The sequence below is a fragment of the Rhizobium sp. SG570 genome (genome assembly GCF_012275345.1).
Lineage (GTDB): Bacteria > Pseudomonadota > Alphaproteobacteria > Rhizobiales > Rhizobiaceae > Rhizobium > Rhizobium lusitanum.
In genome coordinates this window covers 1-764,643 of record NZ_JAAZQI010000001.1, presented here as the reverse complement: position 1 = coordinate 764,643, position 764,643 = coordinate 1, and the positions used below count along the sequence as shown (strand labels likewise).

Sequence of the window (764,643 nt, the reverse complement as noted above, 5' to 3'; positions counted from 1 at the left end):
GATCCGCTCGAACGATAACGCTGCGACCACTTCACTGCCGAAGATACCGCAATACCGAACCGTGACGCCACCGACCGGCAGCTCTCGCCGGCCGCGATCGCATCAACAACACGCTTACGAAGATCATTTGAAAGAGGTCGAGTCATCAGATGCTGGCCTCCACTCCAGCCAACATCTTGAATCACAAATCAACCAAAAACGGAATCCCTTCCGATTCAGCTAAAAGCAGAAACGCTCTAGCGGCTGAGATCGATATGATAACGTTCGATGAAGTCGATCATCGAACGATCTTCCACCATATCTTCCTCGATGCTTTTGACGATGGACAGGACCTTGTCCCGGTATTTCGTCGCGCTGCTGTCATAGGCCCATCCCCGCGCAAGCTTCTCCATCAGCTCTTGTCGGGATTTCGTATAATAATGATTGAGCTGCAGGAACCGGTTCGAATAGAACTCGGGCGACTTCCGCGCCCGCCGCGTGAAGCGCTGGCCGGCATCGTTGGCCGTCAGATCCCCGTAAGCTCGCGTCTGGAACTGGTGAACGCTGACCTCTGTCACTTCACACGGATCGACGATGCATTTGAAATTGCTGACATTTTCCTTACGTGTCATCGGATCGGCGCCGCGCTGCGTGTAGTTCAGCGTCAAGGGCCCGTCAGGAGGCGCCTCATGGCCGCTGGTGGCGAACATGTGCCATGGCAGCGAAACATTCGGAAAATCGCCGACGGCCTCCAACGCCTGTTCGACCGTGCGCGCCTGTTTCGGCAACAGGAACTCATCGACATCGATGAAAGCCATCCAGCGGTAATAACAGCCGAAATTGAGGATGGCGTGCGCGAAGACGATGACCTGGCCGTTCAGAATCGTTGATGTCGCCGTATCGCGCATCCGCCCGGCCCAGGGGATAACCGTCAGCGTGTCCTCATTCAGGAGGCTGCGAAGGAGCGCGCAGGTGTCGTCCGTGGAGCCGTTGTCATAGATGTAGAAGTGGCGAATGCCGACGGCCCGATGGAAGCGCACCCATTCCTCGATATAGCCAGCCTCGTTCTTGACGCATGCGGCAATCGCAACACCATGGCGCCCTGCCCGTGGCTCGGGCGGATCGATGGTCAGTTTCTTGGCATCGGAGCCCTTGGGTTTCAGCCAGCGCATCAGCCTCTTTCTCTGCAACGGAACGATGCGTTGCTAGCAATCAACGGCTTGCATTGGCAAGCCCCGAGCCGAACAGTCCTGGCGGAACGACCAAAGGGATTTCAGCGTCTCAAGGCAGATTCAGGTATTCGGCCTTGCAGCAAACCTGTCGTCATAACCGAAATCATACTTCAGCAGCGCCGAAACGGGCGAATAGTTGATGAACGCGATGCCGCGTTCCCCAGCGATTTGCCGGGCGAATACGAGATGCTCGACAATACGATCTTCGGCCCGTGCTATACCTGAGAAAGCAGTGTCGCGGCCGGTCTCATAAAAGCGAGGTTCGCTCGCATTGGAAATATCGATACCCAGAAAGCCGATCGTCTTTGGCGTGCAATACAAGGCAAATTGCAGCGCCGACACCGCGACCGAGCCGCCAAGGAAAACGCCGCGATCCGGTGAGAGCGAGAAACCGGCTGAACCGGTTGCATCCAGACGCACATATTGGAGCTGCCTGATGTCGTCGAGGGTGCGGCGCCGTGTGCCATAGGGTTTGTAAATGTTATCGATCAGAATGATCGTCTTGTCCGCCAGCCAGCCTTTGTCGCTCTCGCAAAGCGCACGCAGGACGGCAATGGAGAACAAGCAAAGCGAGCCGGGCGCGATCTTCTTCCGCATCATTTCGATATGCCGCCAGACGAAGCGCTCGTCCTCGATCGCTATGGCAAGCGGCTCGGCGATCCGGTCACCGATGAGCCCGATGGCGCCGTTCAGCAGAATGGCGCTACCGGATTCCAGTCCGCTTAGATCACAATCGCGAATCGATGGCCCCGAGCCGATAATATAGATCTGCTCGCCAGAGCGCTCACGCAGCTGATCCGGACCGGCGAGGCCGGCGACCCTGGAGCCACGATAGAGCACTTCACTCACATTTTGGCTGCGAACGATGCTAAGCCCGGGAAACCAATCCTGCACATGAGCCAGCGAGCCGCCCAGCACGAGGCGCACGCCGGACTTGATGAGCGATCGGTGCCACGGGCGATCCGCCATCCGTCCTAAAGCTCCACCAACCCGAGCTTCTTGACCTGCCGAATGGTCAGCATCGTACGCACTGTATCGACGTGCTCATTCGCCGTCAGAACCTCGATAACGAAATCCTGGAACCGGGTGAGGTTTTCCGCGACGCAATGCAGCAGGAAATCGCTGTCGCCGGAAACCATCCACGCCTGCCGCACCAGCGGCCATTCCGCGGTAGCGCCGGCAAAGGCCTTGAGATTGGCTTCCGATTGATGCTTGAGACCGACCATGCAGAAGGCAACGAGATCGAAGCCGAGCTTCGGGCTGTTCAGCATGGCATGATAGCCTTCGATGATGCCGGCTTCCTCCAGCTTGCGCACCCGGCGCAGACAGGGCGGCGCGGAAATGCCGACTCGATCGGCCAGCTCGACATTCGTCATCCGCCCGTCCCGCTGAAGCTCCCGCAGGATCTTGATATCGATGGCATCGAGTTCAGCGCGAAGCACTTTATGGCCTTTCTTTAATTCCCCTTCGCCAGCTTCTATATAAGGCAGGAAAATTCGCAAGAAAGTTTCTCTGGCGTAACCGATTCTTACACAAAGCAGATTTGCTCTGTTAGTAATGCAAGGCTGCCCTTGAATAAATGCATGCGGCAATCATAAATGGACCGGCGGATCGTGAAATCGCCTGCTTTTCCCGTTTGAAGCCGCGGTTTCCCAAGCGCTGAAATTGAAAGGACTGACTATGCCTGCCCGCCACACGAAGGTGCTCATTATCGGCTCCGGCCCAGCCGGCTATACCGCCGCTGTCTATGCTGCGCGCGCAATGCTGCAGCCGGTCCTGATTGCCGGCCTGGAACAGGGCGGCCAGCTGATGATCACGACCGATGTCGAAAACTATCCGGGCTTTGCCGACCCGATCCAGGGACCCTGGCTGATGGAGCAGATGCTGCAGCAGGCCCAGCATGTCGGCGCCGAGATCGTCAATGACCTCGTGACCGAGGTCGACACCAATCAGCGTCCTTTCCTTGCCCGCACCGACAGCGGCCAGGTCTGGACCGCCGACACACTCATCATCGCGACCGGCGCCAAGGCGAAGTGGCTCGGCATCGAGAGCGAACAGCACTTCCAGGGCTTCGGCGTTTCCGCCTGCGCCACCTGCGACGGCTTCTTCTATCGCAACAAGGACGTGATCGTGGTCGGCGGCGGCAACAGCGCCGTCGAGGAAGCGCTCTATCTTTCCAACATCACCAAGTCGGTGACCTTGGTACACCGCCGCGATTCCTTCCGCGCCGAAAAGATCCTGCAGGAACGCCTGTTCGCCAAGCCGAACGTGAAGGTTCTCTGGAACACCGAAGTCGCTGAAATCACGGGCACGCCGGCCAAGCCGCCGATGCCGCCGTCGGTTTCAGGCGCACGCCTGCGCGATACGCGCACCGGTGCCGTCACCGATGTGGCGATCGACGGCATTTTCGTCGCCATCGGCCATGCGCCGGCGACCGAGCTTTTCAAGGGCAAATTGAAGCTCAAGGACAATGGCTACCTCTGGACCGCACCGGATTCGACGGCGACCAGCCTCGAAGGCATCTATGCCGCCGGCGACGTGACCGACGATACGTTCCGACAGGCGATCACCGCAGCGGGGATGGGCTGCATGGCCGCGCTTGAGGCGGAACGTTACTTGACTGGGCATATGCCCGTCGCCGTGGCTGCGGAGTGAGGCAGCCGATGAGGGGAAGCGGCATGCCATTGGACTGGGACAAGCTGCGTATTTTTCACGCGGCTGCCGAAGCGGGATCGTTCACGCATGCGGCGGATAAACTGCATCTGTCCCAATCCGCCATCAGTCGGCAGGTCAGCGCGCTGGAGCAGGATGTCGGCATCAAGCTCTTCCATCGCCATGCGCGCGGCCTCATTCTGACCGAACAGGGAGAGTTGCTCTACCGCACCGCACATGATGTTCTGCTGAAGCTCGAGACGGTCAAGATGCAACTGACCGAAACGACCGACAAGCCGAGCGGCAAGCTGCGCGTGACGACGACGGTCGGCCTTGGCCAGGGCTGGCTAACCGACAAGATCCAGGAATTCCTGCAGCTCTATCCGGATATGCAGATCCAGCTCATCCTCGACAACGAGGAGCTGGACGTGAACATGCGCCATGCGGATTGCGCCATCCGCCTGCGGCAGCCGCAGCAGTCCGACCTGATCCAGCGCAAGCTCTTCACCGTGCATATGCACGTCTATGCGGCCCCCTCCTACATCAATCGCCACGGCGAGCCGCAATCGGTTGAGGATCTGGACGAGCATCGCATCATCAGCTTCGGCGAGCCGGCACCGAATTACCTGCTAGACGTCAACTGGCTGGAGATCGCCGGACGCTCTTCCGACAACAAGCGCATACCGCATCTGCAGATCAACAGCCAGACCTCGATCAAGCGCGCCTGCCTGCTCGGCATCGGCATCGCCGTGCTGCCCGACTACATCGTCGGCCGGGATCCAGGCCTGATTCAACTTGCGATCAATGCGGACGTTCCGTCCTTCGATACGTATTTCTGCTATCCTGACGAGATGAAAAATGCGGCTAAGCTCAAGGTTTTCCGAGATTTTATCGTCGCCAAGGCCCGGAACTGGAATTTCTAGATAAGGGTAAACTACTGATAACAAACTCTTTTTGAGACTAATATATCAGCCGCGCGTATGATGCATAGCTGATATGCACAAAATAGAGTTGAAGCCTGCCCATTTAACTACCATATCGCACATAGCTGATGCATACGGTGGCTTTTCCTCCCAGTTCCACCGCATTGGCTGTTCCCCTCTGGAGGTTTTTGACCTTCATACCTATAGGGCCCTGGTTTACTCCGGTGGCCCTTTTTTTTGCCTTTTTGGCGCTGACCCTGCAAACGCATAACTGCCATGCACAAAAAAGCATTGCGCACTGCACAAATTAGCATCATAACGCACACAGCTGATGCACACGGTGGCTTTTCCTCCCAGTTCCACCGCATTGGCTGTTCCCCTCTGGAGGTTTTTGACCTTCATACCTATAGGGCCCTGGTTTACTCCGGTGGCCCTCTTTTTTTGCCCATTTTCTGAGCAGTCACCCTCGTTGCCATGCGGAAAATAATATCCCGCGTCGGTCTTGATATATCGAAAACCATCGATACATATATCGTCATTATTCGATATTCACGCGGTGAACACCATGGACAAAAGCGAGATACTCAAGGCTTTGGCCCATCCGGCCAGGCTTGAAATCCTCAACCACCTCAAGGATCCGCATACTCATTTCCCGACGCAGGAGCATCCGCTGGAACTGGGTGTCTGCGCCAGCCAGTTCGAGCGCTGCGGCCTGTCGCAATCCACCGTGTCGGCCCATCTGAGCACGCTGCACCGCGCCGGCCTGGTGACCACGCGACGGCTGGGCCAGTGGATTTTCTACAAGCGTAACGAGGAAACCATCGCCGAATTCCTCGACTCCCTGCAGAAGGAACTTTGAACATGCCGCTTGCGCTCCTCGTTCTCGCGCTCAGCTCCTTCGCCATTGGCACGACCGAGTTTGTCATCATGGGGCTGTTGCCCGAAGTGGCCTCGGACCTGTCCGTCACAATTCCGCAAGCCGGTTGGCTCGTCACCGGCTATGCGCTGGCAGTCGCCATCGGCGCGCCGATCATGGCGGTCTCGACCGCCCATCTGCGGCGGCGGTCGGCCCTGATCATGCTGATGGGCTTCTTCATTCTCGGCAATCTCCTTTGCGCCATAGCCCCGGGCTATTGGGTGCTGATGATCGCCCGGGTCGTTACCGCGCTTTGCCACGGTGCCTTCTTCGGCATCGGCTCGGTGGTCGCGGCAAGCCTGGTTGCGGATGATCGCAAGGCTCGCGCCGTCGCGCTGATGTTCACCGGCCTGACGCTTGCCAACGTGCTCGGCGTCCCCCTCGGCACGGCTTTCGGCCAGGCCTTTGGCTGGCGTGCGCCGTTCTGGATCGTCTCTCTTCTTGGCGTCGCCTCGATCATCGGCCTCATCGCCGTACTGCCGAAGGGCGAAGAAGTACGTCAGGGCAACCTCGCACGCGAGATCTCGGCACTGCGCGGCACCGGCCTCTGGCTGTCATTGCTGACGACCGTGTTCTTCTCGGCAGCCATGTTCGCGCTCTTCACCTATATCGCCCCGATGCTGCGCGACGTCACCGGCGTCTCGCCGAACACCGTCACCTGGACGCTGTTGTCGATCGGCGTCGGCCTGACGATCGGCAATTTGATCGGCGGCAAGCTCGCCGACTGGCGCCTCGGCACGACGCTTGCCGGCGTCTTCATCGCGATCGCGGTGACATCGGCGATCTTCAGCATCACCATTCATTCCTTCATCGGCGCTGAGATCACGCTGTTCCTGTGGGCGGCGGCGGCCTTTGCCGCCGTGCCTGCGCTGCAGATCAGCGTCGTCTCCTTCGGAAAGGACGCGCCGAACCTTGTTTCGACCATCAATATCGGCGCCTTCAACACCGGCAACGCGCTCGGCGCCTGGGTCGGCGGCGTGGTCATCGACCAAGGCTTTTCGCTCTCGCAGGTGCCGCTCGCCGGCTCGGCCATGGCGGTCCTCGGCCTCATCACCGTCTTGTTGACCTTCGCAGCCGCCCGACCCAAGGGCGAGGCCCTCGCCTCGTCCTGACAACTCCCCCTCTCCCGCCCCCCTCATAAGAAAGGACGACCATGACCAAATTGTTCGAACCGACGAAGCTTGGCGATATCTCCCTTGCCAACCGCATCGTCATGGCACCTCTCACGCGCAATCGTTCCCCGAATGCCGTGCCGAACGAGCTCAACGTCAAGTACTATGCTCAGCGCGCCTCCGCCGGGTTGATCATCACTGAAGCCACCGCAATCACCCATCAGGGTCAAGGCTACGCCAATGTACCGGGCCTCTACACCAAGGAAGCGCTCGACGGTTGGAAGAAGGTGACGGACGCAGTGCATGCCAATGGCGGCAAGATCGTCGTGCAGATGTGGCATGTCGGCCGCATCTCCCACACAACCCTTCAGCCGAACGGCGCCAAGCCGGTCTCCTCCACCTCCAAGCGCGCTGAAACCTCGAAGACCTATCTGGTCAACAGCGACGGCACCGGCAGCTTTGCCGATGTCTCCGAGCCGCGTGCGCTCGAAACCTCGGAAATATCAGGCATTGTCGAGGATTATCGCAAGGCTGCCCGCGCCGCCATCGATGCCGGTTTCGATGGCGTCGAGATCCACGCCGCGAACGGCTATCTGATCGACCAGTTCCTGCGCGGCAATGTCAACGATCGCACCGATCAGTATGGCGGCTCGATCGAAAATCGCGGCCGCTTCCTCTTCGAAGTCGTCGATGCCATTACCAGGGAAATCGGTGCCGGCCGCACGGCGATCCGCATCTCGCCGGTAACCGCGTCCGGTGATGCGAGCGATCCCGCTCCGCAGCAGCTGTTCACCTATGTGGTCGAGGGCCTGGCAAAGTATGGCCTCGCCTACATCCATGTCGTCGAAGGCCAGACCGGCGGCAAGCGCGACTTCCTGTCCTTCGACTACGACGCCCTGCATGCAGCCTATAAGGCCGCAGGCGGCAAGGCTGGCTGGATGGTCAACAATGCCTATACCCGCGAGATGGCGATCGAGGCCGTCGACAACGGCAAGGCCGATGTCGTCGCTTTCGGCAAGCCGTTCATCTCCAATCCAGATCTTGTCCACCGCCTGAAGGAAGATGCTGCGCTGACACCGTGGGACCAGGCGACGCTCTATGGCGGCGGTGCAAAGGGCTATGCCGACTATCCGACGCTCGATGAGGCAGCCTGAGCCGCAAGCGGCGCTTTCACGCGCAAGCACGCATCTCGGATTTAATTTGATGCCAACAAAGCACCCTCGCGACGAAACGTTGCGAGGGTTTTTCCATTTCAAAGCTTGAAAACAGGCACGGCACAACCGAGCTAAACAGGCATACACGCTTCAAAAGCATAATCCGCAGGTATAGCAAAGCCGATACATGTTTGATCCCTATATCGACCATTGGTCGCTGACGCCGGACGGCGATCCCATCATTACCCATTCGAGCCATCTGTTGCCGGTCCTCTGGCGGGACAAGCCCGCCATGCTCAAGATCGCGCTGGATGTCGACGAGAAGTTCGGCAATCGCGTGCTGCGCTGGTGGGACGGTGACGGCACGGCCTTCGTCTACGAGTATGATGACAGTGCTGCGCTTATGGAGCGGGCGATCGGGCCAGGCTCGCTGCTCACCATGGCGATACAGGGCGAAGACCACGAGGCGAGCCGGATCATGTGTCGCACGGCGGCAAGACTGCACGCGCCGAGGGCAAAGCCGCTTCCGTCGGATCTCGTACCTCTGGATCGCTGGTTCCGGGAGCTCGAACCGGCAGCGCGCATTCATGGCGGCATGCTCACCGCCTGCGCCGAGGTGGCCGCACGCCTTCTGGCGGATCAACGCGACCAGACCATATTGCACGGCGATATCCACCACGAGAATATTCTGGATTTCGGTTCCCGTGGCTGGCTCGCCATCGATCCCAAGCGGGTCTACGGCGAGCGCGGTTTCGACTTCGCCAATATCTTCTGCAATCCGGAGCTGCCGACCGTCACCAAACCGGGCCGCTTGCAACGGCAGTTGCCGATCGTTTGCGCCGAGGCAGGCCTCGAGCCGAAACGGCAGCTGCGATGGATCATCGCCTATGCGGGACTTTCGGCCGCCTGGTTCTTGAGTGACGGCGACACGAAGAACGCGGATTCGGATTTCACGGTCGCCGGTATTGCCTTTGCCGAGCTCAACGCCTGACGGCCGGCTTCATGCCGCCGGCAAGCAACCGATTGCTGCAAGGCTCGTCTTCACGGCCTCATCGATCGGCGTGTGCGGCTCTTCGCCGAGCGCGGTCAGCAGCTTGTCATTTCTCATCTGCAACGGCACGTCCCACAGATAGCTCATTTCACGCAGCTCCCGCATGAACGGCAGGAAGGGAGCAGCCAGCGGCACCAGCCACCAGGGAAACGCCTTGACCTTCACCGGATGCCCGAGCACGCGCCCCACGGCATCGACCGTCTGCCTGCCATCGCCATCCCAATGGCCGCGCATGTGATAGACAGCAAAGACAGGCAGCTCGTCGCCCTTCTCGATCAGGCGGATCATCGTCTCGGCGACATCGGGCAGGTAAGCCCATTGATGCCCGATACCGGACTTGCCTGGATAGGTTACGGAACGGATCGGTTTGCCGGGCGTCACCATCGCCTGTGAAAACCAGCTGTTGGCTCGGGTTCCGCCAAAGAAATCTCCCGCACGAACAATGATGACCGGCGTACCGCCCTCCTCCGCAGCCGCCCTCAGGCGCCGCTCCATCTGCACGCGGATGGCGCCCTTGCGGGTTTTCGGGCGCTGCGCACTATCCTCGGTGACATTGGGAAAGACATCCGGGCCGAAATTATAGACCGTGCCCGGCAGCACGATCCGCGCGCCGACAGCCTTTGCGGCCGCGATGGTGTTATCAAGCATCGGTAATACGAGCTGTCCCCAGTTGCGATAGCCGGGTGGGTTGACGGCATGCACGATGACATCGGCTCCCGCCGCAGCCTTCAAGACATCCTCAGCTCGCATGGCGTCACCCTGGATCCAGTCGAAGCGCGGCTGACGGCGAGCCGCCTCTGGCGCGTCGCGGTTCAGCGCGCGGATGCGCCAGCCGCGCGCGGCGAGCCCCTCGGCAACGGCGCCGCCGATGCCGCCGGTAGCGCCGAGTATCAAAGCGGTTTTCGTATTGTCTGTTTGGTTGCTCATTGTCATCTCCACTGGTTCGATGAGCCGATTATGCTGCGCGCGCCAAATAAACAAAATTGCCAAAAAATCTGCAGATGTTATACATAAATGTATGATGACACCTGAACCAAGTTGGGATTTTTATCGCACCTTCCTTGCCGTGCTGCAGCATGGTTCGCTGTCTGCCGCCGCGCGCGATCTCGGATTGACCCAGCCGACCGTCGGTCGGCATATCGACGCGCTGGAAGATGCCGTTGGCGCCGAACTCTTCACGCGCTCGCAACAAGGCCTCATTCCGACCGATGCCGCCCTCGCCCTGAGGCCATACGCCGAGACGCTGGCCAGCACCACCGCCGCCTTGTTGCGCACGGCTTCGGGCTCGCGCGACAAGGTGAGCGGGACGGTGCGCATCAGCGCCAGCGAAGTCATCGGCGCGGAGGTGTTGCCACCGATCCTTGCTGGGCTGCAGGCCAGCTGCCCCGAGCTGATCGTGGAGCTTTCCGCCTCCGATGCGGTGGAGGACCTTCTGCAGCGCGAGGCGGATATCGCCGTTCGCATGGTCAAACCGGCGCAGGAAGCTCTGCTCTCCCGCCATATCGGTGTCATCCCGCTCGGCTTCTTCGCCCATCACACTTATATCGAACGACACGGCAAACCCGAGAGCCTCGAAGACCTGCGTCGACACAAGCTGATCGGCTTCGATCGCCAGACGGCCTATATCAGGATGATGCTGAAGCGCTATCCCGTGTTCGACGGCGTCCCCTTCGTCTTTCGGTCCGACCATAGCATTGCGCAGCATAACGCCCTGCGCGCAGGCATCGGAATCAGCTTCCTCCAGATACCTCTGGCAAGGCGCGAGAGAGACCTCGTGCGCCTGCTGCCCGAGATCGAATTGCCGCTCGACACCTGGGTCGTCATGCATGAAAACCTGAAGACATCGCCGCGCTGCCGCGTGACGTTCGATGCGCTGGTCACCGGCCTGCTGAACTATATCAAGGGTAACACCGCTGGAGAGCGAGCGTGACAATGAGTATTGCCGTGGAACTGGTGCCCTATGATCCGGACTGGCCGGCAGCCTTCCAGCGTATTCGCGACAAGCTCGAGCGATTGTTGACACCCTATGTCGTGGCGATCGAGCACATCGGCAGCACATCCATTCCCGGCCTGGCAGCAAAACCGCTTGTCGATATCGACATCATTCTTCGCAGCTCCGATGACGTGCCACTAGCAACACAGCTTCTCCTGGATCAAGATTACGAGCCACGTGGCAATCGCTACGATGACGATGTCTGGGCGTTCATGCTTCGCGATGGCAAGCCGCCGGAACGCATCTATCTCTGCCCGCCGAACAACCAGACGCATCAAAGAAGGGTCATTTTTCGCGATCATCTGAGATCGCACCCCGACGACATGGCCGCGTATGCCAGGCTGAAATTGGATCTGGCGGAAAAGCACCGACGCGATGGTGATCGCTATACCGCCGAGAAACGGCATTTCGTCGATGCGATCATCGACAAGGCATCAGGTACGCCGTAATTCTAGGCTCCGGGAGCCGTATCCACCGGCGGGAAATGCATCTGGCCATCGATAACTTCCGTTTCCGGCCGGTCGCCGCCATCGGCATATTCCTCATGCCACTTGCCGCTTTCGTCCTGCCAGCTGATTTCGGCCGAGTCACCCCCGACCTGCTGTTCGGCCGCGACAATCCTGGCTGCTTCCACCGCCTCGGAATGTGTCGGAAATGCTTCCGAATAAACATCGCGGAAACGATATGCCCATCCACCATCATGCGGCACGATTTCGTATACGACCTTGACCATTCAGATCCTCCTGCTGATCTGCCAAGACCTCAGGACCGGACATAGCCGGCGGGTCGCATGCATCTCAGACAAGTTTCGAGGATGCCGCGACATTTTTAGTTGGGCAGACCTATCCAACCAGTATTCCATTAAACGGCTTCGACTGCAAATTTCACCTTCGCATACGCGCTTGATGTGGGAAATCATTGATTTAGAGTGCAACCGTGAATCGGCGCAAAGGTTGGAAACGTGATCATAGCAAAGTGGCTTAGACAGGAAAAAGCCCTCCTGTTGGCATTGGCAATCGCCGTCATCGCCTATGTCGGCGAGCATGCCGTGCTGGAAATGGGGCAAGCCGTGTCGGTGATCGCGGCCGTTGCATTGATCGCGACGATTGTGCTGGCCTCCATGCGCGTTGCGCATCATGCCGAAACCCTTGCCGTAAAAGTTGGCGACCCCTATGGCACGATGATCCTGACGCTGGCAGCCGTCGCCGTCGAAGTCATCATCCTCGCCATCATGATGAGCGGGGAAAGCTCGCCGACGCTGGTGCGTGACACCATCTACTCCGCCGTTATGCTCGACATCAACGGCATCCTCGGTCTCGCCGCCCTCCTCGGCGGACTGAAACATGGCGAGCAGCCCTACAACGACGACTCCAGCCGGACCTACGGCGTGATGATCCTGACGGCCATGGGCATTTCGATGATCGTGCCGGAATTCATTCCCGATGTGAAATGGCACTACTATTCCGCGTTCACCATCGCCGCGATGATCGCGCTCTATACGCTGTTCCTGCGTATGCAGGTCGGCAAGCACAGCTATTTCTTCAGCTACAGCTATCCGCGCACCGAGAAGAAGCTCGCCGCGGCCGAAGCGCATCACGAGGACGAGTCCACCACCACATCGATCGTGACGATCCTGATCGGCGTCGTGCTGATCGGGGCCCTTGCGGAATTTATGTCTGCCTTCATGAATGTCGGTCTCAAGGGCACGGGCGCGCCGCCGGCCATCGCCGCGATCGTCGTCGCAGCGATTTCGGCAGCCCCGGAAATCCTGACTGCCTTGCGCGCGGCACTGCGCAACCGCATGCAGGCAACGGTCAACATCGCCATGGGTGCCTCGCTTTCGACCGTCATCCTGACGGTGCCTGTCATGGAGGCGATCGCGCTCTATACCGGCCAGCCCTTCATCATGGCGATGTCGCCGGCACAGACCGTCATGGTCATGATCACGCTCATCGTTGCCGCCATCAACCTCAACGACGGCGAAACCAACGCCATCGAAGGCATGACCCATTTCATCCTCTTCGCCACCTTCATCATGCTGACGGCGCTTGGACTTTGACTTTGATTTCAAAGGCTTGAGGCAGCAGGCGGATTCAAATCGCGAGGCGCTTGAATCAGTTGATGAGCCGATATCGAAGCCGGAAAAGCAAAAAAGCCCGCCATCTCCGGCGGGCTTTTCATTCGACTTGTCTTCGATTGCTTACTTGCAAGCGCCGCAGAAGCGCTGGATGCGGCGGCAAGCCTCTTCGAGCAGTTCTTCCGACGTCGCATAGGAAATGCGGAAGTTCGGGCCGAGGCCGAAAGCCGAACCGTGCACGACAGCTACGCCTTCCGATTCCAGCAGTTCGGATACGAAGTCCTCATCGGTTTCAATGACCTTGCCGGTCGGAGCCGTCTTGCCGATCAGGCCGGCGCAGGACGGATAGACGTAGAAGGCGCCTTCCGGAACCGGGCAGGAAAGGCCCTTCGCCTGGTTCAGCATCGACACGACGAGATCACGACGGCCTTCGAAGATCTTCTTGTTGCGCGGGATGAAGTCCTGCGGTCCGTTCAGCGCTTCGACGGCAGCCCATTGGGCGATCGAAGTCGCGCCCGAGGTCTGCTGGCCCTGGATCATGTCCATTGCCTTGATGAGCTGCAGCGGGCCGGCAGCATAGCCGATACGCCAACCGGTCATCGCATAGGCTTTCGAAACGCCGTTCATCGTCAGCGTGCGGTCGTAGAGGCTCGGCTCGACTTCGACCGGCGTGGCGAATTTGAAATCGCCATAGGTCAGATGCTCGTACATGTCGTCGGTCAGGATCCAGACATGCGGATGCTTGACAAGCACGTCCGTCAACGCCTTCAGTTCGGCATGCGAATAGGCCGCGCCCGACGGGTTGGACGGCGAGTTGAACATGAACCACTTGGTCTTCGGCGTGATCGCCTTTTCCAGGTCGGCAGGTTGGAGCTTGAAGTTGTTGGCCTGCGTCGTTGCGACGAAAACCGGCGTGCCGCCGCACAGCGATACCATTTCCGGGTAGGAAACCCAGTAAGGCGTCGGGATGATGACTTCATCGCCCGGGTTCAGCGTCGCCATGAAGGCGTTGAACAGGATCTGCTTGCCGCCCGTGCCAACGATGGTCTGCTCGGGAGCATATTCCAGATTGTTCTCGCGCTTGAACTTTGCGGCGATCGCCTTGCGCAGTTCCGGGATGCCGGCAACCGGCGTGTACTTCGTCTCGCCGCGATTGATCGCGTCGATGGCAGCCTGCTTGATATTGTCAGGCGTATCGAAATCAGGCTCGCCCGCGCCGAGGCCGATCACGTCACGTCCTTTTGCTTTCAACTCGCGCGCTTTCTGGGAAACGGCGATGGTGGCAGAAGGCTTTACACGGGAAAGAGCGTCGGCAAGAAAGGCCATGATGATCGGTCCTATTCGGTTGAAATGGGCAGAAAGCCTGTGGACCAGATTTCTGCGCTAAGCTCTATGTCGAATATGGGCCGCCGTTTCAAGCAGAAAGGCGTCACTGTGACGTTATTTCATGGCTTTTGAGCGGTGTCTTCCTTGTCATCTTCGGGCGATCTCGAGGTGACGGCGCAAGGCAGCGCCTGGCATCCGGATCGTCATCGCCGCCCAAGCCTCGACATCATCATCCCCGAAGTTGAATCGATTTGCGAAGCACCTGATTCAGTTTCTGAGGACAGTTGAAATTTCCCATATGAAACAAAGGGTTTCCCATGCCCTTCGTTTCTCGCAAACCCGCAACGATTACGTCCCGACAACCCTGTCGGAGCCCTCGCCCGCAGAATAAGCCGACGGATCGGCGGATGAGCGCGCGACAACACAAAGACGTTATCGACCCGATACCCGACCTTGAACGGCAGATTGGCCGCCCCACGTTGCGAAAGCGGCGATATTGGGGGAGTCGGGAAGATGCAATTTGGCAAAACAGGATTTTCGATCGCCCTGGTGGCTTCTGCCTTGCTGTCGGCAAGCATGGCGTTTGCCGAACCTGCGCGAACCTTCCAGACGCAGAAAGTACCGGTCAAAATCGAGACGATCGCCACCGGCCTTGAGCATCCGTGGGCTGTCGCGGTCTTGCCTGATGGAACCTATCTCGTCACCGAACGGCCCGGCCGTATGCGGACTATCCGCGATGGCAAGGTAGGAGCCCCCATCTCCGGCGTGCCGGAGGTCTATGCCCGCGGACAGGGCGGCTTGCTCGATGTGGAACTCGATCCGAAATTCACCAGCAATCGCACCCTCTACTTCACCGCCTCCGTGGCCGCCGGCGGCGGGAGCGGCACGGCGGTTTTTCGCGCGCGATTGTCGTCCGATGAAAAACAGCTGACCGATGTGAAGCGCATCTTCCTGATGAACAAGTTGTCGCGCGGCAATATCCAGTATGGCGCGGGCATCGCCATCGCCAGGGACGGCAGTCTCTTCGTCAGCCTCGGCGATCGCGGCCAGCAGGACCGCGCGCAGGATTTCCATGACGACGCCGGCTCCATCATCCATATCGAGGCCGATGGGAGCATCCCCGCCAACAATCCGTTCAAGGACGGCAAGGGTGCCCTGCCGGAAATCTGGTCGAAGGGCCATCGCAATCCGCAGGGCATCACCTTCGACACAGCGACGAACAAGCTCTATACCGCCGAACACGGCGCCAGGGGCGGCGACGAGATCAACACGCCGGAGGCCGGCAAGAACTATGGCTGGCCAGTCATCTCCTACGGGGTCAATTATTCCGGTACGAAGATTGGCATCGGCACGGCAAAGGCAGGCATGGAGCAACCCCTCTTCTATTGGGACCCATCGATCGCGCCCGGTGCCATCGCCATCTATCGTGGCAAGATGTTTCCCGAATGGAACGGCGACCTGCTGGTCACCGCGCTGAAATTCCAGTTGCTTTCGCGCTTGAGCCGTGACGGCAGCGGCAAAATCACCGAGCGGGAACGTATGTTCGAAGGCGAATTCGGCCGTATGCGCGACATCACCGTCGCTCCCGATGGCGCGCTGCTGATAACGACCGACGAGGACGATGGTGCATTGCTGAGAGTTTCAAGAACAACGAGTTAGGCGAAGCTGTCGCCCAATTTGGCGCCTTTCGCCCTTGTCCGGCATAAGAGCAACTGCTAACGGTCGCCCAACTCGTTTTTCCCTTCCCGCAGGATGCAGATGTCTCGCATACAGGCGAATTTGTTGTTGTTGCTTGCCGCCGCGATCTGGGGCGGCGGCTTCGTCGCACAATCGACGGCAATGAAGTCGATCGGACCGTTCTGGTTCATCGGCCTGCGCTTCGCCGTCGCCACCATGGTCGTGCTGCCCTTCGTGTGGATGGAAAACAGAAAGGCGACGCAGCCGCTGACGCACCGCAACTGGCTCTCCTTCCTGCTGATCGGCATCGCGCTCTTCGGCGGAGCCGCGACGCAGCAGCTCGGGCTTTTGACCACCACCGTCACCAACTCCAGCTTCATCACCGGCCTTTACGTGGTTTTCGTGCCCTTGATCGCCGTCATCTTTCTGCGCCGCACGCCGCATTGGGTCATCTGGCCGGCGGCTCTGATGGCGCTCGGCGGCATATACCTCCTGTCCGGCGGATCCCTCTCGCATCTGACGATCGGTGATTTTCTGACCGTCGTCTGCGCGCTCTTCTGGGCCGCGCAGATCACGCTTGCCGGCTCCGCCGTCAATGAGACCGGCCGGCCGCTCGGTATTTCCGCCACGCAATTCGCAGTCACGGCGGTGCTTGCTCTTGCCGTCGCAATTGCCGTCGAGCCGATCAGTATTGCCGATATCCGCGCCGCACTCGGCGAAATCCTCTATGTCGGCGTCTTTTCATCCGGCCTTGCCTTCGCGCTGCAGATAATCGGTCAGCGCTATACGACGGCGCCGCAGGCGGCGATTTTCCTGTCCGCCGAGGCGTTGTTTGGAGCCTCGCTCGGCGCATTGCTGCTGGGCGAAACCATGGGTCCGCTCGGCTATGCCGGCTGTGCCTTGATGTTCGCCGCAATGCTGGCCGTGGAACTGGTGCCGGAATTTGCCCGTAGGCGCCGCGCCCCAGCGTGAAATCGGCCTCAAATTGCTCGCTATGGCTGTCCCCATAAGCATTTTTTGAATTTTTTTCAAACAACCTGAAACACGCGTTTACCGTCAGCCATTTGGGAAAATAACGCCAAAACTATATCGCAAACGATGCAAAAACCTTAGAAATTTGTTTCAAAGCGGAAAAATTTGCGAATCGCGTTATCACACTCGCATTACGGTACTGTGCGCCCCCAATGCGTTAAAAAACTTTTGCTTGCCAATTCCCAATAAACACAGCACTCTCAACGCTGTTCGGGCATTTTTAGAGCATGGGAAGTCCTAATAAAATTGCGCGCCGGGAACGCTAAATATTCCGGTCAGCTTGGTCGAGAAGCGGGTGGCAAACATCGCATCAAGATCATGCCGAGGTATAGGGGACCTTTTCCTTCAATTTGCGAGAATTGCCTGTAAGCGCCCGCAAGGGCAAGACAGTAGTGCTGCCCGTGTGGATGGCGGGCAGGGAGAAAAGGACCTTAGGCATGGCCGAGACTGGCACTGTAAAGTTTTTCAATACCGATAAGGGCTTCGGTTTCATCAAACCGGACAAAGGTGGGGCAGACATCTTTGTGCACATTTCTGCAGTTCAGGCTTCTGGTCTGGCAGGATTGTCGGAAAACCAGAAAGTAAGCTTCGACACGGAACCGGATCGCCGCGGCAAGGGACCGAAGGCCGTCAATCTCCAGATTGCCGGCTGATACGTCTTACGGCTATCATTCGAGTTGAGGCCCGGCAGCGATGCCGGGTTTTGTCATTCAGTCTGCATTCAGTTTGTTGCGTATAGTCTACCTGGCATGAAAGAGCGGGAATTGCAGTCGTCCCGTTCCCCTGAGAGGACAGACTAATGACCATACTCGGCAAATCGCTCGTACTGTCCGCAATGGCCGCAGCATTGACACTGACGTCTATAAGTGCTGCTTCGGCGGACGAATATTGGCGTCATCGCGACCGCGATGGTTGGGCGATCGGCGCTGCCGGCCTCGCCACCGGCCTGATCGTCGGCTCGGCTATCGCCAGCCAGCCGCGCTATGTTGAGCCCGGCCCGATCTATGCCGAGCCCGACTATGGCGCACCGCCCCCGCCCTATTACTACCGCGCCCCGCCGCGCCGGGTCTATGTCGAACGGGATGTCAGCTACTACGCGCCTCCCAGCGCAGCAGGCCTGCGCCCCTGGTCCTCGTCATGGATGCGTTATTGCTACGATCGCTATAGAAGCTTCGACGGCCGCAGCGGCACCTATGTCGGCTATGACGGCATGCGCCACTTCTGCACGGCTGACTGATCCCGAGCAGTTACTCATATCACCGGAAAAAAGCGCCGCCGTCGAGCGGCGCTTTTTTGATTCACAGTCCCCGCAAGAAAGGATTGGTGCGGCGCTCGTCGCCGATCCGGCTGCCTGGGCCGTGACCGCAGATGAAGCCCACTTCGTCGCCGAGCGGAAAGACCTTGTCGCGGATCGACTCCAGCAGTTGCTGGTGATTGCCGCCGGGCAAATCCGTGCGACCGATCGAGCCGCTGAACAGCACGTCGCCGAGATGGGCGAATCCCTGCTTTCGATTGAAATAGATGACGTGGCCGGGCGCATGCCCCGGGCAATGAAAAACGTCGAACTCATGCTCGCCGAAGGAGACCTTGTCACCATCCTTCAGAAAGCGATCCGGCACCACGTTGCGCACGCCCTCGATATTAAACATCTTGCCCTTGGCTTCGATGTCCTCAAGCAGGAACCGATCATCCTCGTGCGGACCGATGACCTCGATGCCGAGCGCTTCGCGTACTTCGTCAGCGCCTCCGGCATGATCGATGTGGCCATGCGTCAACCAGACGGCCTTCAAGGCGATGCCATTCTCGCGCACCATCTGCAGGATGATATCGACATCGCCGCCCGGATCGACCACCACCCCCTCCTTGGTCTCAGGATCGAACAGGATGGTGCAATTCTGTTCAAAAGGGGTCACCGGAATGATGCCGGCCTGGAGCATGCCCATGAGCGCCTCGTCTGTTTGATGGTCGTGCTGCCGGTATAGCGGCAAACAATCGGCAAAGCAGCCCCTGGCGATTTCAAAGTCGGGAGGGCCGCCCATCCCGGCGAGATTTAGCCGACGGGCAACCGACGTGGCCAACGCTCGGAACACTGAAGCGCCCGACGCGTTGAGCATAGTCTTTTGAGGCAGAAGGAGAAAACCAATGTCCTTGAGGAGAAATCTGCTGCTGGCCGGCTTCGTTCTCGTCGGCAGCGCCGGTCTGGCACAGGCCGACATGTCCGCAACCACTGCCACCGATATTGAGGTGCGCTCGGGTCCTGGCTCGGAATTTCCGACGGTAGGCGTCGCGACGCGCGGCTCCGAGGCAACACTGGATGGCTGCATCGAAGGCAGCCGCTGGTGTCGGGTCGACGTCAACGGCATGCGAGGCTGGGTCTACGCCCAATATCTCAGCGTCGAGCAAAATGGCGCTTCGATGGTCGTCCAGGACCACCGTGACGACCTGGGTGTTCCGACCATCACTTACGAGCGAACCGATTCCGTCAAGACCGGCAGCGTGCAGCCCGGCCCGGATGATGAACTGCTCGGCAGCGTCGATCAGAACGACGGTAATGTCGTTGCAATCACACCGCCGGGCGAGATTCGAACCTATATCGACGAAAATCCGGTCGATACCGTCCAGTTGGATGACGATGTCGCCGTCGGTGCAACTCTCCCAGAGAGCGTCGAGGTCCACCGCATCCCCAACTATCAATATAGCTACGTCGAAGTGAACCGTCAGCCGGTCCTGGTCGATCCGGGCACGCGGCGTATCGTCTACGTCTACCGCTGATTCGGCCTTCAATCGGAACAGGATGGCGAAATTCGCATTCGGCCGGCCGGCCGCATGCCTTCAAGGCCGATTTCTCCTGCAATTATTGCGGAATTCTCCCGTTTGAGTTGCCTTTCTATTTCCACCGATCGGTGCATGATGTAGTTCTAATATCATTGAGGATTATCGCCGCTCCCTGGCATCGATCCGGGGCGCGCCGAGAGGGCATCCGGAAGCGTCTTCCGGAACAATGGGAGAAGGGCAATCATGGAAAGTCTAGGGCCTATCATCACTCAACTGATAGCCGGCGCGATCGGCGGCAACGCCGCAAGCGCTGTGTTGAAGCAGGACGGTATCAATCTCGTCGCCAGAACGATTGCGGGTGCGGTCGGCGGTCTTGGCGGTGGCTTGATCCTCAATCTGATCGGCAGCGAAGCCCTGACCGGCCTCATCGCACAGGGCATATCCTCGCTGATCGCCGGCGGCGTGCTCTCGGCAATCGTCGGCGCGGTCCTGGGCCGCAAGTCGTAGAGATCGGAAACTGCGAAAGCCGGGCAGGACGACACGCCCGGCTTCTGCAGACCTATGCGAAATCTTGCTCGATGGCGCGGAAAGGTCCGGAATGGACATGTCTCCGCCACAGTACCGCGATAATCGGCCTCGTCATCTCCACATGGCGCCGATTTCAGCCACCCGTTTGCAAAATGTGCAGATCATCTAGAGATCGGCGGCGCTGGACGCATATCATGGCGTGGTCTTGATATCGCGGGCGGTATCCGGCGACATCGAAGCAGATGCCGTCATTTGAAAAAGGCTGCGCGCCGCCGGATCGCAATCACCACGTTGATAGCATTGCGCTCGACGGAGATACCTCTCCTCTCGCCATCGCGCCCGCAGGAGCCCCACATTGTCTCCTGACGCCGCTATACCATGGCAATTGATTGTTGCCTCAGCTAGGCTCCAGCCACGAGGCGCCAAAGGGAAATGCAAGAAATATTTGGAGTTTTGCGAGGCCGGGCTTAATTTTCAGATGGGGTATACCGTCCGGGCCATGCAAGATTGCGCGGGAGCGACCAGCGACGTAAAAATGCGTCAATAAAGCTGACATATTTTTGCGTAAGTTTCCCGAATGCTCCAAAATAGGAAAGGAAATGCCAGGGTGCCACGACAGACGAGCCAGAATGCGGCAAAGACGGAGCCGCTGGCAACTCCGATGCGGAATGCGGGAATCATCGATTTCGAGATCATCGAGCTGCTTTTCTTCGCCTATCGCGACTTCGTGTCGGATCCGGACCAGATCCTGGACAAGAGCGGATTCGGGCGTGCCCATCATCGCGTGGTTCATTTCGTTAACCGCGAACCCGGCATGACGGTTGCAGACCTTCTGGAAACCTTGAAGATCACGAAACAGAGTTTGGCGCGGGTTCTCAAACAATTGATCGATTCGGGGTATATTCGTCAGGTCGCCGGCCCGGAAGACCGTCGGCAGCGTAAGCTTTATCCGACGCAGGCGGGCAGAGATCTGGCGCTGGCGCTGGCTGAGCCGCAATCGCGCCGTATTGAACGAGCATTCGAAGGCGCATCGGAAGCGACGCGCGAAAGCGTGAAACGGTTCCTGAGGGGAATGCAGACCGAGAAGTGACGGCGAGTTCCGACCCCGGGGCCGGTTCGGAATGGATCATCTCAATCACTGGGTAGGACAAGATCGAGACGGATGGAATGACGACGAAAACAGCTATTTCGGACGACGCGGCGCACCTTCTGATCGTCGATGACGATACGCGTATCCGCGCCCTTCTCAACCGCTATCTGATGGAGAAGGGATTCCGCGTGACGGCCGCTGCCGACGGAGCCGAGGCGCGCCGCAAGCTGGAAGGACTCGATTTTGATCTCATCATCATGGACGTGATGATGCCCGGCGAATCCGGTATCGCGCTGACATCGAGCCTGCGTGCCATCAAGAACATCCCGATCATCATGCTGACGGCGCTTGCCGAAGCCGATTCCCGCATAGCGGGCCTCGAAGCAGGTGCAGATGACTATTTGCCGAAGCCGTTCGATCCGCGCGAACTGGTGCTGCGCGTCAACAATATCCTTCGGCGCAACACGCCGGCCGATTCCCCGAAAATCGAGCTCGTCATGTTCGGGCCCTATACGTTTTCGCTGACCCGCAAGGAGCTCAAGAAGTCTGCCGAGCTAATCCGCCTGACCGATCGGGAGCAGGAGATCATGCTGCTCTTCGCCAAGCGCGCCGGCGAGACGATCCCCCGCCACGAACTCATCGGTGGCGACGCCGAAGTTGGCGAGCGGACCATCGACGTACAAATCAACCGGCTGCGCCGCAAGATCGAAGACGACCCGGCCAACCCCATTTGGCTGCAGACGGTGCGTGGCATCGGCTACCGCCTTAGCATAGACTGAGAAGATCGGCTCTCCAGGATCAGCGGCGATGGTGACATTCGATTCGATCAGGCGCGACCAGGACCACGCGCCGTCCAACGGCCTGCGGTGGCTTGCGCGCTGGCTGCGCCGGAATGTGCTGCCGACGGGCCTTTATGCGCGCTCGCTGCTGATCTTCATTCTTCCGATGATCATCCTGCAAGCGGTCGTGACTGTCGTCTTCATGGAGCGTCACTGGCAGATGGTGACGCAGAGATTGTCCATGGCGACCACGCGTGACATCGCCGCCATCATAACAGTCATCGAGACCTATCCACAGGACGCCGACTATTCGGCCATTACGCAGATCGCACGGCAGAAGCTCGACCTCGCCATCTCGATCGAACCGGGCGGCGAGTTGCCTGCCCCGCGCGAAAAGCCCTTCTTCTCCATACTGGACGGCATTCTGAGCGATGAAATCCGCGATCAGATCAACCTGCCCTTCTGGATCGATACGGTCGGAAACTCCAGCCTGGTCGAGATCCGGGTCAAGCTGCCCGATAAGGTGCTGCGGGTCTTCGCCAAGCGCAGCCAGACATATGCCTCCAACACCCATATCTTCATTCTCTGGATGGTCGGCACCTCCCTGGTGTTGATCGGCATCGCGGTCCTGTTCCTCAGGGGGCAGATCCGACCGATTCAGGCGCTGGCCCAGGCGGCGGAAAGCTTCGGCAAAGGCCAGCGGCTGGAAAACTATTCACCACGCGGCGCCGACGAGATCCGTCGAGCCGGCCTCGCCTTCATCCTGATGCGGGAACGCATCGAACGTCAGATCGAGCAGCGCACCGCAATGCTTTCCGGCGTCAGTCACGACCTCCGTACGGTACTCACCCGCTTCAAGCTGCAGCTCGCCCTCGTCGGCGACAATCCGGATCTCTTGGGTCTCAATGAGGATGTCGAGGACATGCAGAGCATGCTCGAGGGCTATATGGCTTTCGCGCGCGGCGAAGCGGAAGAAGATGTCGGCCAGTTCAAGCTCAGCGACATTCTCGAGAAGATCCAGCAGGACTTTTCCTTGCATGGCAAGTCCATGGATTTCTCGATCGAAGGAGACAACCAGATTTCGGTTCGTCCGAATGCCTTTAACCGCCTAGTAACGAATCTTGCCACCAATGCGCGCCGTTACGCCAAGAGCCTGCGCGTCGAGGCCAAGCACAGCGCCAAGTGGCTGACGATCATCTTCGATGATGATGGCCCCGGCATTCCAGCCGGTGCCCGCGAGGATGTCTTCAAACCCTTCTTCCGGCTGGACGAGGCACGCAATCTCGACAAATCCGGCACCGGCCTCGGCCTTGCCATCGCCCGCGATATTGCCCGCAGTCACGGCGGCAACGTCACGCTTGGCGATAGTCCGCTCGGCGGCCTGCGCGCCACCATCCGCATTCCAGCCTGAGGGAGGCATCGCATGCCGATCGACATCGACAACATGCACTGGCTGAATGCGCCGCCCATGTGGGAAGTGAACCAGGGGCGGCTGTTCGTACGCTCAGGAAACAAGACCGACTTCTGGCAGGAAACCTATTATGGCTTCCATCGCGACGACGGCCACTTTCTCGGCGCATCCCGCCGTGGCGACTTCACCGCCGAAGTGACCTTCGTCGGACACTACCGCGAACTTTACGATCAGGCAGGCCTGATGATCCGCCATGACGCCAGACACTGGATGAAATGCGGAATCGAATATACCGACGGCGCCAAGCATTTCAGCGTCGTCGTCACCAATGGCAACTCCGACTGGTCCGCCTTTCGGCTGGACCACGAATTCGATGCCATGTCTGCGCGGGTGACGCGCAACGGCGACGCTCTCTTCACCCAGTATCGCACCGACCGGATGAACGAATGGCGCATGGCAAGACTTGCCTGGTTCGATCCGACGCTGGAGGAGGTATCGATCGGCCCCGCCTTCTGCTCGCCGCAGCGCGAAGGCTTCGAGGCAGAGTTCCTCGATTTCAGCCTGAATGATCCGCTATCAAGGGATATTCACTGAACCATCTCTTCTCTGCACGAAGAAGAAACCTGGCTCACATCATCTTTTTGCCGTTCGGCACCGCGTGAGTCACCGCCGCAAGAACGATCGCACCGGACTCATCCTCGAACCCGAGCGTCAGAACCTCCGAGCGCACCGGGCCGATCTGGCGCGGCGGAAAATTGACGACGGCAAGCACCTGCCGGCCGATTAGGGTTTCCGGCGTGTAGTGCACCGTGATCTGCGCGGAGGAGCGCTTGATGCCGATCTCCGGCCCGAAGTCGATCCGCAGCTTGTATGCCGGCTTGCGCGCTTCCGGAAAGGTCTCCGCCTCGATGATCGTCCCGACGCGGATATCCACCCGCTCGAAATCGCCATAGGTGATCTCTTCCGTCATGCCTCTGCCCTTTTCATCGAAAATTTAACCGGCCAGCTCCTGCGCCCGCTTGCGTGCCGCTTCCAGCGCCGCATCGAACAAGGGCTGCATGCCGTCCTCCGCCATCAAAACACCCAGCGCCGCGGCGGTCGTCCCGCCCGGAGATGTCACGTTCTGCCGCAGACGCGAAGCGTCGTCGGGGGACTGATGCAATAGCTCACCAGCCCCCGCGACAGTTTCCCGTGCAAGCCGCATGGCGAGGTCCGCCTGCAGACCGAGTTTCCGGCCCGCTTCCGCCATGCATTCGACGAGATAGAAAACATAGGCAGGCCCGCTGCCCGAGACCGCAGTCACCGAATCGATATCGGCTTCGCCCGGCACCCACTCGACCGGACCGGATACTTTCAGGAGATTCTGAACCAGCTGCCTTTGCCGTTCGCCTACCCTGGCATTCGCGAAGGCGCCGGTCACTCCACGCCCGACCATGGCAGGCGTGTTGGGCATGGCCCGCACCATCGCCGCCTCGCCCAGATGCTTCTCGAGCGAGGCAAGCGTCTTGCCGGCCGCGATCGACACGACGACCGTATCTGTTCCCACCGCCGCCTTCAGCGGCGGCAGCACAGCATCCATGACCTGAGGTTTGACGGCAACGAACAGCACGCCCGCAGTCACACCGGCGGGAATGCCGATGACATGGCTGGCTCCCGCATCCGCAATCATCTTCCGCATCGGCTCGGATGGATTGGGATCGACGACGATCACCGAAGATCCCGGCACGCCATTCTTCAGCCATCCCGTCAACAGCGCGCCGCCCATATTGCCGGCCCCGATCAACACGATCGGCCCTGTGGATGCAAAAGCACTGGCGGACTGTTGACCTGTCATATCACGCTTCGCCTACCGTTTCGAAAAGCACAGCTTCCATGGCGCGGTTGGCTTCAAGACCGGACCACACCACGAACTGGAAAGCCTGATAGTATGCCTCGCAAGTGTCAAGCGCGTTGGAAAGCAGCACTTCCACTTGTCGGTTCGTGGGCTCCGCACCGCCGGACAGCAAGAGCGACTGGCGGAAAATTACGATATCTTCCTGGCGCCAGAGGTCGAAGTGCCCCATCAACACCTGCCCGTTGATGCAGGAAAGCAGCTTGATCACCTCGTTGACGCGCGGCTCCGAAACCTTGACGTCGAAAGCACAGGCGATATGCAGCGCCTCGAATTCCTCCATCCAGGAGAAGGAGACGTGGTAATCGGTCCATTTCCCTTCGACGGTCATAGCGAGTTCGTCCTCGCCGGACCGTTCGAACGACCAATCGTTGTTGGCGGCCACGAACTCGATCATATCGACCGGATTCGACTGTCGTTCGACTTCCATTTCCATAAGGCTCATGCAGCACCTTCTTGACCGGAACGAATGCAGTTTTTTCGTGTTCGAACACCAAAAGAACGCAAACAGTTTTACTCCGGAGACATCCTCGGGATGATGTTGAACGGCTACGAGACTAACGCATCCATCCTGCCCGGAGCTTACCAAGTCCGTTTCGAATCATCATTTAAAATCAGTGTATAGCGGCATGCCCGGCAAGCCAGCCCCTGAGGATCGATTTTGGAAACGGCACTGTGGACAGCTCTTCCGGCGTCTATTCAGAAGGGAGTCATAACCGACTCTGACGATTGGCTTTTTTGCCTATGTCCACAGGTGGAAAAACAGCTGAATATTTTCAGAGAAAAAAGCGCGGCAAACGGGTGCCGCGCCGGTCAACAGCGAAAGGGTGTGCTTATTTGCTCTTGGAGGCCAGCTTTGCCTCGAGCGCTTCGATTCTCGCAAGCAACGCTTCGTTTTCGTCGCGCGCCTTGATCGCCATCTCGCGAACGGCCTCGAATTCCTCGCGCTTGACGATGTCCAGGCTATTCAGCCAACGCTCGGCATGCGCATTGAAAGCAGTCTCGATCTCCCGGCGCACGCCCTGGGCAGCACCGGCGGCATCGGTCATCAGCTTGGCGAATTCATCCAAGATACGGTTCGGTCCAGTGCTCATAACAATCTCCTTGCGGCCGTCGGCCCCGAAAACGGACAGGCATCGATAAGGGGCCAAGTAGTGTTGAGGTAGGATTTCCAAGGGTCCGATGCAAGCAAATTGAGATAGAACGGGACAACCGGACCTGCGATAAAGGACACAGCAATAATCGACTTGACCGTTTCGATAGCGAGCGCCATGTTCCGCGCACATTTGGATTTAGCATGCTCTTGTCCCGAAATGGCGCAATGCCTTTTGGGAATCATGCGACAACGGGCCTGACGATCTTGCTGACATCCGCCAATCTCGCCGCCATCCTGCCGTTTCCGGATATCGATCCGGTCGCCGTTTCTTTAGGCCCGCTGTCGATTCACTGGTACGGCCTGGCCTATGTGGCGGGCATCCTGCTCGGCTGGTTCTATGCAAGGCGCCTGGTCGACAACGGCAAGCTCTGGCTGAACGACACCGCGCCGATGACGCGCCAGCATCTGGATGATTTCATCCTCTGGGTGGCGTTCGGCATCGTTCTCGGCGGCCGCATCGGCTATATCCTGTTCTACGATCTCGATCCGGTGCTCGCCAATCCGATCCGCGCGATTGAAGTCTGGAATGGCGGCATGTCTTTCCATGGTGGATTGATCGGCACGACCATCGCCATGATTTTGTTCGCAAAACGCAACAAGGTCCCGGTATGGAGCCTGTTCGATATCGTTGCCGCCGTCGCGCCTCTCGGCCTCTTCTTTGGTCGCATCGCCAATTTCATCAATGGCGAGCTCTGGGGCCGGGCCGCGGACGTCCCCTGGGCGATGGTATTCTGCAGCCCGCACGTGATCGCCGCACACAATGGCATCTGCCCCGCAGGTCCCGATCCGCGCCATCCGAGCCAGCTTTACGAGGCGGGTATCGAAGGCATCATACTCTTTCTCGTTCTCTTCATTCTCACGCGTTGGGCTCTGGCGCTGAAGAAACCCGGTACGGTCAGCGGTATTTTTGTGATCGGCTACGCTTTATCGCGTATTTTTGTCGAATTCTTCCGTCAGCCTGATGAGCAGCTCGGCTATCTTCTCGGCACGAACTGGTTGACGATGGGCATGGTACTGTCTCTGCCGATGGTTGCTATCGGTCTGTGGGCAGTTGTCCGCGCCCGGCAGGCAGCAACCAGGCAGACGGCCTGAGCTGAAGATTAATATCGCATGACCCTTTCAAAAGCCCCCGCTTTTCAAGGCAGTACACTAGCGAAAGCAGAGAATGACGACGGCGCTCGGTGAAAAGATCAAAGCCATTATCCGCACGAATGGGCCACTGAGCATCACGGACTATTTTTCGCTGTGTCTCGCCGATCCGACGCATGGCTATTACAAAACGCGCGAACCCTTCGGCCAATCCGGCGACTTCGTCACCGCACCTGAGATCAGCCAGCTCTTCGGCGAGATGATCGGCGTCTTCATGGTGCATGCGTGGCAGCGCCACGGAACGCCGGCCGATGTGCGTCTCGTCGAAATCGGCCCTGGCCGCGGCACGATGATGTCAGACATGCTGCGTGTCATCAGCAAGCTGGCGCCGCCGCTCTATGACGTCGTGACGGTCCATCTGGTCGAGACCAGCGAGCGTTTGCAGGGATTTCAGCAACAGACCCTGGAGCCTTATGGCTCAAAAGTCTCGTGGCATACGGATTTCGGCGAAGTGCCTGATGGTTTTACCCTGCTTGCCGCCAACGAACTCTTCGATGCCATCCCCATCCGTCAGTTCGTTCGCACCGCCAGCGGTTTTCGCGAGCGCGCGGTGGGCCTCGATGTCGACGACGAACTGACCTTCACCACCGGCGTCGCCACCCTTGATCCGGCGCTTCTTCCGGAGGGCGGACTTCCGCCGATCGGTACGATTTTCGAGCTCGCGCCAGCCCGCCAGGCCGTCATGACGACAATCTGCGACAGGCTGGCCACCCATGGCGGCACGGCTCTCGCTATCGATTACGGCCACATGACGACGGGTTTTGGCGACACGCTGCAGGCCGTGCGCATGCATGAATACGATCCACCGCTGGAACATCCCGGCGAAGCCGACCTTACCAGCCATGTCGATTTTCAGCATCTGGCGCAGACGGCGCTCGCCTCCGGCATGCACATCAACGGATGTTGCCACCAGGGCGATTTCTTGATCGGGCTCGGATTGATGGAACGAGCAGCGGCTCTCGGACGCGATCGCGATGTCGCAACTCAGGAGAGTATCCGCGTCGCCGTGGAGAGGCTGGCCGGAGCCGGAGAAGGCAGGATGGGAGAGCTTTTCAAGGTGCTTGCGGTTTCCAGTCCGGCGATCGACCTCCTGCCCTTTCGTCCTGTCACCTGAACCGTGACCGTCGATCCTGCGGATTGACAGCCCGCGCCGCGCTGGGTCAACATCCCGGCCAGATCGAACTGCTTCGCCGCGGCTGCGTTACTCATCGCACGACAAGCCAAACCGAATATCAAGGAACGCTGTGTTGCCGACACCAATTGCAAGCACGCTGCTGAGTGCCGCCGAGGCTGCCGGCATCCGCCATGGCTATTTCACCCGCGCCGGCGGCATTTCAGAAGGCCTCTATCGCGGCTTGAACGTCGGCCTCGGCTCGAACGACAATCGTGAGCATGTGCAGGAAAACCGCCGCCGCGTCGCCCATTGGTTCGGTCTTTCGCTTGAGCGGCTCGCCACCGTGCACCAGATTCATTCCCCCGATGTCGTCACCATCGACGGGCGTTATGACGGCAGTCGGCCTGAAGCTGACGCGATGGTGACGGCAACACCAGGCATCGTGCTTGGCGTTCTTGCCGCCGATTGTGGCCCCATCCTCTTCGCCGATCCCGAAAATCGGATCATCGGCGCCGCCCATGCAGGCTGGAAGGGAGCGCTGACCGGCGTGCTGGAAAACACCATCGACGCGATGGTGGCGCTCGGCGCAAGGCGTGAGGCGATCATTGCCTGCCTCGGCCCCTCCATCAGCCAGGCAAGCTACGAGGTCGGCCCGGAATTCGTCGATCGGTTCCTGGCCCACGACCCGGGCTACGCCAGATATTTCACGTCGTCTGAACGGGCCGGCCACGCGATGTTCGACCTGCCGGCCCTGACTGTCGATCGCCTGCGAAAGGCAGGCGTGACAGCTGAAAGCCTGAATCTCTGCACCTATCCGGATCCAGACCGCTTTTTCTCCTATCGCCGCACCACACATGCGAAGGAGCCGGATTACGGCCGGCAGATTTCCGCCATCGCCATCGGGGAGGCAGCTTGATATGGCCTTGCATTTCGAACGCAGCGAATTTGGTGCACGCTTGGCTCGACTGCTCGCCAAGATGCAGGAGGAAAAGCTCGACGCCATGCTGCTCTTCGCGCAGGAGAGCATGTATTGGCTGACGGGCTACGATACCTTCGGCTATTGCTTCTTTCAGACCCTGGTGGTCAAGGCGGACGGATCGATGACGCTCCTGACGCGCTCCGCCGACCTTCGTCAGGCGCAACTCACTTCGGTCATTTCCGATATCCGTATCTGGGTCGATCGCGTCAATGCCGATCCGACGCTCGATCTCAAGGAATTGCTTGTTGATCTCGACCTTCTCGGTGCCCGCATCGGCATCGAATACGATACGCATGGCATGACCGGCCGCATCGCCCGCCTGCTTGACCAACAGCTTGCCAGTTTTGGCCAGATCGTTGATGCCTCCTATCTCGTCAGCCGATTGCGCCTGATCAAGAGCCCGGCGGAGATCGGCCATGTCGAGCGCGCCGCCGCTCTCGCCGACGATGCCCTGGACGCCGCCCTGGCGCTGATCAAGCCCGGTGCGGATGAGGCCGATATCCTCGCCGCCATGCAGGGCGCCGTCTTTTCCGGCGGAGGCGACTATCCAGCCAACGAATTCATTATCGGCTCCGGCGCCGAGGCCCTGCTCTGCCGCTACAAGGCCGGCCGTCGCAAGCTCGACGCAGACGACCAACTGACTCTCGAATGGGCCGGCGTCGACGCTCACTACCATGCCGCCATGATGCGTACCGTCGTCATCGGCAATCCCAGTCATCGCCACCGAGAGCTCTATAGCGCCTGCCTGGAGACACTGCAGGCGATCGAAACCATCCTGACGCCTGGCCACAGCTTCGGCGATGTTTTCGACATGCACGCCAAGATCATGGACGAACGCGGGCTTTCGCGCCACCGGCTGAATGCCTGCGGTTATTCGCTCGGCGCCCGCTTTTCTCCGTCCTGGATGGAGCACGAGATGTTCCACATCGGCAATCCGCAGGAGATCGAGGAGAATATGTCGCTCTTCGTGCATATGATCATCATGGACTCCGACAGCGGTACCGCCATGACCCTCGGACAGACATATCTGACGACGTCGCAAGCCCCGAAAGCCCTATCCCGTCACCCGCTCGAATTTCTTAACCGTTAGCGGCGTAAGATAGCGATCCTGAACGGAGAGACCGTCGAGGAAAGGATCGCGCAATGGGACTGGTCAGGACAATGTTGACTGTCGCCGGCTTCTGCCTCGCGCTCTCCGCCTGCAACACCACGGACGCCCTGACGCCACCCGAGGCGATCGGCGATGTCGGCTCCAACCCGGTCACCCAGCGGGATGTCGAGCGGATGGCCACAGCACCCCAGCGTCGCCAAAGCTATCCGGGAACACAAGAGAGCTACGGCTACCAGCAGCAGACTTCTCAGCAAGCATATCAGCCGCAAAGCTATGGCGGCGGTTCGCTTGACGACCAGGCATCGGCGCTGCGGTCGAACGGCACCAATCCCTATGCCTCGCGCCCGCTTGATGACGGCCGCACCGCTTCCATCGCCCCGGCCGATACGCAGACCTCGCAAACCGACGAGCAGAGCGAGGCCGACCGGCGCCTTTCGGAAGATCCGCAACAGCAACCGAAACGGCAGCGGCAAGCCGCCGACGATCAACAGCCGGAACAACAGCAACAGGCGTCGCTGCCGCCCGCTGCCGCCCCCGGCGGCAACAGCATTCGCTTTCTGCCGATCATCGGCGCGCCCGTCGACGCCGTCACCCCGCTATCGCGTCAACTCGGTGCGGATGCCCGCTCGCTCGGCCTGACGATCAAGAGTTCCAGCGACGCCAGCGCCAGCTATGTTTTGAAGGGCTACCTCTCCGCCTTCGAGGACGGCCCGCAAATTTCCGTGACCTATGTCTGGGATGTGCTGGATAACAACGGCAACCGCCTGCACCGAATCCAGGGCGCGGAAAGCGCGCCGCTGAAGCGCGGCGACCCGTGGACGGCCGTTCCGCCGGCCGTCATGCAGAAAATCGCCTCCAAAACCATGTCGGAATTCAATTCCTGGCGCAATTCCAGCGGTGGATAGCCACAAGCTTTTCAGAAATATGAAAGGTATCGCGCGTCTCCCCCTTGCATTCGAGTGCAAGGCGGTTAAAAGCGCGGCTATCAGGTTGGTAACAGGCGGGCCAAGATGAAGGTTTTCGCAGGCAATTCGAACAGGCACCTTGCCGAAGCGATCTGCAATTATCTCAATGTTCCCTTGGGAAGGGCTAGCGTCCGCCGGTTCGCCGACCAAGAGATTTTCGTAGAGATCCAGGAAAACGTGCGCGGCGAGGATGTCTTCCTCGTACAGCCGACGTCGTTTCCGACCAACGATCACCTGATGGAACTGCTGATCATGATCGATGCGATGCGCCGTTCGTCGGCGCGGCGCATAACCGCAGTCATCCCGTATTTCGGCTATGCCCGCCAGGATCGCCGCGCCTCTGGGCGCACGCCGATCTCGGCCAAGCTGGTGGCCAATCTGATCACCGAGGCTGGCGCCGACCGTGTTCTCACGCTCGACCTGCACGCGGGCCAGATTCAGGGATTCTTCGATATCCCGACCGACAATCTCTATGCGATTCCGGTGCTGACCCGCGACATCAAGGCCAATTACGACATCAGCAACGTCATGGTTGTCTCGCCCGACGTCGGCGGCGTCGTGCGCGCCCGCGCTCTTGCCAAACGTCTCGACTGTCTGCTGGCGATCGTGGATAAGCGCCGCGACCGCCCGGGCGAATCCGAAGTGATGAACATCATCGGCGAAGTGGAAGGAAAAGACTGCCTGCTGATTGACGATATCGTCGATTCCGGCGGCACGCTCTGCAACGCGGCCGATGCCCTACTCGCACAAGGCGCGGCAAGCGTCACTGCCTACATCACGCATGGCGTCCTCTCGGGCGGTGCCGTGACCCGTGTTGTAAACTCGAAGCTGAAGGAACTGGTGATCACCGATTCCATTCAGCCGACGACAGCAGTGCAATCGGCGCCCAATATCCGCGTCATCAGCACGGCCAGCCTCATCGGCGAAGCCATCAACCGCACCAGCCAGGAAGAATCGGTCTCGAGCCTGTTCGACTGAGGCCGACAAGCATTCTCAGGCGGTCTTCGCTGCGGACGGGTGTGTCTGCCTCCATGCCAGCAAGCCGATCCCGACAAGACCCGAGGCGAACACAGCCGCCCCCGCACCCATGATCGAAGGCCCGATGCCAAACCAGGCAAACAGGCTCGGCGACATGAGGTAAGCCACAAACAAGCCCGTGAAAATAGCGCACATCAGCAGACGATAGACCTGTGCCAGGCGATGCGGTTCACTGCGCGTCTGCATCAGGTACAGCATGGCGAGGTTTTCAAAAGGACCATTGATTGCCGCGAAGCACGCGACGATCATCAGCCACATCCTGTCATGCATTAGCGGCAGCAGGAATACCCCTGCCCCGAAAATGAGCTTTGCCACGATAATCCAGACAACAGGCCGGCGGGGCTTGATGCTGCTGAGAATGAGATTGGTCGTCAGGTTACCGACACCGTAAGCCGTCATCATCAAGCCGTAATCCGTCAGAGGATCGGCGCTGGTTTCGCGCAGATGCAAGATCATCCCGAGCAGAATTCCCATTGCCCAGGCGATGTTCCCCATCAGGTTGGTGAATAAGCCATAGAGGATCGCCGCATGACCCCGGGCCACCCGCCATCCGCCAAGGACACCATCTATCACGGCAGCCGTTCCCGAAAAATCGCGACGCCTCGGCGCAGCCGGGAATTTCGCGACCGCGAGCCAGACGGCGAGCGCCGACAGCAAGAAGGTAGCTGCAGTGACAGTGAAAAACTGCGACTTCGGCAGGAAGCCGTTCACGAGCGCGATCAAGCTCGGACCGAGAATGCGCGCCATGCGCCGTGTGGCATCGAACAGGCCATTGGTTGCATGCCGAACATCAGGATCGACGGCAATCGTCGGCAGGGTCGCCTGCAGCGACGGGTCGAATGTCGAGGTCAGCAATGCAATGCATCCGGCAAGTACCATCAGCAGCGGCAGGCTCATCAGATGCAGAAGGCCGGCAAGCGACAAAGTCAGCAACAGAGCTGCACGCACGAGATCGGCTGCGATCATCGTGGTGCTGTGACGCCAACGATCCGTGACAATGCCGCCGAAGAGACTGCCGACCAGAAGCGCGCCGGACTGCAACGCGGAAACGTATCCCGCATTCCTGCCGATGAAGTCCGCCGCGATCCAGACGACTGCGACCATGTAGAATTCCGAACCTGTGGCCGCCAGCACCTGACCGGCCCACAGGAGAGAGATCGAACGCTGGCCGAGCGGCCTTAGAACAAACATGATCGCATTCTGACTTCAGATTGATTTACTTGATAACCTGGCCGTTGACCTTCACACCGCCGTCGTCGGAAAGATCGATCTCCCAGCGCGAACGCCCGTCCGCATCCGTCTTGGCGAAGCCCTTGGCCATCATCAGGCCGAAGGAAAGCTGAGCGAGATCGGTCTTCGTCTTGGCGGCCTCCTGGACCGCGGCGATCGTCTTGTCGAGATCGCGGGCGAGCACCGTCATCTTCATGGACACGCGGTCCTTCTCGTTCAGCCAGCCGCGCATGCTGCCGGAGGCCTCGACATCGTAAAGACCCGAGACGGCGCTGATTTTCGGAAAGTTGATGGTCATCGTCCCATCCGGGAACATGGCTTGCTGCAGCTTGACGTCCATGGCCGTATTGTTATCCGGAACCTTGAAATCGGTCTGCTGCAAGACGTCCATCAGAGCGGAGAAGTTCAGGTTCGGCACCTGCAACTGGATATCGGCGGCATCGGGAATGAAGGCGACATAGTCTTCAGGCATCAGACCCGAGGCAAGGGTGAGCTTTTCGGCACTCATCCCGAAATCTGCGTTCATCGCATTGGTCGGCCCCGCCACCTTGAAGAAATAGCCGAGCTTCTGCAGTCCGCCATCACCGAGTGGCGTCGTGACGGCAATGTCCTTGATGGCGACCGACTCGTCGAACGAACCGACGATCGGCATCGCGTCCATCAGCAGGGCCTTCAGCGCCAGGCTGTCGGTGTCTGAGAGGGTCTTCTGGTCCTTGTGTTCCGAGACGAAATGCAGCACGGAATTCACCGCCTTCAACGGCAGCTTGGTCGCGCTGGCATTGAAATCGATTGCCGCGACCTTGATTTCGCCAAGCGCCGTGCTGTCGGACGAGATCTTGTTGTAGAGCGACTGCAGGCCGCCGCTCATCTTGATATCGAGTCTGCCAGGCTCGCCACTGTCCGACGAGGACAGGGTATAGCCGATACTGTCGATCGTGGCGTCGTTCTTCTGGACGCCATTGTCGCTGGTCTTGGTGGCGAAGGTGATGCCGCTGCCCTTCATATCCATCGAGCGCAGATAGTGAAGCGCAGGATCGAACACACCCTTGAAATTCGAGGAGGCCAGCGCATAACGAAATTCGGTGTCGGGACCGGTGCCCGGCTTCGAGCGCGCCGTCACGTCAAAGGCGTTGTTGCCTTCAATGTTCCAGAGGCCGCTATCCAGCGGCGTCGCAAGCAGCGCCAACGGCTTCAAGCCGCTGATATCGAAACCGGTCACGTTCAGCTTGTCGAAAAGCTTCTGCAGGTCATAGGTGACCTCATAATGAGCACTGACCGGCTTCACCGAGATGCCGCCGCTCCCGGCGATATCATCGGGCAGGAAATAGGTCAGATTGCCGAGTAGATCCTTGGCACCCTGCTCGCTGACATCTGCCGCCTGGACAATGCCGGCCACGCCGGCGGCGAGAACAGCCGCCGCGGCAACCGCTTTAAAACGCATAATTCACCCCCAAATATGATGGAAAAACAATATGAAAGTCCGAAAATGCCCAAGAAGCTTGGTTCGCCCCGTGCCTCAGGGCTTCTTCATCACCTGTCCGTTGACCGTAACTGTCCGATCTTCATCCATCGTGACGTCCCAGCGTAGGCGACCGTCCGGATCGGTTTTTGCAAACCCCTTGGCGGCGAGCAGGCTGAAGGAGACATTGTTCAGCCGAGGCTCCGTCTTGGCGGCCTCCTGAATGGCTGTAACAGTCTTGTCGAAATCGCGCGCCAGGATCGTTGCCTGCAACGAATAGTCGGAATGGGCCTTGGTCGAGGCCTTCACCGCGCCGGAAACCTCGACGTCGTAGACACTGGAGGTAGCGCTTATCTTCGGAAATTCGAGCGTACCGTATCCGCTCGGGAACATCGTGCGCTTCAGCGCTTCACCGGAAACCGGCGTCGCCCGCGTGGCGACCGCCCCTAGAGCCGTGTCGATGAGGCCGGCGAAGTTGATGTTGGGCACACCGAGCTGAACGTCCAATGTCTCGGGCAGGAAAGGCGAATAAGCCGCCGGGATGAGGTCCGCATCAGGCGTGAAATGCTCTGCCCGCAGCTCGAAATTGACATTGGACGCCTTTGTCAGGCCATCCATCTTGAAATTATAGTCGACACGCTTGACGCCGACCTTGCCCTTATCCGTCGCCACCAGGACATTGTTCAACGTCACAGTCTTGTTGAACGAACCGAAAACCGGCAGGGCGCGGCGCACCAGCTGCTCGAACTTCTCGCTGCCGCTTTCCGAGAGCTGCTTCGCCTTGACGTGTTGAACGAAGAAGCGAATGAGTGCACGCAGCTCCTTCACTGGCAAGCTGGTCGCGGTAACGTTCGTATTGACGCTCTCGACACTGAAGTTGACGGGTGAACCATGCGGCCGCCCCGTGAACTGTTCGCTGAATCGCTGCAGCGTGCCCTGCAATTGCAGATCGACCTTGCCTGCCTCGGTGCTGTCTGTCACCGTATGCGCGAAAGAGGCGCTATCGATGGTGGCGTCGATCTTGCGCCCGCTCCTTGGCCCGCTGCCGACACTGGAGAATTTCACGCCGCTGCTCTTGATGCCCATCGACCGCATCATCTCGATCGTAGGATCGAAAATGCCGTCGAAAGAGGTGGAGGCAACGGAATAAGCGATGTCGGACACCGGCGAATGCAGGGAAATATCGAGGCTGTTATCGCCCTTCAAATGCCATTTGCCCTGATCGACCGGCTGCGCGAACAAAGAAAGCGGCTTGAAACCCGTGACGGAAAACGCGCTGGAATTGATTTTGTCGAAGAACTTTGCAAGGTCATAGGTAATCTCATACTGATCACCCGCTGGCTTCACCGAGACGAAATCGCTTCGGGCAAGATCGTTTGAAAGAGAATGCGCCAGTATGTTGCGAAGGTCCTTGGCGCCTTGCTCGTTGATGTCGGCCGCCTGTGATGCGCCGGCAAGACCCATGGAAATAACCGCAGCGGCGATAGCCCTGGAGCGCATGCCCGACCTCTCCTTTTGACCCTGATCGATTGAGTTCGACTGTTGAAGGGGCTGAGGGTATATGTCAAGTCGTTGATAGAAATGGCGTCGCAGCCTCGTGCGCAAGAGTTGCAATGTCATCACAGACCTTCGCATTCCGGAGGTGCTTGCGCCTTCGGCCACTTTGTATTATACGCCACGCGTCCGCGTAGACACCCTTGGAGGCAACGCGGATGAGGCAGGGCATGCCCTCCTCCAGTTCAACCGATACGGCGATGACCGACCGGATGAACTCTCCAAATAACCTCGAAAGGAATAGCCATGAGCCACGAAAGCTACGAGCTCAAGGCCGAGGCGCGCGAACGGGTTGGTAAGGGGTCCGCCCGTGAACTTCGCCGCAACGGTTTGATTCCCGCTGTCATCTATGGTGACAAGCAGGCCCCCATTTCTATCGCTCTCAACACCAATGAGGTGACGAAGCGCATCCACGCCGGCGGTTTTCTCACGACGATCGCAACGATCGACGTCGGCGGCAAGAAGATCAAGGTTCTGCCGAAGGACTACCAGCTCGATCCGGTCCGTGACTTCACGGTTCACGTCGATTTCCTGCGCGTTTCCGGCAACACCGAAGTCACCGTTGAAATCCCGGTTCACTTCGTCAACCACGAAAAGTCCCCGGGCCTCAAGGCTGGCGGCGTTCTCAACATCGTTCGTCACGAAGTTGAAGTTCATTGCCCGGCCGACGCGATCCCGGAATTCTTCACCGTTGACCTCAGCGGCCTGAAGAGCGGCGACAGCATCCACATCTCGAATGTGACGCTGCCGAAGAAGGTCACCCCGGTGATCAGCGACCGCGACTTCACGATCGCAACGATCGTTGCCCCGGCAGCCGGTCTTGCGGAAGAGGAAGAAGGCGGCGAGGAAACCACCGCCTGATTTTGGCGTCTTCATTGCCAAGCATCCAGACCCGCCTCCCTTATGGGGATGGCGGGTTTTTCATATGCAATCACTAATATTAGAACAAGTAAAAATAAAGATTTCTTGAATCTATACTTTGATTGATATTCTTTAACCCCGGAATTTCAACAACATTTAACACATTCATGGAACCTTACGCGAAAGAGTTGTAGGGAACGGTATCCCAAGATTCGCCGGCCTATGACTGGGGAGCTATCGGGACTATGAGCCATTCGGTCGAAAACAGGTTTTTCGCGATCGTCTGCGGAGCGCTGCTGATTTTCGTAGCGCCGCTCTTTATTCTATTCCTTTTCCTGTCGTCAGAGCGCGCCGAAAAGGAAATCAAGGATCATATAACCGTACTGCTCGTTGCCAATGCCCAGGCCCTGGCCAAACCTCTGTGGGATCTCGACGAAGACAGCGTCACCCAGATCAGTGCGACGACGGTCGCCGAAGGCGCCATCGTCAGGGTCAATGTCCGCGACCTCTCTGGCCAGCTCGACGTCACGCAATCGACAATCCCTAAATCCTACAAGGGCAATCTGGAGTCGGTTTCCCGTTCGATCGTCTATAACGGCGTCGATGGCGCAAAGAAGCTTGGCACCATCACGGTCTACTATCCTCAGCTTGGGCTCTTCGATGGTTTGAAGAACGAGGAGATCGTCTTCATCTCCATCTTCATCTTCGCCGTGCTTACGGTCTTCGGCGCGGCGCTGATCGGCAACCGCATCTTCGTCATCCAGCCATTGATGCGGCTGACGCACGCCGTCGAGGCGACGCGGCGGCTCGGCTCGCGCCATCATGTCGATTGGCAATCGAATGACGAAATGGGACGGCTCGCCAGCAGTTTCAACGACATGCAGAGCAAGCTTCAGCGCGAGGAAACCGAGCTGAAGCACGCTCATCGCCGCGCCACCGACACTTATAATCTGACGCCCGCCATGCTCTTCTCCCTCGACAAGGACGATTGCATCGCCGCCGTCAGCGATTACTGGCTCGCTGCGACAGGCTATAATCGTGCCGAGGTGTTGGGGCGGGAATTCGCCAGTCTGGTACTGCCAGATTCGCGCTCGCAATATGTCGACCGCAAACGCAGCCATCCCGATAGCGCCGCCCGCCTTGCCGTCACGGTAAAATTCCTTTGCCAGGACGGGCGCAAAATGGACGTCTTGATCCTCGAGACGACGGCAGTCCAGGACGGCCTCTCACTGTCCGTCATGACCGACGTCACCGAACTCAAGCAATCCGAAGACCGGAACTTGCGCCAGGCGATCACCGACCATCTGACCGGCCTCTTGAACCGTCAAGGCTTCGAGACCGCACTCGACGCCAAGATCAATGAGGCGGACCTGCGCCATCGCGAGCTTGCCTGCCTCTTCATCGACCTCGACCGTTTCAAGTGGATCAACGACAATATGGGCCACGCCGCCGGCGATGCGGCACTGCGCGAACTCGTATCGCGCCTGCAGGCCCGACTGACGCCCGGCGATGTCGCAGCTCGCCTCGGCGGCGACGAATTTGCGATCCTGCTGCTGGCGGAAGATGCGGAAGCAAGAGCCATGGACATGGCCGCTCGCATCGCCGAAGTCTTCGACGCGCCATTCTGTGGCGACGCCCGCCTCAGCGCCAGCATCGGCATCGCCATCTATCCGCGCCAGGCCGCCAACGCGGCCGAACTGCTGCTGAAATCCGATATCGCCATGTATGCCAAGAAGCGCGACGGCAAGAACGGCGCGCAGATCTTCGACAACGGCATGCTCGATGACTCCCGCCGCCGCGCTGAATTGGAGAGCTACATCGAAAGCGGTCTCAGCGAAGACTGGTTCGAAGCCTATCTGCAACCGGTCGTCAATATCGATGATCGCTCGATTGTCGGCTTCGAGGCGCTGATGCGATTGCATCATCCGCAGAAGGGCATCCTGCCTCCGGGCCGCATCATCGAGGTTGCGGAAGAAACAGGCTCCATCATACGCATAGGCAATCGCATCATGGAAAAAGCGATCGCCCATTTCGCACGGCTGTCGCGGCTCGACGGCATGCAGGACAGCTACATCGCGATCAATTTCTCACCCTTGCAGTTCGAGCCGGATCTGCCCGTGCGCATCGCAGCCTTGCTTTCGCGCTACGATATTTCCCCGCGACGCATCGTCATCGAAATCACAGAGGCCGTGCTCATGGACGACAATCCGGAAACACGCATGGTCATCAACGAGATCTGCAACTACGGCTGCCGCATCGCGCTCGACGATTTCGGCACGGGTTATTCCTCGCTGAGCTATATCAATCGGTTCCCCGTCGACATCATCAAGATCGATCAATCCTTCATCCGCGCCATCAACGATACCGCTTCGGACGTCAGCGCCAGGAGCCGCATGCTTGTGGAAAGCATTACGACGCTCTCGCACAAGATGAGCTGCACGGTCATTGCCGAGGGTGTGGAAACCGAAGAGGAATGCGCGACCCTGCGCACCATGGGCATCGATTATGGGCAAGGCTATCTCTTCCATCGACCGCAACATCCGGACAATCTGATGAAAACGCTGTCCGGCCCGCAATTCGACCAGCTCTCCCCCGTAGCGCAGGCGTCATAGCGATGAGGAACCGTATGCGAAAACTGCTGCTAACGGTCGCCATCAGCCTGTCTTCGCTATCCGTCCTTTCTCCTGCTCGTGCTGAAACCATCCATTTCACGACCGAAGAATATCCGCCCTTCAATTATCGCGACGGCAAGACCCCCATTGGAGCAACCGTCGAACAGGTACAGAAGGTCATGACCGACATCGGCGTCGATTACACGATCGATATCATGCCCTGGGCCCGGGCCTACAACCAGGCGCTGACGGAGCCTCTGACCTGCGTATTCGCCACGGCGCACAACGACGAGCGCGACAAGCTCTTCAAATGGGTGCAGCCGTTGCTGATCGATCGCAACATCCTGATCAAGCACAGCGGCTCGACGGTTACAGCCGCCACGATCGACGAAGCCAAGACGTACCTCGTCGGCACCTGGCGCCAGGACTATACGGAGAGTGTACTGCGCCGGAACAATTTTCCGCGTATCGATGTGGGCAGCGACTTCAGGGCGACGCTGAAGAAACTGATGAGCGACCGCGTCGACCTGATGCCGATCTCGGAATTCTATTTCGATAAGCTGAAGAAGGACGGCAATGCCGTGGAGAAGGTGACGATCCTCTCCCAGCAACCCATGGGTATCGCCTGCCAGAAGGATTTCCCCGACGATCTCCAGAGCAGAATGCAAACTGCGCTCGATGCGCTGATCGCCGACGGCACGCAGACGCGGATTTTCCTGAAGTACGGCCTGCGCCTCGGCGACTGACCGCATCCCGCCTTGACTTTGCCGTCAATTCCCTGTCGTGAAGGGCATCTGCATTTTCCAAGGGGTGAAGCGCATGCTTCTCATCGCGGGCCTCGGCAATCCCGGCGCCAAATATCAGGGCAACCGCCACAACATCGGCTTCATGGCCGTGGACGCGATCCATCGCCGCCACAGCTTTTCGCCGTGGTCGAAGAAATTCAAGGCGGAGATTGCCGAAGGCGAGCTTGGTGGCCAGAAAGTGCTGCTCATCAAGCCGCAGACCTTCATGAACTTGTCAGGCGAATCCGTCGGCGAGGCCATGCGCTTTTATAAGCTCGAGCCGTCCGACCTGGTGGTGATCTACGACGAACTCGACCTGCCGGCCGGCAAGGCACGCCTGAAGACCGGTGGCGGCCATGGCGGCCACAACGGCATCAAGTCGATCGATGCCCATTCCGGCCGCGAATATCGGCGCCTCCGTCTCGGCATCGGTCATCCCGGCGCCAAGGAACTCGTGCAAAATCACGTTCTCGGCGATTTCGCCAAGGTGGACCGGGACTGGCTGGAACCTTTGTTCGATACGCTTGCCGACAATGCCGACATGCTGGTGCGCGGCGAGGATTCGCAGCTGATGAACAAGATCGCGCTCGCCCTGGGCGGCAAGGCCGAGGAAGAGGCGCCAAAGCCGGAAAAGAAAGTCACGGCCAAATCGCATATCCATCAAGCACGCAACCACAACCAGCCGAGGATACCGGAAACCGGCCCGATGGCGGAGATGCTGAAAAGGATGTTCGGCAAGAAGGGCGATTGAAATGCCGGAAGCAGCAGCCGAAAACGCCGACAGTATCGTCATCCGGCCGGCAGCAGCCAGGGATCTCCGAACCCTGCTGGCACTCTATCGGCACCTCAACTCCGATCCAGAGCTGGAACTTCATCTGGCGGAGAGCCGCTTCGCCGAAATCCTGACCCATCCCGGCATGACGATCTTCGCGGCCTTCGCCGGCGACGAAGCAATTTCCTCAGTGACACTGGTGATAATTCCAAACCTGACACGCGGCGCCTCCTCCTATGCCTTGATCGAGAATGTCGTAACCCATGCCGATTATCGCCAACACGGCCTTGCCGGAGCGCTCATTGAAAGGGCCATAGGGGCAGCCTGGGAAAAGAACTGCTACAAGATCATGCTGCTGACCGGCTCAAAAGACCCGGCGACACTGCGTTTCTACGCCAATTGTGGTTTCGCGCAGGACAAGACCGGCTTCCAGATCCGCCGCCCCGTTGCAGTCTGACGCTCCGAGGGAGCCTTATTCTTCCGGCTCGGTGGTGAACATCAGCGGGAAATCGGCACTTTTTGCCAGATCGATCGCCTCCTGGGCTTTCGTCTCGGCGATATCCCGCGCGCAAACCATCACCACGCAGCTGCCGAGCTTATGCGCCGTCATCATGACGCGATAGCCGGCCTCCTCGCTCATGCGGAAGACGGCCTTCAGCACCATGATGACGAACTCGCGCGGCGTGTAGTCGTCATTGACGAGAATGATCTTGTAAAGCTTCGGCCTCTCGACCTTCAGCTTGGTTTTGGTCTTTGGTTTAAGGACAACATCATTGTCACTCATCGGCATCACCGTTGACGACAGAGAAAAAGGCTTTGAGCTAATAGCGCCATTATAGTGCAGCGCACCACGCCATTCAAGGCGGACGGTGTCTCGGAGACAATGTGGCGCCGCAGCTTTTGAAGGCTTCAACCCGTCTTGCGGCAGAAAATCGGCTCGCTTTCCCCACAAGACTTGACCCGCAACGGCCCTTCCCCCATACGCACTGCAAAGATTTTCTAGATATGGACAAGGTGCCATGGGTTTCAAATGCGGTATCGTCGGGCTGCCGAATGTCGGCAAGTCCACTCTGTTCAACGCGCTGACCAAGACGGCGGCGGCGCAGGCGGCGAATTATCCCTTCTGCACGATCGAGCCGAACACCGGTGAAGTCGCGGTTCCCGATCCGCGCATGCGCAAGCTTGCCGACATCGCCAAGTCGAAGGAGCTGATCCCGACGCGCATCTCCTTCGTCGATATCGCCGGTCTCGTGCGCGGCGCCTCGAAGGGCGAAGGCCTCGGCAACCAGTTCCTCGCCAACATCCGCGAAGTCGATGCCATCGTGCATGTGTTGCGCTGCTTCGAGGATAGCGACATCACCCATGTCGAAGGCCGCATCAATCCGGTCGCCGACGCCGAGACGATCGAGACCGAGCTGATGCTCTCCGATCTCGAGAGCCTGGAGCGCCGCACAGAACAGATGCGAAAGCGCGCCACCAGCAAGGACAAGGATTCCATGGCGATGCTGCCGATCATGGAAGCCTCGCTCAGCCTGCTGAACGAAGGCAAGCCGGTCCGCACGCTGCTATCGAAGCTCGACGCGGAGGAGCTCCGCATCCTCAAGAGCCTGAACCTTCTGACCTCGCATCCGGTGCTCTATGTTTGCAACGTCGCCGAGGCGGATGCCGTGACCGGCAACGAGCACACCGCTGCAGTCGAAGCCATGGCGAAGGAACAGAATTCCGAGGTGGTGATCATCTCCGCCGCTATCGAAGCGGAAGTAGCCCAGCTGCCTGAAGAGGAAGCGACGGAATTCCTCTCCGCTCTCGGCCTCGATGAAGCCGGCCTCGACCGGCTGATCCGCGCCGGCTACAAGCTGTTGCACCTCATTACCTATTTCACAGTCGGCCCGAAGGAAACGCGCGCCTGGACGATCGAGCGCGGCACAAAGGCCCCGCAGGCCGCCGGCGTCATCCATTCAGACTTCGAACGCGGCTTCATCCGCGCCAGCACCATCGCCTATGACGACTACGTCGCCTACAACGGCGAAGTCGGCGCCAAGGAAGCAGGCAAGATGCGCTCCGAAGGCAAGGAATATGTCGTCCAGGACGGCGATGTCCTCAACTTCCTCTTTAACGCCTAAAGAATGAAGGGATTGCCGGCGCTTACCTGAGCGCCGGCAATCTTTCTTGTATAGATGCCGGCAGCAGCCGGACCGTGGCGCGGCGCAGATGCGGCCAGCCGACGCCGATCACCAGTACGATGAGCCCGACGATCATCAGCACGATGAAGCTCACCTTGTCGAGCCCGGCATTGTTCTGCCGCAAAATAGTGCCGATCGCCACGCCGAGCGAAAGCAAACCAGCTGTGACGAAAGCACGCCTGTCGATGATCAGGCCGATCAGCATCATGATCGCCACGATGACGACGATGGTCGCCGCCTGCGTGTAACCGCCAGTGTCAATGTTGGGGAAAATGTCGCCGTCCTTGCCGAACTCAAGCATGAATGCCAGCAGGTTCGCCGTGTAGAGCAGCGCAGGCGCGGTCGCGAGATGCAGCCAGAAGGCAACGTCCGAGCGGCGTGTTACGCGCTGGGGATCGCGGAGATCGAAATACATCGCAACCGCGAATGTCCCGAGTGCCGCCGCAAACATGATGCAAATCGACAGCAGCGGGTAGGCAAGCACCACGTTCGGCGCGCCCGTCACCAGCCCCATGATGTAGAAGACTGCCGCCAGCAACAGCGCAAACAGCGAAAAAAGCAGCATTGCCAGCGACAACGGCACGCGGTAGCGCCAATAAAACAAGGCAAAGAGCGGCGGCAACGGAAGCGTCATCACCATCCAGTCCACCATGATAGATCGGCCATCGTCGGCCGGACCGAGATAGACCACCGAGACGGTGATTATCCATTGCGCCAGCGCGATGGTCAGCGCAACTGCCGGAAGCGCCAGCCGCTGGCGGCGCACCAGGATTTCGGCAAGGATGATAATCGCCGGCAGCGGCCCGAGGAAGCTCGTAAGCCCCCATAGCCCGGCAAGCAGCACGATGATGCCGATGGTAATCAGGACATCATGAAAGCCTCGAATGAAGCGCGGCGCTTCACTGTCCTCCAGCGGGTTCGTCAGATCATTGTCGCGCGGCTGCGAAAGACCGTTCCGAACGGTGGGGGCGCCGATATTGCGCTCGGCCAGATAGGGCAAAAGCCGCATGGCCTGGTCCGGGGAAATTATCCCCTCGCCGGCGGCGCCTTCCAGCGCGGTCTTGAGATCGCTCATGTCTGTCCTTACTGCGTGACGATGTTATGCAGCCTCATCACATCGCCGACACACAATCAAGGGCTGCGGGGCACCGGCATGCGTTCACAGCACTCTGTTATCCGCTGCTATTACGAAAATACTTGCGCGCTTCCTGCCCGGCATGCGATTGCGCACGGACGGAATGAGGAGGCTCGTGACGAATATGGCGAAACTGGCATATGAGGATTTTCAGCCGGGGCAGGAATTTCCGCTCGGCCCAAAACATGTGACGGCGGTGGAAATTATCGAATTCGCCAGGGAATTCGACCCGCAACCGATGCACCTGGATGAGGAAGCGGGCCGCACCAGCATCCTTGGCGGCCTTGCAGCCTCAGGCTGGCATACCGCGGCGATGTTCATGCGCATGATGTGCGACTCCTATCTTCTCGAAGCCGATGCGCAAGGTGCCCCGGGCATCGACTTCATGGATTGGAAGAAGCCGGTTCTGGCTGATGATACCCTGTCCGGCCGGTCCATCGTGCTGGAAGCACGTCCCATGCGCTCGCGCCCCGGCATCGGCATCGTCAAATTCCGCCACGAGGTCGAGAACCAGCGCCGCGAGCTCGTCTGCCTCGGCGAAAACTCGACGATGATCCGTATGCGCGCAGGCGCGGAGGTGTCGGCATGAAGATGAGCGAGCTCTATACCATCGGTGAACGGGTCGAGATCGGCACCCATACCTTCACGCCCGAAAGCATTGTCCGCTTCGCATCGCGCTTCGATCCGCAGATCTTCCACATGGATGCCGAAGCGGCCAAAGGGACGCTGTTCGGCGGCCTTTGCGCCTCCGGCTGGCACAGTTGCTCGATGTGGATGCGCACCTTCGTCGATTTCTGGAAGGGCGAGACCATCAGGCTGATTGCGGAGGGGAACACTCCCCCCAAACTCGGGCCCTCGCCCGGCTTCAAGACGCTGCAATGGCTGCGCCCGGTCTTTGCCGGCGACACCATCACCTATGGCGTCACCCTGCTCGCCAGCCGCCCTTTGGCCTCGCGCCCCGGCTGGACGCTCTACACGCTCGCCTGTGACGGCTCGAACCAGCATGGCATGCCGGCCTTGCGCTTCGAAAGCACTGTGCTGGCATTTGAATAAGGAATAGCGGGGCTGCCGGCAATTCTGCCCGGCGTGCCCAACAAGCCCGGCTCAGTGACCGGCGAATTCCACCAGCGTATGAACGGGCACATCAAGCGCTTCGAGCTTCTTGCGGCCGCCGAGATCCGGCAGGTCGATGACGAAGCAGGCAGCGACGACTTCGGCGCCGATCTGGCGCAGCAACTGCGTGGCGCCGACAGCCGTGCCGCCGGTCGCGATCAGGTCGTCGACAAGGATCACTCTCTCGCCGGGATTGACGGCGTCCCGGTGCATCTCCATCTCGTCGACGCCATATTCCAGGCTGTAGGCGATGCGGACGATATCGTGCGGCAGCTTGCCCTTCTTGCGGATCGGCACGAAGCCGGCCGACAACTGATGCGCTACCGCTCCCCCAAGGATAAAGCCGCGCGCTTCCATTCCAGCGATCTTGTCGATCTTCGTGCCGGCATAGGGCTGCACGAGCGCATCGACCGCGCGGCGAAACGCCTTGGCATCGCCGAGCATCGTCGTGATGTCGCGAAAGATGATGCCGGGCTTGGGATAATCCGGAATGGAGCGGATGCTGGCAGCGAGCTCCGAAGCGATAGTGTTCATGAAATATGTACTCTCAGGCTGAGATAGGGCCGGCCGCACCCTAGCAATACCCAGGCGTTATACCAATAAAAAAGGCGGCCCCGACAGGCCGCCTTTTCGTTGATTCACCGCAATACTCAGTGAGCGCCGGCCTTGGCATAGACGGACCGTTTGGTGAGATAGATCAACACGGAGAAGATCAGCAGGAACACGATGACCATGAAGCCGAGGTGCTTGCGATCCTCCAGATGCGGTTCGGATGTCCACATCAGGAAGGCAGCGACGTCGCGCGCATACTGGTCCACCGTCTGCGGCGAGCCGTCGTCATAGGTCACCTGCCCGTCCGAAAGCGGCTTCGGCATCGCAAAGGTCGCGGCCGCATCGAAATACGGATTGTAGTGCGAGTTCTGCGGTACCTTGAAACCGGCCGGCGCATCTTCATAGCCGGTCAGCAGCGAGTAGATGTAGTCCGGGCCGCCTTCCTGATACTGCGTGAAGATATCGAAAATGAACTGCGGGAAGCCGCGTTCGATTTCGCGCGCCTTGGCAAGCAGCGACATGTCAGGCGGAACGGCCCCGTTGTTGGAGGCAGCAGCAGCCTCGTCGTTCGGGAACGGCGAGTTGAAATGATCTGATGGAACCGCCTTGCGGGTAAACATCTCACCCTGAGGGTTCGGCCCGTCCTGCACTTCGTAGTTGGCAGCGAAGGTTTTCACCTGCGCCTCAGAATAACCGAGGTCTCCCAGCGTGCGGTAGGCCACCAGCTTCATCGAGTGGCAGGCGGAACAGACTTCCGTGTAGACCTTGAGGCCACGTTGCAGCTGCGCCTTGTCGTAATAGCCGAACGGGCCGGAGAAGGACCAATGCTGTTCGCGCGGCTCCTTCAGCGGATAATGCGGCGTCTCGCTTTCTGCGGCAGGCTTCGTTTCCGCGGCAAAGGCAGCAACGCTCGCCGGACCGCCCATGAGCGTGAGCGACAGAAGGCCGACAATAAGTTTTTTCATCGTTTTCTTCCTCTATCGCCGGTCAAGCTTGAACCGGGGTGGCAACTTTACCGCCCTGTTTTTCAAGAACCGCTTCCGTAATCGAATTGGGAACGCGCCTCGGTGTCTCGACTATGCCGAGCACCGGCATGGCGACGAGGAAGAAGAGGAAGTAGAACAATGTCGCGAACTGCGCAGCCGTGGTGTAGATCCCTTCCGCCGGCTGCGAGCCCAGCCAACCGAGCAGGATGGCATCGGCGACGAACAGCCAGAAGAACAGCTTGTACCACGGACGATAGACGGCCGAACGAACCTTCGACGTATCGAGCCACGGCAGGAAGAACAGCACGATGATCGCGCCGAACATCGTCAAGACGCCGCCGAGCTTGGAATCGATCGGCCCGATGTTGAAGGTGATCGACCGCAGCATTGCGTAGAACGGCAGGAAGTACCATTCCGGAACGATGTGAGCCGGCGTCTTCAGCGGATTGGCCGGGATATAGTTATCGGCGTGACCGAGGAAATTCGGCAGGTAGAAGACGAAATAGGCGAACACCAGCAGGAAGATCGAAACGCCAAGCGCGTCCTTGAGCGTGGCGTAGGGTGTGAAGGCCACGGTATCGGTCTTCAGCTTGACCTCGACGCCGGTCGGGTTCGTCTGGCCGGTCACATGCAGAGCCCAGATGTGCAGGATGACAACGCCGGCGATCATGAACGGCAGCAGATAGTGCAGCGAGAAGAAGCGGTTGAGCGTCGGATCGTCAACGGCGAAGCCGCCGAGCAGGAAGGTCTGGATCCAGTCGCCGACCCAAGGGAAGGCCGAGAAAAAGCCGGTGATAACAGTGGCACCCCAGAAGGACATCTGGCCCCAGGGCAGCACATAGCCCATGAAGGCGGTCGCCATCATCAGCAGATAGATGATCACGCCGAGGATCCAGAGGATTTCGCGCGGCGCCTTGTAGGAGCCGTAATAGAGGCCGCGCGCGATGTGGAGATAAACAGCGACAAAGAAGAAGGACGCGCCGTTGGCATGCATGTAGCGCAGCAGCCAGCCGTGGTTGACGTCGCGGACGATCTTTTCGACCGAATTGAAGGCGACGGTCGTATCCGCCGCATAATGCATGGCAAGGACGACACCCGTCAGGATCTGCAGAACGAGCATGACGGCCAGCATCGCGCCGAACGTATAGGCATAGTTCAGGTTGCGCGGAACCGGATAGGCAATGAAACTGTCATAGACCATACGCGGCAGCGGCAACCGCGCATCGACCCATTTTTCGAGCCCTGTGGATGGCTCGTAAGACGAATGAGTACTCATGATTCAGCTCCCCCTCAACCGACCTTGATCTTTTTTTCTGCGGTGAACGCATATAGCGGAATGGCGAGGTTCTGCGGCGCCGGCCCATGGCGGATGCGACCGGCGGTATCATAGACCGAACCGTGGCAGGGACAGAACCAGCCGCCATATTCCCCAGCCTGACCGAGCGGGATGCAACCGAGATGCGTGCAGACGCCGATCATGACAAGCCAGTTTTCCTTCCCATTACCGGCCGAACGCGCGGCATCGGTCGCTTGCGCATCCGACGGCAGATTGGCATTGCGGGCGACGGGATCCTTCAGATCGGAAATCTGCGTGCCCTTGGCATCGTCGATTTCCTTTTGCGTGCGGTTGCGGATGAAGACAGGCTTGCCGCGCCATTTCACCGTCAGAGACATGCCAGGCTCCAGGCTCGACACGTCGACTTCGATGGAAGCAAGAGCGAGTGTGGACGCATCCGGCCGCATCTGATCGATAAACGGCCAGGCGACGGCAACCGCGCCCACTGCGCCCGCCATTCCTGTCGTCAAATAAAGGAAATCGCGGCGAGTTGGCTCGCCGATGGTTTCACTTGTCGTACTATGCTCGCTCAAGGCTGGACATCCTCTTCCGCAAAACCGCGGCAGAGCCGCGGTACCCCCTCACTAACGGCGAATCAACGCGACCATAATTCCGCCATAGATTCCTCCGTAACCCGCTGCGTTCTAAGCTTGATCGCAAATTATGTCCAGTCTTGGCAAGGGAAGAGGGCACAATGTCGCGGCAAAACTGCGCTATTCGTTCGCAAGGCCGGAGCTTAAAATCGCAAGCTGCAGTCACGCGGCCCTAAGCACATGAAAAAACGAGCGATTCAGATAATATATTTTTATGATGCAAGGCAAAATAAACAGTGATTTCAATGCTGCATTGCGGCATAAGCGGTAGCGGTACAGCGTCCGGTATATAGTGAGCTTGCCTTTCTACCTCTTAAAACTGAATGGATTTAGCGCGCGATTTATGAACGATTGAGGCCGTTGCTGCGCCTCGTCAAAGCGCCGAAAACGAAGCACGAGAACCTCTCATGAGACATACGGTTTATTGCGTTCTATGTGTCCTCGCCACTCTGGCGCTCGGCATACTCGCGGCGCGCTACGTGGCCGATTCGTGGATACTGGCCTTTTTTGATAGCCTGCAGACCCACATCAGCCTGGTCGCGATCGTGCTCGCCCTGATCGCGCTTGTTTTCAAACGGCACTGGTATGCGACATTCCTGGTGTTGGTCGGCGCCGCGCTGCTGGTGCATTCCGTTATCATGCTCCAGGAATATGCCGTCCCCTCCTTCATTGCGCCGGCGGAAGCATCGGTCGGAAGCTTCAGGCTCCTCTCCTTCAACATAGAGGACAGCAACTTCGAGAACGGCGGACGTATCGCCGATCTCATCATCGGCTCGAAGGCCGATATCGTCGAAATCTTCGAGGCAGGCCCGATCTTTTCGCAGATGGATCGCATCACACAGGTCTATCCCTACCGCATCGGCTGTGGCGTGATGACGTCCGATTGCGACTCGCTGATGCTGTCGAAGCGGCCGTTCCAGACGCAGCTCATGCGCAGCCTCGGCAGCCTTTGGGACAATCGTTTCATTCTCGCCACCATCGACATGGAGGGACAGCCCGTCAATTTCGCATCGGTCCATCTGAGCAAGCCCTATTTCGACGCCTTCCATCAGATCGAACTCGATCTTCTCGGCTCGATCCTTGGCGATGTGAAAGGGCCGTTGATCCTGGCCGGCGATTTCAACGCGTCGGTCATCGTGCCCGATATGCGGGACTTCCTGGCGGCAACCGGCCTGCGCCACGCCTTCCCGGAACCGGCCACATGGCCGATCGAGGCCGGCGCCTACGGCATCACGATCGACCATGTGTTCGCGCGCGCTCCGCTGCGGCTGGTATCGGTAAAGCAGATACCCGACGCCATGGGCTCGAACCATTTCGGCGTGATGACGGAGTTCGGCATTTCCAAATAGTGGCTTGATATCGCAGGTTCTTGGCGGAGATGCGCGCGGAGGAGAGGCTATTCGGCGTCGGTCGCGATGAAGCCACCGGATTGACGTGCCCAGAGCTCGGAATAGAGGCCGCGGCGGGCGATCAGCTCGTCATGGGTCCCCTCCTCGATGATCTTGCCCTTGTCGACCACGATCAGCCGGTCGAGCTTGGCAATGGTCGATAGCCGATGGGCGATCGCCAACACGGTCTTGCCCTTCATCAGCGTGTCGAGATTGGATTGCAACGCGGCCTCGGCCTCAGAATCCAGCGCCGACGTCGCTTCATCGAGCACCAGGATCGGCGCGTCCTTCAGCATGACGCGCGCGATCGCGATACGCTGGCGCTGGCCGCCCGAAAGCTTGACGCCGCGCTCGCCGACATGGGCCGCATAGGCGGCGCGCCCCTTTTGATCTTCGAGATCGATGATGAACCTGTCCGCCTCCGCCTGGCGTGCCGCCTCCACCATCCGCTCGTCGCCGGCATCCGGACGACCGAAAAGAATGTTGTCGCGAATGGAGCGGTTCAGAAGGGCGGTATCCTGAGTCACCATACCGATCGCACCGCGCAGCGACTCCTGTCGCACGCGGGCTATGTCCTGGCCGTCGATCAGGATGCGGCCGCCTTCAAGGTCATAGAAGCGCAGCAGCAGATTGACGAGCGTCGTCTTGCCCGCCCCCGAGCGGCCGACAATGCCGACCTTCTCGCCCGCGCGCACGCAGAGGGAGAAATTGTCGATGATGCCGCCGCCGCGCCCGTAGTGGAAGGTCACGTTCTCGAAGCGGATTTCGGGGCCGCTGATCGTCAGGTCCTTGGCGCCTGCCTGGTCGACCAGGCCGATCGGCTCGGAGATCATCTCGGCCGAATTCTGGATCGTACCGAGATTGCGCATGATGGCGTTGAACTGCGCCATCATGCGGCCGAAGAGCATGTTCAGCCGCAGCACCATGCTGAGCGTGAAAGCAACGCCGCCGGTCGAGATCGCGCCGGACAACCAGAGATGCACGGCAAGCGCGCCGATGGTGGTGATCATCACGCCCGACAGCAGGGCGAGCGAGGAACGTACACCCGTCAACAGCCGCGTGAAAGGCATGACGGCGGCCTGGAAACGATCGAAGCCGTTGCGGATATAATCGTCGTTCTGCTCCTCACGTCCGAAGAGCTTTAGCGTCTGGATATTGGCATAGGCGTCGACCATGCGGCCGTTCAGCATCGAGGATGCCTCCGCCGCGTTGCGGGCGTGCCGCCGGATGCGCGGCACGAAGTGGCGGGCCAGCAGCGAGAAGATGCCGATCCACACCGTAATCACCAGCGCCAGCCGCCAGTCGAGCCTGCCGACCAGCGCAATGGTGGAAGCGGCATAGATGATGATGAACCAGACCACTTGCAGCAGCGACACGACAAGATCGCCTGTCGCCTGGCCCGCCGACCAGACCTTGGTGACGACACGCCCGGAAAAATCGTTCTGGAAGAATTCGACCGATTGCCTGGCCACGTGCCGATAGGCCTGCCAGCGCACGAGATTGAGAAAGCCGGGCACGACGACCTGCTCCTCCACAAGCGCACCAAGGCTGACGACCACGAAGCGGACCACCAGAACGACGAAGACCATGCCGAGGAGCACTCCCCCATGGCCGGCGAGCAGTCCGCTCCATCCTTCGCCCGGGTTCACCCTGTCGAGAATGTCGACCAGATGGCCGACGAACCAGAACAGCGCCGCCTCGAGCATCGCCACGGCACCGCCGAGCGCCGCCATCGCCAGGAACGGGCCTTTCGCCTGGCTGACATAGTACCAGATGAACGCCCCGAGCGACCGCGGCGGACGAAGATCGCCGCTGCGGTAGTAGGGATCAATCCACGTCTCGAACAGACGGTACACGGAACGGATGAGCATGCGAGCGATATAGGGAATTTCTGAGAGCTCGCAAAGTAAAGGGGGCCATAGCGAAGGTTACATTTTTGTTAGGATTGGATGCGGCGGGCTCACCACGAATGAGGCGCCAACAGAAAGGGCGGCCGAAGCCGCCCTTTCCTCATGCTTACTCCGCTGCCGCCTCGGCCTCTTCGTGGTCCGCAAGGAAACCACCGGACTGGCGGCTCCAGAGCTCGGCATAGATGCCGCCGTTCTGGACCAGCTCCTGATGTGTGCCCATCTCGATGATCCGACCCTTGTCGAGGACGATGAGACGGTCCATCTCGGTCAGCGTCGACAGGCGATGCGCAATGGCGATCACCGTCTTGCCATGCATCAGCGCGAAGAGGTTTTCCTGGATCGCCGCTTCCACTTCGGAATCGAGCGCCGAGGTCGCCTCGTCAAGCACCAGGATCGGCGCGTCCTTCAGGAAGACGCGGGCGATCGCGATGCGCTGCCGCTGGCCGCCGGAGAGCTTGACGCCGCGCTCGCCGACCTGCGCATCCAGCCCTTTGCGGCCCTGCATGTCGACCAGACCTTCGATGAACTCCCAGGCATTGGCGCGTTTTGCCGCCTGGGTCACCTCTTCGTCGGTCGCATCCGGGCGGCTGTAGGCGATGTTGTCGCGGATCGAGCGGTGCAACAACGACGTATCCTGCGTCACTACGCCGATCATCGAACGAAGGCTGTCCTGCGTCACCCCGGCTATGTCGTGGCCGTCGATGGTGATGCGACCGCTCTCCAGATCGTAGAAGCGGAGCAGCAAGTTCATCAGCGTCGTCTTGCCGGCGCCTGAGCGACCGACGAGCCCGATCTTTTCGCCGGCCCGAATGTCCAGGGTCAGATCCTCGATGACACCCTTCGCTTTGCCATAGTGGAAGCGAATGTGGTCGAAGCGGATTGCGCCCTGCTTGGCTGAGATCGGCGAAGCCGTCGGCTGATCGACGATGTCATGCGGCTTCGTCATCATCTCCATGCCGTCATAGACCGTGCCGATATTCTCGAAGAGCGCCGAAACTTCCCACATCACCCACTGCGACATGCCGTTGACGCGCATGGCAAGGCCGATAGCAATGGCGATCGAGCCGACCGAGATCGAACCGCTGAGCCAGAACCAGATCGACAGCGCCGAAACGATGAACAGCGCCACGCAGTTGTTGATGTAGACGGCGGCATGGAACATCGTCACCTTGCGCATCTGCTGGTGCACGGTGCCCAGGAATTCCTCCATGCCAGCCCTGGCGTACTTCTCCTCCCGACCCGCGTGCGAAAACAGCTTCACCGTCGCGATGTTGGTATAGCTGTCGACGACACGACCCGTCATAGTCGAGCGCGCATCGGCCTGCTGTGCGGCGATCTTGCGCAGCACCGGTACGAAATAGGCGACAATGGCGACATAGACGCCGAGCCAAAGCAGGATCGGGAACATCAGCCGCCAATCCGCCATCGCGATCACGAGGATCATCGACAGGAAGTACGTGACCACATAGACGAAGACGTCGAGGATCTTCATCACCGTTTCGCGCACGGCAAGCGAGGTCTGCATCACCTTGGTGGCGACTCGGCCTGCGAACTCGTTGGCGAAAAAAGTCATGCTGTGGCGCAGCAGGAAGCGATGCATCTGCCAGCGCGCGATCATCGGATAGTTGCCGAGCAGGACCTGGTGCATGATGAAGCTGTCGAGCACCGCCGCAAACGGCAGGCCGATCAGCACCATCGCCCCCATCCAGAAAAGCTTGTGCCATTCCGTTTGCAGGAAGGTCGTCCTATCGGCCTTGGTCAGCCAATCGACGATATCGCCGAGAAACTGGAACAGCGCCACCTCCCCGATCGCGATCAGCATCGTGAGGATGCTCATGGCGATCAACCAGGGTGCTGCCGGCTTGGTATAGTGCCAGCAAAAGGCAAAGAGACCGCGCGGCGGAGCGTCCGGCACCTCGCTCGGAAAGGGGTTTAGTCGCTGTTCGAACCAGCCAAACATTGAAATGCTCCAAAGACTCGACCTTTTGACCATCCGCTGCGCCTAAAGGTGCAGACTGATATGGTGACCGGACGATGAAAGAACGAGGCCATATCGGCCGCGCAACGAAACGAAAAGGGGGACCTGCGAAAGTGCGCCTTGAAGCGCCCTAATCAGAACCGTGGGTTCACGGCACGGAGGCGCATCATTACAAAGGTGATATCCATCTGTGCCTCCTATCTCGCTGGTTGTAGAGCGAGTATCTTTTAGCGCGCATTTCCTGTTTTGAAAAGTGAAATATGCCTGAAAAATGGGCTGAAACCTTCAATTGTGCTGATGGAAGGCATCACAAAAATCGAGGTATTGCGGAAAATCGAAGACAAATCCGCGTGATTTCGCTAGTTGCGGGCCATGACCACGCTTCGCATCGCCCTCTACCAGCCCGACATTCCCGGCAATACCGGCACGATCCTGCGTCTGGCCGCTTGCCTTGGCCTTAGCGTCGACATCATCGAACCGGCGGGCTTCGACATTTCGGACCGCAACCTGAAGCGCGCCGGCATGGATTACCTGGCAGCCGTGACCCTGACCAGGCACGTGAACTGGGACCGCTTCGAGGCGTGGCGTTTGGAAAGCGGGCGGCGGCTGGTGCTCGCCTCCACCAAAGCGGCCGAACGATATACCGACTTCGCCTTCCGCAGCGACGATATTCTCCTCTTCGGCCGTGAGAGCGCCGGCGTGCCCGAGCATGTGCACGACAAGGCCGATGGCCGCATTTTGATCCCGATGGTCGAAGGCCAGCGCTCCATCAATGTCGCCATGTCGGCGGCCATGATAGCAGGCGAAGCGCTGCGGCAGACACAATGGACGCCGATCCCGCGCTAGGTCTGAATGCCGTGCCCGAATAGGCGTTGGCACGTCGGATAAAGTGTGAGAAGCTTTGCCCTGGAATGCTCTAACTCAGGCAACCTTGGCGAGGTGACCCATGTTCCAGACGGCATTCACACTCTCCCTCATCCAGTTCGCGCGCATCTTGAGCTTCCCCGAGCGGCTCCAGCGCTCACCCCTTCGCAATCTCGCTCTCGAGGGCCTTCGCCAGCGGAATGTCGCGCTCGACGCCCTGTTTTACGACATCAAGGTGATCACGCCGGAAGAAGCCTTCTACATCAGCGACTCGCTCGCCGCCCAGGGTGCGATCATGATCGTCCCGCCAAGCGATGGTGCGCCGATTATCCTTTGCGAGACGGTGGACGAATTCGTCCTGCGCGGCGGCGATAAGGTGTGGGCACTCGCCGTCGCCGGCATCGGCGGCTCCGCGTTGGGTGCGGCCGCCTTCGCCCGAAACGTGGCCGACGCAATCGGGGGGCCGGTCGCCGTTGTCGTCTCCGGCTACGGCATCGCCGATGTCATCACCGAGGCTTTCGGCGGACTTTTTTTCTTCGGACATCTGAGGAGCCTGCGACCGATGCTGGAAACGTTGGACGACCTTGCCGGACGTCCCAAAGTCGGAGCATATGGCGACGGAGCGGCCGCCCGCACCAGCCTCGATACCAGAACCGTACAGGCGCTTCTTGCTGATCCCCGCCTCTCCTTCCGCCTGCTGGTCGGCCACTCCAAGGGCAATCTCGTGCTTTCCGCCGCCCTGCATGATCTTTGCAAAGAGGATGAGATACGGGTCGCCGACCTGGCCGAAACTATGAAGATCGTGACGATAGGCGCACGCATCGCCATGCCGCCGACCTTCACCGACGTCGTCGATGTCATGGGCGAATGGGACTGGTTCGGCGAAATCAATTCGCGGCCGTTCATCGACGCCGATCGACACATTCCCCATTCCTGGCATCATACGAATACGGATTTGGGCGGCCATTTGCCTGTGACATCAACGCTCCAGGAAATCCTGGCGATCTCGCCGATGGCAGCGGATGCGCGGGCCGAGGAAAGCAGCGCGGAAGCATCGCCGTTGGCGAACGAGACAATCGTTGCCTTGTCCTCTGCTCGTCCCGGACCGCGACCCGCAACAATCGAAAAGGTCAAAAAGGCCTTCTCGGTAAGCACATTGCCAAGCACGCCGCACAGTGAACCCGGCTCTTCCGAAGATTTGCAACCGCCCAAGCCACATTGAAGCGGACGCTGCGCAAATACTGACCCCATATGTCGCAAGTGATGATGGACTAAGGTCTCCGCAAGCGTATAATGCTTAGCCGGCGATTAAAATTGCCTCTTCTCATCCGATACGCCTGCATGCTGAAATACATGCCTTTTCAGTATGTTATTATGCTTTCGGATTTATCTAGCAAATGGCGGCATGAGGAAGAATAAGAAGAAAATTGGAATCTACCATTGTCATGATCAATCTGTTCGGGGCCGTTGCTCTCCTGCTCTTCGGCCTTGCACAGGTGAAGGATGGCGTGTCACGCGCCTTCGGCGCCAAGCTCAGAACAGGCCTTGCCAAGGGCACGCGCAGCGGCGGACGTTCATTCCTATCCGGCTTCCTGGCGACAATTGCTCTGCAGAGCTCCACAGCGACGGCGCTGATGATTGCCTCCTTCGTCGAGCGCGATCTCGTCCTGCCGAGCATGGCGCAGATCGTCCTGCTTGGCGCCAATGTCGGCACGGCGGTCACGGCATGGATCGTCGCGACCGGCATCGAATGGCTGTCCCCTCTTATCCTTCTCATAGGCATCGTACTCTATCGCCGCTCGTCGACCTCCAAGCAGGGCGCTGGAGCGGCGCTCATCGGTATCGGGCTGATGTTGCTTTCGTTGCAATTGCTGAGCCTTGCTACCGCGCCGATGCGGCAATCGCCGGCGCTTGGCGCCTTCATCGGCCTGCTTGACGGCGCGCTGCCAGTGGCGCTCATCTTCTCGGCTGTCCTGGCCTTTGTGTCCTCGTCCAGCCTTGCCGTCGTCGTGCTGATCCTGTCGCTTGCGTCAGCAGGCATATTGTCCCCAGCATTGACGGTGGTGCTCGTGCTCGGTGCCAATCTCGGCGGCGCGATCCCGCCGGTCATGGCGACATTGTCAGGCCCGGCGACCGCGCGGCGCGTCACCCTCGGCAACCTGATCGTGCGCGCGATCGGCTGCCTCATCGCGCTGCCGCTCGCAGGCTATATCGGCGACTGGATGCAAAACCTCCATTTCTCGCCGGCCAAACTGCCCGTGGATGTGCATCTGCTTTTCAATATCGCCCTTGCAGTCTGCGCCTGGCCCTTCTCGCGCCTGCTGTCAAAGGTGATGCTCCGGCTTGTGCCGGATGATCCGCGGGCCGACGACGGGCCGAATTTTCTCGATCAGCAGGCCCTCACCACGCCTGTCGTCGCACTCGCAAGCGCCACGCGCGAGGTGCTCGGCGTCGGGGATCTCGTCGAACGCATGCTGATCCGCACGGAAAATGCCTTCAACGACAACGACCTGTCGCCGTTGAAGGAAGTCCCGATTCTGGAGAAGCGCGTCGATCGGATCCAGCAGGAGGTGAAGATCTACCTGTCGAAGCTCGGCCGCGACGGGCTGGATGCCGAGAACGGCAGGCGCTCCATCGTCATCATCGACTATGCCATCAATCTCGAGCATATAGGCGACATCATCGAGAAGGGCCTTGCCGAGCAGGTGGCGAAGAAGATCGGCAAGGGGCTGACCTTCTCCGAGGACGGGTACCGCGAGCTGCGAAGCCTCTTCAGCCTGACAATCGACAACCTGCGCATCGCCCAGACCATCCTCGTGACCCGCGACTCCAATCTCGCCAGGCAACTGATGGAGGTGAAGGTCGACGTCCGCCGGCTGGAGAAACAGTCCTCCGAGCGCCACCTCGAAAGACTGCGCGACGGCCGCGTCGACAGCCTGCAGACCAGCTCGCTGCATCTCGACATGCTGCGCGATCTGAAGCGCATCAATGCTCACATCGTTTCGGTGGCACATCCGATCCTGGACGAGAGCGGGTTGCTGATCGAAAGCCGGTTGCGGAGTACACAATAAGACCGCGCAGGCTCATTGCCTGCCATCGCAAGCCGCAATTTCGTCCGACTCAATCCGCCGACGGCAAACGCCGCATGGTGAATTCGATGCGGTCGCCCTCGATTTGACGCCAGCTTTCAACTTCGGTCCAATAGGCGGCTTTGGGGAATTCATCGAACCATTCGCGCGCCTTGGCGCGTGCGTCAGGGCGACTGAGACAAAAGGTCTCGCGAACGAAATCGCTCTTTCTGCCGGTTGGATGCTCCTGCCGGTGGCGGAATATTCTGTTTCTCAGCCCATCAAGGGGCGGCGGTCCGGGTATCTTCATGATAAAACCTCGCCAATGGGAGGGAACATAGTACCGCATCGGGAAATTTGCGAGTCGATTTTCCTGCGACGCTGCTGCACTGGCTGCGCCGCAGTGTTGCTGTTATTCAAAATCACGATACATACGGTGCGAATCGCGGGCCGCCAGCTGCCTGCGCCGTCGGAGAGCATGCATGGAACGACCCAATCTTCCCAAAGGACTACCCGAAGATATTGAAGCAAAGAAAGAGGCGGCACGAACCTGGTTCGAGAGCCTGCGCGACGCGATCTGCGCCGAGTTCGAGCAGTTGGAGAACGAGCTTGCCGGCCCCCTTTCCGACCAGGAGCCGGGACGCTTCGTCGCCAAGGACTGGCAGCGGGAAAGGGGCCAGGGCGGTGGCGGCCGCATGTCGATGATGGAAGGCCGCGTCTTCGAAAAGGTCGGCGTCCACACCTCGACCGTCCATGGCGAATTTTCTCCCGATTTCCGCAGCCAGATACCGGGCGCCGAGGAAGACCCGCGCTTCTGGGCGTCTGGCCTGTCGCTGATCGCCCACCCGGTCAATCCGAACGTGCCGGCCGTGCATATGAATACCCGTATGGTGGTCACGACCAGTCACTGGTTCGGCGGCGGCGCCGATCTGACGCCGGTGCTCGACCGTCGTCGCACGCAGGAAGACCCCGACAGCGTCCTTTTTCATCGCGCCATGCAGATCGTCTGCGACCGGCATGCCATCGCTGACTATCAGCGTTACAAGAGCTGGTGCGACGAATATTTCTTCCTGAAACACCGCAACGAGGCACGCGGAATCGGCGGCATCTTCTTCGACTGGCTGCATTCCGAGGAAGAAGCGGGCGGCTGGAATGCCGATTTCGCCTTTACCCGCGACGTCGGACGGGCCTTCTCCATGGTCTACCCGCGGATCGTCCGCTCGAATTTCAACGAGACATGGTCCGAGGAGGATCGCGACGAGCAATTAATTCGTCGCGGACGCTATGTGGAGTTCAATTTGCTGTACGATCGGGGTACAATATTCGGGCTGAAAACAGGCGGCAACGTCGAGTCGATTTTATCATCTCTGCCGCCGGTGGTGCGTTGGCCTTAGGGCGTTCAACACAAAATGATCAGACAGAACCCTGAAATTGCCCGAGGGAGTGCCTAGGTGACGTAATGCTCGTTTCAATCGGAGGAGGTTGTAATGGCAGTACTGAATCAAGTCACGGAAGTTTCGAAAGAACAGAAGCTTTCGCGCGCGGTCGATAGTCCGGAATTCGTCATCCGGCTGGCTGAGGATATGCGGATTCGCAGCGGATCCGATTTGCCGCTGTCCTGCTTCATCGAGCAGGTGAGGATGCAGCTCGCACGCAAGTCGCCGAGCGAAATCGCTCGCATGACCGCCGATCGTTCGACCAGACAAGCGCCCATACCGAAATATCAGTCTTCGGACTGCTTCAGATCCTGGGCGATGCCGGATTGAAGTCCACAAGCACGCGTCCGGCAAGCAAAGAGCCTTGCCGGACGCGAGAAACCTTTTCCAGCCCGTTGCGTTTTAACCTTAATGCCCTTCGGCATTGAGGAATGTCCAAGCGTTGAAATATGAGGAGGAAGATATGCGCCTGTTCGAATGTGGTACGCTGGTGCCCGGCTGCACCTGGCACACTCGCGCCAAGGACGATGCCGAGGTGGTTCGCCGCGCCGTCGAGCACATGCGTGACGCGCATGGCGAAACAATCGTCCGGGAAAACATGGTCGATAACATCAAGACACGCATTCGCGACGAGGCGAACGCGGCCTGATCCGCCGGCTTGGGCTGTCAGGCGCTCGCCAAATCCTTGAGCCGGGCGAGAAGTTTGGCCCGGCTCATCGCGAAGTTCCCATCGAGCCATTCCTGCTCGAGCTTGCCGAGAACCTCCCCGATCCGGGGGCCGGCGGCAATGCCTGCGGCAAGCGCATCCGCGCCGCCGAGCGGGAAAGCCGGCCGCTTCCATTTCGTCGTTCGCTCCAGCAATTTTCCGAGTCGCGCAGCGCGCGCCATCTCCTCGAAATCGCCCTCCGCCTTGCCCCGCGCGATAGCAAGCGCAAGCTTCAGTCGCGCGACAACGCCCGATGCATCATGGCGATAGAGCAAGCGATCGAAGGCCGCTTCCGACATGTCGTCCTTGATCGCGGGCATGTTTGCCCAGGCCTGCAGACAGGCCGCCTCGGCCTTAGACATGCGCAGCCGCTCGGCGAGCTTGGCAAGTCTCGCCGCATCCGGCGGCACGATGGCGGCAAGCCGCAACAAGGGATCGGACGGCCAGCCGAGCGCCTGTTCGGTGGTTACGAGCGCCGGAATGGCATCGATCCCCCATTTCTCCGTTTCCGGCAGAACCTCGGTCAATACCCCCACCTGGCGCATCCAGAGCAGCGCCCGGCCCGGATCCTTGGCTGCGAGCAGCTTCTTCATCTCCGACCAGACACGCTCGGCCGACAGCGCGGCGATCTTGGACCGGGCCGCCGCGCAGGCGCGCAGTCCGTCCGCATCCGGCCGGCCGCTGCCGTAGTGCGCGAAGAAACGGAAGAAGCGCAATATGCGCAGATGATCTTCGGCAATCCGCGCCGCGGCATCGCCGATGAAGCGGATATTGCGACGCTCGAGATCGGCAAGCCCGCCCACCAGATCGAGCACCTCGCCATCGACCGAGGCATAGAGAGCGTTGATCGTCAGGTCCCGCCGCTCGGCATCGGCCTGCCAGTCCTCGCTGAAGGCGACGCGGGCGCGGCGTCCATCCGTCTCAACATCTCGCCGCAAGGTCGTGATCTCAAACGGTTTTCCGTCGATGACCAGGGTGACCGTGCCATGAGCGATGCCGGTTGGCACCGCCTTGATGCCCGCCGCAGCCGCTCTTTCGACAACGGCCTCCGGCAGCAATGTCGTGGCGATATCGATATCGGCGACCGGAAGCCCCATGAGGCTGTTGCGCACGGCGCCGCCGACGACGCGGCCCTCGCCGCCATCGGCATTCAGCAGCGATAGCGCCCGCTGCAGCGCCTCATCCCGGAACCAGGCTTCACCGGCAACGGACGTCATGAATAGAGCCTTTCGTAAAGCGTGCGGACGATGCCCGCGGTAATGCCCCAGATCATGCGCTGCCCATAGGGCATGCGATAGAAATGACGCTCGATCCCCTGCCACAGCATGGTATCCGTCGCGTGGTGGCTGGGATCCATCAGGAAAGACAGCGGCACCTCGAAGGCATCCTCGACCTCGGTCGGATTGAGAGCCAGATCGAAGCCGGGCTTCACTACGGCAAGGATAGGCGTGATGCGGAAGCCGGTCGCTGCAAGATAATGCGGAAGCCGCGCGACGGGCTCTATGAAGATATCGGCAAGCCCGATCTCCTCTCCCGCCTCGCGCACGGCGGCCATTTCCGGTGAAGCGTCTTCGGGATCGACCGCACCGCCCGGAAAGGCGATCTGGCCGGAATGCTTGCGCAAGGTCGACGTCCGCAGCGTGAAGATCACCTTGGCGTCGTCGCCGGTGTCGACAACAGGCACGAGCACCGCCGCATCCCGCAGCTTCAGGCCCTCGACCTGCAATATCGTTTCGGGATTGAGGAGATGATCGCCGTGATCGCGCCAGGCAAGCTCAATGGGGCCACCGCTCTGATTGAGGGCACGCCGCCGAAATTCATCCGCGGAATAAAGGGGGAATTCGCTCATCGCGTCAGCGCATCCAATTCGGCAACCGGCATCACGGGAAAGATAGAGCTGCCGGAGCGCACGCAGAAGATCTCCCGGCCGGCGATTTCGACGGGCTCGCCGAGTTCCACGAGATCATACATGACCGCGCGCGTCACCAGGGCTTCCAACCGACCGCGAACATGCAAATAGGATTTCAGTTCGTCGTTCTCGCCGCGGATGACGAAACGGATCGGATGCTCCCTGCCCGCCTCGACGACATCACCGACATTGGTGCGGAAAGTCAGCACGCGTCTGCCATCGCGCTCGTTCACGCTCATCTCGACGGCGACGAACGGCGCGTCGACGACGCGGATCCCGACCTTTTCCACAGGCGTGACGAGGTAGGTCTTCTCGTCCTCGTCCTTGCGCAGCACTGTGGAAAACAGGCGCACCAACGGCGCGCGGCCGATGGGCGTGCCGAGATAATACCAGGTGCCGTCGGCCCTGATTTCCATGTCGATATCGCCGCAAAACGGCGGATCCCAGCGATCGACGGGCGGTAGGCCCTTCTTGCGGCCGCCGCTGTCGCCGGCGGCGCGCGAAATCAGCGCCGCGAGACTCGCCGCATCACCGGTTGCCTTGATTTCCTCGGTTGCCATTCTTCCGTCCCGGTTCGCCGTTAGTCACGAATACGACAGTTTCTCACGAGATAGTCATTCGAAACGTGCTTGTCAGCCGTCTTCGTGGCGATAAGTTGTATTGGTTATGAAGCAAATGTGTAAGGTCTGCGAATCGCGCGCGCCGTTTTTCTGCCATTGGAGATGCAAATGGGCATGATCAAATCGACCGAAACGAGCCTCGACGAGCAGGCGATCATTGCATCGGCCGAGAAGGCGCTGAGCGATATCGCCAACATACGCGAAGAGGTATCGAAGGTCATTTTCGGCCAGGAAAGCGTCGTGGAGAATACGCTGCTTGGCGTGCTCGGGGGCGGTCACGCCCTGCTTGTCGGCGTGCCGGGCCTTGCAAAGACCAAGCTCGTGACCACGCTTGGCGCCGTCCTCGGCCTTGCCTCCAGCCGCGTGCAGTTCACGCCCGACCTGATGCCGTCGGATATTCTCGGCTCCGAAGTCATGGATCAGGACGAAAGCGGTCGCCGCTCCTTCCGTTTCGTGAAAGGCCCGGTCTTCGCGCAGCTGCTGATGGCAGACGAGATCAACCGCGCCTCGCCGCGCACGCAATCGGCGCTGCTGCAATCGATGCAGGAGTATCACATCACCATCGCTGGCCAGCGGTATGACCTGCCCGCGCCCTTCCATGTGCTGGCAACGCAGAATCCGCTGGAACAGGAAGGCACCTATCCGCTTCCGGAAGCCCAGCTCGACCGCTTCCTGCTGCAGGTCGATGTCGACTATCCGGAACTCGCAGATGAGCGCCGCATCCTGCTCGAAACCACCGGCGTCAGCGAAGCGACGCCGCAGGCCGTCATCGATGCCGCGCGCCTGCTGGAGATTCAGCAATTGATCCGTCAGATGCCCGTGAGCGACGGCGTCGTCGACGCGATCCTGTCCCTGGTGCGCTCCGCCCGACCCGGTCAGGGCAACGCCTCGACCGACAAGCACGTCGCCTGGGGCCCCGGCCCTCGCGCCGGCCAGGCGATGATGCTCTGCGCCCGCGCCCGTGCACTTTATGAAGGCCGGCTTGCGCCGTCGATCGACGATGTGCATGCGCTGGCCGAGCCCGTGCTCGAACATCGCATGGCGCTGACCTTTGCCGCCCGCGCCGAGGGCATGTCCGTGCGCGATGTCATCGCAGGGCTGGTAAAGCAGTCGAGAACCTAAGCTGGATGTCGAGGAGAGTATAGCGCGTGGCATCCATCGGACAGATCGTCAGACCGACTTCAGGCAACGATGCCCTCTCCCGTGCCCGCAGTCGCGCCGCCCTCGTGCCGGATTGCCTCGTCGAAGCCAAGCGCATCGCCAACACGGTCATTGCCGGATGGCACGGCCGTCGCAAGCGCGGCATCGGCGAGAATTTCTGGCAGTTCCGCCCCTATAGTGAAGGCGAAAGCCTTTCGCGCATCGACTGGCGCCGCTCGGCGCGCGACGATCACACCTATATACGCGATCACGAATGGGAAGCCGCTCATACGATCTGGCTCTGGGCCGATCTGTCGCCTTCGATGATGTACAAATCGACCTATGGCCATGCTTCCAAGGAAAGCCGCGCGTTGGTGCTGATGCTGGCGCTCGCCGAAATCCTCTCCCGTTCCGGCGAACGCATCGGCTGCCCCGGCATCATGGAACCGGTCTCGACCCGCAATGCCGCCGAGCGGCTGGCAGCGGCCCTGATGCACACGCCGCTCGAAGGCGGCCTGCCGCAGACGGCGATGATCCGTGGCTGGAGTGATATCGTATTGATCGGCGATTTCCTGGATGATGCCGATAGTGTCATGAGCCGGATCGGGCCTCTGGCGCGCCGGGGGTTGCGTGGCCATGTCGTCGAAGTCGCGGATCCCGCCGAGGAAATCTTCCCCTATAGCGGCCGCACCGAATTCAGCGACCCCGAAACGGGCTCGAAGCTGATCGCCGGGCGCGCGGAAAACCTGCGTGACGATTATCAGCGCGCCTACCTCGCGCGCCGCGAAAGTCTCGGCCAGTCGCTGCGCCATCTCGGCTGGACCTTCCTGAGCCATCGCACCGACCGGTTGGCATCGGAAGCGCTTGTCGCCGTGCATATGTATCTTTCCGGCATGCCGGCCAAGGTGGCGTCGGGAGGGCAGCCATGAGCGGTCTTTCCTTCGCCTTCGCCTCGCCTGCCATCCTCGCGGCATTGATCCTGCTTCCCGCGATCTGGTGGCTCCTGCGCCTCACGCCGCCGCAACCGCGCGCGGAAGTCTTCCCGCCGCTGCGCATTCTCGCGACGATTCTCAAGCGCGAGGAAACGCCGGCGCGCAGCCCCTGGTGGCTGACGCTGCTGCGCATGCTGCTGGCCGCCCTCGTCATTCTCGCCATCGCCAACCCGATGTTCAATCCGCGCACCAACACGCTGTCGGGCAGCGGGCCGCTGGTGTTGATGATCGACAATAGCTGGGCAAGCGTCTCGGACTGGGAGCGTCGTGTTCGAACCGCGGACGCGCTGATCGACGATGCCGACGCCAAGGGCATTCCCGTCTCGATCGTCTTCACCGCCGAACAAGGCAATGACGCTACGCCCGGCGCTGCGACAGCGGCCCGCGACAAGCTGCATGCGATGAATCCAAGGCCGCTGGTCCCCGACCGCCAACGTGCCGCTGACGCCGTGAAGGCAGCACTCAACGGCAAACCCGGCACGATCGCCTTCATCTCCGACGGCATCGAGAGCAAGGACAAGGACGATATCGTCAGCCGGCTCGCCGCCTTACAGCCGAGCGAACTACGGCTGATCGAAGGTGACGGCAGCGATATTCTGGCGATCACCGGTGCGGCCAATGCCTCCAAAGACATGACCGTGACAGCGACGCGGCTGAACGGCGCCAACCCGCTGCGCCTGGGGCTCACGGCGCAGGACAGCCAGGGTCGGCCGATCGCCGCCGGTTCGCTGACCTTTGCCGGCGGCCAGACGGTCGCCACCGGCTCCATCGCCGCTCCCTTCGAAATGCGCAACGATTTTGCCCGTATCGGCATCGACCGGAATGCCAGCGCCGGCAGCGTCTATCTGCTCGACGATGGCTTCCGCCGCCGCCGCGTGGCGCTCCTCTCCGGGCAGGCCGCCGATGAATTCCAGCCGATCCTGTCGCCGCTCTACTACATCCAGCGCGCCCTGCAGCCTTATGCCGACCTGATCCAGCCCAATAGCGCCGATCTGGCGAAATCGATCCCCGAATTGCTGGCCGGCAATCCATCGGTGATCATCATGGCCGATGTCGGCCGCCTGCCGCAGGAAAGCTATGCGCCCCTGCAGCGCTGGATTCAGAATGGCGGCACGCTTGTGCGCTTTGCCGGTCCGCGCCTCGCTGCAGCGCCTGCCGATGATCCGCTCGTGCCCGTGACGCTCCGGCAAGGCGAGCGTACTTTCGGCGGCGCACTCTCCTGGGCCGAGCCGCAGCCGCTCGCGGACTTCCCCTCATTCGGCCCCTTCGCCGGCATGCCGAAGACGATCAATGTGTTGGTCAAACGGCAGGTTCTGGCCGAGCCGACGCCGGATCTTGCCGAACGCACCTGGGCGAGTCTTGCAGACGGAACCCCATTGGTCACAGAGAAGCAGATGCAGGCCGGCCGCATCGTACTGTTCCACGTCAGCGCCGAACCGCAATGGTCCGACCTGCCCATCTCGGGCGACTTCGTCGAGATGCTGCGTCGCATCGTCCAGCTGTCGCGCTCCGGCGGCGTCACGTCGACGCAAGGCACCGCCAAGGCAACCGAGGCCATGCCGCCATATCGGCTCCTGACCGCCAAGGGCGTGCTGACCAGCGAGATCGGCAGCGCCCGGCCGCTCGAACCGAACAGCAAGGAAACGGCCATCGCCAATTTCGACAATCCGCCGGGCCTCTACGGCTCCGAGGAGGGCTTTACCGCGCTTAACGTCCTGCCTCGTGGCGCCGAGCTCAAGCCGCTGGACGCGTCGGCTGCCGGTACGATGGCACGGGAAGGCTTGATCGGCGGCGAGGCATGGTCGGCTAAGCCGATCCTCTTCACCCTCGCCTTCCTCGTCCTTTTGGCCGACAGCCTGATCGTGCTCTTCATGAATGGCGCCTTTCCTCGCCTGGGCAGGTCGACGAAGACCATCGCCGGCGGTGCAGCGATGCTGATGCTGGCCGTCTCGGTCGCGACCTTCCTGCATCCGGCGAGTGCCTTGGCCGACGATTCCAAACCCGGCGACGACACCATCTATTCGCGGCTCGACAAGACGCATCTTGCCTATGTCGTCACGGGCGAACCCGACGTAGATCATGTTTCCGAGCGCGGCCTCGCCGGCCTTTCGGACTACCTCACATATCGCACGACATTGGAGCCAGGCCCGCCGGTGGGGCTGGACCCCGCCAAGGATGAGCTCGCCTTCTATCCGCTCATCTACTGGCCGATATCGGCGACGGCGCCGATGCCGTCCAACGACGCTATCAACCGCATCGATGCCTATATGCGCAATGGCGGCACCGTGCTCTTCGACACGCGCGACGCCCTCGACACCATGGGCGACACGTCGACGCCGAGCCCGAACGGCCAGCGGCTGCAGCAGATCCTCGCCAATCTCGACATTCCGCCCCTCGAGCCGGTGCCTGCGGGTCATGTGCTGACCAAGTCCTTCTACCTGCTGTCAAGCTTCCCCGGCCGCTATGCCGACAGCCCGCTCTGGATCGAGGCGCGTCAGGATACGCGCCGGGACGGCAATGCCGTGGCTTCCTCGGATGGCGTGACGCCGATCATGATCACGGGCAACGACTTCGCCGGCGCGTGGGCAGTGGACGACAACGGCGCGCCGCTGTTGCCGACCGTGCCCCCCGACGAGACCCAGCGCGAATATGCCTACCGTACCGGCGTCAACATCATGATGTACATGCTGACCGGAAACTATAAGTCCGATCAGGTGCACATCCCGGATATCCTGCAACGGTTGGGGCAGTAAGATGAATATCGGTTTTGCCCCGTTCCTGCCCTGGCCCGTGCTATCAGCGCTCGCGGTATTGACGCTCGCCATCGCGGCGCTTGCGATCTACCGGCGCCTGCGTGGGAGCTGGATCCGCGCGCTCGCCGCCTTCGCCCTGCTGGCAGCACTCGCCAACCCCGTGCTGATGCAGGAAGACCGCGATCAGCTCACCACCATCGTTCCCGTCGTCGTCGACCGCAGCCTGAGCCAGGACACGCCGGAGCGCGCCAAGATGACCGACGATGCCCTGGCGATGCTCAAGGATCGTCTGGCGCAGTTTCCGCGCATAGAGCCCCGCATCGTCGAGGCGCGCGATCCAGCAGAATCGGATTCGCCATCGACGCGGCTTTTCGCGGCCCTCTCCTCGGCGATCGCGGACGTGCCACCTGCCAGGATCGGCGGCGCGATCTTCCTGACCGACGGTCAGATCCACGACATTCCCGGCGTGAACCAGCAGCTCGGTTTCGATGCGCCCATCCACGGGCTGATCACCGGCAAGCCGAACGAATTCGATCGCCGCATCGAAATCGTGCGCGCGCCCCGCTTCGGCATCGTCAACGACGAACAGCAGCTTGTCCTGCGTGTCGTCGACGATGGCAAAAGCCCGGGCGGCACCGCTGCCGTGACCGCAAAGATGAATGGCGACGAGATCGCGACGCTGCAGGCAACGCCGGGCCAGGATACGCCCTTCAGCTTCAAGGTGCCGCGCGCCGGCAACAATGTCCTCGAATTCTCCGTGGCCGAAGTGCCGGGCGAGGTCACACCCATCAACAACCGCACGGTCCAGCTGATCGAGGGCATTCGCCAGAACATGCGCGTGCTGCTCGTCTCCGGCGAGCCGCATGCCGGTGAACGCGCATGGCGCAACCTGTTGAAATCCGACGCCTCCGTCGATCTCGTGCACTTCACCATTCTTCGCCCGCCGGATAAGCAGGACGGCACGCCGATCAACGAATTGTCGCTGATCGCCTTCCCGACGCGCGAACTCTTCGTCGACAAGATCAGCTCTTTCGACCTGATCATCTTCGACCGTTACCAGGACCGTCAGAACGTCCTGCCGACGATCTATTATGACTACATGGCGCAGTACGTCGAAAACGGCGGTGCGTTGCTCGTCGCAGCCGGCCCCGAACACGCAGCCGGCAATTCGATCGCGCTCACCCCGCTCGCCTCGGTGCTGCCGGCAGAGCCGACCGGCCAGATGATCGAGAAGCCCTTCTATCCGCGCCTTTCGGAGCAGGGTCGCAAGCATCCGGTAACGCGCGGCCTCGACGGATCCGACACCGAGCCGCCGCATTGGGGCCGCTGGTTCCGCAGCGTCGATGTCGAAAAGCCGCAGGGGCAGACCGTAATGGTCGGCGCCGACAACAGCCCGTTGCTGGTGCTCAACCGTGTCGGTCAGGGCCGCGTCGCCATGCTGCTCTCCGATGAGGGCTGGCTCTGGGCACGCGGCTTCGAAGGCGGCGGCCCGCATGTGTCGCTCTACCGACGCATTGCCCACTGGCTGCTGAAGGAGCCGGCGCTGGAAGAAGAAGCACTGACGGCAAACGCCGCCGGCCGTACGCTGGAGGTGACTCGCCAGACCGTCGGCGACGACCCCGGCCCGGCCACGATCAAATCGCCCTCCGGCAAAACGCAGACATTGCAACTGAAGCGGACGCAGCCGGGCCTCTATCAGGCCGAGAAGCACATGGACGAGATCGGGCTTTACCAGATCGCCAATGGCAGTCTCTCGACGCTCGTCCATATCGGCGCGATCGACGCTCCTGAGTTCAAGGCAATGATCTCGACCACCGAGACTCTGAAGCCTTTGGCGCAAAAGACCAAGGGTCTCGTCACCCGTATCGCCGGCGCCAATGGTGGCGTCACGGTTCCACAGGTCCTGCCTGTTCGCGGTGCCGTCCGCGTCGCCGACGGCCAGCGCCTGACCATCCGCATGACCGACGAAACCGTGCTGAAGGGGATCAATTCCCTGCCCCTGTTCGCAGGCTTTGCGGGTCTTGCCGCCCTGCTCTTTGCCTTCTCCGCCACCTGGTGGCGCGAAGGACGGTGAATGCGATGACGCACCTCGATGTGACCGATACCCCCTCCGAAAGCGAACTTGCTGCAATCAGCGAGGGTCTGACCGCCTTTAACGTTGCCGATGTCGGCCCCTCCAAACGCCGCCCGCTCGCCGTGCTGATCCGCGACGAAAGCGGCAAGACTATCGGCGGCATTTCGGGCTACACGGCCTGGGGCTGGTTGTTCACCGCATGGCTGTTCGTGCCGGAAACGCTGCGCGGTCAGGGCATGGCCGGAAAGCTCCTCGAAGCGGCGGAAGCGGAAGCAATGGCCCGCGGCTGCCAAGGCGCTTGGATCGACACCTTCAATCCGCAGGCGCTGCGCGCCTATCAACGGCAGGGCTATGTCATCTTCGGCGAATTGCCGGAATTTCCCACCGGCCGCAGCCGTTTCTTCCTGCAGAAAAAGCTATCGCCCCGCTGATGACAGCGGGGCGACGGTTTTCGCTTCTATTGCAAAACCTTAGACGGCGATCTTGCCGCCGCCGGCCTTGGTGATGGCCACGACAGCCGGACGGACAGGCATGTCCGGCTTGAAGTCCGGCCAGCGCGTCGACAGGTCCTCGTAGTAGGACGGACGGCCGTGACCGGACCAGTCATCGCCACCATCGCCCGGGTGCTGCACGGCAACGAAGGCCGTCTGGTCATCCGGCAGGAAAAGCGGGCCGCAAAGTTCGGCACCGACAGGCACGCGATAGAACAACTTCGAGGTCGCACGCGCAGCGCCTTCCGTATCGACGGCCCAGAGACCATCGGTACGGCCGGTCGCCTTGTTGCTGTTGCCGTCGGTCGCTACCCAGAGACGCCCGGCAGCGTCGATCGAACAGTTGTCCGGCATGCCGAACCAGCCGTTCTTCGTCGTGTCGGTGGAGAAGGATGCGCCGACAGCGGCGACGGAAGGATCGCCGCACTTCAGCAGCACTTCCCATTTGCCTGACGTCGCCGAGAATGCGCCGCCGTCCTCGCTGATTTCGATGATGTGACCAAAGGCGTTGTCGGCGCGTGGGTTGGCGGTATTCACCTGTTCCGCCTTGCGCTTGGTATTGTTGGTCAGCATCACATAGACCTTGCCGTTGACGGCATTGGGTTCGATGTCCTCCGGGCGGTCCATCTTCGTCGCCCCGAGCAGATCACCGGCGCGGCGGGTTTCGATCAGCACGTCAGCCTGGCTCGTAAAGCCGTTTTCCGTCGTCAGCGGACCCTGTCCGAACGTCAGCGGCAGCCATTGCAGCGCGCCGTCGTCGGCGAACTTGGCGACATAGAGCGTGCCGTTGTCGAGCAAGTCGAGGTTGGCGGCGCGGTCAGCCTCGTTATAGGCAGCAGCGGTCACGAACTTGTAGACATAGTCGAAGCGTTCGTCATCGCCGAGATAGAAGACCACGCGGCCATCCTTCGAGATGATGTTGGCAGCGCCCTCGTGCTTGAAGCGTCCGAGCGCCGTGCGCTTCTTCGGTACCGACTGCGGATCAAAGGCGTCGACTTCGACGATCCAGCCAAAGCGGTTGGGCTCGTTCGGTTCCTTGCCGAGGTCGAAGCGGTCGTGGAAGTTCGCCCACTCATATCCGCCTTCCGGCACGCCGTAGCGCTTGTAGTTGGCGGCCTCCTTGTGGCCCTCGGGCAGCTTGCCGGAGAAATAGCCGTGGAAGTTTTCCTCGGCCATGATGTAGGTGCCCCAGGGCGTTACGCCGCCGGCACAGTTGTTGAGCGTGCCGACCACCTTCTTGCCGCTGGCGTCTGCCACCGTCTTCAGCCGCTCGTCGCCCGCTGCCGGGCCGGTGAGCTGCATCTCGGTCATGGTCGTGATGCGACGGTTGTACTTGCCATCAGGCACGACCTGCCATTTGCCGTCGACCTTGCGGATCTCGACAATGGTGCCGCCATGGGCTGCCATTTCGATATCCACCTGCTCCTTGCTCAGCGGTGCCTGCTTGATCTTGCCGTCCGCAACGGTCACCAGGCCCGGAAACATCAGGTGCGGATTGGTGTATTCGTGATTGACGACCAGCAGGCCGTGCTCGGACGAGCCGCCGAGCGGGATATAGCCGACATAGTCGTTGTTGTAGCCGAACTGGCGGCGCTGTGCTTCTGCCGTCTGGTTCTTCGGATCGAAGGCAGGTGAGTCAGCGAAAACCGCATCGCCCCAGCGCAGCAGGACATTCGCATCATAACCTTCCGCGACATGATGATCGGCATCGACACCGGCTTCGATCTCCTTGAAAATGAAGGCGGAACCGCCGGCTGCGCGTGCCTTTTCAGCGCTCATCAAAGCAACGGGCCCCACCGTTGCAGCGATGGCGGAAACGGCGAGCGACCCTTGCAGGAAGCCACGGCGCGAAAAACGACGACTGATGATTTCCCCCATCGTCGGATTGTCGGTGCAGTTGTGTCCCTCCCCGTCGGCTTCTTCGAGCTGACTGGTCGGGAATATGTCTTTCTGTGTGAGATTTCCTGTCATTGCTTTACCCCCAAAGTTTAGCAATCGCCCGGAATAGGGCGAGGAAAACTCTTAGGTTGGCTATATGACAGGTCGATGAAAAATGACCGTGCGTCGGAATGCGAGAGCCACGGGCTTAGGTACAGCTGTGGATGATACGGCCGCTAGACCGCAATTGCGGTCAGCGGCACCATCTCATTCGCATCTTCGTCTTCGGCAACAACGGCCGGAACAGAACCGTCACGCCAGACGATCGAACCATGCAGCCGCTCATGCGTGTCGGCGGCAATCGGCACGACCAGAACGCGGTTGGGATCGACCGGACCCGGAAACGTCAGGGCGTTATAAGCGACCTTTTCGAAGCCGAGCGGGCCGTAATAGGGCGGGTCGCCGACAAGGATGACCGCTTCCGACCCCTTGCGTTTGGCGGCTTCGACAGCAATCCGCACGAGTTCGCGGCCGATACCCTGGTTCTTGTGCGAGGGCCGGACCGCGAGCGGCCCAAGCAGATGCCCCTTGACCGAGCCGGCAAGCACCGGCGTCATGCGCACAGAGGCGATCGTTTCTCCGTCGTCGGCGCAGATGAAGGACAGCGTGCGATCATGCGGCCCCTGCTCGCGAATCCGTGCAGCGGCACGGGTGAACCGGCCGGGACCGAATGCTTCTTCGTTGATGAGTTCGATGACAGCGTCGTGCGACGCATCCTCAGTGAGGTAGACCAGATCGTGCTTGTACATTAGACCAAGGAAACCATATAGACAGACGGAATTGTTCTCGAAGGCGCTCATCGAGCGTTCGGGATCATCGGCGTCGTCGCAGGCTTCTGGTGACTTTCATGACAAGCGGTCCTCAAAGTGTGACAAGCCCGATAGCAGGAAATATCCGGCGCGTCCAATGTAAAATGCGGGCCGCTGCTTGTTGACGCTGATCGTGTCTGCACGATGATGTGACCCAAGTGGAACGCCTCCGATGCCTGCCGATCATGCCAGCAACGCAGTGTTCATCGTTTATCGTCTCGAAATTCGGTCGGCATGCCGTATCTTCGAGGTTAAGTTCGCAGCAGCATTTCCGAAAGGACAGAACAATGGGCATGTTGGTTGACGGCGTCTGGCACGACGTCTGGTACGACACCAAGGAGACAAAGGGCCATTTCAAGCGGGCCGCATCGCAGTTCCGTAACTGGATCACCCCGGACGGCACACCCGGCCCGACTGGAACCGGAGGCTTCAAGGCCGAGGCCGGACGCTACCATCTCTACGTTTCGCTTGCCTGCCCCTGGGCGCACCGCACCCTGATCTTCCGCAGGCTGAAGAAGCTCGAGGATCTGATCCCGGTCTCGATCGTCGATCCGTTGATGCTGGAAAACGGCTGGGAATTCAAAGGGAAAGACGGAGGGACGCTCGATCCCCTTTTCGGCGCCAAGGCGCTTTGGGAAATCTACGTCAAGGCCGATCCGCACTATTCCGGTCGTGTGACGGTCCCCGTTCTCTGGGACAAGCGGACCGGCACGATCGTCAACAATGAGTCAGCCGAAATCATCCGCATGTTCAACAGCGCCTTCGATGCGTTGACCGGATCAAGGGAGGATTTCTATCCCGCAGACCTGCGATCGGACATCGATACGCTGAACGAGATCGTCTACGACACTGTCAACAACGGCGTCTACAAAGCCGGCTTCGCTGCAGCGCAGGAGGCCTACGAGGAAAATGCCCGTCGCCTCTTCGAGACGCTCGATATGCTCGACAAGCGGCTATCGACGAAGCGCTACCTGTTCGGAGATCGGCTGACGGAGGCCGACTGGCGGCTGTTCACCACACTCGTTCGCTTCGACGCCGTCTATGTCGGCCATTTCAAATGCAACATCCGCCGCATTGCCGACTATGCGAACCTCTCGGCATATCTGCGCGATCTTTATCAGGTTGCCGGCGTGGCCGAAACGGTGAACCTCGCCCATATCAAGAACCACTACTATCGCAGCCACAAGACAATTAACCCGACGGGCATCGTGCCCATCGGCCCGGACCTTGATTTCGATCGCCCGCATGGCCGGGAGGGATTGGCAAAGGCTGCCTGAGTTGGAACTGGACAAGCCTCGCCGTGGCCGTCGATGGCGAGGCTGATGTCACCAATAGTTCGAGGGAGGCTCCGCCCCCTCCAGTTCCTTCAGCCGCCTATAGGTCGCCTTGGTCGCGCCCTTGGGAAGCGCGTCGAGAGGAAAGAAGCCGCTTTCGACGATTTCGCGATCCGGCTTGCGTAGCGCGGTCTGCGTTACCTCAACACGGTAGAAGACGACATGGTCGCGTCTGCTGGTGCGGTTGTTGAAATAGACGTGGAAGAGCTGCGGCCTGCCCGATATCACCAGATTGCCTTCCTCCCGCAGCTCCTTCGCAAGCGCCTGCTCCACCGTCTCATGGCGTTCGACACCACCGCCGGGCATGTGCCATCCGGCGATGTAGGAATGCCGCACCAGGAAAATTCGCCCTTCGCCGTCGAAGCAGGCCGCGCGCACGCCGAGCGTCATGCTGCGGGTCAGCGCGAAATAGGTATGCAGCGCAAAGCCGAGCAGCCGCACGCCCAGCCCGCGCTCTTCGTCGCGAGAGATCTCGTCGCTCATGCCTGAACTCCGACGCTTCGTCGATCCGTAATCAGACAGGGGATGTATTTGTTTTGACAAAAGAGTGGGCTATGTCTCATCCCATGTTCAAGCTCGCGCATATTTCCGATATTCACCTAGGTCCCCTGCCACGCCTTTCGATCAGAGAACTCGCCTCCAAACGCATTACCGGATTTGTGAACTGGCATCGGAACCGGCGCAAGCACCTTTTTGGCGGTACGCTCGATCTCCTTCTCGACGACATCAAGGCGAAGCAAGTCGATCATCTTGCCGTGACAGGCGATCTCGTCAACCTCGCGAGCGGCATCGAGATCCAAACGGCGGCGGCATGGCTGAAGACGGTCGGCGACCCGCTCGACACCTCGGTCGTTCCCGGCAATCACGATGCCTATGTGCCAGGGTCATATGAGAAAGCCATGCGCGCCTGGTATCCCTATGTCAGGGGTGATCGCGCGCCGGCAGAATGGCCGGAAGACCAGCATATCTTCCCGTATCTGCGCGTTCGCGATCAGGTTGCGCTGATCGGCTGCTCCACAGCCTTCGCCACGCCTCCCTTCGCCGCCAGCGGCTTTTACTCCGCCCGCCAGGCGCGCGAAACGGTGAACTTGCTTCGCGCCGCCGGCGATGCCGGGCTCTTTCGCGTCGTCATGATCCATCACCCGCCGATCCGCGGCGCGACCAGCTTCTACAAGCGCATGATCGGTATTCGGCGCTTTGCGGCCGCCATCTCGACGGGCGGCGCCGAACTGGTCCTTCACGGCCATACGCACCTCAACACCGTGCATTGGCTGCGCGGACACACCGGCCCGGTGCCGGTCGTCGGCATCGCTTCGGCCTCGCAGGGCGCCGGCGGACTGAAGCCGCGCGCCGCCTACAATCTCTTCACCATTGCCGGTCGCCCCGGCGCCTGGGAACTGAAGGCTGAACGCTACAGCCTCGATGCCAGAGGCGAGGGTGTCGAGGCCGAAGGCGTCGATATTCTGGCGCTATGATCTCGTGTTTTGTGTCCACCGACCGCGTCGTTTCGGTAGCGTTTTTGAAGATACGGAGCTACAATCGAACTATCGGATTCCCGGAGGATAGCATGGGTTTTAAGGTCGCCAAGAAGAGCTCCGCAATGATGGCGCTTACGGCCGGATTTTTGCTCACCGCCAGCCTGCACGCCTTCGCCGCCGGCACGGAAAACGACGAAACAGCGCCACCACCGAAGAGCAAGACCACGACCGAGTGCACAGACGGCAAGGTGTGGGACAAGGACAAGAAGGAATGCGTGAAGCCGAAGGAAAGCGGCTTCAACGATGATCAGTTGTTCCAGGCTGCGCGCGAATTCGCCTATGCCGGCCAGTACGACAACGCCATCACTGTCCTGAAGCTCGCCAAGAATCAGGCCGATCCCCGCATCCTCAATTATCTCGGCTATTCCAACCGCAAGGCCGGTCGTATGGAGCTCGGCATGAGCTACTACCGCAAGGCCCTGCAACGCGACGAAAACTATATTCTTGCGCGTTCTTATATGGGACAAGCCCTCCTCGAGCAGGGCGATGTCCAGGGCGCGCGCGTGCAGCTTGTCGAAATCCGTGACCGTGGCGGTGAAAATACCTGGGCATATCGCTCGCTGCTGCAATCGCTGAAGGGCCAGGTCACCTATTAGGGCATGCGGGGGCGCGGGGCCCTGACGGCACGGCACTCGAACGACGGCAGGCAAGTGCGCGAGCAATTTTTGAAGACTTGCGAAACGGCATAGAAATGGTTCATACCAACACAGGACGATCATTCCGCTCGCATGACCTTTCACAAGGGAAAGGCCGTCATTTGCGGAAAGGCATCGCCAGTGTGACAACCTCCAACACCTCTCTGGAACGACCATGCCCACGCCGGTAGCAGCCATCGACATCAGACGCGATCTGGTCGGCCTTCTCCCGAAGCTTCGCCGCTTCGCGGTGACACTCACCGGCGATTTGACCGATGCGGACGAACTCGTCCAGAGCGTCTGTCAGCGCGGCATCGCTAAATTCCATCTTTGGAACGGCGGTGGCAAATTGGAAAGCTGGCTCTATACGATGGCCCGACACCAATGGGTCGACGAAGCCCGGCGCCACAAGCTGCGCCCCGCCGCCAAAGGCAGTGCCCTGGAACAGGGCGAGCCGGCGGCATCGGCTACGCATACCAATCCGGTGGAAGACGGAGAAGCGCACCGTTTGGTCACATCTTTGCCCGAAGGACTTGCCAGTGTCTTCCTGCTGGTCGAAGTCGAAGGGCATAACTACAAGCAGGCGGCCGATATTCTCGGCATTCCCTTGTCGGCAGTGACATCGCGGCTCTCCAGCGCCCGTCTCTATCTTGCCTCCCAAGGCCACAGCCGCTCGTCTCGAAGGTTTTAAGCATTGCAGGACATGAAGAAAATGCCGCTCGAAGTTCGTTTGTCCGCCTTCATGGATGGCGAGACGAGCCGCGAAGAGAAGGACGAGCTGGAAAAGCTCATTGCTTCCGATCCTGACGCGCGGCGGATTTTCGATGAACTGAAGCACGGCTCCGATGTCGGCCGCAAGGCTTTCGACGAAGTGTTGAAGGAACCGGTGCCGCTGGCACTTGTGCGGTCCATCAAGAGTGCGCAGCCTCCGAAGACGCGCGACCCCTCCCCCCGTCTTGCCCGGCCATCCCTGAAACTTGCCCCTACCGGCAGGCAGTCGCTTGCGGCCGCCCTCATCCTGTTCGCGCTCGGCGGCGGCATCGGCTATTTCTTCGGCATGCAGCCACCGGGCATGCCGGCAGCCGCGCCGCCCACTCCGGCGCAGACATCGACGCGCAACTGGCTGGATGACATTGCCGCCTACCATCGCATCTATTCGCGCCAGCCGCACCATATGGTCGAACTGCAAGCGAGCGAGCTGGATGAGATCGGCAAGTGGCTATCGAGCACGGTGGGCGTCAAGTTCAATTTTCCGGATCTTGCCGCCGACGGCCTCGTGTTCCAGGGCGCACGCATGTTCGTTGCCGGCGGCAAGCCTGTCGGCCAGCTGATCTACAAGAACCTGGATGGTGACGTCGTCGCCATCTGCTTCACCAAGATCGACGGTGCGTCGAATGACGACAATTTCGACGAGACCATCAAGGACGATGTCAGCATCGTATCCTGGCATCGCAATGGCGTGACCTATGCAGTCGTCGGCCCCTCCTCGGATGCGATGCTCGACCAGATTGCCAATAGGGTATCCTCGGAAATCTAAAAAGCATTCTCTCGCTTTGCAGCTTGCGGCTGCCAGCCAGCCGATGGATAATGGGTGGCGGTCAATCGCATTGGATTATATTCTCGCTGGAGTTTCACCATGTCCGACATTCTGCTGACCATCCCGGAAATCGACAGTCGAATTGCGGCAATAAGGGAAAATCTGCGCGAGCTGATCGAGCAAGCCACCGCCTTTTCCGGCGCGGCGGACGAAGAACGGACGTCGGATCGCATCGCCGAACAGGAAGAAGAGCTCGAGCGGTTGACGAAACAGCGCGACGTCCTTGCCCAGCAAAAATCCTGAGCGCGCCACAAGCGCGTGTCGTTACTCGGCATCGGCTTTGACACCTCTGAAATCATGGTCCGTTCTGTGCTGCCGGCGCATTGCCTGGCTGCAGCGCAATTTCTGCTGACATTGGCGCCGATACACGCTATAGAGGCAGCAGCGACCATGAGGAGAGCACTTTGATGAAAACCCACGGCACAGGAAACCACCGCTGAAAAGCAGTGCCGTGAAGGACTGCTTGTTCGGTCCGCCCATCAGATTGCTATTTCCCGCCCTCGGAGGGCACTCATGTTTCGTCGCTTTGAAGAGTTCGTCGATCCGTTCCAGGATTATGGCGAGCTGAAGCCATCGTCGCAGACGTGGCGGTATCTCATCACCAACCTTCGCCCTTTCCGAACTGTCATGGCCATGAGTCTGGCCTTGACCGTCATAGGCGCTGCCATCGAAATCTGGCTCATCGGCTATACCAGCCAGCTTGTGGATAATCTGGCAGCAGCCAGGCGGGATGAACTCTGGGCATCGCAAGGCACCGGGCTGCTGGCCGCCGCCGCGCTGGTGTTGATCGGCCGGCCGCTTGCGGGCTATCTCAGAGAGAGCCTTGACGACATCGCATTCAGGCCGAATGCCGAGACGCTGTTCCGCTGGCGCGCGCATCGTCATGTGCTCAGGCAATCAGTCGGCTGGTTCCGCCAGGATTTCTCCGGGCGCATCGCCAGCCAGGTGCGCGACATCGGTACGTCGGCGACCGGTGCTGCCTATGCCGTGCTGCATACCCTGTCCTTCGTCTCGATCTATGTCGCCGGCTCGTTCTGGCTGATGGCCTCGATCGATCCGCGCCTGATCTGGCCGCTGATCGTATGGCTCTGCTGCTATCTTGGCATGATGGCCTTCGTCATCCCACGGTTGCGCCACGCATCGGAGAACTTCCAGGGAGCCAATGCCGCTCTTGCGGGCATGACGGTCGACACCTACGCCAATATCGACCTCATAAAGCTCTTTGCCGACGCGCAAACGGAGGATCGTGAAGCCCTGCAGCGCTTTGCCACCGCGCGAGAAACCTTCGTTCGCGTGCAGAAACTCGAGGTCACGGTCAATTCGAGCATGCTGTTCCTCGGCAGTTTCCTGATCGTCGCATTGGTCGGCTATGCCGTGATCCTATGGCAGTCGGGCGGCGCGGCGCTCGGCCTGATCGCGGCCTCGCTTGCCCTGAGCTTCCGCATCACCGGCATGGCGGAATGGATGCTGGATGCCGTTTCCTCTCTGTTTGCCCATTTTGGCGCGATGCGGCAATCGCTGCTGACCGTGGCGCAGCCTCTCTCGATCGAGGATGCGCCCGGGGCACACCCGCTTGCTATCGATCGCGGCGAGATCGCCTTCAAGCAAGTCACCCACCATTACGGCAAAGGTGATGGCGGTCTGGACGGCGTTTCCCTGCGGGTTGCGGCGGGCCAGAAGATCGGCCTTGTCGGCCGCTCGGGCACGGGCAAATCCACCCTCGTCAACCTGCTGCTGCGTTTCTTCGACCCGGAGTCCGGCTCCATCGAAATAGACGGCCAGGATATCCGCCGCGTGACGCAGGAAAGCCTGCGCCGGCAGATCGCCATGGTAAGCCAGGAGGCCACTCTTCTCCACCGCTCCATTCGCGACAACATCGCCCACGGCAATGCCGGCGTTTCAGAGGCCGCGATTGTCATGGCCGCCGAAAATGCCGCCGCCGACGGTTTCATCGCCAGCCTGCGGGACCATGAAGGGCGGACCCGCTATGACGCCCATGCCGGCGAGCGCGGCGTCCAGCTTTCAGGCGGCCAAAGGCAGCGCATAGCGATCGCCCGCGCCATTCTGAAGGATGCGCCGATCCTGATCCTGGACGAGGCGACGTCGGCGCTGGATTCGGAAGTAGAAGCCGCCATCCAGGACACGCTCTACGGCATCATGGAGGGCAAGACGGTCATCGCCATCGCCCACCGACTGTCGACCATCGCGCGGATGGACCGCATTGTCGTCCTCGACGGCGGCCGTATCGTCGAGGATGGCACCCACGCACAGTTGCTCGCCCGCAACGGCATCTATGCCGCGCTCTGGGCACACCAATCCGGCGGCTTCATCGAAGCCGACGATCCGGCAGCGAGCTGATACGCAACAACAAATCCCCTCGGCGTGACCGAGGGGATTTTAACAGAAGGGGCTGATGGCCTCAGCCTTTCGCCGTCTTGATATCGAGCACGCGGTTTGCCGCCGAGACGATCGCTTCCAGGGAGGCAGCGACGATGTTGGTGTTTATGCCGGCACCGAAGAGCTTACCGCCCGGATAGGAAATCTCGACATAGGAGATCGCCGAGGCGTTGGAGCCATGCTGCAGCGAATGCTCTGAATAATCTTCGACGGACATCGGAACGCCGAGATAGATCGAGAGCGCGTTGATGAAGCCGTCGATCGGGCCGTTGCCATGCCCTTCGATACGCTTCACCTCGCCATTGTCGGTAATCTCGGCGGCGACGATGCGCTGACCCTTACGCTCGGGATCGGCGAAGGTGTGATGATCGACGAAGCGAAGGCGGGCACCCGGCTGCGTTACGTAGCGCTCGATGAAATGCTCGTAGATGCGCTTGGATGGCAATTCCTTGCCTTCCTCATCGGTGATGCGCTGGATCTCTTCGCGATATTCCACCTGCAGATTGCGCGGCAGGTTCAAACCGTAGTCCTGCTGCATGATATAGGCGATGCCGCCCTTGCCGGATTGCGAGTTGATGCGGATGATCGCCTCATAGGTGCGGCCGACATCCTGCGGGTCGATCGGCAGATAGGGCACTTCCCAGACCGGATGGTTGGCGACCTTGGCAGCTTTCATGCCCTTGTTGATCGCATCCTGGTGCGAGCCGGAAAAGGCGGTGTAGACCAATTCGCCGACGTAAGGGTGACGCTCGCCGATCGCCATTTGGTTGGAATATTCGAAGACTTCCTTCATGCGCTCGATGTTGGAGCAATCCAGCTCTGGATCGACGCCCTGCGTGAACATGTTCAACGCCATGGTGACGACATCGACGTTGCCGGTGCGCTCGCCATTGCCGAACAGAGTGCCTTCGACGCGGTCGGCGCCGGCCATCAAGGCCAGCTCGGCGGCGGCGATGCCTGTGCCGCGGTCATTGTGCGGGTGCAGAGAGATGATCAGGTTTTCGCGATTGTCGAGATTGCGGCACATCCATTCGATCTGGTCGGCGTAGATGTTCGGTGTCGCCATTTCCACAGTCGACGGCAGGTTGATGATCAGCTTGTTATCCGGCGTCGGCTTCATCACGCCGATGACAGCGTTGCAGATCTCCAGCGCCACATCCAGCTCGGTGCCGGTGAAGCTTTCCGGCGAATATTCGAAGCGATAGCCGCCGCCGGCCTTGGCCGCCATGTCGCTGATCATCTTCGCCGCATCGACGGCGATCTGCTTGATGCCCTGCACGTCCTTGGCAAACACCACGCGGCGCTGCAATTCGCTGGTGGAATTGTAGAAATGGACGATCGGCTTGTTAGCGCCTTCGAGAGCCTCGAAAGTGCGGGTGATCAATTCCGGACGGCATTGCACCAGTACCTGCAACGATACATCGTCAGGCACATTGCCCTGCTCGATGCACCAGCGGGCGAAGTCGAAGTCGGTCTGCGAGGCCGAGGGGAAACCGATTTCGATTTCCTTGAAGCCCATGTCCAGCAGCAGCTGGAACATGCGCGCCTTGCGGTCGTGACCCATCGGATCGACCAGCGCCTGATTGCCGTCGCGCAGGTCGACGGAACACCAGATCGGCGCCTTGGTGATGACCTTGGACGGCCATGTCCGGTCGGGAATGTTGATCTGGGGATAGGCGCGGTATTTCACCGTTGCTTCGGGCATGCCTTTGGGGGAATGGCTGTTTGCGTCCATGGTTTCGTCTCTTCCTTTCCCGTCATTTATCCCGCGTCTTAGCCGATCGGATGCGGCTTGGCGATGATAAATGCGGACCCCTCGCGGGTGTACTGTCGATTTTAGGGTAAGTCGCGAGGAGCGATGGCCAGCGGGCTTTTCGGCCGCCGGGCGCTCCTCAAAGGACCCGGCAACCGCGCGTAAGGCCGAGGAGGAGAAGCGATGTCAGGGCGCGCGTATTGTCACGCAGGGCGAAGCGCCCACGTGCAATCTGTTCGGAAATCTTTGCGCCAGTCAACTTCATGGTCGCGCTTATAGCCGCGCGACAACAAAGAAGCAACCCCCTGCTCACTTCTTCAGCAGCTGCACGCCGCGCGACAGCGCCATCATCAATCCGCCGGCAAGCAAGCCCCAGAAGGCGCCGGAAATTCCGCCGAAGGAAACACCCGATGCCGTCACCAGAAATGTAATCGCGGCAGCCTCGCGCGATTCCGCCCGCTGGAAAGCATTGAGAGCTGAGTTCGACAGCGCGCCGACCAGCGCCAAGCCGGCGACCGCCTCGATCAGGATCTGCGGTGCCAGCGCCACGAAAGCGGTGACGGCACTGGCGAGCAATCCCAGGATAATATAGCCGATCCCGGCAACGATCGCAGCCCAGTAACGCCGCTTGGGATCCGCATGCGCATCCTGGCCGGCGCACATGGCGGCCGTGATCGCCGCAAGATTGACCGCATGGCCGCCGAAGGGCACGGCCAACAGCGAAAACACACCGGTGATCGCAAATAGCGGGCCCGGCTTGGGATCGTAGTGATGGACCTTCAGCACCGCGATGCCGGGGATATTCTGCGACGCCATGGTCACGATGAATAGCGGCAGCGCGATGGAGACGAGGCCGGCGATGGTGAAGACCGGTTTCACCAGTTCCACAGTCGGCAACAGCGAATGCTCGAGCGAAGCGAATGCACCATCCGGTATTTTCACGCCGAAAGCCAGCACCAGGGCGAAAGCGGCAAGTGCCGCCGGCACTGCCCACAACCGCTTGAAGGAGCCGACAATGATCCAGGCAAGGATAATCGGCAGGCCAAATGCGGGATTGAAGGCAATCGCCTTCACCGGCGCAAAACACAGGCCAAGCAGCACGCCCGAAAGCATAGCGTTGGCCAGCGGCGCGGGGATGGAAGCCACCGCACGGCCGAACGGCCGGAACAGCCCGGCAATGACGATCAGGACACCGCAGATGAAGAAAGCCCCGACCGCCGCTGGAAAGCCGCCCTCGATCGCACCGGCGCTCGCAAGCAGCGCCGCGCCGGGCGTCGACCAGGCAATGCTGATGGGCAATCTGGTCACTGCGCTCAGCACGATGGCGCAAAGACCCATTGCAACCGAAAGAGCCATCAGGCCGGACGCCGCCTGCGCATCCGTCGCGCCGACAACCTGCAGACCGTGGAAAACGACGGCAAAGGAACTGGCAAAGCCGACAAAGGCCGTGAGGCACCCCATGAACAGGCTTTGGATGGAGAAATCTTTGAGCATGGCGGCGAAGACTCAGGGCGGAAAAGACGATTGAGCCCCCATGGAGCATCACAAGCAGCGGGCGTGCAAGTGCAGTTCCCGGGCAAAGTGGCAACGATGACAGCAAGACCGGCCATCGGCGAACGGTGCCGAAGTGGACAATGCAACTTGCCGGCCATCGACACATGATCATCGCAGATCATCAAACATGCACAAACATGCAGATTGACTCTCTCGTTTCTGCACGTTAATGCAAATTCATGAGCAATTCACTTCCCTTGTCCCGCCGCGACGTCATAGAAGCACGGCTTGCGGACGGACGGCAGATCGTCGCCGCATCGCTTGCGGCCGAGTTCAACGTTTCCGAGGATGCCGTGCGCCGGGATCTGAGGGCGCTTGCCGCCGAGGGCAAATGCCGGCGCGTCTATGGCGGTGCGCTTCCTCTCCTGACGCCCTCGCAGCCCATCTCTGCGCGGATCGGGCAGACATCCGATCGAAAAAGGGCGCTGGCGCGAGCAGCCGCCAGCATGATCGAACCGGGCGAGTTTGTATTTCTCGACAGCGGCAGCACGAACCTTGCGATCGTTGACTTGCTGCCGAAGAACAGCGAACTGACGATTGCCACAAACTCCATCGACATAGCGGCTGCCATCATGAACCGTGGCGACTTCGAGCTCATCCTCATCGGCGGCGTGGTCAATGCCATCGTCGGAGGCAGCGTCGACGCGACGGCGGTCGCAGCCATCGAGAACATGAATATCGATCGCTGCTTCGTGGGTGCCTGCGCGGTTTCGGCGAGAAACGGCATCAGCGTGCATGAACACGCGGACGCCATTTTCAAACGGACGCTCATCAAACGCAGCGCGTCGCGCATCGCCATAGCAACGTCAGAAAAGTTTCACGAGCGTGCGGCGCATCGCATCGGCGGTGCCGCCGATATCGATTGGCTGATTGTCGAAGACGACCTGCCAGCTGGCGACGTGGAAGCCGCGGTCGAAGCTGGTTTCGCTCTCGTGAAGCCGAACGACATCACTTCATCGTCCTGATCTCGAAAGACGGGGAATCATCATGCAATCCGCTGATCGGCCGGAAACTCGGCTGGCAACACGACTGGCTTTTTTGATCGCGGGATTTGGTCTCGCTTGTTGGGCTCCCCTCGTCCCCTTCGCCAAGGCCCGGCTCGGGGTCGATGACGGTGTGCTGGGCATATTGCTGCTTTGCCTAGGCCTCGGCTCGGTCGCCGCGATGCTTGCCACCGGCATGTTGAGCGCACGCTACGGCAGCAAACCCATCATTATTGCGGGCGGATTGGGGCTCGCGCTCACCTTGCCGATCCTCACCATAGCCAGCACGCCATTCACGCTGGGCATCACCCTCGCCGTGTTTGGCGCATCGCTCGGATCACTCGACGTCGCGATGAACATTCACGCTGTCGAGGTGGAAAAAGGCGCAGGCCGGCCTCTGATGTCGGGCTTTCATGCTCTTTTTAGCATTGGTGGCTTTATCGGCTCGTTGCTGGTGACGTTGTTGCTATCCGTTCACGCCGGCCCTCTGGTCGCAACATTGCTATCTTCTGCCCTGATGGTACTCGCCATGGTCGTCGCATGGCCCCGGCTGCTCAGGACCGTTCCGTCGGAGGATGCGCCGCTCTTCGCCATTCCCCGCAGCTTTGTTTTGCTGCTTGCCGTCCTCGCCGCCATTACCTTCCTCGTCGAAGGCGCCATTCTCGATTGGAGCGCCCTGCTGCTCACCACGCAAGGCAGGGTCGAGGCCAGCCATGGCGGCCTCGGCTACATGCTGTTTGCGATTGCCATGACAGCAGGGCGCCTGGCCGGCGATACCATCACGGCGAAGCTCGGCGACAGGGCGATCATGCTATGGGGCGGCCTCGTCGCGGTGGCCGGGTTCGTCGTTCTGCTGCTGAGCCCGATCGCGATCCTTGCCATGAGCGGCTTTCTGCTGATCGGGCTTGGCGCCTCCAACATCGTGCCGGTGCTCTTCCGCAAGGGAGGGACGCAGACGGTCATGCCGGCGGGGCTGGCTGTCGCCGCCATCACCATGTGCGGATATGCGGGCGTGTTGATCGGGCCTGCCAGTGTGGGCTTCGTCGCGAACCATGTCGGCTTGCCCGGCTCCTTCTGGATGCTCGCCATATTGCTGTGCGCCGCACCTCTATGCGCCGGCATCGTTACCCGCCCCCAGGGCCAGGAGGAAGCAAATGCGTATCGCTCATACCGCTCTGTGGACACGTGATATCGACGCCGCAGCGGCGTTCTGGATGAAGTACTTCGGGGCGACCGTCGGCGAGCCCTATCACAGCCAGCGCCGCCCCGGCTTCATTTCCCGCTTCGTGCATCTGCCTGCGGGGCTCGACCAGGTCGAACTGATGACCGGCCCATGGCTTCCAGCCGATACGCATGACGAACGCGTCGGTTGGGACCATATCGCAATATCGCTGGGCGACCGGGCGGCCGTCGATGCGCTGGCCGAGCGATGCAAGACGGATGGCTGCCTGAAATCCGGGCCCCGGACAACGGGCGACGGTTTCTACGAGGCGGTTATTACCATGCCGGACGGAACTCCGATCGAGATCACGACGTAGAAAGCATGCAGGCCGGACGACGCTCGTCATCCGATTTTTTCGAATTCGCCGCCCCCGGAAACGTTGCACCCTCCCAAGCGGCGAACGCTGGCGGCGGCCGATCCCGCCGCCAGTACTTTCTTCTGGTCAAGGACATCCCGGTTGTGAAACCACTTTCACCAACAGTGCATGCCGGCAAATCCTCAGCTCATAACCCTTAATGATGCGCTCTCCGGCTGACCGGCGACTTCAGAGAGTCATAAACTGTTCGAGAATGTCGTCGAGCCGTCGCTTTCGCACGGCGGCCAGTTGGGCGCTCTACGAGATGGCAGTGATCTCAAGCTCTTGATCACCCACGCTGACGACATCTCCGACAGCCTTGCCGATCAGAAGCCTTGCCACCGGGGATACGAAGGAAATCGAACCGGCCTTGGGGTCCGCTTCATCCTCTCCGACGATGCGATAGGTCTGCACGCGCCCATCGTCACGGCTGAAGGTCACCGTGCTCCCGAAGGCGACGGTGTCAATCGAAGTCGGGTCAGGGACAAGCTGAGCCGTGCGAACTCTTGCCGCAAAGTAACGCAGATCGCGCAAGGGGCTTGCTGCCTGCCGGCGACGTTCGTTCACGTCTTCGATTGTGCTCGAAGCATCGTAAGCCTCGCGCGCTTGCTGGAGCTGCAACTCCAGAGCCTTCAACCCCGCTTCCGTCACAAGATTCGGATGCGCCGAAATTGGGCGATCAGGTATCAGGGTTTCCGAAGCGGTTTCGAAACTCTCTTCCTTGGTGAAGGCAACAGCCAATCTTGAACTCCCTTCGGGCGCGGCGCGTTCTTGCAGCACATCGGGACGATTGCCGCTGCACTGTCAGAACCATAAATACACCGACAATGGACGAACCGCCAATCTTGGCCCATCGGTGGCCGATATCGCCCCACGGACTGCGACGTTTCCGGTCGTCCCGGACGACAAGAATAGTTCAGCTTGGAACAAGGCCGGCTTCGGCTGCCGATGCCTGCCCGGTGGAAAGCGCTTCCCTTACTGCCAGCGCGGCCATGGCGAGGGCGGCCTCGCGGGTCGCGGCGGCGGCGATGAAACGGCCATTGTGGCAAAAGCTCGCGCCCTCTACGCCGCAAGCCGCCTCCAGATCACCATTCGTCAGGCCAGCCCAAGCCGCAGGCAGATCGGCCCGCAGCTCAAACCCTTCCTGGGCGCGGCGGATACCGGTCAGGCACCAGTCCTTTTCGCGCGGGTGAACGACAAACAGCAAATGATCCGCGCCCGCCTTCACGATGGCCGGACGGAACGGCATTCCCATCGGGAGTTCCAGAACCCGCCCCTCGCCGGTATCCACGATTGCCTGGTGCACAAGTGCCTCGGCCCGCAATTTTGCAGCACTTTGACCTATCCTTGCCTCAACGAAACTACGTGCGATGGCCAGCGCGGTGTGGAAGCCGCGATCGTCGGCCTCGGGATCGGTCTCGTCGAACACCGGTTTTAAGGTTTCCAGCAGCGCCGGCAGCGTGAGCCCGGCCAGCGGCCCGGCAACGGAGGGGCTGAGCGCGCCATTGTCCACCAGATCGACCGGCAGCACAAAGCTGGCATCGAACGAGGCATGTACGGCATCGATATTTGCTTCAGGAAGACCGAAGGCGGCGAGATAATCACGGCCATAGTGCTTCCAGATCAATCCGAACGAACTGTAGGGTTGGCCATCGTCCCGCAGCGGCGCACCGCGCTGATGGTGATCGTAGATCCGCTCCGCGGCATCATATTTTCCGCCCACATCGTAGATGATGCGGTCGGCGCCGGGTGTGATCCATTCCTGCGCCCTGCTGCGGATCAGGCGAGCCTGCGGGAAGAGCCGGGTCAGGATGACGCTGGACAGCAGCTCGTCGGCATGGAAGCCACCGGAATGGGTGACGAGGAAATCTGGGATCATGCCGGGATGTGCCTTGTTGTTTGCGGAGGATCGTCTTGAGGTTGGCACCAGATAGCCGTTGCTGGACGTCAGCTCAACCCGTCATTCGCTCTTCTGGTGCGTTAGTCGTTCCCTACCTCGAGCGACAATACGGAACGTTTCGAACGGGGTGGATCGGTGTCTGCGTTGGGCAAGGGCAGCCGTGGCAAACAGCTTTCACCGCACAAAAAGCCCTCGCCTGCCTGCCGGCAAACGAGGGCTCTCGATAAGCAAAATCTGCTAGATCAGATTTCCGCCTGCGACGTCACGATGCGCGAGACCAGACCATAGGTCTTGGCTTCTTCGGCGGACAGCCAGTAGTCGCGGTCCGTATCCTTGGCGATCTTTTCGACCGGCTGACCGGTGGCTTCCGAGAAGATCCTGTTCAGGCGCTCGTTCATCTTGATGATCTCGCGCGCCTGGATCTCGATGTCGGAGGCCATGCCGCGCGTGCCGCCGGACGGTTGGTGCAGCAGGAAGCGCGTGTTCGGCAGGCAAACACGGCGCTCCTTGGGAACCGAGACATAGATCAGCGCACCGGCGGAAGCGACCCAACCCGTGCCGATCATCCAGACCTTCGGCTTGATGAACTTGATCATGTCGTGAATGGAATCGCCTGATTCGACGTGGCCGCCGGGCGAATTCACATAGATGCGGATGTCTTCGTCGCTGGCGGCGGCGAGCGCTACGAGCTGCGCGCAGGTCTTCTGCGCCAGTTCCTGCGTGATGCCGCCATAAATGAAGATCGAACGCGACTTGAAAAGATTCGCCTCCGCGTCCTTGCCCAAGGGCAGCTCCGTCTTCTTGTCTTCCTGTTCGTCTTCGTCGTTCATTCAACTCTCCAGCAGATGCGTCGTTCACCGCACATAGTGCGACTCAATCCGTAAAACAATGCCGGAAAAAGACAAGGCGGGAATAGCACCAGGGAACATGGTGTTATGGCTGCGGATTACCGAAATGTAACTTGAAAGGCTTTGAAAAGCCGACATTGGATCCTACGTCAGGTCAGCGCGATGAGGATCGCGTCCCAAATTTGCAGCAACAGATAGCCAAGGAGGCCATCATGTCGCCTGAAGAACGTCAACTGCTCACCTCTCTCTTCGACCGCGTGCGCGCCGCATCCAGCGCTCAACGCGACGCCGATGCGGAGACCTTCATCAACCAGTCGGTTCGCGACCAGCCCTACGCGCCGTATTTCCTGGCGCAGGCCGTTATCATGCAGGAACAGGGCATGAAGGCTGCCGCCGATCGCATCCAGCAGCTCGAAGCGCGCGTGCACGAGCTCGAGCAGCAGGGGGCCGACAGCCATCCGCAGGGTCAGAGCGGCGGTTTCCTCGGCGGGCTCGGTTCCCTCTTCGGCGGTGGCCAGCCGCCGCGCGCGCCGGCGCCTCAGGCCGGATATCCGCAACAGCAGGGTCGTCTCTATGATGATTATGCCCGCAACGCCCAACCGCAGCCAGGCCCATGGGGCGGCCAGCAGCCGCAGCCATCCGGCCCGTGGAGCCAGCAGGCAGCAGCCCCCTCGGCCGGCGGCAGTTTCCTGCGCGGCGCTCTCGGCACGGCAGCCGGCGTCGCCGGCGGCGTGATGCTGGCGGAATCGCTCTCCAGCCTGTTCAGCCCGCATCTGGGCGGCACTGGCGGCGGTCTCTTCGGTGGAAATTCCGGCAGCGGCCTCTTCGGAGGCACGGCGGCCAATGCAGCCGAACAGCCAGTGCAGGAAACGATCATCAACAACAACTATTTCGGCAATGACGATAATAGCGATCAGAATGATCAGAGTGCCGCCGATTACGCCCAGGACGCCGCGCAGGACGCCCAGGACGACGCCAATGACGATTCGTTCGACAATGGCGGCGACGACAGCTCGTTTGCCTGACACCAGGCTATCGTGAGCTCAAAGAAAAAGCCGCCATCAGACGGCGGCTTTTTGTTCAGCCTCGACCACGATAGGGCTGCACGCCCTGATCCGGCAGCCATACGCCTTCCGGCGGCTTGCCGGTCTGCCAGAAGACGTCGATCGGGATGCCGCCGCGCGGATACCAGTAGGCGCCGATGCGCAACCACTTGGGGTCCAGCAGTTCCACCAGACGCTTGGCGATGTAGATCGAGCAATCCTCGTGAAATGCGCCGTGGTTACGGAAGGAATGGAGGAAGAGCTTCAACGACTTCGATTCCACCAGCCATTCGTTCGGCACGTAATCGATGACGATATGGGCGAAATCCGGCTGACCCGTCATCGGGCAAAGCGAGGTGAATTCGGGCGCCGTGAAGCGGACGACATAATCCGTGCCGGCATGGCCGGACGGCACTTTTTCGAGAACGGCCGCTTCTGGGTTCGCTGCCGTTTCTGTCTGGCTGCCGAGCATCGACAGGCCGGAAACATCGGTATTGGGCATATCAGGCCTCCTTGATCACTTTGACGCGGATTCCGTGGGCTTTCTCGCCCTCGGGCTCCACATGAATGGTTATTTCGGCGCCCGCATGGATCACCCGTATGGCGTCTTCAAGGCGGTCGCAGATGCGATGCGCGTCACGCACCGGCATGGCGGCGGGTACTACCATATGGAAATCGACAAAGGTCACGGATCCCGCCCGGCGCGTCTTCAGATCGTGCACGCCAAGCGACCCCTCGGCATTCTTGGCGATCGCATCCTTGATCGCGCTCTCCTCCTCCGGCAACACGGCCTTGTCCATCAGCCCGTCGATGGAACTGGAGATGACCATCCAGCCCTGATAGAGAATGTTGATGGCGACAAGAATGGCAAGCACGGGGTCGAAGATCGGCTGACCGGTGCCAAGCGCCAGCAGCAGGCCGATCAGCACGCCGATCGAGGTATAGACGTCGGACATGATGTGCTGCCCGTCCGCCAATAACGCCGGCGAGCGATGCGCTTTGCCCGCGCGGATCAGCGTCAAGGCCCAGACACTGTTGATGACGCCGGCGACGACGTTGATCGCAAGTCCGAGCGCCGGAGCCTGCATCGGCTGCGGATTGCCCAAATGCCCCACCGCTTCCTGCACGATCATCAGCGCCGCAACGATGATCATCGCCCCCTCGGTGACGGCGGAAAGATATTCCGCCTTGTGATGGCCGAAGGGATGATCGTGGTCGGCCGGCTTCTGCGCGTAACGGATGACAAAGAAGGCAATCAAGGCGGCGACGACGTTGACGAGGGACTCCAGGCCGTCGGACAAAAGCGCCACGGAGCCCGTCAGCCACCAGGCCAGCATCTTCAACCCCATGACGCCAAGCGACAGCGGAATGCCCCACAGGGCGAGCCGCCTGATCGTGTCGTTTCCTTGCCCGCTCATACCCTTCTCCGATATCCGCGCGCCATGCATATGCGAATGAATTGCAAAAAACGCGCCGTTGAAATGCAAAACCGCCCGCGCGAGTTTCGCGCAGGCGGTTCATTGACGGGTTATATGATGCACGACGCCTCATTTGTCAAAGGAGGCGGCACATTTCTCAGCACAATTCCTCCCGAGCGGGCGGTTCAAACGAAGGGCGGAGCATGGGGAGAAATCCACTTGAAACGACGCTTCGCGGCAATTGGAAGCCGATTATATGCTCGCCTGTGAAGAATCGTGCTGGTAGTTTCGCTTGCGATCGCGCACTAAGCTGTGCTTCAGCCCGATATGCGAAGGTGGACGGCATCGACCGACGAACCGCCGCTCCCTCACGAAACCATGGTTGAACATGTCTGCTCTTGACGACCCCACCGACGCCAATCTTGCGCCCTCCATCGCCGATGCTCCGGCAGGCGTATCGGATCATCTGATCGCGGCCGGCGCGTTCTCCGAGGGAGAGCGCAACGCAGTCTATCGCGCCATCGAGACCCGACGCGACGTGCGCGACCAGTTTAGGTCCGACCCGCTGCCGGAGGACCTCGTCAGGCGATTGCTGCAGGCGGCCCATTCCGCCCCCTCGGTCGGCTTCATGCAGCCGTGGAACTTCATTCTGATCCGTCAGCCGGAAACGCGCGAACGCGTCTGGCAGGCGTTCCATCAGGCAAACGAGGAAGCCTGCGCAATGTTCGAGGGCGATCGGCGCGCGCAATATCAGCGGCTGAAGCTGGAGGGCATCCGCAAGGCGCCGCTCAGCATCTGCATCACCTGCGATACCACGCGTGGCGGCCCTGTGGTGCTTGGCCGCACGCATAATCCGGCGACGGATGTCTATTCGACCGTCTGCGCCGTCCAGAATCTCTGGCTCGCCGCGCGCGCCGAAGGTGTCGGCGTCGGCTGGGTCAGCATTTTCCACGAAGAGGCCATCAAGACGATCCTGGGCATACCCGAGCACGTCAAGATCGTCGCCTGGCTGTGCGTCGGTTATGTCGACGAACTCTACGACATGCCGGAACTTTCCGTGAAGGGCTGGCGCGACCGGCTGCCGCTCGCCAGGCTGATCTTCGAGGAATGCTGGCAGGATGGCGAGGAGCCCTAAGCTCCGTCACCATCACCGATAGTCCGAATATCACGATTTGAATGCCACAAACGAGATCACGTTCCCGTCCGGATCGCGCACGTGAAAATCGGTGCCGCCCCACGCCTGCTTCGCAAGCGGCTGCGCAAACTCCACGCCCTTGGCCTTGAATTCCTCGAACAGTCCCTGGACATTGGAGACCTCGATCGAAGCCAGGATCAGCGACTTCTCGCGCGCGGCGGCGGCCGCAAAAAAAGGCTGATGGACGAGCCGCAAATGCAGGCAGATACCGTCACGCGAAACCGCGCCATAGAAAGGCGGTGCGCCGTGTAGGAAATCCACCAGAAAGCCCAGCCTATCCCCAAAGAAGGCCGCGCTCGCGGTCACGTCCCGCACGAAGAGGATCGGAACCACATTCATAATGACAGGCGGCTCCGGCGAAGCGGTCGGCACCTTGGGCGCATCCACTGCCATGGCTTTCAGCTCGGCCCAGCTCTTGTGGCCCGCTTCGATGGCGACGATTTCCTGCGCCAGTGTCAGCGGTAACTTCATCGCCAAGACCTCGCGGTCGGTCAGCGATTTGAAGCGCTCCAGCGTTCTAACTCTTTCTCCGATGGAATAATCGCCGTCACGGTGCCAGCGCAGCAATAGCTTGGCTTGTTTGCGATAGGTATCAAGGGTCGGCATGGGCACATTCCTGCTGAGGGTTGTCAGCGGGCGGGCTTAGCCCTTTCGGCCCCAATGCCGATGTGCCCCACGGGAACGTGAAAAGACTAATTTACAACCATTGGCAAGTCAAACCGGCTCCTACAGCTATTCGGTAGATGAAAGGCTTGCAGCAAAACGATCGCGCGCATTATGCAGGCTGAGCGACAGCCGCAGCATCCACGGCAGCGCAGTCCATAGACCCGAGGTCAATCCCGCCTGCCGCAATCCGGCGGCCGTCCAAGTATTGCATCCCATCAGTGCATTGAAATATCCCCTCGCTTCGAAGAACGCATCGTTCTCGCCGTAATTGCTGCCCGGCAGGGACACCGGTCCGCTATCAGCCTGCGCAAGGCTGTCGAGGACGAATTGCTTCAACCGCTCAAGGCCGCCGTCATCGATGCTGAGCACGGTCACCGCAGGCGCATTTTCTGGGATGGCGCCCGCCAACTCGGCATGGATGACGGACTGATCCAAGGTGAAACTCTTCAGCACCGGTTCCACCTTCAGGTCCGCCCAGGTCGGCGTCTCAGTATAGAAGCTCCGGCCGCCCCAGCCGAAAACGAGGTAGCGCAGGTTCGGATTGTCGAGATCAAGCCCCGCCGCTCGCAGAAAACCGAAGCGGGCCATGAGATCGTCGTCGACGGGGATGGCGATATCCGTATGAATGGGATTGCTGAGCACGAGGATGCGATGGGAACGTTCGGCCAGCGCAGGCTCGTCATGCCAGAGCGGCCGCGGCACGGCGATTCCGAAAGCGGCAATCGCAACAAGCGCCAGCACGGCAAGTAGAACGCGTTTGAATATTTTCGCAATCGACAACCGGAAGCCCTACCCGACATGAGATGTCTTCAAGTGCTTGTTGGCTCTTTCAAGGCAAAAAACATCCCCATGCACTTTTTCCGAGTGCATGGGGATGTTTAAATCCGCAGCCGCCGGGCTTTGCGTCAGGCCGCCTTCGTCTTTGCACGGCGCGCCAAATGCGCCACCACGTTCTCGATCATCCGCATGCCTGCATCGCCGCCGAGCGTCATGATCGATTCCGGATGGAACTGCACGGCCGCGATCGGTTCCTTCACATGCTCGATACCCATGATCGTGCCATCCTCACTTTCGGCCGTGATCATGAAGTCACGCGGCAGCGTCGAAGGATCGGCAAAGATCGAATGGTAGCGGCCGACGGTGACTTCACGGCCGAGGCCGGAGAAGACCAGGCCCGGTTCGAGCACCCGGATGCGCGAGGGCTTACCGTGCATCGGCAGTGCGAGATGGCGCAACTCGCCGCCATAGGCTTCCGCCAGCGCCTGCAGCCCCAGGCAGACGCCGAAGATCGGCAGGTTGCGCGCCCTCGCCTTCTTGATCGTCGCCTTGCAGTCGAAATCCTTCGGATTGCCGGGTCCCGGCGACAGCACGACCAGATCGGGATCCAGCCGGTCGAAAACCTCCTCCGGCACCGGTGTGCGCACGGTCGAAACGGTCGCGCCCGTCTGGCGGAAATAGTTCGCAAGCGTATGGACAAAACTGTCCTCGTGGTCGATCAGCAGGATCTTCACGCCCTTGCCGACGGAGGCAACGTCGCGCTGCTGCTTGCCGGAATTCGCAGCCTTGGCATCACGGATCGCAGACAGCATGGCGGAGGCTTTCAATTCGGTTTCGGCTTCTTCTTCCTCGGGGATCGAGTCGTTGAGCAACGTCGCGCCGGCCCGCACCTCGGCAACGCCGTCCTTGATGCGGACGGTGCGCAGCGTCAGGCCGGTATTCATGTCGCCGTTGAAGCCGACCATGCCGATCGCGCCACCATACCATGCACGCGGGCTCTTTTCATGGCTCTCGATGAAGCGCATGGCCCAGAGCTTCGGGGCACCGGTAACGGTGACGGCCCATGCGTGGCTGAGGAAACCGTCGAAGGCGTCCATGTCGTCGCGCAGGCGACCCTCGATATGATCGACCGTGTGGATGAGGCGCGAATACATCTCGATCTGCCGGCGCCCGATGACCTTGACCGAGCCCGGCTCGCAGACGCGGCTCTTGTCATTGCGGTCGACGTCGGAGCACATGGTCAGCTCGGACTCGTCCTTCTTGGAATTCAACAGCTTCAGGATCTGCTCGCTGTCGGCGATCGGATCGTCGCCGCGCTTGATCGTGCCTGAAATCGGGCAGGTCTCGATGCGGCGGCCGGAGACGCGCACGAACATCTCAGGCGATGCGCCCACAAGATATTCCTGATTGCCGAGATTGATGAAGAAGGAATAGGGGGACGGATTGATCGCCTTCAGCCGCTTGGAAATATCCGAAGGCTTGCTCTCGCAGCGCTCCATGAACTTCTGGCCGGGCACGACTTCGAAGAGATCGCCCTTGCGGAAGCTCTCCTTCGCCTTGACCACCAGCTCGGCATATTCGCCGGGGCGGTGATCGCTCTTCGGCGGGATGGCATCAGTATTGCGGAAGGGCTCGGCGGCGATCTCGCCGGACTTACCCTCGGTCGAAATGCCACCCTTGGCGAAGTCGTAACGGTCGATCCAGGCCTTGGCGGAGTAATTATCGACCACCAGGATCTCGTCCGGCAGGTAGAGCACCATGTCGCGCTGGTCGTCCGGGCGCTTGAGCTTCAGGTTGATGGCATCGAACTGGAAAGCAAGATCGTAGCCGAAGGCGCCGTAGAAGCCGATGCTGGCATCCGCCTGCGAATAGAACAGCTCCGTCACCGCGCGCAGCACGGTAAACACAGTCGGCATCTTCGAGCGTTCTTCCTCGGTAAACACCCGATCCGGCGTCTTGACAGTCAGGTCGAGCCGGCGCGGTGTCGAGGCACCAAGCGTCAGCTCGGAAACGGTCTTCAGCTTCTCGGTGATGAAGCCGAGAATGGCTTCGCCGCGCTCGTTATAGGCTTCGATCCAGACGTCGCGACCAAAGCAGGAAAGACCGAGCGGCGGGTCGACGATGGCGGTATCCCAGCGCGTGTAGCGGCCGGGATATTCGTAGTTCGACGAGAAGACCGCGCCGCGGCGCTCGTCGAGCTTGTCGATATAGGACGAAACAGCATCCGCATAAGGGGTCGGCCGACGCTGGCGGGTAACGGTGATCCCGCCCTTCGTCTCGTAGATTTCCGCACCATCATCCCGAAGGATCGTTACCATTGTTCCTTACTCCGTTATCGGGCCCGGATGACAGGCGGCCTTTATAACAAAAAAGCCGCCTCGAAATCTCGGGCGGCTCACTCGTGGTCTTTGAACACGATTGGTCGAGGCCGCCTCAGCGAGCCCACCACCAAACTGCAATGTTGTTCAAGGACATGTTCATGGCGTGAATTGTTAGCGTGAGATGCGGTGATGCGCAAGCCGCAATCTCAGCGAATGGGCAGAAACGATTTTCCGTCTCTGCCCATCCTTCCGCTACTCTTGCGCGCGGGCCGCCTCGAAGAACTCTTCCGGTCCCTCCACTTCGATCAACCGCTTCCGCTCGATCAGCCAGAAGCGGTTGCCGATGTTGCGGACGAAGCTGCGGTCGTGGGAAACGAGCAGGCAGCTTGCCTCGTTCGCCCTCAGCTCGCCCTCCAATGCCTCCTGGCCGTCGATGTCGAGATGGTTGGTCGGCTCGTCGAGCAGGTAGAAGTTGGGATTGGTCAGCCGCAGCACCAGCATGGCCAGCCTCGCCTTTTGCCCGCCGGAAAGCCTGCCGATGGCGCGGCCCTGCATGTCGATGCCCATGCCAGCGCCGGCAAGCAGTGTGCGTGCCCGTTGCTCGCCGAGTTCGAACAGCCGCGTGATCACGCCAAGCGGCGTATCGTTCTGGCCGAGATTGGAGAGAGACTGATCGCTGTAGCCAAGCACCAGCGACGGTGTCACCTTGACCGCCCCCAACGTAATCTGATCAGCAATGGCCTTGCGGATCATCTCGACAAGCCGGGTCTTGCCGGCACCGTTAGGCCCGAGCAGGACGATGCGGTCCCCCTGGCAGATCCAGCGTTTGCCGGTCTTGAACAAAAGCGTTCCATCCGGCGTCTCGACGGAGGCATCGTCAAGCGTCACCAATATCTTTGCCTGAGTGCCGCGATTGGCGAGCTTGATCGCACCGGCTGAACGCTCCTGATAGCCTGGCCGGGCTGCATCCTCCAACCGCTCGGCTCGCGCCTTCAACTGCTTCGTCTTCGCGGTCAGCAGATCACTGCCGGAATTGACGCCGATATTGTAGAGCTTGGCCGCCTGCTTGCGCAGCTGCTGTGCCGTCTTCATGTCCTTCTGGTAGCGCCGCTCTTCCGAGGCATCGGCCTCCTCCAGCGCCGCACGCGCCCGGCTGTATGGCAGCGCGTAGATCTGCGACTGCTCCTGCCGCAGGAACAGCGTCCGGTTGCTGACGGCATCGAGGAAGGCGCGGTCGTGGCTGGCGATCAGCACGGCCACGTCGCGCGGCAGCGCATTCAGCCAGTCCTCCAGCAACGCGATCTTGGCGAGATCGAGATGGTTGGTCGGTTCGTCCAACAACAAGACGTCCGGCTCGGTCACCCAGACACGCACTAGCATGGCAAGTCTTTGCCAGCCACCGCTGAGCCGAGAAAGCGCCCTCTCCCGCATCGCAGCCGGGACACCAAGCGAATCAAGGGCGACGTCGACGCGCCAGCTTTCGCTCGCGATCTGCTCCTTCGGCAAGGCACGCAGAACAGCATCGTAGAAGGAAACTTCAGCCAGATCCGCGGGCACATTCTGTTCGACATAGCCGACCCGAAGACCGCGGGAGCGGGTGATGTCGCCGGTCGTGGGCTCCAGCCTGCCCGCAAGAGAGTTGAGCAGCGTGGTTTTTCCACGTCCGTTCGCAGCGACGATCCCGATGCGATCACCGGCATCGACGGTAAGATTGAGGTTGGAAAACAAAGGCGCACCCAGGGTAACGCCAAAATTGCGGAGATTGATCAGAGTCATGGTTTCTTCCGGTCCTGATCAAGCATCACGAATGCATCGTCAGCGGCTCTTGCCGCCGTTCCACGCGCACGTCGTCGGCCGTATATCGGCCAATGCTCGAAAACATGTCATGACGCGGCGACACGAGCACGAAGGCGGTGCGCCACGTCTCCCAAAAGGGCAGACCAGAAGAAATGAGTGAGTTATAGCCTCTGATCAGCCCTGCAAACGCATCTGCAGGGCCTGAGTCGGACCGAACTGGCGAATATGCCAGACTATCTTGGTCATACGGTCCTCCTCTCTTTTCTCTCGATAGGTTAAAGACTGCACGCTTCTAATAACACCGAACATTGCGATTTTCAATTACACAACCTCGCGATGCCGCGGCTCAAAGGCAAAAAAGAGGCGATGCCGAAGCATCGCCTGAGTTTGCTGCCTCGATGTGAAAGCTCAGAACCTTTGCGTCAGCGTCAGCTTGAAGGTTCTGCCGGGCTCGGAATAGTAGGCCGAAGGCTGTGTGAGGCCCGTGGACGCCACATTGAGCGAGTCGTAGTAGGTCTTGTTGAAGATGTTGTAGACACCGGCGCGCAGCGACAAGCCCTTCACCTGCTCCGGCTCCCACCAACCCGTCAGATCGAAGATGCCGTAGCCGGGAGTGCGGAAATTATCGCCATCCTTCTTCGGTTCGCTGGTTGCGGTGACGAAGGTAAAGTCCGTACCCCAGACCTCGGTCGCATATCCCACAGTGAAGGCGGCCTTGGCGGGAGCGACGGAATCGATCCATTCGCCGCTGTCGGAGTCCTTACCGTTGACATAGGCAAGAGAGCCCTTGATATGGATGCCATTGTCGAACTTCTTGTGCGCATTGACCTCGACACCGAACATCCGGACATTGGCGCGGTTGAAGTATTCGGTAATGCCAAGAGGATAGGTGCGCGTCGGATCGGCCGATGTTTCCGAGTCGATGAAGTTCTTGTACTTGTTGTAGAAGCCGCCGATATGGCCGCCGAAGTCGTCGTCGCCGAGATTGGTGCCGATTTCGATGCCGTTGCTGGTCTCCGGCTTCAGGTCCGGATTGCCGTAGCTGACATAACCGCCGGGCACGCCGTAATTCACGTAGAGTTCGCTGACATTGGGCGCACGGAAGGCCATCGCCCATTGCGCATAGAGTTCGATATTGTCCTGCGGCTGATAGGATGCGCGCAGCTTCGGCGAGAAGCGGCTGTCGGACTGACCGGATGACAGGCCGCTATAATTGGCACTGTCGCGATAGGCATCCGTGTTCTTCGGCGAGTAGTCGTACCAGTCGAAGCGCAGACCCGGCGTCAACGAGACGTTGCTGGAGCCCAGCTCGATCTTGTCGTCGATGAAAGCACCAACACGCTTGCCGTCGACATCAGGCATATCGGACTGGTTGGTGTGCAGGAAGGCGCAAGAAGCACGCCAACGCGGGTTACTGCAGCTATCCTTGCCGGCTGAGTACTGGTGAACCTTGTCGAAGGCGACATCGAGACCGAAGGTGACCTGATGATGCAGGCTGCCGGTATCGAAAGACTTTGATGCGTTGCCGGCGAAGCCGATACTGCGATCTTCCATTTCATTACGGCGCCAATAGTCGCCGATGACGGATGTATAGCGATAGCCTTCCGCACCACCTTCACGCAGAAGATTCTGCCAGTAGAAAACGGCATTGGCGGTATCAAGCAGCGAATCGGCACTCTCGGCTTCATATTTGTAATCAAGAGAAACGCGATTGCGCTCGACATTGTCTGTCCCATTATAATCGCCGGGCCGGAAGTTTCCGGTCGGGCTCTGCAGGGTCATCAGATCGGTGGTTTTATCCTTGTTGTAGTGCTCGGCCGTGATGCCGAAGGTGCCGACGTCGGTATATTGACGGATCTTGAAGAGACCGCTTCTCTGATTGTAGTCAGCGGGGTTAGCCTCGGTACGCTTGGTCGAATAGCCGCGGATATCGCCATTGTTCTCAAGCTCATGACCATGCGTGTAGCCGCCCTGGAAGAGAACGGCGGTATTGTCGATGCGCTTGGCAACAGCGGCTGAACCGCCGATGCTGCGGTCGTCGCCATTATAGCCGAACTTGAAAACACCGCCCCAGGTGGAACCGGGCGCAATCAGATCTTCCGGCTCCAGCGTACGCAGCACGAAGGCACCGCCGAGAGCGCCCGAACCGGCACGACTGGAATCGGCGCCGCGCACGATATCGATGCTCGAGAGCGCGTTGAAATCAAAGCTGTTGACGCCGCCATTGCCGCCATTATTGGCGCCATTGGCGCTGCCGCGCGAAGCATCGAGAAGGAAAGGAATTTGAATGCCGTCGACCGTCGTCAGCACACGGTCATCACCGAGGCCGCGAATGTTGACACCGCCGGTAGCGCGGTTGAAGCCGACGCCGACCTCGGTGCTGCGGCCAAGGTCCTCGATGCGCGTGATCTGGTTGTCGTCGATCTGCTTTGCCGTCGTCTCTGTGGCGGTCGGGGAATCGGCAAGCACATCCTTTGCCGCCTTGCCCTTGACGACGATCGGCTTCAGGTTGGTGACGCGGTCGCTCTTGACCGCTTCGCCCGTCGCCTCGTCGGTCTGAGTTGCTGTTTGCGCGTAAGATGTCGTCGCCAGCCCTAGAGCCAGAAACGCAGTGCATGCCAAGAGAACCGAGCGGGAGCGCCGGACAACCATAACCGTTCCTTTCGAACTGCTTCACCGGGCTGGCTGGTTGCTGCAACAGAGGCAGACAAGGGGCTGGCTGGGTTAGTTTTGCTAACAAAGCGGAAATATTCCGCCCTCTTTCTGCCGCATAAAAAACATGAGTATTATTGTCAATATATCTAGTGCCCATAATCATGAATAAAATTATCATGTTTAAAGACGAACGGAAAAAGTTGCTGAATTGCAACGAAATGGCCGCATCAAGCGTTCTACCGGCATCATCATTAGTATTGGCTGAATTATTTGATGCTGTTCCGATTCGTTTCCGTAGTCCCTGCCATGATCTTACTGGCAGCCGCCTCTCTTCCGCAGACCGGCCCGATACCGCAACAAAAACCGGACAGCGAACAAGCCCAACCATCCGCTGAACCGCCGATCCCGGCGGAGAAACCCATTGCGCCCTCGGAAAAGCTCGTCACTCCCGTGGAGAAGTCAGCAACCCCGGAGGACGAGCCGACGACCGGCGAGATGCAGGGGCCGCCTCGGCCGCCACTGACCATCGCTTCGGAATCGGACGAAGAACACAAGACATGCCTCTCCGAGCTGAGTGCCATGGGCGCCACTTTCAAGGAGATTCCACGCATTGACGACGGCAATGGCTGCGGCATCGACAAGCCGATCACGCTTTCCTCGGCCTTGCCAGGCATCGAATTCAAACCGGAGGGCAAGATGCGCTGCGAGGCCGCACTGGCGCTTGCCCATTGGGTCAAGGAAAGCGTGATTCCATCGGCTACTGCATTGGACAATGGCAAGATCGTCACCATCAACCAGGCTTCGACCTATGTCTGCCGCCTGCGCAACAATGCCTCCACCGGCAAGATTTCCGAACATGCCCGCGGCAACGCCATCGATATCGCCAGCTTCACCTTCGAGAACGGCAAGACCATCGGCATCGAACCGCGCCGCGAAGATCCGACATTGACGGGCGCATTCCAGCGCGCCACGAGTGCGTCGGCCTGCCTCTATTTCACGACCGTCCTCGACCCGGAAAGCGATGCCGCCCACGAAACGCACTTCCATCTCGATGTGCTCGAAAGAAACGGCGGCTTTCGATACTGCCACTAGAAGGCGGTATGGGCGACAATCCTCAGGTCGTAACCCTACCCTTGGGGCACATCGGCGTTCGAGAACCACAGATCCCTGTAGATCGCGACTGCCGTCTCATCCGGGGAGCGATCCTGCGTCAGCCAGACCGATCGGATAGACCGGGCTCCACCGACGGTTGGGACCTTGCTGCATTGCTCTGGATCCGACGCCCCGATACAGGGAATGAACCAGGCCGGCATCAACGCCCGAGCACTGTATCCATGCTCCGTGCGCGTGATCAAAACGGCGAGACCGATCCTGTCACTGGCTTGCCACGGCACGATGATCCGGCCTTCGGGCCGCAGCGCCTGAAGCCATGAGATGGGTGGCATCACGACGCCCGCATTCACATAAATCAGATCGGCAGCCGGTAGCTCCGCAGAAGTCGCGTCGCCATGGATAACCGAAATGCCCTCGAACGATGCGAGATTTACGCGCGTGCGGTTCGCCAACGTCTCATCGATTTCGACTGCGTGAACATGGCCACCGGGTGTGACAAGCGTCGACAGAAGAGCAGTGTAGTAGCCTGTCCCAGTCCCGATCTGGATGACAGTCTCGCCCGGCTTGGGAGCGACAGCACCGAGAAAAGCGGCGTGGAGAAACGGCTCTCAATTGTTGATACCCTTTGACCTGTCCAGACAGACAAGCACGTTCTGGTACAGAAAGGCGGGATCGTCGCTTGGTGTTTCGAGGTGGCGTCTGTTGACCACGATCTGCCAGGGTCCGGGACCCATGAATGCTTCGCGCCTTACGAGCCTGAAAGCCTGCTCCAGTCTTTCATCCGTCGAGTTGCTGGCCGCCGCCATCATCTTCGCGTGGAAAGCGCGTATATCGTCCAAACTGGCACGGCCACCTGCGGTCATGATCTGCCTCCGCTATCACATAAGATGATGTCGATACGCACCAAGCCATACGCGTAGTTTGAATCAAATTCAGAACTTAAAACAATCCCTCGATGTAGCCCTGATCATTGAGGAAAATCCTCTCCGCCGCCGGCGATTTCGGCAGGCCGGGCATGGTCATGATCTCGCCGGTAATGACGACGACAAAGCCGGCGCCGGCCGAAAGCCGCACCTCGCGAACCTGTACGATATGCCCCTCGGGGGCGCCGCGAACGGTCGGGTCCGTCGAGAAGGAATATTGGGTTTTGGCCATGCAAACAGGCAGGTGGCCGTAGCCCTGGTCTTCCCAGGAACGCAACTGGTCGCGCACGGCCTTGTCAGCCGTGACCTCGCCCGCGTGATAGATCTTCGACGCGACGATCTCGATCTTCTCCAGCAAGGAAAGATTATCGGGATAAAGCGGCTGGAATTTCGCCTGGCCGGATTCGGCAAGTTCCACGACCTTGTGCGCGAGATCCACAATCCCGGCCGAGCCTTCGGCCCAATGGCGGCAGAGGATCGCCTCGGCGCCGAGCCGCGCGACATAATCCTTGAGCGCCTCGACCTCGGCCTCCGTATCCGAGACGAAATGATTGATGGCCACCACGACGGGCACGCCGAACTTTCTGACATTGGCAACGTGCCGGCCAAGATTGGCGCAGCCTTTGACCAGCGCTACGACATTCTCCTTGCCGAGATCGTCCTTCTTGACGCCGCCATTCATCTTCAGCGCCCGGACAGTCGCGACAATGACGGCCGCGTCCGGCAAAAGTCCCGCCTTGCGGCACTTGATGTCGAAGAATTTCTCCGCGCCGAGATCAGCGCCGAAGCCCGCTTCCGTCACTACATAATCGGCAAGTTTCAATGCCGTGCGCGTGGCGATCACCGAATTGCAGCCATGGGCGATATTGGCAAAGGGACCGCCATGCACCAGCGCCGGGTTGTTCTCCAGCGTCTGCACGAGGTTCGGCTGCATGGCGTCCTTCAACAGCACCGCCATGGCGCCATCAGCCTTCAGATCGCGGGCATAGACGGGCGTGCGGTCGCGACGATAGCCGATGATGATGTTGCCGAGCCGCTTTTCGAGATCCTTGAGATCCGAAGCAAGGCAGAGGATCGCCATGACCTCGGAGGCAACGGTAATGTCGAAACCGCCTTCCCGCGGAAAACCGTTTGCAACGCCCCCGAGCGAAGCGACGATGTCGCGCAAGGCCCGGTCGTTCATGTCCATCGCCCGGCGCCAGGTGATGCGGCGGATGTCGATATTCTGCTCGTTGCCCCAATAGATATGGTTGTCGATCAGCGCGGCAAGGAGATTGTGGGCCGAAGTGACGGCATGGAAATCGCCGGTGAAATGCAGGTTGATGTCTTCCATCGGCACGACCTGCGCATAGCCGCCACCCGCCGCCCCGCCCTTGACGCCGAAGCAGGGGCCGAGCGACGCCTCGCGCACACAAACGACTGCCTTCTTGCCGATACGGTTCAAACCGTCGCCAAGGCCGACGGTTGTGGTGGTCTTTCCCTCGCCGGCCGGCGTCGGGTTGATGGCGGTGACGAGGATGAGCTTGCCATCCTTTTTGTCGGCTTGCGCCGCAATGAAACCGGCGCCGATCTTTGCCTTGTCGTAGCCATAGGGCGCGAGATCTTCCGCCGGGATGCCAAGCTTGGCACCAATCTCGATGATCGGCAGTTTCTTCGCAGCGCGCGCGATTTCGATATCGGATGCCACCGTTGCCATAAAACTCGCCCTCGGCCTTAATATGCAGTCATTCCCTTGTCGGGATAGCTCAATAAATATCCACTGTGAATAGCCGCGATTCGCTGTCCCACGCGAAACTAACGAGCCTTGTCGCCGAACCGAGGCGCGCTTATTGTCCGCGCGCAAATGCAGGATAGAAAAGGAAAATATATGAAGTCCCTGGAACTACTGGTCGAGCGCATCATTCTCTCCAGCCGCTGGCTTCTGGTTGTCTTCTATCTTGGGCTCGCAGCCTCACTGGCGGTCTACGCCGTATCGTTCGCCTACAAATTCTACAAGGTCGCCATCAACGTCTTCCAGTATGACGAGGCCGACATGATCCTTGCCATTCTCGGCCTGATCGACGCCGCCCTGGTGGCGAGCCTGATCGTGATGGTGATGATTTCCGGCTACGAGAATTTCGTAAGCCGTTTCGATGAAGCCGAAGACGAAGTTTCCTTCCTCGGCAAGCTCGATTCGGGCAGCCTCAAGATCAAGGTCGCCTCCTCTATCGTCGCGATTTCCTCGATCCACCTGCTGCAGATTTTCCTGAACGCCACGCAGTATGACAACGCCAAACTGATGTGGTTCACGATCATACATCTTGCCTTCGTCGTCTCGGCGCTGCTGCTTGGCTTCCTGGAACAGATCATGTCGAAAGCCAAAAGCAATAAGAACGGCTGAGACCGAACGAAGCGAACGGCTATTTGCCTGCCATCGTCGGCGCGACGGCAACCGGCGGCGGCGGCGATACGGGTGCGGCGCAATCGGCTATCGATTGCTTGTCCTTGCAATCATGCGCCAAGACGAGTTCATCGGCCGCGGCAAGCTCCGTCGTCAGCTTGAGCTTCAGCGCATCCATCTGCGGGATCAGATGGATCCCGTTTGGCTCGGTTCCGAGCATCAGATCGACAAGCGACCTGTCGACGCCCATCTTGTCGAGAAACTTGACCAGCCTCGCCTTCTGGGCCTTGTCGAGCTTGGTCGTGTCGTACTTTCCGACGAACTTGCGCCCGATCTCCCGCTTGGAAATGACCTTTCGCTTGCCGCCTACCATTTCATATTCGGTGCGGTATTGAACGCGCACCTCGCTGTACGTCGTGGTGATCTGATGCACTCCGAGCAGCGCGAAGGGGCTGTAAACGCGCTGGATGCCACCGGCGAAAAATAGTGGACAGGCCGAAAAGCAGATCGCCCCAGCGGAAAACGGCTCGCCCTTGATGGAACCATCCTTTGCCAGGGCAGCCGAGCAAATCGGTTCAGCATAGGGACAAGCGCGCGAGCGCGTGCGGCCTACCGCGACCGAAAGCTTCTGCGTGCGGATGGCATAGGCCATCTCCATCGCCGCCCGCACGTCGCCACCCGGCGAATTGACCACGATCGGCAAACTCTGGCCGCCGAGCCGCTTCAGGAGTTTCTGCAGCTTCTTCGGTGAATCCGGCATGATCTGCCCTTCGGCGGAGATCCAGTCCGGGCAATTGTTCTCGGCGCGGCACTTGGCCATGTCGCCATGAACCAGCAAAAATTCCATCGGCTTGCCGCCGTCAGTGGCTCCGGCGAACGCGGGCGGTGGCACTAGGAGCGATAGAGCTGTCAGGAACCACAGTGCCGTTTGACGACACCACACGGCAAACTGCGGGAAGAAGCGAAAATTCATGAGATACGCGCCTGGAAGCGATTGCTTTGGCAAGACCGATAGCAACCGCTTTTGGCCTTCGCAAGGCGCGCCTGTGTCCACTTGCGACATTTGCGCAAAGGCAGCTTATTTATATGTAACCATGAAGGGCGTCCGCCGGAGACAGGGAGCCTTTGTGATCAGACTAATCGGCATGCAATACAATGCATACTCATCATACCATATAAACACAAAATCGTACTACGATAAGCACCAGAACGGCCCGGATCAAGCCCAGATTGCCTTAGCGATCGCTTGTGGATGACCTGGAAAACAGGGGCAGACACGGCCTGAGACCAAACGACGATTCTCATCAGATCCCATCTCAGGCTCATCAATCGACGCAAGCTGTATATCCGCGGCGCAATACGGGCAGCAGGGAAGAAAATTTCGCTTCCAGAGCCGCTTTTCGTAAAAAGTCATACAAATCCGTAGGTTGGTATATTAAAATATATGAAAATAAACTTATTTATGGTCCTGTGATATTTTTGCGTCTAGCATTCACTCATAAATTCGGTATTTGATAACGATAACACGCTGTGGGCTCCTCAACTCATATGTCCTATATCATCACCGCCGAGAGACAACTGTTGCTTTCCGCCGAGTTGGCTGCAGCCCGGACGCAGGCGGCTTTTGCGCATGCATTGGAGCGAACGAGCGCTGCCTTTGGCTTCAGCCATACGGCCTTCATGAATGCTCCGGCTCCCGAAGATTCGATGATGACGCCGCTGCTGATCGAGGGGTCGGTGCCGCTGCAGTTCATGCGTGAGTTTGATCGGCAGCAGTTGGTGCGACGCTGTCCAATGTTGCGTGTGCGCGATACTGTGATGCCGCGCTCGTGGCACTTGTTGGAAAAAGACAACGATCCGGACATGAGTTTGCCGCGCGAACTGCACGCGCTGCTGATCAACTACAACTGCCCTATGAGCATTGTCATACCCATCAACTCCCCGGACGGGCAGCATCTTGTCTTCTGGTTTATGGGCAATCGCAACAGCCTGAGCCAGAGTGAGCTCAACGAGCTCACCATGATTATGCTGCAAGCGCTTGATTCCTATAATAATCTGAGGCGCAACGACGGCTCGGTGCCGCACGTGCTTTCGGCCCGTGAGCTCGAAGTGGTTCGCTGGACAGCCCAGGGCAAGACCTCGGTGGAAATCGGCCAGATCCTTTCCCTCTCCGACCATACGGTCAACGCCTATATGATGAACGCGATCAAGAAGCTTGATTGCGTCAACCGCACGCAGCTCGTTGCGAAAGCCATCCGGCTCAAGCTCATCAGCTAGCCGCTCCAATTATCCCCCGCAAGCAGATTCAGCCCTTGCCGATCTTCGATCGATGAGGGTCATCTATCCGTTACAAGCTCAGCGAAGTGCCGACGCCATGCTTAGCGGCCGCCAAGAACCGTGCGGATTTCAACCAGGCTCGAACGCACGCGCAGAATATGGAAGCCCATCGTCGCCAGATGGCTCGGCATGAATGAGCTGTCCTCAGGTCCATTGGATATGATGGCGGGCTGGATACGCAACGCTGCTTGCAACTGCGTTATGGTGCCGGTCCAAAGCGTACCGACATTGCGCTCGGCTATGACCTGTTGAAAATCTGCGCCGGCCGCGCTCAGAATGCCGTAAGTGGCGTAAAGCTGACCGTAAGCGAACCAGAAGCGATCGTCCGCACGCGTATCCAACCAGCCGTAGCTGTGATCTGCGGCTCGCTTTGCCAATATGTCCGCCGTGCTGCCAAGGTCGTTCGCGATGTGGTCGACAAACTGCAGGAGATTGTCAGCGCGTCCGTCGAAAAGCGCCTTGCAGGTGCCAAGATCGGCATTGAAGCTGCGCAGGTTGGCAATTGCCGCGCGATAGTAGCTCGGCGTCGGTGTCTTCGGCCCGAACGGATGCAGCCCGAAATACCAACTCGACTCGTCGAACTGCAAGTTGCCGCGTGCCTTCTGCAGGTCGCTGTTGATGCCGGACGTCCCACGCACGCGGCCGATCGTGTCAACCAGTTCCGCCGAAGTACGGCGAACCACAGAGTTTACGCCCCGTTGGAAGGAGGCCTTGTTGTCCAGAAAAGGCGTGTCGTCCCATGACATACCGAAGAGCCCCAGCTTGTAGAGCACCATCGAGGAGATCCAGGCATTCTGGTTGACGTTGAAATCGGTAAGATCTGCAGCAACATCGACGATTGCCGAGGTTTGGCAGGTCTTCGGCGCGCCGGCGGCGGCTTGTTGTCCGCTTGGTGCTGGAAGCTCCTGCCCGGCAGAGAGCTTGCGGTCCGAAAACTTGTAGACGTCGGGATAAGCGGGATTGAAACCTGTCCAGATCTGCGTCTGCCAGATGAAATAGATGTAGAGAAGTGCCAGCAGCGTCACGAAAGCGACGACCGGCAGCTTGATCAGCCAGTTGCGCTGCCGATACCAGCCATGTGCCGCGAGAAGCGGCCAGGTGATCCAGACGAAGACCAATCCCAGCCACCGCGCAATGGCGCCAACCATTCGCCTGAAAAGTGCTGTGATCGAGTCAAGCATGGACACGTCTCCTAAACCACACCGCGCATCCCGCCGACACGCGAAGGACGCACTACACTGAATCCGCGCACCGGCCTTTCCGAAAATCCTTTTCGATTTCCGCACTATAAGGCCTTATCGCCATTCGCGTTCCAGCAAATATGTGTTCCTGGGGAAAACAACAACCGTCTGCACCGATATTTCGACTCCGGACAGCAATCAATCCTGTGGTTGCGCTTCATCGGAAACGTCATTCGCATCCACCGGCACAGGCAGAAGATGAGGCTCCAATCGCCTGGTGAATACGCTGTCCGCGCGCGCCTTGCGCGCCGCCAGATCATGTCCCGCCAGCACGTTCATCTCGAAGGCCTCGATCAGCCGCGCAACCGGCGCCGAGCGCGCAACTGCGGGCAATGGCGAATCGATCTCCGACGCCAGCGCCTTCAACAGGGCGATACGCTGTTCGATATCGACCGAGAGCTTGCCCGCCATGGCGTTCACGGCAGCGATCTCGGCATTCAGAGCGCCCGCCAGCCCCTCATAAACGTCGATGAGGCGCTGGTGCGCTGTTCGACCCGGCTGCAGGACCCTTTCTTTCTCCCGAAGGCTATCCTGCTCGAGGAGCAATTCACGGTAGGTCGCCTCCGGCTCGGATTGCAAATCGCGAACACGCGCTGGAGAAAGATTGCGGCGGTGATCGTTGGTCTTCACCGCCACGGCATCGGCCTGACGCCGTACTTCCTCTATGTCGAAATCAAGCCTCTGCCGCCGCTCGATCACGCCCTCCAGATGCATCTCGCAATCGTGGAAGGATTGCGACAGAGCGGGGCGAGCCCGCTTGAACAAAAGATCAAGCGTGGCCGAGGCATCCAAGACCGCGTCGAGACCGGTGATGATGGTCTCCGGCTTTACCTGACCGTGCCCCAGCCTTCTGCTCAGCAAGCCGGGCTTTTCGAGACCGGCCTTCTCGTCGTACAGCCGCCGATGCTGCAAATCTGCCTGAGCTGTTGTGAGATCCAGCTCCTTCACCAGCGACAGGCCAAGGAATTTCCAGCGGTCCAGCAACTCGACGGTCTCGCGCACCAGCGCTTCTTCTACCGGGAAATTGACGGCTTCCGCACGCCCCCCGCCCTTCGAATGGCCGGCCAGCAGGGTCACGGCTGCGTTCACGCCATTGATGGCATCGCCTAGCGTGATGCGCAGTTTGTCGATTGCGCCCTCGAAGGAATGAGGCCTGACCATGAAAGCGTCTCTCAATTGCCTTTAAGGCGAGACTAACCGCTTCCGTCTGCAAAGAAAATGCCGAACAAACCTATTGGGCCGTAGCGGGATTCTTCAGATAGGCGATCAGATTGTCGAGATCCCTTTCGTTCTTCAGGCCGGGAAACGTCATCCTGGTGCCTTTGACCAGGAACTGCGGGCTCGGCAGGTATTTCCGCAGCAAAGCTTCGTCCCAGACCTTGCCGCCGGCTCCGAACGCTGTCATCGCGGGCGAATATTGATAGTCCGGCACGCTGGCGACCGGACGACCGACAACGCCCATCAGCGACGGTCCGACACGGTTCTCGGGTGCGGTTGCCGTATGGCAGGCTCCGCATTTCCTGAAAACGATAGCGCCCGCAACCGCATCGCCATCCGCACTGGCCGCGGAGGCAAAGGCGAAAACGACGAATGCCAATGTCAGACAGAGCAGTTTCATCCTTCCTCCCGATCCGTCATTCCCGTCAACAGGACGGTGGGCTGCTTCAGAAACGCCTGCCAGATGATGGAGAGGCATGACCACGTCACTCGCCCGATATCGCCTCTTCCCAATGATGGCGGCATAGCGAGACATATTTGTTGCCACCGCCGATCTCGATCTGGGCGCCTTCGCGCACCACTCCCCCAGCCGAATCCAGTCGCACCACCATTGTCGCCTTGCGCCCGCAATGACAAATCGTCCGCACTTCACGCAGCTCATCAGCAATGGTCAGCAACTCCTGCGAACCCGGAAATAATCTCCCGTGAAAATCCGTGCGCAACCCATAGGCCATAACAGGCAGACCCAGGCGATCGACGATATGGGCGAGCTGCCACACTTGCTCACGCGACAGGAATTGCGCTTCGTCAAGGAAGACACAAGCCAACGGTTCGTCGGCATGCATTCCTTCGACCATTGCATAGAGATCGTCCGTAGCCTCGAACGGTATGGCGTCCATCGTCAAGCCGATGCGGGACGCTATCTTGCCACGGCCCGCGCGATCATCCAGCGCCGCGATGAAGGCTGCCGTGCGCATGCCGCGTTCCTGATAGTTGTAGGCAGCCTGCAGCAGCATGGTCGATTTACCGGCATTCATCGTCGAATAATGGAAATAGAGCTTGGCCATGACGTTCTCCTTGAACGCTTCATGAAAGCGCTGACGCAAGAAGGAAAGACGCCTCCGCCGAAAACCACAGGAATTAAGTAGGGATTCACGCAACAGGGCATCGACCTGTTAAACTCGACGGGAAAAATGCATGCGTCGCAATCAGCCCCTCCAAACCGGCGCAAATACACTGTGGTTGCTTGAAAATGTCAGTTATTGGTGATTGCTTGGGAACGTAGACTGGGAGTCACGCAATGATAAAAATGACCTTTACCGCATTTGCCTTCGCTTCAGCTCTCTCGGCACTGACATTCGGCGCTTCAGCCGTCTCCGCCGCCGAGGCGGCCAGCTGTAGCACCGTACATTTCGCCGACGTGGGCTGGACTGATATCACCTCCACCACGGCAACCGCCTCCATACTTCTGAAGGCGCTCGGCTACGACACCGACGTCAAGGTGCTGGCCGTGCCGGTGACCTACCAATCGTTGAAAAACAAGGATATCGACGTCTTCCTCGGCAACTGGATGCCCTCCATGGCCGAGAACATCAAGCCGTTCGCCGCGGACAAATCGGTCGAAACCGTCCGCGCCAACCTGGAAGGCGCCAAATACACGCTGGCGACGAACGAAAAGGGTGCGGCCCTCGGCATCAAGGACTTCAAGGATATCGCTGCTCACAAGGACGAACTTGACGGCAAGATCTATGGCATCGAGCCGGGTAACGACGGCAACCGCCTGGTTATCGACATGGTCGACAAGAACTCCTTCGGCCTAAAGGGCTTCGAGGTGGTCGAATCCTCCGAGCAGGGCATGCTCGCCCAGGTCTCCCGCGCCGACAAGGATGGTAAGCCGATCATCTTCCTCGGCTGGGCGCCGCATCCCATGAACACCACCTATAAGATGACCTATCTCACCGGCGGTGACGACGTCTTCGGACCGAACTTCGGCGGTGCGACCGTCTACACCAACGTTCGGGCCGGCTATCTGCAGCAATGCCCGAACGTCGGCGCCTTCGTCAAAAATCTCGTCTTCTCGCTGCCGATGGAAAACGAAATCATGGGCAAGATCCTGAACGACGGCAAGGATCCGGAAGTCGCTGCAACGGAATGGCTGAAGGCCAATCCGGCCGCAGTCACCCCCTGGCTCGCCGGCGTCACCACCAAGGACGGCGGTGACGGGCTTGCAGCGGTAAAGGCCAAGTTCGGCCTGTAACATCGGGGGGATAAGGGGCGGCTCAACCGCCCCTTTCTCTTCCATGGGACTGCTCCCCTCCTATTGCGCCGCGCATCGGGCAACGCCCCATGTGGCGCCATAGGCCGTTATTCTCCGGCGGCCCTATCCGGAACGACCCAAGACGTCCGGGTTCGCCGCCCCAATAGTGGGCAAAGACGTGAACTGGTTAACCGATTTTCGCATCCCCATTGGTCCATGGGCCAAAGCCGCCGTCGATTGGCTGACGACCAATTTCACATGGTTCTTCGACGGCCTTTCCTTCGTCGTCGCGCATGGGATCAATGCGCTGCTGTTCCTCCTGCAGGCGCCGCATCCGCTGATCGTCGTCGTCTTTTTCGCCGCTGTCGCCTACTGGATGCGCCGAAGCGTTGCAGTCACCGCTCTCACCTTCATCGGCCTGCTCATCACCATCAACCAGGGTTACTGGAAAGAGACGACCGAGACGCTTGCGCTGGTTCTGGCTTCCACTTTCGCCTGCATGCTGGTCGGCGTCCCGCTCGGCATCGCCGCGGCGCGACGTCCCTGGCTCTATGCCATTATGCGGCCGATCCTCGACCTGATGCAGACCATCCCGACCTTCGTCTATCTGGTGCCGGCGATGATCCTGCTCGGCCTCGGCATGGTGCCGGGTCTCGTCGCGACCGTCGTCTTCGCCATTCCCGCCTCGATCCGCATGACACGCCTCGGCATCATCTCGACGCCGCCCTCTCTCGTAGAGGCGGCCGAAGCCTTCGGTGCGACGCCGCAGCAGGTGCTCCGTAAGATCGAACTGCCTTTCGCCGCGCCGCAGATCATGGCCGGCCTGACGCAGACCATCATGCTGTCGCTCTCGATGGTCTCCATCGCAGCTCTTGTCGGCGCCCCTGGCCTCGGCGTGCCGGTTCTTCGCGCGCTGAACAGCGTCAATGTCGGCAAGAGCTTCGATTCCGGCGCCTGCATCGTCATCCTGGCGATCATTCTCGACCGCATGTTCCGTGCCCCCGGCGAAGGAGATCGCTCATGACCGTCGCTGTCGGATTCAACAATGTCAGCATCATCTTCGGCGACCGTCCGGACACGGCGCTGAAACTCGCCGACGAAGGCAAGTCGCGCGATGAGATCGGCAAGGCAACGGGCATGGTACTCGGCGTCGCCAACGCGACGCTCGAGATCGAGGAAGGCGAGATCCTCGTGCTCATGGGCCTCTCTGGCTCGGGAAAATCGACGCTGCTGCGCGCCGTCAACGGCCTTGCGCCGGTCGTGCGCGGCGATGTCGTCGTCAACTCGAAGAGCGGTCCCGTCAACCCTTACACCTGCAGCCCCAAGGCGCTGCGGGACCTGCGCATGCACACCGTCTCCATGGTGTTCCAGCAGTTCGCTCTATTGCCGTGGCGCACGGTTGCCGACAACGTCGGCTTCGGCCTCGAGCTTGCCGGCGTGCCGGAAGCGGAACGCAAGAAGCGTGTCGATGAACAGCTTCAGCTCGTCAATCTCACGCAATGGGCAAGCCGCAAGGTCAACGAACTCTCGGGCGGCATGCAGCAGCGTGTCGGCCTCGCCCGCGCCTTCGCCACGGGCGCGCCGATCCTGCTCATGGACGAGCCGTTCTCGGCGCTCGACCCGCTGATCCGCACCCGCCTGCAGGACGAACTCCTGGAATTCCAGCGCCGCCTCAAGCGCACGATCCTGTTCGTCAGCCACGATCTGGACGAGGCGTTTCGCATCGGCAACCGCATCGCCATCATGGAGAGCGGGCACATAATCCAGTGCGGAACACCGCAGGAAATCGTCAAGAATCCGGCCGATCAGTATGTTGCGGACTTCGTGCAGCACATGAACCCGATCAGCATGCTGACAGCACAGGACGTCATGCAACGGGGCATCGCGCACTCGGCGGCCGGCGGCTCGGTCACCGCGACGGCGAACGCCACCACGCCGCTTGTCGATATCCTCGACGCGCTGACACGCCAGCCGGGCAATATCGGCGTTGTTGACAACGGCACGATTATCGGAACGATCTCGGCGCAAGACGTCGTGGCCGGCCTCACCAGCCACCGGCGAAAGGAGTAGCCGTTCACGGCTGCTCCTCGATCCACGGAGCAGTTCATGAACGACAAGCCATCGGTCACCATGGAAACAGACGAGGATGCGCGCAACCAGGCGCGCACCCTCATGCACAAGGCCGCCCACGCGGCGCTGGCCGTCATCGATCCGGAAACCGGTTTTCCCTCGGTCAGCCGCGTTCTGATCGCCGATGATGCTGATGGCGTGCCGGTCATCCTCGTTTCGGGTCTGGCGACACATACCAGGGCGCTACTGAAAGATGCGCGTGCATCCGCTCTCTTCGGTGAGCCCGGCAAAGGCGATCCCCTTGCCCATCCTCGCCTCACTGTTCGATGCAGTGCCGAGCGCGTCGACCGTCAAAGTGACGCGCACGAGCGCATCCGTGGGCGTTTTCTCGAGCGCCATCCAAAATCGAAACGCTATATCGACTTCCCGGATTTCTGCTTTTTTCGCCTTATTCCACTCGACGCCAGCCTGAACGGCGGCTTTGGAAGGGCCTACATTTTGTCCTCTGAGGACCTTGTGATTCTTTAAGCCGAAAACAAATCGCCGACGCAGTAAGAGCATACAATAGTGCGAGAATTAGTAGCCTGACACCCTGGCGTAGCAGAGACCATTACTGGTAGGTTGCAAAGAAATTCTCACGAAAATCGGCATATTTATGGCCTGGAGTTGTCAAGAATCGACCTATTTTGGGGTAATTGGCGCTTCAGGCAGGGAACAGACAACCCCTCTCCCATGTTGTCGCCATCATATATACATGCCTAAAATAGCATACTCGATACCTTAAATTTAGGTATATACAATCTTCGGCCCATATTGGTATTGTTAGATATCGGGTTGGACCGGTTTAGAAATAGCACAATTTCTGATGTACGCTCCACATTAGGAAGTTTAAAACATGAAGACAAGAAATTTGGCCGAACACTCCAGTGTTGCGGCAGCGTTACTATCAGCAATGGCGAACCCAAAGCGCCTTTTGATCCTTTGCAGTCTTGTTAAGGGCGAAGTTCCTGTTGGCGTTTTGGCCACTCAGGTCGGACTGAGCCAATCTGCACTTTCCCAGCACCTTTCGAAGCTGCGTGCTCAGAAGCTGGTGAAAACACGCCGTGATGCTCAAACCATTTATTACTCCAGCACATCGGAATCGGTTATTCGAGTTCTCGAAACGCTGGAAGATATTTATTGTGAACCTGAAAAAAGTAGATCGGCTGCTTAGGAGTTGTAACCAGCTCCAAGTCTGCCGACGAACGATCCATGGGCGCGATGCTTTCGAACCTTGAAGATCGACTTGCTTTCATCACCACATGTTTAACTTTTTCAGCTGGCAAATCTTTGGATTTGCCAGCTTTTTCGCGCATGTTCGAGCAATGCTCCTTCGGTGGACAGGCGGCCCGACGCTGTCAACTCGACCCACAGACGCGGCCTCTACATAGAATCCCTCCCCTTTCCCGACGCCATCTTTGCCTTGACGCCAAGAGGCCGATTGATAATTTGACCAGGCAGTAAATATCATCACGCAGCGTAACGCCGCGATCGGGAAATGGCCCCCGAATGGCCGTTGGAGAACAGCATGTCGGACCGTTTGAATGCCACCCCTAATGATTTGCGCGCATTCTGGATGCCGTTTACGGCCAACCGTCAGTTCAAGAAGGAACCGCGCCTCTTCGTCAGCGCCAAAGACATGTACTACACCACCCATGATGGCCGACAGGTTCTGGATGGAACCGCGGGGCTATGGTGCGTAAACGCCGGGCACTGCCGCCCGAAGATCACCGAGGCCATTGCCCAGCAGGCCGGCGAGCTCGATTATGCGCCCGCCTTCCAGCTCGGCCACCCCAAGGCATTCGAACTGGCAAACCGGCTGGTGGACCTCGCCCCCGAAGGCATGGACCATGTCCTCTACACAAACTCCGGTTCGGAATCGGTCGAAACAGCCCTGAAGATTGCGCTCGCTTATCACCGCGTGAAGGGCAACGGCTCGCGCTTCCGTCTCATCGGCCGTGAGCGCGGCTATCACGGCGTCAATTTCGGCGGCATCTCCGTCGGCGGCATCGTCACCAACCGCAAGATGTTCGGCACGCTTCTGACTGGTATCGACCATATGCCGCACACGCACGTTCCCGGCAAGAATGCCTTCACGCGTGGCGAGCCCGAGCATGGCGGCGATATTGCCAGCGAGTTGGAGCGTATTGTCACGCTACACGACGCCTCCACCATCGCTGCGGTCATCGTCGAGCCGGTTGCCGGCTCCACCGGCGTGCTGATCCCGCCGAAGGGCTATCTGCAGAAGCTGCGTGAAATCTGCACCAAGCACGGCATCCTGCTGATCTTCGACGAAGTCATCACCGGCTTCGGCCGCCTCGGCACTCCCTTTGCTGCCCAATATTACGATGTCAAACCGGATATCATCACCACGGCCAAGGGCCTGACCAACGGCGTCATTCCGATGGGTGCTGTTTTCGTCACCTCGGAGATCCATGACGCTTTCATGCAGGGCCCCGAGCACATGATCGAATTCTTCCACGGCTACACCTATTCGGGCAACCCGATCGCATCCGCCGCCGCGCTTGCCACGCTCGACACCTACAAGGAAGAAGGCCTGCTGACGCGCGCAGCCGAGCTCTCCGACTACTGGGCCGACGCGCTGCATTCGCTGAAGGACTGCCCGAACGTCATCGATATCAGAAATACCGGCCTGATCGGCGCGATCGAGCTCGACCCGATCGCCGGCGAGCCCACCAAGCGTGCCTTCACAGCTTTCCTCAAGGCCTATGAAAAGGGCCTGCTGATCCGCACCACCGGCGACATCATCGCGCTCTCGCCGCCGCTGATCATCGAAAAGCATCACATCGACGAGCTGTTCGGCAAGCTTCGCGAGATCTTGCAGAATAATATCTGAGGCATAGGCTCAGTCACTTCTGCGCCCCTCACGCCCCTTTTTGCACAAGCAGAATGGTTGGGCATGAGGGGCGATCCATATGCGAGGAATGAACATGACCACCAAACTCGAACGCTATATCGACCAGGGCGTGGGCCGAGAGCCAGCGGATATCGTGCTGAAGGGCGGGCGGTTTTTCGATCTGGTGACGGGAGAGCTTGTTGCCTCTGATATCGCCATTTGCGGCGACCGGATCGTCGGCACCTGCGGCGATTATCAGGGGCGCGAAGAGATCGACATATCGGGCCGCATCGTCGTCCCTGGTTTCATCGATACGCATCTCCATATCGAATCCTCGCTGGTGACCCCGCATGAATTCGATCGCTGCGTCCTGCCTTATGGCGTGACGACGGTCATTTGCGATCCCCATGAAATCGCCAATGTGCTCGGCACCGAGGGCATCCAGTATTTCCTGGACAGTTCGCTTGAAACCATCATGGATATCCGCGTCCAGCTTTCCTCCTGTGTACCGGCTACGCATCTGGAAACCTCCGGCGCCGATCTGCCGATCGAAAAGCTGCTGCCCTTCCGCGACCACCCGAAGGTGATCGGCCTTGCCGAGTTCATGAACTTCCCCGGCGTGATCCACAAGGATCCCATCTGCACGGCAAAGCTTGAGGCCTTCCAGGGCGGCCATATCGACGGCCATGCGCCGTTGCTGCGCGGTAATGATCTCAACGGCTACCTCGCTGCCGGCATCCGCACGGAGCATGAATCGACCACTGCCGAGGAGGCGCTGGAGAAGATCCGCAAGGGCATGCAGGTGCTTGTGCGCGAAGGTTCGGTCTCCAAGGACCTGCATGCGCTGATGCCTATCATCACCGAGCGCCTGTCGCCCCATCTCGCACTCTGCACCGACGATCGCAATCCCCTTGATATCGCCGAGCAAGGCCATCTGGACTACATGATCCGCACCGCGATCGCACATGGCGTCGAGCCGCTGGCCATCTATCGCGCCGCTTCGATTTCGGCGGCGCGTGCTTTCGGCCTGCGGGACCGCGGTCTGGTGGCGCCCGGCTGGCGCGCCGATCTCGTCATCATCGACAGCCTGGAGAGCTGCAAGGCCGAGACCGTCTTCTCCGCCGGCCGCCGCGTCACGGCCGAGCTCTTCGCCAGCCGCAAGCTCATCGCTCCCGTCGGCCTCGACAGCGTCAAGGCCCGCCCGATCAACGCCGCCGACTTCGGTGTGCCGGTCAGCGAGGGCGAAAGCTCCGTCATCGGCGTCACCCCCGGCAAGATCATCACCGAACATCGCCGCTATCGCCTGCCCGCCAAGGGCAACCAGACCGATATCGACCTCGGCAACGATATCATCAAGGTCGCCGTCATCGAACGGCACGGCAAGAATGGCAATCATGCCAACGGCTTCGTTCAGGGCTTCGGGCTGAAGAAGGGCGCGATCGCCTCCACGGTCGGTCATGACAGCCACAATATCTGCGTCGTCGGCGTCGACGAGGATGACATGGCGCTCGCCGCCAATCGCCTCAGCGATATCAACGGCGGCTTCGTGGTCGTCGAGAACGGTGTCGTCACCGGCGAGATCGCCCTGCCCATCGCCGGCCTCATGAGCCTCGAACCCTATGAAAGCGTCCGCGACACGCTCCACCACTTGCGCCAAGCGGCCTACGCTCTCGGCGCGACGCTGGAAGAGCCCTTCCTGCAGCTCGCTTTCCTGCCGCTGCCCGTCATCCCGCACCTGAAGATATCGGATAAAGGTCTGGTCGATGTCGACAAGTTCATGCTGATCAGCTGATCAGGCGAGTTGGCCGCAATAGACGTCGAGAGCAGCGAGTGTCACCGCCGCTCCGGCGTCGCCCGTTCCGAAACCCGGCATGGCAATGGTCTTTGCCAGCTTGATGCCCTCCGGCAGGGCGACCTTCACCGGCTTGCGGGACAGATTGAAGACGAAAAGCAGCGTCTCGCCATCCTTCGAGCGCGTGAAGGCGAGAACATCTTCCTCAGTGTCGAGGAAGGTCATATCGCCGTCGCGCAAGGCGGCATATTCCCTCCGGAAGGCCAGTGTCTGCCGATAGTGATGCAGCACGGAATCCTCGTCCGCCTCCTGCTTGTCCACGGCAAGGGACGCATGCTGGTAAGGCACCGGCAGCCAGGATTTCTCGGCGGTCGTAAACCCGGCATGGGCACGGCTCGCTTCCCAGGGCATCGGCGTGCGGCATCCGTCACGCCCCTTGAAGGCCGGCCAGAAGCGAATGCCATAGGGATCGCGCAGATCCTCGAAGGCAAGCTCCGCCTCCGGCAGACCCAACTCCTCCCCCTGATACAGGCAGATCGAGCCGCGCAGCGTCGAGAGTAGCGAAATCGCAAGCTTGGCGACGCGCGGCTGCTCTTCCTCCGTCAGCGCGAAGCGGCTGACATGGCGTTGCACATCGTGATTGGAAAAGGCCCAGCAGACCCAGCCGTCGACGACGTTATCCTGAAAATCGCCGACGCAACGGCGGAAATGCGCCGGGGTAAAATCCGGCCCCAGCAGGTCGAACGTATAGCACATGTGCAGCTTGTCGCCGCCGCTGGTATAGGCCGCCACCGTCTGCAGCGAACGGGCGCCATCGCCCACCTCGCCGACCGTCGCGCGATCCTCATATTGATCGAGCAGCGCACGGAACCGCTTCAGGAAGCCGATATTCTCCGGCTGGGTCTTGTCATAGAGATGGTTCTGCATGCCGTAGGGATTGCTCTCCGGCGCGTCCAGGCCACCCGTTGCAACGAGCGCCGGCGGATTGTCGCGCAGCTCCTTGTCGCAGAAATAGTAGTTGACCGTATCCAGGCGGAAGCCGTCGACGCCGCGGTCGAGCCAGAATTTCACGGCCGCCAGCACTGCGTCCTGAACTTCGGGATTATGGAAGTTCAGGTCCGGTTGCGAGGTCAGGAAGTTGTGCTGGTAATATTGCCGGCGCACGCCGTCCCATTCCCAGCCTGGCCCGCCGAAGATCGAAAGCCAGTTGTTCGGCGCCGTGCCATCCGGTTTCGGATCGGCCCACACATACCAATCGGCCTTGGGATTGTCGCGGCTTGCCCGGCTCTCCGCGAACCAGGGATGCCGGTCCGACGTATGCGAGATGACCTGATCGATGATGACCTTGAGCCCCAGCGCATGCGCTGCCGCCATCATCTCGTCGAAATCGTCAAGCGTGCCGAAAATCGGATCGACGTCGCAATAGTCGGCGACATCGTAGCCCATATCCGCCATCGGCGAGGTGAAGAACGGTGCCAGCCAGATCGCATCGACCCCGAGTGCGGCAATATGAGGCAGGCGGCGGGTGATCCCCTTGATGTCGCCAAGCCCGTTGGCATCCGTATCCTGAAAAGATCGCGGGTAGACCTGATAGATCACGGCGCCGCGCCACCAGTCGGCTCCCGCCGCCTTCCTTGTCGATTTCATCCAACCGCCTCGATATCGCACACGGACTTTCAATTTGCATACTCGGCCGCAGGCGGCAAGCCGCAATCGGGCGGAGGCGCGAACCCGAGGCCGGAAGCATAAATTCGCAGCATCAATTTTAGCGAATTATCAACATGGATGCCCACACGCAAAGCCTGTGCGTCTTTTTGGGGCTTGAATGCGACGCCGCTTTGGATAACTTCCGACATTGATCTGCACGTACGGGTCACCTGCGGGATCAAAAATATCCTTGTAAAACAAGGACAATAACTCCAGAAAGGTGGGAAAACATATGTCTCATTTGGCCAGAAGATTTATCGCGACGGCGTTCGTCAGCACGATATTGAGCCTCTCCGCTCATGCCGCGACCCTCAATATCCACAACGGCGGCGACCCCACGTCGCTCGATCCGCAAAAAATTTCGGGCGACTGGGAAAACCGTATCGACGGCGATATTTTTGAAGGCTTGGTGACCGAAGATCCCAAGGACAACCCCATTCCCGGCCAGGCCGCGAGCTGGACCATTTCCGCCGACCAGAAGGTCTATACCTTCAAGTTGCGCGACGGCATCAAGTGGTCCGACGGCACGCCTGTCACCGCTCAGGACTTCGTCTTTGCTTTCCAGCGTCTGATGGACCCGAAGACCGCCGCCCAATACGCCTACCTGCAATACACGATCAAGAACGCGGAAAAGATCAACAAGGGCGAGATCAAGGATCTGACCCAGCTCGGCGTCAAGGCGATCGACGACAAGACGCTGGAAATCACGCTCGAAAATCCGACCCCTTACTTCCTCAACGCCTTGATGCACTACACGGCCTATCCGCTGCCGAAGCATGTCGTCGAAGCGAAGGGCGATAGCTGGGTCAAGGTCGAAAACATTGTCACCAACGGCCCTTACAAGCCGGTCGAATGGGTGCCCGGCTCGCATGTCAGCAACGTCAAGAACGACCAGTACTATGACGCCAAGGACGTGAAGATCGACAAGGTGAACTTCTATACGCTGGAAGATCAGTCTGCCGCCCTCAAGCGCTATCGCGCCGGCGAATTCGATATTCTGACCTCGTTCCCCGCCGATCAGTATGAGTGGATCCAGAAGAACCTTCCGGGCCAGGCGCATGTGGTTCCGTTCCTCGGCACCTACTATTACGTCCTGAACGCCACCAAGCCGCCCTTCAACGACAAGCGCGTCCGCCAGGCCCTCTCGATGGCCGTCAACCGCGAGGTCATCGGCCCGAAGATTCTGGGTACCGGCGAACTGCCGATGTATTCCTGGGTACCGCCGGGCACGGCCAATTATGGCGAGCCGGCCTATGTCAGCTGGAAGGATGAGCCTTACAAGCAGAAGGTCGAAGAGGCCAAGAAGCTGTTGAAGGAAGCAGGCTTCGGTCCTGACCATCCGCTGAAGGCGCAGCTGCGCTACAACACCAACGACAACCACAAGCGCATCGCCGTCGCGATCGCCGCCATGTGGAAGCCGCTCGGCGTCGATATCGAGCTCTACAACACCGAAACCAAGGTGCATTACGATGAAATGCAGCGCGGCCAGGTGGAAATCGGCCGTGCGGGCTGGCTCGCCGACTACAACGATCCGATCAACTTCCTGAACCTGCTGTCGACCGGCGTCGAAATGAACTATGGCCGCTGGAGCAATCCGGACTACGACGCTCTGATCAAGCAGGGCAACGAAGAGATCGATCTGAAGAAGCGCGCCGAGATCTATAAGAAGGCCGAGCAGCTCGCCCTCGACGATAGCGCCGCGATCCCGATCTACTACTACGTTTCGCAGAACATCGTCGCCCCGAAGGTGCAGGGCTTCGTCGACAATATTCAGGACATTCACCGCACGCGCTGGCTGTCCGTCAAAGAATAGGTCCCAAAGAATAGATAGGAAAAGGCCCTGCCCGCTCTTGCCGGGCGGGGCCTCAACGCACCCATGTTTCGCTACGCTCTCCGTCGTCTGCTGTCGACAATCCCCGTACTGTGGATTGCCGTGACAGTGTGCTTTTTCATTCTGCGCCTCGCTCCCGGCGGCCCCTTCGATGGCGAACGGCCATTGCCGCCGGAAGTCAAAGCCAACCTCGCGGCCCACTACAATCTGGATAAGCCGCTGGTCGAGCAATACCTGATCTATGTCGGCGATGTCATGAAGGGCGACCTCGGCCCCTCCTTCGCCAATCAGGACTTCACCGTCACCCAGCAGATCATGTCGGGATTTCCCTATACGCTGACGATCGGCGGCTCCGCCTTCGTGCTCGCCACCATCATCGGCGTTTTCATCGGCTGTCTTGGGGCGCTGTATCAGAACCGCAGCGCCGACTACTGGCTGGGCGGAGGTCTGCTTATCGGCTTGGTCATGCCGAGCTTCCTCATTGCCCCGATCCTCCAGCTTGTCTTCGGCAACGAACTCGGCTGGCTGCCCGTCGGCGGCTGGGGCGATGGTTCGGTCCGGTTTCTGGTCCTTCCCATCATCGTTCTGACCCTGCCGCACGCGGCGCGCATCTCCCGCCTGATGCGCGGCTCGATGATCGAGGTGATGAGCCAGAATTTCATCCGCACCGCCAAGGCCAAGGGTATCGGCCCCAGGCTCACCGTGATGCGCCATGCATTGAAACCGGCCATGATGCCCGTCGTCTCCTATCTCGGGCCGGCGGCAAGTTATCTCCTCACCGGTTCGTTGGTCGTGGAAAGCATCTTCGGCCTTCCCGGTGTCGGCCGCTACTTCGTCGGCGCGGCGCTTAATCGTGATTACGGCATGGTCCTCGGCACCGTCATTTTCTACATGGTCCTGATCGTGGTCCTCAATCTGCTGGTCGACATCGCCTATGCCTGGCTCGATCCGAAAGTGAGAATGCGATGATCCTCAATTCAGCCAAGAGAGAACTGTTGGAAGCGGAACTGCTTTCGGCAGAAGGGCTCGCGCCCAAGGGGCGCTCCCTCAGCGGCGATGCGATGCGTCGCCTGCTGCGCAACAAGGCGGCGGCACTGTCGCTGATCGTGCTGGCGCTGCTGGTCCTCATCGCCATTTTCGGCCCGAGCTTCCTTCCCTTCAACTACGAGGATCCGGACTGGACCTCCTTCCGAGGTCCCCCGGATTTCGCCGCCGGCCACTATTTCGGCACGGATGGCAATGGCCGCGACCTGCTGGCGCGCACGCTCTACGGCACGCGCGTTTCGTTGACCGTCGCCCTCGTGGCAACCCTCGTCTCGGTGCTCATCGGCGTGCTTTACGGCGCTGTTTCCGGTTATTTCGGCGGTCGCGTCGATGCCATCATGATGCGTTTCGTCGATATCATGTACGCGCTGCCCTACGTCCTCTTCGTCATCCTGCTGATGGTGATCTTCGGCCGCAACGTCTATCTGCTGTTCGCGGCAATCGGCGCGCTCGAATGGCTGACCATGGCCCGCATCGTGCGCGGACAGACACTATCCATCAAGCAGCGGGAATTCATCGAAGCCGCCCGCGCCTCGGGCCAGCGGTCGTTCAAGATCATCCTCAAGCACATCGTCCCGAACCTCGTCGGTCCGGTCGTCATCTACGCGACGCTCACCATTCCGGAGATCATCGCCACGGAAAGCTTCCTGTCCTATCTCGGCTTCGGCGTGCAGGAACCGCTGACATCGCTCGGCACGCTGATCGCCGAGGGCTCGGCCGGCATGGAAACGACGCCCTGGATACTGTTTTTCCCCGCCGGCTTCCTGGTCGCGCTGCTGATGAGCCTGCTCTTCATCGGCGATGGTTTGCGCGACGCTTTCGATCCGAAGGATCGCTGATATGACAGACACGCTTCTTGAACTCAAAGATTACTCGATCACCTTCCGCACACCGGAAGGCGAGGTCGCCGCCGTCTCGAAACTGAATCTGAAGATCGGCCGCGGCGAACGCGTCGCTGTCGTCGGCGAATCCGGTTCCGGCAAGAGCCAGACCTTCCTCGGCCTGATGGGCCTGCTCGCCAAGAACGGCCGCACCAGCGGTCAGGCGCTGCTCGATGGCAAGGACATCCTGAAACTGAAGCCGCGTGAACTCGATCACGTGCGCGGCAAGGATGTGGCGATGGTCTTCCAGGACCCGATGACGGCCCTCAATCCGTCGTTGCGCATCTCCCGGCAGTTGACTGAGCAGTTGGAAGTCCACGGCGGCTTGTCGGCACGGGCGGCATCGACTACGGCGCTGGACATGCTGAAACGTGTCGGCATTCCCGACCCGACGCGGCGCTTCAACCTTTATCCACACGAGCTTTCGGGCGGCATGCGTCAGCGCATCGTCATCGCCATGGCGCTGCTCACCAAGCCGAAGCTTCTGATCGCCGACGAGCCGACAACCGCGCTCGACGTTACCATCCAGGCGCAGATTCTCGATCTTTTCAATGAGTTGACGGCCGAAATGCACACCGCGCTCGTCATGATTACCCATGACCTCGGCGTCGTGGCCGGCCTCGCCGACCGTGTCGCCGTCATGTATGCCGGCCGCATCGTCGAGGAAGCGCCGGTCGACGAACTGTTCGAAAACCCGGCCCATCCTTACACAGCGGCGCTTCACGCCTCGATCCCGCGGCCTGACCAGGATGTCGACGATCTCGCCGTCATCCCCGGCCGGCCGCCGAACCTGATGCACCTGCCGCGCGGCTGTGCCTTCTCGCCACGTTGCGCCCATGTGGAGGACGACTGTATCGATGCGCCGCCGCCGCTCGATCAATTGGCGCCGCAGCGCTGTGCGGCCTGCTTCCATCCCCTTTCGGCTAATCAGGAACGGAGCTTCGTCCATGGCTGAGCAAGCGCTTCTGAAGGTCGAGCATCTGACCACCGAATTCGAACTGCCGTCGAAAACCTTCTTCAAGCCACCGATGATCCTGACGGCGGTCAACGATGTCAGCTTCGAACTGAAGACTGGGCGCACGCTCGGCATCGTCGGCGAATCGGGCTGCGGCAAGTCGACGCTCGGCCGCTCCATCCTGCGGCTGATCCGGGCGCAGAAGGGCCGCATCATGTGGCAAGGCGGCAATCTTCTCGATCTCACTGACGAGGAGATGCGTGCCGCTCGTCGCGACATGCAGATCATCTTCCAGGACCCGATCGCTTCGCTCGATCCGCGCATGACGGTCGGCGATATCATCGCCGAGCCGCTCACCGTGTTCGAGCCGAAACTGACAAGAGCCCAAAGACAGGATCGCGTCCGCGAGATCATGGCGGCGGTCGGCCTGGTGCCCGAGATGATCAACCGCTATCCGCATGAGTTTTCGGGGGGCCAGGCTCAGCGCATCGGCATTGCCCGCGCCGTCATCACCCGGCCGAAGCTGATCATCTGCGACGAGCCGGTCTCGGCGCTGGACGTTTCGATCCAAGGGCAGGTCATCACGCTCTTGCGCCGTCTGCGCAAGGAGTTCGGCCTGACGCTGATCTTCATCAGCCACGATCTTTCCGTCGTGCGCCTGATCTCGGACGACGTGCTGGTGCTCTATCTCGGAAAGGTGGTGGAAGCCGGCGAAGCCGCGACAGTCTTCGACCATCCGGCCCATCCCTATACACAGGCGCTGTTCTCGGCGGCACCCATCCCGGATCCGAAGCTGGCGCGTCGCCGTGAGCGCATCCGCCTGCAGGGCGATCCGCCCTCACCGCTCAATCCACCGCCGGGTTGCGTCTTCTCGCCACGCTGCTGGAAGGCGACGGACATATGCCGCACGAAGATGCCGCCGACCGAGCAGGTGCGCCCCGGCCAGACGGCCGCCTGCTATCACATGGACCGGCCGTAAGGCCTCAAAGGTAGACGGCGGCAGCCGCCGTCCACCTTGCCCAAGCGGCTGCTTGCGCGTATTCAGCAGCAAGGCAAAAATGCAGGAGGAAGTCTTGGGCGGGCGTTTTCTATCGATCGGCGAATGCATGGTGGAGTTGTCGCAGGCCGACGACGGACACCTGCGCAAGGGTTTCGCCGGCGACACCTTCAACACCGCCTGGTATGCTCGCGCCTGCCTGCCTGCCGATTGGTCCGTCGATTATTTCACCACGCTCGGCGATGACGCCATGTCGGACGAAATGGTCGCCTTCATGCGCGGCGCCGACATCGGCACCGCGGATATCCGCCGCCTGCGCGGCAAGACGCCGGGCCTCTACATGATCAACCTGAAGAATGGCGAACGCTCCTTCAGCTATTGGCGCGACAGTTCGGCAGCCCGCCTTCTCGCGGCAGATGGCGATGCGCTGCGCACCGCGATAGAAGCGTCGGACGTGCTATATTTTTCGGGCATTACGCTGGCGATCCTGCCGCGCGAGGATGCCTATACGCTGCTGGCTGAGCTCCGCCGCGCCAAGGCCGCCGGCAAGCCGGTGGCCTTCGACCCCAACCTGCGCCCGCGCCTGTGGTCCAGCCTGGATGCCATGCACACCATGATCACGGACGGCGCGCGCGCCTCGACCGTCGTGATGCCGAGCTTCGATGACGAAGCCGCGCATTTCGGCGACGACTCGATTGCGGGCACCATCCGTCGATACCGGCAGTACGGAGCCGATATGGTCGTCGTCAAGAACGGCCCCGAAGGCGCCACCGTCGGCACCGACGCCAATGAAACGCTCGTGCCTGCGGTCAAGGTCGACAAGGTCGTCGATACCACCAGCGCCGGCGACAGCTTCAACGGCGCGTTTCTCGCCCATTACTTGCAGCATGACGATCCGCTCGCCGCTGCCGCCTTCGCCGCCGAAATCGCCGCGAAGGTCATTCAGGAATACGGCGCCCTCGTCTCGCCCAAGAAGCTGAAAACCGCCAGATAACCACTGTAATATTTCCATCATGGACACCCCCCACAATAAGGTGGGCGCGGGAATCATGTTTGAAGCACCGCAATCGGCTTGCACCGTCATCATGAGGATGCGGCGCGGATGGGCAGTTTTGGGCATGTTACAGCGATTGTCAGACATCGATCACACCATATGGGACCAAGCAGCGACGCCGGTCGCCGTGCCGGAGCGGCTGCTCATCGTCAGCGATGCCTGGCATCCGCAGGTGAACGGCGTCGTCCGCTCGATCGAGAACACCAATCGCGAACTGGCGCGCATGGGTGTCGAAGTGTCGATGATCACGCCGGACGGCTTTCGCAACATCCCCTGCCCGACCTATCCGGAAATCCGGCTTTCGATTGCCAGCTATCGCAAGATCGCCGGCAGGATCGAAGCGCTCCGGCCCACCTATGTGCATATCGCCACGGAAGGTCCGCTCGGGCTCACTGCACGGCGCTGGTGCCTCAGAAACGGCATGCCGTTTTCGACCAGCTATCACACCCGGTTTCCCGAATATGTCTCGGCGCGCCTGCCGATACCGCAAAGCTGGCTCTATGCCTTCGTCAAATGGTTTCACAATGCCGGTTTCGGCTGCATGGTGGCAACGCCGAGCCTCGCCAACGAGCTCAAGCAGCGCGGTATCCATAATCTGCTGCCCTGGAGCCGCGGCATCGATTCGACGCTCTTTCGGCCGCAACCGCTCGAAGACAATCCCTTCGGCCTGCCCCGCCCGATCTTCATGACCGTCGGTCGCGTCGCTCTCGAAAAGAACCTGCCGGCCTTCCTCGATCTCGATCTGCCGGGATCGAAAGTGGTCATCGGCGATGGACCCGCGCGCGCGGAACTGCAGAAGCTCTATCCGGATGTGCATTTTCTGGGCGCGAAGTTCGGTGAGGAGTTGGCGCATGCCTATTCTCAGGCCGACGTCTTCGTCTTCCCGTCGAAAACCGATACGTTCGGCAATGCCATTCTGGAAGCTTTGGCGAGCGGCGTTCCGGTCGCCGCCTACCCTGTCACTGGCCCGGCCGACATTCTCGGCGGCAACGAGCCGGCTGGCGTGGTGGATACAGATCTGGCGAAAGCCTGCCTTGCCGCGCTGTCCTGCTCACGCGAAGCAGCGCGTACCGTGGCGCTCAACTATTCCTGGGAGGCCGCCACCGCCCAATTCATCGGCAATGTCCGCATTGCCAACCATCGTGGCCGGATGAGGATGGGCAGGGATTGAGCCCGCGCCACGGCCAGGCTCGATATTGAATTCTTCAAACCCATCTCCAGATAATTGGTAGCGGCACGCATATGCGCGGCAGCGGGCATGAGCGTGTCGGGTCCGAATGGCGGCCGAAGTGCTCTAGAGTTTACCTCTCGCGGGTTGGTTTTCCGAAAAGCACAAGAAATCCATAGCCGTCGCGCGCTTTTAGATGTACGATTATTTATCGCACGATTTAGATGCTATTCCCCAGGGAGTATGAGAGATGGCGCACGACCCGTTGAAACTGGACACCTTCATCTGCTTCGCCCTCTATTCGGCGAATCATGCCATGAACCGGCTCTATAAACCCATGCTCGACGCGCTCAATCTCACCTACCCGCAATATCTCGTCATGGTGACGCTGTGGGAAGAGGATGGCCAGACGGTCGGCCGCATCGGCGAAAAGCTGTTCCTCGAATCGAGCACGCTGACGCCACTGTTGAAGCGCCTGGAAGCTGCGGGCTTCATTCAGCGCATCCGCAGTAAGGAAGACGAGCGTCAGGTGCTGATCCATTTGACCAGCGAAGGCGTCGCCCTGGAGAAGAAGGCGGCGAGCATTCCCGCCTGCATTCTCGACGCCTCTGACAAGACGCTGGATGAACTGATGCGATTGAAGGCGGAGATCACCACATTGCGCGAGGCGCTGAACAAGAACGCAGCCTGATCGAACACGCCCTGCTTACATTGCGGCAAGGCAAGGCGTGTCAGAACCGCTTCCTCTTACTTTCGTAAGGATTGTTCTTCTTGTTTTCGAAAGGATTTTCCGACGTGCGGAAATGGATGCGGATCGGCACGCCGGGCATGGCGAAATCCGCGCGCAGACCATTGATCAGATAACGCACATAGGATTCCGGCAGCGCATCCGAGCGCGTGCAGGAAATCATGAAGGCTGGCGGGCGCGCCTTCACCTGCGTCATGTACTTCAGCTTGATGCGCCGTCCGGAAACAGCCGGTGGCGGATGCTGAACCTGCTGTGTCTCCAGCCAGCGATTGAGCTTGGCGGTGGCTATGCGCTTGTTCCAGACCTTGTCTGTATCGACGATTGCCTGCATCAACCGATCCAGGCCGTCGCCCGTCTGACCGGCAATCGGTATGGCGCGGATGCCGCGCGCCTGCGGCAGCAGCCGGTCGGTCTTTTCGCGCAGATCGGCAAGCACGGCCTGGCGATCCTCGATCATGTCCCACTTGTTGAAGGCGATGACTGCGGCTCGGCCTTCGCGAATGACGAGATCGACGATCTGTAGATCCTGCTTCTCGAAGGGGATGGTCGCATCGAAGACGATAACCACGGTCTCGGCAAAGCGAATGGCGCGCAGCGCGTCGGCAACCGAGAGCTTTTCAAGCTTCTCAGTGACCCTGGCTTTGCGACGCATGCCGGCGGTGTCGAACATCTTTACGGTGCGACCGCGCCAGCTCCAGTCGACGGAGATGGAATCGCGGGTAATGCCGGCTTCCGGACCGGTCAGCAGCCGGTCTTCGCCGAGGAAACGATTGATCAGCGTCGACTTGCCGGCATTCGGGCGACCGACGATCGCGATGCGCAGCGGCCGCGTCTCGTCATAGACGGGCTCCTCTTCGATCTCCTCGCCATCCTCGCCGACAGCCGGGCGGGGAATGCTGACATTCGTTTCCGCTTCGTCGTCCGTCTCCGGAAAGGCGCGCTCATGGCCGATCGCGTCGATGATCGCGTCGCGAAGATCCATCATGCCCTGGCCGTGTTCGGCCGAGATTGGGCAAGGCTCGCCAAGGCCGAGCGTGTAGGCATCGTAGAAGCCGCCGTCGGAACCGCGGGCTTCGGATTTGTTGGCGACGAGCACGACAGGCCGGCCGCGCTTGCGCAGCATTTCGGCCAGCGTCTTGTCGACATGCGTCAAGCCCATCTTGGCGTCGACGACGAACAGCGTCAGGTCGGCCTCATCGATCGCCTGCTCGGTCTGGGCGCGCATGCGGCCTTCGAGCGTCTCTTCGTCGGCTTCTTCGAGACCGGCCGTGTCGACGATGCGGAAGCGAAGATCGATCAGCTTGGCATCGCCGGGACGACGGTCACGCGTGACGCCCGGCGTATCGTCGACGAGCGCCAGCTTCTTGCCAACCAGACGGTTGAAAAGTGTGGACTTGCCGACATTCGGGCGACCGACGATCGCGACCGTGAAACTCATTTAGCGATCCGTCCTTCAGCCGTTGGCGACCGGAGCTTTGCCGGTTGCCGTGATGAGATCGAGCAACATTTGCGCGCGGTTGGCAACGTTGCGCGGGCTCTGCGGATCGTCGACGATCGCCTGGAACCACTGCCGGGCCTTGGCGAGATCGCCGGCCTTGTAGGCGGCAAGACCCAGAACGTCACGCGCCGAATGCCGGAAGGCATCGGCCGGCACGGCCAGCTCCTGCGCTTCGGCCGCAACCTGATCGTAGGTGCCGGTGTCGACAAGCAGATAGGCTGCGCGCAGGCGCGCCGCATCGCGGACGACGACCGGAATGTCCGCTTCCTTGCCGATAGCCGAGAAAGCGGCGATTGCGCTTGCCGTGTCACCCTTCTGCGCCTGCAGCGTCGCCGCGCGCAGACGCGCCAGCAACGGATAGGAACCTGGGCCGTTCTTCTCGATGGCCGTCAGCGCGGCAAGGGCTTCGTCCGTCTTGTTCTGGTCGGCCAGGGTCAGCGCCGCTAGGAACTGATCGCCACCGCTGCCGGCCTGATTGCCCGCCCAATAGCGATAGCCGCTATAGGCCGCGGTACCGAGAACGATGAGCACCGCTCCCCCAATGATGAGCCGGCCAAAACGGCGCCATACGAACCGCAATTGGTCCGAGCGCAGTTCCTCGTTCACCTCACGGATGAAGCTGTCGTCATTGAATGCCATTCTCGTCTCCGGCCCAGGCCAAATCATTCCAAAGAGCTTAGGGGTTAGAGCATGATGCCGAAAAGTGCGAGCGGTTTTCGGGCGACATCATGCTCTACTTCCATGATGCTGGAGCGGATTCGGATTTTAGGTCTATTCGACCTAAAAATCATCCGGCTCTAGTGGGGCCTTCTACTCCATTTTGCGGCTGATGTAAGGGGGAATGGCAGAAATCGTCACATAACCAGCGGCGAAACCCCGATAATCCATGCATGAAGCCGCCAAATGATCAATGCCCAGACGATGACGCCGATGATGATCGCATAGAGATCGTATTTCGCCGAGACGAACGGGCGCAGCGTGATTTCCCCGGCGCGCTGACGGCGTTTCAGCGAAATACGCAGGATCACGCCCCAGGCGAGAAAGGCGGCAAACAGCAGGATCGCCGCGCCGTCACCGTTGGAGAGCAGATGCGCCAGCGCCCAGATCTTCACCGAAAGCACCATCGGATGCTTTGTCCTGACCGCGATATGCCCCGCCGGCAGCAGCGAGGCGACCAGACAGATCATCGCAAACAGCATCAGCAGGATGGTGATATGGCTCATCCAGAACGGCGGCGACCAGATGGGCGTCATGTCGCGCGCCTGACCAAACCCATAGATGAGCAGGATCAGTGTCAGGATGCTCGCGACCGAATAGGCGATCTTCCAGCCGGATTCGCCGATGCTCGCGATCATTGACGTTCGCAAGCCCGGAGCAACGACGCGGATCAGATGGACGCCTAGAAAAAGAACAATGCCGAGAATAAGCAATGCCATGAATGAAGCCCCTTCGGTTCGGTAGGCACATCCTTATCGGCTGCTGCAAAAAAATGCCAGCATCACCGCAGCTTCGCCGCATTTGCGCGAAAGGAAGGAACCGACCCCGGAGCATGCCGTCTAAAATCGCCAGATGATCTTTGGCAAGCCATGCTCGATCAAGCAATGTCGGTGCCCATGTTACGCTCAATTTCCTGCCTCTCTCTTGCGCTTTCCCTTGCCCTGCCCGCCGCTGCCCAGGCCGCTGGAAAGCCCAAGCAACTCGTCATGATTTCCTTCGATGGCGCTCATGACGTTGCGCTCTGGACCAAGAGCCGCGAAATCGCTTCGCGCAACGGCGCGCATTTCACCTATTTCCTGTCCTGCACCTTCCTGATGAACAAGGCGCAGGCCAAGGCCTATCAGGGACCGATGCAGCGGCCCGGCAAGTCGAATGTCGGCTTCGCCAAGAGCGAGGACGATGTGCGCACGCGCATCGCCAACATCTGGGGAGCCCATCTGGAAGGCCACGATATTTCCAGCCATGCCTGCGGCCATTTCGACGGCAAGGGATGGAGCGCTGCCGACTGGAAGCAGGAGTTCATGAATGCCCGCGTCGCTCTTCGTGATGCCTGGAAGAATGTCGGCGTCGCCGACAAGGAGCCGCAGGGCTGGGAAGATTTCGCCACGCACGACGTCAAGGGATTTCGCGCGCCCTATCTCTCCACCAGCGACGGCCTGGTGCCGGCCGAGAAAGAGATGGGCTTTCAGTATGATGCCAGCCTCGTCACCAAGGGTCCGGCCCTGCCGCAGGTGGTCGACGGTCTCTATCGCTTCGGGCTGCCGCTGATCCCGGAAGGCCCCGAGCATCGCCTGGTCATCGGCATGGATTACAATCTCTACGTCCGCCATTCCAAGGGCGCCGAGGACAAGGCCAATGCGAAGACCTATGAAGACCGCACCTTCGATGCGTTCGAAGCGGCCTTCAACAAGCAATATGATGGCGAGCGCATTCCGCTGCAGCTCGGCTTCCATTTCGTCGAGATGAATGACGGCGCCTATTGGCGCGCGCTCGACCGTTTCGTCAGCGATGTCTGCCACAAGCAGGATGTCGCCTGCGTCAGCTATTCCGAAGCGATCCCGCTGATCGCGGCCCGAGGCAAGCCTCAGCAGGGGTGAGGAGCGGTTGCAGCAAAGCTGGAGCCAAAGCGAAGGGCCAGTGGCCCGCTACTTCCTTACTTATTCCGGTCATAGAAAAAGGCCCCGTTTCCGGGGCCTTGTTTCGTCAGCCGTCGGCGTGGATTACACCCGCTTCACGGTCGAGATAGGTCTGGTCGATCGATGGCAACGGCTCATCATAAATCGCCGCCTCAAAGGTTTTAAGACGCTTGTGGATCGACAAAAGCTCGATGATCGTCGTCCAGGAATTGACGAGATACTGGAATGAATTGCTAACCTGACCGAAGGCGGTCGAGATCTGCTGATATATACCGTAGGTGATCACACCAGCAACGATGGTTGGAACCAGCATGAACGTTACGAACAAGACGTCAGCCTGAAGGTAGAAATAGCGGGCAACGTTGAAATAAAGATAGTGGAAGTAGATGCGGAAATAATTCCGTCGCACGTTCGCAAAAAGCTCGTTGACGGTTGCCGGCTGCGCACGATCAGCATGATCTTCGCCGTAGACAAGCTCTTTTCGGTAGGCAGCTTCGACACGCTGGTTCTTAAAGTTTAGACCCGGCAGCTTGATACCGGCAACCGCCAGCAACACCGTGCCGAAGATTGACCAAAAGAGCGCCAGCCAGAAGAGCGAATGGGGAATCTTGCCGATAATCGGCAATTCGGTGACATAGGTCGAAAGCGCCAGCAGAATTGGCAGGAATACGATCAGCGTCATCACCGAGTTGATCAGGCTGATACCCAGGCCCTCGAGCACCGTGGAAAAACGCATTGTGTCTTCTTGCACACGCTGGGACGCCCCCTCGATATGGCGCAGCTTCTCCCATTTCGACATGTAGAAATTGTTCATCGCCGTGCGCCACCGGAAAATATAGTGGCTGGTGAAGAAATCCGTCAGGATCGAGACAAACATGCTGAGAAAGACGATCTGCACGAAGGTCAGCATGAGGCCGTAGAAATCCCCTACGGTCACGTTCGCTTGCTTCGCCAAGGCGTTCTGCAGCGTATCCCCAAATGGCCGACGCCAATTGTTGATTACCACCGATATCTGCACACCGAAAAAGGTGACGAAAATGATGAAGGCGGAGCCCCAGATCGACCAGAGCTTCCACGGATTGTCCCAGGCACGGACATGCCACGTCCCGCAGAAGAGAGCGATGCAGAGAAGGAAGAAAGCATAGAACCAGAGATTTCCCCACAACAGGAAATAGCTGAGATCATAGGGCTGTTGCCCTTCCGGCGGCATGACAAAGCCCAGATGCGTTCCGAGATCAGAGACGACAGAATACCAGGCCGCTATACAGATCAGCGTCCAGACCACCATCGTAGTGAAGAACAATTTCGGCTGAGGGAAAAAGGAATGGAACACGTAAGCGAGCTTTCTTGATCGGGTTCGGAGCGAGACCGCAATGACGTCAATTTGAGGCGAACCTAGGACAGTTCGCCAAGAGCGGCAACCTGCAGGCCCACATTCTTACATAGATGTAATCGCTTATCCCATGATCGTGATGCGACTGTTCAGCTGAGATTTTCCCTCTAGCAGGCATACCGCCTCTCCTTCTCCGCCGCCGGCTCAACGAAAAAATCATCGGGCATCTTGTATCGCATTATCTTACGATATATATCTTACGACATGACTAACGATACAAACCCTCACACTTCACAAGGAGAAACGATATGAGAGGTTTTAGAGACCGCATGTGCGGCGATGGCTTTGACATGGTCGAGGCTTATATCCTACGACATGGTCGAGGCCGTGAATCACACGGCGAGCACAGGAGAGACTTCATGAGAGGCTTCAAGGGCGGCATGTTCGGCGGCGGGTTCCGCACCGGGCGGAAGTTCGATGCAGCCGATCTGCAGCTCATCATCCTTGCCCTGCTATCCGAACAGCCGCGCCACGGCTATGAATTGATCAAGACTTTCGAGGAACGCTCCGGCGGCTTCTATGTGCCGAGCCCGGGCGTCATCTACCCTGCCCTGACCTATCTCGAAGAAACCGGCCAGGCCGAAGTCGAAGCCAGCGGCACGAAGAAACTCTACCGCATCACCGAAAGCGGCCAGAAACGCGTCGATGATAATCGTGATCTGGTGGAAGCCACTTTCGCCAAGCTTTCAGCAATCGGCGAAAAAATGGCGCGTGTCCGGCAGGTTTTCGGCGGCGAAGACGACGAAGGGCGCGACAGCCCGTTCGACCGTGACAGTGCCGGCGACGTCCATCGCGCCCGCCATCTTCTGCGCTCTGCGCTGCGGTCGAAATTTCCGTGGAACAAGGCCGAGGGTGCGCGCATAGCGGCAATCCTCGAGCGGGCAGCCGCCGATATCATCCGCGGCGAAACGAAGTCCGATGACTAAAGCATGTCGCGCAAAACTGTGCGGCGGCTTGCGATAACGACCTGCGAAAAGCCAAGGGCCCAAAGCGCAGCAAGCTGATCTGAAAGATCACGACGCGCTTTGGGCGCAGGCGCTCAATTATCCGGCAATGTCAGGATGACCGGCCCGTTGCGGGTGGCGACGATCGTATGTTCGAACTGAACCGTGGGCGCCTGTGGATCGGCATAAAGCGTCCACGCATCGTCGCCGCCCTCCGCCCAGGTGGCGCCGAGCGACAGGAACGGCTCGACGGTGAAAACCAGGCCGTCCTCCATGATCCGCGTCTCGTCGGGGTCTGCCCAGGTCGAAACCTCGGCGGGCTCCTCGTGCAGCGAGCGCCCGATGCCGTGGCTGGCGAGATTGGCCACCAGCGTGTAGCGGTTCTTTTGCGCGAAGGCGCCGACGGCATGGCCGATCCTCGATAGCGGTGCGCCGCTGCGCACTTGGTTGAGGCCGACCCAAAGCGCCCGCTTGCCGTCCCGGCACAGGCGCTCGATCTTCGGCTTCACCGGCGGCACAGCGAAGGACGCGCCGGTATCGGAAAAGAACCCGTCCTTCTCGGCCGAAACATCGAGATTGACCAGATCACCCGCCCGGATCACACGCGGACCGGGAATGCCGTGCGCGACCTCCTCATTGATGCTGATGCAGGTCGCACCGGGAAATTTGTAGACCAGTTCCGGTGCGGACTGCGCGCCGGCATCTTCGAGCACCTTGCGACCGATGGCGTCGAGCTCCAGCGTCGTGATGCCGGGTTCCAGCGCGGCCGCCATGGCCTGCAACGCGTTGGCGCAGATGCGGCCAATTTCTTTCAGCTTGGTCAGTTCGTCGTCGTTCGAAATGATCATCCACGGCTTCCGGCGATATCGCGCTTGCGGCAACGGCTTGGCGAGAGGTGCAAGTCGTCGCTTTCGCCTCTTCGCCCCGTTCAGTCAATGCCTTTCTCGCGCCGGCGCGATTTTCGCTCTCCAAGACTTAATGCCGCAAGCAAATTTGAATCCGGATTCAACGACATCCCCATATCATTTGAATCCTCTGCCGAAGCCCTTATCGTTCTGCTTAAAGACGTGGATCGTCGGCGAGCAATGCCCAGCGCTCGTGATCGCACCAGACCCCGCCGATCTTCAGATATTTGGGGGAGAGGCCTTCCTTGCGAAAGCCGATCCTCTTCACAAGCGCGATCGAGGGATAGTTCGCAGGCTGGATATTGGCTTCCAGTCGATGCAGGCCGACAGTATCGAAGGCATACGCCACGGCCAGCCGCAATGCCTCCGTCATGAAGCCCTGGCCGGCGAAACCCACCATGCCGTGATAGCCGAGAAAGGCGCTGCGGAAGCCGCCCCAAACCATCTGGCTGATGTTGATGACGCCGACGATACCGCCCGAGCCGGCGTCGCGTGCGACCAGCCCTATGTTCGGCCCGGTGACCGTCTGGCCGAACCAGGCATCGAAACCGTCGCGATCCAGAAAGGGATAGGCCCAGGGCGCATGATGGGCGCGGCTGGCGATATTGGCTGCGATCAGCTCGTCTGCATCCGATTGCTTGACCGGTGCGATGATCACTTGCGGCATGGCTCGCTCCACCCTTGTTCGAGGGAGCGAGCCTTAGCAAATCGAATCCGAAATCAAAAGCTTCGGTGAAAGAACGGAATCATTTTCCGAACGGCTTCATTTCGCAGGTAAAGTCCGCCCCAGGCCATTACGCCGAGATAGACACCGAACAGCAGGTGCGAGAATAGCGGGCTGCCGACCCGCAGATGCGTCGCGATCGCCCCGCCGAGAAGGCCGGTGAGGAGAATCGCCCCCAGGACCGAGGTCCTTGGGATGGCATAAAGAATGGCGCAGCCAAGCGTGATGACACCAAGCAGCCGCGCAAGCGCCGGATCGTCGGAATAGCCCAGTCCAGCCATCGTCTCCGTGACCACAGGAAGCGGAATGAGCTTGATCACGCTATCGAACACAAGAAAGGCAACGATCAACCCGCTAAGGGTGACGCCAGCCGCGCGCTGGGCTCGCGTTACCGCGGGCGAAAGTGAATCTGCTGCATAAGACATCGTCATATCCCCCGGAATTGAATCAGAAATTCAGATCTTTACCGCCAGCGCCGCAAGCTGGTCTGCGCACTGGCCCCATCCCGCATGGAAGCCCATCTTCTCATGTGCGTCGCGATCCTCGGCCGACCAATGCAGGACCGTCGCCGTATAGCGGGTCTTGCCGCCGCCGAGATCGTCGAGCTGGATCGTCCCCACCATGAAGGGTTTTGCCGACGGCACCCAGGCGCTGGTGAAGGCATCAGTGAAAACGAGACGTTCGTTGGGAACGACCTCCAGATAGATGCCGCTATTCGGATAATCCTCCCCCTCTGGGCTGCGCATGGTGATGGAGCTCGAGCCGCCTGCGCGAACATCGAGGGCAGCACCAGATGTGGTCCAGGGCAACGGCGCGAACCATTGCTTCAGAAGGTCGACCTCGGTCCAGCAACGGAAGATCTTCTCGCGCGGCGCGTCGATGATGCGGGTCAGCGAAAGCTCGTGGCGTTGGGTTTGCCCGGTCATGCTCCAGTTCCTTTCTTCAGCTTGAAACGGCCCGATCGGCCTATGCGCCAAGGACGTTGACGGTGGCCTCTTGCCGACAGCCGGAAAGCAAATTTTTCGATTATTTTGCGGCAGCCGAGGCGCCCGCGCCCAGGCAGTCGAGCTGATGGCGAATATGAGCCGCCTCGGCCGGCGAGCGGGCGAGCGCAATCGCCCTGTCGAAGGCGACCCGCGCCTCCTGTGGACGGGCGAGCTGCGCCAGCAGACCGCCTCTCAGCCCATGAAAATAGAAATAGCTGTCGAGCTGCCCTTTCAGCGGCATAATCAGCGCCAGCGCCTCCTCGGCCCCCTTCAGCTTGGAGACGGCAACCGCGCGGTTGAGCGTCACTACCGGAGATGGCGTCAGCTTCTCCAGCACCTGGTAGAGCAGGTCGATCTCCGCCCAGTCCGTGTCTGCAGCACGTTTCGCTCGGGAATGCAGGGCGGCGATTGCCGCCTGCACCTGGTAAGGTCCGGGGCGGCGATGACGGATCGCCTTGTCGAGCAGAGCAAGCGCCTCATCGATCGATGTCCGGTCCCAGAGCGAACGGTCCTGCTCCTCCAGCAAAATGATCTGTCCGTCCGCATCGAAGCGCGCCGCCTTTCGCGATTGCTGCAACAGCATCAGCGCCAACAGCGCCATGGTCTCCGGCTCGCCGGGAAAGATGCGAAGCAACAGCCGGCCGAGCCGGATCGCCTCGTCCGCGAAGGCGGCGGCCTCGCGATGCGTTCCGCCGGCGGAGTAACCTTCATTGTAGATCAGATAGATCATGGCGCAGACGAGAGCCAGCCGTTCGCTCCGCTCGACGGCATCAGGCGTTTCGAACGGAACGCCGGCGGCCGCAACCCGCGCCTTGGCGCGGGTAATGCGCTGCTCCATCGCGCTTTCGCTGACTAGAAAGGCCCGGGCGATCTGCGGCACCGAAAGACCTGAGACGATGCGCAAGGCCAGGGCGATCTGCTGGGTCGCCGGCAGGTCCGGATGGCAGCAGATGAACAGCAGCCGGAGAATGTCGTCACGGTAACCCGAGCCATCGAGCCGTTCGGCAAGATCGCTCTCGGCGTCGCCAGTATCCGAAATCGTCTCCTCGTCCGGCAGGCTCTGCAGTCTCGCCTGCTTGCGCACCGTATCGATACCGCTGTTGCGGCCGACGAAAATCAACCAGGCAACGGGGTCGCGCGGCGGCCCCTTGTCGGGCCATGTCTTCAAGGCCCTGAGGCAGGCCTCCTGAAAGGCCTCCTCGGCAATATCGAGATTGCGGAAATAGCGCAGCAGTGCGCCCAGCGCCTGCGGCCGCGCATTAGTGAGCGCGATGTCGATCCAGCCAATATCCGTCATGTCGCAACCGTCCCCGGCCTGAACACGTAAAGCGGGCGGATCTCGTAGGAGCCTGCACCCGGATTAGCTTCGGCCAATTGTTTCGAGAATTCAATCGCTTCGTCGAGCGTTTCGAAGTCGATGACATAGAAGCCCAGCAATTGCTCTTTCGTCTCGGCGAAGGGGCCATCGATGACGATCGGCTCGTTCTTGCCCTTGCGCAGCGTCGTTGCCGCTGTCGTCGGCATCAAACGCGCTACGGGGCCAAGCTTGCCCGCCTCGGCGAGCGGCGTCTGCACGGCAATCAGCCGCGCCATCGTCGCGTCCTCCTGCTCCTTGGACCAGGCGAATACGGTATCTTCGTCGTTGTAGCATAGGATTGCGTAGAGCATAGGGACCTTCCTCTCCATTAAAGACGAAGAAGTATCACCCGTGCCGACAGGTGACGTCAAAAAATTATCGCGGGAAGAAGCTAGGTATCGCTGCGCTTGATCGTCAAAGTACCCGCTTTTGCGTCAAGCTCCGCAACGGCACCGATCAATGCGCTCACCGGGCTATTCCCATGCCCGAGCGGCAGGCCACCGAGGACCGGCACACCAAGCATATCAAGATGTTCGCGCAGGATATCGATGATCGAGAAATTGCGGTCGAACTCGAAACCGGTGAACTGACCGACGGCGACCCCCGACAGGCCATTCAAATGGCCCGCCTTGCGCAGCAGCGTCAACTGCCGGTCAACATGCCCGCGATAAACGTTGACCGCTTCAAGAAGCAGGATGGCACCGCGCAGATCCGGCAATGCCCAGCCGGCCGTCGTAGCGACCATATCGAGATTCCCGCCGATCAATCGCCCGGTAACCGATCCACTCGTCGTAAGATGGGATGTCGGCTCTTCCAGGCGCGAGTTGATGACGATGTCCTGGGTTGTCATCAGCACCCGGCGCAATGAATGGTTCGTTTCCGCACTGACGGTGTCTTCGTTCGGTCCGGCAAAAAACGCTCCGTGAATGCCGATCTGATGACAATGCTTCAAGAAACTGAGGTGCAATGCGGTAATGTCGCTGAAGCCGACAACAAACTTCGGATCGCGCCTGGACGCCGCAAAATCCAATTTATCAGCGATCCGATAGGATCCCTTGCCACCGCGTGTGGTAAAGATCGCCCGAATATCGGGATCACGAAGCGCGGCATTGAAATCCGCCAGCCGCTCTTCATCGGTTCCGGCAAGATAGTCCCGCTTACAAAAAGCATGCTCGCCGAAATCGACGGTGAGACCCCAGTCTTTCAGCATTTCAGCATGTCTCAAAACCATGCCTCTATCGGGCGGGCTGGCGGGGGATACAAAACGTATTCTATCGCCCGGCCTGAGTGGTGGGGGCATCAGCATCTGATTGAAATTTGCGTGATCCAATGATTCCATGCCACGATCTTGGCATGAAACGTTGACATTCGTCAGCCTCCGACGAACGGCCAGCCCGTCAACCCAACAACGGGTTCAGGGTCGCTGCCTTTTTCGATGCCGGCCGCCTGGCCTTCGCGTCAACTTCGGACATCTTTGCAGCTTGCGCCCTGCCCTTCCATAGCGGCAGGCCGACGGATTGCGACACCGCCGGATCAGCCGTGAAGATGGGATAACCACGCTCCAGCAGCCGCTCGAGAATTTCACGATCCTTGCGGACATGCAGCCGAGCGAGATTTTCCTGATTGTAGACATGTCCGCCGGAATCGGGATTGATCCCGGTGATGATCACTTCGGTCGCACCGTTATAGAGCGCGAAGAGCACGGCATTGATGCCATTCGAACATTTGTCGTCGGCGCCCAGCTCGCTGCATTTCACGCCGCCGACCCGGTCCAGAAGCGCCATGCGCTTGTAGCGATCGACGATCTCAAGCCTGTCGTAACGGTAGTTGAACGCCTTCAGCCCCTCTTCCAACCGCTGGAGTTCCTTCCGCCACAGCAGGACGTAAAGCATTTTCGTGCGCTCCCCGTTCAGAACGCGGCGCACCTCGACGGCGTTGGTGTTCGTTCCCTCGATCTGGTTGAACTGGACGAGGGTGACGTCGGGGGTCTCGATCCCCCAGGCCTGCGTCACCACCTGCGAGCCATTGATGGTGATCACCCGGAAGGTCTCGTCGAAATCCGCAGGCTTATTTGACACCGGCGCGGATCCGACCACAAGAACAGGCCCCCGAAACGGTTCCGGCAGGACGGGCGGCTTTGGCCGGGACAGATGATACTTGATCTGCCTGTAGATATGCTTCTTCAGTTCCGTGAATTGAGCAGCCATTGCGCGCCTAGTCGTCTCCCAGAAGGCGTTGGTCCGATGAAGGATCTATTCCTCGAAGGGTGACTCGAAGCACCCACGGCGCAAGTATCGCTGCTCTCCCTTATATAAGCAAAATAAAGAAATCTTACACGGCATAACCTGCGGTGAGGCATAGCCGGCTAAGATGGCCCTACCGCGTGCTCAAGGTACGCGCTACCGCGTTTTTCCATCCTTTCAGTTTGGCATTTCGCGTCCTGTCGTCCATGTCAGGCTCGAATCGCCGGTCGCGCGCCCAAGCCTTGGCGAAGCCGGCACGGTCCGGCCACACGCGGGCGCGGCTGCCCGCGAGCCACGCAGCACCGAGTGCCGTGGTTTCCAGAATGGTGGGACGGTCGACGGGCGCGTTGAGCAGATCGGCGAGCCGTTGCATCGTCCAATCGGAAGCGACCATGCCGCCGTCGACGCGCAGTACCGTGTCCTGGCCGCTGCCGTTGCGCCAATCCTTGTGCATGGCATCCAGCAGGTCGCGCGACTGGTAGCAGACAGCCTCCAGCGCCGCCCGGACGATTTCCTCAGGTCCGGTATTGCGCGTCAGCCCGAAAATGGCGCCGCGAGCATCCGGATCCCAATAGGGCGCGCCGAGGCCGGTGAAGGCCGGCACCAGATAGACCTCCTGCATCGGATCGGCCTTGGCCGCCAGCTCGCCGGATTCCGAAGCGCGTTGGATCGTCTTCAGCCCGTCGCGCAGCCACTGGACGGCAGCACCCGCAATGAAGATCGAGCCTTCCAGCGCATAGGTCGTTTCGCCGTTCAGCCGGTAAGCGATGGTCGTCAGCAGCCGGTTCCTGGAACGAACCATATCCGCGCCGGTGTTGAGCAGCGCGAAGCATCCGGTACCATAGGTGGATTTCATCATGCCGCGCTCGAAGCAGGCCTGTCCTATCGTCGCCGCCTGTTGGTCGCCGGCAACGCCGAGGATCGGGATCGCCGCGCCGAAAAGCGACGGATCGGTGATGCCGAAATCGGCGGCGCAATCCTTCACGTCAGGCAGCATCGCAGCCGGGATGCGCAGGATGTCGAGCAACTGCCTGTCCCACTCGTTGCTGCCGATATTGTACATCAGCGTCCGCGAGGCATTTGTCGCATCGGTGACGAAGCTCTTACCGCCCGTCAGCCGCCAGATCAGGAAGGTATCGATCGTGCCGAAGCACAGGTTGCCCTTGCCGGCGCGCGCACGGGCGCCCTTCACATTGGTGAGCAGCCAAGACAGTTTGGTGCCGGAAAAATAGGGATCGAGCAGCAGGCCGGTGTGGCGGGTGAAGAGCTTTTCAAGATCCTGGCGCTTCAGCTTCTCGCAATAGCTCGCCGTGCGGCGGTCCTGCCAGACGATCGCATTGTGGATCGGCTTGCCCGTCTCGCGATCCCAGACCACAACGGTCTCGCGCTGATTGCTGATACCGAGCGCGGCGATGTCCTTGGCCGTGATGCCGGCGGCCTCGATCGCCTTGCGGACGGTGAAGAGGACGGATGACCAGATCTCTTCGGGATCGTGCTCGACCCAGCCCGGCTTCGGATAATGCTGGGTGAATTCCTTCTGTCCGACGCCCGCAACCTTCATCTTGCCGTCGAAAACGATGGCCCGCGTCGACGTCGTTCCCTGGTCGATCGCCAAGATATAGCCGCTCATGCATTCCTCCCGCCTGTTGCGTCCCAAATCAACAGATACGCGAGCAAAACGAATGTGAAAAGAAAGCAAAACGAAATTTTTATCGAAAAATACGCTCTTCCGTTCACGGCATCGTGGTCCTCGGGGACGCAAAAGAGTCTTGCGACGATGCGATTGCCATATCCGCAGGTTTGGGACTAGGTTCAAACCGCTTTTGCGTTGCAGCAAGAAGCTGCGCTGTCCAAGGAGAAGATCATGGCTAGAACAGTTGTCGTCACCGGTTCCACGAGCGGTATCGGCCTCGCCATCGCGACCGCCTTTGCCGCCAAGGGTGAGAATGTCGTCATCAACGGCTTTGGAAAGCCTGAGGAAATCGACGCGATCAAAAACAAGCTTGAGGCGTCCGGCGGCGGCAAAGTGATCTACCATCCGGCCGACATGACCAAGCCCGCAGAGATCGCCGACCTGATCGCCACAGCCAATTCGACCTTCGGCAGCGTCGGTGTTCTCGTCAACAATGCCGGCATCCAGCATGTCGAGAAAATCGAGGATTTCCCGATCGAGAAGTGGGACCAGATCATCGCCATCAACCTGTCGAGTTCCTTCCATACGATCCGCACGGCGATCCCACTGATGAAGGCCAGGAAATACGGCCGCATCATCAATATCGCGTCCGCCCACGCCCTCGTCGCCTCGCCCTTCAAATCGGCCTATGTCTCGGCAAAACATGGTATAATGGGTCTGACGAAGACGGCGGCGCTTGAGCTTGCCGAGTTTGGCGTGACCGTGAATGCCATCTGCCCCGGCTATGTCCTGACCCCGCTCGTCGAGGCGCAGATCCCCGACACAGCCAAGGCACGCGGGATGACCGAGGAGCAGGTCAAGAACGAGGTCATCCTCAAGGCGCAGCCGACGCATGAATTCGTCAAAGCCGAAGAGATTGCTGCCTTGTCGATCTATCTCGCCAGCGACGAGGCGCGCCAGGTCACTGGAACACACGTCTCGATTGACGGTGGCTGGACCGCGGAATAACGATAGACGGTTAGGGCCGGTTTGGTGCCTGCGCATCCGGCCCCTGCCAACGAAAGATAATTCGGGAACGACATGAACGACAGCATCCGCTTTATCCTCAACGGCGAGGATATCTCGCTCTCAAATCTGCGCCCCACCGAGACGCTGCTTGATTTCCTGCGCCTCAAGCGGCGCCTGACGGGAACGAAGGAAGGATGCGCGGAAGGTGATTGCGGCGCTTGTACCGTGCTGGTCGGCCGCCTGATCGATGGCGGGCTTCACTACGAATCCGTCAATGCCTGCATCCGCTTCGTCGGCTCGCTGCATGCGACCCACGTCGTCACGGTCGAGCATCTGGCGGCCCAGAACGGCACCCTTCATCCGGTGCAGCAAGCCATGGTCGATTGCCACGGCTCCCAATGCGGCTTCTGCACGCCGGGCTTCGTCATGTCGCTCTACGGCCTCTGGCTGACGACGGAAAAACCGGGCCGGGCGCAGATCGAAAAGTCCCTGCAAGGCAATCTCTGTCGCTGCACCGGTTACGAACCGATCGTCAAGGCGGCCGAGCAGGTCAGCGAGAAGCGACCGAGCGCCCTCTTCGATCCCCTGGAAAAGACCAGGGCCGACATCATCGCCCGCCTCTGGGCCATGCAGAGCGCCGACACCATCACCATAGCCGAGGGCGAGGATCGCCTCATCGTGCCGGGTTCCGTTGCTGCCCTGGCACGGGTGCTTGCCGACGAACCGAAGGCGACTGTCGTCGCCGGATCGACCGATGTCGGCCTCTGGGTGACCAAGCAGATGCGCAGCCTCAACCCTGTCGTTTTCATCAATCATTTGAGCGACCTGCAGAAGATCACCGTTGAAGATACGGGCCTGACGATCGGCGCCGGCGTCACCTACAGCCGCGCCTTTACCGCCATTGCCGAAAAAATCCCCGCGCTTGCAGGCCTCATCAACCGCATCGGCGGCGAGCAGGTGCGCAACATGGGCACGATAGGCGGCAACATCGCCAACGGTTCGCCGATCGGCGATTCACCGCCGCCGTTGATCGCCCTTGGCGCCACCGTCAAGCTGCGCTCGGTGGCCGGCACCCGCAGCCTGCCGCTGGAGGATTTCTTCATCGACTACGGCAAGCAGGATCGCAACCCCGGCGAATTCGTCGAAAGCGTCTTCGTGCCGTATCCGGCTGCTTCAGCGCATTTTGCCGTCTACAAGATCACCAAGCGCCGTGACGAGGACATTACAGCCGTGCTGGGCGCCTTCCTGCTGACGCTCGATGATGCCGGCAAGGTCGCCGATATCCGCATCGCCTTCGGCGGCATGGCCGGCACGCCGAAGCGCGCCCGCACCATCGAGGCCGAGTTGATCGGCAAGCCCTGGACGGAAGCGACCGTCACAGCCGTCCGAGCCGCCTTCGACGCCGATTACAAGCCGCTGACCGACTGGCGCGCCACCGCCGAATACCGACAATTGACCGCCAAGAACCTGCTCATCCGCTTCTATCTGGAAACATCAGGTGCATCGCAGGAGCTGAAGCGTTTCGAGGTGCTGGCATGATGAAATGTCTTGCATCCATTCAGCCGCATTTCACACGCTCCGCGCCGATGACGCTATCGGATGGCAGCAGATACCTCTTCGCCTTCCTCCCCGCTGGGGAGAAGGGAAACGGCGGAGGCTTGAACCATGGATAAGTCCACTTTCGAAGAACGCAAGGTCGTCATCAACGGCTCGATGCATGACTCGCTGAAGCATGATTCAGCCCATAAGCATGTGACCGGAACTGCCGATTACATCGACGATATTCCCGAACCCGCGGGCCTGCTGCACGGCGCGCTCGGCCTCTCCGACCGTGCGCACGCCGAGATTGCCGCCATCGATCTTACCGCCGTCAGAGCCTATCCGGGCGTCGTCTGGGTGTTCACCGGCGCCGATGTTCCCGGCGTCAACGACACCAGCTCCAACGGCATGCACGACGAGCCGCTGCTCGCCGAAACCAAGGTCGAGTTCCACGGCCAGCCGATCTTCGCCGTCATTGCGGAAACGCGCGATGCGGCCCGTCGCGCCGCTCGCCTCGCCAAGATCGACTACCGCGACCTGCCCCATTGGAGCGATATCGACGGGGCGCTCGCCAATGGCTCGCCGCTCGTTTACGAGCCGATGACGCTGAAGCGCGGCGAACCGGAAACCGAGATGGCCAATGCCAAGCATCGCATCAAGGCGCAGATGCGCATCGGCGGCCAGGAGCATTTCTATCTCGAAAGCCATATCGCCATGGCAATCCCCGGCGAGGATGATGAAGTCGCCGTCTGGTCGTCCACCCAGCATCCCAGCGAAATCCAGCACATCGTCGGCCATGTCCTGAACATCCCGTCCAATGCCGTCACGGTCAACGTGCGCCGCATGGGCGGCGGCTTCGGCGGCAAGGAAACCCAGGGCAACCAGTTTGCAGCGCTCGCAGCCCTCGCCGCCAAGAAGCTCGGCCGCGCCGTCAAGTTCCGTCCGGACCGGGACGAGGACATGGCTGCCACGGGCAAGCGACACGACTTCCTGCTGGACTACGAGATCGGCTTCGACGAAGACGGTCGCATCCACGCCGTCGATGCCACCTATGCTGCCCGTTGCGGCTTCTCCTCCGACCTCTCCGGCCCGGTCACCGACCGCGCGCTGTTCCATGCGGATTCGAGCTATTTCTATCCGCATGTGCATCTGGTCTCGAAACCGCTGAAGACGCATACCGTTTCCAACACCGCCTTCCGCGGCTTCGGCGGCCCGCAGGGCATGGTCGGCGGCGAGCGCTTCATTGAAGAGATCGCCTATGCGCTTGGCAAGGATCCGCTGGAGATCCGCCGCGCGAACTTCTACGGCCAGCCGGGATCCGGCCGGACGCTCACGCCCTATCATCAGGAAGTCACCGACAACATCATCAACCGCATCGTCGACGAGCTGGAAGAGACGGCCGATTATCAGGCGCGGCGCAACGCCATTATCGAGTTCAACCGCTCCAGCCGCTTCATCCGCAAGGGGATCGCGCTGACGCCGGTGAAATTCGGCATCTCCTTCACCATGACTGCCTTCAACCAGGCAGGCGCGCTGGTGCATATCTATCAGGATGGCTCCATCCACCTGAACCATGGCGGCACCGAGATGGGCCAGGGTCTCTATACCAAGGTGGCGCAGGTCTTGGCAGACAGCTTCCAGGTCGATATCGACAGGGTAAAGATCACCGCTACCACGACAGGCAAGGTCCCGAATACCTCCGCAACCGCCGCGTCCTCCGGCTCGGACCTGAACGGCATGGCCGCCTATGACGCCGCTCGTCAGATCAAGGAACGGCTCGTCGCCTTCGCCGTCGAAAAATGGGGCGTCGGTGCCGGGGAAGTGCAATTCCTGCCGAACCACGTGCGCGTCGGCGATGTGGAAATCCCCTTCCCGGATTTCGTCAAGCAGGCGTACTTCGCCCGCGTGCAGCTTTCCGCCGCCGGCTTCTACAAGACGCCGAAAATCCATTGGGACCGCAAGGCCGGCCGCGGCACGCCGTTCTATTATTTCTCCTATGGCGCCGCCTGCTCGGAAGTGTCGATCGATACGCTGACAGGCGAATACCTGATCGACCGAACCGACATCCTCCACGACGTCGGCCGCTCCCTCAATCCGGCGATCGATATCGGCCAGGTCGAAGGCGCCTTCGTGCAGGGCATGGGCTGGCTGACCACCGAAGAACTCTGGTGGGATGCCAAGGGCCAGCTGCGCACCCATGCGCCCTCCACCTACAAGATCCCGCTCGCCTCCGATCGGCCGAAGATCTTCAACGTCCGTCTTGCCGAATGGTCCGAGAATACCGAGGCTACCATCGGCCGCTCGAAAGCCGTCGGCGAACCGCCATTCATGCTCAGTATTTCGGTGCTCGAAGCACTATCCATGGCCGTCGCCAGCGTCGCCGACTATCGCGTCTGCCCGCGTCTCGACGCGCCGGCAACGCCAGAGCGGGTGCTGATGGCGGTAGAACGGCTGAAGGGGATGTGATGCTTTGGGCGGCAGCCTGTTCTCCCTTCTTCGCAGCAAACTCCATTCTATCCTTCGCTCGTGCTCCGGATGTTTGCCACTGAACTTCTGACGGCCTTTGCGGCCTATCGTAGCCGATTGTCCTCGTAACGCGGCTCGCGTCCGTCAAGGAAACCCAGATCGCGCTTCAGCCGGTCCGGTATCTCTTCGAGATCCAGGCGCGGCGACGGCTCGGCATGTCTGGCGAACATCTGCGCCAAAGATTCCAGAACGCGCGCCAAGCCCGTTGGTCTAGCTACCTCCATCTGTTCCACAGCATAGCAATCCATGACGACACCTCAATTCAATCAATGATGTGAATTGAATAGTGCCGCGAAAAATGCTGGAATTCCAATCGAACTATCATCTGTATACATAAAGAGAACTTATCCATGAAGCTGTCGAAACGCTTCCCGCTGAATGCACTCCGCGTCTTCGAAGCGGCAGCAAGGCTCGGCAGCTTCACCCGTGCCGGCGATGAACTCGGCATGACGCAGACGGCCGTCAGCTACCAGATCAAGCTATTGGAAGAGACCGTCGGCGAGCCGCTGTTCCTGCGCCGCCCGAGGCAGATCGTACTGACCGAGACCGGAGAGCAGCTGGCGCCGAAGGTAGCAGAGGCCTTTGCCATGCTGCAGGACGCCATGGCTTCGATCAGCGGCGACGCCGAAACCACGCTCCTCATCCATTCGACACCAACCTTCGCATCGCAATGGCTCGCTCGCCATCTCGGCTCCTTTCAGCTCAAGCATCCCAAAATTGCCGTTCGACTGTCCACCTCAGGCTCGATCATCGATTTCGCCCGTGAGCCGTCCGATATCGCCGTCCGTGCCGGATTGGGCACATGGCCGGGCCTGCGTGCGCACCTGCTGATGAAGATGACCTTCACGCCAATGCTGAGTCCGGCACTGGCCGAGACGATCGGAGGCGTGCACGAGCCTGCCGATCTGCTGAAGCTACGCATCATCGATGCCGGCGATCCATGGTGGGTTCAATGGTTCCAGGAGGCCGGTGTTCCCGACCCCGGCCTTCAGGGCAGACCGCGAAGCAGGCTGGGTGCGCAATCCTTCGAGGCAAGCGCTGCCCTGGCCGGCCAGGGCGTCGCAATTCTGACTCCGGAATTCTACGCGGAGGAGCTTGCCTCCGGACGGCTGATACAGCCTTTCGATATCCTATCAACCGACGGCGCCGACTACTGGGTCGCCTACCCGGAAAACAGGCGTCATACGCCGCGCATCCGTGCCTTTAGGGACTGGCTCCTCGCCGAATTCGGCCGGCCGCTCGAATAGAGCTCAATAAGCCATATCAGGCGCATAGAAACAGCGCGGCGTGTTTTCGTCCGGAAACAGGCAGAGATGATAGGCGCCGTCGGGTGAGCGCATCGTCTTGCGCTGCGGCAGCGTGAAGATATGTGCGTGCGTCACATAACGATGGTCGCCGGGATTGAGCGTCACTCGATAGCCGCCCGGAATGACGGTGACGGTGCGCGAAGGGATCATCTCGCAATCACCGCTCTCGCCGTCGCCGTTGCAGCAATAGGGATCGTACCTCCAGCCGGAAGGCGCATCATGCGCCAGGGCGGCAGCTGCAAAGAGAAAAAATACGAACGCCAGAACACCACGCATGGGCAATTCTCCGTCGAAATGGACGGCTGCCGCGGACACGGCCCGCTCCAAGCAGCCGAGGGCGTTAAAAACCGCCATATTCTGATCTAATGCGAACCGGACGCTCGACAAGGCCATGGCTTTTGACCGACGCGTCAAACTCTCCCCTTCCATCCGCCCCCAACATTTTGCAAGGTATCGAGTCGAAAGAGAAAAAGGGGAACTGAATGTATGAATACGCCATAGCGTGGGAATGGCTGGCCTTTGCCGCCCGCTGGTTCCACGTCATAACCGCGATTGCCTGGATCGGCTCGTCCTTCTATTTCATCGCGCTCGATCTCGGGCTGGTGAAGCGCCCGCATCTTCCGCCCGGCGCCTATGGCGAGGAGTGGCAGGTGCATGGCGGCGGATTCTATCATATCCAGAAATATCTCGTGGCTCCCGCACAGATGCCGGAGCATCTGACCTGGTTCAAATACGAGAGCTATTTTACCTGGCTTTCCGGCTTCCTGATGATGTGCATCGTCTATTATGGCGGCGCCAATCTCTTTCTCATCGACCGACATGTGCTTGACGTCAGCGTCCCCGTTGCCATCCTGATCTCGCTCGCCTCGCTTGTCGGCGGCTGGATCGTCTACGACCTGCTCTGCAAATCGCCGCTCGGCAACAATACCTGGGGCCTTATGATCGTGCTCTATGCCGTCCTCGTCTTCATGGCCTGGGGCTATACGCACCTCTTCACCGGCCGCGCCGCCTTCCTGCATCTCGGCGCGTTTACCGCGACGATCATGTCCGCCAACGTCTTCATGATCATCATCCCCAATCAGAAGATCGTCGTCGCCGACTTGATCGCCGGCCGCACACCGGACCCGAAATACGGCCGTATCGCCAAGCAGCGCTCACTGCACAACAACTACCTGACGCTGCCCGTCATCTTCTTCATGCTGTCGAACCACTATCCGCTGGCCTTCGGCACGGCCTATAACTGGATCATCGCGGCGCTGGTGTTCCTGATGGGCGTCACCATCCGCCACTGGTTCAACACGACGCATGCCCGCAAGGGCCGCCCGACCTGGACCTGGATCGTCACGCTCGTCCTCTTCATCGTCATCATGTGGCTTTCGACCGTTCCGAAGGTGCTGACCGGCGAAAAGGATGCCAATGCGGTCGCGCCCGCCTTCCAGCAATTCGCCTCGGACGCGCATTTTCCGGCCGTCAAGCAGATGGTCTCGACGCGTTGTTCCATGTGCCATGCGGCCGAGCCCGTCTATGAGGGAGTTGTCCGGCCGCCGAAAGATGTGAGGCTGGAAAATGACGCGGAAATCGCTATGCATGCCCGGGAGATCTATATCCAGGCCGGCCGCAGCCATGCCATGCCTCCCGGCAACGTCACCGAGGTGACGCCGGAGGAGCGCAAATTGCTGGTCGCCTGGTTCGAAAGCTCCGTCGGAGAAAAAAGCCAATGACCACCCTTCTGCGCGGCCGCCTGCTTTCCTTCAAGCGCGCACCGCAAGGCCTTGATGACACGGACAGCTATACTTACGAAAGCGATGGCGGCCTCCTGATCGAAAACGGCATTATCGCCGCGATCGGCCCTTACGCTACCATCAAGGCGCAGGCACCGGGCGACGTAACCGAGGTCGATCACCGGCCACACCTGATCCTGCCCGGTCTCATCGACATGCACCTGCATTTCCCGCAGATGCAGGTGATCGCCTCCTATGCCGCCAACCTGCTCGAATGGCTGAACACCTACACCTTTCCCGAGGAATGCCGCTTCGTCGAAAGCGCCCATGCAGAGCGCATCGCCACGCATTTCTATAACGAACTGATCCGCCACGGCACGACCACGGCCGTTGCCTATTGCTCCGTGCACAAGACCTCAGCCGACGCCTTCTTCTCCGAAGCCATGCGCCGCAACATGCGCATGGTCGGTGGCAAGGTCATGATGGATCGGCATGCGCCGCAGGGGCTGCTCGACACGCCGGAGACGGGCTATGACGAGACTCGCGAAGTGATTGCAGACTGGCATGGCAAGGGCCGCAACCACGTCGCCATCACGCCGCGCTTCGCCATTACCTCCACACCGGCACAGATGGAGGCGACGGCCGCCCTCGCCCGCGAATTCCCGGACCTACACATCCAGACGCACCTTTCCGAGAACCACGACGAGATCAAGTTCACGGGTGAACTCTACCCGGAAGCGATCGACTATACCGATATCTATGCCCGTTACGGACTGCTCGGCCCAAAGAGCCTGTTCGGCCACGCGATCCATCTTTCCGAGCGCGAGGCGGACGCCATGAGCGAGGCCGGCGCGGTCGCCGTGCACTGCCCGACCTCGAACCTCTTCCTCGGCTCCGGTCTCTTCCCGCTGAAGGCACTGGCACGCCGCGAAAAGCCCGTCCGCATCGGCGTCGCTACCGACATCGGCGGCGGCTCCAGCTATTCCATGCTCAGAACCATGGACGAAGCCTACAAGATCCAGCAGCTCCTCGGCGAGCGCTTGAACCCGCTGGAAAGCTATTACTATATGACCCGCGGCAACGCCGAGGCCCTCTCCCTCGTCGACAAGATCGGCACGCTGGACACCGGCACGGAGGCAGACCTCATCATCCTCAACGCCGCCGCCACGCCCGCCATGGCGCTGAAGATGGAAGTGGTGAAGAGCCTCGCCGAAGAACTGTTCCTGGTGCAGACGATGGGCGATGACCGCGCTATCGCCGAAACCTATGTCGCCGGGAAGCCTATGAAGTCAATCCTGCAATAAGGCACTTCGAACCCGCCGCAACACAATCCTCGAGAAGGCAGAGAGCTATGACCGCGCCGCTTACCATTGCCGAACTGAAGAAGCTCGCACAGCGGCGCGTGCCGAAGATGTTCTTCCAATACGCCGATTCCGGTTCTTGGACGGAGTCGACCTATAACGCCAACGAGGCGGACTTCGCCAAGATCAAGCTGCGCCAGCGCGTTCTCGTCGATATGTCCGATCGTTCGCTGGAAACGACCATGGTCGGCCAGAAGGCCGCCATGCCGGTGGCGCTGGCACCGACGGGCCTCACCGGCATGCAGCACGCCGACGGCGAGATGCTGGCGGCGCGCGCGGCAGAGGAATTCGGCATTCCATTCACGCTGTCGACGATGAGCATCTGCTCCATCGAAGACATCGCCTCCGTGACGAAGCAGCCTTTCTGGTTTCAACTCTACGTCATGAAGGATCGCGACTTCGTCCTGAACCTCATCGGTCGTGCCAAGGCGGCAAAATGCTCGGCGCTGGTGCTGACGGCCGACTTGCAGATCCTCGGCCAGCGCCACAACGATATCCGCAACGGCCTCTCCGCGCCCCCGAAATTCACGGCGAAAAACGTCTGGCAGATGGCGACGCGGCCGGCCTGGTGCATGGAGATGCTGAAAACGAAACGTCATTCCTTCGGCAATATCATCGGTCATGCCAAGGACATCTCCGACATGACGACGCTGTCACATTGGACGCATTCGCAGTTCGATCCCAAGCTCTCCTGGAGCGACGTCGCCTGGATCAAGGAGCAATGGGGCGGCCCGCTGATCATCAAGGGCATTCTGGATGTCGAGGATGCGAAGGCAGCCGTGGATACAGGAGCGGACGCTATCATCGTTTCCAACCATGGCGGTCGCCAGCTCGATGGTGCCCCCTCTTCCATCAGCATGCTGCCGAGGATCGTCGATGCCGTCGGCGGCAGGATCGAAGTGCATATGGATGGCGGTATCCGTTCGGGTCAGGACGTGCTCAAAGCCGTCGCCCTCGGCGCCAAGGGCACCTTCATCGGCCGGCCCTTCCTCTACGGCTTGGGCGCCATGGGCAAGGAAGGCGTCTCGCTGGCGCTCGAGATCATCCGCAAGGAGCTGGATATATCCATGGCGCTTTGCGGCAAGCGCGATATCAAGACGGTGGATCGGACTGTTATCGCCGAGGTCTAGCGCAACCAGCCCGTCGCCAAGCCGACCGCCCATTCCTCGCGGCCTCTTTCCGCCGCGAGTTGGGCCATCACCCCGTGATCATAGGCCACCTGCCGGAAGATCGGCAGCCAGGTATCGCCCGTCTTTTCCAGAATGGCGTAGGAGGCAAAGGGATGGCCGGCCTCGACCTTGTGATAATTCGGCAGATCGTCGTCATAGGCCGGGCAGCCGACGCTGCCGGGGTTGACGATCAGGCGCCCATCGAAAAGCCGGACGGCTCGCGGAATGTGGCTGTGACCGCACAGGATCAACGGAAAATCGATGCCGGCAGCCAGCGCTTCGATCTCCTTCAGCGGCTTCAGATAGACGTGACCGTCCGGCGAGACGGATTCCAGCCAATAGACGTTGTCATCGGCGGGGGTGGCATGGCAGAGATAGGCTTCGTTCCGGTAGACCATGCTGAAAGGCAGGTTGCGCAGCCAATCGAGATGATGCTCAGCCAGCTCCGCATGAGCGGCCCGATCCGAAACATGCATCTTTTCCGGCTGCTGTTCGATCAGATACCGATCATGGTTGCCGCGAACCGTCACGGCGCGCAGCTCCAGCAGGATATCGGCCGTCTTTCCCGCCGTCAGTGGCCCGCTGAAGCAATCGCCGAGATTGACGATCTCGGCGATGCCTTGCCTGCGGATATCCTCGAGCACCGCCTCCAGCGCCAGATGATTACCGTGGACATCGGCAATAACAGCAAAACGCAAGTCTTAGCTCCCGCGATAGGTGGAATAGCCGTAAGGCGAGATCAGCAGCGGCACATGATAATGCGCAGTCGTATCGGCAATACCGAAACGGATCGGCACGAGATCGAGGAAAGCCGGATCAGGTAACCTGGCCCCAGTTGCCCGCAAATAGTCCCCAGCCCGGAAAAGTAGTTCGTAAGTCCCGACGACGAAACTATCGCCGATCAGGATAGGCCCGCCGTCCACGCGCCCGTCCGAATTGGTCGTCATCATCTTCAGATGCGTGCGGGTATCCCCCTCGATCCTGAAAAGATCGATGATCAAGCCTTCGGCCGGCTTGCCGAGGGCTGTATCGAGCACATGGGTCGTCAGTCCGATCATAGGGTCGGCGCTCCGATGGTGAAGGGGGTATCGAAAAAGAATTCGACCAGATTGTTTCCCGGCCCATCGCGATCGGCCACTAGAAAATCGCTCTGCTCGCCGAGTGCCATCAGGGGATAATGCCAGGTATTGACCCGATAGTTCACACCTTGATCGCCCCGCGCCAGGAAGACCTGCGGCTTGCCGGGCCTGCCGTCTTCGTCCTGCGCGACGACCACAAGAAATGGCCGGCCGTTGAGCGGCACGAAACATTGGCTGCCGAAAGGATGGCGCTCCATCATCTCGATTGTAAAGGGAAAGGCGCGCGGCTGACCGCGAAACAGGTTCAGGATTACCCGAGCGCCGTCACCAATGGCTTCGGCGGTGGACAGCGCGTGGAAACGCTCCGTCGTACCGCCGTTGATGAAGCGCATGGTCGCCGGATCGGCCTCGATCACGTCGCCGAATGGCGCAAATGCCGCCTTCGTCAGAGGAAGAATGTCCAGATGCTGTGTCATTCTATGATTATTCGCCTTCCGCTCGCCAGTGGCGAATGGAGTCCAGTTGTGAGAGCAATTCCGGAACGGATGTTTGCGCCATATTCCACAAGGCCGTCAGCTCGACATCGAAATAGCCCTGCGCAATTCGATTCCGGAGGTCGCCTAGCGCATGCCAAGGCAGATTCGGATGGTCAACGACAAATTCGGGATATTCCTCCGAAATGCGCGCTGCCGCCTCGCCCAGCAACACGAGATTCATACCGACGGCACGTTGCTTCTCAGCATTCGTGAAAAAGCTGTCTCGACCAATGCCTTGAAGAAACCGGCCTATTTCGGATCCGGCCTGCTGCATGCGATCGAGATGCGTAATCAGCCGATCCAAACTCATGTTACGCAGCTCCCTTGGCCAGATATTAAGCCATCAGCGGAATGGGAAAGATAGCAGCGCTTTCCGCACATCAGCTTTCCGGAAGCATGGATTGCAGGCGCAACAGGGCGATCTTCTCAACCTGCGCCGTTGCCGTCGCAAACTCCGCCTCACGGCTATTGTCGACCCGCGTCTCGAAGGCAGCCAGAATATCGTCCTTGCCGAGGCCCTTGACCGCAATAATGAAGGGAAAGCCGAACTTGGTCACATAGGCGTCGTTGAGTTCCGTGAAGCGGGCATGTTCCGCCGGGCTCAGCCGGTCGAGCCCGGCGCCGGCCTGCTCCTTGCGGCTGTCCTCGGTAAGCTCGCCGGCAATTGCCAGCCGGCCGGCCAGATCAGGGTGAGCGCGCAGGACGCCAAGCCGCTCCTCCGCGCTCGCCGCACGGAAAATCTTGGTCAGAGCACTGTGCACGCCACCCGAGGTCAATGATTCGACAATGAACCCTGCGTCATAGGCGCGCTCGGCGATGAAGGGCGAATGCTCGAAAACACCACCGAAACGGCTCACGAATTCGTCGCGCGATATCATCTCAGCGCTCGCCCCCGGGAAGGTGATGCTGGTACCAGTGATTGGCGATCTCGATACGCCGGGGGATCCAGACCTTATCGTGCTTCAGCACATACTCCATGAACCGCCGCAGCGCCGCAGCGCGGCCCGGACGGCCGACGAGGCGGCAATGCAAACCGACGGACATCATCTTCGGGCTGCCCTGCTTGCCCTCCTCGTAAAGCGTGTCGAAGGCATCCTTGAGGTAGGTGAAGAACTGGTCACCCGAGTTGAAGCCTTGCGGCGTGGCAAAGCGCATGTCGTTGGTTTCGAGCGTGTAGGGAATGATCAGGAGCGGCTTGCCATTCAAGCCATCGACCCAATAGGGCAGATCGTCGGCATAGGAATCCGAGGAATAAAGGAAGCCGCCCTCCTCCATGATAAGCCGCAGCGTATTGTCTGACGGCTTGCCCTGATACATGCCCAAGGGCCGCTCGCCGGTGATCTCGGTGTGCAGCCGCACCGCCTCGAGAATATGCTTGCGCTCCAGATCCTCCGAAAAATCCTTGTATTCCAGCCAGCGGTAGCCGTGGCTGGCAATCTCCCAGCCGGCTTCCTTCATGGCGGCGACCGCTTCGGGATTGCGCGCCATGGCAAGCGTTACGCCATAGACCGTCGCCTGGACCTTGAGTTCGGTGAACATGCGCCACAGCCGCCAAAAGCCGGCGCGCGCGCCATATTCGTAGATCGATTCCATGTTGAGGTTGCGCTGGTTCGGCCAGGCCGCAGCGCCGACAATCTCGGACAACAGGTTTTCCGAAGCCGGATCGCCGTCGAGAATACAGCTCTCTCCGCCCTCTTCGTAATTGATCACGAATTGCACCGCGACGCGAGCATCGCCCGGCCATTTCGGATCCGGCGTGTTGCGGCCGTAGCCGATGAGATTGCGGGAGTAGTTTTCCGACATTGAAGCACCTTCTCGAACAAGCCGAACGGTAGCATCCATGCAGGGAAAGTCGAGACGGAAAGTGCGAAAATCACTTTCCTTTCAATCGCAAGCCGCTAGCAGGTGAACGATGCGCCTTGGAGCCGATACGTCAGTCCAATGCCCGGGCTGCGACAATACCTGGCGTTTCAGGCGATCTTACGGGCGCTGACCTTGCCCATCGGATGCAGGGAATGCACCCGGAAAGGACCGCCGGAACCATCCTCCATCATCAAGGCAATGTTGGATACGGGAAGCGGCGCGGCGAGCGCCGGCTCGAAAAAGTCGCGCAGTACCCGTTCTATGCGTTGGATGTCGCTGGGACTGACGGTGCCGGTCAGCATCATCTGAAAGCGGAACTCATCCATCACATGCGGATGGCCCCAACGGTGCAGGTTGGCAAATTGCGTCGCCGAAAGACCGTCCGGATCGATACGTTCGAACTCGGCTTCGGTCAATGGCGCGCGATAGTGATCGAAAGCCTGAACCAGGGACGCTGCGAGAAAATTCATCTGCTGGCTTGGCGCGGAAGGAACCAGGCCCAGCGCGCCGCCAAGCCGCGCGACCTCGAGCTTCGGGATCTCGAACGGTGCGACCGTGCCGGAAAACCGCATAAGCTCGCGCAGCAACGCCGCTTCGGACATATCGTCCGCCAGGCGGAAAGGCGCCTTCAGGAGACCCATGAAACCATAGCGGCGGGGAACGGCGGTGTAGAAAGCAATCTCGTGGATGCCAAGCCCGCGAATGGCAGGCGGGTCGACCATCTCGCCGGAATAGACGTTACGGCCGAGCCAATTTGCGGCCACGAGCGTCAGCGGATCGCTCGCAGACGGCGTGAAGCAAATGGCGTAGCGCATAAAATCTCCTCCAGGGCGCAATAAACCGGCTGACCGAGCCGGGTGCTAACGGCCAAGGAGATAGGTGATTTGCGTGACAGATTGACGACCTGAAGGGGCGTATATTCACGTTTTGCGTGATACGACGGCAATATGGCTCGCTAACGTGAATGTCTGCGGCAACTTGAAGCAACAGGCCATATCCGCCGCCTCCCGCACCGCCGCCTCGGCCAGCCGGTGTGCCAGTCCGAAGCTGACCTTGAAGCCGCCGGTCAATGCGATCAGGGACGGATGGTCGGGATGCGCGCCCACCATCGGGTCACGATCAACCGCCTTCGGCCGCAGGCCCGCCCAGCGTTCGAGGACCTCCGCATCGGCCAGAATCGGCGCCATGGCGCGGGCCGCGATCAGCAAGTCATCCAATTGGCCGTCCGTCGACAGTGGGTCGTCGAAGCGATTCTCGCTGGTGCTGCCGATCGCCACGAGCCCGCCCTCATGCGGGACGATATAGAGACCGTCGCGAAAGATCACCGGAAGGCTGCCGTCGACATTCGTCTTCAGCAAGGCGGCCTGACCCTTTACTGGCTGGCCCAGAGACGATTGACGGCCATGCGTCAGCAGGTCCAATATAGGGAAGGAATCATGCCCGGCCGAAAGGATGCAGCGTCCGAAGCGGATATCGCCCTCGCTCGTGGTCGCCACACCCCTCTCCGGATCGATGCCATCGATGCGCAAGCCCTCCATCAGCCGCACATGCCTGGCCCCGGCAAGAAAGTTCACCAGGACTTTCAGCAGGGCCCGCGGGGCAACACGGGCTGCGAGCGTATCGAAGACGAAACCGCTTCCGCCAGCCGACGGATCGATCCAGCCCTGAACGGGTGCAGCGCCCAGCACATGCCAGTGAAACTCACGCCCATCCTGATGCCAATGCGTTTCGGCATCCCGCGAATGACCGCGCGCGATCTCCAGCAAATGCGGCTTCGGCAGCGGGATCAGCCGACCGGCCCTTCGGTACCCGGCAGAAAGCCCGGTCGCCGCCTCCAAGGCCGCAATTTCCTTTTCCAGAGATACGAGCGCATCGAATTGAAACTGCTTCTTCACGGACCATTTGTCCGGCATATGCGGCATCAGCGCGCCGAGTAGGCCGCCGCTTGCGCCCTGCCCGAAGCGGCCGGCATCGACGAGCAGTGCCTGCATGCCGAGGCGTTCGGCATGAACAGCCGCCCACAGGCCCATAATGCCGCCGCCGCCGATCAGCAGATCGACGGATGATTGACGGGCTGGTCTTTGGGGATTATCGGCTCTTTCCATGACAGATCCAATTTCCGATCGGACGAAGGCGTCCGAAACCAATGCGGCAAGCCCAGAGCTCGAATGGCGCGACGGCGATATGCCCTATTCGACGGCTTTTGGCGACCATTTTTATTGCCAGACCGATGGCCGGCTGGAATGCGGCCATGTCTTTCTGGCCGGCAACGGCTTGCCGGCCCGCTGGCAGCACGCACGGAACTTCCTCATCGGCGAATTGGGCTTCGGCACCGGCCTGAACTTCTGCGAGACATGGCGTCAATGGCGCCAGCAAGCGACATCGGGCTCTGAACTGCATTTCATGTCCTTCGAGCTTTACCCGATGCGGGCTGAGGAGATCGATCGCGCCCTGTCGCATTGGCCTGAGATCGACAGCGAACGCCAGGCCCTCGTTGCCGCCTGGCCAAGCGATCCACAAGGCATGGTATCGCTGAGGCTCGACGCCCACACGCGCCTGACCGTCGCCTGCGGCCCGGCGCTCGATGGCGTGCGCAACGCGCAACCAGGCTTCGATGCCTGGTATCTCGACGGGTTCGCGCCCTCGCGAAATGCCGACATGTGGTCGCCGGAACTCATGCAGGAGCTCCATGGCAAGACGGCTGCGAACGGCACTTTCGCCACCTACGCGGCCGCCGGTTTCGTACGCCGCAATCTGCAGGCGGCAGGCTTCGTCGTGGAGCGGCGGCAGGGCTTTGCCGGCAAGCGGGAAATGCTCTGCGGGGTCAAGCCGGCTTAACTGCTGGAGCGATCGGCCTGAAGAGCCGCATCGCCAAGCCAACGCTGCATCTTGGCCTCGAGAAGCTCGGGGCTGATCGGTTTCGACAGGCAGTCGTCCATGCCCGCCTCCATGCACATCACGCGATCCACATCCAGCGCATGCGCCGTGACCCCGATGATGGGCACGTGCCAACCCTGTCCGACTTGCGCCTCGACCTGCCGGATCATTCGCGTCGCCTGATGGCCATTCATGACGGGCATGGTGACGTCCATCAGGATCATCGACGGCCGCAACTGGCGCCATGCATCCACAGCCGCCTGACCGTTCTCTACGACGAGGAAGCGCAGGCCCGTCGCCTGCAGAATTTGCGTGAACACGATCTGATTTACCTCATTGTCCTCGGCGACGAGAACGTCGATGGCATTGCCGGGTTTTGGCGAGGCCATCTGTTCGGTGGTCCCGATCGCGGCAGCGGCTTCAGCCTCCAGCGGCGATGATCTGACACCGGCGCCTGTCTGGCCGTTGGTCTTCCGCCGGCGCGATGTGCGCACGACGTCGATAATCGTGCTGCGCAACACATTGGCGCGCACCGGCTTCATCAGATGCACCTGGCCGTTGACGGCCGTGAACTCCTTGTCGTAGCCGACAACACCCATCGATGTGAGAAACATCATGGGCACTGAGTCGAAGCGCGAATCGGCGCGAACGGCACGCGCGACCTGATAGCCGTTCATACCGGGCATACTGTAATCGATGATCAGGGCATCAACAGGCACGCCCATGTCGAAAGCGGCGTCCAGAATGGCGAGCGCGGTCTTGCCGTCCTCGGCCGCGTAGCCGTCGAACCCCCATTGCGCCAATTGCCCGGTCAATATGCGCCGATGGATCTCATTGTCTTCCACGACCAGGATGCCGACGCCCTTGACGTTGGCCGGCAGATCCGGAGATTTGCCGCGCTCGGCAACCAGCGGCATAGGCAGATCGACGGTGAAGACCGATCCCTTGCCCCATTCGCTTTCGATTGAGAGCGAACCGCCGAAAAGATCGACCAGACCGGCCGTGATAGAGAGACCGAGGCCGGAGCCCTCGAGACGGCGCGCGAAGGATGAATCCGCCAGCGAGAACTTCTCGAAAATGGTATCGAGCTTTTCATCGGGAATGCCTATCCCCGTGTCCTCGACGCGCAGCGTCAGCACCGAGTCGCTTCCGGGGGACGACTGGCTATCCAGTTCGACCAATACATGGCCGCGCTCGGTAAATTTGATCGCGTTGCCGACGAGGTTGGTGACGATCTGGCGGAAACGCCCGGCATCCCCAAGCATCGCGGCAGGCACGCCGGGCGCTGTGCGCACCAGCAATTCGATATGCTTCTCCGCCGCGGCAGCCGCCATCAGCGTCGCAACATCCTCGACCGCCTCCACCGGATCGAATGCCACCTTGCGCAGATGCATTTCGCCGGTGTCGATCTTCGAGAAGTCGAGAATATCGTTGATAATGGTCAGAAGGGCGGTACCCGACTTGACGATGATGTCGACAAACGTCTTCTGCCGGGCGTCGAGATCGGTCTTGCCAAGCAATTCCGCCATGCCCAGAACTCCGTTCATCGGCGTGCGGATTTCATGACTCATATTCGTCAGGAATTCGGACTTCGCACGATCCGCCGCATTGCTGCGAGCCAGCAGAAGCTGCAGATCCGCTTCGCGCTCCTTCATTTCGGTGACATCCGTCAGCACGACGATCCAACGGCGATGCTCGCCGACCGCGGCATCGAGCTGCATCCACCGGTCGCCGACGACCTGGAACACGGCAGAGATCGGCTTGCCGGCCGCGATGCTCTCGCCCCAGCACTCGCGCACGGTCTCCGGATCGTCGCCGAAATCGCCCCGTCCGGCGCAATAATCGAACGCGACCGACCAGTTCCTGCCGACCTCCAGGCTTTCCGCCGGCAGCTTCAGCATGTCCTTCAGCGTTTCGTTTGCCAGCACGATCACGCCGTCCTGCACGATCAGGAGCCCTTGACACATGGCCTGCATCGCGTCGGCCATCAACCCCCCAAGGCGCTCCAGCGCCAGGCGGGTCTCGGTGATCTCCTGGGATTTCTGTCGCACGGAAGAAATATCCGTGTAGGACACCAAGGTCCGGCCATTCGAAATACGGCGTGCATCGATGATGACGGACTTGCCGTCGGCAAAATTCACTTCCGTCTGCAGATGCGGCCCTGCCTTGCGCAGGGCGGCCAGGCGCGCCTCATAGATGTCGTCGACGCTACGGTAGTCGGAGCCGAAGCGCTCGAGCTCGAAGTGCTTGGCGATGAGATCGCGATAAGGCCGGCCTTCGAAACGCTCGTCCTTGGAGAACCCCCAAATGTCGTAGCAGGCATCGTTGACGTATTCCACGATGTAGTCGCTGTTGTGGATCAAAACCCCGATCGGCATCGAACGGAGAGTATTGTCGAGATCCTGATGCAGCGCCTCGGCGCGGGCTTGCGCCTCCATCAATTGCGTTTCTCGCTGCCTCAGCGCCGATGTATCGGTTATGGAGCCAACGGCATAGTGGCCGCCATCGGATGTTACGGCGCGGTTGACGCGGATCTTGACAGGATGCTTGATCTGCTGCCGATCCACCATTTCGCTTTCGAATTCGTGCCCACGCCCGTCCTTCAGCGCGACCTCGTTTTCGGCAAAGAAGTCATCCGCGCCGACATCGAACATCTCATGCTCGGTCTTGCCAAGCATTTCCTCGCGGTCGAGCCCGGTGATGGCGGCATGAGCCGCGTTGGCATAGATCAGCCGGTGGTTGGCATCGCGCACGAAGGTCGCAACCGGCAGATCCTCCAGAACTGTGCGGAAAAAACCGACCTCATCGAGGCTCCCACCCTCTTTCCCGTCAGTCGAGATATCGTCGGATGCGGCCGGGGCGTCGACAGACATGCCGAACACATAGACGCGGTCTTCCGAAGGTGAAAAGCTTTCGATCTGCATGCGGGCGCGCTGACGACCCGTGGGATCGAAGCAGAGCGCCGTCTCCTCGGAGCCGAAGACGAGCGCACGCCGCTCCCTGTCTTCCCGGTCGGCGCTTTCGACGGCGTCGAGCACATCGTGGCTGCGGTTGCCGATGAAATCGGAGATATCGCGCTGGAAGAAGCGCGCATAGGCCTCGTTGACGGCGACGTAGCGCAGCTCGCTGTTCTTGATATAGGCCGGCCTATCCAGATTGGCGATCCGGCGGCAGGCCATCTCCAGCAGTTCACCGTCCAGATTCAACGGGATCTCTCTTCTCACCGCACACGATAGTTCATGAAACGACGCTCTATCACAAATCGCTTTAACAACGCGTTAACCATGTTTAACCCGGCATGCAACGTCGCGTTCAGGCCATGCACTATCCTATAACGGTCATGCCTTCGTCGCAAACGACGGCGGCACGGCGCTCTAAACTCTGCCAAGAATCCTCCGGCGGACAATTGGGAGCGAGCACTATGAGCGACGAAGATAGCCTGGCCCTGAACGAATCGGAGACCGCGGCGGCTCCAGTCGAACGGCGAAGACGGACAGGCGGGCGCGGCGGCGAACGCAGCCGCAAGCCGAGCGGCGCGAAGTATCTCAATCTCGTCAACAATCTCGCCCGCACGGAGCTTCTGTCGCCCGAAACCCTGGACGACATTCACGAGGCATCGCTGACCATCCTCGAAGAGATCGGCATGGATATCATCCTGCCGGAAGCGCGCGACCGCATGAAGGCAGCCGGTGCCGACGTCACGCCGGGCAAGGAGCGCGTCCGCTTCGACCGCAACCTGATCCTTGAGCTGATCGCCTCCGCGCCCTCGACCTTTACCCTCCATGCCCGCAATCCCCTTAGAAACGTCGAGATCGGCGGCCGCAACCTCGTCTTCGCCCAGGTCGCCTCGGCTCCCTTCGTCGCCGATCGCGAAGGTGGCAGGAGAGCCGGCAATCAGGAAGACTTCCGCAAGCTGATCAAGCTTGCCCAGTCCTTCGACATCATCCACATGACCGGCGGCTATCCCGTCGAGCCCATCGATATCCATGCATCGGTGCGCCATCTCGACTGCCTGTCCGACATCGTGAAGCTCACCGACAAGGCGTTCCACTGCTATTCGCTCGGCAAGCAGCGCAATCTCGACGCGATCGAGATCGCCCGCATCGGACGCGGCATTAGCATGGAGCAGATGGAGCGCGAGCCGTCGCTTTTCACCATCATCAACTCCTCCTCGCCGCTGCGCCTTGACGGGCCGATGCTGCAGGGCATCATCGAAATGTCGTCGCGCGGACAGGTGGTGGTCGTCACGCCGTTTACCTTGGCGGGTGCGATGGCGCCGGTGACGATTGCCGGCGCGCTGGTGCAGCAGAATGCCGAAGCACTGTGCGGCATCGCCTTCACCCAGATGGTACGCAAAGGCGCGCCGGTCATGTACGGCGGCTTCACCTCGAACGTCGACATGAAGACGGGCGCGCCTGCTTTCGGCACGCCGGAATACATGAAGGCTGTCATCTGCGGCGGCCAGCTCGCCCGCCGCTATGGCATCCCCTACCGAACCTCGAACACCAACGCTTCCAACACGCTCGACGCCCAAGCGGCCTACGAATCGGCGCTTTCTCTCTGGGCCCTGACCCAGGGCGGCGGCAATTTCGTGCTGCATGCCGCCGGGTGGAGCGAAGGTGGCCTGACGGCTTCGTTCGAGAAGTTCATCCTCGATGTCGATATGCTGCAGATGGTCGCCGAATTCCTGACGCCGCTGGATGTCAGCAGCGACGCCCTGGCGCTCGACGCCGTGCGCGACGTCGGCCCCGGCGGACACTATTTCGGCACAGCGCACACGCTTGCCCGCTATGAGACCGCCTTCTATTCCCCGATCCTCTCGGACTGGCGAAATTATGAGACCTGGACCGAAGCCGGGAGGCCGACAACCTACGATCATGCCAACCGCGTCTTCAAGGAAACGCTCGCCCGCTATGAGCGTCCCCCGCTTGATCCGGCAATCGAGGAAGAGCTCGACGCCTTCGTGGCCAGGCGCAAGCAAGAAGGCGGCGTTCCCACAGATTTCTAAAGGGAAATCAATAGGTTTACCTATTCCATCATGAACAAAATTTAATGTCGCGGCCGTCTTTCTAGCCGCGACTTCGCCCCGTTTCCCGCGCACCGTCAAGCTCGGCTTCGGCTTGGAGGCCTCTTTTTGGGAAAGGGATTTCGATGTCTTTGCTTCGCACTTTAACCACGGCCGGCATGATCGCGCTGACGCTCGGCAGCGCTGCCGCCGTAACCGCCACCAATGCCAGCGCCTCCGATCGCGGCGCATTCTTCGGCGGCCTTGCCGCCGGTGTCGTCGGCGGCGCTCTGGCGGCCGAAGCGGTACGACCGGCATACCCGGCCTATCCCGCCTACTATTCTGAATATCCGGCGTATTACGAAGGCCCAGCCTATGAACGGGTCTATGTGCGCCCCTATCCGAGCTGCTATTGGGCATGGCGTCACGATGGCTGGGGCCGTGCCTACCGTGTCGAGGTCTGCCGTTGAGGCTTGAAACGCCACCGCGCCAAGAATGCGCCTATCAGAATTCCAGAGCCGAAGATGCCGCCGGATTTCCGGCGGTATTTGTATGTCCATGAAGGAAAGCTTCCGGCGCCCTCTTGACTTTGGCCGGGAATAAGACCAAATGCGGCTCAGCTTTCACCTTCCGGCCGCCGCGTGAGCGTGCCCTGCGGGACTTAGACGTACGCAAGAGAAGGACAAAAGCGCTTTAGATAACGAGACCGCACCCAAGGCGGTCAGATGCGCTGGAAAGCTTTTTCCAACTTACAAGTTCCCACTTCACGCGGGGTTCTTGACGCCAGAGACAGACCGGACCGCATGGTGCGATCCGGCCTATTTGCTTTGGCGCCCCGAAAGGTACTGAATTGACCGATTTTAACTCGCTTGGTCTCTCCAAGCAGATCGTCGATACGCTGTCGCAGAACAATTTCACGACGCCGACGCCAATCCAGGCTCAGGCTATCCCGCTTGTTCTCCAGGGCCGCGATCTCATCGGCCTCGCCCAGACTGGCACCGGCAAGACTGCCGCCTTCGGCCTGCCGATCATCGAAATGCTGTTGAAGGACGCCAAGCGCCCCGACAACCGCACCGTCCGCACCCTGATCCTCGCCCCCACCCGCGAACTGGTGAACCAGATCGCCGACAACCTGAAGCTCTTCGTCCGCAAGACGGCGCTCAGGATCAACGTCGTCGTCGGTGGCGCCTCCATCAACAAGCAGCAGCTCCAGCTCGAGCGCGGCACCGATATTCTCGTCGCCACCCCCGGCCGCCTGCTCGACCTCATCAGCCGCCGCGCACTGTCGCTCGGCCAGGTCAGCTACCTCGTCCTTGACGAAGCCGACCAGATGCTCGACCTGGGCTTCATTCACGATCTGCGCAAGATCTCAAAGATGGTCCCGGCCAAGCGTCAGACCATGCTGTTCTCGGCCACCATGCCGAAGGCAATCGCCGATCTCGCTTCCGAATACCTGACCAATCCGGTCACGGTCGCAGTCTCGCCTCCCGGCAAGGCCGCCGACAAGGTGGAGCAGTATGTCCACTTCGTTTCCGGTCAGAACCATAAGACCGAGATCCTCAAGGAAACGATTTCCGCCAACCCGGATGGCCGCGCCATGGTCTTCCTGCGCACCAAGCATGGCGCCGAGAAGCTGATGAAGCATCTCGAACATGTCGGCTTTGCCGCCGCCTCCATCCACGGCAACAAGAGCCAGGGTCAGCGCGAGCGTGCCCTCAAGGGCTTCCGTGACGGCGAAGTCCGCGTTCTCGTCGCCACCGACGTCGCTGCCCGCGGCATCGACATCCCCGGCGTCACGCATGTCTACAACTACGATCTGCCGGAAGTGCCTGACGCCTACGTCCACCGCATCGGCCGCACGGCGCGCGCCGGTCGCGACGGCATCGCCATCGCCTTCTGCGCTCCGGATGAAATCCGCCTGCTGCGCGACATCGAACGCCTGATGGCCATCGATATCGCCGTTGCCAGCGGCGAGGCTCCGGCCGATCGCGGCCGCCCGGTTCGCGCCAACAACCGCGCAGGCGGTCGTGGCGGTCAGGCCCCAGGCCAAGGTCGTGGTGGTGCGGGTCAGGGACGTCCCGAAGGCCGTCCCGCACGTCCGGCTCGCCGTCCTCATCGCGAGGGCGAAGCCGGCGAAGCCCGCGCCCATAACGGCGAGCGTCAGGAACGTCGTCCGCAGCGCGAAAACAATCGCAATGCCGACTTCCGCGGCCAACGTCGCGACGAGCGCACGCCGCGCCCGGAAGTGGACAATGATCTCACGTCGACATCCGATTTCCGTCCGGCCAAGAAGCCGCAGCACAATGGCCACGCAAATGCCAATGGTGCTGCCCACGAAGCCGGCGCCCATCGCGGTCCCCGCCACGCGCACGGCCGCCCCACGGGTCGCCACGACGATCGTGGCCAGAACGCTCAGGGCGAACAGCGCAAGGACGGCGGCATGAAGCGCCGCGGCCCGGGCAACGGCGGCCAGCGCCGCGAACGCGCTTGAACGAATACAAAGGGGGTCGATCGGCCCCCTTTTTTATAACCTATGATGCCTATTCCGGCACAACATCCGCTGTACGCCGGTTGGTCAGGTAGACGCCGATCACCACGACGGCCGTACCGATGATGATCGGCAGGGTCAGCGGCTCGCCGAAGGCGATCGCCGCTTCGATGGCGACTGCCGGCGGCATCAGATAGATCAGCGATGCGGCGCGCGAGACCTGGCCTCGGCGGATGAGATAAAGCAGCAGGCCGACCCCGCCCATCGACAGACCGAAGACCGACCAGAGAAGAGACAGGATCGCCGTCTGCGTGCCGTCAAAATGCAGGCCCTCGAATATGAAAGCCAGCGGCACGGTGACGATCAAAGCGCCGACATATTGCAACGTTGCAATGGTGCGAAGATCGCCGGTTTGCAGATAGCGTTTCTGGTAAAGGGTGCCGTAGGTTACCGATGCCATCGCCAGTAGATTGACAGCAAGCGGAACCACGGCCTGCCAGAGATTGGCCGTCTCCGGCGTCAGCAGCTTCGGCGAGATGGCGATCGCAATACCGATAAATCCGAGCAGCAGGCCAAGACGCTGGACAGGCTGCAGGCGCTCGCCGACGAGAAACGGCGCCGCCATGGCCGTCATCAATGGCTGCAGGGCCGCGATGATGCCGGCCATGCCGGCCGGCACACCCTGGGCGATCGCCCACCAGAGGCCGCCGAGATAGATGCCGTGCAGGAAGATACCGGAATAAACAGCCCGAAACACGCTCGACCAATCGCGCGGCCACCGGGCGCCGGTAACCGAACAGAGCAGCACGAAGGCAAGCGCCGACAGGCTGTAGCGGATCATCAGAAAGGTGAACGGACCTGAATGCAGCGAGGCGTATTTGGCAACGATCCAGCCGGTGGACCAGAGAACGACGAAGATCGCCGGCGCGAATTTATCGAGGGACATGGAAGGCTGACCGATGTGCGTTTGATGCGCGGAAGCCGGAATCGGAGTCGAATTCGGAGTGTCGCGCGGGGAGCTAAAGGCTGATAGACGATGGCGGCGGAACCGTCAAAATCCATCTGCTGAAAGCAGCCATCAATTTTTCTTCACCCCGCGCTCACGATCGCCCAGGCTTAGGAAACCTCATCTGCCACCTAGGCGTTCAGTCTTCGAATGAAGCAGATGCTCAAATTTTGATCTGAGTCCTGCGACAAGGTTCGACGAATAACGGCAGCGCCACCCTTAAATGCCCGCAAATCCGGCATTTTTCCGCGCTGCGAAATTTGTATCGGTAACTGCGCATACTTCTTGCATTGTAAAAACCGTTGTATTCAAATGGGTAAAAACACGGGGACCGCACCTTTGGCATTTGATGAAATGATTACTGCGGATGAAAGTCCGCGCGAACCTTACCAAAAATACTTCGAATGGTACTCCGGCCAGGACAGAGGCCATCTCATTGCCAAATCCCGAGATGCGGAAAACATATTCCGAAAGACGGGAATTACCTTCGCAGTCTACGGACACGCAGACTCCTCGGAAAAGCTCATCCCCTTCGATATCATCCCCCGCATCATCTCCGGTCGCGAATGGCGCAAGCTCGCCCAGGGCATCGAACAGCGGGTCATCGCCCTCAACGCTTTCCTCCATGACATCTATCACAAGCAGGAAATCATCCGCGCCGGGCGCATCCCGCGCGAGCTGATTGAGAAGAATGACGCCTTCCTGCCCGAGATGATCGGCTTTCGCCCGCCGGGCGGCGTCTACACGCATATCGTCGGCACGGACATCGTGCGCACGGGCGAAGACCAGTTCTACGTGCTCGAGGACAATGCCCGCACGCCGTCCGGCGTCAGCTACATGCTGGAAAACCGCGAAACGATGATGCAGATGTTCCCCGAGCTGTTTCACCAGAACAAGGTGCAGCGCGTCGAGGACTATCCGCTGCTGCTGCGCCAGAGCCTCGCCTCGCTCGCCCCTCCCGGCTGCAAGGGCAAGCCCCGCGTCGCCGTGCTGACGCCCGGCATCTACAATTCGGCCTACTACGAGCACTCCTTTTTGGCCGACATGATGGGCGTGGAGCTGGTCGAAGGCTCGGATCTGCGCATCATCGACGGCAAGGTGAAGATGCGCACCACGCGAGGCTATGAAGCCATCGACGTGCTCTACCGCCGCGTCGACGACGATTTCCTCGATCCCCTCACCTTCCGTCCGGAATCCGCCCTCGGCATTCCCGGCATCATGGATGTCTATCGCGCCGGAGGCATCACCATCGCCAATGCGCCTGGCACGGGTATTTCCGACGACAAGGCAATCTATTCCTACATGCCGGAGATCGTCGAATTCTACACCGGCCGCAAGCCGATCCTCGAAAACGTGCCGACCTGGCGCTGTTCGGAGCCCGACAGCCTGCAATACGTGCTGGACAATCTGGCCGATCTCGTCGTCAAGGAAGTGCATGGCTCCGGCGGCTACGGCATGCTTGTGGGACCGACCGCCTCGAAGAAGGAGCGGACGGAATTCGCCGAGAAGCTGAAGAGCAGGCCGAACAATTACATCGCCCAGCCGACCCTTTCCCTGTCGACGGTGCCGATCCTGGTCAACAAAGGCATCGCGCCCCGCCATGTGGACCTGCGCCCCTATGTTCTCGTTTCCGACAAGGTGCGGATCATCCCCGGCGGCCTGACCCGCGTGGCGCTGAAGGAAGGCTCGCTGGTGGTCAATTCCAGCCAGGGCGGCGGCACCAAAGATACCTGGGTTCTGGAGGACTGAAACGGACATGCTTGGAAGAACCGCGAATGGCCTCTACTGGATGTTCCGTTACATCGAGCGAGCCGAAAACATAGCCCGCCTCGTCGATGCCGGCCAGCGCATGTCGCTGACGCGCAGCGGCGCAGTGGAAGACGATTGGGACGGCGTCCTGCAAAGCGCCGGCGTGCGCGAAGCCTATGACGAAGTGCACAGCAAACTCACGGGCGCCGACGCGATCGACTATCTGATGCGCGACCGCTCCAATCCGTCGAGCGTCATGTCCTGCATCGAATATGGCCGCAACAATGCCCGCATGGTGCGCACGGCGCTGACCCGCGACACCTGGGAAGCGACCAACGAATGCTGGATCGAGCTTAAGGCCTTGCTCGGCAAGCGGCTGAAAACAGCCGAACTGCCGGAGACGATCGACGTCATCAAGCGCCGTGCCGGATTGATCCGCGGTGCCTTCCACGGTTCGATGCTGCGCAACGAGCTCTATAACTTCGCCCGCATGGGCACCTTCATCGAACGCGCCGACAATACGGCCCGCATCCTCGACGTAAAATATTACGTCCTGCTGCCGTCGGTCTCCCATGTCGGTTCTTCGCTCGATAACGCCCAGTGGGAATCGATCCTGCGATCCGTCTCGGCGCACCGGGCCTACAAATGGGCCTACGATCCCGAATACAAGCCGGCCAACATCGCCGACTTCCTGATCCTGAACGGTCAGATGCCGCGGTCGCTCGCCTATTGTTATGAGAAGATCGTCGGTAACATCAGCTTTCTCAGCGCCGAATACGAGACGAGGCTGCCTGCAAACGATACTGCCGAAGCCATTCGTCAGTTGCTGCAGAACCTCACGATCAAGAACATCATGGATCAGGGGCTGCATGAATTCCTGGAGGATTTCGTCGCGCGCAACAACAAGCTCGGCGCCGAGATTTCCGACGGCTACCGGTTCTATGAGTAAGCGGGCGACATTATGAAACTGACGATCAGCCACATCACGGAATATCGCTACGACGAACCGTCGCAGTTCTCGCTGCAGCGCCTGCGGCTGACGCCGCTGACCGGCATCGGCCAGACGGTCCATGACTGGAAGCTCACGGTGGAAGGCGCGCGTCCGGAAGTCGAATATGATGACCAGTTCGCCAATCGCGTAACGCTCGTCTCGCTCGACGGCGAGCAGGATTCGACCCGGATCGTCGCTACCGGCGAGATAGAAACGCAGGACGTGAACGGTGTTATCGGCCCGCATAGCGGCTTCGGTCCGCTCTGGCTCTTCCTGCGGGACACTCCGCGCACCAAGGCCGGCAAGCTGACGAAGGAGATGCTGCGAGGCATCTCCGGAGACAATGAACTCGGCAAGATGCACGCGCTGATGAGCGCAATTCATCAGACGGTCGAATACAAGCCCGGCACCAGCGACACGGAAACAACAGCCGAGCAGGCGCTGGAAAGCAAGAGCGGCGTCTGCCAGGACCACGCCCATATCTTCATCGCCGCCGCACGCGCATTGCGCATTCCAGCGCGCTACATCTCCGGCTATCTCATGATGGAAGGCAAGAACGAACAAGCCGCCACCCACGCCTGGGCCGAAGCGCATATTCCCGGCCTCGGCTGGGTCGGCTTCGACCCTGCCAACGACGTCTGCCCCGACGAACGCTACGTTCGCATCGCCACCGGCCTCTGCTACCGCGACGCCGCCCCCGTCTCCGGCATGCGCGTGGGCACGCCGGGCGAAAGCCTGACGGTGAAAGTAACGGTCGCGAGCCAGGGGCAGAGCCAAAGCCAGAGCTGATTTGTGGGAATTCAGTCTGCCGAAGATATCTTTGCTGAGCGTTCTGCATACTCAACTTTTGCAGAATGCCAGTTTTAATAGCGTCGTGAGATTCAGTCGCAAAAACCCGGCTTTAAGAGGAGTCTTCACGACAATGCCGTAGCCGGTTGGAAGGTCCCACCTTGGGAAGTCAGACTTGCAACCATGAAATCCACAAAAGCACGAACCTTCGGTGAAAGTTGGCGATTGGATTGCCAGACGAGGGAGAGCGAACCGAAAGGAATCATGAACGACGTAAGAACCGGGATGAGCACGCCGGTCTGGATGTATGGCTCCGCGACATAGGCGGGCAGATGGGAAAGCCCCAGCCCGTCCAAAGTCGCCCGCAATCCTGCGTCAGTATTGTTGAAGATGAGGTTTCTTGGCAGGATAAGCCGGTCGTGGGGAGTCCGGAATGCCCAGAGCGCAATGCGTCCGCTGGATGGATATTTGAAGTGAATGCAGGCATGCCCGGCAAGATCAGCCGGTGTCTGCGGGCGGCCTCGTCGCTGGACATATTCGGGGCTCCCGCAGACAACGAAATGCTGCTGTCCGAGGACGCGGGCGATCAATCCACTATCGGCCAGCTCACCGCTGCGGACAACGACATCCACTCCCTCGGCAACGAGATCCACCACCCGATCCTCGAAATCAATGTCCAGCTCGATCTCCGGGAAGGATTCGACGAAGGATCGCAGGATCGGCATGAAGAGATGATGCCCGACGATATGAGGCATACTGACGCGTAAGCGTCCTGCTGGTCGGTTCCGACTCTGAAGAATGACCGCCTCGGCATCTCCAAGGTCTTCAAGGATACGCTTGCAGCGTTCATAGAACACCACGCCCTCCTCGGTCAGGCTCATGCTACGTGTCGTGCGATTGAAGAGCCGCACCCCGAGGTGTGCTTCGAGACGGCCTACCGCCTTGCTAATGGCGGATGGAGATGCCCCCGTGATGCGTGCAGCTGCCACATAGCTCTGCTGTTCGGCGGCGTGAACAAACGCGGCAATGCCCGTCAAGCTTTCCATGACGTCTCCAATTGAAGAAATTTTGTCCTTTAAGTAGTTCTATTTCCCGTATTTTATCAACATTAAAGATAAAATATCCTTCGACTTCAGCTTTGCAGGCACCGATACTCGATTCCTGCCGCAAGCTCGATCACGCGGGAACACAGATGACCTCAGTATCGGTTGAAACGGAGAAAGCGGGAGCCTGGTCTTCACTGGCCGTTCTTCTGACCGGGAACTTCCTCACCATCCTCGACCTGTTTATCGTTAATATTGCGTTACCCGACATCCAACGCCGGCTTCATGCATCCAATGCGGAATTGCAACTCATCATGGTGGCTTATAGCCTGACGTATGGTGCTTTGCTGCTTAACGGAGCCCGTCTGGGCGATCTCTACGGGCGGCGGAAGCTGTTTCTCGTCGGCATGGCGATCTTTGCGCTTGGGTCGCTATTGTGCGCTCTCGCGTTTTCGTCTTGGAGCCTTATCAGCGCACGCGCGGTCCAGGGTATTGGTGCGGCGCTCCTGATGCCGCAGGTCTATGCTTCGCTACGGGTACTCTTTGAGGGCGAAGGTCGCCGAAAGGCGTTCTCGGTGATGGGTGCGGTCCAAGGTATTGCCGGTGCGGCGTCTCAGGTGGTCGGAGGATATTTGCTTGTGCTCAATATCGGGGATATTGGCTGGCGCCTTGTCTTTCTCGTCAACCTTCCAGTCGCGTGCTATGCGTTGATCGCTGGAAAATGGATGATCGTGGAGACCAGGGCAGTCGCATCAACGACCCTCGATTTATGGGGAGCCGTTTTGGGAACTTCCGCGCTGACCTTGATCCTGTTGCCGGTGATGGTCGGGCAGGACTATCATTGGCCCTGGTGGGCAATTGTCGCCCCCCTGCTATCGCTTCCCGTATTCATGTGCTTCGTCTCCTACGAAGCCCGGCTGGCGCGGCGCGGCGGCATACCCATCATCGATATCTCTCTCTTCAAAAAGAAAAGCTTCGTCCTTGGAGTCTTCGCAGCATTCCTATTTTTCTCGGCGATCGGCTCGTTCTCCTTGTCTTTGACAATCCTATTGCAGGTCGGCCTCGAGCAGACCGCGCTGGAAGCCGGAACTTTTTTTGTTCCATCGACGGTCGCGTTTTTCATTGGCTCGCTTCTCTCGGGGCTGCTCGCAAAGCAGGGGGAGTACTGGACTCTGTTCTTCGGCATGTTCGTCTTTGCAGCGGGATTGCTAACCGCCGTTCTGTCGGAACTTGCCGGTGGCCTTTATATCTTGGCACTGAGCGCTTCGGTTGTTCTTCAGGGATTGGGCCAGGGCATTGTCGTTCCCCTTCTCCTCAACATGATCCTGAGCACCGTCTCCAGTAAGGAGGCTGGGATGGCGTCCGGTGCGTTCAGCACCATGCAGATCGCCGGCTCCGCCTTTGGCGTGACGATCGTTGGAACCATTCTATTCAATGTGCTGGAGCACGTTGACGGGACAACCGTCTCGGCCCATCTTGCAGAAAATGCCTACGGAGAGGCCTTTTCGATTGCAATTATCTACAATCTGGTCGCGGTCATCCTTGGCCTTGCAATATTCATCCGGCTCCGAATGTCGCGGCAACAACATCCATACGACAGCCCACAGTAAAGTGCGTTGTGGCCAGTGTCCCATTCTTCGCAACAAAATCACCACCTTTGAAAGCCCGACATTTCCTGTCGCAAAACTCAAAGTTATGCGAAAGGAAATATTCCACATATCAAAAAGGGACGGAACTTGCGTCCCGCCCCTCCCAAATTCCAAACAGCAATCTCAGTGACTGTCGCGATTGTTCGGGATTTCCGAGCCGCGTGCGCCAACCAGGAAGTCCAGGTCAGCGCCGGTATCGGCCTGCATGACGGTCTTCACATAGAGGCCGCCGTAGCCGCCGGTGAGCGGCTTGACCGGGGAGACCCAGGCAGCGCGGCGCTTGGCCAGTTCCTCGTCGGAAACCTCGAGCTGGATCGTGCGGGCCGGCACGTCGACCGAGATCAAGTCGCCGTTCTGAACCAACGCCAGAGGTCCGCCATCGGCGGCTTCCGGAGCTGTGTGCAGGATGACGGTGCCGTAGGCGGTGCCGGACATGCGCGCATCGGAAATGCGGATCATGTCGGTGATCCCCTTTTTCAGCACCTTCGGCGGCAGGCCCATGTTGCCGACTTCGGCCATCCCCGGGTAACCCTTCGGGCCGCAGTATTTCAGCACCATGATGCAATTCTCGTCGATGTCGAGATCGTCGCGGTTGATGCGGGCGTGGTAGTCCTCGATGCTTTCGAAGACCACGGCGCGGCCCTTGTGCTGCATCAGATGCGGCGAAGCGGCTGATGGCTTCAGCACCGCACCCTTCGGCGCGAGATTGCCGCGCAGAACCGCGATACCGCCCGATTGCGTCAGCGCCTTTTCTCTGGGAACGATGACATCGTCATTGTAGTTGACGACATCTTTGACGCCGGCCCAGATCGTATCGCCGGTGACGGTGATGGCGTCCTTATGCAGCAGGCCCATGTCGCCAACCGCCTTGATGACGACGGGCAGGCCGCCGGCATAGTAGAACTCTTCCATCAGATGCTTGCCCGAGGGCTGCAGGTTGACGATGGTCGGCACTTCGCGGCCCAGACGATCCCAGTCGTCGAGCGACAGGTCGACGCCGATGCGGCCAGCGAGCGCCAGAAGGTGCAGCACCGCATTGGTCGAACCGCCGACGGCACCGTTGACGCGGATGGCGTTCTCGAAGGCTTCCTTGGTCAGGATGTCGGAAGGCTTCAGGTCCTCCTTGACCATGTCGACGATGCGACGGCCCGAAAGCTGCGAAATGACGCGACGGCGGGCATCGACCGCCGGGATGGCGGCATTGCCAGGCAGCGTCATGCCGAGCGCTTCGGCCATCGACGCCATGGTCGAGGCCGTGCCCATGGTCATACAGCTGCCGGCCGAGCGGGCCATACCCTGCTCCGCGTCCATGAATTCCTCCAGCGACATCTCGCCGGACTTGACCATTTCCGAGAACTGCCAGACCGCCGTGCCGGAACCGACATCCTTGCCGCGCCATTTGCCGTTCAGCATCGGCCCGCCGGAAACGAGGATGACCGGGATATCGACGGAAGCCGCACCCATCAAGAGGCTCGGCGTGGTTTTGTCGCAGCCGCCGAGCAGCACGACGCCATCGACCGGATTGCCGCGGATCGCCTCTTCGACGTCCATGGCCGCGAGGTTGCGGAACATCATCGCCGTCGGCCTCAGCGTGCTTTCGCCGACGGAGAAAACCGGAAATTCGACCGGGAAGCCACCGGCTTCATAGACGCCGCGCTTCACGCGCTCGGCAAGATCGCGTAAGTGCGCGTTGCAGGGCGTCAGCTCCGACCAGGTATTACAGATGCCGATGATCGGACGGCCGTCGAAGGTGTCGGCCGGCAGGCCCTGGTTCTTCATCCACGAGCGATGCATGATCGCGTTCTTGCCGGTGCCGCCGAACCAGTCGTAGGAGCGCAGTCGGCGCGGCCATTCAGCTTTTTTCTTCATAGTATTGGTACCTTTTGCGTCGCCCGGGCCACCTCGTTCGCGCCCGGGCTTTGAAGTCGGCGGTCAAGCCAGCGTGTAGGCGGTCTTGACCGTGGTGAAGAACTCGGCGGCATATTTGCCCTGTTCGCGCGGACCGAAGGACGAACCCTTGCGGCCGCCGAACGGCACATGGAAATCGACGCCCGCCGTCGGCAGGTTGACCATCACCATGCCGGCTTCGGCATTGCGCTTGAAATGCGTTGCGTATTTCAGGCTTGTCGTTGCGATGCCGGAAGACAGGCCGAATGGCGTGTCGTTAGCAACGGCAAGCGCTTCCTCGTAATCCTTCACCCGGATAACCGAGGCGACCGGCCCGAAGATCTCTTCGCGGCTGATGCGCATCTGGTTCGTCGCTTCCGTAAATAGCGTTGGCTGCAAGTAGAAGCCGGGCGTGTCGCGGCTGATAAGCTCGCCGCCGAAGGCGAGCTTGGCGCCTTCTTGGCGGCCGATCTCGATATAGTCGGTGTCGGTCTTCAGCTGCTTGGCATCGACGACCGGGCCGATATGCGTGCCGGCCTTGGTGGCGTTGTCGACATTCAGCGTCTTCAGCTTCTCCGTCAGCGCCGCCACGAACTTGTCGTGAATGCCCTCGGTGACGATCAGGCGCGACGAGGCCGTGCAGCGCTGGCCGGTCGAGAAGAAGGCGGAGTTGGCGGCCGCCTCGACGGCAACCGTGAGGTCCGCATCGTCAAGCACGACCATCGGGTTCTTGCCGCCCATTTCGAGCTGGTACTTGCGGCCGTGCTCGACGGAGGCGAGTGCCACGCGCTTGCCCGTGCCGACCGAACCGGTGAAGGTGATGCCGGAGAGAACCGGGCTATCCAGCATCGCCTGGCCGACGACCGAGCCCTTGCCCATGACGAGGTTCAAGACCCCCTTCGGCAAGCCGGCGCGATGAAGGATATCGACGATAGCCCAGGAGCAGCCGGGGACGAGATCGGCCGGCTTGAAGACGATGGTGTTGCCGTAGCAGAGCGCCGGCGCGATCTTCCATGCCGGAATGGCGATCGGGAAATTCCAGGGCGTGATGATGCCGATGACGCCGAGCGGCTCGCGGGTGATCTCGACGCCGATATTCGGGCGAACGGAGGGAAGCACCTCGCCCGCAAGACGCAGCGCCTCGCCGGCAAAGAAATCGAAGATCTGCGCGGCGCGAATCGTCTCGCCGATCGCCTCGGGCAAGGTCTTGCCTTCCTCTCGGGCAAGCAGCGCGCCGAGTTCGTCCTTGCGCGCAAGGATCTCGTCGCTGGTTTTTCTCAGGATGGAGTGGCGCTCGAGAATGCCGGAGCGCGACCAAGCCGGAAACGCTGCCTTCGCGGCGGCGGCGGCGTCGGCGACATCCTGAACGCTGGCGCTTGCATAGAGGCCGACGATCTCGTTGGTGTCTGACGGATTGATGTTTTCGGCGCCGGTCGTGCCGGTCCACTCGCCGGCGATCAGATTCTGATGAATGGTCATGGCTTCATGCCTTCCTGGATCGTGTTAGAGATGCCCGGCCGATCCTTTGCGGCCAGGCTCGACGACTTACAGCTGGCGAACAGCCACATTCTCTTCGGCGGCAACCGCGAGCGGATTGCGCAGCGGCAGGCCAAATTCGGCGACTTCGATTTCGAACACATCGCCCGCCTCCGGCTTGATGCCCTCGGCAAAGGAGAGTGTCGCAGTGCCGAACATGTGCACATGCACATCGCCGGGGGTGCGGAACAGGCCGTACTTGAAGTGATGATATTCGAGATTTGCGAACGTGTGCGACATGTTCGCCTCCCCCGAAAGGAAGGGCTTTTCGAAGATCACCTTGTCGCCGCGCTTGATGCGCGACGTGCCGCGGATATCTTCAGGCGCTGCACCGATGCGGATTTCCGGCCCGAAGCTCGCCGGGCGCAGCTTGGAATGGGCAAGATAGAGATAATTGATCCGCTCGGTAACGTGATCGGAAAATTCGTTCGAGAGCGCAAAGCCGATGCGGAACGGCGTGCCGTCCTTGGCGATGATGTAGATGCCAGCCATTTCAGGCTCTTCGCCGCCGTCAAGCGCGAAGGACGGAGATACGAGTGCAGCGCCCGGCGCAGCGGCACCATAGCCATTGCCCTTGTAGAACCATTCCGGCTGCACGCCCTTCTCGCCGGCTTTCGGCTTGCCGCCCTCGATGCCCATTTTGAACATCTTCATGGAGTCGGTCAGCGTCTCCTCAGCGGCTTCGGTCGTCTTCTTGTGCATGGAGTCGCGGGTGGCGGCCGAGCCGAGATGCGTCAGGCCGGTGCCCGTCAGATGCAGGTGGGCAGCGTCGGGATGGGTGATCGGCGCCAGGAAGCGACCTTCGGCATAGGCTTTTTCCAGATCGATCGTCTCGCCGAAGCCATGTGCTTCAATGACGGAGACAAGCGACTTGCCGCTATCGGCAGCTTCCATTGCCAGTGCGTAGACGCTGCCGGCATTGGCGACAGCCTTGGCAGCATCGCCCGGCCCGTTGCGGACCGCAACGACGATCTCGCCGTTCGAACCCTTGATCTGCGAGATGAGCATATCTTTCATCCTTTCCTATCAGACAGAGAACGGATGCAATTTACCGTTCCGGCTCTCAGCGAGAGCCGGACTCTGTCATGGATTTGGTTTTAAAGTTTCGGCCGGTCGCTTAAGCGATCAGCCCTTGTTCTTGTTGTAGACGTCAATGAACACGGCAGCGAGCAGGACGGCGCCCTTGATCATCTTCTGCGAGTCCGTCTGGTAGCCAAGGATCGACATGCCCTGGTTCAAGACACCCATGATCAATGCACCGATGACGGCACCCGTTACCTTGCCGACGCCGCCGGAAGCCGAGGCACCGCCGATGAAGCAGGCGGCGATCACGTCGAGTTCGAGACCATCACCGCCCTTGGCCGTTGCCGAGTTCAGACGCGTGGCGATGATGATGCCGGCGATGCTGGCAAGAATGCCCATGTTGATGAAGGTGTAGAACGTCAGGCGTCTTGTATCGATGCCGGAAAGCTTCGTCGCCTTCTCATTGCCGCCCATGGCATAGATGCGACGGCCGATCGTGGTGCGCTGCGTGGCGAAGGCGTAGAGTGCGATCAGCAGCAGCATGAGGATCAGAACATTCGGCAATCCTCTGTAGGAGGAAATCTGGTAGCCGATGAAGATGGCCGCAGCGGCAACCACCAGATTCTGGCCGACAAAGAAGCTGAATGGCTCGACATCGATACCGTGCTGCTCATTCACGCTGCGGCGACGCCACGACAGGAAGAACATGACGATCGGGATGGCGACGGTCAGCAAGATCGACGTGGAATGGATGCCGCCGATATCGGCGAAGTCGGGAATAAAGCCGGTTGCGACGATCTGGAATGCCGGCGGAAACGGACCGATGCTGCTGCCGTTGCCGGTCGTATTGATGATGGCGTAGGTCAAGCCGCGGAAAACCAGCATGCCTGACAGTGTCACGATGAACGACGGAATACGGTGATAGGCGATGAAATATCCATGCCAGGCGCCAACTGCGGCACCCATCAGAAGACAAATGACCGTCGCGAGCGCCAGGTTCATGTGCATCTGCACGACCAGCACGCCGGCGACCGCGCCAACGAAGCCGACAACGGAGCCGACAGACAGATCGATATGTCCAGCCACAATCACCAGCAGCATGCCCAGCGCCATGATGACGATGAACGAGTTCTGTAGAACGAGGTTGGTCAGGTTCTGCGGCCTGAACAGCACGCCGCCGGTCAGCCACTGGAACAACAGCATGATCACCACGAGCGCGATCAACATGCCGTATTCGCGAATATTGTTGCGGATATGATCGCCAACGGAGACGACGTGGCTTGTTTCCGTGGCTGGGTTGGCCGAACTCATTGATGCTTCTCCCCTGAGCGCATAATAGCGCGCATGATGCTCTCCTGGCTCGCCTCTGCCTTTGGCAGTTCGGCGACGATGCGACCCTCGTTCATGACGTAGATTCGGTCGCAAGTGCCGAGAAGCTCGGGCATTTCCGATGAAATCATCAGAACGCCCTTTCCGTCGGCGGCAAGCTGGTTGATGATGGAATAGATTTCGTATTTTGCGCCGACGTCGATGCCGCGCGTGGGCTCATCGAGGATGAGCACGTCCGGATCGGAGAACAACCATTTCGACAGCACCACCTTCTGCTGGTTGCCGCCGGACAGGTTGCCCGCCTCCTGGAAAACGCCGGCCGAGCGAATGCGCAGCTTGGAGCGATAGTTAGTCGCCACCTGCAGCTCCCGCACATCGTCGATGACGGTCGCCTTGGACACGCCAAGCAGATTGGCAAGCGTCGTATTGTGGAGAATGCTGTTCGACAGAACCAGACCAAGTTGCTTGCGGTCCTCGGTCACATAGGCAAGACCGGCATCAATCGCCTTCCGCACCGTGCTGGTATCAACCAGCTTGCCTTCGAGGAAGACTTCGCCGCTGACCTTGTGGCCATAGGACCTGCCGAAGACGCTCATGGCGAATTCGGTGCGTCCCGCGCCCATCAGGCCAGCGATGCCGACCACTTCGCCCTTGCGCACATGGACATTGATGTCGTGCAGGATCTGGCGGTCGCGATGCTGTTGATGGAAGGCATTCCAGTTCTTCACTTCGAAGATGGTCTCACCAATCGGAACCGAGCGAGGCGGATAGCGGTCGGCCAGCTCGCGTCCGACCATGTTGCGGATGATGATATCTTCGCTGATCTCTTCTTCGTGACAGTTCAGCGTCTTTACCGTCATGCCGTCGCGCAGCACCGTGATCTCGTCGGCCACCTTGCGCACTTCATTGAGCTTGTGCGTGATGATGATCGAGGTGATGCCCTGATTGCGGAACTCGATCAGGAGATTAAGGAGCGCATCGGAATCGCTTTCGTTTAGCGATGCCGTTGGCTCATCGAGAATGAGCAGCTTGACGCTCTTCGAGAGGGCTTTGGCGATCTCGACGAGCTGCTGCTTGCCGACGCCGATGTCGGTCACGAGCGTGTTCGGAGATTCCTTGAGACCTACCTTGGCAAGGAGCTTTTTGGTGCGGGTGAAGGTTTCCTGCCAATTGATCATGCCATTGGCGACGACTTCATTGCCCAGGAAAATGTTTTCGGCAATCGACAGCAACGGCACGAGCGCGAGCTCTTGATGGATGATGATGATGCCGATCTCTTCGGAGTCCTTGATGGTCTTGAACTGCCGAACCGCGCCGTCATAGTAGATGTCGCCGTCATAGGTCCCGGCCGGGTAGACGCCCGAAAGCACCTTCATCAGGGTGGACTTGCCTGCCCCATTTTCACCGACAAGGGCATGAATTTCGCCCTGGCGGACCTTCAGATTGACATTTTCCAAGGCGTTCACACCGGGGAACGACTTGGTGATTGTCCGCATTTCGAGGATGGTATTGTCCATTGTCTATATCCAACGCCGCGATCCAACATAGCAGACCGGGCGACCGTCTTAAATATCAGAGTCAGGGCTCGCGTTTCCGCAAGCCCTGACCGGTATATCGGAAAATTACTTCAGCTGATCAGCCTTGTAGTAACCGCCCTCGACGAGAACCTTTTCATAGTTGGTCTTGTCGACTGCAACCGGAGTCAGCAGGTAGGACGGAACAACCTTGACACCGTTGTCATAGGTCTTGGTGTCGTTGACTTCAGGCGTCTTGCCTTCCATCAGAGCGTTGACCATGCCGACGGTGACCTTTGCGAGGTCACGGGTGTCCTTGAAGATCGTGGAGTGCTGCTCGCCAGCGATGATGGACTTGACCGAAGGAATTTCGGAGTCCTGGCCGGTAACGATAGGCAGTTTCACGCCACCGGTGCCGTAGCCAACGCCCTTGAGCGAAGACAGGATGCCGATGGAGAGACCGTCATAAGGCGACAGAACGGCGTCTACATGCGAATCGGTGTAGTAAGCCGACAGCAGGTTATCCATACGAGCCTGGGCCGTTGCCGGATCCCAACGCAGCGTGCCGACCTTGTCCATCCCCATCTGACCGGACTTCACGACGAGCTTGCCGCTGTCGATGTAAGGCTTCAGAACCGACATCGCGCCGTCATAGAAGAAGAAGGCGTTGTTGTCGTCTGGCGAACCGCCGAAGAGCTCGATGTTGAACGGGCCCTTGCCGTCCTTGAGGCCGAGGGCGTCGACGATCGAGCCAGCCTGAAGAACGCCGACCTTGAAGTTGTCGAACGTAGCATAGTAGTCGACATTGCCGCTGTTGCGGATCAGGCGGTCATAGGCGATGACCTTGATGCCGGCATCATGAGCCTTCTGCAGAACGTCAGACAGCGTGGTGCCGTCGATCGAAGCAATGACGAGGACCTTGTCGCCCTTCGTAACCATGTTTTCGATCTGCGAGAGCTGGTTCGGAATGTCGTCGTCGCCATACTGCAGGTCGGTGCCGTAGCCGGCAGCCTGGAGCTGCTTGACGATGTTGTTGCCGTCATCGATCCAGCGAGCCGAAGCTTTGGTCGGCATCGCGATGCCGACGGTGCCCTTGTCTGCCGCGAAGGCAGGCGTGACCAGCGTAGCGACGCCGAGCGCAACGCCGGTCATCAATGAGATAATGGATTTCATTACTCTCTCCCTTGTTAATAGTGTGGCGGACGAAAAAACGCCCGCCCGAAACTGCGGCAGGTTCCGTAGAAGGAATGGTTTACTTCTAATTGTGAGAAACGAAGTAGGTCTCCTCCACGCTCTCACGTGTTATGAGCTGCAACCAGCGCACGATCGGCAAACTCGTACGATTTCGTATAACTGTCAAATAGAATAACTGGCAAAACACATATCAAGTTTGGTATAATGTTAAAAAATAGTACTTTTTTGCCGACGAATGGGAAATTTGGCCGCCATGGAGAAAATATATAACGACTATTTGAGCGATGGCATTGAGATTCATTCCGACAATTTTCGCGACGACACGCTGCTGAAAGCCGGTCTGAAGCTCAATCACCTGCGCATGATCGTCACGATCGAGGACCACGGGCAGATTTCCGCCGCCGCTGAGTCTATGAACATGTCACAACCTGCGGCTTCGCGCATGCTGTCCGAAATGGAGTCGATTGTCAAAAGTCCTCTCTATGAGCGCGTCGCCCGCGGCGTCGTGTTGACGCCCTTCGGCCTTGCATTGGCAAAGCGGGCACGCAAGATCCTGCTCGAACTGCGTGAGGCGGGCCGGGAGATCGGCGCATTGCGCACCGGCAAGGGCGGCTCCGTTTTCCTCGGCGCCGTCACGGCCCCGGCGATCAGCCTTGTTGTGCCGGCGATCCAGCGCGTCACGCGCACCTATCCCGGTATCGAGATCAATATCGAGGTGGAAAACAGCAACGTGCTCGCTCGCGAGCTGCTGGCCGCCCGTCACGATTTCATCATCAGCCGTATTCCTGACGATCTCAATCCGCGCCTGTTCACGGCGCATGAGATCGGCATCGAAAAGGCCTGTCTCGTGGTCCGCAACGGGCATCCGTTGCTTGCAAAGGGCGTCGCCAGCCTGGAGGACCTTGCGGCTTATGATTGGGTCTTCCAGCCGCCGGGCACATTGCTCCGCCGCAAGGTGGAGGACATCTTCCTTGCCGCCGGCGTGCCCCTGCCAGAAAACATCATCAACACATCTTCGCTGCTGCTGACCCTTGCCGTGGTCTGCAAGACGGAGGCCATCACCCCCATAGCGCTCGATATGGCGCAATTCATCTGCGGACAATCATCGCAGGCCGGCGAATCCTGCATCCTGCCGATCGATTTCGATATCGATGTGAAGCCTTACAGCCTCATCACCGCCCGCGAGCGCGCCATGCCGCCGAGCGCCAGGCTGCTGCACGATATGATCCTGGAAGAGAGCCGGAACCTCGCGCTGATATAAGGCGCACCTGGAACGCGACCGCTACTTCATAAGCTCCACGCCAACTTCCAGCGTTATGGACGTTGGCGTGGAGGCCACGCATGCTGTTCAAGCAATCATTGTTTCAATCCGTTCTCGATCGCCTCGATTCAGAAGAGGACCTTTCCGAGAATGAAGAGGCCGGGCATCGCATCCGCGGCCTCAATGTGAGCTTTGCCGCAACTGTTCCCGGCGGCGAAACGCCTGAGGCATCCCATCTCGACGAAGCCTATCGCGACAATCTTGGCGAGCCGATCATCCCGCCGGAGCCGGCACCCACACCGAAAGAGCCGGAGCCGCCTGTCATGCCGGAGCATCTGGCGCGGACCTCGCGGGAAGAAGTGGCGGCGGAACTGGCAATCACTTCCGACAGCACCCTCCAGTCCCTGCATGAAAAACGCCGCAGCTTCGCCAAGGCCAACCACCCCGACAGTGTGGCCGCCCTCTTCCGGGAGCAGGCAACGGCCCGCATGACGCTCGCCAATCAGCTGATCGACGAAGCCATACGCCGCCTCACGCGATGATCACTTCTTGTCGTCCGCCGACGTGTCGTCTTCGCCCGTATCGTCCTGCAGCGGTGCTTCGACATTCGCAGCGGGTGGCTGCGGCTTGAAATTCAAGAGCAGCATCCAGGCCGCATAGGCACCAAGCGCGCCGGAAAGGAGGGCCCAGAAAGGCTGCGAACCAAGGGTCTCGACGATTGCCCAGCCAAAACAGACAGCAACGATCAGGATCCGCACCCAAAGCGGCTTGTAGATGGGGTGGCTAGGGTCGATCAGTTGCATGGGTCTCGTTCACCTGTTCAAGGAGACTTGTCTTTAGCGCATCATCGGGAAAACTGTGAAGCGGTTTGAATAAAATAAGCTGGTCTCGGCAAATTCCGGACAAGCCGATATGGCATGATGATTTTCGGAATTGTGAAGGACAGGCGGCTTGACGTCGCCTTCGGAAAATGGAATGAAAATTCCATATAGATCATTGTTCGGTTCATTTGTTCCGAATCCAGGGAGGTAAAAATGACTGTCAGATTTGGCCTGCTCGGCGCAGGACGCATTGGTAAAGTACATGCGAAAGCCGTGAGCGCCGACGCCAATGCCAAGCTCGTGGCTGTCGCGGATGCGTTTCCGGCGGCCGCGGAAGCGATCTCTGCGGCCTATGGCTGCGAAGTGCGCACCATCGAGGCGATCGAAGCCGCTAAGGACATCGACGCTGTCGTGATCTGCACGCCGACCGATACCCACGCCGATCTCATCGAACGCTTCTCCCGCGCCGGCAAGGCGGTCTTCTGCGAAAAGCCGATCGATCTCGACGTTGCCCGGGTCAAGGCCTGCATCAAGGTTGTCGATGAGGTCAAGGGTAAGCTGATGGTCGGCTTCAACCGCCGCTTCGATCCGCATTTCATGGCGGTCAAAAAGGCGATCGACGACGGCCGCATCGGCATTGTGGAGATGGTGACGATCACCTCGCGCGACCCGGGCGCCCCGCCCGTCGACTATATCAAGCGCTCCGGCGGCATTTTCCGCGACATGACCATCCACGATTTCGACATGGCCCGCTTCCTGCTCGGCGAAGAGCCGGTGGCCGTTACCGCAACCGCCGCCGTGCTGGTCGACAAGGCAATCGGCGAAGCCGGCGACTACGACAGCGTTTCCGTCATCCTGCAGACTGCATCGGGCAAGCAGGCCATCATCTCCAACTCCCGACGCGCCACCTATGGCTACGATCAGCGCATCGAGATCCACGGCTCGAAGGGAATGGTCGCCGCCGAAAACCAGCGCCCCTTCTCCATCGAAGTCGCCAACGGTGACGGCTACACCCGCCCGCCGCTGCATGATTTCTTCATGACCCGCTATACCGAAGCCTATGCCAACGAAATCGCCAGCTTCATCGCCGCCGTCGAAAAGGGCGGCGCCATCACGCCTTCGGGCGCCGACGGCCTCGCAGCCCTGACGCTCGCCGACGCCGCGCTGCAATCCGTTAAAGAAGGCCGGCTGGTGAAGATCGGCTGAGCGACGGCTCGGCCTCGATCAAAATATGAATACATTGCAAAAGCCCGTCGCAAATCGTTTGCGGCGGGCTTTTGCAATGAGCCCGCCTGCAGGAGGCCGAACGAATAGTTCTTGCAAATCAGATAAGTGTATGCTTATCTGTCGGCATGATCGAAAATGAGATATTCCGAGCCTTGGCCGACCCGACCCGCCGCGCGATCTTCGAGAAGCTGGCGGCAGGCGGCATGAACGCCAGCGCCTTGCGAGAGGGTATGGAGATCAGCCAGCCGGCAATGTCTCAGCACCTCTCTGTTCTTCGCAGCGCCGGGCTTATCAGAGAAGAACGACAGGGGCGCTTCGTGAATTACGAGGTCGATCCGGAAGGGCTGGCGCTCATCGCGCAATGGCTGGCGAAGTACCGCGCCTATTGGCCCGCTCGCATCGAAGCTCTCAAGGTCTTGCTGAAGGATATGGATCAATGAACGACGTGAAGACCGAAAAGCACGACATTGAGCTCGAATACGACTTCGACGAACCGCCGCAAAAGGTCTGGCGCGCCATCAGCATCCCGGAGTTTCGGGAAAGCTGGCTTCCGAGCGACGCATTGGCCGATCCCGAGGCGACGTCGGTCACACCCGGTCAGGAAGTTCGCTACAGGATGAGGGACAATGCCCCACCATTCCTTGAAAGCACCGTGACGTTCACGGTCACCCCGAACGCATCAGGCGGAACCAGCTTGCGGATCATCCACAAGCTTACCGACGCAAGGTTCGACCGGATAACGGATACAGCCGCAAACAATAACGGCCCGCTTATGCTCGCCGCCTGACGCGGCGAAGCCCCCACACCATAAGTCAACAAGATTGGAGTTCGCCGATGCGCGAAGCGATGCAACTCGTCCCTATGGTCGTTGAGCAGTCAAACAGTGGGGAGCGCTCTTTCGACATCTATTCCCGGCTGCTGCGCGAAAGAATCATCTTTCTCAACGGCGAGGTCAACGATACCGTCTCGGCCCTCGTCTGCGCGCAATTGCTGTTTCTCGAAGCGGAAAGCCCGAAGAAGCCGATCAGTCTCTACATCAATTCGCCGGGCGGTGTCGTGACCAGCGGCCTCGCAATGTATGACACCATGCGCTATATCCGCGCGCCGGTGCATACGCTCTGCATGGGGACTGCCCGCTCGATGGGTTCATTCCTGCTGATGGCTGGCGAGCCTGGCCAGAGGGCCGCCTTACGCAATGCCAGCGTCCACATCCACCAGCCGTTGGGCGGCTTCCAGGGGCAGGCTTCGGACATGTTGATCCATGCCGAGGAAATCAGGCGCACCAAGCATCGCATGACCCGGCTCTATGCCGAGCATTGCGGGCGCTCTTACGAAGAATTCGAGCGCGCCATGGACCGCGATAACTTCATGACCACGGAGCAAGCACTCGAATGGGGATTGATTGATCGAATTCTGGATATTCGCGAGGAAGATCGAGACCTTGGCACACCGGGTTGATCTGAAGGCCTCAGCCCGACAGGATGCCCATTCCGTTTCTGGGCTGCTTTATTCCCTGCTCAACCAGCCTGGCCGCGCAGCTCCACGACGGAAGCTCCCCTCCTCACCACATCGTTGTCGATGATCGAAAGGGCGCGGTTCAAATGCCCTTCGAAGACCAGCGTTTGCTCGTCGGCAATGACGCGCAGCTCCGGCATGCCCTCCATGCGCACGACATGCGACTCCGCCAACCCCTCCTCTATACCTTCGATCAGCAGGTCGTGGTACCGCACCCCCGGGCCGGTGATGACGATCGGCATGTGCTCATGCAGGCTCAGCACCCGCGAAAGGCCGTTGCCGAGTGCCAGCCCTGCCTGGCGAAAGGCCAGTTGGTTGCGGCGCCCGCCGTGTCGTGCGCTGGCCGCGATCTTGTCCAGCTCCGCGATGGGAACGAACTTTGCCGGGATGGTATCGAGCGGCACGTCGAAGGCCGTGCGCAGCATGGCATAAAAACCCGCATAGGCCTCGATGCAGCCGCGCGCGCCACAGCGACAGAGGCCGCCGCCAGGCACATGCATCATATGCCCGAAATTCGGCGCCGATATATGATGACCGCCTTCCTCATCGCGGCGCACGATGCCGAGACCGATGCTGTGGCCCAGCGACAACGCCGCCAATGCCCGGAAATCGGAACCCTTCCGGTTTTCCTCCTGCCGTCCGAGCGCCGAGGCGACGAGCAGGGTCTCGTTGCCGAGGATGATCTTCGCCTGCCATTCATCGCGAAGCATGGCTGCAAAATCGATCTCGTCACGCCCGAAGATCGGCGACCAGCGCAGCACTGGCTCGGAGGCATCGACAAGCCCTTTGCTGCTGATCGAAATCATCAGGACCTTGTCGCGAGACAGCTGTGAACGCGCAACGATTCGGCTCAATGCGTCGCGCAGGCCGGCCACGAACGAACCGACGCCGGAACCCTCCTGCGGCCGGTCCTCGGTGAAACGATCGATCAGCCGTCCGCTATAGTCGACGAGCGAATATTGCACGGCATCCGAGGAGATGACGACGACGATGAGATAGCCGCAATCGCGCCGTTGCGAGAACAGCACGCGCGGCCGTCCACGACCGCTGGCCGCCTGCTGCTCGGCCTTCTCGATGATCTGGGCCCGCTCCAGATCCGCTGTTATGACCGATACGGTCGCAGACGAAAGCTTCGTGAAATCAGAAAGTTCGGTATGGGCGAGCGGGCCGTGCCGGCGCAGCGCCGACAGCACCAAGGCGCTGTTCCTTTGACGGACCAATTCGGTGCTCGATTTGGCCAACATCGTCAAGCCTCCCGCTCATTCCACCCTCCCCTCCGCATCTCCCGATGGCTCTTCCGGATGGCCGATGAAACCTGGCAGTGCGGGTGTTGACAGTTGAAAAAATCTCTGACACTAAATTTCTCGACTGTCGAGAAAAAAATCAAAGCCTTTTCTCGTCAGCGATATCGCGGCGGCCAACGGGAGTTCAGGACACGTGCGGCCGCATTCACTCGGGAGGATAATATGAAAGCTTTTATCAAGCTGGCTGCGGGCGCGGCCATCGTTTTGACCATGCAGACGGCTGCCTTCGCCAAGGATCTCGTCGTTGGCGTTTCCTGGTCCAACTTCCAGGAAGAGCGTTGGAAGACCGACGAAGCCGCCATCAAGAAGGCGCTTGCAGCAGCCGGCGCGAAGTATATCTCCGCTGACGCCCAGTCTTCCGCTTCCAAGCAGCTGACCGACGTTGAATCCCTGATTTCCCAGGGCGCCAACGCTCTCATCATTCTCGCTCAGGACTCCGACGCCATCGGTCCGGCCGTTGAAAAGGCCGCCGACGAAGGCATTCCGGTCGTCGGTTACGACCGCCTGATCGAAAATCCCGCAGCGTTCTACATCACCTTCGACAACAAGGAAGTGGGCCGCATGCAGGCTCGCGAAGTCCTGAAAGCCAAGCCGGAAGGCAACTACGTGTTCATCAAGGGCTCGTCGTCCGACCCGAATGCCGACTTCCTCTTCTCCGGTCAGATCGAAGTGCTGAAGCCAGCTATCGACGCCGGCAAGATCAAGAATGTCGGCGAAGCCTACACGGACGGCTGGCTGCCGCAGAACGCGCAGCGCAACATGGAACAGTTCCTGACCGCCAACAACAACAAGGTTGACGCGGTCGTCGCCTCCAACGACGGCACCGCCGGCGGCGCTGTCGCCGCTCTCGACGCCCAGGGCCTCGCCGGCTCCGTACCGGTTTCCGGCCAGGACGCCGACAAAGCAGCCCTGAACCGCATCGCGCTCGGCACGCAGACGGTTTCCATCTGGAAAGACTCGCGTGAACTCGGCAAGCGCGCTGCTGAAATCGCTCTGTCTCTTGCCGGTGGCAAGACCCAGGACCAGATCGACGGCGTCCAGACCTTCAACGGCGGCCCGAAGCATGTCGCCATGAAGTCCGTCTTCCTGACCCCGGTCGCAATCACCAAGGACAATCTGAACGTCGTCATCGACGCCGGCTGGATCTCCAAGGCTGAAGCTTGCCAGGGCGTCAAGGCCGGCGCCGTCGCGGCCTGCAAGTAAGCCGTCCTTGAACGACTGACCCATCGACATACCGACGCCGCAGCGGCATCCCGTTGCGGCGTCGAATGCGGATTGGAAGCCGACAACTCCCCCTTGCAGTTGGAGACGGAGCTTCCCGCAGCGTGCTGCGCCATCGCACACCTCTTGGCCTGCCGGATGGCGGTCATCGGGTCCGGACGAAGTCCGGCTGGACAGGCGATGATGCATTTTTTTGAGATTGGCGCGGTTGCCAGCGATAGCCCAGCATGCATCGCAGGCCGCGCCCGATAGAGGGAGAACGGCAAAGCGATGGCCGACATGACACAGTCCACCACATCGAGCGGCCCCCGGAGCGCAGATGCCGGCCCAATCACCCGCTTCCTGCGGGCCACGGAAATCGATACCCGCCTGCTCGGTATGATCGGAGCGCTGCTGATCATCTGGATCGGCTTCGATCTTTACCTGCGGATATTCGACGGCCGCGAATTCCTGACCGCCAGAAACCTTTGGAACCTCTCGGTGCAGACCTGCGAAATCGCGGTTCTCGCCACCGGCATGGTACTGGTCATCGTTACACGCAACATCGACCTGTCAGTTGGCTCGGTGCTTGGCTTCGTCGCCATGATCATGGGCGTCATGCAGGCCAAATGGCTGCCGCAATATCTCGGCTTCGACAGTTCATGGACCTGGATCATCACGCTCATCTGTGGCCTGGTGATCGGTACGGCGATCGGCGCCTTCCAGGGCGGGATCATCGCCTTCATGAATGTCCCCTCCTTCATCGTCACGCTCGGCGGACTTCTCGTCTGGCGCGGCCTTGCCTGGTACGTCACCAGCGGCCAGACCGTTGCGCCGATGGACTCCACCTTCGTCATCATGGGCGGCAGCGGTGCCACCGGCTCGATCGGCGCCACCTGGAGCTGGGTCGTCGGTGTGCTTGCCTGCGTGATGATCGTCGCCAGCATCGTCGGCTCGCGCCGCCAGAGGAAGCGCTTCGGCTTTCCGCGCCGCCCGCTCTGGGCGGAATATTTCCTGGGCTGCCTCGGTTCGGTCTTGGTGCTCGGCACCATCTATCTCTTCAACAGCTATAACTGGCCCGTTGGCATCGCCAAGCGCTACGCCACGGAACACAATATTACCTGGCCGGAAGCGGGCCTCGACATTCCCTACGGCATCGCCGTTCCGGTTCTCATCGCCGTGCTCATCGGCATCGTCATGACCTTCATCGCCACGCGCCTGCGCTTCGGCCGCTATGTCTTCGCGATCGGCGGCAATCCGGAAGCGGCCGAGCTTGCCGGCATCAAGACCCGCTGGGTCATCGTCAAGATCTTCGCGCTGATGGGCTTACTCGCCGCCGTCGCCGCCGCGATCTCGACAGCCCGCCTGAATTCGGCTGTCAACTCGCAGGGCACCACCTACGAACTCTTCACCATCGCCGCCGCCGTCATCGGCGGCACATCGCTTGCCGGCGGTAGCGGCACGGTCGCCGGCGCCATGCTCGGCGCGCTGGTCATGCAATCGCTGCAATCGGGCATGGGCCTCGCCAATGTCGATACGCCAATTCAGAACGTCGTCGTCGGCATAGTCCTGGTGGTCGCCGTCTGGCTCGATATCGTCTACCGCTCGCGCGCCAAGTAAAAGGAATTCTGAACCATGACGGATCAAACCACTCCGCTTGTGGAAATGAAGAACATTTCCATCTCCTTCGGCGGCATTCACGCGGTCGACAATGCCTCGGTGGACCTCTACCCCGGCGAAGTCGTAGCACTCCTCGGCCATAACGGCGCCGGCAAGTCGACGCTGATCAAGATTCTCTCCGGCGCCTACAAGCGCGACAGCGGCGATATCCTGATCAACGGCGAACCCGTCGATATCCGCACCCCGCGCGACGCCAAGAAATACGGTATCGAGACGATCTACCAGACGCTGGCTGTCGCCGACAATGTCGACGCCGCCGCCAACCTCTATCTCGGCCGCGAGCTGCAGACCCGCTGGGGCACGCTCGACGACGTTGCCATGGAAGCCAAGGCCCGCGAAGTGATGGGGCGCCTCAACCCGAACTTCAAGCGCTTCAAGGAGCCGGTGAAGGCGCTTTCCGGCGGCCAGCGCCAGTCGGTGGCGATCGCCCGCGCCATCCTCTTCGACGCCCGCATCCTGATCATGGACGAGCCGACCGCGGCACTCGGCCCCCAGGAGACGGCGCAGGTCGGCGAACTGATCAAGCAACTGAAGAAGGAAGGCATCGGCATCTTCCTCATCAGCCACGATATCCACGACGTGTTCGACCTCGCCGACCGCGTCTCGGTCATGAAGAACGGCCAGGTCGTCGGCCACGCCCGCACCGAAGACGTCACCAAGGACGAAGTGCTCGGCATGATCATCCTCGGCAAGGTTCCGCCAAAAGCCATCCCCGGCCCCGGCGCGATGCGCGAATAGGCCGAAACCGCCACCCACAACACAAGGCCGCGGCTCAAAAGCTCGCGGCCTTGTTCATTCAAAACCACCGATATGCGCTTTCCTGAATTTTCCGCATTGAAGCCAAACGCTTCCTAGGCTAAGAACCAGCCATCGGACAGGCGATTCAACCCGCCTCAGGCATGCACCCGTAGCTCAGCTGGATAGAGTGTTGGATTCCGATTCCAAAGGTCACAGGTTCGAATCCTGTCGGGTGCGCCATATTCCGCCGATTCCACGCTATTATACGCGATTGCCACCTGTTATGCACTGGACTGGACATGCAGTGCCAAACTTCCCCGCTCCGCATTTAAAAACGGCGGCATTCGGCGGAGAAAAGTTCGTATTCTCTGGATGGTAAAGATGGCCGACGAACAGGCAGCACCGGCGGAGAGGCCGATGCTGCGCTGTGATTGTCCTTTGATGATCAGGACGCTTTGCGCTTACCGGTGACGGGCCTCGTAGAGCGCGACCGCGTCGGCACCGCCCGGAAACTGAAGGCGACCTGTTGTGTCGTGGGCTGCATCCCATATGGCCGCGGCGACATCCGTTTCCTTCGTCGTCATGGCGGGGTGAGCAAATTCCGCGAAGATCGGCGTCGCGAAGCCGGCATAGGCCGGCGGGATCAGATCCTCGATCCGCACATCCGTATTCTGTGCGAAACGCGTCGTCGGGGCATAGCCAGGCTCGACCAGCCTGGCGCGGACATTGAAATAGCCAAGCTCATGCGCGAGCGAGCCGGTAAAGCCTTCGATCGCCTGCTTGCTGGCGGTGTAGGCCGCCGCCAGCGGCATGGCGGCCAGCGTCACGCTCGAGGTCACGTTGACGATCACGCCGGACCGGCGTTCACGCATCTGCGGAATGACGGCCTGGCACATGGCCATGACGCCGAACGTGTTGGTGGCGAAGACCTTGCGGATGTGCGCCATCGGCGTCGCCTCGAACGCGCCCACAACACCGATGCCGGCATTGTTGACCAGCACGTCGATCGGCCCGGCCGCCGCGACGGCGGCGGCGATACTCTCGTCGCTTGTCACATCAAGCGGCATAACGCGCAGCCGGGCCGAGGCAGGGAAGAGGCTGGCGTCGGGGCGGCGCATCGTGGCGATCACATTCCAGCCCTTGTCGAGGAAATGGCGTGCCGTCTCCAGGCCGTAGCCAGAGGATGTGCCGGTGATCAGGATCGTTTGCATGGGAACCTCCATTCGTTTCGGATGGTTCCTTGATAGCGCCGATCATCTGGACGAAATATAATTCATTATCCATTTATATTGTTCAATCGTCCAGGTCGGCAATAAACTCGCCCGCGCTTGATCTCAGGCGTGGCCGACGCTGCCATTCATCCGGGCAAATCTTCCTGGCGGACACCCAAGCCGCTTGCGGAACGCCGTGCTGAAGGCGCTGGCCGAGTCGTAGCCGATGTCGTCGGCGATCCGGTCGAGGGACTTTGCGCCGCGCAACAAGGCATCCTTGGCCAGCGCCATCCGCCAGCGGACGAGATATTCGATCGGACCGCAGCCGAGCACCGCGCCAAATCGCGCGGCAAAGGCGGAACGCGATTGGCCGGCGATTCGGGCAAGGCCTGCAACTGTCCAGTCTGCGCGCACATCGGCATGCATCGCCGCAAGCACGCGCGCGAGCGCCGGATCGCGCATGCCATGCAGCAGACCAGCGCGGTCTTCGCCCATGGTGGTTCCCTGCGAGCGAAGCGCCTCGATGAGAAGAACTTCAAGCATGCGCTGGAGGATCATATCCTTGCCCGGCTCGTCGCCACGGCACTCCTCGGCGATGAGATCGATCAGCCGTCCGAGCCGAGCCGATCGCTCTTCTGATGGCGGAACATGGATCATGCGCGGCAACAGGGCGAGCAGCAGCGGCGCATTCGCCGCCTCGATACGAAACGTGCCGCCCAGCGCTATGAAATCCGCTTCACCCTCCTGCTCGCCATGGCGCACGGGCACATCCATCGGGTCTGTCGGTGTCCCGCCCAGGCCGGGACGACTGCTCAAGGTAAAGGCGGGGGTCGAGGGCAGGAGCAGAAATGCTCCCGTTTCCAGCTTCAAGGGCTCCTCGCCTTCAAATGCAATCCAGCATTCGCCCTTGAGAATGATCGTAAAGCCGGGGGCGTCATGCGCTGCATAGCGTACGGCCCAGGTGCCCCGGCCAGAAATGGGCTTCGAGATGGCCGTGTTCGGCCGAAGCAGGGCAATCACATCGCTGAGCGGGTCCACGTGGATGATCCATATAATATCGAGACAATTAATTATGGATCGTCCGAAGTGGCAAGTCCAGTGCCTGACGGCGGGCCTGGCTACAGCTTGCGATAGGCAAACATGCTCGTCTCATAAGGGAAGGAAATGTCACCGCCCTTTGAAAGTTCAGGGGTTCGCGCGATCAGCGCCCTTACCTGCTTTTCGACTTCCGCCTGTTTCTGCTGAGGCAAGGCCGCGATGAAGCTGACGGATAATGTCCGTTTGACAATGACCTGTTCTGCCGTTCCAACATGTGCGTTGCGGGCATGGCGCTCATCGATGAACTCAAATCCAGGTGCGGGAAAGACGCGGCGCCATTCCCCCGTCACATAGCGGGGCGTATTTCCCTCCCACTCGTCCGTGATGGCGGACAGTTCAGCGACCCATGGCACGGTCTCGTCCCGCCCATTCCAAATGAGCCCCAGCACGCCGCCCGGCGCGAGAATCCGCCTGATCTCCTGCAAGGCGGCTGCGTTTGCGAACCAGTGGAATGCCTGCGCGCAGACGACGGCATCAACGGATGCGTCTGGCAAAGGGATAGCTTCCGCCGAACCGGCCAGAGCCTGGACCTCCGGAAAGTCGGCCGTAAATTGCTCGCGCATGGCATCGATAGGCTCAACCGCAACGAGGGTTCCTCCGCATTGCCGCAGCAAGGGCATGAACTTTCCTGTGCCGACACCCAATTCCAGAACTTTCCGGCCGGGTCCGACACCCACGATGCCGCGCAACCAGTCCAGCGCCTCGGGCGGATAGCCTGGTCGCCCGCCGACATAGGCCGCAGCACCGGTCTTGTAGCCTTCAGATGATGTATGCATTGCGATGGTCCTTGCTTGGTGGAATTTTGCCTGATCGTCGAGGCGAGTTGCATTTAGGCGGGCTTAGAGAGCTATGGCGTAGACGTAGTTCTCATCATCACCCGGCGCGGTGCGCCAATAATTTCCTAATGCATTGAAAGCTCAAAACAGCTTAGCTGGCGGCGATGTAATGGCATTTGAAATATGGTCATTCAGCCTTTTTCAACTGGGCTTGCGTCCCCACTTTCGAGCTTTGGCTTGCTTTTCCGCAGCAAGCCGCTCTCCAAAGGCATGAATATCTTTGACTACGAGGGATATCGCTGGCTCCTCGTTAAGAATGTAGGCGGGACTTCTGTCTTCGATCCGAGGGACCGGCTTGCCATTCGCCCATGGCTGAGCTTTGCCATCGGAGTCCTTACGTTTCTTCTTCTCAAAGATGTCCCGATAACGGCGTGGGGAGATGCCGATGAACGGTTCGAAAAGAACTTTGGTCTTAGCGTCATCGGCGAGGAACGTAATCGAGTCCTCGTGAAGGTCCTTCGCATGACTCTTGGGATACGGTTCCAGAAAGACGACTTTCCTGATGCCCGATGAAACTACGTGCTTCGCGCACATATGGCAAGGAAAGGTGGTGGTGAAGAGGATGGCATTCTGAAGCGGCTTGCCTTTGCGAGCCGCATCAGTGATGGCCGACATTTCGGCATGGATGATGCGTCCGAATTCGATGATGTCCATCACCTTAGAATCAGCGATCAGCTTCTCGGAGAGCAATTTCTCCACTTGAGCATAGGTGCTGCCTGCAGACTTGAGCTTGTCGGAGAGATAATCGAGCTTGCCCAGACGTTCGACCAGGTCGAAGAGCAAGCGGAGCTTCCTCGCATGGTTACCGTCCTCACCCTCCTCAAAGTCGCGATGAGGGGCAACGTCCGGATCGTCGCACCAGTAGGTACCTCCGAATGCCTTTGGAACCTCGTTGCATCCAAGTGTGATCACCTCACCTTCCGGCGAGAAGATCGCGGCTCCGATCTGACGAGACAAGTCCAATGATCTGAGCGAGGCACCTGCTGCTGCATACATGCCGTACTCACGCTTTGTCGGGGACATGCCGTTATGACCGAAGAAAGCCTTCACAAAGCGATCAATAACGTCTTTGGTGGCGTCGCCTGCCCCGCCGGGTACGAAAACGTCTCCTAAATGAAAAACATCGGAAACTCGCTGGCCGAAATCGTCGTCCTGCTCATTGTTATCGCGCTCTATCAGATCGATTGCAGTTTTTTCTGCATCGGAATCCTCGACAAGGCTAGTGCGATACTGCTTGATCTTCTTCATGAGCTGTTTACGTCGCTCCTCCGCATCGGCAAAAACGGAAATCTGAATGAACTTTCGCCCGTAGACTTCCCGAAGCAGAGAGATCTCCTCGACGCGCTTGAACTGCCGGAGAATGAAAGCTCGTTGAAGGAGCGGTTCATTGCGGGCATCTTTCGAGTCGAGGTCCTTATTGCCAAGTTCCGCGCGTAGGCGTCGGATCTCGCTGATCGCGAGGCAGGCCAGTGCCGCGTTTTGCTTTGACTCCCGGCGAACCCTGTCTGCACTTTCTATCAGCGAATGGTAACGCTCGCCGTAGGTAGCGTTTTTGAAGACGAGGTCAGGAAGAAGGTCACGCATTACCGTTGTTATGTGGATGACGCTCGATTGATACTCTACATCTGCAAGTGCGTTCTGCAGATGGTCGATCACGGCATCCATGTCCACGCCGATAGGGCCAACGAGTCCTATGACGAGTTCTGGATTGTCTACTATGGCGTTTGCGTTCAAGTCACACCTTAAGCGGAACTTAACGACCCTCGGGCGATTATGATTTCGCAAGGCCGTTAATAATTGTATGCTCGAGTCGGGTTTCCTTAGGAGGATAAAGATCATGGATGCGAAAACTGTCAAGGGTGATGCAGTTTCGAGTACAACCAGAGGACAGCAACTCTGGACGATCATGACTGACGCCGCGAAGAACGTACTCGAGCGTCCTGGCAACCAGCGCGGGCCGTATGTGATCAAGGACAACGACTTGAAGATTGGAAAGCAGGCCTCCAGTCGCTAAAAACCAGCCCGCCCATCGGCGGGCTTTATTTTTGTATTCCGTTGGCCATCACAACCGTTCCACGGCCTGCGAAATCATTACAATGTGCCGAGGGGTCGTGATTCATTATCCGGAGCGCTGCGATGCGCCGGTACGCCGTGGTTTTCACTGCAAAATGTTCGGATCGAGATTGAGGATGGTTATGACGTCTTCATCCTGGACAGGAAATGGCCGCCCCGTGGTTCCAAAGGTCGCAGCACCGTATCCGGTGGCGTGCGCGACTTTCCAATTGTGGTCAACAATTCACAGTTCCTTTGGTTTATCGTTGTGACAGTCAGTCCGAACTAAACGATGTTAGCGTTCAGGGCGCAATGCTAGACTACGAGCACCGCGCTTTGCTAAACTCTCCTCCACACCGCCCCCCAAACAAATCATAGGCACCTCCCATGCCGAAGATCGACATTGCAGCCGTGCCGAAACACAAAGGCACCCGCTACCCCGCCCCATTCAACGCCCCCTGTGCCGAGCGCATCCGACAGCGGCTGGGGGATGCCGGCGGCCTTACGGGTTTCGGGGTCAATCTCATGCGGTTGCCGCCCGGCAATTGGTCGAGCCAGCGGCATTGGCATTCGGAGGAAGACGAATTCGTCTATGTGCTGGAGGGCGAGCTGACGCTGGTTGAGGATGGCGGCGAAACGGTGCTGCGCGCCGGCGATTGCGCCGCCTTCCCGAAGGGCTCCGGAAACGGCCATCACATGATCAACAAGTCGGACACGACGGCGGTTTATCTCGAAGCCGGCGCGCGCTCGCCGACCGACCTCATCACCTGCTCCGACATCGACATGATGAGCTCCAGCACCGACGGCCGGTTCGTGCACAAGGATGGCATGCCCTATCCCGACGGCTAGGCCGCGGCGCGCAATGCGGCGACGGCGTGCCCGGATGGGAAATAATGACGACATCCTGGCCGTGAGGTCGATCTATTCGACTATGCCGCTACTCACGCGGGTCGTCCGGCAGGACAAAAGATGCGTCGGCGCGCCATGCAGCATCACTTCCCGCACGAAGTCGAAACCGCATTTTTCGAGCACGCGCCGGGAAGCCGCGTTGACGGGTCGAACGAGGCCGATTACTCGCTCGGCAAGCAAGTCGTCGCGCGAAAAGGCCAGAGCCTCCTTCACCAGTTCCGTGGCATAGCCGCGTCCCCAGCAATCGGGATGCAGGTGATAGGAAAGATTGAGCCCCTCGAACTCCTTCGAGACGGTCACGCCACCGAACCCGATCGGCTGCCCTTCAGCCTCGATCGTCCAGCGTCCAAATCCATGCACACGCCAGTGCGCCCGGTCACGGGAAAGGCGCCGGGCACTCTCCTCAGGTGAATCCGGCGTCGGATTCGGTCGATGGGCAACAAGCTCGGGACGGGCAAAAAGTGACGTGACGAAGGCAAGATCCCGGTCTTCCGGCATACGCAAAGACAGACGTTGAGTGTGCCGCACCATGAAGACCGCCTTCGGGTTACACCGCCTCGGCCAGGGTCGGCGGGTCGTAGCAGCAGGCGGCCGTGGAAACGCCTATGCTGCAGCCGCTCGCCTCCAGCGCTTCAGTTACCACGTCCACGAACAGGCGGCGCAACCAAACCGCCCGGCTGTCGGCCTGATCGACGCGCCGATACAGCATCGTCACCGGGTCGGCCGGCAGTTCGAATGGCGGCACCGAAACCGTCAGATCATGCAGCTGCGCCATGCAGCGGGCGATGGATTCCGGGATGGTCGCAATGGCCGGAATGGCCCGCAATGTCATCGGCAGAGCGGAAAAACGCGGCGCGGTCGCCACGACCTGGCGACGATAACCGAGGCGCGCCAGAGCGGCATCCACGTTTGTGGATATCGCGCCTTCAATGGAGACGGTCACATGCGGCGCACTGGCAAATTGCTTCAGTGTGAGCGGCGCGGGGCATTTGAGATGGCGGGGATCGTAGATGCAGAGCGATGCCTGCTCGAACAACGGCGCGCGAATATGCCAGGAGGCGGGCTCGTCATGCACGGAGATGCTGAAGTCATAGGCGCCCTCGTCCAGCAGGCGCGCAGCATCGCGTTTATCGAACGCCACGCTGACCAGCCGGGCATTCGGCGCCAGCTCACGCAGCCGCGCCACCAGCGGCCCGAAGAAGGACGATTCGAGATTGTCGCACATGCCGACGCGGAACTCGCCCTGCCAGTCCGCCGGATCGAAGGCCGCCGGCGGACGAATGGCGCGCTCGATGCCGGACAGCGCATCCTCGATCGCCGGCGCAATGGAAAGCGCCCGCGGCGTCGGCTGCAAACCGCGCCCGACGCGCACGAACAATTCGTCATCCAGCGTCTCGCGCAGCCGGCGCAACGCGGCGGAAAGGCCCGGCTGACCCAGCAACAGGCGCTCGGCCGCGCGGCTCACATTCCGCTCCTGCATCAGCACGGAAAAGGCGAGCAGCAGATTGAGATCGATTTTTCGAAGCGTTGCATCATTCATCATCGCCAGTAATACCTGACATGGTTACTATCAATTTGCAATAGGGTTTGAACGTGTACATTTTCTCGTTCCCTGCCGTTTGCAACCTCCCAAGAGGCGGCAGCACAGAAAGGAACGATCCCGATGACTTCTTCCCAAACCCGAAGCGGGGCTGGATTGGCGTTGCTGCTGCTTTGCGCCGCCAACTTCCTGGACGCCATGGACGTCTCCACCATTGGCGTGGCCCTGCCCGCAATCCAGAAAGAGCTCGGCATGCAGGCGACATCGCTGCAATGGGCCGTCAGCGCCTATGTGCTCGGCTATGGCGGCTTCCTGCTGCTCGGCGGCCGCGTTGCCGATCTCTTCGGCCACCGCCGCGTGTTTCTCTGGTCGCTCGGCGTCTTTGCTGCCGCGAGCATTGCCGGCGGCTTCGTCGATAGCGCGCCGACCCTGATCGCCGCACGCCTGATCAAGGGCATCGCCGCCGCCTTCACCGCGCCGGCAGCCCTCGCACTGCTGCTCTCCGTCTTCGGAGAAGGCAACGCCCGTGCCAAGGCGCTCGGCGTATTCTCCTCGACAGGCGCCGCCGGTTTCGTGCTCGGCATGGTGCTGGGTGGTGCTGCGACCATCATCAGCTGGCGCGCAACCATCGTCATGGGTGCTCCCGTCGCCATCCTCGCGCTGATTGTCGCGCCCTTCGTCCTGCCTGCCGATCACAAGCGAAGCGGCCCACGCGCCCGCTTCGACTGGGCAGGCGCAATCACCATCACCCCCGGACTGCTGCTCTTCGTCTTCGGCGTCACCAACGCCGCGGCCGACGGCTGGCAGGCATTTTTCACCTGGGGATCGCTGGTGGCGGCACTGGCGCTGATCCTGCTGTTCCTGCTGGTCGAGTCACGCCATGCAGACCCCATGGTGCCGCTTGCCATGTTCCGGCGCGCCAAGCTCAGCCACGCCAATGCCGTCGCTGCGCTGTTCCAGGGTGCCTATGTCGGCTTCCAGTTCATCGCGACGCTTTACTACCAGAATGTCGTCGGCTGGTCGGCCTTCGCCACCGGCTTCGCCTTCGCCCTCGGTGGCGTCTGCGTGATGTTCCTCGCCCCTCTCTTCGCCACGATCGGGCAGGCCCGCGGCACGACTTTGCTAATGACGTTCGGCGTCGGACTACAAGCCATCAGCTATCTCTTCTGGGTGCTCTCGGTCGGCCAGATCGACACGATCGTGCTGGTCGCCATCTCGCAACTCCTGCTCGGCGTCGGCTATGCCATGACCTATCCGTCCATTCAGGTCGCGGCACTGTCCGATATCGAAGAGGATAAGTCCGGCCTGGCTTCGGGCATGCTCTTTGCCTCCTTCCAGATCGGCGGCGGTATTATCCTTGCGGCAGCCTCGGCTGTCTTCGGCGCAGCCCCCAGCTACGGTTGGAACCCCTATATCGCCGGCATCGGCTTCGTGACGATCCTGGCTGTCGCGATCACGCTGCTCGCCGCCGTCGGCCCGCGGACATCTGCGGCAAGAGCGGCAAACTACCAAGCCGCCGAATAGGCCAAAACACCACGACCCGCTCGTCAAAGAGCGGGTTCATTCCTTTCAGGCGGACGCTGCTTCAGCAGCCCGACGCATCAGCAAATCCCGCTCTCTCTCATTTCCGGCAAGCGCCGCAGCCGCCTCGAAGGCGCAACGCGCCTCGTCATACCGGCCAAGCTTATAAAGAAGATCACCGCGAACGCTGGGCAGGAGATGATAGCCTTTCAATGCGGGCTCATGCGCGAGTCGCTCGACGAGCTCCAGCGCCGCCTCGGGGCCGTCGACCATGCCGATGGCGACGGCGCGGTTGAGCTCCACGACCGGAGAGCGCAGGATCGCGGCGAGCTCCGCATAGAGTTCGGCAATCCGTCTCCAATCGGTTTCCCCGGCTGTGTGAGCCCTCGCATGGCAGGCGACAATCGCCGCTTGAAGGGCATAGACGCCACCGGCGCCGCCCAGTTCCCGCACCCGCGCCAGCGCCTGCAAACCGCGATGGATCTGCAACTGATCCCAAAGCGCACGATTTTGATCGAGCAGCAGGATCGGATCACCGGTGGCGTCCGTCCGCGCCGCCGCGCGGGAAGCATTCAATTCCATCAGGGCAAGCAGCGCATGCGCTTCCGGCTCCTGCGGCGCTACCGACGTCAGCACCCGGCCCAATCGCAGCGCCTCGTTGCAGAGCTGCAACCGCAGCCAGTTTTCACCCCGCGCCGCCGTGTAACCTTCATTGAAGATCAGATAGACGACCTCCAGCACCGTGGCCAATCGCCGCGACAGCTCCTCGCCATGCGGCGTTTCGTAAGACAGTCCCGAGTCCGAAAGCGTCCGCTTGGCGCGGACGATGCGCTGGGCGATCGTCGCTTCCGACAGGAGAAACGCTCTGGCGATCTCCTCCGTCGTCAGTCCACAGACCATCCGCAAGGCCAGCGCGACGCGCGCCTCGCGAGACAGCAGCGGATGACAAGCAGTGAAAACCAGCCGCAGCATTTCATCGCCGATATCATCATCCAGGGCGGCATCGAGATCCGGCATGACTTGCTGATCCTCTTCCATGTCCCGAACAATCATGTCGTGCTTGCGATCGAGCATCTGACGACGGCGCAAATGATCAAGCGCCCGGCGTTTGGCCGTCGCCATGAGCCAGGCGCCGGGTCGCTCCGGGATGCCCGCCTCCGGCCAGCGCTCCAGGGCGGCAACCAGAGCCTCCTGCGTCAGATCCTCGGCGAGCGGAACATCGCGCAGCATCCTCGCCAGGCTCGTGATCAGCCTGGGCTGCTCGATCCGCCACACGGCGAGGATCGTCCGATGGGTGCCGACGGCCGTCACGGCCGCCTCTCCCGATTGCAGATCATCAGTGCCCGACGGCCGCATGGGGGAGCGGATCGCATACACCCTCCGCATGTGGTTCGAAGTAGGCGCGCACTTCGCATGTTCCCTCCCAGCCCGGCATGAAATCCTTGTGCAACTGCATGAACTCGACCGCCAGCGCCACGGCCTCTTCCTTGCTCTGCAGCTCGAAGATCGCATAGCCGCCGACGACTTCCTTGGCCTCCACGAAAGGCCCGTCGACAACGCTCAGCTCGCGATCCCGTATGGTGACGCGAGCGCCGGTCGCAAGCGGCATCAAGCCCGCCGTATCGATCATGCGACCGGCTTTGATCTCCCGATCGGCAAGCTTGTTTATGGCATCGAGAAGCTCCGGTGTCGGCTGCATGAAATCGGTAGAAGTGACGATAGACATGAAACGCATGGGACGATTCCTCCAGAAACGAGCCGCCGGCACCATTGCCGCTCAAATGAACCCGCTCATATTGACGACGAAGCGGCCATCGGAAAATCGACAGGCGCTTTTAAAAAATTTGCGATCGCTTCCGAACGACAGAAAATCGAACCTCCAGGCCGGCCAATTTACCAATATCGACAGCATCGAAGCAACTTGCCTGGAACCGGAGAGGCTGGACTGGGCGACATCCTGATCCATCGCATTGCCTTTGTTGACTTCCCACAATCGTTGCAAGATGGTGGGGCCAAATTGGACCTGCGGACTTTGGAATATCCGACGCTTCCCCAGCTGCACGGATTTCCGTAATGCTCCGCAGACAACACGGCGGGAGCTCGTTTCTATGTTCGACCATATCTCGATCGGCGTCAAAGACCTGGCGCGGGCGCAGCAGTTTTACGACGCAACACTTTCGACGCTTGGCTATGAACGCCTGAGCAATTTCGACGGCACCATCGGTTATGGCGCGGAACGGCCCCAGTTCTGGGTCAGCGAAGTGGAGCGGCCGGTGCCCGCCGATCGCGGTTCCGGCCTGCATTTCTGTTTCGTCGCTCCAAGCCGGGAAGCCGTCGACGCCTTCTATGCCGCCGGCCTTGCCAATGGCGGCGAAGACAACGGCAAGCCGGGTATAAGGCCAGATTACAGCCAGTTCTACTATGCAACTTTCGTGATCGATCCCGACGGCTATCGGCTGGAGGCCTATTTCAAGGTCGGCGAATAGACGGCAATCCGCAATAAGCGGCGAAATGCAGCCAATCCGCCGACTCAACCTCGGATTCACTTAGCCAGCTAATGGATTTTTTCAGGCATTTCTATCTTTCAGGTTGCTGTCAGGCTTCTGTTGTAAGGGCCGCCGTGAGGCGGCTATGGCGGTGATTTACAAAAACACTGGTGGGCGCTTGTCTTAGATTTGTTTATGACAGTGGCCGGCCGATGTACGACAGTGACCTTGCATACACAAAACGCACGACGTCGGTAGGCACACCCCTCGCGGCATTTTTGGCGCTATTTGCGCTTTGGTGGCTGCTGCTGCTCGTCTTCAATCGCTTCCCCGGTATCGACCTGTGGGTAGCTCGGAGCGTTTTCACGGCCGCGCCCTGCGCATCATCGAGTGCCGCAGGCAAAATCTGCGGCACCTTTGCTCTTGCGAGAAATCCCCTTATCGAAGCGCTGCGTGATGTGACGTTGGCCCTTCCCTATATTGCCGTCGTTGTCTTGCTGGCTATCCTCGTCATGTTCTGGCGCAAACACGGCGCTCGTCGGCGAACGCTGAAAACGGATCAGTATATCGCCGCCCTGCTGTCATTGGGTATCGGTTGCGGCCTGATCGTCAATACGTTCCTGAAAGGATATGCCGGCAGACCGAGGCCGCGCAGCACGGACCTCTTTGGCGGCGGACTGGATTTCGTCCAGGCAGGTTCGTTCGCTGGCCGGTGCCTGGGAAATTGCTCCTTCGTTTCTGGAGAAGCTTCGTCCGGCGGTTGGCTCCTCTGTCTGGTGCTGCTGCTGCCGCAGCGCTGGCGCCTCCCGATCGGTATCCCACTCGCCATCGTCTCCGTAATCATGCCTATAATGCGCGTGCTCATGGGCGCCCATTACCTGTCGGACGCTGTCCTCGGCTGGCTTCTGTCGTTGGTGGTCTTTGCGGCTGCGATGGCTGTCATGGATTTCACGCGCTCGGGATCATCCACCCAATCTTGAAAACAGCACCGCTCATCCGGCATTGCGCAGACGAATCAGGCGACTGAGCCTAGCTGCCTTGCGGATGCGGGCTGTCATCTCGGCAAGCCCGAAAGGCTTTACGAGATAATCAACAGCCCCGATACCCATCGCCGTCATCTGATCCGACAGCTGATCATAGGCGGACATAACGATCACCGGCGTCGAATCCGCCCGTGCTTCCGCATGCCTTAGCAATGTGAGGCCACTTCCATCGGGCAATCGGAGATCAAGAAGAATGACGTTGTAAGCTCGAGCCGTGACGGCGGCCGTTGCGGACTCCAGAGTCATCGACCAGTCCACCGACCAGCCTTCCGCGCACAGATGATCCTGTATCGCGTTGCCGATAGTGGGATTGTCCTCGACCAATAAGACCCGCACGATTGCTCCCTCATTGCAATCAAGGAGCTATGATGAGGATTTCTGACGGCGACCTGAAATTCAGACGTCGGCGCGGCAAAAAGCAAAGATAATAGGCGGCGGCCACAAAACAGCTGTGTTCAAGCGTCTGTCGTTCAGGTATTTGTCAGGAACGGCCGCCATGGTCGCCGGCTTTAACACGCGAACCTGCGCCTTGCGCCACCGGGTTTTCCGGCCCCGCCGACAGCACATGCCTCGGAGAAAACCATTGAACGAAAAAAATATATCTTCTGGCCGACATTTCGTCAGGCCGGCCATCGGCAGTGTTACGCTATGCCTTATAGTCGCTCTTTATGTACTTCTCGTGACGAACCAGATGTTCTGGACCAAGGCCTACAGCTATTTCACGACCGAACCTGCTGCCTTCATTGCCTTCGTGGCCGGTATCTCTGCAGGCATTTTTGCATTCTTCACGCTGTTCTCCGCGAAATATGTCACGAAACCCGTCCTGATCTTCTTCGTGCTTGTGGCGTCGGTATCCTCCTGGTTCAACGATCAGTTCGGCGTGATCATCGACAAGGAGATGATCCGCAATGCCGCCGTGTCGACGGGCGCTGAAGCCGGACACCTGATCACGGCGCGCTTTGCGATGCATGTGCTGCTGACGGGCATTCTGCCCTCGCTGGTGATCATCTGGGTGCGGATCGTCCATCGCCCCATTTTCAAGAAGCTTGTCCATAACACCGCCGTCATTCTCGCCTGCGTCGCCGTCTTCGTCGCTGCCGGCACCACCTTCTACAAGACTTATGCTGGCGTCGGTCGTGCCCATCGCGACCTCATGGATACCCTTAATCCGGTCATGCCGATCACCAGCGTGGTGCGCTACGCCATTGACACGCAAAGGGATGCAAATGTCGTCGCAGGCCCATTGGGGACGGACGCCCGCAGGGTCGGCGTTGTTGATAACGGCAAGCCGCGCGTCACGATCATCGTGGCGGGCGAAACCGCGCGCGCGCAGAACTTTTCGCTCGGCGGCTATGCCAAGATGACCAATCCGGAGCTGGCGAAGCGCAATGTCGTCTACTTCCCCAATACCAGCAGCTGCGGCACGGCGACTGCAACCTCGATACCTTGCCTGTTCTCCGTCTATACGCGGGCGGAATACAGCCATCGCAAGGGGCTGGAGACGGAAAATCTGCTCGATGTGCTGACCCATGCCAAGGTCGGCGTGACTTGGCTGGACAATGACACCGGCAGCTACAATGTAACCGATCGCGTCCCCTACACCTATCTGCCGCCCTCGAACGATCCCCGCTTCTGCAAGGACGGGGAATGCAAGGACGAAATCCTCGTCGACAAGGTCGATGGCTGGCTGGACAAGGTGAAGGGCGATAGCGTCCTCGTGCTGCACCAACTTGGCAGCCATGGCCCGGCCTACTATCAACGCTACCCCGAGGAGTTCCGCCGCTTCCGTCCGGATTGCCGCGCCAACGACTTCGGCTCCTGCTCGCAAGAAGAAATCACCAACGCCTACGACAATACGATCCTTTACACCGATCATATCGTCTCGATGATCATCGACAAGCTGAAGCAGCGCTCGAACTCGCTGTCCGGAGCTGTCCTTTATTTCTCGGATCACGGCGAGTCGCTCGGTGAGAATGGCATCTATCTGCATGGCGCGCCCTATATCATCGCGCCTGTACAGCAGACGCAGGTGCCGATGCTGGTGTGGATGGCCGACGATCTGGCAAAGGCGGGCGGCTACGACATGGCCTGTCTGTCCAAGCGCGCGCCTGAGGGCACGCACTCGCACGACAACATCTTCCATAGTGTTCTTGGGATGATGGACATATCGACGAAAGTCTACGATCCGAGCCTGGACGTATTTGCCGCCTGCCGCACGCCGTCGAACAAGCTGGCGCAGAAGTGATACGCGGCCCTCAGTAGCCGGCAGCCCCGTTTCGGTGGGGCTGCCAAACAATTGGGATTATTCAAAGTCGCTTAGGCTGGCGGATCGTCCGCTCGTTTTCCACATTGCCCGTATTGAGCGTCGTATTCGGCTCGAAGAGCACGACTTCGCACGTCGGTTCTGCGACCGGGCAATGTTCCACGCCATGCGGCACGATGATATATTCGCCCGGACCGAGGACGATATCGCCGCCGTTTTCCTCCCGCAGCTTCATGCGCAGAGTGCCCCTGACGACCAGGAACAGCTCGTCCTCCGCTTCATGATGATGCCAATGGAAGGCGCCATCCAGCTTGACGAGCTTGACCTGAAAATCGTTGATGTCGCCACCGACGCGCGGGCTCCAAGCCTCGTCGAAGGCTGCAAAAGCCTTGGTAAGATTGACCTTTTTCAGCGTGATCATGCGCTCCTCCTTCTCGCCAAGCAGCTTGATGTCGAAGCTAATATTGGAGGCAGTATCGCCGAACGCAACGCCGACACTGCGGAATGCGGTCGATTGCCATTGCCATATCGAATTCCTCGAAGGTTTCAGCCGAAACTTTCCGGGTAGTTGACGATCCGGAACGGCGCTACATGCCCCCTCAATATTATTTGGACAGACGACGGGAAAAATCATGACGACAAATAATGTCGAATTCGGACTCGATACCTTCGGCGACGTGACCTTTGACGACAACGGCGCGCCGCTGCCGCACGCGCAAGTCATCCGCAACGTCGTCGAGGAAGGCGTCCTTGCCGATCAGCGCGGCATCGATTTCTTCGGCATCGGCGAACATCACCGTGAGGACTTCGCCGTCTCCTCGCCCGAGACCATACTGGCCGCCATCGCCAGCCGCACCTCGCACATTCATCTGGGATCGGCCGTAACTGTTCTGAGCTCGGATGACCCGATCCGCGTCTTCCAACGCTTCTCCAGCCTCAATGCCATCTCGAACGGTCGGGCCGAGGTGATCCTCGGCCGGGGGTCGTTTACGGAATCCTTCCCGCTGTTCGGCTTCGAGCTGTCGCAATACGAACAGCTCTTCGAGGAGAAGCTGGACCTGTTCGCGGCGCTTTTGTCCAACGAGCCGGTGACCTGGCAGGGCAGCATCCGCCCGCCATTGCAAAACCAGCGGGTTTTCCCGACCATCGAGAGCGGCCATCTGAAAACATGGATCGGCGTCGGCGGCAGCCCGGAATCGGTTGTCCGTGCCGCCCAATATGATCTGCCGCTCATGTTGGCGATCATCGGCGGCAGCCCCTATCGCTTCCAGCCCTACGTCGATCTCTATCATCGGGCCTTCGCGCAACTGGGCAAGCCTGTGAGGCCGATCGGCATCCATTCGCCGGGCTATATCGCTGACACCGACGATCAGGCCCGCGAGGAATTGTGGCCCTGCTACAAGGCTATGCGCGACCGGATCGGTCGCGAGCGCGGCTGGCCGCCCATGACCCGAAACGAATTCGAAAACGAGATCGAAAAAGGTTCGCTTTATGTCGGCTCGCCGGAAACGGTCGCCGCCAAGCTCGCCCCGGTCATCAAGACGCTCGGCATCAACCGCTTTCAATTGAAGTACAGCGCCGGTCCGCTCGGCCACGACAAGTTGATGCGCTGCATCGAACTATACGGCCAGAAGGTCATCCCTGCCGTGCGCGCGGCATTGGCGGCATAGTTCAAGACCGACCCAGCCGCCTTCCGTGATCGACTGGAACAGCACATGCTTCGCTACGCGGCGAGGCATGTGCTGAATCCTGTTGTCATCACTAAGTAGTAAATGCTACTAATATTAATAGGAGTAGCATTTACTACGAAACGGAATTGCACGAATGACGGAGAAGACGCAGGAGCGGCAGACCTTCGAAAGCCGGGTTCTCGCAGCGCTCGATGCGCTCGCCCCGGCGGAACAGCGCATCGCCCGTTTCTTCATCGACCAGAAGCAGGCGGTCCTGCTGAATTCCGCCGCCCAGATTGCCGAGCGTGCCGGCGCCAGCGACGCGACCGTCGTGCGCACCGCACGTGCGCTTGGCTTCGAAAGCCTGTCTGCGCTGCGTGCCGCCTTGCTCTCCGAACTGACGGGCATGCCATCACCCGGCGACCGGATGGAGCGGACGCTGGCCGAGACGGGTGGCGATGCGCTTCGCCACGTGATGAGCATCCACGAAAAGGCATTGGAGGCTTTGCGGGATCAGCAGTTCACCGTAAGCTTTGAGCGTTGCATCGATATTCTGGCTGGCGCGGCGCGGCGCCATGTCTTCGGTATCGGCCCCTCGGGCGCCATGGCGGACTATGCCAGCCTGCAATTCAACCGCATCGGCCTGCCGACGAACGCCCTCTCCGTCTCGGGCATTGCCTTGGCGGATCGCCTCCTGTGGGTCGGCAAAGGCGATGCGGTGCTGATGATGGCCTATGCGCCGCTCTATCGCGAAGTCGATATCCTCCTCGATCACGCCGCTCGGCATGACGTGCCGGTCATATTGATCAGCGACGACCTCGGCCCGCTGGTTGCAGGCAAGGTGGCGGAGATCCTTCCCCTGCCGCGTGGCAATGCCGATCATCTCGCCATGCATGGCGGCACGATGGTTCTGATCGAAGCCATGATCGTTGCACTGGCAGCGAGGAACAAGGAAGCAGCCCTCGATAGCCTTGATCAACTCAGCATGCTGCGCGGTTCTATCGATAAGGCCTGGAGCAAACGCGGCACAAGGAAACGGAAGTGAACGTCGAGGCGTCCGGTGCGAGCCAAGGCTCGCATCATGCGGCGGCCATTCGGCCTCGGGCGCAAGTTAACCCAGGGCACGAAGAAAATCTACGGAGAAGACCATGCGAAATCAAAGTCCTCATCGTCATTCGGGAATCGTTTCATGAGCAGCCTCACACCCATTCTCTCCACTGTGACGGCATCCTTCCTTGGTTCTTTCGTCGAGGTCGTGGAAGCCTTCACCATCGTCCTTGCTGTCGGGGTCACGCGTAGCTGGCGCCCGGCGCTGACGGGTGCCGCGCTCGCGCTCGCCGTGCTGGCGGCCCTCGTCCTCATCTTCGGGCCGTTGCTGGCGCTCGTGCCCATCGCAACGCTGCAATTCGTCGTCGGCGTTCTCCTGATCCTGTTCGGGATGCGCTGGCTGCGCAAAGCCATTCTCCGGTCCCTGGGCGTCATCGCCTTGCATGACGAGGAAGCGGCCTTCTCGAAGGAGACCGCATCCTTGAAAGCGCAATCCACGGATCGCCGCGCCGACTACCTTGCCGGCCTCGCCGCCTTCAAGGCGGTGCTGCTTGAGGGCGTCGAGGTGGTCTTCATCGTCATCGCCGTCGGCGGCGCGCATGGCCTGACGCTCTATGCCGGTCTCGGCGCCCTTGCCGCCTTCGTTCTGGTCATGCTGATCGGGCTGCTGGTGCATCGTCCGCTTGCCACCGTGCCGGAAAATACCCTCAAATTCGTCGTCGGCCTGATGCTCACCAGCTTCGGCATTTTCTGGACCGGTGAAGGCATCGGCACTCGCTGGCCGGGCGCGGATCTCGCCTTGATCGCCATCTTTGCGATCGTTTCGCTGGCCTCCTTCGCCATTCTTCGCGGCCTGCGCGGCTCCACCGGCACGCCCACAGCAAAGGCAGCCCAATGACCGTGCTCCGTATCGCCCTGTCCGAGCTCATCGGCATGTTCATCGACGACGGCAGCCTCGCGACCCTCTGCCTGATCCTCATCCTCGTAATTGCGGGCGCGGTTGAATTTCTCGCCATGCCGCCGCTCGCGGGGGCAGTTCTCCTGCTGTTCGGCTGCCTCGCCATTCTGCTCTACAGCGTCCGCCGTGCGGTGAAGCGGTGATATTTCATGTTCCCCTGCGAGCCTCTTCGGGCCTGCAGGGGAATATGACCTCCTCAATCGCGAATTCCGCCAAGCCCACCACTGTCGCGCATGTCGCCGGATCTCGCCCCTCGACAGGACCCTTCGCGGATGCGAAGAATTCGGCATCATCAGCCAATTGGAGAAACGGTCACATGAGCAGCGCCCATCCCGAAGTCTATCTGGTGCGGCACGGGCAGACGGAGTGGAGCCTTTCCGGCAGGCACACGGGCCGAACCGACATTCCTTTGACCGCCGCCGGCGAAGAAGCCGCCCGCAAAGTCGCCGGGCGTCTGCCTGCCATCGATTTCGCCGCTGTCTGGTCGAGCCCGTCGCAACGCGCCCAGAATACCTGCGCGCTGGCGGGTTTCGGCGGTCGGCGCATTGTCAAGGACGATCTGGCGGAATGGGACTACGGCGCCTATGAGGGCATCACCACCAAGGCGATCCTGGCCGAACGCCCCGACTGGCAACTCTTCCGCGACGGCTGCCCGAACGGCGAGACGGCAGCCGATGTCGGTGCGCGCGCCGACCGGATCATCGGCGAACTTCGCGCCATCGACGGCTCCGTCCTGATCTTCTCCAGCGCCCATTTCCTGCGGGTCTTTGCCACCCGTTGGGTCGGCCTGCCCCCGCAAGACGGCGCACGCCTGGTGCTCGACACGACAAGCATCAGCGTGCTCGGCTACGAACACGACCTGACCGAGCCGGTCATCCGTCGCTGGAACCAGGTCTAAAGGACACACCAACTCCGCGTCTCAGTCAGCTGCCGACATCGCAAGCAGCCTGGCAATCCTCTCCGCCGCCGCATTCGCCGCAGCAGCCTCCATGCGGGCGATACCAAACAACATCCCCGGCCGCGATGGCCCGAGATGCAGCGACGACATGGCCCGCAATGCGAAGCCGTGAGAATTGATGGAGCGAACGGCCGCGACGTCATCGACGGCGATGTCCCGGAACCAACTCGCCAGTTGCTGGCCTCCGTTGCCTTCGCCGACATCAAGCCACGCGCCGCAATGACGATTGAGGGCGGAGACAACAGCGGCCATGCGTTCCGCGTAAACGGCATTCATATGCCTGAGATGCGCGCGAAACCGACCTTCGTCGATAAAGTCGGCAAGGGCTGCCTGGATATGAACAGGCACGACCGCCCCTCTCAGCCGTTGCGCTGCCTCGACGGTCGCCACGAGCCTGGAAGGCACAACGGCATAGGCGACGCGCAGACCGGGCGCGAGCGTTTTCGAAAATGTGCCGAGATAGGCGACCACTTCGCCACGATCGATGCCCTGCAACGCGGCGATCGGGCGGGAGGCATACTGAAATTCACTGTCGTAATCGTCTTCCAGCACGATCGCGCCCGTGGCGCGGGCAAATTCGAGTAGCGCAAGGCGGCGTGACAGACTCATGGTCACGCCGGTCGGATATTGATGCGAGGGTGTGACGTAGATCAGCCGCGGCGGCGGTCCGTCCCCACGGGCAATATCGATCCCTTCCTCATCGCAGGGCACAGCCACCAGAGCGGCACCCGCCATCCGGAGCAATGCGTGCGCGGTGGCGTAGCCGGGATCCTCGATCCATGCGAAGCCACCGTTCGGATGATCTGCCCAGAGCAGAACGCTCGCAAGCAGGCTGATCGCCGCGCCGGTCGAAGGCACGATCAACACCTGTTCGGGACGGGCGATCACGCCGCGCGTCGCCGAAATATGGTCGAGGATTGCAGCGCGCAATTCTAGAATGCCGCCATGGGCGCCATAACCGAGATCATGCACCCGAAGTGACCGGCCGCGGGCGCCGAGACATCGCGCCCAGGCGGCATGGGGGAAAGCGGAGACATCTGGCACACCGGGCGCGAACAACCCACCCGTGGCGAACTCTGTGGTCTGGAGCGAGGTGGGCGGTGGCGCTGCGACCTGCCCCTGCAGGGGTGGCGTCGAGAAAGCCGCAACGCGGGTTGCGGCACCTGTCGTCGATTGCAGATAGCCCTCCGCCTTCAGGCGGTCATAGGCGTTGACTACGGTTGAGCGCGCGACACCGAGCGAGATGGCCAGCGCCCGCGTCGAGGGCACGCGTTGCCCCGCTGGCATCTGCCCATGAAGGATACGGTCGCGCATCACGCGATAGACCTGCCCTTCCAGATCACCCGAGGTCCGGTCGAGCGCCGGCCATTGCGCTACAGATGTCATCAAGCTCCAACTGGTCTGTTAAAAATCGAGAAACTGGCTGTTTATAGCCTACCTCTTTGCTGGCAGAGATCAACGATCAATCGATGAGGAAGACATGGCCGATCACTATCCGCCCGCCACAGAAGACTACCCGACCACTGAGCGCAGCCGCGTGCGGCGCAGCCCCCGCCGCGGCAGCCACGCCCGCGCCGAAGTCCACGCCATTCTGGATGCCTCTCCTCTCTGTCACGTCGGCTATGTCATCGATGGTGCGCCGTATGTGACACCGACCTTGCACTGGCGCGAAGGCGAATACGTCTATTGGCATGGCTCGGCCGCCAGTCGCTTCCTGCGTGCGGCGGAAGACATGCCAGTCTGCCTGACCTGCAGCATCATGGACGGCTATGTGCTCGGCCGCTCCGCCTTCAATCATTCGGTCAACTACCGCTCCGCCATGGTCTTCGGCACGGCACGCCTGGTTGATGACGTCGAGGAGAAAGCCGATGCCTTGCGCCGCCTTATCGAAGACCTGTTTCCCGGCCGCTGGGACAGCCTGAGGCCGATGACGGGGCAGGAAGCGAAGGCGACATCGGTACTGCGGATGAAAATCGACGAGGCGACTGCCAAGGTCCGCAACGGCCCGCCGGGCGACATCGACGAAGCGGACTACCCGGTCTGGGCCGGCGTCCTGCCCATAAGAAGCCAGCTGGCCCCGGCGCAAGCCGCGCCCGGCATGCCCGACGGGATCGCGCTACCGCAATCGCTCTCGGACCTGATAGGATCGGGCCGGATTCGCTGAACTGCATTTGATGACCAAAGGACTTTGACATGGATCTTGCCAACTGGAGCGGCGTGCCACGCCCTGAAAGAATCACCCTCGAAGGTCGCTATGTGAGGATCGAACCGCTCGATCCGGCGCGCCACGGCGCGGAGCTGTTTGCCTCGGCACAGGCTCCCGGCGCCGAGGATCGCTTCCGCTATCTGTTCGAGGATGCGCCTGCCGATTATGCTGCCTTTTCTCCCTGGCTCGAAAAATCTGCCTCCAGCACGGATCCCCTGTTCTTTGCGGTGATCGACAAGCGGACAGGCCGTGCCGAAGGTCGCCAGGCCTTGATGCGCATCGATAGCACGCACGGCGTCATCGAGATCGGCAGCATCCTCTGGGGGCCGGCGATCGCCCGCAGCCGCGCGACCACCGAAACCCTCTATCTCTTTGCATCCTACGTCTTCGATACGCTCGGCTACCGCCGTTTCGAATGGAAGTGCAACAATCTCAATGAACCGTCAAAACGTGCCGCCGAACGCTTCGGCTTCACCTTCGAGGGCATTTTCCGTCAGCATATGGTCGCCAAGGGCCTGAACCGCGACACCGCCTGGTTCGCGATGATCGATGCCGATTGGCCGAGACTGAAGGCCGGATATGAGCGCTGGCTTAGCCCCGAGAATTTCGACGAAGTCGGGCAGCAGAAGAGCAAGCTGACGTTCGGCTAACCAGCCAGAGCCCCTCTGGCGTGGTGTTTCGATGCCAAAGGGATTTTCGGCAGCACACGACGCGTTCGGTTTCCTCTATGCAACCAAGAACGCGCTTCGCATCAGCTCGACAACATCCGAAACCATCGGCCCCGTCACCTGCGGTGGATTTGGTGCTTCGCAAAACTCCCGCCAGATGTAAAATGTCAGCTCGGCCCCATCCGTCTCCGGCTCGGCAGCAGGCCTGCCGAAGGAGGCGAGAGCTCGATAGCGCTCATCCTTCCAGAACAGGGTCTCAAGCCAATCATAGACCGGTATGATATGGAAATGGATCGGATGCCCCGGCGAATGACCGTAACGGCCGATATAGACACGCTTGGGACGAAGCAGGGTTTCGACTTCCCGCTGCGCCCTGGCAAGGAGAGGCCCAAGCGATACAAGCGCTCCGGTCGGCAGATCGTACAACGCGTTGGTTCCCGACTTGGAGCCGACCATCAGGTAACCCGGCAGGACCGTGTCAATGCGATGGTTCACGAGCCAATGTTCGGTCTCGTGAATTCTGAACTTGGAAGGAATATCCAATTCCGACACCTTTTCATTGCCGTCAGGGCAGCCTTCCCTAGAACAGTCGTTGGACGAGCCGGATTCCCGACGTGGAGCAACCGAGGATGGCGAACTCGATCGGTGTCAGCAATATAATGAAACAAAAACACTTCTGTTCCACTCAAGATTCCGCTTCCGTGGCCGCAATCATCACGGTACATATCGCCTATATTCGCGCCAACCCACCTGATGACGATCCGAGGATAGTGGCATGACATTTCAGAGCAGTTCGCGTCTCTACGCTGCTGTTTCATCCCTGTTGTGGCCGGCCATCTTTTGCGCCGGACTGACGGGTTCGTATTTCGCGTTCCATTCGCAGATGCATCTGCTGTGGTTCAATGTCGTCTATCTCTCGGTCGTTGCGACAATCGCGCTCTTCGAGCGGCTCATGCCCTATGAGGAGACTTGGCTCGATGCCGATGGCGAGACGTTCAACAACCTCGCGCATACGCTGCTGAGCAAGGGTGCCGTACAGATCGCGGCGGCCATCGGCACGTCATTTCCGATGGCGGTGGCAATCGTTGCGCAACCTTTCCTGAGCCACAAGGCAAATATCTGGCCGGATCAATTGCCGATGGCCTTGCAGGTCGTGCTGGGACTCGTCATCGCCGAATTCGGCCTCTATCTCGCCCATCGCTTGGCCCACGAGCACCTGTCGCTCTGGCGTTTCCATGCCTTGCATCACAGCGTCGAACGCCTATGGGTCATCAATACCGGGCGCTTTCATATCATCGACAGCCTGTTCAAGATCGCGCTCAGCCAGATCCCGCTCTATCTGCTCGGCGCGCCGCTGCCGGTCTTCCTGTGGATCGGCGCCGTCACGGCCTTTATCGGCCTTCTGACCCATTGCAACATCGATGTGCGCACCGGTCCGCTCGACTGGATCCTGTCGACTCCGCGCCTTCACCGTTGGCATCACTCCAAGCTGCTTGCCGAGGGCAACACCAACTACGGCGAGAACCTTGTCATCTGGGACCAGATCCTCGGCACCTATTATAATCCGCCCCGCCCCTCCTCCACCGACATCGGCATCACCGGCAAGGTCGCCGACAGTTTCCTCGCCCAGCTTGTGCAACCCTTTTCCAAGAAGGGCGCCAAGCAGATTATCGGCAAGAAGCCGAAGGAATTGCGGGACAAGGAAGAGCTGGCTGCAAAGGCGGCTGCCGCCCGCGAGCAGGCCAACGAACCGATCCGCAAATCCAGCTAGCCCCCCTCCGGTTCGTTGCACCAATCCGAATTTCCGGGTGGGAAAAATGTCGAACTCGCTCAGCAAAGGGCATCGGCTGCCACGAATCCCGGCCGGGCCAAAGCACGTAAATCCATTTCAATTCGAGTGGATATTGTCATTTAACGTGTATTGAAAAAGGCACCCGGGGGGGTTACCTAGGTCCACACAAATTATTCATGATGAAAGATTAGGAAAATCATTGAGATGGAAGGGAGGTTTACCACAGAATACCTCAAGCAACTCCATAGAATATTCTTTATTTCTAGAGAAATAGATAGGCTTGAGCGAGAATTCATTAAGCAAGGCATAGCACATTTTCATGTCTCCGGCGCCGGGCACGAGTCGACGGCGCTGCTCAACGAATTCCTCCATGACGACGACTGGCTGCATCTGCACTATCGCGACAAGGCCCTGATGCTGGCGCGCGGCATGCCCATTCGTGAGTTCTTCTCGAGCCTGCTCGCCACAGCCAATTCCCATTCCGCCGGCCGGCAGATGAGTGCGCATCTATCCTCACGCGCGCTCAACATCACCTCCATCGTCGGCCCGGTCGGCAACAATGCGCTGCATGCGGTTGGTGTCGCCGCATCGCTGAAATACAAGCCCGGCATGCCGATCGCCATCTGCTGCGTCGGCGACGGTACGACCCAGCAGGGCGAGTTCCTCGAGGCCGTGGCAGAAGCGGTTCGCAGCCAGTATCCGATTGTCTTCATCGTCGAGGACAACAGTTTCTCCATCTCGACACGGACCAGCAAGCAGACCTTCTTCGATCTGCCCGATGGCCCCGCATCCTCCTTCTACGGCATCGACATCATCCGCACTGACGGCGACGATCTGCCGGCCTCGCGAGAGGCCTTCCGCAAGGCCGTTCGCCACAGCCGCAACAACCGTACGCCGAGCATCGTGCTTCTCAATCTCGAGCGCCTGTCCGACCATACCAATGCCGACGACCAGAAGACCTATCGCACCCTATTGGAAATCGAATCGGGCTCTTCTCGCGATCCACTTCCAAACTTGCGGGCGATGCTTCAAAAAGCGGGCGTCAGCGCTGATGCGCTCGAGAAGATCGAACAGGAACTGACAGCCGAAGTGCAGGCGGAAGCCGCACTCGCCCGCAAGGAAGATGCACCCGAGGTCGAGCCGGACGCAAAAGCCCCATACCCTGCCTCCTTCGCCAAAACGGCGGAGTATCGCGGTCTCGAGCGCGAAGCAACGCTGACCATGCGCGAGGCGCTGAACGGCGTGCTCGACAGGCAATTGGCCGCCAATCCCGAAGTCGTGCTGTTCGGCCAGGATATCGAAGATCCCAAGGGCGATGTCTTCGGCGTCACCCGCGGCCTCAGCACCAAATATCCCGAGCGCGTTCGCAACGCAGCACTCACCGAATCCACCATCGTCGGCACCGCCGTCGGCCGGGCGCTCGCCGGGCAACGGCCAGTCGCCTTCCTGCAATTCGCCGATTTCCTGCCGCTCGCCTATAACCAGATCGTCTCGGAAATGGGCAGCATGTACTGGCGCACCAAGGGCGCCTGGGAATCTCCCGTGATCCTGATGGTGAGCTGCGGCGGCTACAAGCCCGGCCTCGGGCCATTCCACGCGCAGAGCTTCGAAAGCATGCTGGCCCATACGCCCGGCATCGATGTCGTCATGCCCTCCAGTGCCGGCGATGCCGCCGGCCTGCTGAATGCCGCGTTCGAATCGAGGCGCCCCACCGTTTTCCTCTATCCGAAAGCGGTGCTCAACAATTCCGACGGCCGCACCTCGACCGATCTCGACAAGCATTTCGTCCGTCCGGGCCTGTCGCGCTACGCTGCCCGCGGCCGCGACCTGACACTGGTCAGCTACGGCAACACGGTGTCTCTCTGTGCCAACGCCGCCAAGGCCTTCGAAGCGCAGGGCTTTTCCGTCGAGGTGATCGACCTCCGCTCCATCTCGCCGTGGGATGAAAGGGAAGTGTTGGCAAGCGCCAAGCGCACGAGACGGCTGATCGTCGTGCATGAAGACAACCGCACTGTCGGCATGGGCGCCGAGATCGTCGCCACCGTCACCGAAAAGGCCGACGTTCCCGTCGTCGTCCGCAGGCTTGCCCGCTCGGACGCGCATGTTCCCTTCAATTTCCGCAACCAGCTCGAAATGCTGCCGTCCTACAGCAAGCTCGTCGACCTGATGGCCGAGGTTCTCGAATGCGAGGTCACCTGGCACGAAGAGGATGATAGCGGCCCGACCGCCGCCATCAAGGCAATCGGCTCCGGTCCCGCCGACGAGAACGTGTTGATCACCGATCTCCTGGTCAAGCCGGGCGACACGATCGAGGTCGGTCAGCTCGTGGCCGTCGTCGAGGCGACGAAGGCCTCGGTGGAAATCTGTGCCAATATCGGCGGAGTCGTGCTCGAGGTCTTCGCAAGGATCGGTGACCAGATCGCCACCGACAGCACGCTTCTGACTGTTGACGCCAACCGGGATACGAGCGAACAGAACTTCGCTCTCGCCTCGGAGACGCAAAACAAATTCGTGCTGCGCCGCCTGAAATCGCACTCCATTCCGGCACTGCGCCGTCATTCCGGCAGTTTCTCGGAAATAGCCGTCAGCGGCATCGGCTTTGCGACCGGCGCCCGCCGGGTCGCCAACGAAGACATCATCCATCATTGGCCGAACCGGCGCGCCGACGAAATCTTTGCACTGACCGGCATCAAGAGCCGGTTCTGGGTCGGTCCGGGAGAAGGCACGTTGAGCCTTGCGACAGCGGCCGTGCGCGATCTGCTGCGCCAGACCCAGATGTCGATCCACGACATCGATCTGGTCATCGCCGCGACGGGCACCCCCGATATCGCCACGCCGTCGCTTGCAAGCCGCGTCGCCGTTGCGGTCGCCGAAGATGGCGTGCGGCCGTCCCTTGCAGCCTACGATATGGGCGCCGCCTGTTCCGGCTATCTCTACGCGCTGCAGCAGGCCTACGATTTCATCGCGCAGCAGAATGACGCGAAGGTGCTGATCGTCACCTCGGAAGTGCTGTCTCCGCTGCTCGACATGAAGGATTTCTCCACCGCCATCCTGTTCGGCGACGCCGCCACCGCCAGCCTCGTGACCACCCGCGACATGGCGCGCAGCCCGCTATTTGCGGCGAGCCGTCCGACCATCAGCGGCCGCCCGGAACCGGGCGATCTTCTCTTCGTCCCTCTGCCGGATGAAGGCGTCATCGCCATGAACGGCCGCGCGGTCTTCACCGAGGCGGTGCACTCCATGTCCCGCTCGATCGAGGACGCTTGTGTCGACGCCGGCATTGAACTCGCCAATCTCGATCTGCTGGTGCCGCATCAGGCCAACCAGCGCATCATCGATACCATCGCCAAGCGCAGCGGCCGCCCGGCACTGAGCGTCATCGAGAACTACGGCAATACCAGCTCTTCGAGCATCCCGCTTGCCATGCTTCACGTCGCCAACGAACGGCCCGAGCCACTCAATCTCGGCCTCGTCGCTTTCGGCGGCGGCATGACATCGGGCGCGGCAATCGTGCGCACGATAAAATAGTCATCGCAGCAGCGGTTGCTGCCATTGCAGCCATCGCCGCCGAACAGGCAATCGCCGAACGCGAAGTCATGGCCAAGCAGGTGCGCGAGTCCGCCAACGTCGGCTCGACCCGTGCTGTCCAGCAGCATGAGACGGAGGCTCGCGCGACAACCGGATCGTCGCGCAGGAAAGCACCATTGCGGTCGCCAGCAAGAGTCGCGAGGAGTCGGAAGCCAGGCGAAAGCCGAAGCCGTACGCGCACTCGCCACCGCCTGCTCAAGGAAGCCGGCTTCGATGGTGACAATGCCATCTCGGCGCCGCCTGGCAATCTGGGCGGTAAAACCGCTACCACGCAGTCAAGCGATGATAATAACGAAGATACCGAAGCGGCGGATAAGCCAGCTTAACGGCTGCGCCTGACCGACCAAAAGCAAAACCCCGGAATCCGCAGTGGATTCCGGGGTTTTTCGTAGAATTCACAAGCCAGGCTGGATTATGCCCTTGGGCGATTTCTCAACGCCTCTGCCTCGGCATAGAACTTTTTTTCCCATTCCTTGTGGTTGTCGAGACCTTCCTTGATGAACGGCGTGAAGATCGCCAGGTTCATCAAGGCCCAGTTGACAAAGCGGGCCGGGAATTTCAGCGGCTTGACGAAATCGACGAAGAGCACCACGCGGGTCTTGTCGGTGTGGTTCCAGGCTTCATGCTCGTAGGCGTCGTCAAAGATCAGCGCCTTGCCTTCCTGCCAATGGCAAATCTGCTTGTCGACGCGAATGGCGAGCTGGTCCTGTGGTTCTGGCACGATGAGGCCGAGATGCAGGCGCAACACGCCGTTATAGGGGCCGCGATGCGCGGGAAGATGCTTGCCGGGCTCGAAGATGGAGAACATGGCGGTCGTCAGCCCAGGGATTTTCTGTACCGCCGCCCAGGTGTTCGGGCATGCCTTGATGTTTTGCTCGGATTTCACGCCGAAACCGAGAAGGAAGAAGGTCTTCCAGCGGGTATCGGTCGAGATGGTCTTCACATCGGTGGAGATGTCCTGGAATGTCGGCAGCTCGCTCTGGCGCAGCAGCACCTTTTCGAGCTCCGCGCGGATCGCCGGATAATCCTTCTCGATCTCGGCCGCCCAGGGGAAGGTCGCGCTGTTGTAGACCGGCGGATTGCCGAGCTTGGCATATTTCAGATTGAGGCCTTCGGCCCAGGCAACGATGCCCATGAAAAAACGTGTCAGGGCGCTCGGGCGGTCCATCGGCGCGATGCCGGTTGTGCCAAAGGTTTGTTCCGGAGCATGAGATTCGGTGGAAGTGGGAGCAGGTGCGCTCAAGGGGCTCTCCGTCATGTCTGTCTTTAGGGCGGTCAGGGAGGAAGGCTGCCTCAGGGGGAATCTGCACGGAAATTCCGGGGGAGCAACAGGTTCGACGCTTTCAATGCTCGCCCGCCCGTTCCTGATTGACGCCGGACTCCTCTGTTATGCGATGATCATAATAAGCGTTTATATGAGTTGATTAGTCGAATTTCGCAAGAGAGTCCGTTCACAACGAGCGGTGATTTGTCGTGGATTGAATCTCCGGTGATTTCTCGAAGAAATTCACCCCAGAATTGGCAAAAATACGGCACGACAGACTTGAGCCATCCGCCTAGATGGTTTGAGCCTGAATTATTAGCCGGACAACGGCAAATCCGGCAATCAGGGCCCCTAGCGACAGAAAAACGGACAGGCCGACATAAGCCACGAAGGGCATCCATTGGCCGCGCTCCCAAAGCACGACGCTCTCCAGCGCAAACGTTGAAAACGTCGTGAACCCGCCCAGAATGCCTGTTGTCAGAAAAAGCCGAAGCTCCTGCGACACTCCGCCACGGAAGGCGAAATATTCCGTCAGCACCCCCATGATGAATGCGCCGACGACATTGATGATAAGCGTACCGAACGGAAATTCGCCCCCGAACAGACGAGCAGCAAGCTCGTTGACGCCGAGACGGAAAGCGCCACCCAATCCGGCGCCAAGAAAAACGACAAGATAGATCACGACAATCTCCCGCTATGGTTAAGCGCCGATATTCACGTCCACGACATTGCCGATCAAAACATCTTGATCATCAGCTTCGCAATGCTCGAGACAATCGCAAAGCGACCTTATTGAATGTCCCGCTCCTGTTGTAGCGGCGGCGGGGCCTGATTGTTTTTGCGATCATCTTCACTGCGTCCATTCATGGCGATGTCGCGAATATGGCGAAGAGGGATACCGGAGGGAATGTGGCCGGAGGCCGCGCTCTTTGCGATGCCGAGACGCTGCGACAAATAGATGCTGGTATGGCCGCTGCAGATGTAGGCAAGAAAACAGGCGACGGCGAGATAGACCGTATGCGTGGCGCCGAAGAGCTCGATGCCCATGATCATGCAGGCGAGCGGCGTGTTGGTGGCCCCGGCAAAGACGGCGACGAAACCCAGACCTGCAAAGAGATCAGCAGGCGCGCCGAGGATCGCCGCAAGCGCATTGCCGAGTGCGGCACCGATAAAGAACAGCGGCGTCACTTCCCCGCCCTTGAAGCCGGCGCTGAGGGTGACGATCGTGAAAACTGCCTTCCAGAACCAGCTCCAGTAATCGACATCAGCCGGATCGAAGAAGCCGAGGATCGTCGCGTCGGCAGGATTGGGCGACCAGACGCCAAGCCCGAGATATTCCCGGGTGCCAAGCAGATAGACGAGACCGATCAGCACCGCGCTGGCGATGACAGGCCGCAGCGGCGCGTAAGCACAGAGCCTCTTGAAGGCCGCAGACGCTATATGCGAGATCTCGCTGAAGCAGCGCGCCATCAGGCCGAAGAGCACGCCGGCGACGCCGACTTTGACAAGCAGCAGCGCATCGAGATGGAACGTGCTCGCCGGAGTGCCTGAGAGATAGCCGATATGGTACTGGATATGCTCGATGCCCCAGGCATGGCAGGTCCAATCGGCTGTTATCGCGGCCGCAAGGCTCGGGATCAGCGCTTCATACTGCATGCGCCCGATCGTCAGCACCTCAAGCGCAAAGACCGCGCCCGCGATCGGCGTCCCGAAGACCGCGCCAAAGCCTGCAGCTATGCCCGCCATGAGGAGTATGCGGATCTCGGCATGACTGAGGCGGAAAACCCTCGCGAAGGCGCTCGCAATGCTGCCGCCGAGCTGCACCGCCGTTCCCTCGCGCCCCGCCGAGCCACCAACCAAATGCGTCAGAACAGTCGACACGAGAATGAAGGGCGCCATGCGCAGCGGCACGCCGCCGCCAGGCTCATGGATCTGATCGACGATCAGGTTGTTGCCGCCTTCCGCGCCGCGGCCGAAGCGCTGATAGACCAACACCATCAGGAAACCGGCAACGGGCATCAGGAAGATCAGCCAGGGATGTTCGAAACGCCCCGCCGTTGCCCTATCCAGGCTCCACAGAAACAGTGCGCAGAGCGAACCGACGGCTACCGCCATCGGCACGACAAGCGCTACCCATTTGAACAGGCCGCGAAATTGCTGAAAACGATATTGAAAGAACAGAGATGCGGACATCATTTCGCCCCTCCCGCAGCACCGAAATTGGCTCTGTCGGGGACAATGGATATGAAATCTGAAAGAGATAACGGCAATAAAAAAGACATGACTCTACTCCCTCGCCTTTCGAGGCGCTTTGAGTAGGAGTCATCAGCTTCCCTGGAAAATTCAAGGCAGCGGTTCGGCCACCATGGCCCGGCAGAAATCCATTACCGTTGGATTTTTCATACAGACAGGAAAGCGCCTCTGTCAATCCGGGCGCCCGCCAACTCTATTTCCATCAATCGGCCTTGGCGATCATTTCGATCGGCGCAATCAGGCCGCTTCCGACCGACATGCCGACATTGCCCACGCGCTCCGCCGCCCTCGGCCCCATCAGTGCGCCGAGGCTCAGCGTCTGACCGCCAACGGCAGCGCTGGCACGCATCTCCTGCGCCATCCGGATCGCCAGAGCGCTGCGGTCCTGCTCGGATTCCACGGTGAAGCCGGCCTCTTTGAGCAGTTGACGATAGGTTTCGGGGCTGCGGACGAAGCTCGTTTCCGGCGTCATCGCCCAGGGCATCGGATAGGGCAGCGCGCCGTCGCGCATCTGCATGACTTCGTAGAGACCAAACCGGCCGCCGGGCTTCAGCACACGCCGCGCCTCGGCAAACAGACGCGCCTTGTCCTCGATGTTCATGCCGACATGGATCAGCGTCGCTCGGTCGAAGCTTTGGTCGGCAAAGGGAAGCGCCAGAGCGCTCGCCTGCCGAAACGACACCTGCGCGGCCATGCCGCAACGCTCGGTCAGGACATTGGCGACCTTGACGAATTCATCGGTCAGATCGACGCCGGTGACCGCGCAGCCATAGGTGCTGGCGATATAGCGCGCCGGCCCGCCAAGCCCTGATCCGATGTCGATGAGCCGCAGGCCATCACTCACGTCGAGGTCCCGAGCAAACTCCCGCGTGGCTTCGCGCCGCCCGAGATGGAATTCATCGATCCCAGCAAGGTCGTCGATGCTGAGATGATCGATATCCTTACCGCCCGCGGTAAGTGCCGCAAGGAGCGTCTCCTCCAGTGATCCATGCGTATAGTGGCTAGCAACCTTTTCTTCGGTGGACATAACACCTCCTCCCACAACCTCGTATCCGGAGCTTTCATGGAGGAATGCTGCGCCTGCCTCCGTATCCCGTCAAGCAATTGCGATAATATGGGTGGACCTTAATGAAGCGGCCGCCCGAAGGCGGCCGTTTGAATGTCGAGATGAAGCCGAGACGGCGTCAAACCTTCAGTTCGCGCCGCTCCGTCTCCGTCACCATGGCGAGATCCAGCACGCGCTGCAAGTTGGCAGCGTGGCGGAAGCTCGGGTCCTGGCTGCTGCCGGTCATAACAGCCTCGGCGAAGCGCTGATAGTTGGTCAACACCGGCGGCACCTCGATGACCCTCCACGTCGCCGTTTCGGTGTCATCGCCAAGGCAGCCGCGCAGTTCGGAACCATTCGGGCTATGAGACACCTCAAGGCCGCCGCGCTCGCCATAGATACGCAGCTTCAGCTCGTTCAGATGTCCTGTCGCCCAACGACTCGCATGCACCACACCGAGCGCACCGTTGGCAAAATCGACCGACATCGAAAAGCTGTCGTTCGCATCCAGCGTATACTCGCCGATGCGCTCGTCCGGCGCCTTGTTGAAGGTCTTCAGCCGGGCGAAGACATGATCGATATCGGTCGCCGCGCCATAGGCGGCGAAATCGAGAATATGGATGCCGATATCGCCAAGAACGCCGTTGGAGCCATGACCGGTGGACAGCCTCCAGAGCCACTTGGATTCGCTGCGCCAATCGCCCCATGCCCTGGAGACGAGCCAGCTCTGCAGATAGGATGCTTCCACATGCTTCACTGTGCCGATCTCGCCCGAGATCACCATCTCGCGCGCCTTCTGCAGTTGCGCGACATTGCGATAGGTCAGGTTGACCATGTTGACGACGCCTGCCCTTTCGGCCGCCTCCGTCATCTCAAGCGCTTTTTCATAGTTCTCCGCGAGCGGCTTCTCGCAAAGAACGTGCTTGCCGGCGGCAAGCAGCGGCAGGGTCGTCGGATGATGGGCCTTGTCGGGCGTGACGTTGGTCACCGCATCGAATTCATTCCAGGCCAGCGCCTCGTCCAGCGACGAGAAGCGGTTCCTGATATCGAACGTATCGCAAAAGGCTGTGAGCCTCGTCGCATCCGTATCGACGGCGCCGACGATCTCGACGCCGGGAATACGGGCGAAATGCTCCACATGGTTCTTCGCCATGCCGCCCGTGCCAACTACTATGAGACGCATATTATACCTCAGCGATAACCGGCTTCGCCGGCTTGGTGCAGTCTTGGGCCACGCTCGACGATCGGCTCCAGCGCCTTTTCGACCGGCACATTCGGCGCATCGTGGATGCTCGCCTGCGTGCCGAGCGGATTATGGGCCCATTTCACGGAGTTGATCAGCACCTTGTGGACGGTGTCGTTGTGATAGGTCGGGTAAGTCTCGTGGCCGGGGCGGAAATAGAAGATATTGCCCGCGCCACGGCGCCAGGTCATGCCGGAACGGAAGACTTCGCCGCCCTGGAACCAGGAGATGAACACCGTTTCCAGCGGCTCGGGAACGGAGAACTGCTCGCCGTACATTTCCTCGTTTTCGAGCTCGAAATGCTCGCCAAGTCCGGCGGCGATCGAGTGACGCGGATTGATGACCCAGAGACGTTCGCGCTCGCCGGCCTCGCGCCACTTCAGCGCGCAGGGCGTGCCCATAAGCCGCTTGAACACTTTCGAGAAATGACCGGAATGCAGGACGATGAGACCCATGCCTTCCCAGACGCGCCTGGCTACGCGCTCGACGATCTCGTCCTTGACGGCGCCGTGGTCCTTGTGGCCCCACCAAAGCAGGACATCGGTATCCTTCAGCCGGGCCTCGCTGAGGCCATGCTCCGGCTCCTGCAACGTTGCAGTAGTCGCCTCGATACCGGCATCGGCATTCAGCGCCTTGGCGATCGTCGTATGCATGCCTTCCGGATAGATCTCGGCGACGACCTTGTTAGTTTGCTCATGGATGTTCTCGCCCCAAACGACGGCACGAATAGTCATTACGGCACTCCTCTTATACCATTGAAATTGAACAGGTTATGCGGTCCAAAGCGCTTTGGAAAAGCGCCGCTTTTCGAGCCTCCAGCAGCCATCCTGCGCAAGACATAATGCGTCCCCGATGATTTGACAAAGGCAAAAACGGCCATGGATAACACCTGCTTTTTCAGTGCGACACGGATTTTGAAAAGAGATTGACGACAAGGACGCCGGCGATGATCAGCACCAGGCCGACGATGGCGGCAAGATCGAGTTTCTGGCGGAAAAACACCAGCCCAACGGCTGAAATCAACACGATGCCGAGCCCACTCCAGATGGCGTAGGCAATGCCCACCGGAATGACCCGCAGCGTTACCGAAAGACAATAGAAGGCGGCGGTGTAGCAGACTACCAGCACGGCCGTCGGGCCGAAGCGGGTGAACTGCTGCGACATCTGCAATGCCGTCGTACCGATCACTTCCAGCACGATCGCAACCAGCAGCATTGCATAGACCGATGCATTCGCCATTCCGTCTTCTCCGATGTTCCTAAAGTTGCGTGAGCTCGATCAGCCGCTCGACCAACCTGTGGCGGGCGCTCTCGTCCATGTCCTGACTGCCGAGCAAGTCCGCCAGCCAGATCCCGTCGGTCGCCAGCCTGACGATTGCCGCATCCACTGAGGAGTCCGTTCCGACATATTCCTCGCTGCGCTCGCGCACCCAGTCATGCCAGCGCTGGCGCAATTGCGGCTCGCTGAGCAGCACCATCGTCACCTGCGCCCAATCTTTCGTTCCCTGCGGCTGGTCGCGCAGCGAAAGGCAGGCGTGGAGATAGCCGCGAGTAAAGCGTCCGTGCGGCAGTGGATCGGCGCGCATCGCCTCCTCTATCGCCGCATCCAGCCGCTCGATCAGGCTGTCGAACAGGGCTTCGAGGAGCATGTTCTTGCTGGGAAAATGATGCAGCAATCCGCCCTTGCTGACACCCGACGCACCGGAAACGGCGTCCAACGTCACCGCCGTCATCCCCTTTTCCGAGGCAAGCCGCGCGGCCACCTCCAGCAATTGCCGGCGGACGAACAGAGGCTGCTTTTTCCTATGGTGCGCAGTGGACATGGCGGCATAACATACCAATTAGACGGTTTCGTCAACGAACTATTCGGCAACCCTAAAATTCATGAATTCCAGACATCATCCGGGCCATTCTCTCCTCAATTCACGCAATGATGCGCGACATCATTCTCATCGAAGATCGACACCTTTGCCGCATCGACGGCAAATGCAATCGGCGAACCGGCAATGACGGTGGTCATGCCCGGATCCGTGCCGATGATCTTCGAACCGTCCTTGAGCCGAACATGAACGAGCGAGCGGTCGCCCAGGCGCTCTACCGTCTCGACGTGACCGGCAATGCTACCTTTTTCCGCTGCCGTGACCACCAGATGCTCCGGGCGGATGCCGAGCGTCAAAGCAGAGCCTCCGATACCGTTGAGCGGCACCGCCGTGTTGATGACCGAGCCATCCGGCAAAGTCGCAGTTGCAAGGCCGCCTGCTTCGCCGACGCTAGCCATGGTAATAAAGTTCATTCCGGGAGAGCCGACGAACTGCGCGACATAGCGGGTTGCCGGGCGCGTATAGATCTCGACAGGCGTGGCCACCTGTTCGATCTTCTTGTTGTTGAGCAGCACGATACGGTCGGCAAGCGTCATCGCCTCCACCTGGTCGTGCGTCACGAACACCATGGTCGCTCCCAGCCGTTCATGCAGCTGCGCCAGCTCGACGCGCGTGCGGGTCCGCAGGCCGGCGTCGAGATTGGACAGCGGCTCGTCAAACAGGAAGACATCGGGCTCGCGCACGATGGCGCGACCGATCGCTACGCGCTGGCGCTGGCCCCCCGACAGCGCCGAAGGCTTGCGATCCAGAAGATGCGGCATCTCTAGAATCTTCGCCGCAGCCTCGATGCGTCGTTCGATCTCGGCCTTCGGCGTTTTGATGTTGCGCAGGCCGAAGGACATATTGTCGCGAACGGTCATATGCGGATAGAGCGCGTAGGATTGGAATACCATCGATACGCCGCGCTCGCCAGGCGGCAGCTGATCGACCCGCCGCCCGCCGATCCAGATCTCACCGCTGGTGATCGACTCCAGGCCCGCGATCATCCGCAGCAACGTCGACTTGCCGCAGCCGGAGCCGCCGAGGAACACGACGAACTCCCCGCGCTCGATCGTCAGATCGATGTCGTTGAGAACCTGCACGGCACCAAAATGCTTGGTGAGGGACTTGATGTTAATTCCTGCCACTTTCTCCTCCTGCGGAAAACTTGAATTTTGCCAGATCTGCCATTCATCCCGTCCCGGCCCTTCGGATTATTGCCGAGGGGACGGGACTTTCCGCATTGGTTTATTTGACCGCACCGACAGCCACGCCCCGTGTGAGCGTACGCTGGAAAATCAGGAAGAAGATCACCGTGGGCGTGATGCCGAGCAAGGAGGCCGCCGCAATCGCTGTTGGTTCCTGCGTATTCGATCCCGACAGCACGCCCATGGCGACGGAGACCGTCTGGTTGTTGTTGGAGACCAGGAACACCAGGGGGATCAGAAACTCGTTCCAGGTCCAGATGAAGAAGAAGGTCGCGAGCACGGCGAGCGTGGGCCGCATCACGGGGACGATCACCAACCAAAGGATTTGCCAGCGGCTCGCATTGTCGATCTGCGCTGCTTCGATGATCTCGCGCGGAAACGTCGCCATGACCGATGAGAGAAGAAAGGTGCCGAAAGCGGTATGCAGGACGCCGAGGATCAGGATCACCGAGAGCATCGAGTCGAACAGCCCAACCTGCTTTGCCATGTAGTAAAGCGGATAAACCAGCGCTTCCTGCGGCGCCATGATGGCGATCAGCAAGAGAACCAGCAAGGCCTGCCCGCCACGCACCCGCCCGATGCCGATGGCATAGGCGTTGAGCAGGCTGAGGACGACAGCCAGTATGGCTGTGCATCCACTGATAAGGATGCTGTTGAAGAGCTTCCGGGGGAAATCGACTGTCGCCCAGAAGTTCTTGAGCGCCGTCAGGTCGAAGCTCTGCGGGAAGGCGAGCGGACCATTGGCGGCATAATCCGAAGGCGTCTTGATGGCGTTGAAAGCCGCCAGGAAGAACGGAAACAACGTTCCGGCCAGGAAGACGAGCAGGATAGCCAGAACGATCCAGCGGCCAACTCCCTTTCCTTGGCGATGATGCACCGAAGCAACCGAGTTAGAGAGCGAAGACGTAGCTGTCATATTAGTGCCCTCCCTCGGACTGTTTCGATTGCATGCGCAGGAACACGATGCCGAGCACGATGGTCACGATTGTCTGTAGCGTCGCGATCGATGCGGCATAACCGACGCGGTTCGTTGTGAAGAAATGATAGTAGGAAAGATAAGACGGAACCGTCGTTGCATTGTCCGGGCCGCCTGATGTCAGGACATAGATTGGCGCAAAAACCTTGAGGGCCGCGATCAGCGTCGTGAGAGCGACCACGAAAATCTCGGGCATGAGCATGGGAATGGTGATAGAGCGGAAGCGACCGAACCAGCTCGCATTGTCGAGCTCGGCGGCTTCGTAAAGCGACGGATCGACGCGCGCCAATCCGGACATGAAGACGACAAGGCAATAGCCGACCTGAACCCAGACGATGACGGCTGAAACCGCCCAAAGGGCATAGTTTGCATCCCCCAGCCAGTTCTTCGCCATGAAATCAAGGCCGATCGCCCTCAGCACCGCGTTGATGATGCCGATGGGATTGAGGATCCATCCCCATAGAATACCAACCGCGGTCAGCGGCAGGATTTGCGGCAGGTAGAAGCCGGCGCGAAAGAAACTCGACCATGTCTCGCTGAACTGTGCACTGATATAGTCGAACAACACTGCCGCCAGCACCAGCCCCAGAAGAATGGGCACGATCGTCATCGAGATGATGAACAGCAGCGTATGCTGGATCGAGCCCCAGAAGGCGGCATCCTGGAGTAGCCTCTGATAGTTCTCAAAACCAACATAGCGAGGCGGGATGACGCCGCCCTTCCATGTCGTGAAGCTGATCGCGAAATTGGCAATAAGCGGAATGAGCACCACTACCGCAAACCCCAGCATGCCGGGGATCATGTAGAAATAGTACCCCGCTTTGCCGGCGCTCCTCGAATTCTCCATCGAATTCCTCCAGTCCGATACGGCGAGGCGGCATGAAAGCCGTCCCGCCGTTGTGATTGTCGCCGATGGTGTTATTGGGCCGCCTGCACGTCGTCATAGGCCTTCTTCAGGCGTACAACGAATTGATCAGGCGTGGTCGAGCCATTGACCAGGCCGGTCGTCGCCTGGATCAGCAGTTCGTAATAGCCAGGCACCGGCCAGTCCGGGTAGAAGCCGAGGCCACCCTTGCCGGAGATCTGGTTGAAGAGTTCGACGTTGCGCTTGCCGACTTCGTCGGTGACCGAGGCCGGATCGGCGGCAATGGCAACGCCACCGAGATTGGCCTGCATGTTCTGGTTTTCCTTGCGCAGGACGAGATCAATGAACTCGTACGAGAGATCCTTGTTCTTGGCGCTCTTGGGCACCATGAACAGGTTGCCGGTCGAACCCACGCTGTACTTCGGGGTCGGGAAGATGAACTGACTCCACTTGAAGTTCTTGATCGAACTCGCGAAGTTGCCGTTGTTCCAGGTGCCGCTGACAAACATCGGAGCTGTGCCCGATGAGAAGAGATTGTCGGCGCCGCCGGTACCCTTCAGGCCGGTCGAATCCTTCGAAATATAACCCTTGCTCACCCAGTCGGCGATCTTCTCAGCGGCAAACAGGAAGGGCTTGGTATCAAGCGGTGCCTTGAGCCCCTGATAGTTCTTGACCCAGGTGTCGTCAGCCTGCGTCAGTGCAAGCGTATAGACCAGATGCTGTGCGTTGGAATCCACCGTACCATAGGCAAGCGGTGTAATGCCCTTCTTCTTGAAAGTGTCCAATGCAGCTTCGAACTCGTCCAGCGTGGTCGGCACTTTCACGCCGTTAGCCTGGAACATGTCGATATTGTAGAAAACCGAAACGAATTCGCCATAAACGGGAATGCCGATAATTGGGCCCGAACCGTAGATTCCGTTCCCATCGTATTTGCTGAGCTGGCTATTGGTTTCGTTGAGGATCTTATCCCAGCCTCGCGACTTGAATTGATCGTCGAGTGGCGTCAGCAGACCTTGCGAGGCGACGAGGCCAGCCGTGGCATTGCCCTTGTTGTACTCCAGAACATCAGGTGCCTGATCCGAGTTGAGGATGAGGCTGCCTGCCTTCTGCAATTGCTCGAAAGTCTTCTGTTCGAAATTGATCGTAACGTCGGGATGCTTTGCTTTCAGTTCTTCCAGCGCCTTGGTCCATGCCTTGGCCTGCGAAGTATCCGGCAGTTCGAACCACCAGACGTTAAATGTCTTGTTCTGCGCTTGCGCCACACCGGCGGCAAGCAGAAGCGACATGCCGGCGGAGATCGCCAGCTTCGAAAAAATATTCATACATTCTCCTCCACCATGCGAACCTTGACGGTATCTGTCCGATGACATGGCCCGCGCTGCCATCGGCGTTTTCCTCTCACCTGCGCCAAGCGCCCGCCTGTCCCATGGGACAAGGTGCGGACGCTCGACAGTTCCTCCGTTGGGTATCCCGTCATGCCCTAAGCGTCGATCACTCAGGGCATTTCATTAACGCACAACTTGCTTCCTAAATCGATGCAGTTTTGCGGATGCATGCATTACTCGATGAAGTCCCCACCCCGGCTTGCCTTGAGATAGTTCAGGCCATGAACCTGGCCAGTCATTTCGAGCGCATCGCGATAGACCGGGTCATGCCAGCCCTCAATGTCGATGGAGCCGGACCAGCCGGCCAAGCGCAGCTCGGAAATGATGTCGGTCCAGTTGCTGTCACCAAAGCCCGGCGTGCGCATGAAGACGAACTGCTCCTTGCCGAAGATGCCGTGCTCCTTGATGACATCCCAGCGGATCGTCGCATCCTTGCCGTGGACGTGGAAAATCTTTTTGGCCCACTTGCGGATCTGCGGCAGCGGCTCGATCAGATAGACCATCTGATGGCACGGCTCCCATTCCAACCCGATATTGTCGTCCGGAGTCTCGTTGAACATCAGTTCCCAGGCATCGGGATTATGCGCGATGTTCCAATCGCCGGTCGCCCAGTTGCCGTCCATGGCGCAGTTCTCGAAGGCAATCCTGATGCCCTTGTCGGCGGCCCGCTTGGCAAGCTCGCTCCACACCTGCTTGTAGCGCGGCAGGCTGTCAGTGAGCGGCTTGTTGCGGATGCGCCCGGTAAAACCGGCAACGCAGGTCGCGCCGAAATGGTGGGCGTTGTCGATGCAGTCCTTCCAGCCCTGCAGCGTCTGCAGGTCCATCTCGCGCTCTTCAAGCGGATTGCCGAACATGCCGAGGGTCGAGATGGTGATGTCGCGGCCGCCGATGGCGTCGAGGCAGCGCTTGCCGAGCTCGCCGAGCTTCTGGCCGTTGGTCGTCTGCCAGAAGAAGGGTTCGAAGCTCTCGAAACCGAGATCGGCGATCTTGGCAATGCCCTGGGCGGCATCCTCGTTCGTCGCCCTGATCATCGTGCCGATGCGGATGGCCTTTGCCGGATTAGTCATGATGTCACTGTCCTTGTGCTGAAATGTCGACGCGCCGGCCCGTCTTGGCGCTCTCGATAGCGCCGAGAACCATGGCGAGGCTGCGGATGTTGTCGCGGCTTTCGGTTTCGGGCGGCTTGCCCGTCTTTATCGCCTCGATGAAGGAGGCGATGACGCTGGCATGACCATGCGTCTCCTCCTCATGCTTCGGGCCGGGAACCTCGATTGGGGTGAAGCCATGCAGCAGCCCCGGCTCATGGCCGGCAATGGTGGCCTCGAAATCCTCCTCGCCATCCCAGGTCAGCATGCCCTTGCTGCCGGTCAGCCGCCACTGGCTTTCCCAGCTCGTGCGCCGTCCCTCAGCGCACCAGGAGCCCCGATAGCTGAAGACGACATCGTCGGAAAAGTCGAAGAGCGCATGAGCCGATGCACCATGCTTGTACCAGGAGCCCACAGGGTTCTTCTCGAGGCAATAGACCGAGACCGGCACTTTGCCGGAAACGAAACGGGCGGCATCGAAGGTATGGATCGCCATGTCGAGCAGCAGTACATTGTCCATCTCCTCGCGGAAGCCGCCGAAATGCGGGCCGAGGAAGAAATCGCAATGAATACCCGTGAGTTCGCCGATTGCTCCCTCTTCCACGAAGCGCCGCAAGCGGCGAATGCCCGAGATGAAACGGCGGTTCTGGATGATGGCATGGACCTTGCCCGCCTTAGCGGCAAGATCGATCAGCGCCGCACCCTCGGCGAGCGACGTCGCCATCGGCTTTTCGCTGAGCACGTGGCAACCGGCCTTCAGCGCCGTCGAAACCACGCCGAAACGCGCGGCCGGAATGACGACGTCGAAAACCAGGTCGGCCTTGGTCGCGGCGATGACCTCGGCCAGATCCGAGCCGATCACAGCATTGTCGAGGGAAAACTCCTTGGCCAGATTCTCCGCGGTCGACCGGTTGAGATCAACCAGGCCCACGATCTGAATGGATTGGGCAAGCGATGGCGTCGAGGCGATGGCTTTAAGCCAGCCCTTGGACATAGCTCCGCACCCGCACAAAATGGCATTAAATTTCACGATATCCTCCAGCGGCCGGTGTCGAACCCCTCATGACACGCGCTCCGTAAACGTTTACGATACTATGCGAAAAGATTTTCCTGTGTCAATAGAGGAGGACAACGGAAAATGGCGCATGGAGGAAAACCGCAGCCGATGAAGGGAATTCGTCAGCTTGCCGACCATCTCGATATCTCGATCGGCACAGTATCACGCGCGTTGAACGGCAAGCCAGATGTCAACGAGGAGACCCGCAAGCGCGTACTCGCCGCCGCCGAACAGCTGGGCTATGTGGCCAACCAATCGGGGCGCAGCCTGCGGCAAGGCACGACAAACGTCATCGGCTTGATGATCCAATCCAGCAGGGAAACGGTTGAAAACAGCGACAACTTCTTTCTGACCGTGACGGGCGGGCTGCAGAGCGTGTTCTCGCGCCACAACCTCGATCTGATCATGCTCCCCTGCCCGAACGATGAAGATCCCTACGAGTATCTTAAGCGCATGGTAGCGAGACGCGTCGTCGATGCGATGATCATTTCGGAGACGCAGCGCATCGACAAGCGCTTTGATCTGCTCGCCAAAGCGAAGATCCCTTTCGCAGCACTTGGCCGCAGCCTCTCGGGCGCGCAGCATCCCTGGGCCGACCTTGATTTTGACGGCGTCGCCAATTGCGCGGTCGACCGGCTCGTCGCGCATGGGCACCGCCGCATTGCCATCAGCACTCCCGCCAGCGACATCAACCTCGGCTTCGTCTTCGTGGAGGGTTATCGTCGCGCGCTGGAGCGGCACGGCATCTCCTACGACCCGGCGCTGGTCATCCGGGCCAAATCGAGCGAACAGGGCGGCTATCAGGTCGCCGACGAACTGCTTCGCCTCGACGACAGGCCGACGGCCGTGATCCTGATCTACGAATTGATGGCCATCGGCCTCTATAGGCGGATGATGGAGACCGGCATCATTCCGGGGCGCGATATTGCCGTCGTGGGCTTTCGCGAGGCGCCGCGCGCCAAGTTCCTGCAACCGCCGCTCACCTGCTTTCGCACATCCCTGCACGATCTCGGTGTCGAACTGGCCGAGATCCTGCTCTCCAGCATGCCCGCCTACAGCCACATCTACCCCAAGACGAGGCGCCAGACGATATGGCCGCTCGAACTCGTTCCCGGGGAAAGCGATGCTTTTCAACGGACGAGCATCAAATAAAGCAGCGCTGAAACGCCGCACCGGCCCTGCCGACGGTTGCGGCACCCTCTGTCAGTTGCCATGTAGGACATCGCAAACAGGGATCATGGCTTGAGCGAAGAAACCATCACACTTTACGAGGCGATCGGCGGCGATCGGACCGTGCGGGCGCTGACGGTGCGCTTCTACGAGCTGATGGACACGCTGCCGGAAGCGGCCAACTGCCGCGCCGTCCATCCGCCGAGCCTCGAAGGCTCTCAGGAAAAATTCTACGAATATCTGACCGGCTATCTTGGCGGGCCGCAGCTCTACATCGAGAAGCGCGGCCATCCGCGCCTGCGCAGCCGGCATTTCGTCGCCGCCATCGGCCCCAGGGAGCGCGACGAGTGGCTGCTGTGCTTCCGCCGCGCCATGGACGAGACCATCGACAACGAGAAGCTGAGAGCGATCATCTGGGAGCCGATCGAGCGGCTGGCTTTCCACATGCAGAACCGGGAATGAGGAAGACATGAGCATTGACGCCATAATCCGTCCAGCTACCCTGTTTGTCGCCGGTATCCTCGGCGGCGGCGGCGTTGCGCTCGCAGCGGCGGCTACCCACGGCGGCGATACGCATTTTCTCGGCGCCGCCTCCACCATGTGCCTCGCCCACGCCCCTGCCCTGCTGGCGCTTTACGCCGGCTATGACCGCATTCGTACGGCACCGCTCGCCGCCCTGCTGCTGGGACTTGGAACGCTGATCTTCGCCGGCGATCTGATCAGCCGCCACTTCGGCGGCAGCTCACTGTTTCCCCTGGCCGCTCCGACGGGAGGATTCGGCATGATTTCGGGCTGGGCGGCGATAGCGCTGGGCGCCTTCTTCAGGATGGGCCGGGCAAAAGCATGAACGGGCAGCGCAAATTACCGCTAGCATGGGCAAGCTAAGCTACGCCCTCTCAAATCCCGGAAACCACAGTGAAGCCTTCGAATTGCGGCGGGCCCCAATAGAGCCTCTTGTTTTCACCCGCGCTGCGGTGTGCCAGACGGAAGTTTTCGGATTTCGTCCAGTTGAGGAAATCCTCTTCGCTGCGCCAGGTGGTGTGCGACGAAAACAGCGTGTAGCCCTCATCCATATTCGTCTTGCCACGCAGGAGACGAAACTCGAGAAAGCCGAGCACTTCGGACAGTTGCGAATCCCGCTCCCGCCACACCGTTTCGAAATCGCTCTCCAAACCGATGACGACTTTGAAGCGGTTCATGGCGATGTACATGGCAACCTCGTTGGACGATCAGACCTTCTTGCGACGGGCGACAGTCTTATTCACGCCCGGTGCAAAGGCAATGACATTCGCGCCGTCCCGGGTTGCTTCGACCAATGGGCGATCCGGCGTCTCGCCCGGAAACCGTGCCTTCCAGGCAGGAAAGGTCGTTACGTTCGGCGCGCGCCGCTGTTCCTCGGCGCGACGCATCAGCAGTTCGTACAGTTCGGGCACCAGCCCGTCGCTGTTCTGCGCGGCCAGCTTGTGCAGGCCGATCAGCATAAAACCCTCGGGGTCACCATCGATCATTGGGAAACGTCTCGTTCTTTCATGGTCTGTAGCGCCCGCTCGAGGCTGGACTTGCTGCCGTTGCGCAAGGGAATGAACGCCTTGCCGAATTTCTTGCAGCCAGTCTTCACCCGCAGGCAGGCATCGTGGCTGATACAATCGATCGGGCAGAAGACGCAATCGACGGAAGGCAACACCGTATCGATGCGCGAGACTGCCTCACGCAAGCCGCCATCATGATGGATCAGCTCAGCTCCGAAGTTGCTGGCGATCTGGCGCAGATGCGCCACCTGGCAATCGCGCCCGCCGACATAGAGGAAACTGCGCCCGTCGAGACTGGATTTCCCCGGAACCTCCGCCGGCGCCTGTGCCTGGCGGCTCTCGCGGCCAAAATCCTTCTTCCCCTTACGCGCCATGCATCACCCGTTTGCTGGTTGCTCTCGAGCACTCGATTCCATCGAGCGCGAGGCGACCATATTAAACATGAGTTTTAGAGTAAAGTATAAAGTTGAGGTTTTTCATCATATTTCAATGCAGCCGATAGGCCGTTCCGCTTTCAGCCGGTCTCTAGGGGCTAGCGCCCTGTAACCTGAACTTCCTGGGTGAAGGACCAACTCGGCTTGCCCCATTCTGGCGGCAATGGCGGGAACGGCGCGGCTCGCCGAATACCGTCGGTAACAGCCTCATCCAACTCAGGAATGCCCGAACTCCGCGCGATCGACAGTGAGGTCAAGTCACCACTCGAACCAATCGTAAGGCGAACGCGCACTGTAATGCCGCCTTCGTATTTCGACGAAAGGCGCACAGCACGACGGATACGCGATTGAACTTTGCCCGGATAGTTGGCAACCGCAGCGCTGCCCGAGCCCGTTCGGCGAGCATTCGATTGTGAATTCGTATCGGATTGCGCCGTCTCGGTACCGTCGACAGACCCTTTCTTCGAATCCTGCTGGCTCTCACCCCTCGATCCCGACTTCGCCTTCACAATCTTTGCGACCGGCTTCTTGATTTCCTTCGGCTTCTCGACAGGCTTCGGCTTTTCAACAGGCGTTACGACTTCCGGTGCCGGCTGGACCGGTTGAGCCTCAACCGCCTCGCTATTGACGGGCTGAACCGGGTCGACCGGCTGCACCACGGTCATCTCGGCCGGCGCCTGTGTCGCCAATATCTGCGGCTGCTCGGAGGTTACTGTCTCGGGCTGGGTCTGCTCGTCCGGCTGGACGGCTTCAGCCGTTTCGACCGGCTGCGTTTCCGCGGTTTGCGGCTGAACGACATCGGGCTGAGGCACAGGGGTCTCTTCAGGCGTAACTTCGGTGGGTTGAACCGCCTGTGGCTGAACAGCCTCTGCCGTCACCTGCTCCGGCTCGGGCTGCTGATTGTCTTCGCCCGCCGCCATCTGATCGGCATCGGAATTGCCGATCATGATAACGCTGACGGTATCGCCCGCTTCCTCCTGCGCATCTTCCGGCGCCGCAATGAAGGTTAGCAGCAATATTACGACAACAACGGCATGAAACAGGCAGGACCCCATGCCGGAGAAAAGAAGGGACGTTGTGCGTGCCGCTATGGTCTTGCTCGGCCTCTCGGGCAGCGCATCCATCGGCAGCGGTTCCGCCGTCTCAGCGGAAGCGGGTTCTGCAGGATGGTTCGGAAAAGAGCCGATCTGCGTAAAGCGGCTATAATGCATCACCGCTTCGCCGGCCGGCGGTCGCGATACGCCCTCGAAGCCGGTCAGTTCGTGCCCTGGAAGCACACTCGGATAATTGTCATTCATGCCACCGCCGGCGCGGCGGCGCTCCATGGAAACCTTGGCCGAGCGCGTCGCCATGGCCTCAGCCTTCGAAAGGAACTGATGTCTGCGAGCGGGTCGTCAACGCGGCCTTGCACTCGCCCGCCGCAGGGCCATCGCACACGGGCGTATCGTTGATGATAATGCGGGAGACGGTCTCGCACTTCACGCCGGGCATATCGAATTGCCGCACCCGCTTCTTGCCGAGCGGCAGGTCGCGGAAGTCAAGCACGGTGACGCGATCGACCGCGTTCTTGTCGTTGAAGAAGGCAAGCTCGAAGGAGATCTTGTTGATCGGCGCCGCCATGTCGTTTTCGGCGACGAAGGTCATCATGCATCCCTTCTGGGACGGCGCCAGCGCATTGAGTTCGACGTTGAGCTTGCGCGCAGCCGTTGCCGGAGCCGGAGCCGCGCCTGCGTCCTGGGCAAAGGCCGGAACGCAAGATGCCGCGGCCAAAAGCCCCGAAGTAACGAGTGCCAAAATCGTTTTCGTCAGCATCGGCCATGTCTCCCGAATATGTCCTGACAAGCACCTGCCCGGGCCTTCCGCCTAAGCGTGCATCGCCGAAATTTTTAAACTTGACTTTATCAGTCTTCTATTGCGTCTTTATGGAACCATGAGTATGTGAGTCAAGTTAAATTTGGCCGCAACGCTGTTCGGCCTCCGATGAATTTTCAGGCAAAACTAAACAGGATGATCGCTGAGAAGACCCCAACGCAGCCGGCGCATTACGCGGCCGCCCAAGATATACGAATTGTCGAGAGCACGGATATTTTCCGGGGCCAGACCGAAATCATGATCAAGCACGAAGGCGTCATCTACCGCATGAAGATCACGCGCCAAGGCAAGCTCATACTCAACAAATAGGCATGACAAATGACTGAGACGACCAGACCGACCCCCGCCGCCATTCGCGCCTTCCGCGCAGAAAACCCGAAGATGCGAGAGCGCGACATCGCCGCCCGCCTCGATATTTCCGAAGCCGCCCTGGTCGCGGCCGAAGTCGGCATCTCGGCCATCCGCATCGATGCCGACGCCAACCGCTTTCTCGAGCGGGTCGCCTCGCTCGGCGAAGTCATGGCCCTGTCGCGCAATGAGAGCGCCGTGCACGAAAAGATCGGTGTCTACGAAAACATCAAGTCCGGCGTGCAGGCCGCGATCGTTCTCGGCGAGAATATCGATCTGCGTATCTTCCCGAAGCGTTGGGCGCATGCCTTCGCCGTCACCAAGATCGATGGCGACCAGAAGAAGCTGAGCCTGCAGTTCTTCGACAAGGCAGGCGACGCGGTTCACAAGGTGCATCTGCGCCCTGATTCGAACGTCGACGCCTATCACACCATCGTTGCCGAACTGCGGGTCGAAGATCAGTCGCAGGAGTTTGCCGAGGATCGCTCCGGCTATGACAATGGCGAAACCGATGGCGACGTAAGCCGCGACGAACTGCGCGATCACTGGAGCCGCATGACGGACACGCACGAATTCTTCGGCATGCTGAAGAAGCTGAAGATCGGCCGTCAGGACGCCATCCGCACCGTCGGCGACGACTATGCCTGGAAGCTGGAAACCGGCGCGGTCGGTGAAATGATGCAGGCTTCGGTGCGCGAAGGCCTGCCGATCATGTGCTTCGTCGCCAACGAAGGCACCGTCCAGATCCACTCTGGTCCGATCTTCAACGTGCAGACCATGGGCCCTTGGATCAACGTCATGGACCCGACCTTCCACCTGCATCTGCGACAGGATCATATTGCCGAGGCCTGGGCCGTGCGCAAGCCGACCAAGGACGGCCACGTCACTTCGCTGGAAGCCTACAACGCCAAGGGTGAGATGATCATCCAGTTCTTCGGCAAGCGGAAGGAAGGCTTCGACGAACGCCGCGATTGGCGCGCGATCATCGAAAATCTGACGAGAGCCGGCGCCAGCGTCGCTGCATGAGAGATGGCTTATGACGATATTTAGGAATTTCAAGCGCATCAGACCGTGGGAAGTCACCCTGACCTTGGTGGTGATGGCCTTGCCTCTCGTGCCGGCAAGCCCGATCGCCGGATTTAGCAGCCTCGTGCGGCACGCCCATGCCACAGAGACGACCAAGAAGCTGGATACCACGCGCCTCGTCTCCATCGGCGGCGACGTCACCGAGATCATCTATGCGCTCGGCGAGGAGAAGCGGCTGATCGCCCGCGATTCCACCAGCCTCTATCCGAAGGAAGCGACCACGCTGCCCGATGTCGGCTACATGCGAGCCCTGTCCCCCGAAGGGATCCTTGCCGTCAACCCGACCGCGATCATTGCCGTCGAAGGCTCCGGCCCACCGGAAGCGCTGGCCGTGCTGCGCAATGCCAGCCTGCCCTTCGAGACCGTGCCGCAGACCTATGATCGCGACGGCATCCTGAAGAAGATCGACGTCGTCGGCTCCCTGCTCGGCGTGCCGGAAAAGACGAAGGCCCTGGCAGACAAGGTCGCCGTCGATCTGGATGCCGCCATTGCCGATTCCGCCAAGCGCCCCGAGGCCGAGCGCAAGCGGGTGCTCTTCGTGCTCAGCAATCAGAACGGCAAGATCCTCGCTTCGGGCACCGATACCGCCGCCGACGGCATCATCAAGCTTGCCGGCGCCGTCAACGCGATCACCGGCTTCACCGGCTACAAATCACTGACGGACGAAGCCATCATCGATGCCAAGCCTGATGTCATCCTCATCATGGATCGCGAGGGCCCGTTGTCGATGACGAATGACGATCTCCTCAAGCAGCCGGCGATTTCCTTGACGCCCGCCGCCAGCCACAAGGCGATCGTGCGCATGGACGGCCTGCATCTGCTCGGGTTCGGACCGCGCACCGCCAGCGCCGTTCGCGAGCTCAACGCAGCCGTCTACGGAGGCTGAGGTGGCATTCAACGATACCGTGACGGGGCTGAAGCAAATGTCGCAACGTACGACATACCGTCGCGATGGGGATCGCACCGCGCTTGCTGTTCTCGTCCTCGTCGGCCTCGTTCTCGTTTCGGCTATTGCTTTTGCCTTCTCGATCACGACAGGCGCATCGAATGCTTCGATCATCGATGTGATCGTCAGCATGGCGACCGGCAGTGCCGACAGCGCGCTGAGCAATCGCGACCGCATCGTCATCTTCGACATACGCCTGCCCCGCGCCATCCTCGGCTTCCTGATCGGCGGCGGGCTGGCGGTCTCGGGTGCGGTCATGCAAGGGCTGTTCCGCAACCCGCTGGCCGACCCCGGCCTGATCGGCGTTTCCGCCGGCTCCAGCCTCGGCGCGGTGGCCATGATCGTGCTCGGTGGCGGTGGCCTTGCCCCGGTCGCCCACCTCTTCGGCATTTTTTCCCTGCCGATCGCCGCCTTCATCGGTGGCCTGGTGACGACGGTGCTGCTCTACAGGGTGGCGACCCGGCATGGCCAGACATCCATAGCCACCCTGCTGTTGGCCGGCATCGCCCTCGGCTCGCTTGCCCTGGCGGCTACGGGAATCCTGATCTACATCGCCGACGACCGGCAATTGCGCGATCTTACCTTCTGGAGCATGGGATCGCTTGCCGGCTCGACCTGGAGCAAGGTGATCGGTGCAGGACCGATCATTATTTTTTCCCTCTTGCCTCTCCCCTTCATGGCACGTGGCCTCAACGCGCTCACGCTCGGCGAAGCAGCGGCGTTCCACATGGGTGTCGCCGTACAGCGGTTGAAAAATGTCGCGATCGTCAGCGTGGCTGCGGCCGTCGGCGCCTCCGTCGCCGTCAGCGGCGGCATCGGCTTCGTCGGCATTGTCGTGCCGCACATACTGCGCATGATAATCGGGCCGGATCATCGCTTCCTGTTGCCGGCCTCCGCCCTGCTCGGCGGCTCGTTGCTGATCGTTGCCGATGTGGTTGCCCGCACCATCGTTTCCCCGGCCGAACTGCCGATCGGCATTCTGACAGCCGGCGTCGGCGGACCATTCTTCCTGTGGATGCTGTTGCGGCAGCGCTCGCGCCTCAGCCTGTGAGCCAGCGATGATCGATGTTTCCAATCTCGTCGTCCGGCTCGGCGGCAAGGCCGTCGTGAAGGAAGTCTCTTTTGCGGCTGAGCCGGGAACGCTGACGGCGATCTGCGGACCGAACGGCTCTGGCAAGACGACGACGATGAAGGCAATTTCAGGCGAGCTGGCCTATCAGGGTTCGGTGCATATGAACGGCTCGGAAATCGGTAGCCTGCAGGCGTGGCAGCTCGCCGAAATGCGAGGCGTGCTGCCGCAGGCAAGCTCCATCTCCTTTCCTTTCACGGTTCGCGAAATCGTCCGCATGGGCCTGACTACCGGCCGCAACAGTCGTCCGGAACAGGCTGACCGCATAGCCGCGGACGCACTGGCCCGCGTCGATCTCATCGGGTCCGAGGGACGCTTCTACCAGGAGCTTTCCGGCGGCGAACAGCAGCGCGTGCAGCTCGCCCGCGTGCTTTGCCAGATTTCCGAGCCCGTCATCGACGGCAAGCCCTGCTGGCTGCTCCTGGACGAGCCGGTTTCCAGCCTGGACATCAGCCACCAGCTGACCATTATGACGCTCGCCCGCCAATTTTGCCGACGCGGCGGCGGCGTTATCGCTGTCATGCACGATCTTAATCTGACCGCCCTCTTCGCCGACCAGATGGTTCTGCTCAAGGAAGGCCAGCTGCGGGCCGCCGGCCCGGTCAGGGAGGTCTTGCAAGACCGGCATCTGCAGGATATCTTCGGCTGCAATCTAAGGGTCAATCGCATTCCCGCCGACGGTGTACCCTTCGTCCTCGCCCACAGCGCCCTCCCCGGCTGAGCTTCCCTTAAGTCACGCGCTTTGGAACTTTTCATTGCATCCACGCGTTGAGGTATAGTGATGGGAATAAATGTTCCGCACGCTCACCCACCTAGTGCGCCGCGCAATATCCGATCATAATGATAGGTGGCGCTCCATCGGCGCCAAGCAACGCAATAAACGACGAAAGGGAGCTCAAACATGGCTTCATCCATTCTCCATTCGACGCGCAAGCGTAACGGCAGCAGCCTGCACGATGTCGAGGCAAGCATCGAAGACCAGATCGAATCCCTGCGCGAGGAAGTTGCAGCCTTTGCCAAACTGATTGGCAATAACGGTGCAAAGCAGGGCAAGAAATTGCGCGCGAGGGCCGAGTCGGGATTCGACGACCTGACGGTTCGCGGCGAGGAATTGCTACGCGACCTGCAAAAGGGTTATACACGGGGCTCTCGCGAAGTCCGCAGGACCGTTCGCCAGCATCCGGTCGCCACGGTCGGCGCGGCTGCGGCATTCGGACTTGCAATCGCTCTGCTTCTGTCACGCCGCTAGGAAGTTGGCATGCTCGCTCCGATTCTCGGCCTGCTCTTGTCCGGCTCTATTAATCGCACCGTTGCGCGAACCAAGCGCAACGGTATTTTCATCGCCATAGCGGTCCTTCTTCTGCTGACGGGCTACGCCTTTGCGCTGATCGCCGCAGCGATATCGCTGGCGACCATCTATGGCGCCGCAGTCGCGGCACTTCTGATCGCGGCAGGCGCACTCTTGCTAGGCTTGATTGTTCTCGTCGTCATGGCGATCGTCAACAAACAGGAGCAACGCCGAGCCCGCGAACGGCGGCTTGCATTGGAGTCTGCAGCAGCAGCGGTACTCGGCCTTGTCAGGAAGCAACCGCTGATGACAGCGGCCATTGCCGCCGCGCTCGTGTTTGGCAATGTATTCGGATCGAGCGACGACGACGATTGACGCCTCACGTGGAAAAAAGCCGACGCAGGCGCCGGCTTTGAGAAAACGCATCAGGTGTAAAACATAATGAAAAATGGGAGGACGCCCGGCCGTATCAAATACTGCCGGGCTTTTTGCTATCAGAAAGCGAAGGCCTTGGAGGTAAGCGGCGCCGACGTCGCATCAGGCCCAAAGTCAGCTTCACCGGAGATGTCGAGCAATTCCTGCAGGCGCTGGCGAGCGCGGTTGACGCGGCTTTTGATCGTACCGATGGCGCAGCCGCAGATCTCCGCAGCCTCTTCATAGGAAAAGCCGGAAGCGCCCACCAGGATGATGGCTTCCCGCTGATCCGGCGGCAATTGATCCAGCGCCTTGCGAAAGTCCTGCAGGTCGAGCGCGCCGTATTGCGAGGGATGTGTCGCCATCGATTCAGTAAAGATGCCGTCGCTGTCTTGTACCTCGCGCCCGCTCTTGCGCATCTGGCTATAAAGTTCGTTGCGCAGGATGGTGAAGAGCCAGGCCTTCATATTCGTGCCCATCTCGAAATGATCCTGCTTGGCCCAAGCCTTCATGATCGTGTCCTGCACAAGATCATCGGCACGGTCATGACGCCCGGTCAGCGAAATGGCGAAAGCACGAAGACTCGGCAGAGCCGCGAGAAGTTCGCGCTTGAAGCTCGATTGCGTTTCCATCACGCCCACCCCTATTCGGACACCTTTACGGAAGCCATGCGCTCTGCCTGATCCAACTTCTCAAGCAGATCAAGAAAGCGATCGGGAATGACTTCGTCCTGCATGGCAGCGTAGAAGGAACGCAGGCGGTTGCCGATCTGATTGTTGGGGTCGAGGATATCCATCACGCGTAGGTCTGATGCCTTGTTGTCCGCTTCCTCATTATTCTGAATTGTCATTTAACCTGCTCGCTTCTCATGTGTCGCGTTCGTGGGTCGGGTATGCTTCCTGCCTCCCGTCCGGAAGACCGGCAAACCTCTCCAGAACTGTTTCCTAACGAATCGTAAAGGATGAAGCCAACCGTTTGTAAGCATTGTAATGCGACTGCCTAAAAAAAGTTCCGACAAAGAGGAACTTTTTTACTCAACTGACGTTTGTTAGTCATTGCGGCCTCCGGGCTGTATTTTAATTAGAATGTGATAAAAGGCGGGAGCCATTGATGACACTTTCCACACGCATTGCGCCGCACCTTCCGTATTTGCGTCGCTACTCACGTGCTTTAACCGGAACGCAGACGTCAGGAGACGCCTATGTTGCTGCGGTTTTGGAAGCTATCATCGCCGATATTTCCATATTCCCGGATACGGACAACGACCGCGTTGCACTCTATAAACTGTTCACAAAGCTGTTCGGTTCCCTGACCCTACAGATTCCTGAACCGAATTCGCCCTACGCATGGGAACAGCGCGCCTCGGTAAACCTGTCCAAGGTCTCTCCGGTTGCGCGTCAGGCGTTTCTGCTTGCCTCCGTTGAAAGTTTCCGTCTCGGCGAGATCGCCGATATTCTCGATGTATCGGAAAGCGACACGATGCATCTGCTTGATGTGGCATCGCAGGAAATTTCGCGGCAGGTAGCGACCGATATCATGATCATCGAGGATGAGCCGCTGATCGCCATGGATATCGAGCAGATGGTGGAAAGCCTTGGGCATCGGGTCACGGGCATCGCTCGCACCCATGCCGAAGCGGTCGCGCTGCATAATGCCACCAAGCCCAGCATGGTGCTTGCCGATATTCAGCTTGCCGACGGCAGCTCGGGTATCGATGCCGTCAACGATATCCTCAAGACTGCAAACATCCCGGTCATCTTCATCACCGCGTTTCCAGAGCGCCTTCTGACCGGCGAGCGACCGGAGCCGACCTTCCTCGTCACCAAGCCATTCAATCCGGACATGGTGAAGGCTCTTATCAGCCAGGCTCTTTTCTTTAACGAAACCACAAAGGTGGCCGCCTGATTCAATTGAAACCTCCGTCGCGGAACAAAGGTGATAGCCGGACGTTTTGGTCCGCGGCGATCGGTTTACCGACTGTTATCCCGCACGATTTTATAGATCGGTCCGAGTTCTTCCGATTGAGAATGTCCCCGTCGGTGGACATCTCGAAATTCGAGTGAAAGGCACGCCGTGAATACGTCTGAACCATTGTCCGGCGCGCCTTTGAGTTTGGAAGGCAAAGCCGCTCTGATGGAGCGGGCGCTTGCTAGCGCCAATGTATCCGTCCTGTTTCAGGACACGACACTCGCAATACGCTATGCCGACAACCTGCCCGAGCACCTCATGCCATCTTTGCTGATCGGCGGCAACGATTACCATTTGTTCGGCGAGAAGGATGGCGAGCATCTTACGCTGCTGAAGCGGGGCGTGCTTGAAAACGGCAGGGCCGTGACCGCCGAAGTGGAAATTGCAAGCGGCGACGGCGTGCGCATCTATGAGCTGAAAATGGAACGCGTTGGTGGCCGCAAGGCGCAAGGCGTGCTGTCCGTCATCTCCGAAGTCACGGAAAGCCGCCACCGCGAAAAAGTTCTGAAGTCGCTGCTGCGCGAACTGTCGCACCGCTCCAAGAATCTCCTGGCGATCATTCAGGGGATTGCGACGCAGACGGCGCGCCACACGCTTTCCCTCGATAATTTCCTGATCAAATTCCGCGGCCGCCTGCAATCCCTGTCGAATTCGCAGGATCTCATTACCGACTCCAGCTGGCGCGGCGCATACTTGTTCGAGCTTGCCGAGAAGCAGTTCGCTCCCTATTGGCCCGATGCCGGCGTCCCCATGCCGATCTACGGCATCAATGCGCATCTGACACCCAATGCCGCCGTGCATCTCGGGCTTGCCCTGCATGAACTGATCGTCAACTCCGCGTCGCACGGCGCCATTTCAGCGGGGGCAACCAGTATCACGCTGAATTGCAAGGAAGCCGAGCTGGACGGGAAGAAAGCCATAGAAGTGGCTTGGCTGGAGCGTTTCCACGCGCCTGCCGACCATGAATTTGAGGATAACAGTTTCAGCCGCACGGTGCTCGAACGAGTCGTGCCGACTTCCATGAACGGGCGTGCCCAGTTCACCATCAGCGACGGCAATATCGGCTATCACCTCACCATTCCCGAGACAGAGTATGAAATACTGAGACGCCGCTGACGGCGTCAAGAAAACAGCCAGTGCGAGGGCGACGCACTGGCTGCTTTACACTCATCGGGAGGGGACCGTGAGTAGAAGTCCGATGATGGCTTTGGGCGCGCATCAGGAGATGCGATCATCATCCGGACGATAGGTAAACGGGGCAGCAGGGCCTTGGTTCCACGCGATCACGAAAAAATCATTTTTTCTTCACATCCATCGCAACCGCGAAATGACGCCGGCTACGTTCCGGCGGCTGTCCCGCGCCATGGCGAAACCGCGCAGCCTTCGAACGCCCTCATCTGAAGATCACAAGAAAACCTGTCAAAACATATAGTTGAACGACCCGACGCAGTCCTCCCGGACGCTTGCCCGCCACGGCCGAAATGTGTGCCCAGGCAATTTCAAGGGTCAAAATTTTACCGTTTGATAAATTTTTTATCCTGAGTTACCGTTCTTGCCACTAGCCGTTTACTATAAGAGGGAACTTCAATGGGACGACTGGAAACTGGGATTCATAAAGGCAGGCTGACGCCCGCCGAATATGATGCAAACTTTTCCGATCTTCACCCGCGCCTGAACAATCACGAGGCGCTGGTCGCAGCCGACCGCTGTTATTTCTGCTACGACGCGCCGTGCATGACGGCCTGTCCCACCTCCATCGACATTCCGATGTTCATCCGCCAGATTTCGACGGGCAATCCGATCGGCTCGGCCAAGACGATCTTCGATCAGAACATCCTCGGCGGCATGTGCGCCCGCGTCTGTCCCACCGAGCAGCTCTGCGAGCAGGCTTGCGTGCGCAACACCGCCGAAGAGCGTCCGGTCGAGATCGGCCGGCTGCAGCGCTATGCGACAGATGCCGCAATGGCCGAAAACAAGCAGTTCTATGCCCGTGCCGCCACGACCGGCAAGAAGATCGCCGTCATCGGCGCCGGTCCGGCCGGCCTTGCCTGCGCCCATCGCCTCGCCGTGAAGGGCCATGAGGTCACTATCTTCGACGCTCGCGAAAAGGCCGGCGGCCTCAACGAATACGGTATCGCCACCTACAAGGCAGTCGACGATTTCGCCCAGAAGGAAGTCGAATACGTGCTCGCCATCGGCGGCATCGAGGTGAAGAACGGCCAGGCGCTCGGCCGCGACTTCAGCCTGTCCGACCTCTCCCAGCAATATGACGCCGTCTTCCTCGGCCTCGGTCTTGCCGGCGTCAACGCATTGCGCGCCGAAGGCGAGGATCTCGACGGCGTCGCCGATGCCGTTGCCTATATCGCCGATCTGCGCCAGGCAAACGACAAGGCCGATATCGCCATCGGCCGCCGCGTCGTCGTTCTCGGCGGCGGCATGACCGCAATCGATGCGGCCGTGCAGGCAAAACTGCTCGGCGCCGAGGAGGTGACCATCTGTTATCGCCGCGGCAAGGAACACATGAACGCCTCGGAATACGAGCAGGATCTCGCCGCATCCAAGGGCGTCATCATCCGCCACTGGCTCGCCCCGAAGCGCATTCTCGACAAGGACGGCAAGGTCGCCGGCATCGAGGTTGAATATACCGAGCTGCGCGACGGCAAGCTCACCGGCACCGGCGATGTCGGCGTCATCGCCGCGGACCAGATCTTCAAGGCGATCGGCCAGACCTTCGAGACCTCCGGCCTCGGCGCCCTGCGCATGGAAGCCGGCCGCATCGCCATCGACGGCGAAGGCCGGACCTCGGTCGAAGGCGTATGGGCCGGCGGTGACTGCGTGCTCGGCGGCGACGACCTGACGGTCTCAGCCGTCGCCCAGGGCCGCGACGCGGCCGAATCCATCAACCATGCGCTCGCTGCCGCCCAGTCGGCCGCTGCAGTCGCCTGAAAGGAGAATCGAAATGGCTGATCTCCGCAATAATTTCATCGGCATCAAGTCTCCGAACCCGTTCTGGCTGGCCTCAGCGCCGCCGACCGATAAGGCCTACAACGTCGAACGCGCCTTCAAGGCCGGCTGGGGCGGTGTCGTCTGGAAAACGCTCGGCGAGGAAGGCCCGCCGGTCGTCAATGTCAACGGCCCGCGCTACGGCGCGATCTGGGGCGCCGACCGCCGCCTGCTCGGCTTGAACAACATCGAGCTGATCACCGACCGCGACCTCCATACCAACCTGCGCGAAATGAAGCAGGTTAAGAAGAACTGGCCTGATCGTGCCTTGATTGCCTCGATCATGGTTCCCTGCGTCGAGGATGCATGGAAGGCAATCCTGCCGTTGGTGGAGGACACCGAAGCAGACGGCATCGAATTGAACTTCGGCTGTCCGCACGGCATGTCGGAGCGCGGCATGGGTGCTGCGGTCGGACAGGTGCCGGAATATATCGAAATGGTCGTGCGCTGGTGCAAGCAATACACCCGCATGCCCGTCATCACCAAGCTGACGCCGAACATCACCGACATCCGCAAGCCCGCCCGCGCCGCCAAGGCCGGCGGCACTGATGCCGTATCGCTGATCAACACGATCAACTCGATCGTATCAGTCGATCTCGACAATTTCGCACCGAACCCGACCGTCGGCGGCAAGGGCAGCCATGGCGGCTATTGCGGCCCGGCGGTCAAGCCGATCGCGCTCAACATGGTGGCCGAGATCGCCCGCGATGCCGAAACCTACGGCCTGCCGATATCAGGCATCGGCGGCATCACCACATGGCGCGATGCGGCCGAATTCCTGGCGCTTGGCGCCGGCAATGTGCAGGTCTGCACGGCGGCGATGACCTATGGCTTCAAGATCGTCGAAGAGATGATCACGGGCCTTTCCGACTGGATGGACGAGAAGGGACATCGCAGCCTGGACGACATCATCGCCCGCGCCGTGCCGAATGTCTCCGACTGGCAGTATCTCAACCTCAATTACATCGCCAAGGCCAAGATCGACCAGGATGCCTGCATCAAGTGCGGCCGTTGCTACATTGCCTGTGAGGATACCTCGCACCAGGCAATCACCAACATGGTTGATGGCGTCAGACATTTCGAGGTGATGGACGAGGAATGCGTCGGCTGCAACCTCTGCGTCAGCGTCTGTCCGGTCGAGAACTGCATCACCATGGAGGAACTGCCGGCCGGCAGCCTCGACAAGCGCACCGGCAAGATCGTCGATCCGAACTACGCCAACTGGACAACCCATCCGAACAATCCGATGGCGCAGCAAGCGGCGGAGTAAGCCTCTCTCCACCAGTCAACATTGCACCCACGTCCAACGACGTGGGTGTAAAAAGCCAGGCCAGTAAAGAGTGGCGGTAATGCCGAATTATGGTTGGCGAATGCCGAGCCCATCGACGAAGAGCTTTTCCAGATAGCGCGCAGCATCCTCGAACCGCCCCTCGCCCGAATGCTCTTGCCCGAGCACCGCGCGCACCTGCACGTCGAAGTCAGCATAATGCTGCGTCGTCGACCAGATGGAGAAGATCAGGTGATAGGGGTCGCATTTGGCGATCTTGCCGGCCTTGGCCCAGGCACGGATGACCTCCGCCTTCTCGTCGACAAGGCTCTTCAGCGGCCCGCGCAGCTCATCCTCGACATGCGGCGCCCCCTGCAGCATCTCATTGGCGAAGAGCCTGCTTTCGCGCGGGAAATCGCGGGCCATTTCGAGCTTGCGGCGGATGTAGGAGCGGATCTCGCTTTCGGGATTGCCGTTGGCATCGAAGGCACGCAGCGGTTCCAGCCAGGTAAACAGCACCCTGTCTATCAGCGCCCGATGCATGGCCTCTTTCGTTCGGAAATAATAGAGCAAATTGGGCTTCGACATGCCGGCCACTTCGGCGATCTGATCGATGGTCGAGCCGCGAAAGCCGCTTACGGAAAATACATCGAGTGCGGCCTCGAGTATGATTTCCTCTTTTTCTTCCTGAATCCGGGTGCGGCGTTGGGTGCGGGCGGCTCTGGGGATGGCCATATCTGCTCTGTTTCTCCTTGAAATCCAAGCCTTTCGGCCAAGCTCTCATTCACCCTGTCAGTGCTTTGAATTTAGGCAATCGCCTGAAATTTTATCGGAATTTTTCGTGCTTTTCGTCTTGAGCCGCGCCACGGAAGTTGTAATGTTTACCAATCGGTCAAATTATCTGTCAGATGTCTCTTAAAGGCAACTGGCGATTTCCCGAGGCGATAAAAACAAGTAGACGCTTCGGATAGACCATCGGGAACAATCGGGCATGCACCTTGCATGCCCCGGGACGAAACAGGTGAGGATTGCATCATGGTGGCAGCGCCAGGCGAGAACATGCGTATCAATGGCGATCGCCTTTGGGACGCATTGATGGACATGGCGAAGATCGGCCCCGGCATTGCCGGCGGCAATAATCGTCAAACGCTGACCGATGCCGACGCCGAAGGACGCAGCCTTTTCAGGACATGGTGCGAAGACGCCGGCATGAAAGTCGGCGTCGACAAGATGGGTACCATGTTTGCGACCCGCGCCGGCACCGATCCAAACGCACTACCGGTCTATGTCGGCTCGCATCTCGATACCCAGCCGACCGGCGGCAAATATGACGGCGTGCTCGGCGTGCTCGGCGCCCTCGAAGTCGTTCGCACCATGAACGATCTCGGCATCCGGACTAAGCATCCGATCGTGGTCACCAACTGGGCCAATGAAGAGGGCGCACGCTTTGCTCCCGCTATGCTCGCCTCGGGCGTCTTTGCCGGCGTACACTCGCTTGACTATGCCTATGGCCGTAAGGATCCGGAGGGCAAGACCTATGGCGAGGAACTGAAGCGCATCGGCTGGCTCGGCGACGAAGAGGTCGGTGCCCGCAAGATGCACGCCTATTTCGAATATCATATCGAACAGGGCCCGATCCTCGAGGCCGAAGAGAAAACCATCGGCGTCGTCACGCACTGTCAGGGCCTGTGGTGGCTGGAATTCACGCTGACCGGCAAGGAAGCCCATACCGGCTCGACGCCGATGAACATGCGCGTCAATGCCGGTCTCGCCATGTCACGGATCATCGAGATGGTGCAGAGCGTGGCGATGGAGAACCAGCCGGGCGCCGTCGGCGGCGTCGGCCAGGTGTTTTTCTCGCCGAACTCGCGCAACGTGCTTCCCGGCAAGGTGGTCTTCACCGTCGACATCCGCACGCCCGACAAGGCGAAGCTCGATCGCATGCGCGCCAAGATCGAGGCCGAGGCGCCTGCCATCTGCGACGCCCTCGGCGTCGGCTGCTCCGTCGAGGCCATCGGCCATTTCGAGCCTGTGACCTTCGACCCAAAGCTCGTAGCCGCGGTGCGTAGCGCCGCCGACAGGCTCGGCTACAGCCATATGAACATCATCTCCGGCGCCGGCCACGATGCCTGCTGGGCCGCCAAGGTGGCGCCGGCCACCATGGTCATGTGCCCCTGCGTCGGCGGCCTGTCGCACAACGAGGCCGAGGAGATTTCCAAGGAATGGGCGACCGCCGGTGCGGATGTGCTGTTCCATGCGGTCGTCGAGACGGCGGAGATCGTGGCTTGATCACGGCTCGCGCCCAGCCATCCCCCTTGTCCGCCCTTCGGGCACCTTCTCCCCGAGGGGAGAAGGGGATTTCCGCCGCAGCGCCATCTTTCTCAAGAAACCGTTGGTACAATCAGAAATTGTTTATCGCCGAAGACTCGCCACGCCTCTCCTTCTCTCCTCGGGGAGAAGATGGCCCGAAGAGTCGGATGAGGTGGCGCCACGGATGCCAGCCTCTTAAGAACAGGGAACAAACGTCATGAGCACAGTCATCAAGGGTGGAACCATCGTCACGGCCGACCTGACCTATAAGGCCGATATCAAGGTCGAAGGCGGGAAGATCGTCGAGATCGGGCAGAACCTGTCGGGCAACGAGGTGCTGGATGCCTCCGGCTGTTATGTCATGCCGGGCGGCATCGATCCGCATACGCATCTCGAAATGCCGTTCATGGGCACCTATTCCTCCGACGATTTCGAGAGCGGCACCCGCGCGGCGCTCGCCGGCGGCACGACGATGGTGGTCGATTTCGCCCTGCCCTCGCCCGGCCAATCGCTGCTCGAAGCGCTGACCATGTGGGACAACAAGTCGACGCGGGCGAATTGCGACTATTCCTTCCACATGGCGATCACCTGGTGGGGAGAACAGGTCTTCAACGAGATGGAGGCCATCGTTCGCGACAAGGGCATCAACACCTTCAAGCACTTCATGGCCTATAAGGGCGCGCTGATGGTGGATGACGACGAGATGTTCTCGTCCTTCCAGCGCTGTGCCGAGCTCGGCGCATTGCCGCTCGTCCATGCCGAAAACGGCGACGTGGTCGCGCAGATGCAGGCAAAGCTGCTGGCCGAAGGCAATAACGGGCCGGAGGCACATGCCTATTCCCGTCCGGCCGAGGTCGAAGGCGAGGCGACGAACCGCGCCATCATGATCGCCGATATGGCCGGCTCGCCCGTCTACATCGTCCACACCTCCTGCGAACAGGCCCACGAAGCCATCCGCCGTGCCCGCCAGAAGGGCATGCGCGTCTATGGCGAGCCACTGGTCCAGCACCTGACGCTCGATGAAAGCGAATATGCCAACCCCGATTGGGATCACGCCGCCCGCCGCGTCATGTCGCCGCCCTTCCGCAGCAAGCAGCATCAGGACAGCCTCTGGGCTGGCCTCGCCTCGGGCTCGCTGCAGGTGGTCGCAACCGACCACTGCGCCTTTACGACAGAGCAGAAGCGCTTCGGCCTCAACGATTTCACCAAGATTCCGAACGGCACCGGCGGCCTCGAGGATCGCCTGCCGATGCTCTGGACCCATGGCGTCAAGACCGGTCGCTTGACCATGAACGAGTTCGTCGCCGTCACCTCCACCAACATCGCCAAGATCCTCAACATCTATCCGAAGAAGGGCGCGATCCTCGTTGGCGCCGATGCCGATATCGTCGTCTGGGATCCGAATCGCTCGAAGACCATCACCGCCAAGACGCAGCAGTCGGCGATCGACTACAACGTCTTCGAGGGCAAGGAAGTGACCGGCCTGCCGCGTTACACGCTGACCCGTGGCGTCGTCGCCATCGAGGAAGGAACGGTAAAGACGCAACAAGGCCACGGCGAGTTCGTCAAGCGCGAGCCGTTCACCGCCGCCAACCGGGCGCTTTCGACCTGGAAGGAAGTCACCGCGCCGCGCAAGGTTCAGCGCAGCGGCATCCCCGCAAGCGGGGTGTGACGCTTGGCCCCAGCCGTTCGGCCCATCGGTTTATCAACGTGGCACATGCCGCTCCAGATCCGGCAGCAGGACGACGCTTTCCTGCTCGTTCGGATCGGTGCGGGCGATGACGGCTGTCGCCGGCCGGTCGCTGAGATTGGCGGGAAGATGCGGGACGCCGGCCGGAATGTAGAACATTTCGCCCTCGCGAACGATAACGTGTTCTTCCAGCTGATCGCCGAACCAGCAATGCGTCTCGCCGGAAAGTGCATAGATCGCCGTCTCGTGCGACGCATGCAGATGCGCCTTGGCGCGGCCACCCGGCGGAATGGTCAGAAGATGCATGCAGATGCCCGTCGAACCGACTGTCTCGGCGGCGATTCCCTCGAAATAGCTGAAGCCCTGTTTTCCGGCATAGGTGCTGCCGGGCCGCACGACACGACAGGTGGGCTTTGATGACAAACTCATGGCATTGCTCCTCTGGATCCGGCAGCCGCGCGGCGCCCTGGTTTTCCAAAGCTACAGCAATGCCAAACTGGATAACAAGCAATCCGCCCCGACTGCGTGGCGAAAATAGGACTGGTAGGTGTTAATGACGTCGTCCGCTTCCTCCGTCGTCTCCGCGCGGAACCTCTGTCTCACCTACGATACGAATGACGGGCCTGTGCATGCGCTGAGCAATGTCGATCTCGATGTTCGAAAGGGCGATTTCGTCTCCTTCATCGGCCCTTCCGGCTGCGGAAAGACTACATTCCTGCGCGTGATCGCCGATCTGGAGCGGAAAACCTCTGGCGATATCACCGTCAATGGCATGACGCCGGACGAAGCGCGCAAGGCCCGTGCCTACGGTTATGTCTTTCAGGCGCCCGCACTCTACCCCTGGCGCACCATCGAAAAGAACATTGCCCTGCCGCTGGAAATCATGGGCTATGCTAGAAACGAACAGGCCCAGCGCATCGCCCAGACGCTCGACCTCGTCAATCTCAGCGGCTTCGAGAAGAAATTCCCCTGGCAGCTTTCGGGCGGCATGCAGCAGCGCGCCTCCATCGCTCGCGCGCTCGCCTTTGACGCCGATCTTCTGCTGATGGACGAGCCCTTCGGCGCGCTCGACGAGATCGTTCGCGACCACCTCAACGAACAGCTGCTGAAGCTCTGGAAGCGAACGAACAAGACCATCTGCTTCGTCACGCATTCCATCCCCGAGGCAGTCTATCTCTCCACCAAGATCGTGGTCATGTCCCCTCGCCCCGGCCGCGTCACGGATGTCATCGAATCCACGCTTCCGCTCGAACGCCCGCTCGGCATTCGCGAAACGCCTGAATTCCTGGAGATCGCCCATCGTGTCCGCGAAGGTTTGCGGGCCGGACACAGCTACGAGGAATAGGATCATCATGAACCCGCAATTCCTCCTCTGGCTCACCGGCGCGATGGCGATCTTCATCAGCGGAGCGACCGCCTCGCGCGCCTATATCGCTAACAACAACATATTGGTCCTGATCCTGGCGCTCATCCTTTATTGCATCGGCAACCTGATGATGGTGCGGCTCATGCGCGAGGGTGGCCTCGGTCTGGCGATATCAGCCTCCTCCATTGCCCAGCTCATCGTCGTCAACATCATCGCCTTCCTCGTCTTCGGCGAACGGCTGAGCCTGCCGCAGCTGGCTGGCGTCGGGCTCGGTATCGTTGCCATGGCGCTGATGCTGCTGCCGGCACAAGGGAGGGCATGACCGTGGAGAAGCAGCAATTCTTCAGACACAAGTTCGTGCCGGTCGCAAGCATCGTGCTCGCGATCGTCGTCCTCTGGTATGTCTTCGCGGTCGTCCTCAACGCACCGTTCCAGCGCGATCTCGATCGCCGCGGCAATGTCACCTCGACGACGATGGAATTCATAGGCAAGACGCTGGCCCAGCCGAAACCGATCCTGCCGGCACCCCATCAAGTGGCGCAGAATGTATTCGAAAACACCTTTCTGCGGGCGCTGACCAGCAACCGCAGCCTGGTCTACAATGCCTGGGTGACCTTGTCCTCGACGGCAGTCGGCTTCGCCTTCGGCACGGTTCTCGGCATCCTGATCGCGGTCGGCATCGTGCATGTGGTGGCTCTTGACCGCAGCCTGATGCCCTGGATCATCGCATCGCAGACCGTACCGATCCTCGCCATCGCGCCGATGGTCGTTGTCGTGTTGGGTTCGATCGGCGTCACCGGCCTTATTCCCAAAGCGCTGGTCTCGACCTACCTCTCCTTCTTCCCCGTCGCCGTTGGCATGGTCAAGGGACTGCGATCGCCGGAAACCATGCATCTCGACCTGATGCGCACCTACAATGCCAGCGCCATGCAGACCTTCTGGAAACTGCGGGTTCCCGCGTCGGTCCCATTCCTCTTCACCTCGATGAAAGTTGCAATCGCAGCGAGCCTGACCGGAACGATCGTTGGCGAACTGCCAACGGGCGCAGTCGCAGGCATCGGCGCCAAGCTCCTCGCCGGCTCCTATCAAAGCCTGACGATCGATATATGGGCGACGCTCGTCGCCGGCTCGATACTCGCCGCCGTGTTGATTGCCATCGTCGGCATCGCGGCGCGTATCGTCGATCGTGCTATGGGAGGTCGGGCGGCATGAAGAATTCTCATCTGTCGTGGCAGGGCACACTCTCTCTTCTTCTCTGCCTTGTGGCGCTCCCGGCGCTGCCGCTGCTCGCAGCGGATGCAGCAACGCCCATCAGCAGCGGAACCACTTTCGTCATTTTCATTCTCATTGCGTCCGCGGCCGCGATTTCCTTCATGAACCTGTCCGCAACCCTCAGCGCGGCGATCCTCTTCTTCGCCGCGCACGCAGCGGCCTGGCTGCTGCTGGCCGGAATATCGGGTAATGAAGGCAACGCGCTTGCGTCGTTTTTTATCCTGCTTGCCGCTGCCTGGCTGCTTGCCTGGCGTTGCGTCTCGATCTTGTCGACCATCCGCGTGCACTCGACCGCCGACAGCTATACGTTACGATTGCTCATTCCCGCGATCTTCGGCGTCTGGATCATCATCATCTGGGAAGCGGTGACGCGCGGGGCCGGCGTCCCTTTCATCCTCCTGCCGCCGCCGAGCGCCATCGGCGCGCGGATTGCCGGCTCCATCTCGATACTATGGACGGATGTCCAGCAGACGATCTTCCGATCGGTCCTGATCGGCTACACCATCGGCTGCGCCAGCGGCTTCATCGTCGCTATCCTCGCCGACCGCTTCACCTTCCTGCGCCGCGGCCTGCTGCCGATCGGCAATCTCGTCTCGGCATTGCCGATCATCGGCGTTGCGCCGATCATGGTCATGTGGTTCGGCTTCGATTGGCAGTCCAAGGCCGCCGTCGTCGTCGTCATGACCTTCTTCCCGATGCTGGTGAACACGGTGGCCGGCCTGGCGGCAGCCGGCAATATCGAGCGCGACCTGATGCGCACCTATGCATCGAACTACTGGCAGACGCTGCTGAAGCTGCGCCTGCCGGCCGCCGCTCCCTTTATTTTCAATGCGCTGAAGATCAACTCGACCTTGGCTCTCATCGGTGCCATCGTAGCGGAGTTCTTCGGCACTCCCATGTCGGGCATGGGCTTTCGCATCTCGACCGAAAACGGCCGGTTGAATCTCGACATGGTCTGGGCTGAGATCGCGGTCGCCGCGGTCGCAGGCTCCGTCTTCTACGGTATCGTCGCCATTATCGAGAGAATGACGACGTTCTGGCATCCGTCTATCCGCAGTGGGCAGACGTAATCCGGGATCTCCTCAAGGGATCAAGGCATAACTTCAGAGGGAAAAGGGTGAAAACATGAAAAAACTGATGTTCGCATTGATGGCAAGCGCTATGACGCTGGCCGCAACCCAGGCCGCGACGGCCGCCGACAAGCTGACGCTGCAGCTGAAATGGGTGGCCCAGGGCCAGTTCGGCGGCTATTTCGTCGCCAAGGACAAGGGCTTCTACAAGGAAGAAGGCCTCGACGTCGACATCAAGCCGGGCGGCCCGGATATCGCCCCGGAACAGGTGATCGCCGGCGGCGGCGCCGACGTCATCGTCGACTGGATGGGTGGCGCGCTGGTTGCCCGCGAAAAGGGCGTACCGCTGATCAACATCGCCCAGCCCTTCGAGAAGTCCGGCCTGGAATTGATCTGCCCGAAGGATGGCCCGGTCAAGACGGAGAAGGATTTCAAGGGACATACGCTCGGCGTCTGGTTCTACGGCAACGAATATCCCTTCTTCGCCTGGATGCACAAGATCGGCCTGAAGACCGATGGCGGCAAAGACGGCGTCACCGTGCTGAAGCAGAGCTTCGATGTGCAGCCGCTCGTCCAGAAGCAGGCCGACTGCATCTCGGTCATGACCTATAATGAATACTGGCAGGCAATCGATGCCGGTTTCAAGCAGGAAGACCTGACCGTCTTCAACTATACCAAGCTCGGCGTCGACCTTCTGGAAGACGGCCTCTATGTCAAGGAAGACAAGCTGAAGGATGCGAAGTTCAAGGCCGATATGGTCAAGTTCGTCCGCGCCTCGATGAAAGGCTGGAAATATGCCGTCGAACATCCGGATGAAGCCGCCGGGATCGTCATGGACAATGGCGGCCAGGACGAAAACCACCAGAAGCGCATGATGGGCGAAGTCGCCAAGCTCATCGGCAGCGGCAAGCTCGACGCGAAGCTCTATGATCGCACCGTCGAGGCGCTGCTTGACCAGAAGATCATCAACAAGAAGCCGACTGGCGCTTATACGCATGAGATCACGGACGCGGCCCTGAAATAGTCTCAGGCATCGCGAACAACCGAAACGCGCGAGGTTTCATGCCTCGCGCGTTTTTTTCATTTTGTAACAGCAGCAACAAAAAGCTGGCCTTATCGCGGCACTTGCACGAAAAGCTCACAACTATCAACTATTCGAATGCCGACATCACAATGCCGTGATTGCTTCGCAGAGTTGCGATGGGTAAAATTACCCGCGAAATCATTTTCTCGTGATCTTGTGAAATTTGGAAACCGCTCCCATGTACAGGAGCGAATTTAGGATGAGGGACCTGCAGGCATGACAGACGGATATTGATCCGCCGGAGTAGCCGGCCCGCACGCATTGATCCCCGTGTTCGCGACGGAAAACAGCGAAATCCTTTTACCGAGATGCCGAACTGGAACCGGACGCATGGCCCTTACGCCGTTTAGATTTCTAAGCACGACCGCAATCATGCTTTCCTTGTTGGCCGCACCCGCCGCGCTGGCGGAGGAGCCTGCCGTCACGACCCCGAAGCAGAACCTGCCGGCGATCGTCATTACCACCGCCACGATGCGCAAGCTGGTCGACAGGGTCGTCGCGACGGGCACGGTGAAGGCCGTCGAAGAAATCTACATCCAGCCGCAGGTCGATGGCCTCTCCATCCGCTCGCTGAATGCCGATGTCGGCGACAAGGTCGAGGCAAACAGCACGCTCGCCACGCTGAACGAAGACGCGCTGATCCTGCAGAAGAGCCAGATGCAGGCCACGCGCGCCAAGGGCGAGGCAAGCCTTGCCCAGCTGCACGCGCAGCTCGCCGAGGCTCACGCCAACGCGGAAGAAGCTGAATTGCAACGCGTCCGCGCGGTCACAATGGGCGCCAAGGGCACGATGTCGACCTCGTCAGTCGAGCAGGCAAACGCGTCGGCCGCAGCCAACAAGGCTCGCGTGGGGTCCGCCGAACAGGCGATCGCGGTTGCGGAAGCCGATCTCAAGGTCACCGACAGCCAGATCGCCGACACCGACCTGAAACTTGCCCGTACCGGCATCAAGACCCCGGTCGCAGGCACGGTTGCCTCGCGCAACGCCCGCGTCGGCGCCATCGCCAACGGCAGCGGCGATCCGCTCTTCACGATCATCCGCGACAGCCAGCTTGAACTGGTGGTCGACGTTTCCGAAAGCGACATCACCAAGATCGCCACCGGGCAGAAGGCTTTGATTTCGCTTTCCGGCAGCCGCGAAAAGCTTGGAGGCACCGTCCGCCTCGTCGCGCCTGTCGTCGATTCCGTTACTCGCCTCGGCGCGGTGCACATCACCATCGACGAGGGCGACAAGGCGCGTGCCGGCATGTACGGCAGCGCCGAGATCGTCATCCGGCAGGAAGAGGGTGTCTCCCTGCCGCTGACCGCCGTCAATAGCGACGAAAACGGCTCTTCCGCCCGCAAGGTCGAGAACGGCGTCGTCAAGTTCGTCAATGTCGAGACCGGCATCCAGGACGGAGCCTATGTCGAGATCCTCAAAGGCCTGACGGCCGGCGAAGATGTCGTCGCCAAGGCCGGCGCCTATGTCCGCGACGGCGACCACATCACGCCCGTGCGCGAAACGCCGCAAGCCTCCAACTGAGCGAGAATGGCAAGATGAACTTCTCCGCCTGGTCCATCCGAAATCCGATAGCCCCGCTCCTCGGCTTTTTCCTGCTGATGGTGGTGGGCGCGCACGCCTTCTTCAATCTGCCCATCACGCGCTTCCCGAACATCGACGTGCCTGTTGTCAACGTCACGGTGACGCAGAGCGGCGCCTCGCCCGCCGAGCTCGAAATGCAGGTGACGAAGGAGGTCGAAGACGCCGTTGCCGGCATCAACGGCATCGACGAGATACAATCGACCGTCACCGACGGCCAATCGCAGACCGTCGTGATCTTCCGCCTGGAAGTGCCGACCCAACAGGCCGTTCAGGATACCAAGGACGCCATCGATCGCATCCGCGGCAATCTGCCGTCCACGATCGATGAGCCCATCGTCTCGAAGGTCGATGTCGAAGGCCAGGCGATCCAGAGCTTCGCCGTCTCCTCGCCGAACATGACCCTTGAGGAAATGTCCTGGTTCGTTGACGACGTTATCAAGCGCGCGCTGCAGGGCCAGGCGGGTATCGGCCGCGTCGATCGCTACGGCGGCGCCGACCGCGAGGTGCGCATCGAGCTCGATCCGAACAAGCTGAATGCCTATGGCATTACGGCGCTTTCGGTCAGCCAGCAGTTGCGCAGCACCAACATCGATCTGGGTTCCGGCCGCGGCCAGGTCGCGGGCAGCGAACAGGCGATCCGCGTGCTTGGCGACGCCCGCGAGGTCGCGCAGCTCGTCGATACCACGATCGCGCTGACCAACGGCCGCTTCGTCAAGCTCTCCGCTCTCGGCGTCATCAAGGACACCTATCAGGAGCCGAAGTCGTTCTCGCGGTTCAACAGCGCCCCCGTCGTCACCTTCGGCGTGTTCCGCGCCAAGGGCGCCAGCGAGGTAACGGTCGCCAAGACGGTTGGCGATACGCTCAACAAGGTGCGCGCCGAAAATCCGAACGTCTCTATCGAGATGATCGACGACTCCGTCTATTACACCTACGGCAATTACGAAGCGGCGATGCACACGCTGCTCGAAGGTGCGCTCCTGGCGGTTCTCGTCGTCTTCCTCTTCCTGCGGAATTGGCGCGCGACGCTGATTTCGGCGGTCGCCCTGCCGCTTTCCGCGATCCCGACATTCTGGATCATGAACCAGATCGGCTTCTCGCTGAATCTTGTCAGCTTCCTGGCGCTGACGCTGGCAACCGGCATTCTGGTGGATGATGCCATCGTCGAGATCGAGAACATCGCCCGCCACATCAAGATGGGCAAGACGCCTTACCGTGCCGCCATCGATGCCGCCGATGAAATCGGACTGGCCGTCATCGCGACGACCTTCACCATCATCGCGGTCTTCGTCCCGGTCTCCTTCATGCCGGGCATTCCGGGCCAGTACTTCATTCAGTTCGGCCTGACAGTCGCCTTCTCGGTGTTCTTCTCACTGCTTGTGGCGCGTCTGATCACACCGATGATGGCGGCCTATCTCATGCGCGCCGAAGATGCGGTCGACGATCACCACGACAAAGACGGCCCCTTCATGCGCGGCTACAGCGCACTGGTGCGGTTGACGACCAAGCGGTGGTATACGCGTTATCCGACGCTGCTGGCCGCCTTCGCCTTCTCCATCGCCTCGGTTTTTGCGCTGATCATGTTCGTCCCCGGCAGCTTCATTCCGCCGGACGATTCATCGCGTATCGTTCTGTCAGCCGAGCTGCCGCCGAATGCACGGCTCGAGGATACGGAACAGGCGACCAACGAGATCTACCGGCGCGTCAAGGGCATCGACGGCGTTGAAAACGTCTTCGTTCTCGGCGGTGCTTCGCCGAAGGGCGATCTGGAGCTTCGCCGCGCGACCGTGACGCTGACACTCGGCAAGCTCGACCAGTCGCTCGTCAAGAAGTTGGTGAACGACGTCCTCGGCTCGCTGCCCGTCATCGGCCCTCACCTGCCGAAGGTCACCGTGCATGGCCGCGAGCGTCCCCAATGGGATGTGGAAAAGGAAGTCTTCGCGAAATTGCGTTCGATACCTGACGTCCGCATCACCAAGCTCAACGACCGTGGCGACCGCGACCTCACCTACAATTTCCTCTCCCGCAACGAGAAGGATCTGAACCAGGCGGTCGGCATTCTCGAAGCCAAGTTGCGAACCGATCCTGCGCTCGCCAACGTCAGCGCCGACGGCGCCCTGCCGCGTCCCGAGCTGCAGATCTATCCGCGCAAGGACGAAGCCGCACGACTCGGCATCACGCCGCAGATGATTTCCGATACGGTTCGTGTGGCCACCATCGGCGATATCGACGCGTCGCTTGCGAAGATCTCGCTCGACGATCGCCAGATACCGATCCGCGTCCAGGCTTCGCTCGGCATGCGCCGCGATCTGGCGGCGATCCGTGCCTTGCGCATCAAGACCGCCTCAGGCACCACCGTGCCGATGTCGAGCGTCGCCGACATCGATTATACCGAGGGCCTGTCTTCGATCAAGCGCAACAACCGCTACCGCGTCGTTTCCATCGGCGCGGACCTGCCGCAGGGCGTGGCGCTGGATACGGCATCGGAGCATTTCCTCGATATCGTCAACAGCGCCAAGATCCCGGCAACCGTGCATCTGGCCGAAAGCGGCGACACCAAGGTCCAGAAGGAAATGCAGCAGAGCTTCGGCAATGCCATGCTGCTTGGCCTACTGCTGGTTCTGACCGTGCTGGTGCTGCTGTTCAAGGACATCATCCAGCCCTTTACCATTCTGCTGTCGCTGCCACTGGCGATCGGCGGCGTGGCGCTGGCACTCATCCTGACGGGCAATGCCCTGTCCATGCCTGTGATGATCGGCATTCTCATGTTGATGGGCATCGTGACCAAGAACGCCATCCTGCTCGTCGATTTCGCCATCGAGATGATGCATCAAGGCATGCCGAGGCTGGAAGCCGTCGTCGAGGCCGGCCGCAAGCGTGCGCGGCCGATCATCATGACCTCGATCGCCATGTCGGCCGGCATGCTGCCGTCCGCGCTCGGTGTCGGCGAAGGCGGCTCCTTCCGCGCGCCGATGGCGATTGCGGTGATCGGCGGCATCATCGTGTCCACCGTCCTCAGCCTGGTGGTCGTGCCGTCCTTCTTCTTGATCATGGACGACCTCTCGCGCCTGCTCGGCTTCCTCTTCGGCAAACTGGTCGGCAAGAAGGACGCGGATGATGAAGTCGTGACCAAGGAAAGCCTGGCGACTGCCGTCAATGAAAACCGACAGTCGCTCGCCGCCTTGGAAGAGCGACTGGAGGTCATCGAGAACAGGGATGTCAGGGGTCGCAAGGCGACCGGTACGAATGTGCTGAAGCTGCCGCCGTTCGCCGCCGAATAGCGGTCGGCTCGACCTGGCGAAACCGATAGGTGACGGGACGGCCTAAAGGCCGCCCTGTTCCTTCAGGAAGCTGACGATCGTACCGACGCCCTCTCCCCGCTTCATGTCGGAAAACACGAAAGGACGAGCCTGGCGCATGCGCGTGGCATCGCGGTCCATCACCTCGAGATCGACCTCGACGAAAGGCGCCAGATCCTTCTTGTTAATAACGAGCAGGTCCGATTTGGTGATGCCGGGGCCGCCCTTGCGCGGAATTTCCTCGCCCTGGCACACAGAAATTACGTAGATGGTGATATCGGCGAGATCGGGCGAGAAGGTCGCGGCCAGATTGTCGCCGCCGGATTCGATGAAGACGACGTCGAGATCCGGAAGCCGCTCGTTGAGGCCGGCGATAGCCTGCAGGTTGATCGTCGCATCCTCGCGAATGGCGGTATGCGGGCAGCCGCCGGTTTCGACGCCGACGATGCGATCCGACGTCAGCGCCTGCATCCGCACCAACGCCTCCGCATCTTCAGTCGTATAGATGTCGTTGGTGACGACGGCGACGGAATAATCGTCGCGCATCGCCTTGCACAGCTTTTCCGTCAGCGCCGTCTTGCCCGAACCGACGGGGCCGCCGATACCGACACGCAAAGGTCCATTTCTCGATTTCATGCTGGAAACTCCAATAAAATAGCAGCATAGCGAAGCGTCGGCCTGCCGCACAGCGGCGAATGACGTAGGGCGTGCCTCGATTGTAGCATTTCCCCAAAGACGCGGATCATGAGCGAAAGAGCCGCGTCTCCTGGGTTTCATGACGCAGGCTTGCAATGTCGGCGTGCACAGTCGCAGCGCCAAGATCATCGAGATCGGATTGCGCTACCCGTTTCGCCACGTCGGCGATGATATCCTCCAAGGCGGCCAGGATCGCAACGCCATCCTTCTGCCCGGTCACGCCGAGCCGGATGCCGGCCGAAAGCATCTGCGACGCAAGGGCATGCAGGAAGGCGGCTAGTGTCTTCTCGATGGATATCTCGTGTGCGGCGGCTACCGCGCCGACTGCGACGGGATATGCAGTCTTTGCCGGCAGCATCGAAAATATCCCGTGCGGCCAGGCGCCGGCGGCCGACAAAAAGGCGTCGCCGAGCAGCATCGTTTCATTGTGGCGCTCTTTCGAGCCCGCCAGCGCTTCTGCAAGTTCCGCTACCGCGGCAAGCCGCAGCGCATCCTCGCCGGCATGATGTGCCTCGGCAAGCAGGACGGCATCATTCCAGACAGGGCCATGCTGGATGAGGGTCGCGATCCAATCACGCAGGCTCTTGCTATCGTGAACCAGCCCGTCATGCACCGCACGCTCGAGCCCACCGGAATAGGCAAAGGACCCCACCGGAAAAGCCGGCGACAGCCAAGCCATCAGCCGCAACAGCGCCTGCAGATTGCGATCGTCCGCTGCCATCCCCTCGCTCATCGGCGTTCAATCGTGCGAATGGTGATCGTGCCCATGATCGTGATGATCGGCATGGTCATGCGAATGGCCGCCATGGGAGTGGTAGGCACCGCGAGCAGGCTGGAAAGGCTCACTGACTTCCGTGACCGTCGCGCCGAGCCCTTCGAGCATGGAACGGATCACATGATCGCGCAAAATCAGGATGCGTTCCTCTTCGATCTGCGCCGGGAGATGGCGATTGCCAAGATGCCAGGCAAGCTCGATCAGATGCCTGCGATCACGCGGCTTGATTTCGAAAAGCTTCTCATTCGCCGCAACGATCTCGATCAACTCGCCGTCCTCGCGCACCAGGAGGTCGCCATTGGCAAACAGGACCGGCTCTTTCAGGTCGAGCATGACCATGTCGCCGTTTTCGAGATGCAGCAGCTTGCGGCGCAGATGCCGCAAATCATGCGGCAGGACGACACGATCGATCGGATTGGAGGACGGGGTGCCGGCCGGCAGATAGGAGGTAACATGTTGCATGGCGGGTCCAATTCAAAGCTTTGTCAGACCATGCAAAATAGTCGCTTCCGGCGCAAGCGCCAATGCCGCTTTCGCAAAGCTCTATATTCGTTGCGCGTAGCGCTTCGGTTCCACATGCTCCGCCGTGGCTTCGCGCTTCTGGTCGGTTGCAGAACGATGCCAGACGTGGTTCAGCCGTTCGTATTCGTGGACCACGCGGTTGCGGCCAAGCGTCTTGGCGAGATAGAGCGCCTTGTCGGCTACCGCATAGACGGCTTCCGACTTGCGGTCCTTGCCTATGTCGGCGATCCCCGCGGAAATGGTGATCTTCACCGAACCACCTTCGACGGCGATGGGATGATTGGCGATCTCAGCCCTGATGCTCTCGACGCGGGCAACGCGTTCAGACGTGTCGCCGCCGTGAACGATGGCGCCGAATTCCTCCCCGCCGAGACGAGCGACCACGTCCTCGCCGGCAAAGACATGCGCAAATATCTGCGATACGGCAACGATGACAGCATCGCCGGATGCATGTCCGAAGCGATCATTGATCGTCTTGAACCGATCGACATCGAAGATGACGAGTGACGCACCTTCGGCGGCCTGATCCAATGCTTCGGTAAAGGCACGACGATTGAGCAAGCCGGACAGCATGTCAGTGCGGCTCAGCCGCTGGAACTCGGCGCGCGAGACGGCAAGCTTGTGAATCGAACAACCTGCCAGCGCCGCCAGCGCGCCGGAAACGGTACCGCCGACGATCCATGCCAAGAGGACACCGAGACGCATCGCCTCCGAAATCGGCACTGGCAAGAGATCGAACCACTGCAGCACGGGCAGCATTACAAGCATGATCAAAAGTGACATGATGACGGCTGCAAAACTCATCTTTAACGCGAAAATATAGATCGCACGCCGCCGCTGAAAATTACCGAGATCGGCTTGCAGCGAAATCCATTGTCTCATGCGATTCACCTTCCTCAGCCACCATTTCAATCATGTGAAATAGGGGTGAAGACGCTTCCAGGTCTTTAATGTAACGATTAAAATGCGTGGTATTTCCCAAGTTGTGAACAATCAGAAATGGCCGCCGACATCATCGCTTTCGCAAGTCGAAAAGCGATGCGCAAAGTTGCCGCCACAAGCCTATGATAACGCAGCATTAAGTACGCGGAGCTGAAAAAGCCCCGGAAACCGGGGCTTTTTCAGCTGCCAATGATCGGCCGTCAGAAAACCTGTCAGAACAGGAAATAACGCTGCGCCATCGGCAGCACCGTCGCCGGCTCACATGTCAAAAGCTCGCCATCGGCGCGAACTTCATAGGTCTCGGGATCCACCTCGATATGCGGCGTCAGGCTATTGTGGATCATCGACGCCTTGGAAATGCCACCGCGCGTGTTCCTGACGGGCAGGAGCGTCTTGGCAATGCCGAGCTTGCCGGCAAGACCTGCATCGAATGCGGCCTGGGAGACGAACGTCACCGAGGAATTCGTGCGATTCTTGCCATAGGCACCGAACATCGGGCGATAGTGCATCGGCTGCGGCGTCGGGATCGAGGCGTTCGGATCGCCCATCGGTGCAGCCGCTATGGAGCCGCCGAGCAGGATCATCTCCGGCTTGACGCCGAAGAAGGCCGGGTTCCAGATCACAAGATCGGCGCGCTTGCCGACCTCGATCGATCCCACCTCGTGGCTGACGCCATGGGCGATGGCCGGGTTGATCGTATATTTGGCGATGTAGCGCTTCACGCGGAAATTGTCGTTGTCGCCGGTCTCCTGGGCCAGGCGGCCGCGCTGACGCTTCATCTTGTCCGCGGTCTGCCATGTCCGGATCGCTACTTCGCCGACGCGGCCCATGGCCTGGCTGTCGGACGAAATGATCGAGAAGGCGCCGATATCGTGCAGGATATCCTCGGCTGCGATCGTCTCCTTGCGGATGCGGCTTTCGGCAAAAGCGATATCCTCCGGGATCGATGGCGACAGGTGATGGCAGACCATCAACATGTCGAGGTGTTCGGCGATGGTATTAACCGTATAGGGGCGCGTCGGATTGGTCGAAGACGGGATGACGTTCGACTGGCCGCAGATCTTGATGATGTCGGGCGCATGCCCGCCGCCCGCGCCTTCCGTGTGGAAGGCATGGATGGTACGACCCTTGATGGCACCGATCGTATCCTCGACGAAGCCGCTTTCGTTCAACGTATCCGTGTGGATCATCACCTGCACGTCATATTCGTCGGCAACGCTCAGGCAGCAGTCGATCGCCGCCGGCGTGGTGCCCCAGTCCTCATGCAGCTTCAATGAGCAGGCACCACCGAGCACCATCTCCTCCAGAGCTGCCGGCAGCGAGGCATTGCCCTTGGCCGAAAGGCCGATATTCATCGGGAAGGCGTCGAAGGCCTCGATCATGCGCGCCAGATGCCAGGGTCCCGGCGTGCAGGTGGTCGCCAGAGTGCCATGCGCCGGCCCGGTGCCGCCGCCGAGCATCGTGGTGATGCCAGACATCAGCGCTTCCTCGATCTGCTGCGGGCAGATGAAATGGATGTGGCTGTCCATGCCGCCGGCGGTGACGATCTTCCCCTCGCCCGCAATCGCCTCGGTGCCCGGCCCGACGATGATGTTGACGCCCGGCTGGGTATCCGGGTTGCCGGCCTTGCCGATCGCGACGATGCGGCCGTCCTTCAAGCCGATATCCGCCTTCACGATCCCCCAATTATCGAGAATCAAAGCATTGGTGATGACGGTGTCGACGGCGCCGTTCGCGCGCGTTACCTGGCTCTGCCCCATGCCGTCGCGAATGACTTTGCCGCCACCGAACTTCACTTCCTCGCCATAGGTGGTGAAATCCTTTTCCACCTCGATGAACAATTCGGTATCGGCCAGCCGCACCTTGTCGCCGACGGTCGGTCCGAACATGCTGGCATAGGCGGCGCGGGAAATCTTATAGGGCATGAATCAGTCTCCTTCGGAGGCAGAGATAAGGTTCGTATCGGCGAGGCGCTTCAGGCGGCCCCGGGACACATAGCCGTCCACCAGCCGCTTCTCGGCAGCAAAGGGATGGCCGTCCCAGCCCGTATGGCTGAAGCCGGTAATGGCGATATCGTCGTCGGGGTGGTGCAAGAGTACGTCCGCGATCACGATCATGCCGCTGCTCGGCGCCACATAGGCGCCGGGCTCGTAGGCCGCCAGCGCCGCATCGACGCTGTCATGGACGGACCGGTCGATCACGACATGACGCTTGCCCGTCGCATGGCAGAAGGCGGTGAATTGATCGGTATAGTCGTCGCAGAAATCATCGAGTTCCGGATGCGACAGCGCCAGCGGCGCACGCAGGGCAGCGAATTTACCGGGATCGCGCACGCTCCAGATTTCGGAGGCGGAGGCGACGGCTGGGCTCTTGCGCCATTCGGCCGAACCCAGCATGGCGCGCGCCGGCCGGCCGGTATTGCAAACCGCGACGACATGGGTCCGGCTGCCGCCGGCACCCATGGAGCGGCAATCGTTGAAGCGGATCACCAGATCGGCGGCGTCGATCTCTTCCGTGACCCCTTCCGCAATCTCGCCGTTGCCGACGATCATGATCGTGCGCTTCGCGCTCACTGCGCGCCCTCCGATCCATCTGCCAGCACCTTCAGCTCCTTGGTCCGCTGCTGCGTCAAAGTCGTCTTGCAACCGGAAACGAGCAGCGGCTCCATCGTTCCGCCCCGGGCTTCGAAACCTTCCGCCTCGCACTGGCTGTCACGGAAATCGATCCAGGCGCGCTGTGCCTTCACCAATGCCTTTTCCGCGCCCTTGATATCGGCGTCGAGGTCGGCATCTATCGCGACCATGGCGGTACGGGTCTTCTTGTATTGCTCGTTCAGCGCCTTGTCGGCCCTCTGAAAATCGAGGGCGGCGCAGGTGTTCATATCCGTCTGCGTCTGGGCATTCTTGCAATCGATTTTCGGTTGATCCGCGTCGCTTTGCGCAAACGCCTGACCGCACATCAAAACCGCCGCAACAAACGGACCGAATGCAACCAATTTCAAAGACATGTCGCTCCCCCGCGAGCCTAGAGCTTGCCCATGACCTGCTGCCGAAAGCCATAGACTTCGCGCTTGCCGGAAAGTGGGATGAGCGTCACCGAGCGCGTCTGGCCCGGCTCGAAACGCACCGCGGTGCCGGCGGGAATATCGAGCCGCATGCCCTTCGCCCTGTCGCGATCGAAGGATAGGCCGCCGTTCGTTTCGGCAAAATGATAGTGGCTGCCGACCTGCACCGGCCTGTCGCCGGTATTGGAAACCTCAAGCGTTACTGTGGGTGCACCGACATTGAGTTCGATATCGCCGCTTGCGGCAATGATTTCGCCTGGGATCATGGTCTTTCTCCTTATGCAGCCCGGACGGGCGCACAGCCTTCCGCTTTCAGAACACGTTTGGTCGACGCAGGGTATTTGGCGAGCAACGCCGCCGGGCGAATGGGACGCTGAACGAGTTCGCCGCCGCAATTCGGGCAGATGCCGCCGAGAACATTACCGACGCAATTAACGCAGAACGTGCACTCGAAGGTGCAGATCATCGCATCAAGGCTTTCCGGCGGCAAATTCCGGTCGCAGCATTCGCAATTGGGTCTGAGTTCCAGCATCGCAACCTCAGCGGATTGGTTCGTGCACGGTCACCAGCTTGGTTCCATCCGGAAACGTCGCCTCGACCTGTACGTCATGGATCATCTCGGCAATGCCCTCCATCACCTGATCGCGGGTGATGACGTGGGCGCCGGCCTCCATCAGCTCGGCAACCGGACGGCCATCCCGCGCGCCCTCGACCACGAAGTCGGTGATCAGCGCGATGGCCTCGGGATGATTGAGCTTGACGCCACGCTCCAGCCGCCGCCGCGCCACCATTGCCGCCATGGAAATCAGCAGCTTGTCTTTTTCTCTCGGAGTGAGGTTCATCGCCTACCTATGTAATTGCTGTTTTCTCGGACTACAGGTTCCAGACTTTCGGCACTGGCGCTCCGTTGCGCAAGGCGGAAATGATCGGGATCAGGATTTTTCTGAGCGCGAAACCATCGGAGGCCGCAAGCCGCACCACGAGCTTCTCTCTCCAGTGGCTGACGCCTCCCATATGGCTTTCGACAAGCGGCCGGACCTGGCGCAGATAGGTTTCCGCCAGCGGTCCGGCATAAAGCAGCGTCGCGAAGGCGACCTGGCCGCTGAGCACGGCATTCTCGGCCGTCAAAGCCGCAATATCGCCACCAAGCCTCAGTTCCTCGGCATGGATCAGGCGCCCGTCGCGGCGGATGCGCCAACGATCACGGAACAGCCCCTGCGCCATCGTCTCGCCCATTGCCTTCCGTCCCAGCAGAATCGCCTCAACGGCAAGAAATTCGGCTGTTTCGTCAAGCTCGACATGCAGCTTGCGAGACAGCGAGGCGCGGTCGAACAGGATGGTTTCCTGCGGCAGCCAATCGACGCGCGCGCCGGCACCGACCCTGATTGATGTCTCCACCACGGCGCTATCGGCCGAAGCCTTGTAGATCTTCTCACAGGCCTGGGTGGTCACGTCAATGCGCGTGCCAGGCCCGGCAACGACGCTCCAATCCATACGGTCACCGCCGGTGAGCCCGCCGGCGGTATTGATGATGACCGCTTCCATGGAACTGTCGAAAGTCTCGGGCAACCGGATCTTCGCCGCTCCTTCCTGGTAAAGCTCGGCAAGACGCGTGCGACCGCCAAGCGACTTGGCCGCCAGATGGCCGCGACCTCGCGCCCTCTGCGGTCTCGTGCTCGCCGCTGCCATTGCCATTCGGTCTCTCCGCTCAACACACCATGCCAATACCCAGGCATTGAAACCCGGCAAGGAATAAAGGCAAGCAATTTCTGTGCCTTATGCAATCGCCTGCAATGGCGCTCTGCAATAGGCGACGCCCGCTGCATTTTTCACCAGACGCTGAAAAGAAAGGCATTCGCCTCAGACGGTCAGATGTCTGCGGGCTTCAGGTGTATCCAGCGACTCCGCCAGGCCCTCATGCACGATCTCGCCGCGATCCATGATGTAGACGTAATCGGCAAGCTCGCGGCAGAAATCGAGATATTGCTCGACCAGCAGGATCGCCATACCGGTGGAATCCCTGAGATAGCGGATCGCCCGGCCGATATCCTTGATGATCGATGGCTGAATGCCCTCCGTCGGTTCGTCCAGCACCAATATTTTCGGCCGCGTCACCATGGCCCGCCCGATCGCCAGTTGCTGCTGCTGCCCGCCGGAAAGATCACCGCCCCGTCGCGACAGCATGGATTTCAGCACCGGAAACAGGCTGTAGATGTCGTCAGGGATATTGCGGTCGCGGCGAGAGAGCGGCGCATAGCCGGTCTCCAGATTTTCCTTCACGGTCAACAGAGGAAAGATCTCGCGGCCCTGCGGCACATAGCCGATGCCCTGCCTGGCGCGGGTAAAGGGCGCCATGCCGTTCAGCGTCACGCCGTTAAAGGCGACCGTGCCAGCCGACAGCGCATGCTGGCCGGTGACGGCGCGCAACAGCGAACTCTTGCCGACGCCGTTGCGCCCAAGGACACAGGTGATCTTGCCCATCTCGGCCTTGATGGAGATGCCGCGCAGCGCCTGTGCCGCGCCATAATGCAGATTTGCGTTTTCAACTGTCAGCATCTCACCGCCCCAGATAATTCTCGATCACCTTCGGATCGCTGCTGACGAAATCGATCGAACCCTCGGCCAGCACCGAGCCTTCCGCCAAACATGTCACCTTGACGCCGAGGTCGCGGATGAAGCCCATGTCGTGCTCGACCACGACGACCGAGCGCGTCTTGGCGATCTCCTTCAGCAAGACCGCTGTCTCCGCCGTCTCCGCATCCGTCATGCCGGCAACGGGCTCGTCCACCAAGAGCAGCTTCGGCTCCTGCGCGAGCAGCATGCCGATCTCCAGCCATTGCTTCTGGCCGTGGGAGAGATTGGCCGCCAGTTCGTCCCGGCGATGCGACAGGCGCACCGTCTCGAGGATTTCGTCGATGCGGTCGCGATCTGCCGGCGTCAGGCGATAGAACAGCGTCGCGAAGACGCCGCGATTGCGGTTGAGCGCCAGTTCGAGATTGTCCCAGACGGTGTGGCTTTCGAAGACGGTCGGCTTCTGGAATTTGCGGCCGATGCCGAGCTGGGCGATATCGGCCTCGTCCTTCTTGGTGAGGTCGACCTGGCCGTTGAAGAACACCTCGCCCTCGTCGGGCCGCGTCTTGCCGGTGATGATATCCATCATCGTGGTCTTGCCGGCGCCGTTCGGGCCGATGATGGCGCGAAGCTCCCCCGGCTCGATGACGATCGACAGCGCATTCAGGGCCTTGAACCCGTCGAACGAGACCGAGACGTTGTTGAGGTAAAGCATGCTGTTGGGCTTGATATCCGGGATCATGGTCTCACTCCGCCGCCTGTACGGGCTTGCTGGCTTCCTCTTCCGCGGCTTTGGGCTGCGAGCTCTCCGGCTTGCGCCCTCTGCCGATGTAGGGAGCGATCGTTCCGACGATGCCCTTGGGCAGGAACAGCGTCACCGCGACGAACAGGCCGCCGAGCGCAAACAGCCAGAAGCTCGGGAACAGGCCGGTGAAAACCGTCTTGCCACCATTGACGAGGATGGCGCCGATGATCGGGCCGATCAGCGTTGCCCGGCCGCCAACCGCCGTCCAGATGACCACTTCGATCGAGTTGGCCGGTGCGAACTCGCCGGGGTTGATGATGCCGATCTGCGGCACATAGAGCGCGCCGGCAATGCCCGCCATCATAGCCGACACCACGAAGACGAAGAGCTTCATGTGCTCGACGCGGTAGCCGAGGAAACGCGTGCGGCTTTCCGCGTCGCGCACGCCGACCAGCACCTTGCCGAACTTCGAGCGCACGATGGCCGAGGACAGCATCAGCGCCAGCGCCAGGATCAGCGCTGTGATGGCGAAGAGCACGGCGCGCGTCCCGTCGGCCTGGATGTTGAAACCGAGGATATCCTTGAAGTCGGTCAGACCGTTGTTGCCGCCAAAGCCCATGTCGTTGCGGAAGAAGGCGAGCAGCAGGGCATAGGTCATCGCCTGCGTGATGATCGACAGATAGACGCCGTTGACGCGTGAGCGGAAGGCGAACCAGCCGAAGATGAAGGCAAGCAGGCCGGGTGCCGCCAGCACCATGATCATGGCGAACCAGAAATGGTCGAAGCCGTACCAGAACCATGGCAGTTCCTTCCAGTTCAGGAAGACCATGAAATCAGGCAGGATCGGGTTGCCATAGGTGCCGCGCGAGCCGATCTGCCGCATCAGATACATGCCCATCGCATAGCCGCCGAGCGCGAAGAAGGCGCCGTGGCCGAGCGAGAGAATGCCGCAATAGCCCCAGACGAGGTCGAGCGCCAAGGCGAGCAGCGCATAGGTCAGATACTTGCCGAGCAACGACATCAGGTAAGTCGGCACATGCAGTGCGCTGGTTTCCGGCAGAGCCAAGTTCGACAGTGGCACGAGGAAGGCGACGGCGATCAATATCGCGATGGCGATGCTGATGCGGCGGTCGAGAGAGCGGAGGATGAAGGCCGTGATCATGCTTCCACCGCCCTTCCCTTGAGCGCGAACAGACCGCGCGGTCGCTTCTGGATGAAGAGGATGATGAGGACGAGCACGAGGATCTTGCCGAGCACCGCCCCCGCATAGGGTTCAAGGAACTTGTTGAGAATGCCGAGCGAGAAGGCGCCGACCAGCGTGCCCCAGAGATTGCCGACCCCGCCGAACACCACGACCATGAAGCTGTCGATGATATAGCTCTGGCCAAGGTTCGGCGAGACGTTGTCGATCTGCGAGAGCGCGACACCCGCCATGCCGGCAATGCCGGAACCCAGAGCAAAGGTGAAGGCATCGACCCAGGGCGTGCGAATGCCCATGGAGGAAGCCATGCGCCTGTTCTGCGTCACCGCCCGCATCTGCAGACCGAAGGCGGAACGCTTCAGCAGCAACAGAAGCGCCACGAAGACACCGAGCGCGAAGACGATGATCCAGAGACGGTTCCAGGTGACGGAGAGATAGCCGAGATCGAAAGAACCGGACATCCAGGAGGGATTGCCGACTTCCTGATTGGTCGGCCCGAAGATAGAGCGTACCGCCTGCTGCAGGATCAGCGAGATGCCCCAGGTGGCAAGCAGCGTCTCCAGCGGCCGGCCGTAGAGAAAGCGGATGACGCCGCGCTCGATGACGAGGCCGACAGCGCCGGTCACGATGAAGGCGACCGGCAAGGCGATCGCCAGCGACCAGTCGAAGAGTTCCGGATAGGATGTGCGGATGACGCTCTGGACCATGAAGGTGGAATAGGCGCCGAGCATCACCATCTCGCCATGCGCCATGTTGATGATGCCCATGACGCCGAAGGTGATGGCAAGGCCGATGGCCGCCAGAAGCAGCACCGAGCCGAGCGACAGGCCGTACCAGACGTTCTGCAACGCATCCCAGAACTTCAACTGTTCCTGGATGCCGGCAATCGCGGCTGCGACGTCCGGCTTGAGACTGTCACCGACGGAAACGGAGGAGAGGATGCCGATGGCATCACGGCCGCCCTCGACCTTGATCGTCTCGATTGCGGCCTTTTTGTCTTCCACAGGGCGATCGGAGCTGAGCACGGCAACAGCTCGTGCCCGTTCAAGAGCGACACGAATTTCTGCGTCCTTCTCGTTCTGCAGCGCCGTCTCGACAGCCTCCAGCGAATCCGCGCTCGGCGATTTCAACACCGATTGCGCCGCCTCCAGGCGGACGCCGCGATCCGGGCTCATCAGCGTCAAACTGCCGAGAGCCGCACGAACGGCGCGGCGGAGACTGTTGTTGATCTTGATCTTGCCGAGATTGTCCTGGGCTTCCTGCCCGGCCGCCTGCCCCGTAAGTGGGTCCACCAGGGCCATCGCATCGCCGGAGGACTTGGCGATGAAGACTTGGTTGTCGGATTTCCTGATATAGAGATCGCCATCGGAGAAGGCCTGCAGTGCCGGCACGACCTTGGGGTCGCCGGTCTTTGCAAGATTCTGGACGATTGCAGCAGCCTGCTGGAAATTGGCCTGACCGAGCGAATTGATGAGGCCGTGAGCATCCTCCTGGGCGCGCAGGCTCGTGGCCGTTAGCGCCAGCACCAGGCAGAAGCAGGCGACGAGCGCCAAGGCCATGCGGTAAACGAATTTGTCGAACATTGCGCTTGTCCCCTCAAGCTGCCACGGGCAGAAAAGCCTGCCCGCGGCGGTCTTGCGTTACGGCGGCGAAAATCAGGAACCCTTGCCGCCGCACTTGCCGGTGGAAACGTTGAAGTTGCCGCAGTTCATCGGCATGCGCCAATCCGAGATCAGATCCTTGCTGTCGGGCAGATAATCGGACCATTCCTTGCCGACCACGGCAGGGGTCTGCAAAACGACGTCAAACTGGCCGTTCTCCTGCACTTCGCCGATCAGAACCGGCTTGGTGATGTAGTGGTTCGGCATCATGGTGGCGTAGCCGCCAGTGAGGTTCGGAACCGAGACGCCGACGAGTGCGTCGATGACCTTATCGGGATCGGTCGTGCCGGCCTTTTCGACGGCCTTCACCCACATATTGAAGCCGATATAGGCGGCTTCCATCGGGTCGTTGGTCACGCGCTTGTCGTTCTTGGTGTAGGCGTGCCATTCCTTGATGAAAGCGGCGTTGGCGGGCGTGTCGACGGACTGGAAGTAGTTCCAGGCGGCCAGATGTCCCACAAGCGGCTTGGTGTCGACGCCGGCCAGTTCCTCTTCGCCGACCGAGAAGGCGACGACCGGGATATCTTCGGCCTTGACGCCCTGGTTGCCCAGTTCCTTGTAGAAGGGCACGTTGGCATCGCCGTTGATGGTCGAGACGACGGCCGTCTTCTTGCCGGCTGCGCCGAAGGCCTTGATCTTCGAGACTTCCGTCTGCCAGTCGGAGAAGCCGAACGGCGTGTAGTTGATGATGATGTCTTCGTCCTTGACGCCCTTGGACTTCAGATAGGCTTCGAGGATCTTGTTGGTCGTGCGCGGATAGACATAGTCGGTGCCTTCAAGCACCCAGCGCTGCACGCCTTCGTTCTTCATCAGGTAATCGACGGCGGGGATCGCCTGCTGGTTGGGAGCAGCACCCGTATAGAAGACGTTGCGCTCGGACTCTTCACCTTCGAACTGAACCGGATAGAACAGGATCGAGTCCAATTCCTTGAAGACGGGCAGAACCGACTTGCGCGACACGGAGGTCCAGCAGCCGAAGACAGCTGAGACCTTGTCCTTCTGGATCAACTCGCGGGCCTTTTCGGCAAAGAGCGGCCAGTCGGAAGCCGGGTCGACGACGACGGGCTCGAGCTTCTTGCCGAGAACGCCGCCCTTCTTGTTCTGCTCGGCGATGAGCATCAGCATCGCGTCCTTGAGCGTCGTTTCCGAAATCGCCATGGTGCCGGAAAGGGAATGAAGGACACCGACCTTGATGGTGTCGTCGGCGGCAAAGGCGCCGTGGAATGCGGTGGTGGACATGATGGCGCCAAGCAGCGCGCCGGAGACGAGAGTCTTCAGTTTCATTTGTGGTTCCCCTCTTTTGTCTGCCGCAACGGCCGGTAACGAAGATTAACCGTTGCCTTCCGCGACTATCCGGCAGCCCCTGGGGAAACCACATACGTAATATGACGTAGGCGCCGGGGCGAAATGTGCAGTCTATGGTGCTCTCATGCCCTTAAGCACGGTATCGATCCATGTTACGACATTTCTGGACTGCCGGGATACGATGGGCAGGACTGCTGAAGGGTAAGCATGGCTGCGCGGCAACGCATTATTCCGGTGAGACGCGAGTATAACCGCTGGGTCGCGAACCAGACGCTGGAAGACTACGCCCTGCGTTTCACCGCCAAGAGCGCCCGGCAATTCTCCTCGCAACGCATCTCGCAGACGGCGATCGGCGCCATCTCGTTCCTGGCACTGGAGGCGATCGGCGGCGCGATCACGCTTTCCTACGGCACGACCAACGCCTTTTACGCCATCGTCGTCGCCAGCATCGTCATGCTGGCCATCGGGCTGCCGATCAGCCGCTATGCCATCCGCCACGGCGTCGACATCGACCTGCTGACGCGCGGCGCAAGCTTCGGCTATATCGGCTCGACCATCACATCGCTGATCTATGCCAGCTTCACCTTCATGCTGTTTGCGATCGAAGCATCGATCATGTCCGGCGCACTGGAGCTGACGCTCGGCATACCCCTGTGGATCGGCTACATCATCAGCGCCGTCATGGTGATCCCGCTGGTGACCTATGGTGTGCGCCTGATCAGCCGGTTCCAGCTGCTGACGCAGCCCTTCTGGATCGTTCTCAACATCCTGCCCTTCGTCTTCATCGCCTTTTCCGACTGGGGGAAATTCGATCTCTGGCGGGCTTTCGCCGGCATTCATCACGCATCGAGCGCGCCGGGAAGTGCCGCACCCTTCGATCTCGTGGAATTCGGCGCCGCCTCCGCCGTCATTCTGGCGCTGATGTCGCAGATCGGCGAGCAGGCCGATTTCCTGCGTTTCCTGCCGCCGGAAGGGCACCGCAAATGGCGCCATCGCCTGGCGATCTTCCTCGCAGGCCCCGGCTGGGTGATCATCGGTGCGCCGAAGCTGCTGGCCGGCTCGTTCCTCGTCGTCTTGACCTTGACCTCAGGCGTGCCAGCCGATCGTGCCGCCGATCCCGCCCAGATGTACCTCACCGCCTTCGGCTACATGATCCCCTGGCACAATGCCGCGCTGCTCCTCATGGCGGCTTTCGTCATGGTCTCCCAGCTGAAGATCAACGTCATGAACGCCTATGCCGGCTCGCTCGCCTGGTCGAACTTCTTTTCGCGACTGACGCACAGCCATCCCGGCCGCGTCATCTGGCTGGTCTTCAACGTCGCCATCGCCCTGCTTTTGATGGAGCTCGGCATCTACCGGCTGCTGGAGGAGACGCTCGGCATCTTCTCGATCATTTCCATGGCCTGGCTCTGCACGATCTCTGCCGATCTCTTCATCAATAAGCCGCTCGGGCTGGCGCCGCCGGGTATCGAATTCAAGCGCGCGCATCTCTATGACATCAATCCGGTCGGCCTCGGCGCCATGGCCTTGTCAGCGACGATCTCGCTGATCGCCCATTTCGGCGCTTTCGGCGCGGTCGCCGCCTCGCTTGCGCCCTACATCACCCTGATCGTCGCGCTCATCGCCTCGCCTCTTCTCGCCTGGGCCACCAAGGGCAAATATTATCTGGCCCGCAAGCCGCGCCAGAGCTGGAAGAATCTCTCGACCATCACCTGCTCGATCTGCGAACATCCCTTCGAGCCGGAAGACATGGCCTGGTGCCCGGCCTATGCCGCGCCGATCTGCTCGCTCTGCTGCTCGCTCGACAGCCGCTGCCACGATATGTGCAAGCCGAAAGCACGGCTCAACACGCAAGTCGGCACCGTCGCCAAGACGCTTCTGCCCGAAAGCATCGTCGCCAAGCTCGCCACGCGTCTCGGCCGCTACGGCATCGCCGTCGCCGTGGCATTGACCGCCGTCGGCGCCATCCTGGCGATGATCGCGCATCAGGTCGGCGCCGCCTCGCCCGAAACGGCTGTCGTGGTCAACCGCACCATCCTCATCGTCTTCTTCGTCTTCGCCGTCATCGCCGGCGTCGTCTGCTGGTTCTACGTGCTTGCCCACGACAGCCGCGTGGTGGCGGAGGAGGAATCCTCGCGCCAGAACACGCTTCTCTTGAAGGAAATCGCCGCGCACAAGAAGACGGACGCCGCCTTGCAGAGCGCCAAGGAAGTGGCGGAAGCAGCAAACCGCGCCAAGAGCCGTTATGTCGTGGGTCTCAGCCACGAATTGCGCACGCCGCTCAATGCCGTGCTCGGCTACGCCCAGATCCTCGAGCGCGACGAGACCATTCCGGCACCCCGCCAATCCTCGCTGAAGGTCATCCGCCGCAGCGCCGAGCATCTGTCCGGCCTGATCGACGGGCTGCTCGACATATCGAAGATCGAGGCCGGCCGCCTGCAGGTCTATTCCAACGAGATCAACATCCACGACTTCCTCGACCAGATCGTCGACATGTTCCATCCGCAGGCGCACGCGAAAGGACTGGCCTTCATCCATGAGCGCTCGGCCGCCCTGCCCGACTATGTTCGCACCGACGAGAAACGCCTGCGGCAGATCCTCGTCAACCTGCTGTCCAATGCCATCAAATTCACCGATGCGGGCAGCGTTCGCTTCGAGGTCGGCTACCGCAACCAGGTCGCCACCTTCACCGTTTCGGATACGGGCCGGGGCATCGCCGAAAAGGATCTCACCCGCATCTACGAGCCTTTCCAGCGCGGCGAGGCCGACAGCGTAAGGCCCATGCCCGGCCTCGGCCTCGGCCTGACCATCACGCAATTGCTGACGAATACGCTCGGCGGCGAGATCTCCGTCGCCAGCGAGAAGGACAAGGGCTCGACATTCCGCGTGCGCCTGATGCTGTCGGCCGTGCTTCGCCCGATGAAACCACCGCCACAGGAGCAGCGCATCGTCGGTTATGAGGGGCCGCGCCGCACCGTCGTCGTCGTCGATGACAATGAAGACCATCGCGAGTTGATGCGCGAAGTGCTGTCACCGCTCGATTTCATCGTGCTGACCGCTGCCGGCGGCCCCGATTGCCTGACGCTGATCGAAGGCATCAAGCCGGACCTTTTCCTGGTCGATATCTCCATGCCCGGCATGAACGGCTGGCAGCTGGTCTCGCGGCTGAGAGAAAGCGGCCAGACGGCGCCGATCCTGATGCTGTCTGCCAATATCGGCGATGCCGCCGCCGCAGCCGATAGCGACGACAGCCACAATGACGCCGTCTCCAAGCCCATCGACATCCGCCAGCTTCGCGACAAGCTCGCCCTGCATCTCGGCCTCAAGTGGGCCTATGCCGACGCATCGGCCCCGGTCGCCCCGAAACCGCCGCCGCCCTTGAAGAGCCCGGGGATGGAGCATGTGCACGAATTGATGCGGCTGGGCGAGATCGGCTATGTCAGAGGCATCGAGGCAAAACTTTCCGACCTCGCCAAGCTGGACGAAAACAAGCCCTTCACCGACGCTTTGCGCACCTATGTCCAGGCCTTCGATCTTGGCGGCTTCCTGGAAGCACTGCGTACCTTCGACAACGAAAAGGTAGAACAGATTGGCTGAGCCCACCCTGCCCCGCGATATAGTCTTGCTGGTGGACGATTCGCCGGAGGCGCTCGGCTTCCTGACCGATGCCCTCGAACAATCCGGCTTCTCGGTGCTGATCGCCACGTCGGGATCGGCGGCGCTGAATATCGTCGAGCGCATCACGCCGGACCTCATCCTGCTCGATGCCGTCATGCCGTCGATGGATGGTTTCGAGACCTGCCGCCGGCTGAAGGCCAATGCGGGCATCGCCCAGATTCCCGTCGTCTTCATGACCGGCCTCACCGAGACCGAGCATGTGGTGCACGCACTGGAATCCGGCGGCGTCGATTATCTCACCAAGCCGATCAATGTCGACGAGCTGCGCGCCCGCATCCGCGTTCACCTGCGCAATGCCCGCTCTGCCCAGAGTGCGCGAGTGGCGCTCGATGCCGCAGGCCGCCATCTCCTGGCGGTCAAAGGCAATGGTTCGATCCATTGGTCGACGCCGCAAGCGACACGCCTCATCAACGCCGCTACCGGCAGCGACGACGGCCTCGATCTCGCGTCGAAACACATCGCTGCCTTCATGCTCGAACGCGAACGGCTCGGCCCGGCGCGCGACAACATCGTTTCGATCAGCAATGGCGGTCAGGCCGCCCTCCAATTCGCCTTCCTCGGCGCCATCGGCCCCGACGAATACCTGTTTCGCCTGACGGCCACCAATCAACGCGCCGACGACGAGATCCTGCGCCAGCACTTCTCGCTGACGCAGCGCGAATCCGAAGTGCTGCTATGGATCGCCAAGGGCAAATCGAACCGCGACATCGGCGAAATCCTCGGGCTTTCAGCCCGCACGGTGAACAAGCATCTGGAGCAGATCTACGTGAAGCTCGGCGTCGAAAACCGGGCGTCCGCCGCCGTCAAAGCCGCTCATGTGCTGCACGAGATCTAGATGCGATCACCCTTCTCCTCGTATTGCGGGGCGAAGGGGCTAGACCACCCGATCTGGCGGCTCGCGCCCCGCAAAGAAGGCGATGATGTTGTCCACCACCTTCATGCCCATTGCCGTGCGCGTCTCTTCGGTGGCGCTGCCGAGATGCGGCAGAAGCACCACGTTGTCCATCGCTCTCAACCGCTCCGGCACGTTGGGTTCCCCCTCGTAAACGTCGAGACCGGCACCGCGGATCGTGCCCAGCTCGAGCGCCGAGATCAGCGCTGCCTCATCGACGACATCACCACGCGCAGTATTGATCAGGAAGGCGCTCCGCTTCATTGCGGCGAAACGGGCGGCATTCATCAGGTGATGGTTTTCCGCACCGCCGGGGCAATGCAGGGAGACGAAGTCGGAAACTGCAAGCACATCCTCCACCGTCGGCAATTGCATAGCGCCATAGCGCGCGGCTTCCATCGGATCGATGGCGGAGCGACTATGGAAGACGACATCCATGCCGAAACCGAAATGGCAGCGCTGCGCGAACGCCCTGCCGATGCGGCCGAAGCCGATGATGCCGACGGTCTTGCCGGTAACCTTGGTGCCGACCAGATGTGTGGGCCGCCAGCCGGTCCACGCGCCGGCGCGCAATTCCCGCTCGCCCTCCCCGCCACGGCGGGCGACGGACAGCAACAGCAGCATGGCGATATCGGCGGTGCAATCCGTCAGCACGCCGGGCGTATTGGTGACAACGATACCCTTCGCCCGGGCGGCGGCGATATCGATGTGATTGAAGCCGACACCGAAATTGCCGAGGATCTTCGTCCTGATCGCATCACCCTCGAAAAGGGCTGCCGGAAGCTTGTCGGAAACGGTCGGCAGAACCGCGTCGTAAGCAAAGAGCGCCTCTTGCAGTTGCCCCGCATCAAGGGCAATGTCATCCTTATTCAGCGTGACGTCGAAGCGCTCTGAAAGGACCGCTTCGACCGTAGCAGGCCAGCGCCGGGTAACGAGAATACGGGGTCTGCTCATGATGCACTTCCTCCTGTCGATATCGGGCAGACTTAAAGCAGGTTCACCGCGAAGAAAATGGCGATCCTCTGCCGGCAGCAATGAAAAAAGCCCGGCCAATGGCCGGGCTCCTCAGATCGAACGGATGCCGGCAAGCCGGCAGCGCGAAGATTACTTCGAGATTTCGTCGTAGCTGTACTTGCCGTCGGAACCCTTGGACCACTTGTACATGACGTAGTCCGGACGGGTGATGTCGCCCTTGGCATTGAAGCCGAGTTCGCCGATGGCAGTCTTGTACGGACCCTTTGCCTTCATCGCGTCGGCAACAGCCATCGGGTCGTTGGAACCGGCAGCCTTGGCAGCGGCGGCAATGACCTGCAGAGCAGAGTAGGAGTACAGCGTGTAGCCTTCCGGCTCGTAGCCGGCAGCGCGGAACTTGGCGACGAGATCGGTGGAAGCCGGGTTCTTGCGCGGATCCGGAGCGAAGGTCATCAGCGTGCCGTTAACGGCGTCGCCGGCGATCGAAGCAAGTTCGTTCGACACGATACCGTCACCGGACATGAAATGAGCCTTGACGCCCTGGTCGGCCATCTGACGCATGATCAGGCCGGCTTCGGTGTGCAGACCGCCGTAGTAGACGAAATCGACGCCGGCTTGCTTCATCTTGGCGATGAGGGCCGAATAGTCCTTGTCGCCGGGGGTGATGCCTTCATAAAGAACTTCCGTCACGCCAGCGGCGTTGAGGTTCTTCTTGGTTTCGTCAGCGAGGCCCTGGCCATAGGGGGTCTTGTCGTGAACGACGGCAACCTTGGCACCCTTGAAATTGTCGGCGATATACTTGCCGGCAACTGCACCCTGCTGGTCGTCACGACCGCAGGTGCGGAAGGTGTTCCAGAGGCCGCGCTCCGTAAATTGCGGGTTGGTGGAAGCCGGGGTAATCTGGAGAATACCGTTTTCGGCGTACACTTCCGAAGCCGGGATGGAAACGCCCGAGTTGAAGTGACCGACAACGAACTTCACGCCGTCAGCGACGAACTTGTTGGCGACCGAAACGCCCTGCTTCGCGTCCGAGACGTCGTCGCCGAGTTCGATCTTGACCTTTTCCCCGTTGATGCCGCCGGCTGCGTTGATATCGGCAGCAGCCTGCTCGGCACCCTTCTGGAGCTGCGCACCAAACGCAGCATTCGGGCCTGTCAAGGGACCACCAACGCCGATGATGATGTCGGCCTTCGCGACGCCGCCGAACGCGATCATTGCCGACAAAGCCACCGCCGACAGAAGATACTTCTTCATATTGTTACTCCCAATTTTTAAGCGGGTTCCGTTTGATTTGCCCTGCGCGATACCCACCAATCATCACGCCGGTAACGCTTGTATTCCGAATACTTAAAGCATGATCCCGTCGGGTGTCATTCGTTTTATAAGACAGGATTACGCCGATGCCGCACGCAGACTGTGCCTAGTTTAGGCACAGTGTCAATTCTTCTTCTTCCATGAAAAGGCTGAGGTCTTTTCATAGAGCCAGTAATAATTATTGACCATTTGGTCGGTGCGCCGATAGCGATATCCGGCCGTCGCGAAGATCAGCAGCAGAACCACGTCGAGAGCATAGTTTCCGAGATCGAAGACTGGCCCGTTGAACAAGGCGTGGTGCAGAAATTGCAGCCCGAGCCCGACCAGGAAGGTGTAGATCACCGCCAACGGATAGGAATCCCAGTTGGAGGCCACAGCCCGGCCCGCGCGCCAGGCCGTCCAGAAGCCGAGGAGGACGATGATCGCGCGGATGACGATGCGGCCGCCGGTATCGCTTTCGAAGAAAATTCCCTGCATATCAAATTCTCCGCAAAACGAGGCTCAATGATGCCCGCCTTCGAGATAGGCGGCGCGCACTTCCGGATTGGCTAGCAATTCCTTGCCCGAACCGCTCATCGTCACCCGTCCGTTGACCATCACATAGCCACGGTCGGAAAGCTTCAGCGCCGCAAAGGCATTCTGCTCGACGAGGAACACCGTGAGCCCCTGGGTCTTGTTCAGAACCTTGATGGCTTCGAAGATGCCCTTGACGATCAACGGCGCAAGGCCGAGCGAAGGCTCATCCAGCAAAAGCAGCTTGGGACGCGCCATCAGCGCGCGACCGATCGACAGCATCTGCTGCTCTCCCCCCGACAGCGTGCCGCCGCGCTGCGACTGACGCTCCTTCAGGCGCGGGAACAGCGTGAAGATCTTCTCGACGTCCTCGTTGAAATATTTGAGCTTGTCGAGGCTCGCGCCCATCTGCAGGTTTTCATAGACCGTCATGCGCGGGAAAATGCGCCGCCCTTCCGGCGACTGGGCGATGCGAAGCCGGGCAATCTCATGCGTCGGCATGCGAGTGATATCGCGCCCCTCGAAGATGACCGAGCCGCTGCGCGCCTGCGGGCTGCCGCAGATCGTCATCATGAGCGTCGACTTGCCGGCGCCGTTCGCACCGATCAGGCTGACGATCTCGCCGCTGTTGACTTCGATATCGACGCCGGCAAGGGCACGGATATTGCCGTAATAGGTCTCGACGCCCTCAACTTTCAGAAGCGGTTGCCCCGTCATCAATGTTCGCCCTCTTGGAGGTGCTCGACTTCGGCAATCACCTCTTCCACTTCTTCATCCTCGACACCCAGATAGGCCGCGATCACCCTCGGATCGTTCTTGACCTGATCCGGCGTACCATCGGCGATCTTCTGTCCGTATTCGAGCACGACGACATGATCGGAGATTTCCATCACCACCGACATGTCATGCTCGATCAGAAGGATCGACGTTCCGGTATCCTTGCGGATGTTGCGCAGGAACTCGTTGAGCACCAGGGACTCGCGAGGATTGAGACCGGCCGCCGGCTCGTCCAGGCAAAGCATCTCCGGGCCTGTGCACATGGCGCGGGCGATTTCCAGACGGCGCTGGGCACCATAGGAGAGGTCGCCGGCAGGATCGTCGGCCCGGTCGATGAGATCGGCCTTCTCGAGCCAAAAGCGCGCGAGTTCGATGGCATTCTTGGCTTCTGCCCGATAGCGGCCAATGCCGAGCAGCCCGAGGATCGTGTAGCCGGAGGCGCGCATCAGCTTGTTGTGCTGCGCCACCAGCAGGTTTTCGAGCACTGTCAGGCCTGAAAACAGGCGGATGTTCTGGAAGGTACGCGCCACCTTGGCTTCGCGCGTGATCCGGAAATCCGGAAGCCGCTCCAGAAGATATTCCTTGCCGCTTTTCTGTTGAAGCGTGATCATGCCCATCGTCGGCTTGTAGAAGCCCGTGATGCAGTTGAACACGGTCGTCTTGCCAGCGCCGTTCGGTCCGATCAACGCGGTGATGTCGCCACGCTTCGCCTCGAAAGAGAGATCGTTGATCGCCATCAGGCCGCCGAACCTCATCGACAGGTGATCGACCTTCAGCAGGATGTCGTCAGGGGTTGCGGTCACAGCGTTCATCAGCCGTGGCCCTCCTTGGTAAAGCTGCCCGAGACCGCTTTCCGCTCCTTGAGGAAGGCGGTCGGCTCGCGGGTGCCGACGAAGCCGCGCGGCTTGAGGATCATCACGACGACCATGGCGAGCCCGAAGATCAGCATGCGATACAGTTCGGGAGTGAAATCGGGACCGAAGCCGGGAATGATCGTCGTATTGCCCACGACCAGACCGGTCTTAAGGAAATCCATATCGCGCAGCAATTCCGTACCGCCGATCATGGCGATCGCCGCAATGGCGATGCCCTTCAGCGAGCCCATTCCGCCAAGAACGACGATCGCCAGGATCACCGCAGACTCGAGGAACACGAAGGATTCCGGCGAGACGAAGCCTTGACGGGCTGCGAAGAATGAACCTGCAAAACCGCCGAACATGGCGCCGGTGGCGAAGGCAGTCAGCTTCGTCGTCACCGTATTGATGCCGAGCGAGCGGCAGGCGATCTCGTCTTCGCGCAGAGCTTCCCATGCACGGCCGATCGGCATGCGGCGCAGCCGGATCGTCACATAGGCAGTCAGCGCGCAGAGCGCCAGGGCGACGTAAAAGAGGAAGATCTTGTACCAGGCCGACGAGAACGGCAGGCCGAAGCTGCGGATGAAGTTGTGCGGGTCCTTGGTATCGAAGGTGTAGATGCCGAACATCGATGCCTTGGTAATATTGGAAATACCGAAGCTGCCCTTCGTCACGTCAGTCCAGTTCGTCAGGACGATGCGGATGATCTCACCGAAAGCCAGCGTCACGATCGCCAGATAGTCGCCGCGCAGGCGCAGAACCGGGAAACCGAGGATCATGCCCCAAAGCCCGGCAAAGATGCCGGAGAGCGGCAGCAGTATCCAGAACGACAGACCGAAATGCGTCGAGAGCAGCGCGTAGGAATAGGCGCCGACCGCATAGAAGGCGACATAGCCGAGGTCGAGCAGCCCCGCCAGACCGACGACGATGTTCAGGCCCCAGGCAAGCATCACGTAGATGAGGATCTGGATGCCGAAGTTGTCGACATAGGTCAGAGACCCCTGTGGACCGAAAAGCGCCAGTGCCAGCATCGGATAGATAAGCAGGAAAACCAGCGCTATCGTGTTGAAATTCTTACCGACGAAACCCTGCTCGGTCACGACTGGCGCAAGCTTGGCTTTCTCGGCCTTTCTAGCCTCCAGACGGGGCCGCACGAACACCGTCATCACGAAGCGTCCTACCGCCGCAATGGCGACGATGATGGCCAAGAGGCCCCAGCGCTGGACGATAACCAGCTTGTTGTCCATGTTCTGATCGGTCTTCAGGCCGATATAGAGCACGAACATCCCAAAGGCGATCAGCGCGGTCCAGAGGGCATCCGTAATCCCTTTCTGGACAAGGCCGGGCGCGGTCTTGTCTGCAACGAAATTTGAATTTGCCATGGCGTTATACCTTTTCGACTTCCGGCCGCCCGAGAATGCCGGTTGGCTTGAAGATCAGAACGAAAGCCAGGATGCCGAATGTCGCGACATCCTTATACGCGATGGGAAAATTACCCGACCAGAACGACTCGATGAAGCCAATCATCAGGCCGCCGAGGACAGCGCCAGGCAGCGAACCAATGCCGCCGAGAACCGCCGCGGTGAACGCCTTGACGCCGGGAGTGAAGCCGTCGGCGAAGTTGGCGACGCCATAGTACATCAGATACATCGTGCCGGCGACGGCGGCGAGCGCGGCGCCCATGATGAAGGTGACGGAAATGGTGCGGTCGACATTGATGCCGAGCAGCGCCGCCATCTTGCGGTCCTGCTCCGTGGCGCGCTGGGCACGACCGAGCGCAGTCTTGTTGACCAGATACCAGAAGGCGGCAAGCAGAACGACCGTTATGATGAAGATGATGATCTGCTTCAGCGACAGCGACACGGCGCCGAAGTTGTAGACATCACCCACCAGCGTCGGGATCGGCTTGTTGCGCGGACCCTGAGCAACCTGGATGAAGTTCGACAGCACGATCGACATGCCGATTGCCGTGATCAGCGGCGCGAGGCGGAAGGAACCGCGCAGCGGCCGGTAGGCGATACGCTCGATCACCCAGTTCCAAAGGCTCGTCATCAGCATGGCGACGATCAGCATCACCAAGAGCAAGACCGCCACCGGCAAGCCGGCGAAGAGCGACACGAGAACCAGATAGGTGATGAGAGCGGCAAAGCCGCCGAGCATGAAAACATCACCATGGGCAAAATTGATCATGCCGATGATGCCGTAAACCATGGTGTAACCAATGGCGATCAGGCCATAGATAGACCCGAGAGTCAGCCCGTTTAGGAGCTGCTGGATAAAATAATCCATATGTCATTTCCCCTGGATGCGGCGTCAATCGACCGCACCTCTTATTACTTTTAGGGTTTCCTTCATGAGGACCCGTGGGGGCGATTCCATACCGCTTTCGAGGGAAATGTGAAGCCAAAAAGGCAAGAAATTGACAAATTCTTTTCAAATCGCCGCGCACTGGCGCAAATCAGGCCAAAAATGATATAAAAGCGGCATCCCCTGCCTCAAAAAATAGCCAAAATGATCAACAAGGGAATTTTCGCTGAAGAGCTTTTGTCAGCGGCAGGCCCTCTGCGGGGCCTACCAGTTTCGCTTTCACAAGCATAATTAGGCTCGCATGCGCGCTCCGTCGGCATCGAACAGCGGCTCCGCCTGCAGGTTCGCAGGCAAGAGTTCGCCAAGCAGTTCTATCGACCAGCCCTGTGTCTCATCGGCAATTTCCTTCGGAACATAACCGACGGCAACCGAAAGACCGGAGGCATGGGCATATCCGCCAGACGTGACCCAGCCACAGACCGCGCCATTGTGGTAGATCGGCTCATCGCCGATGACATCGGCATCCCTCGCCTTGAGGATGAAGGTTTTCAGCCGCAGTGCCCCGCCTTCCGACTTCTCCTTTGCTGCAGCCGCCTTGCCTATGAAGTCGGCCGGCTTGGAAAGCGCCACGAAGCGGCCGAGGCCGGCCTCGAAGGGGCCGTAAAGCGGCCGGTATTCGCGCGCCCAGCTGCCATAGGACTTATCGAGACGCAGCGCATTCAGCGCCCTCAAGCCGAACAGCCGTATGCCGAATTCGGCTCCCTCCTCCATCAGGAGATCGAAGATGTAGCGCTGATGTTCCGGCTTCATCCATATCTCGTATCCCAGGTCGCCCGTATAGGAGACGCGTCCGACGATGGCGGACGCCATGCCGATATCCATGCGCCGGATGGACATGAAGGGAAAGGCGTCGGTCGAAAGGTCCTGATGCGTCAGCTTCTGCAGCAATCTGCGGGCATTCGGACCGGCGATCGAGAGGCCGAGAAGCGACAGGCCCAGCGGTTTCAGCTCGACCGAGCCGTCCTTGGGCAGCAGGCTTTCGAACCAGCGCATATGATAGGCTTCCGCGATACCTGAGCCGATGAGGAGGAAATCGCCCTCGCCGAGCTTTGCCAGCGTGAAATCGCCGATGAGTTTGCCGTCATGCTTCAGCATCGGCGCCAGCGTCATGCGGCCGACGGCCGGAATGCGGCAGGTGAGCAACCTGTCGAGGAAAGCTTCCGCCCCCGGCCCCTTGACCGAATATTTGGCAAAGCCCGAAGTCTCCATCAGGCCGACACTCTCGCGCACCGCCTTCGCTTCGGCGCCGACGACGTCGAAGTCGTTGGAGCGGCGCCAGGAGAATTGGTCCACCTCGCCCTGCGGAGCAAACCACAGCGCCTGCTCGAGACCGTAGTAAGCTCCGAAGACGCCGCCTGCCTCCTTCAGTTTGTCGTAGATCGGCGTCGTCAGCAACGGACGCGCGGCCGGCAGTTCCTCATTCGGATAGCGGATGGAGAAGCGCCGGGCATAGTTCTCGCGCACCTTGGCGTTCGTATAGGCAAGCGTCGCATAGTCGCCGTAGCGGGAGACGTCCATGGCAAAGACATCGAAGCCCGGATCGCCGTAGATCATCCAGTTGGCGAGCGCCAGCCCGACGCCGCCGCCCTGGCTGAAGCCGGCCATGACGGCGCAGGCCGACCAATAGTTCCTGAGCCCGCGCACGGGACCGACAAGCGGGTTGCCATCAGGCGAGAAGGTGAACGGGCCGTTGATGATCTTCTTGATGCCGGCATTGTTGAAGGCCGGAAAATGGCGGAAGCCGACTTCCAGTTCCGGCGTGATGCGCTCGATATCCTCGGCGAGCAGCTCGTGGCCGAAATCCCAGGGCGTCGTCAGCGGCGACCAGGGGCGACATGCCTTCTCATAGGTGCCCATCAGCATGCCCTGCCGCTCCTGGCGGAGATAGATCTCGCCATCGAAATCGACGCAGTGCATCAGTTCCTTGCCGGTGGTCTTGTTGAAGTCGATCACCTCCGGCATGTCCTCGGTGATCAGATACATGTGCTCCATAGCGAGCACGGGAAGCTCCAGCCCGACCATGCGGCCGACTTCGCGCGCCCAGAGACCGGCGGCGTTGACGACATGCTCGGCGATGATCTCGCCCTGGTTGGTGATGACGCGCCAGGAACCGTCCTCGCGCTGCACCAGCTCTTCCACCTTGGTATGCAGATAGATGTCGGCACCGTTCTTCTTCGCCGAACGGGCATAGGCATGCGTGGTGCCATAAGGATCGAGATGGCCTTCGACGGGATCGTAGAGAGCGCCGACGAACTGATCGGGATCGAGAAGCGGCATCATCTCATGCGCTTCCCTGGGCGTCAGCAGGGTCGCCTCCAGGCCGTTATAGCGTCCCTTGGCAAGGATCGACTTCAGCCAGTCGAAGCGCTGCGGCGTCGCCGCCAGCATAAGGCCCGAGGTCAAATGCAGCCCGATGTCCTGGCCCGAATACTCCTCGATCTCCTTGTAGAGCTCGACCGTATATTTCTGCAGCTTGGCGACATTCGGGTCGCCGTTGATCGTATGCATGCCACCGGCGGCATGCCAGGTCGATCCGGAGGTCAGTTCGGAACGTTCGAGCAGCACCACATCCGTCCAGCCGAACTTCGTCAGGTGATAGAGCACCGAACATCCGACGACACCGCCACCGATGACGACGACCTTGGCATGGCTTTTCATCTAGGAATCCCCTGTTTTCAGCACGAAGTCGCCGGGTGTTTTCCCGTATGACCGGCCGCATTTGCAGGGCAGCCTAGAGACTATCCGGGAAGCCAAATAGCCCGAACTGCGAAACCGATATGTCTGTTTGCGCCATCGCAATTGTTCGGATCGCGCCATCGGTTTTCGGAGACACAAATCGATCGGCAAGGCATTCGAAGTCTGGCGGCCTATGGCTTTTCAGTCGGCAAAACCGGCCGTCAGGGCAAATTCGCGCCCCATCTCCATGATCTCCTCGAACACGCTGCCGGCATAGGAGCGCGGGATGATGATCTCGAAGCGGTCAGGGCCGGTGCGGGCGACATTGGCGCTGACATGGCAGCACAACATGCTGGCCGACTGGCCCTCGGCGAAAACCTGCGGATGCAGGTCGACGGCCACGCATTTCGCCAGGATACGGCGAACGCTGGGGCCGGACATACGAAGCAATACCCGGCCGTCGCTCTGCTCGAAGAAGGAAACGCGGGCAGGATCGAGCGTGAAGAGATCCCGCGCCACGCTCTCGACACCAAGCGTCTCCGACAGAACAAGCCATTCTCTCGGCCCGACGTCGCGAACCGACACATCGTCAATCGCCTTCAGGCCGGCCAGAACCCAATCCTTTTCGCCGGCCTTGCCAAGCACCGAGAAGATGACCGGCCGGCGGACAACGGCAAGATGATTCGGATTGGGTGCAGCCTCGAAGCCGGAAATGTGATCTTCCAGCACATGTCTGTTTTGATACGCGACGCTCATCAATCCCTCACCCGAAAAGCTTCTTGTTGTCAGCATCGACGAAGACCGGGTTGCAGACCTCCGCCGGCACTTCCTCGCCGCGCAACCCGTCCCAGACGACCACATGCTCGCCGATCCGTTCCCGGCCCGACTTCAGGAACGCCAGAGCGATGGAATGGCCGAGAACGGGCGAGAAGCAGGCCGAGGAGACATGACCTTGATCGTTCGCGGTCGACGGCCTGGCGCCTTCCCTCAACAGATGCGCGCCGGCATGAATCTCCTTCGTCGTATCGAGCGGCTTCAGGCCGACGAGCTGCACGCGGTCGGCCGCAGTCAATCCGAAGCGGGTGGACAATCTCTTGCCGATGAAATCCGGCTTCTGCGTCGCCATCATCCGGCCAAGCCCGACATCGTCGGGCGTCGTGCGGCCGTCCAGCTCGTTATGGGTGACATGGCCCTTCTCGATGCGCAGCACGTTGAGGGCTTCGACGCCATAGGCGCAGATGCCATGCGCCTTGCCGGCCTCCATGATCGCATCCGCGACGGCCTCGCCATAACCGGCAGGAACCGCAAGCTCATAGGCAAGCTCACCGGAGAAGGAGATGCGGAACAGGCGTGCCTTGAGGCCGCCCTTCAGCATGACCTCGGCAGCGGCGAGGAACGGGAAGAACGCATCGGAAATATCATCCTCGACGATCTGTTCCAGCACCAGCCGCGCCTTCGGCCCGGCAATCGCCATCTGCGCCCATTGATCGGAGGAGGAGACGAAGCGAACGTCGAGCTGCGGCCAGAGCGTCTGCGCGCAAAACTCCATATGCGTCATGACTTCGCCGGCCATCGCGGTCGTGGTCGTCAGGAAGAAATGATCGGGCGTCAGCCGGCTCGTCGTTCCATCGTCGAAGACGATGCCATCCTCGCGCAACATCAACCCGTAGCGCGCCTTGCCGATCGGCAGCTTCAGGAAGGCATTGGAATAGAGGCGATTGAGAAATTCCGCCGCATCCTTGCCGAAAACCTCGATCTTACCGAGCGTCGACACATCGCAAAGGCCGACATTGTTGCGGACGTTCAAGACTTCGCGATCGACGCTGTCACGCCAACCCTTTTCGCCCGTCCGCGCAAACCAGGACGAACGATACCAGAGGCCGGCCTCGACGAAAGTCGCGCCATTCTTCTTTGCCCAGCCATGCAGCGGCGATTCGCGCACCGGCTGCGCGTGTTTGTCGCGCGCCGTGCCCGCCAGCGCGCCGAAGGAGACAGGGGTGTAGAACGGCCGGAACGTTGTCGTGCCGACGGCGGCTGGACTGACGCCGCGCATGCCGGCGATGATGCCGGCGGCGTTCACGTTGCCGAGCTTGCCCTGATCGGTCGCCATGCCGCTGGTCGTGTAGCGCTTGGCGTGCTCCACATGGCCGAAGCCCTCACGCAGGGCAAGACCGAGATCCTTGGTATGGACGTCGTTCTGAAAATCCACGAACGCCTTGTCCTTGGCGCCGGGCACATGCCAGATCGCCGCGAAGGACGGATCATAGTCCCCCTCGACCTCGGGGACATCCGCCGCATGAACGGTGCGGCCGAGACTTTCGACAATCTTCCGCGCCTTTTCCGCTCCATCGGCGAGACAGCCGGAAACGCTCTCGATGCCCGCAGCCGATCCGGCAATCTCCAGCTCACCGCCAACTGTTGGCGCCATGAATGCCTGGCTCTCGTCCGACCAGACCGGCTTGGCGCCGCGCTGGCAAGCAAGATGGATGATCGGCGACCAGCCACCCGACATGGCGAGCGCATCGCAGGCAATGAGTTCATCCAGGCCGCCGCGATCGGCGATGACGCCGCTGATGCGATATTTGCCCTTGGTTGCGTGGACGCTCGCCCCATGCACGACGCGAACACCTTGCGGCGCAACGTCGGAAGAGGCGGCGCGCGTATCCATGATCGCCGAAATCTCGACGCCGGCCGCCGTCAAGTCGAGCGCTGTGCGATAGCCGGAGCCGCCATTGGTGAACACGGCCACCTTCTGACCCGCAACGACGCCGTAGCGATTGAGATAGCTGCGCATGGCACCGGCCACCATCACGCCGGGGCGGTCGTTGCCGCCGAAAACCAAGGGCCGTTCCTCCGCGCCGGAGGCAAGAATGGCGCGCTTGGCTGCGATACGCCACAGACGCTCGACCGGCAGGTCGGGCGACGGCATCGCGACATGCTTCTGCACCTTCTCGACCGCACCGAAGACATTGCCGTCATACCAGCCGAAGACTGTCGTACGTGGCATCAGGGTGACATTCTCGAAACCTTGCAGCTCCTCCAGCGTCGCCTGAACGAAGACATCGGCCGACGCGCCGCCGATCGAGACCCTTTCCGACAACAGCGAGCCACCCAGACGGAAGCCCTCATCGGCGAGGACCACGCGCAGGCCGGCACGCGCCGCGGTCAGCGCTGCCATCAATCCGGCAGGACCAGAGCCGATAACAAGCAGATCGCAATGCGCCCAGGCTTTCTCATAGCGATCCGGATCGGCCTGCATGACTGCCTTGCCGAGGCCGGCGGCGCGGCGAATCAGCGGCTCATAGACCTTCTCCCAGAAGGCTGCCGGCCACATGAATGTCTTGTAGTAGAAGCCCGCGCCGAGGAAGGGCGACAACAGGCCGTTGAGCGAGCCGAGATCATATTTCAGCGACGGCCAGCGGTTCTGGCTGGCAGCCGTCATGCCCTGATAGAGCTCGGCGACGGTGGCTCGTGTATTCGGCTCCGTGCGCCCGTCCTTGCCGATGGTGACGAGCGCATTGGGTTCAGCCGAACCTGCCGTCAGGATGCCGCGCGGCCGGTGATATTTGAAGCTGCGTGCGACGAGCAGCTGATCATTGGCAAGGAGAGCGGCGGCGAGCGTATCGCCCTCCAGGCCCCTCATATCCTTGCCGTCGAATTTGAAGGAAAGCGGGCGGCTGCGATTGACGAGGCCGCCGGTCGACAGACGATAGGCCGTCATTGCGCCGCCTCCCTTGCCTTGTCCTCGGCATCGGTGACGGAAAAGACCTCGTGGGTGATGTTGCTGCGCTCAACGACCAGCCAGCGGCGGCAGCCCGCCGCGTGATGCCAGTATTCGAGAATCCGTCCCCGCTCATTGTCGCGGATATGGACATAGCGATGCCAATCCTCATCCGGAGCCGAAGGAGCCGGACGGGCGACGGACGCGCCGCGAATGGAGAATTCTTCCTTCGGTCGCATGCCACAATGCGGGCAGTTGATCAAGCTTGCCATTGGTTTCGTGCCCTCAATGCAGGTTCGGCTGCGGACCCTTGCCGCTTTCGTCCAGCGCGAAGCCGCGCTCGAAGCGGTCGAGACGCAGGAGACGGCTGACTTCGTGGCTTTCGCCCTTGGCGATCAAGTGCGCGAAGCAGAAGCCCGAAGCCGGCGTCGCTTTGAAGCCGCCATAGTTCCAGCCGCAGTTCAGATAGAGATTGTCGATCGGCGTGCGGTCGATGATCGGCGAGCCGTCCATGCTCATATCCATGACGCCGCCCCAGGTGCGCAGCACGCGCACACGCGACAGGCCGGGAATGAGCGCCACCCCCTCCTCCATCGTATGCTCGACGGTGGCGAGGTTGCCGCGCTGGGCATAGGAGCTGTAGTAATCGATATCGGCCCCGAAGACCAAGCCGCCCTTGTCCGACTGCGAGATATAGAAGTGCCCCGCTCCATAGGTGATGACGTTGTCGATGACAGGCTTCAGCCCTTCTGAGACGAAGGCCTGAAGCACATGGGTTTCGATCGGCAATTCCAGATCGGCCATATTACCCAGGATCGAGGTATGACCGGCCGCCGCCAGCGCCAGCTTGTTGCAGCCGATGAAGCCGCGGTTCGTTTCCACCCCGGTCACAACGCCAGCCTCGCGGCGGATGCCGATCACCTCGCATTGCTGGATGAGATCGACGCCGCGGCTGTCGGCGCCGCGCGCATAGCCCCAGGCGACGGCATCGTGGCGTGCCGTACCGCCCCGCCGCTGCAGCAGGCCGCCGAGGATCGGAAAGCGCGCATGGTCGAAATTCAGGTACGGCATCATCCGGCGCACCTGCTCGCGGCTCAGAAGCTCCGCATCGACGCCATGCATACGCATGGCATTGCCGCGGCGGGCATAGGCATCGCGCTGGCCGTCGGAATGGAAGAGGTTGACGATGCCGCGCTGGGAGACCATGGCATTATAGTTGAAATCCTGCTCCAGCCCTTCCCAGAGCTGCATCGAGAATTCGTAGAAAGGTTCATTGCCCGGCAAGAGGTAATTGGAGCGGATGATCGTGGTGTTGCGGCCGACATTGCCGGAGCCAATATAGTTCTTTTCCAGCACCGCGACGTTGGTGATGCCGAATTCCTTGGCGAGATAATAAGCCGTCGCCAGCCCATGCCCGCCGCCGCCGACGATGATCACGTCGTAATGCGATTTTGGCTCCGGCGTCCGCCACACCGGCTGCCAATGGCGGTTGCCTGAAAACGCCTGTTTTAGAAGCTGATATGCCGAATATCGCATGCATTCATCCCGATCATTACCCGGCCGCACATTCGCATATGCAATAAAAACGACAAGTCCCGGAAAGACGAAAAAGATTCGCAAACAGAACATGTTCTTTTCCGAATGCGCAGGAGAAGCCGATGATTGTCTCCGGAAGATCACGCCTCGCAGGTCAATGATTTTAGCGGCGACGCAAGCACGCAAAGCGCTGTTGCGAAACCTCGGTTCAGGCGCTAAGCCGAAACGAGCCGGATCTTTTGAAGTCTAAATTTCACAATCGAGACTTACTATCTATAATGTCCGGAAACTTGAACCGCGGACACGGTGCGGAAAGACGAACAGGCAGATGCTTGCAACATTCGAAAGAGCAGCGCTCGAGGCGGGGAAGGCTATATTGGAGGTCTACCGCGCCGGCTACGCCGTGGCCTTGAAACAGGATATGAGCCCTGTAACCCTTGCAGACGAGCGCGCGGAACACATCATCCTCGAACATCTCGCGCGCGATTTTCCGAACATACCGGCCATTGCCGAGGAATCGGTGTCCGCCGGCAGAGTTCCGGATGTTCGCGGCCGCTCCTTCTTCCTTGTCGACCCGCTCGACGGCACGCGCGAATTCATCGAGCATCGTGACGAATTCACCGTCAACATCGCCTATATAAAGAATGGCGTTCCCGTTGCCGGGATCGTCTATGCCCCCGCACTCGGAATAGCCTTCACCGGCGAGCAAGGCAGAGCCCGCAAGTTGATCATCGACGATCATTTTGCCGTCGCCGACCGCCTGACCATCGCCGTGCGCGCACGGCCGGTCAATCTGACCGCGCTTGCCAGCCGCTGCAACAGCAATGAAAGGACCGAAAGCTTCCTTTCGGACAATGCGGTTGCCGCCTGCACGTCGATCGGCTCATCGCTGAAATTCTGCCTGGTTGCCGAAGGCAAGGCCGATGTCTATCCGCGTTTCGCGCGCACCATGGAGTGGGATACCGCAGCCGGCGACGCCGTCTTGCGCGCAGCGGGCGGCGCTACCGTGACGGTCGATGGCCGTCCCCTGGCCTATGGCAAGATCGACCAGAGCGAAGATAGCGACTTTGCAAACCCGCACTTCATCTGTTGGGGCGGCAAGAAGAGCGCCATACACGCTTAAGAGCGCTTTTTTCGAAAGAAAGATCCCCTTTGACGCAACCGGACAACAAAGCCGGCGCAGGGATTTTTGATCCAAAAGCGTAAGTTTTCACTGACAAAAAATGATAGGATGAAAGCTGTTTCCCCTGAAATAACAGGGGATTATCCGGCGTTTTCTCTCTTCGGCCAAAGGCAAATCAGTTGCCGGCCACATTTCTTAAAATTCTTAGCAAAGTCTTACTATGTGCTTAGGCAATTTTTAAATGTGGCAAGATAGAGTGCCACTCGTGGTCTTGAGTGTGTGTAGAGAGTCCAATGACCGAAATGATACGTCCCCGAGTGAAGTATGTCATCGGCCCCGATGGCAGCCCGCTTACGATAGCCGACCTTCCGCCGCCGAATACGCGCCGCTGGGTCATCCGTCGTAAGGCAGAGGTTGTTGCCGCTGTGCGTGGTGGTCTGCTCAGCTTGGAAGAAGCCTGCGAACGTTATACGTTGACCGTCGAAGAGTTCCTCTCCTGGCAGTCGTCCATCAACAGCCATGGCCTTGCCGGCCTGCGGACGACCCGCATACAGCAGTATCGCCACTGACAACAGCGACAGACACGACCTTTATCTGATCTTTGGTTCGGGCCTCCTTCACCCCAAATGGGACGGAAAGAGGCCCGAATTATTTGGCTGAAGCCGCCTTGAGACGAGGTTGTCGGTCTCCCTGCAAGCAGGCGCCGATAATGTATCCATCTTAAGATTTCCGCAGGGTGCTCCCGCGATGCGTGTTACAAGAGCCTGGCCAAATGAAGGGTTCAGGCTACTTGCTACTTCACACGCTACCCATGGTGATTACCCATAATTTCCATCCAGAACGGGGTGCGTTCCGCAACGTCTGCGGTCTGCCGCGAGAAGATGCCGAGCGGATCGTCGCCTCGATCCGGCATTGCGGGCATTCCTATCGCAAGGAAAATTATCTACCGCGGCGGTTGCACACTGAAAATTGGCTCATAGCGGAACGCGCCCGAAAGATCGGCGAAACACCCCTCGCACGCCCCATCTATTTCTTCCTTGGCGACATGGCCGACGGATGGGACAGATCTCGCCCTGCATCTGTTGTCCTTCCACTCGCCCTGTTCGATCCTCGCACGATCACATTCACCTTTCCCGATAGCATGGCAAGCTGCCCACACATACGCCCGGCGAGCCCTTCCGAAAAAACATGGCATGGGCACGTTTTCACCCTTGCAGAGATCACGCAGGTAGTCGCTCGCTACGGCTTCCCCGACCCGACGCTGTCGAGAGATCGACGTGGACCGGATGCCTTCATCGAAGTTCAGGTATGGGACGATCGTCCGCTTGTTGAAATTCGCTGACAGGCCGGACCATGATGCAGCATTCAGCGGTTGGCAGCTTGCCGAACCCATGCAATCTTCGCCGCATGTAACGATCAGGGAGATAAGCCATGGATATCCGCAACGAAGACAATGCGTCGGGCGGCCGTTATGTCGCGACCGTCGAGGGTCATGAGGCGGAAATGACGTTTTCCCGCGCCTCCCCCCAGCTCATCATCGTCGATCATACCGGCGTGCCGGACACCCTGCGCGGCAAGGGTGTCGGTCAGGCGCTGGCTCTTCACGCCGTCGAGGAAGCCCGCCGCGGTGGCTGGAAAATCATTCCTCTCTGCCCCTTCTTCAAGGCGCAGGCGCAACGCCATGATGACTGGCGCGACGTCGTCAATCTCTAGGCAGTGGTGTCAAACAAGGATTCGCTGGTGTGTCCAGGCAAACGCCGGATGCAGGAATGCCAGGCGGATGCCCATATCGACACAGGCGAAAATACAAAAAGCCCCGCATGACCGGCCCTGTCACGGCCGGTCATGCGCGGCTTTTGTGCCGCCTCTGTCTTATCCCGCATATTCCGAGGAAGGCCCCGTGTCGGAGTGGAATGATGCGTGGATCAAAAGAGGACGACGAAATCGCGACCTCAGGCGCGCGCCCTTGCGGGGCCCGAACCGTCACGCTCCTCGAGCGCTGCGGCCTTGGCATATTCAGCCTGCATTTCCTCAAGCGAATATTCCAACGCCTCTTCCTGAACCTGAAGCTCCCGGATCGACACCTGCAGGTTGTCCGCGCGTTGGCGGGCGGCCTTGGCAAAGGTCGGGTAAGCAAAGTGGTTAGGGTCAGAAATGCCGGACTTTTTCTCTTCCAGCACGATCTGGCTCTCCAGATCCTTCGTCATGCGGTCAAATTCCGCCATCATCATCTGCAACTGCTGCAGCTGACGGCGTTTTTCGTTCACCTGAAACTCTTTCAGGCGAACTAGGCTCTCACGTGACTTCATACGCATTACTCCCGTGATGCGAGACCCCGGCTCTCGGTATTTCCGCCCGCCAAACCGGTTTTAAACGACTTGGTTAAAAAAATTTCCAGCGATCTTAATAAAAACCTACCGCTGGTAACCTTTCGTTTACGGGCATCGTTAATGATAGGCGTAATGATTTAAGGGTCAGTAAATGCCGGGGTCGGAATTCGATATGTCGGCATTGATGAGTCAGATGAATCACTTGGCGTGAGTTCCTAATGCGATACTTTAGAAACGGATATTGCTGATTGTCGTTGGAAAACAGTGCAATGGAAAAATTATTTAATAAATTCGATACGACTTGCCAGAGTGAATCAGAATTTGTTAACCATTCCATGGCAGCTTCCAAATCAAGCAGTGATTTGATCGGTATCGCGTAAGGGGGCTGACGACCTTTCGGCGGCGGTAAAGGGGACAATTATGCGGGTTCTACTCATTGAAGACGACAGCGCGACAGCGCAGAGCATCGAATTGATGCTCAAGTCCGAAAGTTTCAACGTCTATACCACCGATCTCGGTGAGGAAGGCGTCGATCTCGGAAAGCTTTACGACTACGACATCATTCTGCTCGATCTCAACCTTCCCGATATGTCCGGCTACGAAGTGCTGCGCACGCTGCGCCTTTCGAAGGTCAAGACACCGATCCTCATCCTCTCCGGCATGGCCGGCATCGAAGATAAGGTTCGCGGTCTCGGCTTCGGTGCTGACGACTATATGACCAAACCCTTTCATAAGGATGAATTGGTCGCACGCATCCACGCTATCGTTCGCCGCTCCAAGGGCCATGCCCAGTCGGTGATCATGACCGGCGAGCTCATCGTCAATCTCGACGCCAAAACAGTCGAAGTCGGCGGCCAGCGCGTGCATCTGACCGGCAAGGAATACCAGATGCTGGAGTTGCTCTCGCTTCGCAAGGGCACGACGCTCACCAAGGAAATGTTCCTGAACCATCTTTATGGTGGCATGGACGAACCTGAACTGAAGATCATCGACGTCTTCATCTGCAAGCTGCGCAAGAAGCTCGCCAATGCCGCCGGTGGCGCCAACTACATCGAAACCGTCTGGGGCCGCGGCTATGTGCTGCGCGAGCCCGACGCCAGCGATTTCGCCGAAAGCGCCTGAGCCGCCGCCCCGCCATTGCCGCCCATGCATCGAAATCCCGCCTCAAAGGCGGGATTTTTTGTTGGCGGTACCGAAAAAAATAAAAGCCGCCCCGAACGGACGGCTGTCATTATTTCGATAATCCTCAGCGGGAACTAGGCGGCGATGGCGCGATTGCCGAAGATCGCCGTCAAGATCTTGCGGTCGAAGGGTTTCAACAGGAAGTCCGTAGCGCCAGCCCGCTTTCCAGCCATCAGCTTGCGCAGGTCCGCTTCGACGACGCAATAGTAGATCTTCACGTCCTTGCCGTTCGGCATGGCACGGATGCTGGCAATCAGCTCGAGCGCGCCTTCCATGCCGGCGTCGACAATCAGATAGTCCGGGATCTCGGCCTCGCAACGCATCAGGGCTTCACGGACATCACCCGCCTCGCTCACCAGGAAATCCAGCTCGGATAGAATTCGCTTGCCGACCTTGCGTACGACATCCGATGTATCCGTTATCATGAACCGCTGCATGTGTGCGCTCCTTAGCGTCAGTCGCCGAGACCTGAACGACAACTTCAAATTGGAACGATAGGATCAGCAAGCTAAGGATTCGTTACCGCTATGTTGTCAATTGCGCGGACAACCGGAAGATTGCAAAAATATCGAATGCACGAAAAGATAATCCCGCGACCGCCATTCGGCCGCGGGTCAAGACATGCAGCTATCAAGAATCCGTCTATGCGGCCGGTATGAGCGCGGTGAAGGTGAGCTCTTCCGGCGTCGCATTGTAGGAGAGCTCCATTCCGCTCTCGTCGGCGAGAAGCACCGTGTAATAGGGCTGGATCGAATGGGCGTCGATTGCCTCTTCCAGCGTGCCCGAGCAGATTTCCGCAAATTTCGGCGGCACACGCATCAGCCGCCCCTTGACGGTGATCGTGAACTTGGCCTCGAGTTCGGGATTTTCCAGCATCACCTCGATATTGCCACCACGCGGGATCGCGCTGTAGGCGACGAGGAAAAGGTTGAGCAACAACTTCACGCGGTTCTTCGCGATGATGGCGCGAGGACCAATCCAGCTCACCTCGGTCTTCTTCTCCGCGGCGGCAAAATCCTTTGCGGCGCGTTCGGCTTCACCCGTGTCGATCGATGCGCCGACCGAGCCGGACGCGCCAAAAGCCAGGCGCGCGAACTTCAAGCGGACAGAGGCATTGAGCGCGCTGGTGCGGATCAGATCCATCGCATCGGCATCGGCACCACCCTCGTCGAGCAGCTCCAGGCCATTGTTGATGGCCCCGACCGGCGAGATCACATCATGGCAAACGCGGCTGCACAGCAGCGCGGCCAGATCCGGTCCGGTCAGAGTGAGATTCGGATTCTTCGACATTCATTGTCTCCTGAATGCTGACAAGGCGAAACGCAGTAGATTCCACGTTGCCACGGTAAGGTTGCTCGAGGATTGTCGCAGCCGGTGTACCGCACGCCATAAAGACACCATATTTGGTAAACCGATTGTTAAGACCATCGACGCAAAATGCATTCATCACTATCAGACGTCTTCGCGCGCGAATCATACTGCGATGGACGGGCGGAACGGTCTGAAAGAGGGGGCGAGCCATGCTTGGCACGTCCATCGCACCGACCATGATGAACGGATGACTTTCATGCGCTATGAATTCCTGAAGAGAATGCCAAGCCCCGGCACCAGGACGCTCGGGCTCGGTCTGATCCTGGCCATTGTTGCATTCGTGAGCTTCGCATTGCCGGTCCGTCAGGCCGCTGCCGCGCCCGACAGTCAATATTCGGCGCAGGAAATCGTCGATGCCGGCCATTCCTTCTTCGGCTCCACCAGCGGCGGCCTCGCCAAGGTCATCGAGCGGGCCTTCCAGCAATATGGCCTGCCCAACGGCTACATTCTCGGCCAGGAAGGCTCCGGTGCCTTCCTGGCCGGCCTGACCTACGGCGAAGGTCAGCTGAATACCAAGAATGCCGGCGAGCATCCGCTTTATTGGCAGGGTCCTTCGCTCGGCCTCGACTACGGCGGCCAAGGCACCCGCGTCATGATGCTGGTCTATGATCTGCCGAACATTGACAGCGTCTATACCCGCTTCGGCGGCGTCAGCGGCCAAGCCTTCGTCGTCGCCGGCTTCGGAATGACTGTCTTGAAGAACAACAATATCGTGCTGGTTCCGATCCGCACCGGCCTTGGTGCCCGCCTCGGCGTCAACCTTGGCTACCTGAAGGTCACGCCCAACGCGACCTGGAATCCCTTCTGAGCATTGGCTACATCGTCTCCCAAGCAGCCGATACCTTGGCCCGCCTAGACCGCGGGCCTTTTCTTTCAGCAAATCCGGCCCACGCCGATAAACCATATCCGCTTTAAACGCTTGCCGCATGCCCAGCTCATGATTAATCATTTCATCGAGATCGAAAATAAATCCAGGATACTGGCCGCGTCGTGATTCAATTTGCTCTGTTGTTCGGATTGGGCTTTCTGACGGCCTCTCTTCTGGTCTTTCTCATCGCGCCAGCAATCCATCGTCGCATCGTCTGGTTCACCGAAAAGCGCCTGAAGGCGACCATGCCGCTGAGCCCTCAGGAAGTGCGGGCTCAGAAGGACATGGCGCGCGCGCTCTTTGCCGCCGAAAATGCCAGGACGGAGCAGGCCTTGACGCAGGAGCGCGACAAGACCGTCGCGCTGCAGATTCACAATGGCAAGCTTCAACAGGAAGCCAGCCGGCTTGCCGGCGGAAACAGCGAACTGCAGACACGCATCGACGATCTGGAGATGGAAGCCGGAGAGCTGCGCTCGCGCCTGCGGCGTGAAGAGAGCTACATCAGCCAGCTCAAGTCAGGCATTCATGTCGCGGAGCAGGCCAGTGCGGAGAAGGAAGCCGATATCGATAATCTGCGCAAGCGGATGATGAAGATGTCCGCCGATGCCGACAACCTCAAGATCGACCTTGCAACCAGGGAAACCGAAATCGAGAGTTTGAAGCTTCGCATCAATACATTGCGGGACGAACGGGATACATTGCATCGGGATCTGAACGCCGCAAGCGTACGCGCCGCGGATGCGGAGCGGTCGCTTCGTCAAGAAACCGACAAGAACAAGCGGCTGGACGAACGGCTCACCCGTGAGATCGCCGGCAGCGCCGACAAGGAGACCGCAATCGAGCGGCACGTCCAGGACGTTGTCCGCCTGAAGGAACGACTCGAAGCCGCCGTCAAGGAATCAAGGGAAGCCAGCAAGGCGTTGCGCGCCGCCGGCATAGCGCCGCCGAAGAAGCCGGCGAAAGCGCCAAAACTCTCAGCAGTGTCCATGATCGTGAATACCGCCGACAATCAGACGAACGCGGCTGAACCGGAACGCACAGTGGAACACGATATCGCGCACATGACGGAAGAGGTCCGCAACCGGGCCGCAGCCCTTTCGGACCGCCTGCTGAAGGCCCGCACGCCGGCCCATGAGGAGGCCGTGCGCGAGGAGATCGCGACGATCGCCGCCAATATGGTGGCGCTGACCGCGCTCAAGGAAGGCAGCGCATCCCCCATCCTTGATCTTCTGCCGAAGGATAAGGTCGCTGCCGAACAGGGCGCGCGCATCAGCCTTGCCGATCGCGTGGCTGCCATGCTGCCGAAGCATCCCTAGTCCGAATTAGCATGCACGGCGCTCAGATGCGCTTGATCCTCGACGCCATCTCGAAAAGCGCGATACCGCTGGCCGTCGCGACATTGAGGCTGTCGAGCCCCGGAGCCTGCGGTATCCGCACGCTGCCGAATGCGGACAGGATGTTCTGCGGCAGACCATCCCCTTCCGTGCCGACGACGAGGGCCATGCGGTCCGATGGCGGAACATCGCGAATATCGGCCTCCCCCCGCGGCGACAGGCTCCAGATCGCAAAGCCGCGATCGGCTAGCGCCGCTAGCAGATGGACGTCGCTCGACTGCCGGCAATAGGGCATGGTCAGAACGGAGCCGACGGAAACCCGGAGCGCCTTTCGATAGAGCGGGTCGCAACAGCTCTCGTCGAGCAGCACCGCATCGGCCCCGAAGACCGCCGCGTTACGGAACATGGAACCCATATTGTCGTGGTTGGAAATGCCGCAACCGACAAGCACGAGCGCCTGTTGCGGAAGGCGGTCGAGAAACGCACTCAGTTCGCTTTCCGTCTTCCGCCGGCCAAGCGCCAGAACGCCGCGATGCAGATGGAAGCCGACGATGCCGTCGAGCACCTCTGATGTCGCGACATGGACCGGAACCTCGGGAGGGAGGGCAGCAATGATGTCCGCCAGGCCGGCGACGCGGTTTTGCAGCAGCAGCACCTTTTCGGCGATGAACTCGCCGCCTGCCGCATGGGCCTCGGCAAGCAGCCGCAGCACCACCGTACCCTCGGCAATGAAGCGGTTCTCGCGACCCGTCAGATCGCGCTCGCGGATATCACGGAACTCGGCGATGCGCGGATCGTCAGGATTCGTGATCTCGATGAGCCGATCGCTCGTCATCGCGCGGCCGTCAATTGGACAGAGATATGGTCGCCACGATGCGGCCGATGCCGTAGTCGAAGACGATGGCCTGCCGCTGGCCGCTGGCGAGCGTGCCGTAAAACAGCACCTGGTTTGCCGAAAGAGCCGTGGACTGTACGGTGAAGCCCGCCGGCAGCAAAGCCGTCACGGCGACAGGAGCGTCCGAAGGAATGTTGGAGGCAGCCTGGCCTGCCGGCTTTGCCGCCGGCCGCATCGTCTTGTAGACAACGGCGCCGAAGACAGCCATAAGGCTCACCACCATGACGGCCGCGGAGATGATCTGCAGGCGGATCATCTTGCGTCGGACACTCTCCAGGGCCGGATCGAGGGGCTTTTCCTCTTGATCGTCTGGCTCGAGATTTGTCATCGATGCGTCCTTGCTGATTGAGAGCGCCCTCGAGCGCCGGAGAAATACGTTTGAGCGACCCCTTTAAAGAAGCCGCGGGCAATAGAAAAGTCCTAACCGCCGATGAAAGCGCCGAAGGCCGGCTCGATGCGTGGCTGACCGTGGAGCTCGGCAAGGAATTTTCCCGCAGTCGCGTCCAGGCTCTGATCAAAGAAGGCGTAGTGCTGCTGAACGGCAAGCCGGTGACCGATGCCAAGCGCAAGGTGCGCCCCGGCGACGTCTACGAGATCACGCTGCCCGAGCCCGAGGACCCGACGCCGCAGGGCGAGGATATTCCGCTCGATGTGCTCTACGAGGATGAAGACATCATCGTCATCGCCAAGCCTGCCGGGCTCGTCGTCCATCCGGCCGCCGGCAATTGGACCGGCACGCTTGTCAACGCGCTGATCCATCATTGCGGCGACAGCCTTTCCGGCATCGGCGGCGTGCGCCGCCCGGGCATCGTGCATCGGCTGGACAAAGACACGACCGGCGTCATGGTCGTCGCCAAGAACGACGTCGCCCATCGGCACCTCTCCCTGCAATTTGCCGATCACGGCAGGACGACATCGCTGGAACGCGCCTATCAGGCGATCGTCTGGGGACGCCCCCGCCAGCTCATCGGTACCGTCAATGCGCCTCTCGGACGTTCGAACAACGACCGCACACGGCGCTCTGTCAAGCGCCCGGGCTCTCAGGACGCCGACGAGGCCATCACGCATTACGAAGTGCTGGAGCGTTTCCACGAGGCGCCGGATGCGACCGCCCTCGCCTCATTGGTCGACTGCCATCTCGAGACGGGCCGGACCCATCAGATCCGTGTACACATGGCGCACATCGGCCATCCGCTCTTGGGCGACGCCGTCTATGGCGGCGGCTTCAAGACCAAGGCCAATCTTCTGCCGGAGGCGGCAAAGGAAGTCGTCAATCGCTTCACGCGCCAGGCCCTGCATGCCTACATGCTGCAATTCGAGCATCCTCGAACCGGCGAAATCATGCATTTCGAAGCGCCGCTGCCCGACGATATGGAAGACCTGGCGGCTGCGCTCCGCGCATGAGCGGCAACTCCTCACGATGAATGCCCGGCTGGACGCCTGCCCCTTGTCGGCCTATACTCTCTCCCAGAGGGCCGAACTCCGGTGCACCTTCGGTTATCAAAAACGCGGACGCGATTTGGAGGCCGATATGGTTGAAACTTATCGTGCCGGAGCATTCGGGAGGAGAATCACAAGGGCGGTATCACGGCGAGACGAGCGGTCACGTCGGGGTAACACTTGCGTGACACTGTTCTTGAATCGCCGTTTCGCCATACTTATCTGTACATTGGTTTAGTGCGGGGTTTTCGTAACCCGCACGCCTTGGTCCGCTTCGCAGAAGGCGCGCAATACGCCCCCAGAAGGAACCAAATCTCGAATTAGGAGGGTGCATTCATGACCCGTAATACCTTACCGTCCATCGCAGCCGGAGAAGCCGGCCTCAATCGCTATCTCGACGAGATCCGCAAGTTCCCCATGCTGGAACCGCAGGAAGAGTACATGCTCGCCAAGCGCTATGCGGAACATGCCGACCGTCAGGCCGCGCACAAGCTCGTCACCAGCCATCTGCGTCTCGTGGCGAAGATCGCCATGGGCTATCGCGGTTATGGCCTGCCGATCGGCGAAGTCGTATCGGAAGGCAATGTCGGCCTGATGCAGGCCGTGAAGAAGTTCGATCCGGAGCGCGGTTTCCGTTTAGCAACCTATGCCATGTGGTGGATCAAGGCTTCGATCCAGGAATATATCCTGCGCTCTTGGTCGTTGGTGAAAATGGGCACGACCGCCAACCAGAAGCGCCTGTTCTTCAACCTGCGCCGGCTGAAGGGTCGTATCCAGGCCATCGATGAAGGTGACCTGAAGCCGGAGCATGTCTCCGAGATCGCCACCAAGTTGAACGTCTCGGAGGAAGAGGTCATTTCGATGAACCGCCGCCTTTCGGGTGACGCTTCGCTAAATGCGCCGATCAAGGCCTCCGAAGGCGATTCAGGCCAGTGGCAAGATTGGCTGGTGGACGATCATGAGAGCCAGGAAGCCGTACTGATCGAGCAGGACGAACTTGATACGCGCCGCCGTATGCTGGCGCGCGCGATGGGCGTGCTGAACGACCGCGAACGCCGCATCTTCGAGGCTCGCCGCCTTGCCGATGATCCTGTGACGCTGGAGGACCTTTCGTCCGAGTTCGATATCAGCCGCGAACGCGTCCGCCAGATCGAAGTCCGTGCCTTCGAAAAGGTTCAGGAAGCGGTACAGAAGGATGCGCTCGAGCGCGCCAAGGCCCTGCGGGTCGTGGAAGCAACGGCTTGACGCTTTCGGTTTGAGCGTTTCATCACAACATGAAAAAGGCGGGCCTCGCGGCCCGCCTTTTTCGTATTAATCGACTGAGAATAGCTTACTGACCGCTCGAGGCGACACCGCCGAGCGCCTGCCATTCCCCGATCGCCTTATTGAAAGCGTCGGTGCCGGTCGGCCCCTTCTCCATCGTCAGCAAGGCACGGCGGCCGTTGCGATAGACGACGGGAATGTCGATCCAGTTGCGGGTCTTCAAAAGGTCGAGATTGGTCTTGCGCGCATCCGGGAAATCGTTGAGTGCGACCATGTAGACATCGTCGGTGACCTTGGCCGGCACCGCGATCAGCGCATCGCCACGATCCTGCTCGGTCGACTTAAGGGCGATGCGCTGGACGTTGTCGATCGCACCACCCTCGAAATTCGGCGGAACCTGAAAAGCGAGCTCGATCAGATGGCTTGCGGGCAGCGAAGGGTCGCCATTGCGGGAAACGGTGATCGTGGCTGTCAGGCCGCGTTCCGGAACGTTGATAAGGCCCTGGACCGAAGGTTCCGGCCGGCCATCAGCGCCCTTGCCTTCCTGTACCGACCAAGTGACGGTGCCTTCGAAGGCAGCCGGAGACGTCTGACCGAGGCGCTCCTCATAGAGAAAGACTTTTTGCCCGTCCGTGACCGGAGCCGTCTGCTGCGTAACGGGCGGCGGCTGGTTGGCTGGGGCCTGCTGTTGCGGTTGGGCCGCGGGAGCCTGCTGACCGGTCGAAGCCGGCGGGGCAACCGCGGCGGTCACGGGCGGCTGGGTCTGAGGCGCGGCAACCGCGTTGCCAGCAGGCAGCGCCGCTGCTGCGGCAGCGGGTGCTGCTGAAGCGACATTCTGCTCGGCTACGGACTTGCCCTCAACGACGCCCGGTTGGCCGTTTGCAGCCGGTCCTTGATCCTCTTCCGTACCGTCAGGCCGAAGACGCTGCGTGAATTTCGTAGCGACCGTATTGGGGTCGTTGTTCAATGCGGCGACATCCGTATTGCCGGCAGCAGGTGGCTGAGCAGCGGCGGCGTTGGTTTGGGTCTGAGCCGGCGCAGCCGATGGCTGTGCGGAAGCCGCAGCACTGCTGTTGCTGTTTGCCGCATCTGAAGCGGGAGGTGCCGCGGACGTGTTCTTCGGTGCGGAACTGACGAGTTTCGTTACCATGTTGTTGAGCGCATCGCGATTGAGCCAGGCGGCATAGCCGCCGCCACCGACGATGGCGAGGCCGACGAGCGTGAGAACGACGCTGGTGGCATTGAAACGCCGGCGCTTCGGCTCCATGCGGAAGCTTCTGCCCTGCAGCTTTGCCGACATGGCCTGATCGAGATCGGGCGGAACGGAAGAACCGCTGCCTCGCTGGTCTTCGCCCCGTTTGTCGAAACCGGCGAGCTCCTTCAGCTCGCGCCAGCCATCGCCGGCGGCTTCGTTCGCAAGCGCGCCCTTCGACGAAGAATGCACGTCGGCAAAGAGGTCGACGTCTTCAAAGGCGTTGTCCGGCACCTGCCGGGCAGGCTGCACCGGCTGGGGAGCTGCCGGCGTCGGCTGAAGCTCCTCGAAAACATCCGCGTCCCATACGAAGCCCTTGTTGCCGGCAGGTGCCTTCGCCGCTTCAGCCGGCTCGACGGCGTGGCCGAATGGCATCTCGGCAAAAACAGCAGCAGGCATCACGGGCTCGTCAGGCTGTGAAATCGCTGGTTCCGGCGCGCTGCGGCGGGCAGGTGCATCAACCTCCGCCCAAATCTCTTCGACCTGGCTTATGACATCGTCAACCGGTGCCCTGCTCGCTTGAAATGACGGGGCGGCGTGGGCGGGTTCGGTAACAACCTCCGGCGCTTCCTCAGCATAGTCCTTCGGCTCGTCATGATAAGCCGGTTCGGGAGCCGGCTCTTCGTGGAGCTCGGCGTGATGTTCCGCCGCGGCATGCTGCGGCTCGCTCCATTCTTCTACAGGCTCGTGCTCGTGCGTCCGGTCGGGCTCGACATCCGCAACCGGCTCCTCGTAAGCGGGCTCCTCATAAGCGGGCTCCTCATGGGCATGAACCTCGGCGGGAGCCTGCTCGGGCTCTTCTACATGAGGTTCCGCAACGGCATGATGCTCCTGAACTGGCTCGGGCGCGACCTCCTCGTGAACCGCAGGCGCTTCCGCGATTGGCTCATCGGTCGCCGGCAAGGCTTCCGCATGTTCGGCCTCAACCTCGACGATCGCAGCTTCGAGCTTGTCCAGCTGGCGGCGCAGCATCTCCTCGGGCGGGCGCGGCTTCATGCTCTCGAGCTGCCGCTGAACGGCACCACGAGCTCGATCGTAAACCTTGACCCGCATCTCGGGATTGTTTTCCGTCAGGCCATCCACGGCCCGTCGAATGACTGCTACAAAATCCGCCATCAGTACTTTCTCATGATACCCGGCAAGCAGCCGGGCCGGGATTCGTCATTGATCCGTAACTCTAGCCCTCAAAGGGGTCGGTCACAAGTATAGTGTCCTCGCGCTCCGGGCTGGTCGAAAGCATCGCCACAGGCGCGCCGATCAGCTCTTCCACCTGCCGGACATACTTGATCGCCTGCGCCGGCAAATCGGCCCATTTGCGGGCGCCTACGGTCGATTCCTTCCAGCCTTCGAGCGTGATGTAGATCGGCTCGACACGAGCCTGGGCGGCCTGGCTTGCCGGCAGATAGTCGATTTCCTTGCCGTCGAGTTTGTAGCCGATGCAGATCTTCAACTCGTCAAGGCCGTCGAGCACGTCGAGCTTGGTAAGCGCAATGCCGGTAATACCCGAGGTCTTCACCGTCTGGCGCACCAGCACGGCATCGAACCAGCCGCAGCGGCGCGGGCGACCGGTGTTGACACCGACTTCGCGGCCGACGGTCGACAGGTGCTTGCCGATTTCGTCATGCAGCTCGCAGGGGAACGGCCCCTCGCCGACGCGCGTCGTATAGGCCTTGGTGATGCCGAGCACATAGCCGAGCGCCGTCGGGCCGAGACCGGAGCCGGCTGCCGCCTGCCCCGCCACGGTGTTGGACGAGGTCACGAACGGATAGGTGCCGTGGTCGTTGTCGAGCAACGCACCCTGTGCGCCTTCGAATAGGATGCGGGCACCCGCCTTGCGCTGCTCATCGAGCAGCCGCCAGACCTGATCGATATAAGGAAGAATGTGCTCCGCGACCGAGGTCAGCTCGTTGTGCAGGGCATCGAAGGAGATCTCGTCGAGGCCCATGCCGCGGCGCAGGGCATTGTGATGGGTCAGAAGCCGGTCGATCTTCGCGGGCAGCGTTTCCGGTTCGGTCAGATCGACGACGCGGATGGCGCGGCGGCCGACCTTGTCTTCATAGGCCGGGCCGATGCCGCGGCGCGTCGTGCCGATCTTCGTGCCGCTGTTGGAAGCGGCATCTTCGCGCAAAGCGTCGAGATCGCGGTGCAGCGACAGAATCAGCGGCGCGTTTTCAGCGATGCGCAGGACATCCGGCGTAACCGCAATACCCTGGGCACGCAGCCTATCGACTTCGGCTACGAAATGATGAGGATCGACGACAACGCCGTTTCCGATGACGCTCAGCTTGCCGCGCACTAGCCCGGAGGGCAGGAGCGCGAGCTTGTAGCTGACGCCATCGACGACAAGCGTATGACCGGCATTATGGCCGCCCTGAAAGCGTACAATCACATCGGCGCGTTCCGAAAGCCAGTCGACAATCTTGCCCTTGCCTTCATCGCCCCATTGCGAACCGATCACTACTACGTTCGTCATTTCTCCATTCCCGCTTCCTGCGCACGGCGGCGCGCCTTGCTCAAACCCGCGCATCTATAAAGCTTTGTTTTTGGGAAAGCGACCCTGTTGTCCCAGGAGATTCGGCTTTTTACGTGACGAATCCGCGCGCCCAACACGATTTTTCCCGCCGGCTGGCCGGATAGGCTTGAAGATCGCCCTACCCGGCCAAGACCGATTCTCTGTCAAATGCCAGGCTTGTGCGCGACAACGTGGAAATATTCGTGTTCGGCCGACGCCACCGCGCCGATCGCCTTTCCATCCAGATCAAACAGCAATGCCGGCATGGCGAAGCCGGCTTCGGCCAGTTGCGACTGCAGTTGCGTGGGCGTCGTCGCATAGACCATGACACCGAAATCATGCGCGCCGTGCAGCAGGGCAGCATGCTCGCCGTCCTGTTGTTCAAGCGGCCTCAGACGACGCTGGCGCAACGTACCGGAAACGCGGCCCTCGACGTAGCGAAGGGTGCGCAGGCCGAGCCGTACCGGATTGGGTGTCCATTCCAGCCGGCATCCATATGCTCGAAACGGAGATCGGGATGATTGGTGCGGCAAAGCTCGACCATCTCCGGCGTATAGTCGATACCGATATAATCGCTCGCGATCGGACGCAAGAGCCCGCCCGTACGGCCGCTGCCAACACCGATATCGAGGATGCGCGCTCTGCCCGCTTGCGGGGCGGCGATCGCAAAAGCGACACGCTCGCCTTCGTTGGGATGGCCGCTGCTGCGACGATAATCCCGCAAGGCCCAGGGACTACGCCAAGTCTACCGATTGACGGTTTCCATTACATGCATGGCTGGACTCCATTTTAAAATGAACGCTTCGGTTGCTCAATTCCCCCAGCTCATCAGTTGCCAATTCCCCACGGCACCTACGCGATCCATATAGCAGGTCGCACCGGACCTGCAGCATCACAAGGCTGGTCAAGCCCTCGATCCGGCCGTTGATCGTTTGTTAAGGTAAAAATCGCGCACACGCCTGGCGCGACAATGGGCTGAACTAGCCGAGTTCGAGCGTGGTCACGCCGAAAACACGATCGAGCGGGATTTCCGGCGCCTGACCGCGATACATGCGCGCCGTCTCGAAGATGGGCGACAGACCGAAGTCCTCTGCAAGCCTGATGGCCTGAGCATTATCAACCGGCACATCCATATAGATATGCGCACCCTTGGCCTCGGTCACCATCCTCGCCAGCAACGCAGCCGCGACCTCCGGCTTGTTGGCAAACAGCGGACCGATCTTGTAGCCGTCGAAACAGCGCCGGATGGTGCCATAGCCGCGAACTCTGCTGCCGCCGCCGACGATGAAGGATTTCCGTCTCTCGGGAGAGCCGCACCACGCCTTGATGAAGGAATGGCGCAAGCCGGGGAAAATGGCGGCATCGTATTCCAATAGTCCCTGAAGCTTCCCATGCGTGACCGGCGTTACCTGTGCAGCCTGCTCTCCTGCGTCGAGCACTTTGGGAATGCCGCCATAGCGCAGCGTTCGATAGGCCGCTTTGAAACCGTAACGGCTGTAGTTTTCCTGTTGCGCGGCGACGCCGTCCAGCCCGACGGTACGGTCGCCGGCAAGCGCCATGCCCTTGTTCCAGAGCTGCTTGCCATATCCTCGGCCGCGAAACTCCGGATGAAGCATATAAAGGCCGAGAAAGGCAAAGCTCTCGCCATAGCGGACGACGGAGATGCATCCCACAGGCACCTCTCCAATCGCGCCGACCAGAAAGCCGGAAGGATCCGCTTCCCAAAAGGCCGGAGCATCATCGACGCCGGGATTCCATCCCTCCTGCCGAGCCCATTCCAGAGCGAGCTCCAATTCCCCAGCCCGCATTGTACGCACGGCAAAAGTCGATTTCATGCAATAGTCCCGAACCACCGTTTCGAACCGTCCCCGCCGAACGATTGCGCCCGATTCATCATGCTGCAACGCGATGCCAATCACAAGCGACAGACGACGACAAGCTTAACGCAGGAAGCTTTCGCAGCGCGCGGAATGCAACGTCCCGAACGCCGTAACCGCGCAAGCCGGTCTTTGTAACACTCCTGTCGCAACTTTCCGGGTAAGAGCATCGCATATAGGCGTCACCGGCGATCCTGTGTATAAGCGCAGGCAAACGCCAATGCCGGGATCGCGTTCACTCGCTGAACCCGGCGCCAGCAAAGGGATTGAAATTTCATGCGCATCACCATGATCGGCTCAGGGTATGTGGGGCTCGTGTCCGGCGTTTGCTTCGCCGATTTCGGCCATGATGTCATTTGTGTCGACAAGGACGTGAGCAAGATCGAAGCACTGCAGCGGGGCGAGATACCGATCTTCGAACCCGGCCTTGAGCAGCTTGTCGCGGACAATGTCCGCGCCGGCCGCCTCTCCTTCACCACAGAGGTCGAGGCGAGCGTCGCAGCCAGCGATGTGGTCTTCATCGCCGTCGGCACGCCTTCACGGCGCGGCGACGGCCATGCCGATCTTTCCTATGTTTATGCCGCCGCCCGTGAGATCGCGCAGCATGTCGACGGTTTCACCGTCATCGTCACCAAGTCGACCGTACCGGTCGGCACCGGCGACGAGGTCGAGCGCATCATTCGCGAAACCAATCCACAGGCCGATGTCGCCGTGGTCTCCAATCCCGAATTCCTGCGTGAAGGCGCTGCTATCGAGGACTTCAAGCGGCCGGACCGCATCGTCATCGGCCTCAACGACGACCGCGCCCGCGGTGTCATGACGGAAGTCTACCGGCCGCTCTACCTCAACCAGGCACCGCTGCTCTTCACTGCCCGCCGCACCTCGGAGCTGATCAAATACGCCGCCAACGCCTTCCTCGCCATGAAGATCACCTTCATCAACGAGATGGCAGATCTCTGCGAGAAGGTCGGCGCCAATGTGCAGGAAGTGTCGCGCGGCATCGGCCTTGACGGCCGCATCGGTTCGAAATTCCTGCATGCCGGCCCTGGCTATGGCGGCTCCTGCTTCCCGAAGGACACGTTGGCGCTGGCCAAGACAGCGCAGGACTTCGACACACCCGTACGCCTCATCGAAACCACCATCTCCATCAACGATAATCGCAAGCGCGCCATGGGCCGCAAGGTGATCGCCGCGATGGGCGGCGATATCAGGGGCAAGGCGATTGCCGTCCTCGGCCTGACCTTCAAGCCGAATACCGACGACATGCGCGACAGCCCGGCGATCTCTGTCATCCAGACGCTGCAGGACGCCGGCGCCACGGTAACGGGCTACGACCCCGAAGGCATGGACAATGCCCGGCTGGTGATCGACAACATCACCTATGCCGACGACGCCTATGGCGCAGCGCGCGGCGCCGATGCGCTCGTCATCGTCACCGAATGGAACCAGTTCCGCGCGCTGGATTTCGCGCGGCTCAAATCCATCATGAAATCGCCCGTCCTTGTCGACCTCAGAAATATCTATCGCCATGAGGAGGTCACAAAACACGGCTTTGCCTATACCAGTATCGGCAGACCGATGAACGGCGCCGAACTGTAAGCAAAGGCCGACCAATGCGTTATCTCATCACCGGAACCGCCGGGTTCATCGGCTTCCATCTTGCAAAGCGCCTGCTCGACGAAGGCCATTTCGTCGTCGGTTTCGACGGCATGACGCCTTATTACGACGTCAAACTCAAGGAGAAGCGCACTGCCATCCTGGCACGCTCCAACGGCTTCAAAGCCGTCACCGGCATGCTGGAAGACAAGGCCGCGCTGGATCACGCCGCAGAGCTGGCGGAACCCGACGTCATCGTCCACCTCGCGGCCCAGGCCGGCGTTCGCTACAGCCTCGAAAATCCGCGCTCTTACGTCGATTCCAACGTCACCGGCTCGTTCAACGTCCTGGAACTGGCGAGAAACCTGCAGCCGAAACACCTGCTGCTCGCCTCCACCTCCTCCGTCTACGGCGCCAACGAGAAGATCCCCTTCGCCGAAAGCGACAAGGCCGACGAGCAGATGACGATCTACGCGGCGACCAAGAAGAGCATGGAGCTGATGGCGCATAGCTACGCCCATCTCTTTCACGTGCCCACGACCGCCTTCCGTTTCTTCACCGTCTACGGCCCCTGGGGTCGCCCGGACATGGCGCTGTTCAAGTTCGTCGATGCCATCAGGAACGACAGGCCGATCGAGATCTACGGCGAAGGCAAGATGAGCCGCGATTTCACCTATATCGACGATCTCGTCGAAGGCATCATCAGGCTGATCGGCGTCATTCCATCGGAAGAAAACCGGGTCGTATCGGATACGATCACCGATACGCTCTCGAAGAACGCCCCCTTCCGCGTCGTCAATATCGGCGGCGGCCAGCCGGTGGGGTTGATGACGTTCGTCGAGACCATCGAGACCATGCTCGGCAAGAAGGCGATCCGCCAGATGCTGCCGATGCAGCCCGGCGACGTGCACAATACCTATGCCGTTCCGGACTTGCTGGTAGCGTTGACCGGCTTCAAGCCGCAGATCGAAGTCGACGAGGGCGTGCGCCGCTTCGTCGAGTGGTATCAGGAAAATTATTGAGGAAAACGACTATCCGGCCGGGTGATAGGCCCGGTCGAAATAGATAAGTCCCTGCCCGCCGTCACGCAGGCGGATAGCATCGACTTCGCACATCAGAATGTCGTGCGTTCCGCCATCGGCCTGGCGCACGATGCGGCAGTCGAACGAGACGAGCGCATCCTCCAGTACGGGCGCACCGGTGGCCAATTCTGACCATGCAGCGGCCGCAAAGCGCTCCTCGACCGGCGTTTTGCCGCCGAAAAGGCGCGAAAGATCCTGATGTGCCTCGGATAGGACGTTGACGCAGAGCACGCCATTCTCAGTCACCGCCGGATGCACCGAAGCACCACGATTGAGGCAGACGAGCAAGGTCGGCGGGCTGTCGGTGACGCTGCAGACGGCGGTCGCGGCAAAACCAGCCAGTCCGGCAGGGCCGTTGGTCGTGACGATGTTAACGGCTGCGGCCATTCGCGCCATGGCGTTGCGAAATTCGGCTCGCACAGCATCGGGATCGGCAACAGGCACCGCATTCTCGATCGCCACGGACGTTTTCATGTTCATTCCCACTATCCCCACAACTCGCGCCGGATGATCCAACGTATCGGGTCGAGGCGCTTATCTCAAGCAACGGCGTTTCACGGAAGCGGCATCCAATAAGCAATTAGTTTTCTATAAAATCTATCAACAATAGGAAAAGCAATCCCTCCTGCTGACATCCAGGGTATTTCCGCCTGTTACATGCAAGCGGAATGCCAAAACTTGCGGCTTGCGATGGCCGTGCATTGCAAGTGCACGCAAAAAGGCAGCGGCACGCCCGCAAATTGATGCTTTCCACCGCCATCATCCTTACCGTATCCGTTTAGCCACAAGATGCAGACGAGAGGATATGGCAAATGGCAAAGCCCTTTTATTGGAACGAACTCAATACCTATGATTTCGCCGGCCTCTCGCCCGATACCACGATCGCCATCCTGCCCATCGCCTCGACTGAACAGCATGGCCCGCATCTGCCGATTGCGACTGATGTCGCGATCGCCGAGGGCATGCTGGCGGAATTGAAGGTTCAGCGCCCCGACGATCTGGATTTCCTTGTGCTGCCGACGCAGGAAATCGGCAAGGCCAACGAACATATCTACGGGCCCGGCACGCTGTCGCTCGGCGCGGAACTGCTGATCCCGGTCTGGACCGCAATTGGCGCGAAAGTCGCCGAAGCCGGCATTCGCAAGATGGTGATCGTCAACTCCCATGGCGGCAATCTCGATATCATGGGCATTGTCGCGCGGGAGCTGCGCGTGCGCCATCAGATGGCCGTCGTCGCCACCCAATGGACGCGCTTCGGCACGCCGGACGGCATGATCGACGAGCATGAACAGCGTTTCGGCATCCACGGCGGCGATGTCGAAACCTCGCTCATGCTGCATTTCCGGCCCGAACTCGTGCGGATGGACAAGGCTGAGAATTTCGCCTCCAAGGCGGAATGGATGAAGGAACATTCCAAATATCTGCAGCCGTTGCCGCCGCATTCGCTTGCCTGGATCGCGCACGACCTCAACCCGAACGGCGTCGTCGGCAATGCCGCCAACGGCACGGCGGAAAAGGGCGCGCTCATCTGCCGGCATCAGATCGCAGGCTTCGTCGAGATGCTGCGCGATCTTCGCGACTATCCGCTCTCCAACCTTTATTCGAAATAAGCATCCCCGCGGCGGCGTTCCGAGGGCAGGATGATATGCCCCTTCGCCTGCAATTCCTCGACCATTCCGGCCAGTTCGGCGAGCAGATATTCGACGAACAGGCTGGTTGCGGCATCGAGCGGCGCACGCGTTCGGGCAAAGAGCTTCATGGGCTGAGACCGTGAATGTGGTTCGGCAATCGGCCGGAACACCAGTTCGCCGCGCCGACAATCGGTGATGACGTCGAGCGGATTGAGCAGCGTCAGCCCTGCCCCGCACTTGACCAATTGCTTCAGCATTTCCGATGCATTGCTCTCCAGCACCGGCTCGACTTGCACGGCGAGACGCGCCAGCGTCAGATTGATAACGTCCCTGAGGCTGGTGCCCGGCTGCGCCAGCAGCAAGCGCTCCTCCACGACATCAGCGAGGTTGATCGGCCCCGGCCCGATCAGGGGATGGCCGGGCGGCAGCACGACGCCGATCGGAATATCGAAATTGCCGAGCGAGCGGATGCCGGGCGTCGCCGGTATGTTGAAGCCGAGGCCGATATCGACTTCGCCCGAAAGCACCGGCGCCATTGTCGTCGAGCCGGAATCGTTGCGCAGCTGAATGAAGACGCGCGGATGCTCGGCGAGAAAGCGCGCGATGATCTCTGGCAACGGCCCTGACGCCAGCCCGACCGTTGCCACGATCCGGACCTTGCCTGCCTGCTGCATCTTGAGGCTGCGGATGCGTCCCTCCAGCCGCTCGTAGTTCTTCAACACGTCGCGAATGTGCTCGATGCAGAGCTCGCCGGCCGCCGTCAGCCGCAGGCCGCGCGGCAGGCGTTCGAAGAGTGGAGCGCCCATTTCTTCCTCCAGCGCCAGAATCTGCCGGTTGATCGCCGATGAAGCGACGTTGAGCCGTGCCGCTGCTTTGCGGATCGAGCCGCAGCGGGCGATTTCGTTGATGTAAAGAAGCCGTCTCGAGTGCAGCATGCGCATCCCCATTGCATAAATTTTGCCCAGGCCGCACAATTTAGGCACAGACCCAGGGACAGATGCCTAAAAGGCATCAATGCGCACGAATTTTGATGCTTTTCAAAGCGCAACGCAACCGCTCAAATGCAGAAAATGGGCGTCACTGGCGGCGTCCCATGGCAGATAAGGGGAACAGTCAGCCATGTTTAGGGCATTGAAGACAAAAGCATTTCTCGCCGTCATCGGCCTATCGGCCGCCATCGCCGCTGCAGAGCCCGCAAATGCTCTCGACAAAGTCACCTACGGCACCAACTGGCTCGCCCAGGCGGAACATGGCGGCTTCTATCAAGCCGTCGCCGACGGGACCTACAAGAAATACGGTCTTGACGTGACGATCGTCCAGGGCGGCCCCAATGCCGCCAACTCGGCGCTGCTGATTTCCGGCAAGATCGATTTCTACATGGGCGGACCACAGCAGGAAATCGACGCGGTGAAGCAGGGCATCCCGGTCGTCGACGTCGCCGCGATCTTCCAGAAGGATCCGCAGGTGCTGATCGCCCATCCGGATGCCGGTGTCGAGAAGTTCGAGGATCTTGCCAAGCTGCCGACGCTGTTCATGAGCAAGGACGGCTACATCACCTATTTCGAATGGATGAAGGCGAACTATTCCGGCTTCAAGGACGAGCAGTTCAAGCCTTACAACTTCAGCCCGGCGCCGTTCCTGGCCGACAAGCAGTCCGCCCAGCAGGGATATCTGACCTCCGAGCCCTATGAGATCGAAAAGCAGACCGGCTGGAAGCCGAAAGTCTTCCTGATCGCCGACGCCGGCTATTCGCCCTATTCGACGATGATCACGACCCAGACCTCCTTGGTTCAGAAAAACCCCGATCTGGTGCAGCGCTTCGTCAACGCCTCGATCGAGGGCTGGTACAACTATCTCTACGGTGACAACAAGGCGGCCAACGATCTGATCAAGAAGGACAATCCCGACATGACGGACGGCCAGATCGCCTATTCCATCGCCAAGATGAAGGAATACGGCATCGTCGAGTCCGGTGAAGCGCTCGACAAGGGCATCGGCTGCATTACCGATGCGCACTACAAGAAGTTTTTCGACGAGATGGTGCAGATCAAGGTCTTCGATGCCGACATCGACTACAAGAAGGCGTTCGATCCGCAATTCGTCTGCAAGGGATTTGGAATGGCCCTGAAGAAGTAAGTTTTAGCACCTCCCCCTTGAGAGGGGGGAGGTCGCCGCAAAGCGGCGGGTGGGCGTGACGCTCCGAGATTCCGTAGGATCACCCCACCCCGGAGCCTTGCTCCGACACTCCCCTCAAGGGGAGGGTGGATCAACAAAGAGCCGAACCATGACCCTGTCTGAAGCCACTACGATTACCAAACCAGAGACCCGCAAGCGGCCGCTTGTTGTCATGGAGCAGGTCTCCAAAGTCTTCTCCAACGGCACGCTGGCGCTTTCCGGCATGTCGATCAACGTGGAGAGCGGCGAGTTCATCAGCCTGCTCGGCCCCTCCGGTTGCGGCAAGTCGACGGCGTTGCGCATTATCGCCGGCCTCGGCGGCGCCTCAGGCGGCAGGATCGACTGGCCGAGTTCGCGCATCAACGCCAAGGGTCTTCCGGACGGCGATATCAGCTTCGTTTTCCAGGAACCGACGCTTCTCCCCTGGAAAACGGTCTTCGGCAATGTCCATCTGCCCTTGAAGCTGCGGGGGGTTTCGAAGGCGGCGGCGTATGAGCAGATCATGGAGACTTTGGCGACGGTCGGCCTTCAGGATTTCGCCGAGGCCTATCCGCGCGAATTATCCGGCGGCATGAAAATGCGTGTCTCGATCGCCCGCGCTCTGATCACCAAGCCGAAGCTGCTGCTGATGGACGAACCCTTTGCTGCGCTCGACGAAATCACCCGCCAGAAGCTCAATGATGACGTCCTGCGCCTCTGGCAGACAACGGGTATCACCGTCATCTTCGTCACCCACTCCGTTTATGAATCCGCCTATCTCTCCAACCGCATCGTCGTCATGAAGGCCCGTCCAGGCCGTGTCCACACGGATTTCCCACTGGTGACCAGCGGCGAGCGCGACCCTCTCTACAGGTCATCGGAAGAGTACCGGCAGGTTTGCGAGAAAGTCTCCCTCTCCCTGATCGAGGCCATCGGCTGGCCGGAGGCCCATTGATGAGCGACAGCACCAGCCTGCCCGCCGATCTTTCCACCAACGCCTCCGAGGCACCGCCTGCGCCGGCAATCGGGAAAAGGAACGCTGGGCGCCTCCTCGGCGTCACCGTGCCAGTGCTGACCGTCGTCGTCTTGGTCGCCCTCTGGCAGCTCCTCGTCGTCGGCGCCGACATCCCGCAATATATCCTGCCGAGCCCGATCGCCGTCGCCAAGGCGCTCATCTCCGACTGGGGCATCCTGTGGCCGGCATTGTGGGTGACCACCCAGATCACCTTCATATCGCTGGTGCTGGCGCTCATCGGCGGCGTCGGCTTTGCGGTCTTCCTCGTGCAGTCGCGCTGGATCGAGCTCGCCTTCTATCCGCTGGCGGTCATCCTGCAGGTCACGCCGATCGTGGCGATCGCGCCGCTGATCCTGATCTACGCGCCGACCCGCGAGTCGGCGCTGCTGATCTGCGGCTTCCTAGTCGCCTTCTTCCCGATCCTGTCCAACATGGTGCAAGGGCTGAAGAGCGTCGATCACAATCTGCTCAATCTCTTCGATCTCTATGGGGCCTCGCGCTGGCAGGCCTTGCTGCATCTGAAGCTGCCGGCCGCCCAGCCTTATTTCATGACCGGGCTCCGGATCGGCGGCGGCCTGTCGCTCATCGCATCCGTCGTCGCGGAATTTGCCGCCGGCTCCGGCGGTCCCAATTCCGGCCTGGCTTTTCGCCTGCTCGAAGCGCAATACCGCCAGAACATGCCGCGCCTCTTTGCAGCCTTGCTGCTGTTGTCGGCGCTCGGCGTCGCCATCTTCGCCTTCACCTCCTTCATCTCATGGCTGAGCCTGCATCGCTGGCATGAGAGCAGCCTCAAGCGGGAGAACTGATGTCCCACGCCTTCATGTCGCCGCCGAATGCCGCCCGCTTCGTGCTGAGCAACGCCACCGTTCCCGCCGTGACGCTGTCCGGCTTTCGCGCACCCGCCAGCGAAGGGCTCGTCAGGGCCGATATCGTCGTCGCCGATGGCCTGATCAAGGATATCCTGCCGGCCGGCACCGCGCCGGCTGAATATGCCAAGGTCGATATGAAGGAAGGCATGATCTGGCCGACCTTCGTCGATATGCACACCCATCTCGACAAGGGCCATATATGGGAGCGACGCTCCAATCCGGACGGCAGCTTCATGGGCGCGCTCGATGCCGTGCGCTCCGACCGGGAAGCCAACTGGTCGGCCGACGATGTGCGCAAGCGCATGGAATTCTCGCTGCGCTCAGCCTACGCCCACGGCACCGGCCTGATCCGCACCCACCTGGATTCGCTGGCGCCTCAGCACCGCATTTCCTTCGAGGTTTTCACGTCGGTCCGCGAGGCCTGGAAAGACAGGATCGCGCTGCAGGCCGTCGCCCTCTTTCCGCTCGACAGCATGGTGGACGATGCCTTCTTCGCGGATCTGCTCGGCGTCGTGCGCGATGCGGGCGGCCTGATGGGTGGCGTCACGCAGATGAACCCGGACATCGATGCGCAGCTCGACAAGTTGATCCGCGCCTCTGCCGACAACGGCCTCGACATCGATCTGCATGTCGACGAGACAGAGGACAGAGAGGTGCTGACGCTGAAGGCGATTGCCGAAGCCGTGCTCCGCAATGGCTTCACCGGCAAGGTCACCGCCGGGCATTGCTGCTCGCTTGCCCGCCAGGACGAGGATGTGGCCCGCGCCACCATCGATCTCGTCGCCAAGGCCGGGATTTCCATCGTCTCCCTGCCGATGTGCAACATGTATCTCCAGGACCGCCATGTGGGTCGCACACCGCGCTGGCGTGGCGTCACCCTGCTGCACGAGCTTGCCGCAGCCGGCGTACCCACAGCCGTCTCCTCCGACAATACCCGCGATCCCTTCTATGCCTATGGCGATCTCGACCCTGTTGAGGTCTTCCGGGAAGCCGTGCGCATCCTGCATCTCGACCATCCGCTGGATACGGCCGCTCGCGTGGTGACGACCTCTCCCGCCAGCATCCTCGGCCGCCCAGATATCGGCCGCGTCGCCGTCGGCGGTCCTGCCGACCTCGTCCTCTTCAGCGCCCGGCGCTGGAGCGAATTCCTCTCCCGCCCACAGTCCGACCGCGTCGTCCTTCGCAAGGGCAAGGTGATCGACCGGAGCCTGCCGGACTATCGTGAACTCGACAGCGTCATTGGAGCGTAAAATGCCGGATTATCAGCGCATCAAGAAGGAACTCGAAGGCATCGCCGTCGAAGACAATCCGGCGCTCGTGCGCCAGAAGAGCCGCGACTTCTATTGGTATTCGCCGATCCTGAAAGCGCAGCTCGACAATGTCACCGCCGACCTCGTCGTCACGCCGAAGACCGAGGAAGAGGTGATCCGCACGCTGAAGGTCGCCTATGCGCATGACGTGCCCGTAACGCCGCGCGGCGCCGGCACCGGCAATTACGGCCAGGCTATGCCGCTCTCCGGCGGCATCGTGCTCAACCTTGCGGCCATGAACAAGGTCAGGGAGATCCATCCCGGCCGCGTCATCTGCGAACCCGGCATCGTCATTGCCGAACTCGACCGCCAGACCAAGGCCCATTCCGGCCAAGAGCTGCGCTTCCACCCCTCGACCGCACAGACGGCGACGATCGGCGGCTTCATCGCCGGCGGCTCCGGCGGCGTCGGCTCCATCACCTGGGGCGGGCTACGCGATCTCGGCAATATCCTGCGCCTGCGCGTCGTCACCATGGAAGCAGAACCGCGCGTTCTCGACCTGACCGGTTGGGATTTGACCAAGGTCAGCCATGCCTATGGCACCAACGGCATCATCACCGAGATCGAAATGCCGCTGGCGCCCGCCTATGACTGGGTGGACGTGCTGGTCGGCTATGACGACTTCATGTCTGCCGTGCGCTTCTCCGATGCTCTCGCCAAGTGCAACGGCATACTGGTCAAGGAAATCGCACCGATCGCAGCACCCATCCCGCACGAATACTTCACCCGCCACAAGCCCTATATCCGCGAGGGACAGTCGGTCGTGGCGTTGATGATCGCGCCGCATTCGATGGATCCCTTCGTCGCCTTCGCCAGCCAGCAGAAGGGTGAGATCACCTTCCGCTCCGACAAGGTGGAGAGCATGAAGGGCATCCCGCACGCCTATGAACTCGCCTGGAACCATACGACGCTACGCGCCATCAAGGTCGATCCGTCGATCACCTACCTGCAGGTGCAGTATCCGGGACCGGACCATGTCGCCAAGGTGCAGAAGATGGTGGAAATCTTCGGTGACGAGGTGCCCGGCCATCTCGAATTCATCAAGTTCGACGGCCAGATCCAGTGCTCCGGTCTGCCGCTGGTGCGCTACACCTCCGAAGCCCGGCTCGAGGAGATCATCAAGATCCATCAGGATCACGGCTGCCCGATCTTCAATCCGCACCGCTATACGCTGGAGGAAGGCGGTATGAAGCAGACGGACGCCGTCCAGCTCGCCTTCAAGCGGGAAACCGACCCGAAAGGCCTGCTCAACCCCGGCAAGATGATCGCCTGGGACGATCCGAATTTCGACTTCAAGTCAGGCAAGAACTACCTCTTCCCCGGCCTTGCGGCGCTGATGGAGGCCTCATGAAGGTTCTCGTCCTTCATTCGCATCCGGTGGAGGAAAGCTTCGGTGCGGCGCTGCACCGGCAAACCATCGAGAGCCTGAAGACCGCCGGCCACGACGTCGATGACTGCAACCTCTATGCCGAGGGCTTCGATCCCGTGCTGTCTCGCCGCGATCGCATGATCTATCACGACTATCCCGACAATACCGAGGTGGTGAAGCCCTACGTCGAACGGCTGGAGCGCGCAGAAGCGCTTGTCATCGTCACGCCGGTCTGGAACTTCGGCTTTCCGGCCATTCTGAAAGGCTATTTCGACCGCGTCTGGCTCCCCGGCGTCTCCTTCGAGCTCGTCGACGGCAAGGTGCGCTCCAAGCTGCAGCATATCCGCAAGCTCGGCGCGGTGCTCACCTATGGCGCCGATCCCTTCCGCGCCTTCATCGCCGGCAATCCGCCGAAGAAGATCGTCAAGCGTGTCCTGCGGGCGCAGATCAAGCCCTTTGCCCCGGTCGTCTTCCTCGCCCACTACGACATGAACCGCTCGACCGACGAGACGAGAGGGCGGTTCCTTGAAAAGGTGAAGCAGGAAATGGGGCGGTTCTGACGCTCCAGCCTCAGGTCCGGGTCGAGATCAGCAGGAACATCGGCCGCTCGCGCTCGATCGCCCACTCCGGATGCAAGGCAAGTTCCGCATCGCTCGGCGACCACTCCTCGACATGCGCAATAGTGAAGCCCGACTTTATCAGCAGGTTGAGCGTCGTGCCCATGGTGCGATGCTGCTTGACAACGCCTTCGGCGAGCCAGTTCGTCACCCTCGGCCCCTCGATCTGATAGGCATTCAGCGGCCAGACCTTGCCGCCATCCGCGCCGACCAGCCATTCCGGCTGCCGCGGCGCCATGTAGATCGGATGTTCGATGGAAAAGATCAGCCGTCCGCCCGGCTTCAACGCCTGGCGGATATTGATCAGAAGCCCGGCGAAATCCTTGATATAGTGGAAGGCGAGCGAGCTGTAGACGAGATCGAAGCCGCCGGCCGGAAGCTGCAGCCTTTCCAGATCCGCCTTGTCGTAGCGAATGCGGGCATCCGTCGTCTCGGCGCGGGCACGCGCAAGCATGTTGTCCGACACATCGAGCCCCAGCACGCCGGCGGCGCCGTGCTCGGCCGCCCATCGGCAGAACCATCCGAAGCCGCAACCGAGATCGACGACATCGAGGCTATGCAGATCCGGCAGCAAGGCGCGGATAGCCGGCCACTCCGCAGCTCCAGCCAGCCCGTCGACCGAACGCTGAAGCCGGCTATAACCTTCGAAAAAGCCTGGATCGTCGTAGATATTCTGGGTCACGCCAGTCTCCTGAAGATCGGCAGGTTCGATCCGACAGCGCCAACACCGGAGCCGGAAGCGCTGAGGTTACATCACCTTCGCTGCCGTGACCTCGACCTCTACCAGAAACTCCGATCGGGTAAACCCGCCGACGATCAGCAGCGTCGAAACCGGCTTCGGATCCAGCGTATAGCGGTCACGCACGGCCATATAGGCGGGGAAGTCCTCGCGTGTGGTGACGAAACCGGCGATGCGGATGACGTCGGCGAAGCTCATGCCTGCATCGTCGAGAATGGCCTTGATTGCCTGGAAACACATCTCGGCCTGAGAGGTAACGTCATGCGGGATTCGGTCATCGAGGCCGATGCCGAGCTGGCCGGATGTGACAAGAAGACTGGCGCCCGGCGGCACCAGCAGGCCGTGATTGTAATTGCCGAAGGGGCGTCGGACAGACGGTGGGTTGAATACCTTCTTCATCGATAGCGATTCCTCGTGATCGGACCGATTTCAGCATTTTGAGGCCAAGCCGACAAGCCGTTCAATGCGCTTGTGCTGAAGTAACCACCCGATTTCGACGGACCTCCAACAGGATATGACCGAAGAGTGCAGCCAGCACGATCGGTCCGCCGATCAACGTCGCCGTCGACGGGCGCTCGGCAAAGGCCATCCAGACCCAGAGCGGCGTCAGCGGCACTTCGAGCGCCGTCAGCAGGGCGGCATCCGAGGCCGGAACCAGCCGCGAGCCGAATGTGTAAAGGCTGAGGCCCATTGCATTCTGAATGATGCCGAAAGCGATGATCAGGCCGAGATCCTGTCCCGACAGCGCAAGCGGCGAAGCGAACCAGAAGGTAATGAAGGAGCACAGCCAGGCCGACAAAGCCATGGCCGGCAGCATCGGCACATTGCGATGCTGACGCATGACAACGGCGAGACCGGCGACCGTCAGCGTCATGACGCCCGCGAGAACCTTGCCGAGCCAGCTGCCCCCGTCGCTCGCATGTCCCGAAAGCATGACGAGGACGCCGATAAAGGCGATGCCGCTGGCAACCAGCGTCCGCATGTTCGGACGCTCGCCGATGAAGAGAAAGGCAACGCCCGCGGTAACAAAGGGCACGGTCGCGTAGATGACCATGGCATCGGCAACCGAGGTATAATAGATCGAGCCGATACCGCTTATCATGGACGCCGTGGAAAAGATCGTCGCCGCCAGCGAAGGGCCGCGCATAGAGCGCAGGATGCGCCAGGCGTTGCGGCGTTCAATGTAGAAAAACAGCGTGAATACGCCCAGGCCTGAGACTATTCCACGACAGAAGAGGATGGTCATGAAGTCCGCATGGATCGCCCGCACGAAGAGACCGGAGGTCGACCAGGCCAGCGCCGAAAGCGCCACATAGGTCACGCCCAGCCTGTATTGCTGCTGTTCCGCCAGCGTCACCATCAACTCCCCCGTCCCTTAGCGGCAGATCATTAGCGAGCGGCGATGATACCCACAAGCAAAGCTTGCGCCGCTCCATGTCGCGGATGCCGGAAGATTGTGAGGGTTGCAGGAAGGCCACGCCAGATCCCGTCAGTTGAGTGGCGGATGGTCGATGTCGTCTTGAACACGGACCGGATCACATTCATCTTGCAGATATTCTCTGCCGCTTTACGGTCCGCATGGGTTTCGGTTCAGGGAGAATCAATTGCGCTTGCTGTCAGCCACCTTGTTCGCATGCGGCTGCGTCAGCCTGGCCGATGGTCCTCTTTGGCCGCCGGCGCAAACCTATGTCGATACGACGGTGCAATGCAGCCAGAGCAGCAATCCGGCCCGTTGCCAATACACGCGCGATACGTGGAAGGCCGACTATGACGAGGCCATTGCGGGCGGATATCGAGCCCAGAAACATGTCGCATTGTGCCTGAGTACCGGCTGCGATGAGGCAATTCAGCCCGACAAGATGCTTGGCTGCGCCTGGCGCATCGTCATTGCCGATGCGAGACATGCTGAGGCCGACAGCACCGATGCGATGAATCTCGACCGTTTCTGTGGAACCGATTATATCGACGAGAACGGAAAACTTGCGGCCGCATCCCAGGCGAAGGCAATGCTGCGCCTGATCGGAAAATAGCCGGCCGCAGAGCGGCCGGGATCTCATTCAAACTCACGCGTAAGGCGTGAGGAAGACGCGGATCGCCTCGATCTCGTTCGGCCTGATGTCGTGGCCGCCGGGATGCCATTCGAGCGTCGTCTCAGCCTCCTGCCGCGCGAAATAATCGGCCAGAGCCTTGGTTACGGGCGCAGGCGAGATCGGATCCCGCTCGCCTGCGGTGATCAGCACACGCCTGCCCTCCAGCCGGGCATTATCCTTCGGCTGGAACGGGATCAGCGGATGCATGAGCACGGCCGCGTCGAAAAGATCGCCATGCTCGATCAGCACGGTGGCGAGGATATTGGCCCCGTTGGAGAAACCGAGACCAAGCACCTGCGACGCGCCGTATTCGGCCGCAAGGCCCGAGACATAGGCCGCCATCTTGTCCGTTGCCCGAGCAAGGTCCGCCATATCGTAGACACCCTCGCCCGTCCGGCGGAAGAAGCGCGCCGCACCATGTTCCGAGACATCGCCGCGCGGCGACACGATGGTCGCCTCGGGCAGCAAGCGGGCACCGAAATCGAAGAACTGATTCTCGTCACCGCCAGTGCCGTGAAAGGTGAAAAGAATGGGTTTTCCGGGTGCACCGGCCTTCAGCCGGTGCACATAGGTCGTATCCGTCATGATCCTCTCCCAATTAGCCTTCCAGCGGTTCGAGGTGCTGCTCGATCAAGGCGCGCAGATGCGCATGCTGCTCAGGCAGTTTCAGTGCCTCGCCGAGATGGGCCGTATCCTCGTCACGGTTGAAGCCGGGTTCGTTGGTGGCGACTTCGAACAGCACGCCGCCCGGCGTGCGGAAATAGATCGCCCAGAAGTAGTCGCGGTCGATAACAGGCGTGACCTGGTACCCCGTATCCATCAGCGCCTTGCGCACCTCAAGCTGCTTTGCGCGGTTCTCGACGGCAAAGGCGACGTGGTGGACGGAACCCGCGCCCGGAAGCGCACGGTTGATATTCGGCATGGTTTCAAGGTCGACATAGTCGGCACCGTTGCCGCCAGGCATGGCGAGACGCTTGACGCCCTCATGCGTATCGACCACCTCGTAACCCATATATTTCAACAGTTCGGCCGTGGCGCCCTCGTCCCGCAGCCGCATGGCGACGGAATGGAAACCCCTGATGGCATGCTCGGCATCGACACCGCCATGCGTCCAGGGCTGACGGTTGTCATCCTTGACTTCGACGAGAGCGAAGCCATCGCCATCCGGGCCGGCGAAATGCAGGCGCTTCTGACCGAAGGATTCGTCGGCTTTCAAGCCTTCGACACCCTGCTTGCCCAGCCGGTCGGTCCAGTAGCCGATCGCACCTTCCGGAACGGAGAAGACGGTGTTGCCGACTTCGCCGGTGCCCGGGCGACCCTGTGCCATCTTCGGGAACGGAAAGTAGGTCATGATCGTGCCGGGCGCGCCGGTCTCGTCACCATAGTAGAGGTGATAGACATCGGGCGCATCGAAATTGACCGTTTTCTTGACGCGGCGCAGGCCGAGCGTATCGGTGAAGAACTTGTTGTTGGTCCGGGCGTCTCCAGCCATCGAAGTAACGTGGTGAAGACCTTTGATCTGATTGAGCATCTCTAACCCCTTGTCTCGCCTGCGACGGCAGGCGTTTCTCATGGGCAGAAGATGGTCCGGGAAGCCCTGTTTCGATAGCCCCCAAGTGCCAAACGGATTGTCTTCAATTGTTGAACGACGGATAGAGGTCGTTCAATATGAGCTTAGCTATTGCCCGGATTGCTCGGCAGCGCCCAATCGATCGGCTCTCGACCATTCTCAGCCAGATAGGCATTGGCCTTGGAAAAATGCCGGCAACCGAGGAAACCGTTATGGGCAGACAGCGGCGATGGGTGGGCTGCCTTCAGCACCAGATGGCGTTCGGTATCGACAAAGGCGGCCTTCTTCTGTGCATAGGAGCCCCAGAGCATGAAGACGACGCCATCGCATTCGTCGTTGACCTTGCGGATCACGGCATCGGTAAAGCGCTCCCAGCCCTTGCCCTGATGCGAGGCGGCCTGCGATTCCTCGACCGTCAGCACGCTGTTGAGCAGCAGCACGCCCTGCTTCGCCCAGCTTTCCAGAAAGCCGTGCCGCGCTGGCGGAATGCCGAGATCGGTCTCGAGCTCCTTGTAGATATTGACAAGCGACGGCGGAATGCGCACGCCGGGGCGAACGCTGAAGCAGAGCCCATGCGCCTGACCGCTGCCGTGATAGGGGTCCTGCCCGAGAATGACGACCTGCACCTCATCGAGCGGCGTCAGATCCAGCGCCCGGAAATACTCGCTGCCGCGCGGAAAGATCACCTTGCCACGCTGCTTCTCCTCGACAAGAAAGGATTTGAGCTGCTGCATGTAGGGGCTTTCGAATTCCGGAGACAGCGCCTCTTTCCAGCTTTCCTCCAGCTTGATACCCGCTTCCGCCATCGTCTCTCGCCTCCGTCTGTTGTCAGCATGCCGATTGAGGATGAAAGCGAGGGCGTGTCAAGAAAATGGCGGATGTCGCGGCGGGGAGATCACAGTTTTCAGGGCGCATGCACGGAAGCCTTTCATTCGAGGTTCCGCATTTCGGTATCCATCCAGCCGCAGAATTGCCGGACTGCTCTCGATTCCGAGCGGCGCTGGTAACGATATGTTCCGGTCTCCACTGGCTCATATCCGGGTAGCGTCACCAACGCGCCCGACTTCGTTTCCCTGCCTGTCAGAATTGTCGGTGCGAGTAACATCCCAAGACCGGCAACACAGGCATGAAGAGCAGCGTCGTCCGTGTCGAATGCATGGGCGAGAGAAAGGTCTGCTGGCGAAATATCAAACGTCTCGCACCAGAGCTTCCAGTCCCAGTTTCCCACACAGCATTGAAGAGCCGGTATGTCCGGAACGGCAATCTCCTGACTGGCATCCCTTGCCAGCAGGCTCGGAGAAACAACCGGGCGGCGCAGGTCGCGAGCAAGGAACTCCCATCCCTCGGCCGCCTCCCCTATCCGGAAATGACGGATGCTGACGTCAGAGTCCGGGACGGTTGGAAAACCTCGCGCAGAACTCGTTTCCACCCGAACGCGGACCTGTGGGCAGAGGGCGCGAAAACGATCCAGTGACGGGATGAGCCAACGCAGCGCAAGCGACGTCGTCGCGTGGACGCTGATTTCATTTTCGTCGCGATAAAGGGCATCGGCCGAACGCTCGATGAGTCCGATCGCCGGCGCGACCTCCTCATAGAACCGCCGTCCCACGTCGGTCAGTGAAATGGTGTTATTTCCTCGGCGGAAGAAGCCCACCCCAAGCTCGTCTTCGAGTTTTTTGAGTTGGTGGCTTACCGCGCCGGAGGTAACACCGAGTTCAGCGCCCGCGGCCGTCAGACTTCCGGTGCGCGCCACGATTGCAAATACCCTGATGGCGTTGAGAGAGACGCGATGCTTTTCCTGCATGAATTTTCCTCAGGCTCCCCTCAAATTCCTCGTTTGAGCATCACGCGAAAATCTAGCACAAGCGAAGGCGAAAAGGCTCCCAAGAAAATGCGATGTGCTCACGCCGATCACACAGATACCAAAGCCGTCGCATGGGTGGTCGCTGGGGCAGCATTATTTTCTTTAGGCCTCACATCGACAAAGTCTGCTGACGGAAGCATCGGTCCTTCGTCGTTTCCTTGACAGAAACAAAAGCTACTCGCACTCAGAGGTCTTTAATGACTCCCCTTCGACATCACGGCCGCGATTTGATCGCGCTTTCCGCGCCAGTTGCAGGGATGCCGTTCCGCTCGCCCACAGCCCGGGCCGTTGCCGCCCTGTCGCTGACCCAGCTCATTGGTTGGGGCGCTACGTTCTGGTTGCCCGCTGTCACAGGACCTGCCATGGCCGGCGAACTGGGCATGGCCCTGCCCATGGTCATGGCGGGACCCACAGTGATGCTTGTCGTGATGGCCATGGCGTCCTGGCCGCTGAGCGCCATCTTAGAGCGGCACGGCGCCCGCCCGATTATGGTTTGGGGGTCGCTTCTGGGCGCAGCCGGTCTGCTGGTCATGGGCTTGGCCAATGGTCCGGCACCCTATGTCCTGTCGTGGATCATTCTCGGGCTCGCCGGTGCCAGCATGTTAACGACACCGGCGCAGATCGCGGCGACCGAGATCGCCGGCGAGAAAGCGCGCCAGGCGCTCGGCGTGCTGATACTTGCCGGTGGGCTGACATCAACCATCGTCTGGCCGCTGACAGGCCTTCTGCAAGCTCAATGGGGATGGCGCACGACGACGCTGGTCTATGCCGCCCTCATGCTCCTTGTCTGCATGCCACTGCATTGGACCATGCTTGCGCACCGCCCCACGGAAAAATCGGCTGCGAAGGCGACGACCGAGCCTGCTTCCATCGACAGGCCGAGGTTCGTCCTGCTGGCCGCAAGCTTTGCCGCCAACGGCTTCGTAACCTGGGGATTTGCCCTCACCATCATCATTCTGTTCGAGGCTGCGGGGCTCGATCACGCCAGTGCGCTCGCGGCCGCAGCCTTCATCGGTATTGCTCGATGGGCGGGGCGCATGATCGACGTCCTAGGCGGCCGGCGATGGTCAGGCTTCGTCACCGGTGTTGCCGCCTCTGCCCTGCTTCCGCTGAGCTTCATCGTTCTTCTCCTAACCAACAATTTCATCGGCGCCATGCTTTTCGCCACGCTTTATGGAATTGCCAGTGGTATCACCGCCGTCACCCGAGCGACGCTGCCGCTCCAGATTTTCCCCGCCGGCGCCTATGCTCGCGCATCGGCACAGCTGGCCGTGCCGCTCAATCTCTCCTTTGCCGTCGCTCCACCGGCGTTCACCGCCATCATGACATCTGCCGGTCCTCATGCCGCCCTATGGCTGGCCTTTGTGATCTCAATCTTTGCCTTCTGCACGCTTCTTGGCCTTCTGCTGCTACATCGCCGAATGGACCACACAACACAAAGGGCTGAAACCTGATGTCATAGTCTCGGAGCAGGCTGACAGCGCTTACGACACAGTTCCCTTGGATCCTGTCTCTCAACCGCCTCCCCTCCGCAATCACCCCTTGATCCGCACCATCTGCGGATCATAAAGCGGTTTCAGCGACACCTGGCATGGCACGCGCTGCTGCGCGACATCTAGCTCATAGCGGCCGGAAAGCACGAAATCCTCCGTCACCCCGCCGGGGTCACGGACATAGCCATAGCCGATGGCCTTGCCGATCGTGTAGCCATAGCCGCCGCTCGACAGCCAGCCGACGCGCTGGCCGTCGCGGTAGATCGTCTCTCGGCCGAGCAGCACGGTCTGCGGATCGTCGGGCACGAAGCAGGCAAGCATCTTCTTCACGCCTGATGCCAGTTGCCGCTCGATCGCCTCTCGGCCGCGGAATGCGACATCCTTCTTCGTCTTCACCGCCCAGGCGAGCCCTGCCTCGATCGGCGTATGATCCGGCCCGATATCGGAACCCCAGGCGCGATAGCCCTTTTCCAGCCGGCAGCTTTCGATGGCGCGATAGCCGGCATTGATGAGGCCATGCTCGCGGCCGGCCGCCATCAGCACATCGTAGACGGTGGTGGCATATTCCACAGGCACATGCAGCTCATAGCCGAGTTCGCCGACATAGGTGATGCGCAGCGCCCGCACCGGGCAGCCGGCAATACCGATCGTCTTCACCCTGCCAAAGGGGAAAGTGGCGTTCGAAACATCGTCCGATGTGACAGTCTGCAATATCTCGCGCGATTTCGGCCCCATCAGCGACAACACGGAATAGGCGGAGGTCACATCCACCAGTTCGGCATGCAGGTCGGCTGGAATATTTCGGGCAATCCAGTCGAAATCATGCGTGGCGAAGCCGGTGCCCGTCGTGATGTAGAACTCGTTCTCGGCAATACGGCCAATTGTGACATCGCACTCGATGCCGCCCCGATCGTTCAGCATCTGCGTATAGGTCAGCGCGCCCGCAGGCTTGGCGACGTCGTTGGAGGCGATCCACGAGATCGCCGCCTCAGCATCCCGGCCTTTCAACACGAACTTGGCAAAAGACGTCTGGTCGAAGATGACGGCGGCCTCGCGAACCGCCTTATGCTCACGACCGACGGCATCGAACCAGTTCTGACGGCCATAGGTGTAGACGTCCTTCGGCTCCTCGCCCGTAAAGAGATCGGCAAACCAGTTCGGCCGCTCCCAGCCGAGCTTTTCGCCGAAACAGGCGCCCTGCGCCTTCAGGCGATCATAGAGCGGCGACTTGCGGCAGGGTCGGCCGCTGGAATGCTCCTCGAAGGGCCAGGCCATGGTGTAGTGCTTGCCATAGGCTTCCAGCGTGCGCGTGCGCACCCAGTCTGTGTCGAAATGCGGACGGCCGAAGCGGCGGATATCGACCGGCCAGAGATCGTAGGGCGGCTCGCCCTTTACCACCCATTCGGCGAGCGCCATGCCCGCGCCGCCGGCAGAGGCGATGCCGAAGGCGTTGAAGCCGGCGCCGACGAAGAAGTTTTTCAGCTCCGGCGCCTCGCCGAGGATGAAGTTGCCATCGGGCGTAAAGCTCTCGGGGCCGCAGAGCAGCTGCTTGACGCCGGCCATCTGCAGGGCCGGCACGCGCACCAGCGCCTGCTCCATGATCTGCTCGAAATGATCGAAATTGCTGTCGAGCAGCGTGTAGTGGAAATCTTTGGGAATAGCATCAAGCGCCCAGGGGATCGGGTTGGGCTCATAGCCACCCATGACCAGCCCGCCGACCTCTTCCTTGTAGTAGGTCAGCCTGTCCGGGTCGCGCAGCGTCGGCAGGTTGGAGGGCACGCCGAAGGACTCGGTGATCAGATATTGATGCTCGACGGAGACGAGCGGCACATTGACGCCGAAGCGGCCAGCAAACGTCCGCGTCCACTGCCCGGCGCAAACGACGACGCGCTCGCATTCGATGCGGCCCCTGTCGGTAATGACGGCGCGGATCCGGCCCTTGTCGATCTCGAGATCCAGAACCTCGGTATCCTCGAAGATCGAGACGCCGCTCATGCGAGCGCCTTTCGCCAGCGCCTGGGTGATATCGGAAGGATTGGCCTGACCGTCGGTCGGCAGGAAGGCGGCGCCGACGAGATCGTCGATATCCATCAACGGCCAGAGATCGAAAGCCTCCTTGGGCGTCAGCAGATGCATCTGCAGGCCGAAGGATTGCGCCGTCGTCGCCTGCCGCTTGACCTCTGTCCAGCGCTCCTCGTTACAGGCGAGACGCAACCCGCCATTCATCTTCCACCCGGTGGCAAGCCCTGTCTCGGCCTCCAGTTTCTGGTAGAGATCGACGGAGTAGCCGAGCATCTGGGTGATATTGGCGCTGGTGCGCAACTGGCCGACAAGGCCGGCGGCGTGAAACGTGGTGCCCGACGTCAGCTTCTTGCGCTCCAGCAGCACGGTATCGGTGAAGCCGAGCTTGCCGAGATGATAGGCCGTCGAGCAGCCGATGATGCCGCCGCCGATGACGACGGTCTTTGCAGTGTTCGGCAGTTCCTTCATTGCTTCACCTCAAGAATTCCGAAAACTCTGCCAGGCGCTCTCGAACCGCCGCAGATTTTCGTTTGTGTAGGAAGAATAGTCGAAATCGATATCGGAATGGATTTCCGAAACCATGCTCCACATCGTCTCGCGCAGGAGCGAAGCGCATTTCATCGCCTGGTAGCGCCGGCGCAGATCGTCATTTATCGGCGCTTCGAAATAGGTTTCCAGCATGACGCTCTCCTGCGCTTCGGAGAATTCGTTGTTGGAGGCTAGGCCGCCAAGATCGAAGAGCGGCGTGTTGAAGCCGGCATAGTCCCAGTCGATCAGCCAAAGCCGCTTGCCATCATCGAGAAAATTCGCGGCCAGCAGGTCGTTATGGCCGAAGGCGATGTCGAAAGGGCCGGCCGCCTGTTCGAGCCGTTGCGCTATATCGAGAAAGGACGGCAGCAACGGCTTGTGCCGGCTACCGCCGGCATCGAGTGCGGCCGCATAATCCCTGACCACATGAAAGACCCAGAAGATCGCGGGCGGCCCGCGAAAATGCCCGGCGACATCGCGATGGCAGGAACGGACGAGACGCACGACGCGCGCCAACATCGCGGGATCGCGGACACCGTCGGCAGAGAGCGGCTTTGCATCGATATAATCCAGCACCAATATGCCGGGCTCATGGTGGATGACGGCCGGCGAAAGACCGGCCGCATGCGCTGCCCGGCTCGCAGCCACCTCGTGGACGCGGCTGATATGGTGAATGGGAATATCGGAGCCAAGCCTGACGACGAAGCGCCGGCCGCTGTCGCTGACCAGATAATTGCGATTGGTGATGCCGCCGACGAGCGGGGCGATATCGATCGGCCCGTGCCAAATGCCAAGAGACTGTATCTTGTCTTCAGCCGTTGCGATCATCCCCCCTCCGACGTTGCGACCGTGTATCCTCGATAATGGAAGGGTTCCTCACCAACGGAGGCTTGTCAAGCATCATCCCACAAAAGGAAACGAATATTTGGCTTTTTGTTGGTTTGACGAAAAGGAACGCCATCGCATGAGCTATGGATATCGCAACAGAGCGCTTCACCGTAAGTGAGATTTGACTTAAAAACTCACACGCGAGGCAAATGGATCGAGCTTGCGTCTTTACGCCACTTTCCGGCGTCGCATGACTGCCCGATCCGCAAGCCGCTCGCACATTTTGGGATCATACCCCTAATAGGATCAGGACCATGCCGGGCACCTCCCAACCGCCGCTTCATTCCAATCATCGCGAACGGGAGATCCTGGAGGAGCTGCGGCTGGCCGGCGGCGCCAGCCGCATTCAATTCCTCGCCGAACGGCTCGGCGTCTCGGAAGAAACCATTCGCCGCAACATCCGCAGTCTGGAGGCCAATGGCCTCGTGACCAAGGTGCATGGCGGCGTCCATATCAAGGACGCCATGATCGAGCCGCCGCTGCACCTGCGGATGAACGAGAATGCCGAAGCAAAGCGGATGATAGCCGCGTCCGTCGCGGCGATGATCAAGGACGGCGACACCCTCTTCCTTGATGTCGGCTCCACCACGGCTTTCATCGCCGTTGCGCTGCAAAAGCACCAGAACCTCTTCGTCGTCACCAACGCCGTGTCTGTGGCCCATGCGCTCGCCACCCGCAATGGCAACCGCGTCTTCTTCGCCGGCGGCGAGCTGCGTGGTCACGATGGCGGCACTTTCGGCATGGAAGCGGCCAATTTCCTGCGGCGCTTCAATGTGCGTCATGCCGTGTTGTCCGTCGGCGCCGTCAATGCCACGTCCGGCTTCATGCTGCACGATCTCGAGGAAGCGGAATACTCTCGAGAAGCCGCAAGCCGCGCCGAAAACCGCATCATCGTTGCCGACAGCGCCAAGTTCGGCCGCACCGCGCCGGTCGTTCTCAACGAACCGGCAACCTATGACGTGCTGGTCACCGACGACATGCCGCCGCCGGACATCCGGGCCATGCTGGAGCGCAACGAGATCGAACTGGTGATCGCCAACCGGCAGCGGATGGAGCGGCGGTAAGCGGCTAACCCTTGCACATGGCTTCCAGCGTCAGCGCCGCCTTGCTGGCGTGGCGCTCCTTATGACGCAGCAATCGGAAGCTGCGGACGGGCATATCGAAGCGGGCCTGAACCAGCAGACCCTGCCCGAGATAGGCCCTGGCCGCCGCGCTGGAAATAGCGGCCGCGCTTTGTCCCGCGCAAGCGGCTGATAGCACGGCCTCGTTCGAGGGCAGGACGAGCGCCACCTTGAGATCACCCGGCGAAGCGCCAAGCTTGGCAACCGCGTTTTCGAATTCCGATCGGGTGCCGGAACCCTCTTCGCGCATCACCCAGGATGTGTCGCTGGCAAGATCGGCCGCGGCCAGCTGCCGTCCATCCGCCCAGGGATGGTGTGGCGGCACGACAATGACCAGCGCATCCTGCGCAACGATCGTCATCGACAGGGCCGGCGCATCCACCTCACCTTCGATGAAACCGAGCTCGGCCGCGCCATTGATGACGGCTTCGGTGACGGTGCGCGTATTGCCGATCGTCAGGTCCAGTTCGATGCCGGGATAGTCACGATGAAACCGCATCAGCAACGGCGGCAGCCAGTAGCTGGCGATGGTCTGACTGGCATAGAGGCTGAGCTGACCGCGCTGCAGGCCGCCCAGCTCGGACAGCATCAGTTCGGCCGAGCGCACGCGGGCCAGCGTCGCCTTGGCTTCGCCGAGGAAGGAGCGGCCCGTCTCCGTGAGCTCGATTCGCCTGCCGACGCGGTCAAACAGCTCCACGCCATAATAGGCTTCAAGGTTCTTGATCGCCGAACTGACAGCCGAGGGTGTCAGATGAATGGCTTCCGCGGCATGCGTCAGATGTTCCCGCTCGGCGACGGCGACGAAAATGGCAAGTTGCTCGAAGGTCATGGGAAATCATTCTAATTTATCGAACGAAACGTAGGATAATATTCGATGGATGTCCACATCGGGAGATGAGACTTTCCAGCCGTCACTCAATCGGAATAACGAACGGCAGTACGACATGTCCTATGCTCAGCGCGCAAACCAGATACTTCCCGGCCTTGCACTCACTTGCGTCGTTGCGCTTCTTGCCTATGCCGGCGAGCACATTGAGGAGGGCATTTTCGGTGGCAGGTGGATCGAGGGCCTGGTGCTTGCCATCGCGCTCGGCATCGTCGTCTGCACCATCAAACCGCTGAAGCCGGCCATGCGGCCAGGTATCGATTTCAGCGCCAAGATCCTGCTGGAAATCGCCATCGTCCTTCTGGGCGCATCCATCAGCCTTTCGGCGATCCGGGGCGCGGGCGTCTGGCTGATTGCCGGCATCGCCATCGTCGTCGTCCTTTCGATCGCGGCCACCTATCTCATCGGGCGGCTGCTCGGCCTGCCGCCGAAGCTGGCGACGCTGATCGCCTGCGGCAACTCGATATGCGGCAATTCGGCCATCGTCGCCGTAGCCCCCGTGATCGAGGCGGACTCGCAGGAAATCGCGGCAGCCCTGGCATTCACCGCCGTGCTCGGCATTGCGGCTGTATTCCTCTTGCCGCTTCTCTATTTTCATCTTGGCATGAGCGTACCGCAATACGGCACATTGGCCGGGCTCACCGTCTACGCCGTACCCCAGGTGCTTGCCGCCACGGCCCCGGCCGGCCTTCTCGCCGTCCAGACCGGCACACTCGTCAAGCTCGTGCGCGTCCTGATGCTGGGACCGGTCATCTTCCTGCTCGGCATCCTCACCAAGGTCGAAACGACAGACGCGAAAGGACGCAGCGGCCATCATCACTCGCTGGTTCCGTGGTTCATCTGCGGTTTCCTTGGGCTGATGGCACTGCGCTCCTTCGGCCTCATTCCGGACGCGCTGATCGCCCCGATGGAATCGGTTTCAGGCATCCTGACTGTCATCGCGATGGCGGCACTCGGGCTGTCGGTGAATATCCGCTCGGTTGCCCATGCCGGCGGCCGCGTGATCGTAGCGGCCACATTGTCGCTGCTGATGCTGGGCGCCATCAGCTACGCTCTGATCGTCGCCTTGCAGATCCAGTAGTCCGCCCGCCGCCACCAGCCGAGGATCGGTTCTTGCCCGATGTGCGGGCCGATTTCAGCAAAGCGGCGGTATCGCTCTCCGAAGAAGGATAGCCGATGGCGTAACCCTGAAGTTCATCGCAGCCGACCTCTGCCAGAATGCACGCATGCTCTTCGGTCTCGACACCCTCGGCGATAACCTCGACATTCAATGTCCGGGCGATTTCGACGATCGAGCCGACGAGGCGGCGCTGCTCGTCTGACACGGTTATCGCCGTCACCAGCTGCCGGTCGATCTTCAGCCGCTTCGGCTTCAGCTTGACCAGACCGATCAGCGAAGCATGACCCGATCCGAAATCGTCGATTTCAATATCGATCCCCATCTCCTTGATCGCATCGATATTGGCCAGCACCCTGTCATCGGGATCGTCGAGGAAAATGGTTTCCACCAGTTCGAAGGCGATGGCCTGGCGCGGTATCTCGAGCGCCTGCAACCCCTCGATCAAATTGGGGTCGGCAAGCCGGCGTCCGGAAATGTTGACGGCAATGCGCGGCGGCGCGATACCTTGCGAAACCCAGGCGGCGCGATCGGCAAGCGCGCGCTTCAACACAGCGGCATCGATCTCGGCCGTCAGCCCATATTCGTCTGCAACCTTGAGGAACGCTGCCGGGTTCAACAGTCCCTTTTCCGGATGCCGCCAGCGTGCCAGCGCCTCCAGCCCGACGATGTGGCGGCTGCGCGCATCCACCTGGATCTGATAGAAAGGCTCGATCTGACGCAGCACAGGCGCCAACCGCAACTCGTCGGCCAGCTGACGTTCCGTGTGCAGATCGGACTGGAGCTGCGGCGTGAAGAATTCGACCCGATTGCGCCCGAGCTTCTTGGCCTGGAAAAGCGCCACGTCGGATTCCGCCAGCAGATTGCCCGCGCGGTCAGCCCGGCTTGAGGCCACGCCAACGGATGCGCCGATCCGCAGCATTTCATTGCCGAAGCGCACTTCGCGCCGCAATCGCGAGAGAATATCGTCCGCAATGGCTTCCAGCTTTTCGGCACTGCCGACATTGGCCAAAACAGCGACGAATTCGTCGCCGCCGACACGGGCCACAATGTCGTTGGCGGTGATCGCGCCGGAGATACGCGCGGCCGCGCTCTGCAGGGTCGCATCCCCGGCCGCATGGCCCCATTTGTCGTTGATCTCCTTGAAGCCGTCGAGATCGATATGGAGCACGGCCAATGTCTGCCCGGCATTATCCTTGCGCAATTCGGCCAGCCGCCGGTCGAAATAACGTCGATTGGGAAGGCCGGTCAGATAATCATGATCGGCGGCATGCTCGATACGCGCGCGGCTTTGCTCGAGCGCCACCGCGCGCGCTTCGGCGATGGCCTTCTGGCTGCTGAGCTCGCGATTGAGCAGGACGTCGGCGGTGACATCCCATTCCGCACCGATGAAGGACGGCGCACCATCGGGACCTTCATAGAAATGAGCGCGTGAGCGCAGATGCCGCACCTCTCCGCCCGGCAGGACGACGCGAAACTGCGAGTTATAGAAACCCCTTTCGCCAAGGGCGGCCTGAAAGTCGCTAAGCGCCTCCTCAACGTCTTCGGGGTGCAGGGCTTTCAGCCAGACATCGGATGATACCTTGCGATCCTGGCGACCGGTCCCGTAGAGCTTGTGCATCTGGGGATCCCAGAGCAGTTCCTCATCCTTGATATTGTGCTGCCAGACACCGATTTGAGACGCCTCCAGCGCAAGCTCCAGCCTTCTCAAAAGGTCCTGGAACTCTTCCTCTGTTCGCCCTGACGCCGCCTCTGCCAACCGGCTTCACCCCCTTGGGACACATTGAGAGATTACGCACATGCAACTGATATATTTGCACTACTCCCTTACACGAACTTTAATGCCCGCGCGCGTGTCGTGACCTAGTCTGCGATTTCCCTCGATATCCTTAGCTAATGATTGTGCCGCGGCGGATTGGCCGCGATGTTGCGGAAATCGGCCGCGCCCTCGAGCACGGCACCATCGGACAGCTGCGTCACGGAGCGGCGATAGATGCGCTGCCATGGCGTTGCGTCGGGCGGGACGGCCGGGATGCCATCGCCCTTTCGACGCTCGATTTCCGTTTCGTCCACCAGCATGTCGCAGCGCCCGTGATTGAAATCGATACGAATGATATCGCCGGTCCGCAACCAGGCAAGCCCTCCACCCGCCGCACTCTCCGGCGAAGCGTTGAGGATCGAGGGGCTGTCGGCCGTGCCCGACTGACGCCCGTCGCCAATTGTGGGCAGGCTGCGGATGCCGCGCTTCAGAAGCGCGTCCGGCGGCTGCATGTTGACCACTTCGGCCGATCCCGGCCAGCCGATCGGCCCGGCACCACGGATGACGAGGATGGTTCTCTCGTCGATGCCGAGATCGGCGTCGTTGATGCGCCTGTGATAGTCCTCGGATCCGTCGAAGACCACCGCCTTGCCCTCGAACACGCCTTCTTGGCCCGGCTCCTGCAGATAACGAAGGCGGAAGTCTTCCGATATGACGCTCATCTTCATGATGGCGAAATCGAAGAGATTGCCCTTCAGCACGAGGAAGCCGGCCCGCTCTTTCAACGGCGCCGCGAAGGGGCGGATAACCTCTCGATCCGTCGCTTCGCGCCCCTTCAGATTCTCTGTCATCGTCCTGCCGGTCACCGTCGGACAGTCGCCATCGAGCTTGCCGGCCTGCAGCAGCTCCCACATCACGGCGGGTACGCCGCCGGCACGGTGGAAGCGTTCGCCGAGATAGGCACCCGCAGGCTGCACATTGGCCAGAAGCGGAATGTCGAAACCATGCACCTGCCAGTCGTCGGGATAGAGCTCGACGCCGGCATGCTTGGCCATCGCGGCCAAATGCGGCTGCGCATTGGTCGATCCGCCGATGGCGGAATTGACCCGGATGGCATTCAGGAAGGCCTGCCGCGTCAGCACGTCGGACGGCTTGATGTCCTCGAGTACCAGTTCGACGGCGCGCCGCCCGGTGCGGTAGGCCATCTGACCGCGCTCGCGATAGGCGCCGGGAATGGCCGCGCAGCCGGTAAGCGACATGCCGAGCGCCTCGGCCATCGCATTCATGGTCGAGGCCGTTCCCATCGTATTGCAGTGACCCACCGAAGGAGCAGAGGCGAGTGACGCCTCCATGAATTCCTCTTCGTCGATCTCTCCGGCCGCCAGCTTGCGGCGCGAACGCCAGATCACCGTGCCGGACCCCGCAAGCTCGCCATCGTGCCAGCCATCCAGCATCGGCCCGCCTGACAGCACGATCGCCGGAATATTCACGGTGGAGGCCGCCATCAGCGCCGACGGCGTGGTCTTGTCGCAGCCGGTCGTCAGCACAACCCCGTCGAGCGGATAGCCGTAGAGCACCTCGACGAGGCCGAGATAGGCGAGATTGCGGTCGAGCGCGGCCGTTGGGCGCTTGCAGTTCTCGAAGATCGGATGGGTCGGAAATTCGATCGGAATGCCGCCCGCGTCGCGAATGCCGTCGCGCACGCGCTTGGCAAGATCGAGATGATGGCGGTTGCAGGGAGTGAGATCGCTGCCGCTCTGGGCGATGCCGATGATCGGCTTGCCCGAACGCAGCTCTTCCGGCGTGATGCCGTAATTCATGAAGCGCTCCAGATAGAGCGCGGTCATATCGATGTGATCCGGATTGTCGAACCAATCCTGGGAACGCAGGCGACGCCTGGATGCACCCTTATCGCTCATCTTTTCCTCAAGCCTTTCCTCGGGCATTCTTGTCTTCCAAATGCTGCAGCAAACCGCTGTGATCCTGTTCGCCGCCGCCATTTTCAACGAATTCGGCAAATTCGGTCCTGACGATTTCAGTCAGCGGCAGGTGAAGCGACAGGCTTTGCGCGGCAGCAAGAACCGTATCGAGATCCTTCAGCTGATTGCGGGCCGTTCCGCCCGGCTCGAAATTACGCTCGATCATGCGCTGACCGTGCAGGTCCAGGATTCTGCTTTCAGCAAAACCACCGCGAATGGCGGCACGGAACGCCTCGCGCGATCCACCACCGGCTTCGACCAGCAACATCGCTTCCGCGACGGCACCGATGGTCACCGCGACGATCTGCTGATTGCCGAGCTTGGCAAGCTGGCCGGTGCCGCTTGGCCCGACGCGAGTCACGCGACCGAGCGGTGCCATCACATCGCGAACGCTGTCTATGATATCGGCATCGCCACCGGCCATGATGGCCAAAGTTCCGGCCATAGCGCCTGCCACACCGCCGGAGACCGGCGCATCGATATGCCGAATGCCGCGTTCGGCAAGCTTGAATGCGTGTTCACGCGCGACCGCCGGCGATATCGAGCTGTTGTCGATGACAACGGCACCTGGCTCCAGCGCGTCGGCCACCCCGCTGCCGAACAGGACTTCGCTGACGGCGCCGCCATTCGTCAGCATGGTAAAGAGCACCGATGCACCCCGCGCCGCCTCGGCGGCAGTGGCGGCGAGGGTGGCGCCATCATCCGCCAAGGGATCGGCCTTGCTACGGTCGCGATTCCAGACGGTGACCGGAAAGCCGGCGGCCAGCAGCCGCCGCGCCATCGGCGCTCCCATCAGACCCGTTCCGAGAAAAGCGATCTTTCTGCCGCTCATGGCAAGCGCCCTCCGACATAAATTTGTGCCGGCCCCGCCATCGCGCGGCCACCGATTATGCCGATCGATTCGGCAAGGACGTCATGCACGCAATCCTCCTCGAGCCTCGAGCGTCAAGAGCAACTCCTCTTGCCCGACGCACGTCAATCAACTCATCCAAGAGCTTGATAAACCTATGGTGCCCGCATGCAAAAGAAATCGGCGCGCATACGGCAAATTCTTCAAAAAATCAGATGATCGAAGCGGCAGGAGTGAAAAAGTGGCCGCACAAAAACAAAAAGGGCGGGACCTTGCGGTCCCGCCCGTGAACGTATCCGGCACCGGAGTACCACTCTATTCGGCGGCGATCGGAAGCACCTCGGCCGAATGGTCGTTGTCGTTGTGATGGTGCTGCTTCAGCGGACGGTTGCCCGTCAGATTGCGGATCAGCACGTAGAATACCGGCGTCATGAAGATGCCGAAGAAGGTCACGCCGATCATGCCGGCGAACACCGCCACGCCCATGGCCGCACGCATCTCGGCACCGGCACCGGTGGAGGTAACGAGCGGGACGACGCCCATGATAAAGGCCATGGAGGTCATCAGGATCGGGCGCAGACGCAGGCGGCTGGCCTCGATAGCGGCCTGTACCGGCTTGCGGCCTTCCAACTCCAGCTCGCGGGCGAATTCCACGATCAGGATCGCATTCTTCGCCGAGAGGCCCACCAACACCATCAAGCCGATCTGCGTGAAGATGTTGTTGTCGCCACCCGTCAACCAGACGCCCGTCAAGGCAGCCAGCACGCCCATCGGCACGATCATGACGATCGCAAGCGGCAGCGTGACGCTCTCATACTGGGCAGCCAGCACGAGGTAGACGAGCAGCAGGGCTAGAGGGAAGATGATGATACCCGAGCTGCCGGCCAGGATCTGCTGGTAGGTCAGATCCGTCCATTCGAAACTGATGCCCTTGGGCAGGGTTTCGTTGGCGATACGCTCCACGGCCGCCTGTGCCTGACCGGACGAGAAGCCCGGAGCCGGACCGCCGTTGATATCGGCGGCGAGGAAGCCGTTGTAACGCGTCGTCCGCTCGGGACCGGTGCTGGCCTCGACCTTCAAGAGCGCCGACAGCGGGATCATCTGACCCGATGCCGAACGGACTTTCAACTGGCCGATGTCGCTTGCATGAGCACGGAACTGGGCGTCTGCCTGCACACGCACACTGTAGGTACGACCAAAGGCGTTGAAGTCGTTGACATAGAGCGAACCCAGGTAGATCTGCAGCGTATCGAAGACATCCGTCACCGAGACGCCGAGCTGCTCGGCCTTGGCGCGATCAAGGTCCGCATAAAGCTGCGGCACGTTGATCTGGTAGCTCGAGAACAGGCCGGTAAGCTCCGGCGCCTGATAGGCTTTGGCGAGGAATGCCTTGTTGGCCTGGTCAAGCGCCAGGTAGCCGAGGCCGGCGCGATCCTCGATCTGCATCTTGAAGCCGCCCGTCGTGCCGAGACCCTGAACGGGCGGCGGCGGGAACATGGCGATAAAGGCGTCCTGGATGCCGGCGAACTTCTGGTTCAACTGCATGGCGATGGCACCGCCCGACAGATTCGGCGTCGTGCGCTCCTCGAACGCCTTCAGGGTCACGAAGACGATGCCGGCGTTGGACGAGTTGGTGAAGCCGTTGATCGACAGGCCCGGGAAGGCGATGGCATGCTCGACGCCCGGCTGCTGCATGGCGATGTCGCTCATGCGGTGGATGACGTCATCCGTCCGGTCGAGGGTCGCGCCATCAGGCAATTGCGCGAAGCCGATCAGATACTGCTTGTCCTGCTGCGGCACGAAGCCGCCCGGAACGGTCTGGAACAGGAAGTAGGTTGCGCCGATCAGAGCGATATAGATGACCATGACCAGGCTCTTCAGCGACAGGATGCCGCCGACGCCCTTGCCGTAGGCATTCGAACCACGGTTGAACACCCTGTTGAAGCCGCGGAAGAACCAGCCGAATGTCACGTCCATCACCCGCGTCAGCATGTCCTTCGGCGCGTGGTGGTCCTTCAGGAGAAGAGCCGCCAGAGCCGGAGACAAGGTCAGCGAGTTGAACGCGGAAATCACCGTCGAGATGGCGATCGTCAAGGCGAACTGACGATAGAACTGGCCCGACAGACCGGAGATGAACGCAAGCGGTACGAAGACGGCGACCAGCACGAGAGCGATCGCGATGATCGGACCCGAGACTTCCTTCATGGCGCGATAGGTTGCGTCACGCGGACTGAGGCCGTTCTCGATATTGCGCTCGACGTTCTCCACGACCACGATGGCGTCGTCCACGACGATACCGATCGCCAGCACCAGGCCGAAGAGGCTGAGCGCGTTGATCGAGAAGCCGAAGACATACATCACCGCGAAAGTACCGATGATCGAGACAGGAACGGCGATCAGCGGAATGATCGAGGCACGCCAGGTCTGCAGGAACAGAATGACGACGACGACGACCAGCGCGATGGCTTCGAGCAGGGTATGGACGACCTTGTCGATCGAGGCACGCACGAACTGAGTGGTATCGTAGACGATCTCATACTTGACGCCATCGGGCATCGCCGTCTGCAGCTCGTTCATGGTCTTGATGACATTGTCCGAGATGGTGATCGCGTTCGATCCCGGGGCCTGGAAGACGGGAACGGCGACCGCCGGCTTGCCGTCGAGCAGCGAGCGCAGCGAATAGTCCGACGCGCCGAGTTCGACGCGGGCGACATCGCGCAGACGCGTGATCTGACCGTTTGCGCCACTCTTGACGATGATGTTGCCGAACTCTTCCGGCGTGGTCAGACGGCCCTGGGCGTTGACGGAAAGCTGGACGTCGAGACCGGGAACGCTGGGGGACGCACCGATGATACCGGCGGCGGCCTGGACGTTCTGTTGACGGACGGCGTTTGCGATATCGCTGGCGGCAAGACCGCGCTCGGCGGCCTTCTGCGGATCGACCCAGACGCGCATCGAGTAATCGCCCGAACCGAACACCTGAACCTGGCCGACGCCCTCGATGCGGGCCAGGCGATCCTTGATGTTCAGCGTCGCATAGTTGCGCAGATAGGTGATGTCGTAGCGATTGTCAGGCGAGATGAGGTTGACCACCATCATCAGGTCAGGCGAGCTCTTCACCGTGGTGATGCCGAGGTCGCGGACGTTCTGCGGCAATCGCGGTTCTGCCTGCGAGACACGGTTCTGCACCAGCTGCTGCGCCTTGTCCGGATCAGTGCCGAGCTTGAAGGTGACCGTCAACGTCAACAGACCATCAGAGGTCGCCTGGCTGTTCATGTAGAGCATGCCGTCGACGCCGTTGATCTGCTCTTCCAGCGGCGTCGCCACTGTTTCGGCAATGACTTTCGGATTGGCGCCCGGATACTGCGCCGTGACGACGATCGAGGGCGGCACGACCTCCGGATATTCGGAGATCGGCAGCAGCCGCATGCCGATCAGGCCGGCGACCAGGATGAGGACCGATAGCACCCCGGCAAACACCGGACGGTCGACGAAAAATCTTGAGATGTTCATGGCAGAACCCTCTCCAGGGGGTGAATCAAGAGGACACGAGGCCCGTGCCCGCGGCCCACCGAGGCGCCACGAGCATTGAAAATCGAAACATTGGAATAGCGGCCGGAAGATTTCGCCTTCCGGCCGCGCAGATTACTTCGCGGCGACCTTCTCTTCCGGCTTCGGATCGACCACGGCACCGGGGCGAACCCGCTGCAGGCCGTTGATAATGACCCGGTCGCCGGCATTCAGGCCGGAATTGACGATGCGCATGCCATCGGAGGTATCGCCGAGACTGATCGGCCGATACTCAACCTTGTTATCGGCCCCAACAACGAAGACGAACTTCTTGTCCTGGTCCGTGCCGATCGCGCGCTCGCTGATGAGGAGCTTGCTCTCGGCCTTTGGCTGGCCCATGCGCACCCGCACGAACTGGCCCGGGATAAGACGGCCGCCCGGATTGTCGAAGACGGCGCGAACGGCGATGGTGCCGCTTGCAGTATCGACTTCATTGTCGATCAGCTGCAGCTTGCCGTTGACCGGCGTGCCGTTGTCGTTCGCTGTACCGATCTGCACGGGGATCTGCTCGACCGGGGGCGCCGCGCCATTGGTGACCGGAAGTTCGGCCAGCGCTTGGGTGACCGTCTGTTCGCTTGCATTGAAGCTCGCGTAGACCGGATCGACCGAAACAAGCGTCGTCAGCGCCGGCGAGGACGAACCGGCAGCAACCAGATTGCCGACGGTAACCGCAATCTTGCCGACGCGGCCGGAAATCGGAGCGCGAACCTGCGTGTAGTCGAGGTTCAATTGCGCCGTCTGCAAGGTTGCTTGCGCCGCCTTCACATTGGCATCCGCTTCGGCGTAATTGCTGGCGCGCGTATCCATGTCGCTCTGCGAGATCGTCTTGTTCTCGAAGAGCTTCTGACCACGGTCGACTTCGACCTTGGTCAGGTTAAGCCTGGCCTTTGCCGCTCCGACCTGGGCCTGAGCCTGGGCGACGGCCGCCTGGTAGGTTGCCGGATCGATCGTCACCAGCAGGTCGCCCTGCTTGACCAGGGCACCTTCGCGGAATTGCACCGACTGAATTGCGCCGGCCACACGCGGCCGGACTTCAACCCGGTCAATGGCTTCGAGCCGCCCCGAAAACTCCTGCCATGAGGTGATGTCACGCGGCTCTACCGCAGCAACGGTGACGGGGACGGGCGGCATTGCCGCCGGGCCAGCCGCCTCGGTTGCTTGAGCGCCGCGTGGCAGCTCAAGATAGAAAGCTGCGCCTGCAACAGCCGCAGCGACACCCATGCCGGCGCCCCACAGGGCCCAGCGCTTACCGTTGGACTTCATGTTATTCTCTCCTTTGGCACCGCCTTGGGAAACGGGACCGAAAATTCCTAATATCTCAATACAGTCTGGGGTCCGAAGCACTGCGCATCCGCGCGAAGATCACTCCGGCTTTCTGCCTCCAACATCCCGTCCAATTCCGCGATTTCCCTCGCGATCGGGATGCTGTAGTCGATCAAGCCTGCACTTCTTCGACAAAGCCCTTGAAACAACAGCAAACATCTTGCTGCCACGAGGGCCTGTCCTTCGACTGCCCGCCGTAGAGGGTGGGCCAGCCTGTCCCGGCGGGAAGGACTTGCTGGCGAACACGGACGCCGGCCGCTTTCAGCCGGCTGCCGTATTCCATGCTCTCGTCGCGGAGCGGGTCGTCCTCGGCCGTGAGCACCAATGCCGGCGCGAGGCCCGAAAGCCGCGAACAGTATCGAGGCGCCGCATAGGGGTGGCAGACACCGCCCAGGAAACCCAGGTATCGGTTCCAACCCTCCGTCCAGCGCTCGCGCATGCCGCTTTCCTCCGCCTGGAGGAAAGATTTCGATCCCATGAAGGGGTCGAGCAAAGGCGATATCAACACCTGTCCATCCAATGAACCCGGCATCTGATCGCGTGCCTTTAAAGCGACACCTGCTGCTACATTGCCACCCGATTCCTCTCCGGCGACAAACAGCAGTGATTTTTTCGCTCCACCCAGCGCAAGCATGTTTCGCTTGTTGCCGAGATAGGCCAGAATCCCGTAGGCGCATTCGAGCACCTGCGGAAAAGCATTCTGATTGCCGCTGGTATAGTCCGCGGCAACCACGATCGCGCCGGCTTCCGCGAGGCTTACGGCCACCGGCCGGTCGATTGCGTGATTGGTGTCCAGAAAAGCGCCGCCGTGCAAATAGAGCACGAGAGGTGCCGCCTTCTTCAAACCTTCGCCGTTATAGATCCGAGCTGCCACCGGCCCCGTAGGCACGTTTTCCAGCACAACATCTTTCCACGGCGCACTCATCGACCCAAATCCTATCTGCTCGAGTGAATATGATCACTTTCAGAGGCTTTTATCATGCCCTGTGACCATGTTCCCGATAATGCGGTCTTTAGCGCCCCCATGCCGCATTGCAACAATTACACAGACAACATATTGTTATTCCGTTCCGAGAATAAGTAGCCTATATTCGATCAGACTATTCACAATCACAAACAATCGACCCCTTTTCGTTGTGGTCGAGGGGCATCATGGAATGGACCAGTTGTCAGCAATGCGGGCATTCGCGCGTGTGGTGGAAACGGGTAATTTTACCCGCGCCGCCGCGGCCCTCTCCATGCCGAAAGCGACGGTGACGACACTCATCCAGTCGCTTGAGGCGCATCTGCACGCCAAGCTTCTGAACCGGACGACCCGGCGCGTCATGGTGACGACCGACGGCGCGCTTTATTACGAGCGCGCCATTCAAATCCTCTCGGAAATCGAGGAACTGGACGGCAGCATCAGCAATTCGCAGAGCCTGCCGAGCGGCCGCCTGCGCGTCGAAATGGCCGGCGCCTTCGCCGAGAGGATCGTGATGCCGGCGCTCTGTGATTTCCACCAGCGCTATCCCGATATTCATATCGACCTCGGTGTCGGTGACCGACTGGTGGACTATCTGGCCGAGAATGTCGACTGCGCCTTGCGCGCCGGCATGCCGAGCGACCAGTCGCTGATCGCCCGCCGCGTCGGCGAGATCCACTTCGTTACCTGCGCCGCGCCGCTTTATATTGAAAAGCACGGCATCCCGGAGCGCCCGGAAGAGCTGGAGACGGCTCACTATGCGGTCAGCTATTTCCGCGCGCAAACGGGCCGTACTATCCCTTTCATCTTCGAACACGGCAACGAGTCGCTGGAAATCACCCCGCGCTACATCCTTTCGGTGAATGACAGCCGCAGCTACATCCAAGCGGCACTGACCGGGCTAGGCATCGCACAGGTTCCCAGCTTCATGGCCCGCGAGGCGCTTGCCAAGGGTGATCTGGTGCCCATCTTCACCGGCTGGACCCGGCCCGCGCTGCCCATGCACATCGTCTATCCGCCCAACCGGCACCTGAGCAACAAGGTGCGCGTTTTCGTCGATTGGCTGGCGAAATTGCTGATCACCTCGCGGGTGGGAGAAGCCTGAGATAGCAAACTGCCTTCCCCTATTTGAGCAGGCAACCGTAAGCTCCTTCTCCCCTCGGGGAGAAGAGTTGTGCGGCAACGACCTCACCTCATATACGATTGCTCTGCCTATCTGAGGGGAGAAGGCCAGGTTCTCCCGACCGCTCAGTTCCAGGAGGCTCCCGCCTGCTGGCGAACCGTTGCGTTCAACCGGTTCCAGACATTGTCGATCGCGATCGCAACGATCAGGGCGGACAGCGCCTTCTCGTCATAGTGTCGGGCAGCCTCGTTCCAGACCTCGTCGCTGACGGCATCCGGCCGGTCGGCAAGCCGGGTGACTGCCTCGCCGAGCGCAAGGGCCGCACGCTCGGCGTCCGAGAAATAGGGCATTTCTCGCCAGGCGGAGACCCCGACGATGCGCTCCATCGTTTCGCCCGCTTTCTGCAGCTTGCGAAAGCCCATGTCGGTGCAGACGCTGCAGCCGTTGATTTGGCTGATGCGCAGATGCACGAGGTCGATTGTGTTTTCAGAAAGGCCGCGATCCTTAATGGAAGCGCTGACGGCCAAAAGGGCCTGCAGTGTTTCCGGCAGGATGACGGCGGGGTTCTGCATACGAGCTTGCATGTTTTGTCCTCTGATTGTTCGGGCGCCACGATGGCCTCGATCTTGACGATGAATTTTCCTGTCGATCTTGTGTCACACCGGCCGGACTGCATTCGTCATGGGTTTGACGGAACACGATGAGGGAATGTGACAGATGGACGGAAAAAACTGGCAGGCTGAAAAATTCGAGGCGAACCGGCCGCATCTGCGCGCCGTCGCCTACCGCATGCTCGGCTCGCGGACGGAGGCGGAAGATGCCGTGCAGGAAGCATGGCTCCGTCTACTCAAGGCCGATAGGTCCGAAATCGAAAACCTCGGCGGCTGGCTGACGACGGTCACCGCACGCATCTGTCTCGATTTGCTGCGCGCCCGTAAATCGCGTCGCGAGGAGCCGTTGACGGTCCTCATCCCCGAGCCGGCAGTGACCCACGAGGCCGAGCAGGATGCGCTGCTGGCCGATTCCGTCGGCCTTGCTTTATTGGTCGTTCTGGAGAAGCTCAACCCGGCAGAGCGACTTGCCTTCGTTCTGCATGACATGTTCGACGTGTCTTTTGATGACATCGCCCCGATCGTCGGGCGGACCACGGTTGCGACGCGCCAGCTTGCGAGCCGCGCCCGCCATCGCGTGCAGGAAACGCCCGTCGCGATGGAAGCCGACCTCGCCCGCCAGCGGCATGTCGTAGACGCTTTCTTCGCCGCCTCGCGCGGAGGCGACATGCACGCGCTGCTCGCCGTTCTCGATCCAGAGGCAGTCTTCCGCCCGGATGCCGTCGCGGCGCGTATGGGATCAGTCGGGGAAATCCGCGGGCGTGTCGATGTCGCCAAAACCTTCAACGGCCGCGCGCAGGCAGCCCGGCTCGCCGTCATCGATGGCGCAGTCGGCGCCATCGTGGTTATCGGGGGGCAGTTGCGTATCGCCCTCCACTTCACCGTCAACGAAGACGGCATGGTTACGACCATCGATGCGATGGCCGATCCGCAACAGCTGCGCAGGCTCGATATCGTATTGATCGAGCCATGAAACCTATCGCATCTGTGTCGGGCTCGTGCCCGTCAACCGGCGAAACATGGCGATGAAGGCGGAGGCGTTGCTGTAGCCCAGCTGCGATGCAATCCGGTGCACCGGCTCGCCGGCTTCGATCAGCGCCAGGGCTGCGACCAGCTTCAACCGCTGGCGCCATTCGTTGAAGGAAAGGCCGAGATCATCCTGGCATCGGCGCGACAGCGTACGCTCGGTCGTCCCCATTCTGCGCGCCCATTCCGCCAGGGAGCGCCGATCTCCCGGATCGGCCTGCAACGCGCTGAGCACCGGGCCGAGCAATGGGTCGTCGGAAAGCGGCAGATAGCTTTCGCAGCGTGGCGCCAGGCGAATCTGGTCGACCAGAACCTGTGCGAGCCGCAAGTCCTCGGACGTTTCAGGCACAGTGATATCCCGTGCTGCGAAATCCGCCAGGATCGCCTTCAGCAGCGGGCTGATGCTCAACGTCGAAGGTTCGCCCGGCAGATCGGCGCAGAGGGCGGGCTCGACATAGACGGTCACATAGCGCAGGTCATGCCGGTTATGCGCCCCATGCATCGTATCCGGCGGCAGCCAGATGGCGTAATGCGGCGGCGACAGATAGGGCACGCCCTGAATATCGAACTCACAAACGCCGACCAGCGCATAGTTGAGCTCACCCCACGGCTGGCTTTTCCTCGGAAAAACCGTGCCCGCTCTATAGTTCTCCGTCCGAAAGGAAACGGGGCGCGGCGGATCGCCCTCAATGCGTGGAAGCCTGTCCGGCATGTCCTCATTTCGCTACCGATTGTCCTAATCTCGTTATATACCAAAATTCGGACAAAGAGTAGAAGGATATCCCAGTGGTGAACGATGTCCGCCATGCCTCGTTTAGTACAGAAGCCAGAATGACGTCGGGAGACCATTCCATGAGCACCCAGCCGCACTCATCCGCATCCGTCGTCAGCGTGGCCGGACTTGCGCCGCTGCTGACCGTGCTGATCTGGTCCGGCAATACCGTCGTCACCAAGGCATCCGCCGGCCTGATTTCGCCCGGCTCCATCTCCTTCTATCGCTGGCTGCTCGCCTTCGTCGTGCTCCTGCCCTTTGTCGGCCGAGCGGCATGGCGCAACCGCGCGCTAGTACGCGAGCATTTGTTGAAGCTCGCCATCCTCGGAGCCCTCGGCATGGTGATCTACCAGAGCCTTGCCTATGAGGCGGCCAAGACCACCTCGGCCGTCAACATGGGCGTCATGCTCGCCTTGATGCCATTGCTGTCGACGTTTTTCGCTAGTCTGCTCGCCGGAGAAAGACTGAGCGCTTCCAGCCTCGCAGGCGGCGCCATCTCGCTGATTGGGCTAATCTATCTGACGTCTCAGGGCGACCCGACAAGATTGATAAATGGCGGCTTCCATATCGGCGACGGCTTGATGATCATCGCCGTGCTGTCGAACGCGCTCTATGGCGTGATGTTGAAACGCTGGGCAATGCCGATCCCGATCTGGCAGCAGCTTTTCTGGCAGATCGGCTTTTCGACGCTGCTGCTGATCCCGGTTTTCCTGATGGGTGACATCTCGCCGGTCACGACGGCCAATCTGCCGCTGATCCTCTATGCGGCGATCCCGACGTCGCTTGTCGCCCCGCTCTGCTGGATGATCGGCATCCAGAAATTCGGCGCCAGCCGCACCTCGCTGCTGATCAATCTTCTGCCGATCGTGGTCGCGGCACTTGCCTGGGCGCTTCTCGGAGAGCAGTTGCATTCCTATCATGCCATCGGCGGCGCGCTCGCCCTGATCGGCGTCGGCCTTGGTCTGCGAAAGTCGCCGACGGCGAGCAATCAAGCGGCACCCGCAGCCGATGAAGCAGACTGGGAAGCGGAGGAAGCCTGAGCACTTCTCCGCGAAACTCTTTCCATTCGCCTGTCCTTCGTTCTACCATGAACGAGTCCCCAAGCGAAAAGGAAACGAGCGTGCGCATAGCCCTGGAACCGGTGTCCTCCAGAACGACGATCCAGGAGGGCGTCTACCAGCAGCTCAGAAACGCGCTGATGGCCGGTAATTTCGATCCCGGCCAGACGCTCACCATCGCCTCGCTCGCCGAAACGTTCGGCACAAGCAACATGCCGGTCCGCGAAGCCCTGCGCAGGCTGGCCGCCGAAAATGCGCTCGAAGTCGCCGCCAACGGCTCGGCCCGCATTCCGATGGTCACACTTGCCCGACTGGATGATCTCTGCCGCGCCCGCATCGCCGTGGAAGGGCTGGCCGCTGAGCTCGGCATACCCAATCTCACCCCGACCGACATCGCCGCGCTCGAGCGCATCGCCGTCGATCAACACGCAATCGGCCTTGGCAGCAATGTCTACGACCTGATGGCGAAGAACCAGCAGTTCCATTTCACAATCTATCGCGCCTCCGGCTCGGAAGTGCTGCTGCAGCTCATCGAAACATTATGGCTGCGGTTCGGCCCCTATATGCGCATGCTATCCGCCTCGGTCGAGCCCCTGATGCGCAGCGGGGAGCTTGATCCCGCCGGCCAGCATGTTCCGATTGTCGAGGCCCTGAAGGCCGGCGATTTTGCCGCTGCCCGCGACGGAGTCGTCGCCGACATCCGCCGCACACACGAAATTCTGCGCGATTATTGCCCGGTCACGCAGGACGAGCCACGAAGCAAGGGATCCGGCTTGGCATCCCGACGTTAACGCACGAGCCGGCAACAATTAACTTGCGGCCGGCGTCAGGCGAAATTTGGTTGAACCTTAAAGTATTTTGTGATCAAATGATCAAAATACAGATTTCAATCCCATCGTTCAGAGCGAGATCCCCATGAGTTCCGCCCCTTCCACGTCGCAATTTGCCGGTCATAACAGCTTTCCGGTCGATGAGATCCGCGCCCTGTTTCCGGCTATCCAGAAGGCCGGCGACTTCGTCTTTCTCGATAATGCAGGCGGGTCGCAAGTTCCCCAGACGGTGGTCGATGCGGTCGCCAACCATCTGATCGATTTCAACGTCCAGCGCATGGCGAAATACCGGCACAGCCAGGGCGTCGACCGCAATCTCGATGAAGCACGCGAAAGCGTCGCCATGCTGGTCAATGCTTACAGACCGGAAGAAATCTCCTTCGGCCAGAACGCCACCTCCTTCATCCGCCTGGTGAGCCTCGGCATCGCCAAGCTTCTCGGCGAGCGCAACGAGATCGTCATCACCGACATGGATCACGATGCCAACATCGCCACTTGGCTCGCTCTGGAAGCAGACGGCGCCAAGATCGTATGGTGGCGCATGCGTGAGGACGGCACGCTGCATCCCGAGGATCTGAAGCCGCTCCTGAACGATAAGACCCGCCTCGTTGCCTGCACCGTGACAGCGCATTCCATCGGCACGATCGTCGATGTCGCCGCCGTCTGCAAACTGGCGCATGCGGCCGGCGCCGAGACCTTTCTCGATTGCGTTCACTACGGTCCGCATGGCCTGATCGATGTTCAGGCCTGGGGCTGCGATTATCTCGTCTGCTCCGGCTACAAGAACTTCTCGCCGCACATGGGCTTCCTCTGGGGCCGCTACGACGCGCTGGTCAAGCTTCCCACCTTCAAGGAAGACTTCATTCCTGACGTGCCGCCCTATAAGATCGAGGTCGGCACCTTCACCTACGAGAATGTTGCCGGCATGAACGCCGCGGTCAAATATCTGGAAGGCCTCGGCCGGCGTTTCCTGCCGACCGGCGACCATAGCCGTCGGGAAGCCCTGGCTGCGGCCATGGGCGCGATCCGCCAGTATGAGCTGATGCTCTCACGGGAGATGATAGCGGTCCTGAAGCGCCACGGCGCCGTCATATACGGCATTTCGGATGAGGCTCGCCTCGAGCAGCGCGTTCCCACAATCTGCTTCAACATGCCTGGCATCACCCCGCAGGAATTCGCCACAGAGATGGGCGAAGCCGGCATCGGCCTGCGCGACGGCCATATGTTCGCACCACGTCTGATGAAACGCCTCGGTCTTTCCATGGAAACAGGCGCCATCCGCGTGTCGTTGGTGCATTATAACAAGATTGAAGAGATCGCCCGCTTCGACTCCGTCCTGACTGAGATCATGGCGCGACGCAGATAAGCCCCGCCCATGAGCGGTGGCGGCGCCCGAACAACTCCGCCGCCGCAATGCCTCCGTGCCGTCGACCCCAACCGGCAACGGCACGGAACGCTGCCTGAGTTGAGAGCAGATTGCCGCTTCGCAGCTAGGTTTTTTCGGTCTATCCCTCATTGAGATGACCGCTGAAATGTGAGGAAAAGGATGAGCGATTTCCGCCGGAACTGTATCGAGCGCGAGCTGCTGATCGGCACGTTTGCTGCCATCCCGCATCCGGTCGCCATCGAAGTCATCGCCGCTTCCGGCGTCGATTTCCTCTGCATCGACTGGGAACATTCGCAAATCAGCCGCGAGCGCATCGAGGATCTGATCCGCGCCGCCGACGTCCATCGCGTTCCCGCCATGGTCCGTGTGCCCGGCCACGCGGCGGAAGACATCGCCGCCGTGCTGGATGCAGGAGCAGCCGGCGTTCTGGTGCCGCGGATTTCGACGGCGGAGCAAGCTCGGTCTGCCGTTCGGGCCATGCGCTATCCGCCGCTCGGTGCGCGCGGCGTCGGTCCGGGCCGTGCGGCCGCATACGGCTATCGCATCCCGGATTATCTCGCCAAGGCCAATGCCGAGCTGGTACTGGCCATTCAGGTCGAGACGGCCGAAGGGCTGGCGAATATCACCGATATTGCCGCAGTCGACGGCGTCGATCTCATTTTCATCGGCCCCGGCGATCTCTCGGTCTCGATCGATGCGATGGGTCCGGCAGGCAAGGACAAGCTCGACGCGGCCATCCGGACCATTGTGAAAACAGCCCTGTCCGCCGGCCGCGCGGTCGGCATTTTCCGCCCGACAGCGGACGACGTCGGCACGTGGTCGGCGGCAGGGATAAGCTTCTTCCTGCTGGCCAGCGACACGATGTATCTCGGCGCCGGCCTGGCCGCCGGCGTCATCGAAGCAAAGAAGCACAAGAGTAGTTTGGGAGTCGCGGAAAAATGAACGATTCCAGAGCTTTAAAATATGCGCCACCCATAGATGAGCCGGATGAAGGGGCAGACTTTTTAAGCTTAAACTTTATCCTTGAAATGCACTCGTTTTTGGATAACCATTCGAAAATGAAGGGCAATCCGAGCGCAGGCCTCTGCAATCGCATCGTCCCTTCGACACTGAATTCCGAGGGGAAGTTCCTTGTCTCTTCTGCCGCAGCATAACCTGCCGAACACGATCGGCGGCCGCGATGCCCTCGAAGGCATCCGCGCTCAGATCCGCGACATGCGCACCGACAATATTGCCGTGCTCGCCAAGCGCGCCCGCGAACTCGGCGGCGTCATCCCGCTCTGGTTCGGCGAAGGCGACATCGTGACGCCGCCCTTCATCCGCGACGCCGCAAAGAAGGCGCTGGACGATGGTGCGACCTTCTACGTTCCGAACATGCGCGGCCTCCAGACGCTGAACGAGGCGCTGTCCGAATATCAGACCCACTGGCATGGACGCCCCATTCCCATCGAACGCACCACGGTCGCTCCCGGCGGCATGCAGGCGCTCTACATGGCGCTGGAACTGCTCGTCGATGTCGGCACCAATGTCGTCTACGTGGCGCCGCAATGGCCAAACATTCATAACGCCATCCATTTGATCGGTGGTGAGCCCCGGTCTGTATCGCTCGATTTCGACACCGATTGGCGCCTCGACCTCGACAAGCTCTTTGCGCGCTGCGATGCCCGCACCCGAGCGATCTTCCTGTCGACCCCCTCCAATCCGACCGGCTGGACGGCATCCCGCGAGGAGATGCAGGCCCTGCTCGATTTCAGCCGTCGTACCGGCATCTGGATCATCTCCGACGAGGTCTATGCCCGCCTCTATTTCGAGGGCGAAATCGCGCCCTCGATCCTGCAGATCGCCGAAGACGGCGATCGTGTGATTGCCATCAACAGCTTTTCGAAGGCATGGGCGATGACCGGCTGGCGCGTCGGCTGGCTGACGCATCCGTCGGCGATTGCCGACCAGCTCGGTGCGATGATGCAATATATCAACAGCGGCACATCGGCCATGGTCCAGGCGGGAGCAGCGGCGGCACTGCGCGAAGGCGAGCCGCTGGTTGCCGAGATCCGCGGCAGGATCAAGGCCGGCCTCGACCTTGCCTACGAGAAATTGCCGCAGATACCGGGCATGATCCTGCCGGAAAAGCCGCGTGGCGGCATGTATGCCTTCTTCGCGCTGCAGGGAGAAGCCGATGCGACCGTACTTTGCGAGCGCATTCTGGAGACGGCGCGCGTCGGCCTGGCGCCCGGATACCATTTCGGTGAATCGTCCCGCGCCTTCCTGCGCATGTGCACCTTCCGCGAAACAGAACAGATGCGTATCGCCCTCGACCGCATGGTCGATGCGATGACATGACACGGCCGCCCAGGCGGGCGGGCGGGAATACCCGCGGGTAAGAGGAATGCCCGCAGCCATAACCAGAGGGAGACTAAGAAAATGCATATTACTCGTCGCAGTCTGCTGGTCCTTGCGACCGCCGTTGGCCTCGCCGGCGGAAGCCACTTCGCCTATGCCGCCGATGTGCTGAATGTCGGCTCCTATCCGAACAATCCGCCATTCGAATACAAGACCGCCGAGGGCGGTTTCGAGGGCTTCGAGGTCGACATCGTCACCGAAGCGGCCAAGCGCGCCGGCATGACGACCAATATTGCCGACTACGGCTTCCAGGCCCTGTTCGCGGCAACGAGCTCCAAGCGCATCGACGTGGCGATCTCGTCCATAACAATCACGCCGGAACGCCTGAAGTCGCAATCCTTTACGCAGCCCTATTACGATTCCGACATGGGCGTCGCCGCCAAGGAAAGCAGCGCGATCAAAAACCTTGCCGATCTCAAGGGCAAGGCCGTCGGCGTGCTGTCGGGCTCGACGGGCGAAAAATGGGTCAACGACAACAAAGCCGCCCAGGGCTTCGCCGACGTCAAGGGCTACAACTCCCAGCAGGACATGTTCCTCGATCTCGGTGCCGGCCGCATTGACGCCGTCGTCAGCGATATCCCAGGCATGCAGTATCTCTTCGTCAAGACGAAGGGCTTTGCCATCAAGGATCGCATCAAGACCGGCGAACAATACGGCCTGATGATGACCAAGGACTCCCCGCTCGTCGCCAAGATCAACGACGCCATCACCGCGATGAAGAAGGACGGCACGCTGGAAAAGATCCACGAAAAGTGGTTCGGCAGCAAGGCGCCCGCCGGCTCCTCCACCGTCACCGAACTGCCTATCCCCAAGGCGTGATCAAAAGATCATCTACGAAATAGCGCTTACGCCGGCCATTGCGGCCGGCGTAAATGTAAGGAAATCCTATCTTCGTCTCGTACACGGGAGTGCCAATGTCTTTCGTCGATACCTTCTTCAATTCCGACGTCATGATCTCGGCTTTCCCTCAACTGCTGCGCGGGCTTTGGATGACCATCGCGCTTGGCGTGGTCAGCATCGTCATCGGCGTCTCCGCCGGCCTCATCGTCAGCCTGATCCGCCTCTATGCGCCGAAGCCGCTCCAAATGCTGATGATTGCCTACATCGACATCATGCGCGCCATGCCGATGCTGGTCGTGCTGATCTTGATCTATTACGCGCTGCCCTTCGTCGGCATCAGCTTTTCGGCCTGGTGGTCGGCGATCCTCGGCTTTTCCATCGTGCTGGCTGCCTACTCGGCTGAGGTCTTCCGCTCAGGCATCGAAAGCGTGCCGCGCGGCCAGTTCGAAGCCGCCGCCGCCCTCGGCATCCCGTTCCTGATCACGCTCTACAAGGTCGTGCTGCCGCAGGCGGTGCGGATCGTCATTCCGCCGACGACCAGCAACTGCGTCTCCATGTTCAAGGACACGTCGCTTGCCTCGACCGTCGCGCTGCCGGAACTTCTGAAAGAGGGGCAGAACGCTCAGGGCTTCTACGCCAATCCCTCGCCGCTAATCATGGCCGCACTGATCTACATCATCCTGCTCTGGCCGATGGTGCGTCTCGTCAGCGTGCTCGAAAAGAGGTTCAAAAGCGAGCGGGCCCGATAGAGCCGGCCATCAATCGAAGTCACCGCCTGAAAGGTGGTTGCTCACCGACGACTTCACCGCACCGATATCCTGCCAGAGCTCGCTGACGATGGCGGGATCGACATCCGCCATCATATCGCGCAGCCAACCTTCATGGGCGACAGCCATGGCGCCGAAGATCGTCTCGCCCTTCGCGGTCAGCTTCGCGACCGTCACGCGCCGGTCGCCGTCAGGCGTGACGCGCAAGACCAGCCCGTCCGTTTCCAGCCGCTCGACCAGGCCTGTGACATTGCCGTTGGTGACCATGGTGCGCTTGGAAAGCTCGCCGAGGCGCAGGCCGTCGCGTTCGCGATAGAGCTGCGCCATCAGGTCGAATTGCGGCAGGGTCGCGCCGAACTCGTTGCGCAGCCGGCGGCGAATTTCCTGCGAGACCAGCTTGGTGGTCGACAGCATGCGCAGCCAGAGTCGCAGCTCCTGCTTTTTGCCTTCCTGCGCTCCCTGAACAATGATTTCCAGGTCGACGGCTGCACTCTCAGGCTCTGTCATCACGTCAGCTAAACCCACCGCTTTGCATTGCTTATATGAACGATCTAGGGGCCGACATTTGAAATGTCAAAGGTTTACGCGTCAAGTCCGTTGGTCGTCACTTGGCCAGCATTTTCCCCAGCATGAAACCGGAACCGGCGCCGGTGCCCGCGCCGGGCCAGGTGGAGGCTCCGCACATGAACAGCGACCCCACAGGCGTCCTGTAGCGCGAGTAGCCCGCGACGGGTCGGAACAGGAAGTTCTGGTCGAGGTGATGGCTGCCGGAGAGATTGTCGCCGCCGATGAGATTCGGGTTCTCCCGTTCGAGATCGAGGGGCGAAAACACGGATCGTCCCAGTATCTTGCCGCGCAGGCCGGGCGCGTAGCGCTCGACGATATCGAGAACGCGTTCTGCGTAGACATCCTTGATCTCGTCCCAGTTCGCACCGCTGATTTCCCCCGCCGCATCGCCGCGGAATTCCGCCGGCAGGACACGCACCTGGATCCAGAGCACATGCTGCCCGGTCGGAGCGCGCGACGGGTCGATGGCCGTCGGCTGTCCGACGACAAGGGCCGGCTCGGCGGGTAACAAGCCGCCCATCGCCTCGGCATAGACGCGCGACATCATCTCGAGATCTGGCGCTATATGGACATAGGCGAAATTCTGGAGCGCCTTGCCCGCCGTCCAGTCCGGAAGCCCCGACAGCGCCAGGTGGATCATCATCGTCCCTGGACCAGCCCGGAAGCGCGAGACTTTGTTATCGAATTCCTGGCGCGACGGCTCCCGATCGAGAAGCTTGCCGAACAGGATCTGCGGATGGACATTGGCAATGACGGCGCGCCTGGATTCATAGCGACGGCCGTCGGCGAGGATGACGCCGGTCGCCTTCCTACCTGACGTGACGATCTTGTCGACGCGCGTCCCGAGCATAAGCTCGCCGCCCTTGCTTTTCAGCACGGCCGCCATCGCCTCGACGATCGTATCGGCCCCACCCTTGCCGATCACCATGCCGAAGGCCTGGTTGGCCATGGATTCGAGATAGGGAAACAGCGCGCCACCGGCGACATCGGGCGCGAAGTCGAGATGTAGTCCCCAGGCGGCCATCATCGTCTTGAGCTTGGCGTTCTGGAAACGGGCGTCGAGAAAGTCGCGCGGCGAGGCAAACAGCATGCGCGCCGTGTCGTACAGCCAGCCGCTTCCCTTTTCGCGCCATGCCTTCCAAACGACCCTGGCGGCCGCCATCGAAGGCATCGGCGAACCGAGCAGGCCGAAGATATGAGGCGCATCCGCACCGAACTCCGACAGCATGTGCCGCCACGCGGCTGCATCCTGCGGCGATATGTCGGCAATGGCGCCGGTGGTCTTTTCGAGATCGGTGCTGACGCCGAGAAAGGTGCCGTCGCGAAAGACGCTGGCAAAGCAATCCGCCGCGGGCACGAAATTGAGACCTTCGGCCGAAAGCTCGTTCTTGTATTGCGCAAAAAAGGCCGAGCCGGCGAACATGGAGAGGTTCATGGCACAGAGATCGTGGCGGAAGCCGGGCAGCGTCACCTCGCGGGTTTTCACCGCTCCACCCGGCTCGGCATTGCCCTCGATGACGGCAACCTTCCAGCCCTTCGCCGCCAGATGCACCGCCGCTGCCAGGCCATTGTGGCCCGCCCCCACTATGATCGCATCATAGCTCATCGATTGCCCCTCTTTCGCCGGTGATTATTATTGTCACATGCATACATCTTGAGTTTTAAGCTTCAAGTACCAATCAACGCGAATCGCAAAGAAAAGAAACAATCTTGAGTAGTATAATCGCAATCAACCTCAGAGATTCACGTTTAGTTTCAGCGCCTTACAAACACCCGCTAGCCCGCCGGATATGGGTCGATTTTGGGCCTGGAGACCATGCCGGAATGCTTGCAATATCATATATTGTAACATAGGCTCCCTTCATTCCGCCGCCGCGCGGACCCGGTGCCTGGAGGAAAGGCACCCCTGCGCCTGGCGAAGATGGCTTCAAGCTCGATCCTGGACGGAGGCCCGCAATGCGGCTCTTCGCATGGGGTCACGCGACAACAAGGGGAACGCAATCTATGACCGCCACCACACTTTCCAGCCTGGCCTCGGCCCTGCTTTCAGGCTCCATCAAGGTCGTCGATCTCACAGCGCCGCTCGGCCCTGAAACACCGGTACTCTACCTGCCACCACAGTTCGGCAAGAACACGCCGTCGGTCAAGGTCCATACGATTTCGGAATATAACGAGGACGGCCCCTTTTGGGCCTGGAACTGGCTGGAACTCGGCGAACATACCGGCACGCATTTCGACGCCCCCTGCCACTGGATCACCGGCAAGGACAATCCGAACAACACGACCGACACCATACCGACGCAGAATTTCGTCGCACCGGTCAACGTTATCGACCGTTCCAAGGAAGCCGCCGCCAATCCGGACTATCTGCTGACGGTTGACAGCATCAAGGAATGGGAAGCACAGAATGGCGCGATCGAGGCCGGCAGCTGGGTGCTGCTGCGCACCGACTGGTACAAGCGCAACGGCTCGACGGAAACCTTCCTGAACGCCGATGAGAACGGCCCACATTCTCCCGGCCCGACCGCCGAGGCGATCGAATATCTTCTGACCAAGGGCATTATCGGCTGGGGCTCGGAAACCATCGGTACCGACGCCGGTTCCGCCGGCGGAATGAACCCGCCCTTCCCGGCCCATAACCTCATGCACAAGGCCAACCGCTATGGCCTCGCCAGCCTCTCCAATCTCGATCAGCTCCCCGCCAAGGGCGCCGTGCTGATCGCCGCACCGCTGAAGTTCGTCAAGGGCACGGGTTCACCGGTCCGTGCACTGGCACTTATCGCATGATAGGTTGGGAAGGCTGGACTCCAGGGGCGAATTAAGCTCCTCCTTTCCACACTCCTTGCCTATGAGGGGCAACGGCAATGGGCGATCATGACTACATCATCGTCGGCAGCGGCATAAATGCGCTTGTCGCGGCCGCAATGCTCGGCAAGAAGGGCCACAAGGTGCTCCTCCTTGAGCGCAACGACCGCATCGGCGGCTGTCTGCGCACAGAGGAGATCACCGAGCCCGGCTTCATCCACGACGTCATGGCGACGACCATGGTGCTGTTCCTCACCTCGCCGGCCTATAGCGCCATCGGCAAGGATCTCGAGGCCCGCGGCCTGGAATTTGCCCATGCCGACCTTCCCACAGGCGTGCTGAGGCCGGATGGCTCGCATGTGATCTTTTCCAAGGACAGGCGACGGAACATCGCCACCTTCGATGAATTGTCGCTCGGCGACGGGCAGACCTTCTCTCGCGAGATGGACGCGCTCGCCGCCGATGCCCCCTTCCTGTTTTCCCTGCTCGGTGGTGCACTCTGGTCGGGATCGACCCTGAAAAACGTTGCCGGCCAAGGCTGGAATCGCGGCCTGCGCAAGCTTGCGGCCTGGTTCGGTGAAGCCCTGACACCGGCCCGCGGCTATCTGGAGACCAGCTATCGCTCCGAGGATATTCATGCGCTCTGGGCCCCCTGGGTCCTGCATTGCGGCCTGGGGCCCGAAAGCGCCTATTCCGCCGAAATGCTGAAGGTCATCGGCTTTGCGCTGGAGCTTGGCGGCGCGCCGATCGTCAAGGGCGGTGCGGGAACATTGCTGACGGCCTTCGAACGGCTGATCAAGGATAATGGCGGCGAGATCCGCATCAGCGCCGACGTCGAAGCCATCATTCCCGGCGCCAATCGCCGCGCCGACGGCGTGCGCCTTGCAGGCGGCGAAACGCTGAAAGCCAAGGCCGGCGTGATATGTTCGGTAACGCCCAACCAGCTCTACGAACGGCTGATGAAGGACTGGCCCGACCCGCTGCCGACTGAGATCAAGGCCGGCGTTGCGAGCTATCGCTACGGCAAGGGCGACATGCAGATCCACTATGCCCTCTCCGCGCCGCCGCGCTGGAAGGCCGATGCCGAGCTCGGCAAGGTGGCGCTGCTGCATCTGACGCCTGGTCTCGACGGTGTCTCCCGCGCCGCCAATGAATGCGAGCGCGGACTGCTGCCAGCTGAACCCACTGTCTGCGTCGGCCAGCCCGTCTCCCTCGATCCCAGCCGCGCACCGGAGGGTAAATCGATCCTCTGGCTGCAGCTTCCCGAAGCGCCGCGCCATATCAAGGGAGACGCCGCGGGCGAGATCGCAACGCCGAAGGACGGCTGCTGGACGGAAGAGGTGCGCGAGCTCTATGCCGACCGCGTCGAGGCGCTGCTCGAAAGCCATATCGAGAATTTCTCCGGTATAAAGCTCGCGCGCCGCGCCTATTCGCCGGGTGATCTGGAAGCCATGAACGTGAACCTTGTCGGCGGCGACCCCTATGGCGGCTATTGCGGCCTGGACCAGTTTTTCATCTGGCGCCCCTTCAAGTCATCTGTTAACCACCGCACCCACATATCAGGCCTATACCATATCGGCGCCTCGGCGCACCCGGGAGCCGGGCTCGGCGGAGGCTCAGGCTTCCTCCTCGCATCATCGCTGAAGTAACACGTTTCAGGAGGAGTATCGTCGATGGAGGAGCGATTTTCAGGCACTGTTTTAAGGCGTAGTCGGGAGGAGCCCGTAAAACGTCCGACCATGGGCGAAATAGGCCTCAATCACTTCGCGCCCTATCTGATGAACCGGTTGATGGCCCGCTGGAACGCCAACCTGTCGGACGAGCTGCGCGAATACGACATGACGACCGCCAAGATGCGGGCGCTTGCCGTGCTCAGCGTCTCCTCCAGCGTTACGATCAACGAACTCTCCGTCTTCGCCGTCACCGAGCAATCGACGATGAGCCGCACATTGGACTCGCTCGAGCGGCAGGGCTTCATCCGCCGCCAGCCACGCGCCGAGGACATGCGCATCCGCGACGTTTCCATCACCGAAGAAGGCCGCGCCGCCTTCGAGAAGGTGTGGCCGACCATGTACGACCTGTTCCTGCAGATGTTCGACGGCGTCGAGGAGGCCGAATATCGCGCATTTATTTCGACGCTGCACAAGGTGCTGCATAATATCAGGAAGCATGAGATTTGAACTGAGATCGAGGTGACGCCCGTGGCAGCCCCGTCCTTCGAGGCATCTTTCGGCCGCGCATCAAGAGGCACCTCAGGATGAGGCGGAGCGAATTGCGCGGGTGACACAAAGGGTAGCCCTCATGGTGAGGTGCGGAGGGCAGAAGGACCCGAGCCTCGAACCAGGATGGGCTGAAATACACCCTTTACAAAGTCTCCACCGTCTTCAGCGCCCCGTCCAGCGCAGCCCCATTCTCGTCCAGCAACGCCGCCTGCCGCAACCGCTTCATCCAGGCGGCTCCATCCTCGCGGTCGCGCAGCATCGGCAGCGCCGACATCACCCGATCGAATTTCGACAGGCCGCGCGCATGCGTATCGGAATAGCCTTTGACCAGGCGGCGATTGTTCAGCACCTCGACGGCGAGATCGTAGTTCACGCCAAGCAGGTTGGTCGCTGCCACAAGCCAGGCTTCGCGATGCTCGACTTCGCGCATGTGCCGCAGAGTGCCGCGACGGGTGCGGCGCAGGGCCGAGACAATATAGAGGCTGAGGAACCAGAAGAGCGTTCCTGTCTGCACACGGCGGCCCTTGTTGACCATGCGATCGAGACGACCGAAGAGCTTCGGCCGGTTTTCGATCCAAAGGCCGAGACCCTTAGGCATCGTGCCGCAGACTTCCTCCATGCGCGGATGCATGTATTCGGTCATGTAGACGATCTGATCGTCCTTGGCGCCGACCTCCTTGCGCACCCGCTCGAAGCGCGATGCGCGCACCTTGAGATCGGCAACGCGGATGACATCGTCGTAAGCCATGGCGACGGCGACATATTTCGCCGCCTGCACGGTGAAGGCAAAATCCTTGTTCGCGCCGCCGGCCTTGCGGTCGAGCGCATGAAGTGCCGCGACACGGCTCAGATATTCGTCGGCGTAAGCGGGGTCCTGATAGTCTGTCAGTCTCTTCGCACCGGCAAACAGCAGCGGGTGAGCCATTTCTGGAAACTCGGTGCGGATGCGATTGACCAGCCGGTCCAGCGACGGATGGCCGGCCGTCTCGGGCAAAACGTCAAAATGCTTTGGCGGGGTTGCGGAAACGGCATCGCGCGGTTTGTCCTTGACTCGGTCGAAGGCGGCGTTGAACGCCTTGAGGCTCGGCTCGATACCCTTGCCGCCGGCGCGGATCATCGCTTCGAAAGCTTGCTTTGCGAAAGGAAGCGCCCCCGAACCAGCCAGAGCGCCGAACATGGAAGCCGAAATGACGCTGCCGTTCTTGATGGCCAGCGTCTCCATATCGAAGGCGATGGTGCGCTTGGCGGCGAAATCCGTTGCTTCGACCACGACTTCGGGATTGCCGATGCCGTCGCCCGGCTTTTCCTTCTCGCCGACCGCGAAGGATCGATGCGTCGAAGCGATCAGCACGGTCTTGTCTGGCGTAACCAGACCGCGCAGGACGGAGCGGCCGGCCTCCATCAGCTCGGCCGCCATGACGACATCGACATCGCCCGGCGTCGGCATCAGCGAAAAGATCGGCGCGTGACCGTCCCTCGCCGGCAGCATCTCGATATAGTAGATCGTCGCGCCCGTTCGCTGCGCCACGCCGGGCACAGACGTCGTCTGCGCCATCCAGCCTTCGGCCTCCGCAAGACCGACGATCCAGTCGGCCAGCACGCCGCCGCCCTGCCCGCCCATGGCGAGAATGGCAAGCGACAATGGCTTGTCCGTCGAAAGGCGGCTGGCGCCGAGGTCACTCATGCTCACATGCTCGTTCATATCGCCCTCTCAATCCGAAAAGACGATGCGGCCGGCGCGGCGACGCGCCTGCAGCCAGCCGATCACGGCGGAACGCAAGCGGGCGGCGAAGCGGTCCCAACCCGTGGGGTTATGAATAATATCGGCGCGATAGAAGGAGGGACAGAGCACCGCAGCCTCCGCGACTTCGCCGCAATTGCCGCAGCCGACGCAATTATTGTCGATCGCCGCCACCGGATCATCCTTCAGCGGATCGTCGGTATGCTTGACCGACAGCGACGGACAGCCGGAAAGCCGGATGCAGGCGTGATCGCCGGTGCAGACGTCCTCATCGACGCCGAACCGCTCCTTGACCATGCGCTTGCCGTCCTTGACAGCCTTGGCAAACAGCGGCTTCACCCGGCGCTGCTTGTTCAGCATGCATTCCGAGGAAGCGACGATGATCTTCGGCCCCGGCTCCTTCGAGGTCAGCGCCTCGCGCAGCGTGTCACGCATCTTGGCGACGTCATAGGTGCGGTCGATCTGGCGGACCCAGGTCGCGCCGATGCCCTTGACCGCATTGACGATGGAATTATTGGTCTTGCGGCGTGGGTTCAACGCCCGCGATGACGGGATGTCCTGCCCGCCAGTCGCGGCCGAATAAAAATTGTCGACAACGAGGATGACGCCGTCCTGCTTGTTGAAGACGGCATTGCCGACGGAAGTCGCCAAACCATTGTGCCAGAAGCCGCCATCGCCCATGACCGAGATCGCGCGCTTGTCGGCGGCGACATTGAAGGCCGAGGCCGCCGCCGGGCCGAGACCGTAGCCCATGGTCGTACTGCCCAGGTTGAACGGCGGCAGGATCGAGAACAGGTGGCAGCCGATATCGCCGGAGATGTGATGCTGACCGAGTTCGCCCTCTACCATCTTCATCGCGGCGAAGATCGGCCGCTCGGGACAGCCAATGCAGAAGCCCGGCGGGCGCGGCGGCACGACTTCGGCGAGCGCCTTGATCTTCGGATCGTTGAGGATCGGCGACGGATCCGGCAGTGGCGGCTGGTTGCCGAGCAGCACGCGCTGATGTGTCTCCAGGAAATTCTTGATGCCCTTCATCAGGACAGGCGCGGTATATTCTCCGCCCATCGGCAGGACATCCTTGCCGGAAATCTTCGTCTGGATATCGCGGCGCCGCAGGATGGTGTTGAGCGACTGCTCGATGTATTCGGGCGCACCCTCCTCGACCAGCAGAACCGCTTTCTTATTGGCGCAGAACTCGGCCATCTGATCGTCGATCAGCGGATAGGCGACGTTCAGCACGTAGAGCGGCACGGCGGAATTGCCGTAGACATCGGCAAGGCCGAGCTGCTGCAGCGCCCGCATGACGCCATTATACGCACCACCGAGCAGGATGATGCCGACCTCGCCTTCGGACGGACCGAAATACTCGTTGAGCTGGCGCCTCTTGATGAACTCGACGGCAGCCGGCCAGCGCTTCTCCAGCTTCTCCTTCTCATGCAGGAAGGAGGCCGGCGGCAGCACGATGCGGTTGACATCGCGGATCGGATTTTCCAGCGCCTGCTTCAACGTATAGGCCGGCCGCTTGTTGTCCTTGGCGACGAACTGGCCGTGCACATGACAGCTGCGAATGCCGACCTGCAGCATGACGGGCGTATTGGAGGCCTCCGAAAGCTCGAAACCCTCCTCCACCGCCCGCACGATCGATGGCAGGTTCGGGCGCGGGTTGAGCAGCCACATCTGCGATTTCATCGCATAGGCATGGCTGCGCTCCTGCATGATCGAGGAACCCTCACCGTAGTCTTCGCCGATAATGATCAGCGCACCGCCGGTGACCCCACCCGAGGACAGGTTGGAGAGTGCATCGGAGGCGACATTTGTCCCCGCCGTCGATTTCCAGGTGACGGCGCCACGCACCGGATACATCACGGAAGCCGAAAGCATGGCGGCAGCCGCCGCTTCCGATGCCGAGGTCTCGAAATGGACGCCCAGATCCTCCATCACGTCCTTGGCGTCAGCGAGCACGTCCATGAGATGGGAGATCGGCGAGCCCTGATAGCCGCCGACATAGGACACGCCGGATTGCAGGAGTGCCTTGGTGATCGCGAGAATACCCTCGCCGCGGAAGATATCGCCTTCCCCGAGCTTCAGATCCTCGACCTCGCGCGCAAAAGACCGCTCGGCCATAGACGTTACCCCTTTGCCCTATGGGCTTCTTTTAAATCATTTGCAAAATCATATTTTGAACTTCCTCGAGCTGTCAACGAACAAATATGAGACTTCGAGGGGTTGATTGGCGCTCAAGCCGCAGAACTGTGCCGTCCGATTCCGAAAGCGCCACGAAGAAATCGTGGGTGAAAGCGCATATATATGCAAATGCATGAAATATGGGCGCATTACGAGGCGCGCTGAAAAATGAAGGCCTGGATTTTGTGAGACGCTCAGAGAAAGCGCTTGCCGCTCCGAAATACTTATTTTAGGATTAAAACATTCCGACAATAAATCGCCAGCGGCAGGCGGGCGTCATGCTTTTCTGCCGCTTAACAGGGGAACGGAGTGACCATGACAACGCTTACTCGGCGCGAGGCCTTGAGCCTCGGCGCAGCCGCATTCATTACTGGGGTTCTCGCGGGCAGGACGCATGTGGAAGCCGCCGAAGCCGGCACGCTGACCATCGCTTACAACGTCAACCTACCTTCTTTCGATCCGACCACAGGACCGTCGGCGGTCAATCCGTCGATCCAGGCGATCTATCGCTCGGTCTTCGACCAGTTCATCGCCCAGGGGCCGGACCTGAAATTCCAGCCGGGCCTTTTGACCGCCTGGGGCTGGAACGACGACAAGACCAAGGTTTGGATGGACGTTCGCGAGGGCGTTACCTGGCATGACGGCTCCAAGTTTACGCCCGACGACATCGTCTGGTCGCTGGAGCGCGCCGCCAAGCAGGAAACCGGCAACCCGATCCAGTTCATCTGGTCGACGGCCAATAATTATAAGGTGGAAGGCAACCGTATCACCGGCGATGTCGTTCGCTTCGAACCCACTTACTTCAAGTGGATGGCTTTCCTCACCGGCTATGTTCTGCCGAAGGACTATTATACCAAAGTGGGCGCACAAGGCTTCGAGAAGAAGCCTGTAGGTACCGGCCCCTATATGGTCGACGCCTATGAGGGCAATTCCTATCTGCGCCTGAAGGCGAACCCCAACTATTTCGGCGGCAAGCCGGCTTTCGATACGGTCATCTTCAAGTTCGTGCCCGACACCACGAGCCGCGTCGCCGAAATCGAATCCGGCTCGTCGGACGTGACGCTGGAAATCCCCTATGAGGATTTCGACCGGCTGAGGAAGAAGTCCGGACTTGCAGGCGTTGCCACGCCGATCTCCGATATCGGCATGATCTTCATCAGCAACGTCGACCCGATGCTCGACAAGAACGTCCGCCTCGCTGCCAACCTGGCGATCGACAAGGAAGCGATCATCAAGCGTCTGCTGCGCGGCTACGGCAAGCCGCTTTCGACGCTGGAAGCACCGGAATACGAAGCCTACGACGCCTCGATCAAGATCCCCTATGATCCGGAACAGGCGAAGAAGCTACTGGCGGCCAGCGGCTATTCGCCGGCAAAGCCGGTCAAGTTCGGCATCAAGACGACCCGCGGCTTCAAGCCGAAGGATTACGAGATGATCCAGGCGATCGTCGGCATGTGGCGCAAGGTCGGCATCGAGGCGGAAATCGAAGTCTACGAAATCGCCAAGCATTACGAACTGCGCGCCGCCCACCAGCTCGGCCCCGCCGCCTTCTATAACTGGGGCAACGCCATCGGCGACCCCACGACATCGACCGGCTTCGCCATGTTCGGCCCCTCCCCGCACTCGGCCTGGAAGACCAAGGATGTCGACGACATGCTGGGTCCGCTCTGGGTGGAAAAGGACGAAGCGAAGCGCATCGCCGGCTGGAAGGCTGCAATCAAGTACATTGCAGAACAGGGCTATGTGATCCCGCTGCTGCAATATGTTCAGCCGATCGTCTATAAATCGAGCCTGAAGGTGACGCCGAACGTTTCCGGCGCGCTGCAGCCGACGCTGGTGTCGAAGGGTTGATCGTCCAGCTTTGAACGTGTAGCCCGGCCCCTCACCCTAGCCCTCTCCCCGCTCGCGGGGAGAGGGAACGATCTTTGTATCCTCGCCGGAACATGTCGTTAGGGGTAGGCTGTAGGTGCGTCTTCCCTTCTCCCCTTCAAAACGGGGAGAAGGTGCCCGACAGGGCGGATGAGGGGCTTGGGGCTCTCCATCACCACCAGCCGTGCGATCGGAATTCATAACGAATGATAGCAGTCTCCATTCTCAACCGCCTGATCATGGCCGCCGCCACGCTCTTCGGCGTGGCGTTGATCGTGTTCGTGCTCCTGCGGGTCGTGCCGGGCGATCCCATCGCCATGATGATCTCACCGGGCGCTAGCCCCGCCGATATCGCCGCGCTCCGCGCCCACTACGGCCTCGACGCAAGCCTGACCACCCAATTCGGCATCTGGCTGAAGTCGGTGCTGGCGGGTGATTTCGGCACCTCGATCTCGCTGAAACGCGATGTGTTATCGCTCTTGGGAGAGCGCCTGCCGGCGACGCTGGAACTGGCTTTTGCGGCCCTCGTACTCGCGGTCCTTCTCGGCGGCGCTGTCGCCATCATCGGCACACTCGCCCGCCGCACCATCCTCGAACCGATCCTCGACAGCCTCAACGGCCTCTTCCTTGCCGTGCCGGATTTCGTCTGGGCGCTGGCGCTGGTTCTGGTCCTCGGCGTGCTGTTTCCGCTCTTCCCGCTTTCCGGCCGCATCGATCCAAGCACGGACGTGCAATTCGCGACCCCCTTCTATCTCATCGAAAGCCTGCTCACCCTCCGCTTCCGCGTCTTTGCCGATATATCAGCCCATATGGTCATGCCGGTGCTGGCGCTCGGCCTGCCGTTGGCGGCCATCATCGCCCGCGTGCTGAAGGCCGCACTCTCTGAAGCCATGGTGCAGGACTATATCCTGCTCGCCAAGCTGAAGGGCATGTCCGACCTGCGGCTGGTGCTGCAGGAAGCGTTGCGTAACGCCGTCGGCCCGACGATCGCGCTCACCGGCGTACAATTCACTTTCCTGATCGGCGGCACCGTCATCGTCGAGCGCATCTTCGCCTATCCCGGCATCGGAAACATGGCGATCGACGCGGTCATCAACCGCGACCTGCCGCTCATCCAGGGGCTCGTCTTGGTCTTCGGCGCTCTCTTCATCCTCGTCAACCTGGCAGTTGACCTGCTGGTCGCGGCCTTCAATCCGAGGCTCACCCATGGCTGACGTCATCTCGCCCGCCATGCCAAGCCCGCCCTCCAGAGTGGCGAAACGGGTTCGTGCATTGCTCTCCGAGCCGAAGGTGATCTTCGGCGGCGGCTTCATCCTCGTCCTGATCATTCTCGCTGTTTTCGCGCCCTATCTCGCGCCGAAGGATCCGCTGGAGCAGGATCTCATGTCCGGCACCTTGCCGCCGGTCTGGGTCGACGGCTCCGATCCAGGCTTCCTGCTGGGCACGGACGATCTGGGCCGAGACGTCCTGTCCCGCGTCATCTTCGGCACGCGTATCGCATTGACGGTCGCCTTCGTCGCGGCAGGGCTTGCGGCATTCATCGGCACGTTGCTCGGCCTTCTCGCCGGCTGGTATGGCGGCTGGATCGACAGGGCGATCTCGCGCCTGGTCGATATCTGGATGGCCTTCCCGCCGGTGCTCTTGTCGATCCTGCTGGTCGCTGTCTTCGGCTCGGGCGTGCATTCGGTCATCGCCGCCATCGTCATCATCGACTGGACCCGCTTCTGTCGCGTCGTGCGCTCCGAAACCCAGGCGCAGGCGCAGATGGACTACGTGACGGCCGCCCATACGATCGGCTTTTCGCGGGCGAAGATTCTCTTCAGCGAGATCCTGCCCAATGTCATGCCGGTGCTGATCGCGCTTGTCAGCCTTGAGATGGGCATCGCTGTCATCGTCGAGGCCATCCTGTCCTTCGTCGGCCTCTCCGTCTCCTCGGACACGCCGACCTGGGGCGGCATGATCGCCGAGGGCAGGCAGATGATCTACCAAGGCTGGTGGGTGCTGGTCGTGCCGCTGATCGCCCTCTTCGCGACTGTACTTGCCTTCAATCAACTCGGCGACGGCCTGCGTCGCGCTCTCGATCCGGTAATGCGCCGATGACATCTACGCTTCTCTCTATAATGGGCCTCAGCGCCGTATCCGACCGCGACGGCGGCGCACCGATCCTGCGAGATGTCTCCGTCACGCTCGAGCGCGGCGAAGTGCGCGGCCTCGTCGGAGAAAGCGGCGCCGGCAAATCGACGATCGCGAAGGCCTTGCTCGGCATCCTGCCGCGCGGCGTTCGCATCACCGGCGGCTCCATCCTTTTCGAGAATCGCGATCTTCTCACTCTCTCCGCTAGGGAATTGCGCGATATCATGGGCAGCGACATCTCGCTGATCCCGCAGGACCCGCAGACGGCGCTCAATCCTGGCCGCCGCATCGAGGCACAACTGACCGATGGCCTGCGGCTGAAGCGGGGTATGTCGTCGCGCGATGCGAGACTGCGCGCGCTGAAATTGCTGGAAGAAGTGCATATCCGCGATCCCGAGCGCGTGCTGCGTGCCTATCCCCATGAATTGTCGGGTGGCATGCGGCAACGCATCTTGATTGCCGCCGCCTTTGCGCTGGAGCCGAAGCTGGTTGTCGCCGACGAGCCGACCACGGCGCTTGACGTCACCGTGCAGAAGCAGATCCTGCGCCTGATCCGCGGCCTGCAGGAGGCGCATGGCACCGCCGTCATCTTCGTCACTCACGATCTCGGCGTCGTCGCCCAGATCTGTGACAGCGTTACCCTGCTCTATGCCGGCAAGGTCATCGAGCAGGGCAAAACCGGCGATGTGCTTGCGCGCCCGCAGCACATCTACACGAAATCGCTGCTGTCAGCCGGCCCGCGCTACGACCGGCCGGATGCCGGGCTGACGCCGGTGCCGCAGGCGGTCTTCGAGCAATTGCGCCGAGAGATCGGCATTCCGGAGGTCGGACGATGAGCACTTCCGATAATCTCATGTCGGCCAGAGGCATCGAGGTCACCTATGGCGCCAAACGGCATCTTTTCGGACCACCGGGCCATGGCATCAAGGTGCTGCACGGCGTCGACATCGATATCCGCCGCGGCGAGACCGTCGGCATCGTCGGCGAAAGCGGCTCGGGCAAGACGACGCTCGGCCGTGCCCTGCTGCGCCTGGTCGACGTCTCCGCCGGCAGCATCCATTTCGACAGCAGGGACATCACGCATCTGCCGGATAGCGAAATGCGGCCACTGCGCCGGCGCATGCAGATGATTTTCCAGGACCCTATGGCCTCGCTCAACCCGCGCCATACGATCCGCCGCATTCTGGTCGAGCCGCTGCTCCTGCACGGACTGGCCTCGGATCGCAAGGAGGCCGAACGCCGCGTCGCCAAAATCCTCGAGCGAGTGACGCTGCCTCAAGCATGCCTCGACCGCAATCCGCACGAGCTTTCCGGCGGCCAGCGCCAGCGCATCGGCATTGCCCGCGCCGCCCTGCTGGAACCGGACTTCGTGCTCGCCGACGAGATCGTTTCCGGCCTCGACGTGTCGACCCAGGCGCAGGTGCTTAACCTATTGAAGGAACTGTCGCGAGACCTCGGCCTGTCCATGGCCTTCATCAGCCACGACCTCTCGGTCATCCGCGCTCTCTGCGACCGCGTCTACGTCCTGCGGCACGGCCGCATCGAGGAAGAAGGCGATTGCGAGCGCGTCTTCACTGAACCCGCTTCCGCTTATACCCGCATGCTGCTCGATGCGATTCCCCTGCCGGAAATCGACCCGCACTGGCTCGGCCGCGAAAGCCTGATTGAAGAAGCATCCAGTGCTTGAATAGTCGCCCGCAGGGGGGCGCAAAGCTGCCATTTTAACCGCAGCGAGCTGCGCGACGGCACCGGCAACAGAAGGGAAGCAATATGAAATACCCTGTGTCAGCAGCAACAAAAGCCACCGGGCTACCCGGACTTCGTGGTCACGACCATACAGGACTCACGGTACCGGATATGAAGCAGGCGATCGATTTCTTCGAGAATGTGCTCGGCTGCGAGGTCGTAATGTCATTCGGGCCGTTTGCCGACGATAAGGGCACATTCATGAAAGATCTGCTCGGCGTCGACCCCAAGGCTGAAATAAAGCAGATAACGCAAGTCCGCTGTGGCTTCGGATCGAACATCGAGCTGTTCGAATATTCGGCTCCCGATCAGCGAGATCTCCAGCAGAAGAACAGCGATGTCGGTGCATTTCATATCTCGCTGTACGTTGACGATATCGCGGCAGCAAAAGCCTATCTCGATAGCAAGAACATCGAAACGCGGCTGGGACCATTCACAATCGACGACGGTCCGGCAGCTGGCCAGTCGATCCTTTACTTCCAGGCACCATGGGGGCTGCAGTTCGAAGCAATCAGCTATCCGAAGGGCATGGCCTATGAAAAAAGCGCCAAAACACGGCTATGGAATCCGAAGAGCCCGAGCAAGTGAGATTTGGCGGGAAAACGACGTCCTGATCGAACCTCCGGCTATTTCAGGCGAAAGCGCTGTATCTTGCCCGATTCCGTCTTCGGCAAGGCGTCGACGAAAATGATCGAACGTGGATATTTATAGGGCGCAATGACAGTCTTGACGTGGTCCTGTAGCGCCTTGACCAGAAGCTGCGAGCCGCTCACACCCGGCATCAACACGACATGCGCCTGAACAATGCTGCCCCGATCTTCGTCCGGCTTGCCGATGACAGCGCATTCCAGCACATCGGCATGCGACAGAAGTGCCGCTTCGACTTCCGGTCCGGCAATATTGTAGCCGGCGGAAAGAATGATGTCGTCGGAGCGTGCAGCGAAATGGAAATAGCCTTCGTCGTCCCGGATGAAGCTGTCACCGGTGATGTTCCAGCCATCACGCACATAGTCCGCCTGCCTGTGGTCGGCGAGATAACGGCAGCCGATCGGCCCGCGAACCACCAGCTTGCCGATCGTGCCGCGCGGCACCTCGTTCATCTCGTCATCGACGATGCGCGCCTCATAGCCGGTCAGCGGCCTGCCAGTGCAGTTCGGCCTGGCATCATCGAGCCGATTCGAAATGAAGATATGCAGCAGCTCGGTCGAGCCGATCCCGTCGAGGATCGGCTTGCCGGTCTTGCGCGTCCACTCCTCGAAGATTGGCCCGGGCAGCGTCTCGCCAGCGGATACCGCGATGCGCAGCGAGGAGAGATCTGCCCCCTCTTCCATCGCCGCCAGCATGGCGCGATAGGCAGTTGGCGCGGTGAAGCTGATCGTCGCGCCATATTCTTGGATGATCTCGACCATGTTCTTCGGCGAGGCATTTTCAAGCAGGGCCGTAGACGCCCCGAAGCGGAGCGGGAACACGACAAGACCGCCGAGACCGAAGGTGAAGGCGATCGGCGGCGAGCCGATGAAGACATCGTCTGGCGTGACCTGCAGAACTTCTTTCGCATAGGCATCGGCGATGATCAGGATATCTCGATGGAAATGCATCGTCGCCTTCGGCACACCCGTCGATCCCGAGGTGAAGCCGAGCAGCGCCACATCGTCGCGCCCGGTTTTCACCGCTTCGAAACGGACCGCCTTGTTGAGCGCGATGCGGTCGAGTTCGGCATCGTGATTGGCCGTGCCGTCAAAGCCCACCACCTGCTTCAGGAAGCGGCTATCCTTGGCCGCGGCGACAAGCTCCTCAAGCAGCCTCGTATCGCAAAGCGCCAGCGAGATTTCCGCCTTGTCGATGACCTTCGAAAGTTCGCCCGCCCGCAGCATCGGCATGGTATTGACGGCGACGGCTCCGACCTTCGTCACCGCCAGCCAGCAGGCAATCATCGCCGGGTTGTTGCCGGAGCGGATGAGAACGCGATTGCCGGGCTTCACGCCGAAATTTTCGACAAGCGCATGGGCGATGCGGTTGGTCCAGTCCGCCAATTCCTTATAAGTGCGGCGGCGGCCGTTGCCGATCAGCGCCACATGATCGCCGAAACCTCGCTCAACCATCCGGTCGCTGAGTTCGAAGCCGGCGTTCAGCCATTCGGGATAGTCGAAACCATCCATCAGCAACTCGGGCCATTCGCCGAAGGGCGGCAGATTGTCTCGCGTGAATGTATCGGTATGACCGGTCGGTCCCAGCATCGCCTTGCTCCCGCATTCTTCTCGATCAAATCGCCAGGACCGCCGCTTTCCCCTGCAGCCGTGTAGCGCGATAAAAAAGATCGCATCGAAGATCGAAATGTTCAAGCAAGAAATTTTAAGCCTAAAATATTTTTGGATTCTCTTTGATTTCAAAAGGCAATTTTGGAATTTTGAGCTATTGTGGCTTTCTGCTGATCGCAGATTCCGGCAAGACAAGCCTTGACGAACCGTCACGACAAGATATTTTAAACTTAAATGATTTTGAGGCGACTTCGGTCGCATGAGGAGGGATAAGCGATGCGCATCGTCTGTATCGGCGGCGGGCCTGCCGGCCTCTACTTCGCGCTTCTCATGAAGAAGCTTCATCCCGAACATTCGATCCGCGTCGTCGAGCGCAACCGCCCCTATGACACCTTCGGCTGGGGTGTGGTCTTCTCCGATGCCACCATGATATCGATGCGCGAATGGGATCCGGAAAGTGCGGCCGAGATCGAGGACGCCTTCAATCACTGGGACGATATCGAAGTCCTATTCAAGGGCACGCGTCAGCGCACTTCAGGCCACGGCTTCGTCGGCATCGGCCGCAAGAAGCTGTTGAATATCCTGCAGAAGCGCTGCGAAGCTCTCCATGTCGAATTGATCTTCGAGACCGACGTCAATTCCGATCTCGATTACCCCGATGCCGATCTCATCATCGGTTCGGACGGCCTCAATTCCCGCATTCGCAACCATTATCCAGAGGTGTTCAAGCCGGATATGATCACCCGGCCGAACCGCTATATCTGGCTCGGCACCAACAAGCAGTACGACGCCTTCACCTTCGATTTTCGCAGGACCGAACACGGCTGGTTCCAGGCGCATATCTACAAGTTCGACGACAAGACCTCGACCTTCATCGTCGAGACCACCGAGGAGGCCTACCTCGCCCACGGTCTCGACAAGATGGATCAGGATGGCTCCATCGCCTTCTGCGAAAACCTGTTTTCCGAAGTGCTCGACGGCGCGTCGCTGATGACCAATGCGCGCCATATCCGGGGATCGGCCTGGCTGAATTTCAACCGGCTCATCTGCGGCAAGTGGAGCCATTTCAACGGCAATTCGCATGTCGTGCTGATGGGTGACGCCGCCCACACCGCGCATTTCGCCATCGGCTCCGGCACCAAGCTCGCCATCGACGATGCCATCGAACTAACCAGGCAGTTCCAGATCCACGGGCACGATAAGGACAAGATCCCGGCCGTTCTCGAAACCTACGAGGAAATCCGCCGCGTCGACGTCGCCCGCATCCAGAATGCCGCCCGCAACGCAATGGAATGGTTCGAAGTCGTGGGACGCCGCTATGCCGACACGCTCGAGCCACCGCAATTTATGTATTCGATGCTCACCCGCTCGCAGCGCATCAGCCACGAAAATCTGAGGCTTCGCGACAAGAACTGGCTCGAAGGTTTCGAGCGCTGGTTCGCGGAGAAATCCGGCCTCGCCGTCGGCAACGACCGCTGCCTGCCGCCGATGTTCACGCCCTATCGCCTGCGCGATGTCCAGCTCGTCAACCGCATCGTCGTCTCGCCGATGGCGATGTACTCGGCGGAAAACGGCATCATGAACGATTTCCACATCGTTCATCTCGGCTCGCGCGCGCTTGGCGGTGCCGGGCTGATCTTCGCGGAGATGACCTGCGTCACACCGGATGCACGCATTACCCCCGGCTGCCTTGGCCTCTGGAACGACGAACAGGTCGCGCAATGGAAGCGGCTCGTCGATTTCGTTCATACGAGCAGCGCCGCCAAGGTCGGCATTCAGCTCGGTCATGCCGGACGCAAGGGCGCGACGAAGCTTGCCTGGGAAGGGATCGATCAGCCGTTGGCGGAAGGTGAATGGCCGCTGATCTCGGCGTCAGCTGTCCCCTACCTTAAAAACAGCCAGGTGCCGAAGGCCATGGACCGCGCCGATATGGATCGCGTCAGGGCCGACTTCATCCGCTCGACCGAACTCGCCGTCAAGACCGGCGCCGACTGGCTGGAGCTGCACTGCGCCCACGGCTACCTGCTGTCGAGCTTCCTGTCGCCGATCACCAACACGCGTGATGACGAATATGGCGGCAGCCATGAAAACCGTGCCCGCTATCCCCTTGAAATCTTCAAGGCCATGCGGGCGATCTGGCCCGCAGACAAGCCCATGTCCGTCCGCCTCTCCTGCCATGACTGGACCGATGGCGGCAACACGCCGGAAGATGCTGCGATCTTCGCGCGTCTGTTCAAGGAGGCCGGCGCCGATCTGATCGATTGCTCCTCCGGCCAGGTATCGAAAGAGGAAAAGCCTGTTTACGGCCGCCTCTTCCAGACACCCTTTTCCGATAAGATCCGCAATGAGATCGGCATTCCCACGATTGCCGTCGGCGCAATCTCGGAAGCCGACCACGCCAATTCGATCATTGCCGCCGGCCGCGCCGATCTCTGCGCCGTCGCCCGCCCGCATCTGGCCGATCCCGCCTGGTCGCTGCATGAGGCCGCCAAGATCGGCCTGACGTCCATTCCCTGGCCGAAGCAGTATCTCTCCGGTAAGACGCAATATGAAACCAACCTTGCCCGCGCGGCCACGACCGCGCCGGCGAAGTGAGGATCAGATGACGACTTCGGGCAAACTTGCGGGCCGTCACGCCCTCATCACCGGCGCCGGCAGCGGCATCGGTGCAGCGATCGCAAGGGCGCTTGCAGCGGACGGCGCGCGCGTCACCCTGGTCGGCCGCCGCAAGGAGCCTCTGGAAGCGGTCGCAGCCGAAATCTGCGCGCAGGCATTCGTCGTCGATGGGTTCGACGTCACAAGTACCGAGGCTATCGCCCAGGGGCTCGCAAGGGCACGCGAAAAATTCGGCCCCATCGATATTCTCGTCAACAACGCCGGCGAAGCGCCGAGCGCGTCTTTCGAGAAGACCAGCCTGGACACATGGAACCATGTCCTGTCAGTCGACCTCACCGGTGTCTTTCTGGTGACGCAGGCAGTCCTGCCCGATCTGAAGGCGCATGGCGTCGGCGCGCGCATCATCAATATCGCCTCGACGGCCGGCTTGAAGGGATATGGCTACGTCTCCGCCTATGTCGCCGCCAAGCATGGCGTCGTCGGCCTGACCCGTTCGCTGGCGCTGGAATTCGCCAAGACCGGCATGACAGTCAATGCCGTCTGCCCCGGCTTCACCGATACGCCGATCATCCAGCGATCGATCGAAACCCTCATCGCCAAGACCGGGCGCACAGCCGAGCAGGCGCTTGGCGAGTTCACGAAATCCAATCCGCAGGGGCGGCTCGTCACACCGGAGGAAGTCGCTGATACCGTTCTCTGGCTGGCATCGCCGGTAGCGGCATCGATCAATGGACAGGCAATCGCGGTTGCCGGTGGGGAGATTTGAGGGGATGAGCGATCTAGATATGACGATGCGGGGCCATCTGAAGCCCTTCAAGGATTACAAGCCGCAGCATTTCCTCTGGGATGTCAGCGAGGATGGCCGCGTCGCTACGCTCACGCTGAACCGCCCGGAACGTAAGAATCCCTTGACCTTCGAGAGCTATGCCGAGCTGCGCGACCTCTTCCGTGATCTCGTCTATGCATCGGATATTCGCGCCGTGGTATTGACGGGCGCCGGCGGCAATTTCTCCTCCGGTGGCGATGTGTTCGAGATCATCGAACCGTTGACCCGCATGGCCATGCCCGAGCTTCTGGCCTTCACACGCATGACCGGCGATCTCGTGAAGGCGATGCGCAAATGCCCGCAGCCGATCATCTCGGCCGTCGACGGCATCTGCGCCGGCGCCGGCGCCATCCTTGCCATGGCCTCCGATTTGAGGCTCGCGACACCTGAAGCCAAGACCGCCTTTCTCTTCACCCGCGTCGGTCTTGCCGGCGCCGACATGGGCGCATGCGGTATCCTGCCCCGCATCATCGGCCAGGGTCGCGCCGCCGAGCTTCTCTTCACCGGCCGCTCGATGACGGCGAGCGAAGGTCAGGCCTGGGGCTTCTACAACGGCTTGCACGCCAGCGCCGATCTGGAGCAGGAAGCCGTCAAACTCGCCCGCTCGTTGGCCGATGGCCCCTGGTTCGCGCATGGCATGACGAAGACCATGCTGAACCAGGAATGGGCGATGGGCATCGACGAGATGATCGAATCCGAAGCGCAAGCCCAGGCCGTTTGTATGGCGACGCAGGACTTCCGTCGCGCCTTCGAAGCTTTCGCCGCCAAGCGCAAACCGGAATTTCAGGGAGACTAGGCTATGTCTATGGCAAGCGCCCTCCCCGGTCCGACGCGAGACCATTTGGATTGGCCGTTCTTCGAGGAACGCCACCGTGAATTCGCGGCTGAGGTGGACACTTTCGCCAAATCCTCCGCCGTTGCAGCGATCGATCACAGGGATGTCGACGGCGCTTGCCGTAAGCTGGTCAAGGCGCTCGGCGATGCCGGGCTTCTTGCCGCCGCCACGGGTTCTTCCCATGACGAACCGCTGATCGACTCCCGCCTCGTCTGCCTTGCACGCGAAACCCTTGCCTGGCATGACGGCCTTGCCGACTTCGCCTTTGCCATGCAGGGGCTGGGCACCGGCGCGATCGGCCTTTCCGGCTCACCAGAGCTGCGCGCGGCTGTTCTGCCCAAAGTGCGCTCGGGCGATTGGCTTGCCGCCTTCGCGCTTTCGGAAAAAGACGCCGGTTCCGATGTGGCGGCCATGAGCTGTGCCGCCCGCCTCGATGGCGACCATTATATTCTCGACGGCGAGAAGACCTGGATCTCGAACGGCGGCATCGCCGACGTCTACACGGTTTTTGCCCGCACCGGCGAGGCGCCGGGAACGCGCGGCATTTCCGCTTTCGTCGTCTTTGCCGATGATCCCGGCTTTTCCATCGCCGAGCGCATCGAGGTGATCGCGCCGCATCCGCTGGCGACGATCCGCTTCGAGAATTGCCGCATCCCCGCGTCGCGGCGGCTCGGTGCGCCGGGCGAAGGTTTCAAGATCGCCATGCGCACGCTGGATATCTTCCGCGCCTCGGTCGCTGCCGCAGGCCTCGGCTTTGCCCGCCGCGCGCTCGATGAATCCCTTGCCCATGTTCGCGCGCGTCCGATGTTTGGCGGAAGGCTCGCGGACCTTCAGTTGACGCAGGCCGCCCTCGGCGATATGGCGACCGGCATCGACGCGGCGGCATTGCTCACCTATCGGGCGGCCTGGCGTCGCGACGTGCAGCGCTTGCCGACGACGCGCGAGGCGGCCATGGCCAAGATGACGGCTACGGAAACCGCACAGAGCGTCATCGACCGCGCCGTTCAGCTCTTCGGTGGACGTGGCGTAAGGTCCGGCGAGATAACGGAAAAACTCTATCGGGAGATCCGCGCGCTTCGCATCTATGAAGGTGCAACGGAGGTTCAGAAACTCATCGTCGCGCGCGAACTTCTGAAAGCCAATTAGTGGGAGACGACAGCATGAGCCGCGAGATTTTCGACTGGGCCGATCCGTTCCGGCTGGTGGAGCAGCTGAGCGATGAAGAACGCATGGTGCTGGACACCGCGCATTCCTATGCGCAGGAGAAGCTTGCCCCCCGCGTGCTCGAAGCCTTCCGCCATGAAAAGACCGATCCGACGATCTTCCGCGAGATGGGCGAACTCGGCCTGCTCGGCCCGACGATTGCGCCGGAATATGGCGGCGCCGGCCTCGGCTATGTCGCCTATGGCCTGATCGCCCGCGAGGTCGAGCGCGTCGACAGCGGCTACCGCTCGATGATGAGCGTGCAGTCCTCGCTGGTCATGGTGCCGATCGATGCTTTCGGGTCTGAGGCCCAGAAGCAGAAATACCTGCCGAAGCTTGCCACTGGCGAATGGATCGGCTGCTTCGGCCTCACCGAACCGAACCATGGCTCCGACCCCGGCTCGATGGTGACGCGGGCAAAGAAGGTCGATGGCGGCTATAGCCTCACCGGCGCCAAGACCTGGATCTCCAACGCACCGATCGCCGATGTCTTCGTCGTCTGGGCAAAGACCGAGGACGGCATCATCCGCGGCTTCATCCTCGAAAAGGGCTGGAAGGGACTGTCGGCACCCGCCATCCACGGCAAGGTGGGCTTACGCGCCTCGATCACGGGCGAAGTGGTCATGGACAATGTCTTCGTGCCGGAGGAAAACCTGCTGCCGAACGTCTCTGGCTTGAAGGGTCCGTTCACCTGCCTCAACTCCGCCCGCTTCGGCATTGCCTGGGGCGCATTGGGTGCTGCCGAGGATTGCTATGCCAAGGCGCGGCAATATGTGCTCGACCGCAAGCAGTTCGACCGGCCGCTTGCCGCCAACCAGCTGATCCAGAAGAAGCTCGCCGACATGGTGACCGAGATCACCCTTGGCCTGCAGGGCTGCCTGCGTCTCGGCCGCATGAAGGAAGACGGCCATCCGCCTGTCGAGCTGACGTCGATCCTCAAGCGCAACAGCTGCGGCAAGGCGCTGGATATCGCCCGCGCCGCGCGCGACATGCTCGGCGGCAACGGCATTTCCGACGAGTTCGGCATCGCCCGCCATCTCGTCAACCTCGAGGTGGTCAACACCTACGAGGGAACCCACGACATCCACGCCCTCATCCTCGGCCGCGCCATCACTGGCATCGCCGCCTTTGCGAATTGAGGTCCGTCTTGGCGTTTAAAACCACCAGACCCCTGCGCTTCGGAGATTGCGACCCCTCGGGGATCGCCTATTTCCCGTCCTATCTGAACATCCTCGTCGGGGTGTTGGAAGATTACTTTGCCTCGATCGGCTTTTCCTGGCGAAAGCTGATCGACGAGCGCCGCATCGGTGTCCCGACCGTGCGGCTCGATCTGACTTTCATGAAGCCGGGCCTTCAGGGCGACGACCTCGAATTCCTGCTGACGGTGCGCGGCATCGGCCGCTCGTCGCTGGACCTGGAACACCAGGTCTCGGCGAACGACCATGTGCTCTGGACTGCCAAGCACCGTGTCGTCGCCACCTCGCTCGATAACCATCAATCGCTTGCCTGGCCGGATGATATCCGCGCCGCACTGACCTCTCATCTGGAGACGACCGATGCACACCATCCTGCAACCTGAAGGCTGGGCCAAGCCGATCGGCTATGCCAACGGCATGACGGCAACCGGCCGCATGGTGTTCGTCGGCGGCCAGGTCGGCTGGAATGCCGCCTGCGAATTCGAAAGCGACGACTTTGTCGAGCAGGTGCGCCAGACATTGAAAAATGTCGTCGCCATCCTGGCCGAAGGCGGCGCCGAGCCGAAGCACATCACCTCGATGACCTGGTATTTCACCGACAAGCAGGAATATCTCGGTAGCCTCAAGGCTATCGGTCAGGCCTACCGCGAAATCATCGGCCGGCACTTCCCGGCCATGGCCGCCGTGCAGGTCGTCGCTCTGGTCGAGGATCGCGCCAAGATCGAGATCCAGGCAACCGCCATCATTCCGGAATAATATCGCACAGGCGGTCAAGATCATGTCGGCACTGCGCTTTTCGGACACCATCTCGGCGGCGCTGACCGACGGGGTCATCGTCGTCACCATAGACAATGCGCCCGTCAACGCGCTCTCGGCCGATGTCCGGGCCGGCCTGATGGCGGCGCTCGATCATGCCGAGAACGAAAGCGCAATCGCCGGCGTCGTACTGACAGGCGCGGGCAACAGCTTCATCGGCGGCGCAGACATCAAGGAATTCGGCAAGCCACCGGTCGAACCGCTCCTGCCTGACGTCATTGCCCGCATCGAAACCTTTCCGAAACCCGTCGCCGCGGCGATCAATGGCGCAGCGCTCGGGGGCGGCCTGGAAGTGGCGTTGGCCTGCCACCGCCGCCATGCGGCTCCATCAGCCAAGCTCGGCCTGCCGGAAGTCAAGCTCGGCATCGTGCCCGGCGCTGGCGGCACGCAACGCCTGCCACGCCTCATCGGCACCGCTGCCGCTATCGATATGATCGCCGGCGGACGCATCATTTCTGCCTCGGAAGCCCTCAAGCTCGGCATTGTGGACAGAGTCTCCGAAAGCACGCTGCTCGCAGACACCATTGCCGATATCAAGAATGCCGACGCCTCATCTTTGCGCCGTACCGGTATGCTTTCCGTTCCATCTGCTCTCATTGAAACCACCGAAAAGGCAGCCGCCGATGCACTGCGCAAGGCACGCGGCCAGCGTGCCCCAACGGAAGCCGTCCGCCTCGTTCGCCTCTCCGCATCCTCTCCCCTGGCCGAGGGGTTGGCCGACGAACGCCGCACCTTCCTAGAGCTTCGCGACAGCGAGGAGGCGACCGCGCTGCGCCATGTCTTCTTCGCCGAACGCGCAGCCGGCAAGGTCGAAGGTTTGGAGACAGTCACCCCACGCAGGATTGAAACCGTCGGCATCGTCGGCACCGGCCTGATGGGATCGGGCATCGCGGTCGCCGCGCTCAACGGCGGCTATCGCGTCATCGGCGTCGAGCAGAGTGCCGAAGCAGCCGAGAAGGGCCGCGAACGGATCGCCGGCATTCTCGACAAGGCGGTGCAATCCGGCCGCCTCGACGCGGCGGGTCGCGAGGACCGTTTAAGTCGATTGAGCGTGACCGCCGATATGCAGCAACTCGGGCAGGCCGATATCGTCATCGAAGCCGTCTTCGACGACCTCACCGTCAAGACCGAACTGTTCCAGCGCCTCGATACGATCGTCCGCGCCGACGCAATTCTCGCGACCAATACCAGCTATCTCGATCCTGACGTCATCGCTGCGGCAACCGCGCGGCCCGAGCGGGTCGTCGGCCTGCACTTCTTCTCGCCCGCCCACATCATGCGGCTGCTGGAAGTGGTGAACTGCAAGAAGACGGCGCCGGAGGTCCTGGCGAGCGCATTGGCATTCGCGAAACGCTTAAGCAAACTGCCCATCGTCTGCGGCGTCACCGAAGGCTTCATCGGCAACCGCGTCTTCTCGGCCTATCGCCGCGAGGCCGAATACATGGTCGAGGACGGCGCTTTGCCCGACGAAATCGATGCGGCTCTGGAAGCCTATGGTTTTCCCATGGGTCTTTTTGCCGTCTACGACATGGCAGGCCTGGAGATCGCCTGGGCGCGCCGCAAGCGGCAGGCTGCAACGCGCAATCCTGCGGAACGCTATGTCGTCATCGCCGACCGCCTCTGCGAGACCGGCCGCTTCGGCCAGAAGGCCGGGCGTGGCTGGTATGCCTATCCCGACGGCAAACGGACGATCGATCCCGGCGTAACAGCCATGATCGAAGCCGCACGCGCCGAGAAAGGCATCGTGCCAAAGCACTTCACCGCCGAAGAGATCGTTGCCCGCCTGCTGAAAGCCATGTCCGATGAGGGCGACGCGCTGCTTGCGGAAGGCATTGCTGCCCGCGCCAGCGACATCGATCTCGTCATGATCAACGGCTACGGCTTTCCATCGAGCAAGGGCGGCCCGATGTTCGCCGCCGGCCGCCGCTAAAGCATTTCCAGGAAAAGTGCGAAGCGGTTTTCCGTCTGGAATGCGTAAAGAAACAAACAGATAGAGCGTTCACGCTGCCGAAGACAGGAGCGTGAACAGTTCCTGCGGTCGGTTGACCCCGCGCAGCGCGTAGCGACCGACGGAGACAAGATCGTTGCTGTTGTGTGTCGATAGCGCCTCGACGAAGTTCGACGACATCAGGACGTTGCGATCGGCCGAACGGCACATGGAGGCAATGCGGCTCACCTCGTTGACAGCAGGCCCGATGACGGTGAAGTCCAGCCGGTCCATGCTGCCGATATTGCCGTAGAAGACATCGCCGATATGCAGGCCGAGATAGACATCCGTGACGGGCCTGCCTTCGATCTGCCGCTGGGCGTTGAGATCGCGCAACCGCTGGCGCAGCAGCGATTCCGCCATCAGCGCAGCGGCGCAAGCATCGGCCGAATTTCTGGCCTTGAAGATCGCCAGCGTGCCGTCGCCGATCAGCTTCAGCACGTTGCCGCCCGCCTCGTGGATCGAGGAAATGACGGCATCGGCATAGGCGTTCAGCATCGGGATGATCTCATCCGGCTCGGCGGTATCCGAAATGCGCGTATAGTTGGCGAGATCGGAAAACCAGAGCGCCGCTGAAATCCGTTCGGTCTTGCCGCGCGTGATCTTGCCTTCGAGAACATGGCGGGCGGCATCCTCGCCGAGATAGACCTCAGCGATCGTGCGGGCGATGCGGCTCATGCCGGTGCACTTGATTGCCAGCGCCAGCGCCGGCGTGAGCTTGCGCAGCACGTACAGATCCTCGTCGGGGAAACCGACTTCGGCAGCGGTGGCGAAATTGGAATAGAAGCAGTCCATCTCGCCGATCGTACCGCCCTCTTCGAAACGGTGCACCATGGCAATGTAGTCCGTGTGACCATCGGCCTGCAGTGTATCGAGCCCGTAGAAATCTGCCGGCTCGCCAAAACCGATACGCCGGCGCACCTCGTCCCCGCCTGTCGTCAACATATGATAGAAGGCGGAACGTTGCCAATTCTCGGCGGCGATCCCCTGATGCGACGGGCCATATTCGAACTCGCGCTCGATCACCCGGTTGCCGTCCCAGCGGAAGGCACGGCCTTCATAGACCGGATGCAGCGTGTCCATCAGCGCCATGGCTCGATCGAGGTTGAGGCCATGCTGGCGGCACTGCTCGCAGAAACCCGCCAGGATATCGGTTTCTGCCATGCCCTTGAGGCCTGCTTGCATGAGCCAGCTGGCGATTTCGCCGATGTCCTTCGCGTCCATGGATATCTCCCGACCCTCTAAAGGATTCGCTTTAGTACGAAACTTATAGGCTTGGAATGCCATACGACGCAAAATAGTCTCTATGGAAGCAAGTGATCGCCGCCCCTGTGGCACAGAAGCGGCGATTTGACCCGCTGGAAGGGTGGTGGCGAAGCCTCAGCCCCTTACATGCGGCTTCAGCAGATCCTCCAGGCCGATGCGCCGGAAAAGCTCGGCGCGCACCCGGTCGGCGACGCCATTGACGATTTCCGCACCGTCTTCCGACGGATCGATATGGATACGGAACGGGCGTGTGCCGAAGGGCATATCCACGACTTCGACGATCGCGGTCGCGACGGAGGCCGCATCGGCGTCGGCCGGTTCCAGCGAGGCGAGGCCCTTCAATGCCTGATCAGGAACGCCTGCATAGGGACCGTTGTCGTATTCGGCAGCGCGGGCCTTGTCTGCGGGCGAGCCGGAGTGGGCGAAATGGTTGGTGCCCTTCGTGAAGGCGCCGGGCACGATGATCGCTGTTTCGATGCCCCAACGGGTGAGCTCCGACGCATAGGAGACAGCCAGCGAATCCATCGCCGCCTTGGCGGCGAAATAAGGCGACAGGTAGGGCGGCGTGCCGCCACGGGTGCTGGACGAGGATACCCAGACAACCAGGCCACTGCGCTGTTTGCGCAGATGTGGCAGCACGGCGCGATTGACGCGCTGGGTGCTGAGCACGTTGATGTCGTAGAGCTCGGCAAACTGCTCCGGCGTGAAAGCTTCCGCCGGGCCGAAGGACATATGGCCGGCATTGTGGATGACGGTGTCGATGCGCTCCTGCTGGGCGATGATCTCGGCAATGCCGGCTTCGACCGATGCATCCGAGGCAACATCGAGCTCGACAGCTCTGAGATCGACCCCATTCTCCCTGGCGAAAGCGGCAACGGCTTCCGCCTGCGGCGCGTTGCGCCCCTTGGTTTCGCGAATGCCGGCATAGACGGTATGGCCTGCTCTGGCGAGGGCACGCGCCGTCAGAGCGCCGAAACCGCTCGATGCGCCTGTTATGACGATGACTTGCTTGCTCATGATCCTGCTCCTTTTTGGATAGTCAGTTGCTGACGATGACATGATGTCGAGAGGGGTGGCGGCGGCAGGCATTGCCCTACCGCCAGAATGGCTCTCAGATCATGCCGCCGTTGGCGCGCAGCGTCTGGCCGTTGATCCAGCCGCCATCAGGACCGACGAGGAAGGAGACGGCGGCAGCAATGTCCTCAGGCGTGCCCAGTCGCTCCAGCGGATTCGTCTTGGCCAGCCGTTCGATGAGTTCGTCGCTCTTGCCATTGAGGAAGAGGTCGGTGGCCGTCGGGCCGGGAGCAACGGCGTTGACGGTGATCGAGCGGCCGCGCAGCTCCTTCGACATGATGCCCGTCAGTGTTTCGACGGCCGCCTTCGTGGCGGCATAGACGCCATAGGATTCGAGCTTGAGCCCGACGACGCTGGTCGAGAAGTTGACGATGCGGCCGCCGTCGCGCAGGCGCTTGCCGGCTTCGCGCAGCGTGTTGAACGTGCCCTTGAGGTTGATGGCGATATGATGGTCGAAATGCGCGTCGTCCGCATCGGCGATCTTGGCAAGCTGCATGATGCCGGCATTGTTGATCAGCACGTCGACGCCGCCGAAAGCCGCCTCGGCTGCATCGAACATGCGGCGCACGGCATCGACATCGGAAACATCGGCCTTGGCGGTCAGCGCCTTGCCGCCCTTTTCTTCGATCTTGCGGGCCAGCTCCTCGGCGGCAGCTTCGCTGCCTGCATAGTTGATGACGACGGTGAAACCGTCTGCGGCCAGCCGCTGCGCAATGGCTGCGCCAATACCGCGGGATGCGCCGGTGACGATCGCTACCTTGTTGGAATTATTGCTCATTTTCTTCATCCTTGCTGGCTCTGCGCCTCAGCGCCTTTCGATGAGGAGAAGATGCCTCTTTTCATGGTGCGGATAATCGGCCATTAATCGGCATCACTATCCGAAATAGGCGAACAAATAAGATGGACAGATTCGATGCCATGCGCGTGTTTTGCCGCGTCGTGGAGCGGCGCAGCTTCACGCTGGCGGCCGAAGACACCGGCCTGCCGCGCTCGACAGTGACGGATGCGATCAAGCACCTTGAGGCGAGGCTCGGCGTGCGGCTGCTGCAGCGCACGACGCGGCATGTGAGCCCGACGCTCGACGGCGAGGCCTATTATCAGCGCTGCCTGCGCATCCTCTCCGACATAGAGGATGCCGAAGGCGCCTTTGCCGGCGCCAAGCCGAAGGGGGTGCTGCGCGTCGACGTGCATGGAACTCTGGCTCGGCACTTCGTCTTGCCGAACCTGCCGTCCTTCCTCGAAACCTACCCCGAAATCGAATTTCAGATGACCGAGGGCGACCGCTTCGTCGATCTCATCCGCGAGGGAATCGACTGCGTGCTGCGCGTCGGCACGCTGCAGGACAGCGACATGATCGGGCGTCGCGTCGCGATGCTGGAAGAGGTCACACTGGCAGCCCCGGCCTATGTGGAGCGTCACGGCATGCCCATGCATCCGGATGCGCTCGACGGCCATCGCATGGTCGGCTTCCGCTCCTCGGCGACGGGCGGCCTGCTGCCGCTGGAATTCGAGGTAGGCGGCACGCTGCGCGAGATCACCTTGCCCGCAACCATCTCCGTCAATGCGGCCGAGAGTTATTTTGCCGCGGCCAAGCTCGGCCTCGGCTTGATCCAGGTCCCGCGCTACCACGCCGAGGATGCCCTGGAAAAAGGTCAGTTGCTGCATATTCTGAAGGACTTTCCGCCGACCCGGACGCCGGTATCCATGCTCTATCCGCGCAGCCGCCAGCTTTCACCGCGCGTGCGCGTTTTCATAGACTGGCTGGTCAAGGTCTTCGCGGGACAGATCGGCGTGGAAACGCAGGCCGGATGAATATTCCGCGCAAGCGATCAAATAAATGAAATCGGCTCTTTGAATGCGTGAGGAGCACGCCTACGTCGTAGTGCATATTCCGCTGACGACGGCGTCGCGATGTTGTGGCGACCCGGCAATTTTCGAGAGAGACTGAGCCGATGACCGAACAGAAGCAATTGAAGCTCGGGGCCTTCATGCGCCCCGTCAGCCTGCATACCGGCGCATGGCGCTATCCTGGCGCCTATCCCGACGCCAATTTCAATTTCCAGCATATCAAGAGCTTTGCGCAGGAGCTCGAAAAGGCGAAGTTCGACGCCTTCTTCATGGCCGACCATCTGGCGGTCCTCAACATGCCGATCGAGGCGTTGAAGCGCAGCCACACAGTAACCTCCTTCGAGCCCTTTACCCTGCTTTCGGCGCTGGCCGCCGTCACCGACAGGATCGGCCTCGTCGCCACCGCGTCGACCACCTTCGACCAGCCCTACCATATCGCCCGCCGTTTCGCCTCGCTCGACCATATCAGCGGCGGCCGCGCCGGCTGGAATATCGTCACGACATCCAACCCGGACGCAGCCCTCAATTTCGGCCTCGACGAGCATATGGACCATGGCGAGCGCTACCACCGCGCCCGCGAATTCTACGATGTCGTCACCGGCCTCTGGGACAGCTTCGCCGACGACGCCTTCATCCGCAATGCCGAGACGGGCATCTTCTTCGACCCGGAAAAGATGCATGTGCTCGCCCACAAGGGCGAGGAGCTGAGCGTACGCGGCCCGCTCAACATCGCCCGTTCTCCTCAAGGCTGGCCTGTCATCGTACAGGCCGGACAATCCGATGCCGGCCGCCAGCTTGCGGCCGAGACGGCGGAAGCGGTCTTTGCCGCACCGCGCAATCTCGGTGACGGCAAGGCGATTTTCGCCGACATCAAGGGACGAATGAGAGAGATTGGCCGCAACCCCGATCATCTGAAGATCCTGCCGGCCGCCTTCATCGTCGTCGGCGATACAGTTGAAGAGGCGAAGGCCAAGCGGGCGAAGCTCGACAGCCTCGTTCACTACGACAGCGCCATCGCATCTCTGTCGATTGCGCTCGGCCATGATGCCTCCGGCTTCGATCCGGATGGCCTGCTGCCTGAAATTCCGGATACCAATGCCAGCAAGAGCGGACGCGAACGCGTCATCGCGCTTGCCGAAGCGGAGAAGCTGACCGTACGCCAGCTTGCCCAGCGTCTCGGCGGCTATGCCGGCCTCGCCTTCGTCGGCACGCCGCAAACCATCGCCGACGAGATGGAGCAATGGCTGCACGAGGAAGGCTCCGACGGCTTCAATGTCGTCTTCCCGTTCCTGCCGCAGGGCCTCCTCGACGTGACGACCCGCGTCGTTCCGGAGCTGCAGCGCCGCGGTATTTTCCGCCGCGAATACGAAGGCACGACCTTGCGCGAGCATCTGGGCCTGCCGCGCCCGGACAATCGGTTCTTCAAGGCAACGCCTGCGGCAGCGCAGTGAGAGATACCAATGAGCCATATCACGCCGATCGATTACGAGACCGCCTCCGACGCAGTGCGTGCCGAGCACGACCGCGAAGTGGAGCTGCGCGGCCGCATGACGAATATGAAGCGGACACTGCTGCATTCGCCGGTGGCGCATCGCATCTATGCCGAATGGTTCACGCTGCGCGAGGAGCTGCGCCCGGCACTTGATGATCGCGCCGTCTGGCTTCTCTGCCAGGCCATTGCAACGGAATGCCGCTCGATCATCCCGGTCGGCTTCTTCCGTCGCGCGCTGATCAATGCGGGGCTGACGCCCGAGACCATCGTGCCGAGCGAAGACGAAGCCCTGCTGATCGATTTCGGCAAAGCTATCGTCAGGGATTCCAATGCCGTTCCCGAGGAATTGTGGGAGCGGCTGAAGGCGCGCTATGACGAGCCCACGCTCGTCAACCTCGTCGCCTTCGCCGGCATCATGATCGCCACGGCGATCTACACCAACGCCGTGAAGGTGGATATCGACCCGGAGCTTGGGCCTTATCTGGAAGGGTTTGAGCTGCCCGCCAAATAGCGGAACGGCCCCCTCACCCTAGCCCTCTCCCCGCTCGCGGGGAGAGGGGACAACCTCTGTACCCTCGCTTAGACCAGAGCTGAAAGAGGGATAGTAATGGTGCTTCTATCCCCTTCTCCCCGTCAAAAACGGGGAGAAGGTGCCCGACAGGGCGGATGAGGGGCTCTCTCCGTCTGCGCCAACCCTACCCCGAAATCACCGTCTCGAACTTCGGATTGCCGCGGATCGTGTTGCTCACCGTGCAGATCTCGTCTTCGGCGGCATGCGCGATCGCATTGCGGATCTCGTCGCCGAAATCGCCCTTGATGGTGAAGGCGATATTGAATTTCTCGACGCGGGAAAGCCCTTCCGTCGCCTTTTCGCCTGTTACGACGGCGGTGACTTCGGTGAGCTTGTCGAGCACGCCGAGGCTGCTCGCCGCCATGCGGGCGCTGAGAACCAGACAGGCCGACAGCGACGAATAGAGCAGATCGAGCGGGTTGAATCCCGGTTGCGATGGCGAGGTGACGATGTCGATTTCGCCACCCGTCACCGATGTCACGTGCGGAAGACCGGTGCGGCCAACCGTGGCGGTGGCACCGGTCTGTCTCGTTTTCACCTTCAATTCGGCCATTTCGAAAATCCTTCAAATCGTGCAATAAAACCCTTGCTCAGAACATAGGGATTCACATCCTCGGACACAATTGCCGCTGTGGCCTCTTGCGTGTCGGCGCGAGTTAAGCCACCAAATGGTTACAAGCTCATCGCAGACAGGCACTTTGACATGACCGCTTCCGATCCCCGCGCCTTCCTCACCTCCCTGTTCGACGCAGCCGTGCGTGCGGCCGATCCGCTGACCGGCATTCGCGCGCATCTGCCGGCCAAGCCGAAAGGACGGACGATCGTCATCGGAGCCGGCAAAGGCTCGGCACAAATGGCGGCGGCACTGGAGCAATGCTGGGATGGTCCGCTCGAAGGGCTGGTGGTGACGCGATATGGTTTCGCAGCGCCCTGCCGCCAGATCGAGATCATCGAAGCTGCCCATCCCGTGCCCGATGAGGCAGGACTGATCGCCTCCGGCCGGCTGCTGAAGTTCGTCGAAGGCCTGACGGAGGACGATCTGGTGATCGCCCTCATTTCCGGCGGCGGCTCGGCGCTGCTGCCGTCTCCGGCCGGCTCTTTGACGCTGGCCGACGAGATCGCCGTCAACAAGGCACTGCTCGCTTCCGGCGCGCCGATTTCGGCGATGAACGTCATCCGCAAGCATCTGTCGACCATCAAGGGCGGCCGCCTCGCAGCGGCAGCTCATCCGGCCAAGGTCGTCTCGCTTGTTGTCTCGGATATTCCCGGCGATGACCCGGCTTTGGTTGCCTCCGGTCCGACCGTGCCGGGTGCCGGCACGCGTGCGGAGGCGCTCGATCTCATCCGCCTCTACCGGATCGAGCTGCCCGCCGCCGTTCTCGCGCATATCGAAAGACAGGACGCCGATGCGCCCCGGCCCGATGATCCACGCTTTGCCGGCAACGAGGTGCATCTCATCGCCTCCGCCGGCGTCTCCCTGGAGGCAGCTGCCGAAGTGGCACGCGCAGCCGGCATCGAAACGGCCATTCTCTCTGATGCCATCGAGGGAGAAGCCCGCGAAGCCGCACACATGCATGCCGCCATCGCCCGCGAGGTGCTGCACCGCAACCGGCCCTTCACCAGGCCGATCGTACTGCTCTCGGGCGGCGAAACGACGGTGACCCTGAGAGGCAAAGGCAAGGGCGGCCGAAACTCCGAATTCCTGCTGTCGCTGGCGATGGACATAGACGGCCATGGCGGTATTTATGCCATGGCGGCGGATACCGACGGCATCGACGGCAGCGAGGACAATGCCGGCGCCTTTGCCGACGCCGGCACGGTGGCGCGGCTGCGCAACGCCGGAGTGATCCCAGCCGAAATGCTTGTGAATAACGATGCCTGGACGGCGTTCAACGCCATTGGCGATCTCTTCGTCCCCGGCCCGACGGGAACGAATGTCAACGATTTCCGCGCCATCCTGATCGTGTAAACGCTAGGGTAGATGCAAGTCAGGTGCCAACGGTGCAGTCGTCGCAGCGCCAGTAGGCGGCCGCCATCGATGTCCATCGAAGAAAGTGGCGGCTGCAATGCATGCACTCGATTTCGACGACATGCGTCTTCTCGGCAATGACGAGTGGCTTGGCCTTGGTCTTGCGTTCGTTCTTCCACTGTTCGAGCTTCGTGACGGCCATCATTACCTTCCGCGCAACACTTCGGCCTCGACAAGGTCTTCATTAAAGTAGGCTGAACTAATGAAAGAAATATTGCAAGTGCGAAGGCACAGCCAATTCCTATACCCGGGAAGGAGGAAAGGCGCCGTCCGTCGCACGCGCTTGACTTAATAATTGGTCAGTTGGCGTCCGCCGCGGTCTCTCGCGCAAGGTGGGCGTTTTACTTTCGATTCATCTCTCGACGGCACCGTCAAAAAAATCACAACCGCGGATATCGCCATTTTCGCGCTGAACACCATGTCAATGATGGGTTCCTTTACCCCTAATACGGAAACGAGAGGCATCATCATCATGCGCCAATTCCGCCTGCGGGCGATCTCCTCGGCCACTCTGGTCACATTCGCTCTTTTCTCCATCACGACAGCCCGAGCCGCGTCGCCGCCGCCGGTGGAGGCCGAGCATGGCATGGTGGTCACCGCCCAGCATCTGGCCACAGATGTCGGCGTGCAGGTGCTGAAAAGCGGCGGCAATGCCGTCGATGCCGCGGTCGCGGTCGGCTATGCGCTGGCCGTGGTCTATCCGACCGCCGGAAATATCGGCGGCGGCGGCTTCATGACCATCCGCTTGCGGGACGGCAAGACCACATTCCTGGATTTTCGTGAGCGTGCACCGCTTGCAGCCACCAAAGGCATGTATCTTGACGACAAGGGCAATGTCGTCAAAGGCGCAAGCACCGATGGCTATCTTGCCGTCGGCGTGCCAGGCTCGGTCATGGGTTTCGAAATGGCCCGCGAGAAATACGGCACCAAGTCCCGCCAGGATCTGATGGCGCCCGCCATTCGCTATGCCAAGGAAGGCTTCACGCTCAATCAGGCCGATGCGGCCGAGCTGAACGGAGGCAAGAAATGGCTCGCGCGCGATCCGGCCACGGCCGCGATCTTCACCAAGGTGGACGGAACGCCCTTTGCAACCGGCGACAAGCTGACGCAGCCGGATCTCGCCAATGCTCTTTCCGGCATTTCGGAACAGGGGCCGGATGGTTTCTACAAGGGACCCATCGCCAACGCCATCGTCAAGGCAAGCCAGGACAAGGGCGGCATTCTCGCAAACCAGGATTTCGAGCAATATAAGGTCCGCGAACTCGATCCCGTGAAGTGCGACTATCGCGGCTACGAGATCATTTCCTCGCCACCGCCCTCTTCCGGCGGCATCATCATCTGCGAAATCCTCAACGTGCTGGAAGGCTACCCGCTTTCCTATACCGGCTATGCCTCGGCTGATACGGTGCATTTCATGACCGAAGCCATGCGTTACGCCTATGTCGACCGCAATTCGGCTCTCGGCGATCCAGACTTCGTCGATAACCCGGTCAGCAAGCTGCTGGACAAAGACTATGCCAAGAAGATCCGCGACAGCATCAATCCCTACAAGGCCGGCATTTCCAAGGATCTGATGCCGAAGGGCCTCGGCGAAAGCCATGAGACGACGCATTATTCGATCATCGACAACGATGGCAACGCGGTTGCCGTCACCTATACGCTGAACGGTTCCTTCGGCGCCGGCGTCGTCGCGCCCGGAACGGGCATCCTCTTGAACAACGAGATGGATGACTTCACCTCCAAGCCGGGCGTGCCCAACCTCTATGGCCTGGTGCAGGGCGAAGCCAATGCCATCCAGCCTAACAAGACGCCGCTTTCATCCATGAGCCCGACAATCATCGCCAAGGACGGCAAGCCCTTCATGGTGATCGGCAGCCCCGGCGGCTCGCGCATCATCACCATCACGCTCGAAGCGATCATCAACGTCATCGATTTCGGCATGAATATCCAGCAGGCGATCGACGCACCGCGCATCCATCATCAATGGCTGCCGGATAAGATCTATACCGAACCCTATGCGCTCTCACCCGATACGATGAAGCTGCTGGCCGGCATGGGCTACACGATTCAGGTCGGCGGCGACTGGCCGGTCTGGGGTCAGGCCGCAGGCATCCTGGTCGGCGGCAAGAGCCTCGGCGATATCGCCAAGGGCGGCGGCGCCCGCTACAACGGCGCCATGGACAGCCGCGCCGGCTCGGGCCTTGCCGAAGGCTACTGACCGCTTCCCCACGTGCCATCGCGACACTACAGGCCGGTGCCGTCATCTTTCGGCACCGGCATTTTTGCGCGCAACGTCTAAGACCGAAACGCCGACGCGCGCACCATCTTACATGGTAAAATGAACGGTGAGCGCCACAACCACGGCATAATGCCTCATCTGTTCATCTGGCATTCATCCGTTGTTGCATTCCTGCCCGGCTGCGTCATTTTTTCCATTTCGATCAATAAGTTTTGCGATTTCTGATATAGAAATCGCGCGCGAGCGGGAGTATACAGGCGGCTATTCGAACCGGCCTTGGCGCCGCGACCAGACTTGCGGTTCTGTCTCCGGACCCCTCCGCACCATCGAGAGCGATCCCCGACAATGTCGGATCAGATATTCCAGGCCGCCCCCACCCGGCGGGCCGCACCGAATTTTCGTGTAGTAGCGCTTATCGTAGCAAGCGCGATGTTCATGGAACAGCTCGACGCGACAGTGCTCGCAACAGCCCTTCCGACCATGGCAAGAGATTTCGGCGTCAGCGCGCCAGCCATGAGTATCTCGCTGACTTCATACCTTCTCAGCCTCGCGATCTTCATTCCCGCCAGCGGCGCCATCGCCGACCGTTTCGGGTCGCGCACCGTCTTCCGATCCGCCATTGCGGTCTTCGTTGTCGGCTCACTTCTCTGCGCACAGGCGCCGAACCTGTTCTTCCTCGTCATCGCGCGGCTCCTCCAGGGTCTCGGCGGCGCCATGATGCTGCCTGTGGGACGTCTGGTGCTGATGCGCAGCGTCGCCCGCAAGGATATGGTGAACGCTATGTCCTGGCTGCTCATTCCGGCGCTCGTCGGTCCCATCCTCGGGCCTCCCGTCGGCGGCATGTTCGTTACCTATCTCGACTGGCGTTGGGTCTTCTATATCAATGTGCCCATCGGCGTCATCGGCTTCATACTGGTGACGATGTTCATCGAAGATGTGAAAGGCCCGCGCAACGGCCGTTTCGACCTGTCGGGCTTCATTCTATCAGGCATTTCGCTAGGCTCGCTGCTGTTCGGCTTCGAAATGTCCAGCCGTGAGGGCGAAGGCTATATGGCCGTCTTCCTCATCTCGGTCGGCCTGCTCTTCGGCATCGCCTATCTTCGCCATGCCCGCAAGCATCCATCGCCGATCATGGATTTCTCGCTGATGAAGGTGCCGACCTTCCGGACATCGGTCATCGCCGGCTCGTTGACGCGCATCAGCCAGGGCGCCCATCCCTTCCTCATTCCGCTGATGCTGCAGCTCGGTTTTGGCCTTTCGGCCGCCGCAGCCGGCCAGATCGCCATCGCGACCGCGCTCGGCTCCATGGCCATGAAGCCGTTCCAGGTCCGCATCCTGCGCACGCTCGGTTTTCGTACCGCCCTCATCATCTTCGGTCTGATCGGCACGCTCGGCTACGGACTGTGCTCCATCTTCCAGCCCGACTGGCCGCTGCCTGTCATCTTCGTGATCTTGTTCTTCTGCGGCTTCTTCATGTCGTTCCAGTTCACGGCCTACAACACGATCGCCTATGACGAAATCGAGCGCGACCGGATGAGCATAGCGACCAGCTTCTATTCGACCTTCCAGCAGCTGATGCTTTCTCTCGGCATCTGCATCGCTGCCCTTGCCCTGCACGGCTCGACGCAGCTGCGCGGACATGCGAAAGCCGAAATGAGCGACTTCTCCGTCGCCTTCATCGTCGTCACAGCCATCGCGCTTCTTGCGGTCATCTGGAACGCCAGATTCTCGCGCACGGCCGGCTCGGAGATCAGCGGCCACCGCCGCAAATCGCCGGCGGATGGGCTCGGCGAACACTGAGTCGGCCATACCGCTCAACTGCAAAGACAAAATAAAAAGCGCCGATCATCGAGCGGCGCTATCGGTCTTGATAGACGGTCTTGTCTACCCTGCTCAACCGGAGCTGATTGCAGACAACAAAAAAGGCCGGGCTAACCCGACCTCTTCCTTCATTGTCTCGACGATCGATGCCAGTACATCCGTGGCCAAAGATCGGAAACAAATGGCTTACATGGCTTCCAGCTGATCAGCCGACATCTTGCCCGAACGCTTGTCCTTGACAAGCTCGTAGGAAATCTTCTGGCCGTCGCGGAGAGTGCTCATTCCAGCGCGTTCAACGGCTGAAATATGCACGAAAACGTCCGTCGCGCCATCATCGGGCTGAATGAAACCAAAACCCTTGGCAGCATTGAACCACTTTACAGTACCTGTGCTCATAACGATGACCTTTCAATCGCTCATATAATAATCCCAATCCAGGGAATAACTGGATGGCAGTACACCGATTTTGAGAGGAAGCTCGTCAGTATTGCGCGGAACGCGTCGCAGCAAAGTTCAATCACCAATATCGATGCCGGTGCTTATATCCGATATGCATATTCCTCACAAGCAGAAACACCTAAAATATCGAAACAGCCAGATATCTCATCAAAAACCGGCCCGGATGGAGGAAAATCCAGACACAATTTTGGATTGAAAAAACGAAGGTTTTTCAATTGATTTCCCGCTATTTCCATTATCTTTCGCCAGGCTTCACCGGGTATTTTTCGTCAAGTTGCAGCTTGTGATAGAGCTTCCATTGACTGTTTCCGCCAAGGGTCGCGGAATTATATCGCTTATTCGGCGCGTCATCTGCTACAGGATGAAATCATAAGTCCTGCAAGCGCGGTCGATCACCGCGCAATATTTGCAACCAACGCCAACGCCGACACGAACCATGGAGGCCGATATGGCGCCACCCAACAAAGACAATCTATTCGGCTCCAAGAAACAGGCAGCTCCGGCCAAGGCCAATCAGCTCGATTCCACCGTCAAGGAAATCCTCGCCAGCGAACAGGCGATGCGCGCGCGGAAAACGGCTCGCCTGCGTGAGCTTCGCCTCGAGAAGGAGGCATCACAACCGCCGCCGGAGCCAAAGATGAAGGCCAAGCGGAAGACGGCAAAAGCATCCGAAGCGGCCAAATCCGAATCCGAGAAATAACATAGCCCGATAGACGTCATTGCGCATTTCGTGAACACACCCTCCACGTCCCGCGCATTGAACAGACGGCAGCTTGTGCCCTAGATTGCGACCAATCTCACAATCGAGTCTGGAGCAACCATGGTCGCCGGCATCCACCACGTCACGCTGATCACCCGCAAGGTACAAGCGAATGTCGATTTCTACGTCGGCTTCCTTGGCATGCGCCTCGTCAAGCGCACGGGCGGCTTCGAGGATGCCACCCAGCTTCATCTGCTCTATGGCGACGCGAAGGGTTCACCCGGTTCGCTGGTGACCTTCCTCGTCTGGGAGGACGGCTCGCCGGGCCGCGCCGGTGTCGGCCAGGTCGGCGAGATTTCGCTTGGCATCGACCCCATGAGTATCGGTTTCTGGCTGACGCGTGCCTTGAGCGCCGGCCTGAAGCCGGAAGGTCCTTTCGAGGAATTCGGCGAACCGGTCCTGCGGCTGAAGGATCCCGACGGCATCATCGTCAAGCTGGTCGGCACCAACGCCTTGCAGGCGGCCGCCCCCTGGACGACCGATACTATCCCGCAGGAGCACGCCATTCGCCGCATTCGCGGGGCGACGCTGTTCAGCGAAACGCCGGACGAGACGCGGGAGCTTCTGGTCAACCATTTCGACTATCGGCCGCAGGCAACCAATGGCGCCATCAGCCGGCTCGTGTCGGAACCCGGCGATATCATCGACATCAGGGATGCGCGCGGCTTCTGGGCGAGTGCACCGGGCACGGGTACGGTCGACCACGTCGCCTTTCGCGCTGCCGACGATGCCGAGCTTCAGTCCGTGCGGACAGCATTACAGGCCGTCAATTCGTGGCCGACCGCGATGCATGACCGCAAGTATTTCCGCTCGCTCTATGTTCGCGAACCCGGCCGCATCCTCTTCGAACTGGCAACGGATGCACCGGGCATGCTGGTCGATGAGGATGAGACAACGCTCGGCACGCGCCTCTTTTCGCCTGACGACAAGCCTGAGCGACAGGCCGAGCTGGAGGTGATCCTGCCGCAGTTCTCCATGCCCGGCGACCCGCGCGTCATCTATCGCGACCTGCCCTTCATCCATCGTTTCTTCACGCCGCAGCAGCCGAACGGCAATATCTTCGTCCTGTTGCACGGCTCCGGCGCCAACGAGACGGCGATGTTGCCGATTGCCCATAAGATCGATGCCCATGCGACGCTGCTCGGCGTGCGCGGCCGGGCGCTCGAAGAAGGCGCGCCGCGCTGGTTTCGCCGGAACGGGCCCATGTCCTTCGATCAGGCCGATATCGTCAGCGAAGCGGAGGCCTTCGCCGCTTTCATCGACGGCGCGGTCCATGCCTATGGCCTCGATCCGGAGCGCATGGTCTATATCGGCTATTCGAACGGCGCCAACCTGCTCGGCGCCATGCTGTCACTGCACCCGCAACTCATTCGCCGCGCGGTGCTGCTAAGGTCCATGGCGGTGCTGACCGATCCGCCGGCGGTGGATATGTCGACCGCCGACGTGCTTGTTATCGCAGGCGAGAAGGATCTGTACGGCCCATACACCCAGCCCCTTGCGGAGCGCCTGCAGAACGGCCGCGCAAAGGTCGACCTTGCGACCGTTCCTGCTGGTCACGAGCTTGACGATGCCGATTTGCCGGCCATTCAGCGCTGGCTGAAGCAGTCCGTGTGACCCCTTCCCCCCAAAAGGGGAGAAGGTACTTGAGGCAGATGATCAACCCTTGAAGGTGTATTCGGTGATCGACTCCGGCTTCATCTCGATCGAGAAGCCCGGCAGGCTTGGCGGCATGTAAGCGGCATCGCGGATGATGCAGGGGTCGATGAAGTGCTCGTGCAGATGGTCGACATATTCGATAACGCGGCCGTCCTTGGTGCCGGACACGGCGATGTAGTCGATCATCGACAGATGCTGCACATATTCGCAGAGCCCAACGCCGCCGGCATGCGGCCAGACCGGCAATCCATACTTGGCGGCAATCAGCAGCACGGCCAGAACTTCGTTGAGACCGCCCATGCGGCAGGAATCGATCTGCACGATGTCGATCGCGCCTTCGGCGATGAACTGCTTGAACATGATGCGGTTCTGGCACATTTCACCTGTCGCCACCTTCACCGGGCCGATCGCCTCGCGGATCTTGCGATGGCCGGCGACGTCGTCCGGGCTGGTCGGCTCTTCGATGAAGAACGGCTTTGCAAAGGCAAGCTTGCGCACCCAGTCGATCGCCTGACCGACTTCCCAGACCTGATTGGCATCGATCATCAGGTAGCGATCGGGACCGATCACCTCGCGGGCGATGGTGAGGCGGCGGATATCGTCTTCGAGATCGCGGCCGACCTTCATCTTCACATGATTGAAACCGGCATCGATAGCCTCCTGGCAGAGGCGGCGCAGCTTGGCATCGTCATAGCCGAGCCAGCCGGCCGAGGTCGTGTAGCAGGCATAGCCCTCGCGCTCGAGCGTGGCGATACGATCCGCCTTGCCGGCTTCCGCCTTCTTCAGAATGGCGACCGCTTCGTCGCGGTTGAGCACGTCAGTCAGATAGCGATAGTCGACGATATCGGCGATGTGCTCCGCATCCATCTCCGCGACCAGGCGCCAGACCGGCTTGCCTGCCTCCTTGGCGAGCAGATCCCAGACGGCATTGACGACCGCGCCGGTAGCAAGGTGCATCGCACCCTTTTCGGGGCCGATCCAGCGCAGCTGGCTGTCGCTGGTCAGATGCCGCCAGTACTTGCCGGGGTTTTCCAGCACCGTCGCAAGCTCGGTGCCTACAACCAGATGCCGCATCGCCTCGATCGCCATGCAGCAGATGTCGTTGCCGCGCCCGATGGTGAAGGTCAGGCCGTGGCCCGCAAGGCCCGGCCTGTCGGTCTCGAGAATGACATAGGCCGCCGAATAATCCGGATCCGGATTCATCGCATCGGAGCCGTCGAGGCTCTGCGATGTCGGGAAGCGCAAATCGAAAACGCGAAGATTGGTGATGCGCGTCATTGGAAAACTCCTTCTAAATCCATCGGCCGCCTCTCGAAACCTCAACCGAGGTCGAACTCCTCCCAGAGCGCCGCATTATGCTCGCCAACGTGCGGGGCCGCACGCTCGAATTTCGGTCGCTGCCCGTCGATGCGGATAGGCGAGCGGGTGGTGCTGAGGCTAACCCCGTCTTCGCGTCCGATCGTCTGTAGCATGTCGAGAACGCGAAAACCCTCGCTGCCGAGCAGCTCCGGCCAGTTCAGCACCCGGGCGCACCAGATGTCGGCAGGCTCCAGGATAGCAAGCCATTCGTCGACGCCGCGGGTCGCAATGCGCGCCGCGATAATCGCCTTGATATCGTCGCGCGAGGTGAACCAGCTTTTCGGGTCGTCTCGATAAGGCGCCAGTTCCTCGATGCCGAGCAGATCGGCAAGCTTCGGGATCGGCGTCATGGCGATGGCAAGGTAGCCGTCGGCCACCGGGTAGACGCCATATGGCGCGGAAAGATAGGCATGGGCGCTGCGAACATGCGAACGCTCCGGCAGCTTGTTGCCGCTGTTCATGTGCACGCTCAGCACCTCGACCTGCAGGTCGATCAGCGCCTCAAGCAAGCTAGTCTCGACCAGGCCGCCCTCGCCTGTCACGCCGCGCCGAACCAGCGCCGCCAGAATGCCCTGAGCCGCTGCCGCACCGGCCAGCATGTCGCCGATCGCCAGACCGAAGGGCACTGGCCCCTGCCCTTCGTCGCCATTCAGCCACATGACACCGGAGCGTGACTGCGCCAGGAGATCCTGACCCGGCCGCGATACCCACGGGCCTTCTTCGCCGTAGCCGCTGATCGAGCAATAGACGAGGCGCGGGTTGAGCTTGCTGGCGGCCTCGTAATCCAGCCCCAGCCGCTCGATCACGCCCGGGCGGAAATTCTGCACGAGAACGTCGGCCTTGGAGATGAGCTTGCGCAGCGCGCTCATATCGCGCTCGTTCTTCAGGTCGACCGCGAGGCTTTCCTTCGAACGGTTGATGGCATGGAAAATGGTGGAATCGCCGCTCTCGGCATCGCTGAGATAGAGCCCGCGAGAGAGATCGCCACCACCGGGCCGTTCGATCTTGATGACCCTGGCGCCGAGATCCATCAGCCTGAGGGTGCAGTAAGGCCCGGACAGGAACTGGCTCATATCGACGACCACCAACCCGGCCAGCGGCAAGTCCTTCTTCAGCGCCATCAGTATTTCTGCTCCCCCGCCATCATCTCGGCCAAAAGCGCTTCTCCACCTCGGCGAACACTCTCGCCGCCGATTCCCGCGTCAGCCTCAATCTTCTTATGTAAATAGTATTTTCACATATGGATGACATTTGCAAACAAAAAGAGGGAGGATATTCGCCGGCCATCCCGCCAAGACCACAGGAAAATGCGATATGGTTCGACAAGATCAGGATTGCTGAAAGGAGATTGAGGATGGCGACGGTCAAATTGCTCGATGATACGGAGGCGGAAGCGATCCCGGCGGTGAAGGCGGTGTTCGATGATATACGTGCGGTCCGAAAGTCCGATTTCGTCAATAATTTCTGGCGCGGCCTCGCCAAGGATCCAGCCTTGCTGAAGCGTACCTGGGAAGGCCTGAAGGCGGTCATGATGGCGGAGGGCGCGCTCGATCCGCTGGTGCGCGAGATGATCTACATCGCTGTCTCGACAGCCAATGGCTGCACCTACTGCGTCCATTCCCACACCGCAGCCGCCAGGGCAAAGGGCATGACGGATGCTCAACATGGGGAACTGCTGGCTGTCATCGGCCTTGCCGGACAGACGAACCACCTGGTCACCGCCATGCAGATTCCCGTCGATCCAGAGTTCGACGTCGGTCATCCCTGACAATGAAAAAGGCCCGCCAGCATTGCGCCAGCGGGCCTTCGATCATTGATCGCGTTTCTAGCGGTCAGACTTTTCCGTAGCCTGAGCTTCTACGGCAATAGCAGCGACGCTGATGCCGTTGTTCACGGCCAGCAGCCTTTTGCGAACCAGGACGCCCATGACGCGGGCGGCGGTCGAAAAGGTCATCGTGTCAAGCGGACCTTCGCCCTCCCAGGGCTTGGTCAACCGTTCGGTCACAGCCGAAACGATGTTGTTGGGCACGATGTCGGTGCATTCGCGCATGGCTTCGAAAACGACGCTGATGGGGATGATCCGCCCCTCGAACGTCACAATCGGTTCGGTTACTTCGCTGTCCCATTCCTCGAAGGCATAAAGTCCTTCGCGAAAAAGCTGCTGCAACGTAATGGGGGCATGACCCTCATGAAGGGGCGGCAAGGCATTCGACATGTCTGTCTCCTTTCAATTGGAAGTCCGGCGCATGATATGAAAGTGATCGGTCTCCTTCAGAGACCAGGCGCTGCTTCTTGAGTTTGGCGCGCCCCGAACGCAGTCTATGGGGCAAGCGGCGCGGCAAACCATGTCGTGACCGGCGCAACGCGGGACACACACAAAATGTTCCCACCGGTCATTTAACTTGATCAAGTCTATAGATTAATCTCGACTTGAAAAGCCTCTTTGATAATTTTCTGCAATTCTCTTTATTTTTGAAGGACTTCGCGTAGAGTAAAACGACACATCATAGTCGCGAGGCGCGCGAATCCCTTCCAAAACGGTGAAAGGAAGACCATGTGCGGCAATCATGAAAATGAGCATGACCATGGGCACGATCACGCTCACCAAACGATCGACTGGCGGGAAAATGGGGTTAAAATAATCCCTGGCAATGCCCTCGACCCGAATACGGCGCAGACGCCGGGCATGAATCGTGCAACCGCGATCAATCACGCCCGCGCCGGCGCGGAAAAGATCTGGGCCGGCACTGTGACGATCCACGCCAACGCCAAGACAGGCGCCCATCATCACGGCGATCTCGAAAGCATTATCTACGTCGTCAAGGGCAAGGCGCGGATGCGCTGGGGCGACAATCTGGAATTCGTCGCCGAAGCCGGCCCGGGCGATTTCATCTTCGTGCCGCCCTACGTGCCGCATCAGGAAATCAACGCCAGCCGCGACGAGACACTGGAATGCGTGCTGGTCCGCTCCGGACAGGAGCCTGTCGTCGTCAATCTCGATATCGAGCCGGTGGAAAAGCCGGAAAATGTCCTTTGGAAGGACCCGATCCATCGCTAGCTTGCATAATCTTTGGGCAATTGCCTATTTTGCCACATAAATAATCTATAATATTTGTAGAAAATTAGTTTCCGCTTTGCACTGCACTGAAAAGAGTTTTTCAGAAGTGCGTCGCACAACGCATGATCCTGCTTCGCGACGCGAACATGCGTCTGAGATGATTAAGCCGTCAACGAGATAATGATCTCGATCATCTGGAACAGGATTTCCCATGACTGAAAAGCTTTCTAGAGGCTTCGACGCGCTGCGCCTTTCCCGTCGCGCCGGCCTCGCCGCCATCTTTGCTTCCGCTGTCGCCGCTTTCGGCTTGATGACAACCGCTACCCCGTCTTTCGCTGCCGACAAGACGATCAAGGTCGGCATCATGAGCGGTGAAGACGAAGATGTTTGGCGGGTGGTGACCACGGAAGCCGCCAAGAAGGGGCTGAAGATCGAGACCATCGTCTTCAACGACTATACCCAGCCGAACGAAGCGCTTGAACGCGGCGAAGTCGACGCCAACGCCTTCCAGCATCAGCCCTATCTCGACAACCAGGTCAAGCAGCACGGCTACCATATCGTCCGCGTCGGCTATACCGGTGTCTGGCCGATCGGCCTCTACACCAAGAAGTACAAGGCGGTGGCCGATCTTCCGAAAGGCGCGGTCATCGGCGTGCCGAACGATCCTTCCAACGAGGGCCGCGCGTTGCGCGTGCTGCAGAACCAAGGCGTGATCAAGCTCAAGGACGGCACCGGCATTCTCGCCACGACAGCCGACATCGCTGAGAACCCGAAAAATGTCGAGATCAAGGAACTGGACGCCGGCATCGTCGGCCGCTCGATCGACGACCTCGACGCTGCTGTCGTCAACACCGACTGGGCGCTGAAAAGCGGCCTGACACCGAAGGATCGCATCGCGCAGGAGCCGATCGACGGCAACCCCTACCGCAATTTCATTGCCGTCAAACAGGGCAGCGAGAATGAAGCTTGGGTGAAGACGCTGGTGGCAGCCTACCAGAATGACACCGTCAAGGCTGAGTTCGACAAGGTCTACAAGGGAACGGGCCTCAGCGCCTATTGATAACCGAACCGCGCGGGGGACAGCGCTGAGCGGCAGGGCGGCCGGGGCATCTTGCCCGGGCCGCCTTTGGCGTTTTCCGCGCAGCCTCAACCCGCGCCGCACCCAAAAAGAAGATCGGGAAGCAGACAGACATGAACTCCTTCACCCCTGTCACGTCAATCAACGGCCATCCGCCGCCCCACCCATCGACCGGCGATGAAATCATCCGTCTCGTCGATGTCCGCCGTCGGTTTGGCGCGACACCTGCGCTGGACGGCGTTTCGCTGACGGCGCGTCGTGGCGAGATCGTCGGCATCATCGGCCGCAGCGGCGCCGGCAAGTCGACGCTGATTCGTTGCCTGAACGGGCTGGAACGCGCCGATAGCGGCGAGATTTATATCGAAGGTCGCGATATCGCAGGCCTTTCGGAGAAGGAACTGCAGCCGCTGCGCCGCCGCATCGGCATGGTCTTCCAGCACTTCAATCTGCTTTCCGCCAAGACGGTCGAGGAAAATATCGCCCTGCCGTTGAAGATTGAGGGCGTCGCCAAGGCCGAACGGCTGCAGCGGGCGCGCGACCTGCTTGAACTCGTCGGCCTTGCCGACAAGGCAAAGGCCTATCCGGCTGCCCTTTCCGGCGGCCAGAAACAGCGTGTCGGCATTGCCCGCGCTCTCGCGGCACGCCCGGCGCTTCTTCTGTCGGACGAAGCGACATCGGCGCTCGATCCGGAAACGACGCGGTCGATCCTCGCGCTGCTGAAGGATATCAATCGCAAGCTCGGGCTCACCATTCTGCTGATCACCCATGAGATGGAAGTGGTGCGCTCGATTGCCGATCGCGTTGCTGTCATCGATGCTGGACGGATTGTCGAGGAAGGCTCGGTATGGACCGTCTTCGCCAACCCCGAAACGGACATCACCGCAAGCCTGCTCGGCGGCATCCGCCCGCAGCTTCCTGAACACATCGCCGCTCGCCTGTCGCCGACAGCAGGGGTTGAGGCCATCCTCAGCGTCGACCTCGCCGGTCCGGCGGCGCAAGGAGCGCTCTTCGCCGAGCTTTCCGCAGCGCTACCGCGCTCTTTCCGGCTGGTCCACGGCGGCATCGACCACATCCAGAACCAGCCCGTTGCCCGCTTCTTCATCGCGGTCCCGACGCGCGATGCGGCCTTGCCGGCGCAGGTCAGCGATTTTCTGAAAGCCCGCTCCGCCCGGGTGGAGGTTCTAGGCTATGACAACTGATGTAATCCTCAGCCTGCTTTGGCGCACTTTCTGGGAAACCGTATGGATGACCGGCGCATCCGGCCTGATCTCTTTGATCATCGGCCTGCCGCTCGGTCTCGCCCTTGTCGTGACAAGCCGCGGCGGTATTGCCGAGCAACTCGCCGTCAACGGCGTCCTTGCGGCATTGGTCAATGGCTTCCGCGCCGTGCCTTTCGTGATCCTGCTCATCGCGTTGATTCCGCTGACGCGGCTGATCGTCGGCACCGCACTCGGCACCACGGCGGCGATCGTGCCGCTCACCATCGCGGCAATCCCCTATTATGCCCGTATCGCTGAGGTATCCCTGCGGGAAGTCGATCGCGGCCTCATCGACGCGGTGCGTGCCATGGGCGGCAATCGCTGGACCATCATCCGCGAGGTGCTGGTGCCGGAAGCCATGCCCGGCATCGTCGCAGGCTTCACCGTGACGCTGGTGACGCTGATCGGTGCCTCCGCCATGGCGGGCACGATCGGCGGCGGCGGGCTTGGCGATCTTGCCATCCGCTATGGCTACCAGCGCTTCGAAACGGGCGTGATGGTCGCCGTCGTCGTCGTGCTGATCATCCTCGTCTGCGGCATGCAATGGCTTGGCGACCGGCTGGCCGCCAGGCTCGATCGTCGCTAGGACCTTAGCCAGCCCTCCCGCTATTCATGCTCCGCCGCCGGTGCGGCGGGGTTCTGGCGCGCGTCGAGATTGAGCATCGGCACCGCGCCATTTGGAAGCATGGTGGTGGGCAGTTGCCCGTTCCATTTTTCCGCTTGGGTCAGGAAGATCAGGTTGGGGTTATCGCGCAATGCATCGCCGCGGGCCTTGATCGCCTTGGCTTCCGCATCGCCGCGAAGCTGGATCGCCTCGGCATCAGCTTCCGCCTGCAGCCTCACGGAATCGGCCTGTGCCTGCGCATCGGCACGGCGGGCATCAGCCGCCGCCTGCGCCTGCGTCACAGTGATCTGCGCCTGCACCTTCTCGCGCTCGGCATTCTGCCGCAGCTTCTGCACCTCGACTTCAGCGAGCATGCGCTGCTCGATGCTGTTCTCATAAGCGTCGGAGAAATCGATATTCTCGACCTGGACGCTATCGATCTGCACCGGCCCCTGGATACCGGCCTCGATTGCCGCCTGTACGTCCGTGTTGAACTGCGCCCGGTTCTGAATGACGGAGGCGGCGGTGAATTTGCCGAAAACCGTCTTCACGTCCTGCGGCGCACGCCGGGCAATCAGCCGCGATTCCAGATTGCCGATCGAACCGAACTCCGAATAGACATGCTCCACCGCATCTGCAGGCACATGCCAGGAGATCGTCACACGCATGTCGGCGGGCTGCTGATCCTGCGAATAGGCCTGCATCTGCGGATGCTCATTGTTTTCGCAGCTGGCCCCATTCTGACAGGTCCAATAGGTCACCTGCTGCGTCACCGGGATTTTGACGACAGTCTCGATCCAGGGCAGCTTGAAATGCAAGCCCGGTTCGGCCGTACCGACCATGGCGCCGGTGCGCAGGATGACGCCGCGCTCGCCCTGATCGATCGTGTACCATGAACTGAAGACGAGCATCAGCACGGCGATAATGGCAACGATGCCGATAAACGCCGTTGCACGGCCTTTGCTCGCCATGGATGCTATGTCGATTTCCCGGTTTGCCATCGATATCCTCACCATTCCCCAGAGCATTCAAGCGTTTCGCGGAATCGCTTGAATGCTCTAAGTTATTGTTTCCACGCAATTCTGGACAGAAAACCGCTGCGCGCTTTTCGGAGAATTGCTCCAGTAGCCGAGACATAGATGAGTCGAACCGAAAATGCACTCGTAGGTATACTACGAGCCAAGGGGCTCCGTTAGTTCCGCGTCACCGGTTTCGAGCGCATGCGCGATACCGTTTCCCGCTCCGCGCGCTTGCAGCGCATCGGCGGCAGACCGCGATCCATCAGATCCATGTCCTCCAGCACCATGTCGCCCATTTTCTTGAAGGCGCTGTCGAGTGCTCCGGCGCGATGGGCCGAGCGGAGGAATCCCTTGAGGCCTCGCACCGGATGATCCTTGCCGAGCGGCTCCTCGGGATAGACGTCGCTCGCCGCCACGATATGGCCGGAGGAGACCGCGGCCATCAGCGCATCGAAATCGACGACGTCGGCCCGGCTGAGCAGGATGAAGGCTGCACCCTTGCGCATACGCGCGAAAGCCTCAGCACCGAGAAATCCCTTGTTCTCGCTGGTGACGGAGGCCACCACGAAAATGAAATCGCTGCCCGACAGCACCTCGTCAAGGCTAGCAGGCTGCACACCGTTTTCCCTGAGGATCGACGGCGGCATCCAGGGATCGAACACCTTGATATTGGCCCGGAAGCCCGTCAGCACCCGGTTCAGTGCCTTGCCGAGTTCGCCGAACCCAACAATGCCGATATCGCTGCCCGAAAGCAGCCGGGCGCTGGCATTGCCGTCTCCGCCCCAGAGCTCCCTGCCCTCGCGGAAATCCAGATCGGCATCGATGATGCCCCGCGCCAGGCTCAGCGCGAATCCGAGCCCGATCTCGGCGACCGGCTCTGCAAAGACCAGACCCGTGGTGACGACATGGATGCCACGCTCGAAAAGCACATCGTACGGCATGTTGTTGATAAGGTTGCTTTCGACATTCAGGATGCAGCGCAGCTGCGGCATGCGCTCCAGCGTCTCCTTCGACAGCGGCGGCTGGCCGATGATGTAGCGCGCTTCTGCCAGCACCTCGTCGCCCAATGCGGCGATTTCATTCGGATCCGCCTCGACGATGCGGTATTTCGAGTGAAGCAGGGATAGCGCGTCCTTGGTGAAAATGAGTTCAAGCGAGCGCGGCTCCGGCGCGCTGATGGCCAAAGGCCTGCTGTCGGTCGTCATCTTAATCTTTCCCTGTTTCAGCGTGCGATCCAATATTATTCGATGGATCAAATCAATCAGGCTTCGTCCTCTTCTCCCGGCATTCCGACAGAGAAGGCGCAGATGCGTGAGAGATGGGTGAGCGGCAGGCCCGTATCGGCGTGCCAGGCATTGAACCGATCCTGGATCAGCCGCAGGTCCTTCTTCGTCGGCTTGCCTTCCGAGATCGGCAGGCCGGAAAGGCGCAGGCAGACGAGCACATCATGGCTCATGACGAAGCTGTCGCGGCCGATCGCCCGCAGGAAATATTGGCCGCTCATGCCGCCGAGCCGTTCTGCCCGCTTGTCGAGCACGCCGAGCAGGCCGATGTGATCCTCAATCGGCCAATCGGCAAAAAACTGGCCGGCGCTGCCATGCTCATCGGCAAGCTGCCGGATGAATTGGGCATTCGCCCGCACCGACATGATCTTGGCGCCGTTGCGGACAATACGCGTGTCGGACGTCAGATCATGCCAGTAATCATCAGGCGCGAGATTGAGAAAGGCAGGATCGAAACCGGAGAAGGCCGCTTCAAAACCCGGCCACTTGGAATCGATAACGTTGCGGACGAAACCGGCATAGAAGACATAACGCGTCATCTCCGACAAAAGCCGATCGTCCGCCTGCGCGCGCAGGACATCGACATCAGGCAATTTCGGCATCAGCGTCTTCAGCGCGGCGGCACCGCCCTTGCGCTTTTCGGCCCGCTCCTCAATCTCCGCAAAGCTTCCCATCGCTGTCTTCCTCCGGCTGCGCTGCACGCCAAGTCATTTATGATCCCATAGCTCCGCGCAAGGGTCTTCGGCGCCGCGGGTATCGGTCAGACGCACCGCATCGCGACGCGCGACTCCAAAGTTGATCGCGCTACGCCTTGAATCAACCGGGCGATGATTGAAACAACGGTGACCTGCACCAGTTACGTCCCGAAATTAACTTGAGATTTTGCGCGCCGTGGCATTAACCTCTGCGGCGTCGGATCGGAGCTTCGCACCATGAGCATTAAAGACTGGAATTATCCCATCATGGTCATCTGCAAGCGTACCGGGAAGGTCTATACCGTCGGGACCACGAAGGATGCATTGGACATGCTGCTGAACGCCTGGCCCGTGGCGGAAGGCAAGGCGTTTTTGATGGCCCTGCAGATCTGTGCCGATGTCGAGAGCGGCCACGGGCACCCGCTGGAGGCCCGAAACAGCTTCATGGCCGCAGCAATGGAAGCCGGTGTTCCGATCGAGACCACCATGGTCCAACAGCACTGACCGCGCTCAATAGGTCCCACCCGAAGACAATTGCTGCGCATTCCGGCAAGATCAGATAACCCGCTTCCGGCCAAATCCACCCAAAAATGGAGCCTCAACCCGCCTTGTCTTGGTGGGGGCGCAATATATACCGAGGTTGACCTAAGTTATCTGGGTTTTCGGGGATTTAATCATGAAGAAGAACATTCGCGCGGCCCTGGCCGCAGCATTGATTTCGTGCGCCTTCGCATCATCCGCACTCGCTTTTGGCGCAATCGCCGTCGACGACCAGCAGGGCCTTTCTGCAGGGGAAGCCGGCTATGGCCTGGGCTGGGGCTCCAGCCGCGCGGAAGCCGAGCATAATGCCATCAAAGAGTGCCGTTCGGCGGGCAATGACTCCTGCAAGTCGGCCGTGTGGTTCGAACAATGCGGCGCCTATGTCGGCGATCGCGTCAACTACGGCATTGGCTACGGCAGCAGCAAGCGCGAAGCCGAGCGCATGGCGCTGGACAACTGCCCGCATTGCAAGATCGTCATATCCGACTGCCAGTGATCCGCCGACCTTTCGATCGGCCGCTTGCAAGGTGATTTGAAACGTCCCGCCGCCAGTAGTTCAGCACTTGCGGCGGGCTCGACGAGATCAGTGCTCCACATAAGCTCTTGGGTGCCCGGCATTTTCTATCGGCTGGGCTGCCGCGTCATTCCGACAAGACAATCAATTTTCAAGAAATTGCGAAACTTTTTCCGCTCGCGGGAGTTTCGATGCCAATGTCGGAGCACCATTGAATGAACATGATCATTATGACCAGCGGCGTTCGCTGGAACGAACCTGTGTACCTGCGTATCGGCTACGGCATGCCGGAGAGAATAAGAAGCCCGAAGGATGCCCTCAACCATCTTCTGTTCCGCTGGCCGACCGTTCGAGGGGAAAAGTATAGTACGGCAAGGAATATTTGCTCGGCGGCGGAAGGAAACTCACTTCTTCACAACGAAGCCAGGATGGCATTTGTTGAAGCCTGCGTCGAAGCTGACGTGCTGGACTAAGCCCGTCGGCATCGATTTTACAGCATCGGGCGCCGCCAAAGGCGCGGCGCTGACCGGTCTGAACCTGTTCGCAAACGCACATTCCGAGAGGTCGACGGCGACAGCCGTCGGACATCCAAACATGGCTTATTCGGACAATAGGCGTGGCAGGTGCTGTTGAAGCAAGCTGCCGGCTCGATCGCGCCCCCTGGCAACAGGCTGACAGAAGCAACCTCGAAGACACCAGGCAAGATGACGTTCGACGCGGAACGCTTTTTGCAATGGTTACCGAAGCATATACGTTTCGGAGGTAGTGCGTTTTGAAACGAAACACTTTACGACCATTCCCGGCCGTAACACTCGTACTCGGAGAGACCGGCGGATATCGCCGCGTCAATTCGGTACATCAAGTCGCCGAGTTGCTACTGGAGCATTGGCCGGTCGAAAGCGGCGAAGAATATGTGACTGCGGTGCGCATTTGCCTCGAGGCGATGCTGGGCGCCGTTCCTCCGGAGGCCGCACGGGACGCCTTGATCAGGGCCGCCCGGGAGGCGGGCCTATCCGTGATGCAGTGAACTCATCCGGTCATTTCGGAACCAGGTGGGATCTCCGAAGGGGCAATTCATTCTTTGTGAACCAGTGCGGGCGAAGGTGCCAACAAAGGCAGGCGATTCGCCTTGCCGATGACGGAGATGATATGTCGCTTTTAGCATTCCCAGCCGACAGACGCGCCAGTGATATCAGGCGGTGCGCCAGTGCCCTGCAGCAGCTTCACGGAGAGGAAGCAAATCGCTTCTGGCGCTCGGAAATGGCGGGCTTTGCCGCCACCCTGAAACGGCAGGGAATGGATGAAGACGAGATATCGCGCCAAGCTGGGCTTTTCATGCATGCGGTTCTGATGGAACTGCAGTTGGCCTTTGCGACGGACGAAATGAACGCGTCCGCCTGAGGAGGCTACTTCGGCAGCCGGCAGAACACGATCGATCGGTCGCCGCTCGATGGCGACCTGATCTGCACGGTCCAGTCTGCGCCGGGAAAATGAAATCCCTTCGACGCAACAACGCCCGTAATCTGCGTGCAAGCCTTCCGAGCATCGATGGTCGTCAAGTCGATCGTCGCCGTCACGGAGTATTTCCGGCTGGAAACCTGGCACGGCGCGGTGAACAGGCCAGTATTATCTATCATCTTGCAGACCCGGAACGCGTTGTTCACGGCATCGTCAGCAGCCAATACAGAATTGGCGACCACCAGAGCAGTGGCCGCCGCCAAAAACATCCTCATTGAACACCCCGTTCCCCTGTGGCGGCACGGTGCCAGAGCGCGTTTCGTCTTGCAAGATATCTAGCATGAATTATCCATGGCCGTTTACAAATGCGGGTGATAAGCGGATTTTCTCGCGCCATTCAGTCCGTTTACCGATCATCTAGCGAACAGGGCTCAGGGCTCGCGATCGTTTCTTCCGGACGCAAAGAACTTCGCCCGGCTTGCATTCACGCATCAACAAAAAGAGCCGCAGAAGCGACCCCTTGTCCGACAATGATTTCATATCGTCTTGTCGTCTTGCTTGCCGAACTGCCTATGCGATCATCGAAAGCACAACGACCCCCAGGATGCTTAAGCCGCCGAAAACAGGCAAAAGTTTCACCATGATATGCCGAGCAAGTCTCTTCTCTTTTGAGGTCATGGCCAGATCCTCGCAAATTCCGTGACGCTTGAACGCAAAGACGCGCAAGAAGTTTCACTTCCATCGCAGTTTCCTAATCTAAGATGTCGCTGAAAGTATGGCGAGCTGATGGTGGTTATCGTGAGGTCGACGGCGCACCCGTTTGGATACCGCGCCACCGGCAACTGCCCTTGACCCGAACCTATCTGGCTACTGCGGTTCGCCAATCTCCACAGCGTGCCCATCAGGATCATAAAACCGGAACACGCGCTGTCCCCAGTCTTGTCGCTCGACGGAATGGATCAGCTCAACATGCGGTGCAATTCTTTCGAACGCTGCATCCACATCCTCATGTTCGAAATAGAGAAGCATGTTTCCGCGCCCGTATGGGCTGGACGTTTCAATAGTTTTCTTCCAGACCGTTTGCTCAAGTGACTTCCCGTCATGAATGGCGAAGCCGGTCTCGAAGAGAATGAAGTTCCCGAAATCGCTCAGGATTTTGAGACCCAGCAGGTCGCAATAAAATGCCTTCGAGCGAGCTATGTCGCTGACGAAGGGGATTGGATTGACGAAACGCATTGAGGATGCCAGCTCTTTTGAGGAAATCTGGAGAAGGGTAAGGAAATTCAGATGATTGCCAACCAGTCAATTGGTGATTGTGTTTGGACTTCGATAGCAGGCACCGGTGGGAACGCTAGGCGTGACACAGGGTAAAGCTCGGGTTGGAGGCGGCCCGGTCATCCTGACAACCCGATCGGCATGACTGCTGATCGGGCTTTCACTTTTCGAGAATGAGATTATCTCGTTCTCTTAGTCCGTCAGCTTGCCGATCAAAAGCCCGGCAAAGAGACCAAGCAGGGCCGTAACCATAAGAATGGAACTTGTCGCCGTTGGATTGTCCTTGGCAGCCTGAACTACATTTCTGCCTTCGGTCCGCGCCTGGTCCGCAACATTGGAAACCCTCGTCTTCACCGACGACAGCGCTTCGTCAGCGCGTTCGGAAGCAATGTCAATCCTGCTGGCCAAATCCGCTGAAAGCTTGGCAATCTGATTTCGAAGCTCTTCGATCTGCGCATTGATGTCTTTATCTAGCGTGATGTCGGCCATTAGATCCTCCTGATAGTGGCGTAAAGTCGCCTGTCAGGAACGGCGATGGCTCGCTTTGGTTCCCTGCCCATTCTGACGAGCGGAATAGGATCATCCTCGCCAGATTCATCGCGCCTATAGATATTCGGCCTCCCTTGGCGTGGAAAGGTTCATATCCTCACTGGAGGATATCCCCTGCCAGCCCTTCAGCTTCGCCGGTCTCCGGCGAGGCGAAGACGATCCCCGCCATCTCTGGCCTCACATCAGCCGGATTATTCGGGAACTCGACCCCGAATGGCGCTTCTTCGAGAACAAGCGGGCCTGTTCAGCGCGGCAGAGATCGGCGCATCTCACCAGCGTCGGCCGCTCTTCATTGTGGCCCACGCCGACAAAGTCCCTCTACTGTACGAAGATCGAATTGGTACTGGTGAACAATTGTTTCCGGATGAAGGACGACGCGGCAGCTGCGGGGTCACAGTTCGGGATCGGCAAGGCTGCGAGGGTTTGGACGCATCTTTGGATGCTCATGCAGGCATGCGGCGCGACACCGACGAAGCCCTTCAGCTTCCCATCTTCCCACCCGCTCCATCTGAGTTTGAACGCTGGGCCCCGATCCTCGCCCGGAGACCTGACCTTCAACCCGAACTTTTCGGATTGGATCATGGGCTGGCCGATCGGGCGGACCGACCCGATGCGGCCGGTAACGGAGTGGTCAGCCTGGCTGCGGTGTATGCGTGGCAAACTCTCACAGATGCCCTCTTTGAAGGGGCTTCAAACAACGCTTAAAGACCCTTCAAAACAGCGGTGAGCCGAGTTTCGTACTTTGCCTACCGGCAAATATAGCGAACCTCGTATTGCGGTTCGATTACAAGAAACGTTTGGGTGGCGGAGCAATGCCGCCCACTCGATGCTAGCCAAGCAATGGCAGCGTCTTGATAAAGGATCATCGGCGTTCTCGTGTCGGCGGCGCCAAGCGTGATCCCTTGTCCGGCACCCTGTAGAGCCGCGCCGCCAATACCCAGGGTGATCATCATTCGGTTTTCTGCCGGTTTATCGAAAATCCGCCATTGCGCATTCGTCGATGGATTTACCCATGTGACGACTTTCACGCCGGAGTAATTCTTCATCGCGTAGTCCATGCCAGCACAGCCGGCCAGACCCGCCACAAGCAAAGCAACCAAGCCAATTTTTTTGAACATGCGATCCCCATCTGCATTCGAAATGAATGAAGGGTCCGTAACGTGAGTCGAGGGTTTTAGGGAGTGCCTGGAGGGTGACCTGCGATCCTATAATTCGGCGCTCCCCACGTGGTCTTGGGCGCGGTCGGCAGAAAACCATAAATTCCGGAAGCCCGTGTCAAAATTCCGGAAGTCGCGTCCGGCTACACCCAAGGTATTGATATTATACGGGGAATTTTGGTAGCGGAGGAGGGATTTGAACCCCCGACACAAGGATTATGATTCCTCTGCTCTGACCTACTGAGCTACTCCGCCACGTCTGCGCATAATAATTGTCTATGATGCACAAAGGTCAAACGAACCACTGCTCGAAAAGCGTTGGCCCGTCGGTTGAGCGGCTTATAAGGTGCAGCTCGGCTTGGTGTCAAGCGGATGATTTGGAAAAATCAGTGCTTTCTCTTGGCCGGGCTGCTTGCCCCTTAAGCCGCGACCGGGCTTGCCAGCAAAGCCTTCAGGGAGGCCTCGGCAATCGGCTCGCGCTCGGAGCGTTCGATAAAGCCGCCACCGTAGACGCGGGCGTCGTCGCCTGGCGCCGAATAGAGCGCGCAGGCCTGCCCCGGAGCAACGCCGGCCTCGCCGATCGTCAGGTCGACATAGATGCCGCTGGCATCGGTGTGCAACACGGCCGGCGACGGCGCACGGGTGGAGCGGACCTTGGCGTAGCAGGCAAAGCCCTCGCCTGAAGCCGCCTGCATCAGCGTTTCGTCGCCCAGCCAGTTAACGTCGCGCAGATAGACGCGGTGCGTTTCCAGCGCTTCCTTCGGGCCGACGATGACGCGGCGCGAGCGAGCGTCGAGATAGACGACGTAGAGCGGCTCGCCAGTGGCGATGCCGATGCCGCGGCGCTGGCCGATCGTATAGTGCAGGATGCCCTCGTGCTGGCCCAGCACACGGCCGTCAAGATGGACGATCTCGCCGGCGAGCGCCGCATTCGGCTTCAGCTTGGCGATTACATCGGAATATTTGCCCTGCGGCACGAAACAGATGTCCTGGCTGTCGGCCTTCTTGGCGACGACGAGGCCCATTTCCTTGGCAAGCGCCCTCGTCTCCGCCTTCGGCATGCCGCCGAGCGGAAAGCGCAGATAGTCGATCTGCTCCTGCGTCGTGGCGAAGAGGAAATAGCTCTGGTCGCGATCGGCATCGGCCGGGCGATAGAGCGCACGCCGGCCGGGATTGTCGGCAGAAGGGTTCGGGCGCGAGCGAATGTAGTGGCCGGTCGCCAGAGCATCGGCGCCGAGCTCCTTGGCGGTCAACAGAAGGTCGGCGAATTTGACGGTCTGGTTGCAGGCAACGCAGGGGATCGGCGTCTCGCCGGCGACATAGCTCTCGGCGAAAGGATTGATCACCGTCTCGCGGAAGCGCTTTTCGTAATCGAGCACGTAATGCGGGATACCGAGCGTCTCGCAGACGCGGCGCGCATCGTCGATATCCTGGCCGGCGCAACAGGAGCCGGCGCGATGCACGGCCGCGCCATGATCGTAGAGCTGCAGCGTGATGCCGAGCACATCATAGCCCTGCCGCTTCAAAATGCCGGCGACGACGGAGCTGTCAACGCCGCCCGACATGGCGACGACGACGCGGGTATCTTCCGGCCTCTTGTCAAAATCCAGTGTATTCACGGTCGTTGCCGCCAGTCTTGAACGATCTTCGATGCTGCCGAGCGGGATGACTTTTTTTTCGAAACGTCGTCACGCTCTCGTTATTTAATGTCGCATGATCTTATCCAAAAACCGCTGCACACTTTTTGGGATCACGCTCTGACCGCCGAGTGCCATGCAAAAGCGGCGAATTTTCATGCGGGACAATGGGCCGCACACTTTGCAGCCCGCCTCAATTGTGGACGGATATAGAAAGGATTGCCATCCGGCGCAAGGGGCAGGCCGATATGCGAATCACCCCTTGGCCTTCAAATGCCCGATCAGGTTGCGCCCGCGCCGCAGCACGGTGACGGCCGACCCGATCGCAACGACCCAGAGGGCAACGGTCAGGACCCATATGCCGCCGCTCCACAAGGCCTCGACAACAGAGAGGAGCGCCGCAGCGGTGACGACCGCCATGCGATGCTGCTTGGCCATCGGGCCGGAGAAATCACTGGGGTTCCCGGTGGCGCGCCCGAGTTCACGGACATAGGCGGTCAGCACCGCGAAAGCGGCCGCAGCCCAGCCGAGCCCCGGCGCTGCTATGCCGTAGCCGATGCCGGCAAGGATGAGAATATCGGCGATACGGTCCGGGAATTCGTTCCAGAAGGGTCCGTCAGCCTCGCCCTTGCCGCCCTCGACCGCCACCATTCCATCGAGCAGGTTGCAGAGCAGGCGCAATTGGCAGAACAGCGCCGAAAGGATCAGCAGCAGCACGCGCATGCCGACGCCGCCGGATCCGGAAAGCCAGAAGCAACCTCCGGCCAGCGCCGCCATCGCCATGCTCGCCTGCGAAATCTGGTTCGGCGTCACCGAAAGCGCGGTCATGCGCCGCGCCAAGGCCTGCGCCCAGCGCGTGTTGCGGCTAGCTAGAGGTCGCCTGTCGCCTGTTCCCTCACCCTTCATGGCCCTCACCTGTCATACTTTGACGCCTCCCGCCGGAAATCGAATAATTGTAGATCGCCGCATAGCTCGATGACACCAGCAGCGGCACCGCGATCGTCTTCAGGATCTCCGGCGTGCCGCTGAGAGCATGGATCGTCACCAGGATCGCCGCGGAACCCAGACAGGCGATCAGCGGCGGCGCCCAGAGGACTGTAAAGCCGCCGAACCGCCGCGACAGGGCCTCGACGGCCGACTTCAGAAACAGCGTCAGGCAGCCCGAAAGCACGCCTTGCACAAGACCCGCAATCAAAGGCCGCGGCATCGGATGCGTGCGATTGGCGAAGACGGCCCAGCCGCCCATGGCAAGGAACGCGAAAAGCACATGCACGATGCTGCTGCCGGCAAGTGCTTTCAGCCTGCCTGTCATGACACTGACCACCAGAATCGGACGAGGTGGAAGAAGATGGGCGCCGAGAAGACGACCGAATCCAGCCGGTCGATCAGCCCGCCATGGCCTTCGATCAGGTGGCCCCAATCCTTGACGCCGCGATCCCGCTTGATTGCCGACATCACCAAGCCGCCGAAGAAACCCATGATCGTGATGACAAAGGCAAGCAGGCCCGCCTGTAGCGGCGTGAACGGCGTTACCCACCAGAGCGCCGCCCCGATCAGCGAAGCGCTGATGACGCCGCCGACGAAGCCCTCCACCGTCTTCGACGGCGACAGCCGCGGCGCGATCTTGGTTTTCCCGAAGAGCTTGCCCCAGACATATTGCAACACGTCGCTCAATTGGACGACGATCACCAGGAAGGCGATTAGCAGCACGTTGCGTCCTTCATAGCCCGGAATATGCAGGGTGAGCAGTGCGGGCACATGCGAGGCGCAGAAGACGCAGATCATCAGCGCCCATTGCACTTCGGCGATGCGCACCAGGAACCGCTCGGTATCGCCGCGCAGCACCGCGACGATGGGCATGAACAGGAAGGCATAAACGGGAATGAAGATCGAATAGATGCCATATTGCTCGGCCCAGAGCAGGTAATATTGCACCGGCAGGGCAACGAAGAAGGCGGCGGCAAGCGCCCAATGATCGGCGCGCCTTGTGTTGATCAGCGTCACGAATTCGCGCAGCGCGGCAAAGGAGCAGAAGGCAAAGAGCAGGATGACGCCGGCACGCCCGGCCACGAAGGCGATGCCGATCAGCACCACCATCACCCACCAGGCCTTGATGCGTGCATTCAGGTTTTCGATCGCCGCATTCGATCCATCCGGCGACAAGCGCCGCTGCAGCACGTAGCCGACGATGGAGGCGACGATCAGCACGCCAAAAATGCCGAGGACAAGGTGGATCAGATCGGCGCTGGCAGCATTCATGCTCAGTCTCCCGCCCGCTTCGGCGCAAGCGCCAGCAACGCCGATTCGGCTCTCGCCAGGAAACCCGCCTTTTCCTCGGCCTCGCCGATATGCAGCGCCTCGCCGAAGGTAACGGTGCAGATCAGTGGAATGGGCACGAACTCGCCCTTGGGCATGACGCGATTGAGATTGTCGATCCAGACGGGGACGAGATCGATATCCGGGCGGGCCTGGGCAAGATGGAAGAGCCCGCTCTTGAACGGCTGCAGCGGCACCTCCGTCAGATTGCGCGTACCCTCCGGAAACAGGATCAACGAAGAGCCGGCATCGAGTGCCTGCGCCATCTGCGTGACCGGATCTTCCTTGCGCGCCTCGCGATCCCGCTCGATCAGCACCGCATTGAAGACATCGCGGCCGATGAAACTGTTGAGCTTCGATTTCAGCCAGTAGTCGGCGCCGGCCACGGGCCGAACACGCCGACGCAACCGGGGCGGCAGCACTGCCCATATGAGGATGAAATCACCATGGCTGGAATGATTGGCGAAATAGATGCAACGGCCGGTATGCATGCCGCTCTCGGGCCAGATCGCTCTGACGGCGGTAACGGCTCGCGCAAACAGCACAATCGCCACGGATACGGGCTTTGCCAGCCACTCGATCGGCTTGCCCATCCCTTCCCCAAAAATCGTTTTCCAGAGTGCCTCCATGGCAAAGAGATAGGCCCGTTTGACCGGCCTCGATAGCCCGCCCGGCCGACTTATCCACAACCCTGCCAACAGTAGTGGAAACCCGGCGCAACTTGCGTCGCGCCGGGTTTCAGGACGGCTCTTGGGAGGAGCAAATGGATCACCCCGCCTCCTCCTTTGCGAAGGCGGCGGGCTTAGTCGACGTTGAAGACCAACGGCTTGGCCTGGCGGATCGCGTGATGGGCGGTCAGCTTGGCCAACACATCATCGCTGATTGGGCCATCGACATAAAGCAGCGCGATCGCGTCGCCGCCCTGCTTGTCTCGCCCGAGCTGGAAGTTGGCGATGTTGACGCCAGCGGAGCCGAGCGTCGTGCCGATGAAGCCGATCATGCCGGGAACGTCGGTATTGGCGAGGTAGACCATGTGGTTGCCGACATCGGCGTCGAGGTTGATGCCCTTGATCTGGATGAAGCGCGGCTTGCCATCCGAGAAGACGGTGCCGGCAACAGAGCGGGTCATGGTGTCGGTGGTGACAGTCAGCTTGATGTAGCCATCATAGACGCCGGTCTTGTCGCGCTTGACTTCGGCAAGCACGATGCCCTTTTCCTTGATCATGATCGGCGCCGAAACCATGTTGACATCGGCGACCTGATTGCGGATGAGACCGGCCAGCAGCGCGCTCGTCAACGCCTTGGTGTTCATGCCGGCGGTGATGCCGTCATAAAGGATCTCGATTTCCTTGATCGGGTCTTCCGTGACCTGGCCGACGAAGGCGCCGAGAACATCGGCAAGCTTGATGAACGGCTTCAGGATCGGCGCTTCCTCGGCGGTGATCGACGGCATGTTGATCGCGTTGGAAACCGCACCCTTGACGAGGTAGTCGGCCATCTGCTCGGCGACCTGGAGAGCGACGTTCTCCTGCGCTTCCGTTGTGGACGCGCCGAGATGCGGCGTGCAGACGACGTTCGGCAGGCCGAACAGCGGGCTTTCCTTGGCAGGCTCGACTTCGAAGACGTCGAAGGCGGCACCGGCGACGTGGCCGGACTTGATCGCAGCAGCAAGCGCCGCCTCATCCACGAGGCCGCCACGGGCACAATTGATGATGCGCACGCCCGGCTTGATCTTGGCGAGCGCATCGGCGTCGATGATGTTGCGGGTCTTGTCCGTCAACGGCACGTGCAGCGTAATGAAATCGGCGCGGGCGAACAGCTCGTCGAGCTCGACCTTGGTGACGCCCATTTCCTCGGCACGTTCCTTCGAAAGGAACGGGTCATAGGCAACCACGTGCATCTTCAGGCCGATGGCGCGGGCAATGACGATAGAACCGATATTGCCGGCGCCGATGACGCCGAGCGTCTTGCCGGTGATCTCGACACCCATGAACTTCGACTTTTCCCACTTGCCGGCCTGAGTCGAGGCGTCGGCAGACGGAAGCTGGCGGGCAACGGCGAACATCAGGGCGATGGCATGCTCGGCCGTGGTGATCGAATTGCCGAACGGCGTGTTCATGACGATGATACCGCGGCGCGAAGCGGCGGGAATATCGACATTGTCGACACCGATACCGGCGCGGCCGACGACCTTGAGGTTCTTGGCCGCTTCGATGATCTTCTCGGTCACCTTGGTGGCGGACCGGATGGCGAGACCATCGTAATTGCCGATGATTTCGAACAGCTTGTCCTTGTCCTTGCCGAGCTGTGGCTGGAAATCGACTTCGACGCCGCGATCGCGGAAAATCTGGACGGCGGTTTCCGACAGTTCGTCGGATACGAGAACGCGAGGTGCCATGATAGGCCTCCTGAAAGGGTCAGCGATGATGAGCAATTCCAGGAAGATGCGAAGCGGTTTTCCGTCCGGAATTGCGTGAAAGCAAACAGATAATTCGGAATGCTGGGCTCCGCCCTATCGGCGGAGCCGTGAACGCTTGAAGTCTCAGGCAGCGGCCTGGGAGAGCGTCGCCTTCTGCGTTTCGAAGGCCCAGGAAAGCCAGGGCATCAGTTTCTGCATGTCGGCGGCTTCGATCGTCGCACCGGCCCATATGCGCAGGCCCGACGGTGCGTCGCGATAGTGGCCGACGTCATAGGCGACGCCTTCCTTTTCGAGAAGCGCGACCAGACCCTTGGCGAAATTCGCCTGGCCGTCTTCGTCCAGAGCGGCGATATCCTTGTCGACGATCTTCAGGCAGACGGACGTGTTGGACTGCGTCTCGGCCTTGGCGGCGAGATTGGCGATCCAGCCGTTGGCGGCGACGAAGTCATGGATGACCTTGGCGTTGGCGTCGGCGCGGCCGATCAGCACCTTGAGGCCGCCGATCTCCTTGGCCCAGAGCAGAGCATCGATATAATCCTCGACGCAAAGCATCGACGGCGTGTTGATCGTCTCGCCGGTGAAGATGCCTTCGATGAGCTTGCCGCCGCTGGTCATGCGGAAGATCTTCGGCAGCGGCCAAGCAGGCTGATAGGTGGTCAGACGCTCGACGGCGCGCGGCGACAGGATGATGACACCGTGCGCGCCTTCGCCGCCGAGAACCTTCTGCCAGGAGAAGGTGACGACATCGAGCTTGGCAAAGTCGAGGTTCTGCGCGAAAGCGGCCGAGGTGGCATCGCAGATCGTCAGGCCCTTGCGGTCGGCCGGGATGAAATCGGCGTTCGGAACGCGGACACCGGAGGTGGTGCCGTTCCAGGTGAAGACCACGTCGCGATCGAAATCGACGGTGGAAAGATCGGGCAGTTCGCCATAGCCGGCTTCGAGCTTGCGGACGTCCTTGAGCTTCAGCTGCTTGACGACGTCGGTGACCCAGCCGGCGCCGAAGCTTTCCCAGGCGAGCATGTCGACACCGCGCTCTCCGAGCAGCGACCAAAGCGCCATTTCGACGGCGCCGGTATCTGAAGCGGGAACGATGCCGATGCGGTAATCCGCCGGCACTTCCAGAATTTCGCGGGTGAGATCAATGGCCTGCTTCAACTTGGCTTTGCCGACCTTCGCGCGGTGCGAACGGCCAAGCGCCGCGTCGGAAAGAGCATCGAGCGACCAACCGGGGCGCTTCGAGCAGGGGCCAGAAGAAAAATGGGTATTCTCCGGACGCGTGTCCGGCTTGGCGAGCTTAGTCATGATGCTATCCTCTCAGATAGAAAGCCCTTCGTTGGGGAAGGGTGTCCCGCCGCCGGATATATTGGAAGCCGCCTGCAAGCGCAACAGAAAAATATACTCGTGTTGCTGCATCACGAACTCGTGCGAAAAGTTTGATGGGGCAAGCTACACGCAATGAAATTAGGTCAAATTCAGCCTCACAAAAGCTGGTTTCTGTGCCGACACGCAATCATATAAAGCATGGCGCTTATTGACTTGCGCCGACAGGAAATAACAAGTGTGCTCGATGTCTCTAACTGCATTCGCCGAAAGCCACTTCATGCCCGCGCAGCCAGTGCCTGTCTATCTGATCAACATTGATCGAGCGACAGACAGACTGGCGGAAATTCAACGGCAGAGCGATGAACTCGGCATTCGGTTCGAGCGCGTCGACGGCGTCGATGGCGGACTCTTGCCGCGCGACCAATGGGTTGACGTCGATCACCTTCGCTTTCAACGCCGCCACGGCAGGATCATCCTTCCCGGAGAATACGGCTGCTATCGCAGCCACCTGATGGCCTTGCGCCAATTTTTGGCCAATGGCGGCGAAATGGCGGTCATCATCGAAGACGATGTGGCCTTGGACGCTGATTTCCTCGCCCGCGCCATGGCAGCCAAGAAAGCAGCTCCCACGGCCGATCTGATCAAGCTCGTCAATCACCGCTGGAGCGGCTTCCGCGTCGCAACGCGCAGCGACAAGGGGGATGCGATCGGTCGTTGCCTCTTCGGTCCCCAGGGATCAACGGCGTGTTATCTGGTGACGCGAAGCGGGGCTCAAAAGATCGTGAAGTCGCTGGCCATCATGTCCCTGCCCTGGGATGTCGCGGTCGAGCGCGGCTGGGACATGCAGACATCCATCTTCAGCACGCGCACCAATATCGTCGGGTTCAGCCGCTTGCAGAAAAGCACGATGATCGGCTGGCGCCGCGACTATCGCGCGGCCAAATCCTCAGCGTGGCGACGTGTTCCCGCACACCTCTTCCGGACCTGGGATTTCTTTCGCCGGATCGCCTATGTGCTGACGACGCAGTAGGCACCCGACCTACCAGGTGGTTACCCGCAAACCGATGCGTATCTCGTGGCGCGACAGGGCGCCATCGCGGCCCGTCGTCCCGCCGGCGCTTGCGGATGAATCGCCGAACATATCGCCGCCGGCGATGTGGGAGAAGCGATAGCCGAGATCAACCTTTACGTTCGGCGCCACCTCGTAGGCGACGCCGGCCATCAGGGCATAGGTCATGCGCCAGTCGCTGTCGCCGGGATAGCGTGCGCTGACCGAGGCCGCGCCACCGCAACCCGAAGCGCCGTCGATGCACAAGCCGACCGCATTGACGCTGCTCCAGGAAACCCGCGTCGCACCGAGGCCGGCACCGAGATAGGGCGTGAATCCGGCAAGCGTCCCCAGGTCGACGTAGCCATTCACCATCAAGCTGCCCGCCCTGAAGGAAGAGCGCGCCTTGGTGGAGCAGCCGGTACCGCCTGCCCCGCTGGAACAAGGCGAAGCGCTTGAGATGCTGCCATTGAAGTCACCGCTGAAGAAATCGCCGGTGACGTCGGCGCGCAACAGGTCATTGAACTGGTAACCGACACCGAGACCACCGGAAAAGTTGCCGCCGAACCGATCCGAATCGAAGCGTCCGGAGCTCTTATCGCCGCCAGCCGGATCATAGGCACGGAACGTCGTGTCGTTGCGGCTGGCGTTGACGGCGTAGCCGAGATCCCCGCGGACATACCACCCCTTCGCATCCTTGACGCTGACTTCGGGCATCTTGATTTCCGGCGGCGCGTCGCCTGCAAGGGCAGCACCCGCCGATGCGCCTGCCATCACCGTGGCCAGCGCCAGAGCGTCGAAACGGATCATTACCCCTCGCCTTCCATCCTTCGGGCGCAGCCCGCACACCGACCCGGCTGATTTTTGTCTTCCGCTCCGGGCTCCAGCACGAGGATCCGCGACGGAATGACCATCATTCTCATTTCATTAACCATAGGGAATTCATGGTTAATGAAGCTTTAAAACGCCGAACAATTGCTTAACGAGGGAGATGAAAAAGGAAAAAGCCGCCCGGATGAAACCGGACGGCTTTTCAATGACTTGCGCGAGAGACGCTTACTTGTAGACCGGCTGCGGCTGGATCGGGATATCGGCCGGCGGCATGTAGCTTGCGGTCTGGCAACCGCCAAAGGTGTAGCGGGCGCCGATGCGGGCTTCATGCAGGTTGAGGCCCTTGTCGTAGCCAGGACCGCCGTTTTCCGCGTAACCGAACATGTCGCCGCCCTGGATGTGACGGAAGCGATAGCCAACGTCGGCCTTGAGGTTACATGTGAGGTCGATGGACGTACCCGCCATCAACGCATAGGTGAAGCGCCAGCTGCCGCGGCCATTATGCGTGACGGAGCCATCGCAGGAGTCCGGATTGGCGTCCGAGCACGAGGTGTTCTTCAGATTGCTCCATTTGACATAGGTGCCGCCGAGACCGCCACCGACATAAGGGGTGAACGCGCCATAGGTGCCGAGATCGACATAGGCGTTGGCAAGCAAGCTGTAGGCCGTCAAGGACGCCACGTCGCGGGAAGTCGCCGGAACAGCCGTGAAATCGGGGCCGCAGCCGCCGCAATCACCCTTCGTCGAGCCCTTGAAGTCCGACTTGAAGAGATAGTCCAGCGTCACGTCCGTCCGGAGGTAGTTGTTGATCTGGTAACCGACACCGCCGCCAAGCGTAACGTTGCCATCCAGCTTTGCGCTGTTGAAATCCACCAGGCTGGAATTCGAACCCTGGAAGTAGTTCGAGCCGCGCAGGTGGGTAAAGGCGTAGCCGACATCGCCACGCAGATACCAACCGCTGGATTGGGCAACTGCCACTTCCTGCGCCGGCTGCTGGGGCTCCGGTGTGTAAAGATCAGCGGAGAACGCTGACGTGCCGACAAGCAACGTGGCAAGTGCTCCAATCAGGGATTTCATCATGGTTTTGGCTCCAAATTTCTTGCCATTGGCACAGCAGATGCTTGCCAATCAAAACGACATGGCACGGATAATGAAGAAAAGGAGTTAAAACCTGATTAACTACGAATATTTACCCTATCTATTCACGAATTATACTTTAATTTATACATTAGGAATATATTATTTTATAATGAAGAGAACGGGATGCGCCCGTCCAGCCCCCTCTTCCCGCCGGAAAACGCGTGTATCTGCAAGTACAGCCGGGGCCGGCTTTCTAAACCAATTGGCAACAATCGTACCATTACAGTGCGGCAGCCGGGGGTTAAGCCCCAGGAGGGAGTCGTTGACTTACCATCGAAAATTATGCGCCGGCCTGTGCCTTGCCCTTGTCTTCCTGAATTCCGCGGTGCTTGCCGGCGCGATGCCGGTGAAGTCGGTTGCCGCTGCGGCATGGAACAAGGGACGCGAGACCGGATTGCCGATCCCACGTTATGTTTCGTTGAAGGCACACAAGGCGCGCATGCGGGTCGGCCCGTCGACGATCTATGCCACCAAATGGATCTATATCAAGCCCGGCCTTCCCATGGAGATCATCGACGAATACGGCCACTGGCGGCAGGTTCGCGACGATACCGGCGTCACCGGGTGGATGCACAGCGCCCTTCTTTCGGCGACGCGCACGGCGGTGGTCGCACCCTGGCTGACGAAGAATGCAATGCTGCGCGCCGATCCGGAGCCTACCGGAACACTGGTTGCCGAACTGCAACCACGGGTGCTGCTTTCACTGCACTCCTGCACCGGAGTTTGGTGCCGCGTTTCCGTCAGGGAACATGCGACAAAAGGATACATCAGGCAGGACACGCTCTGGGGCGCCTATCCCGGCGAGATGTTCCAATAGAACAGGCCACGCCGTCGCCGAAAGCAGCATGGCCGCCCTTAACGGAGCGGCCACGAATCTCATATGCCCGATGGAATGCTGATGCTCGATCAGGCGGCCGTGCGGACGCTTGAGATCACATCGATCAGCCCACCGACGATGCGCTCGATCTGGCTGCGATCGTCGCCCTCCGCCATGACGCGGATCAGCGGTTCCGTGCCGGAGGGGCGGATGACCAGGCGGCCGTTGCGGGCAAGCTCACTTTCCGCATCGGCGATCGCCTTCCGTACCTGATTGTCCTCCAGAGGCTTGCCGCCGGAAATGCGCACGTTGCGCAGCAATTGCGGCACCGGTTCGAAACGCCGGCAGACTTCGCTCACCGGTTTGCCCGTGCGCTTGACCGCGACGAGGATCTGCAAGGCAGCAACGAGCCCGTCGCCGGTCGTGCCATAGTCGGACAGCACGATATGGCCGGATTGCTCGCCGCCGACATTGTAATTGTGCTGGCGCATGTGCTCGACGACATAGCGGTCGCCGACCGCCGTGCGTGCCAGCGACATGCTGCGCTCTTCCAGGAAACGTTCCAGCCCGAGATTGGACATCACGGTCGCCACGATGCCATTGCCGCGCAGCAGCTGGCTCTCGGCCCAGCTCTCGGCAATGACGGCCATGAGCTGATCGCCGTCGATGATCGTGCCTGTTTCGTCGACGATGATGACGCGATCGGCATCGCCATCCAATGCGATGCCGATATCGGCACGCACTTCATCCACCTTCCTCTGGAGCGCCACCGGGCTGGTGGAGCCGCAATTGAGGTTGATATTGGTGCCGTTCGGCTCGTTGCCGATGGTCACGACATCGGCGCCCAGTTCCCACAGGACGGCAGGCGCGACCTTGTAGGCAGCGCCATTTGCGCAGTCGATCGCAATCCGCAGCCCCTGCAGCGTGACGTCGCGCGGCAAGGTGCGCTTGGCATGTTCGATATAGCGGTCGTGCACGCCGTCAACACGCTTGGCGCGGCCGATATTCTCAGCCTTGGCAAGATGCTCGGTCATGTCCTTTTCGAGCAGATCCTCGATCTTCATTTCGAGATCGTCCGACAGCTTGTACCCGTCGGGGCCAAAGAGCTTGATGCCGTTATCTTCGTAAGGGTTATGCGAAGCGGAGATCATCACGCCGATATCGGCGCGCAACGACCGTGTGAGCATGGCGACGGCCGGCGTCGGGATCGGGCCGAGAACGAAGGCATCGACGCCGGCTGCGGTGAAGCCCGCGACCATTGCATTCTCCAGCATATAGCCGGAAAGGCGCGTATCCTTGCCGATAACCACCCGATGTCGATGACTACCTCGATGGAAGATCGTGCCGGCAGCGATACCCACGCGCATGGCAAGATCGGGCGTCATCGGATAGATGTTGGATTGACCGCGAATTCCGTCGGTTCCGAAATAGCGACGTTTCATATGCACTCCTGTCGTTGCGGCATCCCATGAGATGCAGCGGCATCGAAATCGCTGCCTCGGATTCCGGAGACACGACGAGCATCGATGCTTGTGGCTCATGCCACAGATTGTAAAAATCGGCACTTAAATTACCGAGAACGGCTATTACAACGCGTTACCATTAATAAGCACTAAAAAACTGCATAGGCGTGAGACAAGCAATATTCCGATTTCGCGGATCAAGGCGTTTGCGTTACTTCGCCCGGGTCCGTGGATTGTCATGTCGCTTCGCCAACGCTCAGTGCATTACCTCCTGTTGCACGCCGAAAAACAAAAGGCCAGCTCCCTATTCGAGGTAGCTGGCCCTTCATTTTTGCAGCTTGGTGCTCTTGATCCGCTAGCGCGGCTGCGGCTCGAAACCACCTTCAGGCTCATCGCCCTTGGTGCCGAGCGAACCATCCTTCTTGGCTCCGGTCTTCGGCACGGCCGAACCGCGGCTCGGCGGAGTGTCGTCGCCAAGATCGCGAGCAGGCTTTTCGCCGCGGATGAGGGCCTTGATCTCTTCGCCGCTCAGCGTTTCGTATTCAAGCAGGCCTTCGGCGATTGCCACGAACCCGTTATGCTGTTCGGTGAGGATATCCTTGGCCTGATGATAGGCCTGGTCGATCAGGCGGCGCACCTCGTTGTCGATCGTCTGCGCGGTCGCTTCCGAAACGTTCTTCGACTGCGAGACGGAGTGGCCGAGGAAGACTTCCTGCTGGTTCTCGCCATAGGCGACCAGGCCGAGCTCATCGGAGAAGCCCCATTGGGTCACCATCGCACGGGCCAGCTTGGTGGCCTGTTCGATATCGGAGGACGCACCTGACGTGATGTTCTCCTTGCCGAAAGTCAGCTCTTCCGCGACGCGGCCGCCCATCATGATGCAGAGGCGCGACACCATCCACTTGTAGCTCATCGAGTAGCGGTCGCCCTCGGGGAGCTGCATGACCATGCCGAGCGCACGGCCACGCGGAATGATGGTCGCCTTGTGCAGCGGATCGGCGACGGCTACATAGAGCGCCGTGATCGCGTGACCGGCTTCGTGATAGGCGGTGAGCTTCTTTTCCGCTTCGGTCATGGCCGAAGAGCGGCGCTCGGCGCCCATCATGATCTTGTCCTTGGCGTCTTCGAACTCCTGCATCGTCACCAGCCGCTTGTTGCGACGGGCGGCCATCAGCGCAGCTTCGTTGACGAGGTTCATCAGATCCGCGCCGGAGAAGCCGGGCGTGCCGCGGGCAAGCGTCTTCAGATCGACGTTCGGAGCCAGCGGGACATTGCGGGCATGAACCTTGAGGATACGCTCGCGGCCGACGATGTCCGGGTTCGGCACGACGACCTGACGGTCGAAACGGCCTGGACGCAGCAGCGCCGGGTCGAGAACGTCGGGACGGTTGGTCGCGGCAATCAGGATGATACCCTCATTGGCCTCGAAGCCGTCCATCTCGACCAGCAACTGGTTCAGCGTCTGCTCACGCTCGTCGTTACCACCGCCGAGACCGGCGCCACGATGGCGGCCGACGGCGTCGATTTCGTCGATGAAGATGATGCAGGGTGCATTCTTCTTCGCCTGCTCGAACATGTCACGGACGCGGCTTGCACCGACGCCGACGAACATTTCGACGAAGTCGGAACCGGAAATGGTGAAGAACGGCACATTGGCCTCGCCGGCGATGGCGCGCGCCAAAAGCGTCTTACCCGTACCGGGAGGTCCCACAAGCAGAACGCCGCGCGGGATGCGGCCACCGAGGCGCTGGAACTTCTGCGGATCGCGCAGGAATTCAACGATTTCCTCGAGATCCTGCTTGGCTTCATCGACACCGGCGACATCATCGAAGGTGACGCGGCCATGCGCTTCCGTCAAAAGCTTAGCCTTCGACTTGCCGAAGCCCATCGCACCCCGCGAACCTCCCTGCATCTGCCGCATGAAAAACAGCCAGACGCCGAGGATCAGCAGCATCGGCAGCAGCGTACCGAGATAGCTCAGGAAGCTCGAGGAGCCATCCGACTCCGGACGTCCAACAATGTTGACGTTCTTGTTTTGCAGGCGTTCAAGCAAGCTGTCATCCACGACCGGAGCGTAGGTCTGGAATGGTGTACCGTTTTCCACATAGCTGCCGACGACGCGATTGCCGGTGACGGTGACGTCACGAACGCGGCCGGAATCAACTTCCCGGAGGAACTGCGAATACGGAATTTCCCTGGAGCCTGTTTGTGCCGGCGCGTTCTGAAACATACTGAACAGGGCAATCAACAGCAGAGCTATGATTGCCCACAGAGCGAAATTACGAAAATTAGGGTTCATCGAACTCCCCAGCACTGAAACTTCCGCCGCAAAGCGACGGCATTACTTGATCCCTAACATAGGGTTGCGCCAAGCCGTTGCCAAGGCAAACCGCGTCGGTGCATGTTTTTTCCGTCTATATGACTGAAAGCGGCAGCCGCCTATAGGCTTCACGACCAAAAGCGACCGAAAGCCGATCTGCGAATGTGAGATCGAATCGTGTCAAAAAGCGGTCGAACGGTGCAAGAAAGGGCGAGATGGTGACGTCTGCAGCCATATTGGCCTTATCCGCCTCGATCAGAGGCATCGCGGCGCGGGCGCGCTGTGCAGCCCCTCTCGGCAAATCCGGAGGAAGAAAGGCCGCACCTTCCGCCCCGCAAGCTCGCACGTGGACGGGCGCCGGGCCTGGATTGACCACTTCGAAACGGCCATCCCAAATGGCCCTAGCGCCAGGCATGAGCGTCAGCGGCTCGATGTTGCGGCTTTCACGCATGAGGTAGAGCGCATCGCGGCGCAGGTCGAAGACCACCCCACCTGCCGTGCGTCGTCCAGGGCTTCCCGTAGTCACGAAATCGAGAATGCGTTCCATTTGCCCACGGCCAGGTCCGTAGGCTTCGCCGCCGAAAGCTGCTGCAAGATAGGACAAACTGTAGACGACAACCGTTTCGTCTGAGGAAAAAGCCGCTCGGTCGATGACACAAAGCGCGCTCGCATGAATGGCGGCGTAATCACCCAGCCATGAGGCTGCTTTTGCGGAAAGCGCGGCTCGATTTGCTCCACCATCCACGAAAAGAGCAGGGGCCGGTTCCCGCGCGAGGCGCATGCGCGTGCGCACGCGCTCGTACCGGCTATCCTCATTGCTGGGGTCATCCAGCCAGGATACACCATGCTTATCGAGATAGGCGCGTATATCCATGCGCCGGCAAGCCAGAAACGGTCTGGCGATCCAGATGCGACGATCAAACAGCACCGCGTCGGCAATGCCGGTGCCCATGCCATCCCCGCCCTCACCTCTGCGCGCGGCACGCATGGCCATCGTCTCGCGCTGATCATCCAGGGTATGGGCCGTAACGATCACATCGGCCGAGATCTCGGATGCCAGGTCGGCAAGTAATCCGTAGCGCGCCTCGCGGGCAGCGGCCATGATGCCGCTCTTGGGCTTTTCGCCCTCCCAACGGCGCACGAAATGAGGAATGCCGCGAAGGGCACAGAGCGCGGCGACCTCTAGCGCTTCGTCCGTAGAGCCGGCGCGCAAGCCGTGATCAATGGTCGCGGCGGCAAGAGTAATCGCGGAATGGGGAGAGGATTTCAGCTGCTCGGCAAGGGCGATCAGAAGACCGGTGGAATCGCTGCCGCCGGAAATGGCGACCAGGATATGAGCAGGCTTCGAAAGGGAATGGAGAAAATCGGATGCTGCGGCTTCAGGCGTACGGGCTGTGGCAGCACCGGTCACAGCTTGAGTGGGCATGGCGATCAGCAGGCAAGCCGCTTCTCTTCGCTGGCAACCTTGCCGGTAACAGCTTTCGAAGCCTTGGGATAACGCTTGGTCACCTCGCGAAGCGTGGCGCAGGCCGTGTCCTTGTTATCGAGCGCGGCAAGCGACATGCCGAGCTTCAGCAGCATTTCAGGCGCCTTTTCGGAACCGCTGTATTTCTGATGCGCATTCAGAAACGTCTTGGCAGCGTCGTTGTACTTGCCCTGGGAATAGAGCGCTTCGCCGAGCCAGAAATTGGCGTCCGCAGCCCGCGCGCTGCTCGGATAGCTGTCGAGATACTGGCGGAACTCCTGTTCGGCGACGCTGTAGTCGCCGGACAGGACGTGGCCGTAGGCAGCCTTATACTGGTCACCTTCATTGCCGAGCGACGCCGTCTGCGCTCCGGAGCTGGCGCTTGGCGGCGCGCCCGAGCCATTATTGGCCGGCGTCAAGGCAGAACCCACCTGTTTACCGCTCTGATCGAACTGGATCGAACCGAGTTGGCTCGGCGGCTTGCCCGTGCCGCTCCCCTGTTGGGGCGACACGCCGTTGCTACCGGAATCGCTGATGACGCTGGCGATGTCATCCTGCCGACTGCCGGCGCCCTGGGCCGGAACGTCGGCTTCGCTCTTCTTCATCGGCGCATTGCTGGCGGCAGGGGCGCTACCGCCGCGCTTCTCGAGCTGCTGGAAGCGGAACTCGTTGTCTTCCTGCGTCTTGCGAATCTGCTCCTGCATCTGCAGCAACTGATAGCTCATCTCCTCGACGCGGCCGTTCAGCTGGCGCATCTGGTCTTCGAGCTGCTGAAGACGCACTTCAGCATCGCTGTTCTGAACATTGACGACAGGCGCCTGGCCTTGTCTCTGATAAGCGTTGTTCGGAGCCGACTGCGCGGAGGCGTCGCGGCCTCCGAGGTGGATTCCGAACAGCGACAAGGCAGAAGCGTCGCGCTCACTGCCTGCAACGGCAGCGAGACAAAGCAGGCTCGCCACGACAAGTCTTCTCATATGGATCTTCCTGTCTCATTGATTCTTCGGGCCATGGGGCTCGAACAGGAGATTTTTACAATTGCTCTCAAAAAGCAACGGAGTTCGGCCAAAGTGTGGTCAAAAAAGTAAAGGCGGTCACGAGGACCGCCTTTATGTATTTCGACCGGTGCTTTGCCCTATCAGGAGCCAGCGCCGTTGAGCACGGTAACGGCACGACGGTTCTGCGACCAGCAGGAGATGTCGTCGCAGGTCGCGACCGGACGTTCCTTGCCGTAGGAGATCGTCTTCATGCGCTTAGCCGGAACGCCGCGCGAAGCGAGATAGTCCTTGGTGGCAGTCGCACGACGGGCGCCGAGCGCCAGGTTGTATTCGCGCGTGCCGCGTTCGTCGGCATGGCCTTCGACGGTGATCGAATAGTTCGGATAACGGGCAAGCCACTGAGCCTGACGATCGAGCGTCTGGCCGGCATCGGCGCGAATCGACGAGCTGTCGGTGTCGAAGAAGATGCGGTCGCCGACATTGACGGTGAAATCCTGCGGCGAACCCGGAGCAGCATTGCCGGCACCATTCAGGCCAAGACCATTGGCATCATTCGGCAAGCCCTTCTTGGATGCACAACCGGCGAGCGAAAGGCCGACGAAAAGCGCGATCAGGATCGGGTTGCGGGCGAGGTTTTGCATATGGCCAACGGCCGGGGTTGCGATGCGGCTCATTGCCGGTCTCTCCTTAGTCTCTATCAGGGTTGCCAGACTGTAACCGGGTTCGGTTAATCCGATTCCAACAAATATGGTTAATGGTGTCCTAAAATTGTCCCGAAACGGTCCACTCACAGGACTTTGCGGCGATAACGTGGCAAGCGCCCCTGTTACTCGAGAAGCGGCGACCAGGCCGGGTCGGAAGCAAAGCCCGAGGTCGGGATCTTCTGCTCGTTATAACCTGTCAGATCAATGGAATAGAGTTGCGGACCGCTGGAGCCGGCCGGTTCGCGGAAGAACATGATGACACGGCCGTTCGGCGCCCAGGTCGGGCCCTCATTGTGGAAGCCGGTAGTCAACAGACGCTCGCCCGAACCGTCCGTCTTCATGACACCGATCGAGAAGCTTCCACCGGCCTGCTTGGTGAAGGCGATGAGATCGCCCCGCGGCGACCAGACCGGAGTGGAATAGGAGCCATCGCCGAAGGAGATGCGGTGCTGGTTGGAACCATCAGCATTCATCACGTAAATCTGCTGCTTGCCGCCACGGTCGCTTTCAAAGACGATCTGGGTGCCGTCGGGCGAATAGGACGGCGAAGTGTCGATCGCAGCCGTCGACGTCAGACGCGTCGTGGTGCGCGAGCGCAGGTCCATCGTATAGATGTTGGCGTTGCCTTCCTGCTGCAGGCTCATGATCACGCGCTGCCCGTCCGGCGAGAAGCGCGGCGAGAAGGTCATGCCGGGGAAATTGCCGACCAGTTCGCGCTGGCCCGTCTGCAACTGCAGCAGATAGACGCGCGGCTGCTGGTTGGCAAAGGACATGTAGGTGACTTCCTGCCGGTTCGGTGAGAAGCGCGGCGTCAGCACCAGGTCGCTGCCATCGGTCAGCATGCGCGCATTGGCGCCGTCCTGATCCATGATGCCGAGCTGCGTCTTGCGGGCCGTCTTCGGGCCGCTTTCCGCAACGAAGACGACGCGGGTATCGAAATAGCCCTTCTCGCCGGTGATCTTCTCGTAGATCCCGTCGGCGATGATATGGGCGACACGGCGCCAATTGTCCGGCTGGGCATAGAATTGCTGGCCGACCATTTGACTATTGCCAAACGTATCCCACAGACGGAATTCGGCGCGGAGGCGGCCGCCTTCCTGCGTGACGCGACCCGTCACCAGCGCCTGGGCGTTGATGGCCGTCCAGTCCGGGAAGCGCGGCGTCGAGTCCGGATTGCTGATCTTCTCGATGAAGGCCTGCTTGTTGATCGGCGCGAACAGGCCCGAACGCTGCAGGTCGGCCGCAATCACACCCGAGATCTGCTGGCCGAGGCTGTCATTCGACAGCAGATCGGTGATGGCGATCGGCATGGGCTGGACGTTGCCCTTGTTGATGTTGATCTCGACCACGGCATAGGCCGGCGTGGCAAGCGCAGTCATCAGGCCTGCCAGCACCAGCAGGAGACGGACGAGGGATTTTCTGATCATATGTATCAAGCCTTTCAGCATTAATTCGCTGGATCGCTGGCATCGAAGTTAATAGTCACTTCTTTCCAAACGTCATATTGATCTATTGGCAGATTTTTGAACGGAGCGGATCTGAGTACTGCTCGCAGCGCGCTTGCCGCCACAGCTTGTTGGGTTTTCTCCGGACCACCCGTCATGACAACATTCGGCTTGCCAACGATCTGTCCGGCACGATCGAGCTCAAACCGGATTTGAACACGGACATTCTTGATGCCGGATAGATCCGTCGGCGGCGGCCAATTTGCCGTGACACTCTTGCGGATATTCTCAAGCATGGAATGCTCAAGCCGATCCTTGCCGGCAGCAGTTTCCGCGCATCGCGCAGACGCTGAGCCCGCCAGAACAATCGCCAGGGCCGCAAACAAGGACAGGCCGATACGAGGACAGTGGAAACGCCGCACTCCCCGCATCACATCCCCAGGTCCGCTGCACTGAAATTGACGACGACTTCCTGCCAGTCTTCATATTTGTCCGGTGGCAATATCTTCAGGTAATCCGACTGCGCCCGCATCACAGCGCGTACGGCAGCACTCTGCATGGCGGCCTGTGTCGACGCCGGCCCGCCGCTCGTCGTCGCATCCGGTTCGCCGACGATCTGCCCAGACTTGTCGAGCCTGAAATGCACCTTGATCCGCACGTCGCCGGCCCCTTCGAGACCGGGCATCAGATTCCAATACTTGGCGATCAGATCACGCAGCCCGTCTTGCTGGCTCTGGCTGAGTTTGCCCGCGCCAAGAGATTTCATACCGCCACGCGAGGCGACCTGAGTATCGGCGCCGGCGGAAGCCTGCTTCGATGAACGCGCCGCGCCGCCCTTCGACGATGTGTTGTTCAGCATCGCCGAGATTTGATCAGCGTTGAAATCGCTGGCGGGCGACTTGGCTCCCTTGGCCGTCTCGCGCTTCTTGTCAGCATCCTTCTTGCCATCATCGGCCGACGTGGTCTTGCTCGTGCTCTGCGTCGTCGTCTTATCCGTCGGCTTGGCGTCGGCCACCTTCACATCGGGCTTCGGCACAGGCTTGACTTCGGGCTTCTGCTCGACGGTCTTCGGCGGCGTCGGCTGCGGCTTGACATCCGGTACGGGAACATTGTTCGGCAGCTGGATTTCAGCCTGCTGCGTCGGCTGTTCGGTCGGAGGCGGCGTCGGCGTTACATCGGCCTTCGGGGTGGGAGGCGTCGGATCGGGCTTCGGCGCGGGGGTGGGCGTCACATCCGGCTTCTGCTGCGGAACGGCGGCCACTTCCTTCGGCGCCGCCTCGGTATCCTTCTGCTCGACCGTCTTGACGTCATTCGGCCGCGGATCGTCCTGCGGAACAGGCGTTTCCACCTTTTTCGGTGCCAGAGCCGCAGTATCGCTTTCCGGCCGCTGCGTCGGCACGACCGGGTTCTTGATATCGACGTTGTTCTCGCCAACGTTCTGCGCGTTGGCGACCTGGTCCTGCTTCGTGGTCTGCTTGCGCGAGACGTGATCCGTCACCGGCGCCTTCTTCTCACCCTGCTGGAGCTGGTCCGCCTGCACGATGTCGACATCCATCGCCGTGCTTTCCGGCGTCTCAAGCGGCGCCGGTGCACTCAGCGTCACCATGGCGCCGATGAGCACCAGGATGTGAACTACCGCAGATGTGGCAAGACTGCGCTTCATGGCGATTGATCAGTGATCCGTTATCTGCTGCGTGACGAGGCCGATATTCTTGTAACCGGCTTCCTGGATGCGTGACATGACGTCGGCGATGACGCCGTAAGGCGCCTTGCCGTCGCCACGCACGAAGATGCGCTCGTTGTAGCCGGTCGTCGCGATCGCCTGCAGCTTGGCGGCAATGTCTGCTGCCTGGATCTGCGTTTCCTGCAAGAAGACCTGGCCGTCGGCCTTGATCGAAATGGTGATCGGCTGGGTCTGCGCGTTCAGCGCGCCTGCCTGCGTCTGCGGCAGGTCGATCGGCACGCCCGACGTCATCATCGGCGCCGCCACCATGAAGATGATGAGCAGCACGAGCATGACGTCGACCAGCGGCGTCACGTTGATATCGGAAATGGGGCCGCCCCGGCCGCTGCCGCGACGGCTGCCCCGGCGGCCACCGCCGCCACCCTTGCCTCCAACAGACATTGCCATATGAGTTCTCCGGTTCTGTCCGCTACTTATTGTGCCGCTTGACGAGGCTGCAGCTTCTCATCGATCTGGCGCGAAAGAATGGCGGAGAATTCATCCGCGAAGCCTTCCATGCGCCCCGAAAGCTTGCCGGCATCGCCAGAGAACTTGTTGTAAGCGATAACGGCGGGAATAGCCGCGACCAGACCGATGGCGGTCGCCAGCAGCGCTTCGGCGATACCAGGAGCGACAACCGCAAGATTGGTCGATTTCGAACCGGCGATGGCCTGGAACGAGGTCATGATACCGACGACCGTGCCGAACAGACCGATGAACGGACCGGCCGAACCGATGGTGGCCAGAGATCCGAGGCGAGCCATCAGATGTTCCGACTCACGCGCCAAGGTGACGTCCATGGCCCGGTCGATACGCATCTGCAGACCAATCGGCGACCGCGCGCCGCGCTCGAACGATTTCTTCCATTCCCGCATCGCCGCGACGAAGATGGCGCTGAGACCCGTATTGTTGCGCTCCGAAAGCGTCCGGTAAAGCTCTTCGAGCGATTGGCCCGACCAGAAGACCTGCTCGAAATGATCGAACTGCCGGCGCGCTCTCGCGTAGCTCAGATACTTGTCGATGACGATTGCCCACGTCCACACGGATGCGGCCAGAAGGCCGATCATGACAAGCTTGACCACCAGGCCCGCCTGCATGAATAGCGACCAGAGGGTGATGTCCGGTGTGGTGGCCGCTGCCAATGCTACTTGTTCCATTGATCCAAAATCCCCGAATCCAAACGCCCGGCGCTAGACCGGGCGGCTAAAAGTGATCTCACAAGAAATGTTTGGCAGCCGCCGCTGAACGCCCTGGTCAAGCCTTCCAAGCTTACAATTGCCTTCTTGCCGTCAAATTTGGTCAAAGGAAGGCGTGCACCGCACAAACTCCGACTTAACTAGTAAGACACTATTATGGTTAAAAGAATGTTAGCGTCGAAACATGAAGGATTTAACGGCGACGAAGGCTTATTCTAGCTCCTGGGAAGAAATGACAGGGCAAAACCGCCGGCAAACGCAGACAGATCTTGCGCCGCGAATTCCTTCACACAAAACTCAAGTTTTTGCAAGCACCGGCAGACAGTGGTCATATCTTTGCGTGCAGCCGCTTGCCCGACGAGACGTTGACTGCCTTGCTAGCCAGCGGATTGCGATGCCGAGAGCATCTGTGCCGCCAGCTTTTCCGGCAGCCGCCGCGGTCGCCCCTTCGCGTTGATTACGGCAATGATGACCTTGGCGGCGATCAGCAGCGTGTCGCCGCGGCGTATTTCCTGGGAGAGCACCATCTTCGCGCCGCCGGCTTTCTCGGTGACGGTGCGAATCAGCAGCACATCATCCATGCGGGCGGGCCCCTTGAAGTCGATCTCCATACGGTGGACCACGAAAACAAGCCCTTCCTCGTCGGCACTCAAAAGCTCGCGCTGTTCCACACCGAGACAGCGCAGGTAGTCCGTACGGCCGCGCTCGAGGAAATGCAGATACCGCGCGTGATAGACGAGGCCGGAAAAATCCGTATCTTCGTAATAGACTCGCTGCACCAGCCGGTGGCTTCCGGCTTCCAGTTCCCCAGCTATCAGAAAGGGGCTGTTCATCGTTGCCGCATCTCCTTGTATGTCCGGCATCTCTTTGGCCGAAGTTCTGCCATCAAGCAAGCTTTGAACAATTGTCATAAACTCCGACTATCCGGAATGGTGCCGGCTAGCGGTTCGGCGCAGAAGGAAAAATCTCATGAAAATAGCGGTAATGGGTGGCGACGGATTCATCGGTTGGCCAACCTCGCTCCATCTCTCCGATGCCGGTCATGAGGTCCATATCCTCGACAATCTCTCTCGCCGATGGATCGATACGGAACTCGGCGTCCAGTCCCTGACGCCGATGGATTCGATCCAGGAACGCACTCGCATCTGGCACGCCGAAACCGGCCGCCGCATCCACTTCAATCTCATCGACCTCGCCAAGGACTACGAGCTCCTGAAAACGTGGCTGGCCGAGCATCGCCCCGATGCGATCGTGCATTTCGCCGAGCAGCGCGCCGCCCCCTATTCGATGAAGAGCGACCGCCACAAGAATTACACGGTCAACAACAATGTCAGCGCCACGCATAATCTGCTGAACGCGCTCGTCGAACTCAATCTCGATGCCCATCTCGTGCATCTCGGCACCATGGGCGTCTATGGCTATTCCACGGTCGGCGCCGCCATTCCGGAGGGCTATCTGCCTGTTGGTATCGAGACGGCCGACGGGCGGTCCGTCAGCCAGGAGATCCTCTATCCGGCCAATCCCGGCTCGATCTATCACATGACGAAATGCCTCGATCAGCTTCTCTTCCAATTCTACGCCAAGAACGACGGCCTCAGGATCACCGATCTGCACCAGGGCATCGTCTGGGGCACACATACGGAGCAAACCCGCAGGCATCAGCAGCTGATCAACCGTTTCGACTATGACGGCGACTACGGCACGGTGCTCAACCGCTTCCTCATCCAGGCGGCGATCGGCTATCCCCTGACCGTACACGGCACCGGCGGCCAGACGCGTGCCTTCATCCACATCCAGGACTCGGTGCGCTGCATCGAGCTTGCGCTGAAGAACCCGCCCCAACGCAACGCCCGCGTCGAGATCTTCAACCAGATGACGGAAACACATCGCGTCCGCGATCTCGCCGAGATGATCGCGAAAATAAGCGGCGCCGAAGTCGTCCGCCTGCCCAATCCGCGCAAGGAAGCTCCCGAGAACGATCTGATCGTCAACAACGACAAGTTCCTCAATCTCGGGTTGGCACCAATCACGCTCGAAGCCGGCCTTCTGAGCGAAATCGTCGATGTCGCCAAGAAGTACGCCTATCGCGTCGATCGCTCGCGTGTCCCGGCCGTCTCCGCCTGGACCAAGGATATCGCGGCGACTGTCAACCACGATCCCGAGGGCAAGAGATTGAAGTCCGTGTCATGATGCCGGGAAGCGAAATGCTGCAGGGACTTCGCTCGCAGACCCGCCCCCGCTCCGGCCAAGCATTCGTGACCCTCGTCACGAATGCCGACTACGCCATGGGCGCTACGGCGCTGGCGCGGTCGATTGTTCGGACGCGCACGAAGGCCGATATCGTCGTCCTGCACACGGCAGGCGTCCACGAAAGCGATCTTGCCCCGCTCATCGCGCTCGACTGCCGGCTGATCGAGGTCGAACACCTGCCTCTGTCCGATACTTTCAACGAACGGCATGCGCGCGGCAATCTTCATGCCGCCGCTCCCTTCACCAAGGGCCGCAAGCCTTCCTTTCACACGCCGCTCGACAATTTCTGCAAGCTGCGGCTCTGGCAGCTCATTGAATACGACACTTGTGTCTTCATCGACGCGGACGCCCTCGTGCTGAAGAATGTCGACAGGCTTTTCGATTACCCTGAGTTTTCCGCCGCGCCGAATGTCTATGAAAACCTCTCCGATTTTCATCGGCTGAACTCCGGCGTCTTCGTCGCCAAGCCGTCGCTTGCGACGTTTCGGGACATGCTTCAGCGGCTCGATCGCCCCGACGTCTTCTGGCGGCGCACCGATCAGACCTTTCTCGAGACATTCTTCCCGGATTGGCACGGCCTGCCGATCTTCATGAACATGCTGCAATATGTATGGTTCACTATGCCGGCGCTCTGGGACTGGAACAGCATTTCGATCCTGCATTACCAGTATGAAAAGCCTTGGGAGGAGAACCATCCGAAGGCTGCGCTGCTGAGACCCTTGATCGACTTGTGGCATGACTTCCATACCGGGCTGGATATGCCCGATATCGCGACGCTCGCAAATCCCAAAGAGGCTGCATGAAGGTTCTCATATCGGGCGGAACGGGTCTTGTCGGCCGATATATCGCCGAGGAGCTGCTGGCAGCCGGATACAAGGTTGCGGTCGGCGGACGCAGCCTGCCGCAGGCAGGTCTCTTTCCCCATGCTGTTTCCTTCGTGCCGCTGAGCCTCGACCCCACCGAAGACCATAGCCATGCTTTCGAGGATGCCTATTTCTTCGTGCATGCGGCTTTCAGTCACGCGCCCGGCAAGTATCGCGGTGGCGAAGGAGAAGACCCCGAGCGGTTCCGGCGGCTCAATCTGGACGGCACGGTCAAGCTGTTCGAAACGGCGAGAAAGGCCGGCATTCGACGCTGCGTCTTCCTGTCGTCTCGTGCTGTCTATGGCGATCGGCTGGCGGGCGAGGTGCTGACGGAGGCAAGCAAACCGGCACCGAATACGCTTTATGGGGAAGTGAAGCGCGATGCCGAACATGCGCTTTTCTCCCTCTCCGCTCCCGGTTTCGCGACGGCAAGCCTGAGGGCGACAGGCGTCTATGGCGACCTGCGTCCGAACAAGTGGGACGCTCTGTTCGACGATTATCTGAACGGCAAGCTGGTTCCCTCTCGCGCGGGAACGGAGGTCCACGGCCGCGACCTCGGCCGCGCCGTTCGGCTGCTGCTGGAGACCGAAAAAGGACGGATCGACGGCGAGGCCTTCAATCTGTCGGATATACTGACCGACACGCACGAGATCCTCGGGCATCTACAGCGGGCAACGAACTGTCCTCATGCCCTCCCAGCCCCGGCGCCCGAGGGCGCCGTCGGTACCATGGATACGTCGAGAATTCGTGCGCTTGGATGGCAGAGCGGCGGAAAGGTGTTGCTTCGGCAAACGATCGAGACCTTGGCGAAGGCAATACCGCCGCGCCATGCCGCCATCAACGCATCAGCTTCGTCTCGTCCCAGCTGAGCACCGCCAATTCCGCGCCCCTGAACCTCGCATCGTCGGCAACGATGAATTCATCGAGCTGCGGCGGCGCGACACTGGTTCCGGCCAGCATCGCATGCACCTGGCCGCGATGATGAGTCTGATGCTGCAGCAGATGGCTCAGCACATCGTCGGCCCGCTCGCGCTGAATACGATCGCTGCGTTGAATGGCGACCGTCCGCGTCGCCGTCTCCGGCGTCAGGCCCTCGCAAAGCACCACCAGCCGGCGATCGACATCCGCCTGCTGCCTGGACAAGTCTTCAAGCTTGTCGAACGGCTCCTCGATGTCGAAGGCCCGCAGCCCCAGGGTGCCGCCTTCCAGGGCATCGACATAGAACCAGTCCACGGTCAGGATGTGATTGAGGGTCGATTTGATCGACGGAAAGAAGCTCGTCCGCTTCGCCTCGAACTCGCCCGGCTGCAGCGCCGCGCAGGCTCGATGCAACCGGATATTCGCCAACGCATTGTTGTAGGCGAGCTTGCGAAACACACGAACCGCATCGAAAGCGGACATCGGATATCTCCCCCTAGGCCTTGTCGAGATCGCCGTCCCGCCAGACGAGATGACGCGGCGTCAGCGGCAGATCTTCGATTTCCTCGGCAATGAAATAGGGCGGAATATCGAGCGCCACCAGCGCCTCCCGCGTTGCCCGCACCCATTTGAATTCGAGATCGTTATCGCCGTCCCGGATGCGATGCACGATTTTATCCGGCTCGAACGGGAAGCCGTGGGGTAGGTCCATCAGGTAGTAGAGACCGAGTTCGTGCCAGTCGCGCTGCTCGTAGTGAAAGAAATTCTCCACGGACCAGAGAAGGCGCCCGACTGTCACATCGACGCCCAGCTCCTCGACCATTTCTCGCTGCAAGGTTTCCTCCGACGTCTCGCCGATCTCGGCGCGACCGCCGGGAAAGGTCCAGAATGTCTCGTGCTCGGCCCGGTGGACAAGCACATGCCCGTCACGAAAGCCGAGGCCCGCCACGCGCATCTGGAATCGCGAGCGGCCTGCATTCAGTCTGATAAGCTTGCGTTTCGACACGATCTTCATCCCACATCGATCACGACAATTTCCGGCGGCACGCCGAAGCGAACCGGCGCAATGGAGCAGCCGAGGCCGCCGGAAACGATGATATGACGCTCTTCCTCTGTGATATGGCCATGGACATATCTGTCGCCATACCGCGACGGCGTATAGGGTGACCAGCCGAAAATCCTCACCTGGCCGCCATGCGTATGTCCCGACAAGGTCAGCGACACACGCGAAGGCACATTGGGAAAGATATCGGGCTCATGAGCAAGAAGGATCACGGGCGCCTCGTCTGCGACTTCCGCCAGGGTGCCGCCGAGATCATCCAGCCCTTTCGTATATGGGCGCTTCCAGCGCATGCTCCGGCGCAGGGCGAGCTGATCCTCGACGCCGGCAAGCCAGAACCCTTGCCCGTTCTTTTCCAGGCGCGCGGAACGATTGGAATAGACCTCGATGCCGACGCTGGCCAAGGCCCGGTGGCTGAAGGTTGGCCCATGACCCTTTCTCTGGGCGGCCGCGTCATGCCACCAGTCGTGATTGCCGATGACAGCATGAACACCGAGCGGCGCCTTCAGCTTCGCCAGCTCTGCCGCCCAGGCCTGATGATCGACGCGAGCGGTGATGAGATCGGTCCCTGACGTGTAATCGCCAAGCAGGACGATGATGTCACCGCCGAGTTCATTGGCCCGAGTGCAGATCGCTGCAATGCGCTCGGCTGACATCCACGGTTCGCAGGCATGGAAATCGGCGAGCGCCACGATCCGCAGTTTGAGCCCCGGCGTCCATCGTGGCGGGGTCAACGCATAGCGGGTCACATTCAGGCGGACGACAGGCTCATATCCAAAGGCGTATCCCCCGAGTGCCATTAAACCGAATATGCTGCCGCCGAAGAGCTTCAGAAAGGCGCGACGGCCAAGCATTCAATCTCCCTCCTGGAACAACCGGAACTGCGCGGCCTCAAGGTCCTTGGGCGGCTGCATGCCGAGATGTTTCCAGGCGATCGCGGTCAAAACACGGCCGCGCGGTGTACGTTGTATGAAACCCTGCTGGATCATGTAGGGCTCGATAATATCCTCAATCGCATCGCGCGGCTCGGAAAGGCCGGCAGCGATGGTTTCGATGCCGACCGGCCCGCCACCGAAATTGACGGCAATCATATTGAGATAACGCTTGTCGAGCTGATCGAAGCCGACATTGTCGACGAGAAGCCGCGTCAAAGCTTCGTCGGCGACCTCCCGTGTCACCGCTTCGACCTTGGCCACTTCGGCAAAATCGCGCACGCGACGCAGCAGGCGGCCGGCGATGCGCGGCGTTCCGCGCCCGCGCCGCGCAATCTCGCGTGCCCCTTCGTCGGTCATGCCGAGCCCCATCAGTCTCGCGCCACGCCGGACGATGAACTCAAGCTCCTCGACGGTGTAGAAACTCAATCGGACCGGAATGCCGAAACGATCCCGCAGCGGCGTCGTCAGCAAGCCGAGACGCGTGGTGGCGGCAACCAGCGTGAACTTGGCAAGATCGATCTTCACCGAGCGCGCTGCCGGGCCCTCGCCGATGATGAGATCGAGTTGGAAGTCCTCCATGGCCGGATAGAGGATTTCCTCGACTGCCGGATTGAGGCGGTGAATCTCGTCGATGAAGAGCACGTCGCGCTCCTCGAGATTGGTGAGCAATGCTGCAAGATCGCCCGCCTTGGCGATGACGGGGCCGGAGGTCGAGCGGAAATTGACGCCGAGCTCCTTCGCCATGATCTGCGCCAGCGTCGTCTTGCCGAGGCCGGGCGGGCCGACAAAAAGCACATGATCCAGCGCCTCGCCGCGTCCCTTGGCCGCCTCGATAAAGACCTTCAGATTGGCGCGCGCCTCCGCCTGACCGGTAAATTCGTCCAGCGATTGCGGCCTGAGCGTCGCATCAATGTCTTCGCCCCGCTTCTCCGGCGATATCAGGCGTGCGGCTTCACTCATGTCAGAGGTTCCATTCCCCATATGCGTTTCGCGGCTCTTTCGCCGATGCGGCATCAAGGCTTGCCGCGTTCAAAATAGTCCCTCACGAAAGAGCGTCGCAAGTCGATCTCCCGACTTTGAGACAATAGTAAGGAACGCGGAAGGTGCAAAGCCTCACCGCGCCAGTTCCTTGAGGCCGAACCGGATCAGCTTGGCGCTGTCGGCGCCCTCGCCGGCCAGTTTCATCGCAGCCGCAACGGCGTTGGCGGCCTGGTCGCGGGAATAGCCGAGATTGGTCAGCGCAGAAACGGCGTCGGCAACGGGTGCGGCGGCAACTCCTTCGCCCAATTCCTGATTCAAGCCGATATTTGCCGCCTCGCCGGCAAAGGCCGGCGCCTTGTTCTTCAGCTCGGTCATGATACGCACTGCAACCTTCGGGCCGACGCCCGGCGCGCGCGAAACGGCGGCGCGATCCTGCAGCGCGATCGCATTGGCAAGCTCGGCTGGCGTCAAGGTCGACAACAGCGCCAGTGCCACTTTCGCGCCCACGCCCTGCACTGTCTGGAGTATGTTGAACCACTCCCGCTCCAGTGCCGTCGTAAAACCGAAGAGCCGGATCTGGTCTTCGCGGACATAGGTCTCGATGAAGAGAATGCAGGCTTCGCCGACGGAGCCGAGCTTCGACAGCGTGCGGCCCGAGCAGTAGGCGACATAGCAGACGCCGTGCACGTCCACGAGCACATAATCCTCGCCGAGCTCTTCGATTGTGCCTTTCAGCTTGCCGATCATGAATGATGTCCGTCAGGGATGGGTTTCAGGGGAAATGAGGTCAAGCGAAGGAAAGTGGGAACGATAGCGCGAGGCATCCCGTGTCAGCAGCCTGTGTCTTCGCCACTCGGCATGGGCACCGATGAGAAAGTCCGGAAGGGTTCTCTCCCTTTGGCCACCGGCGAGCCGATAGAGACGATGCGCCTTGCCGGCTCGAAACGCAGCCTCGAAAGGTATGGCTTCGCGCTTCATGTCGAGCCAGGACAAGGTGACCGTCAAGTCCTCCTCGCTCAAAGGCGAAGCAGCGAGTTCCGACCAGACCACCGGGCTGATAACGAGATCACCCTCTCCGATACATTGTTTCAGCAACTTTGCGGACCATAGCCGCTGGACCGATGCCGGACCGAGGATATCGATGAAGATGTTGGTATCAACGAGGGTCGACGTCGTCACGCGGACCTCTCAGAAACTCCATAAATTCGTCGGTTGTCATGCCGCCAAGGTCCATCGTACCTCCGACGCGCTCCAGCCAATCGTCGAAATCGCGAATAGCCGGATCCGATGCCTCGGCGATCTTGACGAGCATCGCCCCGCTGCCCGAGGCGATAAAATCAACCTCCGAGCCGGGGCCGATGCCGAGCCTGTCTCGAATTTCCTTCGGGATGGTCACCTGACCCTTTTCCGTCACACGCATGGTAATACCTCTTCAGTAATACTTAGCGGCCAACCCGGAACAGGTCAAGAACAAACTACCCTGCCAATGCCGCCTGCCGCAGCCGGTTGGTGCCGCGATTGTGGGCGTGGCAAATGGCAATAGCGAGTGCGTCAGCGGCGTCATTGCCCTTGAACTCGACCTTGGGCACCAGGATCTTCAGCATCATATGGATCTGCTGCTTCTCGCCATGCCCCACGCCGATGACGGCTTTCTTGACGGCATTCGGCGCATATTCGGATACCGGCAAACCCGCGCGCGCCGGCACCAGCATGACGACGCCGCGCGCCTGCCCGAGCTTCAGCGTCGCCACCGCATCCTTGTTGACGAAGGTCTGCTCGACGGCAGCTTCATCCGGCTTGTAGCTATGAACGATCTCCGCAAGGCCATCGTGAAGCTGGCAAAGGCGAGAGGCGAGATCCATGTCGCCGTCCGAGGTCACCGTTCCCGATGCAACGAAACGCAGGGAATTGCCAAGTATATCGATAACCCCCCAGCCGGTGCGGCGCAGGCCCGGATCAATACCGATGATGCGAATCGTGTTTTGCATGGGTCAACCTATCTTTCAGGCCGAAGATGTGCCAGCAAAATGTGAACAAAACAAAAACAAGCCACAGATTGCCGGCGGTTCCCGCCGCGCTGAAAGCATCGTGACGAAATCGTGGCGGCAGGGTTTGGAATGACGCCCCGGCGCTCCTACATGGTGGAAACACATCCTCCCTTTTACCACGCAGGTTTCTTGCCATGGTTCCCTTTTCCATCCTCGATCTTTCGCCCGTTGCCGAAGGCAGCACCATCCGCCAGTCCTTCGACGGTTCGAAGCGCATGGCGCAGAAGGCGGAGGAGCTCGGTTACAACAGGTTCTGGCTAGCCGAGCACCACGGCATGCCGGGCGTCGCCAGTGCCGCGACGGCTGTCGTCATCGGCCATGTCGGCGCGGCAACCTCGCGCATCCGCATCGGTTCGGGCGGCGTCATGCTGCCGAACCATTCCCCGCTTGTCATCGCCGAGCAATTCGGCACGCTGGAAGCCCTGTTTCCCGGCCGTGTCGATCTCGGCCTCGGCCGGGCGCCGGGCACCGACATGCGCACGGCGCAGGCCCTACGCCGCAACATCGATGCCGGCGCGCAAAGCTTCCCCAACGATATCGTCGAGCTGCAGCATCTGTTCAGCCCGGCCGACGAGAACCAGATCATTCTCGCCGTTCCCGGCCATGGCGCCAACGTGCCGATCTGGCTGCTCGGCTCCAGTCTCTACAGCGCCCATCTCGCCGCCATGCTCGGCCTTCCCTATGCCTTCGCCTCGCATTTCGCGCCGGAAGCCCTGCTTGACGCGGTCGCCATCTACCGGGAGCGTTTCACGCCATCGGCAACGCTCGACAAGCCCTATGTCATGGTCGGCGTCATGGGCTCGACGGCAGATACGGATGAGGAGGCGCAATACCATTTCACCTCAGCACAGCAGCAATTCGTCAACCTGCGCCGCAATGTGCGCGGCCCCTTCCCTCGCCCGCGCAAGGACATGGACGATTTCTGGACGCCGATGGAAAAGCTGAATGTGGAAAACACGCTGCGCTATGCCGTGGTCGGTTCCCCGGCGACCGCCGAGGCGAAACTCCGGCAATTCATCAAAGATACCGAGGCTGACGAGGTCATCATTTCGATGCCGATCCACGATATCGAGGCGCGATTGAGATCGGTTGAGCTGTTCGCTACGCTTCCGAGCTTCAAGAAGGTGTCCTGACTTTCGAATGCGAACTATCCGGTGAGCCGATCTTCTGTGAGCGGCTCACCACGCGATCGACGAGGTCAGGATACGAGCCTCGTCTTCCAGTGGCGCCGGATCAACATATCCAACGACAGCTTGCCGGCGCCGGCGACGATCAGCACGAACATTCCACCCGAGATCGCCAGGTCCTTTTCGAAGTGCAAGAGTTCATTGTGACTGGCGAAGTTCGTGTGAAACAATAGCGCTGTCAGCAAGCAGAACAGGCCGAGACCGAATGCCGCCAATCGGGTCGTGAACCCGAGCGCAATGGCAAGGCCTGCAGCAAGCTGCACGACGATGGTTGCAGTCGCGATAGGTGCGGCGACGCCAAGCTTTGCCATGGCTTCCAATGCATTATCGAAATGGCTGGCGAGTTCGATACCCTCTTCCAGAAAGAGTAACGACAGCAGCATACGGCCGAACAGCAGTGCCATGTCCGCCATATTGACGAGAGCGGCACTCTCCTCTTCGTATTCCATGGATTTCCTCCTTCACAGCAACATCCGGGCGGTTTCCGCTCTCGGCGGCATCTCCACGACTTGGTCGAATGGAAATGCCGCCGGGTCAGTTGGGGCCGAGTTCTAGTTGCTTGCCTTCGCGGCGATCGCCTTGGTCAGATCATCCAGCTCCTCGCAGCCGCCGGGGCAAAGTTTGGTGAGTGTGGCAAGCTGTTCGCGAGCCTTGGGCATGTCGCCGGTTTCGACATAGAGTTCGCCGAGATATTCATGCGCGCCCTTGTGATCCGGCTGCAATTCCAACGCCTTGGTGTAGTAGGTCAGCGACGTTCGATAGTCCCCGGTCTTGCGCAGGGTAAAGCCCATCAGATTGTAGACATCGGCCTGCTGATGCTCCTCGGCGATATCGCGAAGCTCGGCAAGCGCGCCGGCATAATTCTTCGCATCGATCTTGGCGCGCACCGACGTCAGATCCGGCGTGTCGGTGGCCTCCATATTGTCGACGGCGAAGGCGACGCCGGCCGTTGCGGCGGGAATGGCGATCACGGCGCACAGGCCGGCAATTCCGAAAATGGCATGTTTCAACATGGTCTTGCTCCTTCTTGGCCGCTCAGGCCTGGATGGTGGGGGTGAATCCGTAAGCGTTGCCGTCCTTGACGAAGGTACCGGAGCCCGGGAACGGAAAATGCGAGCCGCAAATCCTGATCTTGTCGGCAATAACGCGGTCGATCAGCTTGCGGCGGGTACCGATGGCCATCGGGCCGTCCTGGTCGTAGGCTCCCTGCCATTCGGGATGGGGTGCGAGCAGCGCCGGCACGTACATGATGTCGGCCGAGACCATCAGCTGCTCGTTGCCGCCATCGATGAGGAAGACCGAGTGACCGGGGGTGTGACCGGGCGCGGCCATGATGCGCACGCCCGGCGCGACCTCGGCGCCATCATCGACCAGCCGCCAGTTCTTCCACGTCGGAAAGACGGAAGCGATGCGCCTGCCCGCTTCCTTGCGCCCCTCCGCCAGCTTGTCGACACGGCCGGGATCGGTCCACCAGTTGTACTCGGTGGCATTGACCACAAGCTCGGCATTGGCGAACACCGGCGCATTCGTTCCTTTTTCCATCAGGCCCCAGACATGGTCCGGATGGAAATGCGAGATCATGATCGTGTCGATTTTCTTGTAGTCGATGCCGGCGGCGGCCATGTTGGCCGGAAGATGCGTGGCATTAGTCTGCCACTGCCCGACGCCCGACCCGGCATCCATCATGATCTTTCGGCCACCGATATCGAGGACGACGACGGTCAACGGAATGGGCATGAACTCCGTCGTCAGGCCGGCCTTGGAAAGCGCCTCCTTGGTGTCATCGACGGACGCGTTCTTGATGAAGGCCGGATCGTGCGGCTTGCGCCAGATGCCGTCATAGACGGCCGTGACGTCGATCGAACCGACCTTGTATTTGTAGAAGCCCGTCGTCGGCTCCAGTGGGGTCGCGGCGAAGGCTTGCGGAATGAATTCGAGCTTCGACGACAGTCCGAAGGCTGCCGCAGCGGCGGCCGTCCCGAGCACGGCACGGCGGGTCATGTCAAACATCGCGATATCTCCTCAGGGTTATGGCTTTGGGGCCAGGCGGAGGGCGCTGCAGATTGCCGCCCCCGCTGAGGAAGAAGATCAGCGACTGCGGGCACTTATTCCCCGCAGCACGAAAGATTCATTCAAATAATTGAAATTAATAGGCTATTTTAGCTCGAGGCCGAAAGCCCGGATCGCAATCTGCTGGGTGCAGAGCGCCTGGGGGCACCGTCTTCGACTTTTTCGAATCCGATCGGGAATAAAACCCGAGCAAGTGCGATCTACGTCTTTAGGCAAGATTGCAAGCGCCGGACCCGAGGCTTACAGTCAACATCGGCGTTTCGCGGGGACCATGATGACAGACGCCCAGATTATAAGCGCGATTTCATTCGACCGCCGGTTTCACGCCATGAACTGGGGTCGCCTGCAAGCAAGCGTGATGCGCAGCCTGGAGCGGCTTCTCATCCGGTTGGTTGGCCCGTTTGCCGGACCGAAGGCGCACGGAACGAAGGAGGCCAGCTACTCCAGCCTCATGATGGTGGCCGAGACAGCGGCAAATGACGAACCGCGCCTGCATACAATCTCATCGTCGGACGAAACCATGCGCCGCTTCCAGCGCACGATCGTTCCGCATCTGGATGCCGCCTATAATTTCGCGCGCTTCTTGAGCAGGGATGCCGATGCCGCCCAGGATATCGTGCAGGAGGCATTCCTGCGCGCCTATCGCGGCTTTGGCGGCTTTCGCAATGGCGATGCCCGGGCCTGGACATTCACCATCGTCCGCAACTGCTATCACGCGTGGCTGCAGGAAGGGCGACGCAAGACCCGTTACGAACTGCCGATGACCGATGGCAATGACTCACCGGAGGATCCGCCGTCGTCCGAACCGGCCTCCGAGGAAGACACCCCTGAGGCGGCGTTAATCCGCAAGGCGGAAACGCTGCGGGTGCGCCAGGTCATCAACATGCTGCCCGATGCCATGCGTGAAGTCCTCGTCCTGCGTGAGCTCGAAGATCTTTCCTATAAGGAGATCGCCGAAATCATCGATGCGCCGATCGGCACCGTCATGTCGCGCCTTGCCCGCGCTCGCCGCGATTTCGGCGAAGCCTGGCGCAGCCTCGACGCGAAAGGGGTGGCGCGATGAGCGACGGGGAACACAGTGATCACGGCGAATGGAGCGACCTACTGCATGGCTTCATTGATGGCGAACTCGATCCGGCCCACACCGCAAGTTTCGAGACGCATCTTGCGACCTGCCGAGAATGTGCCCACGAGATGGAAGAGGCTCTTATGGTAAAACGCCTTGCCGGCCGCGAAGGAGTGAAATGGCAGGCACCGGACGCCGTCCATGCACGCGTCCAGGCCGCGTTGGCGCTGGAACAGGTCATGATGGCACGCGCCGTGGCGGCAACGATCCAAACGGAGAACCCATGGCGTAGCTTCTGGCGGTTTGTCCGGCAATGGAGCTTTATACCATCGCTCGCAGCCCTGGCAGCCAGCCTCATGCTGGTTTTGAACATGCCGCAGCAGAGCCAAACGATCGAAGATCAGCTTCTTGCGAGCCACGTGCGCTCGATGCTCGCCGATCACCTGACCGACGTGCTGACCTCGGATCAGCATACCGTCAAGCCGTGGTTCAGCGGCAAGATCGATTTTTCTCCACCGGTGGTCGATCTGGCGGCACAGGGTTTTCCCCTTGTCGGCGGCCGCGTGGATTATCTGAACGGTCGGGTCGTGGCGGCGCTGATCTACCACCGGCACGGCCATATCATCAATCTCTTCATCTGGCCCGGCACGGCCACCACCCGCAGCAGCGCCGAGAAGGAGGGCTACAATTTCGCCGAATGGTATGCGGACGGGCTGGTCTTCTGGGCAGTATCCGATGTCAGCGCCACCGACCTTTCTGCCTTTCGTGATGATTTCTCGCGCGCCACCACACCCTAGAGCGTTTTGTTTCTTTACGCATTCCAGACGGAAAACCGCTTCGCACTTTTCCTGGAAATGCTCTAAGGCGCAAAAAAGCCGGCCGCATGGGCTGCGGCCGGCTTTTTGCAAGCAGTTTATCCGGATCAGGCCGAGAGTTTCGCCAACACTTCCTCGGTAACCTCGAAGTTCGAATAGACGTTCTGTACGTCGTCGTCGTCTTCGAGGCTGTCGATAAGCTTCATCAGCGACTGAGCCTTTTCTTCATCGACCGGCACATTGTTCTGCGCGCGCCAGATCGCCTTGACCGTTTCGGCTTCGCCGAGCGTCGCTTCGAGCGCCTTGGCGACTTCGTTCATCGCTTCGAAGCCGCAGATGATGGTGTGGCCCTCTTCGTCGCTCTCGACGTCATCGGCGCCGGCTTCGATCGCTGCTTCCATCACCTTGTCGGCGTCGCCGACTGTCGGCTTGTAGGTGATCTCGCCGACATGGTCGAAGGAGAAGGAGACCGAGCCGGTTTCACCGAGCGCGCCGCCTGCCTTGGTGAAGATCGAGCGGACGTTGGAAGCCGTGCGGTTGCGGTTGTCTGTCAGCGCTTCGACGATGATCGCCGTGCCGCCGGGGCCGTAGCCCTCGTAGCGGACTGCATCGTAGTTTTCGCCGTCATTGCCGGCCGCCTTCTTGATGGCGCGGTCGATATTATCCTTGGGCATCGACTGGGCCTTGGCGTTCTGGATCGCGAGGCGCAGACTTGCGTTCATGGTCGGGTCAGGCAGACCCGCCTTGGCGGCGACGGTGATTTCACGCGCCAGCTTCGAGAACATTTTCGAACGCACCGAATCCTGACGACCCTTGCGGTGCATGATGTTTTTAAACTGTGAATGGCCAGCCATGGCACCCCTGTTCACGTCTTTTGTTGGGAATGGGCCGCCTTATAAGAGCGAAGCGGCCTTCATTCAAGCAAAAAGCCGGATAATGGCGTCGGTCGAGGCCTTCCGCCACTATTCCTACGGTTTGACGGCAAGCTTGCCTGCCCGAATATCCGCAACGGTTTCCATGGCCTTGTTCAATCCCTCGAGCGATGCGCGTTCGTCCTTGATTACGGGTCGCAGATCGGGCGACCAGTCATTGATGGCGCCAACGCGCGCTAGGAAAGTGCTACCGCTTCTCATCTGGTGAATGATCCGGCTTGCCGGAACGCAGCCCTGTGCATCCGTAGCAACCGCCGGATGGCTATCAACTCTGATCAAGGCAGTCATGCCCGGCGCATCATGCGACAAGAGGCAGACGCGTTGCGGTGTTGGTGAACTTCCGTAGTCGATGAACAAAGCCCCCGACAGGGACGTAATGCTGCAATTGCGTTTGTCAGTCATTGCATCGGTTGGGCATGACACGCTCCAACTGCCAGCGGCTAACAGATTTGCGCTTTTGCCGACAGAAACAGTTCCCTGACTGAATTTTTGGAGGCGATAGCCATCGGGCGTCGTGTTGACCGGGTTTGATGAGACGCAGCCCGATAGCGCTGCAGCTATTATTGTAGTCAAAAGAACCCGATTCATGCGCTTCCCCCAATGGTATGGCGCAATCAATCACGGCCAGCGGAAGTTGCATAGGTGAGTAGGATACATATCCCAACGAAAATCGTCACAGCCCCTTGAGCACATAGATCAGCGGCTTGCGCGGCAAGGTCTTCACCGACACCGTGACGCTCGGGGTCGGCGCGTAGGCGACGTCGAAGTCGGGACCGAACAGGGCCAGGAACTGATCGACCGGTGGACCCCAGCGATGCATGGGCAGGATCAGCGACGAACGCAGCCTTTTCACCACCCGGCTCATGCTGTCAGCCCCCATGGTCAAGCCGCCGTCGACCGGCACCATCACGACATCGAGCCGGCCGATCTCGGCATATTGCTGGTCGGTAAGCTCGAAATGCAGATGCCCCAGATGGCCGATGCAGAGACCGGCGACCTCGAAGATGAAGATCGAATTGCCGTTGGCTTCGATGCCGCCGCCCCAGGAGCGGATATCGGTCACCACGTTGCGGATCAGTGTGTCGCCGACGGTCAGGTGGATCTTTGCCGGTTCGCCAGGCGTGTCGCTCCAGCCATGCAGCACATATTTGATCGCCGGGTCGGGCGTCAGCGTGTAATGGCTCGGATGCGCCTTGTTCATGGTAACGACGTCGGGGGTATGGGGCGGCGAATAGGCGCCGCTGAAATCCGTGGCGATGGAAACGCCGCCGGGCGTCTCGATGAACAGGGTCGCATGACCGAGGAAGGTGATTTTCACATCGCCATTGACGGGATCGTTGGCGGGTGTCGGGCCTTGGTTGGAAAAGCTGGCGAAAGTCGCCTTGGGCAAGGACTGCGCAATCGCCTGGCATTGGCTCGGCTGAGGACCTGAAGGCTTCTCTTGGGCGTCCGCGGCGCTCCAGCCCGCCGCAGCCAGCAGAAAGAACACGGCGAAGACAGGAAACCGCAGCATCTGCCACCCCTTCAAGCCCAGGAAGGCCGGAAGGATGCTGCATGACCGAAAACAGGTCCAGCACCAATCGGACACGATTGCTCACAATCGCGTCATTGCGCTTCGTCGATTAATTGCAGGGCACGATCAGCGCCAGAACTCGGGAATGGTCTCGGCCAGACGCGGCCCGAGCCTCAGCGGCGCGATCTTCTCGGCAAGCCCCGTCGCATCCGATATCTCCACGCCGACGCCACAGATGGTGGCCGGACCGGATGCCGCTTCGAACCGACCCTTCGGCATTTTCGAAATGAACCGGTTGAGCGGCTCCTCCTTCTCCATGCCAAGCGAGGAATCATAGTCGCCGCACATGCCGGCATCCGACATGTAGGCTGTGCCACCGTTCAGGATCTGCGCATCGGCGGTCGGCACATGTGTATGCGTGCCAACCACGAAGCTGGCGCGGCCGTCGACGAAATGGCCGAAGCATTGCTTCTCGCTGGTCGCTTCCGCGTGAAAGTCGAAGATGATGGCGTCCGCCTGCTCCTTCAGCGGGCAGGCATCGAGGATGACCTCTGCCGATTTAAAGGGATCGTCGAGCTCCGGATGCATGAAGACGCGGCCCATGATATTGGCAACGAGCACGCGGGCGCCATTGCGCGCATAGTAGATACCGGAGCCGCGGCCGGGCGTGCCGGCCGGATAGTTGGCGGGACGCAGGAACTGATCGTGGCGCTCACAGAACACCACAGCCTCCTTCTGATCCCAGACATGGTTGCCCGTCGTCACCACATCGGCGCCGGCATTGATTGTTTCGAGGAAGATGTCCTCGGTGATGCCGAACCCGCCGGCAGCATTCTCGCCATTGACGATGACGAAATCGAGCTTCAGATCGGACACTAGCCCCGGAAGGCGGTCCCATACCGCAGTTCGTCCGGTCTTGCCGACCATGTCACCCAGAAAAAGCAGCCGCATTCGCTATCCAATCGCTTCCGAAACGAAATTGAGTCCGCTCTCGGTCAAAATCGCGTCAAGACGGACATCATGCGGCTCAGCCGGTACTGATGGCACTTCTTGGCAATCGAATGCAATGCCGATGAGGCGCGGATTCAAGCCTTTTTGATGCAAACGGGTGATGGCGCGGTCGTAATGGCCGGCTCCGTAGCCGATACGATGGCCGGTGCTGTCGAACGCCGAAAGCGGCACTAGCATGATATCCGGATCGAGCACTGCCGCATCAGGCCCCGGCCCGGAGGTGCCGAACCCGGTCGCGATGAGCGCTGCACCCGGCACGAGCTCGCGAAAGACGATGGTGCTCCGGTTGAGGATCACGGGCACGCAAAGCCGCGCACCGCGCTCCCTAAGCCGCGCCATCAACGGCCTTATATCCACCTCGGACCGGATCGGCAGAAAACCGGAAACGATCGTTCCCGGCGCGACATCGATGGCATCGCCGCCATGGGCAGCCATGGCCAGTCCCATCTCGATGCGTTCATCGGCTGGAATGGCGTCACGCGCCGCCAGACGCTCGTTGCGATATTGGGCTTTCAGCTCTTTGGGGGTCATCGGATCTTCGCGATTTTCCATGATATCACGAAAACATAATGAGCCGGCGGCCTAATGCAATGCGCGAAAACGACATCTGGCGATGGTATGATGCGAGCCGCAATCAACCACTCGTGCGCACGACGGACATCTTTCCGTCGCCATCCGGATGCGCGCGGACATTTTCATAGTTCAGCAGCGTCGAGTGGCCGGTTTCCACCGGATGGGAATGCGTGGCGGTGATCACCATCACATCGGCGCCGGCGGCTTCGCCTGCCTTGATGCCGGCCATCACATCCTCGAACACCAGGCAATCGGAAGTGCGCAGGCCAAGACGCTCCGCCCCGAGAATGTAGCACTGCGGATCCGGCTTGCCGACCTTGACGTCCTCGGCGGTCACGATGAAGCGCGGCACCGGGATGCCGGCAGCGTCAAGTCGGGCCATCGCCAGACGGTACGGGGAAGAGGTCACGATCGCCCACCGCTCCGGCGGCAGGGACGCGAGGAAATCGATGGCTCCCGGCAGTGCGACCACGCCCTCGACGTCGGCAATCTCCGCCTCCACGATGCCCGCCGACTCGGCAACCGGATCGACGCCGGGCAGGTTCAACTGGCCGATCGTATCGACACCGCGTTTGCCATGCATGGTCGGCATGAACTTTTCAACGTCCAGACCCTTGCTGCGAGCCCAATTGCCCCAGACGCGTTCGGCGGCTGCGATCGAATTGATGATCGTGCCATCCATGTCGAACAGGAAGCCGGAATAGGCTTTGGTGAAGGCGGAAGAGGATGCAGCGGACAAGGCAGGCCCTTTCTGGACGTGAAAACGAGCGGCCGGCGCAGCCGCGCCACTCGCAATATGTGCTTCATCCGACTAACGACAGCCGCGGCAAGAAGCAAATGATTGCTGAGCAACGGGCGCAGGAAAAGCCCGTTCATTCGTTTCAACCGATGCGACATCGGAAGAAAGCGCTTGCATCACCATCGGCAGATGGCGAAACGGAAGCGTGCGACTGAAGAGATCAGCCGCACGCCTCGATCAATTATTCGCCGAGGCGGCTCTTCAGACCATTGATGATATGGTTCGCCAGCGCCTCGTAGTCGTCATCGAAATGGTGACCACCATTCATGGCAATGACTTCGGCGCCGGTGCCCTTCAGCAGCGGGCATCCGACATCCTCGTCGTCGTCCTTGCCGTAGACGCATTGCACCATCTTCGGATTGATCGACTTGAGGTCATTGATGGGATCGCCACCCTTGCCCTCGCTCGAAGCACCGAGCCAGCCCATGACCGAAATCACGTAATCGACCTTCTTCGACAGCGACAACAGGGACATCTGCACGATCTTGTCCTTGTCTGGCTGCTGCAGGCGGTTGTAGCTCGCCGGCAGCACATCGGCACCGAACGAATAGCCGATCAGCACGACATGCTTGACCTTGAAGCGCTTGGTATAGAACTGGATCATGCGCGCGAGATCGTTGGCAGTCTGTTGCGGATCCCGCTCCGACCAGAAATAGTGCAGCGAGTCCACACCCACGACCGGAATGCCCTGATCCTGCAGATAGCTGCCGACTTCCTTGTCGATGTCGCGCCAGCCGCCGTCGCCGGAATAGACGATCGCAAGCGTGTCCTCCGTCGGCGTGGTTTCCATGACATCAACGGGCAGGCCGAGCGGCGATTTCGCGCTGTCGATCGACTTCATCAGGTCCGCCAGCGAAGCCTCGAGCGTCGCATAGGTATCGTCGATCCCGGAATCCGTGGTCTGGACCTCGGGATGATCCTTCTGGATCTCCTCGACGTGATCGCGTCCATCCTTCGGAGCATTCGGCGTGAAGGTCACGAGAATCGGGTTCGGCAAAGCACCTTCCTGCAGGCCGAAGGACACCATGTCGCCATCGGTCTTCTTCTCGGCCGGCGTGCAAAGCTCTTGCTTCAGCCCGATGCCGGATGTCGGATCCACGGCAACCGTTCCGGCAACCGTGGCATCCGGGGTCTGCGCGGCTATCGTCAGTGCCATGGCGCCGCCTGCGCCGACGCCGGCGATGATCGGCAGCTGATAGGTGCTGTCGGCAAAGGAACGCTGCACCTGCTGGCTCAGTGATTCCAGATCCGAGACCATGTAGATGCAGCCATCGTTCTGGCTGACGTCATATTTGTTCAGCGAAGCCAGGAAGGACGGGTAATCGATGCCGATGACCAGCGAGCCACTGGCGACGAGCTTGTCGGCAACCGCCTTCTCCTTGTCGCCCCAGCCTGCAACGTCGGAGATTAGAACAACCTCGCTCGTCACCTTGCCTTGCGGGCGCAGGATATGCGGCGGCGAAATCATGCCCAGATCGTATTTGGTATCGTCTTCGTCGGCCCGCGCCGAGCCTGAAGCAAGCAGACCCATCGTCAGCATGCATGTGAAAACCAATGATATTGCGTATTTCAAGATCATTTCCTCACGACCCCCTTTAGTCCGCCCCCGATGAGGAATGTGGCATCCATCAACGCGATCATGGGACTCACACCTCCCGAAACAGCCAGATAGCGGGGCTGCCATTCGGGATGGAATTTGGATTTGAAGGCACGAAGCCCTTTGAAATTGTAGAAACGTTCGCCGTGCTCGAACACGGTCCCTCCGACCCTGTCCCAAACCGGCGCCGACTCCCGTCTCGACATGCCCGAAAGCGGCGCCATGCCCAGATTGAATCGATAAAACCCCTGCTCCTTGAGGTATTCGAGGATCTTCACGAACAGAAAATCCATCGATCCCTTCGGAGCATCGGGCGAAAAACGCATCAGATCGACGGACCCCTCCTCCTTGGTTTCCGTCATCAGAATATTCGCAAAAGCGACGATCTTACCATCCTTTTTCAACACGCCGACCGGCTGCGAGCTCACGTAGTCCGGATCGAAAGCGCCCAGCGAAAAACCCTTTTCCTTGGCATTGTGATCTGCGAGCCACGTATCCGAAACATGCTCAAGCTGATCCATGATTTCGGGCACATGTTGAGGGTCGATAACGGCAAATTCTAGTCCGTCACGCACTGCTCTGCTCGCTGTTTGCCGAAGATTGGCCCATTTGCCGCCCTTCAGCTCGAAATTTGCGAGCTGAACCACCGCCAGTTCGCCAAGCTTGAAGGCACGCAGGCCGGCATCCGCGCAATAGGACAACAGCGCTGGCGAGATCTGATAGAAGACCGAGCGGCAACCGGCGGCACGGGCAGCCTCGACAAATCGCCAGATGAGATCGGGGAGTGCCTGACGTGGGCCGACGGGATCGAACAGCGCGATCCACGAACGGCCCTGCTTGCCATACATGATGAAGGCATCGCCCTTTTCCGAGAACATGATGCTCTTATCGCCCATGCGCACCAGATTGGCGTCGGCGACCCCCTGTTTCCGGACGATTTCGACGGCCCGTTCGACCGCATGGTCCGTAACCGGTTCCAGCCGCTTCGTCGCCGGACGCAACAGGCTGAAGATCGCGATCGCCGATGAAACAATGGAAATGCCGAGCACGGCGCGAAGGCCGCGCGGGGCCTCGTCTGCGAATTCAAATTGCCACCAGAGCTGATTGCTGTAGCCGACATCGCGGTAGACGAAGAACAGGATGACGACGGCGCCGATGCAGATGACGGCAATGGCCGTCAGCCATCCGGCCGTGAGCGCTTGGCTCAGCAGAGATGCCGGGCGGGTGAACAGCCGGCGGCTGACGACGAGGCTGAAGACGAGAAACGCCAGCAACCCGGCCTCGACGATGGCAATGGCCTTCAAGAGCGATAGCAGCAGTGCAAACACCGCCGAGAAGATCGACACCCACCAGGCACCGTCGAGACGCTGGCTGAGACCGCGCGCGGCGACGATCATGGCCACGCCCAGAATGCTGGAAAGGAAATGCGCGCTTTCGACGAGCGGCAGGGGCACATAGTCGGAAAGGACGATCAGGTTCTGGTCGGGCGTTGGTGTCACGCTCGAAAATACCAGCATCATGCCGAGCAGCAGCCCGAAAGCCGACAGCAGCTGCGGCATCAGCCTGCCACCGACACGGCGCATGCTGGAGGCAACCGGATGATCGACGAAACGGCGCAATTCCGCCACCGAGATCGCCGCGATCGCGATGACGAGCGGAATGACGTTGTAGATGACGCGATAGAGAACCAGCGAACTCAGAACGGCGTCCTCATTCACCGAGCTCCCGAGCCAGGCGATGATGATCGTCTCGAAAACGCCGAAGCCGGCTGGAACGTGACTCAGCACGCCGAGACCGACAGCGATGGCATAGATGGCCAGAAAGGCCGGCCAGGCGATCGCCGTTTCAGGCAACAACACGTAGAGCACAGAGGCCGATGCCGCGATATCGAATGCGGTCACCAGGAATTGCCGCGACCAGGTGCGCGAATCCGGCAGACGAACGGCGATCGGCCCAATGCGCACTTCCCGGCCGTTGCGGCCGATAAAGACGACGAAGGCAAGTGCCGCAAGAATGGCGACGGCAATCAGACGAAGCCACAGGCCGTCGACATTGATCAGCGGTCCGATCTCGTCGGCGATGACCAACAATGCGATGGCGCCGACGGCGGCAAGGCCGAGGCCGAAGGCAAGCGTTACGAAAGCGATGACGCGGGTGATATCGTCAGGCGACAGGCCGAGCCGCGTATAGGCGCGGTAGCGGATCGCGCCGGCGCTGAGCGCGCCGAAGCCAGCGGTATTGCCGACCGCGTAGGCGCTGAAAGAGGTCAGCGCCACATGCGGAAATGGCAGCCGCTTGCCGATATATTCCAGCGCGTTCTGGTCGTAATAGATCAGGGAGACGAAGCTCAGCCCCGTAAACAGCAGGGCGAGCAGAATGGAGGAAATCTTCGTCGTCGTCAGGGCATGCACGACGTCGTCGTAGCGCACTTCATTGGTCAGATCGAAGATTGCATAGGCGGCAATACAGAAGACGGCGACGGTCAGAACGGCGACGATCAGCGTGCGGTAGCGGTTCAGAAAGCCGCTGATACCGCCACGCTCTTCCAATTCTTCATCGGCTTTTTCCAAATCGATCGGCGTCGACATGTTCTACCTGTTTATCTTGACTTTCGCCCGGCCCGATTGCTCGGATATTCAGTAACAGCGACGATGCATCTTCGTATTGCCGTCTACACTTCTTTCGACAGGCCCGTTGTCACGCGAGCTCCCATCATTCTGAATTTAGGCAATTTTGGCGCAGGCCCCATTCCACCAGCGCTGGATCGGCCATTATTTAAAGGAATTTGTCATTCATCCCGAATTTTAGCTTATCCACACACAAAAGTGATCGTTGCATCCCACCTTAGGCGCAGCTCCCTATCAGGAAATTATAACAAGGTCACCTCTCCCCACGCGCCTTTCGAACGAACATATCGTCCCACCCTCACCCGCGCCCGCAACACAAGTTTGCTTGAGCGTTTCAGGCTGATCATATGCAGCGCTGCCGAGCGACGCAGCCAGCCGAGATAAATGCAGGATCAGGCCTTCTCGTTCAGCCGCAGCAGCTCCTTCAGCTTCTCGTCAGTCCCGTCCTCAAGGGGTGTGTAGACGACCAGCTTCATATCCGTTCGATCGATAACGGCAAGCGCGGTATATTCAAACGTCATCAAGCCCCCGTGCGGGTGGCACAAGCGCTTGTGGCCGGCCAGCGGCCGCTGCACCTCCTGCCTGGGCCACCAGGCGCGAAACTCCGGGCTATCTCGCATCAAGGTCGTTACCAGCCGCTCGAAATCAGGATCGCCGGCATAGCGGGCGCTATCGGCACGGAACATAGCGAGAGAGGTCACCGCAACGCTCTCCCAATCGACCAGAAGCTGCCGATGCGTGGGATCGGTGAATACGCGATGTATTGTATTGCGGGCATCGCCCTGCAACAGGCCATAATCCCCGAAAAGTGCCACAGCAGCCGAATTCCAGGCCAGCACGTCCCAGCGTCGGCCGAGGATATAGGCCGGCTGGCCGCTCAGGCTTGCCAGCATCCGCCGCAAAGATTCGGGAACTTGTTCCGGTCCCTGCGATATCGTCTCTGTCGGCGGTCGATCGCTCAAGGCAAAGAGATGCCGCCGCTCGGCAGCATCAAGCCTCAAAGCGTCGGCGAGCGCCGACAGCACTTCCGCCGATGCGCGTACGTCCCGCCCCTGCTCCAGCCAAGTGTACCAGGTGGCCCCGACGCCGGCGAGAAGCGCCACCTCCTCCCGCCTGAGCCCCGGCGTCCGCCGGCGGAACCCGCCCGGCAGCCCGACGCCGGCCGGCGTCAGCTTCTCCCGGCGCGAGCGCAGGAAAGCACCGAATTCGCGGCGTCTGGCGGTGAGGACCGCCTCGTTCTGATGGATGTTCATCCATGCATCATAGCAGGATCGATACTAGGATAAAGCCGCAACTGTTTACCGCCTTCTCAAGCTGTCAAATATCGTCGCGGAAACGAAATGGAGGCGCCGGCGATGGACATGAGCGACAAGACGATACTGATCACCGGCTCGACTGATGGCGTCGGCAGGCGGGTCGCAGAACGGCTGGCCCTGACGGGCACGATGGTGCTGGTGCACGGCCGCGACAAGCCGCGCGCAGAGCATCTGCTGTCCACCATTCGCGATGCGGGCGGCAAGGCGGCCTTCTACCCGGCCGACCTTTCGTCGCTGGATGATGTGCGCAGCCTGGCGGATGCGATCGAACGCGACCACACTCGGCTCGACGTTCTGATCAACAATGCCGGCATCGGCACCGGCGGCGGTAACGCAAAACGCGAGCTCAGCCGCGACGCGCATGAACTGCGCTTTGCGGTGAACTATCTCGCCGGCTTCCTGCTGACACGCCGCTTGTTGCCGCTGTTGAAGGCAAGCGGCCATGCACGCATCGTCAATGTATCCTCCGCAGGACAGCAACCGATAGACTTCCGTGACGTCATGCTGACCCGCGACTACAGCGGCGCGCGTGCCTATTGCCAGAGCAAATTGGCGCAGGTCATGTTCACCCTCGACCTTGCCGAGGAACTGGCAGGCTCGGGCGTTACCGCCAATTGCCTGCACCCGGCAACCTATATGGATACCACCATGGTGCGACAGGCCGGCGCAGCGCCGATCAGCACCGTCGATCAAGGTGCGGACGCCATTCTCAATCTCGTTGCCGGTTCCGACACCGAAGGCTCCTCCGGTCTCTATTATGATGAGCGACGGCCCTCCCGCGCCAATGCCCAAGCCTATGATGCGAGCGCCCGCGAGCGCCTGCGCACCCTCAGCCGGGATCTTACCGGCCTCGCCTGACCTCATCAATTCCATCATCCACATTCAAAAAAGGAAACACGACATGTCCCACCAACATGCCGTCATTATCGGCGGTTCGTCCGGTATCGGCCTTGCAACCGCAGCCGATCTTCTCGAAAAGGGCTATCGCGTCACAATCACGGGTCGCGACGAGACCAAACTGCAGACGGCGGCACAAAGCCTTGCGGGCGCGGTCGCGACCATCGTCATGGATGCCGCCGATCTCGACACTCTTCCCGAAGCCTTCAAGACGATCGGCCCTCTCGATCATCTCGTTCTGGCGCTCGGCGGCGGCAATGGCGGCGGCCCCTTCGCCACGGTCGATCTCGCCGACCTCAGGAAGGGCTTCGAGCAAAAGACATTGGCACATTTTGCCTGCGCTCAGGCCTGCCTTCCCTTTCTTTCGAAGGAAGGCAGCATCACCTTCGTCTCGGCCGTCTCTGCTCAAGCCGCCCTGCCAGGCACGGCTGGACTCGGCGCCGTCAACGCCGCCATTGCCGCGCTTGCGCCCATTCTGGCGGTCGAGCTGAAACCGATCCGGGTGAATTGCGTTTCCCCCGGCGTCGTCGACACGCCCTGGTGGGATTTCATCGGCGAAGATCAGAAGGTGCCGGTTTTTGCCGGCTTTGCCGCGCGCACCCCGGTTGGGCGCATCGGTCGCCCCGAGGACATTGCCCAGGCCATCGCCTTTCTGATCGGCAACGGTTTCACAACCGGCCACACATTGATCTGCGACGGCGGAATTCGCCTCGGCCAATGATGCCAATCGCGCCATTGTCGATGCCGATCGGCAATGGCCCTCTCATTCCCGACCGACATCCGCCTGAAGCCGTGTCAGGATCTCGATCAGCTTCGGCGCCATGTCGCGGATTTCGACAAGGTGGATGGCGCTCAGGCGGTGGAGGACATCCTCGGATTTTTGCGTCAATTGCAGCGTCTGGCGACGCTTGTCCGCAGGATCGGTATTCCTCGTGGCATAGCCGGCGTCGATCAGGCGGCCGACCAGCTCGGTGGCGGTATGAGGGGCGATCAGCAGCCGCTCGGCCAGCATGCCGATAGTCATCGTCTCGCCTGGGCGGCTCCCCTTGATGGCAAGCAATGCCTGGTGCTGCTGTGGCGGCAGGCCGGCCTCATGCGCCGCGGACGTGCTGAAATCCGTGAATTTGCGCAGTGTATAACGCAAGGTGGCCAAGGCCTCGTAATCCGCCTGCGACAAGGTCTTTTCCAAACTCTGCACCATCAAATCGTCCTTTTTTGCCGCAGCCGGCGATCTCAGTTGATTTATATCGCATTACGATATATTTGCCATCTCGATCCAGGGAAGCGGCTGAATGATGGCCGTGCACGCTTAGCACAGAAGGCAGCCAATGCAGGACACCGGCACTTTGCAAAATCACAGTCACGATTTCTCCGGAGGAGCCTCCCGCAAGGACAATGGCGATTTCACCACCGATAAGCGCGTCCTGCTGCTGGTGGCCATGGCGGTGGTGGTCGGCACTGGCGGCGCCCTTGCCGCCTGGGCGCTGATCAATCTCATCGCACTTGTCAGCAATGCCGTCTGGCTGTTCAAGATCAGCACGGAGCCATTATCTTTCACCACGGTGGCGCGCTCGCCCTGGATGGTGGCGGCACCCATCCTCGGTGGCCTCGTCATCGGACTGATGGCGCGCTATGGCTCGGAGAAGATCCGCGGCCATGGAATTCCGGAAGCCATCGAGGCCATCCTGATCGGCGGCAGCCGCATGTCGCCGAAAGTGGCGGTGCTCAAGCCGCTGTCATCCGCCATCTCCATCGGCTCCGGCGGCCCCTTTGGCGCGGAAGGTCCGATCATCATGACCGGCGGCGCCATCGGCTCGCTCTTCGCCCAGCTGTTCCATCTTAGCGCCGCCGAACGCAAGACGTTGCTTGTCGCCGGCGCCGCTTCAGGCATGACGGCCATCTTCGGAACACCCATCGCCGCCGTGATGCTCGCCGTCGAGCTGCTATTGTTCGAGTGGAAACCGCGCAGCTTCATTCCCGTCGTCGTCGCCGCCTGTGTCTCGATCATCTGGCGTCCGATGCTGATCAGCAGCGGTGCATTGTTTCCGGCGCATTTCGAGATGGCGCTTTCATGGTGGAGCATTCTGTTCGCCGTAGGCCTCGGCATCATCTCCGGCTTGCAGTCCGGCCTGCTGACGACCTTGCTTTATCGGATAGAGGATGCATTCGAGAAACTGCCGATCCATTGGATGTGGTGGCCTGCCCTCGGAGGCTTGGTGGTCGGCCTTGGCGGATTGGTCGAGCCTCGCGCACTCGGCGTCGGCTATGACATCATCGCCGATCTGCTGCACAGCCGCATCTCCGCGGGCGCCGTCCTGGCGATCCTCCTAGTCAAGGCTGGCATCTGGCTGGTTGCTCTTTCCTCGGGCACGTCGGGCGGCGTATTGGCGCCGCTCCTCATTCTCGGCGGCGCGCTCGGCTGGCTGGTGGGTCTCGTCCTGCCGGGCGATCCCGGCTTCTGGGCGTTGCTGGGCATGGCGGCGATGATGGGCGGCACCATGCGTGCGCCGCTGACAGGCACCTTCTTCGCCGTCGAACTAACAGGAGACATGAACGCGCTGGTGCCTCTGCTTGCGGCCACGGTCGCGGCCTATGCCGTCACCGTTCTGCTGTTGCGCCGTTCCATTCTGACAGAGAAGATCGCCCGGCGCGGCCAGCACATCACCCGCGAATACGGCATCGACCCGTTCGAGCTGACGCGTGCCGCCGACATCATGATGTCCAAGGTGGATACCATGCCCGCGACCATCCGCCTGTCCGAAGCTTTGGCTCAGATGACCGAGCGACCGGATGCGCATCGTTTCTATCCCGTCGTCGAGAGCGACGGGCGCTTGGTCGGCATGATCTCGCGCGCCGATGCCCTTCGTTGGCAGAACCGACCGGAACTGGGTGAACAGTCACTTTATGACATGATCTCGGACAGCTCCATTCCGGTGGTGCATGCCGAAGACACGGTCGGTCGCGTTGCCGACGTGATGATACAGGCCGATACCGGGCGCGTTCCCGTTGTGGAAGCGCAAACCGGGAGGCTTGTAGGTCTCATCACCCGGAAGGATCTGTTGCGGCTGCGCAGCGCGGGAAATCGCGCAGAGCTCGAACGCGGAGCCTATCTGCGTTCACGAAGCTAAGGGAGGAGGAATGGCGTCGGCGGGGCACCAGAACCTCGCGGCGCCTTCTTTCGCTGACTGCAGAAAATTAAGAGCGATCCGCGACGACCGATGGATGTTTACGATCCTGGGTGCCTACAAACGTAGGTGGGCGCCGTGTGTCTAAGCCCAGGGGCCTAGCCAGGGACAGCTCCCTTTGGATCGAGTATGGCCCCAGGGATTGTGGTTCCTGTCGGGAAGCGCAGACCGCACGTCCTATATAAGGCGGATTCCTGCATCGCACCAGTGGGTGTGAGCAGGCGGTTCGAGAAATATGATACTCAATTCGGCTCGGCGCTCGACCGGACCAGCAGTTTTTCGGTGATACCCTGAATCCGCGTCGTCACCTCGTCGATGACAGTGGCCAGCGTTTCATCGGCGCGGGTACTGGCGGCAAGCACGGTGTCGCGGTTGTTGCGCAGGTTCTCAAGTTCGGCTTCCAATGTCGAGACGCGGCGCGTCAGCTCCGACACCTCATCCATGATCATGATGCCGGCCATGACGGTCAGGCGCAGATCGCCAATCTCGCCGAACTGGCTCTTCAAATGCAGAACATAGCGGTCGAAACGATTGGCGAGATCCGTCAGATGCTCTTCCTGCCCCTCTTCGCAGGCCATCCGGTAGGCTTTGCCGTCGATCGTTACCGTTACCTGTGCCATTCGACTTTCCGATCATTGCCGCTGGTGGCGACGGCTGCGCCCCGTGAAGGATCAGCGGTCCAGCACGGCTCTTATGGTTTCCATCGCCGTAACAAGTCGGCGCGACACTTCGCGATTGACCTCCTCGAGCCGGTTCGCGCGGAACTCGGCCTGGTCCAGCTCCTGGGCGAGACGCGAGCGATCGGCATGGACCCGTCGGACCTCGCCTTCTATGTCGCTTTGCGCCCGCTCCCGTTCGAAACGTCCGTCGACAGCGCTTTCCAAAGTCGAAAGCGCCTGGCGCAACTGGGCGAGCGCCGCATCCACCGTTTTGCCTGAAGGTGTCATGCCTTTCGATACTCCGCGCAAGGCCCGAATCAAAACATCCGGCCACTTGTCTGATTTCGCAACAATATTCAACTTGGCGACTGCACGTCAATAAAGGCAGCCCTGCGGCAGGGGGCCTAATCTGTGGATGACTGACCCGTTTGCCAACGATACAGGCTTTGTCGCACGATTGTCGTCTTTTGTAAAAGTGAACGGGCAAATGTCAAAAAAGTGCGGCAGCCGCCCCGGATTGGGGCCTCGATTTATTGACTTGCTCGTCCCAACTGCTATGTCTCAGCCGCCTGAGGTGACGCTGAAAATGGAGTTCGGAGGAACGTCTCCCTTTCGCCCGCCTTTCAACCGGTGGCCTCCCTCCCAAGCGTGCGGCCATCCCCGAACCCGGAACATTGCGGAAAAACCCATGATCTCTCGCGAACAACACGACCGGATGGCAAATGCGATCCGTTTCCTTGCCATGGATGCTGTCGAGAAGGCCAATTCCGGTCACCCCGGTTTGCCGATGGGGATGGCGGATGTCGCCACCGTTCTCTTTAGCAAATATCTGCGCTTCGATCCGAAGAACCCCCATTGGCCGGACCGCGACCGCTTCGTCCTGTCGGCTGGCCACGGCTCGATGCTGCTCTACTCGGTTCTTTATCTGACCGGCTATCCTGACATGACGGTCGAGGAGCTGCAGCGTTTCCGCCAGCTCGGCTCCAAGACAGCCGGCCATCCGGAATATGGCCACGCCACCGGCATCGAAACCACCACCGGCCCGCTCGGCCAGGGCATTGCCAATGCCGTCGGCATGGCGATCGCCGAGCGCAAGCTGCGCGAAGAATTCGGCTCGGAGCTGCAGGATCACTATACCTATGCCATGTGCGGCGACGGCTGCCTGATGGAAGGTATCAGCCATGAAGCGATTGCGCTCGCTGGCCATTTGAAGCTCAACAAGCTCATCCTCTTCTGGGACAACAACTCCATCACCATCGACGGCGCCATCTCGCTTTCGGATTCGACCGATCAGGTCGCCCGCTTCAAGGCCGTTCACTGGAACACCATCGAAGTCGACGGTCACGACCAGGCCGCCATCAGTGCCGCTATCGAAGCCGCCCACAAGTCCGACCGCCCGACGTTCATCGCCTGCAAGACCATCATCGGCTTCGGCGCCCCGAACAAGCAGGGCACCCACAAGGTCCACGGCTCGCCGCTCGGCGCCGAGGAAATCGCCGCGACCCGCGTCGCGCTGAACTGGCCCTATGAGCCCTTCGTCATCCCGAACGACATTCTCGGTGAATGGCGCGCCGCCGGCGAGCGCTCGGTCGGCACCCGCAAAGCCTGGGAAGGCCGCCTTGCCGGTGCGGAAGCGGGCAAGAAGGCTGAATTTACCCGCCGCTTCGCGCATGAACTGCCCGCCGGCTTCGACGCCGCCATCAGCGATTACAAGAAGAAGCTTGCCGAAACCAAGCCGACGCTTGCAACCCGCAAGGCATCGGAAGACGCGCTCGAAGTCATCAACGGCTTCATTCCGGAAACGCTCGGCGGCTCCGCCGACCTGACGCCGTCGAACAACACCAAGACCAGCCAGATGAAGTCGATCACCCCGACCGATTTCTCCGGCCGTTACATGCACTGGGGCATCCGCGAGCACGGCATGGCCGCCGCGATGAACGGCATCGCGCTGCATGGCGGTCTGATCCCCTACAGCGGCGGCTTCATGATCTTCTCGGATTATTGCCGCCCGCCGCTGCGCCTCGCTGCCCTGATGGGTATCCGCGCCATCCACGTCCTGACGCATGATTCCATCGGCGTCGGCGAAGACGGCCCGACCCACCAGCCGGTCGAACAGGTCGCCAGCCTGCGCGCCATCCCGAACTTCCAGCTGTTCCGCCCGGCGGACGCAACCGAAACGGCGGAATGCTGGCAGATCGCCATCAAGACGACCAACCGTCCGTCCGGTCTCGCGCTGACCCGCCAGAACCTTTTGGCGGCACGCACGGAATACAGCGAAAAGAACCTTTGCGAACAGGGTGCCTATACGCTGGCCGGTAACGCCGACGCCAAGGTGACGATCTTCGCTTCGGGTTCCGAAGTCGAACTCGCGGTCGCAGCCCGCACGGTCCTCGAAGGCAAGGGCGTCTCCACCCGCGTCGTTTCCGTTCCCTGCACCGAACTCTTCTTCGAACAGCCGGATGCCTACCGCAAGGAAGTGCTCGGCAACTCGCCGGTCAAGATCGCCGTCGAAGCCGGTGTTCGCGAAGGCTGGGACGCATTCATCGGTCCGGAAGGCGCCTTCATCGGCATGAAGAGCTTCGGCGCTTCCGCTCCTTACAAGGATGTCTACAAGCATTTCGGCATCACGACGGAAGCTGTGGTTGCTGCCGCCGAGGCAAAGCTTTCCTGAGGGCGCTGACAAGCGCTCTCAAATCCAATAGATAAACACCCTGAGTGAACGGGAGTGAATTTCAAATGACTGTAAAAGTAGCCATCAACGGCTTTGGCCGTATCGGCCGCAACGTACTGCGCGCCATCGTCGAATCCGGCCGCACCGATATCGAAGTCGTTGCCATCAACGACCTCGGCCCGGTCGAGACCAATGCCCACCTTCTGCGTTACGATTCGATCCATGGCCGTTTCCCGGCCGAGGTGAAGGTCGAGGGCGACACGATCATCGTTGGCGGCGGCAAGCCGATCAAGGTCACGGCGATCAAGGATCCGGCAACGCTGCCGCACCGCGACCTCGGCGTCGATATCGCAATGGAATGCACGGGCATCTTCACTGCCCGCGACAAGGCCGCCGCTCACCTGACGGCCGGTGCCAAGCGCGTCATCGTTTCGGCTCCTGCCGACGGCGCCGACCTGACCGTCGTTTTCGGCGTCAACCACGACCAGCTCACCAAGGAGCACCTGGTCATCTCCAACGCGTCCTGCACCACGAACTGCCTGGTGCCGGTCGTCAAGGTCCTCGACGACGCCATCGGTATCGATCATGGCTTCATGACGACCATCCACTCCTACACCGGCGACCAGCCGACGCTCGACACCATGCACAAGGACCTGTACCGCGCCCGCGCCGCAGCCCTGTCCATGATCCCGACCTCGACGGGCGCCGCAAAGGCTGTTGGTCTCGTTCTGCCGCACCTGAAGGGCAAGCTCGACGGCACGTCGATCCGTGTTCCGACCCCGAACGTTTCGGTTGTCGACTTTAAGTTCGTGTCCAAGAAGGCAACGACGGTCGGTGAAATCAACGAAGCCATCAAGGCTGCTTCGAACGGCAAGCTGAAGGGTATCCTCGGTTACACCGACGAGCCGCTGGTTTCCCGCGACTTCAACCATGATAGCCATTCGTCGATCTTCGCGACCGACCAGACCAAGGTTCTGGAAGGCAACTTCGTGCGCGTCCTGTCCTGGTACGACAACGAATGGGGCTTCTCCAGCCGCATGTCCGACACGGCCGTTGCGTTTGCCAAGCTGATCTGATCGTGCTCTTCCGCCCTCTCCTTCCGACGACAGTCCGCTGGCGTCCGATCGAAGGAGACGGGCTGGAACACGTGACGGTTGCTCCGATCAACGACACAGCCACTGGCGCGACCATTCGCGCCAGTGGCGTCATTATCGGCGGTCGCGGCGGTTCGCCCTACGGCGTCTTCTATCGTATCGACTGCGCGGCCAACTGGGCCGTTCTATCCTTTAGCGTCGAAACCACGGAGGGCCGGCGCCTTGCCCTGCTTTCCGACGGCGAGGGCCATTGGCGCACCGAAGACGGCCTTTCCTTGCCGCAATTCGACGGCTGTATCGACATCGACCTCTATGGTTCGCCCTTCACCAACAGCCTGCCGATCCGCCGGCTCGAGCTGACGCCGGAAGACGGAACGGCGAAGCTTTCCATGCTCTACATCCCCTTCGACAGTTTCGAGCCCGTACGCGACGGCCAGTACTACACCTGCATCGTGCCGGGAGCGCTCTATCGCTACGCCGCCGAGGACAGGGCCTTCACCGTCGACCTGCCCGTCGACGCGGACGGCCTGGTGATCGACTATCCGATCTATTTCAAGCGTGTCGACCTCTGATCCGCAGCCGCGATCGATCCGCGCATCTTCTTAAAAACATTTCGGATTTTTTCGCCTCCTGCCCTGCTATGGTCCAGATTTACCAATAAATTTCTGAACGGAATTCCCCCAGGGCGTTCCAAAGCCGCACGGCCGTTCTGGCGGTGCGCCTCACACCATGATGTCGCAGCCATCGGAGCGGATCTATATCCCAAGACCCTCCCCGAAAGGCATCCGTGTTTGCAAAATTGCATGGCGCGATAGCATGATGGACGATGGGGGAATTTTGAACGATCCGGGCTTTTGGTCCCAGCAGAGGCGCACTGGAAGGGGAAGAACAAGGTGGAGGCATTTTACGTCATCGTGCTGGTCAGCACGGTCCTGATCCTGATCGCGGCTTTCTCGAGCCTGCTCGCCTTCCGCTTCGGCGCCCCACTGCTGTTGCTGTTCCTGATGATCGGGCTTGCCGCCGGCACGGATGGGCTGGGCATCGAATTCTCCAACAATTATCTCGCCTATATCCTCGGCTCGCTTGCGCTTGCCATCATCCTCTTCGATTCCGGCTACGGCACACCGATCCAGGCGTTCAAGCTCGCAGCCGCGCCGGCGTTGACCATCGCCTCCGTCGGCGTACTCGTGACCGCAGGCCTGTTTGCCTTTGCCTCCACCTGGCTTCTCGGCTTTACCTGGCTGCAGGGCCTGCTGCTCGGTTCGATCGTCGCCTCCACCGACGCCGCTGCCGTCTTCTTCCTGCTGCGCATCGGCGGCATCAATATCCGCGACAAGGTGCGCTCCACGCTGGAAGTCGAATCCGGCACCAACGATCCGATGGCCATTTTCCTGACGCTGGCGCTGGTCGAGTTGCTGGCGAGCGGTGAAGGCTATGGCGGTATCAACCTTGCCATGCTGGGGGCGTTCATCCAGCAGATGGGGCTTGGCGTCATCCTCGGCCTGCTCGGCGGCATGATGATCGTACTCATCGTCAGCCGCCTCGAGACCGATCGCGGCCTGACGCCGATCTTCGTGCTGGCGCTGGCGCTCCTCGTCTTCTCCTTTACTGGCGCCGTCGGCGGCAGCGGCTTCCTGGCCGTCTATGTCGCGGGCATCTATGCCGGCAATCGCAAGATGCCCGCCTCGGCCTCCATCAAGCGTTTCCAGGACGGCATGACCTGGCTGGCGCAGATCATCATGTTCCTCGTCCTTGGCCTGCTCGCCACGCCATCGCAATTTCCCGCAATCGCCATCCCCTCGGTGGCGCTGGCCCTGTTCCTCATCTTCGTCGCTCGGCCGATCGCCGTCTGGCTCTGCCTGCTGCCCTTCGATTATACCCAGCGCGAGACCGGCTTCGTCGCCTGGGTCGGCCTGCGTGGCGCCGTCTCCATCCTGCTTGCGATCATACCGATCCTCGGCAATCTCGAGGCAGGCCAGACCTATTTCAACGTGGCTTTCATCGTCGTTCTGGTGTCGCTGCTCGTCCAGGGCTGGACCATCAAGCCCATGGCGCGCAAACTCGGCCTCATCGTGCCGCCTCGCATCGGCGCGATCGACAAGGTCGAGGTCGACCTGCCGGGTACGGCCAGTCACGAGCTGCTTTCCTATCGCGTCGTCAAGGACAGCCCGGTTCTGCGCGGCGAGCGCATTCCGCGCTGGGCCATGCCTTCGCTCGTCGTGCGCGACGGCAAGTCGATGCGCTATCAATATGCCGGCCGCCTGCGCGAAAACGATGTCATCTATCTCTTCATCGCGCCCAGCTATTCGCGCCTGCTCGACCGCCTCTTCGCCAGCCGCGCGGCGGTCGATCCTGATGATGCCGAATTCTTCGGTGCCTTCTCGATCTCGCCGCTGCGCCCCGCCGCCGATCTCGACGCCGCCTATGGGCCGGGGCTGCTCAGCGAACAGGAAAAGGGCCTCACGATCGCCGAACTCATGCGTCAGCGCCTTGGCGGCAAGGCTGATTATGCCGACCGGGTGCGTCTTGGCGAAATCATCCTCATCGTTCGCGATCTCGATGAGAACGACCATATCCAATCCGTCGGGATGTCGTTGGAAGCCTTGGAACCGCCGGTCATCCTGCCGATTTTCATCAATCTGCACGATATTCTGAACGGCATTCGCAGCTTTATGCGCAGACGTCGCGAACGTGTGGGAGAGGCCGTTTCAACCGATTCCAATACCGGCAAAAACGACCCCTGACCGCCTTGCGTCTCCGATCATCCGTAGTATGGTCGGCGCACTTCACGCTACCAACAACATTGGATCCTCCCCATGGCAGCCTTCAAGACCCTCGACAATCTCACCGACATCACCGGCAAGCGCGTGCTCGTGCGCGTCGACTTGAATGTGCCGGTCAAGGACGGCAAGGTCACTGATGCGACCCGCATCGAGCGCGTCGCGCCGACGATTCTCGAATTGTCGGAAAAGGGTGCCAAGGTGATCCTGCTTGCCCATTTCGGCCGCCCGAAGGATGGCCCGTCGCCGGACCTTTCCCTTGGCCTCATCATCCCTGCGGTCGAGGAAGTCCTCGACCACGCTGTTCTCTTTGCCTCCGATTGCATCGGCGCGCCGGCTGCCGACGCGATCGCCAAGATGAACAATGGCGACATCCTGTTGCTGGAAAATACCCGCTTCCATAAGGAGGAAGAGAAGAACGACGCGGCCTTCACCAAGGCGCTTGCCGCCAATGGCGACATCTACGTCAACGATGCCTTCTCCGCTGCCCACCGTGCCCACTCCTCGACCGAAGGTCTCGCCCATCTCCTGCCAGCCTATGCCGGCCGCACCATGCAGGCCGAACTTGAAGCCCTGGAAAAGGGCCTTGGCAACCCGGTCCGCCCCGTCGTCGCCATCGTCGGCGGCGCCAAGGTCTCGACCAAGATCGATCTGTTGATGAACCTCGTGAAGAGGGTCGATGCGCTGGTGATCGGTGGCGGCATGGCCAATACGTTCCTTGCCGCCCGCGGCACGAATGTCGGCAAGTCGCTTTGCGAGCATGACCTCGCCAACACCGCCAAGCAGATCATGATCGAAGCCGCCACGTCCGGCTGCGCGATCGTCCTGCCGGAAGACGGCGTCGTCGCCCGCGAGTTCAAGGCAGGCGCCGACAACGAGGTCGTCGCCATCGAAGCCATCCCGGCTGACGCCATGGTGCTCGATGTCGGCCCCAAGTCGGTTGAGGCAATCAAGAGCTGGATCGGCCGCGCCACGACGCTGGTCTGGAACGGCCCGCTCGGCGCCTTCGAAATCGCCCCCTTCGATGCCGCAACCGTCGCGGCCGCCAAATACGCCGCCGAATGCACCAAGGCCGGCAAGCTGACCTCCGTCGCCGGCGGTGGCGACACGGTTTCCGCGCTCAATCACGCGGGCGTTGCCGATGATTTCACCTACGTCTCGACCGCAGGCGGCGCCTTCCTCGAATGGATGGAGGGCAAGGTTCTGCCCGGCGTCGCCGTTCTCCAGACGGCCAAGTAAGCGCGTTCGCACAAACGAGTGAAGAGAGCCGCGAAGGCGAAGGCTTTCGCGGCTTTCCTGTGAGTGCTAAGATAGGCTCCGAAACTTTCAAACGGTTGAAATCATTTCAATCGTTTCAATTAGTTAGCCAGCCATTTCCCTCCTTCTATACTTCTGTTATCGCCGATCTATATTGATCTTGTCGCCGACTGAAATCGCCTTGGAGAAACAAAATGAGCGAACGAATTGAAGACATTGCCGTGAAGATGGTTGCCGGTGGCAAGGGTCTCCTGGCGGCGGATGAATCTACCGCCACCAACAAGAAGCGCTTCGACACCATCTCTCTCGTTTCCACGGAAGAGAGCCGCCGCGACTATCGCGAGATGCTCTTCCGCTCCGACGAAGCGATGAAGAAGTACATTTCCGGCGTCATCCTCTATGAGGAAACCCTCTTCCAGAAAGCTGCGAACGGCACGCCTTTCGTCGATGTCATCAGGGCCGCAGACAGCATTCCCGGCATCAAGGTCGATATCGGCGCCAAGCCGCTGGCCGGCTTTCCCGGCGAAACCGTCACCGAGGGCCTCGACGGCCTCGCCGATCGCCTGGCGAAATATTATGACGCCGGCGCCCGCTTCGCCAAATGGCGCGGCGTGATCGCCATTTCCGACACGCTTCCGACCTTTGGCGCCGTCAAGGCGAATGCCCATGCGCTCGCCCGCTATGCCGCCCTTTGCCAGCAGGCGAAGATCGTTCCGATCGTCGAGCCGGAAGTGCTGATGGACGGCGAGCCCGGCACACAGAGCCTCGACCGCAGTGAAGAAGTCACTCGCTGGACGCTGCAGATCGTCTTCCAGGAGCTCGCGGAAGCCCGCATCAAGCTCGAAGGCATGATCCTGAAGCCAAGCATGGTCATCGACGGCAAGAAGGTCCGCAAGGCCTCCGTCGAGCAGGTTGCCGAGCGCACCGTCAAGGTGCTGAAGGAAACCGTGCCTTCAGCCGTTCCCGGCATCGCCTTCCTCTCCGGCGGCCAGTCGACCGAGGAAGCGACCGCCCATCTCTCCGCCATCAACTCTGGCTACGATCTGCCCTGGCAGGTGACCTTCTCCTATGGCCGCGCACTGCAGGACGCAGCGCTGAAGGCATGGGGCGGCAAGGCAGAAAATGTCGCCGCCGGCCAGCGCGCCTTCACCCACCGCGCCGAGATGAACTATCTCGCCGCCAAGGGCAGCTGGACGAAGGATCGCGAACAGGCTGCCTGATTTCGGCGAATACCCGAACGAATCAAAAGCCCCGGTCACGACGTGACCGGGGCTTTTTTGCTTTCGCGCAATAGCCAACAGAATGCTCAGAACAGACCAAGTCACATCTGCCGCAATGACAAGAATAGGTTCGCTGTGATATCGGAAAATAACCGTGTCAAACGGCTGTAACGAAAGACCGGCACTAGGTTGTCCCGCTTATAATCAACGGGCTTATTAGAGGGGTTGCCATATGCTTGCCTGGCGCGGTTTTGTTGCTGTTCTTGCCGTCGCCTTAGTAGCCCAAATAGACATTGCTCGTGCCCAGCAGTTGCAGACGGCTGTTCCCGTCTTTTCCCCGACCGGACCAGACGCAGTGGCCTACGGTGAGAAACTCGGTTATCCCGTCGGTCTGCCGCTTAGCGAACAACGCAACATGATCGGCAACTTCAGCCACGCCGATCAGCTCGCGCCGACACACACGATCGCCGCCGCCGAGCATCCGCTACCGCTGCTGCGCGCCCCTTCCGAGATTTCGGTCAAGTTCACATTCGGCGCCGAAGCCGCCTCCTTGTCGAAATATCTCGACACCAATCCCACGACGGGATTGCTGATTGCCCACAACGACACGATTCTGTTCGAACATTATCAATACGGCCGCACCGATCACGACCGCCTTGTCTCGCAATCCATGGCGAAGACATTGACCGGCATGATGATCGGGATCGCGATTTCCGAGGGTGCCATTCACTCCGTTGACGACACCGTGCAGACCTATGTGCCGGAGTTGAAGGGTACCGAGATGGGCAGCACGCCGATCCGCGCCTTGCTGCATATGGCCTCTGGCATTGCCTTCACGGAAAACTTCGGCAATCCCGACGACAACGTTCGGCTCAGCAATTCATTGCTCGGCCCGGAAAAGCTCGACCCCTATGCGGCCGTGTCGCGATTTAACAAGCGGGTCGCCGCCCCCGACACGGTCTGGCACTATAGCAATCTTGATACGGAAGGGCTGAGCCTGGTCTTGACCCACGCCACCCATATGACAATGTCGAACTATCTCCAGTCCCGGATATGGCAGCCGATGGGCGCGGAAGCCAGCGCGAATTGGCAGGTCGACAGCACGGGCCAAGAAGTCGGCTACTGCTGCTTTAGCGCGACGCTTCGCGACTATGCCCGCTTTGGCATGCTGCTTGCCCATGACGGTGCTTTGAACGACCGGCAGATCATACCGCGTCAGTGGCTGCTCGATGCAACGCAGCCGGTTACGCAAGGCTCGTTCCTTGCAGTTAATCAACTGCCGAACCCCTGGGGCTACGGCTATCAAATCTGGCTTATGCCCGGTCCGCGCCGAACGTTTTTTCTGGACGGCAGGGCAGGTCAGCGCATCCTCGTCGATCCAACAACACATCTGGTACTTGTCCATACCGCGGTACGCGCGAAACCGGCCGATGCAGGCGGCGCCGAACTGGTCGAACTCTGGTCTAGCGTGCTCAAGCAGTTCCAGGGCAATTGAGGCGTCCATGCATGCCGCACCCTGGCATGGTGTAGGGTAAGGACCAATCCCCGCAAAAGAGGCCGATAGTGAACTTGTCATGGGCACAAGTTCGCGCCTTCAGCCATGATTGGGCAGCGGCTATATCCCTGGCAGTCCTATGAAAGCATCGGGAGCCGCCATGAACACCGTCGCCTATGTCACCGTCGATGTCTTCACGTCGGAGCGTTTCGTCGGCAATCCACTGGCCGTCATTCCCGACGCGCGCGGCCTCAGCGGCGATGCGATGCAGAAAATCGCGACCGAATTCAACTATTCGGAAACGACCTTCGTGCTGCCGCCGGAAAATCCCGATCATACGGCGCGCGTCCGCATCTTCACGCCGACAGCCGAAATTCCCTTTGCCGGTCACCCCAATGTCGGCACCGCCTTCGTCCTCGGCCGGCAGCGGGAGATCTTCGGAAAGCCCGTTGGCGACGGCTTGACCTTCGAGGAGGACGCCGGTCTCGTGGAGGTAACCCTGCTGCGTAGCGGCGATGACGTCACAGGTGCGAGCATACGCGCGCCGGGCAGCCTCAAGATCGGCGAGACGATCGCCGACGAGCTGATTGCGCGCTGCGTGCAGATCGAGCCGCTGTCGATCCGCAGGACATCGCACGCGCCGATATTTGCCTCCGTCGGCCTACCCTTCGCCTTTGCCGAATTGGATAGCCTCGAAACACTCGGCAAGGCACGCCCGAATGCCGCTGTTTTCGCCGAGGCGGCCGCGCTGCACAAGGAAGACAAGACCGGATTCTCGCTCTTCCTCTATACGCGATCGGCAGAGAACCCGTGGCACATCCGCGCTCGCATGTTTGCGCCGCTTGACAATGTCATCGAGGACCCTGCAACCGGCAGCGCCTCCGCAGCCCTCGGCGCCTATCTGACCTCGCTGCTGCCGGCGCGCGATGCCGAGGTGAAAATCACCATCGAACAGGGTGTGGAGATGGGCCGGCGCAGTCTGATCGGCGTCGACGTCAGGAAATCTGACGGCATGGTAAAAGATGTCTTTCTGTCGGGCAGCTGCGTCAAGATCATGCGCGGCGAAATCCTGCTCTGAAGAGAGGCACATCTGAGCTCGAAAGCCGATATCCGAGCCTGAAGGGCCTTAAAACGTCTCGTTGATGATCAGCGCAACTGTCCAGACGGCGAAGGCGATGATGGCGATCTTCCAGAAATCGACCCGGCGCCTGAGGCCCGGCAGTCCCAGTGGCTTGATGACCTGCACCGCCATGGCGAGCAGCAGCAGCACCGCGATGACTTTTGTCACGCTATTTTTCCCCGTTTGCGCAAGAGTGAGCATAACCGCGACCAAAAACCGCTGCGCAGTTTTCTTGATCATGCTCTAACGTCATAGGACGGACATCTTTCCGCGCCAACAGACTGTTTCTACACGCCGATAGCGGCAATCCGGGACACAATCAATAGCGAAGACGGACAGGAGGGTATTCCTGTCTTATCGGTTCCTTAAACGGATCCGCATGAAGGTGGGGAGCATGAAAAGAAACATTTTGCCCGTATTGGCCCTACTGTTCGGCACGCTCTTCCTGTTTACGGGAAACGGCCTGCATAGCCTGCTGCTGCCGGTACGCGGCACGGCCGAAGGCTACGCGACCACGACGCTCGGCCTGCTCGGGACGACCTGGGCCACCGGTTTCGTGCTGGGCTGCCTGACCGCGCCGAAGGTGGTCCGGCGCATCGGTCATGTCCGCGCCTTTTCGGGCTTCATCTCCGTCATCGCCATCATCGCGCTTCTGACCGGCATCGTCGTCGATGCGACCTGGTGGGTGGCACTGCGCGCCGTCACCGGCTTCTGCACCGCCGGCACCTCGATGATCATCGAAAGCTGGCTCAACGAGCGGGCGACCAACGAGAGCCGCGGCGCGATCTTTTCGCTCTATATCGGCATCACGCTGATCGGCGCGGTCGCCGGCCAGATGATGGTGCCCTTCGCCGACATCCATACGCCCATTCTCTTCATGATGTGCGGCATCTGCTATTGCATCGCCATGCTGCCGACCACGCTGTCGACCGCCGCCTCGCCGCAGCCGCTGAAAGCCGTCAGCCTCGACCTGAAGGCGCTCTACCGCAATTCGCCGGTGGCCTCGCTCGGCATCCTGCTTGTTGGTATCGCCAACGGTGCCTACGGCACGCTCGGCGCCGTATTCGGCGCCAATGCCGGCCTTTCGGATCGTGACATCGCGATTATGATGAGTTCGACTATCTTTGCCGGCGCCGTGATGCAGTTTCCGGCCGGACGTCTTTCCGACCGCATCGACCGCCGCTACGTGCTGGCGGGCATGGCCGCCATCGCGGCCCTCGACGGCCTGCTGCTCTTCCTGCTGAAACCGAGCAGCCCCTACTTCCTCATCGGCATGGTGGTGGTCTACGGCGCGGTCGCCAACACGCTCTATCCGATCACCGTCGCCCACGCCAACGACTTCGCCGCGCCGGAGGACTTCGTCAAGGTTTCCGGCGGCCTGTTGCTGCTCTATGGCATCGGCACCATCATCGGCCCGACGATCGGCGGACCCGTCATGTCCTCCGTTGGCCCCTACTCCCTCTTCTTCCTGACAGCCGTCGCCCACCTGCTCATAACAGCCTATTCCATCTTCCGCAGTCGCCGCCGCGCCGCCAGACCCGCGGGCGATCGCGACGCCTACACGACGATGCCATCCGCCAACGCCCAGATGATCACGCCGGAGAGCATGTCACTCGCGCGAAGCGAGACTTCAAAAAAGGACGATATAACTGTAAATTACGGCACCTGATCCCTTTGCGGGAAAAGGAGGAGCCAAAATGAGCATTTTCGACGATGACCGTCCGCAGAAACCGTCAGTCCACGAGATCGGCAGCGATCTGTCGCTGCTGTCTGTCGACGAGCTGAAAAATCGCATAGCACTCCTGCAGAGCGAAATCGCCCGGCTGGAGGAGGAAATTGCCACCAAGGCATCCGGCCGCAAGGCGGCGGAGAATCTCTTTCGTTTCTGAAGCCCTGGCAGCGCAAAATCGAGGCGGCAAGATTTTGATCGCGATATGCTCAACAAAATATTAAGCTTTACGACTTATTACTATGATCATCCAGATTCGCTCTGGACTCAGACAGTTTCTCCACTTGGCGAATTGGTCTGATTTTTCTCCCTGTTTTACCTTGAGAGCCGCTTTTGCGGCTCTTCTTTTTTGCCATGTATCGGCCTCTTCGACGAAACTGTGGAGATTAACCCTTTCTTAAGAATCGCCTTGCGAATTTCAGTTAAAACCACCATCTTGAAGTCATAAAAGCAGATGCGGAAAGCTCTTAGGGACTTTACCGGCTTTTCCTGAACAAAAGTGTTGCGTGAAGCAGGGATTTATTCGATGTCGGAACTTGGGTTGAACACGATCAGCTTTGCTGGCCATGCCGCATCTTCGGCACAGTTCAGGGCGCTGTATGCCGAGGGCATGTCGCTGGTCGAGGAAACCGCCGGCTATCTGGACGGTCAGGGCCGGGCCGCCTCCAAGGTTCTGCCGCGCATGGCCTCCGTGCTCTATGCCGCAGAATCCATGCGGCTGACCACCCGCCTCATGCAGATGGCCTCCTGGCTGCTGCTGCAGCGCGCCGTCAACAATGGCGAAATGTCACGAGATCAGGTGCTGGCCGAGAAGAACAAGGTTCGCCTCGACGGCTTCAACGTGGACCGCACCGCACCCGGCTGGAGCGACCTGCCGGAATCCTTCCGCGACCTCGTGGAGCGCTCCCTTCGCCTGCAGAACCGCGTCGCCCTGCTCGACCGCGAGATCTACCGCCCGACCGAAGCCCCGATCGTTCCGGACAACCAGAATAGCGTCAAGGCACAGCTTACCCTGCTGCAGACCGCTTTCGGAAACAATTGAACCGATCGAGATATCGGTGACGGATTTGAACCGGTCGCGCCATGCGCGGCCGGTTTTGTTTTCGCGTCATAGCGAAATGATCGCGCCGCACCAGTCGGCCACTGCAGAACAACAAAAAAGCCCGGTAAAACCGGGCTCTTTCAAAACAACAAATCGCGAAGCGATTAGATGCCAAGACCGCCGAAGCGCTTGTTGAACTTCGAAACGCGGCCGGCGCGGTCAACCATCTGCTGGTTGCCACCCGTCCAGGCCGGATGGGACTTGCTGTCGATTTCGAGATTCATGACAGCGCCTTCAGAACCCCAGGTCGAGCGGGTTTCATATTCGGTGCCGTCGGTCATGACCACTTTGATCGTGTGGTAGTCGGGATGGATGTTTGCCTTCATAACAATCTTCCTGTCATGGCAGGGTCCATTTGTCGCAAGGCATTGCGGCAACCGAACCGATTGAATAAATGAAGCCGCAGTCCGGTTAGGCCACGGCTTCCAATTAAGATGGCGTGCCTATACATGAAGGCTGCAGGGATAACAAGGGGCGAAAACGTCAAGTCCCTTGCTGATACGGGGATTGGAGACGACTTGTCGGAAATTGGCCAGGCAGACGAAAAAACCAACAGGTCTATCCGACCCCTTGGACGACTGGCGCCCTATCTCAGGCGATATCGGGGCATGGTGGCCGGAGCGCTCGTCGCTCTTGTCGTTGCCGCCGTTACGTCGCTCGCTCTGCCGATCGCCGTGCGGCGCGTGATCGATCACGGCTTCGATCAGATCGACCGCGGCCTCATCGACAGCTATTTCATCGCGATCATGGCCATGGCCCTGTTGCTCGCCGCGGCGAGCGCCCTGCGCTACTATTTCGTCATTTCGATCGGCGAGCGCATCGTCTCCGACATGCGCCGCGAAGTCTTCGATCACGTGACGCGGCTGTCGCCCTCCTTCTTCGACGTCAACCAGTCGGGCGAGATCGTCTCGCGGCTGACGGCCGATACGACGCAGATCAAGTCGGCCGTCGGCTCGACGGCCTCGGCGGCGCTGCGCAACCTCATCCTCTGTCTCGGCGCCATGGTGATGATGATCTTCACCAGCCCGAAGCTTTCGAGCATCGTGCTGATCGCGATCCCCCTCATCGTGCTGCCGCTTGTCAGTTTCGGCCGTTCCGTGCGCAAACGCTCGCGCGCTGCGCAGGATAGGCTGGCCAATGCATCGGCCTATGCCAACGAAACCATCGCCGCCGGCCGCACCATACAGGCCTATAACGGCGAAGAGGCAGCCTCCCGGCGCTACGGCGCGGCGGTCGAGGACGCCTATCAGGCGGCGCGTGCGGCGATCAAATCCCGCTCGCTGCTGACAGGTTTTGCCATCGCCATGGTCTTCGGCAGCATCGTTGCCGTTCTCCGGGTCGGCGCGCAGAACGTGCTCGATGGCACGATGTCGGCGGGAACGCTCGGCCAGTTCCTGCTCTATTCCGTGATTGCCGGCTCCTCGCTCGGTTCGCTGTCGGAAGTCTGGGGCGAGCTGTCGCAGGCGGCAGGTGCTGCCGACCGCCTTGGCGAGCTTCTTGCCGAAGTTTCGCCGATCGCCGCACCGGCCGATCCCCAGCCTCTGCCGCAACCGCCACAGGGCCGGGTGGAGTTCTCGGACGTTCACTTCTCCTATCCGTCAAGGCCGAATAGATCGGCGCTGCACGGACTGTCCTTCTCGATCACATCAGGCGAAACCGTGGCGATCGTCGGCGCATCAGGGGCCGGCAAGAGCACCATCTTCTCGCTGCTGCTGCGCTTTTACGATCCACAGCAGGGCAGCGTCGCCGTCGACGGCGTGGATATCGGCCGCGTTCCGCCGGAGGCATTGCGCGAACGTATCGCCATCGTCCCCCAGGACACGACGATCTTCGCCAGCTCGATCCACGACAATATCGCCTTCGGACGCCCTGGCGCCTCTCGCGACGAAGTGCACGCCGCCGCCATCGCCGCTCAGGCGGACGAATTCATTTCACGCCTGGAGCAGGGTTACGATACGCAGGTGGGCGAGCGCGGCGTCACGCTTTCCGGCGGCCAGCGCCAGCGCATCGCCATTGCCCGCGCCATCCTGAAGAATGCACCGGTTCTCTTGCTCGATGAAGCGACCTCCGCGCTCGATGCCGAGAGCGAAACGCTGGTGCAGAAGGCGCTGGAAGGCCTCATGGAAACGCGCACCACCCTCGTCATCGCCCATCGCCTGGCAACCGTCCTGAAGGCCGATCGCATTCTCGTGCTGGATCAGGGCCGCATCGTCGAGGAGGGCACGCATCAGAGCCTGATCCGCCACGGCGGCATCTATGCGAAGCTCGCACGCCTGCAATTCGATGCCGGGATCGAGGAGCGCATGCTCGTCGCGAAATAGCGCGAACCGGGTTAAGTCACCCCGCATACAACCTTATGGAAATAACTTTCAAGTTGAGCTAGATTTTCAACGTTATCCCGCGCTGACGCGATTCTAGGAGACGAGAACCATGTATAAATTTGAAGTCTACAAGGACAAGGCCGGCGAGTTTCGCTTCCGCTTCAAAGCCTCGAACGGCGAAACCATGTTCGGGTCCGAAGGCTACAAGGCGAAGGCTTCAGCCCTGCATGCCATCGAATCGATCAAGGCACATGTCGGCGGCGCCGTCATCGACGACCAGACCACCGCTACCGCCTAAGACTTCGCGTCAAGCGCTTGCTATAAAGACCGGCCGGTCGCCGTTTGGCGTGCCGGCCGTTTTTTTGTTCGACAATAAATTTCGAGAACCCCTTCACGCCTGTCGAATTCGCCGCTGCTCGCGGCTCATTGTATCGAAGCGGCAGAAAGTCGCTTCGCCGGCAGCGCCGCATATTCTACAATTGAATTTTCAGATGCAGCGTCTGCCCGGCACCATCAACAGAGCAAATGGGAGTTGTCTCATGCAATACGCTTTGATCATCCGTGAATCGGCCGAGGACTTTAAGCGCCGCGAGGATCCGGCCTACAAGAACGGCTGGATTGCCTACACTCAGGCACTTGTCCAGGCCGGCATCATGACCGGCGGCGCAGGGTTGACCGCGCCGGAAACAGCGACGGTCGTCCGCCGCCGCGGCGAAGACCACGATGTGCAGGACGGCCCCTTCCCCGAGGGCAAGGAGCAGCTCGGCGGCTTCTACCTGATCGACGTGCCGGATCTCGATGCCGCGCTGGAATGGGCCGTGCGGGTTCCGGTCTCCCAGCAGGGCTCGGTCGAAGTACGGCCGCGCTTGCAGATGTAATCGTCATGACCTCAGAGGCCCGACGCGCTGCCGAACAGGCGGCGCGTCAATCCTACGGCAAGCTGATTGCTTTTCTCGCCGCGCGCTTCCGCGATGTGCCGGCGGCGGAAGATGCCTTGTCCGACGCGATCACGGCAGCGCTGGCTACCTGGCCGGAACGCGGCATCCCCGACAATCCCGAAGCATGGCTGCTGGTTTCAGCGAAGCGTAACCTGCTTCGCCGGATCAGGCACGAGAACGTCAAGACCGCCGCCCGTGAGAGGATCATGATGGCCTTCGACGAGGCGGAGGAGCGCATGAATGCCGACAATCCGATATTTCCGGATGAGCGATTGAAGCTCCTCTTCGTCTGCACCCATCCGGCTCTGGATCGATCCGCTCATACGCCGCTGATGCTGCAAACCGTGCTTGCCATCGATGCCGCAACCATCGCCAAGGCCTTCCTCGTCTCGCCGCAGGCCATGAGCCAACGACTGGTGCGGGCGAAGATCAAGATCCGCGACGCCAATATCCCTTTTGTCGTTCCGGACCGATCCCTGTTGCCAGATCGATTGGAAAGCGTGCTCTCGGCGATCTATGCCGCCTACGGGCTCGGCTGGGACGGGGTTGACGGCGAGACCGGCAAGCAGGGCAATCTCGCCGATGAAGCCATCTGGCTCGGCCGTACGCTGCTGGCGACCCTGCCGGAGGAGCCGGAAGCAGCAGGCCTCTTGTCGCTGATGCTCTACAGCGAATCCCGCCGCGGGGCCCGCCGCGATGTGAATGGGCAGTATGTTCCTCTCGACCAACAGAATACCGCCCTCTGGGATGCCGAAATGATCGTCGAGGCCGACAAGCTGCTGCGACTGGCCGGCACATTCGACCGTCTCGGTCCATTCCAGTGCCAGGCCGCGATTCAATCCGTACACGCCGACCGACGACGCTCCGGCGTGACCGACTGGACGGTACTTGCCAAGCTCTATGACGCGCTTGTGCTCATGAAGCCGACAGCCGGCGCTCGGGTCAGCCACGCAGCAGTGACAGGCAGAGTACAAGGTCCGGCTGCCGGACTGGCTCTGCTGAACCGGATAGCCGAGCGCGACATCGTCAACTATCAGCCTTACTGGGCCGTGCGTGCGCATCTGCTGACCGAGACCGGGGAAACGGCAAGCGCCTCCAGCGCATATCGCACTGCGATCGGCCTGAGCGACAGCGAAGCCGTGCGGCAGTTTCTCCAGACACGCCTCGATGCCGTCGTGCCACCGGGGCGCTGACGGCTACTTCTCCGTCAGCTTCAACTCGATGCGCCGGTTGGTAGCGCGGGCGTCCGGCGTGTCGCCGGGAGCGATCGGCTGGAATTCGCCGAAGCCGGCCGCGACGAGCCTGTCGGCGGGGACGCCCTGTGCGATCAGGAACTTGACGACGGCGATGGCGCGCGCGGATGACAGCGCCCAGTTATCCGCATAGCGGCCGCTGCCCGAGAGCGGCACGTTGTCGGTATGGCCGTCGACACGCAGCACCCAATTGATCTCCGGCGGGATTTCCTTCGCCAAGTCAATAAGCGCGGCCGCAAGCTTGGCCATCTCCACCTGCCCGGCCGGATTGAGATCCGCCGCACCCGACGGGAACAACACTTCGGACTGGAACACGAAGCGGTCGCCGACGATGCGGATGTTGTCGCGGTCGGAAAGGATTTCACGCAACCGGCCGAAGAAATCGGAGCGATAGCGGTTCAGCTCCTGCACGCGCTGCGCCAGCGCCACGTTCAATCGCCGCCCGAGATCGGCAATCTTGACCTGCGACGACTGATCCTTGGACTCGGACGCCTGAAGCGCCGCCTCCACCGCGGCGATCTGGCTGCGGAGAGCGGCAATCTGCTGATTGAGGAGATCGACCTGGCTCAGCGCCCTGACGCTTGCCTGCTTCTGCTCGTCGAGCTGCTGCGTGAGCGTGCCGACACGCGTCTCGGCCGCCTGACTATTGCCGGAACCGGCGGCGAGCAAGGCCTGCAGGCGCGAGCGCTCACTCTCCGCTGACGAAAGGGATGCCTGCAGGTTGGCGACCGAATCCTCGAGGTCCTGCTTGCCGTTCTTTTCCAACGCCAGTTGCTCGACCAGATCGTTAATACGACTGTTCAGGCGATTGAGCACCTCGTCGCGACCCGATATTTCGCGGCTCAGAATGAATTGGCCGACGACGAAGACCGTCAGCAGGAACATGATGGCCATCAGCAGCGTCGACAGCGCGTCGACGAATCCAGGCCAATAATCGACCGATCTCTGATGGCGTCGGTTGCGGGCGAGCGCCATGGTCTACTTGCTCCCGGTCTTCTCGACGTGGCCGATACGATCGGCAAGGCGATCGAGCGTCCGGCGCATCGATTTCGCCTCTTCCTGCTGCGCCTCGATCCAGTCGCGCAGCATCTGCTGCTCGTTGCGCATGTTCTTGACCAGGCCCTGAATGCCCTCGGCGAGGTTCGCCATCGCCGTTACCGAACGCTGGCCACCGCCCTCTTCGGCGATCTTGCGCAGATAATCCGACAGCGCCCGCACATCCTCCGAAGAGGCCCCGGCTGCACCTTCGATAACAGGCGCCATATCGGAACCGACATCGGTGACGGAAGAAAGCCAATTTTCAAGTTCGGTATAAAAGCGGTTTTGCGCGCGGCCGGCCTGGAGGTCGAGAAAGCCGAGGATCAGCGATCCGGAAAGGCCGAGCAGCGAAGACGAGAAGGCCGTGCCCATGCCCACCAGCGGGCCGGACAGGCCGGTCTTCAACGCACCAAGAATATCGCCGCTGTTGCCCGAACCGACGTCGAGACTCTGGATAACATCGTTGATCGAGCCGATCGTGCCGATCAGACCCCAGAATGTGCCGAGCAGGCCGAGAAAGACAAGCAGGCCGATGAGATAACGCGAGGTATCACGCGATTCGTCGAGGCGCGTCGCAATGGAGTCGAGAATGGAGCGCAAGGTCGCGGTCGACAGCTGCATCGCGCGGCGATTGCCGAGCAGCGCCCGCATCGGTGCCAGAAGTCGAGGGCTGCGACCGACCTTGTCTGCGGCATTGCCGACGGCGCGGAAATGATTGAACCAGCGAACCTCTGGTCTCAGCATCAACACATGATTGAAGACAAGCAGGATGCCGACCGCCAGAACACCCAGAATGAGGCCGTTGAGGCCGGGATTATGCAGGAAGGCGACCTGGGCCTGCCGAAACAGGATGGCGACGATAAAACCGACGATGATCAGGAAAAGAATCATCGTCCAGAAGAAGGCCATGGGGCTTGAGAGCTTGTAGGCGTAGCCGCCCGACACGTTGTCGGTCGATCCAAGATCCGCCAGTTTCACATTTTCCATCACACGCTCCGCCGCATTTTCCGCAGGCGGAGACTAGAGCAACATTGTGCCGAATTGAAGAGACGGAAAGCACAAAACAGCCCGTTGGCAACAGACTGTTTCACCGCATGAAAGATGAAGAAAGACGAACTTACTTCGTCGGGATCGGCCGCTTGACGACTTCGGCGAGCGCCTTCTGGATGTGCTCGTTGCCGCAGATGATCGAGCTCGTGCCGAGCATATCGGTGCCGCCATCGAAATCGGAGACGAAACCGCCGGCTTCACGGATCAGCAGAATGCCGGCAGCCATGTCCCAGGCAGACAAGCCAACTTCCCAGAAACCGTCGAAGCGGCCGGCCGCCACATAGGCGAGATCGAGCGCTGCCGAGCCGATGCGACGGATGCCGGCGACTTCACCCATGACATGGCGCAACTCGACGAGGAACTTGCCGTGATTGCCGCGACCGAGATGCGGAACGCCGCAGCCGATGACGCAATCAGACAGCACGCGGCGCGAGGCGACACGCAAGCGGCGATCGTTGAGGAAAGCGCCACCGCCGCGCTCTGCGGTGTAGAGCTCGTCCGTCGCCGGATTGAAGATGACGCCGGCCACGATCTCTCCGTTACGCTCAAGGGCGATCGATACCGAGAACATCGGAATGCCATGCAGAAAGTTGGTGGTGCCATCGAGCGGATCGACTATCCAGCGATGCGCGCCGTCGGTGCCCTTGATCTCCTCGTCTTCTTCGCCGAGGAAACCGTAGGTCGGTCGCGCCTTCATCAGCTCATCGCGGATGATCTTCTGCGCCTTGAGATCGGCCTGACTGACGAAATCGCCCGGTCCCTTCACCGAAACCTGCAGGTTCTGCACTTCGCCGAAATCGCGGCTGAGTGACTTGCCTGCCTTGAGGGCAGCCTGAACCATGACATTGAGAAGAGCAGAACGGGCCATCGGATTTCCTTGGATAATGCAGAAGGTGCTGACCGGACCCGAAAATCAGGCCCCGGCGGAGCGGGAGCGTCAGCGCACATAAAAGATTGGCGGCCTCAAGACCATAAAATCGGGGGAATTTCAAGTGGCGAGGCTATGGCGCATGCAAACAGGCGCCGGGCGCCGCCGAATAAGACCGGATTCGGGCCTTCCACTACCGCGCCCGGCGAAATCTATTGGCGGCGTCGATTGCCGCCTTCTGCTGAAAATCCTCGATGCCCTGGTAGAAATCCTCAAGCTCCGGATCCTTCAGGCCGGCGCGGCGGGAAATCACATACCAGGTCGCCGCGGCCACCGGATCCTGCTTCGTACCGATGGCATTGATATAGAGATGAGCCAGCTTGTTCTGCGCGACGACATTGCCGCGATAGGCAGCAACGCGCATCCAGTTGAAACCGTTTTCGAGATCCTGCTTGCCGCCCGTACCGTTGATCAGCCAGATGCCCATATCGAGCTGGGCGGTATCGAAGCCGGCATTGGCCGCGCGCGAAAGCCACTCCCGGGCCTGCCCCTTCTTTTCCGGCGGCAGGTCGGGCATATTGAGATAGAGCTGCGAAACTGCGTATTGCGCGTCGGCGATGCCCTGCTCGGCGGACTTCTCATAATAGGGAAGCGCCAGTTGCAGGCCCTTGATTCCGGGGTTTTCGGCCGTCAAAGTCTGCGCCCAGTTGAATTCGGCGGAGGCCTGCCCCGCCTCGGCCGCCTTCTTCATCCACTCATCCGCCTTCTTCTGGTCGCGCGGCACATCGCGCCCTTCCATCAGGATCAGTGCGTATTTGAACATCGATGTCTCATCGCCGCCCGCGGCAGCCTTGCTGTACCAGAAGGCGGCGTCCTTCGCATCGCGCTTGACGCCCAGTCCCTGCGACATCAGTTCGGCAATCAGGGTCTGCGCGGCGGGATCGCCCAACTGCGCTCGCGGCAGGGCCTTCTGGAATGCGGTCAGATAGTAGCCGCGCTGGAACGCGCCGTAGGCATCGTCGACCTTGCCCTTGAAAGGCTTCTCCGGCGGCAGATCGGGCAGATTTGCGCCCATGCGGTCGAACACGCCGACACCCTCGGACGGCTTGACATCACCATTGGCCTTTGGCTCGGCACCCGGCTGGATCTTCTCGGTCTTGAACGTACCGGCTCCGGCGTCCATGGGCCGCGTCACGATGCTGTCGTTTCGTTGCGGAGCGGCATCGTCCGGTACAGCCGAACCATCATCGGACTGTCCGTTGTCATCGACTCGCGCACCCTTGTCTGCCGGCGCCGTGACGCCGGGCAAAGAGGTATCCCCGGTTCCCGATTGCGCTGCAGCCAGCAATGGAAATGCCGCGAGCCCTACGGCGAGCGCGGCAAGAAAGACTTGATGGCGGAATCGAGGCTCAAACGACATGAATCGCTATCAATCCTCAAACCGTGGCGCTTTTTCGTCGAGCAGCGCATTCACTTCAGCGACGATTGAGGGGGCAGCAGCGGGATCGGCAAAAACCGCTTCGCGCAGCGCCACGAATTCGGCGCCGGTCAAAGCCACCTCAAGCGCCGATTTCGCATCGGTGCCCCCCATGACGATGCACGGAATCTCGATCATCGACGCCCACCATTCGCCGAGCGCGAGATTTTTCGGATGCGCCTCCGGCTTGATGTCGCCATCGAGCTTGCCGAAGAAGATATAGTCGGGGCGCAGTTCGCCGACCTCCAGCGCGTGGTGCCTGTCCGCCGCATTGCCGGCGCCGACGATGAGCTTCGGCACGAATTTCTCCACGGCATCCGTAAGCTCCGCGACGTTGCCTGTGATATGCAGCCCGTCCGCCTTGACCCGGCCGGCCACGCGGCTATCGCCGGCGATCAGCGCCGCGCCACCCGCCGCCTGCACGATCGGCACCAGCTTTTCCGCATGTTTCTGGAAAACGCCGTCATCCAGCCCGTATTGAGGGATGACCACCGACGCCACGTCGCCGCCCCTGAGTGCATCGGCCACAACCTTTGCCTGCTCTTCGATATCGGCAATATCGGGAACGATGAGAACGAGGCGGCAGCGATCTTCGGGCGCGGTCATGCGAGCTTCCATGGTTTCGGGTTTCATCGTCAGTGATAACGCACCCGGTTCGATAGTCGTGAGTAAATCCGTTAGCCCGGTCTGACAAGGGGCCGCGGTCGAAACTGGCGGCCTGCGGAAGATGCCATGCGTAATTAGCCGCTTGCGACAGCCGCTTTCTCGCACGACACACACATTCTATCATGCAACGCACAATTGACTTGCCGCCCCTTGGTGTTTGACGTAGCTTTTCGGCATGTCGACCATGGACCCCTTCGCTGCCATCGCGGATCCGAACCGGCGCTATCTGCTGGAGGAGTTGCGTCGCGCACCCAAAACGGTCAACGAGCTGGCGCAGGGCCTGCCGATCAGCCGCCCGGCGGTTTCCCAACATCTCAAGGCGCTTCTCGACAGCAATCTCGTTTCCGTGACCAATGAGGGCACGAAACGCATATACGCCGTCAATAGCCGCGGCTTTGACAAGCTCAATCTATGGCTGGATCAATTCTGGGCCTGAAAGCTGACCCCGGCGACTTTGCGATCGACCGGAAAATTGCGCCAACCCTACACCTGACGCTATGACGTTGGCGCATCCGCTTTTTGCCGGTAGTGTTCATCGACCTTGGCCGGGCAATCGCTTCGGGATCTTACGATCCCCCTGTCTTACCCACCAAGATCGATGCTTTTAATCCTTGGAGTTTTGCGTCAGTGAACTGACGAACGCAGACGTTGGATTTCGTCCTTAACACGCAGCTTCCTGCGTTTGATATCGGCTATTTCGGTATCATTGATAGAGGGAGATGTTCGTGCCACATGTAGCTCCTCCTCGAGAGCGACATGCTTCTTTTCGAGCGATTCAAGATGAGCTTGAACAGTCATATGACCCTTCCTTCCTCTTTAAGAGCTCTGACCATCCATTCGCCAGAGCTCTAGGTGTCAACCCTATCACTGTGCCATATTATCGAACCCATGTCGAAGGCGAAAACGTGGCTTATGGGCGGCAAATTCGTGATGAAGGATAACTTCCCGTTATCGCTATTTGGTGATAGGAGCTTGCGGAATTCATGAGGCGGAGCGAATGCGATTCCGCGAGGTGCTGGGGAAATAAGCATGCCCGATCAGGAACAGGCAGAAATCAGGCTGGTCGTGGCGCGACTGCGTCAGGAACACGAGGATTTTGATGTCGCCATCAACGCCATGATCCAGACGGGCTGCGACGCCCTTCGTATCCAGCGCATGAAAAAGAAGAAGCTCGTCATCAAGGACAAGCTGACCAAGCTGGAAGACCAGATCATTCCCGACATCATAGCTTGAGGAGCACAAAGCGACGATGATGACCGAAAGACCGCCTGTCGCCATCATCATGGGAAGCCAGTCAGACTGGGAAACCATGAAGAATGCCGCAGACACTCTGGAAGCCTTGGAGATCACCTATGATGCGCGCATCATCTCCGCGCACCGAACGCCGGACAGGCTGGTGAGTTTTGCCAAGGGTGCGAAGGACGAAGGCTTCAAGGTCATCATTGCCGGCGCCGGTGGCGCGGCTCATCTTCCGGGCATGGCCGCTTCGATGACGCCGCTGCCGGTCTTCGGCGTGCCCGTACAATCACGCGCTCTGTCCGGTCAGGACAGCCTCCTTTCCATCGTACAGATGCCGGCCGGCATTCCCGTTGGAACGCTGGCGATCGGCAAGGCCGGCGCGGTCAACGCCGCCTTGCTTGCTGCTGCCGTACTGGCGCTCGGTGACGAAGAGATCGCCGATCGCCTTGATGAATGGCGCGCCCGCCAGAGCGCTGCCGTTGCCGAATATCCGATGGACGACCTATGACCGCAAAGACGATCGGCATCATTGGCGGCGGCCAGCTCGGCCGTATGCTGGCCATGGCGGCAGCACGCCTGAATTTCCGCACTATCATTCTCGAACCGCAGGCAGACTGCCCGGCAGCACAGGTCTCCAACGAACAGATCGTTGCCGCCTACGACGATCCGGCGGCACTCTTGGAACTGGCAAAGCGCTGCGACGTCGTGACCTATGAGTTCGAAAACGTTCCGGTCACCGCCGCAGAGAAGCTTGCGCAGGAGGTCCCAGTCTATCCGCCGCCGAAGGCGTTGGAGATGGCGCAGGACAGGTTGACCGAGAAGCGGTTCATCAATGGCTGTGGCATTCCGACCGCACGCTTCCATGCCGTCGACAGCCAGGCCGATCTCGAAGCGGCACTTGCCGACTTCGGCGGTCAGGGTGTGCTGAAGACCCGCCGCCTCGGTTATGACGGCAAGGGCCAGCGTGTCTATCGCTCCGCCGCCGACAGCGCCGAAGGCGGCTATTCGGCGCTCGGCAGCGTGCCACTCATTCTCGAAAGCTTCGTCTCCTTCGAGCGCGAGATTTCCATCATCGCCGCGCGCGGCCTCGACGGTGCGGTTGCGTGCTACGACCCGGCCGAAAACGTCCATCGCGACGGCATCCTCCATACCTCCACGCTGCCCGCTCGTATTTCCGACGCGACGGCAGCCGCGGCACGTGAAGCAGCCGAGAAGATTCTGACGGCACTCGGCTATGTCGGCGTTATCGGCATCGAGTTCTTCGCGCTCGCCGACGGCAGCCTGATTGCCAATGAGATGGCGCCGCGCGTGCACAATTCCGGTCACTGGACGGAGGCGGCCTGCGTCATCTCGCAGTTCGAGCAACACATCCGCGCCGTCGCCGGTCTGCCACTCGGCAATGCCAACCGCCATTCCGACTGCGCAATGACGAATCTGATCGGCGACGACATCCTTTCGGTCCCCGATTGGCTGCGCCGTGACGATGTGCTAGTGCATCTCTATGGCAAGACCGAGTCGCGTCCCGGGCGCAAAATGGGCCATGTGACGCAGCTTCACCGCTAACAACGCAGGGAAAAAGCCCTGACGTGGTTGACAGGGCCCAGGCGACAAGGTATTTGCTCCCCACCCTAAAGAGCGCGCCCTGAGCGCGCTTTTGATTGTTAAAAGACACGGGCGAATGTGACATTCCCCCTCGAACATCGCGGATCAGAAAAATGAAGATCAAGAATTCGCTCAAGTCGCTCAAGGCGCGCCACCGTGACAACCGTCTCGTTCGCCGCAAGGGCCGCATGTACATCATCAACAAGCTGAACCCGCGCTTCAAGGCTCGTCAGGGCTGATAAAGCGCGCGGCCTGATCCCTATGGATCCGGCGCTCAGTTTTAGTTGATCGCATCAAATTTGTTTTGATCTTCGACATTGGCGGGCTACTATGCCCGCCATGCGCGTTTTTGCTTTGTCATATCTAGCCCTGCCTATCCTCCTTGTCCTGAGTGCTGCCGCGCCACATGTGGCGATGGCTGACGATTCGAGTATCGTCGAAAGGAAGGATCCCGGTGATTCCTCAGGCAGCCTCTCGCCGAAACAGCGGCTCGACAATCTCTTCACGGCGTTGAAGCGCCAGCGCGATCCCGATCAGGCAAGCCTTATTGCAGATCAGATCAATACGGAGTTGAGCGATTCCGGCAGCGCGACAATCAATCTCCTGATGCAATGGGCCGACAAGGCCATTCAGGAAAAGCGCAATGCTGCGGCGATGGACTTCCTCGATCAGGTGATCGCGCTGAAGCCCGACTATGTCGAAGGTTGGAATCGCCGCGCGACGCTCAACTACGCCATCGGCGACTATCGCAAGTCGATGGAGGACATCAACCAGGTTCTGCGGATAGAGCCGCGCCATTTCGGCGCGCTGGCTGGGATGGCGGCCATCCTGAGCGAACGTGGCAATGACGAGCTGACCCTGAAGGCCTGGGAACGCTTCCTTGAGATATATCCAGCCAATCGATCCGCGCAGGAACAGGCCGGCAAGCTATCGGAAAAGATTGCCGGCAGCCGGACTTGAGGCGTAGGATGCGGCTGTACCCGTCGCCCGGATGACGCTCAAAAGAGGATGAAAAGCCGCGGGTTTGCGCTAGATTAGTGGCTTTCGATATTTGATGCGTGCCGCAATGATCGATTCTCTGTTTGCCACCGTTGCTGTGTTTCTTGTCTTGGGCGCCGGCTTCTCCGCCTACAAGACGCGTGCCATCGAGCGAGCCTATCCCAATATCGGCGAGCTTACGGATGTTGGCGGCTACCGCTTGAATGCCCTGCACGTGCCGCGCCCGGCCACATCGGATCTGCCGCCGCTGGTTTTCATCCATGGCGCCAGCGGAAACTTGCGCGACCAGTTCGAAGCTTTTGCCGCACCACTCAAGGGCCGTGCGGAAATGCTGTTCGTCGACCGGCCCGGCCATGGCTATTCCGAGCGTGGGACTGCGGAAAACGCCCTGCCCTCCGGTCAGGCCGATGCCATCGCAAGGCTCATGGACAAACGCGGCATCAAGAGCGCCATCATCATCGGCCATTCCTTCGGCGGCGCGATCGCCGCCGCTTTCGCCATGCGACACCCGGAGAAGACCGAGGGCCTGCTCTTCCTGGCGCCCGCGACTCATCCATGGCCAGGCGGCGTCGACTGGTACTATACCCTCGCCGCCATGCCCTTCTTAGGTTGGCTCTTCACGCACATGTTCGTCATCCCGATTGGCCTGCGCCGTGTCGAGAACGGCACGCTCAGCGTCTTCCACCCGAATGAGCGGCCGGCCGACTACATAGCGAAGACCGCGCCGGAACTGGTGCTGCGCCCGCAAACCTTCCGCAACAACGCGGCCGACGTCGTCAATCTCTTCGGCTATGTCTCCGCCCACGCATCGCGTTATCGCGAGATCAAGGCGCCCACGATCATCATCACCGGTGATAGCGACGATATCGTCCTGGAGAAGCTGCATTCGCGCGGCCTGGCGCGCGATATCCCCGGCTCCGAGCTCATCACCATCCGCAATCTCGGCCATAAACCCGATTACGTGACGACGGATGTCGCGATCGCCGCCATGGAGCGGCTGGCAGGTCAGCCGCGCGACCTGCAGAGATTGGCGGCGCAGGCGGAAATCCGCATCGCCCGCCTCAAGAGCGAACCTACCCCACCGTCTCAGGCCGTGACGACATCGTAACCGGCGCATCCGCGAAGGTTCGACCCTGCGGCGTGGCTTCAACCGTTTGCCGCACCGCCTGCAGGATGATCGACGCCAATCGATCCGTCGCCGGGCTTGCCTCCGCCTCGGCACGATGCAGCACGAGATCGAGCTTGGGCAGCAGAGGCAAACCGGCCTCGCCTGGGGACAGTTGCCTCACCTTGTCGGGCAGGCCGAGTGGCGTGCGTATCGTCAGGCCGAGGCCTGCCGCCGTTGCCGCCCAAAGCCCTCCGAGGCTCGGGCTGACAAAGGAAATCCGCCAGCCGATGCCGGCACGGTCAAGCATTTTCGTGGCGATGGATCGCAAGAGACAGGGCGCCTCGAGCGATGCGAGGGGCAGAGGTTCGCCGCTGCCCGTGTGCCAATGCGCGGCACCATGCACCGGACCGACCCAGCACATTGGCACTTCGGCAATGCGATCCGAATGCGCGGTGCGAAAGCCGTCACTCCATGCAAGCGCCAGATCGAGCTTGCCGGATGTCACCCGTTCGACGAGTTCCGCATTGCGCACTACCCGCGCCTCGATGCGCACCTTCGGATGGGCGCGCGCAAAGCGGCCAAGCACATCAGGCAGCAGGGTTTCGCCGAAATCCTCCTGCAGGCCGAGCCGCACCCAGCCCTCCAGTTCAGCGCCGTGGATCGCCGTCGCGGCCTCGTCGTTCAGGTCCAGCAACCGTCGTGCATAGGCAAGCATGGTCTCGCCGGCCTCGGTCAGCGCCAGCCCGCGCCCGGCCTTGCGAAAGATCGGCGTGCCAGCCTGCTCCTCCAGTTTCTTGAGCTGGGCGCTGATCGCCGACGTCGAGCGGCCAAGGCGGTCTGCCGCCTTGGCGAAGCTGCCTAGCTCCATGCCAGTGACGAAGCTGCGCAGGACGTCGAGGTCGAAGATGATCTTCCGCATGGCTAATCGTCCATATTTTTGGGATCATAAGTCCTAAATTATCTGATTTTAAGGATGATTATCTAATGGCATTCTGTGCTCGTCAAGTGACACAGAAACAGGAGCATCCATCCCATGCCTTTCACCCGCATCACCCTCCTCCGCGGCAAGTCGCCCGAATATCTGAAGGCCCTGTCCGATAATTTTCACCGCGCCATGGTCGAAACCTTCGACGTACCGCCCGCGGATCGCTTCCAGGCAATCCATCAGCTGGAGCCACACGAGCTGGTCTTCGACCGGACCTATCTCGTCAACGGCCAGCGCTCGGCCGATTACATCTTTTTCGATATAACCATCGGCAAGCCGCGCAGCACGGAGGTCAAGAAGGCTTTCTATCGCCGGCTCGTCGAACTTCTCAGCGACGCACCAGGTGTTCGCCCCGAGGACGTCATGATTGCCGTGACATCCACGACGCGCGAGGATCTGTCCTTTGCTGATGGCATCGCGCAGATGATCGAGCAGGTTTGACAACGATGGACCAGACGACGCCTAGCCAATCGCCCGCAATCCATCGCGCCGGCACGGTCGTCCAACGCTCGCCGGATGGCATTGCCAGCGCCCCCTTCTGGGTGGAAATGCTGGTCGAAAACAGCGAGGACGGCGGCCTGACCGCGATGCGCTGCACGATCGAACCCGACGTCATGACCCGCTGGCATACGCACCCGCACGGACAGATTCTTTACGTTCTGTCCGGCGTCGGGATCGCCGAACGCCATGGCGGTCCCGCTGACGAACTGCGCGCCGGCGATTGCATCACCTTCGCGCCGAACGAACGCCATCGGCACGGTGCGGCACCGGAAAGCACCTTCGCCTATATCAGCATCCAGGCGGCGCAGGATGGTAGTGCCGTGACCTGGCTGGAGGAATGACGATGATCGCCATGCAATACAACTTCTCCCTGCCCGCGGATTACGACATGGCGATCATCGACCGCCGTATCCGCGACAAAGGCCCCTTGCTCGACAACCTGCCGGGCCTGAAATTCAAGGCCTATCTCACCGCCAGGAGAGGCGATGCGGTAACGGCGAGCCGGGAAAATCTCTATGCGCCCTTCTATGTCTGGCAAGAAGAAGAGGGTCTGAGCGACTTCATCTGCGGCCCGGGCTTCGTGGCCGTGAGCGAGAGTTTCGGCCGGCCGCAGATAAACACCTGGGTCGTCTGGCGCGCCGATACGTCATCGGACATTCGCAGTGCCCGCTTCGCCAAGCGCGAGGTGGTCGCAATCAAACCGCACGTGCCGCTTGCCGAGCTTCGCCAGCAAGAGAGTGATGCGGCCTCTGTGGCGATATCGCTGGGGAACGCCCTCGCCTCGGTCATCGCCTTCGAGCCGACACATTGGACGCTGGTGCGCTTCCGGCTGCTGGCCGAGCCGCCCGCGGAGGCATCGCGACCGGGCGTCCAGGCCTATAATGTCGGCCATCTTTCCCTGCCAAGCGCGAGCTGAAGTGTCACGGAGACAATCTCCCTGTTCCAAAGGGAAGCGGGGAGCTTTATGGATGGCGGGTCTTTCTTACAGCAGAAGAGTGATCCCTCCATGGTCGATATTGCAATGATCGAAGCCGCCCGCGTTCGTCTCGGCGGCCGCGCCCGGCGCACGCCGCTTCTCTCCTCGCCTTTCCTCGACGAGATCGCCGGACGCCGACTGTTCGTGAAGGCGGAATGCCTGCAGCATTCCGGATCCTTCAAGTTTCGCGGCGGCTGGTCGGCGGTATCTGCACTGGAGCCATCGGTGCGCGCCAGGGGCGTCATCGCCTTCTCGTCCGGCAACCATGCCCAGGGTGTGGCGCTGGCCGCACGGCTGCACGGCATTCCCGCCGTCATCGTCATGCCGACGGATGCTCCCAGGCTGAAGATCGCCAATACCCGTGCCTTCGGCGCCGAGGTCGTGCTCTATGATCGGATCAAGGAAGACCGGGACGAAATCGGCGCACGCCTCTCCAAGGAGCGCGGCCTGACGTTGATCAAGCCCTTCGACGAACCGCAGGTCATCGCCGGCCAGGGAACGACCGGTCTCGAAATCGCCGAGCAGGCCGCCGAGGAAGGCATCGAGGTCGCGAGCGTGCTCGTCCCTTGCGGCGGCGGCGGTTTGACGTCGGGTATCGCTCTGGCACTCGAATCCCGCGCGCCAAGCTTCAAGGTCCGCCCCTGCGAACCGGAGAATTTCGATGATACCACCCGCTCGCTGGCATCGGGCAAGATCGAGCGCAACGCCGCGCTGCAAGGCTCGATCTGCGACGCCATCATCACGCCGCAGCCGGGCAATATCACCTTTCCGATCCTGAAGCGCCTCTGCGGCGCCGGCCTTGTCGTCACGGACGAAGAAGCGCAAAAGGCCATGGCGCTTGCTTTCACCCGCCTGAAGATCGTCGTGGAGCCAGGCGGCGCCGTCGCGCTGGCCGCTGCCCTCTTCCATGGCAAGGATATCGACGGCGATGTCGTAATCGCCGTCACCTCGGGCGGCAATGTCGATACCGAGGTGTTCGAGGCGGCTCTCAGCCGGCGCTAAACCCTCAATTTACAGCACGGCGATAAAGCGCCAGCGAACCGGCCAAAGCCAGAAGCGCGCCGCCACAGGCGCGCTCGAGCCACTTCGCTCCCTCCGACTTCAGCACCCGTACGGCCTGCGAGCCGAAAACTGCATAGCCGAACATGATCGCGAAATCGAGCGCGGCGAAGATGGCGCCAAGGATCATATACTGCTGCATCTGTGGCGCAGCAGGATCGATGAATTGCGGCAGGAAGGCCGAGAAGAACAGATAGCCCTTGGGATTGGTCACCGCGACCATGAAGCTCTTCATGCCGATCGCAAAGGCCGTTCCTCTCGGCTGGTTTGCACTTGCCTGCAAGGTCCCGTCGATCGTCCCCTTCGAGCGAAGCATCATGATGCCGAGAAAGGCGAGATAGGCCGCGCCGACCCATTTCAGGGTTGAAAACCAAAACTCCGAGGCCGCAAGCAATGCACCGAGGCCTACGGCGACGGCGCTGATGAGAACCGCGTCGGAAAGAACAGCACCGACCATGCCCGGCAAGGCGCGTCGCACCCCAAACCGGGTGCCGTTCGTCAGCGCCAGAAGCACGGTCGGGCCTGGCGTCGCGATACCGATGAAGGAGACGGCGGCGAAGGCTAGCAGCGTGGTGAGATGCATGATCTCCTCCTCTTTAAGAGGGGAAGGTTGCATGTAGTGCGGCCCTTATCAAGGGGGTGCTTGAAAGAGACTTTCAGTCTGCCGCGCCTGCAACTGCACGCTCCACAAACTCGGCTACCGACGGCGGTAGCCTTCAGCTCGTTAACTACTCCACCAATCCCGCATCCTTGGCAGCCAGCGCGCCGATCGCCGACCAGTCGAGCTCCTCGCCGCCATGGGCAAGCAAGGTCAGGAACCGGTCGCGCAGCAGGCTCGCAAGCGGCAACGGCACATTCAGCGCCTCGCCAGCGGCCAATGCCAGCCGGATATCCTTCTGGCCGAGCGGCGCGGTGAAGCCGGCGGGCTTGAACTTGCGGTCGGCGATCAGCCCGCCATAGGTCTTGTAGACAGGCGCGTTAAACAGCGTCGACGTCAGCAGATCGAGATAGGCATGCCTGTCGACGCCACCCTTCTCGACCAGCGCCATGGCCTCCCCAAGCGACTCGATGACCGAGGCGATGAGGAAATTGCCGCTGAGCTTGACGAGATTGGCAGCCTTCGGCTCTTCGCCAAGAACGAAGGTGCGCTGGCCGATGGCCTCGAAAAGCGGCGTGACCACCTCTATGGCATCGGGTGAGCCGGCGGCGGTAACAAACAATTTCGCCGCGGCTGCAGCTTCCGGCCTGCCGAAAACCGGCGCGGCAACAAAGCGCTGACCGGCAGCGGCATGTTCTTTCGTCAGCCGCTCGGACATGCCGACGCTGATCGTGCTTGCGGAGATATGGACGGCTCCCTTGCCCAGGTTCGCCAACACGCCACCATCGCCATGAACGACGGCCGAGAGCGCATCGTCGTGGGCAAGCATCGTAAAGACGGCTTCTCCGCCACAGGCATCCGCGACCGTCGCAGCGACCTTCGCGCCTTCGCCGGCCAAAGCCTCGGCCTTGTCCCGCGAGCGGTTATAAACCGTCACCTCATGGCCAGCCGTCAAAAGATTGGCTGCCATGGCGCTGCCCATCTGCCCTAATCCGATAAATCCGACTTTCATTGGCATATCTCCTTATCAATCCGCCTGCCTTGGGGTGATTGCAGGCAATTTGGCTTCAAGAAAAAACCCGCCGTCTTGCGACAGCGGGTTTCGGATGTTTCAGGTGCTGCCGTGATCGGATGCCGGCGATCACACGCCGGACTGGCCGTCCGAACCGATATAGGCAATGCGCAGCATGTTGGTGGCGCCGGGCGTGCCGAGCGGCACGCCGGCCGAAATAATGATGCGGTCGCCAGGCTTGCCGAAGCCTTCTTCGGCAACGATGCGGCAGGCATTGTTGACCATATCGTCGAGATCGGTCGCGTCATGGGTGACGACGCAGTGCATGCCCCAGACCACGGAGAGGCGGCGGGCAGTCTGGATGATCGGCGACAGCGCCAGAATCGGAACCTGCGGGCGCTCGCGCGAGGCGCGCAAACCGGTGGTGCCGGACGACGTGTAACAGACGATGGCGGCGAGCTTCAGCGTTTCGGCGATCTGGCGGGCGGCGAGCGAGATCGCATCGGCGCCGGTCGCTTCCGGCTGGGCGCGCTGGGCGTAGATGATACCCGGATAATGCGGTTCGCGCTCGATGGTGCGGGCGATGGAGGCCATCGTCGTCACGGCTTCGACAGGATAATCGCCGGATGCGGATTCGGCCGAGAGCATGACGGCATCGGCACCTTCGAAGACGGCCGTTGCAACGTCGGATACTTCGGCGCGGGTCGGAACCGGCGAGGAGATCATGGATTCCAGCATCTGCGTCGCGACGACGACGGGTTTGCCGGAGCGGCGGCAGGCGCGGATCAGCTGCTTCTGGATGCCCGGAACGGCTTCGAGCGGCATTTCGACGCCAAGGTCGCCGCGTGCCACCATCAGTGCGTCCGAAAGCTCGATGATTTCCTCGATGCGCTCGACAGCCTGCGGCTTTTCGATCTTCGACATCAGGCCGACGCGGCCATGCGAGATCTTGCGCACTTCCGTCAGGTCTTCCGGGCGTTGGATGAACGACAAGGCAACCCAGTCGACTTCGTTGGTGGCGAGAACAGCGTCGAGGTCGATACGGTCCTTCTCGGTCAGAGCGCCGACGCCAAGCAGCGTATCGGGCAGGCTGACGCCCTTGCGGTCGGAAATCTTCGTGCCGGAAATGACGGTCGTGACGATGCTCTTGCCGTCGCATTTTTCAGCGCGCAGCGCCAGCTTGCCGTCGTCGATCAGCAGGCGATGGCCGGGCTGGACCGATTCCAGGATTTCCGGGTGTGGAAGGAATACGCGAGTGTTGTCACCGGGCGTATCCTGATTGTCGAGCGTGAAGGTCTGGCCGGGCGTGAGGTCGACCTTGCCATCAGCAAACTTGCCGACGCGTAGCTTGGGACCCTGCAAGTCAGCGAGAATGCCGATCGGACGGCCGCAACGGCTCTCTACGGCGCGAATGCGCTGGATCAGCATGCGCATCACGTCATGGCTCGCATGGCTCATGTTGATACGGAATAGATCTGCGCCTGCCTCATGAAGCTTCTGGATCATCTCCTCGGAAGAAGAGGCCGGACCGAGCGTGGCGAGGATTTTGACTTTTCGGTTGCGTCTCATCAGTTCTGGCTTTCTTGGCTGCCCGGGGGCTCGGAGAGCTGAACCATCCAGCTCGCCTGGCGTCCCGTGTCGTATTCCTTGAATCCCATCTTCTGGTAGCCACGAGCGTAGCAGTCCTTCACACCTGGGATTTTAAATTCATTTTCCGCTACGCACATTTCGACGTCGCCAACCCAGCGACCGCCGCGAGCCGCGTCTTCTGCGTAGAGGTAATAATAGCGGGATTGAAGCGGTCCTTCGACCAAGGTGGCGCAGGTGGTTGCCGGAACCTGCCACCATCCCTCGGTCACCCAGCCCTCCTTCGCGCGATAACCGATCGCCACACCGACGAGATTCTGCGTACCGTTACAAACGCGGAAGTCTGCATGAGCCGCACTCGGCATAAAGAAAAACGGCGCGGCGACGGCGAGGATGAGAAACGCGATTCGGGCGAGCGGCCCTGACCGCTTAACGAAACGTGGCGCTACTTGGCTGGACACGGCTTCCAATTGGCTCCCGGTTATTCGTTGTTGCGTCTTCTTGCGCCGCCATCCCATGAATGTCAACGCAACTCTAATCGATTATATTTTCTTCACGGGATGGTGACGGCACCCTGCGCCCTCTTCATCCGATCGAAGCCGCGAACCTTGCACCTTCCATCCGCGCATGCAATCAAACAAAGAGTTGAAAATATAATAAACGACAATCTTCATGACCGATTTCAAGTCTTTTGAATTCATATCCGGCAATCGTGACAAAGGCATGGTCATTCTCGGCGATCATGCCATGCGGCATCTGCCCGCGCGCTATGGCCGCCTGGGATTGCCGGAAACCGCGTTTTCCCGACACATAGCCTATGACATCGGCATCGAGGGTCTTTGCCGTCATCTCTGTCGCAGGCTGGACGTACCGGGCGTACTCGGCGGCTTTTCCCGCCTGCTGATCGATCCGAACCGCGGTGAGGACGACCCGACCCTGATCATGAAAATCTCCGACGGCGCGATCATTCCAGGCAATCATCCGATCACGGATGAAGAATGGAACTACCGCATCGAGGCTTTCCATCGGCCCTATCACCGCGCCGTCGACGAGACGATCGCGTCGGTGGCCGAGGCGACCGGCAAGGCACCGCTGGTGCTGTCGATGCATTCCTTCACACCCGCCTGGAAGGGTGTCGCGAGACCCTGGCATGCGAGCGTGCTCTGGGACAGCGACGATCGCGCCGTCACCCCGCTTCTTGCAAAGCTCGGCGCCGATACCAATCTCGTTATTGGCGACAACGAACCCTACGACGGCGCATTGCGGAACGATACCATGTTCCGCCATTGCATGATGACCGGTATTCCGCATGCTTTGCTGGAGGTCCGCCAGGATCTGATCGGCGATGAGGCCGGTATCGTCGAATGGGCGGATCGGCTGTCACCGATCTTTGCCGAGATGAATGCCGATCCGGCGCTGCACGAATACAAGCGATATCAGTCGCGCACTGGTCCTTACGAGGCATGACGCAGCGGGCGAATCGAGGAGAAAAGAGATGAGCGCACTCACCAAGGAACAGCAGACGGAACTCGAAGCCGCCGCCTTCCGCCACCTCGTGGCGCACTTGCGCGAACGCAGCGACGTTCAGAATATCGACCTGATGAACCTCGCCGGCTTCTGCCGCAATTGCCTCTCCAACTGGTACCGCGAAGCGGCCGAGGAAGCGGGCCTTCCCGTCAGCAAGGACGAGTCGCGCGAGATGGTCTACGGCATGCCTTATGAGGACTGGAAAAAGCTGCATCAAAACGAAGCCTCGGCTGTGCAAAAATCAGCTTTTGAGCAGAACAAGCCGAAAGAATAACGCCGCTTTGGCCAAGACGGCTTGACCTTCAGCTCCATTCGCGGCAGTTCAACTGCCCTATCGAATTCGAAATCCCGCGCAAGCCCTGAAGCGAAGTGCCCTATCGGTGACCTACCGATCCCATTCGCGACCGGCTTCGAGCGACCCTTTAGGACCCTTTAGGAGAAGTGCATGGAAGAGAACAGCGTCGAGAACGTGGCCGCGGCGGAACTGCGTCAATTCATCGAACGGATCGAACGCCTGGAAGAAGAAAAGGCCGCGATCGGCTCGGACATCAAGGATGTGATGGGCGAAGCCAAGGGACGCGGCTACGACACCAAGGCGATCCGCACCATCATCCGCCTTCGCAAGAAGGACGCGAACGAGCGGCTGGAGGAAGAATCGATCCTGCAGACCTACATGGCCGCACTCGGCATGGAATGATCAGGGCTGGTTTCAGCCTGGTGATATGATTTTGGAGCCGGCTTGCCGGCTCCAATGCTTTTTAGGCATACAGATCGCGAAATACGGCATCACTGCGCAAAAAGACGGTCGATCAGCGCGGCAGTGCTTCCCTGCCAAAGATCGCCCTTGCCGGTTCCGGCCCAGAGGGACAGGAAGTCGGCCGATCCTTTCGCCGTCGATGCGCCCCGAATATCCCGCGTGAACTTGTTCTGCGCCGGAAAGGGGAGAATGGCTGCGCCCTTCGTCTCCATTTCATTCATGAAGCGATTTTCAAGGCCGCGGGCAAAACGACCGGAAAAGGCGCGTGTCGTCCGCGTCCTGCGCTCCGATGTTTCCAGAAGTCGGGCGCGATAGGGCGCCGATGTTCCGGCTTCCATGCAGGTAAGGAAGGCGGTGCCCATCTGCACCGCTTGCGCCCCCGCCTGCAGGGCCACGCGGATATCGCCCGCCGTCATGATGCCGCCGGCTGCGATCAGCGGCACGCGGATCTTTCCAACGCTTTGTGCCAGAAGGTCGCGAAGCCCGATTTCTGGGTCCGGGGCATGGGCATCGAATATGCCCCGATGTCCACCGGCCTCGAAGCCCTGCAGCGTGATCGCGTCGACGCCGCTGTCTTCGAGCGCCCTCGCCTCCGCGAGCGTCGTCGCAGTGCCAATCAGCGGAATCCCGGCCTTCCTTGCCTCCCGGACATGATCGGCAGATAGCAATCCGAAGACGAAGCTGAAACATGCAGGCTTTACCCGCAGCACGGCTTCGAACTGCGCGTCGAAATCCTCTTCGTAAGGGGCGCTAAGCTGCGGCGCAGGCAGCTCCAGCTCCGCGCGATAGTGCGCCGTCGCAGCTGCCGCTCGCTCGACCTGATCCGCGCCGACTTCGGGTATTGAATGAGGAATGAACAGGTTGATGGCGAACGGTTTGTCGGTTTGATGGCGCACCTGGGCGGCAAATGCCTCGATGGCTGCCGCGTTGTAATAAGCGCCTCCCATGGCCCCAAGCGCGCCCGCAGCGGAAGCGGCCGCGACGAGTTCCGGCGACGAAGGACCGCCCGCCATCGGCGCGACGATCAGCGGATGCTTCAATCCGAGTTTGTGAAAAAGATTGCTGTCCACAGGAGCAGACATGTCCGTCTTCCTTTCAGCTATGCCCGTTTGAGTCTCAATCCAACATAGGCATCGCGCGGCGGTTTGTTAGGAGCGGCCAAGTACCGCGATGCGGGCCTCGAACACGGACATCATATCGAGCCGGCCGTTGCCGAGCTCGACACTTGCCACCACAGCCGCGCCTGCTGCCCGCAGCGGATCGGCCGCCGCCGGCGAGCGGTTCCACACGGCGAGCCTCGTCCCGGCCCCTGCAAGATTGAGTGCCATCGGCTGGCCCATGACGCCGAGACCGACAAAGCCGCTCCCCTCGCCTCGCTCGGCGCCGGGATGTTCGCTTGCGTTGGTCACCGTAGCGACTCCGATGTTTCGGGGCCTATGCGGTCTCACATGTCAGGGCTCGGCGGAATTCCTTCTCCCGCCGAGTATCGATCCAGGGCCTGCTCAGAGCTCGGCACGGATCATGCGGCTACTCCGGCAGCTCAGAACAGCCGGTCCAGCCACTCATGCTTGTCAGGCGCCCGACCGAACTGGATGTCCGTCAGTGCCGCCTTCAGGCGCAGCGTTACAGGGCCGGCATTGCCGTCGCCGATGGTGAAGCCGTGACTGCGGCCCTTCAGCTTGCCGATCGGCGTCACCACCGCTGCCGTACCGCAGGCAAAGGCTTCGCGCAGGCGCCCGCTCTCGGCATCCGCCTGCCATTGATCGATGGCATAAGGCTCCTCGCGAACGGTCAGGCCCATGTCGCGACCGAGCTTGATCAGCGAGTCGCGCGTAATGCCCGGCAGGATCGTGCCGGTCAGCGGCGGCGTCTGCAGCGAACCATCGTCGAAGACGAAGAAGATGTTCATGCCGCCGAGCTCTTCGATCCAGCGCTTTTCGACAGCATCGAGGAAGACGACCTGCTCGCACCCTTCACGCTGGCCTTCGGCGAGCGCGGAAAGGCTTGCGGCGTAGTTGCCGCCGCACTTGGCAGCACCGGTGCCGCCAGGGGCCGCACGGGTGAAATTCTCGGAAAGCCAAAGCGTGACAGCCGACGCGCCGCCCTTGAAATAAGAGGCGACCGGGGAGGCAATGACGCAATAGAGATAGTCGGTCGCGGGCCTTGTGCCGAGCGCGGCCTCCGAGCCGATCATGAATGGCCGGAGATAGAGCGACGCGCCCTCGGCGGTCGGGATCCAGTCACGATCGATCTTGACCAGCTCACGCACGGATTCGACGAACAGATCCTCGGGCAAGGTCGGCATGGCCAGCCGCTCGGCCGAATTGTGGAAACGTCGCGCGTTGGCGCTGGGGCGGAAAAGTGCCGCTCCGCCATCGGGCAGATGGTAGGCCTTCATGCCTTCGAAGATTTCCTGCGCATAGTGAAGCACCACGGTCGCGGGATCGAGAGCCAGCGCCTTGCGCGGCTCGATCTTGGCGCTGTGCCAACCGCGATCCTGCGAATAGCGGATCGTCGCCATGTGATCGGTGAATATGCGTCCAAAGCCCGGATTCTGCAGCAGGATCTCCCGCTCGCTAGCCGTTGCTGGGCTTGGATTTTTCTGAATGTCGAACGTTAATGCGTCGCCGTTACTCATGGCTCCTCCAATGCTTCATTTGTCGCGACTTTCGCCGCCCATCTCCCGAGAGAAAACCTAAACCAAATCGGGTGGTATTTGATTGCGTTTACGCCTGTTGCCGCGCAAGTTTAAGAGCGCTTCGCATAAATTTGCGAGACGAATCGTTATTTTTCGCTCCGAAGCACCTTACCCCTTCTATCAAGCGGGGATCACAATGCTTTCGCGACCGCTTCGGCCGCGACAACCCCACTTTCATAGGCGCCGTGCGCGGTCGAATATCGCGTCCGCGAGCAGGCCTCCCCGGCAAAGAACAGACGATCGTTGCAGGGCGCGGCCAGAACGCCGCGCAGATCCGAAGCACCGGGTGTCGCATAGGAATAGGAACCGCCGACAAAGGGTTCGCTCGCCCAGGCTGACATGACGAGAGGCGATAGTTTGGCACCGACATCCGCGCCGAAAACGCGCTTCAACTGCTCCACCGAGAAGGCGAAGGCGGCTTCCATGCCCTCTCGTTCGAGATCAAGCGCGAGATCGGCGGCAAAATAGGCTTCGATGACGGGCGCGCCGAACGGCCTCAACTGATAAGCACCCGTGCGCCGGCTCTCCCGCGACCCCATGACATGTGTATCCTCGGGAAACATCTCTGGTTCGGACACATGAATGAAAAGCTTGTCCGCCAATCCGAGAGGCAGGCGCGAGGCCGCTTCGATCTTCTCCGGAAGCGGCGGCCAGAAATCGATCTGCTCGGCGGCCAGGACATTGGTGGAGACAGCCACGATAGCAGCCCTCGCCTTCAGCTCGCCCTTGCCCGTCGAAAGCACGACATGGCCAGCGCCGCTGTGGTCGATACGGCTGACTTCTACGCCGAGAATGGTCGGCACTGGTAGGCCATAGGTGGCCACAAGCGTGCCGTAGCCCTGCCGCACGCGCCAATCGGGGCCGGGGCCGGGATCGTAGCGTCCGAGATCGATCACCGAAGACTTGGGCAGTTCCGCCCCGGTCATAAACGCGCCGACCGCATAAAGCCGCTCGATCCACGGATCATCAGGCGCGAGCATGGTCGAGAGATCCGCGTCGGCAACGCCTTTATAGGCATCGACCCGTTCGAAGAATTCGGCAACGGCCTCTGCCGCTGCCTTCACTCCGGGCTCCTTGCCTTCCAGCTGCCGGCTGCCATCACTCCAGGGTGCCGGCGTGCGATCGACCGTCAGGCCGATCTCCTCGGTAATCTTTGTCCAGGGATTGGTACGCGCGCCGTGCAGCCAGCCGCAGCCGAGATCGAGCCCTGCTCCTTCAGCGCCGAAGGGATGGATCGTTCGCGCGCGACCGCCGACACGATCGGAGGCTTCGAGCAGCACGATCGAAAGGTCGGGGCGAAGCGATTGCAGCCGCCGGGCAGCTCCCACGCCGGCGGCGCCTGCGCCGATAATGGCAACGTCGACATCGCCACCCCGCCAGGATTCGATGGGCATTCCATTTCCTTTTCGCACAATCACCAGAAGGCGAACCGGCTGCAGAACGATGCACGACGCAGAGCCCCGCCCGTTAGTCGGCTCAGACTTTCCAACCAATCTGTAGCTGACCTTCGCGCGGCATGTAAACGGGCACTGCAGCAGCCATACCAAATTGCCGCATTGAGCTGCGGCGGCGAATGTCGTAGGTGCTTTGGAAAATGATGGGGAGAACCGTGCGGAAGCGAAGCTTTGGGACAACGCAATGGCTGGTGCGCATTCTTTGCGCCGTCGCATTGCTGTCCGTCGGCTTCGCCCATCGTCCGGCTGCTTCCAGCACCGCGGAACCGAGCCCCGTCGAGCTTGCCCAATACCGCCTGCCTGATGGTACCCTGCCCGTCCTCTGCGTCACCGAAAAGACGCCTGACGGCAAGGAGCATAGCAAGGCCTATATGCCGGGATGCGAGGCATGCCGCATTTCCGCCGCCGCCCTGCTTCCCACGCCGCCGACCGATATCTGCGAACATCTCGCCTTCGTCAGAGAAGATGTCGTTGTCCCCAGAAACGAGGCGTTCCGCCGGCAACTCTATCCGCCGAATAGCGGCCCACGCGCTCCCCCTGCTCTCCAAGCCCTTGCCTGAGCCTGCGTTGCGGCCAATGCTGTAACGCTTGTCGTCAACGGCGGCCGAACCACGCACGAGAGCTGCTCGTGCCGGCTGCGGGTGAGATGTCCCCTTGCAGATGTCCCGAAACACGACGGATCTCTTCATTGTCCGCTCCGCAAGCGACATCGGCGCAGGCCACCGCTCCCGCAGACAGGCATCCTTCTCGAAAGGGATCATTCCGTGCCGCCGGATCTTCGGAGAGTTCCTCATGTCTGCCTTCACCGCGGCCGAGCCCGCCGCAACCACATCGGACCATATCTCGCTCTATCGAGCGATCTGGCGCTGGCATTTCTTCGCCGGTCTGCTCGTCGTTCCCTTCCTGCTCAACCTGGCGATCACCGGGTCCATCTATCTCTTCAAGGATCAGATCGCCGACACCTTCTATGCCCATCGCAACATCGTTGCCGATACAGGCCCGATGCTGCCGCCGCAAAAGATCGTCGATGCGGCGCTGGCCGCAATGCCGGGCGCCACGGCGACATCCTATCGCGAAGCTGCGGCGGGAGATCGCTCCGCCTTGGTGACTGTATCGAAAGGCGGTCAATCGACGCTCGTCTACGTCAATCCGCACAACGGCGGCGTGCTCGGCTCGGTCGGCTCGAAAGAGGAATTCAGCTGGGTCGTCAAACGCATCCATAGCCTCGAATATTTCGGGACATGGACCAACCGCATCATCGAAATCGTCGGTGGCTTCGCGCTGATCCTCGTCGTGACGGGCATCTATCTCTGGTGGCCGCGTCGCCAGACAGGCGGCGTCCTCACGGTTCGCGGCACGCCGTCCCGCCGCGTCTTCTGGCGCGATCTCCATGCCGTCACCGGCGCGATCGCCGGCATCGTCATCTTCTTCCTCGCCTTCAGCGGCATGCCCTGGTCGGGCTACTGGGGTGCCAATGTCAATGCGTGGCTGACGTCTAACGATCTCGGCTATCCCGCGTCCCTCTGGGACGACGTGCCAAAATCGACGAAGGTTACGCAGGATGTGGTCAACCGCCCCGGCTGGATTGTCGAGAATGCCCCCGTGCCGCTCTCCGGCGTGGCAGCGGCGTCAAAGTCCATCGGGCTGGACAAGGCTGTGGAGATCGCCCGGGGACTGGGCATAGCTCCTGGCTTCAGCATGGCCTTGCCCTCCGACGAAACCGGCGTCTTCACCGCCTCGATCTTCCCCAAAGATCTTTCGAAGGAACGTACCGTTCATATCGACCAATATTCCGGCAAGCCGCTGGTCGATCTTTCCTTCGATCAATATCCGGCGCTCGGCAAGGCAATCGAATGGGGCATCAACGTCCATCAGGGACAGGAATGGGGCCTCTTCAACCAGCTGCTCATGCTGGCGACCTGCATTGCCATTGTTCTCAGCTGTGTGACCGCAGTCGTGATGTGGTGGAAACGCCGGCCCGCCGGTCGTCTCGGCGTACCGCCCATGCCGCCCCAGAGGTCCGTCTACATCGGACTGTGGCTGATCGCGATCGCCTTCGGCGCCGCCTTTCCGCTGACGGGTCTCGCCGTCGTCGCCATGCTGCTGGCCGATCAGACCGTCATCCGCTTTGTGCCGCCGCTGAAACGCTTTTTCTCATGAAAGGCTGCGCGGCAGGGCCTGCCGCGTGACAGCATTCAAATCCCGGGAGGAAACCGATCATGACTCGATTTACCAGCCATTTCGTCGCCGCCAGCCTCTGCCTTGCCGCTCCCGGATTGGCTTTCGCCTCGGAGGTAACGCTTGGAAATCTCAAGATCGCCGCTGCCTATGTGCGAGCCATGGTGCCGGGCGCCGAGGTCGGCGGCGGCTACGTGAGCATCACCAATTCCGGCAGAACCGACGACCGGCTGATCGCAGCCAGCTCGTCGAGAGCTGTCAAAATCGAGGTCCATGAGATGAAGATGGACAAAGACGTCATGGTCATGCGCCAGCTTGCCGGCGGTCTGCCGCTGCCCGCCGGCAAGACCGTCGACCTGAAGCCCGGCAGCTATCACCTCATGTTCATGGATGTCATCGATCCGTTCAAACAGGGCGAGACGATCAGAGCGAGATTGACCTTCGAAAAAGCCGGCTCCATCGATGTCGATTTCCCTGTGGGTTCGGCGGTCGCCAGCAAGGCGGACAACGGAGGCGAGCATGCCAACGCAGCTGAATGAACGGCGTGGCGGCAGCCGCGCCTCTCTTCGCGCCAAAGAGGAAAAGGCGATGTTCACGAAGGAATGGTCGGTCCCCGCGATCCTGACGGTCTTCCTGCTGAGCGTCTGCGGCTTGATCGCCTACTTCACGTGGAGCCTGATGCCACCGGCAAAGGCGGCTGAGGACCATATCGGCGCCTCCTTCAACCTCATCGACGACCGGAGCCAGCCCGTTACCGCACAGGCGCTCAAGGGCCATCCATCGCTCATCTACTTCGGCTACACCCATTGCCCGGACGTCTGCCCGACCACCCTGTTCGAGATGGCCGGCTGGCTGAAGACGCTCGGCCCGGAAGCCGACAAGCTGAAAGCCTATTTCTTCTCCGTGGATCCTGAGCGCGACACGCCGGAGGTCATGCACAAATACACCGGCAATTTCACCGATCGCATCATCGGCGTCACCGGCAACCCGACGGAAATGCAGAAAGCCATCAAGGACTGGCGCATCTATGCCAAGAAGGTGCCTTCGCCCGATGGCGACTACACGATGGATCACACTGCCTCGGTCCTCCTCGTCGATGCCGACGGCAGTCTGCGCAGCCTGATTGCCTACGGAGAGGACAAGGACGTCGCTCTGCAAAAGATCCGCAACCTTCTGAAATGAACGGCCGCAAGCCGCTCCGCACATTCCCCTAGGCCGCAATCCGAACGGGATATTCCCAGGCGACATCAGCCGCCGCCAAAACCTGCCGCGGTCCCTCTGCGGCGCCTCAACGCAAAAGGAAGACCGACATGCACCGGATGAAGAAGCTTCTCCTCATTGCGGCCACGACCAGCATCGCTCTCGCAGGCCAGGCCTTCGCGCACGCCCATCTCAAGTCCTCCGTTCCCGCCGCTGACAGCTCCGTCAAGCAGGCACCTTCGGAACTCGACCTCACCTTCAGCGAAGGCTTGAACCTGAAGTTCAGCGGCGTGACCGTGACCGGCCCGGACAAGACGGCCGTCAAGACCGGCGCTGCCACGCTGATGGATGGCGACGCGACGCTGATGGTGCCGGTGAGCGACAAGCTTTCCTCCGGCAAATACACCGTGCAATGGCACGCGCTGTCGACGGATGGTCACAAGACCAACGGCAGCTACAGCTTCACCATAACGCCGTGATCCATTGTCTCCGGAGCGATTTGACAGCTCGCTCCGGGGACGAAAGCCAGACACGGCAAATGGACATGATAGACGTTGCCAACTATCCGAACACGCATTTCCTGACGAAATGCAGCCAGCTGTCGTTACGCCGAACGGTCACCCGCGGCAGGCCGAACGGATCGTCGCTCGGACGCGCCCTGGCGCGCCGCGTCGTGGTCGCCGCATTATAGCCCGCCTCATAGGTCAGCACCCGATCAAGCGGCGTCTCATCGCCATAGGGAAAGCAGAAGGACGAGACGCCCTCGTCAAGCAGATCCTCAAGCAAACCGCGCGAATGCGAAATCTGGCGACGCGCCTCCTCCATCGGCAATTGCGGGAGATGGACGTGGTCAAGCGTGTGCGAGCCTACTTCGTGCCCGAGACTGCTCCACCGGCGCAGTTGCTCAACCGACATGCAAGGGGCGGGCGCCACGCCAAGCGGCGCGTCCCAGGTATTACCGCCGCCGATCTGGTTCACGACCACGAAATTCGTGGCAGTGAAGCCGAACTCCTGCAGCACCGGCAGGGCATTCTCATAGACGTTCAGGTAGCTGTCATCGAAGGTGATTGCGGCAACCTTGCCGGCCTTCGCTCCCGTGATGTAAGGCAGCGCCTCACGCAGCGACAATCCCTGAATTCCAAGCCTTTTCAGCCATTCCATCTGGCGATGGAAAGCTTCCGGATGGACGACCATGCTTCTGAACGGCGCCTTGCGCGAAGGCGGCACCGCAATCTGATGATAAGCGAGGATTGGAACGGCCAAGTTTGATCTTCTCAGATGGAGCGGCGCGAACGCAGCGCAATTCTTGCACGATATAGCGGCCGCAGCACCTCCCTGGAAAGCCTCTCCATCAACGTCTTGCGGCTCTTGATGGTGCTTCCGCCAAGCTGCGAGGATATCTCATGCACACCACCAGGCAAAACCGCAAGCGGCGATATCTGCGTGAACCAGCTCATCTGCACGGTCGTATCGACCGGCCGGTCGAAATGGGTGGTAGCGCTGAGCAGACGAATAGCCGCATCACGGCTCACAAGCTGCGCCACCATGCCCAGACCGATACGATCGGGCTGGATGACGCTGGTCTGGCCCTGGCTCAGAATGCACTTGCCATGTTCCTTGCCCATCCGGAAAGGGAAGCGGACGAACGCACGCGGCTTGAGACAGGCCTTGGCGGCTGCAAAGGCGGCATGAAAGGAGTCATCGATGTCCACATCGTCTTCGAAGATCAGGCCGGCATCGATGCCCTGCTCGACAATGGCAGTCCATGCCTTCCGATGCGACAGGAAGCATGCGATCTCGCCGATGCTCAGGGCAAAGGGATAATACGGCTTGTGCAGTCGCCGACGATATACCCGCTCTATCTCGGCGTCGGTCAAGGCGCTACCGTCGACCGCCTCTATGATTTCGCTCGGAACCGGAAGCTTCGCCGCGAGCCTTTCGACCTGTGGCATGCGGTCGCGAGCGCGATCAAGATGGATGATGAAGCCGCGGATGACCGGTTGGTTCGACTCGTCCAGGATGGCGCCAACCGGATTGGAAACGTGATCGAAGTCGAATCCCGCATGAGATCTTTCGAGCGGCATCGCCGAAGACGGGCTGAATTCGTGAGTTTGCATAAGAGATACCTCGGTGTCGTCTGTCACGAGGCTGTAGCAATCGTGAATGAGCGCGGGCTTAGGCAAACCTGAGGCCAAACTGAAAACTATTATTTTCAATCATTTGCATGGTGAAGGCGCCGCTAGACGAGCAGGCTCACACGGCCGCTTGCGATCCTGTCTTCGACCCAGCTGCGTTCGTTGAGCCAGGCATGGCGTTTCCATCCCTCCCAGCTGAATCCGCACAGTTTCACGTCCCATTCGCGGGCGGGCAACAGCGAAAGAACATATCGGATGCCAAAGAAGCCGGTGCTGGGGAAAACCTCGCACATCCTGCGTTCCGGCACGCCGAGCTCCGAGCAGCCGTCGATGTAGAACTGGGGTGGCATTACCCGAATCTCCTTGCCGGCGGCGCCGACCAATTCGATCGTTCGCATCGTCCAGTCGCTGCGCCTGCCCTTCAGGCGCGAGAGGAAATTAGGCTTTGGGTGATATTTGCGGATGATCTCGGGATGATAGGCAAGCACGACCTCTTTCGCGGCCTTGAATGTGGCGCTTGCCAGAAAATTCGGATCGGTCAGTCGACGCTGCATCGGCTTGCTCGAGGCCGCAAGCATGAGAATATCCGTGCGCGAGCCGCTCATGCCGATAGACGCCTTGGGCTCGTTGAAGCGCATTGCAAATTGCGCACTGTCCACAATCTCAGACAGGTCGCGAGTAAGCTCGCCATTGCCGACGATGATTGCCGTCTTTCGGTTCAATTGTGAATATCCAGCCCTTTTCAGCCTGTCGGCCTAACCTCGCCGAATGACGCGAAACTGAGCAGTGGATGACGCGGGAATGAATAAACTCTGACACGAACCTGAAAATCGACGTACTGTCACCCGCGGGCAACAGCGGCGTTGACTGCAGCTATCTCATCGATAGGTCGGCGCGGGATTGCCCAGCCGATGCCTTGCGTATCGACGGTCCTCGATCTGATGTCATGCTTGAGATGGAATGGAAGCCGAACAGGCTTCCAAGATCGCTGAGCGGAGAGACCTTCGCCTACTCGACCGAGTTGAACTTCTTCACCTGAAGGAAGTTCACAGCCGAACCGCTGAAGCGTTCCGGATCGATGGAAGCCGTCTGCACCTTGAAGCCATCGGTATAGACAGCCGTCGGCTGGGCGCGAAGGGTCGGGCTCACGAAACGCGGCGCCTTGACCGGGCGGTTGATGATTTCGACGCGGGCCTTGGCAATCGCCCACTGGGAAATCATCTTCTCGGTCAGCTTCGGTTCAGTCGTCACCGTGGCCCGGCCGGCATCAGCTTCGGCTGCGTCCTGCTTGTTCGGACGGCCTCCCTTGGCCGCGATACCGACGGCAATCGCGCGCTCCTGCGGCACCGGTTCGAAGCTGTCATTGAAGCGACGGCTGCTGGCCTTGACCTCATTCTGGATCGGCGCCAGCGCGGCCACCTGCATCGGCATACGTTGCGCCGGCCGCTGCTGCGGCAGAACCGCCGCGATCGCCTGCATGGCATCATTGCCGGCAGCCATACCATTCGCAGGGGCAACCTGATCCTTGGATGCAACATTGTTAAGCGGTGCACTCACCGGGACCGCAGCACTCGGATCCGGCCGATCGGGGCGGCTCTGCTCAAGAGCTGCGATGACGGACGGAGAGAGCGTACCCGCATCTGCCTGATCGTCAATCGCTTCCTGATCGGCATCCGCAGAGGCCAACAGGCTTTCGGCAACTTCGGGGCGCTCTGCCGGGACAGGGACGGCGGCGACCTGGCCGCTCATACCGGCGTCGACGGAGGCCGCCTCGGCATCGCCAGGGACGCGGCGGTCAAGCAAGGACGGCACGGGCACGCGATAGGAACGAAGATCGGCATATTGCTGCGACTGATCGTCCGCAGTCGGCATGGCCGCCGCAAGCGCATCCTGAGCGGCGTTATGCGACGACGACGATACGAGAGCGGAAGCAACGTCGCTGCCAGCAGGCTGATTGCCGAAGGCCGGGCGAACCTGCGGAACCGGTGCGTTTATGCTGGCAACCTGAACCTGGGCGGGCGCAGGGGCCGCGCTATCGTCACCCTCGTCGGCCGCGGCCGGAGCCGGCTGGCTCTTTCCGGAAACCGAAGCAACAGCCACCGGCGCCGCGCCCTCATCTGCATTGTCCTCCGCCTCATCCGCACCGCCGCCGCCAAAGAGACGGGCGAAGAAACCACGGCGAGACGACGAGGAACTGGCGATCTGGATATCGGACGACATGCGGCGCTTATAATCGGCAACGGCCTCCTGATAGCCCGGCAACGGCCGACCATCAGCAGGGATATGCATGGTCTTGCCATCCGGGAACAGGCGAACGAGATCCTGGCGATCCATGCGCGGCCATGCGCGCACGCCGCCGACGTCCATGTGCACGAAGGGCGAACCCGAGGTCGGATAGTAACCGACGCCGCCCTCCTGGAGCTTCATGCCGAGCTCGCGCAGCTTGGTGAGCTTGACGTCCGGAATATAGAAATCCATCGCGTTGCCGAGCATATGCTGGCTCTTCTTGGCAACGCCCGTATGGGCCGATCGCGTGCGCAGCATCTCGTTGGTGCCCGGCGAACGGAATCCGCAGACGACGTAGATGAATTCGTGCGAACCGCTTTCGCGGTAGACTTCCCAGATCAGGTCGAACAGGCGCGGATTCATCTTGGTCGGCTGGTTCTTACGCCAGTCGCGCAGGATACGGTTCAGCTTTTCCAGACCGTCCGGATCGAACTTGCCGTTGCGCTTGTAGGTGATGACGGCCTTTTCGCCGGTATGGACGTAATAGATCTTCAGGCTGCGGGTTTCGCCCCCTGCCTGGGAAGGAGTCCCGACGAAAACAGGCGTGGAAACAGCCAAAGCAAGGAGGCCAACGGCTACTACCTTGGCCACCTTGCTAAATAGATCAGAGCACGCAGAATGCCAGCTCAAGCTATTGCGCTTGGTATTTCCACTCAGATTCGGCAATTCGATCCCCGTCCGACAGACAATGTCGCATCGTGTTCCAAATGGCTGTCAATTGCGGTGACACGATGGCAAAAATGCCACACATGGTCGCCCTCTTCATACATGGTGAACGATGCACTAACAAGTGCTTTACGACGGGTAACAAAATATGCTTGCCTAAATGTTAAGTCAGTGCTCATGCAGCGTTTTTTTGCGGATCATCCGGATCGATCCCGTAATCCTTCAACTTCCGGTAGAGAGTTGAGCGCCCGATTCCGAGTTTTCTTGCTACCTGACTCATCTGGCCCCGATAGAATTTGAGGGCAAATCGGATCAGCTCCTCTTCGACATCCGCCAGTTTTCTGACGTCTCCGGATATGTTGGTACTGACGATGACGTTGTCTGAAGCAGTGGCGGACTCATCCACCGCAGGAAGCGGTAAGGTTGCAGTTGTATCCGGTGAAAAGGGGCGCACGCCGCGCTCGCCTCTCTCGCCAACGGCCTCCATCTGCGAATTATCCACAACTAAGGTTGGATGCTCGGCGGCAAAATAACCGGGCAGTTGAGCGGCGATCTGCGGGAAGTCCGTATCCTGCAGCTCCGATCCTTCGGCTAGGACGACGGCGCGGAAGACGGCGTTTTCGAGCTGGCGGATGTTGCCCGGCCAGTCATAGGCCGTCAGCAGAGCGAGCGCGCTGTTGCTGATCGAAAGCGGATAGTCGAGCTTCTGTTCGAGCGCAAAGCGATCGGCGAATGCGCGCGCGAGATGCGGAATATCCTCCTTGCGACGACGCAGGGCCGGCATGGTGATCGGGAAGACGTTGAGGCGATAATAGAGATCCTCGCGGAAGCGCCCGGCCTTGACCTCTTCGATCAGATCCTTGTTGGTGGCGGAGATCAACCGGACATTGACTTTCTGCGCGACGCGCGCGCCGACCGTCTCGATTTCCCCCTGCTGCACGGCGCGCAGCAGCTTGACCTGGACTTCCAGCGGCAGGTCGCCGATCTCGTCGAGGAACAGCGTGCCGCCGTCCGCTTCCATGAACTTGCCGACATGGCGCTCGGCCGCGCCCGTGAACGCGCCCTTTTCATGCCCGAAAAGGATGCTCTCGACCAGATTGTGCGGGATGGCGCCGCAATTGACCGTTATGAACGGCTTGCCGGCACGATCGCTGGCGGCCTGGATGGCACGCGCCACGAGCTCCTTGCCAACCCCGGACTCGCCTTCCAGCACGACTGGAATGTTCGATTGCGATGCACGATGCGCAAGATCGATCACCCGCATCATCGCAGGACTTGCCGAGACGATGTCGTCGAACGTGATCGCGCTCGAGCGGGACCTGCGCCCGGCGCGGGCCTTCGCCTCGCGCTGATCGAGCTTCAGGGCATTGACGATCGAAGCCGAGATGCGCTCGGGAGACACGGGCTTTACGACGAAATCGAAAGCGCCGGCCCGCATGGCCTGCACCACGGTGTCGATACCGCCCTGTCCCGTCTGCACGATGACGGGCAGGTCGATACCCATGTCGTTCAGCGCGCCCAGAAACTCGATGCCGTTCATTTCGGGCATCATGAGATCGAGCACGATCACATTGATCTGATCGCTATTGCGCTTCAGAACCTCGAGGCCAAGGCGGCCATTCTCAGCCAGATGAGCAACGTGTCCGTGTCGCTCGATGGCATTCTTCAGCAGACGACGTTGAATCGGATCATCCTCAACAACGAGAACCTGCGCGCCCCCCTTGGCGCTATTATAAACGGTCATTGGTGCCTCACTTCATGCGAAACCTGACGCGAACATTCGCAGAAAGGCTTGAACATGAAGTTTTGCCAAACCATCGCATTTTAATCATTATGACGAATGTACTATCGCCTATGGTTCAACCGTCAGTGCGGGGAAATCAGGCTTGCAGCGTGCTTTCCAGCCGAATAGACACGAACGAACCGGATGTTCCGCAATAAAATGCAGAGGAAATATCGCCCATGAGCCCGACCGCGCTCCATCAATCCCTTAATTTTTCGGCGAGCCAGGCCGCCGCCGGCAGCGCGCTCGGAGACCTGCCCGCCTGGAAGCTCAGCGATCTCTACCCTTCCGCCACGTCGACCGCCTTCACCGGCGACATGGAAAAGGCCGGCAAGATGGCGGTCGCCTTCGAAGAGAAATGGAAGGGCAAGCTTACGGATGCCGCCAGCAAGACCGGCGATGCCGGCATCGGAGCTGCTCTGAAGGAGTATGAGGCGCTTGATGATATCATGGGCCGGCTCGGCTCATTTGCCGGCCTTACCTATTTCTCCAACACCAGCGATCCCGCCAACGGCAAGCTCTATGGCGATGTGCAGACGCGGCTGACGGACTACGCCGCCCATCTCCTGTTCTTCCCGCTGGAACTGAACCGCATCGATGACGCGGCGATGGACGCCTGCATGGCGAACGACCCGACCGCCGGCCACTATCGCCCCTGGATCGTCGACCTGCGCAAGGACAAGCCTCATCAGCTCGAAGACAGGCTGGAGCAGCTGTTCCTGGAGAAGTCCATGACCAGCGCCGCTGCCTTCAACCGGCTGTTCGACGAGACGATGGCGGAGCTGCGCTTCGAGATCGACGGCGAGAAGCAGCCGCTCGAAGTCGCGCTGAACATGCTGCAGGAGCAGGATCCGGAAGCGCGCCGCAAGGCGGCCATGGCGCTTGCCGAGACCTTCAAGGCCAACCTGCGCACCTTCACGCTGATCACCAACACGCTCGCCAAGGACAAGGAAATTTCCGACCGCTGGCGGGGATTCGAGGATATCGCCGACAGCAGGCATCTGGCCAACCGCGTCGAACGCGAAGTGGTGGATGCGCTGGCGGCGGCCGTGCATGAGGCCTATCCGCGCCTTTCGCATCGCTATTACAAGATGAAGGCCAAGTGGCTCGGCATGGAGCAGATGAATTTCTGGGACCGCAACGCACCGCTGCCGGAAACGCCCAACGCTCTGATCCCCTGGAGTGAGGCGAAGGAGACCGTTCTTTCCGCCTACGGCAAATTCGCCCCCGAAATGGCCGCTATCGCCAAGCGCTTCTTCGATGAGGAATGGATCGACGCGCCGGTACGCCCAGGCAAGGCGCCCGGCGCCTTCGCCCATCCAACCGTGCCGTCGGCGCACCCCTACGTGCTCGTCAACTATATGGGCAAGCCGCGCGATGTCATGACGCTGGCGCATGAGCTCGGCCACGGCGTGCATCAGGTGCTGGCGGGCGGCCAGGGCGCGTTGATGTGCCAGACGCCGCTGACGCTGGCGGAAACCGCCTCCGTCTTCGGCGAGATGCTGACCTTCCGCGCCCTGCTCGACAAGACCACAGACAAGCGCGAGCGCAAGGCGATGCTCGCCCAGAAGGTCGAGGATATGATCAACACGGTCGTGCGCCAGATCGCCTTCTACGAATTCGAGCGCAAGGTGCATACCGCCCGCAAGAATGGCGAGCTGACCGCCGAGGACATCGGCGAGCTGTGGCTCTCCATCCAGTCGGAAAGCTTAGGGCCGGCGATCAGGATATCCGAGGGCTACGAGACTTACTGGGCCTATATCCCTCACTTCATTCATTCGCCCTTCTATGTCTATGCCTATGCCTTCGGCGATTGCCTGGTGAATTCGCTCTATGCCGTCTATAGCAATGCCGAAAAGGGCTTCCAGGAGAAGTATTTCGAGCTGCTGAAGGCCGGCGGCACCAAGCATCATTCCGAACTCTTGAAGCCTTTCGGCCTCGACGCCACCGATCCGTCGTTCTGGAGCAAGGGACTGTCGATGATCGAAGGGCTGATCGACGAGCTGGAAGCGCTAGATAAGAACTGAAACTCCGCCTGCTCGCAGGAGCAGCAGGCCAGGCAGGTCTGCCATCGCCGTATCCTCGCGCATGGCCCCTCACCCCGACCCTCTCCCCGCCGATGCGGGGAGAGGGCTAGGGTAAGGAGCCGGGCGTCTGGTGCGGCACGCACAACCCAGCCTGACAATCGACATAACGAGAGCCCGATAGAAACCCGCCCAATGGCCGATGCCCGACCCTACGTCCTCTTCAGGGACGACAGCACAGGACAGGTGATGGTCTTTGCCGAACCGGCCGAGATCATCACGGCCCGGACGCGCGCGGAATTCTTCCGCGCGCTCGATCGGATGGAAAGGGTCAGGCAACAGGGAAAATGGCTGGCGGGATATATCGCCTATGAAGCCGGCCATCTCTTCGAGGAAAAGCTGGCACCTTTTGCCGAAGAAAACCGCGAGACGCCGCTGCTCTGCTTCGGCGTCTTCGAGGCTCCCGCAGCCGGCGACCATCCTCTAGGCCAGCCGACGCAGCGCCTGGAAAACCAGGAGTTTTTGACCGATCCGAAGGCCGCCTGGGATTTCCCTATATATAAAGAGAGATTCGACAGGCTGCACCGGCATATCCGCCTGGGCGACTGCTATCAGGCGAACCTGACCATGCCGATCCATGCCCGCTGGAACGGCGACGCCAGGGCCGCCTTCTGGTCGCTGATCGAACGACAGCCGGTGAAATATGGCGCGCTCGTCGATCTCGGCGGACCGATCATCCTGTCGCGCTCCCCGGAGCTTTTCTTCCGGACCGACGAAGAGGGCTGGATCGAGACGCATCCGATGAAGGGCACCGCGAAACGCGGCGCCAACGCGGCAGAAGATGCCGAGATCATCAGCGCCATGCTTGCCGACGAGAAGACGCAGGCCGAAAACCGCATGATCGTCGATCTGCTGCGCAACGATATCTCTCGCATCACCGAAGTCGGCACGCTCGATGTGCCCAGGCTCTTCGAAATCGAGACCTATCCGACCGTGCACCAGATGGTCAGCCATGTGCAGGCCAAGCTGCTCCCCGGCATGTCAATCCGCGACATTCTGACCGCACTCTTCCCCTGCGGTTCGATCACCGGCGCGCCGAAAATGCGGGCGATGGAAATCCTGCACGAGCTCGAGGACGGCCCGCGCGATGCCTATTGCGGCGCCATCGGCATGATCTCGCCGACGGGCGCCATGCGCTTTTCGGTGGCGATCCGCACGATCACGCTTTTCGAAGACGGCCGGGCGGTGTTCAATGTCGGCGGAGGTATCGTCTTCGATTCGACAGCGGAAGCGGAATATGAAGAATGCCTCCTGAAGGCGCGTTTCGCCGTGGGGGACCGATGGATCGACCGCTAGAGGACTTTTCCCTGATCGAGACGCTGCGTTACGAACCGGATGCCGGTTTCATCCGCCTGCGTCTGCACCTCGCCCGGCTGCAACGCTCCGCGCGCCGTCTCGGCTTTTCCGCTCCCAAGAGCGTACTCAGCAAACTCGAAGATGCCGTTGCCGGTGCATCCGCGCCCTTGCGGGTGCGACTGACGCTGGATCGCGAGGGGCAGGCGGCGGTAACGACAGCCGCCTTCGCGTCGTTGCCTCCCGAGACGATCTGGCGCGTCCGCATCGCCGTGACGCGGCTCGATTCCACCGACAAGCTGCTGCGCGTCAAAACCACCCGCCGCTCCGTCTATGAGGCCGCACGCGCCGAATATGGGCCCGACGAGGCCGACGAGGTCTTGCTGCTGAATGAGAAGGGCGAGGTTTGCGAGGGGACCATCACCTCCGTCTTCCTCGAGGATGGCCCGGACGCGTTGCGCACGCCGCCTATATCCTCAGGCCTGCTTGCCGGCGTCTTACGCACCGAGCTCATCTGCCAGCACAAGGCCCGTATCGGCCGCATCCGGCCCGAGGACCTGCAAGACCGCACGCTTTATGTCGGAAACTCCCTGCGCGGCCTGATCCGCGCGCAACTTATATGGAATTGATGCATGTTCATTCTCTCGCTCACCTACCTCAAGGGTAACGACGAAGCCGACAAGTACATGGAGCCGCACATGGCCTGGGTGAAGGAGGGATATGCCAAGGGCTGGTTCCTCGCGTCCGGCCGCAAGGTGCCGCGCACCGGCGGCGTCGTTTTTGCCTGCGGCGATCGCGCCGAACTGGAAGCCTATGTGGCCGCCGACCCTTTCACCATCCACGGAATAGCATCCTACGAGGTCCAGGAAATCGCCCTCACCACCGTTGTCGACGGATTGGAGGCCCTGAAGGCCTGATCGACCGAAGGCAACAAACTCGTCGCATATGGCGTGTATGGTGCCCTTATCTTGACTTTGCCCGGCTAACCCCGAACAGCTCTTTATTGTGACATCAAATTATGATTAGAGCCCTTCACCTCGCGTTCTCGCGCAAACTCTGATGAATTTTATGAACCGAACGGCGTCCTGCCTTTCGAAGGAGACAAGAATGACGGAACAGAACTATCCGGTATATGCCGAAATTACCGGTCCGATCGTAATGATCGGCTTTGGCTCCATCGGCCGCGGCACGCTGCCCCTGATCGAGCGCCATTTCAAATTCGACAAGAGCCGGATGGTCGTCATCGACCCGCGTGAAGAACCAGCCGACATGGAAATCCTGGCAAAGCACGGCGTCCGTCATATCAAGGAACATGTCACCAAGGAAAACTACAAGGAACTGCTGAAGCCGCTCCTGACGGAAGGCGGCGGCCAGGGCTTCTGCGTCAATCTCTCGGTCGATACCGGCTCGCTCGATCTGGTCAAGCTGTGCCGCAAGCTCGACGTGCTCTACATCGACACCGTCGTCGAACCCTGGCTCGGCTTCTATTTCGACAAGAGCCTGAAGAATGCCGACCGCACCAACTATGCCCTGCGCGAAACCATGCGCAAGGAAAAGGCGAAGAACCCGGGCGGCACGACGGCCGTTTCCACCTGCGGCGCAAACCCGGGCATGGTGTCCTGGTTCGTCAAGCAGGCGCTCGTCAACCTCGCCAAGGATATCGGCCTGAAGTTCGAAGAGCCGGACCAGCATGACCGCGAAGGCTGGGCCAAGCTGATGAAGAAGGTCGGCGTCAAGGGCATCCATATCGCCGAGCGCGACACGCAGCGCACCAAGCATCCGAAGCCGCTCAACGTCTTCTGGAACACCTGGTCGGTCGAAGGCTTCATTTCCGAAGGCCTGCAGCCGGCCGAGCTCGGCTGGGGCACCCATGAAGAATGGATGCCGAAGAACGCCAAGAAGCACAAGAAGGGCTGCCAGGCGGCCATCTATCTGGAACAGCCGGGCGCCAACACCCGCGTTCGCACCTGGTGCCCGACGCCAGGTCCGCAATACGGCTTCCTGGTCACGCATAACGAATCCATCTCGATCGCCGACTTCTTCACGGTTCGCGACAAGGACGGCGACGTCACCTTCCGCCCGACCTGCCACTATGCCTACCATCCCGCCAACGACGCCGTGCTTTCGCTGCACGAAATGTTCGGCAATGGCGGCACGCCGCAGCCGGTTCATCACGTTCTCGACGAGGACGAACTGGAAGACGGCATCGATGAACTCGGCGTCCTGCTCTATGGCCACGACAAGAACGCCTACTGGTACGGTTCGCGCCTGTCTCTCGAAGAGACCCGCCGCATCGCTCCCTACCAGAACGCGACCGGCCTGCAGGTAACCTCCGCCGTTCTCGCCGGCATGGTCTGGGCGCTGGAAAACCCGACCGCCGGCATCGTCGAAGCCGACGAGATCGACTATAAGCGCTGCCTCGAAGTGCAGCTGCCCTATCTCGGTCCGGTTGAAGGCCACTACACCGACTGGACGCCGCTCGACGGCCGTCCGGGCCTCTTCCCGGAAGACATCGACACCAAGGATCCCTGGCAGTTCAGGAATATCCTGGTTCGCTAACGGAAACAGCGTTCGCAAGGCGCAACGCTCGAATGCCCGCACAGGTCGTGCGGGCATTTTTGTTACGCAAGCGGGATAAATCAAGCAGTTGCGTTCTCAAGCCTTGCTTTAACCCAATAGCCGCGCCATCTTTCTCGCAACCGATACGACAATAGACCGCCTTCATCGCGGGAGATATTTATGAAGATCAGAACCGTGCTTTCCCTCGCAGCCGCTACGGCAGCCTTGTCCGCCTGCGTCGATTTCGGCGGATCGAGACCGCCGCCGATGGCGATGAACCCCGGCGCGCAGCCACGGGCGAACTCGGTGGAAGGCAGTTGGGCGGATTCGAACGGTCTGAGTTCGACATTTTCGGCCGGCCGTTTCGAGACGCACACGACCGACGGCACAAACCAGCAGATGGCCTCCGGAACCTACACGACCGACGCTTCCGGCGTCGTCCAGATCAATCTCTACTCGAACATCAAGCGCACCAGCTCCAAGGTGAACTGCTTCATGGCCAACCCCGGTCAGCTTAACTGCACCTCCGAGACCGGCGGACACTTCTCCCTCAACCGCCAGGGCTGAACAGGCCCGGCGGACGGATAAGACGTCATGCGCCGTATGATGGTGCTCTATCTGGCCCTCGTCGCAGCATTGCCTTTCGCCGTCCTGGCCGCGATTCTCCCCGTCAACAGCTACCGGGCTCAAGGTAACGAGGCGCTCGACAGTGACGGGCCGATGAGTGTCCTCATCTTCGCGCTGCCCGTCTTGCTGATCTATGGTGCCGGCGCGATCCAGCTTTATCGGGTCAGGCGTCGGCGTTTTCATCCCGCTGCGGCGCTCTGCTGCCTGCTTGTCTTTTGCGCTGTCGGCTGGAATGCCGCGACGGCATCGCTGGAATCCTACGGAGATGCCTCTATCGAAGCATGCTCTTGATCTGACGGCTCATTTCGTTGCTTTGTAAAATCCTAATGAAGCCCACAGCTTTCGCTTGCGCTCGCTCCGCCATGATGAAAACATCGACGTGGGGGACCGCCTTGGGGCATAGGCGGGCCGGATTGTAAGGACGAACAGGAGAGACAGATGAAGCAGCCCTTCGGAGTGGGTCTTTTGGCCGCCGCGGCATTGGCGCTCAGCACCAGCACAGCCTTCGCGGACTATCAGCTCAACATCCTGCACTTCAACGATTTCCATTCGCGCGTGGAGTCGATCAACAAGTTCGATGCGACATGCTCCGCGGCCGAGGAGGCCAAGAACGAGTGCTTCGGCGGGGCAGCGCGGCTGAAGACGGCCATCGACCAGCGCCGCGCAGCACTTGCCGGCCAGAATGTCGTGGTGCTCGATGCCGGCGACAATTTCCAGGGCTCCTTGTTCTATACGACCTACAAAGGTGCAGCCGAAGTCGAATTCCTCAACGATATGAAGATCGACGCCATGACCGTCGGCAATCACGAGTTCGATGATGGCGAGGGCCCGCTCGCAGCCTTCCTCGACAAGGCGCAATTCCCCGTCGTGACTGCCAATCTGGTAATTGACGATCAGTCGAAGCTCGGCAACCGTATCAAGAAATCGATCGTGCTCACTATCGGCGGCCAGAAGATCGGCATCGTCGGCGCAGTCACGACCGAAACGCCCGAACTCGCCTCGCCCGGTCCGCATGTGAAGATCACCGACGATGCCGCCGCCATCAGCGCCGAAGTGGACGCGCTGAAGTCTCAGGGCGTCAACAAGATCATCGCGCTCACGCATGTCGGCTATCCCCGTGACGTCGAAAAGATCGGCAAGATCGCCGGCGTCAGCGTCGTCGTCGGCGGCCACTCGCATACGCTGCTGTCGAATACGGATCCGAAGGCAGCCGGGCCCTATCCGACCATGGTCGACAATCCGGCGGGTTATAAGGTGCCGGTCGTTCAGGCGGCGTCCTACAGCAAGTATCTCGGCGATCTCGTCGTCACCTTCGATGACAACGGTGCCGTCAAGGGCGCCAACGGCGATCCGATCCTGCTCGACTCCTCCATCAAGCCCGATCCGGCGATTGCCGCTCGCGTGCTGGAAATGGCGAAGCCGATCGAAGAGCTGCGCAAGAAGATCATCGGCAGCTCGCAAGGCCCGATCGAAGGCGCTCGGGAAATCTGCCGCGTTCAGGAATGCTCGATGGGCAATCTTGTCGCCGACGCCATGCTCGACCGTACCAAGGGCCAGGGCATCAGCATCGCCATCCAGAACGGCGGCGGCTTGCGTGCCTCGATCGGCGGCGGCGATGTCAGCATGGGTGACGTGCTGACCGTGTTGCCCTTCCAGAACACGGTCGCGACTTTCCAGCTCACCGGCGCGAACGTGAAGGCCGCATTGGAAAACGGCCTCAGCCAGATCGACGACGGCGCCGGCCGCTTCCCACAGGTAGCGGGCCTCAAATACAGCTTCGACAAGTCGAAGCCGCCGGGCAGCCGGCTGGTCTCCGTAGAGGTGCAGGAAGGCACTGAATTCAAGCCGATCGACCCCGAAAAGACCTACGGCGTCGTCAGCAACAATTACATGCGCGCCGGCGGCGACGGCTACACGGTCTTCGCGAAGGACAGCAAGAATGCCTATGACTTCGGTCCCAACCTGGAATCGGTGGTTGCCGACTATCTTGCCGCACACAACCCTTACAGGCCCTACACGGACGGCCGCATAACCCAGATCGCCGCAGCACCGGCTGCCGCCCAGCCCGAAGCGGCCAAGCCGGCCGAAACCCCTCAGCAGGCTGCGCCGGACCAAAAGCCCGCTCCGACACCCGCCGCTAGCAGCGCGGCAGCACCCAGCGCTACGCCGCCGGCCTCCTCGACACCCTCGGCGACAACGCCCGCCACCACGCCGGCAAAGCCTGCGGACACCCCATCCGCTCCGGCAACCTCGACGCCTGCTGCATCGGCACCTGCGACGGAAGCCCCGGCAACGTCAGCACCGGTGACGACGGCTCCTGCAACCCCCGCGCCGGCGACAGCCGCGCCGGCAGCCGAGGCCAGCGAAAAGCCGAAGACACCGGCAATCCACGTCATCGTCGCCGGCGATACGCTCTGGGATCTCGCCAAGACCTATTACGGAAGCGCCAAGCAATGGCACAAGCTTCTGGCCGCCAACCGCAATCTCGAGCCGCACCATCTCCCGGTCGGCGAAAAGTTGAGAGTTCCAGCCAAGTAAGACGATTTGTCTCGCGTGAGAGAGCCGGTCCGGGCTTTTCCGGGCCGGCTTTTGTTCCTATGTGAAGGACTTCGTTTCGTTAAAAGGAATTCAATCGATGACAGCAGACCTGACCACCTTTCCGCCCGATCACCCCAGCGTGAAATTCGGCAAGGTCGGCGTGCTGCTTGTCAACCTCGGAACACCCGACGGCACGGACTACGCCTCGATGCGTCGCTACCTGCGCGAGTTCCTGACGGATCGTCGGGTCATCGAATGGTCCCGCTGGAAATGGTATCCGATCCTGTTCGGCATCGTCCTCAACACCCGACCGCAGAAGGTCGGCAAGGCCTACGAGACGATCTGGAACAAGGAAAGAGATGAGAGCTTCCTTCGTACCTATACGCGCAATCAATCGGATCAGATGGCCGAACGCCTACAGGATCTACCCAATGTGACCGTCGACTGGGCCATGCGCTACGGCCAACCCTCGATCGGCGACCGCATCCAGGCGCTCAAGGATCGGGGCTGCGAGCGCATCGTACTCTTTCCGCTCTATCCGCAATACGCCGCCGCAACGACGGCAACCGTCAATGACAAGGCGTTCGAGAAGCTAGCGAAGATGCGCTGGCAGCCGGCACTCCGCACCGTGCCGCAATACCACGACGACGACACCTACATCGAGGCGCTCGCCAATTCCGTGACCCGGCATCTTTCAACGCTGGATTGGCAGCCCGAGAAGATCCTCGCATCTTTCCACGGCATACCCATGTCCTACTTCAAACTGGGCGATCCCTATTATTGCTTCTGTCAGAAAACAGGTCGCCTGCTGCGCGAGAAACTCGGGCTTACCGAGGATCAGTTCATGGTCACCTTCCAATCCCGCTTCGGTCCGGAGGAATGGCTGCAGCCCTATACCGACAAGACGGTGGAACAGCTTGCCAAGGACGGCACCAAGCGCATCGCCGTGCTGAACCCGGGCTTCGTCTCGGACTGCCTGGAGACATTGGAAGAAATCGCCGAACAGGCCGCCGAATCCTTCCATCACAATGGCGGCGACAAGTTCACGCACATCCCCTGCCTCAACGACAGCGAGGACGGCATGAAGGTGCTGGAGAAGGTTGTGCGGCGGGAACTGCTTGGCTGGGTCTGACCGATCGCCAGGGGAATCCCGGCGATGGCCTCTACTGCAGCTGCGGTTTCTTGAGAAAGCTGCCGCGGTCGGCGGATTTGATGCGCAACCAGGCCTCCCGGCCATTGCGCAGCACCCGCATCGGGATCTCGGCGCCGGCCGGCCCGCTCTCCCATATCTTCCGATAGAAATCGGCCAGCCCATCCACTTCCGCGTCGCGGATCTCCGAGATGACGTCGCCGCGGCGCAATCCCGCCTTGGCCGCCGGACCGCCTTCGGTCACGCTCATGACAACGACCTCACCATTGCTTTCGGCCGAGAACGCGCCAAGCCAGGGCCTCGGCGGTTTGTTGACGTGCCCTCGCTTGATCAGATCGTCCAGAATGGGCAGCAGCAGGTTGATCGGCACAACCATGTTGATATCGGCGCCTTCGCCATTCTGGGTCGCCATCTGCAGATGCAGCGAACCGACACCCAGAAGCTTGCCCTCCTCGTCCACCAGCGCCGCGCCGCCCCATGACGGATGCGCCGGCGCGATGAAGATCGCCTCGTCGAGCAGATACTCCCAGTAACCCGCGAACTCCTGTTTGGCGACAATCTTCGCCTCGACGAACTGGCCGACGCCGTCTGCGATCACCACCGGATCGCCGATCTCGGCCTTTTCGGCATCACCGAATTCCAGCGCGGGCACGTCGAGCGGGCCAAGCGCCTGCACCAGGCCAAATCCCGTTTCCTGGTCGTAGGCAAGCGCGTGTGCCGGCACCACACGACCGCTATTCGTCGTCAGCCAGACTTCCTCAGCCTCCGTGATGAGGTAGCCGATCGTCAACACCAGCCCGTTCCCCCGGATGACGACTCCGTTGCCTTCCCTGCGGGTGCCGAGCGTCGTCGCCGTGAAAGCGTCTTCCGGAATTGAGGCATGCACGGCCACGACCGACCGTAAGGTCCTATCCATATTCATAGCTTCACCCTGATGATGCGCAAAGGTTGGGCCCGAAAGGCTGTGTGGCAGCGGAGCCGGAGATTTCTCCATTAAAGTATGAATATCAACCGCCGGAAGCAAGACCCGGATCGCGATTGATTGATCGGGCCAAAACAATCTCAGACACACCGGATCGTGTTGTTGGGCGACCCATTCCTCCCTTGTCGAGAACATGCTAACCCACCACATCTGATTGAGTTGCCGTCATGCGTTTTCGACCGAACGTACGGAGAACGATGCGGCAGCGCTTTACGTGACGCGAGAGGCCCGCATACCGTGGGCGCCTCCATGGAGGAATTCAATGGTAGTCGGTGGTTTCAGCATCTTCGTGGTTGCCCTGGTGGTCTTGGTCATCCTGGTGCTGTTTGCGGGGATCAAGACGGTGCCACAGGGCTATCGTTATACAATCCAGCGCTTCGGCCGCTACATCCGCACACTGGAGCCGGGCCTCAATCTGATCGTGCCCTTCATTGAGACGATCGGCGTGCGGATGAACGTTATGGAGCAGGTGTTGGCCGTGCCGACTCAGGAGGTCATCACCAAGGACAACGCCAGCGTCTCTGCCGATGCGGTCGCCTTCTTCCAGGTGTTGAACGCGGCGCAGGCCGCCTATCAGGTCACCAATCTCGAAAGCGCGATCCTCAACCTCACCAAGACCAATATCCGTTCGGTCATGGGTTCGATGGACCTGGATGAGCTTCTCTCCAACCGCGACGCCATCAACGAGCGGTTGCTGCGCGTGGTCGACGAGGCTGTCGAGCCCTGGGGCATCAAGGTGACGCGCGTCGAAATCAAGGACATCCAGCCGCCGAAGGACCTGGTTGACGCCATGGGCCGACAGATGAAGGCCGAGCGTGAAAAGCGCGCCCAGATTCTCGAAGCGGAAGGGCTCCGTGCCGCGCAGATCCTGCGGGCGGAGGGCGCAAAGCAGTCGGCCGTGCTGCAGGCGGAAGGTCAGCGCGAGGCGGCGTTCCGCAATGCCGAGGCACGCGAACGCCTGGCGGAAGCGGAAGCCAAGGCGACCCGCATGGTTTCCGAAGCCATCGCCGAAGGCAATGTGCAGGCCATCAACTACTTCGTCGCGCAAAAATACACCGAAGCCCTGACGGCAATCGGCTCGGCCAGCAATTCGAAGATCGTGTTGATGCCGATGGAGGCCAGCTCCCTCATCGGCTCGCTCGGCGGCATCGGCGCCATTGCCCGCGAAGTCTTCGGCGACAATGGCAACGGCGACGGTGCGCCGCAGCCTTCGAGGCCTCGGTCAGGCGCCGTTCGTACCACGCCTTCGGTCAATCCGCTGACGCCCAGGGAGAGCTGAGATGTTCGATGATCTCGTCGTGGAGCTCGGCCCCTGGAGCTGGTGGCTGCTGGGATTGGTGCTGCTTGCCGCTGAGTTGGTATTGCCGGGCTTCTTCCTCGTCTGGATTGGTCTGGCTGGCATCATTGTCGGGGCGCTGTCGCTGCTGTTCTGGGATGACGCCTTCTGGGTCTGGCAGTTGCAGTGGCTGGTCTTTGCGGCCGTCGCCGTGATCGTCGCCCTACTCGGGCGCCGCTATTTCTACAACAACAACCAGGTCACGGACGAGCCCTTCCTGAACCAGCGCGGCGCAAGCCTTGTCGGCCGCACGGCAACGCTCGGCGAGCCCATAGCCGAAGGCCGTGGCCGCATCCGCCTCAACGACACCTATTGGACAGTCAAGGGGCCCGATTTGCCGGTTGGCACACGTGTCATTATCGTCGCCAGCAATGGCCGCGAACTTACGGTCGAACCGGTCTGATCAGGCAACCCCGATCCGCAACAGGTCGTGGAAATGGACGATGCCGACCGGGCGGCGCGCATCGTCGATGACGATCAGCGCCGAGATGTTGTGGCGATTGAGCACGGCCATCGCGCTGGTCGCCAGCGTCGTTTCCTTCACCGTCTTCGGATTGCGGGTCATCACCTCGTCGACGAGCATGTCGGCAAGGCTGGTGCCGAGATTGCGAGCGATATCGCCGTCGGTGACAATGCCGCAGAGGCAGCCGTTTTCATCGATGACGCCAACGCAGCCGAACCGCATTTGCGACAAGGTCATTGCCGCCTCGGGCATGCCCGTGCCGAGATTGACCAGCGGCACGCGGTCGCCCTTGTGCATGATATCGGCCACATGCGAGAGGCTGGCACCGAGCTTGCCGCCCGGATGGAAAGTGCGGAAATCCTCGGCTGTGAAGCCGCGCGCCTCCAGCAGCGCCACGGTCAGCGCATCGCCGATGGCGAGCTGCAGCAGCGTCGAGGTCGTCGGCGCCAGCCCATGCGGGCAGGCTTCCTGCTCCTTCGGCAGCAACAGAACAACGTCCGACTCGCGCGCCAACGTCGAGGTCTCGCCCGCGGTAATGGCAATCATCGGGATCGAAAAGCGCCGGGAATAGGCGATGATGCCGCGCAACTCGGCGCTCTCGCCGCCCCAGGACATGGCGACGATGACGTCATCATGCGTGATCATGCCGAGATCGCCGTGATTGGCCTCGACAGGATGCACGAAAAAGGCCGGAGTTCCGGTGGAAGCGAGGCTGGCGGCGAGCTTGTTGCCAATATGGCCGCTCTTGCCGACACCGGTGATGATGACGCGGCCGCTGATATCGCCGATGATCTCCACCGCGCGGCTGAACGGACCGGCCAAACCAGCGGCGAGCGCACGTTCCAGCGCCTCAAGGCCCCGTCTCTCGGTCTCGATCGTTCGCATCGCGGATTCGATCGCACCGTTCTCGATGAGTCTTACAGCTCTCTTATTCATGAGGGAGGCCTAACGCTTTTCTGCAAATCTGTCCACTGAAGATCGACTTTTGCCACCGCGACTGGCAGGCCGGGCGGCCTCAACAATATTACTGGCGGAATGCTCTCCACGGCCCTTTGGCAACCAAGCGTTAACCACGCAGCTTTACACTTGGGTAAGGATTTAAGGCATTTCCAGTAAGGTCAGATATAGGCAAAATGGGCATCGGCAAGAACAAGGCGGGTAACGGCACCCTCCGGCTGACGGCATGGGCGACATCCGCCATGCTCGGCTGGAGCGTCGCATTCGCCGCGCCGATGTCGGCCGACGCGCAATCGCTGTCCCCAGGCCAAAATCCGGACGACACCCTAACGATATCACCGGGCACGGACGCGACATCCGCGTCACCGACCGACCCGACGGCCGCGTCCTCGAGCAATACGCAACCGACGCCATCGACGAATCAGGCACCAACTGCTGCGGATGCGCCGCCCAATATGCGCCTTCGCCTCGACAGCGTCGATCCGACCACCACAGGTTCCACGCTCGACACAGATCTGCGCCGCGTCAACCTGCCCGAGACCAGCGTCGACGGGCTGAAGGCACGCCAGCATCCGGATCGCGAGGATGCGCAGGGCATACCGCTCGGCACATTCACCCTGCGCCCCTCCGTCAACCAGTCGATCAATATCGAGCAAGACCGCACCGGCTCCACCAAGGACGACCGCACGTTCCTGCAGACGGACCTGCGCAGCACGCTGACATCGGATTGGGACCGGCATGCGCTGACCATAACAGGCGAAGGCGTTTGGCAGAGAAACATCAGCGGCACCGGCGAGGAAAAGCCGACGGTCAGCCTCAATGCCGACCTGCGCCTCGATCTTCCCGCCGATACCACCGCCCACATCACCGCCGGCTACCAGTTCTCCCGTGAGGACACCAGCGATCCGAACGCCATTGCCGGCGCCACGAAACAGTCGGCCGTCAACCAGTTCACCACGGGACTGTCGCTGGAGCGCGACTTCGGCCTGCTGCGCGGCACGACTGCTGTGGAGCTGACCCGCACCGCCTATTCCGACGCCGTGCTCTCGGATGGAACCCAGGTTACGCTCAGCGACCGCGACCAGACCGCCGGCACATGGCGCGGACGCATCGGCTACGAGCTGTCGCCGGCCATCATCCCCTTCGTCGAAGCCGATCTCGGCCGCGCGGTCTACGACCAGACGCGCGACAGCAGCGGATATGCCCGCTCAAACCAGAGTTACGGCGGCAAGGCCGGTGTCGAGCTCGATCTTGGCGATAAGATGAAGGGCGAGCTCGGCTTCGGCTACCAGCACACGCAGTTCGACGATTCGCGCCTCGCCTCGATCGATTCGCCGACAATCGACGGTAATTTCGCCTGGTCGCCGCAGCGCGGCACCGATGTCAGCATCGGTCTTTCGACCACGGTCCAGCCCTCCACCACAGCCGGCGAAAGCGGCTACACCGCCTATCAGATCACCAGCACCCTGAGCCACCAGCTGCGCGACGATCTCACTGCAAAGCTGACGGGCGGAACGATCTGGCGCGACTATCCTTCCATCAGCTCCTTTGCCGACGAGACCGAATACGACGCCGCATTCGGCCTCACCTGGGGGATCAACCGTTACCTCGATCTGACCAGCAATGTCGGCTATCAGCTGACCTCGCGAAAGACCGGCGACGACACCCGCCAGCTACAGGCAGGTGTGGGATTGACGGTGAAGCGCTGATCACCACCTGAACCGTTCGTCGCAGCGTGTCTTGCGTTCACTCCCATCTTGTCATCCGAAACGAAACGAGGCCCGGCACATGCCGAGCCTCAGCTCTTTGTTCTCAACGATTTGAGAACTTATTTCAGGGCCGTAATCAGCGCCTTCAGCTCATCCTCGATGGTCGGGCGGATATCTGCGCGCGCGAGCGCAAAAGCGACGTTGGCGAGGATGAAGCCATCCTTTGCACCACAGTCGAACGTCTGGCCCTGAAAGTGATAACCGGCGAAATCCTGCTGCTGTGCCAGCTTCAGCATACCGTCGGTCAACTGGATTTCATTGCCGGCGCCACGCTCCTGGCTTTCCAGGATACGGAAGATTTCCGGCTGCAGGATGTAGCGGCCGTTGATGAAGAAGTTGGACGGGGCCGTGCCCTTGGCCGGCTTTTCCACCATTTCGGTGATGCGGAAGCCGTTGCCGATCGTTTCGCCGACACCGACGATGCCATACTTGTGGGTCTGATCCGGAGCGCACTCTTCAACGGCGATGACATTGCCGCCGCTGGTCTCATAAAGCTCGATCATGCCCTTCATGCAGCCCTTTTCGGCCCGCATGACCATGTCGGGCAGCAGCAGCGCGAAGGGCTCGTCGCCGACGATCTCGCGGGCGCACCACACGGCATGGCCGAGGCCGAGCGGCTCCTGCTGACGCGTGAAGCTGGCCGTTCCGGCTTTCGGCAGCAGGCCGTTCAGCAACGACAGCTCTGCATTCTTGTTGCGTTGGCGCAGCGTATGCTCAAGCTCGAACTGAATGTCGAAGTAATCCTCGATCACGTGCTTGCTGCGGCCGGTGACGAACACGAAATGCTCGATCCCGGCTTCCATCGCCTCATCGACGACGTACTGGATCACCGGCTTGTCGACGACGGTGAGCATTTCCTTCGGCACCGCCTTGGTCGCCGGCAAGAACCGCGTCCCCAGTCCGGCCACCGGAAATACTGCCTTACGAACTTTTTTATGCTGTCCCACTCATACCTCCTGGGCATTCACTAGCCTGGCGCCAAGCCATTCTCAGGGTCAGTAGAATAAATTTGCTACTGTTTTGCAAATAATGACTGACCCCGGCTTCCATGGTAAAGAATTTGTTGACTTCGTTCTTCTAGTGTCACGCTTGGATGAACGCTAAGAGCTTCGCCGCACCGAAATCCAACGATCGATGGACAAGGCTGTAGATGACCCCAAACCGCAAAAACTCCCTTCGTGGTCTCGCTCTGGCGCTCGCGTTCGCTGCCTTCGCGGGACTTGCTCCCGTTAACGCCAATGCTGACCCGGGGTTCCAAAAATGGATCGCGGGCTTCTACACGACCGCCGCAAAGAGCGGCATTACACCATCGACCTATCGCGATGCATTCGCCGGCGTGACGGACCCTGACCCCACGGTCCTTGAAAAAGCGCAGTACCAACCGGAATTCAAGTCCCAAATCTGGGATTACCTCGACTCCCGTGTCAATCCCTATACCGTGGATATTGGCCGGAAGATGGCGGTTAAATATGCGTCCACGCTCCGCTCGCTCGAGCAGCGCTTCGGCGTGGATCGAAATATCATGCTCGCCATCTGGTCGATGGAGTCGAACTACGGCGCAGTTCTCGCCAAGAACGATCGGCTGCATTACGTGCCCCGCGCGCTGGCGACGCTTGCCTATGCCGATCCGAAGCGCGCCAACTATGCCAAGAAACAGCTCATCGCAGCGCTGAAGATCCTTCAGAAGGGTGACGTGTCGCGCAAGGAGCTGAACGGCTCCTGGGCTGGCGCCATGGGCCATACGCAGTTCATCCCAAGCAGCTATCTGCTCTATGCTGTCGATGCCGACGGCAGCGGCCATGCCGATATTTGGAATTCCATTCCGGATGCGCTGGCGACGACGGCCAACTTGCTTGCTAAGAACGGCTGGGAGACCGGGCGCACATGGGGCTACGAGGTGGTCGTGCCATCTGGCGGCGGCGCACAGGCCGGCAAGACCCACACGATCGCCCAATGGGCCGCTCTCGGTTTCGTCCGCCCCAATGGCAAGGGCTTCCGTCAGACCTCCGACCGCGCGCAGCTGAAGATGCCCGGCGGGCCGGATGGCCCCGGCTTTCTGATGACCGGCAACTTCTTCACCATCAAGCGCTACAACGCATCCGACAGCTATGCAGTAGCCGTTGGCCTGCTTGCCGATCAGATCGCCGGCTATGGCGGCATGCAGCAATCCTGGCCGCGACCGAGCGGTGCGCTGAACGTGCAGCAAAAATTCGAGCTGCAGACGCGGCTGAAGCAGCTCGGCTATTATGACGGCGTCGTCGACGGCAATTTCGGATCCGGCTCGAAGGCGGCCATCGCCGCGGTTCAGCAGCGCATCGGCATGGATGCGGATGGCGAACCGTCCATGAACCTGCTGAACGCGCTGCGCAAATAGGCGGCCGCTATCAGCGCGATCTTGGACCGCTGGACGGAAGATACTTCCTCATGCGACCATGGGGCGTGAGCGGAAAAGAAGCTATGATCAAACGACCTGCCCGCGCAACCATGGCAACCGCAAGGCTTATTCTGACAGCGCTCCTTGCCGCCATCGTCGCACTCGGCTGCCTGCCGACGGCGGCTGAAGCGCAGGAGCGGCCGCGCAGAAACCTGTTCGACATGCTGTTCGGCACCCGCGAACCCGACTATACCGACCAGTCCGTCGACCAGCCGCCGCCGCGGCGAAAGATCCAGCCGCGCAAACGGCCGACGCCGCCGCCACGTCAGCCGGTGGCGGTCCAACCGGAAACACCTCCGGCGGCGGAAAAGCTGCCCGATGCCAAAACCATCCTCGTCGTCGGCGACTTTCTCGCCAGCGGTCTCGGAACCGGACTGGAAGATGCCTTTTCGGCCTCGCCCGGTGTCGTCATCCAGACGCGCGGCAATGTCGCCTCGGGTCTCGTTCGGCAGGACTACTACAACTGGCCGCAGCAATTGACAGGCATGATGGACCAGCTGAAGCCAGCAATGGTCATCGTCATGCTCGGCGCCAACGATCGCCAGCAGATCATCGGCGACGGGCTCAACGAAAAATACGGCACGGACCCGTGGTTCCTCGCCTATGAAGAGCGCGTGCAGCAATTTGCCAAGCTGGTGACGAGCCGCCACATTCCGCTGCTCTGGGTCGGTCTGCCCTCCTTCGGCTCGGACCAGCTGACGGCGAGCGCGGTCAAGCTCAACCAGCTCTATCAGAGCCAGACGACAAGCGTCGGCGGAGAGTTCATCGACATCTGGGACGGCTTTACCGACCAAAACGGCGAGTTCATCGTCACCGGCTCCGATATCAACGGCCAGCAGGTGCGCCTCAGAACCGCTGACGGTGTCAACCTGACCGCGGCAGGCAAGCGCAAGGTCGCCTTCTATGTCGAGAAATCGGCACGCCGGCTGCTGGGCGATCAGGCAAGCCCCGATATCACCCGCCTCGATACCGGCAATCCGTTGCCGGCGCAGCAGGCCAACCTGCCTCCGACGGAGATGGAGAAAATCACCCGCATCCCGCCGATGAGCCTTTCCGACCCAGACCTTGACGGCGGCGCGCAGCTCCTGGGCGGCACGCCCGCACCGGCTTCCACGACACCATCGCCGCGGGACCTCCTGGTCGACAAAGGCCAAATGGCGCCGGCGCCTGCAGGCCGCGTGGATGACTACAGGTTGCCGGGATCGGCCGCGCCGTGAGAACCTTCCGTATAAGTGCGTCCACGACTGGGCCTGTTTGACAATATCGCAGCGCACCCCTAAAAAAACGTCATGAGCACCAACCGCGCAGATCATATCGATCAAGACAGCACCTGCTTGCAGGTTGTGGTTTTGCGCGCTTTCTCCGGTCGAGGTCTCCGCGTCCAGTCGTGACGGCCGGAGGCATTGGTCTGTCCGGCGGCTGCTGGACGTAAAGCCCTTGCCCAAAACATCAACGTTGCCCATGGAGAATGGCACGTGCTCAATATCTACAACGTAAATTCGCTCGTTCATTGGGAAGAGCGGGATATCCGGTTGCGCGACGATCTGGTCCGGTTCTTTTCCGATGAAATCAGCAGCTTCCTGCGATCGGTCAACCCCGCCTGGGATGTCCGAAGGGTGGAAGCCCCGACCCTTATGCCGCGCCGCCTCGTTTCAGATGCCTATTCCCAGGAGGACATATGGGTGCAGGAACGGGTATCAAAGACTGAGACCGAACTGTTGCTGCGGCCGGAGACAACCGCGTCAACCTATGTCTACATGCAGCATCTTCTTGGAAATCACTCCAGAACACGCCTGCCATTATGCATCTGGCAGGCTGGAAAATCCTACCGCCGGGAACAGGATCAACCGACCAAGCATGTGCGGCTCAAGGAATTCTGGCAACTCGAATTCCAATGCGCCTTCACTGCCGACAGCGGCAACGATTACCACGCAGCCTGCCTGGAGCCGGTCCGCCGCATGATCGGATCGGTCATCCATCTGCCGACCAGAATCGTTCCTTCGGATCGCCTGCCGGCCTACTCCGAGGTCACGATGGATATCGAAGTCGACAATGACGATAAATGGATGGAGGTCTGTTCGATCTCGAAGCGCACGGATTTCCCCCAACGCTATCGCAGCCACGCCAGGAAGGGGCCTGCGATAGACCACGATGTGAGAGTACTCGAGATCGCCATCGGGCTCGATCGCTGCATCTACAATTGGAACATTGCGGCAAGCCGATAAGAATGAAGGCCGGGTTCATCGCGAACCCGGCCTTCTGATAGTCGCACCAAAATATCGGTGAGGCTTACCGCGGCAGAACCGTCGAGCCCATCAAGGCCTCATCGATCGCGCGCGCCGCCTGGCGGCCTTCGCGGATCGCCCAGACCACCAGCGACTGGCCGCGGCGAACGTCGCCGGCGGTCCAGAACTTGTCGACGGAGGTCTTGTAGTCCTTGTCGTCGGCGACGACGTTGGTCGAACCGCGCTTGTCGGTGTTCAGCGTCAGCTTGCCGTCGAGCTCCTTGAGCACGCCGTCGGTGAACGGGCCACGGAAACCGATGGCGATGAAGGCAAGATCGGCACGGATGACGAATTCCGTCCCGGCGATCGGCTTGCGGCGCTCATCCACTTCGCAGCACTTCACGCCGGTCAGCACGCCGTCTTCGCCAACGAATTCCAGCGTCGCGACCTGGAATTCGCGAACCGCACCCTCGGCCTGCGAGGAGGAGGTGCGCATCTTCGTCGCCCAGAAGGGCCAGACGGCGAGCTTGTCTTCCTTTTCCGGCGGCTGCGGGCGAATGTCGAGCTGGGTAACCTTGACCGCACCCTGGCGGAATGCAGTGCCGACGCAGTCCGATGCGGTATCACCACCGCCGACGACGACGATATGCTTGCCGCCGGCAAGGATCGGATCGGCAGGCCAGCCGACGCTGTCGATGTTTTCGCGGCCGACGCGGCGGTTCTGCTGCACGAGGTAGGGCATGGCGTCATGCACGCCGGCAAGCTCGACGCCGGGAATGCCGGCCTCGCGCGGCGTTTCCGAGCCGCCGCAATAGAGCACGGCATCATGATCGGCCAGGAGCTGCTCGACCTTGACGTCGACGCCGACATTGACGCCGCAATGGAAAGTGACACCCTCGCCCTTCATCTGCTCGACGCGGCGATCGATGAAGTTCTTCTCCATCTTGAAGTCCGGGATGCCGTAACGCAGCAGACCGCCGGGCTTCGACTCGCGCTCATAGAGATGAACGTCGTGGCCGGCGCGGCCGAGCTGCTGGGCGGCGGCCATGCCGGCAGGGCCGGAGCCGATGACGGCGACCTTCTTGCCGGTATGCACGGTTGCCGGCTGCGGGCGGATGAAGCCGAGCTCATAGGCCTTGTCGGCAATCGCCTGTTCGACGGTCTTGATGGCAACCGGCGCGTCTTCCAGGTTCAGCGTGCACGCTTCCTCGCAAGGGGCGGGGCAGACGCGGCCGGTGAATTCCGGGAAGTTGTTGGTCGAATGCAGGTTGCGGATCGCCTCTTCCCAATTGTTGTTGTAGACGAGGTCATTCCAATCCGGGATCTGGTTGTGCACCGGGCAGCCGGTCGGGCCGTGGCAATAGGGAATGCCACAGTCCATGCAGCGAGCCGCCTGTTTCTGCACTTCCGGGTCCGACATGGGGATCGTGAATTCACGGAAATGCCGGATGCGATCAGACGCCGGCTGATACTTGCCTACCTGCCGGTCGATTTCCAGGAAGCCTGTTACCTTGCCCATGCTTTCGTTTCCTCACTCAAAAAAGTGGAGCCGATGGCTCCCGTGCCTGAGGGTAAGTTCCGTTCCCTGTCCGGCACTGTAATTCAAATCCGATTCCGCTGTTCGACAGTTGCGATCGCCCAAGCGGCGACCGCAATGCGAGGCGAAACCCTCGACTGGCTTAACGAGCCGGGGCGGATTACTCCGCCGCCACGCCCATCCGGCTGCGCTCCATTTCCTCGAGGGCACGGCGATACTCGACCGGCATGACCTTGCGGAATTTCGGGCGGTAGTCGGCCCAGTGATCGAGAATTTCCTTGGCGCGCGTCGAACCTGTGTAGTGGAAATGGTTCGAAATCAACTGGTAGAGACGCTCTTCATCATGGCGCGTCATGTCACCCGAAACGTCGACGCGTCCCTTGTGCATGAGGTCGCCGCCATGATGATGCAGCTTCTCCAGCAGCTCGTCCTCTTCGGGAACCGGCTCCAGCTCGACCATCGCCATGTTGCAGCGGCGCGCGAAATCGCCGATTTCGTCGAGCACATAGGCCACGCCGCCCGACATGCCGGCCGCGAAGTTGCGACCGGTTTCGCCGAGCACGACGACGACGCCGCCGGTCATGTATTCGCAGCCATGGTCGCCCACGCCTTCGACGACGGCGATCGCACCGGAGTTTCTGACCGCGAAGCGCTCGCCCGCGACACCGCGGAAGTAGCACTCTCCTTCGGTTGCGCCGTAAAGCACGGTGTTGCCGACGATGATCGAATGCTCGGCCAGGATCTTCGAATTCTCCGGCGGACGGATGATGATGCGGCCGCCCGAAAGACCCTTGCCGACATAGTCGTTACCGTCGCCGATGAGGTTGAAAGTCACGCCGCGCGCCAGGAACGCGCCGAACGACTGGCCGGCGGTGCCCCTCAGCGTGACGTTGATCGTGTCTTCCTTCAGGCCGCGATGGCCATAGCGCTTGGCAACCGCGCCCGACAGCATGGCGCCGGCCGAACGGTCGACATTCTTGATGCCGACCTCAAAGGCGACCGGCGTCTTGGAAGACAGTGCGGGCTCGGCCTTCTCGATCAGCGTGCGGTCGAGAACATTGTCGATCGGGTGCTTCTGCGCTGATGTCCAGTAAGTCTCTTCCTTCGGCGCGTCGACCTTGTGGAAGATGCGGCTGAAGTCGAGGCCCCTCGCCTTCCAGTGGGCGAGCATGTCGTCCTTCTCCAGAAGCTCGGAAGCGCCGATGATGTCGTCCAGCTTGGTAACGCCAAGCGAGGCGAGAATTTCGCGCACTTCCTCGGCGACGAAGAAGAAGTAGTTGATGACATGCTCCGGCGCGCCCTTGAAGCGCTTGCGCAGCACCGGATCCTGGGTGGCGACGCCGACCGGACAGGTGTTGAGATGGCACTTGCGCATCATGATGCAGCCGGCCGCGATCAACGGCGCGGTGGCGAAGCCGAATTCGTCCGCGCCGAGCAGCGCGCCGACGATGACGTCGCGACCGGTCTTCAGGCCGCCGTCCACCTGCAGGGCGATGCGCGAGCGCAGCCCGTTCAGCACCAGCGTCTGCTGGGTTTCGGCAAGGCCGATTTCCCACGGGCTGCCGGCATGCTTCAGCGAGGTCAGTGGCGAAGCGCCGGTGCCGCCGTCGAAGCCGGCGATGGTGATATGGTCGGCGCGCGCCTTGGCAACGCCGGCGGCAACAGTGCCGACGCCGACTTCCGAGACGAGCTTGACCGACACCGCCGAGGTCGGGTTGACGTTCTTCAGGTCGAAGATGAGCTGCGCCAGGTCTTCGATCGAGTAGATGTCATGGTGAGGCGGCGGCGAGATCAGGCCGACACCCGGCGTCGAATGCCGGGTCTTGGCGACGGTCGCATCGACCTTGTGACCCGGCAGCTGTCCGCCCTCGCCGGGCTTGGCACCCTGCGCCACCTTGATCTGCAGCACGTCGGCATTGACCAGATATTCGGTGGTCACGCCGAAGCGGCCGGAGGCGATCTGCTTGATCGCTGAGCGTTCCGGGTTCGGCGAGCCGTCGAAGAGCGGCATGTAACGATCGGACTCTTCGCCGCCTTCGCCGGTGTTCGACTTGCCGCCGATCCGGTTCATGGCGATCGCCAGCGTCGTATGCGCCTCGCGGCTGATGGAGCCGAAGGACATGGCGCCCGTCGAGAAGCGCTTGACGATATCGATAGCGGGCTCGACTTCGTCGACCGAAATCGGCTTGCGGCCGAGCGTTTCCGCACCCTTGATCTTGAAGAGGCCGCGGATGGTGTTCATCCGGAGGGCCGACTGGTTGACCATCTCGGCGAACTCGCGATAGCGATCCTCGGCATTGCCGCGCACGGCATGCTGAAGTGCTGCCACTGCATCCGGCGTCCAGGCATGGCTTTCACCGCGCATGCGGAAGGCATATTCGCCGCCGATCTCAAGCGTGCTCGCCAGCAGCGGATCACGACCGAAAGCGGAGTTGTGGCGAGCGACGGTTTCCTCGGCGATGGTTTCAAGGCCGATGCCCTCGATCATCGTCGCCGTGCCGAAGAAGTACTTGTCGACCAATTCCTGCTGCAGGCCGATCGCATCGAAGATCTGCGCGCCGCAATAGGACTGGTAGGTCGAAATGCCCATCTTCGACATGACCTTGAGGATGCCTTTACCGACCGCCTTGATGTAGCGGTAGACGACTTCCGTGGCGTCCACTTCCTTCGGGAATTCGCCGCGCTGATGCATGTCGAGCAGCGTGTCGAAAGCGAGATAGGGGTTGATCGCCTCGGCGCCATAGCCGGCGAGCAGGCAGAAATGATGCACTTCGCGCGGCTCGCCGGTTTCGACGACGAGGCCGACCGAGGTGCGCAGCCCCTTGCGGATCAGGTGATGGTGCACGGCGGCCGTGGCCAGCAGCGCCGGGATCGCGATGCGGTCCGGCCCGATCTGCCGGTCGGAAAGCACGATGATGTTGTAGCCGCCGCGAACGGCGGCTTCTGCCCGCTCGCAGAGACGGTCGAGCATCTCAGGCATGCCTTCGGCGCCGCGCTCGACGTCATAGGTGAAATCGAGGGTCTTGGTGTCGAAACGGTCTTCCGTATGACCAATCGAGCGGATCTTTTCGAGATCGCCGTTGGTCAGGATCGGCTGGCGGACTTCCAGGCGCTTGGCGTTGGCCATGCCGGTATGGTCGAGCAGGTTCGGACGCGGACCGATGAAGGAGACGAGGCTCATGACAAGCTCCTCGCGGATCGGGTCGATCGGCGGGTTCGTCACCTGCGCGAAGTTCTGCTTGAAATAGGTGTAGAGCAGCTTCGGCTTGTCGGACATGGCCGAGATCGGCGTATCCGTGCCCATGGAGCCGATCGCCTCCTGCCCGGTCGTCGCCATCGGCGACATCAGGAGCTTGGTGTCCTCGAGCGTATAGCCGAAAGCCTGCTGGCGGTCGAGCAGCGACACGTCGCGGCGAAGCGCGCGCGGCTCCACCGGCTTCAGGTCTTCGAGGATGAGCTGCGTGCGCTTGAGCCAGCTCTGATAGGGATGCTTGGTGGCGAGCTCCAACTTCACTTCCTCGTCGGAAATGATGCAGCCCTTTTCCATGTCGATCAGCAGCATCTTGCCCGGCTGGAGGCGCCACTTCTGGATGATCTTTTCTTCGTCGACCGGCAGCACGCCGGCTTCCGACGCCATGATGACGCGATCGTCATTGGTGACGAGGTAACGGGCCGGACGCAGGCCGTTGCGGTCGAGCGTCGCGCCGATCTGCTTCCCGTCGGTGAAGGCGACGGCGGCCGGGCCATCCCACGGCTCCATCAGGGCGGCATGATATTCGTAGAACGCCTTGCGCTCCGGCGCCATCAGCTGGTTGCCGGCCCAGGCTTCCGGGATGAGCATCATCACCGCATGCGCCATGGAGTAGCCGCCGCGCACGAGGAATTCGAGCGCGTTGTCGAAGCAGGCGGTATCCGACTGTCCCTCATAGGAAATCGGCCAGAGCTTGGAGATATCATCACCGAACAGCGGCGAGGATACCGACGCCTGGCGCGCCGCCATCCAGTTGACGTTGCCGCGCAGCGTGTTGATTTCGCCGTTATGGGCGACCATGCGATAGGGATGCGCCAGCTTCCACGACGGGAAGGTGTTGGTCGAGAAGCGCTGGTGCACGAGGGCGACCGCCGACTCGAAGCGCGGATCGGCCAGATCCTTATAATAGGCGCCGACCTGATAGGCGAGGAACATGCCCTTGTAGACGATGGTCGAGCTCGACAGCGAGACGGGGTAGAAGTTGCTCTCTTCGCCCTCGTATTCCGCATAGATGCGGTTGGAGATCACCTTGCGCAGCGTGAACAGGCGGCGCTCGAACTCCTCGTTCGTGCCGGCATCGCGACCTGCGCCGATGAAGACCTGTACATGATGCGGCTCTGTGCCGGCGATATCGGGCGCCTTTGAGAGCGAGGAATTGTCGACCGGTACGTCGCGGAAGCCGATCAGCTCCTGACCTTCCTCGGTGACGACCTGTCTGATGGCATTCTTGAAATGCTCGATCAGCGTCTCGTCGCGCGGCAGGAAGAAATGACCGACGCCATATTCGCCCGCCTTCGGCAGGGTGATGCCCTGCAGGGCCATTTCCTCGCGGAAGAAACGGTCGGGAATCTGCACGAGAATGCCCGCGCCGTCGCCCATCAGCGGATCGGCACCGACGGCGCCGCGATGCGTCAGGTTTTCAAGGATGAACAGGCCGTCGCGCACGATCTGATGCGACTTCTCGCCCTTCATATGCGCAACGAAGCCGACGCCGCAGGCATCGTGCTCGTTGCGCGGATCGTAGAGGCCTTGCTTCCGTGGGATGCCGGCGGCGCGTTTCGACGTTTTGGCCGTAGCGACAGCATTGGCTGCAGCGGTCTGGTCAAAAGTCATGGACGGCGTCCTGTTCGTCATCGTCTTCCCTCCGGTAAGGCCCGCGTCGCGGGCGCTCCTTCGTCCCGCGCGGTCCGTTTCCGGGGCCGACGCGCGACAGCGCTGTTGCATTGTGAAGATCCGGTCGCGAACACCGGGCCTCGTGGTGGAGCCCGTCGTCAGCGTTCCGCGCCTTGCTATTCCACCGCCGCCCTGCCCGCCGCCTCGAAGGCTTGAAAAGGCATGCTCTCGACAACTATAGCTCTAAATCCCGACATCGTCAGGACCCTCCGGCGCATCTTCGGCCTCGGTGGCCAAAATAGGACAGCAACCCTGTCCTAATTCATCAGCTCTATGCCAGAAAGCTTAAGCCTTCGCAAGAGCAAAACGGCAAAAATTCGTCAGTGAACGACGGAAGATTGCCTTTGTTGCATAATTAGAGCAATAAAGTTTCGCTGCAGCGCATCATTTTATTTGTTGATTGCGTAGATCAATTTCTGTGATGCATTCTTCATGAGGACGCTCTTGATAGGCCGTTGCATTGGCGTAATGTCCGCCCGGCCTTATTTATCCTTCCTTCAATTCAATCCTTCATCTGGTGCACATCCATGTTCTTTGCCTCCGATAATTGGGCTGGCGCCCATTCCAAGATCGCCGAACGCCTCCTTGCCGAGTCGGGAGGGTTCGCTTCCGCCTACGGCACGAGCGACCTCGATCAGCGGGTAGAGGCCAAATTCGCGGAGATCTTCGAGCGCGAGGTTGCCGTCTTCTTCGTCGCGACCGGCTCTGCTGCCAATTCATTGTCACTCGCCAGCGTCCAGAAACCGGGCGGTATCACCTTTTGCCACAGTGAGGCGCATGTCGCCGAAGACGAATGCGGTTCCCCTGATTTCTTCAGCGCCGCACGGCTCGCAACGGTCAAGGGTGCTGCCGGCAAGATCGACCCCGAGGCGCTTGCCGCCAAGATTGCCCGTTTCCCGCAGGATGCCGTTCATCACGGCCGCGCCGCGGCCGTGACGATCACCCAGGCAACGGAAATCGGCACGGTCTATTCGCTCGCCGAGATCGATGCCATCGCCTCGGTCGCCAAGGCGAACGGCCTGCCGCTGCATATGGATGGCGCACGCTTCGCCAACGCCTTGGTTGCGCTCGACGCCAGCCCGGCTGAGATGACATGGAAGCGCGGCGTCGACATCCTCTCCTTTGGCGGCACCAAGAACGGCTGCTGGTGCGCCGAAGCGATCGTCTTCTTCAATCCAGAAAAGGCGAAGGAGATGCATTTCATCCGCAAGCGCGCCGCCCAGCTCTTCTCGAAATCGCGCTTCATCGCCGCTCAGTTCGATGGCTACTTCAAGGACAATCTCTGGCTCGACCTGGCCCGTCATTCCAACGGCATGGCCGACCGCCTGCGCGCCGGCATCGAAAAAGCGCCTGCGGCACGCCTCGCCTGGCCGACGATTTCGAACGAGGTCTTCGCGATCGTGGCCAAGTCAGCCGCCAAGACTGCCGAGGACAAGGGTGCGAAATTCTACGAATGGCCGATCCCGGAATCGCAGCCCGAACTGGTCGGCAAGGATGAGACGCTGATCCGCCTCGTCACCAGCTTCGCCACAACTGAGACCGACGTGACGGATTTCCTCGCCTGCCTCGCTTGACGGCGGGGCAAAGAAGAGCGCCGGAACCGGCCTCGGGCCGGGCGGCGCTCAACAGGGCGCCAGAAGCTTAGTTCCGATTCCAATGCGCGAACATCGTAAGGGTCGGCGGATCGTCGCGATCGGACCTCGCGGCACGATGGACGACCGCCGTCATTGCCATGACGCAAGCGGCAAATCCGGAAATGAAGATAACACCATATAGCGGACGGGCTGATGTCCTTGTCCGCTGCCACTTACAGTGGCGACGGAAGCTGACGTTGGTCTGAACCGGTGTGGCTCAGGGACAGGGCATGCAGGAAGAGACGCAACAGCTGGCGAAATAAACCCAGCAAAGGCTTGATCTTATCCGCATGATCGGCCGCGGCTTTTACGATTGTGCCGGTAATGTCGCGATCGTCACGTCGATCTGAGTCCCCTCACCTTCGCCAGAATATCCTCCGACAAAGCATCGACCAGAAGTTGATTCGCACCCTTGCGCGGCACAAGCACGAACTCCACATCCTCCAGGGCCGGCAGCCAACCCGGAGATATCTCGGTCAATCCGGCCGGCGCCATGCTGCGGGGCTGAACGAGAACGCCCATTCCGGCGCGGGCCGCCGCCGTCAGGCCGCTGAGACTGCCGCAGGTGACGACGATCCGCCAGGGCACCTGCTGCCGGCGCAGTGCTTCCAATGCCACTGCGCGCGTGACGCTCGGCGCGGGAAAGGCGATGAGCGGCAGCGGTGCCGCAAGCTTGCGAATGCGCTCGGGATCGCGTGCCAGCCAGATCAGCGGCTCGCGATAAACGAGCTTGCCCCTGACATCGCCGAGACGACGCTTGGCAAGCACCAGATCGAGATCGCCATTGTCCTGCATTTCATAGAGCGTGCCGCTAAGCGCGACCGTCAATTCCAGATCGACCGAGGGATGCGAGCGGACGAACTCCTCCAATACGTCGGGGAGCTGGCTGGTGACGAAATCCTCGGAAACGCCGAGCCGAAGGCTGCCGCGCAGGCTGTTGCCGGCGAAAAGCTGGCGCACGTCCCCTTCGATCGACAGCATCTGACGCGCATGCCCAAGCAGCGCCTCACCATCGCCGGTCAGGACCACGCGATGCGTATCGCGGGCCAGCAGCTTACGGCCGAGCTCTGCTTCGAGCCTCTGGATATGCTGGCTGACCGTCGACTGGCCGAGCCCGAGCCTTTCCGCCGCCAGCGTAAAGCTGCCCATCTGCTCCACGGCAACGAAACTGCGCAACTGCGTAAGGTCGAGCATCCCGCTTATCCCATATTGCGATAACTGTTATTCCTTGCATCGTGGATCACAATAGGTCTATCTGCAAGGACTAATCATTAAGACTTGCAATTGCGATCGGGGTTGGCACGATGCGCCGCTTTCTTCCAGACACCTTCACCATGCTGCTCGTCCTGACGGTCGCGACCGCATCCTTCCTTCCCGTGCATGGGGCGAGCGCCCACTATTTCGGCATCGCCACCAACTTTGCCATCGGCCTGCTGTTCTTCCTGCACGGCGCGCGCCTGTCGCGCGATGTCGTCATCGCCGGTCTGCTGCATTGGCGGCTGCATCTCGTCATCCTGCTGACGACCTTCGGCATTTTCCCGCTGCTGGTGCTCGCCATAGGCCAGGTCGTACCGAACAGCATTCTGCCGGTATCGCTCTACACCGGCATGCTGTTTCTGAGCGTGCTGCCCTCGACCGTGCAGTCGTCCATCGCCTTCACGTCGATTGCCGGCGGCAACGTGCCGGCCGCCATCTGCTCCGCGTCCGCCTCGAACATCTTCGGCATGTTTCTGACGCCACTGCTCGTCGGCCTTCTGTTTTCGGTGGGTGGCCAGGGCGGCTTTTCCTGGGATGTGCTGTGGCAGATCATGTTGCAGCTGCTCGCCCCCTTCATCGCCGGCCAATTGCTGCAGCCGTGGATCGGCGATTGGATCCGCTCGAAGAAGAAGATCCTGATGCCGGTCGATCGCGGCTCGATCCTGATGGTGGTCTATTCGGCCTTCAGCGAGGCCGTGGTCGAGGGGTTGTGGCATACCTTCTCGGTGCTCGACATCGCCACCGTTATCGTCGCCAACATGGTGCTGCTGACTACGGTGCTCTGCATCACCATGTTCGGCAGTCGCGCACTCGGCTTCTCCAAGGCCGATGAGATTACCATCACCTTCTGCGGCTCGAAAAAGTCGCTGGCGAGCGGCGTGCCGATGGCCAACGTCATCTTCGCCGGCCAGGGCATCGGCGCCATCGTCCTGCCGCTGATGCTGTTCCATCAGATCCAGCTGATGACCTGCGCCTTCCTCGCCCAGAAATATGCCGATGCGGCCAAGCGGCGCGAGACCGCGAAGGCCGAGGCAACGGGGGCGACGAACGCCGCCTGACGTCCCCCATATCACTCCAAAACAAAAGCGGCGCCCCGATGGAGCGCCGCTTCTTTTTTGATCTTGGGAGGATCAAAGGCATGCCGGCTCAAGTCCGTCAGCCCGGGCATGACGGTCGACGACCGTCAGCCTGTTTTAGTTGATGTGAGCCTCGATGGCCTTCGGAGTTTCCACCGGATCGGCCGCAATCGAGATACGACGGGGTTTCATCGTTTCCGGAAGGTTGCGCAACAGATCGATGTGCAGCAAACCATTCTTCAGCGAAGCCGCCTTGACCTCGACATGATCGGCGAGCTGGAAGCGACGCTCGAAGGCGCGCTTGGCGATGCCGCGATAGAGATATTCGCTGGCTTCAGCCGGCTCTTCGCTCTTTTCGCCCTTGACGTGAAGGACGTGGGCATGAGCCTCGATGCTCAGTTCCTTTTCATCGAAACCTGCAACGGCCATGGTGATGCGATAGGTGTTTTCACCGGTGCGCTCGATATTGTAGGGCGGATAGGTCTGAGCCTGATCCGGCTGGGCAAGGGTATCGAGCATGGTGAACAGGCGGTCGAAACCGACGGTGGAACGGTAAAGGGGAGAAAAGTCTACGTGACGCATGGAGTCCTCCTGTGAGCGACAATTGCGATTCTGAACTTGCCCCATGGCCCCGCTTCTGGCGGCCTCGGGACGGTTTTGCGAGCCCGTTTGGCACCCGCAGACTGGAGATGGTGATCGCCTCTCGGGAGTTCAAGACCCCGCTCAGCCGCCCGAATCTTGGCAAAAAACCGTCGTGAACCGCAGATGAACACCCGGTTCGGAACCCGTTCAGGCAGGCGAGCCTATCAATAACACCGTCGGATACACCATCATCCGATGACTGAAGTGTATCGTCCCTTCTTCTTCAGTCCTTGCTCGGCCGGCGCTGCGGATCTCTCTATCCCGCAAGCCGGCCTTTTTTATTGTGCGGTAGCGATAACAGCTCGGAATCGCCTTGGATGGAAATCCGTGGAGACCGATTGCCCTAGATCGAAAGCCGTCCGTTTGCCGCTGCTATGAGCCGATACACCTCATGCAGGCTGGAAGCCGAACCCAAACAAAGCTTCAGGATTTCTTCATTGGGCTCCATCTGATCCGGCACCATGATCGTCATCATGCCGGCTCCGGAAGCGGACCTCACTCCGTTATGCGAATCTTCCAGAGCAAGACAGGAACACGGCTCGATGCCCAGCCGAGTGGCTGCCGCCAGAAATGGATCGGGAGCAGGCTTGCTTTCCTCGTAGTCGCCGTATGCGACAATCTGATGGAAACGATGCGTCAAGCCGTGGGCCTCAAGATGATGATCGACGTTATGGCGGAATGAGGACGTCGCTATCGCTCGTGGAATATCGAGTTCATCCAGAAGATCCAGCAATTCCGAAACCCCTGCTTTCAATCTGAGTTCCGTCTGGCACAACGCGTCGAAATGCTCAAGCCAGAGAGACCGTACCTCGTCGACGGGAAAAGATGGACCATAATGGAGAAGCAGCGAATGACGATTCACATGCCAGGGCAAACCGAGCATGGGGCGGTACAGATCCCATGTCATTTCATAGCCATACTCCGCGGCAGCCGTGATCAGCGAACGTATCGTATATAGAGCGACTCAGTGTCGAAGAGCAGTCCATCCATGTCGAACACGACTGCACGGGGTGATTGTGGAAGCTTCATCCCATTGCCGTTACCAGCATGTAAGGAGGACGACAAGCTCCCTGATACCAAACACCATCTCGCCACGCAGCGCCCTAGCGACAAACCTACCGCAACAGCTTCAGCGAACCCGTCAGCGATTTCACCCATTTCGATGGACCGGCTATTCCCAGGCCATCGATGGTCTCCCCGGCAAGGTCACGACCGGGAAACGTTGCCTCATATTCCCTGTAATCGTGAAGCGACCGTGCGAAGGCTGGAAAGGGAACGATTGCCCGTTCTTCCTGCTGAGTGAGCGCCTTCAGCAGCAGCGACCGGATTGTATCGGCATCCGCCTGCAGCATCGGTACAGGCATGTTTGAGCTAATGTCGATGGTGCGATCCTCGCTATCGGTCAGAGATTGCGCCGCGAGACCGGGAAACCTTGCCCCCAGGCCGATCGCGATGGCGCTGGCGGTATTGGCGATCAGCCCGAGCGGCAGATCCGGGTTGATGACGATGGCGATACGGATATCGCGAAGCATTGGTACCCTGCTGTTGTTGGCGGTGTCTGCTCGCAGAATATCTCGTCTATCGCGGATAATCTTACCTTTCATTGCTAAAAATTGGCTTTATGTGGTATGTCCTACCTATACTGACAGACTTTAAGGTGGCCTATGCCTTCTACGCTTGAACCCATCGACCTGCGAATCCTCGGCGCGCTACAGAAAGACGGACGTCTGACGAACCAGGCACTCTCATCCGAAGTCGGGCTTTCCACATCGCCCTGCTGGCGGCGCGTGCGCCAGCTTGAGGAAACCGGAGTGATCCAGGGCTACACGGCGACCCTCGACAGGCGGCAGATCGGCCTCGGTGTCCTGGCTTTCATCAGAGTGAAGATCGACAGCCACAGCGAGGCCGAAGCCGAGGAATTCTCGCGCGACGTCCTGAAGCTGAGCGAAGTGGTGGCGTGCTACAGCATCGCCGGAGACGCGGATTTTCTGCTGCAGGTCGTCGCCGCTGACCTCGACAGCTACGCGGATTTCGCCATGGCGGTCGTCCGCCGGCTGCCGCGCATCAAGGAGATGCAGACGACGTTCGTGCTCAAGGAAATCAAGCCTTTCAGGGGGTTTCCACTGGATGTCGGGCAGCAATAAAGGCCCAAGACATGGAATGCTGGGCGCCGCAGGGAGGCGATCGCTCGTCATGCCGGGAAAAGCAAAAATCTATCGCAATTCCCCGAACTACTCGCGCTGCCTCATGATCGCCGGAACCGGCATAGTCTTGCGCGATTCCAAAGAATGTCCGAAGCGATCGAAATCTGATTGAAAAGACAGCCACAATTGCTTGTTTCACTGGCCAGGACTTGGCTGCTGTGCATGTCCCGCCAGCCCTTTACGTTTGGACCGAAGCCATCCTATTCTAGAAAAGTGGCAGCCCACCCGGGGTATTGAATGTCGGCGCTCCGTTTTTCGAAGATTTCCGCATCGCTGAACGCGCTGTTCGTTGCAATCGGTCTGTTGACCGTGGCTGCACTTACGTTGCCGAACATAACGGGACAGACCAGGCTCATCTTGGAAGTCCTGCTCGCCGGCATCTGGGCTGCCTACGTACTGCAATTGATCGAGACGCTGATCATGCAGCGGATGAGAGACGTTCGCGGCAGGGCATTGGAAATCACGGTCGACGTGCTTGCCGTTTTAGTCCCTGTGGCCGCATTCTTTTTCGTCGGCGGCCGCGACCAAAGCCTCTATTGTGCCATCTGGCTGCTGAAGCCGCTGCGCGGCTCAACCTTCTTCCGGCTGCTGGGCAGGGTCCTCACCAAAGAAGCGCGCAATCTGATCGGCGTTACCTCGATCTTCGGCATCGTTCTGTTCGGCGCGGCGCTCGCAGCCTATATCATCGAGCGCGACGTCCAGCCTGACAAGTTCGGCAGCATCCCCCTGGCGATGTGGTGGGCGGTGGTCACGCTGTCGACCACCGGCTATGGCGACGAGATTCCGCAAAGTTTCGCCGGTCGCGTCCTTGCCGGGCTGGTCATGATGAGTGGAATCGGCATCTTTGCGCTGTGGGCCGGCATCCTCGCCACCGGCTTTTATGAAGAAGTGCGTCGCCAGGACTTCGTGCGCAATTGGCAGTTGGTTGCCGCAGTGCCGCTGTTCCAGAAGCTTGGTTCGGGCGCACTCATCGAGATCGTGCGAGCGCTGAGACCTCGCGTCGTGCCGGCCGGCGCCATCATCTGCCGCAAAGGCGAGACTGGCGACCAGATGTTCTTCATCGTCGAGGGCCGGGTCAGCGTCGCCACACCGAACCCTGTGGAGCTCGGCACCGGCAGTTTCTTCGGCGAGATGGCGCTGATCAGCGGCGAGCCCCGCTCGGCGACCGTCAGCGCCGCGACTGAAGTCTCACTGCTGTCGCTCTATTCGTCGGACTTCCAGATGCTGTCGAGCAGCAGCCCGGAGATCGCCGACATCATCCACAAAACCGCTCTCGAACGACGCGGTGCGACACCGAAAACCTGATGCAGACGACGTTGTGACAAAAACGTAGTTGCAAGCGTCGTAGGTGCCAACACCCGAGAAATTTCGAGCAACGGATAGCCCGGACCCACCGTTGACTTTTTGCGATCATTTCGTGACGTGTTGACGCTGACACAAGCGATATGGCAGCGTCGTCTGTATTGCGTCTCTCGTCATTTGATGGCGCCTATTCCGACCTTAATTGGGCACGGCTCGATGCATCCTAGACTACTCAAGACATTCCTCGCGGTCGCCCGGAACCGGAGTTTCACTCGCACAGCCGAGGAGGTCCATCTCGCCCAATCGAGTGTGAGCGATCAGATCCAGTCGCTCGAAACTGAACTTGGCGCGGCGCTCTTTATCCGGTCGAGATCGGGCTTGGAGCTGACAGCGGCGGGCGAAACATTAAGACGCTATGCCGAAGAAATTCTGACGGTTGCGGACGAGGCGCGCGCGGCCGTCGAGACAGCCGCCGGGGTTGCGGCTGGGACGGTGACGATCGGCGCGCTGGAGACAGTTGCTTCCATGAGGCTTCCGCAATGGTTATCGACTTTTCAGAGCGGTCATCCTGATATCAATCTACGAGTGAAGGTCGCCGGCAGCGGCGATCTGTTGCGAAAGCTCGAAGACGGCGAGATCGACATCGTCTTCTGTTTTGACAAGGACGGTCTCGATGAAGGCCTGGCGAAGCGAACTTTATCGGCAGAGCCGTTGATCCTCATCATGCCTCCCCAGAAGGAAGCCGCGCCGAAAAGAGGCGACTTGTCCACGCTTGCCTCCATGAGCTTTGTGGCAACCGAGGTCGGCTGCGTCTATCGACACCTGCTCGACAAGGCATTTGACGCGGCAGGGATGGCGGCACCGAAGCTCGCTGCGGAAGTCGGCAGCATCGGCACGATTGCGCGGCTCGTTGCAGCTGGAACCGGCGTCAGCCTGGTTCCGCGACTTGCCGTCGCCGACGCACTCGATCGTGGCGAAATCAGCGAGATGCCTTGGCCGGGTCCAATGCGGACAGCGTCGCTTGTGATGATCTGGCGGCGCAGGCGTATTCAGCCGCCGACCCTGAAACTGCTGCTGGCGACCGCAAGCGACAGTTTCGCGCCGGCTAAACCAGCCGATGCCCGCCCTCGACATGCAGTATCGTCCCCGTTGTAAAGGCATTGCCCATCAGGAAGCTGATGGCATCGGCGATGTCTTCCGGTTGTCCCACCCGCCCAACCGGCAGTCGTTTTGCCATGGCGCTCAGTGTCTCGTCTTTCTTGTCGCCGGCAACGAACGTCCAGATGGGCGTGTCGACCCAGCCAGGCGAAACAGCATTCACGCGGATCGGCGCCACCTCGACGGCGAGCGCGCGAACCAATCCTTCCAGGCCCGCATTGACCGCGGCAACGACCGATCCCCGCGCCGCCGGACGATAGGCCGCGATACCGGATGTGAAGGTGATGGAACCGGCAGGAGAGAGCACGGGTACGCCATATTTCGCGAGCAATAGCGGTCCGTAGAATTTACTTTCCACGACCTTTTGCGCTGCCCTGAGATCCAGTGAAGGCAGCAACTCATAAGCACCTTCGATATCGGCGGCTGTGCTGACGATGTGATCGAGTCGACCGACCCGCTCAAATAGATCGGCGACTTGGCCCTCTTGCGTGATATCGGCAGCGACAGTGGAGAGCGCCGCACTTTGGAGTTCCGCGCCGGTGCGTTTAAGTTTGTCCTCGTTCCGTCCGACGATGATGACCTCGGCGCCGATGGCGAGCGTGCGTCTTGCCAGCGCCAGGCCCATTCCGGAGCTGCCGCCGACAATAAGAATTCTTGAATTCGCGATTTCAGCAATTGCCATGGCTTTCATTCCCACAGGTGATGACTATGGCTGAGAATTCGCAGAGAGGCGCAAGGAGAGGAAACGGAGAAAAACGATAGTATCATCGGAAACGCCGATGGAGGGATATCGCGGCCAACAAACCTGTTGCAATTCCCCCAACCTGCGCTATCCCCTTGAGGTGAGCCATTTGTCAGCGAGGCGCGACATCGCAATGGATTCGATCCTCTATTCCACGGCAGACAATCCGGTGCCAGAGAACCGCACCGAGGGGTTCTTCGAGAGTTTCGACGGGCGCAAGCTGCGCTACGCCGTTTTCCGCTGCGAGCAGCCGGTCGCCAAGGGCACCGTCGTGCTGCTTCAGGGACGCAACGAGTTCATCGAGAAATATTTCGAGACGATCCGCGATCTCACGGCCAAGGGCCTATGGGTGGCAACCTTCGATCTTCGCGGCCAGGGCGGCTCGGAGCGGTTGTTGAAGGATCCGCTGCGCGGCCATATCAGGCGATTTTCGGATTACGAACATGATCTTACCGCCTTCCTCGACAAAATTGTTCTGCCGGATACGCGCCTGCCCTTCTTTCTTCTCGCGCATTCGACCGGTGGCCTGATCGCCCTGTCCGCAGCGCCAAGGCTCGCAACCCGTATTGAACGCATGGTGCTGTCGGCTCCCTTTATCGGGTTGACCGGCCACGGCGTCTCTCCGGGCCTTATCCGCTTTCTTTCCGGTGCGGTCAGCGGCGTCGGGCTCGGACGGATGCAATTCAGCAAGAAATTCAAGGAACGGCCTTTCGGCGAGAATCCGCTGACCACCGACGAGCAGCGCTATCGGCGCAACGTCGGCATTGGCGAGGCCTATCCGCAACTCAGCCTCGGCCCGCCGACGGCGCGCTGGCTGTCGCAAGCCTTCCATGCAATCGAGCGCGTCAACAGGCCCGAACACCTGTTTTCGATCCCCATTCCGACCGTGCTGATCGCGCCGACGCGAGACGGCGTCGTGCCTTATGTCGATCAGGAGCGGCTGTCGCGCTATTTTCGCGCAGCACAGCTTGTGCCCATTCACGGCGCCAAGCATGAAATCCTGCAGGAGCGGGATATCTATCGCAATCAGGCCCTTGCGGCCATCCATGCGTTCATTCCCGGCAGCGATGCGGAAACCACTGCCTATGAGGTGGAGGCGGAAGCCTAGCGCTTATCGAGACAGGATAGCGCGCGCCTGGTCATACACGGCGCGGCTGCCTGCCGCGATGATCGTGCCGCCCATTTCCGGCCGGCCGCCATCCCAGGTGGTGATGATGCCGCCAGCCTGCTCGATGACGGGAATGATGCCGCCGACATCATAGGGCTTCAACGAATTTTCGATGACGAGATCGACGTGACCGGCGGCGAGCAACGCATAGGCGTAGCAATCCGTGCCGTAGCGGAAAAGGCGGACCTGGCTCTCGATCTCGCGATATCTGGCAAGCTCCTCGCCGACGAAGAGATGCGGCGAAGTCGTGAACAGGATCGCGTTCGACAGGCTGCCGCAATCGCGGACCTCGAGTCGCCTTTCGCCGTCGGGGCCTGAGTAAGTCGAGCTGTTACCATCGGCGAAATAACGCTCGCCGGTAAAGGGCTGGTCGATCAGGCCCATGATGGCGCGGCCGTTCTTCTGCAAGCCGATCAGCGTTCCCCAGACGGGCACGCCCGAGATGAAGGCGCGCGTGCCGTCGATCGGATCGATCACCCACACATACTCGCGATCGAGACCGATACTGCCGTGTTCCTCGCCCAGGATGCCATGATCGGGAAACTCAGCCTCGATCAGCGAACGAATCGCCACTTCGGCGGCACGATCCCCTTCGGTCACCGGATCGAAGCCCCTGGCTTCCTTGTTGACCACATCGACGCCGGCGCGGAAGCGCGGCAGGGTTTCGGCCTTGGCCGCCTCGGCCAGACGAGAGAAGAACGTGTGATCGGGAAGCATGGTCAATCCGATTAAGTGACGGGATGAGCGATCCATAGCGCATATAGCTCCTGAAGCAAACCGGATGATGACGCAGTGGGCGCAATGCCTGTCAATCGGGCAAAATTTCAGAATTTGCCTAAATATTTTGCACCGCAATAAAATGCTTGACATTTGTGCAGTGCGGGATCAATATCCAGCTACAGTCTTTTGACTGTAAATACCCTCCTTGGGTGTTTCCTCCCTAGACTTAGCCGCGCCACGAGCGCGGTTCTTTTTTTGTCGGGGTTATTTTGTCTCATGGGAACGGCGCGACCAACGCGGGGCGATATCTTGCCATCCTTAGCGTGCCGAATGGGCGGGAGAGATGCCCCTATTCCGCCGCCAGCGCTGGATCGCCCGTGTAGGATTCCACATGCTCGGCCATGCGCTTCATGAAAAGCGTGATGGCGGATGCGACCTGATCGAAATCCGGGCGCTTCTCCAGCGTCACCTCGTCGACGTAGAGCGAGCGGTTGACCTCGATCTGCAGGGCATGGAGCCCGCGGGAGGGACGGCCGTAATGCTCGGTGATAAAGCCACCGGCATAGGGCTTGTTGCGCACGGCATTGAAGCCGAGTTCTTCGAGGATCTGCATGGCGGCGCGCGAAAGTTCCGCCGATGCGCTGGTGCCGTAGCGGTCGCCGAGAATGAAATCCGGCCGCGCATTGCTGCCGGCGATGCGGATATTGCCCGGCATGGAATGGCAATCGACCAACACGCCGAAGCCGAACTTGACATGCGTGCGCGCGATCAGTCGCCGAAGGGTGGAATGATAAGGCTTGTAGATGGTGTCGATGCGCTTCAGCGCATCCTCGACCGGCACCCGCCGGGCATAAATTTCCATATTTTCCGCGACGATTCGCGGGATCGTGCCGAGACCGCCGGCAACCCGCAGCGAATTGATGTTGGCATAGGATGGCAATGCGCCGTCGAACATGCGCGGATCGAGCTCGTAGGGCTCGCGATTGACATCGATATAGGCGCGCGGAAAATTGGCGAACAGCAGCGGTGCGCCGAGAGAGCTCGCCGCCGAAAAAAGCTCGTCGACGTAGTGATCCTCCGAGCGGCGGATGGCGATGCCCTGCAGGCGGGATTGAGCGATGAAATCGGGGGGGTAGATGCGGCCGCTATGTGGCGAGCTATAGACAAACGGTATCGTCTGGGAGACGGGCTCCAATACTTCGTAAATCTCGAAACTGCGCATTTCTGCGGACATCAACGTCTTTACCATGTCAACAACTTGTCGCAGTAATCATGTTGCCAGTTGCATGCCTGCAAGTCCATAGTAACTTGAGCAAAATGGCCTTAATCCAAAGCGCCGTAACCGAAATCTCCGAATGCCCGACCAGCGGAAACGCAAAGTGTTTTCGTGGGATGCACTCGCGCCTCGAATAAACAGGGAATGCCGCATCCGGCCGGTATTCACGGCTTGTTTACGGCAGAGCGCTAACCTAAACGCTGGACGAGTCCAACAAGACAAGATTGATTAGCGAAGAGATGATGACCCAAAAGATACTTCTTGCCGAAGACGATAACGACATGCGTCGCTTCCTTGTGAAGGCGCTCGAAAAAGCCGGCTACAAGGTCTTGTCCTTTGACAATGGAGCAAGCGCATACGACCGGCTGCGCGAAGAGCCGTTTTCGCTGCTTTTGACCGATATCGTCATGCCGGAAATGGACGGCATCGAGCTGGCCCGCCGCGCCACCGAGCTCGATCCCGACCTGAAGGTGATGTTCATCACCGGCTTTGCCGCCGTGGCGCTGAACCCTGATTCGAAGGCTCCGAAGGATGCGAAGGTGCTTTCCAAGCCTTTCCACCTCCGCGAACTGGTCGACGAAGTCAACAAACTCCTTGCCGCCTAAGGCTTCCGGCGGTCGCGTCACAAAACCGAAAAAAAGCCTATTGACGGCAACCAAGGTTTTGTGATCTATGCGCCGCCATCGGATGGGCGTGTAGCTCAGCGGGAGAGCACTACGTTGACATCGTAGGGGTCACAAGTTCGATCCTTGTCACGCCCACCATCCTAATTCGCTGAAAAGCAAGGCCTTTCGAGCAATCGAAAGGCCTTTTTAGTTTCGCTTTGTCGAGCTGCGCTCATCTGGTCGCGGCGCCTGCTTGCCCCAAGCAATGTTCCGCGAGCCGAATTGACCTGTCGGCCGTCAGCGATCCAGAAAATTCCGGAATACCGCCGTCGTCGGATAGGCATAGGCGCCGCGATCCACGAAGCTGTGGCGATAGAGGCAATCTCTCAGCGCCAGCCAGTAGAGGGTGCTGTTCGGGTCCGGCGACCCGCGGTGCCAGGAATAGGCCTCGGGCTCGCAATAGTTGAGAGCCTTGTTGTATTTTGCCAGCAGCACCGGATCACTGTCGACTCGGACGCCGTGATATGTCTGATAATTAGAAGGCGCCTCGCCCGCGGAGACGCATGCCAGGCTCAAAATCGCCCCCAGCGCTAACATCATTCTCATGTGCTTTAATCTCCTGCTTTTCGCGTCTCGAATATTCGAGCGCAAGCCCGAGAATAATCACCTTTTTACAGATAGCCAATCACATGCTGCTGTCCGTCATGGTTGCGGTCGCCCGGGATCCGTCGGGGCGATTTCCCGCCATAAGCCGCTTGACTTCCGGCCGCGCCGTCATCCTACTGTCACACTAACGCATCGATCATACGGGAGGATGAGATGACGGTGGTGAAGCGGCAGTTCTATAAGAACCACAAGCCTAATGGCGACGAATATATGTTCCACCTTGCCCGCGACTCCGAAAGCGGCGAAGTCTTCGTGATCCGCCAGGCCGACTACACCGTCGATGGTGGCAGCGAGAAAGCCATGAGCCTCTACGAGTTCCTGGCCGGCGGCGGTAATCGGCAGAAAGCCCTGCTGCAGTTGATCGGCTCACTCGTGCCGGAATGACGGCAAGCGCGCCTGCGCATCGCGGCTTCGGGTTGACTGCCACATTTTGATCGGCAAACCTATAGGGGCTTAAAAGGAGCCCCTTATGCGATTCGCATGCATTGCTTTTGGATTGACGGCGCTGGCCGCTACGTCGGCTGCGGCCGTGGAAAATTTTCCGGCTCAGGGCGTCACCGCGGTCAGCGGAAAATGTTCCAAGCTCGTGGTTGGCAAGCTCGACGTCAGCAAAGGCTGTAAAACCGAGGTCGCCAGCGTGACGGGGCCGGACGGCATAGTGACCTTCATTTTCACATCCGGCGGCAAGATGCTCGGCTTCCAGGGCAACGGCGGCGGCATCAAGCCCGGCAGTCAGAAGGGCACGGCGCAGTTGCCGATCGAGGTCATCTCCACCGGCGCCGGCAACAAGATGTCAGGCCAGGTCGAAGCCAAGGGCACCTGCACCTTCGGCAATCCCTATTCGGGCAAGCCGGTCACCATCGAATGCTCGGCAAAATCGACTGAAATGAGCTTCAACGGCAGCTTTACCTCCGACGGCAAGACGCCACGCCACAAATAAACTGTCGGCGGCGGCCTATTAGTGCGAACCGCCTTTTCGCTTGTTGCCGTGATTGGCATCGGCTGGCGCTTCGCGCGAGAGATCGGCGCCGTTGACATGGGCGGGAACATGCACGTCCTCTTGCGTCACGGGGTGCAGCGTCAGATCGACCTGGTGCGGCGGCAATACCTGCGCCTGACGCAGCGTATTCGACCGCGCCTTCTTCTGCCGTTCCGTCAGTTCCGGCTTCGGCTCCCGTGCATTTCGTTGGATGGGATTGGGACTCATGGACGTTTCTCCTGTCGGTCGCTGTTATCCAGACACTAGAAGCCGTCTGGCAGATGGGACAAACATGCCCGAAGGTCAAACGCCGCCTTTCCCGTTTGGTTCCCCGAATTCTCAATTAGTGGGAGCAATGGTCTCGACCGCGATTTCAACCCTTGACGTGCGTCGCGACTTCACTAACTATGGGTTATCTCCGCGCCTTCTGACATCGGCGACGGATTGAACTTTGGTGCCGGGCCCCTCTGGCGAGAGTTTTTACGGCGCTCTCGCGATGTCGGTACCGCCTGCAGATGAGCCGGCGGATTTCTTCTTATGAACAGCTTGACCATGCGTTATCCGCATGCCGTCTCCGGCATGTGGCTGCGCGCTCGATCCGAATATCGTCATTTCGTCTGCCGCGAGGTGCGCCCATGACGCCGCCCGCAGCCTCCAAATCCGTGCTCGGCTATTTCGGCTGGGCTTTCGCCGTCACCTTGGGCGGCCTTGCTCTCGGCGGCCTGCTGGGCTGGAACGCCACCGGGACGTTCGGCGGCCTTGCCACGGCCTTCTTCATCTGCGCGGTGCTGGCCGTATTGGAGATCTCGCTCTCCTTCGACAATGCCATCGTCAACGCCAACAAGCTGAAGGAAATGACCCCGGTCTGGCAGCATCGCTTCCTGACCTGGGGTATCATTATTGCCGTCTTCGGCATGCGCATCGTCTTTCCGCTGGCAATCGTCGCCATTGCGGCCCACATCAACCCGTGGGAAGCGCTGAAACTTGCGGCCGCCGAACCGGAACAATATGCGCGGATCATGCAGGATGCGCATCTCGCCATCGCCGCCTTCGGCGGCACCTTCCTGATGATGGTTGGCCTCACCTACTTCTTCAACCATGAAAAGGACGTGCATTGGATCAGCTTCCTGGAGAAGCGGATGGCGCATTTCGCTACTATCAAGGGCGTCGAAATCGCCTTCGTGCTGATCCTTGTTCTCATCTTCAGCTCCCTGCTCGACGGCAATGAGTCGACGACATTCCTTCATGCCTCGATCTACGGTCTCCTGACCTTCCTGCTGGTCGAGGTTCTCGCCGGATTTCTCGATGCCTCCCAAAAAACGATGAGCGCAGCCGCAAAGGGCGGTTTCGGTGCTTTTCTTTATCTGGAAATCCTCGACGCGAGTTTCTCCTTCGACGGAGTGATCGGAGCCTTCGCACTCACCCAGAACCTGTTCATCATCGCCATCGGTCTCGGCATCGGCGCGATGTATGTTCGCTCCATGACGATCATGCTGGTGGAGAAGGGCACGCTCGCCCATTATCGCTACCTCGAGCATGGCGCCTTCTATGCCATCCTGATCCTGTCGGTGATCATGTACATGCAGACGCTGATGCATATCCCCGAAGTCATCACCGGCCTTGGTGGTGCTGCCTTGATCGGTGTCTCTCTCTGGTCGTCGATCCGCTACAACAAGCACAACGGCGTTGCGCATGATGAACGGAGCCACAGGGCGAAGGCGTAGCGCGCAAGCGACGGCCGCCGCCGCATCTCGATCCGGTTGGCGGCCATATTTCGCAACGTCGAAGCCCTTTCGAGGGCTTTCGTCTCGATATCCGGGACCATGGTCCTGCGTGCGTTCATCAGAATTTCCACACGAAGATCGCCGAATGTTTGCGATCACAGCAGATAGGCCTAGCGTTTTCTGCAAAAATATCGCAATGGCGATAGAAGTTGTCCAAGAAGCGTGAGCGAGGAACGCAAAAGTTGCGATCTTTCGCGATAAGCTCCCGAATGAAGTGTCTAGGAGAGGCAGAGCATGGCAGCCAAAATCGTTCCGGTGATCATGGCAGGTGGCAAGGGCACGCGTCTATGGCCGCTCTCGCGCGCCTCCGCCCCGAAGCAATTCATCCAGTTCATCGGCGACAGAACGCTGTTTCAGAATACGCTGGAACGCGTTTCGGATCCGGAACTCTACGAGGCGCCGATCGTCCTCACCAACGAGGAGTTCCGCTTCCTCGTCGCCGAGCAGGCACGCGAACTGGACCTTAAGCTGGCCGCCGTGCTGTTGGAGCCGGTCGCCCGCAATACGGCTGCCGCCGTCGCCGCCGCCGCCGCACTCATCACCGATCTTTTCGGCAAGGACGCGATCATGCACGTCCTCGGCTCCGACTATGAGATCCACGCCAACGCGACCTACTACGACTGCGTGCGTCTGGCTCGCGATACGGCACTCCAAGGCAAGCTCGTCACCTTCGGCATCACACCGACCGAGCCCGCGACCGGTTACGGCTACATCGAAAGCGGCAAGGCGCTGCCGACCGGTGCCCATGCCGTCAAGCGCTTCGTCGAGAAGCCGGCGCTGGAAAAAGCCCAGGAGATGGTTGCAAACGGCAGCTTCTACTGGAACTCGGGCATGTTCATGTTCTCGGCTGCCCAGCTTCTTGCCGAGATGAAGGAATATGCACCCGATGTCGAAAAGGCCGCCAGCAAGGCCGTTTCCAAATCGACACGCGATCTCGATTTCACCCGCCTGGATGCAGATCATTTCTCCAAGAGCCCCGATATCTCCATCGACTATGCGCTGATGGAAAAGACGGCCAATGCAGCCGTCGTACCCTCGCCCTTCACCTGGTCCGATCTCGGCAGCTGGGATGCAGTCTGGAAGGTCGGCAATCGCGATGAAAGCGGCAACGTCTCTGCCGGTTCCACGACGCTGGTCAACACCAAGAACTCACTCGTGATGTCGCACAGCCTCCATATAGCCGTGCAGGGCCTTGAGGACGTCGCCGTTATCGCCAGCGAAGACGCCGTCTATGTCGGCCATCTCAAGGATAGCCAGGAAGTCGGCAAGCTCGTGAAGCTCTTGGCGAGCGAGAAGAAGACCGCCAAGCTCACCGAGACGCATCCGACATCCTATCGCCCCTGGGGCGGCTATACCTCGGTGCTGAACGGCGAGCGCTTCCAGGTCAAGCGCATCTTCGTGCTGCCGGGCAAGAAGCTGTCGTTGCAGAAGCATCACCATCGCTCCGAGCACTGGATCGTCGTCAAGGGCACGGCGGAAGTGACTGTTGGCGAGAACGTGCAGATGCTGCGCGAAAACGAATCGATCTATATCCCGCTTGGCGAAGTGCACCGTCTCTCCAACCCCGGCAAGATCCTGCTCGAACTGATCGAAGTGCAGACGGGCTCCTATCTCGGCGAAGACGATATCATCCGCCTGGTCGACGAATTCGGCAGAAGCTGAATTCCCGCAGTAAAACAAAGATTTCGAAACGGCGGGCGCAAACCCGCCGTTTTTATTTTGGTATTGTGCGACAAGACTTTGGCTGTCCACCGAGATGTCTTGCATTCTCTCGCTGCATTGCACACACTGCCTTTGGGAACAGCAACCACCGCACAACGATGCGGGCAAGGCAAAGAGACATATGGCGATCAAGGCAAGCATCTATCATCTCACCCATTACAAATACGACAATCCGATCCGCCTCGGCCCTCAGATCATTCGCCTGAAACCTGCATCTCATTCCAAGACCCGCGTTCTCAGCCACTCGCTGAAGGTCACGCCGTCAAATCATTTCGTGAACCTGCAACAGGATCCCTACGGCAATTACCTCGCCCGTTTCGTCTTTCCCGATCCGGTGACCGAGCTGAAGATCGAGGTCGATCTCGTTGCCGATATGACCGTTTACAATCCCTTCGACTTCTTCGTCGAAGAGGAGGCCACCAAATGGCCCTTCGCCTATCCCGAGACGATCCGCGAGGATCTGTCGATCTATATGACGCCGGAAGAAACCGGCCCCCGCCTGCAGGCCTTCCTCGACACGCTCGACCGCTCCGAACAGCCGACCGTCGACATGATCGTCGGCATCAATGCAAGACTGCAAAGAGAAATCGGCTACGTCATCCGCATGGAAGCAGGCGTCCAGACGCCGGAGGAGACCCTGGAAACGGCGAGAGGGTCCTGTCGCGACTCGAGCTGGCTGTTCGTTCAGGTTCTCCGCCATCTCGGCCTCGCCGCCCGCTTCGTTTCCGGCTACCTCATACAGCTCAAGCCGGACCTTAAAGCGCTCGACGGCCCCTCCGGCACCGAAGTCGATTTCACCGATCTGCATGCCTGGACGGAAGTCTATCTTCCCGGCGCCGGCTGGGTCGGCCTAGACCCGACCTCGGGGCTGCTCACCGGCGAGAGCCATATTCCGCTCGCCGCCACGCCGCATTACCGCAATGCCGCTCCGATCTCCGGCGGCTATTTCGGCGAAGCCAACACCGAATTCGATTTCGACATGAAGGTCGTGCGCGTCGCCGAGCATCCGCGCATCACCAAACCATTCTCCGACGAAAGCTGGGATGCGCTGAATGCGCTCGGCAATCAGGTCGATCGCATTCTCAAGGAAGACGACGTGCGCCTGACCATGGGCGGCGAGCCGACTTTCGTCTCGATCGACGATTTCCAATCGGAGGAATGGAACACAGCCGCCGTCGGCCCGACCAAGCGCGACAGGGCGGATCAGCTGATCCGCCGCCTGCGCGATCGCTTCGCGCCCGGTGGCTTCCTGCATTACGGCCAGGGCAAATGGTATCCGGGCGAAAGCCTGCCGCGTTGGACCTTCTCGCTCTACTGGCGCAAGGACGGCAAGCCCGTCTGGCAAAACCCGGCCTTGATCGCGCAAGAGACCGCCAAGACCGGCGCAACTGCGGACGATGCTGGGAAGCTTCTGAGCGCAATTGCCAAGGAGTTGGCGATCGACCCCGACATGGTGCTGCCGGCCTATGAAGACCCGGCCGAATGGATCATCAAGGAAGGCAGCCTGCCGGAAAACGTCGACCCGTCCAATTCGAAACTGAAGGACCCGGAGGAGCGCAGCCGCATCGCCCGCGTCTTCGAGCGCGGCCTGACGACGGCGACCGGCTATGTTCTTCCCGTGCAGGCCTGGAATGCACGGGCCTCGGGCACGCGTTGGGTCAGCGAGAAATGGCGTACGCGCCGCGGCAAGATCTACCTGGTGCCGGGCGACTCGCCGATCGGCTACCGCCTGCCGCTCGGCACCCTGCCCTATGTGCCGCCATCGCGTTATCCCTATATCCATACCGTCGACCCCTCCATTCCGCGCACGCCCTTGCCCGACGTCATCGTGCCGGCGGGCCGCGCCATGCCGGAAGCCTCGTTCCAGGCCGACGAAAGCGGGCAATCGCGCGTCGAACAGACGCTCGGCGATATCCGAGGTGCTGTACGCACGGCCATCTCGGTCGAGCCGCGCGACGGCCGGCTGTGTGTCTTCATGCCGCCGACCGAGGGGATAGAGCAGTATCTCGAACTTTTGGCCGCCGCCGAGAATGCGGCTGCTGAGCTCGGGCTGCCGGTGCATATCGAAGGCTATCCGCCGCCGCAGGACGAGCGCATCAACGTCATCCGCGTCGCACCCGATCCCGGCGTGATCGAGGTCAACGTCCATCCCGCATCGAGCTGGCAGGAATGCGTCGACATCACGACGGCGGTTTACGAAGAGGCCTGGCAGACGCGTCTCGGCACCGACAAGTTCCTGATCGACGGCCGCCACACCGGCACCGGCGGCGGTAACCATGTCGTGGTCGGCGGTGCCAATCCGAACGACAGCCCGTTCCTGCGCCGTCCTGACCTGCTGAAGAGCCTGGTGCTGCACTGGCAGCGACACCCCTCGCTCTCCTACCTCTTTTCCGGCCTGTTCATCGGCCCGACCAGCCAGGCCCCGCGCATCGACGAAGCGCGCCACGACAGCCTCTACGAGCTGGAAATCGCGATAGCCCAGGTGCCGGCGCCCGGTCATGGCATTCCGCCCCTGCCCTGGCTTGTCGACCGCCTGTTTCGCAATCTTCTGACCGATTCCAGCGGCAACACCCATCGCTCGGAAATCTGCATCGACAAGCTGTTTTCGCCGGATGGCCCAACGGGGCGCCTCGGTCTGGTCGAGTTCCGCGGCTTCGAAATGCCGCCCAATGCCCGCATGAGCCTTGCCCAGCAATTGCTGGTGCGCGCCCTCATCGCCCGCTTCTGGCGCAATCCGATCGACGGCAAGTTCGTGCGCTGGGGCACGACGCTGCACGATCGTTTCATGCTGCCGCACTATGTCTGGCAGGATTTCCTCGATGTGCTCGCCGATCTCCGTGAAAACGGCTTCGATCTGCGTTCCGAATGGTTCCAGGCGCAGCTGGAATTCCGCTTTCCCTTCTGCGGCGAGGTCGAATACGAAGGCAACAAGCTGGAACTGCGCCAGGCGCTGGAGCCTTGGCATGTGCTGGGCGAGGAGGGCGCGATTGGAGGTACAGTCCGATACGTCGACTCGTCGGTGGAGCGCTTGCAGGTACGGCTCGAAACCAGCAACCCCACGCGCTACACAGTGTCCTGCAACGGGCGCCCGATGCCGTTGACGTCGACAGGCGCCTCGGGCGTTTCTGTCGCCGGCGTCCGCTATAAGGCATGGCATCCGGCTTCGGGCCTGCATCCGGTTTTGCCCACCGATACGCCACTGACCTTCGACATTTATGATACATGGTCACGCCGTTCGATCGGCGGCTGCATCTATCATGTTGCCCATCCGGGTGGCCGGAACTATGACGTTTTTCCCGTCAACGGCAACGAGGCCGAAGCGCGACGCCTTGCGCGATTCGAACCTTGGGGGCATACGGCTGGCGGCTACGGCCTGCGGCCGGAGGCGGTATCGGCGGAATTCCCGCTGACGCTCGACCTCAGACGGCCGGCGGGAATTTGAAGCGGAAATATGCATGGCTAGAAAACCGGCAGCGGAACGGCGCAACGAGGTAAAGGCTGGCATCGGCAACGATCCGGCCTTTGCCTATAGCGCGCTGCCCGGCGTTGCCGACGAGATGGTCGACAATACCGGCGCCGTGCGGCCGGTCTGGCGGAACCTGCTGTCAGCGCTGAGCCGCATGTCGGAACAGGAGCTGATGGAGCGTTTCGCTCGCGCCGATCGCTACCTGCGCGATGCCGGCGTTTTCTATCGCGCCTATGGAGCGACAGGCGTCAGCGAGCGCGAATGGCCTATTTCCCATATCCCGGTGCTGATCGACGAGCGCGAATGGCAGACGCTCTCCGAGGGCCTGCGCCAGCGCGCCGACCTGCTTGAAGAGGTCATTGCCGACATCTACGGCGACAACCGATTGGTAAACGAAGGTCTGTTGCCGCCGGCCCTGATCGCCGGCAATCCGGAATTCCTGCGGCCGCTGGTCGGCGTCACGCCTGCGAACGGTCACTATCTGCACTTCCTGGCCTTCGAGATCGGCCGCGGTCCTGACGGCAACTGGTGGGTGCTGGCCGATCGAACCCAAGCGCCGTCCGGCGCCGGCTTTGCGCTCGAAACCCGCGTTGCCACGACCCGCGCCTTCTCGGACATCTATGCCGAAACCAGGGTGCACCGCCTCGCCTCCTTCTTCGGCGCCTTTCGCGATGCCTTGCTTGGCGACAAGCACGGCACTGAAGGACGCGTCGCCGTTCTGACGCCGGGCCCGGCCAACGAAACCTATTACGAACACGCCTATATCGCCCGCTATCTCGGCTTCATGCTGCTCGAGGGCGAGGACATCACCGTCGTCAACGACCAGCTGATGGTGCGCACCGTGGCCGGGCTGCGGCCGATCAGCGTGCTCTGGCGTCGCCTCGACGCCTCCTACGCCGATCCGCTGGAGCTCAATCAGCACTCCCATATCGGCACGCCGGGCTTGGTGGAGGCGCTGCGGGCGCAGACCGTCTCAATCGTCAATGCCCTCGGCTCCGGCATTCTCGAAACCCGCGCCCTGCTTGCCTTCATGCCCACCATCTGTCGGCATCTGCGCGGCGAAGAGCTGAAACTACCGTCGATCGCCACCTGGTGGTGCGGCCAGAAGAGCGAGCGCCAGCATGTCGCGACCAATATCGAGAAGATGGTGATCGGCCCGGCCTATTCCCGCATGCCCTTCTTCGACGACAGCGGCCAATCGGTGCTGGGCTCGACGCTGCGCAGCACCGCCCGCGACTCGATCGCCGACTGGCTGGCGACCGACGGTCATAAGCTGGTCGGCCAGGAAGTCGTCACCCTTTCGACGACGCCGGCCTGGGTCAACGGCAAGCTGATACCACGGCCGATGAGCTTGCGCGTCTTCGCCGCCCGCACGGACAACGGCTGGCAGATCATGCCGGGCGGCTTTGCCCGCATCGGCAGTGGTGATGATGTCGCCGCCATTGCCATGCAGGCGGGCGGCTCGGCCGCCGACGTCTGGATCGTCTCCGACAAGCCTGTGGAAGCCCACACGCTGCTGCCGGCGGAAGAGACCTTCACCCGCAACATGCCGGGCAGCCTGCCAAGCCGCGCAGCCGACAATCTTTTCTGGCTCGGCCGCTATATCGAGCGGGCCGAGGGGGCCTTGCGCATCCTGCGCGCCTGGCATGGGCGCTTCGCCGAAGCCGCCGATCCCAACCAGCCGCTGCTCGCCGACGTCACCGCCTATCTGGCCGCCATCGACATAGACACCGAGAAAGCCGTACCGGAAAGCCTGCTGCGCAACATCGACAGCGCCGTCTACTCGGCCAGCAACATTCGCGACCGCTTTTCCCCGGACGGCTGGCTGGCGCTGACCGATCTTGCCAAGACCGCCCGCCGTTTCAAGGAGAGGGTGAAGCACGGCGACGACGCCAGCCACGCCATGACGATCCTCTTGCGCAAGCTTGCGGGTTTTGCCGGCCTCGTGCACGAGAACATGTATCGCTTCACCGGCTGGCGCTTCCTGTCGCTCGGCCGCTATATCGAGCGCGGGCTGCACATGACGCGGCTTCTCGGCCATATGTCCGGTCCCGAGGCGCCCGATGGCGCGCTCGACATGCTGCTCGAAATCGGCGACAGCGTCATGACCCACCGCCGCCGCTACAACGTCAACACGGCGCGCCTGACGGTGACCGACCTTCTGGCGCTCGATCCGCTCAACCCACGCTCGATCCTCTTCCAGATGAACGAGATCCACCGCGAAGTGGAGCAATTGCCGAACGCCTTCGTCAACGGTCAGATGTCGCCCTTCTATCGCGAAGCCATGCGGCTGCATTCGGGCCTTGCGGTCATGACGCCGGAAACGATGACCGGCGAGGTCTATCAGCGGCTGGAACGCGAGCTGGAACGCCTCTCGGACCTGCTGGCCCGAACTTATCTCGGATGATGTGATGCTATACGACCTGTCGCTGCACATGGGCTATATCTACGACGCGCCGGCCAGCGGCGCGCGTCACATCGTGCGTTTGCTGCCGCTGTCGCTGACCAACCGTCAGCGGCTGATCGCCGGCTCGCTGAAGGTTACGCCGCATCCGGACGAGCAATCGAATTTCACCGATTTCTTCCAGCATTCGGCAACATCGATCCTGGTGCGCGATCCGCACGAGAAGCTTGATATCCGCATGCAGGCGCGCGTCCAGGTGGAGAGCCAGCCCGTCGCGGCCGACTTCTCGCCCTTGCTCGCCAAACTGCCCGATGAGGTCAGCGACTGCTGGTCGGTCGACCCCTCCTCGCCGCACCATTTCCTCGCCAGCAGCCCCCGCCTGCCCGAAACAGGCGAAATCGCCAGCTACAGCAGGCAATGGAAGACGACGAACCTGACAACCATGCAGATCGCCCATGCGATCTGCTCCCAGATCCACAAGGATTTCGTCTACGATGCGAAGGCGACCACCGTCGATACCACGCCCAAGGAGGCCTTCCGCCTGAAACGCGGCGTCTGCCAGGATTTCTCGCATGTGATGATCATCGCGCTGCGCAGCCTGGGCATCCCGGCCGGCTACGTCAGCGGCTTCCTGCGCACCATCCCGCCGCCGGGCAAGGAGCGGCTGGAGGGAGCAGACGCCATGCATGCCTGGGTGCGCGTCTGGTGCGGAGAAACCGCGGGCTGGATCGAGCTCGATCCGACGAACAATATTCCCGCCGGAACCGATCATATCGTCGTCGCCTATGGCCGCGATTATTCCGATGTCGCGCCGGTCATCGGCGTGCTCAAGGGCTATGGCAGCCAGAAAACCGTCCAGGCCGTGGATGTCGTTCCGGTAAAACAGTAATAAACCAAGCCAAAATGAGACCGATCCGGCAGTTTGTTAAATTTCGAACTGCCGCTTAAACGGTCGCCTAATATTTGTGACCGATAGTCCCGCCCATTCTTAAGGCCTTTAACTCTCTCCAACAGGCGGACATGATGATCTCCGGTTCGGATAAACTTCGCACCTTAAAACAACTTCTACGTGATAAGGCGGGAAATTTCGGCATCCTTACAGCGATTGCGGTGCCGGTGTTGGCCGCAGCCGCCGGCATGGCAATCGACATAACAAACATGTCGCTGTCGCACAGCGAGCTCCAAGAGGCTACGGATTCTGCGGCGCTTGCTACCGCAACAGCGCTCGCTAATGGCACCGCCACGACGACGACCGCAAAGGATCTCGCCAGCAACTTCATCGTCGGCCAGATGTCGAACTATCTCGCCGGAGAAACGGACACAACCAACTCACTCAAGGCGGGCATCAACACCCAGATAACGAAAACCACCGATTCCTTAGGGAACGCCGGTTACTCGGTCGTTGTGAGTGCCTCGTATCCAATGCTCGTGAATGGCCTAACGCGCTTGCTAGGCCAGAGTTCAATGAACATTGCCGCATCGAGCACATCAACAAGTGGGGCGTCCCCCGATGTACAAAAGAATGCATTATCCATGTATTTTGTCCTAGACCGCTCCGGTTCGATGGACGAAGCCACGAATACGGTCAACGCAGAGCAACCAACAACAACATACACCTACTCCTGCACGACGACCAATTCGCATGGCAAGAAAGTTACGAGCACCTGCACCGGCACTCAAGCGAACTACTACACCAAAATGCAATCGCTAAAGATTGCGACATCCGATCTAGCTGCACAATTGAACAGCGCCGATCCGAATATGATGTACGTCCGCACAGGCGCAGACTCTTATAACTCCGTCGCCCAAACTCCGACGTCTCTAGCATGGGGCACGACTGAAGTTACGACATATGTCAACAACTTGACTTCAAGCGGTACGACGAACTCAGCGCCTGCGTTTACCGCGGCGGTAGATGCACTTACCAAGCCATCCACCTCGCCCGGACTGACGAACGAGCAGCTGTTACACAAGAATAAGAGCGGCGTGATCAATCCAACAATGTACATCGTCTTTATGACGGACGGGGACAATAACCAGCCAAACGCCGATGCGAATACCAAGATTCAATGTGATAAGGCTCGCAGCAATAGTATTCACGTCTATACGATTGCCTTCATGGCGCCCGCAAATGGTCAGGCATTGCTGAAATACTGCGCTACGACAACCTCGGACTACTTCACGCCACAGAGTGCTGCTGATCTGCTCGCCGCCTTTAAGACCATCGGCGCTCAGGCATCGAAGCAAATCACCCTCCTGACCAAATAACCGCTTTCGCCAAGCACCGGCAGCCTGGACAGATCACGAAAAACAAAAGCCGCTCCAGATTGCTCTGGAGCGGCTTTTTCTTGTCGATCAATCTGTCGATAAGAGCCGGAAAAACAATCGAAATCAAGTCCTTTCACCGCCTCGGAAGCGTTGGCTCGCTATTTTCGCATCCGCGTCATTCACCTGTTGCAACTGCTTTACATCGGTGCGTAAAGTGATAGTGAAACGGAAAGGCAATTTGCTTTATTCAGACATAACACTCTGAATATAAAACACAAATGGCGAGAGTTGATAGTATGAATAACTTGACGAAGGCCGATCTCCCCGTTCCAGCGCCCCGCAGTTCCCGCCCTGAAATCCTCGCGGAAGAAATCATCGAACGCCTGACCTACCGCATCGGCAAGGATGCGAAAGTGGCCAAGCCGCACGATTGGCTGACCGCGACGATCCTCGTCATTCGCGACCGCGTTATCGACAGATGGATGGAATCGACCCGCAAGGTCTATGAGACCGGCGCCAAGCGCGTGTACTATCTATCTCTCGAATTCCTGATCGGCCGCCTGATGCGCGATGCCGTCTCCAATCTCGGCCTGATGGAGGAAATCACCAACGCGCTGGCTTCACTCGGCGTCGATGTCCGCGTCATCGCCGGCCTTGAGCCGGACGCCGCACTCGGCAATGGCGGCCTTGGCCGTCTGGCCGCCTGTTTCATGGAATCCATGGCGACCGTCGAAGTGCCGGCCTATGGCTATGGCATTCGTTACGTGCACGGCCTGTTCCGTCAGCAGATGGCCGACGGCTGGCAGGTGGAATTGCCGGAAACATGGCTCGCCCACGGCAATCCCTGGGAATTCGAACGCCAGGAAAGCTCCTATGAAATCGGCTTCGGCGGCGGTGTCGAAACAGTCAGCGGCCATGACGATCAGCCTCGCTATGTGTGGAAGCCGGCCGAACGCGTGATTGCTGCTGCATTCGATACGCCCGTCGTCGGCTGGCGTGCTAAGCGCGTCAACACGTTGCGTCTCTGGTCGGCTCAACCGATCGATCCGATCCTGCTCGACGCCTTCAATGCCGGCGACCACATCGGCGCGCTCCGGGAGAGCAACAAGGCCGAGAGTCTGACGCGTGTTCTCTATCCGGCCGATGGGACGCCCGCCGGCCAGGAGTTGCGCCTGCGCCAGGAGTTTTTCTTCTCGTCGGCCTCGCTGCAGGACATTATTCGCCGCCATCTGCAGCAATATGACGATCTGACCAATCTGGCCGACAAGGTCGCGATCCAGCTGAACGATACGCATCCGGCCGTCTCCGTCGCCGAAATGATGCGCCTGCTGGTCGATATTCATGGCTTCGAATTCGACAAGGCCTGGGATATCACCCGCAATACCTTCGGCTACACCAATCACACGCTTCTGCCGGAAGCGCTGGAAAGCTGGCCCGTGCCGCTGTTCGAACGGCTCCTGCCGCGCCACATGCAGATCATCTACGCCATCAACGCCAAGATCCTCGTCGAAGCCCGCAAGGCCCGCAATTTCAGCGACTCGGAAATCCGCTCGATTTCATTGATTGACGAGAACGGTGACCGGCGTCTGCGCATGGGCAATCTCGCCTTTGTCGGTTCGCATTCGATCAACGGCGTTTCCGCACTGCACACCGACCTCATGAAGGTCACCGTCTTCGCCGACCTGCACAAGCTCTATCCGGACCGCATCAACAACAAGACGAACGGCATCACGCCGCGCCGCTGGCTGATGCAGTGCAATCCCGGCCTGACCGGCCTCATTCGCGAGGCCATCGGCGATGAATTCCTCGACGATGCCGAGAAGCTGAAGCCGCTGGACAAGTTCGCCCGGGACAGCGCCTTCCAGGAGAAATTCGCCGCCGTCAAGCGCGCCAACAAGGTGCAGCTTTCCAATCTCGTGGCCAGCCGGATGGGCATCAAGCTCGATCCGAATGCAATGTTCGACATTCAGATCAAGCGCATCCACGAATACAAGCGCCAGCTTCTGAACATTATCGAAACCGTAGCGCTCTACGATCAGATCCGTTCGCATCCCGAGCTGGATTGGCAGCCGCGCGTCAAGCTCTTCGCCGGCAAGGCGGCGCCGAGCTACCACAATGCAAAGCTCATCATCAAGCTGATCAACGACGTCGCCCGCGTCATCAACAATGACCCGTCGGTGCGCGGCCTGCTGAAGGTCGTCTTCGTGCCGAATTACAATGTCTCGCTGGCCGAAGTCATGGTTCCGGCCGCCGATCTCTCCGAGCAGATTTCGACCGCGGGCATGGAAGCCTCCGGCACCGGCAACATGAAGTTCGGCCTCAACGGCGCGCTGACGATTGGCACGCTGGACGGCGCCAATGTCGAAATGCGTGACAATGTCGGCGAGGACAACATCGTCATCTTCGGCCTCAAGGCGGACGAAGTCGCCAGCCTGCGTAGCGACGGCCATGACCCCCGCGCCGTCATCGAACGCTCGCGCGAGCTGTCGCAAGCGCTTGCGGCCATCGCGTCGGGCGTCTTCTCTCCCGACGACCGCAATCGCTATACCGCCCTGATTGAGGGCATCTACAGCCATGACTGGTTCATGGTCGCCGCCGATTTCGACGCCTATGCCTCCGCTCAGCGCGAAGTCGATATACTCTGGGCCGATCCGTCCGAGTGGTATGCCAAGACGATCAACAACACCGCTCGCATGGGCTGGTTCTCCTCCGACCGGACGATCCGTCAATATGCCAAGGAAATTTGGAGAGCCGGATGAAAAAGCCGAAAAGACCCGCTGACGGCACAAGCTTGAGGGACATTTCGGCAGACGAAATTGCTGCAATTCTCGCAGGCACGCATTCGGACCCGTTCGCCGTTCTCGGCGTGCATCGGACGGATGATGGGTTTGTGGCCCGCTGCTTCATTCTTGGCGCCGAGGCCGTGACCGCCATGGCACTGGACGGTTCCGTCATCGGCGAGCTGGATTGCCTTGATCCGGCGGGCTTCTTTTCCGGCGATGTGAAACTTACCAAGCAGCAACCGGTGCGCTATCGCGCCCGGCGCGGCGATGCCGAATGGGCGGTGACCGACCCCTACAGCTTCGGCCCGGTTCTCGGACCGATGGATGACTATTTCGCTCGCCAGGGCACACATTTGCGGCTGTTCGACAAGATGGGCGCCCATCCCATGAAGCATGAGGGCGTCCAGGGCTTTCATTTCGCCGTCTGGGCGCCGAACGCCCAGCGCGTTTCTGTCGTCGGCGACTTCAATAATTGGGATGGCCGTCGGCACGTCATGCGCTACCGATCGGATTCCGGCATCTGGGAGATCTTTGCGCCGGATGTGCCGGCCGGCGTAGCCTACAAGTTCGAAATCCGCGGCAAGGACGGCGTTGTGCTGCCGCTGAAGGCCGATCCCTTTGCCCGCCGGAGCGAATTGCGCCCGAAGACCGCTTCCGTCACGGCCAACGAATTGACCCAGGTCTGGGAGGATGCGGCCCATCGCGAGCATTGGGCGAGCGTCGACCAGCGCCGTCAGCCCATCAGCATCTATGAGGTCCATGCAAGCTCCTGGCAGCGCCGCGACGACGGTTCCATGCTGTCCTGGGACGAGCTCGCCTCGCGCTTGATACCCTATTGCGTCGATATGGGCTTCACCCATATCGAGTTCCTGCCGATCACCGAGCATCCCTACGATCCGTCCTGGGGCTATCAGACCACCGGCCTCTATGCACCAACGGCCCGTTTCGGCGAGCCGGAAGGTTTTGCCCGCTTCGTCAACGGCTGCCACAAGGTCGGCATCGGCGTCATCCTCGATTGGGTGCCGGCGCATTTCCCGACCGACGAGCATGGCCTTCGCTGGTTCGACGGCACGGCGCTCTATGAGCATGAAGACCCGCGCAAGGGTTTTCATCCCGATTGGAATACGGCGATCTACAATTTCGGCCGTACCGAAGTTCTCTCCTATCTCGAGAACAATGCGCTCTTCTGGGCGGAAAAGTACCACCTGGACGGTTTGCGCGTCGATGCCGTTGCCTCCATGCTCTACCTGGATTATTCGCGCAAGCACGGCGAATGGATCCCGAACGAATATGGCGGCAACGAGAACCTCGAGGCGGTCCGTTTTCTCCAGTCGATGAATGCGAGGGTCTACGGCGCGCATCCGGGCGTCATGACCATTGCCGAGGAATCCACCTCCTGGCCGAAAGTGTCGCAGCCGGTCCACGAAGGCGGCCTCGGCTTCGGCTTCAAGTGGAACATGGGCTTCATGCACGACACGCTGAGCTATCTCTCCCGCGAGGCCGTGCACCGCAAGTACCACCACAATGAGCTGACCTTCGGCCTGATCTATGCCTTCTCGGAAAACTTCGTCCTGCCGCTCTCCCATGACGAAGTGGTGCACGGCAAGGGATCGCTGATTGCCAAGATGGCCGGCGACGACTGGCAGAAATTCGCCAACCTGCGTGCCTTCTATGCCTTCATGTGGGGCTATCCCGGCAAGAAGCTGCTGTTCATGGGTCAGGAATTCGCACAGTGGAGCGAATGGAGCGAAGAGCGGGCGCTGGATTGGAACCTGCTGCAATATCGCATGCATGAAGGCATGCGGCGCCTCGTGCGCGATCTCAACTTCACCTATCGCAGCAAACCGGCGTTGCATGCCCGCGACTGCGAGGGCGATGGCTTCGAATGGCTAATCGTCGATGATTTCGAGAATTCGGTCTTCGCCTGGCTGCGCAAGGCACCCGGTGAAAAACCGGTTGCGGTCATCACCAATTTTACGCCAGTTTACCGCGAGAATTATACGTTGCGCTTGCCGGCGGAGGGGCGGTGGCGTGAAATACTGAACACCGATGCCGACATTTATGGCGGCAGCGGCAAGGGGAACGGCGGGCGTGTCCAGGCCGTCAACGCGGGCGGAGGCGTACAGGCGACGATAACGCTGCCTCCGTTGGCGACCATCATGCTCGAACCGGAATTTTGAGATCATTACCGACAGGGAGGAATAAAATGGTAGAAAAACGTTTCCAGCCGCTGGCACGCGACGCCATGGCCTACGTTCTTGCCGGGGGTCGAGGCAGCCGATTAAAGGAACTCACCGACCGCCGCGCGAAGCCGGCCGTCTACTTCGGCGGCAAGACCCGAATCATCGATTTCGCCCTGTCCAACGCACTCAACTCTGGTATCCGCCGCATCGGTGTCGCCACCCAGTACAAGGCGCACTCGCTGATCCGCCATATGCAGCGCGGCTGGAACTTCTTCCGGCCCGAGCGAAACGAAAGTTTCGATATCCTGCCGGCCTCGCAGCGCGTGTCGGAAACGCAGTGGTATGAAGGCACGGCCGACGCGGTCTACCAGAACATCGACATCATCGAGCCTTATGGCCCGGAATACATGGTCATCCTCGCCGGCGACCACATCTACAAGATGGACTATGAATGGATGCTGCAGCAGCACGTCGATTCTGGCGCTGATGTCACCATCGGCTGCCTCGAAGTGCCCCGCATGGAAGCCGTCGGCTTCGGCGTCATGCACGTCGACGAAAAAGACCAGATTATCGACTTTGTCGAGAAGCCCGCTGATCCGCCCGGCATCCCCGGCAATCCGGATTTCGCGCTGGCCTCGATGGGCATCTACGTCTTCCACACGAAGTTCCTGATCGAATGCCTGAAACGTGATGCCGCCGACCCCAACTCCAGCCGCGACTTCGGCAAGGACATCATTCCCTACATCGTCAAGAACGGCAAAGCCGTCGCGCACCGCTTCGCGCAATCCTGCGTCCGCTCTGATTTCGAGCGCGAGGCCTATTGGCGCGACGTCGGCACGATCGACGCCTACTGGCAGGCCAATATCGACCTGACCGCCGTGGTGCCGGAACTCGACATCTATGACAAGTCCTGGCCGATCTGGACCTACGCGGAAATCAGCCCGCCGGCCAAATTCGTCCATGACGACGAGGACCGCCGCGGTTCGGCTGTTTCCTCCGTTGTCGCCGGCGACTGCATCATTTCAGGCGCGAGCCTCTACAACAGCCTGCTGTTCACCGGCGTGCGCGCCAACTCCTACTCCAAGCTGGAGGGAGCCGTGGTGCTGCCGAGCGTCAAGGTCGGCCGCCGAGCGCAGCTCAAGAATGTCGTCATCGACCATGGCGTCACCATTCCGGAGGGCCTGATCGTCGGCGAGGATCCGGAACTGGACGCCAAGCGCTGGCGCCGCACGGAAAGTGGTATCTGCCTGATCACCCAGACGATGATCGACAAGCTGGATATCTGAGGCATGAAGGTCCTTTCGGTTGCATCCGAGGTTTTCCCCCTGATCAAGACGGGGGGCCTGGCCGATGTGGCCGGCGCCCTGCCCATTGCACTGAGACCCTATGGTGTCGAAACCAAGACCCTCATCCCGGGCTATCCCGCGGTGATGAAAGCCATTCGCAACCCAGTGGTTCGCCTTGAATTCACCGATCTGCTCGGCGAACAGGCGACCGTACTGGAAGTCGAGCATGGCGGCATTTCCTTCCTCGTGCTCGATGCGCCGGCCTATTACAGCCGCACCGGCGGACCCTATGTCGATGCCACGGGAAGGGATTACCCCGACAACTGGCGGCGTTTCGCCGCCTTGTCGCTGGCCGGCGCAGAAATCGCTGCCGGCCGATTGCCCGGCTGGCAGCCGGATCTGGTGCATGCCCATGACTGGCAATCCGCCCTCGTGCCGGTCTACATGCGCTACTATCCGACGCCGGAACTGCCGAGTGTGCTCACGATCCACAACATTGCCTTTCAGGGTCAATTCGGCCCCAGCATCTTCCCCGGCCTGCGCTTGCCGGCGCACGCCTTTTCCATGGAAGGCGTCGAATATTACGGCGATGTCGGCTTCCTAAAGGGCGGCCTGCAGACGGCCCATGCGCTGACCACCGTCAGCCCGTCTTATGCCGAGGAAATCCTGACGCCGGAATTCGGCATGGGTCTTGAGGGCGTCATCGCCAGCAGGGCGAACAGCCTCCACGGCATCGTCAACGGCATCGACGACGACATCTGGAACCCTGCGACCGACGCGATGATCGCGCAGACCTATAGCGCCGCGACACTCAAGGACCGCGCTGTCAACCGCGAGCGCGTCATCGAATACTTCGGGCTCGACCACGATGATGGGCCGATCTTCTGCGTCGTCAGCCGCCTCACCTGGCAGAAAGGCATGGATCTTCTGGCCGGCGTCGCCAGCGAGATCGTTCACATGGGCGGCAAGCTCGCCATCCTGGGCGCCGGTGATGCAGCGCTGGAAGGCGCGTTGTTCGCCGCAGCCGGCCGCCATCGCGGCCGCGTCGGGGTGTCGGCCGGCTATAACGAGCCGATGTCGCATATCATGCAGGGCGGTTGCGACGCGATTATCATCCCCTCGCGTTTCGAACCCTGTGGCCTCACGCAGCTTTATGGCTTACGCTATGGCTGTCTGCCGATTGTCGCGCGTACGGGCGGGCTCAACGATACCATTATCGACGCCAACCACGCCGCGCTGCAGGCCAAAGTCGCGACCGGCATTCAGTTTTCGCCCGTCACTGCCGGAGGGCTGCTGCAAGCCATGCGCCGTGCCATGCACCTTTTCCAGGATCGAAAGGTCTGGACGCAGATGCAAAAGCAGGGCATGAAATCCGACGTATCCTGGGGCAGAAGCGCAGAACGCTACGCCGCTCTCTACTCCAGTCTTGTCTCGAGAGGCGCTTAACCCGATGATTAAAACCGTATCCACCACCCCCTACGCGGATCAGAAACCCGGCACCTCGGGCCTGCGAAAGAAGGTTCCCGAATTCCAGCGGCCGAATTACGCGGAAAACTTCATTCAATCGATTTTCGATTCGCTCGAAGGCTATCAGGGCAAGTGCCTGGTCATCGGCGGCGACGGCCGTTACTACAATCGCGACGTCATTCAGAAGGCCATCAAGATGGCCGCCGCAAACGGCTTCGGCAAAGTGATGGTCGGCAAGGGCGGCATCCTCTCGACGCCCGCTGCCTCGCACATCATCCGCAAGTACAAGGCGTTCGGCGGCATCATATTGTCGGCCAGCCACAATCCCGGTGGCCCGACCGAAGATTTCGGCATCAAGTACAATATCGGCAATGGCGGCCCGGCGCCGGAAAAGATCACGGATGCCATCTACGAGCGCTCCAAGGTCATCGACAGCTACAAGATATCGGATTTTCCGGACATCAATCTCGACCGCATCGCCCGCGAAGATATCGGCGGCATGATCGTTTCTGTCATCGACCCCGTCGAAGACTACGCTGCCCTGATGGAGGAGCTGTTCGATTTCGGCGCCATCCGCAACCTGATCAGCCTCGGCTTCCGCCTCTGCTTCGATGCGATGAGCGCGGTCACCGGGCCCTACGCCAAGGAGATCTTCGAGATCCGCCTCGGGGCGCCCGATGGATCGGTGCGCAACTTCCTGCCACTGCCCGACTTCGGCGGCCATCACCCTGACCCGAACCTCGTCCACTGCAAGGAGCTCTACGACGAGATGATGGGCGACGATGCGCCCGACTTCGGCGCGGCATCGGATGGCGACGGCGACCGTAACCTGATCATCGGCAAGGGCATCTACGTCACGCCGTCGGACAGTCTGGCGATCCTCGCGGCCAACGCTAACCTCGCGCCCGGTTATTCGCACGGCATCGCCGGTATCGCCCGCTCCATGCCGACCAGCGGTGCTGCCGACCGCGTCGCCGAAAAGCGCGGCATTGGCATGTACGAAACCCCGACCGGCTGGAAATTCTTCGGCAACCTGCTCGATGCCGGCATGGCGACGATCTGCGGCGAGGAAAGCTCGGGCACCGGCTCCAACCACGTTCGCGAAAAGGACGGCCTTTGGGCTGTGCTGCTCTGGCTCAACATTCTCGCCGTGCGCGGCGAAAGCGTCGTCGATATCGTCACGCAGCATTGGGCCACCTACGGCCGCAACTATTATTCCCGCCACGACTATGAAGGCGTCGACACCGATGCCGCCAACGGCCTGATTGCCGCGCTGCGCGAGAAGCTGCCGACCCTGCCGGGCACGAAGTATGGCGATCTCACTGTTTCCGCCGCCGACGACTTCGCCTATCACGATCCGGTCGATAAGTCCGTCAGCCAGCATCAGGGCATCCGCATCCTGTTCGAGGGCGGCTCCCGCGTCGTCTTCCGCCTGTCTGGCACCGGCACGACGGGCGCGACCCTGCGCGTCTACATCGAACGCTACGAGCCCGACCCGACCCGTCACAACATCGAGACGCAGGAAGCGCTCGCAGACCTCATCACCGCAGCCCAGGAAATCGCTGACATCAAGGGCCGCACCGGCCGCGACGCCCCGACTGTTATCACCTGAACCTACGGATTAAGCCCTTCTCCCCCACATTTGCGGGGAGAAGGTGGCTGGGAGCCGCCGAATGAAGTGAAGCGGCGACTGGTCGGATGAGGGGCCTTCTCAAAATTCGCCGCGACCGCAGAACTTGCCGGACGCTCTGCCCCTCACCCCAGCTCTCCCCGCAAGCAGGGAGAGGGAACCATCTCTAGCGATCCGGAAAGCCCGCCAGACATGTCAGAGCCGACAATCCGCTGCCTTGGCGCTACCCTCACCGAAACGGGCATTGAATTTGCCGTCTGGTCCAGACATGCCGAACGGATCGAATTTTGCCTGTTCGATGCCGAGGGCAAGAAGGAAATCTCGCGCCTGCCATTGACCCGCGACGGCGACGAGCATCGCCTTTTCGTCAAGGGTGCCAAGGAGGGCATGCGCTATGGCCTGCGCGCCCACGGCACATACGATCCCGACCAAGGCTTGTGGTTCGATCCGTCCAAACTGCTGATCGATCCCTATGCCAAGGAGATCGACCGGCCGTTCCGATACGATCCGCGCCTCGGAACCTTCGGCGAAGACACGCAGGATCTCATGCCAAAGGCGATCGTCTCACGCGATGTCACTGTTGCCCCGGCCAAGCCGCTGTTTCAGCCGGGCGGCCTGATCTACGAGATCGCCGTCAAGCCGTTCACCATGCTGCATCCGGACGTGCCGGTGGAAAAGCGCGGCACGCTCGGCGCCCTCGCCCATCCCTCCATCATCGCCCATCTCAAGCGCCTCCAGGTGAACGCCATCGAGCTGATGCCGATCACCGCCTGGATCGACGAACGGCACCTGCCGCCGCTCGGTCTCACCAACGGCTGGGGCTACAATCCCGTCGCCTTCATGGCGCTCGACCCGCGTCTCGTGCCCGGCGGTATCACGGAGTTGCGCGAGACGGTCGCGGCCCTCCATGCCGAGGGGATCGCAGTCATCCTCGATCTCGTCTTCAACCACACGGGCGAAAGCGATCGCCAGGGGCCGACGCTATCGCTGCGCGGCCTCGACAACCCAACCTATTTCCGTCATCTGCCGGATCAGCCCGGCACGCTGGTCAACGACACAGGCACCGGCAATACCGTCGCCTGCGACCAGCCGGCGACGCGCAAGCTCATCATCGACAGCCTCCGCCATTTCGTCCAGCACGCCGGCATCGACGGTTTCCGCTTCGACCTCGCCACGGTGATCGGGCGCGGCACCAAGGGGTTCGATCCCGAAAGCATGACACTGCGCACCATGCTGGCGGATGACGTACTTCAGGATCGCATCCTCATCGCCGAACCCTGGGACATTGGTCCCGGCGGTTATCAGCTAGGGAATTTTCCAGCACCTTTTCTCGAATGGAACGACCGCGCCCGCGATGATCTCCGCCGCTTCTGGCGCGGTGACAGCAGGATCGGCGATCTGGCGACGATCCTTGCCGGCTCCTCCTCCATCTTCGGCCGCGACGGCCGCACGCAGACGCGCAGCGTCAACTTCCTCGCCGCCCATGACGGCTTCACGCTGATGGACCTCGTCTCCTATGCCGAAAAGCACAATGAAGCCAACGGCGAGAACAACCGCGACGGCCACAACGAGAATTTCTCCTGGAACAACGGCGCCGAAGGCAAGACGGACGACCAGACCATCCAGAACAAGCGCCGCGCCGACGTCGAAGCGATGCTTTCGACGCTCTTTGCCACGCGCGGCACGATCATGCTGACGGCCGGCGACGAAGGCGGTCGCAGCCAGCAAGGCAACAACAATGCCTATTGCCAGGACAATGCCATCACCTGGATGGACTGGTCAGCCCTCGATGAGGATCTGATCGGCCACACGGCGTGGCTTGCAGGCCTGCGCCGCCGCTTCAGCGCCTTCAGCGATATGGACTTCTTCAAGGGGGACGGCGACATCCTCTGGTTTTCCGCCGCGGGTACGCCGATGTCCGTGCCGGACTGGGATGCACCGGCAGCCGACGTGCTCGGCATGGCAATCGAGACGCAAGACCAAGAAGCCGGTCGGCCAGTGCGACTCGCCATCCTCCTCAATCGCGCAGCCGACGAACTCCACACCACGCTGCCACCATCCGAAAAAGGCGGTTGGTCGCTGTTGAGCCCGTCGGGTGAACCATCAGCCGACGAGCAGATCACGATCCCCGCCCGCTCCGTCAGTTTCTTCGTCGAATTTTGACCCGGTTGCACTTTCTGTCCCAATTCGCCAGAAAGGGCCATTGACCCCTTAGACTGACGAGGATGGGAATGCCCGGCGATATCTCGCTTGTTGAAATCATGAAACGTGTGGGAACGGAGATCGGCATTTCCGATTGGCTCGCGGTCGACCAGACTATGATCGATACCTTCGCCGACGCGACGCACGATCACCAGTTCATCCACGTCGATCCCGAGCGCGCTAAAGCGGAAACGCCCTATGGCGGTACCATCGCGCATGGCTTTCTGACGCTCTCGCTACTCTCGGCGCTGAACTACAGCGCCCTGCCTAAGATCCGCGAGCAGACCATGGGCATCAACTACGGCTTCGAGAAGATCCGTTTCATGTCGCCGGTCAAATGCGGCGCGCGCGTGCGCGGCCGTTTCATGCTCGCCGAAACCCGGCTGCGCGGCGCCAATATGCTGATGCTAACCTATGATGTGACGGTCGAAATCGAGAATGAACGCAAGCCGGCATTGACTGCGACATGGACGACCATATCGCAGTTCGATCCGAAGGATCGGCCGGTAGAAGCCTGACCAGCCGGGATGCGGAGCCATTAAAGGCTCGCATCCTCCGCCGCTTCGGCCAGAAGGCCGAAGGCATAGTCAGAGAAGGAGCGCCAGACCTCGACGCGGAACGTTTCCTCGTCGAGCCGCAGCAGCACGACTTCGACCTTGCCAAACAGCGTGCGCGAGCAGGCGCCGACTGGGAAAGCCTGCAGCGAAAGATCCTGCGGGCAGCCGCCCGAAAGCGTTGCTTCCGCGCCGGGGCCGGACACGATCACGGCGGTATTGCGATGCGAGACATCGACTGCCGAGTGCAGCACGCCGGCCGAGGCCGCAAGGCCGACCAGATCGGCGCCGTTCTCATCGATGACGAGCCATTCGTCCGGGCCAAGCCAAAGGGCATGACGGCCGTTGGCGCTGGCAGAGGTCTTCGGCCGGTTCGGCATTTGCAGGCCGAGCGCCTGCGAAAGGCCGCCGATGGAATCGCTCGGCGCGCGCAGCGAAATGCGGCTTGCGGGCGCGGCAGGCGTCAGCCTGACGGTGGCGGAACCGCCGTGGCGGCCGGCGAGCGGCAGTTTACGGGTTGCGAGATCAACCATTGATCCGGCCTCCTTCCTTGTCAAAGAACACCAGATCCGTCACCTCGACTGATATCGTCTTGTCGGGCATCGGCACATAGAGCGTCTTGCCCATGCGATCGCGGCCGCCGGCGACCAAAGCGAAGGCGATGGAGCGGCCGAGATTTTCCGACCAGTAGGCCGAAGTGACGTGGCCGAGCATGGTCATCGGCTTCTGCTCGTTCGGATCGGCGACGATTTGCGCGCCTTCCTCCAGCACAATCTTCGGGTCGCGCGTGACGAGGCCGACGAGCTGCTTGCGGCCTTCCTTCACCAGATCCGGCCGCTTCAGGCCGCGGATGCCGACGAAATCCGTCTTCTTCTTGGAGACGGCCCATGAGAGACCGGCATCGTCTGGCGTCACCGTGCCGTCGGTATCCTGACCGACGATGATATAGCCCTTTTCGGCGCGCAGTATGTGCATGGTCTCGGTGCCATAGGCGCAGGCGCCCAGCGGCTCGGCCCGCGCCCAAACGGCTTCGAGAACCGACTGGCCGTAATCGGCCGGCACGTTGATTTCATAGCCGACCTCGCCGGTAAACGAGACGCGGAACAGCCGCGCCGGCACGCCGCACACCTTGCACTCGGCCACGCTCATATGCGGGAAGGCCTCGTTGGAAAGATCGAGCCCCTCGACCAGCGGCTCGATGATCTCGCGCGCCTTCGGTCCCTGCACTGCAATGACAGCCCATTGTTCGGTCGTCGACGTCAGCCAGACTTTCAGATGCGGGAATTCCGTCTGGAGATAGTCTTCCATGTGATGCAGCACACGCGGTGCGCCGCCGGTTGTGGTGGTCACGTGGAAGCGGTCGTCTGCCAGACGTCCGACGACGCCGTCGTCATAGACGAAACCGTCCTCGCGCAGCATGATGCCGTAGCGGCAGCGGCCGGGCTTCAGCGTGTCCCAGGCGTTGGTGTAGATCAGGTTCAGGAACTCCGCCGCATCCGGCCCGACCACCTCGATCTTGCCGAGCGTCGAGGCATCGAACACGCCCGCCACCTCGCGCGCCGTGCGGCATTCGCGGTCGACGGCCTGATGCATGGTCTCGCCGGCGCGCGGATAGAACCACGCGCGCTTCCAGTTGCCGACATCCTCGAAGATGGCGCCATGCGCCTCTTCCCAGGCATGCATCGGCGTCTTGCGGGCGGGATCGAAGAGCGACCCGCGCGAATGGCTGATCAGCGTGCCATAGGTGACCGGCGTATAGGGCGCGCGGAAGGTGGTGAGACCCACCTGCGGGATATCCTTGCCAAGCATTTCGGCGGCGATCGCCAGCCCGTGCATATTGGAAAGCTTGCCCTGGTCGGACGCCATGCCGTTGGTGGTGAAGCGCTTGATATGCTCGATGGAATGCATGCCCTCGCGCACGGCAAGGCGGATATCCTTGGCGCAGACGTCGTGCTGGAAATCGACGAAGGCCTTGGCATTGGTGTCCGGTCCTGCGCCCTCGGCAGCGCCGATCATGCCACCGGTCCATTCGAAAGCCTGCTCCGCCTGGAGCTGGATCTTTTCCCCGCCACTTGCTCCGGCTGCGCGCGCCATGAGCTCGCCGGCAGCAAGCGATTCCTCGATCGCCGCCTGCAGCCCGTCGGTGCCGTTGCATGCGCCGACGGAAAGACAATCCTGGACATAGGTGCCCGGCAGGAAACGCTGCTTCTCCGCATCGAACTTCAGCTTGCCGCGCGACTGCGAGAACAGATGCACCGACGGCGTCCAGCCGGCCGAAACCAGCAGCGCATCCACGGCGATCTTGCGAGAGCTGGAGCTGCCATTGCGCGCAACGGTCATGGACGAGACCCGCAGCTTGCCGGCCGTATCGACAACAGCATAATCAGCCATGACCTCGATGCCGAGCCGCTTTGCCTCGGCAACGACTGCCTCGCCCGGCCGCACCCGGCTGTCGACGATGGCAACGACTGAGACACCGGCGCGCTTGAGATCGAAAGCGGCTTCGTAGGCCGAATCATGCGCGGTATAGACGCCGATCTTGGCACCGACGGCGACACCATAATGGTTGAGAAAGGCGCGCGCGGCTGACGCCAGCATGATGCCCGGCCGGTCGTTGTTCGGGAACACCATGTGGCGTTCGATAGCGCCAGTCGCCAGGATGACGCGCTTGGCGCGGACCTGCCACAGTCGCTCGCGCGGCAGGTTGCGGCCCGGCTTCGCCAGATGATCGGTCACCCGCTCGGCAAGCCCGAAGAAATTGTGATTGTAGTAGCCGAAGGCCGTCGTGCGGGTCAGCACCTCGACATTCGGCATCGCCTTCAGCCTGGCAACAATCTCCTGCGCCCAGGCATAGCCCTCGACGCCGTCGATCTTGACGCCGGTGTCGAAGCGCAGCGCGCCGCCTGCTTCCGCCTGCTCATCGCAGAGGATGACCTTTGCGCCGGTTTCGGCAGCGGCCAATGCCGCTGAGAGGCCGGAAATGCCGGCGCCGACGACCAGCACGTCGCAATGGGCATAGCGGCTGGCATAGTGATCCGGATCCTCTTCCGTCGGCGCGACGCCAAGGCCGGCGGCGCGACGGATGAAGGGCTCGTAAATGTGCTTCCAGGCCGCCTTCGGCCACATGAAGGTCTTGTAGTAGAAGCCAGCGGCAAAGAAGGGCGACATCAAATTGTTGACGCCGCCGATATCGAAGGCGAGCGATGGCCAACGGTTCTGCGACTGCGCCTTCATGCCGTCGAACACCTCCTGCACGCTGGCGCGGACGTTCGGCTGGCGCCGGGCCGCATCGCGGGAGATGTCGAGCAGCGCATTCGGCTCCTCGGCTCCGGCCGACAGGATGCCGCGCGGGCGATGATACTTGAACGAGCGGCCGACGAGATGAACGCCATTGGCAAGCAGGGCGGAGGCGACGGTGTCGCCTTCGAGAGCCGTGTAGCTTTTGCCGTCAAAGGTGAAGCGGGCGGTTCTGGCGGGCGTCAGACGCCCCTTGCCCGCAATACGATTGGCGCCGCTCATTCAGCAAATCCCTCTTTTTGTGCCGTCTGTTCTTGTTCGCTCTGGCTCGGGGCTAACGGCTCGGATGCGCCCGGCAGAAGCGTTGAAGGATCCGGCTTCGGCTCGCCGGCCTTGTAGGTGCGGTAGAAATGGTCGCTCACCGTGTCGCGCGCCGCGTTGAAGAAGCGGCCGCAGCCATGGATATGCCGCCAGCGTTCGAAGATCAGGCCCTTCGGATTGTCGCGCAGGAAGAAATATTCCTCGAATTCCTCGTCAGAGATTCCGGCGATATTGGCCGGCCGCACGATATGCGCGTCGCCGGCGTTGCGGAATTCGAGTTCCGAACGCTCTTCCTCGCAATAGGGGCAGTAAATCAGCAGCATCGTTTTCTACCTGTGTTAAAGCTCGGAGCCGGAAAGGCTTGTACCGGGTGGCTGCGCGCAAAGCTGCCGTCCCATGGTGACGAAAGGTGTTATGCGCTTCAGCAGCGCCTCCAGCGACCCGTAGGGTTTCAGCACGTTGGTCATCCCCAGATTGATCAGACTCATGCCCAGCAGATCCGTGTCGACTTCGAAAGCCCTCGTGGCCGCCGGCGTCTGTTCCGGCACGAAATAAACGGCCGGCTTGTTCAGCACCTTGACGCAGGCAAGCACGCCGCTTTCGGCCACGAACGGCCAATCCGCTTCGTCCTGTGCCTTGTGGATCACCTGCATGCGAACATCCCCGGCCCCCGGAAAGAGATCGCTGACCTTGGTCACGATCGTCCCTGCCGGAAGCGAAAATCCCGCCGCAAGAACGATCCCGACCGCCGCCAGCATCAATGCGCCACGGCAGCCGCTGCCGCCTCGTCGATCAATCGGCCAGTGCGGAAACGATCCAGATTAAGCCCGGCATTGAATTTGTGCGGCTCGTCGCGGGCAATCAGATGCGCAAACAGATTGGCCGAACCCGGCGTTGCCTTGAAGCCGCCCGTGCCCCAGCCGCAGTTGACATAGAGCCCCGGCACCGGTGTCTTCGACTGGATCGCGGACCGATCCGGCGTGTTGTCGACAATGCCGCCCCAGGAGCGCATCATCTTCACGCGCCGGAACATCGGGAAGAGTTCGCAGATCGCATCCAGCGTATGGGTGATGATCTGCAGGCCGCCGGTCTGGCTGTAGGAATTATACTGATCCGTGCCGGCGCCGATAACGAGCTCGCCCTTGTCGGACTGCGAGATATAGGCATGCACCGTGTTCGACATGACGACGCAGGGGAAGATCGGCTTCAGCGGCTCGGAGACCAGCGCCTGCAATGGGCTCGACTGCAGCGGCACACGCACGCCCGCCATCTGCATGACAACAGTGGTATGACCGGCTGCGGAAACGCCGATCTTCTTGGCACCGATGAAGCCCTTGCTCGTGTCGACACCGGTCACGCGGCCGTCCGGCCCGCGGCGGATGCCGGTCACTTCGCAATTCTGGATGATATGCACGCCGCGATCCGACGCCGCGCGGGCAAAACCCCAGGCGACCGCATCGTGCCGCGCCGTGCCGCCGCGACGCTGAAGGGCGGCGCCATTGATGGGGTAACGCGCGGTGCTGGAAATATCGAGCGGCGGACAAAAGGCCTTGGCCTGCTCCGGCGTCAGCCATTCATTGTCGATGCCGTAGAGCCGGTTGGCGTGGATATGCCGTTTGAACGATTGCTGGTCGTGCACATTGTGCGACAGCATCATCACGCCGCGGGGCGAATACATGACGTTGTAATTGAGATCCTGAGACAGCCCTTCCCAGAGCTTCATCGAATGCTCGTAGATGTGCATGCTCTCTTCATAGAGATAGTTCGAGCGGATGATGGTCGTGTTGCGGCCGGTATTGCCGCCGCCGAGCCAGCCCTTCTCGATAACGGCGACATTGGTGATGCCGTGCTCCTTGGCGAGATAATAGGCCGCGCCCAGGCCATGACCGCCGGCGCCGATGATGACGACATCATACTCCTTGCGCGGCTCCGGCGAGGTCCATTGAGCCTCCCAGCCCTTGTGAGCCCGCATCGCTTCCCTTGCCACGGCAAAAACCGAGTATTTACGCATTCGCCCTCAACTCCTTCAGGCATGACGCCCTTTTATGGGTCATACAGATCGCAAATCAAAAACCGACACAACGGCTCTTTTGCGACGCATTCAGGACCGGCTTTCGACACGGTGAAAAAGAATGGGCGAACGCAACGTCAAACCATCTGTGGAGTCTGTGCCGATGTGGCCGAATTCATGTCCGCTTGAAGAACAAACCACATTGTTGCGTAACGGGTAAAAAGAAGACACGCGGCAAGCAAATAAAAGGAAGTCATCAAAATTAGCAAAGCAAATTCGAAAACCGTTCCCTCTGCGTGACCCTTAATAGCGAGTACTCCGAAGCCGAAACCAATCAAAAACATCATAGCGAATTGCCCGCAAAGTGTCATCCAGCGCGCCCAGTTCACCCGTTTATGGACAACCAGCCAAACCCAGAAGATTTGGATGCAAAGAATCGCAATTTGTAAAATCGTGAAAGCCAATGGTGCTTCAGCAAAACGACTGGCAGTCCGATCCCAGTTCACCACCTGATTTATCAAAACAACCGCCACCCCAGCATATGTGAGGCGTTCGTAATATCGAACGCTCGTTGGCATGGTCTTATCGCTCATAATTCCCAGCTCCATCCTACTTGCGCTGTAGGTGACAAACCTTCACCCGGCCACCACGGCCGTCGCTGCGCCAGATGCATCCTTCCTTGCGCGGCCTATGGTTGTAAAGGTAGATTCTCGCGCGATGCTTGCTATCGAAGGTCTGGTTCGAAAAATCATGACCGCCGACGCGGACGTTCTTACCAAAACGCACCTCACCGGCTGCGGCAGGCGCAAGCATTGCAGCAAGAACGACCAAAGCAACCATGGGCATTGCAAGCAGCCTCCCGGCAGCAACGAGGCCGAGTGATTCCATAAAGTGATTCCTCCTCTCGCATCGGACGACTGAACGGATGCGCGAATGGTTGTGATACAGAACCTTCGCACCGGCATGTCAGCGGTCGCTAAACATCGAAAACCAAGTCCGCACCCTATACGGCGAAGGTACCAATAGCCCAATTCAGGGCTCGACAAGCCGCTTTTTACCCGGCAAACTCACGATCTGGCTAGACTTTGACAAACCGATCTGCTATCTCGCCTAACCAATCGCAAGGCTACGGCTGCGCGAACGTTATATTTTTGCCTCCTGGCGCCGCCGTCGCCGCTGGCATTAACCAAACCAAAGGAACGTGATTCTCGTGCAGGTACTTGTCCGCGATAACAATGTCGACCAGGCTCTCCGCGCTCTCAAGAAGAAGATGCAGCGCGAAGGCATTTTCCGCGAAATGAAGATGCGCGACTACTACGAAAAGCCGTCGCAGAAGCGTGCTCGTGAGAAGGCTGAAGCTGTTCGTCGTGTTCGCAAGCTGGCACGCAAGCGCGCGCAGCGTGAAGGCTTGGTCGCACGCTAATCGTCGTCTTTTCGACGTTTTCAGATGTATGTGTGGCGGGGGCGAGTCGTTCGCCGCCGCCTTTTTGATTTATTCTGCGTACAAATCGGATTAGATCAGAACAGCCTGATATGACGCATGGGAAAGCGAACCCGATAATGGCAATCACGACTACCGAACGGCTCCGTACTTCGAACCTGCTCTTTTTTGTTTCGAAGCGCGCCGCCGCACTGCCAGCTTTGGCGATTCTTGCCGCAATCAGCCTATCCGGCTGCCAGACTGCTTCCACCGATAACGTGATCCGCATCGACAAGGCGCAGGGCTCCTCGGAGAATATCGCTTCGCTGACCTCGGTCATCAATGCCAATCCACAGGATCCGGAAGGCTACAATGTTCGCGGTACGGCCTACGGCCGCGGCGGAGATTTCAGCCGCGCGCTTGCGGACTTCAATCAGGCGATACAGCTCAATCCGAAGTTCTATCAGGCCTATGCCAACCGCGCGCTTATCTACCGCAACATGGGCAAGCTGCCGGAAGCGGTCGCGGACTACAATGCCGCGCTGCAGATCAATTCCAACTACGACGTCGCCTATATCGGCCGGGGCAATCTCTATCGCCAGTCAGGTCGCGACGACGACGCGTTCAACGACTATTCCAAGGCGATCAGCTTGGGAACGACGGATGGCCGTGCCTTCAACGGCCGCGGCGTGATCTATCAGAAGCGCAATCAGCAGGATAAGGCGATCGACGATTTCTCCAAGGCGATCTCGCTGTCCCCGAACTCGCCCGAGCCCTACAACAGCCGCGGCATTTCCTATCTTGCACAGAACGACGACGACAACGCCTTCGCCGACTTCAACCATGCGATCGATCTTGACAACAAGGTCGCCCAATCCTGGGCGAACCAAGCCTTCGTCTACGAGCGCAAAGGCGACAAGGCGAAAGCCCGCCGTTCCTACCAGCATGCCGTCAACCTTGATCCAAACTACCAGCCGGCCAGAGATGGCTTGGCGCGCGTGGGCGCCGGCTCCTGACATAGCCGCATAGCAATGAGACGTTGAGCCGCCGACGATCCTTCGTCCGGCGGCTTTTCTTTGCGTCATCGAACGCCTAGTCTCGAATATCTCCCCATCCAAACGAGACCACGACATGCCCTCCCCCCAGAAAATCATCGTTATCGGCGCTGGCATCATCGGCGCCTCCATCGCCTGGCATCTCCAGCGCAAGGGTGCGTCCGTCACGACAATCGCGCAAAAGATTGGCGGCGAGGCAACACCGAATTCCTTCGCCTGGATCAATGCCAGCTGGGGCAATCCCGAGTTCTATTTTCATTTCCGTCACCGCTCGATGGCCGAATGGTCGCGGCTTGCGGCGGATCTGCCCGGTCTGCCACTGTCCTGGTGTGGCGGATTGTGCTGGGATATGCCGGAGGCCGCACTGGATGCCTATGCCGCGCAACATCATGGTTGGGGCTATGGCATACAGCCGGTCAATCGTGCGACGAGCGTCATGATCGAGCCGAACCTCGCCACCCCACCCGACTATGCGTTGCATATCGCCGAGGAAGGCGCCGTCGAGCCCGTTGCTGCAGCCGAGCTGCTGCTGCAGGACGCCGGTCGTCATGGCGCCGGGCTTCTGCACGGTGTCGAGGTGACAAGTCTATTGACTGAGAACGGCAGGATCGCCGGCGTCGAGACAAATGAAGGGCCGATGCACGCCGATCATGTCGTTCTTGCCGCCGGCGCCGGCACGGCAGCAATTGCCGCATCGGCCGGCATTCATGTGCCGCTCGAAACGCCGCCTGGTCTGATCGTTCATTCCCGCCCCACGCCGAAACTGCTGAACGGCCTGGTGATGGCTCCGGAACTTCACATGCGCCAGACGATGGAAGGCCGGATTATTGCCGGCGGTGATTTCGGCGGCACCGCTCCCGGCGACAATCCACAGAAAGCCGCAGGCGAGCTTTTCGCCAAGGTGAAGGCGGCATTGAAGGGAGGCGATGCGTTGGAACTCGATTTCCATACCATCGGCTATCGTCCGACACCGAAAGACGGCCTGCCCATCCTCGGCGGTGTCGACGCCAGGCCAGGGCTCTATCTTGCGGTCCTTCATTCCGGCGTCACGCTCGCGCCGCTCGTCGGGCTGCTGGCAGCGGAGGAAATCCTCGATGGCAAGGAGGTTACGGAACTCTCCCCTTTCCGACTATCGCGCTTCGCCTAAGGCGGACGATGGGGCGCGGACGCGCAACCACAACGATGCATCACCGCCCCGTAAACGCCCGGGATTATTTACGATTTCACGGCAATGAATTTTCAGATGTTGCAAGGCAATTTGCCGAGCCCTAACATGGGTGCCCTGAGAGTATGTAGCTCAGGGTCTAGGCATGGGGGCGCTTGGCATGATGACCGGAACCGTTATTCTTGCTTCCGCAAGCGCTCCCGATCGTCATCGAGGTACGATCGGTTGATCGCACCATGAGGAAGCTGCATTTCCCGAAGGCGTCGATTGGGGCTTATCTGATCGCCATCGCACTGGCGATTGCCTTGCCCATTCTCGCCTTCGTCGCGCTGCTTTTGGTCCAGCTCGAAAACAATGAACGCGATGCATTGAAAGGCGACACAGTTCAGGACGCCCAGTCTTTGGCCCGCGTGATCGATCGGCAACTGCAGGATATGGCGACGACCCTGCGGCTGCTCTCCTCTTCGCCTGAGTTGGAGCACAACGATATCGAGACCTTTTTCACCCGGACGGAGACGGTGTTGCGCACCGATGCGCTTTTCGTCCTGCTCCTGGAAAAGGATGGCCAACTTCGGTTGAACACACGCTGGCCGCTCGGCAAGCCGCTTGGCAAGACGGGCAACATCGCCGCGCTGCAATCGGCGCTGGACTCCGGACGCATCGAGGCGTCCGATGTCTTCGTAGGCCCGAACGCCCGTCGATGGGTCTATAACGTCACCCTCCCGCTCGATCATTCGCCGGCCGGCGCCGCATTGGCGATAACCCAGGATGCGGATCAGCTCGCCAAGCTCATCACGACGGAAGCCCTCCCCCCGGGCTGGTCGGCCGCGGTCCTGGACAAATCCGGCCACGTCGTCGCCGCCGGCGGCCCGACGATCCTTTCCCCCGGCGATACATTCAACAAGGATATTCTGCCCAAATTGATCGCTTCCAGCGGCGTCTATCAGGATGACAAGGTCCTGCCGCACTCGCTGCTCGGCTATGCGCAGATCTCCGGCTGGTCATGGAAAGCGGTCGTGTGGGGGCCTGTCATCTCGGCACAGGCATCGCTGATGAGCACATGGCGTTTCCTGATTTATGGCGGCGTCACATTGCTGCTGGTCGCGCTGATCGCCGTCTATGCCCTGGCGCGCCAGGTACGCATAACCATACAGAGCATCGCCGACATGGCGGATCGCATGGGCCGGGGCGAGATCGTGTCGCCGATCGACAGCAGTGTCGTCGAGGCCAATCAGGTGGCCGTCGCGCTTTCCAACGCGTCCTTCGACCGCAGCGTCACCGAGGACCGGCTGCATTTCGTCATGCACGAGCTCGTCCACCGCACCAAGAACCTGCTGGCGCTCGCCCAGGCGATGACCCGCCAGCTCGCACGCCAGACGGATAGCGTCGATACCTTCCAGCGCGCGGTCGCCGACCGGCTGGAAGGATTGGCGCGCTCGATAGAGGTCCTGACCAGCGAGCAATGGTCCGGCGTCTCGCTGCGCCGCGTGATCGACATCCATCTGGCGACCTTCCTGCAAGGGCCGCAACAGCTCGACGTAAAAGGCAACGATTTCCTGTTGAAGCCCGAAGCGGTGCAGAATCTCGGCTTGATCCTGCACGAGCTGGCAACGAATTCGGTAAAATACGGAGCGCTCTCGGCCCCCGAGGGCAAGATTGCCATCGAATGGACGAACGAGCCAGGTGAGACCGGACCGATGATCCGGTTCGTCTGGACTGAAAGCGACGGCCCGCCGGTCAAACCACCGACCGAGACCGGCTTCGGCACGACGGTCACGAAAGCCCATGCCGCCGCATCCTTCAGCGGTCATGTCGAGATCGATTTCCGGCCCGCTGGCCTCGTATGGATACTCACCGCCCCGCGCGCCACGATGGAGCGCAAGCGAACATAGAACGGGTTACGATCGGGAATGGGGTGTGAACGTTACTCGTTCATCGCCTTGACGATCTCTTCCGTCACCTTCTTGGCGTCACCAAGCAGCATCATCGTCCCGTCCTTGTAGAACAGGGTATTGTCGATGCCGGCATAGCCGGAGCCGAGGGAGCGCTTGACGAAGAGGCAGGTCTTGGCCTTGTCGACGTCGAGGATCGGCATGCCGTAGATCGGCGAGGTCTTGTCGTCGCGCGCGGCCGGATTGGTGACGTCGTTGGCGCCGATGACATAGGCGACATCGGCCTGCGCAAATTCGGAATTGATGTCCTCGAGCTCGAACACCTCGTCATAGGGCACGTTTGCTTCGGCGAGCAGCACGTTCATATGGCCGGGCATCCGTCCGGCGACCGGATGGATAGCATATTTCACGTCGACGCCGTGCGCCTTCAGGCGATCGGCCATCTCGCGCAGCGCATGCTGGGCCTGGGCAACCGCCATGCCGTATCCCGGCACGATGATGACCTTTGAGGCATTCGCCATGAGATAGGCTGCATCCTCAGCCGAGCCGAGTTTGACGGTCTTGTCGGAATTATCGGCGCCGCCCGACACGCTTTCACCGCCGAAGCCGCCGAGAATGACCGAGACGAAGGAGCGGTTCATGCCCTTGCACATGATGTAGGACAGGATCGCCCCGGAGGACCCCACAAGCGCGCCGGTGATGATGAGCGCCAGATTGCCGAGCGTGAAGCCGATGCCGGCGGCCGCCCATCCGGAATAGGAATTCAGCATCGACACGACAACAGGCATGTCCGCCCCGCCGATCGGCACGATCAAGAGCACGCCGAGCGCCAGCGACAGGACGACGACGGCCCAGAAATCGAAATGGCTTTCGCTTACCGCAAGGCCGATGATGAAAAACACGATCAGGATAAGCAGGGCGGTATTTATGATGTGCCGGTATGGCAGCAGGATCGGCTTGCCGGACATGCGCCCGTCGAGCTTCAGGAAGGCGATGATCGAACCAGTAAAGGTCAAGGCACCGATGGCCACACCGATCGCCATTTCGATGCGGGCCTCGGTGTGGATGGATCCGATATTGCCGATGCCGAAGGAGGACGGCGTATAGAGCGCCGACGCCGCCACCAGAACCGCCGCCAGGCCGACCAGCGAGTGGAAGCCGGCCACGAGCTGCGGCATCGAGGTCATCGGGATGACGCGGGCAATGTAGGCGCCCGCTCCGCCGCCGATGGCGAGGCCGAGAACGATCAGCACGAAGCCGCCGAAGGACGGCGTTGCCAGCACCAACGTCGTGACGATGGCAATGCCCATGCCGATCATGCCGTACAGATTGCCGCGCCGGCTGGTTGCCGGGTGGGAAAGGCCGCGCAGCGCAAGAACGAACAGGACGCCGGAAACCAGATAGAGGAAAGCCGCGATATTGGTCAGCATGCCGCCCTCACTTGTCTTTCTTCTTGTACATCGCCAGCATGCGCTGGGTGACAAGGAAGCCACCGACGATATTGACCGAAACGAGCACCAGCGCCACGAAGCCGAAGCCCGTGGCCAATCCGCTGGCGGAAATACCGACCGCCAGCAGCGCGCCGACGACGATGACGGAGGAGATGGCGTTCGTTACCGCCATCAGCGGCGTGTGCAGGGCCGGCGTCACCGACCAGACCACATAGTAGCCGACGAAGATCGCCAGCACGAAGATCGCGAACTGGAAGACGAAGGGATCGATCGCCCCGCCGGTTGCGGCGCTGGCCGCCTCAGGCGCTTGTGCCGCAGCGGTCATGACGGCGGTAACGGCATCATTCAGTTGCTGGAGTGCCCGATCCATTGCTTGGCTGGCCATTTCAGAGATCTCCCTTCTTGACCGTCGGCTGGTCGGGATCGACGAAATTCGGGTGCACGACTTCGCCGCCATCGGTCAGCATCGTCGCCTTGATCAACTCGTCGGCGCGATTGAGGCCGAGGCTCTTGCTGTCCTTGTCGACCATCGTTTCCAGGAAGGTGACGAGGTTCTTGGCATAGAGAGCCGACGCGCTCGCCGGGATCCGGCCGGCCATGTTGGGATATCCGACCACCCTGACGCCTTCGACATCGGCCACGGCGCCGTATTCAACGCCCTCGATATTGCCGCCGCGCTCGACGGCGAGATCGACCGCGACCGCACCCGGGCGCATGGCCTTCAGCATGTCGCGACTGACAAGCCGAGGGGCAGGACGTCCGGGGATAAGCGCTGTTGTGATGACGATATCCTGTTTGGCGATGTGATCCGCGACCAGCGCTGCCTGCTTGGCCTGATATTCCCCGGACATTTCCTTGGCGTAGCCGCCGGCTGTTTCGGCGGCCTTGAACTCCTCGTCCTCGACAGCGATGAATTTCGCGCCGAGCGAGGCGACCTGCTCCTTGGCTGCCGGACGCACGTCGGTGGCCGACACCAGAGCACCCAGCCGCCTTGCCGTCGCGATCGCCTGCAGACCGGCAACGCCGGCGCCCATGATGAAGACCTTTGCCGCCGGCACCGTACCTGCCGCCGTCATCATCATCGGCAGCGCCCGGTCATAAACGGCGGCAGCCTCGATGACTGCCTGATAACCGGCAAGGTTTGCCTGCGACGACAGGACATCCATCGACTGCGCGCGCGTGATGCGGGGCATCAGTTCCATGGCGAAGCTCGTCAGCCCGGCGCGCGCCATCTCGACAAGGGCTGCCTCGTTGCCATAGGGATCCATGATGGCGATCACGATCGCGCCGGTCTTGTAGCCGGTCATCTCCTTGCTCGTCGGTCGCCTGACCTTGAGAATGACATCGGCCCGCTTAGCATCCTTCACAGCGCCGATGCGCGCACCGATGGCTTCGTATTCGCGGTCCGGAATGCGCGAGGAAGCGCCCGCACCGGCTTCGATCACGACGTCGAAGCCGAGGCTTCTCATCTTTTTTACTGTCTCGACGGACGCCGCGACGCGCGCTTCCTCCGCCACGCTTTCCTTGGCCACGAAAACCAGATTACCCAACGACAACACCTCGCATCAAACGGCCGCACGCCCAAATGCGGTGGCGTGACAGCCCGCAGAATTACGGGAAGGCTCGAGCCAGATAGGCCCGGCGTCGATCAGCGCTGGAATGTCAGCGCAACAGGATAATGCTGGCGATGGAAAGAACGATGAAAATGAGGACGCCACCGAGGAAGCCGGCATGGCCGAAGAAGCCTGCCGCCATGGCGATCAACAATGCGGCAATGATCGCAGATCCGACCCGGGCGCTCGAGAGGAAAAGATTATAAGTCTTCTCATGCTCCTTGTAGTCCATAGGAGCACCGGTTTCAGCGGGTCCGGTATTATGTTCGGCCATTCAAAAATCTCCCCTCGATGCGCTCCTCCCGAAAGACCCGACAACAGACGGGCGGTTGGAGTTCGTCCTCAAAAGCCACGGCATCTGGTAAGGAGATGCCGCAGCCGAATTTCCTCTACCGAGGGGTTACACAAAGCGACGAAAAATGCAATGCACGAGAAGGTCGCATCAGCGCGCAGGCTAGCCGAATTGCCCGCGAATATCACGCCGGACGCCGCTTGCCAGTCTCGCGGTCGGCAGAATGGTCAAGGGAGGCGAGCCGGTATCCTCGCCGCGGGAAAACATCATGCGTCGCTCGCAGGGCTCGGAATCGAAGAACGGATATCGCTGCATCAGCTTGCCGCGGATCTCCTTTGATCGAGATGCCAGAAGCGTCAATTCGAAACCATAGGTCTTGGTCATGCGGGGCGGAACGACCGTATCGGCGTAGAACACACGCTTGTAAAAGGCCGCATGCGCCGGACGAATATGCTGCATCACCCTGTCGGTGTCGAAATAGATGGCACCCACGATCGCCGGTCTCAGCGTCAGATAGGGCAAGGCCGGCAATTCCAGCTCGAAATCGGGGTCGACGGCAAAGCGTGCCGGGTCGATCAACGTCATGCCGGCATCGAGGAAGGCATGAATTTCGTCCGGGAAAATGCCGGTTGACTGGCACACGCGATGATCCGGCGTGACATGGTGTATCCGCACCGTGCTCACCAGCTCCTCGTAATAATAGACGCCGAAGATATAGGCATGGTCGTCGAAGTCTATGTCGTCGATCAGGTTCTTGGCCGCCACGGGCAAGACTGCGTGCGCCTTATAGGCCTTGTAACGCAGCCGCGCGACATCCTCCATGTCCTCGCTGCTTTCAATTCGGCGGTATTCTACGTGATCGAGCACCTCCATCAGCTTGCCGGCAAAGCCGCTTTCTTTAATACTCACATGAGTCATGGTTAATGTTCCGTTATGATTAACGGACCATTATTGGTATTAAGAGAAAAATTGATCAATGTTTGTTTCAAATTTTCATTAACTATTCGTTCATAAAGGTTAATTTTTCAACGAATACCGGTATAGATTCGAATATGATCAGGTTCTGAATATTGCATTACTGCTATTCATGAAGGTGCGCATGCGCCCACCGGAACCATCCTATGAAGGCACAGGCCTGATATTCGTGGAGGCAGTCAGGTGACTGTCAGCTCTGGTCTGATGTGGAAAGAACGACGTGAATGGCATGCACCGGCGGGGCGGTGAGACACGGTCGTTACTATGCGCCTTTCAGGGCAGGTGCTTCAGCGACGCGGTCTGAAAAGCTTCGACCGCCTCACGCGACATTGTCCTGCCGCAGGGCCGGCTGCCGGCGGCTGAGGCTGTCGACCATCTCGACGACTTGTTCGCGCGACACGGGAACAGAGAACACATAACCCTGGATGATGTCAGCCAGGTTCTTCTCAACGACTAGCGCCAGTTGCTCGAGCGTCTCCACACCCTCGATCACGATGTGGAGGCTGAGGGCGCGGGAGAGATCGACGATGCCGCACAGCAGCTTGAAACGACGGCTGTCGGTTGTGATGTCGCGGACGAAGGAGCGATCGATCTTGACGACATCCACGGGCAGCGAATCGAGATAGCTAAGGCTGGAGAAGCCCGTTCCGAAATCATCGATGGCGACCGTGATGCCTCTGGCACGCAGATCGGCAAGAATGGACCGGACTGTCGCCACCTCGTCCATCAGGCAGCTTTCCGTGACTTCGAGATGCAACCGCGACGGCTCCAGCCCCGATGCTTCCAGTGCATCCATGACGATATCGACGATATCGTTGCTACGCAGATCCTGTGCCGAGAGGTTGACCGACACCGACACTGGCGCTGGCCATGAAACGCAATCCCGACAGGCCTGGTTGATCATGAAGCGGGTGATACCGCCAACGATGCCCATCTCCTCGGCGATCTGCACGAAGATGTTGGGAGGGATGGAGCCCTTCTCCGGATGAATCCATCGCGCCAGAGCTTCGCAGCAATCGATGCGGGAGCCATCCGGCGTGAACATGGGCTGATACACCGCCTGAAGGCGGCCGGCTTCCACCGCCTCGCGCAGATCCTCCTTCAGCCTTTGCCGCTCGACATAGCGCGCATCCATCTCCTCTTCGAAGGCGGTGCAGCCACCCTTCATCCGCAGCTTGGCATCGAACAGCGCTAGGTCGGCCTTGATCTGCCATTCCTCCGAGCGAAATTCGCGGCTCGACATGGTCACGTAACCGCCGCTGAAGGAAATCCGAAAGCTGTTGCCATCCACATCGTAAGTGCCCGTCACCGCGGCATGCAACGCCTGCACGCAGCTCCCCACGTCCGACGTGCCATCCTCATTCGGGAAAAACAGCACGAACTGATCGCCCACCAGACGCGCGGCAAGCGCCGTGGTGCCGGCAAGCTCCTTCAGACGCTCAGCGATGGCGACCAGCAGACGGTCTCCGGTCACATGCCCCTTGGTGTCATTCACATGTTTAAAGTCGTCGACATCGAGAACCAGGATGCCGATCTGGCTTTCTCTGGTGCGAGCGGCAAGCTGCTCCTTGACCAGCTCGACGAAATATTCACGGTTCGGCAAGCCCGTCAGTGGGTCGTAGCGCACCATATGCAGGATCTTGCGCTCCGCCCGGATACGCACTGTCACATCCTCGAAGATCAGGATGACGACACCGTCGGCGCGACGGCTGGCCGCAAACTCCAGAAACTGATCCTCATTGAACTGAATGAGCGTGCGCGAGAGCGAACCGCTGACGAGTTGCGCCATCTGCCGCTGGATCAATCCAGGCAAGGAGCCGTCAATGAATGCATGACGCGCACCATACCGCAGCACGACGTCGAATTCGCAATCCTTCAGCTGCTCCTGATGTGTGAAATTCAGGAGTTCGCATGCCTTGCGATTGACCACGAGGATACGGTTATGGGCATCCAGCATGAACAGGCCATGCGTCATATTATTGAGCGCGGTGTCGAACCGGTCGGCAATCTGCGATATCTCGCGCGACGCGATGACATTCTTATAGAGAAACTCGCGCACGCCGTTTGCCATCGCGCGCGTCGTCAACCCGAAGGGAACGAGCATGATGGAAACGATCGCCTTATAGAGCTGTTGCGACATCAGGCAGGCGATGATGATCGGCAGGCAGCATGCCAGGGTCTGGAGGTCGATCGCTTTCTGGGAACCATAGTTGCGGCCGACGATCGACACCATCGACGCCATGGTCACCGCGATGCAGATGAATTCAGCCAGCGGATCCTGCACGATCAGGATGGCATAGCCGCTGCCGATGCCGAGAATGGACGCCGTGGCCGCAGCACCGATCACATAGCGGGTTTCCCAACGAGCGATATCGGCACGCGCGAAGCTGTGCTTGTCGGCGGCATCGAATAACCAGAAGGAGTACATGCGTAACGCAAAGACAGCGGCAAAAGCCAGGCACAGAACGAGATATATATTTGCACGCGTACTCAGGAAAACGACGACGTATGTCAGGATGTGAACGAACACCCCCGTAAACAGCGTTTTACGGTTTCCGAAAAGCGAACTGACGAACGACAGATAGACATCTGTCGGCACGGTGTCCGGGCTTGGAGGCTTCATTCAGAGTTCCCCTGATGCGGCGGACACCCTAGGTGAAACGTTTTAAAATTTGATTGCCCAAATAGGATGCATCCGGGCGAATTTACCAATCATGCCGGTAACTTACGCTGATTTAAAGTTGCACACCACACCGTATTCGCGCATTCACCTAACGATTACTCTACCCGCAATATATGTTTCAAGTCACTCATGAAAAGCAGAGTATTACCGAGGGCTTAAACGACATCGATCAAAGTTTGCCCGCCCGCTGCTGGATCATCATGAACGTATCGAAAGTATATTCCGAGAGCTGCATCCAAAGATAGGCATCCTTTTTATAGGCTACCTGATCCTCATAGATACGTTTGAAGTAGGCGTTCGACTTTGAAAGATCGGCGTACAATCCGCTGGCCGCCTGAAAACAAGCTTCCATGATCTCTTGGCTGAAAGGACGAAGCGTCACGCCCTGCTGCACGATATCCTTCAGCGCGTGGGGGTTCTTGACATCATATTTCGCCAGCATGTTGGTGTTGGCGAAGGCACAGGCATCGGCCAGGATCGCCTGATAGTTTTTCGGAAGCGCGCCCCATTTTTCCAGATTGAAGAAGGCGTGCACGACAGCACCGCCCTCCCACCATCCGGGATAATAGTAGTATTTGGCGATCTTCTGCAGCCCGAGCTTCAGGTCGTCGTAGGGGCCGACCCATTCGGCGGCATCGACCGTGCCCTTGTCCAGCGCGTCGTAAACGCCACTGACGGCAATGTCCTGTTGCGGTATCACGCCGATCTTCTCGATCACCTTGCCCGCAAGGCCCGCGATGCGCATCTTCAAGCCCTTTAGATCATCCAGCGTATTGATTTCCTTGCGGAACCAGCCGCCCATCTGCGCCCCGGTATTACCGGCCGGGAGGCCCATTATGCCTTGCGTGGCATAGAACTCGTTCATCAGTTTGTTGCCGTCGCCCTGGTAGAACCACGCATTGGTAAGCCGGGCATTCAGGCCGAAGGGAATGGCCGTGCCAATGGCGTAGGTCGGGTCCTTGTTCCAGAAATAATAGGAACAGGTGTGCGCGGCATCGACCGTGCCGGCGCTCACCGCATCGGCAGCCTGCGCGCCAGGCACGATTTCGCCGGCTTCATAGGTCTGGATGACGAAATTGCCGTTTGTCGCGTCGGAAACATGCGCGGCGATATCCTCGGCACCGCCGTAGATCGTATCCAGGCTCTTCGGAAAGGACGATGTCATCTTCCAGGTGATCTTGGGATATTCCTGGGCCAGGGCCGGGCTCGCAAGCGCGGAGGCGGCAGCACCCGCGCCAACTGCTCCTGCCCGCCTGATGAAGGAACGGCGATCCATTGAAATCTCCCATACGGACGGCATTGCTGGGGAACGACGTTCCCGGTCATGGCGCAAGGCATGGAACTAACCACGCCGCACACGGTCTTTCAAGTTTGCTTTCGCATCGCATTATGGCGATTCCTGTACATCCTCATGACGAACGGAAACAAAGCCTTATCGAAACCGCTCCGCGTTGCCGGCCGCGCGCTCTTCGCGTAGATTTGCAGCCGGGATAATCCGCCCTCGGATTGACATCATGATCATTCAGGGGTCTCAACGAATAATCGTTTCGCATCTTCCGGAGCCTTGAATGTCCAGACCGATCATCGCCATTCCCGCAGATATCCGCGAGTTCGACGGCGCAACCTGGCATGCGGTGCAACAACAATACGTCCAGGCCACCTTCAAGGCTGCGGGACTGATGGCGCTGATCGTCCCGGCGCTGGAAGAAGAGAATGATGCGGACGCCATTCTGGACCGCGTCGACGGACTGCTCGTCTCCGGCTCTGCCAGCAACGTTCATCCGTCGCTCTATGGCAAGGAGGCTCTTGAAAGCGACGGCCCCTTCGATCCGGCACGCGATGCGACATCTTTACCGCTCATCCGCCGGGCCATCGATCGCGCCATTCCCATGCTTGCCATCTGCCGCGGCATTCAGGAACTGAACGTCGCCCTCGGCGGCACGCTTGCAAGCGAGATCCACGAACAGCCGGGCATCTGGGACCATCGCAAGCCGCAGAATGTCGATCGCGATACGATGTATTCCATCCGCCAGAGCGTTTTCGTCAAGGAAGGCTCCTGCATCGCCCGCGTCGTCGGCCCGGGCGAAGTGCGGGTCAACTCGCTGCATCGCCAGGCGATTGCCGATACGGCCCCGAGACTGCAGGTAGAGGCTCTGGCCGAAGACGGCACGATCGAAGCCGTCTCCGTCATCGGCGCGAAGGCCTTTGCCGTCGGCGTGCAATGGCATCCGGAATATTGGGTGGAAACGGACTCGCCGTCACGCAAGCTCTTTGTGGCATTCGGCGACGCCGTGCGCGACTATGCTGCGAGCAAGGAGCGGCTCGTCGCCGCTTCTCATCAGCAAAAAGCCGTTTGATCAGCCGCGCGGCTTGACCGGAGTTTCCGGCACCGGCGTCAGCGGCTTGCCCTTTTCGAACCACTCGATGATGTTGTCGGCGACGAGATCGGCCATAGCGTCGCGTGTTGGCACAGAGGCGGAAGCCACATGCGGCAATAGCGAAACGTTCGGCAGCGTGAGATAGCCGGCCGGAACATTAGGCTCGTCGTAAAACACGTCGAGGCCGGCGGCGCCGAGCGTTCCGTTGCCGAGTGCCGCGATCAGGGCGTCGTCGTCGACGGACCAGCCGCGACCGACATTGATGAACACGCCTCGCGGTCCAAGCGCCGAAAGGATCTCGGCATTGATCACCTTATGCGTTTCCGGCGTCTTGGGCACGATGGAGATCAGCGTATCCACCGATTGAGCCATCTCCTTCAGGGTCGGATAGTAGTCGTAGGGCAACGAGTCGCGCGGCGAGCGCGTGTGATAGCCGATCTTCACCTTGAACGGCTCAAGCCTTCTCGCGATCTCCATGCCGATGCGGCCGAGACCGTAAATGCCGACTCTGCGTCCCTTCATCGAGAAGGGCGAGAGCGGAAAGGCACCATCCTTCACCCAGCGCCCATCGCGCAGCCAGCTTTCCGCTTTCGGAAATTGCCGCAGCGTGTTCAGCAGAAGAGCGATCGCCGTGTCGGCAACTTCATCGTTCAGGACATCGGGCGTGTTGGTGACGACGATCCCCTTCGAGGCGGCATGCTTGACGTCGATGCCGTCATAACCGACGCCGAAATTGGCGATGACTTCGAGATGCGGAAAGGCATCGATCCAGGCGGCATTCACGCCACCGGCGACCGCAATGCCGCGCACACGCGCCGCGACGTCCGCATCGACCTGAGGCCCATCGGTGCGATCGACGGAGACGACCTCGAATTGCTTCCCAAGCCTTTCAAGAACACGCGGGTGTATCTTCCCCGGAACGAGGACGGTAGTGCGATTATCGGACATGGATCTTCCTCTTGAGAAACGGTTCGGCGCTACTGGCGAGCTTTGTAGGGCGTCGTCGACTGGCGGATGCGCATTTCCGGCTTGATAAGATGAATACCATCCGGCTCATGGCTTCCCGCTAACCTATCCAAAAGTGCTCGGGCTGCAAGCCTTCCGACCTCGGCCTGGCCGTTCCACACGGTGGTCAGCGCAGGCGTTGCGATCGCCGCCTCCTCCAGGTCGTCATAGCCGGTGACCGAGATGTCCCGTCCCGGCACGAGACCCGCGCGGGAAATGCCGTTCATGAGGCCGATGGCGACCAGATCGTTCCAGCAGACCGCCGCGGTCGGCTTCTGCGGCAGCGACAGGAAATGCACGGCTGCCTCGAAACCGCCCTGCTTGGAGCGCGCGCCGGGAATGCGCAGATCGGGATCGACTTCGATGCCCGCCTTGCGCAGCGCATTGACATAGCCCTGATAACGGTCGCGCCCGGTCGAGGTCTGGTCCGTGCCGCCGATCATGGCGATGGTGCGATGGCCGAGGCTGATCAGGTGGTTGGTCGCAAGCGAAATTCCGTAGCTGTCGTCGCCGCGAAAGGTCGGCAGATCCAGCGCCTCGATCTGGCGCGCCACAAGGATGGCCGGCATGCCGTTTTCTTCCGCCAGCTCGAAATCTTCGGGCGGCGTTCCAATCGCCGGCGACATGATGACACCGTCGCCGCCGAGTTGCAGCAGCGTCTCGATGAAGGTCCGCTGCTTCTCGACCGAATCATAATGGTTGGAAAGGATGAAGGTGTGGCGGCTGCGGTCGAGCTCGCTTTCGATCGCCTTGAGGATTTCCCCGTAAAAGGGGTTCATGATGTCGTGAACGACGACGCCGATGATCCCGGACCGCGATGTCCTGAGACTGGCCGCGCGACGGTTGTAGATATAACCCAGCGCGCGAGCCTGATCCTTGATCTTTTCGCGCGTGTTGGTCGCGACCAGCGGACTGTCGCGTAAGGCTAAGGATACCGTTGCTGTTGAAATGCCAAGCGTTTCCGCAATCGTCGAAAGCTTTATCTTTTGCGCCACGCGCACCCTCCCCGTGAAACGCAGCCATATTCACATTCCGTCGTTTAGCGATTCCGGAATTTAAAATATTTAATTAAAAGGTTTAATCACGTCGTGCAACTTGAATTCTCGGGGATTCTCAAAATTCGTCTTCGTCCTCGTCGTCATCCCCGGCCTGGAGATTGCTTTCGATCGCCTTGAGCAGGCGCACGAGCGAGCGGATGTCCTTCTCGGAGAAGCCGCGTGTAGCGAGTTCGTCACAACTGGCCGCCGAGCTTTCGATCTCGCTGACGCTGTTGCGCCCCGTTTCGGTAAGATAGACCTTGGTCAATCGGGCATCCTCGGCATCCGGCCGCCGCTCGACGAAGCCCTGCGCCTCCATGCGGCCGATCGTACGCGTCATCGTCGGCGCCTTGACGCCGAGCTTCTGCGCCAGCGATCCGGCGGGTAAGCCATCGCTTGCAGCGAGCGCGAGAATGACGCCATCCTGCCCGGCATAAAGACCGCTCGCCGTAAGGCTCCGCGTTATCACCGTACGCATCGACCGCGCCGCCTGCGTCAATGCTGGCGACAGATCGGCAAGCGTGTAGTCGCGGTGATCCTTCTTTTTACCTGACTTACTTTTCTTCCCGACCTTGTTCTTCTTACCCATCGTGATTCCGTTGACCTTTTCGCCGATGCGCCATCACGCTATGACATTGCGCAGGTTATTGACATAAACAAGAGGCACACCCTCAGATGGCGCATCCTTTGCCATGTTTCGACGACAATGATGGGACATTGACGCCGTGGGAGCGGGCAAACTGGATCGCCGTGCTGCCGCTTGGCGCCTATGAGCAACACGGCCCGCATCTGCCCTTCGAGACCGACACGCTGATCGCCGAAGGCATCGTCTCGCGTCTGAAGGTTGCCCTGCCCGCCAATTTACCCGTCACCTTCCTGGCCGTCGAGCCTGTCGGCTACTCCGTCGAGCATATGGACGTCGCCGGTTCGAAGACCCTGGCCTTCGACGAAGCCATCAGCCGCTGGCTCGGCATCGCCGAGCGGATGAGCGGGCTCGGCATCCGCAAACTCGTCATGCTCAATGCCCACGGCGGAAACTCACCGCTCATGGCCATCGTCGCGACGGAAGCGCGCGTGCGCTTCGCCATGCTGGCGGTGGCAACCAGCTGGACCCGCTTCGGCATTCCGGACGGACTGATCGCGCCTGATGACAAGGCCATCGACATTCACGGCGGCGATATCGAGACTTCTGTCATGCTTGCCCTGCATCCTGAAAAAGTCGATATGTCGAAGGCTGCGGATTTCCCATCCCTGCAGTCCGACTATATGCAGCGCTTCAAGCACTTGCGAGCCTATGGGCCGCATGCTTTCGGCTGGAAGATGTCCGATCTGAGTGCCCAGGGTGTCACCGGCAATGCTGGCGCCGCCACAGCGGAAAAAGGCGAAAGGCTGATTGCGCATGCGGTGCAAGGGCTTGTCGAACTGCTTGAGGATGTCGACAGCTTCGATGTGACGACGCTGACTTGACCAGGCGACCCAATCTCCTGATCCCAAACCTAATGTGATCTTATAACATACAAAAGCCTTTGAACTGACGCTGCCAACTCCTTATATGGAACCCGATCAATGTCCGCTCCCCGGGGCAACCTTCCATATTTCGAGGCTCCCATGACCGAAACAGCCACGCAAAAGCCCATTCCCGTTACCGTTCTCACCGGCTATCTCGGCGCCGGCAAGACGACGCTGCTCAATCGCATCCTCTCCGAAAACCACGGCAAGAAATACGCCGTCATCGTCAACGAGTTCGGCGAGATCGGCATCGACAACGACCTCATCGTCGAGTCGGATGAAGAAATCTACGAGATGAACAATGGCTGCGTCTGCTGCACGGTGCGCGGCGACCTCATCCGCGTCGTCGAGGGCCTGATGCGCCGCCCTGGCCGCTTTGACGGCATCATCGTCGAAACGACGGGCCTTGCCGATCCGGTTCCCGTTGCCCAGACCTTTTTCATGGACGACGACGTCCGCGCCAAGACCGAACTCGACGCCGTCGTTGCGCTTGTCGACGCCAAGCACCTGCCGCTGCGCCTGAAGGACAGCCGCGAGGCCGAAGACCAGATCGCTTTTGCCGACGTTGTCGTCATCAACAAGTCCGATCTCGTATCGCCGGCAGAGCTGGCCCAGATCGAGGACATCGTCCGCGCGATCAACCCGGCCGCCCGCGTCTACAAGACGACCCGCTCCGGCGTCGACCTCGCCCGCGTGCTGAACCAGGGCGCCTTCAATCTGGAACGGGCTCTCGAAAACGACCCGCATTTCCTCGAGCACGGCCATGACGACCATGTCTGCGGCCCGGATTGCAATCATGACCATCACGACCATGATCACCACCATCATGGCCACGACCATCACCACCATGATCATGACCACGACCACCATAGCCACGCCCCTTCGCCCATCCACGACGTGACCGTGCAATCGGTGTCGCTGCGCGGCGGCGAGATGAATGCGGAGCGCTTCTTCCCCTGGATCCAGAAGATCACGCAGACTCAGGGGCCGAACATCCTGCGCCTCAAAGGCATCATCGCCTTCAAGAACGATCCGGAGCGCTATGTCGTCCAAGGCGTGCACATGATCATCGAGGGCGACCATCAGCGTGCCTGGAAGGATGGCGAAAAGCATGAGAGCCGCCTGGTCTTCATCGGCCGCGAACTCGACCGCGAAAAGCTGGAAGCAAGTTTCAAGGCTTGCGAGGCGTCTGCCTGATGCCGACTGTCGCTCCGCTTGATATCGACGGCCACGTTCTGGCCGTCGAATTTTTAGGGGACACCCCCTTCTTCGCCAGCGCCGCCGGCGCAGTCCATCGCCTCGAGGGTGGAGACAAGGTCACCGAGGCCCATCGGGGCATGCTGACCTGCATTCGCGATCCCCATAGCGACAGCCTGATTTCCGGTGGCGAGGACGGTAAAGTCCTGCGGATTGCGGCCGATGGCAGTGTGACGGTTCTGGCCGAGGTCCCGCGCAAATGGATCGGGCAGATTGCCGCCGGTCCGCAGGGTGCGGTGGCCTACTCCTATGGAAAGAGCACCTTCGTGCGGCTGTCCGACGGCACGACGAAGGAGTTTCCCGAAGAACGCACGGTCGAAGGCATCGCCTTCGCTCCCAAGGGCTTGCGCATCGCCGTCGCCCGCTACAACGGCGTGTCGCTTCACTGGGTCGGCATGAGCGCGCAGCCGGTCAATCTGGAATGGAAGGGCGCCCATACCGGCGTCACCTTCTCGCCGGACGGCCAGTTCATCGTGACAACCATGCAGGAAAACGCCCTGCATGGCTGGAAGCTGGATGTCAAGCCAGGCGCCGAAGCCAGGCACATGCGCATGACGGGCTATCCCGCCAAGGTGAAATCCCTGTCCTGGTCCAACAAGGGCAAATGGCTAGCCTCTTCCGGCGCGCCGGCGGCGATCGTCTGGCCCTTCCAGGGCAAGGATGGACCGATGGGCAAGGCGCCGCTCGAGCTCGGCACCCGCGCCAACATCATGGCGACCTCGGTGAAATTCCACGCCGCCGAGGATATTCTCGCCATCGGCTTCATCGACGGCATGATCCTGGCGGTCCGTCTTGGCGACGCCAAGGAAGCGCTCTTGCGCCGGCCGGGCAAGGGTGCGATCACATCGATGAGCTGGAGCAAATCCGGCAAGCTGCTCGCCTTTGCCTCCGAGGCCGGCGATTGCGGCGTCGTAGACGTTTCCGGTTGAACAGAAAGACAGGATCATGCCTCAGTCGGGAACGGCAATTGCCGGAAATACCCCTGCCCCAGCCGAAAACGTCTGGGATGTGATCCGCCGCGAGGCCGCCGAACTCGCTGAGCACGAGCCGACGCTCGCCCCGCCGCTGCGAGCGCAGATCCTGGCCAGCCCCTCGGATGCAGACAGCCTTGCCAATGTGCTCGCCGCACGGCTTTGCGTCGTCCGGATCGAGTACGACGATCTGCTTTCGCTGCTGTCCGGCGTGCTGGCGCGGCATGTCGCAATCCTGCAAGCGACGGAGGCCGATCTCGTCGCCGTGCGCACCCGCGATCCCGCCTGCACGACCTATCTGCATGCGCTTTTGAATTTGAAGGGCTTTCACGCCCTGCAGACCCACCGCATCGCCCATGCGCTCTGGACCGAAGGCCGCACCGAAATCGCCAGCTGGCTTTCCAACCTCGTCTCGCTCGTCTTCGGCCCGGATATTCATCCGGCCGCACGGATTGGCTCCTCCATCATGCTCGATCATGGCTCCGGCATCGTCATCGGCGAGACAGCCGTGATCGAGGATGAGGTTTCCATCCTGCAGAACGTCACGCTTGGCGGCACCGGCAAGGAAAGCGGGGACCGGCATCCGAAGATCCGCCACGGCGTGATGATCGGCGCCGGCGCCAAGATCCTCGGCAACATCGAAGTCGGCGCCTTCAGCAAGGTGGCGGCGGGCAGCGTCGTGGTGAAGCCCGTCCCACCCCACTGCACCGTTGCCGGCGTCCCGGCCACGGTGGTGCGCATCCACCCAGCCGACGTGATCCCGGCGGAAACGATGGATCAGAATATCTAATTCTAGTTTCCGAGCCATCGTGGCCACCCGTCCTTCGAGGCTCCGCCCCCTTCGACAGGCTCAGGGGGCTGCGCACATCGGGATAAGACAGGGTGAGTTCGGAGCCACGACAAACGATTGAGCCTTCTTTGCCTCCAAGTGGGGAAGAACTAGCCCTCATGGTGAGGAGGCCCAAAGGGCCGTCTCGAACCCCGAGGACGGGTGATCAGCTGCCTCCCCGCCCGTGACATAAGGTAGCATCGCCAGCGCCCTCATGTCTCGCCAGCATACAAACCTCTCCGTCATCTCAGCAAAATCAGCCGCCCAGCCGCACCCCTCACGCGGTGCAATCCTCCTCCCCTTCATGGAACTGTCATACTCCGTTGATAGCTCGAAAGAGTTCTCTATGCCCGGCGCGGCGCAACAAGCGCCGGAGCAATGCCCCCACTCGAAGAGGATATGACGATGACCAGTCTTTCGCGTCGCGCCGCCCTTGCAGCCGGCAGCGCGCTTACCCTTATTTCGCTCTGTTCCACCGCCGGCGCCGCCGATATGGCGCCCGCGCCGAATACCGCAACGCCGATCAAGCACCTGGTGGTTATTTTCCAGGAAAACGTCTCTTTCGACCATTACTTCGCGACCTACCCCAAGGCCGCCAACATCGCCGGCGAGCCGGAATTCAAGGCCGCCGACAACACGCCGACCGACATCAACACGCTGGCAAATGCGGGCCTGCTGGACAACAATCCGAACAAGACCAACACGGCGAACGGCGCCGACGCCGCAGCCCCCTTCCGCCTCGATCGCACGCAGGCGGCCACCCAGTCCCAGAACCACGGCTATACTGCCGAGCAGGCCGCCTATAACAATTTCGCCATGGACCTCTTTCCGGCCAATACCGGCAGGGGCACCAAGGGTGCGGCCGGCGCCTTCGGCACGAAGGGCCAGGTCATGGGCTATTATGACGGCAACACCGTCACCGCCCTCTGGAATTACGCTCAGCATTACGCACTGAACGACAATTCCTTCTCTACCAACTTTGGCCCCTCGACCCCCGGCGCCCTGAACCTCATCTCCGGCCAGACCAACGGTGCCATCCTGCCGCCCGGCTACGCGCTGGAAAGCGACGGCACCTATTCGAAGGGGCGCATCGTGCCCGATGGCAGCGGCGGCTGGACCGCGATCAGCGATTTCGACCCGACAGGCGACGTCTGCTCGACCGGCCAGACGGCCCTGATGTATGGCAAGAACATCGGCGACATGCTGAACGAGCACAAGATCACCTGGGGCTTCTTCGAAGGCGGCTTCGACCTGACGTTGACCAACCCCGACGGCACGACCGGCTGCAAGCGTGCGACCACCTCGACCGTCACCAAGGTCAACTACACGGACTACATCCCGCATCACCAGCCGTTCCAGTACTACGCCTCGACCGCCAATCCGACGCATGCGCGCCCGTCCTCCGTGGCCGCGATCGGCACCACGGACGCCGCCAACCATCAGTACGACACGACCGACTTCTATGCGGCGCTGAAGAACGGCAACATGCCGGCCGTCAGCTTTCTGAAGGCGCCTGCCTATCAGGACGGCCATGCCGGCTATTCCGACCCGCTCGACGAGCAGGAATTCATGACGCAGGTGGTCAACACCGTCCAGGACTCGCCGGACTGGAAGGACACCGCCATCATCATCCTCTACGACGACTCCGATGGCTGGTATGATCACGCCCATGCAGTGGTCAATCCATCAAAGCTCGGCGTCAAGGGCTATGACGTGCTGACCGGTGGCGACAGCTGTTCGACCGGTACGCCGCTGCCCGGTGTCAACGGTCAGCCGGCCCAGGGCCGTTGCGGCTACGGCACGCGTCAGCCGCTGCTGGTCATCTCGCCCTACTCCAAGGTCAACTTCGTCGATCACACGCTGACCGACCAGACCTCGGTCATGCGTTTCATCGAGGATAACTGGATGGGCGGCGCCCGCCTTGGCGGCGGCTCATTCGATGCCATCTCCGGCTCGCTGAAGGCCATGTTCGACTGGTCCAAGGACGATACGCCGAAGCTGATCCTCGATCCGAAGACCGGCAATCAGGCCTCTTGATGCAAAAAGGGGGGACGGAAATGCCCTTGCAGATCGACCGCCGTCTCCTGCCCTTCATCGCACTCGCGGGCCTATCGCTCGCGAGTGCGGCCATTGGCGCGGCAAGCAAGCCGGTCGCCAATGCTGCCGCCACGGACGGCTATGACGACCAGGCGCCGCTGAGTGCCGTCGCCCAGCTCGGCAAGCAGCTCTTTTTCGATCCGACGCTATCGGGCGGCGGCCAGATGTCCTGCGCCACCTGCCACGATCCCGGCAATCATTATGCGCCCGCCAACGATCGCGCCGTGCAGCTCGGCGGCCCGCATCTCGACCAGCCGGGCATCCGCGCCGTGCCGAGCCTCGCTTACAAGATGTCGACGCCTTCCTTCTCGGTCGGGGCTGAAAGCGCTGCCGACGAGGCTGTCGAAGCCGCGCCGATGACCGAAGCTTCAGGCGTGGCACTCGCCAACGCGCCGGCGGCCATAGCCGGGCCGCTGACGGCGCAAGCCGTCGTCAAGGCCGATTCGACCGCTCCGGATCTGGTGCCGCAAGGCGGAATGTTCTGGGATGGACGCGTGGATTCGCTGGAAGAGCAGGCTTTGCAGCCGATGATCTCACCGTTCGAAATGGCGAATGTGGATGCGGCCACCGTCTATGCGAAGCTGAAGAAAGGCTACGGCAAGGACATCTCCGCACTCTTCGGCAAGAATATCCTCGACGATCAGGACATGACGATCGCCGAAATCGGCTTCGCCCTTGCCCGCTACCAGATCGAGGAGCCGTCCTTCCATCCCTATACGAGCAAATATGATTATTACCTTCGCGGCAAGGCGGTGCTCACGGATGCGGAGGCACGGGGATTGAAGCTGTTCGACGATCCGAACAAGGGCAATTGCGCCTCGTGTCACCTCGACAAGATGACCGGCGACGGACAGATGCCGAACTTCACGGATTTCGAATTCGAAGCCCTGGGAGCGCCGCGCAATCCGGCCATTCCGGCCAATGCCGATCCGAACTACGACGATACCGGCATTTGTGGCCCGCTGCGCAATGACACCTATTCCGCCCAGCCGCAGAATTGCGGGCTGTTCAAGACGCCGACATTGCGCAACGTCGCCGCTCGCCACGTCTTCTTCCACAATGGCGTCTATCGCACGCTCGAGGACGTGACGCGCTTCTACGTCAAGCGCGACACCAATCCTGGGGAGATCTATCCGAAGGATGCCGGTGGCAAGGTGATGAAATACAACGATCTGCCTGAGCAGTACCGGGCCAATATCGACGTCATCGACGCGCCGATGAACCGCAAGCTCGGCGACGCACCGGCGCTCAACGACGTCGAGATCGCCGATGTCGTCGCATTCCTGAAGACGCTGACGGACGGTTACGACCCTGCGAAGGAAAGTGTGAAGGCGGCGAATTAAGCCGCTTTTTCAACGGCTTCTTTGGGCTGGGTCTGAAACTCGACGCGATCCCGCCCGTTGCGCTTGGCGCGATAAACGGCTTCGTCAGCTCGTTCCAGGAGCCGTTCGAGGCTGTTGCGGCCCTCGGCAATACCGATCGACAAAGTCGGCGAGACCTGTAGGTCGCTTTCCCGCGACATGGCATCGGCGAAGGCTGCACGAATGCGTTGCGCCAGTCGCACCGCCTCGTCCGCCGCGGTGTATTCGACGACGAGCACGAATTCATCCCCGCCCTGACGTGCCACGATGCCTCGGACGCCAAGCTGCGATTTCGCCACCTGCACGAAGAGACTGAGGATGCGATCCCCCACCGCATGGCCATGGCTGTCGTTGAGCGTTTTGAAATGATCGATGTCGATCAGGAACACGGCAACGGGCAGCCTTCCGGCCAGCCGCGTATAGGCGCTGGCAAGACCGCTGCGGTTCATCGCGCCGGTCAGCGGATCGTGATGGGCAAGCTCGATCAGCTTGTTACGGTTGCGCTCGGAAGCCATCAGAACAATGGTGATGCCGCGCAGGCAGATGAAAACCGCGGCCGTCAGCGCCAGCCACTGATCGCCGCTGGGTTTGTCGAACAGGCCGTCGCCATCCAGCCGGCCCAGAAGGGCAAGCGTTGCCCGTCCCGCAAAGATCAACGATGTCGGGGCAAAAAGGCCAACGAGGATCCAGCCGGAAGCCAAAGTCTCGCGCCGGACAAGCCTGTATCCCTCACGCATGATCGCGAGATCGCAGAAACTGAAGATGAAGGAGAGATAGGCGATGCGCGGCAAATAGCTGGCGCCGTCATCGAAAACGAGAAACAAGGGCAATGAGCCGATGGCGATGACGGCAGCATAGCCCCGTAAATCGATGGGTTTTCCGGCAAAGATCTTGATAGCCGCGAGCAAAGCTATGTAACCCGCCAGCGTCAGGCTGTTCGCCACGCCGACCGTTATGAAATCCGGAGCGATATCGCGCAAGGCGACGCCGAGAGAGCCAAGGCCCAACAGCACATTGCTTCCGCCCCACCACAGAGGCCAGCGTTCGAACCGTCCCGTCGCAAACGCGAGAAGCTGCACGCAGCCCAGCACAAGACAAGCGAAACCACAGACAACATAGATCGTCCGCAGATCCAGCACCATGATGACGTCGTCCCTTGTCGACCCTCTGAGAGTTCGAGGATACAACAGGCCGCTTGCGGTTCTCTTAATTCAACATAGCAAATTGAGGCTGTCTCGCTGCGGTTTGCGAGGCAGCCTCGGCGTCTCAGGCGGCCCTTGCGACGGGCGGCTGGGCCAGCTTGCGACCGCTGGCGACGATCATGCCGGCAGCGCCGTTAAGCCAGCCTTCCTTGAGTTCAAGAGCGAGGAAGCGCTCGCGCTGGAACGGGCCTGGCATCACCAGATGGCGGGTCTTTTCGGCAAAGAAGCCGAAACGCTCGTAATAGGGTGCATCGCCGACGAGCAGGATGGCGCCATGGCCGCGCTTCTTGGCTTCCAGGATGGCGGCGCGCATCAGCGCCGAGCCCATACCCTTGCCTTCATACGCAGGATCGACGGCCAGCGGACCGAGCAGCAGCGCATCGACCGGACGGGTCTCGCGATCGACGCCAGCTTCGACGTTCCATAGGCGAACCGTGCCGATGACGTGGCCGGTGCGATCGCGCGCGACCAGTGCCAGGCCTTCGGCCGGAACGCGGCCCCGGCGCAGCTTTTCCGACGACTTCTTGCGGCGGTCGGCGCCCATGGCGCGATCGAGCAGATTTTCGCGAGCAACGACGTCGCCTGCGTTTTCCAGGTCGAGTGTGAAAGTAGTGGGCGCAAAGAATGCGCGGACAGAATCAAGAACAGCGGCCATCTCGGCCTCCCGTTGCCCAATACCGTTATCAGCGGTGGTGACAAATAATTGTGAGGGTGCCGCCCCGGCAGATTACGGGGTCGGCAAAGTCAGACCTTAGATGATGTAGGCCTTCAGCGGATCGAAACCGTTGAACGCCACAGCCGAATAGGTCGTGGTGTAGGCGCCGGTGCCTTCGATCAGGACCTCGTCGCCGATGGTGAGCGTCACCGGCAGCGGATAGAGGTTCTTCTCGTAGAGCACGTCAGCGGAATCGCAGGTCGGGCCGGCGATGACGCAGGCTTCCATCTCGTCTCCGTCGCGCTCGGTGCGGATCGGGTAGCGGATCGCCTCGTCCATGGTTTCGGCGAGACCGCCGAACTTGCCGATGTCGAGGAAGACCCAGCGAGCGGCATCATTGTCCGACTTCTTCGAAATCAGGACGACTTCAGCCTTGATCACGCCGGCATTGCCGACCATGCCGCGGCCCGGCTCGATGATCGTGTGCGGGATCTGGTTGCCAAAATGGGCGCGCAGAGACGCAAAGATCGCCTTGCCATAGGCTTCGGCAGACGGAACGTCGCGCAGATACTTGGTCGGGAAACCGCCGCCCATGTTGACCATCTGCAGGTGGATGCCCTGCTTGGCCAGCGAGACGAAGACGCGCTTGGCATCGGCAAGAGCCGCATCCCAGGCATCGACCTTGGTCATCTGCGAGCCGACGTGGAAAGACACGCCGTAGGATTCCAGACCCAGCTGATGGGCATAGACGAGCACGTCGACAGCCATCTGCGGGACGCAGCCGAACTTGCGCGACAGCGGCCATTCGGCGCCTTCGCCATCCGTCAGGACGCGGCAGAACACACGGGCGCCGGGAGCGGCACGCGAAATCTTCTCGACTTCCTCGTGGCTGTCGACGGCGAAGAGGCTAATGCCGAGCGCATGCGCACGGGCGATATCGCGCTCCTTCTTGATCGTATTGCCGAAGGAGATGCGGGCAGCGGTCGCGCCTGCGTCGAGCGCCATTTCGATTTCGGCGACGGACGCGCAATCGAAGTTGGAGCCGAGGCTTGCGAGCAGGCGCAGCACTTCCGGAGCCGGGTTGGCCTTGACGGCATAGTAGATGGCGCTGTCCGGCATGGCATGACGAAAGGCACGAAAATTGTCACGGACGACATCGAGATCAACCACCAGGCAGGGACCGTCCGGACGTCGGGTAGCGAGAAAGTCGCGAATACGTTGCGTGGTCATGTCAATTCCCTTTCAATTCCAATAGCTCCGGGGAAAACCCAGAGGACAAAGGGCGACGCTCATTCGCTCAGGAACCAGCCGGTGGAGACCCCGGTACCATGCAAATGCGCGAAGCGCGGATGATGAACGAGTGCCGCAAGCGGCGCTAATTCGCTTTGTCTGCCATGGATTGGAGGGATTATCCCAACCGCACTTCCGGCAATGAAGGTGTGCCTCTTCAGTAACCCCGGCTGATGGAAAGCCGGGAGAGAACAAAAAGGCCCGCACCGTCGTTGCTTTAGATGTCCTCGCATTTTTCGGTTGGCCGAAATAGCGACTGGAGGGGTTAGTTCCAGGTACCTTACCGATTTTCTCACCACATCGAGGATCGGCGGACACCCACGGGCACGTGCGACTTTGGGCTGATCGGGAAATAGGTATATTCGCCGTCATAATCAAGAAAATTTTTCACCCGCGTCCTAAAAAAATAATTGAACAAACCGGCGGGTTTTGTTCAACATCCGGCAACAATTAACGGGAGACTTCACCATGGACACGTTGACCCGGATTCGCGCCTTTATCGACGTGGTCGAAGCCGAAGGATTTTCAGCGGCCGCGCGCAAGACCGGCCGCTCCAAGGCGCTTCTCTCCAAATATGTCCGTGAGCTCGAAGACGAGCTCGGGGCGCTGCTGCTCAACCGCACCACCCGCCAGTTCTCCATGACCGAAGCCGGCCATACCTATTATCGCACCGCCTCCGACATCCTGAAGGAGATCGACAATCTCGCCGACCTCGTTCGCGAGAACAACCAGCAGCTCAAGGGACGGCTGCGCGTCTCGGTGCCGCGCACCTTCGTCGATGCCGAGGTTGGGCAATCACTGATCGATTTCGCCAAGGAAAATCCCGACCTCGCCCTGGAAATCGCCGCCGACGACCGTTTCGTGGATCTGATCGAGGAAGGCTTCGATGTGGCCGTCCGCATCACAAAGCTCGAGGATTCCGGCATGATCGCCCGCAAGATCTCGGATTTCCGCGTGCATCTCTGCGCAACCCAGGAATTCCTCGATCGCTATCCGGCCTTGGAGCACCCGACCGATCTTGCACGAGTGCCTTTCATCATCGACAGCAACAACCGTTCGCAAGGCAATATTCGCTTCGTCGATGCCGACAGTACCACCTTCAACGTCGCCATCACCGGCACGCTCGAGGTCAACAGTCCGCATGCGACTTTGCGAGCTGCCCTGAACAGTCTCGGCGTTGCCGTCGTTCCGGATTTCATCGGTCGCAAGGCGATCGAAAGCGGCCAATTGTTGACGCTGTTCAACGATTATCTTCCGACCGATCGCGGCATCTATGCGGTCTATCCGCATCGCCGCTATCTCCCGGCCAAGGTGCGTATGTTTGTGGACTACCTGCATAACTGGTTCCGCAAGAATGGCTGAGCGGCGCAGACGTGCCGGCCGGTCCCAATTCCGTCTTATTTTCTGACCAGAAGTCGAAGTGAATCAATGCTCGCGAAACATATCGGACGCATGAGAAAATCCACGATTGTCCACGCTATCGCCCTCGCCGGGGGTCTGCTGCTCGCGCCCGCCGTGGTGTCGGCGCATCCGCATATTTTCGTGGAAGCGCGCCTGGAGGTTCTGGCCGGGCCGGACGGCAACGTGCAGGAATTGCGCAACGTCTGGCGCTTCGATGAGGTGTTCTCCTCCTCCGTGCTGATGGACTTTGACAAGAACACCAATCTGAAGCTCGATCCCGACGAGCTGAAGGAAGTCGGCAAGACGGTGCGCGATTCCCTCGCCGAGTACGAGTATTACACGAACCTGACGCTCAACGGCAAAACGATCAAGGTGGCCAAGCCTGACGTCATCAATGTCGATTATCGCGATGGTCAGCTTCTGATGTTCTTCGCCGTCAAGCCGTCCGAGCCGATGCCGCTGACGAAGGGCAATAAGCTCAGCTTCGGCATCTACGACCCGACACTCTACACATCGATCGACTTCCCGACCGACAAGGAACTGGTGACGGAGGGCGACGCCTTCAAAAGCTGCACGCACCAGGTCGTCCGCCCCAATCCGGACGAAGTCATCGCCGAAAACAGGACGACATTGACGGATGCCTTCTTCAACGATCCGACGGGAACGACCATGTCGAAGCTCTTCGCAACGCGGATAGACGTCCAATGCTGATTTCGAAACCATGGCGGTTGCTTCCAGTGGCAATGCTTGCCCTTCTCGCGGCAGCGGGGCTCGCGCATGCTACGGGATCCCCGCTGGGCATCGGCACGGCCGAACCGAGCTTCCAGCCGACGGGCGGCCCGCTGGCGCCCATCTTCCTTTATGTGAATTACGAGCAGCAGGCTTTCTACCGGGCTCTCACCAAATCGATCGAAGCAATGCGCCAGGACCCCTGGCAACTCTGGACGCTGATCGGTCTCTCCTTCGCCTATGGCATCTTCCACGCGGCCGGCCCCGGCCACGGCAAGGCGGTCATCTCCTCCTACATGGTCGCCAATGAAATCGAGCTGAAGCGCGGCGTCGCCATCTCGTTCGTCTCCGCGCTCATCCAGGGCGTCGTCGCAGTCCTCGTGGTCGGAGCCGCTTATTTCGTCCTGCGCGGCTCCGGCATCACCATGACGATGGCCACCAACGCCATGGAGATCGCGAGCTTCGTCATGGTCATCCTGTTCGGCGGCTGGCTTCTGTTTCGCAAGCTGCGCACGATGATCCGCAACAGGGCACAGTACCGCAAGGTCCAGCTGGCGACCTCCGCGGGCCCGATCGGCCTGGCGCTTTTCGAAGACGCCGCAACCGGCACGGGCCCCGCCAGAAGCCTTTCCCGCAGCCGCGCAGCTGCCATGCCTGCCGCCGACGGCTATCAATGCTATGACCCCGCTCACGCGACAGGCGACGGCGCCTTCTGCGAGACCTGTGGCCATGCGCATCTTCCCGATCCAAAAATGCTGTCGAACGAGCAGTTCAGCGCCCGTGAAGCCGTGTCGGCGATCATCGCTGTGGGTTTGCGGCCTTGCTCCGGCGCGCTGCTGGTCATGACCTTTTCGATGCTGAACGGTCTCTATCTCGGCGGGCTGCTATCGGTGCTCGCCATGTCGATCGGCACGGCGCTCACCGTCTCGCTGCTTGCGATCATCGCCGTTTTCGCGAAGGGTACCGCCGTGCGTTTCACCGGCCGCGGTTCGAAGCTTTCGGCACGGGTCGGCGATGGCATCGAAATTTTCGGTGCCTTGCTGGTCATCTGCACCGGCGTCATCCTCCTCGGCGCTTCGTTGCAGACCTGACGGGAACCGAACCTACAGGCCCTTGCGCCTTTGATAGCGAGCCCTGAGCCAGAACACGAAGAAGAAGGCCAGGATGACCAATACGCCGAAGCCGGTGCCGAGCCATGGCGAAATCGTTCCGAGCCAGACGATGACGTTCGGCATGAGATAAAGCACGGCTGTTGCGACCAGCAGAATAATACCGGCGGCGATCGCCGCCGAACGGGTGTCGCTTTTTCTGTCCGTCAAATCGCCGATCCCTAGCGCGCCGTGAAATGTTCCGGCGAAGGCTTAGGCCAGCCGCCGACGAAAGGCAACGGTCCCCAGAGCAATTCCAGCAAAAGTGCGCAGCCGCTTTCCGTCAAAAATTGCGTAAAAAGAATAACATAGAGCGGTAAAGCGATCCCATGAAACGCTTTACCGCTCTATCCGTCAGAGTTGGACTTTGGCGCCCGCAACCGTCGCCTCGATATGATCGACCAGCGCATCGGCCAGGCCGAGCCGCCCGGCAAGCAGATCGAGATAGCCGCGCTCGGCCCTGGAATCCGGCTCGATTGCGAGGCGCGAGGCCGTGTAGACCTGCACTCGCTGCTCCTCGGTCTGCGCCGAGGCGACGATGGCGTCGAGATCGACGGGGTTGGCAAGCTCGCGCTGGAAGAAGGCTTCCGCCTCGGAGCCGACGCCGGCCTCCTGCACCTTGCCGAGAATGCGCTGACGCTCCGCGTCATCAATATGGCCATCAGCGCGGGCAGCCGCGATCATTGCCCGGACCAGGGAGAGCGCAAAATCATTGCTCGCGACTGCAGGTGCGGTGCTGAAGCCGGAGTTCGACGGCGGTGGCAGGAATTGCGGCTCGGCCTGCGGAGCCGATTGCGGCGCCGGCTGCGGCTGATTGCCGTCCCTATAATTCTTGTAGGCCTGATAGCCGAGCCCGGCGATAGCGGCGAGGCCGCCGAGTGCCAGCGCATTGCCGGCGACCTGGCGCCCGGTTTTCGTGCCGAGCAGCACGCCTGCGATGGCGCTGGTCGCCATCGGGTTATCCCTGGCGAGATTGATTGCCTGGGTTGCCTTGTCTTTCACACTTCCTTGCATTCCTGGAACCTGCGACCCCAGGAATTGGTCAAGAAGCTTGCGGGCGTCGATCATCTGAATGGTCCTCCGTCCTTTTGATGGTGAAAGGGAGATAGGAAGCGCAACCGCAAATACAAATCCGCGACAAAGAAAAAGGCGCGCATGAAGCCATGCACGCCTTTGAAATCGATGGGAGAGAAATCGTTCAGCCCTTGAGGGCTGCGGCCTCGGCTGCGAGCTTGGTGATCCCGGCCCAATCGCCGGCCATAACCAGCTCTTTCGGCGCGACCCACGAGCCGCCGACGCAGATGACGTTCGGCAGCGACAGATAATCATGCGCGTTCTTCAGCGAGACGCCGCCGGTCGGGCAGAAGAGCGTGCCTGATAGCGGCGAAGACAGAGCCTTGAGATAGGCGGCACCGCCGGCCTGTTCGGCCGGGAAGAACTTCAGCACCGTGTAGCCCTCCTCGCGCAGGGCCATGACCTCGCTTGCCGTGGCAGCGCCCGGCAGCAGCGGCACATGCGAGGCGCGGGCGGCATCGAGAAGCTCCTGCGTCGTGCCGGGGCTGACGATGAACTTGGAACCGGCTTCGACGGCCGCGTCCCACTGGGCGACGTTCAGGATCGTGCCGGCACCGACTTCGGCGCCCTCCACCTCTTCGGCGACGGCGCGGATGGCGTCGAGCGCGCCGGCGGTCCGCAGCGTGATCTCGATTGCCTTCAGGCCGCCGGCAACCAGCGCCCGGGCAAGCGGAACGGCCGATTTCGCATCATCGACGATCAGCACGGGAACGACCGGCTGCAATTTCAGAACGGAAAGAAGCTTCTTGGTTTTCTCGCCCATGGTCGGTGCGCTCCCTTAAAACGATTGAAATCCGGCCTTCGAATAGCCTTCCCGAAGGTGCTTGTCGAGACAAAAGCTCGCGTTAGATACGACGGGTAGGAAATCGCCAGAACTTGCTATAGTCTACTCTGATCTGTGCCGGTGGAGCATGTCAAACGCATGGCAAAAGAGATCGAGCGGAAGTTTCTGGTGCGCGGCGATCACTGGCGTGATTTCGTCTCCGAGAAGCTTATCCTGAGACAAGGCTATATCGCCTCCATGGACGATCGTTCAGTGCGCATAAGGCTGACGAACGACAAAACGGCGACCCTGACGATCAAGATCGGCAGGTCGTTGACGCGTGACGAATTCGAGTATGAAATCCCTATCCCCGACGCGGAGGAATTGCTGGGAACGGCAATCGGCCTTGTCATCGAGAAGACCCGCCACAAGGTACCTTTCAAGGGATTTGTCTGGGAAGTGGATGTCTTCCGCGGCGCCCATCGCGGCCTTGTGATCGCTGAGGTCGAGATGGAGGACGAAAGCGATGCTCCGGAACTGCCGGACTGGATCGGCCGCGAGGTGACCGGCGAATACCGCTATTCCAACCAGGCCCTCGCGACGCAGTTCGAACAGGAATACGATGAGCTATCGCATACGGCCTGACCGGCCCCTTGATGACGAGGTGCAAAGGGTCGCCGCGCATCAACTCGGCAAGACGATGGCCGTCCTGACAGACCGACCGCAAGGCCTGCACGAAGCAGTGCATGCCGCCCGCAAGAACATCAAGCGCGTGCGCGGCCTTTATCGGTTGATCGCCCCGCGCGCGCGCGAATTTCAGCAGCAGGAGAATGACAGGCTTCGGGACATGGCCCGTACGCTCTCAGGCGTGCGTGACGCCACGGCACTGATCGAGGTCAGCCACTATCTGCAGGCGACTGCGACGTCCGAGGACGAACTTCACGCACTCGCTCGCGTCACCGAGGTCCTGACAACCCGGCGGGACCGCTTGTCAGAGGCAGAGACCGACCTTGAGGACAAGGCACAGGCGGCAATCGCCACCTGTGGCGAAGCGATCCAGGCGCTGAAAGGTGCCTCCTTCGAGAGCGGCCGGCGCGACACCGCCCGCCTTTTCCAGAAAAGCTGGCGCAGGAACGGCGACAAGGCCATGCAGGCACTCTCCGAATGCCAGGGCGAAGCTGCCCATGCGGAGAGCTTTCACGACCTGCGCAAACGCAGCCAGGACTGCTGGATGCACCATATGCTGCTGCGGGATGTCTGGCCGGCGGCCATGCATGCCAAGCAAATCGAGGCCAAGGCATTGGTCGACGTACTCGGCCGCTATCTCGACCTGTCGATATTATCCGGCGTCGCGGACCGCGAGCCGCATCTTTTCAATGGAAGCGACGACCGCGCACGTTTGCTGGAAGCGATCATCTCCCGTCAGCAGACTGCTCGCGAGGAAGCGCTGAACAGGGGCCGCTGGGTCTTTGCCGACAAGCCGGAGCGCGAGGCGCGAACGATCAAGCGACTTTGGCTAGAGATGGCGGAATGAAGCACTTGCCGCGACATTATGCCGATCACGCAGGGCTTCCGCGTAAATCCTGATTGCCTGGTGACGCACAAAATTGTATTTCCCCCGCATGACAGACATCCTTTCCAGCCCACGGCATGAGGCGACCGGCGCATTCCTCGTTGCGGCGCTCTACCATTTCGTTTCCTTTCCGCGCTTCGAAAGCCTGCAGGAGCCGCTGCTTGCGCTCTGCGAGGCAAACCGCGTCAAGGGCACGCTGCTGCTCGCGCACGAGGGGATCAACGGCACCATCGCCGGCACGGACGCCGCCATCGGCACCGTGCTCGGCTTCCTGCGGGCGCAGCCGGAATTTTCCGGCCTGGAGCACAAGGAAAGCCGTGCGTCTAAAATGCCTTTCGTGCGCATGAAGGTGAAACTCAAGAAGGAGATCGTCACCATGGGCGTCGAGGATATCGACCCCACCAGGGTCGTCGGCACCTATATCGCGCCGAAGGACTGGAACGCGCTGATCTCCGATCCCGATACCATCGTCATCGATACCCGCAACGATTACGAGACGGCCATCGGCGTCTTCAAGGGCGCGGTCGATCCGAAGACGAAGACTTTCCGCGAATTCCCCGAATGGGTGCGCCAGAATACCGGCCTGCACAACAAGCCGAAGATCGCCATGTACTGCACCGGCGGCATCCGCTGCGAAAAGGCGACCGCCTTCATGAAACAGCAGGGCTTCGACGAGGTATTCCATCTCAAGGGCGGCATCCTGAAGTATCTGGAGGAAGTACCGCCGGAAGAGAGCCTGTGGGAAGGCGCATGCTTCGTCTTCGACGAGCGCGTCTCCGTCGAGCATGGCCTGAAAGAGGGCAATCACAAGCTCTGTCACGCCTGCCGCCAGCCGATCACCGCGGAAGAAGTGACATCGCCCTTCTACGAAGCGGGCGTCTCCTGCAGCCATTGCTATCATGAGCGCAGCGAGGAAGATCGCGAGCGCTATCGCGAAAGGCAGCGGCAGATCGCGCTCGCCCGCAAGCGCGGGCAGGAGCATATCGGCGGCTGACGATCTCAGGCGGCGGCGACACGCTCTTCATCGAGGACAGTCGCCATCTGCGCGGCAAGGCGCTTGCTGATTTCGGCCTCCGGCATAGGCTTTCCGTAGAAATAGCCCTGCAACTCGTCGCAGCCGAAGCCCTGCAGCGCCCATCCCTGCTCTTCCGTCTCGATGCCTTCGGCGGTGACGGGAATGTCGAGCGAGCGGGCCAGCGCCACCGTCGCCTGCAACATCTCGCGGGCGCTGCTGTCCTCCAGTATATTCATCGTCATCGAGCGATCGATCTTGATGCGATCGAAACCGAATTGGCGCAGATAGCCGATGGAGGAAAAACCGGATCCGAAGTCGTCGAGGGCCACCTTGACGCCAAGCGCCTTCAGCCGCTCGATCGACCGGCGGGTGCGCTCCGGATTTTGAATGATGTAGCCCTCGGTGATCTCCAGCGTAACGCGATCGGCTTCGATGGCCGCGCTGTTCAGAACGTTGCGAACATAGTCGGCGAATGCGGGATTGCGGAATTGCCCCGGCGAGACGTTGACGGCGATCCGCAGGTCCGGCCAGCGCCGTGCCGCCTCGCAAGCCTTGCGCAGGACCAGCAGCCCCAGCGCCTCGATCAAGCCGCTGGTTTCGGCAACGGGAACGAAGTCATCGGGCGGAACCGGCCCATGACCGGGCCGGTTCCATCGCACGAGCGCCTCGACACCGATCATGTGGCAGCTCGACGCATCCACCAGCGGCTGATAGGCGACGGTCAGCTCCTCCATTTCGATCGCGCGGCGCAGATCGAGCTCCAGGGCGTTGCGTTCCTCGCGATGGGCGTCCATGGCCGTCTCATAGCAGGTCATGCGGGCGCGGCCGGCTTCCTTGGCCTTGTACATGGCAAGGTCGGCGCGACGCACCAGCTCCTCGCGGTCGATCCGACCTTCCGGTGAGCTGGCGATACCGATGCTGGCACCGACCACCACCACCCGCCGGCCGATTTCCAAAGGCTCCGAAAGAAAATCCAGCACCTGTTCCGCCAGCCGCAGCGCCGGCGCATCGTTGAGCTCCCGGGTCGGAAAGGCAATGGCGAATTCATCGCCGCCGAGCCGCGCCAGTGCCGCATGGGGCGGAACGAGCACGCCCAGGCCTGCAGCCACAGCGCGAATGAGCTGATCGCCGGTGCCATGCCCATAGGAATCGTTGATTTCCTTGAAGCCGTCGAGATCGAGATAGAGAAGCAGAACATTGCCGCCGTCGCCGCGCGCCTGCTCGACCAGGCGGTCCACATCGAGGCGCAGCCCTTCGCGATTGAGAAGGCCGCTCAAGCGATCCCGAAGAGAGCCCTGTCGCGCCTGGACTTCCTCCGCGCGCAACCGGCGCCCCGCCAGCGATCCCAGAATGAGCAGCACGACGAAGAACAGCCCGACCAGACCGAGCGCGCCGAGCACCAGCGGACGGACCTGCTGATAACTGAGGTCACCCGGTTGGCGCGAATTCCAGATCAGCCGTCCCAGCGACATGCCGAGCGGATCGACTATGGAAACGGCATAGCGCACGACGGTATCCGGCGGCACCAGCTTGAGACCGCTGATGACATAGGTATTGGACAGCATCGTGATCCTGGCGGCATCGAGATAACGCACGAGGATCAGGTAGCGCCGCTGGCCTTCGGGCACGGGAATACGGCCGGATCTTTCCCGGATCGTCGCGGCAGCGGCAGCGGCAATGCCGTTGCTGGTCATGATATAGCCGCCCGCTTCGGGCACTCCGGTCACACGCGTCATCCGGGCCTGGTCGACCAGAGCCCAAACGGCGGTGCCGAGAATGCCCTCGATTCCCTCCGTCACCAACTCCCCATCGTGATAGGCGACGATCGGCTTGTTGTTGTCATCGACGATGACGGCGATATCGAACAGGGCGCCATTGGAGGATATGTCGCCGTAATTGCCGGCGATCCAGCCTTGCTCGTCCTTCCCGTAGATACTTCTCGCGGCATCATTGCGCGCCGAGTGATCGTGCAGCGTCGCCTCGAGCTGTCCTTGAAAGGTCTTGAGCGCGCCGACCGTCGTTTCCCAGGAGCGTTCGTCGTCCAGCTTATTGGAGTAATCGGCGACGCGACCGATCGCGGTAAGCACCATCAGGGTCACTACGGCAACGACGACTGCGAAAGAAATCAAAACGGCCGTCACGATGGAATGACGACCGATGTGCGTACCTCGCCCTAATGACTGTAAAATTGCGCCCAACGCCTTTTCTCCTTGGCATGGAAGTCTGCCGTCAGGTCTTCAACAAACGGTTAAGGCGAGTTCGAGATCCCTACAGGACGGAGTTATATGTCTGCCGCTGGCGATAGAATTCACGCCTCTGTGCAAATCGCCTCCGCGAAACGGTTGAGACTGGCCTGCAACAGGCCGCTTTCGCGCGCCTGCGACAGAATTGCCGCCTGCGCCTCATCGCCCTTGCCCGCGATCGGTAAACGCAAAAAGGCATCCGACACGATGCGTAGCGACATGGTCTGCAGCACGTCGGCAAGTTGTTCCAGCACAAGGTCGCCGCGATGAGAGGCATGCGCGAACATCATCGGCTTGAACGGCACCTCGTCGCGCGACACCAGCCAGTCCAGCGCATTCTTGAATCCGCCGGGAATGCCATGGGCATATTCGGGGCAGGAGACGATCAAGCCATCGGCTTCGCCGATCTTCCCGGCGAATTTTGCGACGACAGGCGGCGTCCTCTCGCCCTCGTCATCCGGATTGAAGATCGGCAGGCCGGCGATCAGATCGCAGATTTCGATGGTGATGCCCTCGGGGCATGCGAGCCGCAGGGCTTCCAGCAGCCGGCGGCTGGCCGAAGCCTGCCGCTGGCTGCCGCAGAGTGCATAAAGGAAAAGCGGGCGAGAGCTCATGCGCTAGACCTAACAGGCTCCACCGATTCGGACGATAGCTACCCCCTTGAGGGTGAGGGTCGGACCAGTGGTCAGGGGTGGGGCGACCATTGCGGACACCGGAGGTCACCCCCACCCGCGCGTTCCGTGCGACCTCCCCCCAAAGGGGGAGGCAGAACCGCATCAATCCGCCTTGTGGTTGCCCTTCGGGAATTGGGCGGCGAGCTCTCGGTACCATTTGCCGCTTTTCTTCACCGTGCGCACCTGCGTCTCGTAATCGACATGCACGAGGCCGAAGCGCATGCGATAACCCTCAGCCCATTCGAAATTGTCCATCAGGCTCCAGGCGAAATAGCCGCGCATCGGATAGCCGTCCTTGATGAGATCGGCGACGATGCCGAGATGCTCGATGTAGTAATCGAGACGCGGCTGATCATCGACCTCGCCTTTGACGATCCCCATGTTGTAGCAGGCGCCGTTCTCGGTGATGTAGCACTCCGGCAGCTCGTAGCGCTTGTTGAGATCCTCGACGACGTGCTTCAGGCCCGGCGCGTAGATTTCCCAGCCGATATCGGTCTTCACGTCGCTGACCGGCGGCGCTTCCTTCGTCCATGGGAAATCGCCGCTCTTGGAAGCGTCGTCGAAGACGCGCATCGGCATGTAGTAGTTCAGGCCCCACCAATCGAGCTTCTGGTTGATGGTCTTGAGGTCGCCATCCTCGATGACAGGCATACGGTCGCCGAGCGCCCCGACGAAATCCTTCGGATACTCGCCCTTGAAGATCGGATCGAAGAAGGCGCCGTTGTGGAACTGATGGGCGCGCTCGACCGCAGCCAGATCTTCGGGACGGTCAGAACCCGGCAGGATGGAGGCTGCGTTGAGCACGATACCAACAGGCACCTTCGGCGCCACGGAACGGATCGCCTCGACGCCGAGACCGTGGGCCAGGTTCATATAGTGCATGGCGTAGAGTGCCGCCTGCATGTTGCGCTCGCCCGGCGCATGGACGCCGTAGAGGTGGCTCAGCCAGACGATGCACCACGGCTCATTGAAGGTGGCGACGGAATCCAGACGGTCGCCGAGGCGTGCCATGACGGTCTTGGCGTAGCGCTGGAAGGCATGCGCAGTCGACCGCGCCGTCCAGCCGCCGTCGCCGGCAAGCGTCAGCGGCAGATCCCAATGATAGAGCGTCGCGAAGGTCTTGATACCGCGGGCCTTGCAGCCGTCGACGAGACGATCGTAGAAATCGAGGCCTGCCTCGTTCACCGGGCCGGTGCCGTCGGGGATGATGCGCGGCCAGGCGATCGAGAAGCGATAAGCTTCGACGCCCATCTCCTTGATCAGATCGAGATCCTGCTCCAGCCGGTTATAGTGATCGCAGGCGACATCGCCATTCTGGCGCTGAAAGACGCGACCGGGCATGTTGGCGAAGGCGTCCCATATCGAGGGCTTGCGGCCATCCGCCTTGGTGGCGCCTTCGATCTGGAAAGCGGCGGTGGCGACGCCGAACGTGAAATCGCCGGGGAAGCGATCGGCAAGAAGCTTCGGATCGATCATGATGAAAATCCCGTCTGTTATAGGCTTCGTTGGCTGCGGTTTAGCCAAGCCGCGTGACAAAGTACAGTGCCGATATCAAAGAGCTGCAACGTTACAGTCTCTGAAAATGCGAGCCGGCTACCGGTTTTTCGGAAGATTGCGCCGACTGGCGCCAGGGCCTTTCGGGCGGTCCGATAACATCAATGTCAACAGTCGTGACTTGTGTTTTCGACCCGGATCAATTGAGGGTAGCAGTCATTTCCCAAACGGAAGGACCGAAATGCTCCCTGTGCTCCACTCTCTCCACCCTTATCTGCTGAGCCTCCTGCGCATCGTCTCGTCGCTCGTGCTATTCAGCTATGGAACGCAGAAGATCCTGCATTTTCCTGCTGCTCAAAACGTGCCATCCGCCTGGTCCTTGCCGTGGATTGCCGGTCTGCTCGAGCTTGTCCTCGGCTTTCTCGTTCTGATCGGCTTCCAGACACGGATCGCTTCCTTCGTGCTGTCAGGCCTGATGGCTTTCGCTTATTTCCTGCGCCATGCGCCGCAGAGCTTCTATCCCGCGCAAAACGGCGGCGTCTCCGCCATTCTCTTCTGCTTCATCTTCCTGTTTCTCGTCGGCGCCGGCAGCGGCCCGTTCAGTGTCGACGCGCTGACAAAGCGCAAGCAGGAACTTGCCGCATGAACTGCGATTTCTCCATGAGTTCGAGGCGGCCTACGCCGCCTCGAACAAGAAGCTCGAACCCTACAGCTTGATCCAGGCGCCATTGCGCTTCGAGGAGGCAACGCAAGCCTCGACGAAAGCAACACCCTTCACGCCGTCATCGACGGTCGGATAGATCACGGCGGGATCGACGGCCACACCCTTCTTGCGGGCGTTGATGGCGCGCGCCGCCTCGGTGTAGATCGTGGCGAAGGCTTCGAGATAGCCTTCCGGATGGCCGGACGGGATACGCGAAACACGGGCCGCAGCAGCTCCCGAGCCGGCGCCATTGCGGGTAATCAGCCGCTTCTGCTCGCCGAACGGCGTGTACCAGAGATAGTTCGGATCCGCCTGCGTCCATTCGAGGCCGCCCTTGGTGCCATAGACCCGGAGCTTCAGGCCGTTCTCATGACCCGGCGCCACCTGGCTGCACCAGAGCATGCCCTTGGCCGGCTTTTCCGAACCCTTGGCCTTAAAACGCAGCAGCAGATGGGCGTTATCATCAAGACGTCGGCCTTCGACGAAGCTGTCGAGATCGGCAGCAAGGCTGTCGAGTTCCAGGCCGGTGACGAAGGAGGCGAGATTATAGGCATGCGTGCCGATATCGCCGGTGGAACCGCCAGCACCGGACTGCGAGGGATCGGTGCGCCAGGCCGCCTGCTTCTGGCCCGACTGCTCGATATTCTCCGTCAGCCAGTCCTGCGGATATTCCGCCTGCACGATGCGGATATCGCCGAGCTCGCCATTGGCGATCATCTCGCGCGCCTGCCGGATCATCGGATAGCCGGTGTAGTTGTGTGTGAGGATGAAGAGCGCGCCGCTCTCGTCGGCCACCTTCTTAAGCTTCTTGGCATCGGCAAGATTGGACGTCAGCGGCTTGTCGCAGATGACGTGGATGCCGCGCCTCAGGAATTCCTTGGCAGCATCGTAATGGACATGGTTCGGCGTCACGATCGAAACAGCCTCGATGCCATTCTTCAGCTTGGCTTCGCGGATCGCCATGTCACGATAGCTGGAATAGGTGCGGGTCGGATCCAGCCCGAGATCGCGCCCGGAAGCAATGGCCTTTTCCGGCGAGGACGACAGCGCGCCGGCGACGAGATCGAACTGATCGTCAATGCGTGCGGCGATGCGGTGCACCGCGCCGATGAAGGCGCCAGCACCTCCGCCCACCATGCCAAGCCGAATGCGCGGCTCCCGCGTCTGTTCCGATGATCCTTCGATTGCCATAAGGCTCCTCCTCAATGAAATGAATTGTTTGAACGCGATCGCTTGCCGCAATCGTCCCCTCTCCCCGCCTGCGGGGAGAGGGTTAGGCTGAGGGGCTACCGCGGGTCCGGCAAACTCTGCCGTCGCGATGGATATCGAGAAGGCCCCTCATCCGTCCTCTCTCGGCTTCGCCCCGCTCAACCGTTCGAGTCCACCTTCTCCCCGCTTTGCGGGGCGAAGGGGCTTGATTAGAGCCCCAACATGCGCCGGTTGGCTGCCTGATCCGTGCCGCTGCCGGCGAAGTCGTCGAAGGCCTTCTCGGTCACCCGGATAATATGCGCCTTGACGAACTCGGCGCCTTCGCGTGCGCCGTCCTCGGGATGCTTCAGCGCGCATTCCCATTCGACCACGGCCCAGCCGTCGAAATTGTTGGCGGTCATCTTCGAGAAAACAGCGCCGAAATCGACCTGGCCATCGCCGAGCGAACGGAAGCGGCCGGCGCGCTCGACCCAGCCCTGATAGCCGCCATAAACACCCTGACGTCCGGTCGGATTGAATTCCGCGTCCTTGACGTGGAACATCTTGATCCGGTCCTTGTAGATGTCGATGTTGTCGAGATAGTCGAGGCACTGCAGGACGTAGTGCGAGGGGTCATAGAGCATGTTGGCGCGCGGATGGTTCTTCACGCGCTCCAGGAACATCTCGAAGGTGATGCCGTCATGCAGGTCTTCGCCGGGATGGATTTCGTAGCAGACGTCGACGCCGTTTTCGTCGGCATGGTTGAGGATCGGCGTCCAGCGGCGGGCAAGCTCTTCGAAAGCGGTTTCGACGAGACCGGCCGGGCGCTGCGGCCAGGGATAGATGAAGGGCCAGGCGAGCGCGCCTGAGAAGGTGGCGTGCGCCTTGATGCCGAGATGCTTCGAGGCCGTCAGCGCCATCTTCACCTGCTCGACAGCCCATTCCTGCCGCGCCTTGGGATTGCCGCGCACCTCCGGCGCCGCAAAGCCGTCGAAAGCCTCGTCATAGGCCGGGTGGACAGCGACGAGCTGGCCTTGCAGATGGGTCGAAAGCTCCGTCACTTCGACGCCATTCGAGCGGGCAACGCCGGCGAATTCGTCGCAATAGTCCTTGGACGTGGCCGCCTTCTTCAGGTCGATGAGCTGGCCGGCCCAGGTCGGAACCTGTACGCCGATATAGCCGGCATCGGCCGCCCATTTGGTGATCGAATCCCATGAGTTGAACGGCGCCGCATCGCCTGCGAACTGGCCGAGAAACAGGCCGGGGCCCTTGATCGTCTTCATCCGTAATTCCTCCCTAATCGCGTTCTGTAAACGTTTCCGAAGCCTTTTGAACCTCTATTCGAGGTGGCTTTGACACCGTTACCTCAAAAAACATAGGGTCGTTTGGCTGAAAGTCGAATGCCTCGTGACCTAATCACGGCCCGCCGCTGACGGCAAGAGGTACGTGCCGCAAAAATCGCCGCCCGATGCGAAACGAAGCGGCAGCTGCATAGAAAACGCCCGCCGGAACCGGCGGGCGCATCCGTACAAATCAACCGATCAGAAGGGTGAATCGGCGAAGTAGAAGTCCTTGGCATTGTCCTTGGTGACCAGGGTCGCATCCAGGATGTAATTGCCGCGAACCGGAACCTGATTGTAGAAGTTGGCGGCGGTCAGCTCCATGGCCGTCCCGACCATTGCCGGCGGGTAAAGCACGTCGACCGGGATCAGCTTGTCGCCGTCCATGACCTTCTTGACCATGTCCTTCGAACCGGCGCCGGCGATGACATACTTGATGTCGGTGCGCTTGGCCTGATCGATCGCCTGCAGCACGCCGACGGCCATGTCGTCATCCTGGCACCAGACCACGTCGATCTTCGGGAACTTCGTCAGATAATCCTGCATGACCTTGAAGGCGTCGTCGCGATTCCAGTTGCCGTATTGGCGGTCGAGAACCTTGACGTTCGAGCCGGCGATACCCTTGTCGAAACCGTCCTGGCGCTGCTGATCGATCGGGATCGGCAGACCGCGGATGACGACGACCTGAGCGTCCGGCGTATTCTTCTTGATATATTCGCCGGCGGTCTGGCCGAGCGCCGGATTGTTGCCGGCGACATAGAGGTCGCGGACAGAATTGTCGTTGTTGCTCGGCGCACGGTCAACAAGCGTCACGAACTTGCCCTTGTCCTTCACTTCCTTGATGGCGTTGACGAGAGGATCAGGGTCCGAAGGCAGGATCACGAGCGCATCGATGCCCTGGGTCTCAAGGTCCTGCACGGCATTCGCCTGGCTTGCCGCATCCGGCGAGGTCTTGACGATGACGGTGAGCCCCGGATGCTCCGCCATCAGCAGCTTGGCGACACGCTCGGCATGAAAGACGACGCCCGAGGTCCAGCCATGATCCGCCGCCGGAATGGAAACGCCGATCGTCACCTTCTTGTCCTCGGCATGCACCGTGCCGGCCAGAGCGGCGAGCACGACGGCCAGACCAATTAGTCTTTTACGCATGATTTATCCTCCCAGATAGAAACAGGGCCTTGTCCTGATGACCGGGCGCCCCTTGACCCGGTTATTCATGATTTGCGAGCAAGCGAGCGCTGAACCAGCATGGCGATGATGATGATCGCGCCCTGAATGGCACTCAGCAGATACTCGCTGATGAAATTGGAAAGCAGCATGATATTGCCGACCAGCTCGAGGATGAAGGCGCCGCAGATCGTACCCCACACCCTGCCCGCACCGCCCTTCAGCGCCGTGCCGCCCACGACGACGGCGGTGATCGCCTGCAACTCCCAGAGGATACCCGTCGTTGCCGAGGTGGAGCCAAGCCGTGGCACGTAGAGAAGCACGGCAATCGCCACACACAGACCCTGGATAACGAAGGCGACGGTGCGGACGCGATTGACCGCCACGCCGGAATAACGCGCAACGTCGCGGCTGGAGCCGACGGCGATGACATGCCGCCCATAACGGGTGCGATAAAGAATGAAAGCCGCGACGCAGGTGACGACAAGGATGACCACGATCGGCACCGGCACACCGAGAACGGAGCCGTAATAGGCGGGCTTGTAGAGCGCCTGCAGATTCGCCGGGCGCAAGGTGATCGCGCCGCCCTGCGACAGCCAGGTCGTCAAGCCGCGGTAGACGCCCATTGTGCCCAGGGTCGCGATGAAAGGTTCGATCTTGCCCATGGTCGTGATCAGGCCATTGGCCAGGCCGCACAGGACACCGGCGATGATCGAGAACAATACCGCGGCCGCCAACATCAGGCTGGGATCGGCGATGACGCCCGAGTTCATAAAGAGGATCATCAGGCTCGCGACGAAGGCGACCATCGCACCAACGGACAAATCGAGATCGCCGGCCGAGATGACGAAGGTTGCCCCCACCGCGATGATCGCAATAAAGGCGCATCTCGTCGCGACATTGGTAAGATTGGTCATGCCGATGAAATTCGGATTGACCAATGCGCCCACGATCAGAAGCAGCACCAGCGCCGCAAACGGTGCGACTGCCCGCAGATCGACATCCCGCCAGGATCGGCCCCGTCTGCCTGTCTTCTCGCCGCTATCCTCGCCCACGCTCATATCCAAAACCAACCTCCCGTCCCATTATTGCTGGGAATTCACCCATGCCTTCGCCGCCCGCTCAGGCGGCCGTCTTTTTCTTCAGGCCCGCCGCATACCGCATGATTTCCTGCTCGGAGATCTCTTCGCCCTCGAGCACGCCGACAATCCGGCCCTCTCGCATCACGGCAACCCTGGTGCACAACCCGATGACCTCAGGCATCTCCGACGAGACGACGATGATCGAATGGCCGTCGCGCGCCAGCGCCGAGATGAAATGATAGATCTGCTGCTTCGTGCCGACGTCGATGCCGCGCGTCGGCTCGTCGATGATGATGATCTGCGGCTCGGTCTCCATGACCTTTGCCAGCAACAGCTTCTGTTGATTGCCGCCTGACATGCGGCCGGCGACGATATTTCCATCGCGGACACGGATATCGAAGCGACGGCGCGCCCGCGCCAAGGCGTTCGCCTCGCTCGTGGCGCTGAGATAGCCGAACTTGCCGTGCCGATCGAGAGATTGCAGGGTAAGGTTCGCCGTCATGCCTGAGTTCAGAAGCAGGCCCTTGGATTTGCGGTCCTTGGTCATATAGGCAAGACCGGCGTCGATCGCGGCATGGACATCATGCGGCGGCACGGGTTGCCCATTGGCGATGACTTCACCGGCGGCACGCGAGCGCAGACCGACGATCGCCTCCATCAATTCGGTACGCCCGGATCCGATCATACCGGAAAAGCCGAGTATCTCGCCCTTGCGCAGATCGAAGCTCGCATCGCGGACATAGCCCGTCGAAACGGAATTCACGGCGAGCACGACCTTCTCATCGACATCGGGCTCGTTCTTGGCAGGATAGAGGCTGGAGAGTTCGCGCCCGACCATCAATTGCGCAATCGATTCACCGTCGAGCAGTGAAGTCGGCGATGTCTTTACCCACTGGCCGTCGCGCAAGATCGTGACCCGGTCCGTCAATTCCATGACCTCGTCGAGCTTATGGGACACGAAGACGAAACTCGTCCCCTGGTCGCGGAGCTTGCGGACCTGCTTGAACAGGAAATTGGTTTCCTCCCGCGACAGCACGGCGGTCGGCTCGTCCATGAAGACGATCCTCGCATCGCGGCTGATCGCCTTGGCGATCTCCACCATCTGCTTGTCGGCGATCGAAAGCGTGCCGATCAGGGCATTCTCGTCGACATGCGAACCGAGGAGATCAAGCACGCGCCGCGTCTCGGCGCGCATATGCTTGCGGTCGAGCACGCCGAAACGCGTGACCTCGCGGCCGAGAAACAGGCTCTCGGTCACGGTCAGATGTTCGGCGAGATTGAATTCCTGGTGGATGATGACGATGCCGAGCGCTTCGGCGGCGCCATTCGGCGGCAGCTTCACCGGCTGACCGTCGAGCAGTATTTCGCCGGAGCTCGGCTGCTCGAAACCTGAGAGAACCTTGACCAGCGTCGACTTGCCGGCGCCGTTTTCGCCCATGAGCGCATGGATTTCGCCGGCACGGAGATCGAAGTTGACGCTGAACAGCACCTGCACGCCGCTGAAGGATTTGCAGATTCGCCTCGCGGACAGCACAACTGCACCGTCGACGGCCTCCGAACTCATGGCTTCCTCCCTTGCGGCTCCACCCGCTTTCCATGCTATGTAAACCTTTACATATAACGTGTAAAGGTTTACATCTTTGGATATTGCACAATTTTTCGCGGTCACCTTTGACCTCCACGGAAGTCTGTGTAGTGTCCGGTGCGAGACGAGACCCAAGGCAGAGCGCAGTGTCGAATTCCACGCCCGCAACCATCGAAGACGTCGCCCGAATTGCCAATGTTTCGATCGCAACGGTCTCGCGGGCAATCCATATGCCGGAGAAAGTCGCCAACTCGACGCGGCTGAAGGTCAACCAGGCGATCGCAGTCACCGGTTATACGACCAATGCCATGGCGCGCAGCCTTCGGCTCGGCCGCTCGAACATGATTCTGGTGGTCGCACCTGACATCGGCGACCCCAATTTCTCTAATATTCTCATCGGGCTGGAGAACGAGGCGCGTTCGCACGGCTACGGCATTCTGATCGGCCACACGCAGAACGACGCCCAGCGCGGGCTGGAATATCTGAAATTCCTGAATTCCAACCAGGCGGCGGGTCTGATCCTGTTCACCGGCATCCTGCCCTTCGGACATCAGACGATGACGGCACGGCTGCCGCCGAGCGTCGGCGTCTTCGAGCCGGTCTTCAATGGCGGCATCCCCTATGTCGGCGTCGACGACATCGCGGGAGCCCGCAAGGCCGTCGACCTCTTGATCGCCGAAGGCCACCGGAAGATCGCCTTCATCGGCGATTCCCGTACCCGCCTCGCCTACAGCCGGCGGCGCATGGGCTACGAGGCCGGGATGGATGCCGCCGAAATCAGCGCCGATCTCCGCATCGTTTTCGAAGGCGACGGCACCATCGAGAGCGGACGGTTGGCCGTCGAGCAACTTTTCATGCGCGACACGCTGCCGACAGCCTTCATGTGCGTCAACGATCAGACTGCGATCGGCGTTATGATCGGCCTCAAGGCGCGCGGTTACGACATTCCCGGAGATTTTTCGGTGACCGGCTTCGACGACGTGCCGCAAGCCGTGTTCATGACGCCGTCGCTGACGACGATCCGCCAGCCGCGCACCGCCATCGGCAAGCATGCCATGGCGCTTCTCCTCGAACTCCTGTCCGACGGCCAGCCGGCCGAGACGGAAATTCTGCTCCGGCCGGATCTCGTGGTACGCAACTCGGTCTCGGCGCCGTCGCGTATCAGGCGATAGGGATGCGAAGCGATGCCGCTCGGCAGGATCACCCTTTATGTCCGCGATGTGGAAGCGACGATCGGCTTTTACGAGAAGCATTTTGGGTTCAAGCCGCTCAGGCAGGAGGGCGATCGGATTGTCGAGCTGCTGGCGCAGGATGGTGGCGCCAATCTGATGATCCATCTCGCAGGAAAGGCTCAAAAGATGGGCCAGGTGCTGGTGAAACTGGGCTTCGACGTGGAAGATGTCGAAGCCTTCCGCGCCAAATGCGCTACCGAGGGACTTGAATTCGGACCTCTGCATCAGGCCGACGGCTATGTGTTCGCCAATGCCAAGGATCCCTCTGGAAATCCCATAGCTATTTCCAGCCGCGCATTCAGGCGGTAGCCCGAGAGGCGATGAATGATCGCCTCTCGGATGTCGTCGATCAAACGTAACGGTTGACGATATTCTCAAGCAGTTCCTGCTTGCCGGATTTCGGCTGCGGATTGATATCCTTGGCCTCGACCCACTGGGCGATCTGATCGAGCGAATATTCGCCGCGAAGCAGCTTCTGGCCTTCAGCGGAATCCCAGCCGGCATAACGGTCGGCGAGCGGCTGCGACAGGGCCTTGTCCTCGATCATCTTGGCGGCGGCCTTGAGACCACGGGCGCAGCAATCCATGCCGCCGATATGGCCGATCAGCAGGTCCTCCGGATCGAGCGACTGACGGCGCAGCTTCGAGTCGAAGTTGGTGCCGCCCGACTTGAAGCCGCCGCCTGCCAGGACCTGATAGTAGGCGAGCGTCATTTCCGGAACATTGTTCGGGAACTGGTCGGTATCCCAGCCGGACTGGTAGTCGTTGCGGTTCATGTCGATCGAGCCGAAGATGCCGAGCGCGTTGGCAAGTGCCAGTTCATGCTCGAAGGAATGGCCGGCGAGGATCGCATGGCCCTGCTCGATATTGACCTTCACTTCGTTTTCGAGGCCGTTCTTCTTCAGGAAGCCGTAGACAGTCGCGACGTCATAATCGTACTGATGCTTGGTCGGCTCCTGCGGCTTCGGCTCGATCAGGATCGTGCCCTTGAAGCCGATCTTGTGCTTGTATTCGACCACGAGGTTGAGGAAGCGGCCCATCTGGTCCAGCTCGCGCGACAGATCGGTATTGAGCAGGGTTTCATAGCCTTCGCGGCCGCCCCAGAGCACATAGTTCTCGCCGCCGAGCTTGTGAGTCGCGTCCATGCAGGTCTTCACGGTCGCAGCCGAGAAAGCGAAGACATCCGGATCCGGATTGGTGGCAGCGCCCGACATGAAGCGGCGGTTGGAGAAGAGGTTCGCCGTGCCCCACAGCAGCTTGACGCCGGTATCGGCCTGCTTCTGGGCGAAGTAATCGACGATCTCATTGAGGTTCTTGGTGTTCTCGGCGAAATTCTTGCCTTCCGGACGCACGTCTGCATCGTGGAAGCAGTAATAGGGCGAGCCAAGCAGGGTAAAGAATTCGAAGGCGACATCGGCCTTCAGCTTGGCGGCTTCCATCGTGTCGTCGAACCAGGGGCGAAGGAAGGTCTGGCCGCCGAAGGGATCGCCGCCCGGCCAGGTGAAGGTGTGCCAATAGGCGACGGCAAAGCGCAGATGGTCTTCCATGCGCTTGCCGGCAACAACCTCGTCCTTGTTGTAGTGGCGGAAGGCCAGCGGATTGGTGCTGTCGGGGCCTTCATATTTTACCTTGCTGATGTCGCCGAAAAATCCGGTGCTCATGATCTATCTCCTTGGGTTGGTTGTTCAAATGTTGTTGTTCGTGTCGTGTCGCTTAGCCCTTCACCCTAACCCTCTCCCCGCCTGCGGGGAGAGGGGATGACCTCTGTATCCTCGCCGAGAAAATCGTTAGGGACGGGCAGTAGCTGCCGCTTTCCCCTTCTCCCCGTCAAAACGGGGAGAAGGTGCCCGACAGGGCGGATGAGGGGCATTACGCCACGGTATTTCAATGCGCAGACAACGGCTTGATCGCCGGATAGAGCGCCCGATAGCGCTTGTAGGCATCCGCATAGGCATCGCTCAGCGAAGCAACCGGTTCGATCGTGCCGGCCGTCCGCGGCGGCGTGCAGACCGCGACCGGATCGGCGCCCGTCGCCGCGATCAGGCCGAGACGTGCCGCACCGAAGGCAGCTCCGAAATCGCCGTCCGCCGGCAGATCGACGGGTACGCCGAGCGCGGTGGCGATCGAGGCCAGCCAGTAGCGCGACCGCGAGCCGCCGCCGATTGCGGTGACGCGCGCGATATCGGTGCCGGCCGAACGCAACGCCTCGAGATTGTCGCGGATGGCGAAGGCGACGCCTTCGAGCACGGCCTGGGTCAAGACGACGCGGCCGCTTTCATGGCCGAGACCGATAAAGGCGCCGCGGATCGTCGCATCATTGTGCGGCGTGCGCTCACCGGAGAGATAGGGCAGGAAAGTGACGCTGGAAGGCGCTTTCAGCGTCTCGCCAAGTTCGCCAGTAAGGTCTGCGGCGGATTTGCCTGTCACGCTCGAATGCCAGTTCAAAGCATCGGTCGCAGACAGGATGACGCCCATCTGATGCCAGGTGTTCGGAAGCGCATGGCAGAAGGCATGAACGGCGCTTTCCGGCTTCGGCAGGTAGGAGCCGTTGGCGGCGAAGAGCACGCCGGATGTGCCGAGCGAAACGAAGGCGGCGCCATGGCTCACCGTGCCCATGCCGCAAGCCGAGGCCGCATTATCCCCTGCCCCGCCGGCGACGACGACATCGCCGCCAATGCCCCATTTCGACGCCAGTTCGCCACGCAGCTTGCCGGCGACTTCGGTGCCCTCGACCAGTGTCGGCATCTGCTTTTCATCGAGGTTGGTTGCGGCCAGCAGCTCGGAAGACCACTTGCGCTTGCCGGTATCGAGCCAGGAGGTGCCGGCGGAATCGGACATTTCCGACATGTGCTCGCCCGTCAGCCAGAGACGCAGATAGTCTTTCGGCAAAAGCACCCAGCGCACTTTGGCGAAGACATCAGGCTCATGCTTGGCGACCCATGCAAGTTTCGGAGCGGTGAAGCCGGGGAAGACGATATTGCCGGTCAGCGCGCGGAAACGCGGGTTGGCATCGAGCGCTGCGGCCTCATGATAGCTGCGCGTATCGTTCCAGAGGATGCAGGGCCGCAACACCTTGTCGTCGGCGTCGAGCAATGTCGCGCCATGCATCTGACCGGAAAGGCCGATGCCGCGTACGGTGGCCAGCTCCTTCGGATGCGCCGCCTTCAGGCCGGCAACCGCTTCCTCGGTCGCACGGATCCAATGCGCCGGATCCTGCTCCGACCAGCCGGAATGCGGACGCGATACATCGAGGTCGCCATTGGCGGAGCCGATGATCTTCTGATTACCGTCGATCAGCATCGCTTTGACGCCGGACGTTCCGAGATCGAGACCCAAATACATCAGATGCTACTCCCTATGTTCTGCCGCTTTCGAATGATCAGGGCAGATTGTCCTTCAAGAAAATGTCGAGACGTATGCGCTCCTGGTCGGCGATGACGCTTTGACCATCGGCCTTCGCCTTCATGACGCGGATGGCGCTGCGCACTTCATGACCGGCATCCTGGTTGAGAACGGCATCGACCGTGCCGTCCATCAGCGCGGCCCGCGTATGCTGAGTCAGCTCGTGCACGACCACCGTCAGCTCCCGCTTGGGCCGGACGGCCTTCAGCGCCGCGATCAGCCCTCGATTGCCGGCGCCGAGGCTGTAGACGCCGATGATGTCCTTGCTTGCCGAAAGCGCCTTGGACACGAGCGATCTGGCAAGCTCCGGATCGTCTCGCCCCTCGAGCACGGGCAGCAGCCGCAACCTCGGAAACTCCGCCGCCATGACGGCCGAGAACCCTTCCACGCGCTCGCGATGGTCGCGCACCAGCATCGAGCCTGCAAGAACGGTGATATCGCCCTCGTGGCCGCCGAGAAAACGGCCGAGCAGCCGGGCAGCAGTCCGCCCCGCTGCGATATTGTCGATGCCGGCATAATGATGCCGGGTGGAATCGGTGAGATCTGAGACCAGGGTGACGACGGGGATTCGCTTGGATACGAGCCGATCGACCGCAGCCCGCACCTCCGGCGCATCCGTCGCCACCAGGGCGACGCCGGCGATATCCTGCCCCTGAAGGGCATCGAGTGCCGCAACCAGCGCCGATACGTCGAAAGCCGGCACCTCTACGATGCGGATTTCCGTGCGCTCGAAGCTCGAGCGCAACGTCGCGTGATGCACTTCGGAGCGGAGCCCGTGCATAAAGGAATTGTCGCCCGTCGGAAGGATGAAAACGAAGGGATAGACGCGCCCCTTGGCCAGATTGGCGGCGGCGACATCGCGGACATAGCCGATCTGGCGGATGGCCGCCTCCACCTTCTCCCGCGTCACCAGCCGCACGCCCGGCCGCTGGTTCAGCACGCGGTCCACGGTGGCGAGGCTGACGCCCGCAGCGGCGGCGATATCATGCACAGTCGGTCTCATCAGCTCCTCCTGCTGAAATCCTTACTGCGATTTCTGATGTACGTAAATCAGAAATTTTCGACGGCCCGATTTTCCTGTCGTTCGCCCTCCTGAAACGAAAAAAGGCCCCTTGGAGCGAGGGGCCTTACATTGATGCTGGCATCGCGGCGAGGTCAATGGCCTCCGCCGCCGCCGCCTCCCGGTGCCTTCGGCTTGCTGAGCATGAGGACGCCGAGGATCATCGCCAGGAACAGGATGGTGAGCATCAGGAAGATATCGCTGAAGGACATGACGATTGCCTGTTGCGTCGCCATGTTGACCATCTGTTTCAGCGCAGCCTGCTTCCCATCCAGGCCAGACGCGCTGAAGTTGGCGGCCATGTTGTTCAGCTGAGCGACGGCAGCCTGGTTGCCCCAATGGATATTGTCGCGCAGGTTGAAGTAATGCTGATCCTGCCTGTCCGTCAGCAGCGTATTGATGATCGCAAGACCGACGGCGCCGCCGAGGTTACGCGTCAGGTTGAACAGGCCGGAAGCCCCGCGCATGCGGGCGGGCGGCATGGTTCCGAGCGCGATATTGTTGATCGGCACCATGCAGAGCATCAGTCCGAAACCGCGCAGGATCTGCGGGATCAGCAGTTCCCAGAAATCCCAATCCGTCGTCAGATGCATCATGATGTAGGTGCCGGCCGAGAAGCTGGTGAAGCCGATGATCATCAGGATGCGCAGGTCGAGCTTGCTCGACAGGAAGCCGGCTAGCGGCGCAGTGAAGAACATGGTCAGGCCCGAGACGAACATAGTCTCGCCGATCTGCAGCGAATCGTACCCACGAATGCGGGCAAGATAGAGCGGGTAGATATAGGTCAAACCATAGAGGCCGATGCCCATCACGAAGGAGAACACCGAACCGAAGGAGAAGTTCTTATTCGTGAAGGCCTTCAGATCGACCACGGGGAAATCCACCGTAAAGGCACGGTAGAAGAAAATCACAGCTGCGATGGCAGACGCGATGGCACCGGCAACGATGTAATTGTCGTTGAACCAGTCGTTGGTGTTGCCTTCCTCGAGCACATATTCCAGTGCGCCCAGGAAAACGCCCATCGAAACCAGGCCCCACCAGTCGAATTTCTTGAACAGCGATAGTTCTGGCTTGTCGAAATCGATGTAGTTCCAGGTGACGATGGCAACGATGATACCCGGTGGAATATTGACCAGGAACAGCCAGTGCCAGGAAAAGGCATTGGAGAGATAGCCGCCGACCGTCGGGCCGATGGTCGGCGCCAGCGTCGCGATCAGGCCGATGATCGGCGAGACGACATTGCGTTTCGACGGCGGGAAGATGGTGAACGCCGCCGCAAAGACCGAAGGGATCATGCCGCCGCCGATAAAGCCCTGCAGGGCGCGATAGACGATCATCTGGTCGATGTTGGTGGCGGTCGCGGCGAGCGCGCTCGCCGCGGTGAAGCCGGCGGCCGAGATCGCGAACAGGTAGCGCGTCGAGATGATGCGCGCCAGCGTTCCCGACAGCGGAATCATGATGACTTCGGCGATCAGATAGGCCGTCTGCACCCAGCCGATCTCATCCGAGCCGGCACTGAGGCCGGCCTGGATTTCACTGAGCGAGGCCGAGACGATCTGAATGTCGAGGATCGACATGAACATGCCGAGCACCATCGCCAGGAAGGCGATGAGCTTTCTCGGCTCGATATGATCCACCGCCGGTGGCGCGGCGGGCCCGGCCGCGCGTGGGGGCGACCCGGCTGTAGTGCTGGCGGACGACATGGCGCGTCTCTCCCGAGCTTGATCGCTTACTTTTCCGGTGCCGTGCGGGTATCGACGTCGACAACGACGCTGAGGCCTGCGCGCAGACGACCGGTATCGAGCGCATCCTGTGGCAATGCGATGCGAACAGGCACACGCTGGATGATCTTGGTGAAATTACCGGTCGCATTTTCCGGCGGCAGGAGCGAGAAGACCGAGCCGGACGCCGGCGAGATCGACTCGACGGTGCCGACGATCGGATGATCGCCATAGGCGTCGACGTGAACATTGACCTTGGAACCGGGAACCAGGTGCTGGATCTGCGTTTCCTTGAAGTTGGCATCGATATAGAGCTGCCGGGTCGGCACGATCGCCATCAGCTTCTGTCCGGGAGAGACAAGGTCACCTTCCTGAACGGAACGATTGCCGACGACACCGTCATAAGGCGCCTTGAGCACGGTGAAGGACAGGTCGCGGGCAGCTTTGTCACGAGCAGCCGCGAGACCCTTGATCGTGCTTTCGGCCTGGCGGCGCTGGGCCTGCAGCAGGTTGATATTGGCTTGCGCGGAAGCGATGGCGGCATCGCCACCGACCAGGTTGGCCCTTGCTTGGTCGAGCGCGATGTTAGCGCTATCCAAGGCGGCCGTGGTGCCGACCGACTTGGACTGCAGTTCCGCAGCGCGCGTCTGGGTGATCTGGGCGCCACGAACAGTGGCTTCCAGGGCAACCTTCTGCGCCTGCGACTGGGCAAGAGCGGCCTGGCCGGCGGCAATTTGTGCATCGATGGTGTGGAGCGAAAGCTGTTCGGTGTCGTACGAGGCCTGAGCCTGATCCAGCGCCAGCTTGTAGTCACCGTCATCGAGCGTGGCAAGCACATCGCCCGCCTTGACCAGCTGGTTGGCGACGACGTTCACCTTGGCGACATAGCCGGTAACCTTCGGCTGGATGGTCGCGATATCGCCTTCGATATAGGCATCGTCGGTGGAGACCATGAAGCGGCCCGTCGTCCACCAGTCATAACCGTACCAACCGCCGGCTGCGAGGGCCAGGACAACGATGATCGGCATGGCCAGGCTGCGCCGCTTCTTTGCCGGCGGCGGTGGGGCCGCGGGAGCCGGAGATGCGGGCGCAGCCTGGGCCGGAGCCGGATTGCCGCGCGTTTCGGCAACGGGAGCATCGGCAGATGCGCCGACCTCCTGGGCTTCCGCTCCGGCATCAGCGGGCTCATTCACGATGCGCGCTACATTGTTACCATGACTTGACGACATTGCCCTACCACCGGAATTCTGGGTAAAATAATCGAACCGAACGGTTCAGTTCAATTGACATAGAGCCTTTTTCACTCCATATCAAGAGATATCGAACTGCATGGTTCGATTATTTGACGAGTCTGTTTAAGATTCATAAAAATGATCGATTGAAGGAGACGATGAAACACGAACCGCAAAATGCCATTGCACTCGACGCGCCAGCGCCTGCATCTGGTGGGCGTTGGGCCGCTGGCGAAGATCCGGTCAAACGTCACCAGATTCTAGAGGGCGCCAAGCGCGTCTTCATGAAGATGGGGTTTGACGCGGCGAGCATGAACGACGTTACCCGTGAGGCCGGCGTCTCCAAAGGCACGCTTTACGTCTACTTCGCCAACAAGGAAGACTTGTTTTCCGCGATGATGGACAGCGAGCGCGCTCATTTCGTCGAGTTGGTGCGTACCGTCCTTGCCGACGAAGCGGATGTCGCTTCCTGTCTTTATGAATTTGGCATGGTATTTGGGACGCATGTTACCTCGGACAAGACCATCAGCGCCATGCGCACGGTCATCGGCGTGCGCGCGCGCATGCCTTCGCTCTGTCAACGCTTCTTCAGCGGCCCGGAAAACCTGCGAACCGTGTTGCGCGGCTTTCTCGAACGCAAGGCTGCGGTAGGCCAGGTGAAGATCGACGACTTCGATATGGCCGCGCGGCAGTTTCTTGAGATGGCAAGCGGCGGTTACTTCAAATTACGGCTGTTCGGCGACATGGACGTCCCTCCTTCGAAAGAGGAGATCGACTACGTCGTGCGCGGTGCCGTGCGCGTCTTCCTTGCCGCTTATGGCCCCAATCGCCGGGATCAAGACTGACAATCTTCCCAGTTGCCAGCTTCCCAGTTGCCAGCGAGCGGAGGCACCCCAACTCCGCAATGGCGATCAAGCGTCGCGGCCACCATGCGGCTATGACTGGCCCGGCAACCAGGGGAGTTAAGCATTGAGCGCGATCGGAAGAGCGATATGGTTTATCGAAAGCCACTTTGCATCCGACATCTCGCTGGACGAGATCGCCGAAACGGCCGGTCTGTCGCGCTATCATCTGTCGCGCGTTTTCGGGATGACGACAGGCCATTCGATCAGCGGCTATATCCGTAGCCGCCGCCTCAGCGGGGCAGCTCTCGCCCTGATCGACAGCTCCTCCACAATTCTCCAGGTTGCCCTCGATGCCGGCTACGGCTCGCACGAGGCTTTCACCCGTGCCTTCCGCGAGCAATTCGGCATGACGCCTGAAAACCTGCGCAAACAGGGGCACGTTCGCAACCTCGCTCTACAGGAGCCGATCAGAATGGACGACACCCGCCTTCCCAAGCTCGATGCCCCGCGCTTCGAGACCCGCCCCGCAATGTTGCTTGCCGGCCTTGTGGAAACCTATGCCTATGAAGCCACGCAAGCGATCCCTTCGCTCTGGCAGAAGTTCAATCAGCATTTCGGCCACATCCCGGGCCAGGTCGGCAATGTCGCCTACGGCGTCTGCACCCAGGCGGACGAGGGCAGCGAAGGCTTTCGCTATATGTCCGCCGCCGAGGTCACGGGCGCCGACGGCCTGCCCGAAGGCTTCACCACGACAAGACTGCCGCAGCAACGCTATGCGGTTTTCACCCATCGCGGCCATATATCAGGCATTTCCGCCACCGTGCATCAGATCTTCGGCGAATGGCTTCCGCAATCAGGCCATCAGCACGGCGGAACCCCCGACATGATGGAGCGCTATGACGATCGCTTCGATCCGCGTACCGGCATGGGCGTGACCGAGATCTGGATCCCGCTCAAGGCGTAGAATGCGCCCGCCGCCATGAAAATGACGGCGGCGCTTGTCTTGTACGGACGGCGACGCTCCTTACATTACGGCCATTCTTGACAGGCCGGGCTGGGGGTCAGCATCGGCATATGCTGACCAAAGGGGAAATAGTCTATGGATATTGTCGGGCTGGTGCAGGATCCGAGTGCGTGGGTCGCACTCGTGACACTCGTGGTCATGGAGGTGGTGCTTGGCATCGACAACCTCATCTTCATCTCGATCCTGACCAACAAGCTGCCGGCGGAACACCGCGACAGGGCGCGCAAGATCGGTATCGGCCTTGCCCTTGGCATGCGTCTCGTCCTGCTCGGCACGGTCGCCTGGATCGTGCAGCTGACGACGCCCGTCTTCGAGATCTTCGGTCAGGGCTTCTCCTGGAAGGACATGATCCTCATCGGCGGCGGCCTCTTCCTGGTCTGGAAGGCGACGAAGGAGATCCATCACAACGTCGATCCCCAGGAACAAGGCGAGGATTTCATCGCCAAGTCGACGACATCGACCTTCGCCTCCGCCATCGGTCAGATCCTGCTGCTCGACCTGGTCTTCTCGATCGACAGCATCATCACCGCCGTCGGCATGACACAGCACCTGCCGATCATGTTCATCGCCGTGATCGCCGCCGTTACCGTGATGCTGGTGGCCGCCAATCCGCTCGCCAACTTCATCGAGAAGAACCCGAGCATCGTCATGCTGGCACTGGCCTTCCTGCTGATGATCGGCACGACGCTGATTGCCGAAGGCATGGGCGTGCATGTGCCCAAGGGCTATATCTACGCCGCCATGGCCTTCTCCGCTCTCGTGGAAGTGCTCAACATGCTGGCGCGAAACCGCCGGAAAAGGGCATCCGGCAGCCATTGAGGACAAGACCCGCACCCCGAAACGGGTGCGGCGTTCACTCCTGAACGTGGACGTCGACCCATTCGCCGGTGTCGCCGCGCCCATAGATATCGACCTTGATCCAGACATTGCCGCGGACGATGAAGTTCCCGGCATCGTCGGCGATATTGCCGCTTGCCAGCATGGCTTCAAGCTTCTGACGGTTTGATGGCAGCGAGAAGAAGCTGTCGCCCTGATCGCCGCGGTCGCGGCGGCGGTAGGCGTGATAGTTCGCGCGATCCTGACGGATGATCTGCCAGGGCAGCGTCAGACGCTCCCCCTTCGAGTTGTATAGGTCGTCGCTGCCGATATAGGCACGATAGGACTCGATCAGCTTCGCCGAACTGTCGCGCGTAATCGTCGATTGAGCCGCGGCGGGACCGAAAACGGCGGCTGCTAATATGAAGCTCAAAATCAATCTCTTCATTGTTTCCTCGCGGTGATTGATTGAAGACCTATTCCGTCACTGCCCCAAAAATTGCAAATAAAATTCAGCGAGCGACCCTGTTTTATCCCGATAGCCTTATGAGGGGTAAAGAGGCATCATGACTTTGATAGGTCGGCTCGAATCGTCGCGCCGTACTGTCCCTAGCATATTACCCGGTTGATCTTGCGGCGCAGTTTCCCTTGACGTCATCCATTGAATATGGCCTAAGGCCAGCCATACGGAAAACGCGGGATTGAAGCGGCAACACGCCCTTTTCCGACCGTTTTCCTGATCCAGATACACATCTTCGGCTGGACAGCGCTTGTCCCGAGCGCGGCCCGGCCTTTTATGACGGGCAAACAAAATGACCACTTCAGGCGTTCGCGTCCGCATCGCACCCTCTCCGACAGGCGAACCGCATGTCGGCACCGCCTATATCGCGCTGTTCAACTATCTCTTCGCCAAGAAACATGGCGGCGAGTTCATCCTGCGCATCGAGGATACCGACGCGACCCGCTCCACCCCGGAATTCGAGACCAAGGTGCTCGACGCGCTGAAATGGTGCGGCCTGAAATGGTCTGAGGGACCCGATGTCGGTGGCCCCTATGGCCCCTATCGCCAGAGCGACCGCAAGGATCTCTACAAGCCCTACGTCGAGAAGATCGTCGAGGCCGGCCACGGTTTCCGCTGCTTCTGCACACCCGAGCGCCTGGAGCAGATGCGCGCCGCCCAGCGCGCCGCCGGCCTGCCGCCGAAGTATGACGGCCACTGTCTGAACCTTTCGGCCGAGGAAGTCTCGACGCGCGTTGCTGCCGGCGAGCCGCATGTCGTGCGCATGAAGATCCCGACCGAGGGCACCTGCAAGTTCCATGACGGCGTCTATGGCGACGTCGAAATCCCGTGGGATGCCGTCGACATGCAGGTCCTGCTCAAGGCCGACGGCATGCCGACCTATCACATGGCCAACGTCGTCGACGACCATCTGATGAAGATCACGCATGTGGCACGCGGCGAGGAATGGCTTGCCTCGGTGCCGAAGCATATCCTGATCTACCAGTATCTCGGCTGGGAGCCGCCGGTGTTCATGCACCTGTCGCTGATGCGGAATGCCGACAAGTCGAAACTGTCGAAGCGCAAGAACCCGACCTCGATCTCCTATTATACGGCCCTCGGCTATATCCCCGAAGCGCTGATGAACTTCCTCGGCCTGTTCTTCATCCAGATCGCCGAAGGCGAAGAGCTCTTGAGCATGGATGAGCTTGCCGCAAAGTTCGATCCGGAAAACCTCTCCAAGGCCGGCGCGATCTTCGACATCCAGAAGCTCGACTGGCTGAACGGCCGCTGGATCCGCGAAAAGCTGTCGGAAGAAGAATTCCAGCACCGGGTGCTGACCTGGGCGATGGAAAACGACCGCCTGAAGGAAGGCCTGAAGCTGTCGCAGTCGCGCATCACCAAGCTCGGTGAATTGCCCGACCTCGCCGGTTTCCTGTTCAAATCCGACCTCAACCTCGATCCCTCTGCTTTCGCCAGGATCAAGTCGACGCCGGAAGAGCTGCTGGAAATCCTGAACACGGTGCAGCCCGACCTCGAAAAGATCCTCGAATGGAATGTCGAGACCATCGAAGCCGAACTGCGCGCCATCGCCGACCGCATGGGCAAGAAGCTGAAGGTCATCGTCGCGCCGCTCTTCGTCGCCGTCTCGGGCTCCTCGCGCTCCCTGCCGCTTTTCGATAGCATGGCGATCCTCGGCCGTTCCGTCGTGCGCCAGCGGCTGAAACTTGCCGCCCAGACCGTTGCGACCCTCGTCGGCCCGAAGAACTGAACCGGACTTTAAAACCATGAACGACAAGACCGAAGCCTCCGCCCTCTCCTCCGACGCAACGGAAGTTCGCCGCCAGAAGCTGAAGCTGCTGCGCGAACAGGTCGGCGACGTCTATCCGGCGCATTTCCACCGAACCATGACCAATGCCGAGCTCGCTGCGAAATACGAAGGCCTGGAGCCGGATACGGAAACCGGCGATGTCGTCACCGTTGCCGGCCGCGTCTATTCCTCGCGCAACTCCGGCATGTTCATGGATATCCACGACGCCTCGGCCAAGATCCAGATCTTCAGCCACAAGGACGTGACCGGCGAAGAAGCCCGCGCCTTGCTGCCGATGATCGATATCGGCGACATCATCGGCGTCACCGGCGTCGTCCGCCGCACCAAGCGCGGCGAGCTGACGATCAATGCGCAGCAGATCACCATGCTGACCAAGTCGCTGCTGCCGATGCCGGAAAAGTGGCACGGGCTTTCCGATATCGAGCTGCGCTATCGCAAGCGCCACCTCGACATCATGACCAACGAGGAATCGAAGCTGCGCTTCCAGCAGCGCAGCCGCATCGTCTCCGGCATCCGCCGCTTCATGGAAAATGACGGCTTCATGGAAGTCGAGACGCCTATGCTGCATTCGGTCTATGGCGGGGCGACAGCCGAGCCGTTCAAGACGCATCACAACACGTTGAAGCTCGACATGTACCTGCGCATCGCGCCGGAACTGTTTCTGAAGCGTACTCTGGTTTCCGGCCTTACCGACAAGGTCTTCGAGATCAACCGAAACTTCCGCAACGAAGGCGTCTCGACCCGGCACAATCCTGAATTCACCATGATGGAGTGCTACTGGGCCTACGCCGACTACGAGGACATCATGGACCTCGTCGAGCGCCTGTTCTCGACGCTCGCCATGTCGATCCACGGCAGCACCGAATTCGCCTTCGGCGACAAGCAGATTTCCTTCAAGGGCCCGTTCCGTCGCGTGCCGATGCCCGATGCAGTCAAGGAAGCGACCGGCATCGATTTCCTGGCGATCAAGACCGACGAGGAAGCCCGTGCCGCCTCCAAGGCTGCCGGCTTCGCTGTCGAGAAGGACGCCACCTGGGGCGAATGCCTCGCCTTCATCTTCGAAGAGAAGGTCGAAGGCACGCTGATCCAGCCGGCGCATGTCACGCATTTCCCGAAGGACATCTCGCCCTTCGCCAAGGAAGTGCCGGGCGAGCCGCGCCTCGTCGAACGCTTCGAGACCTATTGCAATGCCTGGGAGCTCGGCAACGCCTTTTCCGAACTCAACGATCCGGAAGAGCAGCGCGCCCGCATGGTCGAGCAGCTCGAGCAGGCCCACGCGCGCGGCGAGAAGCAGAAGGAACTGGATGAGGAATTCCTCGACGCCATCGACCAGGGCATGCCGCCTGCAGGCGGTCTCGGCATCGGCGTCGATCGCCTGATCATGCTGCTCACCAACTCGCCGTCGATCCGCGACATCATCCTCTTCCCGGCGCGTCGCGCCAAGGCGGATTGAGACAGTTTCGCCCTCCGAAAATCAAAGGTGAACCATGACCGAGAAAGAGACATTGGCCGCGGATGCCGACAGCGAGCAGCAGCGGCTGGCCGATCTTGCGGAGATCGGCGATATCGATCTGTCGCAATACGCGCCGGGAACTTTCGGCTGCCACGAGGCGATGCACACGACGTCGCTCATGCTCGACATGACCGACGATCACTTGCTGCAACACCCCGCCATCGTCGCGGATCCCGAATTCTACCGTCTTGCCGGCGAAGTTCACGAGGCGCTCTTCGCGCTTTACCAAGCTATTGGCGAGAAGCATCTGGCGGATTGACGGGTATTCCCCTTCCGCTCACGGCGCAAAGCCAGCTTAGATCAGTTCGTTACCGGCGAGCGTCGTTCGGCAGCACCCGTCATGGTCGGATCGAGCCCCGGTGAGGGGCTCTTTTCCTTGTCGCTGGCATCGGCGCCGATGAATTCGCCATTCTTGTCATATCCGGGCTGCACGTTGCCGGTCGACTTCGGCTCCGGAGGAGCCGGCTTCGCTTCCCGCTCTTCCGTCTTGGCAGACGCCTTTTCTTCGGCGGCGATCGCTGCCTTGACCTTATCCTTCTTGGCATTGCCGCCAGCACCGGCGTCAGCCGCCAGCGCATTGTCACAATCGCTGTAATCCTTCAATCCGGCCAGTGCTGCATCGATATCCTCGACGGGCATCGTGATCTCCTCGCCGTAAAACAAGCCAGCGGTGCTTGCGCCGCCATTGTAATAACGTGCTGTGACCGGCTCTTCGACACTGCCTTCGGTAAGTTTGTCGGGATGCGGGACGTAGACGACATCGGCACCCAGCGCCCGACCGCGTATGTCGGATCGAAGCGACGGCCCATTCTTGTCGAGAACCACAACCTGAACGAGATCGGGCTTTTGCTCCTGGTATACGGCTTTAGCGACACGAAGCGCCGTTCTTACCCGGGTCAAACCATCGGTCGGATCGGTGCGGATATATTTGCGCACCCAGAAGCGATTTTCCTTGCGAATGGTCACGAGATTGACGTCGGTGCACTCCAACCCGTTGGGCGAAGGCGACATAAAACCAAGCAGTCTGTCTTTGCCGATACAAAGCGCGAAAACGCCGGAGGAGCCTATGAGAAAGGCCACTCCGCCGATTATGACGACAAGCTTCCGGGGAATCCGGAAAATGTGCAGTAAGGCGCTCACGCCAACTGCTCCCGCATAGACCGCTCCAAGGCAACAAAGATGATCAACCCTCACGTTAGGGAAATGGCGTTTCGGAATACTTAAAGCAGAAGCGAAACTTGCAACTCTGACGGCATCGACACAAAAAAGGTCCGAACTTTCACAGCGATGGCGACGCTTGCCTTCGGTGCCGCGCACATGCTCTAACGGCAACATGGCGTTCACCTTGAGACAGCTGCAATACTTTGTCGCCGTGGCGGAACAGGGCTCGATCACCCGCGCCGCGCAGAACCTGTCTATCTCGCAATCCTCGGTCACCCAGGCCCTGAAGGAGCTGGAAGGCGACCTCGGTGTCGAGCTGTTCGATCGGCATCCGCGCGGACTGTCCATCACCCATAACGGCCATCAGTTCCTGCGTCACGCCACGAAGATTCTGGCGACCGTTTCCGATGCCCGCACGAGCTTTTCCGGCCAGCAGAACGCAGCCGGCGGCACGCTGAACATCGGGGTCACATCGCTCGTCGCGGGCTATGTCCTGTCGGATCTCCTGGCGCGCTACCGTCGTGCCTGCCCCGGCGTCGAGGTCAGCGCCATCGAGGACAATGGCGGCTATCTGGAACATCTTCTGGTTGGTGGCGAGCTCGACGTCGCCGTCATGGTCATTTCCAACCTGCGCGACCGCATGGCGCTGCAGGCCGAGATCCTTGAAACGTCGCCTTACCGGCTCTGGTTGCCCATGGGCCATCCGCTCGTCTCGGCCGACATCATCAGCGTTGCCGATATCACCCGCGAGCCGCTGATCATGCTGACCATCGACGAGATCGAGGAAAACACCGGCAAGCTGCTGACCGCGCTTGGCGCCCGCCCTCACGTCGCCTTCCGCACACGCTCGGTCGAGGCGGTGCGCAGCCTCGTTGCAACAGGCGCCGGCGTGGCGCTGCTGCCGGACCTCGTCTATCGCCCCTGGTCGCTCGAAGGCGACCGCATCGAGAGCCGCGACGTGTCCGGCTCGTTGCCGGTCGTGCAGGTCGGCATGGTGTGGCGCAAGGGATCAAGCCTGCCGCAGGCCGCCCGGGACTTCGTCGGCGTCGCGGAGAGCATGCGCTCCGGGCGCCAGAGATAACGCAACGCCAATCATTGCGAAGGAAAGGGACCGATTATGAAGACCGCAATCATATTCGACTGCGAATTTCTTTGTCTTGAAGGCTCGCAACGCAGATTCTGGTGCGCGGCCCATGATCCCGATCCGGTCATCGCTGAGATCGGCGCCGTCAAGCTGGGGCTGGAAGGCGATTTTCCTATTTTGGGCACCTATAAGGCCTATGTTCGCCCGATCGACAGATTTGGCAACCAATATGCGCTCGACCCGTTCTTCACCACGCTGACCGGCATTACCGACGAGAATATCAAGGCCGAAGGAGTGGCCTTGCAGGATGCGCTTGCTGGCCTCGACAGCTTCTCGGACGGCGCCCGCTTCTGGTCCTGGGGCAAGGACGAACTGAACATGGTGGCGATCAGCTGCTATGTCTCCGGAATTCAGCCTCCAATTCCCGCCCACCGGTTCGACAATGCCGTCAAGCTCCTGATTGCGGCGGGAATGCCGATCGAGGATCTGGCGAAGACGCCGAGCAACAAGCTTGCCGACTACTATGGCGTGGAACATCCGCATTTACAGGGTCATGACGCGCTCGACGATGCACTTTCGGTGTCATATACCCTGCAACACCTTATGAAGGCTGAACATTTGCGGCCTGAAGTCTTCGACCGCAACTAGCAGCGCTGCGCTTTAACTTGGTGCATATGGAGTGCGATCGCCTCTCAAGCAGGCCATATTCCCCCTCACGTACGGTCACATACGAAGCAATCGGAATTTCCGATATCGACTTTCTGATAAATGAATTTGCGAATGCGGCGAAATCGGATCACCTTTTCTTCCGGGAACAAAAAGCCAGCTACTGGCTCCGCCAATATCAAGGCTCAAAAACCGGGAGAGTCCGATGAAGCATCTGCTGAAATCATGCACGGCTGCATTCGCATGCTTAAGTTTCGCCACGCAGGTCATCGCTGCTGAGCCGCTGAAGACGCTCGGCAAGGGCGAAGGCGCCGTCAGCATCGTTGCCTGGGCCGGCTATATCGAGCGCGGCGAAAGCGACAAGAATTACGACTGGGTCACCGGCTTCGAGAAGGAAACGGGCTGCAAGGTCAGCGTCAAGACCGCCGCGACCTCGGACGAAATGGTCGCCCTGATGAACGAAGGCGGCTTCGACCTCGTCACCGCCTCCGGTGACGCATCGCTGCGGCTCGTCGCCGGCAAGCGCGTCCAGCCGATCAACACCGACCTGATCCCGAGCTGGAAGACCCTCGACGACCGGCTGAAGAATGCTCCCTGGAACACGGTCAACGGCGTCCATTACGGCGTTCCCTATCTCTGGGGGCCGAACGTGCTGATGTACAACACCGACGCCTTCAAGGGTGAGGCACCGAAGAGCTGGAACGTCGTCTTCGAAGAAACGACCCTTCCCGACGGCAAATCCAACAAGGGCCGCGTCCAGGCTTATGACGGCCCGATTTATATCGCCGACGCCGCCCTCTATCTGATGGCCCACAAGCCCGAACTCGGCATCAAGGACCCGTACGAGCTCAACGAAGATCAATACAAGGCCGCCCTCGACCTGCTGCGCGGCCAGCGCAAGCTCGTCAGCCGCTACTGGCATGATGCGATGATACAGACCGACGACTTCAAGAACGAAGGCGTCGTCGCCTCCGGCTCCTGGCCGTTCCAGGTGAACCTGCTCCAGGCCGACAAGCAGAAGATCGCCTCGACCTTCCCGGATGAGGGTACGACCGGATGGGCCGACACGACCATGCTGCATGCCGACAGCGAACATCCGAACTGTGCCTATATGTGGATGGAGCATTCGCTCCAGGCCAAGGTTCAGGGCGACGCGGCAGCATGGTTTGGCGCCGTGCCCTCGGTTCCGGCCGCCTGCAAGGGCAATGAGCTGCTGACCGACAGTGGTTGCGCCACCAACGGCTACGATCACTTCGACAAGATCAAGTTCTGGAAAACCCCTGTCGCGAAATGCGGTACGCAGGGCGAATGCGTGCCCTATCATCGCTGGGTCTCCGACTATATCGGCGTGATCGGCGGGCGGTGACGTCTCCAGCGGGGAGAAGATGCCCGTCAGGGCAGATAAGGGGGCGAGGAGCGAAGCGACGAACGTCCTGAGCGATAAACGAAGGACAGCTTATGCCGCGCTAGCCCTCATCCGACCCTTCGGGCCACCTTCTCCCCGCTAGGGAGAAGGAGAAGTGTCTCCGCCAAGCGCCCTTCGAACATCAAGCCGGCGCAAGACATAACCATTTTGGGGAGAAACCAATGACCGCCGTTCGTTTCCAGCAGGTGTCGCGCCATTTCGGCCAGGTCCGCGCTGTGGATCGCGTCGATCTGGAGATCGCGTCCGGCGAGTTCTTCGCCATGCTCGGCCCTTCCGGTTCCGGCAAGACCACCTGCCTCAGGCTGATTGCCGGCTTCGAGCAACCCACAGGCGGCCATATCGAGATCTTCGGCGAGACCGCCGAAGGTGTGCCGCCTTACCGGCGCAACGTCAACACGGTCTTCCAGGACTATGCGCTCTTCCCGCATCTGAATATTCTCGACAATGTCGCCTACGGCCTGATGGTCAAGGGTGTGGGCAAGGCCGAGAGGTTACGCGCCGCCGAGCAGGCGCTGGAACTGGTGAAGCTGCCAGGCTATGGCGCCCGCCGCCCCGGTCAGCTCTCCGGTGGGCAGCGCCAGCGCGTGGCGCTTGCCCGCGCCCTCGTCAACAAGCCGAAAGTCCTGCTCCTCGACGAGCCGCTCGGCGCGCTGGACCTGAAATTGCGCGAGCAGATGCAGGAGGAGCTGAAGGGCTTGCAACGGGCACTCGGCATCACCTTCGTCTTCGTCACCCATGATCAGGGCGAAGCGCTTTCGATGGCCGATCGCGTTGCCGTCTTCAATGATGGCCGCATCGTGCAGCAAGGCACGCCGCACGACATTTATCAACGGCCGAAGACTCGTTTCGTCGCCGATTTCGTCGGCTCTTCCAACGTCATTGCCCCGGAGATGATGTCATCGCTCGGCGGCGAGCGGCGTTGGGCGAGCCTGCGCCCGGAAGCAATACGGTTGACTGAGGAGAGCGGCGTGGCAGCGACCGTGAAAGCGATGAACTTTCTCGGTGCTGCTACCCGCCTCTCGGTGGAGGCGAATGGCGCGCACCTGCATGTAACCGTGCCCGCCGGTCAGCCGACGCCGGATACCGGCACTTCCGTCCGCCTCGCATGGCTGCCCGCGGATGTGCACTACATGGATGATGCCGCATGAACGCCGCCGCCTTCCCCGCCTCGTCAGCGCACGCGCCGGCCTCGATCCTGCCGAGCCGGGGCGGCTTCTTCGGCCGCCTCTCGGATCTCTTCTGGCGCCGTCCGCGACTGCTGCTCTTCCTCATGCTGACGCCGCCGCTGCTCTGGCTCGGCGTCATCTATATCGGCTCGCTGATCGCGCTGCTGCTGCAGAGTTTCTTCTCGATCGACGACTTCTCAGGAATGGTGAACTACGAATTCACGCTCTCGACCTATGCGCAGCTGCTGAATTCAGCCAATTTCGATATCATCGTCCGCACGGTGGTCATGGCCGCCCTCGTCACGTTAGCCTCCGCCTTCGTCGCTTTCCCGATCGCCTATTATGCGGCGCGCTATGCCCAGGGAAAATGGAAGGCGCTGTTCTATCTCGGCGTCATGCTGCCGCTCTGGTCGAGCTATCTGGTGAAGGTCTACGCCTGGAAGCTGATCCTCGCCAAGGAGGGCATCCTCACCTGGATCTTCGACAAGCTGCATATGGGTTGGCTGCTCGACGGCGTGCTCGCTTTGCCCATCATCGGCGGCAATTCGCTGTCGGTGAGCTATATCGGCACCTTCCTGGTCTTCGTCTATATCTGGTTGCCCTATATGATTCTGCCGACGCAGGCTGCTCTCGAGCGCGTGCCGGCCAATCTGCTCGAAGCCTCGTCCGACCTTGGTGCGACGCCGAACCAGACCTTCCGCACCGTGCTGCTGCCGCTGGCGCTGCCCGGCATCGTCGCCGGCTCGATCTTCACCTTCTCGCTGACATTGGGCGACTACATTATCCCGCAGATCATCGGCTCCTCGCGCCTCTTCATCGGCCAGGCCGTCTATGCGCAGCAGGGCACCGCCGGCAACGTGCCGCTTGCCGCAGCCTTCTCGGTTGTGCCGATCGTCATCATGGCCATCTATCTCTGGATCGCCAAGAAACAGGGAGCGTTCGATGCGCTCTGATCGCGGCCAACGCGCCTCCCTATCGTTGAAGACAGCCGCAGCCGGCGGCCTGCTCTTCCTGCATCTGCCGATCCTTCTGATCTTCGTCTATGCCTTCACGACCGAGGAGAAGAGCTATCAGTGGCCACCACCCGGCTTCACGCTGCAATGGTTCGGCATTGCCTGGAACCGGCCGGACATCTGGTCGTCCCTGGCGCTCTCGGTGCAGGTGGCGACCATCGCGACTGCCATTGCGCTGGTGCTCGGCACGCTTTGCGCCGCCGCCGTCAGCCAGACCAAGTTCTTCGGCCGCGAGGCGATCTCGCTGCTGGTCATCCTGCCGATCGCGCTTCCGGGCATCATCACCGGCATTGCGCTGCGTTCCGCCTTCAGCCTGTTCGACATCCCGTTTTCAGTCTGGACCATCGTTCTCGGCCATGCGACCTTCTGCGTCGTCGTTGTCTATAACAACGCAGTCGCCCGCTTCCGCCGCACCTCCGGTTCGCTGATCGAGGCGTCCATGGATCTCGGCGCCGATGGCTTCCAGACCTTCCGCCATATCATCCTGCCGAATATCGGCACGGCGCTGCTCGCCGGCGGCATGCTCGCCTTCGCGCTGTCCTTCGATGAAGTCATCGTCACCACCTTCACCGGCGGCCAGCAGATGACCCTGCCGATCTGGATGCTGGAGGAGCTTATCCGCCCGCGCCAGCGACCGGTGACCAACGTCGTCGCCATGGTCGTCGTGCTTGTCACTTTCCTGCCGATCCTGGCAGCCTACTATCTTACCCGCGACGGCGACCAGATCGCCGGCGGCGGCAAATGAAAGGGAGATAAATATGGATACCCAGATGCTGATCGGCTCCCGCTTCGAAGCCGGTACGGAAACGGAAGAGCATGTCCTCAACCCGAAGACGGGCGAGACCGTGCTCGACCTGCCGGAGGCCTCGCTCGGCCAGATCGATGCCGCCGTCGATGCTGCCGAAAAGGCCTTCACGAGCTGGTCACAGACGACGCCGAGCCAGCGTTCGGCCTATCTCCTCAAGATCGCCGACGCCATCGAGAGGGATGCCGAAGGCTTCGCTGCCCTGGAAGCACTCAACTGCGGCAAGCCCATCAATGCCGTCCTTAATGACGAGATCCCCGCCATCGTCGATTGCTACCGCTTCTTTGCCGGCGCGGTGCGCAACCTGCATGGCCCGGTCGCCGGCGAGTATCTGCCCGGCCACACCTCGATGATCCGCCGCGACCCGATCGGCATCGTCGGCTCGATCGCGCCGTGGAACTATCCGCTGATGATGATGGCCTGGAAGCTGGCGCCGGCGATTGCCGGCGGCAACACCGTGGTCTTCAAGCCCTCCGAACAGACGCCGCTGACGGCGCTGAAGATGGCGAAGCTGCTCTCAGAGATCCTGCCCGAGGGCGTCGTCAACGTCATTCTCGGCCGTGGCGAGAGCGTCGGCAATGCGCTGATCAACCATCCGAAGATCGGCATGGTCTCGATAACGGGCGATGTCGCCACCGGCAAGAAGGTGCTTGCCGCTGCCGCCAAGACCGTCAAGCGCACCCACCTCGAACTCGGTGGCAAGGCGCCCGTCGTCATCTTCGACGACGCCGACATCGACGCCGTCGTCGCCGGCATCAGGACCTTCGGCTATTACAATGCTGGCCAGGACTGTACGGCCGCCTGCCGCATCTATGCCGACGCCAAGGTCTACGACAATTTCGTCGCCGACCTGACTTCCGCCGTCTCCAGCATCAAGTTCAACCAGGCCGACGACACGGAGAACGAGATCGGCCCGCTGATCTCCAAGCGCCAGCGGGATCGCGTCGAAAGCTTCGTCACCCGCGCCGCCGAACACAAGCACATGGAAATCACCACCGGCGGCAAGACCTCCGGCGAGCGCGGCTTCTTCTACGCCCCGACCGTGGTTGCCGGCGCAACCCAGGACGACGAGATCGTCCGCCGCGAAGTCTTCGGCCCTGTGGTCTCGGTCACGCGCTTCACCAATCCCGACGACGCCGTTGCCTGGGCCAATGACAGCGACTACGGCCTTGCCTCCTCCGTCTGGACCAGGGACATCAGCCGCGGAATGCGGACGGCCGCCCGACTGCAATATGGCTGCACCTGGATCAACACCCACTTCATGCTGGTCAACGAAATGCCGCATGGCGGCCTGAAACAATCCGGCTATGGCAAGGATATGTCAGTCTACGCTATCGAAGATTATACCGCCGTCCGACATGTGATGATCAATCATGGGTGAGGCATAGCTCTCGATCAGGTCGGTTTTCCGAATTTGGGACAGCATTGTGCCCCCTCCCTCCCTGTCGGGACATCTCCCCCACAAGGGGGGAGATCGTTGGGCGTTTGACGCACGCCTTCACCAAAAATCGAGACATCCGTGTCAGCAGATGCAATGTCAGCGTGAGATGAGAGGATGCCGCAAGTTACCAATCTCCCCCGTCCGTGGGGGAGATGTCACGAAGTGACAGAGGGGGGCCCACTCGCCACAAATTCAGCAGCACCTGCGATAGCACTCCTTAATCGAAACGGCTTCGGAACAATTTGCCGTCCTTCCGCGTCTTTAAGGAGTGCAACGCAGAGGAGATTCACCATGCTGAAGTGGGCACTTATATTCTTTGTTGTTTCGCTGATCAGCGGCTTTTTCGGCTTTTCCGGCGTGTCGGCGGCAACCGCAACCATCGCGCGCGTCCTCTTCGCCATCTTCCTGATCATCTTCCTGGTGTTCCTGGTTCTGGCTGTTATGGCCGGCAACGCCGTGGTCTGACGATATAAGCCGCTATTTTTGATGGGGCGGGCCTAGATCAGGCTCGCCCCTACATTTATGGCGAGCGCCAGGATGGTCGTGTTGAACAGGAACGACAGGATGGCGTGCAAAAGCACCAGCTTACGCATCCCGACGGTGGAAACGCCGATGTCAGCGGTTTGCGCGGCGACGCCGATGGTGAAGGAGAAATAGAGAAAATCCCAATAGATCGGCTCTTCCACCGGCTCGGCGAACTTAAGCCCCTGCCCCTTGCCCAGGCTGCCATAGAAGCGATGCGCATAGTGGGTGGTAAACAATGTGTGCAGAAATGCCCATGAGATCAGGATCGTCACGATTGCCATCATCACGCGGAAGAATGCGACCTCCGGCGACGCATCCTTCACACCAATCAGATCCAACACGATACCGCCGATGCTGGCAATCGCGGCCGCGATCGACAGGAACAGTAGCAACCCATCCGAAAAATCGAGATCGGCGGAGCGTTTGCGGATCCGTTGCACATTGGCCGTCAGCATCCGGTAGAGACTATAGAGGATATAGACGACGGCAGTCGTATCCCAGGCGATGAGCAGATTGCTCGTGTCGAGATCCCTGGAGGTCACCAGCAGAAACACGGCGATGCCGGCGAGTACGGCAATCAGGATCACTTGATGCTTGCGCAACAGCACGAGACCCCTGGAACGCTGCAACAGTCCGTTGGTGCTCATGCGCCGTTCTCCCGATCGAAAATCGCCTTGCAGAACCGATTCGCAAACGAGAGTGGCAAATAAAAGGAGGCCCCGCAATACGGAGCCTCTTATCGGTCAAGCGAGGGATTCAGCCGGTCCAGCCGCCGTCGACGACGTGGATCTGGCCCGTCGTGAAGCCTGCCTCGTCGCCAGCCAGGTAGGTCACCAGCGCAGCGATCTCTTCCGCGTTTGCAATCCGGCCCATCGGCTGGCGTGCAATGAAATCCTTCATCGCCTTGTCGTAGTCGCCCGTTGCCCGCAGCCGCTCGTGCAGTGAGGGGCTGTCGACCGTGCCCGGGCAGATAGCATTGGCGCGGATGCCCTTGGAGACGAAATCGGCGGCGATCGACTTGGTAAGCCCGATGACGGCGGCCTTCGAGGCGCAATAGGCGAAGCGGTTGGGCACGCCCTTCACGCTGGAGGCAACCGAAGCCATGTTCACGATCGAGCCCTTGCCCTTGTCAAGCATGCCCGGCAGGAAGGTGCGGCATGTCGTGTACATCGCCTTGGCGTTGAGGTTGAAGGAGAAATCCCAATCCTTCTCTTCGCAGTCTAGGATCGTGCCCGCATGCACGAAGCCGGCACAATTGAAGAGCACGTCGATGGGGCCGATTTCGCTGGCGTAAGCCTTGACCGCGGCACTGTTCAGCACATCAAGCACATGCTTGCTGGCGCCTTCCAGCGTCGAAAGCGTCTGCTCGTTGATATCGGTCGCGTATACATGCGCACCGAGCGAAATGAAGCGCTCCGCCGTCGCCCGGCCGATGCCCTGCCCCGCCGCCGTGATGACGACCTTCTTGCCTTCCAACCCGTGACCCATAATCCTGATCCTTTCCTCGGGACTATGATCTCATCCATTCCGACCGCCGGAAAAGTCACCGGCGGTATGTCAGATAAGATCATGCAATAACAAACAGATGGCGCAGCCTTTGCCTTAACCTTCGAACGATCGCGCGAAGCGCCGGTTGAGCTTTTCGACGAGGACTGTATGCCGCTCGCCCGTTCGCAGTCCATCGCTAATCATCTCAGACGCCTCGCTCTGGAACGCCATGTAACCGTCGTGCCGCGGCCGCACATAGGCGCCTTCCAGCGTGGCGCGCGTGTTACGGTAGAAATCGAGCGCCGCGCCGTTGACGGCATCGCTGACCCAGGCGTCGGAATGACCAGGCTGACCATTGCTGGCGGCATAAATGCCTGCTTGCACCGGGCCGCCGGCGATCCAGCGCGCAAAGGCCTTCGCCTCTTCCGGCGCTTGCGTTCGGGCCGAGACGGCAATGCCTGTGCCGCCAAGCGCCGAACCGTTCGGCATTCGGCTATCGATGACGGGCATGTCGGTGAAGGCGATCCGCGCCGGCCTGAACCCGGCGAAGGAATAGTTGACGTAACCGTAGACGAACGGAGACACATCGTATGGGCTGTCGGGCTGGCTCATCAGATCGAGCACCGCTATCGGATCCATCTCATAGCAGCGGACATCCATCGCGGCGACGATCCTTGCCATCCAGTCGAGCACCGCCTCGCCAGCCGCCTTCCCGATGAAATCCGGTCCCTCGATGCTGCAGGGCATGCCGAGATGAGCTGCAAGCGTGATGAAGGTCATCAGCGAGTGCGGCGGCCGCATCGGCAGGATTGCCTTGCCCCTTGCAGCGAGCGTCATGAACTCGGCAAGGTCCGCCACCGGGGCGCTCAGGCGATCCGGACGGTAAGCCTGCACCTGCGTCGCCGCGTCGATCGGAAAGGCCCATTGCCGACCCTGCCAGTTGTAGCTCGGATAGGAGCGGCCGACCGTGCCGGCAGCAATCGCGGCGATCTCGTCCGTATAAGCGGCATCGTCGAGCGGCAGCAGGCAGTTCTCGCGCATGATCTGCCCGACATGCGGATGATCGATGACGATAAGATCGTAGGCGGCCGCAAGCTCCTCCACCGGGAAGGTCTCGAAATCCTGCAGCGAGCGCTTTTCCCAGGTGATCGCGACGCCGGTCTTGTCCTGCCAGATCTTCGAACATGCCAGCATCGGATCGTAGCCGCGCGGATGCGACCAGGTCATTCCCCTGAGCTTAGTCATGTGAGCTTCACCATCATGCCTTCTCCGTAGCCGATTTGCGCTCGACGATCAGGATGTGATCGGCGGCGAGCACGACTTCGTCGCGCTGGTTCAGCACCTCACAGCGCTCAACCACGCGGCCGGCCGCCGGCCGCTTCGGATCGTCCTCCTTCGCCGATATGGTGACGCGGGTGCGGATCGTATCGCCGATATGCACGGGACGGACGAAGCGGAGCCGGTCATAGCCATAGGAAAAGGCGACAGGATTGATGAGCGACGCCGTGAGCCCGACGCCAATCGAAAAGATCATCGTGCCATGAGCGATACGCTGCCCGCCTGGCAAGGTCTTGGCGAATTCCGCATCCATATGATGCGGAAAGAAATCGCCGGTATGGCCGGCATGAACGACGAAATCGGTCTCCGTGATCGTCCGTCCGGTGGTCACCCTGACATGACCGAGTTCGTAGTCTTCGAAATGGATTGTTTGTTCAGACATTCCTCAAGCCTTCGGAAGTTCGGCAATCGGCGTTGCCGGAGCGGCACTCGACTGATAGGCGGCTTCGACCAGCGCCATGGTCTGCCAGGCATCTTCGACAGAGCCGATCAGCACCTTGTCCTCGCCCGAGGCGAAGCGCTGCAGATTGGCCATGCGGTTGACGAAAGCATCCGGGAACCAGGCCCCTTCGAGCTTCACCTCCACCCATTCGCTGCCACCGTCGGGGCGGATCCACAGCTCGTCCGGCTCGCCGCGCGGATAGTCGAGATTGACGCCGAGCTTGATATAGGCAGCCCCCTTGGTGCCGGAGATGCGGAACTCGCACGCCTGGAACTTACGCCCGAAATCATGGTCGTGATTGACCGAGAGCACGCAGCGCACCTTGTCACCATAGTCGAGGATCGCCGCCGTCCGCGTCTGGGCGACATCGTGGTTGGGATGGCCGATGGTCTTGGCATGGACACCCTGCGGATTGCCGAGCAGCCCGCGAATGAAATCGAGGTAGTGGATCGAGTGCATGGCGATCTCGATCCGCGGCAGGCCCTTCAGGAAGGGCCAGAGCCCCCATGGCGTGGCAAGCGCCAGCCAGGCGTCGAAGTCGACGACCTCGCCGAGATAGCCCTTCTCCACCGCGTCATAGAGCGCCAGCATCATCGGCGCGAAACGCAGCTGGAAATTGACCGCCGCCTTGATGTCGCGCTCGCGGCAGACCCGCAGGATTTCCGTGGCGCCAGTGAGATCGCTGCCCATCGGCTTCTGGATCAAAGCAAAAGCGCCGCGCGGCAATTTCGCAAGGATCGCCGCATGGGCGGCCGGCGGCGTCGCGAGATCGAAGATCGCGCCTTCGACGGCTAGCGCCTCGGCCTCATTGGCGAATACGCGGATGTTCCATTGAGCGGCCAACGCCGCCGCTTTCTCGGCATTCGGGTCATAAAGGCCCGCCACCGGGAAACCGCCCTTCTTGTCGGCCGGAAGATGCGCGTCACCGACGATGCTGCCGGCACCGAAGATCACGATCGGGCGGGGATTCGAAGGCTTAGGCCACCATTGGCGGAGGGATTTGGGATCGAAGGTCATGAATTTGGCTCCGGTCGTGTGACGCCCCTCATCCGGCCTGTCGGCCACCTTCTCCCCGTTCTCACGGGTAGAAGGCGATGGGCGCACCCTCTGTCATCTCTCAACTTAAGAGGAAACGTGAGGACGCAACAAAAGAGGTCGTCCCCTCTCCCCGCCAGCGGGGAGAGGGCTAGGGTGAGGGGCTGTTCTTGGAGATCAATCATGATGAAACACCTCCTCCATCATGGCCCACCACTCGCCCTCCTTGCGGGTCTCGAGCGGCTTCTGGCACGGAATACAAACCGACCACCATTCCTGGTTCTTCGGGCTCGCGGCCATCTTGCGCATATCGGCCTCGAAATCCGTGCCGACATATTCCCAATAGCCGAAGAGCAGGTTTTCCGGCTCCTTCAGGAAGATCGAATAGTTGGTGATGTTGCAGTCTGAGATCAGCGCCAGGATCTCGGGCCAGACGGCCGCATGCAGCGCCTTGTATTCCGCGATCTTGGCCGGCTCCAGGCCGATCACCATACCCATCCGTTGCATGGCCAGTTCCTCCTCAACCGTGAATTTCCAGGGTGAATTCGCCGATCGATCGAGCCTTCACGGCCTCCCAATCCCAGGCAATGCCGATACCAGGCTCGGAGGGCGCAAGCGCCTTGCCGTCAACGATCTCCATGCCCTTGGTGGTGAGATCGTCGAGCTGCGGAATGTATTCGACATATTTGCCGTTCGGCACCGCGCAGGCGAGGCTGACATGCAACTCCATCAGGAAATGCGGGCAAACCGGGATGTCGAAGGCTTCGGCCGCATGTGCGACCTTCAGCCAGGGCGTGATGCCACCGATGCGGGCAACGTCGACCTGGACGATCGAGCAGGCGCCCTTCTGCATATATTCACGGAAATGCCGGATCGAATACATGGATTCGCCGACCGCGATCGGCGTCTGTGTCGATCGCGTCAGCCGGATATGGCCGTCAAGATCGTCGGCTGGCAGCGGTTCCTCGATCCAGGCGAGATCAAGCTCCTTGAGGCGCGCGGCCCGGCGGATCGCCTCATCGACGGTAAAGCCCTGATTGCAATCGGTCATGATCTCGAAACCGGAGCCGAGCGCCAGGCGCATCGCCGCAAGCCGATCATAATCCTCCGAGCCATGCGGCTTGCCGATCTTTACCTTGGAGCCGGAAAAGCCCTTGGCCTTCGCCCGCAGGGCGTCCTCGACCAAGGCTTCCTTCTCGATGTGCAGCCAGCCGCCTTCCGTGGTGTAGAGCGGGCAACGATCCTTGGCGCCGCCGGCGAGCTTCCAGAGCGGCAAGCCCTGCTTCTTGGCCCTCAGGTCCCACAATGCCGTGTCGACGGCGGCAAGCGCCAGCGCGGTTATTGGACCGATGGTCGTCGCGTGGGTGGCGAACTCCAGCCTGTGCCAGATCGCCTCGATGCGATCGGCATCCTCGCCGATCAGCAGCGGTACCAGATGATCCGATAGCAGTCGCATGACGGACGAACCGCCCGTGCCGATCGTATAGCTGTAACCGGTGCCGACGGCGCCGTCGGAATCCGTGATGGTGACGATCGGCGTCTCCTGGCTGACGAAACTCTGGATCGCATCCGTCCGCTTCACCTTCGGCGGCAGGTCGACCATGCGCAGTTCTATCTTCTCGATACGTGCCATGGGACGGCTCCTCAGATTGCCAGGCTCTTGCCGGTTTCGACGGAAAAGAGATGCGCCTGGCTGAAATCGAAGCTCATCTTCAATTGCTCGCCGCTCTTCAGAGCATGCGGATTGAGCATGCGCGACACCCAGTCGCGTCCGGCGAATTCAACGAAAACAAGCGTTTCATTGCCGAGCGGCTCGGTGATGGCGACAGGCAGCGTCAGCTCGTGTACCGCCGATTCAGCACCGGAATGCAGACCGTGGCCGGTCGGGAAGATATCGTCGGGCCGCAGGCCGAAGGCGACCTTTTCGCCTTCCTTGACCTTGCCGGAAAATTGGCCCGGCAATGGCAGCCGGTCGCCGTTCTTGAACACCAGCTCGCCAGCTTTCACCGTCGCCTCCTCGATATTCATCGGCGGCGAGCCGATAAAGCCGGCGACGAAGCGGGTGGCGGGCTTCTTGAACACCTCATCCGGCGTGCCGACCTGCTCGATATAACCGTCGCGCATGATGACGATGCGGTCAGCCAGCGTCATGGCCTCGACCTGGTCGTGCGTGACGTAGACAACGGTCGACTGCACCTTGGCATGCAGCTTCTTGATCTCGGTGCGCATCTGCGTGCGCAGTTTGGCATCGAGGTTCGACAGAGGCTCGTCAAAGAGGAAGACTTCCGGCTGGCGAACGATGGCACGGCCCATGGCGACGCGCTGGCGCTGGCCGCCGGAAAGCTGCGCCGGACGGCGGTCCATCAGCGCCTCGAGGCTTAGAATGGCCGCCGCCTCGTTGACGCGGCGATCGATCTCGGCCTGCGGTTGCTTGGCGATCTTCAGCGAGAAGCCCATGTTCTCGCGCACCGTCATATGCGGATAGAGCGCGTAGGACTGGAACACCATGGAGATGTTGCGATCGCGTGGCGGCAGCTCGTTGACGACGGTATTGCCGATCTCGATCGTGCCGCCGGAAACCTCTTCGAGGCCGGCGATCATGCGCAGCGTCGTCGACTTGCCGCAACCGGAGGGGCCGACGAGCGCGATGAACTCCTTATCGGCGATGTCGAGATCGATCCCGTGGACGATTTCCAACGCACCGTAGCGCTTGAAGAGTTTTTTGAGAGAAACCTGAGCCATGAGGATCAACCTTTGACCGCACCGAATGTCAGACCGGACACCAGATGCTTCTGAATGATGAAAGTGAGAGCGAGCGCCGGAATGATCATCACGACCGCGAGCGCGCACATGCCGCGCCAGTCGATGGTGAATTCGGACGTATAGTCGAGCAGACCCACAGGCAGCGTCTTCGAATCGACCGAGCGCGTCAGCTGCGAGGCCAGTGCGTATTCGTTCCAGCAGGTGAGGAAGGCGAAGATGCCGGCCGAAGCGATACCGGGGCCGGCGAGCGGGAACTCTACCTGCCAGAAGGCCTGCCAGCGCGTGCAACCATCGATCTGCGCCGCCTCGGCGAGATCCTTCGGCACCTGCCGGAAGAAGCCGTCGATCAGCCAGATGGTGAAGGGCACGTTCAGCGCGACATAGGTGAGGATCAGGCCGAAATGCGTGTCGATGATGCCGAGCCGCGCATAGACCATGAACAGCGGCAACGACAGGGCGACGCCCGGCACCGAGCGCGTCAGCATAAGCCCCAGGAACACCGTCGACTTGCCGCGGAACCGGAAGCGGGCGAAGGCATAGCCGCCGGACATGCCGATGATGAGCGCGATGGCCGTCGACGTGATGGAGATGATCAACGAATTGCGGAAGTAATCCCAAACGGGAATGCCGCCCTGCCCGACGCCGCTGAACATCGAGCGGTAGGCTTCCAGCGAAAGCTCCCTCGGGATCCAGACCGGCGGCTTCGCCATGATCTCCACCGTCGGGCGCAGCGAACTGATGATGATCCAGAGGCCCGGCAGGCAGATGATGAGCATCGCGATGAAGAGGCCGATGAGATAGGCGACTTTGCGCAGACGGCGCTGCAGACGTTGTTGAGCGTTGCGATCCATGATTACCACTCCGCTCCTATCTGGGTGCGGGCAAGCGCCAGCTTACGGAAGAAATAGACTGTGAAGGCGATCGACAGGATAATCGAGACATAGGCCATGGCGTTGGCGAGACCCATCTGCGCGTCGGCATAGGCGGTGCGCCCGACCAGCGTCCAGATCAGCTCCGTGCGCCGCGCCGGGCCGCCATCGGTCATGATCTTGACGATGTCGTAGGCGCGGGCGACGTCGAGCGAACGGATCGTCATGGCGATGAAGGCAAAGGGCATCAGGAACGGCCAGGTCACGTAACGGAAGGTCTGCCAGCCGGTACAGCCATCGACCTTGGCGGCCTCGACCGGCTCCTGCGGCATGGCGAACAGGCCGGCCAGAATGAGGATGGCGAAGACTGACGTCGACGACCAGACTTCCGCGACGATGATTGAAAACAGCGCCAGATTGCCGTCGATCAGCCAGGGGATGGCATCATTGGTGATGCCCAGCGACTGCAGGGCATTGTTGATGATGCCGACATTGTCGTTGAACATGAATTTGAACTGGAAGCCGACGAGCACGGGCGAAAACATCATCGGGAACATCATCAACGTGCGCAGGATGCGCTTGCCGTGCGTCGCCTTGTTGACCAACAAGGCCAATCCCAGGCCGAGCAGCATTTCCAGATTGAGCGCGATCGTCAGCAGCACGACGGTGCGCACGAAAGCGGCCAGAAACACCGGATCGGTGAGGATGCGGATGTAGTTGCGCAGGCCGATGAAGGTAAAGAGCGTGGCCGGCCGTGTCAGGCGAAACGGCGTGAAGCTCGAATAGAAGGACAGAAGCAACGGAAACAGCACCACGGCGACAAGAACGATGATCGCCGGAAGAAGTAGCAGGACCGGTGGAGATATCTTTTTGAACATGGTTTGCACCTGTCGGCATTCCTCGGCAGCGTGGCCCGGACTGCTTGGAATGGATTGCGTGAGGACGAGAGGCCGGCACGAAACCGGCTGGATAGACCGGCTCCTTGCGGCGCAGGTCGAAAGCCATTCTCGAAGTCAGATTGCAGAAGTCCCGCGCACTTGCCGCGCGGGACTTCGATTGCATCGCTTACAGCGCGCCGGCGTCCTTCAGGACATCGGTTGCCTTCTGGGCCGCGGTGTCGAGTGCCTGCTTGGAGGTTTTGTCACCGAGAATGGCCGCCTGCAGTTCCGGATAGACGACGTTGGAAATTTCGATCCATTGCGGCGTGCGCGGAACCGGGAAGGCGTACTTCATCGATTCCTGGAAGGTGCTCAGCACTTCCTTCTTGTAGGGGTCGGAAGCAGCCTGCTGGATATCCCACTCCCAGACCGCCTTGCGGGTCGGCAGCGTGCCGTTGGCAGCTTCAAGCTTCTGCGAGTCGTCGTTGGTCAGGAACCAGACGAGCGAAGCAGCCGCATCCTTGTGGGCGCAAGCCTCGGTTACCGAGAAGCCATGGTGACCGGACCAGCCTGTGTGCTTGCCGGAGGAGCCAACGGGCTGCACGACGACGCCGACATTGCCGGCGACCTTCGAGGACTTCGGATCGTTGAAGTAAGTCGCCCAGCCCGGCCAATCGAGATCGAGCGCGATGGAGCCGGAAGCAAAGCCAGCGCCCAGATCGTCCCAGAGATAATTGGTCGTACCGGCCGGAACGGCCTTTGCCTTGTACATGTTCACGAACCAGTCGAGCGCACGCACGCCGGCTTCGGAATTGAAGGCCGGCTTGCCGTCCTTATCGAGATATTCGCCGCCCTCGGCGACCAGCATTTCAAAGAAGCGGCCGTTGATGGCCTCTTCCTTGCCGGGGAACTGCGTGCCGAAGAAGTTCGGTGGATTGGAGAAGAAGATTGCCTGATCGGAGACTTCCTTCCAGGTCTTCGGCGGCGCCAGATCGTAGCCGTACTTCGCCTTGAACGCCGTCTTCTTGGCTTCGTCTTTGTAGAGGCTCTTCTGGTAGTAGAGTGCCGAAACGTCGAACTGGGCGCGCGGCAGCATGATCAGGCGGCCATCGATGGTCGAGGCCTGAATGGTGGAATCGACGAACTGGCCGATTTCTTCCTTGGGCAGCAGCTTACCGAGGTCGGTATAGAGGTCGGGGTACTGAGGCGCGAAGGACGAGTGGTTCGAGCCGACACACCAGGAGATGCTGCCCGAGGCCATGTCGGACTTGATTTCCTTGTCGAGCTCGAAATGGTTCTTCTTGGACAGGATGTTGACCTTAGCGCCCGTTTCCTTCTCCCACTCGGAAATGCGTGCATAAAGCGGCTCATATTGCTGGCCGCCGATGAGCTTGGCGTCGATCGTCACACCCGGAAACTTGCCGGGCAGATCGGCGGCGAAGACCGAAGTACTCGCAAGCAATGCCATCATGCCGGCAGCAAGACCGGCCCTCCAATTCCTCATCGAAATTCCTCCCAAAAAACCGGACCCCTTGTCCGATAGTCCTCTCGACCCAAATATGGATCAATGATTTATAAGTAAACATCTTATTCATATGCCGTCAAGCCGTGATCGCACGCTTGTAAAATGCAGTCATTCATATATGAATGATGATTCATGTTTCTTCGTTCAGGGGGCCTGTTGATGAATGTAGAAGACGACAGTGATCGCTATCGCGCGCCGGCATTGGACAAGGGGCTGGATATCCTTGAGCTGCTCGCGACGATCGATGGCGGCCTGACGCAGGCGGAAATCGCCAAGGCGCTCAACAAAAGCCCGAACGAATTTTACCGTATGCTCGACCGCCTGGTGCGGCGCGGCTACGTGCAGAGGCAGGATGGCGATCGCTTCTATCTGACGCTGAAGCTCTTTGGCCTGGCGCATTATCATGCGCCGGTGCGCCGGCTCGTCTCCTTCGCCACGCCGCTGATGCGCGAATTCTCCAATCGGGCCGAACAGGCCTGTCATCTGGCGATCTACGATCGCGGCTCGGTCGTCGTCATCGCCCAGCAGGATTCGCCGACCTATTGGGGCATCTCGATCCGGGTCGGCGCCCAGATCAATCTCTACAACACCGGATCGGGTCACATCCTCCTCGCATTCCGGGATGACAAGCAGCGGCAGATGATGATCAACGAGCAAAGGCGTCAGGAGCAGGACGCCGAGGAACCGCCTGCCGATCTCGAGGAGAAGCTGCGGGCGATCCGCGAAAAGGGCTATGAGACCATGGACAGCCTGCAGACCAGTGGCGTGCGCAACATTTCCGCGCCGGTTCTGGCCATGGACGGCAATGGGCTTGCCGCTCTTACCTGTCCCTATATCGAGCCCGTCAACCCCAAGGCGCCCACCTACGATCAAGTCATCGAATATGTGCGGGACGCCGCAAAACAGATCTCCGAAACCGTGGCCGGCACGGTCGACAAGGCTGAACTATAATTTTTATTTGAATAAACTATTCTTCTGTGAGTATATGTTGGGCAAGCAGGTATGGGAGGAACGCCATGCTTTTCGACAGCCACTTGCACATCGTCGACCGGAAACGTCTCGCCTATCCCTGGCTGACCGACGCCGGTGCGCTCAATCGCGACAGCCTCTACGAGGACTATGCCCGCGAGGCGAAGCGGCTCGGCATAGCCGACACGCTTCACATGGAAGTCGATGTCGCGGAGACCGATATCGAGCGGGAGACTGACTATGTCAAAAGCCTGAGCCGCGAGCCGGGTAGCCTCCTGCGCGGCGTCATCGCCGCCTGCCGTCCTGAGAGTACAGATTTTCCCGCCTACCTCGAACGCGTGCTTGCCGATCCCTTCGTCAAGGGCTTCCGTCGCGTGCTGCATGTGGTGCCGGATGATGTTTCCGAAGGGGCACTGTTCCGCGAGAACCTGAAACGGCTCGCCGGCACTCGCCTCACCTTCGACCTCTGCGTTCTGCCGCACCAGATATCCAAGGCGATCGCGCTCGTCGACCTCAACCCCGACGTCAGCTTCATTCTCGATCACTGCGGCGTGCCGGCTGTCAAGGATGGGCTCAGTGAGAGCTGGTCGTCAGGGATCACAGAAATTGCCAGACGTCCGAATGTCGTCGTCAAGATTTCCGGTATTGTGGCCTATACCGATCCCGACAACTGGACGCCCGAAACGCTGCGTCCTTTTGTCGAACACTGCATCGCAAGCTTCGGCTGGGACCGCGTCATCTGGGGCAGTGACTGGCCGGTCTGCACGCTGGGCGGCAATCTCTCCACCTGGGTCGCCGCCACCCATGCGCTGATGCAAGGCGTCAGCGCAGACGAACGCAACAGGCTTTATCATCTCAACGCCAAGCGCCTCTGGTCTCTCTGAGGCCGGACAGTTTTCCATCGAAAGACAATGCCATGACCGCCACCGTCGGCGTATCCAGCACCTATCCGAAGACCATGCCGGCCGATCACGCGGAGATTCCCGTCTGGAATGCGGAAAACTGGTTCTATGAGGATTTCGAAGTCGGCCACAAGATCCGCTCGCTGCGCCGCACGATCTCCGAGGGCGAGTCCCAGCAGTTCAACGCGCTGGTGCTCGACATGCACCCCTATGTCAGCGACCAGATCTTTGCCGAAACCGAGGGCCTGTTCGGCAAACGGCTCGTCGCCGGCGCCTTCGTCTTTTCCGCCGGCCTCGGGCTTGTGGCTACCAACTGCGTCAACGCCTTTTCCTATGGCTATGACAAGCTACGCTTCATCAAACCCACCTTCATCGGCGACACCATCTATACCATCCGCACCAATCTGGATAAGCAGCCGAAATATGCCGAACTCGGCCTGATCCGCTCGTCCTACGAGGTCTTCAAGGGCGAAGGCGAGCTCGTGCTTTATTGCGAGCATATCCAGACCGTGCGCTACAAGAGTGGCCGGCCGGCTGACGCCCCGCCATTGAAAGCCTGACATGAGCGACGACAACGAAGAAGGCCTGCTTTCCGGTATCATCGTGCTGGATATGAGCCAGTTTCTCGCCGGGCCGATGGCTGCCCTGCGGCTGGGGGATCTCGGCGCGCGCGTCATCAAGATCGAGCGGCCCGACGGCGGGGATCTCTGTCGCCGGCTCTATCTCAGCGATACCGAGATCGGCGGCGATTCCACGCTGTTTCACGCCATCAACCGCGGCAAGGAAAGCTTTGCCGTCAACATGAAGGATGAAAGCGATCTACAGGAACTGCGCACGCTGATCGCCAAGGCCGATGTCGTGATCCAGAATTTCCGCCCCGGCGTCATCGAGAGGCTCGGCCTCGATTATGCCTCCATCGCCGCCATCAATCCACGCATCGTCTACGGCAGCATAACCGGCTATGGCCCCGATAACGAGTGGCGGCATTTTCCGGGACAGGACCTGCTCGCCCAGGCCCGCTCCGGCGCCATGTGGCTGAATGGCGAAGCCGATGACGGACCGGTGCCATTCGGGCTTGCCGTCGCCGACATGCTGGCCGGCAACCTCCTCGTCCAGGCGATCCTTGCCGGCCTGGTGCGGCGTGGCGTGACCGGGCGCGGCGTTCATGTCGAAACGAGCCTGCTGGAAGCAATGATCGATTTCCAGTTCGAGGTACTGACCACGCACCTGAATGATGGCGGGCGCCTTCCCAAGAAATCCGCCGTGCGCAATGCCCACGCCTATCTCGCAGCCCCGTATGGCGTCTATTGCTGTGCCGATGGCTGGCTGGCGCTGGCGATGATGCCGCTGGCGAAGCTTGCCCCGCTGCTGGACCTCCCTGCCCTTGCCGACTACACGCCGGACGATGCCTTTCAGCGGCGCGACGAGATCAAGAGCCTGATCGCTAGCCGCCTTGAGCGGAAGACGATCAGGGAATGGCTTGATATAATGGAACCCGCCGATATCTGGGCGGCGGAAGTACTCGACTGGCCGAAGCTGCTGCAGACGTCAGCCTTCCGCCAACTCGACATGCTGCAGACCGTCACGCGCGGCGATGGCGTCTCCGTGCAGACGACGGCAAGCCCGATCCGCGTGAACGGCGAACGAGCCAAGAACGGATTGGCTGCGCCGGCGATCGGTAGTCAGTCGGATAAGATCAGGGCGGAGTTTATTGAGGGTCGGTAGTCTTCTCAGACTTCTCATCCGCCGCGCCGCGAAAACATAAAGGGGTGCCGCATCGCTGCGGCACCCCCTCAAAATGACAGCTCCCCTTAAAGGAGAGCCAAACCGCCTTAAGCAGCAGCGAGCTGCAGTTCCTTGCTTACCATGGCGCGCAGCGTGCCGAGATCCTTGGCGAAGGCGCGGATGCCTTCGGAGAGCTTTTCGGTGGCCATTGCGTCTTCGTTCATCATCCAGCGGAAGGTCTTCTCGTCGACGGTGATCTTGGCGACGGGGGTCTTGTTTTCCGGCGAGAGCTTGCGCTCCAGCTTGCCTTCGTCCTTGGCGAGTTCGTCGAGCAGGTTCGGGCTGATCGTCAGGCGATCGCAACCGGCCAGAGCTTCGACTTCGGCAGCGCTGCGGAAAGAGGCGCCCATGACGATCGTCTTGATGTCGTTGGCCTTGTAGTAGTTGTAGATCTCGCGAACGGACAGAACGCCCGGATCTTCTTCCGGCGTGTAATCCTTGCCGGTCGACTTCTTGTACCAGTCGAGGATGCGGCCGACGAAGGGCGAGATCAGGAAGACCTTCGCATCGGCGCAGGCAACGGCCTGAGCCTTGCTGAACAGCAGCGTCAGGTTGCAGTCGATGCCTTCCTTCTGCAGCACTTCGGCGGCGCGGATGCCTTCCCAGGTGGAAGCAAGCTTGATCAGGATGCGGTCGCGCTCGATGCCGCGCTCCTTGTAGGAAGCGATGATGGAGCGAGCCTTGGCGAGCGAGGCTTCGGTATTGAAGGACAGGTCGGCGTCGACTTCGGTCGAAACACGGCCGGGGACGAGGCCGGACAGCGCAGCGCCGACGGAGATGGCCAGACGGTCTGCCACGGCGTGAATCACGGCTTCCGACGCACCGCCCTGCTTCTTGCCCCAGGCGACGGCTTCCTTGATCGCATCGGCGAACATCGGCGTGCCGAGCGCCTTGAGTACGATGGTCGGGTTGGTGGTGCAATCCACCGGCTTCAGGCGTGCGACAGCCTCGATATCGCCGGTGTCGGCCACGACCGTGGTCATGGCGCGGAGTTGGTCAAGCTTGGAAGTCATAACAGGTATCCTTGTTGAATGAGGCCCATTTGAATGGGGAGATGCCGGGCTGCAAATTCCGTCCGGTCGATGGACGGCTTGAAGGCGTCAGGCGGAGCGCGCCCTTCCTTCTCCTATGTGTCGATAACGGGATAAAAAGCGCGAAAGTTCCATTTCCGGTGAACGGCCGAGCGGTGAACAAACAACCTTCCGACGACAAGCTTTTCACCGGCACCGGGCGCCCTATATGGTCCCATGTCCGGTCTGGCACTTGCTCGGAGCAACACTCGCACATTGTCCTCCTCGATTGGACAAGACCGAATTCCTCAGCACCGACTATCAGCAATCTGGCAACGAAAAGTCAAGGACATTTGTGCAATTCAATTGACATAAGTTTCATGTCATAGAATATCGGCAGCAGAAGAGCCGATCTCGCGTGCCCCTGTCATCCGCCATCGCCACAATTCGGGGCGATCATGACGCTAAAAGGCGCATGCGACAATCATGCCGGAGGACCTGTGGCCAAACTGAGACGCGGGACGCATACCGCCTATTCGGAGACGTCGTCCCTGAGGCTTCGCGCCGCATGGCTCTACTACAACCAGGGCCTGACGCAGAAGGATGTCGCCGAACAGCTGGGCATCAGCCGAACCACGGTCATCCGCCTGCTCGACGAGGCGATGCGCCGTGCCGAGGTGCAGATCTGGATCACCGAAGGCATCGACGATTGCGTCGAGCTGGCAATTAAGCTGGAGCGCACCTATGGGCTTGACGAGGCGATCGTGGTTCCCGAGCCAGCCGGTGGCGACGTCAACGCGCAGGCAAAAAGCGTTGGCCTGGCGCTTGGCCAGTTCCTGACGGAGGCGATCCCGGACAATTATACGATCGGGGTCGGCTGGGGCCGGACGATGACGGCCTCTCTTGCAAGCTTCCGCCCTCCCCGGCGTGACAATTGCAAGGTGGTCTCCCTGCTCGGCGGCATCGTCGCCGTCCATCAGACCAACCCGATCGATTACACGTGGCGTTTGGCAAGCCAACTCGGCGCGGAATGCTACATGTTCCTGGCGCCATTGCTGGTCGATTCCATCGAGACCAAGCACAACCTCATCGAAAAATGCGGCCTGGAAGCGATCTACCGGCTGGCGGAGAACCTCGACCTGGCCATCGTCAGCTGCGGCGACATCGGCCCGCAATCGACGTCGCTGTCGGAGGGTTTCATTTCAAAGAGCGAGTTGCAGCAGCTGATCGACGCCGGCTGCGTCTGCGATACCATGTTCAACTTCCTCGACGCCGAGGGCAATTCCGTCGATCACCCCATCAACAAACGCGTCATGTCCGTCGACCTCGACACATTGAAGAAAGCCAAGCATATCGTCCTTTCTTCAGGCGGCGCGCACCGCGCCCAGGCGATCAGCGCCACCATCAAGCGCATCGGCTGCAACACGCTGATCACGGACGAGAGTGCCGCCAAGGCGCTGTTGCAGATGGCCATGGCGAAGGCGGCTTGATCAATTAATTCCGTGTTTGCGGAGGGTTACGCAGGTTCGGCAAACTCAAAACCTTCAAGAATACACAAACCCTCAAGCGTCGCCCGCTTCCCATCCCAGCATCGCGCGCTTGCGCGTCAGCCCCCAATGGTAGCCGGTAAGCTGGCCGTTCTTGCCGAGCGCGCGATGGCACGGCACGACGAAGGAGATCGGGTTGCGGCCGACGGCTGCCCCCACCGCCCGCATCGCCGTCGGCTGGCCGATATCACTGGCGATATCTGAATAGGTCACGGCGCGGCCCATCGGAATCTTTAGCAGGCTTTCCCAGACGCGCAGCTGGAAATCCGAGCCGATCAGCACCACGCGCAGCGGCTGATCGCTCGACCAGTTCGACCGTTCGAAAATGCGCGCCGCGTAGGGTGCCGTCGCCTGCGAATCCTCGATGAATTGCGCATTCGGCCAACGGCAGGTCATGTCTTCCAGGCAAGCCCTTTCATTGCCGGAATCGCTGAAGGCAAGTCCGGCGAGACCACGATCCGTGACCATGATCAGGGCAAGACCGAAGGGCGAGATGTGGAAACTGTAGCGCATCACCAGACCGCTGCCCCTGGCCTTCCATTCGCCCGGCGACATCGCCTCATGCGTGACGAAGAGATCGTGCAGGCGGCTCGGGCCGGAAAGGCCGACTTCGAACGAGGTCTCGAGAAGCGGCAGATCTTCCTGGCGCAGCAGGCGCTTGGCATGGTCGAGGGTCACCGCCTGCAGAAAGGCCTTGGGCGACAGCCCTGCCCAGCGGGTGAACGTCTTCTGCAACTGGGTCGGCGACTGGCTGAGCCGATCGGCGAGCATCTCCAGCGATGGCTGGTCGCGATATTCCTCGGTGATGAGCTCGATGACCCGCCGAACGGTCTCGTAGTCCTGACCCTGCGGCGTGATGTCGTGCTTCAACTGTGCAATCGCATTCATGATCTTTCTCCTTGGAAAGGAGAAAACCACGGCAACGGAGGCAAAACCACCCGTTTCTTGCGCAGACGGCCCGCCTGCGAAAATGTGATGCCGTCGGTTTTGACAGGCCCGCTCATATCCGCTGCGTCACCGTCGCCAAGGCACGCTTGAAAGCCTTGGCAAAACTCTCCCGATCTTCCGGATTGAGGAAGGAGCCGACATCGGTATCGTGGTGTCTGTCGCGAACATGCATGGATACGACGCCGATTTCACGGTGGCGGCGAACGAGGAAGCGCGTCCAGAACGGATTGAAGCGATGCTCCACCATTCGCCCGGTGGGCGAGAATTTGCGGATGGAGACATTGGTACGCGACACCGTGACCTCCTCCCACACGCGCCCGGAACGGTAATTCAACCAGAAAGCCCCGTAAAGCAGGAAGAAATCAGCGCCGAAGAAGAGGCCGATCGGCCATGCGCCCTCCGCGACAAACAGAACGCTGTAGAAGAGGCAGAAGGCACCTGCCAGGGCCAGCATGATCCTGAACCCCTTTCGTCCCAGCGAGCGATGGGGGAACAATTCGGCGGCGAAAACCGGCCTGTTGCCGTCTGCCGCAGTATCGGCGTTGCGTTCCATCATAGGACTTGAGTATAGGTCGTTCATGGCAAATCCCAAGATCAAATCCAGCACCCAAAACGCGAAAAAGTCAAATGCGACCGCAGGCCGCAAGCCGGCGTCGAAGAGCCTTTATTCGAAGGCGGATTTGGAAGAGATCTTCCGCCGCTTCTCCATTCAGCGGCCCGAGCCGAAGGGCGAGCTGGAGCACGTCAATCCCTTCACCCTCGTCGTTGCCGTGGCGCTATCGGCACAAGCGACCGATGCCGGCGTCAACAAGGCGACCCGCGCCCTCTTCGCCATTGCCGATACGCCACAGAAGATGCTCGATCTCGGCGAGGAACGCATCCGCGACTACATCAAGACGATCGGCCTTTACCGCAACAAGGCCAAGAACGTCGTGGCGCTGTCGGAAAAGCTGATCACGGATTTCGGCGGCGAGGTGCCACGGACGCGTGAAGAGTTGATGACCTTGCCGGGCGTCGGCCGCAAGACCGCGAACGTCGTGCTGTCGATGGCCTTCGGTCAGGCGACGATGGCCGTCGACACGCACATCTTCCGCATTGCCAACCGGCTGCTGTTGGCGCCCGGCAAAACGCCCGACGAAGTCGAACAACGGCTGATGAAGGTGGTCCCTGACCAATATCTCTACCACGCCCACCATTGGCTGATCCTGCATGGGCGCTATTGCTGCAAGGCGCGCAAGCCGGAATGCGAGCGTTGCGTCATTGCGGATCTCTGTCGCTCGCCCGAAAAGACCTGGGACATCCCCGCCCCGCTGGTCGAACTGCCCGCTCAGATCATCCGTGCAGAAGCCGCCGGCTAGATCCCGCTACACGCGCAGACCCATCTCCCGGCGCGAGATCAGCTTGTGCAGATGCACCATCATGCCAGCTGCAAATAGCGGCGTCAGCAGATTGAGAAGGGGGATGGCGAGGAAAGCGGCGATCGCGAGGCCGGCGAGGAACACCGTGAAGGCGTGCTTGACGCGGAACTGCCGCGCCTCTTCCGGCGAACGAAACCGCATCGCGGCGAATTCGAAGAATTCCCGGCCGAGCAGATAGCCGTTCACCAGAAAGAAGGCGATCAGATTGACGCCCGGAATGAACAGCAGGAACAGCGCCACGATATTGCCGACGATGACCACGCCCAGAAACCGCACCGAGCTTTTCATCGCTGCTGCGAACGGCATGGCCTTTCCCGGTGGATCGGAAGGATAGTCGCGCCTTTCCACGACCTCGGCCACATCGTCCAGAAACAGGCCGGCAATCAATGCCGTCACTGGCGAGATCAGCAACGCCATTGCGAGCGCCAGCGCGATGCCGGCCAGAATGGCGAGGAAGAATGTAAGCCAACTCGTCCAATCCGAAGTGGACGGCATGAAACCTTGCAGCCAGGGCAGAACGAAAGAATTGAACACGCCGCGCAGCAGGAACCAGAACGCGGCGAGCGCCAGCAAGGTCAGGCCAAGAACCTTCCAGAAGACCTTGCGCGTTTCCGGTGCGAAGAGGTTTGCCAGGGAAAGGCGCACAGCAAGAACAATCATTCGGGTCGACATCTCCTGGTTGGTGAACCGACACCTAGGTATCGGCGACGCCGATATCAATATCTCCGCCGATATACGAATACGCTCAATTAAAAATTTGCATTGTTGTAATAAAGTTTAAGCTAATATATTCTGCGAGTCTTATTAAGAACAACAACCAAAACAAGATCGGCGGCTTTGTGAAATCTGCGCGCCCGATTGTTCCAGCAGTTGGTGCGACCAGACATCGGAAAGACCGTCAGCGAGGCGCAAAATTTGGAAGACCTTAGCCAGAAACTTAGGGAATATATAAAGGTTGGCACACCGGCCGAGCGACGTATTGCCAAGTATTTCTCTGAGCACCTGAATGAACTGCCCTTCGAGACGGCCTCCTCCGTGGCCGATAGACTGGAATTGAGCCCGATGACAGTTGGGCGTTTCCTGCGATCTCTCGGCTATCACGGACTGGACGGAATAAAGGTCCATCTGAAAGACAACCTGGCCCCGGTTACGTTACACTTGCCTAACATTCTGGAGCAGCTTCAGAAGGACGCCAGCGAGGGTCGCCCGCTCGCAACCCAGATCGCCGAACAGGTCGAGATGCTGCAGCATATCTACAATCTCGCCAACCAGCCGCAATGGCTGGAAGCGGTGACAACGATCCTTTCATCCGGGAATGTCTTCATCACCGCCCATCCCAGCCTTGCAGGGCTCGGGCGCCATTTCTGCGACCGCCTGACATTTGCCCGCGATCACGTGCTCTTCCTCGACGGGGCCAACGGCAGCTATGTCGAGCTGCTGGGCGGGCAGTCCCAAGACGAGCTGCTCATCGTCATCGATTCGCCGCGCTTTGTCGCATCGCGGCTGTTGGCACGTTCAGCTCGTCGCGCCGGACACAAGGTGCTGCTGGCAACCGGCCAATTCACGGAATGGGCGCATGAATTCGCAAACATCACGCTTTCGCTGCCGCCTCAACGGGCCAATAGCCGCGAGAATCTCTCGGCCATGATGTCGCTGCTGGAATTCCTGGCCATAGCCGTCATCCAAGCCGCCGGCGAAACCGCGGAAACCAGAATTCGCCGGATCGAAGAGCTGCAAGGCATGTTTGCCTATGCACCGCTGCGGTAGCGGACGCCCTCGCGGCAAGCCGACCGCCTATTCCATCGCGTCCAGTTCGGCCCGATGCCGATACATGGCAAGGAAGCGCCTGTATTCGCGATCGTAAAGCGCCTTCTTGCCGGCGTCAGGCAGACGCTCGTAACCGCCCGGATACATAGCGGCGCCAGCAACAGCTAGGCTTTCATGAAGACCACAGGAAACGGAAGCCGCGATTGCGGTCCCGAGCAGCACCGCCTCGTTCATTTTCGGAACGACGACCCTGCAGCCGGTGACGTCGGAATAGAGCTCCATGAGCACCGAGTTCTTCACATGGCCGCCTGCGACATGCAGCGTGTCATGCACGTAGCCATAGTCGCGCATCCTGTCGAGGATATGGCGGATACCGAGCGCTATGCCGATGCTGGTACGCCAATAGAGCCGGCAAAGGCCATCGAAGGAGGCGTCAAGCGTCATACCGCTGATAACGCCCATCGCGTGCGGATCGGCTAGCGGTGACCGATTGCCATGAAAATCGGGTAGCACATGGATGCGTCCGCCGAGGGATTCGCCCTCGGCAAGCCGAAGCTCCGCGATCCTCTTGACGATACGGTCATGCAATGCCGCCGTCGGCTGACCGCCCGCCGCGTGCATGCTGACGATATGGTCGAGCAGCGCGCCCGTTGCCGATTGCCCGGCTTCGGCAAGCCACATGCCTGGAAAGACGGCCTCGTAATAAGGACCCCACATGCCGGTGCTACGCTTTCGTTCGCGCGCGAGGGAGACGATGCAGCTCGACGTTCCGGCGATGAGCGCCAGCTGGTGTTCCAGAGTGCCGGGATCCCCGGCATGCCCACTGAGCGCGCCGAGCGCACCCGCATAGGCGTCGATCATGCCGGCGCCAACATGGCAGGCGCGATCGAGCCCCAGCGCTTCGGCAGCCTCCGGCGTCAACGTTCCCATGCTCTTTCCGACGGGAACGCTCTCTTCGGGCAGGCCGCCGCGCTCGCGCAGGTCGCCGAGGCCGATCACGTTCAGGAAATCTGCCTGCCAGCCCGGTTGGCGATGGGCGAGATAGTTCCATTTCGCCACGAGCGTGCAGCGCGAGCGCGCTGGCGATCCCGTTGCCTTCCAGGTCATGAAATCCGCGAGATCGAAGAAATAGCCGGCCTGCACCCAGCTTTCCGGCAGGTTCTCTTTCAGCCACATCAGCTTCGGCATTTCCATTTCCGGCGACATGAACTCGCCGGAATAGTCGAGAACCTCGTGCCTAGTCGCCGTGCAGTAATCCGCCTCGGCAAGCGCCCGGTGATCGAGCCAGACGAGGGTATCGAAACGGGCCTCGCCTCCTGTGGAAACCGTCAACTGCCTGCCCTGCCTGTCGCGCACGACCAGCGAACAGGTAGCGTCAAATCCGATCGCGCCGATAGCGGATGCATCGACACCGGAGACCTTCACCGCACTACGAACGGCCGCGCAGACGGCGGCCCAAATGTCCTCGGAATCATGCTCGGCGTGGTTTTCACGCGGGCGATTCATCAGGATCGGATATTCGCTTTTTCCCAGCAGTGAGCCGTTCGCCGTGAAGACACCGGCGCGTGCGCTGCCTGTGCCGATATCGACCGCAACCACGTGATCACGCATGCAAAAGAGGTCCCGACCACTTATCTCTTGTTGCGGACAAGTTGTATCAAATCCGGCATCGCGTCAAACACGACTTCCGGAGAAAGCTGCTCCAGTTCCGCGCGATAACTGGGTGAATGAGCATGCGAACCACCGGTAAACGCGAAGACCGTCATGCCCGCCGCCCGCGCCGCCGTGATCCCCGCCGGACTGTCTTCGACGACGATGCAATCTCCTGGGGCGACCCCCATCCGTTTGGCGGCAAAGAGGAAAAGATCGGGTGCGGGCTTGCCCCGCTTGACCATGCTGGCGCTGAAGATGTTCGGCTCCAGCCGCTGCAGAAGGCCGGTCACCCCGAGCGAGAGCCGGATACGTTCCAGCTGGCTCGAAGACGCGACGCAACGGGGAAGCGTCAGTGCATCCAGCGTTGCCGCAATGCCGTCGATCGGCTTCAGCTCGTGCTTGAAGCGCTCGTAGAGATCGTTGCGGATGCGATCGAGGAAAACCTGGTCGATGAAAACGTCGAATTCCGTCTGTAGCGTGTCGACGAGCGTCGCGAGGCTCTTGCCGAGAAAGCGGCTGTAGACATCCTCCTCGCTCATATCCACGCCGACATCGTGCATCGCCCGGATGAGCACGCTGACCGACAGCGGCTCGCTATCGACAAGCACGCCATCGCAATCGAAGATTACGAGTCCCTTCTTCGCATCGGTCATCGTAGATCCAACCCGAATTCTGTTGCTGTCCCGCCGACCCTAATATCGACATGACAATGAAAAACGGCCGGAGCAGGAGAACTCCGACCGTTCAAAAGTTATTCCGCGAGTTTGTTGTCCAGGTATAGCTGCAGGGTGACGCGGGTACCCTTTTCCCACAGCGTTTTTAGGGCATGCGCGAAGCGCTTGCGGAAGAGATCGGATTTGGCGACGGTTCCGAAGATATCGTCGAACACGAGGAAGGCATCCGGATCGTCCTTTGCCTTCAAAGCGGCTTCGTGCAGCCGGTCGGCGCTGGCATCGTTGAAGACGATGTCCTGGCCGCTGTCGGTCTTGCCGGCGAAATATCGGCACCACAGGGCGGAGACCAGCGCGAGACCGACGACATCCTCGCCGCGGGCGAGGCGGTCTGCCGTGGACGGCAGGATGAACTTCGGCTGGCGGTTGGAGCCGTCCTGCGCCAGACGCGGAATGGTGTCGGCGATCTTCGGATTGGAGAAGCGCCGCTCGATCAGCTTGAAGTAATCCGCGAGCACCGTGTTCGGCACCGGCGGAATGACGGGGATGATCTCGTCATTCTCGAGCTTGGCGAGATAGGCGCGGATCAACGGTTCCTCCATCGCCTCATGCACGAAATGCACGTCCATCAGTGCCGCCGGATAGGCGATGGCCGCATGACCGCCATTGAGGATGCGGATCTTCATGTGCTCATACGGCGTGACATCCGGAACGAAGGTGACGCCGACCTTCTCAAGCGCCGGGCGGCCTGCCGGAAAATTGTCTTCCAGCACCCACTGCTTGAATTCCTCGCAATAGACGGGCCAATTGTCCTCGATATCGAAGACATCCTTGAGCAGATCGATCTCGCGCGTGCCGGTCGCCGGCGTGATGCGGTCGACCATGCCGTTCGGGAAGGCGACATTTTCGGCGATCCAGTCGGCAAAGGCCGGATCGGAAAGCTGCGCCGTACCGATGACGGCGGCTTTGGTGACGCCGCCATTATGGGGGATATTGTCGCAGGACATGACGGTGAACGGTTGCAGACCGGCAGCGCGGCGCGCCTTGAGGCCGGCGACAATAAGGCCGAACACCGTCTTAGGCGCATCCGGGTTCTGCCCGTCGGCGACGATCGCCGGATGGGCCGGATTGAACTTGCCCGAGGCATCGATGAAATAGCCGCCTTCGGTGATCGTCATCGAGACAATGCGGATGGAGGGATCGGCAAGCTTGGCGATGATCGTCTTGGCATCGCCGACCGGCAGGATGCCGACCATGGGCGCAGTGACGCGGGCAGCCGTGCGGTTGTTGTCCTGCTCGACGACGGTCGTCAGAAAGTCCTGCGCGGCGAGCTTCTCCCGCATGGCGGCATCGGACGGCAGCACGCCCGCGCCGACGATCGCCCAGTCATGGTCGTGGCCGGCGTTGAACAGGTCGTCGAGATAGATTGCCTGATGCGCGCGATGGAAATTACCGACACCGAAATGCACGATGCCCGCCGACAGCGACTTCGGATCATATGCGGGAATGGCGGCTGTTGCGGCCGCCTCCTGGAGAGTTGCGAGCGATAGTTTGCACGTCATGTCTCTAGTCCTTCTGGAAAGGTCTCTGGCTCCGGGCGGCTTGGGAGGACCGCTCCGGCTGGTATGCTTCCCGGCCCGCTGATATCGATGGATGCGGACCGGGACAGATGCATTTGCCGAGCGCATGCGGCGAGCAAGGCGTCGGCGCGGGGCTCAGATCGACAATCCCTCGGCGTTGAACCGGTGAATCTGCGACTTGTCCGGCGTCAGATAGACTGTATCTCCGGCGCGGGCCGGGAAATCGCCGGAACCGCGTGCCGTCATGACACCGATCCCGTCGACGTCGATATGCAGGAACGTGTCGGAACCAAGGTGCTCGGCGACGGTTACCTTGCCCTGCCAGTCGCCCGAAGTGGTCGACAGCAGGACATGCTCCGGCCGAACGCCGATCGTGTCGCCGCCAAGACTCTGCGCATAGGCGCCCTTGACGAAATTCATCTTCGGCGAGCCGATGAAGCCGGCGACGAAGAGATTGCGCGGTCTCTTATAGAGCTCCAGCGGCGAGCCCACCTGCTCGATGTTGCCGCGGTTGAGCACGACGATCTTGTCGGCCATGGTCATGGCTTCCACCTGATCGTGCGTCACATAGACCATCGTCGTCTTCAGCTGCTGATGCAGTTCGCTGATCTCGAGGCGCATGTTGACGCGCAGCGCCGCGTCCAGGTTCGACAAGGGTTCGTCGAACAGGAAGGCTGCCGGCTGGCGCACGATGGCCCGGCCGATGGCGACGCGCTGACGCTGGCCGCCGGAAAGCTGGCGAGGCTTGCGCTCCAGATAATCGGTCAGGTTGAGGACGCGTGCTGCGTCCGACACTTTCCTGTCGATCTCCGCCTGCGGCAGGTTCGCCATCTTCAGCGGAAAAGCGATGTTCTTGCGTACGCTCATATGGGGATAGAGCGCATAGGACTGGAACACCATGGCCAACCCTCGGTCGGACGGCTTCAGATTGGTGCCGTCCTTGCCGTCGATCAGGATCTGCCCGCCGGAGACGTCTTCGAGGCCGGCGATCAGACGCAGCAGCGTGGATTTGCCGCAACCCGACGGGCCGACGAACACCACGAACTCGCCATTGCTGATTTCGAGGTCGATGGAAGGGATGACCTTGGCTTCGCCAAAGACCTTAGAAACCTTCTTAAGGACAATGCTACCCATGTTTCTCTCCCTTACTTAACCGCGCCGAAGGTAAGGCCGCGAACGAGTTGTTTTTGACTAAACCAGCCGAGGATCAGGATCGGGGCGATCGCCATGGTCGATGCCGCCGAAAGCTTGGCATAGAACAGGCCCTCCGGGCTGGAATAGGAGGCGATGAAGGTGCTCAGCGGCGCCGCGTCGACGGCGGACAGGTTGAGCGTCCAGAAGGCTTCGTTCCAGGCGAGGATGATGTTGAGCAACATCGTCGAGGCAAGGCCGGGGATCGCCATCGGCGTCAGCACGTAGATGATCTCCTTTGCCAGCGTCGCGCCGTCCATGCGGGCGGCTTCGAGGATCTCGCCGGGGATCTCCTTGAAGTAGGTGTAGAGCATCCAGACGATGATCGGCAGATTGATCAGCATCAGCACGACCACCATACCCACCCGGCTGGCGAACTGGTTGTTGAGCAGCCCGAAACCTTGGAACAGCAGATAGATCGGGATGAAGGCGCCGACCGGCGGCATCATCTTCGTGGACAGCATCCACATCAACACGTCCTTGGTCCGCTTGGTCGGCGAAAATGCCATGGCCCAGGCGGCCGGAACGGCGACGATGAGGCCGAGGATCGTCGAGCCGAAGGCGATGATGACCGAGTTGCCGAAGTGGAGGAAGTAATCCGAGCGCGACTGCACCTCGAAATAATTCTCCAGCGTCCAGTGAAAGAAGAGGAACTGTGGCGGCGAGGCGATCGCATCGCCTTCCGTCTTGAAGCTCGTCAGGATCGTCCACAGGATCGGGAAGAAGATGAGCAGGGCGACGATCCAGGCGACCACCGACATGAGCACCTTGCGTTGCGTAGTGACTTTGCGTGCCATCTTAAGCCTCCAGATTCTTGCCGACCGCGCGCATCAGGAAGATCGCGACGATATTGGCGAGGATGACTGCGATGATGCCGCCCGCCGATGCGCCGCCGACATCCTGCGACAGCACGATCTGCGAATAGACAAGATAGGTGAGATTGGTCGTCGCCGTGCCCGGGCCGCCATTGGTGGTGACGAGGATTTCGGCGAAGGCGGACAGAAGGAAGATCGTCTCGATCAGGATCACGACCGTAATGGCGCGGGCCAGATGCGGCAGGGTGATATAGATGAACTTCGAAACCGGGCCTGCGCCGTCCATTTCGGCGGCTTCCTTCTGCTCTTCGTCCAGCGACTGCAAAGCGGTGAGCAGGATGAGCGTGGCGAAGGGAAGCCACTGCCAGGCGACGATGATAATGACCGACAGCAGCGGAACGGTCTCCAGCCAGGTCAGCGGATCGAGCCCGAACAATCGGAAGAGATGCGCCAGCAGCCCGTTCACCGGGTTCATGAACATATGCTTCCAGATGAGGGCGGCGACCGTCGGCATCACGAAGAAGGGCGCAAGCACCAGCATGCGCACGATGCCCTGGCCGAAGATCGGCTGATCAAGAAGGAGTGCCAGCGCTATGCCGCCGACCACGGTAATCAGCAACGCACCACCGACGAGCAACAGCGTCACGATCAACGAACTCAGGAAGGCCGGATCGCTTAAGAAGTATTCGAAGTTGAGCCAACCGACGAAGTCGTGCGCGCCGGGCGACAGGAGATTGTAATTCAGCGTCGAGAAATAGATCGTCATCACGAGCGGGACGATCATCCACGCAAAGAGGAGGAGAACCGATGGCGCCATCATGATGCGCGCGGTGGAACGGGTGTGCAACGTTGCCATGGCAAGTACCGACCTATCTTTTAAGCAGGGAGAGGTGGCCGTGGACCGGCTGAAATAAAAAGGGCCGCCAAGGGCAATGCGGGCGCTCGGCGGCCTGGTGGAAAGCAATACCCGAGAGGAGCACTGCTTTCCATACCTTCAACGGCTTCTATTTCGGATAACCAGCCTTCGTCATTTCGCGGCTGGTCAGCTGCTGTGCGGCCTTGAGAGCCTGATCCACGGAGATCTGGCCGGCAAGGGCTGCGGAGAACTGCTGGCCGACGGCCGTGCCGATGCCCTGGAATTCGGGGATCGCCACGAACTGGACGCCGACATAGGGAACCGGCTTGACGGTCGGATGCGTCGGATCAGCAGAGTTGATCGAGTCGAGCGTCATCTTCGCGAAAGGCGCAGCCTTCTGGTAATCCGCACTCGCATAGAGTGACGTACGGGTGCCGGGAGGTGCGTTCAGCCAACCTTCCTTCTGGGCGACAAGGTTGGTGTAATCCTTGCTGGTTGCCCAGGCGATGAACTTCTCGGCGGCCTCGGTCTTCTTCGAAGAGGCCGGGATGGCGAGGTTCCATGCCCAGAGCCAGTTGCCACGCTTGCCGAGGCCCTTGTCCGGAGCCAGCGCGAAGCCGACCTTGTCTGCCACCTTCGACTGCTTCGGGTCGGAAACGAACGAAGCTGCAACCGTCGCGTCGATCCACATGCCGCACTTTCCGGTCTGGAAGAGCGACAGGTTTTCGTTGAAGCCGTTCGACGATGCGCCCGGAGGGCCGGCGTCCTTCATCAGCTTGACGTAGAAGTCGAGCGTGTTCTTCCACTCCGGCTGATCGAACTGCGGCTTCCACTTCTCGTCGAACCAGCGCGCGCCGAACGAATTCGACATCGCCGTCAGGAACGCCATGTTCTCGCCCCAGCCGGCCTTGCCGCGGAGGCAGATGCCGTAGACTTCATGATCCTTGTCGGTGATCTTGCGGGCAGCATCGGCGATGAAATCCCAGGTCGGCGCATCCGGCATCTTCAGGCCGGCCTTGTCGAACAGGTCCTTGCGGTACATCACCATCGAGCTTTCGCCATAGAACGGCGCAGCGTAAAGCTTGCCGTCCGTGGTCAGGCCGCTGCGAATGGCCGGGAGCAGGTCATTCACATCATAGTTCTTGTCGCCGGAGAGCTTGTCGAGCGGGGCGAGCCAGCCGAGCTTGCTCCAGATCGGCACTTCATAGGTGCCGATCGTCAGAACGTCGTATTGGCCCGCCTTGGTGGCGATGTCGGTCGTAACCTTCTGGCGCAATACGTTTTCTTCAAGGGTGACCCATTGCAGGTCGATATCGGGGTTCTTGGCTTTGAAATCGTCCGTAAGCTTCTGCATACGGACCATGTCGCCATTGTTGACTGTCGCAATTGTAAGGGTTTCAGCAGACGCCAAGCCGGCAAACATCAGGGCCGAGCAGGCGCTCAGCAATATGGTTTTCAATTTCATATCTTCCTCCCAGAAGATTAAAAATGAGCATTCGCTTTGCTCGTGGGCAATTACTCACCTCTTGCGACAAAATGTCAATGCGAATTCGTTGCTGCATTGCCGTGCAAACAACCTATCTATTTGTTTTCATGGACTATATTTTTTGCTCACGCCCTGAGCAAAAATTCGGCAACAGCCTCATCGGTAATCAAACCGTTGATTTGGCGGCCAACGACGGCCGCTTTGATCGCCTCGAACTTGCGTCTTCCCTTGGCGATTCCAATGACGGAAGAGGTGTCGCGCGACGGCAGGGGCGCGCTTGCGACGCGATCGTTGACGTCATCAGGCATCAGCTTCCCCTCGCCATCGAAGACCCAGCCGCAGATCTCGCCGGCAGCGCCGCGCTTCATCAGCGCCAGCATCTCATCCTTCTCGAGAAAGCCGTCGAGGCAAAGGGGCGCCTCGATGCCCATCTCGCCGATACCGACGAAGGTCACGTCGGCCTGCGCGCTGATATCGAGCGTCGAACGCACCAGCGCCTGCGCATGCAGGAGCTCGCGCTCCCCGGCGGAGGACACGAGCACCGGCAGCGGCATCGGAAAGTGCCGCGCCTTGATGACGTCGGCCATGCTGAAGATGACGTTGTAATAGGCAGCCGAGCCGTCCGGGCCGATATTGCCCGTCAGCGACACCACGCGATGCTGCAGACATTCGATGGCAGGCAATTGATCGACCGCGGCCTTCAGCGTGCGGCCGGTACCGATCGCCAGCACGATCGGATCGCTGCGCCTCAGCCAGCGCTCGATCTCGGCGGCGCCCGCCTGGGCGATGCCGATAGTGGAAGACGTGCCGTCGGGATCGCTCGGCACCACGTCGACATGCCGGAGATTGAATTTCTCGCGCAACGCGGCGGCATATTCCAGGCAGGCGGCGATCGGATGATCCAGCCGCACCTTGATCAGCCGTTCCGCGACAGCCAGCGACACCAGCCTCTGCGCCGATTGTCGGGAGATCCCCATGGCGACCGCAATCTCGTCCTGTGTCCGCCCGGCGACATAGTAGAGCCACCCGGCTCGCGCCGCGTCGTCAAGCCGCCCCTGGGAATCCAGCTTCTTCGCCATCGCATTCCTTTACCGAAACAGCGCTCTTGTCCGAGTATCGGATCACTCAGTTTCCGGCGGGATGACGCCCTTGGTCAAGGTGAAACAACCATAGAAGCGGCGTTCGCCGGTCTGAACAACGCAATAGGCATTCTTTGCACGCTCGTAGAAAGCGAAGCGCTCGACAGGCGACAACGGCCAATGCCTGCCTTCGGCCTTGTCGATCGCCGCCTGCACCTCGTGCTGGACCTGCGGCACCTCGTCGGGTGCGCCGACCACTTCCATGCGCGTCGCCGCATCATCGATGAACGTATCGAGCGGCATCAGGGACAGCAGCGCGGCAACCGCGTCGGCGGCCGAGACGTTGTCGATACGCAGGAGATGGCCCAAAGTCGTCTGCTGAGCGATGGCTTCGGCGGGAAAATTGGTGTCGACAACGACCAGCATGTCCCCGTGCCCCATCGACTTCAACGCATACAGCACGTCCGCATTCAACAGCGGCGAAATTCCCTTCAGCATGATCGAGCATCCTTTGATTGCCAGTGGCGGCTCTCCCGCGGCCGCCTCGTTCTCCGGGGCAAAGAAGTAACTACGGCGTTCCTATCTGTCCATAGGCACCGGGAACGTTTTCGGAAGGAAATCAGGCTATGAATACGCTCATCTCAGCTCGGCTTATTTCGGCCGTTATTGACCCGATACGTTCACCGGCATTAACTGAGGTCCGGTCAGTAGCTGAGAGGCACAGGTGCGAATTCTTCTGGTGGAAGACGATGATACGATCGGCAGCGCGGTTCGCGATCATATCGCGGCAGGTCCCCATGCCGTCGACTGGGTTAAAAACCTGGCCGATGCCGAAGAGGTCACCAACGCCGTGCAATACGGCCTCATCCTGCTCGACCTGCAACTTCCGGATGGCAGCGGCGTTGATTTTCTGAAAAGACTGCGCCGGAGACCGGATGAAACCCCGGTCATGATCCTCACCGCCCGCGACCAGATCTCCGATCGCATCGAAGGCCTGAACAGCGGCGCGGACGACTATCTCGTCAAGCCGTTCAATCTGGGCGAACTCACCGCCCGCATCCTGGCGGTCGCCCGCCGTTATACCGGCAGTCCACAACCGACCATTCGGTTCGCCGATCTCGAAATCGATCAGCCGCAGCGGCGCGTCCGGCTTGACGGCAGGGACATCGTTCTCACCGGACGCGAATGGGCTGTGCTCGATCTGCTTGTGGCACGACCGGGTGCCATCGTGTCGAAAGACAAGATAGAGGAAGCGCTTTACGCCTTCGGCTCCGAGATCGAGAGCAATACGGTCGAAGTCTATGTCAGCCGTCTGCGCAAGAAGATCGGCAGGGACCGCATTCGGACGGCCCGCGGCGTCGGCTATTGCCTGGGCGACCGATGACTGAGCGCACGGGGCCTAGCCGCGCCAGCATCACCAGGCGTCTCATCGCCGCGCTCACAGGCACGGTCGTGGTCTTCTGGCTGATTGCGGTCGGCATCGGCGTCTATGTGGTCAACAAGGAACTCTCGGAGACCTTTGACGGCGCGTTGCAGGAAACCGCCGAGCGGCTGATGCCGCTGGTACTCGACGATCTTGCCAATCGCGATCCCTCTAGCGATCCGCAAAGCCTCAAGGAACTCAACAAGGGGCTGAACCGCGAATATCTGACCTATCAGGTACTCGACGGAAACGGCAAGGTCATCCTCCATTCGCATGACGCGCCGGCCACGGTCTACGACGTGCCGTTGAAGGTCGGTTTCCACAATACGCCGCGATATCGCATCTACACGGAATCATCCCAGGACGGCTCGGTCTTCCTGCATGTCGCCGATGCCTTCAAGAATCGCCGGGAAGCCTCGCGGGAAAGCGGCGTCGCGCTGCTCTGGCCTTTGCTGGCCCTCATCCCCGCCAGCATCATTGCCATCGGCTTCGTCGTCGGCCGCTCCCTGCGGCCGATCGACCGGTTGAGATCGCAGATCGCCACCAAGGACAGCGGCAATATGGCGCCGTTGGATAGCGACGTGCTGCCGCGCGAACTCCAGCCGATCGCCCGCTCCGTCAATCTGCTGCTCGATCGTCTGCGGCTCGCCCTCGAGGCCGAGCGCGAATTCACCGCCAACAGCGCCCATGAACTGCGCACGCCGATCGCGGGCGCTCTCGCGCAGACCCAACGCCTGCTCGCCGAACTGCCGCAAGGCCAGTTGACGGAACGCGCCAGCCGCATCGAGACCTCGCTGTCCAACCTCGCCCGGCTGGCGGAAAAGCTGCTCCAGCTCTCCCGCGCTCAGGCCGGTATCGGCGCGGGCGACAAGCCCGCCGATCTGATTGCGGTCATCGAAAGCGTTATCGGCGACTACGACCGCGACACCGGCACCGCCGGCCGCGTCCTGCTGGAGACCGGCGCCAAGGAAAAACTGATCCGAAACGTCGATATCGATGCCTTCGCCATCATCATGCGCAATCTGATCGAAAACGCGTTGATCCACGGCCCGGTCGACGACGAAGTAACCATCAGCGTCGACGGTGGCACGGTCCGCGTCGTCAACGCTGGCGATGTGCTTTCGCAGGAAGAGCTGGCCGGCCTGAAGAAACGCTTCTGGCGCGGCAAGACGAAGGCCACCGGTTCGGGCCTTGGGCTTTCCATTGTCGAACGCATCGTCGATCAGATCGGCGGACGCATCGAACTGCTGTCGCCCGCCACGGGCAGAGCCGATGGTTTCGAGGCCAGGATCACGCTGCCTGCCGGCTGACCGCTTCGCAGCCAGGCACGGATTGATCTTGCAAACACCGGCAAAGGGTGCGAGCAAGTGCCGCATGTTTCCTGCAGGTCGGTATTCATGATCGTTTCCTTCGACATCGGCGGTAGCGCCATCAAAGGCGGCATTGCCCGCTCCATGACGGATATTATGCCGCTGGCGCGGCGCCCCACACCCAAGCACGACTTCGCCGAATTCGTGGGTGTTCTGCGCGCCGTCATCGCCGAAGCAGGCGAGAAGCCGGATTGCCTCTCCTTTTCCATTGCCGGCGTGGTGGACCCCGATACCCAGGCACTCACCTGCGCCAACATTCCCTGCATCCATGGTCGACGCCTGGCAGCAGACCTGGAGGCCGAACTCGGCCATCCCGTCCTGATCGCCAACGATGCCGATTGCTTCGCCATGGCGGAAGCCATGTCGGGCGCCGGCCGCGGTCATCGCATCGTGTTCGGCGCCATTCTCGGCACCGGCGTCGGCGGTGGACTGGTGGCCGACGGCCGTCTCGTCAACGCTGCCGGCGGCTTTGCCGGCGAATGGGGCCACGGACCCATCATCGCGTCCCATGCCGGCGATCCGCAGGTCGCCATCCCGGCCTATCCCTGCGGCTGCGGCCAGAAGGGCTGCGTCGATACCGTCGGCGGCGCCCGCGGCATCGAACGCCTGCACAAGACGCTGCACGGGCTGGAATTGACCAGTGAAGAAATCATCGACCATTGGCTGAAGGACGACGTGCAGGCACGGCGCACGATCGACGTCATGATCGACCTGGTCGCCTCGCCGCTCGCGCTGACGGTCAACATAACAGGCGCGACCATCGTTCCGGTCGGCGGCGGTCTCTCCAATGTCGAACCGCTGCTGGCGCGGCTGGACGAGGCGGTGCGCGCCCGAATCCTGCGCAAGTTCGGTCGGCCGCTGGTGGTGCCCAGCCAATGCAAGCTCGAGCCCGGGCTCATCGGCGCTGCCCTGCTGGGGCTGCAATATGCCGGAGAGCGCGACCATGCTGCTTGAGGTCTGCATCGAGGACATCGCCGGCCTCATGGCTGCCGTCGAGGGTGGCGGCGATCGCATCGAGCTTTGCAGCGCACTCGCCGTCGGCGGCTTGACGCCGAGCGCCGGCCTCATGGCTGCCGCGGCCAGCATGCCCGTTCCCGCCTATGCCATCATCCGCCCGCGCGCCGGCAGCTTCGTCTATTCGGCCGACGAACTCGCCATCATGAAGCGCGATATCGATGCGGCCCGGCATACGGGCCTCGCGGGCGTCGTGCTCGGCGCATCGCTGCCGGATGGACGGCTGGATTTCGATGCGCTGGCGGCGCTCGCCGCCCATGCCGAAGGTCTCGGCACGACGCTGCATCGCGCGTTCGATCTGGTCCCCGATATAGGGGAGGCCGTGGAAGTGGCCGTTTCCCTTGGCTTCGAGCGAATCCTCACATCGGGAGGCGCAAAGACTGCCGCAGAAGGGGTCGCCGCTCTCGAGCAGGCGATCACTATTGCCGCCGGCCGCATCTCCATCATGCCCGGCTCGGGCGTCAACATCGCGACGATCGGTCAATTGTGGCCACGATTGCCGATCAGCGAAGTGCACTCCTCCTGCGCCGTCACCACGGCCGAGACGGACGAACGCCTGCTCACCCTCGGATTCTCGGCGGTATCCGCACGCCACACCGATGCGGCGACCGTCAGGGCGCTCAAGGCCTACTTCGCCTGAGCAACGTCATGAATTGACAAAGAAACATTAGAATGATCAATCGTTCATAAACGCATATGCTGTAGCGATGGACGGGCTGCGCAACAGACAGTTATTGCAGCAAGGCAGATTTCCTCGGGAGTAGCTGTAGATCTGAATCATGTCGGTGGCGCCACCTAGCAAGAAAAGCATGGCTGTCTTCTGGATTGCGGCGATCATTATCGGCTCGATAATCTTGGCGACTGCGTTGCTTGCCAACGACATGCGTAACCTGCGGGCGCTGGACAGCCGCTATCACCTGAACCTGTTTTCCCAACCGGCCCAACAGGCAGCAATGTCACCGGCAAAAGCCGCCAGGGTCAAGACTCCGCCGCCTGCCGGAGCTGCCCCGAACAATACGGTTGGAAATGCTGCGACTGTCGTAGCTGGCACAGCGGCACATGCCCCCGCGACACCGGCCAAGGCGGCGGCGGCCAAACCGCCACATACCAAAACATCCCACTTGTTTGACGCCCCCGTCGACGCTCTGCTGAGCGCCTTCGTACGAAACTGGCGGATATCGGGCCAGACACTCTGCGCCGATCTGGCAAAATTCGGCCTGCCCGTGGGTGAATGGCGGCAAAGTGAATTGGGCACCGGCACATCCGAATGCAGCTATGCCGTCCAGAAGGGCGCCTATGGCAACGCGAACGCGGCATCTTTCTTCATCATCGCCCGCGGCAAGCCGACCGGCGAACTCGACACTATCCGCATCAAAGTGATCATGCCCGATAATCCCGATGGCAAGGCTATCGGCGGCATCTTCGTCGACGCCGTCGTGCTGCTGCTGAACGAGACACACTGGCTGGACTTTCAGACGGCGCTGGATGCGATCGGCAAACTGCAGGACGTGACGCTGCAAGCCTTCGGCGCCAAGCTCAGCTTCTTCAAGGAATTCCGGGGCAACAACAGTTTCAATCTTCAGCTGGAATTGCGCAGAACCGCGCCCGAGCAGATCCGGACGGCCATCGTCTTCGACAAGGCGCGCTGGACGCTGCCCTCCCCCTTATCGATCAACTAGAGCAATTCGAGGAACGGTGCGTAGCGCTTTTTCCGTCCGGAATTGCGCAAAAACAATAGCATAAAGCGGCTAGGCGCTTCCGTGAAACGCGTTACCGCTCCAGGCGATCGGGCAAATACCGGATGACGATCGAGCCTTCGGTCTGTCCGGTTTTTGTTGCGCCGCGCCATGGATGGTGGTCATATGAGGACGATTCCGAAGGTCGGCGGATCACCGGCCGCAAGCGACATGATTCCCGAGAGCACGAAGCGGTTTCCGAAGGGATTCATGCCTATCATAAACACGCCAGATCCCCCTCCGGCGGTGGAAAGCTAATACATCCCATGGATTCGACGGACCCCAATCCGCAGGGCCAGACTTTCGCGGTCGAACGCAACCCTCGCCTCCGCTACATCATACCCGCCGTGGTCGCTGTCGCCTTCCTGATGGAACAGCTCGATTCGACCATTCTCATCACCGCCGTCCCGGATATCGCCAAAAGCCTCGGCACCACTCCGGTGCGCATGAACCTCGCGGTGACAACCTATATCCTGACGCTCGCGATGTTCATCCCGGTGAGCGGCTGGTTCGCGGATCGCTTCGGTGCCCGTCGCATCTTTGCCCTGTCCCTCTTCATCTTCACCGCCGGCTCGATCCTGTGCGGCGTGGCAACGAGCCTGCCCATGCTGATCGCCATGCGCGCGCTTCAAGGTTTTGGCGGCGCGATGATGACGCCGGTCGGACGGCTCATCCTCATCCGTAGCTTTCCGCGCAGCCAGCTTGTGACCGCGATGACATATATGACCCTGCCTGCCGTCATCGGCCCGGTGATCGGTCCGGTGCTCGGCGGCTTCCTGACGACCTATCTTTCCTGGCGCTGGATATTCTGGGTGAACCTGCCCTTCGGCCTGATCGGCATATTTATGGCGCTGCGCTATGTCGAGGACACCACACGCGACAAGTCGATCAAGTTCGACTTTCCCGGCTTCATCATGGTCGGTGTCGGCTGCGTGCTGCTGCAATACGGTATCGAAAATATCGGCCGTCCCACAATTCCGCTCTGGGCCATCCTCCTCGTTCTTGCCGCCGCCGGTCTCCTGCTCGTCGGCTTCATCCGCTATGCGAGGACGGCTGTATCGCCGGCTGTGGATCTCACGTTGTTCAAGCTGCGCACGTTCCGCGTCGGCACGCTTGCCGGCGGCATCTGTCGCGTGGGGCTGAACGGCGTTCCCTTCCTGTTGCCGCTGATGCTGCAGGTCGGCTTCGGCCTGAGCCCGATCGTGTCGGGCACGCTGACCTTCGTCAGTGCGCTGAGTGCGCTCGTCGTGCGGCCCGTTTCGGTGAAACTATTGAAGCTCTATGGCTTCGACCGCATCCTGACATGGAGCGCCGTTTTAGGCGCAGCCGTCGTTGCCGGTTTCGCCCTGATCACGCCCGAGACGCCGCACTGGTTCATCATTGTCTATGTCTTCATCTTCGGGCTGGCGCGCGCGGCGCAATTCATGACCTCCAACACGCTGTCATATTCCGATACGCCGGCAGCCCAGCTTAGCCGCGCGACCAGCCTCGGCGGCGTCCTGCAGCAATTGAGCGTCAGTTTCGGCATTTCCGTTGCCGCCATGCTGCTCGGTCTGGTCACGCTGGATGGGTCTGCGCTGACGCCGGAGAAATTCCATCTGGTTTTCCTGCTGATGGCCGTGATCCCGCTGCTCGGCATACCCGGCTTCCTCAAGCTGCAGCCGGAAGACGGTGTGCAGGTGAGCGGCCATCACCGCCGACCTGAAAAGTCATCATAGAAGGTCTGCAGCTCTCACGCCGCGAGCACGGAAGAGCGCGGATGCACGAGGTGGTCGCGAAGCACCGTCCCGGCGCCATCGACTTCCTGCATCACCACATCATAACTCCACAGGTCGGCAAGATGCTGGAGCACCCGCTTGGCGTCCATATCGTCAAGCAGCGCGCCGTTCAGCACCGTGTGCCGGACGATCAACCGCCTGTCGCCGGCGAGATCGACATCGACGATCTCGATATGTGGATCGATCCAGCCGACGTCATATTGCCGCGCCAGTTCCCGGCGGATGCGCCGGTAGCCGCGCTCGTCATGGATCGCTGCCACCCTCAAACCCTCTTCCTCTTCGGGATCGTCGGTCAGGTGGAACATCCGCATCTTCCGCATCAGATGCGGGCTGAGGAATTGCGAGACGAAGCTCTCGTCACGATAATTGGCCCAGAGGTCGCGCAGCACTGCCATGGCATCGCCGGTGCCGGCGATTTCCGGGAACCACTGCCTGTCCTCCTCCTTCGGCTTCGTCACGATGCGCTCGAGGTCCTGCATCATGGCAAAACCGATCGCATAGGGGTTGAGGCCGGAATAGCGCTGATCGTTGAAGCTCGGCTGGAAAACCACGTTGGTATGGGATTTCAGGAATTCCAGGAAATCGCCGTCGCTGATACCGCCAAGCTCATGCAGCCGGGTCATGATGCGATAGTGCACATAGGTCGCGGTGCCCTCGTTCATCACCTTGGTCTGGCTCTGCGGGTAGAAATACTGGGCGACGTGGCGCACGATGCGGATGATCTCGCGCTGCCAAGGCTTCAGCCGCGGCGCCATTTTCTCCAGGAAGTAAAGAATGTTCTCCTGCGGCAGGCCCGCAAGCGAGCGCCGCCGCTCCAGATCGAGGTCGGGCATCTTCTTGCCTGGCCCGACCGGAATCGTGCGCCAGAGATCGTTGAAGATCCGCTCGTCATATTCGCGGCGTTCGCGCTCGCGCTTTTCCTCGTCGCGCAGGTCGGGCGTCTTCCTGCCGGCATAGCGATGGACGCCATGCGACATCAGCGCATGCGCGGCATCAAGCGTCCGCTCGACGGCGGCATGACCATACCGCTCCTCGCAACGCGCGACATAGCCCTTGGCGAAATTGAGATAGTCGAGAATGCCCTCGGCGTCGGTCCAAAGCTTGAACAGGTAGTTGTTCTTGAAGAAGTGGTTGTGGCCGAAGGCGGCATGCGCGATGACCAGCGCCTGCATCGTCGCCGTATTCTCCTCCATCAGGTAGGAGATGCATGGCGAGCTGTTGATGACGATCTCATAGGCGAGCCCGCGAAGACCCTTGCGATAGAAGGCCTCGTGATGGGCGAAATGCTTGCCGAAGGACCAGTGCTTGTAGAACAGCGGCATGCCGATCGAGGAATAGACGTCGAGCATCTGCTCGGCGGTGATGATCTCGATCTGGTTGGGGTAAACGTCGAGACCAAGTTCCTTGACGGCAATCTTCTCGCAGGCATCGTGGATTCGCTGAATGGTGGCGAAATCCCAGTCCGCACCTTCAAAAAGCCGTTCCATCGATGCTTTCGCCATCATCCACTCCTGGTTTCTGCCGTCCGACGCTGGAAGAGATCGTGGAAGACCGGATAGATCTGGCTACGATCATTCACGCGCCGCATCGAGAGCACCGGCCAGGCCGCCTGCAGCCGCTCGTAGAGCGACCAGATCGCCGAGCCCGACGAGATCGCGACGCTGCGTGATTCGCCCACTTCCAGATAGGCGAAATACTGGCAAACCGGCAGGATTTCGCCAGTCAGGAGCGCAGCGGTCGTCGCATTGTCTGAATAGGCGTTGTCGCCGTCCGATGCCTGCGCGGCATAGATATTCCAGTCCGATGGCGGGAAGCGATCGTGCACGATCCGCCGCATCGCTTCGAGCGCACTCGAAACCTGTGTGCCACCCGTCGCCGGACTGCGAAAGAACGTCTCCTCATCCACCTCCTCGGCCACGTCGGTATGCCGGATGAAGACGATCTCGACACGGCGATACTGCCGGGTGAGGAAGATGTAGAGCAGCATGTAGAAGCGCTTGGCGAGATCCTTCATGTGCTCGGACATCGAGCCGGATACGTCCATCAGGCAGAACATGACGGCCTGCGCCACCGGCTTCGGCTCGTTCTCGAAACGGCGATAGCGGATGTCGATCGGATCGATATAGGGAATGCGCCGAACCTTGGATTCCAGCAGCTTGATCTCAGCCTCGAGCTGGGCCCGACGCTTCTCGTCCTTGCACTCTTCTGCCTCTTCGATGAGCTTGGCGACCGTTTCCGGCTTCGGACGATGCAGGGCGACACGCCGCATCATCGCCAGCCGCATGGTGCGGTTGATCGCCAGATTGGCGGGCGATCCCGTCACCGAATAGCCTGATCGTACTGGATTGATCTGGTCTGTCGATATAAGCCGCCGCTTGGCGAGATCCGGCAGCTCGAGATCGTCGAGGAAGAGATCGAGGAACTCATCGCGCGTCAGGATGAAGCGGAAGGCGTCCTCGCCGGTACCGTCGCCGCCGGCGCGGGGCTTGCCGCCGCCGCTTTCCGGACGCGGGATGATGTCGCCTTCCAGAAAGTCCTTGTTGCCGGGAAGAATATGCTCCCGCAGCCCTTCCGGGCCGCGATGGAACCGAGGTTCCTCGGTTCCATCCAGGGGAATGCTGATTTCGCCACCTTTCAGAATGTCCTGAATGTCGCGATTTTGAGAGGTTTCATAGACCGCTCTCTGCACCAGCGCTTTTGCTCTTCGCAAAAATCGTTGACGATTTTCTAAACTTTTGCCGCCTGGGTTCAGGCGTCGGTCAACAATGTGCATTCCTTCTTCCTTGGTGGCTCATCCCGCCTGTTTCACACGCATGTACCATTCCACAAGCCGTCGAACCTGACGCTCGGTATAACCCCGCGCCATCATGCGCTCGACGAATTCGCCATGTTTCTTTTCGGACTCGCCGTCCTTCTTGGACCCGAACGAGATAACAGGCAGAAGATCCTCAACCTGGGAGAACATCCGCTTTTCGATGACTTCGCGGATTTTCTCGTAGCTCGTCCAGGATGGATTCTTGCCGCCGTGACTCGCCCGCGCCCTCAGGCAGAACTTGACGATCTCGTTGCGGAAATCCTTCGGGTTGGCAATACCGGCCGGTTTCTCGATCTTGGTGAGTTCCTGATTGAGAAGCTCGCGGTCCAGAAGCTGACCTGTATCGGGATCCTTGAAGTCGACATCCTCGATCCAGGCGTCGGCGTAGTCGACGTAGCGATCAAAGAGGTTCTGTCCGTAATCCGAATAGGACTCCAGATAGGCCTTCTGGATCTCATGCCCGATGAATTCCGCGTACCGCGGTCCGAGTTCGCTCTTGATGAACTCGATGTAGAGCTTCTCGGTTTCGAGCGGCAGCTGCTCCCTGCGGATCGACTGCTCCAGCATGTACATCAGGTGCACCGGATCGGCGCCGATCTCGGTGGTGTCGTAGTTGAAGGTCGCCGCCAGCACCTTGAAGGCAAAGCGGGTCGAAGCCCCGTCCATGCCTTCGTCGACGCCGGCAGAGTCGCGATATTCCTGCACGCTGCGCGCTCTCGGATCGGTCTCCTTCAGGCTCTCGCCGTCATAGACCCGAAGCTTGGAGAAAGCAGTCGAGTTTTCATGCTTGGAGAGCCGCGTCAGAACCGTGAAGCGGGCGAGCGTCTCCAAAGTCGACGGCGCGCAGGGCGCGTCGCTGAGCTCGGATTCCTCGATCAGCTTCTCGTAGATCTTCTGCTCTTCGGTGACCCGCAGGCAATAAGGCACCTTGACCACGCAGATGCGGTCGATGAACGCCTCATTGTTCTTGTTAGCCTTGAAGGTCTGCCACTCCGACTCGTTCGAATGGGCGAGAATGATGCCGGAGAAGGGAATGGCGCCGATATTCTCGGTGCCGATATAATTGCCTTCCTGGGTCGCCGTCAGCAGCGGATGCAGCATCTTGATCGGCGCCTTGAACATCTCGACGAACTCGAGAATGCCCTGGTTGGCACGGTTCAGCGCACCCGAATAGCTGTAGGCGTCGGGATCGTTCTGCGCCAAGCTTTCGAGTTTGCGGATATCCACCTTGCCGACCAGCGAGGAGATATCCTGGTTGTTCTCATCGCCCGGCTCCGTCTTGGCGACGGCAATTTGTCGCAGCCTGGAGGGCTGCATCCGGACGATGCGGAAACGGGAAATATCGCCTTCGAACTCTTCCAGCCGCTTCAGGCACCATGGACTCATGAGGCCGGTCAGGCGGCGACGCGGAATGCCGTAGCGCTCCTCGATCATCGGCCCCATGGTGACGGGGTCGAACAGGCTGAGCGGACTTTCGAAGACCGGGCTCAGCTCATTGCCGGCCTTGAGCACATAGATCGGATGCACTTCCATCAGCGACTTCAGCCGCTCGGCAAGTGAGGATTTGCCTCCGCCGACAGGCCCGAGCAGATAGAGGATCTGTTTACGCTCTTCCAGCCCTTGCGCCGCATGACGGAAGAAGGCGACGATGCGTTCGATCGTCTCCTCCATGCCGAAAAAGCCGGCAAAGGCGGGATAGGTCCGGATTGTCCGGTTCATAAAGATACGCCCAAGTCTGGTGTCCTTGGCCGTATCGATCAGCAGTGGTTCTCCCATCGCGGCCAGCAGGCGCTCCGACGCATTTGCGTACATGAGCGGATCATCCCGGCACGCATCCAGGTATTCGGAGAATGACATCTCGACTTCGCGCCGTGCTTCGAAAGAACGGGCGAACGTGTTGAATAGCACATCGTTATTTGACATGGCGCCTCGATAGCTTGCTATTGCAATAAACGCCGGACTTAACGAGATCACTTATCCCGCTAGTATCTAAGGTGCGGTAAGAGTCGCTTCGAATCAATAGGTGACCCGTACAATAATTCGTACGCTTGATTGCAAATGTCATCAACATGTTGAAGGGACCATGCACCGAATTAATGAAGAACGCCCTTAAGTTGTTGCAATCAACGACACCCCATCAAGGGATGTACACCCTCGAAAAAACAACTTGACCGGCTTTCCCATGCGGGAAGCCCGGCCTTGATGAACCGAGCGAGACCAGCGTCAATCCGACAATATCAGCATAATTTTGGAGAAAAGATGGTGCCCAGAGCCGGAATCGAACCAGCGACACGCGGATTTTCAATCCGCTGCTCTACCAACTGAGCTATCTGGGCATCCGAGCTTCGCGTACGGATAAGAGCCTCGAAAGGCTCTGGGCGGTTGGTTCGCCCCGGAAGCGAGCGGGGTTATAGCATCTTGTTCGTCCATGTCCAGCCGCAAATGACTCTTTTTTGACAGGAAATGGAGTTTTGGCAATTCACGAGCAAAATGAAGGGGTTCGCAACGCCGAACAACGCCGGGAAGCGGTGTTTACTCGCTCTCGGAGCCGTCGGCTTTCTCCTCTTCCTCGGTAACGGGAATGGCGTAGGAGCCATTGAGCCACCGCGAAAGATCGAGCGAACGGCAGCGATCCGAACAGAAGGGATAGTGTTCGCGTACCGAAGGACGGCCGCATTCCGCGCAAGCGCGCGTCTTGCGCAGCGGCTCGATCTTCGAGCCCACCTTGATCTCACCAACCTTCGTCATGATTCCTATCCTTCCTGCCATCCAGCGTGAACGTCGAATCCCTCGCCCGCCAGCAAAAGCATGGTCTCATAAAGCGGCAATCCGACGACATTGCTGTAGGAGCCGATCAGCTTCTGCACGAAGGAGCCTGCAAGCCCCTGGATGCCATAGGCTCCGGCCTTGCCCCGCCACTGGCCGGACGCCAGATACATTTCGATATCGCGGCTGGAAAGCCGCTTGAAGCGCACCTTGGTCTCCACAACTTTCTGACGCAGCTTGCGGTCCGGGGTGATCAGGCAGATCCCGGTATAGACGACATGGCCTCGTCCCGAGAGAAGATGCAGGGCCGAAGAGGCTTCGTCGACGAACTCCGCCTTCGGCAGGATACGCCGGCCGACGGCAACGACCGTGTCGGCGGAGAGAATATAGCTGCTCTGCCAGGCGACATCGCTCTTCACGGCCGCAAACGCCGCCTCGCCCTTCTCAGCCGAAAGCCGCCGCGCCAGCGAGCGCGGATGCTCCGACTTCTTCGGCGTCTCGTCGATGTCCATGGGCATGAGACGCGAAGGCTCGATGCCTGACTGGTGCAGGAGCTCGACGCGACGCGGCGATCCGGAAGCCAGTATCAGCTTGTGTTTCAACGCCATCAGACCTCGACCTGTCATGCGGGGATGAGAACCGGCTCCAGAGCATGATGCCGAAAAGTGTTAGGGGATTTCGGGCTACATCATGCTCTACTTCTTTGAACCCAGAGCGGCGGACTACTTGAAACGGTAGGTGATGCGGCCCTTGGTCAGGTCATAGGGGGTCATTTCCACCAGCACCTTGTCGCCGGCAAGAACGCGGATGCGGTTCTTGCGCATGCGGCCTGCCGTGTGGGCGATGATCTCGTGTTCGTTTTCCAGCTTCACGCGGAATGTCGCGTTCGGCAGGAGTTCGGTGACGACACCGGGAAATTCGAGGACTTCTTCTTTCGGCATTAAAGCTTCTTTTCCTGTCGGTTGAGGTCGGCGCCCATGACAAAAAGCCGGGGGTCGCCGGAAATTGCGCGGAAACTACACAATCGCCGCGGTTTTGTGAACCTCGTTGATAAGGGTTTCTGCATTTGTTTCATCCGCAGCTCTAAAGCGAGCCGCGATGTTCCACAAGTCGGCTTTCGATCAGCCCGAGAAGATAGTCCCGAACCTCGCGGTAGGCGGTGAGAACCTGCTCGCGGGTTCCGTCCGTCGCGGAGGGATCCATGGTCGGCCAATAAATGACATCCACGGCATTGGCCCTGGTCAATTCAAGGGCGGCGTGATGCGCCTCCGGCGAGAGGGTGATGATGACATCGAAGAAATCATCCTCCAGCTCCTCCATGGTCTGCGGCTGCCGGCGGCCGAGCGAAAGCCCCATCTCATCAAGCACGACATCGACGAAGGGATTGCGCTCGCCGGCGCGCACGCCCGCCGAGGCGATATAGGTGCCCTGCGGCAGCATATAGCGCGCGATCGCCTCGGCCATCGGCGAGCGGATGGTATTGAGCCCGCACATGAAGAGGATGGCGCCGGGCGCTTTGCCACCATGCTCGCCCCCCTGCCTCTGCTCTGGCACCCGCCCCATGACAGTCACCCGCGCCAATAGAGCACGCAGACAAGCGTAAAGAGCCGGCGGGCTGTGTCGAAATCCATGACGATCTTGCCGTTCAGCCGGTCCATCAGCGTCCGGGAGCCTTCGTTGTGGATGCCGCGCCGGCCCATGTCGATCGCCTCGATGCGACTGGGCGTGGAGGAGCGTATCGCCTCGTAGTAGCTCTCGCAGATCATGAAGTAATCCTTCACGATGCGGCGGAACGGTGTCAGCGACAGAATGTGCGTGGCGACGACGACGCCATCTTCCGTGCGGATATCGAAGACCAGCTTCTGGTCGACCAGCGACAGATTAAGCAGATAGGGGCCACCCTTGTGTCCCACAGGCTCGAAGCTGTTTTCCTCGATCAGGTCGAAGATGGCGACGGCGCGCTCATGTTCGACATCCGGCGTCGAGCGGCCGATCGTGTCGTCCAGGACAACGTCGCTCAGCCGGAAGACGCCTTCAGCCATGCCTCACCCCTCGAGATTGAGGCGGATCGCGACGGACCGCGCGTGTGCGTCCAGCCCCTCGGAATTGGCAAGCGCGATCGCCGCCGGCCCGAGTGCGCGTAGCTGTTCTGGCCCGAGCCGCAGGATCGACGTGCGCTTGACGAAATCGAGCACCGAAAGGCCGGACGAGAAGCGGGCGGAACGGGCCGTCGGCAGCACATGGTTTGAGCCGCCGACATAATCGCCGATCACTTCGGGCGTATGGCGGCCGACGAAGATGGCGCCGGCGTTGCGGATACCGGCAAGCAACGCGTCGGGATCGTCGACGGCGAGTTCCACATGCTCGGCGGCGATGCGGTTGGCGAGCGGAACGGCCTGCCTCAGATCGGCTACCTGGATGATGGCGCCGAAATCCCGCCAGCTTGCCGCCGCCGTCTGCGCCCGGCTCAACTGCTTGAGCTGGCGCTCGACGGCGCCTTCGACGGCCTTGCCGAATTCGGCATCGTCGGTGATCAGGATCGACTGCGCGCCCTCGTCATGCTCCGCCTGCGCCAAGAGATCGGCGGCGAGCCAATCCGGATCGTTGTTCTTGTCGGCGATGACGAGCACTTCCGAAGGGCCGGCGATCATATCGATGCCGACGGTGCCGAAAACATGCCGCTTGGCGGCGGCCACATAGGCATTGCCGGGGCCGGTAATCTTGTAGACCGGAGCAATCGTCTCCGTGCCATAGGCAAGGGCCGCGATCGCCTGCGCGCCGCCGATGCGGTAGATCTCCTCGACGCCGGCCATGCGGGCAGCGGCCAGCACCGCCGGGTTGATGGCGCCGCCCATGGTCGGCACCGTGATGACGACACGCTCGACGCCGGCGACCTTGGCCGGCACGGCATTCATCAGCACAGAGCTCGGATAGCTTGCCGTACCACCCGGCACATAGAGGCCGACAGCCTCGATCGCCGTCCAGCGCGAGCCGAGGCCGACGCCGAGATCGTCCTCATAGATATCGTCCTTCGGCAATTGCCGGCGATGATGCGATTCGATGCGAGTGGCGGCAACCTTGAGCGCCCCCAGCACCTCGGAGGGAACGGCTGCGATCGCCGCATCAATCTCGGCTTCGGCGACGCGCATGGGCGTCGTGGCGAAATCGATGCCTTCGAATTTCTGGGAATAGTGAGCAAGGGCGGCATCGCCGCGCGTCCGCACATCGTCGATGATGCCTCGCACCACGGCATTCACATCTTCGGACACTTCCCGTTTGGTCGTCAGAAAGGCGGCAAACTGCTGCTCGAACCCTTCCGATGCCTGATCCAGCCAGATAGCCAACGCTGATAATCCTCTTTCATCGAGGCCGCCCTGAGCGGCCGGCATTCATCGATCGCCTGCCTATTCGCCCGCATCCGGATGGCGGGGCTTATGCGCGGTTTCCCATGCGCCGCCGATATCGGCAAGCTGAACCTCGATGCATTCGACATCGAGCGCAATGGTGGCCTTGCCGGCAAGCGTCAGCTCGATCGTACCGTCAGGCCCCTCGCCCTTCTGCTCGAAGCGGATGGCGAGCAGCGACAGCACCTCGTCGCGGTTGCGCCGGTCGACGCCATTGGAGCGCACGGCCTGCACCCGCTTGAACACCAGCGCGGCGCGATGGCGCTGATAGGGCTTGCCGCGCTCGCCGGATTGTTCCCAGGCAAAACGATTGGCCGCAAGCGAGAACTGCCCGAGCGTCGGCGCAAAGGACATGTCGCCGACCTTGAAGACGCTATCCTGCATATGCGCGGATATGACGCCCAGATCTTCGTTGTCGAGTGCCATTAGCTTCAGATCGCCCATTCGCCCTTTATCCCCGATCGCACAATCGAAACGCCGTAACAGACGTTTCCCTTCTGTGGACATAGGATGCGAGCGCAAAAGACGCAACCGAAGAAAGCGGGCTCGCCCGCTCTCTGCACGACAAGAAATAATTTTAGTCGCTGATGCGCTCGACCACCGCGCCGCAGCGCGTCAGCTTGTCTTCCAGCCGCTCGAAGCCACGATCGAGATGATAGATGCGCGACACCACAGTCTCACCCTCGGCGGCAAGGCCGGCGATGACGAGCGAGACGGAGGCGCGAAGATCGGTCGCCATGACCGGCGCGCCCTTCAATCGCTCGACACCCTCGATGCGGGCCGTCTGGCCGGAAAGCGAGATCCTGGCGCCGAGGCGGGCGAGCTCCTGCACATGCATGAAGCGGTTTTCGAAGATGGTTTCGGTGATATGTGCGGTACCCGACGAGCGCGTCATCAGCGCCATGAACTGCGCCTGCAGGTCGGTCGGGAAGCCGGGGAACGGATCGGTGACGATATCGACGGGCTGGATGCCGCCGCCGTTGCGCTTGATGCGGATGCCGTTATTGGTCGCCGAAATATCGGCGCCGGCGCGGCGCAGGCTTTCGAGCGCGGTGTCGAGCAGCGCCATATCGGTATTTTCCAGGCGGACATCGCCGCCGGCCATGGCGACGGCCATGGCATAGGTGCCGGTCTCGATACGGTCAGGCAGAACGCGGTGGCGGGCGCCGGAAAGCGAGGTGACGCCTTCGATGGTGATCGTGCTGGTGCCGGCGCCGGAAATCTTGGCGCCCATCGCGATCAGGCAATTGGCGAGATCGACGATTTCAGGTTCTCGCGCCGCATTGCCGATAACCGTCGTGCCGCGGGCAAGCGTCGCCGCCATCATCATTACATGCGTGGCACCAACCGAAACCTTCGGGAAGACATAGCGCGCGCCGATGAGGCCGCCCTTGGGCGCCGTGGCATTGATATAGCCGGCGTCGATTTCCATGGTGGCGCCGAGCGCCTCAAGACCCTCGATGAACAGATCGACCGGACGCGTGCCGATGGCGCAGCCGCCCGGCAGCGACACGCGCGCCTGGCCCTCGCGGGCAAGCAGCGGCCCGATGACCCAGAAGCTGGCGCGCATCTTGGCGACCAGCTCGTAAGGTGCTGTCGTATCGACGATGGTGCGGCAGGTGAAATGGATGGTGCGGGAATAGCCGTCTTCCTGGCGCTCGCGCCGGCCGTTGACGGCGACGTCGACGCCGTGGTTGCCGAGGATGCGCATCAGAAGCTCGACATCGGCCAGATGCGGCACGTTCTCCAGCGTCAGCGTATCGCTGGTCAAAAGCGAGGCGATCATCAGCGGCAGGGCGGCATTCTTGGCGCCGGAGATCGGAATGATACCGTTTAGCTCGTTGCCGCCGACAATCCTGATACGATCCATATGTGCAATACGGGCAAGGCCCGCCTTTCCTGAAGTTCCGTCCGCCTGGGAAAAAGCGCTCTTTAGACGAAATAGATTAAGGCTTCAATTCGTTTGATGATGGGCGACATCAATCATTGCGATTCGTCCATTTTTGCGGCAGCGTCTGGCTCATCCCCAGCTTTTGCAGCCGGCAGCCCATCCGTCTCGTCGGCCTGCCCGGCGCGGCGGGCGCGCACCTGCTGCTTGCGACGCGAAAGATTCTCGCGCAGCTTCAGCGCCGCCCGCTCGCGCCGCCTGTCCGCCTCGGTGATCTGCTTGCCGCCCGCGAGCTCACCCGCCTCGCCGGCGGTCAAACGGCCCTGCAAAACCTTGCCGTCATCGATTTTTGTCTTGTCCGCACCCATCTCTTCGTCATAGCGGAAAACCCCGCCCGTCAAAAGACCGACACATTTTTTCCCACGATCTTTCACCGAAGTTGAAAATTGCGGCTTGCACTCAGCCCCGACCTATGGCAATAGCCGCCTCGCCCAATACGGCGCACGTAACCGCGCCATGGATTGCTGCTATAGCTCAGGGGTAGAGCACTCCCTTGGTAAGGGAGAGGCCGAGAGTTCAAATCTCTCTAGCAGCACCAGCTTTCCTAGGGTTTTCCGGGTTTTCCAAAAGAACAAAGTGCATACCTACGCACCGTTGCGCACAGTTATGTGGCACAGAATTGGCACAGCATGTTCTCAGGATGTTCACATCTGCGCATCGATCGCCGGTGCAAAAGTGAGGATGAACCCATTCGCAACGTTGACAGGCGAACTATAAAAATTATGCTCGCTTAAAAGTTGCCTGAGGGGGGAACATGAGTTATTTGGTCCGTAAACGCCTGTATAAGCAGATCGAGGCCCAAAGAAACACCAAGGTTATCTCATTTGTAACAAGCGACAGGCAGAATGCGGAGACGCAGATTGCTCAAGACTGCGTTCAAATGTTCGTCGATATTCTTGATAATATCGGCCCAACCCCCAAAATTTCTTTGGTACTCCATACAAATGGAGGTCAGACATCTGCAGCGTGGCGCCTGGTCAACCTCATCAAATCGTTTGGCGATCAATTCGAGGTATTGATACCTCTCAAGGCGATGAGTGCCGGCACACTCATTTCCTTAGGCGCTGACCACATAGTAATGACAAAGCAGGCAGTGCTAGGCCCAATCGACCCAAGCCTGACGCACGCTTTGGGCCCGCAAATCCCAGTGGGAAACCAACTCGCTCGCATGCCTGTCAGCGTCGAAGCCGTTCGTGGTTACCTCGACGCGGCGAACGCGATGAAGATTACCGACGCACAGACGCTTGGCGCGATATTGATTGAATTGTCGAACAAGGTTCATCCGCTCGTCCTCGGTGAAATTTTCCGTTCGCGAGAACAGATCCGCTTCCTTGCGGATAAGTTGCTCCGACATCACGTGCAAGATTCGGACAAGGTTAAGGCGATAATCGACTTTCTGTGCGCAGATTCTGGGAGCCACGATTACACCATCAATCGACGTGAAGCCGAGTTGCTTGGGCTTCCTATCGAAAAGCCGTCTACCCAATTTTACGGAATATTAAAGAAGCTCCATAAGAGTTATACTGACGAGATGAAGCTTTTGGAGCCGTATAATCCAGCTATCGAGCTTGGTCCGGCATCCGCCGCAACTTATCGGCTTTTGCGGGGTTTAATAGAGGACGCAAGCGGAAGCAGCTATGGATTCCTGTCGGAAGGTACGCTAGTGCGATCACTCGTGCCGAACCCAGCAGATCCTGCAAACGCCTCTGAAGTAATTTCTGATCAACGTACGTTCGAGGGATGGAAAAAACTATGACCGACTATCATACCACCGCTGACGCATCAAAAATCTATCGCGACACAGCTAGTGCACCGATGGCACGCGACGCATCTGCGAGCGATGTCGGCAATGCTGTTGCCATAATGCGCGATACGAAGATCATTACGTCCTCCCCGGTTTCGTCTACCGTAATCACGGTCCTGCCGCTGCAAAAAGCGATCCGTTGAGCGGAAACTGCACCGCAATACATGAGGCCCGCTTTGCGGGCCTTTTTTGTTGACTATGCTACGGTCAAACCCAAAGCCGAGATACCTCAATTTAACAATAGAGAGCAAGAATTCTATCGCGCCCTAGTTCTCCTCAAGCGGATATCCAATGAACTCAGCCGAGCCTCCCCACGCTTGCTTAACGATGCCATCATCCGGATCGCGATAGTACATTTCTCCGACCACTAAGCTCATATTCCAATCCCAGGAAACCAACTGGCCGGGTCGATACCAGGTCTTAGTAGTTGGAAAAATCCTAATTGCATCTGGCATTTGGGGATGTTTTGTATCCAGTCGGATGCCCTTGAGGTCTTGGACAGCTTTCTTTGCATCGGCATCTGCATAAATGTCTACAAGGTCCCTCACTCGGTTTTCTTCGATAGGATATGACTTTACGAGTTCCAGCAATTCCAATCCTATGTCGATCGCTCGTCGAATTTCTTCGTCAGTAACAGTTTGGTTTTCATGAACAATCCTGTTGCGGAGAAGCGTAAATTGCTCGACAGAAATACGGATGCCGGTACCCAACCATTCACTTGGCAGGTGGGCGAAACCCTCTTTAAGCGAAAGGTGCCTTTTCCCTCGGTGCCAACCTGATCGCGCCAGAAATTGATTTACGGTCGACTCCAATATACTGGAGACCCGGAGAAACGCGGCTAAAGAGGACACGTTGGCTTCCGCCAGGATGCGCTCGCGTTCTGATTGGCCTTGTGCCTGCGAAGGAGCGGGTTCATTCGGAGGTGCAGGCGCTACTATCTTCATGCTCTCAATAGTAGTCTCTATTTGCAGCAATTGCTCGTCGAGTTCGATTTCCTGCCCTAGAATTTTCCCCTTTCTCAGTCTGCCTATTAGCTTCTTTAGGTCGTCGCGAAGCGTATAAAAAGCATAGAAGACGATCGCCGGCCACGCCAGACCGGCCAAGGCGTTGAGCAGGCTCGTAAATTTTTCCATATAGAACCTTCATAATACCGGCGTTCCGAGTTGGGCGCCACTATGCCACCTATGTATGCGTCAGCGGTTTGACAATGCAACCGCAAAACCGCCACACGGCATCAGCTTGGGAAGCTCGACTTATTGTCGATGTTGCCAGCACTTAGGTGTAAAACTCAGCGATTGGCACACTGAGGCAACCCTCCCCAATTTAGCTGCAATCCCCCGTTTAAACCCTCCCATCCGTCACACCCTTCTTGCCCGGGAGAACAACCCTCATGTCGAAACTCCGCGTCGCCGTTTTGTTTGGTGGCCAGTCCAGCGAGCATGATGTTTCCATCATGTCGGCCCGCAATGTCATCCGGGCGATCGATGTCGGGACATATGAGGTCGTGCCGATCCTGATCGATCGCGCCGGGCGCTGGCTGCTGGTCGAGGCGAAGGGTGGCGTGCTGGCCGAGCCGGTTGCCTATGAAGGCACGGAGGTTTGCCTGCTGCCGGGGGCGAAGGGGCGGCTGCTGGCGCTGGAAGGCGACGGCGCACGGGAGATCGCGGCGGTCGATGTGCTGTTTCCGGTGCTGCATGGGCTTTATGGCGAGGATGGCTCCATTCAGGGCCTTGCCCAGATGGTCGGCGTGCCCCTCGTCGGCTGCGGCATATTGGGTTCGGCAAACGCGATCGACAAGGATATCGCCAAGCGGCTGTTGCGGGAGGCAGGCCTGCCGGTTGCGCGCTCCGTCACGCTCACGCGCGGTGAAAAGCCGGATTTCGAGGCAATCGTGAGCGCGCTCGGCTCGCCCGTCTTCGTCAAGCCCACCCGCCAGGGGTCGTCGGTCGGCGTCAGCAAGGCGCATGACGCCAGGGAATTCGAAAGCGCGCTGGCCGATGCCTTCCGGCATGACCGCAAGGTGCTCGTCGAGGAATTCGTCCGCGCCCGGGAAATCGAATGCGCCGTGCTGGAGCAGCCGGATGGTACGCTGTTCGTCTCCGTACCGGGCGAGATCGCCACTGCGGCGACGCACGGCTTCTATTCCTACGATGCGAAATATGTCGATCAGGACGGCGCCGTGATCACCATCCCGGCGGATATCCCCGCCGAGACTGCGGAGACGCTGCGGCGCATGGCGGCAGATGGCTTCCGGGCGCTGGGATGCGAAGGGCTGGCGCGCGTCGATTTCTTCGTCCGGCCGGATGAGAGCGTTGTCATCAACGAAATCAACACCATGCCGGGCTTCACCAATATCAGCATGTACCCCAAGGCCATGGGCGCCTCGGGCATTTCCTATCCCGAGCTCGTCGGCCGGCTGATCGAGCATGGGCTTGCCAGAGCAAAGCTAGCCTAAAGCAATTCCAGGAAAAGTGCTGAGCGGTCTTCGTCCGCAATTGCATCAAAACAGACAACGAGGGCGGCAGGGGTTTCGCCGCCGCCCCTTCCCTGCCCGTCAGACCTTTTCGGTCTTCTTGACCTTGACCTTCGGCTCGGCCGGCGCATCCGGCGTCGGGGCCAGCAGCTTTCTGAGCGAGGCGATCTTGTCCTTCACCAGCGGACGGAAGCGGGTGGCGCGATAGGGCATGTCGTCGGCGCCATAGCCTTCGGGGCCGTCGTCATTGCCGCGATGGATCTCCTCGAGCTTCACGCCGATGAAGGTGCCGTCGACATAATGCGTATATTCGCCGACCCAGCGGATCGTGTAGATCGTGCCCTTGCGGATCAATTGGTCGATGCTGACATGCTTGAACTTGTCATCGATACAGACGACCTTCTGGCCCACATGGAAATCGTAGCTCACTATGCTCTCCTTGAAGCGACAAGGAACCTATAACCCTATCGCCAAGGCACGACCATAGCCGCATATCGGCTTCAGAGTAAACGTGGCGAATGGCGCGACCCGATCAATGCAACGGTGACAAAGCAACCCGTTGACAAGCCTCATGGAAGGCTGAAGATTGCGCTTCGCTCGAGCAGCCGTAAGGCCTTGCTTTCATGCCCACATCCGATACCCGCAAAGCCCGCTGAAGGCTCTCTCCATCATGCCCACCCTCCGCCTCCTTGCTGACGATCTCACCGGCGCGCTCGATACGGCGGTGGAATTCGTCGGCTTGTGCGGGCCGATCGAGGTGCGGCACGGGGATGCACTTCCGGCGAAACTCCCCGATGGTTTTGCGATCGATACCGGCACCCGCGAGAAATCGGCGGCCGAAGCAGCCGCCATCGCGGGCAGGCTTGCGCCGCTGCTGAAGGGCGCGGATATCGCCTTCAAGAAGGTGGATAGCCTGTTTCGCGGCCCCTGGGCGGCGGAACTGGCGGCCTGTTTCCGGCTCGGGCACTGGCGACATTGCATTCTGGCCCCGGCTTTTCCGCATCATGGGCGACATACCCGGGGCGGACGGCAGGTGCTCTTTGCCGGCAACGAGACATGGCGCGATGTCAGCGGCGATCTGGTTGCGCAGCTGAGGGCCGAGGGATTGCCGGCCTTCAACACTACACTGAGCCAAAACCGTGTCGATGCCGAAGGACATAAACCTGTTCCAGATGGCATCCATGTTTTCGACGCCCATTCGGATAGCGATCTGGACGCCGTCATCTCGTGGATATCAGCGCGAGTGCGAGGGCCGGTTCTGTGGTCCGGCACCGGTGGGCTGGCGCAGGCGCTGGCGCGGAATGGCAATTTGGGAATGCATCCCGCACCCTCCGTGCCCGTTTCACGCAGACTGCAAAGACCGGTGATAGGCCTCTTCGGCTCCGATCAACCGATCACGCTGGCGCAGCTTCAGGCCTGCGGTCCCTATTGGCTGAAGCTTACGGAAGGCGCGGGCGCTGACGTGGTCGATGCGCGCCTCCACCAGGGCGGCATCGCAATGGTCAGCGTCGATCTGCCGGCGGGGCTCGAACGAGACGACGCGGCAAAGCGGATCGAGACCACTCTCGGCGGCATTGCCAAGGCTCTGCCCGCGCCGGCCACATTGATCGTCGCCGGCGGCGAAACCCTGCGGAACCTTTGCACTGCCCTCGGCGTCACCGCTCTCAAGCTCACCGGCCAGGCCGCGCCGGGCTTGCCCTGCTCCACGATCATCGGCGGCCCCTGGGAAGGGGTGTCCGTGATTTCAAAGTCCGGCGCCTTTGGCGGCCCGACCCTGTGGCGCGATCTATTGAATGAAAACGCATTGATCGTCGGAGGAGAAGAGCCATGACGCGGCATTTGGCAATCACAATGGGTGACCCCGCCGGCATCGGCCCGGAGATCATCCTCAAGGCTGCGGCACGGCTGAAGGATCAGATCGAAGAAGGTAAGTTAAAACTCACAATCATCGGCAGCGGCCCTTCCCTTCGCCTGGCAGAACAGCAGCTTGGCCTCGACATCAAAATTCCTGAGACACAGATGGATGGCGACTGGCCGAACCTCTGCTTCATCCAGGCCGATGTCGAGGGCGAGCCTATCCTGCCCGGCCGGCTTTCCGCCGATGGCGGCCGCATGGCCTTCAAGGCGATCGAGAAGGGCGTTCAGCTCGCCATGGTCGGAAAGGTCGGCGGCATCGTCACCGCGCCGCTCAACAAGGAGGCGCTGAACAAGGCCGGCTTCCACTATGCGGGCCATACCGAGCTTTTGGCCGAGCTCACCGGCGCGCGTGGCTCGGTGATGATGCTCGCCCACGGCAACATGCGCGTCAGCCACGTCACCACCCATGTCGCACTGGAGGATGTGCCGAAGCGCCTGACGCCTGAGCGGCTGCGCCTCGTCATCGACCTCACCGACAAGGCGCTCAAGCATCTCGGCATCGCCAGGCCGAAGATTGCGGTTGCGGCGCTCAATCCGCATGCCGGCGAAGGCGGCCTCTTCGGCCGTCAGGATATCGATATTTCCGCGCCCACCATCGCCACGGCCGTTGCCGATGGCCTCGATATCGTCGGTCCCGTCCCCGGCGACACCGTCTTCGTCAAGCTGCGCGCCGGCCAGTATGACGCCGTCATCGCCATGTATCACGACCAGGGGCATATCCCGGTCAAGCTACTGGGCTTCGAGATCGATCCGGCAACCGGCAAATGGTTGGATCTTTCCGGCGTCAACATCACCCTCGGCCTGCCGATCGTCCGCACCTCCGTCGACCACGGCACCGCCTTCGACATCGCCGGCAAGGGGATTGCCAACGAGCGCAGCCTGATCGAGGCGATCGAGTTTGCCGAGAGGTTGGCGACGGGCGGTTGAGCTATTGCATCGGCCAATGCTTCTCTCGTGTGCCGCGCGTCTGTCGCTTTCGCGACATCTTCCCCATGTGGGCAGGGCAATTGCATAGCGAGCATGCCGATGCCGTAAGCTCCTTCTCCCCTCGGGGAGAAGGGGGATAATGCGCCCTCCGCAAATTCCACAGTCGATATTGGCAACAACAACCCCACCTGCCCGCATCGCCTTGAAAAGCATTTTTTGAAACTCTCCTTGTCGGCATCCCTCCCTTTCAAACGTCCTCTGGCTGCCTGGCTAGAACGAGACCCATCCAGGAGAGGAGATCACCCGATGTCAAAAATTGCCCCATGCCTGTGGTTCGCACACGAAGCCGAGGAGGCTGCGAAATTCTACGTCTCGCTGTTTCCGGATTCCCGGATCGACCATGTGCAGAAAAACCTCGTCGACACCCCGGCCGGCAAGGCCGATCAGGTTCTGGTCGTCGGCTTCACCCTTGCCGGCCAGCGCTTCATGGCGTTGAACGGCGGCACCCGCTTCGAATTCACCCATGCGATCTCGCTGGAGGTGGATTGCACCGATCAGGCAGAAGTCGACCGGCTCTGGGAGGGGCTCGCCGATGGCGGGGCAATCGAGCAATGCGGCTGGCTCAGGGATCGCTATGGCGTCTCCTGGCAGATCGTGCCGACCGTGCTTAGCAAGCTCCTGGCCGATCCTGATCCGGCCAAGGCCGCGCGCGTCATGCAGGCGCTGATGCAGATGGTCAAGCTCGACGTTACCGGGCTGCAAGCGGCATATCATGGGTAGTGTGAAAAAGTCTCGAACCTGAAGCTCCCGGTCGCCATCTGTAGGAACCGCAGCGCACGCGGCGACCGGGAGAAACCCTTGTTCATCACGCATCCCGTCGCAAAACGCTCCACCACACCAGCCGCCAACAGCCGCACCGGTCAGATTGACACGTAGCCGCGCCGATCGTCTTCCGTCTCTTAACCGTAGCAACCTCAGCGCAAGCATCATCCGCTGGCGCAGCTTGCGCAGGGCCACCGGCTGGAATACGGTCGCGCCATCGCCTAAGTAGGCGGAATTATTGACATATCCTCAAAGAGATCATGCCGTCACGCCAGCGCTTGCGGATGTCGACCATGCGGTTATTTTATCGACTTTTCGGCGGGAGAACGGCGAAGGTCATGGAACAGCCCCAGCGTGCGCGCATCAGCCTTCCCGCACAGGACTATGCAGCCATCTATGCGTTGAGCGACATCCATGGATGCCATGACGCGTTGCTCGAAGCCGAGAAGCGCATCGTCGAGGATGCGAATGCTATTCCCGGCCGGAAGCTCCTGATGTTCCTCGGCGACTATGTCGATCGCGGCCCGCGATCGAGCGATGTGCTGCAGCATCTTTGCGAACCGCCGCCATCGGGCTTCGATCGCTACGCTCTCCTCGGCAATCACGACGACGTCTTCCTGAAATTCCTGGATGATCCCGGCAACAACAGTGATTGGTTGTCCTTTGGCGCCGGCCCGACGCTCGCCTCCTATGACGTCGATGCGAAACATCTGCTGCGGGAAGAAGGCAAGAGCATCGAAGAGTTCGGCGAAATCGTCCGGCAGGCCGTTCCGCAAGCCCATATCGAGTTGCTGCGCTCGCTGCCGGTCGCCGTGACAGTGGGTTCCGTCATCTTCGTCCATGCTGGCATCCGGCCCGGCATACCGCTTGCCGAACAGACCGACGAAGAGCTGATCTGGATCCGCGAGCCTTTCCTCTTCGAAGGCCCGCGATTGCCGGTGCTGGTCGTCCATGGGCATACCCCGGGTCCACGCCCGGTTTTCGGCATCGGCCGCATCGGTATCGACACCGCCGTTTCCATGGGCGGGGACCTCACCGTCCTCAAGATCGCCGACAACAGGCAGACGATCCTGACGCCGAGCTTTTGAGCGATCATATCGCCGAAATAAAAAAGGCCCCGGCATAGACCGAGGCCCCTTTGATTTTATCCGCGCCTGCTATTCCGCAGCAATGGCCGGTGGCAGATGATCGACGGCGTCGTTGCTCTCCTCCTGCTTGGCTGCTGGCTCCGCCGACTTGCTCTTCGGCTCGCGGCCGAAGAACAGGGCATAGCCTGCAGGCAGCACGAAGATGGTCAGCACGGTCGCAACCAGGATGCCGCCCATCATGGCGTAGGCGAGCGGACCCCAGAAGACGCCGCGCGAGATTGGGATCAGCGCGAGCACCGCCGTCAGTGCCGTCAGCATGATCGGCCGGAAACGACGTACGGCCGAGCCGATGATCGCCTCCTTCCGGTCCATGCCCGCCGCGATATCCTGGTCGATCTGGTCGACGAGGATGATCGAGTTGCGGATGATGATGCCGAGCAGCGCGATGACGCCGAGGATCGCCACGAAGCCAAAGGGCGCGCCGCTGATCAGTAGGGCCGCTGCCGCACCGATGATGCCGAGCGGGCCGGTGGCCAGCACCAGCATCGCCTTGCCGAAGTGCTGCAGCTGAACCATCAGCAACACGACGATGATGACGAGCATGATCGGCGCCTTGGCAGCGATCGAGGCCTGGCTTTCGGCGCTGTCTTCGGCACCGCCCTGGATCTCGATCTTGTAGCCGGCCGGCAGACTGTTTCTGAGATCCGCCATGCCGTTATAGAGCGCGGCGGTCACGTCGTTCGACTGCACATTGTCGGGCAATGTCGCCCGCACGGTGATGGTCGGCAGGCGGTCGCGACGCCATTCGATGCTCTGCTCCATCACGGGCACGACCTTGGCGACCTGCGATAGCGGCACGAACCCGCCGGTATCCGTCGGGATATAGACGGAGTTGACCGATGTCAGCAGATGACGGCTGGCGTCCGGCTCTCGGGCGACGATCCCGACAGTTTCCTCGCCTTCGCGGTAGTTGTCGAGCGTGAAGCCGGACATCGAGGCCTGCAGTATCTGGCGGATGCGCTGCGAGGTGACGCCGAGCGCGCGGGCGCGGTCCTGATCGATGACCAGCTTCATGGCCGGCACCGGCTCGAGCCAATCGTCGTGGATGGCGCCGAGCAGCGGATTCTGGGAGAAGCGCTGCTTCACCTCGTCGGCAATGTGGCGAACCTCCTGCCGATCCGGACCCATGACGCGCAGCTGCACCGGCCAGCCTGTGGGCGGACCGAGGAACAGGCGGTCGACCTTGCTGCGGACGGACGGGAAGTCCGCCGCGAGGATGGAACGCAGCTTGGTGATCAGCCGCTCGCGTGCCGGTTCGTCCTTGGCCATGACAAGCATCTGGGCATAGTTCGGGTTGGTGAGCTGCTGATCGAGCGGCAGGAAGAAGCGCGGCGCGCCCTGGCCGACATAGGTGGCGATGAAACGCTTGTCCGGATCATCGGCCATGCGCGATTCGAGCGCCTGCGCCTGCCGTTCCACTTCCTTGATGCTGGTTCCCTCGGGCAGCCACAAATCCACAAGGATCTCCGGACGCGACGATTGCGGGAAGAAGTTCTGCGGAATGAACTGGAAGGACCAGAGGCTGCCGACGAAGGCGGCAAGCGTCACAAGCAGCACGATGATGCGATGGCGCACGGCCCAGGAGACCGAGGACCGCAGGCGACGATAGAAGCGCGTGTCGAAGACATCGTGATGCTCGCCGGCATGATGGCGCTGCTTGAGGATCATGTAGCCAAGCCATGGCGTGAAATAGACGGCGACGAACCAGGACACCACAAGCGCGATGCCGACGACATAGAAGAGCGTGCGGACATATTCGCCCGCCGTCGATGCCGCAAAGCCCACCGGAATGAAGCCCGCCGTGGTGATCAGCGTACCGGTCAGCATCGGGAAGGCAGTCGAGGAATAGGCGAAGCTGGCCGCATCGAGCTTTACCAGCCCCTCCTCGAGCTTGCGCTCCATGAGCTCGACCACGATCATGGCGTCGTCGACCAACAGGCCGAGCGCGATGATGAGCGCGCCGAGCGAGATGCGCTGCAGGTCGATGCCGAGCTCGTACATGATGGCAAAGGTCGCGGCCAGCACCAGCGGAATGGCGATGGCGATCACGAGGCCGGAACGCCAGCCGATCGACACGAACGAGACGATCAGCACGATGACAAGCGCCTCGCCGAGCGCATGCATGAACTCGCTGATGGCGTCGGTAACGACCTCAGGCTGGTTGGCGATCTGGTCGACCTGAACGCCGACCGGCAGCGAAGCCTCGAAGCGCTTATAGGTTTCCTCCACGGACGCACCGACATCGGTCACCTTGTAGCCGTTGGCCATGACGACACCGAGCTGCACGCTCGCGTGGCCATTGTAGAGGAATTTGGCGGTGTAGGGATCCTGCAGCCCGGCTGTGACGGTGGCGATATCGCCGAGGCGGGTCACCTGGCCGCCAGCGGTCAGGCGCAGATTCTTGATGTCCTCGATCCTGTTGACATCGCCTTCGACCGAGATGCGCACGGAGCGCGTGCTGGTATCGACGTTGCCGGCCGGATCGACGTTGTTCTGGCCGACGGCGGCGTTCTTCAGGTCGTTGAGCGTCAGTCCGCGCTCGGCCAGCACCTTGGAGGAAACATCGATATAGATCTGCTCCGCCTGGTCGCCGATGATGGTGGCCTTCTCGACGCCGGGCGTGGAAAGCAGCATGTCGCGCGCCTGGATGGCGAATTTCTTCAGTTCCGGATAGGTGAAGCCATCGCCGCTGATCGAATGCAGCGTAATGAAGGTATCGCCGAATTCATCGTTGAAATAGGGACCCAGCAGGCCGGATGGCAGCTCGTTGCTGATATCGCCGACCTTCTTGCGGATCTGGTAGAAGGCGTCCTTCACCTGTGCGGTGTTGGTGTCACCCTTGATCTGGACGGTGGTGATGGCAAAGCCGGCGCGGGTATAGGATTTGACCCAATCGAGATGCGGCGTTTCCTGCAGCTTGCGCTCGATCTTGTTGACCACCTGGTCTTCCATGTCCTGCAGGGAGGCACCGGGCCAGACGGTCTGCACGACCATGACGCGGAAGGTGAAATCCGGATCTTCCTTCTGACCCATATGGGTCAGGCCCAGCGCACCGGCGATGATGATGAGACCGAACAGGAACCGCGCAATGCTCGGATGGCCGATCGCCCAGCGCGACAGGTTGAAAGGCTTCTTCTCGCCGGAAGTGTTGTTGATGGACATGGTTTCGCCCCTCGATCCCTTTAGCGCACGATATCCGCCGCCGAAGCGGCATGGGTATCGGCGGCGGCCTGCTGAGCTGAAGCGGCCGAAAGCTTGACCTTCATATTCTCGGTCATGAACTGCGTGCCGGCCGCGACCACGACATCGCCGGCCCGGAGGCCATCGGCAACGCGGACGCCGTCATCGGCGAAATCCGCAACCTTGACAGCTCGGGAATGCACGATGCCGGCACTACGGTCGACGAGCCAGACGATCTGCTGCCCATTCCTTTGCGCAAGGGCGCTCAGAGGAATGGAAACATAGGGCTGAGTATTGTCGGCCTGTGCCTCGATCGTCGCCGTCATGCCGAGGAGCACGCGCGGATCGTTCGGCAGGCTCACGCGCACCGCAAACGTGCGCGATTGCGTATCGGCACTGCCAGCCACCTCGCGCACCTTGGCGTCAAGCACCAGCGCATCATCGGACCAGAAGCGCGCCTTGACATCCTTGCCGACCTTGAACTGCGCGATATCCATTTCCGGCACGGCGATCAGCACTTCCTTCTCGCCGTCGACGGCGACGGTGATAACAGGTGTGCCGGAGCTGACTACCTGACCGACATCGGCATTGATTGTGGTGACGATGCCGTTCATATCCGACGTCAGGTCGCTGTAGGCGACCTGGTTTTTCGCCTCGGCCAGCGCCGACACAGCGGAATCGCGCGTCGAGACGGCCTGATCATAGGAAAGCTCGGCCTGTTCGAGCTGCGATTTCGAGCCGACGCTCTTGTCGAAGAGCAGTTGGGCGCGGTTGCGGGCAAGCTCGGTCGTCTGCACCTGCTTTTCCGCCGAATCCAGATCCGCCTGCGAGCGGCGCACCGCCAGAACGTAATCGGTGGCGTCGATGCGGGCGAGCACGTCGCCAGGCTTGACCTTCTCGCCGATGTCAACCTTGCGCTCGACGATCTTGCCGTTGACGCGGAAGCCGAGGTTCATATCCGTCCGTGCCTTGACAGAGCCGGAATAGTCGAGCTTGCGCGTCGTATCCGCCTGGGCGATCTCGACCACTTTCACCGGCCGGATCACTTCAGCCGTCTCTTCCTTCTTCTCATTGCAGCCCGAAAGTGCGAGCCCCAAGGCGGCAAATAAAGCAGCGCCGGCAACGGTCCGTAGGGTGGTGGTTGTCAGCGAAACCATGTCGCTCTCCTAAAGTCGAACAAAGAGTGGGAGCGCGCCGGCCAATGCGGTGCGCGGAGTGTTATTTCTTCAAGGCTCTGATGGCGAATTCGATAAGATCCTCGGGCTTGGCCTGGTATGTCTTACCCAGGCATTGTGCGACCATCTGCGGATGACAGAGATCGACGGTCGCCGAAGCGAAGCACTTGGCCGCGATAACCGGATCCTGCTCGACGAACTCGCCGGCGGCTATGCCTTCGGCGATGATCTCGGCAACCAGATCCTGAATACGAACGATGTGCTTCTCGATGACATGCCATGCGCTCTCGATGGCGATGACAACCATCTCATGAACCTTCTGCTCATCGAGCATGGTCTCCAGCGTCATCTTGTACTGGCCCATGGCGTAGGCCCGTAGTCGATCGGATGCGCTGATCGGCTGATTGCGGATATTGAGGGCCATCAGGTAACTTTGTTCGAGCATACGCCCGCAGAGAGCCTGATGAATCTCGCCCTTGGAGGCGAAGAACCGGTAGATATTCGCCGTCGACATGCCGAGATCGCGAGCAATGTCGGCAACGGTCGTCTTGCTGTAACCATAGTGGCGAAACAGCTTTTCGGCGGCAACGAGAATTCGCGCGATGTTTTCCTGACGCGCAGGATCGGCGCTGATATCGGGAAGATCGAGCATGAGCATAACCTGATGATTTACGAGTGACGATTTTCAATTTTCGTCACTCGTAAATCATCAGAGCGCCGATGTCAAGAAAGCCGCCCACAACTGCAGGCAGCTTTCAGATGCTATTGAATAAACCGAGATTGCGCCGGACAACTTGAAACAAGAGTTAAATCATCGACAACGCGCCTGGCGGAACGGAGTCGGAAGTGTCCGACATTTTGTCGCGGAACGATCGACGCGTGATCAGGCGCCCAAAAGCGCCGGGCGGAAGCGGCGGATGCTCAAAAAGCCGACAAGCACGCACACGACCAAGAGCGCCGCCTGGGCCGCAAGTATCGGCGGCTCGTTGCCATTGGGCGCCAGTGCATTGAGCACAGGTATCTTCTGGAACGATTGGACGATCAGCACGAGACAGTTGAAAAAGAGAAGCACCATGGCCCCGATGATGAAGACGGGGCGCCAGATGCCTGCAAGATGAAAGCTGTAGCGCGCCAGCGCAGTCGGTATGAAAATGAGAACGCAGAGACTGCCGACGATGATTGCCGGCGTGACAGTGTGAAACGGAAACAGAAAACCCGTCAAACTGGTAAGAATGGTCGTGACCATATAGACCAGCGTCGATCGCTCGTGACGATTGGCCGTGAGAAAACCAGAGGCAACGACAATGCCGCTGACGATGGCAATCAAACTTATGACGACGTGAATTAAGAGAATTCCAGACATTCGCCCCTCCGTTGAGTATTGCATTTCGTGAAAATGACAGCCCAATGCGCGAATGCGGAATATACATGAAACGCGCCGCGCGAACCAGCGCGGCGCTAAGCCGTGAAATGGCCGCTTAGGCGGCGTGGACTTCCAACGAAATCGGAACGGAGGCGAGTGCCTTCGAAACCGGGCAACCGGCCTTGGCCTTATTGGCAAGCTCGGTGAAAGTGGCTTCATCGGCGCCTGGAATCTTGCCCGTCAGCGTCAGATGGATCGCGGTAATGGCAAAACCGCCTTCGACGCTTTCAAGCGTCACCTTGGCCGTCGTTTCCATGCTCTCAGCAGTAAACCCGGCCTCGTTGAGGATCAGCGACAGGGCCATGGTGAAGCAACCGGCATGCGCAGCCCCGATCAACTCTTCCGGATTGGTGCCGGCCACGCCTTCGAAACGGCTGGCGAAACCGTAAGGGTAGTGATTGAGCGCGCCGCTCTGCGTCGAGATCTGGCCTTTGCCATCCTTCAAACCACCGGCCCATTGAGCCGAACCTGTACGATTGATCTGCATGTCGTCCTCCTTGTCGTTGAAATGAGCTTTGGGAGCGGAATCGCCGCCTCCCCGCAATGACCGACGGCAAACGGCATTCACGCCATCCGCCCGGACACCATAGTCCTTCTATCCGTCGAAGACGACGCCGCCGTAACAAGAGCGGCGTCGTCTTCGACGAAGCGCGGCACAGCGGATTGTTCCCACCGACAATCGCGCAAGGTTTCCAAATCATCATACAATATTATTGCCAATGTATGATGATTGGCGTATCTTGGCTTTGACGCGAAGGGTGCACGAAACGCAGGCCGGATGTCGGCCGCATGAAAGCCCCGCACATGTCCCTCGTCGCGAGAGGTTTACGGGGCAACATGCGACAGGTGTGGAGGAGATAGGGTGGATTCGCTTGAAGGACAGGAGCACGGCGCGTCAGCCCAGCCCGAGCGCCGTCCGCGCGTCCGCAGGAACGTAACAGCGTCGATCGCCGAAGACATTTGCTCCGAACGCTATCCCTCGGGCTCGACCCTGCCGCGCGAAAACGACTTGTGCGTGATGTTCGGTGTGAGCCGTACGGTCATCCGCGAATCCTTGAAAGTGCTGGAATCGAAGGGCCTCGTGCGCGGCAAACCACGCGTCGGCACCACCGTCTGCGACAAGGATGATTGGAACATCCTCGATCAGGACGTGCTGGAGTGGATGGGGCCTCATATCGCCGAATTCGATATTCTCGGATCCATCTTGGAGGCGCGCCGCACCATCGAGCCCGCCGCCGCCGAATATGCGGCGGAACGAGCCACCGCCCAGGAGATTGCCGACCTCGACCATGCGTGGCGGCAGATGCGCGATAGCGCCAATGATCCGGAAAGCTTCACCGAGGCCGATGTAGCCTTTCACAAGGTGCTGCTGAGCGCCAGCCACAACCAGGTGTTCCGCCGCCTGTCGAGCGCCATGCATGCCGGCCTCAAATACGCGCTTCATGCCTCGAATGTCGCCGCCCACAGCCGCGACGAGGCGATCACGGTCCATGGCGAATTGGTGGAGGCGCTGCGACTGCGCAACGGCGCCGCCGCCCGGAATTGCGCCCATCGCATGCTCGATCTCGCCGCCCGCGATCTTGCCGTCGAACGACGGCTGGACGATGGCCGGAGAATGAAACCAGAAACCCCGAAATCCGCGGCTGCAGACCGCTGATATCATCCAAAGCCGAAATGGAATCATACCCATGAAGATCACGAAACTGACCACGTATATTGTACCGCCGCGCTGGATGTTCCTGAAGATCGAGACCGACGAGGGCATTGTCGGCTGGGGCGAGCCTGTCGTGGAAGGCCGGGCGCTGACCGTGCAGGCAGCCGTGCATGAACTGGAAGACTATCTGATCGGCAAGGATCCCTTCCTGATCGAGGACCACTGGAACGTCATGTACCGCGCCGGCTTCTATCGCGGTGGCGCTGTCCACATGTCGGCGATTGCCGGCATCGACCAGGCGCTCTGGGACATCAAGGGCAAGGCGCTCGGACAGCCGATCCATTCGCTGCTCGGCGGCCAGGTGCGCGACAAGATCAAGGTCTATTCCTGGATCGGCGGCGACCGCCCCTCCGACGTCGCCAACAATGCGAAGGAGGTCGTCGCCCGCGGCTTCAAGGCGATCAAGCTAAACGGCTGCGAGGAGATGCAGATCGTCGACACCTACGACAAGGTGGAAAAGGCAGTCGAGACCATCGCCACCATCCGCGAGGCGATCGGTCCCTATATCGGCATCGGCGTCGACTTCCACGGCCGCGTCCATCGGCCGATGGCCAAGGTACTGGCCAAGGAGCTGGAGCCCTACAAGCTGCTGTTCATCGAGGAGCCCGTTCTCTCTGAAAACCGCGAAGCGCTGAAGGAAATCGCCAATCATTGCTCGACGCCGATCGCGCTCGGCGAGCGGCTCTTTTCACGCTGGGACTTCAAATCAGTGCTGTCGGACGGCTATGTCGACATTCTCCAGCCCGACCTCTCTCATGCCGGCGGCATCACCGAATGCCGCAAGATCGCTGCCATGGCGGAAGCCTATGACGTGGCGCTGGCGCCGCATTGCCCGCTCGGTCCGATCGCCCTTGCCGCCTGCCTGCAGGTCGATGCCGTCAGCTACAATGCCTTTATCCAGGAACAGAGCCTCGGCATCCACTACAACAAGGGCAACGACATCCTCGACTATATCTCCAACAAGGAAGTGTTCCACTATGCCGACGGCTTCGTCTCGATCCCGCAGGGACCGGGTCTCGGCATCGAGGTGGACGAGGCCTATGTCATCGAGCGTGCCAAGGAAGGCCATCGCTGGCGCAACCCGGTCTGGCGTCACGAGGACGGCAGCGTCGCCGAGTGGTAGGATCACAGTCCTTTCCTGACGGACGAAGGACCTCATATCCGCAATAACTAAGGGCCTGATGGCAGCAGATTTGCGTCATCAGGCCCTTTCTTTAGACGGTGCTCTCTTAGCCCGGCACCTTTCCCCTTTGCCGCGCTGCGGCGAAAATGGCTGCGAACTCGGTTTGCCACTCTCAAAAAAGTTGCGCCTGCAGTATCGGCGCAGATACTGCAGGCGCGTCATGCGTCTCAACAAGCCCCCAGGGAGACGCATTACCGGAGCATGATCACCAAAAGGGTGGAGTGCCTTTCGGATCCGACCATGCCCAAGCGGGCAATTTCAAACCTATTCCCGTTCACCGGTGAGATTCAGCAGCAGCTGAAAGATGTTGACGAAGTTCAGGTAGAGCGACAGAGCACCGAAGACGGCGAGCTTCTGCTGCGATTCCTGATCATGGTTCTCGGCATACTGTTCCTTGATGTTCTGCGTGTCCCAAGCGGTCAGGCCGACGAAGACGACGATACCGATCACCGAGATGGCGAACTGCAGCGCGCTCGAACCCAGGAAGATATTGACGACGCTGGCGATGATCACGCCGAACAGACCCATCATCAGGAACGAGCCGATGTTGGCAAGATCACGCTTGGTCGTATAGCCGTAGAGGCTGGTGGCGCCGAACATGGTTGCGGCGATGAAGAAGGTGCGCGCGATGCTCGTGCCGGTGAAGACCAGGAAGACCGAGGCCAGCGACAGGCCCATGACCGCACAGAATGCCCAGAACATCATCTGCGCCGTGCTTGCCGACATGGTCTGGATGCGGAAGGAGAAGAAGAACACGAAAGCGAGCGGCGCCAGCATGACGACCCACTTCAGCGGCGTCTGAAAGATCGGCACGTAGAGGGCCGGCGTCGTACCGACGACCATCGCGACGATACCCGTCAGCACGAGGCCGATACCCATGTAGTTGTAGACGCGCAGCATATGCCGGCGCAAACCCTCGTCGAAGAGCGCCTGCGAGCCGGCGGCGGCTCCGTAGCCGTATCGCGGATTGGTCGGGTTCATGGTCGTTCTCCTTTAATTCAAACTAGTACAGGCTGCGGGCGAGCTTTTCGGCATCGCCGTCGAGCTGAGCCGCCTGGCCATCGCCGATCAGCGCATAGGCGACTTCACCGATCTGCCAATAGGCAGTCTGGACGTCGTCACGCTTGATGTGGCTGACCTCCTTGACGGCAAAATTCCCCGGGCGAACGGCGAAAAGTGACAAATGTCCGTCCCTGCCGGCATCAACAGTCATTTCGACGCTCGGACCGAATTCGGACGGATAGATCTGGGCATCGGTGACGCGCCAGTCGCCCGGCAGCTCCGGCAGGACGATCGCCGTCGATGCGCGGATTTCTTCCGGATTGTAGTTCGCGGCCGCCGACTGCGGCTTGATTTGTTCCCGCACGGAAGTCGTCTTGTAGGCGCGCACCGCGTCATCGATGAAAGCCGGCGGCCGTGAGGACGCATTGACCTCGCTCGCGGTGAACGCGCCGAAGGACGTATGCGCCACCCAGCCGGTCGCCACCAATACGGCAACGGCGGCCACGCGCTGGAAAGATGCCAGCATGCGCCCATAGACCAGTCCGCGCTCCAGCCGCCGGGCGGCCTCGCGGGTCTCTGCCCTGAGCACATGGCTCTCACCGGCCAGCGCCATGCGCAGCTCGCCACGGATGCTCATATCCGCCATGACCTTGGCGGCGATCTCGGGATGCTCCGACAGATAGGATTCGACCTCGACACGGCGCGCGACCGGCAGCTCGCCATCGACATAGGCGTCGAGATCGGTATCGATGATCGGATCAACCGTTTTCATTGCCGCCTCCCTCGATAAGCCTGAGATGTGAAACCTTGGAGGTAGCCTCCTCGAAATTGCGCAGGCTCGCCCGGGCCCTTGAGATGCGGGACATCAGCGTGCCGACAGGAATGCCAAGCGCGGACGCCGCTTCCTGATAGGAAAGGTCTTCGATCGCCACGAGATGCAGCGCTTCGCGCTGTTCCTCAGGCAGACTGAAAAAAGCCTCGCGCACCTGGCTCAGGCGGACCGTATGGTCCTGCGACGCCGGTAGCGCCACCTCAAGCTCGGCGGCCGCCTCTTCGTGGCGACGATTCAGCGATTTCTTCTGACGCAGGCGGTCGATATGCACATTGTGCAGGATCGACAGCAACCAGGTCCGCAGGTTGCCGCCGCGACGGAAGGACGCCTTGCGCTCATATGCCTTGACCAGCGCGTCATGCACCAGATCTTCGGCCTCGTCCGCATTGCGCACGAGCGAGCGGGCATAACGTCTCAGCGAACCGAGCTGCCCCAAAACATCGAATGTGCGTCCTTTGCGATCCATACACCTATATACGGAAGCGCTCCGGATTCTATTCCATCGCTTTTCGAAATTTTTTGCTGACGGCCTACATCAGCACGAAATCCTGGGGCTGCGGCAGCGGCGGCAGATCGGTTTCGCCAAGCGCCTCGCGCAGATTGATCTCGATCGTATCGGCAAGGGCGCTGATTGCCAGCGCATTCGGACGATGGCCGAAGGGATCCTCCAGCTCATCGCCCAGCGCATCGAGACCGAAGAAAGTATAAGCGATGAGAGCCGTGACGAAGGGCGAACCCCAGCCGAGCGTATCGACGAAGCCGAAGGGCAGCAGGAAGCAGAAGAGATAGGCGGTGCGATGCAAAAGCAGCGTATAGCCGAAAGGCAGCGGCGTATTGCGAAGGCGCTCGCAGGCGGCCTGCACCGCACCCATCTGGCCGATGCTGATATCCAGCATCTGATATTGGATATCCGAAATCGCGCCCTTCGCCTTCAGACGTGCAAGATCGGCTGAGATCAGGCGCAGGATGAGATTCGGCCGGTTCTGCGCTGCGCGATAGAACTCGGCCTCGCTCGATGTCAGAAGGCGCAACACTTTGCTGTCGTCGCCACCCGATCGCAGAAGGCAGACCAGCGCCTGCGCAAAAGCCATGGTCAGACGCAGCAGGGTCTTCCGCGCCTCGATACCAGCCTCACCTTCCGCTTCAAGGATCAATGTCTGACGGGCAAAGCCGCGGGCGACATAGACGAGCTGACCCCAGTCGCGCCGACCCTCCCACCAGCGGTCGTAGGCGGCATTGTTGCGAAAGCCGAGGAAAATCGAAAGCGCGATGCCGAGCAGGGAAAGCGACGATCCGTTGAAGGACACGACCAGATTCGGCCGCTCCTCATGTCCCCAGACGATCAAAGCCGACAGCAGGAAGATGGCGACGATCTGCGGCAGGATTCGCAGGATGATCGAACCGCGAACAATGAAGAAAAGCTGGAAGAGATTCGGCCGGTCGCGGACGATCATGACGAAACGCACTCTCGATATGTGTCTGGTGTCAGGCAGCAATACACCAGACGAGCCGCGAGTAACGAGCTTTTCTTGCAATGCGGCCGTGACCGGCGATCATCGCTCGCCGGTCATGCGACCAAGTGCTGGTCAGTTCGCGCTGGCGTTTGCCGTTACCAGAACCGGGTCAGCGCGAAAATCCCTGGGAAAGAGATGCTGCAGATTCTTGATCTTCGGCATGTCGTTGATGACGATATAGGGATAGTCGGGATGCGTCGTCAGGAAATCCTGGTGATAGCTCTCGGCGGCATAGAATTGCCTAGATGGCTCGATGCGGGTGACGATCGCGGCGTCGAACACCTTAGCGTGATTGAGCTGATCGATATAGGCGCGCGCAATATCGGCCTGTTCCTGACTGCTCGGGAAGATCGCCGAACGATACTGCGTGCCGCTGTCCGGCCCCTGATAATTCAGCTCCGTCGGATCATGCGCGACCGAGAAATAGATCTGCAGCAGATGTCCGTAGCTGACCTTGCGCGGATCGAAAACGACGCGCACGGATTCGGCATGGCCGGTATCGCCGGTGCTCACCATTTCGTAATGCGCCCCATCCTTGCCGCCGCCGGCATAGCCTGACGTCGCGCTGATCACGCCGTTGACATGCTGGAACACGCCCTGCACGCCCCAGAAGCAGCCGCCGGCAAGCACGACCGTCTCCGTGCTGGCGGAACCAGCCTTCTCGTCCATGCTTGGCGCGGGAATGACGCGCGCGTCCTCGGCCGAAGCGCGGCCGACAAATTGCAGCGCCATACCGCCGACGAGCACCGCCGCGACCGTGAGGCCGGCGAAACGGGCGACACGCGCTGAGCGAATGCGGATCATGTCCGTCGATAAAGTCTTCATGACGATCTCCTCTCGACCGCGATTGTAAACGCTCCGGTCACAAGGAGATACGGGAAGACGGGGCCTTTTGTTACACACGCCCGCGTGAAACACCGAAACGTGAATGATCCAGCCGAACTGATCAGTAGTGCGGCGGCTTGGTGATCGCTGGCGCGTCGAGCGACTGCTCCTCCAGCATCAGAAACCGCTCCGCGAGCCGATCGAGCTTGTGCCTGGTCTGCTCGACCACCTTCCATTGCTCCGCAATCTGGTCGGACAGTTCCTCGATGATCTTCGCCTGGTAGGCAACCGTCTCCTCCAGTGTCGTGATGCGGCTTTGCTCGTCTGACATGTCCAATCCCCTTCGGCAGCGATCTATATCACCGAACCCATCACGTACAGGTCACAATTCGCCACAAGGCCAGCGATGACGTTGTTTAACGGTGATGTGACAAAACTGAAAAACATGTGAAAAGACCCGTTACTCAACTGACATGGGGGCCTTCTAAAGAGTGCGCAGAGACGCGCCTGTTTTGAAGGGAATCCCCTCGCTGGCGCATTGCTTCTGAAGACTCCGGAGACGCGCCTTGAAGATCATCCAGATCACCGACACCCATTTGAGCCCAACCAAGCCGCATTTCAACGGCAATTGGGAGCCGCTGGCAAAATGGATCGAGGCGAGCGGCGCCGATCTTGTCGTCCACACCGGCGATCTCAGCGTCGACGGCGCCGACAAGGACGAAGACCTTACCTTTTCCATGGACCTGATGCGCCAGATCTCCGTGCCGATGCTGATCGTGCCCGGCAATCACGATGTTGGCCATCTGCCGGGATCGTATCAGCCCGTCAACCCGGAACGGCTGGAGCGCTGGCGCCGCCTCGTCGGCCCGGATTACTGGGCGAAGGACGTCGACAATTGGCGGCTGATCGGGCTCAACAGCCTGCTGATGGGCTTCGAGGATGCCGAGGAGAACAAGCAGTTCGAATGGCTGCAGGAGATGCTGGAAAGCCGTGATGGTCGCCGCGTCGCCCTCTTCGCCCACAAGCCGCTCTTCGTCGACGCACCCGACGAAGGCGATACCGGCTATTGGAGCGTACGTCCGGCGCAGCGCCGCCGACTGTATGATCTGATAGCAGCCCACGACGTCGCCCTGCTCGGCAGCGGTCACCTGCACTGGACCTGGGAAGGCCGCTTCAACGATACGGCCCTCGTCTGGGCGCCTCCTGCCGCCTTCATCCTCGACAAGATGGAACGCGAGATGCCCGGGGAGCGGCTTGTCGGCGCCGCCATTCATGACCTTGGCGAGAGCGTATCGACGGAGCTCGTCGCAGTATCGGGCATGACCGCCTACTTCCTCGATGACGTCGTCATGGAGGTCTATCCGCAGGCCGCCCCGAAGCTTCAGAAGGAGGCGACCGAATGAGCGCCCTTTCGCTTCGCGGCATCGCCAAATCCTTCGGCGGCAACGCCATCCTTAAAGGTGTCGATCTCGACGTCGAACCAGGCGAATTCATCGCCCTCGTCGGTCCTTCCGGCTGCGGCAAGAGCACGCTGCTGCGCATCCTGGCAGGACTTGAGCATGCCGACAGCGGCGAGATCGTTCTTGGCGGCACCGACGTCTCCGGCGTCGCAGCCGCCGACCGCAACATCGCCATGGTCTTCCAGTCCTACGCGCTCTACCCGCATCTGACCGCATCTGAAAACATCGCCGTGCCGCTTGCCATGCGCCGCCTGACCCGCGTCCAGCGCCTGCCCTTTATCGGCTCGCTGATCCCCGGCCAGCGCAGCACCCGCCGCGCCATCATCCGCGACGTCCGCGAAATGGCCGTTTCGCTGAAGATCGACCATCTGCTCGACCGCAAGCCCGGTCAGATGTCCGGCGGCCAGCGCCAGCGCGTGGCGCTTGCCCGCGCCATGGTGCGCCGCCCCAGCGTCTTCCTGATGGACGAGCCGCTTTCCAATCTCGATGCCAATCTGCGCGTCCATGCCCGCGGCGAGATCGTCGATCTGCATCGCCGTGCCGGCGTGCCGACTGTCTATGTCACGCACGACCAGGCCGAGGCACTTTCCATGGCCGACCGCGTCGCCGTGATGATCGGCGGGCAGTTGCTGCAGCTGGCCTCGCCGCAGGTGATCTATGACGATCCGAGCCATGTCGAAGTCGCTCGTTTCGTCGGCCAGCCGCGCATCAACCTTTTGCCGGCGCTCGCCGAAAACGGCTTCGTCGCCTTCGGCGGCATCCGGCTCGCACTCGAAGACGGCAGCTTTGCCGGCAAGAATGTAACGCTCGGCATCCGGCCGGAATTCGTGAGCCTCACGCAGGGACGGCAGGATGCGCTTGCCGCCCATATCGAGCGCATGGAATTCCTCGGCTCCGAGGTCATTCTCTATGCCAAGCTCGATGCCATCGGCGAAACGATGATCGTCAAGCTTACACCCGCAGAGGCCGCGGGGCTCTCCGCCGGCATGCCAGTGGCGCTGACGCTTGCCCCGGAACAGGCCATGGTCTTCGCCGAGGACGGACGCCGCCTGCGCACCGTTCCCGCGACAGTCGACACCGCCAGGGAGAAGGCGCATGGCTAGCATTGCCGCCACTTCCCTGCCGATGCAGACGGCGGCGGCGCGCGAACGCAGCGAAGCCCGCACCGCCCTCCTCTTCGCGCTGCCAGCCATCATCCTGATCGTGCTGTTCATCCTGGTGCCGATCATTGCCGTCGTCGTCCTCGGCTTCACGGATTTCCAGCTCGGCGACAAGAGCCTGCGCTTCGTCGCCTTCGAGAATTATGCGCATCTGCTGAAGGATCGCGCCTTTATGAAGTCGCTCTGGAACACGACGGTCTATACGGCCATCGTCGCTCCCATCTCGATCGTGCTCGGCCTCGGCGTCGCGCTGCTGATCGAGAGCGAAGGCATCGGCCGCAGCTTTTTCCGCACAGCCTACTTCCTGCCCGTGGCTTCGCTGATCGTCGCGATGGCGACCGTCTGGCAGTACCTCTTCCATCCCACAATCGGCCCGATCAACGCTCTTCTCGCCGAGATCGGGGTGCGCGGCCCAAACTGGCTCGGCTCTTCGGCAACCGCCCTCTACAGCCTGTCGATCATCGGCGTCTGGCAGTCGGTCGGCTTCAACATGGTGCTGTTTCTCGCCGGTCTCACAGCCATCCCGCGTGAACTTTATGCCGCAGCCGAAGTGGATGGCGCGAAATCGGCGTGGGACCGCTTCTGGCTCGTCACCTGGCCGATGCTCGGACCGACCACGCTTTTCGTCACGACCATCAGCATCATCAACGCGGTCAAGGTTTTCGACACCGTCAAGGCGCTGACCGAGGGCGGCCCGAACCATGCCTCGGAGGTGCTGCTCTTCACCATCTACCAGGAAGGCTTCGTCTACCTCAGGGTCGGCTATGCCTCGGCGATGACGACGGTCTTTCTCGCCATTCTCGTCGTGCTGACCTTCCTGCAATATCGCGTCCAAGACCGGCAGGTGCATTACACATGACCTCGACAGGCTTCACTCCCGGCCGCATCCTGCGCCTCTCCTTGCTGATCCTCGGCTCGCTCGTCTTTCTTGCGCCCTACATTTTCATGATCTCGACCGCCGGCAAGGCGCAGGACGACATCTTCACCTCGGCGCTGCGGCTGATCCCGACGCATTTCTTCTATATCGAGAATGTCGCCAAGGCGCTGAGCAAGGTTGATATGGGCAGGCTGCTGTTCAACGGCGTCCTCGTCTGCGGCCTGATCTTCTTCTTCCAGGTGCTGATCGCCATTCCCTGCGCCTATGCCATGGCCAAGCTGAAATTCCCGGCTGCGCGCATGATGATGGTGCTGGTCATGCTCGGGCTGCTGATCCCGATCCACGCGACCGCGCTGCCGCTCTATGTCGGCTTCAACAGCCTGTCGCTGCTGAACAGCTATACTGCCCTGGTCGCGCCCTTCTCGATCTCGGTCTTCGCGATCTTCATGTTCCTGCAGTTCTTCCGCGCCATGCCTGATGATCTCATCCACGCCGCCCGCCTCGACGGCATGTCGGAGCTCGGCATCGTCGCCCGCGTCATCGTGCCGAATGCCTGGCCGGCGGTAACAGCCTTCGCGATCTTCTCGGTCGTCGCGCACTGGAACGACCTCTACTGGCCGCTGATCGTCATCAGCAAGCAGGACTACGCCACGCCGCCGCTGGGCCTCATGTATTTCCGCGCCGCCGAAGCCGGCGACGACTACGGCGCGCTCATGGCGGCAACCCTGATCATCACCCTTCCCCTCGTCGTCGCATTCCTGCTTGCACAGAAGCGTTTCGTCGAGGGCATCACCATGACCGGTCTCAAAGGCTGACCGGTTCGAAACAGGAGAACGAGCGATGAAGCATATCACCCAGATTCTCGCCGCCGCGGCCATTTCGATGGTCGTGTCGGTCCCGGCCTATGCCGAGACGACCTTGACGGTTCACTACCCCATGCCCGGCTTCTTCAAGAACGTGATGGACACGATCTCGAAGAAATTCATGGAAGAAAATCCCGATATCAAGATCCAGTTCGCCGCTCCCTCGGCCACCTATGAGGAAGGCATCCAGACCATTCTTCGCCAGGCCGGCACGAGCGAGATGCCCGATGTCACCTTCATCGGCCTCAACCGCCTGCGCATGATGGACGAGCGCAATGTTGCCGTCGATCTCGGGCCGCTCGTCAAGAAAGACGGCAACATGGCCGAGCAGGGCTTCTCCGACACGATCCTGAAGCTCGCCCAGGTCAAGGGCAAGCAGGTCGGCCTCGCCTTCGCGACGTCGAACCCGATCATGTACTACAATGCCGACCTGGTGAAGGCCGCCGGCGGCGACCCGAACAACCCTCCGAAGACCTGGGACGAAGTCATCACGCTCGCCGGCAAGATCAAGGCGCTCGGCAACGGCGTCGACGGCATGGACTTCCGCTGGCAGGGCGACGACTGGATGTTCTCCGCCCTGCTCTTCGGCGCCGGCGGCAAGATGCTGAGCGACGACGAAAGCAAGGTCGCCTTCAACGGTCCTGAGGGACAGAAGGCCGTCGAACTGATCCAGCGCTTCGTCAAGGAAGGCGGCATGCCGGTCTTCACCAAGGCCGCCGGCGAACAGGCTTTCGCTGCGGGCAAGGTCGGCTTCGAATTCCAGACCACCGGCGCACTGGTCAACACGATCAAGAACGTCGGCACCAAGTTCGACCTGCGCACGGCCAAGATCCCGCTGATCGATCCGGTCAACGGCCGCCTCCCCACAGGCGGTAACGCCGTCGTCATCCTGACGCATGATCCGGTGAAGGAAGAGGCCGCCTGGAAGTTCGCCAAGTTCGCCGCCGGCCCCTACGGCGCGTCCGTCGTCGTTCCCGGCACCGGCTACGTTCCGAACAACGAACTTGCCGCCAAATCGGCCAACTATCTCGGCGACTTCTACAAGAAGAACCCGCTGTTCCAGGCCGGCCTCAGCCAGATGTCGGTCATGATCCCCTGGTATGCCTTCCCCGGCGCCAATGGTGTCAAGGTCACGCAGACCATCGTCGACAACCTGTCGCGCATCGTCGATGGCTCGGCCGCGCCGAAGGAAGCGCTTGAAGATGCAGCTTCCGACGTCGAAGGCATGCTGCCGCGCAGCTGATTGCCGGATCGGGTTTGAAATCCGCGCCGCCTCTCTTTGGGAGGCGGCGTTTTCATGTGCAGAGATCCGTCAGGATTGAATGGCGAGATTGCGCACGGTTCCGCCCGGCCGCAACCGGTAGGGAACGGTCAGATGTCGCGCCGGTGCGGCATTCTCCGCCATGTCGAGCAGCAGCGAAGCCGCCGCCGCCCCCATTGTCCCATCCGGTATCTCCACTGTCGTCAGCGAAACCTCCGTCAGCAGGCCGAGGGAAATGCCATCGAAACCGGCGACGGAGATATCACGTGGGATCGACAGCCCCTGACGCCGCAGCGCACCCATAACCCCGAGCGCCAGAAGATCGTTGGAGGCGATGATCGCCGTCGGGCAAAACTGCGAAACAACGTCCGAGAGATCGAGCTGCCCCAGGCTGCTGATGAAGGAAATCTCCAGGGCGTCGAGAGGCTGTAGACCTGCGGACTCCATCGCCTTGAGATAGCCGAGATAGCGCAACTTTGCCCGATCCGATGCGGAAAAATGGCCTGAGATGAACAGGATGCGCCGATGCCCCTTCTGCAGGAGATGATCCGTCAGATCCCGGCCGGCGCCAAAATTGTCGGTCGCGACGGCGGCGGTGAAGCGGGCGGTCGGCAGATTGCCGAGCAGCACGGTCGGCGGCAGGGCGGAAGACAGAGCCGGGCTGCGTTCGGGATCGCAGACCGTGAGGATGAGGCCGGTCGGCTGCTGCTGGAGCAATGACGCGACGGCATCCGCCTCCTGTGCCGGATCGTAATTCGATTGCGCGATCAGCACGCTGTGACCCGCATGAAGAGCCCGGTTCTGAATGCTCGACAACGACGCCGCGAACACCGGATTGGTGATGCTGGGAATGAGCACGCCGATCGCCGGCCGTCGATTGCCGGCGCGGCCGCCGGCGCGATAGCCGAGCTCCGCCGCCGCCCGACGCACCCGACGCACCATCTCATCGCTGACGGGACCGTTGCGGTTCAGCACCCGGCTGGCGGTCGCAACCGAACAACCGGCACGAAAAGCGACCTGCTGGAGCGTCGACAAGATATCAAGCACCTTCGGCTTCGGATTTCAGCATCGAGGCTGACATCGCCCATAGGGAATGGCGGGGATTTATATCAAATCGATTACAGTTATTTGACGCTCGTCCGATACAGCCGTGACATCTGCGCTCTTGATCTTTGCTGCGGCGCAACAGATCTTCAACGGATCACGGCGCAAATGATGCTGTCATCAACCGATGCCATGATTGCCGCTGTGATCCGCAGATCCGACCCTTTGAAAGGATGCTCTCATGTCTGAAGCAGAAGCACGGACGCCTGCCACCCCCAGAGAAAAGACCGAACGGCTGTTTTTCCTCGATATCAACGACGGCCGAATTCTATCCTCCGCCATCGACGGAACCGACCTCAAGCTGATCATCCAGCGCCTGGGCCGCAGCCCGGACGGCATTCTCGTCGACAGCGAGAACGGCTGGCTCTACTGGACGGAAATGGGCACCGACTACAACGCCCATGACGGCTCGATCGAGCGCATTAATCTCGACGGCAGCAACCATGTCACACTGATCCCGCCGGGCAGCACGCTGGTCACGCCGAAGCAGATCCAGATCGACCACGACAACGGCACGCTCTACTGGTGCGACCGCGAGGGCATGCGTGTCATGCGCGCCAACATCGACGGCTCCGACATCGAAACCCTGGTGCAGAACGGCGACAGTCCGCAGGACAGTGCCGATATCGAACGCTGGTGCGTGGGCATCGCCCTCGACCTGCCGCTCGGGCAGATCTACTGGACGCAGAAGGGGCCACCGGACGCCGGCCTCGGCCGCATCCTCCGCGCCAGCATCGACATTCCCGAAGACGAGACGGCAACGAGACGCAGCGATATTGAGACCCTGCTCGACAAGCTGCCGGAACCGATCGACCTCGAACTCGATCTCGCCACCCGCACCATCTACTGGACCGACCGCGGCAATCTCCCACGTGGGAATACCGTCAACCGCGCCAGCATGGACGACATCGCGGCAACATCCGAAGTCGTCCTGGAGGGCCTCGACGAAGGCATCGGCCTGTCGCTCGACCTGCCGAACAATCGCATGTTCTTCACCGATATCGGCGGCAATCTCTATTCGGCGAGCCTCGACGGCTCGGGCGAACGCGAACTGCTTCACCACGCGGGTTCGTTCACCGGGATTGTCTACGCGGTGGTTTGAGATTTCCAATCGGCTCCGGGTCGCGGGATTGCCTCTCACCCTAGCCCTCTCCCCGTTTTGACGGGGAGAGGGAACGACTTCGGTACCCTCGTCCAACAGCTAGCTGAATGGAAGGCTGCGGGAGCGACTATCCCCTTCTCCCCGCAAGCGGGGAGAAGGTGGCAGACAGGCTGGATGAGGGACTCTCCAACGTTCAATGTGCCTTGCGCACGCCATCCAGCAGATGCGGCAGCGTCTTGATGCCTTCATCCCTCAGTTCGGCCGGCAGCATCCCTTCCGGCAGATCCTGATAGGATACCGGACGCAGGAAGCGACGGATGGCGAGCGTGCCGACCGACGTCGTGCGGCTGTCCGATGTTGCCGGGAACGGTCCGCCATGTACCATGGCATGGGAGACTTCCACGCCGGTCGGCCAGCCGTTGGCGAGAATGCGTCCGGCCTTGCGCTCCAGCACCGGCAGCAGCTTTGCGGCGACGGCATGGTCGCCAGCCTCGATCTGCAACGTGGCGGTCAGCTGGCCCTCAAGCTTTTCGGCAACCGCAATCATCTGGTCGATGTCCTTGCAGCGCACCAGCAGGCCCGCCGCGCCGAAGACCTCATGCCCGAGCCGCTCGTCGGCAAGGAAAGGCTCGACATCGGTCTCGAAGAAGATGCCGGGGCTGCGGTTGACTCCCTCGGCCGGTGCGCCATGAGCGACGGTCTTGACCGCCTCATGCTCCGCGAGCGCAGCCACGCCCTTGTCGAAGGCGGCGTGAATGCCTGGCGTCAGCATCGGCGCCGGCGCGCGACCGGTCAGTACCGCGCTGGCAGCCTCGATAAAGCGATCGAGATCGGGGCCATCGATGGCGAAGAGCAAGCCGGGATTGGTGCAGAATTGGCCGGCACCGAGCGTCAGGGATTCGATGAAGCCCGTGCCGATCGCTTCGGCGCGCGCCGCAAGCGCCGCCGGAAAGAGGAAGACGGGATTGACGCTGCTCATCTCGGCATAAACAGGAATCGGCTCCGGCCGGGCCGCGGCGATGGCGCCGAGCGCCAGGCCGCCGCCGCGCGAGCCGGTGAAGCCGACAGCCTTGATACGCGGATCGCGCACCAGCGCCGCGCCTGTTTCGTTGGCGCCGGTCAGCAGCGAAAAAGTCCCTTCAGGCAGGCCGCAGGCCGCAACGGCAGCGCGGATGGCGCGTCCCACAAGCTCGCCCGTGCCCGGATGGGCGAGATGCCCCTTGACGACGACCGGGCACCCAGCGGCAAGCGCGGACGCGGTATCACCCCCGGCGACCGAGAAGGCGAGCGGGAAATTGCTGGCGCCGAAGACGGCGACGGGGCCGAGCGGGATCTGACGCAGGCGCAGATCGGGCCGCGGCAACGGCTTGCGCTCCGGCAATGCCGGGTCGACGCGCAGATCGAGCCATTCGCCGGAACGAACCACCTGCGCAAACAGCCGAAGCTGGCCGACTGTGCGGGCGCGCTCGCCCTGCAGACGTGCCACCGGCAGTCCGGTCTCTTCCGTTGCCCGCTCGATCAGCGCATCGCCGATATCGATGATATTGTCAGCGATCTTTTCGAGAAATGCCGCCCGTTCCTCCGGGCTGGTCGCGCGGTAGGCGTCGAAAGCCTGGCCGGCCAATTCGCAGGCCCTTGCCACGTCGGCCTCGCTCGCAATCGCAAAAGCCGGCTCGAGATTTGCGCCGGTCGCCGGGTTGATGGCGTGCGCGGTTCTGTTGTCGCCGGTCGACTCTGCGCCGATCAGCAAATCGCCGCTAATCACAAAAGACTGTGTCATGGGTATTCCTTGATGATGTCGAAGCGCCGGGAGGTGCGCCGTCGAAGGCTGATAGCAGGACGGGATGACAGATGTAAGATGATAATCGTCATCCAATTATCAAGGCTTCGGTCGCGGGATCAAGTCCGTCGGGACACTTGCACCGAAGACTTGGCTTGGCTGCATCGAAGATGTCGCAGTTCGTCGCTATATGGCATTGTAAACTCTTTCATGCCAATTTAGCGCCCATCCGATAGATTGAGTGCGGCCAAACCCCCATGTCTCTTGCACTTCTCGATGATCCGATCGTCCAGTTCTGCATCCTGGTGGTCATCGGCACATTCGTCAGCCGTGTCATGCTGCGCCATCAGCGCGCCGGGCGGCTGATAGGCCAGGCTATCTTTTTCGTCTGCCTGACCGTGCTTCTGCTCTATCACGGCATCATACCCTACGAGCCGAGCCCGCCGCAGGTGTCGGTGTCGTTGCGCACCTTCACCGGCTTCGCCAAGATCATCTGGTGGATCAACGGTGCCTGGGTGCTGATCGCCTGCGTGCGCCTGTTCCTTATCTTCGAGCGCAAGCCGCGCGAGGGCCGGCTGCTGCAGGATCTGATCGTCGGCGTTATCTATCTCGGCGCCATTCTTTCCATTGTCGCCGACGTCTTCAGCGTTCCGGTGGGCACGCTGATCGCCACCTCCGGCGTGTTCGCCATCATTCTCGGCCTGGCATTGCAGAGCACGTTGAGCGATGTCTTCTCCGGCATCGCGCTCAATCTCGGGCGGCCCTATTCCGTCGGCGACTGGATCGTCCTCGAAAACGATATTCAAGGCCGTGTCGTGGAAACCAACTGGCGGGCCACGCAGCTGCTGAACGGCACCAACGATCTGGTCGTCATCCCGAACAGCGTCCTTGCCAAAACGCGGCTGACCAATCTCTCCTCGCCCGACGAGAGCCACGGCGCCACCGTCACCGTACGCGTTCAGCCGACCACCCTGCCAAGCGTCGTCGTCGATGTGATGCAAAGCGTGCTGATCAGTTGCAACTCGATCCAGAAGACCCCCGAACCCAGCGTCGCCATCAATTCCGTCGACGGACAGGCAATCGAACTACAGCTGACGTTCCGCGTGCGCGATATATCGCAGACGATGGCAGCAAAGAACGAGATCTACGACCTCCTTTACCGCCATTCGAAGGCGGCGGGCCTGAAACTCGCCGGCCCTTCCGATACGATCGTCATTCCGGCGGAACACAAGGCAGAAGCATCGGGCGAGCAGCAGCACGCTCCCGGAACGCCATGGCGGCTGGTCAGCAACATCCCGCTGTTCTCATCGCTGACCGAGGACGAAAAAGAGCATCTGGCATCGCACATGCAGCGCCGCACTTATCGCAAAGATGCGGTCATCGCCGAACAGGACGCACAGCTTCGCGCGCTGACGATCGTGCGATCGGGCGTCGTCAGCATCACCCGCCGCGAGGGGCATCGGCAGATCGAGCTGACGCGGCTCGCGCCCGGCGATTATTTCGGCGAAAACGGCCTGTTGATGGGAACAGGCGAAGTCGGGACGGTCCGCGCCCTGACCTTTGTCGTCACCTATGAAATCGGCGAGGACTGCCTGTCGCCGCTCTTGCATGACAGACCCGCCCTCGCCGAAGAGCTGGGCGCCATCATGGCGAAGCGCATCGAGGCCGAACGCCATCTGTTCGCCAACACCGATATCCTGGTCAACGGCGCTCCCGTCAGTTCGCTGAGCTCGCGCATCAAGCATCTCTTTCAGTTGCAGCAGCACGACTAGAGCGATGAAGCGTTCACGGAACCGCCTCACCGCTCTATGCTATTGTTGTTGCTCAATTTCGGACGGAAAACCGCTGCACACTTTTCCTGGAATTGCTTAGTTCGATTTCACGGCCGGCGCGGCCGGAGGCTGCGGGGCAAAGAACGCCTTGGCATCCGTCGTGAACTGCTCGCGTGATGTCGGCCGGGTGTAGAACATATGACCGCCGCGGTAGAGTTTCAGCGCCACGCGATCGGCAAAGGCCGATGGCATGTGGTCGAGCACATATTTACTGACGCCGAAGGGAATGACGAGGTCACTGTAGCCCTGCCCCACCATGAGGCGGAAGGACGATGACAGCGACAGCAGTTCCTTGAGATCGTCGGTGACGCCGGCGCTGAGGCGCGAGCCGCCGTCGTTTCGCCCACCCCATTTCCACTGCCTGTTCACCGAGGTCGACAGCAGCGTGTAGGTCATATCGGTGTGGAAGCCCAACTCATCACGCGCATAGCTCGAAAACGCACCGCCATAGGCGCGGACGAAACCGTCAAGGATCGGGTCGCCGCCATGCTCGGCGTCGGACTGAGGATAGGGGTCGGGCGCCAGGAAGGAAGCATCGTAGGCACTCGCCACCTCCGCGCCATCGCCGTCGGAATGTTTCCGATAGACGCTACCGAGAAAACCCTGGTTCTTGGCAACGACATCCTCGGGAATGCCGGTCAGTTTTGCGACCCGACCATAAAAGGCCCGGCCGGCATCGCCGGAGGGCGGCGGCCCGGCAAGAACAGGCAGATATTCATTCAGAGCGAAAGCCTGGGCATCTTGAACCGCCTTGTCGCTGAAAGCATTCTGCCGCTCGAGCTGGGCGGCTGCCAGCGAGGGCAGCTCCAAGGCAGCACTAAGCGCATCGTCGCCGCCGCCAAAGACCAGCCGGCCCTCGAGCAAGGGCGAAAGCATGACGATGCCGGAGATCAGGATACCTTGATCCTCGCGTAGGCTGTTGGCGACCTTGACCGAGCGAAACCCGCCATAGCTTTCGCCAAGAATATACTTCGGCGACGCGGCGCGACCGTTATGGGCGACGTAAAGGGCGATCGCCTTGGCAAGGCTTTCGGCATCGCTTTCGACCGCGTAGAACTCATTCTGGTCATCGGGCTTCACCGTCCGGCTCCAACCCGTGCCGATCGGATCGATCAGCACAAGATCGGTGAAATTGAGCCAGCTCTGCGGATTGTCGACCAGCTTGGCATTGGCGCCATCACGGCCATCAGGCCCGAAATCGAGGATACGCGGTCCGACAAGCCCGAGATTGAGAAAGGCGGATGCTGCCCCTGGCCCGCCGTTGAATACGAAGGTGATGGGCCGACCTGCATTCCGGTTTTTCGCGACATAGGCGGTATAGAAGATCGCCGCACTGCGCTGACCGTCCTGACCGAAGAGATCGAGCGTTCCAGCCGTCGCCGTATAGGCCATGCTCTTGCCGTCGGCATCCAACACGTGGTCGCTCACCGCGTCGGGCGGCAGGAGCGATAGGACGCCACCACCACCCGGCTCACCACGAGCCTGCTCCGGCGGCGCGGCAAAGGCAGGCGTCGATATCAACGAGAAGGCCAGTATCAAGCCGGGAACCATCTGGCGAAAAGACATCAAAACTTATCCTCCAAAGGTCCGGCACATAGCCGCGGTTGCCGGCGATACTATGTCATGGCGGACGGATACGGAAACTCAAGAGATGTTGATCGGCGATCCGCCGGTCGTATCACTTTCGGCAAGGAATGCTATTGAGCGCCTGTCGGCCATTTGCCAAAGTGCCCGCCGCGCGGGGAAGATAAACAGACAACAAGGATCGCAAGGGATACGAGGATGAAACAAGACGTCGACATCAAGACGGCCGACGGCGTCGCCAAAGCAGCCCTCTTCCGCCCCGACAATGGCGCTCCGGCCGAACATGGCGTGATCTTCTACATGGATGCCATGGGTCCGCGCTCCTCCCTTGACAGAATGGCGCAGCGCCTCGCCGATGCCGGCCACATCGTGCTGCTTCCCGATCTCTTCTACCGCTTCGGCGCTTATGGCCCCTTCGACGGCAGTGCCTTCGGCAACCCGGCATCTCGTGAAACGATCATGACGATGCTGCGCGGAACGACACAGGAAATGACCAAGCGCGACAGCGCCGCCTTTCTCGATGCCCTATCAGCCGCCGGGGCGAAAGGCCCGGTCGGCACGGTCGGATACTGCATGGGTGGAGGCCGCGCGCTGACCGCTGCTGCGACCTATCCCGACCGCATCGCAGCGGCGGCCAGCTTTCACGGCGGCAATCTCGCCAGCGACGCGGAAGACAGCCCGCACCGCCTTGCGGCCGATATCAAGGCGCGCGTCTATGTCGGCGTTGCGGGCGTCGACAACAGCTTTCCGCCGGAACAATCCGCCCGCCTTGCCGAGGCGCTCCGCACCGGTGGCGTCGACCACATCATCGAAAACTATATCGGCATGGCGCATGGATGGACCGTGCCCGACCACCATGGCGTTTACGACGAGACCGGCGCCGAAAGGCACTGGAAGCGCCTTCTGAACCTGTTCGACGAAGTCTGGCCTAGGTAAGCCGAACCGACATCCCGCTATCGCATTGGAACGCGGGATGTTTCCATCGAGTCGTTACCGGATCAGAACTTGATCATATCGATGCTGGTCAGCGTCGTCTTCTGCGCGACACCCGGTGCGTTGACCATATGCCAAGCCACATACTGCTCGCCATAGAGCTCGGTGGAGGACATGCCATCGACTGGCAGGATGATGTTCATGCCGTTCAAAGCGGCATCCGTCGCGGTATCGAGCACCGCGCCTTCCGAGGCCGTGCCGGTGACGATGACCGTCTTGATGCCCTTGTCGGCCAGGATACTGCGTAAATTGGTGCCGATGAACTTGTCGGCACCGGACTTGACGATCGGCTCGCTTGCCAGCGGTGCCAGAGCCGTGGCGATATCCTGCGGCTCGCCAGCGCCGGCCAGGCTGAAGACGACAAGCATTTCCTTGGCGCGCGCCTGGTCGAGCAGGGTTTTGACCTTCGGCACGGAAGCAAGGCACCGCGGCTTGGTGTTCTTGTTGCAGGGCCCCTTGGTCGGGTCCTGCGCGCCGTTGAAATCGAGGATCAGCAACGCGGTCGTCTTGAGGTCCACCGTGACCGGCTTCAATTGCGGCGGTGCCGGCGGCTTTACGTTGTGCCAATCGTCGATGATCGTCTGCGCAGCCGCCGGCGAGGTAATCACGGGGCTTACGACCGCGCAAAGGACTGCCAGACCGGCGCCGAAAACAAAGCACGCTTTCCGCATCGTACCGCTTACCTGTCGCATCAAATTCCTCTCCTGCATCGCGTTCCCATGGGTTGACGATGATGCAAAATAGATAGGCCAGAAATCGCGCCGGGGTAACGAAACTCTTCGTGATATCGAGCCGACCACCAATGATGGCAGCGGCAGCTTAGGTGCCGGCCCCGTCTATCGGCTCGGCGGCATTTCCATCGCCGCTGCGCAGCTTTTCAAGCAAAGCCTGCAAAGCTTGCTTGATCCCCTCGATCTCTTTCGTCCCAGCCATATCGGACCAACGCTGGTCCACCAGGCGGCCGGTGGCCATCGCGACCGGCCGCACGCCTTTGCCGCGCTCGGTGAGGAAAACCAGCCGCGCACGCCGGTCGTTGGGATCCGGCCGGCGTTCGACGTAACCCAGGCGCTCGAGCTCTTCCACCGCCTGCGTCATCGTCTGCTTGCGGACATGGGCGAGCTTTGTGAGTTCGCTCACCTGAATTCCCTCCGGGCGGGCGAAAGTGAAGACATTGGCATGTGGCGGGCGGATATCGCCGAAGCCGGCTTCTTCAAGTGCGGCTTCGACATCCTGTGTCCAATGCTGGTGCACGAGCCGCAGCAGCAGACCCAAGGACAGACGGGTGGGAACGCAATTTTCCATGAATATAGACAGGCCCCTGACTATTATGATAGATAGACAGGTACCTTACCATTTCCATTCGAGAGAGGATACCCCGCATGCCCGTGCTCAACGTGCTGGACTCGCCGATCTCCTACGAGGATGCAGGCACGGGAACGCCTTTCGTTTTCCTGCATGGCAATCCCACCTCGTCCCATCTCTGGCGGCATATCGTGCCTGCCATAGCTGCGCCGGCTCGCCGCCTTGCGCCCGATCTCATCGGCATGGGCCGCTCCGGCAAGCCCGATATTGCTTACAGTTTTGACGATCATGCCCGCTATCTCGACGCCTGGTTCGACGCGCTGGCGCTCGACGGCGTCGTGCTGGTCGGCCATGACTGGGGTGGCGCCCTCGCCTTCGACTGGGCTGCCCGCCATCCCGAACGCGTGCGTGGTATCGCCTTCATGGAAACGATCATGAGGCCGATGACCTGGGACGATCTCCCGAACGCACGCCCTCGCTATGAAGCGCTGCGCTCGCCGGGCACAGGTGAAACGAAGGTTCTGGACGAGAATTTCTTTATCGAGCAGGCGCTGAAGGCCACGGTTCTCAACGGCCTGAGCGCCGATGACCACGCCGTCTACCGCGTACCCTACCCGACGCGCGAAAGCCGACGGCCTTTGCTTGCCTGGCCGCGCGCGATGCCGATCGAAGGCGAGCCGGCCGATGTCGTCGCACGGATCGAAGCCTATGATGTCTGGCTGGCGGAAAGCACAGATATCCCCAAGCTGTTGCTGACCTTCGACGGCCCGGCGGAAACCCTGTTGATCGGCGGGGCGATGACAGCCTGGTGTCGTGCCAACGTGGCCAATCTGGAGGTCGAGAATTGCGGTCCGGCCAGACACATCGCACCCGAAGACCAGCCGGAGGCGATCGCCGCTGCCATTTCCGGCTGGATCGACCGCCACGACCTGTCTCGATAGAGGCCGGGCTTTGCAAACAAGGGTACATCCACCACCCTTGTTCGACCGGAAAAGTGCCGGAGACAATCCGCCGTTGACAAACCTCTGTCAGATCATAATCTGCGGTAAGCCTTTGCGATCGCCACCATTCTTTCGGAGATCAGGACCATGCGGGCGAATTGCATGAGACGATGGATTCTCGCAGGCGTTGCCCTCGGTATTTCTGCCTATGCGGCGGCGGCCGCGCAGACACTCGATCTTGTCGCGCAAAAAGGCACGATCCGCATCGGCTACATCAACGACGAAGCGCCTTTTTCCTCCAAGAAGAAGGATGGCAGTCCCACGGGATACGCCGTTGACCTCTGCGGCAAAATCGCCGACGCGGTCGGGCGCAAGGTAACGAACCTGAAGCGCGATTACGTCGAAACCACCCTGGCCGATGGCTTCAACGCGGTGAAGGACGGCCGGGTCGACCTTCTCTGCGGCGCTTTGACCATCAATCTTGCCAGACGCCAGAGCGTCGATTTCTCGCAGCCGATCTTCCTGACGGGTGCGAGCGCCCTGTTGCGCAAGGATTCGCCCGACTATCTGATGATGCTCTTCCTCGACAAGCGTCCGACGCTCGCCTCCAGCAAGCAAGCGCCGGCGACAAGCATGATCGGTGTCCGTTCCGACACGACGACGGGCGCGACGCTGCGCGAAGCGCTGGGCTCCGATGTTCCGAAAACGCGGATTGCCGATTTTGCCACGCATCAGGATGGCCTCGCCGCTCTCGAAGGCCACAAGATCGATGCCTATTTCGCCGATCGCGCTCTGCTCTTCGATCTCGCATCGCATGCCCGCAATCCTTCGGCGCTTGCGATCGGCAATCGCCTGTTCACGCACGAGCCCTACGGAATTGCGCTCAAGCAGGATGACTCAGCCTTTCGCCTGCTCGTGGACCAGACCCTGACGGACGTCTACCAATCGGATGATTTCCCAAAGCTGCTGACGACCTATTTCGGCGACGAAGGCCCGATTTTGCGCCGTGAGATCATGATGCAATCCATCCCGCAATAATGCAGTGGGGGCATGCCGTCGCCTTTGCGACATCATTGGCCATGGTCATGACAACGAAATCCCCCGCTTCCCAAGTGGAACGGTATCGCGGTCGTCGTGCAAGCATCTTGAATATGTCGTAGACAGGCTCTGGTCGCCGCCGCGCACATCATAAAATCCGTTTTCAGTATCAATCAGGGTCGCACGCAATGGCAGTATTTCCTCAAAAGGCGAAGGTCGTCATCATCGGGCTCGGCGGTATCGTCGGCGCCTCGATCGCCCACCATCTGATCGAGCGCGGCTGGGACGATATTGTCGGCATCGATAAATCCGGCATCCCGACAGATATCGGCTCGACGGCACACGCCTCCGACTTCTGCTACACGACCAGCCACGATTTCCTCTCCTGCTGGACGACCCTCTATTCCATCGATTTCTACGATAAGCTCGGCCACTATGCCCGTGTCGGCGGCCTCGAAGTCGCCCGCGTCGGCGACGACGACCGCATGGCGGAAATCAAGCGCAAGGTGACCTCGGGCAAGGCCTTCGGCACGCGCGTAAGCCTGGTCGAGCCCTCCGAGATCAAGGAGAAATTCCCGCTGATCGAGGAAAGCATGGTGCAGGGCGGCATGTGGGATCCGGATGCCGGCCTGGTCATTCCGCGTTCGCAGACAGTTGCCGGCAAGCTGATCGATCAGGGCGAAAAGAGCGGCAAGCTCCTCTCCTTCGCCAATACGCCTGCCCAGTCGCTGATCGTCAAGGACGGCCGCATCACCGGCGTCGTCACCCATCGCGGCACGATCGAGGCGGAATACGTGATCGTCTGCACCGGTCTCTGGGGCCGGCTGATCGCCGAGATGGTTGGCGAAGACCTGCCGGTCATGCCTGTCGATCACCCGCTGACCTTCTTCGGCCCCTACAACGAGTTTGCCGGCACGGGCAAGGAAATCGGCTTCCCGCTGATGCGTGACCAGGGCAACTCCGCCTATATGCGCGACACCGGCGACCCCAAGACCGCCGAAGGCGGCCAGATCGAATGGGGCTATTACGAAGAGAAAAACCCGCGCCTCTGCCATCCGCGCGACCTGCTCGAAAAGCACGAAGCCCGTCTTTCGCCCTCGCAGCGCGATCTCGACATGGAACAGATCATCGAGCCGCTGGAACGCGCCATGGAGCTGACGCCGATCCTTGGCGAGCTTGGCTACAATGAAGGCCATTCCTTCAACGGCCTGCTGCAGGTGACGACCGATGGCGGCCCTTCCGTCGGCGAAAGCCAGAAGGTCAGAGGCTTGTGGTACTGCGTCGCCATCTGGGTGAAGGATGGCCCGGGCTTCGGCAAGCTCGTCGCCGACTGGATGACCGACGGTCGCACCCCGATCGACCACAACAGGATCGACTACTCCCGCTTCTATCCGCACATGCTGGAAGAAAAGTTCATCGAGGGTCGCTGCACCGAGGCGGCACAGAAGATCTACAATCCGGCCGTCCATCCCCGCGAGCCCTACGCGACCGGCCGCAGTGTTCGCCGCTCTCCTTTCTGGGAGCGCGAGAAGGAGCTCGGCGGCTATTTCATGGAGCTCGGCGGCTGGGAACGCGCTCATGGCTATGCCGCAAACGAGCACCTGCTGGAAAAATACGGCGACCGGGTGCCTGTGCGTGCAAACGAATGGGACAACCGCCATTTCTGGCGCGTTTCCAATGCCGAACATCTCGCGCTGAGCGAAGACTGCGGCATCATCAACCTCTCGCACTTCGCCATGTATGACATCGAAGGCCCCGATCATGTCGAGCTGCTGGAATGGCTTTGCGCGGCAAAAATCGGCGGCGATGCCAATATAGGCAAGGGCATCTATACCCACTTCCTCGACGACGAGGGCATGGTGCGGGCCGACTTCACCGTGATCCGCATGGCCGACCGCTGCCGGCTCATCGACGGCGCCGATGCCGGCCCGCGTGATTTCCATTACATGCGCCGCGTCGCCGAGGACAAGGGTTTCGACGTCACCATCACGGATGTCACCGAACGCTACGTCACGATCGGCATCTGGGGACCGAACGCCCGCACCAACCTGCAGAAGGTGGTCGAAGCCCCGGAAATCCTCTCGCAGGAAAACTTCCCCTTCGCCGCGATCAAGCAGATCCGCATCGCCGGTAAGAACGTCACGGCATTCCGCATTTCCTATGTCGGCGAACAGGGCTGGGAACTGCACATGGCCTATGGCGACGCTTTGGCGGTATGGGACGCGCTGCGCTCCACGGGCGCCATCGCCGTCGGCGTCGAAACCTATGCCAACAGCCGCCGCATGGAAAAGAGCCTCCGGCTGCAGAATGCCGACCTGCTGACGGAATATAATCTTCTCGAAGCCGATCTCGCCCGCCCGAAGGTCAAGGATGCCGACTTCCGCGGCAAGGCCAAGCATCTCGAATATCGCGCCCGCGATCATCAGCCGGCCATGCTCTGCACGCTTGTCGTGACCGACAACACCGACTCCAAGGGTGTGGCGCGCTATCCGGTCGGCATCCTGCCGGTCATGGACCCTGAAACCGGCGAAACGCTCGTCGACGAACTCGGCCGCCGTTCTTTCACCACGTCGATCGCCTATGGCCCGACCATCGGCAAGAATATCGCGCTCGCCTACCTGCCCTGGTCCTACGCCCAGGAAGGCCGCAAGCTGAAGGTCGAATATTTCGGCGAAACCTACCCCGTCGAAGTCGCCGGTGTCGGCTACAAGCCGCTCTACGATGCAGAGAACCTGAAGCCGCGCAGCTGATCACCCCGTCGCTGCGGGAAAGCTGGATTGAACAACCGCCTGCCTGGCATCCAGGCGGGCAGTTTTCTTTTGCCACGCTCTTCCGCTCGCCGGCGCGGGCACTCGCCGTCGCCTCCGCTGAGATTATTCCTGGGCCAGATCCCTCTGGGCGTCGCTCAGAAGCAGTAGCCGAGCGGCTTGCGACCTGGGAGCTTGGGTAGACGTTTCAAGGCGGGCTCAAGGCTGACGACGTGATCGCCAGGGCGGCGGCGCAAAAACGCGACGCCGGCCTTCGCTATTCTGTCATCCGGCATCGTGGAAAATGATCCCGACCGTGTGCCGCATGCCGGAGCGGACACGGCTCACGCCATGGCGCAGGTTCACGCGATAGTTCCCCTTCGAACCCCGCACAGGGCGATTGTGGACCGCGAAGGCAACGGCATCGCCCTGGTGAAGCGGCACGACCTCGACGCGGCTTTGCATGCGCGGCCGCTGCTCGGTCAGAGCGAATTCGCCGCCCGTGAAGTCCCGGCCAGGTTCTGAAAGCAGGATTGCCACCTGGATTGGAAATGCGAGATCGCCATAGAGATCCTGGTGCAGGCAATTGAAATCGCCCGGGACATATTGCAGCAACAACGGCGTCGGGCGCATCTGGCCGGCGGCGTGGCATTGCTTCAGGAACGAAGCATGCTCGTCGGGATAGCGCTCATCGATCCCCATGCGCACATTCCATTCATTGGCGACATCAGCGAGGTGCGGATAGAGCGCCGTGCGCAAGCCGCCGAGCAGGTCAGGCAGCGGGTATCTGAAGTAGCGATATTCGCCTTTGCCAAAACCATGTCGCGCCATGAGGACGTGGCTGCGAAAGTGGCTTTCGTCGGGATAGAGCCCCGCGATTGCGCGGCACTCCTCCGGCGCAAGCAGCTTCGTCAGCACGGCACAGCCGAAGCTGTCGAGCTCTCCGGCAAGCGCCTTCCAATCGTAGGCGGCAACCCGCGCCTCCGCGGACGCCACCGCAGAGGCTGGGGAGGCGGCGGATACATGAGAGTTCATGCCAGGGCTTCCTTCTGGATGAGGACGCGCTTGCGCTCGATGCCCCAGCGATAGCCTGCCAGGTCGCCATTGCCGCGGACGACGCGGTGGCAGGGAATGGCCAGTGCGATCGGGTTGGCGGCGCAGGCACTGGCGACCGCACGGGGATTAGCCAGCGGGCCGACCCAGCGGGCCAGCTCCATGTAGCTCACCGTTTTGCCAACAGGGATCGCCTTCAGCTTTTCCCACACGCGGCGCTGGAACGATGTCCCGCGCATGTCGAGGGTGAAACAAAGGCTCTCGGCCGGCCTCTCGAGGTAGCGGAGCACCTGCGCCAGATCGTCCTTGACCGCGGCTTCGTTCGAAACGAGCGAGGCCCGCGGGAAGCGGCGGGCGAGATCCGCCGTCAGTTCTTCGGCGGTGTCGCCGAGCAGGATCGCGCAGACACCCGTGGCACTGCGTGCGACCAGCACGCTGCCCAGCGCGCAACCGGCGACGGCGTAGAAAAGGATATCGGCTGATATAGCCGTGGCTTTTGCCCGGTGCATGGCCCGCAAGGCATCGCTGGAGATCATAAGGTTCATCGTCGTAACTCCTTGCTCTGTTATCAGCATCAAAGTTACTCCGGACTTGGGCCACCCGAACTCCGGTCCTTGCTTTCAAATCGAGAAACTATCTGGCTGGCACATGGCGCAAAGAAAGAAGCCGGGCGCGTGCACCCGGCATCGACCCTCTTCTTGGCGACCGATCAGACCAGACGCAGGATGGTGGTTTCAGCGAGCAAAAATGTCTCGCCAGAATTGAAGCGGACCTCGATCTGTCCGCTATCGAGCACGTCCCAGACCGCAAAGCCATCGGCGACGAGCTGGCTGATATGAGCCATGACGAGCGTCTTGTCGGGATTGTCCTCAGCGAGCGCGACAATGGCCGCATCCGTTCTGGGAGGCCGGCGTCGGCTCGTCCTTGCATCGAATCCGCCGCGCGAAAACATCGGTGAGACGCTCCTTGTTTCAGGCGTTGCGTGCCTGTCAGGCTGACCGGGATAACTCCCGATCGAGCAGGGCACCTTTGCGCTCGATGCCCCAGGCATAGCCCGAGAGCGCGCCGTCATTGCGAACCACGCGGTGGCAGGGAATGGCGACAGCGAGGTTGTTCGCCGCGCAGGCGCCTGCGACTGCCCGCACCGATTTCGGTGATCCGATGCGGCGGGCAATCTCAGCATAGGAAACCGTTTCGCCTACAGGAATCTCCTGAAGTGCCTGCCACACACGACGCTGGAACGCTGTGCCGCGGACATCGAGCGGCAGATCCAGACCGATCCCCGGAGCTTCGACGAAGCCGACAACCCGCGCGATCAGGGCCTCATAGTCGCGATCGGCTCCGATGAGGCGGGCGTTCGGGAAGCGATCCTGAAGATTGCGGACCAACTCGTCAGGATCATCCCCAAGCAGGATTGAAGCGACGCCCTTTGTGCTTGACGCAACGAGGATCGCACCGAGCGATGACTGGCCGACCGCGAACCTGATCTCCTCGTCGATGCCACCGGCACGATATTGCGAGGGCGTCATCCCGAGCATGCCGGTCGATTTTTCGTAAAAGCGGCCGCTGGAGTTGAACCCTGCTTCATAAATGGCTTCCGTGACGCTGTTGCCGGTTGCCAGGCCTTTGCGAACCTTCTTCGAGCGATCGGCGACGGCATAGTTCTTCGGGGTCAATCCGGTCGTGGCCTTGAACATACGATGGAAATAGCTGGAGCTCCGGCCGACGGCGTCTGCCAGCTCTTCAAGCGAGGGCTCCTCCTCACTTTCCTCAATAATCCGGCATGCCTTGGCGACAAGGGCCGCATTCTCGCATTCAAGTGAGAGCCCCTCCGGATTGCAGCGCTTGCAGGGCCGGAAACCGGTCGCCCGCGCACTCTCCAGCGTCTCATGGAGCGTGACATTCTGGGGATTGGCGATGCGCGACGGGCATGATGGGCGGCAATAGACCCCTGTCGTCCCGACCGAATACCAAAGATGGCCGTCCGCCGCCTTGTCGCGAGCAACGATGCGCGCCCAGCGGGGGTCCTCGGCTACCGACGGCGTCGGGGTGCGTTCAGCCATGCGTGTGGATATGGTCATGGTCATCATCTCGAATTGCTCCTGCTCGACCGTGCCGCCGAAACTTGTCGGGCGCACTCCGATCCTTGCTCCCGAATCCGATCGTCAGCCACCCGATTTCCGTCAGCCACCCGCATCAGGCTGCTCCGGTTGCGAGCTATGGCATGTCAGCTATTGAGGACGCCGTGGCCCATGTGGGAGGTGAGGTAGGGCGCTGCTTGAGGTGGCCGCCCTGCTGGGTGCGCGCTCCGGCGAGTCCCTGAACGCCGAAACGGCTTTGAAGTATATGCATTTGGGTGATTTGGTTGCGGGGGCAGGATTTGAACCTGCGGCCTTCAGGTTATGAGCCTGACGAGCTACCGGGCTGCTCC

The 764,643-nt window shown here is 60.6% G+C and carries 733 protein-coding genes, 5 tRNA genes, 1 other RNA gene, 4 pseudogenes and 1 riboswitch; of the genes and pseudogenes, 364 read left to right on the top strand and 379 right to left on the bottom strand.

The window, feature by feature from the left end; all coding sequences use genetic code 11:
• From FHT28_RS03690 to FHT28_RS03675, 4 genes are all read right to left on the bottom strand, one after another.
• Positions 1-146 (bottom strand): helix-turn-helix domain-containing protein (locus FHT28_RS03690; protein ID WP_168595587.1); only part of this gene is annotated, 146 nt, incomplete at its 3' end.
• 90 nt (positions 147-236) lie between these two features.
• Positions 237-1,151, bottom strand: a complete 915-nt coding sequence (locus FHT28_RS03685) for a glycosyltransferase family 92 protein (RefSeq protein ID WP_168595586.1) — start codon at positions 1,149-1,151, stop codon at positions 237-239.
• Between the two features lie 120 nt (positions 1,152-1,271).
• Positions 1,272-2,180: a glycosyl transferase gene (locus FHT28_RS03680; protein WP_168595585.1), complete on the bottom strand. Its 909-nt coding sequence runs from the start codon at positions 2,178-2,180 to the stop codon at positions 1,272-1,274.
• Positions 2,181-2,185: 5 nt separating this feature from the next.
• Positions 2,186-2,653: an Lrp/AsnC family transcriptional regulator gene (locus tag FHT28_RS03675; RefSeq protein ID WP_037194623.1), complete on the bottom strand. Its 468-nt coding sequence runs from the start codon at positions 2,651-2,653 to the stop codon at positions 2,186-2,188.
• A 238-nt stretch (positions 2,654-2,891) separates the two neighbouring features.
• Between FHT28_RS03675 and trxB the strand changes: the two genes are divergently transcribed.
• From trxB to FHT28_RS03645, 6 genes are all read left to right on the top strand, one after another.
• Positions 2,892-3,866, top strand: a complete 975-nt coding sequence (gene trxB, locus FHT28_RS03670; RefSeq protein WP_037194627.1) for a thioredoxin-disulfide reductase — start codon at positions 2,892-2,894, stop codon at positions 3,864-3,866.
• A 23-nt stretch (positions 3,867-3,889) separates the two neighbouring features.
• The gene (locus FHT28_RS03665) at positions 3,890-4,786 is read left to right on the top strand and encodes a LysR family transcriptional regulator VtlR (RefSeq protein ID WP_004116399.1); all 897 of its coding nucleotides are present in this window, start codon (positions 3,890-3,892) and stop codon (positions 4,784-4,786) included.
• Positions 4,787-5,351: 565 nt separating this feature from the next.
• Positions 5,352-5,645, top strand: coding sequence for a metalloregulator ArsR/SmtB family transcription factor (locus tag FHT28_RS03660; protein WP_037194631.1), 294 nt, complete (start codon positions 5,352-5,354; stop codon positions 5,643-5,645).
• Positions 5,646-5,647: 2 nt separating this feature from the next.
• Positions 5,648-6,814 carry an MFS transporter gene (locus tag FHT28_RS03655; protein WP_168595584.1) on the top strand — a complete coding sequence of 389 codons (1,167 nt, stop codon included), beginning with the start codon at positions 5,648-5,650 and terminating at the stop codon, positions 6,812-6,814.
• A 41-nt stretch (positions 6,815-6,855) separates the two neighbouring features.
• On the top strand, positions 6,856-7,968 hold the full coding sequence (locus tag FHT28_RS03650; RefSeq protein WP_168595583.1) for an alkene reductase: 1,113 nt from the start codon (positions 6,856-6,858) through the stop codon (positions 7,966-7,968).
• Between the two features lie 187 nt (positions 7,969-8,155).
• Entirely contained in the window at positions 8,156-8,959 is an 804-nt protein-coding gene (locus FHT28_RS03645; RefSeq protein ID WP_168595582.1) for an aminoglycoside phosphotransferase family protein, read from the top strand.
• Positions 8,960-8,968: 9 nt separating this feature from the next.
• On the opposite strand, the gene FHT28_RS03640 is transcribed toward FHT28_RS03645, so the two are convergent.
• Positions 8,969-9,946: an NAD-dependent epimerase/dehydratase family protein gene (locus FHT28_RS03640; RefSeq protein WP_168595581.1), complete on the bottom strand. Its 978-nt coding sequence runs from the start codon at positions 9,944-9,946 to the stop codon at positions 8,969-8,971.
• A gap of 94 nt (positions 9,947-10,040) precedes the next feature.
• Here FHT28_RS03640 and FHT28_RS03635 point away from each other — a divergent pair, with 94 nt between their 5' ends.
• Together FHT28_RS03635 and FHT28_RS03630 are read left to right on the top strand one after the other, a co-directional pair.
• Positions 10,041-10,949: a LysR family transcriptional regulator gene (locus FHT28_RS03635; protein WP_210255666.1), complete on the top strand. Its 909-nt coding sequence runs from the start codon at positions 10,041-10,043 to the stop codon at positions 10,947-10,949.
• Between the two features lie 2 nt (positions 10,950-10,951).
• Entirely contained in the window at positions 10,952-11,461 is a 510-nt protein-coding gene (locus FHT28_RS03630) for a GrpB family protein (protein ID WP_168595607.1), read from the top strand.
• Positions 11,462-11,463: 2 nt separating this feature from the next.
• Here the strand turns inward: FHT28_RS03630 and FHT28_RS03625 are convergent, their stop codons facing one another.
• Entirely contained in the window at positions 11,464-11,745 is a 282-nt protein-coding gene (locus FHT28_RS03625; protein ID WP_037194647.1) for a DUF2188 domain-containing protein, read from the bottom strand.
• Positions 11,746-11,973: 228 nt separating this feature from the next.
• Here FHT28_RS03625 and FHT28_RS03620 point away from each other — a divergent pair, with 228 nt between their 5' ends.
• Positions 11,974-13,071: a calcium:proton antiporter gene (locus FHT28_RS03620; RefSeq protein WP_168595579.1), complete on the top strand. Its 1,098-nt coding sequence runs from the start codon at positions 11,974-11,976 to the stop codon at positions 13,069-13,071.
• A 141-nt stretch (positions 13,072-13,212) separates the two neighbouring features.
• On the opposite strand, the gene FHT28_RS03615 is transcribed toward FHT28_RS03620, so the two are convergent.
• A complete protein-coding gene (locus FHT28_RS03615; protein WP_092576254.1) occupies positions 13,213-14,415 on the bottom strand; it encodes a pyridoxal phosphate-dependent aminotransferase in 1,203 nt (400 codons plus the stop codon).
• A gap of 513 nt (positions 14,416-14,928) precedes the next feature.
• Here FHT28_RS03615 and FHT28_RS03610 point away from each other — a divergent pair.
• The 4 genes from FHT28_RS03610 to FHT28_RS03595 all read left to right on the top strand — a co-directional run bounded on the left by FHT28_RS03610 (position 14,929) and on the right by FHT28_RS03595 (position 18,361).
• Complete coding sequence (locus tag FHT28_RS03610) at positions 14,929-16,074, top strand: PQQ-dependent sugar dehydrogenase (protein WP_168595578.1); 1,146 nt, start codon at positions 14,929-14,931, stop codon at positions 16,072-16,074.
• A 99-nt stretch (positions 16,075-16,173) separates the two neighbouring features.
• The gene (locus tag FHT28_RS03605; protein ID WP_037194656.1) at positions 16,174-17,064 is read left to right on the top strand and encodes a DMT family transporter; all 891 of its coding nucleotides are present in this window, start codon (positions 16,174-16,176) and stop codon (positions 17,062-17,064) included.
• 497 nt (positions 17,065-17,561) lie between these two features.
• Positions 17,562-17,777 carry a cold-shock protein gene (locus FHT28_RS03600; protein WP_004116423.1) on the top strand — a complete coding sequence of 72 codons (216 nt, stop codon included), beginning with the start codon at positions 17,562-17,564 and terminating at the stop codon, positions 17,775-17,777.
• 146 nt (positions 17,778-17,923) lie between these two features.
• Positions 17,924-18,361, top strand: a complete 438-nt coding sequence (locus tag FHT28_RS03595) for a BA14K family protein (RefSeq protein WP_037194659.1) — start codon at positions 17,924-17,926, stop codon at positions 18,359-18,361.
• A gap of 61 nt (positions 18,362-18,422) precedes the next feature.
• Here FHT28_RS03595 and FHT28_RS03590 read toward each other — a convergent pair whose 3' ends face one another.
• Positions 18,423-19,067, bottom strand: coding sequence for an MBL fold metallo-hydrolase (locus FHT28_RS03590; protein ID WP_047562715.1), 645 nt, complete (start codon positions 19,065-19,067; stop codon positions 18,423-18,425).
• Between the two features lie 199 nt (positions 19,068-19,266).
• On the opposite strand from FHT28_RS03590, the gene FHT28_RS03585 reads away from it, so the two are divergent.
• The 6 genes from FHT28_RS03585 to FHT28_RS03560 all read left to right on the top strand — a co-directional run bounded on the left by FHT28_RS03585 (position 19,267) and on the right by FHT28_RS03560 (position 24,301).
• Positions 19,267-19,896: a DUF1236 domain-containing protein gene (locus tag FHT28_RS03585; RefSeq protein WP_168595577.1), complete on the top strand. Its 630-nt coding sequence runs from the start codon at positions 19,267-19,269 to the stop codon at positions 19,894-19,896.
• Positions 19,897-20,142: 246 nt separating this feature from the next.
• Positions 20,143-20,406, top strand: a complete 264-nt coding sequence (locus FHT28_RS03580; protein ID WP_037194666.1) for a hypothetical protein — start codon at positions 20,143-20,145, stop codon at positions 20,404-20,406.
• Positions 20,407-21,034: 628 nt separating this feature from the next.
• Positions 21,035-21,517: a MarR family transcriptional regulator gene (locus FHT28_RS03575; RefSeq protein ID WP_037194668.1), complete on the top strand. Its 483-nt coding sequence runs from the start codon at positions 21,035-21,037 to the stop codon at positions 21,515-21,517.
• Between the two features lie 77 nt (positions 21,518-21,594).
• Positions 21,595-22,296 (top strand): response regulator, encoded by a 702-nt coding sequence (locus FHT28_RS03570; RefSeq protein WP_037194671.1) that lies wholly within the window; start codon positions 21,595-21,597, stop codon positions 22,294-22,296.
• Positions 22,297-22,324: 28 nt separating this feature from the next.
• Positions 22,325-23,707 carry an ATP-binding protein gene (locus tag FHT28_RS03565; protein ID WP_037194672.1) on the top strand — a complete coding sequence of 461 codons (1,383 nt, stop codon included), beginning with the start codon at positions 22,325-22,327 and terminating at the stop codon, positions 23,705-23,707.
• Positions 23,708-23,719: 12 nt separating this feature from the next.
• Complete coding sequence (locus FHT28_RS03560; RefSeq protein ID WP_168595576.1) at positions 23,720-24,301, top strand: DUF1349 domain-containing protein; 582 nt, start codon at positions 23,720-23,722, stop codon at positions 24,299-24,301.
• A 34-nt stretch (positions 24,302-24,335) separates the two neighbouring features.
• Here FHT28_RS03560 and FHT28_RS03555 read toward each other — a convergent pair whose 3' ends face one another.
• The 4 genes from FHT28_RS03555 to FHT28_RS03540 all read right to left on the bottom strand — a co-directional run bounded on the left by FHT28_RS03555 (position 24,336) and on the right by FHT28_RS03540 (position 26,692).
• On the bottom strand, positions 24,336-24,677 hold the full coding sequence (locus tag FHT28_RS03555; RefSeq protein ID WP_047562707.1) for a tRNA-binding protein: 342 nt from the start codon (positions 24,675-24,677) through the stop codon (positions 24,336-24,338).
• Positions 24,678-24,701: 24 nt separating this feature from the next.
• A complete protein-coding gene (gene proC / locus FHT28_RS03550; protein WP_047638645.1) occupies positions 24,702-25,541 on the bottom strand; it encodes a pyrroline-5-carboxylate reductase in 840 nt (279 codons plus the stop codon).
• 1 nt (position 25,542) lies between these two features.
• Positions 25,543-26,043 carry a YbjN domain-containing protein gene (locus tag FHT28_RS03545; RefSeq protein ID WP_037194677.1) on the bottom strand — a complete coding sequence of 167 codons (501 nt, stop codon included), beginning with the start codon at positions 26,041-26,043 and terminating at the stop codon, positions 25,543-25,545.
• Positions 26,044-26,431: 388 nt separating this feature from the next.
• Positions 26,432-26,692 (bottom strand): accessory factor UbiK family protein, encoded by a 261-nt coding sequence (locus FHT28_RS03540; protein ID WP_037194679.1) that lies wholly within the window; start codon positions 26,690-26,692, stop codon positions 26,432-26,434.
• 266 nt (positions 26,693-26,958) lie between these two features.
• On the opposite strand from FHT28_RS03540, the gene lgt reads away from it, so the two are divergent.
• From lgt to FHT28_RS03510, 6 genes are all read left to right on the top strand, one after another.
• A complete protein-coding gene (gene lgt / locus FHT28_RS03535; protein WP_047562971.1) occupies positions 26,959-27,846 on the top strand; it encodes a prolipoprotein diacylglyceryl transferase in 888 nt (295 codons plus the stop codon).
• Between the two features lie 73 nt (positions 27,847-27,919).
• Positions 27,920-29,017, top strand: coding sequence for a class I SAM-dependent methyltransferase (locus FHT28_RS03530; RefSeq protein WP_168595575.1), 1,098 nt, complete (start codon positions 27,920-27,922; stop codon positions 29,015-29,017).
• Positions 29,018-29,150: 133 nt separating this feature from the next.
• Positions 29,151-29,933, top strand: a complete 783-nt coding sequence (pgeF, locus tag FHT28_RS03525; RefSeq protein ID WP_246704786.1) for a peptidoglycan editing factor PgeF — start codon at positions 29,151-29,153, stop codon at positions 29,931-29,933.
• A 1-nt stretch (position 29,934) separates the two neighbouring features.
• Positions 29,935-31,086, top strand: coding sequence for a Xaa-Pro peptidase family protein (locus FHT28_RS03520; RefSeq protein ID WP_047562699.1), 1,152 nt, complete (start codon positions 29,935-29,937; stop codon positions 31,084-31,086).
• Positions 31,087-31,139: 53 nt separating this feature from the next.
• A complete protein-coding gene (locus FHT28_RS03515) occupies positions 31,140-32,012 on the top strand; it encodes a hypothetical protein (RefSeq protein ID WP_037194688.1) in 873 nt (290 codons plus the stop codon).
• Positions 32,013-32,117: 105 nt separating this feature from the next.
• Positions 32,118-33,050: a ribose-phosphate pyrophosphokinase gene (locus tag FHT28_RS03510; RefSeq protein ID WP_037194690.1), complete on the top strand. Its 933-nt coding sequence runs from the start codon at positions 32,118-32,120 to the stop codon at positions 33,048-33,050.
• Between the two features lie 15 nt (positions 33,051-33,065).
• Here FHT28_RS03510 and FHT28_RS03505 read toward each other — a convergent pair whose 3' ends face one another.
• The 3 genes from FHT28_RS03505 to FHT28_RS03495 form a co-directional block, all read right to left on the bottom strand.
• A complete protein-coding gene (locus FHT28_RS03505) occupies positions 33,066-34,301 on the bottom strand; it encodes an MFS transporter (RefSeq protein WP_168595574.1) in 1,236 nt (411 codons plus the stop codon).
• A 25-nt stretch (positions 34,302-34,326) separates the two neighbouring features.
• Entirely contained in the window at positions 34,327-35,781 is a 1,455-nt protein-coding gene (locus FHT28_RS03500; RefSeq protein WP_168595573.1) for a YdgA family protein, read from the bottom strand.
• A gap of 75 nt (positions 35,782-35,856) precedes the next feature.
• Positions 35,857-37,299 (bottom strand): hypothetical protein, encoded by a 1,443-nt coding sequence (locus FHT28_RS03495; protein ID WP_168595572.1) that lies wholly within the window; start codon positions 37,297-37,299, stop codon positions 35,857-35,859.
• A gap of 300 nt (positions 37,300-37,599) precedes the next feature.
• Between FHT28_RS03495 and FHT28_RS03490 the strand changes: the two genes are divergently transcribed.
• The 5 genes from FHT28_RS03490 (at position 37,600) to FHT28_RS03470 (ending at position 42,840) form a co-directional block, all read left to right on the top strand.
• Positions 37,600-38,214 (top strand): 50S ribosomal protein L25/general stress protein Ctc, encoded by a 615-nt coding sequence (locus FHT28_RS03490; RefSeq protein ID WP_037194699.1) that lies wholly within the window; start codon positions 37,600-37,602, stop codon positions 38,212-38,214.
• Between the two features lie 245 nt (positions 38,215-38,459).
• Positions 38,460-40,826 (top strand): EAL domain-containing protein, encoded by a 2,367-nt coding sequence (locus FHT28_RS03485; RefSeq protein WP_168595571.1) that lies wholly within the window; start codon positions 38,460-38,462, stop codon positions 40,824-40,826.
• Between the two features lie 14 nt (positions 40,827-40,840).
• Complete coding sequence (locus FHT28_RS03480) at positions 40,841-41,572, top strand: transporter substrate-binding domain-containing protein (RefSeq protein WP_168595570.1); 732 nt, start codon at positions 40,841-40,843, stop codon at positions 41,570-41,572.
• A gap of 73 nt (positions 41,573-41,645) precedes the next feature.
• Positions 41,646-42,362, top strand: coding sequence for an aminoacyl-tRNA hydrolase (gene pth, locus FHT28_RS03475; protein ID WP_168595569.1), 717 nt, complete (start codon positions 41,646-41,648; stop codon positions 42,360-42,362).
• A 1-nt stretch (position 42,363) separates the two neighbouring features.
• On the top strand, positions 42,364-42,840 hold the full coding sequence (locus tag FHT28_RS03470) for a GNAT family N-acetyltransferase (RefSeq protein WP_168595568.1): 477 nt from the start codon (positions 42,364-42,366) through the stop codon (positions 42,838-42,840).
• A 15-nt stretch (positions 42,841-42,855) separates the two neighbouring features.
• Here FHT28_RS03470 and clpS read toward each other — a convergent pair whose 3' ends face one another.
• On the bottom strand, positions 42,856-43,167 hold the full coding sequence (gene clpS, locus FHT28_RS03465) for an ATP-dependent Clp protease adapter ClpS (RefSeq protein WP_037194710.1): 312 nt from the start codon (positions 43,165-43,167) through the stop codon (positions 42,856-42,858).
• 235 nt (positions 43,168-43,402) lie between these two features.
• Between clpS and ychF the strand changes: the two genes are divergently transcribed.
• Positions 43,403-44,506, top strand: coding sequence for a redox-regulated ATPase YchF (gene ychF, locus FHT28_RS03460; protein ID WP_037194712.1), 1,104 nt, complete (start codon positions 43,403-43,405; stop codon positions 44,504-44,506).
• 22 nt (positions 44,507-44,528) lie between these two features.
• Here the strand turns inward: ychF and FHT28_RS03455 are convergent, their stop codons facing one another.
• Positions 44,529-45,641, bottom strand: coding sequence for a hypothetical protein (locus FHT28_RS03455; protein WP_168595567.1), 1,113 nt, complete (start codon positions 45,639-45,641; stop codon positions 44,529-44,531).
• 184 nt (positions 45,642-45,825) lie between these two features.
• On the opposite strand from FHT28_RS03455, the gene FHT28_RS03450 reads away from it, so the two are divergent.
• The gene (locus FHT28_RS03450; RefSeq protein WP_092576336.1) at positions 45,826-46,290 is read left to right on the top strand and encodes a MaoC family dehydratase; all 465 of its coding nucleotides are present in this window, start codon (positions 45,826-45,828) and stop codon (positions 46,288-46,290) included.
• A complete protein-coding gene (locus FHT28_RS03445; protein ID WP_092576296.1) occupies positions 46,287-46,754 on the top strand; it encodes a MaoC family dehydratase in 468 nt (155 codons plus the stop codon). The genes FHT28_RS03450 and FHT28_RS03445 overlap by 4 nt, the downstream gene beginning before the upstream one ends.
• 51 nt (positions 46,755-46,805) lie before the next feature.
• Here the strand turns inward: FHT28_RS03445 and FHT28_RS03440 are convergent, their stop codons facing one another.
• The 4 genes from FHT28_RS03440 to petA form a co-directional block, all read right to left on the bottom strand.
• Complete coding sequence (locus FHT28_RS03440) at positions 46,806-47,348, bottom strand: adenine phosphoribosyltransferase (protein ID WP_037194719.1); 543 nt, start codon at positions 47,346-47,348, stop codon at positions 46,806-46,808.
• A gap of 116 nt (positions 47,349-47,464) precedes the next feature.
• Entirely contained in the window at positions 47,465-48,292 is an 828-nt protein-coding gene (locus FHT28_RS03435; protein WP_234903805.1) for a cytochrome c1, read from the bottom strand.
• A gap of 61 nt (positions 48,293-48,353) precedes the next feature.
• Complete coding sequence (locus FHT28_RS03430) at positions 48,354-49,628, bottom strand: cytochrome b N-terminal domain-containing protein (protein WP_034504061.1); 1,275 nt, start codon at positions 49,626-49,628, stop codon at positions 48,354-48,356.
• Between the two features lie 14 nt (positions 49,629-49,642).
• Entirely contained in the window at positions 49,643-50,221 is a 579-nt protein-coding gene (gene petA / locus FHT28_RS03425) for a ubiquinol-cytochrome c reductase iron-sulfur subunit (protein ID WP_037194725.1), read from the bottom strand.
• 467 nt (positions 50,222-50,688) lie between these two features.
• Between petA and FHT28_RS03420 the strand changes: the two genes are divergently transcribed.
• Positions 50,689-51,630: an endonuclease/exonuclease/phosphatase family protein gene (locus FHT28_RS03420; RefSeq protein WP_047562684.1), complete on the top strand. Its 942-nt coding sequence runs from the start codon at positions 50,689-50,691 to the stop codon at positions 51,628-51,630.
• Between the two features lie 47 nt (positions 51,631-51,677).
• Here FHT28_RS03420 and FHT28_RS03415 read toward each other — a convergent pair whose 3' ends face one another.
• Entirely contained in the window at positions 51,678-53,540 is a 1,863-nt protein-coding gene (locus FHT28_RS03415; RefSeq protein ID WP_047562682.1) for an ABC transporter ATP-binding protein, read from the bottom strand.
• Between the two features lie 145 nt (positions 53,541-53,685).
• Positions 53,686-55,539 (bottom strand): ABC transporter ATP-binding protein, encoded by a 1,854-nt coding sequence (locus FHT28_RS03410; protein ID WP_047562680.1) that lies wholly within the window; start codon positions 55,537-55,539, stop codon positions 53,686-53,688.
• A 390-nt stretch (positions 55,540-55,929) separates the two neighbouring features.
• Here FHT28_RS03410 and FHT28_RS03405 point away from each other — a divergent pair, with 390 nt between their 5' ends.
• The 3 genes from FHT28_RS03405 (at position 55,930) to FHT28_RS03395 (ending at position 59,492) form a co-directional block, all read left to right on the top strand.
• The gene (locus tag FHT28_RS03405) at positions 55,930-56,403 is read left to right on the top strand and encodes a tRNA (cytidine(34)-2'-O)-methyltransferase (protein ID WP_037195385.1); all 474 of its coding nucleotides are present in this window, start codon (positions 55,930-55,932) and stop codon (positions 56,401-56,403) included.
• A gap of 100 nt (positions 56,404-56,503) precedes the next feature.
• Complete coding sequence (locus tag FHT28_RS03400) at positions 56,504-57,643, top strand: hypothetical protein (protein WP_168595566.1); 1,140 nt, start codon at positions 56,504-56,506, stop codon at positions 57,641-57,643.
• 205 nt (positions 57,644-57,848) lie between these two features.
• Positions 57,849-59,492 (top strand): Na/Pi cotransporter family protein, encoded by a 1,644-nt coding sequence (locus FHT28_RS03395; RefSeq protein WP_037194734.1) that lies wholly within the window; start codon positions 57,849-57,851, stop codon positions 59,490-59,492.
• 49 nt (positions 59,493-59,541) lie between these two features.
• On the opposite strand, the gene FHT28_RS03390 is transcribed toward FHT28_RS03395, so the two are convergent.
• Entirely contained in the window at positions 59,542-59,802 is a 261-nt protein-coding gene (locus FHT28_RS03390; RefSeq protein WP_047562966.1) for a hypothetical protein, read from the bottom strand.
• Between the two features lie 169 nt (positions 59,803-59,971).
• On the opposite strand from FHT28_RS03390, the gene hemF reads away from it, so the two are divergent.
• The 3 genes from hemF (at position 59,972) to FHT28_RS03375 (ending at position 61,574) form a co-directional block, all read left to right on the top strand.
• Positions 59,972-60,883: an oxygen-dependent coproporphyrinogen oxidase gene (hemF, locus tag FHT28_RS03385; protein ID WP_168595565.1), complete on the top strand. Its 912-nt coding sequence runs from the start codon at positions 59,972-59,974 to the stop codon at positions 60,881-60,883.
• 93 nt (positions 60,884-60,976) lie between these two features.
• Positions 60,977-61,255: a hypothetical protein gene (locus tag FHT28_RS03380; RefSeq protein WP_047562675.1), complete on the top strand. Its 279-nt coding sequence runs from the start codon at positions 60,977-60,979 to the stop codon at positions 61,253-61,255.
• A 133-nt stretch (positions 61,256-61,388) separates the two neighbouring features.
• Positions 61,389-61,574, top strand: coding sequence for a DUF1059 domain-containing protein (locus FHT28_RS03375; protein ID WP_037194740.1), 186 nt, complete (start codon positions 61,389-61,391; stop codon positions 61,572-61,574).
• A gap of 17 nt (positions 61,575-61,591) precedes the next feature.
• On the opposite strand, the gene FHT28_RS03370 is transcribed toward FHT28_RS03375, so the two are convergent.
• From FHT28_RS03370 to FHT28_RS03360, 3 genes are read right to left on the bottom strand one after another with little or no spacing between them, the layout of a single operon-like run.
• Positions 61,592-62,848, bottom strand: a complete 1,257-nt coding sequence (locus FHT28_RS03370) for a CCA tRNA nucleotidyltransferase (RefSeq protein WP_168595564.1) — start codon at positions 62,846-62,848, stop codon at positions 61,592-61,594.
• Positions 62,845-63,480 carry a CoA pyrophosphatase gene (locus FHT28_RS03365; protein WP_037194745.1) on the bottom strand — a complete coding sequence of 212 codons (636 nt, stop codon included), beginning with the start codon at positions 63,478-63,480 and terminating at the stop codon, positions 62,845-62,847. The genes FHT28_RS03370 and FHT28_RS03365 overlap by 4 nt, the downstream gene beginning before the upstream one ends.
• Positions 63,477-64,100: a DUF1285 domain-containing protein gene (locus tag FHT28_RS03360; RefSeq protein WP_168595563.1), complete on the bottom strand. Its 624-nt coding sequence runs from the start codon at positions 64,098-64,100 to the stop codon at positions 63,477-63,479. The genes FHT28_RS03365 and FHT28_RS03360 overlap by 4 nt, the downstream gene beginning before the upstream one ends.
• Before the next feature lie 168 nt (positions 64,101-64,268).
• Between FHT28_RS03360 and FHT28_RS03355 the strand changes: the two genes are divergently transcribed.
• From FHT28_RS03355 to FHT28_RS03335, 5 genes are read left to right on the top strand one after another with little or no spacing between them, the layout of a single operon-like run.
• Positions 64,269-65,282 (top strand): MoxR family ATPase, encoded by a 1,014-nt coding sequence (locus FHT28_RS03355; RefSeq protein WP_037194750.1) that lies wholly within the window; start codon positions 64,269-64,271, stop codon positions 65,280-65,282.
• A gap of 26 nt (positions 65,283-65,308) precedes the next feature.
• Positions 65,309-66,229: a DUF58 domain-containing protein gene (locus FHT28_RS03350; protein ID WP_037194752.1), complete on the top strand. Its 921-nt coding sequence runs from the start codon at positions 65,309-65,311 to the stop codon at positions 66,227-66,229.
• A complete protein-coding gene (locus tag FHT28_RS03345; protein WP_168595562.1) occupies positions 66,226-69,045 on the top strand; it encodes a DUF4159 domain-containing protein in 2,820 nt (939 codons plus the stop codon). The genes FHT28_RS03350 and FHT28_RS03345 overlap by 4 nt, the downstream gene beginning before the upstream one ends.
• A 1-nt stretch (position 69,046) precedes the next feature.
• On the top strand, positions 69,047-71,119 hold the full coding sequence (locus FHT28_RS03340; RefSeq protein ID WP_037194756.1) for a membrane protein: 2,073 nt from the start codon (positions 69,047-69,049) through the stop codon (positions 71,117-71,119).
• Between the two features lie 5 nt (positions 71,120-71,124).
• Positions 71,125-71,550 carry a GNAT family N-acetyltransferase gene (locus FHT28_RS03335; RefSeq protein WP_168595561.1) on the top strand — a complete coding sequence of 142 codons (426 nt, stop codon included), beginning with the start codon at positions 71,125-71,127 and terminating at the stop codon, positions 71,548-71,550.
• A 39-nt stretch (positions 71,551-71,589) separates the two neighbouring features.
• On the opposite strand, the gene FHT28_RS03330 is transcribed toward FHT28_RS03335, so the two are convergent.
• Both FHT28_RS03330 and FHT28_RS03325 read right to left on the bottom strand, forming a co-directional pair.
• Positions 71,590-73,581 carry a PhoX family phosphatase gene (locus FHT28_RS03330; RefSeq protein ID WP_168595560.1) on the bottom strand — a complete coding sequence of 664 codons (1,992 nt, stop codon included), beginning with the start codon at positions 73,579-73,581 and terminating at the stop codon, positions 71,590-71,592.
• 143 nt (positions 73,582-73,724) lie between these two features.
• Positions 73,725-74,297: an N-acetyltransferase gene (locus FHT28_RS03325; RefSeq protein WP_047562663.1), complete on the bottom strand. Its 573-nt coding sequence runs from the start codon at positions 74,295-74,297 to the stop codon at positions 73,725-73,727.
• Between the two features lie 347 nt (positions 74,298-74,644).
• Here FHT28_RS03325 and FHT28_RS03320 point away from each other — a divergent pair, with 347 nt between their 5' ends.
• Positions 74,645-75,634 carry a glutathione S-transferase family protein gene (locus FHT28_RS03320; protein WP_168595559.1) on the top strand — a complete coding sequence of 330 codons (990 nt, stop codon included), beginning with the start codon at positions 74,645-74,647 and terminating at the stop codon, positions 75,632-75,634.
• 48 nt (positions 75,635-75,682) lie between these two features.
• On the opposite strand, the gene FHT28_RS03315 is transcribed toward FHT28_RS03320, so the two are convergent.
• A complete protein-coding gene (locus tag FHT28_RS03315; RefSeq protein ID WP_234903806.1) occupies positions 75,683-76,081 on the bottom strand; it encodes an NUDIX domain-containing protein in 399 nt (132 codons plus the stop codon).
• Between the two features lie 164 nt (positions 76,082-76,245).
• Here FHT28_RS03315 and FHT28_RS03310 point away from each other — a divergent pair, with 164 nt between their 5' ends.
• The 6 genes from FHT28_RS03310 (at position 76,246) to FHT28_RS03285 (ending at position 81,819) form a co-directional block, all read left to right on the top strand.
• Positions 76,246-77,166: a metallophosphoesterase gene (locus tag FHT28_RS03310; protein WP_244655168.1), complete on the top strand. Its 921-nt coding sequence runs from the start codon at positions 76,246-76,248 to the stop codon at positions 77,164-77,166.
• Between the two features lie 92 nt (positions 77,167-77,258).
• The gene (locus FHT28_RS03305; protein WP_047638663.1) at positions 77,259-77,825 is read left to right on the top strand and encodes a hypothetical protein; all 567 of its coding nucleotides are present in this window, start codon (positions 77,259-77,261) and stop codon (positions 77,823-77,825) included.
• Between the two features lie 214 nt (positions 77,826-78,039).
• Positions 78,040-78,555, top strand: coding sequence for an RNA polymerase sigma factor (locus tag FHT28_RS03300; RefSeq protein WP_037194773.1), 516 nt, complete (start codon positions 78,040-78,042; stop codon positions 78,553-78,555).
• A 21-nt stretch (positions 78,556-78,576) separates the two neighbouring features.
• Positions 78,577-79,401, top strand: a complete 825-nt coding sequence (locus FHT28_RS03295; protein WP_051963390.1) for an anti-sigma factor — start codon at positions 78,577-78,579, stop codon at positions 79,399-79,401.
• 99 nt (positions 79,402-79,500) lie between these two features.
• Complete coding sequence (locus FHT28_RS03290) at positions 79,501-79,704, top strand: hypothetical protein (RefSeq protein ID WP_037194776.1); 204 nt, start codon at positions 79,501-79,503, stop codon at positions 79,702-79,704.
• Between the two features lie 270 nt (positions 79,705-79,974).
• Entirely contained in the window at positions 79,975-81,819 is a 1,845-nt protein-coding gene (locus tag FHT28_RS03285; RefSeq protein ID WP_037194778.1) for an ABC transporter ATP-binding protein, read from the top strand.
• 61 nt (positions 81,820-81,880) lie between these two features.
• Here FHT28_RS03285 and leuA read toward each other — a convergent pair whose 3' ends face one another.
• Both leuA and FHT28_RS03275 read right to left on the bottom strand, forming a co-directional pair.
• Positions 81,881-83,593 carry a 2-isopropylmalate synthase gene (gene leuA / locus FHT28_RS03280; RefSeq protein ID WP_037194779.1) on the bottom strand — a complete coding sequence of 571 codons (1,713 nt, stop codon included), beginning with the start codon at positions 83,591-83,593 and terminating at the stop codon, positions 81,881-81,883.
• Positions 83,594-83,920: 327 nt separating this feature from the next.
• A complete protein-coding gene (locus tag FHT28_RS03275; protein ID WP_037194780.1) occupies positions 83,921-85,105 on the bottom strand; it encodes a benzoate/H(+) symporter BenE family transporter in 1,185 nt (394 codons plus the stop codon).
• 239 nt (positions 85,106-85,344) lie between these two features.
• Here FHT28_RS03275 and FHT28_RS03270 point away from each other — a divergent pair, with 239 nt between their 5' ends.
• The 3 genes from FHT28_RS03270 to FHT28_RS03260 are packed head-to-tail and all read left to right on the top strand — an operon-like array spanning position 85,345 to position 87,686.
• Positions 85,345-86,130: a DeoR/GlpR family DNA-binding transcription regulator gene (locus FHT28_RS03270; protein ID WP_047638666.1), complete on the top strand. Its 786-nt coding sequence runs from the start codon at positions 85,345-85,347 to the stop codon at positions 86,128-86,130.
• Positions 86,131-86,152: 22 nt separating this feature from the next.
• On the top strand, positions 86,153-87,337 hold the full coding sequence (locus tag FHT28_RS03265; RefSeq protein WP_168595558.1) for an MFS transporter: 1,185 nt from the start codon (positions 86,153-86,155) through the stop codon (positions 87,335-87,337).
• A complete protein-coding gene (locus FHT28_RS03260; protein ID WP_047638668.1) occupies positions 87,303-87,686 on the top strand; it encodes a glyoxalase/bleomycin resistance/extradiol dioxygenase family protein in 384 nt (127 codons plus the stop codon). The genes FHT28_RS03265 and FHT28_RS03260 overlap by 35 nt, the downstream gene beginning before the upstream one ends.
• Positions 87,687-87,983: 297 nt before the next feature.
• Here FHT28_RS03260 and greA read toward each other — a convergent pair whose 3' ends face one another.
• The 3 genes from greA to FHT28_RS03245 all read right to left on the bottom strand — a co-directional run bounded on the left by greA (position 87,984) and on the right by FHT28_RS03245 (position 90,455).
• Positions 87,984-88,466: a transcription elongation factor GreA gene (greA, locus tag FHT28_RS03255; RefSeq protein ID WP_037194784.1), complete on the bottom strand. Its 483-nt coding sequence runs from the start codon at positions 88,464-88,466 to the stop codon at positions 87,984-87,986.
• Between the two features lie 175 nt (positions 88,467-88,641).
• On the bottom strand, positions 88,642-89,604 hold the full coding sequence (locus FHT28_RS03250; RefSeq protein ID WP_092576328.1) for an MYG1 family protein: 963 nt from the start codon (positions 89,602-89,604) through the stop codon (positions 88,642-88,644).
• Positions 89,605-89,867: 263 nt separating this feature from the next.
• A complete protein-coding gene (locus FHT28_RS03245) occupies positions 89,868-90,455 on the bottom strand; it encodes an ATP-dependent Clp protease proteolytic subunit (protein WP_037194786.1) in 588 nt (195 codons plus the stop codon).
• A gap of 230 nt (positions 90,456-90,685) precedes the next feature.
• Here FHT28_RS03245 and FHT28_RS03240 point away from each other — a divergent pair, with 230 nt between their 5' ends.
• Positions 90,686-91,498: a DUF2076 domain-containing protein gene (locus tag FHT28_RS03240; protein WP_168595557.1), complete on the top strand. Its 813-nt coding sequence runs from the start codon at positions 90,686-90,688 to the stop codon at positions 91,496-91,498.
• A gap of 55 nt (positions 91,499-91,553) precedes the next feature.
• On the opposite strand, the gene queF is transcribed toward FHT28_RS03240, so the two are convergent.
• Both queF and FHT28_RS03230 read right to left on the bottom strand, forming a co-directional pair.
• On the bottom strand, positions 91,554-92,018 hold the full coding sequence (gene queF, locus FHT28_RS03235; RefSeq protein WP_037194787.1) for a preQ(1) synthase: 465 nt from the start codon (positions 92,016-92,018) through the stop codon (positions 91,554-91,556).
• 1 nt (position 92,019) lies between these two features.
• The gene (locus FHT28_RS03230; RefSeq protein WP_037194788.1) at positions 92,020-92,934 is read right to left on the bottom strand and encodes a cation diffusion facilitator family transporter; all 915 of its coding nucleotides are present in this window, start codon (positions 92,932-92,934) and stop codon (positions 92,020-92,022) included.
• Between the two features lie 388 nt (positions 92,935-93,322).
• Here FHT28_RS03230 and bluB point away from each other — a divergent pair, with 388 nt between their 5' ends.
• Positions 93,323-94,069 (top strand): 5,6-dimethylbenzimidazole synthase, encoded by a 747-nt coding sequence (bluB, locus tag FHT28_RS03225; protein WP_246704793.1) that lies wholly within the window; start codon positions 93,323-93,325, stop codon positions 94,067-94,069.
• A 30-nt stretch (positions 94,070-94,099) separates the two neighbouring features.
• On the opposite strand, the gene FHT28_RS03220 is transcribed toward bluB, so the two are convergent.
• The 5 genes from FHT28_RS03220 to FHT28_RS03200 form a co-directional block, all read right to left on the bottom strand.
• Positions 94,100-94,735 carry a VOC family protein gene (locus tag FHT28_RS03220; RefSeq protein WP_168595556.1) on the bottom strand — a complete coding sequence of 212 codons (636 nt, stop codon included), beginning with the start codon at positions 94,733-94,735 and terminating at the stop codon, positions 94,100-94,102.
• 126 nt (positions 94,736-94,861) lie between these two features.
• Complete coding sequence (locus tag FHT28_RS03215; RefSeq protein WP_210255665.1) at positions 94,862-95,575, bottom strand: TIGR02117 family protein; 714 nt, start codon at positions 95,573-95,575, stop codon at positions 94,862-94,864.
• Between the two features lie 125 nt (positions 95,576-95,700).
• On the bottom strand, positions 95,701-97,890 hold the full coding sequence (locus FHT28_RS03210) for an anthranilate synthase (protein WP_168595555.1): 2,190 nt from the start codon (positions 97,888-97,890) through the stop codon (positions 95,701-95,703).
• Between the two features lie 255 nt (positions 97,891-98,145).
• Entirely contained in the window at positions 98,146-99,669 is a 1,524-nt protein-coding gene (locus tag FHT28_RS03205) for an ABC-F family ATP-binding cassette domain-containing protein (protein WP_168595554.1), read from the bottom strand.
• A gap of 429 nt (positions 99,670-100,098) precedes the next feature.
• A complete protein-coding gene (locus FHT28_RS03200) occupies positions 100,099-102,342 on the bottom strand; it encodes a TonB-dependent hemoglobin/transferrin/lactoferrin family receptor (protein ID WP_168595553.1) in 2,244 nt (747 codons plus the stop codon).
• 276 nt (positions 102,343-102,618) lie between these two features.
• On the opposite strand from FHT28_RS03200, the gene FHT28_RS03195 reads away from it, so the two are divergent.
• Positions 102,619-103,437, top strand: a complete 819-nt coding sequence (locus FHT28_RS03195; protein WP_168595552.1) for an extensin family protein — start codon at positions 102,619-102,621, stop codon at positions 103,435-103,437.
• 35 nt (positions 103,438-103,472) lie between these two features.
• On the opposite strand, the pseudogene FHT28_RS03190 reads toward FHT28_RS03195, so the two are convergent.
• From FHT28_RS03190 to FHT28_RS03185, 3 genes and pseudogenes are all read right to left on the bottom strand, one after another.
• A pseudogene (locus FHT28_RS03190) lies at positions 103,473-104,051 on the bottom strand (rRNA adenine N-6-methyltransferase family protein); the annotation flags it as partial.
• Positions 104,052-104,066: 15 nt separating this feature from the next.
• Positions 104,067-104,321, bottom strand: coding sequence for a hypothetical protein (locus FHT28_RS36790; protein WP_348644966.1), 255 nt, complete (start codon positions 104,319-104,321; stop codon positions 104,067-104,069).
• A gap of 76 nt (positions 104,322-104,397) precedes the next feature.
• Entirely contained in the window at positions 104,398-106,077 is a 1,680-nt protein-coding gene (locus FHT28_RS03185; protein ID WP_168595551.1) for a formate--tetrahydrofolate ligase, read from the bottom strand.
• 171 nt (positions 106,078-106,248) lie between these two features.
• Between FHT28_RS03185 and FHT28_RS03180 the strand changes: the two genes are divergently transcribed.
• A complete protein-coding gene (locus FHT28_RS03180) occupies positions 106,249-106,761 on the top strand; it encodes a TIGR00645 family protein (protein WP_080760686.1) in 513 nt (170 codons plus the stop codon).
• A gap of 19 nt (positions 106,762-106,780) precedes the next feature.
• Here FHT28_RS03180 and FHT28_RS03175 read toward each other — a convergent pair whose 3' ends face one another.
• Complete coding sequence (locus FHT28_RS03175; protein WP_047638675.1) at positions 106,781-107,734, bottom strand: hypothetical protein; 954 nt, start codon at positions 107,732-107,734, stop codon at positions 106,781-106,783.
• Positions 107,735-108,309: 575 nt separating this feature from the next.
• Here FHT28_RS03175 and FHT28_RS03170 point away from each other — a divergent pair.
• A complete protein-coding gene (locus FHT28_RS03170) occupies positions 108,310-109,038 on the top strand; it encodes a LuxR C-terminal-related transcriptional regulator (RefSeq protein WP_168595550.1) in 729 nt (242 codons plus the stop codon).
• Positions 109,039-109,139: 101 nt separating this feature from the next.
• On the opposite strand, the gene FHT28_RS03165 is transcribed toward FHT28_RS03170, so the two are convergent.
• The 4 genes from FHT28_RS03165 to FHT28_RS03150 form a co-directional block, all read right to left on the bottom strand.
• On the bottom strand, positions 109,140-110,246 hold the full coding sequence (locus FHT28_RS03165) for a DUF2333 family protein (RefSeq protein WP_246704792.1): 1,107 nt from the start codon (positions 110,244-110,246) through the stop codon (positions 109,140-109,142).
• A gap of 231 nt (positions 110,247-110,477) precedes the next feature.
• Positions 110,478-111,500, bottom strand: coding sequence for a hypothetical protein (locus FHT28_RS03160; RefSeq protein ID WP_168595548.1), 1,023 nt, complete (start codon positions 111,498-111,500; stop codon positions 110,478-110,480).
• 70 nt (positions 111,501-111,570) lie between these two features.
• Entirely contained in the window at positions 111,571-111,957 is a 387-nt protein-coding gene (locus tag FHT28_RS03155) for a cytochrome c family protein (protein WP_168595547.1), read from the bottom strand.
• An 85-nt stretch (positions 111,958-112,042) separates the two neighbouring features.
• Entirely contained in the window at positions 112,043-112,624 is a 582-nt protein-coding gene (locus FHT28_RS03150; RefSeq protein WP_168595546.1) for a thymidine kinase, read from the bottom strand.
• Positions 112,625-112,857: 233 nt separating this feature from the next.
• Between FHT28_RS03150 and FHT28_RS03145 the strand changes: the two genes are divergently transcribed.
• From FHT28_RS03145 to ade, 7 genes are all read left to right on the top strand, one after another.
• Positions 112,858-113,814 carry a choline ABC transporter substrate-binding protein gene (locus FHT28_RS03145; protein WP_037194815.1) on the top strand — a complete coding sequence of 319 codons (957 nt, stop codon included), beginning with the start codon at positions 112,858-112,860 and terminating at the stop codon, positions 113,812-113,814.
• A 178-nt stretch (positions 113,815-113,992) separates the two neighbouring features.
• Complete coding sequence (gene choW, locus FHT28_RS03140) at positions 113,993-114,838, top strand: choline ABC transporter permease subunit (protein WP_037194817.1); 846 nt, start codon at positions 113,993-113,995, stop codon at positions 114,836-114,838.
• Positions 114,835-115,884: a choline ABC transporter ATP-binding protein gene (choV, locus tag FHT28_RS03135; protein ID WP_168595545.1), complete on the top strand. Its 1,050-nt coding sequence runs from the start codon at positions 114,835-114,837 to the stop codon at positions 115,882-115,884. Before choW ends, choV begins: the two co-directional genes overlap by 4 nt.
• A gap of 36 nt (positions 115,885-115,920) precedes the next feature.
• Positions 115,921-116,412, top strand: coding sequence for a pyridoxamine 5'-phosphate oxidase family protein (locus FHT28_RS03130; RefSeq protein ID WP_168595544.1), 492 nt, complete (start codon positions 115,921-115,923; stop codon positions 116,410-116,412).
• A 367-nt stretch (positions 116,413-116,779) separates the two neighbouring features.
• Positions 116,780-117,097, top strand: coding sequence for a metalloregulator ArsR/SmtB family transcription factor (locus tag FHT28_RS03125; protein ID WP_168595543.1), 318 nt, complete (start codon positions 116,780-116,782; stop codon positions 117,095-117,097).
• Positions 117,098-117,451: 354 nt separating this feature from the next.
• Positions 117,452-118,780 (top strand): aspartate aminotransferase family protein, encoded by a 1,329-nt coding sequence (locus tag FHT28_RS03120; RefSeq protein WP_168595542.1) that lies wholly within the window; start codon positions 117,452-117,454, stop codon positions 118,778-118,780.
• Between the two features lie 94 nt (positions 118,781-118,874).
• The gene (gene ade, locus FHT28_RS03115; protein WP_168595541.1) at positions 118,875-120,572 is read left to right on the top strand and encodes an adenine deaminase; all 1,698 of its coding nucleotides are present in this window, start codon (positions 118,875-118,877) and stop codon (positions 120,570-120,572) included.
• Here ade and FHT28_RS03110 read toward each other — a convergent pair whose 3' ends face one another.
• On the bottom strand, positions 120,573-122,219 hold the full coding sequence (locus tag FHT28_RS03110; RefSeq protein ID WP_168595540.1) for an alpha-glucosidase family protein: 1,647 nt from the start codon (positions 122,217-122,219) through the stop codon (positions 120,573-120,575).
• A gap of 292 nt (positions 122,220-122,511) precedes the next feature.
• Here FHT28_RS03110 and FHT28_RS03105 point away from each other — a divergent pair, with 292 nt between their 5' ends.
• From FHT28_RS03105 to FHT28_RS03070, 8 genes are all read left to right on the top strand, one after another.
• Entirely contained in the window at positions 122,512-124,092 is a 1,581-nt protein-coding gene (locus FHT28_RS03105) for a peptide ABC transporter substrate-binding protein (RefSeq protein ID WP_092575785.1), read from the top strand.
• A 63-nt stretch (positions 124,093-124,155) separates the two neighbouring features.
• Entirely contained in the window at positions 124,156-125,079 is a 924-nt protein-coding gene (locus tag FHT28_RS03100; protein WP_047562602.1) for an ABC transporter permease subunit, read from the top strand.
• Positions 125,076-125,993 (top strand): ABC transporter permease subunit, encoded by a 918-nt coding sequence (locus FHT28_RS03095; protein ID WP_034504004.1) that lies wholly within the window; start codon positions 125,076-125,078, stop codon positions 125,991-125,993. Before FHT28_RS03100 ends, FHT28_RS03095 begins: the two co-directional genes overlap by 4 nt.
• A 1-nt stretch (position 125,994) precedes the next feature.
• Entirely contained in the window at positions 125,995-126,990 is a 996-nt protein-coding gene (locus FHT28_RS03090) for an ABC transporter ATP-binding protein (protein ID WP_047638679.1), read from the top strand.
• Positions 126,983-127,969 carry an oligopeptide/dipeptide ABC transporter ATP-binding protein gene (locus FHT28_RS03085; protein WP_168595539.1) on the top strand — a complete coding sequence of 329 codons (987 nt, stop codon included), beginning with the start codon at positions 126,983-126,985 and terminating at the stop codon, positions 127,967-127,969. Before FHT28_RS03090 ends, FHT28_RS03085 begins: the two co-directional genes overlap by 8 nt.
• A 94-nt stretch (positions 127,970-128,063) precedes the next feature.
• Complete coding sequence (locus FHT28_RS03080) at positions 128,064-128,981, top strand: sugar kinase (RefSeq protein WP_168595538.1); 918 nt, start codon at positions 128,064-128,066, stop codon at positions 128,979-128,981.
• Between the two features lie 124 nt (positions 128,982-129,105).
• Positions 129,106-130,212 carry a glycosyltransferase family 1 protein gene (locus FHT28_RS03075; RefSeq protein ID WP_168595537.1) on the top strand — a complete coding sequence of 369 codons (1,107 nt, stop codon included), beginning with the start codon at positions 129,106-129,108 and terminating at the stop codon, positions 130,210-130,212.
• A gap of 247 nt (positions 130,213-130,459) precedes the next feature.
• Positions 130,460-130,900, top strand: coding sequence for a MarR family transcriptional regulator (locus FHT28_RS03070; protein WP_037194841.1), 441 nt, complete (start codon positions 130,460-130,462; stop codon positions 130,898-130,900).
• Positions 130,901-130,940: 40 nt separating this feature from the next.
• On the opposite strand, the gene der is transcribed toward FHT28_RS03070, so the two are convergent.
• From der to FHT28_RS03055, 3 genes are all read right to left on the bottom strand, one after another.
• On the bottom strand, positions 130,941-132,395 hold the full coding sequence (gene der / locus FHT28_RS03065; RefSeq protein ID WP_168595536.1) for a ribosome biogenesis GTPase Der: 1,455 nt from the start codon (positions 132,393-132,395) through the stop codon (positions 130,941-130,943).
• A gap of 15 nt (positions 132,396-132,410) precedes the next feature.
• Positions 132,411-133,094 (bottom strand): tetratricopeptide repeat protein, encoded by a 684-nt coding sequence (locus tag FHT28_RS03060; RefSeq protein WP_037194843.1) that lies wholly within the window; start codon positions 133,092-133,094, stop codon positions 132,411-132,413.
• Between the two features lie 215 nt (positions 133,095-133,309).
• Positions 133,310-133,891, bottom strand: a complete 582-nt coding sequence (locus tag FHT28_RS03055; protein ID WP_168595535.1) for an NnrU family protein — start codon at positions 133,889-133,891, stop codon at positions 133,310-133,312.
• A gap of 177 nt (positions 133,892-134,068) precedes the next feature.
• Here FHT28_RS03055 and FHT28_RS03050 point away from each other — a divergent pair, with 177 nt between their 5' ends.
• Positions 134,069-135,049 (top strand): polysaccharide deacetylase, encoded by a 981-nt coding sequence (locus tag FHT28_RS03050; RefSeq protein WP_168595534.1) that lies wholly within the window; start codon positions 134,069-134,071, stop codon positions 135,047-135,049.
• 106 nt (positions 135,050-135,155) lie between these two features.
• Here the strand turns inward: FHT28_RS03050 and sbmA are convergent, their stop codons facing one another.
• On the bottom strand, positions 135,156-136,421 hold the full coding sequence (sbmA, locus tag FHT28_RS03045; RefSeq protein WP_037194856.1) for a peptide antibiotic transporter SbmA: 1,266 nt from the start codon (positions 136,419-136,421) through the stop codon (positions 135,156-135,158).
• A gap of 419 nt (positions 136,422-136,840) precedes the next feature.
• Between sbmA and FHT28_RS03040 the strand changes: the two genes are divergently transcribed.
• Positions 136,841-137,407 carry a PadR family transcriptional regulator gene (locus tag FHT28_RS03040; protein ID WP_047638682.1) on the top strand — a complete coding sequence of 189 codons (567 nt, stop codon included), beginning with the start codon at positions 136,841-136,843 and terminating at the stop codon, positions 137,405-137,407.
• A 113-nt stretch (positions 137,408-137,520) separates the two neighbouring features.
• Here FHT28_RS03040 and map read toward each other — a convergent pair whose 3' ends face one another.
• The 10 genes and pseudogenes from map to glpK form a co-directional block, all read right to left on the bottom strand.
• The gene (gene map, locus FHT28_RS03035; RefSeq protein WP_047562592.1) at positions 137,521-138,273 is read right to left on the bottom strand and encodes a type I methionyl aminopeptidase; all 753 of its coding nucleotides are present in this window, start codon (positions 138,271-138,273) and stop codon (positions 137,521-137,523) included.
• 211 nt (positions 138,274-138,484) lie between these two features.
• The gene (locus FHT28_RS03030) at positions 138,485-138,997 is read right to left on the bottom strand and encodes a GNAT family protein (RefSeq protein WP_168595533.1); all 513 of its coding nucleotides are present in this window, start codon (positions 138,995-138,997) and stop codon (positions 138,485-138,487) included.
• 53 nt (positions 138,998-139,050) lie between these two features.
• On the bottom strand, positions 139,051-139,479 hold the full coding sequence (locus tag FHT28_RS03025; RefSeq protein ID WP_168595532.1) for a DoxX family protein: 429 nt from the start codon (positions 139,477-139,479) through the stop codon (positions 139,051-139,053).
• A gap of 30 nt (positions 139,480-139,509) precedes the next feature.
• Positions 139,510-139,980: an SRPBCC family protein gene (locus FHT28_RS03020; RefSeq protein WP_168595531.1), complete on the bottom strand. Its 471-nt coding sequence runs from the start codon at positions 139,978-139,980 to the stop codon at positions 139,510-139,512.
• 100 nt (positions 139,981-140,080) lie between these two features.
• A complete protein-coding gene (locus tag FHT28_RS03015; protein WP_168595530.1) occupies positions 140,081-141,337 on the bottom strand; it encodes an RNA polymerase sigma factor in 1,257 nt (418 codons plus the stop codon).
• Entirely contained in the window at positions 141,334-141,708 is a 375-nt protein-coding gene (locus FHT28_RS03010; RefSeq protein ID WP_037194880.1) for a YciI family protein, read from the bottom strand. The genes FHT28_RS03015 and FHT28_RS03010 overlap by 4 nt, the downstream gene beginning before the upstream one ends.
• Positions 141,709-141,788: 80 nt before the next feature.
• On the bottom strand, positions 141,789-142,247 hold the full coding sequence (locus FHT28_RS36025) for a hypothetical protein (RefSeq protein WP_246704791.1): 459 nt from the start codon (positions 142,245-142,247) through the stop codon (positions 141,789-141,791).
• A 129-nt stretch (positions 142,248-142,376) separates the two neighbouring features.
• A pseudogene (locus FHT28_RS36020) lies at positions 142,377-142,607 on the bottom strand (LD-carboxypeptidase); the annotation flags it as partial.
• 187 nt (positions 142,608-142,794) lie between these two features.
• On the bottom strand, positions 142,795-143,604 hold the full coding sequence (locus FHT28_RS03000) for a membrane-anchored protein (RefSeq protein ID WP_168595529.1): 810 nt from the start codon (positions 143,602-143,604) through the stop codon (positions 142,795-142,797).
• Positions 143,605-143,773: 169 nt separating this feature from the next.
• Complete coding sequence (gene glpK, locus FHT28_RS02995; protein ID WP_168595528.1) at positions 143,774-145,270, bottom strand: glycerol kinase GlpK; 1,497 nt, start codon at positions 145,268-145,270, stop codon at positions 143,774-143,776.
• Positions 145,271-145,504: 234 nt separating this feature from the next.
• On the opposite strand from glpK, the gene FHT28_RS02990 reads away from it, so the two are divergent.
• The 3 genes from FHT28_RS02990 (at position 145,505) to xdhB (ending at position 150,286) form a co-directional block, all read left to right on the top strand.
• Positions 145,505-146,281 carry a 3-hydroxybutyrate dehydrogenase gene (locus FHT28_RS02990; protein ID WP_168595527.1) on the top strand — a complete coding sequence of 259 codons (777 nt, stop codon included), beginning with the start codon at positions 145,505-145,507 and terminating at the stop codon, positions 146,279-146,281.
• A 72-nt stretch (positions 146,282-146,353) separates the two neighbouring features.
• Complete coding sequence (gene xdhA / locus FHT28_RS02985) at positions 146,354-147,820, top strand: xanthine dehydrogenase small subunit (RefSeq protein WP_168595526.1); 1,467 nt, start codon at positions 146,354-146,356, stop codon at positions 147,818-147,820.
• 126 nt (positions 147,821-147,946) lie between these two features.
• Positions 147,947-150,286 (top strand): xanthine dehydrogenase molybdopterin binding subunit, encoded by a 2,340-nt coding sequence (xdhB, locus tag FHT28_RS02980; protein ID WP_168595525.1) that lies wholly within the window; start codon positions 147,947-147,949, stop codon positions 150,284-150,286.
• 104 nt (positions 150,287-150,390) lie between these two features.
• Here xdhB and FHT28_RS02975 read toward each other — a convergent pair whose 3' ends face one another.
• The gene (locus FHT28_RS02975; protein ID WP_047638688.1) at positions 150,391-150,594 is read right to left on the bottom strand and encodes a hypothetical protein; all 204 of its coding nucleotides are present in this window, start codon (positions 150,592-150,594) and stop codon (positions 150,391-150,393) included.
• Positions 150,595-150,696: 102 nt separating this feature from the next.
• Here FHT28_RS02975 and FHT28_RS02970 point away from each other — a divergent pair, with 102 nt between their 5' ends.
• Positions 150,697-151,593, top strand: coding sequence for a LysR substrate-binding domain-containing protein (locus FHT28_RS02970; protein WP_080760683.1), 897 nt, complete (start codon positions 150,697-150,699; stop codon positions 151,591-151,593).
• Between the two features lie 3 nt (positions 151,594-151,596).
• On the opposite strand, the gene FHT28_RS02965 is transcribed toward FHT28_RS02970, so the two are convergent.
• Positions 151,597-151,929: a hypothetical protein gene (locus tag FHT28_RS02965; RefSeq protein WP_047562946.1), complete on the bottom strand. Its 333-nt coding sequence runs from the start codon at positions 151,927-151,929 to the stop codon at positions 151,597-151,599.
• A gap of 206 nt (positions 151,930-152,135) precedes the next feature.
• On the opposite strand from FHT28_RS02965, the gene puuD reads away from it, so the two are divergent.
• The 3 genes from puuD to FHT28_RS02950 are packed head-to-tail and all read left to right on the top strand — an operon-like array spanning position 152,136 to position 155,865.
• Positions 152,136-153,374 carry a urate hydroxylase PuuD gene (gene puuD, locus FHT28_RS02960; protein ID WP_047562574.1) on the top strand — a complete coding sequence of 413 codons (1,239 nt, stop codon included), beginning with the start codon at positions 152,136-152,138 and terminating at the stop codon, positions 153,372-153,374.
• On the top strand, positions 153,371-154,678 hold the full coding sequence (guaD, locus tag FHT28_RS02955; protein WP_168595524.1) for a guanine deaminase: 1,308 nt from the start codon (positions 153,371-153,373) through the stop codon (positions 154,676-154,678). The genes puuD and guaD overlap by 4 nt, the downstream gene beginning before the upstream one ends.
• A gap of 47 nt (positions 154,679-154,725) precedes the next feature.
• Positions 154,726-155,865 carry an alpha-hydroxy acid oxidase gene (locus tag FHT28_RS02950; protein WP_168595523.1) on the top strand — a complete coding sequence of 380 codons (1,140 nt, stop codon included), beginning with the start codon at positions 154,726-154,728 and terminating at the stop codon, positions 155,863-155,865.
• On the opposite strand, the gene FHT28_RS02945 is transcribed toward FHT28_RS02950, so the two are convergent.
• From FHT28_RS02945 to FHT28_RS02910, 8 genes are all read right to left on the bottom strand, one after another.
• Positions 155,862-156,602 carry a metallophosphoesterase family protein gene (locus FHT28_RS02945; RefSeq protein ID WP_047638690.1) on the bottom strand — a complete coding sequence of 247 codons (741 nt, stop codon included), beginning with the start codon at positions 156,600-156,602 and terminating at the stop codon, positions 155,862-155,864. The two genes, FHT28_RS02950 and FHT28_RS02945, sit on opposite strands and share 4 nt — an antisense overlap.
• A 3-nt stretch (positions 156,603-156,605) precedes the next feature.
• Positions 156,606-156,962, bottom strand: coding sequence for a hydroxyisourate hydrolase (gene uraH, locus FHT28_RS02940; protein WP_168595522.1), 357 nt, complete (start codon positions 156,960-156,962; stop codon positions 156,606-156,608).
• Positions 156,959-157,459 (bottom strand): ureidoglycolate lyase, encoded by a 501-nt coding sequence (locus tag FHT28_RS02935; protein ID WP_047638693.1) that lies wholly within the window; start codon positions 157,457-157,459, stop codon positions 156,959-156,961. The genes uraH and FHT28_RS02935 overlap by 4 nt, the downstream gene beginning before the upstream one ends.
• Positions 157,460-157,466: 7 nt before the next feature.
• Entirely contained in the window at positions 157,467-157,829 is a 363-nt protein-coding gene (locus tag FHT28_RS02930; RefSeq protein WP_037194929.1) for a HepT-like ribonuclease domain-containing protein, read from the bottom strand.
• A gap of 70 nt (positions 157,830-157,899) precedes the next feature.
• Positions 157,900-158,397 carry a 2-oxo-4-hydroxy-4-carboxy-5-ureidoimidazoline decarboxylase gene (gene uraD / locus FHT28_RS02925; RefSeq protein WP_168595521.1) on the bottom strand — a complete coding sequence of 166 codons (498 nt, stop codon included), beginning with the start codon at positions 158,395-158,397 and terminating at the stop codon, positions 157,900-157,902.
• A 1-nt stretch (position 158,398) separates the two neighbouring features.
• A complete protein-coding gene (gene puuE / locus FHT28_RS02920) occupies positions 158,399-159,322 on the bottom strand; it encodes an allantoinase PuuE (protein WP_168595520.1) in 924 nt (307 codons plus the stop codon).
• Positions 159,323-159,489: 167 nt separating this feature from the next.
• Positions 159,490-160,197, bottom strand: coding sequence for a DUF1045 domain-containing protein (locus FHT28_RS02915; RefSeq protein WP_037194932.1), 708 nt, complete (start codon positions 160,195-160,197; stop codon positions 159,490-159,492).
• A gap of 105 nt (positions 160,198-160,302) precedes the next feature.
• Entirely contained in the window at positions 160,303-161,487 is a 1,185-nt protein-coding gene (locus FHT28_RS02910) for an FAD-binding oxidoreductase (protein WP_168595519.1), read from the bottom strand.
• Here FHT28_RS02910 and mnmD point away from each other — a divergent pair.
• Positions 161,486-162,220 (top strand): tRNA (5-methylaminomethyl-2-thiouridine)(34)-methyltransferase MnmD, encoded by a 735-nt coding sequence (gene mnmD / locus FHT28_RS02905; RefSeq protein WP_168595518.1) that lies wholly within the window; start codon positions 161,486-161,488, stop codon positions 162,218-162,220. The genes FHT28_RS02910 and mnmD overlap by 2 nt on opposite strands.
• Here the strand turns inward: mnmD and FHT28_RS02900 are convergent.
• A complete protein-coding gene (locus FHT28_RS02900) occupies positions 162,217-165,465 on the bottom strand; it encodes a response regulator (RefSeq protein ID WP_168595517.1) in 3,249 nt (1,082 codons plus the stop codon). The two genes, mnmD and FHT28_RS02900, sit on opposite strands and share 4 nt — an antisense overlap.
• A 215-nt stretch (positions 165,466-165,680) precedes the next feature.
• Between FHT28_RS02900 and FHT28_RS02895 the strand changes: the two genes are divergently transcribed.
• The 3 genes from FHT28_RS02895 (at position 165,681) to FHT28_RS02885 (ending at position 169,755) form a co-directional block, all read left to right on the top strand.
• The gene (locus tag FHT28_RS02895) at positions 165,681-167,267 is read left to right on the top strand and encodes a trimethylamine methyltransferase family protein (protein WP_168595516.1); all 1,587 of its coding nucleotides are present in this window, start codon (positions 165,681-165,683) and stop codon (positions 167,265-167,267) included.
• Positions 167,268-167,410: 143 nt separating this feature from the next.
• Positions 167,411-167,734: a hypothetical protein gene (locus FHT28_RS02890; protein ID WP_092575842.1), complete on the top strand. Its 324-nt coding sequence runs from the start codon at positions 167,411-167,413 to the stop codon at positions 167,732-167,734.
• 380 nt (positions 167,735-168,114) lie between these two features.
• The gene (locus FHT28_RS02885; protein WP_047562555.1) at positions 168,115-169,755 is read left to right on the top strand and encodes a DEAD/DEAH box helicase; all 1,641 of its coding nucleotides are present in this window, start codon (positions 168,115-168,117) and stop codon (positions 169,753-169,755) included.
• A gap of 49 nt (positions 169,756-169,804) precedes the next feature.
• Here FHT28_RS02885 and FHT28_RS02880 read toward each other — a convergent pair whose 3' ends face one another.
• On the bottom strand, positions 169,805-170,698 hold the full coding sequence (locus tag FHT28_RS02880; RefSeq protein ID WP_168595515.1) for a DMT family transporter: 894 nt from the start codon (positions 170,696-170,698) through the stop codon (positions 169,805-169,807).
• A gap of 399 nt (positions 170,699-171,097) precedes the next feature.
• Between FHT28_RS02880 and FHT28_RS02875 the strand changes: the two genes are divergently transcribed.
• From FHT28_RS02875 to FHT28_RS02865, 3 genes are read left to right on the top strand one after another with little or no spacing between them, the layout of a single operon-like run.
• Positions 171,098-172,507 (top strand): circularly permuted type 2 ATP-grasp protein, encoded by a 1,410-nt coding sequence (locus FHT28_RS02875; RefSeq protein WP_047562550.1) that lies wholly within the window; start codon positions 171,098-171,100, stop codon positions 172,505-172,507.
• Between the two features lie 7 nt (positions 172,508-172,514).
• Positions 172,515-173,456 (top strand): alpha-E domain-containing protein, encoded by a 942-nt coding sequence (locus FHT28_RS02870; protein WP_037194965.1) that lies wholly within the window; start codon positions 172,515-172,517, stop codon positions 173,454-173,456.
• A gap of 12 nt (positions 173,457-173,468) precedes the next feature.
• Complete coding sequence (locus tag FHT28_RS02865; protein ID WP_037194967.1) at positions 173,469-174,287, top strand: transglutaminase family protein; 819 nt, start codon at positions 173,469-173,471, stop codon at positions 174,285-174,287.
• Positions 174,288-174,412: 125 nt separating this feature from the next.
• Here the strand turns inward: FHT28_RS02865 and FHT28_RS02860 are convergent, their stop codons facing one another.
• Entirely contained in the window at positions 174,413-175,333 is a 921-nt protein-coding gene (locus FHT28_RS02860) for a LysR family transcriptional regulator (protein WP_168595514.1), read from the bottom strand.
• A gap of 146 nt (positions 175,334-175,479) precedes the next feature.
• Here FHT28_RS02860 and FHT28_RS02855 point away from each other — a divergent pair, with 146 nt between their 5' ends.
• Positions 175,480-176,940, top strand: coding sequence for an MFS transporter (locus FHT28_RS02855; RefSeq protein WP_168595513.1), 1,461 nt, complete (start codon positions 175,480-175,482; stop codon positions 176,938-176,940).
• A gap of 162 nt (positions 176,941-177,102) precedes the next feature.
• Here FHT28_RS02855 and araD read toward each other — a convergent pair whose 3' ends face one another.
• From araD to chvE, 6 genes are all read right to left on the bottom strand, one after another.
• Entirely contained in the window at positions 177,103-178,848 is a 1,746-nt protein-coding gene (gene araD, locus FHT28_RS02850; protein ID WP_047562535.1) for an L-arabinonate dehydratase, read from the bottom strand.
• 63 nt (positions 178,849-178,911) lie between these two features.
• A complete protein-coding gene (locus FHT28_RS02845; protein ID WP_168595512.1) occupies positions 178,912-180,345 on the bottom strand; it encodes an aldehyde dehydrogenase family protein in 1,434 nt (477 codons plus the stop codon).
• A 66-nt stretch (positions 180,346-180,411) separates the two neighbouring features.
• On the bottom strand, positions 180,412-181,410 hold the full coding sequence (araD1, locus tag FHT28_RS02840) for an AraD1 family protein (RefSeq protein WP_037195415.1): 999 nt from the start codon (positions 181,408-181,410) through the stop codon (positions 180,412-180,414).
• 117 nt (positions 181,411-181,527) lie between these two features.
• Positions 181,528-182,736: a multiple monosaccharide ABC transporter permease gene (gene mmsB / locus FHT28_RS02835; protein WP_037194979.1), complete on the bottom strand. Its 1,209-nt coding sequence runs from the start codon at positions 182,734-182,736 to the stop codon at positions 181,528-181,530.
• Positions 182,733-184,271 (bottom strand): multiple monosaccharide ABC transporter ATP-binding protein, encoded by a 1,539-nt coding sequence (gene mmsA, locus FHT28_RS02830; protein ID WP_047638707.1) that lies wholly within the window; start codon positions 184,269-184,271, stop codon positions 182,733-182,735. Before mmsA ends, mmsB begins: the two co-directional genes overlap by 4 nt.
• Before the next feature lie 105 nt (positions 184,272-184,376).
• Positions 184,377-185,441, bottom strand: coding sequence for a multiple monosaccharide ABC transporter substrate-binding protein (gene chvE / locus FHT28_RS02825; protein ID WP_047562528.1), 1,065 nt, complete (start codon positions 185,439-185,441; stop codon positions 184,377-184,379).
• Positions 185,442-185,715: 274 nt separating this feature from the next.
• Here chvE and FHT28_RS02820 point away from each other — a divergent pair, with 274 nt between their 5' ends.
• The gene (locus FHT28_RS02820) at positions 185,716-186,723 is read left to right on the top strand and encodes a LysR family transcriptional regulator (RefSeq protein ID WP_037194984.1); all 1,008 of its coding nucleotides are present in this window, start codon (positions 185,716-185,718) and stop codon (positions 186,721-186,723) included.
• An 80-nt stretch (positions 186,724-186,803) separates the two neighbouring features.
• Entirely contained in the window at positions 186,804-187,265 is a 462-nt protein-coding gene (locus FHT28_RS02815; protein WP_168595511.1) for a hypothetical protein, read from the top strand.
• Here FHT28_RS02815 and FHT28_RS02810 read toward each other — a convergent pair whose 3' ends face one another.
• Entirely contained in the window at positions 187,266-187,526 is a 261-nt protein-coding gene (locus FHT28_RS02810; protein WP_047638709.1) for a hypothetical protein, read from the bottom strand.
• A gap of 231 nt (positions 187,527-187,757) precedes the next feature.
• Between FHT28_RS02810 and iolG the strand changes: the two genes are divergently transcribed.
• The 4 genes from iolG (at position 187,758) to FHT28_RS02790 (ending at position 190,229) form a co-directional block, all read left to right on the top strand.
• A complete protein-coding gene (gene iolG / locus FHT28_RS02805) occupies positions 187,758-188,750 on the top strand; it encodes an inositol 2-dehydrogenase (protein ID WP_113118480.1) in 993 nt (330 codons plus the stop codon).
• A 146-nt stretch (positions 188,751-188,896) separates the two neighbouring features.
• Entirely contained in the window at positions 188,897-189,211 is a 315-nt protein-coding gene (locus FHT28_RS02800) for a metalloregulator ArsR/SmtB family transcription factor (protein WP_037194992.1), read from the top strand.
• The gene (locus tag FHT28_RS02795) at positions 189,208-189,558 is read left to right on the top strand and encodes an SRPBCC domain-containing protein (RefSeq protein ID WP_168595510.1); all 351 of its coding nucleotides are present in this window, start codon (positions 189,208-189,210) and stop codon (positions 189,556-189,558) included. Before FHT28_RS02800 ends, FHT28_RS02795 begins: the two co-directional genes overlap by 4 nt.
• Positions 189,559-189,605: 47 nt before the next feature.
• Positions 189,606-190,229 (top strand): ATP-dependent Clp protease proteolytic subunit, encoded by a 624-nt coding sequence (locus FHT28_RS02790; protein WP_037195000.1) that lies wholly within the window; start codon positions 189,606-189,608, stop codon positions 190,227-190,229.
• A gap of 59 nt (positions 190,230-190,288) precedes the next feature.
• Here the strand turns inward: FHT28_RS02790 and FHT28_RS02785 are convergent, their stop codons facing one another.
• Positions 190,289-191,530 (bottom strand): ROK family transcriptional regulator, encoded by a 1,242-nt coding sequence (locus FHT28_RS02785; RefSeq protein ID WP_168595509.1) that lies wholly within the window; start codon positions 191,528-191,530, stop codon positions 190,289-190,291.
• A gap of 222 nt (positions 191,531-191,752) precedes the next feature.
• Between FHT28_RS02785 and xylF the strand changes: the two genes are divergently transcribed.
• The 4 genes from xylF (at position 191,753) to FHT28_RS02765 (ending at position 195,448) form a co-directional block, all read left to right on the top strand.
• Positions 191,753-192,793 (top strand): D-xylose ABC transporter substrate-binding protein, encoded by a 1,041-nt coding sequence (xylF, locus tag FHT28_RS02780; protein ID WP_037195004.1) that lies wholly within the window; start codon positions 191,753-191,755, stop codon positions 192,791-192,793.
• 288 nt (positions 192,794-193,081) lie between these two features.
• Positions 193,082-194,410: a sugar ABC transporter permease gene (locus FHT28_RS02775; RefSeq protein ID WP_047562514.1), complete on the top strand. Its 1,329-nt coding sequence runs from the start codon at positions 193,082-193,084 to the stop codon at positions 194,408-194,410.
• Positions 194,411-194,425: 15 nt separating this feature from the next.
• Complete coding sequence (locus FHT28_RS02770; protein WP_034503944.1) at positions 194,426-195,208, top strand: ATP-binding cassette domain-containing protein; 783 nt, start codon at positions 194,426-194,428, stop codon at positions 195,206-195,208.
• 163 nt (positions 195,209-195,371) lie between these two features.
• Positions 195,372-195,448, top strand: a tRNA-Arg gene (locus FHT28_RS02765).
• 221 nt (positions 195,449-195,669) lie between these two features.
• On the opposite strand, the gene FHT28_RS02760 is transcribed toward FHT28_RS02765, so the two are convergent.
• The 4 genes from FHT28_RS02760 to FHT28_RS02745 form a co-directional block, all read right to left on the bottom strand.
• Positions 195,670-196,419: an SDR family oxidoreductase gene (locus FHT28_RS02760; protein WP_168595508.1), complete on the bottom strand. Its 750-nt coding sequence runs from the start codon at positions 196,417-196,419 to the stop codon at positions 195,670-195,672.
• A 123-nt stretch (positions 196,420-196,542) separates the two neighbouring features.
• Complete coding sequence (locus FHT28_RS02755) at positions 196,543-197,457, bottom strand: AraC family transcriptional regulator (protein WP_168595507.1); 915 nt, start codon at positions 197,455-197,457, stop codon at positions 196,543-196,545.
• 80 nt (positions 197,458-197,537) lie between these two features.
• Positions 197,538-198,293 (bottom strand): class I SAM-dependent methyltransferase, encoded by a 756-nt coding sequence (locus FHT28_RS02750; protein ID WP_168595506.1) that lies wholly within the window; start codon positions 198,291-198,293, stop codon positions 197,538-197,540.
• A 201-nt stretch (positions 198,294-198,494) separates the two neighbouring features.
• Positions 198,495-200,087, bottom strand: a complete 1,593-nt coding sequence (locus FHT28_RS02745; RefSeq protein ID WP_281408427.1) for an anti-phage dCTP deaminase — start codon at positions 200,085-200,087, stop codon at positions 198,495-198,497.
• Between the two features lie 103 nt (positions 200,088-200,190).
• On the opposite strand from FHT28_RS02745, the gene FHT28_RS02740 reads away from it, so the two are divergent.
• Both FHT28_RS02740 and FHT28_RS02735 read left to right on the top strand, forming a co-directional pair.
• Positions 200,191-200,367 (top strand): hypothetical protein, encoded by a 177-nt coding sequence (locus FHT28_RS02740; protein ID WP_168595504.1) that lies wholly within the window; start codon positions 200,191-200,193, stop codon positions 200,365-200,367.
• Between the two features lie 425 nt (positions 200,368-200,792).
• Positions 200,793-201,254, top strand: coding sequence for a cupin domain-containing protein (locus FHT28_RS02735; protein WP_168595503.1), 462 nt, complete (start codon positions 200,793-200,795; stop codon positions 201,252-201,254).
• Positions 201,255-201,326: 72 nt separating this feature from the next.
• Here FHT28_RS02735 and FHT28_RS02730 read toward each other — a convergent pair whose 3' ends face one another.
• Together FHT28_RS02730 and FHT28_RS02725 are read right to left on the bottom strand one after the other, a co-directional pair.
• Positions 201,327-201,845, bottom strand: a complete 519-nt coding sequence (locus tag FHT28_RS02730; protein WP_168595502.1) for a GNAT family N-acetyltransferase — start codon at positions 201,843-201,845, stop codon at positions 201,327-201,329.
• 16 nt (positions 201,846-201,861) lie between these two features.
• Complete coding sequence (locus FHT28_RS02725; RefSeq protein ID WP_168595501.1) at positions 201,862-202,857, bottom strand: LysR family transcriptional regulator; 996 nt, start codon at positions 202,855-202,857, stop codon at positions 201,862-201,864.
• A gap of 120 nt (positions 202,858-202,977) precedes the next feature.
• On the opposite strand from FHT28_RS02725, the gene FHT28_RS02720 reads away from it, so the two are divergent.
• Positions 202,978-204,378, top strand: coding sequence for an MFS transporter (locus FHT28_RS02720; RefSeq protein WP_168595500.1), 1,401 nt, complete (start codon positions 202,978-202,980; stop codon positions 204,376-204,378).
• A gap of 45 nt (positions 204,379-204,423) precedes the next feature.
• Here FHT28_RS02720 and FHT28_RS02715 read toward each other — a convergent pair whose 3' ends face one another.
• From FHT28_RS02715 to FHT28_RS02705, 3 genes are read right to left on the bottom strand one after another with little or no spacing between them, the layout of a single operon-like run.
• Complete coding sequence (locus FHT28_RS02715) at positions 204,424-205,686, bottom strand: RNA polymerase sigma factor (protein ID WP_168595499.1); 1,263 nt, start codon at positions 205,684-205,686, stop codon at positions 204,424-204,426.
• 25 nt (positions 205,687-205,711) lie between these two features.
• Positions 205,712-206,110, bottom strand: coding sequence for a YciI family protein (locus FHT28_RS02710; protein WP_047562501.1), 399 nt, complete (start codon positions 206,108-206,110; stop codon positions 205,712-205,714).
• Between the two features lie 42 nt (positions 206,111-206,152).
• A complete protein-coding gene (locus FHT28_RS02705; RefSeq protein ID WP_092573276.1) occupies positions 206,153-206,341 on the bottom strand; it encodes a hypothetical protein in 189 nt (62 codons plus the stop codon).
• A gap of 142 nt (positions 206,342-206,483) precedes the next feature.
• Between FHT28_RS02705 and FHT28_RS02700 the strand changes: the two genes are divergently transcribed.
• Positions 206,484-206,861 (top strand): VOC family protein, encoded by a 378-nt coding sequence (locus tag FHT28_RS02700; RefSeq protein WP_037195031.1) that lies wholly within the window; start codon positions 206,484-206,486, stop codon positions 206,859-206,861.
• Between the two features lie 212 nt (positions 206,862-207,073).
• Positions 207,074-207,841, top strand: coding sequence for a phosphatase PAP2 family protein (locus FHT28_RS02695; protein ID WP_047638724.1), 768 nt, complete (start codon positions 207,074-207,076; stop codon positions 207,839-207,841).
• A gap of 12 nt (positions 207,842-207,853) precedes the next feature.
• On the opposite strand, the gene FHT28_RS02690 is transcribed toward FHT28_RS02695, so the two are convergent.
• Positions 207,854-208,240, bottom strand: a complete 387-nt coding sequence (locus FHT28_RS02690; RefSeq protein WP_037195035.1) for a response regulator — start codon at positions 208,238-208,240, stop codon at positions 207,854-207,856.
• Positions 208,241-208,469: 229 nt separating this feature from the next.
• Here FHT28_RS02690 and FHT28_RS02685 point away from each other — a divergent pair, with 229 nt between their 5' ends.
• Entirely contained in the window at positions 208,470-210,149 is a 1,680-nt protein-coding gene (locus tag FHT28_RS02685) for a phosphoethanolamine--lipid A transferase (protein ID WP_244655173.1), read from the top strand.
• Positions 210,150-210,210: 61 nt separating this feature from the next.
• On the opposite strand, the gene FHT28_RS02680 is transcribed toward FHT28_RS02685, so the two are convergent.
• Positions 210,211-210,588 (bottom strand): cupin domain-containing protein, encoded by a 378-nt coding sequence (locus FHT28_RS02680; protein ID WP_047562939.1) that lies wholly within the window; start codon positions 210,586-210,588, stop codon positions 210,211-210,213.
• Between the two features lie 211 nt (positions 210,589-210,799).
• Here FHT28_RS02680 and FHT28_RS02675 point away from each other — a divergent pair, with 211 nt between their 5' ends.
• From FHT28_RS02675 to FHT28_RS02655, 5 genes are all read left to right on the top strand, one after another.
• Positions 210,800-211,837 carry an LLM class flavin-dependent oxidoreductase gene (locus FHT28_RS02675; protein WP_168595498.1) on the top strand — a complete coding sequence of 346 codons (1,038 nt, stop codon included), beginning with the start codon at positions 210,800-210,802 and terminating at the stop codon, positions 211,835-211,837.
• Positions 211,838-211,991: 154 nt separating this feature from the next.
• On the top strand, positions 211,992-212,882 hold the full coding sequence (locus FHT28_RS02670) for a MurR/RpiR family transcriptional regulator (RefSeq protein WP_092573280.1): 891 nt from the start codon (positions 211,992-211,994) through the stop codon (positions 212,880-212,882).
• Positions 212,883-213,026: 144 nt separating this feature from the next.
• A complete protein-coding gene (locus tag FHT28_RS02665) occupies positions 213,027-213,782 on the top strand; it encodes a COG4280 domain-containing protein (RefSeq protein ID WP_168595497.1) in 756 nt (251 codons plus the stop codon).
• Positions 213,779-213,985, top strand: coding sequence for a hypothetical protein (locus FHT28_RS02660; RefSeq protein WP_168595496.1), 207 nt, complete (start codon positions 213,779-213,781; stop codon positions 213,983-213,985). Before FHT28_RS02665 ends, FHT28_RS02660 begins: the two co-directional genes overlap by 4 nt.
• A 173-nt stretch (positions 213,986-214,158) precedes the next feature.
• A complete protein-coding gene (locus FHT28_RS02655) occupies positions 214,159-214,740 on the top strand; it encodes a histidine phosphatase family protein (RefSeq protein WP_168595495.1) in 582 nt (193 codons plus the stop codon).
• A 21-nt stretch (positions 214,741-214,761) separates the two neighbouring features.
• Here the strand turns inward: FHT28_RS02655 and FHT28_RS02650 are convergent, their stop codons facing one another.
• Complete coding sequence (locus FHT28_RS02650; protein WP_168595494.1) at positions 214,762-216,186, bottom strand: PLP-dependent aminotransferase family protein; 1,425 nt, start codon at positions 216,184-216,186, stop codon at positions 214,762-214,764.
• Positions 216,187-216,280: 94 nt separating this feature from the next.
• Between FHT28_RS02650 and FHT28_RS02645 the strand changes: the two genes are divergently transcribed.
• Complete coding sequence (locus FHT28_RS02645) at positions 216,281-216,964, top strand: pyridoxamine 5'-phosphate oxidase family protein (RefSeq protein ID WP_168595493.1); 684 nt, start codon at positions 216,281-216,283, stop codon at positions 216,962-216,964.
• A 29-nt stretch (positions 216,965-216,993) separates the two neighbouring features.
• Positions 216,994-217,656: a GNAT family protein gene (locus tag FHT28_RS02640; RefSeq protein WP_047562480.1), complete on the top strand. Its 663-nt coding sequence runs from the start codon at positions 216,994-216,996 to the stop codon at positions 217,654-217,656.
• A gap of 75 nt (positions 217,657-217,731) precedes the next feature.
• Here the strand turns inward: FHT28_RS02640 and FHT28_RS02635 are convergent, their stop codons facing one another.
• On the bottom strand, positions 217,732-218,217 hold the full coding sequence (locus tag FHT28_RS02635) for an HIT family protein (protein WP_168595492.1): 486 nt from the start codon (positions 218,215-218,217) through the stop codon (positions 217,732-217,734).
• A gap of 232 nt (positions 218,218-218,449) precedes the next feature.
• Here FHT28_RS02635 and FHT28_RS02630 point away from each other — a divergent pair, with 232 nt between their 5' ends.
• From FHT28_RS02630 to FHT28_RS36015, 3 genes and pseudogenes are all read left to right on the top strand, one after another.
• Positions 218,450-219,445, top strand: coding sequence for a sterol desaturase family protein (locus FHT28_RS02630; protein ID WP_168595491.1), 996 nt, complete (start codon positions 218,450-218,452; stop codon positions 219,443-219,445).
• A gap of 225 nt (positions 219,446-219,670) precedes the next feature.
• Positions 219,671-222,994, top strand: a complete 3,324-nt coding sequence (locus tag FHT28_RS02625) for a thiamine pyrophosphate-dependent enzyme (RefSeq protein WP_168595490.1) — start codon at positions 219,671-219,673, stop codon at positions 222,992-222,994.
• 26 nt (positions 222,995-223,020) lie between these two features.
• Positions 223,021-223,246 (top strand): annotated as a pseudogene (locus tag FHT28_RS36015) (flotillin family protein); the annotation flags it as partial.
• A gap of 220 nt (positions 223,247-223,466) precedes the next feature.
• Here the strand turns inward: FHT28_RS36015 and FHT28_RS02615 are convergent.
• The 14 genes from FHT28_RS02615 to FHT28_RS02550 form a co-directional block, all read right to left on the bottom strand.
• Positions 223,467-224,312, bottom strand: coding sequence for an aspartyl/asparaginyl beta-hydroxylase domain-containing protein (locus FHT28_RS02615; protein WP_080760682.1), 846 nt, complete (start codon positions 224,310-224,312; stop codon positions 223,467-223,469).
• Positions 224,313-224,610: 298 nt separating this feature from the next.
• Positions 224,611-225,000: a fluoride efflux transporter CrcB gene (crcB, locus tag FHT28_RS02610; RefSeq protein ID WP_113118467.1), complete on the bottom strand. Its 390-nt coding sequence runs from the start codon at positions 224,998-225,000 to the stop codon at positions 224,611-224,613.
• A 107-nt stretch (positions 225,001-225,107) separates the two neighbouring features.
• Positions 225,108-226,511, bottom strand: coding sequence for a voltage-gated chloride channel family protein (locus FHT28_RS02605; protein ID WP_168595602.1), 1,404 nt, complete (start codon positions 226,509-226,511; stop codon positions 225,108-225,110).
• A 116-nt stretch (positions 226,512-226,627) separates the two neighbouring features.
• Positions 226,628-226,716, bottom strand: a riboswitch (Fluoride riboswitch).
• A gap of 57 nt (positions 226,717-226,773) precedes the next feature.
• On the bottom strand, positions 226,774-227,598 hold the full coding sequence (locus FHT28_RS02600) for a class I SAM-dependent methyltransferase (protein WP_047562469.1): 825 nt from the start codon (positions 227,596-227,598) through the stop codon (positions 226,774-226,776).
• A gap of 157 nt (positions 227,599-227,755) precedes the next feature.
• Positions 227,756-228,799, bottom strand: a complete 1,044-nt coding sequence (locus FHT28_RS02595; RefSeq protein ID WP_037195072.1) for a Gfo/Idh/MocA family oxidoreductase — start codon at positions 228,797-228,799, stop codon at positions 227,756-227,758.
• A gap of 8 nt (positions 228,800-228,807) precedes the next feature.
• Positions 228,808-229,593 (bottom strand): ThuA domain-containing protein, encoded by a 786-nt coding sequence (locus tag FHT28_RS02590; RefSeq protein ID WP_168595489.1) that lies wholly within the window; start codon positions 229,591-229,593, stop codon positions 228,808-228,810.
• A 163-nt stretch (positions 229,594-229,756) separates the two neighbouring features.
• Positions 229,757-230,098 (bottom strand): SMR family transporter, encoded by a 342-nt coding sequence (locus tag FHT28_RS02585; protein WP_037195076.1) that lies wholly within the window; start codon positions 230,096-230,098, stop codon positions 229,757-229,759.
• A gap of 19 nt (positions 230,099-230,117) precedes the next feature.
• Positions 230,118-230,681 carry a TetR/AcrR family transcriptional regulator gene (locus FHT28_RS02580; protein WP_037195079.1) on the bottom strand — a complete coding sequence of 188 codons (564 nt, stop codon included), beginning with the start codon at positions 230,679-230,681 and terminating at the stop codon, positions 230,118-230,120.
• A gap of 95 nt (positions 230,682-230,776) precedes the next feature.
• On the bottom strand, positions 230,777-231,865 hold the full coding sequence (gene ugpC, locus FHT28_RS02575) for a sn-glycerol-3-phosphate ABC transporter ATP-binding protein UgpC (protein ID WP_037195081.1): 1,089 nt from the start codon (positions 231,863-231,865) through the stop codon (positions 230,777-230,779).
• Positions 231,866-231,965: 100 nt separating this feature from the next.
• Positions 231,966-232,841, bottom strand: a complete 876-nt coding sequence (locus FHT28_RS02570; RefSeq protein ID WP_080760681.1) for a carbohydrate ABC transporter permease — start codon at positions 232,839-232,841, stop codon at positions 231,966-231,968.
• A 1-nt stretch (position 232,842) separates the two neighbouring features.
• The gene (locus FHT28_RS02565; RefSeq protein ID WP_037195084.1) at positions 232,843-233,748 is read right to left on the bottom strand and encodes a sugar ABC transporter permease; all 906 of its coding nucleotides are present in this window, start codon (positions 233,746-233,748) and stop codon (positions 232,843-232,845) included.
• Positions 233,749-233,819: 71 nt separating this feature from the next.
• Complete coding sequence (locus FHT28_RS02560) at positions 233,820-235,088, bottom strand: extracellular solute-binding protein (protein ID WP_168595488.1); 1,269 nt, start codon at positions 235,086-235,088, stop codon at positions 233,820-233,822.
• 236 nt (positions 235,089-235,324) lie between these two features.
• The gene (locus FHT28_RS02555; protein ID WP_113118465.1) at positions 235,325-236,218 is read right to left on the bottom strand and encodes a sugar phosphate isomerase/epimerase; all 894 of its coding nucleotides are present in this window, start codon (positions 236,216-236,218) and stop codon (positions 235,325-235,327) included.
• A gap of 4 nt (positions 236,219-236,222) precedes the next feature.
• The gene (locus FHT28_RS02550; protein ID WP_047562461.1) at positions 236,223-237,266 is read right to left on the bottom strand and encodes a Gfo/Idh/MocA family oxidoreductase; all 1,044 of its coding nucleotides are present in this window, start codon (positions 237,264-237,266) and stop codon (positions 236,223-236,225) included.
• Positions 237,267-237,401: 135 nt separating this feature from the next.
• On the opposite strand from FHT28_RS02550, the gene FHT28_RS02545 reads away from it, so the two are divergent.
• The 3 genes from FHT28_RS02545 to FHT28_RS02535 all read left to right on the top strand — a co-directional run bounded on the left by FHT28_RS02545 (position 237,402) and on the right by FHT28_RS02535 (position 239,310).
• On the top strand, positions 237,402-238,445 hold the full coding sequence (locus FHT28_RS02545; RefSeq protein WP_113118464.1) for a substrate-binding domain-containing protein: 1,044 nt from the start codon (positions 237,402-237,404) through the stop codon (positions 238,443-238,445).
• Between the two features lie 90 nt (positions 238,446-238,535).
• Positions 238,536-238,925, top strand: coding sequence for a group II truncated hemoglobin (locus FHT28_RS02540; protein WP_168595487.1), 390 nt, complete (start codon positions 238,536-238,538; stop codon positions 238,923-238,925).
• A gap of 7 nt (positions 238,926-238,932) precedes the next feature.
• Positions 238,933-239,310: a DUF423 domain-containing protein gene (locus FHT28_RS02535; RefSeq protein WP_092573290.1), complete on the top strand. Its 378-nt coding sequence runs from the start codon at positions 238,933-238,935 to the stop codon at positions 239,308-239,310.
• Between the two features lie 49 nt (positions 239,311-239,359).
• Here the strand turns inward: FHT28_RS02535 and FHT28_RS02530 are convergent, their stop codons facing one another.
• From FHT28_RS02530 to FHT28_RS02510, 5 genes are all read right to left on the bottom strand, one after another.
• Positions 239,360-239,674: an antibiotic biosynthesis monooxygenase gene (locus FHT28_RS02530; RefSeq protein WP_037195102.1), complete on the bottom strand. Its 315-nt coding sequence runs from the start codon at positions 239,672-239,674 to the stop codon at positions 239,360-239,362.
• An 18-nt stretch (positions 239,675-239,692) separates the two neighbouring features.
• The gene (locus FHT28_RS02525; protein ID WP_092573291.1) at positions 239,693-239,971 is read right to left on the bottom strand and encodes a hypothetical protein; all 279 of its coding nucleotides are present in this window, start codon (positions 239,969-239,971) and stop codon (positions 239,693-239,695) included.
• The gene (locus FHT28_RS02520) at positions 239,968-240,366 is read right to left on the bottom strand and encodes a DUF2325 domain-containing protein (protein ID WP_037195104.1); all 399 of its coding nucleotides are present in this window, start codon (positions 240,364-240,366) and stop codon (positions 239,968-239,970) included. Before FHT28_RS02520 ends, FHT28_RS02525 begins: the two co-directional genes overlap by 4 nt.
• Before the next feature lie 158 nt (positions 240,367-240,524).
• Positions 240,525-241,778 carry an energy transducer TonB gene (locus tag FHT28_RS02515; protein WP_092573292.1) on the bottom strand — a complete coding sequence of 418 codons (1,254 nt, stop codon included), beginning with the start codon at positions 241,776-241,778 and terminating at the stop codon, positions 240,525-240,527.
• Positions 241,779-241,782: 4 nt separating this feature from the next.
• Positions 241,783-242,238 carry a hypothetical protein gene (locus FHT28_RS02510; RefSeq protein WP_168595486.1) on the bottom strand — a complete coding sequence of 152 codons (456 nt, stop codon included), beginning with the start codon at positions 242,236-242,238 and terminating at the stop codon, positions 241,783-241,785.
• Between the two features lie 195 nt (positions 242,239-242,433).
• On the opposite strand from FHT28_RS02510, the gene hemP reads away from it, so the two are divergent.
• The 7 genes from hemP to FHT28_RS02475 all read left to right on the top strand — a co-directional run bounded on the left by hemP (position 242,434) and on the right by FHT28_RS02475 (position 247,470).
• Entirely contained in the window at positions 242,434-242,607 is a 174-nt protein-coding gene (gene hemP / locus FHT28_RS02505) for a hemin uptake protein HemP (RefSeq protein ID WP_037195115.1), read from the top strand.
• Positions 242,608-242,616: 9 nt separating this feature from the next.
• Positions 242,617-243,672: a hemin-degrading factor gene (locus FHT28_RS02500; RefSeq protein WP_047562449.1), complete on the top strand. Its 1,056-nt coding sequence runs from the start codon at positions 242,617-242,619 to the stop codon at positions 243,670-243,672.
• 10 nt (positions 243,673-243,682) lie between these two features.
• Complete coding sequence (locus FHT28_RS02495; RefSeq protein ID WP_168595485.1) at positions 243,683-244,618, top strand: hemin ABC transporter substrate-binding protein; 936 nt, start codon at positions 243,683-243,685, stop codon at positions 244,616-244,618.
• A 37-nt stretch (positions 244,619-244,655) separates the two neighbouring features.
• On the top strand, positions 244,656-245,729 hold the full coding sequence (locus tag FHT28_RS02490; RefSeq protein ID WP_168595601.1) for an iron ABC transporter permease: 1,074 nt from the start codon (positions 244,656-244,658) through the stop codon (positions 245,727-245,729).
• A 7-nt stretch (positions 245,730-245,736) separates the two neighbouring features.
• The gene (locus tag FHT28_RS02485; protein ID WP_168595484.1) at positions 245,737-246,528 is read left to right on the top strand and encodes a heme ABC transporter ATP-binding protein; all 792 of its coding nucleotides are present in this window, start codon (positions 245,737-245,739) and stop codon (positions 246,526-246,528) included.
• Positions 246,529-246,708: 180 nt separating this feature from the next.
• On the top strand, positions 246,709-247,056 hold the full coding sequence (locus FHT28_RS02480; RefSeq protein ID WP_037195129.1) for a DUF883 family protein: 348 nt from the start codon (positions 246,709-246,711) through the stop codon (positions 247,054-247,056).
• A 9-nt stretch (positions 247,057-247,065) separates the two neighbouring features.
• Positions 247,066-247,470 carry a hypothetical protein gene (locus FHT28_RS02475; RefSeq protein ID WP_037195130.1) on the top strand — a complete coding sequence of 135 codons (405 nt, stop codon included), beginning with the start codon at positions 247,066-247,068 and terminating at the stop codon, positions 247,468-247,470.
• Positions 247,471-247,589: 119 nt separating this feature from the next.
• On the opposite strand, the gene FHT28_RS02470 is transcribed toward FHT28_RS02475, so the two are convergent.
• Complete coding sequence (locus FHT28_RS02470; protein WP_034505427.1) at positions 247,590-248,141, bottom strand: RNA polymerase sigma factor; 552 nt, start codon at positions 248,139-248,141, stop codon at positions 247,590-247,592.
• An 11-nt stretch (positions 248,142-248,152) separates the two neighbouring features.
• Entirely contained in the window at positions 248,153-248,359 is a 207-nt protein-coding gene (locus FHT28_RS02465) for a NepR family anti-sigma factor (protein WP_037195131.1), read from the bottom strand.
• 260 nt (positions 248,360-248,619) lie between these two features.
• On the opposite strand from FHT28_RS02465, the gene FHT28_RS02460 reads away from it, so the two are divergent.
• From FHT28_RS02460 to preA, 4 genes are all read left to right on the top strand, one after another.
• Positions 248,620-249,414 carry a response regulator gene (locus FHT28_RS02460; protein WP_037195132.1) on the top strand — a complete coding sequence of 265 codons (795 nt, stop codon included), beginning with the start codon at positions 248,620-248,622 and terminating at the stop codon, positions 249,412-249,414.
• 186 nt (positions 249,415-249,600) lie between these two features.
• The gene (locus tag FHT28_RS02455; RefSeq protein WP_037195133.1) at positions 249,601-250,593 is read left to right on the top strand and encodes a sensor histidine kinase; all 993 of its coding nucleotides are present in this window, start codon (positions 249,601-249,603) and stop codon (positions 250,591-250,593) included.
• Positions 250,594-251,064: 471 nt separating this feature from the next.
• Positions 251,065-252,423, top strand: a complete 1,359-nt coding sequence (locus FHT28_RS02450; protein WP_168595483.1) for an NAD(P)-dependent oxidoreductase — start codon at positions 251,065-251,067, stop codon at positions 252,421-252,423.
• Between the two features lie 13 nt (positions 252,424-252,436).
• Positions 252,437-253,750 carry an NAD-dependent dihydropyrimidine dehydrogenase subunit PreA gene (gene preA, locus FHT28_RS02445; RefSeq protein WP_037195136.1) on the top strand — a complete coding sequence of 438 codons (1,314 nt, stop codon included), beginning with the start codon at positions 252,437-252,439 and terminating at the stop codon, positions 253,748-253,750.
• Between the two features lie 87 nt (positions 253,751-253,837).
• On the opposite strand, the gene FHT28_RS02440 is transcribed toward preA, so the two are convergent.
• Positions 253,838-254,482 (bottom strand): TetR family transcriptional regulator C-terminal domain-containing protein, encoded by a 645-nt coding sequence (locus FHT28_RS02440; RefSeq protein ID WP_037195138.1) that lies wholly within the window; start codon positions 254,480-254,482, stop codon positions 253,838-253,840.
• Between the two features lie 300 nt (positions 254,483-254,782).
• On the opposite strand from FHT28_RS02440, the gene FHT28_RS02435 reads away from it, so the two are divergent.
• Together FHT28_RS02435 and hydA are read left to right on the top strand one after the other, a co-directional pair.
• Complete coding sequence (locus FHT28_RS02435; protein WP_168595482.1) at positions 254,783-256,036, top strand: Zn-dependent hydrolase; 1,254 nt, start codon at positions 254,783-254,785, stop codon at positions 256,034-256,036.
• Positions 256,037-256,274: 238 nt separating this feature from the next.
• Positions 256,275-257,729: a dihydropyrimidinase gene (gene hydA / locus FHT28_RS02430; RefSeq protein WP_047562435.1), complete on the top strand. Its 1,455-nt coding sequence runs from the start codon at positions 256,275-256,277 to the stop codon at positions 257,727-257,729.
• 33 nt (positions 257,730-257,762) lie between these two features.
• On the opposite strand, the gene FHT28_RS02425 is transcribed toward hydA, so the two are convergent.
• The gene (locus tag FHT28_RS02425) at positions 257,763-258,176 is read right to left on the bottom strand and encodes a cupin domain-containing protein (protein ID WP_037195154.1); all 414 of its coding nucleotides are present in this window, start codon (positions 258,174-258,176) and stop codon (positions 257,763-257,765) included.
• A gap of 124 nt (positions 258,177-258,300) precedes the next feature.
• Here FHT28_RS02425 and FHT28_RS02420 point away from each other — a divergent pair, with 124 nt between their 5' ends.
• The 7 genes from FHT28_RS02420 (at position 258,301) to FHT28_RS02390 (ending at position 267,398) form a co-directional block, all read left to right on the top strand.
• Positions 258,301-259,092 carry an ABC transporter ATP-binding protein gene (locus FHT28_RS02420; protein WP_037195157.1) on the top strand — a complete coding sequence of 264 codons (792 nt, stop codon included), beginning with the start codon at positions 258,301-258,303 and terminating at the stop codon, positions 259,090-259,092.
• 7 nt (positions 259,093-259,099) lie between these two features.
• Complete coding sequence (locus FHT28_RS02415; RefSeq protein WP_037195159.1) at positions 259,100-259,435, top strand: membrane protein; 336 nt, start codon at positions 259,100-259,102, stop codon at positions 259,433-259,435.
• Positions 259,432-260,325: an ABC transporter permease gene (locus FHT28_RS02410; protein WP_037195161.1), complete on the top strand. Its 894-nt coding sequence runs from the start codon at positions 259,432-259,434 to the stop codon at positions 260,323-260,325. The genes FHT28_RS02415 and FHT28_RS02410 overlap by 4 nt, the downstream gene beginning before the upstream one ends.
• On the top strand, positions 260,322-261,455 hold the full coding sequence (locus FHT28_RS02405) for an ABC transporter permease (protein ID WP_168595481.1): 1,134 nt from the start codon (positions 260,322-260,324) through the stop codon (positions 261,453-261,455). The genes FHT28_RS02410 and FHT28_RS02405 overlap by 4 nt, the downstream gene beginning before the upstream one ends.
• 55 nt (positions 261,456-261,510) lie before the next feature.
• Positions 261,511-262,479, top strand: a complete 969-nt coding sequence (locus FHT28_RS02400) for an ABC transporter substrate-binding protein (protein WP_037195165.1) — start codon at positions 261,511-261,513, stop codon at positions 262,477-262,479.
• A gap of 390 nt (positions 262,480-262,869) precedes the next feature.
• Positions 262,870-264,060 carry an efflux RND transporter periplasmic adaptor subunit gene (locus FHT28_RS02395; protein ID WP_037195167.1) on the top strand — a complete coding sequence of 397 codons (1,191 nt, stop codon included), beginning with the start codon at positions 262,870-262,872 and terminating at the stop codon, positions 264,058-264,060.
• Positions 264,061-264,074: 14 nt separating this feature from the next.
• A complete protein-coding gene (locus FHT28_RS02390) occupies positions 264,075-267,398 on the top strand; it encodes an efflux RND transporter permease subunit (RefSeq protein WP_037195169.1) in 3,324 nt (1,107 codons plus the stop codon).
• Between the two features lie 42 nt (positions 267,399-267,440).
• Here FHT28_RS02390 and ureG read toward each other — a convergent pair whose 3' ends face one another.
• From ureG to urtA, 16 genes are all read right to left on the bottom strand, one after another.
• The gene (ureG, locus tag FHT28_RS02385) at positions 267,441-268,052 is read right to left on the bottom strand and encodes an urease accessory protein UreG (RefSeq protein ID WP_037195171.1); all 612 of its coding nucleotides are present in this window, start codon (positions 268,050-268,052) and stop codon (positions 267,441-267,443) included.
• A 106-nt stretch (positions 268,053-268,158) separates the two neighbouring features.
• On the bottom strand, positions 268,159-268,845 hold the full coding sequence (locus FHT28_RS02380; RefSeq protein ID WP_037195173.1) for an urease accessory protein UreF: 687 nt from the start codon (positions 268,843-268,845) through the stop codon (positions 268,159-268,161).
• A gap of 6 nt (positions 268,846-268,851) precedes the next feature.
• A complete protein-coding gene (gene ureE / locus FHT28_RS02375) occupies positions 268,852-269,349 on the bottom strand; it encodes an urease accessory protein UreE (protein ID WP_037195175.1) in 498 nt (165 codons plus the stop codon).
• An 81-nt stretch (positions 269,350-269,430) separates the two neighbouring features.
• Positions 269,431-270,291 carry a GGDEF domain-containing protein gene (locus tag FHT28_RS02370; RefSeq protein WP_168595480.1) on the bottom strand — a complete coding sequence of 287 codons (861 nt, stop codon included), beginning with the start codon at positions 270,289-270,291 and terminating at the stop codon, positions 269,431-269,433.
• 272 nt (positions 270,292-270,563) lie between these two features.
• Positions 270,564-272,276, bottom strand: coding sequence for an urease subunit alpha (gene ureC / locus FHT28_RS02365; protein ID WP_034503831.1), 1,713 nt, complete (start codon positions 272,274-272,276; stop codon positions 270,564-270,566).
• 3 nt (positions 272,277-272,279) lie between these two features.
• Positions 272,280-272,903 carry a hypothetical protein gene (locus tag FHT28_RS02360; RefSeq protein WP_037195435.1) on the bottom strand — a complete coding sequence of 208 codons (624 nt, stop codon included), beginning with the start codon at positions 272,901-272,903 and terminating at the stop codon, positions 272,280-272,282.
• A 17-nt stretch (positions 272,904-272,920) separates the two neighbouring features.
• Positions 272,921-273,310 carry a lysozyme inhibitor LprI family protein gene (locus FHT28_RS02355; RefSeq protein ID WP_234903808.1) on the bottom strand — a complete coding sequence of 130 codons (390 nt, stop codon included), beginning with the start codon at positions 273,308-273,310 and terminating at the stop codon, positions 272,921-272,923.
• Between the two features lie 65 nt (positions 273,311-273,375).
• A complete protein-coding gene (locus FHT28_RS02350) occupies positions 273,376-273,681 on the bottom strand; it encodes an urease subunit beta (RefSeq protein WP_037195184.1) in 306 nt (101 codons plus the stop codon).
• A gap of 11 nt (positions 273,682-273,692) precedes the next feature.
• Positions 273,693-273,947 carry a DUF1272 domain-containing protein gene (locus FHT28_RS02345; protein WP_037195186.1) on the bottom strand — a complete coding sequence of 85 codons (255 nt, stop codon included), beginning with the start codon at positions 273,945-273,947 and terminating at the stop codon, positions 273,693-273,695.
• A 7-nt stretch (positions 273,948-273,954) separates the two neighbouring features.
• Positions 273,955-274,257 (bottom strand): urease subunit gamma, encoded by a 303-nt coding sequence (locus tag FHT28_RS02340; RefSeq protein ID WP_034503828.1) that lies wholly within the window; start codon positions 274,255-274,257, stop codon positions 273,955-273,957.
• A gap of 31 nt (positions 274,258-274,288) precedes the next feature.
• Positions 274,289-275,110, bottom strand: coding sequence for an urease accessory protein UreD (locus tag FHT28_RS02335; RefSeq protein ID WP_168595479.1), 822 nt, complete (start codon positions 275,108-275,110; stop codon positions 274,289-274,291).
• Positions 275,111-275,275: 165 nt separating this feature from the next.
• Positions 275,276-275,971, bottom strand: a complete 696-nt coding sequence (gene urtE, locus FHT28_RS02330) for an urea ABC transporter ATP-binding subunit UrtE (protein ID WP_047562416.1) — start codon at positions 275,969-275,971, stop codon at positions 275,276-275,278.
• A gap of 1 nt (position 275,972) precedes the next feature.
• Entirely contained in the window at positions 275,973-276,728 is a 756-nt protein-coding gene (gene urtD / locus FHT28_RS02325) for an urea ABC transporter ATP-binding protein UrtD (RefSeq protein WP_037195194.1), read from the bottom strand.
• Between the two features lie 4 nt (positions 276,729-276,732).
• Entirely contained in the window at positions 276,733-277,893 is a 1,161-nt protein-coding gene (urtC, locus tag FHT28_RS02320) for an urea ABC transporter permease subunit UrtC (RefSeq protein WP_047562414.1), read from the bottom strand.
• Positions 277,890-279,515 (bottom strand): urea ABC transporter permease subunit UrtB, encoded by a 1,626-nt coding sequence (gene urtB, locus FHT28_RS02315; RefSeq protein WP_168595478.1) that lies wholly within the window; start codon positions 279,513-279,515, stop codon positions 277,890-277,892. Before urtB ends, urtC begins: the two co-directional genes overlap by 4 nt.
• Positions 279,516-279,587: 72 nt before the next feature.
• Positions 279,588-280,877 (bottom strand): urea ABC transporter substrate-binding protein, encoded by a 1,290-nt coding sequence (gene urtA / locus FHT28_RS02310; RefSeq protein WP_168595477.1) that lies wholly within the window; start codon positions 280,875-280,877, stop codon positions 279,588-279,590.
• A 228-nt stretch (positions 280,878-281,105) separates the two neighbouring features.
• Here urtA and FHT28_RS02305 point away from each other — a divergent pair, with 228 nt between their 5' ends.
• Together FHT28_RS02305 and FHT28_RS02300 are read left to right on the top strand one after the other, a co-directional pair.
• Complete coding sequence (locus tag FHT28_RS02305; RefSeq protein ID WP_168595476.1) at positions 281,106-284,495, top strand: ATP-binding protein; 3,390 nt, start codon at positions 281,106-281,108, stop codon at positions 284,493-284,495.
• A complete protein-coding gene (locus tag FHT28_RS02300) occupies positions 284,488-285,411 on the top strand; it encodes a response regulator transcription factor (protein WP_037195201.1) in 924 nt (307 codons plus the stop codon). The genes FHT28_RS02305 and FHT28_RS02300 overlap by 8 nt, the downstream gene beginning before the upstream one ends.
• A 39-nt stretch (positions 285,412-285,450) precedes the next feature.
• Here FHT28_RS02300 and FHT28_RS02295 read toward each other — a convergent pair whose 3' ends face one another.
• From FHT28_RS02295 to FHT28_RS02240, 12 genes are all read right to left on the bottom strand, one after another.
• Positions 285,451-286,422, bottom strand: a complete 972-nt coding sequence (locus tag FHT28_RS02295) for a D-glycerate dehydrogenase (RefSeq protein WP_168595475.1) — start codon at positions 286,420-286,422, stop codon at positions 285,451-285,453.
• A 150-nt stretch (positions 286,423-286,572) separates the two neighbouring features.
• Positions 286,573-287,694, bottom strand: a complete 1,122-nt coding sequence (locus FHT28_RS02290; RefSeq protein WP_037195203.1) for a branched-chain amino acid ABC transporter substrate-binding protein — start codon at positions 287,692-287,694, stop codon at positions 286,573-286,575.
• 183 nt (positions 287,695-287,877) lie between these two features.
• Positions 287,878-288,231, bottom strand: a complete 354-nt coding sequence (locus FHT28_RS02285) for a DUF6867 family protein (protein ID WP_037195204.1) — start codon at positions 288,229-288,231, stop codon at positions 287,878-287,880.
• Positions 288,232-288,255: 24 nt separating this feature from the next.
• A complete protein-coding gene (locus tag FHT28_RS02280) occupies positions 288,256-288,984 on the bottom strand; it encodes an ABC transporter ATP-binding protein (RefSeq protein ID WP_037195206.1) in 729 nt (242 codons plus the stop codon).
• Positions 288,984-289,856 (bottom strand): ABC transporter ATP-binding protein, encoded by an 873-nt coding sequence (locus FHT28_RS02275; RefSeq protein ID WP_047562409.1) that lies wholly within the window; start codon positions 289,854-289,856, stop codon positions 288,984-288,986. Before FHT28_RS02275 ends, FHT28_RS02280 begins: the two co-directional genes overlap by 1 nt.
• Positions 289,856-291,280, bottom strand: coding sequence for a high-affinity branched-chain amino acid ABC transporter permease LivM (livM, locus tag FHT28_RS02270; RefSeq protein ID WP_047562408.1), 1,425 nt, complete (start codon positions 291,278-291,280; stop codon positions 289,856-289,858). The genes FHT28_RS02275 and livM overlap by 1 nt, the downstream gene beginning before the upstream one ends.
• 4 nt (positions 291,281-291,284) lie before the next feature.
• On the bottom strand, positions 291,285-292,187 hold the full coding sequence (locus tag FHT28_RS02265; protein ID WP_037195212.1) for a branched-chain amino acid ABC transporter permease: 903 nt from the start codon (positions 292,185-292,187) through the stop codon (positions 291,285-291,287).
• Positions 292,188-292,496: 309 nt separating this feature from the next.
• Positions 292,497-294,923 carry an FAD-dependent oxidoreductase gene (locus tag FHT28_RS02260; protein WP_047562406.1) on the bottom strand — a complete coding sequence of 809 codons (2,427 nt, stop codon included), beginning with the start codon at positions 294,921-294,923 and terminating at the stop codon, positions 292,497-292,499.
• A gap of 219 nt (positions 294,924-295,142) precedes the next feature.
• On the bottom strand, positions 295,143-295,697 hold the full coding sequence (locus tag FHT28_RS02255; protein ID WP_037195216.1) for a sarcosine oxidase subunit gamma family protein: 555 nt from the start codon (positions 295,695-295,697) through the stop codon (positions 295,143-295,145).
• 7 nt (positions 295,698-295,704) lie between these two features.
• Positions 295,705-298,662, bottom strand: coding sequence for a sarcosine oxidase subunit alpha family protein (locus tag FHT28_RS02250; protein ID WP_168595474.1), 2,958 nt, complete (start codon positions 298,660-298,662; stop codon positions 295,705-295,707).
• On the bottom strand, positions 298,659-298,934 hold the full coding sequence (locus tag FHT28_RS02245; protein WP_034503810.1) for a sarcosine oxidase subunit delta: 276 nt from the start codon (positions 298,932-298,934) through the stop codon (positions 298,659-298,661). The genes FHT28_RS02250 and FHT28_RS02245 overlap by 4 nt, the downstream gene beginning before the upstream one ends.
• A 13-nt stretch (positions 298,935-298,947) precedes the next feature.
• Positions 298,948-300,198 carry a sarcosine oxidase subunit beta family protein gene (locus FHT28_RS02240; protein WP_037195439.1) on the bottom strand — a complete coding sequence of 417 codons (1,251 nt, stop codon included), beginning with the start codon at positions 300,196-300,198 and terminating at the stop codon, positions 298,948-298,950.
• Between the two features lie 328 nt (positions 300,199-300,526).
• Here FHT28_RS02240 and cysQ point away from each other — a divergent pair, with 328 nt between their 5' ends.
• The 4 genes from cysQ to FHT28_RS02220 all read left to right on the top strand — a co-directional run bounded on the left by cysQ (position 300,527) and on the right by FHT28_RS02220 (position 303,034).
• Complete coding sequence (gene cysQ, locus FHT28_RS02235) at positions 300,527-301,321, top strand: 3'(2'),5'-bisphosphate nucleotidase CysQ (protein ID WP_113118448.1); 795 nt, start codon at positions 300,527-300,529, stop codon at positions 301,319-301,321.
• 293 nt (positions 301,322-301,614) lie between these two features.
• Positions 301,615-301,890 carry a DUF1153 domain-containing protein gene (locus FHT28_RS02230; RefSeq protein WP_007533628.1) on the top strand — a complete coding sequence of 92 codons (276 nt, stop codon included), beginning with the start codon at positions 301,615-301,617 and terminating at the stop codon, positions 301,888-301,890.
• 203 nt (positions 301,891-302,093) lie between these two features.
• On the top strand, positions 302,094-302,663 hold the full coding sequence (locus tag FHT28_RS02225) for a hypothetical protein (protein ID WP_168595473.1): 570 nt from the start codon (positions 302,094-302,096) through the stop codon (positions 302,661-302,663).
• Positions 302,664-302,752: 89 nt separating this feature from the next.
• Positions 302,753-303,034, top strand: coding sequence for a GNAT family N-acetyltransferase (locus FHT28_RS02220; protein WP_168595472.1), 282 nt, complete (start codon positions 302,753-302,755; stop codon positions 303,032-303,034).
• A 239-nt stretch (positions 303,035-303,273) separates the two neighbouring features.
• On the opposite strand, the gene FHT28_RS02215 is transcribed toward FHT28_RS02220, so the two are convergent.
• Entirely contained in the window at positions 303,274-303,630 is a 357-nt protein-coding gene (locus FHT28_RS02215; protein WP_037195441.1) for a hypothetical protein, read from the bottom strand.
• 441 nt (positions 303,631-304,071) lie between these two features.
• Here FHT28_RS02215 and ctrA point away from each other — a divergent pair, with 441 nt between their 5' ends.
• Positions 304,072-304,773 carry a cell cycle two-component system response regulator CtrA gene (gene ctrA / locus FHT28_RS02210; protein WP_037195234.1) on the top strand — a complete coding sequence of 234 codons (702 nt, stop codon included), beginning with the start codon at positions 304,072-304,074 and terminating at the stop codon, positions 304,771-304,773.
• 134 nt (positions 304,774-304,907) lie between these two features.
• Here ctrA and FHT28_RS02205 read toward each other — a convergent pair whose 3' ends face one another.
• Together FHT28_RS02205 and FHT28_RS02200 are read right to left on the bottom strand one after the other, a co-directional pair.
• Complete coding sequence (locus FHT28_RS02205; protein ID WP_168595471.1) at positions 304,908-305,270, bottom strand: response regulator; 363 nt, start codon at positions 305,268-305,270, stop codon at positions 304,908-304,910.
• A gap of 205 nt (positions 305,271-305,475) precedes the next feature.
• A complete protein-coding gene (locus FHT28_RS02200; protein WP_168595470.1) occupies positions 305,476-306,123 on the bottom strand; it encodes a histidine phosphotransferase family protein in 648 nt (215 codons plus the stop codon).
• Positions 306,124-306,400: 277 nt separating this feature from the next.
• On the opposite strand from FHT28_RS02200, the gene FHT28_RS02195 reads away from it, so the two are divergent.
• On the top strand, positions 306,401-307,012 hold the full coding sequence (locus tag FHT28_RS02195; protein ID WP_051963398.1) for an EipA family protein: 612 nt from the start codon (positions 306,401-306,403) through the stop codon (positions 307,010-307,012).
• Positions 307,013-307,194: 182 nt separating this feature from the next.
• Positions 307,195-308,388 (top strand): hypothetical protein, encoded by a 1,194-nt coding sequence (locus FHT28_RS02190; protein ID WP_047562401.1) that lies wholly within the window; start codon positions 307,195-307,197, stop codon positions 308,386-308,388.
• 22 nt (positions 308,389-308,410) lie between these two features.
• Here FHT28_RS02190 and FHT28_RS02185 read toward each other — a convergent pair whose 3' ends face one another.
• Together FHT28_RS02185 and FHT28_RS02180 are read right to left on the bottom strand one after the other, a co-directional pair.
• Entirely contained in the window at positions 308,411-309,241 is an 831-nt protein-coding gene (locus FHT28_RS02185; protein ID WP_168595469.1) for an RNA methyltransferase, read from the bottom strand.
• Positions 309,242-309,251: 10 nt separating this feature from the next.
• Positions 309,252-309,629 carry a hypothetical protein gene (locus tag FHT28_RS02180; RefSeq protein WP_037195244.1) on the bottom strand — a complete coding sequence of 126 codons (378 nt, stop codon included), beginning with the start codon at positions 309,627-309,629 and terminating at the stop codon, positions 309,252-309,254.
• A 50-nt stretch (positions 309,630-309,679) separates the two neighbouring features.
• Between FHT28_RS02180 and FHT28_RS02175 the strand changes: the two genes are divergently transcribed.
• Together FHT28_RS02175 and rpoH are read left to right on the top strand one after the other, a co-directional pair.
• The gene (locus tag FHT28_RS02175) at positions 309,680-310,705 is read left to right on the top strand and encodes an RluA family pseudouridine synthase (protein ID WP_168595468.1); all 1,026 of its coding nucleotides are present in this window, start codon (positions 309,680-309,682) and stop codon (positions 310,703-310,705) included.
• A gap of 372 nt (positions 310,706-311,077) precedes the next feature.
• Entirely contained in the window at positions 311,078-311,986 is a 909-nt protein-coding gene (gene rpoH / locus FHT28_RS02170) for an RNA polymerase sigma factor RpoH (protein ID WP_034503797.1), read from the top strand.
• 85 nt (positions 311,987-312,071) lie between these two features.
• Here rpoH and FHT28_RS02165 read toward each other — a convergent pair whose 3' ends face one another.
• From FHT28_RS02165 to FHT28_RS02150, 5 genes are all read right to left on the bottom strand, one after another.
• Positions 312,072-314,372, bottom strand: a complete 2,301-nt coding sequence (locus FHT28_RS02165) for a hypothetical protein (RefSeq protein ID WP_168595467.1) — start codon at positions 314,370-314,372, stop codon at positions 312,072-312,074.
• A gap of 61 nt (positions 314,373-314,433) precedes the next feature.
• Positions 314,434-315,729: an adenylosuccinate synthase gene (locus FHT28_RS02160; protein WP_037195250.1), complete on the bottom strand. Its 1,296-nt coding sequence runs from the start codon at positions 315,727-315,729 to the stop codon at positions 314,434-314,436.
• Between the two features lie 203 nt (positions 315,730-315,932).
• Positions 315,933-316,094: a hypothetical protein gene (locus FHT28_RS36010; RefSeq protein WP_246702974.1), complete on the bottom strand. Its 162-nt coding sequence runs from the start codon at positions 316,092-316,094 to the stop codon at positions 315,933-315,935.
• Positions 316,095-316,159: 65 nt separating this feature from the next.
• A complete protein-coding gene (locus FHT28_RS36005; protein ID WP_246704784.1) occupies positions 316,160-316,492 on the bottom strand; it encodes a class I SAM-dependent methyltransferase in 333 nt (110 codons plus the stop codon).
• Between the two features lie 256 nt (positions 316,493-316,748).
• Positions 316,749-317,603 carry a GNAT family N-acetyltransferase gene (locus FHT28_RS02150; RefSeq protein WP_168595466.1) on the bottom strand — a complete coding sequence of 285 codons (855 nt, stop codon included), beginning with the start codon at positions 317,601-317,603 and terminating at the stop codon, positions 316,749-316,751.
• A gap of 318 nt (positions 317,604-317,921) precedes the next feature.
• On the opposite strand from FHT28_RS02150, the gene FHT28_RS02145 reads away from it, so the two are divergent.
• Both FHT28_RS02145 and FHT28_RS02140 read left to right on the top strand, forming a co-directional pair.
• Positions 317,922-319,244 carry a UDP-glucose/GDP-mannose dehydrogenase family protein gene (locus FHT28_RS02145; protein WP_047562387.1) on the top strand — a complete coding sequence of 441 codons (1,323 nt, stop codon included), beginning with the start codon at positions 317,922-317,924 and terminating at the stop codon, positions 319,242-319,244.
• Between the two features lie 14 nt (positions 319,245-319,258).
• Complete coding sequence (locus FHT28_RS02140; protein WP_113118446.1) at positions 319,259-320,263, top strand: NAD-dependent epimerase; 1,005 nt, start codon at positions 319,259-319,261, stop codon at positions 320,261-320,263.
• Between the two features lie 9 nt (positions 320,264-320,272).
• On the opposite strand, the gene rutF is transcribed toward FHT28_RS02140, so the two are convergent.
• On the bottom strand, positions 320,273-320,803 hold the full coding sequence (rutF, locus tag FHT28_RS02135; RefSeq protein ID WP_080760679.1) for an NADH-dependent FMN reductase RutF: 531 nt from the start codon (positions 320,801-320,803) through the stop codon (positions 320,273-320,275).
• Between the two features lie 332 nt (positions 320,804-321,135).
• Between rutF and FHT28_RS02130 the strand changes: the two genes are divergently transcribed.
• The gene (locus FHT28_RS02130; RefSeq protein WP_037195256.1) at positions 321,136-321,933 is read left to right on the top strand and encodes a creatininase family protein; all 798 of its coding nucleotides are present in this window, start codon (positions 321,136-321,138) and stop codon (positions 321,931-321,933) included.
• On the opposite strand, the gene FHT28_RS02125 is transcribed toward FHT28_RS02130, so the two are convergent.
• Positions 321,921-322,889 (bottom strand): LysR substrate-binding domain-containing protein, encoded by a 969-nt coding sequence (locus tag FHT28_RS02125; RefSeq protein ID WP_047638791.1) that lies wholly within the window; start codon positions 322,887-322,889, stop codon positions 321,921-321,923. The two genes, FHT28_RS02130 and FHT28_RS02125, sit on opposite strands and share 13 nt — an antisense overlap.
• A 184-nt stretch (positions 322,890-323,073) precedes the next feature.
• On the opposite strand from FHT28_RS02125, the gene FHT28_RS02120 reads away from it, so the two are divergent.
• The 6 genes from FHT28_RS02120 to FHT28_RS02095 all read left to right on the top strand — a co-directional run bounded on the left by FHT28_RS02120 (position 323,074) and on the right by FHT28_RS02095 (position 329,231).
• Entirely contained in the window at positions 323,074-324,090 is a 1,017-nt protein-coding gene (locus FHT28_RS02120) for an ABC transporter substrate-binding protein (RefSeq protein WP_037195258.1), read from the top strand.
• Between the two features lie 148 nt (positions 324,091-324,238).
• Positions 324,239-325,063 carry an ABC transporter ATP-binding protein gene (locus FHT28_RS02115; protein ID WP_047562381.1) on the top strand — a complete coding sequence of 275 codons (825 nt, stop codon included), beginning with the start codon at positions 324,239-324,241 and terminating at the stop codon, positions 325,061-325,063.
• Complete coding sequence (locus tag FHT28_RS02110; protein ID WP_168595465.1) at positions 325,063-325,929, top strand: ABC transporter permease; 867 nt, start codon at positions 325,063-325,065, stop codon at positions 325,927-325,929. The genes FHT28_RS02115 and FHT28_RS02110 overlap by 1 nt, the downstream gene beginning before the upstream one ends.
• Positions 325,929-327,242 carry a cytosine deaminase gene (locus tag FHT28_RS02105; RefSeq protein ID WP_168595464.1) on the top strand — a complete coding sequence of 438 codons (1,314 nt, stop codon included), beginning with the start codon at positions 325,929-325,931 and terminating at the stop codon, positions 327,240-327,242. Before FHT28_RS02110 ends, FHT28_RS02105 begins: the two co-directional genes overlap by 1 nt.
• Position 327,243: 1 nt before the next feature.
• Positions 327,244-328,653, top strand: coding sequence for an FAD-binding oxidoreductase (locus FHT28_RS02100; RefSeq protein ID WP_168595463.1), 1,410 nt, complete (start codon positions 327,244-327,246; stop codon positions 328,651-328,653).
• Positions 328,650-329,231, top strand: a complete 582-nt coding sequence (locus FHT28_RS02095; protein ID WP_037195268.1) for an NAD(P)H-dependent oxidoreductase — start codon at positions 328,650-328,652, stop codon at positions 329,229-329,231. The genes FHT28_RS02100 and FHT28_RS02095 overlap by 4 nt, the downstream gene beginning before the upstream one ends.
• Positions 329,232-329,241: 10 nt before the next feature.
• Here FHT28_RS02095 and FHT28_RS02090 read toward each other — a convergent pair whose 3' ends face one another.
• From FHT28_RS02090 to FHT28_RS02080, 3 genes are all read right to left on the bottom strand, one after another.
• Complete coding sequence (locus FHT28_RS02090; RefSeq protein ID WP_168595462.1) at positions 329,242-329,970, bottom strand: class I SAM-dependent methyltransferase; 729 nt, start codon at positions 329,968-329,970, stop codon at positions 329,242-329,244.
• A gap of 66 nt (positions 329,971-330,036) precedes the next feature.
• The gene (locus tag FHT28_RS02085) at positions 330,037-330,426 is read right to left on the bottom strand and encodes a RidA family protein (protein WP_037195272.1); all 390 of its coding nucleotides are present in this window, start codon (positions 330,424-330,426) and stop codon (positions 330,037-330,039) included.
• A 61-nt stretch (positions 330,427-330,487) separates the two neighbouring features.
• A complete protein-coding gene (locus FHT28_RS02080; RefSeq protein WP_210255354.1) occupies positions 330,488-331,387 on the bottom strand; it encodes a DMT family transporter in 900 nt (299 codons plus the stop codon).
• A gap of 244 nt (positions 331,388-331,631) precedes the next feature.
• Here FHT28_RS02080 and FHT28_RS02075 point away from each other — a divergent pair, with 244 nt between their 5' ends.
• A complete protein-coding gene (locus tag FHT28_RS02075) occupies positions 331,632-332,057 on the top strand; it encodes a hypothetical protein (RefSeq protein WP_168595461.1) in 426 nt (141 codons plus the stop codon).
• 33 nt (positions 332,058-332,090) lie between these two features.
• On the opposite strand, the gene FHT28_RS02070 is transcribed toward FHT28_RS02075, so the two are convergent.
• The 4 genes from FHT28_RS02070 to FHT28_RS02055 all read right to left on the bottom strand — a co-directional run bounded on the left by FHT28_RS02070 (position 332,091) and on the right by FHT28_RS02055 (position 335,491).
• Entirely contained in the window at positions 332,091-332,702 is a 612-nt protein-coding gene (locus tag FHT28_RS02070) for an alpha/beta hydrolase (RefSeq protein WP_168595460.1), read from the bottom strand.
• 13 nt (positions 332,703-332,715) lie between these two features.
• The gene (locus tag FHT28_RS02065) at positions 332,716-333,648 is read right to left on the bottom strand and encodes a VOC family protein (protein WP_168595459.1); all 933 of its coding nucleotides are present in this window, start codon (positions 333,646-333,648) and stop codon (positions 332,716-332,718) included.
• Between the two features lie 143 nt (positions 333,649-333,791).
• The gene (gene ung, locus FHT28_RS02060; protein WP_047562366.1) at positions 333,792-334,493 is read right to left on the bottom strand and encodes a uracil-DNA glycosylase; all 702 of its coding nucleotides are present in this window, start codon (positions 334,491-334,493) and stop codon (positions 333,792-333,794) included.
• A 122-nt stretch (positions 334,494-334,615) separates the two neighbouring features.
• Entirely contained in the window at positions 334,616-335,491 is an 876-nt protein-coding gene (locus FHT28_RS02055; protein WP_037195282.1) for a LysR substrate-binding domain-containing protein, read from the bottom strand.
• Between the two features lie 257 nt (positions 335,492-335,748).
• Between FHT28_RS02055 and FHT28_RS02050 the strand changes: the two genes are divergently transcribed.
• On the top strand, positions 335,749-337,005 hold the full coding sequence (locus FHT28_RS02050; protein WP_246704783.1) for an MFS transporter: 1,257 nt from the start codon (positions 335,749-335,751) through the stop codon (positions 337,003-337,005).
• An 81-nt stretch (positions 337,006-337,086) separates the two neighbouring features.
• Here FHT28_RS02050 and FHT28_RS02045 read toward each other — a convergent pair whose 3' ends face one another.
• Both FHT28_RS02045 and FHT28_RS02040 read right to left on the bottom strand, forming a co-directional pair.
• Positions 337,087-339,534, bottom strand: a complete 2,448-nt coding sequence (locus FHT28_RS02045) for an FAD-dependent oxidoreductase (RefSeq protein WP_168595458.1) — start codon at positions 339,532-339,534, stop codon at positions 337,087-337,089.
• 9 nt (positions 339,535-339,543) lie between these two features.
• Entirely contained in the window at positions 339,544-340,422 is an 879-nt protein-coding gene (locus tag FHT28_RS02040) for a choline kinase family protein (protein WP_092573329.1), read from the bottom strand.
• Between the two features lie 314 nt (positions 340,423-340,736).
• Between FHT28_RS02040 and FHT28_RS02035 the strand changes: the two genes are divergently transcribed.
• The gene (locus FHT28_RS02035) at positions 340,737-341,546 is read left to right on the top strand and encodes a DeoR/GlpR family DNA-binding transcription regulator (protein WP_037195293.1); all 810 of its coding nucleotides are present in this window, start codon (positions 340,737-340,739) and stop codon (positions 341,544-341,546) included.
• A gap of 4 nt (positions 341,547-341,550) precedes the next feature.
• Here the strand turns inward: FHT28_RS02035 and FHT28_RS02030 are convergent, their stop codons facing one another.
• Positions 341,551-342,432, bottom strand: coding sequence for a LysR substrate-binding domain-containing protein (locus FHT28_RS02030; protein WP_168595457.1), 882 nt, complete (start codon positions 342,430-342,432; stop codon positions 341,551-341,553).
• A gap of 115 nt (positions 342,433-342,547) precedes the next feature.
• Between FHT28_RS02030 and FHT28_RS02025 the strand changes: the two genes are divergently transcribed.
• On the top strand, positions 342,548-343,570 hold the full coding sequence (locus FHT28_RS02025; protein WP_168595599.1) for a YeiH family protein: 1,023 nt from the start codon (positions 342,548-342,550) through the stop codon (positions 343,568-343,570).
• Here FHT28_RS02025 and FHT28_RS02020 read toward each other — a convergent pair.
• From FHT28_RS02020 to FHT28_RS01995, 6 genes are all read right to left on the bottom strand, one after another.
• Positions 343,533-345,365, bottom strand: coding sequence for a GGDEF domain-containing phosphodiesterase (locus FHT28_RS02020; RefSeq protein ID WP_168595456.1), 1,833 nt, complete (start codon positions 345,363-345,365; stop codon positions 343,533-343,535). The genes FHT28_RS02025 and FHT28_RS02020 overlap by 38 nt on opposite strands.
• 134 nt (positions 345,366-345,499) lie before the next feature.
• Positions 345,500-347,284 carry an IlvD/Edd family dehydratase gene (locus tag FHT28_RS02015; RefSeq protein WP_047562916.1) on the bottom strand — a complete coding sequence of 595 codons (1,785 nt, stop codon included), beginning with the start codon at positions 347,282-347,284 and terminating at the stop codon, positions 345,500-345,502.
• A 7-nt stretch (positions 347,285-347,291) separates the two neighbouring features.
• Positions 347,292-348,245, bottom strand: coding sequence for an NAD(P)-dependent oxidoreductase (locus tag FHT28_RS02010; protein WP_348644851.1), 954 nt, complete (start codon positions 348,243-348,245; stop codon positions 347,292-347,294).
• Between the two features lie 264 nt (positions 348,246-348,509).
• Positions 348,510-351,707, bottom strand: a complete 3,198-nt coding sequence (locus FHT28_RS02005) for an efflux RND transporter permease subunit (protein ID WP_037195302.1) — start codon at positions 351,705-351,707, stop codon at positions 348,510-348,512.
• A gap of 132 nt (positions 351,708-351,839) precedes the next feature.
• Positions 351,840-353,027 carry an efflux RND transporter periplasmic adaptor subunit gene (locus tag FHT28_RS02000; protein WP_037195304.1) on the bottom strand — a complete coding sequence of 396 codons (1,188 nt, stop codon included), beginning with the start codon at positions 353,025-353,027 and terminating at the stop codon, positions 351,840-351,842.
• A 172-nt stretch (positions 353,028-353,199) separates the two neighbouring features.
• Positions 353,200-354,012, bottom strand: coding sequence for an alpha/beta hydrolase (locus FHT28_RS01995; RefSeq protein ID WP_037195306.1), 813 nt, complete (start codon positions 354,010-354,012; stop codon positions 353,200-353,202).
• Between the two features lie 232 nt (positions 354,013-354,244).
• Between FHT28_RS01995 and FHT28_RS01990 the strand changes: the two genes are divergently transcribed.
• Positions 354,245-355,156 (top strand): LysR family transcriptional regulator, encoded by a 912-nt coding sequence (locus tag FHT28_RS01990; RefSeq protein WP_037195308.1) that lies wholly within the window; start codon positions 354,245-354,247, stop codon positions 355,154-355,156.
• 143 nt (positions 355,157-355,299) lie between these two features.
• Here the strand turns inward: FHT28_RS01990 and FHT28_RS01985 are convergent, their stop codons facing one another.
• Entirely contained in the window at positions 355,300-355,758 is a 459-nt protein-coding gene (locus tag FHT28_RS01985) for a carboxymuconolactone decarboxylase family protein (protein ID WP_047638754.1), read from the bottom strand.
• Between the two features lie 133 nt (positions 355,759-355,891).
• Between FHT28_RS01985 and FHT28_RS01980 the strand changes: the two genes are divergently transcribed.
• Positions 355,892-356,758, top strand: coding sequence for a sigma-70 family RNA polymerase sigma factor (locus FHT28_RS01980; protein ID WP_168595455.1), 867 nt, complete (start codon positions 355,892-355,894; stop codon positions 356,756-356,758).
• 3 nt (positions 356,759-356,761) lie between these two features.
• On the opposite strand, the gene FHT28_RS01975 is transcribed toward FHT28_RS01980, so the two are convergent.
• Complete coding sequence (locus tag FHT28_RS01975; protein WP_168595454.1) at positions 356,762-357,523, bottom strand: helix-turn-helix transcriptional regulator; 762 nt, start codon at positions 357,521-357,523, stop codon at positions 356,762-356,764.
• Between the two features lie 140 nt (positions 357,524-357,663).
• Between FHT28_RS01975 and FHT28_RS01970 the strand changes: the two genes are divergently transcribed.
• The 8 genes from FHT28_RS01970 to FHT28_RS01935 all read left to right on the top strand — a co-directional run bounded on the left by FHT28_RS01970 (position 357,664) and on the right by FHT28_RS01935 (position 364,847).
• A complete protein-coding gene (locus FHT28_RS01970; protein WP_168595453.1) occupies positions 357,664-358,623 on the top strand; it encodes a DMT family transporter in 960 nt (319 codons plus the stop codon).
• Positions 358,624-358,703: 80 nt separating this feature from the next.
• Positions 358,704-359,432 carry a GntR family transcriptional regulator gene (locus FHT28_RS01965; RefSeq protein WP_047562914.1) on the top strand — a complete coding sequence of 243 codons (729 nt, stop codon included), beginning with the start codon at positions 358,704-358,706 and terminating at the stop codon, positions 359,430-359,432.
• 124 nt (positions 359,433-359,556) lie between these two features.
• The gene (locus FHT28_RS01960; protein ID WP_168595452.1) at positions 359,557-360,837 is read left to right on the top strand and encodes a cysteine desulfurase-like protein; all 1,281 of its coding nucleotides are present in this window, start codon (positions 359,557-359,559) and stop codon (positions 360,835-360,837) included.
• A 180-nt stretch (positions 360,838-361,017) separates the two neighbouring features.
• Positions 361,018-361,800: an aldolase/citrate lyase family protein gene (locus FHT28_RS01955; protein WP_168595451.1), complete on the top strand. Its 783-nt coding sequence runs from the start codon at positions 361,018-361,020 to the stop codon at positions 361,798-361,800.
• Positions 361,797-362,012: a hypothetical protein gene (locus FHT28_RS01950; RefSeq protein WP_168595450.1), complete on the top strand. Its 216-nt coding sequence runs from the start codon at positions 361,797-361,799 to the stop codon at positions 362,010-362,012. Before FHT28_RS01955 ends, FHT28_RS01950 begins: the two co-directional genes overlap by 4 nt.
• Positions 361,990-363,198: a pyridoxal phosphate-dependent aminotransferase gene (locus tag FHT28_RS01945; RefSeq protein ID WP_168595449.1), complete on the top strand. Its 1,209-nt coding sequence runs from the start codon at positions 361,990-361,992 to the stop codon at positions 363,196-363,198. Before FHT28_RS01950 ends, FHT28_RS01945 begins: the two co-directional genes overlap by 23 nt.
• 81 nt (positions 363,199-363,279) lie before the next feature.
• Entirely contained in the window at positions 363,280-364,077 is a 798-nt protein-coding gene (locus tag FHT28_RS01940; protein ID WP_037195320.1) for an ABC transporter substrate-binding protein, read from the top strand.
• A 95-nt stretch (positions 364,078-364,172) separates the two neighbouring features.
• Positions 364,173-364,847 carry an amino acid ABC transporter permease gene (locus FHT28_RS01935; RefSeq protein WP_037195322.1) on the top strand — a complete coding sequence of 225 codons (675 nt, stop codon included), beginning with the start codon at positions 364,173-364,175 and terminating at the stop codon, positions 364,845-364,847.
• 9 nt (positions 364,848-364,856) lie between these two features.
• On the opposite strand, the gene FHT28_RS01930 is transcribed toward FHT28_RS01935, so the two are convergent.
• Together FHT28_RS01930 and FHT28_RS01925 are read right to left on the bottom strand one after the other, a co-directional pair.
• On the bottom strand, positions 364,857-365,372 hold the full coding sequence (locus FHT28_RS01930; RefSeq protein ID WP_037195324.1) for a MarR family transcriptional regulator: 516 nt from the start codon (positions 365,370-365,372) through the stop codon (positions 364,857-364,859).
• A 97-nt stretch (positions 365,373-365,469) separates the two neighbouring features.
• On the bottom strand, positions 365,470-367,038 hold the full coding sequence (locus tag FHT28_RS01925) for an NAD(P)/FAD-dependent oxidoreductase (RefSeq protein ID WP_168595448.1): 1,569 nt from the start codon (positions 367,036-367,038) through the stop codon (positions 365,470-365,472).
• Between the two features lie 398 nt (positions 367,039-367,436).
• Between FHT28_RS01925 and FHT28_RS01920 the strand changes: the two genes are divergently transcribed.
• The 3 genes from FHT28_RS01920 (at position 367,437) to FHT28_RS01910 (ending at position 370,417) form a co-directional block, all read left to right on the top strand.
• Positions 367,437-368,219 carry a cyclase family protein gene (locus FHT28_RS01920; protein ID WP_047562323.1) on the top strand — a complete coding sequence of 261 codons (783 nt, stop codon included), beginning with the start codon at positions 367,437-367,439 and terminating at the stop codon, positions 368,217-368,219.
• Positions 368,220-368,296: 77 nt separating this feature from the next.
• On the top strand, positions 368,297-369,886 hold the full coding sequence (locus tag FHT28_RS01915; RefSeq protein WP_168595447.1) for an NAD(P)/FAD-dependent oxidoreductase: 1,590 nt from the start codon (positions 368,297-368,299) through the stop codon (positions 369,884-369,886).
• A 24-nt stretch (positions 369,887-369,910) separates the two neighbouring features.
• Positions 369,911-370,417: a MarR family transcriptional regulator gene (locus FHT28_RS01910; protein WP_037195331.1), complete on the top strand. Its 507-nt coding sequence runs from the start codon at positions 369,911-369,913 to the stop codon at positions 370,415-370,417.
• 184 nt (positions 370,418-370,601) lie between these two features.
• Here the strand turns inward: FHT28_RS01910 and FHT28_RS01905 are convergent, their stop codons facing one another.
• Positions 370,602-372,161, bottom strand: a complete 1,560-nt coding sequence (locus FHT28_RS01905) for an indolepyruvate oxidoreductase subunit beta family protein (protein ID WP_210255662.1) — start codon at positions 372,159-372,161, stop codon at positions 370,602-370,604.
• Positions 372,162-372,170: 9 nt separating this feature from the next.
• Positions 372,171-374,324, bottom strand: a complete 2,154-nt coding sequence (locus FHT28_RS01900) for an indolepyruvate ferredoxin oxidoreductase subunit alpha (RefSeq protein WP_168595446.1) — start codon at positions 374,322-374,324, stop codon at positions 372,171-372,173.
• 375 nt (positions 374,325-374,699) lie between these two features.
• Between FHT28_RS01900 and FHT28_RS01895 the strand changes: the two genes are divergently transcribed.
• The 6 genes from FHT28_RS01895 to FHT28_RS01870 all read left to right on the top strand — a co-directional run bounded on the left by FHT28_RS01895 (position 374,700) and on the right by FHT28_RS01870 (position 380,720).
• Complete coding sequence (locus tag FHT28_RS01895) at positions 374,700-376,235, top strand: ABC transporter substrate-binding protein (protein WP_168595445.1); 1,536 nt, start codon at positions 374,700-374,702, stop codon at positions 376,233-376,235.
• Positions 376,236-376,459: 224 nt separating this feature from the next.
• Entirely contained in the window at positions 376,460-377,467 is a 1,008-nt protein-coding gene (locus FHT28_RS01890) for an ABC transporter permease (protein ID WP_168595444.1), read from the top strand.
• Entirely contained in the window at positions 377,460-378,353 is an 894-nt protein-coding gene (locus tag FHT28_RS01885; protein WP_168595443.1) for an ABC transporter permease, read from the top strand. The genes FHT28_RS01890 and FHT28_RS01885 overlap by 8 nt, the downstream gene beginning before the upstream one ends.
• Positions 378,350-379,222 carry an ABC transporter ATP-binding protein gene (locus FHT28_RS01880; protein WP_168595442.1) on the top strand — a complete coding sequence of 291 codons (873 nt, stop codon included), beginning with the start codon at positions 378,350-378,352 and terminating at the stop codon, positions 379,220-379,222. Before FHT28_RS01885 ends, FHT28_RS01880 begins: the two co-directional genes overlap by 4 nt.
• A complete protein-coding gene (locus FHT28_RS01875; protein ID WP_168595441.1) occupies positions 379,219-380,073 on the top strand; it encodes an ATP-binding cassette domain-containing protein in 855 nt (284 codons plus the stop codon). Before FHT28_RS01880 ends, FHT28_RS01875 begins: the two co-directional genes overlap by 4 nt.
• A gap of 83 nt (positions 380,074-380,156) precedes the next feature.
• Positions 380,157-380,720 (top strand): VOC family protein, encoded by a 564-nt coding sequence (locus FHT28_RS01870; RefSeq protein ID WP_047562309.1) that lies wholly within the window; start codon positions 380,157-380,159, stop codon positions 380,718-380,720.
• Between the two features lie 38 nt (positions 380,721-380,758).
• Here the strand turns inward: FHT28_RS01870 and FHT28_RS01865 are convergent, their stop codons facing one another.
• Positions 380,759-382,369, bottom strand: coding sequence for an AMP-binding protein (locus FHT28_RS01865; RefSeq protein WP_168595440.1), 1,611 nt, complete (start codon positions 382,367-382,369; stop codon positions 380,759-380,761).
• Positions 382,370-382,666: 297 nt separating this feature from the next.
• Between FHT28_RS01865 and FHT28_RS01860 the strand changes: the two genes are divergently transcribed.
• From FHT28_RS01860 to FHT28_RS01825, 8 genes are read left to right on the top strand one after another with little or no spacing between them, the layout of a single operon-like run.
• Entirely contained in the window at positions 382,667-384,985 is a 2,319-nt protein-coding gene (locus FHT28_RS01860) for a bifunctional salicylyl-CoA 5-hydroxylase/oxidoreductase (protein ID WP_168595439.1), read from the top strand.
• Positions 384,986-384,992: 7 nt separating this feature from the next.
• Positions 384,993-385,772, top strand: coding sequence for an SDR family NAD(P)-dependent oxidoreductase (locus FHT28_RS01855; protein ID WP_168595438.1), 780 nt, complete (start codon positions 384,993-384,995; stop codon positions 385,770-385,772).
• A 4-nt stretch (positions 385,773-385,776) separates the two neighbouring features.
• Positions 385,777-386,628: an enoyl-CoA hydratase family protein gene (locus FHT28_RS01850; protein ID WP_168595437.1), complete on the top strand. Its 852-nt coding sequence runs from the start codon at positions 385,777-385,779 to the stop codon at positions 386,626-386,628.
• A 3-nt stretch (positions 386,629-386,631) separates the two neighbouring features.
• Positions 386,632-387,813 (top strand): acyl-CoA dehydrogenase family protein, encoded by a 1,182-nt coding sequence (locus FHT28_RS01845; RefSeq protein WP_168595436.1) that lies wholly within the window; start codon positions 386,632-386,634, stop codon positions 387,811-387,813.
• Between the two features lie 14 nt (positions 387,814-387,827).
• Complete coding sequence (locus tag FHT28_RS01840) at positions 387,828-389,009, top strand: acyl-CoA dehydrogenase (protein ID WP_168595435.1); 1,182 nt, start codon at positions 387,828-387,830, stop codon at positions 389,007-389,009.
• A gap of 8 nt (positions 389,010-389,017) precedes the next feature.
• Positions 389,018-389,449 carry a thioesterase family protein gene (locus FHT28_RS01835; RefSeq protein ID WP_168595434.1) on the top strand — a complete coding sequence of 144 codons (432 nt, stop codon included), beginning with the start codon at positions 389,018-389,020 and terminating at the stop codon, positions 389,447-389,449.
• Positions 389,427-389,822 (top strand): RidA family protein, encoded by a 396-nt coding sequence (locus FHT28_RS01830; protein WP_037196571.1) that lies wholly within the window; start codon positions 389,427-389,429, stop codon positions 389,820-389,822. Before FHT28_RS01835 ends, FHT28_RS01830 begins: the two co-directional genes overlap by 23 nt.
• A gap of 22 nt (positions 389,823-389,844) precedes the next feature.
• Entirely contained in the window at positions 389,845-391,812 is a 1,968-nt protein-coding gene (locus FHT28_RS01825; protein ID WP_168595433.1) for a 3-hydroxyacyl-CoA dehydrogenase NAD-binding domain-containing protein, read from the top strand.
• A gap of 69 nt (positions 391,813-391,881) precedes the next feature.
• On the opposite strand, the gene FHT28_RS01820 is transcribed toward FHT28_RS01825, so the two are convergent.
• The 3 genes from FHT28_RS01820 to FHT28_RS01810 form a co-directional block, all read right to left on the bottom strand.
• Positions 391,882-393,093, bottom strand: coding sequence for an adenylate/guanylate cyclase domain-containing protein (locus tag FHT28_RS01820; protein ID WP_037196567.1), 1,212 nt, complete (start codon positions 393,091-393,093; stop codon positions 391,882-391,884).
• Between the two features lie 156 nt (positions 393,094-393,249).
• Positions 393,250-394,152, bottom strand: a complete 903-nt coding sequence (locus tag FHT28_RS01815) for an SDR family oxidoreductase (protein ID WP_168595432.1) — start codon at positions 394,150-394,152, stop codon at positions 393,250-393,252.
• Between the two features lie 94 nt (positions 394,153-394,246).
• Entirely contained in the window at positions 394,247-394,987 is a 741-nt protein-coding gene (locus FHT28_RS01810) for an SDR family oxidoreductase (RefSeq protein WP_168595431.1), read from the bottom strand.
• 122 nt (positions 394,988-395,109) lie between these two features.
• Between FHT28_RS01810 and FHT28_RS01805 the strand changes: the two genes are divergently transcribed.
• From FHT28_RS01805 to FHT28_RS01795, 3 genes are all read left to right on the top strand, one after another.
• Entirely contained in the window at positions 395,110-396,021 is a 912-nt protein-coding gene (locus tag FHT28_RS01805; RefSeq protein ID WP_168595430.1) for a LysR family transcriptional regulator, read from the top strand.
• A 140-nt stretch (positions 396,022-396,161) separates the two neighbouring features.
• Positions 396,162-397,508: an LLM class flavin-dependent oxidoreductase gene (locus tag FHT28_RS01800; RefSeq protein WP_168595429.1), complete on the top strand. Its 1,347-nt coding sequence runs from the start codon at positions 396,162-396,164 to the stop codon at positions 397,506-397,508.
• 9 nt (positions 397,509-397,517) lie between these two features.
• Positions 397,518-398,060 carry a hypothetical protein gene (locus FHT28_RS01795; protein ID WP_037196560.1) on the top strand — a complete coding sequence of 181 codons (543 nt, stop codon included), beginning with the start codon at positions 397,518-397,520 and terminating at the stop codon, positions 398,058-398,060.
• Positions 398,061-398,244: 184 nt separating this feature from the next.
• On the opposite strand, the gene FHT28_RS01790 is transcribed toward FHT28_RS01795, so the two are convergent.
• Positions 398,245-398,673: an OsmC family protein gene (locus FHT28_RS01790; RefSeq protein ID WP_034503705.1), complete on the bottom strand. Its 429-nt coding sequence runs from the start codon at positions 398,671-398,673 to the stop codon at positions 398,245-398,247.
• A 150-nt stretch (positions 398,674-398,823) separates the two neighbouring features.
• On the opposite strand from FHT28_RS01790, the gene FHT28_RS01785 reads away from it, so the two are divergent.
• Entirely contained in the window at positions 398,824-400,089 is a 1,266-nt protein-coding gene (locus FHT28_RS01785; RefSeq protein ID WP_168595428.1) for a glycerate kinase, read from the top strand.
• 19 nt (positions 400,090-400,108) lie between these two features.
• On the opposite strand, the gene FHT28_RS01780 is transcribed toward FHT28_RS01785, so the two are convergent.
• A complete protein-coding gene (locus tag FHT28_RS01780) occupies positions 400,109-400,291 on the bottom strand; it encodes a hypothetical protein (RefSeq protein WP_168595427.1) in 183 nt (60 codons plus the stop codon).
• Between the two features lie 330 nt (positions 400,292-400,621).
• Here FHT28_RS01780 and ggt point away from each other — a divergent pair, with 330 nt between their 5' ends.
• Positions 400,622-402,367: a gamma-glutamyltransferase gene (ggt, locus tag FHT28_RS01775; protein WP_168595426.1), complete on the top strand. Its 1,746-nt coding sequence runs from the start codon at positions 400,622-400,624 to the stop codon at positions 402,365-402,367.
• Between the two features lie 366 nt (positions 402,368-402,733).
• Positions 402,734-404,188 (top strand): MFS transporter, encoded by a 1,455-nt coding sequence (locus FHT28_RS01770; protein WP_168595425.1) that lies wholly within the window; start codon positions 402,734-402,736, stop codon positions 404,186-404,188.
• A 207-nt stretch (positions 404,189-404,395) separates the two neighbouring features.
• Here FHT28_RS01770 and FHT28_RS01765 read toward each other — a convergent pair whose 3' ends face one another.
• Entirely contained in the window at positions 404,396-404,605 is a 210-nt protein-coding gene (locus FHT28_RS01765; RefSeq protein WP_034503699.1) for a cold-shock protein, read from the bottom strand.
• Positions 404,606-405,116: 511 nt separating this feature from the next.
• Here FHT28_RS01765 and FHT28_RS01760 point away from each other — a divergent pair.
• Entirely contained in the window at positions 405,117-405,368 is a 252-nt protein-coding gene (locus tag FHT28_RS01760; RefSeq protein ID WP_246704782.1) for a hypothetical protein, read from the top strand.
• Positions 405,369-405,488: 120 nt separating this feature from the next.
• The gene (locus FHT28_RS01755; RefSeq protein WP_168595424.1) at positions 405,489-407,042 is read left to right on the top strand and encodes a VOC family protein; all 1,554 of its coding nucleotides are present in this window, start codon (positions 405,489-405,491) and stop codon (positions 407,040-407,042) included.
• 42 nt (positions 407,043-407,084) lie between these two features.
• On the opposite strand, the gene FHT28_RS01750 is transcribed toward FHT28_RS01755, so the two are convergent.
• Both FHT28_RS01750 and FHT28_RS01745 read right to left on the bottom strand, forming a co-directional pair.
• Positions 407,085-408,362, bottom strand: coding sequence for an L-fuconate dehydratase (locus tag FHT28_RS01750; protein ID WP_047555403.1), 1,278 nt, complete (start codon positions 408,360-408,362; stop codon positions 407,085-407,087).
• Positions 408,363-408,403: 41 nt separating this feature from the next.
• Positions 408,404-409,564: a CaiB/BaiF CoA-transferase family protein gene (locus tag FHT28_RS01745; RefSeq protein ID WP_037196546.1), complete on the bottom strand. Its 1,161-nt coding sequence runs from the start codon at positions 409,562-409,564 to the stop codon at positions 408,404-408,406.
• A gap of 233 nt (positions 409,565-409,797) precedes the next feature.
• On the opposite strand from FHT28_RS01745, the gene FHT28_RS01740 reads away from it, so the two are divergent.
• Positions 409,798-410,211 (top strand): carboxymuconolactone decarboxylase family protein, encoded by a 414-nt coding sequence (locus tag FHT28_RS01740; RefSeq protein WP_037196545.1) that lies wholly within the window; start codon positions 409,798-409,800, stop codon positions 410,209-410,211.
• Between the two features lie 57 nt (positions 410,212-410,268).
• Here the strand turns inward: FHT28_RS01740 and FHT28_RS01735 are convergent, their stop codons facing one another.
• Positions 410,269-410,658, bottom strand: coding sequence for a hypothetical protein (locus tag FHT28_RS01735; protein WP_037196544.1), 390 nt, complete (start codon positions 410,656-410,658; stop codon positions 410,269-410,271).
• 339 nt (positions 410,659-410,997) lie between these two features.
• On the opposite strand from FHT28_RS01735, the gene FHT28_RS01730 reads away from it, so the two are divergent.
• The 4 genes from FHT28_RS01730 to FHT28_RS01715 all read left to right on the top strand — a co-directional run bounded on the left by FHT28_RS01730 (position 410,998) and on the right by FHT28_RS01715 (position 414,424).
• The gene (locus FHT28_RS01730) at positions 410,998-411,501 is read left to right on the top strand and encodes a cupin domain-containing protein (protein WP_047555400.1); all 504 of its coding nucleotides are present in this window, start codon (positions 410,998-411,000) and stop codon (positions 411,499-411,501) included.
• 211 nt (positions 411,502-411,712) lie between these two features.
• On the top strand, positions 411,713-412,561 hold the full coding sequence (locus tag FHT28_RS01725; RefSeq protein WP_168595423.1) for a MetQ/NlpA family lipoprotein: 849 nt from the start codon (positions 411,713-411,715) through the stop codon (positions 412,559-412,561).
• 131 nt (positions 412,562-412,692) lie between these two features.
• Positions 412,693-413,778, top strand: a complete 1,086-nt coding sequence (locus tag FHT28_RS01720) for a methionine ABC transporter ATP-binding protein (protein WP_168595422.1) — start codon at positions 412,693-412,695, stop codon at positions 413,776-413,778.
• Positions 413,768-414,424: a methionine ABC transporter permease gene (locus tag FHT28_RS01715; protein ID WP_168595421.1), complete on the top strand. Its 657-nt coding sequence runs from the start codon at positions 413,768-413,770 to the stop codon at positions 414,422-414,424. Before FHT28_RS01720 ends, FHT28_RS01715 begins: the two co-directional genes overlap by 11 nt.
• A 20-nt stretch (positions 414,425-414,444) precedes the next feature.
• Here the strand turns inward: FHT28_RS01715 and FHT28_RS01710 are convergent, their stop codons facing one another.
• The 3 genes from FHT28_RS01710 to FHT28_RS01700 form a co-directional block, all read right to left on the bottom strand.
• Positions 414,445-415,443, bottom strand: coding sequence for a prohibitin family protein (locus FHT28_RS01710; protein WP_037196538.1), 999 nt, complete (start codon positions 415,441-415,443; stop codon positions 414,445-414,447).
• A 191-nt stretch (positions 415,444-415,634) separates the two neighbouring features.
• Positions 415,635-416,666 (bottom strand): hydroxyacid dehydrogenase, encoded by a 1,032-nt coding sequence (locus tag FHT28_RS01705; RefSeq protein ID WP_168595420.1) that lies wholly within the window; start codon positions 416,664-416,666, stop codon positions 415,635-415,637.
• Positions 416,667-416,722: 56 nt separating this feature from the next.
• Positions 416,723-417,418 (bottom strand): DNA-3-methyladenine glycosylase I, encoded by a 696-nt coding sequence (locus tag FHT28_RS01700; RefSeq protein ID WP_168595419.1) that lies wholly within the window; start codon positions 417,416-417,418, stop codon positions 416,723-416,725.
• 258 nt (positions 417,419-417,676) lie between these two features.
• Here FHT28_RS01700 and FHT28_RS01695 point away from each other — a divergent pair, with 258 nt between their 5' ends.
• From FHT28_RS01695 to FHT28_RS01675, 5 genes are all read left to right on the top strand, one after another.
• Positions 417,677-417,943, top strand: coding sequence for a DUF982 domain-containing protein (locus FHT28_RS01695; protein ID WP_047555395.1), 267 nt, complete (start codon positions 417,677-417,679; stop codon positions 417,941-417,943).
• Positions 417,944-418,115: 172 nt separating this feature from the next.
• Positions 418,116-418,475 (top strand): DUF4189 domain-containing protein, encoded by a 360-nt coding sequence (locus FHT28_RS01690; protein ID WP_168595418.1) that lies wholly within the window; start codon positions 418,116-418,118, stop codon positions 418,473-418,475.
• 233 nt (positions 418,476-418,708) lie between these two features.
• Positions 418,709-418,966, top strand: a complete 258-nt coding sequence (locus tag FHT28_RS01685) for a DUF982 domain-containing protein (protein ID WP_168595417.1) — start codon at positions 418,709-418,711, stop codon at positions 418,964-418,966.
• 299 nt (positions 418,967-419,265) lie between these two features.
• Entirely contained in the window at positions 419,266-419,520 is a 255-nt protein-coding gene (locus tag FHT28_RS01680) for a DUF982 domain-containing protein (RefSeq protein ID WP_037196530.1), read from the top strand.
• Positions 419,521-419,642: 122 nt separating this feature from the next.
• Complete coding sequence (locus tag FHT28_RS01675; RefSeq protein WP_047555393.1) at positions 419,643-419,894, top strand: DUF6074 family protein; 252 nt, start codon at positions 419,643-419,645, stop codon at positions 419,892-419,894.
• Between the two features lie 5 nt (positions 419,895-419,899).
• Here the strand turns inward: FHT28_RS01675 and FHT28_RS01670 are convergent, their stop codons facing one another.
• The 3 genes from FHT28_RS01670 to FHT28_RS01660 form a co-directional block, all read right to left on the bottom strand.
• Positions 419,900-420,220, bottom strand: a complete 321-nt coding sequence (locus FHT28_RS01670) for a hypothetical protein (protein ID WP_234903749.1) — start codon at positions 420,218-420,220, stop codon at positions 419,900-419,902.
• A gap of 598 nt (positions 420,221-420,818) precedes the next feature.
• Positions 420,819-421,187 carry a VOC family protein gene (locus FHT28_RS01665; RefSeq protein WP_047638937.1) on the bottom strand — a complete coding sequence of 123 codons (369 nt, stop codon included), beginning with the start codon at positions 421,185-421,187 and terminating at the stop codon, positions 420,819-420,821.
• A 231-nt stretch (positions 421,188-421,418) separates the two neighbouring features.
• Complete coding sequence (locus FHT28_RS01660; protein WP_051963452.1) at positions 421,419-421,715, bottom strand: hypothetical protein; 297 nt, start codon at positions 421,713-421,715, stop codon at positions 421,419-421,421.
• Between the two features lie 139 nt (positions 421,716-421,854).
• On the opposite strand from FHT28_RS01660, the pseudogene FHT28_RS36000 reads away from it, so the two are divergent.
• Together FHT28_RS36000 and FHT28_RS01655 are read left to right on the top strand one after the other, a co-directional pair.
• Positions 421,855-421,956, top strand: a pseudogene (locus FHT28_RS36000) (hypothetical protein); the annotation flags it as partial.
• 32 nt (positions 421,957-421,988) lie between these two features.
• Complete coding sequence (locus FHT28_RS01655; protein WP_246704795.1) at positions 421,989-422,480, top strand: hypothetical protein; 492 nt, start codon at positions 421,989-421,991, stop codon at positions 422,478-422,480.
• 41 nt (positions 422,481-422,521) lie between these two features.
• On the opposite strand, the gene FHT28_RS01650 is transcribed toward FHT28_RS01655, so the two are convergent.
• The 9 genes from FHT28_RS01650 to FHT28_RS01610 form a co-directional block, all read right to left on the bottom strand.
• Positions 422,522-422,893 (bottom strand): hypothetical protein, encoded by a 372-nt coding sequence (locus FHT28_RS01650; RefSeq protein WP_168595416.1) that lies wholly within the window; start codon positions 422,891-422,893, stop codon positions 422,522-422,524.
• A gap of 217 nt (positions 422,894-423,110) precedes the next feature.
• A tRNA-Met gene (locus FHT28_RS01645) sits at positions 423,111-423,187 on the bottom strand.
• A gap of 164 nt (positions 423,188-423,351) precedes the next feature.
• A complete protein-coding gene (gene mnmA, locus FHT28_RS01640; protein ID WP_168595415.1) occupies positions 423,352-424,551 on the bottom strand; it encodes a tRNA 2-thiouridine(34) synthase MnmA in 1,200 nt (399 codons plus the stop codon).
• 273 nt (positions 424,552-424,824) lie between these two features.
• Complete coding sequence (locus FHT28_RS01635; protein WP_047555386.1) at positions 424,825-425,475, bottom strand: CDP-alcohol phosphatidyltransferase family protein; 651 nt, start codon at positions 425,473-425,475, stop codon at positions 424,825-424,827.
• Positions 425,465-425,881, bottom strand: a complete 417-nt coding sequence (locus tag FHT28_RS01630; RefSeq protein ID WP_047638940.1) for a hypothetical protein — start codon at positions 425,879-425,881, stop codon at positions 425,465-425,467. Before FHT28_RS01630 ends, FHT28_RS01635 begins: the two co-directional genes overlap by 11 nt.
• Positions 425,878-426,828, bottom strand: coding sequence for a phosphatidate cytidylyltransferase (locus FHT28_RS01625; RefSeq protein ID WP_037196519.1), 951 nt, complete (start codon positions 426,826-426,828; stop codon positions 425,878-425,880). The genes FHT28_RS01630 and FHT28_RS01625 overlap by 4 nt, the downstream gene beginning before the upstream one ends.
• Positions 426,829-426,830: 2 nt before the next feature.
• On the bottom strand, positions 426,831-427,478 hold the full coding sequence (locus FHT28_RS01620) for a lysophospholipid acyltransferase family protein (protein WP_168595414.1): 648 nt from the start codon (positions 427,476-427,478) through the stop codon (positions 426,831-426,833).
• Between the two features lie 209 nt (positions 427,479-427,687).
• A complete protein-coding gene (gene serA / locus FHT28_RS01615) occupies positions 427,688-429,283 on the bottom strand; it encodes a phosphoglycerate dehydrogenase (RefSeq protein ID WP_168595413.1) in 1,596 nt (531 codons plus the stop codon).
• Positions 429,284-429,427: 144 nt separating this feature from the next.
• A complete protein-coding gene (locus tag FHT28_RS01610; protein ID WP_047638943.1) occupies positions 429,428-430,606 on the bottom strand; it encodes a phosphoserine transaminase in 1,179 nt (392 codons plus the stop codon).
• 265 nt (positions 430,607-430,871) lie between these two features.
• On the opposite strand from FHT28_RS01610, the gene FHT28_RS01605 reads away from it, so the two are divergent.
• Positions 430,872-431,657 carry a glycosyltransferase family 25 protein gene (locus FHT28_RS01605; RefSeq protein WP_246704781.1) on the top strand — a complete coding sequence of 262 codons (786 nt, stop codon included), beginning with the start codon at positions 430,872-430,874 and terminating at the stop codon, positions 431,655-431,657.
• A 9-nt stretch (positions 431,658-431,666) separates the two neighbouring features.
• Here FHT28_RS01605 and FHT28_RS01600 read toward each other — a convergent pair whose 3' ends face one another.
• Together FHT28_RS01600 and FHT28_RS01595 are read right to left on the bottom strand one after the other, a co-directional pair.
• A complete protein-coding gene (locus FHT28_RS01600) occupies positions 431,667-432,485 on the bottom strand; it encodes an outer membrane beta-barrel protein (RefSeq protein ID WP_168595412.1) in 819 nt (272 codons plus the stop codon).
• 246 nt (positions 432,486-432,731) lie between these two features.
• On the bottom strand, positions 432,732-433,586 hold the full coding sequence (locus FHT28_RS01595) for an outer membrane protein (protein ID WP_047639021.1): 855 nt from the start codon (positions 433,584-433,586) through the stop codon (positions 432,732-432,734).
• A gap of 322 nt (positions 433,587-433,908) precedes the next feature.
• On the opposite strand from FHT28_RS01595, the gene FHT28_RS01590 reads away from it, so the two are divergent.
• Positions 433,909-434,463 carry an SH3 domain-containing protein gene (locus tag FHT28_RS01590; RefSeq protein WP_168595411.1) on the top strand — a complete coding sequence of 185 codons (555 nt, stop codon included), beginning with the start codon at positions 433,909-433,911 and terminating at the stop codon, positions 434,461-434,463.
• A gap of 89 nt (positions 434,464-434,552) precedes the next feature.
• Here FHT28_RS01590 and glmM read toward each other — a convergent pair whose 3' ends face one another.
• The 11 genes from glmM to ybgC all read right to left on the bottom strand — a co-directional run bounded on the left by glmM (position 434,553) and on the right by ybgC (position 446,607).
• The gene (gene glmM / locus FHT28_RS01585; RefSeq protein ID WP_037196514.1) at positions 434,553-435,905 is read right to left on the bottom strand and encodes a phosphoglucosamine mutase; all 1,353 of its coding nucleotides are present in this window, start codon (positions 435,903-435,905) and stop codon (positions 434,553-434,555) included.
• A gap of 376 nt (positions 435,906-436,281) precedes the next feature.
• Positions 436,282-438,225 (bottom strand): ATP-dependent zinc metalloprotease FtsH, encoded by a 1,944-nt coding sequence (gene ftsH, locus FHT28_RS01580; protein WP_034503653.1) that lies wholly within the window; start codon positions 438,223-438,225, stop codon positions 436,282-436,284.
• A 115-nt stretch (positions 438,226-438,340) separates the two neighbouring features.
• Positions 438,341-439,672 (bottom strand): tRNA lysidine(34) synthetase TilS, encoded by a 1,332-nt coding sequence (tilS, locus tag FHT28_RS01575; RefSeq protein WP_168595410.1) that lies wholly within the window; start codon positions 439,670-439,672, stop codon positions 438,341-438,343.
• Positions 439,673-439,677: 5 nt separating this feature from the next.
• Positions 439,678-440,685 carry a tol-pal system protein YbgF gene (gene ybgF, locus FHT28_RS01570; RefSeq protein ID WP_037196512.1) on the bottom strand — a complete coding sequence of 336 codons (1,008 nt, stop codon included), beginning with the start codon at positions 440,683-440,685 and terminating at the stop codon, positions 439,678-439,680.
• A 161-nt stretch (positions 440,686-440,846) separates the two neighbouring features.
• Positions 440,847-441,380 carry a peptidoglycan-associated lipoprotein Pal gene (gene pal, locus FHT28_RS01565; RefSeq protein ID WP_037196511.1) on the bottom strand — a complete coding sequence of 178 codons (534 nt, stop codon included), beginning with the start codon at positions 441,378-441,380 and terminating at the stop codon, positions 440,847-440,849.
• Between the two features lie 152 nt (positions 441,381-441,532).
• Positions 441,533-442,837, bottom strand: a complete 1,305-nt coding sequence (tolB, locus tag FHT28_RS01560; RefSeq protein ID WP_047639022.1) for a Tol-Pal system beta propeller repeat protein TolB — start codon at positions 442,835-442,837, stop codon at positions 441,533-441,535.
• A gap of 20 nt (positions 442,838-442,857) precedes the next feature.
• A complete protein-coding gene (locus tag FHT28_RS01555; RefSeq protein WP_168595409.1) occupies positions 442,858-443,151 on the bottom strand; it encodes a cell envelope integrity protein TolA in 294 nt (97 codons plus the stop codon).
• A gap of 134 nt (positions 443,152-443,285) precedes the next feature.
• Positions 443,286-444,518 (bottom strand): hypothetical protein, encoded by a 1,233-nt coding sequence (locus tag FHT28_RS01550; RefSeq protein WP_168595408.1) that lies wholly within the window; start codon positions 444,516-444,518, stop codon positions 443,286-443,288.
• Positions 444,519-444,527: 9 nt separating this feature from the next.
• Complete coding sequence (gene tolR, locus FHT28_RS01545) at positions 444,528-444,986, bottom strand: protein TolR (RefSeq protein WP_037196507.1); 459 nt, start codon at positions 444,984-444,986, stop codon at positions 444,528-444,530.
• 26 nt (positions 444,987-445,012) lie between these two features.
• Positions 445,013-445,735 (bottom strand): protein TolQ, encoded by a 723-nt coding sequence (tolQ, locus tag FHT28_RS01540; RefSeq protein ID WP_034476136.1) that lies wholly within the window; start codon positions 445,733-445,735, stop codon positions 445,013-445,015.
• A 416-nt stretch (positions 445,736-446,151) separates the two neighbouring features.
• Positions 446,152-446,607, bottom strand: a complete 456-nt coding sequence (gene ybgC, locus FHT28_RS01535; protein WP_037196608.1) for a tol-pal system-associated acyl-CoA thioesterase — start codon at positions 446,605-446,607, stop codon at positions 446,152-446,154.
• A 136-nt stretch (positions 446,608-446,743) separates the two neighbouring features.
• Between ybgC and FHT28_RS01530 the strand changes: the two genes are divergently transcribed.
• Genes FHT28_RS01530 through FHT28_RS01520 form a run of 3 tightly spaced genes read left to right on the top strand, consistent with a single transcriptional unit; the run spans position 446,744 to position 449,756 of the window.
• Complete coding sequence (locus FHT28_RS01530) at positions 446,744-447,964, top strand: NAD-dependent epimerase/dehydratase family protein (protein ID WP_037196505.1); 1,221 nt, start codon at positions 446,744-446,746, stop codon at positions 447,962-447,964.
• Between the two features lie 14 nt (positions 447,965-447,978).
• A complete protein-coding gene (locus tag FHT28_RS01525; protein WP_168595407.1) occupies positions 447,979-448,827 on the top strand; it encodes a glycosyltransferase in 849 nt (282 codons plus the stop codon).
• Entirely contained in the window at positions 448,824-449,756 is a 933-nt protein-coding gene (locus FHT28_RS01520; RefSeq protein WP_168595406.1) for an NAD(P)-dependent oxidoreductase, read from the top strand. Before FHT28_RS01525 ends, FHT28_RS01520 begins: the two co-directional genes overlap by 4 nt.
• Here FHT28_RS01520 and FHT28_RS01515 read toward each other — a convergent pair.
• From FHT28_RS01515 to ruvC, 8 genes are all read right to left on the bottom strand, one after another.
• Entirely contained in the window at positions 449,725-450,288 is a 564-nt protein-coding gene (locus tag FHT28_RS01515) for a DinB family protein (protein ID WP_168595405.1), read from the bottom strand. The genes FHT28_RS01520 and FHT28_RS01515 overlap by 32 nt on opposite strands.
• A gap of 13 nt (positions 450,289-450,301) precedes the next feature.
• Positions 450,302-450,811 carry an NUDIX hydrolase gene (locus FHT28_RS01510; protein ID WP_173411176.1) on the bottom strand — a complete coding sequence of 170 codons (510 nt, stop codon included), beginning with the start codon at positions 450,809-450,811 and terminating at the stop codon, positions 450,302-450,304.
• Positions 450,812-450,816: 5 nt separating this feature from the next.
• Positions 450,817-451,719, bottom strand: a complete 903-nt coding sequence (locus FHT28_RS01505) for a metallophosphoesterase (RefSeq protein ID WP_168595404.1) — start codon at positions 451,717-451,719, stop codon at positions 450,817-450,819.
• Positions 451,720-452,760, bottom strand: a complete 1,041-nt coding sequence (gene ruvB, locus FHT28_RS01500) for a Holliday junction branch migration DNA helicase RuvB (RefSeq protein ID WP_168595403.1) — start codon at positions 452,758-452,760, stop codon at positions 451,720-451,722.
• 153 nt (positions 452,761-452,913) lie between these two features.
• Positions 452,914-453,528 carry a Holliday junction branch migration protein RuvA gene (gene ruvA / locus FHT28_RS01495; RefSeq protein WP_168595402.1) on the bottom strand — a complete coding sequence of 205 codons (615 nt, stop codon included), beginning with the start codon at positions 453,526-453,528 and terminating at the stop codon, positions 452,914-452,916.
• A 12-nt stretch (positions 453,529-453,540) separates the two neighbouring features.
• Entirely contained in the window at positions 453,541-453,960 is a 420-nt protein-coding gene (locus FHT28_RS01490) for a type II toxin-antitoxin system VapC family toxin (RefSeq protein ID WP_168595401.1), read from the bottom strand.
• Entirely contained in the window at positions 453,938-454,201 is a 264-nt protein-coding gene (locus FHT28_RS01485) for an AbrB/MazE/SpoVT family DNA-binding domain-containing protein (protein WP_047555377.1), read from the bottom strand. Before FHT28_RS01485 ends, FHT28_RS01490 begins: the two co-directional genes overlap by 23 nt.
• Positions 454,202-454,256: 55 nt before the next feature.
• Positions 454,257-454,769: a crossover junction endodeoxyribonuclease RuvC gene (ruvC, locus tag FHT28_RS01480; protein ID WP_168595400.1), complete on the bottom strand. Its 513-nt coding sequence runs from the start codon at positions 454,767-454,769 to the stop codon at positions 454,257-454,259.
• A 194-nt stretch (positions 454,770-454,963) separates the two neighbouring features.
• Here ruvC and FHT28_RS01475 point away from each other — a divergent pair, with 194 nt between their 5' ends.
• Entirely contained in the window at positions 454,964-455,962 is a 999-nt protein-coding gene (locus tag FHT28_RS01475; RefSeq protein WP_047555375.1) for an LLM class flavin-dependent oxidoreductase, read from the top strand.
• A 65-nt stretch (positions 455,963-456,027) separates the two neighbouring features.
• Here the strand turns inward: FHT28_RS01475 and FHT28_RS01470 are convergent, their stop codons facing one another.
• From FHT28_RS01470 to FHT28_RS01460, 3 genes are all read right to left on the bottom strand, one after another.
• Positions 456,028-456,465: a DoxX family protein gene (locus FHT28_RS01470; protein ID WP_047555374.1), complete on the bottom strand. Its 438-nt coding sequence runs from the start codon at positions 456,463-456,465 to the stop codon at positions 456,028-456,030.
• A 102-nt stretch (positions 456,466-456,567) separates the two neighbouring features.
• Positions 456,568-457,029: a tetratricopeptide repeat protein gene (locus FHT28_RS01465; protein WP_168595399.1), complete on the bottom strand. Its 462-nt coding sequence runs from the start codon at positions 457,027-457,029 to the stop codon at positions 456,568-456,570.
• A gap of 22 nt (positions 457,030-457,051) precedes the next feature.
• Positions 457,052-458,026, bottom strand: coding sequence for an MBL fold metallo-hydrolase (locus tag FHT28_RS01460; protein WP_168595398.1), 975 nt, complete (start codon positions 458,024-458,026; stop codon positions 457,052-457,054).
• A gap of 334 nt (positions 458,027-458,360) precedes the next feature.
• Here FHT28_RS01460 and FHT28_RS01455 point away from each other — a divergent pair, with 334 nt between their 5' ends.
• Complete coding sequence (locus tag FHT28_RS01455) at positions 458,361-459,149, top strand: sigma-70 family RNA polymerase sigma factor (RefSeq protein WP_246704780.1); 789 nt, start codon at positions 458,361-458,363, stop codon at positions 459,147-459,149.
• A complete protein-coding gene (locus FHT28_RS01450; RefSeq protein ID WP_168595397.1) occupies positions 459,146-459,949 on the top strand; it encodes an anti-sigma factor in 804 nt (267 codons plus the stop codon). Before FHT28_RS01455 ends, FHT28_RS01450 begins: the two co-directional genes overlap by 4 nt.
• A 125-nt stretch (positions 459,950-460,074) precedes the next feature.
• Here FHT28_RS01450 and FHT28_RS01445 read toward each other — a convergent pair whose 3' ends face one another.
• The 6 genes from FHT28_RS01445 to FHT28_RS01420 form a co-directional block, all read right to left on the bottom strand.
• On the bottom strand, positions 460,075-460,821 hold the full coding sequence (locus tag FHT28_RS01445; RefSeq protein ID WP_047555371.1) for a YebC/PmpR family DNA-binding transcriptional regulator: 747 nt from the start codon (positions 460,819-460,821) through the stop codon (positions 460,075-460,077).
• 114 nt (positions 460,822-460,935) lie between these two features.
• The gene (locus tag FHT28_RS01440) at positions 460,936-461,487 is read right to left on the bottom strand and encodes a hypothetical protein (RefSeq protein ID WP_141694054.1); all 552 of its coding nucleotides are present in this window, start codon (positions 461,485-461,487) and stop codon (positions 460,936-460,938) included.
• 85 nt (positions 461,488-461,572) lie between these two features.
• Entirely contained in the window at positions 461,573-462,412 is an 840-nt protein-coding gene (locus FHT28_RS01435; RefSeq protein WP_168595396.1) for an MBL fold metallo-hydrolase, read from the bottom strand.
• 126 nt (positions 462,413-462,538) lie between these two features.
• Positions 462,539-463,363 (bottom strand): TIGR00282 family metallophosphoesterase, encoded by an 825-nt coding sequence (locus FHT28_RS01430; protein WP_047555368.1) that lies wholly within the window; start codon positions 463,361-463,363, stop codon positions 462,539-462,541.
• A gap of 3 nt (positions 463,364-463,366) precedes the next feature.
• Complete coding sequence (locus FHT28_RS01425) at positions 463,367-463,954, bottom strand: 5-formyltetrahydrofolate cyclo-ligase (protein ID WP_168595395.1); 588 nt, start codon at positions 463,952-463,954, stop codon at positions 463,367-463,369.
• A gap of 103 nt (positions 463,955-464,057) precedes the next feature.
• Positions 464,058-464,735 carry an HAD family hydrolase gene (locus FHT28_RS01420; protein WP_037196484.1) on the bottom strand — a complete coding sequence of 226 codons (678 nt, stop codon included), beginning with the start codon at positions 464,733-464,735 and terminating at the stop codon, positions 464,058-464,060.
• Between FHT28_RS01420 and FHT28_RS35855 the strand changes: the two genes are divergently transcribed.
• The gene (locus FHT28_RS35855) at positions 464,723-464,950 is read left to right on the top strand and encodes a hypothetical protein (protein WP_037196483.1); all 228 of its coding nucleotides are present in this window, start codon (positions 464,723-464,725) and stop codon (positions 464,948-464,950) included. The two genes, FHT28_RS01420 and FHT28_RS35855, sit on opposite strands and share 13 nt — an antisense overlap.
• Before the next feature lie 26 nt (positions 464,951-464,976).
• Here FHT28_RS35855 and FHT28_RS01415 read toward each other — a convergent pair whose 3' ends face one another.
• The 3 genes from FHT28_RS01415 to FHT28_RS01405 form a co-directional block, all read right to left on the bottom strand.
• Positions 464,977-466,374 (bottom strand): AcvB/VirJ family lysyl-phosphatidylglycerol hydrolase, encoded by a 1,398-nt coding sequence (locus tag FHT28_RS01415; RefSeq protein WP_037196481.1) that lies wholly within the window; start codon positions 466,372-466,374, stop codon positions 464,977-464,979.
• Positions 466,371-468,980, bottom strand: a complete 2,610-nt coding sequence (gene mprF, locus FHT28_RS01410; RefSeq protein ID WP_037196479.1) for a bifunctional lysylphosphatidylglycerol flippase/synthetase MprF — start codon at positions 468,978-468,980, stop codon at positions 466,371-466,373. Before mprF ends, FHT28_RS01415 begins: the two co-directional genes overlap by 4 nt.
• A gap of 431 nt (positions 468,981-469,411) precedes the next feature.
• A complete protein-coding gene (locus tag FHT28_RS01405) occupies positions 469,412-470,272 on the bottom strand; it encodes a helix-turn-helix transcriptional regulator (protein WP_168595394.1) in 861 nt (286 codons plus the stop codon).
• A 102-nt stretch (positions 470,273-470,374) separates the two neighbouring features.
• Here FHT28_RS01405 and FHT28_RS01400 point away from each other — a divergent pair, with 102 nt between their 5' ends.
• Complete coding sequence (locus FHT28_RS01400; RefSeq protein WP_168595393.1) at positions 470,375-471,193, top strand: SDR family NAD(P)-dependent oxidoreductase; 819 nt, start codon at positions 470,375-470,377, stop codon at positions 471,191-471,193.
• 43 nt (positions 471,194-471,236) lie between these two features.
• On the top strand, positions 471,237-471,953 hold the full coding sequence (locus FHT28_RS01395; RefSeq protein WP_168595392.1) for an SDR family oxidoreductase: 717 nt from the start codon (positions 471,237-471,239) through the stop codon (positions 471,951-471,953).
• A gap of 42 nt (positions 471,954-471,995) precedes the next feature.
• Here the strand turns inward: FHT28_RS01395 and FHT28_RS01390 are convergent, their stop codons facing one another.
• Complete coding sequence (locus FHT28_RS01390; RefSeq protein WP_168595391.1) at positions 471,996-472,433, bottom strand: helix-turn-helix domain-containing protein; 438 nt, start codon at positions 472,431-472,433, stop codon at positions 471,996-471,998.
• 127 nt (positions 472,434-472,560) lie between these two features.
• Between FHT28_RS01390 and FHT28_RS01385 the strand changes: the two genes are divergently transcribed.
• Positions 472,561-474,360 carry a chloride channel protein gene (locus FHT28_RS01385; RefSeq protein ID WP_168595390.1) on the top strand — a complete coding sequence of 600 codons (1,800 nt, stop codon included), beginning with the start codon at positions 472,561-472,563 and terminating at the stop codon, positions 474,358-474,360.
• A 71-nt stretch (positions 474,361-474,431) separates the two neighbouring features.
• Here FHT28_RS01385 and ssrS read toward each other — a convergent pair.
• From ssrS to FHT28_RS01370, 3 genes are all read right to left on the bottom strand, one after another.
• A non-coding RNA gene (ssrS, locus tag FHT28_RS01380) (6S RNA) lies at positions 474,432-474,590 on the bottom strand.
• A 69-nt stretch (positions 474,591-474,659) separates the two neighbouring features.
• Positions 474,660-475,037 (bottom strand): cell division protein ZapA, encoded by a 378-nt coding sequence (locus tag FHT28_RS01375; protein WP_037196472.1) that lies wholly within the window; start codon positions 475,035-475,037, stop codon positions 474,660-474,662.
• Positions 475,038-475,088: 51 nt separating this feature from the next.
• On the bottom strand, positions 475,089-475,364 hold the full coding sequence (locus FHT28_RS01370) for a DUF4164 domain-containing protein (protein WP_015341018.1): 276 nt from the start codon (positions 475,362-475,364) through the stop codon (positions 475,089-475,091).
• A 400-nt stretch (positions 475,365-475,764) separates the two neighbouring features.
• Between FHT28_RS01370 and tkt the strand changes: the two genes are divergently transcribed.
• From tkt to FHT28_RS01330, 8 genes are all read left to right on the top strand, one after another.
• On the top strand, positions 475,765-477,747 hold the full coding sequence (gene tkt / locus FHT28_RS01365; RefSeq protein WP_168595389.1) for a transketolase: 1,983 nt from the start codon (positions 475,765-475,767) through the stop codon (positions 477,745-477,747).
• A gap of 65 nt (positions 477,748-477,812) precedes the next feature.
• A complete protein-coding gene (gene gap / locus FHT28_RS01360) occupies positions 477,813-478,823 on the top strand; it encodes a type I glyceraldehyde-3-phosphate dehydrogenase (RefSeq protein ID WP_037196468.1) in 1,011 nt (336 codons plus the stop codon).
• Positions 478,824-478,825: 2 nt separating this feature from the next.
• The gene (locus FHT28_RS01355) at positions 478,826-479,413 is read left to right on the top strand and encodes a putative glycolipid-binding domain-containing protein (RefSeq protein WP_168595388.1); all 588 of its coding nucleotides are present in this window, start codon (positions 478,826-478,828) and stop codon (positions 479,411-479,413) included.
• 321 nt (positions 479,414-479,734) lie between these two features.
• Positions 479,735-481,585 (top strand): potassium/proton antiporter, encoded by a 1,851-nt coding sequence (locus FHT28_RS01350; protein WP_037196465.1) that lies wholly within the window; start codon positions 479,735-479,737, stop codon positions 481,583-481,585.
• Between the two features lie 72 nt (positions 481,586-481,657).
• Positions 481,658-482,860, top strand: a complete 1,203-nt coding sequence (locus tag FHT28_RS01345; RefSeq protein ID WP_037196464.1) for a phosphoglycerate kinase — start codon at positions 481,658-481,660, stop codon at positions 482,858-482,860.
• A 212-nt stretch (positions 482,861-483,072) separates the two neighbouring features.
• A complete protein-coding gene (locus FHT28_RS01340) occupies positions 483,073-484,098 on the top strand; it encodes a class I fructose-bisphosphate aldolase (RefSeq protein WP_037196462.1) in 1,026 nt (341 codons plus the stop codon).
• 232 nt (positions 484,099-484,330) lie between these two features.
• Positions 484,331-485,593 (top strand): serine hydrolase, encoded by a 1,263-nt coding sequence (locus tag FHT28_RS01335; RefSeq protein ID WP_168595387.1) that lies wholly within the window; start codon positions 484,331-484,333, stop codon positions 485,591-485,593.
• A 160-nt stretch (positions 485,594-485,753) separates the two neighbouring features.
• Complete coding sequence (locus tag FHT28_RS01330) at positions 485,754-486,671, top strand: PhzF family phenazine biosynthesis protein (protein WP_168595386.1); 918 nt, start codon at positions 485,754-485,756, stop codon at positions 486,669-486,671.
• A gap of 48 nt (positions 486,672-486,719) precedes the next feature.
• On the opposite strand, the gene FHT28_RS01325 is transcribed toward FHT28_RS01330, so the two are convergent.
• Positions 486,720-486,881, bottom strand: a complete 162-nt coding sequence (locus FHT28_RS01325) for a hypothetical protein (RefSeq protein WP_092573544.1) — start codon at positions 486,879-486,881, stop codon at positions 486,720-486,722.
• 226 nt (positions 486,882-487,107) lie between these two features.
• Between FHT28_RS01325 and FHT28_RS01320 the strand changes: the two genes are divergently transcribed.
• The 3 genes from FHT28_RS01320 (at position 487,108) to FHT28_RS01310 (ending at position 489,484) form a co-directional block, all read left to right on the top strand.
• A complete protein-coding gene (locus FHT28_RS01320; protein ID WP_037196456.1) occupies positions 487,108-488,382 on the top strand; it encodes an MFS transporter in 1,275 nt (424 codons plus the stop codon).
• Positions 488,383-488,410: 28 nt separating this feature from the next.
• Positions 488,411-488,602 carry a DUF1192 domain-containing protein gene (locus tag FHT28_RS01315; RefSeq protein ID WP_037196455.1) on the top strand — a complete coding sequence of 64 codons (192 nt, stop codon included), beginning with the start codon at positions 488,411-488,413 and terminating at the stop codon, positions 488,600-488,602.
• 366 nt (positions 488,603-488,968) lie between these two features.
• The gene (locus FHT28_RS01310; protein ID WP_047638952.1) at positions 488,969-489,484 is read left to right on the top strand and encodes a DUF1465 family protein; all 516 of its coding nucleotides are present in this window, start codon (positions 488,969-488,971) and stop codon (positions 489,482-489,484) included.
• Between the two features lie 164 nt (positions 489,485-489,648).
• Here the strand turns inward: FHT28_RS01310 and rpmE are convergent, their stop codons facing one another.
• On the bottom strand, positions 489,649-489,870 hold the full coding sequence (gene rpmE, locus FHT28_RS01305; protein WP_037196451.1) for a 50S ribosomal protein L31: 222 nt from the start codon (positions 489,868-489,870) through the stop codon (positions 489,649-489,651).
• Positions 489,871-490,062: 192 nt separating this feature from the next.
• Here rpmE and FHT28_RS01300 point away from each other — a divergent pair, with 192 nt between their 5' ends.
• From FHT28_RS01300 to FHT28_RS01285, 4 genes are all read left to right on the top strand, one after another.
• Positions 490,063-491,865, top strand: a complete 1,803-nt coding sequence (locus FHT28_RS01300) for an ABC transporter transmembrane domain-containing protein (RefSeq protein WP_168595385.1) — start codon at positions 490,063-490,065, stop codon at positions 491,863-491,865.
• A gap of 109 nt (positions 491,866-491,974) precedes the next feature.
• Positions 491,975-492,163 carry a YegP family protein gene (locus FHT28_RS01295; RefSeq protein WP_015341032.1) on the top strand — a complete coding sequence of 63 codons (189 nt, stop codon included), beginning with the start codon at positions 491,975-491,977 and terminating at the stop codon, positions 492,161-492,163.
• A gap of 241 nt (positions 492,164-492,404) precedes the next feature.
• On the top strand, positions 492,405-492,743 hold the full coding sequence (locus FHT28_RS01290; RefSeq protein WP_037196447.1) for a YciI family protein: 339 nt from the start codon (positions 492,405-492,407) through the stop codon (positions 492,741-492,743).
• A gap of 5 nt (positions 492,744-492,748) precedes the next feature.
• A complete protein-coding gene (locus FHT28_RS01285; protein ID WP_168595384.1) occupies positions 492,749-493,996 on the top strand; it encodes a DUF6596 domain-containing protein in 1,248 nt (415 codons plus the stop codon).
• Positions 493,997-493,999: 3 nt separating this feature from the next.
• Here FHT28_RS01285 and FHT28_RS01280 read toward each other — a convergent pair whose 3' ends face one another.
• The 5 genes from FHT28_RS01280 to FHT28_RS01260 all read right to left on the bottom strand — a co-directional run bounded on the left by FHT28_RS01280 (position 494,000) and on the right by FHT28_RS01260 (position 499,095).
• A complete protein-coding gene (locus FHT28_RS01280) occupies positions 494,000-495,031 on the bottom strand; it encodes a peptidoglycan -binding protein (protein WP_037196444.1) in 1,032 nt (343 codons plus the stop codon).
• Between the two features lie 3 nt (positions 495,032-495,034).
• Positions 495,035-496,081 carry a MotA/TolQ/ExbB proton channel family protein gene (locus FHT28_RS01275; RefSeq protein WP_037196443.1) on the bottom strand — a complete coding sequence of 349 codons (1,047 nt, stop codon included), beginning with the start codon at positions 496,079-496,081 and terminating at the stop codon, positions 495,035-495,037.
• Positions 496,082-496,211: 130 nt separating this feature from the next.
• Positions 496,212-497,012, bottom strand: a complete 801-nt coding sequence (locus tag FHT28_RS01270) for an inositol monophosphatase family protein (protein ID WP_037196442.1) — start codon at positions 497,010-497,012, stop codon at positions 496,212-496,214.
• Between the two features lie 193 nt (positions 497,013-497,205).
• Positions 497,206-498,432 carry a tetratricopeptide repeat protein gene (locus FHT28_RS01265; protein ID WP_037196441.1) on the bottom strand — a complete coding sequence of 409 codons (1,227 nt, stop codon included), beginning with the start codon at positions 498,430-498,432 and terminating at the stop codon, positions 497,206-497,208.
• Between the two features lie 9 nt (positions 498,433-498,441).
• On the bottom strand, positions 498,442-499,095 hold the full coding sequence (locus tag FHT28_RS01260) for a thiamine phosphate synthase (protein WP_168595383.1): 654 nt from the start codon (positions 499,093-499,095) through the stop codon (positions 498,442-498,444).
• Between the two features lie 235 nt (positions 499,096-499,330).
• Between FHT28_RS01260 and FHT28_RS01255 the strand changes: the two genes are divergently transcribed.
• Positions 499,331-499,591, top strand: coding sequence for a metalloregulator ArsR/SmtB family transcription factor (locus FHT28_RS01255; RefSeq protein WP_004117412.1), 261 nt, complete (start codon positions 499,331-499,333; stop codon positions 499,589-499,591).
• A gap of 188 nt (positions 499,592-499,779) precedes the next feature.
• Here the strand turns inward: FHT28_RS01255 and FHT28_RS01250 are convergent, their stop codons facing one another.
• Positions 499,780-499,953: a DUF465 domain-containing protein gene (locus FHT28_RS01250; RefSeq protein ID WP_034503556.1), complete on the bottom strand. Its 174-nt coding sequence runs from the start codon at positions 499,951-499,953 to the stop codon at positions 499,780-499,782.
• Between the two features lie 231 nt (positions 499,954-500,184).
• Between FHT28_RS01250 and FHT28_RS01245 the strand changes: the two genes are divergently transcribed.
• The 6 genes from FHT28_RS01245 (at position 500,185) to FHT28_RS01220 (ending at position 504,103) form a co-directional block, all read left to right on the top strand.
• Positions 500,185-500,388 (top strand): YdcH family protein, encoded by a 204-nt coding sequence (locus FHT28_RS01245; RefSeq protein ID WP_037196437.1) that lies wholly within the window; start codon positions 500,185-500,187, stop codon positions 500,386-500,388.
• Between the two features lie 19 nt (positions 500,389-500,407).
• On the top strand, positions 500,408-500,902 hold the full coding sequence (purE, locus tag FHT28_RS01240; protein WP_037196597.1) for a 5-(carboxyamino)imidazole ribonucleotide mutase: 495 nt from the start codon (positions 500,408-500,410) through the stop codon (positions 500,900-500,902).
• Positions 500,899-501,957 (top strand): 5-(carboxyamino)imidazole ribonucleotide synthase, encoded by a 1,059-nt coding sequence (locus FHT28_RS01235; RefSeq protein WP_168595382.1) that lies wholly within the window; start codon positions 500,899-500,901, stop codon positions 501,955-501,957. The genes purE and FHT28_RS01235 overlap by 4 nt, the downstream gene beginning before the upstream one ends.
• Positions 501,958-502,109: 152 nt before the next feature.
• Positions 502,110-502,235 carry a type B 50S ribosomal protein L36 gene (gene ykgO, locus FHT28_RS01230; RefSeq protein ID WP_003542835.1) on the top strand — a complete coding sequence of 42 codons (126 nt, stop codon included), beginning with the start codon at positions 502,110-502,112 and terminating at the stop codon, positions 502,233-502,235.
• Positions 502,236-502,326: 91 nt separating this feature from the next.
• Entirely contained in the window at positions 502,327-502,956 is a 630-nt protein-coding gene (locus FHT28_RS01225; protein WP_047638954.1) for a hypothetical protein, read from the top strand.
• A gap of 106 nt (positions 502,957-503,062) precedes the next feature.
• A complete protein-coding gene (locus FHT28_RS01220) occupies positions 503,063-504,103 on the top strand; it encodes an alpha/beta hydrolase (RefSeq protein ID WP_052224184.1) in 1,041 nt (346 codons plus the stop codon).
• On the opposite strand, the gene FHT28_RS01215 is transcribed toward FHT28_RS01220, so the two are convergent.
• A complete protein-coding gene (locus tag FHT28_RS01215; protein WP_168595381.1) occupies positions 504,069-505,022 on the bottom strand; it encodes a LysR substrate-binding domain-containing protein in 954 nt (317 codons plus the stop codon). The genes FHT28_RS01220 and FHT28_RS01215 overlap by 35 nt on opposite strands.
• 114 nt (positions 505,023-505,136) lie before the next feature.
• On the opposite strand from FHT28_RS01215, the gene FHT28_RS01210 reads away from it, so the two are divergent.
• From FHT28_RS01210 to FHT28_RS01195, 4 genes are all read left to right on the top strand, one after another.
• Entirely contained in the window at positions 505,137-505,529 is a 393-nt protein-coding gene (locus FHT28_RS01210; protein ID WP_168595380.1) for a tautomerase family protein, read from the top strand.
• Between the two features lie 5 nt (positions 505,530-505,534).
• Positions 505,535-505,930 (top strand): cupin domain-containing protein, encoded by a 396-nt coding sequence (locus tag FHT28_RS01205; RefSeq protein ID WP_168595379.1) that lies wholly within the window; start codon positions 505,535-505,537, stop codon positions 505,928-505,930.
• Between the two features lie 2 nt (positions 505,931-505,932).
• Entirely contained in the window at positions 505,933-506,505 is a 573-nt protein-coding gene (locus FHT28_RS01200; protein ID WP_168595378.1) for a DUF4865 family protein, read from the top strand.
• Positions 506,506-506,595: 90 nt separating this feature from the next.
• Entirely contained in the window at positions 506,596-507,567 is a 972-nt protein-coding gene (locus tag FHT28_RS01195) for a threonine/serine dehydratase (RefSeq protein WP_037196595.1), read from the top strand.
• 4 nt (positions 507,568-507,571) lie between these two features.
• On the opposite strand, the gene FHT28_RS01190 is transcribed toward FHT28_RS01195, so the two are convergent.
• The 4 genes from FHT28_RS01190 to FHT28_RS01175 form a co-directional block, all read right to left on the bottom strand.
• Positions 507,572-508,207 carry a LysE family translocator gene (locus tag FHT28_RS01190; protein ID WP_037196421.1) on the bottom strand — a complete coding sequence of 212 codons (636 nt, stop codon included), beginning with the start codon at positions 508,205-508,207 and terminating at the stop codon, positions 507,572-507,574.
• Positions 508,208-508,352: 145 nt separating this feature from the next.
• Positions 508,353-509,234 (bottom strand): NAD(P)-dependent oxidoreductase, encoded by an 882-nt coding sequence (locus tag FHT28_RS01185; RefSeq protein WP_092573446.1) that lies wholly within the window; start codon positions 509,232-509,234, stop codon positions 508,353-508,355.
• 129 nt (positions 509,235-509,363) lie between these two features.
• Positions 509,364-510,803, bottom strand: coding sequence for a pyruvate kinase (pyk, locus tag FHT28_RS01180; protein ID WP_047638960.1), 1,440 nt, complete (start codon positions 510,801-510,803; stop codon positions 509,364-509,366).
• The gene (locus FHT28_RS01175; protein WP_037196594.1) at positions 510,803-511,291 is read right to left on the bottom strand and encodes a DUF1036 domain-containing protein; all 489 of its coding nucleotides are present in this window, start codon (positions 511,289-511,291) and stop codon (positions 510,803-510,805) included. The genes pyk and FHT28_RS01175 overlap by 1 nt, the downstream gene beginning before the upstream one ends.
• Before the next feature lie 202 nt (positions 511,292-511,493).
• Between FHT28_RS01175 and FHT28_RS01170 the strand changes: the two genes are divergently transcribed.
• From FHT28_RS01170 to FHT28_RS01160, 3 genes are all read left to right on the top strand, one after another.
• Positions 511,494-512,288 (top strand): N-formylglutamate amidohydrolase, encoded by a 795-nt coding sequence (locus tag FHT28_RS01170; RefSeq protein WP_047638961.1) that lies wholly within the window; start codon positions 511,494-511,496, stop codon positions 512,286-512,288.
• A gap of 28 nt (positions 512,289-512,316) precedes the next feature.
• Positions 512,317-512,622 carry a DUF1244 domain-containing protein gene (locus FHT28_RS01165; protein WP_037196416.1) on the top strand — a complete coding sequence of 102 codons (306 nt, stop codon included), beginning with the start codon at positions 512,317-512,319 and terminating at the stop codon, positions 512,620-512,622.
• A 171-nt stretch (positions 512,623-512,793) separates the two neighbouring features.
• Entirely contained in the window at positions 512,794-513,045 is a 252-nt protein-coding gene (locus FHT28_RS01160; RefSeq protein ID WP_015341059.1) for a DUF2312 domain-containing protein, read from the top strand.
• A gap of 89 nt (positions 513,046-513,134) precedes the next feature.
• On the opposite strand, the gene FHT28_RS01155 is transcribed toward FHT28_RS01160, so the two are convergent.
• The 4 genes from FHT28_RS01155 to FHT28_RS01140 all read right to left on the bottom strand — a co-directional run bounded on the left by FHT28_RS01155 (position 513,135) and on the right by FHT28_RS01140 (position 517,197).
• Positions 513,135-514,187, bottom strand: coding sequence for a nitronate monooxygenase (locus FHT28_RS01155; protein ID WP_168595377.1), 1,053 nt, complete (start codon positions 514,185-514,187; stop codon positions 513,135-513,137).
• Between the two features lie 66 nt (positions 514,188-514,253).
• Positions 514,254-514,514 carry an NAD(P)-binding domain-containing protein gene (locus FHT28_RS36785; RefSeq protein ID WP_348644965.1) on the bottom strand — a complete coding sequence of 87 codons (261 nt, stop codon included), beginning with the start codon at positions 514,512-514,514 and terminating at the stop codon, positions 514,254-514,256.
• Between the two features lie 131 nt (positions 514,515-514,645).
• Positions 514,646-515,743, bottom strand: coding sequence for a branched-chain amino acid aminotransferase (locus FHT28_RS01145; RefSeq protein ID WP_168595376.1), 1,098 nt, complete (start codon positions 515,741-515,743; stop codon positions 514,646-514,648).
• Positions 515,744-515,934: 191 nt separating this feature from the next.
• Positions 515,935-517,197: an NAD(P)/FAD-dependent oxidoreductase gene (locus FHT28_RS01140; protein ID WP_168595375.1), complete on the bottom strand. Its 1,263-nt coding sequence runs from the start codon at positions 517,195-517,197 to the stop codon at positions 515,935-515,937.
• Between the two features lie 203 nt (positions 517,198-517,400).
• Between FHT28_RS01140 and FHT28_RS01135 the strand changes: the two genes are divergently transcribed.
• The 5 genes from FHT28_RS01135 (at position 517,401) to copC (ending at position 521,114) form a co-directional block, all read left to right on the top strand.
• A complete protein-coding gene (locus FHT28_RS01135; RefSeq protein WP_080760478.1) occupies positions 517,401-517,817 on the top strand; it encodes a hypothetical protein in 417 nt (138 codons plus the stop codon).
• 232 nt (positions 517,818-518,049) lie between these two features.
• A complete protein-coding gene (locus tag FHT28_RS01130; RefSeq protein WP_168595374.1) occupies positions 518,050-519,417 on the top strand; it encodes a PepSY domain-containing protein in 1,368 nt (455 codons plus the stop codon).
• 59 nt (positions 519,418-519,476) lie between these two features.
• Entirely contained in the window at positions 519,477-519,974 is a 498-nt protein-coding gene (locus tag FHT28_RS01125; protein WP_168595373.1) for a copper chaperone PCu(A)C, read from the top strand.
• A gap of 49 nt (positions 519,975-520,023) precedes the next feature.
• The gene (locus FHT28_RS01120) at positions 520,024-520,617 is read left to right on the top strand and encodes an SCO family protein (protein WP_168595594.1); all 594 of its coding nucleotides are present in this window, start codon (positions 520,024-520,026) and stop codon (positions 520,615-520,617) included.
• A gap of 128 nt (positions 520,618-520,745) precedes the next feature.
• A complete protein-coding gene (gene copC, locus FHT28_RS01115; RefSeq protein ID WP_168595372.1) occupies positions 520,746-521,114 on the top strand; it encodes a copper homeostasis periplasmic binding protein CopC in 369 nt (122 codons plus the stop codon).
• 82 nt (positions 521,115-521,196) lie between these two features.
• On the opposite strand, the gene FHT28_RS01110 is transcribed toward copC, so the two are convergent.
• The 5 genes from FHT28_RS01110 to FHT28_RS01090 all read right to left on the bottom strand — a co-directional run bounded on the left by FHT28_RS01110 (position 521,197) and on the right by FHT28_RS01090 (position 527,466).
• A complete protein-coding gene (locus FHT28_RS01110) occupies positions 521,197-521,898 on the bottom strand; it encodes a polysaccharide deacetylase family protein (RefSeq protein WP_168595371.1) in 702 nt (233 codons plus the stop codon).
• 11 nt (positions 521,899-521,909) lie between these two features.
• A complete protein-coding gene (locus FHT28_RS01105) occupies positions 521,910-522,752 on the bottom strand; it encodes a glycosyltransferase family 25 protein (protein ID WP_168595370.1) in 843 nt (280 codons plus the stop codon).
• 122 nt (positions 522,753-522,874) lie between these two features.
• Positions 522,875-523,492, bottom strand: coding sequence for a hypothetical protein (locus FHT28_RS01100; RefSeq protein WP_052211981.1), 618 nt, complete (start codon positions 523,490-523,492; stop codon positions 522,875-522,877).
• Between the two features lie 286 nt (positions 523,493-523,778).
• Positions 523,779-525,722 carry a DUF882 domain-containing protein gene (locus tag FHT28_RS01095; RefSeq protein WP_168595369.1) on the bottom strand — a complete coding sequence of 648 codons (1,944 nt, stop codon included), beginning with the start codon at positions 525,720-525,722 and terminating at the stop codon, positions 523,779-523,781.
• A 175-nt stretch (positions 525,723-525,897) separates the two neighbouring features.
• Positions 525,898-527,466 carry a sigma-54 dependent transcriptional regulator gene (locus FHT28_RS01090; protein ID WP_168595368.1) on the bottom strand — a complete coding sequence of 523 codons (1,569 nt, stop codon included), beginning with the start codon at positions 527,464-527,466 and terminating at the stop codon, positions 525,898-525,900.
• Positions 527,467-527,684: 218 nt separating this feature from the next.
• Between FHT28_RS01090 and FHT28_RS01085 the strand changes: the two genes are divergently transcribed.
• From FHT28_RS01085 to hemH, 9 genes are all read left to right on the top strand, one after another.
• Positions 527,685-529,532: a M3 family oligoendopeptidase gene (locus FHT28_RS01085; RefSeq protein WP_168595367.1), complete on the top strand. Its 1,848-nt coding sequence runs from the start codon at positions 527,685-527,687 to the stop codon at positions 529,530-529,532.
• A gap of 192 nt (positions 529,533-529,724) precedes the next feature.
• Entirely contained in the window at positions 529,725-530,885 is a 1,161-nt protein-coding gene (locus tag FHT28_RS01080; RefSeq protein ID WP_168595366.1) for an aminodeoxychorismate synthase component I, read from the top strand.
• Positions 530,870-531,511: an aminotransferase class IV family protein gene (locus tag FHT28_RS01075; protein ID WP_168595365.1), complete on the top strand. Its 642-nt coding sequence runs from the start codon at positions 530,870-530,872 to the stop codon at positions 531,509-531,511. The genes FHT28_RS01080 and FHT28_RS01075 overlap by 16 nt, the downstream gene beginning before the upstream one ends.
• Before the next feature lie 3 nt (positions 531,512-531,514).
• Entirely contained in the window at positions 531,515-531,799 is a 285-nt protein-coding gene (locus tag FHT28_RS01070; RefSeq protein WP_037196399.1) for a YciI family protein, read from the top strand.
• Between the two features lie 190 nt (positions 531,800-531,989).
• On the top strand, positions 531,990-533,441 hold the full coding sequence (locus tag FHT28_RS01065) for a homospermidine synthase (protein ID WP_037196398.1): 1,452 nt from the start codon (positions 531,990-531,992) through the stop codon (positions 533,439-533,441).
• Between the two features lie 180 nt (positions 533,442-533,621).
• Entirely contained in the window at positions 533,622-534,008 is a 387-nt protein-coding gene (locus tag FHT28_RS01060) for a hypothetical protein (RefSeq protein WP_037196397.1), read from the top strand.
• 27 nt (positions 534,009-534,035) lie between these two features.
• A complete protein-coding gene (locus tag FHT28_RS01055) occupies positions 534,036-534,359 on the top strand; it encodes a hypothetical protein (RefSeq protein ID WP_168595364.1) in 324 nt (107 codons plus the stop codon).
• A 147-nt stretch (positions 534,360-534,506) separates the two neighbouring features.
• Positions 534,507-536,606, top strand: a complete 2,100-nt coding sequence (locus FHT28_RS01050; RefSeq protein ID WP_168595363.1) for a 5'-nucleotidase C-terminal domain-containing protein — start codon at positions 534,507-534,509, stop codon at positions 536,604-536,606.
• Positions 536,607-536,703: 97 nt separating this feature from the next.
• Positions 536,704-537,738 carry a ferrochelatase gene (gene hemH, locus FHT28_RS01045; protein ID WP_092573457.1) on the top strand — a complete coding sequence of 345 codons (1,035 nt, stop codon included), beginning with the start codon at positions 536,704-536,706 and terminating at the stop codon, positions 537,736-537,738.
• Between the two features lie 31 nt (positions 537,739-537,769).
• Here the strand turns inward: hemH and FHT28_RS01040 are convergent, their stop codons facing one another.
• Positions 537,770-538,678, bottom strand: a complete 909-nt coding sequence (locus FHT28_RS01040; protein ID WP_047555444.1) for a S1C family serine protease — start codon at positions 538,676-538,678, stop codon at positions 537,770-537,772.
• Between the two features lie 322 nt (positions 538,679-539,000).
• On the opposite strand from FHT28_RS01040, the gene FHT28_RS01035 reads away from it, so the two are divergent.
• Entirely contained in the window at positions 539,001-540,017 is a 1,017-nt protein-coding gene (locus FHT28_RS01035) for an SPFH domain-containing protein (protein WP_168595362.1), read from the top strand.
• Between the two features lies 1 nt (position 540,018).
• Positions 540,019-540,477, top strand: a complete 459-nt coding sequence (locus FHT28_RS01030; RefSeq protein ID WP_037196392.1) for an NfeD family protein — start codon at positions 540,019-540,021, stop codon at positions 540,475-540,477.
• Here the strand turns inward: FHT28_RS01030 and FHT28_RS01025 are convergent, their stop codons facing one another.
• Entirely contained in the window at positions 540,478-541,473 is a 996-nt protein-coding gene (locus tag FHT28_RS01025) for a KpsF/GutQ family sugar-phosphate isomerase (protein WP_037196391.1), read from the bottom strand. It lies immediately after the preceding gene.
• Between the two features lie 197 nt (positions 541,474-541,670).
• Between FHT28_RS01025 and FHT28_RS01020 the strand changes: the two genes are divergently transcribed.
• Entirely contained in the window at positions 541,671-543,203 is a 1,533-nt protein-coding gene (locus tag FHT28_RS01020) for an outer membrane beta-barrel protein (RefSeq protein ID WP_168595361.1), read from the top strand.
• Positions 543,204-543,322: 119 nt separating this feature from the next.
• Here the strand turns inward: FHT28_RS01020 and galU are convergent, their stop codons facing one another.
• Positions 543,323-544,210: a UTP--glucose-1-phosphate uridylyltransferase GalU gene (galU, locus tag FHT28_RS01015; RefSeq protein WP_037196387.1), complete on the bottom strand. Its 888-nt coding sequence runs from the start codon at positions 544,208-544,210 to the stop codon at positions 543,323-543,325.
• 203 nt (positions 544,211-544,413) lie between these two features.
• Here galU and FHT28_RS01010 point away from each other — a divergent pair, with 203 nt between their 5' ends.
• The 3 genes from FHT28_RS01010 to FHT28_RS01000 all read left to right on the top strand — a co-directional run bounded on the left by FHT28_RS01010 (position 544,414) and on the right by FHT28_RS01000 (position 547,922).
• Positions 544,414-545,637 (top strand): lytic murein transglycosylase, encoded by a 1,224-nt coding sequence (locus FHT28_RS01010; protein ID WP_047555333.1) that lies wholly within the window; start codon positions 544,414-544,416, stop codon positions 545,635-545,637.
• A gap of 83 nt (positions 545,638-545,720) precedes the next feature.
• Entirely contained in the window at positions 545,721-546,914 is a 1,194-nt protein-coding gene (locus tag FHT28_RS01005) for a DUF459 domain-containing protein (RefSeq protein WP_047555332.1), read from the top strand.
• Positions 546,915-547,172: 258 nt separating this feature from the next.
• Positions 547,173-547,922, top strand: coding sequence for an aminoacyl--tRNA ligase-related protein (locus FHT28_RS01000; RefSeq protein WP_037196384.1), 750 nt, complete (start codon positions 547,173-547,175; stop codon positions 547,920-547,922).
• A 64-nt stretch (positions 547,923-547,986) separates the two neighbouring features.
• Here the strand turns inward: FHT28_RS01000 and FHT28_RS00995 are convergent, their stop codons facing one another.
• Positions 547,987-549,441: a glutamate synthase subunit beta gene (locus tag FHT28_RS00995; protein WP_037196383.1), complete on the bottom strand. Its 1,455-nt coding sequence runs from the start codon at positions 549,439-549,441 to the stop codon at positions 547,987-547,989.
• A 178-nt stretch (positions 549,442-549,619) separates the two neighbouring features.
• Positions 549,620-554,344 (bottom strand): glutamate synthase large subunit, encoded by a 4,725-nt coding sequence (gene gltB / locus FHT28_RS00990; protein ID WP_168595360.1) that lies wholly within the window; start codon positions 554,342-554,344, stop codon positions 549,620-549,622.
• A gap of 566 nt (positions 554,345-554,910) precedes the next feature.
• Here gltB and FHT28_RS00985 point away from each other — a divergent pair.
• Positions 554,911-555,957 carry a low specificity L-threonine aldolase gene (locus FHT28_RS00985; RefSeq protein WP_168595359.1) on the top strand — a complete coding sequence of 349 codons (1,047 nt, stop codon included), beginning with the start codon at positions 554,911-554,913 and terminating at the stop codon, positions 555,955-555,957.
• A gap of 396 nt (positions 555,958-556,353) precedes the next feature.
• Here the strand turns inward: FHT28_RS00985 and FHT28_RS00980 are convergent, their stop codons facing one another.
• Positions 556,354-557,211: a LysR family transcriptional regulator gene (locus FHT28_RS00980; protein ID WP_168595358.1), complete on the bottom strand. Its 858-nt coding sequence runs from the start codon at positions 557,209-557,211 to the stop codon at positions 556,354-556,356.
• 110 nt (positions 557,212-557,321) lie between these two features.
• Here FHT28_RS00980 and FHT28_RS00975 point away from each other — a divergent pair, with 110 nt between their 5' ends.
• Positions 557,322-558,332: a bile acid:sodium symporter family protein gene (locus tag FHT28_RS00975; protein WP_168595357.1), complete on the top strand. Its 1,011-nt coding sequence runs from the start codon at positions 557,322-557,324 to the stop codon at positions 558,330-558,332.
• Between the two features lie 135 nt (positions 558,333-558,467).
• On the opposite strand, the gene FHT28_RS00970 is transcribed toward FHT28_RS00975, so the two are convergent.
• The 3 genes from FHT28_RS00970 to FHT28_RS00960 all read right to left on the bottom strand — a co-directional run bounded on the left by FHT28_RS00970 (position 558,468) and on the right by FHT28_RS00960 (position 560,524).
• On the bottom strand, positions 558,468-558,932 hold the full coding sequence (locus tag FHT28_RS00970) for an Hsp20 family protein (RefSeq protein WP_037196378.1): 465 nt from the start codon (positions 558,930-558,932) through the stop codon (positions 558,468-558,470).
• Between the two features lie 403 nt (positions 558,933-559,335).
• Positions 559,336-559,899 carry an HAD family hydrolase gene (locus FHT28_RS00965; protein WP_348644964.1) on the bottom strand — a complete coding sequence of 188 codons (564 nt, stop codon included), beginning with the start codon at positions 559,897-559,899 and terminating at the stop codon, positions 559,336-559,338.
• Positions 559,900-560,107: 208 nt separating this feature from the next.
• Positions 560,108-560,524, bottom strand: coding sequence for a DUF2000 domain-containing protein (locus tag FHT28_RS00960; protein ID WP_168595356.1), 417 nt, complete (start codon positions 560,522-560,524; stop codon positions 560,108-560,110).
• Positions 560,525-560,656: 132 nt separating this feature from the next.
• Between FHT28_RS00960 and FHT28_RS00955 the strand changes: the two genes are divergently transcribed.
• The 3 genes from FHT28_RS00955 to FHT28_RS00945 all read left to right on the top strand — a co-directional run bounded on the left by FHT28_RS00955 (position 560,657) and on the right by FHT28_RS00945 (position 563,653).
• Positions 560,657-561,136 (top strand): Lrp/AsnC family transcriptional regulator, encoded by a 480-nt coding sequence (locus FHT28_RS00955; RefSeq protein WP_047555324.1) that lies wholly within the window; start codon positions 560,657-560,659, stop codon positions 561,134-561,136.
• Positions 561,137-561,433: 297 nt separating this feature from the next.
• Positions 561,434-562,501, top strand: coding sequence for a cyclic nucleotide-gated ion channel (locus FHT28_RS00950; RefSeq protein WP_168595355.1), 1,068 nt, complete (start codon positions 561,434-561,436; stop codon positions 562,499-562,501).
• Between the two features lie 213 nt (positions 562,502-562,714).
• Positions 562,715-563,653 carry a LysR family transcriptional regulator gene (locus FHT28_RS00945; RefSeq protein ID WP_092573460.1) on the top strand — a complete coding sequence of 313 codons (939 nt, stop codon included), beginning with the start codon at positions 562,715-562,717 and terminating at the stop codon, positions 563,651-563,653.
• Here the strand turns inward: FHT28_RS00945 and FHT28_RS00940 are convergent.
• A complete protein-coding gene (locus FHT28_RS00940) occupies positions 563,604-564,338 on the bottom strand; it encodes an SDR family oxidoreductase (protein WP_047555442.1) in 735 nt (244 codons plus the stop codon). The two genes, FHT28_RS00945 and FHT28_RS00940, sit on opposite strands and share 50 nt — an antisense overlap.
• Positions 564,339-564,531: 193 nt before the next feature.
• Here FHT28_RS00940 and FHT28_RS00935 point away from each other — a divergent pair, with 193 nt between their 5' ends.
• Positions 564,532-565,506, top strand: a complete 975-nt coding sequence (locus tag FHT28_RS00935; protein ID WP_168595354.1) for an alpha/beta hydrolase — start codon at positions 564,532-564,534, stop codon at positions 565,504-565,506.
• Between the two features lie 3 nt (positions 565,507-565,509).
• On the opposite strand, the gene hisN is transcribed toward FHT28_RS00935, so the two are convergent.
• Both hisN and FHT28_RS00925 read right to left on the bottom strand, forming a co-directional pair.
• Positions 565,510-566,283, bottom strand: a complete 774-nt coding sequence (gene hisN, locus FHT28_RS00930) for a histidinol-phosphatase (RefSeq protein WP_037196371.1) — start codon at positions 566,281-566,283, stop codon at positions 565,510-565,512.
• A gap of 352 nt (positions 566,284-566,635) precedes the next feature.
• The gene (locus FHT28_RS00925; RefSeq protein WP_037196586.1) at positions 566,636-567,520 is read right to left on the bottom strand and encodes an N-formylglutamate amidohydrolase; all 885 of its coding nucleotides are present in this window, start codon (positions 567,518-567,520) and stop codon (positions 566,636-566,638) included.
• Between the two features lie 284 nt (positions 567,521-567,804).
• Between FHT28_RS00925 and cpdR1 the strand changes: the two genes are divergently transcribed.
• Positions 567,805-568,167, top strand: coding sequence for a response regulator CpdR1 (gene cpdR1 / locus FHT28_RS00920; protein WP_004117561.1), 363 nt, complete (start codon positions 567,805-567,807; stop codon positions 568,165-568,167).
• A gap of 84 nt (positions 568,168-568,251) precedes the next feature.
• Positions 568,252-568,326, top strand: a tRNA-Val gene (locus FHT28_RS00915).
• Between the two features lie 138 nt (positions 568,327-568,464).
• Here FHT28_RS00915 and FHT28_RS00910 read toward each other — a convergent pair.
• Positions 568,465-568,773, bottom strand: a complete 309-nt coding sequence (locus tag FHT28_RS00910) for a hypothetical protein (protein WP_037196369.1) — start codon at positions 568,771-568,773, stop codon at positions 568,465-568,467.
• Positions 568,774-568,986: 213 nt separating this feature from the next.
• Here FHT28_RS00910 and FHT28_RS00905 point away from each other — a divergent pair, with 213 nt between their 5' ends.
• Both FHT28_RS00905 and FHT28_RS00900 read left to right on the top strand, forming a co-directional pair.
• A complete protein-coding gene (locus FHT28_RS00905) occupies positions 568,987-569,217 on the top strand; it encodes a hypothetical protein (protein ID WP_037196367.1) in 231 nt (76 codons plus the stop codon).
• An 85-nt stretch (positions 569,218-569,302) separates the two neighbouring features.
• Entirely contained in the window at positions 569,303-569,773 is a 471-nt protein-coding gene (locus FHT28_RS00900; RefSeq protein ID WP_037196365.1) for a hypothetical protein, read from the top strand.
• 18 nt (positions 569,774-569,791) lie between these two features.
• Here the strand turns inward: FHT28_RS00900 and FHT28_RS00895 are convergent, their stop codons facing one another.
• Complete coding sequence (locus tag FHT28_RS00895; RefSeq protein ID WP_037196364.1) at positions 569,792-570,040, bottom strand: hypothetical protein; 249 nt, start codon at positions 570,038-570,040, stop codon at positions 569,792-569,794.
• A gap of 407 nt (positions 570,041-570,447) precedes the next feature.
• Between FHT28_RS00895 and FHT28_RS00890 the strand changes: the two genes are divergently transcribed.
• The 13 genes from FHT28_RS00890 (at position 570,448) to FHT28_RS00830 (ending at position 593,525) form a co-directional block, all read left to right on the top strand.
• The gene (locus FHT28_RS00890) at positions 570,448-571,536 is read left to right on the top strand and encodes a DUF475 domain-containing protein (protein ID WP_047555319.1); all 1,089 of its coding nucleotides are present in this window, start codon (positions 570,448-570,450) and stop codon (positions 571,534-571,536) included.
• Positions 571,537-571,830: 294 nt separating this feature from the next.
• Complete coding sequence (locus tag FHT28_RS00885) at positions 571,831-573,258, top strand: mannose-1-phosphate guanylyltransferase/mannose-6-phosphate isomerase (RefSeq protein WP_037196362.1); 1,428 nt, start codon at positions 571,831-571,833, stop codon at positions 573,256-573,258.
• Positions 573,259-573,439: 181 nt separating this feature from the next.
• Positions 573,440-576,760, top strand: a complete 3,321-nt coding sequence (locus FHT28_RS00880) for a transglutaminase family protein (protein ID WP_047555318.1) — start codon at positions 573,440-573,442, stop codon at positions 576,758-576,760.
• A 13-nt stretch (positions 576,761-576,773) separates the two neighbouring features.
• Positions 576,774-579,191, top strand: a complete 2,418-nt coding sequence (locus FHT28_RS00875) for a circularly permuted type 2 ATP-grasp protein (protein WP_168595353.1) — start codon at positions 576,774-576,776, stop codon at positions 579,189-579,191.
• Positions 579,192-579,195: 4 nt separating this feature from the next.
• Positions 579,196-580,077 (top strand): transglutaminase family protein, encoded by an 882-nt coding sequence (locus FHT28_RS00870; protein ID WP_037196359.1) that lies wholly within the window; start codon positions 579,196-579,198, stop codon positions 580,075-580,077.
• Positions 580,078-580,211: 134 nt separating this feature from the next.
• Entirely contained in the window at positions 580,212-581,456 is a 1,245-nt protein-coding gene (locus FHT28_RS00865) for a pilus assembly protein (RefSeq protein ID WP_168595352.1), read from the top strand.
• Positions 581,457-581,752: 296 nt separating this feature from the next.
• The gene (locus FHT28_RS00860; protein WP_037196357.1) at positions 581,753-584,215 is read left to right on the top strand and encodes a glycogen/starch/alpha-glucan phosphorylase; all 2,463 of its coding nucleotides are present in this window, start codon (positions 581,753-581,755) and stop codon (positions 584,213-584,215) included.
• A complete protein-coding gene (gene glgB, locus FHT28_RS00855; RefSeq protein ID WP_037196355.1) occupies positions 584,212-586,419 on the top strand; it encodes a 1,4-alpha-glucan branching protein GlgB in 2,208 nt (735 codons plus the stop codon). Before FHT28_RS00860 ends, glgB begins: the two co-directional genes overlap by 4 nt.
• Before the next feature lie 26 nt (positions 586,420-586,445).
• Positions 586,446-587,708 (top strand): glucose-1-phosphate adenylyltransferase, encoded by a 1,263-nt coding sequence (glgC, locus tag FHT28_RS00850; RefSeq protein ID WP_034503413.1) that lies wholly within the window; start codon positions 586,446-586,448, stop codon positions 587,706-587,708.
• A 3-nt stretch (positions 587,709-587,711) separates the two neighbouring features.
• Positions 587,712-589,154 carry a glycogen synthase GlgA gene (glgA, locus tag FHT28_RS00845; RefSeq protein ID WP_168595351.1) on the top strand — a complete coding sequence of 481 codons (1,443 nt, stop codon included), beginning with the start codon at positions 587,712-587,714 and terminating at the stop codon, positions 589,152-589,154.
• 4 nt (positions 589,155-589,158) lie between these two features.
• Positions 589,159-590,787: an alpha-D-glucose phosphate-specific phosphoglucomutase gene (locus FHT28_RS00840; RefSeq protein WP_047555315.1), complete on the top strand. Its 1,629-nt coding sequence runs from the start codon at positions 589,159-589,161 to the stop codon at positions 590,785-590,787.
• A 210-nt stretch (positions 590,788-590,997) separates the two neighbouring features.
• Entirely contained in the window at positions 590,998-592,968 is a 1,971-nt protein-coding gene (gene glgX / locus FHT28_RS00835) for a glycogen debranching protein GlgX (RefSeq protein WP_168595350.1), read from the top strand.
• Positions 592,969-593,036: 68 nt separating this feature from the next.
• Entirely contained in the window at positions 593,037-593,525 is a 489-nt protein-coding gene (locus tag FHT28_RS00830; protein ID WP_047555313.1) for a MaoC family dehydratase, read from the top strand.
• 20 nt (positions 593,526-593,545) lie between these two features.
• On the opposite strand, the gene FHT28_RS00825 is transcribed toward FHT28_RS00830, so the two are convergent.
• From FHT28_RS00825 to FHT28_RS00795, 7 genes are all read right to left on the bottom strand, one after another.
• On the bottom strand, positions 593,546-594,094 hold the full coding sequence (locus FHT28_RS00825; RefSeq protein ID WP_037196349.1) for a sarcosine oxidase subunit gamma: 549 nt from the start codon (positions 594,092-594,094) through the stop codon (positions 593,546-593,548).
• A complete protein-coding gene (locus FHT28_RS00820; protein WP_168595349.1) occupies positions 594,087-597,080 on the bottom strand; it encodes a sarcosine oxidase subunit alpha in 2,994 nt (997 codons plus the stop codon). Before FHT28_RS00820 ends, FHT28_RS00825 begins: the two co-directional genes overlap by 8 nt.
• On the bottom strand, positions 597,077-597,442 hold the full coding sequence (locus tag FHT28_RS00815) for a sarcosine oxidase subunit delta (protein WP_168595348.1): 366 nt from the start codon (positions 597,440-597,442) through the stop codon (positions 597,077-597,079). The genes FHT28_RS00820 and FHT28_RS00815 overlap by 4 nt, the downstream gene beginning before the upstream one ends.
• A gap of 15 nt (positions 597,443-597,457) precedes the next feature.
• Positions 597,458-597,877: a hypothetical protein gene (locus tag FHT28_RS00810; RefSeq protein WP_037196346.1), complete on the bottom strand. Its 420-nt coding sequence runs from the start codon at positions 597,875-597,877 to the stop codon at positions 597,458-597,460.
• A complete protein-coding gene (locus FHT28_RS00805; RefSeq protein WP_037196345.1) occupies positions 597,877-599,130 on the bottom strand; it encodes a sarcosine oxidase subunit beta family protein in 1,254 nt (417 codons plus the stop codon). Before FHT28_RS00805 ends, FHT28_RS00810 begins: the two co-directional genes overlap by 1 nt.
• A gap of 137 nt (positions 599,131-599,267) precedes the next feature.
• Complete coding sequence (locus FHT28_RS00800) at positions 599,268-599,723, bottom strand: hypothetical protein (protein WP_168595347.1); 456 nt, start codon at positions 599,721-599,723, stop codon at positions 599,268-599,270.
• A 16-nt stretch (positions 599,724-599,739) separates the two neighbouring features.
• Complete coding sequence (locus FHT28_RS00795; RefSeq protein ID WP_246704788.1) at positions 599,740-599,976, bottom strand: hypothetical protein; 237 nt, start codon at positions 599,974-599,976, stop codon at positions 599,740-599,742.
• A 364-nt stretch (positions 599,977-600,340) separates the two neighbouring features.
• Here FHT28_RS00795 and rpsU point away from each other — a divergent pair, with 364 nt between their 5' ends.
• From rpsU to FHT28_RS00775, 4 genes are all read left to right on the top strand, one after another.
• Positions 600,341-600,553 (top strand): 30S ribosomal protein S21, encoded by a 213-nt coding sequence (gene rpsU / locus FHT28_RS00790; protein ID WP_003585885.1) that lies wholly within the window; start codon positions 600,341-600,343, stop codon positions 600,551-600,553.
• Positions 600,554-600,690: 137 nt separating this feature from the next.
• Positions 600,691-601,566, top strand: coding sequence for a tetratricopeptide repeat protein (locus FHT28_RS00785; RefSeq protein ID WP_037196343.1), 876 nt, complete (start codon positions 600,691-600,693; stop codon positions 601,564-601,566).
• A gap of 115 nt (positions 601,567-601,681) precedes the next feature.
• Positions 601,682-602,752, top strand: a complete 1,071-nt coding sequence (locus FHT28_RS00780; protein ID WP_037196342.1) for an FAD-binding oxidoreductase — start codon at positions 601,682-601,684, stop codon at positions 602,750-602,752.
• Between the two features lie 254 nt (positions 602,753-603,006).
• Positions 603,007-604,662 carry a sensor histidine kinase gene (locus FHT28_RS00775; RefSeq protein WP_037196585.1) on the top strand — a complete coding sequence of 552 codons (1,656 nt, stop codon included), beginning with the start codon at positions 603,007-603,009 and terminating at the stop codon, positions 604,660-604,662.
• 32 nt (positions 604,663-604,694) lie between these two features.
• Here the strand turns inward: FHT28_RS00775 and FHT28_RS00770 are convergent, their stop codons facing one another.
• From FHT28_RS00770 to FHT28_RS00740, 7 genes are all read right to left on the bottom strand, one after another.
• A complete protein-coding gene (locus FHT28_RS00770) occupies positions 604,695-606,089 on the bottom strand; it encodes an NAD(P)(+) transhydrogenase (Re/Si-specific) subunit beta (protein ID WP_168595592.1) in 1,395 nt (464 codons plus the stop codon).
• Positions 606,090-606,099: 10 nt separating this feature from the next.
• Positions 606,100-606,498: a proton-translocating transhydrogenase family protein gene (locus FHT28_RS00765; protein WP_037196341.1), complete on the bottom strand. Its 399-nt coding sequence runs from the start codon at positions 606,496-606,498 to the stop codon at positions 606,100-606,102.
• Position 606,499: 1 nt separating this feature from the next.
• A complete protein-coding gene (locus FHT28_RS00760) occupies positions 606,500-607,663 on the bottom strand; it encodes a Re/Si-specific NAD(P)(+) transhydrogenase subunit alpha (protein ID WP_168595345.1) in 1,164 nt (387 codons plus the stop codon).
• Positions 607,664-607,775: 112 nt separating this feature from the next.
• On the bottom strand, positions 607,776-608,000 hold the full coding sequence (locus tag FHT28_RS00755; RefSeq protein ID WP_037196339.1) for an aa3-type cytochrome c oxidase subunit IV: 225 nt from the start codon (positions 607,998-608,000) through the stop codon (positions 607,776-607,778).
• Between the two features lie 180 nt (positions 608,001-608,180).
• Positions 608,181-608,936: a hypothetical protein gene (locus FHT28_RS00750; protein WP_037196338.1), complete on the bottom strand. Its 756-nt coding sequence runs from the start codon at positions 608,934-608,936 to the stop codon at positions 608,181-608,183.
• 376 nt (positions 608,937-609,312) lie between these two features.
• Entirely contained in the window at positions 609,313-611,616 is a 2,304-nt protein-coding gene (locus FHT28_RS00745) for an EAL domain-containing protein (protein ID WP_092573472.1), read from the bottom strand.
• A gap of 229 nt (positions 611,617-611,845) precedes the next feature.
• On the bottom strand, positions 611,846-612,952 hold the full coding sequence (locus FHT28_RS00740) for a TRAP transporter substrate-binding protein (protein WP_037196336.1): 1,107 nt from the start codon (positions 612,950-612,952) through the stop codon (positions 611,846-611,848).
• A gap of 292 nt (positions 612,953-613,244) precedes the next feature.
• On the opposite strand from FHT28_RS00740, the gene FHT28_RS00735 reads away from it, so the two are divergent.
• Entirely contained in the window at positions 613,245-614,033 is a 789-nt protein-coding gene (locus FHT28_RS00735; protein WP_168595344.1) for a gamma-glutamyl-gamma-aminobutyrate hydrolase family protein, read from the top strand.
• Here the strand turns inward: FHT28_RS00735 and FHT28_RS00730 are convergent, their stop codons facing one another.
• The 3 genes from FHT28_RS00730 to FHT28_RS00720 all read right to left on the bottom strand — a co-directional run bounded on the left by FHT28_RS00730 (position 614,034) and on the right by FHT28_RS00720 (position 616,685).
• Positions 614,034-615,002, bottom strand: a complete 969-nt coding sequence (locus FHT28_RS00730; protein WP_168595343.1) for a 2-hydroxyacid dehydrogenase — start codon at positions 615,000-615,002, stop codon at positions 614,034-614,036.
• Between the two features lie 29 nt (positions 615,003-615,031).
• Complete coding sequence (locus FHT28_RS00725; RefSeq protein WP_037196333.1) at positions 615,032-616,054, bottom strand: LacI family DNA-binding transcriptional regulator; 1,023 nt, start codon at positions 616,052-616,054, stop codon at positions 615,032-615,034.
• 118 nt (positions 616,055-616,172) lie between these two features.
• The gene (locus FHT28_RS00720) at positions 616,173-616,685 is read right to left on the bottom strand and encodes a MarR family winged helix-turn-helix transcriptional regulator (protein WP_037196332.1); all 513 of its coding nucleotides are present in this window, start codon (positions 616,683-616,685) and stop codon (positions 616,173-616,175) included.
• Between the two features lie 86 nt (positions 616,686-616,771).
• Here FHT28_RS00720 and FHT28_RS00715 point away from each other — a divergent pair, with 86 nt between their 5' ends.
• The 6 genes from FHT28_RS00715 to FHT28_RS00690 all read left to right on the top strand — a co-directional run bounded on the left by FHT28_RS00715 (position 616,772) and on the right by FHT28_RS00690 (position 624,102).
• Complete coding sequence (locus FHT28_RS00715; protein ID WP_168595342.1) at positions 616,772-617,563, top strand: creatininase family protein; 792 nt, start codon at positions 616,772-616,774, stop codon at positions 617,561-617,563.
• A gap of 141 nt (positions 617,564-617,704) precedes the next feature.
• Positions 617,705-618,802 carry a GTP-binding protein gene (locus FHT28_RS00710; protein ID WP_168595341.1) on the top strand — a complete coding sequence of 366 codons (1,098 nt, stop codon included), beginning with the start codon at positions 617,705-617,707 and terminating at the stop codon, positions 618,800-618,802.
• Complete coding sequence (locus tag FHT28_RS00705) at positions 618,802-619,791, top strand: WD40 repeat domain-containing protein (RefSeq protein ID WP_168595340.1); 990 nt, start codon at positions 618,802-618,804, stop codon at positions 619,789-619,791. The genes FHT28_RS00710 and FHT28_RS00705 overlap by 1 nt, the downstream gene beginning before the upstream one ends.
• A gap of 16 nt (positions 619,792-619,807) precedes the next feature.
• Positions 619,808-620,623: a serine O-acetyltransferase gene (gene cysE, locus FHT28_RS00700; protein ID WP_168595339.1), complete on the top strand. Its 816-nt coding sequence runs from the start codon at positions 619,808-619,810 to the stop codon at positions 620,621-620,623.
• A 444-nt stretch (positions 620,624-621,067) separates the two neighbouring features.
• Positions 621,068-622,699, top strand: a complete 1,632-nt coding sequence (locus FHT28_RS00695) for an alkaline phosphatase family protein (RefSeq protein WP_168595338.1) — start codon at positions 621,068-621,070, stop codon at positions 622,697-622,699.
• A gap of 20 nt (positions 622,700-622,719) precedes the next feature.
• Complete coding sequence (locus FHT28_RS00690) at positions 622,720-624,102, top strand: cytochrome c peroxidase (RefSeq protein ID WP_168595337.1); 1,383 nt, start codon at positions 622,720-622,722, stop codon at positions 624,100-624,102.
• Here the strand turns inward: FHT28_RS00690 and FHT28_RS00685 are convergent.
• The 3 genes from FHT28_RS00685 to odc2 all read right to left on the bottom strand — a co-directional run bounded on the left by FHT28_RS00685 (position 624,099) and on the right by odc2 (position 627,207).
• Positions 624,099-625,262, bottom strand: a complete 1,164-nt coding sequence (locus FHT28_RS00685) for a GGDEF domain-containing protein (protein ID WP_168595336.1) — start codon at positions 625,260-625,262, stop codon at positions 624,099-624,101. The two genes, FHT28_RS00690 and FHT28_RS00685, sit on opposite strands and share 4 nt — an antisense overlap.
• Before the next feature lie 124 nt (positions 625,263-625,386).
• Positions 625,387-625,977 carry an N-acetyltransferase gene (locus tag FHT28_RS00680; protein WP_168595335.1) on the bottom strand — a complete coding sequence of 197 codons (591 nt, stop codon included), beginning with the start codon at positions 625,975-625,977 and terminating at the stop codon, positions 625,387-625,389.
• Positions 625,978-626,073: 96 nt separating this feature from the next.
• Positions 626,074-627,207: an ornithine/lysine decarboxylase gene (gene odc2 / locus FHT28_RS00675; protein ID WP_037196325.1), complete on the bottom strand. Its 1,134-nt coding sequence runs from the start codon at positions 627,205-627,207 to the stop codon at positions 626,074-626,076.
• A gap of 528 nt (positions 627,208-627,735) precedes the next feature.
• Between odc2 and FHT28_RS00670 the strand changes: the two genes are divergently transcribed.
• The 3 genes from FHT28_RS00670 to FHT28_RS00660 all read left to right on the top strand — a co-directional run bounded on the left by FHT28_RS00670 (position 627,736) and on the right by FHT28_RS00660 (position 630,488).
• A complete protein-coding gene (locus FHT28_RS00670; protein ID WP_037196324.1) occupies positions 627,736-628,629 on the top strand; it encodes a LysR family transcriptional regulator in 894 nt (297 codons plus the stop codon).
• Between the two features lie 90 nt (positions 628,630-628,719).
• Complete coding sequence (locus FHT28_RS00665; RefSeq protein ID WP_168595334.1) at positions 628,720-629,379, top strand: DUF1007 family protein; 660 nt, start codon at positions 628,720-628,722, stop codon at positions 629,377-629,379.
• Positions 629,373-630,488: a nickel/cobalt transporter gene (locus FHT28_RS00660; RefSeq protein WP_168595333.1), complete on the top strand. Its 1,116-nt coding sequence runs from the start codon at positions 629,373-629,375 to the stop codon at positions 630,486-630,488. Before FHT28_RS00665 ends, FHT28_RS00660 begins: the two co-directional genes overlap by 7 nt.
• Positions 630,489-630,500: 12 nt before the next feature.
• On the opposite strand, the gene FHT28_RS00655 is transcribed toward FHT28_RS00660, so the two are convergent.
• From FHT28_RS00655 to FHT28_RS00645, 3 genes are all read right to left on the bottom strand, one after another.
• On the bottom strand, positions 630,501-630,716 hold the full coding sequence (locus tag FHT28_RS00655; protein ID WP_034505356.1) for a hypothetical protein: 216 nt from the start codon (positions 630,714-630,716) through the stop codon (positions 630,501-630,503).
• Positions 630,717-630,899: 183 nt separating this feature from the next.
• Positions 630,900-631,613 (bottom strand): tellurite resistance TerB family protein, encoded by a 714-nt coding sequence (locus FHT28_RS00650; protein ID WP_037196321.1) that lies wholly within the window; start codon positions 631,611-631,613, stop codon positions 630,900-630,902.
• 130 nt (positions 631,614-631,743) lie between these two features.
• A complete protein-coding gene (locus FHT28_RS00645) occupies positions 631,744-632,382 on the bottom strand; it encodes a 2-dehydro-3-deoxy-phosphogluconate aldolase (protein ID WP_037196320.1) in 639 nt (212 codons plus the stop codon).
• Between the two features lie 159 nt (positions 632,383-632,541).
• Between FHT28_RS00645 and FHT28_RS00640 the strand changes: the two genes are divergently transcribed.
• The 3 genes from FHT28_RS00640 (at position 632,542) to FHT28_RS00630 (ending at position 634,949) form a co-directional block, all read left to right on the top strand.
• The gene (locus FHT28_RS00640; RefSeq protein WP_037196580.1) at positions 632,542-633,027 is read left to right on the top strand and encodes a CYTH domain-containing protein; all 486 of its coding nucleotides are present in this window, start codon (positions 632,542-632,544) and stop codon (positions 633,025-633,027) included.
• The gene (locus FHT28_RS00635; protein WP_168595332.1) at positions 633,005-633,916 is read left to right on the top strand and encodes a CHAD domain-containing protein; all 912 of its coding nucleotides are present in this window, start codon (positions 633,005-633,007) and stop codon (positions 633,914-633,916) included. Before FHT28_RS00640 ends, FHT28_RS00635 begins: the two co-directional genes overlap by 23 nt.
• Positions 633,917-634,004: 88 nt before the next feature.
• On the top strand, positions 634,005-634,949 hold the full coding sequence (locus FHT28_RS00630) for a rhodanese-related sulfurtransferase (protein WP_168595331.1): 945 nt from the start codon (positions 634,005-634,007) through the stop codon (positions 634,947-634,949).
• A gap of 5 nt (positions 634,950-634,954) precedes the next feature.
• Here the strand turns inward: FHT28_RS00630 and FHT28_RS00625 are convergent, their stop codons facing one another.
• The 3 genes from FHT28_RS00625 to FHT28_RS00615 all read right to left on the bottom strand — a co-directional run bounded on the left by FHT28_RS00625 (position 634,955) and on the right by FHT28_RS00615 (position 639,363).
• Positions 634,955-637,168, bottom strand: a complete 2,214-nt coding sequence (locus FHT28_RS00625; RefSeq protein WP_168595330.1) for an EAL domain-containing protein — start codon at positions 637,166-637,168, stop codon at positions 634,955-634,957.
• 110 nt (positions 637,169-637,278) lie between these two features.
• Entirely contained in the window at positions 637,279-637,827 is a 549-nt protein-coding gene (locus tag FHT28_RS00620; RefSeq protein WP_168595329.1) for an NADPH-dependent FMN reductase, read from the bottom strand.
• A 162-nt stretch (positions 637,828-637,989) separates the two neighbouring features.
• The gene (locus tag FHT28_RS00615) at positions 637,990-639,363 is read right to left on the bottom strand and encodes a GH1 family beta-glucosidase (protein WP_047555294.1); all 1,374 of its coding nucleotides are present in this window, start codon (positions 639,361-639,363) and stop codon (positions 637,990-637,992) included.
• Between the two features lie 259 nt (positions 639,364-639,622).
• On the opposite strand from FHT28_RS00615, the gene FHT28_RS00610 reads away from it, so the two are divergent.
• Positions 639,623-640,027 (top strand): DoxX family protein, encoded by a 405-nt coding sequence (locus FHT28_RS00610; protein ID WP_037196311.1) that lies wholly within the window; start codon positions 639,623-639,625, stop codon positions 640,025-640,027.
• A 60-nt stretch (positions 640,028-640,087) separates the two neighbouring features.
• Here FHT28_RS00610 and FHT28_RS00605 read toward each other — a convergent pair whose 3' ends face one another.
• From FHT28_RS00605 to FHT28_RS00585, 5 genes are all read right to left on the bottom strand, one after another.
• The gene (locus tag FHT28_RS00605; protein ID WP_047555293.1) at positions 640,088-641,275 is read right to left on the bottom strand and encodes a Gfo/Idh/MocA family oxidoreductase; all 1,188 of its coding nucleotides are present in this window, start codon (positions 641,273-641,275) and stop codon (positions 640,088-640,090) included.
• A 227-nt stretch (positions 641,276-641,502) separates the two neighbouring features.
• On the bottom strand, positions 641,503-642,555 hold the full coding sequence (locus FHT28_RS00600) for a sugar phosphate isomerase/epimerase (RefSeq protein WP_047555292.1): 1,053 nt from the start codon (positions 642,553-642,555) through the stop codon (positions 641,503-641,505).
• 258 nt (positions 642,556-642,813) lie between these two features.
• Positions 642,814-643,761 (bottom strand): substrate-binding domain-containing protein, encoded by a 948-nt coding sequence (locus FHT28_RS00595; RefSeq protein ID WP_037196308.1) that lies wholly within the window; start codon positions 643,759-643,761, stop codon positions 642,814-642,816.
• 65 nt (positions 643,762-643,826) lie between these two features.
• The gene (locus FHT28_RS00590; protein ID WP_037196579.1) at positions 643,827-644,840 is read right to left on the bottom strand and encodes an ABC transporter permease; all 1,014 of its coding nucleotides are present in this window, start codon (positions 644,838-644,840) and stop codon (positions 643,827-643,829) included.
• Positions 644,841-644,901: 61 nt separating this feature from the next.
• Positions 644,902-646,425: a sugar ABC transporter ATP-binding protein gene (locus FHT28_RS00585; protein ID WP_168595328.1), complete on the bottom strand. Its 1,524-nt coding sequence runs from the start codon at positions 646,423-646,425 to the stop codon at positions 644,902-644,904.
• A 167-nt stretch (positions 646,426-646,592) separates the two neighbouring features.
• Here FHT28_RS00585 and FHT28_RS00580 point away from each other — a divergent pair, with 167 nt between their 5' ends.
• Together FHT28_RS00580 and FHT28_RS00575 are read left to right on the top strand one after the other, a co-directional pair.
• Positions 646,593-647,618: a LacI family DNA-binding transcriptional regulator gene (locus FHT28_RS00580; protein ID WP_168595327.1), complete on the top strand. Its 1,026-nt coding sequence runs from the start codon at positions 646,593-646,595 to the stop codon at positions 647,616-647,618.
• A gap of 12 nt (positions 647,619-647,630) precedes the next feature.
• Positions 647,631-647,987 carry a VOC family protein gene (locus tag FHT28_RS00575; protein ID WP_168595326.1) on the top strand — a complete coding sequence of 119 codons (357 nt, stop codon included), beginning with the start codon at positions 647,631-647,633 and terminating at the stop codon, positions 647,985-647,987.
• A 40-nt stretch (positions 647,988-648,027) separates the two neighbouring features.
• On the opposite strand, the gene xylA is transcribed toward FHT28_RS00575, so the two are convergent.
• The 5 genes from xylA to FHT28_RS00550 form a co-directional block, all read right to left on the bottom strand.
• The gene (gene xylA / locus FHT28_RS00570; protein ID WP_168595325.1) at positions 648,028-649,338 is read right to left on the bottom strand and encodes a xylose isomerase; all 1,311 of its coding nucleotides are present in this window, start codon (positions 649,336-649,338) and stop codon (positions 648,028-648,030) included.
• 223 nt (positions 649,339-649,561) lie between these two features.
• Entirely contained in the window at positions 649,562-651,019 is a 1,458-nt protein-coding gene (xylB, locus tag FHT28_RS00565; RefSeq protein WP_168595324.1) for a xylulokinase, read from the bottom strand.
• 37 nt (positions 651,020-651,056) lie between these two features.
• The gene (locus FHT28_RS00560) at positions 651,057-652,082 is read right to left on the bottom strand and encodes a LacI family DNA-binding transcriptional regulator (RefSeq protein WP_037196301.1); all 1,026 of its coding nucleotides are present in this window, start codon (positions 652,080-652,082) and stop codon (positions 651,057-651,059) included.
• Between the two features lie 152 nt (positions 652,083-652,234).
• Positions 652,235-653,842 carry a DHA2 family efflux MFS transporter permease subunit gene (locus FHT28_RS00555; RefSeq protein WP_037196300.1) on the bottom strand — a complete coding sequence of 536 codons (1,608 nt, stop codon included), beginning with the start codon at positions 653,840-653,842 and terminating at the stop codon, positions 652,235-652,237.
• A gap of 26 nt (positions 653,843-653,868) precedes the next feature.
• Positions 653,869-655,089: an HlyD family secretion protein gene (locus tag FHT28_RS00550; RefSeq protein WP_092573480.1), complete on the bottom strand. Its 1,221-nt coding sequence runs from the start codon at positions 655,087-655,089 to the stop codon at positions 653,869-653,871.
• A gap of 161 nt (positions 655,090-655,250) precedes the next feature.
• On the opposite strand from FHT28_RS00550, the gene FHT28_RS00545 reads away from it, so the two are divergent.
• From FHT28_RS00545 to FHT28_RS00535, 3 genes are all read left to right on the top strand, one after another.
• The gene (locus FHT28_RS00545; RefSeq protein WP_037196298.1) at positions 655,251-655,937 is read left to right on the top strand and encodes a TetR/AcrR family transcriptional regulator; all 687 of its coding nucleotides are present in this window, start codon (positions 655,251-655,253) and stop codon (positions 655,935-655,937) included.
• Between the two features lie 124 nt (positions 655,938-656,061).
• Positions 656,062-656,901 carry a GyrI-like domain-containing protein gene (locus tag FHT28_RS00540; protein ID WP_168595323.1) on the top strand — a complete coding sequence of 280 codons (840 nt, stop codon included), beginning with the start codon at positions 656,062-656,064 and terminating at the stop codon, positions 656,899-656,901.
• A gap of 135 nt (positions 656,902-657,036) precedes the next feature.
• On the top strand, positions 657,037-657,780 hold the full coding sequence (locus tag FHT28_RS00535) for a TerC family protein (protein ID WP_037196296.1): 744 nt from the start codon (positions 657,037-657,039) through the stop codon (positions 657,778-657,780).
• Positions 657,781-657,814: 34 nt separating this feature from the next.
• On the opposite strand, the gene FHT28_RS00530 is transcribed toward FHT28_RS00535, so the two are convergent.
• Positions 657,815-658,225: a hypothetical protein gene (locus tag FHT28_RS00530; RefSeq protein WP_047555283.1), complete on the bottom strand. Its 411-nt coding sequence runs from the start codon at positions 658,223-658,225 to the stop codon at positions 657,815-657,817.
• Positions 658,226-658,589: 364 nt separating this feature from the next.
• Between FHT28_RS00530 and gltX the strand changes: the two genes are divergently transcribed.
• Genes gltX through FHT28_RS00515 form a run of 3 tightly spaced genes read left to right on the top strand, consistent with a single transcriptional unit; the run spans position 658,590 to position 661,879 of the window.
• Positions 658,590-660,047 (top strand): glutamate--tRNA ligase, encoded by a 1,458-nt coding sequence (gene gltX / locus FHT28_RS00525; protein WP_047555282.1) that lies wholly within the window; start codon positions 658,590-658,592, stop codon positions 660,045-660,047.
• 16 nt (positions 660,048-660,063) lie between these two features.
• Entirely contained in the window at positions 660,064-661,560 is a 1,497-nt protein-coding gene (gene lysS / locus FHT28_RS00520; protein WP_047555281.1) for a lysine--tRNA ligase, read from the top strand.
• A gap of 34 nt (positions 661,561-661,594) precedes the next feature.
• The gene (locus tag FHT28_RS00515) at positions 661,595-661,879 is read left to right on the top strand and encodes a hypothetical protein (protein ID WP_037196292.1); all 285 of its coding nucleotides are present in this window, start codon (positions 661,595-661,597) and stop codon (positions 661,877-661,879) included.
• Positions 661,880-661,920: 41 nt separating this feature from the next.
• Here FHT28_RS00515 and FHT28_RS00510 read toward each other — a convergent pair whose 3' ends face one another.
• Positions 661,921-662,760: a hypothetical protein gene (locus FHT28_RS00510; protein ID WP_092573482.1), complete on the bottom strand. Its 840-nt coding sequence runs from the start codon at positions 662,758-662,760 to the stop codon at positions 661,921-661,923.
• Positions 662,761-662,953: 193 nt separating this feature from the next.
• Here FHT28_RS00510 and FHT28_RS00505 point away from each other — a divergent pair, with 193 nt between their 5' ends.
• From FHT28_RS00505 to FHT28_RS00470, 8 genes are all read left to right on the top strand, one after another.
• Positions 662,954-663,862, top strand: a complete 909-nt coding sequence (locus FHT28_RS00505) for a LysR substrate-binding domain-containing protein (protein ID WP_168595322.1) — start codon at positions 662,954-662,956, stop codon at positions 663,860-663,862.
• Between the two features lie 36 nt (positions 663,863-663,898).
• On the top strand, positions 663,899-664,513 hold the full coding sequence (locus FHT28_RS00500; protein WP_168595321.1) for a 3'-5' exonuclease: 615 nt from the start codon (positions 663,899-663,901) through the stop codon (positions 664,511-664,513).
• Between the two features lie 223 nt (positions 664,514-664,736).
• Positions 664,737-665,897: an ABC transporter substrate-binding protein gene (locus FHT28_RS00495; protein WP_037196286.1), complete on the top strand. Its 1,161-nt coding sequence runs from the start codon at positions 664,737-664,739 to the stop codon at positions 665,895-665,897.
• Positions 665,898-666,118: 221 nt separating this feature from the next.
• The gene (locus FHT28_RS00490) at positions 666,119-667,105 is read left to right on the top strand and encodes an ABC transporter ATP-binding protein (RefSeq protein WP_168595320.1); all 987 of its coding nucleotides are present in this window, start codon (positions 666,119-666,121) and stop codon (positions 667,103-667,105) included.
• Positions 667,102-668,076: an ABC transporter permease gene (locus FHT28_RS00485; RefSeq protein WP_168595319.1), complete on the top strand. Its 975-nt coding sequence runs from the start codon at positions 667,102-667,104 to the stop codon at positions 668,074-668,076. The genes FHT28_RS00490 and FHT28_RS00485 overlap by 4 nt, the downstream gene beginning before the upstream one ends.
• Positions 668,066-668,881, top strand: coding sequence for an ABC transporter permease (locus tag FHT28_RS00480; RefSeq protein WP_037196281.1), 816 nt, complete (start codon positions 668,066-668,068; stop codon positions 668,879-668,881). The genes FHT28_RS00485 and FHT28_RS00480 overlap by 11 nt, the downstream gene beginning before the upstream one ends.
• A 13-nt stretch (positions 668,882-668,894) precedes the next feature.
• A complete protein-coding gene (locus tag FHT28_RS00475) occupies positions 668,895-670,322 on the top strand; it encodes a gamma-aminobutyraldehyde dehydrogenase (protein WP_047639006.1) in 1,428 nt (475 codons plus the stop codon).
• Positions 670,323-670,673: 351 nt separating this feature from the next.
• A complete protein-coding gene (locus tag FHT28_RS00470; RefSeq protein WP_034483222.1) occupies positions 670,674-670,847 on the top strand; it encodes a DUF1328 domain-containing protein in 174 nt (57 codons plus the stop codon).
• A gap of 32 nt (positions 670,848-670,879) precedes the next feature.
• Here the strand turns inward: FHT28_RS00470 and FHT28_RS00465 are convergent, their stop codons facing one another.
• The 11 genes from FHT28_RS00465 to FHT28_RS00415 all read right to left on the bottom strand — a co-directional run bounded on the left by FHT28_RS00465 (position 670,880) and on the right by FHT28_RS00415 (position 681,224).
• Positions 670,880-671,554, bottom strand: a complete 675-nt coding sequence (locus FHT28_RS00465; protein ID WP_168595318.1) for a DUF1345 domain-containing protein — start codon at positions 671,552-671,554, stop codon at positions 670,880-670,882.
• A 109-nt stretch (positions 671,555-671,663) separates the two neighbouring features.
• A complete protein-coding gene (locus FHT28_RS00460; RefSeq protein ID WP_037196272.1) occupies positions 671,664-672,395 on the bottom strand; it encodes an SDR family oxidoreductase in 732 nt (243 codons plus the stop codon).
• A 114-nt stretch (positions 672,396-672,509) separates the two neighbouring features.
• Positions 672,510-673,640 carry an extracellular solute-binding protein gene (locus FHT28_RS00455; protein ID WP_168595317.1) on the bottom strand — a complete coding sequence of 377 codons (1,131 nt, stop codon included), beginning with the start codon at positions 673,638-673,640 and terminating at the stop codon, positions 672,510-672,512.
• A gap of 13 nt (positions 673,641-673,653) precedes the next feature.
• Entirely contained in the window at positions 673,654-674,115 is a 462-nt protein-coding gene (locus FHT28_RS00450) for a MaoC/PaaZ C-terminal domain-containing protein (RefSeq protein WP_037196268.1), read from the bottom strand.
• A 3-nt stretch (positions 674,116-674,118) separates the two neighbouring features.
• Positions 674,119-675,192: a Gfo/Idh/MocA family oxidoreductase gene (locus FHT28_RS00445; RefSeq protein ID WP_168595316.1), complete on the bottom strand. Its 1,074-nt coding sequence runs from the start codon at positions 675,190-675,192 to the stop codon at positions 674,119-674,121.
• Positions 675,193-675,387: 195 nt separating this feature from the next.
• Positions 675,388-675,717 carry an L-rhamnose mutarotase gene (locus tag FHT28_RS00440; RefSeq protein WP_168595315.1) on the bottom strand — a complete coding sequence of 110 codons (330 nt, stop codon included), beginning with the start codon at positions 675,715-675,717 and terminating at the stop codon, positions 675,388-675,390.
• Positions 675,718-675,730: 13 nt separating this feature from the next.
• Positions 675,731-676,843, bottom strand: coding sequence for a mandelate racemase/muconate lactonizing enzyme family protein (locus FHT28_RS00435; protein ID WP_168595314.1), 1,113 nt, complete (start codon positions 676,841-676,843; stop codon positions 675,731-675,733).
• Between the two features lie 11 nt (positions 676,844-676,854).
• Complete coding sequence (ugpC, locus tag FHT28_RS00430) at positions 676,855-677,952, bottom strand: sn-glycerol-3-phosphate ABC transporter ATP-binding protein UgpC (protein WP_168595313.1); 1,098 nt, start codon at positions 677,950-677,952, stop codon at positions 676,855-676,857.
• 5 nt (positions 677,953-677,957) lie between these two features.
• Positions 677,958-678,824 carry a carbohydrate ABC transporter permease gene (locus tag FHT28_RS00425; RefSeq protein WP_037196260.1) on the bottom strand — a complete coding sequence of 289 codons (867 nt, stop codon included), beginning with the start codon at positions 678,822-678,824 and terminating at the stop codon, positions 677,958-677,960.
• Between the two features lie 2 nt (positions 678,825-678,826).
• A complete protein-coding gene (locus FHT28_RS00420; protein ID WP_037196258.1) occupies positions 678,827-679,720 on the bottom strand; it encodes a sugar ABC transporter permease in 894 nt (297 codons plus the stop codon).
• Between the two features lie 187 nt (positions 679,721-679,907).
• Positions 679,908-681,224, bottom strand: a complete 1,317-nt coding sequence (locus tag FHT28_RS00415) for a sugar ABC transporter substrate-binding protein (protein WP_047555269.1) — start codon at positions 681,222-681,224, stop codon at positions 679,908-679,910.
• 180 nt (positions 681,225-681,404) lie between these two features.
• On the opposite strand from FHT28_RS00415, the gene FHT28_RS00410 reads away from it, so the two are divergent.
• The 4 genes from FHT28_RS00410 to FHT28_RS00395 all read left to right on the top strand — a co-directional run bounded on the left by FHT28_RS00410 (position 681,405) and on the right by FHT28_RS00395 (position 684,841).
• Complete coding sequence (locus FHT28_RS00410; protein WP_037196575.1) at positions 681,405-682,196, top strand: IclR family transcriptional regulator; 792 nt, start codon at positions 681,405-681,407, stop codon at positions 682,194-682,196.
• A 65-nt stretch (positions 682,197-682,261) separates the two neighbouring features.
• Positions 682,262-683,098 (top strand): amidohydrolase, encoded by an 837-nt coding sequence (locus FHT28_RS00405; protein ID WP_168595312.1) that lies wholly within the window; start codon positions 682,262-682,264, stop codon positions 683,096-683,098.
• A gap of 32 nt (positions 683,099-683,130) precedes the next feature.
• On the top strand, positions 683,131-683,676 hold the full coding sequence (locus FHT28_RS00400; protein ID WP_168595311.1) for a MaoC family dehydratase: 546 nt from the start codon (positions 683,131-683,133) through the stop codon (positions 683,674-683,676).
• Between the two features lies 1 nt (position 683,677).
• On the top strand, positions 683,678-684,841 hold the full coding sequence (locus tag FHT28_RS00395) for a CaiB/BaiF CoA-transferase family protein (protein WP_168595310.1): 1,164 nt from the start codon (positions 683,678-683,680) through the stop codon (positions 684,839-684,841).
• A gap of 107 nt (positions 684,842-684,948) precedes the next feature.
• Here FHT28_RS00395 and tal read toward each other — a convergent pair whose 3' ends face one another.
• Positions 684,949-685,914 (bottom strand): transaldolase, encoded by a 966-nt coding sequence (tal, locus tag FHT28_RS00390; RefSeq protein ID WP_037200087.1) that lies wholly within the window; start codon positions 685,912-685,914, stop codon positions 684,949-684,951.
• 497 nt (positions 685,915-686,411) lie between these two features.
• Here tal and FHT28_RS00385 point away from each other — a divergent pair, with 497 nt between their 5' ends.
• Entirely contained in the window at positions 686,412-687,401 is a 990-nt protein-coding gene (locus tag FHT28_RS00385) for a sugar-binding transcriptional regulator (protein WP_037200086.1), read from the top strand.
• A gap of 72 nt (positions 687,402-687,473) precedes the next feature.
• Here the strand turns inward: FHT28_RS00385 and FHT28_RS00380 are convergent, their stop codons facing one another.
• Positions 687,474-688,346, bottom strand: a complete 873-nt coding sequence (locus FHT28_RS00380) for a bifunctional helix-turn-helix domain-containing protein/methylated-DNA--[protein]-cysteine S-methyltransferase (protein WP_047555264.1) — start codon at positions 688,344-688,346, stop codon at positions 687,474-687,476.
• 112 nt (positions 688,347-688,458) lie between these two features.
• Positions 688,459-688,962 carry a DUF2244 domain-containing protein gene (locus FHT28_RS00375; protein ID WP_168595591.1) on the bottom strand — a complete coding sequence of 168 codons (504 nt, stop codon included), beginning with the start codon at positions 688,960-688,962 and terminating at the stop codon, positions 688,459-688,461.
• A 22-nt stretch (positions 688,963-688,984) separates the two neighbouring features.
• Here FHT28_RS00375 and nth point away from each other — a divergent pair, with 22 nt between their 5' ends.
• The gene (gene nth, locus FHT28_RS00370) at positions 688,985-689,764 is read left to right on the top strand and encodes an endonuclease III (RefSeq protein WP_210255660.1); all 780 of its coding nucleotides are present in this window, start codon (positions 688,985-688,987) and stop codon (positions 689,762-689,764) included.
• A gap of 6 nt (positions 689,765-689,770) precedes the next feature.
• Here the strand turns inward: nth and FHT28_RS00365 are convergent, their stop codons facing one another.
• Entirely contained in the window at positions 689,771-690,484 is a 714-nt protein-coding gene (locus FHT28_RS00365; protein ID WP_037200080.1) for a sulfate transporter family protein, read from the bottom strand.
• A 255-nt stretch (positions 690,485-690,739) separates the two neighbouring features.
• On the opposite strand from FHT28_RS00365, the gene FHT28_RS00360 reads away from it, so the two are divergent.
• Entirely contained in the window at positions 690,740-691,591 is an 852-nt protein-coding gene (locus tag FHT28_RS00360; protein WP_047639036.1) for a MurR/RpiR family transcriptional regulator, read from the top strand.
• A 27-nt stretch (positions 691,592-691,618) separates the two neighbouring features.
• Here FHT28_RS00360 and FHT28_RS00355 read toward each other — a convergent pair whose 3' ends face one another.
• The 9 genes from FHT28_RS00355 to FHT28_RS00315 form a co-directional block, all read right to left on the bottom strand.
• The gene (locus tag FHT28_RS00355) at positions 691,619-693,202 is read right to left on the bottom strand and encodes an FGGY-family carbohydrate kinase (RefSeq protein WP_168595309.1); all 1,584 of its coding nucleotides are present in this window, start codon (positions 693,200-693,202) and stop codon (positions 691,619-691,621) included.
• Positions 693,203-693,222: 20 nt separating this feature from the next.
• Positions 693,223-693,897, bottom strand: coding sequence for an HAD family hydrolase (locus tag FHT28_RS00350; protein WP_047639012.1), 675 nt, complete (start codon positions 693,895-693,897; stop codon positions 693,223-693,225).
• 98 nt (positions 693,898-693,995) lie between these two features.
• Positions 693,996-695,477, bottom strand: a complete 1,482-nt coding sequence (locus FHT28_RS00345; protein WP_168595308.1) for a mannitol dehydrogenase family protein — start codon at positions 695,475-695,477, stop codon at positions 693,996-693,998.
• 153 nt (positions 695,478-695,630) lie between these two features.
• A complete protein-coding gene (locus tag FHT28_RS00340; protein ID WP_037200074.1) occupies positions 695,631-696,629 on the bottom strand; it encodes an ABC transporter ATP-binding protein in 999 nt (332 codons plus the stop codon).
• A gap of 11 nt (positions 696,630-696,640) precedes the next feature.
• Entirely contained in the window at positions 696,641-697,483 is an 843-nt protein-coding gene (locus tag FHT28_RS00335) for a carbohydrate ABC transporter permease (RefSeq protein WP_037200073.1), read from the bottom strand.
• A gap of 1 nt (position 697,484) precedes the next feature.
• Positions 697,485-698,357, bottom strand: a complete 873-nt coding sequence (locus FHT28_RS00330) for a sugar ABC transporter permease (protein WP_037200071.1) — start codon at positions 698,355-698,357, stop codon at positions 697,485-697,487.
• A gap of 148 nt (positions 698,358-698,505) precedes the next feature.
• Positions 698,506-699,822: a sugar ABC transporter substrate-binding protein gene (locus tag FHT28_RS00325; RefSeq protein ID WP_037200070.1), complete on the bottom strand. Its 1,317-nt coding sequence runs from the start codon at positions 699,820-699,822 to the stop codon at positions 698,506-698,508.
• 146 nt (positions 699,823-699,968) lie between these two features.
• Entirely contained in the window at positions 699,969-700,922 is a 954-nt protein-coding gene (locus FHT28_RS00320; protein WP_037200068.1) for a sugar-binding transcriptional regulator, read from the bottom strand.
• Positions 700,923-700,964: 42 nt separating this feature from the next.
• On the bottom strand, positions 700,965-701,420 hold the full coding sequence (locus tag FHT28_RS00315; protein WP_168595307.1) for an RbsD/FucU family protein: 456 nt from the start codon (positions 701,418-701,420) through the stop codon (positions 700,965-700,967).
• A 226-nt stretch (positions 701,421-701,646) separates the two neighbouring features.
• Here FHT28_RS00315 and FHT28_RS00310 point away from each other — a divergent pair, with 226 nt between their 5' ends.
• The 6 genes from FHT28_RS00310 to FHT28_RS00285 all read left to right on the top strand — a co-directional run bounded on the left by FHT28_RS00310 (position 701,647) and on the right by FHT28_RS00285 (position 708,183).
• Positions 701,647-702,306 (top strand): response regulator transcription factor, encoded by a 660-nt coding sequence (locus FHT28_RS00310; RefSeq protein ID WP_037200066.1) that lies wholly within the window; start codon positions 701,647-701,649, stop codon positions 702,304-702,306.
• Positions 702,303-703,655, top strand: coding sequence for an ATP-binding protein (locus FHT28_RS00305; RefSeq protein WP_168595306.1), 1,353 nt, complete (start codon positions 702,303-702,305; stop codon positions 703,653-703,655). The genes FHT28_RS00310 and FHT28_RS00305 overlap by 4 nt, the downstream gene beginning before the upstream one ends.
• An 87-nt stretch (positions 703,656-703,742) precedes the next feature.
• A complete protein-coding gene (locus FHT28_RS00300) occupies positions 703,743-704,669 on the top strand; it encodes an ROK family protein (protein WP_168595305.1) in 927 nt (308 codons plus the stop codon).
• On the top strand, positions 704,659-705,369 hold the full coding sequence (locus FHT28_RS00295; RefSeq protein ID WP_168595304.1) for a copper homeostasis protein CutC: 711 nt from the start codon (positions 704,659-704,661) through the stop codon (positions 705,367-705,369). Before FHT28_RS00300 ends, FHT28_RS00295 begins: the two co-directional genes overlap by 11 nt.
• A 169-nt stretch (positions 705,370-705,538) precedes the next feature.
• A complete protein-coding gene (locus tag FHT28_RS00290; protein ID WP_246704779.1) occupies positions 705,539-706,408 on the top strand; it encodes a DUF6030 family protein in 870 nt (289 codons plus the stop codon).
• A 323-nt stretch (positions 706,409-706,731) separates the two neighbouring features.
• Complete coding sequence (locus FHT28_RS00285; RefSeq protein ID WP_047555257.1) at positions 706,732-708,183, top strand: DHA2 family efflux MFS transporter permease subunit; 1,452 nt, start codon at positions 706,732-706,734, stop codon at positions 708,181-708,183.
• Positions 708,184-708,197: 14 nt separating this feature from the next.
• On the opposite strand, the gene FHT28_RS00280 is transcribed toward FHT28_RS00285, so the two are convergent.
• From FHT28_RS00280 to FHT28_RS00220, 13 genes are all read right to left on the bottom strand, one after another.
• Entirely contained in the window at positions 708,198-709,748 is a 1,551-nt protein-coding gene (locus tag FHT28_RS00280; protein WP_047555256.1) for a SpoVR family protein, read from the bottom strand.
• Positions 709,745-711,016: a YeaH/YhbH family protein gene (locus tag FHT28_RS00275; RefSeq protein WP_037200055.1), complete on the bottom strand. Its 1,272-nt coding sequence runs from the start codon at positions 711,014-711,016 to the stop codon at positions 709,745-709,747. Before FHT28_RS00275 ends, FHT28_RS00280 begins: the two co-directional genes overlap by 4 nt.
• Positions 711,017-711,034: 18 nt before the next feature.
• Positions 711,035-712,981, bottom strand: coding sequence for a PrkA family serine protein kinase (locus tag FHT28_RS00270; protein WP_037200054.1), 1,947 nt, complete (start codon positions 712,979-712,981; stop codon positions 711,035-711,037).
• A 337-nt stretch (positions 712,982-713,318) separates the two neighbouring features.
• Positions 713,319-713,394: transfer RNA gene (locus FHT28_RS00265), tRNA-Phe, on the bottom strand.
• Positions 713,395-713,590: 196 nt separating this feature from the next.
• On the bottom strand, positions 713,591-713,806 hold the full coding sequence (gene yacG, locus FHT28_RS00260) for a DNA gyrase inhibitor YacG (protein WP_037200052.1): 216 nt from the start codon (positions 713,804-713,806) through the stop codon (positions 713,591-713,593).
• 5 nt (positions 713,807-713,811) lie between these two features.
• A complete protein-coding gene (locus FHT28_RS00255) occupies positions 713,812-714,432 on the bottom strand; it encodes a Maf-like protein (protein ID WP_047555254.1) in 621 nt (206 codons plus the stop codon).
• A gap of 114 nt (positions 714,433-714,546) precedes the next feature.
• On the bottom strand, positions 714,547-714,765 hold the full coding sequence (gene infA / locus FHT28_RS00250) for a translation initiation factor IF-1 (protein WP_004117876.1): 219 nt from the start codon (positions 714,763-714,765) through the stop codon (positions 714,547-714,549).
• 142 nt (positions 714,766-714,907) lie between these two features.
• Entirely contained in the window at positions 714,908-715,387 is a 480-nt protein-coding gene (locus tag FHT28_RS00245) for a low molecular weight phosphatase family protein (protein WP_052211978.1), read from the bottom strand.
• Between the two features lie 5 nt (positions 715,388-715,392).
• Positions 715,393-715,866: a UPF0262 family protein gene (locus FHT28_RS00240; RefSeq protein WP_037200050.1), complete on the bottom strand. Its 474-nt coding sequence runs from the start codon at positions 715,864-715,866 to the stop codon at positions 715,393-715,395.
• Between the two features lie 3 nt (positions 715,867-715,869).
• Positions 715,870-717,168 (bottom strand): histidinol dehydrogenase, encoded by a 1,299-nt coding sequence (gene hisD / locus FHT28_RS00235; protein ID WP_037200094.1) that lies wholly within the window; start codon positions 717,166-717,168, stop codon positions 715,870-715,872.
• Positions 717,169-717,228: 60 nt separating this feature from the next.
• On the bottom strand, positions 717,229-717,672 hold the full coding sequence (locus tag FHT28_RS00230) for a DUF2948 family protein (protein WP_037200049.1): 444 nt from the start codon (positions 717,670-717,672) through the stop codon (positions 717,229-717,231).
• A 133-nt stretch (positions 717,673-717,805) separates the two neighbouring features.
• Positions 717,806-719,098 carry a UDP-N-acetylglucosamine 1-carboxyvinyltransferase gene (gene murA, locus FHT28_RS00225; protein WP_047555253.1) on the bottom strand — a complete coding sequence of 431 codons (1,293 nt, stop codon included), beginning with the start codon at positions 719,096-719,098 and terminating at the stop codon, positions 717,806-717,808.
• Positions 719,099-719,211: 113 nt separating this feature from the next.
• The gene (locus FHT28_RS00220; protein WP_246704778.1) at positions 719,212-719,484 is read right to left on the bottom strand and encodes a hypothetical protein; all 273 of its coding nucleotides are present in this window, start codon (positions 719,482-719,484) and stop codon (positions 719,212-719,214) included.
• Between the two features lie 155 nt (positions 719,485-719,639).
• Here FHT28_RS00220 and FHT28_RS00215 point away from each other — a divergent pair.
• The 3 genes from FHT28_RS00215 to FHT28_RS00205 all read left to right on the top strand — a co-directional run bounded on the left by FHT28_RS00215 (position 719,640) and on the right by FHT28_RS00205 (position 721,123).
• A tRNA-Thr gene (locus FHT28_RS00215) sits at positions 719,640-719,714 on the top strand.
• A gap of 216 nt (positions 719,715-719,930) precedes the next feature.
• Positions 719,931-720,932 (top strand): serine protease, encoded by a 1,002-nt coding sequence (locus FHT28_RS00210; RefSeq protein ID WP_168595302.1) that lies wholly within the window; start codon positions 719,931-719,933, stop codon positions 720,930-720,932.
• The gene (locus tag FHT28_RS00205; RefSeq protein ID WP_168595301.1) at positions 720,929-721,123 is read left to right on the top strand and encodes a hypothetical protein; all 195 of its coding nucleotides are present in this window, start codon (positions 720,929-720,931) and stop codon (positions 721,121-721,123) included. Before FHT28_RS00210 ends, FHT28_RS00205 begins: the two co-directional genes overlap by 4 nt.
• Before the next feature lie 123 nt (positions 721,124-721,246).
• On the opposite strand, the gene FHT28_RS00200 is transcribed toward FHT28_RS00205, so the two are convergent.
• On the bottom strand, positions 721,247-722,113 hold the full coding sequence (locus FHT28_RS00200; protein ID WP_168595300.1) for a hypothetical protein: 867 nt from the start codon (positions 722,111-722,113) through the stop codon (positions 721,247-721,249).
• 257 nt (positions 722,114-722,370) lie between these two features.
• Here FHT28_RS00200 and FHT28_RS00195 point away from each other — a divergent pair, with 257 nt between their 5' ends.
• The gene (locus tag FHT28_RS00195) at positions 722,371-723,435 is read left to right on the top strand and encodes a D-alanine--D-alanine ligase family protein (protein WP_168595299.1); all 1,065 of its coding nucleotides are present in this window, start codon (positions 722,371-722,373) and stop codon (positions 723,433-723,435) included.
• Between the two features lie 99 nt (positions 723,436-723,534).
• On the opposite strand, the gene FHT28_RS00190 is transcribed toward FHT28_RS00195, so the two are convergent.
• Positions 723,535-723,882: a CAP-Gly domain protein gene (locus tag FHT28_RS00190; protein WP_168595298.1), complete on the bottom strand. Its 348-nt coding sequence runs from the start codon at positions 723,880-723,882 to the stop codon at positions 723,535-723,537.
• Positions 723,883-724,123: 241 nt separating this feature from the next.
• Here FHT28_RS00190 and FHT28_RS00185 point away from each other — a divergent pair, with 241 nt between their 5' ends.
• The 4 genes from FHT28_RS00185 (at position 724,124) to FHT28_RS00170 (ending at position 728,207) form a co-directional block, all read left to right on the top strand.
• Positions 724,124-725,284, top strand: a complete 1,161-nt coding sequence (locus FHT28_RS00185; RefSeq protein ID WP_168595297.1) for a four-carbon acid sugar kinase family protein — start codon at positions 724,124-724,126, stop codon at positions 725,282-725,284.
• A complete protein-coding gene (gene pdxA, locus FHT28_RS00180; RefSeq protein ID WP_168595296.1) occupies positions 725,281-726,297 on the top strand; it encodes a 4-hydroxythreonine-4-phosphate dehydrogenase PdxA in 1,017 nt (338 codons plus the stop codon). The genes FHT28_RS00185 and pdxA overlap by 4 nt, the downstream gene beginning before the upstream one ends.
• A 306-nt stretch (positions 726,298-726,603) precedes the next feature.
• Positions 726,604-727,077: a VOC family protein gene (locus FHT28_RS00175; protein ID WP_092573509.1), complete on the top strand. Its 474-nt coding sequence runs from the start codon at positions 726,604-726,606 to the stop codon at positions 727,075-727,077.
• A gap of 380 nt (positions 727,078-727,457) precedes the next feature.
• Complete coding sequence (locus tag FHT28_RS00170; RefSeq protein ID WP_234903759.1) at positions 727,458-728,207, top strand: metallophosphoesterase family protein; 750 nt, start codon at positions 727,458-727,460, stop codon at positions 728,205-728,207.
• Positions 728,208-728,276: 69 nt separating this feature from the next.
• Here the strand turns inward: FHT28_RS00170 and FHT28_RS00165 are convergent, their stop codons facing one another.
• The 5 genes from FHT28_RS00165 to FHT28_RS00145 form a co-directional block, all read right to left on the bottom strand.
• Positions 728,277-731,429: an efflux RND transporter permease subunit gene (locus tag FHT28_RS00165; protein ID WP_168595295.1), complete on the bottom strand. Its 3,153-nt coding sequence runs from the start codon at positions 731,427-731,429 to the stop codon at positions 728,277-728,279.
• Between the two features lie 20 nt (positions 731,430-731,449).
• A complete protein-coding gene (locus FHT28_RS00160) occupies positions 731,450-732,604 on the bottom strand; it encodes an efflux RND transporter periplasmic adaptor subunit (RefSeq protein WP_168595294.1) in 1,155 nt (384 codons plus the stop codon).
• Positions 732,605-732,665: 61 nt separating this feature from the next.
• Positions 732,666-733,274 carry a TetR family transcriptional regulator gene (locus FHT28_RS00155; RefSeq protein ID WP_047555414.1) on the bottom strand — a complete coding sequence of 203 codons (609 nt, stop codon included), beginning with the start codon at positions 733,272-733,274 and terminating at the stop codon, positions 732,666-732,668.
• A 231-nt stretch (positions 733,275-733,505) separates the two neighbouring features.
• Entirely contained in the window at positions 733,506-733,985 is a 480-nt protein-coding gene (locus FHT28_RS00150; RefSeq protein WP_047555120.1) for a hypothetical protein, read from the bottom strand.
• A 115-nt stretch (positions 733,986-734,100) separates the two neighbouring features.
• On the bottom strand, positions 734,101-734,532 hold the full coding sequence (locus FHT28_RS00145) for an OsmC family protein (protein WP_034483104.1): 432 nt from the start codon (positions 734,530-734,532) through the stop codon (positions 734,101-734,103).
• A gap of 375 nt (positions 734,533-734,907) precedes the next feature.
• On the opposite strand from FHT28_RS00145, the gene FHT28_RS00140 reads away from it, so the two are divergent.
• On the top strand, positions 734,908-735,702 hold the full coding sequence (locus FHT28_RS00140; protein ID WP_047555117.1) for a FadR/GntR family transcriptional regulator: 795 nt from the start codon (positions 734,908-734,910) through the stop codon (positions 735,700-735,702).
• Between the two features lie 31 nt (positions 735,703-735,733).
• Positions 735,734-736,882, top strand: a complete 1,149-nt coding sequence (dgoD, locus tag FHT28_RS00135; protein ID WP_037200032.1) for a galactonate dehydratase — start codon at positions 735,734-735,736, stop codon at positions 736,880-736,882.
• A 324-nt stretch (positions 736,883-737,206) separates the two neighbouring features.
• Here dgoD and FHT28_RS00130 read toward each other — a convergent pair whose 3' ends face one another.
• The 6 genes from FHT28_RS00130 to FHT28_RS00105 all read right to left on the bottom strand — a co-directional run bounded on the left by FHT28_RS00130 (position 737,207) and on the right by FHT28_RS00105 (position 741,446).
• Positions 737,207-737,923, bottom strand: a complete 717-nt coding sequence (locus tag FHT28_RS00130; RefSeq protein WP_037200031.1) for a Bax inhibitor-1/YccA family protein — start codon at positions 737,921-737,923, stop codon at positions 737,207-737,209.
• A 22-nt stretch (positions 737,924-737,945) separates the two neighbouring features.
• Positions 737,946-738,716 (bottom strand): anti-sigma factor, encoded by a 771-nt coding sequence (locus FHT28_RS00125; RefSeq protein ID WP_168595293.1) that lies wholly within the window; start codon positions 738,714-738,716, stop codon positions 737,946-737,948.
• Entirely contained in the window at positions 738,703-739,242 is a 540-nt protein-coding gene (locus tag FHT28_RS00120; RefSeq protein WP_037200026.1) for a sigma-70 family RNA polymerase sigma factor, read from the bottom strand. The genes FHT28_RS00125 and FHT28_RS00120 overlap by 14 nt, the downstream gene beginning before the upstream one ends.
• A 64-nt stretch (positions 739,243-739,306) precedes the next feature.
• Positions 739,307-740,230, bottom strand: a complete 924-nt coding sequence (locus FHT28_RS00115; protein ID WP_168595292.1) for a bestrophin family protein — start codon at positions 740,228-740,230, stop codon at positions 739,307-739,309.
• A 132-nt stretch (positions 740,231-740,362) separates the two neighbouring features.
• On the bottom strand, positions 740,363-741,115 hold the full coding sequence (msrA, locus tag FHT28_RS00110) for a peptide-methionine (S)-S-oxide reductase MsrA (RefSeq protein ID WP_168595291.1): 753 nt from the start codon (positions 741,113-741,115) through the stop codon (positions 740,363-740,365).
• Between the two features lie 121 nt (positions 741,116-741,236).
• Entirely contained in the window at positions 741,237-741,446 is a 210-nt protein-coding gene (locus FHT28_RS00105) for a SlyX family protein (protein WP_037200023.1), read from the bottom strand.
• A gap of 235 nt (positions 741,447-741,681) precedes the next feature.
• Here FHT28_RS00105 and FHT28_RS00100 point away from each other — a divergent pair, with 235 nt between their 5' ends.
• The 5 genes from FHT28_RS00100 to FHT28_RS00080 are packed head-to-tail and all read left to right on the top strand — an operon-like array spanning position 741,682 to position 746,718.
• Complete coding sequence (locus FHT28_RS00100) at positions 741,682-742,518, top strand: metallophosphoesterase (RefSeq protein ID WP_168595290.1); 837 nt, start codon at positions 741,682-741,684, stop codon at positions 742,516-742,518.
• Positions 742,515-743,678, top strand: a complete 1,164-nt coding sequence (locus FHT28_RS00095) for an ABC transporter ATP-binding protein (RefSeq protein ID WP_047555087.1) — start codon at positions 742,515-742,517, stop codon at positions 743,676-743,678. The genes FHT28_RS00100 and FHT28_RS00095 overlap by 4 nt, the downstream gene beginning before the upstream one ends.
• Complete coding sequence (locus tag FHT28_RS00090) at positions 743,671-744,594, top strand: sugar ABC transporter permease (protein ID WP_047555085.1); 924 nt, start codon at positions 743,671-743,673, stop codon at positions 744,592-744,594. Before FHT28_RS00095 ends, FHT28_RS00090 begins: the two co-directional genes overlap by 8 nt.
• Positions 744,591-745,427 carry a carbohydrate ABC transporter permease gene (locus FHT28_RS00085; RefSeq protein WP_092573517.1) on the top strand — a complete coding sequence of 279 codons (837 nt, stop codon included), beginning with the start codon at positions 744,591-744,593 and terminating at the stop codon, positions 745,425-745,427. Before FHT28_RS00090 ends, FHT28_RS00085 begins: the two co-directional genes overlap by 4 nt.
• Before the next feature lie 25 nt (positions 745,428-745,452).
• Positions 745,453-746,718, top strand: a complete 1,266-nt coding sequence (locus tag FHT28_RS00080) for an ABC transporter substrate-binding protein (RefSeq protein ID WP_092573518.1) — start codon at positions 745,453-745,455, stop codon at positions 746,716-746,718.
• Between the two features lie 69 nt (positions 746,719-746,787).
• On the opposite strand, the gene FHT28_RS00075 is transcribed toward FHT28_RS00080, so the two are convergent.
• A complete protein-coding gene (locus tag FHT28_RS00075; protein WP_047555413.1) occupies positions 746,788-747,771 on the bottom strand; it encodes a substrate-binding domain-containing protein in 984 nt (327 codons plus the stop codon).
• A 250-nt stretch (positions 747,772-748,021) separates the two neighbouring features.
• Here FHT28_RS00075 and FHT28_RS00070 point away from each other — a divergent pair, with 250 nt between their 5' ends.
• Complete coding sequence (locus FHT28_RS00070) at positions 748,022-748,942, top strand: 3-hydroxyacyl-CoA dehydrogenase (protein WP_168595289.1); 921 nt, start codon at positions 748,022-748,024, stop codon at positions 748,940-748,942.
• 193 nt (positions 748,943-749,135) lie between these two features.
• On the opposite strand, the gene FHT28_RS00065 is transcribed toward FHT28_RS00070, so the two are convergent.
• Positions 749,136-750,722 carry an aldehyde dehydrogenase (NADP(+)) gene (locus FHT28_RS00065; RefSeq protein WP_168595288.1) on the bottom strand — a complete coding sequence of 529 codons (1,587 nt, stop codon included), beginning with the start codon at positions 750,720-750,722 and terminating at the stop codon, positions 749,136-749,138.
• 257 nt (positions 750,723-750,979) lie between these two features.
• Here FHT28_RS00065 and FHT28_RS00060 point away from each other — a divergent pair, with 257 nt between their 5' ends.
• Complete coding sequence (locus FHT28_RS00060) at positions 750,980-752,494, top strand: mechanosensitive ion channel family protein (RefSeq protein ID WP_037200009.1); 1,515 nt, start codon at positions 750,980-750,982, stop codon at positions 752,492-752,494.
• A 96-nt stretch (positions 752,495-752,590) separates the two neighbouring features.
• On the opposite strand, the gene FHT28_RS00055 is transcribed toward FHT28_RS00060, so the two are convergent.
• Positions 752,591-754,120: a carboxypeptidase gene (locus FHT28_RS00055; RefSeq protein ID WP_168595287.1), complete on the bottom strand. Its 1,530-nt coding sequence runs from the start codon at positions 754,118-754,120 to the stop codon at positions 752,591-752,593.
• Positions 754,121-754,336: 216 nt separating this feature from the next.
• Between FHT28_RS00055 and FHT28_RS00050 the strand changes: the two genes are divergently transcribed.
• Positions 754,337-755,074 carry a dienelactone hydrolase family protein gene (locus FHT28_RS00050; RefSeq protein ID WP_168595286.1) on the top strand — a complete coding sequence of 246 codons (738 nt, stop codon included), beginning with the start codon at positions 754,337-754,339 and terminating at the stop codon, positions 755,072-755,074.
• 62 nt (positions 755,075-755,136) lie between these two features.
• Here FHT28_RS00050 and FHT28_RS00045 read toward each other — a convergent pair whose 3' ends face one another.
• Complete coding sequence (locus FHT28_RS00045; RefSeq protein ID WP_092573522.1) at positions 755,137-755,823, bottom strand: isochorismatase family protein; 687 nt, start codon at positions 755,821-755,823, stop codon at positions 755,137-755,139.
• 127 nt (positions 755,824-755,950) lie between these two features.
• Positions 755,951-756,433: a MarR family transcriptional regulator gene (locus FHT28_RS00040; RefSeq protein WP_047562247.1), complete on the bottom strand. Its 483-nt coding sequence runs from the start codon at positions 756,431-756,433 to the stop codon at positions 755,951-755,953.
• 77 nt (positions 756,434-756,510) lie between these two features.
• On the opposite strand from FHT28_RS00040, the gene FHT28_RS00035 reads away from it, so the two are divergent.
• The 3 genes from FHT28_RS00035 (at position 756,511) to FHT28_RS00025 (ending at position 761,162) form a co-directional block, all read left to right on the top strand.
• Positions 756,511-757,374, top strand: coding sequence for a haloalkane dehalogenase (locus FHT28_RS00035; RefSeq protein WP_168595285.1), 864 nt, complete (start codon positions 756,511-756,513; stop codon positions 757,372-757,374).
• 147 nt (positions 757,375-757,521) lie between these two features.
• On the top strand, positions 757,522-758,412 hold the full coding sequence (locus FHT28_RS00030) for an amino acid ABC transporter substrate-binding protein (protein ID WP_168595284.1): 891 nt from the start codon (positions 757,522-757,524) through the stop codon (positions 758,410-758,412).
• Between the two features lie 188 nt (positions 758,413-758,600).
• Positions 758,601-761,162: an FAD-dependent oxidoreductase gene (locus FHT28_RS00025; RefSeq protein WP_168595283.1), complete on the top strand. Its 2,562-nt coding sequence runs from the start codon at positions 758,601-758,603 to the stop codon at positions 761,160-761,162.
• 282 nt (positions 761,163-761,444) lie between these two features.
• Here FHT28_RS00025 and FHT28_RS00020 read toward each other — a convergent pair whose 3' ends face one another.
• The 4 genes from FHT28_RS00020 to ada form a co-directional block, all read right to left on the bottom strand.
• Positions 761,445-762,194 carry a 2OG-Fe(II) oxygenase gene (locus FHT28_RS00020; RefSeq protein ID WP_168595282.1) on the bottom strand — a complete coding sequence of 250 codons (750 nt, stop codon included), beginning with the start codon at positions 762,192-762,194 and terminating at the stop codon, positions 761,445-761,447.
• Positions 762,191-762,757 carry a methylated-DNA--[protein]-cysteine S-methyltransferase gene (locus FHT28_RS00015; RefSeq protein ID WP_168595281.1) on the bottom strand — a complete coding sequence of 189 codons (567 nt, stop codon included), beginning with the start codon at positions 762,755-762,757 and terminating at the stop codon, positions 762,191-762,193. Before FHT28_RS00015 ends, FHT28_RS00020 begins: the two co-directional genes overlap by 4 nt.
• Before the next feature lie 164 nt (positions 762,758-762,921).
• Positions 762,922-763,164, bottom strand: a complete 243-nt coding sequence (locus FHT28_RS00010) for a hypothetical protein (RefSeq protein ID WP_168595280.1) — start codon at positions 763,162-763,164, stop codon at positions 762,922-762,924.
• Between the two features lie 37 nt (positions 763,165-763,201).
• Entirely contained in the window at positions 763,202-764,299 is a 1,098-nt protein-coding gene (ada, locus tag FHT28_RS00005; RefSeq protein WP_168595588.1) for a bifunctional DNA-binding transcriptional regulator/O6-methylguanine-DNA methyltransferase Ada, read from the bottom strand.
• Positions 764,300-764,643: the final 344 nt, after the last annotated feature.

Coding starts and splice junctions, on each gene's coding strand:
- FHT28_RS03685 (WP_168595586.1), bottom strand. CDS start 1,151: ATGCGCTGGCTGAAACCCAAGGGCTCCGATGCCAAGAAACTGACCATC.
- FHT28_RS03680 (WP_168595585.1), bottom strand. CDS start 2,180: ATGGCGGATCGCCCGTGGCACCGATCGCTCATCAAGTCCGGCGTGCGC.
- trxB (WP_037194627.1), top strand. CDS start 2,892: ATGCCTGCCCGCCACACGAAGGTGCTCATTATCGGCTCCGGCCCAGCC.
- FHT28_RS03665 (WP_004116399.1), top strand. CDS start 3,890: ATGCCATTGGACTGGGACAAGCTGCGTATTTTTCACGCGGCTGCCGAA.
- FHT28_RS03660 (WP_037194631.1), top strand. CDS start 5,352: ATGGACAAAAGCGAGATACTCAAGGCTTTGGCCCATCCGGCCAGGCTT.
- FHT28_RS03655 (WP_168595584.1), top strand. CDS start 5,648: ATGCCGCTTGCGCTCCTCGTTCTCGCGCTCAGCTCCTTCGCCATTGGC.
- FHT28_RS03650 (WP_168595583.1), top strand. CDS start 6,856: ATGACCAAATTGTTCGAACCGACGAAGCTTGGCGATATCTCCCTTGCC.
- FHT28_RS03645 (WP_168595582.1), top strand. CDS start 8,156: ATGTTTGATCCCTATATCGACCATTGGTCGCTGACGCCGGACGGCGAT.
- FHT28_RS03640 (WP_168595581.1), bottom strand. CDS start 9,946: ATGAGCAACCAAACAGACAATACGAAAACCGCTTTGATACTCGGCGCT.
- FHT28_RS03635 (WP_210255666.1), top strand. CDS start 10,041: ATGACACCTGAACCAAGTTGGGATTTTTATCGCACCTTCCTTGCCGTG.
- FHT28_RS03630 (WP_168595607.1), top strand. CDS start 10,952: ATGAGTATTGCCGTGGAACTGGTGCCCTATGATCCGGACTGGCCGGCA.
- FHT28_RS03625 (WP_037194647.1), bottom strand. CDS start 11,745: ATGGTCAAGGTCGTATACGAAATCGTGCCGCATGATGGTGGATGGGCA.
- FHT28_RS03615 (WP_092576254.1), bottom strand. CDS start 14,415: ATGGCCTTTCTTGCCGACGCTCTTTCCCGTGTAAAGCCTTCTGCCACC.
- FHT28_RS03610 (WP_168595578.1), top strand. CDS start 14,929: ATGCAATTTGGCAAAACAGGATTTTCGATCGCCCTGGTGGCTTCTGCC.
- FHT28_RS03605 (WP_037194656.1), top strand. CDS start 16,174: ATGTCTCGCATACAGGCGAATTTGTTGTTGTTGCTTGCCGCCGCGATC.
- FHT28_RS03600 (WP_004116423.1), top strand. CDS start 17,562: ATGGCCGAGACTGGCACTGTAAAGTTTTTCAATACCGATAAGGGCTTC.
- FHT28_RS03595 (WP_037194659.1), top strand. CDS start 17,924: ATGACCATACTCGGCAAATCGCTCGTACTGTCCGCAATGGCCGCAGCA.
- FHT28_RS03590 (WP_047562715.1), bottom strand. CDS start 19,067: ATGGGCATGCTCCAGGCCGGCATCATTCCGGTGACCCCTTTTGAACAG.
- FHT28_RS03585 (WP_168595577.1), top strand. CDS start 19,267: ATGTCCTTGAGGAGAAATCTGCTGCTGGCCGGCTTCGTTCTCGTCGGC.
- FHT28_RS03580 (WP_037194666.1), top strand. CDS start 20,143: ATGGAAAGTCTAGGGCCTATCATCACTCAACTGATAGCCGGCGCGATC.
- FHT28_RS03570 (WP_037194671.1), top strand. CDS start 21,595: ATGACGACGAAAACAGCTATTTCGGACGACGCGGCGCACCTTCTGATC.
- FHT28_RS03565 (WP_037194672.1), top strand. CDS start 22,325: ATGGTGACATTCGATTCGATCAGGCGCGACCAGGACCACGCGCCGTCC.
- FHT28_RS03560 (WP_168595576.1), top strand. CDS start 23,720: ATGCCGATCGACATCGACAACATGCACTGGCTGAATGCGCCGCCCATG.
- FHT28_RS03555 (WP_047562707.1), bottom strand. CDS start 24,677: ATGACGGAAGAGATCACCTATGGCGATTTCGAGCGGGTGGATATCCGC.
- proC (WP_047638645.1), bottom strand. CDS start 25,541: ATGACAGGTCAACAGTCCGCCAGTGCTTTTGCATCCACAGGGCCGATC.
- FHT28_RS03545 (WP_037194677.1), bottom strand. CDS start 26,043: ATGAGCCTTATGGAAATGGAAGTCGAACGACAGTCGAATCCGGTCGAT.
- FHT28_RS03540 (WP_037194679.1), bottom strand. CDS start 26,692: ATGAGCACTGGACCGAACCGTATCTTGGATGAATTCGCCAAGCTGATG.
- FHT28_RS03530 (WP_168595575.1), top strand. CDS start 27,920: ATGACGACGGCGCTCGGTGAAAAGATCAAAGCCATTATCCGCACGAAT.
- FHT28_RS03520 (WP_047562699.1), top strand. CDS start 29,935: ATGGCCTTGCATTTCGAACGCAGCGAATTTGGTGCACGCTTGGCTCGA.
- FHT28_RS03515 (WP_037194688.1), top strand. CDS start 31,140: ATGGGACTGGTCAGGACAATGTTGACTGTCGCCGGCTTCTGCCTCGCG.
- FHT28_RS03510 (WP_037194690.1), top strand. CDS start 32,118: ATGAAGGTTTTCGCAGGCAATTCGAACAGGCACCTTGCCGAAGCGATC.
- FHT28_RS03505 (WP_168595574.1), bottom strand. CDS start 34,301: ATGTTTGTTCTAAGGCCGCTCGGCCAGCGTTCGATCTCTCTCCTGTGG.
- FHT28_RS03500 (WP_168595573.1), bottom strand. CDS start 35,781: ATGCGTTTTAAAGCGGTTGCCGCGGCGGCTGTTCTCGCCGCCGGCGTG.
- FHT28_RS03495 (WP_168595572.1), bottom strand. CDS start 37,299: ATGCGCTCCAGGGCTATCGCCGCTGCGGTTATTTCCATGGGTCTTGCC.
- FHT28_RS03490 (WP_037194699.1), top strand. CDS start 37,600: ATGAGCCACGAAAGCTACGAGCTCAAGGCCGAGGCGCGCGAACGGGTT.
- FHT28_RS03485 (WP_168595571.1), top strand. CDS start 38,460: ATGAGCCATTCGGTCGAAAACAGGTTTTTCGCGATCGTCTGCGGAGCG.
- FHT28_RS03480 (WP_168595570.1), top strand. CDS start 40,841: ATGCGAAAACTGCTGCTAACGGTCGCCATCAGCCTGTCTTCGCTATCC.
- pth (WP_168595569.1), top strand. CDS start 41,646: ATGCTTCTCATCGCGGGCCTCGGCAATCCCGGCGCCAAATATCAGGGC.
- FHT28_RS03470 (WP_168595568.1), top strand. CDS start 42,364: ATGCCGGAAGCAGCAGCCGAAAACGCCGACAGTATCGTCATCCGGCCG.
- clpS (WP_037194710.1), bottom strand. CDS start 43,167: ATGAGTGACAATGATGTTGTCCTTAAACCAAAGACCAAAACCAAGCTG.
- ychF (WP_037194712.1), top strand. CDS start 43,403: ATGGGTTTCAAATGCGGTATCGTCGGGCTGCCGAATGTCGGCAAGTCC.
- FHT28_RS03455 (WP_168595567.1), bottom strand. CDS start 45,641: ATGAGCGATCTCAAGACCGCGCTGGAAGGCGCCGCCGGCGAGGGGATA.
- FHT28_RS03450 (WP_092576336.1), top strand. CDS start 45,826: ATGGCGAAACTGGCATATGAGGATTTTCAGCCGGGGCAGGAATTTCCG.
- FHT28_RS03445 (WP_092576296.1), top strand. CDS start 46,287: ATGAAGATGAGCGAGCTCTATACCATCGGTGAACGGGTCGAGATCGGC.
- FHT28_RS03440 (WP_037194719.1), bottom strand. CDS start 47,348: ATGAACACTATCGCTTCGGAGCTCGCTGCCAGCATCCGCTCCATTCCG.
- FHT28_RS03435 (WP_234903805.1), bottom strand. CDS start 48,292: ATGGGCGGTCCGGCGAGCGTTGCTGCCTTTGCCGCGGAAACGAAGCCT.
- FHT28_RS03430 (WP_034504061.1), bottom strand. CDS start 49,628: ATGAGTACTCATTCGTCTTACGAGCCATCCACAGGGCTCGAAAAATGG.
- FHT28_RS03420 (WP_047562684.1), top strand. CDS start 50,689: ATGAGACATACGGTTTATTGCGTTCTATGTGTCCTCGCCACTCTGGCG.
- FHT28_RS03415 (WP_047562682.1), bottom strand. CDS start 53,540: ATGCTCATCCGTTCCGTGTACCGTCTGTTCGAGACGTGGATTGATCCC.
- FHT28_RS03410 (WP_047562680.1), bottom strand. CDS start 55,539: ATGTTTGGCTGGTTCGAACAGCGACTAAACCCCTTTCCGAGCGAGGTG.
- FHT28_RS03405 (WP_037195385.1), top strand. CDS start 55,930: ATGACCACGCTTCGCATCGCCCTCTACCAGCCCGACATTCCCGGCAAT.
- FHT28_RS03400 (WP_168595566.1), top strand. CDS start 56,504: ATGTTCCAGACGGCATTCACACTCTCCCTCATCCAGTTCGCGCGCATC.
- hemF (WP_168595565.1), top strand. CDS start 59,972: ATGGAACGACCCAATCTTCCCAAAGGACTACCCGAAGATATTGAAGCA.
- FHT28_RS03380 (WP_047562675.1), top strand. CDS start 60,977: ATGGCAGTACTGAATCAAGTCACGGAAGTTTCGAAAGAACAGAAGCTT.
- FHT28_RS03375 (WP_037194740.1), top strand. CDS start 61,389: ATGCGCCTGTTCGAATGTGGTACGCTGGTGCCCGGCTGCACCTGGCAC.
- FHT28_RS03370 (WP_168595564.1), bottom strand. CDS start 62,848: ATGACGTCCGTTGCCGGTGAAGCCTGGTTCCGGGATGAGGCGCTGCAG.
- FHT28_RS03365 (WP_037194745.1), bottom strand. CDS start 63,480: ATGAGCGAATTCCCCCTTTATTCCGCGGATGAATTTCGGCGGCGTGCC.
- FHT28_RS03360 (WP_168595563.1), bottom strand. CDS start 64,100: ATGGCAACCGAGGAAATCAAGGCAACCGGTGATGCGGCGAGTCTCGCG.
- FHT28_RS03355 (WP_037194750.1), top strand. CDS start 64,269: ATGGGCATGATCAAATCGACCGAAACGAGCCTCGACGAGCAGGCGATC.
- FHT28_RS03345 (WP_168595562.1), top strand. CDS start 66,226: ATGAGCGGTCTTTCCTTCGCCTTCGCCTCGCCTGCCATCCTCGCGGCA.
- FHT28_RS03340 (WP_037194756.1), top strand. CDS start 69,047: ATGAATATCGGTTTTGCCCCGTTCCTGCCCTGGCCCGTGCTATCAGCG.
- FHT28_RS03335 (WP_168595561.1), top strand. CDS start 71,125: ATGACGCACCTCGATGTGACCGATACCCCCTCCGAAAGCGAACTTGCT.
- FHT28_RS03330 (WP_168595560.1), bottom strand. CDS start 73,581: ATGACAGGAAATCTCACACAGAAAGACATATTCCCGACCAGTCAGCTC.
- FHT28_RS03325 (WP_047562663.1), bottom strand. CDS start 74,297: ATGTACAAGCACGATCTGGTCTACCTCACTGAGGATGCGTCGCACGAC.
- FHT28_RS03320 (WP_168595559.1), top strand. CDS start 74,645: ATGGGCATGTTGGTTGACGGCGTCTGGCACGACGTCTGGTACGACACC.
- FHT28_RS03315 (WP_234903806.1), bottom strand. CDS start 76,081: ATGACGCTCGGCGTGCGCGCGGCCTGCTTCGACGGCGAAGGGCGAATT.
- FHT28_RS03310 (WP_244655168.1), top strand. CDS start 76,246: ATGTCTCATCCCATGTTCAAGCTCGCGCATATTTCCGATATTCACCTA.
- FHT28_RS03305 (WP_047638663.1), top strand. CDS start 77,259: ATGGGTTTTAAGGTCGCCAAGAAGAGCTCCGCAATGATGGCGCTTACG.
- FHT28_RS03300 (WP_037194773.1), top strand. CDS start 78,040: ATGCCCACGCCGGTAGCAGCCATCGACATCAGACGCGATCTGGTCGGC.
- FHT28_RS03295 (WP_051963390.1), top strand. CDS start 78,577: ATGCCGCTCGAAGTTCGTTTGTCCGCCTTCATGGATGGCGAGACGAGC.
- FHT28_RS03290 (WP_037194776.1), top strand. CDS start 79,501: ATGTCCGACATTCTGCTGACCATCCCGGAAATCGACAGTCGAATTGCG.
- FHT28_RS03285 (WP_037194778.1), top strand. CDS start 79,975: ATGTTTCGTCGCTTTGAAGAGTTCGTCGATCCGTTCCAGGATTATGGC.
- leuA (WP_037194779.1), bottom strand. CDS start 83,593: ATGGACGCAAACAGCCATTCCCCCAAAGGCATGCCCGAAGCAACGGTG.
- FHT28_RS03275 (WP_037194780.1), bottom strand. CDS start 85,105: ATGCTCAAAGATTTCTCCATCCAAAGCCTGTTCATGGGGTGCCTCACG.
- FHT28_RS03270 (WP_047638666.1), top strand. CDS start 85,345: ATGAGCAATTCACTTCCCTTGTCCCGCCGCGACGTCATAGAAGCACGG.
- FHT28_RS03265 (WP_168595558.1), top strand. CDS start 86,153: ATGCAATCCGCTGATCGGCCGGAAACTCGGCTGGCAACACGACTGGCT.
- FHT28_RS03260 (WP_047638668.1), top strand. CDS start 87,303: ATGCGTATCGCTCATACCGCTCTGTGGACACGTGATATCGACGCCGCA.
- FHT28_RS03250 (WP_092576328.1), bottom strand. CDS start 89,604: ATGATCCCAGATTTCCTCGTCACCCATTCCGGTGGCTTCCATGCCGAC.
- FHT28_RS03245 (WP_037194786.1), bottom strand. CDS start 90,455: ATGAACGACGAAGACGAACAGGAAGACAAGAAGACGGAGCTGCCCTTG.
- FHT28_RS03240 (WP_168595557.1), top strand. CDS start 90,686: ATGTCGCCTGAAGAACGTCAACTGCTCACCTCTCTCTTCGACCGCGTG.
- queF (WP_037194787.1), bottom strand. CDS start 92,018: ATGCCCAATACCGATGTTTCCGGCCTGTCGATGCTCGGCAGCCAGACA.
- FHT28_RS03230 (WP_037194788.1), bottom strand. CDS start 92,934: ATGAGCGGGCAAGGAAACGACACGATCAGGCGGCTCGCCCTGTGGGGC.
- bluB (WP_246704793.1), top strand. CDS start 93,323: ATGTCTGCTCTTGACGACCCCACCGACGCCAATCTTGCGCCCTCCATC.
- FHT28_RS03220 (WP_168595556.1), bottom strand. CDS start 94,735: ATGCCGACCCTTGATACCTATCGCAAACAAGCCAAGCTATTGCTGCGC.
- FHT28_RS03210 (WP_168595555.1), bottom strand. CDS start 97,890: ATGGTAACGATCCTTCGGGATGATGGTGCGGAAATCTACGAGACGAAG.
- FHT28_RS03205 (WP_168595554.1), bottom strand. CDS start 99,669: ATGACTCTGATCAATCTCCGCAATTTTGGCGTTACCCTGGGTGCGCCT.
- FHT28_RS03200 (WP_168595553.1), bottom strand. CDS start 102,342: ATGGTTGTCCGGCGCTCCCGCTCGGTTCTCTTGGCATGCACTGCGTTT.
- FHT28_RS03195 (WP_168595552.1), top strand. CDS start 102,619: ATGCTGTTCCGATTCGTTTCCGTAGTCCCTGCCATGATCTTACTGGCA.
- FHT28_RS36790 (WP_348644966.1), bottom strand. CDS start 104,321: ATGACCGCAGGTGGCCGTGCCAGTTTGGACGATATACGCGCTTTCCAC.
- FHT28_RS03185 (WP_168595551.1), bottom strand. CDS start 106,077: ATGGCAACGGTGGCATCCGATATCGAAATCGCGCGCGCTGCGAAGAAA.
- FHT28_RS03180 (WP_080760686.1), top strand. CDS start 106,249: ATGAAGTCCCTGGAACTACTGGTCGAGCGCATCATTCTCTCCAGCCGC.
- FHT28_RS03175 (WP_047638675.1), bottom strand. CDS start 107,734: ATGAATTTTCGCTTCTTCCCGCAGTTTGCCGTGTGGTGTCGTCAAACG.
- FHT28_RS03170 (WP_168595550.1), top strand. CDS start 108,310: ATGTCCTATATCATCACCGCCGAGAGACAACTGTTGCTTTCCGCCGAG.
- FHT28_RS03165 (WP_246704792.1), bottom strand. CDS start 110,246: ATGGTTGGCGCCATTGCGCGGTGGCTGGGATTGGTCTTCGTCTGGATC.
- FHT28_RS03160 (WP_168595548.1), bottom strand. CDS start 111,500: ATGGTCAGGCCTCATTCCTTCGAGGGCGCAATCGACAAACTGCGCATC.
- FHT28_RS03155 (WP_168595547.1), bottom strand. CDS start 111,957: ATGAAACTGCTCTGTCTGACATTGGCATTCGTCGTTTTCGCCTTTGCC.
- FHT28_RS03150 (WP_168595546.1), bottom strand. CDS start 112,624: ATGGCCAAGCTCTATTTCCATTATTCGACGATGAATGCCGGTAAATCG.
- FHT28_RS03145 (WP_037194815.1), top strand. CDS start 112,858: ATGATAAAAATGACCTTTACCGCATTTGCCTTCGCTTCAGCTCTCTCG.
- choV (WP_168595545.1), top strand. CDS start 114,835: ATGACCGTCGCTGTCGGATTCAACAATGTCAGCATCATCTTCGGCGAC.
- FHT28_RS03130 (WP_168595544.1), top strand. CDS start 115,921: ATGAACGACAAGCCATCGGTCACCATGGAAACAGACGAGGATGCGCGC.
- FHT28_RS03125 (WP_168595543.1), top strand. CDS start 116,780: ATGAAGACAAGAAATTTGGCCGAACACTCCAGTGTTGCGGCAGCGTTA.
- FHT28_RS03120 (WP_168595542.1), top strand. CDS start 117,452: ATGTCGGACCGTTTGAATGCCACCCCTAATGATTTGCGCGCATTCTGG.
- ade (WP_168595541.1), top strand. CDS start 118,875: ATGACCACCAAACTCGAACGCTATATCGACCAGGGCGTGGGCCGAGAG.
- FHT28_RS03110 (WP_168595540.1), bottom strand. CDS start 122,219: ATGAAATCGACAAGGAAGGCGGCGGGAGCCGACTGGTGGCGCGGCGCC.
- FHT28_RS03105 (WP_092575785.1), top strand. CDS start 122,512: ATGTCTCATTTGGCCAGAAGATTTATCGCGACGGCGTTCGTCAGCACG.
- FHT28_RS03100 (WP_047562602.1), top strand. CDS start 124,156: ATGTTTCGCTACGCTCTCCGTCGTCTGCTGTCGACAATCCCCGTACTG.
- FHT28_RS03095 (WP_034504004.1), top strand. CDS start 125,076: ATGATCCTCAATTCAGCCAAGAGAGAACTGTTGGAAGCGGAACTGCTT.
- FHT28_RS03090 (WP_047638679.1), top strand. CDS start 125,995: ATGACAGACACGCTTCTTGAACTCAAAGATTACTCGATCACCTTCCGC.
- FHT28_RS03085 (WP_168595539.1), top strand. CDS start 126,983: ATGGCTGAGCAAGCGCTTCTGAAGGTCGAGCATCTGACCACCGAATTC.
- FHT28_RS03075 (WP_168595537.1), top strand. CDS start 129,106: ATGTTACAGCGATTGTCAGACATCGATCACACCATATGGGACCAAGCA.
- FHT28_RS03070 (WP_037194841.1), top strand. CDS start 130,460: ATGGCGCACGACCCGTTGAAACTGGACACCTTCATCTGCTTCGCCCTC.
- der (WP_168595536.1), bottom strand. CDS start 132,395: ATGAGTTTCACGGTCGCGATCGTCGGTCGCCCGAATGTCGGCAAGTCC.
- FHT28_RS03060 (WP_037194843.1), bottom strand. CDS start 133,094: ATGGCATTCAATGACGACAGCTTCATCCGTGAGGTGAACGAGGAACTG.
- FHT28_RS03055 (WP_168595535.1), bottom strand. CDS start 133,891: ATGGCATTGCTTATTCTCGGCATTGTTCTTTTTCTAGGCGTCCATCTG.
- FHT28_RS03050 (WP_168595534.1), top strand. CDS start 134,069: ATGTTACGCTCAATTTCCTGCCTCTCTCTTGCGCTTTCCCTTGCCCTG.
- FHT28_RS03040 (WP_047638682.1), top strand. CDS start 136,841: ATGAGAGGCTTCAAGGGCGGCATGTTCGGCGGCGGGTTCCGCACCGGG.
- map (WP_047562592.1), bottom strand. CDS start 138,273: ATGATCATTTCGAACGACGACGAACTGACCAAGCTGAAAGAAATTGGC.
- FHT28_RS03030 (WP_168595533.1), bottom strand. CDS start 138,997: ATGCCGCAAGTGATCATCGCACCGGTCAAGCAATCGGATGCAGACGAG.
- FHT28_RS03025 (WP_168595532.1), bottom strand. CDS start 139,479: ATGTCTTATGCAGCAGATTCACTTTCGCCCGCGGTAACGCGAGCCCAG.
- FHT28_RS03020 (WP_168595531.1), bottom strand. CDS start 139,980: ATGACCGGGCAAACCCAACGCCACGAGCTTTCGCTGACCCGCATCATC.
- FHT28_RS03015 (WP_168595530.1), bottom strand. CDS start 141,337: ATGACGGATATTGGCTGGATCGACATCGCGCTCACTAATGCGCGGCCG.
- FHT28_RS03010 (WP_037194880.1), bottom strand. CDS start 141,708: ATGCTCTACGCAATCCTATGCTACAACGACGAAGATACCGTATTCGCC.
- FHT28_RS36025 (WP_246704791.1), bottom strand. CDS start 142,247: ATGACAACCCAGGACATCGTCATCAACTCGCGCCTGGAAGAGCCGACA.
- FHT28_RS03000 (WP_168595529.1), bottom strand. CDS start 143,604: ATGGCTGCTCAATTCACGGAACTGAAGAAGCATATCTACAGGCAGATC.
- glpK (WP_168595528.1), bottom strand. CDS start 145,270: ATGAGCGGCTATATCTTGGCGATCGACCAGGGAACGACGTCGACGCGG.
- FHT28_RS02990 (WP_168595527.1), top strand. CDS start 145,505: ATGGCTAGAACAGTTGTCGTCACCGGTTCCACGAGCGGTATCGGCCTC.
- xdhA (WP_168595526.1), top strand. CDS start 146,354: ATGAACGACAGCATCCGCTTTATCCTCAACGGCGAGGATATCTCGCTC.
- xdhB (WP_168595525.1), top strand. CDS start 147,947: ATGGATAAGTCCACTTTCGAAGAACGCAAGGTCGTCATCAACGGCTCG.
- FHT28_RS02975 (WP_047638688.1), bottom strand. CDS start 150,594: ATGGATTGCTATGCTGTGGAACAGATGGAGGTAGCTAGACCAACGGGC.
- FHT28_RS02970 (WP_080760683.1), top strand. CDS start 150,697: ATGAAGCTGTCGAAACGCTTCCCGCTGAATGCACTCCGCGTCTTCGAA.
- FHT28_RS02965 (WP_047562946.1), bottom strand. CDS start 151,929: ATGCGTGGTGTTCTGGCGTTCGTATTTTTTCTCTTTGCAGCTGCCGCC.
- puuD (WP_047562574.1), top strand. CDS start 152,136: ATGTATGAATACGCCATAGCGTGGGAATGGCTGGCCTTTGCCGCCCGC.
- guaD (WP_168595524.1), top strand. CDS start 153,371: ATGACCACCCTTCTGCGCGGCCGCCTGCTTTCCTTCAAGCGCGCACCG.
- FHT28_RS02950 (WP_168595523.1), top strand. CDS start 154,726: ATGACCGCGCCGCTTACCATTGCCGAACTGAAGAAGCTCGCACAGCGG.
- uraH (WP_168595522.1), bottom strand. CDS start 156,962: ATGATCGGACTGACGACCCATGTGCTCGATACAGCCCTCGGCAAGCCG.
- FHT28_RS02935 (WP_047638693.1), bottom strand. CDS start 157,459: ATGACACAGCATCTGGACATTCTTCCTCTGACGAAGGCGGCATTTGCG.
- FHT28_RS02930 (WP_037194929.1), bottom strand. CDS start 157,829: ATGAGTTTGGATCGGCTGATTACGCATCTCGATCGCATGCAGCAGGCC.
- uraD (WP_168595521.1), bottom strand. CDS start 158,397: ATGATATCGCGCGACGAATTCGTGAGCCGTTTCGGTGGTGTTTTCGAG.
- puuE (WP_168595520.1), bottom strand. CDS start 159,322: ATGTCGGAAAACTACTCCCGCAATCTCATCGGCTACGGCCGCAACACG.
- FHT28_RS02915 (WP_037194932.1), bottom strand. CDS start 160,197: ATGCGCTACGCCATTTGCTTCACGCCGTCTGCGAGCGATCCGCTGACG.
- mnmD (WP_168595518.1), top strand. CDS start 161,486: ATGACAGATCCAATTTCCGATCGGACGAAGGCGTCCGAAACCAATGCG.
- FHT28_RS02910 (WP_168595519.1), bottom strand. CDS start 161,487: ATGGAAAGAGCCGATAATCCCCAAAGACCAGCCCGTCAATCATCCGTC.
- FHT28_RS02895 (WP_168595516.1), top strand. CDS start 165,681: ATGAGCGACGAAGATAGCCTGGCCCTGAACGAATCGGAGACCGCGGCG.
- FHT28_RS02890 (WP_092575842.1), top strand. CDS start 167,411: ATGTCTTTGCTTCGCACTTTAACCACGGCCGGCATGATCGCGCTGACG.
- FHT28_RS02880 (WP_168595515.1), bottom strand. CDS start 170,698: ATGTCCCTCGATAAATTCGCGCCGGCGATCTTCGTCGTTCTCTGGTCC.
- FHT28_RS02870 (WP_037194965.1), top strand. CDS start 172,515: ATGCTTGGAAGAACCGCGAATGGCCTCTACTGGATGTTCCGTTACATC.
- FHT28_RS02865 (WP_037194967.1), top strand. CDS start 173,469: ATGAAACTGACGATCAGCCACATCACGGAATATCGCTACGACGAACCG.
- FHT28_RS02860 (WP_168595514.1), bottom strand. CDS start 175,333: ATGGAAAGCTTGACGGGCATTGCCGCGTTTGTTCACGCCGCCGAACAG.
- FHT28_RS02855 (WP_168595513.1), top strand. CDS start 175,480: ATGACCTCAGTATCGGTTGAAACGGAGAAAGCGGGAGCCTGGTCTTCA.
- araD (WP_047562535.1), bottom strand. CDS start 178,848: ATGAAGAAAAAAGCTGAATGGCCGCGCCGACTGCGCTCCTACGACTGG.
- FHT28_RS02845 (WP_168595512.1), bottom strand. CDS start 180,345: ATGACCATTCATCAGAATCTGATCGCCGGCGAGTGGACCGGCACGACC.
- araD1 (WP_037195415.1), bottom strand. CDS start 181,410: ATGCTCATCTCGCAGATCAAGGGTTCGAACGGCGAGATCGTCGTTGCG.
- mmsB (WP_037194979.1), bottom strand. CDS start 182,736: ATGAGTTCGGCCAACCCAGCCACGGAAACAAGCCACGTCGTCTCCGTT.
- mmsA (WP_047638707.1), bottom strand. CDS start 184,271: ATGGACAATACCATCCTCGAAATGCGGACAATCACCAAGTCGTTCCCC.
- chvE (WP_047562528.1), bottom strand. CDS start 185,441: ATGAAATCCATTATCTCATTGATGACCGGCGTTGCGCTCGGCGTCGCT.
- FHT28_RS02820 (WP_037194984.1), top strand. CDS start 185,716: ATGGAGAAAATATATAACGACTATTTGAGCGATGGCATTGAGATTCAT.
- FHT28_RS02815 (WP_168595511.1), top strand. CDS start 186,804: ATGCTGTTCAAGCAATCATTGTTTCAATCCGTTCTCGATCGCCTCGAT.
- FHT28_RS02810 (WP_047638709.1), bottom strand. CDS start 187,526: ATGCAACTGATCGACCCTAGCCACCCCATCTACAAGCCGCTTTGGGTG.
- iolG (WP_113118480.1), top strand. CDS start 187,758: ATGACTGTCAGATTTGGCCTGCTCGGCGCAGGACGCATTGGTAAAGTA.
- FHT28_RS02800 (WP_037194992.1), top strand. CDS start 188,897: ATGATCGAAAATGAGATATTCCGAGCCTTGGCCGACCCGACCCGCCGC.
- FHT28_RS02795 (WP_168595510.1), top strand. CDS start 189,208: ATGAACGACGTGAAGACCGAAAAGCACGACATTGAGCTCGAATACGAC.
- FHT28_RS02790 (WP_037195000.1), top strand. CDS start 189,606: ATGCGCGAAGCGATGCAACTCGTCCCTATGGTCGTTGAGCAGTCAAAC.
- FHT28_RS02785 (WP_168595509.1), bottom strand. CDS start 191,530: ATGTTGGCCAAATCGAGCACCGAATTGGTCCGTCAAAGGAACAGCGCC.
- xylF (WP_037195004.1), top strand. CDS start 191,753: ATGAAAGCTTTTATCAAGCTGGCTGCGGGCGCGGCCATCGTTTTGACC.
- FHT28_RS02775 (WP_047562514.1), top strand. CDS start 193,082: ATGGCCGACATGACACAGTCCACCACATCGAGCGGCCCCCGGAGCGCA.
- FHT28_RS02770 (WP_034503944.1), top strand. CDS start 194,426: ATGACGGATCAAACCACTCCGCTTGTGGAAATGAAGAACATTTCCATC.
- FHT28_RS02760 (WP_168595508.1), bottom strand. CDS start 196,419: ATGCAAACGATCCTGATCACCGGCACATCCTCTGGCTACGGCCTGGAG.
- FHT28_RS02750 (WP_168595506.1), bottom strand. CDS start 198,293: ATGCATACATCATCTGAAGGCTACAAGACCGGTGCTGCGGCCTATGTC.
- FHT28_RS02740 (WP_168595504.1), top strand. CDS start 200,191: ATGGATGCGAAAACTGTCAAGGGTGATGCAGTTTCGAGTACAACCAGA.
- FHT28_RS02735 (WP_168595503.1), top strand. CDS start 200,793: ATGCCGAAGATCGACATTGCAGCCGTGCCGAAACACAAAGGCACCCGC.
- FHT28_RS02730 (WP_168595502.1), bottom strand. CDS start 201,845: ATGGTGCGGCACACTCAACGTCTGTCTTTGCGTATGCCGGAAGACCGG.
- FHT28_RS02725 (WP_168595501.1), bottom strand. CDS start 202,857: ATGATGAATGATGCAACGCTTCGAAAAATCGATCTCAATCTGCTGCTC.
- FHT28_RS02720 (WP_168595500.1), top strand. CDS start 202,978: ATGACTTCTTCCCAAACCCGAAGCGGGGCTGGATTGGCGTTGCTGCTG.
- FHT28_RS02710 (WP_047562501.1), bottom strand. CDS start 206,110: ATGCGTTTCATGTCTATCGTCACTTCTACCGATTTCATGCAGCCGACA.
- FHT28_RS02705 (WP_092573276.1), bottom strand. CDS start 206,341: ATGGATCAGGATGTCGCCCAGTCCAGCCTCTCCGGTTCCAGGCAAGTT.
- FHT28_RS02700 (WP_037195031.1), top strand. CDS start 206,484: ATGTTCGACCATATCTCGATCGGCGTCAAAGACCTGGCGCGGGCGCAG.
- FHT28_RS02695 (WP_047638724.1), top strand. CDS start 207,074: ATGTACGACAGTGACCTTGCATACACAAAACGCACGACGTCGGTAGGC.
- FHT28_RS02685 (WP_244655173.1), top strand. CDS start 208,470: ATGCCTCGGAGAAAACCATTGAACGAAAAAAATATATCTTCTGGCCGA.
- FHT28_RS02680 (WP_047562939.1), bottom strand. CDS start 210,588: ATGATCACGCTGAAAAAGGTCAATCTTACCAAGGCTTTTGCAGCCTTC.
- FHT28_RS02675 (WP_168595498.1), top strand. CDS start 210,800: ATGACGACAAATAATGTCGAATTCGGACTCGATACCTTCGGCGACGTG.
- FHT28_RS02670 (WP_092573280.1), top strand. CDS start 211,992: ATGACGGAGAAGACGCAGGAGCGGCAGACCTTCGAAAGCCGGGTTCTC.
- FHT28_RS02665 (WP_168595497.1), top strand. CDS start 213,027: ATGAGCAGCCTCACACCCATTCTCTCCACTGTGACGGCATCCTTCCTT.
- FHT28_RS02660 (WP_168595496.1), top strand. CDS start 213,779: ATGACCGTGCTCCGTATCGCCCTGTCCGAGCTCATCGGCATGTTCATC.
- FHT28_RS02655 (WP_168595495.1), top strand. CDS start 214,159: ATGAGCAGCGCCCATCCCGAAGTCTATCTGGTGCGGCACGGGCAGACG.
- FHT28_RS02650 (WP_168595494.1), bottom strand. CDS start 216,186: ATGACATCTGTAGCGCAATGGCCGGCGCTCGACCGGACCTCGGGTGAT.
- FHT28_RS02645 (WP_168595493.1), top strand. CDS start 216,281: ATGGCCGATCACTATCCGCCCGCCACAGAAGACTACCCGACCACTGAG.
- FHT28_RS02640 (WP_047562480.1), top strand. CDS start 216,994: ATGGATCTTGCCAACTGGAGCGGCGTGCCACGCCCTGAAAGAATCACC.
- FHT28_RS02630 (WP_168595491.1), top strand. CDS start 218,450: ATGACATTTCAGAGCAGTTCGCGTCTCTACGCTGCTGTTTCATCCCTG.
- FHT28_RS02625 (WP_168595490.1), top strand. CDS start 219,671: ATGGAAGGGAGGTTTACCACAGAATACCTCAAGCAACTCCATAGAATA.
- FHT28_RS02615 (WP_080760682.1), bottom strand. CDS start 224,312: ATGACGGAGAGCCCCTTGAGCGCACCTGCTCCCACTTCCACCGAATCT.
- FHT28_RS02605 (WP_168595602.1), bottom strand. CDS start 226,511: ATGTCCGCATCTCTGTTCTTTCAATATCGTTTTCAGCAATTTCGCGGC.
- FHT28_RS02600 (WP_047562469.1), bottom strand. CDS start 227,598: ATGTCCACCGAAGAAAAGGTTGCTAGCCACTATACGCATGGATCACTG.
- FHT28_RS02595 (WP_037195072.1), bottom strand. CDS start 228,799: ATGCGTCTCATAGTAGTTGGCACGGGCGGCATGGCGAAGAACCATGTG.
- FHT28_RS02590 (WP_168595489.1), bottom strand. CDS start 229,593: ATGACTATTCGTGCCGTCGTTTGGGGCGAGAACATCCATGAGCAAACT.
- FHT28_RS02585 (WP_037195076.1), bottom strand. CDS start 230,098: ATGGCGAATGCATCGGTCTATGCAATGCTGCTGGTTGCGATCGTGCTG.
- FHT28_RS02580 (WP_037195079.1), bottom strand. CDS start 230,681: ATGTCCACTGCGCACCATAGGAAAAAGCAGCCTCTGTTCGTCCGCCGG.
- FHT28_RS02570 (WP_080760681.1), bottom strand. CDS start 232,841: ATGACAGCTACGTCTTCGCTCTCTAACTCGGTTGCTTCGGTGCATCAT.
- FHT28_RS02565 (WP_037195084.1), bottom strand. CDS start 233,748: ATGGAGAATTCGAGGAGCGCCGGCAAAGCGGGGTACTATTTCTACATG.
- FHT28_RS02560 (WP_168595488.1), bottom strand. CDS start 235,088: ATGAATATTTTTTCGAAGCTGGCGATCTCCGCCGGCATGTCGCTTCTG.
- FHT28_RS02555 (WP_113118465.1), bottom strand. CDS start 236,218: ATGACTAATCCGGCAAAGGCCATCCGCATCGGCACGATGATCAGGGCG.
- FHT28_RS02545 (WP_113118464.1), top strand. CDS start 237,402: ATGAAGGGAATTCGTCAGCTTGCCGACCATCTCGATATCTCGATCGGC.
- FHT28_RS02535 (WP_092573290.1), top strand. CDS start 238,933: ATGAGCATTGACGCCATAATCCGTCCAGCTACCCTGTTTGTCGCCGGT.
- FHT28_RS02530 (WP_037195102.1), bottom strand. CDS start 239,674: ATGTACATCGCCATGAACCGCTTCAAAGTCGTCATCGGTTTGGAGAGC.
- FHT28_RS02525 (WP_092573291.1), bottom strand. CDS start 239,971: ATGATCGATGGTGACCCCGAGGGTTTTATGCTGATCGGCCTGCACAAG.
- FHT28_RS02520 (WP_037195104.1), bottom strand. CDS start 240,366: ATGGCGCGTAAGGGGAAGAAGGATTTTGGCCGCGAGAGCCGCCAGGCA.
- FHT28_RS02515 (WP_092573292.1), bottom strand. CDS start 241,778: ATGGCGACGCGCTCGGCCAAGGTTTCCATGGAGCGCCGCCGCGCCGGC.
- FHT28_RS02510 (WP_168595486.1), bottom strand. CDS start 242,238: ATGCTGACGAAAACGATTTTGGCACTCGTTACTTCGGGGCTTTTGGCC.
- hemP (WP_037195115.1), top strand. CDS start 242,434: ATGATCGCTGAGAAGACCCCAACGCAGCCGGCGCATTACGCGGCCGCC.
- FHT28_RS02500 (WP_047562449.1), top strand. CDS start 242,617: ATGACTGAGACGACCAGACCGACCCCCGCCGCCATTCGCGCCTTCCGC.
- FHT28_RS02495 (WP_168595485.1), top strand. CDS start 243,683: ATGACGATATTTAGGAATTTCAAGCGCATCAGACCGTGGGAAGTCACC.
- FHT28_RS02490 (WP_168595601.1), top strand. CDS start 244,656: ATGTCGCAACGTACGACATACCGTCGCGATGGGGATCGCACCGCGCTT.
- FHT28_RS02485 (WP_168595484.1), top strand. CDS start 245,737: ATGATCGATGTTTCCAATCTCGTCGTCCGGCTCGGCGGCAAGGCCGTC.
- FHT28_RS02480 (WP_037195129.1), top strand. CDS start 246,709: ATGGCTTCATCCATTCTCCATTCGACGCGCAAGCGTAACGGCAGCAGC.
- FHT28_RS02475 (WP_037195130.1), top strand. CDS start 247,066: ATGCTCGCTCCGATTCTCGGCCTGCTCTTGTCCGGCTCTATTAATCGC.
- FHT28_RS02470 (WP_034505427.1), bottom strand. CDS start 248,141: ATGGAAACGCAATCGAGCTTCAAGCGCGAACTTCTCGCGGCTCTGCCG.
- FHT28_RS02465 (WP_037195131.1), bottom strand. CDS start 248,359: ATGACAATTCAGAATAATGAGGAAGCGGACAACAAGGCATCAGACCTA.
- FHT28_RS02460 (WP_037195132.1), top strand. CDS start 248,620: ATGACACTTTCCACACGCATTGCGCCGCACCTTCCGTATTTGCGTCGC.
- FHT28_RS02450 (WP_168595483.1), top strand. CDS start 251,065: ATGGGACGACTGGAAACTGGGATTCATAAAGGCAGGCTGACGCCCGCC.
- preA (WP_037195136.1), top strand. CDS start 252,437: ATGGCTGATCTCCGCAATAATTTCATCGGCATCAAGTCTCCGAACCCG.
- FHT28_RS02440 (WP_037195138.1), bottom strand. CDS start 254,482: ATGGCCATCCCCAGAGCCGCCCGCACCCAACGCCGCACCCGGATTCAG.
- FHT28_RS02435 (WP_168595482.1), top strand. CDS start 254,783: ATGGTGGCAGCGCCAGGCGAGAACATGCGTATCAATGGCGATCGCCTT.
- hydA (WP_047562435.1), top strand. CDS start 256,275: ATGAGCACAGTCATCAAGGGTGGAACCATCGTCACGGCCGACCTGACC.
- FHT28_RS02425 (WP_037195154.1), bottom strand. CDS start 258,176: ATGAGTTTGTCATCAAAGCCCACCTGTCGTGTCGTGCGGCCCGGCAGC.
- FHT28_RS02420 (WP_037195157.1), top strand. CDS start 258,301: ATGACGTCGTCCGCTTCCTCCGTCGTCTCCGCGCGGAACCTCTGTCTC.
- FHT28_RS02415 (WP_037195159.1), top strand. CDS start 259,100: ATGAACCCGCAATTCCTCCTCTGGCTCACCGGCGCGATGGCGATCTTC.
- FHT28_RS02410 (WP_037195161.1), top strand. CDS start 259,432: ATGACCGTGGAGAAGCAGCAATTCTTCAGACACAAGTTCGTGCCGGTC.
- FHT28_RS02405 (WP_168595481.1), top strand. CDS start 260,322: ATGAAGAATTCTCATCTGTCGTGGCAGGGCACACTCTCTCTTCTTCTC.
- FHT28_RS02400 (WP_037195165.1), top strand. CDS start 261,511: ATGAAAAAACTGATGTTCGCATTGATGGCAAGCGCTATGACGCTGGCC.
- FHT28_RS02395 (WP_037195167.1), top strand. CDS start 262,870: ATGGCCCTTACGCCGTTTAGATTTCTAAGCACGACCGCAATCATGCTT.
- FHT28_RS02390 (WP_037195169.1), top strand. CDS start 264,075: ATGAACTTCTCCGCCTGGTCCATCCGAAATCCGATAGCCCCGCTCCTC.
- ureG (WP_037195171.1), bottom strand. CDS start 268,052: ATGAAATCGAGAAATGGACCTTTGCGTGTCGGTATCGGCGGCCCCGTC.
- FHT28_RS02380 (WP_037195173.1), bottom strand. CDS start 268,845: ATGAGCGAGGGGATGGCAGCGGACGATCGCAATCTGCAGGCGCTGTTG.
- ureE (WP_037195175.1), bottom strand. CDS start 269,349: ATGCAACATGTTACCTCCTATCTGCCGGCCGGCACCCCGTCCTCCAAT.
- FHT28_RS02370 (WP_168595480.1), bottom strand. CDS start 270,291: ATGAGACAATGGATTTCGCTGCAAGCCGATCTCGGTAATTTTCAGCGG.
- ureC (WP_034503831.1), bottom strand. CDS start 272,276: ATGCCCTATAAGATTTCCCGCGCCGCCTATGCCAGCATGTTCGGACCG.
- FHT28_RS02360 (WP_037195435.1), bottom strand. CDS start 272,903: ATGATCGTCGGCAACGGCGAGATTGCGGAAGGGGTCACGGAAGAGATC.
- FHT28_RS02355 (WP_234903808.1), bottom strand. CDS start 273,310: ATGTGCGGTCAGGCGTTTGCGCAAAGCGACGCGGATCAACCGAAAATC.
- FHT28_RS02350 (WP_037195184.1), bottom strand. CDS start 273,681: ATGATCCCAGGCGAAATCATTGCCGCAAGCGGCGATATCGAACTCAAT.
- FHT28_RS02345 (WP_037195186.1), bottom strand. CDS start 273,947: ATGCTGGAACTCAGACCCAATTGCGAATGCTGCGACCGGAATTTGCCG.
- FHT28_RS02340 (WP_034503828.1), bottom strand. CDS start 274,257: ATGAACCTCACTCCGAGAGAAAAAGACAAGCTGCTGATTTCCATGGCG.
- FHT28_RS02335 (WP_168595479.1), bottom strand. CDS start 275,110: ATGGCAATGGCAGCGGCGAGCACGAGACCGCAGAGGGCGCGAGGTCGC.
- urtE (WP_047562416.1), bottom strand. CDS start 275,971: ATGCTGACAGTTGAAAACGCAAATCTGCATTATGGCGCGGCACAGGCG.
- urtD (WP_037195194.1), bottom strand. CDS start 276,728: ATGATCCCGGATATCAAGCCCAACAGCATGCTTTACCTCAACAACGTC.
- urtC (WP_047562414.1), bottom strand. CDS start 277,893: ATGATCACGGCCTTCATCCTCCGCTCTCTCGACCGCCGCATCAGCATC.
- urtB (WP_168595478.1), bottom strand. CDS start 279,515: ATGTTCGACAAATTCGTTTACCGCATGGCCTTGGCGCTCGTCGCCTGC.
- urtA (WP_168595477.1), bottom strand. CDS start 280,877: ATGAAACTGAAGACTCTCGTCTCCGGCGCGCTGCTTGGCGCCATCATG.
- FHT28_RS02305 (WP_168595476.1), top strand. CDS start 281,106: ATGGCTGCGCGGCAACGCATTATTCCGGTGAGACGCGAGTATAACCGC.
- FHT28_RS02295 (WP_168595475.1), bottom strand. CDS start 286,422: ATGAGCAGACCCCGTATTCTCGTTACCCGGCGCTGGCCTGCTACGGTC.
- FHT28_RS02290 (WP_037195203.1), bottom strand. CDS start 287,694: ATGAAGAAGTATCTTCTGTCGGCGGTGGCTTTGTCGGCAATGATCGCG.
- FHT28_RS02285 (WP_037195204.1), bottom strand. CDS start 288,231: ATGCAGGGAATTTTCTTCGAAAGCGATACCGGCGGCCGCATCGTCATC.
- FHT28_RS02280 (WP_037195206.1), bottom strand. CDS start 288,984: ATGACGGGGCAACCGCTTCTGAAAGTTGAGGGCGTCGAGACCTATTAC.
- FHT28_RS02275 (WP_047562409.1), bottom strand. CDS start 289,856: ATGAACGCTGTGACCGCAACCCCTGACGACATCCTGCTGAAGGTCGAT.
- livM (WP_047562408.1), bottom strand. CDS start 291,280: ATGGCAAATTCAAATTTCGTTGCAGACAAGACCGCGCCCGGCCTTGTC.
- FHT28_RS02265 (WP_037195212.1), bottom strand. CDS start 292,187: ATGGATTATTTTATCCAGCAGCTCCTAAACGGGCTGACTCTCGGGTCT.
- FHT28_RS02260 (WP_047562406.1), bottom strand. CDS start 294,923: ATGAAAAGCCATGCCAAGGTCGTCGTCATCGGTGGCGGTGTCGTCGGA.
- FHT28_RS02255 (WP_037195216.1), bottom strand. CDS start 295,697: ATGAGCGTCGCGTATCAAAACAGACATGTGCTGGAAGATCACATTTCC.
- FHT28_RS02250 (WP_168595474.1), bottom strand. CDS start 298,662: ATGACGGCCTATCGTCTGTCGACCGGCGGCCTCGTCAATCGCAGCCGC.
- FHT28_RS02245 (WP_034503810.1), bottom strand. CDS start 298,934: ATGGCAAGCTTGATCAACTGCCCGCATTGTGGCATGCGACCGAAGGAA.
- FHT28_RS02240 (WP_037195439.1), bottom strand. CDS start 300,198: ATGCGATATTCGGCATATCAGCTTCTAAAACAGGCGTTTTCAGGCAAC.
- cysQ (WP_113118448.1), top strand. CDS start 300,527: ATGCTTGCAACATTCGAAAGAGCAGCGCTCGAGGCGGGGAAGGCTATA.
- FHT28_RS02230 (WP_007533628.1), top strand. CDS start 301,615: ATGACCGAAATGATACGTCCCCGAGTGAAGTATGTCATCGGCCCCGAT.
- FHT28_RS02225 (WP_168595473.1), top strand. CDS start 302,094: ATGAAGGGTTCAGGCTACTTGCTACTTCACACGCTACCCATGGTGATT.
- FHT28_RS02220 (WP_168595472.1), top strand. CDS start 302,753: ATGGATATCCGCAACGAAGACAATGCGTCGGGCGGCCGTTATGTCGCG.
- FHT28_RS02215 (WP_037195441.1), bottom strand. CDS start 303,630: ATGAAGTCACGTGAGAGCCTAGTTCGCCTGAAAGAGTTTCAGGTGAAC.
- ctrA (WP_037195234.1), top strand. CDS start 304,072: ATGCGGGTTCTACTCATTGAAGACGACAGCGCGACAGCGCAGAGCATC.
- FHT28_RS02205 (WP_168595471.1), bottom strand. CDS start 305,270: ATGCAGCGGTTCATGATAACGGATACATCGGATGTCGTACGCAAGGTC.
- FHT28_RS02200 (WP_168595470.1), bottom strand. CDS start 306,123: ATGTCGAAGAATCCGAATCTCACTCTGACCGGACCGGATCTGGCCGCG.
- FHT28_RS02195 (WP_051963398.1), top strand. CDS start 306,401: ATGCGCTATGAATTCCTGAAGAGAATGCCAAGCCCCGGCACCAGGACG.
- FHT28_RS02185 (WP_168595469.1), bottom strand. CDS start 309,241: ATGACGAGCGATCGGCTCATCGAGATCACGAATCCTGACGATCCGCGC.
- FHT28_RS02180 (WP_037195244.1), bottom strand. CDS start 309,629: ATGACAAATCTCGAGCCAGACGATCAAGAGGAAAAGCCCCTCGATCCG.
- rpoH (WP_034503797.1), top strand. CDS start 311,078: ATGACCCGTAATACCTTACCGTCCATCGCAGCCGGAGAAGCCGGCCTC.
- FHT28_RS02165 (WP_168595467.1), bottom strand. CDS start 314,372: ATGGCGGATTTTGTAGCAGTCATTCGACGGGCCGTGGATGGCCTGACG.
- FHT28_RS02160 (WP_037195250.1), bottom strand. CDS start 315,729: ATGACGAACGTAGTAGTGATCGGTTCGCAATGGGGCGATGAAGGCAAG.
- FHT28_RS36010 (WP_246702974.1), bottom strand. CDS start 316,094: ATGGTCTATGCGACGACGCCCACGCAACTGCAGTCGCAACTGGCCGAA.
- FHT28_RS02150 (WP_168595466.1), bottom strand. CDS start 317,603: ATGAAATCGACTTTTGCCGTGCGTACAATGCGGGCTGGGGAATTGGAG.
- FHT28_RS02145 (WP_047562387.1), top strand. CDS start 317,922: ATGCGCATCACCATGATCGGCTCAGGGTATGTGGGGCTCGTGTCCGGC.
- FHT28_RS02140 (WP_113118446.1), top strand. CDS start 319,259: ATGCGTTATCTCATCACCGGAACCGCCGGGTTCATCGGCTTCCATCTT.
- rutF (WP_080760679.1), bottom strand. CDS start 320,803: ATGAACATGAAAACGTCCGTGGCGATCGAGAATGCGGTGCCTGTTGCC.
- FHT28_RS02130 (WP_037195256.1), top strand. CDS start 321,136: ATGGCAAAGCCCTTTTATTGGAACGAACTCAATACCTATGATTTCGCC.
- FHT28_RS02125 (WP_047638791.1), bottom strand. CDS start 322,889: ATGCTGCACTCGAGACGGCTTCTTTACATCAACGAAATCGCCCGCTGC.
- FHT28_RS02120 (WP_037195258.1), top strand. CDS start 323,074: ATGTTTAGGGCATTGAAGACAAAAGCATTTCTCGCCGTCATCGGCCTA.
- FHT28_RS02115 (WP_047562381.1), top strand. CDS start 324,239: ATGACCCTGTCTGAAGCCACTACGATTACCAAACCAGAGACCCGCAAG.
- FHT28_RS02110 (WP_168595465.1), top strand. CDS start 325,063: ATGAGCGACAGCACCAGCCTGCCCGCCGATCTTTCCACCAACGCCTCC.
- FHT28_RS02105 (WP_168595464.1), top strand. CDS start 325,929: ATGTCCCACGCCTTCATGTCGCCGCCGAATGCCGCCCGCTTCGTGCTG.
- FHT28_RS02100 (WP_168595463.1), top strand. CDS start 327,244: ATGCCGGATTATCAGCGCATCAAGAAGGAACTCGAAGGCATCGCCGTC.
- FHT28_RS02095 (WP_037195268.1), top strand. CDS start 328,650: ATGAAGGTTCTCGTCCTTCATTCGCATCCGGTGGAGGAAAGCTTCGGT.
- FHT28_RS02085 (WP_037195272.1), bottom strand. CDS start 330,426: ATGAAGAAGGTATTCAACCCACCGTCTGTCCGACGCCCCTTCGGCAAT.
- FHT28_RS02080 (WP_210255354.1), bottom strand. CDS start 331,387: ATGGTGACGCTGGCGGAACAGCAGCAATACAGGCTGGGCGTGACCTAT.
- FHT28_RS02070 (WP_168595460.1), bottom strand. CDS start 332,702: ATGACGGATACGACCTATGTGCACCGGCTGAAGGCCGGTGCACCCGGA.
- FHT28_RS02065 (WP_168595459.1), bottom strand. CDS start 333,648: ATGCTCAATCAGATCAAAGGTCTTCACCACGTTACTTCGATGGCTGGA.
- ung (WP_047562366.1), bottom strand. CDS start 334,493: ATGGCGGAAGCGGGTATCAAGCTGGAGGAAAGCTGGAAAGAGGCGCTG.
- FHT28_RS02055 (WP_037195282.1), bottom strand. CDS start 335,491: ATGCAGGAAAAGCATCGCGTCTCTCTCAACGCCATCAGGGTATTTGCA.
- FHT28_RS02050 (WP_246704783.1), top strand. CDS start 335,749: ATGACTCCCCTTCGACATCACGGCCGCGATTTGATCGCGCTTTCCGCG.
- FHT28_RS02045 (WP_168595458.1), bottom strand. CDS start 339,534: ATGAAGGAACTGCCGAACACTGCAAAGACCGTCGTCATCGGCGGCGGC.
- FHT28_RS02040 (WP_092573329.1), bottom strand. CDS start 340,422: ATGATCGCAACGGCTGAAGACAAGATACAGTCTCTTGGCATTTGGCAC.
- FHT28_RS02035 (WP_037195293.1), top strand. CDS start 340,737: ATGCCGGGCACCTCCCAACCGCCGCTTCATTCCAATCATCGCGAACGG.
- FHT28_RS02030 (WP_168595457.1), bottom strand. CDS start 342,432: ATGACCTTCGAGCAACTTGCCATTTTCGTCGCCGTCGCCGAGCGGGAA.
- FHT28_RS02025 (WP_168595599.1), top strand. CDS start 342,548: ATGTCCTATGCTCAGCGCGCAAACCAGATACTTCCCGGCCTTGCACTC.
- FHT28_RS02015 (WP_047562916.1), bottom strand. CDS start 347,284: ATGAGCGATAAGGGTGCATCCAGGCGTCGCCTGCGTTCCCAGGATTGG.
- FHT28_RS02005 (WP_037195302.1), bottom strand. CDS start 351,707: ATGAACATCTCAAGATTTTTCGTCGACCGTCCGGTGTTTGCCGGGGTG.
- FHT28_RS02000 (WP_037195304.1), bottom strand. CDS start 353,027: ATGAAGTCCAACGGTAAGCGCTGGGCCCTGTGGGGCGCCGGCATGGGT.
- FHT28_RS01995 (WP_037195306.1), bottom strand. CDS start 354,012: ATGAGTGCGCCGTGGAAAGATGTTGTGCTGGAAAACGTGCCTACGGGG.
- FHT28_RS01990 (WP_037195308.1), top strand. CDS start 354,245: ATGGACCAGTTGTCAGCAATGCGGGCATTCGCGCGTGTGGTGGAAACG.
- FHT28_RS01985 (WP_047638754.1), bottom strand. CDS start 355,758: ATGCAAGCTCGTATGCAGAACCCCGCCGTCATCCTGCCGGAAACACTG.
- FHT28_RS01980 (WP_168595455.1), top strand. CDS start 355,892: ATGGACGGAAAAAACTGGCAGGCTGAAAAATTCGAGGCGAACCGGCCG.
- FHT28_RS01975 (WP_168595454.1), bottom strand. CDS start 357,523: ATGCCGGACAGGCTTCCACGCATTGAGGGCGATCCGCCGCGCCCCGTT.
- FHT28_RS01970 (WP_168595453.1), top strand. CDS start 357,664: ATGAGCACCCAGCCGCACTCATCCGCATCCGTCGTCAGCGTGGCCGGA.
- FHT28_RS01960 (WP_168595452.1), top strand. CDS start 359,557: ATGAGTTCCGCCCCTTCCACGTCGCAATTTGCCGGTCATAACAGCTTT.
- FHT28_RS01955 (WP_168595451.1), top strand. CDS start 361,018: ATGAGCGATTTCCGCCGGAACTGTATCGAGCGCGAGCTGCTGATCGGC.
- FHT28_RS01950 (WP_168595450.1), top strand. CDS start 361,797: ATGAACGATTCCAGAGCTTTAAAATATGCGCCACCCATAGATGAGCCG.
- FHT28_RS01940 (WP_037195320.1), top strand. CDS start 363,280: ATGCATATTACTCGTCGCAGTCTGCTGGTCCTTGCGACCGCCGTTGGC.
- FHT28_RS01935 (WP_037195322.1), top strand. CDS start 364,173: ATGTCTTTCGTCGATACCTTCTTCAATTCCGACGTCATGATCTCGGCT.
- FHT28_RS01930 (WP_037195324.1), bottom strand. CDS start 365,372: ATGACAGAGCCTGAGAGTGCAGCCGTCGACCTGGAAATCATTGTTCAG.
- FHT28_RS01925 (WP_168595448.1), bottom strand. CDS start 367,038: ATGAGCTATGATGCGATCATAGTGGGGGCGGGCCACAATGGCCTGGCA.
- FHT28_RS01920 (WP_047562323.1), top strand. CDS start 367,437: ATGACCGCCACCACACTTTCCAGCCTGGCCTCGGCCCTGCTTTCAGGC.
- FHT28_RS01915 (WP_168595447.1), top strand. CDS start 368,297: ATGGGCGATCATGACTACATCATCGTCGGCAGCGGCATAAATGCGCTT.
- FHT28_RS01910 (WP_037195331.1), top strand. CDS start 369,911: ATGGAGGAGCGATTTTCAGGCACTGTTTTAAGGCGTAGTCGGGAGGAG.
- FHT28_RS01905 (WP_210255662.1), bottom strand. CDS start 372,161: ATGAACGAGCATGTGAGCATGAGTGACCTCGGCGCCAGCCGCCTTTCG.
- FHT28_RS01900 (WP_168595446.1), bottom strand. CDS start 374,324: ATGGCCGAGCGGTCTTTTGCGCGCGAGGTCGAGGATCTGAAGCTCGGG.
- FHT28_RS01895 (WP_168595445.1), top strand. CDS start 374,700: ATGACAACGCTTACTCGGCGCGAGGCCTTGAGCCTCGGCGCAGCCGCA.
- FHT28_RS01890 (WP_168595444.1), top strand. CDS start 376,460: ATGATAGCAGTCTCCATTCTCAACCGCCTGATCATGGCCGCCGCCACG.
- FHT28_RS01885 (WP_168595443.1), top strand. CDS start 377,460: ATGGCTGACGTCATCTCGCCCGCCATGCCAAGCCCGCCCTCCAGAGTG.
- FHT28_RS01880 (WP_168595442.1), top strand. CDS start 378,350: ATGACATCTACGCTTCTCTCTATAATGGGCCTCAGCGCCGTATCCGAC.
- FHT28_RS01875 (WP_168595441.1), top strand. CDS start 379,219: ATGAGCACTTCCGATAATCTCATGTCGGCCAGAGGCATCGAGGTCACC.
- FHT28_RS01870 (WP_047562309.1), top strand. CDS start 380,157: ATGAAATACCCTGTGTCAGCAGCAACAAAAGCCACCGGGCTACCCGGA.
- FHT28_RS01865 (WP_168595440.1), bottom strand. CDS start 382,369: ATGCTGGGACCGACCGGTCATACCGATACATTCACGCGAGACAATCTG.
- FHT28_RS01860 (WP_168595439.1), top strand. CDS start 382,667: ATGCGCATCGTCTGTATCGGCGGCGGGCCTGCCGGCCTCTACTTCGCG.
- FHT28_RS01855 (WP_168595438.1), top strand. CDS start 384,993: ATGACGACTTCGGGCAAACTTGCGGGCCGTCACGCCCTCATCACCGGC.
- FHT28_RS01850 (WP_168595437.1), top strand. CDS start 385,777: ATGAGCGATCTAGATATGACGATGCGGGGCCATCTGAAGCCCTTCAAG.
- FHT28_RS01845 (WP_168595436.1), top strand. CDS start 386,632: ATGTCTATGGCAAGCGCCCTCCCCGGTCCGACGCGAGACCATTTGGAT.
- FHT28_RS01840 (WP_168595435.1), top strand. CDS start 387,828: ATGAGCCGCGAGATTTTCGACTGGGCCGATCCGTTCCGGCTGGTGGAG.
- FHT28_RS01830 (WP_037196571.1), top strand. CDS start 389,427: ATGCACACCATCCTGCAACCTGAAGGCTGGGCCAAGCCGATCGGCTAT.
- FHT28_RS01825 (WP_168595433.1), top strand. CDS start 389,845: ATGTCGGCACTGCGCTTTTCGGACACCATCTCGGCGGCGCTGACCGAC.
- FHT28_RS01820 (WP_037196567.1), bottom strand. CDS start 393,093: ATGGACGCGAAGGACATCGGCGAAATCGCCAGCTGGCTCATGCAAGCA.
- FHT28_RS01815 (WP_168595432.1), bottom strand. CDS start 394,152: ATGAGCAAGCAAGTCATCGTCATAACAGGCGCATCGAGCGGTTTCGGC.
- FHT28_RS01810 (WP_168595431.1), bottom strand. CDS start 394,987: ATGAGCAATAATTCCAACAAGGTAGCGATCGTCACCGGCGCATCCCGC.
- FHT28_RS01805 (WP_168595430.1), top strand. CDS start 395,110: ATGGACAGATTCGATGCCATGCGCGTGTTTTGCCGCGTCGTGGAGCGG.
- FHT28_RS01800 (WP_168595429.1), top strand. CDS start 396,162: ATGACCGAACAGAAGCAATTGAAGCTCGGGGCCTTCATGCGCCCCGTC.
- FHT28_RS01795 (WP_037196560.1), top strand. CDS start 397,518: ATGAGCCATATCACGCCGATCGATTACGAGACCGCCTCCGACGCAGTG.
- FHT28_RS01790 (WP_034503705.1), bottom strand. CDS start 398,673: ATGGCCGAATTGAAGGTGAAAACGAGACAGACCGGTGCCACCGCCACG.
- FHT28_RS01785 (WP_168595428.1), top strand. CDS start 398,824: ATGACCGCTTCCGATCCCCGCGCCTTCCTCACCTCCCTGTTCGACGCA.
- FHT28_RS01780 (WP_168595427.1), bottom strand. CDS start 400,291: ATGGCCGTCACGAAGCTCGAACAGTGGAAGAACGAACGCAAGACCAAG.
- ggt (WP_168595426.1), top strand. CDS start 400,622: ATGCGCCAATTCCGCCTGCGGGCGATCTCCTCGGCCACTCTGGTCACA.
- FHT28_RS01770 (WP_168595425.1), top strand. CDS start 402,734: ATGTCGGATCAGATATTCCAGGCCGCCCCCACCCGGCGGGCCGCACCG.
- FHT28_RS01765 (WP_034503699.1), bottom strand. CDS start 404,605: ATGAGCACAGGTACTGTAAAGTGGTTCAATGCTGCCAAGGGTTTTGGT.
- FHT28_RS01760 (WP_246704782.1), top strand. CDS start 405,117: ATGGCGCCACCCAACAAAGACAATCTATTCGGCTCCAAGAAACAGGCA.
- FHT28_RS01755 (WP_168595424.1), top strand. CDS start 405,489: ATGGTCGCCGGCATCCACCACGTCACGCTGATCACCCGCAAGGTACAA.
- FHT28_RS01750 (WP_047555403.1), bottom strand. CDS start 408,362: ATGACGCGCATCACCAATCTTCGCGTTTTCGATTTGCGCTTCCCGACA.
- FHT28_RS01745 (WP_037196546.1), bottom strand. CDS start 409,564: ATGGCGCTGAAGAAGGACTTGCCGCTGGCCGGGTTGGTGGTCGTCGAT.
- FHT28_RS01740 (WP_037196545.1), top strand. CDS start 409,798: ATGGCGACGGTCAAATTGCTCGATGATACGGAGGCGGAAGCGATCCCG.
- FHT28_RS01735 (WP_037196544.1), bottom strand. CDS start 410,658: ATGTCGAATGCCTTGCCGCCCCTTCATGAGGGTCATGCCCCCATTACG.
- FHT28_RS01730 (WP_047555400.1), top strand. CDS start 410,998: ATGTGCGGCAATCATGAAAATGAGCATGACCATGGGCACGATCACGCT.
- FHT28_RS01725 (WP_168595423.1), top strand. CDS start 411,713: ATGACTGAAAAGCTTTCTAGAGGCTTCGACGCGCTGCGCCTTTCCCGT.
- FHT28_RS01720 (WP_168595422.1), top strand. CDS start 412,693: ATGAACTCCTTCACCCCTGTCACGTCAATCAACGGCCATCCGCCGCCC.
- FHT28_RS01715 (WP_168595421.1), top strand. CDS start 413,768: ATGACAACTGATGTAATCCTCAGCCTGCTTTGGCGCACTTTCTGGGAA.
- FHT28_RS01710 (WP_037196538.1), bottom strand. CDS start 415,443: ATGGCAAACCGGGAAATCGACATAGCATCCATGGCGAGCAAAGGCCGT.
- FHT28_RS01705 (WP_168595420.1), bottom strand. CDS start 416,666: ATGACGACCGACAGCAGGCCTTTGGCCATCAGCGCGCCGGAGCCGCGC.
- FHT28_RS01700 (WP_168595419.1), bottom strand. CDS start 417,418: ATGGGAAGCTTTGCGGAGATTGAGGAGCGGGCCGAAAAGCGCAAGGGC.
- FHT28_RS01695 (WP_047555395.1), top strand. CDS start 417,677: ATGAGCATTAAAGACTGGAATTATCCCATCATGGTCATCTGCAAGCGT.
- FHT28_RS01690 (WP_168595418.1), top strand. CDS start 418,116: ATGAAGAAGAACATTCGCGCGGCCCTGGCCGCAGCATTGATTTCGTGC.
- FHT28_RS01685 (WP_168595417.1), top strand. CDS start 418,709: ATGAACATGATCATTATGACCAGCGGCGTTCGCTGGAACGAACCTGTG.
- FHT28_RS01675 (WP_047555393.1), top strand. CDS start 419,643: ATGTCGCTTTTAGCATTCCCAGCCGACAGACGCGCCAGTGATATCAGG.
- FHT28_RS01670 (WP_234903749.1), bottom strand. CDS start 420,220: ATGTTTTTGGCGGCGGCCACTGCTCTGGTGGTCGCCAATTCTGTATTG.
- FHT28_RS01665 (WP_047638937.1), bottom strand. CDS start 421,187: ATGCGTTTCGTCAATCCAATCCCCTTCGTCAGCGACATAGCTCGCTCG.
- FHT28_RS01660 (WP_051963452.1), bottom strand. CDS start 421,715: ATGGCCGACATCACGCTAGATAAAGACATCAATGCGCAGATCGAAGAG.
- FHT28_RS01655 (WP_246704795.1), top strand. CDS start 421,989: ATGGCGCTTCTTCGAGAACAAGCGGGCCTGTTCAGCGCGGCAGAGATC.
- FHT28_RS01650 (WP_168595416.1), bottom strand. CDS start 422,893: ATGTTCAAAAAAATTGGCTTGGTTGCTTTGCTTGTGGCGGGTCTGGCC.
- FHT28_RS01635 (WP_047555386.1), bottom strand. CDS start 425,475: ATGAAGGGTGAGGGAACAGGCGACAGGCGACCTCTAGCTAGCCGCAAC.
- FHT28_RS01630 (WP_047638940.1), bottom strand. CDS start 425,881: ATGACAGGCAGGCTGAAAGCACTTGCCGGCAGCAGCATCGTGCATGTG.
- FHT28_RS01625 (WP_037196519.1), bottom strand. CDS start 426,828: ATGAATGCTGCCAGCGCCGATCTGATCCACCTTGTCCTCGGCATTTTT.
- FHT28_RS01620 (WP_168595414.1), bottom strand. CDS start 427,478: ATGGGCAAGCCGATCGAGTGGCTGGCAAAGCCCGTATCCGTGGCGATT.
- serA (WP_168595413.1), bottom strand. CDS start 429,283: ATGGCACCTCGCGTTCTCGTATCCGACGAACTGTCGGAAACCGCCGTC.
- FHT28_RS01610 (WP_047638943.1), bottom strand. CDS start 430,606: ATGACTAAGCTCGCCAAGCCGGACACGCGTCCGGAGAATACCCATTTT.
- FHT28_RS01605 (WP_246704781.1), top strand. CDS start 430,872: ATGTCTCTAACTGCATTCGCCGAAAGCCACTTCATGCCCGCGCAGCCA.
- FHT28_RS01600 (WP_168595412.1), bottom strand. CDS start 432,485: ATGATCCGTTTCGACGCTCTGGCGCTGGCCACGGTGATGGCAGGCGCA.
- FHT28_RS01595 (WP_047639021.1), bottom strand. CDS start 433,586: ATGATGAAATCCCTGATTGGAGCACTTGCCACGTTGCTTGTCGGCACG.
- glmM (WP_037196514.1), bottom strand. CDS start 435,905: ATGAAACGTCGCTATTTCGGAACCGACGGAATTCGCGGTCAATCCAAC.
- ftsH (WP_034503653.1), bottom strand. CDS start 438,225: ATGAACCCTAATTTTCGTAATTTCGCTCTGTGGGCAATCATAGCTCTG.
- tilS (WP_168595410.1), bottom strand. CDS start 439,672: ATGCCCACTCAAGCTGTGACCGGTGCTGCCACAGCCCGTACGCCTGAA.
- ybgF (WP_037196512.1), bottom strand. CDS start 440,685: ATGAGAAGACTTGTCGTGGCGAGCCTGCTTTGTCTCGCTGCCGTTGCA.
- pal (WP_037196511.1), bottom strand. CDS start 441,380: ATGAGCCGCATCGCAACCCCGGCCGTTGGCCATATGCAAAACCTCGCC.
- tolB (WP_047639022.1), bottom strand. CDS start 442,837: ATGATCAGAAAATCCCTCGTCCGTCTCCTGCTGGTGCTGGCAGGCCTG.
- FHT28_RS01555 (WP_168595409.1), bottom strand. CDS start 443,151: ATGCTTGAGAATATCCGCAAGAGTGTCACGGCAAATTGGCCGCCGCCG.
- FHT28_RS01550 (WP_168595408.1), bottom strand. CDS start 444,518: ATGAAGCGCAGTCTTGCCACATCTGCGGTAGTTCACATCCTGGTGCTC.
- tolR (WP_037196507.1), bottom strand. CDS start 444,986: ATGGCAATGTCTGTTGGAGGCAAGGGTGGCGGCGGTGGCCGCCGGGGC.
- tolQ (WP_034476136.1), bottom strand. CDS start 445,735: ATGGAACAAGTAGCATTGGCAGCGGCCACCACACCGGACATCACCCTC.
- ybgC (WP_037196608.1), bottom strand. CDS start 446,607: ATGAACAGCCCCTTTCTGATAGCTGGGGAACTGGAAGCCGGAAGCCAC.
- FHT28_RS01530 (WP_037196505.1), top strand. CDS start 446,744: ATGAAAATAGCGGTAATGGGTGGCGACGGATTCATCGGTTGGCCAACC.
- FHT28_RS01525 (WP_168595407.1), top strand. CDS start 447,979: ATGCTGCAGGGACTTCGCTCGCAGACCCGCCCCCGCTCCGGCCAAGCA.
- FHT28_RS01520 (WP_168595406.1), top strand. CDS start 448,824: ATGAAGGTTCTCATATCGGGCGGAACGGGTCTTGTCGGCCGATATATC.
- FHT28_RS01515 (WP_168595405.1), bottom strand. CDS start 450,288: ATGTCCGCTTTCGATGCGGTTCGTGTGTTTCGCAAGCTCGCCTACAAC.
- FHT28_RS01505 (WP_168595404.1), bottom strand. CDS start 451,719: ATGCTTGGCCGTCGCGCCTTTCTGAAGCTCTTCGGCGGCAGCATATTC.
- ruvB (WP_168595403.1), bottom strand. CDS start 452,760: ATGAGTGAAGCCGCACGCCTGATATCGCCGGAGAAGCGGGGCGAAGAC.
- ruvA (WP_168595402.1), bottom strand. CDS start 453,528: ATGATCGGCAAGCTGAAAGGCACAATCGAAGAGCTCGGCGAGGATTAT.
- FHT28_RS01485 (WP_047555377.1), bottom strand. CDS start 454,201: ATGCGTGTGACGGAAAAGGGTCAGGTGACCATCCCGAAGGAAATTCGA.
- ruvC (WP_168595400.1), bottom strand. CDS start 454,769: ATGCAAAACACGATTCGCATCATCGGTATTGATCCGGGCCTGCGCCGC.
- FHT28_RS01475 (WP_047555375.1), top strand. CDS start 454,964: ATGGTTCCCTTTTCCATCCTCGATCTTTCGCCCGTTGCCGAAGGCAGC.
- FHT28_RS01470 (WP_047555374.1), bottom strand. CDS start 456,465: ATGGAATACGAAGAGGAGAGTGCCGCTCTCGTCAATATGGCGGACATG.
- FHT28_RS01465 (WP_168595399.1), bottom strand. CDS start 457,029: ATGTTGAAACATGCCATTTTCGGAATTGCCGGCCTGTGCGCCGTGATC.
- FHT28_RS01460 (WP_168595398.1), bottom strand. CDS start 458,026: ATGTTTGACATGACCCGCCGTGCCGTGCTCGGGACGGCCGCCGCTGCG.
- FHT28_RS01455 (WP_246704780.1), top strand. CDS start 458,361: ATGACAGACGCCCAGATTATAAGCGCGATTTCATTCGACCGCCGGTTT.
- FHT28_RS01450 (WP_168595397.1), top strand. CDS start 459,146: ATGAGCGACGGGGAACACAGTGATCACGGCGAATGGAGCGACCTACTG.
- FHT28_RS01445 (WP_047555371.1), bottom strand. CDS start 460,821: ATGGCTGGCCATTCACAGTTTAAAAACATCATGCACCGCAAGGGTCGT.
- FHT28_RS01440 (WP_141694054.1), bottom strand. CDS start 461,487: ATGAATCGGGTTCTTTTGACTACAATAATAGCTGCAGCGCTATCGGGC.
- FHT28_RS01435 (WP_168595396.1), bottom strand. CDS start 462,412: ATGCTGCGGTTTCCTGTCTTCGCCGTGTTCTTTCTGCTGGCTGCGGCG.
- FHT28_RS01430 (WP_047555368.1), bottom strand. CDS start 463,363: ATGCGGCTGCTTTTTCTGGGTGACATGGTCGGCAAGACCGGACGAACT.
- FHT28_RS01425 (WP_168595395.1), bottom strand. CDS start 463,954: ATGACCCCCAAAGAGCTGAAAGCCCAATATCGCAACGAGCGTCTGGCG.
- FHT28_RS35855 (WP_037196483.1), top strand. CDS start 464,723: ATGCAGCGGACAAGGCAGGCCCTTTCTGGACGTGAAAACGAGCGGCCG.
- FHT28_RS01415 (WP_037196481.1), bottom strand. CDS start 466,374: ATGATCTTGAAATACGCAATATCATTGGTTTTCACATGCATGCTGACG.
- mprF (WP_037196479.1), bottom strand. CDS start 468,980: ATGTCGACGCCGATCGATTTGGAAAAAGCCGATGAAGAATTGGAAGAG.
- FHT28_RS01405 (WP_168595394.1), bottom strand. CDS start 470,272: ATGAACATCCATCAGAACGAGGCGGTCCTCACCGCCAGACGCCGCGAA.
- FHT28_RS01400 (WP_168595393.1), top strand. CDS start 470,375: ATGGACATGAGCGACAAGACGATACTGATCACCGGCTCGACTGATGGC.
- FHT28_RS01395 (WP_168595392.1), top strand. CDS start 471,237: ATGTCCCACCAACATGCCGTCATTATCGGCGGTTCGTCCGGTATCGGC.
- FHT28_RS01390 (WP_168595391.1), bottom strand. CDS start 472,433: ATGGTGCAGAGTTTGGAAAAGACCTTGTCGCAGGCGGATTACGAGGCC.
- FHT28_RS01385 (WP_168595390.1), top strand. CDS start 472,561: ATGCAGGACACCGGCACTTTGCAAAATCACAGTCACGATTTCTCCGGA.
- FHT28_RS01375 (WP_037196472.1), bottom strand. CDS start 475,037: ATGGCACAGGTAACGGTAACGATCGACGGCAAAGCCTACCGGATGGCC.
- FHT28_RS01370 (WP_015341018.1), bottom strand. CDS start 475,364: ATGACACCTTCAGGCAAAACGGTGGATGCGGCGCTCGCCCAGTTGCGC.
- tkt (WP_168595389.1), top strand. CDS start 475,765: ATGATCTCTCGCGAACAACACGACCGGATGGCAAATGCGATCCGTTTC.
- gap (WP_037196468.1), top strand. CDS start 477,813: ATGACTGTAAAAGTAGCCATCAACGGCTTTGGCCGTATCGGCCGCAAC.
- FHT28_RS01345 (WP_037196464.1), top strand. CDS start 481,658: ATGGCAGCCTTCAAGACCCTCGACAATCTCACCGACATCACCGGCAAG.
- FHT28_RS01340 (WP_037196462.1), top strand. CDS start 483,073: ATGAGCGAACGAATTGAAGACATTGCCGTGAAGATGGTTGCCGGTGGC.
- FHT28_RS01335 (WP_168595387.1), top strand. CDS start 484,331: ATGCTTGCCTGGCGCGGTTTTGTTGCTGTTCTTGCCGTCGCCTTAGTA.
- FHT28_RS01330 (WP_168595386.1), top strand. CDS start 485,754: ATGAACACCGTCGCCTATGTCACCGTCGATGTCTTCACGTCGGAGCGT.
- FHT28_RS01320 (WP_037196456.1), top strand. CDS start 487,108: ATGAAAAGAAACATTTTGCCCGTATTGGCCCTACTGTTCGGCACGCTC.
- FHT28_RS01315 (WP_037196455.1), top strand. CDS start 488,411: ATGAGCATTTTCGACGATGACCGTCCGCAGAAACCGTCAGTCCACGAG.
- FHT28_RS01310 (WP_047638952.1), top strand. CDS start 488,969: ATGTCGGAACTTGGGTTGAACACGATCAGCTTTGCTGGCCATGCCGCA.
- rpmE (WP_037196451.1), bottom strand. CDS start 489,870: ATGAAGGCAAACATCCATCCCGACTACCACACGATCAAAGTGGTCATG.
- FHT28_RS01295 (WP_015341032.1), top strand. CDS start 491,975: ATGTATAAATTTGAAGTCTACAAGGACAAGGCCGGCGAGTTTCGCTTC.
- FHT28_RS01290 (WP_037196447.1), top strand. CDS start 492,405: ATGCAATACGCTTTGATCATCCGTGAATCGGCCGAGGACTTTAAGCGC.
- FHT28_RS01285 (WP_168595384.1), top strand. CDS start 492,749: ATGACCTCAGAGGCCCGACGCGCTGCCGAACAGGCGGCGCGTCAATCC.
- FHT28_RS01280 (WP_037196444.1), bottom strand. CDS start 495,031: ATGGCGCTCGCCCGCAACCGACGCCATCAGAGATCGGTCGATTATTGG.
- FHT28_RS01275 (WP_037196443.1), bottom strand. CDS start 496,081: ATGGAAAATGTGAAACTGGCGGATCTTGGATCGACCGACAACGTGTCG.
- FHT28_RS01270 (WP_037196442.1), bottom strand. CDS start 497,012: ATGGCCCGTTCTGCTCTTCTCAATGTCATGGTTCAGGCTGCCCTCAAG.
- FHT28_RS01265 (WP_037196441.1), bottom strand. CDS start 498,432: ATGTCGTTTGAGCCTCGATTCCGCCATCAAGTCTTTCTTGCCGCGCTC.
- FHT28_RS01260 (WP_168595383.1), bottom strand. CDS start 499,095: ATGACCGCGCCCGAAGATCGCTGCCGCCTCGTTCTCATCGTTCCCGAT.
- FHT28_RS01255 (WP_004117412.1), top strand. CDS start 499,331: ATGTCGACCATGGACCCCTTCGCTGCCATCGCGGATCCGAACCGGCGC.
- FHT28_RS01250 (WP_034503556.1), bottom strand. CDS start 499,953: ATGACTGTTCAAGCTCATCTTGAATCGCTCGAAAAGAAGCATGTCGCT.
- FHT28_RS01245 (WP_037196437.1), top strand. CDS start 500,185: ATGCCCGATCAGGAACAGGCAGAAATCAGGCTGGTCGTGGCGCGACTG.
- purE (WP_037196597.1), top strand. CDS start 500,408: ATGACCGAAAGACCGCCTGTCGCCATCATCATGGGAAGCCAGTCAGAC.
- FHT28_RS01235 (WP_168595382.1), top strand. CDS start 500,899: ATGACCGCAAAGACGATCGGCATCATTGGCGGCGGCCAGCTCGGCCGT.
- ykgO (WP_003542835.1), top strand. CDS start 502,110: ATGAAGATCAAGAATTCGCTCAAGTCGCTCAAGGCGCGCCACCGTGAC.
- FHT28_RS01225 (WP_047638954.1), top strand. CDS start 502,327: ATGCCCGCCATGCGCGTTTTTGCTTTGTCATATCTAGCCCTGCCTATC.
- FHT28_RS01220 (WP_052224184.1), top strand. CDS start 503,063: ATGATCGATTCTCTGTTTGCCACCGTTGCTGTGTTTCTTGTCTTGGGC.
- FHT28_RS01215 (WP_168595381.1), bottom strand. CDS start 505,022: ATGCGGAAGATCATCTTCGACCTCGACGTCCTGCGCAGCTTCGTCACT.
- FHT28_RS01210 (WP_168595380.1), top strand. CDS start 505,137: ATGCCTTTCACCCGCATCACCCTCCTCCGCGGCAAGTCGCCCGAATAT.
- FHT28_RS01205 (WP_168595379.1), top strand. CDS start 505,535: ATGGACCAGACGACGCCTAGCCAATCGCCCGCAATCCATCGCGCCGGC.
- FHT28_RS01200 (WP_168595378.1), top strand. CDS start 505,933: ATGATCGCCATGCAATACAACTTCTCCCTGCCCGCGGATTACGACATG.
- FHT28_RS01195 (WP_037196595.1), top strand. CDS start 506,596: ATGGTCGATATTGCAATGATCGAAGCCGCCCGCGTTCGTCTCGGCGGC.
- FHT28_RS01190 (WP_037196421.1), bottom strand. CDS start 508,207: ATGCATCTCACCACGCTGCTAGCCTTCGCCGCCGTCTCCTTCATCGGT.
- FHT28_RS01185 (WP_092573446.1), bottom strand. CDS start 509,234: ATGAAAGTCGGATTTATCGGATTAGGGCAGATGGGCAGCGCCATGGCA.
- pyk (WP_047638960.1), bottom strand. CDS start 510,803: ATGAGACGCAACCGAAAAGTCAAAATCCTCGCCACGCTCGGTCCGGCC.
- FHT28_RS01170 (WP_047638961.1), top strand. CDS start 511,494: ATGACCGATTTCAAGTCTTTTGAATTCATATCCGGCAATCGTGACAAA.
- FHT28_RS01165 (WP_037196416.1), top strand. CDS start 512,317: ATGAGCGCACTCACCAAGGAACAGCAGACGGAACTCGAAGCCGCCGCC.
- FHT28_RS01160 (WP_015341059.1), top strand. CDS start 512,794: ATGGAAGAGAACAGCGTCGAGAACGTGGCCGCGGCGGAACTGCGTCAA.
- FHT28_RS01155 (WP_168595377.1), bottom strand. CDS start 514,187: ATGTCTGCTCCTGTGGACAGCAATCTTTTTCACAAACTCGGATTGAAG.
- FHT28_RS01145 (WP_168595376.1), bottom strand. CDS start 515,743: ATGAGTAACGGCGACGCATTAACGTTCGACATTCAGAAAAATCCAAGC.
- FHT28_RS01140 (WP_168595375.1), bottom strand. CDS start 517,197: ATGCCCATCGAATCCTGGCGGGGTGGCGATGTCGACGTTGCCATTATC.
- FHT28_RS01135 (WP_080760478.1), top strand. CDS start 517,401: ATGGGGAGAACCGTGCGGAAGCGAAGCTTTGGGACAACGCAATGGCTG.
- FHT28_RS01130 (WP_168595374.1), top strand. CDS start 518,050: ATGTCTGCCTTCACCGCGGCCGAGCCCGCCGCAACCACATCGGACCAT.
- FHT28_RS01125 (WP_168595373.1), top strand. CDS start 519,477: ATGACTCGATTTACCAGCCATTTCGTCGCCGCCAGCCTCTGCCTTGCC.
- FHT28_RS01120 (WP_168595594.1), top strand. CDS start 520,024: ATGTTCACGAAGGAATGGTCGGTCCCCGCGATCCTGACGGTCTTCCTG.
- copC (WP_168595372.1), top strand. CDS start 520,746: ATGCACCGGATGAAGAAGCTTCTCCTCATTGCGGCCACGACCAGCATC.
- FHT28_RS01105 (WP_168595370.1), bottom strand. CDS start 522,752: ATGCAAACTCACGAATTCAGCCCGTCTTCGGCGATGCCGCTCGAAAGA.
- FHT28_RS01090 (WP_168595368.1), bottom strand. CDS start 527,466: ATGACCGTTTATAATAGCGCCAAGGGGGGCGCGCAGGTTCTCGTTGTT.
- FHT28_RS01085 (WP_168595367.1), top strand. CDS start 527,685: ATGAGCCCGACCGCGCTCCATCAATCCCTTAATTTTTCGGCGAGCCAG.
- FHT28_RS01080 (WP_168595366.1), top strand. CDS start 529,725: ATGGCCGATGCCCGACCCTACGTCCTCTTCAGGGACGACAGCACAGGA.
- FHT28_RS01075 (WP_168595365.1), top strand. CDS start 530,870: ATGGATCGACCGCTAGAGGACTTTTCCCTGATCGAGACGCTGCGTTAC.
- FHT28_RS01070 (WP_037196399.1), top strand. CDS start 531,515: ATGTTCATTCTCTCGCTCACCTACCTCAAGGGTAACGACGAAGCCGAC.
- FHT28_RS01065 (WP_037196398.1), top strand. CDS start 531,990: ATGACGGAACAGAACTATCCGGTATATGCCGAAATTACCGGTCCGATC.
- FHT28_RS01060 (WP_037196397.1), top strand. CDS start 533,622: ATGAAGATCAGAACCGTGCTTTCCCTCGCAGCCGCTACGGCAGCCTTG.
- FHT28_RS01055 (WP_168595364.1), top strand. CDS start 534,036: ATGCGCCGTATGATGGTGCTCTATCTGGCCCTCGTCGCAGCATTGCCT.
- FHT28_RS01050 (WP_168595363.1), top strand. CDS start 534,507: ATGAAGCAGCCCTTCGGAGTGGGTCTTTTGGCCGCCGCGGCATTGGCG.
- hemH (WP_092573457.1), top strand. CDS start 536,704: ATGACAGCAGACCTGACCACCTTTCCGCCCGATCACCCCAGCGTGAAA.
- FHT28_RS01040 (WP_047555444.1), bottom strand. CDS start 538,678: ATGAATATGGATAGGACCTTACGGTCGGTCGTGGCCGTGCATGCCTCA.
- FHT28_RS01035 (WP_168595362.1), top strand. CDS start 539,001: ATGGTAGTCGGTGGTTTCAGCATCTTCGTGGTTGCCCTGGTGGTCTTG.
- FHT28_RS01030 (WP_037196392.1), top strand. CDS start 540,019: ATGTTCGATGATCTCGTCGTGGAGCTCGGCCCCTGGAGCTGGTGGCTG.
- FHT28_RS01025 (WP_037196391.1), bottom strand. CDS start 541,473: ATGAATAAGAGAGCTGTAAGACTCATCGAGAACGGTGCGATCGAATCC.
- FHT28_RS01020 (WP_168595361.1), top strand. CDS start 541,671: ATGGGCATCGGCAAGAACAAGGCGGGTAACGGCACCCTCCGGCTGACG.
- FHT28_RS01010 (WP_047555333.1), top strand. CDS start 544,414: ATGACCCCAAACCGCAAAAACTCCCTTCGTGGTCTCGCTCTGGCGCTC.
- FHT28_RS01005 (WP_047555332.1), top strand. CDS start 545,721: ATGATCAAACGACCTGCCCGCGCAACCATGGCAACCGCAAGGCTTATT.
- FHT28_RS00995 (WP_037196383.1), bottom strand. CDS start 549,441: ATGGGCAAGGTAACAGGCTTCCTGGAAATCGACCGGCAGGTAGGCAAG.
- gltB (WP_168595360.1), bottom strand. CDS start 554,344: ATGACGAACAGGACGCCGTCCATGACTTTTGACCAGACCGCTGCAGCC.
- FHT28_RS00985 (WP_168595359.1), top strand. CDS start 554,911: ATGTTCTTTGCCTCCGATAATTGGGCTGGCGCCCATTCCAAGATCGCC.
- FHT28_RS00980 (WP_168595358.1), bottom strand. CDS start 557,211: ATGCTCGACCTTACGCAGTTGCGCAGTTTCGTTGCCGTGGAGCAGATG.
- FHT28_RS00975 (WP_168595357.1), top strand. CDS start 557,322: ATGCGCCGCTTTCTTCCAGACACCTTCACCATGCTGCTCGTCCTGACG.
- FHT28_RS00970 (WP_037196378.1), bottom strand. CDS start 558,932: ATGCGTCACGTAGACTTTTCTCCCCTTTACCGTTCCACCGTCGGTTTC.
- FHT28_RS00965 (WP_348644964.1), bottom strand. CDS start 559,899: ATGACATGGGATCTGTACCGCCCCATGCTCGGTTTGCCCTGGCATGTG.
- FHT28_RS00960 (WP_168595356.1), bottom strand. CDS start 560,524: ATGCTTCGCGATATCCGTATCGCCATCGTCATCAACCCGGATCTGCCG.
- FHT28_RS00955 (WP_047555324.1), top strand. CDS start 560,657: ATGCCTTCTACGCTTGAACCCATCGACCTGCGAATCCTCGGCGCGCTA.
- FHT28_RS00950 (WP_168595355.1), top strand. CDS start 561,434: ATGTCGGCGCTCCGTTTTTCGAAGATTTCCGCATCGCTGAACGCGCTG.
- FHT28_RS00945 (WP_092573460.1), top strand. CDS start 562,715: ATGCATCCTAGACTACTCAAGACATTCCTCGCGGTCGCCCGGAACCGG.
- FHT28_RS00940 (WP_047555442.1), bottom strand. CDS start 564,338: ATGGCAATTGCTGAAATCGCGAATTCAAGAATTCTTATTGTCGGCGGC.
- FHT28_RS00935 (WP_168595354.1), top strand. CDS start 564,532: ATGGATTCGATCCTCTATTCCACGGCAGACAATCCGGTGCCAGAGAAC.
- hisN (WP_037196371.1), bottom strand. CDS start 566,283: ATGCTTCCCGATCACACGTTCTTCTCTCGTCTGGCCGAGGCGGCCAAG.
- FHT28_RS00925 (WP_037196586.1), bottom strand. CDS start 567,520: ATGTCCGCAGAAATGCGCAGTTTCGAGATTTACGAAGTATTGGAGCCC.
- cpdR1 (WP_004117561.1), top strand. CDS start 567,805: ATGACCCAAAAGATACTTCTTGCCGAAGACGATAACGACATGCGTCGC.
- FHT28_RS00910 (WP_037196369.1), bottom strand. CDS start 568,773: ATGAGAATGATGTTAGCGCTGGGGGCGATTTTGAGCCTGGCATGCGTC.
- FHT28_RS00905 (WP_037196367.1), top strand. CDS start 568,987: ATGACGGTGGTGAAGCGGCAGTTCTATAAGAACCACAAGCCTAATGGC.
- FHT28_RS00900 (WP_037196365.1), top strand. CDS start 569,303: ATGCGATTCGCATGCATTGCTTTTGGATTGACGGCGCTGGCCGCTACG.
- FHT28_RS00895 (WP_037196364.1), bottom strand. CDS start 570,040: ATGAGTCCCAATCCCATCCAACGAAATGCACGGGAGCCGAAGCCGGAA.
- FHT28_RS00890 (WP_047555319.1), top strand. CDS start 570,448: ATGACGCCGCCCGCAGCCTCCAAATCCGTGCTCGGCTATTTCGGCTGG.
- FHT28_RS00885 (WP_037196362.1), top strand. CDS start 571,831: ATGGCAGCCAAAATCGTTCCGGTGATCATGGCAGGTGGCAAGGGCACG.
- FHT28_RS00880 (WP_047555318.1), top strand. CDS start 573,440: ATGGCGATCAAGGCAAGCATCTATCATCTCACCCATTACAAATACGAC.
- FHT28_RS00875 (WP_168595353.1), top strand. CDS start 576,774: ATGGCTAGAAAACCGGCAGCGGAACGGCGCAACGAGGTAAAGGCTGGC.
- FHT28_RS00870 (WP_037196359.1), top strand. CDS start 579,196: ATGCTATACGACCTGTCGCTGCACATGGGCTATATCTACGACGCGCCG.
- FHT28_RS00865 (WP_168595352.1), top strand. CDS start 580,212: ATGATCTCCGGTTCGGATAAACTTCGCACCTTAAAACAACTTCTACGT.
- FHT28_RS00860 (WP_037196357.1), top strand. CDS start 581,753: ATGAATAACTTGACGAAGGCCGATCTCCCCGTTCCAGCGCCCCGCAGT.
- glgB (WP_037196355.1), top strand. CDS start 584,212: ATGAAAAAGCCGAAAAGACCCGCTGACGGCACAAGCTTGAGGGACATT.
- glgC (WP_034503413.1), top strand. CDS start 586,446: ATGGTAGAAAAACGTTTCCAGCCGCTGGCACGCGACGCCATGGCCTAC.
- glgA (WP_168595351.1), top strand. CDS start 587,712: ATGAAGGTCCTTTCGGTTGCATCCGAGGTTTTCCCCCTGATCAAGACG.
- FHT28_RS00840 (WP_047555315.1), top strand. CDS start 589,159: ATGATTAAAACCGTATCCACCACCCCCTACGCGGATCAGAAACCCGGC.
- glgX (WP_168595350.1), top strand. CDS start 590,998: ATGTCAGAGCCGACAATCCGCTGCCTTGGCGCTACCCTCACCGAAACG.
- FHT28_RS00830 (WP_047555313.1), top strand. CDS start 593,037: ATGCCCGGCGATATCTCGCTTGTTGAAATCATGAAACGTGTGGGAACG.
- FHT28_RS00825 (WP_037196349.1), bottom strand. CDS start 594,094: ATGGTTGATCTCGCAACCCGTAAACTGCCGCTCGCCGGCCGCCACGGC.
- FHT28_RS00820 (WP_168595349.1), bottom strand. CDS start 597,080: ATGAGCGGCGCCAATCGTATTGCGGGCAAGGGGCGTCTGACGCCCGCC.
- FHT28_RS00815 (WP_168595348.1), bottom strand. CDS start 597,442: ATGCTGCTGATTTACTGCCCCTATTGCGAGGAAGAGCGTTCGGAACTC.
- FHT28_RS00810 (WP_037196346.1), bottom strand. CDS start 597,877: ATGCTGGCGGCGGTCGGGATCGTTCTTGCGGCGGGATTTTCGCTTCCG.
- FHT28_RS00805 (WP_037196345.1), bottom strand. CDS start 599,130: ATGCGTAAATACTCGGTTTTTGCCGTGGCAAGGGAAGCGATGCGGGCT.
- FHT28_RS00800 (WP_168595347.1), bottom strand. CDS start 599,723: ATGAGCGATAAGACCATGCCAACGAGCGTTCGATATTACGAACGCCTC.
- FHT28_RS00795 (WP_246704788.1), bottom strand. CDS start 599,976: ATGCCCATGGTTGCTTTGGTCGTTCTTGCTGCAATGCTTGCGCCTGCC.
- FHT28_RS00785 (WP_037196343.1), top strand. CDS start 600,691: ATGGCAATCACGACTACCGAACGGCTCCGTACTTCGAACCTGCTCTTT.
- FHT28_RS00780 (WP_037196342.1), top strand. CDS start 601,682: ATGCCCTCCCCCCAGAAAATCATCGTTATCGGCGCTGGCATCATCGGC.
- FHT28_RS00775 (WP_037196585.1), top strand. CDS start 603,007: ATGAGGAAGCTGCATTTCCCGAAGGCGTCGATTGGGGCTTATCTGATC.
- FHT28_RS00765 (WP_037196341.1), bottom strand. CDS start 606,498: ATGGCCAGCCAAGCAATGGATCGGGCACTCCAGCAACTGAATGATGCC.
- FHT28_RS00755 (WP_037196339.1), bottom strand. CDS start 608,000: ATGGCCGAACATAATACCGGACCCGCTGAAACCGGTGCTCCTATGGAC.
- FHT28_RS00750 (WP_037196338.1), bottom strand. CDS start 608,936: ATGACTCATGTGAGTATTAAAGAAAGCGGCTTTGCCGGCAAGCTGATG.
- FHT28_RS00745 (WP_092573472.1), bottom strand. CDS start 611,616: ATGAAGCCTCCAAGCCCGGACACCGTGCCGACAGATGTCTATCTGTCG.
- FHT28_RS00740 (WP_037196336.1), bottom strand. CDS start 612,952: ATGGATCGCCGTTCCTTCATCAGGCGGGCAGGAGCAGTTGGCGCGGGT.
- FHT28_RS00735 (WP_168595344.1), top strand. CDS start 613,245: ATGTCCAGACCGATCATCGCCATTCCCGCAGATATCCGCGAGTTCGAC.
- FHT28_RS00730 (WP_168595343.1), bottom strand. CDS start 615,002: ATGTCCGATAATCGCACTACCGTCCTCGTTCCGGGGAAGATACACCCG.
- FHT28_RS00720 (WP_037196332.1), bottom strand. CDS start 616,685: ATGGGTAAGAAGAACAAGGTCGGGAAGAAAAGTAAGTCAGGTAAAAAG.
- FHT28_RS00715 (WP_168595342.1), top strand. CDS start 616,772: ATGGCGCATCCTTTGCCATGTTTCGACGACAATGATGGGACATTGACG.
- FHT28_RS00710 (WP_168595341.1), top strand. CDS start 617,705: ATGACCGAAACAGCCACGCAAAAGCCCATTCCCGTTACCGTTCTCACC.
- FHT28_RS00705 (WP_168595340.1), top strand. CDS start 618,802: ATGCCGACTGTCGCTCCGCTTGATATCGACGGCCACGTTCTGGCCGTC.
- cysE (WP_168595339.1), top strand. CDS start 619,808: ATGCCTCAGTCGGGAACGGCAATTGCCGGAAATACCCCTGCCCCAGCC.
- FHT28_RS00695 (WP_168595338.1), top strand. CDS start 621,068: ATGACCAGTCTTTCGCGTCGCGCCGCCCTTGCAGCCGGCAGCGCGCTT.
- FHT28_RS00690 (WP_168595337.1), top strand. CDS start 622,720: ATGCCCTTGCAGATCGACCGCCGTCTCCTGCCCTTCATCGCACTCGCG.
- FHT28_RS00685 (WP_168595336.1), bottom strand. CDS start 625,262: ATGGTGCTGGATCTGCGGACGATCTATGTTGTCTGTGGTTTCGCTTGT.
- FHT28_RS00680 (WP_168595335.1), bottom strand. CDS start 625,977: ATGGCCGCTGTTCTTGATTCTGTCCGCGCATTCTTTGCGCCCACTACT.
- odc2 (WP_037196325.1), bottom strand. CDS start 627,207: ATGACCACGCAACGTATTCGCGACTTTCTCGCTACCCGACGTCCGGAC.
- FHT28_RS00670 (WP_037196324.1), top strand. CDS start 627,736: ATGGACACGTTGACCCGGATTCGCGCCTTTATCGACGTGGTCGAAGCC.
- FHT28_RS00665 (WP_168595334.1), top strand. CDS start 628,720: ATGAGAAAATCCACGATTGTCCACGCTATCGCCCTCGCCGGGGGTCTG.
- FHT28_RS00660 (WP_168595333.1), top strand. CDS start 629,373: ATGCTGATTTCGAAACCATGGCGGTTGCTTCCAGTGGCAATGCTTGCC.
- FHT28_RS00650 (WP_037196321.1), bottom strand. CDS start 631,613: ATGATCGACGCCCGCAAGCTTCTTGACCAATTCCTGGGGTCGCAGGTT.
- FHT28_RS00645 (WP_037196320.1), bottom strand. CDS start 632,382: ATGGGCGAGAAAACCAAGAAGCTTCTTTCCGTTCTGAAATTGCAGCCG.
- FHT28_RS00640 (WP_037196580.1), top strand. CDS start 632,542: ATGGCAAAAGAGATCGAGCGGAAGTTTCTGGTGCGCGGCGATCACTGG.
- FHT28_RS00635 (WP_168595332.1), top strand. CDS start 633,005: ATGAGCTATCGCATACGGCCTGACCGGCCCCTTGATGACGAGGTGCAA.
- FHT28_RS00630 (WP_168595331.1), top strand. CDS start 634,005: ATGACAGACATCCTTTCCAGCCCACGGCATGAGGCGACCGGCGCATTC.
- FHT28_RS00620 (WP_168595329.1), bottom strand. CDS start 637,827: ATGAGCTCTCGCCCGCTTTTCCTTTATGCACTCTGCGGCAGCCAGCGG.
- FHT28_RS00615 (WP_047555294.1), bottom strand. CDS start 639,363: ATGATCGATCCGAAGCTTCTTGCCGATCGCTTCCCCGGCGATTTCACG.
- FHT28_RS00610 (WP_037196311.1), top strand. CDS start 639,623: ATGCTCCCTGTGCTCCACTCTCTCCACCCTTATCTGCTGAGCCTCCTG.
- FHT28_RS00605 (WP_047555293.1), bottom strand. CDS start 641,275: ATGGCAATCGAAGGATCATCGGAACAGACGCGGGAGCCGCGCATTCGG.
- FHT28_RS00600 (WP_047555292.1), bottom strand. CDS start 642,555: ATGAAGACGATCAAGGGCCCCGGCCTGTTTCTCGGCCAGTTCGCAGGC.
- FHT28_RS00595 (WP_037196308.1), bottom strand. CDS start 643,761: ATGCGTAAAAGACTAATTGGTCTGGCCGTCGTGCTCGCCGCTCTGGCC.
- FHT28_RS00590 (WP_037196579.1), bottom strand. CDS start 644,840: ATGAGCGTGGGCGAGGATAGCGGCGAGAAGACAGGCAGACGGGGCCGA.
- FHT28_RS00585 (WP_168595328.1), bottom strand. CDS start 646,425: ATGAGTTCGGAGGCCGTCGACGGTGCAGTTGTGCTGTCCGCGAGGCGA.
- FHT28_RS00575 (WP_168595326.1), top strand. CDS start 647,631: ATGCCGCTCGGCAGGATCACCCTTTATGTCCGCGATGTGGAAGCGACG.
- xylA (WP_168595325.1), bottom strand. CDS start 649,338: ATGAGCACCGGATTTTTCGGCGACATCAGCAAGGTAAAATATGAAGGC.
- xylB (WP_168595324.1), bottom strand. CDS start 651,019: ATGTATTTGGGTCTCGATCTCGGAACGTCCGGCGTCAAAGCGATGCTG.
- FHT28_RS00560 (WP_037196301.1), bottom strand. CDS start 652,082: ATGAGACCGACTGTGCATGATATCGCCGCCGCTGCGGGCGTCAGCCTC.
- FHT28_RS00555 (WP_037196300.1), bottom strand. CDS start 653,842: ATGTCGTCCGCCAGCACTACAGCCGGGTCGCCCCCACGCGCGGCCGGG.
- FHT28_RS00550 (WP_092573480.1), bottom strand. CDS start 655,089: ATGTCGTCAAGTCATGGTAACAATGTAGCGCGCATCGTGAATGAGCCC.
- FHT28_RS00545 (WP_037196298.1), top strand. CDS start 655,251: ATGAAACACGAACCGCAAAATGCCATTGCACTCGACGCGCCAGCGCCT.
- FHT28_RS00535 (WP_037196296.1), top strand. CDS start 657,037: ATGGATATTGTCGGGCTGGTGCAGGATCCGAGTGCGTGGGTCGCACTC.
- FHT28_RS00530 (WP_047555283.1), bottom strand. CDS start 658,225: ATGAAGAGATTGATTTTGAGCTTCATATTAGCAGCCGCCGTTTTCGGT.
- gltX (WP_047555282.1), top strand. CDS start 658,590: ATGACCACTTCAGGCGTTCGCGTCCGCATCGCACCCTCTCCGACAGGC.
- lysS (WP_047555281.1), top strand. CDS start 660,064: ATGAACGACAAGACCGAAGCCTCCGCCCTCTCCTCCGACGCAACGGAA.
- FHT28_RS00515 (WP_037196292.1), top strand. CDS start 661,595: ATGACCGAGAAAGAGACATTGGCCGCGGATGCCGACAGCGAGCAGCAG.
- FHT28_RS00505 (WP_168595322.1), top strand. CDS start 662,954: ATGGCGTTCACCTTGAGACAGCTGCAATACTTTGTCGCCGTGGCGGAA.
- FHT28_RS00500 (WP_168595321.1), top strand. CDS start 663,899: ATGAAGACCGCAATCATATTCGACTGCGAATTTCTTTGTCTTGAAGGC.
- FHT28_RS00495 (WP_037196286.1), top strand. CDS start 664,737: ATGAAGCATCTGCTGAAATCATGCACGGCTGCATTCGCATGCTTAAGT.
- FHT28_RS00490 (WP_168595320.1), top strand. CDS start 666,119: ATGACCGCCGTTCGTTTCCAGCAGGTGTCGCGCCATTTCGGCCAGGTC.
- FHT28_RS00485 (WP_168595319.1), top strand. CDS start 667,102: ATGAACGCCGCCGCCTTCCCCGCCTCGTCAGCGCACGCGCCGGCCTCG.
- FHT28_RS00480 (WP_037196281.1), top strand. CDS start 668,066: ATGCGCTCTGATCGCGGCCAACGCGCCTCCCTATCGTTGAAGACAGCC.
- FHT28_RS00475 (WP_047639006.1), top strand. CDS start 668,895: ATGGATACCCAGATGCTGATCGGCTCCCGCTTCGAAGCCGGTACGGAA.
- FHT28_RS00470 (WP_034483222.1), top strand. CDS start 670,674: ATGCTGAAGTGGGCACTTATATTCTTTGTTGTTTCGCTGATCAGCGGC.
- FHT28_RS00465 (WP_168595318.1), bottom strand. CDS start 671,554: ATGAGCACCAACGGACTGTTGCAGCGTTCCAGGGGTCTCGTGCTGTTG.
- FHT28_RS00460 (WP_037196272.1), bottom strand. CDS start 672,395: ATGGGTCACGGGTTGGAAGGCAAGAAGGTCGTCATCACGGCGGCGGGG.
- FHT28_RS00455 (WP_168595317.1), bottom strand. CDS start 673,640: ATGACTAAGCTCAGGGGAATGACCTGGTCGCATCCGCGCGGCTACGAT.
- FHT28_RS00450 (WP_037196268.1), bottom strand. CDS start 674,115: ATGTCTGAACAAACAATCCATTTCGAAGACTACGAACTCGGTCATGTC.
- FHT28_RS00445 (WP_168595316.1), bottom strand. CDS start 675,192: ATGACCTTCGATCCCAAATCCCTCCGCCAATGGTGGCCTAAGCCTTCG.
- FHT28_RS00440 (WP_168595315.1), bottom strand. CDS start 675,717: ATGCAACGGATGGGTATGGTGATCGGCCTGGAGCCGGCCAAGATCGCG.
- FHT28_RS00435 (WP_168595314.1), bottom strand. CDS start 676,843: ATGGCACGTATCGAGAAGATAGAACTGCGCATGGTCGACCTGCCGCCG.
- ugpC (WP_168595313.1), bottom strand. CDS start 677,952: ATGGCTCAGGTTTCTCTCAAAAAACTCTTCAAGCGCTACGGTGCGTTG.
- FHT28_RS00425 (WP_037196260.1), bottom strand. CDS start 678,824: ATGGATCGCAACGCTCAACAACGTCTGCAGCGCCGTCTGCGCAAAGTC.
- FHT28_RS00420 (WP_037196258.1), bottom strand. CDS start 679,720: ATGTTCAAAAAGATATCTCCACCGGTCCTGCTACTTCTTCCGGCGATC.
- FHT28_RS00415 (WP_047555269.1), bottom strand. CDS start 681,224: ATGAGGAATTGGAGGGCCGGTCTTGCTGCCGGCATGATGGCATTGCTT.
- FHT28_RS00410 (WP_037196575.1), top strand. CDS start 681,405: ATGAATGTAGAAGACGACAGTGATCGCTATCGCGCGCCGGCATTGGAC.
- FHT28_RS00405 (WP_168595312.1), top strand. CDS start 682,262: ATGCTTTTCGACAGCCACTTGCACATCGTCGACCGGAAACGTCTCGCC.
- FHT28_RS00400 (WP_168595311.1), top strand. CDS start 683,131: ATGACCGCCACCGTCGGCGTATCCAGCACCTATCCGAAGACCATGCCG.
- FHT28_RS00395 (WP_168595310.1), top strand. CDS start 683,678: ATGAGCGACGACAACGAAGAAGGCCTGCTTTCCGGTATCATCGTGCTG.
- tal (WP_037200087.1), bottom strand. CDS start 685,914: ATGACTTCCAAGCTTGACCAACTCCGCGCCATGACCACGGTCGTGGCC.
- FHT28_RS00380 (WP_047555264.1), bottom strand. CDS start 688,346: ATGAATGCGATTGCACAGTTGAAGCACGACATCACGCCGCAGGGTCAG.
- FHT28_RS00375 (WP_168595591.1), bottom strand. CDS start 688,962: ATGATGGAACGCAACGCCGATACTGCGGCAGACGGCAACAGGCCGGTT.
- nth (WP_210255660.1), top strand. CDS start 688,985: ATGGCAAATCCCAAGATCAAATCCAGCACCCAAAACGCGAAAAAGTCA.
- FHT28_RS00365 (WP_037200080.1), bottom strand. CDS start 690,484: ATGATTGTTCTTGCTGTGCGCCTTTCCCTGGCAAACCTCTTCGCACCG.
- FHT28_RS00355 (WP_168595309.1), bottom strand. CDS start 693,202: ATGCGTGATCACGTGGTTGCGGTCGATATCGGCACAGGCAGCGCACGC.
- FHT28_RS00350 (WP_047639012.1), bottom strand. CDS start 693,897: ATGACCGATGCGAAGAAGGGACTCGTAATCTTCGATTGCGATGGCGTG.
- FHT28_RS00345 (WP_168595308.1), bottom strand. CDS start 695,477: ATGACGTGCAAACTATCGCTCGCAACTCTCCAGGAGGCGGCCGCAACA.
- FHT28_RS00340 (WP_037200074.1), bottom strand. CDS start 696,629: ATGGGTAGCATTGTCCTTAAGAAGGTTTCTAAGGTCTTTGGCGAAGCC.
- FHT28_RS00335 (WP_037200073.1), bottom strand. CDS start 697,483: ATGGCACGCAAAGTCACTACGCAACGCAAGGTGCTCATGTCGGTGGTC.
- FHT28_RS00330 (WP_037200071.1), bottom strand. CDS start 698,357: ATGGCAACGTTGCACACCCGTTCCACCGCGCGCATCATGATGGCGCCA.
- FHT28_RS00325 (WP_037200070.1), bottom strand. CDS start 699,822: ATGAAATTGAAAACCATATTGCTGAGCGCCTGCTCGGCCCTGATGTTT.
- FHT28_RS00320 (WP_037200068.1), bottom strand. CDS start 700,922: ATGGCGAAGAAGCTGGATTCCCAGGGGCGGCTTGACGACGCGGCGCGA.
- FHT28_RS00315 (WP_168595307.1), bottom strand. CDS start 701,420: ATGCTGAAGGGAATTTCGCCGCTGTTGAATGCGGACGTGCTGTATGCG.
- FHT28_RS00305 (WP_168595306.1), top strand. CDS start 702,303: ATGACTGAGCGCACGGGGCCTAGCCGCGCCAGCATCACCAGGCGTCTC.
- FHT28_RS00300 (WP_168595305.1), top strand. CDS start 703,743: ATGATCGTTTCCTTCGACATCGGCGGTAGCGCCATCAAAGGCGGCATT.
- FHT28_RS00295 (WP_168595304.1), top strand. CDS start 704,659: ATGCTGCTTGAGGTCTGCATCGAGGACATCGCCGGCCTCATGGCTGCC.
- FHT28_RS00290 (WP_246704779.1), top strand. CDS start 705,539: ATGGCTGTCTTCTGGATTGCGGCGATCATTATCGGCTCGATAATCTTG.
- FHT28_RS00285 (WP_047555257.1), top strand. CDS start 706,732: ATGGATTCGACGGACCCCAATCCGCAGGGCCAGACTTTCGCGGTCGAA.
- FHT28_RS00280 (WP_047555256.1), bottom strand. CDS start 709,748: ATGATGGCGAAAGCATCGATGGAACGGCTTTTTGAAGGTGCGGACTGG.
- FHT28_RS00275 (WP_037200055.1), bottom strand. CDS start 711,016: ATGCACATTGTTGACCGACGCCTGAACCCAGGCGGCAAAAGTTTAGAA.
- FHT28_RS00270 (WP_037200054.1), bottom strand. CDS start 712,981: ATGTCAAATAACGATGTGCTATTCAACACGTTCGCCCGTTCTTTCGAA.
- yacG (WP_037200052.1), bottom strand. CDS start 713,806: ATGACGAAGGTTGGTGAGATCAAGGTGGGCTCGAAGATCGAGCCGCTG.
- FHT28_RS00255 (WP_047555254.1), bottom strand. CDS start 714,432: ATGGCGTTGAAACACAAGCTGATACTGGCTTCCGGATCGCCGCGTCGC.
- infA (WP_004117876.1), bottom strand. CDS start 714,765: ATGCCGAAAGAAGAAGTCCTCGAATTTCCCGGTGTCGTCACCGAACTC.
- FHT28_RS00245 (WP_052211978.1), bottom strand. CDS start 715,387: ATGGGGCGGGTGCCAGAGCAGAGGCAGGGGGGCGAGCATGGTGGCAAA.
- FHT28_RS00240 (WP_037200050.1), bottom strand. CDS start 715,866: ATGGCTGAAGGCGTCTTCCGGCTGAGCGACGTTGTCCTGGACGACACG.
- FHT28_RS00230 (WP_037200049.1), bottom strand. CDS start 717,672: ATGGGCGATCTGAAGCTAATGGCACTCGACAACGAAGATCTGGGCGTC.
- murA (WP_047555253.1), bottom strand. CDS start 719,098: ATGGATCGTATCAGGATTGTCGGCGGCAACGAGCTAAACGGTATCATT.
- FHT28_RS00220 (WP_246704778.1), bottom strand. CDS start 719,484: ATGGGTGCGGACAAGACAAAAATCGATGACGGCAAGGTTTTGCAGGGC.
- FHT28_RS00210 (WP_168595302.1), top strand. CDS start 719,931: ATGAGTTATTTGGTCCGTAAACGCCTGTATAAGCAGATCGAGGCCCAA.
- FHT28_RS00205 (WP_168595301.1), top strand. CDS start 720,929: ATGACCGACTATCATACCACCGCTGACGCATCAAAAATCTATCGCGAC.
- FHT28_RS00200 (WP_168595300.1), bottom strand. CDS start 722,113: ATGGAAAAATTTACGAGCCTGCTCAACGCCTTGGCCGGTCTGGCGTGG.
- FHT28_RS00195 (WP_168595299.1), top strand. CDS start 722,371: ATGTCGAAACTCCGCGTCGCCGTTTTGTTTGGTGGCCAGTCCAGCGAG.
- FHT28_RS00185 (WP_168595297.1), top strand. CDS start 724,124: ATGCCCACCCTCCGCCTCCTTGCTGACGATCTCACCGGCGCGCTCGAT.
- pdxA (WP_168595296.1), top strand. CDS start 725,281: ATGACGCGGCATTTGGCAATCACAATGGGTGACCCCGCCGGCATCGGC.
- FHT28_RS00175 (WP_092573509.1), top strand. CDS start 726,604: ATGTCAAAAATTGCCCCATGCCTGTGGTTCGCACACGAAGCCGAGGAG.
- FHT28_RS00170 (WP_234903759.1), top strand. CDS start 727,458: ATGGAACAGCCCCAGCGTGCGCGCATCAGCCTTCCCGCACAGGACTAT.
- FHT28_RS00165 (WP_168595295.1), bottom strand. CDS start 731,429: ATGTCCATCAACAACACTTCCGGCGAGAAGAAGCCTTTCAACCTGTCG.
- FHT28_RS00160 (WP_168595294.1), bottom strand. CDS start 732,604: ATGGTTTCGCTGACAACCACCACCCTACGGACCGTTGCCGGCGCTGCT.
- FHT28_RS00155 (WP_047555414.1), bottom strand. CDS start 733,274: ATGCTCGATCTTCCCGATATCAGCGCCGATCCTGCGCGTCAGGAAAAC.
- FHT28_RS00150 (WP_047555120.1), bottom strand. CDS start 733,985: ATGTCTGGAATTCTCTTAATTCACGTCGTCATAAGTTTGATTGCCATC.
- FHT28_RS00145 (WP_034483104.1), bottom strand. CDS start 734,532: ATGCAGATCAATCGTACAGGTTCGGCTCAATGGGCCGGTGGTTTGAAG.
- dgoD (WP_037200032.1), top strand. CDS start 735,734: ATGAAGATCACGAAACTGACCACGTATATTGTACCGCCGCGCTGGATG.
- FHT28_RS00130 (WP_037200031.1), bottom strand. CDS start 737,923: ATGAACCCGACCAATCCGCGATACGGCTACGGAGCCGCCGCCGGCTCG.
- FHT28_RS00125 (WP_168595293.1), bottom strand. CDS start 738,716: ATGAAAACGGTTGATCCGATCATCGATACCGATCTCGACGCCTATGTC.
- FHT28_RS00120 (WP_037200026.1), bottom strand. CDS start 739,242: ATGGATCGCAAAGGACGCACATTCGATGTTTTGGGGCAGCTCGGTTCG.
- FHT28_RS00115 (WP_168595292.1), bottom strand. CDS start 740,230: ATGATCGTCCGCGACCGGCCGAATCTCTTCCAGCTTTTCTTCATTGTT.
- msrA (WP_168595291.1), bottom strand. CDS start 741,115: ATGAAGACTTTATCGACGGACATGATCCGCATTCGCTCAGCGCGTGTC.
- FHT28_RS00105 (WP_037200023.1), bottom strand. CDS start 741,446: ATGTCAGACGAGCAAAGCCGCATCACGACACTGGAGGAGACGGTTGCC.
- FHT28_RS00095 (WP_047555087.1), top strand. CDS start 742,515: ATGAGCGCCCTTTCGCTTCGCGGCATCGCCAAATCCTTCGGCGGCAAC.
- FHT28_RS00090 (WP_047555085.1), top strand. CDS start 743,671: ATGGCTAGCATTGCCGCCACTTCCCTGCCGATGCAGACGGCGGCGGCG.
- FHT28_RS00085 (WP_092573517.1), top strand. CDS start 744,591: ATGACCTCGACAGGCTTCACTCCCGGCCGCATCCTGCGCCTCTCCTTG.
- FHT28_RS00080 (WP_092573518.1), top strand. CDS start 745,453: ATGAAGCATATCACCCAGATTCTCGCCGCCGCGGCCATTTCGATGGTC.
- FHT28_RS00070 (WP_168595289.1), top strand. CDS start 748,022: ATGTCTGAAGCAGAAGCACGGACGCCTGCCACCCCCAGAGAAAAGACC.
- FHT28_RS00065 (WP_168595288.1), bottom strand. CDS start 750,722: ATGACACAGTCTTTTGTGATTAGCGGCGATTTGCTGATCGGCGCAGAG.
- FHT28_RS00060 (WP_037200009.1), top strand. CDS start 750,980: ATGTCTCTTGCACTTCTCGATGATCCGATCGTCCAGTTCTGCATCCTG.
- FHT28_RS00055 (WP_168595287.1), bottom strand. CDS start 754,120: ATGTCTTTTCGCCAGATGGTTCCCGGCTTGATACTGGCCTTCTCGTTG.
- FHT28_RS00050 (WP_168595286.1), top strand. CDS start 754,337: ATGAAACAAGACGTCGACATCAAGACGGCCGACGGCGTCGCCAAAGCA.
- FHT28_RS00045 (WP_092573522.1), bottom strand. CDS start 755,823: ATGCGACAGGTAAGCGGTACGATGCGGAAAGCGTGCTTTGTTTTCGGC.
- FHT28_RS00040 (WP_047562247.1), bottom strand. CDS start 756,433: ATGGAAAATTGCGTTCCCACCCGTCTGTCCTTGGGTCTGCTGCTGCGG.
- FHT28_RS00035 (WP_168595285.1), top strand. CDS start 756,511: ATGCCCGTGCTCAACGTGCTGGACTCGCCGATCTCCTACGAGGATGCA.
- FHT28_RS00030 (WP_168595284.1), top strand. CDS start 757,522: ATGCGGGCGAATTGCATGAGACGATGGATTCTCGCAGGCGTTGCCCTC.
- FHT28_RS00025 (WP_168595283.1), top strand. CDS start 758,601: ATGGCAGTATTTCCTCAAAAGGCGAAGGTCGTCATCATCGGGCTCGGC.
- FHT28_RS00020 (WP_168595282.1), bottom strand. CDS start 762,194: ATGAACTCTCATGTATCCGCCGCCTCCCCAGCCTCTGCGGTGGCGTCC.
- FHT28_RS00015 (WP_168595281.1), bottom strand. CDS start 762,757: ATGAACCTTATGATCTCCAGCGATGCCTTGCGGGCCATGCACCGGGCA.
- FHT28_RS00010 (WP_168595280.1), bottom strand. CDS start 763,164: ATGTTTTCGCGCGGCGGATTCGATGCAAGGACGAGCCGACGCCGGCCT.
- ada (WP_168595588.1), bottom strand. CDS start 764,299: ATGACCATGACCATATCCACACGCATGGCTGAACGCACCCCGACGCCG.